This is a genomic window from Streptomyces caniscabiei (assembly GCF_014930365.1).
GTDB classification, from domain to species: Bacteria; Actinomycetota; Actinomycetes; order Streptomycetales; family Streptomycetaceae; genus Streptomyces; species Streptomyces caniscabiei.
Map to the genome: position 1 here is coordinate 1 of NZ_JABXWI010000004.1, position 777,355 is coordinate 777,355.

650 protein-coding genes and 27 pseudogenes are annotated in these 777,355 nt (G+C 71.9%); 316 read left to right on the top strand and 361 right to left on the bottom strand.

The window, feature by feature from the left end; translation table 11 throughout:
* Positions 1-1,093: helix-turn-helix domain-containing protein (locus HW837_RS11700; protein ID WP_193383456.1), on the top strand; the 1,093-nt coding region annotated here is incomplete at its 5' end.
* A 70-nt stretch (positions 1,094-1,163) separates the two neighbouring features.
* Here the strand turns inward: HW837_RS11700 and HW837_RS11705 are convergent.
* The 3 genes and pseudogenes from HW837_RS11705 to HW837_RS49985 form a co-directional block, all read right to left on the bottom strand.
* Positions 1,164-1,319: a hypothetical protein gene (locus tag HW837_RS11705; RefSeq protein WP_159041021.1), complete on the bottom strand. Its 156-nt coding sequence runs from the start codon at positions 1,317-1,319 to the stop codon at positions 1,164-1,166.
* A gap of 332 nt (positions 1,320-1,651) precedes the next feature.
* Positions 1,652-2,083 carry a YybH family protein gene (locus HW837_RS11710; protein ID WP_045563553.1) on the bottom strand — a complete coding sequence of 144 codons (432 nt, stop codon included), beginning with the start codon at positions 2,081-2,083 and terminating at the stop codon, positions 1,652-1,654.
* Between the two features lie 75 nt (positions 2,084-2,158).
* Positions 2,159-2,760, bottom strand: a pseudogene (locus HW837_RS49985) (zinc-binding dehydrogenase); the annotation flags it as partial.
* A gap of 178 nt (positions 2,761-2,938) precedes the next feature.
* Here HW837_RS49985 and HW837_RS11720 point away from each other — a divergent pair.
* On the top strand, positions 2,939-3,679 hold the full coding sequence (locus HW837_RS11720) for a dienelactone hydrolase family protein (protein WP_045563552.1): 741 nt from the start codon (positions 2,939-2,941) through the stop codon (positions 3,677-3,679).
* A 653-nt stretch (positions 3,680-4,332) separates the two neighbouring features.
* On the opposite strand, the gene HW837_RS11725 is transcribed toward HW837_RS11720, so the two are convergent.
* The 3 genes from HW837_RS11725 to HW837_RS11735 all read right to left on the bottom strand — a co-directional run bounded on the left by HW837_RS11725 (position 4,333) and on the right by HW837_RS11735 (position 7,472).
* Positions 4,333-5,244, bottom strand: coding sequence for a ParA family protein (locus HW837_RS11725; RefSeq protein ID WP_045563550.1), 912 nt, complete (start codon positions 5,242-5,244; stop codon positions 4,333-4,335).
* The gene (locus HW837_RS11730) at positions 5,241-5,798 is read right to left on the bottom strand and encodes a hypothetical protein (RefSeq protein ID WP_159041020.1); all 558 of its coding nucleotides are present in this window, start codon (positions 5,796-5,798) and stop codon (positions 5,241-5,243) included. Before HW837_RS11730 ends, HW837_RS11725 begins: the two co-directional genes overlap by 4 nt.
* 186 nt (positions 5,799-5,984) lie before the next feature.
* Positions 5,985-7,472, bottom strand: coding sequence for an FG-GAP and VCBS repeat-containing protein (locus HW837_RS11735; RefSeq protein WP_045563548.1), 1,488 nt, complete (start codon positions 7,470-7,472; stop codon positions 5,985-5,987).
* A gap of 237 nt (positions 7,473-7,709) precedes the next feature.
* Here HW837_RS11735 and HW837_RS11740 point away from each other — a divergent pair, with 237 nt between their 5' ends.
* Positions 7,710-7,982 carry a DUF6233 domain-containing protein gene (locus tag HW837_RS11740; RefSeq protein WP_045563547.1) on the top strand — a complete coding sequence of 91 codons (273 nt, stop codon included), beginning with the start codon at positions 7,710-7,712 and terminating at the stop codon, positions 7,980-7,982.
* A gap of 325 nt (positions 7,983-8,307) precedes the next feature.
* On the opposite strand, the gene HW837_RS49990 is transcribed toward HW837_RS11740, so the two are convergent.
* Positions 8,308-9,309: a HEAT repeat domain-containing protein gene (locus HW837_RS49990; RefSeq protein ID WP_313895475.1), complete on the bottom strand. Its 1,002-nt coding sequence runs from the start codon at positions 9,307-9,309 to the stop codon at positions 8,308-8,310.
* Positions 9,310-10,196: 887 nt separating this feature from the next.
* Between HW837_RS49990 and HW837_RS49995 the strand changes: the two genes are divergently transcribed.
* Positions 10,197-11,486, top strand: coding sequence for a vanadium-dependent haloperoxidase (locus tag HW837_RS49995; protein ID WP_196788846.1), 1,290 nt, complete (start codon positions 10,197-10,199; stop codon positions 11,484-11,486).
* 559 nt (positions 11,487-12,045) lie between these two features.
* Here the strand turns inward: HW837_RS49995 and HW837_RS11755 are convergent.
* The gene (locus HW837_RS11755; RefSeq protein WP_193379796.1) at positions 12,046-15,789 is read right to left on the bottom strand and encodes an nSTAND1 domain-containing NTPase; all 3,744 of its coding nucleotides are present in this window, start codon (positions 15,787-15,789) and stop codon (positions 12,046-12,048) included.
* Positions 15,790-15,966: 177 nt separating this feature from the next.
* Between HW837_RS11755 and HW837_RS11760 the strand changes: the two genes are divergently transcribed.
* Positions 15,967-16,470, top strand: a complete 504-nt coding sequence (locus HW837_RS11760) for a hypothetical protein (RefSeq protein ID WP_045563071.1) — start codon at positions 15,967-15,969, stop codon at positions 16,468-16,470.
* 189 nt (positions 16,471-16,659) lie between these two features.
* Here HW837_RS11760 and HW837_RS11765 read toward each other — a convergent pair whose 3' ends face one another.
* The 4 genes and pseudogenes from HW837_RS11765 to HW837_RS48555 form a co-directional block, all read right to left on the bottom strand.
* Complete coding sequence (locus tag HW837_RS11765) at positions 16,660-17,661, bottom strand: hypothetical protein (protein ID WP_193379795.1); 1,002 nt, start codon at positions 17,659-17,661, stop codon at positions 16,660-16,662.
* 255 nt (positions 17,662-17,916) lie between these two features.
* Positions 17,917-18,456: pseudogene (locus tag HW837_RS11770) on the bottom strand (hypothetical protein); the annotation flags it as partial.
* Between the two features lie 1,399 nt (positions 18,457-19,855).
* A complete protein-coding gene (locus tag HW837_RS11775; RefSeq protein ID WP_193379794.1) occupies positions 19,856-20,332 on the bottom strand; it encodes a nuclear transport factor 2 family protein in 477 nt (158 codons plus the stop codon).
* Between the two features lie 252 nt (positions 20,333-20,584).
* Positions 20,585-20,758: pseudogene (locus HW837_RS48555) on the bottom strand (IS5/IS1182 family transposase); the annotation flags it as partial.
* A 1-nt stretch (position 20,759) separates the two neighbouring features.
* Between HW837_RS48555 and HW837_RS11785 the strand changes: the two are divergent.
* Positions 20,760-20,942, top strand: a pseudogene (locus HW837_RS11785) (IS5/IS1182 family transposase); the annotation flags it as partial.
* A 752-nt stretch (positions 20,943-21,694) separates the two neighbouring features.
* A complete protein-coding gene (locus HW837_RS11790) occupies positions 21,695-22,831 on the top strand; it encodes an amidohydrolase family protein (protein WP_052683187.1) in 1,137 nt (378 codons plus the stop codon).
* Positions 22,832-22,956: 125 nt separating this feature from the next.
* On the opposite strand, the pseudogene HW837_RS11795 reads toward HW837_RS11790, so the two are convergent.
* Positions 22,957-23,416, bottom strand: a pseudogene (locus HW837_RS11795) (transposase); the annotation flags it as partial.
* An 8-nt stretch (positions 23,417-23,424) separates the two neighbouring features.
* Positions 23,425-24,519, bottom strand: a pseudogene (locus HW837_RS50325) (IS630 family transposase).
* 236 nt (positions 24,520-24,755) lie between these two features.
* Between HW837_RS50325 and HW837_RS11810 the strand changes: the two are divergent.
* Complete coding sequence (locus HW837_RS11810; protein WP_193379793.1) at positions 24,756-25,169, top strand: hypothetical protein; 414 nt, start codon at positions 24,756-24,758, stop codon at positions 25,167-25,169.
* Positions 25,170-25,190: 21 nt separating this feature from the next.
* On the opposite strand, the pseudogene HW837_RS50330 reads toward HW837_RS11810, so the two are convergent.
* Together HW837_RS50330 and HW837_RS11825 are read right to left on the bottom strand one after the other, a co-directional pair.
* A pseudogene (locus tag HW837_RS50330) lies at positions 25,191-25,833 on the bottom strand (winged helix-turn-helix domain-containing protein); the annotation flags it as partial.
* Positions 25,834-25,837: 4 nt separating this feature from the next.
* Positions 25,838-26,345 (bottom strand): annotated as a pseudogene (locus HW837_RS11825) (ISAzo13 family transposase); the annotation flags it as partial.
* Positions 26,346-26,575: 230 nt separating this feature from the next.
* Here HW837_RS11825 and HW837_RS11830 point away from each other — a divergent pair.
* Together HW837_RS11830 and HW837_RS11835 are read left to right on the top strand one after the other, a co-directional pair.
* Positions 26,576-27,268, top strand: coding sequence for a response regulator transcription factor (locus HW837_RS11830; RefSeq protein WP_193379828.1), 693 nt, complete (start codon positions 26,576-26,578; stop codon positions 27,266-27,268).
* Positions 27,265-28,713, top strand: a complete 1,449-nt coding sequence (locus HW837_RS11835; RefSeq protein ID WP_193379792.1) for a HAMP domain-containing sensor histidine kinase — start codon at positions 27,265-27,267, stop codon at positions 28,711-28,713. The genes HW837_RS11830 and HW837_RS11835 overlap by 4 nt, the downstream gene beginning before the upstream one ends.
* Positions 28,714-29,013: 300 nt before the next feature.
* Here the strand turns inward: HW837_RS11835 and HW837_RS11840 are convergent, their stop codons facing one another.
* The gene (locus tag HW837_RS11840; RefSeq protein WP_045563077.1) at positions 29,014-31,167 is read right to left on the bottom strand and encodes an MMPL family transporter; all 2,154 of its coding nucleotides are present in this window, start codon (positions 31,165-31,167) and stop codon (positions 29,014-29,016) included.
* A gap of 441 nt (positions 31,168-31,608) precedes the next feature.
* On the opposite strand from HW837_RS11840, the pseudogene HW837_RS11845 reads away from it, so the two are divergent.
* From HW837_RS11845 to HW837_RS11860, 3 genes and pseudogenes are all read left to right on the top strand, one after another.
* Positions 31,609-31,890 (top strand): annotated as a pseudogene (locus tag HW837_RS11845) (transposase family protein); the annotation flags it as partial.
* Positions 31,891-32,026: 136 nt separating this feature from the next.
* Entirely contained in the window at positions 32,027-32,485 is a 459-nt protein-coding gene (locus HW837_RS11850; protein WP_045563078.1) for a PPOX class F420-dependent oxidoreductase, read from the top strand.
* Between the two features lie 391 nt (positions 32,486-32,876).
* The gene (locus HW837_RS11860) at positions 32,877-33,362 is read left to right on the top strand and encodes an MOSC domain-containing protein (RefSeq protein ID WP_237270145.1); all 486 of its coding nucleotides are present in this window, start codon (positions 32,877-32,879) and stop codon (positions 33,360-33,362) included.
* A gap of 35 nt (positions 33,363-33,397) precedes the next feature.
* On the opposite strand, the pseudogene HW837_RS48560 reads toward HW837_RS11860, so the two are convergent.
* A pseudogene (locus tag HW837_RS48560) lies at positions 33,398-33,604 on the bottom strand (IS5/IS1182 family transposase); the annotation flags it as partial.
* On the opposite strand from HW837_RS48560, the gene HW837_RS11865 reads away from it, so the two are divergent.
* Complete coding sequence (locus HW837_RS11865; RefSeq protein WP_159041000.1) at positions 33,539-34,105, top strand: hypothetical protein; 567 nt, start codon at positions 33,539-33,541, stop codon at positions 34,103-34,105. The pseudogene HW837_RS48560 and the gene HW837_RS11865 sit on opposite strands and share 66 nt — an antisense overlap.
* A gap of 60 nt (positions 34,106-34,165) precedes the next feature.
* Here HW837_RS11865 and HW837_RS11870 read toward each other — a convergent pair whose 3' ends face one another.
* The 5 genes and pseudogenes from HW837_RS11870 to HW837_RS11890 form a co-directional block, all read right to left on the bottom strand.
* A complete protein-coding gene (locus HW837_RS11870; RefSeq protein ID WP_045563079.1) occupies positions 34,166-34,894 on the bottom strand; it encodes an SDR family oxidoreductase in 729 nt (242 codons plus the stop codon).
* 606 nt (positions 34,895-35,500) lie between these two features.
* Positions 35,501-36,625, bottom strand: coding sequence for a GNAT family N-acetyltransferase (locus tag HW837_RS11875; protein WP_237270146.1), 1,125 nt, complete (start codon positions 36,623-36,625; stop codon positions 35,501-35,503).
* Positions 36,626-36,857: 232 nt separating this feature from the next.
* Positions 36,858-37,175, bottom strand: a complete 318-nt coding sequence (locus HW837_RS11880) for a hypothetical protein (RefSeq protein ID WP_193379789.1) — start codon at positions 37,173-37,175, stop codon at positions 36,858-36,860.
* Positions 37,176-37,222: 47 nt separating this feature from the next.
* Positions 37,223-37,836 (bottom strand): annotated as a pseudogene (locus HW837_RS11885) (NF041680 family putative transposase); the annotation flags it as partial.
* Positions 37,837-38,431: 595 nt separating this feature from the next.
* Positions 38,432-41,044 (bottom strand): AMP-binding protein, encoded by a 2,613-nt coding sequence (locus HW837_RS11890; RefSeq protein WP_313895477.1) that lies wholly within the window; start codon positions 41,042-41,044, stop codon positions 38,432-38,434.
* Between the two features lie 178 nt (positions 41,045-41,222).
* Here HW837_RS11890 and HW837_RS11895 point away from each other — a divergent pair, with 178 nt between their 5' ends.
* The 3 genes from HW837_RS11895 to HW837_RS11905 are packed head-to-tail and all read left to right on the top strand — an operon-like array spanning position 41,223 to position 44,945.
* Positions 41,223-42,266, top strand: coding sequence for an iron ABC transporter substrate-binding protein (locus tag HW837_RS11895; RefSeq protein ID WP_045563082.1), 1,044 nt, complete (start codon positions 41,223-41,225; stop codon positions 42,264-42,266).
* Positions 42,267-42,300: 34 nt separating this feature from the next.
* The gene (locus HW837_RS11900) at positions 42,301-43,902 is read left to right on the top strand and encodes an ABC transporter permease (protein WP_193379788.1); all 1,602 of its coding nucleotides are present in this window, start codon (positions 42,301-42,303) and stop codon (positions 43,900-43,902) included.
* Complete coding sequence (locus tag HW837_RS11905; RefSeq protein ID WP_193379787.1) at positions 43,899-44,945, top strand: ABC transporter ATP-binding protein; 1,047 nt, start codon at positions 43,899-43,901, stop codon at positions 44,943-44,945. Before HW837_RS11900 ends, HW837_RS11905 begins: the two co-directional genes overlap by 4 nt.
* On the opposite strand, the gene HW837_RS48565 is transcribed toward HW837_RS11905, so the two are convergent.
* The 4 genes from HW837_RS48565 to HW837_RS11925 all read right to left on the bottom strand — a co-directional run bounded on the left by HW837_RS48565 (position 44,912) and on the right by HW837_RS11925 (position 48,069).
* Positions 44,912-45,172, bottom strand: coding sequence for an RraA family protein (locus tag HW837_RS48565; protein WP_313895491.1), 261 nt, complete (start codon positions 45,170-45,172; stop codon positions 44,912-44,914). The genes HW837_RS11905 and HW837_RS48565 overlap by 34 nt on opposite strands.
* A gap of 163 nt (positions 45,173-45,335) precedes the next feature.
* Positions 45,336-45,728, bottom strand: a complete 393-nt coding sequence (locus HW837_RS11915) for a hypothetical protein (protein ID WP_045563084.1) — start codon at positions 45,726-45,728, stop codon at positions 45,336-45,338.
* A 14-nt stretch (positions 45,729-45,742) separates the two neighbouring features.
* Positions 45,743-46,699, bottom strand: coding sequence for an FHA domain-containing protein (locus HW837_RS11920; protein WP_045563085.1), 957 nt, complete (start codon positions 46,697-46,699; stop codon positions 45,743-45,745).
* A gap of 152 nt (positions 46,700-46,851) precedes the next feature.
* Positions 46,852-48,069, bottom strand: a complete 1,218-nt coding sequence (locus HW837_RS11925; RefSeq protein WP_045563086.1) for an MFS transporter — start codon at positions 48,067-48,069, stop codon at positions 46,852-46,854.
* 54 nt (positions 48,070-48,123) lie between these two features.
* Here HW837_RS11925 and HW837_RS11930 point away from each other — a divergent pair, with 54 nt between their 5' ends.
* Positions 48,124-48,864 (top strand): AraC family transcriptional regulator, encoded by a 741-nt coding sequence (locus HW837_RS11930; protein ID WP_193379786.1) that lies wholly within the window; start codon positions 48,124-48,126, stop codon positions 48,862-48,864.
* Positions 48,865-48,917: 53 nt separating this feature from the next.
* Here the strand turns inward: HW837_RS11930 and HW837_RS11935 are convergent, their stop codons facing one another.
* The 5 genes from HW837_RS11935 to HW837_RS11955 form a co-directional block, all read right to left on the bottom strand.
* Entirely contained in the window at positions 48,918-49,610 is a 693-nt protein-coding gene (locus HW837_RS11935) for an HAD-IIA family hydrolase (RefSeq protein ID WP_196790545.1), read from the bottom strand.
* Between the two features lie 150 nt (positions 49,611-49,760).
* On the bottom strand, positions 49,761-51,236 hold the full coding sequence (locus HW837_RS11940; RefSeq protein ID WP_193379785.1) for a biotin carboxyl carrier protein: 1,476 nt from the start codon (positions 51,234-51,236) through the stop codon (positions 49,761-49,763).
* Positions 51,229-52,593: an acetyl-CoA carboxylase biotin carboxylase subunit gene (locus tag HW837_RS11945; protein WP_045563089.1), complete on the bottom strand. Its 1,365-nt coding sequence runs from the start codon at positions 52,591-52,593 to the stop codon at positions 51,229-51,231. The genes HW837_RS11940 and HW837_RS11945 overlap by 8 nt, the downstream gene beginning before the upstream one ends.
* Positions 52,590-53,084 carry an acetyl-CoA carboxylase biotin carboxyl carrier protein gene (locus HW837_RS11950; protein WP_045563090.1) on the bottom strand — a complete coding sequence of 165 codons (495 nt, stop codon included), beginning with the start codon at positions 53,082-53,084 and terminating at the stop codon, positions 52,590-52,592. The genes HW837_RS11945 and HW837_RS11950 overlap by 4 nt, the downstream gene beginning before the upstream one ends.
* On the bottom strand, positions 53,081-54,196 hold the full coding sequence (locus HW837_RS11955) for a PEP/pyruvate-binding domain-containing protein (protein ID WP_193379784.1): 1,116 nt from the start codon (positions 54,194-54,196) through the stop codon (positions 53,081-53,083). Before HW837_RS11955 ends, HW837_RS11950 begins: the two co-directional genes overlap by 4 nt.
* Positions 54,197-54,298: 102 nt before the next feature.
* Between HW837_RS11955 and HW837_RS50575 the strand changes: the two genes are divergently transcribed.
* Both HW837_RS50575 and HW837_RS11965 read left to right on the top strand, forming a co-directional pair.
* Positions 54,299-54,955: an IclR family transcriptional regulator C-terminal domain-containing protein gene (locus HW837_RS50575; RefSeq protein WP_196788851.1), complete on the top strand. Its 657-nt coding sequence runs from the start codon at positions 54,299-54,301 to the stop codon at positions 54,953-54,955.
* A gap of 13 nt (positions 54,956-54,968) precedes the next feature.
* A pseudogene (locus HW837_RS11965) lies at positions 54,969-55,678 on the top strand (IS5 family transposase).
* A 50-nt stretch (positions 55,679-55,728) separates the two neighbouring features.
* Here HW837_RS11965 and HW837_RS11970 read toward each other — a convergent pair.
* From HW837_RS11970 to HW837_RS11980, 3 genes are all read right to left on the bottom strand, one after another.
* A complete protein-coding gene (locus HW837_RS11970; protein ID WP_045563092.1) occupies positions 55,729-56,442 on the bottom strand; it encodes an alpha/beta fold hydrolase in 714 nt (237 codons plus the stop codon).
* A 58-nt stretch (positions 56,443-56,500) separates the two neighbouring features.
* A complete protein-coding gene (locus tag HW837_RS11975; protein WP_045563093.1) occupies positions 56,501-57,670 on the bottom strand; it encodes a hypothetical protein in 1,170 nt (389 codons plus the stop codon).
* Positions 57,671-57,819: 149 nt separating this feature from the next.
* Positions 57,820-58,734 (bottom strand): YncE family protein, encoded by a 915-nt coding sequence (locus tag HW837_RS11980; protein WP_045563094.1) that lies wholly within the window; start codon positions 58,732-58,734, stop codon positions 57,820-57,822.
* A 1,100-nt stretch (positions 58,735-59,834) separates the two neighbouring features.
* On the opposite strand from HW837_RS11980, the gene HW837_RS11985 reads away from it, so the two are divergent.
* From HW837_RS11985 to HW837_RS11995, 3 genes are all read left to right on the top strand, one after another.
* Positions 59,835-60,152 (top strand): peptidoglycan-binding domain-containing protein, encoded by a 318-nt coding sequence (locus HW837_RS11985; protein ID WP_159041001.1) that lies wholly within the window; start codon positions 59,835-59,837, stop codon positions 60,150-60,152.
* A gap of 98 nt (positions 60,153-60,250) precedes the next feature.
* A complete protein-coding gene (locus HW837_RS11990) occupies positions 60,251-60,625 on the top strand; it encodes a peptidoglycan-binding domain-containing protein (protein WP_193379783.1) in 375 nt (124 codons plus the stop codon).
* Positions 60,626-60,666: 41 nt separating this feature from the next.
* Positions 60,667-61,428, top strand: a complete 762-nt coding sequence (locus HW837_RS11995; RefSeq protein WP_045563096.1) for a peptidoglycan recognition protein family protein — start codon at positions 60,667-60,669, stop codon at positions 61,426-61,428.
* Between the two features lie 360 nt (positions 61,429-61,788).
* On the opposite strand, the gene HW837_RS12000 is transcribed toward HW837_RS11995, so the two are convergent.
* A complete protein-coding gene (locus HW837_RS12000; protein WP_045563110.1) occupies positions 61,789-61,980 on the bottom strand; it encodes a hypothetical protein in 192 nt (63 codons plus the stop codon).
* A gap of 235 nt (positions 61,981-62,215) precedes the next feature.
* Here HW837_RS12000 and HW837_RS12005 point away from each other — a divergent pair, with 235 nt between their 5' ends.
* Positions 62,216-62,386 carry a DUF5670 family protein gene (locus HW837_RS12005; RefSeq protein WP_045563097.1) on the top strand — a complete coding sequence of 57 codons (171 nt, stop codon included), beginning with the start codon at positions 62,216-62,218 and terminating at the stop codon, positions 62,384-62,386.
* Positions 62,387-62,513: 127 nt separating this feature from the next.
* Here HW837_RS12005 and HW837_RS49575 read toward each other — a convergent pair whose 3' ends face one another.
* The 7 genes and pseudogenes from HW837_RS49575 to HW837_RS12030 all read right to left on the bottom strand — a co-directional run bounded on the left by HW837_RS49575 (position 62,514) and on the right by HW837_RS12030 (position 68,007).
* Entirely contained in the window at positions 62,514-62,642 is a 129-nt protein-coding gene (locus tag HW837_RS49575) for a hypothetical protein (protein WP_269153542.1), read from the bottom strand.
* A 542-nt stretch (positions 62,643-63,184) separates the two neighbouring features.
* Positions 63,185-63,427 (bottom strand): hypothetical protein, encoded by a 243-nt coding sequence (locus HW837_RS48570; protein ID WP_237270148.1) that lies wholly within the window; start codon positions 63,425-63,427, stop codon positions 63,185-63,187.
* Between the two features lie 52 nt (positions 63,428-63,479).
* A pseudogene (locus tag HW837_RS50335) lies at positions 63,480-64,241 on the bottom strand (MsnO8 family LLM class oxidoreductase); the annotation flags it as partial.
* Between the two features lie 69 nt (positions 64,242-64,310).
* Positions 64,311-64,826 (bottom strand): flavin reductase family protein, encoded by a 516-nt coding sequence (locus tag HW837_RS12015; protein ID WP_193379782.1) that lies wholly within the window; start codon positions 64,824-64,826, stop codon positions 64,311-64,313.
* Positions 64,823-66,163 carry an NtaA/DmoA family FMN-dependent monooxygenase gene (locus HW837_RS12020; RefSeq protein ID WP_045563100.1) on the bottom strand — a complete coding sequence of 447 codons (1,341 nt, stop codon included), beginning with the start codon at positions 66,161-66,163 and terminating at the stop codon, positions 64,823-64,825. The genes HW837_RS12015 and HW837_RS12020 overlap by 4 nt, the downstream gene beginning before the upstream one ends.
* 208 nt (positions 66,164-66,371) lie before the next feature.
* Positions 66,372-67,109, bottom strand: a complete 738-nt coding sequence (locus tag HW837_RS12025) for an NADPH-dependent F420 reductase (RefSeq protein WP_045563101.1) — start codon at positions 67,107-67,109, stop codon at positions 66,372-66,374.
* A gap of 304 nt (positions 67,110-67,413) precedes the next feature.
* Positions 67,414-68,007 (bottom strand): TetR/AcrR family transcriptional regulator, encoded by a 594-nt coding sequence (locus HW837_RS12030; protein ID WP_045561985.1) that lies wholly within the window; start codon positions 68,005-68,007, stop codon positions 67,414-67,416.
* A gap of 671 nt (positions 68,008-68,678) precedes the next feature.
* Between HW837_RS12030 and HW837_RS12035 the strand changes: the two genes are divergently transcribed.
* Entirely contained in the window at positions 68,679-69,899 is a 1,221-nt protein-coding gene (locus HW837_RS12035; RefSeq protein WP_193379781.1) for a metallophosphoesterase, read from the top strand.
* A 172-nt stretch (positions 69,900-70,071) separates the two neighbouring features.
* On the opposite strand, the gene HW837_RS12040 is transcribed toward HW837_RS12035, so the two are convergent.
* Positions 70,072-71,286, bottom strand: a complete 1,215-nt coding sequence (locus HW837_RS12040; protein WP_045561982.1) for an acyl-CoA dehydrogenase family protein — start codon at positions 71,284-71,286, stop codon at positions 70,072-70,074.
* Between the two features lie 117 nt (positions 71,287-71,403).
* Here HW837_RS12040 and HW837_RS12045 point away from each other — a divergent pair, with 117 nt between their 5' ends.
* From HW837_RS12045 to HW837_RS12070, 6 genes are all read left to right on the top strand, one after another.
* Entirely contained in the window at positions 71,404-72,264 is an 861-nt protein-coding gene (locus HW837_RS12045; protein ID WP_045561981.1) for an enoyl-CoA hydratase/isomerase family protein, read from the top strand.
* A gap of 94 nt (positions 72,265-72,358) precedes the next feature.
* Complete coding sequence (locus tag HW837_RS12050; RefSeq protein WP_196788854.1) at positions 72,359-72,991, top strand: hypothetical protein; 633 nt, start codon at positions 72,359-72,361, stop codon at positions 72,989-72,991.
* On the top strand, positions 72,988-75,663 hold the full coding sequence (locus HW837_RS12055; protein ID WP_196788855.1) for a putative PEP-binding protein: 2,676 nt from the start codon (positions 72,988-72,990) through the stop codon (positions 75,661-75,663). The genes HW837_RS12050 and HW837_RS12055 overlap by 4 nt, the downstream gene beginning before the upstream one ends.
* Positions 75,660-76,778 (top strand): acyl-CoA dehydrogenase family protein, encoded by a 1,119-nt coding sequence (locus HW837_RS12060; RefSeq protein WP_045561979.1) that lies wholly within the window; start codon positions 75,660-75,662, stop codon positions 76,776-76,778. Before HW837_RS12055 ends, HW837_RS12060 begins: the two co-directional genes overlap by 4 nt.
* Positions 76,779-76,797: 19 nt before the next feature.
* Positions 76,798-77,262: a Zn-ribbon domain-containing OB-fold protein gene (locus tag HW837_RS12065; RefSeq protein ID WP_193382297.1), complete on the top strand. Its 465-nt coding sequence runs from the start codon at positions 76,798-76,800 to the stop codon at positions 77,260-77,262.
* Positions 77,259-78,413, top strand: a complete 1,155-nt coding sequence (locus HW837_RS12070) for a thiolase family protein (RefSeq protein WP_045561977.1) — start codon at positions 77,259-77,261, stop codon at positions 78,411-78,413. Before HW837_RS12065 ends, HW837_RS12070 begins: the two co-directional genes overlap by 4 nt.
* Positions 78,414-78,445: 32 nt before the next feature.
* Here the strand turns inward: HW837_RS12070 and HW837_RS12075 are convergent, their stop codons facing one another.
* Positions 78,446-79,123, bottom strand: coding sequence for a TetR/AcrR family transcriptional regulator (locus tag HW837_RS12075; protein WP_237270149.1), 678 nt, complete (start codon positions 79,121-79,123; stop codon positions 78,446-78,448).
* A gap of 145 nt (positions 79,124-79,268) precedes the next feature.
* On the opposite strand from HW837_RS12075, the gene HW837_RS12080 reads away from it, so the two are divergent.
* A complete protein-coding gene (locus tag HW837_RS12080; RefSeq protein ID WP_045561975.1) occupies positions 79,269-79,880 on the top strand; it encodes a TetR/AcrR family transcriptional regulator in 612 nt (203 codons plus the stop codon).
* Positions 79,881-79,915: 35 nt separating this feature from the next.
* Here the strand turns inward: HW837_RS12080 and HW837_RS12085 are convergent, their stop codons facing one another.
* The 4 genes from HW837_RS12085 to HW837_RS12100 all read right to left on the bottom strand — a co-directional run bounded on the left by HW837_RS12085 (position 79,916) and on the right by HW837_RS12100 (position 83,975).
* Positions 79,916-81,370, bottom strand: a complete 1,455-nt coding sequence (locus HW837_RS12085) for a 2-oxo acid dehydrogenase subunit E2 (RefSeq protein WP_193382298.1) — start codon at positions 81,368-81,370, stop codon at positions 79,916-79,918.
* 5 nt (positions 81,371-81,375) lie between these two features.
* On the bottom strand, positions 81,376-82,401 hold the full coding sequence (locus tag HW837_RS12090) for an alpha-ketoacid dehydrogenase subunit beta (protein ID WP_045562024.1): 1,026 nt from the start codon (positions 82,399-82,401) through the stop codon (positions 81,376-81,378).
* A 5-nt stretch (positions 82,402-82,406) separates the two neighbouring features.
* Positions 82,407-83,423 carry a thiamine pyrophosphate-dependent dehydrogenase E1 component subunit alpha gene (locus HW837_RS12095; RefSeq protein ID WP_045561974.1) on the bottom strand — a complete coding sequence of 339 codons (1,017 nt, stop codon included), beginning with the start codon at positions 83,421-83,423 and terminating at the stop codon, positions 82,407-82,409.
* Positions 83,424-83,519: 96 nt separating this feature from the next.
* Positions 83,520-83,975, bottom strand: a complete 456-nt coding sequence (locus HW837_RS12100) for a VOC family protein (RefSeq protein WP_196788892.1) — start codon at positions 83,973-83,975, stop codon at positions 83,520-83,522.
* A 156-nt stretch (positions 83,976-84,131) separates the two neighbouring features.
* On the opposite strand from HW837_RS12100, the gene HW837_RS12105 reads away from it, so the two are divergent.
* The 4 genes from HW837_RS12105 (at position 84,132) to HW837_RS12120 (ending at position 88,455) form a co-directional block, all read left to right on the top strand.
* Positions 84,132-85,433, top strand: coding sequence for an aromatic ring-hydroxylating oxygenase subunit alpha (locus tag HW837_RS12105; protein ID WP_045561973.1), 1,302 nt, complete (start codon positions 84,132-84,134; stop codon positions 85,431-85,433).
* Positions 85,430-86,254, top strand: coding sequence for an SDR family NAD(P)-dependent oxidoreductase (locus HW837_RS12110; protein WP_234442770.1), 825 nt, complete (start codon positions 85,430-85,432; stop codon positions 86,252-86,254). Before HW837_RS12105 ends, HW837_RS12110 begins: the two co-directional genes overlap by 4 nt.
* Before the next feature lie 32 nt (positions 86,255-86,286).
* Positions 86,287-88,068, top strand: a complete 1,782-nt coding sequence (locus HW837_RS12115; RefSeq protein WP_045561971.1) for a PEP-utilizing enzyme — start codon at positions 86,287-86,289, stop codon at positions 88,066-88,068.
* Positions 88,069-88,140: 72 nt separating this feature from the next.
* The gene (locus HW837_RS12120) at positions 88,141-88,455 is read left to right on the top strand and encodes a putative quinol monooxygenase (RefSeq protein ID WP_052683111.1); all 315 of its coding nucleotides are present in this window, start codon (positions 88,141-88,143) and stop codon (positions 88,453-88,455) included.
* A gap of 41 nt (positions 88,456-88,496) precedes the next feature.
* Here HW837_RS12120 and HW837_RS12125 read toward each other — a convergent pair whose 3' ends face one another.
* From HW837_RS12125 to HW837_RS12140, 4 genes are read right to left on the bottom strand one after another with little or no spacing between them, the layout of a single operon-like run.
* Positions 88,497-89,519, bottom strand: a complete 1,023-nt coding sequence (locus HW837_RS12125) for an NADP-dependent oxidoreductase (RefSeq protein WP_078853850.1) — start codon at positions 89,517-89,519, stop codon at positions 88,497-88,499.
* Positions 89,520-89,523: 4 nt separating this feature from the next.
* Positions 89,524-89,739, bottom strand: a complete 216-nt coding sequence (locus tag HW837_RS12130; protein ID WP_045561970.1) for a hypothetical protein — start codon at positions 89,737-89,739, stop codon at positions 89,524-89,526.
* Between the two features lie 6 nt (positions 89,740-89,745).
* Positions 89,746-90,060 carry a 2Fe-2S iron-sulfur cluster-binding protein gene (locus HW837_RS12135; protein ID WP_045561969.1) on the bottom strand — a complete coding sequence of 105 codons (315 nt, stop codon included), beginning with the start codon at positions 90,058-90,060 and terminating at the stop codon, positions 89,746-89,748.
* Positions 90,057-91,463 carry an aromatic ring-hydroxylating oxygenase subunit alpha gene (locus tag HW837_RS12140; RefSeq protein ID WP_234442769.1) on the bottom strand — a complete coding sequence of 469 codons (1,407 nt, stop codon included), beginning with the start codon at positions 91,461-91,463 and terminating at the stop codon, positions 90,057-90,059. The genes HW837_RS12135 and HW837_RS12140 overlap by 4 nt, the downstream gene beginning before the upstream one ends.
* A 439-nt stretch (positions 91,464-91,902) precedes the next feature.
* On the opposite strand from HW837_RS12140, the gene HW837_RS12145 reads away from it, so the two are divergent.
* Genes HW837_RS12145 through HW837_RS12160 form a run of 4 tightly spaced genes read left to right on the top strand, consistent with a single transcriptional unit; the run spans position 91,903 to position 96,785 of the window.
* Complete coding sequence (locus HW837_RS12145) at positions 91,903-93,045, top strand: substrate-binding domain-containing protein (protein ID WP_193379776.1); 1,143 nt, start codon at positions 91,903-91,905, stop codon at positions 93,043-93,045.
* 17 nt (positions 93,046-93,062) lie between these two features.
* A complete protein-coding gene (locus tag HW837_RS12150; protein ID WP_193379775.1) occupies positions 93,063-94,553 on the top strand; it encodes a sugar ABC transporter ATP-binding protein in 1,491 nt (496 codons plus the stop codon).
* Positions 94,554-94,605: 52 nt separating this feature from the next.
* Positions 94,606-95,742 carry an ABC transporter permease gene (locus HW837_RS12155; RefSeq protein ID WP_052683109.1) on the top strand — a complete coding sequence of 379 codons (1,137 nt, stop codon included), beginning with the start codon at positions 94,606-94,608 and terminating at the stop codon, positions 95,740-95,742.
* Complete coding sequence (locus HW837_RS12160) at positions 95,742-96,785, top strand: NAD(P)-dependent alcohol dehydrogenase (protein WP_193379821.1); 1,044 nt, start codon at positions 95,742-95,744, stop codon at positions 96,783-96,785. Before HW837_RS12155 ends, HW837_RS12160 begins: the two co-directional genes overlap by 1 nt.
* A gap of 132 nt (positions 96,786-96,917) precedes the next feature.
* Here the strand turns inward: HW837_RS12160 and HW837_RS12165 are convergent, their stop codons facing one another.
* The 4 genes from HW837_RS12165 to HW837_RS12180 all read right to left on the bottom strand — a co-directional run bounded on the left by HW837_RS12165 (position 96,918) and on the right by HW837_RS12180 (position 101,292).
* Positions 96,918-97,904, bottom strand: a complete 987-nt coding sequence (locus tag HW837_RS12165; RefSeq protein ID WP_234442768.1) for an SGNH/GDSL hydrolase family protein — start codon at positions 97,902-97,904, stop codon at positions 96,918-96,920.
* Between the two features lie 511 nt (positions 97,905-98,415).
* Positions 98,416-99,201, bottom strand: a complete 786-nt coding sequence (locus HW837_RS12170; protein ID WP_193379774.1) for a ThuA domain-containing protein — start codon at positions 99,199-99,201, stop codon at positions 98,416-98,418.
* Positions 99,202-99,204: 3 nt separating this feature from the next.
* On the bottom strand, positions 99,205-99,969 hold the full coding sequence (locus HW837_RS12175) for an SDR family NAD(P)-dependent oxidoreductase (protein ID WP_193379773.1): 765 nt from the start codon (positions 99,967-99,969) through the stop codon (positions 99,205-99,207).
* Between the two features lie 84 nt (positions 99,970-100,053).
* The gene (locus HW837_RS12180; RefSeq protein ID WP_193379772.1) at positions 100,054-101,292 is read right to left on the bottom strand and encodes an acyl-CoA dehydrogenase family protein; all 1,239 of its coding nucleotides are present in this window, start codon (positions 101,290-101,292) and stop codon (positions 100,054-100,056) included.
* Positions 101,293-101,489: 197 nt separating this feature from the next.
* On the opposite strand from HW837_RS12180, the gene HW837_RS12185 reads away from it, so the two are divergent.
* From HW837_RS12185 to HW837_RS12215, 7 genes are all read left to right on the top strand, one after another.
* Complete coding sequence (locus tag HW837_RS12185) at positions 101,490-103,028, top strand: AMP-binding protein (protein WP_045561961.1); 1,539 nt, start codon at positions 101,490-101,492, stop codon at positions 103,026-103,028.
* Between the two features lie 124 nt (positions 103,029-103,152).
* Complete coding sequence (locus HW837_RS12190) at positions 103,153-103,758, top strand: histidine phosphatase family protein (RefSeq protein WP_193379771.1); 606 nt, start codon at positions 103,153-103,155, stop codon at positions 103,756-103,758.
* Between the two features lie 56 nt (positions 103,759-103,814).
* A complete protein-coding gene (locus HW837_RS12195) occupies positions 103,815-105,005 on the top strand; it encodes an acetyl-CoA C-acyltransferase (protein WP_193379770.1) in 1,191 nt (396 codons plus the stop codon).
* A gap of 20 nt (positions 105,006-105,025) precedes the next feature.
* On the top strand, positions 105,026-105,994 hold the full coding sequence (locus tag HW837_RS12200) for a PDR/VanB family oxidoreductase (protein ID WP_193379769.1): 969 nt from the start codon (positions 105,026-105,028) through the stop codon (positions 105,992-105,994).
* A gap of 132 nt (positions 105,995-106,126) precedes the next feature.
* Positions 106,127-109,357 carry a fused isobutyryl-CoA mutase/GTPase IcmF gene (gene icmF, locus HW837_RS12205; protein ID WP_045561957.1) on the top strand — a complete coding sequence of 1,077 codons (3,231 nt, stop codon included), beginning with the start codon at positions 106,127-106,129 and terminating at the stop codon, positions 109,355-109,357.
* A 47-nt stretch (positions 109,358-109,404) separates the two neighbouring features.
* The gene (locus tag HW837_RS12210; protein ID WP_045561956.1) at positions 109,405-110,265 is read left to right on the top strand and encodes a 3-hydroxybutyryl-CoA dehydrogenase; all 861 of its coding nucleotides are present in this window, start codon (positions 109,405-109,407) and stop codon (positions 110,263-110,265) included.
* 157 nt (positions 110,266-110,422) lie between these two features.
* Positions 110,423-110,650 (top strand): hypothetical protein, encoded by a 228-nt coding sequence (locus HW837_RS12215; RefSeq protein ID WP_193379832.1) that lies wholly within the window; start codon positions 110,423-110,425, stop codon positions 110,648-110,650.
* Positions 110,651-110,723: 73 nt separating this feature from the next.
* Here the strand turns inward: HW837_RS12215 and HW837_RS12220 are convergent, their stop codons facing one another.
* Together HW837_RS12220 and HW837_RS12225 are read right to left on the bottom strand one after the other, a co-directional pair.
* Positions 110,724-111,203 carry a hypothetical protein gene (locus HW837_RS12220; RefSeq protein WP_193379768.1) on the bottom strand — a complete coding sequence of 160 codons (480 nt, stop codon included), beginning with the start codon at positions 111,201-111,203 and terminating at the stop codon, positions 110,724-110,726.
* Positions 111,204-111,401: 198 nt separating this feature from the next.
* On the bottom strand, positions 111,402-113,162 hold the full coding sequence (locus tag HW837_RS12225) for a S8 family peptidase (protein ID WP_045561953.1): 1,761 nt from the start codon (positions 113,160-113,162) through the stop codon (positions 111,402-111,404).
* Between the two features lie 378 nt (positions 113,163-113,540).
* On the opposite strand from HW837_RS12225, the gene HW837_RS12230 reads away from it, so the two are divergent.
* Positions 113,541-114,314: a maleylpyruvate isomerase family mycothiol-dependent enzyme gene (locus HW837_RS12230; protein WP_193379767.1), complete on the top strand. Its 774-nt coding sequence runs from the start codon at positions 113,541-113,543 to the stop codon at positions 114,312-114,314.
* Positions 114,315-114,364: 50 nt separating this feature from the next.
* On the opposite strand, the gene HW837_RS12235 is transcribed toward HW837_RS12230, so the two are convergent.
* The 3 genes from HW837_RS12235 to HW837_RS12245 are packed head-to-tail and all read right to left on the bottom strand — an operon-like array spanning position 114,365 to position 117,951.
* Complete coding sequence (locus tag HW837_RS12235) at positions 114,365-116,926, bottom strand: FtsX-like permease family protein (RefSeq protein WP_193379766.1); 2,562 nt, start codon at positions 116,924-116,926, stop codon at positions 114,365-114,367.
* 3 nt (positions 116,927-116,929) lie between these two features.
* Complete coding sequence (locus HW837_RS12240) at positions 116,930-117,685, bottom strand: ABC transporter ATP-binding protein (RefSeq protein ID WP_193379765.1); 756 nt, start codon at positions 117,683-117,685, stop codon at positions 116,930-116,932.
* Entirely contained in the window at positions 117,682-117,951 is a 270-nt protein-coding gene (locus HW837_RS12245; RefSeq protein WP_193379764.1) for a hypothetical protein, read from the bottom strand. Before HW837_RS12245 ends, HW837_RS12240 begins: the two co-directional genes overlap by 4 nt.
* Positions 117,952-118,141: 190 nt before the next feature.
* Between HW837_RS12245 and HW837_RS12250 the strand changes: the two genes are divergently transcribed.
* The 3 genes from HW837_RS12250 to HW837_RS12260 all read left to right on the top strand — a co-directional run bounded on the left by HW837_RS12250 (position 118,142) and on the right by HW837_RS12260 (position 121,121).
* Positions 118,142-119,476 carry a sensor histidine kinase gene (locus HW837_RS12250; protein ID WP_237270150.1) on the top strand — a complete coding sequence of 445 codons (1,335 nt, stop codon included), beginning with the start codon at positions 118,142-118,144 and terminating at the stop codon, positions 119,474-119,476.
* Positions 119,477-119,540: 64 nt separating this feature from the next.
* Positions 119,541-120,200, top strand: a complete 660-nt coding sequence (locus HW837_RS12255; RefSeq protein WP_045561948.1) for a response regulator transcription factor — start codon at positions 119,541-119,543, stop codon at positions 120,198-120,200.
* A gap of 102 nt (positions 120,201-120,302) precedes the next feature.
* A complete protein-coding gene (locus HW837_RS12260; protein WP_193379763.1) occupies positions 120,303-121,121 on the top strand; it encodes a CPBP family intramembrane glutamic endopeptidase in 819 nt (272 codons plus the stop codon).
* Between the two features lie 31 nt (positions 121,122-121,152).
* Here HW837_RS12260 and HW837_RS12265 read toward each other — a convergent pair whose 3' ends face one another.
* Positions 121,153-121,872, bottom strand: coding sequence for a hypothetical protein (locus HW837_RS12265; RefSeq protein WP_193379762.1), 720 nt, complete (start codon positions 121,870-121,872; stop codon positions 121,153-121,155).
* Between the two features lie 210 nt (positions 121,873-122,082).
* On the opposite strand from HW837_RS12265, the gene HW837_RS12270 reads away from it, so the two are divergent.
* The gene (locus tag HW837_RS12270) at positions 122,083-123,006 is read left to right on the top strand and encodes a hypothetical protein (RefSeq protein ID WP_045561945.1); all 924 of its coding nucleotides are present in this window, start codon (positions 122,083-122,085) and stop codon (positions 123,004-123,006) included.
* A 64-nt stretch (positions 123,007-123,070) separates the two neighbouring features.
* On the opposite strand, the gene HW837_RS12275 is transcribed toward HW837_RS12270, so the two are convergent.
* The 6 genes from HW837_RS12275 to HW837_RS12300 are packed head-to-tail and all read right to left on the bottom strand — an operon-like array spanning position 123,071 to position 128,304.
* Positions 123,071-123,952 (bottom strand): SMP-30/gluconolactonase/LRE family protein, encoded by an 882-nt coding sequence (locus HW837_RS12275; RefSeq protein WP_045561944.1) that lies wholly within the window; start codon positions 123,950-123,952, stop codon positions 123,071-123,073.
* Positions 123,953-123,969: 17 nt separating this feature from the next.
* On the bottom strand, positions 123,970-124,890 hold the full coding sequence (locus HW837_RS12280) for a sugar kinase (RefSeq protein ID WP_045562017.1): 921 nt from the start codon (positions 124,888-124,890) through the stop codon (positions 123,970-123,972).
* Positions 124,891-124,931: 41 nt separating this feature from the next.
* Positions 124,932-125,552 (bottom strand): bifunctional 4-hydroxy-2-oxoglutarate aldolase/2-dehydro-3-deoxy-phosphogluconate aldolase, encoded by a 621-nt coding sequence (locus HW837_RS12285; RefSeq protein WP_045561943.1) that lies wholly within the window; start codon positions 125,550-125,552, stop codon positions 124,932-124,934.
* 52 nt (positions 125,553-125,604) lie between these two features.
* Positions 125,605-126,750 carry a galactonate dehydratase gene (gene dgoD / locus HW837_RS12290; RefSeq protein ID WP_045561942.1) on the bottom strand — a complete coding sequence of 382 codons (1,146 nt, stop codon included), beginning with the start codon at positions 126,748-126,750 and terminating at the stop codon, positions 125,605-125,607.
* Positions 126,747-127,505, bottom strand: a complete 759-nt coding sequence (locus HW837_RS12295; protein ID WP_060886010.1) for a FadR/GntR family transcriptional regulator — start codon at positions 127,503-127,505, stop codon at positions 126,747-126,749. The genes dgoD and HW837_RS12295 overlap by 4 nt, the downstream gene beginning before the upstream one ends.
* A 55-nt stretch (positions 127,506-127,560) precedes the next feature.
* The gene (locus tag HW837_RS12300; RefSeq protein WP_237270151.1) at positions 127,561-128,304 is read right to left on the bottom strand and encodes an SDR family NAD(P)-dependent oxidoreductase; all 744 of its coding nucleotides are present in this window, start codon (positions 128,302-128,304) and stop codon (positions 127,561-127,563) included.
* Between the two features lie 168 nt (positions 128,305-128,472).
* Here HW837_RS12300 and HW837_RS12305 point away from each other — a divergent pair, with 168 nt between their 5' ends.
* The 3 genes from HW837_RS12305 to HW837_RS12315 all read left to right on the top strand — a co-directional run bounded on the left by HW837_RS12305 (position 128,473) and on the right by HW837_RS12315 (position 131,718).
* Positions 128,473-129,816, top strand: a complete 1,344-nt coding sequence (locus tag HW837_RS12305; RefSeq protein ID WP_045561939.1) for an ABC transporter substrate-binding protein — start codon at positions 128,473-128,475, stop codon at positions 129,814-129,816.
* Positions 129,817-129,880: 64 nt separating this feature from the next.
* Entirely contained in the window at positions 129,881-130,792 is a 912-nt protein-coding gene (locus tag HW837_RS12310) for a carbohydrate ABC transporter permease (protein WP_045561938.1), read from the top strand.
* On the top strand, positions 130,789-131,718 hold the full coding sequence (locus HW837_RS12315; protein WP_045561937.1) for a carbohydrate ABC transporter permease: 930 nt from the start codon (positions 130,789-130,791) through the stop codon (positions 131,716-131,718). The genes HW837_RS12310 and HW837_RS12315 overlap by 4 nt, the downstream gene beginning before the upstream one ends.
* 74 nt (positions 131,719-131,792) lie before the next feature.
* Here HW837_RS12315 and HW837_RS12320 read toward each other — a convergent pair whose 3' ends face one another.
* Positions 131,793-133,841 (bottom strand): glycoside hydrolase family 2 protein, encoded by a 2,049-nt coding sequence (locus HW837_RS12320; RefSeq protein ID WP_193379761.1) that lies wholly within the window; start codon positions 133,839-133,841, stop codon positions 131,793-131,795.
* Between the two features lie 76 nt (positions 133,842-133,917).
* Here HW837_RS12320 and HW837_RS12325 point away from each other — a divergent pair, with 76 nt between their 5' ends.
* The 4 genes from HW837_RS12325 to HW837_RS12340 all read left to right on the top strand — a co-directional run bounded on the left by HW837_RS12325 (position 133,918) and on the right by HW837_RS12340 (position 137,191).
* Positions 133,918-135,177 (top strand): cellulase-like family protein, encoded by a 1,260-nt coding sequence (locus tag HW837_RS12325; protein WP_086802079.1) that lies wholly within the window; start codon positions 133,918-133,920, stop codon positions 135,175-135,177.
* A 126-nt stretch (positions 135,178-135,303) separates the two neighbouring features.
* Entirely contained in the window at positions 135,304-135,489 is a 186-nt protein-coding gene (locus tag HW837_RS12330; RefSeq protein WP_267887704.1) for an MmyB family transcriptional regulator, read from the top strand.
* Positions 135,490-135,629: 140 nt separating this feature from the next.
* Positions 135,630-136,415 carry a sulfite exporter TauE/SafE family protein gene (locus HW837_RS12335; protein WP_045561934.1) on the top strand — a complete coding sequence of 262 codons (786 nt, stop codon included), beginning with the start codon at positions 135,630-135,632 and terminating at the stop codon, positions 136,413-136,415.
* Positions 136,416-136,831: 416 nt separating this feature from the next.
* Positions 136,832-137,191, top strand: a complete 360-nt coding sequence (locus tag HW837_RS12340; protein ID WP_045561933.1) for a cysteine hydrolase family protein — start codon at positions 136,832-136,834, stop codon at positions 137,189-137,191.
* Positions 137,192-137,229: 38 nt separating this feature from the next.
* Here the strand turns inward: HW837_RS12340 and HW837_RS12345 are convergent, their stop codons facing one another.
* The gene (locus tag HW837_RS12345) at positions 137,230-138,249 is read right to left on the bottom strand and encodes a winged helix-turn-helix domain-containing protein (RefSeq protein WP_313895479.1); all 1,020 of its coding nucleotides are present in this window, start codon (positions 138,247-138,249) and stop codon (positions 137,230-137,232) included.
* Positions 138,250-138,365: 116 nt separating this feature from the next.
* Between HW837_RS12345 and HW837_RS12350 the strand changes: the two genes are divergently transcribed.
* The 6 genes from HW837_RS12350 (at position 138,366) to HW837_RS12375 (ending at position 146,190) form a co-directional block, all read left to right on the top strand.
* On the top strand, positions 138,366-139,301 hold the full coding sequence (locus HW837_RS12350) for a LysR family transcriptional regulator (protein ID WP_193379760.1): 936 nt from the start codon (positions 138,366-138,368) through the stop codon (positions 139,299-139,301).
* 344 nt (positions 139,302-139,645) lie between these two features.
* Complete coding sequence (locus HW837_RS12355; RefSeq protein ID WP_179201587.1) at positions 139,646-139,801, top strand: hypothetical protein; 156 nt, start codon at positions 139,646-139,648, stop codon at positions 139,799-139,801.
* Positions 139,802-139,893: 92 nt separating this feature from the next.
* Positions 139,894-142,227 (top strand): DUF6624 domain-containing protein, encoded by a 2,334-nt coding sequence (locus HW837_RS12360; RefSeq protein WP_193379759.1) that lies wholly within the window; start codon positions 139,894-139,896, stop codon positions 142,225-142,227.
* Entirely contained in the window at positions 142,224-143,414 is a 1,191-nt protein-coding gene (locus tag HW837_RS12365; RefSeq protein WP_313895480.1) for a hypothetical protein, read from the top strand. Before HW837_RS12360 ends, HW837_RS12365 begins: the two co-directional genes overlap by 4 nt.
* Positions 143,411-144,694, top strand: a complete 1,284-nt coding sequence (locus HW837_RS12370) for a JmjC domain-containing protein (RefSeq protein WP_193382299.1) — start codon at positions 143,411-143,413, stop codon at positions 144,692-144,694. The genes HW837_RS12365 and HW837_RS12370 overlap by 4 nt, the downstream gene beginning before the upstream one ends.
* Positions 144,695-144,969: 275 nt before the next feature.
* A complete protein-coding gene (locus HW837_RS12375) occupies positions 144,970-146,190 on the top strand; it encodes an alpha/beta hydrolase family protein (RefSeq protein WP_193379757.1) in 1,221 nt (406 codons plus the stop codon).
* Positions 146,191-146,263: 73 nt separating this feature from the next.
* Here HW837_RS12375 and acnA read toward each other — a convergent pair whose 3' ends face one another.
* Positions 146,264-148,987, bottom strand: a complete 2,724-nt coding sequence (acnA, locus tag HW837_RS12380; RefSeq protein ID WP_390623514.1) for an aconitate hydratase AcnA — start codon at positions 148,985-148,987, stop codon at positions 146,264-146,266.
* Between the two features lie 356 nt (positions 148,988-149,343).
* On the opposite strand from acnA, the gene HW837_RS12385 reads away from it, so the two are divergent.
* Together HW837_RS12385 and HW837_RS12390 are read left to right on the top strand one after the other, a co-directional pair.
* A complete protein-coding gene (locus HW837_RS12385) occupies positions 149,344-150,030 on the top strand; it encodes a GntR family transcriptional regulator (RefSeq protein ID WP_193379755.1) in 687 nt (228 codons plus the stop codon).
* 62 nt (positions 150,031-150,092) lie between these two features.
* A complete protein-coding gene (locus tag HW837_RS12390; protein WP_313895481.1) occupies positions 150,093-150,623 on the top strand; it encodes an FAD-dependent monooxygenase in 531 nt (176 codons plus the stop codon).
* A gap of 74 nt (positions 150,624-150,697) precedes the next feature.
* On the opposite strand, the gene HW837_RS12395 is transcribed toward HW837_RS12390, so the two are convergent.
* The 11 genes from HW837_RS12395 to HW837_RS12445 all read right to left on the bottom strand — a co-directional run bounded on the left by HW837_RS12395 (position 150,698) and on the right by HW837_RS12445 (position 162,666).
* A complete protein-coding gene (locus HW837_RS12395; protein ID WP_045561927.1) occupies positions 150,698-150,883 on the bottom strand; it encodes a hypothetical protein in 186 nt (61 codons plus the stop codon).
* A gap of 161 nt (positions 150,884-151,044) precedes the next feature.
* Complete coding sequence (locus HW837_RS12400; RefSeq protein ID WP_045562012.1) at positions 151,045-153,471, bottom strand: SpoIIE family protein phosphatase; 2,427 nt, start codon at positions 153,469-153,471, stop codon at positions 151,045-151,047.
* A gap of 32 nt (positions 153,472-153,503) precedes the next feature.
* A complete protein-coding gene (locus HW837_RS12405) occupies positions 153,504-154,214 on the bottom strand; it encodes a hypothetical protein (protein WP_052683107.1) in 711 nt (236 codons plus the stop codon).
* Positions 154,215-154,241: 27 nt separating this feature from the next.
* The gene (locus HW837_RS12410; RefSeq protein WP_193379754.1) at positions 154,242-156,077 is read right to left on the bottom strand and encodes a PEP-utilizing enzyme; all 1,836 of its coding nucleotides are present in this window, start codon (positions 156,075-156,077) and stop codon (positions 154,242-154,244) included.
* 50 nt (positions 156,078-156,127) lie between these two features.
* Positions 156,128-157,210 (bottom strand): PEP/pyruvate-binding domain-containing protein, encoded by a 1,083-nt coding sequence (locus tag HW837_RS12415; RefSeq protein WP_052683106.1) that lies wholly within the window; start codon positions 157,208-157,210, stop codon positions 156,128-156,130.
* A gap of 147 nt (positions 157,211-157,357) precedes the next feature.
* Entirely contained in the window at positions 157,358-158,299 is a 942-nt protein-coding gene (locus HW837_RS12420; RefSeq protein WP_193379753.1) for a hypothetical protein, read from the bottom strand.
* Positions 158,296-158,652 carry a PadR family transcriptional regulator gene (locus HW837_RS12425; protein ID WP_045561924.1) on the bottom strand — a complete coding sequence of 119 codons (357 nt, stop codon included), beginning with the start codon at positions 158,650-158,652 and terminating at the stop codon, positions 158,296-158,298. Before HW837_RS12425 ends, HW837_RS12420 begins: the two co-directional genes overlap by 4 nt.
* Before the next feature lie 129 nt (positions 158,653-158,781).
* Positions 158,782-159,318, bottom strand: a complete 537-nt coding sequence (locus tag HW837_RS12430; protein ID WP_045561923.1) for a hypothetical protein — start codon at positions 159,316-159,318, stop codon at positions 158,782-158,784.
* Between the two features lie 109 nt (positions 159,319-159,427).
* Positions 159,428-159,898 (bottom strand): NADAR family protein, encoded by a 471-nt coding sequence (locus HW837_RS12435; RefSeq protein WP_045561922.1) that lies wholly within the window; start codon positions 159,896-159,898, stop codon positions 159,428-159,430.
* Between the two features lie 151 nt (positions 159,899-160,049).
* Positions 160,050-161,996, bottom strand: coding sequence for a S41 family peptidase (locus tag HW837_RS12440; protein WP_045561921.1), 1,947 nt, complete (start codon positions 161,994-161,996; stop codon positions 160,050-160,052).
* Between the two features lie 223 nt (positions 161,997-162,219).
* Positions 162,220-162,666: an Lrp/AsnC family transcriptional regulator gene (locus tag HW837_RS12445; protein ID WP_045561920.1), complete on the bottom strand. Its 447-nt coding sequence runs from the start codon at positions 162,664-162,666 to the stop codon at positions 162,220-162,222.
* A 93-nt stretch (positions 162,667-162,759) separates the two neighbouring features.
* Between HW837_RS12445 and HW837_RS12450 the strand changes: the two genes are divergently transcribed.
* Both HW837_RS12450 and HW837_RS12455 read left to right on the top strand, forming a co-directional pair.
* Positions 162,760-163,572, top strand: coding sequence for an LLM class flavin-dependent oxidoreductase (locus HW837_RS12450; protein WP_193379752.1), 813 nt, complete (start codon positions 162,760-162,762; stop codon positions 163,570-163,572).
* Positions 163,569-164,021 carry a nucleoside deaminase gene (locus HW837_RS12455; protein ID WP_193382300.1) on the top strand — a complete coding sequence of 151 codons (453 nt, stop codon included), beginning with the start codon at positions 163,569-163,571 and terminating at the stop codon, positions 164,019-164,021. Before HW837_RS12450 ends, HW837_RS12455 begins: the two co-directional genes overlap by 4 nt.
* 177 nt (positions 164,022-164,198) lie before the next feature.
* On the opposite strand, the gene HW837_RS12460 is transcribed toward HW837_RS12455, so the two are convergent.
* Entirely contained in the window at positions 164,199-164,585 is a 387-nt protein-coding gene (locus HW837_RS12460; protein ID WP_237270152.1) for a hypothetical protein, read from the bottom strand.
* A gap of 531 nt (positions 164,586-165,116) precedes the next feature.
* Here HW837_RS12460 and lpdA point away from each other — a divergent pair.
* Positions 165,117-166,529, top strand: a complete 1,413-nt coding sequence (gene lpdA / locus HW837_RS12465) for a dihydrolipoyl dehydrogenase (protein WP_045561918.1) — start codon at positions 165,117-165,119, stop codon at positions 166,527-166,529.
* Between the two features lie 118 nt (positions 166,530-166,647).
* Here the strand turns inward: lpdA and HW837_RS12470 are convergent, their stop codons facing one another.
* The 3 genes from HW837_RS12470 to HW837_RS12480 are packed head-to-tail and all read right to left on the bottom strand — an operon-like array spanning position 166,648 to position 168,659.
* Positions 166,648-166,980, bottom strand: coding sequence for a DUF3140 domain-containing protein (locus HW837_RS12470; RefSeq protein ID WP_193379750.1), 333 nt, complete (start codon positions 166,978-166,980; stop codon positions 166,648-166,650).
* Between the two features lie 6 nt (positions 166,981-166,986).
* Positions 166,987-167,265 carry a hypervirulence associated TUDOR domain-containing protein gene (locus HW837_RS12475; protein ID WP_045562007.1) on the bottom strand — a complete coding sequence of 93 codons (279 nt, stop codon included), beginning with the start codon at positions 167,263-167,265 and terminating at the stop codon, positions 166,987-166,989.
* Positions 167,266-167,294: 29 nt separating this feature from the next.
* Positions 167,295-168,659, bottom strand: a complete 1,365-nt coding sequence (locus HW837_RS12480; protein WP_193379749.1) for a pyridoxal phosphate-dependent decarboxylase family protein — start codon at positions 168,657-168,659, stop codon at positions 167,295-167,297.
* Positions 168,660-168,843: 184 nt separating this feature from the next.
* On the opposite strand from HW837_RS12480, the gene HW837_RS12485 reads away from it, so the two are divergent.
* Both HW837_RS12485 and HW837_RS12490 read left to right on the top strand, forming a co-directional pair.
* Positions 168,844-169,335, top strand: coding sequence for a MarR family winged helix-turn-helix transcriptional regulator (locus tag HW837_RS12485; RefSeq protein ID WP_052683104.1), 492 nt, complete (start codon positions 168,844-168,846; stop codon positions 169,333-169,335).
* Between the two features lie 275 nt (positions 169,336-169,610).
* Positions 169,611-171,044, top strand: a complete 1,434-nt coding sequence (locus HW837_RS12490) for an eCIS core domain-containing protein (RefSeq protein WP_193379748.1) — start codon at positions 169,611-169,613, stop codon at positions 171,042-171,044.
* A gap of 117 nt (positions 171,045-171,161) precedes the next feature.
* On the opposite strand, the gene HW837_RS12495 is transcribed toward HW837_RS12490, so the two are convergent.
* The gene (locus HW837_RS12495; RefSeq protein ID WP_045561914.1) at positions 171,162-171,701 is read right to left on the bottom strand and encodes a GNAT family N-acetyltransferase; all 540 of its coding nucleotides are present in this window, start codon (positions 171,699-171,701) and stop codon (positions 171,162-171,164) included.
* On the opposite strand from HW837_RS12495, the gene HW837_RS12500 reads away from it, so the two are divergent.
* Positions 171,700-172,488 carry a helix-turn-helix transcriptional regulator gene (locus HW837_RS12500; protein ID WP_237270153.1) on the top strand — a complete coding sequence of 263 codons (789 nt, stop codon included), beginning with the start codon at positions 171,700-171,702 and terminating at the stop codon, positions 172,486-172,488. The two genes, HW837_RS12495 and HW837_RS12500, sit on opposite strands and share 2 nt — an antisense overlap.
* 33 nt (positions 172,489-172,521) lie before the next feature.
* On the opposite strand, the gene HW837_RS12505 is transcribed toward HW837_RS12500, so the two are convergent.
* Positions 172,522-173,664 carry a substrate-binding domain-containing protein gene (locus HW837_RS12505; RefSeq protein ID WP_193379746.1) on the bottom strand — a complete coding sequence of 381 codons (1,143 nt, stop codon included), beginning with the start codon at positions 173,662-173,664 and terminating at the stop codon, positions 172,522-172,524.
* A gap of 436 nt (positions 173,665-174,100) precedes the next feature.
* Here HW837_RS12505 and HW837_RS12510 point away from each other — a divergent pair, with 436 nt between their 5' ends.
* From HW837_RS12510 to HW837_RS12525, 4 genes are read left to right on the top strand one after another with little or no spacing between them, the layout of a single operon-like run.
* Positions 174,101-176,563, top strand: a complete 2,463-nt coding sequence (locus HW837_RS12510) for a sensor histidine kinase (protein WP_193379745.1) — start codon at positions 174,101-174,103, stop codon at positions 176,561-176,563.
* Positions 176,544-177,020, top strand: a complete 477-nt coding sequence (locus HW837_RS12515) for a roadblock/LC7 domain-containing protein (protein WP_045561911.1) — start codon at positions 176,544-176,546, stop codon at positions 177,018-177,020. The genes HW837_RS12510 and HW837_RS12515 overlap by 20 nt, the downstream gene beginning before the upstream one ends.
* A 28-nt stretch (positions 177,021-177,048) precedes the next feature.
* Positions 177,049-177,495, top strand: coding sequence for a DUF742 domain-containing protein (locus HW837_RS12520; RefSeq protein ID WP_045561910.1), 447 nt, complete (start codon positions 177,049-177,051; stop codon positions 177,493-177,495).
* Complete coding sequence (locus HW837_RS12525) at positions 177,443-178,078, top strand: GTP-binding protein (protein ID WP_045561909.1); 636 nt, start codon at positions 177,443-177,445, stop codon at positions 178,076-178,078. Before HW837_RS12520 ends, HW837_RS12525 begins: the two co-directional genes overlap by 53 nt.
* Before the next feature lie 104 nt (positions 178,079-178,182).
* Here HW837_RS12525 and HW837_RS12530 read toward each other — a convergent pair whose 3' ends face one another.
* The 5 genes from HW837_RS12530 to HW837_RS12550 all read right to left on the bottom strand — a co-directional run bounded on the left by HW837_RS12530 (position 178,183) and on the right by HW837_RS12550 (position 183,861).
* The gene (locus HW837_RS12530; protein ID WP_193379744.1) at positions 178,183-179,277 is read right to left on the bottom strand and encodes a tartrate dehydrogenase; all 1,095 of its coding nucleotides are present in this window, start codon (positions 179,275-179,277) and stop codon (positions 178,183-178,185) included.
* 113 nt (positions 179,278-179,390) lie between these two features.
* Positions 179,391-180,290, bottom strand: coding sequence for a LysR family transcriptional regulator (locus HW837_RS12535; RefSeq protein WP_193379743.1), 900 nt, complete (start codon positions 180,288-180,290; stop codon positions 179,391-179,393).
* A gap of 42 nt (positions 180,291-180,332) precedes the next feature.
* The gene (locus tag HW837_RS12540; protein ID WP_052683103.1) at positions 180,333-181,484 is read right to left on the bottom strand and encodes a glycerate kinase; all 1,152 of its coding nucleotides are present in this window, start codon (positions 181,482-181,484) and stop codon (positions 180,333-180,335) included.
* On the bottom strand, positions 181,484-182,959 hold the full coding sequence (dctA, locus tag HW837_RS12545) for a C4-dicarboxylate transporter DctA (RefSeq protein WP_045561906.1): 1,476 nt from the start codon (positions 182,957-182,959) through the stop codon (positions 181,484-181,486). Before dctA ends, HW837_RS12540 begins: the two co-directional genes overlap by 1 nt.
* A gap of 155 nt (positions 182,960-183,114) precedes the next feature.
* Entirely contained in the window at positions 183,115-183,861 is a 747-nt protein-coding gene (locus HW837_RS12550; protein ID WP_045561905.1) for a TetR/AcrR family transcriptional regulator, read from the bottom strand.
* A gap of 163 nt (positions 183,862-184,024) precedes the next feature.
* Here HW837_RS12550 and HW837_RS50010 point away from each other — a divergent pair.
* From HW837_RS50010 to HW837_RS12560, 3 genes and pseudogenes are all read left to right on the top strand, one after another.
* Positions 184,025-184,384, top strand: a pseudogene (locus tag HW837_RS50010) (SDR family NAD(P)-dependent oxidoreductase); the annotation flags it as partial.
* Positions 184,385-184,517: 133 nt separating this feature from the next.
* Positions 184,518-184,700: a Rossmann-fold NAD(P)-binding domain-containing protein gene (locus HW837_RS50015; RefSeq protein ID WP_313895495.1), complete on the top strand. Its 183-nt coding sequence runs from the start codon at positions 184,518-184,520 to the stop codon at positions 184,698-184,700.
* A 167-nt stretch (positions 184,701-184,867) separates the two neighbouring features.
* Complete coding sequence (locus tag HW837_RS12560; RefSeq protein WP_052683102.1) at positions 184,868-185,245, top strand: DUF805 domain-containing protein; 378 nt, start codon at positions 184,868-184,870, stop codon at positions 185,243-185,245.
* A 25-nt stretch (positions 185,246-185,270) separates the two neighbouring features.
* Here HW837_RS12560 and HW837_RS12565 read toward each other — a convergent pair whose 3' ends face one another.
* Entirely contained in the window at positions 185,271-185,909 is a 639-nt protein-coding gene (locus HW837_RS12565; RefSeq protein ID WP_408994735.1) for a restriction endonuclease, read from the bottom strand.
* 107 nt (positions 185,910-186,016) lie between these two features.
* Complete coding sequence (locus tag HW837_RS12570; protein ID WP_052683101.1) at positions 186,017-186,424, bottom strand: hypothetical protein; 408 nt, start codon at positions 186,422-186,424, stop codon at positions 186,017-186,019.
* Positions 186,425-186,835: 411 nt separating this feature from the next.
* Between HW837_RS12570 and HW837_RS12575 the strand changes: the two genes are divergently transcribed.
* On the top strand, positions 186,836-188,272 hold the full coding sequence (locus HW837_RS12575; RefSeq protein WP_045561902.1) for an FG-GAP repeat protein: 1,437 nt from the start codon (positions 186,836-186,838) through the stop codon (positions 188,270-188,272).
* A gap of 1 nt (position 188,273) precedes the next feature.
* On the opposite strand, the pseudogene HW837_RS12580 reads toward HW837_RS12575, so the two are convergent.
* Together HW837_RS12580 and HW837_RS12585 are read right to left on the bottom strand one after the other, a co-directional pair.
* A pseudogene (locus HW837_RS12580) lies at positions 188,274-188,492 on the bottom strand (hypothetical protein); the annotation flags it as partial.
* A 15-nt stretch (positions 188,493-188,507) separates the two neighbouring features.
* Entirely contained in the window at positions 188,508-189,311 is an 804-nt protein-coding gene (locus HW837_RS12585; RefSeq protein WP_193379742.1) for an SDR family oxidoreductase, read from the bottom strand.
* Between the two features lie 81 nt (positions 189,312-189,392).
* Between HW837_RS12585 and HW837_RS12590 the strand changes: the two genes are divergently transcribed.
* Positions 189,393-189,980 carry a hypothetical protein gene (locus HW837_RS12590; RefSeq protein WP_193379741.1) on the top strand — a complete coding sequence of 196 codons (588 nt, stop codon included), beginning with the start codon at positions 189,393-189,395 and terminating at the stop codon, positions 189,978-189,980.
* A gap of 9 nt (positions 189,981-189,989) precedes the next feature.
* Here the strand turns inward: HW837_RS12590 and HW837_RS12595 are convergent, their stop codons facing one another.
* The 6 genes and pseudogenes from HW837_RS12595 to HW837_RS12620 form a co-directional block, all read right to left on the bottom strand.
* On the bottom strand, positions 189,990-191,039 hold the full coding sequence (locus tag HW837_RS12595) for a hypothetical protein (protein WP_193379740.1): 1,050 nt from the start codon (positions 191,037-191,039) through the stop codon (positions 189,990-189,992).
* Positions 191,040-191,068: 29 nt separating this feature from the next.
* The gene (locus tag HW837_RS12600; protein ID WP_159040955.1) at positions 191,069-191,614 is read right to left on the bottom strand and encodes an RNA polymerase sigma factor; all 546 of its coding nucleotides are present in this window, start codon (positions 191,612-191,614) and stop codon (positions 191,069-191,071) included.
* 142 nt (positions 191,615-191,756) lie between these two features.
* Positions 191,757-192,497 (bottom strand): class I SAM-dependent methyltransferase, encoded by a 741-nt coding sequence (locus HW837_RS12605; protein WP_045562001.1) that lies wholly within the window; start codon positions 192,495-192,497, stop codon positions 191,757-191,759.
* A gap of 265 nt (positions 192,498-192,762) precedes the next feature.
* A pseudogene (locus tag HW837_RS12610) lies at positions 192,763-193,458 on the bottom strand (SDR family NAD(P)-dependent oxidoreductase); the annotation flags it as partial.
* Positions 193,459-193,635: 177 nt separating this feature from the next.
* Positions 193,636-194,223 (bottom strand): SMI1/KNR4 family protein, encoded by a 588-nt coding sequence (locus tag HW837_RS12615; RefSeq protein ID WP_045561896.1) that lies wholly within the window; start codon positions 194,221-194,223, stop codon positions 193,636-193,638.
* Positions 194,224-194,332: 109 nt separating this feature from the next.
* The gene (locus tag HW837_RS12620; RefSeq protein ID WP_193379739.1) at positions 194,333-195,223 is read right to left on the bottom strand and encodes a LysR family transcriptional regulator; all 891 of its coding nucleotides are present in this window, start codon (positions 195,221-195,223) and stop codon (positions 194,333-194,335) included.
* A gap of 135 nt (positions 195,224-195,358) precedes the next feature.
* On the opposite strand from HW837_RS12620, the gene HW837_RS12625 reads away from it, so the two are divergent.
* The 4 genes from HW837_RS12625 (at position 195,359) to HW837_RS12640 (ending at position 200,441) form a co-directional block, all read left to right on the top strand.
* Positions 195,359-195,874 carry a nuclear transport factor 2 family protein gene (locus HW837_RS12625; protein ID WP_193379738.1) on the top strand — a complete coding sequence of 172 codons (516 nt, stop codon included), beginning with the start codon at positions 195,359-195,361 and terminating at the stop codon, positions 195,872-195,874.
* Positions 195,875-195,879: 5 nt separating this feature from the next.
* Positions 195,880-196,722 (top strand): NAD(P)H-binding protein, encoded by an 843-nt coding sequence (locus HW837_RS12630; protein ID WP_193379737.1) that lies wholly within the window; start codon positions 195,880-195,882, stop codon positions 196,720-196,722.
* 269 nt (positions 196,723-196,991) lie between these two features.
* Entirely contained in the window at positions 196,992-198,680 is a 1,689-nt protein-coding gene (locus HW837_RS12635) for an alpha/beta hydrolase (protein WP_234442763.1), read from the top strand.
* A gap of 12 nt (positions 198,681-198,692) precedes the next feature.
* On the top strand, positions 198,693-200,441 hold the full coding sequence (locus tag HW837_RS12640) for an alpha/beta fold hydrolase (RefSeq protein ID WP_193379736.1): 1,749 nt from the start codon (positions 198,693-198,695) through the stop codon (positions 200,439-200,441).
* A gap of 53 nt (positions 200,442-200,494) precedes the next feature.
* On the opposite strand, the gene HW837_RS12645 is transcribed toward HW837_RS12640, so the two are convergent.
* Positions 200,495-201,166, bottom strand: a complete 672-nt coding sequence (locus tag HW837_RS12645; RefSeq protein WP_045561997.1) for a hypothetical protein — start codon at positions 201,164-201,166, stop codon at positions 200,495-200,497.
* Positions 201,163-201,852 (bottom strand): hypothetical protein, encoded by a 690-nt coding sequence (locus tag HW837_RS12650; protein WP_313895493.1) that lies wholly within the window; start codon positions 201,850-201,852, stop codon positions 201,163-201,165. Before HW837_RS12650 ends, HW837_RS12645 begins: the two co-directional genes overlap by 4 nt.
* 141 nt (positions 201,853-201,993) lie before the next feature.
* Here HW837_RS12650 and HW837_RS12655 point away from each other — a divergent pair, with 141 nt between their 5' ends.
* Together HW837_RS12655 and HW837_RS12660 are read left to right on the top strand one after the other, a co-directional pair.
* Positions 201,994-202,674, top strand: coding sequence for a class I SAM-dependent methyltransferase (locus HW837_RS12655; RefSeq protein WP_193379735.1), 681 nt, complete (start codon positions 201,994-201,996; stop codon positions 202,672-202,674).
* A 339-nt stretch (positions 202,675-203,013) separates the two neighbouring features.
* Positions 203,014-203,541, top strand: coding sequence for a DinB family protein (locus HW837_RS12660; protein ID WP_107073820.1), 528 nt, complete (start codon positions 203,014-203,016; stop codon positions 203,539-203,541).
* Between the two features lie 10 nt (positions 203,542-203,551).
* Here the strand turns inward: HW837_RS12660 and HW837_RS12665 are convergent, their stop codons facing one another.
* Positions 203,552-204,547, bottom strand: coding sequence for a trypsin-like serine peptidase (locus tag HW837_RS12665; RefSeq protein WP_045561995.1), 996 nt, complete (start codon positions 204,545-204,547; stop codon positions 203,552-203,554).
* A gap of 286 nt (positions 204,548-204,833) precedes the next feature.
* Between HW837_RS12665 and HW837_RS12670 the strand changes: the two genes are divergently transcribed.
* Both HW837_RS12670 and HW837_RS12675 read left to right on the top strand, forming a co-directional pair.
* Positions 204,834-205,532, top strand: coding sequence for a DUF4142 domain-containing protein (locus tag HW837_RS12670; protein WP_107468919.1), 699 nt, complete (start codon positions 204,834-204,836; stop codon positions 205,530-205,532).
* A 438-nt stretch (positions 205,533-205,970) separates the two neighbouring features.
* Positions 205,971-206,792 carry a hypothetical protein gene (locus HW837_RS12675; RefSeq protein ID WP_107073819.1) on the top strand — a complete coding sequence of 274 codons (822 nt, stop codon included), beginning with the start codon at positions 205,971-205,973 and terminating at the stop codon, positions 206,790-206,792.
* A gap of 11 nt (positions 206,793-206,803) precedes the next feature.
* On the opposite strand, the pseudogene HW837_RS12680 reads toward HW837_RS12675, so the two are convergent.
* The 3 genes and pseudogenes from HW837_RS12680 to HW837_RS12690 all read right to left on the bottom strand — a co-directional run.
* Positions 206,804-207,230, bottom strand: a pseudogene (locus HW837_RS12680) (cytochrome c oxidase subunit II); the annotation flags it as partial.
* 203 nt (positions 207,231-207,433) lie between these two features.
* On the bottom strand, positions 207,434-207,865 hold the full coding sequence (locus tag HW837_RS12685) for a tetratricopeptide repeat protein (protein ID WP_045561890.1): 432 nt from the start codon (positions 207,863-207,865) through the stop codon (positions 207,434-207,436).
* 158 nt (positions 207,866-208,023) lie between these two features.
* Positions 208,024-209,031: a pirin family protein gene (locus HW837_RS12690; protein ID WP_390623508.1), complete on the bottom strand. Its 1,008-nt coding sequence runs from the start codon at positions 209,029-209,031 to the stop codon at positions 208,024-208,026.
* 116 nt (positions 209,032-209,147) lie between these two features.
* On the opposite strand from HW837_RS12690, the gene HW837_RS12695 reads away from it, so the two are divergent.
* Complete coding sequence (locus tag HW837_RS12695; protein ID WP_045561888.1) at positions 209,148-209,648, top strand: carboxymuconolactone decarboxylase family protein; 501 nt, start codon at positions 209,148-209,150, stop codon at positions 209,646-209,648.
* Between the two features lie 147 nt (positions 209,649-209,795).
* Here the strand turns inward: HW837_RS12695 and HW837_RS12700 are convergent, their stop codons facing one another.
* Both HW837_RS12700 and HW837_RS12705 read right to left on the bottom strand, forming a co-directional pair.
* Positions 209,796-210,263, bottom strand: coding sequence for a MarR family winged helix-turn-helix transcriptional regulator (locus HW837_RS12700; protein ID WP_078853840.1), 468 nt, complete (start codon positions 210,261-210,263; stop codon positions 209,796-209,798).
* Between the two features lie 152 nt (positions 210,264-210,415).
* Entirely contained in the window at positions 210,416-211,366 is a 951-nt protein-coding gene (locus tag HW837_RS12705; RefSeq protein ID WP_045561886.1) for an NmrA/HSCARG family protein, read from the bottom strand.
* A 170-nt stretch (positions 211,367-211,536) separates the two neighbouring features.
* Between HW837_RS12705 and HW837_RS12710 the strand changes: the two genes are divergently transcribed.
* Complete coding sequence (locus HW837_RS12710) at positions 211,537-212,754, top strand: NAD(P)-binding domain-containing protein (protein WP_193379731.1); 1,218 nt, start codon at positions 211,537-211,539, stop codon at positions 212,752-212,754.
* 82 nt (positions 212,755-212,836) lie between these two features.
* Here HW837_RS12710 and HW837_RS12715 read toward each other — a convergent pair whose 3' ends face one another.
* Positions 212,837-213,967, bottom strand: coding sequence for an FAD-dependent oxidoreductase (locus HW837_RS12715; RefSeq protein ID WP_193379730.1), 1,131 nt, complete (start codon positions 213,965-213,967; stop codon positions 212,837-212,839).
* A gap of 53 nt (positions 213,968-214,020) precedes the next feature.
* Between HW837_RS12715 and HW837_RS12720 the strand changes: the two genes are divergently transcribed.
* Complete coding sequence (locus tag HW837_RS12720) at positions 214,021-214,713, top strand: TetR/AcrR family transcriptional regulator (RefSeq protein ID WP_193379729.1); 693 nt, start codon at positions 214,021-214,023, stop codon at positions 214,711-214,713.
* A gap of 25 nt (positions 214,714-214,738) precedes the next feature.
* Here HW837_RS12720 and HW837_RS12725 read toward each other — a convergent pair whose 3' ends face one another.
* The 6 genes from HW837_RS12725 to HW837_RS12750 all read right to left on the bottom strand — a co-directional run bounded on the left by HW837_RS12725 (position 214,739) and on the right by HW837_RS12750 (position 222,117).
* Positions 214,739-215,830 (bottom strand): MBL fold metallo-hydrolase, encoded by a 1,092-nt coding sequence (locus tag HW837_RS12725; protein WP_193379728.1) that lies wholly within the window; start codon positions 215,828-215,830, stop codon positions 214,739-214,741.
* A gap of 88 nt (positions 215,831-215,918) precedes the next feature.
* Positions 215,919-217,253 (bottom strand): MFS transporter, encoded by a 1,335-nt coding sequence (locus HW837_RS12730; protein ID WP_193379727.1) that lies wholly within the window; start codon positions 217,251-217,253, stop codon positions 215,919-215,921.
* 115 nt (positions 217,254-217,368) lie between these two features.
* A complete protein-coding gene (locus HW837_RS12735) occupies positions 217,369-218,148 on the bottom strand; it encodes a class II aldolase/adducin family protein (RefSeq protein ID WP_199819127.1) in 780 nt (259 codons plus the stop codon).
* 139 nt (positions 218,149-218,287) lie between these two features.
* Positions 218,288-219,853, bottom strand: a complete 1,566-nt coding sequence (locus tag HW837_RS12740) for a PucR family transcriptional regulator (protein ID WP_196788919.1) — start codon at positions 219,851-219,853, stop codon at positions 218,288-218,290.
* A gap of 209 nt (positions 219,854-220,062) precedes the next feature.
* Positions 220,063-221,268, bottom strand: a complete 1,206-nt coding sequence (hppD, locus tag HW837_RS12745; RefSeq protein ID WP_045561882.1) for a 4-hydroxyphenylpyruvate dioxygenase — start codon at positions 221,266-221,268, stop codon at positions 220,063-220,065.
* A gap of 177 nt (positions 221,269-221,445) precedes the next feature.
* A complete protein-coding gene (locus HW837_RS12750; RefSeq protein ID WP_045561881.1) occupies positions 221,446-222,117 on the bottom strand; it encodes an IclR family transcriptional regulator in 672 nt (223 codons plus the stop codon).
* 229 nt (positions 222,118-222,346) lie between these two features.
* Between HW837_RS12750 and HW837_RS12755 the strand changes: the two genes are divergently transcribed.
* The 6 genes from HW837_RS12755 (at position 222,347) to katG (ending at position 229,361) form a co-directional block, all read left to right on the top strand.
* The gene (locus tag HW837_RS12755; protein WP_193379724.1) at positions 222,347-223,528 is read left to right on the top strand and encodes a homogentisate 1,2-dioxygenase; all 1,182 of its coding nucleotides are present in this window, start codon (positions 222,347-222,349) and stop codon (positions 223,526-223,528) included.
* Positions 223,525-224,400: a hypothetical protein gene (locus HW837_RS12760; RefSeq protein ID WP_193379723.1), complete on the top strand. Its 876-nt coding sequence runs from the start codon at positions 223,525-223,527 to the stop codon at positions 224,398-224,400. Before HW837_RS12755 ends, HW837_RS12760 begins: the two co-directional genes overlap by 4 nt.
* Entirely contained in the window at positions 224,397-225,593 is a 1,197-nt protein-coding gene (gene fahA, locus HW837_RS12765; RefSeq protein WP_045561878.1) for a fumarylacetoacetase, read from the top strand. Before HW837_RS12760 ends, fahA begins: the two co-directional genes overlap by 4 nt.
* Entirely contained in the window at positions 225,590-226,345 is a 756-nt protein-coding gene (locus tag HW837_RS12770) for a CoA transferase subunit A (RefSeq protein ID WP_045561877.1), read from the top strand. The genes fahA and HW837_RS12770 overlap by 4 nt, the downstream gene beginning before the upstream one ends.
* Positions 226,342-226,986: a CoA transferase subunit B gene (locus tag HW837_RS12775; RefSeq protein ID WP_193379722.1), complete on the top strand. Its 645-nt coding sequence runs from the start codon at positions 226,342-226,344 to the stop codon at positions 226,984-226,986. The genes HW837_RS12770 and HW837_RS12775 overlap by 4 nt, the downstream gene beginning before the upstream one ends.
* Before the next feature lie 185 nt (positions 226,987-227,171).
* Positions 227,172-229,361, top strand: a complete 2,190-nt coding sequence (gene katG, locus HW837_RS12780) for a catalase/peroxidase HPI (protein WP_193379721.1) — start codon at positions 227,172-227,174, stop codon at positions 229,359-229,361.
* Between the two features lie 72 nt (positions 229,362-229,433).
* Here the strand turns inward: katG and HW837_RS12785 are convergent, their stop codons facing one another.
* From HW837_RS12785 to HW837_RS12800, 3 genes are all read right to left on the bottom strand, one after another.
* Complete coding sequence (locus HW837_RS12785; RefSeq protein WP_045561874.1) at positions 229,434-229,826, bottom strand: VOC family protein; 393 nt, start codon at positions 229,824-229,826, stop codon at positions 229,434-229,436.
* A gap of 998 nt (positions 229,827-230,824) precedes the next feature.
* Positions 230,825-232,414: a Re/Si-specific NAD(P)(+) transhydrogenase subunit beta gene (gene pntB / locus HW837_RS12795; protein ID WP_237270154.1), complete on the bottom strand. Its 1,590-nt coding sequence runs from the start codon at positions 232,412-232,414 to the stop codon at positions 230,825-230,827.
* A gap of 6 nt (positions 232,415-232,420) precedes the next feature.
* Entirely contained in the window at positions 232,421-233,977 is a 1,557-nt protein-coding gene (locus tag HW837_RS12800; RefSeq protein WP_193379720.1) for a Re/Si-specific NAD(P)(+) transhydrogenase subunit alpha, read from the bottom strand.
* A gap of 330 nt (positions 233,978-234,307) precedes the next feature.
* On the opposite strand from HW837_RS12800, the gene HW837_RS12805 reads away from it, so the two are divergent.
* The 4 genes and pseudogenes from HW837_RS12805 to HW837_RS12820 all read left to right on the top strand — a co-directional run bounded on the left by HW837_RS12805 (position 234,308) and on the right by HW837_RS12820 (position 238,684).
* The gene (locus HW837_RS12805) at positions 234,308-236,074 is read left to right on the top strand and encodes a SulP family inorganic anion transporter (RefSeq protein ID WP_193379719.1); all 1,767 of its coding nucleotides are present in this window, start codon (positions 234,308-234,310) and stop codon (positions 236,072-236,074) included.
* Positions 236,071-236,476 (top strand): annotated as a pseudogene (locus tag HW837_RS12810) (pyridoxamine 5'-phosphate oxidase family protein). Before HW837_RS12805 ends, HW837_RS12810 begins: the two are co-directional and overlap by 4 nt.
* Positions 236,477-236,897: 421 nt before the next feature.
* Complete coding sequence (locus HW837_RS12815) at positions 236,898-237,248, top strand: ArsR/SmtB family transcription factor (protein ID WP_045561988.1); 351 nt, start codon at positions 236,898-236,900, stop codon at positions 237,246-237,248.
* Positions 237,249-237,658: 410 nt separating this feature from the next.
* The gene (locus tag HW837_RS12820; protein ID WP_045561869.1) at positions 237,659-238,684 is read left to right on the top strand and encodes a 6-phosphofructokinase; all 1,026 of its coding nucleotides are present in this window, start codon (positions 237,659-237,661) and stop codon (positions 238,682-238,684) included.
* Between the two features lie 60 nt (positions 238,685-238,744).
* Here HW837_RS12820 and HW837_RS12825 read toward each other — a convergent pair whose 3' ends face one another.
* The 3 genes from HW837_RS12825 to HW837_RS12835 form a co-directional block, all read right to left on the bottom strand.
* Complete coding sequence (locus HW837_RS12825; RefSeq protein WP_193379718.1) at positions 238,745-239,632, bottom strand: universal stress protein; 888 nt, start codon at positions 239,630-239,632, stop codon at positions 238,745-238,747.
* A 710-nt stretch (positions 239,633-240,342) separates the two neighbouring features.
* A complete protein-coding gene (locus HW837_RS12830; RefSeq protein ID WP_196788860.1) occupies positions 240,343-241,869 on the bottom strand; it encodes a bifunctional aminoglycoside phosphotransferase/ATP-binding protein in 1,527 nt (508 codons plus the stop codon).
* Positions 241,862-242,731, bottom strand: coding sequence for a universal stress protein (locus HW837_RS12835; RefSeq protein ID WP_193379717.1), 870 nt, complete (start codon positions 242,729-242,731; stop codon positions 241,862-241,864). The genes HW837_RS12830 and HW837_RS12835 overlap by 8 nt, the downstream gene beginning before the upstream one ends.
* A gap of 346 nt (positions 242,732-243,077) precedes the next feature.
* Here HW837_RS12835 and HW837_RS12840 point away from each other — a divergent pair, with 346 nt between their 5' ends.
* The 4 genes from HW837_RS12840 (at position 243,078) to HW837_RS12855 (ending at position 246,496) form a co-directional block, all read left to right on the top strand.
* A complete protein-coding gene (locus HW837_RS12840; protein ID WP_045561865.1) occupies positions 243,078-243,683 on the top strand; it encodes an Rv1733c family protein in 606 nt (201 codons plus the stop codon).
* Positions 243,684-243,731: 48 nt separating this feature from the next.
* Entirely contained in the window at positions 243,732-245,087 is a 1,356-nt protein-coding gene (locus HW837_RS12845) for a nicotinate phosphoribosyltransferase (protein ID WP_193379716.1), read from the top strand.
* An 11-nt stretch (positions 245,088-245,098) separates the two neighbouring features.
* Positions 245,099-245,386 (top strand): DUF1876 domain-containing protein, encoded by a 288-nt coding sequence (locus HW837_RS12850; RefSeq protein ID WP_045561863.1) that lies wholly within the window; start codon positions 245,099-245,101, stop codon positions 245,384-245,386.
* Between the two features lie 201 nt (positions 245,387-245,587).
* Positions 245,588-246,496, top strand: a complete 909-nt coding sequence (locus HW837_RS12855; RefSeq protein ID WP_193379715.1) for a DUF1918 domain-containing protein — start codon at positions 245,588-245,590, stop codon at positions 246,494-246,496.
* A 27-nt stretch (positions 246,497-246,523) separates the two neighbouring features.
* On the opposite strand, the pseudogene HW837_RS12860 reads toward HW837_RS12855, so the two are convergent.
* Positions 246,524-246,892 (bottom strand): annotated as a pseudogene (locus HW837_RS12860) (BON domain-containing protein); the annotation flags it as partial.
* Between the two features lie 213 nt (positions 246,893-247,105).
* Positions 247,106-247,552: a universal stress protein gene (locus HW837_RS48575; protein WP_237270155.1), complete on the bottom strand. Its 447-nt coding sequence runs from the start codon at positions 247,550-247,552 to the stop codon at positions 247,106-247,108.
* A 413-nt stretch (positions 247,553-247,965) separates the two neighbouring features.
* Between HW837_RS48575 and HW837_RS12870 the strand changes: the two genes are divergently transcribed.
* The 5 genes and pseudogenes from HW837_RS12870 to HW837_RS50340 form a co-directional block, all read left to right on the top strand.
* Positions 247,966-248,103, top strand: a complete 138-nt coding sequence (locus HW837_RS12870; RefSeq protein ID WP_193379714.1) for a hypothetical protein — start codon at positions 247,966-247,968, stop codon at positions 248,101-248,103.
* A gap of 50 nt (positions 248,104-248,153) precedes the next feature.
* Positions 248,154-248,822, top strand: coding sequence for a DUF4389 domain-containing protein (locus HW837_RS12875; protein WP_045561860.1), 669 nt, complete (start codon positions 248,154-248,156; stop codon positions 248,820-248,822).
* A gap of 133 nt (positions 248,823-248,955) precedes the next feature.
* Positions 248,956-249,234, top strand: coding sequence for a hypothetical protein (locus tag HW837_RS12880; RefSeq protein ID WP_390623509.1), 279 nt, complete (start codon positions 248,956-248,958; stop codon positions 249,232-249,234).
* Positions 249,235-249,355: 121 nt separating this feature from the next.
* Positions 249,356-249,616, top strand: a complete 261-nt coding sequence (locus tag HW837_RS50020) for a hypothetical protein (RefSeq protein ID WP_390623515.1) — start codon at positions 249,356-249,358, stop codon at positions 249,614-249,616.
* Positions 249,579-249,890 (top strand): annotated as a pseudogene (locus tag HW837_RS50340) (hemerythrin domain-containing protein); the annotation flags it as partial. The gene HW837_RS50020 and the pseudogene HW837_RS50340, both read left to right, overlap by 38 nt.
* A gap of 120 nt (positions 249,891-250,010) precedes the next feature.
* Here HW837_RS50340 and HW837_RS12895 read toward each other — a convergent pair.
* The 5 genes from HW837_RS12895 to gap all read right to left on the bottom strand — a co-directional run bounded on the left by HW837_RS12895 (position 250,011) and on the right by gap (position 257,742).
* A complete protein-coding gene (locus tag HW837_RS12895) occupies positions 250,011-250,529 on the bottom strand; it encodes a flavodoxin domain-containing protein (RefSeq protein ID WP_045561857.1) in 519 nt (172 codons plus the stop codon).
* A gap of 104 nt (positions 250,530-250,633) precedes the next feature.
* Positions 250,634-251,365 (bottom strand): CBS domain-containing protein, encoded by a 732-nt coding sequence (locus HW837_RS12900; protein ID WP_045561856.1) that lies wholly within the window; start codon positions 251,363-251,365, stop codon positions 250,634-250,636.
* 13 nt (positions 251,366-251,378) lie between these two features.
* Positions 251,379-254,072, bottom strand: a complete 2,694-nt coding sequence (locus HW837_RS12905; RefSeq protein ID WP_045561855.1) for a bifunctional acetate--CoA ligase family protein/GNAT family N-acetyltransferase — start codon at positions 254,070-254,072, stop codon at positions 251,379-251,381.
* A gap of 125 nt (positions 254,073-254,197) precedes the next feature.
* A complete protein-coding gene (locus HW837_RS12910) occupies positions 254,198-256,573 on the bottom strand; it encodes a glycoside hydrolase family 65 protein (RefSeq protein WP_193382302.1) in 2,376 nt (791 codons plus the stop codon).
* A 155-nt stretch (positions 256,574-256,728) separates the two neighbouring features.
* Complete coding sequence (gene gap / locus HW837_RS12915) at positions 256,729-257,742, bottom strand: type I glyceraldehyde-3-phosphate dehydrogenase (RefSeq protein ID WP_045561186.1); 1,014 nt, start codon at positions 257,740-257,742, stop codon at positions 256,729-256,731.
* A gap of 272 nt (positions 257,743-258,014) precedes the next feature.
* Here gap and HW837_RS12920 point away from each other — a divergent pair, with 272 nt between their 5' ends.
* Positions 258,015-258,722, top strand: a complete 708-nt coding sequence (locus HW837_RS12920) for a CBS domain-containing protein (protein ID WP_193382303.1) — start codon at positions 258,015-258,017, stop codon at positions 258,720-258,722.
* Between the two features lie 154 nt (positions 258,723-258,876).
* Positions 258,877-259,332: a pyridoxamine 5'-phosphate oxidase family protein gene (locus HW837_RS12925; protein WP_045561188.1), complete on the top strand. Its 456-nt coding sequence runs from the start codon at positions 258,877-258,879 to the stop codon at positions 259,330-259,332.
* Positions 259,333-259,405: 73 nt separating this feature from the next.
* Here HW837_RS12925 and HW837_RS50025 read toward each other — a convergent pair whose 3' ends face one another.
* The 3 genes and pseudogenes from HW837_RS50025 to HW837_RS12935 form a co-directional block, all read right to left on the bottom strand.
* Positions 259,406-259,951, bottom strand: a complete 546-nt coding sequence (locus HW837_RS50025; RefSeq protein WP_313895482.1) for a universal stress protein — start codon at positions 259,949-259,951, stop codon at positions 259,406-259,408.
* A 70-nt stretch (positions 259,952-260,021) separates the two neighbouring features.
* Positions 260,022-260,477 (bottom strand): annotated as a pseudogene (locus HW837_RS50030) (hypothetical protein); the annotation flags it as partial.
* Positions 260,478-260,616: 139 nt separating this feature from the next.
* Positions 260,617-261,627, bottom strand: a complete 1,011-nt coding sequence (locus HW837_RS12935) for an Acg family FMN-binding oxidoreductase (RefSeq protein ID WP_193379713.1) — start codon at positions 261,625-261,627, stop codon at positions 260,617-260,619.
* A gap of 251 nt (positions 261,628-261,878) precedes the next feature.
* Between HW837_RS12935 and HW837_RS12940 the strand changes: the two genes are divergently transcribed.
* Together HW837_RS12940 and HW837_RS12945 are read left to right on the top strand one after the other, a co-directional pair.
* Positions 261,879-263,330, top strand: coding sequence for a phosphoribosyltransferase (locus HW837_RS12940; RefSeq protein ID WP_193379712.1), 1,452 nt, complete (start codon positions 261,879-261,881; stop codon positions 263,328-263,330).
* Positions 263,331-264,009: 679 nt separating this feature from the next.
* Positions 264,010-265,968: a PAS domain S-box protein gene (locus tag HW837_RS12945; protein ID WP_193379711.1), complete on the top strand. Its 1,959-nt coding sequence runs from the start codon at positions 264,010-264,012 to the stop codon at positions 265,966-265,968.
* Between the two features lie 33 nt (positions 265,969-266,001).
* On the opposite strand, the gene HW837_RS12950 is transcribed toward HW837_RS12945, so the two are convergent.
* Both HW837_RS12950 and HW837_RS12955 read right to left on the bottom strand, forming a co-directional pair.
* On the bottom strand, positions 266,002-266,304 hold the full coding sequence (locus HW837_RS12950) for a putative quinol monooxygenase (RefSeq protein ID WP_193379710.1): 303 nt from the start codon (positions 266,302-266,304) through the stop codon (positions 266,002-266,004).
* A gap of 121 nt (positions 266,305-266,425) precedes the next feature.
* Positions 266,426-267,388 carry a carbohydrate kinase family protein gene (locus tag HW837_RS12955; protein WP_193379709.1) on the bottom strand — a complete coding sequence of 321 codons (963 nt, stop codon included), beginning with the start codon at positions 267,386-267,388 and terminating at the stop codon, positions 266,426-266,428.
* A 250-nt stretch (positions 267,389-267,638) separates the two neighbouring features.
* Between HW837_RS12955 and HW837_RS12960 the strand changes: the two genes are divergently transcribed.
* From HW837_RS12960 to HW837_RS12975, 4 genes are all read left to right on the top strand, one after another.
* Positions 267,639-268,673 (top strand): sugar ABC transporter substrate-binding protein, encoded by a 1,035-nt coding sequence (locus tag HW837_RS12960; protein ID WP_045561195.1) that lies wholly within the window; start codon positions 267,639-267,641, stop codon positions 268,671-268,673.
* Positions 268,674-268,802: 129 nt separating this feature from the next.
* The gene (locus HW837_RS12965; RefSeq protein ID WP_045561196.1) at positions 268,803-269,816 is read left to right on the top strand and encodes an ABC transporter permease; all 1,014 of its coding nucleotides are present in this window, start codon (positions 268,803-268,805) and stop codon (positions 269,814-269,816) included.
* Positions 269,813-270,643: an ATP-binding cassette domain-containing protein gene (locus HW837_RS12970; RefSeq protein WP_045561197.1), complete on the top strand. Its 831-nt coding sequence runs from the start codon at positions 269,813-269,815 to the stop codon at positions 270,641-270,643. The genes HW837_RS12965 and HW837_RS12970 overlap by 4 nt, the downstream gene beginning before the upstream one ends.
* A gap of 76 nt (positions 270,644-270,719) precedes the next feature.
* The gene (locus HW837_RS12975; protein ID WP_193379708.1) at positions 270,720-271,742 is read left to right on the top strand and encodes a LacI family DNA-binding transcriptional regulator; all 1,023 of its coding nucleotides are present in this window, start codon (positions 270,720-270,722) and stop codon (positions 271,740-271,742) included.
* 24 nt (positions 271,743-271,766) lie between these two features.
* On the opposite strand, the gene HW837_RS12980 is transcribed toward HW837_RS12975, so the two are convergent.
* The 4 genes from HW837_RS12980 to HW837_RS12995 all read right to left on the bottom strand — a co-directional run bounded on the left by HW837_RS12980 (position 271,767) and on the right by HW837_RS12995 (position 276,426).
* The gene (locus HW837_RS12980; protein ID WP_193379707.1) at positions 271,767-273,503 is read right to left on the bottom strand and encodes a sensor histidine kinase; all 1,737 of its coding nucleotides are present in this window, start codon (positions 273,501-273,503) and stop codon (positions 271,767-271,769) included.
* Between the two features lie 200 nt (positions 273,504-273,703).
* Positions 273,704-274,396 (bottom strand): response regulator, encoded by a 693-nt coding sequence (locus HW837_RS12985; protein WP_045563613.1) that lies wholly within the window; start codon positions 274,394-274,396, stop codon positions 273,704-273,706.
* A gap of 321 nt (positions 274,397-274,717) precedes the next feature.
* Positions 274,718-275,182, bottom strand: coding sequence for a pyridoxamine 5'-phosphate oxidase family protein (locus HW837_RS12990; RefSeq protein ID WP_045563614.1), 465 nt, complete (start codon positions 275,180-275,182; stop codon positions 274,718-274,720).
* A 176-nt stretch (positions 275,183-275,358) separates the two neighbouring features.
* Entirely contained in the window at positions 275,359-276,426 is a 1,068-nt protein-coding gene (locus HW837_RS12995) for a zinc-dependent alcohol dehydrogenase family protein (protein WP_193379706.1), read from the bottom strand.
* Between the two features lie 308 nt (positions 276,427-276,734).
* Here HW837_RS12995 and HW837_RS13000 point away from each other — a divergent pair, with 308 nt between their 5' ends.
* Positions 276,735-277,325: an Rv1733c family protein gene (locus tag HW837_RS13000; protein WP_045563616.1), complete on the top strand. Its 591-nt coding sequence runs from the start codon at positions 276,735-276,737 to the stop codon at positions 277,323-277,325.
* Between the two features lie 126 nt (positions 277,326-277,451).
* Here the strand turns inward: HW837_RS13000 and HW837_RS13005 are convergent, their stop codons facing one another.
* Positions 277,452-279,170 (bottom strand): sensor histidine kinase, encoded by a 1,719-nt coding sequence (locus HW837_RS13005; RefSeq protein ID WP_193379705.1) that lies wholly within the window; start codon positions 279,168-279,170, stop codon positions 277,452-277,454.
* A 204-nt stretch (positions 279,171-279,374) separates the two neighbouring features.
* Between HW837_RS13005 and ppdK the strand changes: the two genes are divergently transcribed.
* Complete coding sequence (gene ppdK / locus HW837_RS13010; protein ID WP_193379704.1) at positions 279,375-282,062, top strand: pyruvate, phosphate dikinase; 2,688 nt, start codon at positions 279,375-279,377, stop codon at positions 282,060-282,062.
* Positions 282,063-282,249: 187 nt separating this feature from the next.
* Here ppdK and HW837_RS13015 read toward each other — a convergent pair whose 3' ends face one another.
* Together HW837_RS13015 and HW837_RS13020 are read right to left on the bottom strand one after the other, a co-directional pair.
* Positions 282,250-283,146: a universal stress protein gene (locus HW837_RS13015; RefSeq protein ID WP_193379703.1), complete on the bottom strand. Its 897-nt coding sequence runs from the start codon at positions 283,144-283,146 to the stop codon at positions 282,250-282,252.
* 25 nt (positions 283,147-283,171) lie between these two features.
* Complete coding sequence (locus HW837_RS13020) at positions 283,172-284,002, bottom strand: universal stress protein (protein WP_045561202.1); 831 nt, start codon at positions 284,000-284,002, stop codon at positions 283,172-283,174.
* A gap of 269 nt (positions 284,003-284,271) precedes the next feature.
* Here HW837_RS13020 and HW837_RS13025 point away from each other — a divergent pair, with 269 nt between their 5' ends.
* Entirely contained in the window at positions 284,272-284,664 is a 393-nt protein-coding gene (locus HW837_RS13025; protein WP_193379702.1) for an STAS domain-containing protein, read from the top strand.
* Positions 284,665-284,682: 18 nt separating this feature from the next.
* On the opposite strand, the gene HW837_RS13030 is transcribed toward HW837_RS13025, so the two are convergent.
* Positions 284,683-287,061, bottom strand: a complete 2,379-nt coding sequence (locus HW837_RS13030) for a phosphoketolase family protein (protein ID WP_193382304.1) — start codon at positions 287,059-287,061, stop codon at positions 284,683-284,685.
* Between the two features lie 48 nt (positions 287,062-287,109).
* Between HW837_RS13030 and ppk2 the strand changes: the two genes are divergently transcribed.
* The gene (gene ppk2, locus HW837_RS13035) at positions 287,110-287,913 is read left to right on the top strand and encodes a polyphosphate kinase 2 (protein ID WP_045561340.1); all 804 of its coding nucleotides are present in this window, start codon (positions 287,110-287,112) and stop codon (positions 287,911-287,913) included.
* A gap of 22 nt (positions 287,914-287,935) precedes the next feature.
* Here the strand turns inward: ppk2 and HW837_RS13040 are convergent, their stop codons facing one another.
* The 8 genes and pseudogenes from HW837_RS13040 to HW837_RS48580 all read right to left on the bottom strand — a co-directional run bounded on the left by HW837_RS13040 (position 287,936) and on the right by HW837_RS48580 (position 296,299).
* Positions 287,936-288,814 (bottom strand): universal stress protein, encoded by an 879-nt coding sequence (locus tag HW837_RS13040; RefSeq protein ID WP_193382305.1) that lies wholly within the window; start codon positions 288,812-288,814, stop codon positions 287,936-287,938.
* A 5-nt stretch (positions 288,815-288,819) separates the two neighbouring features.
* Positions 288,820-289,842, bottom strand: coding sequence for an alcohol dehydrogenase AdhP (gene adhP / locus HW837_RS13045; RefSeq protein WP_045561205.1), 1,023 nt, complete (start codon positions 289,840-289,842; stop codon positions 288,820-288,822).
* 25 nt (positions 289,843-289,867) lie between these two features.
* The gene (locus tag HW837_RS13050; protein ID WP_045561206.1) at positions 289,868-290,773 is read right to left on the bottom strand and encodes a universal stress protein; all 906 of its coding nucleotides are present in this window, start codon (positions 290,771-290,773) and stop codon (positions 289,868-289,870) included.
* A 190-nt stretch (positions 290,774-290,963) separates the two neighbouring features.
* Entirely contained in the window at positions 290,964-291,593 is a 630-nt protein-coding gene (locus HW837_RS13055; RefSeq protein ID WP_045561207.1) for a DoxX family membrane protein, read from the bottom strand.
* 152 nt (positions 291,594-291,745) lie between these two features.
* Positions 291,746-292,480, bottom strand: coding sequence for a pyruvate formate-lyase-activating protein (gene pflA / locus HW837_RS13060; RefSeq protein WP_193382306.1), 735 nt, complete (start codon positions 292,478-292,480; stop codon positions 291,746-291,748).
* A gap of 5 nt (positions 292,481-292,485) precedes the next feature.
* Positions 292,486-294,744 (bottom strand): annotated as a pseudogene (pflB, locus tag HW837_RS13065) (formate C-acetyltransferase).
* 155 nt (positions 294,745-294,899) lie between these two features.
* Positions 294,900-295,823 carry a carbamate kinase gene (locus tag HW837_RS13070; protein ID WP_045561210.1) on the bottom strand — a complete coding sequence of 308 codons (924 nt, stop codon included), beginning with the start codon at positions 295,821-295,823 and terminating at the stop codon, positions 294,900-294,902.
* 185 nt (positions 295,824-296,008) lie between these two features.
* Complete coding sequence (locus HW837_RS48580) at positions 296,009-296,299, bottom strand: hypothetical protein (protein ID WP_193382334.1); 291 nt, start codon at positions 296,297-296,299, stop codon at positions 296,009-296,011.
* Between the two features lie 196 nt (positions 296,300-296,495).
* On the opposite strand from HW837_RS48580, the gene HW837_RS13080 reads away from it, so the two are divergent.
* The 3 genes and pseudogenes from HW837_RS13080 to HW837_RS13090 all read left to right on the top strand — a co-directional run bounded on the left by HW837_RS13080 (position 296,496) and on the right by HW837_RS13090 (position 298,085).
* Entirely contained in the window at positions 296,496-296,960 is a 465-nt protein-coding gene (locus tag HW837_RS13080) for a cyclic nucleotide-binding domain-containing protein (RefSeq protein ID WP_193382308.1), read from the top strand.
* 46 nt (positions 296,961-297,006) lie between these two features.
* Positions 297,007-297,689: pseudogene (locus HW837_RS13085) on the top strand (CBS domain-containing protein).
* A gap of 69 nt (positions 297,690-297,758) precedes the next feature.
* Positions 297,759-298,085 carry a hypothetical protein gene (locus HW837_RS13090; RefSeq protein WP_045561214.1) on the top strand — a complete coding sequence of 109 codons (327 nt, stop codon included), beginning with the start codon at positions 297,759-297,761 and terminating at the stop codon, positions 298,083-298,085.
* Positions 298,086-298,189: 104 nt separating this feature from the next.
* On the opposite strand, the gene HW837_RS13095 is transcribed toward HW837_RS13090, so the two are convergent.
* Positions 298,190-299,437, bottom strand: coding sequence for an MFS transporter (locus tag HW837_RS13095; RefSeq protein ID WP_045561215.1), 1,248 nt, complete (start codon positions 299,435-299,437; stop codon positions 298,190-298,192).
* Positions 299,438-299,792: 355 nt separating this feature from the next.
* On the opposite strand from HW837_RS13095, the gene HW837_RS13100 reads away from it, so the two are divergent.
* Genes HW837_RS13100 through HW837_RS13120 form a run of 5 tightly spaced genes read left to right on the top strand, consistent with a single transcriptional unit; the run spans position 299,793 to position 308,433 of the window.
* Positions 299,793-303,503, top strand: coding sequence for a nitrate reductase subunit alpha (locus HW837_RS13100; RefSeq protein WP_045561216.1), 3,711 nt, complete (start codon positions 299,793-299,795; stop codon positions 303,501-303,503).
* A 1-nt stretch (position 303,504) separates the two neighbouring features.
* Positions 303,505-305,034 carry a nitrate reductase subunit beta gene (gene narH, locus HW837_RS13105; RefSeq protein ID WP_045561217.1) on the top strand — a complete coding sequence of 510 codons (1,530 nt, stop codon included), beginning with the start codon at positions 303,505-303,507 and terminating at the stop codon, positions 305,032-305,034.
* Complete coding sequence (gene narJ, locus HW837_RS13110; RefSeq protein WP_045561218.1) at positions 305,031-305,816, top strand: nitrate reductase molybdenum cofactor assembly chaperone; 786 nt, start codon at positions 305,031-305,033, stop codon at positions 305,814-305,816. Before narH ends, narJ begins: the two co-directional genes overlap by 4 nt.
* Positions 305,813-306,559: a respiratory nitrate reductase subunit gamma gene (gene narI / locus HW837_RS13115; protein WP_045561219.1), complete on the top strand. Its 747-nt coding sequence runs from the start codon at positions 305,813-305,815 to the stop codon at positions 306,557-306,559. The genes narJ and narI overlap by 4 nt, the downstream gene beginning before the upstream one ends.
* A gap of 47 nt (positions 306,560-306,606) precedes the next feature.
* Positions 306,607-308,433, top strand: coding sequence for a serine/threonine-protein kinase (locus tag HW837_RS13120; protein ID WP_193379697.1), 1,827 nt, complete (start codon positions 306,607-306,609; stop codon positions 308,431-308,433).
* Positions 308,434-308,498: 65 nt separating this feature from the next.
* Here HW837_RS13120 and pgm read toward each other — a convergent pair whose 3' ends face one another.
* Positions 308,499-310,139: a phosphoglucomutase (alpha-D-glucose-1,6-bisphosphate-dependent) gene (pgm, locus tag HW837_RS13125; protein WP_193379696.1), complete on the bottom strand. Its 1,641-nt coding sequence runs from the start codon at positions 310,137-310,139 to the stop codon at positions 308,499-308,501.
* Positions 310,140-310,297: 158 nt separating this feature from the next.
* Here pgm and HW837_RS13130 point away from each other — a divergent pair, with 158 nt between their 5' ends.
* Entirely contained in the window at positions 310,298-310,945 is a 648-nt protein-coding gene (locus tag HW837_RS13130; RefSeq protein ID WP_193379695.1) for a class I SAM-dependent methyltransferase, read from the top strand.
* Positions 310,946-311,040: 95 nt separating this feature from the next.
* On the opposite strand, the gene HW837_RS13135 is transcribed toward HW837_RS13130, so the two are convergent.
* The 5 genes from HW837_RS13135 to HW837_RS13155 all read right to left on the bottom strand — a co-directional run bounded on the left by HW837_RS13135 (position 311,041) and on the right by HW837_RS13155 (position 317,343).
* On the bottom strand, positions 311,041-312,222 hold the full coding sequence (locus tag HW837_RS13135) for a MerR family transcriptional regulator (RefSeq protein WP_045561223.1): 1,182 nt from the start codon (positions 312,220-312,222) through the stop codon (positions 311,041-311,043).
* A gap of 168 nt (positions 312,223-312,390) precedes the next feature.
* Positions 312,391-313,395, bottom strand: coding sequence for a Rieske (2Fe-2S) protein (locus HW837_RS13140; protein ID WP_045561224.1), 1,005 nt, complete (start codon positions 313,393-313,395; stop codon positions 312,391-312,393).
* Positions 313,392-314,540: a phytoene/squalene synthase family protein gene (locus HW837_RS13145; protein ID WP_237270156.1), complete on the bottom strand. Its 1,149-nt coding sequence runs from the start codon at positions 314,538-314,540 to the stop codon at positions 313,392-313,394. The genes HW837_RS13140 and HW837_RS13145 overlap by 4 nt, the downstream gene beginning before the upstream one ends.
* Positions 314,537-316,081, bottom strand: coding sequence for a phytoene desaturase family protein (crtI, locus tag HW837_RS13150; RefSeq protein WP_193379694.1), 1,545 nt, complete (start codon positions 316,079-316,081; stop codon positions 314,537-314,539). Before crtI ends, HW837_RS13145 begins: the two co-directional genes overlap by 4 nt.
* Positions 316,078-317,343 (bottom strand): polyprenyl synthetase family protein, encoded by a 1,266-nt coding sequence (locus HW837_RS13155; RefSeq protein WP_193379693.1) that lies wholly within the window; start codon positions 317,341-317,343, stop codon positions 316,078-316,080. The genes crtI and HW837_RS13155 overlap by 4 nt, the downstream gene beginning before the upstream one ends.
* Positions 317,344-317,662: 319 nt before the next feature.
* On the opposite strand from HW837_RS13155, the gene HW837_RS13160 reads away from it, so the two are divergent.
* The 4 genes from HW837_RS13160 (at position 317,663) to HW837_RS13175 (ending at position 322,093) form a co-directional block, all read left to right on the top strand.
* Complete coding sequence (locus HW837_RS13160; protein WP_045561227.1) at positions 317,663-318,289, top strand: RNA polymerase sigma factor; 627 nt, start codon at positions 317,663-317,665, stop codon at positions 318,287-318,289.
* A 188-nt stretch (positions 318,290-318,477) separates the two neighbouring features.
* A complete protein-coding gene (locus HW837_RS13165; protein WP_193379692.1) occupies positions 318,478-319,740 on the top strand; it encodes a lycopene cyclase family protein in 1,263 nt (420 codons plus the stop codon).
* A gap of 41 nt (positions 319,741-319,781) precedes the next feature.
* Complete coding sequence (locus HW837_RS13170) at positions 319,782-320,510, top strand: class I SAM-dependent methyltransferase (protein WP_193379691.1); 729 nt, start codon at positions 319,782-319,784, stop codon at positions 320,508-320,510.
* Positions 320,507-322,093 carry an FAD-dependent oxidoreductase gene (locus tag HW837_RS13175; protein ID WP_193379690.1) on the top strand — a complete coding sequence of 529 codons (1,587 nt, stop codon included), beginning with the start codon at positions 320,507-320,509 and terminating at the stop codon, positions 322,091-322,093. Before HW837_RS13170 ends, HW837_RS13175 begins: the two co-directional genes overlap by 4 nt.
* Positions 322,094-322,108: 15 nt before the next feature.
* Here the strand turns inward: HW837_RS13175 and HW837_RS13180 are convergent, their stop codons facing one another.
* The 13 genes from HW837_RS13180 to HW837_RS13240 form a co-directional block, all read right to left on the bottom strand.
* Positions 322,109-322,438: a hypothetical protein gene (locus HW837_RS13180; RefSeq protein WP_237270157.1), complete on the bottom strand. Its 330-nt coding sequence runs from the start codon at positions 322,436-322,438 to the stop codon at positions 322,109-322,111.
* Positions 322,439-322,565: 127 nt separating this feature from the next.
* The gene (locus tag HW837_RS13185; protein ID WP_193379689.1) at positions 322,566-323,609 is read right to left on the bottom strand and encodes a polyprenyl synthetase family protein; all 1,044 of its coding nucleotides are present in this window, start codon (positions 323,607-323,609) and stop codon (positions 322,566-322,568) included.
* Entirely contained in the window at positions 323,606-324,781 is a 1,176-nt protein-coding gene (locus tag HW837_RS13190; protein ID WP_193379812.1) for a tetratricopeptide repeat protein, read from the bottom strand. Before HW837_RS13190 ends, HW837_RS13185 begins: the two co-directional genes overlap by 4 nt.
* Positions 324,782-324,998: 217 nt before the next feature.
* On the bottom strand, positions 324,999-326,189 hold the full coding sequence (locus HW837_RS13195; protein ID WP_193379688.1) for an alginate lyase family protein: 1,191 nt from the start codon (positions 326,187-326,189) through the stop codon (positions 324,999-325,001).
* Positions 326,190-326,314: 125 nt separating this feature from the next.
* A complete protein-coding gene (locus HW837_RS13200) occupies positions 326,315-327,166 on the bottom strand; it encodes an ABC transporter permease (protein ID WP_045561232.1) in 852 nt (283 codons plus the stop codon).
* An 11-nt stretch (positions 327,167-327,177) separates the two neighbouring features.
* Entirely contained in the window at positions 327,178-328,086 is a 909-nt protein-coding gene (locus tag HW837_RS13205; protein ID WP_193379687.1) for an ABC transporter ATP-binding protein, read from the bottom strand.
* Complete coding sequence (locus HW837_RS13210; RefSeq protein WP_193379686.1) at positions 328,083-328,454, bottom strand: transcriptional regulator; 372 nt, start codon at positions 328,452-328,454, stop codon at positions 328,083-328,085. The genes HW837_RS13205 and HW837_RS13210 overlap by 4 nt, the downstream gene beginning before the upstream one ends.
* On the bottom strand, positions 328,451-328,951 hold the full coding sequence (locus HW837_RS13215; RefSeq protein WP_193379685.1) for a hypothetical protein: 501 nt from the start codon (positions 328,949-328,951) through the stop codon (positions 328,451-328,453). Before HW837_RS13215 ends, HW837_RS13210 begins: the two co-directional genes overlap by 4 nt.
* Before the next feature lie 115 nt (positions 328,952-329,066).
* Entirely contained in the window at positions 329,067-329,912 is an 846-nt protein-coding gene (locus tag HW837_RS13220; RefSeq protein WP_193379684.1) for a carbohydrate ABC transporter permease, read from the bottom strand.
* Positions 329,909-331,264 carry an ABC transporter permease gene (locus HW837_RS13225; RefSeq protein WP_193379683.1) on the bottom strand — a complete coding sequence of 452 codons (1,356 nt, stop codon included), beginning with the start codon at positions 331,262-331,264 and terminating at the stop codon, positions 329,909-329,911. Before HW837_RS13225 ends, HW837_RS13220 begins: the two co-directional genes overlap by 4 nt.
* Before the next feature lie 5 nt (positions 331,265-331,269).
* A complete protein-coding gene (locus tag HW837_RS13230) occupies positions 331,270-332,604 on the bottom strand; it encodes an ABC transporter substrate-binding protein (protein WP_193379682.1) in 1,335 nt (444 codons plus the stop codon).
* Between the two features lie 100 nt (positions 332,605-332,704).
* Complete coding sequence (locus HW837_RS13235; RefSeq protein ID WP_234442722.1) at positions 332,705-334,351, bottom strand: glycoside hydrolase family 13 protein; 1,647 nt, start codon at positions 334,349-334,351, stop codon at positions 332,705-332,707.
* Between the two features lie 197 nt (positions 334,352-334,548).
* A complete protein-coding gene (locus HW837_RS13240) occupies positions 334,549-335,814 on the bottom strand; it encodes an ABC transporter substrate-binding protein (RefSeq protein WP_045561238.1) in 1,266 nt (421 codons plus the stop codon).
* A gap of 124 nt (positions 335,815-335,938) precedes the next feature.
* Between HW837_RS13240 and HW837_RS13245 the strand changes: the two genes are divergently transcribed.
* Genes HW837_RS13245 through HW837_RS13255 form a run of 3 tightly spaced genes read left to right on the top strand, consistent with a single transcriptional unit; the run spans position 335,939 to position 339,510 of the window.
* Positions 335,939-336,457 (top strand): PadR family transcriptional regulator, encoded by a 519-nt coding sequence (locus HW837_RS13245; protein ID WP_045561239.1) that lies wholly within the window; start codon positions 335,939-335,941, stop codon positions 336,455-336,457.
* Positions 336,454-337,203: an ABC transporter ATP-binding protein gene (locus tag HW837_RS13250; protein WP_045561240.1), complete on the top strand. Its 750-nt coding sequence runs from the start codon at positions 336,454-336,456 to the stop codon at positions 337,201-337,203. Before HW837_RS13245 ends, HW837_RS13250 begins: the two co-directional genes overlap by 4 nt.
* Before the next feature lie 3 nt (positions 337,204-337,206).
* Positions 337,207-339,510: an ABC transporter permease gene (locus tag HW837_RS13255; protein WP_193379681.1), complete on the top strand. Its 2,304-nt coding sequence runs from the start codon at positions 337,207-337,209 to the stop codon at positions 339,508-339,510.
* 23 nt (positions 339,511-339,533) lie between these two features.
* Here the strand turns inward: HW837_RS13255 and HW837_RS13260 are convergent, their stop codons facing one another.
* Together HW837_RS13260 and HW837_RS13265 are read right to left on the bottom strand one after the other, a co-directional pair.
* Positions 339,534-340,709, bottom strand: a complete 1,176-nt coding sequence (locus tag HW837_RS13260) for a phospholipase D-like domain-containing protein (protein WP_237270158.1) — start codon at positions 340,707-340,709, stop codon at positions 339,534-339,536.
* Between the two features lie 47 nt (positions 340,710-340,756).
* Entirely contained in the window at positions 340,757-341,917 is a 1,161-nt protein-coding gene (locus tag HW837_RS13265; RefSeq protein WP_045561243.1) for a PP2C family protein-serine/threonine phosphatase, read from the bottom strand.
* A gap of 290 nt (positions 341,918-342,207) precedes the next feature.
* Here HW837_RS13265 and HW837_RS13270 point away from each other — a divergent pair, with 290 nt between their 5' ends.
* Both HW837_RS13270 and HW837_RS13275 read left to right on the top strand, forming a co-directional pair.
* Complete coding sequence (locus HW837_RS13270) at positions 342,208-343,503, top strand: ferredoxin reductase family protein (protein ID WP_179201597.1); 1,296 nt, start codon at positions 342,208-342,210, stop codon at positions 343,501-343,503.
* Between the two features lie 240 nt (positions 343,504-343,743).
* Positions 343,744-344,880 (top strand): glycoside hydrolase family 12 protein, encoded by a 1,137-nt coding sequence (locus HW837_RS13275; RefSeq protein ID WP_060886044.1) that lies wholly within the window; start codon positions 343,744-343,746, stop codon positions 344,878-344,880.
* 207 nt (positions 344,881-345,087) lie between these two features.
* Here the strand turns inward: HW837_RS13275 and HW837_RS13280 are convergent.
* A pseudogene (locus tag HW837_RS13280) lies at positions 345,088-345,954 on the bottom strand (CE1 family esterase); the annotation flags it as partial.
* Between the two features lie 550 nt (positions 345,955-346,504).
* Here HW837_RS13280 and HW837_RS13285 point away from each other — a divergent pair.
* A complete protein-coding gene (locus HW837_RS13285) occupies positions 346,505-348,523 on the top strand; it encodes a glycoside hydrolase (protein WP_193379679.1) in 2,019 nt (672 codons plus the stop codon).
* A 59-nt stretch (positions 348,524-348,582) separates the two neighbouring features.
* On the opposite strand, the gene HW837_RS13290 is transcribed toward HW837_RS13285, so the two are convergent.
* The 4 genes from HW837_RS13290 to HW837_RS13305 all read right to left on the bottom strand — a co-directional run bounded on the left by HW837_RS13290 (position 348,583) and on the right by HW837_RS13305 (position 350,188).
* Positions 348,583-348,966, bottom strand: a complete 384-nt coding sequence (locus HW837_RS13290) for a hypothetical protein (protein ID WP_045561246.1) — start codon at positions 348,964-348,966, stop codon at positions 348,583-348,585.
* The gene (locus HW837_RS13295; RefSeq protein ID WP_045561349.1) at positions 348,966-349,205 is read right to left on the bottom strand and encodes a hypothetical protein; all 240 of its coding nucleotides are present in this window, start codon (positions 349,203-349,205) and stop codon (positions 348,966-348,968) included. Before HW837_RS13295 ends, HW837_RS13290 begins: the two co-directional genes overlap by 1 nt.
* A 14-nt stretch (positions 349,206-349,219) precedes the next feature.
* Positions 349,220-349,618, bottom strand: coding sequence for an ArsR/SmtB family transcription factor (locus tag HW837_RS13300; protein WP_045561247.1), 399 nt, complete (start codon positions 349,616-349,618; stop codon positions 349,220-349,222).
* Between the two features lie 195 nt (positions 349,619-349,813).
* Complete coding sequence (locus HW837_RS13305; RefSeq protein ID WP_045561248.1) at positions 349,814-350,188, bottom strand: roadblock/LC7 domain-containing protein; 375 nt, start codon at positions 350,186-350,188, stop codon at positions 349,814-349,816.
* A gap of 256 nt (positions 350,189-350,444) precedes the next feature.
* On the opposite strand from HW837_RS13305, the gene HW837_RS13310 reads away from it, so the two are divergent.
* Together HW837_RS13310 and HW837_RS13315 are read left to right on the top strand one after the other, a co-directional pair.
* Positions 350,445-351,119 (top strand): cysteine hydrolase family protein, encoded by a 675-nt coding sequence (locus HW837_RS13310; protein ID WP_078853787.1) that lies wholly within the window; start codon positions 350,445-350,447, stop codon positions 351,117-351,119.
* 10 nt (positions 351,120-351,129) lie between these two features.
* Positions 351,130-352,038, top strand: a complete 909-nt coding sequence (locus HW837_RS13315; RefSeq protein WP_193379678.1) for a GlxA family transcriptional regulator — start codon at positions 351,130-351,132, stop codon at positions 352,036-352,038.
* 48 nt (positions 352,039-352,086) lie between these two features.
* Here HW837_RS13315 and HW837_RS13320 read toward each other — a convergent pair whose 3' ends face one another.
* Positions 352,087-352,923 (bottom strand): endonuclease/exonuclease/phosphatase family protein, encoded by an 837-nt coding sequence (locus HW837_RS13320; RefSeq protein WP_045561250.1) that lies wholly within the window; start codon positions 352,921-352,923, stop codon positions 352,087-352,089.
* Positions 352,924-353,037: 114 nt separating this feature from the next.
* On the opposite strand from HW837_RS13320, the gene HW837_RS13325 reads away from it, so the two are divergent.
* Positions 353,038-353,472 (top strand): VOC family protein, encoded by a 435-nt coding sequence (locus tag HW837_RS13325; RefSeq protein ID WP_045561251.1) that lies wholly within the window; start codon positions 353,038-353,040, stop codon positions 353,470-353,472.
* Positions 353,473-353,586: 114 nt separating this feature from the next.
* On the opposite strand, the gene sigJ is transcribed toward HW837_RS13325, so the two are convergent.
* Positions 353,587-354,549: an RNA polymerase sigma factor SigJ gene (sigJ, locus tag HW837_RS13330; protein ID WP_193379677.1), complete on the bottom strand. Its 963-nt coding sequence runs from the start codon at positions 354,547-354,549 to the stop codon at positions 353,587-353,589.
* A 103-nt stretch (positions 354,550-354,652) separates the two neighbouring features.
* Here sigJ and HW837_RS13335 point away from each other — a divergent pair, with 103 nt between their 5' ends.
* Positions 354,653-355,027: a hypothetical protein gene (locus HW837_RS13335; RefSeq protein ID WP_193379676.1), complete on the top strand. Its 375-nt coding sequence runs from the start codon at positions 354,653-354,655 to the stop codon at positions 355,025-355,027.
* A gap of 87 nt (positions 355,028-355,114) precedes the next feature.
* Complete coding sequence (locus tag HW837_RS13340) at positions 355,115-356,287, top strand: hypothetical protein (protein WP_193379675.1); 1,173 nt, start codon at positions 355,115-355,117, stop codon at positions 356,285-356,287.
* A gap of 31 nt (positions 356,288-356,318) precedes the next feature.
* Here the strand turns inward: HW837_RS13340 and HW837_RS13345 are convergent, their stop codons facing one another.
* The gene (locus tag HW837_RS13345; protein WP_193379674.1) at positions 356,319-357,290 is read right to left on the bottom strand and encodes an LLM class F420-dependent oxidoreductase; all 972 of its coding nucleotides are present in this window, start codon (positions 357,288-357,290) and stop codon (positions 356,319-356,321) included.
* Between the two features lie 92 nt (positions 357,291-357,382).
* Positions 357,383-358,264, bottom strand: a complete 882-nt coding sequence (locus tag HW837_RS13350; RefSeq protein WP_193382309.1) for an LLM class flavin-dependent oxidoreductase — start codon at positions 358,262-358,264, stop codon at positions 357,383-357,385.
* Positions 358,265-358,429: 165 nt separating this feature from the next.
* Here HW837_RS13350 and HW837_RS13355 point away from each other — a divergent pair, with 165 nt between their 5' ends.
* A complete protein-coding gene (locus HW837_RS13355; RefSeq protein WP_045561257.1) occupies positions 358,430-359,224 on the top strand; it encodes a methyltransferase domain-containing protein in 795 nt (264 codons plus the stop codon).
* A 6-nt stretch (positions 359,225-359,230) separates the two neighbouring features.
* Here the strand turns inward: HW837_RS13355 and HW837_RS13360 are convergent, their stop codons facing one another.
* Both HW837_RS13360 and HW837_RS13365 read right to left on the bottom strand, forming a co-directional pair.
* Positions 359,231-359,665 carry a cupin domain-containing protein gene (locus HW837_RS13360; RefSeq protein ID WP_045561258.1) on the bottom strand — a complete coding sequence of 145 codons (435 nt, stop codon included), beginning with the start codon at positions 359,663-359,665 and terminating at the stop codon, positions 359,231-359,233.
* A 229-nt stretch (positions 359,666-359,894) separates the two neighbouring features.
* Positions 359,895-360,464 (bottom strand): snapalysin family zinc-dependent metalloprotease, encoded by a 570-nt coding sequence (locus HW837_RS13365; RefSeq protein WP_045561259.1) that lies wholly within the window; start codon positions 360,462-360,464, stop codon positions 359,895-359,897.
* Positions 360,465-360,728: 264 nt separating this feature from the next.
* Here HW837_RS13365 and HW837_RS13370 point away from each other — a divergent pair, with 264 nt between their 5' ends.
* Positions 360,729-361,373 carry a hypothetical protein gene (locus tag HW837_RS13370; RefSeq protein WP_045561260.1) on the top strand — a complete coding sequence of 215 codons (645 nt, stop codon included), beginning with the start codon at positions 360,729-360,731 and terminating at the stop codon, positions 361,371-361,373.
* A gap of 3 nt (positions 361,374-361,376) precedes the next feature.
* Positions 361,377-362,471, top strand: a complete 1,095-nt coding sequence (locus tag HW837_RS13375; RefSeq protein ID WP_045561261.1) for a protein kinase family protein — start codon at positions 361,377-361,379, stop codon at positions 362,469-362,471.
* Here HW837_RS13375 and HW837_RS13380 read toward each other — a convergent pair.
* The 3 genes from HW837_RS13380 to HW837_RS13390 all read right to left on the bottom strand — a co-directional run bounded on the left by HW837_RS13380 (position 362,458) and on the right by HW837_RS13390 (position 366,247).
* Positions 362,458-364,494: a DUF11 domain-containing protein gene (locus HW837_RS13380; RefSeq protein WP_193379672.1), complete on the bottom strand. Its 2,037-nt coding sequence runs from the start codon at positions 364,492-364,494 to the stop codon at positions 362,458-362,460. The genes HW837_RS13375 and HW837_RS13380 overlap by 14 nt on opposite strands.
* Positions 364,451-365,011 (bottom strand): GtrA family protein, encoded by a 561-nt coding sequence (locus tag HW837_RS13385; protein WP_234442723.1) that lies wholly within the window; start codon positions 365,009-365,011, stop codon positions 364,451-364,453. The genes HW837_RS13380 and HW837_RS13385 overlap by 44 nt, the downstream gene beginning before the upstream one ends.
* A gap of 222 nt (positions 365,012-365,233) precedes the next feature.
* Positions 365,234-366,247: an NADP-dependent oxidoreductase gene (locus HW837_RS13390; RefSeq protein WP_193379671.1), complete on the bottom strand. Its 1,014-nt coding sequence runs from the start codon at positions 366,245-366,247 to the stop codon at positions 365,234-365,236.
* 159 nt (positions 366,248-366,406) lie between these two features.
* On the opposite strand from HW837_RS13390, the gene HW837_RS13395 reads away from it, so the two are divergent.
* From HW837_RS13395 to HW837_RS13405, 4 genes are all read left to right on the top strand, one after another.
* Positions 366,407-366,916, top strand: coding sequence for a winged helix-turn-helix transcriptional regulator (locus HW837_RS13395; RefSeq protein ID WP_045561264.1), 510 nt, complete (start codon positions 366,407-366,409; stop codon positions 366,914-366,916).
* A 230-nt stretch (positions 366,917-367,146) separates the two neighbouring features.
* A complete protein-coding gene (locus HW837_RS50035) occupies positions 367,147-368,034 on the top strand; it encodes a class I adenylate-forming enzyme family protein (RefSeq protein ID WP_336512501.1) in 888 nt (295 codons plus the stop codon).
* On the top strand, positions 367,973-368,290 hold the full coding sequence (locus HW837_RS48590; RefSeq protein WP_237270190.1) for an AMP-binding enzyme: 318 nt from the start codon (positions 367,973-367,975) through the stop codon (positions 368,288-368,290). The genes HW837_RS50035 and HW837_RS48590 overlap by 62 nt, the downstream gene beginning before the upstream one ends.
* A 168-nt stretch (positions 368,291-368,458) precedes the next feature.
* A complete protein-coding gene (locus HW837_RS13405) occupies positions 368,459-368,749 on the top strand; it encodes a hypothetical protein (RefSeq protein ID WP_086784195.1) in 291 nt (96 codons plus the stop codon).
* Between the two features lie 12 nt (positions 368,750-368,761).
* Here HW837_RS13405 and HW837_RS13410 read toward each other — a convergent pair whose 3' ends face one another.
* Positions 368,762-371,980, bottom strand: coding sequence for a glycosyl hydrolase family 95 catalytic domain-containing protein (locus HW837_RS13410; RefSeq protein WP_193382310.1), 3,219 nt, complete (start codon positions 371,978-371,980; stop codon positions 368,762-368,764).
* Positions 371,981-372,203: 223 nt separating this feature from the next.
* Here HW837_RS13410 and HW837_RS13415 point away from each other — a divergent pair, with 223 nt between their 5' ends.
* The gene (locus HW837_RS13415; protein WP_193382311.1) at positions 372,204-373,019 is read left to right on the top strand and encodes an SAM-dependent methyltransferase; all 816 of its coding nucleotides are present in this window, start codon (positions 372,204-372,206) and stop codon (positions 373,017-373,019) included.
* On the opposite strand, the gene HW837_RS13420 is transcribed toward HW837_RS13415, so the two are convergent.
* The 10 genes from HW837_RS13420 to HW837_RS13465 all read right to left on the bottom strand — a co-directional run bounded on the left by HW837_RS13420 (position 372,937) and on the right by HW837_RS13465 (position 385,791).
* A complete protein-coding gene (locus HW837_RS13420; protein ID WP_193382312.1) occupies positions 372,937-374,790 on the bottom strand; it encodes an ABC transporter permease subunit in 1,854 nt (617 codons plus the stop codon). The two genes, HW837_RS13415 and HW837_RS13420, sit on opposite strands and share 83 nt — an antisense overlap.
* Positions 374,791-374,797: 7 nt before the next feature.
* On the bottom strand, positions 374,798-376,321 hold the full coding sequence (locus HW837_RS13425) for an ABC transporter substrate-binding protein (RefSeq protein WP_045561268.1): 1,524 nt from the start codon (positions 376,319-376,321) through the stop codon (positions 374,798-374,800).
* Positions 376,322-376,500: 179 nt separating this feature from the next.
* Positions 376,501-377,832: a D-inositol-3-phosphate glycosyltransferase gene (gene mshA / locus HW837_RS13430; protein ID WP_193379667.1), complete on the bottom strand. Its 1,332-nt coding sequence runs from the start codon at positions 377,830-377,832 to the stop codon at positions 376,501-376,503.
* A complete protein-coding gene (gene fdhD / locus HW837_RS13435) occupies positions 377,829-378,764 on the bottom strand; it encodes a formate dehydrogenase accessory sulfurtransferase FdhD (RefSeq protein WP_193382313.1) in 936 nt (311 codons plus the stop codon). Before fdhD ends, mshA begins: the two co-directional genes overlap by 4 nt.
* A 51-nt stretch (positions 378,765-378,815) precedes the next feature.
* Complete coding sequence (locus HW837_RS13440; protein ID WP_193379666.1) at positions 378,816-380,198, bottom strand: L-serine ammonia-lyase; 1,383 nt, start codon at positions 380,196-380,198, stop codon at positions 378,816-378,818.
* 67 nt (positions 380,199-380,265) lie between these two features.
* Positions 380,266-381,525: a serine hydroxymethyltransferase gene (glyA, locus tag HW837_RS13445; protein WP_193379665.1), complete on the bottom strand. Its 1,260-nt coding sequence runs from the start codon at positions 381,523-381,525 to the stop codon at positions 380,266-380,268.
* A 90-nt stretch (positions 381,526-381,615) separates the two neighbouring features.
* Positions 381,616-382,797 (bottom strand): NAD(P)/FAD-dependent oxidoreductase, encoded by a 1,182-nt coding sequence (locus HW837_RS13450; protein ID WP_193379664.1) that lies wholly within the window; start codon positions 382,795-382,797, stop codon positions 381,616-381,618.
* A 104-nt stretch (positions 382,798-382,901) separates the two neighbouring features.
* Positions 382,902-384,035: an aromatic ring-hydroxylating oxygenase subunit alpha gene (locus HW837_RS13455; RefSeq protein WP_193379663.1), complete on the bottom strand. Its 1,134-nt coding sequence runs from the start codon at positions 384,033-384,035 to the stop codon at positions 382,902-382,904.
* Positions 384,036-384,076: 41 nt separating this feature from the next.
* Entirely contained in the window at positions 384,077-384,709 is a 633-nt protein-coding gene (locus tag HW837_RS13460) for an MBL fold metallo-hydrolase (protein WP_093792909.1), read from the bottom strand.
* A complete protein-coding gene (locus HW837_RS13465; protein ID WP_045561275.1) occupies positions 384,706-385,791 on the bottom strand; it encodes an S-(hydroxymethyl)mycothiol dehydrogenase in 1,086 nt (361 codons plus the stop codon). Before HW837_RS13465 ends, HW837_RS13460 begins: the two co-directional genes overlap by 4 nt.
* 271 nt (positions 385,792-386,062) lie before the next feature.
* Between HW837_RS13465 and HW837_RS13470 the strand changes: the two genes are divergently transcribed.
* The gene (locus HW837_RS13470; protein ID WP_045561276.1) at positions 386,063-386,860 is read left to right on the top strand and encodes an IclR family transcriptional regulator; all 798 of its coding nucleotides are present in this window, start codon (positions 386,063-386,065) and stop codon (positions 386,858-386,860) included.
* A 15-nt stretch (positions 386,861-386,875) separates the two neighbouring features.
* On the opposite strand, the gene folP is transcribed toward HW837_RS13470, so the two are convergent.
* From folP to HW837_RS13520, 10 genes are all read right to left on the bottom strand, one after another.
* Complete coding sequence (gene folP, locus HW837_RS13475) at positions 386,876-387,799, bottom strand: dihydropteroate synthase (RefSeq protein ID WP_443033200.1); 924 nt, start codon at positions 387,797-387,799, stop codon at positions 386,876-386,878.
* Positions 387,800-387,858: 59 nt separating this feature from the next.
* A complete protein-coding gene (locus tag HW837_RS13480) occupies positions 387,859-388,461 on the bottom strand; it encodes a sarcosine oxidase subunit gamma (RefSeq protein ID WP_093792915.1) in 603 nt (200 codons plus the stop codon).
* Positions 388,454-391,690, bottom strand: a complete 3,237-nt coding sequence (locus tag HW837_RS13485) for a sarcosine oxidase subunit alpha family protein (RefSeq protein ID WP_045561278.1) — start codon at positions 391,688-391,690, stop codon at positions 388,454-388,456. The genes HW837_RS13480 and HW837_RS13485 overlap by 8 nt, the downstream gene beginning before the upstream one ends.
* 12 nt (positions 391,691-391,702) lie before the next feature.
* Positions 391,703-392,935, bottom strand: coding sequence for a sarcosine oxidase subunit beta family protein (locus HW837_RS13490; RefSeq protein ID WP_045561279.1), 1,233 nt, complete (start codon positions 392,933-392,935; stop codon positions 391,703-391,705).
* Between the two features lie 58 nt (positions 392,936-392,993).
* Positions 392,994-393,854 (bottom strand): bifunctional methylenetetrahydrofolate dehydrogenase/methenyltetrahydrofolate cyclohydrolase, encoded by an 861-nt coding sequence (locus HW837_RS13495; RefSeq protein WP_045561280.1) that lies wholly within the window; start codon positions 393,852-393,854, stop codon positions 392,994-392,996.
* 36 nt (positions 393,855-393,890) lie between these two features.
* Positions 393,891-396,329, bottom strand: a complete 2,439-nt coding sequence (locus HW837_RS13500) for a GcvT family protein (RefSeq protein WP_193379662.1) — start codon at positions 396,327-396,329, stop codon at positions 393,891-393,893.
* A gap of 237 nt (positions 396,330-396,566) precedes the next feature.
* Complete coding sequence (locus HW837_RS13505) at positions 396,567-397,544, bottom strand: ABC transporter substrate-binding protein (protein ID WP_045561282.1); 978 nt, start codon at positions 397,542-397,544, stop codon at positions 396,567-396,569.
* A 12-nt stretch (positions 397,545-397,556) separates the two neighbouring features.
* On the bottom strand, positions 397,557-399,575 hold the full coding sequence (locus HW837_RS13510; RefSeq protein WP_045561283.1) for an ABC transporter permease: 2,019 nt from the start codon (positions 399,573-399,575) through the stop codon (positions 397,557-397,559).
* Positions 399,572-400,660, bottom strand: coding sequence for a quaternary amine ABC transporter ATP-binding protein (locus tag HW837_RS13515; RefSeq protein WP_060882361.1), 1,089 nt, complete (start codon positions 400,658-400,660; stop codon positions 399,572-399,574). Before HW837_RS13515 ends, HW837_RS13510 begins: the two co-directional genes overlap by 4 nt.
* Before the next feature lie 20 nt (positions 400,661-400,680).
* Positions 400,681-402,150, bottom strand: a complete 1,470-nt coding sequence (locus HW837_RS13520; protein WP_193379661.1) for an aldehyde dehydrogenase family protein — start codon at positions 402,148-402,150, stop codon at positions 400,681-400,683.
* Between the two features lie 223 nt (positions 402,151-402,373).
* Here HW837_RS13520 and purU point away from each other — a divergent pair, with 223 nt between their 5' ends.
* Positions 402,374-403,249 (top strand): formyltetrahydrofolate deformylase, encoded by an 876-nt coding sequence (gene purU / locus HW837_RS13525; protein WP_045561356.1) that lies wholly within the window; start codon positions 402,374-402,376, stop codon positions 403,247-403,249.
* 109 nt (positions 403,250-403,358) lie between these two features.
* Here purU and HW837_RS13530 read toward each other — a convergent pair whose 3' ends face one another.
* Together HW837_RS13530 and betA are read right to left on the bottom strand one after the other, a co-directional pair.
* Complete coding sequence (locus HW837_RS13530; RefSeq protein WP_193379660.1) at positions 403,359-404,195, bottom strand: methylenetetrahydrofolate reductase; 837 nt, start codon at positions 404,193-404,195, stop codon at positions 403,359-403,361.
* A gap of 3 nt (positions 404,196-404,198) precedes the next feature.
* Positions 404,199-405,869, bottom strand: coding sequence for a choline dehydrogenase (gene betA / locus HW837_RS13535; RefSeq protein WP_045561287.1), 1,671 nt, complete (start codon positions 405,867-405,869; stop codon positions 404,199-404,201).
* A 206-nt stretch (positions 405,870-406,075) separates the two neighbouring features.
* Between betA and HW837_RS13540 the strand changes: the two genes are divergently transcribed.
* A complete protein-coding gene (locus tag HW837_RS13540; protein ID WP_045561288.1) occupies positions 406,076-406,822 on the top strand; it encodes an IclR family transcriptional regulator in 747 nt (248 codons plus the stop codon).
* 356 nt (positions 406,823-407,178) lie between these two features.
* Here the strand turns inward: HW837_RS13540 and HW837_RS13545 are convergent, their stop codons facing one another.
* The 7 genes from HW837_RS13545 to HW837_RS13575 form a co-directional block, all read right to left on the bottom strand.
* On the bottom strand, positions 407,179-408,348 hold the full coding sequence (locus HW837_RS13545) for an aromatic ring-hydroxylating oxygenase subunit alpha (RefSeq protein WP_193379659.1): 1,170 nt from the start codon (positions 408,346-408,348) through the stop codon (positions 407,179-407,181).
* A 130-nt stretch (positions 408,349-408,478) separates the two neighbouring features.
* Complete coding sequence (locus HW837_RS13550; protein ID WP_193379658.1) at positions 408,479-409,642, bottom strand: NAD(P)/FAD-dependent oxidoreductase; 1,164 nt, start codon at positions 409,640-409,642, stop codon at positions 408,479-408,481.
* Positions 409,639-410,001 (bottom strand): bifunctional 3-phenylpropionate/cinnamic acid dioxygenase ferredoxin subunit, encoded by a 363-nt coding sequence (locus tag HW837_RS13555; protein WP_045561291.1) that lies wholly within the window; start codon positions 409,999-410,001, stop codon positions 409,639-409,641. Before HW837_RS13555 ends, HW837_RS13550 begins: the two co-directional genes overlap by 4 nt.
* A gap of 218 nt (positions 410,002-410,219) precedes the next feature.
* Positions 410,220-411,977, bottom strand: a complete 1,758-nt coding sequence (locus HW837_RS13560; protein ID WP_045561292.1) for a BCCT family transporter — start codon at positions 411,975-411,977, stop codon at positions 410,220-410,222.
* 172 nt (positions 411,978-412,149) lie between these two features.
* Positions 412,150-414,471 carry an FdhF/YdeP family oxidoreductase gene (locus HW837_RS13565; RefSeq protein WP_045561293.1) on the bottom strand — a complete coding sequence of 774 codons (2,322 nt, stop codon included), beginning with the start codon at positions 414,469-414,471 and terminating at the stop codon, positions 412,150-412,152.
* Between the two features lie 298 nt (positions 414,472-414,769).
* Positions 414,770-415,855, bottom strand: a complete 1,086-nt coding sequence (locus tag HW837_RS13570) for an S-(hydroxymethyl)mycothiol dehydrogenase (RefSeq protein ID WP_193382314.1) — start codon at positions 415,853-415,855, stop codon at positions 414,770-414,772.
* Positions 415,856-416,004: 149 nt separating this feature from the next.
* On the bottom strand, positions 416,005-418,395 hold the full coding sequence (locus tag HW837_RS13575; RefSeq protein ID WP_193379657.1) for a SpoIIE family protein phosphatase: 2,391 nt from the start codon (positions 418,393-418,395) through the stop codon (positions 416,005-416,007).
* A 465-nt stretch (positions 418,396-418,860) separates the two neighbouring features.
* Here HW837_RS13575 and HW837_RS13580 point away from each other — a divergent pair, with 465 nt between their 5' ends.
* Positions 418,861-422,739, top strand: a complete 3,879-nt coding sequence (locus tag HW837_RS13580) for an nSTAND1 domain-containing NTPase (RefSeq protein WP_313895483.1) — start codon at positions 418,861-418,863, stop codon at positions 422,737-422,739.
* A gap of 155 nt (positions 422,740-422,894) precedes the next feature.
* On the top strand, positions 422,895-423,839 hold the full coding sequence (locus HW837_RS13585; protein WP_196788942.1) for a PfkB family carbohydrate kinase: 945 nt from the start codon (positions 422,895-422,897) through the stop codon (positions 423,837-423,839).
* Between the two features lie 195 nt (positions 423,840-424,034).
* Here HW837_RS13585 and HW837_RS13590 read toward each other — a convergent pair whose 3' ends face one another.
* Positions 424,035-425,987, bottom strand: coding sequence for an RICIN domain-containing protein (locus tag HW837_RS13590; RefSeq protein ID WP_078853790.1), 1,953 nt, complete (start codon positions 425,985-425,987; stop codon positions 424,035-424,037).
* Positions 425,988-426,307: 320 nt separating this feature from the next.
* Here HW837_RS13590 and HW837_RS13595 point away from each other — a divergent pair.
* A pseudogene (locus HW837_RS13595) lies at positions 426,308-426,454 on the top strand (GNAT family N-acetyltransferase); the annotation flags it as partial.
* A 116-nt stretch (positions 426,455-426,570) separates the two neighbouring features.
* Here the strand turns inward: HW837_RS13595 and HW837_RS48595 are convergent.
* From HW837_RS48595 to HW837_RS13610, 3 genes are all read right to left on the bottom strand, one after another.
* Positions 426,571-427,701 carry an alpha/beta hydrolase gene (locus HW837_RS48595; protein ID WP_237270159.1) on the bottom strand — a complete coding sequence of 377 codons (1,131 nt, stop codon included), beginning with the start codon at positions 427,699-427,701 and terminating at the stop codon, positions 426,571-426,573.
* A 230-nt stretch (positions 427,702-427,931) separates the two neighbouring features.
* Complete coding sequence (locus HW837_RS13605) at positions 427,932-428,540, bottom strand: dihydrofolate reductase family protein (RefSeq protein WP_193379654.1); 609 nt, start codon at positions 428,538-428,540, stop codon at positions 427,932-427,934.
* 45 nt (positions 428,541-428,585) lie between these two features.
* Complete coding sequence (locus tag HW837_RS13610) at positions 428,586-428,975, bottom strand: VOC family protein (RefSeq protein ID WP_045561299.1); 390 nt, start codon at positions 428,973-428,975, stop codon at positions 428,586-428,588.
* Positions 428,976-429,109: 134 nt separating this feature from the next.
* On the opposite strand from HW837_RS13610, the gene HW837_RS13615 reads away from it, so the two are divergent.
* Positions 429,110-429,754: a TetR/AcrR family transcriptional regulator gene (locus HW837_RS13615; protein ID WP_193379653.1), complete on the top strand. Its 645-nt coding sequence runs from the start codon at positions 429,110-429,112 to the stop codon at positions 429,752-429,754.
* Here the strand turns inward: HW837_RS13615 and HW837_RS13620 are convergent.
* The 6 genes from HW837_RS13620 to HW837_RS13645 all read right to left on the bottom strand — a co-directional run bounded on the left by HW837_RS13620 (position 429,739) and on the right by HW837_RS13645 (position 437,873).
* Positions 429,739-430,506: an ABC transporter gene (locus tag HW837_RS13620; RefSeq protein ID WP_177262186.1), complete on the bottom strand. Its 768-nt coding sequence runs from the start codon at positions 430,504-430,506 to the stop codon at positions 429,739-429,741. The genes HW837_RS13615 and HW837_RS13620 overlap by 16 nt on opposite strands.
* On the bottom strand, positions 430,503-432,053 hold the full coding sequence (locus HW837_RS13625; RefSeq protein WP_143110824.1) for an ABC transporter permease: 1,551 nt from the start codon (positions 432,051-432,053) through the stop codon (positions 430,503-430,505). Before HW837_RS13625 ends, HW837_RS13620 begins: the two co-directional genes overlap by 4 nt.
* A complete protein-coding gene (locus HW837_RS13630) occupies positions 432,050-432,916 on the bottom strand; it encodes an ABC transporter ATP-binding protein (RefSeq protein WP_045561303.1) in 867 nt (288 codons plus the stop codon). Before HW837_RS13630 ends, HW837_RS13625 begins: the two co-directional genes overlap by 4 nt.
* 18 nt (positions 432,917-432,934) lie before the next feature.
* The gene (locus tag HW837_RS13635) at positions 432,935-433,783 is read right to left on the bottom strand and encodes a cupin domain-containing protein (protein ID WP_193382315.1); all 849 of its coding nucleotides are present in this window, start codon (positions 433,781-433,783) and stop codon (positions 432,935-432,937) included.
* Positions 433,780-434,322, bottom strand: a complete 543-nt coding sequence (locus HW837_RS13640; RefSeq protein WP_086784284.1) for an RNA polymerase sigma factor — start codon at positions 434,320-434,322, stop codon at positions 433,780-433,782. The genes HW837_RS13635 and HW837_RS13640 overlap by 4 nt, the downstream gene beginning before the upstream one ends.
* 188 nt (positions 434,323-434,510) lie before the next feature.
* Complete coding sequence (locus tag HW837_RS13645; protein ID WP_193379652.1) at positions 434,511-437,873, bottom strand: alpha-L-rhamnosidase-related protein; 3,363 nt, start codon at positions 437,871-437,873, stop codon at positions 434,511-434,513.
* Between the two features lie 238 nt (positions 437,874-438,111).
* Here HW837_RS13645 and HW837_RS13650 point away from each other — a divergent pair, with 238 nt between their 5' ends.
* Both HW837_RS13650 and HW837_RS13655 read left to right on the top strand, forming a co-directional pair.
* Positions 438,112-439,209 carry a LacI family DNA-binding transcriptional regulator gene (locus HW837_RS13650; RefSeq protein ID WP_045561307.1) on the top strand — a complete coding sequence of 366 codons (1,098 nt, stop codon included), beginning with the start codon at positions 438,112-438,114 and terminating at the stop codon, positions 439,207-439,209.
* A 189-nt stretch (positions 439,210-439,398) separates the two neighbouring features.
* On the top strand, positions 439,399-440,373 hold the full coding sequence (locus tag HW837_RS13655; protein WP_045561308.1) for a GNAT family N-acetyltransferase: 975 nt from the start codon (positions 439,399-439,401) through the stop codon (positions 440,371-440,373).
* A 99-nt stretch (positions 440,374-440,472) separates the two neighbouring features.
* Here the strand turns inward: HW837_RS13655 and HW837_RS13660 are convergent, their stop codons facing one another.
* The 5 genes from HW837_RS13660 to hisD all read right to left on the bottom strand — a co-directional run bounded on the left by HW837_RS13660 (position 440,473) and on the right by hisD (position 446,663).
* The gene (locus HW837_RS13660; RefSeq protein ID WP_193379651.1) at positions 440,473-440,877 is read right to left on the bottom strand and encodes a DUF5958 family protein; all 405 of its coding nucleotides are present in this window, start codon (positions 440,875-440,877) and stop codon (positions 440,473-440,475) included.
* A 254-nt stretch (positions 440,878-441,131) separates the two neighbouring features.
* Complete coding sequence (locus HW837_RS13665) at positions 441,132-442,919, bottom strand: thiamine pyrophosphate-binding protein (protein ID WP_045561310.1); 1,788 nt, start codon at positions 442,917-442,919, stop codon at positions 441,132-441,134.
* A 51-nt stretch (positions 442,920-442,970) separates the two neighbouring features.
* Positions 442,971-443,639, bottom strand: coding sequence for a ThuA domain-containing protein (locus tag HW837_RS13670; protein ID WP_193379650.1), 669 nt, complete (start codon positions 443,637-443,639; stop codon positions 442,971-442,973).
* The gene (locus HW837_RS13675; protein ID WP_078853792.1) at positions 443,636-445,246 is read right to left on the bottom strand and encodes an APC family permease; all 1,611 of its coding nucleotides are present in this window, start codon (positions 445,244-445,246) and stop codon (positions 443,636-443,638) included. Before HW837_RS13675 ends, HW837_RS13670 begins: the two co-directional genes overlap by 4 nt.
* Positions 445,247-445,337: 91 nt before the next feature.
* Entirely contained in the window at positions 445,338-446,663 is a 1,326-nt protein-coding gene (gene hisD, locus HW837_RS13680) for a histidinol dehydrogenase (RefSeq protein ID WP_045561312.1), read from the bottom strand.
* Between the two features lie 126 nt (positions 446,664-446,789).
* On the opposite strand from hisD, the gene HW837_RS13685 reads away from it, so the two are divergent.
* A complete protein-coding gene (locus HW837_RS13685; protein WP_193379649.1) occupies positions 446,790-448,397 on the top strand; it encodes a PucR family transcriptional regulator in 1,608 nt (535 codons plus the stop codon).
* 20 nt (positions 448,398-448,417) lie between these two features.
* Here HW837_RS13685 and HW837_RS13690 read toward each other — a convergent pair whose 3' ends face one another.
* Complete coding sequence (locus HW837_RS13690; RefSeq protein ID WP_193379648.1) at positions 448,418-450,001, bottom strand: GMC oxidoreductase; 1,584 nt, start codon at positions 449,999-450,001, stop codon at positions 448,418-448,420.
* Between the two features lie 231 nt (positions 450,002-450,232).
* Between HW837_RS13690 and HW837_RS13695 the strand changes: the two genes are divergently transcribed.
* Positions 450,233-451,813 (top strand): GMC family oxidoreductase, encoded by a 1,581-nt coding sequence (locus HW837_RS13695; protein ID WP_045561315.1) that lies wholly within the window; start codon positions 450,233-450,235, stop codon positions 451,811-451,813.
* Between the two features lie 17 nt (positions 451,814-451,830).
* Here the strand turns inward: HW837_RS13695 and HW837_RS13700 are convergent, their stop codons facing one another.
* Positions 451,831-452,592 carry a DeoR/GlpR family DNA-binding transcription regulator gene (locus HW837_RS13700; protein ID WP_193379647.1) on the bottom strand — a complete coding sequence of 254 codons (762 nt, stop codon included), beginning with the start codon at positions 452,590-452,592 and terminating at the stop codon, positions 451,831-451,833.
* A gap of 91 nt (positions 452,593-452,683) precedes the next feature.
* Here HW837_RS13700 and HW837_RS13705 point away from each other — a divergent pair, with 91 nt between their 5' ends.
* The 3 genes from HW837_RS13705 (at position 452,684) to HW837_RS13715 (ending at position 455,705) form a co-directional block, all read left to right on the top strand.
* Entirely contained in the window at positions 452,684-453,955 is a 1,272-nt protein-coding gene (locus tag HW837_RS13705; protein ID WP_237270161.1) for an MFS transporter, read from the top strand.
* Positions 453,956-454,062: 107 nt separating this feature from the next.
* Entirely contained in the window at positions 454,063-455,049 is a 987-nt protein-coding gene (locus tag HW837_RS13710) for an LLM class flavin-dependent oxidoreductase (protein WP_045561318.1), read from the top strand.
* A gap of 35 nt (positions 455,050-455,084) precedes the next feature.
* Entirely contained in the window at positions 455,085-455,705 is a 621-nt protein-coding gene (locus HW837_RS13715) for an HAD family hydrolase (RefSeq protein ID WP_093793032.1), read from the top strand.
* Between the two features lie 83 nt (positions 455,706-455,788).
* Here HW837_RS13715 and HW837_RS13720 read toward each other — a convergent pair whose 3' ends face one another.
* The 3 genes from HW837_RS13720 to HW837_RS13730 all read right to left on the bottom strand — a co-directional run bounded on the left by HW837_RS13720 (position 455,789) and on the right by HW837_RS13730 (position 458,613).
* Entirely contained in the window at positions 455,789-457,048 is a 1,260-nt protein-coding gene (locus tag HW837_RS13720; RefSeq protein WP_193379809.1) for an MFS transporter, read from the bottom strand.
* A gap of 80 nt (positions 457,049-457,128) precedes the next feature.
* A complete protein-coding gene (locus HW837_RS13725) occupies positions 457,129-457,764 on the bottom strand; it encodes an ArsR/SmtB family transcription factor (protein ID WP_193379808.1) in 636 nt (211 codons plus the stop codon).
* A gap of 156 nt (positions 457,765-457,920) precedes the next feature.
* The gene (locus tag HW837_RS13730) at positions 457,921-458,613 is read right to left on the bottom strand and encodes a TetR/AcrR family transcriptional regulator (RefSeq protein WP_193379645.1); all 693 of its coding nucleotides are present in this window, start codon (positions 458,611-458,613) and stop codon (positions 457,921-457,923) included.
* Between the two features lie 147 nt (positions 458,614-458,760).
* On the opposite strand from HW837_RS13730, the gene HW837_RS13735 reads away from it, so the two are divergent.
* From HW837_RS13735 to HW837_RS13770, 8 genes are all read left to right on the top strand, one after another.
* Positions 458,761-460,239 carry an APC family permease gene (locus tag HW837_RS13735; protein ID WP_045561323.1) on the top strand — a complete coding sequence of 493 codons (1,479 nt, stop codon included), beginning with the start codon at positions 458,761-458,763 and terminating at the stop codon, positions 460,237-460,239.
* Positions 460,240-460,474: 235 nt separating this feature from the next.
* On the top strand, positions 460,475-462,148 hold the full coding sequence (locus tag HW837_RS13740) for an amidohydrolase (RefSeq protein ID WP_045561324.1): 1,674 nt from the start codon (positions 460,475-460,477) through the stop codon (positions 462,146-462,148).
* A 215-nt stretch (positions 462,149-462,363) separates the two neighbouring features.
* Positions 462,364-463,503 carry a LacI family DNA-binding transcriptional regulator gene (locus tag HW837_RS13745; RefSeq protein ID WP_045561325.1) on the top strand — a complete coding sequence of 380 codons (1,140 nt, stop codon included), beginning with the start codon at positions 462,364-462,366 and terminating at the stop codon, positions 463,501-463,503.
* A gap of 298 nt (positions 463,504-463,801) precedes the next feature.
* Positions 463,802-465,196 carry an ABC transporter substrate-binding protein gene (locus HW837_RS13750; protein WP_045561326.1) on the top strand — a complete coding sequence of 465 codons (1,395 nt, stop codon included), beginning with the start codon at positions 463,802-463,804 and terminating at the stop codon, positions 465,194-465,196.
* A 1-nt stretch (position 465,197) separates the two neighbouring features.
* Positions 465,198-466,118, top strand: a complete 921-nt coding sequence (locus tag HW837_RS13755; RefSeq protein ID WP_045561327.1) for a carbohydrate ABC transporter permease — start codon at positions 465,198-465,200, stop codon at positions 466,116-466,118.
* The gene (locus HW837_RS13760) at positions 466,115-467,044 is read left to right on the top strand and encodes a carbohydrate ABC transporter permease (protein WP_045561328.1); all 930 of its coding nucleotides are present in this window, start codon (positions 466,115-466,117) and stop codon (positions 467,042-467,044) included. Before HW837_RS13755 ends, HW837_RS13760 begins: the two co-directional genes overlap by 4 nt.
* Positions 467,045-467,098: 54 nt before the next feature.
* A complete protein-coding gene (locus HW837_RS13765) occupies positions 467,099-469,237 on the top strand; it encodes a beta-galactosidase (protein ID WP_193379644.1) in 2,139 nt (712 codons plus the stop codon).
* An 8-nt stretch (positions 469,238-469,245) separates the two neighbouring features.
* Positions 469,246-471,051: an RICIN domain-containing protein gene (locus HW837_RS13770; RefSeq protein ID WP_045561330.1), complete on the top strand. Its 1,806-nt coding sequence runs from the start codon at positions 469,246-469,248 to the stop codon at positions 471,049-471,051.
* A gap of 207 nt (positions 471,052-471,258) precedes the next feature.
* Here HW837_RS13770 and HW837_RS13775 read toward each other — a convergent pair whose 3' ends face one another.
* From HW837_RS13775 to tap, 5 genes are all read right to left on the bottom strand, one after another.
* A complete protein-coding gene (locus HW837_RS13775; RefSeq protein WP_093790899.1) occupies positions 471,259-471,762 on the bottom strand; it encodes an HAD domain-containing protein in 504 nt (167 codons plus the stop codon).
* The gene (locus HW837_RS13780; RefSeq protein WP_060887565.1) at positions 471,759-472,007 is read right to left on the bottom strand and encodes a helix-turn-helix domain-containing protein; all 249 of its coding nucleotides are present in this window, start codon (positions 472,005-472,007) and stop codon (positions 471,759-471,761) included. The genes HW837_RS13775 and HW837_RS13780 overlap by 4 nt, the downstream gene beginning before the upstream one ends.
* On the bottom strand, positions 472,007-472,504 hold the full coding sequence (locus tag HW837_RS13785; RefSeq protein ID WP_045561333.1) for a DUF2975 domain-containing protein: 498 nt from the start codon (positions 472,502-472,504) through the stop codon (positions 472,007-472,009). The genes HW837_RS13780 and HW837_RS13785 overlap by 1 nt, the downstream gene beginning before the upstream one ends.
* 76 nt (positions 472,505-472,580) lie before the next feature.
* The gene (gene tpg, locus HW837_RS13790) at positions 472,581-473,135 is read right to left on the bottom strand and encodes a telomere-protecting terminal protein Tpg (protein ID WP_045561334.1); all 555 of its coding nucleotides are present in this window, start codon (positions 473,133-473,135) and stop codon (positions 472,581-472,583) included.
* 3 nt (positions 473,136-473,138) lie between these two features.
* On the bottom strand, positions 473,139-475,424 hold the full coding sequence (gene tap / locus HW837_RS13795; protein WP_313895484.1) for a telomere-associated protein Tap: 2,286 nt from the start codon (positions 475,422-475,424) through the stop codon (positions 473,139-473,141).
* A gap of 352 nt (positions 475,425-475,776) precedes the next feature.
* On the opposite strand from tap, the gene HW837_RS13800 reads away from it, so the two are divergent.
* The gene (locus HW837_RS13800; protein WP_193379643.1) at positions 475,777-476,940 is read left to right on the top strand and encodes an ATP-binding protein; all 1,164 of its coding nucleotides are present in this window, start codon (positions 475,777-475,779) and stop codon (positions 476,938-476,940) included.
* 136 nt (positions 476,941-477,076) lie between these two features.
* Here the strand turns inward: HW837_RS13800 and HW837_RS13805 are convergent, their stop codons facing one another.
* From HW837_RS13805 to HW837_RS13835, 7 genes are all read right to left on the bottom strand, one after another.
* Positions 477,077-477,976: a GNAT family N-acetyltransferase gene (locus HW837_RS13805; protein ID WP_193379642.1), complete on the bottom strand. Its 900-nt coding sequence runs from the start codon at positions 477,974-477,976 to the stop codon at positions 477,077-477,079.
* Between the two features lie 220 nt (positions 477,977-478,196).
* Positions 478,197-478,763, bottom strand: coding sequence for a hypothetical protein (locus HW837_RS13810; RefSeq protein WP_093790903.1), 567 nt, complete (start codon positions 478,761-478,763; stop codon positions 478,197-478,199).
* A 94-nt stretch (positions 478,764-478,857) separates the two neighbouring features.
* A complete protein-coding gene (locus HW837_RS13815) occupies positions 478,858-479,667 on the bottom strand; it encodes an alpha/beta fold hydrolase (RefSeq protein ID WP_193379641.1) in 810 nt (269 codons plus the stop codon).
* A 299-nt stretch (positions 479,668-479,966) separates the two neighbouring features.
* Positions 479,967-483,401: a Tat pathway signal sequence domain protein gene (locus HW837_RS13820; RefSeq protein WP_193379640.1), complete on the bottom strand. Its 3,435-nt coding sequence runs from the start codon at positions 483,399-483,401 to the stop codon at positions 479,967-479,969.
* A gap of 14 nt (positions 483,402-483,415) precedes the next feature.
* Complete coding sequence (locus HW837_RS13825; RefSeq protein WP_093790905.1) at positions 483,416-484,282, bottom strand: carbohydrate ABC transporter permease; 867 nt, start codon at positions 484,280-484,282, stop codon at positions 483,416-483,418.
* Complete coding sequence (locus tag HW837_RS13830; protein ID WP_193379639.1) at positions 484,279-485,232, bottom strand: carbohydrate ABC transporter permease; 954 nt, start codon at positions 485,230-485,232, stop codon at positions 484,279-484,281. The genes HW837_RS13825 and HW837_RS13830 overlap by 4 nt, the downstream gene beginning before the upstream one ends.
* Positions 485,233-485,297: 65 nt before the next feature.
* Positions 485,298-486,626: an ABC transporter substrate-binding protein gene (locus tag HW837_RS13835; protein WP_093790906.1), complete on the bottom strand. Its 1,329-nt coding sequence runs from the start codon at positions 486,624-486,626 to the stop codon at positions 485,298-485,300.
* Between the two features lie 396 nt (positions 486,627-487,022).
* On the opposite strand from HW837_RS13835, the gene HW837_RS13840 reads away from it, so the two are divergent.
* The 4 genes from HW837_RS13840 (at position 487,023) to HW837_RS13855 (ending at position 491,742) form a co-directional block, all read left to right on the top strand.
* Positions 487,023-487,865: a methyltransferase domain-containing protein gene (locus HW837_RS13840; protein WP_045560229.1), complete on the top strand. Its 843-nt coding sequence runs from the start codon at positions 487,023-487,025 to the stop codon at positions 487,863-487,865.
* Between the two features lie 110 nt (positions 487,866-487,975).
* Positions 487,976-488,638 carry a lysophospholipid acyltransferase family protein gene (locus HW837_RS13845; RefSeq protein WP_193379807.1) on the top strand — a complete coding sequence of 221 codons (663 nt, stop codon included), beginning with the start codon at positions 487,976-487,978 and terminating at the stop codon, positions 488,636-488,638.
* Between the two features lie 240 nt (positions 488,639-488,878).
* Positions 488,879-489,787: a LysR substrate-binding domain-containing protein gene (locus HW837_RS13850; RefSeq protein ID WP_045560228.1), complete on the top strand. Its 909-nt coding sequence runs from the start codon at positions 488,879-488,881 to the stop codon at positions 489,785-489,787.
* A gap of 296 nt (positions 489,788-490,083) precedes the next feature.
* The gene (locus tag HW837_RS13855) at positions 490,084-491,742 is read left to right on the top strand and encodes an ABC-F family ATP-binding cassette domain-containing protein (RefSeq protein WP_313895485.1); all 1,659 of its coding nucleotides are present in this window, start codon (positions 490,084-490,086) and stop codon (positions 491,740-491,742) included.
* A gap of 36 nt (positions 491,743-491,778) precedes the next feature.
* Here the strand turns inward: HW837_RS13855 and HW837_RS13860 are convergent, their stop codons facing one another.
* Both HW837_RS13860 and HW837_RS13865 read right to left on the bottom strand, forming a co-directional pair.
* Positions 491,779-492,543, bottom strand: coding sequence for a carbonic anhydrase family protein (locus tag HW837_RS13860; RefSeq protein WP_093790907.1), 765 nt, complete (start codon positions 492,541-492,543; stop codon positions 491,779-491,781).
* A gap of 184 nt (positions 492,544-492,727) precedes the next feature.
* On the bottom strand, positions 492,728-493,447 hold the full coding sequence (locus tag HW837_RS13865; protein ID WP_193379637.1) for a 2-phosphosulfolactate phosphatase: 720 nt from the start codon (positions 493,445-493,447) through the stop codon (positions 492,728-492,730).
* A gap of 308 nt (positions 493,448-493,755) precedes the next feature.
* Between HW837_RS13865 and HW837_RS13870 the strand changes: the two genes are divergently transcribed.
* Both HW837_RS13870 and HW837_RS13875 read left to right on the top strand, forming a co-directional pair.
* Positions 493,756-494,964, top strand: coding sequence for an RNA ligase (locus HW837_RS13870; RefSeq protein WP_093790908.1), 1,209 nt, complete (start codon positions 493,756-493,758; stop codon positions 494,962-494,964).
* Between the two features lie 2 nt (positions 494,965-494,966).
* Entirely contained in the window at positions 494,967-495,887 is a 921-nt protein-coding gene (locus tag HW837_RS13875) for a phosphatase domain-containing protein (protein WP_234442677.1), read from the top strand.
* A gap of 17 nt (positions 495,888-495,904) precedes the next feature.
* Here HW837_RS13875 and HW837_RS13880 read toward each other — a convergent pair whose 3' ends face one another.
* The 7 genes from HW837_RS13880 to HW837_RS13910 are packed head-to-tail and all read right to left on the bottom strand — an operon-like array spanning position 495,905 to position 504,764.
* A complete protein-coding gene (locus tag HW837_RS13880) occupies positions 495,905-496,633 on the bottom strand; it encodes an alpha/beta fold hydrolase (protein ID WP_045560225.1) in 729 nt (242 codons plus the stop codon).
* A 23-nt stretch (positions 496,634-496,656) separates the two neighbouring features.
* A complete protein-coding gene (locus HW837_RS13885; RefSeq protein ID WP_045560224.1) occupies positions 496,657-497,355 on the bottom strand; it encodes a maleylpyruvate isomerase family mycothiol-dependent enzyme in 699 nt (232 codons plus the stop codon).
* On the bottom strand, positions 497,352-498,185 hold the full coding sequence (locus tag HW837_RS13890; RefSeq protein ID WP_045560223.1) for a fumarylacetoacetate hydrolase family protein: 834 nt from the start codon (positions 498,183-498,185) through the stop codon (positions 497,352-497,354). The genes HW837_RS13885 and HW837_RS13890 overlap by 4 nt, the downstream gene beginning before the upstream one ends.
* Positions 498,182-499,303: a cupin domain-containing protein gene (locus tag HW837_RS13895; protein ID WP_045560222.1), complete on the bottom strand. Its 1,122-nt coding sequence runs from the start codon at positions 499,301-499,303 to the stop codon at positions 498,182-498,184. Before HW837_RS13895 ends, HW837_RS13890 begins: the two co-directional genes overlap by 4 nt.
* Positions 499,293-500,966 carry a (2,3-dihydroxybenzoyl)adenylate synthase gene (locus HW837_RS13900; protein ID WP_193379636.1) on the bottom strand — a complete coding sequence of 558 codons (1,674 nt, stop codon included), beginning with the start codon at positions 500,964-500,966 and terminating at the stop codon, positions 499,293-499,295. The genes HW837_RS13895 and HW837_RS13900 overlap by 11 nt, the downstream gene beginning before the upstream one ends.
* A complete protein-coding gene (locus HW837_RS48090; protein WP_196788870.1) occupies positions 500,953-503,229 on the bottom strand; it encodes an acetate--CoA ligase family protein in 2,277 nt (758 codons plus the stop codon). The genes HW837_RS13900 and HW837_RS48090 overlap by 14 nt, the downstream gene beginning before the upstream one ends.
* Positions 503,226-504,764, bottom strand: coding sequence for an FAD-dependent monooxygenase (locus HW837_RS13910; RefSeq protein ID WP_045560286.1), 1,539 nt, complete (start codon positions 504,762-504,764; stop codon positions 503,226-503,228). The genes HW837_RS48090 and HW837_RS13910 overlap by 4 nt, the downstream gene beginning before the upstream one ends.
* A 162-nt stretch (positions 504,765-504,926) precedes the next feature.
* Here HW837_RS13910 and HW837_RS13915 point away from each other — a divergent pair, with 162 nt between their 5' ends.
* Positions 504,927-505,730: a PaaX family transcriptional regulator gene (locus tag HW837_RS13915; RefSeq protein ID WP_045560219.1), complete on the top strand. Its 804-nt coding sequence runs from the start codon at positions 504,927-504,929 to the stop codon at positions 505,728-505,730.
* Between the two features lie 39 nt (positions 505,731-505,769).
* On the opposite strand, the gene HW837_RS13920 is transcribed toward HW837_RS13915, so the two are convergent.
* Positions 505,770-506,609 carry an IclR family transcriptional regulator gene (locus HW837_RS13920; protein ID WP_064744283.1) on the bottom strand — a complete coding sequence of 280 codons (840 nt, stop codon included), beginning with the start codon at positions 506,607-506,609 and terminating at the stop codon, positions 505,770-505,772.
* A gap of 348 nt (positions 506,610-506,957) precedes the next feature.
* Here HW837_RS13920 and HW837_RS13925 point away from each other — a divergent pair, with 348 nt between their 5' ends.
* From HW837_RS13925 to HW837_RS13965, 9 genes are all read left to right on the top strand, one after another.
* A complete protein-coding gene (locus HW837_RS13925; RefSeq protein ID WP_045560218.1) occupies positions 506,958-507,950 on the top strand; it encodes an amidohydrolase family protein in 993 nt (330 codons plus the stop codon).
* Positions 507,951-507,966: 16 nt separating this feature from the next.
* Positions 507,967-509,523 carry a bifunctional 3-(3-hydroxy-phenyl)propionate/3-hydroxycinnamic acid hydroxylase gene (locus HW837_RS13930; RefSeq protein ID WP_193379635.1) on the top strand — a complete coding sequence of 519 codons (1,557 nt, stop codon included), beginning with the start codon at positions 507,967-507,969 and terminating at the stop codon, positions 509,521-509,523.
* Positions 509,520-510,812 (top strand): MFS transporter, encoded by a 1,293-nt coding sequence (locus HW837_RS13935; protein ID WP_093790914.1) that lies wholly within the window; start codon positions 509,520-509,522, stop codon positions 510,810-510,812. Before HW837_RS13930 ends, HW837_RS13935 begins: the two co-directional genes overlap by 4 nt.
* Entirely contained in the window at positions 510,809-511,909 is a 1,101-nt protein-coding gene (locus HW837_RS13940; RefSeq protein WP_093790915.1) for a maleylacetate reductase, read from the top strand. The genes HW837_RS13935 and HW837_RS13940 overlap by 4 nt, the downstream gene beginning before the upstream one ends.
* Positions 511,906-512,763 carry a dioxygenase family protein gene (locus tag HW837_RS13945; RefSeq protein WP_045560214.1) on the top strand — a complete coding sequence of 286 codons (858 nt, stop codon included), beginning with the start codon at positions 511,906-511,908 and terminating at the stop codon, positions 512,761-512,763. The genes HW837_RS13940 and HW837_RS13945 overlap by 4 nt, the downstream gene beginning before the upstream one ends.
* Positions 512,764-513,012: 249 nt before the next feature.
* Positions 513,013-514,338: a DEAD/DEAH box helicase gene (locus tag HW837_RS13950; RefSeq protein WP_313895494.1), complete on the top strand. Its 1,326-nt coding sequence runs from the start codon at positions 513,013-513,015 to the stop codon at positions 514,336-514,338.
* Between the two features lie 653 nt (positions 514,339-514,991).
* A complete protein-coding gene (locus HW837_RS13955; protein ID WP_193379634.1) occupies positions 514,992-516,101 on the top strand; it encodes a sensor histidine kinase in 1,110 nt (369 codons plus the stop codon).
* On the top strand, positions 516,094-517,191 hold the full coding sequence (locus HW837_RS13960) for a hypothetical protein (protein WP_052682997.1): 1,098 nt from the start codon (positions 516,094-516,096) through the stop codon (positions 517,189-517,191). Before HW837_RS13955 ends, HW837_RS13960 begins: the two co-directional genes overlap by 8 nt.
* Entirely contained in the window at positions 517,176-517,844 is a 669-nt protein-coding gene (locus HW837_RS13965; protein WP_045560212.1) for a response regulator, read from the top strand. The genes HW837_RS13960 and HW837_RS13965 overlap by 16 nt, the downstream gene beginning before the upstream one ends.
* A 388-nt stretch (positions 517,845-518,232) precedes the next feature.
* Here HW837_RS13965 and HW837_RS13970 read toward each other — a convergent pair whose 3' ends face one another.
* Both HW837_RS13970 and HW837_RS13975 read right to left on the bottom strand, forming a co-directional pair.
* Positions 518,233-519,462, bottom strand: a complete 1,230-nt coding sequence (locus HW837_RS13970; RefSeq protein WP_143110750.1) for a hypothetical protein — start codon at positions 519,460-519,462, stop codon at positions 518,233-518,235.
* A gap of 71 nt (positions 519,463-519,533) precedes the next feature.
* The gene (locus HW837_RS13975; RefSeq protein WP_078853694.1) at positions 519,534-520,139 is read right to left on the bottom strand and encodes a YiiX/YebB-like N1pC/P60 family cysteine hydrolase; all 606 of its coding nucleotides are present in this window, start codon (positions 520,137-520,139) and stop codon (positions 519,534-519,536) included.
* 252 nt (positions 520,140-520,391) lie between these two features.
* Here HW837_RS13975 and HW837_RS48095 point away from each other — a divergent pair, with 252 nt between their 5' ends.
* The gene (locus HW837_RS48095; RefSeq protein ID WP_052682995.1) at positions 520,392-520,811 is read left to right on the top strand and encodes an ATP-binding protein; all 420 of its coding nucleotides are present in this window, start codon (positions 520,392-520,394) and stop codon (positions 520,809-520,811) included.
* 67 nt (positions 520,812-520,878) lie between these two features.
* Here HW837_RS48095 and HW837_RS48600 read toward each other — a convergent pair whose 3' ends face one another.
* Complete coding sequence (locus tag HW837_RS48600) at positions 520,879-521,409, bottom strand: hypothetical protein (protein WP_064744281.1); 531 nt, start codon at positions 521,407-521,409, stop codon at positions 520,879-520,881.
* A gap of 1,221 nt (positions 521,410-522,630) precedes the next feature.
* Positions 522,631-525,978 (bottom strand): LuxR C-terminal-related transcriptional regulator, encoded by a 3,348-nt coding sequence (locus tag HW837_RS48610; protein WP_313895486.1) that lies wholly within the window; start codon positions 525,976-525,978, stop codon positions 522,631-522,633.
* A gap of 215 nt (positions 525,979-526,193) precedes the next feature.
* On the opposite strand from HW837_RS48610, the gene HW837_RS14000 reads away from it, so the two are divergent.
* The 4 genes from HW837_RS14000 (at position 526,194) to HW837_RS14015 (ending at position 529,895) form a co-directional block, all read left to right on the top strand.
* A complete protein-coding gene (locus tag HW837_RS14000) occupies positions 526,194-526,715 on the top strand; it encodes a pyridoxamine 5'-phosphate oxidase family protein (RefSeq protein WP_237270162.1) in 522 nt (173 codons plus the stop codon).
* Positions 526,716-526,767: 52 nt separating this feature from the next.
* Positions 526,768-527,205 carry an iron chaperone gene (locus HW837_RS14005; RefSeq protein ID WP_045560208.1) on the top strand — a complete coding sequence of 146 codons (438 nt, stop codon included), beginning with the start codon at positions 526,768-526,770 and terminating at the stop codon, positions 527,203-527,205.
* A gap of 189 nt (positions 527,206-527,394) precedes the next feature.
* Positions 527,395-529,419 (top strand): SGNH/GDSL hydrolase family protein, encoded by a 2,025-nt coding sequence (locus HW837_RS14010; RefSeq protein ID WP_045560207.1) that lies wholly within the window; start codon positions 527,395-527,397, stop codon positions 529,417-529,419.
* A 119-nt stretch (positions 529,420-529,538) separates the two neighbouring features.
* Positions 529,539-529,895, top strand: a complete 357-nt coding sequence (locus tag HW837_RS14015; RefSeq protein ID WP_045560206.1) for a VOC family protein — start codon at positions 529,539-529,541, stop codon at positions 529,893-529,895.
* A gap of 4 nt (positions 529,896-529,899) precedes the next feature.
* Here the strand turns inward: HW837_RS14015 and HW837_RS14020 are convergent, their stop codons facing one another.
* Entirely contained in the window at positions 529,900-531,387 is a 1,488-nt protein-coding gene (locus HW837_RS14020; RefSeq protein WP_193379633.1) for a long-chain-fatty-acid--CoA ligase, read from the bottom strand.
* Positions 531,388-531,538: 151 nt separating this feature from the next.
* Between HW837_RS14020 and HW837_RS14025 the strand changes: the two genes are divergently transcribed.
* The 3 genes from HW837_RS14025 to HW837_RS14035 all read left to right on the top strand — a co-directional run bounded on the left by HW837_RS14025 (position 531,539) and on the right by HW837_RS14035 (position 536,520).
* On the top strand, positions 531,539-532,738 hold the full coding sequence (locus tag HW837_RS14025) for a PucR family transcriptional regulator (protein ID WP_196788872.1): 1,200 nt from the start codon (positions 531,539-531,541) through the stop codon (positions 532,736-532,738).
* A gap of 99 nt (positions 532,739-532,837) precedes the next feature.
* Entirely contained in the window at positions 532,838-535,054 is a 2,217-nt protein-coding gene (locus HW837_RS14030) for a SpoIIE family protein phosphatase (protein ID WP_193379632.1), read from the top strand.
* Between the two features lie 107 nt (positions 535,055-535,161).
* Entirely contained in the window at positions 535,162-536,520 is a 1,359-nt protein-coding gene (locus HW837_RS14035; protein ID WP_193379631.1) for an MFS transporter, read from the top strand.
* A 107-nt stretch (positions 536,521-536,627) separates the two neighbouring features.
* On the opposite strand, the gene HW837_RS14040 is transcribed toward HW837_RS14035, so the two are convergent.
* The 3 genes from HW837_RS14040 to HW837_RS14050 are packed head-to-tail and all read right to left on the bottom strand — an operon-like array spanning position 536,628 to position 539,552.
* Complete coding sequence (locus tag HW837_RS14040) at positions 536,628-537,251, bottom strand: TetR/AcrR family transcriptional regulator (protein WP_193379630.1); 624 nt, start codon at positions 537,249-537,251, stop codon at positions 536,628-536,630.
* Positions 537,244-538,077 (bottom strand): fatty acid desaturase family protein, encoded by an 834-nt coding sequence (locus HW837_RS14045; protein WP_193379629.1) that lies wholly within the window; start codon positions 538,075-538,077, stop codon positions 537,244-537,246. The genes HW837_RS14040 and HW837_RS14045 overlap by 8 nt, the downstream gene beginning before the upstream one ends.
* Positions 538,074-539,552 carry a phytoene desaturase family protein gene (locus HW837_RS14050; protein ID WP_196788873.1) on the bottom strand — a complete coding sequence of 493 codons (1,479 nt, stop codon included), beginning with the start codon at positions 539,550-539,552 and terminating at the stop codon, positions 538,074-538,076. Before HW837_RS14050 ends, HW837_RS14045 begins: the two co-directional genes overlap by 4 nt.
* Positions 539,553-539,761: 209 nt before the next feature.
* On the opposite strand from HW837_RS14050, the gene HW837_RS14055 reads away from it, so the two are divergent.
* From HW837_RS14055 to hemC, 4 genes are all read left to right on the top strand, one after another.
* Positions 539,762-540,619, top strand: coding sequence for a hypothetical protein (locus HW837_RS14055; protein ID WP_237270163.1), 858 nt, complete (start codon positions 539,762-539,764; stop codon positions 540,617-540,619).
* Positions 540,619-543,135, top strand: coding sequence for a bifunctional serine/threonine-protein kinase/ABC transporter substrate-binding protein (locus tag HW837_RS14060; RefSeq protein ID WP_237270164.1), 2,517 nt, complete (start codon positions 540,619-540,621; stop codon positions 543,133-543,135). Before HW837_RS14055 ends, HW837_RS14060 begins: the two co-directional genes overlap by 1 nt.
* Positions 543,135-545,399 (top strand): bifunctional serine/threonine-protein kinase/ABC transporter substrate-binding protein, encoded by a 2,265-nt coding sequence (locus HW837_RS14065; protein ID WP_193379628.1) that lies wholly within the window; start codon positions 543,135-543,137, stop codon positions 545,397-545,399. Before HW837_RS14060 ends, HW837_RS14065 begins: the two co-directional genes overlap by 1 nt.
* A gap of 73 nt (positions 545,400-545,472) precedes the next feature.
* The gene (gene hemC / locus HW837_RS14070; RefSeq protein WP_045560199.1) at positions 545,473-546,405 is read left to right on the top strand and encodes a hydroxymethylbilane synthase; all 933 of its coding nucleotides are present in this window, start codon (positions 545,473-545,475) and stop codon (positions 546,403-546,405) included.
* A 45-nt stretch (positions 546,406-546,450) separates the two neighbouring features.
* On the opposite strand, the gene HW837_RS14075 is transcribed toward hemC, so the two are convergent.
* The 5 genes from HW837_RS14075 to HW837_RS14095 all read right to left on the bottom strand — a co-directional run bounded on the left by HW837_RS14075 (position 546,451) and on the right by HW837_RS14095 (position 549,834).
* A complete protein-coding gene (locus HW837_RS14075) occupies positions 546,451-546,912 on the bottom strand; it encodes a GNAT family N-acetyltransferase (protein WP_078853698.1) in 462 nt (153 codons plus the stop codon).
* A gap of 92 nt (positions 546,913-547,004) precedes the next feature.
* Positions 547,005-548,090, bottom strand: coding sequence for an enoyl-CoA hydratase/isomerase family protein (locus HW837_RS14080; protein WP_193379627.1), 1,086 nt, complete (start codon positions 548,088-548,090; stop codon positions 547,005-547,007).
* A gap of 244 nt (positions 548,091-548,334) precedes the next feature.
* Positions 548,335-548,547 carry a hypothetical protein gene (locus tag HW837_RS14085; protein WP_045560196.1) on the bottom strand — a complete coding sequence of 71 codons (213 nt, stop codon included), beginning with the start codon at positions 548,545-548,547 and terminating at the stop codon, positions 548,335-548,337.
* Between the two features lie 46 nt (positions 548,548-548,593).
* A complete protein-coding gene (locus HW837_RS14090) occupies positions 548,594-549,448 on the bottom strand; it encodes a class I SAM-dependent methyltransferase (RefSeq protein ID WP_045560195.1) in 855 nt (284 codons plus the stop codon).
* A gap of 167 nt (positions 549,449-549,615) precedes the next feature.
* Entirely contained in the window at positions 549,616-549,834 is a 219-nt protein-coding gene (locus tag HW837_RS14095; protein WP_045560194.1) for a hypothetical protein, read from the bottom strand.
* 217 nt (positions 549,835-550,051) lie between these two features.
* On the opposite strand from HW837_RS14095, the gene HW837_RS14100 reads away from it, so the two are divergent.
* Complete coding sequence (locus HW837_RS14100; protein WP_045560193.1) at positions 550,052-550,867, top strand: SAM-dependent methyltransferase; 816 nt, start codon at positions 550,052-550,054, stop codon at positions 550,865-550,867.
* Positions 550,868-551,183: 316 nt separating this feature from the next.
* Here HW837_RS14100 and HW837_RS14105 read toward each other — a convergent pair whose 3' ends face one another.
* The gene (locus HW837_RS14105) at positions 551,184-552,005 is read right to left on the bottom strand and encodes an SDR family NAD(P)-dependent oxidoreductase (protein WP_045560192.1); all 822 of its coding nucleotides are present in this window, start codon (positions 552,003-552,005) and stop codon (positions 551,184-551,186) included.
* A gap of 116 nt (positions 552,006-552,121) precedes the next feature.
* On the opposite strand from HW837_RS14105, the gene HW837_RS14110 reads away from it, so the two are divergent.
* The gene (locus HW837_RS14110) at positions 552,122-552,721 is read left to right on the top strand and encodes a TetR/AcrR family transcriptional regulator (protein ID WP_193379626.1); all 600 of its coding nucleotides are present in this window, start codon (positions 552,122-552,124) and stop codon (positions 552,719-552,721) included.
* 439 nt (positions 552,722-553,160) lie between these two features.
* A complete protein-coding gene (locus HW837_RS14115) occupies positions 553,161-555,440 on the top strand; it encodes a M4 family metallopeptidase (protein ID WP_193379625.1) in 2,280 nt (759 codons plus the stop codon).
* A gap of 32 nt (positions 555,441-555,472) precedes the next feature.
* On the opposite strand, the gene HW837_RS14120 is transcribed toward HW837_RS14115, so the two are convergent.
* Positions 555,473-557,767, bottom strand: coding sequence for an MMPL family transporter (locus HW837_RS14120; RefSeq protein WP_193379624.1), 2,295 nt, complete (start codon positions 557,765-557,767; stop codon positions 555,473-555,475).
* A gap of 147 nt (positions 557,768-557,914) precedes the next feature.
* On the opposite strand from HW837_RS14120, the gene HW837_RS14125 reads away from it, so the two are divergent.
* The gene (locus HW837_RS14125) at positions 557,915-558,280 is read left to right on the top strand and encodes a cupin domain-containing protein (RefSeq protein ID WP_045560188.1); all 366 of its coding nucleotides are present in this window, start codon (positions 557,915-557,917) and stop codon (positions 558,278-558,280) included.
* A gap of 140 nt (positions 558,281-558,420) precedes the next feature.
* On the opposite strand, the gene HW837_RS14130 is transcribed toward HW837_RS14125, so the two are convergent.
* Positions 558,421-559,413: a hypothetical protein gene (locus HW837_RS14130; protein WP_193379623.1), complete on the bottom strand. Its 993-nt coding sequence runs from the start codon at positions 559,411-559,413 to the stop codon at positions 558,421-558,423.
* 309 nt (positions 559,414-559,722) lie between these two features.
* Between HW837_RS14130 and HW837_RS14135 the strand changes: the two genes are divergently transcribed.
* Positions 559,723-560,187, top strand: coding sequence for an SRPBCC family protein (locus HW837_RS14135; protein WP_193379622.1), 465 nt, complete (start codon positions 559,723-559,725; stop codon positions 560,185-560,187).
* A gap of 46 nt (positions 560,188-560,233) precedes the next feature.
* Here HW837_RS14135 and HW837_RS14140 read toward each other — a convergent pair whose 3' ends face one another.
* The 5 genes from HW837_RS14140 to HW837_RS14160 all read right to left on the bottom strand — a co-directional run bounded on the left by HW837_RS14140 (position 560,234) and on the right by HW837_RS14160 (position 567,266).
* Positions 560,234-561,814, bottom strand: a complete 1,581-nt coding sequence (locus HW837_RS14140) for a TgpA N-terminal domain-containing protein (RefSeq protein WP_193379621.1) — start codon at positions 561,812-561,814, stop codon at positions 560,234-560,236.
* Between the two features lie 207 nt (positions 561,815-562,021).
* Entirely contained in the window at positions 562,022-562,984 is a 963-nt protein-coding gene (locus HW837_RS48615) for a hypothetical protein (protein WP_234442675.1), read from the bottom strand.
* Between the two features lie 115 nt (positions 562,985-563,099).
* Positions 563,100-563,906, bottom strand: coding sequence for a response regulator (locus HW837_RS14150; protein WP_078853688.1), 807 nt, complete (start codon positions 563,904-563,906; stop codon positions 563,100-563,102).
* Positions 563,903-565,099, bottom strand: coding sequence for a sensor histidine kinase (locus tag HW837_RS48620; protein ID WP_193379620.1), 1,197 nt, complete (start codon positions 565,097-565,099; stop codon positions 563,903-563,905). Before HW837_RS48620 ends, HW837_RS14150 begins: the two co-directional genes overlap by 4 nt.
* Positions 565,100-565,193: 94 nt before the next feature.
* Positions 565,194-567,266 (bottom strand): DUF1996 domain-containing protein, encoded by a 2,073-nt coding sequence (locus HW837_RS14160; RefSeq protein ID WP_313895487.1) that lies wholly within the window; start codon positions 567,264-567,266, stop codon positions 565,194-565,196.
* 329 nt (positions 567,267-567,595) lie between these two features.
* Here HW837_RS14160 and HW837_RS14165 point away from each other — a divergent pair, with 329 nt between their 5' ends.
* The 3 genes from HW837_RS14165 (at position 567,596) to HW837_RS14175 (ending at position 572,245) form a co-directional block, all read left to right on the top strand.
* Positions 567,596-570,373: a SpoIIE family protein phosphatase gene (locus HW837_RS14165; RefSeq protein WP_237270165.1), complete on the top strand. Its 2,778-nt coding sequence runs from the start codon at positions 567,596-567,598 to the stop codon at positions 570,371-570,373.
* An 83-nt stretch (positions 570,374-570,456) separates the two neighbouring features.
* On the top strand, positions 570,457-571,344 hold the full coding sequence (locus HW837_RS14170) for a Gfo/Idh/MocA family protein (RefSeq protein WP_045560184.1): 888 nt from the start codon (positions 570,457-570,459) through the stop codon (positions 571,342-571,344).
* A gap of 106 nt (positions 571,345-571,450) precedes the next feature.
* Positions 571,451-572,245, top strand: a complete 795-nt coding sequence (locus HW837_RS14175) for a hypothetical protein (protein WP_052682990.1) — start codon at positions 571,451-571,453, stop codon at positions 572,243-572,245.
* Here HW837_RS14175 and HW837_RS14180 read toward each other — a convergent pair.
* Positions 572,226-573,008 carry an alpha/beta fold hydrolase gene (locus HW837_RS14180; protein WP_045560183.1) on the bottom strand — a complete coding sequence of 261 codons (783 nt, stop codon included), beginning with the start codon at positions 573,006-573,008 and terminating at the stop codon, positions 572,226-572,228. The two genes, HW837_RS14175 and HW837_RS14180, sit on opposite strands and share 20 nt — an antisense overlap.
* Before the next feature lie 120 nt (positions 573,009-573,128).
* On the opposite strand from HW837_RS14180, the gene HW837_RS14185 reads away from it, so the two are divergent.
* Both HW837_RS14185 and HW837_RS14190 read left to right on the top strand, forming a co-directional pair.
* Positions 573,129-574,094 carry a DUF1152 domain-containing protein gene (locus HW837_RS14185; protein WP_045560182.1) on the top strand — a complete coding sequence of 322 codons (966 nt, stop codon included), beginning with the start codon at positions 573,129-573,131 and terminating at the stop codon, positions 574,092-574,094.
* A gap of 29 nt (positions 574,095-574,123) precedes the next feature.
* Positions 574,124-575,107: an aldo/keto reductase gene (locus HW837_RS14190; protein ID WP_045560181.1), complete on the top strand. Its 984-nt coding sequence runs from the start codon at positions 574,124-574,126 to the stop codon at positions 575,105-575,107.
* 65 nt (positions 575,108-575,172) lie between these two features.
* On the opposite strand, the gene HW837_RS14195 is transcribed toward HW837_RS14190, so the two are convergent.
* Positions 575,173-575,658 carry a hypothetical protein gene (locus HW837_RS14195; RefSeq protein WP_045560180.1) on the bottom strand — a complete coding sequence of 162 codons (486 nt, stop codon included), beginning with the start codon at positions 575,656-575,658 and terminating at the stop codon, positions 575,173-575,175.
* Between the two features lie 225 nt (positions 575,659-575,883).
* Here HW837_RS14195 and HW837_RS14200 point away from each other — a divergent pair, with 225 nt between their 5' ends.
* Complete coding sequence (locus HW837_RS14200) at positions 575,884-577,248, top strand: FAD-dependent oxidoreductase (RefSeq protein ID WP_045560179.1); 1,365 nt, start codon at positions 575,884-575,886, stop codon at positions 577,246-577,248.
* 143 nt (positions 577,249-577,391) lie between these two features.
* Entirely contained in the window at positions 577,392-578,012 is a 621-nt protein-coding gene (locus HW837_RS14205) for an L-threonylcarbamoyladenylate synthase (protein WP_045560178.1), read from the top strand.
* Positions 578,013-578,031: 19 nt separating this feature from the next.
* Here the strand turns inward: HW837_RS14205 and HW837_RS14210 are convergent, their stop codons facing one another.
* Together HW837_RS14210 and HW837_RS14215 are read right to left on the bottom strand one after the other, a co-directional pair.
* A complete protein-coding gene (locus HW837_RS14210; protein ID WP_093790936.1) occupies positions 578,032-579,057 on the bottom strand; it encodes a DUF6745 domain-containing protein in 1,026 nt (341 codons plus the stop codon).
* Between the two features lie 78 nt (positions 579,058-579,135).
* Positions 579,136-579,462, bottom strand: coding sequence for a hypothetical protein (locus HW837_RS14215; protein ID WP_093790937.1), 327 nt, complete (start codon positions 579,460-579,462; stop codon positions 579,136-579,138).
* A 257-nt stretch (positions 579,463-579,719) separates the two neighbouring features.
* On the opposite strand from HW837_RS14215, the gene HW837_RS14220 reads away from it, so the two are divergent.
* The 6 genes from HW837_RS14220 to HW837_RS14245 are packed head-to-tail and all read left to right on the top strand — an operon-like array spanning position 579,720 to position 585,261.
* Entirely contained in the window at positions 579,720-580,688 is a 969-nt protein-coding gene (locus tag HW837_RS14220) for an STM4015 family protein (protein WP_045560175.1), read from the top strand.
* Between the two features lie 43 nt (positions 580,689-580,731).
* Positions 580,732-581,907 (top strand): STM4014 family protein, encoded by a 1,176-nt coding sequence (locus HW837_RS14225; protein WP_093790939.1) that lies wholly within the window; start codon positions 580,732-580,734, stop codon positions 581,905-581,907.
* A gap of 49 nt (positions 581,908-581,956) precedes the next feature.
* Positions 581,957-582,763 carry an STM4013/SEN3800 family hydrolase gene (locus HW837_RS14230; RefSeq protein WP_045560267.1) on the top strand — a complete coding sequence of 269 codons (807 nt, stop codon included), beginning with the start codon at positions 581,957-581,959 and terminating at the stop codon, positions 582,761-582,763.
* Positions 582,760-584,100, top strand: a complete 1,341-nt coding sequence (locus HW837_RS14235; RefSeq protein ID WP_045560173.1) for an STM4012 family radical SAM protein — start codon at positions 582,760-582,762, stop codon at positions 584,098-584,100. The genes HW837_RS14230 and HW837_RS14235 overlap by 4 nt, the downstream gene beginning before the upstream one ends.
* Positions 584,101-584,107: 7 nt before the next feature.
* Entirely contained in the window at positions 584,108-584,986 is an 879-nt protein-coding gene (locus HW837_RS14240; RefSeq protein WP_193379618.1) for an STM4011 family radical SAM protein, read from the top strand.
* Positions 584,983-585,261 (top strand): thioesterase II family protein, encoded by a 279-nt coding sequence (locus HW837_RS14245; protein ID WP_093790942.1) that lies wholly within the window; start codon positions 584,983-584,985, stop codon positions 585,259-585,261. Before HW837_RS14240 ends, HW837_RS14245 begins: the two co-directional genes overlap by 4 nt.
* Before the next feature lie 196 nt (positions 585,262-585,457).
* Here HW837_RS14245 and HW837_RS14250 read toward each other — a convergent pair whose 3' ends face one another.
* The gene (locus HW837_RS14250; protein WP_045560171.1) at positions 585,458-586,201 is read right to left on the bottom strand and encodes a response regulator; all 744 of its coding nucleotides are present in this window, start codon (positions 586,199-586,201) and stop codon (positions 585,458-585,460) included.
* Positions 586,198-587,841, bottom strand: coding sequence for a sensor histidine kinase (locus HW837_RS14255; protein WP_193379617.1), 1,644 nt, complete (start codon positions 587,839-587,841; stop codon positions 586,198-586,200). Before HW837_RS14255 ends, HW837_RS14250 begins: the two co-directional genes overlap by 4 nt.
* A 334-nt stretch (positions 587,842-588,175) precedes the next feature.
* On the opposite strand from HW837_RS14255, the gene HW837_RS14260 reads away from it, so the two are divergent.
* Genes HW837_RS14260 through HW837_RS14270 form a run of 3 tightly spaced genes read left to right on the top strand, consistent with a single transcriptional unit; the run spans position 588,176 to position 591,202 of the window.
* A complete protein-coding gene (locus HW837_RS14260) occupies positions 588,176-589,159 on the top strand; it encodes a Bug family tripartite tricarboxylate transporter substrate binding protein (RefSeq protein WP_045560170.1) in 984 nt (327 codons plus the stop codon).
* The gene (locus HW837_RS14265) at positions 589,156-589,701 is read left to right on the top strand and encodes a tripartite tricarboxylate transporter TctB family protein (protein ID WP_045560169.1); all 546 of its coding nucleotides are present in this window, start codon (positions 589,156-589,158) and stop codon (positions 589,699-589,701) included. The genes HW837_RS14260 and HW837_RS14265 overlap by 4 nt, the downstream gene beginning before the upstream one ends.
* Position 589,702: 1 nt before the next feature.
* Positions 589,703-591,202, top strand: coding sequence for a tripartite tricarboxylate transporter permease (locus tag HW837_RS14270; RefSeq protein WP_045560168.1), 1,500 nt, complete (start codon positions 589,703-589,705; stop codon positions 591,200-591,202).
* 15 nt (positions 591,203-591,217) lie between these two features.
* On the opposite strand, the gene HW837_RS14275 is transcribed toward HW837_RS14270, so the two are convergent.
* Positions 591,218-591,742: a hypothetical protein gene (locus HW837_RS14275; RefSeq protein ID WP_045560167.1), complete on the bottom strand. Its 525-nt coding sequence runs from the start codon at positions 591,740-591,742 to the stop codon at positions 591,218-591,220.
* Positions 591,743-592,055: 313 nt separating this feature from the next.
* On the opposite strand from HW837_RS14275, the gene HW837_RS14280 reads away from it, so the two are divergent.
* Both HW837_RS14280 and HW837_RS14285 read left to right on the top strand, forming a co-directional pair.
* Positions 592,056-593,978, top strand: a complete 1,923-nt coding sequence (locus HW837_RS14280; protein WP_093790945.1) for an AMP-dependent synthetase/ligase — start codon at positions 592,056-592,058, stop codon at positions 593,976-593,978.
* Positions 593,979-594,151: 173 nt separating this feature from the next.
* Positions 594,152-595,399 (top strand): DUF4032 domain-containing protein, encoded by a 1,248-nt coding sequence (locus HW837_RS14285; protein ID WP_045560165.1) that lies wholly within the window; start codon positions 594,152-594,154, stop codon positions 595,397-595,399.
* Between the two features lie 7 nt (positions 595,400-595,406).
* Here the strand turns inward: HW837_RS14285 and HW837_RS14290 are convergent, their stop codons facing one another.
* Positions 595,407-596,279, bottom strand: a complete 873-nt coding sequence (locus tag HW837_RS14290) for a universal stress protein (protein ID WP_093790946.1) — start codon at positions 596,277-596,279, stop codon at positions 595,407-595,409.
* A 57-nt stretch (positions 596,280-596,336) separates the two neighbouring features.
* On the opposite strand from HW837_RS14290, the gene HW837_RS14295 reads away from it, so the two are divergent.
* The 6 genes from HW837_RS14295 to HW837_RS14320 all read left to right on the top strand — a co-directional run bounded on the left by HW837_RS14295 (position 596,337) and on the right by HW837_RS14320 (position 602,914).
* Complete coding sequence (locus HW837_RS14295) at positions 596,337-596,693, top strand: VOC family protein (RefSeq protein ID WP_193379616.1); 357 nt, start codon at positions 596,337-596,339, stop codon at positions 596,691-596,693.
* A 97-nt stretch (positions 596,694-596,790) separates the two neighbouring features.
* Positions 596,791-598,467 (top strand): NAD(P)/FAD-dependent oxidoreductase, encoded by a 1,677-nt coding sequence (locus tag HW837_RS14300; RefSeq protein WP_193379615.1) that lies wholly within the window; start codon positions 596,791-596,793, stop codon positions 598,465-598,467.
* A gap of 28 nt (positions 598,468-598,495) precedes the next feature.
* The gene (locus HW837_RS14305) at positions 598,496-600,010 is read left to right on the top strand and encodes an ATP-binding protein (protein ID WP_045560161.1); all 1,515 of its coding nucleotides are present in this window, start codon (positions 598,496-598,498) and stop codon (positions 600,008-600,010) included.
* Positions 600,007-600,357 carry a UBP-type zinc finger domain-containing protein gene (locus tag HW837_RS14310; RefSeq protein ID WP_045560160.1) on the top strand — a complete coding sequence of 117 codons (351 nt, stop codon included), beginning with the start codon at positions 600,007-600,009 and terminating at the stop codon, positions 600,355-600,357. The genes HW837_RS14305 and HW837_RS14310 overlap by 4 nt, the downstream gene beginning before the upstream one ends.
* Positions 600,358-600,616: 259 nt before the next feature.
* On the top strand, positions 600,617-601,612 hold the full coding sequence (locus HW837_RS14315; RefSeq protein WP_045560264.1) for a pyridoxal-phosphate dependent enzyme: 996 nt from the start codon (positions 600,617-600,619) through the stop codon (positions 601,610-601,612).
* Positions 601,613-601,690: 78 nt separating this feature from the next.
* Positions 601,691-602,914 (top strand): 4-hydroxybenzoate 3-monooxygenase, encoded by a 1,224-nt coding sequence (locus tag HW837_RS14320; protein ID WP_313895488.1) that lies wholly within the window; start codon positions 601,691-601,693, stop codon positions 602,912-602,914.
* A 38-nt stretch (positions 602,915-602,952) separates the two neighbouring features.
* Here HW837_RS14320 and HW837_RS14325 read toward each other — a convergent pair whose 3' ends face one another.
* Positions 602,953-606,174 carry an amidohydrolase family protein gene (locus tag HW837_RS14325; protein WP_193379614.1) on the bottom strand — a complete coding sequence of 1,074 codons (3,222 nt, stop codon included), beginning with the start codon at positions 606,172-606,174 and terminating at the stop codon, positions 602,953-602,955.
* Between the two features lie 122 nt (positions 606,175-606,296).
* Complete coding sequence (locus tag HW837_RS14330; protein ID WP_045560158.1) at positions 606,297-606,818, bottom strand: DUF6328 family protein; 522 nt, start codon at positions 606,816-606,818, stop codon at positions 606,297-606,299.
* Positions 606,819-607,371: 553 nt separating this feature from the next.
* Here HW837_RS14330 and HW837_RS14335 point away from each other — a divergent pair.
* Positions 607,372-609,084, top strand: coding sequence for a cholesterol oxidase substrate-binding domain-containing protein (locus tag HW837_RS14335; RefSeq protein ID WP_045560262.1), 1,713 nt, complete (start codon positions 607,372-607,374; stop codon positions 609,082-609,084).
* 67 nt (positions 609,085-609,151) lie between these two features.
* Here the strand turns inward: HW837_RS14335 and HW837_RS14340 are convergent, their stop codons facing one another.
* Both HW837_RS14340 and HW837_RS14345 read right to left on the bottom strand, forming a co-directional pair.
* A complete protein-coding gene (locus HW837_RS14340; RefSeq protein ID WP_193379613.1) occupies positions 609,152-609,973 on the bottom strand; it encodes a DUF1206 domain-containing protein in 822 nt (273 codons plus the stop codon).
* A complete protein-coding gene (locus HW837_RS14345; RefSeq protein WP_045560156.1) occupies positions 609,973-610,359 on the bottom strand; it encodes a hypothetical protein in 387 nt (128 codons plus the stop codon). Before HW837_RS14345 ends, HW837_RS14340 begins: the two co-directional genes overlap by 1 nt.
* Positions 610,360-610,514: 155 nt before the next feature.
* Here HW837_RS14345 and HW837_RS14350 point away from each other — a divergent pair, with 155 nt between their 5' ends.
* From HW837_RS14350 to HW837_RS14370, 5 genes are all read left to right on the top strand, one after another.
* Positions 610,515-611,438: a MurR/RpiR family transcriptional regulator gene (locus HW837_RS14350; protein WP_093790950.1), complete on the top strand. Its 924-nt coding sequence runs from the start codon at positions 610,515-610,517 to the stop codon at positions 611,436-611,438.
* A gap of 278 nt (positions 611,439-611,716) precedes the next feature.
* Complete coding sequence (locus tag HW837_RS14355; RefSeq protein ID WP_045560154.1) at positions 611,717-612,100, top strand: hypothetical protein; 384 nt, start codon at positions 611,717-611,719, stop codon at positions 612,098-612,100.
* Positions 612,101-612,204: 104 nt separating this feature from the next.
* A complete protein-coding gene (locus HW837_RS14360) occupies positions 612,205-612,522 on the top strand; it encodes a YkvA family protein (RefSeq protein WP_045560153.1) in 318 nt (105 codons plus the stop codon).
* A 40-nt stretch (positions 612,523-612,562) separates the two neighbouring features.
* On the top strand, positions 612,563-613,891 hold the full coding sequence (locus tag HW837_RS14365; protein WP_045560152.1) for a CAP domain-containing protein: 1,329 nt from the start codon (positions 612,563-612,565) through the stop codon (positions 613,889-613,891).
* 167 nt (positions 613,892-614,058) lie between these two features.
* Complete coding sequence (locus HW837_RS14370; RefSeq protein WP_093790951.1) at positions 614,059-615,162, top strand: serine hydrolase domain-containing protein; 1,104 nt, start codon at positions 614,059-614,061, stop codon at positions 615,160-615,162.
* Between the two features lie 36 nt (positions 615,163-615,198).
* Here HW837_RS14370 and HW837_RS14375 read toward each other — a convergent pair whose 3' ends face one another.
* The 3 genes from HW837_RS14375 to HW837_RS14385 are packed head-to-tail and all read right to left on the bottom strand — an operon-like array spanning position 615,199 to position 619,249.
* Entirely contained in the window at positions 615,199-617,559 is a 2,361-nt protein-coding gene (locus tag HW837_RS14375; protein WP_193379612.1) for a glycoside hydrolase family 65 protein, read from the bottom strand.
* Positions 617,556-618,314: an HAD family hydrolase gene (locus HW837_RS14380; protein ID WP_045560151.1), complete on the bottom strand. Its 759-nt coding sequence runs from the start codon at positions 618,312-618,314 to the stop codon at positions 617,556-617,558. The genes HW837_RS14375 and HW837_RS14380 overlap by 4 nt, the downstream gene beginning before the upstream one ends.
* Positions 618,315-618,370: 56 nt before the next feature.
* Positions 618,371-619,249, bottom strand: a complete 879-nt coding sequence (locus HW837_RS14385; RefSeq protein WP_052682988.1) for an ANTAR domain-containing protein — start codon at positions 619,247-619,249, stop codon at positions 618,371-618,373.
* A 93-nt stretch (positions 619,250-619,342) separates the two neighbouring features.
* On the opposite strand from HW837_RS14385, the gene HW837_RS14390 reads away from it, so the two are divergent.
* Entirely contained in the window at positions 619,343-620,002 is a 660-nt protein-coding gene (locus tag HW837_RS14390) for a nucleoside/nucleotide kinase family protein (protein ID WP_193379611.1), read from the top strand.
* Between the two features lie 85 nt (positions 620,003-620,087).
* Here HW837_RS14390 and HW837_RS14395 read toward each other — a convergent pair whose 3' ends face one another.
* The 6 genes from HW837_RS14395 to HW837_RS14420 form a co-directional block, all read right to left on the bottom strand.
* The gene (locus HW837_RS14395; protein WP_045560149.1) at positions 620,088-621,920 is read right to left on the bottom strand and encodes a hypothetical protein; all 1,833 of its coding nucleotides are present in this window, start codon (positions 621,918-621,920) and stop codon (positions 620,088-620,090) included.
* A gap of 70 nt (positions 621,921-621,990) precedes the next feature.
* Positions 621,991-623,709 (bottom strand): hypothetical protein, encoded by a 1,719-nt coding sequence (locus HW837_RS14400; protein ID WP_193379610.1) that lies wholly within the window; start codon positions 623,707-623,709, stop codon positions 621,991-621,993.
* Between the two features lie 2 nt (positions 623,710-623,711).
* The gene (locus tag HW837_RS14405) at positions 623,712-624,614 is read right to left on the bottom strand and encodes a carbohydrate ABC transporter permease (protein ID WP_045560147.1); all 903 of its coding nucleotides are present in this window, start codon (positions 624,612-624,614) and stop codon (positions 623,712-623,714) included.
* On the bottom strand, positions 624,611-625,531 hold the full coding sequence (locus HW837_RS14410; protein WP_045560146.1) for a carbohydrate ABC transporter permease: 921 nt from the start codon (positions 625,529-625,531) through the stop codon (positions 624,611-624,613). Before HW837_RS14410 ends, HW837_RS14405 begins: the two co-directional genes overlap by 4 nt.
* A 129-nt stretch (positions 625,532-625,660) precedes the next feature.
* On the bottom strand, positions 625,661-626,986 hold the full coding sequence (locus HW837_RS14415) for an ABC transporter substrate-binding protein (protein WP_045560145.1): 1,326 nt from the start codon (positions 626,984-626,986) through the stop codon (positions 625,661-625,663).
* 275 nt (positions 626,987-627,261) lie between these two features.
* Entirely contained in the window at positions 627,262-628,383 is a 1,122-nt protein-coding gene (locus tag HW837_RS14420; protein ID WP_045560144.1) for an ROK family protein, read from the bottom strand.
* Positions 628,384-628,627: 244 nt separating this feature from the next.
* Between HW837_RS14420 and HW837_RS14425 the strand changes: the two genes are divergently transcribed.
* Positions 628,628-629,542, top strand: coding sequence for a BadF/BadG/BcrA/BcrD ATPase family protein (locus tag HW837_RS14425; protein WP_045560143.1), 915 nt, complete (start codon positions 628,628-628,630; stop codon positions 629,540-629,542).
* 94 nt (positions 629,543-629,636) lie between these two features.
* The gene (locus tag HW837_RS14430) at positions 629,637-631,541 is read left to right on the top strand and encodes a phosphatase PAP2 family protein (protein WP_193379609.1); all 1,905 of its coding nucleotides are present in this window, start codon (positions 629,637-629,639) and stop codon (positions 631,539-631,541) included.
* 53 nt (positions 631,542-631,594) lie between these two features.
* Here the strand turns inward: HW837_RS14430 and HW837_RS14435 are convergent, their stop codons facing one another.
* The 3 genes from HW837_RS14435 to HW837_RS14445 form a co-directional block, all read right to left on the bottom strand.
* Positions 631,595-633,985 carry a SpoIIE family protein phosphatase gene (locus HW837_RS14435; RefSeq protein WP_045560141.1) on the bottom strand — a complete coding sequence of 797 codons (2,391 nt, stop codon included), beginning with the start codon at positions 633,983-633,985 and terminating at the stop codon, positions 631,595-631,597.
* A gap of 80 nt (positions 633,986-634,065) precedes the next feature.
* A complete protein-coding gene (locus tag HW837_RS14440) occupies positions 634,066-634,893 on the bottom strand; it encodes a peptidoglycan-binding domain-containing protein (protein WP_193379608.1) in 828 nt (275 codons plus the stop codon).
* Between the two features lie 71 nt (positions 634,894-634,964).
* The gene (locus HW837_RS14445) at positions 634,965-636,260 is read right to left on the bottom strand and encodes a sensor histidine kinase (protein ID WP_045560258.1); all 1,296 of its coding nucleotides are present in this window, start codon (positions 636,258-636,260) and stop codon (positions 634,965-634,967) included.
* A gap of 165 nt (positions 636,261-636,425) precedes the next feature.
* Here HW837_RS14445 and HW837_RS14450 point away from each other — a divergent pair, with 165 nt between their 5' ends.
* The 4 genes from HW837_RS14450 to HW837_RS14465 all read left to right on the top strand — a co-directional run bounded on the left by HW837_RS14450 (position 636,426) and on the right by HW837_RS14465 (position 640,596).
* A complete protein-coding gene (locus HW837_RS14450; protein WP_045560139.1) occupies positions 636,426-636,794 on the top strand; it encodes a hypothetical protein in 369 nt (122 codons plus the stop codon).
* Positions 636,795-636,824: 30 nt separating this feature from the next.
* A complete protein-coding gene (locus tag HW837_RS14455) occupies positions 636,825-637,508 on the top strand; it encodes an ABC transporter ATP-binding protein (protein ID WP_045560138.1) in 684 nt (227 codons plus the stop codon).
* 272 nt (positions 637,509-637,780) lie between these two features.
* Positions 637,781-639,781 (top strand): FtsX-like permease family protein, encoded by a 2,001-nt coding sequence (locus HW837_RS14460; RefSeq protein ID WP_193379607.1) that lies wholly within the window; start codon positions 637,781-637,783, stop codon positions 639,779-639,781.
* 128 nt (positions 639,782-639,909) lie between these two features.
* Entirely contained in the window at positions 639,910-640,596 is a 687-nt protein-coding gene (locus tag HW837_RS14465; protein ID WP_045560136.1) for a response regulator, read from the top strand.
* A gap of 1 nt (position 640,597) precedes the next feature.
* Here HW837_RS14465 and HW837_RS14470 read toward each other — a convergent pair whose 3' ends face one another.
* Positions 640,598-640,990 carry a PPOX class F420-dependent oxidoreductase gene (locus HW837_RS14470; RefSeq protein ID WP_045560135.1) on the bottom strand — a complete coding sequence of 131 codons (393 nt, stop codon included), beginning with the start codon at positions 640,988-640,990 and terminating at the stop codon, positions 640,598-640,600.
* Between the two features lie 74 nt (positions 640,991-641,064).
* Positions 641,065-641,694: an HAD family acid phosphatase gene (locus HW837_RS14475; protein WP_045560134.1), complete on the bottom strand. Its 630-nt coding sequence runs from the start codon at positions 641,692-641,694 to the stop codon at positions 641,065-641,067.
* A gap of 289 nt (positions 641,695-641,983) precedes the next feature.
* Here HW837_RS14475 and HW837_RS14480 point away from each other — a divergent pair, with 289 nt between their 5' ends.
* The 3 genes from HW837_RS14480 to HW837_RS14490 all read left to right on the top strand — a co-directional run bounded on the left by HW837_RS14480 (position 641,984) and on the right by HW837_RS14490 (position 644,813).
* Positions 641,984-642,817: an SAM-dependent methyltransferase gene (locus HW837_RS14480; protein ID WP_045560133.1), complete on the top strand. Its 834-nt coding sequence runs from the start codon at positions 641,984-641,986 to the stop codon at positions 642,815-642,817.
* Positions 642,817-643,338, top strand: a complete 522-nt coding sequence (locus HW837_RS14485) for a GNAT family N-acetyltransferase (RefSeq protein ID WP_177261965.1) — start codon at positions 642,817-642,819, stop codon at positions 643,336-643,338. Before HW837_RS14480 ends, HW837_RS14485 begins: the two co-directional genes overlap by 1 nt.
* A gap of 98 nt (positions 643,339-643,436) precedes the next feature.
* Complete coding sequence (locus tag HW837_RS14490; RefSeq protein ID WP_045560132.1) at positions 643,437-644,813, top strand: S1 family peptidase; 1,377 nt, start codon at positions 643,437-643,439, stop codon at positions 644,811-644,813.
* A 134-nt stretch (positions 644,814-644,947) separates the two neighbouring features.
* Here HW837_RS14490 and HW837_RS14495 read toward each other — a convergent pair whose 3' ends face one another.
* On the bottom strand, positions 644,948-645,136 hold the full coding sequence (locus HW837_RS14495; protein ID WP_045560131.1) for a hypothetical protein: 189 nt from the start codon (positions 645,134-645,136) through the stop codon (positions 644,948-644,950).
* 78 nt (positions 645,137-645,214) lie between these two features.
* Positions 645,215-646,375 (bottom strand): ROK family transcriptional regulator, encoded by a 1,161-nt coding sequence (locus HW837_RS14500; RefSeq protein ID WP_193379606.1) that lies wholly within the window; start codon positions 646,373-646,375, stop codon positions 645,215-645,217.
* A gap of 171 nt (positions 646,376-646,546) precedes the next feature.
* On the opposite strand from HW837_RS14500, the gene HW837_RS14505 reads away from it, so the two are divergent.
* The 4 genes from HW837_RS14505 to HW837_RS14520 are packed head-to-tail and all read left to right on the top strand — an operon-like array spanning position 646,547 to position 650,995.
* Positions 646,547-647,446, top strand: coding sequence for a carbohydrate ABC transporter permease (locus tag HW837_RS14505; RefSeq protein WP_093790556.1), 900 nt, complete (start codon positions 646,547-646,549; stop codon positions 647,444-647,446).
* A gap of 18 nt (positions 647,447-647,464) precedes the next feature.
* On the top strand, positions 647,465-648,412 hold the full coding sequence (locus tag HW837_RS14510; protein WP_045560128.1) for a carbohydrate ABC transporter permease: 948 nt from the start codon (positions 647,465-647,467) through the stop codon (positions 648,410-648,412).
* 10 nt (positions 648,413-648,422) lie between these two features.
* On the top strand, positions 648,423-649,766 hold the full coding sequence (locus HW837_RS14515) for an ABC transporter substrate-binding protein (RefSeq protein WP_193379605.1): 1,344 nt from the start codon (positions 648,423-648,425) through the stop codon (positions 649,764-649,766).
* A gap of 26 nt (positions 649,767-649,792) precedes the next feature.
* The gene (locus HW837_RS14520) at positions 649,793-650,995 is read left to right on the top strand and encodes a Gfo/Idh/MocA family protein (protein WP_045560126.1); all 1,203 of its coding nucleotides are present in this window, start codon (positions 649,793-649,795) and stop codon (positions 650,993-650,995) included.
* 40 nt (positions 650,996-651,035) lie between these two features.
* Here the strand turns inward: HW837_RS14520 and HW837_RS14525 are convergent, their stop codons facing one another.
* Positions 651,036-651,731, bottom strand: a complete 696-nt coding sequence (locus HW837_RS14525; RefSeq protein ID WP_045560125.1) for a L,D-transpeptidase family protein — start codon at positions 651,729-651,731, stop codon at positions 651,036-651,038.
* Between the two features lie 134 nt (positions 651,732-651,865).
* Here HW837_RS14525 and HW837_RS14530 point away from each other — a divergent pair, with 134 nt between their 5' ends.
* Positions 651,866-652,351: a carboxymuconolactone decarboxylase family protein gene (locus HW837_RS14530; RefSeq protein WP_045560124.1), complete on the top strand. Its 486-nt coding sequence runs from the start codon at positions 651,866-651,868 to the stop codon at positions 652,349-652,351.
* A 122-nt stretch (positions 652,352-652,473) separates the two neighbouring features.
* Here the strand turns inward: HW837_RS14530 and HW837_RS14535 are convergent, their stop codons facing one another.
* From HW837_RS14535 to HW837_RS14560, 6 genes are all read right to left on the bottom strand, one after another.
* Positions 652,474-653,268, bottom strand: coding sequence for an aminotransferase class IV (locus tag HW837_RS14535; RefSeq protein WP_093790555.1), 795 nt, complete (start codon positions 653,266-653,268; stop codon positions 652,474-652,476).
* 68 nt (positions 653,269-653,336) lie between these two features.
* Positions 653,337-654,539 carry an FAD-dependent monooxygenase gene (locus HW837_RS14540; protein WP_045560122.1) on the bottom strand — a complete coding sequence of 401 codons (1,203 nt, stop codon included), beginning with the start codon at positions 654,537-654,539 and terminating at the stop codon, positions 653,337-653,339.
* Positions 654,536-656,158, bottom strand: coding sequence for a class I adenylate-forming enzyme family protein (locus tag HW837_RS14545; RefSeq protein WP_093790554.1), 1,623 nt, complete (start codon positions 656,156-656,158; stop codon positions 654,536-654,538). The genes HW837_RS14540 and HW837_RS14545 overlap by 4 nt, the downstream gene beginning before the upstream one ends.
* Positions 656,159-656,161: 3 nt before the next feature.
* A complete protein-coding gene (locus tag HW837_RS14550; protein WP_193379604.1) occupies positions 656,162-657,814 on the bottom strand; it encodes a benzoate-CoA ligase family protein in 1,653 nt (550 codons plus the stop codon).
* Positions 657,811-659,964 (bottom strand): aminodeoxychorismate synthase component I, encoded by a 2,154-nt coding sequence (pabB, locus tag HW837_RS14555; protein WP_045560120.1) that lies wholly within the window; start codon positions 659,962-659,964, stop codon positions 657,811-657,813. The genes HW837_RS14550 and pabB overlap by 4 nt, the downstream gene beginning before the upstream one ends.
* 28 nt (positions 659,965-659,992) lie before the next feature.
* A complete protein-coding gene (locus tag HW837_RS14560) occupies positions 659,993-660,619 on the bottom strand; it encodes an antibiotic biosynthesis monooxygenase (RefSeq protein ID WP_196788878.1) in 627 nt (208 codons plus the stop codon).
* Positions 660,620-660,913: 294 nt separating this feature from the next.
* Here HW837_RS14560 and HW837_RS14565 point away from each other — a divergent pair, with 294 nt between their 5' ends.
* On the top strand, positions 660,914-662,323 hold the full coding sequence (locus HW837_RS14565; RefSeq protein WP_093790552.1) for a pyridoxal phosphate-dependent decarboxylase family protein: 1,410 nt from the start codon (positions 660,914-660,916) through the stop codon (positions 662,321-662,323).
* A 125-nt stretch (positions 662,324-662,448) separates the two neighbouring features.
* Here HW837_RS14565 and HW837_RS14570 read toward each other — a convergent pair whose 3' ends face one another.
* The gene (locus HW837_RS14570; protein ID WP_045560117.1) at positions 662,449-662,826 is read right to left on the bottom strand and encodes a MerR family transcriptional regulator; all 378 of its coding nucleotides are present in this window, start codon (positions 662,824-662,826) and stop codon (positions 662,449-662,451) included.
* Between the two features lie 75 nt (positions 662,827-662,901).
* Between HW837_RS14570 and HW837_RS14575 the strand changes: the two genes are divergently transcribed.
* On the top strand, positions 662,902-663,630 hold the full coding sequence (locus tag HW837_RS14575; RefSeq protein ID WP_045560116.1) for an SDR family oxidoreductase: 729 nt from the start codon (positions 662,902-662,904) through the stop codon (positions 663,628-663,630).
* Positions 663,631-663,757: 127 nt separating this feature from the next.
* On the opposite strand, the gene HW837_RS14580 is transcribed toward HW837_RS14575, so the two are convergent.
* Positions 663,758-664,576: an SDR family NAD(P)-dependent oxidoreductase gene (locus HW837_RS14580; RefSeq protein WP_045560115.1), complete on the bottom strand. Its 819-nt coding sequence runs from the start codon at positions 664,574-664,576 to the stop codon at positions 663,758-663,760.
* A gap of 75 nt (positions 664,577-664,651) precedes the next feature.
* Here HW837_RS14580 and HW837_RS14585 point away from each other — a divergent pair, with 75 nt between their 5' ends.
* Entirely contained in the window at positions 664,652-665,233 is a 582-nt protein-coding gene (locus HW837_RS14585; protein WP_193379603.1) for a hypothetical protein, read from the top strand.
* Here HW837_RS14585 and HW837_RS14590 read toward each other — a convergent pair.
* The 3 genes from HW837_RS14590 to HW837_RS14600 form a co-directional block, all read right to left on the bottom strand.
* Positions 665,224-666,138: an SDR family oxidoreductase gene (locus HW837_RS14590; RefSeq protein WP_193379602.1), complete on the bottom strand. Its 915-nt coding sequence runs from the start codon at positions 666,136-666,138 to the stop codon at positions 665,224-665,226. The two genes, HW837_RS14585 and HW837_RS14590, sit on opposite strands and share 10 nt — an antisense overlap.
* 178 nt (positions 666,139-666,316) lie before the next feature.
* Positions 666,317-666,946: an MBL fold metallo-hydrolase gene (locus HW837_RS14595; RefSeq protein WP_045560112.1), complete on the bottom strand. Its 630-nt coding sequence runs from the start codon at positions 666,944-666,946 to the stop codon at positions 666,317-666,319.
* A complete protein-coding gene (locus HW837_RS14600; protein ID WP_033528607.1) occupies positions 666,946-668,034 on the bottom strand; it encodes an S-(hydroxymethyl)mycothiol dehydrogenase in 1,089 nt (362 codons plus the stop codon). The genes HW837_RS14595 and HW837_RS14600 overlap by 1 nt, the downstream gene beginning before the upstream one ends.
* 253 nt (positions 668,035-668,287) lie before the next feature.
* On the opposite strand from HW837_RS14600, the pseudogene HW837_RS14605 reads away from it, so the two are divergent.
* Together HW837_RS14605 and HW837_RS14610 are read left to right on the top strand one after the other, a co-directional pair.
* Positions 668,288-669,649: pseudogene (locus HW837_RS14605) on the top strand (rhodanese-like domain-containing protein); the annotation flags it as partial.
* 470 nt (positions 669,650-670,119) lie between these two features.
* On the top strand, positions 670,120-670,875 hold the full coding sequence (locus HW837_RS14610) for a sulfite exporter TauE/SafE family protein (protein WP_045560111.1): 756 nt from the start codon (positions 670,120-670,122) through the stop codon (positions 670,873-670,875).
* A 59-nt stretch (positions 670,876-670,934) separates the two neighbouring features.
* Here the strand turns inward: HW837_RS14610 and HW837_RS14615 are convergent, their stop codons facing one another.
* Positions 670,935-671,222, bottom strand: a complete 288-nt coding sequence (locus tag HW837_RS14615; RefSeq protein ID WP_045560110.1) for a metal-sensitive transcriptional regulator — start codon at positions 671,220-671,222, stop codon at positions 670,935-670,937.
* 69 nt (positions 671,223-671,291) lie between these two features.
* On the opposite strand from HW837_RS14615, the gene HW837_RS14620 reads away from it, so the two are divergent.
* Complete coding sequence (locus HW837_RS14620; protein ID WP_193379601.1) at positions 671,292-671,891, top strand: rhodanese-like domain-containing protein; 600 nt, start codon at positions 671,292-671,294, stop codon at positions 671,889-671,891.
* A 2-nt stretch (positions 671,892-671,893) separates the two neighbouring features.
* On the opposite strand, the gene HW837_RS14625 is transcribed toward HW837_RS14620, so the two are convergent.
* Positions 671,894-672,472 (bottom strand): transketolase, encoded by a 579-nt coding sequence (locus HW837_RS14625; RefSeq protein WP_093790549.1) that lies wholly within the window; start codon positions 672,470-672,472, stop codon positions 671,894-671,896.
* 288 nt (positions 672,473-672,760) lie between these two features.
* On the opposite strand from HW837_RS14625, the gene HW837_RS14630 reads away from it, so the two are divergent.
* From HW837_RS14630 to HW837_RS14645, 4 genes are all read left to right on the top strand, one after another.
* A complete protein-coding gene (locus HW837_RS14630) occupies positions 672,761-673,531 on the top strand; it encodes an isopentenyl transferase family protein (protein WP_193379600.1) in 771 nt (256 codons plus the stop codon).
* Positions 673,528-674,868 (top strand): FAD-binding protein, encoded by a 1,341-nt coding sequence (locus tag HW837_RS14635; RefSeq protein WP_045560106.1) that lies wholly within the window; start codon positions 673,528-673,530, stop codon positions 674,866-674,868. The genes HW837_RS14630 and HW837_RS14635 overlap by 4 nt, the downstream gene beginning before the upstream one ends.
* Complete coding sequence (locus tag HW837_RS14640) at positions 674,859-676,367, top strand: TIGR00730 family Rossman fold protein (protein ID WP_045560105.1); 1,509 nt, start codon at positions 674,859-674,861, stop codon at positions 676,365-676,367. The genes HW837_RS14635 and HW837_RS14640 overlap by 10 nt, the downstream gene beginning before the upstream one ends.
* A gap of 88 nt (positions 676,368-676,455) precedes the next feature.
* On the top strand, positions 676,456-678,216 hold the full coding sequence (locus HW837_RS14645; RefSeq protein WP_093790547.1) for an ABC transporter ATP-binding protein: 1,761 nt from the start codon (positions 676,456-676,458) through the stop codon (positions 678,214-678,216).
* A 27-nt stretch (positions 678,217-678,243) separates the two neighbouring features.
* On the opposite strand, the gene HW837_RS14650 is transcribed toward HW837_RS14645, so the two are convergent.
* Positions 678,244-679,704 (bottom strand): aldehyde dehydrogenase family protein, encoded by a 1,461-nt coding sequence (locus HW837_RS14650; protein WP_045560103.1) that lies wholly within the window; start codon positions 679,702-679,704, stop codon positions 678,244-678,246.
* Between the two features lie 184 nt (positions 679,705-679,888).
* A complete protein-coding gene (locus HW837_RS14655; protein WP_045560102.1) occupies positions 679,889-680,185 on the bottom strand; it encodes a hypothetical protein in 297 nt (98 codons plus the stop codon).
* A 205-nt stretch (positions 680,186-680,390) separates the two neighbouring features.
* On the opposite strand from HW837_RS14655, the gene HW837_RS14660 reads away from it, so the two are divergent.
* Both HW837_RS14660 and HW837_RS14665 read left to right on the top strand, forming a co-directional pair.
* Positions 680,391-680,756, top strand: coding sequence for a nuclear transport factor 2 family protein (locus HW837_RS14660; protein ID WP_045560101.1), 366 nt, complete (start codon positions 680,391-680,393; stop codon positions 680,754-680,756).
* A gap of 154 nt (positions 680,757-680,910) precedes the next feature.
* Positions 680,911-682,140 (top strand): glycosyltransferase, encoded by a 1,230-nt coding sequence (locus HW837_RS14665; protein WP_193379800.1) that lies wholly within the window; start codon positions 680,911-680,913, stop codon positions 682,138-682,140.
* A 101-nt stretch (positions 682,141-682,241) separates the two neighbouring features.
* Here HW837_RS14665 and HW837_RS14670 read toward each other — a convergent pair whose 3' ends face one another.
* Entirely contained in the window at positions 682,242-682,919 is a 678-nt protein-coding gene (locus HW837_RS14670; protein WP_193379599.1) for a TetR/AcrR family transcriptional regulator, read from the bottom strand.
* A gap of 163 nt (positions 682,920-683,082) precedes the next feature.
* Between HW837_RS14670 and HW837_RS14675 the strand changes: the two genes are divergently transcribed.
* On the top strand, positions 683,083-684,348 hold the full coding sequence (locus HW837_RS14675) for a YncE family protein (protein WP_045560098.1): 1,266 nt from the start codon (positions 683,083-683,085) through the stop codon (positions 684,346-684,348).
* Here HW837_RS14675 and HW837_RS14680 read toward each other — a convergent pair.
* Positions 684,341-686,224 carry a glycoside hydrolase family 5 protein gene (locus HW837_RS14680; RefSeq protein ID WP_093790545.1) on the bottom strand — a complete coding sequence of 628 codons (1,884 nt, stop codon included), beginning with the start codon at positions 686,222-686,224 and terminating at the stop codon, positions 684,341-684,343. The two genes, HW837_RS14675 and HW837_RS14680, sit on opposite strands and share 8 nt — an antisense overlap.
* 340 nt (positions 686,225-686,564) lie before the next feature.
* On the opposite strand from HW837_RS14680, the gene HW837_RS14685 reads away from it, so the two are divergent.
* Positions 686,565-686,804, top strand: a complete 240-nt coding sequence (locus HW837_RS14685; protein ID WP_045560096.1) for a hypothetical protein — start codon at positions 686,565-686,567, stop codon at positions 686,802-686,804.
* A 74-nt stretch (positions 686,805-686,878) separates the two neighbouring features.
* Entirely contained in the window at positions 686,879-687,442 is a 564-nt protein-coding gene (locus HW837_RS14690) for a hypothetical protein (RefSeq protein ID WP_045560095.1), read from the top strand.
* A 68-nt stretch (positions 687,443-687,510) separates the two neighbouring features.
* Here the strand turns inward: HW837_RS14690 and HW837_RS14695 are convergent, their stop codons facing one another.
* The gene (locus HW837_RS14695; RefSeq protein ID WP_193379598.1) at positions 687,511-688,014 is read right to left on the bottom strand and encodes a hypothetical protein; all 504 of its coding nucleotides are present in this window, start codon (positions 688,012-688,014) and stop codon (positions 687,511-687,513) included.
* Between the two features lie 72 nt (positions 688,015-688,086).
* Positions 688,087-688,560 (bottom strand): hypothetical protein, encoded by a 474-nt coding sequence (locus HW837_RS14700; RefSeq protein WP_143110733.1) that lies wholly within the window; start codon positions 688,558-688,560, stop codon positions 688,087-688,089.
* A gap of 261 nt (positions 688,561-688,821) precedes the next feature.
* On the opposite strand from HW837_RS14700, the gene HW837_RS14705 reads away from it, so the two are divergent.
* Positions 688,822-689,931 (top strand): XdhC family protein, encoded by a 1,110-nt coding sequence (locus HW837_RS14705; RefSeq protein ID WP_193379597.1) that lies wholly within the window; start codon positions 688,822-688,824, stop codon positions 689,929-689,931.
* Between the two features lie 45 nt (positions 689,932-689,976).
* On the opposite strand, the gene HW837_RS14710 is transcribed toward HW837_RS14705, so the two are convergent.
* Positions 689,977-690,480 carry a metallophosphoesterase family protein gene (locus HW837_RS14710; RefSeq protein WP_045560091.1) on the bottom strand — a complete coding sequence of 168 codons (504 nt, stop codon included), beginning with the start codon at positions 690,478-690,480 and terminating at the stop codon, positions 689,977-689,979.
* Between the two features lie 12 nt (positions 690,481-690,492).
* On the bottom strand, positions 690,493-692,985 hold the full coding sequence (locus HW837_RS14715; RefSeq protein WP_193379596.1) for a SpoIIE family protein phosphatase: 2,493 nt from the start codon (positions 692,983-692,985) through the stop codon (positions 690,493-690,495).
* A gap of 263 nt (positions 692,986-693,248) precedes the next feature.
* Here HW837_RS14715 and lanKC point away from each other — a divergent pair, with 263 nt between their 5' ends.
* The 4 genes from lanKC to HW837_RS50040 all read left to right on the top strand — a co-directional run bounded on the left by lanKC (position 693,249) and on the right by HW837_RS50040 (position 700,191).
* Positions 693,249-696,062, top strand: a complete 2,814-nt coding sequence (gene lanKC / locus HW837_RS14720; protein ID WP_193379595.1) for a class III lanthionine synthetase LanKC — start codon at positions 693,249-693,251, stop codon at positions 696,060-696,062.
* Positions 696,063-696,149: 87 nt separating this feature from the next.
* A complete protein-coding gene (locus HW837_RS14725; RefSeq protein WP_005483995.1) occupies positions 696,150-696,266 on the top strand; it encodes a SapB/AmfS family lanthipeptide in 117 nt (38 codons plus the stop codon).
* 212 nt (positions 696,267-696,478) lie between these two features.
* Positions 696,479-698,314 carry an ABC transporter ATP-binding protein gene (locus tag HW837_RS14730; protein ID WP_193379594.1) on the top strand — a complete coding sequence of 612 codons (1,836 nt, stop codon included), beginning with the start codon at positions 696,479-696,481 and terminating at the stop codon, positions 698,312-698,314.
* A 107-nt stretch (positions 698,315-698,421) separates the two neighbouring features.
* Positions 698,422-700,191, top strand: coding sequence for an ABC transporter ATP-binding protein (locus tag HW837_RS50040; protein WP_336512502.1), 1,770 nt, complete (start codon positions 698,422-698,424; stop codon positions 700,189-700,191).
* Here HW837_RS50040 and HW837_RS14740 read toward each other — a convergent pair.
* Positions 700,114-700,632: pseudogene (locus HW837_RS14740) on the bottom strand (LuxR C-terminal-related transcriptional regulator); the annotation flags it as partial. The gene HW837_RS50040 and the pseudogene HW837_RS14740 overlap by 78 nt on opposite strands.
* A gap of 282 nt (positions 700,633-700,914) precedes the next feature.
* Here HW837_RS14740 and HW837_RS14745 point away from each other — a divergent pair.
* A complete protein-coding gene (locus HW837_RS14745; protein ID WP_093790541.1) occupies positions 700,915-703,059 on the top strand; it encodes a SpoIIE family protein phosphatase in 2,145 nt (714 codons plus the stop codon).
* Between the two features lie 168 nt (positions 703,060-703,227).
* Here the strand turns inward: HW837_RS14745 and HW837_RS14750 are convergent, their stop codons facing one another.
* Complete coding sequence (locus HW837_RS14750) at positions 703,228-704,682, bottom strand: S1 family peptidase (RefSeq protein ID WP_196788879.1); 1,455 nt, start codon at positions 704,680-704,682, stop codon at positions 703,228-703,230.
* A 719-nt stretch (positions 704,683-705,401) separates the two neighbouring features.
* On the opposite strand from HW837_RS14750, the gene HW837_RS14755 reads away from it, so the two are divergent.
* From HW837_RS14755 to HW837_RS14770, 4 genes are all read left to right on the top strand, one after another.
* Entirely contained in the window at positions 705,402-705,617 is a 216-nt protein-coding gene (locus tag HW837_RS14755) for a hypothetical protein (protein WP_033528587.1), read from the top strand.
* Positions 705,618-705,736: 119 nt separating this feature from the next.
* Positions 705,737-706,543, top strand: coding sequence for an HlyD family efflux transporter periplasmic adaptor subunit (locus HW837_RS14760; RefSeq protein WP_045560087.1), 807 nt, complete (start codon positions 705,737-705,739; stop codon positions 706,541-706,543).
* 68 nt (positions 706,544-706,611) lie between these two features.
* The gene (locus tag HW837_RS14765) at positions 706,612-708,777 is read left to right on the top strand and encodes an NHLP family bacteriocin export ABC transporter peptidase/permease/ATPase subunit (RefSeq protein WP_371271456.1); all 2,166 of its coding nucleotides are present in this window, start codon (positions 706,612-706,614) and stop codon (positions 708,775-708,777) included.
* A 1-nt stretch (position 708,778) separates the two neighbouring features.
* Positions 708,779-711,625 (top strand): NHLP bacteriocin export ABC transporter permease/ATPase subunit, encoded by a 2,847-nt coding sequence (locus HW837_RS14770; RefSeq protein ID WP_093790540.1) that lies wholly within the window; start codon positions 708,779-708,781, stop codon positions 711,623-711,625.
* A gap of 33 nt (positions 711,626-711,658) precedes the next feature.
* Here the strand turns inward: HW837_RS14770 and HW837_RS14775 are convergent, their stop codons facing one another.
* The 5 genes from HW837_RS14775 to HW837_RS14795 form a co-directional block, all read right to left on the bottom strand.
* Positions 711,659-712,153, bottom strand: a complete 495-nt coding sequence (locus HW837_RS14775; protein WP_045560084.1) for a GNAT family N-acetyltransferase — start codon at positions 712,151-712,153, stop codon at positions 711,659-711,661.
* Between the two features lie 9 nt (positions 712,154-712,162).
* On the bottom strand, positions 712,163-713,500 hold the full coding sequence (locus HW837_RS14780) for an MDR family MFS transporter (RefSeq protein WP_093790539.1): 1,338 nt from the start codon (positions 713,498-713,500) through the stop codon (positions 712,163-712,165).
* Positions 713,497-714,975, bottom strand: coding sequence for an ABC transporter permease subunit (locus tag HW837_RS14785; protein ID WP_237270213.1), 1,479 nt, complete (start codon positions 714,973-714,975; stop codon positions 713,497-713,499). The genes HW837_RS14780 and HW837_RS14785 overlap by 4 nt, the downstream gene beginning before the upstream one ends.
* Positions 714,976-715,274: 299 nt before the next feature.
* Positions 715,275-716,768, bottom strand: a complete 1,494-nt coding sequence (locus HW837_RS14790) for an ABC transporter substrate-binding protein (RefSeq protein WP_193379593.1) — start codon at positions 716,766-716,768, stop codon at positions 715,275-715,277.
* 102 nt (positions 716,769-716,870) lie between these two features.
* A complete protein-coding gene (locus tag HW837_RS14795) occupies positions 716,871-717,425 on the bottom strand; it encodes a GNAT family N-acetyltransferase (RefSeq protein WP_193382317.1) in 555 nt (184 codons plus the stop codon).
* A 196-nt stretch (positions 717,426-717,621) separates the two neighbouring features.
* Here HW837_RS14795 and HW837_RS14800 point away from each other — a divergent pair, with 196 nt between their 5' ends.
* From HW837_RS14800 to HW837_RS14815, 4 genes are all read left to right on the top strand, one after another.
* Positions 717,622-718,644, top strand: a complete 1,023-nt coding sequence (locus HW837_RS14800) for a Ppx/GppA family phosphatase (protein ID WP_045560080.1) — start codon at positions 717,622-717,624, stop codon at positions 718,642-718,644.
* 43 nt (positions 718,645-718,687) lie between these two features.
* Complete coding sequence (locus HW837_RS14805) at positions 718,688-718,918, top strand: hypothetical protein (protein ID WP_193379591.1); 231 nt, start codon at positions 718,688-718,690, stop codon at positions 718,916-718,918.
* A 187-nt stretch (positions 718,919-719,105) separates the two neighbouring features.
* The gene (locus tag HW837_RS14810; RefSeq protein ID WP_093790535.1) at positions 719,106-719,621 is read left to right on the top strand and encodes an STAS domain-containing protein; all 516 of its coding nucleotides are present in this window, start codon (positions 719,106-719,108) and stop codon (positions 719,619-719,621) included.
* 98 nt (positions 719,622-719,719) lie between these two features.
* Positions 719,720-719,911, top strand: coding sequence for a hypothetical protein (locus HW837_RS14815; protein ID WP_045560250.1), 192 nt, complete (start codon positions 719,720-719,722; stop codon positions 719,909-719,911).
* Between the two features lie 193 nt (positions 719,912-720,104).
* Here HW837_RS14815 and HW837_RS14820 read toward each other — a convergent pair whose 3' ends face one another.
* Complete coding sequence (locus tag HW837_RS14820; RefSeq protein WP_063819812.1) at positions 720,105-720,554, bottom strand: protease inhibitor; 450 nt, start codon at positions 720,552-720,554, stop codon at positions 720,105-720,107.
* Between the two features lie 529 nt (positions 720,555-721,083).
* Between HW837_RS14820 and HW837_RS14825 the strand changes: the two genes are divergently transcribed.
* Both HW837_RS14825 and HW837_RS14830 read left to right on the top strand, forming a co-directional pair.
* Entirely contained in the window at positions 721,084-721,854 is a 771-nt protein-coding gene (locus HW837_RS14825) for a carbonic anhydrase (RefSeq protein ID WP_093790534.1), read from the top strand.
* Between the two features lie 150 nt (positions 721,855-722,004).
* Positions 722,005-723,174 (top strand): lactate 2-monooxygenase, encoded by a 1,170-nt coding sequence (locus tag HW837_RS14830; RefSeq protein WP_193379590.1) that lies wholly within the window; start codon positions 722,005-722,007, stop codon positions 723,172-723,174.
* Between the two features lie 237 nt (positions 723,175-723,411).
* Here HW837_RS14830 and HW837_RS14835 read toward each other — a convergent pair whose 3' ends face one another.
* From HW837_RS14835 to HW837_RS14855, 5 genes are all read right to left on the bottom strand, one after another.
* A complete protein-coding gene (locus HW837_RS14835; protein WP_193379589.1) occupies positions 723,412-725,250 on the bottom strand; it encodes an RICIN domain-containing protein in 1,839 nt (612 codons plus the stop codon).
* 550 nt (positions 725,251-725,800) lie between these two features.
* Positions 725,801-726,178: a toxin Doc gene (locus HW837_RS14840; RefSeq protein WP_033528576.1), complete on the bottom strand. Its 378-nt coding sequence runs from the start codon at positions 726,176-726,178 to the stop codon at positions 725,801-725,803.
* 3 nt (positions 726,179-726,181) lie between these two features.
* Entirely contained in the window at positions 726,182-726,427 is a 246-nt protein-coding gene (locus HW837_RS14845) for a hypothetical protein (protein ID WP_045560074.1), read from the bottom strand.
* A gap of 127 nt (positions 726,428-726,554) precedes the next feature.
* Entirely contained in the window at positions 726,555-728,798 is a 2,244-nt protein-coding gene (locus HW837_RS14850) for a glycoside hydrolase family 9 protein (protein WP_193379588.1), read from the bottom strand.
* Between the two features lie 198 nt (positions 728,799-728,996).
* Positions 728,997-732,086, bottom strand: coding sequence for a glycoside hydrolase family 2 TIM barrel-domain containing protein (locus tag HW837_RS14855; RefSeq protein WP_193379587.1), 3,090 nt, complete (start codon positions 732,084-732,086; stop codon positions 728,997-728,999).
* Positions 732,087-732,348: 262 nt separating this feature from the next.
* Here HW837_RS14855 and HW837_RS14860 point away from each other — a divergent pair, with 262 nt between their 5' ends.
* On the top strand, positions 732,349-734,763 hold the full coding sequence (locus tag HW837_RS14860) for a SpoIIE family protein phosphatase (protein WP_278003233.1): 2,415 nt from the start codon (positions 732,349-732,351) through the stop codon (positions 734,761-734,763).
* Positions 734,764-734,911: 148 nt separating this feature from the next.
* Positions 734,912-736,171 carry an SLC13 family permease gene (locus HW837_RS14865; RefSeq protein ID WP_045560071.1) on the top strand — a complete coding sequence of 420 codons (1,260 nt, stop codon included), beginning with the start codon at positions 734,912-734,914 and terminating at the stop codon, positions 736,169-736,171.
* A 16-nt stretch (positions 736,172-736,187) separates the two neighbouring features.
* On the opposite strand, the gene HW837_RS14870 is transcribed toward HW837_RS14865, so the two are convergent.
* Positions 736,188-737,099, bottom strand: coding sequence for a helix-turn-helix domain-containing protein (locus tag HW837_RS14870; protein WP_078853679.1), 912 nt, complete (start codon positions 737,097-737,099; stop codon positions 736,188-736,190).
* A 64-nt stretch (positions 737,100-737,163) separates the two neighbouring features.
* On the opposite strand from HW837_RS14870, the gene HW837_RS14875 reads away from it, so the two are divergent.
* A complete protein-coding gene (locus HW837_RS14875; RefSeq protein WP_193379586.1) occupies positions 737,164-737,958 on the top strand; it encodes a phytanoyl-CoA dioxygenase family protein in 795 nt (264 codons plus the stop codon).
* A 16-nt stretch (positions 737,959-737,974) separates the two neighbouring features.
* On the opposite strand, the gene HW837_RS14880 is transcribed toward HW837_RS14875, so the two are convergent.
* From HW837_RS14880 to HW837_RS14890, 3 genes are all read right to left on the bottom strand, one after another.
* Positions 737,975-738,640 (bottom strand): response regulator, encoded by a 666-nt coding sequence (locus HW837_RS14880; RefSeq protein WP_045560068.1) that lies wholly within the window; start codon positions 738,638-738,640, stop codon positions 737,975-737,977.
* Positions 738,637-739,842, bottom strand: a complete 1,206-nt coding sequence (locus HW837_RS14885) for a sensor histidine kinase (RefSeq protein ID WP_045560067.1) — start codon at positions 739,840-739,842, stop codon at positions 738,637-738,639. Before HW837_RS14885 ends, HW837_RS14880 begins: the two co-directional genes overlap by 4 nt.
* 126 nt (positions 739,843-739,968) lie before the next feature.
* The gene (locus HW837_RS14890) at positions 739,969-741,111 is read right to left on the bottom strand and encodes an ABC transporter substrate-binding protein (protein ID WP_045560066.1); all 1,143 of its coding nucleotides are present in this window, start codon (positions 741,109-741,111) and stop codon (positions 739,969-739,971) included.
* Positions 741,112-741,389: 278 nt separating this feature from the next.
* Between HW837_RS14890 and HW837_RS49590 the strand changes: the two genes are divergently transcribed.
* The 4 genes from HW837_RS49590 to HW837_RS14910 all read left to right on the top strand — a co-directional run bounded on the left by HW837_RS49590 (position 741,390) and on the right by HW837_RS14910 (position 746,862).
* Positions 741,390-744,137, top strand: coding sequence for a helix-turn-helix transcriptional regulator (locus HW837_RS49590; RefSeq protein WP_093790530.1), 2,748 nt, complete (start codon positions 741,390-741,392; stop codon positions 744,135-744,137).
* Between the two features lie 194 nt (positions 744,138-744,331).
* The gene (locus HW837_RS14900; RefSeq protein ID WP_193379585.1) at positions 744,332-745,156 is read left to right on the top strand and encodes an alpha/beta fold hydrolase; all 825 of its coding nucleotides are present in this window, start codon (positions 744,332-744,334) and stop codon (positions 745,154-745,156) included.
* A 40-nt stretch (positions 745,157-745,196) separates the two neighbouring features.
* Positions 745,197-745,994, top strand: a complete 798-nt coding sequence (locus HW837_RS14905) for an alpha/beta hydrolase (protein ID WP_045560247.1) — start codon at positions 745,197-745,199, stop codon at positions 745,992-745,994.
* A gap of 76 nt (positions 745,995-746,070) precedes the next feature.
* The gene (locus HW837_RS14910; protein ID WP_045560063.1) at positions 746,071-746,862 is read left to right on the top strand and encodes an MBL fold metallo-hydrolase; all 792 of its coding nucleotides are present in this window, start codon (positions 746,071-746,073) and stop codon (positions 746,860-746,862) included.
* Here HW837_RS14910 and HW837_RS14915 read toward each other — a convergent pair.
* Together HW837_RS14915 and HW837_RS14920 are read right to left on the bottom strand one after the other, a co-directional pair.
* On the bottom strand, positions 746,852-747,484 hold the full coding sequence (locus tag HW837_RS14915; RefSeq protein WP_371271454.1) for a flavoprotein: 633 nt from the start codon (positions 747,482-747,484) through the stop codon (positions 746,852-746,854). The genes HW837_RS14910 and HW837_RS14915 overlap by 11 nt on opposite strands.
* 23 nt (positions 747,485-747,507) lie before the next feature.
* Complete coding sequence (locus tag HW837_RS14920; RefSeq protein WP_045560062.1) at positions 747,508-748,536, bottom strand: helix-turn-helix transcriptional regulator; 1,029 nt, start codon at positions 748,534-748,536, stop codon at positions 747,508-747,510.
* 277 nt (positions 748,537-748,813) lie between these two features.
* Here HW837_RS14920 and HW837_RS14925 point away from each other — a divergent pair, with 277 nt between their 5' ends.
* From HW837_RS14925 to HW837_RS14940, 4 genes are all read left to right on the top strand, one after another.
* Positions 748,814-749,851, top strand: coding sequence for a sugar ABC transporter substrate-binding protein (locus tag HW837_RS14925; protein WP_045560245.1), 1,038 nt, complete (start codon positions 748,814-748,816; stop codon positions 749,849-749,851).
* 9 nt (positions 749,852-749,860) lie between these two features.
* The gene (locus HW837_RS14930) at positions 749,861-751,594 is read left to right on the top strand and encodes a sugar ABC transporter ATP-binding protein (protein WP_193379584.1); all 1,734 of its coding nucleotides are present in this window, start codon (positions 749,861-749,863) and stop codon (positions 751,592-751,594) included.
* Complete coding sequence (locus tag HW837_RS14935) at positions 751,591-752,583, top strand: ABC transporter permease (protein ID WP_045560060.1); 993 nt, start codon at positions 751,591-751,593, stop codon at positions 752,581-752,583. The genes HW837_RS14930 and HW837_RS14935 overlap by 4 nt, the downstream gene beginning before the upstream one ends.
* Positions 752,584-752,650: 67 nt before the next feature.
* Positions 752,651-754,348, top strand: coding sequence for an amidohydrolase (locus HW837_RS14940; RefSeq protein WP_045560059.1), 1,698 nt, complete (start codon positions 752,651-752,653; stop codon positions 754,346-754,348).
* Positions 754,349-754,448: 100 nt separating this feature from the next.
* Here HW837_RS14940 and HW837_RS14945 read toward each other — a convergent pair whose 3' ends face one another.
* The gene (locus HW837_RS14945; protein WP_193379583.1) at positions 754,449-755,390 is read right to left on the bottom strand and encodes an LLM class flavin-dependent oxidoreductase; all 942 of its coding nucleotides are present in this window, start codon (positions 755,388-755,390) and stop codon (positions 754,449-754,451) included.
* 165 nt (positions 755,391-755,555) lie between these two features.
* On the opposite strand from HW837_RS14945, the gene HW837_RS14950 reads away from it, so the two are divergent.
* From HW837_RS14950 to HW837_RS14960, 3 genes are all read left to right on the top strand, one after another.
* Entirely contained in the window at positions 755,556-756,128 is a 573-nt protein-coding gene (locus tag HW837_RS14950; protein ID WP_045560057.1) for a MarR family winged helix-turn-helix transcriptional regulator, read from the top strand.
* Positions 756,129-756,462: 334 nt separating this feature from the next.
* The gene (locus HW837_RS14955; RefSeq protein WP_177261967.1) at positions 756,463-757,083 is read left to right on the top strand and encodes a LysE family transporter; all 621 of its coding nucleotides are present in this window, start codon (positions 756,463-756,465) and stop codon (positions 757,081-757,083) included.
* Between the two features lie 107 nt (positions 757,084-757,190).
* Positions 757,191-757,637, top strand: a complete 447-nt coding sequence (locus tag HW837_RS14960) for a nitroreductase family deazaflavin-dependent oxidoreductase (RefSeq protein WP_060882489.1) — start codon at positions 757,191-757,193, stop codon at positions 757,635-757,637.
* 239 nt (positions 757,638-757,876) lie between these two features.
* On the opposite strand, the gene HW837_RS14965 is transcribed toward HW837_RS14960, so the two are convergent.
* A complete protein-coding gene (locus HW837_RS14965) occupies positions 757,877-758,953 on the bottom strand; it encodes a cation diffusion facilitator family transporter (protein WP_064744269.1) in 1,077 nt (358 codons plus the stop codon).
* Between the two features lie 110 nt (positions 758,954-759,063).
* On the opposite strand from HW837_RS14965, the gene HW837_RS14970 reads away from it, so the two are divergent.
* Positions 759,064-760,080, top strand: coding sequence for a glutathione S-transferase family protein (locus HW837_RS14970; RefSeq protein ID WP_045560054.1), 1,017 nt, complete (start codon positions 759,064-759,066; stop codon positions 760,078-760,080).
* Between the two features lie 35 nt (positions 760,081-760,115).
* Positions 760,116-760,412: a DUF4235 domain-containing protein gene (locus HW837_RS14975; RefSeq protein WP_045560053.1), complete on the top strand. Its 297-nt coding sequence runs from the start codon at positions 760,116-760,118 to the stop codon at positions 760,410-760,412.
* 77 nt (positions 760,413-760,489) lie between these two features.
* Here the strand turns inward: HW837_RS14975 and HW837_RS14980 are convergent, their stop codons facing one another.
* Both HW837_RS14980 and HW837_RS14985 read right to left on the bottom strand, forming a co-directional pair.
* Entirely contained in the window at positions 760,490-760,882 is a 393-nt protein-coding gene (locus HW837_RS14980) for a VOC family protein (RefSeq protein WP_045560052.1), read from the bottom strand.
* A 73-nt stretch (positions 760,883-760,955) separates the two neighbouring features.
* On the bottom strand, positions 760,956-761,432 hold the full coding sequence (locus HW837_RS14985) for a GNAT family N-acetyltransferase (RefSeq protein WP_045560051.1): 477 nt from the start codon (positions 761,430-761,432) through the stop codon (positions 760,956-760,958).
* 160 nt (positions 761,433-761,592) lie between these two features.
* On the opposite strand from HW837_RS14985, the gene HW837_RS14990 reads away from it, so the two are divergent.
* Together HW837_RS14990 and HW837_RS14995 are read left to right on the top strand one after the other, a co-directional pair.
* A complete protein-coding gene (locus tag HW837_RS14990) occupies positions 761,593-761,955 on the top strand; it encodes a DUF1304 domain-containing protein (RefSeq protein ID WP_045560050.1) in 363 nt (120 codons plus the stop codon).
* Complete coding sequence (locus HW837_RS14995; RefSeq protein ID WP_193379582.1) at positions 761,952-762,542, top strand: TetR/AcrR family transcriptional regulator; 591 nt, start codon at positions 761,952-761,954, stop codon at positions 762,540-762,542. Before HW837_RS14990 ends, HW837_RS14995 begins: the two co-directional genes overlap by 4 nt.
* 163 nt (positions 762,543-762,705) lie before the next feature.
* Here the strand turns inward: HW837_RS14995 and HW837_RS15000 are convergent, their stop codons facing one another.
* Both HW837_RS15000 and HW837_RS15005 read right to left on the bottom strand, forming a co-directional pair.
* Positions 762,706-763,815 (bottom strand): NAD(P)-dependent alcohol dehydrogenase, encoded by a 1,110-nt coding sequence (locus HW837_RS15000; RefSeq protein ID WP_045560243.1) that lies wholly within the window; start codon positions 763,813-763,815, stop codon positions 762,706-762,708.
* Positions 763,816-763,891: 76 nt separating this feature from the next.
* Positions 763,892-765,349, bottom strand: a complete 1,458-nt coding sequence (locus tag HW837_RS15005) for an aldehyde dehydrogenase family protein (RefSeq protein ID WP_045560048.1) — start codon at positions 765,347-765,349, stop codon at positions 763,892-763,894.
* A gap of 116 nt (positions 765,350-765,465) precedes the next feature.
* Here HW837_RS15005 and HW837_RS15010 point away from each other — a divergent pair, with 116 nt between their 5' ends.
* Both HW837_RS15010 and HW837_RS15015 read left to right on the top strand, forming a co-directional pair.
* Positions 765,466-765,894, top strand: a complete 429-nt coding sequence (locus HW837_RS15010; RefSeq protein ID WP_045560047.1) for a MarR family winged helix-turn-helix transcriptional regulator — start codon at positions 765,466-765,468, stop codon at positions 765,892-765,894.
* A gap of 156 nt (positions 765,895-766,050) precedes the next feature.
* Positions 766,051-766,434: an anti-sigma factor antagonist gene (locus tag HW837_RS15015; RefSeq protein WP_045560046.1), complete on the top strand. Its 384-nt coding sequence runs from the start codon at positions 766,051-766,053 to the stop codon at positions 766,432-766,434.
* A 14-nt stretch (positions 766,435-766,448) separates the two neighbouring features.
* On the opposite strand, the gene HW837_RS15020 is transcribed toward HW837_RS15015, so the two are convergent.
* Positions 766,449-767,417: a ribose-phosphate diphosphokinase gene (locus HW837_RS15020; protein ID WP_045560045.1), complete on the bottom strand. Its 969-nt coding sequence runs from the start codon at positions 767,415-767,417 to the stop codon at positions 766,449-766,451.
* 127 nt (positions 767,418-767,544) lie between these two features.
* Here HW837_RS15020 and HW837_RS15025 point away from each other — a divergent pair, with 127 nt between their 5' ends.
* Entirely contained in the window at positions 767,545-768,201 is a 657-nt protein-coding gene (locus tag HW837_RS15025; RefSeq protein ID WP_045560044.1) for a DUF4230 domain-containing protein, read from the top strand.
* Between the two features lie 296 nt (positions 768,202-768,497).
* A complete protein-coding gene (locus tag HW837_RS15030; protein ID WP_193379581.1) occupies positions 768,498-769,271 on the top strand; it encodes a VanZ family protein in 774 nt (257 codons plus the stop codon).
* Here the strand turns inward: HW837_RS15030 and HW837_RS15035 are convergent.
* Positions 769,252-769,488: a hypothetical protein gene (locus HW837_RS15035; protein ID WP_045560042.1), complete on the bottom strand. Its 237-nt coding sequence runs from the start codon at positions 769,486-769,488 to the stop codon at positions 769,252-769,254. The genes HW837_RS15030 and HW837_RS15035 overlap by 20 nt on opposite strands.
* A gap of 146 nt (positions 769,489-769,634) precedes the next feature.
* Between HW837_RS15035 and HW837_RS15040 the strand changes: the two genes are divergently transcribed.
* The 3 genes from HW837_RS15040 (at position 769,635) to HW837_RS15050 (ending at position 772,874) form a co-directional block, all read left to right on the top strand.
* Positions 769,635-770,678 (top strand): PHP domain-containing protein, encoded by a 1,044-nt coding sequence (locus HW837_RS15040; protein WP_193379580.1) that lies wholly within the window; start codon positions 769,635-769,637, stop codon positions 770,676-770,678.
* A 114-nt stretch (positions 770,679-770,792) separates the two neighbouring features.
* Positions 770,793-771,458: an HAD family hydrolase gene (locus HW837_RS15045; protein ID WP_193379579.1), complete on the top strand. Its 666-nt coding sequence runs from the start codon at positions 770,793-770,795 to the stop codon at positions 771,456-771,458.
* 387 nt (positions 771,459-771,845) lie between these two features.
* A complete protein-coding gene (locus HW837_RS15050; RefSeq protein ID WP_045560039.1) occupies positions 771,846-772,874 on the top strand; it encodes an SDR family oxidoreductase in 1,029 nt (342 codons plus the stop codon).
* Between the two features lie 164 nt (positions 772,875-773,038).
* On the opposite strand, the gene HW837_RS15055 is transcribed toward HW837_RS15050, so the two are convergent.
* The gene (locus HW837_RS15055) at positions 773,039-773,290 is read right to left on the bottom strand and encodes a hypothetical protein (RefSeq protein WP_045560242.1); all 252 of its coding nucleotides are present in this window, start codon (positions 773,288-773,290) and stop codon (positions 773,039-773,041) included.
* 55 nt (positions 773,291-773,345) lie between these two features.
* Positions 773,346-774,356 carry a phosphotransferase family protein gene (locus HW837_RS15060; protein WP_078853697.1) on the bottom strand — a complete coding sequence of 337 codons (1,011 nt, stop codon included), beginning with the start codon at positions 774,354-774,356 and terminating at the stop codon, positions 773,346-773,348.
* A 195-nt stretch (positions 774,357-774,551) separates the two neighbouring features.
* Between HW837_RS15060 and HW837_RS15065 the strand changes: the two genes are divergently transcribed.
* From HW837_RS15065 to HW837_RS50345, 3 genes are all read left to right on the top strand, one after another.
* Positions 774,552-775,046: an FBP domain-containing protein gene (locus tag HW837_RS15065; RefSeq protein ID WP_193379578.1), complete on the top strand. Its 495-nt coding sequence runs from the start codon at positions 774,552-774,554 to the stop codon at positions 775,044-775,046.
* A 104-nt stretch (positions 775,047-775,150) separates the two neighbouring features.
* The gene (locus HW837_RS15070) at positions 775,151-776,407 is read left to right on the top strand and encodes an aromatic acid exporter family protein (protein WP_045560036.1); all 1,257 of its coding nucleotides are present in this window, start codon (positions 775,151-775,153) and stop codon (positions 776,405-776,407) included.
* A 79-nt stretch (positions 776,408-776,486) separates the two neighbouring features.
* The coding region (locus tag HW837_RS50345) for a hypothetical protein (RefSeq protein ID WP_419585462.1) at positions 776,487-777,355 on the top strand (869 nt) is incomplete at its 3' end.

Below are 777,355 nucleotides of genomic sequence, written 5' to 3' on the forward strand. Positions count from 1 at the left end.
GGTCACCGAGGAGGTCACCGGCATCGACCTGGTCCGCGAGATGTTCCGCATCGCCGACGGCGAACACCTCGGCTACGACGACCCGCCACTGCGCGGGCACTCCTTCGAGTTCCGCATCAACGGCGAGGACCCCGGCCGCGGCTTCCTCCCCGCCCCCGGCACCGTCACCACCTTCACCGCACCCACCGGCCCCGGCGTCCGCCTCGACGCCGGCGTGGAATCCGGCAGCGTGATCGGCCCCGCCTGGGACTCCCTGCTGGCCAAGCTGGTCATCACCGGCGCCACCCGCCAGCAGGCCCTGCAGCGGGCCGCCCGCGCGCTTGCGGAGTTCACCGTCGAGGGCATGGCCACCGCCATCCCCTTCCACCGCGTGGTGGTCACCGACCCTGCGTTCGCCCCCGAACTGACCGGCTCCAGCGACCCGTTCACGGTCCACACCCGCTGGATCGAGACCGAGTTCACCAACGACATCAAGCCCTTCGCGGCCCCCGCCGACACCGACACCGACGACGACGGCGACCGCGAGACGATCGTGGTCGAGGTCGGCGGCAAGCGCCTGGAGGTCTCCCTGCCCGCCGCCCTGGGCATGACCCTGGCCCGCACCGGCCTGGCCGCCGGCGCCAAGCCCAAACGCCGCGCGGCCAAGAAGTCCGGCCCCGCCGCCTCCGGCGACACCCTCGCCTCCCCCATGCAGGGCACCATCGTCAAGGTCGCCGTCGAGGAGGGCCAGGAGGTCAAGGAAGGCGACCTCGTCGTCGTCCTGGAAGCCATGAAGATGGAACAGCCCCTCAACGCCCACCGCTCCGGCACCATCAAGGGCCGGGCCGCGGACTATGCCGGGCTGCTCGGCTGTTCGGTCCGCACTCTCAGCCGCGCGGCCCGGGACGCCACCGGCAAAGGGGTGCGTGAGGTCATCGACGAGCGGCGGCTGCTCGAAGCCCGGCGCCTGCTGGGAGGCGCCGGGTGGGACGCCCGGGCTGTGGCCGTCCATCTCGGCTTCACCGATCCAGCGAACTTCGGCCGCTTCTTCCGTAACCACACCGGTCTCACCCCGACCGACTTCACGGCCCGCGAAGCCGACACCGACATGTGAGGCGTGGGCAGCACGAGCCACAAACCCACATGGCCGCGGCCGCCACGGCCCTTCGGGCCGCAGCGGGCCTTCATGGCCGGCCAGAGGGGGCGAGCACCTCGCGCAGGTAGTGGCCGGTGAAGCTGTCGGGGCTTTCGGTGATCTGGCCGGGGGTGGCGGTGACGCGTCCGCCTGCCTCGCCGCCGCCGGGGCCGAGGTCGATCACGAAGTCGGCGTTGGCGGTCATGTCGCAGCACGCGAAGAGGACGCGGACGTCTGAGCGGTGCAGGCCTGAGCTGGGTTCATCCAGGATGATGAGGTAGCCCAGGCCCAGGTCGACGAGAGTCCGCAGGCGGGAGCGGACCTTGTTCAGGTCGCCCGTGTGCTCGATGGCCTGGGTGACAGTGCGGGCTTTCGTCGGCCGCGAAGAGACCCTGCTCCTTGAGATTGTGCACGCGGGCCGCGTGCACGGTGATCGCGTCCGGCGCGGCGGCCGCCGCGGAGTCTTTCGTCCCCTGTTTCGCAGGGCTTGCCCTCTGGCTGGTCCAGATGAGGGGGTGTTGCTTCGGGACCTTCCGGTCAGGAAGCGATCTTCTCCGTCACGGTCTGGGAGAACGCCCAGTTGGAGTGCACGATCCGCCACTGGCCGTCGATGAGCTTGTAGCCGTGGGAGGCGTTCCAGGAGCGCAGCTGCTTCTCCTCGCCGTTCTCGTCAAGAACGAAGGTGTTCAGGTTGTAGCCCAGGACGGCGAGGTCGCCGTCGTCGCTGACGTGGACCTGCGGGTTGAGGTATTCGTTGCGGACGATGTTCGGGTTGGAGTAGATGGAGTCGATCCATGCGATGACCTTGTCCCGGCCGACCAGGATGTTCTCGAGGATCGGGTCGAAATAGCTGACCTCATCGGCGAACGCGTCGAGGTAGCCACGGTTGTCGCCGACGCTCCACCGCTCGTTGAACGACTTCTCCAGCTCGAGGATGGTCGTGCTGATTTCTTCCTTGTTGACGCCCATGGCGCTTCCTTTCATGCATGCCGCGGCGGGCCGGCTCTGACCTGACCGGCGCGGAATGGTGTGTTTCTGTGCTTCTCAGTCGTCGAGCAGCACCACGTGCTTGCCCGGCGTCGTGCCGGCCTCGACGTCGGCCTGGGCATCGCGCACCTGTTCCAGGCCGTGGTGGACCTTCGCGACCGGCACCTTGAGCCGTCCGTCCGCGATGGCCTGCAGCTGCTGCTGGAACACCTCGGCGGGCAGGTCGGTGGCCTCGCCCGCGTAGGCGGTCAGCCGCACCCCCCCCCAGGGATCATGAACGGGGTGAAGTCGGGGATCGTCCACTGGCCCGCCAGGGCTCCGGTGAAGCAGACGGTGCCGTGGCGGCGGACGGTGCGGAAGGTGTCGGCGAGGACCGAGCAGCCAACAAGTTCCAGTACGGCGTCGACTCCGTCCGGCATCAGCTCGCGCACCTGGCCGGCGATGGTGCCGTTGTCGACGAGTGGATGGTCGACGCCCACGGCCCGCAGTTCGCCCGCCCTCTCCGGGCTGCGGGTGGTGGACAGGACGGTGGCTCCGAGGCCCTTCGCGATCGTGGCCGCGCTCAGCCCGACCGTGGAGGTGCCGCCGCGGATCAGCAGCGTCTGCCCCGCCCGCAGACCGAGGCCCGTGGCGAGAGAGCCGTAGGCGGTCTGGAACACCACGAGCGAAAAGCTTCCCGGGCAGCTCGGACCGAGGCGGGAGGGAGTTCACGACGCCGTTGCCCGTCCGACTGACCGTGATGTCAGGCCACCCCCTGGATGCCGTCCGAGGAATCGGGGCCTCGCCGTCCGCGCACATGCCCTCCCTCTGCCCGACCTCCCTCACCTGGAGAACTCGATGCCCACTCCCACCCGGGTCGACCTCGTACATCTCAGTGCCTCCCTCGGCGGTTCCCGTCGGCTGTCCGGTCATCTCGCCCGCCCCGGGGGCACCGGCCCGTGGCCCGGCGTCATCGTCGTACACGAGGCACTGGGGGTGGACGAGGTCATGCTGCGGCAGACCGAACGGCTCGCCCGGGCCGGCTACCTGACGCTCATGCCGGATCTCTTCTCCGACGGGGGCGTCCGCCGCTGCCTGGTGCCGACGATGCGCGCCGCGACATCGGGCCGCGGTCGCGCCTGGGCCGATCTGGAAGCCGCACGCCAGTCGTTGGCCGCTCACCCCGACTGCACTGAACGCATCGGCATCATCGGCTTCTGCATGGGCGGCAGCTTCGCCCTGCTCGCCGCAGGGCGGGGCGGCTTCGACGCGGCCTCCGTGAACTATGGTCAGCTCCCCGAGGACAGCGAGCGCGCCCTCGCGAAGTCCTGCCCCGTAGTGGCCAGTTACGGCGGCCGTGACCGGATGCTCAAGGGAGCCGCGGCCAGGCTGGAAGCCGCCCTGACCCAGGTCGGCGCACCACACGACGTGAAGGAATACCCCGCCGCCGGACACTCCTTCCTCAACGACGCCGAGAACGCCCCGCGCTGGCTGCGCCCGCTCACCCGGATCTCCGGGATCGGGCCCGAACCGGAGTCCGCCGCCGACGCCTGGCACCGGATCGAGGAATTCTTCGCCGAGCACCTGGCCGACGCGTAACGCGGCAGGGCCCCGCCTCGGCGTACACCTGTTCAGGAAAGAAGGCGACGGGGCAGGCAGCGAGCCGTCGGCTGATCTGCTCGGCAGTACTACGCCGGCTTCCGCCCCCGTACCCACCGCCCGCGTGACCCTTGATCGCTCCAGGAAGGCGCGCCTGCTCGTGACATCCTGAGCGAGGGCGAAGCTCAGGGCGAAGACCTTCTGGCGTTCAAGCCCGTAGGAGATCATGCGGTTGTTCCACAAGCTCTGGTCGCATTTGAGTCTGCGGCCGGTAGTGGGGTCCGTGCTGCTGCGGTCATCAGGTGTCGTCGTGATCCCGACCTGAACCCGGTACGGGTGGGCGCCGTGGCGGCAGGGGATGAGGAGCAGGTGGTACCAGCGTGACTTCGCACGGCCCTGCCGGTGTTCGAGGCGGCTTACGGGTACCGGGAGCAAGGTGCTCGTTCCGTCGTCAAGGAGGACGCGTTCGGCGATGCGGCCCCGGTCGCACCACAGGTCATGGCGGCAGCGCCCGAAGCGCAGGAGGTCGTAGGCGCGGGGTTTGACCGAGCCGTGCTGCTTGTTGATGACCAGCAGCCCGAGGTGGACGAGGACGTCGCAGTGGACGCGGCGGAAGGCACCGTCGAGATGTCGCCCGTGCAAACCGGGAACGCTCAGGCCATCAGGTCGACGAAGCCGAGGTGCGTCATCACCTTCCGGTAGTCCACGGACGGCACCGAGTTGGGCAGGAGGATCGGCAGGGGAACCTCGTCCTCGTAGAGCTTCTCGGCGTCTGCCGAGTAGCGGATGTAGGGCAGCAGCACGGAGCTGTACATCGCCTCCGCTGCGGCTGTGGCGCGGCGGGCTGCCGCCGCCTCGTTCCAGGTCAGCGTCGGCGTTCCGGTGAGGATCAGGTGGTTGAGCGTCGGCCGACCCGGGACGGACCGGCGGCCGCGGTTCTTGTCGCGGACTCGCTCCAGCTCGTCCGTGAGCCGCTTGACCAGCTTGACGGCCTGGGGGTCGGCCTTGATCGACGGAATGACGGAGTCGTCTTCGTCCAGCATGCGCGGCACGGAATAGGGCATCTTGCCGTAGCTCGCCGGGAAGTCCAGGTAGAAGACCGTGTCGTCACCCTCGTAGGAGCGCAGGATCTCGGCGAACCAGTCGTTGCGGTCCGCGTCCTCTGCGATGGCCAGGTCCGCGCCGGCCATGGCTGGGCTGCTGGGCACGACGCGCAGGTTCGGGATGGGCGCGAAGTCCCCTTCGGGCTCGTCGCCGTCGCCGATGCGGTAGCGGGCGGGCAGCGCGACCTCGTCCAGGGTGGCCTTGCCGTAGAGCAGGTCGATCGCGGTCTTCTTGCCCTTGAGGGCGGTCTCGTCGTAGCCGAGGACGATGGTCGACGACATGTTGCCGTCGAGGTCGAAGACGACGCCGGGGTAGCCGCGCAGCGCGGCGATGACGGCCGTGGACGTGGCGCTGGTGGACTTGGTGGACCCGCCGCCTTCGATGATGTAAGCCCAGATGAGGGGCCAGTTCCGGCGCTTGGGGCGGAAGTGGGGGTCGACGGTGACGTAGGTGGTATTCATCGGGGTCCTCCTGCGGCGACCAGTTCGAGTTGTACGGCGACACCGCTCAACGCCTCGCTCATGTCGACGAACTGGACAAGCCGCTGGTGGGCCGCGAGTTCCCCGGCACGCACCGGAATGGACACGACGGTGTCCTCGGAGAGCACGGCATCGACGGCCAGGCGCTCGGCAGCAGCGTTCCGCGCGTGGTGGAAGCGGTCCCTGAAGGGTCCCTTCCTGTCGAAGGGCGCGAGGCGTTCGGCCAGGCCGGCGAGGAAGAAGCCCGCCACCCTCTCGGGGGCGGGAGTGAGACCGGCTCCCATCGAGCGGGTGACGTCCTTGACCTTGGCGATTTCAGTGACGAGGGCACAGCCGCTGCTGGTGTTCCATTCGAAGTACAGCTCCATGGCGTCCTGGCGCGCCCCATTCACGCTCGATCCCTGTCCCTGCCGTCCCGGCGGCTCCAGACGGATCCGCGACGCCAGCCCCCGCAGCAACTCCACCACTCGCAACGCGGTCCACCAGTCCGCGTACCGGTTACCCGCCTTGTCCGCAGCCCCACCCGCCAGCCCCACCCAGCCTCACTCCCCCAAGCCGCCGCCAGGGCCCTCTCCTGCGATCAGCAGCCCACACACAACTCCCCCACCACCCCTAGGTCCGACGCTTCGGGGATGGGATCGGGTCGTGTCGCCGGCCGGCCGGACATGACGGTGGGGCGGCACAGGCCGCCCCACCGAACCCCCGTTGCCCGATCGGCTCGCTCAGCGCAGGAGCGCGCCGAAGCGGGCGCCCGTGGCGGGCGCCGAGAGGTCGCCAGCGCCGAACGCGAGGGACGACGTGGCCGTGAGACCGGTCGCCGTGCCGCGCAGCACCCAGACCGCGCCGTTCCAGCTGTTCTCGGCCAGGGAACCGGCCGCGAGGTCGGCGTGGCCGTCACCGTCGACGTCCAACAGCGCGCTGCTCGCGCCGAACTGGTCGTCGTTCTCGGCGACTCCGGGTACCCCGGCGGTGTCCTGGTGGAAGGTCTGCGCACCGGCGCCCGTGACACCGGAGGCGCTGCCGGGGACCAGGGCGACGGACCCGGCGTCGGTGATGTCGCCGATGTCCTCGCCCGGGATGCCGAGCGCGATGTCGCCGAAGCCGTCGCCGTTGACGTCCGCCACCGAGACCGTGGAGCCGATCCCGTCGCCCTCCTCCTCCACGCCGGGGAAGCCGGGCAGGTCCTGATCGAAGGTCTGTACGCGCTCCCCGGACAGGCCGGAGGCCGACCCGAACGCGATCTGGACCTTGCCGCCGTTCCAGTAGTTGCCCACCACGACGTCGTCGAACCCGTCGTTGTTCACGTCCCCGATGCCGGTGCCCGTACCGGTCGCCGTGCCGTCCGCGGGGACCCAGCCGCTGGTGAAGCCCGTGCTGCCGCCGCCGAGGAACAGACGGTTGCCCCACTGGCCGTCGCCCGCGTACTTCCAGGCGACGATGTCGTCCTTGCCGTCGCCGTTGACGTCGCCGGTCCGGGTGGAGCGGATGGGCCCGCTGATCGAGTCGCCGTCCTCCTGGCAGCCGCCGTTGGTGGCGCAGGACGCGTCGCCCGCGTCGTAGCCCCACCAGTCGGCCTTGTCCAGCAGCGGCAGGGTGGCGGTGGGCTGTCCGGCGCGGGTGACCGGGCCCTTCCACACGGTGGCGTCGCCGCTCGCCGGGTCGTCGCCCGCGCCGGACAGGTAGGAGAACAGGGCGAGGTCCGTCTTGCCGTCGCCGTCGAAGTCGCCGGTCGTGGGGGACTGCCCGTACCCGGGTACGGCCGTGCCGCCGGTGAGTCCGGAGGCGGAGCCCCAGAGGATGACGGAGCCGGGACTGCCGCCCGAGATCACCAGGTCGCTGAAGCCGTCGCCGTCCAGGTCGCCCTTGGTGAAGTTGGTCCCGAAGCCCTGGTTCGCGGTGGCGGAGCCGGGAACGCCGCTGGTGGAGCGGCTGATGAGCTTCTTGTTCGCGGCGGAGACCCCATGGGCGGAGCCGTACATGACGGCCACGTAGCCCGCCTTGGCCTTGCCGGAGATCGTGGCGTCCGGAGCCGACACGACCAGGTCGGCGTATCCGTCGCCGTTGAAGTCGTCCTGCGTGTCCACGGACCCGGTGGCCGCCAGCGCCGGGCCCCCGGTGAGAGCCATGGCGCCGAACCCTGCGGCGAGCAGGACCGCGGCTGCCAGGGGTGCGGTGAGCGCGGTACGGGTTCGGCGGTGTGCTCGGGACATACGTGAGCCTTTCGAGTCGGTCGGTTCTGTACGCGGAAGGCCGCGTTCAGTGGGTACGACTCGAGCCGGGCGATCCCAGTTGTACGTCCCAATGTCATGGATCCGTAACCGTGGAGACAGGTGTGGCGCTGAACTCCCTTGTTGTCACGGGGAGTTCGGCGCACGTGTCACCGTCGGCCCACAAGATCGCCTCGACCCACTCGGGGTGGTCGACGAACGGGTTCTGAGAGGGCGTTTATGCAGGCCGGTCACTGGATCGCCGACGAGGGACGGCGCCAGGCCGAGCGGCGCCTGAGCGAGCAGGCGCGGCCGGCACCGCCCGACTGGCTTGTCCAGTACGGGCTCAACCGCACCGACGTGGACGCCATGCATACCGGCGACTGCTGGGCAGCGGCCAAGAGCGGCCGGTGCCACCCGGCCACCCGCCAGCAGGCCATCGACGGCCCTGCGCCGCAGGTGCCGCCCTGCATCCGCTGCCGCCCGGACACCGCGCACGGCATCCTCGACTAGCCGCGGCACCGCACCTCGGCCTGTCTGCTGAGTGACCGCGTGCCCGTCGGCCACGCAGCGTGGAATGCATCCGGGCATGACGTGGTCCCTGCCCGAGCGATGCTCACCGTGGCCGTTACCAGCCCCGCCCTGCTCGCCGGGTTCGCCGCGGAGCCGAAGTGGGATGGGTTCCTTCACTGCACTTCTCAAGTGGCCCGCCTCGGTGTCGAGGGCCTGGCATCAGCACGACGTGCCGTGACTGGGTCGACGGACGGTGATGCCGAGTCGCCGGGCGTGGGCGGAGGCGTTGCTGCTTTCCAGTCTTGCGAATCATGACTTGGTTCTGTCAGGACCACGGGTCGTTCCGTCGGTCTTCAGCGTCAGGAGTGTCGGGATGCAGCATGGTCCGCAGGCAGCGTTGCAGGCCATCGCCGGCGGCGTGCTCGGCCGCACGCAGCCACGGGAGCGGTGCCACGAGCTGGGCTGTCTCGGGGGTGGCGAGGTGGTCCAGTAAGGCGGCCAGTTCGTCGGGGACCGGCAGGTCGGTGAGACACATCCAGCCCAGTGCGGCGCTCACGCGCACCTCGGGCGGCTGTGCATGATTGGACCAGCAGGCCTGCATCCAGACCACTGTGTCGGGGTCCTGGTGTGCTCGGGCCAGTTGTGCAATTGCCAGGACCAGTCCCGCTCGTACGGCCGGGTCGTGTTCGCAGAGCAGGCGGGTCTGAAAGGCGGACATGATGGTCTGCGCGCGGGCGGAGGCGGCCGCCAGCGCGTAGGCGGCGGCGATGCGCACCGTAGGGTCAGGGTCGTCGACCAGGGGCATGAGGAGGTCGGTGTCCGCGGCGATTGCGTCGCGGGCGGCTTGCACCGACCAGTTCTGCAGGTAGCCCGTGACTTCGAAGAACCATTCGTCTTCACCACGGAACCGCAGCATGTCGGCACGGGTGCACACGCCGTGGTGCTGCATACGCGCCGCTTCTGCTGTCACTGCCAGGGCTTGGGCTCGCCGGCCCGCTTCCGGGTCCGTACCGACCCGAATCAAGAAGGGCACCGCCAGTGCCACTGCGGCCCTCATGTCATTCGCGCACAGGCCGATGAGTACGCTCAGGCCACCACGGACAGTATCGCCTGAACGCAAACTCTCCATCTCCTGCCGCACGCCGGCACCCTCCGGGAATCGTTCCCATGGCACCTCCTCAAGCTGAAACCCGTCCTTGGCCTGAGTGCTGATGCCCGCTACCACAGCTCGGACGTCAAGCGGCCCATCCACGCAATCGAGATGATCGCCGTCCACGAAGGCCTGTACCACCGCCTGGTATGTCCGATCGCTGTCCCATGAATCCACCGGCCACCCCCATACCCACGGACTCCCCATGGCCAGGCGCAGTGACGCTGGAGAAGTCTCGAACCTGCGCTGATCATGCCAGCCGGCACAGACAGCGCACTGGGACCGGACGGCACGGGCAGGTGTCGGTGAATCGTCGTCCGAGGCGGGCAGGGCAATCAGTCGGTCGAGGTTCGAGTGGTTGCGGCGCGGCCAAGGAGCTCAACGTGATCAGCTCGCAGGTGCCCGGCCTCCTCCCTTCGCCGGCGTAGATGCTGGAGGCTCTCCTCGAGGGCGGCGACCAGCCGGCCGAGTTGGGCTGGGTCGACGCGTAAGAAGCGGCATCGGACGCAGGCGTGCTCGTGCACGCACGGCGCCCGAACGCGCGGTGGCAGTCCCCGAGCGCGACGCGACGGAGCAGGAAGTGTTCTTCGAACTTCGTCCACTCCTCGGTGCCCCGGCCGCTGCCGTACGCGATCGCATGATCCCCCGCTCACCCTTGCCATGATCCGGTCAACACCGACCCTCACAACGCGCCTCGGGCGCTCCGGCCCCATGGGGCTCTTGATCAGGCCAGCTTCTGTGGACACTGGCCGAATCGACCACCTGTGCCTCTCAGAGAACCCCAACGAAGGGTGCCCAGCAGCCGTCCGTAGCTCCTCACTGAGCATGTAGGGGAGTTCTGCTAGCAACGGTTGTCGTTCAGCGCGGACGACACCGGGAGTTCACGGAGAACGGTGTCGATGAGTTCCAGCAACGCCCGGGGGTTTGCGGTGGGAGCCCGCGCGTTCGTCGCCGAGGTGACGGACATCCGGGTGTGAATCCCGTCGGATTGTCGATGTGACGACAAAAATGACCCCCGCCGATAGGCTCGGACAATCTGTCACCGACAAGCCCCTGGGGGTCTCGTGACACAACGTCCGCTCACCGGAACATTCAGAGGGTTACGCCGTATCGCGGTCCTCACCGTACTCGTCCTGACCGTCCCGCTGACGGCCACCACCGCCGAGGCGCACGGCGGCGTGGAGGCTGCCTCGGGCAATCCCGTCATCGCCTGGAACATCCACGCTCAGAGCGCCATCCACGACACCGCCAAGCAGTCGCCCACCACCAGCACCCGCAGCTTCGCCATCGTGCAGGGCGCCGTGTACGACGCGGTCAACGCCGTCGCCGGCCGTCCGTACGAGCCCCTGGTCAGCGCGCCCCGCAGCCGCCCCGGGAACTCCACCGCCGCGGCGGTCGCCGCGGCCGCCCACGACACGTTGCTGTGGCTCTTCCCCGCGCAGGCCGAGTCGCTGAACGCCCGGTACGACGAGGCGCTGGCCGCGATCCCCGACGGCCGCGCCGAGGACGGCGGGGTGGCCGTCGGCAGGGCCGCCGCCGCGGCGATGACCGAGAACCGCCGTGACGACGGCTTCGACCCCGCCGCGCCGTGGACCGTCGGCACCGAGCCGGGCCAATACCGGCTCACCCCGCCCGGCTACGTCAACGTCGGCGCCTGGGTGCCGAACCTGAAGCCGTTCGTCGTCCCCGACGCCGGCGCCTACCGGGTCAAGCCCCCGCCGGCCCTGACCGGCACCGCCTGGGCCCGCGACCTGAACGAGGTCAAGAGCCTCGGCGCGGCCACCAGCACCGTCCGCACCGAGGACCAGACCGAGGCGGCGATCTGGTGGGACGACCCCCGGATGGTCGAATGGTCGATCACCCGGCAACTCGCCCGCGCGCACCACCTCAACAGCCTCCAGACGGCGCGGCTGCTCGCCATGGTGTACGTGGCCTCCGCCGACACCCTGATCGCCTGCTACAAGGCCAAGGCGCACTGGAACTTCTGGCGCCCGGTGACGGCCATTCCGCTCGCCGGCACCGACGGCAACCCGGCCACCGATCCCGACCCGGACTGGACGCCGCTGCGGGTCACCGCCCCGTCGCCGGAGTACCCGTCGGGCCACGCCTGCTTCACCACGGCGGTCATGACGGCCCTGGGGTCGTTCTTCGGCCGTGACGACCTCACGTTCGCCGCGTACAGCCCCGCCTCCGGCACGACCCGCCACTACGACAGCCTTCAGGCGGCGACAGCCGAACTCATGGAGGCGCGAATCTGGGCCGGCGTGCACTACCGCTTCGCCTCCGAGCACGGGCACCGGCTCGGGCTGGCGGTCACCCTCGACGTCCTGAGCCGCGCCTTCCAGCGGCGCTGACGCGGCCGTCCCTCCCACCACGACCGGGAGGACAGCTCGGGACAGCACCAACACCGGGACGGCGACCGAAGCGCAGCTCAGCGGGGTCGGGACGCGGAGAGGACGACTGGTCTCCGGCCAGGAAAGGGTGGTTGTCGCGGGCAGGGCGCAACACTGAGCACCCAACGGAGTTCCTCGTGCAACAGAAGGATCTTGGTCGATCTGCTGCCCATGAGGAACTCCGTTGCCGCTCGGACAGCCCACCTTCCTGGAGGCTACGGCGGTCGGTGTCCCGGGGCCGGTGAGGCCGGCGGCGGTAAGGAGCTGGTCGGCGGCCTCGATCAGACCCGCCGCCCGCAGTTCACGGGCGCGGCGGACCCAGCTGTCGTGGGACGGCTCGTAGATCTTGAGGCATCGGGTGTACGGCAGGCTCGTCACGGCCTGGATCCGGCGGGCGAGCTGCGCGGTGCGGGGCTGCTTCTTCGGCATCGTCTGCCGTGCGGCCGGCCGTCATTTGCGGTGACGGACAAGCGATCCGGCGAGAGACGCAGGAGACACACAGGGATCCCTCGGGCGCCGGTCATGTGCAGGGCGGAACGTGTCCGAAGTCCGGCAACAGGGTGTGCCACTGGCGCTCGGTCAGCGGCGCACCAGTCGTGGCGCAGATCCGGGACGCCGCGTGCTGAGCGTCGGTGGTCCAGTGGCGTGCGGTGCGGCCCCCGGCGGTCCACACCTGGGTTCCGTCAGCGCTGAGCGCGGCGTTGGAGAACGCCTCGCCGGGGCTGCGGAGGGAGGCTCGTAGGAGTGGCCGGTCCGAGCGGGTGAGGTTCCAGAGCGCGGCCGTGCCGTCCTCCCCCGCGCTGAGCAGGGTGCGGCCCCCGGCGGCGAGGTGGAGAGCGACGAGGTGTCCGCTGTGGCCGCGCAGCGGGCGCGGGAGGAGGGTGGGGCGACTGTGCGGATGGGCGGGGTGGAGGCGCCACAGCCGTACGGTGTCGTCCTGGCCGCCGGAGGCCAGGAGCGTGCCCTCGGCGGCGACCGCGTTCACGCTCGCGGTGTGGCCGGTGAGTTCATGGACGGGGCTGCTGACGGTTCCGCGGGAGCGGGTGTCCCAGAGGCGGACGGTGCGGTCGCTCTCGGCCGTGGCCAGCAGTCTGCCGTCCAGCGCGAAGGTGACGCCGTTGACTCCGTTGGAGGAGGGCGCGGCGAACAGGGCCTGCGGGGACAGGCGTTGAGCGGCGGCCGGCAGTCGCCACAGGGCGGAGCGGTTGTCGACGGAGCCGGCCGCGAGACGGCTGCCGTCGGGAGCGAAGGCCAGGGAGGTGACGGGTTCGCCGAAGCGCTCATCGGTGTCGAGGCGGCGGGGCCTGTCGGTGATGTCCCACAGGTGGACGGTGCCGTCGGCCGTGCCTGCGGCGAGCCGGGTGCCGCTGGGGTGGAGGGCGACTGTGGTCACGGCAGCGGGGTGAGGAAGGAGACTGAGGAGGGCGGGGTGGTAAGGGTCGCGGATCGACCACAGACGGACCGAGCTGTCGTGAGCGGAGCTCGCGGCAACGGAGCGTCGGTCGTCGACCGCGATGTCGCTGATCGTGTCGGTGTGGCCGAGCAGTATGGGCAGGGGCAGGGGCCACCGGTAGGCGGTGCCACCGTCGGTGGAGCCGGTGTACAAGGTGGGCCGATCCGGGGCCCAGGTCAGGGACTGCAGAGGCCGTGGGTTGGGGAGGGACAACAAGACGTCTCCGGTGCCCGGGTCGCGCAGCCGCAACGGGCCGCGGCTGTCGGCCTCCGCCAGGTAGGCGCCGTCCGCGCTGTAACCCAGCCCGGCCGCGAAACCGCCCACGTGATCGGCCGCTTGCCAGCGGGTGCACAGGCCGCGTTGATCCAGCCCGCACAGCCGCATCGCCCCGGTGCTCAGACCGACCGCGATCCGCCTGCCGTCCGGGGCGAGCGCCGTTTCGCTGACCGGCGCCGGGAAACGCTCGGTGTCGGTTCGGCGGTAGCTGCCGTCGGAGCGACGGGTCCAGATGACGGCGGCGCGTTCGGAACTGCCGGCGGCGATGCGGGAGCCGTCCTTGCCGACAGAGACCGAGACGAGTTTCCGGTGCCCGGCGCGGAGTTCGCGGACGGCGCCGGGGTGTTGCGGGTCGGTGAGATCCCACAGTCGTACGACGCCGTCCTCGCAGGCCGCGGCGAGAGTGCGGCCGTCCTGGGTGATACGGGCGTCGCGGGCATCACCCGAGGCATGCAGCCGAGGGCCGGGGGTGGGGCGCCGGGTGCCGTGCAGCCGCCAGATCCTGATCTCCGTACTGTCCGCGACGACCAGGCCCTCGCCGCCGCGGGTGAAGGCCAGTCCGTACACCACGCGCTCACCGGGCAGGAGCAGCCGGGCCAGTGGGGACGGCCGGGCCTCGGCAGGCGGGCCGTTCGGTTCGGGCAGACGCCAGAGCCGTACCACTCCCTCCCGTGACCCGGTGGCCAGCAGACCTGCGCGGGCTGCCAGGGCCTGCACCGCTTGGCCCGTGGGCCCGAACAGGACCGGATGCGGCAGGCCGGAGCTGCTGATCGCCGCTTGGCGGGCTTGTACCTCGCCCGGGTCCGTGCGATACGCGCCCAGGGCGAGGGCCGCGGCCGCGGCCGGATCGGTGGAGCGCAGGGTCATGGAGTGCCCGGCCATCGCCCGGGCCATGGCCCGCCGGTTCTGCCCGTCCGCCTGGTCTTGCAGTACGACGATCGTTACGGCTGCGATCAGGACCAGCACCATCAGGCCGACGATGGCTGCGAACGCACGGCGCAGCCTGCGCAGCCCGCGCCGTGCCTCATGCGTGCCGGCGGTGAGGAACTCCGATTCGACGGCCCGTGCCTGCCCGGGGTGATCCGCCTCCCATTGCGCGGCGACGGCCAGCGTGGCGCCCTGGAACAGCAGGTCGGGCCGGCGTCCGGACTCCGCCCAGGCCCGCGCCGCCTCGGCGATCCGCTGGTGGGTGCGGATGCCCTCACGGTCGGATTCGATCCAGCCGGCGAGCCGGGGCCAGGCCCGCAGAAGCGCCTCGTGGGTGATCTCCACCGATGCGCTGCCCAGGGTGAGCAGCCGGGCCCGGGCGAACGCTTCCAGCGCGGGTCCGGTGTCGGCGTCGAGGTGTGCGCGTGACACGCGCCGCCGTGTGTCGGTGCCCTCCTCGCCGACCTGGACGAGTTGGAGCATCAGCCGGCGTGCTGCGGCCCGGTCTCCACTCGGCAGGTCGAGGTAGGTGCGCTCGGCGGTCTCGGCGACGGCGCCCCGGATGCCGCCGGTGCGTCGGTAGCCGGCAATTGTCAGGCGCCTGCCGGTGCGTTGCTGCCAGGTGGCCAGCAGGGCATGGGACAGCAAGGGCAGCGAACCGGGATCGCAGCCGTGACCGCCGGGGTCGAGATCGTGGAGGAGGGCGTCCACCAGGCCCGGTTCCAGGTCGAGCCCGGCCAGCGCGGCCGGCTCCTCGACGGTTTCGGTGAGCTCGCTGCGGTTCATCGCCCCCAGAGCGACCGTCCGCTGCTCGATCGCGGAGACCAGGCCGGGGTGGGTCAGACAGCGGTCCACGAAATCGGCGCGCACCGCGAGCACGGCGAGCGGGAGCGCGCACAGCGCGTCGAGACAGGCGGTGCGCTCGGCTTCGTCCTCGCAGAGGGTGAAGACCTCTTCCAGTTGGTCGACGACGAGGAGCAGCCGGTCATCGACGGGCGGGAGATCGCCGCCGCGGATGCGGGCAGCGAGGTCCTGCACGGGCAGTCCCAGCGGGTCGGCGAGCACCTGGGCCAGCGCGTCCACCGGGCGGCCCCCGGGGGTGACCACCACGGTGTGCCAGGGCCCGCGTTCCAGCGCGCCCCCGGCCACCGCCCGCAGCAGGCCCGCCCTCAGCAGGGATGACTTGCCGGCCCCGGACGCCCCGACCAGCAGCACAGGGCCGCCCTCCCGCACGGCCTGTACGACGCGCGCCACGAGAGTGCCCGTCGCGGTCCGCCGCCCGAAGAACCAGCGCGCGTCCCGCTCACCGAAAGCGGCCAGCCCTCGGTAGGGGCAGGGCACCGCCCGCTGTCCCGGCTGTGCCACCGGATCGACACGGAGCCCAGACAGCTCACCACCCGCGCGGAGCGCGGCGTCCACAGACTCGGCCAGCTCCCGGTTCGGCCGCTTCCGGCCGTTCTCGATGTTGGACAGATGGCTCTTGCTGTAGTTCGTCGCCTCCGCCAACCCCGACAGGGACACTCCGCGTTCGCCTCGCAGGCGACGCATGACCGCCCCGAAGTCCGGCGGAACCGGCTCCGAGGTCTTCGGGACCGTTTCCTCCTCCATGCTGTTCCCCCAGCTCACAAGGCGTATTCCGCTATCGCTCCGGACGGGATACTCGGCGCTCCTAGCGTGCCGGGTGCCGGGCGGGCACTTTGGTCTCGCCGGGTCGACGCCACCACAACGAGTGACGGCAGTCATCTCCCGGAACCTCAACCCACCCACCGGAAACGGAGCTTCACCATGCCCGGAAAGATCAAGTCCGCCTGCGTCGGGGCGTTGACAGCAGCGACACTCGCGTCGACTGTGCTGGCCACGGCCGCCCCTGCCCATGCGGACGCGACCAAGTGCGCCGCGTTCAAGGGGCGAGGCAAGGCGTCAGCCGCCGCCTGCATCAACACTGAGCTGCAAAATGCCGGGCACCCGGCGCTGTGGCGCGTGATCGCCAGGGCGTACGTGAAGCTCGACAGCAGCGCGAGTAACGCCCGCTCGTTCCACTACCAGGTTCAGTACCACCGCAAGCCCATGGGGGAAGGCTGGCAGCCTTGGAAGACGGTGGCCGACGGCAGGACGACGGTGCCGGCCGGGCGGACCGTGGGCCCCATCCACGTACACACGGACTCGGCGCCTGCGCTCGGCTGCCGAGACACCGGCCAGTTCTGGGCGGTTCAGGCGCGGGTGTCCTACGGCGGGTCGGGTGGATGGAGCGACTGGTCACACATCTACACCGGTGACTGCGACACCTGACCGTTGGATGGGGACGCCGCCCGGCTGACCCTGTTCGGATGACTTGAGCCGGCAAGGTCGCGCACGCGGTCGACGTCCCCGCGGGCCGCCGCCCTCCGTACTCCGTGAGGGCGACGGCCGGACGTCTACATGCGTGCTTTCCCGTGCCCGGCGGCGGCCGGTCAGCAAGCTGCCGGGCTCCGACTCTGTTCACGCTCGTTCGATCAGCCGCAGTACCCCCAGCATGTGCTGCGGTCGGGCCGCGGCCTCCGAGTCATAGGGATAGAACGACACCTCCACCCCCACCCAGCCCCGGAACTCCCCGTCGTCGTCCAGGATCTGCAGGAGCGGCTTCACATGGGAGTTGCCGCCGTGGCACAGGGCCCCGTGCGCCGACGCGAGACAGGTGCACCAGTGCCACCAGGTGTCGCGCCGGTCGTGGGCGGAGACGCGTGCGAGGTAGTACTGGATCGAGGTCTCCCGGCAGCCGCACGCCGTGGAGCTGGGCTGGTACCTCGTCATGCACCACGAGGGGTTCCGGCAGGCCCGGTAGCCGGACTGGCCGAAATTGCCCTTCTTCATGCGCGTGACGTCCCCGCCGGCCCAGGACCAGCCGTCGAGCGGCAGGTCCTGCGGGTACGCATGCACGCTGGACATGGCACGCCGCGTGCTCAGTTCCGCGTTGCTGCCGTACGCGTACCCGTGCGTGGCGGCGCCGGAGTTGCGGAACGTCAGGCTTGCCAGGCCGCGCCGGGGCTCGACGGACCACTCCTCCTTCCACCGAGATGTCCACGCGATGTGCACGATGGAGCCGGCGCCGGCCCGCAGTTCGAAGGTGCCCCTGCGCACCTCGGGAGCCGCGCCGGTGAACCCGGCCGCCGTCATGACCGAGCAGGGGCGCGAACCGGGCTTGTCCCGGGTGCCGGGCGCGCAGCGCGTATCGGGAGTTGCTCCGACGGGCACCCGCGCGGGCTTCGGACGGCGCGTCTGCTCCCAGCGGTACATCTGTGCCGTGACGGTCCCGCTCGGGTCGAAGTGGTACGTGCCCAGGCGCGTCCAGTTGCCGGTGCCGGGCGCGAGACGGCCCATCGCGACCACGAAGTCGTCTCTGCCACCGGGCAGTTGTACGGAGGGCGCGGCACCCTGGCCCGGCGTGAGGGTTGCCGCCGTCACGACCAGCGTGAACAGCAGCGCGTACAGAGTTCGGATCATGCAGCCGAGTCGACCGCATGACGAACCCTGGAGACTGCTCGCCACGACGATGATCACCCGGCTTCAGGAAGTGCGCGGCGGCTCACTTCCCCACATCCGCGCTACTTCGCCACCGACTTACGCCCTGCCCGACGACGCCCGATCGGGGTTATCGGGCAGGCTGATTCTGAGGCGGTCCGGTAACGCAGGGGTCCGGTCGGGCAACGGGTGGCGCAGCCCGACCGGAGCTCGGAGTGGTGTGTCAGAGGCTGTGGGGAGTTTGGTGAGGAAGTCGGCGTTGACGTCCGTGTCGTGGCCGAGGACGACATGGTGGTGCGGGAGCGTGGCGAGGTGGCCGGCGACGTCTGCGCGGGCCGGGTCGCTGCCGCCGCCGTCGATGCCGTGGGCGAGGCCGAAGTGGTCGGGGTAGCGGTCCTCGTGTCGGCGCCGCTCATGAAGTCGGCCTCATGGAGGGTTCGTTCGCCGTCGACCAGCACCGGGGTAGCGATGGGGTCGATGCGGGGGAACAGCAGCGCGGCGGCGCGGCCGTTGGTGGCCAGCGTCATGCCGAACCAGTTGGTGAACTGGTCGGGGAAGACCTGGGCCTTGCGTTCCCGCTTGCTGCCGGGCTCCCACAGCGGTTCGCGGTTTCCCGCGAGGAAGGCGTCGGTGACGTCCTGGTGCTGGGTGAGGTGGAGGTGTTCTCCGGCCTGGAGTCGGTCGCGGACCACGTCGTACAGGCCGAGGGCATCCAGCAGACCGAAGCCGATGGCCGCCGCCGAGGGGCCGGGGCAGCACGCGCAGTTCGGCGCCGATGCGCCAGTCGGCGGCTTCGGCGTCGGTCAGGAACAGCGCTCGCAGTACGGGCGATGTGCCGCAGGGTGTCGTCGGCCCGGTCGAAGACGACCATCAGGCGCGGCACACCGTCGAGGTCGGTGCGGCGCTTCAGCTCGGTGGCGGACTCCCGACTGGACACGGCACTGTCCGCGGTCACACAAGCCATCAAGCAGTCCCCCGCTAACGAGGTCTGCTACGTGGCACCAGCCGAGGACCTGCCCTCCGGCCAGACGCCCACCGCGAAGACCAGCTCATCGCCATCACCGGACCCTGCGACACGGACGAGCCCGTACTGACGCTGATGCTCTCCTACGAGATGTGAGTCAGGGAAGACAGTTGCGACTGAGTACTTCAGTTGGCCACGGTCCGAGGTCTGCCGGACGTCTTTGGTCTCCGCTCCACGTGTCATCACCCAGACAACGGATATGAATCCGGCGGCAGTTCGTTCCATCCGCCAAGGGAGAGAAGAGATGAGCCTTGCCGATCAGGCGCTGCCGCTCGTTGGGGTCGCCATCGGCGCGGCGGTGTCTCTCGTTGTCTCTGCCTTGAACGAGCGCACACGGTGGCGGCGTCAGCAATCTGTCTCTGAACCACGCGCTCTGGCACCTTCAATGGCTGGCCCGCGGTATACCAACCACCGGCGTTGCCACATGGCCTGAGGCTTACCTGGAGTTCCGGAAGGCGCGCGAGAACTTCCTGCTGGCCGCACGACGCGACCTCGGAGTCCAAGGAACACGGATCACCCACGACACCCCCTGGCCCCCAGCATGGCGCCCCCCAAACCAACCAGGTGCAGGCGGGACCTGAAAGAGGCGGTCGCACCAGACAGGTGGCATCCAGGCTGGTGGCGCGAGACTCCAGCGATGCGAAGCTCGGGCGAGGCCTGACAACTCCGGGTGGCGTACTGGCAAGAAGCGGCCGGGCAGCTCTCGAGACCCGCCGGGCGTCATGCAGGCACGCGAGCAGATCCTCGACGGTCTCCTGGCCCGACTCGACGAACAGGCCGGGTGACGGCATCATCCAGTGGCGGGACGCCAGAACCCCGTGTCCCGATATCGCCACCAGTACGGGACAGTGCGATCGTCGGGGCACGCGGCCAGTGGAAATGCCTTGGGCTCGAAGTGGTCACGCTCGGGATCGACAGGGCGCCAGCTTGAGTCCATCAGCTCGTCGTCCTCGTGCGGGCGGACGTGCTCCACAGACCGTTCCTCGCAAGCTCCGAAAGCCTGGCAGTCCATCCACGGCTCTGCGCGGCCATCGTCGACCGCCTCACCTTCGGCGGGAACACCATCGAGGGCGGCACCGAGTCCCACCGGCTCGGCGGCACCAGGGCGGCCCGAACACAGGAAACCTCCACAGGCTGAGGTCTGCATATCGATCAGGACTGGCTGGGGCTGTCCAGGCGTTCCGTCGGCCCGCCGAAAGGCAGGACGAGGTTCCGTGTCGCCAAGAGCCAAGAGCCGTCGATCTTGCGGAAAGTGTCCTGGTAATGGCCGATGTTCGCCGGCAACCGGGGCGCCACCATTGCGCCCTCGGTATAACCGTCGACTCGGTAGGTCGCGAAGTAAGTAGTCGCTGCGGCAGTGTCCGACGAGTCGACGGTGACCAGGATGTTCGTACACATGCGCCGGGACAACCGGTCCACCGGTCGAGAGCCGAAGTACTCGCGCAGAGCCTCCCGGCCTTCGATCCGCCGCTGGTCATACGGCCATTCCCATACTCCGTCAGGAGTGAAGAGGTCGGAAACCGTGCTCGGCTCACCGAGGTCGAGCCGACGGACGAGTTCCAAGATCAAACGTTCACAGGCGCGTTCCGCGAGGAGACGCTCCATCGGATCGAGATCACTGGTAGTCATCTCCACTTCCTACCAGCCCTACCTGCGCGTCCACGACTCCATTACCTGGCCCCTCTCCGATAGATGCCGCGTTCACCGGCCGCAGGACCACGTCAAGGTGGAGCGCCCGCAGGCACAACCGAGGACGAACGACCTTTTACGCGGTCCGAAGAAACCGGCCACCATCACGGCATCGGAGGGCGACCCCCGGCCCTTCCACCGTCGTCATTTCTCATCCACATTTTCGAGCTATTTGATCATTAAGAGGATGTCTCACGTGGCGAGTTTCGCGAGCCTCTTGTAGCAGGTGATGGCGGCTGCGAGGCCGAGGAAGTCGAAGCAGTGAGATCCCTTTCGCTCGTACCGGACGGTGAGCCGGCGGAAGCCGAACAGCCAGGCGATCGACCGCTCGATCTCCCAGCGGTGCCGGCCGAGCCGCTCGCTCGATATATCGAAGTCGACCGCGCACCGCCGGTTCCTGATCTGGTCGCGGGCCGGGGTGTGGTGCCGGCCGCCCGAGGCGGTGCTGCACCGACTCGATGACCCCGGCCTCATCGATGTCTCGCGCGTGGTCCTCGACTCCGCTCACGTGGGGCTAGAAATGGGGGCGAACTCAAGGTCCGGGACCCCCTTTTCGTGTCGATGTGGCTGCCGTCGATCACCGCCCGGGACCAGTCGACCTCGTTTGCCGCGTTCAGCTGGGCAAGCAGGATTTGACGCAGATCGTCGAACACCCCGGCGTTGATCCACCGCTTGATCCGCTGCTTGATCCGCCGCCAGCACGTCATGCCTGACCTGAAGCCGAGTTCCTGCGGAAGGTCTTCCCAGCCGCTCCCGGTATGCAGCACTTACAAGGTGCCCTGCAGGCACTGCCGATCCGGCACCGGCCGCGGGCCGGGCGTCTTCATCGGGCCACGGCGGAAGCAACGGCTCGAGAAGCTCCCACGACTGATCATTTAGCAGAGCGCGTGAGCAGCTCTTTAACGTTCGTCTCAGGTTCGCTCAGTAGGAAGTAGGCATGCGGATAAGCGATGCAATCCGCATGCAGGAGGCTAGTGATGGCAGTCGACGCAGCACCATCCGGGGAAGGCGCAGCCCGGCCGGTTGCGGTTCGAGGCGGCCACCAGGGCGCTGGCGACGGCGCTCCCTGTCGCCGCATGCGGGGTCACACGCCGACAACAGTGCGGGGCCGACGCGGTCGGCCCGCACAGCGCGCACGCGGGCGGTCGTCAGCTCCACCACAGCCGCTGCGCACCGGCGAGCGGTTCCTCGCCCTGAGCGCTGCCGTGGTGCGCGAGCAGGACGCGAAGACCCCTGAAGCATCTCGCAGACGGATGCCGTACGGATACCTCACCACACAAACGCCTGAAGAGAGGGACTGACATGAAACCCATGGGACGCCGCGGATTTCTCACCGCCAGCGCGGCACTTGGAATTGGTGCCGGCTTGTCCACGCACGCCATTGTCTCGGAAGTGAGCGAGAGCGAGACTTCGGACAAGACTTCGGACATTTCACGGCGGGACCAGGACCTGCCCTTCATCGGCACGGAGGAGACCTTTTCGACTCCCACGTTGTTGAAGCTGAACTCCATCAATCAGGATCACATAGCGTTCCTTGAGGAAATTGGTCTTTCGGATCTAGGCCGACGCCGCATCGGCGATATGAATGCGGGGGGACTCAACGTTCAAATCCTCTCTGCTCATACACCCTCCGTACAAAATGTCCCCGGGCAAAGGGGAATCGACCTTGCCCACCGTCTTAACCGGCAACTTGTGGACGGGCCGATCGCCAAATATCCGGGCCGCTTCAAGGCTTTCGCCACCTTGCCCTTGCAGAGCCCGGAGGCGGCGGCGGACGAACTGGAACGCTCGGTTCGGGAAGATGGCTTCCTGGGTGCACTGACCAACGGACACATCGCGAAGAAGTATCTCGATCATCCCGATTTCGAGCCTGTGCTGGCACGCGCCGTTGCTCTCGATGTGCCGATCTACCTACATCCCGGCTATCCAGCTGACGAGGTCTTCAAGATCTACTACAGCACCACACGGTCTAAATACACGGAAGAGTACCAAGACTACATTTTCAGTGGGTCTGGATATGGCTGGCACCAGGAGGTGCTGACCCAATGCATTCGGATGATCACGTACGGGGTTTTCGACAGATTCCCCAAACTGAAAATCATCATCGGCCACATGGGCGAAGGTCTTCCCTTCTACTACGAGCGGATCGTCAATGACATGGGCGAGCCGACCAAAGACTCGCTCGAGAAGCCCATCGGGCAATACTTCCAGGACAACTTCTGGGTCACAACCAGCGCATTCCCCCAGACCGAACTACTCGATCTCCTGCTGAAGTACATAAGCGTGGATCGAGTAATGTTCGCAACCGACTACCCGTTCGCGGACATAAAGGAGCAGACCGACTGGTTCCGCGGAGTCGATTTGCCACGCGAAGACAAGGAAAAGATTGCGTTCCGCAATGCGGAGAAACTTTTCAGAATGAAAGTGTCCGTGAAGTGATACACCAGCGGCGGCCGGAGTGAAAGAATGCACTGTAAGGCGAGAGTACGGCCGAAGTACGAGATGCGCGACTGCCCCATAACGCGGTCTCGTACAGGCTCTTCTGAAACGGCTAACAACGGCTAACACAATGAGCCGAGTTGTCGGTGGGTGATGAGGCAGCAGGCGAGTTTGAGGAACGCTGCGTGCATGTCGGCTCGTCGTTCCCAGCGGATCCGCAGCCGTCGGAAGCCGTGCAGCCAGGCAAAGCTGCGCTCGATCACCCAGCGATAGGCGCCCAGTCCGGTGCCGTGTCGTGTGCCGCGGCGGGCCATGGCGGGCACGATGCCTCGGTCGCGGACCTGGTCGCGGTAGATGTCGTGGTCGTAGCCGGGTCGGCGAACAGTGAGTCGGGCTTGCGGCGGGGACGGCCCACCCGGCCGCGGATCGGCGGGATCGCATCGAGCGGGGGCAGCAGCTGGGTGACATCGTTGCGGTTTCCGCCGGTCAGCAGGACCGCGAGAGGGTGCCGTGCCCGTCGGTGATCAAGTGGTGCTTGGAGCCGGCCCGCCCCCGGTCGACCGGCGAAGGGCCTGTGTGCTGCCCCCCCTTTTTTAGGTGCTACTGACCTTGAACACGTGGTGTCGCCATGGTGGTTGGCGTCGGAGGCCGGTGCCGGTGAGGCAGCCGTCGAGGACGTCGGGGCGGTACTGGAGCTGGCGCAGGCCCCGTCGGACGGCCGTGATCAGGTCTTCGGGGTCGGCGAAGGCGCGGTTGGCCACGGTGGTGCGTCGTAGGACGGACCAGATGCCTTCGACGGGGTTGAGGTCGGGTGCGTAGGGCGGCAGTTGGAAGACGGTGAGCCAGTCGCGGTCGGCGCTGTAGCGGCGCATGCCGGCGGTGAGGTGGGTGTTGAGGTTGTCCCAGACCAGCACGATCGTGCCGCCGAGTTGCTGGTGGGCGGTCTGGATCAGGTCGCTGTAGTCCTTCCAGGAGAAGCTTTTGCGCCCGTCGGACCGGGCGTCGGGGCAGGTCCGTCAGATCAGGTTTGAGGATTCGCCGTCCTTGTGGCAGGCCAGGGCGGCCACCGATAAGCGACGGCGTGAGCGGCCCCGCACGCGGACCACAGGGGTGTGGCCGCGGCGGGACCAGGTGCGGGTGTCGGCGGCGTCATCGAGAATCCGGCTTCGTCCTCGAAGACGAGCCAGGCGTCGAGCGCCGCCACGGTCCTTCCACCTGGGGCCGGCTCTCCTTCATCCAGCCGCCACCGCCGCCTCGTCTCGCTCGATGGCACGGCGGGCGGGAACCTGGCAGGTACAGCCATGCCGTCTGAGCAGCGCGGCGACGCCCTGGACGGTGTAGCTCTTGTGGAACCGGCGCCCGACCAGGGGCTTGATCCGCGACAGCGTCCAGGTCTGGTCCGGCCAGCCATGCGCGACCGGTCCCTTGCACAGCTCCCGCTCGAGTACGGCGAGGAGTTCGTCGCTGAGAGCGGCAGCGACGTCGGCCCCTTCGAGGCCAGGGCTACCGGCCCGTCCGCTGACCAGGCCCCTTGCGCCAACGCTGTACTGACCGGACGCTGACTCGCAGGTCGTGCGCAATGTCCGCGTCTCGTCTCCCCGCTGGAAGCGCTCGGCCGCCTCCAACCGCAGCTTCTCGCGGAAGGCCCGCCGTTCGTGGGTCAGACCACCACCTTGCGCATACCTCACGCACTCGGCATACCGCAGGGATCATGGACCGTCAGCCCTACCGACAACACGCTTTGAAGGTCAGTAGGTGATGTCGGGTAGCGTGGGCCCGGTCACCTGCGCCGACGGCCGCCGACCCATATGAGCCGGCCCTCGGTGTGCATGCTGTGATGGGCAGAGAGGCTGTCGTCCGACTGAACGGCGATGGGCGGGGCCGATGGGCCACGGGCCGGGCCGGGCGATCAAGGAGACCAGCGATGGATGTCAAGGAATGCTTGCGCCGCTACGGGCTTCGCCCCGTCGGCGCGGATCTCGACGAGGTCCGCGCACTCCTCAGAGAGCACACGGCGCGTGAGCAACGCACCCAGGGCGAGGGCGACACCGAGCTGATGAGGCTCTGCTGCTTCCAGCTGTTCAACAGCGGCGACGTCGACGACGTGCTCCTGGTCTGGAGTGCGAAGCAAGCCAGCTTCGACGCAGCGTGCTCGATCGACATCGAATTCCTGCTTGGGCACGGGCTCGACGAGACGAAGGCCCACCTCTCGGCCAACCGTGCACCTGCTGCGGCGGCAGCCCTGAATCGACTGCGCGAGCTCGAGGTGGACGGTGAATTCGAGAGCTTTTCAGTGGAGGAGCACTCCGCCTCCTACGCCCGGTACTACGGCGACTGACGATCTGCAGCGCAGCGCCGCTCAGTCGTCCGTGATGAGGCCGGTGCCCGCAAGGCAGCTGTCGACGAAGTCCGGGCGGTATTGGATCTGCTTGAGCCTGCCCTTCGCGGCCCTGGTGATCTGGCCCAGGTCGGCTGCGGCAAGGTTGCCGATTCGCGCTTGACCAGCGACCAGATGCCGTCCTGCGGGTTCAGGTCCGGCGCGTAGGTGGGCAGCTGGAACACGGTGAGCCACACGGCACCCGCGGCGATGAACTCCCGCACCCCAGCGGTCAGGTGGAGCGCCGGGCCTGCAGCAGGTCATGCCTGCCATCGATACCCGGCCCGAGCCCCTGCCGCGCACGCGGACCACGGGGTGCAGCCCCGACGGCCCCAGGACCTGGCTCACGGCGGCGTCAGCGACTGACCGGCCTCGTCCTCGAAAACGATCCACCCGTCGCGAGCCGCCGCGATGCTCTTACCCGCGGCCAGACCTCCTTGTCCACAGGTCCACCGCATCGTCGTCACGCTCGATCGTGCGGCGGGCCGGTTGCTGCCACGACCAGCCGTGCCGCTTCAGCAGCCGCCACGTCCCCTCGACCGTGTAGCACGTGGAACAGTCGGCCGATCAGCGTCTTCACCCGGGCCAGGGTCCACCGCTGATCAACTCATCCGTGAACCAGGGGGGTCTCCGTGGAAGCGGTGGTGTGTGATCGGCAAGGCAGCGATGGCCTCGTCGCTGAAGCGGATGCCGGTGGGGTACTCACCGCTGTCGAGTTCGGCGTGCACCGTCAGGCCGGTGCGGCGGTCGTCGCGGCGATGGCCTGGAGCATGACTTCATGGCTGGTCAGGGGCCTGCCATGCCAGTTCATGGTGATGTGGGAGAACAGCCGGCGCTCGATCTTGTTCCACTTCGAGGTGTCGGGCGGCAGGTGACACACGGTGATCTCCAGGCCGGTCTCGGCGGCGAGGTCGGTCAGGTGGGTCTTCCAACCGCGGGTGCGGTAGCCGTTGAAACCCCCGCCGTGGGCGGTCATCAGCAGCTGGCTGGGGTGCCAACGGCCTGCCACCAGCGGTGGATCGAGGCAACGGCGAACGCCGCGGTGTCGTGACCGGTACCGATGGGGACCCAACTGGTGTCCGCCGCCATGTCGTAGATCCCGTACGGAATCGCCTTCTCGGCCCTGCCCGGGAGATCCTCTACCTGCGGAAACACTCGCTTCAGGAGCTTCTCGGCCAGCTGTTCAACACCACTGCCATGACCATCGACCGTTCGGTGAAAGAGGTCCGCCCGCTCCTCGAAGCCAACCGTGTACTGATTCCCGACAAGCCCATAAGAGGTCCGTCCCCAGCGACGCTCTAATCCTGGCTTCAGGTTGATCGGGGACAATGAGCGGAAAAAGCATCGACTGGAAGGGGGCGGCCGGCGTGCGGATCATGATCGCGGATGATGAAGCGGCCATCCGTGAGTCGCTGGAGCGGGTGCTCCAGGTCGAGGGTTACGACACCAGCACCGTCGCCAACGGTCTCGCCGTGCTCGACGGGGTCGGTGGGACCGACGGGGGCACGCTGGATCTGCTGATCCTCGACGTGATGATGCCCCGCCTCGGCGGGTTGGAGACCTGCCGGCGGTTGCGGGCCGCGGGTCGGGATCTGCCGGTGCTGATGCTGACCGCCCGTGACCAGGTCTCCGACCGGGTCACGGGGCTGGACGCGGGCGCCGACGACTACCTGCCCAAGCCGTTCGCCACCGAGGAGTTACTGGCCCGGGTGCGGGCCCTGCTACGCCGGCGCACGCCGACCGACGAGGGGTCGCAGATCCTGTCGTTCGCCGATGTCCGGCTCGATCCCGACAGGTTCGAGGCGTGGCGGGGCGGGCGGCCGCTGCGCCTGACCCGGACCGAGTTCTCCCTCCTGCAGGTCCTCATGCGCAACGCGACCCGGGTCTTGACCCGCGACGCGCTGTTCGAGGCGATCTGGGGCTTCGACATGAGCGCCACCGCCAACAACCTCCAGGTATACGTGAGTTACCTGCGCCGCAAGATGGAGGCCGAGGGTGAGCCGCGATTGATCTACACGCTGCGCGGCCTGGGATACACATTGCGGGAGACTCCTCCGTGAGCGGGCCCGCCGGCCGGGGACCACGCCGGCTGACCCGTTGGTGGCACCGGCGGTCCCTGCGGGCCAGGCTGACGGTGATCGCGGCGACGGCCATCGCGGTCAGCGTGTTCGTGGCCTTCCAGGTGGCCAGCGAGCTAATGGACTGGGAGCTGCGGGACACCGCAGAGAGTCAGCTGCGCGCCGACTCCCGCGTCCTGGCGACGGACGCGCAGCGCGCCGGTCTGGCGCAGGTCCAGCTACCGCCGTATCCCGGATCCGGTCGGCTGGTTCGGGTCATCCTGCCCGACGGCTCGACCCGTACGCCAGCCGGCCAACCCGCGCTGCCCTCCGTAAGCGAGCACGCCGAGCGCGTGGCGCAGGGCGCGACGGCCGACCTGATGGAGTCGAACGACAGCGAGGAGGGTTACCTCATCTACACGCTGCGGGCGGGCGACGGCGCGGTTCAGGTGGCCCGCCTCGCCGACGACAGCCCGATCAACCAGTTCGGGTTCGGCATGCTGCTGATCGGGCTCTTCTGCATGGCCGGCGGCGCCCTTGTCGGGCGGACCGTGGCGCGGACCGGGCTGGCACCGATCGACCGGCTGACCGCCGCCGCGGTACGTGTCGCGCACACCCGGGATCTCGACGCCGACATCCCGGACGAGGGCGGTGGGGAGATCCGGCGGCTGATCCGGTCGATCAACGACATGCTCGCCGCGCTCCGGGACTCCCGGCGGGCCCAGCGGCTGCTCGCCGAGGACGCCGCCCACGAGCTCAAGACCCCGCTCACCAGCCTGCGCCTCAACGTCGAGCTGCTGATCCGGCTCGACCGGCGCGGCACCCTGGACAGCGCACTGCCGGCGGAGAGCCGGACCCGGCTGCTCAACGATCTCGGCGCCCAGGTGGCCGAGTTGAGCACCCTTGCCGCCGAGCTGACCGACCTGGCGCGCGGTGACGTCAGCGACGAGAACACCGAGCTGCTCGACCTCGCCGACGTGGTGGGGGCCGCCGCGACCCGGGCGCGTTCCCGCGTGCCCGACATCGAGGTCGTGCTCGACGTGACCTCCGTGTGGGTGAGCGGGCGTCCCGCCGCGCTCCAGCGGGCGGTGCTCAACCTCATCGACAACGCCGGCAAGTGGTCCCCCGCGGACCAGCCGGTGCAGGTCCGGCTCCGTGCCGAGGGCGCCTCGGCGGTGCTCGATGTCGACGACGCCGGGCCGGGCATCGACGCCGCCGACGTACCGCGGGTGTTCGACCGGTTCTACCGTGCCGACAGCGCCCGGGCGTTGCCGGGATCCGGTCTGGGGCTGTCGATCGTGCAGCGGGTCGTCGACGCCCACGGCGGCCGGGCCACCGTCGCCCGCTCCGCACGCGGTGGCGCGCTGCTTCGGGTCGACCTTCCGGCCGCGGCCGCGCCCGCTCCGATCGCGCGGCTCACCGCCGGGGAGGACACCGACGTGCGCTGACCCGCCCCGGCAGCGCGGCGCAGCTTAAGGAACGGCGGCCCTCGGGCATGGCCCCGCGCGGCTCACCGCCGGGGAGGACACCGACGTGCGCTGACCCGCCCCGGGCGGCGCGGCGCAGGGCAAGGGACGGCGGTCCTCGGGCATGGCCCCGCGCGGCTTGCCGTCGGGGCAGGACACCGCGATGCGCCGGGCCCGGCCCCGGCGCGTGGCGTAGGACCAAGGGGCGGTGACCGTCGGGCCCAAGACGAGATCCGGGACGGGCCTGGATGCCCGTCCCGGATCCCGTCCGTGCCGCCCCGCTCACCGTTGCAGCGCGGGCTCCTCCTCCTCGTCGGCGAGCGGCTGTTGCCAGTCCGGCAGCTCCGCCGCCGGCCGGGACAGCCGGCTCGGCCACCAGATCCGCCGGCCGAGCAGCAGGGTGAGGGCGGGCACCAGGACCGACCGCACCAGCAGGGCGTCGAGCAGCACGCCGAAGGCGACCAGGAACCCGACCTCGATCAGCATCACCAGCGGAAGTGTGGCGAGGACCGCGAACGTCGCCGCCAGGACCAGGCCTGCCGAGGTGATGACGCCACCGGTGGCGGAGAGAGCTTTGAGCATGCCCCCTCTGGTGCCGAGGCGCACGGTCTCTTCCCGGGCACGGCTGGCCAGGAAGATGTTGTAGTCGACGCCGAGCGCCACCAGGAACAGGAATGCCAGCAACGGCACCGAATAGTCGATGCCCTTGAACCCGAGGATCGTGTCGAAGACGAACACGCTGCCGCCGAAGGCCGCGGCGAATGAGACGATCACAGTGGCCATCAGGACCAGCGGGGCCAGGATCGCGCGCAGCAGCAGCCCGAGGACGATCAGGACGACGGCGAGCACCAGCGGGATCACCAGCTTCTCGTCGCGCTTGGTGGTCACTTCGGTGTCGAGGTTCTCCGCACTCGGCCCGCCGACTATCGCCTCCGCCCCGCTCACCGCGTGCACGGCGGTGCGCACCCGCTTGATCGTGTCGTACTCAGCGACGGTGTCCGGCGCGTCCTTCGGGAACACGGAGATGTTGGCCCAGCCACCGCTGGTCTGCTCCGGGACGGCCAGGGCCACACCGCGAGTGTCCTTGACGATGTCGAGCACCCGCTCCTGGTGCGCCGGCCGCGTGAAGATCGTCATCGGCTGGCCGCCGAGTTCCGGGAAGTGCTGGCGGAGAACGGTGAAGCCGGTGACCGACTCCGGCGCCGACACGAACTGGTCCTGCTCCCGCAGGGCGCCGGTGTTGCCCGCCAGCCCGAGGGCGAGCACGCCGAGCACTCCGAGCGAGCCGAGCGTCGCCACCCACCGGCGGCGGCTGATGGCGGCGCCAAGCCGTCCCCACAGCCCCGGCTTCTCCTCCACGGCCGTGCTGAACCGCGGGATGGCCGGCCAGAAGATCCGCCTGCCGAGCACCACGAGCACCGCCGGGAACAGCGTCAGCATGGCCACCAGCGCGCACAGGATGCCGGCCGCACCGATCGGGCCCAACCCGCTGGTGCTGTTCAAGTCGGCGACGAGCAGGCAGAGCAGGCCGGCGACCACGGTGGCCGCGGACGCGACGATGGCCGGCGCCGCGCCGCGCAGCGCGTGAACCATCGCGACCCGGACGTTCTCATGGTGGTGCAGTGCCTCCCGATATCGAGCGATGAGCAACAGCGCGTAGTCCGTGCCGACGCCGAACACCAGGATCGTCAGCAGCGCCGAGTTCTGGTCGTTGACCACGATGCCGAAGCCCTTGACGAGCAGGTAGACGGTCCCCATCGAGGTCAGTGCGGCCGCGCCGACGGCCACCAGCGGGATGATCCACAACACCGGGCTGCGGTAGGTGAGGATGAGCAGGAGCGTGACGACGACGATGGTGGTGAGGAGGACCTGCACGTCGATGCCGTCGAAGACGGCATCCATGTCGCCGTCGATCGCGCCCGGGCCGGTCACATCGAGTTCCAGGCCGGCGGGGCGGTCCTTCGCGGCGTCACGCAACGGGCCGACGATGTCCTCCGGTGCGCCGTAGGTCGTGCTCACCTCAAGGGTGAACATCATCGCCTTGCGGTCGGTCGAGGGGCTCGTCGGTGAGCCCTCGTCGTCCTCGCCGGCCGCCGCCGTCGCCATCGGCGGGTACCGCTTGGCAAGGGTGTCGTAGTGGCGCTCGACCGTCGCGCGGTCGGCGTCGGTCATGCCGTCGGCGCGGTGGTACACGAAGACGAACGTGTTGTCGTCACCGCCGGGGAGACTGTCCTCCAGCACCGCCACCTTGGTGGACTCGGCGCTGGCCGGCAGGGTGTCTACGGCGCTGTCGGTGGTGACCGAACTCAACTTTCCGCTCAGTGGCACCATGCCCGCTGCCAGCACCAGCCATAGGCCGATCACCAACCACGGCACCCACCGGCCTGCCAACCGACCGGCCGGCGCTTCCCCGGACGGCGCTGCCTTGACTGCCATCAATAGCCTCCTACATATGGGTTACATCGCTTGTCCGATGGCCTACTTCCTAACGAGCGAAGCTGAGACGACCGTTAGAGCCTTGAGGTCACCGGCGTCCGTAGTAGAAGTAGAAGGTGATGTTGATCATCGATGTCCTGTGGGTGGGTGGGTGCGTCGCGGTGAATCGTCCGCGCCGCTATCCGTCGGACACCTCGGATACCGAGTGGGGGATCACCACGCCGTACGTCCCGGTCAGAGGCACTCGGGCAGGTGCCAACGGGCGCCCGGTCGTGTATCCACGGCGTGGCCTCGTGGCTGGACTACGACGGTGATCTGCCGGTGTTGGAAGGCACTTGATTCGTCTCGTCGGTAACGGAGTCCTACTAAAGCGTGTTGCAGAAGGCTGCGGTCAGGTCTTTTCCCCTGCATGCGTGGGGCGTTGTGGGCTGATTTGTTGGGTCTGGTCTGCCGGACCAGTGCCAGGGCATCACCGTGCTCGGCGACGGCGCCTACATCAGCACCGGCCTGGTCGTCCCGCACCGCAAACGACCCGGCCGGGCCCTGCTGGCCGGTGAGGAGGCCGACGGCGCGGAACATCGGCGGGACCGTGCGCGGGTCGAGCATGCGATCGGCCGGCTGAAGAACTAAAAGATCCTTCGAGACTGCCGACAACCCGGCGACGGCCTCCACCAAGCGGTCCAGGCCGTCGCTCGGATGCACAATCTCGCCCTCGCCACGTGATCAGAACAGCCACGGCCTGGCTTTGAACTGCAAAATCACGGCCTGCTGCAACACGCTTCAGGGCAGGTTGCGAAAGTGAGTGGTAGGGCGCAAGAGGGCGTGGAATGCCGGGGAGGTTACGGCAGTTGATCACAGCATGACTCAAGGACCAGCTCCTCGTTCCCTGTCCGAGGAAGCCCTCTCCGACCTACTGGCCAGGCAACAGTTCGGGACCCTCGCCACGGTCAAGCAGAGTGGCCATCCGCATCTGACCACCATGCTCTACAGCTGGGACCCCGAGGCCCGCACCGTGCGGCTGTCCACCACGGCCGACCGCATCAAGGTCAAGCACCTGCAGCGCAACCCGCGCGCGGCGCTGCATGTGCAGGGTGGTGACGTGTGGTCGTTCGCCGTGGCCGAGGGTGCGGCGGAGGCTTCCGAGATCACGACGGTTCCCGGCGACGCGGTCGGGCGGGAACTGCTCGCGATGATCCCGGCGGCCGCGAAACCGGAGGACGAAGACGCATTCCTCCAGCAACTGGTCGCCGAGCGCAGGGTCGTCATTCGGTTGAGGGTGGAGCGGCTGTACGGGACGGCCTTGGATATCAACGGCTAGGTGCGACCGTGCTGGTCATCGCCACTCGTTGATGGCTGCGACCAGCACGGTCGCGTGGTAGCGGACGGCGAGTTTGTCGTAAACCTCGCCGCAGCCGCGCGGTGGCGCTTCAGCCGGTTGATCCCACACCCGACCGCGTGCCGCTCCCTGTAGTCGTCCTTCTCGAACTCCGGCGGGCGACCACCGCGGGAACCGAGCTTCTTGGGATCGCGTACCTGGTCAGTCTTCTCCGGGATCGTGCAGCGGATGTCGCGTCGGCGCAGGCAGGCGCGGTTCGCGCGGGAGTCGTACGCCCTGCCGCGCGGACCCTATCGGGCGGCGTTCGTGGTCGGCCGGCGCCGGTTCGAGGCACCCGGATGCTGTCCAGGACAGGCTGGAACCGGGGACTGTCATGGCGCTGGCCAGCGGTGACGAGCAGGGACAGCGGTCTCTGTCCCTGCTCGACCGCCGGGTGCAGTTTGGTGGTCAGCCCACCGCGCGAGCGCCCGGCACCATGGTCGGCGGGCTCAACGTCGCCCCCCGGGACGCTCCTTCTGACGAACTCGAGCTCGAGGGCTTCAAGGTCTCTGCGGGCCAGCTCGGCGAGAACATCACCACGCGCGGGGTTGACCTGTTGGGCCTGCCCACCGGCACTCTGCTCCATCTCGGGGAGCAGGCGGTGCTCGAGGTGACAGGACTGCGCAACCCGTGCTCGAAGATCAACGACTTCCGCAAGGGGCTGCTCGGTGAGGTCTTCACCATGGACCCCTTGTCCGGCGAGTGCACCTTCAAGTGTGGCGTCATGGCTGTGGTCCGCCGTGGAGGGACCGTCCGGCCTGACGATTCCGTCCGGGTCGAGACCCCGCCCCTTCCCCACCGCCCGCTGGAACGGGTCTGAGTTCTTGTTCCGTGGTCATCGGCGTGCCCAGAAGAGGCGGCGAGGTGGAGTGCGGCCTGGTACGCGATCGTTAGCATGTCCGTTCGCGTGGCCAGGCCCCGCCGCCACTGCTTGAGGCGGTCGATTTACCGTTCGACGGTTCTGCGCTGTTTGTAAGCCTGGGCGTCGAAGGCGGGTTGGCGGCCTCCTCGGCGGCCCCGCAGGCGGCGGCCGATCTGGTCACTGAACCTCCGGATCGTGGCGAGCAAGGAAGCGCACCCCGGCCGAGCGCCGTCGTCCAGGGCATCCTCCAGCTGAGTGAGGTCGGTGGAGAGGGCTTCATGGTTGGCGGGCGTGAGGGCGGTGTTGCGGCAGGCCAGGGGCTGGCAGTGGGCAAGGACCGGTTGGACGCAGGCTTCGGCGGGCGCGCGGCACAGGGCGCGGTCGGGATTGTGGACGCAGGTGACGAAGGTCCCTGGGTACACGTGCGGGTCGTGGCGGGGCGCGATGCGGCGCGGGCGGGCTTCGTCGTTGACGACCTGGCCGTCGAAGACCGTGTGGCGGGCGAACTCGGCGAGTCGGCCTCGGCTTCCGCGTCGGCCGGTCCGGCCAGTGCCGGACGGTCACTGTCGGCGCCCATCTCGGCGAGGAACTGGCCGCGGGGCAAGGGCTTCCTCGGCTTCGACCTCGTCGCGGAACCCGGAGTCGCTGGTGCCCAATGGTGGAGTCGAGTATCGGAACTGCCTCAATGCCTGCGGTCCTGAGCAGCGGTGGCTTGCCGGACCTGGCATCAGCTGTCGTGCGTCGACGTGCGAGGGCATTGGTCAGACCTGTTCGAAGTGGAACGCTTTGATGAAGCAGTCGCGGGGCTGGGCGACGGCGAAGAGGATGCACTCCACGAGCGAGTGCGCGGTGAGGGCGTCCTTGGCCTCGCGCGGGGTGGTCTTCCACTCCTCGGAGAGCGGGTCGGCGTTGTCGAAGTCCGGCGGGTAGAGCGAGATCACCCGGACCCCTTGAGGACGCAGGCGCTTGGAGAGGATCTCGGCGAACCCTGCCTGGGCGCTCTTGGCCGCGTAGAAGGCGTCGTGCGCGTCCGACCGGTGGTGGCCCGGTGTTCCGCAGGCGGAGACCATCATCACAACATCCGGTGTCTTCGAGTTGAGCAGGAGAGGGAGGAAGCTCTTCGTGGTCAGGACCGTGCCGGTGGCACCAGAGGCGATGGTGTCGACAACGTCGGCGTCGGTTGCGGACAGCAGGTCCGGCCCTGCGAGGTAGCGAGAGCCGTTGTTGATGAGTACGTCGATGCGGTCCGTGTTGTCCGCGACGTTGGAGGCGAAGTCGCGGATCGAGGCGGGGTTCGTCAGGTTGCAGGCGAAGGCGTGCACCCGCTGATGGCCGCGGCTGCGAATCTCGTCGCGGACTCGTTGAGCGGCGGTGAGTTCGCGTGCCGAGAGGAAGACCTCGGCACCGAGTTCTGCGAGGCGGATGGCCAAGGTTCGCCCGAAGTCGCGGCCGGCGGCCGTGATGACGACGCGGTGGTTGTCCCAGCTCATGGTGTCGCTCCTGGTTCGTGGATCGGTTGGTGCGGTGCATTGCGGCGGCTGACGTCGACGGCGTAGGCGGGCCAGTCGCCGGCCGATGCTTTCTGCCACTGGACGGCGACCTTGATGTGGATGCCGAGTATCCAGGCGAGGATCGCGGCGGGAAGCTCGGTCCCGAGGGTGAACAGCGCAGCGGACCGATCTTCTCGTGACGGCGGTTGAGTTCGCCGAAAATCGCCCCGCCGGGATGAGGGAGGGCCTGCAAGAACGGTGTTACCAGCCGCAAACGACGGCACTCCCTACGACGCGTCAAGCCGTACGCCTAGTTGCAATGGGGGTGTCGACACCAGTCTCCTGTACCAGCTGGGCACCAACCCGGTGGTGCCCAACCTGCTGTGGCCGAACGGCCTAGATCCAGGAGGTACTCCGTGGTCGGCGGTCGGCGAGCCGCGGCTTCCGCGGCCGCCCGGCCCCCGGCCTCCGCCCGGACACCGGGCGCCCCGCTATGACTTGGGCAGAACCCTCCCACGTGAGAGGACCCTCATCGCCCTTCGGCGGTTGGAAGATCAAAGAACCACCTGAGGCCGACGGTCTCCCCCGCTGTCACGCACCGTCTTGTCAGAAGCCGAACGAGTTGTGCGGTTCAGGGTCGGTCCAGAACATTCGGGCAAGCTGTCCGATCGCGCCGCCGGTGTGCGGGGTGATGTGGCCGGCGTACGCCAGGTGGTGCGCCGACATGCCACCGAAGTAGAGCGAGCTGAGCGCTGCGAGCCTGATCGTCAGGTCCGCCGTCTCGTCGGTCGGAACACACGTCACCACGGGGCCGTCTGCTCTGAGCTGCCATGTCCTGTTGTTCGCCCGGCACATCTGGTCGTCGTCGATGGTGAACGTCAGCTCTCCGGGCGTGAGGTACGAGCGTTGCGTCAGGGCTCGGGGGACGTCGAGAAGGCGCGCCCAGAGGTTGTCCGTCTGGCGGGTGATGCGCATCGCCCGCGGGTTGGTGAGCATCCACCGCAGGGGTTCGTCGCGTGGTCGCCCCGGTGCCACGACGGTCTTGGTGAGGTCGAAGTCGATCAGCAGTCCCCACAACGCGCGGTAGGCCGCAGGGTTCGTCGCCTCCAGGGCTTCCACCACGAGTGTTCCCGCACGGTCCGCGGTCGGAGACCACGGCAGTCGGAAGTTGGCGATGCCGTCCAGGTCGCCGTGCTGGTTACGGTGGGCGAGAAAGCGCAGCGGTCCGTTTGTGCCGTCTGCTTCGTCGGACAGCCCGTCCCAGCGGCCGGGGAGAGGGCTGAGCTCCCCGACGCGGTGTGCCCGCACATCCGCATGCAACCGGGGCCAGGCCTTCGTCGCCTGCGCGGCGTCGACCAGCTCCAGCGACCCGGGATCCGGCTCCGCCGGAAGGAGGGCCGCTTCGTGACGGGCCAGCTCCCACCGGGTGCGATAGGTGGCGGGCGAGAATCCGAAGCGTCCGTAGATGCTGCCCTCGCTCGCGCTGAGCATCGCCAACGGCTCGCCTCGCTCCAGGGCCTCCTCGAACATGGCCTGCATCATCTGCCGCAGGTAACCGCGCCGGCGATGAGTCGCGATCACCCCGGTCGCAGTGACGCCGGCCATCCTCACCGTTCCCCCGCCGGGGACCGTCACCTCGAAGGAGATGGTCGCGGACGCGCCGACACACCTGCCGTCGACGAACGTCGCGATCGGGTGGAAGGACTCGTCGTTGATGTCGGCTGCCGCCAACTTGTCGAGCTGCTCCGCGCTCGCAGGCGTGCGCTGTGGAGGCCACGGCTCGGGACCACCGTGCCACGCGGCGTCCGCAGGCTCCCAGCTCGGTAACCCGTTCGCGAACGGCAATGCCCGGTAGTACCCAGCCATCTCATCCCGCCGCGGCGGACGGACCTCAGTCACCATGCCGGACATTGCATCCACCGCCCTCACAGGCGAGCAACCGAATATCTGCTGAGCTTGCCGTTCAACCAGAGGCGTCCGGCGGGGACGCGGCAACGGTGACTTGGGCGGTCCAGGACCCGAGCTCCTGGGGCGGATCCCAGGTCACGTTGACGCGTACTTCGTGGAAGTCGTGTGCGAGTCCCACCACCATGGCCGCTGCGGCGGCCCGTGCCTCGGCCGGGTCGGCGTTCACCGGAACGTCGGTGAGGGGCCCGCAGTGCATCCCGCCGTCCCCAGTGAAAACACTGTGGCGCCGGCCTTCCGGCGTCGCGAGCAGGACGATGCCCTTCGGCATGCCGAAGGGGGGTCGCCTCTTCTTCTCCCGCTTTCGTCTCACCATGGAGGCATCCAACCTCGTCGGCTCCTGACGTTCAGGCGGGCGGAGCTTCAGGTGCCGCAGCGGGGCTTGGTGCCGACTTCGTGGTGGGCGGGACGGCTGAACGCCTCGCCGGTGGCGAGGACCCGCCCGACGTCGTGACGGGTGGCCGGTCGCTGGTTCTTCGAACCCGGCGGCCTGCCTGGGCCGGGGTGGGATGGTTTCGGTGCACCAGCCGGCGAGCCGGTCTTCGCGTGCAGGTTCCTGAACACTCTGCGGACGCGGGCGGGCGTGAGCTTGTTCGGCTCGGTCGGCTTCTCCCAGGGCCTGCGGAGGTCGGTGGCCGGCGGTCGGGCGAGCCGGAGCTGGGCAAAGGCAGCGATCACGAGCCAGGTCCACCGGTCGGCCGCTTCCGAGCTGTGGAGTCGGGGCTTGGTCCAGCAGAGGGTCTGCTTGAACAGGCGGAATGTGTGCTCGATATCGAAGCGGCGAAGGAAGGACTGCCAGCAGCGGTCGACGTCCACTGTGGTGGGGCCGGTGCCCGACCACCACAGCCGGACCGGCTTGTTGACCCGCCGCTGGGCAGCCTCAGAACGACCAGACGAATGACGGCCCCCTCGATGAGCGGCAACGGTCCGTCGTGGTCGAGCCATGCGGCCCGGCGGGTCAGCCGCGGGTGCAACCGACACGAGTTCCACCTGGTGCCGCCCGGCGAGCGTGTCGGCGAGTGTCATGGTCGTTCTTACGGTGCCGCCCATCGCGTAGGCGCTGTGCAGCAGAAAGGCGATGCGCACGTGCGGCGTCCCCCGGTTTCCCTGTGATCGGCTGGTCGGTGACGCTGTGCTCACCGTCGGCGAGGCGACCGCACCCGTGCTCTCGGGTGAGTTCCTGGCCACACCCGCCCGCCCACACCCTTGCCGTCGGGGTTCTTGCCGGTGCGGTGTCGCGGCGTCGACGCCGACTGATGGGGCGCTTCCGATCCGAGGATCTTCATCGCTTCACGGAGGACATGCGCTTTCCCTGGAGTGGCTCCGTGTGCCGGGATCCGGCATCGCTGCACCGACACAACCAACCGGAGAGTTGTTTGGCACCTCCCTTCTGCCAGGTCGGACAATCCAGTGGCCGATGTACGGCTCTCGGCGCTGGACCTCGCCCTGGGTGGTGCTCACCCGGAGTGTCCCTTCGGATCACCCGCAACGCGTGCGCCGCGTGCCGGCGGGCCGCTCACGGCGCCAGGGTCGTACCGCCAAGTGGTGCGGTCACGTGCAAGGGCGTGCCTGTCACAGAAGGCTGCGTGTCAGGCGGGTCGCCACTGCCCCGTACGCCACGCCGAGCACCAGCGAGAGCGCCAGGACCAGGACCGGCGGGTGGTCCGTCAGGTACGGATAGACCTGGAAGTGTGTCAGGTAGATGTAGAGCGAGCTTCCCGCCAGGACGGCCGCCAGCCGGTTGAGCGGGTCGAGGCTGGGCACGGTCGGGATCCACAGCAGCAGGGTCAGGCCGCCCATGACGATGACGGTCCGCAGGGTCTGTCCGTCGGGGAACAGCCCCTGCACGGCGATCAGCGCGAGGGCGGTCAGCAGCAGCCGTTGCGCCGTCGTACGGGCCCGGGCCGCCGCCCAGCCCAGTGCGAACAGGAAGAAGACCACCGTGGGGCTCAGGTGGTAGCGAACATGTGCCAGGCCCCAGGGGTCGTACCGCAGGACGAGGCCCAGGCCCACCAGTGCCAGGGCGAAGCCGAACGGGCTGCGCCGTTCCACGCGGTCGAGCCAGGGGATCGCCAGCAGCGCCGCCGTCCCGACCAGGAAGTAGACCAACGCCTCGACGAACCAGTAGCGCCACTCCGGATCGGAGTTGTCCTGGGCGAAGAGGCTGTTGGCCAGCACGATGTTGGCCAGGTCGTATTCGCGGGTCAGCAGCAGCGCGAAGGTGATCCACGCGACGCTCGGTACGGCGATGCGCAGGATGCTGCGCCACAGTTTCCGCAGGCGTTCCTGTCGCTCGTGCGCGGTGAGATGGAAGCGGGCGAAGTTGAACCCGGCGACGGCGAGCAGGACATGGGCGCCGCCCTGGACGGTGAACACGGGGATGTGCGAGCCCACGATCACGACGATGCCGACGGCGCGCAGGGCGATGCCGGTGTCCAGGGTGCGTCGCGGCCCGCGTCCGCTCGGGCGCGTACCCACGGCCGTGCGCCGCGCGGTGCCGAGGTCGCTCAGCTCCCGGATCGGTGTGGTGTGCCAGTCGGCGGGCAGCGTGCCCAGTGTCTGTTCCAGGCGCAGGGACATCTCGACATAGGAGAGCGAGTCGCCGCCCAGGCTCACGAAGCTGCTGTGCTCGGTGACGTCGGTGCGGTCCAGGATCTCGGCGTAGAGCGCACACAGGTCGTCGGCGTCGAAGCCGCGCGGGGGCGTCGGTGCCTCCGGCTCACGGGCCAACCGTCGCACGGCTTCGTAGTCGGGCTTGCCCGAGGCCAGCCGCGGGAGTTCGGTGACCATCCGCGCGTGGACGGCGCGGGGCGGCAGGCCGCAGGTGTCCGCCACCAGGCGTCTCACATGTGCCGCGTCGACACCCCGGGCGGGGGCCGCGACCAGGGCCAGCGCGTCGGCGTCCGCCGCCCCCGCGCAGAAGGCGCGTATGCCGTGCTCCTCCAGGATGGCCTCGACGCGCTGCGCGTCTATGCGCAGCCCCAGGATCTTGGCGAACCGGCTGCGGCGGCCCACGATCTCGTACAGCCCGTCGGGGGCGCGCCGGGCGATGTCTCCGGTGGGCAGTTCCTCGACGGTCCGGCCCAGGGCGAGGTCGTCCGGGTCGGTGGCGTAGCCGAGCATGACGTTGGGGCCCGAGTACATCAGCTCGCCGGTGTCCGGTTCGTCGATGCCCTCCACCGGTCGGAGCCGGAAGGAGCCGCCGGGGACGGGGACTCCGACGGCCTGCGGGCGCTCGGCGGCGAGGTCCGGGGGCAGGTAGGCCATGCGTGCCGTCGCCTCCGTCTGCCCGTACATCACGAACAGATCCCAGCCCGCGCGGCGGCCCGACTCGGCGTAGTGGGCGACCCGTTCGGGTGCCAGTCGCCCGCCGGCCTGGGTGATGTACCGCAGGTGGGGCAGTCGCATCCGCTCGAAGCCGATCCGGTCGAGCAGGTCGAAGGTGTACGGCACTCCGGCGAGCGAGGTGCCGCGGGCGGCGCGGAACTCCTCCCAGAAGTCGGCGTCGGACACGGACCGTTCGGTGAGGAGCACGCCGGCGCCCCGCAGCAGGTGGCTGTGGATGACGGACAGGCCGTAGCAGTAGTGCATGGGCAGGGTCGTGGCCGCGCGGTCGGTGTCGCGGATGTCCAGGTACGTGGCGATGGACTCGGCGTTGGCCTGGAGGTTCTCGGCGGAGAGCCGGACCAGCTTGGGTGAGCCGGTCGATCCGGAGGTGCTGAGCAGCAGCGCCAGATCCGGGTGGAGGGTGTGGGCGCTCCCGGGCCGCCGTTCGTCCAGCGCCCAGCCGCCCCGGCCGTCGGGCCGCGCGACCACGTCCGGGTCGTACGCGGCGGTCAGGGAGTTGATGGTTCCGGTGCTGTCGCCGGGCACGAGCAGGACGGGGTGGCCGGCGGAGAGTGCGGCGAGGTGGACGACCAGGGCTTCGGCGCGGTTCGCCCCGGCCAGCAGGACCAGGCGGCGTGCGGGGCCGAGGCGTTGGGCGGTGGCCGCGACGCGTTCGGCGAGCGCCCGATAGCTGACCGCGCCGGATGGCGTGATCAGTGCGGTCCGGTCACCGTGGGCGGCGAGTTCCCGGGCGAACGGCACGCCGCGCCGCTGCGCGGGCGGGCGCGCGAGGGGGGCCGAAGTGGTGCGCGGCGGGAGGGTGAACGGGGTCGAGAGGGGCCCGAAAGGGTCTATCACGGGCGCGTGACCTTTCTGCGGCAGCGTCCGCGATGAGCACAGATCCCTTGACGGTTAGGCAAGCTTTACCTTATTCATAGCATGTTCACAGTTGGCTTGAAAGCTTCGCTCAGCACGCTCGCTGACCGACCCCGCGACGAGCGGCGGACCGGCGGGCCACGCAGGAAGGCACACCCACATGCGACGCCCCTCGGCCGGCCGGATCACCGCGCTCCTCGCGGCCGGTCTGCTTCTCCCCGCCCTCGCCGCATGCGGCTCCGACGACAAGGGCGGGTCCGCGACGGGTTCCGACTCCGCCCTCGTCATCTACTCCGGGCGCAACGAGAAGCTGGTCGAGCCGCTCCTGGACAAGCTGGAGAAGGCCGTCGGCAGCGAGGTGGAGGTGCGCTACGGCGACAGCGCCGAACTGGCCGCGCAGATCCTGGAGGAAGGCGACCGCACCAAGGCCGGGCTGTTCTTCTCGCAGGACGCGGGCGCCCTCGGCGCCCTGTCCAGGGAGGGCATGCTGGCGAAGCTGCCGCAGTCCAGCCTCGACGAGGTGGACGCGTCCTACCGCGGCGGCGCCGGCGACTGGGTGGGCCTGTCGGGGCGCGTGCGCGTCATCGCGTACAACCCGGACGAGATCGCCGAGGAGAAGGTCCCCGACAGCGTCCACGACGTGGTGAAGCCGGAGTGGAAGGGCAAGGTCGGTTTCGCCCCCACCAACGCCTCCTTCCAGGCGTTCGTCACCGGCATGCGGGTCCTGGAGGGCGACGACGCCACCCGCGAGTGGCTCAAGGGCCTCAAGGCCAACGGCAAGACCTACGCCCACAACCTCGCCACCCTCGACGGCATCGAGGCCGGCGAGGTCGAGATCGGCCTGGTCAACCACTACTACTGGTACGAGCGGGTCGCCGAGAAGGGCGAGGACAACGTCGACGCCAAGCTGCACTTCCTGCCCGGCAACGACCCCGGTGCTCTGATCAACGTCGCCGGCGTCGGCATCCTGAAGGACAGCGGCCAGACCGAGACCGCCCAGAAGGCCGTCGACTACCTGCTGTCCAAGGAGGCGCAGACCTACTTCGCCGACACGACGAAGGAGTACCCGCTGGCCGCGGGTGTCACCAGCACGGTCGAGGACCTGCCGCCGTTCGACTCCCTCGAATCCCCCGAGATCGACCTGGGCAAGCTGGAGTCGCTCCAGGAGACGCTGGCCATGCTCCAGGACGTGGGGCTGGTCTGAGGACTGTGAGCCGGACGGAATCCGTGAGCGTGACGTGACCACAGTCCAGTCCGCGGCACGCCCGGGCGGAGCACCCGCTCCGTCCGGGCGCCGTCGTGTCCGTCTCATCAGCCGGGCCGGCGCCGGTCCGGGGCGCAGGCTCCCGCTGGTCCTGCTCGTCCCGGCCTGCGTCGCCGCCCTGTTCGCCCTGCTGCCGCTCGGCTACCTCGCCGTCCGCGCCCTCGAACGCGGGCCGGGCTACGCGTGGGACGTCGTCGCCGACGAACGCACCCTTCAACTCCTGGGCCGCAGCCTCGGTCTGGCGGCGGTCGTCGTAGCGGCCTGCCTGGTCCTGGGCGTCTCCCTGGCCTGGCTGACCGCGCGCACCACCCTTCCGGGGGCCCGTGTCTGGTCGGTGCTGGCGACCCTGCCCCTCGCCGTGCCCAGCTATGTCGCCGCCTTCGCCTGGCTGGCCGCCGTGCCCGAAACCTCGGGGTTCACCGGAGCCGCGCTCGCGCTGACCCTGGTGAGCTTTCCGTACGTCCACCTGCCCGTCGCCGCGGCGCTGCGCGGCATCGACCCGGCACAGGAGGAGGCCGCCCGCTCCCTCGGCCACGGGCCCCTGCGCACCTTCCTGCGGGTCACCCTCCCCCAACTCCGCCCGGCCGCCGCGGGCGGAGCGCTGCTCGTCGCGCTGTATGTGCTCTCCGACTTCGGCGCCGTGTCGCTCATGCGGTACGACACCTTCACCCGGGCCATCCACACCTCCTACCGCGCCTCCTTCGACCGCACCCCGGCCGCCGCGCTCAGCGTCGTGCTCGTGCTGATGACGGTCGCGCTGGTCGCCGCCGAGGCCCGTACCCGTGGCCGCGCCGGACACGCCCGCACGGGAGGCGGCACCGCACGGCCGGCCGGCCCGGTGCCGCTGCGACGCTGGCGGATCCCCGCCCTCGTCTGGTGCGCGGCCGTGGCGGCCGCCGCCGTCGCCTTCCCGCTCGCCACCCTCGGCTACTGGCTGGCCGTCGGCACCTCCGCGACCTGGGACCTCGACGCCCTCGCCCGGGCCGCGTCGGCCACCCTCGGCGTCGCCGCCGCCGGAGCCGCCCTCACCACGTTGCTCGCCCTGCCCGTCGGAGTGATCGCCGCACGACATCGCGGCCGCGGCGCCCGGCTGTTGGAGCAGGCGGCGTACGCGGGGCACGCGCTGCCCGGCATCACGGTCGCGCTCTCCCTGGTCTTCTTCGCCGTCCGCTACGCCTACCCGCTCTACCAGCAACTCCCGCTGCTGGTCTGCGCGTACGCCGTCCTGTTCCTGCCCGTCGCGGTGGCCGCCACCCGCGCCGCCGTCCTCCAGGCGCCACCCGTGCTGGAGGATGTGGCCCGCTCCCTCGGCCGATCGCCCCTGCGGGTCCTGCGCGAAGTGACCCTGCCGTTGGCCGCCCCCGGAGTGGCGGCCGGCGCCGCGCTCACCTTCGTGGTCTGCATGAAGGAACTGCCCGCCACCCTCCTGCTGCGCCCCACCGGCATGGACACCCTCGCCACCCGGCTGTGGACCGAGACCGGAGCCGGTTCCTTCGCGGCCGCCGCGCCCTACGCCGCCGCCCTCATCCTGCTCGCCGCCGTCCCCTCCTACCTCCTGGGCAGGCACCGCACATGAACGACCTCCACATCGCACAGCTCACCAAGTCCTACGGTCCCCAGGCACCCGTCCTCCAGGGGCTGGACCTCTCGGTGCCGGGCGGCTCGCTGGCCGCCGTGCTCGGACCGTCCGGCTGTGGCAAGACCACCCTGCTGCGCATCGTCGCGGGGTTCCTGCACGCCCACGCGGGCACGGTCACCGTGGGCGGGCGCACCCTGACCGGTCGCGGCGTCCACTTGCCACCGGAGCGGCGCCGCGTCGGCATCGTGCCGCAGGAGGGCGCGCTCTTCCCCCACTTGAGTGTGGCCCGCAACGTGGCCTTCGGCCTGACCGGACTCGACCGCGCCGAGCGGCGCCGTCGTACGGAGGAGATGCTCGACCTGGTCGGGCTCGCCGGGTACGGCGACCGGATGCCGCACGAGCTGTCAGGGGGACAGCAGCAGCGCATCGCCCTGGCCAGGGCGCTCGCTCCCCGCCCCGCCCTCGTCCTGCTCGACGAACCGTTCAACGCCCTCGACAGCGCGCTGCGCACCGGGGTCCGGGCCGACGTACGGGAGGCCCTGCGGGCGACCGGGGCCACGGCACTGCTGGTCACCCACGACCAGCAGGAGGCCCTGTCCACCGCCGACCTCGTCGCCGTCGTACGGCAGGGCCGCATCGCCCAGTGCGACACCCCGCAGAACCTCTACCGGAACCCCGCGGACGCATGGGTCGCCGGTTTCGTGGGCGACGCCGTACTCCTCCACGCGACCGTCGGCGATGGCGGCGCCACGGCCACCACACCCCTGGGCACCGTGCCGCTGGCCGCACCGCCGAACGGACAGCACGCCGGCACGGTCGTACTGCGCCCCGAACAACTGCGACTGACAGACCCGGGCGCCGCGGGGACCGTGCGGGGCACCGTGACCGACGTGTGCTTCTACGGCCACGACACCAAAGTGACCGTCGCCGTCCAGGGCCTCGACGGCACTGTGGACGTCCGCGTCGCAGGACCACTGGAGGTCGGCCCCGGTCAGGAGACCGGCATTCACGTGACCGGCGAGGCCACACTCCACACATAGGCCGTATCGGCCCCGGACACGCTCCGGGCTGAGTCTGCGCCACGTGGCGATGACAACCGCTCTGCCTCACCGTGCGTGCGGTCCTTGGAGCTCTTGCGCGGGATGGCGCCCAACGCCTTGATCCAGAGCCGGAGTCCGGCCAGCGCGGCGCTGTCGCGGACGGCGCCGTGCAGGATCAGGCCGGCCCAGCCGTTGTCCTGGGCGGAGGCGACGATGAGGGCAGGGATCCGCCGCCGTCGACGACGAGGACATGGCCGTCGCCGGGGGCGCGAGTAGGGCGGCCTGGTCGGGGGTGAGGGGACTGGTGGGCTGCCCCCTCAGGAGGAGGTGGAGTTCGGCGGTCGCCTCCAACTCCTCCTGAGGGAAGGCCCTCTGCGTCGGCCTCCCCCATCAGCCTGCGATCGCCCGCAAGATCGGCTCGCCTAGTGTGCCGAGCCAGCCCGCGAGCGCTCCGAGCGGCCCGATCAGTCCGGTGCCGGCCGTGACCAGCGCACCCGCCGAGGACAGCAGTTGGGTGATCCGGCCGAGCCGGCTCGCCACTGCCTCCCGGTCCGGCTCCGGCCGGGCGACCTCCTCGTCCAGCGAGTCCAGCTCGGCCCGCACCTCGGGCTCGATCGTCGGAGGCAACGACGTCCGCTCGATCGACGCCCTCAAGTCCCGGACCAGGCCGCGTACCTCCTGTCCGCCCGCCGTGAAGACGGCCGACTGGCCGTCGTGAACGGTCTGGTTCCCGGCGACGTTGTTGACCACGCCGCCCTGCTGGTTGCCGATGTTGAAGGCCATGGCTCCCCATCTCCTCAGCGCTGCCGCCGGAACGCCTGCCGCTCGGCATCCTCGAAGCGGCGGCGTCGGGACGTCGCCACGACGTGCAGAACGATCCCGATGACCATCAGGACCGTCCCGACAGCCGCCATCGCGAACCCGACCGCCCCTACCGGCACCCCGGCCACCTTCGGTCCGAGCAGCTCCGGGGATGAGTCGAAGTTCGAACTCCCCGACGAAAAATCGTCGTCGGCGCCGGAAATGAATCGAATGACCACCCAGCCGTAGATCCCGCCCCCGGCCAAAAACAGCAGGAAGCCGAACAGGATCAGGTGTCGCGCCCTGGTACGGGTCGCGGCGATCTCCTTGAAAAAGCTCTCGCGCTGCGCCTGCTGCACGTAGTTGTACTGGTCCCCGGCGATGTTGCTCAGCCGGTCGGCCTGCTGTCCTCCGATGTCGAACCGCCGCTCGCCGCCGGGCGGCGGCGTACGGCCGGCCTCGGGCGGTGCCTGACCGCCGGGCGGGCCGGCGGGTGGCGGCCCCGCGCCGGGAGCGCCGTGAGGCGTGGGCCCGGGCGCATGGGCGGGGCCCCAGCCCGGCATGGTGTCCGCGGTACCGCCCGGGGTGCCGTCGGCTCCGGGCTTCGGGGTCTGGACGGTCCGGTCGGCGGAGCGCCGCTCTTCGTAATGCACCTCCAGTGGCCCGAAATCCAGCACGTCGCCCGAGTGCAGCACCTGCTGCCCGAGCACCGGGTGACCGTTCAGCATGGTGCCGTTGGTGGAGGCGAGATCCTCGACGGTGGTCCGGCCCGAGGCCCGCCACACCACCGCGTGCCGTCGGCTGACACCCGGATCGCCCACCTGGATCCGGCAGTCGGAGTCCCGCCCGACCAGCATCGGCTGGTCGTCGAGGACGAAGACCCGGCCGCGCAGCCGGTCCGGGCGGTCGATCACGAGGTGCGGTAGGTCACGCTCTCGCAGAGGCGGGTCCATGGCACGACCTCCTGCCTTGGCGAAGCATCCGGCGTCGGGCGAAACGACTCGCTCGCCTATTCCGGTGATCCTCACCTTCCAGTAAAAGCCGATCGGCCCCGTCCTGCCACAGCGGACGGCCGGAACTCGGCAGTGCGTGGCCGCCGCCTCGGTCAGCCCTCCGATCCGACAGGCTGGTCTCCGCGACTCCGGGCATCGGTGTCTTCTCCCTGCGATGCGCTGGTGGTGGACAGGGACGGGAGGCGGGGCTCGGGCAGGGTTCGGAACAGCAGCCAGGCCAGTACGGGCATCAGGATGAGCGGGGTCAGGGCCGTCTGGAGTGACGTCCGGTCGGCCAACGTGCCGATGAGCGGGCTGATCAGGCCGCCGATGCTCACGGTGAGGCCGAGCGTGATGCCGCCGGCGGTGCCGACCCGCGAGGGCAGGTAGTCCTGGCCGAGGGTGACCTGGAGCGAGAAGGGGACGTACAAGCCGGCCGATGTCAGGGCGACGAACAGGTAGAGGGCCGGGCCCGGGACGAAGAGCAGTCCGGCGATCGACCCGGCTGTCAGCAGGTACGACCAGCGCGAAACCCGGACCCGGTCCCAGCGGTTGGCCAGCGCACCGCCGAGAACACTGCCCACCGCACCGCCCAGATACAGCAGGAGCAGTGCGGCCGTACCCGCGGCCCTGCTGCCGTCCATCCGCTCCGTGGCGTACAGCGAGATGAACGTGCCCAGGCCGATGAACGCGATGGAGCGGCACACCACGGCCAGGGAGAGCCGGACGAACGACGCGGTGTCGTCCCGGCCCGTCACCGGGGACCTGGCCGTGTCGGACAGCCGGGTCTCCAGTACCCGCAGCACGGGCAGACACAGCGCGGCACCGACCACTGCCGGCAGCAGGAGCAACGGTGTCAGCCGCAGCCCGCCGAAAGCGACGACAGCGGCGACCATGAGCGGGGCCAGCGCGAAGCCGAGGTTGCCGCCGAGCGAGAACCAGCCCATCGCGCTGTGGCTGCCGGCGCCGGCGACCCTGGCCACCCGCGCGGACTCCGGGTGGTACGCCGCCACTCCGATCCCGGAGACCGCCACCACCGCGAGCGTGACGGCGTAGGAGTCGCTCACCCCGCTCAGTGCGATGCCCAGGCCCGCGAGCAGGGTGCTGACCGGGAGCAGCCAGGACACGGTCCGGCGGTCGGTGAGTACGCCGAAGACCGGCTGTGCCACCGAGGACAGTACCGAGGCCGCGAGCACGATGCCCGAGGCGGCCGCGTAGCTGTACGCGCGCTCGGCGACGAAGTAGGGCACGAGGGCGGCGACGGCCCCCTGATAGACGTCGACACAGCCGTGCCCGACGGAGAGCAGAGTGATCGAGAGGTTTCTTCTCACCTCGTCATCCTGCGCGGCGCTCGACGCGTCGCGCTTCCGATAAACTGCCAGACAATGTCGGAAGTCCGCCATACACCCGTGGCCCCCACCCGCACGCAGCGACTGGCCTCCGGTGGGGAGGTCGAAGCGCACCGGCACGACGATCATCAGATCGTCTACGCGGGCCGTGGAGTACTGACGGTCACCACCGGCGCCGGTTCCTGGGTCGCCCCGGCGAATCGCGCCATCTGGGTCCCGGCCGGCACCGTTCACGCCCATCAGGCGCACGGTGAACTCGAATTGCACCTGGTGGGACTCCCCCCGCCGGAGGACCCGCTGCACCTGGACACGCCGACCGTGCTCGGGGTGAGCCCGCTGTTGCGCGAGCTGATCATCACCTATACCGCCACCGAGGACGACAACAGCCCGCAACGGACGCGGCTGCGCGCGGTGCTTCTCGACCAGCTGCGGATCTCGGTGCAGCAGCCCCTGCACCTGCCCACCCCGAGCGGTCCGCTCCTGCGAACGGTCTGTGACCTCCTTCGGACCGACCCCTCGGACAACCGCACGCTCGCCGCCCTCGGCCGGGAGGTCGGAGCCAGCGACCGGACCCTCTCACGCCTGTTCAGCAAGGATCTGGGGATGACCTTCCCCCAGTGGCGCACCCAGCTGCGCTTGCATCGCGCCCTGATCCTGCTGGCCGAACAGACCCCGGTGACCGAGGTCGCGCACCAGTGCGGATGGTCGTCCCCCAGCGCCTTCATCGACGTTTTCCGCCGCGCGTTCGGTCACACACCGGGCACGCATTCACGGTGACCAGGTGCTTGGCCGGCCTCCCCCGACGCGCTCTGCCGACGATGCTGGTGTGGTCAAGCGGTCGCAGGCAGCAGGTCGAGGAGTTCGCCGACGCCGGCAAGGGTGAGATGCGGTCTCTGCTCGGTCGGCAGGGTGGTGTAGCGGTCTGCTGGGTGAATGCCGGTGGTCACCGCGATGGCGACCGCGTCGGCGCGGCGGGCCATCGCCATCTCCAGTTCCGGGTCGTCCCCGACGACGGCGAGGTCCCGCGGGGCGGTGTTCAGCCGGCGCGCGGCGCAGTGCAGGCCGGTGAGCGAGGGCTTGCCGACGATCTGTTCGGTGACGCCCGTGACACTGGTGATCATGGCGCAGACGGCCCGGGAGGTCCCCAGCGCCCGGCCGTCGGAGCTGGCGAAGAACACCGACTGTGAGCTGCTGTACAGGGTGGCGCCGCCGAAGACCGCGTGGCAGGCGGCTTCCAGGTCGTCCATGGTGAACTCGCGGTACCAGCCGACCAGTACGGCGTCGGCCTCCGGCTTGCCCCTGGGTTCGACGACCGTGATGCCGGCCTGGCGCAGGGGCGCCTTGAGACCGTCGCCGCCGAGCACCAGCACGCGGCGGTGCCCCATGGCCACGAAGTGGTCGACGGCGCTGGTCGTGGGAGTGAGCATGGCGTCGTCGGACAGATCGAAGCCGATACGACGCAGCGCCTCGGCGTAGTCCTCGGGCGTGCGGGTGGTGCCGTTGGTGAGGACGACCCAGGGCAGGCCTCGGGCCGTGAGGGCGGCGTGAGTCCCAGGGCTCCGGGGAGGGGGGTGAGCCCGTGGTTGCGCCGGTCGCCCAGGACGAGAGTGCCGTCCATGTCGAAGACGACGCCCCGGACGGCCCCCAGACGGTCGGTCAGGTCGGCGGTCACGTCAGCCGTTTCGGCGGTCACGGTGCAGCTCCAGTCGGAAGTCGGGCCGGTCAAGGATCAGTTCGGGTGTCGCCGTTCGGGTACGCAGGCCGTCGAGCAGATCGAGCACCGGTTTGACATCGGGGTTGTCGTGCCGCCGGGCCGGGCCGGCCGCCGCCATGGCGTCCACCTGCTCGGCGGGCATGGTGGCCCGCAGGAGCAGTTCCTCGTCGCTGATGCCGCGCGGGAACCGCCGCCGCAGTTCGGCGACGGTGGGCGGGGGCGGTTCCTCGGCCAGTTCCCTGGCCCTCGGCCGGCCGAGGATACGGTCGGCGACATCCGGGTCCACGGGGGCGGTGGGTCTGCCGAAGCTGCCCAGCACGTACCGGATCACCTGGTCGGACACGTTCTCGTAGCGTTCGGTGCCGATGACGTTGTACAGGGCCTGGGTGCACACCATCTGAGGGAAGGGGGTCACCATGATGGGGTGGCCGAGTTCGGCGCGTACCCGGGTCACCTCCTCGATGACCGCGTCGAAGCGGTCGCCGAACCCCAGTTCGTCGAGCTGTCGGTGCAGGGTGGTCACGACGCCGCCGGCCACCTGGTGGCGCATGAACGCCGCGTCGTAGTCCCGGGGACCGCCGAGGGGCAGCCCCTCGGCCGCCGCCATGCGGTGGAAGTAGCCCGCGACCACGCCCAGCAGCCTGTCGTCGATGTCCACGGTGTGCCCGAGCTCGCGCAGATTGGCCACCACCTGCTGGGCGTCGGGCAGGGACGTGCCGCCCGCGAGGGCCCCGCAGGCGACCTGGAGGGCCTGCACACCCAGGTCGGCGGCCTTGAGATAGGTCAGGCCCGGCAGGCCGATCGTGCAGTGGGAATGCAGCTCCAGCGGTGTGTCCGCGAGGTTGCTCAGGACGGCCGGGACCAGTGTGGCGGCGCGTTCCGCGGTCAGCAGTCCGCCGGGGTCCTTGATGTAGACACGGTCGATGTCCGGGCAGGCGGCCATCTGCGTGGCGAGGGAGCCGTAGTGGGCGTCGTCGTGCACGTCGCTGACGGTGTAGGTCAGTGCCCCGACGATCTCGGTGGCGCCGGCCGCCCGGATCATCCGCGCGGACGCGCGTACGGCGTCCATGTCGTGCATGGGGTCCAGGACGACGTACCGGGTGACGCCGTTGTCCACCAGCCGGTCGTAGGCCAGTTGCATGAAGTCGGGGTGCGCGACCTCCCACGAGATGAAGCGCAGTCCCGTGCCGATGAACTGCAGGGGCGTGTTGGGCATGGCGCGGTGCGTCAGGCGTATCCGCTCCCACGGGTCCTCGCGGTGGGTGCGCACCGCCATGCCCATGTGCGTGCTGGAGGTGTAGTCGAGGGCGCGGAAGCCGACCCGGTCCAGCACCGGCGCGATCTGGAGGATCTTGCCGGTGTCAAGGCCGGTGGCGCTCCACATGCTCTGGTTGCCGTCGCGCAGCGACACGTCGACGAGTTGGATGTCAGCCACGGTCGCTCCCCACGGGATGGTCCCGCAGGAAGCGGGTGAACCAGGCGGTGTCCACGCCGCCTTCGGCGAAGTCGGCCTCCGCCAGCACCTCTTGGTGCAGAGGGACATTGGTGCTGACCCCGTCGACCGTGCACCGGGCGAGGGCGCCCCGCAGCCGCACCAGCGCGTCGGCGCGGTCCCGGCCGTGGACGATCAGTTTCGCGAGGAGGGAGTCGTAGTACGGCGGCACACTCGCGCCCGCCTGGAGGTGTGTGTCGACGCGTATGCCGTCACCGAGCGGCCAGACCGCCTCGGTCACGGTGCCCGGGCTCGGTCGGAAGCCGTGGGCCCAGTCCTCGGCGTTGATCCGGCACTCGATGGCGTGACCGGTGAAGGACACGTCGGCCTGGCCGAAGTCGAGCGGTCGCCCTTCGGCGACGGCGAGTTGATCGGCGACGAGGTCCCGTCCGGTGATGGCCTCGGTTACCGGGTGCTCGACCTGGATGCGCGCGTTCATCTCCAGGAAGTAGAACGTGCCCCGGTCGACGTCGACGAGGAACTCGACCGTGCCGAGCCCCCGGTACTCCAGGTGCTTGCCGAGGGCCACGGCGGCGCGGTGCATCTCCTCGCGCAGGACCGGATCGAGGGCGGGCGTGGGCGCCTCCTCGATCAGCTTCTGGTAGCGGCGCTGCACGGAGCAGTCCCGGGTGCCGAGATGGACGACGTTCTCGCCGTCGGCGATGAGCTGCACCTCCACATGGCGCCCGGTGGAGACGAACCGTTCGAGGTAGACGCGGGGATCGCCGAAGGCGGCGCCCGCCTCCGCCACGGCCAGGTCGACGGTGGCGGCCAGGTCCGCCGGATCGTGCACCTGCTTCATGCCCCGGCCGCCGCCCCCGCCGACCGCCTTGATCAGCAGCGGGAAGCCGATCTCGGCCGCCAGCCGGGGCGCGTCGGACGTGTCCTCCAGCGGCCCGCCGGGCACCACGGGCAGCCCGGCCGCGACGGCATGTCGACGGGCCTCCAACTTGTCTCCCACGGCGGCCAGTTGTTCCACGGTGGGGCCGATGAACACGATGCCCGCGTCGGCGCAGGCCCGGGCCAGGCGCTGGTTCTCGGAGAGGAAGCCGTAGCCGGGATGGACGGCGTCGGCACCGGCGGTTCTCGCCGCCGCGAGTACGGCGTCCACGTCCAGGTAGCCGGCCGAGGGCGGGGCGGGGCCGAGGCGCACCACCCGGTCCGCCAGCCGGGCCGGTACGGAGTCGAGATCGGCGTCCGAGGCCGCAAGCACCGCCTCGATGCCGAGTCTCTGGCAGGTGCGCAGGATGCGCAGGGCGATCTCGCCCCGGTTGGCGATCAGGACACGTCGCAGGATCACGGTGCCGCTCCTGTCGCCTGCGGGTCGATGTACATGAGCACAGCGCCCTGTTCGGCGAACTCGCCGTCGCCCACGGGGATCTCAGTCACGATGCCGGACGCTCCCGCGTACACGGAGTTCATCAGTTTCATCGTCTCCACGATCGCGACGACCGTGGTCTCGGTGACCTCGTCCCCGATCTCGACGAAGGGGGCCGCCCCGGGTTTCGGCGACCGGTAGAAGGCGCCGGGCAGAGGTGTTCGCACCTCGGTCAGGCCCGCGCGGGCGGCTTCCGCCTGCTTCTTCGGAGCAGCCGTGTCGTGGGCGGCGGCAACCGCGCGGCCGTCGACCAGCACCGGCTCGGCCGTCGTCCGCGTGGACTGCGTCCACTCGCCGTCGTCGTCGCGGCGCAGCGACAGCTCGAACCTGCCGGTGCGCAGATGGAGGCGGTCGACGTCCATTCCGTCGATGATCCGCAGGATGTCCTGGACGTCCTCGCCGGTCAGGTTCACTTCGTGCCCCCACCGACACCGGAGCCACCGACGCCCGAGCCGGCGCCGCCGAGCAGCGACAGCACATGGTCGAACGCCCTGGCCTTCGGTACGGCCGCCGGAGCCTTCTCCCGGCTCGCCCAGACGGTTTCGGGACGGCTCCGGAGCAGGAAGATGTGGTGGCCTGGGACGAGGTTGCGGGAGATCGCCCACTCGATGTCCTGCGGGGTGCCGTAGTGGGCTTCGACCTGCCGGCCGAGCCGTACGAGTTCGTGGATCTCCTCGTCGGACAGACAGGGCTCGTCGCGAAGGTATTCCGGCACGTCCTCCTCCAGCACCCCCGACCCGCCGGGGTCCATCCGGTGCTGTCGCAGCTTCGCGGAGACGGTGCGGGAGCAGATGTCGCCGGTGACCTTGCCGATGACGTACTTGTCGGGTGTCACGTCACCGCTGACGAGAGCCGATCCCAGGCCCCAGGAGCCTTCCAGGGCGACGACCGAGCGGTCGCCGGTGAGTGGGCTGCGGGTGAACATGACGCCGGCGCAGCGCGGGTCGATCATGCGCTGGACGACGACGGCCATGGCGAGGTCGTGCTCCGGCAGGCCGAGGCGGCGTCGATAGCTGACCGACTCCACGCTGTAGAGGCTGGCCCAGCAGCGGCGGACGTGTTCGACGAGGGAGGCCTCCCCGCGCACCCACAGATAGGTGTCCTGCAGTCCGGCGAAGCTGGCGTCCTCGGCGTCCTCGCTGGTGGCGCTGGACCGTACGGCGACGGGGGCGGGCTCGCCGGGGGTGTCGGATTCGCTGTCCAGCTCCCGGTAGGGCGCGCGGATCGCCGCGGCCACGTCCTGGGGCAGGTCGGCCGACTCGATGCGTTCCCTGATCGGCGCGACCGCGCGGGTGATCGCCTCGGTGTCCTGCGCGTCCAGCGCCTCGACGGCGGTGCGGATCTCACCGCCCGGATCGAGAGCGGTGAGGAAGGCCTCGAAGGCAGCGGTGGTCACGACATAGCCGGGCGGCACGGGGGCGCCGGCGAAGGTGAGTTCGCCGAGGCCGGCGCCCTTGCCGCCGACCGTGGGCCGGTCCGTCAGCCGGAGTTCCGCGAACGGGCGGGCGAAGGGTGTCGTACTCATGGTGTGGTGTCTCCCGCGCTCAGTCGAGGTTGGTGAACCAACAGCCCCAAGGCGTACTTCGACGAGGTCGTCCCCGTCGCGCCCATCGGCTTCCGTTCCCACATGCTGCTCGGCGCCTCGGGCCGGGCCTACATCTCCTTCTGCACCGAGCGGGAGCGCGAGACGGTCCTGCGCCGCCTTCGCGAACACGACGCTCCCGGCAACGCGTACGCCCACGACCCGGGCTGGCTGCGGCGCCTGCTGGCGACCACCCGGTCCCGCGGCTACAGCGCACGCGCACCGGAGTACGACTTCGACGGCCGCAACTCGATCGCCGTGCCGATCCGCCTCCACGGGCAGGTTCCTGGGATGCGTCAACGTCACCTGGCGCAAGACGGTCATGTCGGCGCAGGAAGTGGCACGGCGCCACCTGGACGACCTTCAGACCGCGGTGCGTCGGATCGAAGGGCGGGCTTCGGCGGCCGCCGCCCCCTCACGACACGGTGCCGTCGGCGACGAGAGCTGAGGAGGCCGCCCGCCCGACCGTCCTCCGCCCACGCATCACCGCAGGGTCTGTGCGGCAGGCCGGCCCCTGGCAGCACGGGTGTACTTGTGCACGGTGCGCCGGTTCCGGCCGAGTGCACGGACGATCGCGCTGACACGGCGGCCCGTGCGGGCGTGTTCGCAGTCCCGCCAGGCGATCGTGGCAGTGACCGGCCATGCCCCGCCCGCGGCCCAGCGGAGCTAGGCCGTGTATCGAAAGTAGATCTTGAGCTGTGAATGATCATGGTTCATGGCGCGGGGGGATCTCACGGACGAGCAGTGGGCAGTGCTGGCGCCGTTGTTGCCGAAGGGGAGGAAGCAGGGGCGGCCGCCCGTCTGGTCCCGGCGGCAGTTGATCGACGGCATACGGTTCAGAGTCCGGACTGGAGTTCCGTGGCGGGACGTCCCCGTCGAGTACGGGCCGTGGGGCCGGGTCTACGACCTGTTCCGCCGGTGGCAGCGGAACGGCGCTTGGCACCGGATCCTCACCCGCCTCCAGTCCCTGGCCGACGCGAAGGGCGCGATCGTGTGGGACCTGAGCGTCGACTCCACGGTGTGCCGCGCCCATCAGCACGCGGCCGAGGCCCGCAAGCGGGGCGACCTGCAGAAGGAATCGCCGGGCGGCATCTTCAACGAGCCCCATGATCACGGGCTGGGAAGATCACGCGGCGGCTTCACCACCAAGCTGCACCTGGCCGTCGAACAGAGTCAGAAACCCATGTCGATCGTGCTCACGGCAGGACAGCGCGGGGACTCGCCGCAGTTCGAACCCGTGCTGAAGCTCGGATCCCGCGGCGGCCGGCCCCCGCACTTCGACCCGGCCGACTACCGCGAGCGCCACGCGGTCGAGTGCGGATCAACCGTCTCAAGAGGAACCGTGCTGTCGCCACCCGATACGACAAGCTGGCGGTCCGCTACGAGGCGACCGTCCTCATAGCGGCCATCGGCGAATGGCTATAACCAGCGCACATCAAGCGCGTCCAAACCAGCCCGCAGGCATAAAGGTGCTCTCACTCCACAGCAGCATTGAGGAGGATCTGCGCCAGCTCGCGCGGCTGGGAGAACATCGGCCAATGGCCGGTGTCCATCTTGGCCAGCCGCCAGTGCTTGCTGGTCAGCAGCTCGGCCACATCTTCGTCGGGCTCGGCGTCGTCGGGCTCGGCCCCCGGCATCACGCACAGGATGTACGTCGCCGGAAGTTCACCGAGCGGCCCCGCCAGCACAGCGGGCTCGGTCAGCGTGGCACCTGGGTGAGGCGTCGCGCCACGCACGAGGCGTGCGATCTGCTCATCGGTGAGACCTTCGCCGTCGTAGTGAGCAGCTGGCGCGGGCGGCCAGAACCCCCCGTTCTCGGCGATCGATGCTTTCACTGCCGCCCCGCCGTCCGGCCAGGCGGAGACAAACGACCTGCCGTCAGTGGGAACACTTGAGTCGACGAACACCACGCGGGTCAGTCGGTCACCGATCCGCTCCGCGGCCTGACCGACCGGGATGCCCGAGTAACTGTGACCCACAAGAACCACGTCACGCAGACCCTGGCGTTCCACCTCGGCAACGATGTCCTGGACGTGAGTCGCTTGCCCTGCCGGTACACCCCGCTTGTCAGCGAGACCGGACAGCGTCAACGGATAGACGCCGTGGCCAGCCGCACGCAGATACGGCACCACCTCGCCCCACGCCCACGCCCCGAGCCGTGCACCGGCAACCAGCACGAAATTCACCATGCCCGCACCGTAGCCGGGCAGCTTGACGATCTTCTAGGAAATACTTTCGATACAGGCCCTAGGAGACTCCGCCGGGGTCGGCGGTGAGGACGCGGCCCCGGATCGTGGTGTCGCCGCCGGCCGCCATGTCCGCCCACGACAGGAACACGGTGTCGGGCGAGCCGTTGCCGAACAAGGCAGCGGCACTGAGGTGGAAGCGGTTGCCGTCGGTACCGGAGCTGACCGTGGCCTTCGGTCCGATCTCCAGCTGGGTGTCCGAGCAGAGCTGGGCCATCACGGTGGGAACGGTCACGACGGTGTCCGCGCTCTTCTCCACCCAGGCCAGCACGAACCTCCCGCCCGGAAGGGCCGTCAGCGCCGGAGAGGTGCGGTTGAAGTGCTTCGGTGAGCCCGCTGAAGCGCTGATGACGACGCCCTCCGCCGCCGGGTCGATGACAGCGGCCGAGACCGTGCTCTGGAGGACTCCGAGGTCGCTGTTGACCGTCGGTCTGATGTGCGCGGCGACAAAGCGCCTGTTGTCGAGGCCGGTCAGCGCGCCGCGCCCCGTGAAGCCCGCGATGTTGGGGTGCTTCTCGCCGGTCCGGGGGGTTCCGTCGAATCCGAAGACTCGGTAGATGAGTCCGCCGCCGCCCACAGGTCGGCCGTCCGTCCAGGCCACGACGTAGTCCCCGTCGCTCAGGAGCGTCACGGACGCATCGGTGTGGAAGGCCGCAGTGGTGTTCACGGCGATCTCCGGGCCCGCCTTCTGTCCTTCGGGGGTGAAGCGCTGCGCGCGTACGCGCTGCTCCATCGAGGCGCCCGTCCAGGTGACCAGGCAGCCGCCGTCGATCATCCGCGTGACCGTGGGCGGGAACCGTGGGTCGATGTCGGCGGTGCTGACCTGGACGGGCGGCCCGGCGGGCTGCCCTCCGGCGAACCGGCGCAGCACCACCGCGGGCATCGGCGGGGGCAGGTTGAAGGGTTGCTCGATCCATGCCGCGAAGGTGGCGCTCCCCACGGAGTCCACGAAGGGCCACCGGCGGTTCGTGTTACCGCCGGGCGGGCTCGCCACGCTGGCGAGGAACTCCGTACCGACCTTCGTGCCGGCGAAGTCGAGCCGCTGTCCCTTGATGTCCGCGGCGGCGTCGTCCGCCCAGAGCGCGGTGAACTGGCCACTGGTGTTCAGCGCGTCGGCGCACGGTTGCGACTGGCCTCCTACGAGAGACGTGTTCACGACGAAGTCACCCATGATCGTCCTCCGGTTCCTGAGGGGGCATGGTGGGGCTGATGTGTGTGGTCGGGCTGATGTGTGTGGCCGGGCTGATCTGTGTGGTGTGGCTTACGCGCTTGGTGGGCCTGAGGCAGGACCCTCCGGCGGGGCGGGGCCGGCGCCGTCCGTCAACCATCTGCGGGGGCGAGGACCGAGACGGTACCGTCGGCCTCGTTGGCCACATACACATGCATGCTGTGCGGCTCGTAGGCCACGCCCGCCGCAGCGGACCCGGCGTGGACGGTGGCGGCGACGCTGTGGGATGCGGCATCGATGATCGTCAGCGTGCCGTCCGTATGGCTGACGTGGACATCGCCCCGAGGGTTCAGCGCCACGTCGATCGGGGGTGCGACGACATCGACGTCGTGGACGCCGCCGGTGGTCGTATCGATCACGGACACCGTGTGGGAGCCGGAGTTCGCGACGTACACGCGGTCCCGCTCGATGTCGATGGCGATGCCGGTGGGGCGCTGCCCCACGGGGATGGTCACGGGGAACTCGCCGGCCTCGGGGGTGAGCATGGAGACGGTGTCGAAGTCGGGTCGGGTGACGTACAAGTGGTGGTGGAAGGGATGGAGGGCGACCCCGAGGGCACCGGGTACGTCGATGAAACCGCCCAGCTGGGGCGGGGTGCTGCTGGTGTGGATCACCGCGATACGGCCGACGGCGCGGAAGGTGGCGTAGGCGCGGCTCGCGAAGTGGTCGACAACCACCCTCGTCGTGTCGGGTGCTGAAGCGGGCGGCACGCCTGTGGCGATCGTGTTGGTGGCGGTGTTCAACCTGTCGATGACCGAGACGGCGCCGCCGCCGTTGGCGACGTAGGTGCCGAACTGCGGGTCGATCGCCACACTTTGCGGGGCGATTCCGACCTGGATGGTCTTCTTGACGGTGTCGGTCGAGGAATTGATCACCGACACGGTGTTGTCACCGCTGTTGGTGACGAATACCTGGTTGTTGCCGTCGGCGGCGAGCCCGACGGGCTTCGCCCCCACCGGGATGATGCCGACGACGTGCAGGGCCTGGGCGTTGGATGTGTCACTCATCGCACGACTCACGTCCGTTGTGGTGGTCTGGACGATTCAGCTGTGCCGACGGCGCGCGTACACGAAGGTCCCCGGCACCGAATTCCCTGGAGCCCGCACCACGAGTCAATCCCAGTATCCCAACGGTCGTCGAGCACGGCATCCCGGGGATGACGACGCCTCTCCGACAACACCGGGTGATCAGCCGGGGGTCGGACGAGCCTGGCGCCCGCAGCTCGTCGTCCTGTCGGAGGGCGACGAGCTGACGGCCTCGGACGTCGAGGCGGAGTGGAGTACGCGCCTGCGACGCACTCTGCTGGGCGATCCGGCCACCGCCTCCCAACTCCAGCCGGTGCTGGACGAATTGATGCTGGTCGGGTCGGCCGGCAGATCGCGACTGTCCACACCACGATCACCTTCGGCACGTCTCCTCAACCCGGTGGGTCAAGTAGGTCGGTGGTTCGGCGTGCTCTATTGGATCTGTTGGTGCCGCGGACGATGGGCGCGCTGGAGCAATGGCTCCGGCCGCACACCAACGGGAGAGACATGAATCCGCTGAGGAGCCGTCGGGTACGAGCGTGGGGCCGCGTCCCCGCAGATGCAGTTCGCGGTCCTCGCTGTAGTCGACCTCCAGCACGGGACACCGCCAGCGCATGCACGGCCCCAGCCCGGCCGGGAGACCATCGGTGCCGCCGTCGAGCAGGGCGCGGACGGATCGGTCGGCGTCGACGTGTCCCGTATGTGATCGCTGTGCGGAAGGATCGCGACGTCGCAGTAGGTCCGGACCGTCCGGACGATGGATACGGAGCATGCAACTCTCCTCGCTGAGCTGGGTATTTGCGCTCGGACGCAAAGGCATGTCGACGCCGCACAGGACATGACAAGGTTCTCCTCGGCAACTTCGACAGGGGAGGAACCAGTGAACGGTTTATCCGTGTTCGGTACGTGGGCATGACGGGGCGCGGTCACCGCCGCGGCGGTCATGCCGACGGGAGTGGGGCTGGCGCCGTCGGCGCGGGCGAGGGTGTCCCGGGGCGGCATATACGGCTCCGGAGTGGTGACGGACGACTGGGGGACGCTGGGGCCGCCTCTCCACCACGAGCAACTCGCACAACGTCGTGGTGGGCCTCTGGCAGTCCATCCTGATAGCCGACGATTACCTGCCGGGAGGCAGTGCCGACTGCTATTCCGGGCCCAACACCAAAGCGGCGACGATCAGATGGCGGGACGACCGCAACCTCGGTGCTGACGGGATCGTCGGCCCGCTGACGTTCGGCAGGGCGGACAACAACCTCAACTGGGTCGGGTCCGAAATCCGGTACGCCGGAAGCGATCTGAACCTCTACAACATGCACCGGACGACTTCCGGCCGGTGGTACGCCGACGGTGGCGGCAGCACGGTCTGCTTCAGCTGCACCAGCACCAACGGTTGCCCCTGACCTCCGACCGACGGGCCCCGCCCGCCACCGGATCGTGGCCGCCCGGACCTGTCGCCCTGCCCGGCACCATGGCCGCCACTCACCTTGGAGAAGACATCGTGCGCACCCGCACCCACCGCTTGGCCCTCGCCTTCGGCACCGTCGTACTGGCCGCCGGGGGGCTGCTGACCGGCGCCCCCACGGCGAGTGCCGCGGCGGCCGAGACCTACTGCGACCACATCGACGATTCCGCTCGCCCCACGGTCCGCCCCGGGGACACGGGGGACGCTGTCCGCCAGGTGCAGTGCCTCATCAACTTCTACAGCAAATACTCCAACTGGCTTGAGGAAGACGGAGGTTACGGCCCGAAGACACTGGAGGGCGTGCACTGGGTGCAGACCTGCAACGCCACCACCGGCGGTGCGGACGGCGTCGTCGGCCCCAGCACGTGGTCCGCCCTCTACACCCCCAAGCCCGCCTGCGCCCTCTCGTGACAGCCGCATCCCGCGGATCCACCCGACAGGAAGACCACACCATGACTACCTCGGACTTCCACGGCTCCCGAAACACGGTACGGACGGCCCCACCCGTCTCCCGACGTGTGTTCCTCGGCGCCCTCGGAACCGCCGCCGCGCTCAGCGCCGTGCCGCGTCCGCCCGCCGCGGCGGCTGCCACGTCCGCTGCCTACCCGTTGCTGACCCGTGCGCAGTGGGGCGCGGACGAGAGACTGCGTTTCGCCGCCGACGGCACCGAGATCTGGCCGCCGCAGTACTACCCCGTCCAGACGATCAGTGTTCACCACACCGGCGACAACATCTACAACCCGGATCCGGCCGCCTGGATCCGCTCGCTCTACCGCACCGATGTGCAGGTCGACGGCTACGGCGACATCGGCTACAACTACCTGATCGACGAGAACGGCCGGGTGTACGAGGGGCGTTGGTCCGGAACCGACGGTACGGTCGCGCATGATGCCGCGGGACGGCTCGTCACCGGGGCGCACATCCGGGAGTACAACACCGGAAACATCGGCATCGTGCTGCTGGGCACACTGATCGACACGCCCGCGTCGCCCGCCGCGCGCAACGCGCTGGTCCAGCTCCTGGCCGACCTCGCCGCGCGGCACTCGATCGCCCCCTTGGGCAAGGTGGTCTACCGCAATCCCGTCAGCGGGGTCAGCCGGCCCGCGCCGGCCATCGGCGGGCACCGCCACTGGGCGGACACCACCTGCCCGGGCACGCTGTTCACCGCCATGCCGGGCATCCGTGAGGAAGTCGCCGCCTTGATCGCCGGTTGACGCGTCGTCGTCGAGCCACTGCCTCAACTCAGCTGGATTGCCGGTCGAGTCGAGGCGACCGTGTTCGTCAGCCCGCGCGACGTCTGCCCGGACGCCATCGGCTTCGCCCGGCTCTCGTACGATCAGGCCCGGACTCTGCTGGATGAGCACGCGGCCGTACGCGGGCCAGGCAGGCCGGGAGCTGGAAGGAGCTCCGGCCGAGCCTGCTGACGTGGCGTGGCGGACGAACGGCGAGAGGCGGGCGACAGCCCTGTCACGGATGCTTCGAACGTCGTGGGGCGCGTATCGCAGCTGCTCGGCCGGGCCCGGTCAGCCCACCCGCGGCGAGGGCGTCGTTGATGCAGGTGTGGATGGCGAGGCTCACCCGTCGCCCGACTTGATCCATGGCCATTGGACGATGCAGACCACGACGGGTGCGACGAACATGGCCAGCAGCCACAAGCCCACGCTCGCCGGCGAGTAGATGTAGTACCGCCAATGCTCCGGCAGGGGCGACGGCGCGAGCAGGAGCGCGATCAGCGCGGCCCATGTGACCAGCACTGCTACTGCCATGCGTGCTGCGGCCATCGCCACGCCCCCTCAACGGTTCTCGTCTCTTCGAATCGGATCATAGGGCGGCTGAGATGATCTCGATGCGGCTGGTGTGATCACGGCGTCCGACCCGGTGGCGAGGTGGACGCGGTGGAGGAACTGGGTTGAGTGCCCGTAAGAGCAGTGAAGAAACCAAGGAAATCGACCGTGTGTTCTCGCATTTGCCGGGCACGAGGAGCGACGGAGGTTGATAACTATGGTTCCCCTGCTTCTCGTTCTTCTGCTGGCTCTGATCCTCTTCGGCGCGGGCTTCGCGCTGAAGGCACTGTGGTGGATCGCCGTCATCGTGCTGGTCGTCTGGCTGCTCGGCTTCGTCATGCGCTCCGCGGACACAGGCGGCCGTAGGGGACGTTGGTATCGCTGGTAGGCGAAGCAGCAGCATGCTTGTGGGCTCCGGATCCACCCGGAGCCCACAAGCACGTCCTGGATCAGGAGAGATCAGGAGAGATCAGGAGATTCTGGCAGGCGGGTCCCCTCGGGGCCCTGTGCGGTGGTCACCGGCCCGGGTGGCGCCAACGACGGTTGTGCCCGGCGCGGTGGAAGTCGATGACCGCGCTGAGCGCGGCGCAGATCAATGGCACGGTGACGAACGCGGCCAACAGCACGCCGCCGGTGTCGGCCACGTCGAGGGCGCGGCCGAGTACGAGGCGGAGAAGGCACCCACGGTTCCGGTCAGCAGGAAACCGGCGGCGCCGCCGGCGAGGAGGCCGACCAGGACGGCTGGAACCCTGGCGGGTGGCGGGTGGCGGGTGGCGGGGAGCGTGTACTCATGTCCCGCAGCGTCGGGCCGCGGCGTACGACGGCGCATCCCCCTGCGGCGGACACCTGCTCTGCTCCCCCGGTTGCGCGCCCCGGGGCCGGGTTACACCGCTGGTGGGTTGCCGGCAGCGCTGCCATCACGGTGGTGGCTCACCGTTCAGCCAGCCCGGGCGGCCCCCGAGTTCGCCACGGCCGCGGCCTCCGAACCGGCCCGCAAGGTCCTCACAGCCGTAGTCGAGGCACTGGCCGGCACGGCCTTGGACGTCCTGCGAGATGCGGATCTGCGGGCCCGCGCCTGGGACCGGCACGCCGCCCGCAGCGAAACTTGCCTGGGCAGTGGTGACGCCCCACAGTTGCACGCCCGCCGTGGGCCCGGCCCACATCCCATGACGCTGGGACGGGGCTGTCAGCAAGCGGCGACGTCGAGGGCTTGGGCCAGCAGGGCACGGGAGTGCGCTCGGGCCGCGGGGGCTGCGATGATGTCCTGGACCATGACTTCGTCGACGCCGGTGGCCTTGGTCATCTGCTCCAGCTGATCCCGTACGGTCTGCGGGCTGCCGGCGAGTTGGCGGGGCCAGCGGCCGTCGGTGATGACGGTGGGGATGTCCTTCTGGTCCTGGCTGAGTTCCCGCTCGGCTTCCTCGACCATGGGAACCCGGGCCGCGGTCCCTTCTCGGGGCCAGGCGTGCCATCAGGGCGGTCCTGGACCAGTTCAGCCGCCTTGCCTCGGCGTCGGTGTCCGCGACCACCGCGCTGACGGAGAGGATGCCGCGGCCTCCGGCCGGCCTGTCGGCCGCGGAGAACGCGCCGTGGCGGAGCAGAGCGCGAGGGACGCCGTCGGGGTTGATGAAGCCCGCGAAGGCGTAGCCGAGGCCGAGTTCGCCGGCCATCCGGGCGCTGGTGCCCGAGGAGCCGAGAATCCACACGTCGGGTCGTGATGCGACACCTGCGGCGGGGTTCAGCCGTGCGAAGGGGTGGTTCACGGGGAAGTGGCCGTTGAAGTGGGCGAGTACTTCCTGGACCTGCTCGGCGAAATCGTCGGCGGGCGGTACGTCACGGTCGCGGCGCAGGGCGAGGTCCACCACGGGGCCCGCGGTGGCGCGGCCGAGGCCGAGGTCGATGCGGCCCGGTGCGAGGGCTTCGAGCTGGAGGAAGGTCTCGGCGACCTTGTAGGGGCTGTAGTGGTTGAGCAGTACCGCGCCGGAGCCGACCCGGATACGAGTGGTGGCGCTCGCGGCCAGGGCGATGAGGATCTCGGGTGCCGAGGAGGCGGTGCTGGCGGCGTCGTGGTGCTCGGCGTACCAGATGCGGTGGTAGCCGAGGTCCTCCGCCTGCCTGGCGGCGTCGACCGAGTCCTTGAGGGCTTGGGATCTGTCACCGCCGGGGGCGACGGTCACGGTGTTTCTGTCCTTGCTGGCAGTCAAGTTGGGGGCGCCGGGAAGGGAAAGGGAGTTCTCCTGCACGCACGGCGTATGAGGGGATACCCGGCAGTCGCGGCGAGGGCTGTGGGGAAGACCGCGCCGCTCAGGTGGTCAGCGGTGCGTGGTCAGCGGCGTGTGCGTACCGAAGGAACGCTGGTGGTAGGTGAGGGGCTCGGGGCCTTCCGTGCCGGGTTCCGCGGCGTGGACGTGGGCGAGCAGGACGGTGTGGTCGCCGGCGGTGACGTATTCGTCGACCTCGGCGGTGATCCACGCCGCCGAGCCGGGCAGGCGGGGCAGGTCCGCGCTGGGCGACCAGATGACGTCGTAGAACTTGTCCCCACCCGGCCGGGTGAAGGCGGCGGCGAGTGCTGCCTGGTGGGTACCGAGGATGTTGAGGCCGAAGCGTCCGGTGCGGCGGACGATCGCGAGGAGTCGGGAGCGGTTGTCCAGGGACACCAGGACCATGGGCGGGGTCAGGGACAGGGAGGCGAAGGCGCTGACCGTGGTGCCGTGCGGGCGGTGGCCGTCCATCGCCGTGACCACGGCGACTGGGGAGGCGACGGCCGCCATGGCGTCACGGAACCGGCGCGCGGACGCGGCGGTGGAGGGCTGGGATGGGCAGGTCATGACCGGGCCGGTTCCGTGACGCGCGGGTCCAGCCCGTACTGCTCGCGGGCGCCCATGTGGTCGCGCAGGGTGGGGCCTTCGTAGTCGAGGTGGAACAGTCCGCGCGCCTGGAGGAGGGGGACGACCTGGTCGACGAAGGCGTCGACGCCGTCGTGGTACCCGTCGATCGCGAGGGAGAAGCCGTCGCAGGCTCCGGCCTCGAACCACCTCTGCATGTGGTCGGCGATGTCGGCGGCGGGGCCGCCCACGACCGGGTGGTAGTCGATGACGCCGTGGGCGAGGACGTCGCGCAGGCTCCAGCCCTCGCGGGCCACTTCCAGGGCGCGGAAGGAGCGCCGGTCGTGCGGGCTGGGCTCGGCGTCGGCCAGCTGGCGTGCGGTCAGCGGCTCGTCGATCTGGTCGTGGGAGAGCGGCAGCCCGATCATCGCGCCGAGGTACTGCACGCGCTGGCGCAGGTCGACGGACTCGTCCAGGAAGCGCCTGCGCTCCAGGGCGGCCTCGCGGGAGGCGGCGACGGCCGGCATGAAACCGGCGAACATCTTCACCTCGTCCGGGTCGCGTCCGGCCCGCTTGGCGGCGTCCCGCAGGGCGCCCCGCTGGGCGATGGCGTCGTCGAGCGTCATCGGGTTGGCGTAGACGCCGTCGGCGAAGCGGCCCGCGAGTTCCAGGCCGTAACCGCCGCCGCCCGCCTGGAAGATGACCGGCTGGCCCTGCTCGGACGGCGGGATGGGCAGCGGGCCACGGGCGGCGACATGGCGGCCCTGGACGTTGACCGGCTGGATCTTGCTCATGTCGGCGAACCGCTTCGCCTCGACGTCGCGGACCCAGGCGTCCTTCTCCCAGCTGCCCCACAGCGCCTGCACGACCTGGACGGTCTCGTGCGCGCGCTCGTACTTCTCCGCGCGGGGCGGGATGCGGCGGCCGAAGTTCGCCGCGGCTGCCGGGTGGGAGGTGGTGACCGCGTTCCAGCCGGCCCGGCCGTGGCTGATCACGTCCAGGGCCTTGAACTGGCGGGCGATGGTGTAGGGCTCGTTGAAGGTGGTGGAGGCGGTGGCGACCAGGCCGATCCGCTCGGTCTCGCGGGCTATCACGGTGAGGACGAGGAGCGGGTCGATGGGGGTGTGCGGGTGCTGGGACTCCAGGTCCACGTCCAGGACCGGGGTGTCCGCGATGAACAGCAGCTGGATCTTGCCGCGCTCGGCGGCCTGTGCGTAGCGCACGAACTGATCCATGTCCGTGTAACTGGACAGGTTCGCCCCGGGCAGCCGCCACGCCCCGGGCTCGGATCCGTAGCCACTGGTGAACTGCATGGCCAGGAGCATCTGCGGGCTTGTCATGGGACGCCTCCGAACGGACGGAAGAAAAAGCGGAGGGCACCTCCGATTACCTTCCCGATAATACGGAGGCAGCCTCCGTATCGCAAAGAGGGCCGCTCGGCGGCAGGGAGGGCCAGGTGTGGCCGATACGTCCGGGCCTCCGCGACTGCGTGTCCGGCGGGCCGCCGCGCGGCGTAACCGCGCGGGGCCGCTCGCCGGGGGCCGGGCGTCAGCGGTGCGCGGCGCGGTTCATCTCGACGACGTCGTCCAGGGTGGGGTTGTCGGGGAGGGCGGCGATCCGCTCGAGCATGCTGTCGCGGACGGCGGCGTCCTTCACGCGGTCGGCCGCGGCCAGGGCGGCGGGGAGTTCATCGAGGGTCAGCTCGGTGCAGTAGGCGGGACCCATCGGCTGCTGGCGCCACGAGTCGACCAGAGCGCCGGCGTCGTAGGGGTCGAAGCCCGTGTCGTCGACCAGGCTCATGGCCACCTTCTTCGCCTCCGCGGAGTCGCCGGCGACCGGGATGGCGATTCGGCCCGGAGTGCCCGCCGGAAGACCTCGGGTGCGCTGGGTCTCGGCCAGGGCGGCGTTCCATGCCTTGACCACGGGCCGGCCGAGGAGCTCGGATGCGTACACGCTCTCCACCTGGCCGCCGTCCTCCACCGCCTCGATCCGCCCGTTGAGGTGCGGGTAGTAGTTCGAAGTGTCGATCACCACGGTCTCGGCGGGGGCCATGGCGATCAGCTCCGCCAGCTTCTCCTGCACCCCGAACGGGATCGCCAGGATGATCGCGTCCCGACCCTGGACCGACGCGTCCAGGGCCACCGCGCGGGCGCCCGCCTCCAGCACCTCGGCCGCGACGGCCTCGGGCCCCCGGGCGTCCGCGACCTGGATGTCGTGACCGGCCAGGCTCAGCTTGCGGGCAAGGTTTCCACCGATCGCCCCAGCGCCTATGACAGTTATTTTCATGGCTTGTCCCTTCGAAGGTTGTGCCGCCCCTGCGGGCGGCCTGATGTGATGACGGCGTGGCCGGACCGCCGGGCCATCGCCCGGTCCTGTCGGGCGCCCGGGTATACCCGCGATCCGGCCCTGAGCTAGTGCCGCGTCAGGCAACGTTTGCCCGTCAAGGAGCGGCGTCCGGTGCGTGCTCTCGGTGTGCCGGCCGAAAGCCCTCGTACTGGATGTACTTGGGTTTTCGGCCGGTGCGGCGAGAGGGCGTGCCGGGCGTCGCGACGGGGCGAACGTTGCCTGACGCGGCACTAGGTGCCGACCGCTAGGCGCGGTCGTCCGGCTCGCGGTATCCGTGGGCGACGAGCGCCCGTAGCCGGTCGACCGACTCCCCCGTGGCGCCGGTGCCCTTGATCCAGGCGACCGAGCAGGCCGCGAGGAACAGGTCGTGGCCCGTCACCGACGGGCGTACGTACCCGGTGCGCTGCGCGGCTCGCACATATGCGTCGGTCGTGGCGATGAGGTCGTCGCAGGGGACGGTGAGCGGATTGCCCGGGTCCTGCGCCCGGGTCGCCGCCATGAGGGGCTCCGGCAGTCCGCTGTAGGCGCTGAGGTAGTCCTCCATCGCCAGCAGCCACTGCGTCAGCGCCGCACCGGCGTCGTCGATGCCGGCGATGTCCTCGCGGCGGGCCACCAGTTCCTGGGTGCGGGCGTGGAGTACGGCCGCCAGCAGGGCCTCACGGGTGGGGAAATGCCGGTACAGCGTTCCGGGCCCGACGCCCGCCTCCTTGGCGACCGCTTCCAGCGACGTACCGACCCCGTCCCGCAGGAAATGGCGCTGGGCGGCCTCCAGAAGGGCCGCGCGATTGCGCTGCACGTCGGCGCGGGGCTTGCGCCCCCGTTGCTCCGCGGCGTCCATGCGCCCTCCTGGACTCTCGGTACGGTGACCCAATCAAAGCGGAGGCTATCTCCGCATTACGTCTACAGTAAAACGGAGGCGCCCTCCGGTCAATTTGGACGTGGCTGCCCGCCCCCATCTGCTGGGGTTCGAGGTGATCGAGTCGGCGTACGCGGGGGACCCGGTGGGTCAAGACAGTGAGGAGCCGCCATGACCAGCCCGCAGAACACCGCGGGTGGGCCTGGGGAAGGTTCATCATGACCATCTCGATCAGCGAGCAGGATGCTGCCCGGCTCGGAGGAGAGGACAGCATCCTGGTGGTCACCAGACGATCCCCGCCGCTCCGAATGGATACGCCGAGCGTTCGCCTTGATCTCCCAGTACATCCGTGACGAGGAGGACGAGCTGCTGCCCCGTATGCGTGACGCGCTCGGCGACCGTCGACTGCGGCACATCGGAGCCGCCTGGGAGGCGGTGCGCGCCGGCGCACCCACTCATCCCCACCCCGCGATCCCGCGGCGCCCGCCCGGCAACGCGCTGAGCGGCCCACCGCTCAGTGTCTTCGACCGGCTACGACAACCCCAGAGAACCCTTCGTCAGTTCAGGGGCCGCTCCTGTGAACGCGGGTCGGTCGGCCCGAGGGCCACCGGATACAGTGCGCCCCAGACGCAGCCTGGTTGAAGAGGGAAAGCGTGACTGACACCAACGACACCCGACCCGTCAGCAGCGAAGCGCGAGCCGCGCGGCAGAGCCGACTGCACCGCCTGATGCGCTACCTCCCCCTGATCGCACCCGTCCTGCTGTGGGCCGTGCCCTGCTGGGTGCTTCTGCACAGCGGCCAGCACTGGCCGCTGCCCGTCACGCTCGGCGGCACCGCTCTGTTCGCCCTCGGCCTCGTCGGCATGCCGTTCGCGATGGCACGCGGCCACGGCCGACGACAGCAGGACGGGGCGGCCATCGTCGGTGACACCCTGCTGGGGAGCAGTTGGGTGCTGTTCACCTGGTCCGTTCTGCTCGGCGTCGCCCTGCGGCTCGTCCTGACCGTGGCCGGCGTCGGTGAGGGTCAGGACCGGGCTCGCATCGTCACGTTCGCCGTCCTCGGCCTGACCGCCGTACTACTCACCTGGGGGTACGTCGAAGCCCGCCGCGTGCCACGCGTACGCCGACTCGACGTGCAACTCCCCCGGCTGGGCGCCGGTTTGGACGGCCTCCGCGTCGTTCTCATCACCGACACCCACTACGGTCCCCTCGATCGCAGTCGCTGGTCGGCACAGGTGTGCGAGACGGTGAACACGCTGGAAGCCGATCTGGTCTGCCACACCGGCGACATCGCGGACGGCACGGCCGAACGCCGCCGTGCCCAGGCCGCCCCACTCGCGACCGTGCGGGCCTCGCGGGCCCGTGTCTATGTCACCGGCAACCACGAGTACTACAGCGAGGCCCAGGGCTGGGTCGATCTGATGGACGAGCTGGGCTGGGAGCCGCTGCGCAACCGCCATGTGCTGCTCGAACGCGGAGGTGACACGCTCGTGGTCGCCGGCGTGGACGACGTCACCGCCGAGTCCTCCGGCCTGGCAGGCCACCGCGCCCATCTCGCCGGCGCCCTCAAGGGCGCCGACCCCGACCTGCCCGTTCTGCTCCTGGCCCACCAGCCGAAGTTCATCGATCGGGCCGCGGCCGCCGGCATCGACCTGCAGCTCTCCGGCCATACCCACGGCGGGCAGATCTGGCCCTTCCACCACCTGGTCCGCATCGACCAGCCGGCCCTCGCCGGCCTCACCCACCACGGCGCCCGCACCCTCCTCTACACCAGCCGCGGCACCGGCTTCTGGGGCCCGCCGTTCCGCGTCTTCGCCCCCAGCGAGATCACCCTCCTCGTGCTCCGATCCCCGAACCTGCCCAGCCAGACGTAGGTCTCGACGGGCCGACACATCGAGCCGGGAGACCTGGCCGGTAGACCCGGCCGGCAGGACTGGCGGGCGGGCGGCGTGCTGCCGCGGTCCGCCGTGGCCCTGCGCAGGTGCCGTGGTGGTCGAGCTCGGCGGCCGTCATCGGGTCCTTCCTGCTCACGGGCCGTCGGCGCCGTCAGTCGGTGGGCTCCGTGGTCGGTCGGCGGTACGGGCGCACGGCACGGCGTGCGATGGCGAAGCGGTGTGTCTCCGACGGGCCGTCGTAGATCCGGAACGGCCGTACCTCTCTGAGCAGGCGGGCCAGTGGGGCGTCGGCGGCCGAGATGCCGAGGGCGCCGCAGATCTGCACCGCGCGGTCGACCACCCGGTTCACGGCCTCCGCCACGAACGTCTTGGACACCGAAGTGAGCTGCGCCGCGGCGGCGGACCCGGTGTCCAGCTCCCACGCGGTGCGCAGGATCAGCGCGCGGCTCGCCTCGATGTCGATCTCGGAGTCGGCCAGCATCTGCTGCACCATGCCGAGGTCCCCGAGGACGGAGCCGAACGCCATGCGGCTGCCCGCCCGTTCCAGTGCGACGTCCTGGGCGCGCCGGGCGGCGCCCAGCCAGCGCATGCAGTGGGTCATACGGGCGGGGCCAAGCCTCACCTGGGCGCCCGCGAAGCCGTGGCCGACCTCGCCGAGCACCTGGTCGTCCCCCACCACACACGCGTCGAAGACGATCTCGCTGTGGCCGGCGAAGAGCGCCTCGTCGAGGGTCTCGATGTCGCGGACGATGCTCATGCCGGGCGTACCGGCGTCGACCAGGAACATGGTGGCGCCGCCCGGGTCGCCCGGCTCGCCGGAGGTGCGGGCCATCACGATGGCGAAGCCGGCGCCGTTGGCCCCGCTGATGAACCACTTGCGTCCGTCGATGCGCCAGCCGCCGGGCACTCGGGTCGCGGTGGTCCGCAGGGCGCGGGGATCGGCGCCGGCTCCCGGTGCCGGCTCGGTCATGGCGAAGCAGGACCGTACATCGCCGGCGGCGAGCGGACGCAGATAGCGCTCCTGCTGCTCCTCGGTGGCCACCTTCTCCAGGAGGTGCATGTTTCCCTCGTCGGGGGCGGCGCAGTTCAGCGCGAGCGGCCCGAGCAGGGAGTAGCCCGCGGCTTCGAACACCATCGCCTGGCCGCGCAGGTCGAGGCCGTGTCCGCCCCACCGGGTGGGCACGTGCGGAGCGAACACGCCCGCCTCTCGGGCGCCTTTCTGCAGGGTCTGCCGTACGTCCTCGGGGGCGTCGTGGACCGACCCGCCGCAGGCGCGCTCGGCCGGTATCACCACCTCGCGCACGAACGCGGAGGTGGCCGCGGCAAGTTGGGCGGTCGTCGGATCGACGTCGAACTGGATGGGCACGGGACCTCCCGCCGAAGGGCGTACGGGCACCGGGTCCCGTCGCGTCTAGAAACTGTATAGCGTCTTCAGTATCTTGCCGAGAGACCCGGCGACGGGAAGACGACAGGAGACACCTCCATGAGCACCTCCCTGAGCAACTCCGCGACCAACTCCGTGAGCCCCGGGCCGGTCCGAGTGGTCCGTCACGCCGACGGCGTCGTCGAGGTGCTGCTGGATGATCCGGGGCGGGGCAACGCCCTGGACCTGGAGACGGCCGAGGCACTGCGGGACGCGACCGCCGAGGTGGCCGCGGACCCGGGCGGCACGGTCCTGCTGCGGTCGGCGGGCGGCACCTTCTGCGTGGGCGGTGACCTGCGCGCCTTCGCCGGCCTCGGCGAGGGGACGGGTGCCTACGTGCATGCCGTGGCGACCGCCGCGCACGCCGCGATACTGACGCTGCACGAACTGCCGGTACCGGTGGTGACCGCCGTGCGCGGCGCCGCCGCGGGCGGCGGTGTCGGCCTCGCCCTGGTGGGCGACATCGTCCTGGCGGCGCGGTCGGCGCGGTTCCGGCTGGCGTACACGGACGTCGGGCTCACCCCGGACTGCGGGGCCTCCTGGTTCCTGCCCCGCCTGGCCGGCCCCCGGCTCGCGGCGGACCTGATCCTGACCAACCGGGTCCTGACCGGCGACGATGCCGAACAGCGCGGTCTGGTCTCCCGTTCCGTGGAGGACGGGGAGTTGGACGCGGCGGCGCACCGCACGGCCGCCGGGCTGGCCGCCGGGGCGGGTGGGGCACTGCGCGCGGCGAAGGGGCTGCTGCGCGGCCGCGACGGGACCGCTCTGGCCTCCCACCTGGCCGAGGAGGCGCGTCAGATCGCGGCCCTGGCGGGCCGGCCGGAGGCGCAGGAGCGCATGGCGTCGTTCCTCGCGGCGCGGGGCCGCGCCCGGGCCGTGGAAGACCGGGACCGGCCCAGGGAGCCGGAAAGTGTTTCTTGATTCCCTCTTCACTAACGGGCCCGTCGGAGCGTAACCTCCGGGCAACACAGGACCGAGGAACCGGTTGCCACAGAACCGGGGAAAAGGTGTGGCGATGCAATCTGCTGCCGTGGACCTTCCGGACGCCTTCGACGAGACGCTGACCGAAGCCGTCGTCGATCTCGTTCTGCGTGGCATGTGGCGCGGCAGGCCCGAGGCCGAGCACCGCCCGTTGGTGGACGCGGGGCTGGCGATGGTGAAGGGTCCGATGGTGCTGCCGACCGAGCGTGCCAAGGCCGTCGCCGCGCGGATCCTGCGGATCTCGCCCGGGTCGGCGCAGGAGGAGCGCATCATCGCGGCGTACGAGGCCTTCCTGCCGGTCAACAGGAAGATCCGCGAGGTGTGCACGGCATGGCAGTGCCGCCCCGACGGCAGCCCCAACGACCACTCCGACAGCGTCTACGACGCCGGGGTGCGCGAGTCTCTGGAGGACGTGCACGAGGCCATCCAGCCCGTGCTGCGCAGACTGGAGCCGGTACTCGAGGGCAGCGGACAGTACGTCACCGCGCTGGAGGAGGCCCTCGACCGCTTCGACGACGGCGAGCCGCAGTGGCTGGCCTCGCCGCTGTGCGACTCGTACCACACCGTGTGGATGCGGCTGCACCAGGAGTTGCTGCTCGTTCTGGGGATCTCCCGGGCCGACGACGAGGCCCGGGAAGAGGAACTGGTCACGAGGAGCCGGGGTTGAGCGTCACCGACCGCGAGCCGGGCCCCGTGGCACGGCCGGAGCCCCCGCTCGCACGGCCGGAGGCTCCGCGCGCACAGCCCGACGCGCCGCTCGCGCAACCCGACGCCCCGCCCGCCACCTCCGAGGCCCCCGGCCGGGTCCTGGTGCCCTACGGGCAGGGTCGGATCAGAGGTCTCGACGCCGTCGAACTGGGCGTGCACGGCGCGGCCATGGACGGGTTGGTGGCCCTCGGGCTGCCGGTCGTCCCGGGGCTCACCGTCCCGGCCGGTGCCTCCACGTCCCTCTGCGAACCCGGCACCGCCCGGGCCGCCGTCGACCTCATCGAACAGCTCTCCGGCCGGCGGATCGGCGACGCGGGCCGCCCCTTGCTGCTGCGTCTGTCGGCGAGCGCGCCGACCGAGATCGCCGGACTGCCGCCCGACCTCGCCTGTCTCGGCGTCACGCCCTCGGCCGCCGACGACCTGTGCGCCGTCATCGGGCGCGCGGACGCCTTGCACGAGGTGTGGGCCGCCGGCGTGCGGATGATCGCCGAGTACGCCCTCGACGTACCCGGCGCGACGCTCGACGACCTGCTCCTCGACACGCCCGAGCCGCGAGCCCGGGTCGAGGCCCTGCTGTCCCTGGTCGCGCGGCACGGCTCCCGGCCCTTCCCCGACGACCCGGCCCAGCAGCTCGCGCTGGCCGCCCGCGCCCTCCTCGCGCGGTGGGACTCACCGCGCGCGCGGAGGTCCCGCAAGGCGCAGCGGCTGCCCGCCGATCTCGGTATCGCCCTGCACGTCCAGGCGCTGCGCATCGGCCCGGCGGACCACTCGGGCTACGGCACGGCGGTCAGCCGCCACCCCGAGACCGGCCGGCTCTCCCCGCAGGGCTCGTTCTTCCGGGGCGTGCGCCGCAGCGCACCCCCACCGCACACCAGTGAGCCGCTGGACCGGCTCGCGGGCGGAACGGCTCTGCTGGAGCACTCCCTGCTCACCCTCGAACGTCATCTGCGCGCGCCCGTCTCCGTCGACTTCGAGGTGCGCGACGACGAGATCTCCCTGCTCGCCGCCTCCGCGCAGCAACGGCCGCCGCTACGGGCCTCGGTGTGCCTGGCCGCCGACCTGGCACGGGACGGCGCGCTCACCCCCGAGGAGGCCGTGCTCCGGATCAGTCCCCCGCAGGTGCAGGAGCTGCTGCACCCCCAACTCCGGCTGACCGGGGGCGAGGAGCTGCTGGTGAAGGGGCTGCCCGCTTCCCCGGGCGCGGCGACCGGTGTGATCGTGCTGTCCAGTGAACGTGCTCTCGAACTGAGCGCGGACGGCGCCCATGTCGTGCTCGTCTGCCATGAGACGACCCCGGCGGACGTCCCGGGCATGCTGGCCTCCGTCGCCGTCCTCACCGGCAGCGGCGGTATCGCCTCGCATGCCGCCGTGGTGGCGCGGGGCGCGGGCACGCCCGCGGTGTGCGGCGCCGAGGGGCTGCGCGTGGACCGGGACGCGGAGACGGTGCGGATCGGGGAGCGGCTGCTGCACGAGGGCGACCCCGTCTCGCTGGACGGCCGTACCGGCGCCGTCTACGCGGGGACGCTCAGCGTCAGTGTCGCCGGACCGCCGCCCGAGCTGTCCACCCTGCTCGACCGCGCGGACGGCATGCGCCGGCTGGGTGTGCGGGTCAACGCCGACACCGCCGCCGAGGTCGACACCGCCGTCACGCTCGGCGCGGAGGGGGTCGGGCTGTGCCGTACGGAGCACCAGTTCCTCGGGGAGCGGCTGCCGCTGGTCCGCCGGGTGATCCTGGCGGCCGACCCGGCCGCCCGCGACGAGGCGCTGGTGGCGCTGGGACAGGCTCAGCACGAGGACTTCAGGGCTCTGCTGGCCGCGGTCGGCGACCGTCCGGTGACCGTGCGCCTGCTGGACGCCCCGCTGCACGAGTTCCTGCCCTCTCCCGGCCAGGCCCTGGACGCGGACGAGGAGCAGCGGGCCGCCGCGCTGCGGGAGGCGAACCCGATGCTCGGGCTGCGGGGCGTAAGGCTGGCACTGCTGCACGAGCGGCTCTACCCCACGCAGGCCGAGGCGCTCTTCGCCGCCTGGGCGGACGTCGCCGCCACCGGGGTCCGGCCCGCGCTGGAGGTGATGATCCCGCTCGTCAGCCTGCCGGAGGAACTGGCCGTCGCCGCCGCGTACGTACGCGGGGCCGCCGAGGCGGTCGCCGCCCGTACCGGGGTGGAGGTTCCCTACCGGTTGGGCACGATGATCGAGACCCCGCGGGCCGCGCTGCTGGCCGGGGAACTCGCCGCACACGCCGAGTTCTTCTCCTTCGGCACCAACGACCTCACCCAGCTGACCTACGGGTTCTCCCGGGACGACGTCGAGCGCCAGGTGCTCGCCACCTACCAGGAGCGCGGCCTGCTGACGGCCAGCCCCTTCGCGCGGCTCGACCCGCACGGTGTGGGCGCCCTGATCGCTCTGGCGGTCGAGCGGGCCCGGAGCGTGCGGCCCGAGATCAAGCTGGGTGTGTGCGGGGAGCACGGCGGCGATCCGGAGTCGATCGCGTTCTGCGACGGCCTCGGCCTCGACTACGTGTCCTGTTCCGCGCATCGCGTGCCGGTGGCCCGGATGGCGGCCGCGCACAGTGCCCTGCGCGCGCGGCGTGACGAGGACGAGAGCGGGAACAGAAGCGGGAGCACACGATGACGAGCGCCCTGACGGACGGCCCGGCCGTGTCGGATGCCGAACTGGACGACCTGCGCGAGACCGTACGGTCGGTGTGCGCGGACGCCGGAGGCACCGCGGCGGTCCGCAGGCAGCCCGAGCACTCCCCCGGCATCGACGCCGAGCTGTGGGACACCCTCGGCCGGCAGGTCGGCCTCGCGGCCCTCGGGCTGCCCGAGCCGGCCGGAGGCATCGGCGGTCTCGCCGAGATCGCCGTGGTCTGCGAGGAGTTGGGCAGGACGCTGGCACCGGTACCGCTGCTGTCGTCCACCGTGCTGGCCGGGCAGGTGCTGGCCGGTTGCGGTACGGCCGACAAGGCGCTCGCCGAACTGGCCGGGGGCACGGTGCACGCCCTGGCGGTCGTCGCGGCGGACGGCACATGGCGGCCCGGCTCGGTGCCGGTGGCCGTCTCCTGGCAGGGCGGCGTCCCGATCCTCGACGGCACGGCTCCGTTCGTCCTGGACGGCGCCGACGCCCGGGCCCTCGTGGTGGCCGCCACGGGAACCGACGGGGTCGACCTCTTCCTTCTCGACCCGGGCGGGCCGGGGGTCACGGTTCGCCGGGTGCCCACCCTGGACCTCAGCCGGGGCCAGGCTGTGGTCACCTTCTCCGGTGCCCGGGCCCGGCCCCTGACCGCCGGAGGCGAGGGGGCGGAGGTCGTCTCCCGCGCCCTGGACGTGGCCCTGGTCGCCCTGGCCGCCGAGCAACTCGGCGGCGCGCAGGCCGCGTTGGACATGACGGTGGCCCATGTGCGGGACCGTACCCAGTTCGGCAGGGCGATCGGCGGCTTCCAGGCGGTCAAGCACACCTGCGCCGACATGCTGCTCCAGGTCGAGGGCGCGCGGTCGGCGGTGGTGCGCGCCGTCCGGGCTGCCGACTCGCGCGAAGCGCTGGCGGAGGCGGCGGCGGTCGCACAGGCCTGGGCCTGCGAGGCCTTCGTGTCCGTCACCGCCGAGTGCGTGCAGTTGCACGGCGGCATGGGCTTCACCTGGGAACACGACGCACATCTGTACTTCCGGCGCGCCCAGTCCGACGCCGTCCTGCTGGGCGGCGCCGCACATCACCGGGAACGGCTGGCCGGGCTGCTGGGCTGGTGACGTGGAAGGCGGAACCGCTATGACCACCCGACTCATCGACGACTCGCTGTTCGACGACGGGGCCGACAGGGCCGACGGGGCCGAGGGGGCAGAGGGGGCAGAGGGGGCGCCACCGCGACTCGTGGGCGCCCGCTGCTCCGCGTGCGGCACCGTCGTCTTCCCCCGGCAGGACTCCTGCCCCAGGTGCTCGGACGGGCACATGGCCGGCCATGTGCTGCCGGTGAACGGGCGGGTGTGGTCGTGGACGCTCCAGGCGTTCCGGCCCAAACCGCCGTACCGGCCGCCGGCCGGCGGTCACCGGCCCTACCACGTCGGCTATGTGGACCTCGGTGAGGTGCTGGTCGAGGCGCGGCTCGCGGTTCCCCGCGCGCAGATACGGATCGGGCTGCCGGTGCGGCTCACCACGGTGCCCGCGTACCACGACGAGGACGGGACCGAGGTCCTGACCTTCGCGTTCCGCCCGGATCCCGAAGGGGAGCGATGAGCCGCAGCGAGGACGTCTACGTGGTCGGATGCGGGATGCATCCCTTCGGCCGCGACGAGGATGTCACCGGCATGGACATGGCCGAGCGTGCGGTACGCGAGGCGCTGGCCGACGCCGGGGTCTCCTGGGCGGACATCGACTACGCGGTCGGCGGCTCCGACGTCTCCGGCAAGCCCGACACGCTGGTGGGCCGACTGGGACTGACCGGGGTGCCGTTCGTCAATGTGCAGAACGGCTGCGCCACCGGTGCCTCCACCGTCCTCACCGTGGCCAACGCCCTCCGCGCGGGCGAGGCGTCCCTGGGGCTGGCGGTGGGCTTCGACAAGCACGAACGGGGCGCCTTCCACGTCTCCGCGGCCCGCTACGGCCTGGGCGACTGGTACGCCGAGACCGGCATGATGCTGACCACCCAGTTCTTCGCCCTGAAGACCCAGCGGTATCTGCACGAGCACGGGATCTCGGAGCGGGCGCTGGCGGCGGTCGCCGCGCGCGCCTTCCGCAACGGCTCCCGACACCCCCTGGCGTGGCGGCGCAAGCCGCTGACGGAGCGGGAGATCCTGGACTCCGCCGAGGTCAGTCCCCCGCTCACCCAGTACATGTTCTGCTCACCGGGCCAGGGCGCGGCGGCGCTGGTCCTGGCGCGCGGCGACCGCGCCTTCGACCTGTGCGAGCGCCCGGTGCGGCTGGCGTCGTTGGCCTTCCGTACCCGGCGGTTCGGCTCGTTCGAGGTGTTCTCGCCCTGGCTGCCGCCGGGTCCGCACCGCAGCCCCAGCGTCGACGCCGCCGAGGCGGCCTTCCACACGGCCGGCGTACGGCCCGAAGACGTACGGGTCGCGCAGTTGCAGGACACCGACAGCGGCTCGGAGCTGATCCACCTGGCGGAGACCGGCCTGTGTGGGCACGGCGAACAGGAAGAGCTGCTGGCCCGCGGGGACACCGATCCCACGGGGCGTATCCCGGTCAACACCGACGGCGGCTGCCTGGCCGGCGGTGAGCCCGTCGGTGCCTCGGGGCTGCGCCAGTTCCACGAGGTCGTACGGCAGTTGCAGGGCCGGGCGCCGGGCGCGCAGGTGCCGGGCGCTCCCCGGGTGGGCTTCACCCATGTGTACGGGGCTCCCGGGATCAGCGCCTGCTCGGTCCTCACGGTGTGAGAGGCGGCGGCGCGTGAAGGGCCAGGACCGTCTCAGGCCCGTGCCGTGGACTTGGAGGGGGACGAGGCCGGGGCCGGTTCCTGCTCGGTGGCGACGATGCGCAGGGCGAGTTCCCTGACCGCCTCCAGCACGGACCGGGACGGCATCCGGGACAGCGGCCCGCCTTCCGCCCGCAGTGCCGTGACGAGCATGGTCGTACTGATCAGCGTGCGGACGGCGAGCGCCTGCGCCGCGTGCCGGGCCTTGGCCGCCCGGGGGCTGCGGGTGGTGCCCTCGGGCAGGTAGTCGTACCCGCGCTGGATGTGCCGCTGTTCGAACTCGTCGCGGAGCGCCTTGACATTGCCGCTGGCGGAGGCCGTCTGCACCTGGTAGAGGCGGGCCTCGTCCGGGTTCTGCTCCACCCAGTCCCACACGGCGTCGATGACGCGCAGCAGCCCCTCCGCGTCACCCGGCTCGGACTCCGGCCGGGCGGCCTCCACGACCGCGTTCAGCTGGTCGAAGACCCGCCGCATGGCGAGTTCGAGCAGTTCCTCCTTGCCGTCGAAGTGGTAGTAGACGGCCGTCGGCACCACCTGGGCCTCGGCCGCGATGTCCTGGATGCTGGTCTCCGCGAAGCCGTTGCGGCCGAAGACCCGGACGGCGGCGGTGATGATGTGCTGCCGTCGCGAGGGGCGGTGGGCGGGCTGCTTGCCGTTCTTCGTGGTGGCCATCATGCTCCCCTGGCGACTGCCGCGGACCCGCGTCCGCGAGCCCCTGTGTACTGACCATGCTATCCAGTAACTCCGACCGGCCGACGGCGTCATTCCTGCTACGCCAGTGCAGCCAGGGCACGGATGTCCCGGCATACTTGACATCATGACGACATCCAAGGCCCGCGCCGCTCACCGTCCGTCGCGCAAGCAGTGGGTGATCGAGGCCGCCACGGAGCTGTTCGCCACGCAGCCGCCGGACGAGGTGACGGTGGCCGACATCGCCGCCCGCGCGGAGATGACCTCGGCGGCGGTGTACTACCACTTCTCCTCCAAGGACCAGGTCCTGGCGGAGGGCATGCGGGTGTTCGCCGACGCGCTGCGCGAGCAGTTGCGGACGCTCGCCGACGCGCACGAGCCCGGCTCCGACATCGGGCCGGCGGTCACCACACTGCTGGCCTGGCTGGGCGAGCACCGGTCCGCCGCCACCGTGTTCTTCGTGTCGTCGGCCGGCATGAGCCAGGAGGCGGAGGCGCTCCGCCTGGAAAGCCGTACGAACCTGTTGGCCGAACTGGTGCGGCTGATCCACAAGGCCCGCGAGTCGGTCACCGAGGCGGAGGCGGCCGTGATCGGCCTGGGCCTGCTGGCGCTGCTGGAGACCGCTGCCATCTCCCAGGTCCGGGGCGACGACGTGTACCGGTCGCTCGGGCACCGCTCGTTCGTCCGCGAGGTCGACCGGCTCGCGGAGCGGATCGCCGACGCGGCGGTGGCCGGATAGTCCGGCGGTGGCCGGGCAGCAACCCGGCCACCGGGTCACACCAGCAGACGCAGGGGCTTGCTCAGCAGCTCCGCGACCGTACGCAGGTACTCGGCAGCGGGTGCCCCGTCGACGGCGCGGTGGTCGAACGTGAGGCTCAGGGTGAGCACCCGTGTCCGCAGCGGCCGGTCGTCGCTCCACTCGACGCCGTCCCTGAGTCTGCCCACCCCGAGGATCGCCACGTTGCCCGGGTTGATCACCGGCGTGAAGAAGTCGACGCCGTAGCCGCCCAGCGACGTGACGGTGAAGGTGGCGCCCTCCAACTGGGCCGGGGAGATCCGCCCCTCGCGCGCCGCCTCGGCCAGGGCCCTCGACCGGCGGGCGATCTCGGGCAGCGGCAGCGCCCCCGCGTCCTCGATGACCGGGACCATCAGGCCGCCCGGAACGGCCACGGCGAACCCCAGGTGGATGTCGTCGAGCAGATGGACGCCGTCCTCGCGCACCGTCGCGTTGAGCAGCGGGTGCTCGCGCAGGGCCAGGGCGGCGGCCTTCAGCAGGAAGTCGTTGAGGCCGGGCACGGGCAGGCCGCTGTCGGCCCACTCCTCCTTGAGGCGGTCCCGCAGGGTCACCACGGCGTCCATCCGCACCTCGTACCCGTGCGTCAGTTGCGCCATCTCCTGGAGGCTGGCGTGCATCCGGCGGGCAATGGTGCCGCGCATCCCGGTCAGCGGGAGGACGTCTCCGGGGCGGGGGGCGGTGTGCCGGGGTGCGACGCTCCGGCGGGCGGGTGCCGGTTCGAGCGCCGGGCCGAGCACATCGAGGTCGGACCTGCGGATCCGGCCGCCGGGCCCGGTGCCGTTCACCTCCGACAGCTCGATCCCCCGCTCCTTCGCCAGCCGGCGGACCAGCGGCGAGACGGGAAGGACAGAGGGAAGGAAGGGGTCGGCGGACAGGACCGCGGGCGACTTCTGGGCCACCGCCGGGGCGGGGGCAGCGGCAGCGGCGAGGAACTCCTCCACGTCCTCGGAGACGATCCGGCCGCCGGGTCCGGTGCCGCGTACGGCGGTGAGGTCGACGCCGGCCCCGGACGCCACCCGTCGGGCGTTCGGTGAGGCCAGGAGCCGGTCTCCGGGCCCGAGGGTGGCCGGCTGCCCGTTGCGGGAGGGTGCGGCCGTACCGCTGCTCCCGGACACGGCAGCCGCCGTCGCCTCAGCCGTGTCACCGGCCCCGGCCCCGCCCGGCATCGGCGTACCGCCCGGGTCCGGCGGCTGCTCGCCCTCGGCCAGCAGCCAGCCGATGAGGGCCCCGGCGGGGACGGTGGACCCGGCCGGGACCACCGGGTGGAACAGTCCCCCGGCCTCCGCCTCCACATCCACGTCGACCTTGTCGGTGGCCAGTCGCAGCAGCGCGTCGCCCTCGGCGACGGCGGTGCCGGTGGGCACGAGCCATTCGTCGATCGTGCCTTCCTGCATGGTCAGGCCGATCTTCGGCAGCAGAACCTCGACCGCCACGTCGGTCACGACCTTTCGAGGAGGCGCCGGCAGCCCTGGGCGATCCGGTCGCGATCGGGAACGTAGGCCTTCTCCAGGACCGGGGAGAAGGGCACCGGAGAGAAGGGGGCGCCGATGCGCAGGACGGGGGCGTCGAGGTGGTCGAAGGCGGCGTCCTGGATCTGTGCGGCGATCTCCGCTCCGAGTCCGCCGAAGGTGACGGCCTCGTGCACCACGAGCACGCGGTTGGTGCGGCGGACGGAGGCGAACATGGTCTCGGTGTCCAGGGGCTGCACGGTGCGAGGGTCGATCACCTCGATCTCCACGCCCTCGGCGGCGAGTTCGTCGGCCGCCGCGAGGGCCTCCCCCACCATCCGGCCCAGGGCGATCACGGTGACGTCGGAGCCGTGCCGGGCGGTGTGCGCCTGGCCGAGCGGGATGCCGTAGATCTCCTCGGGCACCTCGCAGGCGCTGCCGAGGAGGACCTTGTTGAGCATGACGACGACCGGGTTGTCGTCCCGGATGGCCGAGACGGTCAGGCCCTTGGCGGTGTACGCGTCGCTCGGCATCACCACCTTCAGGCCGGGCACATGGGCGAGCCAGGCCTCCAGGCTCTGGCTGTGCTGGGCGGCGGCGCCCAGGCCCGCCCCGGAGGCGGTGGTGATGGTGAGCGGCACGGAGACGGAGCCGCCGAACATGTACTTCATCTTGGCGGCCTGGTTGACGATCTGGTCGAGGCAGACGCCGATGAAGTCCATGAACATCAGGTCGACGACGGGACGCAGTCCGCGAGCGGCGGCCCCTACCCCGAGGCCGACGAGGGCGGCCTCGGAGATGGGGGTGTCGATCATGCGGCGGGGGCCGAACTCGTCGAGCAGGTTGTCGAACATACGGAAGACGCCGCCGTATCCGGCCACGTCCTCGCCGGCGACGAAGACGTTCTCGTCCTCGCGCATGGCCTGGGCGAGTCCTTCGTTGAAGGCCTTGACGTAGGACAGTTTGCGGGCCGTGCTGTTCGGGGCGACGGCCTGTGCTTCGGTGCGGGTGGTCATGGCGGTCATCCCGAGTAGACGTTGAGCAGCAGGTCGGCGGTGTCGGGCAGCGGGCTCGCCTCGGCGTACGCGATGGCCTCGGCGATCTCGTCGCGGGTGCGCTGCCAGGTGTCGTCCAGCTCCGCGCGGGTGGCGGTGCCGTCGGCGACGGCCCGGGTCTCGATCAGGTCGATGGGGTCGCGGGCCTTCCACTCGGCGACCTCGTCGTCCGAGCGGTAGGGGTGGCGCAGTCCCTTGACGCCCTGATGGTCGAAGAAGCGGTAGGTCTTGGCCTCGATCATCATCGGGCCCCCGCCGGACCGGGCCCGTTCGACGGCTTCGACGGCGGCGCGGTGGACGGCGACCGCGTCCATGCCGTCGACGATCACGCTGGGCATGCCGTAGGCGGCGGCCCGGTCGGCCACGTCGGTGAGGAGCATGTGCTTGGACTGTGGCGTGAATTCGGCGTAGCCGTTGTTCTCGCAGACGAAGACGACGGGCAGGTCGAGGATGGCGGCCATGTTGGCGCCCTCGTGGAAGGCGCCGATGTTGGTGGCGCCGTCGCCGAAGAAGGTGACGGCCACGCTGTCCTCGCCCTTGTACCGGGCGGCGAAGGCGGCGCCCACCGCGATCGGGACGCCCGCTCCGACGATGCCGTTGGCGCCGAGCATGCCTCGGGTGAGGTCGTTGATGTGCATGCTTCCGCCGCGGCCGAGACAGGCGCCGGTGACGCGGCCGTACAGCTCGGCGTACATCTCCCGCAGGCCGACGCCCTTGGCCACGGCGTGCCCGTGGCCGCGGTGGGTGGAGGTGATCTGGTCGTCGTCGCGCAGGGCGGCCATCACGCCGGCGGCCACGGCTTCCTGGCCGACGTAGAGATGCAGGAAGCCGGGGAGTTTGCCCGCCTCCATGAGTTTGCCCGCCTCGGTCTCGAACAGCCGGATGCGCACCATGCGCTCATGCAGATCCTTGATGACCTGTGCGGACAGAACCTTGCTGACCTGCGCGGATTCTTCTGACGCCGTCGACGCTCGTTGAGCCATCGTCCGCCCCTTCGCCCGAGGGAGGTTGCCAAGCAATCGGACTTACTTGTGTCGGTCTACAGTAACCAACACGGGGCACCTTACTGAACAGCGTCTCTAATTACTACGCCCCGCACCGGGGTCTTGCGGGCGGGCGTCCACGAGCTCGACGACGTTGCCCTCCGGATCCGACCAGAAGCTGACGCGCCGCCCCCGCGCCTGGACTACGGCCGGGTCCGACAGCGGCCGGGCGCCCACGGCCGTCAGCGCCGTCACCACGGGGTCCATGTCGTCGAAGTGGAAGGTCAGATACGACAGCCCCATGCGCCCGGCCGGCCCGAGCACCTCGTACGCCGGCGCCACGGGCGACGAGGGAAGAAGCAACTTGACACACCCTCCGCAGGGCGCCTGGAGCCAGACCACGACCAGCTCGCCACCCAGCCCGGCCGGACCACCGACGGACTCCGGCACGCGCGTGCGGCGTACCGCGCGACAACCGAGCACGTCACCGTAGAAACGCTCCATCACCACCAAGTCCCGTACCACCACGCCCACCTCGAACGGCCGCGTCATCACCACCACACGCACCCCCACGGGACACCGAGCCTCGACTTCTCCACTTTCTATTGACAGACCACACTAAGTCCTGTTGTCGTTTCGGACACAACCCAGCTGTCGCATTCCGAAGCCGGTCACCGGCTCGCGGCTGGGAGGGATTGTGAGGACATCGTGGTCCAGACCAGTTCACCGGAGCTTCGGGAGACGGACGCCGGGAGCGAGCCGCCCTCGGCCCCCTCCACCCCCGAGTACTCCTCGTGGATCAGCCGGGACCGGTCCACCGACGCCGCGTCCGTGACGATGCGGCGGGAGGCCGCCGAACTCGTCGAACGTGTGCTGACGCACTACCGCGACAGCACGACGCACGAGGCGGACGGCCAGTGGACGGAGCCGGTCGCCCACTACCTCGACGCCGACCGCTGGCGACGGGAGACGGACGCCGTCCACCGGAGCGTCCCGCTGCCGCTCGCGATGTCCTGCGAGCTTCCCGGGCCGAACACCTACAAGGCGATCGACGTGCTCGGCCTCCCGGTGCTGATCACCCGTGACCGGCAGGGCGCCGTGCACGCGATGATCAACGCCTGCCGGCACCGGGGGGCCAAGCTCGTGGAACCCGGCTGCGGGGTGTCGAGGCGGCTCACCTGCCCCTACCACTCCTGGTCCTACGACCTGGCCGGTGAGCTGCGGGGCGTGTACGCCGAGAAGACCTTCGGCGAGGTTCCGCGCGAGGGCCGCGGCCTGATCAGGCTGCCGGCCGGGGAACGGGCGGGGATCGTCTTCGTCTCGCTGGACCCCGCCGCCGAACCCGACCTGGACGACTGGCTGGGCGATCTGCTGCCCCTGCTGGAGGGGCTGCGACTGGCGGAGTGCCACCACTACTCCACCGGCGAACTGAGCAGCCCCAACTGGAAGGTCACCCTCGACGGGTACCTGGAGACGTACCACTTCGCCTCGCTGCACCCCAAGACGGTGTTCGAGACGAACCTCTCCAACATGATGGCCCACGACACCTGGGGCCCCCACCAGCGCATCGCCCCGGCCCTGCGCCCCATCGCGCAGGCGGTCGAACTGCCCCCGGACCGGCGCGACCCGGGGGAATGCGTCGGCCCCATCTACTGGCTCTTCCCCGGCCTGGCGATCGCCGGCGGCTGGCGGCAGAAGATCGCCGTCTCCCTGGTGCTCCCCCGGACGGCCATCGAATCGGTGACCCAGCAGATCATCCTGCTGCGGGAACCGGCGGTCACCGAGGAGGAGCGCGAGGCCGCCGACCGGTTCGGCGCATGGTTCCACGAGGTGGTCCGCGACGAGGACTACGCGACCACCTACGGAGTCCAGCAGGGCCTGGCCGCCCTCGACGGGACCGACTTCGTCTTCGGACGCAACGAGCCCGGACTCCAGCACTTCCACCGCACCATCCACCAGCACCTGGACAGACAAGCCGAAGGCACGCAAGCCGACAGAGCCACCAGGTGACGAACCAACAACACTCGCGGGAGAACACCATGGTGGCTTCGGGCAGCCTCGACGGACGTGTCGCGGTGATCACGGGCAGCACGCGCAGCATCGGCCGCGCCATCGCCGAACGGTTCCTGGCCGACGGCGCCACGGTCGTCATCAGCGGCCGCAGCGAACTCAAGGGCAAGCAGGCCCTGGAGGAGATCGGCGCCGGCGACCGGGCCGTCTTCCACCCCTGTGACGCCAACAGCCAGGAGGACATCGAGAACCTCGCCGACTTCGCCGCCGAGCGCTTCGGCCGGCTCGACGTCTGGGTCAACAACGCCGGCGGCACCTCCGGCTTCGCCCCGGTCCACCAGCTCAGCGACGAGGCCTGGCACGACGCCCTCAAGCTGAACCTCAACGCCTACTTCTACGGCACCCGGCGCGCGCTGCCGAAGATGCTGGCGGGCGGCTGGGGACGGATCATCAACATCTCCTCCGTCGAGGGCAAGCAGGCCAACAAGCCCGCGATCAGCCACTACATCACCAACAAGCACGCGATCCACGGACTGACCAAGGCGACCGCCTTCGAGTACGGCACCCAGGGCATCACCTGCAACGCCATCTGCCCCGGCGCCGTCGACACCGACCTGATGCGGGCCGCCGGACCGGCCGCGGCCGAGGCCGAGGGCATCTCCTACGAGGAGTGGCTGGGCCGGTTCGCCGAGCACGCCGCCACCAAGGAGATCACCACCGTGGAACAGATCGCCGCGGTCGCCTCGCTGCTCGCCAGCGACGCGGGCGCCGGTATCACGGGCACGCTGATCAGCGTCGACGGCGGTACGGCGCAGTGGTAGGGACGGGGACGGACGGCGGGAGACCCTCGGTCATGAAGAGCTGGATCACGGACTGGCAGCGCAGTGAGCGGCTGCCGCACTACACCCGGGCCAACGCGGGCGAGACCCTCCCCGAGCCGGCCAGCCCGCTGGGCTGGACCCTGGTCTGGGGGCGGGGCCTGCACGGCTGGCGCAAGGGCTTCGTCGGCTTCGGCATCTACCGCGAGGAGGAGGTGGCCGGCCCCCGACCGCCGTTCGTCGGGATGTTCGGCGGCTACTTCTACCTCAACCTGTCCCACATGCGGCTGTTCGGCATCCGTATGGGGCAGACGGCGGACCAGATCGACGCCGCGTTCGTCGGCCAGCGCTCCGACACCCCGGTGTACGTGGCGCACCCCGACGACCAGGACGGAGAGCTGACCGCCAAGGCCGGCGGCACGCTCCAGCGGATGCTGGGGCAGTCCGGCTTCCCGGAAGCCGACGCCGACCGGGAGCGACTGCGCCGCCTGCGCCGCGACCGGCCGGACCTGACCCGCTTGTCGGACGCCGAACTGGTGGCGCACGCACGCTCGCTGCTGGACGACGTGGAGACGACGTTCCAGCGGCACGTCGAGTCGTCGCTGCCCGCGTCCGTGGGACCCGCGATCCTCGGACCGCTGTGCGCGAGCGTGGACCGCTCCGACGCGATGCTGGACCTCATCGGCGGTCTCGGCGACGTCGACTCGGCCTCCCCCTCGGACGGGCTGTGGACCCTGTCCCGCCAGGTGGCGACCTCGGTGGAGCTGACCGCGCTGTTCGACGAGGGTCCGGCCGCCGTGGAACGGGCGCTCGACGGGGCGATCGGGGACGTGAAGGCGTTCCGTGACGCCTTCGAGGAGTTCCTGGCCACGTCCGGCGACCGCGGCCCCAACGAGTGGGACATCCACGCGCTGTCGTGGGAGGCGGCGCCGGTCCAGGCACTGGCGCTGGTCGACCGGATCCGGCACAGCTCCGCCGACGACTCGCCGGCCGCCCGGCGGGTTCGGCTGACCGAGCGGCGCGAGCGGACCGCGGCGGAGATCCGGGCCGCGCTGCCCGAGGACGCGCAGCCGATGTTCGACGCCGGCATGCACGCCTCCCAGGTATGGATCCCGGCCCGCGAGCGCACCAAGGCGAACTGTGTGACCGTCGTCAACGAGATCCGTATGGCGGTGCGCGAGCTCGGCCGCCGGGGCGTCGAGGCGGGGCGCTTCGCCGAGCCGGGGGACGTGATGATGCTGCTGGACACCGAGCTCGACGACTACGTCGCCGACCCGGAGCCGTTCGGCCCGGTCATCGCGCGGCGGTTGGAGGAGTACGCCGGGCTGCACGAGCTGGAGCCGCCGTTCTTCATCGCCGACGACTCCCGGACCGAGATCGACAGCTGGCCGCGGCGCGCCGAGGAGCGTACCGAGGCCGCGGTCGAGGGTGACGTGCTCAGCGGTGTGGGCGGCAGCCACGGCACGTACACCGGCAGGGTGCGGGTGGTCACCGACCCGGCCTCGTGCGAGGCGCTGGAGCCGGGAGAGGTGCTGGTCGCGCCGATCACGGACGCGGCCTGGACCCCGCTGTTCCTGGTCGCCGGGGCGGCCGTGGTGGACGTGGGCGCGCTCAACAGCCACGCCGTCGTGGTCTGCCGCGAACTGGGCATCCCGGCCGTCATCTCCGTCGAAGGCGGGACGAGGCGGCTGCGGGACGGGATGCTGATCACGGTCGACGGCCACCGGGGCACGGTCACGGTGGACTCCGTGGATTCCGTGGACTCCGTGGACGACGTGAACTCCGTGGATGACGTCCCGGCGCCGCTCGGCGCGTGAGCACACACCGAGGGCCCGCCGCTCCCCTGCCCGGGGCGGCGGGCCCGACGACTTGACCGCGAAAGGAGCCCCGTGGCCGAGGAGATCATCGTCGCCGGCTGGATGGACTACGCACCCGGTGACCGCGACACCATGCTGGCGGCCCTCGTCGAGCTGGGCCGGCACACCCGCGAGCGGGAACCGGGCTGTCTGGACTACGCCATGACCGCCGACCCCACCGACGCGCGGCGCATCCGGGTGTATGAGCACTGGACCTCGCAGCGCGCCCTCGACGAGCACTTCTCCACCGCGCACATCAAGGACTTCCGGGCGGCCGTGGCGGGGCTGACCCGCGTGGGGGTCTCCCTGACGGCGCACACCGTCGCCGCCTCCCACCCCATGCGCTGAGAACGGCGCCCCCGTCGGGGGCGCCGTTCGGTTCACCGGGGTCAGCCCAGCCGTACCAGCATCTTGCCGACGTTGGCGCCGTCCAGCAGGGACAGCAGCGCGCCGGCGGCGCTCTCCAGGCCGTCCACGACCGTCTCGCGCGCCGTGATGCGGCCGTCGGCCAGCCAGTGCGCGACCCGCTGCTCGAACTCCGGCCGCAGGTCGTCGTGGTCACGGACGATGAACCCGCGCAGCGTCAGCCTCTTGAGGACGGCCTGGATCAACTGGTTGATGTCCACCGGCCGTCGCTCGCCGCCGAACTGCGACATCATGCCGCACAGGGCGACGCGCCCACCGGTGCGCAGCGCGTGCAGGGCGGCGGCGAGCTGCTCGCCGCCGACGTTGTCGAAGTAGACGTCGAGACCGTCGGGTGCCAGCCGGGCCAGCGCCTCGCGCACCGGCTCGGTCCGGTAGTCCGCGGCGGCGTCGTAGCCGAACTCCTTCACCAGCAGGGCGCACTTGTCGGGCCCACCGGCCGTCCCGACGACCCGGCCCGCGCCCAGCAGGCGCGCGAACTGGCCGGCGGCGGTGCCCACGGCCCCGGCAGCCGCGGACACGAAGACGGTGTCGCCTGGGCGGAGTTCCGCGATCCGGGTCAGGCCGACGTACGCGGTGAATCCGGTCTGGCCGAGCAGCCCGAGCCAGGTCGGCAGCGGGGCGAGGCGCGGGTCGATGCGATCCGCGCCGTCGGTGTCCCCGGCGTCCAGCACGGCCCGCTCCCGCCAGCCCAGTTGGTGCCGGACGAAGGCGCCCGCCGGTACCGACGGGCAGCGGCTCTCCTCGACGACCCCGAGAGCCCGGCCGTCTAGCGGCGAGCCGGGGGTGAAGTTGTGCGTGTAGTGCTTCTCGGTGCTCTCCAGCCGCCCACGCATGGACGGGTCGACGCTCATGTAGAGGTTGCGGACGAGCAGTTGGCCCGCGCCGAGGGGCGGCAGCGGGCGTTTCTCGACGGCGAAGTCACCGGGCACCGGCTCCCCATCGGGCCGGCGCACCAGGCAGACCACCCGGGTGGTGCGGGGTGTCACCGGGTCACTCACCCGGCTGCGCGGCACCGCGACGCCGGGCGAGCCGGCCCACCCAGCCGGCCATCTGCAGGTCGGCGTGGCGCAGTTCGCCCGACTGCCAACGGGCCTGGAAGTCGAAGACGCCCCGCGCGCCGGTCTTCGGGTCGGTCACCTCGACCAGACCGTCCTCGGTGAGCCGGTACACATGCCCGGTCAGTGGGTGGATCACTTGCTTGGACATGGGGCCTCACTCCTGCACTCGGCGGCGTACGCCGCGCTTGGTCACGGTCACCGGGCCCTCGACCCGGAGCCGGCAGGCGAGCCGGGTCAGGCCGTCCACCGGCTTGCGCAGGGCCTCGATGCCCTCGCGCTCCAGCGGGTCCACGGGGGAACAGTTCTCGGCGCCCTCCTCGATCCGGACGAAGCAGGTGCGGCAGGTGCCCTTGCCGCCGCAGAGGGTCGGCCATCGGTAGCCGAGCCGCCCGGCGGCGGTGAACAGGTCCTCGCCGTCGAGGAGTTCGAGTTCCTCTCCGGAGGGCCGGACCGCGACGCGGTGGGTCACTTGTCCATCCAGTGGTCGAGCGTCCGGTTGAAGTGGCGGATTCGGCTCTCCTGGTAGTTGGCGAGAGTGATGCCCGGCTTGCGCATCGCCTTCAGGCCCTGCTGCACGTACGGCAGGTTCTCGCAGTCCTGGTCGAAGACGGGCCCGAGCACGCCGAGTTCGGGGATGTCCGCGAAGAGCATGTCCTCCGGCACCCAGCGGATCTCCGCCGGAGGCGGCGTCTCGCCGGGCTCCTTCGGGGCCGACATGAAGATGATCTCGGCGGTGCAGGAGTCCGGATCGAGGCCGTGGGGCCGGAACCGGTAGATGATGTTGGACTTGGCGCCGCCCCACGGGTTGAAGTTGGGGAACAGCAGGTAGTTGATGGCGTCCAGCAGTTCGGTGTCGGGGGTCTGGGAGAAGTCCTGGCTGGAGGTGGTCTCCAGTTGCGCGCGCATCCGCTGAGCGAGGACCTGGCGGGCGGTGCCGCCGGGCGGGATCGCGGGCAGTTCGTCGCCCTCCCCCCGTACCAGGTCGCGGCCCTGGGCCGCCGAGTAGAACGCGCGCGAGTCGTAGAAGGTCTCCAGCACGTCCTCCTCCGTGACGGAGTCGGCCACGTGCGGGCTGGGCGCGCCCTGGATGTTGATCATCCGGTTCCAGTTCGGCTGGTCCGCCATCACGTCGTACTGGGAGTTGGCGTCGGCGAGCCACGGCAGCATCTGCGGGTGGGTCGCGATCACATGGAAGGACTCGATGAACGCGTCCTGCGCGATCTTCCAGTTGCAGGGCAGCACCTTGGCGATGTGCAGGGACTTGTAGCGGTTCTCCAGCGGCCAGATGTAGTAGTCGTCGAAGGTGCCGCGGTAGCTGTCGAAGGACTCCGCGCAGGGGTCCATGTTGATGAAGACGAAGCCGCGCCAGGTGGCCACGCGGGCCTCGGGGAGCGCGAACTTCTCCGGGTCGACATGCGGGAAGTCCCAGGCGCACGGCGGGCTCTGCATGGTGCCGTCGAGGTTCCAGGCGAAGCCGTGGAAGGGGCAGCGGAGCTCGCCGACGTTGCCGCCGGCGGTACGCAGTTTGCGGCCGCGGTGCAGGCACACGTTGACGAAGGCGCGGATCTCGCCTGGGGCGGTGCGCACGACGATCAGCGAGTCGTCGCCGATCTCGTAGATCTCGTGGTCGCCGACCTCGGGGATCTCGCTCTCCAGGCAGGCGAACTGCCAGACGCGCCGCCACACCTGTCGCATCTCGCGTTCGGCCCACTCACGGGAGGTGAAGCGGGTGGTGTCGATGTCCTCGCTGCCGAGGTGATCGTTCCGCTCGAATCTCAGGGCGGCGGGAACAGGCCGGCTGTCCTGGTCGAGGTAGTCCTGGACGCTGGGCCCTGGGCACCGTGCGGTACCCGACTCCGACGTTTCGTCCATCATCTCTCCTCCGGCAGAAACTTTAGAGTGAGTGTAGTTAGCTGCCCTGGCCGGGAGCAACAGTCGTGACGATGGACCGGGGCGCATACAGCGAGGTCACCGCAGAAACCGCCGCCGGGCCTGGAATTTCTTACGGCGACCCCCTCCCCAATCCAGTCGGGGCATGTCACACTCCGACGCACTTGAGGCTGTAGTGCCTCATAAGTTTCTCGTCCGGGTCGGCTCTGGCTCGTCCCGGACACAGTGCCGCGGGACCATCCTGACGGCCCGCGCCGTGCCCCACGCCGGCTACCGACGCAGCCCGCTTCCCCTCAAGCCCCCATACGCGCCGTCCCGTCCCGGGCGGCACAGGGATCCGCCTGGCCGAAGCCGACTGCCGCGTTCGCGGAGCGACGCGGACCGCGGCAGCGCAGGCGCCACACCACGGGAGTACTCGACGATGAGTTCCACACCCGGTCGCGCGGTCCGCCGCGCCGTCACCGCGCTCGTGTCCGTCACCGCCCTGCTGGGCCTTGCGGCCTGCGGTGACGACTCCACTCCGGCCGCCGGCAGCTCACAGGCGGCGGCACCCGACTCGCCCGGCCTGACGGCGGCCCGCGCGGCGCTGAAGAAGTTCTCCGAGCGCCCGGCCACGATCCCCGTCACCGAGCCCGTCGGCAAGAAGATCCCCAAGGGCAAGGAGATCGACTTCATCCTGTGCGGCGTCCAGTCCTGCAAGGACCTCGCGGACTTCTTCACCGAGGCCGCCGAGGAGCTGGGCTGGAAGGTGAAGCAGATCGCCACCCAGGGCACGCCGGAGTCCGTCCAGGCCGCCTACGAGCAGGCCCTGCGCGACAAGCCGGACGCCGTCGTCGCCTCCGGTTTCCCGCGCGCCGTCTACGCCAAGCAGCTGGCCCAACTGAAGGCCGCCGAGATCCCCGTCCTGCAGTCGAACGCCGACGACCTGCTCGGCGACGGCATCTCCCTGCTCAGCAACGGGCCGGACGACGTCGCCGTGCAGGGCGACATGCTCGCCTCGTGGGTGGTGTCGGACAGCGGCGCCAATGCGAACACCGTCTACTTCGATCTCCCGGCCTACACGATCCTCAAGCCCGTGAAGGACTCCTTCGCCACCAAGTACGAGAAGTGGTGCGCCGGTTGTCCTCTGGACCAGGTCGACGTGCCGATCACCGCGGTGGGCAAGGACATGCCGGACCGCGTGGTGTCCTACCTCCGGTCGCACCCGAAGGTGACCCACGTCGTCTTCTCCCTCGGCCTGCTCAACGTGGGCGTTCCGGCCGCGCTGAAGACCGCCGGCCTCACCGGCAAGCACATCGTCGTCAACGTCGGTGACGCGCAGAACTACCAGTACATCCAGAGCGGTCTCACCGACGGCGCGATGGCATTGAACTCCCACGAGACGGCATGGCTCCAGGCCGACGCGCTGGCCCGGCACTTCACCGGCCAGCCCATGGACGTGGACCAGCACGCGAAGCTGCCCAACATGCTCGTCACCAAGGACAACCTGCCCTCCGCCGACGGCGACTTCCCGATCGTCGAGGACTACCAGGCGCAGTTCAAGGCGCTGTGGGGCCTGAGTTGACCGGGCCGGTGCTCCGGGTGTCCGCCCTGTCGAAGAGATTCGGCGGCACCCAGGCCCTCAAGGACGTCGATCTGGAGGTCGCGCAGGGCGAGATCCACGCCCTGATCGGCCCCAACGGCTCCGGCAAGTCCACCCTCATCAAGATTCTCGCCGGATACCACCACGCGGAGCCGGGAGCGGTCGCCGAACTCGACGGCGAACCGTTCGACCTCGGGCAGGTCACCGCCTCCCGGCACGACCGGCTCCGCTTCGTCCACCAAGAACTGGGGCTGGTGGGCGAGTTGAGCGCCATCGACAACCTCGCGCTCAGCCGTGGCTTCGCCCGTACGGCCCTCGGCAACATCCGCTGGCCGGAGATGGAGCGGCGCACGACCGCGCTGGTCGAACGGTTCGGCCTCGGCATCGACGTCCGCCGGCCCCTGACGACGGCCACCCCCGTCCAGCGCGCGGTGGTGGCCATCGCCGCCGCGCTCCAGGGCTGGGAGGGCCGCCGCGGTGTCCTGGTGCTCGACGAACCCACCGCCGTACTGCCGCCCGGTGAGGTGGCCCGCCTGTTCGACATCGTGCGGGAGGTCCGTGACGCCGGCGCCGGCGTGCTGTACGTCTCGCACCGGATGGACGAGATCTTCGCGCTCGCCGACCGGGTCACCGTGATCCGCGGCGGGCGCCGGATCGCCACGCGCCGGGTCGACGAACTCACCCCGCGCTCACTGGCGGAGCTGATGGCGGGCGAGGGGTCGGAGACCGACCACCGCCCGGCTCCCCGGCCCGGCACCGACGCGGCCGTGCTGGAGGTCCGCGACCTGTGGGCCGGCCCCCTGCGCGGCATCGGCTTCGACCTCGCCGGTGGCGAACGCCTGGGCATCACGGGGCTGGTCGGCTCCGGCCACGAGATCGTGCCGTACGCGGTGTGCGGGGCCCATGCCGGGCGGGTGAGCGGCAGGCTGCGGCTGCCGGAGCGCTCCGAACGCTGGACCGACGCGCGCCGCGCCGGTGGGCTGGGCCTGCCCCTGGTCCCCGCCGACCGGACGGCCGAGGGGGTGATCGGCGACTTCTCGGTCGGCGAGAACCTCACGCTCCCCCTCCTACGGCGGCTCCGTGCCCGGGGCGGGCGGCTGCACCGGCGCCGCGAGTCGGTCCTCGCCGAGGAGTGGATCGAGCGGGTCGGGGTGCGCACGGCGGGCCGCGGGGCCCGCATCACCACGCTGAGCGGCGGCAACCAGCAGAAGGTCGTCATGGCCCGCTGCCTCGCCCAGCGCCCGCCGGTGCTGGCGCTGTGCGAACCCACGGCGGGCGTCGACATCGCCACCCGTCTGCAGCTGTACGACCTGATAGAGCGTCAGGCGGGCGAGGGCATGGGCGTCATCGTCTCCTCCTCCGACACCCAGGACCTGCTCGCGCTGTGCACCCGAGTCCTGGTGGTGCGGGAGGGCCGGATCGTACGGGAGCTCAGCGGCCCCGACATCACCGAGCCCGCGCTGGTGCACGCCATGGAAGGGACCGAGTGACATGACCCTCGGAAGGAACCGATGACATGAGTCCTGGAAGGAACCGAGTGACATGACATCCACCCCGACCCGGCCGGCGGCGCTCAGGCCGCCCGCGCCGCACCGGCACCCGGGGCTCGTCCCGGCCGCACCGGTCCGGCGGGCGGTGGCCGCCCTGTCGTTCCGGAACATCGGCGCCGTGTACGTGTGGCTGGTCATCGCCGTGCTCTTCTCCGTCTGGGCACCGGAGACGTTCCCGACCGTCACCACGGTCAAGCAGGTACTCAACGGCAACGCCGTGGCGGGGCTGGTGGCCCTCAGCGTCGTTCCGCCGCTGGCCGCCCGGGTCTTCGACCTCTCGGTCGCCTACACCATGTCGCTCACCAGCGTGCTGACCGCCTACTTCCTGGTCACCGCCGGACTCGGCCCCTCCGCCGCGATCGCCCTGGCGATGACCGCCGCGCTGCTGATCGGGGTCGTCAACGGCGTCGTGGTCGTGGTGCTGCGCGTCGACTCGTTCATCGCCACCCTGGCGACCGGCGCGCTGATCCAGTCGCTGATCACCATGGTCACCAACGACAGCTCCATCACCGGCGTACAACTGCTGGCCGAGCCGTTCGCGAGCATCGCCCAGCTGGACGCGGGCGGCATCACGCTGCCGGTGCTGTACCTGCTGCTCGCCGCCGTGGCCATCTGGTTCCTGCTGGAACACACCGCCACCGGGCGACGGTTGTACGCGACCGGCTTCAACGCCGACGCGGCACGGCTGCAGGGGGTGCGCACCGACCGGCTGCGGTTCCTGACCCTGGTGACCTCCGCACTGCTCTCCGGCGCTGCCGGGGTCGTCTTCGCGTCGGCGGTCGGATCGGGATCGCCGACCGCGGGCACCCCGTATCTGCTGTCGGCCTACGCGGCGGCCTTCGTCGGGGCGACGCAGCTGCGCGCCGGACGCTTCAACGCCTGGGGCACGGTGCTCGCCGTCCTGTTGCTCGGCACCGGCGTCACCGGACTCGGACTCGCCACCAGCGCCCCGTGGGCCGCGAGCCTGTTCACCGGCTCGGTCCTCATCGTCGCGCTGGTCCTGACGGGTGGCCGGATCACCCTGCCGGCCGTCCTGCGGCGCCGAACGGGAAACCCCTCGGGTGTCACCCCTGCCCCTCCCACGGAGGGCGCCGCCGCGCCTGCCCCCAGCAAGGAGATCGAGGAATGATGAAGGCTGTGCAGTACCGGAAGGTAGGACAGGCGCCCGAGGTCGTCGAGGTCCCCGTGCCCGAACCCGGTCCCGGTCAGGTGCTGTTGAAGGTGGCGGCGGCGGGGCTGTGCCACTCCGACCTCGCGGTCATGGGCTGGCCCGAGAAGCAGTTCCCGTACGCGCTGCCGATGACGCTCGGCCACGAGGGGGCCGGCACCGTCGCGGCGCTGGGCAGCGGGGTCGAGGGGCTGACGGAGGGTGACCCGGTGGCGGTGTACGGGCCGTGGGGCTGCGGTCGCTGCCGCAAGTGCGGGCAGGGCAAGGAGAACTGCTGTCCGCACGCCGCCGGACTCGGCATCATGCCGCCCGGGCTCGGCCGGCCCGGCGCCCTGGCCGAGTACATGCTCGTTGACTCGCCCCGCCATCTGGTGCCGCTGAACGGGCTCGACCCGGTGCAGGCGGCACCGCTCACCGACGCCGGGCTGACGCCGTATCACGCGATCGCAAGGTCGCTGCCCAAGCTGGTACCGGGCAGTACGTCGGTCGTGATCGGCGTCGGTGGGCTCGGCCATCTGGCCGTGCAGCTGCTGCGCGCGCTGACGCCCGCCAGGGTGGTCGCCCTCGACGTGAGCAAGGAGAAGCTGGAACTGGCCACGACCGTCGGCGCGCACGAGGCGCTGCTCTCCGACGACGCGGCGGCCGGCCGGATCCGGGAGCTCACCGGCGGGGTGGGAGCGGAGGTGGTGCTGGACTTCGTGGGAGCGGAAGCCACGCTGGCCGTCGCCGCCGCGTCGGTGGCGGTGGAGGGCGATGTGACCACCGTCGGCCTCGGCGGGGGCACGCTGGCGGTCGGCTTCGGCGGAGGTCTGCCGTTCGAGGTGTCCGCGACGTTCCCCTACTGGGGCAGCCTCGTGGAGCTGATGGAGGTCGTCGAGCTGGCACGGCAGGGGCTCGTCTCCTCCCACGTGGAGACCTTCTCCCTGGAGGAGACACCGGTGGCGTACGAGCGCCTGCACGCGGGCGAGATCAACGGCCGCGCGGTGGTACTGCCGCACGGCTGAGCGGGGGTGGCCCGGTCCTGGGGCAAGCAGCCGGCAGGTGCCGACCGCCGCGGGGCGCGGCGGTCGGCCGGATGTCCGGGGACGCGTTTTCGTGCGGATGCCGTGGCTCTGGCGTCGGGTTCGGCCTGCTGGTCAGCGTTCGAGGAGGGCGATTCGGACGGCTCGTTCGACGTGGGCGGCGGTGTTGGCGTGGCCTTCGGCGTTGGGGTGGACCAAGGTGACGCGCTTGTGGATGAGGCCGCAGTTCAGCAGGGTGCCGGGAAGCTTGGCGGGCCAGTAGTCCTCGGCGTCGCCGCAGATTCCCTCGACCCACTTGGTGCCGGCGGGCTCACAGGCGTCGTGGCCCACGCTGGAGGAGTAGACGTCGACGTAGCGGTCGCCGAAGAATGACGTGACCCGCTGGATCGTGCTGTTCAGCGGCTTGAGGACGTCGTCACGGAGCCAGTCGATGTCGGCGTGCTTGATCGAGCCCAGTTCGGTGAGGGCGAGGCGGTTGCAGGCCGTGCCCTCCTCGGGCAGGACGGCCGGATAGCCGACGGTGATCACCTTGGCGTTGGGTGCGGCCTCGTGCACCTTGGCCAGCATTTCGATGTACTCGTCCTGGACCCTGGCGAGCTTGTCCTTGATGCTCTCCTCTCCCTCGGGAGGACTGGCGTAGTACTCGCGACAGGACTCGCCGGGCGTCGCGCCCAGTTCGAGGCACTTGAGGAGCATGCCGCCGAAGGGCAGGCTGTTGCCGCCGACGCCGATGGTGACGACGTCGGTCGAGTCGTTGAGCTTCGCTCGCTGGATCTGCGGGTCCACTGCGGGCCATCCTCCGGCGGGGGGCTGGACCGGGCTGATCGGCGTCTGCTTGGTGTTGGCGATGTCGGCGATGGTGGCGTTGCCGCAGCTGACGTCGGTCAGGTGGACGTACTTGCCTGGCGGGAACTCGTCGAGCTCCCGCTCGACGACGCCGGGGTAGGCGTCGGCGGTGCGGTCACAGCCGTCCCGCGACGCATCGCCGAGCGGGGGCTGCGGGGCTCCGACGAACCCGCCGGCGGTGTACGAGTCACCCATCGCGGCCCACTGGTACTGATCAGCCGCACCGGCGGAGCCCGAGGGCACAAGCGCGGACACCGCCAGCGTGAACCCCAAGGCCAGTGCTCTCGTTCGCAGGCGGGAGGCAGGGGGCCGCGTGGCACCCCCGGCACGGGCAGGCCGCATCGCTGAGGCGAGGCCCGCCCATCGGCCCACAGGCGTCGAACGCATCCACAGTCTCCATTCACTCAACGTAGTCACGTGACTACGGAGCGAAGATATGCGAGAGCACGTGCACGCCGGACGGGTGCGCCGGGTAAACCACCCGAGCGTATTGTGCTGAGGTTCTGGGGCCACGGTGAGTGCGCCGGGTGGCCGCCCCTCGGCAGCCAAGACCCGCGCCACAAGACAGCCATGGGTGCCGCGCCCGGTCTGCGGGGCCGGTGGCCGACGTCCTGGCAGGTGCGCGCTTCGTTGACGCTTCGCGTGCCCCCCCCGGCGGCCCGGGTCGCCCCCAGCGACGGCCCAGGCGCCCGCGGCGGGCTGGGGACTGTCGTGCCGGTCGGGGGACGGGGCGTCTCCCCCGACTGCTCCCTCGTCGTCGCGCCGCTCAGCCGCCCACGGGGCCTTCCTCCCCCACCACCCGCTCCACGCAGCGCCGCAGCACGGTCACGAACTCCGCGGTCTCCCACGGCCCCCGGTCCACCCGCCCGGTGTCCGCCACGCCGAGGTCCTGCATGTCGTGGCGGCCCCGGCAGTGGCCGAGGGTGAAGTAGCAGACCTCGCCGAGACCGTGCCGCTTGAGATACAGCACCGGGCGAGGCGCGTCGTCCTGGGCCGCCGTGTCGCCCTCGGCGAAACCCCGGCACGGCCCCGTGAACTCGGCGTGCAGCAGCACCTCCAGCTCCCCGTGCAGCTCGCACACGTACAACTCGTCGCTGACCGTGAACGGTTCGATGCCGGCGACCAGCGGATGGCCGGACCGTGTCACCCGCACCTCGTAGGGCTCGATCGGCGGATGGGCGAGGAACTGGCTGCCGAGCACGGCCGCCAGGGCGCCGAGGAGCCGGGGGGTGGTGAAGACCCGGGGGCCGCCGGGAGCGGGCGGGTCGATCACCGCGTTGGTGCCGTGCAGGGCGAGCCAGCGCCCGCCCCGTTCGACGAACCGCCCCAGCGCCTCCCGCTCGGCCGGGCGGGGCCGGACGTCACAGGTGTAGGTCACCAGCAGATCGGCCGCCTCCAACGCGGCGGCACAGTCGTAGTCCTGGAAGACCGTCGTACGGACCCGCGGATGCTCACCGAGCAGTTCCAGCAGCCGCAGCCGCGCGTAGTCGACGTCGTGCCATCTCCCGCCGCACACCAGTACGGCGTCCAGCCGGCCGGCCGGGCCCGCCACGGCTCAGTACTGGACGCGGGTCAGCAACCCGCCGTCCACCACGAGGTTGACGCCGACGCAGAAGGAGCCGGTCCGCCCGAGCAGGAACGCCACGGCCGCGGCCACGTCCTCCGCCGTGCCGTAGCGGCCGATGGGCAGCTTGGCGAGGACCTCCTCGTACACCTCCGGCCGGCTGGTGCGGATGGTCTCCCAGGCGCCGCCGGGGAAGTCGATCGGGCCGGGTGAGACGGTGTTGACGCGGATGCCCTTCGGCGCGAGGGCGTGCGCGAGGGCCGAGGCGTGCTGGACGACGGCGGCCTTCAGCGCGGAGTAGGAGTTGGCGCCGGCGGGCCGGGCGGTGTCGGAGGCGTTGGTGGTGCCGATGACGACCACCGCGGCCCGCTCCGAGGCCTCCAGGTGGGGCAGGGCCGCCTCGACCAGCCCCGCGAACGGGATCAGGTCACCGCGCAGGCTCGCCTCCCACGAGTCGGGGCCCTTGACGTTGCCCGCCGACACGTTGGACACCAACAGGTCCAGGCCGCCGAGTTCACCGGCCGCCCGCTCGACGAAGCCCGCGAGCGCGGTCGGGTCGGTGACGTCGACCGGCTCGGCGAACACCGTCGCTCCCTCGCCGCGCAGTTCGGCCGCGGCCTTGGCGAGCGCTTCCTCGCCCCGGGCGCACAGCGCCAGCGCGCAGCCCTCGGCCGCCAGGGTGCCGGCGATCGCCCGGCCGATGCCCCGGCTCGCGCCGGTCACCAGCGCCTTCGCGCCTGTCAGTCCCAGATCCATCGATGTCACTCCTTTGTGCTTGCCGAACGTGTGCTTGCCGGACGGGCCGAATGCTTGCCGGACGGGCCGAAGGCCCAAGGGGGCTCAGCTGCCGGGGAGTTGCGAGAACGGCACCCGGTCCACGCGTGGTTCCGGCGGAAGCCTCAGTACGCGTTCGCCGATGAGGTTGCGCTGGATCTGGTCGGTGCCTCCGGCGAGCCGGTAGCCCGGGGCGCCGAGCAGGTGCTCGGTCCAGGCGAACGTGCCCGGCTCCTCGGTGTCGGCGCTGATCCGGGCGCCCATCAGTTCCGCGGCGACCTGCCCGGTGCGGGTGAGCAGGTCGGAGGCCATCAGCTTGGTCAGCGACGCCTCGGGGCCGGGCCGGCCGCCGGAGGCGCTCGCGCGGGCGACACGGTCCACCGTGGCGGCGCGCAGTTCGGTACGGACGTACAGGTCGGCGAGGTGCTGACGGACCAGCGGGTCGTCGGTGCGGCCGAGCGAGCGGGCGAGGGCGAGAACGTCGGTGAAGGTGCCGCCCTTGCGCCGGTTGCCGCTGCCGGAGGCGGTCCGTTCGAAGCCGAGGGTGGCGGTGGCGACCTCCCAGCCCTGGCCCGGGCGCCCGATGCGGAGCCGGTCGGGGACGCGGACCCCGCTGAGGAAGACCTCGTTGAAGGAGGCGCCGCCGCTCATCTGCCGGATGGGGCGCACCTCCACGCCGGGGGCGTCCATCGGGACCAGGAAGGCGGTGATGCCCGCCTGTTTGACGACCTCGGGATCGGTGCGGGCGAGGAGCAGACCGTACTCGGCGAACTGCGCTCCCGAGGTCCACACCTTCTGTCCGTCGATCACCCACTCCTCGCCTTCCCGCCGGGCCCGGGTGCGCAGCCCGGCCAGGTCGGAGCCGGCGCCGGGCTCGCTGAAGAGCTGGCAGGCGAGCAGGTCCGTACGCAGGAACGCGCGTGCGTGCTCCTGGCGTTGCTCGGGTGTGCCGAACAGGGACACCGCCATCGCGACCAGGCGCACCGTGACGCTGATCAGTTCGGTGGACGGCGGGACGTCGAAGGCCGACTCCTCCTCGGCGAAAGCCGCCGCGTGGGCGGCGGTCAGGCCGGCGCCGCCCCTGTCACGGGGAAGGGTCAGGGCCTGGTACCCGGAGTCGAAGCGGGCGCGCTGGTAGGCGCGGCAACGCTCCAGCAGCAGGCGCTCCTCGTCCTCGGGAAGGTTGTGGAACACCGCGAGGCCGGCGGCCTCGCCGGTGGTCCGAGTCGGTCGCGCCGGTTCGAGGATGGTGGTCAGCCACTGTCGGACCGCGGTGCGCCATGTGTCCGGATCGGGCTGGGACATGGCTCCTCCTTGAGACGGCACTTACCAGACGGAAGTTGCAGTAATGGTGATCGGAAGAAATCCGAACCATCTGCTTGAGCATGTATGAACGCGTCGGCTTGCATCAGAGTGTTCCGCACTTTCTTGATAAACGCTACAGTCTCGACATCGCCTCTCCCCTGAACGTGGGAGAGGACCGAGGAGTCGCCGGAGGAGCCATGTCGCTGCTGCCATTCGACCGTCGCGCCCGGGAGACACCGGACGAACCCGCCTTGGTGGACGACTGGGAAGTGCTGTCCTGGTCCGGTCTCGCCGACCAGGTGGAGCGGGCCGCGGCGCGGCTGCTGGAGATCGCCCCCGGCCCTCATGACCGGGTCGTCGTCCTGGGCGACAACGCCGTCCCGACGGTCGTGGCCCATCTCGCAGGACTGCGCGCCGGGGTGGGGACCGTGGCCACGTCCCGGCAACTGACGCCGGGTGAGCTGGTGGACCAGATCATCGACGCGGGGGCGACCGGCATCATCGCCGGCCCCGCCGGGGCGGGTGCCGCCCTGGACGCGGCGAGGGAGCTGGGCCTGCCTCTGGTGCTGCACGGAACCACGGCGATCGGGCACGCCTTCGACTGGGACCTGTGGCTGGCGGCCACGCCCGCCGGACGGGCCCTTCCGAAGGGCCGGCCCGCCCGACCGCCCCTCGTCTACACCTCGGGCACCACCGGCCGGGCGCGCGGCACCGAGGTGCGCTGGGTGAGCGGCCCCATCTCCGACAGCGCCGCGTATCTGGCCGCGATCGCCGTCCGGCCCGGATTCCCGCCCGGGCCGCACCTGGTGTGCGGCCCGCTCCAGCACAACGCGGCGCTGACGTCGCTGCGGCACCTCGCGGCCGGCGGGCAGGTGGTCGTCCTCGGCAGATACGACCCGGCGATCTTCCTGAGCCGTGTCGCGAAGTGGCGGGTCACCTCCACCGTCATGGTTCCCACCCACTTCCAACGGCTGCTCGCCCTGCCGGACGAGGTACGCGCCCGGTACGACGTCTCCAGCCTCACGCAGGTCTCCCACACCGGCTCCGCGTGTCCGCCGGACGTCAAGCGGGCCATGATCGAGTGGTTCGGGCCGGTGCTGACGGAGTCGTACGGCGCCAGCGAGGCTGGCACCGTGGCCCGCATCAGCAGCACCGAGTGGCTGGAGCACCCCGGTTCGGTGGGGCGCGCACAGCCCCCGTTCGAGGTGCTGGTCACCGGTGACGACGGCCGGCCGCTGCCACCCGGCGAGCGTGGGCTCCTCGCGTTCCGCGCACCCGAGGACCGGGGCGTGCGCTACCACGCGGACCCGGAGAAGACGAAGTCCGCCTACCTCTCCCCCGGCGTCTTCACCCTCGGCGACATCGGCTACGTCGACACGAACGGCTACATCTTCATCACCGACCGGGCCGCCGACGTCGTGGTCTCCGGCGGCGTCAACCTGTACCCGGCGGAGAGCGAGGAGGTGCTGCGGCAGCACCCGGCGGTCGCCGAGGTGGCGGTCATCGGGGTGCCCGACCCGGACTTCGGAGAGTCGTTGCGGGCGCTGGTCGTGGCGGGCGCCGACGAGCCGCCGGCCGAGGACCTGGACCGGTTCTGCCGCGCACGACTGGCCGCCTACAAGTGCCCGAAAGCGTACGAGTTCGTTCCGGAGCTGCCGCGCAACGCGATGGGCAAGCTCGACAAGCGGGCGATGCGCCGCCCCTATTGGCACTCCGAGCGGACCATCGCGGGCTGAGCGGGGGGCCCGACGACGACCGTTCGACCGTCACGATCTCCGTCCCGCCGATCCGTCCCATGCCTCCGTCCCACCGCCCCACCGTCCCACCGCCCCCGCCGACCTGTCACCCGAAGGACCATCCATGACCGAACTTCTCCTCATCCGGCACGGCCTCCCCCTGGCGGGCGTGTACGACCCGGGGCTGTCGCCGGAGGGCATCGCGCAGGCGGAGCGCCTCGCCGCCTGGCTCAGGGCCGAGGACATCGACGGCTTGTACACCAGCCCGTTCCGGCGCGCCCGCGAGACGGTGGCGCCCCTGGAGCGGCTCACCGGTATGACCGCGACCGTGCTGGACGACCTGCGCGAGTGGGACACGGACGTCTCACACCCCTACACCCCGCCGGAGCAGATCGGCGCGGACGACCCCCGGGCGGCGGCCCTCGCCGAGGGACGGTACGAGGACTTCGTACCGGAGCTGGACTGGGACGCCTTCCGCGCGCGTGCCGCACGGGCCATGGACACCATCCTCGACGCCCATCCCGGCGGGCGGGTCGCGGCCGTGTGCCACGGCGGCATCACCAACACCTATCTGGCGACACTGCTCGGCCTGCCCAGGATGTTCTGGTTCCACCCCGGCTACACGTCGATCTGCCGGGTGCGGCGGCTGCCGGGCGGCCGGATCGTCCCGCACTCGGTGAACGAGACGGCCCACATGATCGCCGACCGCGCCGTCGACGCGGTCGCCTGACCCGCCCGCCCGCGTTCCCCAGGCCCGACCGCCCCACTCTTCCAGGAGGCCCCGGCATGCCCGGATCCGTCATCGTCTCCGGCGCCAGAACACCCATCGGCCGACTGATGGGTGCCCTGAGCACCGTGTCCGCCGTCGACCTCGGCGCCCACGCCATCAGCGCGGCACTGGCCGCCGCGCGTCTGGACCCGGCCGCGGTGGAAGCCGTCGTCCTCGGCCATGTCGTCCAGGCCGGGGCCGGCCCCAATCCGGCACGACAGGCCGCGATCCGCGCCGGGGTCCCGTTCTCCGTGCCCGCGAGCACCGTCAACAAGCTCTGTCTGTCGGGTCTGCACGCCATCGCCCTGGCCGACCTCATGATCGCCTCCGGCCGTCACGAGGTGGTCGTCGCGGGCGGCATGGAGTCCATGTCGGGCGCCCCGCACCTGCTGCGCGGAGCACGTACCGGCTGGAAGTACGGCGCGACCGCCGTCGAGGACGCCCTCGACCGAGACGCCCTCGTCTGCGCCTTCGACGGTGTCTCCATGGGCGCGGCGACCGAGCGGTACCAGCAGCCGTACGCCCTGACCCGCGCGGAGCAGGACGAGTACAGCGCGCTCTCCCACCAACGGGCCGCCCGCGCACGGGAGTCCGGCGCGCTGAGCGAGGAGATCGCCCCGTTCACGGTGACGGAACGGCGTGGCGAGACGGTGGTGGACACCGACGAGGGCGTACGGCCGGACAGCACGGCCGGGAGCCTCGGCCGTCTGAAGCCGGCGTTCTCCGGCGGGGGCACCATCACCGCGGGGAACTCCTCCCAGCTCTCCGACGGCGCCGCGGCGGTCGTCGTGATGAGCGCGGAACGCGCCCGGCGGGAGGGCCTGACTCCGCTCGCCGAGATCGGCGCCTACGGCACGGTCGCCGGTCCCGACCCCTCCCTGCTGGTCCAGCCGGCCGGCGCGGTCCTCGACGCGCTGTCCCGGGACGGACGGCTCAAGACCGCAGACCTGGATCTGTTCGAGATCAACGAAGCGTTCGCCGGAGTGGCCCTCGCCTCCGTCCGAGAGCTGGAGATCCCTTCGGAGAAGGTGAACGTCAACGGCGGTGCCATCGCGCTCGGCCACCCGGTCGGCATGACGGGCGCCCGACTGGTGCTGACCCTCGCGGCGGAGCTGCGGCGACGCGGCGGCGGCACCGGGGCGGCGGCCCTGTGCGGGGGCGGCGGCCAGGGCGACGCGCTGCTGCTGCACGTGCCGGCACAGGCCTGAACCCCGAAAGCGGACGCACCATGAACGACCAACCACCGCCGACCGAGACGGTCCTCACCGTGGCGAGCCGTACCCCCGCCGCCGACGGCGTCGTCTCCCTCACTCTGCGCCGCCCCGACGGCGGGACACTTCCGTCCTGGGCGCCGGGCGCTCACATCGACGTGCTCCTGGACGGTGCCGACGGCGACCTGATCCGTCAGTACTCCCTGTGCGGGCGCCCGGAGGAACGCGAGGTGTGGCAGATCGCCGTGCTGCGCGAGCCGCGCAGCCGTGGCGGCTCCGCCCATGTCCACGACCATCTGCGCGAAGGCTCCACCGTCCGCGTGCGTGGCCCCCGGAACAACTTCCCGCTGCGGCCCGCCGCACGTCAGCTGTTCGTCGCCGGCGGTGTCGGCATCACGCCCGTCCTCTCCATGGTCGAGACCGCCGACGCCGCGGGAGCCGACTGGCGACTGCTGTACGGCGGCCGCACCCGCACCTCCATGGCGTTCCTGGACCGTCTCGCCCCGTACGGGAAGCGTGTTCTGATCCGTCCCCAGGACGAGTACGGCCTGCTGGACCTCGCCGCCTTCCTCGGCCCGCCCGAGCCCGACACCCTGGTGCACGCCTGCGGTCCCGAACCCCTGCTGCGGGCCCTGCGGGAGCAGTGCGAGGGCTGGCCCCCTGGCACGCTGGGCGTCGAGCGGTTCGCCCCGGTCGAGACGGCGGGGGCCGGCCCCGCCGAGGCCTTCGAGGTGGAGCTCGCCCGCTCCGGGCTCACCCTCACCGTGCCGCCGGACCGCTCGGTGCTCGAAGCGGTGGAGAAGGCGGGCGTCGAGGTGGCCTCCTCCTGCCGGGAGGGCACCTGCGGCACCTGTGAGACCGATGTCCTCGACGGCGATCCCGACCACCGCGACTCGCTGCTCACCGAGGACGAGCGGGCCGCCGGCGACACCATGCTCATCTGCGTCTCGCGCTCGTGCGGGCCGCGCCTCGTCCTGGACCTGTGAGCGGGCGGGGGCAGTTGACCGCGCACACCGCCCCTGTGCCGCTGCTCACGTCATCCCCCCTTCCGGCAATTTACTAGGACGTCCTAGTATCTCTCTCGCCAGCGTTCCTCCATCCCGTCCGGGAAGGCCCTCATGAGCGACCTGCACCGACCCGTGCACCCCGTCCGCCTGGTCACCGCTTCGGCCCTGTTCGACGGACACGACGCGTCGATCAACATCATGCGGCGCATCCTCCAGTCCCAGGGCGCGGAAGTGATCCACCTCGGACACAACCGGTCGGTGCGGGAGGTCGTGGACGCGGCACTGGAGGAGGACGCGCACGGTGTGGCGGTCTCGTCCTACCAGGGCGGGCACGTGGAGTACTTCGAGTACCTGGTCGAGTCGCTGCGCCGGCACGGAGCGGAGCATGTGCGGGTGGTGGGCGGCGGGGGCGGGGTGATCGTGCCCGAGGAGATCGCCCGGCTGCGCGACAGCGGGGTCACCATCTTCTCCCCCGAGGACGGCCAGCGCATGGGCCTGGCCGGGATGGTCAACTCGGTGATCAGGGACTGCGACTTCGACCTCTGGGACAGCGGGGCGGCCGACGCGGCCGACGTCCTCGCGGGCGACCGGTTCGCGATCGCCCGCGCCCTCACCGGCGCCGAACTCGGCAAGCTGCCCCCGGATCTCATGGGGCAGCTGCGCGATGCCGCGGCGGCACGCACCGTGCCGGTGCTCGGCATCACCGGTACCGGTGGTTCGGGGAAGTCCTCGCTCACCGACGAACTGGTGCGCCGCTTCCGCCTCGACCAGCAGGACAAGCTGCGCATCGCCGTGATCGCGGTCGACCCGACCCGCCGTCGGGGCGGCGGCGCCCTGCTCGGTGACCGGATCCGCATGAACTCCCTGGACGGCAACCGGGTCTTCTTCCGGAGTCTGGCCACCCGCGGCAGCCGTGAGCTGCCCGAGCACCTCACCGACGTGATCGACGTGGTCAAGGCTGCCGGGTTCGACCTGGTGATCGTGGAGACCCCGGGCATCGGACAGGGCGACGCGGCGATCGTCCCGTTCGTCGACACCTCCCTGTATGTGATGACACCGGAGTTCGGCGCGGCATCGCAACTGGAGAAGATCGACATGCTCGACTTCGCCGACGTCGTCGCGATCAACAAGTTCGAACGGCGCGGCGCCAAGGACGCGCTGCGTGACGTGGGCCGTCAACTGGTCCGCAACCGCGAGGCGTTCGGCATGCGACCCGAGGACATGCCGGTGTACGGCACCTCCGCGGCCACCTTCAACGACGACGGTGTCACCGCGCTCCACCAGCATCTGAAGGCCGCGCTGACCGAAAAGGGGCTGCCGCTGTCCGAGGGCGCGACGGCGCCGGTCGACGTACGCCACTCCTCCGGCATCCGCCAGGTGGTCCCCGCCGGCCGGGTGCGCTACCTCGCCGAGGTCACGGACACGGTCCGCGCTTACCACGCCGAGACCGAGCGGCTCGCCGAGGCGGCCCGGCGGGCACAGCGCCTGGACCTGGTCGGCGCCGAACTGGTCGAGGCGGGCTCCGACGCCGGGAACGTACGGTCACTGCTCGACGACGCCCGCAGGCAGCTCCCGCACGAGGTCGTGGAGCGGATCACGAACTGGCCCGCCGTCGTGGCCTCGTACTCCGGTGACGAACAGGTCGTGAAGGTCCGGGACAAGGAGATCCGTACCCGGCTGACCCGCGAGTCCCTGTCGGGGAACAAGGTCCGGCGCGTCGCGCTGCCCCGGTTCACCGACCACGGGGAGCTGGTGAACTTCTGGCGCCGCGAGAACCTGCCCGGCCACTTCCCCTTCACCGCCGGGGTGTTCCCCTTCAAACGCGACGGCGAGGACCCGGCCCGGATGTTCGCCGGCGAGGGCGATCCGTTCCGCACCAACCGTCGCTTCAAGCTGCTCTCCGAAGGCCAGCCGGCCACCCGCCTGTCCACCGCGTTCGACTCGGTGACTCTCTACGGCCGCGACCCGGACGAACGCCCCGACGTCTACGGCAAGGTCGGCACCTCCGGTGTCTCCGTGGCCACGCTGGAGGACATGAAGGCGCTCTACGACGGCTTCGACCTGGTCGCGCCGACCACCTCGGTCTCCATGACGATCAACGGACCCGCGCCGACCGTCCTGGCGTTCTTCCTCAACACCGTCGTCGACCAGCGGATCGACCGCTTCCGTGCCGCCGAGGGCCGCGACCCCTCGCCCGAGGAGACGGCCGAGCTTCGTGCGCACGCGCTGGCGAACGTACGGGGCACGGTGCAGGCCGACATCCTGAAGGAGGACCAGGGCCAGAACACCTGCCTGTTCTCCACCGAGTTCTCCCTGCGGATGATGGCCGACATCCAGGAGTGGTTCATCGAGCAGAAGGTCCGCAACTTCTACTCGGTGTCCATCTCCGGCTACCACATCGCCGAAGCCGGCGCGAACCCCGTCAGCCAGCTGGCCTTCACCCTGGCCAACGGCTTCACCTACGTCGAGGCGTATCTGGCTCGGGGCATGCACATCGACGACTTCGCCCCGAACCTGTCGTTCTTCTTCTCCAACGGCATGGATCCGGAGTACACGGTGCTGGGCCGGGTGGCCCGCCGTATCTGGGCGGTGGCGATGAAGGAGAAGTACGGCGCGAACGAGCGCAGCCAGAAGCTGAAGTACCACGTCCAGACCTCGGGCCGCTCCCTGCACGCCCAGGAGATGGACTTCAACGACATCCGCACCACCTTGCAGGCGCTCATCGCCATCTACGACAACTGCAACAGCCTGCACACCAACGCCTACGACGAGGCGGTCACCACCCCCACCGAGGAATCCGTGCGCCGGGCCCTGGCCATCCAGCTGATCATCAACCGGGAGTGGGGCCTGGCCATGAACGAGAACCCCCTCCAGGGCTCGTTCGTCATCGACGAACTCACCGACCTGGTCGAGGAGGCCGTGCTCCAGGAGTTCGAGCGGATCAGCGAGCGCGGCGGTGTCCTCGGCGCCATGGAGACCGGCTACCAGCGCGGCCGCATCCAGGACGAGTCGATGCTCTACGAGCAGCGCAAGCACGACGGCACCCTGCCCCTCATCGGCGTCAACACCTTCCGCAACCCCCACGCCGACACCACCGAGCCCGGCACCATCGAACTGGCCCGCGCCACCGAGCAGGAGAAGCAGTCCCAGCTGGCCCGTGTCAGGGACCACCAGGCCCGCCACCGCGACCAGGCCCACGCGGCCCTGACCGCCCTGAAGGACGCGGCGGTCAGCGGCCGCAACGTCTTCGCGGTCCTCATGGACGCCGCCCGGGTCTGCTCCCTCCAGCAGATCACCGAGGCCTTCTTCGAGGTCGGCGGCCAGTACCGCCGCAACGTCTGAACCCGCCCCGCGAGCCCCGTGCAGTCACTCCACGAAGAGGACCTCGAATGGATCCCGTCACCCGTCTCGGCGTCGTCGGCTGCGGCCTCATGGGCTCCGGCATCGCCGAAGTCGCCGCCCGCAACGGCATCGACGTCCGTGTGGCCGAAGCCGGCCACGACGCGGTCGAGGCCGGCCGCCGCCGTATCACCGCCTCCCTCGACCGGGGCGTACGGCGCGGCAAGCTCACCGAGCAGCAACGGGACGAGGCCCTCGCCCGTCTGTCGTACACCCACGACCTCGGCGACCTGGCCGACCGTCAGTTCGTCATCGAGGCCGTCGCCGAGAGCCGCGCCGTCAAGACCGACGTCCTGCGGACCCTGGACAAGGCGCTCGAAGACCCCGCCGCGATCCTGGCCACCAACACCTCCTCGATCCCCGTCGTCGATCTGGCGGTCGCCACCGAGCGGCCCGCGCAGGTCATCGGCATGCACTTCTTCAACCCCGTGCCGGTCCAGCGCCTGGTCGAGCTGATCCCGGCGCTGACCACCGACCAGGAGACGGTGCGCCGCACCCTCGGCCTCGCCCGGCAACTGGGCAGACAGCCCATCCAGGCACCCGACCGCTCCGGGTTCGTCGTCAACGCCCTGCTCGTGCCGTATCTGCTCAGCGCGGTACGGATGGTGGAGTCGGGGGCCGCGCGCCCGGACGACATCGACCAGGGCATGGAACTCGGCTGCGCCCACCCCATGGGCCCGCTGCGCCTGCTCGACCTCATCGGCCTCGACACCGTGCAGGCGGTGGCCGAGTCGATGTACGAGGAGTTCAAGGAACCGCTGTACGCACCGCCCGCCCTGCTGCGCCGCATGGTCGCCGCGGGCCACCTCGGCCGCAAGAGCGGCCGCGGCTTCCACACGTACGACGCCTGAACCCGATCCGGCGGCACCACCTGTACGGCGCCACCGCGACGGCCATCGACGACGGCCCCGGCCACGGCTCAGCCGAGCCGTTACCCGCGGCCTCGGCGTCGGCGTACAGGTGGTGCCGCCGTTTCCGATCGAGGCCCGTCACACCGTCCCGGCCGGCATGCGCGGCAGGGCCTTGGTCGCGGCCGGCGTGTCCCACGCCGCGTCCATCGGCGTCAGCCGGGAGCCGGCACCGCCCAGGACATCGGGGTCGGCCTGCTGCGGCCTCGACGACACCAAGGGCGGTTTCCGCGTCCCCCTCGTCGGCCACTGGCTCGTCGGCCTCCCCGCCGCCGCCCTCCTCGGCCTCACCACCGGGCTCGACTGGGCGAGGGGCAGGCGGAGGTGAGCACCGCCTGCACGTCAGGCCCTTTGCTGCGGGGCCCGGCAGAGACCGAGGTGCGCAGGCCGCGACGACTGCCCTACGCACCGCCTCTCAGCTCCGGAACCGCGTCGATCACGCGGTCCACCACCTCGGGCAGCGGCTTGGACGCGTCGATGATCGTCGCGCCACGGCTTTCGTGGATCGCTCGCATCCGAGGATTCCACTTCAGGGCCGCCGCGAGCTCTTCGGGATGCTGACCGAACGGGTTCGTCGTGCGGGTCGCGAGCCGGTGGCGGAGGGTGTCCTCGTTGATCACCAGGCCCACGACGACGTCGAAGAGATCCAGGAGGTCGTCCTCGTTCTCGGCCGACCCGCACAGGAACGCGACACCGGAACGAGACTCCTCGACGAGGGCCTCGACGCGCTCGCGGACGATCACCCACCCGTATCGATCGAGCCAGCCCTCGGGAACCGGATACGGAGGCTCCCTCACGATCTCGCCCTTGACTCGGTCGATCCAGCGGCTGAAGCCGTCCTCGTCGGCGTCGAGCGCGACGTAGCCACGCTCTCGCAACACCCCGCAGACCGTGGACTTACCAGTCCCTGAATTGCCCGTCACCCAGACCACCGTCACCCCGCCAGCGTAGGGATGACCACTCCGGCCGGCGACACGATCGCCGCGATCAGGCGGTGCCGGCTTCTGATGTGGGCCCCGACCGCGGCGTACACCGTCGTCGGGGCCCATGTGCTTACGCGGGCGTTGCCGGATCCTGCGCTAGAACGTCAGGTTCCAGGCGTCGATCTTGCCCGTGTCGGAGGCGGCGTTGTCGTTGACGCGCAGCTTCCAGGTGCCGTTCGCGACCTCCGAGGAGGCGTTCACGGTGTAGGTCTGGGCGACGTTGTCGGCGCTGCCGCCGGTGCGGTTGTGCAGCGTGTAGACGGTGCCGTCCGGCGCCACCAGGTCGACCTTCAGGTCACCGATGTAGGTGTGCTTGATGTCCACACCCACCTTGAGGGTGGCCGGGGCGTTGCCCGTCACGCCGGTGACGGCGATCGGGCTCTCCACGGTCGCGTTGTCGGCGATGGTGAAGTCCGCGAGGTTCTCGAAGTACTTGCCGGGCGGCGGGGTGGCCCCGACGGCCTTGAGGGCGTCGACCTGCCCCTCGCCGAAGAACGCGTTGTTGGCCGTCGTGCCCGTGCAGCGGCTGTCCGACGGGCAGGCGATGTCATTGGCCTGGGTGGCCAGCTTGGCACGGATCTGCGCCGGGGTGATGCCCGGGTCGGCGCTGGCGATGAGCGCCGCCACGCCGGCCACGTGCGGGGAGGCCATCGAGGTGCCGCTCTTGCTGCCGTAGCCGCCGCCGGGGACGGTGGAGTACACGTTGCTGCCCGGTGCCGCGACGTCGATGACGCCCTGCCCGTAGTTGGAGAACGAGGCCTTGGTGACGCCGGTGCCGTTGGCCGCGACCGTGACCACGCCCGGCAGCTCGGTCGGGATGTCGAGGCAGGCGTTGGTGATGGTGCGGGTGACCGGCGTCGAGTCGTTCGGGCTCGCGGAGTCGGTCGTCTTGTGGGCGAGGTCGTAGTTCTCGTTGCCCGCGGCGGCGACCTGGAGGGAGCCCTTGCTCTCGGCGTACTCCTGGGCGCGCTCGACGCCCTCGATGATGGCGGCCTGGTCGATGTTGTCGGGGCAGTTGAACTGCCACGGGTCCGTGTAATAGCTGTTGTTGGTGACCTTGAAGCCGTGGTCACCGGCCCAGACGAAGCCGCAGATGGTGTTCTCGGCGAAGAAGAAGGCGTTGCCCGGCTCGGCGACCCGGACCGCGGAGATCGTCACCCCGGGGGCCACACCGACGACGCCCTTGCCGTTCTTGGCCGCGGCGACGGTGCCCGCCACGTGGGTGCCGTGCGTGTCCACGTCCCGCCAGGCACCGGCCCGGGTGTCGGGCTTGCCGTAGGCGCAGGAGACCGAGTCGGCCGCGTTGAAGTTGGGCGCCAGGTCCTGGTGCTGGTCGTCCACACCGGTGTCCAGGATGCCGACCTTGACCGAGGCGGAGCCCGGGTTCACGGCCCAGGCCTGGTCGGCCTTGATCTGGCTCATGTCGGCCCGGACCGGCTCTCCGGCCGGGGTCGAGGCCTGGGACGGACTGGGCGGGAGCGCCGGGTTGTACGCGTCGGCCGGGACGTCCGAGGTGCGCGTGGCACCGACCTGCTGCACTCCGGAGACGCCACGCATGGTGGCGGCGAATCCGCTGGACGCCGAGTGGGCGACGATCACGCCGATGGCGTCGAAGTTCGAGAAGACGGTGCCGCCGTTGGCCTCGATCGCGGAGCGGACCGCCGCGTTGTCACCGGGGGCGGTGATCACGAGGTAGGCACGCGTGCCGGCCACCCAGTCCGCACTCTGGGAAGCGGTCACCGTGGCCGACGCGTGGGCCTTGGCGGCCGGCGCGGTCGAGGGGGCGACGGGGAGCGTGCCCGCGAGTGCGCCCGGCGCGCCGAACACGAGGGCGGCGCCGAGCGTGGTCGCCAGCACCAGCGTGCGTCTGGAGCGGCTGGATATGTGGGGTATCAATGCGTCCTCCGGAGACGGCCCGGCCGAGCTGAGGGCACCGGCCGGGCCGTACGAAACGAATGGTGGATGCAAGATGTCAGGTGCATGCTCCTGCACGGAAGTACCTTTCCGTGCAGGGACGTCATGAATGCATGGCTGAAAACAGACCCTCTCCCCCTCCCGCCACGAGTCCCGGCGGAGCAGCGGGAACAGCTCATCCCCGGCAGGAACAGCTCATCCCCACCGGCGGGGCCGACTGCCTGGGCTCAGCGCGCGCAGGACAGTGCGACGTACAGGCGGGGAGCCGGACCGGCGCGGCACTACTGGACAGTAGCCCGAACGTCAGAAACGATCGTGCCCATGACACCCGAGGATGCCATCGTCGCCACTGCCGACCGGATCGCGGTGCTGCTGCAGGCGGGGGCCGATCCACGGACCCCGCTGCCCGGCGCGGAGTGGACCGTGGGGGAGGCGGCGGCCCACCTCGCGCTGGCGGGGAGGCTGATGGCGGACGTCGGGGCGGGCGAGGACCGTCCCTACGGCGACGGGACGCCGGGCGGTCTCGCGGCGGCCAACCGCGCGGCTCTGGCCGTCTTCCCGCAGCGGGATCCGGCGGTCCTCGGCGCGGAGATCGCGGACGGGGCCCGGGCCTTCGTCGCGGTCGCGGCCCGCTGCGGTCCGCGGGAGGCGGTGCTGACACCGATGGGACCGATGGACATCGCCACCCTGGGCTCCTACCTGCTCACGCACCTGCTCGGGCACGGATACGACATCGCGGTCGCCCTGCGCGGGCCGCACATGGTCGACCGGGAAGTGGTCACGTTCACGCTGCCCTTCATGCGACTGGCCATGCCGCGTGTGGTGAACGCCGGCGCGGCCGGCCATGATGCGTGCTATCTGATGCGGATCGGCCGCGACCGCTTCGCCGTCACCTTCGTCGACGGCGTGCCCACGGTCACCGACACACCACCCCGGCGCCCCGACTGCACGATAGCCATCGACCCCGTCGCCTTCCTCCTCCTCGCCCTGGGCCGTTGGACCACCCCCACCGCCATGGCCCGCGCCAAGGTCGTCGTCTGGGGCCGCAAACCGTGGCTGGGCCTGCGCTTCCCGATGCTCTTCACGGCGCCGTAGACGCCGGAGATGTCCGCCGCATGGGTCGGCCGGGCGGTGCCGGGGGGTGCTCACGTCGCTCTGATCGCGTCCGCCGGGGCCGTGCGCAGGGCCTGGCGGGTGGGGACTTCGATCGTGAGGAAGGCCGTCGTCACGATCGTCGCCGCGACGGCGGGGAGCAGCCAGGCCGGGCCCGTCGGCCAGGGGCGGTCGAGGAAGCCCTGGCCGAGGAGGGCGAGGGGGAGGGCGGAGAGGAGCAGGCCGCTGGCGAGCGCCGCCGCCGCGATCACGGCCGCCTCGCGGCGCATCATCGACCGGATCTGCCGCGGCGTCGTGCCGACCAGGCGCAGCGCGGCGATCTCCGTACGGCGCTGGGCCGTGGCCGCGACCAGCTTGTTGGCGATGCTGAGGAGGAGGTAGCCGAGGAGGACGACGATCGTCGCGAGGTTGATCCACACCTCGGGTGGGGTGGTGTCCCGCTTGCCGCCGGAGGCCGTTCCGGACGTGTTCTCCAGGGTCAGGCCCGGGCGTGACGCCGTCAGTTCGGCCAGTGCGCGTGCCGCCGTCGCCGTGCCGTCCGTGCGGACGAGGAGGCTCTGGGTGAGGCCGGAGGTGGTGTGGCCGGCCATGAGGTCCCCGGAGACGATCAGTGAGCCGAAGCCTAGGCCCCGGTCGTACACGGCCGCCACCCGCGCCCGGGTCCGCGTGCCGTCGCCGAGGACCAGGTGGATCCGCTCGCCGAGTCCGGCGTCCCGCGCACCGGCGACCTCGCGGCTCACGGCGACCGTGGCGCCGGTCAGGCCGGACAGAGCGCCCTCCCGCACCCCGGGGTCGAGGACACCGGCCGCGTCCGGCGTGGCGATCAGCGCCGGTACCGACTCCACATCGGGTTCACCGAACATCTCGTACGGCCAGACGACGGTCGTCGAGCCGACGGGTGCGGCGGACCGCACTCCGGGCAACTTCCGTACGGCGTCCCGCGTACCGGCCGGCAGGCCGCCGAGGGACGGTGCGCTGAGCCGGTACTGGGCGAGCGTGCCGGCGCGGGTGTCCTGCGCGGTCGCCGCGAGGACGGTGGTCTGCGCGAGGGTGTAGGTCAGGACGAACACGACCGCCATCGCCAGCGGGCTGACCACCGCGGCGACCCGCAGCGCGTACGCCCGTACGTTGGCGAGGGCGAGCCAGGTCGGCGCGGATGCCGTGGGCCGCAGCCGGCGTGCGGCAACCGTCCCGGCCGTGCGGACCAGGGCCGGACCGCACAGGGCCAGACCGATCGCGGCGACGATCCCGGCGATGGAGGTGGCCGACGCGCCGATCACCGTGCGGGTCAGCAGCGGTGTGACGGACAGCGCGCACGCGGCGACGATCAGCAGAACCCCGGTGAGGGTACGGCCCTTCGAGGACTTGCGCGGCTCACTGCGGGACTCGGCGACGGCCTCCGTCGCGGGCATCCGGGAGGTGCGCCAGGCCGCGCCCCGGGCGGCGATCTGCACGGTCGGTGCGAGCAGGACCAGCGCGGCGAGGGCGGGCAACGGGCTCACCGTCAGCGGGAGTTCGGGGGGCAGGACGCCTCGGTCGGCGAGCATGTCGTGGAAGCGGCCCGCGAGGAGGTAGCCGAGGGCCACTCCGGGGGCCAGGGCCACGGCGGCCACCGCGGAGGACTGCGCGGCGGCCAGCCGGCGGATCTGCCGCGGGGTCGCCCCGACCGCCCGCATCAGCGCCAGCTCGCGGCGCTGCCCGGCGATCGACACACCCAGCGCGCCGGCCGTGACGAACCCGGTGATCAGCATCACGATCCCGCCGAGCGAACCGGCGAGCAGAATCAGCAGCGAGCGGGCCGTGCCGACGCCCGGCGCGACGGTCTCGCCGATGTCCGCGCCGGTGCGGACGGTCAGCCCGGTACCGGCCACCCGGTCGCGCACGGCGTCGGCGACCCGCTCGCCGGCGCCGGGAGCGGTGCGCAGGCCGATCAGGTCGTAGCGGTGCGCGCCGTCGCGGCCCGCGAGGCGTACGGCGGTGGCGTCGGCGAAGTACACGCCCGCGCCCGGTGCGTCGACCAGCGCGGCTACGCGACAGCGCACGGCGGGGCGGCCGCCCGCCACGACCTGGACCCGGTCACCGGTGCGCAGACCGATCGCGGCGGGGACGGCGATCTCGTCCGCCCCGGCCGGGGCGCGGCCGGTGACGCGCGGACGGGCGAGCAGTCGCGTGGAGGACCAGCCGTGTCCGGCCGCCGCGGGGTCGTCGGCGGTCGGTACGACCCCTCCCCGGGCGTCGACCAGCGCGGCCGGGAAGCCGAGGTCGCCGACCACTGCCGTCACTCCGGGCAGGTCCGAGAGCCGGCCGGTCAGCGACGAGGGGACCCGGGCGCGCTCCGGGAGGGCGAGCGGCAGGTCGCCGTCCGGGTGGTACTCCTGGTCGGCCGCGACGACGATGTCCGCGCCGCCGAGCCGGCCCGGTGGCAGCTGTGAGCGCAGACCGGACTCGGCCAGCACACCGGTGCCGGTGATCAGGGCGGCCCCGCCGAGTACCGCGCACACCACGGCGAGCAGCGCGGTGATCCGGTGCGCGGCCATACGCAGGGCGATCGGGAGGAGGGGGAGGTGGGAAGGGGTGCGGAAGTGCTCGGACATGGATCAGCGGTCTCCCAACGCGACGAGCTGCTTGGCCAGTTGGGGCGCGGTGGGGTGGTCGAGGGCCTCGACGACCCGGCCGTCGGCCATCACCAGCGCCTTGTGGGCGCGGGCGGCGGCGGCCGGGTCGTGGGTCACCATCACCACCGTCTGGCCCAGTTCGTCGACCAGGGCGCGCAGCAGCTCCAGCACCTCGTGCGCGCTGCGCAGATCCAGCGCTCCGGTCGGCTCGTCGGCGAACACGACGGCCGGGCGGGCCGCCAACGCCCGTACGACAGCGGCGCGTTGCTGCTGTCCGCCGGAGAGTTCGGCGGGGCGCCGGCCGAGCCGGCCGGCCAGGCCGACGCGCTCCACCAGCGCCGCGATCCACTCTCGGTCCGGGGCCCGGCCGGCGAGCCGCAGCGGCAGCGTGATGTTGTCCTCGACGGTGAGGGACGGGATCAGGTTGTAGGCCTGGAACACGAACCCGACGCGCTCGCGCCGCAGTTCGGTACGGCGGGTCTCGTTCAGGCCGGCGATCTCGTGGCCGTCGATGCGGACGCTGCCCGAGGTCGGCGAGTCCAGCCCGGCCGCGCAGTGCATCAGGGTGCTCTTGCCGGAGCCCGAGGGGCCCATCACGGCGAGGAAGGTGCCGGGCAGGACCGTCAGTGACACCTCGTTGAGGGCCTTCACGTCGCCCGGATAGGTCTTGGTGAGGCGCTCCAGGGCGATGGCGGGGGCGGGCCCGGCGGCCCGTACGGCGGTCGTCGCGTGGTTCACCGGCGGCCGGCCTTCAGACGGCGTACGACGAGGGCGGTGGCCGCGAGTCCGGTGACCGCGCCGCAGGCGAGGTTCACGGCGACACCGACGGCGGCGTAGGAGACGACCATGTTGGCGACCGCGCTGATCACCAGGATCAGCCAGAGCAGGATGCGGGTGACCTCTGCGCGGGGCACGGCCGGGGCGGGGTCTTCGTGGTGGGCATCGCGGTGCGCGACGTGGTGGGCGTCGTGGACGCTCAGTCGGTAGGGGTCGGTGGTCGCCATCGCGGGCTCCTTCGGCGGGGACTCGGCTGATGTCTCGGCCGGCGTCCCGGCTGATGTCCGCGACGCTACGGACGGCGACCCCGCTCGGCCGATCCCACCTACCGCCGGATCGGCGGTACAGCCTGCTGTACTACAAGGCGAAGTGGGCCTGCCCGTAGGGTCGTTGGCGCGCATCAGGAGTGGAGCGAACATGACGACGACCGACCCCACCGGCACCGCGGCCCCGGCGGCCCCCACGGGCACCGCTGACGCCGACCCCACCGGCATCGCTGACGCCGGCCCCACCGCCGAGCGTCCGCGGGAGGTCGTCGTCCAGGTTCTGCGGGCCTCCGGTGCCGCGCTCGGGCAGCTCGTCGGCGGGCTGGGGACGGCGGCGATGGCGCTGGGCGTGCTGGTGCTGGCGGCCGTCGCCACGGTGACCGCGCCGGCCGGGGTGGGCCTGCTGCTGGTGCCGGCCGTCGTCCGGGCCCTGCACGCGCTGGCCGACCGGGAACGGGAGCGGCTGGCCCGCTGGGGACCCGGGATCGTCGCCCCGGACCCGCCGCCGACCGCGCCGCGGGCCGCCCTCGCCGACCCCACCACCCGGCGCGAGCTGCGCTGGGCGCTGCGCCACGGCAGCCTCGGATTCCTGCTGGGGCTGCTCGGGGTGTGGCTGCCGTCGGCCGCGTTCCGGGACACGCTCTATCCGCTGGTGTGGCCGTTCATGCCGCCGGACACCAGCAGCACGTCCTTCGGCATCGGCGTGGCGCACACCTGGACGGAGGCGCTGGCGGTGAGCCTGGTCGGCGTCGGCTGGATCGCCGTCATCCTGGGTCTGACACCTGGTATGGCCCGTCTCCAGGCCCGCCCCGGACGGACGCTGCTGAGGGCCGGCCCGGACACCGACCTTTCCCTGCGGGTGGCCGAGCTGACCGCGACCCGGGCCGCCGCGCTCGATGCCCACGCGACCGAACTGCGGCGCATCGAGAGGTCGTTGCACGACGGGACGCAGAACCGGATCGTCACGGCGACCGTCCTGCTCGGCGCCGCCCGGCGGATGGTCGCCCGGGATCCGGAACGCGCCGACGAACTCCTCGAACGGGCCCAGAGCGCGGCCGAGCAGGCGCTGGCCGAACTGCGCGCGGTGTCCCGCTCGATCCTCCCGCCGGTGCTGTCCGACCGGGGGCTGGCGGGGGCACTGTCGGGCCTCGCGGCCGAGTGCGCGGTGCCGTGCCGGACGGATGTGGAGGCGCCGGAACGGTGTGCGGCGTCCGTGGAGGCCACGGCGTACTTCGTGGTCGCGGAGGCGCTGACGAACGTCGCCAAGCACAGCGGGGCGAGCGCGGCGGCGGTCACCGTGCGGGCGCGGGGCGGACGGCTGCGTCTGCGGATCGAGGACGACGGGCGGGGCGGGGCCGACGAGGCGGGCGGCTCCGGGCTGACCGGCATCCGCCGCAGGGTGGCGGCCCATGACGGTACGCTCCGCGTGACCAGCCCGGCGGGCGGGCCGACGGTGCTCGACGTGGACCTGCCCTGCGGCACATGACGTTCCGGAAGCCGCGGGCCGGTCCACCGAACTGCCCTGTACGACAGATGAGTTGGTTGCCGACATGCGCATAGTGATGGCCGAGGACGACCCCCTGCTGCGTGAGGGGCTCGCCCTGCTGCTGGGTGCCGAGGGTCTCGACGTGGTGGCGAAGTCCGGGACGGCCGAGGAGGCGCTGGACGCCATCGAGGAGCACAAGCCCGACGTCGCGATCCTCGACGTACGGATGCCGCCCACGCACACCGACGAGGGCATCCGCGCGGCGGTGGAGGCCCGGCGCCGCCGCCCCGACCTCGCCGTGCTCGTCCTCTCCGCCTACGTCGAGCAGAGCTTCGCCACCGAACTGCTCACCGGCGGGGTGGCCGGACTCGGCTATCTGCTCAAGGAACGGGTCGGCCGGGTCGAGGAGTTCCTCGACGCGCTGCACCGGGTGGCGTCCGGCGGCACCGCCATCGACCCCGAGGTCGTCGCCCAACTGTTCACCCGCTCCCGCCAGGACAGCCGGCTGGAACGGCTCAGCCCACGCGAACGGGACGTCCTCGCCCTGATGGCCGAGGGCCTCGGCAACAGCGCGATCGCCGAGCGCCTCGTGGTCACGGACGGCGCGGTCCACAAGCACATCCGCAGCATCTTCGCCAAGCTCGACCTGTCCCCCGCCGACCAGGTGGACCGCCGGGTGGCGGCGGTCCTGCACTACCTGGAGGACGCGAGGCGACGGGGGTAGTACGGGGGACGGGGGCGGCACGGGGTGGGTACAGCCTGCTGTACCCGGGGTCGGGGTGTGCGCGGCAGTGATCGGGCAGCTCGGCGCTGGTGTGCTTGGGGCATGGCAAGGGCGGCGTCCGGGAACGGTGTCGGCCTGTGGCACTGGACCTTCCCGGGCGGCGCGCTCGGCAGTCAGCTGCTCGGCGTACTGCCCGGTGCCTACCTCGGCCCGATCGGTTCGGCGCTGCTGGTCACCGCCGTCACGGAGGGCCGCGCGGGACTGCGGGCGTGGCGGGGCCGGATGACGAAGCCGAGGGTGAGGTGGGGCTGGTTCCTGGTCGTGGCGCTCTCGGTGCCGGCCGCGCTGACGATCACCAGCGCCGCGCTGACCGGCCAGAACCCGGTGCTGCCGTCGGCCGCCGCGCTCGCCGCGTACGTCCCCGGCCTGATCCTGCAGATGGTCACCACGGGTCTGGCCGAGGAGCCGGGGTGGCGCGAGTTCGCGATGCCGCACATGCAGCGCCGCTTCGGTCCGCTGGTCGCCACCCTGGTCGTGGGTGTGTTGTGGGGCTCCTGGCACCTGCCGCTGTTCCTCACGGAGTGGGGCGGCGGCCCGGACGTCGGTCCCTCCCGCCTGCTCGCCTTCCTGGGTACGACGCTCGCGTTCAGCTTCGTGATGACCTGGGTGTTCAACCGCTCCCGCGAGAGCATGCCGCTGGTCATGCTGCTGCACACCAGCGTGAACAACTTCTTCTCCGTCGCGTGGTCGGACATGTTCCCGTCGGCGGAGATCGAGACCACGACCTACGCGTTCCTGATCGCGTCGACGCTGGCGGCGGCGGTGATCCTGCCGACGACCCGGGGACGGCTGGGGCTGACCGTCTCGAAGGCCGATGCGGTCGTCGAGGCGTCCGCTGTCGCTCCGCCCCCGTACCGGTGAGCAGGCAGACCGCCTCGACGGGTGTCGCCGGTTACGGGGTGTACGGGGCGTCGCTGTGGTGCAGTTCCACCATGGTGGGTTCGCTGACCTGGTACACGGCGGTGCGGGTGAGGGTGACGACGGCCGCCGGATCGTCATCGCCGCGGGTCCGGTAGACGACGGTCACCTGTCGTGGTGTCCCGCCGGACGGGAAGTCGATGGAGACCACAGGCGTACGGTCGCCGAGTTCGGCGGCGGCCGCGGGGACGGGGGTGCCGCCGTCGTTGCGCCAGGTCACCAGGGTGTAGAACTTTCCGGTCCCGCCGGTCGAGATCTTGAGGGCTCCCACGGCGTCGGGCGCGCTGTCCCCGGTGATGTCACCGATCGCGCACTGCGGTTGCAGCTCGATCACGACACCGTCCGCGCCTTCCCAGCGTCCTGCGCTGAGGGCGGCTCCCGAGATGCCGTACCCCTCCAGCCCTCCGCCGTCCAGAGACACGTTCCGCAGTTGTTCGCAGGTCAGGGCCTTGGCGCCGCCGGCTGCCGTACCGCTCGGCTTCGGGGACGGGGGCGTGGTGGGGCTGCCGGGTGTCTTCGCGGGACTGCCGGGTGTCTTCGCCGGGCTGTCGGGTGTCTTGGCCGGTGTGGCGGTCGCCGGCTTCGACGTCTTGTCCGGCTTCCCGCTCACGGCCGCTTCCCCCGCGGCCGAGTCCTTCGGCCCGCAGGCCACGACCAGCCCCGCGACCAGCCCCGCGGCGGCCGTCTGGGACACCCGTCTCGCCCATCCTCTGGATCGGTTCACTCGTCACTCTCCGTCGCACCATGGCCCGGCATTCCCGCTGGGCAGGAGCGGAGACGCGGACCGGTGGGGCACGGTTGCACCGAGTTGTCCCTGTTCCGTAACTCCCGAACGACGTGGGAACGGGCTGCACTGAGTAGGAGTACTCATGTCCGTCGGCGATCGGGCTGACAGCCTTTCGACATGACGAGTGGCAGAGGCGCGCTGACGACACTTCATCTCCTTCTGGTCTGGGCGACGATGGCGGCGGCGATGCCGGTACTGGGATTCGGGCTGGTGATGGCGGGCTGGGGCGGCGGTGCGGGGGCGGCCGTGTCGACCTTCGCCCTGGGTGTGCCGCTGACGGTGATCCTGCTGGCCACGGCGGGCCTGCCCGCGCGCACGGTCGTGCCGCTGTGCGATTCCACGCCGCGTCGATTCGGCTGGGCGGTCCTGGTGTTCGTCCTCGGCACGCTCGGCGTCCTGGCCGGCCTGGCCGCCTACGGCGGGGAGGTCGATCTGGGGAGCGCCGGCATGCGGATCGCGCTGACCGGGCTGCCGTACGCGGTCGCCGCGGCGTTCTTCGTGCCGAGCCGGTGGGTGCGGCTGGGGGCGGTCGCCGTGCTGGCGGCAGGTGCGGTCTACGGGGGCCTCGTCGGTCCGCAGCAGGCGGAGCAGCGTCGGCACGCCGCCGAGGTCGCGCGGTACCGGGAGCGTCCGGAGCTGCTGTACGTGGGGGACGCCCCGCCGGGGATGCGGGTCTCCCGTGCCGTGGTGGGGGGCGGCCAGTTCAGCGTCGACTACCTCCCGGTCGAGCCGGGCCGGAGCGGATACGTGAACCTGACGGTTCGTTCGCCGCACACGCCGAAGGCGACATGCGATCTGCTGGCGCAGAAGGACGTGACCTGCACCGTGGACGAACGCGGCGAGATCCGGGTGGCCAGTGCTCTCCCCGGCGACGGCCACCACATCAGACTGATCCGTGTGCACCGCGGCGCGGAGGTCGAGGTCTCCAGCCAGTCCCTCGACGAACCCGGACTGCGCCACCTGCTGAACACACTGCACCCGCTGTCCGACGAGGAACTGGAGACCATGATGCGAGAAAAGACGATCACCCAGGGTTACTGAGCACGCGGCCCGCCGAGGGCGGACGGGCTCGGGCTTCCCGCCCGGGTCGGATCATGGGTCGTCGTCAGCGGCTGCCCCGCCAGGAACAAGCGTCTGCTCCCCTGACCGGCACGGAGATGCTGAGCACCGCACCGGAGGCCGCGGTCGGATTCTTGACGCCGTGCCGGGCCGTGGTGACCAGGAGGCGGTCGCCCCCGGGCGGCAGGCACACCGACGTGGGGTGCGGGGCGGGCACGGTGACGGTGCGGAGCAGACGGCCGTCGGGGTGGTACCGGCGGATCGCGCCGGCGCCCCACATCGCGACCCACAAACAGTCCTCCTCGTCGACGCTCATGCCGTCGGGGCTGCCTTCTCCGTCGCGCAGCCGGGCGAAGGTCCCCGGGGCGGACAGCGCGCCCGAGACGGGGTCGACGCGGCAGCGGAGGATGGTGCCGGCGGCCGAGTCGGCCAGGTACATGGTGGTGCCGTCGGCGGTGAACGCCGGGCCGTTGGGGATGGTCAGGCCGTCGAGGGCGCGTACGACCGTGCCGTCGGCGTCCGTGCGGTAGAGCGAGCCCGCGCCGGGGGCGGCGTCGTAGGCCATGCTCCCGGCCCAGAAGCGGCCGGCGGGGTCGGCGACACCGTCGTTCATCCTGCTGTGGACGGGCGTCCGGTCCTCGGGCCGGTCCAGCCATTCCAGTGCGCCGTCGGCGGTGAGCAGGGCGATGCCCGTGCCCACGGCGGCGATCCACGTCCGCGGCCTGTCGTGCACCGGCGCGACGGCACCCAACGGCACGTCGAGTGCGGCCAGTCGGCGAGGGGCCGGCTCCGCGTCGTCGCGCAGTTCGAAGAGCCGGCCGCTGAGGATGTCGACGTACACGTACCGGCCGTCGACCCAGCGCCCGCCCTCGGCGAGTTCGTACCCTCCGTCCACGACGACCGTGACGGGCGCTGTCGGAGATCCCATGAGTCACCTCGTGTCGGTCAGCGGACGGTCGTGCCGTCGGGTTCGTCGAACAGGCCCAGTTCGTCGCGGGTGGGGAGCCCTTCCCAGTCGCCCCGGGTGGCGACCGCGAAGGCGGCGGTGGTGACGGCCCGGTGCAGGCGATCCTCGACGTTCGCGCCGTCGAGGAGTCCGGACAGGTATCCGGCCACGAAGGCGTCGCCGGCGCCGACCAGGTCGACGGCGTCGACCTGCCGTGCGGCGCGGTCGACGGTTCCCTCGGCGGAGACGACCGTCGCACCGTGTGCGCCGCGTTTGACGATCACCTCTTGGACGCCCGCGTCCAGCAGGCTCTTCACGGCCTCCGACTCATCCACCGCGGGGTCTTGCAGCACCAGCGGCAACTCGTCCTCGGAGGCGACGAGCAGGTCGGTGTGGGCCAGCAGCGGCCTGAGGGTGGCGCGGGCGCGGTCGGCTGTCCACAACCTGGAGCGGTAGTTGACGTCGAGGCACACGGTGATGCCCGCGTCGCGGGCGGCGGTGGCGGCGGCCGCGACGGTCTCGGCAGCCGAGGGACCGAGCGCCGGGGTGATGCCGGTCAGGTGCAGGACGCGGGTTCCGGAGGCCAGCGCGGGCAGTACGCCGGCCGGTGTGACGGCCGAACCCGCCGAACCGGTGCGGTAGTAGCTGACGCGGGTCAGCGTGCCCAGGCGGGGTTCCGTCAGCAGTACCCCGGTGGGCCGTCCGGTGTCGTCGGTGGCCGCGTGGCTGAGGTCGATCCCTTCGGCGCGCAGGGTGCGCAGGACCAGGGCGCCGAGTTCGTCCGCGCCGACCCGGCCCGCCCAGCGCACCCGGTGCCCGAGCCGGGCGAGGCCGATGGCGACGTTGGACTCGGCTCCGGCCACGGAGAGGCCGAGGCTGCCGCCCATCCGCAGGGCGCCGTGGGCGCGCAGCGCGGCCATGGTCTCGCCGAAGGTCACCACTTCGGGTGGGGCCACTGTCGTCACGGCATCTCCCCTGCGGCCACGCTGCGGAACTCGGCGGCCCGGGCCCGGAGTCGGTCCAGGTCGCCGCCGTCGGCCGCGTCGCCGACGAGCGGTGAGCCGACTCCGACGGCGAGGGCGCCCCGGGCCAGGTAGTCACGGGCGGCCTGTGCGTCCACTCCCCCGACGGGCACGAAGGGCACCTCGGGGAACGGGTCGCGCAGGGCCCGCAGATAGCCGGGGCCGCCGAGCGAGCCGGGGAAGAGCTTGATCGCGTCGGCGCCGCGTGCGAGGGCGGCTTCGATCTCGCTCGGTGTCAGGGCGCCCATCAGCACGGGCACGCCGTACGGCGCCAGCCCGTCGACCAGTGCCGGGGTGACGAGGTACGACGCTCCGGCGTCGACCGCGAGGGCGGCGTCCGCCGCGGAGCGCACCGTGCCGGCGCCGAGGAGGGCGTCGGGGCCGAGCTCGGCCCGGGCCTGCCCGATCACGGCGAGGGCGTCCGCGGTGGTCAGCGATATCTCGACGGCCGTGATGCCCTCTTCCACCAGGGCGTGCACGGTGCGCAGCGCGGCGACGGGGTCCTTGCCCCGTACGATCGCCAACAGCCGTTGGCGTCGGAGGGATTCCACCAGGTGCATGAAAGCGGGCTCTCCTTGCGGGTTCGGTTCGAGAGGGACGGCCGCGCCGCGCTCACCATTCGGTGAACGCGCCGTCGGTGCCGCGCCACACGGGGTTGCGCCAGCGGTGTCCGGTCTCGGCGGCCCTGCGCACGGCCTTCTCGTCGATGTCGACGCCGAGTCCGGGGCGGGTGCTCGCGACGGCGTGCCCGTCCTGGAAGCGGAAGGGTTCGGGGTCCATCACGTACTCCAGCAGGTCGCACTGCTGGTTGTAGTGGATGCCCATGCTCTGTTCCTGGATGAGGAAGTTCGGCACGGAGAAGGCGATCTGGAGGCTCGCGGCCAGGGCGATCGGGCCGAGGGGGCAGTGCGGGGCCAGGGTGACGTCGTACGTCTCGGCCATGGCGGCGATCCGGCGGACCTCGGAGATGCCGCCGGCGTGCGAGAGGTCGGGCTGGGCGACGGCGATGCCGCCGGCCATGACCTCGCGGAAGTCCCAGCGTGAGTAGAGGCGTTCGCCGGTGGCGAGCGGAATGCTCGTGGACTGCGCCAGGCTCCGCAGCTGGTCGGAGTGCTCCGGCCGGACGGGTTCCTCGACGAACAGCGGGTGCAGCGGCTCCAGTTGGGGCAGCAGTCGGCGTGCCATGGCGGTGGAGGCCCGGCCGTGGAAGTCGACGGCGATGTCCCGCTCGTCGCCGAGCACGTCGCGGACGGCCGCGACGCGGGCGACGACCTCGGCGGTGCGGGCGGGGGTGTCGATCGGGGCGAGTTCGGCCGAACCGTTCATCTTCACGGCGGTGAAGCCCGCCTTCATCTGTTCCTCGGCCAGCTCCGCGACCTCGCCGGGACGGTCGCCGCCGATCCAGGCGTACATCCGGACGCGGTCGCGGACGGGGCCGCCGAGGAGGCGGTGCACGGGGACGCCGTAGGTCTTGCCGGCGATGTCCCACAGGGCCTGGTCGATGCCGGCGACGGCGCTGGAGAGGATGGGGCCGCCCCGGTAGAAGCCGCCCTTGGTGAGCACCTGCCAGTGGTCCTCGATGCGCAACGGGTCGCGGCCGACGAGGTAGTCGGCCAGTTCGTGCACCGCGGCGCGTACGGTCTCGGCGCGGCCCTCGATCACGGGCTCGCCCCATCCGGTGACACCCTCGTCGGTGGCGATGCGCAGGAACAGCCAGCGCGGAGCCACCAGGAACGTCTCAAGTCCGGTTATCTTCAAGGAGTTTCCTCGCGGAGCGGGTCGGTCGCGGGGTCGGTCGGGGTGTCGTCGTGGTCTTCCCGGGCCTGTACGGCGGCCAGGTCGTGGGACGCCTGGGCGAGCAGGGACTCGACGGCCTTCACCGCGGCCTCCGGGTCGCCCGCCTCGACCGCGTCGAGCAGGTCCTGGTGCACGGGGAGGGAGTCGGAGAAGTGCCGGGCGCCGTGCACGATGCGGTCGCGCACGCGCAGACCGGCCTCGATGACGACCTCCATCCGGCTGAGCAGTTCGTTGTGCGCGGCGTCCAGCAGGGCGCGGTGGAAGGCCAGGTCGGCCTCGACCATCGCCTCCGCGTCCGTTCCGGCGGCCGCCATCGCGTCGAGTGCCTGCCGCAGGGCGTCCAGGTCGGCGGGGGTGCGGCGGGCCGCGGCGAGCCTGGCTCCGGCGGGTTCGACGATCGCGCGGACCTCGGCGAGGTCGTCCAGGAACCCGTCGGTGGGCGCGCTGCTGCCCTGCCAGCGCAACAGGTCGCTGTCGAGCAGGTTCCAGTCGGCGCGGGGCCGGATGGTCGTACCGCGTTTCTGCTTCGACTCCAGCAGGCCCTTGGCCGCAAGGACGCGCAGCGCCTCGCGCACGACGGTCTTGCTGACGCCGAGTTCGGTCTCGAACTTGACCGGGTCGACGACGGAGCCCGGGGGGTAGTCGCCCCGGATGATGCGCCGGCCCAGTTCCTCCACCGCCTGCGCGTGCAGCCCCTTGGGGGGATGGGTCACCACGTTCTCCGTTTCCGTATCGGTCCTTGCGCCCGGCCCACCGCACGGTGCGCGACGCTCACGAGGACTCCTTCATGACGCTCCATCCTCCATCGACCAGCAGGCTCGCGCCGGTCACATAGGAGGCGTCCGACGATGCCAGGAAGGCGACGGCCGCTGCCACCTCCTCCGGCTGCCCGAACCGCCCGGCCGCCGTGGCCGCGACGCTGCGCGCCCGGTCGGGCTCCGGGATCCCGTCCCAGGCGGCGGTCAGGATGGGACCGGGCAGCACGGTGTTGACCCGGATGGCGGGTCCGTACTCGACGGCCAACTGCCGCCCCAGCGAGCACAGCGCGCCCTTCGCGGCGGCGTAGGCGGCATGGTTCGGCAGGCCGATGACCGCGTGCACCGAGGAGGTCAGGACGACGGAGCCCTTCGCCTCGCGCAGCATGGCCGCGAACGTCTTCATCGCGCGCCAGGCGGGTTTGAGCAGCACCGCCATCTGACCGTCCCACTCGGCCTCGGTCAGTTCGTGGGCGGGCTTGTTGAGCTGGGCGAAGGCGTTGCTGTGCAGCACGTCCAGCCGGCCGTGGTGCTCGTCGACGTGGCGGGCCAGGTGCTCCCAGTCGGCGGCCGAGGTCACGTCGCAGCGCACGAACTCCGCGCGTCCGCCGCTGTCCGCGATGTCCGCGGCGACGGCCTTGCCGGCCGCGTCGTCCACGTCAGTGACCACGACCACCGCTCCTTCGGCCGCGAGCCGGCGGGCCGTGGCCGCGCCGATGCCGTGCGCCGCCCCGGTGATCACCGCCACGCGCCCCGTCATCCTGCGGCATTCCGTCATCACGTGCGTCTCCCCTCGCTCCTGCCTGTGCGCCCACCATAGCTGTTTCAATTAATTATGAATATATCTTGACGGCGTGGCGATGCCACTCCGAGACTGACCGGCACGCAACAGGCACCTTCGGGACGAAGCCAGGAAGGACCTCCTCCCATGAGCCGCACCACACCCCGCCGCAGAAGCCGGGGCGCTCTCGCCACGACCCTTGTGGCCCTCTCCCTGCTCATCTCCGCCTGCAGTGGTTCGAGTGACACGCAGGACAAGGCGCAGGCCCCCGCCAAGCCCGGCGAGAAGGTCGACCTGCGCTTCTGGTCGTGGGTACCCGGCGTCGACAAGGCCGTCGACAAGTGGAACGCCACCCATCCGGACATCCACGTCAAACTGGAGAAGATCCCGTCGGGCAGCAGCGGCGGCTACGCGAAGATGCGCGCCGCCCTCAAGAGCGGCAACGCGCCCGACCTGGCCCAGGTGGAGTACCAGGAGATCCCCTCGTTCCTGCTGGAGAACGGCCTGGTGAACCTGTCCGAGTACGGCGCGGACAAGGACAAGTCGAAGTTCGTGGACTGGCAGTGGCAGCAGGGGGTCTTCGGCTCGGCCGTCTACGCGATCCCCCAGGCGTCCGGTCCGATGGGCCTGTTCTACCGCTCCGACCTGTTCAAGAAGTGGGGCATCGCTCCACCCAAGACGTGGGACGAGTACGCCCAGGCCGCGGAGAAGATCCGCAAGTCCGACCCGAAGGCCTACATCGGCACCTTCCCGCCCGGCAACTCGGCCTGGTTCACCGCACTCGCCTGGCAGGCCGGCGCCCAGTGGTTCGGCGTCGACGGCGACACCTGGTCGGTGAACATCGCCTCCCCGGAGACCCTCAAGGTCGCCGCCTACTGGGACGAACTGCGCACCAAGAAACTGATCAAGACCGAGCCCGACTTCGCCAACGGCTGGTACAAGGACCTCCAGTCCGGCGCCATCACCTCATGGGTCAGCGCCCAGTGGGGCGACGCCATCATCAGCGGAAACGCCCCCAAGACCAGCGGCAAATGGGCCGTGGCGCCCATGCCTCAGTGGACCGAGGGCGCGAACGTGTCCGCGAACTGGGGCGGTTCCTCCACGGCTGTCCTCAAGGGCGCCAAGCACATCCCCGAGGCCCTGAAGTTCGCCGAATGGCTCAACACCGACCCCGAGAGCGTCGACCTGCTGCTGCAGGGCGGATACGGCTGGCCCGCGGGGGCCGACGCGTACAAGGGCTCCTCGCTGGACAAGCCGTCGGAGTTTTTCGGAGGCCAGAAGTACAACGAGGTCTTCGCTGAGGCGGACAAGAACATCGACACCTCGTGGAAGTGGATACCGACGATCGACGCCACCTACCAGCACCTCAACGACGGCTTCCAGGCCGCCGTGGCGGGCAAGGGCTCGTTCGTCTCCGCGGTCCGGCAGGCCCAGAAGCAGACCGTCGAGGACCTGAAGAGGAAGGGTCTGAAGGTTTCCACCGGCCAGTGACCGTCTCCGGAGGGTGCGACACGGCCGCCGCCGATCTCCCCTCCGGACTCCAGAAAGCACCCTGATGCCCACGCGCACCCGAGCACCCCGCCGCCGCAGAAATCTGGCGCCCGTCGCCTTCGTCGCGCCCTTCCTCCTGCTGTTCCTGCTGACCTTCGCCGCCCCCATCGGCTACGCCGTCTTCCAGAGCGTCATGGATGTCGAACGCACCGGGCCGCTGGGGCTCGGCGTCAGCCGTACCGTCTTCGTCGGGCTGAGCAACTACTCCGACGCGTTGTCCGACGACGCCTTCGTGCGCAGCATCGGTCGCGTCCTGCTGTTCGCCGTCGTCCAGGTGCCGGTGATGGTCGTACTGGCCGCCGGACTCGCGCTGTTGCTGGACACCGCCTCGGCCAGAGGCGTGCGGTTCTTCCGCGCCGCCTACTTCCTGCCCTACGGCGTTCCGGGGGTCATCGCGTCCATCCTGTGGGGCTTCCTGTACGTCCCGGGAGTCAGCCCTCTCGTGGACGGCATGCGCCACCTGGGAATATCGGTGGACCTGCTGGGCGGAGACACGGTCCTGTGGTCCATCGCGAACATCGTCACCTGGGAGTTCGCCGGCTACAACGTCCTGGTTCTCGTCGCCCAGTTGCGCACCATTCCCACGGAGTTGTACGAGGCCGCCCGCATCGACGGCGCCAGTGCGTGGATGACGGTCCGGCACGTCAAGCTGCCGCTGCTGCGCCCGGCGCTGATTCTCACCACGGTCTTCACCATCATCGGCACGCTGCAACTGTTCGCGGAGCCACTGGTGCTCAAGCCCGTCTCGTCGAGCATCGACAGCGCCTACACCCCGAACCTCAGCGCCTACAACGAGGCGTTCACCAACGACAACTACCACCTCGCCGCCGCCGAGGCGGTCCTGCTCGCCCTCGCAGCGTTCTTGCTCTCCTTCGGGTTCCTGCGGCTGGTCAACAAGAAGGGTGGGGACGCGTGAGTCTCCAGACAGCGGCCCGCACCGTCCCGCCGAGCGGTGAGAAGCCGGCCTCCGACGACGGCACGACACCGCGCGGCGACATCACCGGGGTCACCACGCGCAGTCGTATCCTCGTCACCGGTCTGCTCGTGGCAGCCGCCGGGTACTTCCTGCTCCCGGTGTACTGGCTGGTCGTGGCGTCCACCAAGTCCACCGGCGATCTGTTCGGCACCTTCGGGCTGTGGTTCTCCCAACCGCAGTTCCTGAGCAACCTGCATCAGGTGCTCACCTACGACGACGCGATCTACCTGCGCTGGGCCGCCAACAGCCTGCTGTACGCGGGGATCGGCGCGGGTGTGGCGACGCTGCTGGCCGCGATGTCCGGCTACGCGCTGGCGAAGTTCTCCTTCGCCGGCCGCGACACGCTCTTCAACATCGTGCTGGGCGGCGTCCTGATCCCCGCCACGGCGCTGGCGCTGCCCATGTACCTGCTGTTCAGCGAGGCCGGCCTCGCCAACACCTACTGGGCCGTCCTGCTGCCGAGCTTCGTCAGTCCCTTCGGCGTGTACCTGTGCCGGATCTACGCGGCGGCATCCATACCGGACGAGCTGTTGGAGGCGGCCCGCATCGACGGCGCGGGAGAGTTCCGCATCTTCACGGTCGTCGCCCTGCGCATCATGACCCCCGCCCTGGTGACGATCTTCCTCTTCCAGTTCGTGGGCATCTGGAACAACTACTTCCTGCCGCTGGTCATGCTGTCCGACTCCAAGCTCTACCCCATCACCCTCGGTCTGACGTCATGGCAGTCCTTCGCCGACCGCCAGCCGCAGCTCTACCAGTTGACCGTGGGAGGCGCCTTCGTCTCCGTCGTACCGCTGATGATCGCCATGGTCGCCCTCCAGCGCTTCTGGCGCAGCGGTCTGACCGAGGGCAGCGTCAAGGCCTGACCGGCCGTCAGGACACCGAAAGGCCCCGGCCGGAAGGGTTACTCCCACCTTCCGGCCGGGGCACCGATGGTTCTTCACCTGCCTCGCGGATTCACCGCCTCGCGGAACACGTCGTAGACGAGCTTGGGCCGTTCCTCGTCGAAGGTGACCAGACCCATCACGGAGATGCCGTTGTAGTCCTGGTTGTATCCGGCCCGCTGCTTGTAGTCCTTGAGCACCCAGTAGGTGAAGCCGGCGACGAAGTCGCTGCGCGCCGTCACCTGCTCCCAGTGCGCGGTGAAGCTCGCCGCCTGCCACTCCTCCGTGCCCTGCGTGGTCGCGGGGCCGTGGGTGCCGGCCACGGACCAGGTGCCGTTCTCGGTGATCAGGATGGGCTTGCCGGGATACTTCGCGTGCACCGCGTCCAGCGTGGGCCCGAGGTCGGCGTCCTTGCCGTAGAAGTAGCCGAAGTACTCGTTGAAACCGATCACGTCGGCGAGGTCGAACGCGGGGTCGTTGCTGGTGTTGGAGGCCCAGGTCACCGGGCGGGCGGTGAGGTCGACCGACTTCACGGCCGCCTTCAGGTCGGCGAGCCAGGCCCGGTAGACGGGAGCGCCGCCTCCGTCGATCTCCGACTCGTTCTGCAGGCACCAGAGGATCACCGAAGGGTGGTTGTGCTGGTTCCAGGCCATGGTCAGGGCCAGGGCGCGGGCGAGGCCGTAGCGCTCGGTCTGGAGCTTCTCCTGGGGGGTGTTGAGCCACATGGTGTCGATGTCGTCCATCACCAGGACGCCGTGCTCGTCAGCCCAGTCGTAGACGTAGGGGTGGCGGTTGTAGACGCAGTTGCGGATGAAGTTGGCGCCCACCGCCGTGATGTGGCCCAGTTCCCGGTCGTACTCGGCGGGCGTCATCGCCCTGCCGTGGGCGGCCGTCTCCTCGTGCCAGTTGAGGCCCTTGAGGAACAGCGGCTCACCGTTCAGGCGCAACTGGGCGTCCGCGGTGCCCAGTTCGCGTACGCCGTACACGGTGGAGAGGGTGTCCACGCGTGGCCCCGAGGCCCTGCCGGTGTGCAGGGTGGCGCGGGCGGTGAGCGTGTGCGGCGCGGCCGGGCTCCAGCGCGGTGCGTGGGGTATCGGGACCGACACGCGCACGACGCCGGCCGACCGGGCCGCGATCCGGGCCGCGACCACGACGGGGCGGCCACCGCTCCCCCGGCCGGGGTCCAGGGTGAGCCGGCCGACGAAACCGGTGGTGCCGTGGTTCTCGACGACCGCGTGTGCCTCCAGGCGCCCGCGCGCGGTGGACACGAGCAGTTTGGCGATGGTGACCTTCGGGACCGCCTCGATCCAGACGGACCGGGTCAGTCCCGCGTAGGGCCAGTAGTCGACGGGCTTGTACGGCAGCTCGTGGTCGTCGGTGACCGGCTGGGGCGGCGTGGCCGTGTAGTCGGTGTAGCTGGCGCGGCGGAAGACCCGCACGGCGATCGTCTGCCGGGTGCCCGGCCGAAGCGCCCCGGCGACCGGAAGCGCGAAGGGCGAGTTGGCGCCTTCGTGCTTGCCCAGGTGCTTGCCGTCGAGCCAGACCTCGGCGCTGTATCCGGCGGCCAGGAAGGCGATACGTACGTGCCGGGCACGCCAGGACGCGGGCACGTCGATGGTGGTGCGGTACCAGGCGTAGCCGTCGGCGAACGCCGTGCCCTTGCCGAAGGGAGCGGTCTGCGAGCCGAATCCGGGGGTGTCCAGCAGATCCCAGGCCGCGGGGACGCCGATGCGGCCCCAGGCCCGGTCGTCGTGACGTGGGGAGTGCCAGCCTTCGTCGAGTCCCTGGCCGGTGGGGTCGAACCGGAAACGCCAGCGCCGGTCCAGGGACAGGTAGTCGCGCGTGGGTTCGTGGGTGCGCCAGCCGTCGAAGGCCGGGAGCACCGTGCCGTACTGGAAGACGACGCCGGTGCCGCCGACCTCGCGCACATGGGTGCCGGAGGGCTCGGTGGCCGGGTGGGTGTCGAGGACGGGGCCGCCGGCGGCTTCCGCGGCCGTGCCGTCTGCCGCTCGTGCCGTCTCCGGCCAGGCCGGCAGGGCGACGACGGCGGCCGCGCCGAGTGCCGTGACGACGGTGCGCCGGGACGGGTGGATGGGTTCGGTCATGGCACATGAGCCTGGGCAGTCCCCGCACCCCTGTCAAGCATTATTCATAATTAATGAATTGAGCTACCGTGCCCTCATGACGACACAGCGAGCAATGGCCATCACCCTGTGGGACTTCAGCTGGTACACACAGGCAGGCCCCGGCGAGCCGTTCGCCGACCTCGACCGCGCCTTCGCCGAGGCGGTGGACCGGGGCTTCAACACCGTGCGCGTCTGCGCGATGCCCTTCCTGCTGTTCTCCGGACGCGTCCCCGATCCGGACTCGATCGAGGTCCGCGGCCTCGGCGAGGAGTTCGGACAGCGCACCCGCTGGTACGACGTGCGCGGCGGCTATCCGCTGGACGGCCGCCGCCGGCTCGTCGAGCTGTTCGAGGCGGCCGCCCGCCACGACTGCCAGGTGATCGTGTCCTCCTGGGAGTACCAGCAGTCCCCCAGCTTCGCCGACACCGACGCCTGGCACCGCGCCCTGGCCGAGGTCCCCGGCCCGGACCGCGCCGAGGCCGTGGCCGAAGCGCTCGCCGGACTCCTCGACTTCCTCACCGAGCGCGGACTGGCCGGCCAGGTCGCCTACGTCGAGGTGCACAACGAGGTCGACAACTGCTCCCTCGTACCGCGCGACGGCGTCACCCACTACGCCTACCTGCGCGACCCGCTCGACCGTGCCGTGAAGCTGCTGCGGGCCCGGCACCCCGCCATCCCCGTCACCTACTCACTGGGCGAGCCCTGGCCGAGCGAGATCGACGACCTGCCGGAAGGGGCGCAGATCGCTCACTTCCACTTCTACGTCTACGGCGTGCTCGGCGCGCTGTACGAGGCGGTCGGACTCGGGCACGGCACCGAGGCGGCACCCGAGACGGCGGCCTGGCCCACCCCCGAACTGGCCGCCATGCTGCGCCCGGACGCGCCCGCCTTCGCCGACTACCAGCCGGACGAGCCCTGGCGACTGGCCGCCACCGGCATCCCGCGCGAACTGTTCTACGCGCACGACTGGGTCGACCCCGACCGCTGGGACCTGTGGCTGTACGAGAACTATCCGGCGCACCGGCAGGCCATGCGGGACACGCTGGCCGGGTGGGTCGACTCCGTCGCCGAGTTCGCCCGCCTGCGCGGCATCCCCGCCGTGCTGGGCGAAGGTGTCGTGGGCTACACACCTCTCCTCACCCGCTTCGAGGAGGACGCCGTCGGCAAGGACATCGCGGAGTTCGTCGTCGACCGCTGCCTCGCCGCGGGCTTCCGGGGCGTCGTCCTGACGTCGAACGCGGCCCCGCACCACCCCATGTGGCACACCGACCGCGACTGGATGCGCCGGGTCAACGCACGCGTCACAGCGGCCTGACCCTGCCGCCACAGCGGCCCGCCACGCAGCGGACGAGCGGGCGGGGGCCTGCCGGCGGAGCAGGGCGCGGGTACGCACGGTGCCACGCTTCGCCGTCCACGACGACGCACCGGGCAGGCTGGTGACCTGCCCGGTGCGTGGCGGTGGTGTCAACACCTCCACCACCCGATCGTGGGCGACCTGACGCTCGACTACCTGGTCCCGGCCGTCGAAGACGACCCCGAACAGACCCTCACCGTCTACACCACCGAACCCGCCACGCGAGCGCGCCGCCGACGGCGGTGTGCCCGGGCAGGAGGTCAGCGACGGTGATCTGGTGGCGCAGCGGCTGACGCCGTGATCGCGCGCGAGGGCAGCGATCGAACGGCCCTCAGGTAGGAGGTACACACAGCGTCGGTCTACGCTGCGGCGACGTGGGGTCGAGGCGGACCTGGGGTGACGCGGGGGGCGTTGTGGTGTGGGAGCAGGGGGCGGCCGGTCTGGCGACGGGGCTGCTGATCGCCCTGGTCACCGCGCCGGTGGGTGTGTCCGGTGCCGTGTTCCTGCTGCCGGTGCAGCTGAGCGTCTTCGCCGTACCGAGTCCGGCGGTCACCCCGACGAACCTGCTCTACAACGTCGTGGCCGGCCCCGGCGCCCTGCTGCGTTACCGACGTGACGGTGCCTTGAGGGGCCCGCTCGTACGCGGACTCGTGCTCGGTACGCTGCCCGGCGTCGTCGTGGGTGCCGTCATCCGCGTCTTCCTGCTCCCCGGCCCGGCCGTCTTCCGCCTCCTGGTAGCGGCGCTGCTGCTGCCGCTCGGCACCTGGCTGATCGTCCGGACCCTTCGACCCGGCCGCTCGGAAAACCCACGCCCCGAGCCGTCGCCCCGAGCGGTGACCGGCCTCGCGTTCACCGTCGGGATCGTGGGCGGCATCTACGGCATCGGCGGCGGCTCGATCCTCGGCCCCGTCCTCGTCGGTCGCGGCATGCCGGTGACCGAGGTCGCTCCGGCCGCCCTGGCCTCCACCTTCGCCACATCCGTCGTCGGAGCTGCCACGTATGCCCTGCTCGCGCTGGCGCACAGCGGCGACATCGCCCCCGACTGGTTTCTCGGGCTCAGCTGCGGTGCGGGCGGTCTCATCGGCGGCTACCTCGGCGCGCGCCTCCAGCCCCGCCTGCCCGAGACGCTTCTTCGCCTCCTCCTCGGCTCCCTCGCTGCCGCCCTCGGTGCCCTCTACGCGATCACCGCCCTGCGCTGACCCACTCCGAGTGCGCCGGCCGACGCGGGACACCCGCACACGTGCCGCCCTGACGGCACCAGTGAAAGGGGAATGTCTTGCAGGCCGAGAACCGAGAGACCGCAGCACACGTCGTCCCCGAGCCCGCGCCGCCGTACGACTCCGACAAAACCTCGAGGATCCGGGGCGTTCTGCCGCGAGGCCGTCGAGCGGACCGTGGCCGAACTGGGCGGGCTGAACGTCCTGGTGAGCAATGCCGTGTACCTCCAACAGCAAGCTGGAGCCGGAGCAGCTGACCTCCGACGACTTCGACCGGACCTTCAAGACCGATCTCGCGAGTGCCCGATCCACACGCGGAACACCCGCCTCCCGCTGTTACACCCCCGGACCCGCCGGGTACTCGCCGACGCGTTCCACTCGACTCCGATCATCCGCTCATGTCCTCGGTGCGGCCCATGGTGCCCGTCGTCGCTGAACTGCTCGGCCGGGCCCGCGCGGCGGAGGTGCCGGTGATCTACGCGAACGACAACTTCGGATCCTGGCGCTCCCACCACGGGGAACTGCCGGACATCGCGCTGGCCCGCCCGTACGCCCCCGGCCTGATCGAACCGATCAGGCCGGACGAGGAGTCGTTGTTCGTGGTGAAGGCCCGCCACTCCGTCTTCTGCGAGACGCCGCTCGCCTATCTCCTGTCACGGCTGGGCGTCGGCGCACTGGAAATGATGGAGCGCAACATGGGCGCCCGGGTCGTCATGGCGAAGGAGATCGACCTCGGTCCGGCGCACACCGGCCGGTGACGTCGGCCGGCTCTCATGGCGTTCGCCGAGACGGACGCCTACCCGGAGCGGAAGATCGGTTCCCTCGGCAGGGGCGCCCCGCTGCCGGACAGCAGTCCATGGGCCAGCGGTGTCGCCGAGTGCTCGACCCGTTTGCCGGCACGGCGGCTGACGATCAGTCCCGCCCCGCGCAGGACCCCGATCTGATAGCTCGCACTGGCCGGTGCCAGGCGCAGGGCCTGGGCCACCTCGGTCGTCGTGCGCGTGCGGTGACCGGCCACCTCGACGAGGACCGCGCTTCTCGTCCGGCCCAGCAGCCGTTCCAGCCCGTCCTCGCCGGTGAGCGCGTTGTCGAACGGCTGCTTCGCGACCGGGTAGACGAGGACCGGATCGAGGCCGGGGTCGGCGAGCGCCGTGGGTCTGCGCCAGCAGAAGTACGACGGCACGAGCGTCAGTCCGCGTCCTTCCAGGCGCAGTTCCCGCTCGACGGGATAGTCGACGTCCAGATACGGCGGGTTCCAACGGGCGAACGGGTGCAGCCCCGCGAGGAGAGCCCCCGTGCCTCCACCGAGCGCGGCCCGTGCGCGGACGGCGACGTCGTCGCCCACCGCCGAGCGCATCTGCCGCCAGTACGGTTCCAGCAGCACCCGGAAGGAGTCCCGCAGGGCGTCCGCGATCAGCAGCAGTGTGGCGGTGGGCCGTTCGTGCGGGCCCCGAACCCATCCCGGCAGCGGCCGCGACGTGGCGAGCAGGGTGAGTTCCGCCACCAGCCGTTCCCGGGGTGTGGTGCGGACCCTTTCGAGCGCCGCGTCCAGGTGGTCACCCGTGACCGGAGGCGTCAGGAAGTCGGGGATGTACCCGGTGGCCGGGATGAAGGTGCGCAGTGTGCGCAGGGCGGCGTCGGCGCGGCTGTCCCGTGACAGGAGGTGGGTGGACCGCCGGCGCCAGTGACCGAACTCCAACGGCCCCTGATCCGTCTGTAACCGACAGACGGCACACATCAACTCCCAGAGGGGGTCAGGCTGTTGAGCCAGGCGTACGTTCTCCAGGTCGCGCCAGCCGAAGTGGATGCGAAGCACGTAACTCCTCGCCGCTCATGTCCCGGTTACAACTCCTTTGATCGTGACGCAGATGATCGGTACGGAGAAGTCGAGATCGAGAAGAGGATCGGATTCGTGTCGATAGCCTTTTCTCCATGAGCCCTGGTCGCGGCACTGGTGGAGTGCGTGAGCCGAGCCTGCACCAGCTCCGGCTCTTCCTCGTTCTCGCCGAGGAACTCCACTTCGGACGGGCCGCAGCACGCGTCTACGTCACCCAGCCCTCGTTCAGCCAGCAGATCAGGTCGCTGGAACAGCGGCTCGGGGTCACGCTCGTCTCGCGCGGCGGGCGTGGAACGCGGCTCACCCCGGCCGGCCAAGCCCTCGCCGAGGAGGCGAGAGCGGTGGTCGACGCCATGTCCCGATTACGGCAGACCGCCGACCGCCACGCCGGAACCGCGCGGGGGCGGCTGCTGATCGGCAGCCTCGGCGCCGAAGCGGCCATGCCCCACGCCCATGCCGTCCTCGCCCACCTCCGCGAGCTCCACCCCGACCTGGAGATCGAGGTCCGCAACCTGACCTTCGTCGACATGTTCGGCGCCCTGCTCGCCGGGGAGGTCGACGCCGCGTTCCTGCGCGGCCCGCTGCCCGGCGGGATCCAGTCCCTGCGTCTGGCCAGCGAGACCCGGGTGGTCTGCCTGCCCGCCGACGACCCTCTCGCAGGCCGGGAGACCGTCACCCTGGCCGACCTCGCCGACCGCGCGGTGGTCGACATGCCCCCGGAAGTGCCTCGCGCGTGGTGGGACCACCTCACCGTCAACCCGCGCCCCGACGGCACGCCAGTGCGCTACGGCCCCGTCATCAGGGACACCGAGGCCATGGTCTTCGCCGTCACCCAGAAACAGGCGATCGCCTTCCTGCCCTCCGCGGCCCGCCACCTCTACCCGCGAACCGGAGTCACCTACGTCCACTGCCCCGAGCTGGGCGTGTCGACGGCCGAACTCGCCTGGCTCCCCGACCATCGCGACGGACCGACCGTGACCGCCCTGCGCGAGGCGGCCCACCACATCCTTGGACAGGCGCACCCCGCCTAAATCCGACCTGGGGCCCGTCCCCGCGGCTACCCGGCCACTTGGCCGGAAGGAAACCCATGTTTTCGACGAGCATCGAAAACATGGCGGTGAAGATGGCTCCCCCCGCACGATGTGCTGAAGCAGCGGCTCGACCGGCCGCTGCGGCGTTCGGAGGGGGAACCGGCTGTCATGGCCGGGCAACCGGACGATACGGGGCGATCATCGCCGTCGCGACGGGGCTTCTCCCTCACTTTGTGTGAAGGGCGCCATGGCCTGGCGACGCCGGCGTCGGCCCTGCCGGCCCGAGCCCGGCCGTGGCGCTCCACCCTCTTCCGATCACCACCTGTCGACCCAGGAGGATCACCATGACCCACATCTCGACCGCCGACACCCAGACCGGCATCAAGGCCGGGGCGTCCGCCGAGGAGGAGCTCGACCTCGTGATCGGCGAACTGGAGCAGGACATCCCCCAGCGCACGAACGCGGCCGCCAGCACCTGTGTCCGCTGGTACTGCATCTGAGGGAAGCCTCGGTCCGACCGCATCACCGGACATCGCGCAGGTGCCGCTCGGCGACGAGCGGGGCGGCACCGTTCAGGGGGAGGCACAACACCGTGATCGACGTGCTGTGGGACGCGGTACCGGCCGCCGGTTCGCGGCCCGCGGGTCCGCACGGCTCGGCCGCCGCCCGGAAGGTGGTGAAGGCGGTACGGGTGGGCACGGCGGGCCGGCTGTTCCCGCCGGTGCTGCGGGTCGCCGACGACGGTCTGCTCGTACACGACCGCTTCCTGGCCGGCGACAGCGACGCGGACGTCCTGGCTGCGGCCCTCGACTCCCCCCGATTCGCCCCCGTCGTCGCAGTGTTGGACGCCCTGGACACCTGGTGCCGGCACGCCGCTTCCCGGTACGGCACCCTGCTCGCCCCCGGTCTGCTCGACGTGACCGACGGCGCCCTCTTCGGACCGCTCGTGGCCGAGGCGTTCACCGCCTGTGCCGCCGGCGTCCCCTACGCGGCCGACGAGCAGCACAGCCTGTGGACGACGTTCCTGGACCGGTTCCTGGAGCGGGTGAGCCGCGACGTCGCCGGGCCCTGGTTCGACCGGCCCGCGCTGCGTCCGCCCCTGACGGGCATCGAGGCCCAGGGCGGAGAGACGCACAACGGCCGCGGCAGGATCCTGCGCGTGAGCCTGAGCGGCGGTGGCGTCGTCGCCTACAAGCCCCGCCCGGCCGACGGCGAACTGCTCTTCCTCGCCCCCGAGGACTCCGTGTTCGCCCTCCTCAACTCCCTGCCTCCCGTGACGGGACCGGTCGTTCTGCCCGTCCTGCGCTGTACGGCGGGCACCGGCCCCGACCGACGGGACTACACCTGGCAGGAGTGGATCGAGCCGCCCTCGCAGTGGGGCCCGATCCGCTCGGCACCCGGAAGACGGCTCGACGGCACCCGACTCGGCCGACGCCGGGCGGAACACCTGTGGCACCGGGCGGGATCCCTCGCCGCCGCGGCGTTCCGCTTCGGCATCGCCGACCTGGGCGAGGGCAACATCCTCTGCGGAACGCGTGCCGACCAGCCTGAACCCCTCCTCTACCCGGTCGACATGGAGATCTTCCTCGCGCCGCTGCCACGCCTGTACGACACCGGACTCGTCGCCGACACCGAAGCCGGGGACCACCATCACCCGGGGCTGGAGGGCCGGCCGCGGTGGTGCACCCTGGACGGACCGGTCGCCCACTTCACCGAACACCCGGACGGCGGCCTGCGGTTGACGCGCAGAAGCCGGCCCTGCGCGCGCAGCCGGACCCGCACCGTCGTCGCGGACACCCTGGGGCGTACCGGATACGGCCCCTACCTTCCGGCCTTCCTGCGCGGGATGTTCGACGCCTGGACCCTGATGTGCCGTCACCACGACGTCATCCGGTCCTTCCTGATCCGCGCCGGACGGGAGCGGCACGTCCGTGTCCTGCTCAAGCCGACGGCCGCCTACACCGAGGTGCTCGCCGACCGCCTCACCTCGACGGCACCGGGAACCACCGACGCGGGCTTCGGCCCGGAGGAGGCGGCTCAGCTCGACGTGCTGGACGCCCCCTACTTCTTCCGCTCCGCGGAGGGCGGGCCGCTGCTGCGCGCCGGACCGCCCCCCACTCCCCTGCCGGGGCCCCCGCACCCGGACTGGCCGCCGTCGGCCACCGTCCGCGACGAACGCGGCCGCGACCTGGCCGGTCTCGGCGTGGCCCTGCGGGACGCGGTGGAGTACGTGTACGACACCGTCGGGCCCGGTGATCTCCACGGGGACGGCGTCCACGTCCGGCTCACCGACCGGAACACCGGGGAGGTCGCCTTCGACTGGCCGACGGCGGGTCGCCGGATCGTCCACACCTGGGATCGCGACACGTCGAGGATCCGCACGGAAACGCCGGCGCGGCCCGCCCTCGCACGCGATGTGCGGCGGCGCCTGCTGGCGATCGACCGGGTGGACGCGGCTCTGCGTGCCCGCTGGAGCGAGTCCCGCTTCGGCGACCAGGAGACCGAGGAGAGACTGCGCGCCCTGACCGACGCGGCCGTCCGCTGGCTGGAGGACGTCGTGCGCCGGCACGGCTGGCCGGGCCGAGCCCTGGTCGGCCCGGCCGCGGCGGCCGCGGCCTGCCGGCTCCTCCAGCACGCGGAGGGGCCGGCGGACTTTCAGCACGAGTGCCTCCGACTCATCGAGCGGGCCGCCCGCGACGGGGATCTGCCCTGGCGTCAGGTGGCCTACGTGACCGACGCGCTGCGTGTCCGGGAAGGCCGGCCGCAGCTGTACGGGACCAAGTTCCGCATGCGGGAAGGGAAGCTGGAGCCGTGCCCCATCGAACAGCCCGAGCAGGTGGACGAACGTCGGCGCCGTCTGAGGATGGAGCCGCTCGCCCGGTACGCCGGCCGGCTGCACCGCCGGTACCAGCCGCAGACGGGGTGAGCGGGACCGCGTGGGACCTCTTCGCCGCCCGCCACTGGCAGCGGACACCCGTCGTGGTGCCCGCGCCGGGCGGCCCGCGCACCGTCGACGCCGACCGCGCCTACACGACGATGGTCGAGGCCGCGCGACCGTTCCGCGCCGGCACCCGTTTCCAGGCCCTGCCCGATGTCCGCTTCCACGTCGCGGACGGCCGGATCCGGGCACCGGGTGACCTGCTGCCCGGGCCGCGGGACACGACCGCCGAGCGGTACGCCGAGCGCCTCGACCAACGCCTGGCGGGACGAGGCCGGCTGTTCGTGGTGGAGCAGGGACTCATGCTCGACCCGCCGCTGTGGGCGCGGGTGCGCTCCCTGGTCACGCCCTTGTGGGAGCGGGTCGGCTGTCCCGTCCTGCCCGTCGTCGCCGAACTCGTCCTCGGCGAGGGCATCGCGGAGCGCGACGGCTCCCCGCACTCCCCCCTGATCTGGGTGCTGCGCGGCAGCCTGACAGCCACGCCCCGGGGCTCCGGGCCCGCCCTCGACGCCGGAGCGGGGGACCTGCTCCACTGGCCGGCCGACCGGCCGCACACCCTGGCCTTCGGTCCCCGCACCATGGCCCTGCGGCTCCTGGTGCCCCGCGACCCCCGACTGGCGACCGCGGCGGTCACGGCTGTCGTGGCCGGCCTGGTGCACGCGCGGCGCGACCAGGACCGTGTCCCCTACCTGCCGTACCCGCCCGTCGGCCCGCACGCGCCCGACGAGCCCTACATGCCCGACGTGCCCGACGTGCCCGAACTGGCGAGTACGGCGGAGCTGGTGCGCGAGGTGACGGCGGCGCCACGGCTCGGCCGGCTGCTGAGTGCCCTGTGGGCGCGCAGGGTCAGCGCCGCCGGTCTCGAACCCGCCCCGGACGCGCGGCCACCCGTACGCCTCTCCCCCGACGACCGCCTGCGGCCGGCGTCGGCTGTCGTCCGGATGCCCCTCGGCGACGGGCAGACATGGCTCTGGGCGGTCGACGGCCACGCCTTCTCGCTCCGCGGCACCCTCGGCGAACGCGTCCTGGGCCGCCTGCGGCAGGGCGAGACCCCCACGGTCCGCGATCTGTGCGCCGTGGCGGGCCCCGGTCACGACGAGGCCGTCGTGGCCCTGCTGGAGAAGCTGTACACGCTGCGGGGCGTGGACGTGGACGGACGGGAGAGCGACGCGTGAGCACCTCGGTGGCGGTGGAGACGGAGTTCGACTGGGCCACCTTCGCGGAGCGGTACTGGGACCGGTCGCCCGTGCTGTTCCGTGCCCTGTCGCCCGCGCCCTTCGAGGTGTCGGAGGTGTTTCGGGCGGCTGTGCACGGCAGCCCGTGCGCAGGGCCGGAGGAACGGATGCCGCCGCACGCGCAGTTGACCGTCGAGCGCGTCCAGCGCCACACCGCCGACGGCCTGCTGCCGACCGCCGAGGACGGCGGCTTCGACGGATACGACACCCGGCTGGCCACCCGTCTCGGCGGCCTGCGCTATGCCCTTGTCGTCAACGACTTCCACGCGTTCGACGCCGCCCTGTGGTCGCGTGAGCGCGCCTTCTACGCCGGCCTGTGGGAAGCGGTCGGCCTGCCCCTGACCGGCGCCATCACGACCCTGTTCCACGGCACCTACGAGCACAGCCCCGTCGGCGTCCACAAGGACCGCTTCGCCACCTTCATGTTCGGGCTCCGCGGCCGCAAGCGCATGCGGTTCTGGCCGCGCAGGCCGTGGGACGAGGCCGTCTCCACCAAGGTCGACTACACCGGCCACCTGCCCGAGTCCTTCTCCGTCGACGTGGGGCCGGGCGAGCTGCTGTACTGGCCCGCCGACTACTACCACGTCGGTGAGAGCGCCACGCCGTCCCCCGCGACCAGCGTCAACGTCGGTGTGCCCAGGGACGAGCACCACGCCGGTTACGAGGTGGAGGCCCTGATCGCCGACCTCGACCCGACCCGGCTCACCGGCCGCGGCAGCCTGGACACCCTGCTCCACGTCCCCGAGGCCGAGGTCAGCGCACCGGGCCCCGGCCCGGACGGCCTGCTGTCCCCCGTACTCCCCGAGGCGTTCGGCGGTGCGGTGCGGGCGCTCGCCGACTTCGCCCGGCCCGAGCGGACAGGCCCCCGCGTCACCACCGTCTCCCTGCGCCACCGGACGGCCGGGGGCTTCGCGCCGGCTCCGGCGGCCGCCGCGTCGCGGGCCCTCGCCGACGCCGACCGAGTGCGGACCGTGCCCGACGTGCGCGTCCTGTGGGCACCGGACGGTGACGGCGGGACGCTCTGCGCGGCGAACGGCCACCACATCCGCACCTCCCTCGGGCCCGGCGCCATGACGGCGGTGACCCAGGCGCTGACCGGACCGGGCCCGCTGCGGGTGGCCGACGTCCTGTCCCTCGTACCGTCCGGCACTCCACGCGAAGAGGCCCGCGCCCTGCTGGAGCGCCTGGAGAGCTTCCGAGTACTCCGCCGGGAGCCCTGAGCCGGACGGGACGCGTACCGGCGGTATGTGGCCAGGCTGCACGATCCGCTGCCTCTGCGGGCGGGACGACGCTCGTCGTTGCTTGGGCTCGGGCTTGGGTCGAAGGCACCCGGAGGACACCGTGGCCCGCATCGGCCCACGGGTGTAAACCCTGGGGACCCCATGTGTACATCCGTGGGCCGATGCTGCGCGGGAGGAGCCCGTGACAGCGTTCTGCTGTGCCCACGGACCCCCCATCGGGGCACGGTCGCCGATCCATCACCACGGGAGAGCCCATGACCACCACACCGTTCATCAGCCGGAACGGCATCGAGCGCCGCCGCTTACTGAGAACCGCGCTGGCTGCCGGGGCCGCCGTGCCGCTCACCGCCGTCGCCGGCCCGGCGTGGGGCCACCCAGCCGCGGCCGGTCCCGCCGCAACGCGGCTCATGCTGCCCGAGCCGACCGGGCCGTACCCGGTGGGCAGGGTCTCCCTGCACCTCGTCGACCGGTCACGCCCGGACGACATCGCGGGCCCGGGGCACTTCCGCGAGCTGATGGCCACCGTCTGGTACCCCGCCCGCAACGTCGAGCACTACCCGGTGGCCCCCTGGATGCCGGTCGGCGCCCTTCAGCCGTTCCTCGCCGACGCCGGGTTCAGCGACCTGGTCCCCGTCGCGCCGCTCACCGTCGGCCACGTGGGCGCGCCGGTGCGGCGGTCGGGCCGGCGGCTGCCTGTGGTCGTGTTCTCGCACGGCGCCCGCAGCCATCAGGGCGACCACACCGTCGTGGTCCAGGAGCTCGCCAGCCACGGGTACGCGGTGGTGACGGTGGCTCACCAGTACGACACCTACACCGAGTCCCCCGACGGCCGGGTCGCCGTCCCGCTCCGCGACCCGAAAGCACCGACGCTGCCCGGGGACTTCGCCGCCGACCTGCGCTTCGTCCTCGACTGCGTCGAGCAGCTCGCCGCCGGGCGCAATCCGGACGCCGACAGGCGGGAGCTGCCGGCCGGGCTCCTCGGCTCCCTCGACCCACGGCACATGGGCGCGTTCGGCTGGTCGAAGGGCGGCACAGCCACCGCCTGCGCCACGCTCGCGGACGACCGCATCCGCGCCGGGCTGAGCCTCGACGCCCCGATGCAGATGAACCCGCCGCTCGCCGGTGACCTGGACCGACCGTTCATGATGATGTCCGCCGAGTTCGCCCGGGCCACCCATCCCGAGGCCGCCGCGTTCTGGTCGCATCTGCGGGGCCGGCGGCTGGACATCCAGGCCCAGGGCGCCGCCCACATCTCGTACGGCGACAACGAGGCACTGTTCCCCCAGGTGGCGAAGCTGTCCGGCTGGAGCGACCAGCAGCTCCAGGACGTGATCGGCACCCTCGACCCCGACCAGGCGGTGAGGATCCAGCAGGCGTACCCGCTCGCGTTCTTCGACGAACACCTGCGCCACCGCCGGCAACACCTGCTCGACGGACCGTCCCCGGCCTTCCCGGCCGTGACGTTCCTCCCCTGAGCGTCCGTACGGTAGCGGCGAGCGCCCGCAGCACGGTCCTGCGGGCGGGCGGCAGGGGGTTCGTCGGCACCCCTCACTGGTCGGTTTCGGCTGTGTCGGCGAGCAGGCCGCGAAGGACGTAGGGCATGACTCCTCCGTGGCGGAAGTAGTCGGCCTCTCGGGGGGTGTCGAGGCGGACCCGGGCGGTGAACGCCCGGTCGTCGGAGAGGACGTGGACGGTGGACGGGATCTGGCCGGCGTCGAGGGGCTCCAGCCCGTGGACGGTGATCGTCTCGGCGCCGGTGGGAGCCAGGTCCTGAGGCCCGCCGTCGAGGAGTTCGAGCGGCAGGACGCCCATGGCGATGAGGTTCGACCGGTGGATGCGTTCGAAGGACTGCGCGATCACCGCCCGGACCCCCAGCAGCGCGGGCCCCTTGGCAGCCCAGTCACGCGAGGACCCGCCACCGTAGTCCCGGCCCGCCACGACGACCATGGGGACGCCGGCCTCACGGTAGGCGGCCGCCGTGTCGTGGATCGTGCTCTCGCGGCCGCCCTGGAGGAAGTTGAGGGTCCGGCCGCCACGGGTGCCGGGAGCGACCTGGTTGCGGAGCCGGACGTTGGCGAACGCGCCCCGCATCATCACCTGGTGGTTGCCGCGCCTGGAGGCGTAGGTGTTCAAGTCCCCTCCGGATACGCCGAGTCCGGCGAGATGGCGGGCCGCCGCGCTGGAAGCGGTGATGGCGCCGGCCGGGGAGATGTGGTCGGTGGTGACCTGGTCGCCGAGTTTGACCAGCACCCGCGCCCCGGTGATGTCCTTGACGGCCTCCGGCTCTCTGGTCATACCGTCGAGGTAGGGCGGGCGGCGGATGTACGTGGAGTCCTCGTCCCAGGCGAAGCGGTCGGTCGCGGGCACGCTGATGTCCTGCCAACGCCGGTCACCGTCGAAGACGTGTCCGTAGGCGTCGGTGAACATCGCCGCGTCGATGCTCCCGGCCATCACGGCCTCGATCTCGGCGGGGTCGGGCCGGATGTCGTGCAGGAAGACTGGATCGCCCTGCGCGTCGTGGCCGAGGGGTTCGGTCGCGAGGTCGATGTCCATGGTGCCGGTGAGGGCGTAGGCGATGACCAGGGGCGGGGACGCCAGGTAGTTCATGGCCACCTCCGGCTGGATGCGCCCCTCGAAGTTGCGGTTGCCGGAGAGCACGGACACCACCGTCAGCCCGGTGTCGGCTATCGCCTCGGACACCGGGGAGATGAGCGGGCCGGAGGCACCGATGCAGGTCATACAGCCGAACCCGGCCAGGTGGAAGCCGAGGGCCTCCAGGGCGGGGAGGAGACCGGCCCGCCGGTAGTAGTCCATGACGACCCGTGAGCCGGGGCTGAGGGTGGTCTTGACCCAGGGCCTGCTGCGCAGTCCCGCCCGGACGGCGTTGCGGGCCAGCAGCCCGGCGCCCACCATGACCGCCGGATTGGAGGTGTTGGTGCAGGAGGTGATGGCGGCGATCGCCACCGCTCCGTCGCGCAGCTCGTGCGCGGTGCCGTCGATGACGACGGTGGCCGTGGTGGCCGTGGTGGCGGGCCTGGCGGTGGCAGCCGTCGTGGCGATCGGGGCGGTGGTGGCCGTATCGCCGTCGGTGTTCTGCTTCCGCAGGGACGCGACGGCCCTGCGGAAGCGGGACTTGGCCTGGTCCAGCGGGACGCGGTCCTCTGGGCGGGAGGGCCCGGCGAGCGAGGGAACGATCGTGGACAGATCAAGGTCGACCGTGTCGGTGAACCGGGGCGGGCTGCCGGGTCGGTGCCACAGACCCTGCTCCTTGGCGTACGCCTCGACCAGCGCGACCTGGGCCTCGGATCGCCCGGTGAACCGCAGATAGCGCAGGGTCTCGTCGTCGACGGGGAACAGCGCACAGGTCGAGCCGAACTCGGGGCTCATGTTGGCGACGGTGACGCGGTCGGCGACCGGCAGCGTGGTGACGCCTGTGCCGTGGAACTCGACGAACTTCCCGATGACTCCGTGCGCGCGCAGCAGTTCGGTGAGGGTGAGCACCAGGTCGGTGGCCGTGGTCCCGGCGGGCAGTTCCCCGGTCAGGCGTACGCCGACGACGTCCGGGACGAGAGCGGACATGGACTGACCGAGCATCGCGGCCTCGGCCTCGATACCGCCGATGCCCCAGCCGAGTACGCCGAGTCCGTTGACCATGGTGGTGTGCGAGTCCGTGCCGAGGCACACGTCCGGGAACGCGAGGCCGTCCTCGACCATCACCACCCGGGCGAGGTGCTCCACATTCACCTGGTGCATGATCCCCGTGCCCGGGGGGACGACCGCGAACTTCTTCAGCGACGACTGTCCCCATCTGAGGAAGCGGTACCGCTCGCCGTTACGGGCGTACTCCAGCTCCACGTTGCGGGCCAGCGCGTCGGAGCGGCCGAAGACGTCGGCGATGACCGAGTGGTCGACGACGAGTTCGGACGCGATGACGGGATCGACCAGGGAGGGATCGCCGCCGAGGGCGGTCATGGCGTCGCGCATGGCGGCGAGGTCGACGACCGTGGGTACCCCGTTGGTGTCGTGCAGGAAGACACGCGAGGCGTACAGGTCGACCGGTGTCCGCGAGGCCCCGCGCGCCAGGATCGCCCGCGCCTGGTCGTCGCCCCGGCTCGTGCCGTCGTGGAAGCGCGCCACGTTCTCCAGCAGGATCCGCAGACTGACGGGAAGGTCGGCGGGGGCCAGCCCGGCTATGCGGTGGTACGAGAGCGACTGGCCGGCGACGTCGAGGCGCGCCCGGGTGCCCAGCGCGTCGAGCCCGGATCCCGCCAGGTGGTTACGGCCCATCAGATTGCCTCCGCGCGGCGGACGAGTCGGGGAGGTCCCCGAGGAAGAAAGGGACGAACGCCGCGTGGCCGGCGCCGACGACACGTTCGGTCCACGGACGGCCGGGCCGCGGGTCTCCCTGCGGAGCGCCGGCCCCTGCCGTGAAAACACTGACGGTTATAACCTATGACGTCAACCCTGGTGTGCAGCATCGCACTCCGCAGACCGGGACTGATTCCCGCAAGCGGCGCCTTCGGAGCGCCCGAGAGGGCATTCGACCAGACCCCGCGACGTAGAATGCTCACTGGCATCCCCAGCATCGACTCTGTAGGTTATAACCATCGACTTCCAGAGGGGACCGTATGTCGCAGCCGGTTGAGGCTTTCGAGACGAAGAGCGACTTCGCCTACCGTCAGGTCCGCGACCGGATCCTCTCCGGGGAGCTGGAGCCCGGCTCGGTGATCCAGCAACGGGAACTCGCGAGCTTCATCGGCATCAGCACCACGCCGCTGCGCGAGGCACTGCGCCGCCTCAAGAGCGAGGGGCTGGTCGAGCTGGACGCCCACCGGGACGCCCGCGTCTCACCGTTGCGGGCCGAGGAGGCGCGCGATCTGCTGGAGCTCCGGCGGTCCCTCGACCCCTTGGCCGCCTCGCTGGCCGCCGAACGGCGCACCAACGCCGACATCCGGGCCATCCGCGCGGCGGCGGAAGGCCTGGCCCCGCTGCATCCGCAGCCGAGCGTCGCGCAACTGGTGGCACACCGCCGCTTCCACGCCGCCGTCTACACGGCCTCCCACAACGACCTGCTGATCGCGGCACTGGAGGGACTGTGGGACAAGTCCGACCGCTATCGCCTCCTGGCGCTCCGTACGGACCCGGGGCAGGACGCCCGGGACCAGAAGGCCAAGGAGCATGAGGCACTCGTCGAATGCGTCGCGCTGGGAGACGGCACCGGGGCGGCGGAGATCATGCGCAAGCACATCGACACCAGCCTCGGAGCGACAGCGGTGTGGCGGCTCGGCCACCGCGAATCGGCCGACGGGACCTGATCGCCGCAGTCGACGGCCGGGGTGATCGACCGCGTGGATCCGGCCCCGATGGGCTGACTCCCGTGTCTACGCGCCCGCTTGCCGGCCTTCGCAACACCGAACTCAGGATCGCCTTCGGCTTCGAGTCCGCCCCCCTCGCACACGACCTCCGCGCACACGACCTCCGCGCACACGACCTCCGCGACGGCGGCGGCCTTCGGCAGCTCGTCGTGGACAAACTCGCGTCGCTACGGTGGGAAGGGGCCCGCCTGGCCGAGGCCGCCCGGAAGGCGCCCGACTTCTACTGCGACGCCATGGCCCAGATCCGCATGACCGCGTGGTCGCGGGGCCGGGTGACCCTGCTCGGAGACGCCGGCTACTGCCCCTCCCCCCTCTCGGGGCAGGGCACCAGCCTGGCCCTCGTGGGCGCCCACGTGCTGGCCGACTGCCTTGCCCAGGCCGACGGCGACCATCGCATCGCCTATGCCCGCTACGAGCGGCGCATGCGCCCCTTCGTCACCCTCAACCAGGACCTGGCCACCGAGAATCCCGGCGGTCCCGCCTCGGAGGAATCCGTCGCACACGCCAAGAACGCGCTCTCACTGGACAGTTGACACCGCGTCCGCGCGGACATCGCGGGTCGTCGATACTCCTCCCTCCCTGACTCGGGGGTTTCGACCGAGGGTTCTCACAGACCGGAGGAAGGAGCCTTCGGACCGGGGAGGTCCAGCGGTGCGCTCGGGTAGAACCCGGTCGACCTGCGCATCACCTGGTCCAGGTCACGGCGTATGCGTTCGGCCTCGCCCCGTACCTGGGCGGGGATGTCACCGCGCTCGTCGACAAGGCGGCTGAAAATGGGGGTCTCCTGGAACACGGCGGAATCTGCTCTCTGTCTGGCTTGCCGGGCGGCGGTACGGAGCCCGTGCGGTGGTTGCAACTTCGTCGAGGCCGATAGCAGGCCACGCACGACACCCTACGGCGAGGCACTGACAGCGCGTGCGGCCGGACATCCCCTGAGCCGCGGCAAGGGGTCGGTCACAGCCCGGGGGATGTCAGTTCGACCGGTTCCGGGCCGGCCGAATCCACCTCGGTCGGCAGAGCCTGCTCGCACCAGATCGTCTTGCCCGTCGAGGTCTGCCGTGTCCCCCACCGCTGCGTCAACTGGGCCACGAGCAGCAGACCCCGGCCTCCCTCGTCGAACACCCGCGCCCGCCGCATATGCGGCGCCGTGCTGTTCGCGTCCGAGACCTCGCAGGTCAGCACGTGGTCATGGATCAGTCGCAACTGGATCGGGGGGACGCCGTACCGGATGGCGTTGGTGACCAGCTCGCTGACCACCAGTTCGGTCACGAACGCGGCCTCCTGCAGACCCCAGGACACGATCCTGTTCACGCTCTCCGAACGCACCCGTGACACGGACGCCGCGTCCGCCGACACGTCCCACGCCGCGACCCGCCGCCCGTCCAGCGCCTGTGTCCGCACCAGCAACAGCGCCGCGTCGTCCGCGGGTCCGTCCGGCAGTGCCGTCCTCACCACGTGTTCGCACAGGTCCTCCAGCGAGTCGACGGGCGCGGTCAGCGCCGTGCGCAGCACCGTCAGCCCCGCTTCCACGTCGTGCTGCCGGGACTCGATCAGGCCGTCGGTGTACAGCGCCAGCAGACTCCCCGGCGAGAGCGTCACCTCCACCGACTCGAACGGCACGCCTCCCAGGCCGAGCGGGGGTCCGGCCGGGAGCTCCAGGAAGTCGGCCGTCCCGCCGGGTGCCACGAGGACAGGTGTCGGATGACCGGCCCGGGCGAGCGAACACCGCCCTGACACCGGGTCGTAGACCGCGTACAGACATGTGGCGCCGGTGTCCGCGGCCGGATCGTCCTCCCGGCCGCTCCCCGACTCCGCGGACAACTGGATCACCAGGTCGTCCAGACGGGTCAGCAACTCGTCCGGGGTCGGATCGACATCCGCGAGCGTACGCACGGCCGTCCTGAGCCGGCCCATCGCCGCGGCCGCGTGGATTCCGTGCCCGACGACGTCCCCGACGACCAGCGCCACCCGCTCGCCCGAGAGACGGATCACGTCGTACCAGTCGCCCCCGACGCCGATGCTCGGTGACGCGGGCAGATAGCGCGAGGCGACCTGCACCGCCGACTGGTACGGCAGCCGCTGCGGAAGCAGGCTCCGCTGAAGCGCGAGTGCCGCCGCCCGCTCACGGGTGAACCGCCGCGCGTTGTCCAGGCACACCGCCGCCCGGGCCACCAGGTCCTCGGCCAGGGAGAGGTCGTCGGGCTCGAAGGGCTCGGGGCTCTCACGGGTTCGGGTGAGCATGACCACGCCGAGCGTCGTTCCCCGGGCCCTGACCGGCACCAGCATCCAGGAGTGCGTTCCGAACCGGGCGATCTTCGCCTGCCGGGCCGGGCTCAGGGCCGCCCAGGCGCGGATCACCGGGTCCTCGGTGCGGTACATCATCGAGCGCCCGCTGGCCAGGCACAGCGCCGCGGGTGAGTTGGCGAGATAGACGTCGGAGTCGCCGGCGGTGGTCTGTGCCTCCAGAACGCCCTCGAACAGGTTCAGCTCCGCGATCCGGCGCAGCCGGACGGCCCCGGCGATCGGCCCGGGAGCGGGCTCGTCTCCCCTCAGGAGGGCCTCCAGCAGGTCCACGCGGGCGAAGTCGGCGAACCGGGGCACCACCACCTCGGTCAGCTCCCGGCCGGTCCGGGTCACGTCCAGGGTGCTGCCGATGCGGACGCTCGCGTCGTTCAGCAGGGCCAGGCGCTCCCGGTCGCGACTGGCGCGGGTGACGTCCGTGACGGTGGTGCAGACGCCGAGCGTCTGTCCTCGGTCGTCGCGCAGCGGGGTCGCGGAGACGCCGAAGACCCGGGAGGGGGCGGCCTCGGGGACGATGCTGCCCTTGATCTCGTCGGCCTGTTCCTCGCCCGTCAGCAGGACCCGCCGTACCCGCTCCTCCCACGCCGCCACGTCCGGGCCGGCCAGGATGTCGGTGAGACGGCGCCCGCGTCGTTCCTCGTCGGAGAGTCCGGTCAGGCGGCGCATCCGCTCGCTCTGCCACACACAGCGCAGGTCGGTGTCGTAGACCGTGAGCGCCATCGGCGAGGCCTCGAGGGTCCATGTGGACAGCGCCTCGCGCTCCCGTAGCCCGAGCCCGGTCGGTGGCGGGCCGACCACCAGGATCGAAGCGGGCCCCGACGCGCGCCCGGCCGCGTCGGCGGCCAGTGGGTAGCTGGAGACCGGCAGCGTCAGCAGGCTGCCGTCCCTGTGCCGCACCGGGAGTACCAGGTGGCGTTCCTCGGCGCCCTCGGCGTCCTTCAGCCCCAGCAGCTCCGCGACCGGCTGCCCCACGGCCTCCGCGGCCGTGTGGCCCAGCAGGCGTTCCGCCCCGGGGCTCCACCCGGCGATCAGCCCGCGTCGGTCGGTCGCGACCAGTCCGGGGACGCGCAACGTGCCCATAGCGTCCAGCGTGGTGCCCGAGATGCCCATTATCAACCCGTACGGTCACCGCCCTCCGACGGGGCTCGGTCCGTGAGCGCCGAGCGCCGCGGGCCGTGGTCGAGCCCGGCGCAGGTGGCGAGCGCCCGGCCGATCGCGCGGCCCGTTCCGGTGAGCAGCCGGTCGTAGGTGACGGACAGGACCAGTCGGAGCGTCCGCTCGGTGTCGAGGCAGAACCAGGAGCCGACGGTCCGCAGTCCGTGCGGGGTGAGCCGCCACAGCTTGTCGGCGTCCTTGACGACCGCGTCGTCGGCGTCGAGGGCGTACCGCCGGGTGTCGTGGCCGTCGACGATCTCCATGATCCGCGCGGTGACGTCCTGCGGGTACCCGACGTCGGTGAGGATGCGGTGGGCGATGGCGGCGCCCTCGGTCTCGTGTCTGCGGACCGTCTCGGGGTCGTGGGAGCCGGGGGCGATCGCGGGCAGGATGCGCGCCGGGTCGACGGTCTTCCAGCCGGTGTCGTGCAGCAGGATCGCGGGGAGCACCACGTCGGCGCGGGCCTGCGGCTCCGCGGTCAGCAGCGCGCCCGCGAGGCCGTAGGAGTGGAGCGAGTGCACGTCGTTGTCCCGTACGTCGAGATACGGCAGGGCTCGGTGCCAGATCTCCTGGTCGACCCCGGTCAGGCGGGGCAGTGCGGGCACCTCGTCCGCCGGCGGGATCAGCGACGGGGTGAGCGGGAGGACGGGAAGCGGTGTGGGGGGCATTCCGGTCTCCTTTCGGTGCGGGCGCGCTCAGTCGAGGAGGGTGACGGTGCCGGCCGTGCCGTCGACCCGGATCCGCTGCCCCGCCCTGATACGGGTGGACGCCGATCCGGTGCCCGTCACGGCGGGCAGGGAGTACTCACGGCAGACGATGGCGGCGTGCGACATCACCCCGCCGATGTCGGTCACCGTGGCCCGTATCCGGCCGAACACCGGGGCCCAGCTGGGCGCGGTGACCGGCGCGACGAGGATCTCCCCGTCCCGTACGAGGTCCAGCTCGGCGGGGCTGTGGACGATCCGGGCCGGGCCCTCCGCGTGTCCGGGAGAGGCGGCCAGGCCGATGAGGTCGCCGGTGGTGTCGAGGTCGGCCAGCCAGGACCGGACGCGTTCGCTGGTGATGCCCCACAGCATGATGCTGAACGGTTCCGTGACGGCGGCGGGCGGCCGGTTCAGCGCCGGTTCCGGGCGCCGGGACGCGAGGGCCCGCACGATCCGCCGCCGTCGTTCCACCTCGGGCGGCCAGTGGTCGGGGCCGATGGGCGCGCTGCCCCGCGCCCAGGCGGACGCGAAGTCGAACAGCGCGCCGCGGGCCTCGTCACGCGTGAGGTACAGCATGTCGTTCTCGTGCGGCCAGAAGCCCGCCCGGTGCAGGAGTGCGGACAGTTCGCGGGTCTTGCGCCAGAAGACCCCCATGGACCAGTGCTCTATGTAGAAGTTGTGGTTCTCGACGTACGGGTAGACCTGCCGGGCGAGCCGCAGTTTGGCCTCGAAGTCCGCGCGCTGTGCGGGGTCGAGCAGGGCGGCGTACTCGCCGCTGATCCGGTCTCGTTCGGCGACGAGTTCGCGCACCCGCCGGTCGATGTGCTCGCCCCGGCGCAGCCGCAGGACGTAGTCGCGGATGTAGCCCAGGGGCAGCGCGGGTTCGTCCCGCCAGTACCGGTCGTCGGCGTAGAAGCCGTTGCCGGAGGTGAAGTTGAACCAGGGGTCGCGTGCTGTCTCCCAGGCGTCCAGCCAGTCCCGGCCCCTCGGCGCCGACGCGACGGTGTCGAGGGTTTCCCGTCCGGGGCCGGGAACGGTCAGCAGGTGGTCCAGGTCCAGCTCGACGGCGAGCTTCGCCAGTCGCTTCAACTCGTCGTCGGGGCGGAACAGTTCCATGTCCACGCCCTGGACCATGGTCGCGACAGCCTGGTCGGGGATACCGGGAAACCACTGTCTGCATGCCTGGAAGAGGTCCAGGTAGGCCGCGTAGCCGAGGTTCAGGAACTCGAAGTGGTGCTGCCAGGCCCGGTGGCACAACGCCAGGAGACGGTCGTACCCGCCGAGCAGGGTGTCGGCCGCGTCCAGCCCGGTGCCGCGCTCGATCTCCTCGTACGGCTGGGCGTCGGGCAGTTCGGTGAACCGGAGCGTCTCCAGCTCCCGGATCGTGGCGAGGACCTTGCCCTTCCAGTTCTCCAGCAGCGCGTCCCAGTGCTCGAAGTAGTAGCCGGCGCGCCGGAGGAACTCCGGCACCCTCGTCGCCGCCTCGTCCTGCTCCACCGTGACCGGGTTGTGGTAGACGTACCCCTGGTGGATGCGGCACTCCAGGCCGTTGGCGGGCGGCACGAGGAAGTACCGGGTGTTGAACTGGCCCAGGCACTTGGTGGACAGCTCGGGACCGATCGTCTCGAACGGTTTGAGCACCGTGGGCCAGTGCTGGCTGTCGCAGAACCAGAACTTCGCCTCCTCCAGGGCCCGCCGCTCGGGCTGGAAGAGCACGTTGTACGGGTACAGACCGCGCCAGTCCTCGGCCCCTTCGGGTGCCGGCTGTTCGTAGGGACTGGGGAAACTCGCGCGCTGCCGGGACGACGTGCGCTGCTGGGTCGCCATGCGAGGTCCCTTCGTCGGGCCCGTGGTGTCCGGACCTGGGGTCGGGTCGCTCAGGTCGGGAGACTCCCGAGTCCGAGCATGGTGTCGGCGATGCTGGAGACGCCCGCCCCGGGCACCACCTCGGCTCTCGCGCGTGGTCGGCGACTCCAGAACGTCTCGGGCCGCGTCTGGAGCAGCAGCACGGGAGGGCCGCCGCCCGGGAGCGGGGCCGCGTCTCGGGGTATGGCCCACTCGATGTCCTGCGGGCGGCCGCAGTGGCGCTCGACGGTCTTGGCCAGCTCGGCGACCGCGGCGACCTCTGCGGGCCCGAGGCAGGCCCTGCTGCGGCGGGCGTCCTCGACCGCACGCCGCAGGAGACCGCGGCCGTCCGGAGCGAGGACCACCTCGTGGTGCTGCGGCGACAGGGCCGTCCGCACGGGGACGAGCAGCACCTTGTCCACGACGTAGTCGTCCGGGGTCATCTCGCCGGACATCACCGGTTCGCCGAGTCCCCAGGCGGCGTCGATGACGATCTTCGACGGGTCGCCGTCGGCCGGGTTCACGGTCAGGGCCACGCCGGCCGTGCGTGCGTCGACCATCGCCTGCACACCCACCGCCATCCGCAGCCCCCGCTCGGCCGTCCCGCCGGCGGCGCGGTAGGTGATCGCCCGAGCCGTCCACAGACTCGCCCAGCAGCGGCGTACGGCGTCGACGACGGCGTCGGCCCCGCGGACCCCCAGATATGTGTCGTACTGCCCGGCGAAGCTGACGGTCGGCAGGTCCTCCGACTCGGCGCTCGACCGTACGGCCACCGAGAGGTCCCCGGCCGGCCCGAGGACCCGGTAGGCCTCCGTGACGGCCGCCGCGACCATGGGCGGCACGGGCCGGTCGGTGATCAGCCGCCGTACGTCGGCGGCACGCCGCTCGGTGTCGGCCGTGTCGGTGGGATCGAGCCCGGCGAGGACGGAACCGATGTCCGCGCGCAGGCCGCCGCCGTCGAGCCCGGCGTCGAAGGCAGCAGTGGTCACCGCGAACCCGGGCGGCGTCGGCACCCCGAGGCCGGTCATCGTCATCAGGCCGGCGCATTTGCCCCCGACCCCGGCGCGGGACGGATCGGCACCGGAATCGAATGCGACGGTGTACTGGTCGCTCATGAAGGGCTCTCCGCACTGGCGCGGCTGCATGGCCTCCCTTGTCGAGCTTACGGCGCCTCGCGCGGCGGCGCGGGTGTGGCCGGCGGCGAAACCCCCGCTGTGCGCGGGCCGGGCCGAGACCCGGCGCCGCGCGGGGCCCGGAGCCGGCTACACCGCGCTCGACGGGGCTGACGAGTGACGCCGGCGCGCGAGGAGGAAGGGCACCGTGCTGCTGAGCAGGACCAGGAGCAGGACGACCACGCCCGCGGGGGTGAGCTGGACCGTCACCTGCAGCATGGTGGGCAGCACGGCCACCGCCACGCCCGCGACGGTCAACCGGTCACGCGCACCGAAGAGCAGGGCGATCGCGAGGACCCCGGCCCACAGGACCCCGGCCCCCAGCGGGCCGATGACGCTGAGAACGCCCAGCGTATAGGGGGAGTACATCTCGACGAGCTGCACGCCCGACATCAGGACGGCCGCCAGGACGGCGGTTCCCATGATCGTGCGGCGCTGTGGCAGGGAGGGGCCGAGCAGATCCCTGGGTGCGGCGAGCACGACGGCGCCGGTGAGCAGCGCCACGGCCAGTCGGATCACAGCGATCGAGGGGGTGCCGTAGAAGCCGGAGGAGGCGAACGCGGCCGCCAGGACGTCGGCCAGGCACAGCACCATCGCGGCCACGACCAGTGCACGGGCCGCAGTCCAGCGCCCGGTCCAGACGGCCGCGAGCGCCACCAGCCAGAGCAGCGGCGTGAGGCCCGTGTTGGCGAGGCTCAGCACATTCGGGAGCGAGGACGTCGGCACGGTCCGGGCCCCGGGGGCCAAGAGCCACAACAGGCCCGCCACGAAGCTGCCCGTCGCCACGGCGACAGCCGGCGGGGCCGCCTGGGCCAGGACCTGACCCGCCATCCGGTCGGAGCCCAGGCCGGCACGCCGCCGCAGGCCATGGCCGGCGACATCGAGCGCCTCGCGCAGCCGGCCGAGCGGGCCGGCATGCTGCGTCGCCTCGGCATAGATCGCGGTCAACTCGGCTCCGTGCTCAGCGCGGTAGGCGGCCGGATGAAGGCGCAGCGCCCAGCGGAACGCGAGTGAACTGTGCTGCTGTGTCATGCCAGGGCCCCCTTCGGGCGGATGGCGAGTGCCCGAGGCGCGGCCAGTCGACGCTCCGCCTCGGCGACGACAGCACGCAGCCGCTCCGTCTCGGCGGCCAGCACGTCGCGGCCGGCCTCGGCGAGGGCGTAGACCTTGCGCGCCCGGCCGTCCACGACCTCCTCGCGCTCGACCCGGATCAGGCCCTGTTGGACCAGCCGGTCCAGCGCGCCGTAGAGAGTGCCGGTGCGCATCCGCACACGGCCCTGGGAGATCGCGTCGATCTCCTGAATCAGTCCATAGCCGTGCCTGGGCTCGTCGGCCAAGGCAGTGAGCAGGAGCAGCGTCGGCTCCTGAAGCGGTCGCTCATTCATGTCACCTATATATATCAGCGACCGACATATGTTGTCGATCGATTCATCGCTCCACGGCATACGGCGGCACTCCGTCAGGGAGCGCGACCGCGCGTGCCGGAGCGCCGACGTGGGGCACCCCCCCGGGAGCTAGTGGATCAAGGTATTCAGCATGATGATCACCAGGCCGATCAGCATGTCGAGGCCCCCTGCCCGGCACGAGGACGGCCAACCCTGCCCAGCTCTGCGGGCGGCCCAGGCGCCCAGGCCGAACAGGGCGACGGTGTTGAACAGCAGGGCCGCGTCCACCGCGGTGGCCTCCGCCCACCACCCGGCCGACGCGGCGAGCAGCACCGCCACCGTCGGCAGCACGGTGGCGACCAAGGGCCACTCCGCGAGCACCGACCGCAGTCTGCTGGTGGTGGCCGCCCCGTGGACGGACGCGCGCTGGGCGATGACGTGCGCGTACCCATGGGCGGCACCGGACGCCAGCGCGGTGATCAGTACCCACAGCGCGTCCGCACCGGGGTCGGCCTCCTCCCCCGCCGCGTCCAGCGCGGCCGCCATGGCACTGGCCAGCACCAGTCCGTAGATGCCGCTGAACAGCCACTGCTCCGACGGCTGTCGCCGCAGGATCCCGCCGGCTGCGACACCCTCGGGGCTGCCATGGTCGGCGCGGTCGGACATCGCATCGCCTCGTTGCGGGAGGAGGGCTGGTTCCGCACATGCTCACGTGTATGACGTCAGGGAACACGCCACCACGCGAGCGGGCCTGGCTGTTGCGCCCGAAGAGAGGTCACCCGACCTCGAAGTCAGTGGCCATGGCCGGCTCGGCGCGCAACTGGTTACGGGTGCGCACCAGAATCCGCCCGAGCATGTTCTTGCCGTTCCCGGTCCTGCCCCGACCCCAGTAGTGATCGGTGGTGGTGTCCTCGACGATCTCTTCGTCACCGGTGGACAGCAGGACGCCACGGATATCGGCACGCGCGCGGAACTTCGCCGCCACCGCACGGCGCATCACGTCGTCCTTGACGCGCTCCCAGTCCCTCCGCAGAGGTCTGGACGATTCACGGCCCAGCTCCGCTGCGCGCAGCGGCGTGCGCGCCCGCCGGACGAGATCCGCGTGGCGGGTGCCCTTGAACTTCTGTGCCTGGAAGTAGTGCTCCGAGGTCGGCCACCAGAGACCGTCGAGGTCGAAGCCGTGAGCGGAGAAGTTCGAGAAGCACCCGTAGGGGACGTCGTCCGCGCCATAGAAGTAGATCGTCACACGAACCTCACGGGTGGTACGGAAACCCGCACCGTGGCAGGCGTGCGCAGACCCCCGCAACCCGTTTCCTCGACTGGCAGGCGCAACCGACGTACCAGGGGAGCCCCGGCACTCATCGAGTGCGAGGGCTCCCCCGGTCAACCGTGGGTGGCTAGTTGAGATGCGCCGTCTTGCTGGCGACGAGGTGGCCGGCCTCGAAGCCGTCGATGCGGGCAGAGTGCGCGACTGTCGCGACGGGCACCGTCACGTCGGCCTGCCCATCGGTGAGGTCCACTGATGCGCGCGGTCGCTGGTCGACGTAGACGTCCACGCGATCGACGTTCGTCGCCTTCACCTTGAGCTTCAAGGAGCCGTTGACGGACACGGCGTCCGTGATGGACACGGCGTGCGGCTCCCGGTCCTTCAGGAGCATGCCCGCCCGCTCGAAGAGATCGACGTTGTCCTCCAGGAGGTCCCGACGGGTCATCCGGTGCTGGTGGTCGGGGACGACGCCCAGGTCCTCCACCGGGGTGCCGGACAGCTTGCCGACCCGGAGGGTGCGGCGGATGGACACGCGCATACCGCTTCCCTTCGGCAGCGGCACGTACGGGCTGTCCGGGTCGTCCTGGAGGAGGTCGGAGAGCAACTGGTGGGTCCAGACGTTGGCTCCGCCGGCGCCGGTGTTGTCGTCGGTGCCGAGCACAGGGCCGATGCCGTGGTCCTGGAAACCGGCGGCGAAGATGTCGGTGGCGGAGTAGCAGCGGGCGTTGGTGATGAGAACCACCGGCCCGAAGTACTGCTGCCCGATGGCGTTGGCGCCGTCCTCGGGGGTGAGGGGGAAGGCGCTGGAGAAGGTGGCGCCGATCTCGAGGGCCTGATCCATGGAGGGGACCCAGGCACCCAGGTCGATGCCCGAGGAGCCGTCCTGGTGCTTGCGGCAGATACGCAGGTTGAGCGGGGTGTTGATGAACTGCACCGGTTCGGGGGCGATCCGGCGGGGCGTGAGGACCTGGAGGGCGAACTCGGAAGCGTGGATGTGGCCGCCGCCGTTGTCGCGGACATCCACGATGAGGCCGTTCTGCGGCAGTTCCCCGATGAGGCGGACGAACTCCCGGACGAAGGCCATCGGGTCGTTCACGCTGAACGTGAAGATCCGGATGTGGCCGAACGTCCCGGACGACGTCTCCACACGCTGGGCCTTGAACACCTTGGGCATCGTCGTGGCGACCTCGCCCTGGCGCAGTTCGGGCGCGGCCTCGTCGGCCCGGACGGCCTGCTCCTGAGCGACGACCCGGGGGGCGAACAACAACACCTTGGCCCGGCCTGCCTCGTCCGCGTCCAGGTCCAGGCCCTGGGCCAGGGCGGTGGCGCTGATCACGTCCGCGTTCACCATGGGCGGAAGATTTTCCACGATCCGCCAGTTCTCGCGCAGCTCACGGGGTGTGCCGCTGTCGTCGATGTAGCTGACGGTCACCCATTCCTCGAACGGCGGCAGGTGGATCTTCAACGGCCGCACGGTCAGCGACTGAACGCCTCGGCTGCGCCGAGCAGGAGCGTTGCTGCCGGCGAACCGGGCGGCGTTCAGGTCGACGGCGGACGAGATGGGGATGCCGCTCCAGTGGGTGATCTCGGCGCCGGGCTCGAAGCCGGGTGCGGAGAAGCCCTCGGCCACGTGAGTGACCATGAAGTGGGTGCCCTGTTCGTCCGTGTACTGCTCGACGAGGAACGGCAGGAAGGCGATCCGGCCCGAGAAAGGGTCGGGAAGCAGGTAGTTCGTGTGCAGGTCTCTGACGGAGTGGAAGATCTCCGACACCTCGGCGTGGAAGAGCCACTCCCGAGTCATGGTCTGCTGTGTCTGCCGCTCCAGACGCCGCCGTAGCACCCGCAGGCGCTGTACCGGGTTCACGGCGTGCATCGCGGCTTTGAGCGGCAGGTGGACGTAGTTCTGCTCCAGCAGGACGAGCGCCTGATCGACGATGCGGCGACGCTCCTCCAACGTGAGCGTGCCGGCACCTTCGAGGAAGCTGCTCAGGGGGGTGGAGGTGGCCAGGTGGGCGCGGACCGGTTCAGCGGCCCGCTGAATGAAGGTGGCTGTTCTGTCGTCAGATGAATCCGCCATGGTGTCCCTCAAATGTGGAGGTCAGGGGTTTCTCACCGTCGGGCTCGGCGGAGTGCCGCAGGGGGAGATACACGGCATCTGCACCTGATCGGACAGGAAAGTGCCTCCAACGGCCGACAGGGGCGGGCGGACCTCGCCGGTGCGGGGGCCCGTGGGATGCCGGCGGTGCGGCGTGCCGTCCCGATGGCCGATCAGCGGTCATGTGGCGGCGGTCGGCTGTCGGTCAGGGCCGCTTGGGTCCGCGAAGGGGCAGTGTCCGGCTGTAGACGACGCTGGTGGTCGTGGTGCCGAAGCCGGCCAGTTCGTCCATGAGCGTCTCCAGGTGTTCCATGGAGGTCGCGGCCACCTTCAGGGTGTAGCAGTCGTCGCCGGTGGTCCGCAGGCACTCCAGGATCTCTCGGCGTTCGGCGAGCAGGCGGTGCAGTGGCTGATGGCGGTTGCCGGGGTACTTCAGGCGGACGACGGCGAGCACCGGGTAGCCGACCTTGGCCAGGTCCACGGTGGCGTGGTAGCCGGTGATGACGCCCAGCGACTCCAGATTCCGTACCCGCTCGGTGGTGGCCGACGGGCTGAGGCTGACGCGGCGCCCCAGCTCGCTGAGGGAGAGGCGGGCGTCCTGCTGCAACTGCTCGATGATCGCCCAGTCGATGTCGTCGAGATTCACGGCCATGGCGCGATATTACCGGGAGATTCACTGCGGGAAGCGGGAACTACGGGGAAGGTTCGGTTCCCCGCAGCGTGATCACCGCAATAACCTCGAGGCATGCAACTTGGTGTCAACGTACCGAACTTCGGGCCCGGGACCGACCCGGGCGTGCTGCGTGAGTGGGCGCGGGTCGTGGCGGGGAGCGGGTTCGATCTGCTGATGGTGTCGGACCACGTGGCCGTCACCCCGGATGTGGCGGAGCGGTATCCGGAGCCGTTCTACGACCCGTTCACCACGCTGTCCTGGCTGGCCGGTATCAGCGGCGGCGAGCTGTCGCTGGGCACGACCGTGTTGGTGCTGCCGTACCGTCATCCGCTGCTGGCGGCACGGATGGCGAGCAGTCTGCAACGGCTCAGCGGTGGGCGGTTCGTGCTCGGAGTGGGGGTCGGATGGGCGCGGCAGGAGTTCGACGCGCTCGGGGTACCGTTCGGCGCGCGGGGCCGGCTGACCGACGAGTACCTGGGGGTGATGCGGCAGGTGTGGGAGGCGGAGGGCCAAGTCGCGCCCGCGGTGTGGGTCGGCGGGCACAGTGCGGCGGCGATCCGGCGGGCAATCAGGTTCGGCGATGCCTGGCATCCGCTGAGGCTTCCGCTGACGCGGATGCGGTCGGTTCTCGCGGACAACGCGTTGCCGGGGTTCGCGCCGCGGATCGCGCTGCGTCTGACCGACGCTCCGGTCGACGACGCCGAGCGGCCGGCCGGCGTCGGCGACATGCAGCAGATCGTGAGTGATCTGGCGGAGCTTCGCGGGCTCGGTGCCCAGACGGTGGTGCTCGACCCCTACCACGGGGACCCGGCTCAGACCCGTCGGCCCGAGGCTGCGTGGCGCGCGCTCACCGCGGTCGCCGAGCGGTGGAGGACGGCGTCGTGATCACCCCTGCTGACGAGGTGCTGCTGCGGCGAGCCATCGGTATCGCGGCGCGCGCGGTGGAACTGGGCGACGCGCCGTACGGCTCGCTGCTGGCGGGGCCGGATGGGGCGATCCTCGCCGAGGCGCACAACACGGTCCGGCGGGACGACGACATCACGGCCCATCCGGAGTTGAAGCTCGCCCGGTGGGCGGCGCGTGAGCTGGATACGGACACGGCCGCCCGCACCACCATGTACACGAGCTGCCAGCCGTGCGGCATGTGCGGCGGCGGCATCGTTCGCTCCGGCATCGGCCGGGTCGTGTTCGCGCTCTCCACCGAGCAACTCGTCGAACTCAACCCGGAGTCGGGCCTCTGGCCGTCAGTGACGCAGGACGGTCCGGCCCTGTTCGACGAGGCGCGCGCACCCATCAACTCCTATTACGGGCCAGGCCCATCGGCCGGTACTTGACCCGAGGCTCCTCATGCCGCCCTAGGCATCGCGAGCGTGGGTGGGGTTCCTGGGCCCAGCAGGAACCCCACGTCGCGAGCTGTACATCTGGGGTGTCAGGCGCCGCTCTGTTCGGACAGCGGGATCGGCCCCTTCACTTCCTCACCGTTCAGAAGTCGGCACCCGTTACCCGCAGGGTCACGCGCGTTCTCGCGGCTCTTCCTGAAAGGCCGTCCGCTGCTCCCGCCCTTCGGACACGAGCGGCTCCGGCGGACGGCCCTTCAGTTCCCGCTCCCTGGCGGCCAGGGCCCTCCCCAGCATCTTCGCCCGGTAGGGGTTGGACGTATCGAGGGCCTTCGCCACCTCCACGGCTTCGTCCAGCAGGGCCAACCGTCGTTCGGGCAACTCCCGCACCAGGGGTGACGCGCTTGCCTCTATCAGGACGTACGCCAGCTTCGACCCGTACGCCTCCGGCTCGACCTGTGTCAGAAGCCGGTAGATCCACAGCCCTTCCACACCGCGCACCACCCGCCGGTTGGCGCTCAGCAGCCTGACCCTCGCCAGCACGACCATGTCCTGATCCATCGATCCCCTTCGTCAGCCCCCGGACCGTGCACGTCATGCGGTGAGACAGCACGGCGACCGCGCCGACAGCCGCGAGCGGTTGCCGACACGTAGGCCGGGGGTTTGGATGACGACGAGTCTGACGCGCGGCACCGACGGCCACAAGAAGAAACAGGGGTGCGCTGCGTCCTACCGAAAACCGCCTCCGAGCAGGCATGATGGACCTGACACTCGCTCGAGGCCCGTCTGTCGACGCGCGGCCGATCGCGAGCACTCGTTCATCGTCCGCCGCATCCAGGCGCCGGAGTACACGAAGTCGACGGGACGCGGGCCCACCGACGATGATGACCAACGGGCATAGATCACCGCTCCGCGGCGCTGAAGCTGACGTCCGGGAAGCCGGCGAGAGGGTGGACCGCACGGTCGCCTCCGCTGGTTCCCCGCGGCGGGCAGTGGTGGATGCCATAGCCGGTGGGTTGATGAACAGAGTCGTTCGATCGGGAGTGGGTCCGTCCCTCGCGGGGGCCCGCCCCAGCGGAAAGGGAGCCGTCCATGGACGAGCAGGGTGAGCGCTTCGACGTCGTCGTACTCGGCGCGGGCCCCGGCGGATATGTCGCCGCCATCAGGGCCGCCCAGCTGGGCAAGCGTGTCGCGGTCGTCGAGGAGAAGTACTGGGGTGGGGTCTGCCTGAACGTGGGCTGTATCCCCACCAAGGCGCTGCTGCGCAACGCCGAGCTCGCGCACATCTTCACGCGCGAGGCGAAGACCTTCGGGATCAAGGCCGAGGGTGAGGTCTCCTTCGACTACGGGGAGGCCTTCCGCCGCAGCCGGAAGGTCGCGGACGGGCGGGTCAAGGGCGTCCACTACCTGATGAAGAAGAACAAGATCACGGAGATCAGCGGTCGCGGCACCTTCCTCGACCCGCACACGCTCCAGGTGGCCGACTACGACGGCAACACCCGCGCCATCGGCTTCGAGCACTGCATCATCGCCGCCGGGGCGACCCCCAGGCTGCTGCCCGGCACCCGCCGTACCTCGCGCGTGGTGACGTACGAGGAGCAGATCCTCGCCGAGGACCTGCCGCAGTCGATCGTCATCGCCGGTGCCGGGGCCATCGGCGTCGAGTTCGCCTACATCCTGCACAACTACGGCGTGAAGGTCACCGTCGTGGAGTTCCTGGACCGGATCGCCCCACTGGAGGACGTCGAGGTCTCCGCCGAACTCGCCAAGCAGTACCGGAAGTTGGGCATCGACGTCCTCACCTCGACCCGCGTCGAGTCCATCGACGAGTCCGGTCCGCAGGTCCGGGTCACGGTCACCGGCAAGGACGGCGCCCAGCAGGTCCTGGAGGCCGACAAGGTCCTGCAGGCGATCGGCTTCGCGCCGAACGTCACCGGCTACGGCCTGGAGAACACCGGCGTGCGGGTCACCGAGCGCGGCGCGATCGACGTCGACGGCCGCTGCCGCACCTCCGTCCCGCACATCTTCGCCATCGGCGACGTCACCGCGAAGCTGATGCTCGCGCACGCCGCCGAGGCGATGGGCATGGTCGCCGCCGAGACGATCGCGGACGCGGAGACCATGGAACTGGACTACGTGATGATCCCGCGGTCCACCTTCTGCCAGCCGCAGATCGCCAGCTTCGGCTACACCGAGGCGCAGGCGCGGGAGAAGGGGTTCGACGTCCAGGTCGTCAAGTTCCCCTTCACCGCGAACGCCAAGGCGCACGGCCTGGGCGACGCGAGCGGCTTCGTGAAGCTGATCAGCGACGCCAAGTACGGCGAGCTCCTCGGCGGGCATCTCATCGGCCCGGACGTCACCGAACTCCTTCCCGAGCTGACCCTGGCCCAGCAGTGGGACCTCACGGTCCATGAGGTCGCCCGCAACGTCCACGCCCACCCGACCCTCGGCGAAGCGGTCAAGGAGGCCGTCCACGGTCTCGCCGGCCACATGATCAACATGTAGTGCGGTCCCGGTCCCGACCCCCGGACGGCCGGGGTGTCGCCGTCCTCGGCACGCGCTGCTGCCGGTGCTCGCGCCGAGGGCGCCGGGCCGGTCGCGCCATGGGTGTGGCGGTGGTCCGTCAGGCCGACGGGTCGTGGCCCCAGTTCATGAGGGAGTACCTCCACCGGGTGTCCCGTACGTCGCCCGTGGGCCGTTGCGCGAGGTGGCGCCGGATGTAGCCGATGACCTTCCGCATGTGCTGGTAGTCGTCGTCCGTGAGGTCGCCCTTCCGGGCGTGCAGGATGCCGACGATCCGGCGGCCGGAGGCGTGGCCCGTGGACTCACCGCCGTCCTCGCGCTGCCCGGCGCTCTGCGACTCCTCCGAATCCAGCCACTTCTCCAGGTCGCCGGGCTTCATGTTCACCAGCTCGCGGAACTCGTCCCACGTCTCTTTGTGCTCGTCGCCCGCCACGCGGCATCACTTCTTCTTCAGCGCGGACGGCTTGTGCACCGCGGACCTGCCGGATTTCTCGCTGCGGACCTGGTACTGCGGCTCCTCGGGCGAGGCGTCCACCGTTCGTCCCGCGGCCTTCTTCCGCTCCGTGATCCTCTCCTCCACCTCACCCTCGGCCTGACTGCCGTGACTGCTCCAGGCGACCTTGTCGCCCTTCTTCAGCTTCTTGCCCTTGCTCGGCTGTTTGGCCACGCCGTTCTCCTTCCCGCGCGCTGCGCGCAACTCGCCCCTCGGCTCTTCCAGGGTGCGGGCTCGCCGCTCGCGTCGCAGCTTCATCGGAGCTGGGTAAGTTGTTCGACCCGGGTGTGCAGGTACTCGATGTGGTGCTCGGACTCCGGCTTCATGAGGACGCTGCGCAGGACACGGGCGCCGTCGGCGTCCGCGGCGATGTCGGGGTGGCGGGCGGCGAAGGCGTCACGGCTCGCCTTGAGCGTGCTCAGGAACACCGGGTCGCTCCCGTTCATGCCATCGGCGAGGATGCGGGCGGAGGCCGCGTCGATGCCGGTGAGGGTGGCCGGCTCGACGACGGGGAAGTAGCTGACGATGTCCAGCTCCGGCGGCTGGTAGAGCTCCAGGAGGCCTGAGGAGGTGATCAGGTCCGCCCACGTCAACGCCGCCCGTCGGCCGGCCGCGAGCACCTGGCCGAGGCCGTCGGGCGTGGGCGGCAGGAGCTGGAAGGTGAGCCACAGCGCGGCGGCGGAGGCGCCGGCCCGTGAGCACTCCAGGCTGATCTCGCCGAGGTGGAGTTCGGCGGACGTGAAGTACGTGTAGGGCGAGTCGTGGAGGTAGAAGCGGCCCACTTCGGGGTCGCGGAAGAGGACAGCTCCGCAGCCGTAGGGCTGGAGACCGTGCTTGTGCGGGTCGACCACGATCGAGTCGCACCGCGAGATCGCCCGCCAGGGCTCCGGCGGGAGGCCTTCGAGGCCGTCGGCGCCCGCGAGAAGGGTGAAGAACCCTCCGTACGCCGCGTCGACGTGGACGCGCGCGCCGTGGCGCCGGGCGAGGGGAAGAACCTCGTGGACGGCGTCGACCGCGCCCAGCCCGGTGGTGCCGGTGGTGACCACGACGGTGCCCACCTCCCCGGCGGTCAGGACGTCCTCCAGCGCGTCGAGGTCCATGCGGCCCCGGCCGTCGGTGCGGACGGGGCGTCCCTTCATACCGAGGACGTGGCACATGCGGCCGTGGGTGTAGTGGGCGTCCGCGCTGTAGGCGACACCCCGGTCGGGGTGGAGTTCGCGGGCGACGAAGAGGGCTTCGAGATTGGCGATCGTGCCGCTGGTCGTCAGATGGCCGAGGTGGGTGTCGTAGCCGAACATCGCGGCGAGCCGCGCGACGGCCTCGCGTTCCATCGCGGCGGTCGCGGGGCCGCCGTCCAGGGCGTGGTTGTTCGGGTTGATCAGCATCGCGGTGAGGTAGCCGATCACGGCGGCGGGGTGCGGGGGCTTGAGCATCTGGCCCGCGTAGTGCGGGTGGAAGAACGGATAGTTGTCCTTCAGCCTCCCGGTGAAGTCCTGGAAGGCCGCGGCGAAGCGGTCCTCGTCGATCAGGACGGACGGATGGGGCTGGTAGGGGCCGAACGTGTCGCCCCACTCCTGTATCGCGTGAGCGGCTCGACCGAGCCAGCGCTGAAGGTGCACGGGACTCTCCTCTTCCTCCGGTGCTCTGCGGGGATCGCCCACTATAGGATTTAGTTGAGCAGTCAGCAATTGATTGCTCAGAAATTGATTGATCAGTAATTGATGCAGCAGTAGGTGACCGGGCAGTAAACTTCTTCGGAGGCCGACCCGAACCGGGTCGGCGAGGAACGGAGGGCTCAGGCAGGTGAATGACACGACCCGGCAGGACGACGAAGCCGCCGCTCATGCCGCAGGCAGTCAGCTCGTGCGTGATTTCGGACTGCTGATCAAGGCCGCGACCCGCCTGGAACAGCTGATCGACACCGCTGTGCGGCGGGAGTGCGGAATCAGCCACACGATGCTGGAAGTGCTGCTACGGCTCTGCCGTCGACCCGGCGAAGAGGTCTCCCAACGCCAACTGGCCGAGGACCTCACCCTCACCAGCAGCGGCACGACCCGCTTGATCGACCGGATGGAGGAAGCCGGTCTGGTCCGTCGTCTGCCGTCCCCCGGAGACCGCAGGAGCGTTCTGGTCGAGCCGACCGAGCAGGGGCGTGCGGTCTTCCTCCGGGCCGCCGAGGTGCACGCGCGCGTGGTCCAGCGGTACTTCGTCGACCCGTTGGACGCCGAGCACTACGCACGGCTGACCCATGCTCTGGGCGAGATCAACAGCGTGCTGCGCGAGGACACCGGATGAAGCGCGTCGACGCCGGGGGCTCGCCGGAAGGCGTCACCTCGGCCCACCGCGTCGTGCGGAACTCCAGAAAGAGCCTGACCCGCGGGGCGTAGCAGCGTCCTGACGTCGGGCCCTCCTGTCCGGCCCCGCGCCCGGGCGGCCGCCGCCGATACCCGACAGGGCGGCCGCGCTGCCCATTGGGGCACCGCATCGTGCCCGTGCGCTCCTCACCCGCATCCGCCGCACCGGGTAGGCAGGAAAGCACAGTCCCACTGCCAGCCTACGAGCGGAAGTCCATGCACGCGCGAGAGCCGATGAAGAACGACAAGCAGCCGCAGCGCCCTGCGAAGAGCGCGGCCGCGCGGCCGGGAGGGCGGGTGCCCGACGCGCTTCTCGACCTGCAGCGCACCGCAGGCAACGCCGCCGTCGCCCGTATGCTCCAGCAGGGTCGGCACCAGCACAGCGCGGACTGCGGCCACCGGCAGCCCACGGCGGAGCCGGTGCAGCGCTCCGCCGTGCACGACGTGTTGCGGACGCCGGGCGCTCCGCTGGACGAACCGCTGCGCCAGGAGATGGAATCCCGCCTGGACGCCGACTTCTCCGACGTCCGCCTGCACACCGGCTCCGCGGCCCGCGCCTCCGCGGCCGAGGTGGGTGCCCGCGCCTACACCTCCGGCAGCCATGTCGTCATCGGCGACGGCGGTGGCGACAAGCACACCCTCGCCCATGAGCTGACGCACGTCATCCAACAGCGCCAGGGTCCGGTGGCCGGTACGGACAACGGGGCGGGGCTGAGTGTCTCCGACCCCGGCGACCGGTTCGAGCGCGAGGCCGAGGCCAACGCGGTCCGGGTGATGAGGCGAACGCCTGAGCAGAGCAACCAGGGTTCGGACGGTGCCCCCGTACAGCGGGCTGCCGACGCGGCGGTCCGGGGCGCGGCGCACGGTACCGGCGCGACGGCCGTTCAGCGCTACTCCGAGGTCACGACCCCGGAGCTGGGGCCGGCCCGGGTCTCGCAGAACGGCCTGTACATCATGGACGTCACTCCGGGGGCCGACACCACCGTCTTCTGGGTCGCGGAAGGTGCCCCGACGCCCCAGTACTGCAAGCCGACCGGGGCGAGAGGGGAGATCGGCGGGCGCACGTACACGCAGTACGAACCGGAGACGACCTTCCTCGCGGACTGCGCCCACACGGCCGAGGAGATCATGCACCAGCAGCGGCTGGCCCTGGGACAGGACGCCAGCGAATTCGCCCTGGGCGGCAACCAGTTCGGCCTGGGCGACAGGGAGAACGCGGAGGGCGCGGTGGCCTACGCGCACAACAGGCCCGGTGGCCCCCACGCGAACGGCGAGGAACGGCCGGACGCCGGCCAGGCGTTCGCCATCGTGGAGACCGCGTGGCAGGGGGACTACGAGAGGCCCGCCAACACCAGCGGATGGCCGTACCACGTGGCGGCCGTGGTCGCCGTGGACGGCGACGACCGCATCACCGTGGAGCAGGCCGCGGACGGCAACGACGCGAAGGCCCGCCAGGGGTACGAGGGCATCGTCGACATGTATACGTCGGGCACGGATCCGACCAACGGGCAGGCGCTGCCGCACAGTTTCCACGGGCGCAACACCGGCGGTCCGGTGCAGCACTTCACGGTGGGCGCGATCACCGTGATCCTCCAGCCGATCAACGTGGGCAGCCTCAAGAAGGAGAGGGGCAACCGGAAGCTCATGTGACCCGGCCCACCCCGTGACGCCCGCCCGGGACCGGACACCCAGGCGGGACCGGACACCCGGGCGGGGTGGGTCAGGGTTCGCGGTTCGCCCGGCTCCGGCTCCGGCTCCGGCTCCGGCTCAGGCGGACGGCGTCACCGGGGACCGCCGGCCGAGCCACTGCTCGGCATCCCAGGCCCGGAACCGCTCCACCTCGGTGAACCCCAGCTTGGCCGCCAGACGCATCGAACCGACGTTGGCGCTCTGGGTGGTGAGCATGACCGGCTCGCCGGGAAGGACGCCGTCCAGCCAGTCGAGCGCCGCCGCGCACGCCTCGGCGGCGTACCCGAAGCCCCACGCTCGTGGCAGGAACAGATAGCCGAGATCGACCTTCCCCGCGGCAACCGGGCGATGATCCTCGGGTGTTCGCCTCAGCAGGATGTGGCCGATCATGGCCCGGTCGAGTTCGACGACGAAGCTCCCCGGCCACCGCTCGGGCACCGCGGGCAACTCGCGCTCGAGCTCGTCACGCGGGCGGGGGCCACCGAGGTAGGTGTGCACCTCCGGTGACGCCAGCACCTCGATGAACACCGTACGGTCCCGGGCCTCGGACGCACGGAGCACGAGCCGTTCGGTCTCGATCGGGGCGGGCGGCCAACTGACGGACCCGAGTTCCTTCATGGCGGGCAACCTATCGCGGGTCGCCACGCTGGCCGACATCAGCGTCGACTACTACGGCAAGCTGGAGCGCGGCAACCTCGCCGGCGCCTCCCCCGCCGTGCTGGAGGCGGTCGCCCGCGCGCTGCGGCTGAGCGACGTCGAGCGGGCGCATCTGCTGCATCTGGCCCAGGCGCAGGAGGGCTCCGACACGCTCGCCCGCCCCAGGTCCGGCCGGCGGCGCGCGCTCCCGAAGAACCTGCAGTGGACCCTGGACGCCGTCACGGCCGGGCCCGCGTTCGTCACCGACGGCCGTCTGGACCTGGTCGCCGGCAACTCGCTCGCCCGCGCCTTCTTCACCGACCTGTATGCCGGTGACACGGAGACGCCGAACATGGCCCGCTTCCAGTTCCTCGACCCCGTGGCCCGCCGCTTCTACCCGGACTGGGACCTCATCGCCGACATGACCGTCGACGTCCTGCGCACCGCGGCCGGCCGCGACCCCCACGACAAGGACCTCCACGACCTGGTGGGCGAACTGTCCACGCGCTGCGACGCGTTCCGCGTCCGCTGGGGCTCGCACAACGTCCGCCGCCACGGCACCGGTTCCAAGCGCTTCCACCACCCGCTCGTCGGCGATCTCACCCTCTCCTGGCACGGCTCGGCCATGGACGCCGAACCGGGCCTCACCCTGCTCATCTACACCGCCGAACCGGGCTCACCCTCCGAGGAGGCACTCCGCCTCCTCGCCTCCTGGACCGCCTCCCCGGACGGCTCCGCCGCCGACGGCCGCCTCCGGACGGACGGTTGACCGCAGACGTGGCGCGCGGCCGGCCGCCCGTACCTACTTGCCCCAGATCTTGCGGTACGCCTGTCGGTAGCCCTCCGAGTCCCAGGAGAGCGCGCCGCCGCTGTTGTCGGCGGTGGTGATGTGGACGGGGGCGACGTAGTCGCTGGCGGGCTCGCCCGTGAAGGCGCGGTTGAACTCGTCGATGATCTGCCATCCCTGTTCGGACAGGGGCTCGGGCACCGTGGCGGACTGGTACCGCTTGCCGTTGATGCGCTCGAAGGCCGACGGATCTCCGTCGCCGGCGCCGATGTTGTACGGGGCGCCGTCGCCCTGGTGTCCGGCTGCGCGCAGCGCGGGTGCCGCGTGGTCGAAGTAGAGGTCGTTGATGGCGGCGGAGTAGGTCCATCTGTCGCCGAACCGGGACTGGAGGGAGGCGACCTTGTCGAGGGTTCTGCTGCCGGCCTCCGGGATGGGGATGTCCTCATAGCTGAGCAGGTCGACATCGGGGCAGGTGGCGAGGTGTTTCCTGATCAGGTCGGACTTCCGTGCGGCGAAGGGGATGGAGGCGTCGGTGAAGAGCACCACTCCGGCGCGGCCGCCCGAACGGGCGATGATCCAGTCGGCGCTGATCCTCGCGACGTCCTCGACCCTGGTGGTGACGTTGCTGAAGAGCTTCGGACGCGCGCTGGGTCCCGGGGTGGCCGTGGCGTGCCAGCCGATCAGCGGTATGCCGGCGGCGTCGGCCTGTTCGACCTGCTTGGTCACGGACTTGGGGTCGAAGCCGCCGATGACGATGCCGGAGGGCTTGAGGGCGAGGGCTTCGGCGAAGGCCTCCCGGATTCCGGCGGGAGTGCCCTGTCCGTCGATGGTGCGGACGTCCCAGCCGATGACCTTGGCCGCTTCCTGGACACCCCGGGCGACCCCGGAGACACCCGGGTTGGTCATGGTCTGGGCGATGTAGGCGATGGTCCTGCCAGGGACGGCCTTCGGTCCGGTGGTGGGGCCGCCCCAGGGGGCGTTGACGTCCTCGGCCTCCTTGACCGCCTGTTTCGCCTCGGCGAGGACGGCGGGACAACCCGGCTTCCGTGCACCGACGGTGGACGCGTCGGCGGTCGAACCGCTGTCACAGCCGGCCACGGTGGTGGCCGCGACCAGGAACGCGACGGCTGCCGCGGTCGCTCTGCGGGTGGAGTGCACGGGGTCTCCTCAACTGGGCACGAGGGGGTACGGATTGCGTGGGGGGAGGAGAGAACAGGCCGGCAGACAGCCGGAATCGCAACGGCGGCAGCACCTCGGGCCGCTGCCCGGCGGGTTGTCGCGGTGGGAATGTAGCAGGGCCCCGACCGGTCCCTCCACGGGAGGCGCTACCGCTCAGTAGGCGCGCGTGAACAATTCGTAATCAATTCTTGATTACGCACAGGCTCACAACGATCACACAGACGATAGTCTCCGACCGACCCGATCCGGACACATGACGTGATCCCGTCGTTCGAACGACGTGTCCGATCGCTCGAACCCGGCGAACCCGCCGAACCCGTACGAGCGTCCGGCCCATCCCGGCCACCAGGTCGTCGACGGTCCCGCCGCGACGACACCGCGGTCACCACCCACCCGAACAGCCAAGGAGGTCAGCGTGCCCACGCACACAGTGGAGCCGCCGCCCGGCCGCACGGACCGGACTCCTGTGTTCCGCCGCAGGGCGGTCTCCGTTCTCGCCCGGTGGCCGTTCCGGCGCAAACTCAACGTCCTCGTCGTCGCGCCCGTGGCGGTCGTCGGCGCGCTCCTCGGCGTCGGCGTCACCGGCCAGATCGAGCAGGTCCGCGACGCCGACCGGGTCGCCGAACTGGTCCGTGACAGTGAGCAGGTCGCGGCGCTCGCCAACGACATCCAGGCCGAACACCGGCTGGCACTCCTGCTGTCCGTGCAGTACGACGCGGCCCGGCCGGGGGCCGCCCAGCCGTCGACGACGGCGTACCGCGAGGCGCAGCGGGCCACCGACGAACGCGTGGCGGCCGTGCGGTCCGCGTTCGGGTCGAGTCTGCCGGCCGAGGAGAAGCAGGCCCTCGAGTACATCGCCGGCCTCGACTCCCTGCGCGACAAGCTCGGCCGGGACTACGTGCCGGCCGCCAACATCGACCCCGCCTACGCCGCCGCCGTCGGCTATCTCATCGACGGCATCGGTCTCGACCGCTTCGCCGCGACCTCGCAGTCCTCGGTCACCAACCTGCTGGACGCCGTACTGCGGGCGGACGCGGCCCACGCCGCCTTCGAGAGCGCCGTGTTCTCCGCCCAGACCCGGGACGCGAACGCGCTCACCGAGTACACCCGCGCGGTCGGTGCCCACGAACTCTTCACCCACCAGTCCGAGCGCTTCGGCCGTATCGCCAGACCGGACCAGGTACTGCGCATGGGCGGGATCGAGCGCGCGGCCGAACAGAACGCCATCACCTCGCAGTTCGCGGAGCTGCAGGTCGATCCGGGGTCCCTGCAGTCGCAGACCCCACGCGAACTGCGCGAGAGGATCGCCGCCGGAGAGCGGCAGGCCGACACCCGCCTCGGCATCACCAGGACCCTCATCCGGCAGACCGCCGCCCAGGCCGACGCCCTGTCCGCGAACGCCCTCTACAAGGCATGGCTGATGCTCGGTCTGGCGCTGCTCGGCTTCGCCGCCTGGCTGGCGTTCTGCGTGCTGGTCCGCCGCTCGGTCGTCCGCCCCCTGACCGCACTGACCCGCTCCGCCCAGCGGGTGGTCGCGGCCGCGGGCGAGGAACTCGCCCGTGTCGCCGACGACGAGTCCACCGACACCGCCCCGTTCCGGCCCCAGGCCATCCCGGTCCCGGTCCGCGACGACATCGGCGAGCTGGCCGAGGCGTTCAACCATGTGCAGGTCACCGCCGCCGCGCTGCTGGAGCGGCAGATGCTGAGCCGACGCAACGTCGCCGAGATGTTCGGCAACGTGGGCCGCAGGGTCAGCAATCTGACTACACGTCAGCTGTCGCTGATCGACGCGGTGGAACGCGAGGAGACCGACCCCGACCTGCTCGACCAGCTCTACCGCATCGACCACATCGCCGTACGGCTCCAGCGCAACGCCGACAGCCTGATGCTGCTCGCCGGAATCCGGGAGACGGACGTCGAGGCCCGGCCCACCACGCTGGCCGACGTCATACGCTCCGGCCTCGGCCGCATCGAGGGGTACCAGCGGGTGTCCCTGCGCTCCGAGACGGACATCACCGTCGGCCCCGACATCATCGGCGACCTGACCCTGCTGCTCGCCGAACTGCTGGAGAACGCCGTCTCCTTCTCGCCTTCCCACACCCCGGTCGAAGTGGTCGTGCGGCCCGGCACCGATGTCACCAAGGACGGCGGCGCCCTGATCGAGGTGATCGACCACGGCCTCGGGATGAGCGCGGAACGCCTCGCCGAGGAGAACGTGCGGCTCGTCCGCCGGGAACGGCTCGACCTGGTGCCGACCAAGGTGCTCGGCCTCTTCGTCGTCGGCAGCCTCGCCCGCCACCTCGGACTGCGCGTGGCCCTGAGCCGTACACCGGGCGGTGGTGTCACGGGCACCGTATGGATCCCCGCGTCGCTCCTGCTGACGATGAGTCCGGTGGACGACACACCTGCCGGGACCACGGCGGCACCCACGCCGAGGCCGGAGAGGACGGCCGCCGCACCGGTACCCGCCGCCACCGCGACCCTTCCCGAACGACGGCCGACGATCGTGTCACCCCACAGCGACCTGCCCCGGCGCGTCCCGTCCCGCCCCGGCCCCGGCGACGCCGCCACCTCCGAGGGCACCGCGCCCGCGGCCACCCGCCCCCTGCGGCGACGGGTCCGCGGCGCGACGCTCACCGTGACCACCCCGGCGGCCGACCGCAACGGCTCGGCGCCGCGACAGCCGCTGGACGCCGACGCCGTGCGTTCGGAACTCGACGAGTTCGAGGCCGCAGTCCGCAGGGCGGAACAGGACGCGGCCGCGACTGAGACCGAGACCACGACCACGACCACGACCGCCGACGAGACCGGCACCACCGCAGGACCGGAAACCCCAGAAGGCCAGAAGGAGACGGGCAGTGACGACGTCGACAGGTGACAGCACCTCCGAACAGGCGAACCCCGCCGATCTGCGAACCGCGGCGGCCGACTTCACCTGGCTGCTCGACCGGTTCGCCACCGACACCGCCGGTGTCGTGGACGCCATCGCGGTGTCGTCCGACGGACTGCTGATCGCCGTCTCCCAACTCCGCGACAGGGCCGACTCCGAGCGGCTCGCCGCGATCGTGTCCGGCGTCACCAGCCTCGCCGCGGGCGTCTCCGGCAACTACGGTCTGGGCGGCCTCAACAAGGTCATCATCGACCTGGAGGGAGGCCATGTACTGGTCTCGGCCATCGGCAACGGCGCCGTCCTCGGCGTGGTCGCCTCCAAGGAGGCGAAGCTGGGCAACATCGCCTACGAGATGACCCTCTTCGCCAACCGCGCCGGGGCCGCGCTCACCCCCCAACTGGTGATCGAACTCAAGAACAGCGTCGGCTCCACACCGGCCGGCTGACCCGTCCCCCGCGAGGCAGGAGGGCGTCATGGCCGACGCCGGACGAGAACCACTGGAAACACCACGAGACAGCGGCGGCGGCTCACCGGACCCGGTCGGACGCGCCCCCGCCGTCCGCCCGTTCCTGCTGACCGCCGGACGGGTGTCGGGGGCGGGCAGGGCGGCACCGATCCCGATCGAGACGCAGATCGTGGCGACCGCCGCCGGGCTCGCCGCCCTCGGCACGCTCGCCTTCGAACACCACGACATCGTGGCCGCCTGCCGGCAGCCGCAGTCCGTGGCGGAACTGGCCGCCCGTCTGCGACTGCACCTCAACGTCGTCCGGGTGCTCACCGAGGACCTGTGTACCGCCGGGCACCTGGCCGTCCACGTGCCGGACACCCGGACCGCACAGGACATCACCGTACTGCGAAGGGTCATCCATGGTCTCCGTGCCGTCCCCGACTCACGGGACACGCTCCGTGACAGCGGCTGAGCGGCCGCCGCTGCCGGTCAAGCTGGTCATCGCCGGCGGCTTCGGGGTCGGCAAGACCACCACCGTGGGCTCCATCTCCGAGATACGGCCCCTGACCACGGAGGCCGCCATCACCGAGGTCGCGGCGGGCGTCGACGACCTCACCCACACCCCCGACAAGACGACCACCACCGTCGCCATGGACTTCGGCTGCATCACGCTCGACCCGACGCTGAAGCTGTACCTGTTCGGGACACCGGGCCAGGACCGGTTCGGCTTCATGTGGGACGACGTGGTCGAAGGGGCCCTCGGGGCCCTGGTCATCGTGGACACCCGCCGCCTGGACGACTGCTACGCCGCCGTCGACTACTTCGAGCACAAGCACATCCCCTTCGCCGTCGCCGTCAACGCCTTCGACGGGGCGGTCGAACACGACCTGGACGAGGTGCGGTGGGCCCTGGACATCGCCGGACACGTCCCGCTCGTCGTCTTCGACGCGCGCCGCACGGGCTCGGTCCGCGACGCGCTCCTGGTCGTCCTCGACGTCGCCCTCTCCCGCGCCGAGGCGGCCACGACGAGCGCGTCGCCGCAAGCCCGGGAGTAGGCGAGTGGAGTAGGCAGGCCGGCCCCGGCACCACGCATCGCGGTGCGGCTCCCGCCAGGGCGCGCGACCGGGGGGGCCGACCGCCCGGTCGCGGTCGAGGGCCGTCAGACGTCGAGGGCGTCGATCAGGGCCTTGGTGACGTCCTCCGTCGTGGCCGTGCCGCCGACGTCGCGGGTGAGGACGCCCGCAGCGGTCGTCGTCTCGATCGCCTTCTGAAGACGGGCCGCCTGCTCCGGCAGGCCGAAGTGCTCCAGCATCAGCGCGGCGCTGCCGACCGCGCCGATGGGATTGGCCAGACCCTGCCCCGCGATGTCCGGGGCGGAGCCGTGGACCGGCTCGAACATGCTGGGGAAACGGCGCTCGGGGTTGAGGTTGGCGCTCGCCGCCAGACCGAGGCTGCCCGCCAGCGCGCTGCCGAGGTCGGAGAGGATGTCCGCGTTCAGGTTGGAGGCGACGACGACCGACAGGTCCTCGGGCCGCAGGACGAACTTCGCCGACATCGCGTCCACCAGGACGCTCTCCGTCTCCACGTCCGGGTAGTCGAGCGAGACCCGCTTGAAGACGTCGTCCCAGAGGACCATGCCGTACTGCTGGGCGTTGCTCTTGGTCACCGAGGAGACCTTGCGGCGGCTGCGCGTACGGGCCAGGTCGAAGGCGAAGCGCATGATGCGCTCACAGCCCACCTCGGTGAACAGGGCGGACTGGACGGCCACTTCGCCCCCGGGCCCGCGTCCGCCCAGGTTGCGCCCGCCGAGGCCCGCGTACTCGCCCTCGCTGTTCTCGCGGACGACGACCCAGTCGAGGTCCGTGTCGTCGGCCTTGCGCAGCGGGCTCTGCACTCCCGGCAGGAAGTGCACGGGGCGGACGTTGGCCCACTGGTCGAAGTTCTGGCAGATCTTCAGGCGCAGGCCCCACAGGCTGATGTGGTCGGGGACGGTGGGCCAGCCGACGGCGCCGAAGTAGATGGCGTCGAAGTCCTTCAGCCGCTCCAGACCGTCGTCGTCGATCATCTTGCCGGTGCGCTCGTAGAACTCGCAGCCCCAGGGGAACTCCTCCCAGACGAAGGCGAAGGGGGCGGCCGAGGTCCGGGAGCTGTCGGCCAGCGCGTCGAGGACGGCCCGCCCGGCGGCGACGACTTCCTTGCCCACTCCGTCGGCGGGGATGGCGGCGATGCGGAACGTGCGGGGTGCGGCTGTCATGGGTGCCTCCGGCTCGCTGTCGTGCGGTCTGTCTCGAGTCAACACAGCGGCACGGTGGTGCGTCCAAGACCTGCTTTCGATGGCACGTATAGGCGGAGCCGATCGGTTCCGCGTCAGGCCGCGGGGGTGCGCCGGACGGCCAACGACCTGGTGAGGGCGAGGAACGCCCGCGCGGCCGGTGTGAGGTGCGCCGGCAGGCTGACCATGGCCACATGGAGGTGGGCGGTCGGCGCCAGAGGTGCCACCACCGCGCCGCAGCGGCGGGCCAGCCGGGTCCAGGACGACGGAAGCACCGCGATCCCGACGCCGGTCAGGACCAGCGGCAGGATCGATGTGCGGTGGTCGACGACCGTCACGATCTCCGTGCCGGTGCCGCCCGCGGTGATGTCGTCGACGATGTGGCGCATCAGGCTGCCGGTGCGCGAGGCGATGAGTTTCTGTCCGGCCAGGTCCTGGGGACGAAGGGTGACGTCGTCCTCGATCACCCCGCCGGGCGCGGCGACGACCACGAACGGCTGGTCCTCGACGTGCAGCACGTCCAGGCCGGTCGGGTGCACCGGGGTCGCGCTGCCGAGCAGCCCCAGCTCGCAGGCGCCGCCGCGGACCAGCGCGACCACCTCGTCGGGGGTGAAGGCGGCGTGCGTGCTCACGGTCACCGCCGGGTGCAGGTCGGCGAAGCGGTGGATGAGCGTGGTGAGCGGTTCGATGCCGGGCGAGGGCATGGTGGCGACTTCGACCGTGCCGCCGTGCAGACCGGCGAGTGCGGTGGCGGTGTCGCGTACGGCGGCCAGGTCGCGCAGCACGCGCCGGCTCGGCTCCAGCAGTTCCCGGCCTGCCTCGCTCAGGACGACGCCCCGGCCGACCCGGTGGAAGAGGGCGACCCCGAGATCGGCCTCCAGGTTCGCCATCGCCTGGGACAGCGACGGCTGGGCGACATGGAGGGCGGCGGCGGCCTTGCTGAAGCCGCCGTGCTCGACGATGGCCAGGAAGTACTCCAGTTGCCGGGCGTCCACGGCACCTCTCCGCTCTGTGCTGGTACGAAAGGCGGAGCGAGCCTACCCGTCGGCTTCCGTCTCTCCGCGTCCGATCCAGCGGTCGGCGAGGCCGCGCCCGCATCGGGCGAGCAGACGCGCGGACAGTTCGCTGTCCCGCGCGCAGTCCTGATCGGTCAGGTCCGTCAGGGCCTGCACGGAACGGAAGTGGGCGGCGGTCCGGTCCTCGGGCAGGGTGCAGCGGCCGGCCACCGCGTGCACCGCGACCCCGAGCCGACGGGCCCGCCGGGCGAGCGCGACCGGCAGTTTGCCCGACAGGGACTGCTCGTCGAGGCTGCCCTCGCCGGTCACGACGAAGTCGCTCGCGGCCAGCAGGTCGTCGGCGCCGAGAAGGGTGAGGAAGTAGTCGGCGCCCGAGCACGTCCGCCCTCCGAGCAGCATCCCGGCGTACCCCAGTCCGCCGGCCGCGCCGGCTCCCGGGGCATCGGCGTGTCGTGCCGCGTCCGCGACTCCGCCCGCTTCCAGTCGCCGTACGAAGCCGGTGAGCGCGTCGTCCAGTTCCCGCACCTGGGCGGCGGTCGCCCCTTTCTGAGGGCCGTACACGGCGGCCGTGCCCGTCGTCCCGAGCAGCGGATTGTCCACATCGGTGGCGAGGACGAGGTCGGCTCCCGCCAGGGCCGCGCGGGCCTCGGTGATGTCGGCCGTGCGGAGGTCGGCGAGTCCAGCGCCGCCCGGACCGATCGGCGTGCCGTCCTCCCGTGCCAGTCTCGCGCCGAGGGATTGCAGGAGGCCCGCGCCGCCGTCGGTGGTGGCGACCCCGCCGAGCGCGAGGACGATCGTGTCCGCGCCGCCGGCCAGTGCGTGCTGGACGGCCTGGCCGACGCCCCAACTGGTCGCCGTGAGCGGCGCCTTGTGGCCGTCCGGCAGCACGCCGAGTCCGCAGACGGCCGCCGCCTCGATGAGGACGGTACGGCCGTGCACGGCGAGTTCGGCCGTGACGGGTCGGCCGGTCGGCCCGGTCACCGTGACCTTCTCCGGGCTGAACCGGCCCGCGCAGGCGGCGGCCACGCTTCCCTCCCCGCCGTCCGCCAGCGGGAGGCGGGTGACCCGGGCCCGGGGGGCGCCTTCCAGCAGCCCGCGCTCCAGGGCGCGGGCCACCTCGTCTGCGCTGAGGGAGCCCTTGAACTTGTCCGGGGCGACCAGCACGGACACCATCAGGGCGTCACCTGGGCGGTCTTGGAAGCAGAGGACGCGGCGACCGGTCGTACGTCCTCGCCCTGAGCCTCGGCTCCGGCTCCGGTGCCGACGTCTTCGGCCTTGCTGCCGGCGTCTTCGGTCTTGCTGTCGGCGTCTTCGGCCTCGGTGGTCAGGGGCGGCTCGCCCGCCTTGCCGGCGAGGACCAGCCGGGCTCGCTCCAGGTCCAGGCCGTTCTCCCATCTGGCGATGAACAGGGTGGCCACGGCATTGCCGAAGAAGTTCACCAGCGCCCGGCACTCCGACATGAACTTGTCGATGCCGAAGATGAGCATGATGCCCGCGGCGGGGACGGTGCCGACCGTGGACAACGTCGCGGTGAGCGCGATGAAACCACCGCCCGCGACGCCTGCCGCACCCTTGGAGGTCAGCAACATGACGGCCAGGAGCCCGAGTTGCTGGCCGATGGACAGGGAGGTGTCGGTGGCCTGGGCGATGTAGAGGGTGGCCAGCGACAGGTAGATCGCCGCGCCGTCGAGGTTGAAGCTGTAGCCGGTCGGCACCACCAGTCCGACCGTCGACCGCTCCGCCCCCATGAACTGCATCTTGCGCATCAGCCCGGGCAGCGCGGGCTCGGCGGTCGAGGTGCCGAGGATCAGCCAGAACTCCTCCTTGAAGTAGCGGAAGAGCTGGAAGATGTTCAGCCGCACGTACAGGGCGAGCACACCGCCGAGCACCACCACGACGAACAGCGCCGAGGTGACGTAGAAGAGGAGGATCAGCGAGCCGAGGCTGGTCAGCGTGGACAGGCCGAACTTCCCGATGGCGTACGACATCGCGCCGAAGGCACCCAGCGGCGCCGCCTTCATGACGAAGGACAGGACCTTGAAGACGACCTCGGTCAGTCGCCCCACGGCCGCGATGATCGGTTCGCCCGTCCTCCCGACGAGTTTGATGGCGATGCCGAAGACGACGGCCAGGAAGATGACCTGGAGGATCTTCCCCTCGACGAACGGGCCGAAGAAGCTGTCCGGCACGATGTTGGTGAGGAACTCCCACCAGTGCTGGTGTTCACCCTGCTCGACGTACTGGCTCGCGTCGCCCGAGGTCTGGAGCGTCGACGGGTCGGCGTGCACGCCGTCGCCGAGCCGGAAGAGGTTGATCGCCACGAGACCGGTGAGCAGGGCGACGATGGTGCCGACCTGGAAGTACGTCAGCGCCTTGATGCCTGTGCGTCCGACCTTCTTCAGGTCCGCGACGCCGGCGATGCCGCCGATGATCGTCAGGAAGACGATCGGTCCGATGAGCATTTTCATCGCGGTGATGAACGTGGTGCCGATGGGCTCCATGTCGGTGGCCAGATCCGGCCACCGCCAGCCCAGCACGATGCCGATCACGATCGCCACCAGCACCTGTACGTACAACTGCCGGTACCACGGCTTCGCCGCGATACGTACGGCCTGTTCGGCTCGTCCGTTGCCCGGGGTATGCGTCATTGCAGCCTCCCTGATCGCGCGACACCGAGCCCGATCGGCGCGCGCCAGCTTGCGCCACAGTGAACCGGGCGGCCGGGCAGGGGGTCCACGACCAAAAATCGATGCCCCGTATAGGCCGGGCCTATCGATGGGGGCGCAGGGCGGCGACGTCCGCGTCACTCGGGTGCGGGGCCACCCGGAGCGTCCGTGTCGGTCCGCCGGGGGGCGGGCGACGTACCTGACGCGGGCGCGGTCGCACCCGTGGAAGCGGGACGCAGCATGGCCCGGTAGAGGGCCTCGTGGTCGGGCGAGGGGGGCAGCGTGCCGCGGGCGGGGGCCTCGAAGGACTGGATCAGCAGGGCCACGACGCGCCGCCAGGCGTCGGGGGCGGCGTCGCCGGTGGCGTTGACGACGCCGGCGTTTGCCATGTGGAGCAGCACCAGGTCCGAGGGGTCGAAGTCGTCACGGAGGCGGCCGGTGGCCTTGGCGCGGCCGATGAGCTCGACCATGCCCTCGTACGCCTCGTTCCGGCGGCGTTCCAGGGCCTTGGCGGAAGGAAACGTCGTGGTCAGCACGTCGGCGAAGCCGTAGTCGGCGGCCTGCATCGCGCAGACGCTCTCGATGTAGCCGACGAAGCCGTGCCAGGGGTCGGGGTCCGCCAGGGCGGTGGTGACCGCGTCGGCGTAGGCGCCCATGCGGTCGATGAAGACCTCATCGACCAGTTCCGCCTTCGTCGGGAAGCGCCGGAACATGGTGGCGATCCCCACCCCCGCCTCGCGCGCCACCGACGCCATGGACGCGTTCAGGCCGTCCCGCGCGAAGACCGTGCGCGCGGCGGCGATGATCCGCTCCCTGTTGCGCTCGGCGTCACTGCGCAGGGAGTGCCCGGCAGGAGTGCCGGAGTGCTGGTCACCAGGGGTCATACACGGAAGTCTAGCAACCGGATTGCCCTATCCACTTTCGGTGGTACGGTGGCCCGACTAACCGGAAAGCCCTATCCGGTCTCGCTCCGGCGAAACGGATAGGGCTTCCCGGATAGCGATATCTTCCCCCGTGCTCTTCGTTCACCCTCCCGAAAGGATCCCCATGACCAGCATCGCCATCGTCGGGGCCGGCCCTCAGCTCGGCCTGGCCGTAGCCCGCGTCTTCGGCGCTCAGGGCTTCGATGTCGCCCTGATCTCCCGCAGCCGCGAGAACCTCGACACTCTCGTGGGCAAGCTCACCGCGGAGGGCGTCACCGCCGCCGCGTTCCCCGCGGACGTACTGGACCGCGACGCCCTCACCCGGGCCCTCGACGACGCCGTCACGCGGTTCGGTGGCATCGACGTCCTGGAGTACTCCCCGGTCGCGGCCCTGACCACGACGCTGGTCACCCCCACCGAGGCCGAACCGGCCCACGTGCAGCACGAGATCGAGTTCCAGCTCTACGGGGCGATCGCCGCCACCAAGGCGGTGCTGCCGGCGATGCGCGAGGCCGGCCGCGGCACCCTGCTCTACACCACCGGCGCCGGCTCCATCGACCCCCGTCCCGCAGGTCGGCAACGTCAACGCCGCCGCCGCGGCGCTGCGCAACTGGGTCATGAACCTGCACAAGGAACTCGACGGCACCGGCGTCCAGGCCGCCCACGTCGGCATCGACGTCTCGATCGGCACCCCGGCCGTCCCCGGATTCCCGACGGCCCAGCCCGAGGAGATCGCTCCCGTCTACTGGGACCTGCACACCACCAGGCGCGACCAGGCCGAACTCGTCTTCAGCCGCTGAGCGCCCACCCTCCCCCGCGTCACCCCCGCCCGCCTCGTCGAAGCCGGTTCGCGCCGCCGTGGCCAGCCACCGCGGCGGCGCGATCTCTCAGGCGAGACCGGCCTCCGACCTCTGAGGCCCGACCGGCTGACCAGTTTCCGCACGATGCCTCTGCGAAAAGAGTCGCCATGACCAGCATGTCGTTCACCGACGCGGCCCGCGTCTGTCTGACCACCAAGTACGCCACGTTCTCCGGTCGCGCCCGGCGCGCGGAGTACTGGTGGTTCTCACTGCTCTATGTGATCGCCACCGGCGCGGTCGCCGGAGCCGCCTTCGGGACCGAGACCCCGCTCCTGGGTGTCCTTCTCCTGCCCTTCATGGTGCCCATGCTGAGTGTCTCCGTCCGCCGGTTGCACGACACAGGGAAGCCGGGCTGGAGGATGCTCGTCGCCCTCATCCCCGTGGCCGGCCCGGTCATCTACCTGGCGACCATGGCCGTGGACAGCGACCCCGCGGCCAACCGGTACGGCCCCTCCCCCAAGGCCGTCGCCGACCTCGTCGGCTGAGCCCGGCAGGACACCGACACCACCCCTATCGGCCAGGGAGTTCCCCGTACGAGGCGGACGGCCGCCGGGGCGGAGGGAGCGCGGACAGCAGGTCCCACAGGGGCCGCGAACCCGCAGCCCAGGAACTGAGCAACTGGCGGTCGACGAGGTGGAGCCGTTGCTGACGAGCGAACGTACGGCCGGGCTGGGTGATCCTGCCGTTGGTCACCATCACCACGACGTCCGCCTTGTGGACCGGGCGCCCCGTTCCGTTGAGAGTCTGTAGTTCCGGGGTACCCACGGCGGCGCCCCGCTCTCCATGACGGCGGTGCTTGCACTGGATCACCCAACGCCGCCCCGAGGGGTCGGTCGCCTTCACGTCCGCCCCCAGATCGCCCTGACCGCCGACCTGAACGGCGTCGGCGCAGCCGTCCCGGCGCATCAGGTCCCGGACGGCGAACTCGAACTGCCGGGGGGACAGGCCGTCCAGCTGGGCCGGCCCGTAACGCAGAGCGCGCGCCTGAGCCTGCCGCCACTGCTCACGCTGCGCCCGCTGCTGCCACCGGGCGAAGCCGCCCAGGGCAGCGACGACGGCCACGACCAGCAGCACCCACCAGTGCGCGAGCAGCCAGTTGACCACCGTCACCACCAGCCCGACCGCCGCCGCCACGGCCACGCACAGCACGACGAACCGCGCCTCCTGCTCCTGCCCACGCCGACGGCTGGTCCGCCGCGCACGCCGCCGAACGGGCCGGCGCCGGGTCGAGGGACGCCGGGCCGACGGGCGCCGGGTCACCGCTCACCGGCCAGGGCGGCGAGGTCGATCGGGTACGACACGCTCGGCGTCGGAGCCGACCGCCGCAGCGCGGGGATGTCCAACTTGACCGGGTACGACACCGTCGGGCGCGGCGCTGCCGTCCTCGGGGCGCTGCTGGTGGAGTGCTCGAAGCGGATCGGATAAGTCACCGACGAATCGGGCGACTTGCCGTCCGATTCGGTTGCCGTGGAGGCGTTTCCGATGACGAGGACAGCAAGGCCGAAGGCGGCGAAGAGGGTCACCTCCCGGCGCGCGCCCGGCGCCCATCGGGAGTGTCCGCGAACCGGCGTTCCGTCGGAGCGCACGTACGGGCGGACAAAGGGCATGTGGTCCTCCAACTCATCCGGGAATTTCCCTGTCGCCGTCATGTTGGCGCCCAGCACTGACAGCCGATTCCTCGGGACGGCCCAACACCCCATTTTTCAGGGCTAGTTCAGGACATGCTCGCGGCCCTCCCCCACCCGTTCGGGGTCCCTCGTGTACGCGCCGGGGCGGGCTACGACGCGAGACGATGTGGCACCCCCGGATCGCTTCGAGCAGCGACTCACCAGGGGGATTCGGTCGGCGGCGGCTCGACGGCTGCCGCCGGAGCGGCGGTCGGCTGAACCCTTCGGCCGTGCGGGCAGAGGTGGCGGAATCAGTCATTTCCGAGATTGCCGCTCGAAGGCGCCGAAGCAGGCGCGAAAGGCCGTGTCGACCGGGCGGCCACCGTCACGCAACCCTTCGTCCACCTCATCAGTCACACCCCCGTACGCCTTGGCCCTCATTTCCTCCTTCGACTAAGGGAGTTCACCGTGCGCGCACGCACCCTGGCCGCCACCGCCGTCGTTGCGGCACTCACCGCAGCCGGCCTGACCCTGCCGCTCGCCGGAAACGCCGCGGCCGCGTCGACCGCACGCTTCGACTTCAACGGCGACGGATACACGGACATCGCGGTCGGCATGCCCGACGCCACGGTCAACGGCAAGGCGAAGGCCGGCTACGTCAGCGTGATCTACGGCGGTTCGGAGAGCCCGTACCAGTCCAGCGGCGTCATCAGCCAGGCGGAGGCCGGCATACCCGGCACACCCGAGGCGGGCGACCGCTTCGGTTCCTCCGTGTCCCCCGTCGACGTGAACGGCGACGGCGTCTTCGAGCTGCTCGTCGGCGCGAGCGGCGAGTCGCTCACCTCCGACCAGTTCAAGGACGAGGGCACCATCACCGTCCTCGACGGCTCGGCGTGGAACATCAAGGGCACCACCGTGGCCAGGGGCACGTCCGAGTACAGCAGCATCGGTCGCACCGTCACCACCGGTGACTACGACGGCGACGGCGACATCGACCTCGTGTACGGCGAGAACGGCGAGGAGCACGGCTCGGTCCGGTTCCGCCCGGGCCCGCTCACCGCCGACCCGGTGACGACCACGCGGGTGAGCAGGTACAGCATGGGCGGCAGCACCCGCGACCTGGCCACCGGCGACTTCGACGGCGACGGCCGGGACGACCTCGCCACCACCTGGAGGGGCCTGGAGGACTCCGGCACCTTCATCACGCGCTGGGACGACCAGGACAAGCCCGTCCAGTGGTGGTTCGACGCCGACTACGGCAGCGCGCTCGCCGCCGCCGACGTCGACCGGGACGGCACCGACGACCTCGCGGTCGGCCTCGTACAGCCCAATCCCGAGTTGGAGACGACGCATTGCCAGGAGCGGCTCGGCGGTGCGGTGCTGCTGCTCAAGGGTTCCAAGACCGCGCAGTTCGGCTCCGAGAGCGAGTGCGTCACCCAGTCGAGCCCGGAGGTCGGCGGTACGGCGGAGGACGGCGACGGCTTCGGCGCGGCGCTGGCCGCCGGCGATCTGAACGGCGACGGCCGTCCGGAACTGGTGGTCGGCGTGCCCGGGGAGGACGTGGGCACGGTCGCGGACGCGGGCGGATACGTCGTCCTGAACGGCACGGACCAGGGCCTCCGCGGAGGGCTGGCCCGCAGCCAGAGCACCCCGAACATGCCCGGCGCGGCCGAGGCGGGCGACCGCTTCGGCGCCCAGGTGGCCGTCGGCGACTACAACCGCGACGGCCTGCGGGACACGGCCGTGAGCGCGCCCGGGGAGAACGCGGGTGAGCCCCGGTCGGGCGGCGTCTGGTTCGTGCCGACCAGCACCGAGGAGACGTATCCGCAGGGCAAGTCACTGACCCCGTTCGGTTTCGCGCTGCCCAACGGGGCCGTCAAGTACGGCGAGGTCCTGGGCCGCTAGGTCATCGTTCGGGGCGGGGCGGGTGCACGGTGATATGGGCACCGGGGCTGAACTCGGCGAGCAGCTGGGCGAGTTCGGTCGCGGCCGCCTCGACGCCGGCGACGGTCAGGAAGTCCTCGTCGCCGGTGGCACGGACCAGGCGCATGCCGCCCTGGACGTGGTCGATGTCCTCACCGCCGACGGGGATGAGGTGGGCGACGCTGATGGCGTTGTCCAGGTCGTTCCTCATCTCCGCCTACGCGAGGCCACCGTTGCTCATGAGCAGCTGACCGTTGATCCATCCGCCCTCCCGGGAGCACAGGAAGTCCACGAGGTGCGCGGTGTCCTGTGGAGTGCCCAGCCGGCCGAGTGGGGTGCTGCGGCGGCAGTGTTCCCGGACCTCCTCGCTCATCCAGCCGGTGTCCACCGGGCCCGGATTGATCACGTTGGCGGTGACACCGAGGTGGGCGAGTTCGTGGGCGGCGGCCAGGGTGATGCGGTCCATGGCTCCCTTGCTGGCGCCGTAGGGCAGGTTGCCGACGGTGTGGTCACTGGTGAGGCCGACGATCCGGCCGGTCCCCCGCTCCGCGGCGAAGCGGCGTCCGAACTCGCGTATGAGCAGCCAGGTGGCACGTGCGTTGACGGCGAAGTGCCGGTCGAAACTCTCGACCGTGGTGTCCAGCAGACCCGAGTCGACAGACTCGCAGTGACTCATGATCAGCGCGGTTACCTTGCCCCTCTGCTGTTCGACGCTGTCGAAGACGCGTGCCGGGGTGTCCGGGTCCGCGAGATCCGCCTCGATCGCCGTGGTCGACGCGCCGTGTTCGGCGAGGGTCCGGCTGATCACTTCGCTCGCGTCGGGCTCGCTGCCCCAGCTCATACGGTCGTCGTAGGCGGTCCAGTAGGTGAAGGCGATGTCCCACCCCGACGTGGCCAGCCGGCGCGCGATGCCCGCGCCGATGCCGACGGTGCGCCCCACCCCGGTGATCAGGGCCAGGGGTCGATAGGCCGCTGCCCCTGCGCCGTGTGCGGACTGGTCATGATCGGTGTTCGTCGTCACGGGCCGGAATGGTTCACGAACGACAGCGCGGCGTCAATCGGGCGTTTCCGTGCGCCGCCGGGCGGCGGATAGCGTACGGGCATGGTGACGACGGGGAAGCGGCGGGTCCTGTACCGGCAGGGCAGCGGATTCTGGCGGATGACGTCGAAGTGGGTTCTGGTCTTCGGGGCCCTGTGTCTGCTGGACGGAGGGCTGTTCCGGTCGTGGGGCGATGCTCTGGTCTGGCCGGTGATCGGGATCCTGCTGTGGGTGCCGTTCGGGATCGGCCTCGTCTGGTACCCGAGGAAGGACCAACGCGTCGCGCTGACGACCCGTGAACTGCGGGTACGGCGCAAGCGGCTGCCGTTGGAGAACGTGAACCTGCTGCACGTGGCGCGCCTGTGGCTGGAGGGGCGGTCGACCGCGGACGACCAACCGGTGCTGGAATGGCCACGGTTCGACCGGGTGGTGTGGGTGCCGCTGCGGGACGGTCGAGCGTTCGGCGTGGAGTTCCGCGACGCCGCCGCCTTCGCCAAGGTGTTCGGCGCCTTCGCGGTCGAGGCGTGCGGCGGGCCCGACATCGTCCGCGCGAGGGCCGCGACGGAGACGTACCCGGATCCGGTCCCAGTACGGCCCCGCCCAGCCGACGACTCAGGCTCCTGGCCGGACCTCCTGGACGTCTTCAGCTGACAGCACACGTCACCCCCCGCGTCTGCTGTCCCTCACCGTGCCACGCGAAAGGATCTCCTGCACCGACAGGGTGCCCGGGACCGCGATATCGAGTTTCAGTGGATCTCCGAGCATTGCTTCCTCGCCGCCCAGCGGATAGCCCGTCGCCGGGTCGAGGAGCAGGGAGTCCCGGAATGTCGCTGCCTTGTACCTGCCTTCCTGCGTGACGGCGAGAACCTCCCGACCGTGCCAGGTGGTTGTCGTCGCGACCGTCACGTCGGACCGGTTCGCGAGGACGCGCAGCGCGGCCGCGCGCAGCAGCGGTTCGACGGTGCCGCCCGAGGCTCGTTGTGCAGCGTCGAGCATGGCGGAGACGCCCCAGATCAACCGCCCGCCTTCCCAGTTGACCTCCTTCATCTGCGCGAACAGCCGATCCGGGTCGGTCGAGAAGGGCAGGAGCTTCGCCCACGCGGAGTCCTGCGCGAAGTGACCCGGGCGATACGTCGTGTCCTTGAGGCCCTTCCCCTCGATCAGCCCCGCCTCCCTGGCATCCCGTTCCTGGTCCGGGTTGGGGAAGTACGGCTTGCCGTACTCACGGCGTTCGCGGCCCGCCCCGTCGGAGGTGTTGATCCATTGCTCCGTGACCGTCGGGACCGCTGCGTTGGCGACGCCGCCCGGGACGTCGCCGGCCGAGTTCAGCACCCAGCCCCAGCTCTTGATGTACAGATACGGGCCGTGCACCGTGTCCGGCGCGAGCCCGCCGACCTTCCGGGCCAGTCGGCTCAGCACGTCGCGCGGCGACCTTCCGGCAATCCTGCGCAGGACGAGAACCGGCGGTGTCGTCATCGCTCGCGCCGACGGCCCCTCCGCACCCGTCAGTCGGCCCAGTTCACCCGACGCGGCCACGGCGGTGCCCGTTGCCACCACCCCGCCTGCGAGCAGGACCCGTCGGCGGGACGGACCCGTTCGCGGGCGCGGAGCGGTGGGTTCCGCGGCGGCCAGCAACACAGCCAGTTCCCGCTCGGCGCGGTCCGGCAGCACGCCGTCCCGGCCGAACCGGGCCTGAGGATCGGGGGGCACCAAGTCCCGCACCTTCCTGAGATCGCCCTTCACCGTGTCCTCCCGTCCACCGGCAGCCGTGTCCCGGGCACTTGGGCTTCGTCCGCCGCCACCGCCGCCTCCAGCAATCGACGAGCGCGGTGCATACGGACTCTGAACGCCCCCGAGCTACAGCCCATCACTCTGGCCGCGTCCCGCACGGACAACCCGTCCCAGGCCACCAACAACAGCACCTCCTGTTCGTGCTCCGGAAGTCGGCCCAAGGCGCCTCGTGCCCCCAGCATGTCCAGGACCGCTTCCTCAGCCGCGGGTTCGAACCCATCGTCGTGATGGGCGCGTATACGGTCGTCCAGACGATCGGCGCGGCCTCGCGCCCGCACGGTGTTGGCCGCGACCCGACGAGCGATGCCGTACAGCCATGGCAGTTCGTTGCCGCGCAGCTCGTGTCGGTTCCGCCAAGCCGCCAAGAACACTTCTGCCGCCGCGTCTTCAGCCGTGTTCGCCGGCAGACGTCTGCGCAGGAACCGCAGCACGGGCAGATAGGTGCGCCGGTAGACCTCCTCGAACCCCTGCGGGTCGTCCATCGGTCTGCTCACGCGCACCCTCCCCACACCATGGCTTCACCATGTCTGTGTCCGGCACCACGCGAAAGTTACGCGCCTGCGCGAGCAGACTTCCCCCGTCCGCACCGGCCTACGGCCTGTCCGGCGAGGGCTTCATGTCCCGGCGCGGCGGAACTCACGGTTTGTGGGTGACCCAGAGCAGTTCCGCCGGCCAGCGGTGTGCCCAGTCGGGTGGGTCGGTCTCGTTGTAGCCGTTGGGTGTGCCGGGTTCGGGTCGCGGCTCGATGAGGTCGTCGATGACGAGACCAGCGCCCCGCAGGACCCTGACCCAGTCTCCGTAGGTGAGCTGGTAGCTGGTCGCGCCGTCGCCTTCGGCGATGGTGTCCAGCCCGAAGTAGTCCTGCCGCAGCGTCGTGGTCACGCGGCTGGCGGCTTCGTCGTAGCAGGCTTCGAACCATGGGCTGGCGACGTTGAACACCAGGCGCCCGCCTCCGCGCAGGACGCGTGCGGCCTGCGGGACGGCCAGGTGCGGGGGTGCCCAGCTGAGCCCACCGAAGTCGCAGAACACCAGGTCGAAACTGTCGGCGGCGAAAGGGAGTTGTTCGGCGGCACCCTGCACCAGCGGGTAGGGGGACGCTCCCATCTCGCGTGCCGCTGAGGCGAGTTGGGCCTCGGACAGGTCGATCCCGACCACGGTGGCGCCCTCTGCGGCGAGCGCCCTGGACCACTGGCCGGCGCCGCAGCCGAGTTCGAGGACGCGCTTGCCGGTGACGTCGCCCAGGGCGCGCAGGCGCGCGTCGGGGATGGAGTACATGCCCCACAGCCGGGGTGCGGAGCCGATGCGCGGATCATGCTCGCGCTGGTAGGCGCTGCTGATCTTGTTCCAGAGCCGCCGGTTGGCGGGGATGCTGTCCACGTGCCGACTCCAGCACTGCCTGTTGGGGATGGTCAACACGATATGAGCCCTGGCCGGCCCTCGCGCCGGTCTGGCCCTGGCCTCGGGTCCGGCCCTGGCTCGGCCCGTAATTCGCCGGTTGAGCCCGGAAGTTCACACGGTTCGCGTCATCACCGACTCTACGTCCGCGCCTCCCGGTCTTCGGCCCCTCGGTCTTCGGCCCCTCGGTCTTCGGCCTCCCGGCCCCTGGAAGCCGAGATGCGGATCCGTGCCGGTCAGCTCGCTGCTGCCCTCCCTCCACCTCCGCGTCGAGGACGGCTCGTACGACCGGCCATGCCCCGGCGTCCTTGCCCTGCACCAGGAGCCCGGCGGGCAGAGCGCGCAGCCGCCGGCCGGGGGGGTGTCACGTGTATCGGCGGGCGGGGCGGGGTGAGGGCGTCCAGCGCGCCTCCGGGGTGGGCCACCACGCTGAGCACCGTGCTGCCGAGGGCGCACAGGCGGTGATCGAGTGCGAAGCCGAAGCACATCTGCGCCGGCTTCGATCGGCGGTAGGCGCGCTTGGGCCGGTAGTCCCGGGTCGACTGCGGGTCGTCGAGGTCCAGTCGCTCGGATCGTGCCGCGAAGCTTCCCACCGTCACGATGCGGGCCGACGGCGCGGCGGGGACAGGAGGGGGGCCAGCCACCGGGTGAGCGCGAAGTGGCCGAGGTGGTTGGTGCCGAACATCAACTCATGGCCGTCCGCGGTCTCCTGGCGCGGCGGGTCGTCGAGTGCGACCCCTGCGTTGTGGACCACCGCGTCGAGATGATCGAGGTCCAGCCCGCCCACGGAGGCGTTCAGGGACGACAGGTCGGCGAGGTCCAGGCGCACGTGCCGCACGTGTGCGCCGGAGACGCGCGACCGGATCGATGCCATGGCCGCGCGGGCCTTCGTGGTGTCGCGGCTGCCCAGGATCACCACGGCGCCGGTGGCTGCGAGTTGCTCCGGTGCGGAAGACACGATGACTGGCTCCTTGCGCTCAGCGGCGACGTGCTCATGGGGAGCACCGACCCGCCCCAAGATCGCGACCTCCGCCGACATGGCGCTGACAGATCACGGCGACCGCCGACAGACTCCCGACGCCCCTCCGCAGAACGCCCCCGCCGCAGCCGTGGTGAGGAGTCAGAGGACCCGAGCCATGCGAAAGCGGTTCGGGTGGGCCCGAAGCCGCGGCGAGGTGAGTTCCAGGGCACGGTTGTCGCGTCCGGCAGTCATGTGGTCGAGCCAGCGCTCGTACCAGTCGAGGAAGTCGGTGGCGGAGGAGACGTTGGGCCCCCAGTACCCGTCACTGTTCCCCGTGAGGACCCGGCCGGTGAGGGGGCCGGTCAGCGCGATGAGGCATACGTCCGTGCAGCCCATCTCGATGATGTGGAGGAAGAGGTCGCGGTCGTGTGCCCCGGGCTCCGCGGCGGCGAAGCCGCGGGGCGCCCGCGGTTCTCCGCGCGGATTCATGACCAGCGGGGAGCATCGCTCCAGTGGCATGAGGCCGTAGAACGGCGCCGCGCCTGAGCCGCCGATGTGCGTGAGGAAGTACCGAAAGGCGTCGGGCAGGACGATGTCGTGCTCCAGCTCGAACGCGGCGACGCGTGCTTCCGCGGCCCTCGGGCCGAGGCGGAACGCGTGTCGCTCTTCTCCGAAGGAGTGGCTGCGCAGCGGTTGGAACGGGAGCGCGGCCAGCTTGCGCCGCAGGCGCGGTACGCGGGGGTCCATGGGACATCTTTTCTCGTCCTCGTCACCCTAAGGGCGGCCGTGGCGAACAGGCCAGACCAGAGAAGGCCTCGATGTAGGTGGAGCGACGCGTCGGGCGATCGTGTCGCCGTCACATCGCGAGGGGTCCGAGGTCGGCCGCGGTCCGGGCCAGTGCGCGGATGGTGGGGCTGTCGGCGGAGGTGCGCCAGGTGAGTGCCCATTCGAGGGTGGGGGCGTCGTGGAGGGGCAGGAAGACGATGCCGGGGGGCTTGTTGTAGCGGGCGGCGATGTCGCCGAGCGGGTGGACGCAGCGTCCGGCGGCGACCAGGGAGAGGATCTCGTGGAACGTCCGCGCGGCGGGCCCGCGGGGGATGCGGCGGCCGAGCGGGGTACGGGTGGGGACCATGGAGGCGACCCAGTACTCGGGGGCTTCGGGACCGAGGTCGACGACGTGGTTGTCGGCGAGGTCCTCCAGGTACGCGCTGCCGCGTTCGACGAGCGGATGGTCGGCGGCCACGGCCAGGACGCGGCCTCCGGTGAGTACGGTGGGCCCGACGGTGAGGTCGGGTTCGGCGACGGGCAGCCACAGCACGTGCGCGTCGTGCTCTCCGCTGCGCAGCGCGGTGAAGGCGTCGGAGCCGTTGATCTCGCCGAACTGTATGTCGCAGCCGGGGTGACGAGCGCGGAACTCGTCGACGAGGGGCCGTAGTTCATGTCCGGCGTGGCCGAAGACGCCCAACCGCAGGCTACGGCCCGCGCCTTGGCCGGCCTCCTGGGCGCGGGCGAGTCCTGCGTGGAGGAGGTCGAGGGCCTGCTGGAGATCCTCGCGGAGACGCCGGCCGACAGGAGTCAGGGCCACACGACGGCTGGTGCGGTCGAACAGCCTGACGCCGAGGCGGCGTTCCTGGCTGCCGATGGACTGGCTGACGCGGGCCTGGGACACATGGAGCCGCTCGGCGGTGCGGCCGAAGTGCAGTTCCTCGGCCAGCGTCAGGAAGATCTCTATGTCGCGCAGCTCCATACATAACTCCCGCGTTATGGATAGCCCAACGGACTCTACATTGTTCCGCCGCTGACCTGCGCCGATGCTGGACACATCACCCAGCGGGCAGGCAGCGGACGCCTGACCGACACATCGATGAGGCAGGGACGTGCGATGAGCGATATACGGGCCGTCGTCGATCGTTTCGAGATCGGACAGCTGTGCGCCGAGGTCACCGACGCCGTGATGATGCGCGACTTCGACCGCGTGGCCTCGCTGTTCACGCCCGATGGTGTCATGCGATGGCCGCACATCGACAGGGAGTTCGTCGGCCGCGAGGCGATCCGCGCGGGGATCGAATGGGGGCAGGGGCTGTGGGAGTTCTTCGTACAGAACGTCCACCCCGGCGTCGTCCGGCTCGACGGCGACCTCGCGACCGGACGGGTCCACGTCCAGGAGTTCGGCCGGCTGCGCAACGGCAGCTCGCACCTGAACTACGCGCTGTATCACGACAGTTACGAGCGAACCGCCGACGGCTGGAGGTTCAGCGAACGCGTCTACGAGGTCAGGTACGCCGACTCCGCCCCGCTCACCGGCTCACCGGCTCACCGCCCTCGCCACGTGCCTGCGCCCGCGCCGCGTGCCTCCGCCCTCCAGATCGACCCGACCCAGCATCAAGCGAAGGAGTAAGTGTCATGTTCATGATTACTGGAGCCAATGGTGTCGTAGGGCGCGCGGTGATGAAGCAGTTGCTGCGGGAGAGCGCGCCCGTCACCGGGGTCACGCGCGGCTCCGGATCTGCCGCGATGCCGGAAGGCGTACGGGCCGTCAGGGGCGACCTGTTCCACCCGCAGTGGATCGAGGCGGCGCTGGAGGGAGTGGAGGCTCTGCAGATCAGCCCGCGCGCCACCGGCCCGGGACTCGGCGAACTCCTGCGACTCGCCGCCGGGCAAGGCGTACGGCGTGTCGTGCTGCTGTCGGCCACGACCGTGGAACACCCGGCGGGGGAAGCCCGGTTCGCCGCGCAGTTCCAGCACGCCGAGGACCTCGTCCGCGGCTCCGGCCTGGACTGGACGGTCCTGCGCCTGGCCGACTTCGCGGCCAACGCGCTGGCCTGGGCGCCGCAGATCAGGTCCGGTGGCGTGGTGCGCGGCGCCTACGGCCGAGCCACCACCTCCCCCATCCACGAAGCCGACATCGCGGCGGTCGCCGCACGCGCCCTCCGCGGCAGCCTTCCCCCGGGGTCGACCCACACGCTGACCGGCCCGCAGCCACTGGACCAGGTGGCGAAGGTGCGCCTCATCGGCGCCGCCCTCGGCAGGACGCTGACCTTCCAGGAGCTACCGCCGGAGCACGTCCGCAAGGGCATGCTCGCGCAGGGGCTGCCTGAGGAGGTGCCCGACCGCCTGCTCGGCTCACTGGCCGACTACGCCCACCGTCCGGGGCCCACCACGAGCACCGTGGCAGACCTGCTGGGCCGCCCCGCCCGCACCTTCGCCGACTGGGCCCACGACAACGCCACCGCGTTCGACGGCTGACCACGGCCGCCGTTCTCCACGGCCGGAGCGAAGGGGCGACCGCGCCCCGGTCGGCCCGGTGAGTAGACCAGGTGAGCAGACCCGGTGAGCGGGGACGACCCCCGGTCGCCGGGTCCGAGGTGGAGCTACTCCAAGTGGCGGCGGCAAGTGGTGGGCGCTCCTGCCCAAAAGCAGGCTGGCGTACGCGCCTGCCCGGCCGTGTGGTGGGGCGCAGCCACGCCCACCGTCCCCCGCCCGAAGGGCCAGGGATGCCAGAGAGACGAGATCACATGGCCGAACAGGACATCGGTCCCGAGCCCCTGCCCTCCCAGCACGGACCCGGAGTCAAGACCGCAGCCGCAGCTGCAGCCAAGACGCTCACACGGGGCCGGGCTCGCCACCTCCACCCACCTCATCCACGCGATGCACGCCGCCCCCGCCCCAGCAGGACGGCGCGTACGAAGGCGGCGCTTCTCGCCGCCTGTCTGGGTGTCCTCGGCGCGATCGGGGCCGTACCGAGCAGCGCCCAGTCGCAGCCCGCCGACGGAACGCCGCCGAGGCATCCGGCGCGGTTCGTGCCGGGCCCCTGCCCCACGACGCCCGATCCGGTACCCGGCCGCTGCGGCTTGCTTGAGGTCCCCGAGAACCGTGAGCACCCCACGGGACGGACCATCCGACTGGCCGTCGCCATCATCCCGGCGGCGACGCGGACGAGGGCCGCGGACCCCGTGGTGTTCATGGAGGGCGGCCCCGGCGGAGACGCGTTCGGAGCGATCCCCTTCCTGATCGCCTCCGAGGTGAACCGCGACCGCGATCTCATCGTCATGGCCCAGCGCGGCGCCCTCCACTCCCAGCCGAACCTCGCCTGCCCGGAGATGGACCGGTTCAACGCGACCGCCGTCGGCCTGCCCTACGACGCGCCGTCCACCGGACGAGGCCTGGTCCGCGCGGCGAAACAGTGCCGGGACCGCCTGACGGCCGAGGGGAACGACCTCTCGGCGTACAACACCACGGAGAACGCCGCCGACTTCGCCGCGCTCCGCCAGGCGCTCGGCATCAGGAAGTGGAACGTCTACGGCTACTCGTACGGCACCGACCTGGGCCTCACCTATCTGCGCCGGCACCCCCAGGGCATCCGCTCGCTGGCGATCGACTCGGTCGTGCCGCCACAGATCGTGAGCCTGCCGTGGGCCTGGGACAGCGCCCAGGAGGGGATCGACGCGATCTTCGCCGCGTGCGAGGCGCAGCCCGCCTGCAAGTCCCGCTACCCGGACCTCTCCCGCACGCTCACGGAGCAGGTGCGGCGGCTGGAGGCGAACCCCCTGAGGCTGACCGTGCCGCCGCCCGGTGGCGGAACCCCGGTACGGGTCGTCCTCGACGGGGGCACGCTGGTGAACCTGCTGGTCGCCAACGGCCAGCTGGTGCCGTCCGTCGACGTCCCGGCGGCGCTCTACGAACTCGCAGCCGGCGATCCGGAGCGCCTCGCCCGGGCCCAGGCCGCAGGCGCGACGCCCGCCGTCGGGGAGTTCGCCCACGGGCTGACGCACTCCGTGGCCTGCGCCGAGTGGGTCCCGGGCTTCTCCGAGCGCGACGTGCTGGCAGCCGGACGCCGGGCCTTCCCCGGGTGGCCGGACTCGGTGCTGGCCCACGCCCCGCAGCTTCCCTTCGAGCACGACCTGTGCCGCGTCTGGAACGTCCCGGACCGCACCGCGGTCCAGCGCGTGGCCACCCACAGCAAGGTGCCCGCACTCATCATCACCGGCACCTTCGACGCGAAGACCGGGGCGAGTTGGGGGCCGTACGCCGGCCGTACGCTGCCGCGCTCGACCGCCGTCGTGATCCCCGGAATCACCCACTGGGTGGTGCCGCAGAACCCCTGCGCCGCGTCGGTCCTGCTCTCGTTCCTCGCCCGGCCGACCGCGCCCGACACCGGATGTGTGCCGGGGGTCGAACCCAAGCCGTTCACCATCATCCCCTGACCGGAGTACGCAATGTCCCCTGGTACGACCCGTGGTACGACCCCCGGCCGACGCCCCGCGCGACGGCTCCCGGCAACGCTGGCCGCAGCCACGGCCGGCACCCTCCTCGTCGGCCTCGCCGCGCTGCCCGTACACGCCGAGCCCGCCCCCGCCGAGTCCGGCACCGACCGCCCGATCGGCACGGTCGCCCGTACGGTGGGCGACGCCCGCTTCGAACCGGGCCCCTGCCCGAGGACGGCGGACCCGATCCCCGATCTCGCGCGCGCTCGCTGCGGCACCCTCACCGTGCCCGAGAAGCGCCCGGCGGCCGAGAACCCCGAACAGCCCAAGGGGCCAGACGATGTGAAGGGGCCGAAGGGGCCCAGGGAGCCCAAACGGCCGGACGAGCCCCAGCGGCCCATGGGGCCCAGGGGCCATGACGAACTCACGCGCATGCGCACACGTACGCGCACGATCACCCTCGCTGTCGCGATCATGCCCGCGCGGAGCAGCCGCCCCGCGCCCGACCCCATCGTGTGGCTCGCCGGCGGCCCCGGCGACGACGCGGTCTCCGAGATCCCGATGGCGCTCGCCGGCAACCTGAACCGCGACCGCGACGTGATCTTCATGTCCCAGCGCGGCACGTACTCGGCCGACCCGGAACTCACCTGCCCGAACATCGACCGGTTCAACGCACGCGCCCTCGGCCTGGTCTCCAACGCGCCGTCCACCGGACGCCTGCACGTCGAGGCGACCCGCGCCTGCCGCGACAGCGTGGACGCCGAGGGCGCCGACCGCAGCGCCTACAACGACATCGAGAGCGCGGCCGACTACGACGCCCTGCGCAGGACGCTGGGCGTCAGGAAGTGGAACGTCTTCGGGATCTCCTACGGCACCCACCTGGCGCTCAACTACATGCGCCTGCACCCGAAGGGCATCCGCTCGGTCGGCATCGACGGCATCCTCCCGCCGTCCATCGCCGGCGGCGCGGTCACCTGGAAGGCCGCTCGGGAAGGTTTCGACGGCCTGTTCGAGGCCTGCGAGGAGCAGCCCGACTGCGCCACCCGCTACCCGGACCTGAAGGCCACGTTCCTCCGCCTCGTCAGTGAGCTGGAGGCGGACCCGATCACCACCACGGTCACGGTCCCGGTCCACCCGGAGCCGGTGAAGGTCGTGCTGGACGGCGCCAACCTGGTCACCTGGCTGACCTCGGCCACCCATGTGGCGGCCGGGGTGCCACGATCCGTCGACGAGCTGGCCCACGGCAACCCGCAGCGGATCGCCGAGCAGCTCGCGGGCGGCAAGTACAGCCCGCAGGCCATCGGACGGATCGCCCACGGACTGGTCTACGGCATCTTCTGCAGCCAGTGGACGCCGTACGAGAGCCGGGCCGACATCATCCGGGGCGGGCGCCGCGCGTTCCCGTCGTTCCCCCGGTCGATGCTGGCCAACGCGCCGCAACTCGCCTGGCTCCACGACGACTGCCGTGCCTGGGACGTGCCGCCCGCGCCCTCGTCGGTCCGGGACGTGACCCGCAGCGACATCCCCACCCTCGCCCTGTCCGGCGGGTTCGACGCCCAGACGGCGCCGAGCAACGGGGCGTACGTCGCCCGTACGCTGAGCCGCTCCACCGTCGTCACGGTCCCCTACGTCGCCCACGTCGTCTTCGCCGACTCGGCCTGCGCGCAGACGATCACGACGTCGTTCTTCGCCCGCCCGACCGCGCCGGACACCGGTTGCCTGGCAGGACTCCAGCCGCCGCGGTTCGAGATCGCACCCTAGGAAGTGGGACCGCTCGCCGTGGCCGACGTGCTCCGGCTCGCCGAGCGTTCGCCCTACGGCCTGCTTCCGGTCGGTCCGCCAGGCCAGTACGGGTTCGGCATGCCGTCGTCGTTCATGTGTGCCCGCCGCCAGATCTCCTTCCAGCTGTACGGGGTGTCGGGCACGAGCCGGTGCGGCTGTCCGCACGGACACGGCGCCGGAGCCCACGCGCACCGGCCGCACAGCTCGACCCACCCGTGCCCCGTCGAGTGCGGCTCCGGCGGTCCCTCGTCACCGCACGCCGGACAGCCGGGCAACTCGACGCCGTCCAGCAGCGCGTTCTGCCGCCGGACGTACTCGGGCAGTCGCAGCGACGGGTGGCGGAAGGGGGCGTCGTACCAGGCACGCTCCGACCCGTCCCACCAGCTCCGCAGCCACCACGGGCGCGGGTCCGGCACGGCCCGCCGCCCGCCCCGCTTCTCCGCCCGGCGGCGCGCCGCGTAACGCTCCGCCCGCGCGAGCCACAGCACCCGCGCCTCGTGCAGCTCCTCCACCGCCCGCACCAGCGCCTCCGGATCGGCCTCCAGCCGCCGGGGAACAGCGGCGCTGAGCGTGAGGTGGTGGTACGTCGCCCGCAGACCGTAGGGCGCGAAGACGGTGAGGCAGGTACGCAGCGCGCTGTGCCGCCGCTGGAGCGGGAGCCGCCCGTCATGCACCCGCGCCCGCTGCGTCAGAAAGCTGGTCACGCTCCGCACCCCAGATCCAGGTCGATGTCCAGGTCGAGGTCCGAGTGCGGGCCCGAGTCCAGGTCCGCGTGCAGGCCCAAGGACCGGGCCAGGGCCGCGGTGACGGCGGCGGCGTGGGCCGGCAGGTGTTCCTCGGCCCAGTCTCCGGCGAGGCCGAGAAAGTCCCGCAGGTCCTGCTGAGCACCTGTGACGAGCGCGCGGACGTCGTCCACCGGCAGTTCGATCACCGGACTGCCGTCCTTCGCATCGGCGTCGAAAGTCAACCGGACGGTGTCTCCGACTCGTTCGGCCGCCGAGGACGGATCGTGGCCGAAGCCGGAGAACCCGCTGCCGTCGAGCACCTCCAGCCAGTCCCGCCAGGTCTCCAGGCCGCTGCAGCAGCCCGGCTCGACGTGGACGGTGCCGGTGGCCCGGTCGGTGACCCGGAAGCCGCCTGCCGCGTGAAGGTCGGGCATGGTCAACAGGCCGTGCAGGAAAGCGCCGAGCGGGTCGGTGGGGCACGGGCCGTGCTCCTCCTCCGGCTCGAAGTCGTTGCAGTCCGCGATCCGCATCACCGCCGTGCCGACCTGCGCCGGAGTCAGCCTCCCGTCCAGTACGAGGTGGTCGTAGGACTCGTGCTCGCTCACCGGCCAGAGCGCGAAGTCGTCGTCGCGGGCGACGATCTCCAGAACGGGCTGCATCACCATCACACGGGGATGATGCCGGACCCGTCGCCGCACCACCACGGACTTTCCCTGCGGGCTCCGCCCGTGCCCCCGGCGAATCTCGATTTGCCGGACCGGCAACAACAGTGGCCGTTGCGGGAGGCAGTGGGTGACCGTGGGGTCATGACCGACGACACCGCAGGAGGACCCACCGTGTTCGACTTCCCCTCGCCTGCCGGCGCGTACGCCGGCGACCCCGCGGTGCGGGCGGAGTGGGACGGCCGTTACGCCGACCGGCAGCAGCTCTGGAGCGGCCTCCCCAACGGCGCACTCGTGGCCGAGACCGCCTCGCTCACCCCCGGACGCGTCCTCGACGTGGGCTGCGGCGAGGGCGCGGACGCGCTCTGGCTCGCACGCCGCGGCTGGGACGTCACCGCGCTCGAGGTCTCGGGCGTGGCCCTGCGACGCGCGGCCGGACACGCGCACGACGCCGGCCTCACCGTCCACTGGGTGCACGCCGAACTCACCCGGGCCTCGCTCCCGCCGGCCTCCTTCGACCTGGTCTCCGCGCAGTACCCGGCCCTGCTGCGCACCCCCGACGCCGCCGCCGAACGCGCCCTGCTCGCCGCCGTCGCGCCCGGCGGCGTGCTGCTGCTCGTCCACCACGCCGGCATGCAGGACCAGCAGGCGAACGAGAGCGGCTTCGACCCGGCCGACTACGTCTGGCCCTCGATGGTCACCGAACTCCTCGACGACGACTGGGAGGTGGAGGTCGACGAGCAGCGGCCCCGCGTGGCACCGGAGGGCGGCGCCGGCGCGCACCACACCGACGACCTCGTGCTCCGCGTACGCCGCCTCCGCTGAGCCGGGCGTACGACGCACCGCACGCCGACGCCCATGCATGGGGCTCACTCTGGGTCCACTTCACATGCCGACGCGGTGAACTCCAGCCATGGGTGTAGTGGTTGTCGTCGTGTCCGGCGATGATTTCCTGCACGGCGGCGAGTTGGGCCTCGTCGCACTCCAGCCACCCTCTGACCGACACGTAGATGCCCATGGGCCCGCCCCGTCTCTCTCGTCCACGGCTCTGATGTGCCCGGAGTGCCCTCGCCGGATTCGGCCCGGCGTTCCGTGCGGGTCCGGGTGCGGCGCCTGTGGCGAATGCGGTCGTCATGGCGCCGCGGTCCTGCGAAGGTTGGGGCCATGACGACGACTGCTGATGGACGCCCTGTTCCGCCCGCGCATGCCGATGAGCGCGTCATGCTGGAATCCTGGCTGGACTTCCACCGTGAGACCCTCGCCCTGAAGTGCTCGGGCCTGACGGACGATCAGTTACGGCTGACCGCGGCCGCGCCGTCGTCGATGACGCTGCTGGGGCTCGTGCAGCACCTCGCCGAGGTGGAGCGCAACTGGTTCCGGCGCATCTTCGCGGGGCAGGAGCTGCCGCCGGTCTTCGGGCCCGGCAAAGGTGACGGCTTCGCCCTCCGTCCGGAGCGGACAGGGGACGAGGTGGTCGCCGTCTGGCGTGCGGAGATCGCCCGGGGCCGTGAGCTGATCGCCGACGCGTCGCTGGACGACTCCGGACGTCTGTCCGAGGAGGAAGCGGGTCACGTCGGCGACCAGGGTGTCTCGTTGCGCTGGATCATGGTGCACATGATCGAGGAGTACGCGCGCCACAACGGTCACGCCGATCTGCTCCGCGAGCGCATCGACGGCGTGACCGGCGCGTGAGAGGGGACGGTCAGGAGGACTGCGCGGTCTGGTAGAGGTTCTGCGCGTCGGCGCCGAAGTACGGCCCGTACATCCGGTTGGGCAGGAAGTTGTACTTGAAGCTGTTCACCGACGACAGCAGGCCGGTGCCCGTGGACTCGTTGAACTGGGTGAACCAGGGGCCTCCGCTGGAGCCGCCGGTCATGTCGCAGTTCATGCCGTGGTCGTTGGAGAGCAGGAAGTCACGGTTGGTGGTGCCGCTGCAGTAGATGAACTTCTCCCCGTCGTACGGGGCGGCGGCGGGGAAGCCGAAGGCGTACATGGCCTTGTTGTAGCCGGTGTTGAAGGCCAGGCCCTGCCCGCCGACGACGTCCGTCAGCAACTTCCCGTCCAGCGGGGCGACGACGGCCGCGCCGATGTCGTAGTTGATGTCCTCGCTCGCGGTCCACTGCGGAGTGGAGAGGGTCTTCGTGGCACTCCACCTGCCGTACGGGGCCTGCCCGTCGTGGTATCCGGGCACGAAGACCCAGTTGGTGTGCCAGGCGCCCTCCAGCTTCACGCAGTGCCCGGCGGTGATGACGGTGCTCTTGTTGGCGCTGGTGACGGCGTTGCCGGAGCACGAGGCCGTACGCCCCTGGTAGGTGAAGAACACCCGTCCGGCCGTGGAGAGCACGGCTCCGCCGCCGGTCCAGGCTCCGCCGCCGTTGGGGAAGGCCAGCACCCCGACGTCCTTCGGCGCGCCCGGCAGGGTCGGGGCGACGGTCTTCTCCTTGCCCTTGGCGAGGGCGGGGGCCTTCACCTGGGTCCGGTCCACGGTCGGCAGGTCCAGCGGGGTGGCCCCACGCATCCGTTCGGCGGTCCAGAACGCGGCGGGGTCGGCCGTGGCCGGGGCCGCCCCGGCGGGCGAGGCGAACACACCGGTGCCGAGCAACGCGGCGGCGCCGAGCAGGGCGGCGAGTACGGGGCGGGACCTGCGCGGGGAGCGGGACGTACGGGACGAGCCGGACGGGCGGAACGAGCGGCGTATGTCTCTCACACGTACTCCTTGTGCGGTGGGGGACGAGGACGGACTCGCGCAACGCAGAGTGCCACCCCACCCGCAACTTGGACAGGTGCACGACAGACGCGCGACAGGTACACGCCACGATGGGCGCAAAATCAACCCCGGAACGGCCCGGACCACGGTTCGTTGACCGTCCCTTGAACATCTCCGGGTTCCCCCGCGTACCTCTCGCTGCGTGCCGTGCCAGCCGCAACAGGTGTCCACTCCTACCGACCTGGAGGATCCACTCTCTACCCGACCGGGAGAACACATGCATGCGAACCGACACGCGGTACCCACGCGGACGTCGCGGCGGACCGTCACGATCATCGCCGCCGTCTGCGCCGTGATAGCCGCGGCCGTCATCGCGATCAGGGCGGGCAGCGAGGAAGCCTCGGCCAACCCCACGACGGCGGGCCAGATCGAGCACACCGGCGGCCATGTCGCCGGCGGCGGCGCCGGACAGACGGCGACGGGCCAGAACGCCAACCTCACCGTGACCGACGTGGACCGCGAGTTCCTCGCGAAGGTACGTCAGGCCGGCCTCTGGGAGATCCCGGCCGGCCGGCTCGCCCAGACCCACGCCTCCAACGAGGCCGTCAAGCGGGCCGGGGACCATCTGATCGACGGACACAGCAAGCTGGACCAACTCGTGCGCGAGGACGCCGAGATCCTCGGTGTGGAGATCCCCGACGAGGCCACCGAGGAACAGCAGCAGTGGGTCCGGAATCTGGAGAACGCGCAGGGCGAGGAGTTCGACAAGCTCTTCGCCAACGTGCTCCGCGCCTCGCACGGCAAGATCTTCGCCACCATCGGTGAGGTCCGGGCAGCCACCCAGAACGACCTCATCCGCCGCCACGCCCGCCAGGCCAACCAGACCGTCCTGGACCACATGGAGGTCCTGGAGGACACGGGTCTCGTCGACGCCTCCACCTTCCAGGAGGTCGAGGAGGACGTGGCCCCCAAGTAGGGGACGCCACGGCCGACCGTACGGGTGCCAGGGCAGCCGCCCCACCCGGTTCAGCCCCACTCGCCTCAGCACCCGGCTCAGCCCCGCCGACGCGCGCCGCGCCCACCGCACCGCCTCCTCGCCGTCCCCGATGGGGCCCCTCCCCCAACGAGGCACCCGGAAAAGGCGGTTCGGACGGGCCCGGCGACTGGCGACCATCTTTGCACTGTGCAATGATCGAGGTGGGGGAGCCGAGCCGACGGTCGGCCGCTACCTGGCGCCCAGGAGTGACACCGGCACGGTTACGCGGCGGCAGCACGCCGACCGTCGGCAGGGCCCTCCCCCGGCGGCGCCGAAGGGCTGTCCGGGCCACCGACCTATATTGGCCCGGGGAACGTCGGCACGCGCAGGGGGGATCAAGGGCTGTTGCGACGATCAGGTGGAACATGTCGAGCGGCCGTGGCCGCCCTGCTCTGTGCCGTCACCGTGCTGTTCGTCGGCGGGTGCGGAACTCTGGTGGCCGGTCAGGGAGGCGGGAGTTCACCGTCGTCGGCCGCCGAGCCGATCCCGTGGACCACCATGCAGCCTTCCGCGGTCACCGGCGTGCGTATCAGCGCGGACGGCCGCACGCTGTCCCTCGCCGCGCAGGTGCCCAGCGGGCCCGACGCGTGTGTGCGCAAGCTCAAGGCGGTGCTCACCGACCCGATGACGGATTTGGCGCGGATACAGGTCACGTTCACCTCGCCGTCCGGGGACAGGGCTTCCGGGTGCACCGAGGAGAAGACATCCACGGCGACGGTGAAGCTGCCCGAGCCACTGGGCGACCGGGACGTGATCGTCGACAACTACACGCGCTTCACCGCCGACGGCGCCGAGCCGCCCGCGCTGCGGCTGTGCGGGAAGCTGGGCTGCACACCACCGGCCACGGGTTGCACGGTCGCCTCCTACGAGCAGGCGTTGATGGCGGTCAACGCGCCCGCGCACACGTTCCGGGACACGGAGAAGTGCGACGGCGAGTGGCTGGTCCTGGACATCTCCTGGCGCACGGGACCGGTGTGCGGCGACGACACGAAGGACGCCGCCTGCTCGGCCCGGCTGGGCGACCGCTGGTTCTTCCGGGCGCGGAAAACGGGCTGGGAGCCGATCAGCAGGACGTCGGCGGGAGGCTGCCGGGACGTGCAGCGCGAGGAGCCCGACTTCCCGTCCTCGCTGTGCGTGTCACTGGAACCGCTGGCGTCGTCCCTGCACCCCCGCCATACCGCCTGGCCGCCGGGGAACTGAGCACAGCCCACACGCGAGGAGAGCACGAAGCGGACCTTCTCGCCCTTCGGCAGCCACAGGGTGGGCCCCGGGGTCGCCGGTCTGCGGGTTGCGCGTGCCGGGAACACCGACGTCGAAGACGCCCTCGGCGCCCGAGGGGAAGGCATCTCGGTATCTGTTGGGGACGATGCCCATGTCCGGGTCGGCCTTCGCGTCGCCCGTTCCGGTGTCGCCGTCGACGTCCTCGACGTGGTTGAAGCGCCAGTTCCACTGGAAGCCGACCACCCCCACGGTGTGCGCGAACTTGTCGAAGAGCACCGAGACGATGATCAGCGGCACGACGGTGTACCGCACCTCGATGGGCATGTCGTACCGGGACTGTGGGGGGACCTCGGCATCGGTCCTGCTGCGCCGGTGGAAGATCGCCGCCCAGAGGATCAGCCCCCACCCCACCGCGCCGCCGAGAACGGGCCTTCCGCGTCCGGCTCGGGCGTACGACGTCCCCGGAGGCCTTGCGTCACGGCGGCCGTTTTCCCCGCGGAAGGAAAGAGGGGGAAGGACCGCTTCGACCTCCCCAGGTGTGGCGGCCCTTCCCCAGCGGTCACCCGCCTACCCGGAGTCTCACCCTTCATGCCCGGCCTGCCTGCACAGGTGTGAGGCGCTCACTCGGTGTCGGGGAACTCCCCCGCGAACGCGCCGGCCATCCGCAGCCAGGGCTCCGCCTCGTCCCGGCGGCCCTGGCGCTGCAGGGTGCGTCCGAGCATCAGATGGGCGTAGTGCTCGACCGGGTCGCGCTCGACGATCAACCGCAACTGCTCTTCCGCGCGCCGAAGTTGCGCGGAGTGGTAGTAGGCGCGGGCCAGCAGCAGCCGGGGGCCGGTCTGCTCCGGGGCCTCCTCGACGACGTCGACGAGCAGCTTCGCGGCACCGATGTAGTCCCGCGCGCCGAACAGCAGTTGGGCGCGCTCCCAGCGCTCGGCGGTGGTCTCCTCGTGCGGCACTCCGGCGCCGTTGTCGAACAGGTGCAGCGCGCTGGCCCAACGGTCGGGCGCCACCCCGTCGGTGGCCGGGTACAGCTGGAAGTCCTCGGTCATGGTTCCCTTCCTCCTTCTCCCGGACCCGTCTCCCGAGGTCCCGGAACGCGACGCGGTGATGCTCGAACGGCGCGACGGACGCCGCGTGTTCACCGGCGAGAGCGCCGGGAGCTCCCGTGCAGCACGCTCCCGCCCCTGGTTATTCCGCTCCGACCAGCTCACCGCCCAGGCCCCGGCCGGTGGCCGCGCGGGGGATTGCCGCGCGGCGCGATGACGGCGTTCGGCAGGGCGGGGGCCGGAAGACGGTGTCCGGCATGCCCCTCGACCTCGCCGAAGCGGTCGGAGCCCGCCTGCCACTCCTCCCGGGCCCGGACGATGTCCTCGTGGCTGCGGCCGATGAAGTTCCACCACATGACGATCTCCTCCTCGAAGGGAGGGCCGCCGAGCAGGATCGTGCGCGCGGGGGCGTCCGACTCGTTCACCACGGTCAGGGTGTCCACGCCGCAGGGGACGTAACCGAGTTCCGCAGGTCGCAGGACGGTCTCGATCAGCCGCACGTCGCCGCTGTCCACAAGGAGCCCGTGCTCGAAGGCGGGGTCCACCACGAGGGCGACCGTCGCGTGCGGTTCGAGGATGATCTCGGCGCCGAGCAGCGGCGTGAAGGTCCGCACCGGCGATGTGTGACCGGCGAGCGAGCCGAGGAAGACCTTGACCTCGGCCCCGTCGACCCGCACGGGGGCGGGCACGTGGTGCTGGAAGTCGCGAGCGGCGTTCCGGTGCTCCTCGGGCAACGCCACCCACAGCTGGACGCCGTGGATGACCGTGGTGTCCGGGGTGGAGACCTCCGAGTGAGCGATGCCGTGTCCGCCGGTCATGAGGTTCAGCTCGCCGGGCCGGACCAGGGCGTGCGTCCCGAGGGTGTCGCGGTGTTCGATCTCTCCGCTGAACAGCCAGCTCACCGTCTGCAGCCCGGTGTGCGGATGCGGGGGTACGTCCATGCCCGTCACGCCGGCGTCGACGGGACCGTAGTGATCGGCGAAGCACCAGGCTCCGATCAGGGTGCGGGCGCGCTGCGGCAGGGTTCGGCGCACGCGCAGGGCGCGGGGCCCGCCCAGGGGCACGTCTCGCGCCGACAGCACCTCGACCCGGGGCTCACCTGTCGAGCGGTCCTCGTCGACGGCCGCCCCGCATGCCACTGCCGCGGGTGCCGCTTCCACGTTGCTCACCGGGGACCCCTCTCCCATGTTGTAGTTGTTACATCAACTATCATGCCACGAGAGCGGTCCGGTGACCACCGCGCGCAGACGGCGCGCGGCCCCGGTCCACCCAGGGGAGGCACGCAGTGAGTGAGCACATCGATGGATCCGCACCGCGCAGGATCTTCGTCGACAAGCAGAGCCCCCAGGCCTACCGGGCCATGGTGAAGGCCGCGGAGGCGGTGAGCGCAACGGCCACGGAGGCGGGGCTCGACCGCGCGACCGTGGAGCTGATCAACCTCCGTGTGTCGCAGCTGAACGGCTGCGCCTACTGCCTCGACCTGCACACCCGAAGGGCGCTGCGCGCGGGCGAGTCGGCACAGCGGCTGGGGGTTCTGCCGGCCTGGCGGGAGACAGCCCTGTTCACGCCCGAGGAGCGCGCGGCGCTGGCCCTGGCGGAGGCGACCACCGATCCGACCGCCTCCGCCGCCCAGGACGCGGCGTACGAAGCCGCCCGCCGCGTTCTCACCGAGGACCAGATCTCGGCGGTGATCTGGGTGGCGATCACCATCGGCGCGTTCAATCGCGTCTCCGTCATGAGCAGGCACCCCGTCGAGGCGCCGCGGCGAACCTCAGCGGAGATCTGATCGACGAGTCATCCGGACGCTCCTCAGGCCGCCGAGGCCCTCCCGGGTCCGGCCGCCGGGGCGGCGAGCAGGAAGACGAAGGGGCTCAGGGCGTCGTCGCGGGTGGCGGGGTCGGCGTAGTCGCCGGCCTCGGCGTGGGGCCCCGGTTCAGGTCGGGTCTTCGTCCAGCTTGCCGATCACGCGCTCGGAGATCTCCGCCAGGACCCGCAGCTCGGCCGGCGTGACATGGTCCATGAACAGCTCTCGCACCGCCTCGACATGACGCGGGGCGGCCGCCTCGATGGCCGCCCGCCCGACGTCCGTGATCACCACATACGCCCCGCGCCCGTCCTCGGCGCATTCCTCGCGCACCACCATGCCCCGGCCGGCCATCCGGGCGATGTGGTGGGACATCCGGCTCTTCTCCCACTCCAGCGCCCGCGCCAGGTCCTGATACCGCTGCCGCCCCTCCGGCGAGTCCGTCAGGTGGACGAGCACCGCGAAGTCGGCGGCCGACACGTTGGACTCCGACTGGAGCCTGCGCCCCAGGCGCCCGCCGAGCCGCTCGTGCAACCGCACGAAACCGCGCCACGCGCGCTGCTCCTCAGGCGTCAGCCATCGCACTGTCTCTCCCATGAAGAAAGTGTAGACGTAGTTGACAGTTCACCGAATACCTGGACGCCCGCGCCTGCTCGCAGCGCCGAAACGCCGTCACCCCGGCGGCCGGGCGGCCTACCGGGACGACGGGTGGGGCGAGTGGAGCCATCGGGCGGACGAGGGGCGCCCGGTCAGCTCAGCGGGATGTCGGCGGCGTTCCCGGCCAGCCAGTCGTCGAAGCTCTTCAGGCCGGGGTGGATCTCCCGGATCCCGTCCAGGTCACGGGCGCCGGTGAACTCCTGGTCGAAATCGCCGTAGTACTGGAACATGTTGCCGATCTCGTCACCCCCCGGAACACCGAGGGAGCGGAAGACGTCGTAGGGCACGGCCTGGAAGCGCACCGGCTCACCGATCGCGGCGCCGATCTTCTCCGCGTACTGGGCGCCGGTCAGGTGGTCGCCCGCCAGCCCGACGGTGTGCCCGACGAAACGCTCGCCGCCTTTGAAGAGGCCGAGCGCGGTGTGGCCGATGTCGTTCACGTCGAGGCCGGCCAGCAGCTTGCCGTCCTCGAAGGGCAGGGTCAGCGTCAGCACGCCGTCCTCGTCCCGCTTGGGGCCCAGCATCGACAGGAAGCCCTGGAAGAAGAACGTGGTGTTCAGGAACGTGGTCGGCACCCCGGCCCGGCGGAAGAGCTCGTTGGCCTCGCCCTTGGCGTCGAAGTGCGGCACGTTGTACTTCTCCTGGAGAACGGGCATCCGCTCGTCCTCCAGCGGCAGCAGCTCGCGGGTGTCCTCCAGTGTCGACCACACCACGTGCCGCAGCCCCGCGGCCTTGGCCGCCCGGACCAGCACCTCGACCTCCTCGGTCTCCTTGGCGGCCGAGCCGTGGGCCCAGAAGTTGGTGACCAGGAAGGCGCCGTACGCACCTTCGAACGCCTGATGCACGGACGGCTCGTCGTAGAAGTCCGCCCGTACGACCTCCGCGCCGAGTTCGACCAGCTCCTTGGCGGCGGGCGAGTCCGGGTTCCGGGTCAGCGCGCGCACGGTGAAGCCAGAGTCGGGATCGGCCAGGATCGCGCGTGCGACACCGCCGCCCTGCGCTCCCGTGGCTCCGGCGACCGCGATGACCTTCTTGTCACTCATACCAGCTACCCCTGTCAAGGAGAGATTAGGTTGACGCATCAACCACATCAGAGTTCGGTTGATGCGTCAACCACATGGCGAGGAATGGCCGGGAGTCGTCCCCTCGGGAATAGATGACGTATCATCCTGTTCCCCCTGGTGTGCAGTCCTGTCGACCCGAGGAGCTCGCGATGCAGTTCGGCGGTTTCAGCGTCGGTGACCGGGTGGTGAGCCGGCCTGCAGACACTGACGACGGGCGGGTGACGAGCCGGCCGACGCCCGCTGCCGGTGGGCGGGCGACGGTCGTGGTCATCGGTGGGGGGCAGTCCGGTCTCTCGGCCGGCTACCACCTCGAGCGGCGCGGCTTCACCAGCGCCCTGACCGACCCTGACGGCGCCCGGACCTTCGTGGTGCTCGACGCCGAACCGGCGGCCGGCGGGGCGTGGCGGCACCGCTGGGAGTCGCTGCGGATGAACACCGTCAACGGCATCTTCGACCTGCCCGACTTCCCGCAGCCGCCGGTGGACCCCGAAGAACCCAGCCGTACGGCCGTGCCCCGCTACTTCGCCGCCTTCGAGCAGGCGATCGACCTGCCGATCCTGCGGCCGGTGACCGTCGCGGCCGTACGGCCGCTGGACGACCGCCCCGACGGCGACCTGGCCGTGGAATCGAGCGCGGGGACCTGGATCACGCGGGCGGTCATCAACGCCACCGGCACATGGACCAACCCCGTCCGCCCCCGCTATCCGGGGCAGGAGACCTTCGCCGGACTCCAGCTCCACACCCACGACTACGTGTCGGCCGACCGGTTCGCCGGACGCAGGGTCGCCGTCGTCGGCGGGGGCATCTCGGCGCTGCAACAGTTGGAGGAGATCTCCCGCGTGGCCACCGCCTACTGGTACACGCGGCGCGAACCCGTCTTCCTGGAGGGCGGGTTCCATCCCGAGGTCGAGGGCCGCAGGATCATCGCCAGGGTCGCGGACGACGTGGCGGCGGGCAGGCCCACCGGAAGCGTCGTCTCGTACACCGGCCTGGGCTGGACCCCGTACGCGGTGGCGGCGAAGGAGCGCGGGGTCCTGGTGCGTCGTCCCATGTTCACCTCCGTCGAACCGGGCGGTGTGCGCGAGGCGGACGGCTCCTTCACGACCGTCGACGTGATCCTTTGGGCGACGGGCTTCAAGGCCGCGCTGGCGCACCTGGACCCGCTGCGGCTGCGCAACGCACTCGGCGGGATCACCATGCGGGGCACCCAGGTGGCCGGCGAACCGCGGGTGCATCTGGTCGGCTTCGGTCCGTCCCAGTCCACCGTGGGCTCCAACCGCGCGGGGCGTCAGGCCGTCAACAGCCTGCTCCGGCAGTGGGAGGGCCCGCGCGAAGGGCCGGACCGGCTCGTGTCGGTGGCGGACTGAGGGGTGTGAGCGGCGCGGCTCCGGTGGGCGCGCGTCCGGTGCGCCTCCGGTGGGACGGCGGTTCCGCCGTCGCGCCCCGCGGTCAGGACGACTGGACCTCGTCGAAGAGGGCCAGGGCCTGGGCGGGGTCCGGGCTCACGAGACGCTCCAGGCCCGCTGTCGTGATCTTCGCCCATGTCTCGGCCCGGGTCCACATCCGTTCCTCGAAGGCGCGGACGGCCTGGTCCAGCTCTCCGGGACCGGAAGCGGCGGCGACGGTCTCGGCGAGTTCGGCGCCTTCCAGCATCGCGAGGTTCGCGCCCGCCCCCAGTGGAGGCATCAGATGGGCGGCGTCACCCAGGAGGGTCACCCCGGGGACATGGGTCCAGGTGTGGGCGACGGGCAGGGCGTGGAGGGGGCGGCGGACGAAAGCGGTGCCGTGGCGCAGGAGGTCGCGGACAGGAGCGGCCCAGCCGTCGAACAGAGCGAGCAGGCTCGCTCGTACGGCGTCGGCGTCGGCGTCGGCCGGATCCGGGTCCGTGTGCCGGTCCAGCGGTGCGCGGAACTGGGCGTACACCTTGACGTGGCCGCCGCTGTTGCGCTGGGCGACGAGGGCCCGGTTCACGCCGTAGACGCCCACGGAACCGTCGCCGATCAGCCGGGCGAGGTCGGGGTGGCGGGTGTCGACGTCGTCCAGGGAGGTCTCCACCGAGGTGACGCCGGTGTAGTGCGGCACCACCGACGACACTGCGGGGCGGACCCGGGACCAGGCGCCGTCCGCGCCGACCACCAGATCGAACGTCTCCTGGCGCCCGTCCTCGAAGTGGACCACCGCGCCGGTCCCGGCCCCCGGCACCACCCGTGTCACGGCTCGTCCCCACCGGACTTCGAGCGGGCCGAGCAGCAGGTCCCGGAGTTGCCCGCGGTCGATCTCGGGGTTGGCGCGGTCGTCGGCGCGGGGTCGCCAGTCGCGCAGCACGTTCCCGGCCGGGTCCAGGATGCGCAGGGCCTGCCCCTCGGGACGGGCCAGTGCCTGGAAGTCCGGCAGCAACCCGGCCTTGTCCAGGGCGAGTTGGCCCAGGCCTTCGTGCAGGTCCAGGGTGCCGCCCGGCGGGCGGGCGTCGGGGGTGGGGTCCCGTTCGAAGAGGGCGACGGAGTGGTGGTGGCGGTGCAGGACGCGGGCGAAGGTCAGTCCGGCCGGGCCGCTTCCGATGACGGCGATGCGATGCCTCATGTCGATACACTGTATTTTCTCGATACGGTGCATGGCAACAGTACGATGTGGCCATGACTGTGTGGGACCGACCGGAGCCGCCGACCCGCCCCGTGCCGCTCGACCGGGAGCGGATCGTCGCCGCCGCCGTGGCGCTGGCCGACGAGGGCGGGCTGGAGGCGGTGTCGTTGCGCAAGGTCGCCGCCCGGCTGAGCGCCGGTCCGATGCGGCTGTACGGATACATCTCCACCAAGGAGGAGCTGTTCGACCTCATGGTGGACGAGGTCCACTCCGAGATCCTCCCCGAGGAGCGACCCGGTGACTGGCGGGAGGCGCTGAGCGTCCTCGCCCACCGCACCAGGGGCACCGCTCTTCGTCACGAGTGGCTGGCCGACCTGCTCGGCGGCCGCCCGATCCTGGGGCCGAACGCCCTCGCCGTCACCGAGGCCACGCTGGCCCCCCTGGTCCGTCTCGCCGACATCGACACCGTCATGCGGGCGGTGGAGACGGTCAGCTCCTACGTCACCGGCGCCGTCAGGCGCGAGATCGCGCATCTGCGGGCCGAGCGCGCCACGGGCCTGTCCGAGCACGAGTGGCAGCGCGCCTCAGGCCCGCATGTGACGAGCATGCTGGCCACGGGCCGCTTCCCGGCGCTGGCCAAGGCCGTTCACGACGGCACGGACGTGGACGCCGAGACGTCGTTCACGACCGGCCTGGGCTGGGTCCTCGACGCCGTGTCCGCCCACCTCACCCGCCCTTCGGGGTGACGCCCGACGCGCGTGTCCGCCGTCGTCAGCAGCCGCAGGCCGCCGTGTGCGGGGCCGCGGCGGCCGTCGCCGCCGAGGTGGTGGCGGTGCCGGTGGACTCCTGGTCCTGGAGGATGCGGCCCTTCAGCATGTCCTTGATGACCTGCATGAACAGCTGTGTGCCGGAGGTGCCCACGACGAACGGGTTCTCGGCGCTGTCCGGCGCGCCGCGCACCTCCTCCATGCGCTCCAGGCCGTGGTCGCAGAACCCGTGGTTGCTCAGTTCGACGTCCACCGCGGCCCGCTTCATCCGGGAGCCGAAGGTCCGGGCGGAGTCGAGGTAGGTCCGCTTGTCCGCGGTGGCGGTGGGCGGGTTGGTGCCGCCCCAGAGCATCGCGGTGTGCGCGCCGCCCCGCCAGTGGACCGGGAAGATCGGTGAGACGCTGCCGGGCGTGTGGCCCGGTGTGTGATGGAGCGTCACGGTGGTGCCGCCCAGGGTCAGTTTCTGGCCGTCGGTGATGTCGAGGTCACGGGTGGGCGCGTCGGCCGGCTTGCTCGCGGCGAGGGTGTCCCAGTCGGCGGGGGCCATCATGACCCGGGTGCCATAGGTGTCGGCCAGGTACCGGGCGCCGCCGAAGTGGTCACCGTGGCCGTGGGTGACGACGACGTACTTGATCGTCGACGGATCGGCGCCCAGCGCGCGCAGGCCGGGGACGAGGGTCTGCTCGGCGTCGGTGGGTGATGTCAGGGCGTCGATCAGGATGATCCCGTCAGAGGTGAGGATCGCCGTGGCGGACACCCAGCCGATGCTCACCACCGCGACGTCGTCGAAGATCTTCTGCGGGGCGGGCGGGGTGGGGCGCGGAACGCTGAAGCCGGAGGTGAGCGCTGCGACCAGATCCGTGAGGATCGGGTTGTCACCAGCCCGTTCGGCAGCCCGGTCGAAGTAGTCCTGCGCGGTCGGGGCGGTCGCGGCACCGGCGAACTGCCCCCGCGTCAGCGACGCCGCGCCGACCGTGACCGCCGCCGCGGTGCCGGCCTGCCAGAAGCGTCGGCGGGTGAGTGACCTGTGGCGGGGACCCCCGGTGGGTGCCGGGCGGGTCGAGTCGGTCGTCAGGTCGGTCGTCGGGTCGGTCATGGGGGGTGACTCCTCGCGAGATCGGGGACTGGGCCGGGGATGGCTGCTGTCGTGGGCCCCCGGCCGGCCAGGGCATGCTCGGGCGTGCTCAGGCGCTGACGGTGGCCTGTACGTCGTGCTGGTCGGGCTCGGTGTCGCCCAGGGGGACGTCCTTGCGCTCCTTGACGAAGAAGGTGACGACGAGGCCGACGACGGTGACCCCGGTGAGGTACACACCCACGGAGTACACGGTGCCGGTGCCGGTCTGGAGGGCCTCGGCGATCATCGGGGCGAAGGCGCCCCCGAGGACGGCCCCGATGGCGTACGACAGGGCGGCGCCGCTGTAGCGGACGGCGGTGGGGTACATCTCCGAGAACAGGGCGGCCTGCGGGCCGTAGGTCAGTCCCAGGCCGATGCTGTAGACGATCAGGCCGAGGACGACGAGGCCGGCATCGGCCGTGTTCAGCAGAGCGAAGAAGGGGAACATCCAGGCGAGTTGGACGGCGAAGCCGATCTGGTAGACACGGATCCGGCCGATCCTGTCGGACAGGATGCCGCCGGCCATGGTGCTGCTCAGCCAGGTGACGGCTGCGATCATGACGCAGATCAGGATGGTCGTCGGGTCGATCTCCAGATGGTTGACGGAGTACGCCTGCACATAGCCGCCGGTGGTCATGTAGCCGACGGCGTTGTTGGCGGCGAAGAGCAGGGCACCGCCGATGACGAGCGGCCAGTGGTGCCTGAAGAGGGCGGCGAGCGGGGTGCGGGAGTGGTTGCCGGACTCCTTCAACTCCCGGTAGACGGGGCTCTCGTCGACCTTGCGGCGGATGATGAAGCCGGCGGCGACGAGGCCGCCGCTGAGCAGGAAGGGGATGCGCCAGCCCCAGGCCAGGAGCTGCTCGTCCGTGGTCAGGGCGGTGATCAGGGCGAGCATGCCGTTGGCCAGCAACAAGCCCAGTGGGGCGCCGAGTTGGGGGAAGGCGCCGAACCGTCCGCGTTTCCCGGTGGGGGCGTGCTCCACCGCGATCAGGGCGGCGCCACCCCACTCACCGCCGGCCGACAGGCCCTGGAGGATGCGCAGGAACACCAGGATGACCGGGGCGGCCAGGCCGATGGAGTCCCGGGTGGGCACCAGGCCGATGAGGGTGGTGGCGGCGCCCATCAGTACCAGGGTGGCGATCAGCATGGCCCGGCGGCCGAGCCGGTCGCCGAGGTGACCGGCGAGGGCCGCGCCGACCGGCCGGAAGAAGAAGCTGATGCCGATGGTGGCGAAGGAGATGATCAGGGAGTCCTCGCCGAACCCCTGGAAGAAGAGCTGGTTGAAGACCAGACCGGTGCACAGGGCGTAGATGAAGAAGTCGTACCACTCGATGGTGGTGCCCGCCATGGCGGCGAGCGCCACCGTGCGGTGCTGGGGGCCGGGTGCCGTCGAGGGTTGGGACATGGCTGGTCCGATTCGTCGTCGGGTCGTCGTCGGCCCGGAGCGGAAGGGTGAGCGGAGGGGGTGGCGATCGGGGTGGGGGTGGCCGTACGGGCGCCCGGGGTGCGGCGCCGTGGGGTCAGACGGCGTAGTCGGGGGCGATGCGGTCGATACGGCGGCGCAGCGCGGTGAACAGGGTGCGGCCCGCCTGTGTGCGGTCGCCCAGCTGGAAGGACTCCCTGGTCGAGCGCATGGCCGCCTCCCGTGTCACCGGCATCAGCGGCTGGCCGGACGACTGGGCGGCGAGCTGGATCTCGCAGGCCCGTTGCAGGGTCCACAGGGCGGAGAAGGCGGCGGGCAGCGTGGGGCCGAGCGCCAGCAGGCCGTGGTTGCGCAGGATCATCAGGTCGCGCTCACCGAGGTCGGCCACGAGGCGTGGCTTCTCCTCCGGGTCGACGGTGACGCCCTCGAAGTCGTGGTACGTGACCAGGTCGTGCAGTTGGGCGGCGTAGAAGTTGTCCGGGTCCAGGCCGCCGCGCAGACAGGCGACGCCGGTGCCGGCGGTGGTGTGGGTGTGCATGATGGCGTGCGCGTCGGGCCGATGGGCGTGGATCACCGAGTGGATCAGCAGACCCGCCTCGTTGATGGGCCAGTCCGAGTCGGACAGGATGTTCCCGTCGAGGTCGATCTTCACCAGGTTCGAGGCCGTGATCTCGTCGTACAACAGGCCGAACGGGTTGATCAGCAGGTGTCCGTCCTCGCCGGGCACCCGCACGGTGATGTGGTTGAAGACCATCTCGACCCAGCCCAGGTGGTCGAAGATCCGGTAGCACGCGGCCAGTTCGAGCCGTGCCTGCCACTCCGCGTCACTCATGCCCACGGGCTTCGTCGTACGCGTCCGGGTGTCGAGAACGGTCACTGCTGTGCTCCCTGCCTGCTTCACGGGCCTCGCCGCTGTGGGGCGCGTGCCTCGGTGTCCAGGAGCATGGGGGTGCGGGCACCCGGCAGCCAATGTCGGGGCCGCCATGGATGACGGTGGCGCACTGTGGGATCCGACATCACGGCTGGGTCAGCGCGGCCAGTTCCAGCGTCAGGAGCAGGCGTCGCGTCGGGTCGGCCAGCGATACGCCGAAGAGCTGTTCGGCCCGGCGCAGCCGCAGCCGCAGCGTGTTCTGGTGGATGTGCAGCTCGCCGCTGGCCGCGACGACGTCGCCGAAGTGGCGCAGGTAGGCGAGCAGGGTGGCCGCGTACGCGGTGGCGTGTTCGGCGTCGTGCGCCCGCAGGCGTTCCACGATGCCGGTGCGCAGGTCGGCGTCGGCGCGGACGGCGCCCACGAGCCGCCGCAGCACCAGCTCCGGCCGGAGGTCCTCGGTGCGGTACACGCCCGGGTCCGCCCGTCGTTCGCGCAGGTGGTCCAGCGCCGAGTCGATGTCGCGGCGGGCTCTGAGCAGGGGCGACAGGGCGCCCACGGCCGGTGAGCCGACCGCGACGAAGGAGCGGTGGAGGCTGTGCCGGGCCCGGTCGAGCAGGTGCTCCAGGAGGACACCGGTGGACACGGGTCCGGAACCGGCGGTGGGCAGCAGGAGGTAGACGCGGTCGCCGAGCAGGGCGGCCGCCGGTTCGTAGCCGAGGGAGCGGCCGTCGAGGACGGCGAGGTCGACCAGACGCAGCAGGGCCGCACGTCGCCGGGCCGCGGCCCCGGCGTCGGAGGACTCCTCGCCTCCCTGCGTGGCCTCGCTCATCCCGACCAGCACGCCGGGCAGGCGGGCGCCGTCGGCCAGGTCGTGCTGTCCGGCGCGGCCCTCCAGCGCGGAGCGCAGGGCGCGGTCCCGGCTCTCCTGCTCGGCGTCGACCTGGCGGCGCAGTGCCAGCATGTGCAGGGCCGCGACCCGGGCCGCCTCCTGGAGGGTGGGCCCGCAGTCGGGGACCGGGGCGTCGTCGGGGAAGGCCACCCACAGGGAGCCGAGGACGTCCTCGCCGGCGCGGACGACCACGGCCAGGCGCGGCAGGTTCCCTGGGCGCTGGTGGCGGGCGACCGTGTCGCTGGTCCACACCTTGCGGTCCAGATGGTCGGCCATCGCGTCCTCGGGCACCCGCCTGCCGAGGATCCCGCGCCGCCGGGTCTCGTCGATGGGCTGGTCGGGCAGGCTGGAGTAGGCGACGACGACCTGCTGCGTGTCCATGATCGCGACGGCGTTGGCCAGGGAGAACAGATCGCCTCCCGTCGGCGAGCCGCTGCCGGGGTCGGAGTCCGCGGCGCGTGCGGCAAGGACGGTGGTGACCAGGCGCTGGACACGCGTCCACGGCATCCGCGGGTTGACGGCCAGCACCGGGACCCCGCTGGGGCGGATCCGGGCCGGCAGTTCCTCGTCCACGGGGTCGGCGCACTTGACGGCGAGCGCGCACGACGTGTCCGCCGCCGTCCGCAGGGCGACGGCCAGGGCGTCGGGGTCCGTGACGTCCACCCCGACACCGAGCAGGAGATGCCCGGAGGCCGTCGCCCGGACGACGTCGTGCGAGTCGAGCAACTCGACCCCGGCGATCCGTGGTTCGGTCTCGGCCCCCTGCGACAGCACGCTGACGACGTCGTCCTGCAGAGCCTCGACGAGCTGTCCGAGGAGCATGGCGGTCACGCGGTTTCCTTCCGTCCGGGACGTGGTCACGGACGTCGGAAGCTACATGAGCGGGTGCCGGCGAGTGTAGGTGCGGACATCGCCGTGCTCCGGGCGGCGGCGCATGCTCCCTGCCACGGGGTTGTGCACCGGCCATGACGCGTCGCGGACCACCGCCGGGTTCGGCGGTGGTCCGCGACGCGTCGAAGGGGCCTGGGCCGCTAGAAGTTGCCGCGCTTCTCCTGCTCGCGCTCGATCGCCTCGAAGAGGGCCTGGAAGTTGCCCTTCCCGAAGCCGAGGGAGCCGTGGCGTTCGATGAACTCGAAGAAGACGGTGGGCCGGTCGCCGATCGGCTTGGTGAAGATCTGCAGCAGGTAGCCGTCCTCGTCGCGGTCGACGAGGATGCCGCGCTTGGCCAGTTCCTCGATGGGCACACGGACGTGGCCGATGCGGGCGCGCAGTGCCGGGTCGGTGTAGTAGCTCTCCGGCGTGGCGAGGAACTCGACGCCCTTGGCCCGCAGCACGTCGACGGTCCTGATGATGTCGTTGGTGGCGAGGGCGAGGTGCTGGGCGCCGGGGCCGCGGTAGAAGTCGAGGTACTCGTCGATCTGGGAGCGCTTCTTGGCGATCGCCGGCTCGTTGAGGGGGAACTTCACCCGGTGGTTGCCGCTGGCGACGACCTTGCTCATGAGCGCCGAGTACTCGGTGGCGATGTCGTCGCCGATGAACTCGGCCATGTTGGTGAAGCCCATGACGCGGTTGTAGAAGTCGACCCACTCGTCCATGTGGCCGAGTTCGACGTTGCCCACGACGTGGTCGAGTGCCTGGAAGATGCGCTTGGGCTCGTTGTCGGGCTTCACGTAGCCCGAGGTGCGGGCCACGTATCCGGGCAGGTAGGGGCCGGTGTAGCGGGAGCGGTCCACCAGGGTGTGGCGGGTCTCGCCGTACGTGGCGATGGCCGCCGTACGGACGGTGCCGTGCTCGTCGGTGCTGTCGTGCGGCTCCTCCAGCACGGTCGCGCCCTGCGCGCGGGCGTGCTCGACGCACCTGTCGACGTCGGGCACCTCCAGGGCGATGTCGATCACGCCGTCACCGTGGCGGCGGTGGTGGTCCAGCAGGGGGCTGTCCGGGTCGACGCCGCCCTTGAGCACGAAGCGGATGGCGCCGGAGCGGAGCACGTAGGCGTGGTGGTCGCGGTTGCCGGTCTCCGGACCGGAGTAGGCGACCAGCTCCATCCCGAAGACCACCTGGAAGAACGACGAGGCCTGCGTCGCGTTGCCCACCGACCAGACCACGGCGTCCCACCCGGTCACCGGGAAGGGGTCGCCCTGAGCGTCGTACTCCACGAGGCCGACCAGCTGCCTGAGCTGCTGCAGGTCGAGCTCCGCCAGACGTTCCTGGCTCGTGAGGGTCTCTTCCACACTCATGCGTCGTCCCTTTCGGCGTGCCTGTCTCCAACGTGTGGCGGTCAGGAGACACCGGGCGCCCGCACCTGCACAAGAGTTGTCTTCCGGGCTGTTCAAGCTGCTCAGTTTGCACTCCTGTTCCAGGCTTCACCTATACAAACTGCCCAGCCGAGAACGGGTTCTCGCCACCGGGTGCGGTCAGGCCCTGCCGAGGGACGCCAGTCGCGCGGCCGCGTCCCGCACCCGGGCGGCGACCGCGTCGATGTCGAAGTCGTGCATGGCCACGACGCCGACCGAGGCGCCCACCGCGCCGGGCACCTCGAAGCCCACCGCGATCCCGGTGGCGCCCTGTTGCAGCTGCCCCGAGGTGATGCTGTAACCCGCCTCCCTGGCGCGCACGACCTCCTCGGGCTCGTCCGGCCAGGACGGCTGCAACGCGAGGATGGCGATGCCGTTCGCCCCGCGCTCCAGCGGATGCCGGACGCCGATGCGGTAGCCCACCTGTACGGGGCCGTGCTGGACGGTCGGCTGGGCGCCGGCCACGGGGACGCACTCCCGTGCGCCGTGCGCCACCGTCAGGAAGGCGGAGGTGCCGGTGCCGTCGGCGAGTTCCTGCAGTACGGGCTGGGCAGCCAGGACCAGCTGGTGCCGGAACCGCCCCGCCAGCGTGGCGGCCCCGGCTCCGAGCAGCACCCGCTTGCCCTGCCGGGAGACCAGCGCGTGCTCCTCCAGCGTGCGCACGATCCGGTACGCGATGGCCCGGTCGATCTCCAGCCGCGCCGCCAGGTCCGCCACCGTCAGACCGTCGGCCGTCAGCGAGATCAGGTCCAGCGCCCGGAGCCCACGGTCCAGGCCTTGCAGGGTGGCCATCGACGCCTCCTGATCCCGCGGCCGCACCCGGCCCGCACGGAAACCGACAGATCTTGTTGCGGCGCCACGTTAGGGCACGTCACACCGACGAGTGGCGTCGGCCGTCCTTGACTGAGCTGTCACCGGGGACCTAACTTCGCCCTTGTTGCCACTATCGCACAAAAGTGTGCGCTGAGCGCACACTCAATTCGCGCACGGCACCACGCCTCCGAGTCATGAGGAGAGAGACTTGCCGTACTACCACCGGGCGGGCGAGGTTCCGCCGAAACGTCACACCCAGCACCGGGACCCGGACGGCAACCTCTACTACGAGGAGCTGATGGGCGAGGAGGGCTTCTCCTCGGACTCCTCGCTGCTCTACCACCGGCACATCCCGTCGGCGGTGCGGGAGTTCCGGGTGTGGGACCTCGGCGACCAGTCCCTGGCCCCCAATCACCCCTTGGTGCCTCGCCACCTCTCCACGCACAAGCTCTTCCCGGACGGCGGGTCCGGCGTCGACGCGGTGACCGGCCGCAGGCTGCTGCTGGGCAACGAGGACGTACGGCTGGCGTACGTCGTGGCGGACACGGCCAGTCCCTACTACCGCAACGCCATCGGCGACGAGTGCCTCTACGTCGAGGACGGCCGGGCCCGGGTGGAGACGGTCTTCGGAGACCTGGAAGCCGGCGACGGGGACTATGTGATCGTCCCGCGGGCGACCACGTACCGGATCGTCCCGGACGGCGCCGTACGGATCTACGCGATCGAGGCCAACTCGCACCTGGGGCCGCCGCGGCGCTATCTGTCCCGGCACGGCCAGCTGTTGGAGCACGCGCCCTACTGCGAGCGCGACCTCCGCCTCCCGGACGGGCCGAAGCTCGTCGAGGGCGAGGACGTCGAGGTGTTCATCAAGCACCGGGGGTCGGGCGGTGTCGTGGGGACCGTCCACACACTGCCGAACCACCCCTTCGACGTCGTCGGCTGGGACGGCTGTCTCTACCCGTACGTCCTCAACATCCGGGACTTCGAGCCCCTCACCGGCCGGGTCCACCAGCCGCCGCCGGTCCACCAGGTCTTCGAGGGCCACAACTTCGTGGTCTGCAACTTCGTGCCGCGCAAGGTGGACTACCACCCGCTGTCGGTCCCGGTGCCGTACTACCACTCCAACGTCGACTCCGACGAGGTGATGTTCTACTGCGGCGGCAACTACGAGGCCCGCAAGGGCTCCGGCATCGGGCAGGGCTCGATCTCCCTGCACCCCGGCGGCCACCCCCACGGCCCCCAGCCGGGCGCCATGGAGCGGTCGATCGGGGCCGAGTTCTTCGACGAACTCGCTGTCATGGTCGACACCTTCCGCCCGCTGCAACTCGGCGAGGCCGCCCGCGCGACGGACGACGGGACGTACGTCTACTCCTGGGAGCAGAACCGATGAGCGGCCGCCCACCGGAGATCCCCCCGGTGCTCGTCGGCCTGTTCGACGACGCGGCGGTCTTCCCGCCCGGCAGCCTGCCCGTCGAGGAGGCCGTCCCGGCCCATGTGGCGCACACCCGTGGCGCCCATGCCGCGCTGGTCGGGGCCTTCGTCCTCGCCGCCCAGGACCTCGACCGGCTCGCCGACGCGACCGCGGACCTCGCCGAAGGGTCCTTCGACCTCTCGGTGACCGTGCCGCTGCCGGGTGCCCGGGAGGCTCTCGCCGCCGCACGCCGGATCCCGGCCGTGCGGCCGACCGGGCTGGAGGTCTCCGTGCCCGACACGGTCGCCGCGGACGCGGTCGTACCCGCCCTGGACGCCGCGGTCGACGACCCGACCGCCCTCACCGTCTATGTCGAAGTGCCGCGCGACGCCCGGCGCGAGACGCTGCTCGCCGCCCTCGCCGGGACCCCCTACCTGGCCAAGTTCCGCACCGGAGGCGTACGCGCCGACCTCTACCCCGACGAGCGTGAACTCGCGGCGGCCGTGCTGACCGCGGCACGGTCCGGGGTGGCGTTCAAGGCGACCGCGGGCCTGCACCACGCGCTCCGCAACACCGATCCGGAGACCGGATTCGAACAGCACGGGTTCCTCAACCTGCTCGTGGCCACCGACGCCGCCCTCCGGGGCGCCGATGAGGCGACGGTGGCCGAGGCGCTGGCCGGCCGCGACGGTGACCGGATCGCCGAGCGGGTACGCGCCCTCTCGCCCCGGGTCCGTGAGCTGTTCCGCTCCTTCGGCACCTGCTCCGTCGCCGAACCCGTACGCGAAGCGGCCGGGTGGGGACTGCTGCCCGCCGCGACGACCACCGACCTGACCGAGGTGTCCCCATGACCCGCACCATCCGGCCGGCCGTCCCGGCCGAGTCCCTGTTCGGCCTGACCAATCTGCCCTACGGCGTCTACTCGGTGCCCGGCCGTGAGCCACGCGTGGCGACCCGCTACGGGGACCACGTCGTCGACCTGGCCGTGCTGCTGGACGACGACGTCTTCGCCCGGCCGAGCCTGAACGCCTTCATGGCACAGGGCCGTACCCGCTGGGTCGAGGTCCGGGCCGGGATCACCGAGCGTCTACGGGGCGAGGTGCCCGCCGAGGCCGTCCACGACCTGGGCGCGGTCACCCTGCACCTGCCGTTCGAGGTCGCCGACTACGTCGACTTCTACGCCTCCGAGCACCACGCCTCCAACCTGGGCCGGCTCTTCCGGCCCGACAACCCCGACCCGCTGATGCCCAACTGGAAGCATCTGCCGGTCGGTTACCACGGGCGGGCGGCCTCCGTCGTCGTCTCGGGCACCGACATCGTCAGGCCCTCCGGACAGCGCAAGGGCCCCCAGGACCCCGTACCGGTCTTCGGGCCCTCGACCCGCCTCGACATCGAGGCCGAACTCGGCTTCGTCGTCGGCACCGGCAACGCCATGGGCGACTCCATCGGCGCCGAGGACGCGGAGCGGCACATCTTCGGGGTGGTGCTCTTCAACGACTGGTCCGCGCGCGACATCCAGGCCTGGGAGTACGTCCCGCTCGGCCCCAACCTGGGCAAGTCCTTCGCCTCGACGATCTCGCCGTGGGTGGTGCCGCTGCTCGCCCTGGACGCCGCCCGGGTCCCGGTCCCGCCGCAGGAGCCGGCCGTGCTGCCGTATCTGCGGATGGCACGGCCGTGGGGGCTCGACATCGACCTCACGGTCGCCTGGAACGGGCAGGTGGTCTCCCGGCCGCCGTACTCCGCGATGTACTGGTCCCCCGCCCAGATGCTGGCGCACCAGACCGTCAACGGCGCCCCCTCGCGCACCGGTGACCTGTTCGCGTCCGGCACCGTCTCCGGTCCGGAGAAGGAGCAGCGGGGTGCCTTCATCGAACTGACCTGGGGCGGCAAGGAGCCCGTCATGGTCGACGGCCGGCCCCGCACGTTCCTGGAGGACGGGGACGAGGTCGTCCTCACCGCCACGGCCCCGGGCGCCGACGGGACCCGGATCGGTTTCGGCGAGGCCCGCGGCCGGATCACCGGCGGCAAGCGGGAGGCGCGATGAGCAAGGCAGTGGCCTCGGTCGCCGAGGCGGTCGCCGACATCACCGCGGGCAGTTCGCTCGCCGTCGGCGGGTTCGGGCTCTCCGGGATCCCGGACCGCCTGATCACGGCGCTGGCCGAGCAGGGGGCCGACGGCCTGGAGGTCTTCTCCAACAACTGCGGTGTGGACGGCATCGGCCTCGGTCTCCTCCTCGGACTCGGGCGGATCCGCCGGGTCACGGCGTCCTACGTCGGGGAGAACAAGGAGTTCGCCCGCCAGTACCTCTCCGGTGAACTGGAGGTGGAACTCACCCCGCAGGGCACCCTGGCCGAGCGGCTGCGCGCGGGCGGCTCCGGCATCCCCGCGTTCTACACCCCCGCGGGCGTGGGCACCCCGGTCGCGCACGGCGGACTGCCCTGGAGGTACGGCCGGAGCGGGGAGGTCCTGGTCGCCTCCCCTCCCAAGGAGGTCCGCGAGTTCCGCGGCCGCCGGTACGTGCTGGAGGAGGGCATCGTCGCCGACTTCGCGCTCGTCCACGCCCGGCTCGGCGACACCGACGGGAACCTCGTCTTCAACAAGGCGGCGATGAACTTCAACCCGCTCGCCGCGATGGCGGGGCGGATCTGCGTCGCCCAGGTCGAGGAACTGGTGGAACCCGGGGAGATCGACCCCGCCGAGGTGCACCTGCCCGGCGTCTTCGTCCAGCGGATCGTCCACACCGGCCCGCAGACCAAGCACATCGAGAAGCGCACGGTTCGGGAGGACGCGGCATGAGCGAGCGGCGGACCGGCTGGTCCCGGTCACAGATGGCGGCCCGGGCCGCGCGGGAACTGCGTGACGGCGAGTACGTCAACCTCGGCATCGGCCTGCCGACGCTCATCCCGAACTTCCTCCCGGACGGCGTCCGGGTCACGCTGCACAGCGAGAACGGCATCCTCGGGACGGGCCCCTACCCGGTCGACGCCGAGGTCGACGCCAACCTGATCAACGCCGGCAAGGAGACCGTCACCGTCGGCCCCGGGGCGTCGTTCTTCGACTCCGCCCGCAGCTTCGGCATGATCCGCGGCGGCCACATCGACACCGCCGTGCTCGGGGGCATGCAGGTCTCCGCCGCGGGCGACCTGGCCAACTGGATGGTGCCCGGGAAGACGGTCAAGGGGATGGGCGGCGCGATGGACCTGGTCCACGGTGCCAAGCGGGTGATCGTCCTCATGGAGCACGTCGCCAAGGACGGCTCCCACAAGATCGTCGAGAAGTGCACCCTGCCGCTCACCGGGCAGGGCGTGGTCCAGCGGATCATCACCGACCTCGCGGTGCTGGACCTCACCGACGAGGGGTGCCGACTCGTGGAACCGGCGCCCGGTGTCACCCTCGACGAGGTACGCGGGAAGACGGGTGCTCCCGTACAAGGCTGACCCGGATCACGGCGGAACCGCCCGCGACCGCGAGGGGAAAGGAGGAATTTCCTCGCACGTTTGTCATGCGGGAATGCCCTGCGTGTTTCGTGGCGGTGCCGTCTGCGGTGCGCGACCATACGGACGCCGAGTTCACCTTCATCGGCATGGTGCGCGGAAAACACCGAGACAGAAAGTAGGACGACGTGTCCGGCAGCGAAAGCGAAAACCCGGCAATCGCCTCCCCCACCCCCACGCCGACCCGGCCCAGGACGAACCGGGACTGGTGGCCGAATCAGCTGGACCTTCAAATTCTCCACCAGCACTCGTCCCGCTCGAATCCCATGGACGAGGACTTCGACTACGCGCGCGAGTTCGCGACCCTCGACGTGGACGCGCTGAAGCAGGACGTCTTCGAGGTGATGACGGCCTCGCAGGAGTGGTGGCCCGCCGACTACGGCCACTACGGGCCCCTGTTCATCCGGATGAGCTGGCACGCGGCGGGCACGTACCGGATCGCCGACGGCCGGGGCGGGGGCGGCAGCGGCGCGCAGCGTTTCGCCCCTCTCAACAGCTGGCCGGACAACGCGAGCCTCGACAAGGCGCGCCGTCTGTTGTGGCCGGTGAAGCAGAAGTACGGGCAGAAGATCTCCTGGGCCGATCTTCTGGTTTTCGCCGGTAACTGTGCCATGGAGTCCATGGGATTCAAGACGTTCGGATTCGGATTCGGGCGCGAGGACATCTGGGAACCCGAGGAAATCATCTGGGGGCCCGAGGACATCTGGCTCGGGGACGAGCGTTACAGCGGCGACAGGGAACTCTCCGCTCCTTTCGGTGCCGTGCAGATGGGACTGATCTACGTCAACCCGGAGGGCCCGAACGGCAATCCGGATCCGCTGGCCGCCGCGCGGGACATTCGCGAGACGTTCGGGCGCATGGCGATGAACGACGAGGAGACCGTCGCGCTCATCGTCGGCGGCCACACGTTCGGCAAGTGCCACGGCGCCGTCGACCCCGAGCACATCGGCCCCGAACCCGAGGCGGCGCCCGTCGAGCAGCAAGGTCTCGGCTGGCGGAACCGCTACGGCAGCGGCAAGGGCTCCGACACGCTCACCAGTGGGCTCGAGGGCGCCTGGACGTCCGCGCCGACCCGGTGGGACAACGGCTACCTGGACAACCTGTTCGGCTACGAATGGGAGCTGACGACGAGCCCCGCCGGTGCCAAGCAGTGGACCCCCACGGATCCCTCGGCCAGGGACACGGTGCCCGACGCCCACGATCCGTCGAGGAGCCACGCTCCCATGATGCTGACGACGGACCTCGCGCTGAAGGTGGATCCGGTCTACGGCCCGATCTCGAAGAGCTTCCACGAGAACCCGGACAGGCTCGCGGACGCCTTCGCCAGGGCCTGGTACAAGCTGTTGCACCGTGACATGGGGCCCGTCGCCCGCTACCTCGGCCCGTGGGTCCCCGAGCCGCAGCTGTGGCAGGACCCCGTCCCCCAGGTCGACCACCGGCTCGTCGGGGACGCGGACGTCGCCGCGCTGAAGCGCACGATCCTGGACTCGGGGCTGTCGGTCTCCCAGCTGGTCACCACCGCCTGGGCGGCCGCGGCGAGCTTCCGCGGCACCGACAAGCGGGGCGGGGCCAACGGCGCCCGGATCCGGCTCGCGCCGCAGCGGGACTGGGAGGTCAACCAACTGCCCGAGGTGGCGGAGGTGTTGCGGGGCCTGGAACGGATCCGGGACGACTTCGCCCGCTCTCGGGCCGACGGCACCCGGATCTCGCTGGCCGACCTGATCGTCCTCGGCGGGTGCGCGGCCGTCGAGCAGGCCGCGCGGAACGCCGGTCACGACATCACCGTCCCGTTCGCACCCGGACGCACGGACGCCACGCAGGAACAGACCGACGTGGAGTCGTTCGCCGTGCTGGAGCCCAGGGCCGACGGGTTCCGGAACTACCTCCGGGCGGGCGAGAAGCTGTCGCCGGAGACCCTGCTGCTGGACCGCGCCAACCTGCTGACGCTGACGGCTCCCGAGATGACGGTGCTGGTCGGTGGCATGCGCGCGCTGAACACGGGCTTCGGGCGCTCCCCGCACGGCGTCCTCACCCACCGGCCGGAGACGCTGACCACCGACTTCTTCGTCAACCTGCTGGACATGGGCACGGAGTGGAAGGCGTCCACGTCCGACGAGAACGTGTTCGAGGGCCGGGACAGCGCCACCGGCGAACCCAGGTGGACCGCCACCGCGGTCGACCTGGTCTTCGGCTCGCACTCCCAGCTCCGAGCGCTGTCGGAGGTCTACGCGGCGAAGGACGCGGGTCCCAAGTTCGTGCGTGACTTCGTGGCCGCGTGGGACAAGGTGATGAACCTCGACCGGTTCGACCTGGCCTGAGCCGGCGGCACCGGGACCGGGGGGCGGCGGGGCCGGACCAGCGCGGCGCCCCCACCCCCACGGTCCCGTCGGTCAGTTCTCCTGGAGCACGGAGAGGACGTTCCCGGCGGGGTCGGTGAACCACGCGATCGCCGCGGGGCCGCCCTCACCGACCCGCACGACGCCCTTCTCGTCGTGCTCGAACTCGGGGTAGCGCTCCAGCTCCACGCCGCGTCGGCGCAGTTCGTCGACGGCGGACCCGATGTCGTCGACGGGGAAGTTGAGCAGCGTGAACGTCGCGGGGGTGTGCGTCTCCTTCGGGTAGACGAAGACACGCGCGCCGCTGCCGAGCGTGAGGATCAGCATCCGCATGTCGCCCTGCCCCGACTCCTCCACCCGCAGCCCCAGGGTCTCGCCGTAGAACCGGCGGGCCTCGCCGAGGTCGTCGACCGCGAAACCACTGAACGCCTGTGTCTCTCCGAACATGCCGGATGTCTCCTTCACGCGTGTGCCGTCCCGAGAACGTCAGGGCACACCACGCCCGCCACGGCCGACGGCGCGCCACGCGGTCGACGTCCGGATGGTCGCGCGCCCTTCACCCGCACGACGCGACGGCGACCGGGTCCCCCGCGAACCGGCGCGCGCAAGGCCACCGGTCCCTCCTTACGCAACACGAGTGAATCAGCCGACTTCACCACTCGGTGCCGTGGTGAGTTTCGTACGGTCTGTGTCGGGATCCGGCCGGCCGTGGGGAGGGTGGATGATCGTGTCCCTCGGACCGTCCGTCGGCTGCTTGGTGCTGACCGTCTCCCTGCTGCTCCGTGCCCGGGGCACCCGCGGGCGTGTGCGGACCCGTCTGCTCCTGGTGGCGGGTTCCGCGGGCGCCGGAGGCGTCTACCGGGCCTCCCTCGTCGCCCTGTCGGGCCGGCCGCAACCGGCGGCGGATCCACCGGGGTGGGCGGGGTTGACGGGATGGGCGGTGGTCGCCGGGGTGACGATCACGGTCGGGCTGGGGCTGGCCGGTCTGGTCGTCGCGGCCGATGCCGGTACGGGATGGCAGGCGTGGCTGCGGCGCGTACTCGACGGGGCCGTCATGGCCGGCGCCGTGTTCATGGCGGGCTGGGTGCTGCTGGGCAGGTCCGGTGACGGCTGGCGGCCGGAGACGGGCATGCTCGGCGTCCTGTGGACCTCGGAGGTCGTGTTCCTCGGTTTCCTGCTCGCCCTGCGACGTCTCGTACGGGGCGACCAGCAGGCCACCCTGTGGGCCTCGATCGTCGGGGTGTTCCTGATGTTGATCGGCGACACCCTGCGCCTGCTGCGGGTCGGACCACCGGGCGGAGAGGCGATGTCCTTCCAGGTGTCCGACCTCTGCGGCACCGCCGGACTGCTGATCGTCGCCGTCGGTCCCTGGGTGCCCGGCGGGGCCAGTGTGCTGGGCGCCGGCCGACCGATCCTGCGCTCGGGGATGGAGGGCGCCGCGGCGTTCATCCCCCTGACCGTGTGCACCGTGTCGGCGCTGGGGTACGCGCTGGCGCCGCTGGCCGACGACCCGGTACCGCTGCTGGTCGGCGGCCTCGCACTGCTCGGCCTGTGGGCCCGGCAGATCTGCCTGCCCAGCAGAACCACGGGCGGGGACGACTGAGCGGTGCGACGGTGCCGGCCATCTCCGGGACCGGTGTGTCGAGGGCGTCGAGGCCGCGCAGGATGTCCTCCACCCGCTGCTTGGCGTCGCCGAAGAGCATCTGGGTGTTCTCGCGGAAGAACAGCGGGTTCTGCACGCCCGCGTAGCCGACGGCCATGGACCGCTTGAAGACCACCACATGGGCGGCCTCCCACACGTGCAGCACGGGCATGCCGGCGATGGGGCTGGTGGGGTTGTCGATGGCGGCCGGGTTGACGGTGTCGTTGGCGCCGATGACGAGGACGACCGAGGTGGCGGGGAAGTCGTCGTTGATCTCGTCCATCTCCAGCACGATGTCGTACGGCACATTGGCCTCGGCGAGCAGTACGTTCATGTGCCCGGGCAGTCGGCCGGCCACGGGGTGGATGCCGAAGCGCACCTCGACGCCCCGCTCGCGCAGTTCGCGGGCCAACTCGGCCACCGGGTACTGGGCCTGGGCGACCGCCATGCCGTAGCCCGGCGCGATGATCACCGAGGAGGCGTCGCGCAGCAGTTCCGCGGTCTCCTCGGCGTTGATCTCCCGGTGCTCGCCCTGCTCACCGTCGTCGGCCGCCGCCGGAGTGCCGAAGCCGCCGGCGATCACCGAGAGGAAGGAGCGGTTCATGGCCTTGCACATGATGTACGAGAGGTAGGCACCGGAGGAGCCGACGAGCGCGCCGGTGACGATGAGCAGGTTGTTGGCGAGGAGGAAACCGGAGGCCGCCGCGGCCCAGCCGGAGTAGCTGTTGAGCATGGAGACCACGACGGGCATGTCACCGCCGCCGATGGAGGCGACCAGGTGCGCGCCCAGAGCCAGCGCGATCACGGTGACCGCGATGAGCAGGCCCATGCCGGGGCGGGCCACGAAGGCGACGGTGAGCACGACGAAGGCGACCAGCGCGCTCACGTTGAGGACGTGCTTGCCGGGCAGGGTGAGGGGGCGGGAGTCGATGCGGGCCGAGAGCTTCATATACGCGACGACGGAGCCGGTGAAGGTGACGCCGCCGATGAACACGCCGATGAACACCTCGGCGTGGTGGATGCCGAGCAGGGAACCGGTGAGTTCGGCGTCGACGTCGAGGTAGCCGTTCCAGCCGACGAACGCGGCGGCGAGGCCGACGAGGCTGTGCATGATGGCGATCAGCTCGGGCATCCCGGTCATCTCGACGACCCGGGCGCGCCACAGTCCGATGCCCCCGCCGACGGCCATGGCGACGGCGATCAGCACGAGACCGGAGGCGGTGATGGTGCGGGAGGCGAGTCCGACGGTGGCGGCCAGGGCGATGACCATGCCCGTGATGCCCCAGACGACCCCGGAACGGGACGTCCGGTGCCGGGAGAGTCCCGCGAGGCTGAGGATGAACAGCAGCGCGGCGACGACGTAGGCGGCTTCTGCGGCCGTGACGGTGGTCATCCCTGATCAGCCCTTCGAGAACATGCCGAGCATGCGGCGGGTGACGGCGAATCCGCCGAAGATGTTGATGCCGGCCAGCAGGATCGCGGCGAACGACAGCACGGTGACGGCTGTGTTCCCCTGCCCGATCTGCAGCAGCGCGCCGACGACCACGATCCCGGAGATGGCGTTGGTGACCGACATCAACGGGGTGTGCAGCGCGTGGTGCACCTGGCCGATGACGTAGAAGCCGATGACGATGGCGAGCACGAACACCGTGAAGTGGCCGATGAGTTCGCTGGGTGAGAAGGCGGTCACCAGGAACAGGGCGAGCGCTCCGGCGCCGACGAGGGCGTACGCCGACCAGGCGGGGCGTGCGGGCTTCGCCGGTGTCTCCGACAGCACGGCCACGGGTTCCGGGGCCCCTGCCGGGGCGGTCGCGGCGGACACCTGGACCGGTGGCGGGGGCCAGGTCCTCTCGCCCTCGCGGACCACGGTCATCGCGCGCTGCACCACGTCGTCGAGGTCCAGGACGAGACGGCCGTCCTTGCCGGGGGTGAGCAGCTTCATCAGGTTGACGAGGTTGGTGCCGTAGAGCTGTGAGGCCTGGGCGGGGAGCCGGCCGGGCAGGTCGGTGTAGCCGATGATCGTGACGTCGTTGTCGGTGACGACGGCCTTGCCGGCGACCGTGCCCTCGACGTTGCCGCCCTGCGCGGCCGCCATGTCGACGATGACGCTGCCGGGCTTCATGCGCGCGACGTCGGCGGCGGTGATGAGCCTCGGTGCCGGCCTGCCCGGGACGAGCGCGGTGGTGATGATGATGTCGACGTCGGCCGCCTGCTCGGCGTACAGCCGCTCGGCGAGCCGGTTGTAGTCGTCCGAGGTGGCCTTGGCGTAGCCGTCGGTGCCGACCTCCTGCGTGGCGGAGACGGTGAGGAACTCGCCGCCCAGGGAGCGGACCTGTTCGGCGACCTCGGGCCGGGGGTCGGTGGCGCGGACCACGGCGCCGAGGCTGCGGGCCGCGCCGATCGCCGCGAGTCCGGCGACGCCGGCGCCGGCCACCAGGACCTTGGCGGGCGGCACCTTGCCGGCGGCGGTCACCTGGCCGGTGAAGAAGCGTCCGAAGGCGTGCGCGGCCTCGACGACGGCCCGGTATCCGGCGATGTTCGCCATCGAGCTGAGGACGTCCAGCGACTGGGCCCGGGAGATGCGCGGCACGGCGTCCATGGCGAGCACGGTGATGGGCCGCCGGGCCAGTTCCTCGACCAGTTCGGGGTGGAGAGCCGGGCCGATCAGCGCGATCAGCGTCGCTCCGTCGCGCAGCCTGCCGATCTCCTCGCCGGAGGGGCCGTTCACCTTGAGTACGATCTCCGCCGCCCATGGGTCGCCGAGCCGGGCGCCCGCCTCCTCGTAGGCCGCGTCGGAGAACCGGGACGACGCGCCCGCTCCCGGTTCGACCACCACGTCGTACCCGAGCGCGACGAGTCTGCCCACGGTGGCCGGCGTCGCCGCCACCCTGGTCTCGCCCGGGGTGGACTCGGCCGGGACGCCGATGCTCTGGGGTTCGGGTTCCGCTTGGACCATCCTCTGTCTCTCTTCCCGTGGACGTCGTGGTGCCGGGTCTCACTGACCCACTTGTTGACCCATGCCCCGTGGGTGCGGGGTGGATACGGGGCCACGCGTCCAATCGTCGCCCGGACGGCAGCGGCGGCGGCCTGGAACCCGAGCCGCCGAGGGCGGCCTTCGCCGGCACCGCCCGCGGGCCCCAGGCGGACCAGGACCTTTGAAGAGTGGTCATGACCTTATCAATTGCCAAATTTAGCAATTGATAAGGTCTACCGACCGTGTCCGCAGAAGAGATGAGGGCCTAGCAGTGTCCGTTCCGCTGTACCAGAGGGCCGGGGGCGGCACGTCGTGAGGAAGTCGCTCGGGCGGGTCGTGGCCCGATGTGCCGCGCTGTTGCCCCGCCGCGGAGATCTGGCGGAGATACGCCGGAATCCGCGAAGGGATCTGCTGGCCGGACTCACGGTGGCGGTCGTGGCGCTGCCGCTCGCTCTCGGATTCGGCGTCTCCTCCGGGCTCGGTGCCGCGGCGGGGTTGGCGACCGCGGTGGTGGCAGGGGCGCTCGCCGCGATCTTCGGCGGCTCGAACCTGCAGGTGTCCGGGCCGACCGGCGCGATGACCGTGGTGCTGGTGCCGATCGTCGCGGAGCATGGGCCCTCCGGGGTGCTCACGGTCGGTCTGATGGCGGGCGTGCTGCTCGTCGGCCTCGCGCTGCTCAGGACCGGCAAGTACATGCAGTACGTACCCGCGCCCGTGGTGGAGGGCTTCACTCTCGGCATCGCCGCCGTGATCGGACTGCAGCAGGTCCCCGGTGCGCTCGGAGTGCCCAAGCCCGAGGGCGACCGCGTCCTGCTGGTGACCTGGCGCGCTCTGGAGGAGTTCGCCAGGACCCCGAACTGGACCGCCGTCGCGTTCGCCCTGTCGGTCGCCGCCCTGGTGCTGGTCGGCGCACGGCTACGGCCCACCGTCCCTTTCCCCATCCTCGCGGTGATCGCGGCCACCGTCGTCGCGCAGGCGGCCGGTCTGGACTCGGCGAAGCCGATCGGCGATCTGCCGGCCGGGCTGCCCGCCCCCTCACTGACCTTCCTCGACCTGGGCTCGCTGACCTCGCTGTTCGCGCCGGCGGTGGCGGTGGCGGCGCTGGCGGCGCTGGAGTCCCTGTTGTCGGCGTCGGTCGCCGACGGCATGACGGTGGGCCAGAAGCACGATCCGGACCGCGAACTCTTCGGCCAGGGCGTGGCGAACATCGCCGTCCCCCTCTTCGGGGGTGTGCCCGCGACCGGCGCGATCGCGAGGACCGCGGTCAACGTACGGACCGGCGCGAGTTCCCGGCTCGCCTCCCTGGTCCACGCCGCCGTCCTGGCCGCCATCGTCTTCGCGGCCGCGCCCCTGGTCTCGAAGATCCCGCTCGCCGCCCTCGCCGGCGTGCTGCTGGCCACCGCGGTCCGCATGGTCGAGGTCGGCTCGCTGCGGGCGATGGCCAGGGCCACCCGCTCCGACGCCCTGATCCTCGTCCTGACCGCCGTCGCGACCCTCGCACTCGACCTCGTCCAGGCCGTCATCATCGGCCTGCTCGTCGCCGGCGCACTGGCCCTGCGTGCGGTGGCACGCCAGGCTCGCCTGGCCCAGGTCCCGCTCGACCGCGGAGACCACAGCGCCCAGGAGCACGCCCTCCTGGCCGAGCACATCGTGGCCTACCGCATCGACGGACCTCTGTTCTTCGCGGCAGCGCACCGCTTCCTCCTCGAACTGGCCGAGGTGGCCGACGTGCGCGTGGTCATCCTGCGCATGTCCCGCGTGACGACCGTCGACGCCACCGGCGCCCTCGTCCTCAAGGACGTGGTGGAAAGGCTCAATCGCCGGGGCATCGTGGTCATGGCCTCCGGGATCCGCTCCGGTCAGCGGCAGGTCCTGGATTCCGTCGGCGCGTTGGAACTGCTGTGCCGACAGGGTGGCGAGTACGTCACCACACCCGAGGCGATCCACGGCGCCCGAGCCCACCTGGAACACGCGGGTGTGATGCCGCCACGTGGGGCCCGGGGGGCCTCAGGTGCGCTGCCGCATGGCACCCGGGCCGCCCGGCCCCTCGCCGAGGAGACGGGGGAAACCGTCGTATGAGCAATCCCCCTGCGGCTCCGCGCATGGTCGAGGTGTCCGGCGCCGAGGCCCTGTGGCTGCTCGAGGGCAGCTCCCTGGGACGCCTCGTGTACCCACATCGGGACCGGCTCGTCGTCCGGCCCGCTCGGCACACCTGGGAGCACGGTCGGCTGGTGGTGCGCACACCCGCGCCGGCCGCCGATGTCACGGCGACCTACCACGTGGACGAGATCCGTGCCGTGGGGGGGCACCGGCTGGCTGGTCACCGTCGCCGGCCCGGTCGAGGTGATCACAGACCCCGACGAGGCCGCCCATCATCGGCGCACGCTCTCCGGCTGGGCCCACGGCCCGCACGACACCCTGTTGCGCCTGCTCCCCAGGACGGTGACCGGCTTCCGTCTGATCCGCACGGAGGTGCGATGAGTCCCCGGCCCGGCCTGGCGCCCCATCGGCGTGCGGAGACGCTGCCTGCGTCGCGGGTCACCCACGGCATCCGGCACGCCGCGCGGTGTCCCGGCTCGGCTTCCGGTCGCCGACCCGCCCGGGGGAGAGCCGCGTCGGCCTGCCCCTCTCCGACCGATGAGGCCCGGGCGTGCGCACGGTCGAGGACGATGACGATCGCGTGGCCCACCACTGTCGAGCAGGACCTCGGCGCCCCGTCCGCCGGACGACACCCGCGCGTGCCGGCTGTGCGATCGCCGGAGGTTCCCTTCCCCTGCGCGGATTCGGTGTCGGCGCCCTCACAGGCGAGGATGGATCACATGTGTGTGACGAGTGGGTGGAAGCGCAACGCCACGGAGCGGCCGATACGGTCGTACCGCGCTCCCGGGGAGGGGACGGCACCGTGACGACCCCGCTGTACCAGCTGAAAGCCGAGTTCTTCAAGACCCTCGGCCACCCGGCGCGCATCCGGGTACTGGAGCTGCTGAGCGAGCGCGAGCACGCCGTGGCGGAGATGCTGCCCGAGGTGGGTATCGAGCCGGCGCACCTGTCGCAGCAACTCGCCGTGCTGCGTCGAGCGAACCTGGTGGTGACACGCAAGGAGGGCTCGACCGTGTACTACTCGCTGACCAGCCCACACATCGCCGAGCTGCTCCGGGTCGCCCGCACCATCCTGTCCGGCGTACTGGCCGGACAGGCCGAACTGCTCGCCGATCTGCGGGCCGCCTCGCCGCACACGGAGGCACCGTCGTGAGGCGTCGGCCCCGACACGGACCTGTGCGACTTCCGTGGGCCGGTACGGGCCCGGACACGGCACACGATCCGGCGTAGCTGTCCGACCGAGCCCCGGCTCTCCCGGCCTGTCGGTGGAGGACCCGGCGGGAGCCGCCGGAGGCCGAACGTCCCCGGCGAGGCCCCTGGGCAGGTCGCCGACGTGGCGGTCGTCACCCATGCTGGAAGAGAGTCACACGACTGCCGAAGGTCGCGTCCGCGGAAGTGGGCAGCACTCCTCGGCGCCGAGCCGGGGAGGCAGAGGGGGCACACCCTGCTCGCGACGGCATCCACATCGGCACCGTGCCCGAGTCGGGTACGGCCGGGCCGCATCCAGGGCCGGCAGCCGTCCGGCGGACGGCGTCGGCGCGTGCGAGAAGTAGGGAGGACGCCATGAAGGTCGGAGTGCTGACCGGTGGCGGCGACTGTCCCGGCCTCAACGCCGTGATCCGCAGCGTCGTGCGCAAAGGTGTCCAGGAGTACTCCTTCGACTTCGTCGGCCTGCGGGACGGCTGGCGCGGCGCCCTCCAGGGCGACGTCGTACCACTGGAGGTCTCCGACGTGCGGGGGATCCTCCCCCGCGGGGGCACCATCCTGGGTTCGTCCCGCACCAACCCCTTCAAGCACGAGGACGGGGCCCAGCGCATCCAGGACACCCTCGTGGAGCACCGGATCGACGCGCTCGTCGTCATCGGCGGCGAGGACACCCTCGGCGCGGCCACGGAGCTGAGCCGTCACGGCGTCCGTCTCGTCGGTGTGCCGAAGACCATCGACAACGACGTGTCCGGCACCGACTACACCTTCGGGTTCGACACGGCGGTCGGCATCGCCACGGAGGCCATCGACCGGCTGCACACCACCGCCGAATCGCACATGCGCACGCTGGTGGTGGAGGTGATGGGGAGGCATTCCGGCTGGATCGCCCTGCACGCCGGAGTGGCGGGCGGCGCCAACGCGATCCTCGTGCCGGAGCGGCCGTTCGACATCGACCAGGTGTGCGAGTGGGTGAAGAACCGCTTCAAGATCAACTACGCGCCGATCGTCGTCGCCGCCGAAGGAGCCATGCCCAAGGAAGGACAGATGGTCCTCAAGGACCGTTCACTGGACGAGTACGGTCATGTACGGCTGTCCGGCATCGGCGAGTGGCTCGCCCAGGAGATCGAGGCACGCACGGCGACCGAGGCGCGTACCACCGTCCTCGGCCACGTCCAGCGCGGAGGCACCCCGAGCGCCTTCGACCGCTGGCTCGCCACGCGTTTCGGGCTGCACGCCGTCGACGCGGTCAAGGACGGCGACTTCGGCACGATGACGGCCCTGCGCGGCACGGAGATCGTGCGCGTCCGCCTCGACGACACCAGGAAGGGGACGAAGCAGGTCGATCCCTCGTTGTACGACGAGTTCGAGGTGTTCTTCGGGTGATCGGGCGCCCCGCCACCGGCAGGTGCTCCACCGGCCGCCCGCGCCCGATCCGCTCCGCCGTCACCCCGCGTGCGGTACGACCACGACCGGGCAGCGGGTGTGGTGCAGTACCGCGTGGGTCACCGGCCCCAGCCGACCCTCGACCGCCCCCGGATCGGTACGGCGCCCCACGACCAGCAGGTCCGACCGGCGGCAGGCGTTCAGCAACGCCTGCGCCGGATGGAGCAGGACGACATCGGTGCGGACGGTCACGCCCGGGTACTTGTCCCGCCACGGCCGCAGGCCGTCGGCTGCCCGAAAGACCTCCTGGTCCTCCCAGGTGGCACGGTCCTCCTCGGTCACGAACAGCCTCTGCGGAGAGACGGCCTCGGCCGGGAGAGCCCACGCCTTCACCACGTGCAGCGCAGCCTCCCGGCCCTCGGCGGACGTGAACGCGAAGTCCGCCAGCTCGCCGACCGGACGATGGGAGTCGAAACCCACCACGACCTCGGCGGCGCTCCTCGCGCCCTCCCCGGCCTCGAAGCCCCCGACCGGTCGGGAAGGCACCAGCACGACGGGACAGACGGCCGCCGCCGCCGCGCGAAGCGCCACCGATCCCACCGCGAGACCGTCGAAGCCGCCCGCCCCCCTCGTTCCGACCACGAGGAGCGCGGCGTCTCGCGCCGCCGCGAGAAGCGCCGCGGCCGGTGCCTCGGCGGTCTGCTCAGCCCGCACCTGGAGGTCCGGACAGCGGGCACCGAGGTCGGCGACCGCCCGCTGGAGCACCCGTTCACCCACACGGTGCAGCATCTCCGCGGCCGCGTCCGGGACGACCTCGTCCGGAAGCGACGGAGACGCCTGGACGAGACGGAGGGGCAGGCCCCGCAGGACGGCTTCGGCCGCGGCCCAGTCGACCGCGGCCATACCGCGCTCGGATCCATCGACACCCGCCAGGACAGGGCGACTCATCGCTTCCTCCTTCCCGCGCGGCGGCGGCGCGCGGGTCCGTCCCGCACCGTGTCCGCCGCTCTTCCACTGTTCCAGACAAGCACCTGCGGGTCCTGGTGGGCGACAAGGAGTCCGCCGGTCCGGCGAGTTCCGCGGCAGGGCCGTTCGGCCTCCGGCGAGGGACCTGTGGGGCCGTGCCGGACGGCACGACGTTGTGAAGAGGAGGTGAACACGCGCTCGCCGTGCCCGACGCCGAGGGAGCGCGGGACGCCTGCGAAGCGGGCCGTACGGCGGGCCGGCTGCCGGTAGGTGACGGTGGAGACGGAACCGTCCCAGGGGCCGAGCACCGCAATGCCTCGTCCGCGCGGTCCGAGGCCGCGTGCCGGTCCACGGCCTCGTGGGCGATGTTCGGACCGCCACCAGGGAGGCGCCTGTGGCCGGGTGAAGGCGGAGCGGGCGGGCCCGGTCTCGGCCGGACACGGGCGTGGCGGGAGCCGGGGGCCGCCCACTTCTCGCGGGCCGAATCGCACGGTGCGCGGCTCCTGCTCCGCTTCCCCGTGTCCCGTCGTGGCCCTCGGCTCACATCCATTGCACCGCCGCGCCCACCGGGGTCGAAGGGCCGGAAGGCCCTCCACGCCGAGGCCGACCGGCCTGCGGTCGACGTGCCGTTCGGGTCCGGCCCGCGCAGCGTGGAGCCGGGCGGACCAGCGGGGGCCGCCCACCCGGACACGTCAGTCCTGGTCCGGCTCCCCGTAGGCACGGCGGAAGACCGGGGCCTGGTCCGCCCCCCAGGGGCGTACGGCGGCGAGCGCATGGGAGACGGCGGATTCCAGCGGGCCGCTGGTGTCGACCGTGACGGCGTCCGGCCAGGGTGGTTCCCGGGCCGCGAGCGCCGTTGCGACGCCGAGGTCGGCGTCGGACGGTCCGGGGGAACGCGTGTTCAGGCGAGCCGCGGAGACCTCGCCCGGTACCTGACAGTGCAGGGCCACGAGGTCGGCGCGGGTGCCCTCGGCCACCCGCCGCGCCCGCGCGCGCAGCTCCCTGGTGGACCAGGTCGCGTCCAGGACGACGGGTTCACCGCGCGACAACAGGGCCGCGGCGCGGTCGAGGAGGGCCGCGTAGGTCCTGGTCGTCCACTCCGGGGTGTACAGCCCTTCCCCGTACGCGGCCGGCGCGGGCGTGTCCGGGGAGATGCCCGCCAGCTCCTTGCGGAGGCGGTCGCTGCTGAGCAGGGTGACGCCCAGCCGGTCGGCCAGCGCGCCGGAGAGGGTGGACTTCCCGCTGCCCGGCAGCCCTCCGACGAGGGTCAGGCCGACAGCGGAGGTACGCAGGTGACGCAGTGTGGCCGAGAGCAGTCGTCGTGACGCCGACCGGGCCCCCGGGGCTCCCTGGGCCGCCTGGATGAGGGACACCTTGGCCCTGACGAACGCGCGATAGGCGACGTAGTGGTGCCGCAGGGACGGCGGCGCGGGGTCACCGGAGTACTCGCTGTACCGTGCGAGAAAGCGGGCCGCCGCCTCCGGCGCGCCGAGCTGTTCCAGGTCCATGGCGAGGAAGGCGGCGTCGTCGAGCCCGTCGACGTAGCGCAGGTGGTCGTCGAACTCCAGGCAGTCCAGGACCCGGGGGCCGTCGTCGAGGCAGAAGATGTCCTCGGCCAGCAGATCGCCGTGACCGTCCACGACCCGCCGCTGCTCGATCCGGGAGTCGAACAGCGGCCGGCGGCCGGCGAGATAGCGGCGCACCAGCCGTTCGGCCTCGTGCAGTCCTTCGAGGTCGGCTCCGTCCTCGGTCGTCGCGCGGACCTGCTCGAAGCTCGCCTCCCAGCGTGACGCCAGCGCGTCCCTGGTGCCCTGCTCGTCCACGTCGCGGCCGTGGGGCGCCGCCGCGTGCCAGGCGGACAGGCGCCGGGCGACGGCACGCAGGACCTCGTCGACGTCCGCACCGGCTCGCACGAGTGCGGACAGACGGCGGTCCGCCGGCATACGGCGCATCACCACGAGGGGTTCGGACGCCTCGGCGCCGGGGCTGACGACTTCGCCGACGCCCAGGTAGACATCCGGCGCGAAGCGGCGGTTGAGCACTGTTTCGCGTGTGCAGGCCGTCCTACGGGCGGACTGTTCCGTGTAGTCGAGAAATCCCAGATCGACCGCCTTCTTGACCTTGTACGCGCGATCACCGGCGAAGAACACGATCGCGGTGTGGGTCTCGGCCACCTCCGCGCGGGGCGGGCGCTCCCCCGGGGTGCCGGTTTCATTCATGGGGGACGACGGCGACGGGGCAGCGTGCGTGATGGATGGCCGCGTGAGCCACGTGATCCAGATGGTGCGTGGCACCGTGGTGGTGCACACGCCGTCCGACGACCAGCAGCGCGGCGCCCTCCGCGGCGTGCACGACGGCCTTGGCGGGGCTCGTGAGACGGATGGTGTCCTCCACGTCCACCTGCGGGTACTTCTCGCGCCAGGGCCGGAGAGCCTTGCTCAGCTCCTCCTGTGCCTCCCGCGTCAGCTCCTCGCTGACGCCGTGGTCCACTCCCCAGGGCATCCGCGCGTGGAACGGCACGCTGCGCCCGCGGACGGCGAGCAGGGGAATGTCCCGGGCCGCCGCGCTGTGGAACGCGAAGTCGAGCAGTTCGTCGCAGGGTCCGTGGCGTTCCATCGCCACGACGACCTTGTCGGCCGAGGTGGGGCGTGGCCGCTGCTCGGTCGGCTCCGCGCGGACCAGGACCACGGGCCGCGCCGCCCGCGCCACGACCGGCATGCTGACATCGCCCATGAAGTAGCTCTCGGCGGACGCCAGTCCCCGTGACCCCAGCACCAGCATCTCGGACTCCGCGGCGGCCCGGATCAGAGCCTCCTGGGCGTCGTCGGCGACCAGACTGCCGACGACGGACAGACCCGGACGGCGTCCGCTCAGCTCCGCCTGCGCGGTGTGGACCAGGCGCTTCGCCCAGTAGTTCTGGTCGACCTCGGACGGGATGTGGGTCGGTTCCGGTGCCAGCAACGGCCACGCGTGCAGCAGCCTCAGGGTGAGCCTGCGTTTCTCGGCCTCGTCGGCGGCCCAACGGGCGGCGGCCAGGCTCGCGGGCGAACCGTCCAGGCCCACGGTGACGACTGGTTCCATGGCGGCGGCCTCCGTCTCTTGCGAAGCTGGATACGTCGGCGGCCGTCGGCGAAGGAGTCCGCCGGCGAAGGAGTCGGCCGGCTCCTTCGGCCCGGACCGCGTCGGCCGGCCGGGGGTGCTGCGTTTCCCTCCTTCGAGAATCACCCCGATCCCCCGGCCTCGCATGTGGACCGAGGCCGCGGGTGGGCAAGGTTCGGATCCCTCTCGGGGGGCCGCACTGTCGGGCTCCTCAGGGCCCACATGCTCGACGTCAGGGACATTCGGCCCTATGGCCGGAGTCCGCCGGCGTCCGAAGGTGGGACCAGCACCGGGGGGAGCGAACCAGCGAGCCGCTGGAGGCCGACCCATGAGCGCACCAGGAACGCCGTACACGCCGGACCCGTCCTCCCCGCGCGGTGAGCACAGGTCCGGGGGCGCGAACCCGCTGAGGCGTCCGTCCGACCGGTTCGAGTCCTGGCTCCGGCGCCTTCTGCTGGTCGTACTCCTCGTCGGGCTGCCGCTGGCCGCCTACGGCGCGGGGACGGCGGTGTACGAGTCGTCCATGGAGACCGTCCGGGCCCAGACCGCGGAACGGCACGAGATCACCGCGCGGCTGACGGAGGATCTGGACGGTGCCAACGACGCGTCGAAGCAACTGGCGCGGGTCCGCTGGACCGACGAGGACGGCGACGTACGGACCGGGAACGCCCTGGTGAAGGCGGGGACCGACAAGGGCGCGTCCGTGCGCGTGTGGCTGGACCGCGACGGGAACCTCACCTCGCCGCCCATGAACACGCTCAACGCGAAGAGCTCCGGCTGGCTGGCCGGCGGCATGGCGGCGTTCGCAGTGGCGTTCGGCTGCTACGCGGTCCGGTCGGGGACGCGGCTGCTGCTGGACCGCGCGAGGTACGCGCGGTGGGCCGCCGACTGGGACCGGGTGGAGCCGCTGTGGTCGGCCCGCTTCCGCGGATGACGCACTCGGATCGGACACGGGCCGCGCGAGCGGGAGGAGGCAGCCGGAATGTCGGACGCGACGACCACCGACCTGTACGAAGTGACGATGGCCATGTCCTACCTGCGGGAGGGGATGACCGCCCCGGCGACGTTCAGTCTCTTCGTCCGTGACCTGCCCCCGGAACGCGGCTTCCTGGTCACGGCCGGCCTGGGATCGGCGCTGGACCACCTGAGCGGGTTCCACGTCGGCCCCGAGGACGTCGACGCCTTCGCGGCCGCGCTGCGCCGGCCACGCCGGGATCTGGAACCCCTGCTCGGCCTCGAGTTCACCGGCCGGGTACGGGCGGTGCCGGAGGGGCGGGTCGTGCTCGCCGGTGAGCCCCTGCTGGAGGTGACGGCTCCCCTGCCCGAGGCACAGCTGGTGGAGACGTACCTGCTGAACCAGCTCACCCATCAGACGGCCGTCGCCTCGAAGGCCGCACGGTGCGCGCTCGCGGCGGCCGGCCGGCCGCTGGTGGACTTCTCCCTGCGCCGCACGCACGGCCCTCAGGCGGGGTTCCAGGCCGCCCGGCTCGGAGCGCTGGCGGGATTCGCCGGGACCAGCAACGTCGCGGCGGCCACGGCGCTCGGCATCCCCGCGGTCGGGACGATGGCCCACTCCTACGTGGAGGCGTTCGCCTCGGAGGAGGACGCGTTCCGCGCGTTCGCCCGCGCCCACCCGGGGCCGGTGACCCTGCTGGTGGACACCTACGACACCGAGGAGGGCGTCCGAGCGGCGGCGCGCGTCCTGCGCGACCTGGACCTCGCTGCCCGCGGACGCGGCTCCGCCGTACGGCTGGACAGCGGCGACCTCGGGGACCTCGCGGTGCGGGCCCGGTCCGTCCTCGACCACGCGGGCCTGCCGGGAGTGCGGATCGTCGTCAGTGGCGGTCTCGACGAGTACGCCGTCGACGACCTGGTGCGCTCCGGGGCACCGATCGACACCTACGCCGTCGGCACCCGCGTGGGGGTGGCGGCGGACGCGCCGTATCTGGACTCGGCGTACAAGATGGTGGAGTACGACGGCCGTCCGGTGATGAAGCTGTCGTCGGCCAAGGAGACGGCCCCGGGGGCCAAACAGGTGTTCCGCCGCCGCGGTTGCGCCGATGTGATCGGCCTCGCCGACGAGGAGCCACCGGACGACGCCGTGGCGCTGCTGGAGGCGGTGATGCACGAGGGACGGCGCACGGGACGCCCGCCCACGCTCGACGAGTGCCGGGCGAGATGCGCGGCCGACGTGGCGGAGCTGCCGTCGTCGGCCCGCCGGATCAGCGCACCGGTGGCGCCCCGTGCCGCTCCCTCGGAGCGGCTGACCGCACTCACCGCACAGGTCCGGCACCGCGTCGAGAATCTGGTCGCGGCTCGTCGGACCGCGCCGGGATGAGGAGGAAGGCCATGGCACACACATCGGAATGGAAGGTTCGCCTCCATCTCTTCGAGGACGACGACGGAACCACCAAGGCCCGTCTGGTGCTGGACACCGGTGCCACGCAGATCGTCGGCAGCGGCTCGGCGCACCGGCATCCCGCGGACGCCGATGTGCCGGAGATCGGTGACGAACTGGCGGCGGGCCGCGCGATGAACAACCTCGCCCGGCAGCTGATCAGGGCAGCCGAGCGTGACATCGAGGGCGTGGGAGCCGCACGGCCGAGCAGCGCGCAGGCCACCGGGTGGTCCCTGTGAAGACCGGATCGGTCCCTGTGATGCCACGACGGGGCACGAAGCCCGGACGAGCGAGGAAACCGAGGAGGCCGCTCTGCGCGAGTCGGACGACCTGCGGCGCGGGGGGACCAGTTGATGCACGCCGCCTTCGTCGGCCCGGCCTCGCCGTCACTGGCCCCGGTTCGTGGCACGACACAGGACGACTCTGAGAGGTGGGGCGACATGCAAGCTCATCTCGGCGACCAGCTCGTCATCGAAAGCACGACGTCCGGCGCCACCCGGCGGGACGGGGAGATCGTCGGGCTGCACCACGAGGACGGCACACCGCCCTACGACGTGCGCTGGTCGGACACGAACGAGGTGACGCTCGTGTTCCCCGGCCCCGACGCCCACGTCAACCATCTCGAGTCCGCGTCGCCCGCGACGGCTTCCCGCGCGCCGCACGATGCACCCGCCGCCGATCGAGCAGCTGCGTCGGACGCCGTCGGTCCCGGTGACATCGGCCGACGCGTGCTCGCGGAACGACAGCGGCGGGGACTCAGCCGCGAGGAGACCGCCCGACGCGCCCGGATGTCACCCGGCTACCTGGCTTATCTGGAGGAGTATCCCGCCGACCCGACCAAGGCGGCCCTCATCAACCTGGCCGACGCGCTGGGCACCACCGCCATCGCTCTGCGCGGAGGGGGCGTCGATCTGCCGCCCGGCCAGGGGCAGGCACTGCCGCACCCGCGGCTGAGGGACCTGGACGTGGACGAATGCCGCGGGCTGCTGTCCACGCACGGCGTGGGACGCGTCGCGGTGACGGCCCCCGACGGCCGCCCGGCGGTCGTCCCGGTCAACTACGAGGTCGTCGGCGACACCATCGCCTTCCGGACCGCCCCCGAGTCGCTGCTCGCGGCAGCCGTCGGCACGGAGGTCGCCTTCGAGGTCGATCACGTGGATGAGCCGTTGAGCCAGGGCTGGAGCGTGCTCGCCGTCGGCCCCGCGAGCGTCGTCACGGAAGCCGGCGCCGTACGCCGCCTCACCGAGCGGGCGCACACGACGCCCTGGCCGGGCGGGCCGCGCGACATGTGGGTTTCCGTCCGGGCCGAGAGCCTGACCGGTCGGCGGATCGCGCCGGCGGAGGAGTGAGGCGGCGCCCCGGCCTGTGGGCGCCGGTCAGCCGTCGTCGGTCGGGCCGGGGGCGGCGTCCGCCTCGCCGAGCCGGGAGTGCACGTCCACCACGCCCTCCACGGCGCGGACCAGCCGCTCGGCGACCCAGCCCAGCGCGGGATCCCGGACCCTGCCGCTGAGGGTGACGACCCCGTCGTGCACGGACACATGGATCGTGTGGCTGAGTGCGGGGAAGAGGTAGGCCACCACCGTGCGGCGCACTTCCTCCTCGATGTCCTCGTCCGACCGCAGGAAGACCTTCAACAGGTCACCACGGCTGACGACGCCGAGCAGCCGTCCCTCGTCGTCGATCACCGGCAGACGCACCACTGCGCGTGTCCGGTCGCCGTGGTCCCGCAGCAGGTCTGAGGGGCGCCGGGGCGGGTTCCGGGGGCCGTGAGCCGGCACCGGGGCACGGCCACCGCCGACCACGTCCGGGACGGCGCGGGTCCCGGGCGGGTGTCGGGGGCGGTCCGGTGCGGCCGACGACGTGTGCCGCGGGCGCCACGGATGTCCGTCCACGAAGGTCCGCGTGCGCGGAAGCACCTCGTCCACCAGGCAGTCGAGCCGCCTCGAACGCGAACTCGATCACCTCGTCGCACGGATCGTCGGGGTCGAGACCCCGCACCACGTCCCGGTGGCCGGTGAGGGCCGAACGAGCCGCCGTCCGCCCCCCGGCGCGGATGCTCGTACGGGGCCTGTTCCCCGGCCCCGTACGAGGACGAAGGGGGCGGGTGGCCCTCGCGACCACGCCCAGGGCGACGGACCCGACCAGAAACCCCGTGAAACCGGGGTGGCCGGGCCCTCGGCCTGCTCGCAGGTCAGTCGCACCGTGGGGTACCCGGCACGGATCCGATCCTCCGCCTGGCGCAGGACCCGTCGGCACGGGTACCGCTGAACGGCGTGCTCGCCCTCGCCCTCCGAGGAGCGGGGTTGCCGGTTCCAGGCGTGTACTGGATGAAGGGCGCGCTCCCGGAGGGCGGCCTCACGGGCAGCCCACTCCGCGGCGGCCAGGCTCTGCGCCGATCCGTCCATACCGGCGAACACAGGCGGAAGCAGATGTGTCCCTCCCCTTTTCGATCCACTCGTCCCGGTCGGCACGCGGTCGACTCGTCGCCCTCAGCGTCGGGTTTCGCGGGCATGGGCCCGCGGGTCCGCCTACGGGGCCGGCCGGCCCGAGCGCGCCGGCTCCCGGGCAGGGCTGTACACCGGGCCCGCCGTCGGCGTCTCCGACCGATCCCCGACGACAGTCGGCCGAGCGCCGGTGTCGAGGGACGAGCTGCCCCGCCCGGGTACCCGTTCAGCCCCTGGGAAAGGGGGCCCGACCGCCCGAGGCTGGAAGCGAGGAGCCGACCCGGGACGGGCCGCCGGACGACCGCGGGGCCCGTCCGCCCCAGGGTTCCTCTCTGCCCCGGGGACGGCCCGGGTCGGAAGCAGGAGGAGACCTGATGGCGTTCGGCTTCCTCGGGCTCATCGCCTTCCTGGGCACACCCGGTGTGGTCCGGTGGCCAGGCGAACGCGAGGTCGTCCTGGAGGAGCGCCACTACATCGGCGAACACGACGGCCATCGCCACTACCGGCAGTGATCAGCGCAGTGCCGGGGGGACCGTGAACAGCTGGGAAAGGACCGAGAACCATGGCATCGGAAAAAGTCCCGCCGAGTGTGCCTCCCCTCCAGCCGGTCCGGCTGACCGCGACCTGTGATCCACAGCTGTCCCGCTGGCTGTGGCTCGTGAAGTGGCTGCTCGCGCTGCCCCACTACGTCGTCCTGGCCTTCCTGTGGGTGGCGTTCGTCGTGGTGGGCATCGTGGCGTTCTTCGCGATCCTCTTCACCGGCCGCTATCCGCGCCCCCTGTTCGACTTCAGCACCGGAGTGCTGCGCTGGAGCTGGCGGGTGGCCTTCTACACGTACGGCGCCCTCGGCACCGACCGCTATCCGCCCTTCACGCTCGCCGAGGTGCCGGACTACCCGGCACACCTGGACGTGGCGTATCCCGAGCAGTTGTCCCGCGGGCTGGTGCTGGTGAAGTGGTGGCTCCTGGCCATCCCCCACTACCTGGTGCTGGGCATCATCGGGGGCGGCATCCACGTCACCTGGACCTCGGGAGGACTCATCGCGCTCCTGACGTTCTTCGCCGGGGTCGCCCTGCTGTTCACCGGTGTCTATCCGCGCGGCATCTTCGATCTGGTGATCGGCCTGGACCGGTGGGTGCTGCGGGTCGCCGCCTACACGTCGCTGCTCACGGACGTCTACCCGCCGTTCCGTCTCGACCAGGGCGGCAGTGAGCCGGGGACGCGCCCATGACGACCGGGCAGGTCCGTCGTCCCGGCCGTCATGGGCGCGTCGGTCCGGGGGGCCGGGACGAGGAGGACCGGCCCAGGGTGACGGGCGGCTCGGCCCCTGCCGAGCATCAGCGTCCCGACAGACGGTGAGGACCATGACTCGGGGCAGTCGGATCGCCGTCACGCGCATCCGGGGAGTCCCGGGCGCGTCCACCGCCTGGAACTCGACGGCGAGCGCCTGGCACGGTCCACAGCGACCAGTTCGCACGGACTGGGCCTCGGTGAGGCCGTCGAACTGGCCCGCGCCCTGGGGCGACTGTTCCCTCGCCACCGGCCTCTCCCCCGCCGTCACGGCCGCGGTGGCTCCCCTCGTCGACACGGTCCGGGACGAGATCGCGCGGTTTCACGCCGCGCCGGTGGGGAGGCTGCCATGACCCTAGGAGGACGGGATCGTCCAGGGAGTCGGCTTCCGGCCCTTCGTGTACCGCACCGCCTCGACGCTCGGGCTGAGCGGCTGGGTGGCTGAGCGGCTGGGTGGCCAATGTCGACGGGCGCGTGGAGGGCGAGGTCGCCGGAGAGCGCGGCGCCGTCGACGAGTTCGCGGCGCGGCTGCGGATCGACACGCCGACACTCGCCCGGGTGCGTCACGTCCGGCTGACGCCCGGCGCGCCCGACACCGGCATCTGCGACGCCTGCCTGCGTGAGCTGCGTGACCCCGCCACCGCTGCCCGTTCACGGACGGTGAGGTTCTCGTCGCCGACCGACGCGGCACCGTCGCGCGGGCAGGTTCGCGACCGCGCCACTGCCGAGCTGTGACGCGGTCGTGCTGCTGACCGAGCGGCTGCTGCCGCACGAGCACGCCGAGGAGCGCCGGCTCCACCCCGCGCTCGTCGACTCGCCGGGAGGCCCGGAGACGACGGCCACGATGAGCAGGGCCCACGCCGAGATCGACCGTCTCGCCGACCGCATCGCCACGCACCTCACCCTCACCGACGCCGACGGCGACGGCGACGGCGACGGCGACGGCGACGGCGACGGCGACGGCGGGCTCCGCCCGGAGAACCTCGACTACTCCTCGCCGGCGCCGTGAGGGACCTGGCCGTGGCGGAGCGGTCGTGGGGGACCTGCCCGGAGCGGCCGCGGCAGAGGCGCAACACACGGTACGGCGGGCGACCCGCCGCCCGCCGTACCGCCCGCCGCCCCTTCCGGGTCAGCGCCGCTGCTCCCCCTGGTCCGCCCCCAGCAGGTCCTTCGCGATCCGGCCCGCCCACGCCTCGATCGCGGGAAAGTCCCGGAAGTCGCCGCCCTTGCCGGACTCCACGATCCGGTGGGCGATGAAGCCCTTCGCGCCCTTCTCCAGGCAGCCGCCGAAGGTGATGTGCTCCCTGGCGTCGAACCGGATCACGGCCCTGCGGACGCCGGGCACGGGCGGGATGTCCCGCTCGGAGGCGGAGGCGTCGAGGGGCCCGCTGCTGAACAGCCACAGCGGGCGTGCGGGCAGTTCGCGGCGGTGCCGGCGCAGGAAGCGGCGGGCGTTCTTCTGCCAGCGGCCGGCGTAGACCCCGCCGCCGACCACGACGGCGTCGTACGGCAGCAGGGTGACGACGGATTCGGCGGGCCTGGCCTCGGCCGTCACCCCCTCCTTGTTCAGGGTCTCGGCGATGGTCTCGGCGATCCGGGCGGTGGATCCGTTGGTCGTCCCGTAGGCGACCAGGACTTTGGCGTTCATGACGTTGAGCCTCCTTCTCGCGGCCCTGCTTCTCGCGGCCCTGCTTCTCGCGGCCCTGCGCGACCGGCCCGCGCTCTCGCGGGTCGCGCGTCACGGCCCGCGGTTCACAGCCTGCGCAGCCAGTGGTCCGTGACGCCGTGCAGTGCCTGTTCGGCGGGTTCGATGTGGGCGTCGTCCAGCCGCCAGGTGAGTTTGTCGACGACGCCGACCACCCCGTCGACCTGGCGGGTCATCGAGACGGCGATCTCCGTCTCGCTCTTGCGTTCCAACTGGCCGGAGAGGGTGACGACGCCCTGGTCCACGGTCACGTCGACGCTGTGCGGGGCCAGCCACAGGGTGCGCACCACCACCTCGCGGGTCACGGTGGAGCGGATCTCCTCGTCGGGCCGCAGGAAGACCTGGAGCAGGTCGCGCCGGGTGACGATGCCGACGAGGCGTTCCTCCTCGTCCACGACGGGCAGCCGCTCCACGCGGTGCTGGGCCATGGTCCGGGCCGCCTCGACGACGGTGTCGTCCGCGTGCACGGTGATCGGAGGCTCGGTCATCAGCCGGCCCGCGCTGCGGGCCTCGGCCTTGGCGGCCTGCCGTCGCGCCCCGCGGGTCAGCGCGCCGAAGAGGTGGCGCCCGCGCGACTCGTAGGGGTCGGGAGCCTCGGCCTGCCTGGCCATCAGATCGGTGTCGGAGACGACCCCGATGACCTTCTCGTCGTCGTCGATCACCGGAAGTCCGCTGATCCCGTGGTCGGCGAGCAGGCGGGCGACCTCCTTGAACGGGGTGTCGTACTCGGCACGGACGACGTCGGTCGTCATCACGGAGCCGACCTTGTCGTGCTTCATGGCTCTTCCCTCCTCAGCGAAGGCGCCGCAGATAGGGGTCCTGGGGCCTGCGGGGCAGCAGACGCACGCGCGCGTCGAGCACGGAGACTCCGGCCGATGTCGCGAGAACGGGGTTGAAGTCGGCCTCGGCGAGCTGCGGCAGGTCGGCCGCCATCCGGGACAGCCCCAGCAGCAGCCGCTCCAGGCGTTCGAGGTCGACCGGTCCGCTGCCGCGCGCGCCGAACAGCAGCGGGGCGCAGCGCGGTGCGGTGATCAGGTCGTGGACGTCGTGGTCGGTGAGCGGGGCGAGCCGGGCGGCGTGGTCGCCGAGCACCTCGGTGGCGGTACCGCCGAGTCCGAACAGCACGAGCGGGCCGAAGACCTCGTCCTGGACGACGCCCGCGAAGAGTTCGGTGCCGCGCGGGGCGAGCGGTTGGACGATCACACCGGCCAGCAGGTCCCCGAAGCGGGTCTCGAAGTCGCGGAAGGCGGCGCGGACCTGGGAGTCCCCCTGGAGGTCGAGGTGGACCGCGCGCTGTTCGCTCTTGTGCACGAGACCCGGCCAGTGTGCCTTCATGACCACGCGGCCGTCGGGACCGCGCAGTCGGTCGGCGGCGAGGACGGCGGCGTCCTCGGTCTCGGCCCAGGCCCAGGGGATCTGCGGGATGCCGTAGCAGGACAGCAGGTCGGCGCAGGCCCGCGGGTCGAGCCAGCCGCCGTCCGGGTGGACGGACAGGAACGTGTCGACGAGGTCGTGGGCGCGGCCCGGGTCGATGCCGTCCAGGTGCGGCACGGTTCCGGCGGGGCGGGCCAGCCAGGCGGCGCGGCGGGCGGCGTGGGTCAGGGCCCGTGCCGCGGCCTGGGGTTCGGCGTAGGACGGGACGGTGCCGCCGCCGGTGGCGGGCAGCAGCCTGACCGGCAGGTCCTGTTCGAGTCGTACCGCGACGACCGGTTTCGGCCTGGGGCCCGGGGCGTCGGTGAGGGCCCTGATGAGGTCGTCGCCGGTCGCCGTGGCGACGGCCGTGGGGACGAGGGCCAGCAGCACGGCGTCGATCCCGCCGTGCCGCAGCACCCGTTCCACGGCGTCCTTGAGCCGTTCCTCGGTGACGGCGGCCGTGGCGTCCACGGGGTTGCCGACGGAGGCGCCGCCGGGCAGCACGGCGAGCAGGTCCCCGGCGAGTTCGGGGGTGAACGCCGGGAGGAGCAGTCCGGCCTCCACACAGGCGTCGGCGGCCAGGACGCCCGCGCCTCCCGCGTTGGTGAGGACGGCGACGCGGAATCCCTTCGGCAGGGGCTGGGAGTGCAGGAGCGCGGCGGTCTCGAGGAGTTCGCCGACCGAGCCGGTGGCGGTGACACCTGCCTGGGTGAACAGGGCCCGGCGGGTCATGGTCGGGGTGGCGGCGGCGGCCGTGTGCGAGGCGGCGGCCCGACGCCCGGCCTCGGTGCGGCCCGCGTCGACGGTGAGCACCGGCATACGGCGGGTCACCCGGCGCGCGGTGCGCGAGAACGCCCTGGGGTTGCCGAAGGACTCCAGGTGGAGCAGGGCGAGGTCGGTGCGGCCGTCGCTCTCCCACCACTGGAGCATGTCGTTGCCGCTGACGTCGTACTTGTCGCCGAGCGAGGCGAAGGACGACACTCCGATGCCGAGCCGGGAGAGCCCGTCGAGCAGGGCGATGCCCACCCCGCCGGACTGCACGGCGACACCGGCGGTGCCGGGGCTCGGATGGCCGGCGGCGAAGGTCGCGTCGAGGCGGACGGCCGGGTCGGTGTGGGAGATGCCCAGGCAGTTGGGGCCGACGAGGCGCATACCGTGTGTGCGGCAGGCATCCCGCAGAGCGCGCGCCTGGTCACGGTCCAGCCCCGCCGTGACCACCAGCAGGGCCCGTACGCCGGCCTTGCCGCATTCCTCGGCCGTGGCGGGGACCGCGGCGGCGGGTACGGCGACGACCGCGAGGTCGGGGGTCCGGGGCAGTGCGGCGACGGACGGGTGGCAGGGCACGCCGAGGAGGGACGCGGCGGCGGGGTTCACCGCGAACAGCCGTCCGGTGAATCCGCCGGTGCGCAGATGGTGCAGCACGGCGCGCCCGACGGATCCCGGCTTGCGGCCCGCGCCGATCACGGCGACGGCGCGGGGTCGCAGCAGCGGTTCCAGGCTGGCGACGTCGGCGGCCCGGCCGCGGGCCTCGACGGCCGTGAGGTAAATGTCGTCCTCGGTCAGGGTGATGGCGCAGCGCACCTCGGGGCCGTCGTAACTGCGGGACATGCTCAGTCCGAGGTCGGAGAAGAGCCGGAGCACCTCGCTGTTCTCGCTGAGCGCGTCGGCGGTGAAGGTGGTGATCCCCTCCGCGCGGGCGGCCGAGACGAGGTGTTCGATCAGCAGGGTGCCGACGCCCCGGTGGTGCAGTCCGTCGGCCACCGCGATGGAGATCTCGGCCGTGCCGGCGTCCTCGCCGGTCTCGTACTCGGCGAGGCCGATCACCTGGCCGGCGCGCTCCGCCAGGAGCGCCCGGTATCCCTGACGCGGCGGAGCACAGGCCCGGTCCGCCGCCTGCTCGGCCGATCGCCGGCTCGCCGCGAAGAACCGCAGCCGCAGATTCTCCGACGACATCTCCTCGTAGAGTCCTTGGAGCTGATCGTGATCGCCTCGCTCCACGGCCCGGATGCGAACGGTCGTTCCATCCGCGAGCAGGGCGTGGACAGGGGGGCGGCTGAGCACGTCGTCCGTCATGGCGGGTCTCCTCCGGGCCGGTGACACTTCGAGCATCCAGCGGATCGGAAGGTGATCCCATGGGCTGTCCGGGGGCGGGCAGGGGGGCCGGTCGGCCCTCGGTGGGAGGGCCCGGCAGCCCTCCGTCAGTCCGGCAGGGCGAGCGTGCGGGACTCCCCCGGCGCGACCGAGACGGTGCGGTCGCCGAGGGCCACGTCGATGGGGTCGCGGTCGGAGTCGGGCACGGTGATGTGCAGCTGTCCGGACCGCAGCCGCAGGTGCACACCCCAGTGGCCCCGGTAGCGGATGGAGAACCCGTACTCGGACAGCTCCGGGATCGGCACGGGGGCGAGCCTCAGCATGTCGCCGCGCGTCTCCAGTCCGGTCAGACCGCGCTGCACGAGGTCGAGGGTGCCGGCCATGGCGCCGAGATGGATGCCCTCGCCGGTGGTGCCGCCCTGCAGGTCGGCAATGTCGCCGGCAAGGGCTTCCTGGACGAAGGTCCAGGCCTCCGAGCGGCGGGCCCTGGCGAGTACCCAGCCGTGCACGAGCGCGCTGAGCGTGGAGCCGTGGGACGTACGGGCCAGGTAGTAGTCCACCGTGCGCCGCCAGGTCTCGTCGTCCAGCCGGTACCCGAGCCGGTCGAAGAGTGCGCGCAGTTCGGCGGGTGAGAAGAGGTGGCCGAGCATCAGCGCGTCGGCCTGCTTGGACGCCTTGTACCGGTTGACGGTGTCGCCCTCGGCCTCCAGGATCCGGTCCAGCCGGCGGATGTCGCCGTACTTCGCCGTGTACGCCGCCCAGTCGAGTTCGGCCAGCTCGCCGTACCCCGCGAACTGGCTGATCACACCGGCGTGGAACGGTACGTGGAGGGAACGGGAGACGTCCTCCCACAGTTCGAGTTCGCCGCCGTCGAAGCCGGTCCGGTCGGCGAGTTCGCGACGGCGCGGCCGCGGGAGCGTCTCCAGCAGCTCGCAGGCGCGGGCGAGGACCCAGGCGGCGGTGACATTGGTGTACGTGTTGTCGTCGAGTCCCGGCCGGTCGGCCCCGGGGTAGGCCTCGTGGTACTCGTCGGGCCCGACGACCCCGCGGACGCGGTAGCGGCCGAGGCCCTCGTCCCAGGTGGCCGCGTTCGCCCAGAAGCGGGCGATCTGGAGCAGCATCTCGGCGCCCTTGGTGTGCAGGAACTCGGTGTCGCCGCTGGCTTCGCAGTACCGCCACACGTTGTAGGCGATGGCCGATCCCACATGGTGCTGGAGGTGTGAGTGGTCGGGCAGCCAGCGCCCCGAACGCGGGTTGAGGTGAAGGCGCTGGGTCTCCTCACGGCCGTCGCTCGCGCTCTGCCAGGGGTACATGGCCCCGGTCCGCCCGATGTCCCCGGCCTCGGTCAGGGCCCGTGCCAGGCGGCGGTGACGGTAGGTCAGCAGTGCCCGGGAGACCTCGGGGAAGTGCAGGTTCAGATAGGGCAGGACGAACAGTTCGTCCCAGAAGACGTGTCCGCGGTAGGCCTCGCCGTGCAGTCCTCGCGCGGGGACGCCGACGTCGAGGTCGGCGGTGTGCGGGGAGAGCGTCTGCAGGACGTGGAACAGATGCAGCCGGAGGATGCGGCCCGCCTTCCCGGGCACCTCCAGATCGGCACGCCGCCACAGCAGGTCCCACGCGGTGAGGTGGGACTCCCGCAGTTCGTCGAAGCCGGGGGCGTGGCCGACCCGGTCGACGGCCGCCTGGAGCGGGTCGTCGATCGCCGGGTCGCGGGAGGTGAACAGGGAGACGGTCTTGTCGACGGTGACGGTGCGGCCGGGCGCCAGTGCGAGGCGGAACCGCTGGACGGCCCGCCGCCCCGCGTGCCGGGCCTCGGACGGCTCCCCGCTCGCGCTGACGGTCCGTGCCGCCATGCCGATACGGATGCCGGAGGCGCTGGTGCGGCAGCGCAGCCACACCGTGTCGGCGTCCGCCGAGTCGGAGTGGACGTGCACGAGGTGCCTGGTCTCCAGGTCCCGGTAGCGCGCCACTCCGGCGTTGCGCACCCGGCCGTCCAGGGCGGCCTCCACCTCCAGTTCCCCCGAGAAGTCCTCGGCCGTGAACTCCGTGCGCAGCGCGGCGAGATGGGGGTCCCCCATGTGCACCAGCCGCAGCTGGCGTACCCGTAGCCGACGGCCGGCGCGGTCCTCGTACGTGGAGCGGCGCTCCAGGAGGCCGGTGCCGGGGTCCAGGCCCAGGCTGTGGTCGAGCAGCCGGTGGCGGTCCGGGGTCAGCCAGTCCTCGCCGGTGAGGCGGAAGCGCAGTGGCAGCCAGTTGGGCAGGTTGACCATGTCCTCGTTCTCGACGTGGTGACCCGCCACCTCGGAGGTCAGCCGGTCGTAGCAGCCGGCCGCGTAGGTGCCCGGGTAGTGCACGGCGTCGGCGCCGCACTCGGGCAGTGCGCCGCGGGTGGCGAAGTAGCCGTTGCCGAGGGTGCACAGCGCCTCGCGCAGGCCCTCCTGCCCCGGGTCGTAGCCCTGGTACTCCCAGATCCAGTCGCGCATCCGGTCCTCCGGCACGTCGGGGGCCGCGCGGAGCCCGTGGGCGTCCCATCGTCGTGTCAGCCTAGGCCGCCGGCCCCGGTCCGACGCGGGTACGGCGGCAGACGGGCGATCGTGCCTGCTCGTGCCTGCTCGTGCTTCCCGTGTGTCCTCGGTCGTCAGTCGTCGGCGACCAGGGCGGTCAGGTCGAGGAGGCGGTTGGTGTAGCCCCACTCGTTGTCGTACCAGCCGAAGACCTTGGCGAGGGTGCCGTTGACCTGGGTGAGAGCCGGGTCGAAGACGCAGGACGACGGGTCCCCGATCACGTCGCGCGACACGATGGGGGCCTTCGACACGCGCAGGACGCCGTGGAGCGGCCCGTCGGCGGCCGTCGCGAACGCGGCGTTGACCTCCTCGGCCGTGGCCTCGCGCTCCAGCACGACGGCCAGGTCGGTCAGGGAGCCGTCCTCCACGGGCACGCGGACCGCGATCCCGTCCAGGGCGCCGACCAGCTCCGGTACCACCAGTCCGACGGCGCGGGCGGCGCCCGTGCTGGTCGGGATGATGCTCAGTGCCGCCGAGCGGGCGCGGCGCAGGTCCTTGTGCGGGCCGTCCAGGAGGGCCTGGTCGTTGGTGTAGCCGTGGATGGTGGTCATGACACCGCGTTCGATGCCGAAGGCGTCGTCGAGGACCTTCACCATCGGGGCCACGCAGTTGGTCGTGCAGGAGGCGGCCGAGACGATCCGGTCGCGGTGGCGGTCGTAGGTGCCGTCGTTGACGCCCATGACGATGGTGGCGTCCACGCCCTTGCCGGGAGCGGACAGCAGCACGGTGTGGGCGCCCGCCTTCAGATGCAGGGCGGCGGACTCACGGTCGCGGAAGCGGCCGGTGGACTCCACGACGATGTCGGCGCCGTGGTCGGCCCAGCGCAGGGCGGCCGGGTCGCGTTCGGCGGTGACCGTGATGCGCCGGCCGTCGACGGTGATCGAGCTGTCGTCGTGGCTCACCTCGCGTCCGATGCGTCCGAACGTCGAGTCGTACTCCAGCAGGTGCGCGAGCGTGGCCGGCGAGGTGATGTCGTTGATCGCGACCACCTCGACGTCCTGGGTGCCGGCCTCGGCGCGGGCGAGGGCGGCGCGCAGGTAGGTGCGACCGATACGGCCGAAGCCGTTGATACCGACGCGAACGGTCATGGCGGTGTGCTCCTCACGGGGTCGGGAACCGCGGGCGGAACGGCCGAGGACGGGCGAGGGCGACGATCTCCCCGGCCTCCTCGCCGGGGAGACCCTCTCCCCCGCCTCGTGGCCGGACTCCCCGATGGCAGCGTCGTGGTGACGGGTCCCGGGGAGCAGGGGCCGCAGGTCCCCCGCCGGGGCCGTCCGGCCCATGGAGCACCGCCCGGCACAGGCGGAGAGTGGGTGGGAGGCAGCTGGAGAGACACGAGTGTTTTCAGGAGGCGAGGGCCATGCGGCACCGGTTGGTGAGCGACCTCATGACCACGTCGGTCGTCCGGGTGCACCCCGACACCGGATTCAAGGAGATCGCCAAACTGCTCGCCGAGTACGACATCACGGCCGTACCGGTGGTGGACGACGACGACCGTCCCGTGGGCGTCGTCTCCGAGGCGGACCTGTTGCGCAAGGAGGCCGCACAACTGGATCCGGCAGGTCTGCTGCCGGTGCTGCATCCGAAGCCCGCGGCCCGCGCGAAGGCGGAGGCGGCGACGGCCGCGGGGCTGATGAGCACTCCGGCCGTGACCGCCCGACCGCAGTGGACGGTGGTGGAGGCCGCCCAGGTCATGGAGCGGCACCGGGTCAAGCGGCTGCCGGTCGTCGACGAGACCGGTCGGCTGGTCGGGATGATCAGCAGGGCCGATCTGCTCCGCGTGTTCCTGCGGGGCGACCGCGCCATCCGAGAGGAGATCAACGGAGACGTCCTCCTGCGCACCCTGGGGATCTCGCCCGACGCGATCCTCGTACGGGTGGTCGACGGACGGGTCACGCTCCGCGGCACCGTCGAGCGCAGCTCCCTCGTCCCGGTCGTGGTGCGGCTGTGCGACGGCGTGGACGGAGTGGTCGACGTCTCCGCCGAGCTGGAGCATCGCGTCGACGACTCGGACACGTCGGCGGGCTCGGACCCGGGCACGTCGCGCCGGTCCCAGCTGGCGAGCTGAGCGATCCCGTCGGCGTCCTCGCCGGAGTCCGGGGCCGGTTCGCCCGGGGGCCGGGGCCGAACGGCCCTACCGCGGCACGGACGGTCACCGTTCCATGGAGGCCGCCCGTGCCGAAAGCCGTCAGCACGCACACCCACCCGCGCGGAAGACCACTATGCCGATCAGCGAACCCATCGGAGCCGCCAGGCCCAGGCGGTCAATCGACCTCGACAGCGACGAGGCACTGCGGCTGCTCGGCAGTGTGTCCTTCGGACGGATCGTCTTCACCCGGCACGCGCTGCCGACCGTCCGTCCCGTCAACCATGTGCTGGACGACGGCGACATCGTCATCCGCACCCACGAGGGCACGGCACTGACCGCGCGGGCCCAGGAGGCGGACGACCTGGGCGTCGTGGTGGCGTACGAGGCCGACGCCATCGATCCGGAGACGCACCTCGGCTGGAGCGTGGTCGTCACCGGCTACGCGCGCCCGGTCACCGATCCCGAGGAGCTGGCCCGTTATCAGGCGATGCTGCGGCCCTGGGTGAGCGGAACCATGGACCACGCGGTCCGTATCCGCCCGGATCTGGTCACCGGCATCCGTCTCACGGCCGTCGAGGCGGACGCCTGAGGCCGACCGGGAAACCGGTTGGAACCGGGACACGGTCGGCCTCAGGTGTCAGGTCGGCTCAAGTCGAATCGGCTCAGGGATGCGGGACGACGGCGACGGGGCAGCGGGCGTGGTGGAGCACCGCGTGGGTGACCGACCCGATGCGCGGACCGACGTGCGGACCGACGTGCGGACCTACACCGGGACGGGTGTCCCGGATCCGGCGTCCCACGACGACCAGACCGGCCCCGCTCGCGGCCTGCACGAGCGCGGTGGCAGCCCGTTCCCGTACGACGCTCTCCACGACGGGAACCCCGGGGAACTTGTCGCACCAGGGGCGCAGCGTCGCCACGACGGCACGCTCCCGCGCCGCGAGCAGCTCGCGTGCCGGTGTCGGTACGGAGGTGTCGTCCACCGTGTGAGTCGCGGGGACCCGGTACGCGTGGAGCACGCGGAGCCGGGCGTCACGCCGCGCGGCGGCGGCGAAGGCGAACTCGACGAGTTCGTCGCAGGGACGCGAGGTGTCCAGCCCGAGGACCACGTCCCGGTAGGGGGTCTCCGGTATCTCCTCGGGAGAGATGCCGTCCGGGGCCGGGAGGTGTTCGTCGGCGAGGGTCTGCCGGGCCCGGACGAGCACCACGGGACGAGGCGGACCTGGCGACCAGACGCTGCGCGACCGAGCCGACGAAGAACCCCGTGACCGCGCCCGGTCCACGGGAGCCGAGCACCAGCAGTTCCGCCTTGTCGGCCTCCTCCAGCAACGCGTCCACCGGGGAGTCCGCGACGAGCCGGTCGACGAGCCGCAGTCCGGGGTGCGCGGACCGCACGCTGACGACCGCCCGGTCCAGCGTCAGTTCGGCCCAGCGGCGCTCACCGATGTCGGCCGGTACGGAGGCGGGCGGACGCGGGTGCCACGCCCGGCTTCCCTGGCCGCCCAGTGGGCCGCGGCGAGGCTCTCGGTCGATTCGTCGACTCCGACGGTCACGTGTCGCTGCATGGTGCGCGCCTCCTGCGCTCGGGCCTGGCTGCTCCTGTGCGAAGACTCGGGGAGGACCACCGCGCGCGCAGGGGGCCGCACAGTCCTTTCGCCGGGCCCTTCGGCCCCAACCGCCGTGTGGACGCTGCGGACCCGGGCCGACCGGCGTGGTGGCCGCGTCGAAGGGCACGTCGGCGACGCGCGGCCGGTCGCGATGTTCCTGGTCGGCCTGGACACCGGCCCTGGCCGCGAGCCCGACCGGCGCGGCCTCCGTCGGGTCGCCGCGAAAGCCCTCCCCGGTCGGGCGAGGGAGGGAGGGGGCGGCACCGTCAGGTGATGTCGAGGACGTCCCGGACAGGGCGGCGGGGGGTGTCCGGGCCGTGCGGACCGTAGCCGAGACGCAGCACCATCTGGACGTACCCCCGCCCGGAGACGGGGTCGCGGGTGAGGGTGCGCAGGTCGTCGCTCTCCAGCGGGTGGGAGGTCGGCGCGCCGGCCAGTCCGGCTGTCGTGGCCTCCAGCAGGACGTGTTCCAGTGCCTGCCCGGCACGCAGCCAGTCGAGGAGCGCGTCACCTCGGGTGTACAGCAGGGCCAGGTGGGGGCTGGACTCGAAGGCGGTGGTGCCACGGTCGGCCACCGGCCGTCGCCCGGCGAAGTCCCGCTGCGGTGCCCGGCCGTCCCGACGGCGCGGGCCGAACGCGTACTCGGGTACGCCGTCGGTGGCGATGTCGGCCTCCGGGCCGAGCCGGGTCCAGCGCTCCAGGTCCTCGCGGCCTCCGGGATCCAGGATGTCGCGGCTCTCGGCGTCGCGGACCAGCTCCAGGACGGTGTCGAGGTGCCAGGCACCGGGGAACGTGAGCTCGGCGTCCTCCCGGGCGGCGGCCACCCGCAGTCGCGACCGCACGTCCTCGGGGACGTCCCGGTCGTCGAAGGGGTAACGGCTGGTGTGCCGTCGGTGGATGGCGGGGTACAGCCGGGCCAGATCCTGCTCGTCCGCTGTCGGCCCCCTGTGGTCCGCCGGGTGCGCGGCGGCCAGCTGGACGGCGGCCAGCAGGCGCGGGTCGCCCGGGTCGGGCAGCAGCCGGACCAGCGGGGACAGGCCCGCGTGCGCCGCGGCGACGCGGAGGTTGAACAGCGCCGCCCCGCAGCCGATGTGCAGCGCCCGGTGGGTGGGGTCGGTGCGGCGCATGGCCCGGCCGAGGTCGGCGCGCAGCAGCAGGACACGCTCGTCGGTCAGGAACCGGAAGCGCCAGGGCTGCGCGTTGTGCATGGACGGGGCCGCCGTGGCGTCGGCCACGAGATCGGTCACCGTCTTCGTGTCCAGCTCTCGCGTGGTCATCGCAACCTCCCGGCGAGGCATCCGGTATCCGCTCCATGAGAAGTCCGCGGCCCCTCGAAAATCCGCGGCCCATGAAAAGTCTGCGGCGGTGCCGCCGATAGCGCGAGGGACCGTCCGGCCCTCACCTGGGCCGAAGGCCCCTCGCGCGCTCGCACCACGACGCGGTGCAATGGAGGGAACGGCAGGAGGCGCCTTTTCTTCCGACACCGACTCCCCCGCTTCGTCGCGGTGGGCGCACGAGGAGGTGGCGTATGCCCTTCGACGACCGTACGGACGCCGGACGCCGGCTGGCCCGGCGTCTCGGGCACCTGCGCGGCGAGGATGTCGTGGTCCTGGGACTGCCTCGGGGCGGCGTGCCGGTCGCGTACGAGGTGGCCGCAGCACTGGAGGCACCGCTGGACGTGCTGGTGGTGCGCAAGCTGGGGGTGCCGTGGCAGCCGGAGCTGGCCTTCGGCGCCATCGGCGAGCACGGTGTCCGTGTCCTCAACCAGGACGTGATCGACAGCGGCGGGCTGCGGGACGAGGAGCTGGCCGACGTCGAGCGCGCCGAGCGGGCGGAGCTGGAGCGGCGTGTCGCCCGTTACCGCGCCGGGCGTACCCGTGTGTCCCTCGCGGGTTGCACCGCGCTGGTCGTGGACGACGGGCTGGCCACCGGTGCCACGGCCGAGACGGCCTGCCGGGTGGTGCGGGGTCAGGGCGCGGCGAGGGTCGTCCTCGCCGTGCCGGTGGGATCGGTGGAGGCCGTCACCCGGCTGCGCGCGGTGGCCGATGACGTCGTCTGCCTGGAGACGCGGGAAGACCTGGGCTCGGTCGGCGCGTGGTATCGCGATTTCGCGCAGACGCGCGACTCCGAGGTGATCGGTCTCCTCACCCGTGCCGCCCCGGCCCAGTCGCAGCCGCCCGCCCCCACCGCCGTCCCGCTCGAGCCGCCTCTCCTGGGCCGACGGGTGGATGTCCCGGCGGGCCGGGCCGGGGAGAGATCCACGGACCGGGCCCGGCGCACCTCCCCGGCCCGGAGCGCGTCCTCTGCCCGGCTCGCGGAAGGGACCGTGAGCCGCGAGGTGCGGGTGCCCGCCGGACCCGTACGGCTGCCCGCGCGGCTGGTGCTGCCCGACGCGGCTCCGGTGACGGTCGTCTTCGCGCACGGCAGTGGCAGCGGACGGCACAGTCCGCGCAACCGGTACGTCGCCGACGTCCTCGACCGGGCGGGCCTGGGCACTTTGCTGCTCGACCTGCTCACGGCGGAGGAGGAGGGCGACCGCCGCAATGTCTTCGACGTCGCGCTGCTGGCCGGCCGGCTGCACTCCGCCGCCACCTGGCTGCGTGAGAGTACCGGGCTGCCGGTGGCCTGTTTCGGTGCCAGCACCGGAGCCGCGGCCGCCCTGGAAGCCGCGGCCGCGCCCGGGGCGGACATCCGCGCGATCGTCTCCCGGGGTGGGCGCCCCGACCTGGCGACTCCGGCGGCGCTGGGCCGGGTGCGGGCACCGACCCTCTTCGTCGTGGGGAGTCTGGACACCGGGGTGCTCAGCCTCAACCGTCTCGCCGCCGACCGGCTCCGCTGTGAACACCGGCTCGCTGTCGTGCCCGGCGCCACGCATCTCTTCGAGGAGCCGGGGACCCTGGCCATGGCTGCCGAACTGGCCCGCGACTGGTTCACCACCCACGTCGCCAGGCCGGACACCGGACACCGCCGCCCGGCCTGAGCACGGCTGGACGCGCCGGCCGCCGAGCCGACCGGCGCCGACCGGCGGGGAGGGACGACGCCGGCCGCCGCCTGACGGGGAGAGTGTCACCGGCCGGCCTGCTGAAGCCCTGGGGCGCGGCGACCACCACGAGCACGGGCACACCGCTGTCGGCACGGTGGCCGTCCCCGAAGGGCACGCGTCACCGCCGGACTCCTCCGGCACGCCGCCCTTCGCCGGATGTGGGGGCGCGCCGAACCGTGGAGGGCGTCGGGCCGCGGAAGGCAGGGGAGGCGGCGACCGGGCGGCCCCTTCCCTGCTGAGCCCGGTCGGCCCGCGCGAGCGCGGACATGGGCCCGGCCGAAGGTGCCCGGTCGGCTGCGCCCATGGTGTGGTCCGGGGCCGCCCCGGTCAGGCAGCCCGCACCGGGATCGTCCGGGTCGCCGTCTCCGGCACCGGGACCGCGACGGTCAGGACACCGTCCTTGTACTCGAGCCGATCGGGCCCGAAGGGTGCCTGTCGGTCCTGGATTTCCGACGTGTCCTGGCTCTCTCGGGCACCGGACGTGACGGGACGGGCATTTGAGGCGCGAATCATGCAAATCCATTCGATAGAAGCACAGTTGATGACAAACAGTGGTCCGACCGGCATCGATGCAGTGGGATGACCCGATCGTCAGGGAAGGCGGGGTGGGACGGGCATGGACAACTTCGTCCCGGTGGCGCGGGCACGGCATGCCGAGGCCATCGATCGGGAGTGCTGCCGATGCGGTGCGCGACGGGAGGCCGACGGCGGACCGAGCGTCGTCGAGGAGCGGTTCCGAGGGCTGCTGGAGGCCGCCCCGGACGCCATGGTCATCGTCGACGACACCGGAACCATCCGGCTGGTCAACGCCCAGACGGAGGCCCTCTTCGGCTACCGGCGCGAGGAACTGCTCGGCCACCCGGTCGAGTTGCTCATCCCGCACCGCTTCCGTGACCACCACACCCGGCACCGGGGCGGCTACGCCGCCAACCGGCAGGTGCGTCCGATGGGCGCCGGCCTGGAGCTGCACGGCCTGCGCCGGGACGGCACCGAGTTCCCGGTCGAGATCAGCCTCAGTCCCCTGGAGACCGCGGACGGACTGCTGGTGTCCGCCGCCGTACGGGACGTCAGCGACCGCAAGGCCGCCGAGCGGCGCATCAACGAACTGGCCGCGCTCGTCGAGTCGTCCCAGGACGCGATCCTCGCCAAGACCCTCGACGGCCACATCACCTACTGGAACGCCGCCGCCCAACGGCTGTACGGCTACACCGCCGAGCAGGCCATCGGACGCCACATGTCCTTCCTCGCCCCGATGGACCGCAGGCACGAGATCAGCGCGCTCATGGAACGGCTGCGGCGAGGCGAGAAGGTGGAGCACTTCGAGACGTTGCGGCTCACCAGGACAGGGGCCCTGCTGGACGTCGACGTCACGCTGTGGCCGACCAGGGACACCGACGGCACGGTCGTCGGGGCCTGCGCCATCGTCCGGGACATCAGCGACCGCAAACGCGCGGAGGCCGAGCTCACCGCCCTGTACGAGCAGCAGCGGCACATCGCGCTCACCCTCCAGCGCAGCCTCATGGGCACCCCGCCCGCGATCGCCGGGCTGGCCACCGCGAGCCGCTACCGTCCCGCCACCCAGGGCGCGGGCGTGGGCGGCGACTGGTTCGACCTGGTCCCGCTGGGGGCCGGCCGGGTCGGTGTGCTGATCGGTGACGTCATGGGGCGCGGTCTGGAGGCCGCCGCCGTGATGGGCCAGTTGCGGTCCGCCGCGCACGCGCTCGCCAAGACCGGGATGCAGCCACGTCAGCTGATGCAGGCCCTCGACACCTGCGTCGCCGACCTCGACGTCCCCGACCAGCTCGTCACCTGCTGCTATCTGGTCATCGCCCCCGACACGGGCACCGTGACCGTCTGTTCGGCCGGTCATCTGCCGACGCTCATCGCCTCCCCCGGCGATCGCGTCCGCCGGCTCACCACACCGGTCAACGCGCCCCTCGGTGTCGGCGGCATCCTCTACCAGCAGTCCTGCGAGCAGATCCCGCCGGGCGCCACACTCGTCCTCTACACCGACGGCCTGGTCGAGACACCGGGCAGCGACATCGACGACCACATCGGCGAACTCGTCTCCTCCCTCGACGGGTTCTTCGTCCACGACTCGTGCCTGGAGGCCGCCGCCGACCATGTGCTCGCCCGGCTGCTGCCCGACGCCGAGAGCCACAACGACGACGTCACGCTGCTCCTCGCGCAGCTGCCGGCCGCCCCGCTCGCGTCCGTCACCACCGAGCTGCCCGCCGTACCCTCGTCGGTGCCCGAGGGCCGCGAGTTCCTCACCAAGGCCCTCGCCTCCTGGGGCTGCGCCGGATCGGCGGACCACGCGCTGCTGCTGCTCTCCGAGACGCTGACGAACGCCGTGCAGCACGCGGAGGGCCCCATCGGTCTCCAGGTCTGCCGGACCGACACGGACCTGACGGTCGAGGTCAGCGACAGCAGTCCCCAACTGCCCCAGCCGCGCCTGGCGGCCGAGGACGAGGAGTCGGGGCGCGGTCTGCACCTGGTCCGCGCGCTCTCCGACAGCTGGGGAGTGCGCCCCACGGACGACGGCAAGACCACCTGGTTCACGCTCAAGCTGTGACGCCGGGCCGTGCCGCCCCGTCGGGCGGGCGGGTCACGGGTGGGTGGTCAGCGGATCGAGGAACGTCAGTACGGAGGCGTCCTCCTCGATCAGCGGGGTGAGGGCGGCGTTGAAGGGGGCGCCGTAGGGGGCCTTCAGGTGGGCCTGGAAGGCGTTCTCGTCCCGGTAGACCTCGAAGATCCAGTAGGCGCGCGGGGCGGCCGCCTTGGTGTAGACGTCGAAGGTGAGGTTGCCTTCTTCGGCGCGCACCTTCAGGGCGTAGTCCTGGATCAGGCGGGCGACCTCGTCCTCCGTGCCCTCTCGGGCGGTGAACTCGGCGAGCAGGGTCTTCGTCATGGTTTGCGTGTCCTTGTCCGTGGTGGGGCCGGGGTGGCCGTACGGGCCGCCGGGTTCGGGAGCGGGCCGCCGGGTCGGGGGCGGGGGTGGGCGGGGCGCGGAAGCCGGGGGCGTACTGCCGTCAGGCGTCGGCGGTGGTCGCGTGCGCCGCCAGCTGCTCCTGCCAGGGCGGGTTGGGGCCGGCGACCGAGCAGGTCAGGGCGGCGACCCGGGCGGCGAAGCGGCAGGCCTCGGCCACGTCGTCGAGGGCGAGACCGTCCAGCCGGCCGCCGAGGAGGTCACGTTCGGCGAGGTGGTGCAGCAGTCCGGCGGTGAAGGAGTCGCCGGCGCCCACCGTGTCGACCACCTGGGTCGGCACGCCGGGCACCCGCACCCGTTCGCCGTCGAGGGAGGCGAGGGCGCCGTCGGCACCGAGCGTGATCACGACCAGCCGTACCCCCGCGGCGTGCCAGCGGTCGCACGCCTGCTCCGGCGTGGTGCCCGGCAGCAGCAGTTCCAGGTCGTCCTCGCTCAGCCGCAGGATGTCGGCGAGACGGCACCAGCGGGCGAGCCGTTCCCGGTAGACGTCGGGGTGGACCAGCAGCGGCCGGACGTTGGGGTCGATGCTGACGGTGGCCCGGGGCGAGGCCCGGGCCAGGAAGTCCTCCACCGCGGTGGCGCCCGGTGCGCGGACCAGTGCCAGTGAGCCGGTGTGCACACAGGCCGCCTCCGCCAGGTCCACCCGCCCCAGTTCCTCGGGGGTCCACTGCCAGTCGGCCGTGTTCTGGGCGTGGAAGGAGAACGCGGCCTGCCCCCGTGCGTCCAGCTCCGCCACGGCCAGCGTGCTGGGTTCGGCGGCGGCGACGGCGTACGACAGGTCCACGCCGGACGCCTCCAGATGAGCGCGGAAAAGACGTCCGAACAGGTCGCCGGAGAGGCGGGCGAGGAAGCGGGCCGGGGTGCCGAGGCGGGCCAGCGCCACCGCGGTGTTCGCCGGGCCGCCACCTGGCAGGACGCGCAGCGCGAGCTCGTTCGCGGCGGCCGGGGGTTCGGCGAACGCGTCCGCTACGCACTCTCCGAGGACGGTGATCTGGCGCGGGCTCATGGGCTGCTCTTCTCTCCGGCGCGGACCGGGACAGCGGGCGCTTCGTGACACGGCCACCGGCCGGGCGGCGGGGCGGCGATCGTGGACGTTGCCGATTTGTGACGGGTGCAAGGCATTGACGTTGCGGCGAGAGGGAGTCCATCATCCTCGCCATGCAGTGTCAACGATGACATAAGTCAGCGATGACACATCGGGGCGGCATGCTCCGAACTCCCGGCCCCGTGCCGCTCGTCTTCCCACAGGAGTGTTCATGTCTCGCACCACTCGCCTGTCCTCCGCAGTCCTCAGAGCGGCCGCCGCGACCGGCGTCGCCGCCCTCGCCCTCACGGCCTGCGGTCCCGGTTCCGGCGCCGACTCGGGCTCCGGTTCGGGTTCGTCCAGCGCCGGTTCGGGCGACGTCAAGGTCGGTCTGATCACCAAGACCGACACCAACCCGTTCTTCGTGAAGATGAAGGAGGGCGCGGAGAAGTCCGCGAAGGCCGAGGGCGTCGAGCTGATGACCGCGGCCGGCAAGTTCGACGGGGACAACGCCGGTCAGGTCACCGCCATCGAGAACATGGTGGCCGCCGGGGTGAAGGGCATCCTGATCACCCCCAGCGACTCCAAGGCGATCGTGCCGGCGATCGAGAAGGCGAAGGCCAAGGGGGTCCTGGTCATCGCCCTGGACACCCCGACCGAGCCGGAGAGCGCCGTCGACGCCCTCTTCGCCACGGACAACGTCAAGGCCGGCGAGCTGATCGGCGAGTACGCCAAGGCCGCGATGAAGGGCAAGGAGGCGAAGATAGCCGCCCTCGACCTCGCGCCCGGTGTCTCCGTCGGCGTGCAGCGGCACGAGGGCTTCCTGAAGGGCTTCGGCGCCACCGAGAAGGACGTCGCGTGCGCCCAGGACACCGGCGGCGACCAGGCCAAGGGGCAGACGGCGATGGAGAACTGCCTCCAGAAGGAGCCGGACATCAACGTCGTCTACACCATCAACGAGCCGGCCGCCCTCGGCGCGTACACCGCGCTGAAGGCCAAGGGCCGGGAGAAGGACGTCCTGATCGTCTCCGTCGACGGCGGCTGCACCGGCACCCAGGCCGTCAAGGACGGAAAGATCGCGGCGACCTCGCAGCAGTACCCGCTGAAGATGGCCGCCGAGGGCGTCAAGGCCGTGGTGACCTACGCCAAGGACGGCAAGAAGGCGTCCGGTTACACCGACACCGGGGTCACGCTGATCTCCGACAAGGCTCAGGACGGCGTCGCGTCGAAGGACACCGCCTACGGCCTGGAGAACTGCTGGGGCTGAGCCGCGCCGAGGACCTAACGAGACTGCCACCTCCCTGAGCGGGGCGGTCGGCCCGTCCCCCGACCGGCGGGAGCGGCCGCCCCCCTTGTCCTGGCGACAAGGAACTCTGTCTTCCGACAAGGACTTCGCATGACAGCCACGTCCACGCCCCCGAGCACATCCTCGCCGTACGCGGAGCTGAAAGCGCCGACGACGGCCCGCAGGCTGCTCACGGCGCCGACCACCGGCCCGCTGGCCGCGCTCCTCCTGGCCTGCGCCTTCTTCTCCCTCTCGACCGACCAGTTCCTCACCGGCGGCAACTTCTCCCTGATCATCCAGCAGGTCATGGTCGTCGGCACGCTCGCCATCGGGCAGACCCTGATCATCCTCACGGCCGGCATCGACCTGTCGTGCGGTGCCGTGATGGCGTTCGGCAGCATCGTGATCGCCCGGATGGCGGCCGAGGGCAGCCTGCCGCCGCTGGCCGCCATCGCCCTGGGCCTGGTCGTCTGCGGCGGATTCGGCCTGCTCAACGGGGTGTTGGTGCAGAAGATCCCGCTGCCGCCGTTCATCGTCACCCTCGGCATGCTGAACGTGGCGTTCGCGCTGACCCACATCTACTCCGAGGAGCAGACGGTCACCAACCTGCCGGGCCCGCTGACGGCGCTCGGCGAGACCTTCCCCCTCGGGTACACCGACGTGACCTACGGCTCGCTCGTCACGATCGCCCTGTTCCTCCTCCTCGCCTACGCGCTGAGCAGCACCGGCTGGGGCCGGCACGTCTACGCGCTCGGCAACAGCCCGGAGGCGGCCCGGCTGAACGGTATCCGTACCTCCCGGCTGACCATCGGCGTCTACACCGTGGCGGGGCTGCTGTACGGCATCGCCGCCCTGCTGCTCATCTCCCGTACCGGTGTGGGCGATCCGCAGGCCGGACAGACCGACAACCTCGACAGCATCACCGCCGTGGTCCTCGGCGGCACCAGCCTCTTCGGCGGACGCGGTTCGGTCCTGGGCACCTTCATCGGTGTCCTGATCGTCGGTGTCTTCCGCAACGGCCTGCAGCTGATGGGTGTCGCCTCGATCTACCAGACCCTGATCACCGGTGTACTGGTGATCCTCGCGGTGACCGTCGACCAGATCTCCCGGAAGAAGGCCCGATGACCGCCACGTCGACCCCCGTTCTGCAGGCCCGCGGTCTGGTCAAGCGGTACGGCCATGTCACCGCCATCGACGGCGCCGACTTCGACCTCATGCCGGGCGAGGTGCTGGCCGTCATCGGTGACAACGGCGCCGGCAAGACCAGCCTGATCAAGGCCCTCACCGGCGCGGTGACCCCGGACGCGGGCGAGATCCGGCTGAACGGCGAGCCCATCGTCTTCTCCGGCCCGCAGAGCGCCCGCGCCCACGGCATCGAGACGGTGTACCAGGACCTCGCCGTGGCCGCGTCCATGGACATCGCCTCGAACATGTTCCTCGGCCGCGAGCTGCGCCGGCCCGGTGTGCTGGGCAGTGCCTTCCGCATGCTGGACAAGAAGCGCATGCGTCAGGAGGCCGCCGAGCACATGGCCGACCTGAAGATCGGTCTGCGCTCGCTCACCCAGTCCGTCGAGACCCTCTCCGGCGGCCAGCGGCAGGCCGTCGCGGTGGCCCGTGCCGTCGCGTGGGCGCGCAGTGTCGTCGTGATGGACGAACCGACCGCCGCCCTCGGCGTCAAGGAGTCCGGTCAGGTCCTCGACCTCATCCGCAGGGTCCGCGACAAGGGCATGCCGGTCGTCCTGATCAGCCACAACATGCCCCATGTCTTCGAGATCGCCGACCGGATCCACGTCCACCGCCTCGGGCGGCGCGCAGCGGTGATCAAGCCGTCCGACTACTCGATGGCGGAGGTCGTCGCCATCATGACCGGCGCGCTCACCGTGGACGCGGCCGGCGCTACTGTCGTAGCGGATTCGGAGGCCGCGAAGGCCGCCGGAGTACAGGCCACCTGACAGTACGACACCGCTCTCGCAGTTCCGGCCGAAGGCCGCGGCCGGGACCGAGAGCCCACAGGAGACGGTTTCCTCCATGGCAGCGAACCGCCGCCCCACCCTGGCCGACGTCGCCCGAGAAGTCGGCGTCAGCGCCAAGACGGTCTCCCGCGTCCTCAACGAGGACGGACCCGTCTCGGCGCAGACCAGGGAACAAGTCCTCGCCGCGGTGGCCCAGTTGGGCTTCCAGCCGAACCTCATGGCACGCAACATGCGCGTCGGCGGCCCGGACACCACCGTCGGGCTGGTCGTCCCCGACCTCGGCAACCCGTTCTTCGGAGCGGTCGCCCGGGGCATCGAGGACAGCGTCCGCGAACGCGGGCTGACGCTGCTCATGGGGTCGTCCGCGGACGACCCCGACCGTGAACGCGCCCTGACGGCCAAGTTCCTGGCCCGGCGCGTCAGCATCCTGATCGTCGTGCCGTCGGTCGGCGCCGACCACTCCCACCTGCGGGCGCAGCGGACGGCGGGGCTGCCCGTGGTCTTCCTCGACCGCCCGGGAGTCGGCCTCACCACGGACAGCATCGTCAGCTCCAACCGGGCGGGGGCCCAGGACGGCGTGGCCCACCTGCTCTCCCACGGGCATCGACGCGTCGGGTTCGTCGGCGACCTGCCCGCCAGGCTGTACACCCGCCGCGAGCGACTCGCCGGCTACCGCGCGGCCCTGGGGGAAGCAGGCATCCCCCACGACCCCGCGCTGGTCGCCGACGCGCACGACCAGCGGGGTGCCGAGGCCGCGACCGCGCAGCTCCTCGCACTGCCCGACCCGCCGACCGCCCTGTTCGCCGGGAACAACATCATGGCGCTCGGCATAGTGGCCGAACTCGCCCGCGGCAAGCGCAAGGAGGTGGCGGTCGTCGCCTTCGACGACGTGTCGCTCGCCGAGGCGCTGGAACCCGCCCTGACCGTCGTCGCGCAGAACCCGGAGGAGATCGGCCGGACCGCCGCGACCACCGCCCTGGCGCGGCTCGACGGCGACCGCTCCCGCGCGCGCACGCTCACCGTCCCCACCCGGCTGATCGTCCGGGGTTCGGGGGAGCAGCCGGCGCCCACCTCTTAGGGCTCGTCCCCGAGGGTTCGTCCGCTACCGGCCGGGCGTCGACGGCACCCGCCACACGAGGGTCGTACCGCCGCCGGGCGGGCTGGTGGTCTCCAGCTCGCCGCCCGACTGCCGGGCGCGTTCGGCCATGTTGCGCAGTCCGCTGCGGCGGCCCTCGGCGGGAATGCCCACCCCGTCGTCGGAGACCGTGAGCCGCACCTCCCGCGCGGCGGCCTCCACCACCACGTCGGCCCGGGACGCGCGGGCGTGCCGGGCGACGTTCGTCAGGGCCTCGGAGAGCACGGCCACCACATGATCGGCGACCTCCTTGGGCACGTCGGTGTCGAGCAGTCCCTCCAGCCGCAGGCTGGGGGCGAAGCCCAGGACGGGTGCCGCCTCGCCGACCACCCGCACCACGCGGGCCCGCAGGCCGACACCGGTGGCACTCTCGCGCGACCGGAGGCCGAAGATGGTCGACCTGATGATCTTGATGGTCTCGTCGAGGTCGTCGACGGCCCGCAGCACCCGCTCGGAGGCCTCCGCGTGCTCGATGAAGCGGCCCGCGCTCTGCAGGGTCATCCCGGTGGCGAACAGCCGCTGGATGGCGAGGTCGTGCAGATCCCGGGCGATGCGGTCGCGGTCCTCCAGCACCGCGATCTGTTCGGCGTCCCGCCGGCGTTCGGACAGCTCCATGGCGACCGCGGCCTGCCCGGCGAAGCCCTGGAGGCGTTCGATCTCCGGCTCGGTGAACACCGTCCGGCCGCCCGCGCGCGCCAGCAGCAGGATGCCGCGCGTTCCCTCCCCCGAGCCGATGGGAACGGCCACGGCCGGGCCGAGACCGGTGAGGCTCGGCACGCCCGTCACGCCCGTCACGCCGGATTCGTCGCGGGAGACGTCCACGCTGGTGACGGGGGCGGCGTCGGAGAAGGCCCGGCCGATCAGATTGCCCTCCAGGGGCAGTACCAGCCCGCGGTGGGCCGCCGCCTCCTCGCCGATGGCGAGGTCGACCGTGAGGGACTCGGTGCCCTCCATCGGCACCGCGACGACCGCGAGGGCCGCGGCCATGATCTCCCGGGCGCGTTCGGCGATCACCCGGAGGACCTCGCCGGGCTCGCCGCCGGACATCAGGCTGTGGGTGATCTCGGCGTTGGCGCGCAGCCAGCGCTCCCGCAACCGGGACTCCTCGTACAACCGCGCGTTGTCGATCGCCACACCCGCCGCCACCGCCAACGTCGACAGCACCGACTCGTCCTCCTCGTCGAACTGCGCCCCACCCCGCTTCTCCGTCAGATACAGATTCCCGAACACCTGCTCACGCACCCGGATCGGCACACCGAGGAAGGTGTGCATCGGCGGATGGTTGGGCGGAAAGCCGTACGACGAAGGGTGCTCGGAGAGTTTCACCAGGCGCAGCGGCTCCGGGTGGCTGATCAGCTCCCCCAGGATTCCGTGGCCCTCCGGGAAGGGACCGATCCCGGCGATCTGCTCCTCGCTCACCCCGACCGTGTGGAACGCCGACAGCCGCTTGCCGTCCGGGCCGATCACCCCGAGGGCCGCGTACTCGGCATCCACCAGCACCGCCGCCGCCTCCACGATGCCCCGCAACGCCTGCTCCAACTCCAGCTCACGCCCGACCGACAGCACCGCCTCCAACAGACTGTGCACCCGATCCCGCGTCCCCCGCGCCGCGTCCAGACGCGCCTGCAACTCCTCCAGCAGCTCATCCAGCCTCAGCTGCGGCAGCAATACACGAGCCTCCCCGGCCCTCTCCACGCCTGCCACCGGTGCTCCTCCACATTCCCCGCAGCCTGCCGGCAGCCGCCCGCTCCGCCGCTGTCGTGGGCCACGGTAACGGCCCGTCAGAGGGGACGGTAGCGGATCCGGTCGCGCACGGGTTCGGCATGGAGGCGGTCCACCCGCTCCTGGCCCGACCGGGCGGTCGTACGGCGTCCGGCCTGCGGCTTCACCCAGGCGTCCGCGGTCTACTGCCCTTCCTGCCGCAGCCGGTCCTGGGCCTGGGTGGCGATGACGGCGGCCTGCACGCGCCGCTCCACACCGAGCTTGGCGAGCAGACGGGAGATGTGGTTCTTCACCGTCTTCTCGGCGAGGAAGAGCCGTTGACCGATCTGACGGTTCGTCAGCCCTTCGCCGATCAGGGCCAGGATCTCCCGCTCCCGCTCGGTCAGACCGGGCAGGGCCTCGGGCTCCTGCTCCTCCTTCGGGCCCTGGCGCAGGCGCGCCATCAGCCGCGCGGTGGCACTGGGGTCGAGAAGGGACTGGCCCGCGGCCACCGTACGCACCGCCGCCACCAGGTCCGAGCCCCGGATCTGCTTCAGGACGTAGCCGGAGGCGCCCGCCATGATCGAGTCGAGGAGGGCCTCCTCGTCGTCGAAGGAGGTCAGCATCAGACAGACCAGTTCCGGCATGCGGGACCGCAGCTCCCGGCACACGGTGATCCCGTCGCCGTCGGGCAGGCGGACGTCGAGCACCGCCACCTGCGGTCGCAGGGCGGGGACGCGCACCAGGGCCTGCTCCACGGTTCCGGCCTCGCCGATCACCGAGATGTCCGGCTCGTCGTTCAGCATGTCGCGCACTCCCCGGCGTACGACCTCGTGGTCGTCCAGCAGGAAGACCCGGATCGGGCTCTCCGAACCCGGCTGCTCGCTGACCGACATCGCTTCACTCCCCGGTTCCGCACTCACGCCGCCCTGTCCGCCACGAACAGTATGGGCCTCGACCCGATGATCCTCGTCGTGTCGGGGCCGGACGGCCAGGGCCTGTCGGCCCTGTTTCGGGAGCGGATCACCGGATGGCCGGAGCCGGTCGGGCCGTTCAGTCCCGACGGGGGACCATCGGCACCTCCGGGATCTCGGTCGCACCCACTGCGAGGACGACATGCGGGGCCGACAACGAGGAGGACGTCGCGATCCCGCCTCCTCCGGTCGCCCTGAGAACGCCCCGCACCGCCCACCGGGTCTCCGCAGGCGGCACGCGACTCAGCGTCGGCGCGGGGCTGGGGGTCGGTCCGTCAGATCCACCCCGTACATCGTCCGGCCGCCGACGAGTTCGCGGCCGGTGACCAGTTCCGCCTGGATGCGGACGAGGACGTCCCGCGGCGCGGCGACCCATGAGCGCGGTCCGGTGTGGGCCAGTCTCGCGCGCTCGGCCGGATCGGTCACGATCGATGCCCTCCCGGTGACGACGACGCTCCAGCCCGAGTGGGCGGCCGTGTCGACCTCGTCGGCCTCGAAGGCGACGACGACTCCGTCCACGGCGCGGGCGAGTTCCGACGCGGCCGACGTACGCAACAGCACCGAACCCTCCCCGTCCAGACAGAAGTTGACCGGCAGCACGGCCGGCAGCGCCTGGCGGGTGTGGACGATACGGCCGAGGGGCGCCTGCGCCAGCAACCGCAGGCACTCCTGCCTGTCGAGTTCGCGGAATCCGTCGTTGGCGTACATCGGCCCATCCGTCTCCTGCTTCGCGCCCCACCCACCCGGACATCGGGTGTGCACTCCATCGTCCGTTCGGAGCGTGCCCGGGACGAGGGCCCATCGGTCCCTGCCGGGCCGGAGAGCGGCCCCCTTCCGCGGAGGTCCACCCGGCCCGGTCGCGCGGGACACGTTCCGAAGGCCGATCAGGCCGGAACCGCGACGACGTCGTGCCGGGGCCCGCCGAGCACGACCTTGAGCGCCCCGGTGTCGGCCGCGCGGGAGAAGACGTCGTACGCCTCCTCCATGCCGTCCAGCGGGAAGGTGTGCGTGACCAGGGACGAGGTGGGCAGCCGGCCGGCGGCGGCCATCCGCAGCAGGGTGGGCGTGGAGTGGGTGTCCACCAGGCCCGTGGTGATCGTCACGTTCTTGATCCACAGGTCTTCGAGGTGCAGCGTGGCCGGCTTGCCGTGCACGCCGACGTTGGCCACGTGCCCGCCGGGACGCACCATACGGGTGCAGAGCTCGAAGCTCTCCGGTACCCCGACGGCCTCGATCACGACGTCCGCGCCGAGCCCGTCGGTGAGGTCGGCGACCAGTTGGTCCGGAGCCTCCCCGGGGTCGGCCACGGCGTCCGCCCCGAGCCGCCTCGCGGCCTCCAGGCGCGCGGGCGCCAGGTCCACGGCGACGATCCGCTCGGGCGAGAACAGGCGCGCGGTGGCGACCGCCGCGAGACCGATGGGCCCGGCGCCGACGACGGCGACGGTGTCGCCGGGGCGGACGCGCCCGTTGACCACTCCCACCTCGTAGGAGGTGGGGAAGATGTCCGCCAGCAGCACGGCGTCCTCGGCGGCCAGGGTGCTGGGCAGCGCGTGGACGGACAGGTCGGCGTACGGGACGCGGACGTACTCGGCCTGGGTTCCGTCGACCAGGTGGCCGAGGATCCAGCCTCCCCCGCCCAGGCACTGGCCGTACGCTCCCTCCCGGCAGTAGCGGCACCGGCCGCAGGCGGTGATGCAGGAGACGAGCACCCGGTCGCCGGGCCGCACGGTCCGTACGTCGCTGCCGACCTCGACGATCTCCCCGACGGCCTCGTGCCCCAGGACCGTGCCGGGTCGCACCTCGGGCACGTCGCCCTTGAGGATGTGCAGGTCCGTCCCGCAGATCGTGACGGTGTCGATCCGGACGATCGCGTCGGTGGGGTCCTTGATCCCCGGGTCGGGCACCTCCTGCCACGACGACTGTCCGGGGCCGTGGAAGACCAAGCCCTTCATGACGATCCCTGCCTCTCTCTGTCTCCCCCGGGTCCGCGGACCGGGCGTTCACCCCTGGACCGCTACGCCCGGACACAGGTGCGGTGCCGGGATTGCCCCGCAGATCCAGCTTGACCCTCCCGGCCGGACCTCGCATGGGCCGGTCGGCCCTCCCGGCGGCCGGGCCCCGACCGGGCCAGGGCTGAAGGTCCCTCCCCGGCAACGGACTTGGCCCCGGTCGGCCCGGGGTCGGCGCCTGCTCGGCCCATGTGACGACCGTTCCCCGGCTGTCACCTTCCTGAAGAGACGGCGACGAGGAGGCTGGGCCGATGAACGGCGGCAGGCACCCGAGGAGGACGAGCAGGGCACTGTGGCGGTGGCGGCGGAACCCGCTGCGCCGACGCGACGACGCGACGGAGGCGTGGATCGTGCTGGCCGTGTGGATCGCCGTCGTGGTCGGCGGCACGATCACCGGAGTCATGACGGTCCGCGCCGCCGAGGGGGTCTTCGCCGAACAGCGTGCCGACCGTCGTCCCGTTTCGGCCGTGCTCGTCTCCGACGTCCCGCGGACGGCCTCGGGTGTGGGCGGCGCGTACGACAGGACCTCGGCGAAGGTGCGCTGGACCACCCCCGAGGGCCTCATCCGTACGGGTTCGACCTCGGTGGAGACCGGACAGCGGGCCGGGACCGGGGTGGAGGTCTGGACGGACGGCCGGGGCGCACTGAGCACGGAGCCGCCCACGCCGACCGAGGCGGCCGTGGAGGCGGGCGTCCTGGGCGTCGCCGCCGGGCTCGCCCTGAGTGGTCTGGTGTTCGGTGTCGGCGGCGCCGCACGCTGGTGGCTCGACCGGCGGCGGGTCGCGCTGTGGGGGACGGAGTGGGCCCGGATCGGCCCGCTGTGGAGCCAGAAGACGGGCTGACCGGCCGCTCCTCACCGCTGACGTCCGCCGTCCGGGAGTTCACCGAGGTCGCCGACGACGAGGTCGGAGACTCCGGGCCTGTCCGGGCACGGGGCCGAGCGGCTCCTCCGCCGCGCCGGACGTCCCCTACGGCCGCGCCACCGGCACTCGCCACACCAGCGTGGTGCCGCCGTCCTCGGGGCAGCTCCACTCCATCCGGCCGCCGAGCTGCCCGGCCCGTTCGGCCATGTTGCGCAGACCGCCGCGGCGGCCGGCCGGCGGTATGCCGACCCCGTCGTCCCGGACCGTCAGCACCAGCTCCCGCCCGTCGGTCGTCACCACGATCTCGGCGCGGTCGGCGTGGGCGTGCCGGGCGATGTTGGTCAGCGCCTCGGACAGCACGGCGACCAGATGGTCGGCGGTCTCCTTCGGTACGTCGGTGTCGATGAGGCCCTCCATCCGGATGCTCGGGGCGAATCCCAGGATCGGCGCCGACTCCGCGGCGATGCGCACCACACGGGTCCGCAGGCCGGCGTCGGCCGCGCCGTCCCGCGTGCGCAGCCCGAAGATGGTCGACCTGATGATCTTGATGGTCTCGTCGAGGTCGTCGACGGCCCGCAGCACCCGCTCGGAGGCCTCCGGGTGCTCGATGAGGCGGCCCGCGCTCTGCAGGGTCATGCCGGTGGCGAAGAGACGCTGGATGGCGAGGTCGTGCAGGTCCCGGGCGATCCGGTCGCGGTCCTTGAGGACCGCGACCTCCTCGGCGTCCCGTCGGCGTTCGGCCAGTTCCATGGCGATGGCCGCCTGGGCGGCGAAGACGCGCAGCGGCTCGGTCTCCTTCCTGGTGAAGGGCGACTGTCCCGCCTCCCGGACCAGGAGGACGACGCCACGGATGCCTTCGTCACGGGTGCCGACGGGGACGGCCACGGCAGGGCCGAGACCCTCGAAGCGCGGCGGTCCGGCCCACACCCGCTCGTCGTGCGTGACGTCCTCGCTGGTGACCACGGTCGCGCCGGCGAACGCCTCGCCGATCAGAGTGCCCTCGACGGGCAGGACCAGCCCGCTCAGCGTCTGCGCCACTTCTCCGATGGCCAGATCCACCGTGAGCGAGTCGGTGCCCTCCATCGGCACCGCGACGACCGCGAGGGCCGCGCCGGTGATGTCCCGGGCGCGTTCGGCGATCAGCCTGAGCACCAGGGCCTGCTCCGCGCCCGACATCAGATCCTGGGTGATCTCGGCGTTGGCGCGCAGCCACCGCTCCCGCAACCGGGACTCCTCGTACAACCGCGCGTTGTCGATCGCCACACCCGCCGCCACCGCCAACGTCGACAGCACCGACTCGTCCTCCTCGTCGAACTGCGCCCCACCCCGCTTCTCCGTCAGATACAGATTCCCGAACACCTGCTCACGCACCCGGATCGGCACACCCAGAAACGTGTGCATCGGCGGATGGTTCGGCGGAAAACCGTACGACGAAGGATGCTCCGACAGCTTCACCAGGCGCAACGGCTCCGGATGACTGATCAACTCCCCCAGGATGCCGTGACCCTCCGGGAAGGGACCGATCCCGGCGATCTGCTCCTCGCTCACCCCGACCGTGTGGAACGCCGACAGCCGCTTGCCGTCCGGGCCGATCACCCCGAGGGCCGCGTACTCGGCATCCACCAGCACCGCCGCCGCCTCCACGATCCCCCGCAACGCCTGCTCCAACTCCAGCTCACGCCCGACCGACAGCACCGCCTCCAACAGACTGTGCACCCGATCCCGCGTCCCCCGCGCCGCGTCCAGACGCGCCTGCAACTCCTCCAACAGCTCATCCAGCCTCAGCTGCGGCAGCAATACACGGGCTTCGTCGGAGCGTGCCACTGCGCTCCTCCGTCCTCGGTCCCAGCAAGGGGGCACCGACCGATCCGGTCATGAGCCACGGTAATCCGCGTGGCCGCGGACCGACAGCGGACCTGGGCCCATCGGCCCGCCACCGGGGACGGACAGCACCTGCCGAACGAAGCCCCGCCCGTTCGACGCTGGAGCCGAAGCGAGTGGGCAGGCCGACCGGAGGAGACCGGCGTCATGGTGCGTTACGTGTACGACTTCACGGAGGGCGGCCGGGACATGGCCGACCTGCTCGGCGGCAAGGGAGCGAACCTGGCCGAGATGACCCGGCTGGGCCTTCCGGTCCCGCCCGGTTTCATCGTCACCACCGAGGCCTGTCGGGCCTTCCTGGCCACCGGTGACGAACCGGAGGGGATGACGGAGGAGATCTCCCGGCACCTGACGGCCGTGGAGCGGGCGGCCGGACGGTCCCTGGGGCAGCGGGACGACCCGTTGCTGCTGTCGGTCCGTTCGGGGGCGCGGTTCTCCATGCCCGGCATGATGGAGACGGTCCTGGACATCGGTCTGAACGACGAATCCGTCCAGGGACTCGCCAAGACGTCGGGGAACGAGCGGTTCGCCTGGGACTCCTACCGTCGGCTCGTCCAGATGTTCGGCAGCACGGTGATGGGGGTCGACTCCGCCCTCTTCGAAGGCGCCATCACCCTGCTCAAGGAGGCCCGGGAGGTCCGGGACGACGTGCGGCTCGACGCGGGCGACCTCGCCTGGCTCGTGGAGACCTACAAGTCCCTGATCCGCGACGAGACCGGGGAGGACTTCCCCCAGTCCCCGGCGGAGCAGCTGCGTCTCGCCGTCCTCGCGGTATTCCGCTCCTGGAACGGCGAGCGCGCCCGCCTGTACCGCCGACGCGAGCACATCCCCGAGGACCTGGGCACCGCGGTCACCGTGCAGCGCATGGTCTTCGGCAACCTCGGCACCGATTCCGGCAGCGGTGTGGCCTTCACCCGGGACCCGGCCACCGGGCGCCCCGGGCTCTACGGGGACTACCTGTCCAACGCCCAGGGCGAGGACGTCGTCGCCGGTATCCGCAACACCGTCCCGCTGACGGAGCTGGAACGGCTGGACCCGGACGCGTACCGGCGGCTGCGCGACCACATGGGCACCCTGGAGCGGCACTACCGCGACCTGTGCGACATCGAGTTCACCATCGAGCGCGGTCGGCTGTGGATGCTCCAGACCCGGGTCGGCAAACGCACCGCCGAGGCCGCGTTCGCCATCGCCGCCGAACTGGTCGAGGAGGGGCTCATCACGCCGGACGAGGCGCTCGCCCGGGTGAGCGGGGACGGGCTGGCGCGGCTGATGTTCCCGCGCTTCGACACCGCCGCGACCGGTGAGGCCCTCGCCCAGGGGCTGCCCGCCTCGCCGGGTGCCGCGGTCGGCGCGGCGGTCTTCGACTCGGCCGAGGCCGTACGCCGGGCCGCCGCCGGCGAGAAGGTCGTCCTCGTGCGCCAGGAGACCACCCCCGACGACCTGCCCGGCATGCTGGCCGCCGAGGCCGTGCTGACCAGCCGCGGCGGCAGGACCAGCCATGCCGCCGTCGTGGCCCGCGGCATGGGCAAGGTCTGTGTGTGCGGCGCCGAGGACCTCACGGTGAACAGCGGCGCCCGGCGCTTCACCACGTCCGACGGCACGGTCGTCGAGGAGGGCACGGTCGTCTCGGTGGACGGCTCGACCGGTGCCGTGTACCTGGGTGGCGTTCCGTTGGTGGCCTCGGCGTTCATGCGCCACCTGGAGACCGGTGAGCAGGCGGACGCGATCGTCGCGGCCGGCGCCCGGGCACTGCGGCACGCCGACTCCGTGCGACGGCTGGAGGTGCGGGCCAACGCCGACACGCCCGAGGACGCGGCCCGCGCCAGGCGGTTCGGCGCGCGGGGCATCGGGTTGTGCCGCACCGAGCACATGTTCCTCGGCGAGCGGCGCACCCTGGTCGAGGCGATGATCCTGGCCCGCTCCGACGCCGAGCGCACACGGGCGCTCGGGGCGCTGCTGCCCCTGCAACGACGGGACTTCGTCGGCATCCTGGCGGCGATGGACGGCCTGCCGGTCACCATCCGTCTGCTGGACCCGCCCCTGCACGAGTTCCTGCCGGACCGCACCGAGCTCGCCGTCCGTGTCGCCGCCGCCGAGGCCCGTGGTGAGCTGCCCGCCGCGCACGACACCGAGCTGCTGGAGGCGGTGAACCGTATGCACGAGGAGAACCCGATGCTCGGGCTGCGGGGCGTGCGCCTCGGGCTGGTGGTGCCCGGTCTGGTCGCCATGCAGGTCCGGGCGATCGCCGAGGCAGTCGTGGAACGCGTCCGGGCCGGCGGCGCGCCGCACGCGGAGATCATGGTCCCGCTGGTCGGCGCGGTGGAGGAGCTCCGGCTCGCCCGCGAGGAGGTGGAGCGGGTGCTGGCCGAGGTCGAGGAGGAGACCGGTGTGGTCGTGCGCTGCCCCGTCGGCACGATGATCGAACTGCCCAGGGCCGCGCTCACCGCGGGCCGGATCGCCGAGGAGGCGGAGTTCTTCTCCTTCGGCACCAACGACCTGACCCAGACCGCGTGGGGCTTCTCCCGCGACGACGTCGAGGCGGCCTTCTTCTCCGCCTACCTCGACAAGGGCGTCTTCACGGCCTCGCCGTTCGAGACGATCGACCGTGACGGTGTGGGCCGCCTGGTGCGGATCGCGGTCGACGAGGGCCGCGCGGCCCGTCCCGACCTGACGATCGGGGTGTGCGGCGAGCACGGCGGGGACCCGGAGTCCGTGCACTTCTTCCACGCGGCGGGGCTCGACTACGTCTCCTGCTCCCCGTTCCGCGTCCCCGTGGCCCGCCTGGAGGCCGGCCGGGCCGCCCTGTCCGGGACGGATGCCGGCGACAGCCGCTGACATCCGTCCCCCGACCCGGGACCAACGGCACATGTGCGGCAGCACGGTCCGCGGGACAGTGAAAGACAGGAGCGGCACCGATCCCCCGCGGTGTCGCTCCGCCCCGTACCCGTGAAGACGTCCGCACCCGCGAAAGCGCCGCCCTGCCCCTCCTGTCCGGGGGCGGGGCGGTCGGGCGGGCGCCGCGTCAGAAGTGCGGGACGACTGCCACCGGGGCCCTGGAGCGCCGTACGACCGCGTAGGTCACGGGACCGATGTGCGGGGCCAACGGGGTGCGGCGGATGCGGCGGCCCACGACCACCAGGCAGGCGTCGGCGGAGGCGTCCACCAGATGTGCGCCGGCCCGGCCGACCACGGCCTCCTCGGTCACCCGCACGCCCGGGAACTTCTCCCGCCAGGGAACGAGTACGGCCGACGGCCCCTGCTCGGCCTCGGCCTTGGACGGCCCCTGCTCGTCCCCTGCCGTCCCGCTGTCGCCGTACGGCGGCGTGCCGTGTCCGTGGACGACGCGCAGGCCCGTCGCACGCCGTGCCGCCGCTTCGAAGGCGAACGCGAGGACCGTGTCGTCGGGATCGTCGAGGTCCAGCCCCAGCACGACGTCCCGGTAGGCGGTCGGCCCGATACCGGGGGCGTCGGGCCGGTACTCACCCACTGCCTCGGCGCGGACGAGGACGACCGGTCGTCCGGCCCGCGCCACCACGGCCGCCGCGACCGACCCGAGGAGGAACCCGGCGGCCCTGCCCAGCCCCCGTGACCCGAGCACCAGCACCTCGCTGTCCCCGGCCACCGCGACCAGGGCCGACGCGGGGTGCCCGGGGAGCCGGTCGGCCTCGACCGGCAGGCCGGGGTGGCGGTGGGCCAGTCGGGTGACCGACTCGCGCAGCAGTGCGGCGGCGCGGTCGGCGCCGGGCGGCGCGACGCGTTCGCCGGCGAAGGGCACGTAACTGTGCGGGGGAAGGTCGTCGGCGTGCACGACCCGCAGGGGCAGGGAGTACATCAGGGCCTCACGTGCGCCCCAGTCGGCGGCCGCACGGCTCTCCGACGATCCGTCCAGTCCGACGGCGACGAAACGGGACGGTGACATGGGCCGGCCTCCTGGTGCTCCACGGTCATGCGGCGGGTACGACGACCACCGGGCAGTGCGCGTGGCGCAGCAGGACGGGGGCGACGTGCGTGTGGGGCGGGGCGACGGCGGAGGTCCGGTGGTGCGAGCCGACGACCACCAGGCCGGCCTCGCGGGTCGACGCCAGCAACGCCTCCGGCGCACTCGTCCGCACCGTCATGGCTTCCACCGCGACATCGGCGTACCGCTCCCGCAGCGCGGCCAGGGCGAAGCGCGGGACCGCTTCCTGCACTCGCTCGTGCGAGGTGGCCGGGTCCCGTCGCGGGCCCTGTGTGCCCACGAGCGGTGGCAGTGCGGGCGTGACCTGGTGGTGGGGCCAGGAGTGCAGGACACGCAGCCGGGCGCCGCGTCGCCGGGCCTCCTCGAAGGCGTAGACGGCGGCTCGTTCGTCCCTGTCGTCCTCCAGGCCGAGGACCACCACGCGCCCGCTGTCGCACGGGTGGTCCCCGCGCACGACGAGCAGGGGACCGCGCGCACGGCGGGCCAGCCGCAGGCCGACCGACCCGAGGAGCAGGCCGGCGACGCGCCCCATGCCCCGGGATCCCACGACGGTGAGCGCCGCGTCGGCACCCTCCCGTGCCAGCGCCCGTACGGCGCCGCCCTCGGCCGCGACGGTCCGCACCGGGAGGCCGGGGTGCCGCGCGCGGACGCGTGAGACGGCGGCGGCCAGGATCGGCACCGTCTCGGCGCGGTCCGCGGCGGCGCACACCGGCCGCAGCTCGGCGTCACGGCGGATCGCCTCCCCGGCCGCCCAGTCCAGGGCCCTGGTGGAGGACAGGGTGCCGTCCACTCCGACGACGACATGGTGGTGGGTCATGGCTCGGCTTCTCTCTCGACAGGCTGTGACCGGGGAGCACCGGACGGTGGCCCTCACCCACGATGTTCGCCGTGGGCCGCCTGCGGGGGCAGGAGCCGGGAGAACCCGGCGGCGTGCCGAACGGCCCCTGCCCGCAGGGACGTTCGGGCCGTGGCGCGGGAGCCGTGACGTGTGGGGTGGCGCGATGCGGGCCGACCGGGCCATGAGGGATCGGCGGTAGGGACCGAACGGCCCTACCGCCGATCGCACGGGTTGGTTTGTCTTTCTCCATGGACGGCAACCACACGAGGTCCTCCCCGTACCGCACGACGCGGGCGGCCGACGGCAGCACGGTCGTGACGCTGCACGGCGAACTCGACCTGCCGGCGGTACCGGCCCTCTCGGCGGCCCTGGACGACCTGACAGCCGTGCCCCGCCCCGACCTGGTGCTGGACTTGCGTTCCGTGACCTTCGTCGACTGCTCCGGTCTCGGCGTCCTGTGCCGGGCGAAGAGCCGGATCCGGGGCCGGCACGGCCGGCTGCGGCTGGTCACGCGCGCGAGCGCCTTCCGGCGGCTGCTGCGGTGCACGGGGCTGAGCGACGCCTTCGAGGTGCGCCCGGACCTGCCCGAGGCGCTCGCCGACGGGGTACCGACGGAACGGGCCACGGCCGCACGCGGGTGAGACCGTGGCCCGGCGGCGTCAGTCCCAGTGCCAGTCGACGATCTCCGGCAGATCGGTCCCGTGCTCGCGGATCCAGGCGTGGTGACGGGTCCGCGCGTCCGCCATCTGCCGGCGTACGGCGGCGGCGCGGACGGCGAGCCCGGGAACGCGGTCGATGACGTCCATGACGAGGCGGTAGCGGTCCAGGTCGTTGCGGACGACCATGTCGAACGGAGTGGTCGTCGTCCCGGACTCCTTGTAGCCGCGGACGTGCGTGTTGCCGTGGCCCGCGCGGCGGTAGGCGAGGCGGTGGATGAGCCACGGGTAGCCGTGGTAGGCGAAGATCACCGGCTTGTCCGTGGTGAACAGGCCGTCGTACTCGAAGTCGGTCATGCCGTGCGGGTGCTCCTCGCGGGGCAGCAGCCGGGTCATGTCCACGACGTTGACCACCCGTACGGCGAGCTGGGGCAGATGGCGGCGCAGCAGCTGCGCGGCGGCCAGCACCTCCTGGGTGGGCACGTCTCCGGCGCAGGCGAGCACCACGTCCGGTTCGCCGCCGTTCTCGCTGCCCGCCCAGTCCCAGATGCCGGCGCCGCGCGCGCAGTGGGTGCGGGCCTCGTCCATCGACAGCCAGTCGAAGCAGGGCTGTTTGCCGGCCACGATCACGTTGACGTAGTCGCGGCTGCGCAGGGCGTGGTCCGCGACCGACAGCAGCGTGTTGGCGTCCGGCGGCAGATAGACGCGGACGACCTCGGGGCTCTTGTTGAGGACGTGGTCGACGAAGCCGGGGTCCTGGTGGGAGAAGCCGTTGTGGTCCTGGCGCCAGACGTGCGAGGTGAGCAGGTAGTTGAGGGAGGCGATGGGGGCGCGCCAGGGCAACTCGCGTGATGTCCTGAGCCACTTGATGTGCTGGTTGACCATGGAGTCGACGATGTGCACGAACGCCTCGTAGCAGGAGAACAGTCCGTGCCGGCCGGTGAGAAGGTAGCCCTCCAGCCAGCCCTGGCAGAGGTGTTCGGAGAGGATCTCCAGGACCCGGCCGTGCCGGTCGAGGTGTTCGTCGACCGGCAGGTGCTCGGCCTGCCAGGCCTTGCCGCTGGCGTCGAAGACCGCCTGCAGGCGGTTGGAGGCGGTCTCGTCCGGTCCGACGAGCCGGAAGTCCCGGCGGAGCCGGGTGTCCTTCATGACCTGTGCCAGGAGGTCGCCGAGGACCCGGGTGGGCTCGTGGAGCGTCGTGCCCGGCTTCTCGACCGGGACGGCGAAGTCGTCGAGGGAACGGATGGGCAGGTCGCGGACGAGGAGTCCGCCGTTGGCGTGCGGGGTGGCGCCCAGGCGCCTGGTGCCGGAGGGGACGCAGGCGAGGACGTCGGCGACGGGACGTCCGTCCGGGCCGAACAGCTCCTGCGGCCGGTACGAGCGCAGCCAGGCCTCCAGTTGACGCAGGTGCTCGTGGTTCTCCCGTACGCCGGCGAGCGGCACCTGGTGGGCACGCCAGGTGCCCTCGACGGGGTGTCCGTCGACCTCGGCGGGGCCGGTCCAGCCCTTGGGGGTGCGCAGCACGATCATCGGCCAGCGCACGCGTTCGGCGACGCCGTCCTCGCGTGCCGTGCGCTGCATCAGGGCGATGCTGTCCAGCGCCTCGTCGAAGGCGTGCGCCAGGGCGCGGTGGACGGTGGCCGGGTCGTCCCCGGTGACGTGCAAAGGGGCGTGGCCGTAGCCGCGCAGGAGGGCGTCGAGTTCGGCCTGCGGGAGGCGGGAGAGCACCGTCGGGTTGGCGATCTTGTAGCCGTTGAGGTGGAGGATCGGCAGGACGGCGCCGTCGTGGACCGGGTCGAGGAACTTGTTGGAGTGCCAGGAGGCGGCCAGCGGCCCGGTCTCCGCCTCGCCGTCGCCGATGACACAGGCCACCAGCAGGTCGGGATTGTCGAAGGCGGCGCCGTAGGCGTGGGCGAGGGAGTAGCCGAGTTCACCGCCCTCGTGGATCGAGCCCGGGACCTCGGGCGCGACATGGCTCGGCACCCCGCCCGGGAAGGAGAACTGCCGGAAGAGCCGTTCCATGCCGGGCGCGTCGCGGGTGACGTCCGGGTAGGTCTCGCTGTAGCTGCCGTCCAGCCAGGAGCCGGCCAGTACGGACGGCCCGCCGTGCCCGGGTCCCCAGACGCACAGGGCGTCCAGGTCGCGGGCTTTGATCACCCGGTTGAGGTGGGTGTAGACGAGGTTCAGGCCCGGCGAGGTGCCCCAGTGCCCGAGCAGCCGCGGCTTGATGTGCTCCGGGAGCAGCGGTTCGGTCAGCAGGGGGTTGGCCATCAGGTAGATCTGTCCGGCCGCGAGGTAGTTGGCGGCCCGCCAGTGGGCGTCCAGGGTGCGCAGCTCGTCGTCGGAAAGTACGGTGACGTTCTGGTGTTCGACCTGGGTCATGGGTGACTCCGGAACTCATCGACGGGTCGTCGGGCGGTGGAGGACGGCATGGCCGGCAAGAAGGCGACGAAGGTGTCGCGTGCGGCGTACGAGCAGGAACTGCTGCGTCTGCAGACGGAGTTGGTGAAACTCCAGGAGTGGGTGCGGGCCGAGGGCGCCCGGCTGGTCGTGGTCTTCGAGGGGCGGGACGCGGCGGGCAAGGGCGGCACGATCAAGCGGGTCGCCGAGCACCTCAACCCCCGTGTCGCCCGGATCGCCGCGCTCCCCAAGCCGACGGAACGCGAGCGCACGCAGTGGTACTTCCAGCGGTACGTCGAGCAGTTGCCGGCCGCCGGGGAGATCGTGCTGTTCGACCGGTCCTGGTACAACCGGGCCGGTGTGGAGCACGTCATGGGCTTCTGCACACAGGAGGAGTATCAGCTTTTTCTCCGCCAATGCCCCATTTTCGAGCGCATGTTGATCGAGGACGGGGTCCTGCTGCGCAAATACTGGTTCTCGGTGAGCGACACCGAGCAGCAGGAGCGCTTCCGGCGCCGGCTGGAGGACCCGCTGCGGCGCTGGAAGCTGTCGCCGATGGACCTGGAGTCGCTCACCCGCTGGGAGGCGTACTCGCGCGCCAAGGACGAGATGATGGTGCACACCGACATCACCGAGGCGCCGTGGTACGTCGTGGAGAGCGACGACAAGCGCCGGGCCCGGCTGAACATGATCGCCCATCTGCTGGCGTCCGTGCCGTACCACGAGGTGCTGCCCCCGGTGCTCGAACTGCCGGCGCGCCCGCCGTCGACCGGCTACGAGCGCTCGCCGCGCGATCTGCGGACCTACGTCCCCGATCACGCGGCGGATCTCTGAGCGACGGCCGGTCACCGGGCGCTCACTCCGGCTCGGGCACGATCACGACCGGGCAGGCGGAGTGGTGCAGCACGCCGTGCGTCACCCGGCCCAGCTGGAGCCCGAAGTGCCGCTGCCGGCGCCTGGACCCGATGACGAGCAGGTCGGCGTCGCGGGAGGCGTCCGACAGCACGGTCCGGGCATGGCCCTCGGCGGTACGGCGGCGCAGCCGGACATCCTCGGGGGCCTTCTCGAGGGCGGCCTCCAGCCCCTCCACGGCCCGCTCCTCGTGCAGCCGCGCCGGCTCCCCCGTGAGCAGCGGGTGGTCGGTGCTCTCGTGGGCGGGGCACCGCCAGGCCCGTACGGCCTCGACCTCGGCGCCGCGCCGCCGGGCCTCCTCGAAGGCGAACCGGACCGCCGCCGAGGACGTCGGCCGCTCTCCGACGCCGACGACGATCCGGCCGTACGTTGCGGGCAGGGCCCGGTTGTCGTGGCTGCCGCGTACGACGACCATCGGGCAGTGCGCGTGCGCGGCCACCGTGAGGCTCACCGAGCCCAGGAGCGCCTCGGTGAGGCTGCTGCGGCCGCGCGTGCCCGTCACCAGCAGGGACGCGGTGCGGCTCTCCCGCAGGAGCGTGTACTCGGGCTCCTCGGGCAGCACCTCGGTGGTGATCTTCACCTCCGGGTGACGGAGGCCGGCCCGCTGGGCGGCGCTCTCCACGATCACCTCGGCCCGCACCCCCTCGAGCGGCTCGCCCACGTCCTCGGCGACATGAGCGCCCTCGTAGCGCTCCCACAGCGAGGCGTACACCAGCCGCAGCGGCGCCCCGCGCAGCGCGGCCTCGTCGGCCGCCCAGTCCACGGCCCTGAGGCTCGGCTCGGAGCCGTCCACGCCGACGACGACCGGCAGGTCCCTCGACATCGCGCTCACCGTCCCGTACCCATGTCGAACACGATCCGGGCCTTGACCTGGCCGCGCAGCACCTCGTCGATGGAGTCGTTGACGGAGGCCAGCGGGCGGGTCTCGCAGATGACCCGGGTGCGGCCGGCCGCGTGCAGCTGGAAGACCTCGGCGAGGTCCTGCCGGGTGCCCACGATCGAGCCGATCACACTCGTGCCGTTCAGGACGGTGTCGAAGATCGGGACCTGGACGGTGCCGTGGGCGGGCAGGGCGACCATGACGAGCTTGCCGCCGCGCCTGAGGCCCGTGTTGACGGCCGCGAAGGCCGCGTCGTTCACGGCGAGGGCGATGGCCGCGTGGGCGCCGCCGTGCCGCTTGAGCACCTCGCCGACGTCCTCCTTGCGGGCGTCGACGACGAGGTCGGCACCGAGCTCGGTGGCCAGTTCGAGCTTCTCGTCGGTGACATCGATCGCCGCGACGGTCGCTCCGGCGATCCTGGCGTACTGCACGGCGAGGTGGCCGAGCCCGCCGATCCCGGAGATCGCGACCAGTTGCGAGGGCCGCACGTCGGCGACCTTGAGCGCCTTGTACGTGGTCACCCCGGCGCAGGTGAGCGGTGCCGCGTCGACGGCGGTGACACCGTCCGGTACCGGCTGGGCGAAGTCGGCCCAGGCCAGCATCTTCTCGGCGTACCCCCCGTCGCAGCCGTAGCCGGTGTTGATCTGCTGCTCGCACAGCGTCTCCCAGCCGGACAGGCAGTGTTCGCACCGCCCGCAGGCCCTGCCCAGCCAGGGCACGGCGACACGCTGGCCGAGGCGGAGGTGGGTGACGCCGTCACCGAGCTTCTCGACCAGGCCGACGCCCTCGTGACCGGGGACGAACGGCGGGTTCGGCTTGACGGGCCAGTCGCCGCGGGCGGCGTGGATGTCGGTGTGGCACAGTCCGGAGGCCTCGACACGGATGCGGACCTGACCGGGGCCGGGCTCGGGGTCGGGGCGGTCCTCGATGACCAGGGGCTCGCCGAAGGCTCGGACGACCGCTGCCTTCATGGGTTCAACTCCTCGGGTGGTGGCGTCAGTTGTGCGGGACGACGGCGACGGGGGCGGTGCTGTGGTGCAGGACCGCGTGGGTGACGGGGCCGATGTGGGCGCCGAAGGGGTTGCGGCGGATCCGGCGGCCCACGACGACCAGGGAGGCTTCGCGGGACGCGTCGACGAGGTGGTGACCGGGGGTGCCGTAGTGCGACTCCTCGGTGACCTCGACGTTCGGGTGCTTCTCGCGCCACGGGCGCAGGGCCTCGGTCAGGGCGGTGCTCTCGCTGCGGGCGAGGGCCCCGTGCAGTTCGAGGTCGACGGAGAGGCCGTAGGCGTAGTAGGGGGGCGGGTTCCAGCCGTGCACGACGCGCAGGGAGGTGTCCCTGCGGGCGGCCGCCGCGAACGCGAACTCGATCAGTTCCTCGTCGGGGCTCTCGATGTCGAGGCCGAGGACGACGGGCCGGAACGGTGTCGCCGCGGACGGGATGCCGGCCGGGTCCATCTCGTGCTCGTCGGAGGCCAGTTCGGCGGCACGGACCAGGACGGTCGGCCGTTCGGCGTGCGCCACGACTCCCAGCCCGACCGAGCCGACCATGAAGCCGCCGACGCCGCTCAGTCCGCGGGAGCCCAGGACCAGCAGTTCGGCGTCCTTCGCCTCGTCGACCAGCACCTCGGCGGGACGACCGGAGGCGTGCTCGGTGACGACCTCCAGCCCGGGGTGACGCAGGCGGATGCCCTCGGCCGCCTCGCGAGGGACGCGCTCGGTCCAGTGCTGCTGGGTCTCCGTGCCGAGCAGCGGTGCCTGCGCCATGGGGGCCGGGACGGGCTCCCAGACGTGGACCAGCTTCAGCGGGACGCCGAGCAGAAGGGCCTCACGGGCCGCCCACTCGGCCGCCGAGCGGCTCTCACGGGAGCCGTCGAGGCCGACGGTGACGGTGCGGTTCATGATCTCCACCTTTTGGGGTCGGGGTTCTGATCGGAGGGTTCGCGCGAGGGCTTCGGGCTCCCGATTCGAGCTTCGTCCGCCGGAGCGCTTCCCGGCAGGGGCCGCAGGTCCCTCGGGAGGGCCGACCGGCCCTGCCCGGGGCCGTGGTGGAGCTGCGGGCCCACCGTCGGGCCCGCGGCCCCTCCCGCGGTCAACGCAGCCAGGGGCTGCGGCGCACCGGCGGGAGACCGGCCCAGAACCTGCCCAGGCCCAGCGTGTTGCCGGCGGCCGTGGCGGCGAGCACCACCATGACGACGGCGTAGACGAGGTGGTACTCCGCGAAGGGGTTCGTCGACATGCTCGGCGAACCGTCCGACAGGTGCTGCGCGGGCGGCCATTCGGCGATCCACATCAGCGCCATCATCACCGTGCCGGCGGCGGCCGTGAGCCGCAGCGCCACACCGGCGGTGAGGGCGAGGCCGATGCCGAGCAGACCGAGCATGAACAGCCAGTCGGCCCACGGGTCCCCCGCCCAGGAGTGGAAGGTGGACTCCATCGGGCCGACGGCCACGGAGCCGAGGAAGCCCTTGGTCGGCGAGCCGCCGTCGATCCAGCCCTTGCCGGACTGGGTGGCGTAGCCGAGGCCGAAGGTCTTGTCGAGGAACGCCCACAGGAAGACGAATCCGGTGAGCAGGCGCAGGGAGGCGAGGGCGTAGGCCGCCACCGTGTGCGTGCCGGTCGCCACCGCGAGGGCGGGCTCGGTCTCAGAGGCGGTCCGGGTCGCGCGGAAGGACGGCAGACGCAGTCCCGGCCTCCGGTGAGGGTGCTCGTGCACGGCCATGATGGGCTTCCCTTCGGGAACGGGTGGGACGTGGTGTGATGCCTTCACTCTCGTCGCGTCCGGCGGGCCGCGCCGGATGCCGAAGGTCTGCGGCAGGTGGGCTGAACGTCCCTGCACGCAAGGCCTGTTGGGCGCCGGGACCGCGGCCGGGCTCAGTAGGCGCGCACGCCGTGCGTCCTGAACCGTTCGCGGACCTGTTCGGTCAGGTCGGCGTCCGGGCAGGGGGTGTCGCGGAGCGGGAACGGCAGCCCGAGAGCCTCGTACTTGGCGGCGCCGAGCCTGTGGAAGGGCAGGACGTCCACGCGGTCGACCGCGCCGAGGCCGGCCACGAAGCGGGCGAGGCCCTCGACGGACTCCGGTTCGTCCGTCCAGCCGGGCACCAGGACGTATCTGATCCACATCGGGACGCCGAGCCGGTCGAGGCGGGTGGCGAAGTTCAGGGTGGGGCCCAGTTCACCGCCCGTGAGCCGCCGGTAGGTGGTGACGTCGAAGGACTTGATGTCCAGCAGGACCAGGTCCGTGACGGACAGGAGTTCGTCGGTGGCGCGGGCGCCGAGGAGACCCGAGGTGTCGAGGGCGGTGTGGAGCCCCAGCTCCTTGCAGCGACGCAGCACCTCCCCGGTGAAACCCGGTTGGAGGAGCGGTTCGCCGCCCGTGAGGGTGACTCCGCCGCCGGCCGTGGTGAGGAACGCGTGGTACTTCTCGATCTCCTCCATCACCTCGTCGACCGTCGTCTCCTTCCCGTCGCGCATGTGCCAGGTGTCGGGGTTGGCGCAGTACAGACAGCGCAGCGGACAGCCGGCGACGAAGAGGACGAAGCGGGTCCCGGGACCGTCCACGCCGGTGGACAGGTCCCAGGAGTGGATCCGACCCCTGGGCGAGGGCATCCGGCTCACATCGACCCGTGGAAGGTACGGCTGATCACGTCGAGCTGCTGCTCGCGGGTGAGCCGGACGAAGTTGACGGCGTATCCGGAGACGCGGACGGTCAGGTCGGGGTACTTCTCCGGGTGCTCCATCGCGTCCTGGAGCGTGGCGCGGTCCAGGACGTTGACGTTCATGTGGAAGCCGCCCGCCGCCGTGTAGGCGTCGAGGATGCCGACGAGATGGCCCGCGCGTTCGTCGGGACGGTGGCCGAGTCCCTCCGGAGTGACGGTCGTCGTCAGCGAGATGCCGTCGCAGGCCTGCTCGTACGGCAGTTTGGCCACCGACAGGGCAGAGGCGGCGACCCCGTGCCGGTCGCGGCCGTTCATGGGGTTGGCGCCGGGCGCGAAGGGCTGTCCGGCGCGGCGGCCGTCGGGGGTGTTGCCGGTGTGCTTGCCGTAGACCACGTTGGAGGTGATGGTGAGGACCGACTGGGTGTGTTCGGCGTCCCGGTAGGTGGGGTGTGCGCGCACCTTCGCCATGAACGACTCGACCAGGTGGACGGCGATGTCGTCGGCGCGGTCGTCGTTGTTGCCGAAGGTCGGGAAGTCCCCCTCGGTGCGGAAGTCGACGGCGAGGCCGGTGGCGTCCCGGAACACCTTCACCCGTGCGTACCTGACGGCCGACAGGCTGTCCACGGCGACCGACAGTCCCGCGATGCCGCAGGCCATGAAGCGGTGCACCGGGTGGTCGTGCAGCGCCATCTCGATGCTTTCGTAGGCGTACTTGTCGTGCATGTAGTGGATGACGTTGAGCGCGTCGACGTACGTCGCGGCCAGCCAGTCCAGGACGCGGTCGTACGCCGCGGAGAGCTCCTCGTGGTCCAGGTACTCCCCGGTGAGTGGGGGCGCGGCCGGAGCGACCTGCTCGGAGGTCATCTCGTCCCGGCCGCCGTTGACCGCGTACAGCAGTGCCTTGGCGAGGTTCACCCGTGCCCCGAAGAACTGCATCTGACGGCCCACGGCCATGGCGGAGACACAGCAGGCGATCGCCGTGTCGTCGCCGGTGCGCGGGCGCGTCAGCTCGTCGGACTCGTACTGGACGGCGCTGGTGTCGATGGAGACCTGGGCGCAGAACCGCTTGAAGCCCTCGGGCAGCCGCGGCGACCACAGCACCGTGAGGTTCGGCTCGGGGGCGGGGCCCAGGTTGTACAGCGTCTACAGGAAACGGAAGGAGGTGCGGGTGACCAGCGGGCGTCCGTCGGCGCCGATGCCGCCGATGGACTCCGTCACCCACGTGGGGTCGCCGGAGAAGAGGGCGTCGTACTCGGGCGTGCGCAGGAACCGTACGATCCGCAGCTTGATGACGAAGTCGTCGATCAGCTCCTGGGCGCGGGTCTCGTCGAGCACTCCGTCCGTCAGGTCCCGCTGGAGGTAGACGTCGAGGAAGGTCGAGGTGCGGCCCAGCGACATGGCGGCGCCGTTCTGTTCCTTCACGGCGGCGAGGTAGCCGAGGTAGAGCCACTGCACGGCCTCGTGGGCGGTGGCCGCGGGGCGGGAGACGTCGCAGCCGTAGCCGGCGGCCATCCGCGCCAGGGCGCCCAACGCCCTGATCTGTTCGGCGAGTTCCTCCCGGTCCCGGATGACGTCGGCGGTGGAGGGCCGGGCGTCCAGCAGGGCCCGCTCGGCCTTCTTGGCCTCGGTCAGCCGGTCCGTGCCGTAGAGCGCCACGCGACGGTAGTCGCCGATGATCCGGCCCCGTCCGTAGGAGTCCGGGAGCCCGGTGATGATGCCCGCTCTGCGGGCGGCCCGCATCTCGGGGGTGTAGGCGTCGAAGACGCCGTCGTTGTGGGTCTTGCGGTACGTGCCGAAGACCCGGGTGACGAACGGGTCGGGCTCGTAGCCGTAGGCGCGCAGGCCGTTCTCCACCATCCGCAGCCCGCCGTTCGGCATGATGGCGCGCTTGAGCGGCGCGTCCGTCTGCAGGCCGACGATCAGTTCGCGGTCGCGGTCGATGTACCCGGGCGCGTGCGAGGTGATCGTCGAGGGGGTCGCGGTGTCGACGTCGAGGACGCCCCGGCTCCGCTCCTCGGGGAAGAGCGCGACGATCTTCTCCCAGACGGCGCGAGTACGGTCCGTCGGGCCGGTCAGGAAGCCGGCGTCGCCCTCGTACGGTGTGTAGTTGGCCTGGATGAAGTCACGTACGTCGACCTGTTCGCGCCAGTGCGTCCCGGCGAAGTCCCGCCAGGCGTCGCTCGTTCGGCTGCCCACGGTCGTGGTCGCGGTCATCGCCGGTCCTCTCCTCGGTCGGTCGCACCTGTCTGTCCCTCGGATGCTGGTCGCTCGACGCCGGGCGCGGGGAGTGCCGAGGGGCGCACGTGACCGGGCCGTCCGGCCCTTTCTCCGGTGCCGGGCGGCCCGGGCCCCGGCGGCCTGTCGTGCGCTCACTCCGTGGGCAGCCCGGGGCGGATGAGTGTGCCCGAGAGTCCGTGGACGATCTCGTAGGCCGCGTCCAGGGCGCCGATGGCGGCCAGACCTCCGGTGCGGCTGACGAACCGGGCGGCGGCCTCGGCCTTCGGGCCCATGGAGCCGCCGGGGAAGCGGCGCCCACGCAGCTGGTCGGGGGTGGCGTCGAGGAGGGGGCGCTGCTCCGGTGTGCCGTAGCCGTCGTACACGTAGGGCACGTCCGTGAGGATCAGCAGGAAGTCGGCCTTCAGTTCCTCGGCGAGCAGGGCGGCGGTGAGGTCCTTGTCCACGACCGCCTCGACGCCGGTGAGCGCACCGGTGACCCGGTCGGCGGTGACCGGTACGCCACCCCCGCCTCCGCAGATGACCAGCGTGCCGGTGGCGAGGAGTTCACGCACCGTCTCGGTCTCCAGGACACGTTCGGGGCTCGGGGAGGGCACGACGCGCCGTCGGCCCTCGCCGGCCGGCGCCATGTGCCAGCCGTGCTCGTGGGCGAGGCGGCGGGCGACGTCCCGCGGATACACCTGGCCCACCGGCTTGGCGGGCCGGTCGAAGGCCGGGTCGTCACGCCGGACGAGGGTGTGGGTCACCAGGGTGGCGATCCGGTGGCGCGGCAGGGCGTTGTGCAGGGCGCGGGCCAGCAGGGAGCCGATCATGCCCTGTGTCTGGGCCCCGAGGAGGTGCATCGGGTAGGGCGCGCTCAGCGCGGCGTCGGACTCGCTCTCCCCCGCGAGCAGCCCGATCTGGGGGCCGTTGCCGTGGGTGACCACGATGTCGTGTTCGCGGGCCAGAGCGGCGAGGGCGGTGGCGACCCGGTCCACGTTCGCCTGCTGGACGGCCGCGTCGGGGCGATCGCCCCGGTGCAACAGGGCATTGCCGCCGAGGGCGACGACCATACGCATGACTCGGTCCTCCAAAGGGCGACGAGTACGGTCCTGACGGTGTGCGGCCGGTTCTCGGGCACGGCGCCTGCCCGGGTGCCGCAGCGCGACGGCCCGGAGGGGGGTCCTCCGGGCCGCCCGGAGCCGCCTGAGCCGCCCACGGTCGCCGCCCGGTCGGCGTGTCCCCGGACGGCGGGGCTCGCCTCTCAGTGGTGCGCCGGCGTCCGCCGGGACGGGGGCGGGGTTCGGTCCGCCGGGGTCACGGGCGGGTGATCGGGGGTGGGGTGCGCGGGGGCCGCGGGCGGGCGGGCCGGGGTTCGGGACGGCCCGTCGGGGGGCCCGTCCGTCCGGGCGGTGGGCTGCCGGTCCCGCCGGCGCCGCAGCCGCCGTGCGTACAGGGCGTCGAGCACGGCGCTCACCACGAACGTGAGCGTCGCGGACACGGCCAGGAGGACGGCGAACAGCCTCCAGAAGTCGGGAGTCAGTGAGGTACCCACGGTTCTCGTCCCCCTCGCTCGGACAGGTCTTCCCATGTCTCCATGGAACAGCGGGGCCCGGGGCGCCACAGGGTGCCGGAAGGCTCGTCCGCCGTGCCGACCGGCCCGGGTGGAGGACCGGACGGCCCATGGCGGGCGGGGACGGCGCGGCACAGGCTGGGCATGGCAGTTCCGGTAGACCGCCTGGAGGCACGCCATGATCACCACACCCACGCCCAGCATGCTGCGGGCGCTGCCCGCCGAGCATCGGCAGCGGCTGATGCGCGTCGCCCGGGAGGTGGCGTTCCCCCAGGGGACACGGCTGTTCGAGGAGGGGAGCCGTGCCGACCGGTTCTGGATCATCCGCACGGGCAGCGTGGAACTCGACATGCGGGTGCCGGGCCGCCGGCCGGCCGTCATCGAGTCGCTGCGGCACAACGAACTCGTCGGCTGGTCCTGGCTGTTCCCCCCGCACGTCTGGCACCTGGGCGCCGAGGCGACGACACCGGTGCGGGCGTACGAGTTCGACGCCACGGCCGTGCGTCTCATGTGCCAGGAGGACCCGGCCATGGGCCGGGCCGTCGGCCTGTGGGTCGGAGAGGTGCTCGCCCACCGGCTGCAGGCGGCACGGAGCCGGCTGCTGGACCTGTACGCCCCCTACGGCGCCGGCCACGTCGGCTGAGGCCACCCGCCGCCTCCTCCCCCGCACGGACCTCGAAGGAGAGATCATGCACGGCACACCGCACGTCGTCGGCGACGTCATGACCCGCACGGTCGTGACCGTCGGTCGTGGGACGGTCTTCAAGGAGATCGTCCGGCTGATGCGGGACAGGCGGATCAGTGCCGTGCCCGTGGTCGAGACAGGGGCCGGGTGGTCGGTGTCGTCTCCGAGGCGGACCTGTTGCCCAAGGAGGAGTTCCGCGACAGCGACCCCGACCGGTACACCCAGCTGCGGCGCCTGGCGGATCTCGCGAAGGCCGGTGCGGTGACCGCCGAGGAGCTGATGACCACCCCCGCCCTCACGGTCGGGTCGGGGGAGACGCTCGCCCAGGCGGCCCGCACGATGGCCCGGGCCAGGGTCAAGCGGCTTCCGGTGGTCGACGCGGGCGGAGTGCTGGTCGGCGTCGTCAGCCGCGCGGATCTGCTGAAGGTGTTCCTCCGCACCGACGAGGAGATCGCCGAGGAGGTCCGCCGTGAGGTCGTCGCCTACCTCTTCCCCTCCCCGGCCTCCGCGGTCCGGCTGGACGTGCGGGACGGTGTCGTACGACTGGGCGGCCGGGTCCGGGACACCTCGCTGGTACCGGTGGCGGCCCGGCTGGTGCGTGCCGTGGAGGGTGTGGTGTCCGTCGATTTCGACCTGACGCCTCCCGGGACGTCGGCGCGGCCGCAGGAGGCGTCCGCGACCCGATGAGTTCGCCGAAGGGCGCCGGCGGGCCGACGACGAGTGGCGTCGGCCCGCCCTGCTGCGTCCGGCGAGCACATGGCGATCGTCGAGGCGGCCCACCACGAGGTGATCCATCTCGCCCGTCGCACGCCGCTGCTCGGCCGACGCCCGTACGGTTCCGGACGGCGGACACGGGCAGCCGGCGTCACCGGGCGGCGCCCCAACACGCCGTCGCCGTCGGCCACATGGTCACGCATCTTCGCAGCCGCCGGCACCGACGACACCGTCGCCGCCAGCCGCGCGCCCTCGCCCTGCGCCAGGCGAGGGGCGCCGTGGCCGAGCCGCGAGTACGAGCGAGACCGTGTCCCGGCGCTGCGCTCGCCTCTCACCTGGACCCTGTGCCGTTCCAGCGGACACCGGTGACCACTGCGTGGAGCATGAGGCGGGAGGAGTGTCGCCCGGACGTGACGCGGAGCCGCACCCTCGCCCCCTGTCCTGGTGGCGAGCGTGCGGACGCCTGCCGGCGGTCAACGAGAGCGGGCCGGGGCCGTGCGGTGGGTCAGGGCCGTCCTGACGCCCGTCTCGGTGAAGGTCAGGGCCACCGCCGCGACGAGGCCCAGCAGGACGAGTCCGAGGGCGTACGACCCGTAGGCGCCGTACAGCGAGCCCATCACCAGTGGGGGTACGAAGCCGCCGAGCCCACCGGCCGCTCCGACGACCCCGGTGACCGAGCCGACCTTGTTCGCGGGAGCCAGCAGCGCCACCAGGGCGAACACCGCTCCGCTGCCCGCGCCCAGCGCGGCCGCCATCGTCAGGAAGGCGATCGTGCCGACGGGTGCCAGGGCCGGGGTGAGTGCCTGGACGCTGGCGCCCGCCAGTACCGCGCCGAGGGCGACGGCCAGGACCCGGACCGGTCCGAGGCGGTCCGACAGCCAACCGCCGATCGGCCGCATCGCCACCGCCAGGAGCACGAAACCGGCCATTCGGTTCGCCGCGTCGGCCTGGGCGAGGCCGTAGCCGGTCCTGAGGTAGGTGGGCAGGTAGACGGAGAAGGCGACGTACCCGCCGAAGGCGACGGCGTACAGGGCGGAGGCCTGCCAGGTGACGCCGAGACGCAGGGTGTCGGCCAGCCGTCGCGAGAGCGGCTCGGTGGGCACGGCGCGGCCGGGCGCGTCCCGCAGCAGCAGCGCGGCGGCGACGGCGTACGCCACCAGCACGGCCGCGGTGAGCAGGAAGGGGTTCGCCATGCCGTGGGCGTCGACCAGCTTCACCGTGGTGAGGGCGCTGATCGCCGTGCCGCCCATGCCCATGCCGAAGACACCGATGGCGAGTCCCCGCCGCTCGGGCGGGAACCAGGCTCCGACGAAGGGCACCCCCACGGCGAACGCGGTGCCGCCGACGCCGAGGAAGAACCCGCCGACCAGAAGCGCCGCGAGCGAGGAGTGACCGGCCAGGCCCAGGTAGAGCACGGGCAGGACGGTGACCGCCGAGACGAGGGGGAACATCACGCGTCCGCCGAGCCGGTCCGTCAGCGCGCCGACGGGGACCCGCCCGAGGGAGCCGACCACGACGGGGACCGCCACCAGCAGCGACTGCTGGAAGGAGGTGAGATCCAGACTGTCCTTGAAGCGGGGGCCGAGAGGGCTCAGCAGGGCCCAGGCCCAGAAGTTCACGGCGAAGCCGACGGTGGCCAGGGCCAGCATCAGCCAGGCCCGGCCGGGCACGGCACCACCCGCCGCCACTCCGGCGTCCTCCGTTGTCGACGACTGCTCCATGGTGTCCGTCCCTTCCCTGTCCCCTGTGTGCGGATGGCGGGCTCGCGCTCCGGCCGAGGGCACGGACGTCATGCGACTTCACCGTGCGCGGACCTGGTGCCCGGGCTCCGTGGCCGGGCCGCGGTCCGGCTTCGTCCGGCTCCCTGGCCGGTCGGCGAGAACCCGCGTCAACTGTCGGCAGCGGCCGATCCGTTGGGCATGGGCCATCAGTCCCTCCCGGCGGCCGGACGGCCCCGAAGCCGGGGACAGGGCCGTTCGGCCCTGATCGGGGCGGTCCCGATGGGGCCGGTCGGGCATCCCGTAGGGACCGCCGACCCCGGGTGCGCCGGGGGCAGCCCCGCCTAGCGTCCTGGCCATGGACGACGAGCAGAACGCAGGGCGACGCCGGGAGACGCGCGGCGGCGAGGGATGGCCGCTCGCGGCACGGAGGTTGCTCACCCGCCGCGAGGTGTCGGCCGACGGCCGTGCCGTGTTCGGCGAGGCCGACCCCCGCTGGGAGAGCTTCTACCGGGACCGCTGGGCCCACGACAAGGTCGTGCGCTCGACGCACGGGGTGAACTGCACCGGCTCCTGCTCGTGGATGGTGTACGTCAAGGACGGCATCATCACCTGGGAGCACCAGGCGACCGACTACCCGTCGATCGGCGCGGACTGCCCCGAGTACGAGCCCCGCGGCTGCCCCCGGGGCGCCTCGTTCTCCTGGTACACGTACTCGCCCAGCCGGGTCCGGTACCCCTACGTACGAGGGGAGTTGCTGAAGCTGTGGCGCGAGTCCCGGCGGCGGCTCGGCGACCCGGTCGCGGCCTGGGCCGAGATCACCGGCGACCCCGCCAAGGCCCGCGCGTACAAGCGGGCGCGCGGCAAGGGCGGCCTGGTGCGCGCCGACTGGGACGAGGTGAGCGAACTGGTCGCCGCCGCCCACGTCCACACCGTCAGGACGTACGGGCCCGACCGGGTCGCCGGCTTCTCCCCCATCCCCGCGATGTCCATGGCGTCCTTCGCCGCCGGCGCCCGTTTCATGTCGCTCATCGGCGGCACGCTGCTGTCCTTCTACGACTGGTACGCGGACCTGCCGATCGCCTCCCCGCAGGTCTTCGGCGACCAGACCGACGTGCCTGAGGCGGCCGACTGGTGGAACGCGGGCTATCTGATCATGTGGGGCTCGAACATCCCCGTCACCCGCACCCCCGACGCTCACTTCCTCACCGAGACCCGCTACAACGGCACCAAGGTCGTGGCGGTCAGCCCGGACTACGCCGACAACGTCAAGCACGCCGACGAGTGGCTGGCCCCGCACCCGGGCACGGACGGCGCGCTGGCGATGGCCATGGGGCACGTGATCCTGCGCGAGTTCCTGGTGGACCGCGAAGTGCCCTACTTCCGGGACTACTTGAGGACGTACACGGACGCCCCGTTCCTGGTGACCTTGCGCGAGCACGACCGGCACGGTCTGGTCCCGGACGGGTTCCTGACCGCCGCCGACCTCGGCCACGACGAGGAGACCGAGGAGAACGCGGAGTTCAAGACCGTCCTCCTGGACCGGGCCACCGGCGAACCGGTGGTCCCCGGCGGCTCGCTCGGCTTCCGGTGGGGGGAGGCCGGGCGAGGCCGCTGGAACCTCGACCTGGGCGAGGTGGTTCCCGAGCTGAGCCTGCTCGAACGGGCCGAGGAAACGGCCGAGATCACCCTGCCGCGCTTCGACGAGGGCCCGACGGAGGGCGGCTCGACGATGGTGCGCGGGGTCCCGGTGCGCCGGATCGGCGGGCGCCTGGTGACCACGGTCTTCGACCTGATGCTGGCGCAGTACGGGGTGGAGCGGCCGGGGCTGCCGGGCAGCTGGCCGGCGTCGTACGAGGACGCCTCACAGCCGTACACCCCCGCGTGGCAGGAGACCATCACCTCCGTGCCGGCCGGGCAGGCCGCCCGGATCGCCCGGGAGTTCGCCCGCAACGCGGAGCGGACCGAGGGCCGTTCGATGATCGCCCTCGGCGCCGGCACCAACCACTGGTTCCACTCCGACACCATCTACCGGGCCTTCCTCGCCCTGGTCACGATGACCGGCTGCCAGGGCGTCAACGGCGGCGGCTGGGCGCACTACGTGGGCCAGGAGAAGATCCGCCCGATCACCGGCCTTCAGCATCTGGCCTTCGCGTTCGACTGGCAGCGGCCCACCCGGCACATGGCCGGCACTTCGTACTGGTACCTCAACACCGACCAGTGGCGCTACGAGGCCTTCGGGCCGGACGAGTTGGCGTCCCCGCTGGGCGAGGGCCGCTTCACCGGCCGGGCGACCGCCGACTGTCTGGCCCAGGCGATCAGGATGGGGTGGACGCCGGGCCACCCGGGGTTCGGCCGCAATCCGCTCGACCTCGCCGACGAGGCCGCCGCCGCGGGCCGCCCGGTCGCCGAGCACATCGTGGACGAGCTGAGGTCCGGGCGGCTGCGGTTCGCCGCCGAGGACCCGGACGACCCGGCGAACTTCCCGCGCGTGCTGACGGTGTGGCGGGCCAACCTGCTCGGTTCCTCCGGGAAGGGCAACGAGTACTTCCTGCGCCACCTCCTGGGCACGGACGCTGCGGTCCGCTCCGAGGAGACCCCGCCCGAGGGGCGCCCGAAGGACGTGGTGTGGCGGGAGGAGGCCCCCGAGGGCAAGCTCGACCTGCTGGTGACGATGGACTTCCGGATGACCTCCACCGGGCTGCTCGCCGACGTGGTCCTGCCGGCGGCCACCTGGTACGAGAAGGACGACCTGTCCAGCACGGACATGCACCCCTTCGTGCACGCCTTCACCCCTGCCATCGCACCGCCCTGGCAGGCCCGCACCGACTACGACGCCTTCCTGACGATCGCCGACCGCTTCAGCGAGCTGGCCGCCGAGCACCTCGGCACCCGCACCGACGTCCTCGCCGTCCCACTGCTGCACGACACCCCCGACGAACTCGCCCAGCCCGGCGGGGTGGTCCGGGACTGGAAGGCGGGTGAGTGCGAGCCGGTCCCGGGGCGGACCATGCCGAAGCTGGTCACGATCGAGCGGGACTACACCGCCGTGGCGCAGAAGATGCGTGCCGTCGGCCCGCTCCTCGACACACTGGGCACCACGACGAAGGGCGTCACCGTCCACCCGGGCCGGGAGGTGGCCGAGCTGGGACGCCTCAACGGCACCGTGGCGGACGGGGTGGGCGCCGGACGGCCCTCGCTGGCCACCGCCACCCACATGTGCGACGCGATCCTCGCCCTGTCCGGCACCACCAACGGCCGTCTGGCCACCGAGGGCTTCCGGCAGCTGAGGGACCGTACCGGCAGCGACGGCCTGGTGGAGCTGTCCGCCGAACGCGAGGCCGAGCGCGTCACCTTCGCCGACACCCGCACCCAGCCCCGCGCGGTGCTGACGTCGTACGAGTGGTCGGGCAGCGAGACGGGCGGGCGCCGCTACTCCCCGTTCGTCATCAACGTCGAGCACAAGAAGCCCTGGCACACCCTCACCGGCCGTCAGCACTTCTTCGTCCAGCACGACTGGATCGCCGAGATGGGCGAGCAACTGCCCGTCTACCGGCCACCGTTGAACACCAGCCGACACTACGGCAACGAAGAACTGGGCGGCGACCGGGCCGAGGTGACGGTCCGTTACCTCACGCCGCACTCCAAGTGGTCCATCCACTCGGAGTACCAGGACAACGCGTACATGCTCGCCCTGTCCCGGGGCGGGCCGGTGATCTGGATGTCCACCGCCGACGCCGAGAAGATCGGCGTGAGGGACAACGAGTGGATCGAGGCGTACAACCGCAACGGCGTCGTCGCCGCGCGGGCCGTGGTCACCCACCGCATGCCCGAGGGCACGGTGTACATGTACCACGCCAAGGACCGCACGGTGAACGTCCCGAAGACCGAGGTCAGCGGCCGCCGCGGCGGCATCCACAACTCCCTGACCCGGCTCCTGGTCAAGCCCACCCATCTCGCGGGCGGCTACGCCCAGTTCACCTACGCCTTCAACTACTACGGCCCCACCGGCAACCAGCGCGACGAGGTCACGGTCATCCGCCGCCGCTCGCAGGACGTGGAGTACTGACATGAGGGTCATGGCACAGGTGGCGATGGTGATGAACCTCGACAAGTGCATCGGCTGCCACACCTGCTCGGTCACCTGCAAGCAGACCTGGAGCAACCGCACCGGGGTCGAGTACGCCTGGTTCAACAACGTCGAGACCAAACCCGGCGTCGGCTACCCGCGCCGCTACGAGGACCAGGAGCAGTGGAAGGGCGGCTGGATGCTCGACCGCCGCGGACGGCTCGTCCTGCGCTCCGGCGGACGCGTGAAGCGGCTGCTGTCCCTGTTCTCCAACCCCGATCTGCCCTCCATCGAGGACTACTACGAGCCCGTCACCTACGACTACGACAACCTGGTCGGCGCCCCCGCCGGCCCGGACCTGCCGGTGGCCCGCCCCCGCTCGGTGCTCACCGGCAAGCCGACCGCCGTCACCTGGGGCGCGAACTGGGAGGACGGCCTCGGTGGCGCTCCCGAGCACGCGGGCGGCGACCCGAACCTGACCGGCGCGTGGGCCGAGAAGGTGCGGTTCGAGTTCGAGCAGACCTTCCTCTTCCACCTGCCCCGGCTGTGCGAGCACTGCCTCAACCCGGCCTGTGTGTCGGCCTGTCCGTCCGGCGCCCTGTACAAGCGGGTCGAGGACGGCATCGTCCTCGTCGACCAGGACCGCTGCCGGGGCTGGCGGATGTGCGTGACGGCGTGCCCGTACAAGAAGGTGTACGTCAACCACGCCACCGGCAAGGCCGAGAAGTGCACCTTCTGCTTCCCGCGCGTCGAGGCCGGGCAGCCCACCGTCTGCTCCGAGACCTGCGTCGGCCGCCTGCGCTACCTCGGCCTGCTCCTCTACGACGCCGACCGGGTCGGCGAGGCCGCCGCCACCCCGGACGAGCGGGACCTCCTGGACGCGCAGCGGGGTGTGTTCCTCGACCCGCGGGACCCCGAGGTCGTCACCGCCGCAAGGGAGTCGGGCATCCCCGAGGACTGGCTGGAGGCCGCGCGCCGCTCCCCCGTCTACGAGTTGGTGGCGCGCCACAGGGTGGCCCTGCCGCTGCACCCGGAGTACCGCACCCTGCCGATGGTCTGGTACGTCCCCCCGCTCTCCCCGGTCCTCGACGCGGTCGACGCGGCCGGCGGCGACCAGGACGACCCCGACCATGTCTTCGCCGCCGTCACCCGGTTGCGCATCCCGCTGGAGTACCTGGCGGAGCTGTTCACCGCCGGGGACACCGACGCCGTCGCCGGGGTGCTGATGAAACTCACCGCGCTGCGCTCGTACATGCGTGCACGCACCCTGGGCGAGGAGGGCGACCGGGCCGTGCTCGACGCCGTCGGCATGACCGGGCGTGACGCCGAGGACCTGCACCGGCTCCTCGCGGTCGCGAAGTACGCCGACCGGTACGTCGTCCCCGCCGCCCACAAGGAGGACGGTGCCGCGCTGAGCGCGGTGGAGAACCGCTGTCCCGTCGAGGCCCCCGGCGACCAGCGGTCCGGCCGCCGCGTGCTGCTCGGCCTGCCCACCCTGCGCCGCGACACCACCACCGGAGGCCACTCGTGAGCCCACTGCCGGCGACGATCCCCGCCCTCGTCCGCACTCGCGTCCGGGCCGCCGTGCGCCGCCCGTCCCGCGCCACCCGCGAGGAGGCCGAGGCCCTCCCGCTGCTGCTGCGGCTGTGCTCCCTGCTGCTCCAGTACCCGGACCGCGAACTCACGGAAGCCGGGCCCGAGTTGGCTGCGACGGTCGCGGCGTTGCCGCCCTCCCCCGCCGCGACGCGCCTGGCCGCGTTCACGACCTGGTTCGCCGCCCAGGGACCGGACGGGCCGCAGCGCCACTACGTGGAGATGTTCGACCTGCGCCGTAGGAGCAGCCTGTACCTGACCTACTACCTGCACGGCGACACCCGCCGACGGGGCATGGCCCTGCTCACGCTGCACCAGCGGTACCGGGCGGCGGGCTGGGACGCCGACACCGGCGAACTCCCCGACCACCTCCCCGTGGTGCTGGAGTTCGCCGCCCTCGCCGGGCCCCGGACGGGACAGGCGCCGCTACGTCAGCACCGGCGGGGCCTGGAACTCATCCACCACGCCCTGACCGACGCCGACTCGCCGTACCGGCACGTCCTCGCCGCCCTGCTCACCCTCCTGCCGCCGCCCACCGAGGCCGATCTGAAGGCGGTCGCCGAGCTGGCCGCGCAGGGGCCGCCCGAGGAGGACGTCGGCCTCGACCCCTACGGGACGTACGGCGCGGGCGAGTTCGCGCCGCCGGCCGCCTTCGTACCGCCCGAGCAGGCACCACCCACCCGTATGCCGCCCCTCTCGTCCCCGGAAGGCCCCCGATGAACGCCCCGGACACCACCCTGGCCGCGACGAGCGGCGCCGATCTGCTGCTGTGGGTGGCCTTCCCGTACGTCTGTCTCGCCGTGTTCACCGTCGGCCATGTGTGGCGCTACCGCCACGACCAGTTCGGCTGGACCACCCACACCAGTCAGCTCCTCGAACACCGCTGGCTGCGCTGGGGCAGCCCGCTGTTCCACCTGGGGACCTTCATGGTCGTCGCGGGCCACGTGGTGGGCCTCGCGGTGCCCGCGTCCTGGACGGAGGGGGCCGGGATCTCCGAGCACGCCTATCACACGACCGCCGTCTGGGCGGGGTCGGTGGCGGGCGCGGCGATGGTCGTCGGGCTCGGCATGCTGTGCGCCCGGCGTCTGCTGACCCGCAGGATCCGCCTCACCACCGACCGCGGCGACAAGCTGCTGTTCCCGCTGCTGTCCGCCACCGTCCTGCTCGGCATCACCGCCACCACCGCCCACAACGTGTTCGGCGGCGGCTACGACTACCGCTCCACCGTCTCCGTGTGGTTCCGGGGCCTGTTCACCCTCCAGCCCCAGCCGGAGGCGATCGCCGGGGCACCGCCGCTGTTCCAACTGCACGCCCTCAGCGCCTGCCTCCTCTTCGCCGCCTGGCCGTTCACCCGGCTCGTGCACGTGTGGAGCGCACCGGTCGGCTACCTCGTCCGCCCCTACCTGGTCTACCGCGGACGCGGCACCTCCGCGTCCCCGTCGACCCGGCCGGCGGGCGGCTGACCACCTGGCGGCGAATGCTGTCGGTTGCTGCCACTATGCTCCCGCCCATGAACGAGGACGACAGAGGCCCCGGAAGACGAGTCGTCGACGGGCGCTTCGAGTTGGAGACCCGTCTCGGCGGGGGTGGGATGGGGACCGTCTGGCGGGCCAGGGACCTGGTGCTGCACAGGCTCGTGGCCGTCAAGGAGGTCCGCCCGCCCGACCGGGACCTCGCCGAGTACGACCCCGAGGGCGCGCGGACCCTGCGGGAGCGGGTGCTGCGCGAGGCCAGGGCGCTGGCCCGCATCGACCATCCGAACGTCGTCACCATCCACCACATCGTCGACGGCGGTGAGGGCACCTACCCGTGGATCGTGATGGAACTGGTCAGCGGCGGCTCGCTGGCCGACCGGCTGGCCGAGGGCCCGATGCCGCCGGCCGAGGCCGCACGGCTCGGCCGGCAGGTGCTGGGCGCGCTGACCGCCGCGCACGACGCCGGCATCCAGCACCGGGACGTCAAGCCGGCCAACGTCCTGCTGCGTCCCGACGGACGTCCCGTCCTCACCGACTTCGGTATCGCGGCGATCCGCGAGACGAGCGGCCTCACCGCCACCGGCTCCGTCATCGGAACGCCGGACTTCATGGCACCGGAACGCATATCGGGGCAGGAGGGCGGGTCCGCCTCCGACCTGTGGTCGCTGGCGATGATGCTGTACGCCGCCGTGGAGGGCCACCACCCGCTGCGCCGGGGCTCCACCCTGGCCACGCTCGCCGCGGTCCTCAACGACGACGTGGCGCCTCCCCGGCACGCCGGTGCCCTGGGCGACGTCCTGATGAGCGTGCTCGTGCGGGACCCGGCGGCACGGCCGTCGGCGGCCGAACTGGACCGGCGACTCGCCGAGGTCGAGTCGGGGCCGGCGGGTCCGACGGGACCGGCCGTGTGGGACGAGCCCACGTCGTACCCGCTGACCCCGCCGACCCCCGCCACCGGGGTCGGGACGGGCGCCCCGGGTACGACGCATGTCACCGCGGCGGGCTTCGGTCCGCCGCCGGCGCTGACACCCTCGGTCCACCCGCCGTTCGACCGGACCCCACCCATGCACACACCGCCGGGTCAGCCGCCGCTGGTCCAGTCGCTGCCGGGGAAGGTGTCGTACCAGCCGGTGACCGCGCCCGTGAACGGGGCACAGCGGCGCGGGCCGCGTCTCGGCGCCCTGCTGAGCATCTCGGGCGTGTCGCTGGCCGGTGTCCTGGTCCTGCTGTGGTGGCTGCTGCCCCTCGACGACACCGGTGACGCGAACGCCACCGTCCAGCCGACCAGGTCGACCTCGACGTCGCAGTCCCAGTCGCAGTCGCAGTCGCAGGCCGCCGCCACGCCGACCGACGACGCCTCACCGACCGAGGCCCCGGAGACGGAGCAGCCGGACGACGTCGTGACCGGCGGCATGCTGACCCCGGACGGCATCCGCACGGCGATCAAGGCGTTCGAGAAGGAGACCGGCCGCGACCGGTACGGGGACTTCTCGGTCTACCCGGACTATGTGTCGGCCCAGCTCATGGTCGACGGCAGTGACACCAAGTACGACACCTACACCTACCGCCCGGGGCGGGGCGTGGAGAAGGGCATCATCAAGGGCACCCTCGCCGGCGGCGAACAGCCCGTCAGCCTCGACGACTTCGACTGGGACAAGGTCCCCGCACTCCTGAAGCAGGCGGAGAAGAAGCTCAACGTCCCCGATCCGGTGAACCGTTACCTGCTGGTGCGACAGCCCAACGACATCTTCGACACTCCGGCCGGGATGGCCGTCTACCTGAGCGACGAGTACAACCAGTCCGGATATCTGGAGGCCGACCCGAACGGCAAGGTGACCCGCGTGTACCCCGCGGCGGGCTGACCCGGCACCCGGGGGTGCCGGGGGCGGCGTTCCACCCCGCCCGCACGCCCCCGGGTGCCCGCGCGTCAGCCGCCCAGGGCCGTGAGCACCACCGACCTGGCCTCGTCCTGGACGCGGCGCAGGTGGTCCGGGCCGAGGAAGGACTCGCCGTAGATCTTGTAGACGTCCTCCGTGCCCGAAGGACGGGCGGCGAACCAGGCGTTGGCCGTGGCGACCTTGATGCCGCCGAGGGCGGCGCCGTTGCCGGGGGCTTCGGTGAGGACCGAGGTCACCGGCTCACCGGCGAGGGTGTCGGCGGTGACCTGGCTCGGGGACAACTTGGCGAGCAGCGCCTTCTCCTCGCGGGACGCCGGGGCGTCGACGCGCGCGTAGGCGGGGGCGCCGAACCGTTCGGTGAGCTCGGCGTAGTGCTGCGAGGGGGTCTTGCCGGTGACGGCCGTGATCTCCGAGGCGAGCAGCGCCAGGATGACGCCGTCCTTGTCGGTGGTCCACACCGACCCGTCGCGGCGCAGGAAGGACGCGCCGGCCGACTCCTCGCCGCCGAAGCCGAGGCTGCCGTCGGACAGGCCGTCCACGAACCACTTGAAGCCGACCGGGACTTCGACCAGCTCGCGGCCGACGTCCGCGGCGACCCGGTCGATCATGCTGGACGACACCAGGGTCTTGCCGATCCCGGCGCCCGCCGGCCACTGCTCGCGGTGCGAGAAGAGGTACGAGATCGCCACGGCCAGATAGTGGTTGGGGTTCATCAGGCCCCCGTCCGGCGTGACGATCCCGTGCCGGTCGGCGTCGGCGTCGTTGCCGGTCGCGATGTCGAACCGGTCGCGCCGCTCGATGAGGGAGGCCATGGCGTACGGGGAGGAGCAGTCCATGCGGATCTTGCCGTCCCAGTCCAGCGTCATGAAGCGCCAGGTGGGGTCGGTGAGCGGGTTCACCACCGTGAGGTCGAGCCGGTGCTGATCGGCGATGCGGCCCCAGTAGGCGACCGAGGCGCCGCCGAGCGGGTCGGCGCCGATGCGTACGCCGGCGGCACGGATCGCGTCCAGGTCCAGGACGCTCGGCAGGTCCGCCACGTAGGCCCCGAGGAAGTCGTGGCGGCCGGTGCCGGGGGCGGCCAGGGCACGGGCGTACGGGATGCGCCGTACGTCCTTCAGGCCGCCCGCGATGATGTCGTTGGCCCGGTCCTGGATCCAGGAGGTCGCGTCGGAACCGGCCGGTCCGCCGCTCGGCGGGTTGTACTTGAAACCGCCGTCGGCGGGCGGGTTGTGCGACGGGGTGACCACCACGCCGTCCGCGAGGCCGGACGTACGGCCGCGGTTGTGGGTGAGGATGGCGAGCGAGACCGCCGGAGTGGGTGTGTAGCCGTCGGCCTGGTCGATGAGGACGGTCACGTCGTTGGCGGCGAAGACCTCCAGTGCCGTGATCCGCGCGGGCTCGGAGAGGGCGTGGGTGTCGGCGCCGAGGAAGAGGGGGCCGTCGGTGCCCTGGGCGGCGCGGTATTCACAGATGGCCTGGCTGGTGGCGGCGATGTGGTCCTCGTTGAACGCCGCCGCGAGGGAGGAGCCGCGGTGTCCCGAGGTGCCGAACGCCACCCGCTGCCCGGGATCGGCCGGGTCGGGATGGAGCGCGTAGTACGCCGTGACCAGACGGGCCACGTCGATGAGGTCCTCGGGCCCGGCGACCTGTCCCGCTCGCGCGTTCTGCATTTCCCCGCTCCTCCGCAAAGGTCGACCGTTGAGTACGGAGCTCATTCTCCCCTGCCGGGCCCGTCGGGACGCACGCGCACCGGGCGCCCGTTGTGACCGTGCGCGGCGGGTGCGACGATACGGGTCGGTGAGCGACGGGACAGCGAAGGGACGTCGACGTGAGGCACGAGGACCAACGGCCGCCCGCCGCCGTGCTGTTCGACGCGCTGGGACCCGCCTACGAGAAGGCGTTCGCCCATGCTCCCGCCCATCTGTCCGCCCTCCGGTGGCTGATCGAGCGACTGCCGCCGGCCGCGCGGACGCTGGACGTGGGCAGCGGCACCGGGCGGCCGACGGCGGCCTCGCTGGTCGAGGCGGGCCACTCCGTGGTGGGCGTGGACGTCTCGCCCGTCATGGTCGACATCGCCGCCCGGCAGGTTCCCGGGGCCGAGTTCCGCCGCGGCGACATCCGCGATCTGCCCCTGGACGCCGACGTGTTCGACGGCGTGTGCGTGTTCTTCTCGCTGCTGCAGATGACCCGTGCCGAGCAGTCGGCGCTGACGCGGCGCCTCGCCCGCGCCCTCCGGCCGGGTGGGCATCTGGTGCTGGCCACCGTGCCCGCGGACGTGGAGGGCGTCGAGGTGGTCTTCATGGGCCGGCCGGTCCGCGCGACCAGCTTCGCCGCGGAGGGCGTCGTCGCCATGGTGGAGGCGGCGGGGCTGACGGTCCTGTCCCGCCACGACGCCGTCTTCACCCCGGACCATCCGGACGCCGGTCCCGAACCCCATCTCTTCCTGTACTGCCGACGCGACGGGACCGGCGACTGAGGACCGGCGGCGACTGAGGCGCGGACCCACCGCGCAAACTCCCACCTCCGTGTCGACGCTCACAGTCGCGCCGACTCGCACCGCCGCGCCGACGCTCACGGTCGCGTCGTCGCGGAGAGCGGGACGAGCGTGGTCACCGCGTCGTGCAGTCCGGACGGCCGCAGCAGTTCCTCCGGGGTACGGCGCCCCCACCCCGGGCCGCACAGCAGGACGGGACTGTGTCTGCGCGCTCCCCTGATCCCCCAGCGGGTCGCCGCGACGCGCTGGGCCAGCGACAGGGCGGCGGTGGGCCGCGACTGCGCCCACAGCGCGACCGCGGCCGGGGCGACCCGTCGTACGGCTCCCTCCAGTGCCTCGGCCGGGACCGCCCCACCGAGCATCAGCACCGGGACGTGCCGCTCCGCCAGCGCGGCGGCGAGCGCCTCCAGCGGCAGCGTGTGGTGTTCGTCGGGCAGGCAGGCCAGCAGGACGGGCGCGGCCTGCCCGGGCGGCGGCGCCGAGAGGTACACGTGCCGCAGCGTGGTGGAGATGTGCCAGGACAACAGGTGCTCGACCTCCACGTACCGGTCGCCGGAGGACTCCCACTTGCGGCCGACCGCGCGCAGGGTGGGCGCCATCACCTCCTCCCACGCGACGACGAGCCCGTGGGCGCGCACCACGGCCCGGAGTTGTTCCTGCACGGCCGCCGCGTCCAGCCGGACGGCGGCACGGGCCAGACCGCGGCACTCCTGGCGCACGTCGCCCAGGGGCAGGGCGGAGGCCGGGGAACGACCGCGCCGCGCCCACACACTCGGGGCGGCGCGTTCGGGTGGCGCGTCGGGTACGGGCGGCGCGTCGGGTACGGGCGAGCCGGCCGGTTCGGGCGGCGGGACGAGGGCCGGGGGCCCGGCCGGTTCGGCATGGTCGACGTCGCCTGCGCGCGCGGCCGGTGGGACGACGGTCATCTCGGCGGCGGCTCGCCCCCGGGCCCGCTCGATGGCGGCGCGGGCAGCCTCCGCCGGGGGCACTCCCGCTGCCGTCAGCCGGCACATCTCCTGCAGCATCGCCACGTCGTCGGGCGACCAGCGACGCTGGCGGCCCTCGGCCCGTACGGCGGGCCCCAGGCCGTAGCGGCGGTCCCAGGAGCGCAGCGTCGTCGGTGACACGCCCAGCCTGCGCGCGAGGAAGCCCGTCGTCACCCCGTGCCGGGGCGGTTCCGCGTCCGGTTCCGGCGCGAGCGCGGCGTTCGGGCGGCTCGGGACGGGCGCCACCGGACCGGGCGTCAGCCGCTCCGACATGTTCCCGCCTCCTTCCGCCCCCTGGGTGGGCCAGCGGGCCGGGTGAAGTCGGCGAGCCGGGGACGCCCACCCGGCTTGTCTTCCGGCGGACACGGCCGAACGGATGCGCGTACGGAGGTTTCCGCGCCGCAGGCGGCCGTTCGGCCCGTTCGACCTCGTTCGGCCGGTTCAGCCGGGGAAGCGCCCAGTGGAGCGCAGGTGCCGGCGCCGCTCCGCGTAGGCGAGGTCGTCGCGCCACAGGCGGCCCGCAGCGGCCCGTACGAGGGGCCGCAGCAGCGGTGCCGCCTTGCGGGCCAGGGCGAACCCGGGCCGGTCCGAGGCGGCCACGACGGCCTCCACCACGGCCGTCCGGGGCCTGCCCCGGTCGTCGGGGGCGAGCGGTGTCGCATGGGTCTCCACCACCGAGCCCACACCCTCGCCCTCGGTGATGCGCATGACGACCGTGCGCGGCTCGGGCGCGGTGAACACCGCCCGCACCGGCACGACGAGTCGCCCGCCGAGCTTGAAGGACACGTCGACCGTGAACCCGTCCTCCTCCCCGGCGGGCGCGTCGACGACCGTCAGATCGACGAAGGAGTACGGGTGGAACCAGGCGCCGTGCCACGGGTCGAGCCGGTTGGCGACCACGTCCTCTGGCTCGCAGACGCCGACCCCGACGTAGACCGCCGTCAGCGAGGCCGCACGGGCCGGCCGCGTCGGCACCACCGGCGCTTCGAGCGGTGGCTCGCCGCCCACGTCGTCCAGTCGCACCCACACCAGCACGCCGTCGTCGTGGGCGGGCAGCGGCTCCCAGCCGGCGAACGGGCCGCCGTCCAGGGCGAGTCCGTGCCAGTGGCACAGCAGGGTGCCGCAGCGCACCGGGCTGTCCTTCAGGGGCGCGCCCAGATGGGGGCAGCTGCCGGGCCCGGCGACAAGGCGGCCGTCCGCGGCCCGCCATACGACGACCTCGTGGCCGGCGATCGTCCGGGCCAGCGGGCGGTCGTCCCGGATGTCGCGGGTCGCGCCGACGACGTACCAGTTGCCCGAGGGGCGGGCCTGCGCGCGCTTGAGGGCTTCGGCGATCACGGCCGGGCGGGCCTCGCGCCAGGTGGGCCGCTGCCGTTCCCAGGGCACCGGGTCGCGGCGCAGGGACAGGGGATACCGTCGGCGGCGGTCGGGACGTCGGGGGCTCACGCGACCTCCTCGTGGAGCGGTTCCGGCGAGACGGTGACGGCGGTCGGCTCGTGCCCGGCGGCCGTCGGCTCGTCTCCGGCGGCCGTCGGCTGGTGCCCGGCGGCGGGCGTCACGTCCGGCGCCGGCTGTTCCGTCCGCCATGCGCCGGCGCGCGCCGGCGTCCGCCGTGTCCCGGCGTGCGCCGCCGCACGGGCGGCCGCCCGTGCCGCCGCCAGACGTACGAGCCCGTCGACGGCCACCGCGGCGCGGCGGCGGCGGGGGACCACGGACCGGCGGTGCAGCACGGCGTACCCGTCGCGGGCGACGGCGTCCAGGATGCCGCCGTACAGCACGAACGCGGTGCGGATGCAGGGGCGGGAGACGGGGTCGAGCAGGGCGAGGCCGGGGGCGGCCTCGCGGTAGACGCCCCGGGTGAGGTCCTCGAAGGCCCGTAGCGCCTCGGTGATCCGCGGGTCGCGCCGGCCGGTGCTGCGGCTCCACGACAGCAGCTCCCGGTCCACTCCGTGCGCGCCGAGCAGATCGGCGGGCAGGTAGAGGCGGCCCCGGTCGAGGTCCTCGCCGACGTCGCGCAGGAAGTTGGTCAGCTGGAAGGCCACGCCGAGGGCGGCTGCGTGCGGGGCGGCCTCCTCGCGCGGGGCGACCGTCCCGAGGATCGGCAGCATCTGGAGCCCGATCACGGCGGCGGAGCCGTGCATGTAGGCGCGCAGGTCGGCGTAGGTCGGGTAGTCGGTGACCTCCAGGTCGCTGCGCATGGAGGCCATGAAGTCGCCGAAGTGCCGGTGGTCGATGGCGTAGCGCCGGGCCGTGTCGGCGAGCGCGAGGACGACCGGCTCGACGGAGTCACCCCCGTCTCCGCTTCGGGGGTCGCCGTCGCGCAGGCCGCGCTCCAGGCGTTCGTGGAGGAGTGCGAGGTCCGCCGCGCGGCGGTGCGGCGGCGCGGCGGTGTCCAGGGAGTCGACGATGTCGTCGGCCCAGCGGGCGAACCCGTAGAGCGCGTGCACGGCGGGGCGGCGTTCCACGGGCAGCAGCCGGGTGGCGAGGAAGTAGGTCCTGCCGTGCCGGGCGTTGAGGCGGCGGCAGCGCGCGTAGGCGTCGCGCAGCACCGGCTCGGTGATGCCCGCCGCGTCGAGTTCGCGGGCGGTCATGAGGGGGTTCCTTCCGGTGCGGCCGACGCGGTGCGTCGGCGCCTGGGGGCGGGGGCCGTGTGCCGGCCGGTGATCCGGGCGGCGGCGAGCTTGCCGGACAGCAGGACGGTCGGCACGCCGACGCCGGGGGTGGTGCCGCAGCCGGCGAGTACGGCGTTGGCGGTGCCGCGTACGAGGTTGCGCGGCCGGAACGGGCCGGTCTGCGCGAAGGTGTGGGCGGCGGAGAAGGGGGTGCCCGCGGCGTGCCCCTGGGCGTGCCAGTCGGCCGGGGTGACGAGGGCCTGTTCCTGGACGGCGTCGGCGAGGCCGTCGAAGCCTCGTCGTTCCAGCTCCCGCAGGACGCTGTCGCGGTAGCGGGGAGCGAGGTCGCCCCACGCGGCGGCGTCGGGGCCGATGTCGGTGTTGGGGCAGGGCGCGAGGATGTAGTGCAGGTGGTGGCCCGGCGGGGCGAGCGTCGGGTCGGTGGCGGTGGGGCGGGTGATCAGCAGCGACGGGTCGCTCATCAGCTCGCCGGTGCGGGTGAGTTCGTCGAAGGTGCGGCGCCACTCGGTGCCGAAGGACAGGGTGTGGTGGGCGAGTTGGGGCCAGGTCCGGTCGGTGCCGGCGTGCAGCACGACGGCCGACGGCGCGTGTCTGATCCGCAGCGGACGGCGGGGCGGCCGGCCGAGGAGGGCGTAGGCGACGGGCAGGTCGGGCGTGAGGACGACGGCGTCGCAGGCGATGCGCTCGTGCGCGGTGACCACGGCGGTGACGCGGTCGCCGGAGCGTTCCAGCCGGACGACGTCCTGCCCGAACCGCAGGTCGGCGCCTGCCTCGGCGGCGGCGTCGGCCATCGCCCGCGGCAGGGCGTGCATCCCGCCGCGGGGGAAGTACACGCCGGCCACGGTGTCCATGTAGGCGATCACGGCGTACGCGGCGAGTGCCCGTGCCGGCGGGACGCCCGCGTACAGCGCCTGGAAGGAGAAGACCCTGCGCAGGCGTTCGTCGCGCAGGTGGCGGCCGATCCGCGCGTCCAGCCGTCCGAAGCCGCCGAGCGCGGCGAGCCGCGCGAGGTCAGGGGTGAGCAGTTGGAGGGGGGAGTCGAAGTTGGTGTCGATGAAGCGCCTCATCTGCGCCCGGTACAGCCGCTCCAGCCAGCCGCGCAGCCGCCGGTAGCCCGCGGCCTCCCCGGCGCCCGCGAAGCGTTCGACCTCGGCCTCCATGGCGTCGGGGTCGGTGTGGACGTCGATGCCGCTGCCGTCGGCGAACAGGGCCCGGTAGGCGGGGTGCAGGGGGATGAGGTCGACCCGTTCGCGCAGGGTCGTGCCCACGGCGGCGAAGGCCTCGTCGGCGAGGTCGGGCATGGTCAGCACGGTGGGGCCGGTGTCGATGCGGTAGCCGCCGCGCTCCAGGCGTCCGGCGCGCCCGCCGGGCAGCGTGTCGCGCTCGACGAGGGTGACCCGGCGGCCGGCGCCGAGGAGGTGCAGGGTGGCCGCCAGGCCGGAGAGTCCGGCGCCGACGACCACGACGTGGTCGGTGCGCCCGGGAACGGTCCTGGTCACCGGGCGGCTCCCTCGGCGGCGCCCAGCAGCAGCGAGACCGGCACGCCGTCCGGGGGTCCGTGCGGGGCGGAGGACGGGGACGGTGGTGGCGGGTCGCCGGCCGTGGTGTGCAGCAGTTCCCGCAGCCGCAGCCGGCCCTCCGCCTCCAGCGGGGCGGACTCCAGATGCCGCAGGCCCTGGGCGACCAGACGTTCGATCTTCGCCTCGACGATGTCACGGGCGCCGGTGCGGACCAGGACGTCGCGGACCTCGGCGAGACGGGGCTCGGACAGATCGGCTCGGCCGAGCGACCGGCGCAGCAGCGCGAGGGCGCGCCGGTCGTCGGTCGCCTCGGCCCGCGCCTGTGCCACGGCGACGAGGTAGGTGGGCTTGCCGGCCCGGATGTCGCCGCCGGTGGGTTTGCCCGCGTGCCGGGGGCCGCCGAAGACGTCGCCGAGGTCGTCCCGGAGCTGGAAGGCGATGCCGACGCACCGGCCGGCCGAGCACAGGGCCCGGGTGCGTGCGGCGTCCGCGCCGGCCAGCGCGGCGCCGAGGGCCAGGGGGCGCTCCACCGAGTACAGGGCGCTCTTCAGGCAGGCGGCGCGGATCGCGCGGGCCAGGGACCTGGAGGAGGTGGCCTGGCCCTGGATGTCCAGGTACTGCCCGGCCACCATCTCGGTGCGCATGGTGCTCCACAGCTCGCGGACGGTGCGCTCCGCGGCCGGTGCCGCCCTGGTGTCGGCCACGATGTCGTCGGCCCAGGCGAGGGCCAGGTCTCCGGCGAGGATCGCCGCGGCCTCGCCGAACCGCGCTCCGTGGGCCGGCTCCGTGACGTCGGCGTACTGCGCGGCGACGTCGGCGTGCAGGGCGAGCCGTCCGCGGCGCAGCCGGGAGCCGTCCATGACGTCGTCGTGGACGAGCGCGCAGGTCTGGATCAGTTCGAGGGCGGCGCCGACGCGCAGGGCGGCCTCCGTCTCGGCGGCCCCTCCCCCGCAGGCGCGCAGGGCCCACCAGACGAAGCGCGGGCGCATGAGCTTGCCTCCGTCCAGGGCGAAGCGTGCGACGCGCTCGGCCAGGTCCGCCGCGAAGACCGGGTCGAGCGCGGCGGCCCGTTCGGTGCGCTCCGCGAGCAGGCCCGCCAGCACGCGTCGCACGGCGCCGGGCACGTCGCGGTCGACGGCGTGCGGCTCGCACGCGTCCGCCGGTACCTGTGACGGGACCTCCTCAGAGGCCCCGGGCGGTGGCGCTGCCGCGGGGTGGTCCTTCGCGTCGCTGGGGCCCATCGGGGTTCCTTCCGTCGCCGGCAACAGCGGTGTCTGCTTCAACGCCTTCCGTGGCGGAGGCGCGCACGGATGCGCCGAAGGGGTGAAAACGTGCGGCCGGTTCGCGCTCCGAGCGCCGTGCGTACGACGGGCGCGCGGCGGTCCGACGCAAAGCGCTGCACAGGCGATGCAAGTTGTCTCCCTCGGTTCGGCCCTCGCAGGGTGGAGGAGTTGCAGCAGCCGGCGACCGGAGCCCGGCTCGGACGGAACGGGTGCCCCGGCAAGCACGCCCGTCACCCCCTGGGGGCGACGGACCCAGCCCGCACAAGGAGCAGACGCCATGACTGCACAGCAGGCCACCAGGCCCACCCACGACGGCGTGCCGACCGGCGCCCCGGCGGACGACTCCGCCGCGTGCGAGGACCTGGCGGCCGGTTTCGTGGCCGGGGACGAGGGCAGCCTGACCGCCGTCTACCACCGGTGGGGCCCCCTGGTGTTCACCCTGGCCAGGCGCTCCCTCGGCGACGCCCGGGAGGCGGAGGACGTCAGGCAGTCCGTCTTCCTCGCCGCGTGGCGCGGTCGCGCCGGGTACGCCCCGGAGCGCGGCCCGCTGGGTGCCTGGCTGGTCGGCATCACCCGCCGCAAGATCGCCGACGCGCTGGCGGCGCGGACGCGGCGGGCCGAGCTCGTGGCGGCGGCCGGGGCGCGCATGGCGGAGGCGCCCGCACGGGCGGACACGTTGCCCGACGCGGTGCTCGACCGGGTTCTGATCGGCCGCGAGTTCACCAGGATCCCGGCCCCGCAGCGCCTGGTGCTGACCCTGGCCTTCTACGACGACCTGACGCAGACCCAGATCGCCGAGGTCACCGGCTGGCCGCTGGGCACCGTCAAGAGCCACGCGCGGCGCGGACTGCGGAGCCTGGGCCACCGGCTCCGGGAGGAAGGGGTCCTGGACCGTTCGGCCTGACCGGCGAATCGATGCGTGATCGATGCGTGATCAGCGCACCGGCTGGAACCGGAGCGCCGTGCGAGGTCCGCGCCCGGCGGGGAACCCGCTCCCCGTCGGTCGTGCCTGCCACCGGGGCCGCTCCCGAGACGGAAAGCTTGCGCGGGGCCGACCGCGCGCGGCAGGGAACGACGAGGAGGGGGCCGCAGGTGCTGGAAGCTGACGTGGCCATCGTGGGCGCCGGCGCGGCCGGCCTGTCCCTGGCCCACCGGCTGTGCCGGCGCGCCCCCGGTGCCCGGCGCCTGTCGGTGATCCTGCTGGACGCGCCCCCCGGCCCGCTGCGTCCCCCGAGCCGCACCTGGTGCTTCTGGGAGAAGGGACCCGGCCCCTACGACGACGCCCTCAGCGCCGTCTGGCGGCGGCTGCGGATGCGTACCCCCGAGGGCCGGATCCTCCAGGAGGACATCGCGCCCCTGACCTACAAGATGCTCCGCTCCGACGACTTCGAGGATCTCGTCACGCGCCACCTGTCCCGCGCCGAGGAAGTGCGCCGTCTGGAGGCGGCCGTGGAGACGGTGGACGGCGTCGCCGGAGGGGCCGAGATCCGCGCCCGGTCCGGCGAGGGCTCCCCCGTGACCGTCCGCGCCCGCTGGGTCTTCGACTCCCGGCCCCTCGGGAGCCTGCCCGCCGCCCGCACCACCCTGTTGCAGCACTTCCACGGCTGGTTCGTCCGCACCGGCCGCCCCGTCTTCGACAGCGGCACGGTGGAGTTCATGGACTTCCGGGTGCCGCAGCCGCCCGGCGGACTCGCCTTCGGCTATGTCCTGCCCACCGGCCCCGACCGGGCACTGGTGGAGTACACCGAGTTCTCCGGTGCCGTCCTGCCCCGCGACTCCTACGACACCGCGCTGCGCCGCTACGGCGAAGAGGTGCTCGGCCTCGGCGACTTCGACGTCGTCGCGACGGAGAGCGGGGTGATCCCCATGACCGACGCCCGCTTCGAGCGCCGGTCGGGGCCCTCGGTGTTCCGTATCGGCACGGCCGGAGGCGCCACGCGGCCGTCCACCGGCTACACGTTCTCCGCGATCCAGCGGCAGAGCCGGGCGATCGCCGCGGCGCTGCGCGCGGGCCGGAACCCCTCGCCTCCCCCCGCCCACTCGGCCCGCTCGCGCGCGATGGACGCGGTGCTGCTGAGGGCCCTGGACAGCGGCCGGGTCGACGGCGCCGCCTTCTTCACCCGGCTGTTCTCACGGGTGCCGGCGGAACGGCTGCTGCGGTTCCTGGACGGGAGCACCCGCCTGCACGAGGACCTCGCCCTCGGCCTGCGCACGCCCGTGCTGCCGATGCTCCGCTCCGCGGTGGAACTGTCCTGGCTGCCCCGCGGATCCGCCGAACAGCCCTTCCCCAGCGGACCGTTCCCGAACCGCGGCCCCGCCCGACCGTTCCCGGACCACGGCCCCGCCCGCCCATGACCGGCACGGCGACCTTCCGTGCACCCGACCGAGGAGATCCCATGACGCTGCTCCGCGACGAGGACCTGGCCGCCGCCTTCGACCACGCCTCGCGCAGCTACGACACGCTGGTGTCCGCCAACCCCGGCTATCACAGCCAGTTGCGCCGCTCGGCGCGCCGCCTCGGGCTGCCCCGGCGGGGGGCCGGTCTGCGTGTCCTCGACCTCGGCTGCGGGACCGGTGCGTCGACCGCCGCGCTCGCCGCCGTTCTCCCCGAGGCCGAGATCACCGCGGTGGACGCCTCGGCGGGCATGTTGGAGCGCGCGGCCCGCAAACCCTGGCACGAGGGGGTGAACTTCGTGTGCGCGCCCGCCGAGCGACTGGCCGAGGCGGGTGTGGAAGGCCCGTTCGACGCCGTGTTCGCCGCCTATCTCTTCCGTAACGTCACCGATCCCGACGGCGTCCTGTCGACCGTGCGGGACGTCCTGGCCCCCCGAGGTCGGCTGGCGGTGCACGAGTACACCCTCAGCGGCCGGCCCCTCGACCGGGCCATGTGGACCGGGGTGTGCCGTGGCCTGGTCCTGCCCGTCGCCACCGCCCTCGGCGACGGCGACCTCTACCGCCATCTGTGGCGCAGCGTGGTGGAGTTCGACACCGCCGGCGACTTCGCCGCACGGGTCCACTCCCATGGCTTCGAAGCGGTACGGGTCCTGCCCCTGCCCGGATGGCAGACCGGCATCACGCACACGATCGTCGCCCGCCGGCCGGCCACCGCCGAGGACGGCCGATGAAGGCCCGCCGGGGCGGCGACCCGCTGCGGCCGGGCAGGGACCGGCGGGTCCGCAGGGTGAACGCGGTACCGGGCGCCCCGCGCTTCATGGGCGACCGGCCGCCGACGACCGCTGTGGTCGGCGGCGGTATCGCCGGGCTGGCCGCCGCGACCGCCCTCGCGGAGCGCGGGGTGCGGGTCACCCTCCACGAACGGGAGCAGACCCTCGGCGGACGACTGGCGGGCCGGCCGACCGTGCTGTCCGACGGGACCACCGTCACCATGAGCCGCGGCTTCCACGCGTTCTTCCGCCAGTACTACAACCTGCGCGGACTGCTGCGGCGGACCGACCCCGGCCTGACCCGCCTGCGCGCGCTGCCCGACTACCCCCTGCGACACGCCGACGGTCTCCACGACAGCTTCCGGCACATCCCGCGCACCCCGCCGTGGAGCGCGCTGGGCTTCGTCGCCCTGAGCCCCTCCTTCGGGCTCCGGGACCTGATCCGGATGAACCCGGTCGCCGCGCTGCCGCTGCTGGACGTGCGGGTCCCCGACGTCCACACCCGCCTCGACCACGTCAGCGCCCGCGACTTCCTCGACGCGATCCGGTTCCCCGAGGCCGCGCAGCACCTCGCGTTCGAGGTGTTCTCCCGCAGCTTCTTCGCCGATCCGCGCGAACTGTCCGCGGCCGAGATGGTCCTCATGTTCCACATCTACTTCCTCGGCTCGGCGGAAGGACTCCTGTTCGACGTCCCCGACGAGCCCTTCCCGACCGCCCTGTGGGACCCCCTCGCCGCCTATCTCCGCGGCCACGGGGCCGACCTGCGCACCGGGACCCCGGTCGAGACGGTCGAGCCCACGCCCGACGGCGGCTTCCTCGTCGCCGCGGGTGAGGAGGAGCGACGGTACGACGCGGTCGTCCTGGCCCTGGACACGGGCGGCCTGCGTTCCCTCGTCGGAGACTCCCCGCGCCTGGCGGACGCCGCGTGGCGCGAGCGGGTGGCGGCCCTGCGCTGCGCGCCGCCGTTCCTGGTCTCCCGTCTGTGGCTGGACCGCCCTGTCGCCGCCCGCCGTCCCGGCTTCCTGGGCACCGCCGGGTACGGCACGCTCGACAACGTCAGCGTGCTCGACCGCTGGGAGGGCGAGGCCGCGCGCTGGGCCGCCCGCACCGGCGGATCCGTCGTGGAACTGCACGCCTACGCCCTGTCCGACGGCTCGCCCCGAGACGTCGAACAGAAGCGTCTGCTGGAGCAGTTGCACCGGGTGTACCCCGAGACGCGGGCGGCGCGGGTGCTGGACGAACGGCACGAGTGGCGGGCCGACTGCCCGCTGTTCCCGGTCGGCGGGTACGACGACCGGCCCACGGTCCGCACCAGCGACCCCGCCCTGGTGGTGGCCGGGGATCTGGTCCGCACCGGCCTCCCGGTCGCCCTCATGGAGCGGGCTGCCACCAGCGGATTCCTCGCCGCCAACGCGCTGCTGGAGCGGTGGGGGGTCAGGGGCCAGACGCTGTGGACCGTCCCCGACGGCGGCCGGGGCCCCCTGCTGCGCCGGCTCGCCCGGAGGGCGGAACCGGCGCAGGAGCGGGGGTCGGTTCGGCCGTGACGACGGGTGCGATCGTCACCGTTCCGCCGCGGGCCCCGCACCCATGGTCCTGAGCTGCCGGACGAGGCGGGCCTGCGGCGGCACGCGTGTCGCCGCGCCGGGTGTCCGGGCGCCCGCTTCAGCCGTCCGATGGCGCCGTAACCACAGGGATGTCATGGACAACAGCCCGGTGAAGACCACCAGAAGCACCACGGACACCCACATGGGCCGACTTCCGGGACGCGTCCACCCTTCCTCGGCCGCCGACGCCGCCCACAGGACGGCGGCGGTCGCGTAGAAGGCTCGGATGCGTCGCAGTTGCCGCACGACGGGCGGCGGCATCGGATGGTCTTTCCTCGGCGTCATGGCGCCCCGTGTACCCGCATCCGTCCCCGGTTCACCGGTCACTTGGGGAGAACGCGCCGTTGGCACGCGCCGCCGGAGACGGAGGCCCGCTCAGAGGTGCCACGCGCCGCCGAAGGCGGAGGCCCGCTCAGAGGTCGCGCAGCACCAGGTACCGCGACAGCGCCCGCAACTCGTCCCCGGCTCCGCCCTCCGGCAGGACGTCGGCCAGCTCGGCGTCCGCGGCGGCGATGTGCGCCCGTGCCTCGTCCAGAGCCGCCGCCCTGCCGCCGGCCGCCTCGACGAGGCCGGCCGCCTCCTCGGGGTCCGCCCCCGACTCCAGGAGGACGGCCAGACGCCGCGCCTCGGTGGTCGGGCAGTCGAGCGCGGCCAGGACGGGGAAGGTCTTCTTGCGCTCCCGGAGATCGCCGTGCACGGGTTTGCCGGTGACCTCGGGGTCGCCCCAGATGCCCAGCACATCGTCGACGATCTGGAACGCCAGGCCGAGACGGCGGCCGGCGCGGTCGAGCGCCGAGACCACGTGCGGCGGACCGCCGCCCAGCAGCGCGCCGAGTGCGGCCGAGCTGCCGAGCAGGGCCCCGGTCTTGCCCTCGGCCATCGCCCGGTACTCCGCGGGCCGCACCCGCTCGGGCCCCGTCCAGGGGCGCGTGGTGAACAGCAGGTCCTCGGCCTGACCGTGCACCAGGTCGCCCAGCGCCGCCGACAGCACACGCAGCGCGGTGGGACCCGCCCCGGTGGCCGCGAGCGTCTCGACGGCCAGCGCGAACAGGGCGTCGCCCGCGAGGACCGCGGGTCCCGTGCCGTATGCCGCCCAGACGGCGGGGCGACGGCGGCGGGCCGTGTCACCGTCCATGATGTCGTCGTGCAGCAGCGAGAAGGTGTGCACCAGCTCCACCGCGACCGCCGCGGGCACCCCGGTGCGCCCGGCGGCGCCCACCGCCTCGGCGCCGAGCACGGCCAGTGCCTGTCGCACGCCCTTGCCCCCGGACGCGGCGGCGGGGGCCGGGGCGCCACTCACCTCGCACCAGCCGAAGGAGTACGCGGCCATCTCGCCCACCCAGGGGTGCATCCGCCCGACCGCGTCCCGCAGGGCAGGCCGCACCAGCTCGCGGCAGCGCGCCAGTACGAGGGGGACGTCGGCCGGTACCCGCAAGGCGGAGGAGAGCGGGGTCACCGTACGGCCTCCGCCCGGACACCGCGCCCGGCGGTCCGCGCGTCGCGGTGCGCCTGGTCGTCAGGGCCCGCCTGGTCGTGTGCGGGGAGTTCGCCCCGGTCCCGAAGGACGCGCTCGTCCTGGTCCCGCGGAGCATGTTCGTCCTCGTCGCGCAGGCCGAGCTCGTCCCGTGCCCGCTCCACCATCTGCCGTGCGTGCCGGAGTCCGATCCGCTCCAACTCCCGTGCCAGACCGTCCAGTTCCGACGCGGTCTCGGTACGGTCCCGGCCCAGTCGGGCGCGGGACTTGACCAGCCCCAGCCTGGACAGCGCCTCCCCTCGTGGCTCGCTCATCCCACGGAACTCCGCGAGGGCCCCTTCGTAGGTGTCCCGTGCCTCGACATGACGCCCCGCCCGGTAGAGGACGTTGCCGCGCATCTTGTGGTTGTAGGCCAGCGCGCTGGACAGCCGCATCTCCCGGCACATCACCTCGGCCTCCGACAGCAGCACGAGCGCCCGCTCGACGTCCCCGTCCCGCGCCGAGACGATGTCGGCGAGCCCGCGCAGTGCCCAGGCGTGGCCGCGCCGGTCGTCGGCGCCCGCGGCTATCAGGGCCGCCTCCTCGAACATCGCGTAGGCGCTGTCGAACGAGCCCCGTTGGCGGTGGATCTGCGCGATGCCCTCCAGCGCCCACACCGTGTGGCGCGCCTCCCCGCGTCGCCGGGCCTCGGCCAGCAGCTGTTCGTGCAGCTGGGCGACGGCCTCGTAGTCGCCCTGGATCCGGCCCGTCTCGGCCAGTCCCGCGAGGGAGTAGCCGCGCACGACGATGTCGCCGCCCCGTTCGCCCAGCTCGGCCGCCAGCCCGAGGAGCCGCCGGGCCAGGGTGAACGAGCCTCGTTGCCGGGCCAGCGTGCCACCGCTCCACAGGGCCCAGGCCATCGCTCCCGTGTCCCCCGCCGCTCTGGCCGCGCGATAACTCGCCTTCCACGCCCGGTCCGCCTCACCGATCTGCCCCAGCCGGCGGTGCGCCTCGGCCACGGCGAGCCCGGAGCGTGCCGCCTCGCCGTGCTCCCCGGCGCGCTCGGCCTCTCTCAACTGCCGTGTGCCGGCCGCCAGTACCTCGGTCAGGGAGGAATTCACGGACAGGGTGGTCAGAGCGCCTTGGTATTCGGGCGCGAACGCCTTGCCGTACATGGAACCCTTTCGGTGGATGCGCCCTACACGCGCCATGTATACACGCTGTGTATACATGATGTGTATAGAGAGCGAAAATCAACGCCGCCCCAGGAGCCGGGGCGGCGTCCGTTACCGATCAAGATGCCGTGCGCGCCGTGCGGGTTGCTCGTGAGGCGCAGATCACCTCACCGGGCGGCACGGCTCCGGCCGGCCGCCAACCATCGCTGGGCGGCGCTCAGTTGGGGTTCTCCGCGTGCGTGAGCGTCGTCCAGGCGTTGAAGTAGTTGTCCGTGCCCGAGGGCCGGCGGGCCTCGGTGTACTTCTGGGTGTTGGTCATCGCGATGCCGAGGCGGTGGTGGAGGGCGTTGAAGCCGACCTCGGTGACCCGGCCGAGTCCCTTGGCGACCGAGCCGCCGCACAGCCAGGAGGGCACGGCGGTGCCGTTCTCGTAGGACGTGTGGAAGCCCAGCGCGTGGCGCAGCCGGTCCTGGATCCTGGGGTAGAGGTCCTGGCCCTGGATCCGGCTGGTCTCCGCGATGTTGGCGAGGGAGGCGATGCCCCAGCCGGTGTGCCCGAAGTCGCGGCAGGTCTCCTGGGCGAGGCCGTCGGTGAAGGTGTCCTGTCCCTGCCAGTACTTGATGATCTCGGCACGGGTGTCGATGCTGCTGCCGGCGGGCGGTTCGGGCAGGTCGCCGTCGCCGTTCAGGTAGACGTACGCCGGGACGCGGGCGAGGTAGGTGGCGACGGCCTTGTCGTAGGCGGCGCGGTCCTCGATGAAGACGGCGATGCCGAGCGCCGCCTCGGTCATGACCAGTTCCCAGTTGCCGTTCTTGGTCGGGGCGCCGTTGATGACCTCGGGGAGGTACACGTCGCGCAGCATGGTCGCGAAGCGGACCGCGCCAGGCCAGCCGCCGTCGTAGGTGTACTTGATGATCTCGGCGGCGCGCGGCCAGGTGGAACCGGCCCAGCCGGTCTGCAGCGGGGCGTTGCTGTTGGTGTGGTCGGTGATGGTCGCGGACCAGGCGTCCATGATCTCGATCGACTTTTTGGCGTACCGGCTGTCGCGGGTGAAGTACCAGGCGAGCGCCTGCGTGTAGGCGGCGACGGCGTCCTGGCGCTCGTCGGTGCAGCCGTTGTTGGGGTTGGACGAGGAGCCGCACTCGACGACGGGCCGCGGTTTGGCGGGACGCGACAGGGAGGCGTAGGAGCTGGCCATCATGGCGTCGTAGGCGGCCTTCCACGGCTGCCGGCCGGCCCGCACGTTCGACCGGGCGTGGTCGAGCTGCCCCCGACTCACCAGCACACCGGGGTGGGTGAAGGCGGCCGGGGCGGCCTCCGCGCGTGGGGCCGGGCCGGTGAACTGGACGCTCAACAGCCCGGCCAGCAGGGCGAGTACACCGAGCAGGGCGGTTCTGGTGCGGGACATCCGATGACCTCTTCCGTTCAGGAAAATTCGTTCAGGAATGAGAACGCCGTTCCGAATACAGAAGCTTGGTCCGGACCATAGAAATCAACCGTGCACATGTCAACAGGCGGGACGCGCCCACCGGGCTAGTCGGACGGCGCGCCGCTCCGTTCCGCACGGCGGTGGCGCGCGGCCAGACGGGAGCCGGACTCGCGGCGGGCCGCGCGGCGCAGCAGGGGGACCGCGAGGAGGAAGCCCAGCACCGCCCAGGCGGTCAGCACCAGGGCGACCAGGGGCAGTTCCCAGGAGCCGGCCATCTCGGCGGCCCGTGCCGAGTCCGGGAGCAGCGCCGAACGCAGGCCCTGCGCCATCCACTTGAGCGGGAAGACCGCGGCCACCTGCTGGACCGGCACGGGCAGCACGGTGATGGGGAAGACCACCCCCGAGGTGAGCAGCAGCCCCATCGTCGGCAGCATGATCAACGCCAGCGCCTCACGGGGGTTGGGCAGTACGGCGCCTATGGCCGCGCCGAGCGGTACGACGGCGAGCAGCCCGAGCGTGGTGACCCACAGCAGCGTCAGCCAGCCGCCCGGCCCCCGGGGCAGGGGCCCGTCCACCAGCAGCGCCGCGGCCCCGAGGAGGAGCGCCAGCGTGCCCACCGACACCACGACCACCAGCACGGACTTGGCGACGAGATAGGCCGGTATCCCGCCGGGCGTGGCACGCAGCCGCAGCAGGGCGCCCTCCTCCCTCTCGGTCACGAGTATCTGCGGGAGGTTGATCAGCCCGATCTGGAACAGCAGGTAGGCGGCGAAGCCCGCCAGCACCAGATGGGACATGGGGGTCCGGGTGCCGGGCACGTCGTCACCGATCCAGGCGGCGACGAGCAGCGCCACGACCACGTTGGTCAGATGGCTGGACATCTCCTTGCCGCTGCGCACGAAGTGCCGCAGCTCGATGCCGCCGCGCTGGAGCCCGGCACGCCATGTGTTCGTCATGGGTGACCCTTTCACGCGACCCCCGCCTCCTCGTCCACGGCGCCGTCCGCGCCGTCGGCCTCCCGGTGCACCATGTGCAGATAGGTGTCCTCCAGCGTCGGGCGGCGGACCTCCAGGTCGGCGATCGGGCCGTCCGCGTGCCGGTGGAGCTCCCAGACCAGCCGGGAGGGGTCCTCGGTGCGTTCGCGGCGGGACGTACCGTCGTCGGCCGTCCAGCGGACCTCGGCCCGGGCGGCGGCGCGGCGGGCCAGTTCCGCGGGGGTTCCGCAGGCCCGGATCCGGCCGCCGACCAGCATGGCGATCCGGTCCGCGAGCCGCTCGGCCTCCGCCAGGTCGTGGGTGGTGAGCAGGACGGTGACGCCCTCGTCGCGGGCCAGCCGTTCCACCAGGCCGTGGAACTCGTGCCGCGCCTCCGGGTCGAAGCCGGCGGTCGGCTCGTCCAGGAAGAGGAGTTCGGGGCGGCCGACTATGCCGAGCGCGACGTCCAGCCGGCGGCGCTGGCCGCCGGACAGCCGGCCCACCTGCCGGCCGGCCTGCTCGGTGAGGCCGACCAGGTCGAGGAGTTCGGCCGGGTCGCGCGGGGCGGGGTAGTACGTCGCGAAGTGTGTCAGCAGTTCGGCGACCCGCCAGCCGCGGTGGTCGCGCCAGGACTGCAGGACCAGTCCGATCCGGGCCCGCCACGCGTCGTCGCCCCGCTCGGGGTCCGTCCCGAGGACGCTCGCCTCACCGCCCGAACGCCGTCGGAAGCCCTCCAGGATCTCGACGGTGGTGGTCTTCCCGGCCCCGTTGGGGCCGAGCAGCGCGAAGACCTCGCCGCGACGGATGTCCAGGTCGACACCACGCAGGACGTCGAGGGCGCCGTACGACATCGTCACATCGCGCGCGTGGACGACGGCCGGTGCGTCGGTGTGCCCCGTCATCGTCCGGCCTCCGCGTGCCGTTCCCGTGCTGCCGAAGCGCCGGGCGCGGCCGGGGAGCCTGTCGCGGCCGGGGGGCCGGCGCCGTCGACGATCGCCCGGAGCGCCGCGACGTGCCCCTCGAAGGCGGCGCGGCCGCGGTCCGTCAGCCGTACCCGGGTGCGCCGCCTGCGGCCGCCGCCCTCCTTGCGGAGCTCCAGGTATCCGGCCTCCTCCAGGGTGTGCAGTTGCTTGGAGAGGGCGGAGTCGCTGAGCGAGAGGCTGTCGCGGACGAACGGGAAGTCCGCCCATTCGGTGGCGGCGAGCAGCGCGACCACCGAGAGCCGGGTGGCGGGGTGAATCAGCTCGTCGAAGCCGCTGGGGGTGCTCATCGACTTGCCTCCTCGTCCGCCGCCGGTTCGCCGCCGCGCCGAACCGAGTCGGCCGCCCAGCGGTTGGCGGGACCGAGGGAGAGCAGGTACACGGCCACCGCGGCCGTGGCCTGGACGGGGGCGGCGTAGATCGGCGCCAGTGACTCGGTCAGGTGGTCCGACAGCACGATCGTCCCGCCGACCAGCACCGCCGCCGCTCCGAACGCGGCCCACATACGCCCGGGGCAGCGCGTGTGGTGCAGCCGCATCCGGCTCCTGCGGCCGCTCATCGCGACCAGCAGGCCCAACAGCCCGACGTAGGTGGCCACGAACAGTCCGACGCCCCACTGGGGCAGGTCCATGCCCACGCCGGCCAGGAACACCCACATGAGCGCGGCCGTGCCGTAGGTGGTGCCGCGCCCGCCGGACACGGTGTGCTCGAACTCGTCGTACACCCGCTCCTGCGGCACCCGGATGCGTTGCAGATCCCTCCACGCCTGTTCGGCGTCCACCGGCATGCCCACGTCCCTCGCCCTCCCGCGCCAACTCGACTTTCCCGGAAGGAAAGTTAGCTCCCGACTTTCCCGATGGGCAAGTCGGGAACGCGTCACGTACGGCGGCGTGTCACCGGGGCTACTTCACGGAACCCGCCATCACCCCCTGGACGAAGTGCCGCTGGAAGGCGAAGAACACGGCGACCGGCACGATCAGGGAGAGGAAGGCGCCCGGGGCCAGGACGTCGATGTTGCTGCCGAACTGCCTGATCTGTGACTGGAGTTCCACGGTCAGCGGCTGTGCCGAGCTGTCGGCGAACAGGAGCGCCACCAGCATGTCGTTCCACACCCACAGGAACTGGAAGATGGCGAGGCTGGCGATGGCCGGCCGTCCCACGGGCAGGACGAGACGGGTGAAGATGCGCCACTCGCCGCCCCCGTCCATCCGGGCCGCCTCCAGCATCTCCTTCGGCATCTCGGCGAAGTAGTTCCGCAGCAGGAAGATCGCGAACGGCAGCCCGTAGGAGACATGGAAGAGGACGACCCCCGGGATGGTGCCGAACAGCCCCAGCTGGCCGAAGAGTTTGGCCACCGGCAGCAGGCCGATCTGGACCGGCACCACCAACAGGGCGACCACCAGCAGGAACAGCGGGTCACGGCCGGGGAAGTCCAGCCAGGCGAAGGCGTATCCGGCGAGGGCCGCGATGACGACGACGAGGACGGTCGTGGGCACCGAGATCAGGACCGTGTTCCAGAACGCCCGCGTGATACCGGAGTTGCCCAGCAGCGTGGAGTAGTTGTCGAACGACAGCTGGCCGGGACTGGTGAGCGCCGTCCACCAGCCGCCCCGGGCCGTGTCCTCGGTGGAACGCAGGGACGACAGGAGCAGTCCGGCGAGCGGAGTGAGCCAGATCAGGCCGACGACCACGAGGAAGGCCTGGACGAGGCTGTTGCCGAGCGCCCGCCTGAGCGCGGTGACGTTCATCGCTGACTCCCTTTGAAACGGCGGACGTTGAAGACCATCGCGGGGACCACCAGCAGCAGGAGCAGGACGCCGAGCGCGCTGCCGAGCCCCTGGTCGTTGCCGCCGCCGAAGGAGACCAGCCACATCTGGGTGGCGAGCACGGTGGCGTCCTCCTGCACCGGTCCGGGCGCGATGATGTAGACGAGGTCGAAGACCTTCATCACGTTGATGACGAGGGTCACGAAGACCACGGTCAGGACGGGGGCCAGCAGCGGCACGGTGATCCGGCGGAACACCTGCCACTCGTTGGCGCCGTCCATCCGCGCCGCCTCCAGCGTGTCCCGTGGCAGCGTCGACAGCCCGGCGCCGATGAGCACCATCGCGAAGCCGGTCCAGATCCACAGGTAGGCGCCGATGACGGCGGGGGTCACGAGCGTCGGACCGAGCCAGGAGATGCCCTCGTAGGGCGGGGCGAAGTTCGAGCCGGGGAGCGTGACCGTGTACGAGCCCGCCTCCAGGTCCGGGAAGCGGAAGGAGCCGTCGGCCGCCGTCGTCGTGCTCGCGACCGTGCTCCCGTCCCGCACCGCCTCGACCTTCATCGCCGGCAGTCCGCTCTCGCGGCGGTCCACCTCGCCCTGCTTCCCTCCCCCGCCGGGGGTGAAGTCCAGGTAGACGACGCCGCGCAGCTCGTCGGTGCCCGCGGCCCGGGACGCCGCCGCGCGGGCGGGTTCCGCGCCGTCGAGGTCCTTCGGCGCGACGCCGACCAGGCCGAGGGCGACGGTCTCACCGGGCGACACGGTCGCGGTCGTACGGTACGAGCCGTCGCCGCCGGCGGTGAGGCCCTCGTCCTCGCGGGCGCGGGCCGTGGGGTAGGAGGAGGTGCCCCGGAAGGCGTCGTGGATGCCGACCACCGCCGCGTTGAGGACGCCCTTGTCGGGGTCCTCGTCGTAGGCGAGCCGGAAGATGATGCCGGCGGCGAGGAAGGAGACGGCCATCGGCATGAACAGCAGCAGCTTGAACGCCGTCGCCCAGCGGATCTTCTCGACCAGGACGGCGAGGATCAGTCCCAGCCCGGTGAGCAGGGCGGGCGCCACCACGACCCAGACGGTGGTGTTGCGCACGGCCTTGAGGGTGGCCGGGTCGCGGAACATCTCGGTGTAGTTGTCGCCGCCCACGAACCGGGTGCCGGAGGCGTCGAAGAAGCTGCGGCCGACCGAGAACAGCACCGGGTAGAGGACGAGTGCGCCGAGCAGGAGCAGCGCGGGGAGGACGAAGAGGAGGGCGACGATCCGGCCCCGCCGCCGGGAGCGCCGCTCGGGGGCGGCGCTTCCGGCGGCGGGCGGACCGGCCACCTTCGTGAGTGTGGCGGTCATCGCGGTCAGTCCTTGTAGGCCTTGGCCGCGGCGGTCTCCAGCCGCTTCGCGGTCGCCTCCGGATCGGAGGGGTCACGCAGGAAGTCCTGGAGTATCTTCCACTCCCCCGCGCCCTTGGTCCCGCCGAACGCGGCCGGTGCCTGGTCGGACATGTCGAAGCGGACCGTGTCCCCGGCCGCGATCAGGGACTTGGCGGTCGTGCGGGTGACGTCGTCGCCGTAGGCGGAGAGGTCGAGGCCCTTGTTCGGGGACAGGAAGCCGCCCGCCTCCGCCCACACGGCAGCGGCCTCGGGGGTCGCCAGATACTCCAGGAGGGCCATGCCGGCCTCGGTGTTCTTGCCGTCCTTCAGCACGACGGCCGCGTCACCGCCGCTGACCACGGGCGCCTTCCCGCCGCCGACCTGCGGGAAGGGGAAGAAGTCCGCGTCCTCGCCGATCGTCCGGCCGAACTGGTCCTTGGCGACACCGGCGACGAAGTCGCCCTCGTAGACCAGGCCGGCCTCGGGCTCGGGCCCGAAGACCTTCTCGACGGAGCCGGGGAAGTCGGTGTTCAGGGCGCCCTTCTGTCCGCCGGCCAGGAGCTGCTTGTCCTCGAAGAGGTCGCCGAGGGTGGTGAGGGCGTCGACCACGCTCCGGTCGGTCCACTTCAACTCGTGGGTGGCGAGGGCGTCGTACTTCTCGGGCCCGGCCTGGGAGAGGTAGACGTTCTCGAACCAGTCGGTGAGCGTCCAGCCGTCCTGTCCGGCGACGGAGAACGCGGCGAGGCCCGAGTCGGAGACGGTCCGCCCGGCCTTCAGCATCTCCTCGTACGTCTTCGGCGGCTGGACGCCGGCCTGGTCGAGGGCGTCGGGGCTGTACCAGACGGTCGACTTGTGGGCCGCCTTGAAGTACAGGCCGTAGAGGGTGTCGTCGACGCTGCCGTAGTCCTTCCAGACGTCGGCGTAGTGGGCGTCGACGGACTTGGTGGCGGCTGCGGACAGCGGCTTGAGCCAGCCCGCCTCGGCGAACTGCTGGAGCACGCCGACCTGCGGGACCATCACCACGTCGGGGGCGTTGCCGCCCTCGATCTTGCTGCCGACGACGGTGGAGACGTTGTCGCCGGTGGAGACGAACTGGGTCCTGGCGCCGGTCTTCTCGGTGAAGGCGTCCAGGACCTTCTGGAAGTTCTTCTGCTCGGTGCCGGACCAGACGCCGGCGACGGAGACGGTCTGGCCGTCGAGCGTCCTGTCGCCGCCGCCCGCGGCGACGGGCTCCCCTCCCCCGCACGCGGTCGCACCGAGCGCCAGCGTGAGGACGAGGGCGGTACAGCTCGCGGGCAGGGTGGTACGTGGTCGCATCATCGTCGATGTCCCTTCGGAAAGTGTCGCAAGGTGATGGAGCGGAACGGCCGGGACGGATCACGGCCGGTGCGGAGGGTGCTGGGGGGCGGGGGTGTGGGGCTCAGGAAGCGGTGTCGTCACCGATCCACCAGGCGGCCGTGGCGCCGGGGAGGACCCCGGACGGGCAGGGGCCGCTGGACAGCAGAGGGGTGCCGGGGACGGGCGCCGGCGCGGGTGCCGTACCGAAGTTGACCGCGCAGACGAGGCCGTCGCCGCGGACGAAGCCGAGGACGTCGGGCTGGGTGTCCAGCCAGCGCAGCGTGCCCTCGCCCAACTGGGGCAGAGCCGCGCGCAGTTGGAGCCCGTCGCGGTACAGGTGCCAGAAGGAGCGGGTGTCGGCGAGGGCGCGGTCGGTGGCGTACTCGGCGAAGTAGTCGGGCTGCGGCAGCCAGGGCTTGGCGCCCTCGACTCCGGAGGTGAAGCCGAAGGGTGAGGCCTGTCCGGACCACGGCAGCGGGACCCGGCAGCCGTCGCGGATGCGGGCGCGGCTTCCGGTGCGGCGGAAGATGGGGTCGGTGAGCACGTCGTCGGGCAGGTCGACCACCTCGGGCAGACCCAGCTCCTCGCCCTGGTAGATGTACGCCGCGCCGGGCAGCGCCAGCATCAGCAGGGCGGCGGCGCGGGCGCGGGCGGCGCCGAGGCCGCTGCCCTCGGTGGCCGGTTCGCCGTAGCGGGTGACGGTGCGGACCTGGTCGTGGTTGTTCAGGACCCAGGTGACGGTCGACCCGGTGCCGGCGATGTCCTGCATGGCCTCGGTGATGACCTTGCGGAAGGCGTCGGCGTCCCAGGAGGCGCTCAGCAGGTCGAAGAAGAAGGCCTGGTGCAGTTCGTCGGGGCGGACGTACCGGGCGTGTTCGCGGGCCGTCGGGACGGAGACCTCGCCGACCAGGAGCCGCTCGCGGCCGTCGCGCGCTGTGTACTCCTCGCACACCGCGCGCCAGTGCCGCCACACGTCGTGGACCTCGGGCTGGTTCCAGGCGAGCGGGTTGACCGAGTCGCGGGTGCGGGCGTCGGCCCCGGGGTCCGGTGAGTCGGGCAGTTCGGGGTGTTTGAAGAGCCCGGCGGCGACGTCGATGCGGAAGCCGTCGACGCCCCGGTCGAGCCAGAAGCGCAGGACGCCGTCGAAGTACGCGCCGACCTCGGCGTCGCGCCAGTTCCAGTCGGGCTGCTCGGGCGTGAACATGTGCAGGTACCACTGGCCGGGGCGGCCGTCGGCCTCGGTGACACGGGACCAGGCGGGGCCGCCGAACATGGCATGCCAGTTGTTGGGCGGTTCGGCGCCGTCCGGTCCCCGGCCGTCGGCGAAGTGGAAGCGGGAGCGGGCCGCGCCGCCGGGCGGTGCGGCGAGCGCCTCGCGGAACCAGGGGTGCTCGCTGGAGCAGTGGTTGGGGACGATGTCGAGCAGGACCTTGATGCCCAGCCGCCGGGCGTCAGCCACGAGCAGGTCGAACTCGGCGAGGTCGCCGAAGAGCGGGTCGACGTCGCGGTAGTCGGCGACGTCGTAGCCGTGGTCGTGCTGCGGCGAGGGGTAGAAGGGGCTCAGCCAGATCCCGTCGACGCCCAGTTTCCTCAGGTACGGCAGTCCGGCCCTGACCCCGGCGAGATCGCCGACGCCGTCGCCCGTGCTGTCCAGGAAGCTGCGGACGTACACCTGGTAGATCACTGCGTCGCGCCACCAGCGACGTGTGTCGATGTGCTTGGAGCTCACCCGTTGACCTGTCTGTGCGTGTTTCCCGGCCTAGCGGTTATGCATGCATGTTAGGTAGGCGAGTCACGGGGGTGTCAACGAGTCGACGGAAGCTACCGACAAGTTGGGGAGACAAATAGGTATTTATCAGGTTGGAACGGCGTCATGTGAGACGTGCGCGTTACCTAACATGTAACTAGGGAGGGGTGAAGCAGAACCTAGCCGCGGGAGATCGCCGCGAGTTCGCGGGTCAGTCGGCGCACGGACTCCTCGGGGGTCCGGTGTCCGGCCATCGCGTCGCGCACGACCGCCTGCACGACCATGCTGACCTGGTCGTAGCGCGGGCTCTTCGGCCGGGGCGCCGCCGCGAGGACGCTCGCGCGCAGTGTCGGCAGGTACGGGAACGCGCGCACCAGCTCCGGGTCCTCGTACAGCTCCGCGCGTACGGGAGGCAGCGCGCCCCGGGTGAGGACCTGTCGCTGGACGCGCTCGCCGGTGAGGTAGGCGATCAGGCGCGCGGCGGTGTCGGGGTGCTCGGCGTGGGTGCTGACGGCCAGGTTGGAGCCGCCGAGCACGCTGGTGCCGGGGCCGTTCGGGCCGGGCAGCGGCACGGCGCCGATCTTGCCGGCGACCGCGGAGCCCTCGGCGGAGGCGCTGACGTAGGCGTAGGGCCAGTTGCGCAGGAAGAGCAGCCGGCCGTCCTGGAACGCCTGCTTGGACTCCTCCTCCTTGTACTCCAGCGCCTCCCGGGGGATCCAGCCCTCGCGCACACCACGGGCGAGGAAGCCGATCCCCTCGCGTGCCGCCGAGCCGACGGTGACGCGTTCGCCCTCGTCGCCGAGGATGGTGCCGCCCGCCGAGTACACGGCCTCGGCCGCGTTGACGGTGAGGCCCTCGTAGGGCAGGAACTGGCCCGCGTAACCGCCGAGTCCGTGCCGGGGCGCGATGGTCTTCGCCGAGCGTTCCAGTTCGGCCCAGGTGCGGGGCGGCGGGACGCCCTCCGCCGCGAGGACGTCCGAGCGGTAGAGGAGGAGGCCGGCGTTGGTGACGTACGGGACGGCGTAGAGCTGTCCGTCGTAGGTCGCCGTGTCCACGACCGGCGGGAGGAAGCTGCCGAGCGGGAAGCGGTTCCTCGGCAGCGGGCGGATCCAGTCGGCGGCGGCGAACTCCGAGGTCCAGGTGACGTCGATGTTGAGCACGTCGAACCGGCCGCCCGCGCCGGCGCGCAGATCGGTGATCATCTGGGCGCGGGTCTCGTCGGCGGAGTCCGGCAGTTCGACGAGGGTGACCTTCTCCCCGGGGTGGGCACGGTTCCAGCCCGCGAGGAGCGGGCCGAGATAGCCGGTGAGATCGCCCGCGGTGGCGAGGGTCAGCGGACCCCGGCCCCTGAGTCCGCCGTCGGCCTGCGCGCCGGAGGCACCGTAACCGGCCAGAACGACCGCGAGGACGAGAAGGCCCCTACCGGCGGCGCGTATCCACCGCATAGGTTCCTCCCAGTACACCGGCGCCGGGCACCGTCGCCCGGAGTCAGAGGCCATGTATACCTGTTAGGTATGGGCGATACTAGGGCCTGGAACACAATACGAGGCTGCGAGGAGGACAGCTCGAGTGCGCCTGCCCCTCCTGGCCCTGCTGGCGCGCGGCCCGGCCCATGGCTACGAGCTCAAGCAGGACCTTGAGCAACTGCTGGGCGCCGCGTACCCTCAGCCGAACGTCGGCCAGATCTATGTGACCCTCGGCCGCCTCGAGAAGTCGGGCCTGATCGAGGGCGAGGAGGTCGAGCAGTCGAGCCGACCCAACAAGAAGATCTACCACCTCACCGACGCCGGGCGGGAGGCGCTGCGCGCCTGGTACGAGGAGACGGGGGACGAGCCGCGGGTCAGGGACGAGTTCTTCATGAAGCTCGCGCTCGCCCCGCAGACCGGTCTCGCCGACCAGATCGCCCTGATCAACAGACAACGGCGCCACTACCTGAACACCATGCGCAATCTGTCGAAGCTCTCCACAGCCGAGAACGGCCGGGACAACCGTGTCTCCCGGCTGCTGATCGAGGGCGCCATGCTGCACCTCCAGGCCGACCTCGACTGGCTGGAGCGCTGCCAGGAGGAACTGGAGGAGCCTCGGTGAGCGACGCCCCCATCCCTGTGCTGCGGGCCGAGGGCCTCGTCAAGACCCATCACGGGCAGGGCGCGCCCGCCCATGCCGTGCGCGGCGTGGACCTGTGCGTACGGGAGGGCGAGTTCGTGGCCGTCACCGGTCCGTCCGGGGCGGGCAAGTCGACGTTGCTGCATCTGCTGGGCGGGCTCCAGCGGCCGGACAGCGGCAGCGTCTGGCTGGGCGGCGAGCGCACCGACGACTACAGCGAGGCGCGCTGGGCCGTGGAGCGCCGACGCCGTATCGGCATCGTGTTCCAGTTCTTCAACCTGGTCTCGGACCTGTCCGTCGCGGACAACGTGGAACTGCCGGCGCTGCTGGCCGGGGTCTCCGCCAGGCGGGCGCGCGCCGAGCGCGAGGAGCTGCTGGCCGAGCTGGGGCTCACCGGCAAGGAGCGCAGCATGCCGGGCGAGCTGTCCGGCGGCGAGCAGCAGCGGGTCGCGCTCGCCCGCGCCCTGGTGAACCGTCCGCCGCTGCTGCTGGCGGACGAGCCGGCGGGCAGTCTGGACAGCAAGGGCACCCGCGAGGTGACGCGGGTGCTGTCCCGTTTCCACCGGCGGGGGCAGACGATCCTCCTGGTCACGCACGACGCACGACTGGCGAGCGCGGCGGACCGGGTCATCAGCTTCTTCGACGGCCGCATAGCCGACGACGTCGAACTGGACGGCACGCCGACGCCCGGCGCGGGTGTCCCCGCCGTGCTGGAGCTGAAGGACTGACCCATGCGAGCCATGTTGCGCTGGGCGCACTCGGACCTGCGGACCCATCGTGGCGAGGCGCTGTTCCTGGTCCTCGCCACCGTCGGCATCGTCGCCTCCCTGCTGCTGGCGGCGGCGCTCTTCGGCTACGCGACGAACCCCTGGCAGCGGGTGTTCACCCAGTCCCGGGGCGCCCATGTGTGGATCCACACCGCCGCCTCCGCCGACGCCGCCGACCTCGGCGCGCTGGACGGCCTGGACGGGGTCGAGGAGGTGGCGGGCCCCTACCCCACCAGCGCCACGACGGTCGCCTCCCGGGGCACGCGTGCCTCGGTCGAGCTGCGCGGCACCGGCGAGCGGCCCGACACCGGCCGCCCGCTGCTCACCTCCGGCCGCTGGCTGGATCCCGGCAGGCCCGACGGGGTGGTGCTGGAGAGCGGCCTCGCCCAGGCGCTGCTGGCCGGTCCCGGGGACGTCCTGACCCTGCCGGGCGACCCCAGGACCCTGACCGTCCTCGGCGTCGCCGACAGCGCCGAGCCCGGCTACCGCAAGGGCGAGCGGCCCGGCCTGGTCTGGGCGCCGCCGGCCGCCCTGCCCCGTACCGGCTCCGCGGGCGGCCAGGTGATCGGGCTGCGGCTGACCGACCCCGACGCCACCGACTACGCCGTCCAGCGTGCCGTCACCCTGCTCGGCGCCGACGCCGTCAGCGAGGTCTCCTCCTGGCAGCAGGCACGGTCCGAGGCCCAGGGCGACGACCGGCTGCTCGGCCAGGTGCTGGGGCTGTTCGGACTGGGCGCTCTGGTCGCCGCGGGACTCGCCGTGCACGGCGCGATCGGCACCCGGGTCCGGGGGCATCTGCGGGACATCTCGATCCTGAAGGCGATCGGTTTCACCCCCGGCCAGCTGGTGCGTGTCTTCCTGCTCCAGCACCTGGCCTACGCCCTGCTGGGCGCCGTGGCCGCGGCCGCGCTCACCGAGGCGCTGGGGCCCCGGATGCCGGGGCGGCTCGGGGACGCGGTCGGCGTGTGGCAGGGATTGCCGGGACACACGGCGGCGCTCGTCGCGGTGCCGGTGGCGGTGGTGCTGTTCATCGGCGCGACCACCGGCCTCGCGGCCTGGCGGGCGGGGCGGGTTCCGCCGGTGCCGGTGCCCCGGGCCGCCGCCCCGGCCGGCGGCCGCCTGTCGGCGACGGCGCGCCGGGCGCTGGCCCTGGGGCTGCCGCCCGCGCTGGTCCTCGGCTGGCACAAGGCGTTCACCCGCCGGCCGCGCACCCTGGCCACGATCGCCCGGCTCGCGCTGCCGTTGACGCTGATCGTGGTGGCGATGAGCGCGTGGACGACCATCGACCGCTTCCACACCCGTCCCGAGCAGCTGGGTCTGCCCGCCGCGCTGACCGTGCACGCCGACGACCGTACGGACGCGCCGGCGACGCGGGCGCTGTTGTCCCGCCATCCCGAGGTGACCGCCGCCCATCCCGGTGTGGAGGTGGCCGCGCTGGTGCCGGGTCAGACGGCCACGATCGCGCTGCGCGGTCTCGGCACGGACGCGGACCCCTACCCCTTCGCGCTCGCCGAGGGCCGTACCGCGCGGGGGCCCGACGAGGCCGTGGCCGGGCAGGGGCTGCTGGATCTGCTGGACGTACGCGTCGGCGACTGGGTGCGCATGACGGTGGGCGGCCGTCCGCAGGTCCTGCACATCGTGGGCCGCAGCATCGAACCGGACAACGCGGGCCGCGTCATCTCCACCTCCCTCGACACCCTCCGGGAGAACGACCCCGAACTGCGCCCCACGCTCTACCAGTTGCGGCTGCGTCCCGGCGCCGATCCGCACGCGGTCGCCGCCGAGCTGACCGGCGCGGCGGGCCGGGGGCAGCTGGACGTGCACGCGGTGACGAACCCCGCGGACGGACTCTCGCCGCTGCGAGGTGTCGTCGTCGGGCTGCTGGGCGTACTCGCGCTCATCGGGCTCGTCGAACTGCTGACCGTCATCGGTGGCACCGTGCGCGAGGGCGAACGGGACCTGCTGGCGCTGAAGGCGGCGGGGCTGTCACCGCGGCAGATCACCGCGATCACGGTGACCGCCACGGGCTGCACGGCCCTGGCCGCGGTCGCGGTCGCCCTGGCGCTGGGGCTCCCCCTCGCACGCTGGCTGATCGACGCCCAGGGCCGGTCGAGCGGCATCGGGGCCGGTATCGCGCAGGGCCCCTCCCTCGTGGCGCTGTCCGCCTTCGGCGCGGCGGCGCTCCTGGGGGCGCTGGCTCTCGCCGCCGTTCCCGCGGCCCGCGCCTCCCGTCGGCGCCTCGCGGACACGCTGAGCGCGGTGGCGTAGCGACGGCCGGCCCCAGCCGCCGGTCACAGGAAGCGGCGGATGGGCTGTACGGCGGCTTCCTGCGCTCTCTGCAGCAGGGAGCGCCGCTTCCAGCGGCCCGGCCGGATCGGATCGCTCGACGCGAGGTCCGCCTCGAAGTGCGCGTCGAGGGTGCGGGTGAACTCCTCGTCGAGCACGGCCAGCATGATCTCCTCGTCGTGGTCGAGGGAGCGCCGGTTGAAGTTGGTCGAACCGATCAGCGCGGCGACCCCGTCGACGGTGACCACCTTGGCGTGCATCATCGTCGGCCGGTACTGGTGGATCTTCACCCCGCAGGCGGTCAGCTCGTCGTAGTGGTGCTGGCCGGCCAGCCGGCAGACGCGCTTGTCGGTGTGGGTGCCGGGGAGGAGGATCTCGACCCGCACCCCGCGCCGGGCGGTGGCGCACAGCAGGTCGACGAAGTACACGTCCGGCGAGAAGTAGGCGGTGGCCAGGCGGAAGCGTTCCTCGGCGGACTCCATCATGACGCGCATCAGCGTCTGCATGTCCTGCCAGCCGAGGCTGGCCGAGCCGCGCACCACCTGGACGACGGCCCCGCCCTGCGGGCGGTGCTCGATGAACCGGTCCCGTGCGTCGAAGAGTTCGTCGTGGCACTCGGCCCAGTTCTGCGCGAACGCCGCGGCCATGCCGTCCACCGCGGGCCCGCGGACCTCGACGTGCGTGTCGCGCCACTCGGTCTCGTCGCGCGCGTCGCCGCACCATTCCTGGGCGATGCCCACCCCGCCGGTGAACGCGGTCTCCTCGTCGACGACGAGCACCTTGCGGTGGCAGCGGTGGTTCTGTTTGAGCGGGGAGAGGTACAGCGGTTTGCGGAACCAGGCCACCTGCACGCCGGCCCGCTCCATCGTCTCCAGCTGCTCGGTCTCGATCAGCCGGCTGCCGAAGCCGTCCAGCAGCAGTCGTACCCGTACCCCGGCGCGGGCCCGCTCGGCGAGGGCGTGGGCGAACTCGCGGGCGATGTCCCCCCTCCAGTAGACGAACGTCATCATGTCCACGGTGTGCCGGGCACGGTGGATCGCGCCCAGCATCGCGGGGAAGATCTCGTCTCCGTTGCGGAGCACGGTGAGCGCGTTGCCCTCGGTCGCCGCGACTCCTATCAGGCGTTCCAGCCGTCGGCGCAGGCGCAGGAGACGGTCGTCCACGGGGTGCGTGATGGTCATGGCGGTCGGCTTCTTCCTCGTGTCGCCCCGCGGGGCGTCGGCGGCTCTCATTCGGGGTTGCCGTGCCAGTCCAGCACCAGGACCGTGGCGTCGTCCCTGAGGTGGCCGTGGCAGGCGTCGAGCACCGCGGCGGTCAGGCTGCGGACGACCTCTCTCGGGTGCAGCGCGCGGGTCTCCAGCAGGACCGCCTCCAGATCGGCGGCCGCCGCCCCGCGGTCCTGCATCCCGTCGGTGAGCAGGATCAGGCGGTCGCCGGGTCGCAGGCACAGTTCCTGCACGCGGTAGGGGATGGGCGCCGACACTCCGAAGGGCAGGTTGACGGCGAGTTCGACCTCTTCGACGGTGCCGTCGCGCAGCCGCAGGGGCCAGGGGTGCCCGGCGTTGACCAGTTCGCACCGGCCGGTCGCGAGGTCGACGCACAGCAACTGCCCGGTGGCCAGGCCCCGGCTGTGACGCAGCAGGGCCTGATGGGCGTGGCCGGCCTGGCTGAGGGCGTCGCAGCCGCCGCGGCGCGCCTGTCGCAGCGCGCCCACCAACAACGTGGCGAGCAGGGCGGATTGGGTGTCGTGGCCCATGGCGTCGGTGATGGACAGGTGCAGGGTGTCACGGTCGAGCGTGTAGTCGTAGGTGTCGCCCCCGATGTCGTCGGCAGGGACGAGCCCGGCGGCGAGGGTGAACTGGGCCGCCTCGCAACAGGGGGACGAGGGAAGCAACTGGTGCTGGATCTCCGCGGCCAGACTGGTGCGGGTCGTGCGTCTGCCGAGGTGGTAGAGATCGGTGAAGCGGCGGTCGGTGACGATGATGTAGGCCAGCGCGTGTGCCGCGTCGCGGACCTGCCGGAGCACGGCGTCCACGACGTGCGGCAGGGTCACCTCCAGGAGGCCGATGCAGTCACCGCGGTTGGTGACCGGCGTGACGACCCGCTGTCCGCCCTGTCCGTCGGGTTCCACGTGCTGGCGCTGGCCGCGCAGCACGTCGTCGTAGACGCTGCCGTGCAGATCGATCGGCCCGGCCTCGTCCACGACGTCGCCGCCGGCCGCGACGAGCCGGATCAGCCGTTGCCCCATGAGGTCGACGAACAGGAACGACACCCGCTGCGCGCCCAGCCTCTTCTGCAGATCGAGCGCCACCACTTCGACGGAATCACCGGGCGGGGCCGCCTCCGCGGCGGCCAGCAATGCGCCCAGTTCCAGGTCTGCACCTTCCACGACAACCTCCGATCGGTTGCCGCACCTTCTTCCCCGACTTCTCGTGACATCACCCGGCGCGCCCGCGGAGCGACTCTCGCCACACCGTCAGGAACCGGTCGAGCCCCAGCGGGGTCTACTTCTTGCCACGTTCCATATTCTTGCCCCGCCCAGGGGCCGGATCGGATCGGGACGCCCGGTCCTCCCGACCTCTTCGGGAGCGGGCGGCAGTGGATCACAGGAAACCGGAGGGGGCAGCGGTGGAGGAGACGAGTACACGGGTGCGGCACGGGACCATACCTCCCGTGACCATGGCGCGGTGGGCGCTGTGGACGTTCGTCATCGTCAATCTGGCGATCGTCGAGATCTTGTTCCTCACCTCGGGCACGGGCAAGAACGGGGTGCTCACCGTCGCCAAGTTCTTCGGTCTGCACGCCGCCGTGCTGATGCTGTTCCAGCTGCTGCTGGTGGCCCGGCTGCCGTGGCTGGACCGCCGTATCGGCATGGACCGGCTGACGGTGTGGCACCGGTGGGTCGGCTTCACCCTGCTGTGGACGCTGCTCACCCATGCCGTGCTGGTGGTGCTGGGTTACACGAGGCTCGACGACGGATCGATGACGAAGACCTTCTTCGCGCTGGCCGGGGTGCCGGCCTCGCTGCTCGGGATGCTGGCCGCGGCGGTCGTGGTGGTGGTCGCGGCGGTCTCCGTCCGCGCGGTGCGCCGACGGCTGCGCTACGAGACGTGGCACGGGCTGCATCTGCTGCTGTACCTGGCGCTGGGGCTGGCGTTCGTGCACCAGCTGCTGGAGACCACGACGTTCAGCTCCTCCGCGTTCGCGTGGACGTACTGGTGGGCGCTGTGGCTGTTCGCGTTCGGTGCCCTGGTCGTGGGCCGGATCGTGCTGCCGGTGTGGCGCAACGCCCGTCACCGGTTCCGGGTCGCGGCGGTCGTGCGGGAGTCGGACGACGTGGTGTCGGTGCACGTCACGGGCCGGCACCTCGACCGGCTGCCGGCCCGGGCCGGGCAGTTCTGCGTCTGGCGGTTCCCCGGGCACAACCACTGGTGGCTCGCCAACCCGTTCTCGCTGTCGGCGGCGCCCGACGGCCGGACGCTGCGGCTGACCGCCAAGGCCGTGGGCAGCACCAGCGCCGGACTGCGCGATCTTCCCGTCGGCAGCCGCGCGTTCGTCGAGGGACCGTACGGGGCGTTCACCTCGTTGCACCGGACGCGCCCGGGCGCCCTGCTGATCGCGGGCGGGGTGGGGATCACGCCGGTCCGGTCCCTGCTGGAGGAGCAGCCGACGGGCGACGTGGTCGTGCTCTACCGGGTGCGCGGCGAGAGCGACGCCGTGCTGCTGGACGAGGTGCGTGCCCTGGTCGGGGCCCGGGGCGGGCGACTGCACCTGCTCACCGGTCGCACGGGGGAGGGAACACCGCCGTTCGAGCCGTTCGAGCCGAACGGTCTGCGGGCCCTGGTCCCCGACATCGCCGAACGCGACGTGTATGTCTGCGGGCCGCCCGCGATGACCTCGGCCGTGCTCGGCGCGATGCGTGAACTGGCGGTCCCCCGGCGGCAGGTGCACGCCGAACGGTTCGGCCTGGCCTGACCTCGCGGCGGTCGCTCCGCCGCGCCGTGCGTCCCGGTGCCGACAGTGTCCCTGTCGGCACCGAGGGACCGCGCAGGCGACGTCCGCTCGTACGGCGAGTCGCCGCAACAGGGTTGTCAGGAGCATGGCCGCACTCCTACAGTCCGTGACAGAACGGAATGGGAGCGCTCCCATACGGGGGAACCGGGGAGCGCCCGTGCCACCCCCACGTCCCGGCCGTACCTCCGAAAGAGGTCCCCCATGCGACCGTCACCCCCTCTCCCGCGCACCGCGCGCGGCGCGTTGGCCGCACTGCTCACCGCGCTCGCGACCCTCGCGGCACTCTTCACCGCCACACCGCCGGCCCAGGCCGACACGACCGTCTGCGAGCAGTACGGATCGAGCGTGATCCAGGGGCGCTACGTCGTCCAGAACAACCGCTGGGGAACCAGCCAGCCCCAGTGCGTCACCACCACCGACACCGGCTTCCGGGTCACCAGGGCCGACGGCTCGGTGCCCACCGACGGCGCCCCGAAGTCCTACCCCTCCGTCTTCAACGGCTGCCACTACACCAACTGCTCGCCGGGGACCGGCCTGCCCGCCCAGCTCTCCGGCATCTCCAGTGCCCCCAGCAGCATCTCGTACGGCTACGTCGGCGACGCCGTCTACAACGCCTCGTACGACATCTGGCTGGACCCGACGCCCCGCACCGACGGTGTGAACCGGACCGAGATCATGATCTGGTTCAACAAGGTGGGCCCGGTCCAGCCCATCGGCTCCCCGGTGGGCACGGCCACCGTCGGCGGGCGGTCCTGGCAGGTCTGGTCGGGCAACAACGGCACCAACGACGTGCTGTCGTTCGTCGCCCCGTCGGCGATCGCGAGCTGGAGCTTCGACGTGATGGACTTCGTCCGGCAGGCCGTCTCCCGGGGACTGGCGCAGAACAACTGGTACCTGACCAGCGTCCAGGCCGGCTTCGAGCCCTGGCAGAACGGCACCGGCCTGACCGTGAACTCCTTCTCGTCGACCGTGGAGACCGGCGGGAGCGGACCCGGCGGCCCCGGCACCCCGGGCGGCGGCGCGGCCTGCACGGTGTCGTACGCCACCACCGTGTGGCAGGGCGGCTTCACCGCGAACGTCACCGTCGGCAACACCGGTTCGGCGCCCGTCGACACCTGGCGGCTGGCCTTCACGCTGCCCTCCGGGCAGAGCGTCACCGGCGCCTGGAACGCCTCCCTCTCCGCGTCCTCGGGCGCGATCACGGCGAGTGCGCTGACGCACAACGCGAGCATCTCCCCCGGCGGCAGCCAGAGCTTCGGCTTCCAGGGCACCTATGGCGGCACTTTCGCCGCACCGGGCGGCTTCAGCCTGAACGGGACCGCCTGCACCCGGACCTGACCCGACCGGCGCCGGACGCCGCGCGGGCGTCCGGCGCCGGTCCCGCGGCCGAGCGGGTTCGGGGCCGTATGGGTTCGGGGCCGTGTGGGTTCGGGGCGGTGTGGGTTCGGGGCGGTGTGGGTTCGGGGCGGTGGCTGACGCGCCCGGTGGCTGCCCCGCTCACTTCGTCGAGGCCGAAGTCCCCTGCGCCGAAGGGGAGTTCTAGGACTGTGTGAAGAACTTCCACACCTCGCCGGGCAGCCAGGTCCGGGAGCCGCTGTCACCGGTGGCGCCGTCCTGCGGGGCGGCGATGTGTCCCTCGTCGAACGCGGCCCAGGCGACCGGGCGTCCGGCGGCGCACCCCGAGTACGTGGTGACCCGGTGCGTCAGGCTGCCACGGGCGGGCTCGGGCGGATTCTGGGCGGTGCAGCCGTTGTTCCTGACGAACCTGTCGCGCATCGTCCGTCCGCCGGAGATGCCGAGGACGGTGTCCCTGATGCCGTGCACCCCGAGGTAGGCGACGGGCTGGGTGCCGCCGGCGCAACCGCTGAGCTGACCACCGTTCTGGACGGCGACCGCGCGGAAGACGGTGGCCCGGGAACACGCGAGCGCGTAGGTCATGGCGGCGCCGTAGCTGAATCCCAGGGCGAAGCGCTGTGCGGTGTCGACGCAGAGATCGGCCTCGATACGCCGGATCATGTCGTCGACGAAGGTGACGTCCTCGCCTCCGTTGTTGGCCCAGCCGTTGTTGAGCCCCTGGGGCGCGACGAAGACGGCGCTGTTGTTCGCCAGTCGCTGGAGCCCGTAGTAGGACCAGGTGCCGGTCTCCACGGTCCGGCCCGTGGAGACGTCGGTGGCGGTGCCGCCGAGCCAGTGGAAGCCGAGGACCAGGCGGTAGGGGCGGTTGCGGTCGTACCCGTCGGGGATCCGCAGGATGAAGCTCCTGTTCCTGCCGCCGCTCTGGATCGTGTGCGTACCACTGGTGAGGGTGGGCGCCTTGCCGCAGCCAGGGGTCGCGGCGGCGGTGCGCGCGGGAGCGGCGGTCGCACCGGAGGCCGTGGACGGCACGGCTCCGAGGGTCAGGACGAGCAGCACCGCGAGCGCGGCGGGCCGTAAGAGGGATTTCGTCGCAGTGATCACGCGATTCTCCTTCAATTGTCACGCACCTGACAAACCAGCGCGGACGAGGGGACGCAAGATTCGCTCGGCTTCGCGATCGAAGCCGTTCGGACGCCGAGTAGTCCGGGACTATAGAGAGGCGGGAGCACATGTCAACACCTGACGCCCGGCCGACCGCGCGATCGAGACACCGGCGGCCACTCGTGCCAGGAACAGGCAGAATCGTCCGCACACCTGCCCGGCGCGAGCCTCCCCCGCCCCCATGGACCACCGAAAGCTTTCGCTGCCAGAAGCGAATTTTGCGAGAGGCATTGGCGCGGTTCACCGGCCTCCTATCATCCGAAGTGCTCGATGAGCCGATCGATGTCCGGCATCACGAACCGGCCGGGCGGACGGAGGCGGACGGCATGGGCGCTCCATGCCTCTGGTCATGTCATGCCCTCGTCATCCTCCGCTGTTGTCCGCCCCCGAGGCTTCCGCACCCGCAGCAGCACCCTCACTGGCACCCGACCGTACGAGGAGAACGATGAACCCGTTGAAACGGATCGGCCGACGCCGGGCCTCGGTGGTGGGCCTGGCAGCTCTCCTGGCCCTGGTGACGCCCGGCGCCGCGTCCGGTGCGCCGGACGAGGTCAAGGCGTCCACCCTGGGCGCGCAGGCGGCGCAGTCCGGGCGGTATTTCGGAGCCGCCGTGGCCGCCGGCAGGCTTGGTGACGGCACGTACACCGGCATCCTGGACCGCGAGTTCAACTCGGTCACCCCCGAGAACGAGATGAAGTGGGACGCGACCGAGCGGTCGCGCGGACAGTTCACCTTCGGTCCCGCCGACCAGATCGTGAACCGCGCGACGGCCCGGGGCCAGCGCCTGCGCGGCCACACACTCGTCTGGCACTCCCAACTGCCCGGCTGGGTCAGCTCCATCACGGACGCCAACACCCTGCGCGGGGTGATGAACAACCACATCACGACCGTCATGAACCGCTACAAGGGCCGGATCCACTCCTGGGACGTGGTCAACGAGGCCTTCGCCGACGGTGGCAGCGGCCAGCACCGCCCCTCTGTGTTCCAGAACCTGCTGGGCAACGGCTTCATCGAGCAGGCGTTCCGTACGGCCCGCACCGCCGATCCGGCGGCGAAGCTCTGCTACAACGACTACAACATCGAGGACTGGAACGCCGCCAAGACCCAGGGCGTCTACCGCATGGTCCGCGACTTCAAGGCGCGCGGGGTGCCCATCGACTGCGTGGGCCTCCAGGCCCACTTCGGCGCCGGCGGTCCCCCCGCGAGCTTCCAGACCACCCTGTCGAGCTTCGCCGCGCTCGGCGTGGACGTGCAGATCACGGAGCTGGACATCGCACAGGCCCCGACGACCGCGTACGCCAACACGGTCAGGGCCTGTCTGAACGTGGCGCGCTGTACCGGCATCACCGTCTGGGGCATCCGCGACAGCGACTCCTGGCGCGCCGGGGAGAACCCGCTGCTGTTCGACCGCAACGGCAACAAGAAACCGGCGTACGCGTCGACGCTCACGGCCATGGGCGGCACGCCCACGACCGCCCGGGCCGACACCCCCTCGCCCCGGTCCGCCGCCGCGCTGCCCTCCCGCTTCTCCTGGAGTTCCAGCGGGACGCTGATCTCACCGAAGTCGGACGCCACCCACAACATCGCCGGGATCAAGGATCCGACGGTCGTGCAGTACAACGGCAAGTACCACGTGTTCGCCAGCGTCGCGAGCTCCTCCGGGTACAACCTGGTCTACCTGAACTTCAGCGACTGGTCGCAGGCCGGCTCCGCCACGCACCACTACCTGGACCGCAGCGCCATCGGAGCCGGCTACCGGGCCGCCCCGCAGGTCTTCTACTACGCCCCGCAGCGCCTGTGGTATCTCGTCTACCAGACCGGCAACGCCTCCTACTCCACCAACCCCGACATCAGCAATCCGAACGGGTGGAGCGCACCGCGCAACTTCTACGCGTCGATGCCGGAGATCATCCGGCAGAACATCGGCAACGGCTACTGGGTCGACATGTGGGTGATCTGCGACAGCGCCAACTGCTATCTGTTCTCCTCCGACGACAACGGGCACCTCTACCGGTCCCGGACCGGCGTCGGTCAGTTCCCGAACGGTTTCACCGACACCGTCATCGCGGCGCAGGACTCCAAGTACGCCCTGTTCGAAGCGAGCAACGTGTACAAGGTGCAGGGCTCCGATCAGTATCTGCTCCTGGTGGAGGCGATCGGTTCGGACGGCCGGCGCTACTTCCGCTCCTGGACCGCCGGCAGCCTCGCCGGTTCCTGGACCCAGCTGGCCGCGTCCGAGAGCAACCCGTTCGCCCGGGCCAACAACGTCGCCTTCCCCTCGGGCGCGTGGACCAGGGACGTCAGCCACGGCGAGATGATCCGGGCCGGGTACGACCAGACACTGACCATCCCCGCCTGCCGGCTGCAGTACCTCTACCAGGGCCTGAACCCCGGCGCGAGCGGTGACTACAACCTGCTGCCGTGGCGGCTCGGCCTCCTCACCCAGACCAACTCGACCTGCTGATACGCCCTTGAGTCACCGCAGGCCCCCGGCGCGCACGGCGCACGGGGGCCTGTCGCACGTCAGATCCGCCAGGAACGCAGGGTGTCGGCAACCTCGTAGATGGTCAGCCTGCTCTCCCGGACCTTCCTGATCAGGTCCGACAGGGCGCCATAGGGCGGATCGATGCCCTGCGCCGACTGGTCCATGTACTGGGCGGCGACGAACGCGGCGACGAGGCTGTTGCGGTGCGGCAACGGCTCCAGGCGCGCGATGGTGTGCAGGAGCGCGGCCGCGCGCCAGGCCGCGTCGGGGTTCGACGTCTCCAGGGTCGGCATCCGGGTCCTGTGCCGGGCGACGGCCGCCACCAGGGCGGAGTAGTCCGTGACGGACACGTCCTCGGTGCCGAGAGCGGCTTCCTGGACGTCCAGCAGCCAGGAGACGTCGACGTACAGCGCTTCGCTCATCAGGCGGCGGTGACTCCCTGATCACGCTGGGACGGGGGCACCTCGTCGGGGAAGGCCTCGTCGAACTCGCCCCGCAGCCGGTCCGCCCACGCGGTGGCGCCGGCGACGAACCGCTTGCGGTGCATCTCGCGGACCCCGAGGTCGTGCATGTACTGCTTCAGGCTCTTGCCCTCGGCCGCCGCGGCCGCCCGCACACCTTCCATTTCCTCGTCCGTGAAGGACACGTTCAGTGATGGCATGCCCGGCATGGTACCTACTTGGCACCTGCCTGCGCCACCGTCCGGGGAGCGGGCCCGTCCCCACGCTCGGGGACGGGCCCGCCCAGGTCCGCCTGCTGGAGCTCGGCGAGCAGCACGCTCTGGCCGGCGAGCAGCTCGGTCAGGATCCGGCGGGCCGCGCGGAGCAGTTCGGCCACGTCGCCGCCGGCGAGGGCGTAGCTGACGGTGGAGCCCTCCCGGATGGAGACGACGATGCCGGAGCGGCGCAGGACGCCGAGCTGCTGGCTGAGACTGGACGGTTCGATCTCGATCTCGCTCAGCAGGTCGCGCACGGGCCGCGGGCCGCCCTGGAGCAGCTCCAGGACCCGGATGCGCACCGGGTGCCCGAGCATCCGGAAGAACTCGGCCTTCGCCTGGTAGAGGGGCACCTGCATGAGAATCGCTCGCTCCCTGCCGCGTTCGACGGGCTCTCTGGGCACGGCGGCCTGTGTCTGCCACCGCAGGCGGACTTGCGTCCCCATCCTCGTGGATCCGGCCCCGCACACCCAGGGGATTGGCCCGATCTGGATATGTCCACTTGAAGAAATCTTCAACTCATGGGCGTGCGAGGCCATGGAGAACGCGGTTCGCTACACGTCGAGTTCGGCCCCGATACGCCTGAGCTGGTGGCGGGCCATGGCCAGGTTCGATTTCGTCCGGTCGAGCACGAGGTAGAGGAACAGCCCGTTGCCGCTGCGGCCCTTGAGCGGCTGGATGATGTGGTACTGACTGCCCAAGGTGATGAGCATGTCCTCGATCTCCCCCGTCAGACCGAGGTGTTCCATGGTGCGGGTCTTGGCGCGGATCACGTCCGTGTTGCCGGCCGCCGCGATCGTCAGGTCCAGGTCCTTTCCGCCGCCCAGGGTGCCCAGCGCCATTCCGCTGGTGTAGTCGACGAGCGCGGTCCCCAGGGAACCCTCGATCGAGGTCATGATCTCCTTCAGGGAAATCTCCACATTGGCCATATCGGCATCTCCTGTCGGTCGCTGCGCGGCTCGGGCATCGCCCTGTCCGCCGGTGCGAGGACCGTACGAGGCGTCCGTCCGCGACATCCCTGTTGTTCCGCTACTGACCGAGGGAGTCGCGCATTACCGCGTTCATGGATCACTTGCGATCGCCCGTGCTCGGCCGGTGACCGAACGGAGTCGATGACCGGATCGGTCCGCTCGGGGACCCGATGCGGCCTGTCGCGGCGGAGGCCGTACGGCCGAGGCTTGGGGCATGACCCGAGCACTGATCGTCATCGATGTCCAGGAGTCCTTCCGCGCCGATCCGCTGTGGGCGGCGATCTCCGACCCGGAGATCGCCGACAAGGCGGACCGGCTGGTCCGGCTGGCCCGCCGGGCCGGCGACCTGGTGGTGTGGGTGCTCCACGCGGAGCCCGGCAGCGGCGACGTCTTCGATCCGGCCCTCGGCCACGTCCGGCTCCAGGCGGGGCTGGAGCGCCGGGAGGACGAGGAGCCGTTGCTCCACAAGACCTCGCACAACGCGTTCACCACCACCAACCTCCAGCAGATCCTCACCGAGCGCGGCGTGCGGGAGGTCGCCGTCTGCGGCATCCGCACCGAGCAGTGCGTGGAGACCACCGCCCGCGTCGCGAGCGACCTCGGCTACCAGGTCACGTTCGTCGTCGACGCGACCGCCACCCAGCCGATCCCGCACCGCGACGCCCCCGCCGGACAGACCGTCGCCGAGCTGCTCGCCGACCCCCGGACCCTGCCCGCCGACGAGGTCGTCCGCCGTACCGAGTACGCCCTCGCCGGCCGCTTCGCCACCATCGCGACGGTCGCCGAGCTGGAGGCGGCGGCGGTCGATGAACCGGAGGTCACGGCGGCCGACGGGCTGGGGGTCACGGTGGTCGACGAGCTGGCGGCCTCGGCGGACCTTCGGGCATGATGACCGGATCGTGAGCCGGATCGTCTTCTTCCTGGTGCCCGGGGTCCACCTGCTGGACCTGGCCGGTCCCGCGCAGGTCTTCTCCACCGCGGCCGACTTCGGGCACCCCTACACCCTGACCTACGTCGCCGAACGGCCGGAGGTCCCCTCGGCGCAGGGTCTGCCGCTGCTGGCCCGGACCGACTGGCCCGAACTCCGGCCCGAGGACCTGGTCGTGGTGCCCGGCTGGCGGACCGTCACCCTGGCCGACTCGCCCGCCGTCGCCGACGCCTCCCTGAAGGCGCTGAGCGACCACCACGCCCGGGGCGGGACGGTGGCGAGCGTCTGCGCCGGCGCGGAGGCGCTCGGACGGGCCGGTCTGCTCAGGGGCCGCCGCTGCACCACCCACCACGACGTGCAGGACGAGCTGGCACTGCGCCACCCCGGGGCGGTCGTGGTCCGGGACGTCCTGTTCACCGCCGACGACCGGGTGATCACCTCGGCGGGCATCGCCAGCGGCATCGACCTGGCCCTGCACCTCGTCGCGGGCCGGCACGGGCCCGCCGTCGCCGCGCAGGTCGCCCGGGACATGGTCGTCTACGCCCGCCGCAACGGCCACGAGCCGCAGTCCAGCGCGATGTTCCGGCACCGCTCGCATCTCGACGACACCGTGCACCGCGTCCAGGACCTCATCGACACCCGCTTCGACCAGCCGCTTCCGCTGACCTCCCTGGCCACGGCCGTCGGCGTCAGCGAACGCACCCTCACCCGGCTCTTCGGCCGCGCCACCGGGCTCACGCCGCTGCGCTACCAGCAGACCCTCCGTCTGGAGCGCGCCGAGCACCTCATCAGCCACGGCGCCACGGTCGACGCCGCCGCCCGGTCGGTCGGCTTCGAGGACGCGCGCATGCTGCGCCGCCTGCGCGCCCGCACGACCTGACGCCGGCGGTACCGACGGCGCACGAGCGCGCGGGAGCCGGCGGGCTCGTCAGCCGAGGTCGAGGTCGGTGTGCAGGAGGTTGTGGTCCGAGACCTCCGTGAGCCGCACCTCGTGCCTGAGCGCGGTGATGCCCCGCAGGAAGACGTAGTCGAACTTGCTCTGCCAGTCGGTGGTCACCTCGCAGTCGCCGGCGAGGGCGGGACGGCACTCGGGGTCGGCGTCCGTGGCCAGCTTCCACAGCGGGGCGAGTTCGGGAGCGTCCGGCACCGCGTTGAAGTCGCCGACGAGGACGGCACGGTCGTACCGGGCCACGACCGGGGCGAGCACGCGGATCTGCTCCGCCCGGACCTCCGCCTGCTGCCGCTGGGCGAGATGCGTGTTGAAGACCCGGACGGATTCGCCGCCCACCGTCGTGGTGACCGCCAGGTACCCGCGGTCCTCGGATCCGCCGTCGGGGTACTCCACGTTGACGCGGTCCTTCATCGGTGCCGCCGAGAGGATGGCCTGGCCGTAGCCTCCCGGGCTCCACGGCACTCCCCCGCAGCGGTTCCAGTTCCGCAGCACGGTCCCGTACTCGACGTGGTAGACCAGCCCGTGCAGGCTCTCCAGGTACTCCCGGATCCGCTCCACGTCACGCGCGCACGCCTCCTGCAAGCCGATGACCTGCGGCGCGTACGCGGCGATCTCCGCCGCCCGCTCGACGTTGCTCTCCTTGCAGGGATTGCACATGTTCCAGGTCATCACCCGGTTGGGCACGATGTCCTTGACGGCGTCGACGGGCTGCGCCCCGCCGAAGAGGCCGTCGGGCGCGCTGGGCCCGAGCATCACCACACAGGCCACGGTGACGGCGCCCGCGAGCAACCGCGTTCCCTTTCCGAACACCATCGCCTCCTGCGTGGTTCCACCCGTCGTCCTACGTCTCCCGTACGAGGTTATGGGAAGAGCCTGTGAGCGACGCGAGCGCCGCCGCCGGTTCAACGCCCTTGCTATGGTGCGCCGATGTCATCGATCAAGAAGTTCCAGGTCACCTTCGACTGCGCGGATCCCGAGCGCGTCGCCCGCTTCTGGTGCGAGGTGCTGGGGTATGTCGTACCGCCGCCGCCGGAGGGGTTCGCGTCCTGGGACGACCACCACCGTTCGCTGCCGCCCGAGCGTCAGGGCGCGGGGTTCGTGTGTATGGATCCCACCGGGGTCGGACCCCGGATGTACTTCCAGCGCGTTCCCGAGGGCAAGGTCGTCAAGAACCGGGTGCATCTCGATGTGCGGGTGGGCACCGGGCTCGTGGGCGACGAGCGGGTCGCCGCGCTCGAGGCCGAGTGCGCACGACTCGTCGCGCTCGGCGCGGAGCGTGTACAGCTGCTGCTCGCCGACGAGTACGACGAGTCGTGCCTGGTCATGCAGGACGTCGAGGGCAACGAGTTCTGCCTCGACTGAGACCGGGACAAAGCTGAACCGGGCCGGGCCGGGCTCGGCTCGGCTGGGCTCGGCTGGGCTGGGCTCGGCTGGGCTCGGCTGGGCTGGGCTGGGCTCGGCAGAGTTCCAGGCCTTCTAGTCCTCCCCCGCCCAGGGCCGCAGTTTCTCCGGGTTGCGGACGGCCCAGATCCGGGTGACGCGTCCGTCGGCGACGTCGAACGCGGCCACGGTCAGGACGACGCCGTCGCGCCGGGCGACCAGGCCCGGCACGCCGTTGACCGACCGCTCCAGGAGTTCGAGCCCCGGCGCCTTGTCGGCGATCGCGACCATGTACCGGGCGATGGGCGCACCGCCCTCGACCGGGCGCAGCACGGCGCCGGCCATGCCGCCACCGTCGGCGGTCATCACGGCGCCGGGGTCGAGCAGACCGACGAGGGCGGCGATGTCCTTCTTCTCCCACGCCCGTTTCACGTGCCTGACGACCTCCGCACGGTCCGCCGCGGCCACCGGCTCGGGCGCGCCGCCCACCCGTCGCCGGGCGGAGGCGGCCAGTTGCTTGCAGGCTCCGGGACTCCGGCCGAGCACGTCGGCGATCTGGGCGAACGGATACCGGAAGACGTCGTGCAGCACGAACGCCACCCGCTCCGCCGGTGTCATCGACTCCAGGACGACCAGGAAGGCCATGGCCACCGACTCGTCCAGCACGATCTGGTCGGCCGGATCGGTGGGACGCGCGGGGCCGACCGAGCCGACCGAGCCGGCAGGGTCCATGGAGCCGGTCGGCAGGACGCCCTGTCCCCCGTGGTCCCACTCGGTGCGGTCGGGCAGCGGCTCGGGCAGCCACACACCGACGTAGCGCTCACGGCGCGCCCGCGCCGAGCCGAGCAGATCCAGACAGATTCGGCCGGTCACGGTCGTCAGCCAGGCGCCGGGAGACTCGATCTCCTCCCGCCGGCCGCTCGGCAGCCCGTACCAGCGCGCGTACGCATCCTGTACGGCGTCCTCGGCCTCCGTCGCCGAACCGAGCAACCGGTAGGCGACATTGACCAGTCGACGCCGCTCGCCGTCCACCGCGACCGCCCACGTCGTCCCGTCCACCGCCGCCCCCTCGCCCCACTCGCCTTACCTTTCACCGGCCCACGTCGTCGGACTGGTGAGACCTTATCGATCCACTGCCCGAGGGCATGAAGGAGACCGCGACATGGCCACCCAGGTGACGACGACGGCGAACACGCGACGCACCTTCTCGTTCCTGAGAATCACGATCGCCCTGCAGACCCTGACGATCTTCCTCCAGGCGATCTCCGCCGGACTGCTGCTGACCTCGTCGTACGGGGAGACACTGCACGGTGTCGGTGCGCGGGTGATGTACGGGGCGACGATGCTCTACGTGCTCGCGGCGGTGCTGGCGTGGAAGCCGGGCGGCGGCTCACCCCGTCCCGTCCTGCACGCCACGGGCTTCCTCGCCCTCGCCTCGGCCCAGGTCGTGCTCGGCATCGCACACGTCCCGGCGGTCCATCTGCCCCTGGGCGTCCTGATGTTCGGCCTGAGCGTGCTGGCCCTGGCCCGGCGCTGAGCCGGGCCGAGAGGACCCCGCTTGATCCGGGGAGGGGGGCGGCGGGGATACTGGTGGTCGCACGTGCCCCTGCTTCCCGATGGACTCATGCCGACTTCCCCCACAGCTCGTCCCACGACTCCCCCGACGGTGTGGCCGGCTCGCGGCCGCCACATCGGACCCGACGCGGAGGACGTACTCCGTCGCACTCTGCGGCAGCTCAAGGACAGTCAGGTCATCGACGACTTCCTCGAAGTGCCCGACTCCGGGGGCGAGTCCCCGGAGCGGGTCTTCGAGGCCCGTTGGCGGGTCGCCGACGAGGTGACCGTCCGCGCCCGGCTCGCCCTCGCGCCCGACCTGGGCGGTGGGCGGGAGTGGACCCTGATCGCGGAGGCCGAGCAGCCGTGGGACCCGGCGTGGCCGTCCCCCGTCACCCGGTTCTGGCCGGAGTACGGCGACTGGGACCACGACCCCGCCACGGGCCTGTCGCTGAGCAGGATCAACGCCCTCCCCGAGGACGACAAGGACGTACGCCGCGTGCTCCGGGACGCCGGGCGCGGGGGATGGTGCGTCCACGTCGTCGTGCACGAGGCGATGACCACCGACGAGCGCGGACAGCTGCCTCTCTCGCGGTGGCTGTCGCCGGGTCTGCGCCACCGTGTGGTCGAGCACCGCGCCGCCCCGCACCAGGTGCGGGTCATGAACTGGGCCCTGCGTGAGTTCGACGCGGAGGTCCCGCGCGGCGGTGCCGTCGTGCTGCCCGGCTCCCCGGCCCCGTCCGGCTACGACGCCGACGACTTCACCGTACGCACGGTGTTCCTGGACGGTTCCGAGCCGGTCGACCTCGTCGCGGCCGTGACGCGGTTCGCCGCGCTGTCGCGTCCGCTGCCGGACGGGGCCGACGAGGCCCTCACCGCGCTCCGGGACGACTGGCACCTGCTCACCCTGGAGGAGGAACTCGTCCGGGAGCGGCAGCGGGTCGCCAGGTACCGCGAGGCACTGGAGGCCATGACCGCGTCCCGGGACCTGTACCGGGAGGCGACCGAGCGCGCCCATGAGGCGCTCGCCGCCTACCGTGAGTCCGCCGGGGCCCCCGCCACCGCGCAGCAGCCGTCGGGGAAGCCGACAACCTCCCCGTTCCAGCAGCTGGCGCGCACCCTGGAGCGCTTCAAGGCCGGCGGCAAGGCCGCCCCGCGTCCCGCCGGCACCGACCAGGGGGGCGAGGAGCCCTTGGGCGGCGACCGGTCGGGCGGCTCGGAAGGCCGTGGCGACGGGGCGTAGGCCGACGAGGCGGTGGTGTCGGGCGGTGGTGTCAGGCGAAGGCCTCGCGCAGGGCGGGCAGCAGGGTCTTCTCCGACCAGTCGAGATACGCGGGCTGGGACTCTCCACCGATCTGGACCAGGGCGATCTCGGTGAACCCGGCCTCGGCGTACGGGCGTACGGCCTCGACGAACGCCTCGGGGTCGTCGCCGCACGGGATGGACGCGGCGACGTCGTCGGGTGTGACGTACCGCGTGGCCGCCGCGAAGGAATCCGGGTGCGGCAGTTCCGCGTTGACCTTCCAGCCGCCGCCGAACCAGCGGAACTGGTCGTGCGCGCGCCGGACGGCCGTGTCGCGGTCCGGGTCGTGACAGACCGGTAGCTGGCCGACGCGCGGCTTGCCCGTGCCGCCGTGCCGGTCGAAGGCCTGGAGCAGTTCGGCCTCGGGCTCCGTGGCGATGACCAGGTCGCCCAGCCTGCCCGCGAGGGCGCAGGACTGCTCGCCGGAGACGGCGACGCCGAGCGGCGGCGGATCGTCCGGCAGGTCCCACAGTCGGGCGGACTCCACGTCGTAGTGCGTGCCGTGGTGGTTGACATGGCCGCCGTCGAAGAGCGCGCGGATGATCTCCACCGCCTCTTCGAGCATCTCGTGCCGTACGTCCACGGACGGCCAACCGCCGCCCACCACGTGTTCGTTGAGGTTCTCCCCGGAGCCGAGCCCCAGCCGGAACCGCCCCTCGGACAACAGCTGCATCGTCGCGGCCTTCTGTGCCACCACCGCCGGGTGGTAGCGGAACGACGGGCAGGTCACGTACGTCATCAGCGGAATGTGCGAGGTCGCCTGGGCGGCCGCGCCCAGCACACTCCACGCGTACGGTGAGTGACCCTGCGAGCGCAGCCACGGGAAGTAGTGGTCGGAGGTCACCGAGAAGTCGAACCCCGCGCCCTCCGCCCGCACCACATGGTCGACGAGGTCACGGGGGCCGGCCTGCTCGGTCATCATCGTGTATCCGATGTGCACCATGAGGGGCGGGTCCCCGGCTCGGCGGATCGGAAACAGCCGACGGGGACCCTGTCGCGGAGGGGACGCACGGAGGCGGCTCGGGGAGCGGGGTGTCAGGCCCCGGGCGCTCGCCAGGCGCCGAGTACGGCCTCCAGCTGCCGCAGCGGGTCCTCGCCCACGAAGCGCAGGACGACCGTCCCGGCGCCGGCCGCCGCGAGTGCGCGGACGGCGTCCGCGGCGCCGCCCGCGTCTCCGGAGACGGTGAAGACCTCCTCCTGGGGCCGGCCCAGCCAGTCGCCGTGGCCCTCGGTGTGGGGGTGGAGGGTGCGGGCGACCTCGGCCGGGTCGTCGCCGACGCACGCGAAGGCGAAGACGGTGAGGGTGTGGTCGGCGCTCGCCCCGCCCTTGGCGGTCAGCTCGCGGATCTGTTCCAGGTCGCGCGGCCCGTGGCCCTCGGCGATCAGTGTGCCGTCGGCGACCCGGCCGGACAGTTCGAGGGAGCGTGGGCGGACCACGCCCGCGACGACCGGCGGGACCTCGGTCGGCGCGTGCACCAACCGGACTCCGTCCAACCGCACTTCACGCCCGGCCAGTTCGACGCGCTCGCCGCGCAGCAGCGCGCGGACGGAGGTGATCGTCTCCTCCAGCAGCGCCAGCGGGGAGCGCGGCGCCACACCGACCTGGACCATCCACTCCCGTACGCCGTGCCCGATGCCGGCCACCAGTCGGCCGGGGAACACCCGGGCCAGCGTGGCCAGTTCCATCGCCAGCAGTGCGGGGCTGCGCAGCGGGGCCGGAGTGATGCCGATACCCACCCGCAGGCGGTCCGTGGCGCCCAGGGCGGCGGCCGCCGCCGAGACGCCGCCGTTCCAGCCGAGGTCCTCCACCACCCACAGGTCGTCCACCCCGAGCGCCTCGGCCCGCCGGGCGAACTCGGGCAGCCCTTCCGGCGCCCAGTCGCGGTCGTACATCACACCGATCCGTGCGTTCGTCATATGGGCGAACCTACGGGGCGGACGACCAGTGATCAACGGTGTGTCCGGCCTCGGCGAACGGCCCGACGGACCGGGTGGGGCGAAACGCCGTGTGCGTCCTTCGTGGACCGCGGGGGTGCCCCGACGCGCACAATGAGCCACCGACGAACCAGGGAGGAAACCGCCGTGGCCGACTACTCACTGACCCTCGACGACTCGGAGATCGAGCGCTACCGGTTGATGGCCGACCTCGCCGAGCGGCGTGAACGCGCGTTGTGGGAGGCGGCCGGGGTGGCGCCCGGGGCGCGGATCGCGGACGTGGGATGCGGGCCGGGCGCGCTGTCCGTGCGGCTGGCGGACCTCGTCGGGCCCGGCGGTGAGGTGTGGGCGGTGGACCGCGACGCCGACGCGCTGGCCGTCGCCTCCGCGCTCGCCGAGCGCTCGGGCGTCCCCGTGCGCACCGGCACCGGATCCGCCGACGCCACCGGGCTGGCCGAGGGCACCTTCGACGTGGTGATGCTCCGTCATGTGCTGGCCCACAACGGCGGACGGGAGCAGGCGATCGTCGACCATCTCGCCGCGCTGGCCCGGCCCGGCGGTGGTGCGGTGTACCTGGTCGACGTCGACGCGACCGGTTTCCGGCTGCGCGGCGCGCCCGCCGCGTACGAGGAGATGGACGAGCGCTACCGCGAGCTGCACCGCCGCCGGGGCAACGACCTCGCCGTCGGGACCCGGCTCGACGAACTCCTCGCCTCGGCCGGGCTCGACGTCATCGCCTACGAGGGCCACATCAACGTGATGACACCCCCGCCCGGGATGCGGGGTCCCGCCTGGGCGTCCAGGGACGCCCTGCTCGCCGAGGGTCTCGTCACGGCGGACGACATCGCCCGCTGGGACGACGCGTTCACGGACGTCGGACAGGACCTGACGGGCCTGCGGTTCTTCGGCAACACCTATGTCGCCGTCGGCCGCCGCGCCTGACGGGGGTCACTGGAAGGAGCAGCCCGGGTTCGGGGCGTCCTCGGAGAACGGGGAGCCGTGGGGCAGGACGTACAGGACGACCAGCACGAGCGGTGTGTCGCCCAGGTTGCGGCCGATGTGGACGTAGTCGGAGCCGGCCGGTTCCTGGATGCGGTCGCCGGTGCGGTAGACGCCGTCGGTCTCGCAGGTGGAGTCGTAGTGGCTGAGGGTGCCCTGCTTGACGAAGCCGTACAGCGGTCCGTCGTGGTAGTGCCAGCCGGTGGCCTGGCCGGGCGGGACGGTGACCTCACGCAGGATGTAGTCGGTGCCGTCGGCGGTGGTCCGGCTGAGCACGCGGCCGGTGACCCCGGGTCCGGCCGGCGTGGCGTGCGCGGTGCCGCCCAGGACGAGGGCGGCGGCCGTCACCGCCCCGGCGACTGCGGTACGGAACGTGCGGCGCATGGCGGCCTCCTGCAAGGCGGGGGGTGGAGACGTGCTCGTCGCCGTGAACTTAGGCCTTGGCAGGGGCTGTTGAGCCGGCTTCCGCGAGATCCGCACACGTCCGGGTCGAAAGTCGACGCGATCTCGCCGACGGCCGGATCACATGGGGCCCGCCGTACGGGAACGGCCGTACCGGAGCGACCTCGCCGCCCGGCCGCGCGGAGTCGGCCGGGCGGCGTTCGCGCGGGGGTCAGTCCACGATCAGGTCGGGGAGCGCCGCGGGGGTCCGCCCGGCGAGCAGGCCGCCGAAGTTGCCCTCGACCTCGGCCTTCTCCGCCGCGTTCGGGTACGGGTTCGTGCACGCGGTGCCGGCGGTGGAGCCGGACATCAGGCTGGAGCACGGTCCGGGCTTGCGGTCGGGCAGGCCCAGGATGTGACCGAGTTCGTGGGCGGAGATCCTGATCGTGTTGTAGCCCTGGTCGACGGCCTGGCGCCCGATGTAGACGGTGCCGTTGCCGAGGGTGGTGGTCTGGGCGCGCGGCCAGCCGTTGTCCGCGAGGACCCGGATGTTCGCGCGTTGGCCCGCCGCCGCCGGCCGCAGTTCGACGGCGTCGACGCTCTCGTTCCAGATCGCCGCGCCCCGGTCGACGGCGCTCCTGAACTCCGCGGACCCGCCCGCGTCGTAGGTGAGGACACGGGCGGCCAGGGGTGCGGCGGCCGCGTCGGGAGCGGCGGCCGCGGCCTGGCCGCCGGTGAAGGACAGGGACAGGGTCACCGTCAGGGCCGCTGCCATGCCGCCGGTCAGCGTACGGATGCGCATGATCGACCTCCTTGTGGGGGGAGAAGGTTAGTCGTGCTCATGACACTAGCGGTTGGCTGCCCGGCCGGGATGGAGACGAATCCGTCAATCTGCCGGCCCGTGCGGGGAGTTGCCGGGCTGCTCGCGTCCGGCGGGCCGGCGGGCGGTGCACCGAGATCGCTGGGCCCGTGAGAGCCTTGCTCCGATCATGGAACGGTCCATGGGCGTCATGGATGTCATGAGCGTCATGGATGTCATGGGTGTGTCGAGGCCGGAGGACAGGACATGGACATCAACCGGCCCGGGCTGGGCGGGGATCTGCCGGCGCCGGAAGTGCTGTGGGCGCGGTGGGCCTTGATCGCCGTGCTGGAGGCGACCACCGCGGACGAGGAGGAGCGTCACCACCGCGTGGGGACCTGGGTGGACGACGAGGGACTCCATCTGGACGACTGCGGCTGCACCTGGTGGACCTTCGCGCCGCGTGGTGCGGGGCGGTACGTGCTCTTCGGCGAGGACGAGTCGAGCGGGGTCAAGTGGCACGAGCCGCCGATCGACATGTTCGCCGGCGCTCCTGACTGGCTCCCCCACGAGGAGCTCCGGGATCTGCTGTCGGGTAATCAACTGGGCTGTGTCTACTGGTTCGAGAACGGCGCCTGGACGCGCGCTCCCTACCCGGAGACCCTCCACGACGACGGACTCGACTGCGGTATGAGCCGCTTCGTCGACCGGAAGGACGTGCTCAGGACGATCGCCGACGAGGACCACGGGGCCATGCCCACCCAGGACGCCGAGACCCTGCTGGCACACGCCGAGGCCTACCGGCTGACGCCGGACCTGCTGATGTCGCTCGTCGACGAACCCGACTGGCGCGAGCTGGACCGGCCCGCCATGACCAGAGCACTGCGCCTCGCCGGCCTGGACCGGACCTAGGGCATGGCCCGCGACACCCGCCTCACCGCGCACCGCGCCGCGTCCGCGGCACTGGCACGGTTGGGTGAGGGCGAACTGCGGGAGCTGGTCGACGCCGCCACCCCGCTCGGCTCCGGCATCGGTGGAACGTCGGTACTGCTCGACGTCGACGGCACACCGGTCTTCGTCAAGCAGGTGCGGCTGACCGATCTGGAGCGACGGCCGGAGCACGCCCGTTCCACGGCGAATCTGTTCGGGCTGCCGGTCCACTGCCAGTACGGGATCGGCAGCGTCGGCGGACCGGGGTTCGGGGCCTGGCGGGAGCTGGCCGTGCACACCATGACGACCGACTGGGTGCTCGCGGGAGACCACGAGGGCTTCCCCCTGCTGCACCACTGGCGCGTCCTCCCCGACGCCGGCCGGCCCCTCCCCGAGGAACTGGCCGACGTGGAACGAGTCGTGGCCTACTGGGGAGGCGGGCCGGGGATACGCCGCCGGATCGAGGAGCTGCGGCAATCCTCGGCGAGTCTCACCCTGTTCCTGGAGTACATCCCGCAGAACCTCCACGACTGGCTGGGTGGCCGGATCGAGGCCGGCGGCGAGGCGGCCGAGCGGGCCTGCGCCATGGTGGAGGAGGAGTTGGCAGCCGGCGTGTCCTTCATGAACGACCGCGGGCTGCTGCACTTCGACGCGCACTTCCAGAACATCCTGACCGACGGCCGGCGGCTCTACTTCACCGACTACGGCCTGTCGCTCGCGTCCAGCTTCGAACTGGCCTCGGACGAGACGGACTTCTACGACGAGCACCGCACCTACGACCGGCACTACACCGTCACCCACCTGGTGAACTGGCTGGCCGTCGCCCTGTACGGGCACGCCCCGGAGGAACGGCGGGAGTTCGTGCGCGCCTGCGCCCGGGGCGCGCTCCCGGCGGACCTGCCCGGGACGATCGCGGCGCTCCTCGCCCGGCACGCGCCGGTCGCCGCGGTGATGGGGGACTTCTACGACCGTTTCCGCCACGAGAGCCGGGCGACCCCGTATCCGCTGGAAGCACTGGGCCGGGCCCCGCACGGCGACGCGCGGGGCCCGGCGTCCGAGGGTCGGGTCAGGGGCAGCTGACGCGGATGTCGCCCGCGTCCGTGGTGCAGGTGTCGGTGTTGGGCCCGCCGTTGGCGGTGTCGTTGCCGGAGACGTTGTCGACCGTGTTGAGGTTGTCGGTGCCGAAGTTGCCGATCAGGTTGTCGGTACCGGGCCCCGCGACGAGGGTGTCGTTGCCGTTGCCGCCGTCGACACGGTCGTTGCCGTGACCGCCGTGGACGGTGTCGTTGCCGGAGCCCGCGTTGACGGTGTCGTCGCCGCCGAGGGCGCAGATCACGTCGTTGCCGAAGGTGCCGGTGATGCTGTCGTTGCCGCTGGTGCCGATGCGGGTGCAGCCCCGGGAGTTGTTGACCGTGGTGGTCGCCGTGGCGGTGTTGTCGCCGGTGTTCGGGTCGGTCTGCGTGGCGCCGACCGTGGCCCGGTCGGTGAGGGTGCCGGTGGCCCGGGGCTCGGCGGCGACCGTGACCGTGGCGGCGGCTCCGGGGGCGAGGGTGCCCAGGGAGCAGTTCGCGCCGGTCGCGGTCGTGGTGCAGGTGCCCGAGGTGGTGGTCGCCGAGACGACCGAGGCGGCGACCCCGCTGAACGTGTCGGACAGGGTGACACCGGTGGCGGAGGTCGTGGTGCTGTTGTTGGTCACCCGCACGGTGTAGGTGGGACGGTCACCGATGGCGGCCGTGGCGGGACCGGACTTCGTCACCGCCAGGTCGACGCCGGTCGGTGGCGGCGGGACGGTGCCGCCGCCCTCGAAGCGGGCCAGGGCGAAGTCGGCGCCCGGTCCGCCCCCGCCCGCGGCGACGATCGCGCCGCCGGACTGGAGGGCCAGGGCGCGGGCTGTGTCGCTGCCGCCGAAGTCGGCGGTCGCGACGCCCCCGGTGCCGAACCCGCTGTCCCGGCTGCCGTCGGGGTTGTGGCGCAGCACCGCGAAGTCGCCGTTGGTGCCACCGGCGGTGACGATCCGTCCGTCCGGCTGGAGCGCCATGTCGTAGGCGAACGCGCCGGGTGTGAGGACCCGGCCGTCCCCGTCGAAGCTCGGGTCCAGCGTGCCGTTGGTGGTGTAGCGGGCCAGGGCGACCCGGTCGTCGCTGGAGCCGCCGGCGACGATCCTGCCGTCGGTCTGGATCGCCAGTGACCGCACGCCGTCGTAGGCGCCGAAGTCGGTGCGGACGATGCCTGCGGTGCCGAAGCCGTTGTCCACGGTGCCGTCGGCGTCGAGGCGCATCAGCAGGAAGTCGAAGCTGGTCGATCCCACCTCACCGCCGACGACGATCTTCCCGTCGGGTTGCAGCGCCAGGCTGCGGGCGTCGCCGCCCGCCTCCTGGGTGTTCGGTGTCGGGTCGACGGTCACCACACCGTCGCCGCCGAACGAGGCGTCGGGGGTGCCCTGGGCGTCGAAGCGGGCCACTGCGACGAATCCCCCGCTGTAGCCGGCCGCCACGATCCTGCCGTTGGCGTCGATCGCCACGTCGAGGGCCTCGGTGGGGCCTCCGATGTCGGCGAAGACCCTGCCGTCGCCGCTGAAGGTGTCGTCCAGGGTGCCGTCGACGTTGTAGCGGGCCACCACGAACCAGCAGCAGTTCTCGTACTCCCGCCAGCTCATGCCCACCACGACGATCTTGCCGTCGGGCTGCAGCGTCACGGCGTTGGCCTCGCTCCACTGGAGGCCCGGGCCCATGTTGTTGATCGGGGTCGTGACCCTGCCGTCGCCGTCGAACCCGGCGTCGGGGGTGCCGTCGGGGTTGTGCCGGGTCAGGGCGAAGTGGCTCTCCAGCACGGAGTAGTCGGCGGAGGCACCGACCGACACGATCTTCCCGTCGGGCTGTACGGCCACGTCGCCTGCGTGATCGTCGTCGGCGAAGCCGGTGAGCACCCTGCCGTCGCCGCTGAAGGTGGGATCGAGGTCGCCCGGGGCCGCGGCGGCGGTGCCGGGGAAGGACAGCAGGAGTGCCAGGACGGCGGCGGCGACGGTGCCGGCCCGGACCGGGAAGGGCCGGCGGGGGCGTTCACCACGTCGCCGCCAGGCCGGTCGCACATGAGGTGTGAGCATGTGCGACAGCCTTCCGCCCTTCGCACACGCGGACGGACGGCCGCTGCGGCATTGCACCCGCCCGGCTGTGTCGATTCCATCCGGCCGGGTGAGCGCGGGCGAAGACGACCAGGCGCAGCACCGCGAACCGGGCGACGCCGGTGAGGGCGGAGGCGGACAGGTAGACGGCCTGTTCGAGCACCGCTCCGGGTGCCGCCACCAGCTGATGCAGGACGAACATCGCCCCGCCGGTCACCGCGTACGCGACCGCTGCGGAGCCTGCCGACTGCGTGTGCTGACGCCAGGTGGCGGGCCCGCCCGCACCGAAGGTGAAGCGGGCGTGCAGTTCGGTGGCGAGCAGGGTGGAGGCGGCCGTGATCAGGGCGTTGGCCAGGACCCAGGGGATCCAGGAGGCGAGGGCCACCACGGCGAAGCTGGAGGCGAGCCCCACTCCCCCGCCGCAGAGCACGAAGCGGGCGAAGGCGGCGCCGGAACCGGGACCGGGTGCCGCCTGCCGTCGACTGTGCGCTGTTCCCATGACCCGCCCCCGCGATCGCCATCGTATTTCCTGATGCGGAAACGCTACGTTGCATTCACGGTATTGACAACAGATTTATTGCATGGAAAGGCTATTATCGCCGCTCAAGTGAGTGAATTCGTTGCAACGTTCCCAGAATCAACGCAACGACCGGAGGGCAAATCGTTGCAACTGGCGAAGGTGAACGCTACGCGCCGGTGAAGCGGGCCGGCCGGCCCGGCCTCAGCCGGTGTCGGGCGCCATCGAGACCACGACCTTGCCGGCCTTGGTGCGGCCCTGCTCGACGTACGCCATCGCCTCCAGCGTCCGGTCGAAGGGGAAGACACTGTCGATGACCGGGCGGAGTTTCCCGCTGTCGTAGAGGGCGCCGAGTTCGCGCAGCTGGGAGCCGTTGGCCCGCATGAAGAGGAACTCGTAGCGCACGCCCAGCGCCTTGGCCCGCTTGCGGATCTTGCGGCTGAGCGTGTTCATGATCAGGTTCAGGACGGAGGGGGCGCCGAGCTGCTTGGCGAACCCGACGTCGGGCGGGCCGACGACACTGACGGCCAGGCCGCCGGGCTTCAGTACGGTCAGTGACTTCTCGAGGTTCGCTCCGCCCAGGGAGTCCAGCACCAGGTCGTAGTCCGAGAGCACCTTGGAGAAGTCTTCCTTGGTGTAGTCGACGACGATGTCGGCGCCAAGGCTCCTGACCAACTCCTCGGACCTGGTGTTCGCGGTTGTCGCCACCGTGGCGCCGAGGTGCTTGGCGAGCTGGATGACCGTCGACCCGAGGCCACCGGCTCCGGCGTGGACGAGCACTTTCTGCCCCGGCTTCACGTGCGCGCGCTCGACAAGGATCTGCCAGGCGGTCAGGGCCACCAGCGGCACCGCGGCTGCCTCTTGGAGGGTGAGGGAGGCGGGCTTGGGGGCGACATCGTCCACGTCGATCGCGATGAACTCCGCGAAGCCCCCTACCCGCAGGTCGCGCGGGCGGGCGTAGACCTCGTCGCCGACCTCGAAGCCGTGTACGGCGGAGCCGACCCGCGTCACGACGCCGGCCACGTCATGGCCGAGCACGAACGGGCGCTTGTACTTCAGGAGCTGCTTGAACTCCCCGTTACGGACCATCTTGTCCAGCGGATTGACACTGGCGGCGCCCACTCTGACCAGGACGTCACGCTCCCCGACGGTGGGCTCCGGTACCTCTGCGGCGCGGACGCCGTCCTTGCCGTACTTCTCGACGACGAATGCCTTCATGCCGGCCGCTTTCTGCGTGGGTGTCTCGGTGGTCGATGCGGTTCTTCGGCGGGGCCCCCTACACGCCCGTCTCGCGCGTGCGGCCGGGTTGATGCGCCGACCATGACGCTACCGGCTGAGTATAGAAAAGTAAACTCAGGTGAGGTTAGAATCGCCCCCATGGATGCGAGGACCGAAGATCTGCGGGACGCCGGCGCGGACCCCCGACTCGACCGGGACACGTCGAACTGCTCGATCGCCCGGACCCTTGAGGTCGTGGGCGAGAAGTGGACGATCCTGATCCTGCGCGAGGTCTGGTACGGCTCGTCCCGTTTCAGCGAGTTCGAACGCGTCCTCGGCTGTCCTCGCAACCTCCTCTCCGCGCGACTTCGGATGCTCGTGGAGGAGGGGATCCTGGCCACCGAGACCTACAAGGAGCCGGGCTCGCGGAGCCGGCCGAAGTACGTGATCACGCCCAAGGGAATGGATCTGGTCCCGGCCGTGATGGGGCTCCTGCAGTGGGGCGACCGCTATCGCGCCGACCCGGAGGGCCCGGCCATGCTGTCCCGGCACCGTGGGTGCGGCGCGCACGTCGACGCCCGGATCCGCTGCGACCGGGGCCACGCCGTACAGCCGGAGGACATCGAGAGCATCCCCGGCCCCGCGTTTCGCCTGAGGCCCGTCGAGTGAACGGTGCGATCCAGGACCCGAAGTCGCGCACCCTTGTGCACCCGCGCCACGGGTCGGATCGCCCCTGCGCGAGCGGGACGAGGCCCGCCCACGCCTCGAAACCGAGCGGGATCAGGCCGGATCGACGAATATGTCGAGCGCGAGATCGCCCTCGAAGCCGGCGGGGCCGTAGGCGGCCAGGTCGGTGATGCCTTCGTCGGACAGTACCTCGTCGTCGATGAACAGCTGCGGTGGACGGGACCGCTGTCCTCGCCGTCGGCGAACTGCATGACGACGCGTCGGCGGAAACGGATGAGGCACCCCTTCCGGACCCGTCCGCGCTGGCCCTGCTCATCTACACCAGCGGCACGACCGGGGTGCCCAAAGGGGTGATGCTCGACCACGCCAACATCGACGCCATGGCGGACATGGGGCGTCGGGCGCTGGAGGTCGGGCCGGCCGACCGGTGCCTGCTGATCCTGCCGCTCTTCCACGTCAACGGCATCGTGGTCAGCACGCTCGTACCGTTGCTTGCGGGCGCGAGCATCACCATCGCCGACCGCTTCCGTCCCGAGACCTTCTTCGACGTCGTCGAACGCGAGCGCCCCACCTTCTTCAGCGCCGTGCCGACGATCTACAGCATGCTCGCGGCGCTGCCGGACCAGGTCCGCCCCGACACCTCGTCCCTGCGTTTCGGAGTCTGCGGCGCGGCACCCGCCTCCGCCGAGCTGCTGGCCCGCTTCGAGGCCCGTTACGGGTTTCCGCTCGTCGAGGGGTACGGGCTGTCCGAGGGGACCTGCGGCTCCACCATCAATCCTGTCGCGGGCCCTCGGCGCGCCGGAACCGTGGGGTTGCCCTTCCCCGGCCAGGAGATCCGGATCGTCGACGCCGCCGGCAGCGAGGTGCCGACGGGTGCGGACGGAGAGGTCGTTCGTGCGGGGGCCCAACGTCATGCGGGGCTATCTCGGCCGCCCGGAGGAGACAGCCCAAGTCCTCGTCGACGGCTGGCTGCACACCGGCGACGTGGGCAGGCTCGACGCCGACGGCTACCTGACCCTGGTCGGGCGTGCGAAGGACATGATCATCCGGGGTGGGGAGAACATCTACCCCAAGGAGATCGAGGACGTCCTCGTGGGTGACCCGGCGGTGCTCGAGGCCGCCGTGATCGGCGTACCCGACGAGACATGGGGAGAAGTGGTCGTCGCCTACGTCCAGCCCCGACCGGGCCGGACCGTCGATCCGACGGCACTGCGGGAGCTCTGCGCGCACAGCCTCACCGGCTTCAAGCGTCCGACCGCGTTCTTCGTGGTGGAAGCCCTCGCGAAGAACGCGGTCGGCAAGATCGACAAGGTCTCGCTGCGCGCTGCCCACGCCGAGCTCTCCGCGCGGTCCTGACCTCCATGGATGGCGCTGGGGGCCGTCTCTCCGGCGGCGGCCCTCAGCTCCGCGTCAGGGGCCGAGTGGAGGTCGGCGGGCTCCCCGGAACGCCCGGCTCGAACACCACTGCGAGCGGCGTGAGTTGGCCGTCCACGAGGGGGTGCGCGGGCCCTTATGATCTTGGGCATGACTGTGCAGAACGTTGACAGAACCCTCTCCCGTAAACAGCGGCTCCAGGAGAAGCAGCGCCGGCAGCTGTCGGTCGTGGACACCGTCGACAAGGCGGAGGGCAAGGTCCGCAAGGCGGAGGCCGAACTCGCCGTGGCCGTCACCGAGGCCGTGCAGGTGTTCGGGGACGAGCAGTCCGCGTCCGACGCGCTCGACATGTCCGTCGAGGCGATCCGGCGTTTCCTGCACATGGCACGGAGCGAGGCGGCGGCCCCCGACGCTCCCGCCGAGGCCGCCGCCAAGTCATGAGCCGCGTGGCCGTCAGGGCCTGCGCGGTCGCACCCTGACGTCGGTGCCGTTCACCCGGACGGTGACCTTGCCCCGGTCGCGCGCCCGGTCGGCCACGATCTCGTACGACGTGACCTTTCCGTCGCGCCATGCGCAGGTGACCTCGTAGCCGCCGCGGGCGCGCAGGCCCGTGAAGGAGCCCTTGGCCTTCCAGGCGTCCGGCAGGGCGGGCAGCAGGTGGATGTTTCCGTCGTGGCTCTGCAGGAGCATCTCCGCGACGGCCCCCGAGATACCGAAGTTGCCGTCCATCTGGAAGGGCGGATGGTTGCAGAACAGGTTGGGGAGCGTGTTGTAGGTCAGCAGGCCGCGCAGCATGATCCGGGCGCGGTGCCCGTCGCCGAGGCGGGCGAAGAGGGCGGCGCGCCACGGCCAGGTCCAGGAGCGGCGGCTGTCGCCCGACACCGTCGCCGCCGTGAACGGGACCCCTTCCTTCTCGCCGCAGCGTGCCTTGAGCGAGACGAGGGCGGCTGCCGCGAAGTCGGGTGTCCGCGGGGTGATCTGGCGGCCCGGGTAGACCGCGAAGAGGTGTGAGGTGTGGCGGTGGATGTCGGTGGGGCTGTCGATGTCCTCCTGCCACTCCTGCAACTGCCCCCACTTGCCGATCTTGTTCGGCGCCAGCCGGGCCTGCATGTCCGCGATCTTGGCCCGGTGGTCGGGGTCCGTGTCGAGGACCGCCTCGCAGTCGAGGTAGTTCTGGAACAGGTCCCAGATGATCTGCTGGTCGTACATGACGCCGTCCTCGCGGGGCCCGTGCTCCGGGGACCAGCCGTTCGGCGCGACGAGGAGTCCGTCCGCGCGTTCCTTGAGGTGGTCCTCCCAGAACTGGCAGATCTCCTTGATCATCGGGTGGGCGATGTCGCGCAGATAGGTCAGGTCCTGGGTGAACGCCCAGTGTTCGTAGAGGTGTTGGGCGTACCAGGCGCTGGCGACCGTGTTCCACTCCCAGGCGTTGCCTCCGAAGATGCTCTGGCTGGTGCGGGCGGTCCAGCCGCGGGTGTCCGCGCCGAAGGCGTTGCGGGTGGCGACCCGGCTGGGCACCGCGACCTGCTCGATGAAGCCGACGAGTGCCTCGTGGCACTCGGGCAGGTTCGTCGTCTCCGCTCCCCAGTAGTTCATCTGGATGTTGATGTTGGTGTGGTAGTCGGCGGCCCACGCCGGCTGGTTGCTGTCGTTCCACAGGCCCTGGAGGTTGGCGGGCAGGCCCTTGGGGCGGGAGGAGCTGATCAGCAGATAGCGGCCGTAGTCGAACATCGTCTGTTCGAGTGTGGGGTCCTCCCCGCCCGCCGCGTAGCGGGCCAGCCGGGCGTCGGTCGGGAGGGCGACGACGGCGTCCGGGGAGGTGCCCCAGTCGACCGAGACGCGGTTCATGAGGGTGCGCGTGTCGGTGGTGTGCCGTTTGCGCAGTGCGGTGTAGGAGCGGGCGGCGGCCTTGTCGAGCGCGCGGTCGATCGCCGCCCGCGGGGCGGCTCCGCGCCACCCGGCGGCGGCGTCGAGCCGGTAGTCGGTGCGTGCGTCCAGGAGCAGGGTCAGCGTGGTGCATCCGCTGAACCGGAGCACCGGACCGTCGGCGCTGAAGTCTCCGTCGGTGTGCACGGCCCGGACGGTGCACGCGTGCTTGAGGCCGTTGCCCATGACCCCGCTGAAGCCGATCTCGCGGGCATCGGCGTCCACGGTCGTCGGGGCCTGCTCCTGGCCGGAGGTCAGCGAGATCGCCCCGGAGAGTCCCTCGGCCGCCTCCGTCGTGTACCGGAGGACCATGACGTCGGCGGCGCGGCCGGCGAAGGCCTCCCGGACGACGCGCCGGCCCGGGGAGCCGAAACGGGTGACGTGGACGCCGTCGACGAAGTCGAGGCTGCGCCGGTAGTCGACGACCGTGCGCCGGGTGCGGGTGTCGAAGTCCTCGCCCGCCAGGGCGACTTCGGCGATCCGGCAGCCGCCGGCGGAGGCGTCGGGGGTCAGGGTGAGCCGGTAGACGCGGTAGGCGGTGGTGTTGGTGAACCGGAAGGTGCGGGTCTCGCCCCGCTCGGCGAACGGTGTGCCGTACCGCCGCGTGTCGAGGGTCACCCAGGTGCTCCCGTCCTTGGACGCCTCCAGCGTCCACTGCCTGGGGTCCTCCCGAGGACGGTCCGGGGCCGCGGTCAGGGTGTACGAGGTGATGGCGACCGCGCGAGGCAGGTCCGCCTGCCAGACCAGTGCGGGCGAGGTGCCGGCGACCCGCCACACCGTGGCCGGGTCGCGGTCCACGGACCGTGAGATGTCCGTGGCCCGGCCGGCGGAGTCGGTGCCGGTCGCGTGGGAGGCCTCGTCGGGGTGCCCGCTCGGCGACGACAGGTACACGGCCTCGGACGCGCCTAGGTCGACGCCGGTCAGGCCGATCTCGGCGACCTGGAAGTGGCTGACGCCGGCCTTGGGGACGAAGTCGAAGCGGTAGAAGCGGTGGGCGGCCGGGGCCGCGCAGTCGAACCGCTTGGTCTGGAAGCGGCTCTCGAAGGGCGCCGCGAGGGTGCGGCTGTCCAGCACGGTCCAGGTCTCGCCGTCGGCGGAACCGGAGAGCGTCCACTCCTGCGGGTCGCGCTGCGGCACGTCGTCGGCGCTCGTGAGCCGGTACGAGGCGACCTCCACGGGCGCGGGGAGCTCGACCTGCCAGCGCACCCTCGTGCCGGGCCCGTCGATGCACCACTTGGTGCCCGTCTCGCCGTCGTGGGACTTGTCGACTCCCTCCGACGGGGAGCTGTCGTACGGTCCGCCCGGCGCCGTGACCTTGGCCCGGGGCGCGGCGGCGAAGGTGACCACTAGGTCACCGAAGTCCCGGTACGAGCCGAAGCCGTTCATACCGGTGTCGAAGTCGCTGTCCGGCTTGCCGGCGAGGGCGTTGTCGTAGTCGTTCACCCCTCCCCACAGGCTCTGTTCGTTGAACTGGACGCGCTCCTCGTGGGGGTCGGCGAAGAGCATGGCGCCGAGTCGGCCGTTGCCGATCGGCAGGGCCTGTGCCTCCCAGTTCATGGCGGGGACGGTGTAGTGCAGGGCGTGGCGCGACAGGGTCGGACGGCGGAAGGCCTCCGGGGCACCGGTCCCGGCGGCGGGCCGCGCCGAGGCGGGGGTGCCCGTCAGCCCGGCGGCCAGAGGCGCGAAGGCGAGGGCTCCGCCGAACTTGAGGAGGCTTCGTCTCTGCGGTGGGGATGCGTCGAGCACTGTGAGATCTCCCGGCCCATTCATCGGCTCTTTCACGGCAATTGCGGGGGCAACCTCGACCTCGGTCGGGGGCCCGATCATCGTTGCCGGAAAATACATCGGATGTCTAGGGGTGTGCGCGAACACCGGGGGAAGATCGGCGGCACAATGACGCCATGTCACGCCACACGGGCCCCAACTGCCCACCGACATCGCATCCTTGGGCGTGCCAGGAGAGGACCATGTGAGCGAGAACGAGGCCGCCGGCCCCGCATCCGGAATCCCCGACACCACCACGGCGCACAACGCCCGCGTCTGGAACCACTGGCAGGGCGGCACGGACAACTACGAGGTCGACCGTCAGGTCGGGGATCACGTCGCCGGTCTGATCCCCGTCATCCGGGACATCGCCTCCGCCGACCGGCGGTTCCTCGTCCGCGCGGTGCGCCATCTGGCCGAGGAGCGGGGGATGCGCCAGTTCCTCGACATCGGCACCGGGCTGCCCGCGCTGGAGAACACCCACGAGATCGCCCAGCGCGTCGCGCCCTCGTCGAGGATCGTGTACGTCGACAACGACCCGGTCGTGCTCTCGTACGCCCGCACCCGGCTGACCAGCACCGACGAGGGCGTCGCGGCCTACATCGACGCCGACGCCCATGACCCGGACACGATCCTGCGCAGCGCCCGAGAGACCCTCGACCTCGGCGAGCCCGTCGCGCTGATGCTGCTCGGCATCCTCAACTTCGTCCTCGACGACAGCGAGGCCCGCGCCATCGCCAGACGGCTCCTCGAACCGCTCGCCCCCGGCAGCTTCCTCGTGCTGACGCACCCCACCACCGAGCCCGCACTCGGCGGCGAACTCCAGCTGGAGGCGATGGAGTTCTGGAACACGCACGCCGAGCCGCCGGTCACCGCGCGCGGCGCCGCGGAGATCGCCCGCTACTTCGACGGGCTCACCCTCCTGGACCCGGGCCTCGTCAGCTGTTCGCTGTGGCGTCCCGACCCCGGTGACGAGCCCACCGCCGTACCGCAGTTGGGGGCGGTGGCGCGGAAGCCGTGACCCCGGCCGCGCCCCGGGGCCTGCCGCGGCTCCAGGTCGTGGTGGAGATGGCGAGGACCGAGAGGAGGACGAGGGCGGCGGACGGGCCCAGGACGGTCCAGGGGGCCAGTTCCGCGTAGGGCTGGTTCTCCGAGAGGAGGCGGCCCCACTCGGGCGTGGGCGGCTGTTCGCCCAGACCGAGGAAGCCGAGGGAGGCGAGGACGAGGACCGTGGTGGGCAGGCGGAGCAGGGCGTTGCGCACCAGGGCGGGCACGACCGCGGGCAGCAGGTGGTGACGGAGCAGGTAGGAGGGACCCGCGCCGAAGGAGATCGACGCGAGGAGGTGGCCGCTGGCCCGTTCCTGTTCCAGCAGGGCGGCGGTCTGGGCGGCGTACGGCGTCCAGGCCACCACGCACACCGCGCACGCGGCGCCCAGGACCGACGGGCCGGTCACGGCGGTGGTGAGCAGTCCGGCGAGGACGGCCGGCATCGTCGAGACCACTTCGGTCAGGCCCGCCCCCAGTTGGGCGGTCGAGCCGATCACCAGTCCGACGACGGCGCTGACCACCGTGACCGCGAGCGCCACACCGACCGTACGCAGGGCTCCGTGACCGAGCCGGGCCAGCAGGTCGCGGCCGAGCGAGTCGGTGCCGAGAGGGTGCGCGAGGGACGGGGGCAGCAGCCTCGCCGTCGTCTCGACGTGCGACGGGTCCCGCAGGAGGCCGGCCACGACCACGGCGAGGAGGGTCGTGGCACAGAGTCCGACGACCCAGGGCAGCGATCGTGATCGGGGGAGCCGGGGCGGGTGCAGGGCGGGCAGGGCACCGTCCCGCAGGGCGGGACCGAGCAGGGCGTGCCGCAGGACCTGGATCAGGAGGCCGGCGCAGACGCCGAGCAGCACCAGGGTCAGGGTCGCCGTCTGGAGCGGCGGCATGTCCTGGGCCGTGGCCGCGTCCAGTGAGAGACGGCCGAGCCCGGGGATGTTGAAGATCTTCTCGACCGCGACCGCGCCGCCGACCAGGGCGACGACGGTCGGCAGGAGTTGCGGGAGGACCCCGGCGAGGGCGCTGCGCAGTGCCGTGCGCGCGATGCGGCCGTTCGCGAGGCCGTGGGCGCGCCAGGTGCGTGCCCAGGGTTCGTTGAAGGCGGCGGGCAGGGCCTGGTCGAGCAGCCCTCCGATCATGGCGCCGGAGGGGATGCCGAGGGCGAGAGCGGGCAGCACCATCGACCGCGGCCCCTCCCAGCCCTGGGAGGGGAACCAGCCGAGCCACACCCCGAAGACCGTCGCGAGCAGCGAGGCCAGCAGGAACTTGGGCAGTGCGGCCGGCACGGCGGCCGCGGTGCCCGCCGGCTTCTGTCGCAGCCTTCGACGGGATCCGAGGTAGAGGGTGCGGGCGCAGACCGTCGCGGCCACCGCGATCGTGACCGCCAGCGCGCCGAGCATGAGCGTGACGGAGACCGCGAGGGCCGTCGTCACCTGGGGCAGTACCGGTTCGCCCGACACCCAGGAGGTGCCCGCGTCGCCGTGCGCCAGTCCGTTCAGCCAGTGCCCGAGATGGGCCGACGGCCCCTCGTCCAGACCCAGTCGCTCGCGTACGGCGGACAGCTGGGACGGGGTCGGGTCCTGGTCGGCGGCGCGGGCGCGCAGCACGGTCAGGGCGGGGTCGACGCCGGACAGCCACGGCAGGAAGGCCACGGCCGTCAGGAGGGCCGTTCCGGCGGCGAGGCGGCCGGCGCCCGCCCGCCATCGGGTGGGCGGGCCGTGGGCGCCGGCCGTCGACGTGCTGCTCATCGGCGGCTTACTTCAGCCGGGTGTCGACGTCGACCAGCGAGCGCTCGCGGGGGTCGAGGAGGACGCCCTCGACGTCGTCGGAGATGCCCTGGACGACCTTCTCGTGGACCAGGGGCACGACGGCGTCGGTGCGCAGGATCTCCGCCTCGGCCCGCATGACCTTCTTCTGCCGCTCGGCCGTGTCGCCCTCCCCGGCGGCGGACTCGACGGCCCGGTCGACCGCGGCGTCCTTCAGGCCGGCGATGTTGTAGACGCCGGAACCGGTGTAGTCGCTGGCGAGGTAGGCGACCGCGTCGCCGGTGTCGAGGAGCGTGACCCGGGAGAAGACGAGGGCGTCGTACTCGCCCGCGAGGAGGTCTGCCTCCATCTGGGTGTACTCGCGCACGTCCTGCTTCACCGTGAACCCGGCCTTCTCCAGCTGCTGTTGGAGGACGGTGGCGGCCTCGGGGAGTTCGGCGCGGTTGGTGTACGTGGCCAGGCGCAGGGTCCTGCCCTTCGTCTCGGCCTTCACCTGTGCGGTGGTCGCGGCCTTCGCCCGGCCGGTCACCTCGACCCGCCGGTCGGCGGCCCAGGGGACGGCCGGTCCGAACAGGCCCTGCGCGGGGTCGGCGTAGCCGCCGAAGACGGAGTCGACGAGGACTTGGCCGTCCACCGCCTCACGGGCGGCGGCGCGCAGGCCGGCGTCGGTGAAGAGGCCGCTGCCGGTGTTGAGGACGAGGCTGTCGGTGCGCACGGAGGGCACTTCGTGACGGGTGCTCTCGTCGAGGAGCTTGGCCTGGGCGGTGGGGATCCACTCGGCTATGTCGACGTCGCCGCCGCGCAGGGCGTTGGCGCGGGCGGTGCCGTCGGCGATCCAGGTGACATCGATGCCGGACGCCTTGGCCTTGCCGCCCCAGTACCCGTCGTAGCGGCTGAGCGCGGCCTTCGTCTTTCCGGTGAGCCGGGTGATCTCGAAGGGGCCGGTGCCGGTGCCCACGGGGCTGACGGTGCCGTCGTCGGCGTACGCCTTCTCGGCGAGGATGCCGAGGGCGGGGCTGGCGAGCCGCAGCGGGAGGACGGGGTCGGCGGACTTGGTGGTGACGGTGACGGTGTCGGCGTCGTCGGCCTCGGCGGTGAGCGACATGTCGCTCAGTACGCGCGGCTTGGTCTCGGCCCCGTTCGCGTGGTCGAGGGCGTTCACCACCGACTCGGCGGTGACGTCGGTGCCGTCCTGGAACGTGGCCTCGCGCAGCTCGAAGACCCAGGTCGTGGCGTTCTTCCGGGTCCAGGACTTCGCCAGGGCGGGTGCTGCGGCGCCGTCCTCGTCCAGGGCGGTGAGACCTTCGGCGACGGAGAGCTTGCTGAGCACGGTGGCGTCGTTGCTGTACGGCGACAGGGCCTGGACCGGCGGCACGGCGAGGGCCACCCGCAGACGGCCCGCGCCTCCGGGCCCGTCGCTCGCGCCGGCCCCCTCCTCGCCTGCGGCGAAGCAACCGGCCAGCAGCGGGGTGAGGGTGAGGGCTGCCAGGAGGCGGCGGGGGGTGGTGCGCATGGTGGTCCTGTCTTGCGGAGGGCGGAACGATCACAATATAAGGCAAGCCTTACCAACCCATGGCTGCGGGGTGGGTGAACGTCGGCGGGTAGCTTCCGGCGCACGCCGAGGTGCCGGTGAGTGTGCCGCCCCGATGCCTCTTCCGAGCCCTGTGCCGAGCGGGTGCTCTCGGGTCCCCGTCAGCGGCCGGGACGTGCCGCGGTGGCCCGGGCGTGGTGGTGAGCCGCGGGGCGTGTGCCACGGCGTTCGCGGAGGGCGGAGGTGTACACCTCGGCCGTCGCCGCGGCGGACGAGGCCCAGCCGAAGGAGCGGGCGTGGCGGACGGCCGCCTCGTTCATGCGGGCCGCGCGGGCGGGGTCGTCGGCGAAGCCGGAGAGCGCCCGCGCGTAGTCGGCGGGGTCGTGACCGGGTACGAGCACTCCGCTCGCCCCGTCGCGTACGGCCACCGGCAGGCCGCCGACCCGGGCGGCGATCACCGGGGTGCCGCAGGCCTGGGCCTCGACGGCCACCAGGCCGAAGGACTCGCTGTGGGAGGGCATGACGAGGACGGACGCGGCCCGGTACCAGTCGGCGAGCCGGTCCTGGTCGACCGGCGGCCGGAACAGCACCACGTCCGCGATCCCGAGCCGGGCCGCGAGCTTCTGCAGCGCTTCCGGTTCGGTCAGTCCGCTGCCGCTCGGCCCGCCCACCACGGGCACCACCAACCGCTCGCGCAGCCGGGGCCGTTGCGTCAGCAGCCGGGCCACCGCCCGCAGCAGGACGTCGGGCGCCTTCAGTGGCTGGATGCGGCCCACGAACAGCGGGATCAGCGCGTGTTCGGGCAGCCCGAGACGGGCGCGGGCCGCCCCGCGCCCGGCCGCGATGCCACGGGCGTCGGGCCGGAAGCGGTCCAGGTCGACCCCGGGATGGACGACGGCCACCCGGCCGCTGTCGGCGTCGTAGTGGCGCAGCAGTTCGTCGGCCTCCTCGCGGGTGTTGGCCACCAGCCGGTCGGCGGCCCGTACGATCTCGGTCTCGCCCAGCACCCGGGCGGCGGGTTCGGGGGTGTCGCCCTCGGCGAGGGAGGCGTTCTTGACCCGGGCCATGGTGTGCATGGTGTGGACGAGGGGGACGCCCCACGCTTCGGCGGCGAGCCGACCCACGTGGCCGGAGAGCCAGTAGTGGGAGTGCACCAGGTCGTAGTGGCCGGCGGGATGTCCGGCCCAGGCGCGTGTGAGGCCGTGCGCGAAGGCACACAGGTGGGCGGGCAGGTTCTCCTTGGCCAGTCCCTCGTAGGGGCCGGCGGTCACGTGCCGGACCAGGACGCCGGGGGCGAGTGCGACGGCGGGCGGGAGCGCGGCGGAGGTGGCCCGGGTGAAGATCTCCACCTCGATGCCGAGGGCGGCGAGGCGTCTGGCGAGCTCGACGACGTAGACGTTCATCCCGCCCGCGTCGCCGGTGCCCGGCTGGTGCAGCGGTGATGTGTGGACGCTGACCATGGCGATGCGGCGCGGCCCGTCGCGCCCGGTCATGCGTCGGCTCCGGCCGCGACCCGCGCACCGGCTTCGCCCCCGGCGCCCGCCTCGGCCTCGGCACCGGCCCCCACTTCTGCCCCGGACCCGGTGTCGCCGCCGGCCCCCAGGTCGAGGCGGTGTTCGCCCGCGTACACGTTCATGGAGCCGCCGCGCAGGAAGCCGACGAGGGTGAGTCCGGTCTCCGTGGCCAGGTCCACCGCGAGGGAGGACGGCGCGGAGACGGACGCCAGTACGGGGATGCCCGCCATGACGGCCTTCTGCGCGAGTTCGAAGGACGCGCGTCCGGAGACCAGCAGGACGGTCCGGGACAGCGGCAGCCCGCCGGACCGGAGGGCGCGGCCGACGAGTTTGTCGACGGCGTTGTGCCGGCCGACGTCCTCCCGCAGGTCCAGCAGTTCACCCTCGGGCGAGAACAGCCCGGCGGCGTGCAGTCCGCCGGTCCGGTCGAACACCCGTTGCGCGGCCCGCAGCCGGTCGGGCAGGAGGGCCAGCAGGCCGGGGGTGAGCCGGACCGGGGGCGTGTCGGCGATCGGCCAGGCCGCGGTGGTCCGTACGGCGTCGAGGCTGGCCTTCCCGCACAGGCCGCAGGACGACGTCGTGTAGACGTTGCGCTCCAGCGTGATGTCGGGCAGCGGCACGCCGGGGGCGAGTCGGACGTCGACGACGTTGTAGGTGTTGCGGCCGTCCTGGGTGGCGCCCGCGCAGTACACGATGTTCGCCACGTCCGAGGCCCGGCTGACGACGCCCTCGCTCACCAGGAACCCCGCGGCGAGGGCGAAGTCGTCACCGGGCGTGCGCATGGTGACGGCGAGAGGTCTGCCGCCCAGGCGGATCTCCATCGGCTCCTCCGCCACCAGCGTGTCGGGGCGGGTGCTCGCCTCCCCGTCGCGGATCCGCAGCACGCGCCGTCGTTCGGTGACCCGTCCCATGGCCTCACTCCCAGTTCTGCCGTCGAGGCCGCAGCCGGTGCCCTACGGGGCTCAGCACTCGATGACGTTGACGGCGAGGCCGCCGCGGGCGGTCTCCTTGTACTTGACCTTCATGTCGGCGCCCGTCTCCTTCATGGTCTTGATGACCTTGTCGAGGGAGACGTGGTGCCGGCCGTCGCCGCGCAGCGCCATGCGGGCGGCGGTGACCGCCTTCACCGCGGCCATGCCGTTGCGTTCGATGCAGGGGATCTGGACGAGGCCGCCGACGGGGTCGCAGGTGAGGCCGAGGTTGTGTTCCATGCCGATCTCGGCGGCGTTCTCGACCTGTTCGGGGCTGCCGCCGAGGACTTCGGCGAGTCCGCCGGCGGCCATGGAGCAGGCGGAGCCGACCTCGCCCTGGCAGCCGACCTCGGCGCCGGAGATGGAGGCGTTCTCCTTGAAGAGCAGTCCGATCGCGCCGGCCGCGAGCAGGAAGCGCACGATGCCGTCGTCGTCGGCGCCCGGCACGAACTCCAGGAAGTAGTGGAGGACGGCGGGGATGATGCCGGCCGCGCCGTTGGTCGGCGCGGTGACGACGCGGCCCCCGGCGGCGTTCTCCTCGTTCACGGCCATCGCGTAGAGCGTGATCCACTCCATGGCACGGGCCAGCGGGTCGCCCTCGCTGCGCAGGGCGCGCGCGGCCGCGGCTGCCCGGCGACGGACCTTCAGGCCGCCGGGGAGGATGCCCTCACGGCCGAGGCCGCGGGCGATACAGGCCTCCATGACGTGCCAGATCTCCAGCAGGCCCGTGCGTATCTCCTCCTCGGTGCGCCAGGCCTTCTCGTTCTCCAGCATCAGCGCGGAGATCGACAGGCCGGTCTCCCGGGTGAGCCGCAGCAGTTCGTCGCCGGTGCTGAACGGGTGGGGCAGCACGGTGTCGTCGAGCTTGATCCGGTCCGCGCCGGCGGCTTCCTCGTCGACCACGAAACCGCCGCCGACGGAGTAGTACGTCTTCTGCAGCAGCGGTGCCCCGTCGGCGTCGTGGGCGGAGAGGATCATGCCGTTGGCGTGGTACGGCAGTGAGCGCCTGCGGTGCAGGACCAGGTCGTTCGCGGTGTCGAAACCGATCTCGTGGGCGGGGCCGATCTCGGCGCCGAGGAGGTGGATGCGTCCGGTGGCGCGGATCCGCTCGACGTCCAGGTCGGCCCGGGCGACGTCGACGGTGTGCGGCTCGTTGCCCTCCAGGCCGAGCAGGACCGCCTTGGGGGTGCCATGGCCGTGGCCGGTGGCACCGAGGGAACCGAACAACTCCGCCCGCACGGTTGCGGTCTGGGCCAGCGCTCCGTCCTGCTTCAGCCGCCTGACGAACATCCCGGCGGCGCGCATCGGGCCCACGGTGTGCGAACTGGACGGGCCGATGCCGATGGAGAACAGGTCGAAGACGCTGATTGCCACGCCACGCTCCGTGGGTCTGGAGAGGGCGTGCCGCCGGTGACGGCACGCCCGCTAGGGAGGTTGTCGGTTACAGGCCGGGGTACAGGGGGTGTTTGTCGGCGAGGACCTTGACCCGGGCCTTGAGCGCCTCCGCGTCGTAGGACGGCTTGAGGGTCTCGGCGATGACGTCGGCGACCTCGGTGAAGTCCTCGGCGGTGAAGCCGCGGGTGGCCAGGGCGGGGGTGCCGATGCGCAGGCCTGAGGTGACCATCGGCGGGCGCGGGTCGTTGGGGACGGCGTTGCGGTTGACGGTGATGCCGACCTCGTGGAGGCGGTCCTCGGCCTGCTGTCCGTCCAGTTCGGAGTGGCGCAGGTCGACGAGGATGAGGTGGACGTCGGTGCCGCCGGAGAGCACGTCGACGCCGGCCTCGCGGGCGTCCGGGGCCGTCAGCCGCTCGGCGAGGATCTTCGCGCCCTCGACGGTGCGCCGCTGACGCTCCTTGAACTCCTCCGACGCCGCGATCTTGAAGGACACCGCCTTGGCCGCGATGACGTGCTCCAGCGGACCGCCCTGGAAGCCCGGGAAGACGGACGAGTTCAGCTTCTTGGCGAACTCCTTCTTCGCCAGGATGATGCCGCCGCGCGGTCCGCCGAGGGTCTTGTGGGTGGTGGAGGTGACCACGTCGGCGTAGGGCACCGGGTTGGGGTGCAGCCCGGCCGCGACCAGACCGGCGAAGTGCGCCATGTCCACCCACAGATGGGCGCCGACCTCGTCGGCGATCCGGCGGAACTCCGCGAAGTCCAGCTGCCGCGGGTACGCCGACCAGCCCGCGATGATCACCTTCGGGCTGTGCTCCTTGGCGAGGCGCTCCAGCTCCGCCATGTCGACCAGACCGGTCGCGGTGTCCACGTGGTAGGCGACGACCTCGAACTGCTTGCCCGAGAAGTTCAGCCGCATCCCGTGGGTGAGGTGGCCGCCGTGCGCCAGGTCCAGACCCAGGATCGTGTCGCCGGGCTGGGCCAGCGCGAACAGCGCGGCCTGGTTGGCGGAAGCCCCGGAGTGCGGCTGGACATTGGCGTACTCGGCGCCGAAGAGGTCCTTCACCCGGTCGATGGCCACCTGTTCGGCGACGTCGACGTGCTCGCAGCCGCCGTAGTAGCGGCGGCCCGGGTAGCCCTCGGCGTACTTGTTGGTGAGGACCGAGCCCTGCGCCTCCAGGACCGCGACGGGAGCGAAGTTCTCCGAGGCGATCATCTCCAGGGTGGACTGCTGGCGGTTCAGTTCGGCGTCGACGGCGGCGGCGACCTCGGGGTCGAGATCGTGCAGGGACTGGTTGAACAGGGTCATCAGCGGTCTCCTGTGCGGGTTCCGGAGGAAGGAGCGGGGACGGGACGCTCACGAGACGGTGCCCCGGGACGACGCCCGCGAGCGGGGCGCTCAGGACAGGGCGACCGCGGCGACGGGGACGAGTGTGCGGCGGAGCCGGTTGAAGAACTTCGGCTGGTTGAGGGAGAGCACGGCCACGGCGTCGCCCCCGTATCGGTAGACGGCCGTGAAGGTACGGCTGTCGATGTCGCCCTCGACGACCTCGGGCACGGCGCCCGGGGCGACGTACCCGGCGAGCTGGATGCGGGTGCGGTACTGGTCGGACCAGAAGTACGGGGCGGTGAGCGGGGCGGGCGCGGGCACGCCGGTCAGCAGGGTGCGGGCGGCGGTCTTCGCCTGCTCGGTGGCGTTGCTCCAGTGTTCGACGCGCGCGTGCCGTCCGGTGAACGGGTGGGGGCAGCGGGCCACGTCGCCGACGGCGACGACGTCGGGGACGGTGGTCGCGCATCCCGGGTCGCACACCACGCCGTCGTCCACCAGCACTCCGGAGCCGGCGAGCCAGTCGGTGTTGGGCCGGACGCCCACGCCGACCACGACGACGTCGGCGGGCAGCACCCGGCCGTCCGCCAGCCGTACCCCGGTGACGCGGTCCTCGCCGAGGAGTTCGGCGACGCCGGTGCCGCACAGCAGGTCGACGCCGTGATCGGTGTGCAGGGAGGAGCAGACCAGGCCCATCTCGCGGCCGAGTTGGCGCTCCAGCGGCACCTCGGCCGCCTCGACGACGGTGACGTGCAGCCCGAGCCGATGGGCCGTGGAGGCCACCTCGGCGCCGATGAAGCCGGCGCCGATGACGACGAGCCTGGGCAGGCCGGTCAGCAGCTCGGACCGCAGGGCGAGGGCGTCGTCGAGGGTGCGCAGGGTGTGGACGCCGGCCAGCCCGTCGGAGCCGGGGAGGCTGCGCGGGCTCGCTCCGGTGGCCACGACCACGCCGTGGGTGCGCACCTGCCGGCCCCCGGTCAGGGTGATGGTCCGGGCGGCGGGGTCGAGACGCACCGCCCGTTCGCCGAGCAGCCAGTGGACGTCCAGGGCGTCGTACTCGTCGGGGTCGCCGAGGGCGAGCGCGTCGGCGTCGACCTCGCCCTTGAGGAAGTCCTTGGACAGCGGCGGACGGTCGTAGGGAGCGTGCCGTTCCTCCCCCACGACGACGATCTCGCCGTCGTACCCCTCTGCGCGCAGCGCGCGGACCGTGCTCAGGCCGGCCAGCGACGCTCCGACGACGGTGATGCTCCTCATGCGGGCTCCAGACGAGAGGATGTCTCACATGGCACAACGACAGGCGTTATGCGCAACATGGTTTCGGTGGAATTCGGGGGTGTCAAGGGGGTGGGGACGGTGGGTCAGTGCGCGGGTCCGACGTCGAGCTTGTTCTGGAGCCAGGTGTGGAACTCGCCGATGTGGTGCTCGCTGGGCACCAGCACACCGCCCTTGGCGTACGCCTTCGAGCTCATCGCCGGCTGGGTGCGCTCGCAGGCGTCGAAGTCCTGCTGGTTGACCCGGTGGAAGAGCTCCACCGAACGCTCCACGTCCTTGCCGCTCTCGACGACGTGCGGCAGATACAGCCAGTCGCACTCCACGATCGTGCGGTCGGCCGCCATCGGGTACATGCGGTGGAAGATCACATGGTCGGGGACGAGGTTGATGAACACCTGGGGCCGGACGGTGATCGCGTAGTAGCGACGGTCCTGGTCCTCGGCGACGCCGGGGATACGGTCCAGCCCCTCGGAACCGTCGACGGTGAAGCCCTGCACCTCATCGCCGAACTCCGCGCCATGGCCCACGTAGTACTGGGCGGCGTACCCGTCCGCGAACTCCGGCAGCACCTCGGTCAGTTCGGGATGGATCGTGGCACAGTGGTAGCACTCCATGAAGTTCTCGATGATGAGCTTCCAGTTCGCCTTCACGTCGTACGTGATCCGGCGGCCCACGGAGAGGTTGTCGATGTCGTACCGCTCGATCGACTCCAGGTCGCCCAGCCGCTCGACCACCGCGCCCAGCACGTCGGCCTCGAAGGACGGCGGCTCGTCGGCCAGGCACACCCACACATAGCCGAGCCACTGCCGCACATGGACGTTGACCAGGCCGTACTCGGTCCGGTCGATGTCCGGCATCGAGGTCAGGTTCGGCGCGGCGATCAGCTTGCCGTCCAGGCCGTACGTCCAGGCGTGGTACGGACACTGGAAGGCCCGCTTGACCTCGCCCGACTCCTCCAGGCAGAGCTTGGCCCCGCGGTGCCGGCAGATGTTGAGGAAGGCCTTGACCGAGCCGTCCCGGGCGCGGGAGACGAGGACGCTCTCGCGGCCGACCTGGTAGGTGCGGAAGGCGCCGGGCTTGGCCAGTTCGGAGGCGCGGGCCACACAGAACCACATGGCCTCGAAGACCCGCTCCTGCTCCTGGGCGAAGACTCCGGGGTCCGTGTAGTACTCGCCGGACAGCGTGGGGATCAGGCTGGGCGGCAGATTCGTGAGGGTCATCGAGTCACCTTCGGAAGAATCGGGAAGCGGTGGCGGGCGGTTCAGTGGCCGCGGGTGATCCAGTCGTCGAGGTGGGGCGCCTCGGCCCCGATCGTGGTGGTGTCGCCGTGCCCGGTGTGGACGGTGGTGTCGGCGGGCAGCGTCAGCAGCCGGTCCCGGATGGAGGCGACGATGGTGCCGAAGTCCGAGAAGGAGCGGCCCGTGGCCCCGGGGCCGCCCTGGAAGAGGGTGTCGCCGGAGAAGAGGGCGTTCAGCGCGGGGGCGTGGAGGCAGACCGCGCCGGGCGAGTGGCCGGGGGTGTGCAGCACCGTCAGCTCCACGCCGGCGACGTGCAGGGTCTCGCCCGCGGACAGTTCACGGAAGTCGGGCGCCTCCTCGCCGTGCGCCATCTTCCACAGGACGGTGTCGGCGGGGTGGAGCAGGATGGGCGCGCCGTGGCGGGCGGCCAGGGCCGGGGCGGCGTTGACGTGGTCGTTGTGGGCGTGGGTGCACACGATGGCCACCAGGCGGCGGTCGCCGACGGCGGCCGAGATGACGTCCGCGTCATGGGCGGCGTCGACGACGAGGACCTCCTCGTCGTCGCCGATCAGCCAGACGTTGTTGTCGACGTCCCAGGTGCCGCCGTCCAGGGCGAAGGTGCCGGAGGTGACGAGGCGCTCGACGCGGGCGGTCACAGGACCACCACCGAACGCAGGACGTCGCCGTGGTGCATCTTGGCGAACGCGGCCTCGACGTCGTCCAGGCCGATGGTCTCGGTGACGAACTCGCCCAGGTCGAACCGGCCCTGGAGGTAGAGGTCGATCAGGGCGGGGAAGTCGCGGGAGGGCAGGCAGTCGCCGTACCAGGAGGACTTCAGGGCGCCGCCGCGGCCGAAGACGTCGAGGAGGGGCAGTTCGAGCTTCAGCTCGGGCGTGGGGACGCCCACCAGGACGGCGGTGCCGGCCAGGTCGCGGGCGTAGAAGGCCTGCTTGAAGGTCTCCGGGCGGCCGACGGCGTCCACGACTACGTCGGCTCCGAAGCCGCCGGTGAGTTCGCGGATCGCCTCGACGGCGTCGGTCCTCGATGAGTCGACGGTGTCGGTGGCACCGAACCGCTCGGCCCACTTCAGCTTCCGCTCGTCGACGTCGACGGCGATGATGCGGCCCGCGCCGGCGACCTTGGCGCCCGCGATCGCGGCCATGCCCACGCCGCCGCAGCCGATCACCGCGATGGAGTCACCGCGTCCCACGCCCCCGGTGTTGACCGCGGCGCCGAACCCGGCCATCACACCGCAGCCGAGGAGCCCGGCGGCGGCCGGCGAGGCCAGGGAGTCCACCTTGGTGCACTGTCCGGCGGCGACCAGGGTCTTCTCGGCGAAGGCGCCGATGCCGAGGGCCGGGGAGAGCGGGGTGCCGTCGGCCAGGGTCATGGGCTGGACGGCGTTGTGCGTGGCGAAGCAGTACCAGGGCCTGCCTCTGCGACAGGCACGGCAGGTGCCGCAGACGGCGCGCCAGTTGAGGATGACGAAGTCGCCGGGGGCGACGTCGGTGACGCCCTCGCCGACCGACTCCACCACGCCCGCCGCCTCGTGGCCGAGCAGGAAGGGGAACTCGTCGTTGATCCCGCCCTCCCGGTAGTGCAGGTCGGTGTGGCAGACACCGCAGGCCTGCACCCGCACCAGCGCCTCACCGGGGCCGGGGTCCGGCACCAGGACGGTCTCCACCGAGACCGGGGCGCCCTTCTTGCGGGCGACGACGGCGCGTACCTCGTGTGTCACGGTCGATCTCCTCGTCGAGGAAGGAAGGGGAGGGGAGAGGAAGGAGGGGGGACTTCACCGGGCCCGGACGGAGACCGTGGCCGAGCCGCCGGTCGTTGCGTTCCATATAGCGCAACCATCTTCGCTATGAGCAACGACGACCAAACTGTCTCCTCGCGGACACCCACTGTCAAGAGGTTGGCCGCGCCGACTTGTCCGCACCGTCCGGCGCCCCTCTTCCCCGGACGGAAGGGCCCGTGCGAACATGGGGACGACTGCTTATAGTTCCGCCATGAGCAACTACGCGGCAGAGGGCGCAACAGCAGGTCCCGCGGTGAACGGAGTGCAGTCCGTCGACCGTGCCGTCAGCGTGCTGGAGATCCTCGCCCGGCGCGGCGAGGCCGGTGTCAGCGAGGTCGCCGCCGAGATCGACGTCCACAAGTCGACCGCCTTCCGGCTCCTCGGGGCGCTGGAGGCACGCGGACTGGTCGAGCAGACGGCCGAGCGCGGCAAGTACCGGCTCGGCTTCGGCATCGTGCGGCTCGCAGGCGCCGTCACCGGCCGGCTCGACATCACGCAGCAGGGCCGGCAGGTCTGCGAGCGGCTCAGCGAGGAGATCGGCGAGACCGTCAACATCGCCGTGCTCCAGGAGCACTACGCGGTCAACCTCCACCAGGTGCGCGGCCCGGGCGCGGTCGGCACCCACAACTGGGTCGGCCAGCTCACCCCCGTGCACGCCACGTCCAGCGGCAAGATCCTGCTGGCCCACCTCCCGGAGCGGGAGCGGGACGAGGTGCTGGAGGCGTCCGGGCTGCGCAGGCTGACGCCGCACACGCTGACGGCCAGGACGAAGCTGGAGAAGGCCCTCACCGAGGCGCGCGAACTCGGCTACGCGGTCACGCTGGAGGAGCTGGAGATCGGACTGCACGCCATGGCGGCCCCGATCCGCTCCCGCGAGGGCGAGGTCATCGCCGCGCTCAGCGCCTCCGGCCCGGCCTACCGCTTCACGGAGGAACGCATCCGTGAGCTCGTGCCCGTACTGACGCGCGGCGCCGAGGAGATCAGCCGCAGGATGGGCCATCCGGGCTGACCGCCCGCGCGGCGCTCACCCCAGCGGCGACCGCACCGCCACCGCCGTCTCGGCGCCCCAACGGGCCGTCACCCGTACCGCGTCCAGCGTCGAGGCGACATCGTGCACCCGCAGGCACCAGGCGCCCTGCGCGGCGGCGAGCACGGACACGGCGGCGGTCGCGGCGTCGCGCTCCCGCGCCGGGCGTGGCTGCCCCGTCGTCGGGTCGGCCAGCAGCCGCCCCAGGAACGCCTTGCGGGACGCGCCCACCAGGACGGGACGGCCCAGCGCGCGGACCTCCCCGAGCCGGCCCAGCAACTCCCAGTTGTGTTCGGCCTCCTTGGCGAAGCCCAGGCCGGGGTCGACGATCAGCGCACCCGGCGGGACACCCGCCTCCAGGGCCGCGTCGATCCTCAGCCGCAGCTCGTGGAGCACCTCGCCGACGACATCGCCGTAGACGGCGTTCGCCTGCATGCCGGCCGAGTGCCCCCGCCAGTGCATCAGCACGTACGGCACCCCCGCCCGGGCCATCAGGGGCAGCATCGCGGGGTCGGCGAGGCCCCCCGACACGTCGTTGACCAGCCGTGCGCCCGCGTCCAGCGCACGGGCGGCGACCTCGGCCCGCATGGTGTCGACGCTCACGACGGCGCCCGCCGCCGTGAGGTCACGGACGACGGGCAGCACCCGCCGCAGTTCCTCCTCGACGGGTGGACGCGGCGCGCCGGGGCGGGTCGACTCGCCGCCGACGTCCACGATGTCCGCGCCCTGCTCCAGCAGGGCGCGGCCATGTGCCACGGCCGCGTCGGCGGCGAACGACAGCCCGCCGTCGGAGAACGAGTCCGGCGTGACGTTCACGACGCCCATCACCAGCGTGCGTCCGGGCCTCGGCAGTCCGGGCGGGTGCACGTCCGGCGTGCCCGGGTGCGACGAGGTGATGGGGGCGTGGGCCGTGAGGGTCACCGGTGTCCGACTTTCGACGCGCTGACAGGGACTGGCATGTCTCGGACGTACTCCGTCTCTCAGACGTACTCCGTCGCCGCGTCGAGCAGCCAGTCGGCCAGATAGCCGGCGAACGACGAACGGACCAGGACCCAGAAGCCGGCGCTGGGCTCCTCGCGCGCGACCAGGACGACCTGGGCGCGGGCCAGGGTGGTCTGGGCGCAGCGCCCGGGACCGAAGGCCCTCGGGTGCAGGTCCAGCGCGCAGCCGTGGGCCAGCAGATCGCGGGCGGCGGCGCCCGCGACGAGGACCGTGGTGCGCTGCGCGGAGACGTCGGTGACGGAGATGTGCTCCTCTCCGGCGGCCTCCCGGATCCGGCTCTCCAGCTCGCGCTCGCCGCCCGGCGGCCCCACGAGCAGCCACTCGTCGGGCCCGAGCCACAGCGCGGTCAACTCCCCCGCGCGGGCGACGGTGTCGGCCTCCAACGGCAGTTGGAGGCCGAGGGCGAGGCCGACGGCGTCGGCCGCCGCGCCCTTGGCGTCGAGGCGTACGTCGAGCTGGGTGAGGAAGGGCAGTTCGGCCAGCCGGAGCGCGCCGCCGGAGGCACGGGTGGCGGCGGCCAGCCGGTCGGCGGCCCCGGCGAGCGGGCTGCGGGGCCGGGAGGTCAGGGCGGTGTCAGCCATCGCGGCGGGCTCCCTCGGGGTCGTAGAGGACGGGGCTCGCGACGGTCACGGGGACCAGCCGGTCTCCCACGGGGGCGTACAGCCGCTCGCCGATGCGGTCCCGGCCGCCCTTGACCAGGGCGAGCGCGAAGGTCCGGCCGAGGGCGGCACTGCGGTAGCTGGAGGTGACGTGACCGAGCATCGGGACGGGCGGGGCCGGCAGCACGCTGTCGGCGACCAGGTGGGTGCCCTCGGGGAGGAAGTCGCCCGGGTCCTCGGGCAGCAGGCCCACCAGGTGCTTGCGGTCGGGCCGGACGGTGTCGGGGCGGGTGTAGGACCGCTTGCCGACGAAGTCCGACTTCTTCTTGGAGACCACCCAGCTCATCCCGAGGTCCTGCGGGGTGACGGTGCCGTCGGTGTCCTGCCCGATGATCGGGTAGCCCTTCTCGGCGCGCAGGACGTGCATGGTCTCCGTGCCGTACGGGGTGATGCCGTACGGGGCGCCGGCCTCGTACAGGGCCTCCCAGAGGGTCAGGGCCTCCCACGGCGAGACGTTGATCTCGTAGGCGAGTTCACCGGAGAAGCTGATCCGGCAGACCCGGGCCTCGATGCCCGCGACGGTGGTCTCGCGCCAGGCCATGAACGGGAAGTCCTCGTTGGCGACGGCGAGCCCGGGGGCGAGGGAGCCGATGACCTCACGGGACTTCGGGCCGACGAGCGCGACCGTGGCCCACTGTTCGGTCACGGAGGTGCAGTGGACCTTCAGCTCGGGCCACTCCGTCTGGAGCCACTCCTCCATCCAGTCGAGCACGGTGGCGGCGTTGCCGGTCGTCGTCGTGACCAGGAAGCGGTCGCGGTCGACCCGGATGACCGTGCCGTCGTCGAAGACCATGCCGTCCGGGCGACACATGACGCCGTAGCGGATCATGCCGACCTTCAGGGTGCTCATCATGTTGGTGTAGAGCAGGTCGAGGAAGACACCGGCGTCCGGGCCCTGGACGTCGATCTTGCCGAGGGTGGAGGCGTCCATGAAGCCCACGCCCTCACGGGTGGCGGCGCACTCGCGCAGCACGGCGGCCTCCATGTCCTCGCCGTCCTGGGGGTAGTACCAGGGGCGCTTCCACTGGCCGACGTTCTCGAACAGCGCGCCGTGCCCGACGTGCCACTCGTGCAGGGCGGTCGTTCGCACCGGGTCGCTGAGCACGCCCCGGTCGCGGCCCGCGAGGGCGGCGAAGGAGACCGGGGTGTACGGCGGGCGGAAGGTGGTCGTACCGAGGGAGGAGACGTCCACGCCGAGGAGTTCGGCGACGACACCGCTGGCCAGCACCCCGGAGGTCTTGCCCTGGTCGTTGGCGGTGCCCGCGGTGGTGTACCGCTTGGTGTGCTCCACGGAGCGCATCCCGGCGCCGGTCGCGCGGGCCAGGTCGGCCACCGTGACGTCGCGCTGGAGGTCGACGAACCGGGGGGCGTCCGAGTCGCCCGGGACGACGTACACGTGCATCGGCGGTGTACCGGCAGGCTGTGGGGCGACGGCGGGGAGGCGGGGCGCCTCGGCCGAGTACCCCTCGGCCTCGATCGCGCGGGCACCGGCGGCGGCACCCTGGGCGAGGGAGCCCGCGGTGTCGAAGAGGCCGCTCGCGGCGCCCACGACCTCGACCGCCTGACGGCAGGTGTCGGGCACGAAGGAGCCCAGCGCCTCGTCGTGGCGGAGCCTGCCGCCGGCCTGGCTGAACAGGTGTGCCACCGGGTTCCAGCCGCCGGAGACCAGCAGCAGGTCGGCGGCGAACTCCCGCCGCCCGGCGGACTCGCCGTACGGGGCGACGCTGACGGCCGTGAGGCGGGGCTCGCCCTCGGTGCCGGTGACGGCGTGCCCGGCCAGGACCTCGATGCCGGCGGCCGTGGCGCGCTCGGCCCACTGCCCCGGTTCGGGGCGGGTGTCGACGATCGCCGCGATGTCCACGCCCGCCGAGGCGAGGTCCAGGGCCGCCGCGTAGGCGCTGTCGTTGGTGGTGAGGACGACCGCGCGGCGGCCGGGCAGGGCGCCGTGGCGGTTGACGTGGGTGCGGGCCGAGGAGGCCAGCATCACGCCGGGGCGGTCGTTGTCCGCGAATGCCAGGGAGCGTTCGTGGGCGCCGGTCGCGAGGACGACGCGGCGGGCGCGGATGCGCCAGACGCGTTCCCGGGAGACGTCGTCCGGGGCCGCGCCGCCGAGGTGGTTGGTGCGGCGCTCGACGGCGAGGAGGTGGTTGTCGTCGTAGTAGCCGAAGACGGTGGTGCGGCGCAGGACCCGGACCTCGGGGGCGGCGTCGAGCAGGCCGGCGGTCTCCCCCACCCAGTCGAGGTGTTCGGCGGTGCCGAGGAGGCTGCCGCCGGGTTCCGGCTGGTCGTCGGCGAGGATGACCCGGGCGCCGCTGTTCGCCGCCGCGGCCGCCGCCGCGAGACCGGCCGGGCCCGCGCCCACGACCAGCAGGTCGCAGTGGGCGTGCACGGCGTCGTAACGGGCGGGGTCGGGCTCCGTGGCGAGGCGGCCCTGGCCGGGGAGGCTGGTCGCGACCAGGCCGTCGTACAGCTCGACGGTCGTCGCGGGGAGCATCGGCTCGGGGAAGGGTTCCTCGATCTGGATGATCGCGTTGGGCTCTTCGACGCCGGCGGAGAAGATGCCCCGGGGGCGGCCGAGCTTGATGCTGGTGCCGGCCTCGACGACGCCGTTGGCGAGGAGGGCGGAGGCGAGGGTGTCGCCTCGGTGGCCCTGGTACTCGACGCCGTCGAAGGTGAACGTGAGGGTCGTGTCCCGGTCGACGCGGCCCCGGGTGGGGTGGCGGAAGGGCTGGGTCGTCTCGCCCCCGCCGCCCCTTCCCGTCCCGTCCCTGGGGGCTGCGCCCCCAGACCCCCCTTCGGCCTGAACGGCCTCGTCCTCAAACGCCGGACGGGCTGGTGGTGCCGGACGTGGCTGGGACGTGACCGGCATCGGCTCCGGCGTCGCCGGGCGTTCCTCGCCCGAGCGGTACACGGACAGGATCTCGTTCGTGGAGGTGTCGCGGACCGCGTTGAACCAGCGGCGGCAGCCCGCCGCGTGGCTCCAGCGTTCGGCGAAGGGGCCCTTGGTGTTGTCGCGGAAGAAGAGGTAGCGGGCCCACTCCTCGTCCGACAGGGCGGAAGGGGTCTCGGGGTAGGCCACGTGGGCCTGGCCGCCGTAGTGGAACTCGGCCTCGTCGCGGGGCCCGCACCACGGGCAGGTGATGAGCAGCATGTGTGGGGCTCCCTAGTGGGCCACCGCGGCCGCGCCGTGCTCGTCGACGAGCGCGCCGGTGGTGAAACGGTCGAGCGAGAAGGGGGCGTTGAGGGCGTGCGGGGTGTCGTGGGCGATGGTGTGGGCGTAGACCCAGCCGACGCCCGGGGTGGCCTTGAAGCCGCCCGTCCCCCAGCCGCAGTTGAGATAGAGGTTGTCGACGGGACTGAGCCCGACGATCGGCGAGGCGTCGGGACTGACGTCGACGATGCCGCCCCAGGTGCGCAGGACGTGCGCGCGGGCGAAGACCGGGAAGAGCTCCAGGGCCGCGGCCATCTGCTCCTCGATGATGTGGAAGGCGCCGCGCTGGGTGTACGAGTTGTACGCGTCGATGCCCGCGCCCATCACCAGCTCGCCCTTGTGCGCCTGGCTGACGTACACATGGACGGCGTTGGACATCACGACCGTGGGGTGCACCGGCTCCAGCAGTTCGGAGACCAGGGCCTGCAACGGGTGGCTCTGGACCGGGAGTTGGATGCCCGCCATCGCGGCGAGGACCGAGGTGTGGCCCGCCGAGCAGAGCGCGACCTTGCCGGCCGCGATGCGGCCCCGTGTCGTACGGACGCCGACGACCCGGTTGTCGATCACGTCGAGGCCGGTGACCTCGCAGTTCTGGATGATGTCGATGCCGGCGGCGTCGGCGGAGCGGGCCAGGCCCCAGGCCACGTGGTCGTGCTTGGCGATGCCCGCGCGCGGCTGGTAGGTCGCGCCGAGCACCGGGTAGCGCACGTCCGGCGAGATGTTGACGATCGGACAGACGTCCTTGACGCCGTCGGCGTCGAGCCACTCCGCGTCCACGCCGTTGAGACGGTTGGCCTCCACGCGGCGCACGCTGTCGCGGACGTCCTGGAGGCTGTGCGCGAGGTTCAGCACACCGCGCTGGGAGAAGAGGATCGGGTAGTCGAGCTCCTCCTCCAGGCCCTCCCAGAGCTTGAGGGCGTGCTCGTAGATGCCGGCGCTCTCGTCCCACAGGTAGTTCGAGCGGATGATCGTGGTGTTGCGGGCCATGTTGCCGCCGCCGAGCCAGCCCTTCTCCAGCACGGCGACATTGGTGATGCCGTGGTTCCTGGCCAGGTAGTGGGCGGTGGCCAGGCCGTGTCCGCCGCCGCCGACGATCACCACGTCGTACGACTTCTTCGGCTCGGGGTCGCGCCACAGCCAGTCGGGGTGCTCGGGGAGGTCGGCGCCGGGGGTGCGGGGGCTCATCGGACGTCTCCGTCTTCTGAAAGGTGCGGATGCTGCGGGTACGGGGGGACGTGCGCGTTCATACGGCGGTGGCGTTCCTCTCGGCGGCCTCGACGACGTTGGCCAGCAACATCGCGCGGGTCATGGGGCCCACCCCGCCGGGCATCGGCGCGATCCAGCCGGCGACCTGGGCGGCGTCCGGGTGGATGTCGCCGACCAGGCCCTGGTCGGTGCGGGTGATGCCGACGTCCAGGACGGCCGCGCCGGAGCGCAGCATGTCCTTGGTGATCAGCCCGGGTGAGCCGGCCGCCGCGATGACGATGTCCGCCTCGCGGGTGTGCCAGGCCAGGCCCTTGGTGCCGGTGTGGCACAGGGTGACGGTGGCGTTCTCGGAGCGGCGGGTGAGCAGCAGGCCGATGGGCCGGCCGACGGTGATGCCCCGGCCGACCACGCAGACCCGGGCGCCGGCGAGCGGTACGTCGTGGCGGCGCAGGAGTTCGACGATGCCGCGCGGGGTGCACGGCAGCGGGGCGTCGACGCCGAGGGTGAGCCGGCCGAGGTTGACGGGGTGCAGTCCGTCGGCGTCCTTGGCCGGGTCCATGCGTTCCAGTACGGCGTTGGCGTCGAGGTGGCGCGGCAGCGGGAGCTGGACGATGTAGCCGGTGCAGGCGGGGTCGGCGTTCAGTTCGTCGATGACGTCCTCGACCTGCTGCTGGGTGGCGTCGGCGGGCAGGTCTCGGCGGATGGAGGCGATGCCGACCTGGGCGCAGTCGCGGTGCTTGCCGGCGACGTAGGCGTGGCTGCCGGGGTCCTCGCCGACGAGGACGGTGCCGAGGCCGGGCGGGCGGCCGCCGGTGGCGGTCAACTTGGCCACGCGCTCCGTGAGTTCGCGGCGGATGTCGGCGGCGGCCGCCTTGCCGTCGAGCAACTGTGCGTTCACCGGCGGTGTTCCTTCCCTCGGATGTGTGGCTGGGGGTCAGCCACGGAGGCGGGACATGGTGGGGTCGAACAGGGGCTCCTCGGTGACGACCGCCGGTACGCGCTCGTCGAAGTAGCCGATGTGCAGCGCGGTCCCGGGTTCCGTGAGTTCCGTCGGGAGCCAGGCGTAGGCGATGCCCTTGCCGATGGTGTAGCCGTAGGCGGCGCTGGTGACGTAGCCGACGGGGCGGTCGCCGTCGAGGACCGGTTCCTTGCCCATGACGACCGAGCGGGGGTCGTCGACGACGAGGCAGGTCAGCTTGCGCCGGACGTTCTCCTTGCGGCGCAGCAGCGCGTCCTTGCCGATGAAGTCGTCCTTGTCGAGCTTGACGGCGAAGCCGACGCCGGCCTCGTAGGGGTCGTGCTCGTAGGTCATGTCGGTGCCGAAGGAGCGGTAGCCCTTCTCCAGGCGGAGGCTGTTGAAGGCGCCGCGGCCGGCGATGACGCCGCCGAGGGGCCTGGCCGCCTCCCAGAGGGTGTCCCAGAGCTTCTGGCCCTGGTCGGCGGTGGTGTAGAGCTCCCAGCCGAGTTCGCCGACGTAGCTCAGGCGCATGGCGGTGACGGGCACCGAGCCGATGTAGGCCTGCTTGGCGCGGAAGTACTTCAGGCCGTCGCCGGAGAAGTCGGCGTCGGTGAGGGGCTGGAGGACCTTGCGGGCCAGGGGGCCCCACAGGCCGATGCAGCAGGTGCCGGGGGTGATGTCGCGGACCTGGACCGTGCCGTCCGCGGGGAGGTGGCGGGTGATCCAGTCCAGGTCGAGGTTGCCGTTGGCGCCGATCTGGAAGGTGTCGCGGGCGAGGCGGGCGACGGTGACGTCGCTGCGGATGCCGCCGTCGTGGTCGAGGAAGAGGGTGTAGGTGACCGAGCCGACGGACTTGGCGACCTTGCCGGTGCACAGGCGCTCCAGGAGGTCGGCGGCGCCGGGGCCGCTCACCTCCAGGCGCTTGAGGGCCGTCATGTCGTACATCGCGACGGTCTCGCGGGTGGCCTGGGCCTCGGCTCCGACGATCGGCGACCAGAACTGCGCGGCCCAGTCGCCCGGGGTGGGGATGGAGCGGCCCTCGACGAGGCCGGCGTTGGCCTCGTACCACTGGGGGCGCTCCCAGCCGTTCGCCTCCAGGAAGAAGGCGCCGTGCTCCTTCTGGCGGGCGTGGAAGGGGCTGGTGCGGATCGGGCGCGGGTCCCCGGAGGGCTGGAGGGGGTGGAGGATGTCGTAGACCTCGACGAAGTTCTGGCAGTCGCGGGCCAGGACGTACTCCGGGGCGAGCTGGTGCGGCTCGAAGCGGTTGACGTCGCACTCGTGGAGGTCGAAGGAGGAGCAGTGGCCGTCGACCAGCCATTCGGCCATGGCGCGGCCGACTCCGGCGGAGTGGGTGACCCAGACGGCCTCGGCGACCCAGAAGCCCTTGACGTCCGGGGACTCGCCGAGCAGCGGGAAGTTGTCGGTGGTGAAGGAGAACAGGCCGTTGATGCCCTCCTCGATGTCCGCCTCCTTGGTGGAGGGGAGCAGCGACTGGGTCTCGGTCCAGGCGTCGGCGAAGTCGTCCTCGGTGAACTTCATGACCGACGGCATGTCGTTCGCCTCGTCCACGGAGAGGATCTCGTCGGCGGTGATGGGCATCGGGCGGTGGCCGTAGTAGCCGATGCCGATGCCGTCGAAGCGGTCGCGGTAGTAGAGGTCGGCGTCCTGGTGGCGCAGGATCGGCCGGATCGCCTCCTCGGTCTGACCGGCGAGGGCCGGGATGGGGCCGGTCCAGGCGAGCTGGTGGGCGAGCGGGGTCAGCGGGAGGTTCATGCCGGCCATGCGGGCGATCTTCGGGCCCCAGATGCCGGCGCAGCACACGACGATGTCGGCCGGGATCTCGCCCTGGTCGGTGAGGACGCCGGTGACCTCGCCGTCGGCCTTCAGGACGTCGAGGACCTCGTGGCGGGCCAGGAACGTCACGCCTCGCTCGGTGGCCCGGCGGATCTGCGCCTCGACGGCGAGGACGGCCTTGGCGAGGCCGTCGGTGGGGACCAGGAGGCCGCCGAGGACCTTGTCGCGGTCGACGAGCGGGTGCCGCTCGACGCACTCGTCGGCGTCGAGGAGGCGGGACTCGATGCCCCAGGCGGTGATCCAGCCGTGCCTGCGGCGCAGTTCGGTCAGGCGCTCGGGGGTGGTGGCGATCTCGAGGCCGCCGACCTGGAGGAAGCAGGGCTTGCCGTCCACGTCGAGGGAACAGAACTTCTCGACGGTGTACCGGGCCAGCTCGGTCATCGTCTTGGACGAGTTCGTCTGGAAGACCAGGCCCGGGGCGTGTGAGGTGGAGCCCCCGGTGGCGGGCAGCGGGCCCTGGTCGACCACGGTCACCTCGGTCCAGCCTCGCGCGGAGATCTCGTCCGCGAGAGCCGCTCCCACGACTCCCGCTCCGATGATGACCACTCGGGGTCCCGCCATCGCCGCACCTCCGCCTTGTTGACCGGTCGAGCCGATCGAGTTGCTGTTTACGCAACGCGATTCAGGTTGCGCAACTCAATGTGCCTTCCGCACAGGTGGGTGTCAAGGGTCCCGGGACCTCGGAAAACAGGCCGGTGAACGGGCCTGGACACGGAGATGCCCGGTGGGCGGCGCGCAACCCTCGCGCACCGCCCACCGGGCATGTTCCGACCGGATTCCCGCGTCCGGTCGCCGGCCCTACTTCAGCCAGGCGTCCACCTTGAGACGGTTGGCCTCGACCCACTTCTTCGCCGCGGCCTCGGGGGTCATCTTGTCGACGGCGATGTACTTCGCCACGATGTTCTGGTCGTCGTTGGTCCAGCTGAAGTTCTTCACCAGGTCGTAGGCCGGGCTGCCCGAGTCGGCGAACTTCTTGCTGACGATCTTGTCCAGCGTGTAGACGGGGTAGTCGCAGGCGACCTTCTCGGCGTCGGCGTCACAACCCGCCTTGTAGTCGGGCAGCTTCACCTTGACCAGCGGCACCTCGGACATGAACCACTGGGGCTCGTAGAAGTAGCCGATCACCCATTCCTTGTTCTTCTCCGCCTTGCGGAAGGTCTGGATGAGCGCGGTCTCGCTGCCCGCGTACACGACCTTGTAGTCCAGGTCCAGGTTCTTGACGAGGGCCTCGTCGTTGGTGACGAACGACGGGTCGCCGTCGAGGAGCTGGCCCTTGCCGCCGGACTCGGAGGTCTTGAACTTCGCCGCGTACTTGTTCAGGTTCTTCCAGTCGGTGATGTCCGGGTGCGCCTTGGCGAGCCACGGCGGCACGTACCAGCCGATCAGGCCTTCGTTGCCGGTGGCGCCGGCGTCCACGGCGGTCTTCTGGTCGGTGATGTACTTCTTCTTCAGGTCGTCGTGGCCCCAGTTCTCGACGACCGCGTCCACCTCACCGGTCCCGAAGCCCTGCCAGGCGATCTCCTCCTTCAGGTCCTTCTTGGTGACCTTGCAACCGAGGTCGGTCTCCGCCACGTAGGCGATGACCGCCGCGTTGGCCTCGTAGCCGACCCACGGGTTGACCGCGAGGTTGAAGGTGCCGCACTTGGCGGAGCTGCCCGAGCCGCCCGCGTCCGAGGAGTCCTCACCGACCTTCGCACCGCCGCACGCGGTGAGGGTGAGACCGAGGACCGCGATACCGGCCGCGCCGGCTCTCCATCGTCTTGCTTGCCTTGCCATGGTCAGTGCTCCTTATGCGCTGGTTCGCCGCGCCGCGGCCTGAGTGATGCGGTCGAACATGACTCCGAGAAGGACGATGGCGAGCCCTGCGGCGAGCCCCTTCCCGAACAGTTGGCCCTGCGAGAAACCGGCCACGACGTCGTAGCCGAGGGCGCCGGCACCTACCAGGCCGCCCACCACAACCATCGACAGCACGTAGATCAGGCCCTGGTTCGTCGCGAGAGTCAGGGCGCCGCGTGCCATCGGCAGCTGGACCTTGGTGATGATCTGCCAGGTGTTGCACCCGGCGGAGGTGGCCGCCTCCACGGTCGCCGCCGGCACGTTCCGCACCCCGTCCGCGATGATCTTCATCGCGACGGGCGCCGCGTAGACGATCGCGGCGACGATCGCCGTGAAACGGGTCGCGCCGAAGAGCGCGAGGAACGGCACCAGATAGACGAACGGCGGCATGACCTGCGCCGCGTCCAGGCTCGGCCGCAGCATGCGGTCCACCAGCCGGCTGCGGCCCATCCACACGCCGAAGCCGATGCCGAGCAGCATCACCAGGACGGTGGCGACCACGGTCGACGCCAGCGTCGTCATGCTGTCGGACCACACGCCGGTGGCGACCAGCAGCCCCACGCACACCGCCGTGGTGAGACCGGCCCGCCGGCCGCCGAGGACGACACCGAGTGCGATCAGCACGCCGCCGACGAGCCACCACGGGGAGTCGGTGAGCAGCGACTGGAACGGGTTGAGCAGGCCGTTGGTGATGAGGTCGCGGACGGTGTTGGTGACGCCCGAGAGGTTGTCCTGCACCCAGGTCGTCACGGTGTCGGCCACACGCGCGATGGAGCTGCCGACACCACCCTCGCCGGGGAACTCCGCCGCCCACACGTAGGTGTGCGACATGAAGACCAGGACGGCCGTGACCACCGCGCCCGCGCCGAGCAGCGGCCGCCGCCAGGCGAGGAACCGGTTCTTCGAGCGCCGGGCCTCCTCCTCACGGGTGCTGGCCGCGGTCGTGACCCGGTCGAGGACGATCGCCAGGACGACGATGGACAGGCCCGCGTTGAAGGCCGTGCCCACGTCGAGCGACGTGAGCGCCTGGACGACGGTCTTGCCGAGGCCGGGAGCGTCGATCAGGGCCGCGATGGTCACCATGGCCAGGGCGGCCATGATGGTCTGGTTGACGCCCATCACCACCGTCCGCTTGGACATCGGCAGCAGGACCTTCAGCAGGGACTGCCGCCGCGTCGCCCCGAGCGAGTCGGCCGCCTCCACCGTCGTCTCCGGCACGGTCCGGATGGCGTGCGCGGTGATGCGGATCGCCGGGGGCGCCGCGTAGATCACGGTGGCGATGGTGGCGGAGGCTCCGCCGATGAGGAAGAACAGCGTCAGCGGGGCCAGGTAGACGAAGGTCGGCATCGTCTGCATGAAGTCCAGCAGGGGCGTGATGATCCGGTTGACCCGGTCGGAGAGCCCCGCCCACACGCCCAGCGGGATCGCGAACAGCAGCGCCACGAACACCGAGGAGAGGGTGAGCGCCAGGGTGTCCATGCTCTCCTGCCACAGGCCCTGGAGGCCGAGGAAGGTGAAGCCGGCCACCGCCAGCAGCGCGACCCGCCAGTTGCCGACGGCCCACGAGACATAGCCCGCGATGCCGACGACGCCGAGCCAGCCGATCTGCGGCAGGGGGCGGTCTGCGGAGGGCTGGGAGATCAGCTCCTGCACGAAGGTCACCAGGGTGTCGATGACCAGGCGGATCTCGTTGAAGAAGTACAGGAAGAGGGGGTTGGAGTTGCGGTTCGCGCCGATCGAGTCGTTGACGTCGTTGAACCACCGGTGCAGGTCGGTCAGGTCCGCCGCCCCGAGGGCGAGGGTCTGCCTGCCGCGCAGGACGGCGAAGAGCACCAGCCAGACGAGCAGGATCGCGCCGATCACCAGGGACCGGCTGACGCGGCGGGGCTCCGGGGCCGGGGCCGGCTCCTCGACGGGGCGGGTCTTCTCCGGTCTGCCGGGCGGTTCGGTCTTCTCCACGACGACGGTCATCGCGCGTCGCCTTCCTGTCCGGCGACCACGGCGAGGATCTCCTCGTCGCCGACGATGCCGAGCAGCTTGCCGTTCTCGACGACCTTGACGGGCTTGTCGGCGGCGAGGACGGCGCGGGTGGCCTCCTTGACCACGACGTCCGGGCCCAGTTCGGGGCCGTCCAGGGCGTCGCCGTCCTCCAGGGGGCGCATGATCCACCGCAGCGTGAGCACATCGCCGCGGGGGACGTCCTTGACGAACTCGCGCACGTAGTCGTCGGCCGGGGCGCCGACCAGTTCGTCGCCGGTGCCGCACTGGACCATCTTGCCGTCGCGCATGATCAGGATGCGGTCGCCGAGCTTGAGGGCCTCGGAGAGGTCGTGGGTGATGAAGACCATCGTCTTGCCGACCTCGTGGTGCAGCCGGATGACCTCGTTCTGCATGTCGCGGCGGATCAGCGGGTCGAGCGCGGAGAACGGCTCGTCGAAGAAGAGCACGTCCGGATCGCCGGCCAGCGCGCGGGCCAGCCCGACCCGCTGCTGCATACCGCCGGAGAGCTGGTCGGGGTAGGACTTCTCGTAGCCGGCGAGGCCGACCAGCTCGACGACCTCCTGGGCCCGCCTGACACGCTCGGCCCGGCCCATGCCGCGGATCTCCAGCCCGAAGGCCACGTTGTCGACGACCCGGCGGTGGGGCAGCAGCCCGAAGTGCTGGAAGACCATGGAGAACTTGCGGCGGCGCAGCTCGCGCAGGCGTCTGTCGTCGGCCTGGCGGATGTCCTCGCCCTCGAAGACGACCTCGCCCGCGGTGGGCTCGATCAGCCGGGTCAGACATCGCACCAGGGTGGACTTGCCGGAGCCCGACAGGCCCATGACGACGAAGACCTCACCGGGCGACACGTCGAAGTTCACGTCGCGCACGGCCGCGGTGCAGCCGGTGCGGTCCATCAGTTCACGACGGGTGAGCCCGCACAGCTCCTCGGACTCCGGCACCCGGTCGGCCTTCGGCCCGAACACCTTCCACAGCCTGCGCACGGAGATGACCGGGGTGGGGCCCGAGTCCTGGGGCGTGCCGCGCCGCTGCGGCACCTCGGTCTGGGTGGTCATGTTCGACCTTCTTTCGGCGTTCAGCCGCTGAACCAGCGCTGCGGCCGGGGTTGGATGTTCTGCCAGATGTGTTTGGGCTCTCGGTACTCGTTCAGGCCGGTCGGTCCCAGCTCCCGGCCCACACCCGAATGCCCGAAACCGCCCCATTCCGCTTGCGGCACATAGGGGTGGTAGTCGTTGATCCACACGGTGCCGTGGCGCAGTCGCCGGGCGACGCGCTGGGCCTTGCCCGCGTCCTCGGTCCACACGGCACCGGCCAACCCGTACTCGGTGTCGTTGGCGATACGTACGGCGTCGTCCTCGTCGGTGAAGCGCTCCACGGTGAGGACGGGCCCGAAGGACTCCTCGTGCACCACCCGCATGTCCTGCCGGCACTCGTCGAGGACGGTGGGCAGGTAGTAGTGGCCGTCGGCCAGCGCGGGGTCGTCGGGGCGGGCGCCGCCGCAGCGCAGGACGGCGCCCTCGGCGAGGCCCGAGGCGACGTACGCCTCGACCTTCTCGCGGTGCTGCGCGGAGATCAGCGCGCCGGTCTCGGCCTCGGCGTCGTAGGGGCCGCCGAGCCGGATGAGCCGGGCGCGGCGGACGACCTCGTCGACGAAGCGGTCGTGCAGGGAGTCCTCGACGATCAGCCGGGCGCCGGCCGAGCACACCTGCCCCGAGTGCAGGAAGACGGCCGTGAGAGCGAAGTCCACGGCCGTCTCGAAGTCGGCGTCGGCGAAGACGACGTTGGGGTTCTTGCCGCCCAGTTCCAGCGCGACCTTCTTCACGGTCGCGGCGGCGGTGGCCATGATCCGTCTGCCGGTGTCCAGGCCGCCGGTGAAGGAGACCAGGTCCACCCGGGGGTCCTCGGAGAGCGGGGCGCCCACCTCGGGTCCGGCGCCCAGCACGAGGTTGGCGGCGCCGGCCGGGAGCCCGGCCTCCTCCAGCGCCCTCATCAGCAGGACGGAGGTGGAGGGGGTCAGCTCGCTGGGCTTGAGGATGATCGTGTTGCCGGCCAGCAGCGCCGGGGCGACCTTCCAACTGGCCTGCAGGAGAGGGTAGTTCCAGGGGGTGATCAGTGCGCACACCCCGACCGGCTCGTAGACGACCCGGCTGACGGCGCCGTCGCGGCCGGTGTCGATCACCCGTCCGGCGTCGGTGCCCGCGAGACCGCCGTAGTAGCGGAAGCAGGAGACGACGTCGGCGATGTCGTACTCGCTCTCCACCACCCGCTTGCCGGTGTCGAGGGACTCGGCGCGGGCGAAGCTCTTGGTGTCGCGCTCGATGATGTCGGCGGCGCGCAGCAGCAGGGCGCCGCGCTCCCGCTCGGGGGTGTTCGGCCACGGGCCGGTGTCGAAGGCCTCCCGGGCCGCGGCGATCGCGGCCTCGGTGTCGGGGCGCGTTCCTTCCGAGACGGTCGCCGTGAGCGTGCCGTCAGCGGGACATCGGATCTCCCGGTGACCGCCGGCCACCGGGGTCCGCCATTCGCCATTCACATACAGGTCTGCCACGCGCCGAGCCTTCCGACTGTTTTTCGTTGCGCATCGTGCACCCGATTGCTTGTGATGGAACACCCTGTCGGCTGGTCAGACGGACGTCAAGATGTTGGCGGATGACGATTTGACCATGTGATCACTTACCCGCTCACCCTTGACCGCAGGCGACGCCGACCCGACCATGTTGCGTATCGCTCACCTTGTTGTGCAATACGCACCGACGGAGGCCGCCGTGTCCATGAGGTTCCCCCGACCGCAACCTGGCCGTGAGTTCGTTCTGACCCTTTCCTGCCCCGACAGCGCGGGGCTGGTCCACGCCGTGAGCGGCTATCTCGTCAGGAACTCCGGAAACATCCTGGAAAGCCAGCAGTTCGACGACCGACTTCAGGGCCGCTTCTTCATGCGGGTCCACTTCGACGTCTCCGACCCGAACGTCGACCTGGAGGGCCTGCGGTACCGCTTCGGCCCCGTCGCCCAGGCCTACGGCATCTCGTGGTCCCTCAGCGACGCCGCCACGCCGACCCGGACCCTGATCATGGTGTCCAAGTTCGGGCACTGCCTGAACGACCTGCTCTTCCGCCAGCGGGCGGGCGCGCTCAACATCGAGATCCCCGCGATCGTCTCCAACCACCGGGAGTTCGAGAAGCTCGCGGAGACGTACGACATCCCCTTCCACCACGTGCCGGTCACCCGGGACACCAAGCCCGAGGCCGAGGCACGGCTGCTCGAACTCGTCCGTGAGCTGGACGTCGACCTGGTCGTACTGGCCCGCTACATGCAGATCCTCTCCGACGACCTGTGCAAGCAGCTGGAGGGTCGCGCCATCAACATCCACCACTCCTTCCTCCCCAGCTTCAAGGGCGCGCGCCCCTACGACCAGGCCTACGACCGCGGGGTGAAGCTCGTCGGCGCGACGGCGCACTATGTGACGTCGGACCTGGACGAGGGCCAGATCATCGAGCAGGACGTGGTCCGGGTGGACCACTCGCTGGACCCCGGCGCGCTGGTCACGGTCGGCCGGGACGTGGAGGCCCAGGTGCTCGCGCACGCCGTGAAGTGGCACAGCGAGAGCCGGGTGATGGTCGAGGGCAACCGCACGGTCGTCTTCCGCTGAGCGGGACGGCCTCCGTATACGAACGCCGGGTACGACACGGCACGACACGAACGCCGGACGGGCTGGGAGCCCGTCCGGCGTTCGGCGTTCGGCGTGAGGGAGCGGGCGCTCAGCCCTCCAGCCGGTCGAGCAGGGCCCGCCGCCAGCTCTCCGTCTCGGCGATCTGGTTGAAGGTGAACAGGTGCAGGCCCGCCACCCCGGACGCGGGGTCGGTGAGGGCGTCCCCCGTGCGTGTGAGCAGCTTCTCGGGCGAGTAGCCGCCGGGCGCGGCGAAGCGCACGAACCACGAGGCGTGCTTGGTCAGGAAGCGGGTCGACTCCCCCACCCCGATCTTCGTCGCCATCGCCAGCAGCTTCGCCCGCTGCACGGGCCCCGCGACGCCCACATGGACCGGCAGGGTCACCTCCCGCCGCCGTACCCGGGCGAGCCAGTCCCCGAGCACCCGCGGGTCGAAGCAGAGGTTGCTCACGATGTACGTGGCGTGCTCGCGCTTGTCCCACATCGCCTGGACGGTGACGTCGTCGTGGATGAGCGGATGGCTCTCGGGATAGCCGGTGACGCCGACCCGGGCGAAGGGCCGGCCCAGCTCGCTCAGCCGCCGGAGCACGGGCAGCGCCCCGTCGTAGGACCCGGCCGGCGGGTCGGCGTCCCCCGCGGGTACGAACACGTCGTCCACGCCCGCCTCGCGCAGCCGGTCCACGACCTCCTTGAGGTGCAGGTCGTCCCGCAGGAGCCGGGCGGGGACGTGCGGGACGACACGGTAGCCGTGCGCGGAGAGCCGTCCGGCGAGGTCGAGGGTCGGTTCCAGGCCCTTGACCGGCGACGCCGTCACGGTGACGACGATGTCGCGCGGGACATGGGTGAGGACCTTCTCCTCGGTGGTCTTCGCCGGCAGCACCTCGTAGCGGACGGATCTCAGCAGTGTGTGCAGCCCCCCGGTGCCCATGGTCTAGTCCGCCTGCTTCTGGACGTCACGGTGGCGGTAGTACGCGGCCTTCGACGCCGCCAGCGGCTCCTTGCCGAGGATGAGGTCGGCGGCCTTCTCGGCGATCATCATCACCGGCGCATAGATGTTGCCGTTGGTCACGTAGGGCATGACGGAGGCGTCCACCACCCGCAGGCCGTCCACGCCGTGCACGCGCATGCTGGTGGGGTCGACGACGGACATCTCGTCGGTGCCCATCTTGCAGGTGCAGGACGGGTGCAGGGCGGTCTCGCCGTCCTTGGCGACCCAGGCGAGGATCTCCTCGTCCGACTCGACGGACGGGCCGGGCGAGACCTCCCCGTCGTTGTAGGGGGCGAGCGCCGGCTGGTTGAGGAGCTTGCGGGCGACCCGGATCGCCTCGACCCACTCGCGGCGGTCCTGCTCGGTGGAGAGGTAGTTGAAGCGCAGGGCGGGGTGCTGGCGCGGGTCCTTGCTCTTGATCTTCACCGAGCCGATGGCGTCGGAGTACATGGGCCCGACGTGCACCTGGTAGCCGTGGCCGCCGGCCGGCACGGAGCCGTCGTAACGGACCGCGATCGGCAGGAAGTGGAACATCAGGTTGGGGTAGTCGACGTCGTCGTTGCTGCGGGCGAACCCGCCGGCCTCGAAGTGGTTGGTGGCGGCCGGGCCCTTGCGGAAGAGCCACTGGAGCCCGATGAAGGGCGCACGCCACTTCGCCAGGTACGGCTGCATGGAGACGGGCTGCTTGCAGGCGTACTGGATGTAGACCTCCAGGTGGTCCTGCATGTTCTCGCCGACGCCCGGGAGATCGTGGACGACGTCGATGCCCAGGGCCCGGAGTTCGGCGGCGTTGCCCACGCCGGAGAGCTGGAGCAGCTGCGGGGAGTTGATCGCGCCGCCGCAGAGGATGACCTCCTTGGCGCGGACCTGCCGCGGGGCGCCCTTGCCGCGCTGGTACTCGACGCCGACGGCCTTCTTGCCCTCGAACAGGACACGGGTGACGAGGGCGCGGGTGGTGACGGTGAGGTTGGGGCGTCTGCGGACGGGCTTCAGATACGCCTTCGAGGCCGAGAGGCGACGACCGCGGTGGACATTCCGGTCGAACTTGGCGAAACCTTCCTGTCTGTAGCCGTTGACGTCGTCGGTGGGGGCGTAGCCCGCCTCCTCGGTGGCCTTGAGGAAGGCGCCGAAGAGCGGGTTCGACGCCGGGCCGCGCTCCAGGACGAGGGGGCCGTCGTGGCCACGGAACTCGTCGTCCGGGTCGGCCGCGAGACAGTTCTCCATCCGGCGGAAGTACGGCAGACAGTGCGCGTAGTCCCAGGTCTCCATGCCCGGGTCGGCCGCCCAGCGCTCGTAGTCCATGGGGTTGCCGCGCTGGAAGATCATGCCGTTGATGCTGCTGGAGCCGCCCAGCACCTTGCCGCGCGCGTGGTAGACGCGGCGGCCGCCCATGTGGGGCTCGGGCTCGGACTCGTACTTCCAGTCGTAGAAGCGGCTGCCGATCGGGTAGGTCAACGCCGCGGGCATGTGGATGAAGACGTCCCACGGGAAGTCCGTCCGGCCCGCTTCCAGGACCAGGACTCGGTTCGCCGGGTCGGCGGACAGCCTGTTTGCCAGTGCACTGCCCGCGGAACCACCACCGACGATGACGAAGTCGTACTGCACAGGAGCCATGGTGCCTCGTCTCGCTCGCGCCGTAGATATGCGAGGCATGCTAGACCGGTAGCGCTATACGCACCAGGTTGCGAACAACGCAACTTCGGGAACTTGGTTTCGGGGCGGTTACTTGCAGGTGTGTTGTTTACTGCGCGTATAGTTTCACTGTGAGCAACTTCAGCCTTGAGACAGAAACGTCGAATTCACACGCGGGCGCGGGCGGTGTGCAGTCGGTCGACCGCGCCATCAGCGTCCTGGAGATCCTCGCGCAGCGCGGCGAAGCCGGCGTCAGCGAGGTGGCGGCGGAGATCGAGGTGCACAAGTCCACGGCCTTCCGTCTCCTCGGCGCACTGGAGGCGCGCGGTCTGGTGGAGCAGGCCGGCGAGCGCGGCAAGTACCGGCTCGGCTTCGGCATCGTGCGCCTGGCCGGCGCGGTCACCGGGCGTATCGACATCACCCAGCAGGGCCGTCCCGTCTGCGAGCGGCTGGCCGAGGAGATCGGTGAGACCGTCAACATCGCCGTGATGCAGGAGCATTACGCGATCAACCTGTACCAGGTGCGCGGGCCCGGGGCCATCACCGCGCACAACTGGGTGGGCCAACTGACCCCCCTGCACGCCACGTCGAGCGGCAAGATCCTGCTGGCCCACCTGCCGGCGAAGGAGCGTGCCGCGCTGCTCGCCGACGCGGGTCTGAAGAAGGTCACCCCGCACACCATCACCGCGAAGACGAAGCTGGAGAAGAACCTCCTCGCCGCACAGGAGCGGGGCTACGCCTTCACGCTGGAGGAGTTGGAGATCGGCCTGCACGCCATGGCCGCGCCCGTTCGCAACCGGGACGGCGAGGTCATCGCCGCCCTCAGCGCATCCGGCCCCTCCTACCGCTTCACCGAGGAGCGCCTGCACGAACTGTCCCCGGTACTGGTCAAGGGCGCCGCCGAGATCAGCCACCGGATGGGCTACCTGGGCTGATTCACCGTTCCTGAGGACTGGGCAGGAGTGAGCCTGACTCAGTCGCACGCCCCGAACGGTCTTGAGCGCTCCCCCACTGCCTTAAGGGCGTGGGAGGTACCCCCAGATCCCCCGCGTACTCAACCCCGAGGCAGCGACACGCATCCTGTGCGTGGTCCGATCCCGGGAGGCCGGTTCCCTGTGCGACTTGGCCATATGGGTACGGCCAGAGGCGACGGAGAGGCCCCGAACCATCCTTCTGGTGGAGCGGGGGCCCCGCAGGCTGGCGCCATATCCGGCGTCCAGATCGCAAGCCCACCGTAGCCCGAACGGCCCAGGACGCCGCAAGCCAGGAAGCCGACCATCACACGATCGAGTTAAAGCGACCTTGTACGCCCTCCTAGGCGAGCAGTTGCCGACCCCTGCGCGATACCGAGGCGCTCGTTCACCCAGTCGTGGAACGCGCCGATGTGGTGCTCGCTGGGCACCAGCACACCGCCCTTGGCGTACAGCCGGGAGCTCATGCCGGGCTGGGTCCGCTCGCAGGCCTCGAAGTCCTGGAGGTTGACCCGGTCGAAGAGTTCCACGGACCGGCTGACGTCCTTGCCGCTCTCGACGACGTGCGGCAGATACAGCCAGTCGCACTCGACGATCGTGCGGTCCGCGGACACCGGGTACATGCGGTGGAAGATCACATGGTCGGGGACGAGGTTGATGAACACCTGCGGCTTGACGGTGATCGCGTAGTAGCGACGGTCCTGGTCCTCGGCGACGCCGGGGATACGGTCCAGCCCCTCGGAACCGTCGACGGTGAAGCCCTGCACCTCATCGCCGAACTCCGCGCCATGGCCCACGTAGTACTGGGCGGCGTACCCGTCCGCGAACTCCGGCAGCACCTCGGTCAGTTCGGGATGGATCGTGGCACAGTGGTAGCACTCCATGAAGTTCTCGATGATGAGCTTCCAGTTCGCCTTCACGTCGTACGTGATCCGGCGGCCCACGGAGAGGTTGTCGATGTCGTACCGCTCGATCGACTCGACGTCGCCGAGGCGGGCGACGACCTCACCGATGACGTCCTCCTCGAAGGAGGGCGGGTTCTCCGCGAGACAGACCCAGACATAACCGAGCCATTCCCGTACGGCGACGCTCACCAGGCCGTACTCGGTACGGCCGATGTCGGGCATCTTGGTGAGGTTGGGCGCCGCGACGAGCTTGCCGTCCAGGCCGTACGTCCAGGCGTGGTAGGGGCACTGGAAGGCCCGCTTGACCTCGCCGGTCTCCTCGGTGCAGAGCTTGGCCCCGCGGTGCCGGCAGACGTTGAAGTACGCGCGGATCGAGTTGTCCCGGGCGCGGGTGACGAGGATGCTCTCGCGGCCCACGTCGACGGTGCGGAAGGCACCGGGCTTGGCCAGCTCGGAGGCGCGGGCGACGCAGAACCACATGGTCTCGAATATGTGCTCCTGCTCCTGGGCGAAGACCGCCGGATCGGTGTAGGCGGAGCCGGGAAGAGTGGCGATCAGGCTGTCGGGCAGGCTGGTCGAGGTCACGGGGCACTCCTCGGGGAACGTCGCGGAGGGGTCTTGCGGACGCCGGGAGGAACGGCTCCGGTCGGCGTTGTGCATGGAGCAACGCTGCGCGCTGTGGGCAACCGCAGCATGAGGTGACGCCGGGGCGGTGTCAAGACGTGGCGGCGGCCAGTTCCTTGCGTACCCGCATGAACAGCCTCGGCTGGTTCATGCCGAGCACGGCGACGGGCCGGCCGGCGCGCCGGTAGACGGCGAGGACGTCGCGGTCGTCGGCCGCGCCCGCCTCGACGGTGACGCTGTCGGCCTCGGCCGCGTGGCCGGCGAACTGGATACGGACGCCGTACTGGTCGGACCAGAAGTACGGCGGCCTGGGCACGCCCGGCTCGACCGCGCCCCCCGCCAGCAGGGTGGCGACGGCGGCCTCCGGGCGCTCGCGCGCGCCGGTCCAGTGCTCCACGCGGCGATGGTGGCCCGCGCGGGGGTCGTACCAGTTGGCGCAGTCGCCGACGGCGACCACGGAGGCGAGGCTGGTACGCCCGTCGGCGCCGCACTTCACGCCGTTGTCCAGCGCGATGCCGGAATCCGCGAGCCACTCGACGCACGGGCGGGCCCCCACGCCGACGACGACGATGTCGGCGGGGACGCTGCGGCCGTCCTCCAGCAGGACGGCGTCGACGCGGTGCTCACCGCTCAGTCCCTTGACACCGACGCCGCACAACAGCCGTACGCCGTGGTCGGCGTGGAGGCCGGAGACGACGGCGCCCATGGTGTCGCCGAGCGGTCCGGCGAGCGGGGTCGGCGCCGCCTCCACGACGGTGACCTCGAGCCCGAGGGCGCGGGCGGTGGAGGCGACCTCGGCGCCGATGAAGCCGCCGCCGATCACCACCAGGCGTCCGCCGCGGGCCAGTTCGTCCCGCAGGGCGCGGGCGTCGTCCAGGGTGCGCAGGGTGTGCACTCCGGCGAGGCCCTCGGAGCCCGGCAGGGCGCGCGCCACGGCGCCGGTGGCGATGACGAAGCCGTCGGCCCGCACCTCGTGTCCGTCGGCGAGGCGGACGGTGCGCGCGGCGTGGTCGAGCGCGGTGGCGCGGGTGCCGAGCAGCCAGTCGGCCGCCAGGTCCTCGCCGTCGGCCTCCAGGGCGAGTTCGGCCTCGCCGAGGGTGCCGGCCAGGAACTCCTTGGAGAGCGGGGGCCGGTCGTAGGGGCGGTGCAGCTCGTCGCCGATGACGACCAGGCGCCCGTCGAAGCCCTGCTTGCGCAGGGAGCGGGCCGCCGAGAGGCCGGCGAGGGAGGCGCCGACCACGGCGACGGTCCTCACGCGGGACCTCCGGCGAGCCGGGCGGAGATGCAGGGCGGCAGGTTCGGGGCCTCCGTGGAGAGCCGGACGTGGATCATGCCGTCCTCGACGACGACCTCGTGCGTCCGGACCGGCAGCTTGGCCGGCGGCGAGTCGACCGCGCCGGTGCGCAGGTCGAACTTGGAGGCGTGCAGCGGGCATTCCACCTCACAGCCCTCCAGCCAGCCGTCGGCGAGCGAGGCGTCCTGGTGGGTGCAGGTGTCGTCGATGGCGAAGACCTCGCCGTCGTCGGTGTGGAACACCGACACCGGCGGGTCGATGTCGAGCCGGAGGGCCTCACCTCGCGGAAGATCCGCGAGACGGCACGCGGGAATCATCATGACACCTCGGGTGCGTATAACGAAACGGTTTGCGGTAAGCGCAACATCAGTCTGGAGTCGCCCAGAACCCTTGTCAAGGCATCCAGAAGCCCCTCTGGGTCACTTCACTGCGTTGCGGTATCCAAAACTCACCTCACATAGAACAACAGAAGCCCGGCGGGGGCATGGACCGCGCAGGGCGGTGCCACGACCCCGCCGGGCGGGCGGGTGCGCCGGTCTCAGACGGCGGAGGCGGTGGAGGGCGCGGACTCCTCGGTCCGCTCGGGCGGCGCGGTCTCCGTACCGTCCGTGGACGTGGCGGGGCCGATACGGAGTTCGAAGTCCCCGTCGTACTTCTCGTGGCCGGCGATGACGGCCGTCTCGATGGCCTCCTTGCCCATGCGGCCGCGGATGATGAGCGGATCGTGGCGCAGATCCCGGTTGAGCGCGACGCACAGCCCGATCATCACCAGGGTGAAGGGGGCCGCCGCGAGAATGGTCAGGTTCTGCAGCCCGGTGAGCGCGTCACCCTTGCCGCCGCCGATGAGCAGCATGACGGCGGCGACCGCTCCGGTCAGCACACCCCAGAACACCACGACGCCCCGGGAGGGTTCGAGGGAGCCCCGCTGCGAGAGCGTCCCCATCACGATGGAGGCGGCGTCGGCGCCGGAGACGAAGAAGATGCCGACGAGGATCATCACGACGATGCTCGTCACCGTGGCGATCGGGTACTGCTGGAGCACGTCGAAGAGTTGCCCCTGGGCGGTCGAGGCGTCGCTCAGCCGGCCGGCCTCCTGGAGGTGCATCGCCGAACCGCCGAAGACGGCGAACCAGAGCAGGCTGACACTGCTGGGGACCAGGATGACGCCGCCGACGAACTGACGGATGGTGCGGCCGCGGCTGATGCGGGCGATGAACATGCCGACGAAGGGCGTCCAGGAGATCCACCACGCCCAGTAGAAGACCGTCCAGCCGGCCAGCCAGTCGGCGACACCCTTGCCGCTGGACGCCTCGGTACGGCCCGCCATCTGGGCCAGGTCGCCGAAGAAGGCGCCGACGGAGGTGGGCAGCAGGTCGAGGATGAAGATGGTCGGGCCGACCAGGAAGACGAAGAGGGCGAGGCCCACCGCCAGCACCATGTTGGTGTTGGACAGCCACTGGATGCCCTTCTCGATCCCGGAGACCGCCGAGGCGACGAACGCCACGGTCAGCACCACGATCACGACGACCAGCAGTCCGGTGCCGACCGACCCCAGCCAGCCCAGCCCCGTGAAGCCGCTGCCGATCTGGAGGGCGCCGAGACCGAGGGAGGCCGCCGAGCCGAAGAGGGTGGCGAAGATGGCGAGGATGTCGATGGCCCGGCCGGGCCAGCCGTTCACCCTCTTCTCACCGAGCAACGGCGTGAACACCGCGCTGATCAGCTGACGGCGGCCGCGCCGGAAGGTGCTGTAAGCGATGGCGAGACCCACGACCGCGTACATCGCCCACGGGTGGAGCGTCCAGTGGAAGAGGGTGGTGGCCATGGCGGTCTCCATGGCCTGGTTGGCGTCGGCCGGGTCGGTGCCCGGCGGTGGCGTGACGAAGTGGGAGAGCGGCTCGCTCACTCCGTAGAACATCAGGCCGATGCCCATGCCCGCGCTGAACATCATGGCGATCCACGACACCGTGCGGAACTCGGGCTCCTCCCCCTCCTTTCCGAGGGTGATCCGCCCGTAGCGGCTCATCGCCAGCCAGAGGGCGAAGACCACGAAGCCCGAGGCGGCGAGGACGAAGGCCCAGCCGCCGTTGCGGATCGTCCCGTCCAGCAGCTTCCCGGACACGCTCTCCAGCGTGTCGGTCGCCGTGGCTCCCCACACGACGAAGGCCAGGGTGAGCGCGGCGGCGACACCGAAGACGACGAGGTCGGTCCGGGGCTGGGCGGTGGCCGCACCGCCTCCCGGCGGATCCTCCCCGACGGGGCGGCCCGGGCTCCCGTTCCGTTCGCGGGTTCTGCTCATCGGCTCGTCCTTTCCACAGACGGCAGGGGACGCGCCGTCGTGGACGACGGTGGCGCGACCAAGCAAGAAGGGAAATGTGGGGGCGAAGGGGGTGACCGCCACGCGCATGCCGTTGCGGATTATGCACCCGGATTCACTATGGGCAACACACTCGGCTGCCTCGGACGGACTGTCAAGAGTCGCGTCGAAGAACGCCCTGCACGGAGACCGGTTCCAGGCGGACCACGATCGACTTCGACGTGGGGGTGTTGCTGATCGCCGCCGTGGAATCCAGGGGGACCAGGACGTTGGTCTCGGGGAAGTAGGCGGCGCAGCAGTCGCGCGGGGTCGGGTAGGGCACCACGCGGAAGGCCGGTGCCCTGCGCTCCACGCCGTCCTCGTACTCGCTGACGATGTCGACGAGGTCCCCGTCGCCTAGGCCCCGGTCGGCGAGGTCGTCGGGGTTCACGAAGAGGACCCGGCGGCCCTGGTGGATGCCGCGGTAGCGGTCGTCCAGGCCGTAGACGGTGGTGTTGTACTGGTCGTGGGAGCGCAGTGTCTGGAGCAGCAGCCGGCCCGGTGGCACATGGGGCCGCTCCAGCGGGTTGGCGGTGAAGTTGGCCAGCCCCGTGGCGGTGGTGAACCGGCGTTCGTCACGCGGCGGGTGGGGCAGCGCGAAGCCGCCCGGCCGGCGCACCCGGTGGTTGAAGTCCTGGAAGCCGGGGATCACGCGGGCGATGCGGTCGCGAACGGTGTCGTAGTCCTTCTCGAACTCCTCCCAGGGCACATGGGAGCCCGCTTCCCCGAGCGCCGCCCGTGCCATCCGGCAGATGATCGCGACCTCGCTGAGCAGGTGCTCGGAGGCGGGGGCGAGGCGCCCCCGGGAGAGGTGCACCATGCCCATGGAGTCCTCGACCGTGACCTGCTGGGGCCCGCCGGGCCGCAGGTCGGCCTCGGTCCGGCCGAGGCACGGGAGAATGAGTGCCTGCTGCCCGGCGACGACGTGCGAGCGGTTGAGCTTGGTGGAGATCTGCACGGTGAGGCGGCAGGTGCGCAGGGCCCGCTCGGTCAGGTCGGTGTCGGGGGCGGCGGCGACGAAGTTGCCGCCGAGTGCGACGAAGACGCGTACGTCGCCGTCGCGCATGGCGCGGATGCTCTCGACGGCGTCGTGGCCGTGGTGCCTCGGGGGCGTGAACGCGAACTCGGCGCCGAGCGCGTCCAGGAACGCGTCGTCCGGTTTCTCGTAGATGCCCATGGTGCGGTCGCCCTGCACGTTGGAGTGGCCGCGCACGGGGCAGAGGCCGGCGCCCGGGCGGCCGATGTTGCCGCGCAGCAGGAGGAAGTTGACGACGTCCCGGATGGTGGGGACGGAGTGCTTGTGCTGGGTGAGGCCCATCGCCCAGCAGACGACGATCTTCTCGGCGGCCAGCACGTCGCCGAACGCGGCCCGGATCTCCTCCTCGGGCAGGCCGGTCGCCGTCAGGATCTCGTCCCAGGAGACCTTGCGGGCGTGCTCGGCGAACTCCTGGAAGCCATGGGTGTGCCGCTCGATGAAGGAGGTGTCCAGCGTGGTGCCGGGGGCCTCGTCCTCGGCCTCCAGCAGCATGCGGTTGAAGGCCTGGAACAGCGCCTGGTCCCCACCCAGTCTGATCTGGAGGAACCGGTCGGCCAGGCGGGTGCCGCCGCCGAGGACACCGGACGGCCGCTGGGGGTTCTTGAACCGCAGCAGCCCCGCCTCGGGGAGCGGGTTGACCGCGATGATCCGGGCGCCCCGGCGCTTGGCGGTCTCCAGCGAGGAGAGCATGCGGGGGTGGTTGGTGCCGGGGTTCTGGCCGACCACCAGGATGAGGTCGGCGTCGTGGAGGTCCTCCAGGGTGACGCTGCCCTTGCCGATGCCGATGGTCTCCGTGAGCGCCGAACCACTCGACTCGTGGCACATGTTGGAGCAGTCCGGCAGGTTGTTGGTGCCGAGCATCCGGACGAAGAGCTGGTAGAGGAACGCGGCCTCGTTGCTCGCCCGGCCGGAGGTGTAGAACGCGGCCTGGTCGGGCCGGTCGAGCGCGGCGAGTTCACGGGCGATCACGGCGAACGCGTCGTCCCAGGAGATCGGCCGGTAGCGGTCGTCGCCGGCCGCGCGGTACATGGGGTGGGTGAGGCGGCCCTGCTGGCCGAGCCAGTAGTCGCTGCCGGGGAGCAGGTCCTCCAGGGTGTGCTCGGCGAAGAAGTCCGGGGTGACCCGGCGGACGGTGGCCTCCTCGGCCACGGCCTTGGCCCCGTTCTCGCAGAACTCGGCCCGGTGGCGGTGCTCCGGCTCGGGCCAGGCGCAGCCGGGACAGTCGAAGCCCTCCTTCTGGTTGACCCGCAGCAGGGTGAGCAGGCCCCGGCGGGCGCCCATCTGCTCGCCGGCGTGGCGGAGGGAGGAGGTGACCGCGGGAAGGCCGGCGGCGTACTCCTTCGGGGGGCCGACCCGCAGGTGGGCGTCGCCGGGGTCCTCGACAGGTGCGTTGCGAGTCATCTGAGGCGCCACTCCGGGATGTAGGGGAATCAGAGCCGTTCCGTGTCGCCGGACCTCGCGGTCGGGCGGCGGACCGCCACCGGACGTCGGAGGTTGCGAACTGCACAACAGTGCCGCGATACGCAACGAGAACAAGAAAGCGTGACCTGTGATCCCCTGTCAAGACCGGCGCACCACCCGATCGGCCCGGGGCGCACGGTCCCGGGACACGACGACGAGCCGTGGCCGGGGATGCCCCGGCCACGGCTCGTCCGTGCCCACCGCGGCTACGCCGACACGGCCGCGGTCCGCCCGGTCGTCAGAGGACCACCACCGAGCGCAGGACGTCGCCGCCGTGCATCCGCTCGAAGGCCTTCTCGACCTCGTCGAGCGCGATGGTCTCCGTGACGAAGGTGTCCAGGTCCAGACGCTTCTGCAGATAGAGGTCGATGAGCAGGGGGAAGTCGCGGTCGGGCAGGCAGTCGCCGTACCAGGAGGACTTCAGGGCGCCGCCGCGGCCGAAGACGTCCAGGAGGGGCAGTTCGAGCTTCATCTCCGGGGTGGGGACGCCGACGAGGACGACCGTGCCGGCCAGGTCGCGGGCGTAGAAGGCCTGCTTGTACGTCTCGGGCCGGCCGACCGCCTCGATCACGACGTCCGCGCCGAAACCGCCGGTCAGCTCACGGATCGCCTCGATGGCGTCGGTCTCGCGGGAGTTCACGGTGTGGGTCGCGCCCAGCTTCCTGGCGGTCTCCAGCTTGTGGTCGTCGATGTCGACAGCGATGATCTTCGCGGCGCCCGCCAGCTCGGACCCGACGACCGCGGCCGCCCCGACGCCGCCGCAGCCGATGACGGCGACCGTGTCGCCCCGGCCGACGTTCCCGGTGTTGATCGCGGCGCCGATGCCCGCCATCACCCCGCAGCCCAGCAGTCCGGCCACGGCGGGCGACGCGGCCCGGTCGACCTTGGTGCACTGACCGGCGGCGACGAGGGTCTTCTCCGCGAAGGCGCCGATGCCCAGCGCCGGGGACAGCTCGGTGCCGTCGAGGAGCGTCATCTTCTGCGTGGCGTTGTGGGTGGCGAAGCAGTACCAGGGGCGGCCCCGCCGACAGGCCCGGCAACTGCCGCACACGGCACGCCAGTTGAGGATGACGAAGTCGCCGGGGGCGACATCCGTGACGCCCTCCCCCACCGCCTCGACCACGCCCGCCGCCTCATGGCCGAGCAGGAAGGGGAAGTCGTCGTTGATCCCGCCCTCCCGGTAGTGCAGATCGGTGTGGCAGACCCCGCAGGCCTCGACCTTCACCAGCGCCTCACCCGGTCCGGGGTCCGGCACGACGATCGTTTCCAGGCTGACGGGGGCACCCTTGCCCCGCGCGACGACGGCACGGACCTGGTGAGCCATGGCCACTCCTCGGCTGGTACGAGACCTGAGTCTGACGACCCGAGTCTGACGTTTCTCATCGCGGCACACATAGCGCGTACCGCAACACAGCATCGTGGAGTGCCGACCGGGGGTCAAGGAGTCCCACAGCCGCCGGCGCCGCGGCGGCGCTACGCCGGCCGGTCCTCGGCGGGCAGGGTCTGTTCGGCCCAGATCGTCTTGCCCGTACGGGTGTGCCGGCTGCCCCAGCGCTGGGTGAGCTGTGCGACGAGCAGGAGGCCCCGGCCGCCCTCGTCGAAGGCTCGGGCCCGGCGCATGTGCGGGGCGGTGGCGCTGGAGTCGGAGACCTCGCAGATGAGGGTGGCCTCACGGATCAGCCGCAGCTGGATCGGGGACCCGCCGTAACGGATGGCGTTGGTGACCAGCTCGCTGACGACGAGTTCGGTGACGAAGGTGAGCTCCTCCAGCTGCCAGGCGGCGAGCTGGTCGCAGGCCAGTTTGCGGGCCTGCCCCACGAACGCGGGGTCGGCGGGCACGTCCCAGACGGCGACCCGGTCGGTGTCCAGGGCCCGGGTCCGGGCCAGCAGCAGGGCCACGTCGTCGACGGGGCGGTCCGTCAGCAGGCTCCCCAGGACCCCGTCGCAGGTCTCCTCCAGCGCACGGTCCGTGCCGCACAGCGCCTGACGCAGCCGGTCCAGACCGTCGTCCAGGTCGCGTCCGGCCGCCTGCACGAGACCGTCGGTGTAGAGGGCGAACACGCTGCCCTCGGGGACGTCGAACTCCGCCGTCTCGAACGGCAGACCGCCCACGCCCAGCGGGGGCCCGATCGGCAGGTCGAGGAAGGCCGCCTCGCCGTCCGGGCCGACCAGGGCCGGTGGCGGATGGCCGGCCCGGGCCATGGAGCAGCGGCGCGCGACCGGGTCGTACACGGCGTACAGACAGGTGGCTCCGATCTCGCCCGGACTCTCCGCGTCCTCGGCCTCGTCCGCCGTCCGCTCGGAGTCCAGACGCAGCACGATGTCGTCGAGCTGGGTCAGCAGCTCGTCCGGGGCCAGGTCGACGTCGGCCAGGGTGCGTACGGCCGTCCGCAGCCGGCCCATGGTGGCGGACGCCTGGACGCCGTGGCCGACGACATCGCCCACGACCAGCCCCACCCGGGCTCCGGACAGCGGGATGACGTCGAACCAGTCGCCCCCGATGCCGGCGCGGGTGCTGGCCGGCTGGTAGCGGGAGGCGACCTCGACGGCGGCCTGCCGGGGTGCGCGGTGGGGCAGCAGGCTGCGTTGCAGTTCGAGGGCGATGGCGCGTTCGCGGGTGTAGCGGCGGGCGTTGTCGACGCAGACGGCGGCCCGGGCGGCGAGCTCCTCGGCCAGCAGCAGGTCGTCCTCGCCGAAGGGTTCGGCCGTGCGGTGGCGGGCGAGGACCGACAGCCCGAGGGTGAGGCCGCGGGCGCGCAGGGGCACCGCCATGATCGAGTGGATGCCGTGGACCTCGATGCTGCGGGCCCGCTCGGGTGAGCCCCCCGACCACCGCAGCCCGGTGACGTCGTCGACCTCGTACAGCAGGGCGCGGCCGGTGGCCAGCGCGCGGCCCGACGGCGACCCCTCGTCGTAGGTGTGTCTGGTGCCGACCGGGACGACGGCCTCGGGGCAGCCCTCCAGCACGGACCGGTGGGCGGCGCGGCGGAAGACCAGGGCGTCGGCGTCGGGCGAGGGGGCGGCCTCCTCGCCGGCGAGCACCGAGTCCAGCAGGTCCACGATGACGAAGTCGGCCAGATGGTCCGTGCACACCTCGGCGAGTTCCTCGGCGGTACGGGTCACGTCGAGGGTGGAGCCGATCCGGTTGCCGGACTCGTTGAGCATGCTCAGGCGGCGGCGGGCCAGGAACTGCTCCGTGCTGTCGATCGCCGCCAGGCACATGCCCCGTACGTCGCCGGAGGCGTCCTTCAGCGGGCTGAGGGAGACCAGCCACGCGTGTTCGTGCGCCTCGCCCGGCGCGCGCAGCCACGCCTCGAACGGCATCGGCTCACCCGTGCTCAGCACCCGCCGCACCGCGTCGTCGAGCCCCTCGAACCCCGGCAGCCTGCGCTGTCCGTCGACGGACACGCCCACCCGGCGGCCGAGGAGCTCCTGCTGCGAGCGGCCCATCACCGCCTCCATGGCGGAGTTCGCGGACACCGCGAGCCCGTCCTGGTCGAAGAGGGCGATCGGGACGGGGAGCTGGTCCAGGGCCCATCGGCGCAGCCGGGCGGCGGGCTCCGGCACGGTCGCCGTCAGGAACCACTGCGTCGAGCCCGTGGCGTCCAGCAGGGGGTGCGCCTGAAGCTCCAGCTCCACGTCGTGACCGTCCCGGTGCCGTGCGTGCACGGGGCCGCGCCAGTCGGCCGGCTCGGTGAGGCGGTCGCGCGCCGAGGCGGGCAGGGAGCGGGCCAGCAGGTCGGCCGCGCGGCGGCCGAGCACCTCGCCGTGCTCGTAGCCGAGCACCCGTCGCGCGTCGGCACTCCACGCGATCACCAGTCCCCTGGCGTCGACCGCGGCCGTGGCGACACCGTGCTCGCCCATCGTTCCTTCTCTCCGTACGATCGAAAGCCGTGGTCCATGGGCTCACAGATCGACTGCGGGGCACTGCTTCCAAGCTTCATTGTGCGCCGGGCACGCCAGGCACGGCGCGTGACCACCCGGAGCACCCGAGCCCCTACCCTGCCACGTCACAGGCCTCGCGGGCGCCCGCTTTCGCACGTCGTCCGAACACCGCGTCGGCCGTGCCCGCGCGCACACCCACCCCCGGCGGGCGGTCGAGCCGGGCGCTCCCGATGGAGCGGCTCCGCGCTTGTTCGTGTTCGGTCACTGGTGCGGAACGGGCGACTGCTGAAAAATGCGGAGCGGCAGTGCGACCTGGGCACGGGGGAACGGGGAGCCACGGGGAGCCGCCGGGACCATCGGGGAGGTGCGGCGATGCCGCGCAGGGAGCGACCGCTGGACGGCGGGGACGGTCCGTTAGTCGAATTCGCCGCAGGATTACGGCAGTTGAGACGCAAGGCGGGAAACCCGCCGTATCGGGAGCTGGCGGACCAGGCGCACTACTCGATCTCGACCCTCTCCTCCGCCGCGTCCGGACAGCGGCTGCCCACGCTGGCGGTGACCCTGGCCTATGTACGCGCCTGCGCCGGCGACACCGAGGAGTGGCGGGAGCGCTGGCGGGAGGCCGCCGAGCTGCTGGGCGAGGGGGAACCGGGACCCGGGGCCGAGGCCGGCCCGGCTCCCCCGTACGCGGGGCTGCGGTCGTTCCGGGAGCGGGACTCCGCGTGGTTCTTCGGGCGGGAGCGGCTGCTGGAGGAGCTGGCCGGACGGCTGGAGCGGCAGCGGTTCGTGGTGGTGATCGGGGCGTCGGGTTCGGGCAAGTCCTCGCTCCTGCGGGCCGGGCTGGTGCCACGGCTGCGGGAGACCGCGGGTACGACGGTGGTCGTACTGACGCCGGGGGCACGGCCGTTGGAGGAGTGCGCGATACGGCTGGGGGCGCTGGCGGGTCTGCCGCCCGGTGCCCTGTACGGGGAGCTGCGACAGGATCCGGCGAACCTGGGTCGCGTGGTACGGCAGATCACCAGCCGGCCCACCCCCGGCGGAGACGGCTGGGACGGCCGGGACGGCCAAGGCGGCAGGGCCTACGGCGACGGAGGCGACGGAGGTCGCCGCGAACTGGTGCTGGTCGTCGACCAGTTCGAGGAGTCGTTCACGCTCTGCCAGGACACCGCCGAGCGGAGCCGCTTCGTCGAGGCCCTGGTGTCCGCCGCCTCCGACAGCGGCGGCCGATGTCGTGTCGCCCTGGGCACCCGCGCCGACTTCTACGCGCACTGCACCCACCACGCGCCCCTGGTGGAGGCGATGCGCGACGCGCAGGTGCCGGTCGGGCCGATGAGTCTGGACGAGCTGCGCCGCGCGGTGCTGCGGCCCGCCCGGCGGGCCGGGCTGTCGGTCGAGGGCGCGCTGCTGGCGACACTCGTCGCCCAGGCGCACGGCCAGGCGGGTGTGCTGCCGCTGCTGTCGCACGCCCTGCTGCAGACCTGGCGACGCCGGCGGGGCAACGCCCTGACGCTGGAGGCGTTCGAGACGGCGGGCGGTCTGGAGGGGGCGCTCGCGCGCACGGCCGAGGAGTTCTACCAGGAGCTGGACCCCGGGCGGCGACGGCTGGCCCGGCAGGTGTTCGTCCGGCTGACCGCTCTCGGGGACGGCACGGAGGACACCCGACGCCCCGCCCGCCTCCAGGAGTTGCAGGGACTGGCCGCGCCGAGCGGGGAAGGGGGCGGGGAGGAGCCCGACGACAGCCCCGGCCCCGCTCCCGGCCATGACGAGATCCGTGCCGTGCTGGACCTCGCGGCGGGCGCGCGGCTGCTGACGCTGGACCGCGACCGGGTGGAGCTGGCCCATGAGGCGCTCATCCGCTGCTGGCCGAGGCTGCACGGCTGGCTCACCGAGGACCGTGAGGCCACCCGGGGCGCGCGCCGGCTCACGGAGGCGGCCCAGACCTGGGAGGCGCTCGGGCGGGAGCCGGGCGCGTTGTACCGCGGCACCCGTCTCGCCCTGGCCGCCGGGCTGGACCGTACGGCGATGTCCGCCTCGGAGCGGGCGTTCCTCGACGCCGGTCTGGCCGCACAGGCGGCGGAGCGGGCGGCCGAGCGGCGCAGGACCCGGTTGCGGCGCCTGGGCGTGGGGGTGCTCGGTGTGCTGCTCGTGCTGACCACCACGACCGCCGCCCTCGCCGTACGGGCGCAGCGGACGGCCGACGAGCAGCGCGACGTCGTCGGATCGCAACGGGCCGCCGACCGGGCCGCCGCGCTCCGTACGGTCGACCCCGCCCTGGCCGCCCAGCTCAGCCTGGCGGCGTACCGGCTGGCGCCCACCCCCGAGGCGCGCGGCGGCGTGCTCAGCACCTTCGCCACGCCGTACGCCACTCGGCTGACCGGCCCGCCGGGCGCGGTCACGGCGGTGGCGTTCAGCGCCGACGGGCGGGTCCTGGTCACCGGCGACAGCGAACGGACCGTGCGACTGCGCCGGGTGCCGGACGCCCACCACCCGGGCGCGCCGGTGACCCTGGGCCGGCTCGGCGGACCGGTGCGCACGCTCGCCGTGCGGTCCGACGGGCGGCTGCTGGCGGCCGGAGGCGAGGACGGGACGGTGGCGCTGTGGAACATCGGTGACCCGCGGCGGCCCCGGCTCACCGCACGGCTGCGGGCCGGTGCCGGGCCGGTGGTCGGGGTGGCCTTCGGCCCCGACGGACACACCCTCGTGACCGCCGCGCGTGACGGGATGCGGGTGTGGCGCCTGTCGGACGGCCGCCGGCCGCACGGGCTCGCCCCGCTGAAGACAGGCTCCGACGTCACGGCGGTGGCCTTCCACCGCGACGGACGGACGGTCGCCACGGGGCAGGGGGACGGGACGGTGCGGCTGTGGGAGCTGGCCGGGTCGGGCGAGCGGCTGCGGCGGCTGTCGGCGGCGACCGGCCGGGACGGACACAGCGGGCAGGTGAACACGGTGGCGTTCAGCCCCGACGGACGCCGACTGGCCACCGGCGGAGCCGACTTCACCGTACGGCTGTGGGACATGAGCCGGTCGCACCGGCTCGGCGGGCCCCGGCGGCTCACCGCGCACACCGACGCGGTCGACGTCGTCGCGTTCAGCCCCGACGGCCGCCGGCTGGTCAGCGGTGGGACCGACGGCACCGTACGCCGCTGGGAGCTGACGGGTTCCGGGGCGCCGAGCGAGGCGGAGGTGCTCACCGGGCACACCGGTGGCGTCCGGTCGCTGGCCTTCCGCCCCGACGGCCGCACCCTGGCCAGCGGCAGCGAGGACCAGAGCACCCGGCTCTGGGACCTGCCCGGACCCGCACTGACCGGCCACACCAGCTCGCTCTACTCCGTCGCATTCAGCCCCGACGGACGGCTGCTCGCCACCGGGAGCTACGACCGGACCGTGCGCCTGTGGAACCTCGCGGACCGGCGCCGCCCGCACGAGCTGCCCCCGCTCACCGGACACACCGGGCCCGTCAACACGGTCGCGTTCAGCCCCGACGGCAGCACCCTGGCCAGCGGCAGCGCCGACGGGACGCTGCGGCTGTGGGCCCTCGGCCCGGCACAGCGCCCCCGCGCGGCGCGCACGGTTCCCGGCCGGATCGGGCACGTCAACACGCTGGCGTTCAGCCCGGACGGCCGCACCCTGGCCACCGGCGGCGAGCAGGGCACCGTACGCCTGTGGAACACGGCGGACGTCAGCCGCCCCCGCCCGCTGGCCGCACTCCCCGCCGGTGGCGCCGTGGACTCGGTGGCCTTCGCCCCCGACGGCCGCACGCTCGCCGTGGCCGACCGGAACAGGGAGGCCGTCCTCTGGGACGTCACCCGTCCCCTCGGGCCGGCCCGGCTGTCGGCCCTCACCGGGCACACCGGCGCGGTGAAGTCGGTGGCCTTCGCCCCCGACGGCCGGACCCTGGCCACGGGCAGCGAGGACCGCACCGTGCGCCTCTGGGACCTGGCCGACCCGCGCTCCCCGGTCGCCCGTGACCGTCTCACCGGGTACACCGACGGCGTCATGTCGGTCGCGTTCGCGCCCGACGGGCGGACACTGGCCGCCGCGAGCGCCGACAAGAAGGTGCGGCTGTACGGTCTGTCGGCCGGCGGCGACGTCCGCGAACCGGTGCTGCTGAGCGCCCACGCCAAACCCGTCGACACCCTCGCGTTCAGCCCCGACGGCCGCACGCTGGCCACCGGCAGCGAGGACTGGACCGCCCTCCTGTGGGACCCCGACGTCGAACACGTCGCCGCCCGCATCTGCGACACGGCCTTCCCGGCCGTCACCCGGGCCGAATGGCGGCAGTACTTTCCCCATTGGGCGTACCGTCCGCCCTGCGGGGGGTGAGGCCGGGCCGGTTGCCTGGTCGGTGCGGTTGGTTGGTGCGGTTGGTTGGTGCGGTTGGTTGGTGCGGTTGGTCGGTGCGGTTGGTTGGTGCGGTTGGTTACTGCGGCTGGTCGGTGCGTCCGGTCGGTGCGGCCTGTCGGTTGAGAGGGTGACGCCTGGTGGAGTCGGGAGGCGGGGCGGCCGGTGCGCGGCGGCGGGGGCTGTTCGTCGGGTTGTGCACCTTGGACGTCGTACAGCTCGTCGACCGGGTGCCGGGGCCGAACGAGAAGCTGACGGCTCGCGAGCAGCTCGTGGCCGCGGGCGGCCCGGCGGCGAACGCGGCGGTGACGTTCGCCCATCTGGGCGGTACGGCCACCCTGCTCACCGCGATCGGCCGTCATCCGCTGGGGGCCGCCGTCAGGGCGGATCTGGACCGGCTGGGCGTGACGGTGGTGGACCTGGCGGCCGACTCGGTCGAACCGCCGGCCGTGTCGTCCGTGCTGGTGACCGCGTCGAACGGGGACCGGGCCGTCGCCTCGACCAACGCGGCGGGACACCGGCTCGACCCGCCCGACGATCTCGACGCGCTGGTGGCGGCCTCGGACGTCGTGGAGTTCGACGGCCACCACATGGAGCTGGCCGTGGCCGCCGCCCGGGTGGCACGGGCCGCCGGTCGCCGGACCGTGCTCGACGGCGGCAGCTGGAAGGCCGGTACGGAGCGGCTGTTGCCGTCGATCGACGTGGCCGTCTGCTCGGAGGACTTCCGGCCGCCCGGGACGGACACACCGGGGAGCGGGCCGGCCGACACCCTGCGGTTCCTGCGGGAGCACAGGGTCGTCCGGTCTGCGGTCAGCCGGGGCGGGCGGCCCCTGGTGTGGGCGGGCCCGGACGGCCGGGGCACGGTGACCGTTCCCGCCGTACGCGTCGCGGACACGCTGGGTGCCGGGGACGTCCTGCACGGAGCGCTGGCCCATGGCCTCGCCGGGCGGGACACCCTGACGTCGCACGACTTCGTCGAGGCCCTGCGGGCGGCCGCGGTGGTGGCCTCGCGGGCGTGCGCGTCGTTCGGGACACGGGCCTGGCTGCGGGAGGGGCGGGCCGGGCACGGCGGCGCGTCGTGAAGGTGGCGCCGACGGGAGGGAGAGGGGAGTCTGCTCGTCGGCGGCGGCTGGCGGAGGGCGCACGCACCTGGCCGGAGCACGACCGGGATCCCGCACGGTGCAGCGGGGAGCGAGACGGGCGACCGCGGCGGCGGACGACGGGCGTGGTGGACCGTGTCGCCCGTCCGCGGACCGCGTCGCCCGTCGTCGTGATCGTCAGACGGCGATGATCCGCCATTGCTGGCGCGTCAGTGCCGCGTACGGCTGCTGTTCGACGCCGGCTCCGTCAGCCGTGCTGCCCTCGTCGACGGCGAGGCAGAGCCCGCTGTAGCGGTTGACGAGAAAGTAGTGGCCGTCACCGGTGGGCGTGACGGCCCACTGCTGCTGGGGAGCTGTGGCGTCCGACCAGATGCCGACGTGGCCGCCGTCGTCGCGGGAGAGACCCGCGACCTCCATGAGCTTGCCGCTGCCCACGCCCTCGATCTTGTAGTAGCCGTCGCCGGTGTGGGTGAAGGTCCACTTCTGGTTCGCCGCGCCGAGCCATGGCCACTGTAGAACCCTGGTGTCGTTCGCGGTGCCCCCGCCCTCCACGTCGGCGACCTTGCCGCTGTGCCGGGCGACCAGCCGGTAGACGGTGGCGTTGCCGGGCAGTGTGGTGGACACCAGGGCGGGCTCGGCCGTTCGGCCGCCGATGTGGACACCGCCGATGTTGGCGTACCCGCCGGTGGCCGCGTCGGCCCGGAGCCGTACGAAGCCCACGTTGCGGGCCGGCCATTCGGCCACCTTGGTGGCGCGGCCGGCGGCCCAGGTACCGGTGGCGACCTGCGTGAAGTTCGTGCCGTCGGTGCTGGTGGAGATGGTGTACGAGGTGATGTCGCCGTCGGTGGAGTTGTTGCGGTTCCACTGCTTGGGCAGGTACTCCAGGGTGGAGACGTCGCTCCACACGCCGCCCAGATCGATCGTGATCGAGTGCGGCAGGGCCGAGGCCAGTCCCCACGTCGACCAGCAGGTCTCGTAGCCGCTGTCGCTCAGCCCGTCGATGGCGTTGAGCGGTCCCTCGCCGGTGCGGAATCCGGTCGCGTAGGCGCTGACGGGGGTCACGGGATGCTCGGCGCGGAGCATCTGGGGCGGCAGGGGCGGCCTGGAGGTGTCGGGGCTCCACGCGGCCCCGACTTCGGCGAGTCGGTTGACGATGTTGGTGTCCAGTCTGCCGTCGCGGTTGGGCGGGCAGTTGAGGATGAACGAGGTGTACTTCGGTTCCAGGTCCGCCAGGTGGGAGAGGATCGCGTCCTTGCTCATCAGACTCTCGGTCGGTGTGGACGGATGCCAGAACCACCCGTTGCTGATCGTCTGTCCCTGCGTGGCCGCGTAGGTGTTGCCGGCCGGGGCGGTGATGCCCAGCGGTTCCTCGAAGTAGATCGCGTCACCGAGGAACGGGACCGACAGTCCACCGTGGTCGATCATGACGATGTCCGGCTGGAGCGACTTCACGTGCTCCCGGATGCGCTGGTAGGAGAGGGCCTGCTGCCCCATCTGCCACGCGTAGCCGTCGGTGACGAACAGGTCGATGGTGCCGTATTGGGTGAGCAGTTCGGTTATCTGACCGAGTATGAAGGTCATGGCGCTGGGCTGGATGGCGTCGGTGATCTCGAGGCCGGACACCTTGTGACGGCTCTCCCATGCCTCGACGCCGAAGGTGCGGTCCCAGATCGAGTAGTAGAGCCCGATCCTCAGCCCCTTCGCCCGGAAGGCGTCGCAGTAGGCCTTCACCACATCCCGCTTGTAGGGGCTGTTCGCGACGTTCTGGGTGCCGTAGGCGCTCGGCCACAGTGCGAAGCCGTCATGGTGCTTGGTCGTCAGGAGGCCGTAACTCATGTTCGCCGCCGCGGCGGCGGCGGCCCACTGGGCACAGTCCACGGCTGTGGGCGCGAACAGAGCGGGGCTCTGATTCGGGGCGGCCCACTCCTCGTTGGTGAACGTGCCCAGGTTGAAGTGGTTGAACATACCGAACCGCATGTCCACCAAGTTGCTGAGATTGGTCTGCGCGTTCGCGGCGGCCGCCTGCGGCAGCAGGGGCGACAACGCGGGGACCACGGGCAGCGCGGTCGTGGCCGCGGCGGCCCCCGCGGCACCCAGCAGCGCACGACGGGACAGTCCTACTGACGACATGGGTGTACTCCCGCTTCGGGTGACTACGGTCCACAGGCCTCCGGACGCGAACTCCCCCTGGGCGTCGAGGCGTTGGATGTTACGCATGAAGTTCAGTGATGTGACCACCGAATGTCAATGAGTAAGGGGATGAAAGAGCGTCGAACATAGGCGATGTGCATGTTTTTTGCGCGGATACTTCCGTTTAATTCCGTTATAAACATGCAATGTTTGGGGGTAGGTGAGCGAGAGGGTCGACGACTGCCTCGACCTTCCACCGTTCCTTCGCTGCTCCGCGCTCCGCGCCGAATTCGCGCGACACGCCGCGAACGCTCTGGAATGCCTCAGCCCAGGGCACGGGCGTGAACACCGAGGCCAAGTGCCTGATGTTCCGGCACGCGTTCGAGAGCTGGAACGTGGCACACGTCGACCTGGAGACGGACGCGCGCAACGGCCGGTCGAGGGCCGCGATCGAAGGGGTGGGCGCCGCGCGCGTCCTGGCGCGCACGCGATGACAGGCAGCGGGGCGGGCGGGGCGCCGAAGACGGCGGCGGTGGCGCGGCGGAGGTGAAGTCCCGCCCGCACATGGGGGGTTCGGAGCCGGTCAGGAGGCCACGGTGGACGGCAGGGGGCCGGCGGCGCCTGGGGTGGGGGTCGTCTCCCGGGCGGCCAGGCAGTCTTCGAGGAACGCGAGCGCGCGCAAGTGGTAGGCCCGGGCGGCTCGTCCGAGGCTGATGTTGTGTCCGGCCCCTGGTTGACGCTCGACGCTCACCTGCGGCGCGGCCGTGAAGTGCGCGGCCAGATCGACCAGGGCCTCGTCGTCATGGCGCCACCAGGCCTCGTGCTCGGCGAAGGTCAGCCGTACCGGGACGCGGACACGGGGCGCGGTGGAGCGGAAGAGCAGCGGCCAGCGGGCCAGTTCGGCCCGTTCCAGTGCGGGCACGGGCTCGACGATCGAGCCGCTCTCCCGGAAGGTGCCCGAGGGATAGAGGCGCAGCGGACCCCAACTCCGGCGCAGTCGGACGCCGTCGTTGTCGGCGATGGGCAGTTCGTGCGGCTCGACGGCGTACAGATGGCCACAGCCCGAGATGTCGATCCCGAGCAGGTGCGACGGGCCGGGTTCGGCGGACGGGGGCAGGCCGATGCCTTGGGGCAGCCCGCCGGACGGGGCTTGGGGCAGGCCGACCGCTTGCAGTGCGTCGGCGGCATGCGGCGGCTCGGAGGCTTGCAGTGCGTCGGCGGCATGCGATCGGTCGACGGCATGCGGCAGCTCGGCGGCATGCAACGGACCGGCGGCACACGGCGGCCCCGCGGCTGACGGCAGTTCGGCCGCCGCAGTCAGGGCCACCTTGCCGCCGTAGGAGTGGGCGAGCAGGAACAGGCCCGCACCCGTGTCGTGGCGGGAGGTGAAGTCGCGCAGCGCCGCACGCAGCGACACGGCCTGTTCCGCCAGCCCCTGGCCCTCGGGCAGCCGGGCGGCGGAGTGTCCGTAGCCCGGCCGGTCCACGGCCAGGACGGTGTGGCCGAGGCGCGCGCCCAGCGTCAGCAGCGACTGCTGGGGGTGGGCCCGGCAGTCGAAGTAGCCCGCGTTCATGCCGCCGCCGTGCACCGCGACCACGACGGCGCGCGGGGCGCCGCCGGGCGGCTCACTGAGCAGCGCGCTGAGCGGCAGCCCCGCCGCGTCCAGGGTGATCCGGCGTACCCCGTGCGGGGACTCGTGGGCCGGTCCGGTCATCGTCGCTCTCCTCCGGGGCCTCGGCGTCGGCGGGCAGGTACGGCGGGCCGTCGGCCGAGGCCAGGGTCTCCCGTCCCGCCGCTGTCCGCACCCGCGCTGCCGCGGGCGGGTGAAGGTCCGGGCCCGCCGGGATCCGGCCGCGCGCGAACGGCCGGTCCGGCGGTTCGGGGCCGCTGCCGCAAGAAGGTCGCCCCCGTCCCGGTGGGGCGTCCCCACCGACGGCCGTGCCGTCAGCCCCGCACCTCGGAGGCGGGCGCGCGGCGGTAGGTGAGGAACAGGACGCCGCTCTCCAGCGCGGTGTGGTCGGTGAGGTGCCAGAGGTGGGGATCGAAGGCCGCGCCGTCGAACAAGGGGATGCCGTCGCCGACGGTGAGGGGGCTGAGCTTGACGATCAGCCGGTCGATCTCCGGGTAGAGGGCGCCCGCCAGTGCCGCCCCGCCGACCAGCCAGATGTCCTTGCCGTCCTCGTTCTTGAGTTCACGGACCTTCGCCACGGGGTCGTCGGCGACCAGTTCCACGGCCGGGGCGGGCGTCTCGGTGAGCGTCCGCGAGAAGACGAGGTGACGCAGGTGCGGATAGGCGTCCGGGACACCGGCCGCCAGCCCGATCTCGTAGCTCTTGCGGCCTTCGAGGACGGTGTCGAAGTGGGTGCCCTCGGCCGTGACGCCCAGTGCCTCGCGGGCCCCGTCCGGCAGTGTCTCGGGGTAGGCGGTGGCCAGGTGCCGGACGTAGTCCGGCGCGACCGGCCAGAAGCCGTCGGGGCCGGTGGGGTCCGCGCCGTCCGGCCCGGCGATGCGGCCGTCGAGGCTGGAGGCGATGAAGTACACGAGCTCGCGCATGAATGCCTTTCGTGGAGTGGTCGTCCTGCCGCGATTCGCCGCGGGTCATGTCGCGGGAGCGGCCCACTCCACGAACTGGACGACCACGCCGTTGGGGTCGGTGATCTGGAAGAGACGTTCACCCCACGGCTCTTCACGCAGCGGCATGGTGATGTCGACGCCCGCGGCGCGGAGCCTGTCCTCTTCGTCGGCGATGCCCGAGTCGACGGTGAACGCGAGGATGAGCCCGCCGGCGCGCTGATCGCGCTGGTCGGCCGGCAGGATCTCCGTGCCGCGGCGCAGCAGGACTATGTCCGCCGCGGCGTCGGGACGGCTCAGCGAGGAGAAGCCGTCCGCCGCCATGCGCTCGTCGTATCCGAGGTGGGTGGTGAAGAAGGAGCGGGACGCGGCCACGTCGTCGACGGTGAGCGAGACGGTGGAAGCGGTGATCTGCACGCGGGACCCTTCGGTGGTGGACGGAGCAGGAGTAGGGAGCGGAGAGCGGAGAGAAAAACTTACCCTCGACGTAAAATTACATCGGTGCACTCAGTGCGGTCAACGCATTTTTACTACGAGGGTAAGATTCCTCCATGAGCAGCGAGAGCAGCGAGCGCACAGGACTGCGCGAGTCCAAGAAGCGCGAGACCCGGCAGTCGATCTCCGACCACGCCACTCGGCTCTTCATGGCGCAGGGCTTCGAGGCGACGACCATCGCGGAGATCGCCACCGCCGCCCGCGTCGCCAAGAAGACCGTGACCAACTACTTCCCGCGCAAGGAGGACATGGCCCTGGACCATCAGGACGCCTTCGTGGCGGGCCTGGCCGAGGCCGTGGCGGATCGTCCCGCCGGGGAGTCCGCCCTCGCGGCGCTCCGCCGTGCCTTCGAGGCCGGTGTCGCCGCCCAGGACCCGGTCATCGGCTTCGCCGGCCCGGACTTCTCCCGGATGATCCATGAGAGCCCGACCCTCTCGGTCTGCCTGCGCACCCTGCACGACCGGCGTGAGGAGGCGCTCGCCGCCGCCCTCGCCGAGGCCACCGGTGCCGCCCCCGACGACATCACCGCGCACACCGCCGCGGCCCTGCTCGCAGCGGTGCACCGGGTCCTGTTCCGCCGTATCCAGGAGCTGACCCTCGCCGGCCGCGCGAGCGACGAGATCGCCGCGGTCGTCGCGCGCGAGGCCGCCGACGCCTTCGACCTGCTGGAACCGGCCCTCGGGCACTACGCCGTGGCCTGATCGACGCCTCCCGGGCCGAGGCGTCGCCGACGTGGACCGCGGCGTCGGCGGCGTGGCTCCGGGGCGCACAACAGCCAGGCGGCGAGGGCCGCGCCGAGCACGGCGGCCCACAGCACATGGGCGTCGTCCCAGCGTGGGTCGGCCGGGGAGACGAAGAGGGTGTAGCGGGGCGGAAGGAGCACGCCGGCCGTGATCGGCAGCGCCAGTACGGCGCCGGCCACGGCGGGGCCCGGCACCCGTACCTGGCTGAACCGCACCGCCGCGGCGGCCAGCGCGAGCGCCGGCGCGCACAGGGCGGCGGCCTCTACGCTCACCGCACCCACCGGCAGCGCGGCCCACCGCGCGGGGTCGGCACCGGCCCGTACGACGGCCAGCACGGCCACCCACCACACCACGACCGCGGGCGCCACGACGGCCGCGCGCAGTGCCTGGCGCAGCGGACGCGGCACGGGAGGGACGCCGGTGGTGAGCCGGGCCGGGTCGTCCAGGACGAAGGCCGTGCCCACCGCCCCGCACAGGGCCGCCGCCCGCACCACGGTGACCAGCACCTCCGCCGGGAGGTCCATGGCGAACAGCGCCGGTACGGCGGCGACGGCCAGCCCGAGGGCCCAGCCGGCGGCCATCGTCGTCCACGGCAGCGACCGCGCCGTGGGCCGTACCAGCGCCACGACCACCGCGGCCCTCGCGCTCACCGGGAGCCGTCGGCCCCCGCGCACCGGCGGTCGAGCCGAGCCCATGGGCACATCCGTCACGCGCACTGGTACTCCCGGTCGTCGGCGGTCTCGGCCGGAGCGGTGACACCCAGCAGCGCCGCCGCGCGGTCGGTGGTCGTACCGGAGGCGGACAGCTCCGCCCAGGACGCCTTCACCTTGCGCTCCACCTCTCCCCCGGGCTGGTCGAACAGCGCCCGGACCACGGCGAGTTCGCGGCCCCGCAGGGCGACGGCGGTCGCCGGGGCCTGGATCACGCCGGGACTGTTGTAGTTGTCGCCGGTCGACTCGAACATGGCCTCGCCGTCCCGGGTGGCGCTGACCGCCAGCCACACCATCAGCACACCGCGCGCGTCGCAGTACGCCCCGTCGTAGCGCTCGTGCCCCACGACGAGGCCCCGGGCGACACTCGCCGCGAACTCCAGTTCCCGTTCACCGCCCCACGCCGTGGTCGCCGTCAGCTCACCGGGCGCGGCGGGCGGGGTCTCCCTGGTGCCCGACGGTCCGTCGAGGGCCGCGACCCTCTGCCGTACGGTCAGCGCCCGGGACGCGTCCGGTTCGCCGGCCAGCGCCCGCACCCGGTCCGTGACCCGGGCCCACTCGCCGGTCCAGGGGGTGAACTCGGGGAAGGCGCAGTAGGTCGTGGCCCCCCGCCGCTCGCAGTCCTGCAGCTTCGCCGGGTCACGGGTCGCCACCACCCGGGCCTCGCGCACCGCGTCCGAGGGCGCCGTGCCCTGGAGGACGACGGCCGTCACGACGACACCGAGGGCGCCCAGGGCGGTGGCCCGTACCGCGCGCGTCCGGCCGCCGCTCAGCAGCACCGCCCCGGCCGCCACCAGCACCGCGAGTGCCAGCAGGTACAGCGCGTGCGCCGCCGCGGGCCTTCCCAGCAGGTCGGACGGCAGTGGCCTGGAGCCCTCGTCGAACAGCACGGGGGCCATGCCCCGCAGCCAGGCCGGGCTGCGCGAGTCGGCGACGAAGACCATGGAGAACGCCAGGAAGGCGACCACGGCCAGCGGGGCCGCGAACGCCGACCGGGCGACCCGGCCGAGCAGGACCCCGACGGTCGCGGGCAGGAGGATCAGCAGCGGACCGGTCAGCAGCTCGGACACCGAACCGTGGCCGACCGCCCCGGGCTTCAGCGCGGCCGCCGTGAACGGTCCGGCCACGATCAGGGCCCCCACCAGGACCGTCGGCAGCGCGGACAGCACATGCGCGACCGTGCGCCGCCACGGCGGCAGGACCAGCGCGGTGAAGGTCGCGTCCGTGCCCCGCCGATGGGAGCGGAGCACCGCCATATTCACGGCGACCATCACCGCCAGCCCCAGCGTCAGCTGTCCCAGCTGGGTCTCGCGATCGATGTCCTGGAGGACCGGATAGGCGTCCTCCGGCTCACCGCCGGGCCACAGCACGAGCGTCAGGTACACCGCCAGCGCGATCAGCACGAGAGGGTTGAGCAGCAGCCGCCGCGCCTCCACCCGGGCGAGCGCGAGCATGGCCCGCCGCCCGCTCCGGACCCGTACCGGGCACGGCTCAGGTCGCGGCTTCGGCTGCGACTCGGCCGTACGGCTCCCGGTCGCGGCCGTCATGCCGTCACCTCCGCCACCGCGTCGCCGCCGAGGGTCAGCAGATAGCCGTCCTCCAGCGTCGGTTCGACCAGCCGGGCACCCGCGGGCGGGTCGCCGACGTTGCGGAACTCGCCCGTCCCGGTGCGCCAGCCGGCTCGCGCGCCCGGCTGCCGTTCCCCGCTGCGCCACACCCGGCCGTCCGCCACCGCCGTCAGCTCGGCGGCCGTGCCGTCGAACCGGACGCCGCCCTTGTCCATCACCACCACCCGGTGGCACAGCATCGCCACGTCCTCGGTCTGGTGCGTGGACAGCAGCACCGTGCGGCCCTCACCGGCCTCGGCGATCAACTCCCGGAACCGCATGCGCTGTTCGGGGTCCAGCCCGACCGTGGGCTCGTCCAGGACGAGGAATCCGGGGTCGCCGACCAGGGCCGCCGCGAGGGCGACGCGCTGGCGCATACCGCCGGAGAGCCGCCGTATCCGCTTGCCGCGCTCGCCGGCGAGACCGACCGCGTCGAGGACCCGGCGGGCCTCGGCGTGCCGGGCGCTCCGGTCGGTCAGTTCCTTGAGGATCGCCACGTAGTCGATGAACTCGAAGGCGGTGAAGTCCGGGTGGAATCCGGGGTTCTGCGGCAGATAGCCGAGGTTCCTGCGCGCGTCCTGCCGTCCGTGGACCGTGCTCGGGTCGTGCCCGAGGACGGTGAAAGCGCCGTGGTCGGGGGGCGTCGCCGTCGCCAGGATCCGCAGCAGTGTCGTCTTGCCCGCGCCGTTCGGCCCGAGCAGCCCCGTCACCCCCTCGGTGAGCCGCAGCGTGACGTCGTCCACCGCTCTCGTACCGCGATAACTCAGGGTCAGCCCGGCGGCCGAGACCGTGGGTGGTGTCATGACAGCCTCCCGGCTGGATCAGAGGGATCGAGGACGTCGAGGAGAGCGGGGGGAAGGGCCGAGGGCGCGGCCGCTGTCGAAGCGGTCCCTTGCCGCCACCAGCAGTGCCGACGCCAGCACGGCGACTCCGGCCGCCGCGCCCTGGCCCTGCGCGGTGAAGGGCAGCGGTGTGCCGGACGCCAGCAGTCGGCTCAGTACCACCAGGGCGGTCCAGCCGGTGCCGACGAGCACCGGCGCGAGGACGGGGCCCAGACGGGCCGTCAGCGCGACGCCCGTCGAGGTCAGCGCGAGCGCAGGCAGCAGCCAGCCGAGCGCCGCCAGGCCGAACGACGGCAGGGCCAGACTCGCCAGCGCGCTCAGTGCCGTCGTCGTCGCCAGCACCGCGACCGTCCGCACCATCAGCAGCCGGAAGGTGTGCATCGGCGCGACCACGGCCGTCTCGTACGTCGGGTCGAGGGCCGGCCCGAAGGAGACCGCCACCCCCGCCAGCGGCAGCAGCGGCGCCGTGGCCAGGAGCAGCAGCGGGGACGCGGCCACTCCCACGCCGACCGCGAGCAGCAGTGTGAGCACCACGGCGCCGAGCCAGGAGCCGCGCAGCACCGGGGTCGCGGCGAGCAGCCGCGCGGTGTGGTCGGCCACCCCCAGCCGGACCAGGAGCGACTCGACGGGTCCGGGCCTCGGCGCGTCCAGCGCGGCGTCCAGCCGGGCCCAGCCCGCGCTGATCTCGGCGGGCGGGACATGGGCCGAGAGCGCGGCGCGGCAGTCGGCGCAGGCGGCGAGGTGGGTCTCGACGGACCACAGCCGGGGGGCCGCCAGCGTCCCGTGGGCGTACTCCCGCAGGTCCCCGTCGTCGGCGTGCCAGCTCATGTCAGGCCCTCCCGCAGTTGCTTCCGGGCGCGCATGGCCCGGGTCTTGACGGTGCCCGGGGGAATGCCGAGCAGGACCGCCGCCTCGCGTGTCGTCAGGCCGTCGATCACCGTGGCCTGGAGGACCGCCCGCAGTTCCGGCGAGAGCCCGGCCAGCGAGCCGGCCAGGTCGCCGTGCTGCACGCGGGACAGCACCTGTTCCTCGGCCGACGCCTCGTCGCGCTGCCGCAGCCGGGCGAGCGCCTGGCGCAGTCGGCCGCGGGCCCCGTCGCCCCGCAGCGCGTCCACCAGGCGCCGTGATCCGATGCGCCACAGCCAGCCGGCCACGTCGCCTTCCCGGTGGTAGCGGGCGGCTCCCCGCCACACGTCGAGGAACGTCTCCTGCACGACGTCGTCGACCAGCACCGGATCGGCGCACCGCCCGCGCAGCCGCAGCACGAGCCAGGGCGCGTACCGGCGGTACAGCTCTTCGAAGGCGCGGCGGTCCCCGTCCGCGACCGCCCGCATCAGCTCGGCGTCGCCCGGACTCCCCCGTTTCATTTCGCTCACACCCCCTCATCGGACGGGACACCCCGAGCGGTTCACACCGCGGCGGACGAATTTCTCCGGACCGGGAGTCGCCCATGACGAAGGCTCCCGCACGAGACGTACGTGACGTACGAGCTGTACGAGCTGTACGTGACGTCCTCGTCGGGAGCCCTCGGCGCTCGGGGGCGGGGCGGGGTGGGTCAGCCGATGCGGATCTCGGCGAGTTGCAGGCGGTACTTGGCGGACTCGTCCGTGGCGGGCCTGCCGAGTCTGGTGACCCTCAGCCGCAGGTGACGGCCGGTGACGGAGGAGAGGGTGTAGGACTGGGCGGCTCCCCCGGGGTTGGGTTCGCCGGTGACGGTGCGGGCGGTGGTGTAGGTGGTGGCGCCGTCGAGGCGGGTCTGGATGGTGAAGTCGACCGGGAAGCCCGCGGTGCCGCCGCCCGCGCCGCTGGTGTCGGTGCGCGGGTGGAGGGTGACGGTGCCGACGGCCCGGTCGGAGCCGAGGTCGATCTCGATCCACACGGGGGTGTCGCCGACGTCGGCGGAGGGGAAGTCGATGCTGGTGAAGCCCTTGGCGCCGGCCCCGCTGGTGAGGATGCCGTCCAGGATCCGGGTCTTGCCCCAGTCGCCGTTCTCCAGCGTGCAGTTGCTCGTGACCGTGGTCGCGGCGGTGGGGACGGTGAGTTCGGCGAGCTGGAGGCGGTACTTGGCGGACTCGTCCGTGGCGGGGGCGCCGAGCCGCGTGGCCTGGAGCCGCACGTACCGGGCGGTCGTGGTCCTGAAGCCGTACGTCTGGACGCGGCCGTCGGGGTTGGCCTGCCCGGTGACGGTGCGGACGGTGTTGTAGCCGGTGGCCCCGTCCGCGCGGGTCTGGATCGTGAAGTCGACCGGGAAGCCCGCTGTGCCGCCCCCGGCGGCCGGGGTGTCGGTGCGGGGGAAGAGGCGTACGGCGTCGAGGTCGGTGTCGGCCCCGAGGTCGACCTCCACCCAGACGGGGCTGCCGCTGACGTCGGCGGAGGAGAAGTCGTTGCTGGTGTAGCCCCGGGCGCCGCCGACGCTGGTGAGCTTGCCGTCGGTGAGCCGGCTGCGGCCCCATTCGGCGTTCTCCAGGCTGTTGTTGCTGGTGACGGGGCGGGCGAGCGCGAGGTCGTCGAGCCGGCCCGCTCCGGTGACCGTGAACGTCCACGCGCCCGGCTGGAGCAGGAAATAGACGTACGAGGCGTCCTTGCCGTCGTAGGTGAGGCCGCTGACGCTCCCGGTGGAGGAGCCACCGGTGAACACGGTGGTGCCGTTCGCGGCGACGACCGGCGACGAGCCCCCGTACGTGGGGACACCCACGCGGGCGGTGGTCCCGCCCGGGGAGGTGAGGGTGAGCGTCACCTTGGTGCCGTCGCGGGTGATCCCGAAGCGGATGTCGCCCTCGACGGTGGGCACCACACTGTTGATCTTCGTCAGGGTGCCGGTCTGCGGGATCACCTCGTACCTGGTCCAGCCGGGCTCGGTGGGGCGGACGCCCGCGGCGTACGCGGAGAGCGTGTACAACGGGCCACCGTTCCAGGCGTGGTTGTCGGTGCCCTGCGACTTGACCCACACCTCCCACAGCGTGTGGCAGGCGGGGTCGGTGACCTGGGCGGCGAAGCGGTTGCGTATCCGCTCCTCGGCGACCGTGGCCGCGCCCATGAGGTAGAGCGCTTCGAGGACGTAGAACTCCATGTAGGGGCTGGCGTTGAGGTGGGTGCGCAGAACCTCGGTGATGGCCTTGTACCGCGAGGCGGGTGCCAGCCCCGCGACGACGGCGAGGCCGTTGGCGCGGTCGTCGGTGTCACGGGTGTAGCCGGGTGATCGGTATTCGTTCCTCGACGCGTTCCACAGGACGCGGTCGAAGTTGGCCTTGATGCTGTCGCGCCGGGACTTCCACCCGGCCACGTCGCCGCTGTTGCCGCTGAGGTCGGCGAGCTTGGCGGCGGTGTCCAGGGCCAGGTAGTACCAGCAGTTGTCCAGGACGCGGGCGTCGATGTCGGAGCCCCAGTCCTCCCAGTCCCAGTCCCCCGCCCGGTGGTTGACCAGGCCGTCGCCGTCCAGGGTCCACAGGTCGAGGTACTTCTTCACCGCCGGGTAGGCGACGGTGACCGCGCTCGCGTTGCCGGTGTAGAGGTAGTACGTCCAGAAGGACCACACCGAGGCGAGCATCTGGACGGGCAGTTCGGCGGTCCAGATCGTCGAGGGGACCGGGGAGTAGAGCTGGCCGCCGGACTTCTGCCAGGTGGCGAGCTGGGCGATGGCCTTCTCGCCGAGGGCGTGGGACCTGGTGTCGAAGGTGTAGAAGCCCTCCTTGAGCTGGTTGACCACGTCACCCCACCACTGGGCGCGCTCACGCGTGGGACAGTCCATGTAGTTGTCGCGCATGTTGACGTACATGGTGCGCGCGGCCTTGGTCCACAAGGTGTCCAGGAAGGCGTCGCTGCTGCTGAACGACCCCGCGAAGTCGGTGTCGTAGCCCGACTCCCGGTACTTCAGCTCCAGGATCGTCACGTCGGCGGGGATCGTGTACCGCACCGCCGTGCCGCTCATCCACGCCAGCGACTCGAACTCCTGCACACCGCCGGCGCAGATGTAGGTGGCGCGCATGTTGTACTGCGTGCCGGGCTCGATGCCCACCAGTCCCGCGCCGTCGTCGTAGTGGTCGGTCTGGATGCGGATCACGGCACCGGCCGGTGCGTCCACCTTCAGGAACGGGGTCACCTGGATGTTCGACGGCAGCGTGGCCGAGATCGCGGTGGACCCGCGGCCCGTGGCCGGCAGCGACGAGGCGTTGGCGTACGTCTTCAGTCCGGAGTAGCGGAACTGCGGGATAGGTCGCTCGACGAGACCGTTCCAGGGCGCGGTGCCCACGGCACCGAAGTCGGTCGGCGCGGTCCAGGCGCTGTCGTCGAAGCCGGGCGAGCGCCAGCCGGACATGACGGCGGCGGCACGGGCGTCGTAGTGGACGTTCGACTCGGGCAACCGGAAGTTGACCTGCGTACCGCTGGTGTTGTTCGAGTAGCCGGGGTGGACTCGGTGCTTCCAGCCGGTGTCGCTGACCAGGCGGGTGGTGTTCGCGCCGGCCTCGATGTCCGACTGGAACAGCAGACCGCCCTTGCCGCTGCTGTTGTGCGAGAAGCCCTGCTTGCCGAAGTACCACACCAGCAGCGCCACCGTGTTGCTGCCGCTGGTCAGGTACGGAGCGAGGTCGATCTCGTCGTAGTAGGTGTCCGTGCGGTTGGGGCCCCGCTTGAGCCCGCCCTCGAAGACCACCAGGGTGCCGTTGACCCACAGCCAGTACTTCGAGTCCGCCGCGATCCGCGTGAGCGCCTTCGAGGGCGCCGCGGCGAGGGTGAACGATCTGCGGAAGGCCACCCACTGGTTGGTGGAACTGGTCGGGGCCCAGATCCACTTCGCGCTCCAGGAGACGGCGGCGGACGCCGAGGCCGCGAGCCCCGGCAGTGCGAGGGAGCCCAGGGTGGGGGCGAGGGCCACGGCTATGGCCGAACACAGGGTGGACCGGCGGGTGAGGTCGGGCATGGCGGCTCTCCTACGACGATGACTGAGGGGCGGACCGGGAAGTGGAGTGAGAGGTGGACCGAGCGGTGGATTGAATCGATTCAATTGGAGGTCGCATGCGGCTCATTCGTAAAACGTGCCACACGGGGAACGCCCAAAGATTGAGGCGAGGGGGGCCGGATCGTCAAGGACTCTGCGAGTAACGTTCCAAAACGCCGCCGAGGCGGAGCGGTGCGTGACGACGGAGGTGGGAACCCCAGTGCAATCAACCGGCGGCTCGAAGCGGGCCACGATCGCCGATGTCGCCCACACCGCCGGGGTGTCCACCTCGGCGGTGTCGAAGGTGCTCAACAACAGCTACGGGGTGAGCCCCGCGATGCGTGAGCGGGTGCGGGCGGCGATGGCCGAGCTGGGTTACCGCCCGCACGCCGCCGCGCGGGCGATGCGAGGGCGCACGTACACACTCGGCGTGCTCCTCGCGAGCATCCGCAACGCCTTCTACTCCGATCTCCTGGACGGCGTGAACGCGGTCCTGCGGGACACCGAGTACGCGCTGTTCCTCGGCTCCAGCGGCTCGTCCGAGAAGTCCGAGAAGGAGGAGCAGACCCGGCTGATCCACGCGATGGTGGACCGGCGCATGGACGGCCTGATCCTGATCGCGCCCGCCGTCCGGCGCTCGGAGGTGGTGCGCCTCGCGGCCGAGGTGCCGACGGTGGTGATCGGCCACCACGACCCGTCACCGGCCTACGACTGTGTGGTCAACCAGGACGGCACGGGCGTCGACCTGGTGATCGACCACCTCGTCGGCCTCGGGCACCGGGACATCGCCCACCTGTCGCATCCGACGGTGCGCGGCACCCAGTGGGAGCAGCGACCCGAGCACCACGTCCGGGCCGCCTACCGCGCGGCGATGGCCCGGCACGGGCTGGCGGACCTGGCCCGGATCGTGCACTCCGGCTACTCGGACGAGGGCGGCCACCGGGGCGCGCGGGAACTGCTCACCTCCGAGCGCCCGCCCACGGCGATCTTCGCCGGCGCGGACGTCGCCGCGACCGGTGTCTTCCGGGCCGCGGCGGAGCTGGGCCTGCGCATCCCCGAGGACCTGTCGCTCGCCGGCTACAACAACACGTCGGTCGCCGCGCTGGCGCCGGTGAGCCTCACCAGTGTCGACCAGGCGGGCGCGCTGATGGGCGAGACGGCGGCCCGGCTGCTGCTGGAACGCGTCGAGGGCCGCCGCGACCGCGCGGTCGTGACGGCGTCGACCCCGCACCTGGTGACGCGGGGCAGCACGGGGGTGCCTCGGAATGGGGCGCCGGGGCTGCCGGTGCCGCTACCGCAGCCACGGCCCATCCGCTGAGGCATGGTGGAACGTGGACCGTTCCACGGCGAGAGTTGGGCGTGCCCGAAGTGACCGAGCTCGAAGCGGACGGCCACTCCCACGGCCTCGGCGGCTGACGGCTGCGGCCATCCCTCGCCCGAGGCATGCGTCCGTGGTGCGATGGGAGGGTGCGTGGTGCGATGGAAGGGGGCGGAGAGGAGGGCGATCATGCCCGCGACGAAGCGAACGAATGTCGCGGCCTCGGTGTCGGTCCGCCCGCTGGCCGAGCAGGACCTGGACCGGGCCGACGAGATCTTCAGGGTGGCCTTCGGGACCTTCCTCGGGAGCCCTGAGCCGGAGACGTTCTTCGGGAGCGCCGACTACGTCCGCACCCGCTGGGCGGCGGATCCGCACGCGGCCTTCGCGGCGACCGTCGAGGGCGAGGTCGTCGGCTCGAACTTCGCCGCCGACTGGGGCAGTGTCGGGTTCTTCGGCCCGTTGACCGTACGCCCGGACCTGTGGGACCAGGGCGTCGGCAGGCGCCTCATGGAACCGGTCATGGCCTGCTTCGACAGCTGGGAGAACCGCCATCTGGGCCTGTTCACCTTCTCGCACAGTCCCAAGCACCTGGAGCTCTACCGCCGGTACGGCTTCTGGCCCCGGTTCCTCACGGCCATCATGAAGAAACAGGTCGCCGTGAGTGCGGCGGTCCCCGGCCGTGTGCTGTACGGCGAGCTGACCGCGGCCGAGCGGCCCGACGCGCTGGGCCTCGGTCGCGCACTGACCGAAGCCGTGTACGAGGGCCTGAACATGGAGCGCGAGATCACGGCCGCACAGGAGCAGCGGCTCGGTGACACCGTCCTCCTCGACGGCGCCGACTCCGGTCTCGACGGTCTGGCCGTCTGCCACTGCGGAGCGGGGTCGGAGGCGGGTGAGGACGTGTGCTTCGTCAAGTTCGGCGCCGTACGGCCCGGCCCGGGCGCGGCGGAACGGTTCGAACGGCTGCTGGACGCGTGCGAGCAGTTGGCCGCCGAGAAGGGCCTGGGACAACTGGACGCCGGAATGAACCTGGCCCGCGAGGACGCCTACCGATCCATGGTCGACCGCGGCTTCCGTACCTGGCTCCAGGGCGTGACGATGCACAGGCCCAACGAGCCCGGCTACAGCCACCCGGCCGCGTACGTGATCGACGACTGGCGCTGACCTGCCCGCCGAGACCATCGAGGCCACCGCGCCTGCACCGCCAGCATGGCAATGCCATGTGGTTGAGCGCGGTGATCGGCGCGGCGGCGTAAGAACGCGTCATTCCCCCGTGGCGACGGGCAGGTTGTGCCACCAGTGACCGCATCCGCCGGAGCAGAAGCGGTCGCGGCGCCGTTCGTCCGCGACCGCGAGTACCGCGACCAGCAGCCGGAACGCCTTGCGACGTTCATCGACAGGAGTGAGACCGGCGATCCTGCCCAGTTGCTGGTCGATGGGGCCCCGGGTGATCAGAACCGCAGGTGTGTGCGTCGGGCGCAGCCCGGCACGCCGGATGCTCTCTGGTCCGTCCTCGGTGACGGCGCGGGCCTGCACGCAGTGATGGCGCAGGAACATGAGCACCTCGGCCTGCTCCTCCGGGCCGCAGGTGTCGAACCACTCGATGCCCTGTGCCAACGGGCGCAGACCTTGGGCGAGTTCGTTGAGGATGACGTCCCGCTCGGTCATGATCACTTCCCCTGGTCCAGCGAGGCGAATGCCTCAGCGGTGTCGTCGACGAAACCACAGAGTTGCCGCACGGCGTATCGGCGGTACTGCCGGGCGAGGGCCACCACGGCCACGACGTGGCGGCCGCCCTCGGCGAGCTGAGAACGAACTGGGAGCGGTGAGACCTTCGCCGTACGCCCCACGTGTGCGGACGCCGAACCGCCCGCGCTGCCGGGTCTCGGCGGCGCGGGCGGCGGTGGCAGGCTCGGGGCGGGTCAGAGGTGTTGCTCCGTGGCCCGGGTGCGGTGGTACTCGTCCTGGCGTTCGTCGTCGATGTACGCCGGGATCGGGAAGTCCCACCAGCCGGGGACCCAGGGGCCTGCGGCGTCGCGGTCCGTGGGCACCTCGATCACGGCGGGAGCCCCGGACTGGACCGCCTTGCGCAGGGTCGGCTCCAGGGACGCGGCGTCGTTGACCTTCCACGACTCGATCCCGAAGGCCCGGCCCATGGCCGCGAAGTCGGGGCTGTAGGGCGAACCGTCGGGGTGGGAGAACTCGGTGCCGATGTGGCGCGAGGTCTGCTTGCGCTGGCCGCCGCGGATGGACATGTAGCCCGCGTTGTTCTGGACGACGAAGATGACCGGTGCGCCGGCGGTGACGCTCAGGGCGATTTCCTGGGAGGTCATGAGGAAGTCGCCGTCGCCGAGGACGCACACGACCGGGCTGTCCGGTCGGGCGAGCTTGGCGCCGACGGCCGCCGGGATGGCCCAGCCCATGGAGGAGAAGCCACCGGAGGTGAGGTGGGTGCGCGGGGAGTAGACGGGGAAGGTCTGCTTGACCGCCCCCTGGGTGTTGCCCGACCCGGCGACGATGATCGCGTCGCGCGGGAGGACGGAGCGCAGGGCGCCGAGCGGGCGCTGCGAGGTGAACGGGAAGCGGTCGCTGTCGCGGCGGCCGGCGAGCCTCTCCTCCCAGTCCTGCTTGAGCCGGGCGAGTTCGGCGAGGTACTCGGAGCGGTCGACGCCCTTGGAAGGGAGGGAGTCGACGATGGCGGCCACGGCGCGCTGCGCGTCGGCGACGATGCCCACTTCGGCGGGGTAGTTCTTGCCGATCTCGTGGGGGTCGATGTCGATGTGGATGAGCTTGGCGGGCGGGATGGAGAAGCTGATGCCCTTGGCGTAGCTGGAGGCGGACCAGTCGGTGAAGCGGCAGCCGACCGAGATCACGACGTCTGCGGAGCTGGCGATGGCGTTGCCGGTCATCGTGCCGGTCTGGCCGACGCTGCCGGCGAACAGTTCATGGTCCTCGGGGAAGGCGCTCTTGCCGTTCCAGGTGGTGACGACCGGGATCTGCCACCGCTCGGCGAGCGCGAGGACCTGGTCGGACGCCTCGGAGGTGATCGCACCGCCGCCGACCACGATGACCGGCCGGGTGGCCGCGCGCAGCACGTCGACCGCACGCTCCACGGCTTCCGGGTCGGGGTGCTGGCGGCCGACCGGGATGCGCCGCTCCAGGTCGTGGAGCTGCACGTCCGCGGCTTCGGCCTGGACGTCCATGGGGATTTCGAGGTGCACCGGGCCGGGGCGGCCGGTCAGCATGGAGTTGAAACAGCGGTGCAGGACGAAGGGGAGTTCCTCGACCCGGGTGACGACCCAGTGCCGTTTGCTGACGGCCTCGGCCACCTTGGGGAAGTCGTTGGCCGTGTAGCGGTCGAGTTCCTGGAGGAGTCCGTGGCCGCGCATGTGGGTCGGCGGGCCGCCCGTGACGACGAGGACACTCGTGGAGTCCGTGAACGCGGTGCCCATGCCGATGACGGTGTTGCTCGCGCCTGCGCCGATGGAGGTCACCGCGGCCTGCGGGCGGCCGGTGACGCGGTAGTAGCCGTCGGCGAGGTGGACGGCGCTCTGCTCGTGGAAGGTCTGGATGAAGGGGATCCTGGACTCGTCGTCGAGGAAGGCGTCGGTCAGTGACCAGATGCCGTGGCCGGGGATGCCGGCGACGACGTCGACCCCGTAGTTGCGCAGGGTCCGCGCGACGATCTGGCCTCCGGTGAGGACGGGCATGGTGGGTTTCCGATCAGCTCGGGTCGGACGGTGGGATCAAGGACCGTGGGATCAGGCGTTCTGACGGGCGGCCCAGGCGAAGCCCTGGGTGCACAGGCGGGTGACGTCCGGGTTCTGGAGGTCGTCGAGGTCGTGTCCGACCGCGCTGTAGAAGACGCGGCCCTGCCCCCACGTGCGGGTCCAGGCCTGGGGGATCGTTTTTCCCTCCAGCCACGGCAGGTGTTCACCGGTGAAGGCGGTCTCGGCCAGGACATGGTTGTTGGGGTCGACGGACATGTAGTACTGCTCCGAGGCGACCCGGAAGTCCTTCACCCCGGCGGTGATCGGGTGGTCGGCGTCCGTGACGGTGACCTCGTAGGGATACTTCACGCCCTCGCCGGCGGGGTGTTCGAGGAAGCTGCCGCCGAGCAGCCAGTGGTACTTGAGGCTGGTACGGAACGCGGCGGCCGCGCCGTGCCAGGCGGCGATCCCGGTGCCGCTCTCCACCGCGCCCAGCAGGTTCGACTCCTGCGCGGCGGTCAGCCCCTCCGACAGCAGGGCGTTGTTCCAGTTGAGCGCGATCAGGTCGTAGCCGGTGAGGTCGGCGTCGAGGCAGAAGATGTCGTTGGTCTCGTCGACCTCGTAGCCGAGGTTCTTGAAGATCGGGAGGGCCCATTCCTCGGCCACCTGGTAGGGCTTGTGCCCCGGCCAGCCTCCGTACAGATACAGGACTCGTGTCATGCGGGGTTCCCTCCGGTCGTGCTCTCCAGGGCCGCGGCACGGCTGCGCAGGCGCTCGGCCACCTCCATGGCGTCGCCTTCCGGCGCGGTGGACTTGCGCTCAGGCTTCGCGGTCAACAGGTAGACCAGCCCCACGGCGGAGACGACGAGGAAGCCGATGAGCGCGATCCACCGGTCCATGAACGGGGTTGCGGAGTCGCCGGTGGGCCAGGCGAGCAGAACCATCCCGAGCAGGCCGTAGGCCAGGGCCGCCACGTTCACCACGAGACCCCAGCGGCCCAGCGTCCAGGCCCCGGCGGGACGCCAGCCCTTCAGACGCATCCGCAGCGCGGCCAGTACGACCATCATGAACGCGGCGTATCCGGCCAGCATCTGGAACGCCACTATCTTGGTGAGGGAGTCGGGCGTGAAGTACACGAACACGAAGATCACCAGCGGCAGGACGTTCACGGCCAGCAGCGCGTTCATGGGGACGCGGTGCTTGCGGGTGATCTGCGAGAAGACGCGGGACCCCGGGAACATGTCGTCGCGGGCGAAGGAGAAGACGATCCGGCTCGCGGCGGCCTGCTGGCTCATCACGCCTGCGATGAAGGACGTGATGATGACCGCGAGGACCATCTTCGTGCCCACGATGCCGAGTGAGCTCTGCAGGATCGAGGGGATCGGGTTGGTGTCCTCGCCCGAGAGGATCGAGCCGAGGTCGGGAGCGGCGAGGGCGTACCCGACGAACGCGAGGAGAGCGGCCACTCCGCCGACGGCCACGGTCAGCTGCATGGCCCGCGGGATGCTGCGGGAGGGGTTGGGGACCTCCTCCGCGATCTCGCCGCACGCCTCGAAGCCGTAGAAGAGGAAGAGGCCGACGAGAGAGGCGGCGATGAAGGCCATGAAGTAGCTGTCGTGGGTGGAGCTGCTGGTCTGGAAGAAGATCGAGACGGAGTTGTGCCGCTCGAAGATCAACAGGTAGAAGCCCACGAGAACGATGCCGATCAGCTCGGCCGCGAGTCCGATCTTCGAGATCAGCGCCAGTGTCCGGGTGCCGAAGCAGTTGCAGATCAGGCAGAGGACGGTCACGGCGATCGCGATCCACAGGCGCTGGGTGGGGGTGGAGCTGATGCCGGGCTCGTCGGCCGTTCCGGCGAAGAGGCTGGCCACGAAGTCCGAGCTGAACAGGGCGGTGCTGGTGATGCCGATGGTGATGCAGCAGATGTACGTCCAGGCGTTGAACCAGGCGTAGCGCCCGTTCCACAGCCGTCTGACCCACTGGTAGAGCCCACCCGCGAGCGGGAACTGCGAGACGACCTCCCCGAAGACCAGCGCGACCAGGAACTGTCCGCCCCCGACGATGCCGATCCAGAAGACGGACGGCCCGCCGCCGGTCGCCAGTCCGACCGCGAAGAGGGCCACGACGCCCACGAGGGGCGAGAGGTAGACGAAGCCCAGGGCGAAGTTCGCCCACAGGCTGACCTTTCTGTCGAACTTCTGCTCATAGCCGAGTACGGCGAGCATTTCCGCGTCCGCGGCCGAGGAGGCGGGGCTCCCGCCCCCGTCCGCTGGGCCTACGGGGGTGGATCTGGGCGCCGTGTGCGCCTCGTTGTCGGTGGCTGACATGACCATCTCCATGGGTCGAAGGGGAGGTACTCCTTGTCGAACTGCCGCGCCGCTTCAGCGGTCCGGCGTAAGTCGCGATCCATCACGCGGATCAGCACTGCTCGAAGGTGTGGTCGGCCCAGTCCAGCGGTGCCGTTCCGTAGCGCGCGGCGCGGACGTCCCCCGAGCGCGCGTGTCCCTCGAAGTTCTCGATGCGTGAGGCCCTGCCGCAGATCTCGCCGAGCCGGGCGCTGGAGGCGGCGTCCCTGACCTCCTGGTAGGTCACGGTCTTGAGGTACTTGCCGACCCAGAGGCCGCCGGTGTAGCGGGCCGCGCCCAGGGTGGGGAGCACGTGGTTGGTGCCGATGACCTTGTCGCCGTACGCGACGCAGGTCTTGTCCCCGAGGAACAGGGCGCCGTAGTTGCGCATCCGGTGCAGTGCCTCGCGGGGCTCGGCGGTGAGGATCTGGACGTGCTCGCTGGCGTACTCGTCGGCGAGTGCGTAGGCGGCGTCCAGGCTGGGGACCACGATCACCTCGCCGTGGTCGCGCCAGGCCCGGCCGGCGACCTCTCCGGTGGACAGGTCGGGCAGCAGCCTGTCCACCCAGGCGATGGTCCGCGTGCCCACCTCCTCTGACGTCGTGATGAGGACCGTCGGGGAGTCGGGCCCGTGTTCGGCCTGGGACAGCAGGTCCGTCGCCACGACGAACGGGTCCGCGGTCTCGTCCGCGACGATCAGCACCTCCGTCGGCCCGGCGAAGAGGTCGATGCCGACCTCGCCGAACAGCTGGCGCTTGGCCTCCGCCACGTAGGCGTTGCCGGGGCCGGCGAGCATGTCGACGGCGTCGATCGTCTCGGTGCCCAGTGCCAGGGCGGCCACGGCCTGGACGCCGCCCATGACGTGGATCTCGTCGGCACCGGCCAGGTGCATCGCGGCGATGCTGACGGGTGGCGGCGCGCCGCGGTCGGGCGGGGTCGTCGCGGCGACCCGTTCGACACCGGCGACCTTGGCGGTCAGGACGGTCATGTGGGCCGACGCGGTGAGGGGGTAGCGGCCGCCGGGCACGTAGGCGCCGGCGGCGCCGATGGGGATGTTGCGCTGCCCCAGGAACACTCCGGGCAGTGTCTCCACCTCGAAGGCGGTGAGGGAGTCGCGCTGGGCCTGGGCGAAGCCCCGGACCTGCTTCTGGACGAACCGCAGGTCGTCGAGGACCGTCTCGGGGACGGAGGAGACGACGGAGGCGATCTGGTCGGGACCGAGCCGGTAGGACTCGGGGCTCCAGTCGTCGAACTTCTGCGACCAGCGGCGTACGGCGGCGTCGCCGTTGGCCCGTACGTCGGCGATCACGTCTGCGACGGTCTCGACGATTTCCGGACGGCTGGTCCGTGCCGTCTTCACGGCGACCGGAGCCTTGATGATCTTGTGTTGGGCTGACACTCCGCACTCCTTGTAGGGGTCGTGTCTGCGGGCTTGACCTGAAGTCTGGGGAACCAAGGAGAGGGAAGACAGGCACAGTGTGTGCAATATTGGCTGTGCAACGTGCACATATCGAGGTAGTGGTTCATGGCTGAGATCCTGACGGTTCGCGCCGCACTGGAGTTGGAGGTGTTCACGCGCACCACCGTGCGTGTGTACGCCGGGGAGAGGAATCTCGACCGTCCCGTGCGCTGGGTGCACACCGGCGAGATCCCGGACATCCATCGCTTCCTCACAGGTCAGGAGATGCTGCTGACCGCCGGCCTCGGCATGGGCGCGACGGCGCTGGAGCAGCGGGCTTTCATCCGACGGCTGGCGGACGCCCACGCGGCCGTCCTCGTCGTCGAACTGGCCGGGCGCATGTTCGACTCGATGCCGGAGGCCGTGATCGAGGAGGCGGAGGCGGTCAGCCTGCCCCTGGTGGGACTCGCCGACGAGATCCCGTTCGTCGAGACCTCGGCCCAGGTCCACGAGGTCCTGGTCGGGATGCGCGTCAAACAGCTGATCGCGGAGGAGGCCACCAGCCAGGCGTTCATGGACCTGCTGCTGGCGGACGAGGACTACGTCGGCGTGGTCAGGGAACTGGCCCGCCGCACCGGGCACCCCGTGGTGCTGGAGGACGTCGCCCACCAGATGCTGGCGTACGGGGGCGCGACGCCGGAGGCCGACCAGGTCGTGGACGAGTGGAGCGCGCACTCCCGGGCGATCCACGAACGCCACCCCTCGCTCCCGGCGCAAGGACCCGGGGTCCCCACCGCCGCGGCGGCCTCGTTCCGCGAGGTCGCGCCGTGCGCCCGCCAGCCCGTGGTGCTCCGCGGCGAGTCATGGGGCTGGCTGCACCTTCTGCACGGCGGACAGCGCCCGAGCCCGCCCGAACTGCGCACCCTGGAGCGGGCAGCCGCGGCCGTGGCGATCTCGCTGCTGAGCGAGCGGGAGAGCGGCGCCCGCGCCTCCCAGCGCCAGACGGCACTGCTCAACCGGCTCCTGCTCGGCGACATCAGCGGAGAGCGGTTCGTGACTCTCGGCCTGGCGCTCGGCCAGGATCTGCGCGGACGGGATCTGATCGTCGTCACGGCCTGGGCGGGGGACGAGGAGCCGACGAAGGACCACCTCCTCGCCCGTCTGCTGCAGGAGGCCGGCTGGCCCGCCGTCGTGGGCGACACAGGCGACTTCGACGTGGCGGTGGTGGGCCTGCCCGCCCGCGCCGACGCCACGCGCGTGCGGACCCTGCTGGCCGATCACGGGACACGGGCCGGCATCAGCCGGATCGTGGAGCCGGCGGTTCTTCCGCTGGCGCTGCGCCAGAGCCGCAGCGCGGCGTCCGTCGCGGCCGCGGCCTCGACCGCGGAGGTGCGTCATTTCGACGATCTGGGCGCGTTGCGCCTCCTCGTCGCGCTCTCCGAGGGGCCCGAGCTCAGACGGTACGTCGAGGACGAACTCGGGCCGCTCCTCGAGCACGACGCCCTGGTGAGGAACCCCCTCCTGCCCACCCTGCGCGCCTTCCTCGACTGCGGTGGCAACAAGGCCCGGGCGGCGGAGGGTCTCTTCATCCAGCGCCGCACGCTCTACCACCGCCTCGACAGGCTCTCCGAGATCCTCGGCCTCGACCTCACGCAGGTCAGCAACCAGCAGCGGCTGCAACTGGCCGTACGCGGACACGATCTGCTGCGCAAGCCGACGCTGCGGCGGACCTGACCGTCCTCGCCGCCACGACGTCAGCCCTTCGTCGCCCTGGCGAGGGACGGGGCGATGCGCAGGGCGTTCGCGCCGATCGTCAGAGCCGGGTTGAGCGCCGCGGAGGACGGGAAGAACGACGAGTCGGCCACCCAGAGGTTGTCGACGTCATGGCTGCGGCAGAGGGGATCGAGCACGCTCTGGGCCGGGTCGTGACCCGCCACGGCCGTGCCACACATGTGGGAGTTGGTCTCGATCCCCATGCGCTGGGTGAAGATCAGCGGATAGCCGGCCTTGCGGACCGCCCGGGTCACCCGGCGCACGAGTTCGTGGTGGGGGGCGAGGTTGGTCGGCGTCCAGTCGATGAGGATGCGGTCGCCGTCCACGCGCACCCGGTTGTCCCGGGACGGGAGGTCCTCGGTGGTCAGGTAGATGTCGAGACTTCTGGCCGCCATGAGCTTCAGGGCCCAGTTCGGCGCCCACGGGCGCGCGGGCTTGAGCATGGGGGCCTGCAACTTGCCCAGCATCTGGAGGTTCCCGAGCGGGAAGCGCGTCCCCGGCCCGGCTTCGTAGAAGTCGTTCAGGCCGAGCGTCTTCTGCCACTGCGTGGGGTTGGTCCGCAGCGGGTCGACCCCGACGAAGAACGTGCTGTTGTGGACCATGTAGTTGCGGCCCAGCAGTCCGGAGGAGTTGGCGAGTCCCCGGGGGTGCGCGTTGTCGGCCGAACGCAGCAGCAGCGCGGCCGAGTTGACGGCACCTCCGGCGAGGGCGAAGGTCTTGGCGTTGACACGGATGATCCGGCCCTCGTGCCGTGCCTCGGCGGCGACGACCTTTCGGCCGTCGGGCGAAGTGATCAGGCGGATGATCTCCGCGCCCGTGAGGATCCTGACGCCGTCGCTCAAGGCGGGGAGCAGAAGCCGGTTCTCGGCGTCGGACTTCATGCCCGTCCCGTCCGGGCAGCCGTCGGCGGTCGTCACGGCGGCGCGGTCGGCCTGCGTGCTGATGTTCAGGGCGTTCGGTGTGTGGAACGGGTGCAGGCCCTGCCGGCGCAGCGACCGGGAGAACCGCTCGATCTCCGGTTCGTGCTGGAGTGCCGGATACGGGTAGGGCTTGGAGCGGGGCGGCTCGGTCGGGTCCTCACCGGTCTGACCGTGAACCTGGAGCAACTCCTCCATGGCGGTGTAGAAGGGCTCCAGGTCCTCGTAGGCGAAGGGCCAGGCACGCGAGACACCTTCGTGATGTTGCACCTCGGTGAAGTCGCTGCGCCGGAAACGAGGCAGCATCGCGCCGTAGAAACGGGTGTTTCCGCCCACCCAGTAATAGACACCCGGCGCGAACGGCTCGCCGGTGCTGCCGTCGTACCAATAGCCGGCGTTCTTGTACCGGCGCTTGATGTACATCTCGGCCGGCTGCGAGTTCTCGGGTTCGCGCGGAAGGAAACGTCCGCGTTCCGCGACGAGCACGTCGAGACCGGAGTCCTTCAGCGCCCAGGCCAGCGAGGACCCGCCCATGCCGGAGCCGATGATCAGGACATCCGTGCTGATCTCCTCGGCGGTACCTGGGGAAACGAAGGCCTCGGGCCGCAGCTCCGGGGGTGTGTAATCCTGACGGACCGGATGGGACATGTGTGGGAATCCCTTGGGCGCTCGGGTACGGGAGGCGAGAAGTGATGCTCCTTGCCGCGATGGTTCCAGGAGAGCCTAAGCAGCGGCATGGACCCAACACATGCACGGAATGCGTAATGACTGCCGCCTGAGTTACTCACCTCGTGCATGTACCCGGCATGCCCGGCCTCTCTAGCCTCTCCGAGAACCATCAGGCGCCGATCAGGGCGACCAGAGTTCCACGGAGGCGAAATGGACAGGGAATCGTACGACTACGTGGTCGTCGGGGCCGGATCGGCCGGTTGTGCGGTGGCGGCCCGGCTGTCCGAGGATCCGGCTGTCACGGTCGCGCTGATCGAGGCGGGGCCGCCGGCCCGGGGCCGCCTCTTCGAGATCCCCGCGCTGTTCTCGCAGCAGCTCAAGACAGCGTTCGACTGGGACTTCGAGACGGAACCCGAGCCGCAGCTCGCGGGGCGCCGCGCCTACCTGCCCCGTGGCCGCGTGATCGGCGGCACCAGCTCGATGAACACCATGCTGTACGTGCGCGGGCACCGCTACGACTACGACACATGGGAGCGGCTCGGCAACCCGGGCTGGGGGTACGACGACGTCCTGCCGTTCTTCAAGAAGTCCGAGGACAACGAGCGCGGAGCCGACGGCTTCCACGGCGTCGGCGGCCCTCTCACCGTCAGTGACCCCCGCTCCGTCCACCCGCTGCTGACGGCATGGGTCGAGGCCGCTCAGGACGCGGGGTACAAGCACAACCCGGACTTCAACGGAGCCGAGCAGGAGGGCGTGGGCTACCACCAGGTCACGCAGCGAGGCGGCCTGCGGTGCAGCAGCGCGATCGCCTTCCTGGAACCGGCCGCCGGTCGTGCGAACCTCACCGTGCTTCCCTCGACGACCGCCCTGCGCCTGAGCTTCGACGGTTCGCGGGCCACCGGCCTGGAGGTCGACCACCTCGGAACCGTCCGGACCATCCATGTCGACCGTGAGATCGTGCTGTCCCTCGGGGCCTACAACTCTCCCCACCTGCTCCTGCAGTCCGGTGTCGGACCGGCCGACGAACTGACCGCGGGCGGGATCACCCCGCTGCACGACCTGCCGGACGTCGGCAGGAACATGCAGGACCACACCGGGTGCTTCATCAGCTTCTTCAGCGACACCGAGCCGCTCCTGGGACCGGACACCTCCGCGGAGGAGCAGCAGCTGCGCCGCCAGGGCACCGGCCCGCTGGCCTGGAACGAGACCGGCGGCTTCTTCAGCTCCAGCGACGACCTCCCCGCCCCGGACATCCAGGTCCACGCCGCGCTGGGGATCGTCCGCGACGAGGGTCTCGCCGCGCCGCTGGAGCCCGGAATGTCGTTCGGGCCCTACGTGGCGCGGCCCGCGAGCCGAGGCTCGGTGCGGCTGCGGCACTCCCACCCGTACGCCAAGCCGCGCATCTTCCACAACTACCTCGACGACCCCGACGACCGCCGACGCCTGCGCGAGGGTGTGCGCCTGTGCATGCGCATCGCCCGCGAACAGCGGCTGACGTCCCTGCTGCGGTCGGACCTGCGCGGTGCCGCCGACGCCGGACTCGCCCCGCTGTCGGACAGCGACCAGGACATCGACGACTTCATCCGCACCCAGTCGTTCTCCTTCTACCACCCGTCGGGCACTTGCATGATGGGCAAGGTCGTCGACCACGAACTCCGGGTGCGCGGGCTGGAGAACGTCCGCGTGGCGGACACGTCGATCATGCCGACCCTCGTCACCGGGAACACCAACGCCCCCGCCATCATGATCGGCGAGAGGGCGGCCTCGTTCGTCCGTGCGTCGGCCGGCTGACGTACGGACGAACGAGGTCAGACGGTCCGGACGACGGTTCCCCCGGCTTCGAGCGCGGTGACCTCGTCGGCGACCGCGGAGGCGTCGGTGACCAGGGTGTGCACGAGGGTGGCCGGGCCGACGTGGGCGTAGGCGGTGTGGCCGAGCTTGCTGCCGTCGGCTGCGGCGATGACGCGGCGGGAGGAGGCGACGGCCGCCTTCTTCACCGCGGCGTCGTCGAGGTCGTAGGCGGTCACACCGTCGGCCGCGGTCAGTCCGCAGCAGCCGATGACGGCGGTGTCGAAGCGCAGGGCTGCCAGGGAGGCGAGGGTGAGGGGGCCGGTGAGGGCCCCCTCGGCGGCGCGGGGCTGGCCGCCGGGCACGACCAGAGTGGCCGGGCCGGGTGCCGCGCCGAGCAGGTGGATTGCCTGGAGGGACAGGGGCATCACGGTGACGGGCCGTTCGCGCAGGAGGCGGGCGACCTCCAGACAGGTGGTGCCGCTGTCCAGCAGGACGCTCTCACCGTCGGCGATGAGAGCGGAGATCTCCGCGGCGATCCGGCGTTTGGCGTCGACCGCCTCGTGGGCGCGCAGCGCGAAGGGGGGCTCCTCGCCCCGGAGCAGCAGGGTGCGCGCCCCGCCGCGGACGCGTTCGAGGACTCCCTGGGCGGCGAGGACGTCGAGGTCGCGGCGGATGGTCATCTCCGAGGCGCCGGTCAGCTCCGCCAGTTCCTGGACCGTGACACCTCCGGAGTCCCTGACGGCCTTCGCGATCAGCCCGTGGCGGTCTGCGTTGCTCATGCCGCGATTGAACACCACCTGTGAAATGAACAACAAGACTGTTGGATTAGGCTTGTTTCAAACATCCATCCTGTTCGTTATGGTGGTCGGCATGGAACGTTCCCTGCGAGCCGCCCGCGTGGCGACCTATGTCTACTTCGTCCTGTACGGCACCTTGCTGGGCACCTGGGTGGTGCACATTCCCGCGATCGAGGAACGCGTGGGCATCAGCCACGCCGCGCTCGGCGGCCTGCTGGTGGTGCTCGGGCTCGGGGCCTTCGCAGGCATGCAGGTGGCCGGACCGCTGACCGACCGCCTCGGCACCCGTGTCGTGGTGCCCGCCGGCGGCGTCCTGTGCGGCACGACCCTGTTCCTGCCCGGTCTCGCCCACGATCCGTGGACGCTGGCCGCCGCGCTGCTGGTCTTCGGGCTGTGCAACGGCTGCCTGGACGTGAGCATGAACGCCCACGCCGTGCATGTGGAGAAGGCGTACGGCCGCCCCGTCATGTCCGGCTTCCATGCCACGTTCTCCGTCGGCGGTGTCCTCGCCGCCCTCGCCGGAGCGGGCACCGCCGGCGCCGGCTTGAACCCGGCCGCGGCCATGGCCGTCATGGGAGTCCTGGGGGTCGGCGTCGCCCTGGCCGCGGCACGCGCCCTGCTGCCTGCCGCACCCGGCCCTGAGGCCCGCGCCTCCACACCCGAGAACGGGACGTCACCGGCCGCCGAGGGCGGCGACACCAGGGGCCGGGTCCGGCTGCTGGCCGTCCTGGCGCTGATGGTCATGCTGTGCGAGGGCGCCGCCAATGACTGGAGCGCCCTGCGCCTGAAGGACGTCATGGGTGCGTCCGCCGGCACGGCGGCCTTCGCGTACGGCACCTTCGCCGCGGCCATGACCGTCGGCCGACTGCTCGCCGACCCCTTCGCCGCCCGGTTCGGTTCCCCGGCGATCCTGCGCAACGGCGCGGCCATGGCCGCCGCCGGCATCACCCTCGTGGTCCTCGGCCCGGGAATGTGGGCCGTGTTCACCGGCTGGGCGCTGTTCGGCCTGGGCCTGTCCGGCTGTGTCCCGCAGCTCTTCAGCGCGGCCGGGCACGCCGACCCCGCCGCAGCGGGGGCCAACGTCTCCCGCGTCGCCGGACTCGGCTACGTCGGCATGCTCGCCGGCCCCGCCGTGATCGGCTGGCTGACCCACCTCGTCGCCCTCGACCACGCCTTCGTCCTGTTGATCCTGCTGTGCGTGACCACCGCCGTAGGTGCCCGCGTGCTGCGCACCGGCCCCGACCTCATCCGCCAGGCGGAGACGGAGACGGCCGACCAGCCCCGCCAGGCCGAGACAACCGCCGCTCGCACGCGCCGGTGCGAGATGGCGGCCGGCCACCACTGACCGCTTGTGCGGCACGGTCCTCCCTGACACGCCCGTGCCGCACGAGCTCCCCTCTCCCGGTCACCAGGGCCGGGCACGAAGCCCTCAGCCGACCGAAGGAGCCCCCGATGTCCGAGTCCCCCGCACACCCCGCCCGCGGCCGTGTCGGTGTCATGCTGCCGCTCGATCTTCCCGTCGGTCAGGTGCTGCCCTACGTCCGGCGGGCCGAGGAATTGGGGTTCGACCAGGTCTGGGTGGTGGAGGACCTCGGCTGGCGCGGCGGCGTCGCCCAGGCGGCCACGGTCCTGGCCTCCACCACGAACCTCACCGTCGGGATCGGGATCATGCCCGCCGGCGCCCGCAACGTGTGTTTCGCCGCGATGGAACTGGCCACCCTCGCCCAGCTCCATCCCGGCCGGCTCATCGCGGGCATCGGACACGGCATGCCCGGCTGGATGCGCCAGGTCGGGTCCTGGCCCGCCAGCCCCCTGACACTGATCAAGGAGTACGCGCGAGCGCTCCGCCTGCTCGTCGCCGGTGAGCCCGGTCCCGAGAACGGCCGATACGTACGCTGCGAGGGCGTGGTCCTCACCGAGATCCCGGACACCGTGCCCCCGGTGATCCTGGGCGTCCGCGGTCCCAAGTCGCAGGCCGTCGCGGGCGAGGTCGCCGACGGACTCCTCCTGGCCGAGCCCGCCGCACCCGCCTACATCACCGCCTCCCTGCGCAACCTGGGCCCCTTCGCGAACCCCCGGGAGATCGTCGTCTACGACGCCGCGGCCGTGGACGACGACGAGGAAGCCGCCCTCGACCGCGTCCGCACCACCCTTGAGTCGGTCGGCGAGCCGCAGTGGGCCGCGCACATCGACCCCCTGCCCTTCGCCGAGGAACTGCGCGCACACCGCTCCGCCGGCCCCGACGGGCGGCACTTCGCCCGGACGATGCCCGCGGACTGGGTCCGCGCGCTGACCGTCGCCGGCACCCCCGACCAGGCCCGCGCGGCGATCGAGGCGCGCCACGCCGCCGGCGCGACCGGCGTCGTCCTCGCCCCAGCGGGCCCCGACCGCCTGGGCGCGCTGGACTCGCTCGCCCGCGCCCTGCCCCACCGCCACTGACCCGAACGCCCCGAGACCGCGAGGGAACCGACCTCATGACCACCGACCGCCGCCGTATCGTGCTCTTCGACCTCTTCGGGGTCATCGCCCGCCACCAGCGCCCGGGCGCCCTGGAGAGGATGGCCGCTCGCTGCCAGGCACCCGCCGACGCCTTCACCACGGCCTACTGGACCCACCGCCCGCCCTACGACGCCGGTCGGCAGACCGCTTCCACGTACTGGACCGACGTCCTCCACGCACTGTCCCGCCCCGCCGACGCCGACACGATCGAAGAGCTGCGGCTCACCGACATCGACAGCTGGTCCCGCGTCGACGACTCCATGGTCACCTACGCTCGGAGCCTGCGGGACCGCGCCCGGGTCGCACTCCTGTCCAACATTCCCGCGGACCACGCGGACGCCTTCCTGGCTGCCCAGCCCTGGCTGCGCGACCTCGACCACCTCGCCTTCTCCGGAAGGATCGGTGCCGCCAAGCCCGACCCGGCCGCCTTCCAGTACTGCGTCGTCGCCCTGCAGTCCGTTCCCGCCGACTTCCTGTTCGTCGACGACCGTGAGGAGAACGTCCGCGCGGCCCGGGCGGTCGGCCTGAACGGGCACGTCTTCCAGAGCCGGGAAGAACTCACGACAGTCGTCGACGCGTGGCTGCCGGTTCGTTGAACACCGTTGCGCGGGGACGCCGGACGGCGCCGCCGCAGTCCGACGTACCGGTGTCCGGGGTCATCCGTGCAGCCGTCCGAACGTCAGCTCGTCGCTTCCTGGTTGGGGTGGGGAGCGGTTTTCTCGGGGTGCCACCGCGCGACGTTCTTGCCGGTCCGGCGGTCCATCTCGCGCCACTCCGGCCGCAGTCCCGCGAGGCTCGTGATGAGGAAGTACACGGCTCCGCAGACGAGCAGTACGGGCACGAGGCCGGTCGAGGACACCACCGCCCCGGCGATCAGCCCGCCGAGCGGGGTGCCCGCCCACGCCAGCGAGTCGCCCAGCGCGTTGACCCGGCCCAGCAACCGGCGTGGGACCCGCTCGATGAGGACGGCCCCGATCACCGGGTTGAGGAAGCCCGCGCCGAATCCACTGACCGCGAAGACGGCCAGCACCACTCCCGGCGGAGCGTCGACGGTGAGGATCAGGAATCTCGGAGCACCGGCCAGCAGGAACCCGCCGAGGAACACGAGCCTCCGGCGCAGCCGGTGTGCGGCCAGGGCCGCTATCAGACTTCCCGCGACCGCCGCGGCTCCCATCGCGCTGCCGGTGAGACCGATCGCCGACGGCCCGTTGCCGGACTCCTTGGCCCAGACGGGCATGAGCACCGTCATGAACGCGGCGTCGAGCAGGTTGGTGATCCCCACCATGACGATCACGGTGAGCAGCAACGGCTCGGTCCGCAGAAAGGCGAAGCCCTCGCCGAAGCGTTTCCAGTAGCCCGCCCCCGTCTCCCCGGCCGGCGACGAGGCGCCCTCGGCGTGCTCCCCCACCCGGCGAGGCAGCGCCAACGCGGTGATCACCGACCCGAGAGCGAAGCATCCCGCGTTGAGGACCAGCACGGGCAACGGGCCCAGCAGCGCCACCAGCGAGCCACCGGCGGCCGGGCCGACGGTGGACGCGAGCCGCTCCGTCGCGCCGGACAGGCCGGTCGCCCGCTCCAGCCGCACCCCACCGCGCTCCGCCGCTTCCGGGACCATGACCTCCTTGGCCAGGTCCCCGGGTCCCCGGGCGGCGCCGATCACCGCGACCAGGACCAGCAGCAGCGGGAACGACAGCAGGTGCAGGGCGTGGCACAGCGGGACGGCGGCGACAGCGGTCGCGCTGGCGAGGTCCGTGGTCCAGGAGACGGTTCGGGGGCCGACCCGGTCCACCAGCGGCCCGGTGAGCGCCTTGACCACCACGTACGGAGCCGTCTCGGCGAAGGCGACCAGTCCGGTCAGTGTGGCGCTGCCGGTCGTGACCAGGACGAACCAGGGCAGTGCGACCGCCGACACCCGCGTACCGGTCAGCGACACCGCCATGGCCGCCAGCACCCCGCCCAGCGGCCGTAAGGACGACCGTCCTCCGGGCGGCGCGCCGTCGGTGCCTAAGGCGTCCCCCGTCACGACGTCTCCTCCCCCGCCTCGGTCTCCGACGCGGCGGGCGCGTCCAGTTCCGGCAGGATGTGGGCGACGACGCCGATCCGCCGGGCTCCCTCCGGGGCGCTCGCCGCCTCCTCGGGCGTGTCCTTCCGGTACCGGGCGATGACGTCCCGCAGCTCCTGCCGCAGGGCGACGGCCTCCTCGGGCGTGAGCCGCAACGCCCAGTCGCTCATGTCGAAGGTGTCCCGCCACGCGCCGGGCATCGTCTGCAGCTCGTTCAGCGTCTGCTGAGTGCGCAGGGTGTACGTGGTGGCGACGGACTGGAGGAACGCCATGGTGGCCTCGGGCTCCCGTTCGACCAGTTCGCGGTCGCTGAGCTCGGTCGTCTGATGCACCGAACGCCACCAGCGCTCGCGCGCGTTGCCACGTCCCGTGTCCTCCTCGACGAATCCGGCCGCCCCGAGCTGGCGCAGGTGGTAGCTGGCCGTCCCGGAGTTCACGCCCAGCCGCTCGGCGAGCCGGGTCGCCGTCGACGGGCCGTACTTCCGCAGCAGCCCGATCAGCTGCACCCGCACCGGGTGCGCCATGGCACGCAGCCCCTTGGCATCCAGAACGACGGAGGTCTCCTCGACACTCACGCCCTCGGGCCTCTTCATCGCATCGGTCACCCCACGAGGCTAGACCACAAAGGGTTCTTCGCAAAGGCTTCTTTGCGAATATCTCTTTGCGAATATCTCTTTGCGAATATCTCTTTGCGAATATCTCTTTGCGAAGAGATCTTTGCGGATAGGTCTTTGCGGAGGGGCCCCGGTTCAGCCCCTCGGCGCGCGGGCCGCCAGCGCCTCCAGCAGCAGGTCGACCGCGCCCTCGAAGGAGCTCCCGCCCATCGCCCGCAGATCCTGGCGCACGGCCGTCAGGGCGGGGTACACCGCCGGGTCCAGCCCTTGGTAGACCTCGCTCCACGCCCGATCGTCGGCCTCCCGCTGCCCGCGCGGGAGCGCCTGGAACGCCGCCTCCATCGCCGCGTGGCTGAGCACGGTGTCGATGAACGTCAGATACAGGCGACTCGCGTCGGCCGGCCCGAAGCCCGCCGCGAGCAGCAGCCCGATGCCGGTGTCGACGGCACGGATCTCGTTCGGACGCCGGGTCACCCGGTACGAGGCGAAGGCGGCCGCCCTGGGGTGGGCGAGGTAGCCGTCGCGGACCCGCAGCGCCATCTCGCGCAGGGCGGCCACCCAGTCGTCGCCGGGGACGAAGCCCGCCATCGCGTCGCCGATGATGCGGTCGGCGATGGCGAGCACCAGGTCGTCGGTGCCGTGGAAGTAGCGGTAGAGGGCGCTGGGGTCGCAGCCCAGGGCGGTGCCGAGCCGGCGCACGCTGAGCGCCTCCGGGCCGTGCTCGCCGATCAGCCGCAGCGCGGTCTCCACGATCAGCTCCTCGGAGAGGATCACGCCCGAGCGGGTGGGGCGGCGGCGGCTGCGTTCCTGCGGGACACGGCTGGGCATCGAGGGCTCCTGTCGGTCGGGGCGCGTACCGGCAGTGAAGGGGCAGTGGGCCCTTATGTCAACAGCATTGACGCAAGACGAACGCCGGGTGTTCCATCACAGTCCCGCGCGGCTCTACCCTCGTCACTCTCCCCACGAGGAGCCTTCATGTCATCCACTCCACTGCGCCGCTCCCTCGGTGTGGTCGACGGCGTCGCCATCGCCGCCTCCAGCACGGCCGCCACCACCAGCATCGCCATCGGCATGGGCACGATCGCGACCATCGTGGGACTCCAGGGCCCGGCCCTCCTGCTCCTCGCCTTCCTGCCCGTGCTCGGCATCGCCACCGCCTACGCCCGGCTCAACCGCTCGGAGCCGAACTGCGGCAACGGCTACACCTGGGTCGGCCGGACCCTGGGCCCCTGGCCCGGCTTCCTCACCGGCTGGGTCACCCTCGTCGGCTCGGTCATCTTCTGCGCGTACACCAGCGCCGTCATGGGCTCGGTCGTCCTGGCCTTCGCCAACAAGGCCGGGCTGCACAGCCTGGCCGGCGTCGCCCTCGATCCGACGTCCACCGGCGTCAGCACGGCCGTCGGGCTGGTGCTCCTGCTGGGTCTCACCGCCCTCGCCGTCACCGGCACCCGGGCCACCACCCGCTTCCAGTTCGCGCTGCTGGTCTTCGAGTACGCCGTGCTCATCGGGTTCTGCGGCTGGGCCCTCGTCACCGGCGAGCAGTCGTTCTCGCTGTCGTGGTTCAACCCCTTCGAGATCGGCGACGGCACCACGTTCGCCCAGGGCATGGTCCTCGCGGTGTTCTTCTTCTGGGGCTGGGACGCGGCCTTCAGTGTCACGGAGGAGACCAGGAAGCCGGACGACGCGGCCAGGGGCGGCCTGATCGCGCTGTTCGCGATGCTGGGCCTGTTCCTCTTCGCCTCGGTGGCCTTCCAGCGGGAGATGAGCCTCGCCGAGCTGATCGAGAACGGTCCGCAGGCGCTGCCGTACCTCGGGCAGAAGCTGGCCGCCGAGCCCTGGGCCACCCTGCCCCTGGTCGCCCTGATGTTCTCCGCCGCGGCCTCCGTGCAGTCCACGCTGATCCCGACGGCCCGCGGCCTGCTCGCGATGGGCCGGGACCGCACGATGGGCCCGCTGTGGACCCGGGTCCACCCGCGCTACGGGACCCCGGCCGCCGGTACGGTCGTCGTGCTCGCCGTCGCGTCCTCGATCGCGCTGCTGGCCGTCGCCCTGCCCAGGCTGAGCGACATGCTGCTGGCCGCCGTCAACGCCATCGGCCTCCTCGTCGCCCTCTACTACGGCCTCACCGCCCTCGCCTGCGCCGTCCGCTTCCGGTCCGCGCGGCACGAGGGGCTGCGCACGGCGGTGCTCGCCGTGGGGGTGCCCGGGGTGTCCGGGCTGATCCTGCTCGGCCTCGGCGGCTACCTCGGCTACTCGTACCTGACGATGAGCGACCACTTCGAACTGAGCCCCGACAACGGGTGGTTCATGTTCTCCCTGCCGGCCGTCATCGTCCTGGCGGGTCTCGGGATGGCCGCGGTCGCCAAGTACGTCCGCCGGTCGCCGTACTTCGCCACGGGGCGCGGCACGGACGCCGAGGCCCTCACCCTGCCCATGGACCGCACGCCGGCCTGACCCACAGGCCGGAGCGGCCCGCACGCCGGCCTGGCCCGCAAGCCCGAGCGGCCCGCACGCCGGCCCGCACGCCGGCCTGCCCCGCAGCCCCGAGCGGCCCGCACGCCCGCCGGCCCCGCGGACCCGTCCGGCCCCATGCCCGTCCGCCCTGTCCGCGCCCCCGCCCCGTCCGCCCTCTCCTCCCCATCCGCCCTCTCCGCCCCCACATCCGCGTCCGCCCAGGGAGTTCCCCCGCATGCCCCAGCCCCAGCCCCAGGCCACGGCCCCCGCCGACCTCGTCCTCACCGGCGGGCCCGTCCACACCGTCGACCCCGCGCGCAGCCGGGCCACCGCCGTGGCCGTGCGCGGTGGACGGATCACGGCCGTCGGCCACGACGAGGTGCACGCCCTCGTCGGGCCCGGCACCGAGGTCGTCGACCTCGCCGGGAAGCTGCTGCTGCCCGGCTTCCAGGACGCCCACGTCCATCCGCAGGGCGCCGGCCTGGAACTGGGCCTGTGCCACCTCGCCGACACGGTCGTCCCCGCCGAGTACCTGCGGCGGATCCGGGCCTACGCCGACGCCCGCCCGGACGCCGAGTGGATCACCGGCGGCGGCTGGTCCCTGGAAGCCTTCCCCGGCGGCGCCCCCACCGCCGCCGCGCTCGACGCGGTCGTCCCCGACCGGCCCGTCTTCCTGCCCAACCGCGACCACCACGGCGCCTGGGTCAACTCCCGGGCCCTGGAGCTGGCCGGGATCGACGCCCGCACCCCCGACCCCGCCGACGGCCGTATCGAACGCGACGCCGAGGGCCGGCCGACCGGCATGCTCCAGGAGGGCGCCGTCCACCTCGTCGGCCGGCTGGTGCCCGACCCCACCCCCGAGGAACAGCTCGCCGCCCTGCTGCGCGCCCAGGCGGTGCTGCACTCCCACGGGGTCACCGCCTGGCAGGACGCCATCGTCGGCGCGTACGCCAACATGACCGACCCGGCGCCCTCGTACCGCGCGGCCCTGGACCGGGGGCTGCTCACCGCCCGCGTCGTCGGCGCCCTGTGGTGGGACCGGGAGCGCGGCGCCGACCAGATCCCCGAACTCCTCGCGCGCCGCGAGGAGTTGAGCGGGGGCAGGTTCCGGGCCGGCACGGTGAAGATCATGCAGGACGGCATCGCCGAGAACCACACGGCCGCGATGCTCGACCCCTATCTCACCGGCTGCGGATGCGCCTCGGACGGCAGCGGCATCAGTTTCGTCGAACCGGGCGAGCTGAAGAAGTACGTCACCGAACTCGACGCGCACGGCTTCCAGGTGCACTTCCACGCCCTCGGCGACCGCGCGGTGCGCGAGGCGCTCGACGCCGTGGAGGCCGCCCGCACCGCCAACGGGCACCGCGACACCCGCCACCACCTGGCGCACCTCCAGGTGGTGCACCCCGACGACGTACGACGGTTCCGGGCGCTCGGCGCCACCGCCAACCTCCAGATGCTGTGGGCCGCCCACGAGCCCCAGATGGACGAGCTCACCCTGCCGTTCCTCGGCCCGGAACGCGGCGCCCGGCAGTACCCGTTCGGTGATCTACTGCGCGCCGGGGCCACGCTCGCGGCGGGCAGCGACTGGCCCGTCAGCAGCCCCGACCCGCTCCAGGCCGTGCACGTCGCCGTCAACCGTGTCTCCCCGGACGCCCCGGAGGGCACCCCGGAGTTCCTGCCCGCCCAGCGCCTCGACCTCGGCACCGCCCTCGCGGCGTACACGGCGGGCAGCGCCTACGCCAACCACCTCGACGCCCTCACCGGCAGCATCACCGTCGGCAAGGCGGCCGACCTGGTCGTCCTCGACCGGGACCCGTTCGCGCGCCCGGCCGACGAGATCGCGGCCACCCGGGTCCTGCAGACCTTCGTGGACGGGGTACGCGTCCACGCGGCACCCGACGCCTGACGTCCCCGGCACACGGCACCCGACGCAACATCTCCGTACGGCCGGACCCGCGCCGCACGAGCCGTGGGGCGCGGGTCCGGCCGTACGGAGATGTGTCCGACCCCTTGACGCCGGTCGTGTGACTGCGTAGACATGACTACGCAGACATGACAGCGCAGTCAGAAAGGCGATGTCTGACATCATTGGGTCGGTTCGTGCGGTCACCGGGAGGCATCATGACGCGAGGTACAGGGCGGGGCGGGGGCCCCGCGGCGCCGAGCAGCACGGATGTGGCACGGCTGGCCGGGGTCTCGCAGAAGACCGTGTCGAGGGTCTTCAACGACGAACCGTACGTCTCCGCCGACGTGCGCAGACGGGTCACGGAAGCCGCGGAGCAGCTCGGTTACCGGCGCAACAACGCCGCCCGGGCGCTGGCCTCCGGGCGGACCCGCTCCATCGGGGTGGTGACGCTGGGAACGGCCCTGTACGGCCCGGCCTCGCTGCTCATGGGGGTCGAACGGGTCGTCCGGGACACGGGTTACGCGCTCCGCGTGGTCAACACCGTGGAGGGCGACCCGGCCGGGATCGCCGGCGCGGTGGACTCGCTGCTCGACCAGGGCGTGGACGGCGTCGTCATCTCCGAGCCGATCGACGAGGCGGGCGAGAACGGCGACACCCCCCGCCTCTCCGTGCCCGTGCTGGTCATCGGCGCCCCGCCGTTCGTCACCGCGCCCGCGGTGCTGAACGCGGGGGACGGGGCCGACCTGATGGCGCGGACCGCCACCGAGCACCTGCTGGCGCTGGGCCACACGACGGTCCATCACCTCGCGGGTCCGCAGCGGTGGTACGCGGCCCGGGACCGGCTGGAGGGCTGGCGGGCGACTCTGACGGCACACGGGAAGGACGTGCCCGAGGTCGTCACCGGCGACTGGTCGGCCGCGTCCGGCTACACGGCCGGACGCGCGCTGGCCGAGAACCGGGACGTCACCGCCGTCTTCTGCGCCAACGACGACATGGCGATCGGTCTGATCCGCGCGCTGGCCGAGGCCGGCCGCCGGGTGCCGGAGGACGTCAGCGTCGTCGGCTTCGACGACATCCCGGTCGCCGCCTATGTGACTCCTCCCCTGACCACGGTGCGCCAGCCGTTCGACGCCGTGGCCCAGGAAGGGCTCAAGCGGCTCGTGCACGCCATCGAGAACCCCGACGCGGACCCGCTGCCGCCGAGCGATCCACCCATCGACCTCGTCGTCCGCGCCTCGACCGCGCCGCCACCGAGCCGGACGACCCCGGCCCGCGGCCGGCGCACCGCGCCCCGCCGCCGGGCGGCCACCCCCGCCCCGGTGCCCGCGGACGGAGGTGGCCCGGCACAGCGCTGAACCCCGTCCACCCACCCTTCCCCACGGCCGTCGCGGCCGACGCGTGACCCCGAGAACGAGCCGCAGCACCCGTCACGCCCCGCCGCCCCCGCGCGCCCCACACCGAGTCGACGCCGGGCCGCCCCCGTACCCCGCCGTGCGTCCCGAGCCGGGTCCCCACACCTGCCTCGGTCGTCCACGCCCCCTTCGCCCGACCTGACGGCGTCGACGCCGGGTCGGCGCGTCCCCCCGCATCCCGCACACCTCCGCACGCCTGTGTCCGGCGTGCCACCACCCTCGCCACCAGCCGGAGTTCACCATGCCCAGAAACCCCTTCGCAGCCGCCTCCTCCTCTCCCATGAGCCGTCGGCTGTTCCTCACCACCACGGGTGCCCTGTCGCTCGGGGCCGCCCTGACCGCCTGCGGCAGCGGTGACTCCTCCGGCTCCTCCGGCTCGGCCGAGCCCGTCAGCCAGGCCGACATCGACAAGGCGATGAAGACGCCGACCGAGCTGACGTTCTGGACCTGGGTCCCGAACATCGCCAAGGAGATCGCGCTCTTCGAGAAGAAGTACCCGGCCGTCAAGATCAAGGTCGTCAACGCCGGTCAGGGCACCCCGCAATACACCAAGCTGCGCACGGCCCTGAAGGCCGGCAGCGGCGCCCCGGACATGGTGCAGATCGAGTACCAGGCCATCCCGACGTTCACCATCACCGACAGCCTGCTGGACCTGCGCCCGTACGGCGCCGCCGAGCTCAAGGACCGGTTCGTCGACTGGACCTGGGGCCAGGTCAGCGGAGCCAAGGGCGAGGTGTGGGCGATCCCGCAGGACACGGGCCCGATGGGTCTGCTGTACCGCAAGGACATCTTCGACAAGCACGGCATCGACGTGCCGTCCACCTGGGACGAGTTCGCCGAGGCGGCCCGCAAGCTCCACAAGGCCGACCCGGACGTCTACCTCACCAACCTCGCGGCCAGCCAGCCCGCCGCCTGGCACGGGCTGCTGTGGCAGGCCGGCGCCAAGCCGTACGCGACCTCCGGCAAGGGCGACATCACCATCAGCGTCGACGACGCGGTCTCCAAGAAGCTCGGCGCGTTCTGGGGCGGGCTGGCGAAGGAAGGCGTGATCAGCACCGACCCGGATTTCACCGACGGCTGGTACGCCGGGCTCAACAAGGGCAAGTACGCCACCTGGATCACCGCCGCCTGGGGCCCGGCCTTCCTGTCCGGCTCGGCCAAGGCCACCGCCGGCAAGTGGCGCGCGGCCCCGCTCCCCCAGTGGGACGCGGCCAAGCCCAGCGCGGGCAACTGGGGCGGCTCGACCACCGCCGTCATCCGCTCCACCAAGAATCCCGTCGCCGCGGCCGTGTTCGCGCAGTTCCTCAACAGCGACCCCACCACCGCCAAGATGTTCGCCACCGAGCAGTTCTTCTTCCCGGCGACCAAGGCCCTGCTCACGGACCAGGAGTTCGTGTCGGACGCGCCGGCCTTCTACGGCGGCCAGAAGGTCAACCAGGTCTTCGCCGACGTCAGCGCCACCGTCGACCCCTCCTTCCAGTGGCCGCCGTTCCTCGACCAGGCGGCGACCGACTGGACCGAGACCGTCGGCAAGTCCCTCGCCGACAAGAAGGACACGGTCGCCGCCCTCGGCCAGTGGCAGTCGCGCCTGACCACGTACGCCAAGGGCCAGGGCTTCACCGTCAAGGGGTCCTGAGATGGCCACCACCACCCCTGCCACCGCCCCGGGCCGTTCGCGGCCCGGGGGCACCCGGCGCCGCCGCTCGGCCGGTCCCCTCTTCGTCGCGCCGTTCCTGGTGCTGTTCCTGCTGCTCTTCCTCGCGCCGCTCGTGTACGCCGCCTACCTCAGCCTCTTCCAGACCCGGCTGATCGGCGGGACGGTCTTCGTCGGCCTCGACAACTACGCCCAGGCCTTCGGCGACTCCCAGTTCCTGCACGGAGTCGGCCGTGTCGCGCTGTTCTTCGTGGTCCAGGTCCCCGTGATGCTGCTGCTGGCCCTGCTGTTCGCGCTCGCGCTCGACAGCGGCCTGCTGCGCCTGTCCCGGGTGATCCGGCTGGGCATCTTCGTCCCGTACGCCGTACCCAGCGTGGTCGCCGCGCTGATGTGGGGCTATCTGTACGGCCCGGACTTCGGACCGTTCGCCCAGCTGGGCCGGAACCTGGACCTGCCGGTGCCGAACTTCCTCGGCGAGAGCTGGATGCTCGGCAGCCTCGCGAACATCGTGACCTGGGAGTTCGTCGGCTACAACATGATCATCCTGTACGCCGCCCTGCGGACGGTCCCGTCCGAGCTGTACGAGGCGGCCGCGATGGACGGCGCCGGGGCCTGGCGCATCGCCTGGTCGATCAAACTCCCGGCGCTCCGCCCGGCGTTGCTGCTCACCCTGCTGTTCTCCGTGATCGGCAGCTTCCAGCTGTTCAACGAGCCGAAACTGCTCAAGGACCTCGCCCCGGACGTGATCAGCAGCTCCTACACCGCCAACCTCTACGCCTACACGCTCGCCTTCACCGGCCAGCAGGTCAACTACGCGGCCACGGTGTCCTTCCTCCTCGGTCTCGTCATCGTGATCGCCTCCTACGGCGTCCTGCTCACCGCCAACCGCAGGAGGACCCCGTGACGACGACCACCCCCGCGCCCACGGTCGCCCCGGCGGCGAGCAAGCCGGCGCGCGCCGCCTACCGCAAGAGCCGCCCGGACCGGCGCAGCACCCCGCTGACGATCGCCATGCTGGCCGCGCTGGCGTACTTCCTGCTGCCCCTGTTCTGGTTGCTGATCGCCTCGACCAAGAGCACGCAGGACCTGTTCAACAGTTTCGGCCTGTGGTTCTCCGACGCCCCGCAGCTGCTGACGAACATCAAGGAGACCTTCACCCAGAGCGACGGCGTCTTCGTGCGCTGGCTGCTGAACACGGTGCTGTACGCCGGGGTCAGCGCGGTCGGGGCCGCGCTGCTGGCGGCCGCCGCCGGCTACGGCTTCGCCAAGTACCGCTTCCGCGGCGACCGTCTGGCCTTCAACCTGGTCCTCGGCGCGGTCATGGTGCCCACGACCGCGCTGGCCATCCCGACCTATCTGCTGTTCGCGCAGGCGGGCCTGGCCAACACCCCCTGGGCGATCATCCTGCCCTCGCTCGTCAACCCGTTCGGCCTGTATCTGATGCGCGTCTACGCGGCGGACTCCGTCCCCGACAGCATCCTGGAGGCCGCTCGGATCGACGGCGCCGGCGAGGCCCGGATCTTCTTCGGGATCGCCCTGCGGCTGATGGCCCCGGGCGTGGTGACGGTCCTGCTGTTCACGCTGGTGGCGACCTGGAACAACTACTTCCTGCCGCTGATCATGCTCAACGACCCCGATCTGTACCCGATCACGGTCGGCCTGGCCTCCTGGGCCGCGCAGGCGCAGAACGGCGGGGCCGGCGCCAGCAGCGACATGCTCGCGCTCGTCGTGACCGGCTCCCTGATCTCGATCGTCCCGCTGGTCGTGGCCTTCCTCATGCTCCAGCGGTACTGGCAGAGCGGTCTGGCCGCCGGCGGCGTCAAGCAGTAGGGCCCACCGCCCTCGTACCACTCCCCCCACTCTTTCTCTCGGAGGTTCTTCTTCATGGCGGCTCTGCCTGACCGCGTCCTGTTCGGTGCCGCGTACTACCACGAGTACCAGCCGTACGAACGGCCCGCCGAACGCCTCAAGACCGACCTGGACCTGATGGCCGACGCGCATGTCTCCGTCATCCGGGTCGGCGAGTCGGTGTGGTCCACCTGGGAGCCGGAGAACGGCACGTTCGACCTCGACTGGCTCCAGCCCGTCCTGGACGGCGCCCACGAGCGCGGCATCTCCGTGGTGCTCGGCACCCCGACCTACGCGGCCCCGCCGTGGCTGGCCCGGCAGTACCCGGAGATCACGGCCGAGCGGCGCACCGGTGAGCGCATGGGCTGGGGCGCCCGCCAGGAGATCGACTTCACCCACCCGGCCTTCCGCTTCCACGCCGAGCGGGTCATCCGCAAGATCGTCGCCCGGTACGCCGACCACCCCGCCGTCATCGGCTTCCAGGTCGACAACGAGCCCGGTCTGCACCTCTTCCACAACCACGGTGTCTTCCAGCGCTTCGTGGACCACCTGCGCGCGAAGTACGGCGACGTGGAGACCCTCAACCGGGAGTGGGGGCTGGTCTACTGGTCGCACCGGCTGTCGACGTGGGCCGACCTGTGGACCCCGGACGGCAACGAACAGCCCCAGTACGACGTCGCCTGGCGGGAGTTCCAGGCCCGCCAGGTCACCGAGTTCATCGGATGGCAGGCCGACCTCGTCCGCGAATACGCCTCGCCCGAGCAGTTCGTCACCACCTGCATCTCCTACACCCGCCAGGGCGTGGAGGACGACGAACTGTCCGCCCGCCTCGACATCGCCTCCGGCAACCCGTACTACGACATGCAGGACGGTCTGCTGCTCCCCGATCCCACCCCCGACGGCCACGAGCAGAAGTGGAAGACGACCGGGGTGTGGGCGCTGTACCAGACCGCCGACTGGATGTTCTCCTCCCGCCAGGAGCCGTTCCTCGTCACCGAGACCAACGCCGGCTCGATCGGCATGGCCTGGGACAACCGCCCCGGCTACGACGGCCAGTGGCGCCAGGCGGCGTGGGCGCTCGTCTCGCGCGGCGCCCGGATGATCGAGTACTGGCACTGGCACACCCTGCACTTCGGCGCCGAGACCTACTGGGGCGGCATCCTCCCCCACACCGGGCAGCCCGGCCGTACGTACGCCGAACTCGCCCGGCTCGGCGCGGAGTTCGAGACGGCCGGTCCGCTCGTCGCCGGACTGGAACCGGACGCCGACATCACCCTGGTGTACTCGACGCCCAGCAAGTGGCTGATGCAGAAGTACCCGCCGCTCGCCACGCCGGACGGCGAGCCTGACCCCGCCGCCTACCACCGGATCTTCGACCCGTTCTACCGGGGCGCGTTCGAGGCGGGCCGTCAGGTCCGGATCGTCCACGCACGTCAGCTGCACGACCCGAGCGGGGAGCGCGCGGGCCTCACGCCCGAGGACGCCGTCCGCCGTCATCCGGTGCTGGTCGTCCCGGCGCTGTACCTCGCCGCCGACACCACCCTCGACTGGTTCGCCGCGTACGCGGAGGCCGGCGGCCATCTGGTCCTCAGCCCGCGCACCGGGTACGCCGACCACGAGGCCCGGGCCCGCACCGAACCGGCCCCCGGACGGCTGGCGGAGCCGGCCGGCGTGCACTACGACGAGTTCAGCAACCTGACACACGAGATCCCGGTGCGCCCGGCACCGGGCAGCCCGCTCCGGCTTCCGGACGGCGCGGCCGCGACCCACTGGGCGGACGGGCTCACCGTCGACGACGCCGAGGTGCTGGCCGCGTACGACCATCCGCACTTCGGGCGCTGGCCCGCGCTCACCACGCGCCGGCACGGGGCGGGGCGGATCACGTACGTCGGTACGGTGCCCGACCGGCGCCTCGGGCGCGCGCTGGCCGAGTGGCTGGCGCCGACCGCGCGTCACGGCTGGGCGGACCTGCCGGAGTCGGTCACCGCGACCACCGGCACGGCGGCGGACGGGCGGCGCGTCCACATCGTCCACAACTGGAGCTGGGAGCCCGCGAGCGTCCCGGCCCCGACCGACCTCACCGACGCGCTCGACGACACGTCCGTCGCGGCGGGCACCGCAGTGGAACTCGGCCCGTGGGACGTACGGGTCCTCGTCGCCACCGACCTCGACTAGGAGAGACCATGCACAGAAGACGAGCCGCGAGAGCTCTGGGGACCTTCACGGCGGCGTCCGCGCTGCTGGTGCTGCCCATGGCCAGTGCGGGGGCGTACAGCCCGACCGGTGGGGTCATGTACCAGCTCGGCGGCGAGGCCTGTCTGAAGGGGCGGGGCAACTGCGCGGTCTACCCCAAGTCGGCACAGCTGCCGACCGGTCGGCTGGTCGCGTCGTTCGAGAAGTCCACCGTCGTGAAGTCGACGGGCAGCGCCGACCGGCAGACCCTGCCGGTGTACAAGAGCGACGACGACGGCACGACCTGGCAGCCGCTGTCCGAGGTGAAGGCACCGGCGTATCTCTCGAAGGACCCGCGCCACGCGAAGTACACGAGCAACTGGACCAACCCGTTCCTGTACGTACTCCCGCAGCGGGTCGGGAAGTTGGCGGCCGGCACGCTGCTGCTGGCGAGTGTCGTGTCGGGCGACGACGCGTACTACGAGGAGCACAAGGCGGCCGACCCGGACTGGACGCCGTCCAACGACGGCGATCGCGCCGACATGGCCATCGCGCTGTACTCCAGCACCGACGACGGCAGGACCTGGAAGGTGGTCAACGTCGTCGCGACCGGCGGCTGGCAGGGCGGCAGCGCGGGCGCGGTCGGGCAGAACGTCGCGAACGCCAACACGCACCGGCAGGTGGATCCCCTCTGGGAGCCGTACCTGATGGTCCACAAGGGCAAGCTGGTCTGCTACTACTCCGACGAGAACGACTACCTCGGCTTCGACCCGGTCACCGGCGTCCCGAAGCTCGACCCGGCGAACGACACCGCCGAGGACTCGCACGGGCAGATCCTGGTCCACAAGACCTGGGACGGCCGCAGCGCGAAGTGGAGCTCCCCCGTCGTCGACATCGCCGGGTCGACCCAGGACATGGGCGGCGGGAAGTCGGAGATCGGCGGTGGCCGGCCCGGCATGACGAACCTCGTCCCGACGGCGGACGGCAAGTGGCTGCTCACGTACGAGTACTGGGGCGGCGGGGCCAACACCCGCTACCGCGTGGCGTCCGACCCGCTGACGTTCTTCCGGGGCTCCCCCACCGGCATGGGTGTCGACGCGCTGCCGGTGGTGGCCGGCTCCCGCCCGCTCGCACAGGGCGGCAGCCCGGTGCTCATCCGCCTGCCCGACGGGCGCCTGGTCTACAACGCCGCCGGCAGCGGCGACGTCTGGGTCAACGACAGCGGGCGCGCCGACGGCGTGTGGACGCAGTACCAGACGACGTCGCGTGCGGGCTACAGCCGCAACCTCCAGTACGTGAAGGACACCGGCCGGGTCGTGATCCTCAACAACCAGGGCACCTCGACGATCGCGTTCGCCGAGGTCGACCTCGGTGGATCCGCCGGCGCCTACCGGAAGCTGGTGAACCGGAGGACCGGGCAGGTCATCGGTACCGGGAACAACCCCACCGACGCGAACATCGGCAACGGGGACGTGCCCGACGTCGTCCTGGAGGACGCCGGGGCGGCGGCGGACCCGGACACCCAGTACTGGCACGTCGTCACCAAGTCCGACGGCGGTGTGACGCTGCTCAACAAGGCGGGCGGCCGGTCGGCGTCCGTCTGGACCGGCAACGCGACGGCGGGGCAGCGGATCGGCCAGTGGGTCGACGACAGCGCCACGGGCACCTGGGACGTCGTCAGGACCGGGGACGGTCACATCAGGCTGCGGTCGACGAAGAACAAGGACCTCTACCTGACCGGCGTCTCCGCCGACGCCCCGCTGACCCTGCGGACCGCGTCCACGGACGGCTCCCAGGACTGGAAGCTGGTCCGGTAGCCGGCGCGGCGACCGGCTCAGCGGATGCTGCTCCTCCTTCGACCCCGGCATCCCCGCCTACGACGACGGGGTCGATCCGCCGGCAAGGGGCTGGCCGGGTCGCCGCCGGGCCCATGACCTCGGCGCAGGTCAGGGAGTGGTTGGAGCACCGCTTCGGGCTGTGGCTGCCGCAGGCCTCCGAGCACCGGCGGCCGGCGGCGGTCTTCGTCACTCGCCGCCGAGCCAGCCCCGGAGCACGGTGAAGTCCGCCTCGGTCACGCCCACTTCGGGCTCGACACGGTGCAGGAGGGCCCGTCCGGGGTGATGCCGTGCCACCCAGGCGCGGTCGAGGCCGGTGATCTCGTCGTCGAGCCAGATGAACGGGCGCCCGGCGGCGGTGCGGACGAGGGCCCGGGTCTTCCAGTGCAGCAGATCCGCCCGGTCCTCCTCCGGTGCCTCCGGCAGATCCACGACCGGCCACCGCGGCAGGCCGAGCAGCGGGGCGATCACCTCGTTGGCGTCGTCCATCCACGCGGTGGCCCACATCGGTTCGCAGGTCAGCCGCAGCAGGCGCAGGCCGTGCGCGCGGTCGATCTTCGCCAGCTGAGGGTTCGACGTGTGCTGCCAGCCGGCCCACTCCTCGGCGGACGAGGGGAGCCGCCCGCCGCCGTACGGCAGGAGGGTGCCGTCGACGTCCAGGAAGAGCAGCGGGCGTGGCGTGTGCGCGTTCATGGTCGCGCTCCGGCCGTGGCGTCGTCGGGGGCCACGGTGTGGTCGGTCTCCCAGCGGAGCAGGTCACCGGGCTGGCATTCGAGTACCTCGCAGAGCGCGGCGAGGGTGGTGAAACGGACGGCCTTGGCGCGGCCGTTCTTGAGCACCGCGAGGTTGGCGGGGGTGATGCCGACGCGTTCCGCGAGTTCACCCACGGACATCTTCCGCCTGGCCAGCATCACGTCGATGTCGACGGCGATCGGCATCAGATCACCTCGGCCAGCTCGGCCCGCATCCGCGTCGCCTCGATGTCACGGTCGACGGCCTTCGCGAGCAGCATCCGCAGCACGAGGACGATGAGCGCCATCCCCAGCACCGCCAGACCGACGCCGCCGAGCAGCAGCACGATCCCGGGGGCCACCGCCTCGCCCGGGGCCAGGACCACACCGAGCGCGAACACCAGGGCCGCCGCCGCCACCATCGCGCCGATCACCCCGTGCACGTACCGGAAGGCCTCGTGGGAGAAGACCGTGTCCCGCCGGACCATCGTCACCAGCCGCCACACACAGACGAAGACGACCTGGACGGTGACCACGCCGAGGACCACGATCACGAGCGTCGGCGTCCGGACATGCGCCACATCGGCGTCGAGCCCGTCCAGATCCGCGGCCAGCAGTGGCACCATCACCGCCTGCACGAACACCGAACCGGCGAACAACCCCACGATCACGGCCCGTAGCGCCAGCACCGTCAGCTTCCCCATGACACCCTCCTGCACCCCTCACTCGACCAGCGATAGAAATCTATCGAGATTCGATAGAGCGGGCAAGGCATGGCCGTCAGAACGACACGTCGAAGTAGTCGATGTCCTGGAGGGCGACCTCCAGGCCGGCGGCGCGGCGGCCGCCGTCCTTGAAGTACACCTCCTGCAGTCCTTCCGCCACGATGTCGCGCAGGCGCTGGTCACTCGCCCCCTGGGCCTGCGCGTCGAACAGACGGCGCGCGTACTCCGGGGGAAGGTGCACGGTCAGGCGCCGGAAGCGGGCGTCGTCGGTCGTGCCGATCGGTGCCGTGTAGCCGAACTGGGCGCGCGTCTCCACGGTGATCCCGCCCGTGGTGGCGGCCTGCCGCTGCCGGCGGAGGCGTACCACGGGCTGCCAGCGGGAGCGGACGGCCGCGTCGATCCGCTCCTGGATGTGCCGGGGCGGATGTCTGCGGGCGCCGCGCCGGTAGCGGTTGACGGAGTCGGCGGTGATGCCGAGCTCGGCCGCGACGGCCTTGGCCGACTTCAACTGCCTGATCAGATAGCCGATCTGACCCTTGAGGGTCTTGGGCGGCGCCTTGGTGAACGCCTCCTGGTCGGCGCGCTCCAGGGCGTCGTCGATGTGGCCCACTGTCTACTCCCCTTCGTCGAACCGGGCGTCGTGACCGTCGCCCTTGATGTGGCGGGCGGGGTTGTGCCCCTGCTCCATCAGATCGACCGCCCAGGCCGTCTCCTGCACACCTTCCAGCTTGCAGAAGCCGGGATTCGCGCCGATCCGGAAGGTGCCGTAGACGGGGGTGCCGTCGCCGTTGGAGGGCAGGAAGTGCAGGGGTGAGGGGCCTCGGGAGGCGTAGACGACACAGTCGGAGAGGACCGCCAGCGGATGGAGGCCGGTCAGTGCGGCGAGCCGGGCGGCCTTGCGGTGCAGGTTCACCCGCGCCTTGGCGATGACGGCCGCGCGGATGTACGGGTTCCAGGTGGGGCGTTCCAGGGCGGGCCAGCGCTCTCCGTCCCTGTAGTGGCGGCCCTGGGGGCGTTCGCGGAGCTTGCCGATGCCGCCCTTGACCGTCGATTTGATCGCCGCCAGCACCATCGCGCCCTGCCGGTGCCGACGGACCAGGGTCGACAGTTCCCCGTCGCTCACGTCGGCCGGTGCGCCGGGCAGTTCGGCGAGCGCGGCACGCAGCGCGTCGAGCCGGGTCTCGTCGGCGGCCGCGTACGTCCGGTGCAGGGCCATGGCGTCCAGGTACGCCGCCGGGTCGGCGTCCTTGTGGACGGGGATGCCCATGTCCGCGCTGGTGGTGAGGTAGGCGTCCTTGAGCCGGTCGTGCCACGGGTCCAGGTACGCGCCCGTCTCGCGCCGCAGATACGCCTCGACCGGGCGGATCTCGTGGCCGAGCTCCTCGGCGTAGGCCAGGGTCGGCGTGCTGTACCAGCCGGGGCCCTCCGGGCGCAGGCCGGTGGAGGTGAAGGGGTTGGGCAGGCGGGGGTCCAGCTCGATGGCGGAGAGATCGACGAGCCAGGTGCCCGGGGCCTTCTTGTCGAACGCGGGCGCGGTGTGGTGCTCCGGCTCCGACAGGCCGACGGTGAGACGGGAGGCGGCGGCGAGGAAGGCGGTGTTGACGTCGATGCCCACGGCCCAGGGCCGCAGGCACTCCTCGTCCGACAGCAGCGCCGGATCGCGCACCCACTGGTGGGCCTCCTCGTCGAGGAAGCCACGGTCCCAGCCCTGCGCCACCGGGTGTTCGAGCGGCGCCTCCGGCGGTGCCGGGTCCGCCGGCCGGGTCAGCGCGCCGGGGTTCGGGCCGGAGACCCATGCGCCGGTCGCCTCGTCCTTGACGGGGCGGGTGGGCGGCCGTGTCGCGGTCATCAGCTCCAGGCCCGTCACCGCCGTCGAGCCGCGGGGCGTGAGCACCCGGGTCGCGAACACGCCGAGGACGCGGGCCAGATCGGCCGGGTGCAGCCGGGCGGCGTCGCCCCAGGCCCGGTTGTCCAGGGCGTCCCATGGCAGGATCGCCAACTGCACGCACTGCCGCAGGCCGCCCTGAGCGGGCCGGTAGATCCGCGGCCACGGACCGAAGCCGCGCTGGGTCAGCTTCCACTTGGCCCCGGTGATCTGCCGGACGACCGGGTGGTCGTCCGGCAGCCGCAGGCCCCGGCGGTCCTCCAGTCGCTGCGGCAGGCCGAACCGCTCCGCCGCCGAGGCGGTCAGCGCGATCAGCGGATCGGCGTCCTTGCCGTGCCGGTGCAGCCGGGCCGCACCGATCCCGGACTCCCGCAGCACCCACTCCGCCAGCCCCGGGATCGTGTCGGCCGTGCACTCCAGCAGCACTCCGCCGAGGCAGAAAACGGTGCCGTCACCGTCCAGCACGCCGAGGGGGCCGTGCGGGAAGGGAGCGTCGGCGGCGGGCGCGGGCGCCCGCGTCCGCGAGGGCCGCCGCGCCGCCGGCGCGGGCTGCCGCACCGGCTGGGACTCCCGCACGGGCTCGAACGACAGGGCCTGCCTCACCGGCTCGGCGGACGGGGCTTGCACGATCGGCTCGATGGAGGGGGCTTGCACGATCGGCTCGGCGGTGGGGGCTTGCGCGATCGGCTCGGGGGGCGGGGCCTGCCCCACCGGCTGAGAGGGCAGGCGCTGCTGCTCCGGCTCGGTCGCCGACTCGGCCGGGTACTTCGCCGCCCAGCCCTCCAGGAGCCGCAGATACGCCTGGCGTTGGGGCGGGCGTGGCTCGGATCGCCCGCTCTCCCAGTTCTTCACGGTCTGTTTCGTGGTCCGCAGCACCTGTGCCAGCCGGGCCTGACTGACGCCGGCCGCCTCCCGCAGCCGCCCCCGTTCGTCGGGCGCGGGCAACTCGGGCTCGCCCGCGAGCAGTTCGTCCACCGCGGCGAACAACTCTTCCTGACTCGGCTTCTGCTGCACACGCCACCTCCTACGCCCCCGCCACACTAGCAGTAATTAACCTCGAATTAGCTCTCTTCCTTATCCCTGAAACAGGATTCTCCCGCATTTCACGACCATGGACGCAGAACGAACGGGCACATGGCTCGGAAGGCCAAAAACAAGCGCCGAACGCGCCCGGGAAATACCCCCGCACGCCCCTCGAAGGGACCGCTGCCGCCTTCCGGAGGAGGCCGCCGGGCGTACGGCCACCCGACCCCGCGCCGCCGCTCACGGGCCCGCCCAGCCATTCACCGAACCGTCTCTGACCTGGTGCTTTACCGGAAATCGCCTAGGCTGAAGTCCTCTGCCCGACTCCCTCGGAGGGGACTTCGTGAGTGAGGAAGCCGTGGTGTACGACGCCACCCGTATCGAGGTGCCGGAGTGGCCGGAAGCCGTGCGGAAGCGGCCCGGTATGTATGTCGGATCGACCGGTGAACGCGGGGTGCACCAGTTGGTGTTCGAGATCGCCGAGCGGTCGGTGCGCGACGTCGTGGCCGGCCGTGCCCGGTCCGTCGGGATCACCCTCATGGCCGACGGCGGTGTACGGGTCACGGACGACGGCCCGGGGGTGCCCGTCGAGGCGGCCGGTCACACGGACGGCCCCGGTCTCGAAACGCTGCTGACCGGTTCGACCGGAAGGACCGGACCTGTCGACCGTCATGCCCCCTGCCTGGGCCCCTTCGGCGTCGGTCCCAGCGTCACCAACGCCCTCTCCAGCCGGCTGACCGCCGAGGTGCGGCGCGACGGGATCCGCTGGGTCCAGGAGTACGCCCGCGGCCGTGCGATCACCGAGCCCACGGCCGCCGGTACGGCGACCGGCAGCGGGACGACCGTCACCTTCTGGCCCGACGCCGACATCTTCCCGGCGGCGCGGTGCTCGTCCGCCGTCCTGACCGAGCGCTTCAGGGAACTGGCCTTCCTGAACCGACGCCTGGACCTGCGCCTGACCGACGAACAGTCACCGGGCGGGTCCCGCTCGGAGCGGTTCCGATTCCCGGGCGGGGCCCTGGACCTCGTCGCGTTCCTCGACGAGGCGTGCGAGGGGATTCCCCTCCACCCGGACGTCATCGGTGTCGAGCGGGAGGACGCGCGCATGGCGGGGACCGTGGAAGTGGCCTTGCGGTGGTGCGAGGGTCACGGGGAGGAGATCCGCGGCTTCGCCAACAGCCGGCCCACTTCCGAAGGCGGCACCCACCTGACGGGCTTCCGCGACGGGCTGACGGCCGCGATCGACGCCTACGCACGCGGGCGGCGGTTGCTCACCGCGTCGGACCCCGGTCTCGGCGCCGACCGGATCACCGAGGGCCTGACGGCGGTCGTGTCGGTGAAGCTGGACCGGCCCGAGTACCTCGGCGCCACCCGCGGACGGCTCGGCGGCGCGGACGTGCGGGCCGGCGTCGCGGAGGTGGTCCGTGAAAGCCTGGGGACCTGGCTGGAGGCCCATCCGGAACAGGCCCGAGCCGTCGTCGGCCGCCTTCTGCGGCGGGGCCGGTAAGGGGTGATGGCGCAGCATCTCCCCGGAGTACGCCATCGCGCGGTCTGACGTCCCTCTTGTCGTCAGGGCCGCCAGGCACCGGTGAGTGGTCCGGGCCTGCCCTCGGACCGGATCACTCACCGCGTGCTGCTCCTCGCTAGGCCGCTCGGCCCGCCGGGTGGAAGTTGATGCGTTCGCTGATGACGGGGAAGCCGGCCTTGGTGAAGTTCGCGGCCATGGGGAAGTTGTCGCGGTCCGTGGCTGCGCTGACGGACTCCGCGCCCTGCTCGACGAGGAAGTGGGTGCACTCCGCGAGGAGGTCGTAGGCATAGCCGCGGCCGCGCTGTTCCGGTACGACTCCGATGAAGCCGATGGTCGGGCCGGACGGGTTGTGGGCCGGGATGTGGATGCCTGCCAGGTCGCCCTCCGGGGTGTGCGCGACCTGCCACCACTCCCGCGGGGAGGGACACCAGTGGAAGAAGTCGAGTTCCTCCTGGGCGGCCCGGTCGAGGCCACCCTCCTCCGTGGCCCTGAGCGCGTGGGCGTCCAGGGTGACGGAGTGGATGCGGCGCAACGCGTCGAAGAACACGGCGTCGTCGGGTTCGGCGCTGAAGCGCAGCCGTCCGGGCCGCTCGGGCAGGCCCTGCTCCGGGATCCAGCGGTAGAGGAAGCGTTCCACCAGGAGTTCGTACCCCGCGGCGCGTGCGGCGCCGAAGCGCGTCTCGGCGGTGGCGCGCAGGTCGTTCCTCTCCCGCCAGCCGCCGGGCAGGTTGATCTCGAGTTCGACCTGCCAGGGAGCGGTGCGCAGGAGTTCGGCTCCGGCCTCCTCCTCGCCCTCGGCCACGTCGAACCAGTTGATGTTGACGGGCTCCGAGTCGCCGGGGCCGCCCCACCATGCGCCGCGTGCGACGACCTCGCCGTCGCGCAGGGCGACGCGCTTCCAGTCGGGGCGGAACCGGGTACGCCGGTGGGCTTCACGGGCGCCCAGGGGGTCGGGGAGTGCGTCGAAGAGATGAGCATCGCTCGCGGAGAGCGTGCGGATGACCAGATCGGTCATGGATTCCTCCGGGATACAGGCTGTTTGGAGCGCTCCCGGTCAGAACTGGCGAACCACGCCGGGACAGCGGAAAAGGGAGCGCTGGAAAGTCATGAACTGCACGGCACTCGCCTCCTTCCGTCCGTTTCAGGGCGTGAAGCCACACCGTACGTGATCTTCCGCGGGTCCGTCCACGGATTCCGCTAGCCGCACGGGAACAGGGGCTCCCCTGATGTCCGGGTCAGGACATCAGGGCGAGGAGTCCGATCTCCGGGGCCAGGGCTCCGGGCTGGGCAAGGGCGCGGAAGTCGTCCTCGACCGAGGCCAGGTCGAGGACGCCGGCGCGCACGGCGCCGTAGCGGACCAGCGACCACAGGAAGACGTCGAGGTTGTCGTACTGGGTGTCGGCCTCGATGACCTGCTCCTCGTGGAACCACACCGCGACGCGGCCGTCGGTGAGGACGACGTAGTAGTTGCCTCCGCCGTCGCAGCCGACGGACCACACGTCGTCGTCGGAGAGCTCCGTCTCGTAGTCGGAGTCGAGGATCACCGCGTCGTTCTCGGCGAACTCGAAGGCGTACGACCAGTCGTAGAGGTCGAGGAACCGCGGCATGGCTCCCGAGCGGACCCTGCGGTCGAACGCGGCCAGTGCGGTCGCGGCGGCGGGCGGGAGCCGGGTGAGGAACGGGGCGACCGGGCGGGTCGACGCGGGCAGGTCGACGCGCTCCTCGTCGGGGAACCAGCGCGCCAGATCCGCGTCCAGCCCGCGCTCCACATATCCGGTCAGCTGATCGACGGTGAGAGGCATGCCGCGAGGCTAGCCGAGGGAGATGAAGCGGAGAGTGCCTGTTCAGTGGGTTACGTAGGCCCGTACGTACTTCCACCGACCTGCGGCCCGCGTGTCAGTCGGCCGGTCCCCCGGCCGCCCAGTCGCGGATGAGCCGGATCGTGCGGTCGGTCCGCTCCTCGTGCACATAGTGGCCGGTGTGGGGCCAGTGCTCGACGCGCGAGCCGGGCACCCGCAGGGTGCCGCGCTCCCACTCGGCGTACTCCTCGAACGACCACACCGTGAGCGCCGGTTGGGTCCGGCGGCGCAGATACGTCTCGCTGTGCGGGCGGACCCCCACCGCTCCGGGATCGGTGTACATACCGGCGTACGCCTGGGCGATGACGTGGTCCGGTGTGCCGAGCACGGTGCGGATGTGTGCGGTACGGAGTCCGGGCGGGGCCTGCGGGGAGAAGGCGCCGGCCACGAGGTCGGCGGCGGCCAGGGCGCCGTGCTCCCGGTACGCGGCGAGGCGGGCGGGGATCCCGGCGGCCTCGGCCGCGTCGGCGCCGTGCGCGGGGTCGAGGGCGATGACCGAGCGCACAGCCCCCGGGTGGCGGACGGCGAGCAGGTTGACGACCTGGACGCCCATGGAGTGGCCGACGGCGACGACCGGACCGACGTCCAGGGAGTCGATCAGCGCGGCCAGGTCCTCGGCCATCTCCGCCGGGGTGTTGCCCTCGTCCGGGACCTCGGAGCGGCCGTGGCCGCGCAGGTCGGGGACGAGGACGCGGAACCGGTCGGCGAGCGCCTCGGCGTGCGGCGACCATTCCCGGCCGTCGCCGCCCCAGCCGTGCACGAGCAGCAGCGCGGCGGCGCCCTCGTCGGCCCGAGGGCCGAGGGAGGTGCAGAAGAGGCGGATGCGGCCGAGGTCCAGCAGGGTCATGAGGGGTCGTCCGAGGTGGTGCGGTGGGTGGCGTGCGCGCATCCGCGCGGGACGGGAGCATGGGTCACGGGGCACTCCGCCGGGTCGGTGATTCAGAGCGTGGACAGCAGTGTGCCCAACCCAGCGGTGTCGCACCGGTTCGGCGCGCCCTCCGCCCGGAGCCGGACCACCGCCCGGGGAGCTGCCGGGGGGACGGACCGGCTGGTGCCATCGGGACGGACCGGCCGGTGCCCGAGGGACGGACCGGTGGAGCGGGGCGCCGGCGCGGTCCCCCGTACCGCGCCGGCGCCCCTGGTCGGTCAGCGGCCCCGGTGGAGGACCAGCGTGCTGAGGGGGCCGAGCCCGGGCCGTTCCCCGGCGCCGATCGTCCTGCCGGTGGCCAGGTCGCGGGCCGGGCCGAACCCGCGGCGGGCGGGCAGGGTGAAGGTCCGGTCGGTGGTGGTGTTCATGGCGATCAGATAGTCGCCGTACTCGCAGAGGTAGAACGGCGCGCGGCCGACGAGCATGGTCTCCACGCCGTCGAAGTGGACGCCGAGGGTGGGGTCAGGGATGTCGTCCGGGATCGGCGCGAGGTGGTAGACGTCGCCCTCCTGGGACTGGTGGAGGGTGTCGCCCGGCGGTGGGAAGCCGCCCGGCGGGAGGTGGCCGGCGCCGGGGTCGTTGATGGCGTAGTCCCAGAGGATCCAGTCCCGTGCCGTGAACGTCTCGTCGGTGGTGCCGGCGCTGCGCTGGCGGACGGTGGCCGAGCGCTGGTCTACGGGGGTGAGGTGGTGGACGCGGGCGTAGTCGTTGACGCCCTGGCGGGACCTCCAGTAGAGGGACGCGAACAGCAGTTCCTCGCCGTTCTTGACGGCCAGGCAGCCGTTCTCCTCGTCGGTGAAGACGAAGTCGGGCTCGTTCCAGGCGGTGGGGACGCGGGCGGGCCGGGCGGCGAGGGCCTGGAAGGTGTCCCAGTCGCGGGAGACCAGGCGCAGCGCGGCGAGGCCGACGCGGGTCCAGGAGTGGTGGACCAGCAGGTCGAGCTGTCGGTGGAACTGGCCGTCGGCCACCATCTCCTGGGTCCAGCCGACGATGTCGGGGTCCTTGAAGACGGCCGCGGACATCACGGGGTGGGAGTCCCAGGCGGTGCGGGAGGCGTAGGCGATCTCGCCGGGGTAGACCTCGTTGCGCCAGCCGATGACGGTCTCGATGCGGGAGACGCGGGCGCCCGTCTCGTCGATGTCGACGACCCGGAACCGGCCGCGCGCCTTGATGATCTTGATCATCTGTTCGCGCAGTTCGGGGGCCTCCCGCGCGTCGTGGCCGCGGGTGACCGACTCGTACATCATGACGAGCCAGTCGACGACCTCGCCGTAGCTGCCCACGTAGCCCAGTTCGCGGGTCAGGCCCGCCCGGGTGACCTGGTGGTAGGTCTCGCCGAGCGGCTTGGTCGGGTTGCCGTCCTTGTCCTCCCGGCCGAGGTAGGGCTTCATGCCGAGCGACTGGTACAGGTAGTCGCGGGCCTTGTCCTCCGGCAGCGCGAGGTCGGGGTCGAGCAGGCGCAGGCCCCGGTTGGCCTGGTAGAGGCCGATGGCGCAGATCTGGGACTGGTTGGTGTAGTGCGGGAAGTGCTGCCGCCAGTAGTCCCTGCTGGTCTTGAGCATGTCGATGTAGGCGACGCGGCGCACGGGCTGTTCGACGGTACCGGCGCCCTCCGGCGCGGTGACGGTCAGGTCGTCGAACCAGGCGGTGCCGGGGCCGGACAGCCGCAGATGGAACTCGACCTGGGTGGCCCCGGCCGGGGTCTCCAGGTCGATCGAGACCTGCTCCCAGTCGTGCGTGCCGGTGGCGGCGAACTTCCGGTGGTCGCCGCCGACCAGCTTGCCGCTCGCGTCGAAGAAGAGCGGGTCGATGTGCGCGCCCGTCCCGGTGACGCCGTCGGTCCTGATCCACGCGCTGTAGGTGTACGTGCCCTCGCCGACCTGGACCCTCGCCGTGTTGTGGGCGGTGACGAAGCCGTTCGAGGCGGTGGCGGCGACCTTCAGCGAGGCGGAGCCGCTGCGGTGGACATCGGTGACCCGGGACCAGGAGGCGTCGGCCGTCCTGCCCCAGCTGGGCACGGTCCAGCCCAGGGGCACGGTGGCGATGCCCTGTTCGAAGCCGGGGTTGCGCAGCTCGCTCGGCTCGATCAGTTCGACCGAGTCGAACCAGGCGGTGCCCGGGCCGGACAGCCGCAGATGCATCTCCATCTGGGTGGCGCCGGCCGGGGTCTCCAGGTCGAGGGAGACGTACTCCCAGTCGTGGGTGCCGGTGGTCGCGAACTTCTTGTGGTCGCTGCCGACCAGTTTGCCGCTCGCGTCGAAGAACAGTGGGTCGATGTGTGCGCCGGCGCCGGTGACACCGTCGGTCCTGATCCAGGCCGCGTAGGTGTAAGTCCCCTTGCCTATACGGGTCTTGGGGCTGGAGTAGGTGTACATGTTGCCGCCGGCGGCGGGCACCTGGAGCTTCAGCGAGGCGGAGCCGGTACGGCGGACGGTGGTGTCCCGGGACCAGGTGGCGCCGACGGTCTGGCCCCAGCTCGGCGCGAGCCAGCCCATGGGGGTCTCGTCGCCCTCCTCGAAGTCCGCGCCCGGCAGCTCGTACGGGGAGCCGGTGACCTTCTGGTCCAGACGGTCGCCGAGGTGTTCCCAGAGCAGGGCGAGGACGAGACCGACCCGGCCGAAGCCCTGCCACTGCTGGTCTGAGCCGGTGAGCACCGAGGCGTCGGACTTCCAGGCCGTGTAACGGCCGTCGATGGCCCGCAGCACCCGGTCCAGGGCGGCGGGCTTGCGGTACGCGGGGCTGCCGGACCACAGGTAGCCCTCGGCGAGCGACTGGAAGGCCCAGGCGTCCATACCGGCCGGGTTGGCGGTGGTGAGGTAGTTCTTCTGGTCCTTCGCCACGCGCTGCCGTACGGCCTCCAGCACCTCGGTGCCTTCGACCTCGCGGGGCTCGAACTCCGGTGCGGGGCCCTGGGGTTCGCCCTTCGGCGGGATGAAGTACGGCTCGGTGTGGGTGTAGATCCGGTAGATGCCGCGCGAGGGCGTCGTCATCGTCCGGTACAGCTGCTCGGGGTTCTGGCCGTAGGACCAGATGCGTCCCATGGCGCGGATCTCCAGCGTCACCTTCTCCTTGCCGGCCGTCATTCTCTCCGGCAGCGGCAGGGTGTGGAAGAAGAAGCGGCCCGGGGCACGCGGCGCCGTGTCGAGGATGTCGAGGCTGTCGACGGCTCCCTCGTCCTGGTAACCGACCTGGAGGCCGTCGACGAAGAGCTGGAGCCGCCACATGTTCGTGCCGGAGCCGGCCTGGTCGGAGGTGTCGTCGTGGTCGTCGCCCCACAGGCGGACCGTGACGTAGGTGGTGTCGGTCGGGCTGACGGCGACGTCGAACGTCAGCGTGCCGCCCCAGTAGCTCGCCGGTTCGGTCGGGTTGAGGACCCGGGCGCTCAGGCCGAGGCCGCCGGTGACGGTGTCGGAGAGGGTGGCGGTCAGGTCGTGCGCGGCCTCGGACACGGCGTCGCCGAGGACGACGACGTCGAGCGGCTCGCAGACGGCCTTCTTGAACGCGGCGGAGGTGTCGGAGGCATCGGAGGCGGCGGACTCGCCGGCCGGTGACGCGGCGGCGGGCCGGGACGTCAGCAGGCCGAGACCGGCGGCGGCGACGCCGGTCGTCCCGGCGTACTTGAGCACTTCACGTCTTCTGGGGGCGTGGGACACGGCGCTGTTCCTTCTTACTTGAGGCTGCCCATGAGAATTCCGCTGCGCCAGTACTTCTGGAGCGTGAACATGAAGATCGCGAGCGGGACGATCGACAGCAGGGACCCGGTGAGGACGAGGGTGTTCATGTCGCGTGCGGTCTGCGCCTGTTGGAGCCAGGAGTAGAGGCCCAGGGTCACGGGGAAGGTGCGCTCGCCGTTGAGCATGAACAGGGGAAGGAAGAAGTTGTTCCAGATGTTGATGAACTCGAGCATGAAGATGGTGATGCCGCCGGTGCGCATCAGCGGCAGCGCGATCGAGACGAAGACCCGCAGATCGCTCGCGCCGTCGATACGGGCCGCCTCCATCAGTTCGGTGGGCACCGAGCTGTCGGCGTACACCTTGCCGAGGTAGACCCCGAAGGGGTTGATGAAGTACGGGATGAGCACCGACCAGATGGTGTTGGTGAGCCCGATCTCGGAGAACACCAGGTACAGCGGGAAGGCCAGCAGGGTGCTCGGCAGCAGTGAGGCGCCGACGATGACGGCGAAGAGGGCGCCTCGGCCGGGGAACTCGAACTTCGACAGTCCGTACCCGGCGGCGAGCGAGACGAGGGTGGAGCCGGCCGCGCCGAGGGTGGAGTAGAGGACGGAGTTGCCCAGCCAGCGCAGGAACACACCGTCGTGGTAGGTCGCGATGTCGTGCAGGTTGTCGCCCAGGTGGTTGCCCGAGAACCACAGGCCGAAGGTGGAGTAGAGGTCGGTCTGGTCCTTGGTCGCGGAGACGATCAGGAACCAGGTCGGGGCGAGCGAGTAGAGCACGAAGACCACCAGCAGGCCGGTGGTGAGCACCACCGCGCGGCGGGAGGGGCGTACGCCGCCCCCGGAGGCGACAGCGCTCATGACATCTTCCTGTTCGTGGCGCGGTAGAAGACGAAGGCGAGGATGCCGGTGACGACGGCCAGGACCAGGGACTCGGCCGCGGCGTACTGGTAGTCGCCGACCTTGAAGGCCTGGTCGTAGATCTCCATCATCGGCGTGAAGTCGGTGTTGATGGACTCCGGGGCGATCTGCCGCATGATCAGCGGCTCGCCGAACAGCTGGAGTCGGCTGATCAGGGAGAACATGCCGGTCAGCACCAGAATCCCGGTGATGTTCGGGATCTTCACGGACCAGGCGACGCGCCACTCCCGGGCCCCGTCGAGCCGGGCCGCCTCGTACAGTTCGCGGGGCAGGGCCTGGAGCGAGGCGGAGATCAGGATCATGTTGAAGCCGATCCCCTGCCAGGTGAGCAGATTGCCCAGCGAGAGGTAGGTGTTGAGGCCGCCGAAGAAGGAGATCTCGGTGCCGGCCCGCTCGGCGATGTCGAGCAGCGGGCTGCCCGTGGGGCTGTAGAGGAACAGCCACATCAGGGTGGAGACCACGGCCGGGACGACGTAAGGGATGAGCAGGGCGGCACGGAAGAAGCGCACCGCGCGGGCGGCCACGCCGTCCAGCAGGAGCGCCAGCAGCAGCGCGATGCCGAGCATCACCGTGATCTGTACGGCGCCGAACAGCAGGGTGCGGCCCATGCTCGCCCAGAACGCGCTGTCCCCCAGGACGGAGGCGAAGTTGGCGAAGCCGGTGAAGACGACCCGGGTCGGGCCGAAGCCGAGGCCGCTGCTCTTCTTCTCGTGCAGGCTCTGGCTGAAGGCGTAGCCGATCGGCACGACGTAGGTGGCGAGGAAGCCCAGCAGGAAGGGGAGCAGGAACAGCAGCCCCTTGTAGGCTCCCCGTCTCCCGGCCCGGCGGGGGGAGGGCCGCCGGACCGGGGAGTCGGTCGCGACCTTCGCCGGTCGCGTCAGGGTGGACACGGGTGACTCCAATGTCTCCGGATGGGGGTGGGGGCGACGGATGAACGGGGGCGAAGGACGAGGGCTCAGCCGCCGGCGACGGCCTTGATGCCCTTGCCGTTGAGGTCGTCCACGGTCCACTTCTCGATGCCGGTGAGCATCTCCTCGACCGTGAGCTCCTTCTTCATGACCTTGCCCCACTGCTTCTGCATCTCGGAGTACATGGCCGCGTAGTTCGGGCCGTACTGCCACTGGTCGCCGACCCGGGCGGCCGCGTCGGTGATCACCTTCGCGCTGTCGGACTTCCCGTTGAACATCTCGGTGGGGATGATCTTGTCGACGTACGGGGAGACGTCCGGGACCGCCGGGAAGAGGCCGGACTTGGAGGCGGGGTCGGTGAGCGTGGTCAGCGACTCCTTGCTGCTGGACAGCCAGGCGGCGAACTCGGCGGCGCGGTCGGGGTACTTGCAGCCCTTGAGCACGGCCAGTGCGTCGAAGTTGCTGGAGGTCCGCGGCTTCGCGGTGTCGAAGACGGGGGCGTCGGCCAGCTGCCAATCGCCACGCGACTTGGGGAAGTTGGTGCTGTAGATCGGCAGCTGCCAGGTCGAGGTCGTCATCGCGATCGTGGTGCCGAGGTCCCAGGTCTTGAAGACCCCGGGGTCGGCGTAGGAGGCGCCCGAGGCGAGGTTCTTGTCGACCAGGCGCTGGACGACGTCACCGGCCTTCAGCGCCTCCGGGGAGGTGAAGTCGACTGCCCAGTGGTCTCCCTCGACCTTGTACCACTGGGCGCCCGCCTGCCAGGACAGGTCGACGAGGGTGCTCGGGTCCTCCCCCGCCATGTTGAAGATCTTGACCTTCCTGTTCTCCTTCTGCGCCTTCTCACCGGCCGCGATCAGGTCGTCCCAGGTCCTGGGCGCCTCGATGCCGTACTTCGCGAACAGGTCCGCGCGGTAGGCCGTGAACAGCGGCGAGGACCCCACGGGGATGCCGAAGGTGGTGCCGCCGGGGCTGACCGCGTTCCACGCGGCCGGCGTGTACTTGTCCTTGTACGGCTCGGCGACCTCGGTGATGTCGGTGAGCAGACCGTCGGCGGCGAAGGTCGCCAGGTTCATCCCGTCCATCTTCGACAGACACGGCGCGGTGCCGGCGTTCACCGCCGCGCGCAGCTTCTGGTACGCCGTCTCGCCCGCCGGGTTGACGAACGTGATCCGGGTGTCGGGGTGGTCCTTGTTCCACGCCTTGGTCTGGGCCTCGATGCCGTCGGTCCAGCTCCACAACTCCAGCGTGACCTTGCCCTTGGTGGCCTTCGCGGTGGAGTCGGAGCCGGCGTCGCCGCCCCCGCAGGCGGCCAGCAGGAGGGACAGGGACGCCGCGGCGGCCGCCGCGGCGAGGGCTCTGGCACGGAACTGGGACATCGGTCCTCCACGGACGGAACAGGACGGCGCTTGGGGTGGGGGAACCGGCGCGGTCAGCGATCAGGCAGGGAGGGGCGACGGACGGTGTCGCACTCCCTGAGTAGTAACCGGTTGTTGTGGACCGTAGGACGTGAGTGGCCCACACCACAAGGGGGAGGGTCGCTTTGTTTCGTCAAACATTCAATGGCGTTACCGTGGATCGCACGCCCACCTGCATATTCGTGCGGAGCATCACTTGGCGTGACCGGCTGTTCCGCTGAAGGTGACGACCCAGCGAACGCTTTCCTAGCCACTAGCGACCCTCCGGAGTGGAAACCGTTTACTCCGCCGAACACCGCCGGACCGCCGCCGCACCGCCGCCGCACCGCCCCCGCAGCCCCGGCGATGATGGGGGGCATGACACGGGACCCCGAAACCCGCTATCTCCTCGACAACCAGCGGTCCGAGGCCGGCGAGCGGTTCGTCGCCCTCTCCAGGCTCTTCGACGCCTCCACCTTCCGCCATGTCGACGACCTCGGCATCGCGGCGGGCCGGCGCTGCTGGGAGGTGGGGGCCGGGGGCTCGTCGGTGGTCCGGGGGCTGGCCGAGCGGGTGGGGCCCGCGGGGCACGTCCTCGCGACGGACATCGACACGTCGTGGATGGCCGACGCGGCGGCGCCCCAGATCGAGACGCGGCGCCATGACGTCGCCGCCGACGACCCCCCGCCCGGCCCCTTCGACCTGGTCCACGCCCGGCTGGTGCTCGTCCACGTCGCCGACCGCGAACGGGCCCTGCGGGCGATGGTGGACTCGTTGCGCCCCGGCGGGTGGCTCCTGCTGGAGGACGCCGACCCGGCGTTGCAACCCCTGATCTGCCCCGACGAGTCCGGCCCCCGGCAGCGTCTGGCGAACAAGCTCCGCCACGGCTTCCGCGCCCTCCTCGCCGAGCGCGGCGCGGACCTCTCGTACGGCCGCCGCCTGCCTCGGCTGCTGCGCGAGGCCGGGCTCGTCGACGTCCGGGCGGACGCGTACTTCCCCGTCACCGGCCCGGCCTGTGCCGCGTTGGAGGCGGCCACCGTCCGCCAGGTCCGCGACCAACTGGTCGCCAGGGGCCTCGCGACACCGGAGGAGATCGACTCCCATCTCGCCGCCGTCGCGTCGGGAGACCTGGACCTGGCGACCTCCCCGATGATCTCGGCATGGGGACGCCGACCCGAGCGCCGGGACGACCGGGAGGCGGGCCGGGAAGCGTCGGCGTAGCGCGGTCTCTGGGTACCGGCACCCGCGAAGTTGAGTACGCGCACTCAAGATCCGGCGCCGTGACCGCCCCGACGATGAGGGTCTTCCTCGTCGAGATCGGGAGAGACCTCATGTTCAGCCGCCTCGCCGACGTCCTGGTGCCCGCCGTCGGACGTCTCACGGTGACCGCCGATGCCGGATCCGTCTGGACGCCGGGCAGCATCGTCGTCGCGAACCACACCTCACTCGCCGACCCCGCGATCGTGCTCGCCGCGCTGCGCCGCCTCGGCGTCGAGCCCGTCGCGATGGGCGCCGCCGGGCTGTGGCGGATCCCCCTGCTGGGCCGCGCGCTCACCCGCGAGGGGTACATCCCGGTGTACCGGAGGGACCCGCGCGCCGCCGACGCGCTGGATCTCGCCGCCGACGCGCTGGAGCGGGGCCGGACGGTCCTCATCTACGCCGAGGGCGGCATCCCGGTCCGCAAGGACGCCGCCGAAGCGGCGCCCGGGGAGTTCCGCAGCGGCCTGACCCGCCTCGCGGCACGCACCGGAGCGCCCGTCGTCCCGGTCGGCCAGGCCGGGGCCCGCCGGGTCACCTCCGGCAGCACGGTCAAGCAGGTGGCGGGGCTCATCACCGCGCCGCTGCGCCGCCCCGCACTCCATGTCCACGTCGGCGCGCCGCTCTCCCTCACCGCCGATCACACGTCGAACACCCGGCAGGCGCACGCGGCGGTGACCGCCGCCTGGCGCACGGCCGCCGCCCGCCTCGGCGAACCGGCCGCGCTCGCCGCGTGAGGGACGAGCGGCCGCCTCGGAGCAGCCGTGACGCGAGCAGCCGTGACGCGAGCGGCCGCCACGGAGAGCGGCCGTGACGCGAGGGCCCGCGCCGAGAGGGCCGTCGGGGGGCCACCACACTCCGGCCCTTCCCTTCGATGCTATCGTTAGCATTGACGTGATGTGCGGCGCCGGTTGTCGCGAGGCGGGGTCGAGGACGATGATCGCGGCACGGGATTCCGCGGACACGAGGAGCCGACGGTGGAACTGCGCTGGCTGACATCGTTCGTGGCGGTCGCCGAGGACCTGCACTTCGGGCATGCCGCCGACCGGCTCTATCTGGCACCGTCGGCGCTGAGCGCCCAGATCAAGGCGCTGGAGACGGAGCTGGGCGTGCGCCTCGTCGACCGTGGCCGCCGCTCCCGGATCCAGCTCACCGGCGCGGGCGAGCTGTTCCTGACCGAGGCCCGGCTGACCCTGGCCCAGGTCGCGAAGGCCGAGGCCGTGGGCCGCAGGGCCGGCCGGGGCGAGCTGGGCGAGGCCGAGATCGCGTACGTCGCCTCGGCCGCGTTCTCCGGTGTGCTCACCCGGGTGCTGGCCGACTGCGCGCGACACGAGCGGGACGTGACCGTACGGGTGCGGGAGATGGAGACCCCGGCGCAGCTGGAGGCGCTCGGCTCGGGCCGCATCGACGTGGGCTTCCTGCGGTGGCGACCGGAGTACCCGCCGGATCTGACGGCTGTCTGTCTGCTGACGGAGAGGATGGTGCTCGCCCTCCCCGAGGAGCACCGGCTGAGCACCCTGGAGGCCGTGCCCGCCGCCGAGCTGACCGGGGAACGGTTCGTGGTGCCCCACTTCGACGAGGAGCATGGTTTCCGCGACCAGATCAACGAGGTGGGGGACGCCGGCGGCTTCCAGGCCCGGCTGGCGCCGCCCGTCAAGGATTTCGTCGCCGCGCTGACCCTCGTCGGCGGCGGCCTCGGTGTGGCGCTCGTACCGGACTCGGTGCGGTGCGTGGGGATGCCCGGCGTGGTGCATCGCCCGCTCGCCGACGTCACGCTCACCACCCGCCTCGTCGGAGTGCATCGCCGGGACGAGACGTCCCCCGCCGTCCGCCGGGTCGTCCGCCGCCTGCGCGCGGCAGCCGAGGGAGCCGAGGGAGCCGACTGACGAACGCCCGCTCCGGCGAGGCCCGTTATTCGATGGCCCTTCGGTTCCGCGCGTGGTTACGCTCGTCGTATGCCTTACGTCCTCTACCTCTGACCGGACCCCGGGCTCCGCTCCTCACCTGTGTGACGAGTCGGGAGCCACACGTCCGCCCGCGACCGCCCGCTCCGAGTCGGGCCGGTCGTTCGTCAGAGTCGGTGCGCTCCCCCTGCGGTCCGAGCGGTCCGCGTGATCCAAGTGGTCCAAGTGGTCCCTCCCGTCCCAGGGGTGACGTGTGCCTCCTTCCGGAGGAAGAGAACGTGACTGTCCTTACCCTGCCTGCTCGCGATCGGGCCCAGTTGACCTGTACCGGTGTCCGCGTCGACCGTGGCGGGCGGCCCGTGCTGCACGACGTCGAGATGAAGGTGTCCCCGGGGACCCGCTGGGGTGTGGTCGGCGAGAACGGGCGCGGCAAGTCGACCCTGTTGCATGTCCTGGCCGGTGCCCTGGTCCCCGACGAGGGGGAGGTCCACCGGGTCGGCACCCTCGCGCTGGCCGAGCAGGAGATGCCGGCCGCGGACGGGCGTACGGTCGGCGATGTCGTCGACGAGCACCTCGCGGACGCCCGTGCCGCGCTCGCGCGACTGGACGCGACCACGGCCGCGCTGGCCGAGGGGCGGCCCGGTGCCGAGGACGCGTACGCCGACGCGCTGGAGGCTGCGCAGGCACTGGACGCCTGGGACGCCGACCGCCGCGTCGACGTGGCCCTCGCCGGGCTCGGCGCGGTCGGCGACCGGACCCGCACGCTCGCCACGCTCTCCGTAGGCCAGCGCCATCGGATCCGGCTGGCGTGTCTGCTGGGGGCCGAGTACGACTTCCTGTTGCTGGACGAGCCGACCAACCACCTCGATCTGGCGGGGCTGGAGTACCTGACCGCCAGGCTGCGCGCCCACGCCGGTGGTGTGGTCGTGGTCAGCCACGACCGGGCGCTGCTGTCGGACGTGGCCACCACGATCCTCGACCTCGACCCCTCACGGGACGGCCGGCCGCGGGTCCACGGCGGCGGGTACGCCGGCTATCGCGAGGGCCGGGAGGCCGAACTGGCGTGCTGGGAAACGGAGTACGAGCAGCAGCAGACCGAACGGACGCGGCTCAGGCAGGCGTTGTCGGAGGCGCAGAACCGACTGGTCACGGGCTGGCGCCCGGACAAGGGCACCGGCAAGCACCAACGCGCCACCCGGGCCGGCGCGCTGGCCCGGTCCGTGCACCGCCGCCAGGACGACCTGGAACGCCACCAGGTCACCGCGCCCGTACCGCCCCGGCGTTTCCACATGCCCGAACTCCCCGCCCGTACCGGCGTCCTGCTGCTGCGTGCCCACGAGGTGGGCGTCCGGGGCAGGCTGCGGCGGTCCACGCTGGCGGTGTCGTCCGGCGACCGGCTGGCCGTCACCGGGGCGAACGGGGCGGGCAAGTCGACGCTCCTGGCGGTCCTGGCCGGGCTGGTCGCCCCCAGCACGGGCCGGGTGCACCGGGCGCGGACCGTACGGCTGCACCTCCTGGGGCAGGAGTCGCCGCCTGCGTCCCGGCGACCGGCCCGTGACCTGTACGAGGCGTACACCGCGCGGCTGGTGAGCACCGGGGTCCTCGCGGAGGGCGAGGTCGTGGGGCTCGGGACGCTGGGTCTGCTCACCTCCCGTGATGCCGAGAAGCCGGTGGCCGAACTGTCGACGGGGCAGCAGCGGCGTCTCGACCTCGCCCTGGCGCTGGCCACCCGGCCGCACGTCCTGCTGCTGGACGAGCCGACCAACCACCTGTCCATCGCCCTCGTCGACGAACTCACCGAGGCCCTGCGCACCACGGACGCGGCCGTCGTCGTCGCCACGCACGACCGGCAGTTGCGGCGCGACGTCGAGGGCTGGCCCCGTCTGGCGCTGTCCGCGTCCGAGGGGGCCGGCGTCGTGGGCCGCGTCCCCGCCTGACCACGGCCGGCGCGGCGGGTACGGCCTGCCGCGCCGTCACCACCACCGGTGGCGGTCGCCGGCGACGCGCCGGTCACCGAGCGGCTGTACGGCGCGGGCGTTGCCCTGGGGGAAGACCGTCCGGTAGTGGGCCAGCGCGGTGGCCGAGGCCTGGACGGGGTGGGTGAGCAGGATCCAGCGCACTCCGGGGGTGTAGGGGCAGACGGTGGTGGAGCCGAGGTAGCGATATGACTCGGTGCAGGACGGCAGCAGGGCGTCCAGCTCGACGCCGGGGACCTCCCAGGGTTCCGCTGAGCGGCGGGCCGAGGTGAGCAGGCGGTCGAGGGAGCCGTTGGCCCGGCCCGGGTGCACGAAGACGCCGACGACCGCGAACCCGCTGTCCTCCCCCGCTCCGGACGCGTCCACGTCCTCGGTCACCCGCCGGTACTTCATGTGCTGTTCCATCGGGAACGCCACGCCCGAGACGGTGTGTTCGGACGGCGTGTGCCAGTGCACGTCGACCAGTTCGTAGCGGTCGGCGCCCACCCGTGCCAGACACTCCTCGCCGGGTGGCGGAGTGGCCTTCACGGTGCCCTCGTCGTCTCGCACACAGTGGGGACGGCCGCCGAGGGCGGGGCCGGGTTCGGGTCGCCGATGGTTCCCGGGGTCGTCGAAGTGCAGTTCCAGGTCGATCGCGGTCGGGTGGGTGAACCGCAGGGGCGGCAGCTCGGAGGGGTGGACGTCGTGCGGTCGGATGTCGACAGGGCTCTGCTTCCCGTGCGAACGGCCGACGGTGGCCGTCGCGGGCGCGGTCAGGGACATGGGCGAACACCTTCGGCTGGGGCGGGGGTCGGGGTCGGACGCACCGCATCCCTCCCCCTGCCACCGCGCCGAAACGCACGGGCTCGCCCGGACTGATGAACGGGCGGCACGGCCTTGACGCCCCCACGCGTCCACGCCCACGCCCAAGTCCACGTCCGCAACCGCGGGCGCGTCCGTCTCCGCGTCAGACGAGGGTGTCCTCGGTCGACGCGGGCACGGCGCACGGGCGCAGGACCATGAGCGGGCCTTCCCGCGTCGCGACCATGGCGAAGGGGAACCGGTCGAGTTCCAGACAGAGCGCCACGTCGTCGGGGTGGACTCCCTGACGCACACCCTGCGTCAGTTCGGCCGCGGCTCGCGACCCGGCGGCACGGCGGAGGTACTCGGCGGCGCCCGTAGCGGAGCCGGACCCGGCCTCGGCTTCGGCGGCTCTCCGGGCGATGTACTGGGCGCAGGCGAGATCCTCGTCGGCCCGCCCGTCCTCGCCGGTGACCACGAACGTCACGCTGTCGCTCCCGCGCGTCCGCAGAACCGACGCCGTGGCCTCCGCCACCACGAAGGCTGCGCACAGCACCAGTGAAGCGTCCTTCACCGCGAGCGCGCCGACCGTCCCCGCCGTGGTCTTCTGGACGACGGTCCGTCCGCCGAGATCCATGGACCGCAACAGCCCCGGGGAGTTGACGGCGTCGAATCCGGGCGCGGGCGGACCGTCCTTGAGCGCCACCCAGTCCGGGTGAGCGGTCTTGAGCGCCAGGGCGTCGTCCAGCGACTCGGCGAGGACGATCTTCTCCGCGCCCTGGGCGAAGGCCCAGGCGGCCACGGTGTAGGCACGCATGACGTCGATGACGACGGCGACGGACGGGGTTTCGCGCAACTCGGGGATGCCGACAAGACGAGAGTTCATCCGCATCATGATCACGTACTCGGACCACGAGACGCCTGGGGAGTGACACACGCCACAGCGGGGTTGGGACCGGAAACGCGGACGGGAACGGGGCCGGGCGCGCGGTGGCCGGGGTGGACGACATCGCGTCGTATCTCGCGGCCCAGGTGGCGGACGCGCCTCACGCTGGGGCGCGGAGGTCCAGACTCTGCCGGCGCGGGTGTCGCGGGCGGTGACGCCCGGCGGTTGAGCTGCGGCTCTGCTCTTAAATCGGTGGGCTCGGGGCCTCTCCTCACGTGACAATCAGGGGCCATCCAGGGGAGGAACACATGAGCCAGGCACACCTGACTCTTCATGAGCTGCTGCCGTCCGAGGAGCTCGCGGCGGCGCTCGAAGCGGGGCACGTCACGCGCAAGTCGCACCCGGAACTGCCGCTGTCCATCTACACGTACACGAGGACGTGTCAGTACGAGCGGGTGTGGAACCGTGTGACGACGCGCTGTCGAGGCCTGGTGGCAGACGACGCCACCGGGGAGATCGTCGCGCTGCCGCTGCCGAAGTTCTTCAACGTCGGTGAGCACGAGTCCGGTCAGCCCTACGCCCCGCGTCTCCCGGACGAGCCGTTCGAGGTGTACGACAAGGTCGACGGCAGTCTGGCGGTGGTGTTCCACTACGCGGGCCGGTGGCGGGTCGCGTCCAAGGGGTCGTTCGTGAGCGTCCAGGCCACCTGGGCGCAGCGGCTGCTCGACGCGAAGGACACGTCCGGTCTCGTGCCCGGGGTGACCTACCTGGCCGAGATCCTGTACCCGGAGAACCGGATCGTCGTCGACTACGGCGACCGCCGGGACGTGGTGCTGCTGGCCGCGTTCGCCAAGGACGGCACGGAGGTCGCCCTGGCGGAGGCAGCCGCGGGGTGGCGGGGCATCGGCTCGGTCGTCACCGTCCGGCCCGCCGTGCCGCTCGCCGAGCTGCTGGCGATGACGGAGGGCAACCGGCTGCCCGGCGGCCTGCCGGCCACGGGCACCGACGCGGAGGGCTTCGTGCTGCGCTTCGCCTCGGGGGTACGGGCCAAGGCCAAGTTCGCCGAGTACGTCCGGCTGCACAAGGTGCTGACCGGTGTGACCGAGCGGGACATCTGGCGCGGTCATGGCATCCAGCGGTTCGCGGGGCTGCCCGCCAAGCAGGTGGCGCAGGCGCTGAACTGCTCGGCCGAGGACGTCGTCGCGTCCGGCGGCCGGCCCCTGGACGCGCTGCTGGAGCAGGTGCCCGACGAGTTCGACGCCTGGGTGCGCGGGGTCGTCGCGGGCATCGACAAACAGGTCGAGGACCGGGAGCGGGCGATCGACGAGGCGTTCCGCTCGCTCGCCCATCTCGCGGACGACCGGGGCGCGTTCGCCCGCGCGGTGCGCGAACTGCCCGACGCGGCCGTGCGCCCCGCCATGTTCCAGCGCCTGGACGGGCGTTCGACCGTGCTCGTCACGTACCGTTCCACCCGGCCGGAGGCGTCCGACCCCTTCAAGAACGACGAGGAGAACTGACCGTGCCCGTGGTACACGTCATGACGGGGCTGCCCGCCTCGGGGAAGACGACGGCCGCGCGCCGGCTCCAGGCGGAGTCCGGGGGCCGGATGCGCCGCGTCAACCTCGACGATCTGCGGCAGATGCTCGACATCCCCCTGCCCGAGGGTGCCGAGCGCCGGTCGTACGCGCACGAGCAGACCGTGCTGGCGATCCAGGACGCGGCGGTACGGGCGGCCGTCGACGGCGGGTTCGACGTCGTCGTGGACAACACGCACATGACCCCGCACATCCCGAAGCGGCTGAAGGCGGCCGTGGCGGGGCTGGCCACGTTCGTCGTGCACGACTTCACCGACGTGCCGGTGGAGGAGTGCCTGCGGCGCGACGCGACGCGGGAGCGGCCGGTCGGCGAGGAGATCATCCGGATCCTCGCGGACAAGCACGAGAAGTCCCGCAGGGGTGGCTGGCGGCTCACGGCGGAGTGGCTGAACGACGAGCCCGCCGTCGAGCCGTACACCGCCGACCCGGCGCTTCCCTCGGCGGTCATGTGCGACATCGACGGCACGCTCGCCCTACGCGGCGACCGGGGCGCGTACGACTTCACGCGCTGCGAGGAGGATCTGCTCAACGTGTCGGTGCGAGGTGCGCTGCACTCCTTCCGCAGCGCCGACGGCGATGTCGTCGTGCTGCTCTCCGGGCGCGGTGAGGAGCACCGCGGCCAGACGGAGGCGTGGCTGCGCGCGCACGAGGTGCCGTACGACGAGCTGTGGATGCGGGCGGCCGGCGACCACCGTCGCGACGACGTGGTGAAGGCGGAGCTGTTCGACCGGCATGTGCGGCACCGCTTCGCCGTACGGGTCTCCCTCGACGACCGGGACCGGGTCGTCGCCGTGTGGCGCCGGATGGGGCTGCCGACCTGGCAGGTCAACTACGGCAACTTCTAGCCGCCGGGGCAGAACACCTAGATCGCGCAGGCCCGGACGAACGCGTCGGCCAGTTCGGCGGGGCGGGTGAAGAGGGCCTCGTGGCTGCCGGGGGTCTCGATCATCAGGGGGTTCTTCAGTCGCTGGGGGAAGCGCTCGGCCCAGTGCCACTCGCCGGGGAGGGAGAGGTCCTCGGCGGACAGGACGTAGGCGGTGGGTATGTCGAGGGCCTGGAAGGCGCTGGTGTCGGGCTTCTCCGTGAACGTGCCGAGCGGCTGCGGCACGAGCAGGGAGTGGACGATCCGCTGGGTCTCGTCGTCGGCGTCCTGCATGAACGCCTGCTGGAACACCTCGAACGGGAACGTCACCCCGTTGTTGCCGGAGGCGGCGGCCACGGCGCGGAACATCTCGCCGTAGTGCGGCGGGCACGCGTCGATCAGCGACTCGCCGTCGTTCGGTACGAACGCGCTCCAGAAAACCAGCCTCCGCAGACGGGAGGCGAGTCGGGGCGCCGCGCCCACCAGCACGAACCCGCCCCAGCTGTGGCCGACCAGCGTGACATCCTCCAGACCGGCCTGCTCGACGTACTCCACGAGGCTGTTCACGCAGTCGGTCAGCGTCACATCGGTCGGGTCGTCGTTCTCCCCCAGTCCGGCCAGGGTGGGGGTGTGCACCTGGTGCCCGGCGGCCCGCAGTTCGTTCGCGACGGGGCGCCAGGCCCAGCCACCGTGGCAGGCGCCGGTCACCAGGACGAAGGTCTCGCTCATATCGATCTCCCTTGATCGAGTGGTTACAACCAGTTGGGTAGGTGGGGGAGTTCGCCGGTGACCCGCAGGTCCGCGGCAGTGCCCCGGCCGGTGAGCCAGGCGGCCAGGGCGTGTGGGGGTCCGGCGACCGTGGCACCGACAGGGCCGGCGCCCAGCGCGACGGTGCCGTGTCCGTCCGCGTTCAACTCGACGCCGGTGCCGGGCTGGAGGCGTTCCGTCATCCACCCGGCCACATCACCCACGAGAGCCCAGGCGAAATCGGGCGGCAGTACGTCCATGCCGACGCCGACCCGCAGATCGACCAGGTGGATCCAGACCTCGCGGGCCCGCAGCCACGGCACCTCGGACGCCGGGATCTGTCGGCCCGTCCCGCTGGTGACGGTGGCCGACCAGTCGTCGTCCGACATCGCCCCGGCGGCTTGCCGGAAGCGCTCGGCGGATTCCCGTACATCCGCCCGCTGTTCGGTGAGCGAGCGAGCGGCGCCGGCCTGGATGTCCGTGGCGCGCTGGTCCGGCGAGGCGTACATGGGGGTGGGGATTCCCGTACGGGCCCAGGTCAGCAGGTTGACCAGGGCGTCGGCGTTGCGGGCGAGGTGGGTGAGGAGGTGGCCGCGGGTCCAGCCGGGGAGAGCGGACGGTTCGGTGACGGCGTGCGGCGGAAGTGCGTCGACCGCCCGCTGGAGCCGGACCTGACCGTCCGCGACCCATGCGAGGACCTTCACGCCTTGTCCTCGACGACCGTGTTCACGCACTCCCCGATGCCCTCGACGACCGTACGTACGACCTGGCCCGGCTTCAGGAACACCTTCGGATCGCGGGCCGCACCCACGCCACCCGGCGTGCCGGTGAGGATGAGGTCACCCGGCTCCAGGGTCGTGAACGTGCTGATGTACGCGGCGATGTCCGCCGGGGTGAAGAGCAGGTCGGAGGTGCGTGAGCGCTGCATGACCTCGCCGTCGACCTCCAGCCGGATCTCCAGGTCGGCCGCGTCGTCGATCTCGTCGCCGGTGACCAGCAGCGGCCCGGCCGGGGTGCTGGCCTCCCACGCCTTGCCCTGGAGCCACTGCGGGGTGCGCCACTGCCAGTCCCGCATGGAGATGTCGTTGACGACGGTGTAGCCGGCGATCGCGGCGGCCGCCTCCTCCTTGGTGGCCCGGCGGGGCAGCCGGGAGCCGATGACGAAGCCGAGTTCGGCCTCCCAGTCCAGTTCCTCGGTCTCGCCCGGGTGGACGATGTCGTCGCGGGCGCCGAGGAGGCAGTTGGCGAACTTGGCGAAGAGGGCGGGGTGCGAGGGCATCTCGCGGCCCATCTCCGCTATGTGGGTACGGTAGTTGTGGCCCACGCAGAAGATCTTCGCGGAGGTCGTGACGACCGGGGCGAGGTCGAGGGCGGCCACGTCGTGCGTGGGGCCGTCGGCGGCTGCCGCGTCCGTACGCCAGTCGGGGCGGCGCAGCAGGCCGGCGACGTCGGGGACGCCGACCTCCACTGCCCGGTCGCCGTCGAGGCGGACGGCCGCCGTGCCGTCGACGGTGCGGATGGTGGCGAGCTTCATGAGGTCGTGCTCCCGGTCGTTTCGGTGCGGGCGGTCGTTTCCGTGCGGGCGAGGTTCAGCGCCTCGTAGAGGGGCGCGTCGTTGAAGGTGAACAGATCGAGCCGGGTGTCCGCCGCGATGGTCAGGGCGCACCAGGAGGGGACGGCGATCAGGTCGCCGGCGGCCACCTCGATCACGCGGTCGTCGAGGGTGACCGTGCCGCTGCCGCGGAAGACCTGCCAGACCGAGGAGCCGACGGTGCGGCGGGTGGCGGTGGTGGTGCCGGGCCGCAGCCGGTGCATCTCGGTGCGCAGGCTGGCGAGGGCGTCGCGGCCGGTGGCGGGGTTGGTGAAGCGGATGCCCGCGTGGCCGGGCTCGATGACACCGGGGTGTCCTTCGTCCTCCAGCTCCAGCTGGGCGGTGAGGGCGTCGTCGGTGTCGGCCCAACGGTAGGCCATCAGTGGGGAGTTGGCGGTTTCGGGGGCGGCTATCGGACGCAGTCCGGGGTGGCCCCAGAGCCGTTCGTTGCGCGAGCGGGAGGGGGTGGACCGGTCGGACACGCCGTCCTCGCCGAACTCGAAGAACCCGGCGTCGAGTCGGTGGACGAGCGGGATGTCGAGGCCGTCGAGCCAGACCATGGGCTCGTCGCCGACGTGGTGGTGGCCGTGCCAGTGCATGGACGGGGTGAGGAGGAGGTCGCCCGGGCGCATCTCGACCGCGTCGCCGTTGACGACCGTCCACACGCCCTGGCCCTCCAGGATGAACCGGAAGGCGCCCTGCGAGTGCCGGTGTGCGGGGGCGACCTCCCGCGGGCCCAGGTACTGGATCGCCGCCCAGAGGTTGGGCGTCGCGTACGGCCGTCCGGGCAGGCCCGGGTTGGCGAGGGCGATCGCCCGGCGCTCACCGCCACGCCCGACGGGCACCAGGTCGCCGGACCGGCGGGCGAGCGGCAGGAGGGTGTCCCATTGCCAGACGTGCGGTACGGCCTCGGGCTGCGGGGTCAGCGGCATCAGGTTGCCGATCTCCGTCCACAGCGGGATGAGCCCGGCGGCCGCGAAGCCGTCGTACAGCTTCCGCAGGTCGGGGTCCGTCTCGTCCGGGGCGATGACGGAGACGCTGGTCACCGGGTCAGTGGTCATCGGGGGTTCCTTCGGCGTCGAGGCGGCGCGCGATGTCGGCGCGCAGGGCCTTCTTGTCGATCTTTCCGACCTTGGTGGCGATGAGTTCGGGGACGGTCACCAGCCGGTCCGGGAACTTGAAGCGGGCGGTGCCCGCGCGCTCCATGACGTGGTGGACGTCGTCGAGGGTGACGGTGTGCCCGGCTTCCGGGACGACGTAGAGGCAGACCCGCTCGCCGAGCCGGTCGTCGGGCATGGCCACGGCGGCGGCGCGGGTGACGCCCGGGGTCTGGTACGCGAAGTTCTCGATCTCCTCGGCGGAGATGTTCTCCCCACCCCGGATGATCATGTCCTTGTCTCGTCCCTCGACGACGAGGTTGCCGTCGGGGAGCAGCCGCACGATGTCGCCGGTGCGGTACCAGCCGTCCTCGGTGAACGCGCGGGCGTTCTGCTCCTCGGCCCGGTAGTAGCCGCGTGGGGTGTACGGCCCCCGGGTGAGCAGCACACCGGGGCTCCCCTCCGGGACCGGGTCGCCCAGCTCGTCCACGACGAGAAGCTCGTCGTCGTCGCACATGGGGCGGCCCTGCGTCGTACAGATGACGTCCTCGGAGTCGTCGAGGCGCGTGTAGTTGAGGAGGCCCTCGGCCATCCCGAACACCTGCTGGAGCGTGCAGCCCAGTTCGGGGCGGACGCGGCGGGCGACGTGGTCGGCGAGGCGGGAGCCGCCGACCTGGAGGAGGCGCAGCGAACTCAGGTCGTGCGCCGGGTGTTCCCGGCGGTGGTCCAGCCAGCGCTGGGCGATGGCCGGCACCAGGGCGCTCACGGTGACACCCTCGCGCTCGACGATCGGGAACGCCTTGTCCGGGTTGGGCGAACCGAGGACGACCCGCCCGCCGTGCAGCAACGTGCCGAGCAGACCCGGGCAGGCGAGGGGGAAGTTGTGCCCGAGGGGCAGGGCGGCGAAGTAGACCGTGTCGGGGCCGAGTTCGCAGACCTCGGCGCTGCGGCGGGCGTTGTAGAGGTAGTCGTCGTGGGTGCGGGCGATGAGCTTGGGCAGTCCGGTGGTGCCGCCGGAGAGCAGGAACACGGCGATGGAGCGGCTGTCGGGCCGGTATGCGTCGACCGCCTGCCGGGCACCTGGTGCGGCGGGCTCGGCGCACAACCCCCGCAGATCCACGGCACTGTCGCCGACCTTGTCGCCGAGGACCAGGACATGAGCGAGAGTTGCCGAGGAGCCGGCGATCTCGAACGCCATCGACTGATGGTCATGGTCCTTGAGGACGTCCGGAACCGCGATGCCCACGGCCTCGCTGTGCTCGACGAGATGGCCGATCTCGTGTCTGCGGTGGCCGGGCAGCGCCATGACGGGGATGACGCCGAGACGCAGGCAGGCGTACGTGAGGATCGCGAACTCGACCGTGTTGGGCAGCTGCACCACGATCCGGTCGTCCGGGCGGAGGCCCAGCGCGGCCAGGCGCAGCGCCGCGGCGTCCGCCCGCTCGGCGAGTTGCCGGTACGTCAGCCTGCGGTCGCCGTCGACGACGGCGATCGCGTCGGGGGTCGCGTCGGCGGAGGCGTGCAGCCGGTCGCCGAGGGCGATGCCCTCCCAGTAGCCCTTCGCGGTGTAGCGCTCGGCGTACTCCGTCGGCCAGGGCACAGCTCCGTCGCTGCTAGGCCTGGGCATGGTCACTCTCCTCAGTGGGCACGATCACGGCGTCCAGGGCGATCAGCCCGTCGGCGGTGAGCCGCAGCGGGTTGATCTCGATCTCGGCGGTCTCCGAGCTCGCGGCCAGGGCGGCGGCGAGCGCGGCGACGACCCGTCCGAACTCGGCGCGGTCCAGCACCGGCCCGCCCCGCCAGCCGTCGAGCAGGACGCGGGCGGCCAGTTCGTCGGGCATCGTGGCGGCCTCGGTCACGGACAGCGGGGCGAGCCGGATCGCCACGTCGGCGAGCGCCTCGGCGGCCGTGCCGCCCAGCCCCGCCAACACGACCGGCCCGAACACCGGGTCCCGCCGCACGCCGAGCACGAGGTCGACACCGGCCGGGGCCATCGCCTCGACCAGGTAGCGGCGGTCGGGGCCGATGGCGTCCAGCGCCGCGTCGAGTTCCTCGGCGGTACGTACGCCCAGGTGGACCCCGCCGATCTCCGTCTTGTGCAGGATCGCGGCGTCGAGCACCTTGACGGCGACGGGGCCGCCGAGCCGGCGCAGGGCCTGATGGGCCTCGGCGCGGTTGTCGCAGGCGACGCGGTCGGGGGTGCGGATGCCGAGCCCGGCGAGGAAGGTCTTGGCGGCGTCCTCGTCGAGGGGGCCGAGGGGTACGACGGCGATCGCCTCCGAGCGCGGTCTCTCCGCGTCCGACGACGCCCGCTGCCGCGCGTCGGCCGACGGGGCCGGTCCGGCGTCGGTGGAGGCGAGCGCCGACGCGGACGAGAACGCGACGGCATCGCCTTCCTGCCCCCGCTCTCGCGCGAGCGCCACCGGGCTGGGTGCGGTGGCGGCGGACGTCGTGGCCGTGTCCGCGGCACCGAAAGCCGGTGCCGGTGCCGGTGCCGGTGAAACCCTGTCCGCCTCGACGCGCAGAGACCGCTGCCGCGCATCCGTCACCAGTGCCCGTACCGCGTTGGCGGCTGAGGCCGGTCCGGTGAGAGCCGGGACTCCCGCCTTGTGCAGGCGGGTCCGTTGTTCGGCCGCGTCCTCGGGGAGGCCGCCGACGACCACCACGGCCGGGGAGTCGGCCCCGAGGCCGGCGGCCTGGGCGGCGGAGGCGAGGTCGACGCTGTCGGGCTCGGTCAGGGCGTAGACGGCGAGGAGGTCCACCGCCGGGTCGGCGGCCGTGGTGTCGAGGACTCGGGCGAACGTCTCGGCGGGGCGGCCGGTGTCGACCGGGTTGCGCTGGTAGGTGAGCGGGGGCAGCAGTTCGCTCAACGTGTGCCGTGTGGTCGTGGTCAACTCCGGTACGCGGATGCCGTCGGTGCCCGCCCGGTCAGCCAGGAGCAGCCCCGGGCCGGCCTGAGCGGTCACGATGCCGAGCCCCGGGTCCGACAGCGGGCGCAGCCGGATGCGGGACAGCGCGGTGAGCGCGTCCACCAGTTCCCGCTCGTCGTCCACGACCACCGCCCCGGCCTGCCGCAACGCGGCACGTGTCGTACGCCAGGACGTGGCGAGCGCGCCGGTGTGCGACCGGGCGAAGTCACCGATGTCACTGCGGCCGACGACCAGCGCCACGACCGGCTTCACGACAGCCAGCCCGCGCACGGCCGCCACCAGACGTGGTCCGTCCGGAACCGTCTCCAGATGCAGAGCCACAGCCGTCGTACGGTCGTCCCGCACGAGGTGGTCCAGGACATCCGCGGCGGTGACATCGAGGCCCGCCCCGATGCCGACGCCGAGGCTGATGCCGTTCCCGGCGGTGACCAGGTCGAAGGCGAGCGCGTGGTTGACGCCGCCGCTGGCCGCGACGACGGCGATGTCCCCGGCCGGAAGCTGTCCGGCGGCCGGTACGAAGCTGGCGGTGAGGCCGAGGTGGGGCGCGAAGAAGCCGGAGGTGTTGGGGCCGAGCAGCCGTACCCCGGTCTCCCGGGCCACCCGGCGCAGTTCGTCCGCGTACTCCTCGCCCTCCGGGCCCGCCTCGCCGAAGCCGCCGGCGCAGACCAGCGCGGCACGGCAGCCGGCGGCTGCCGCCTCGGCCAGGGCTTGCGCGCAGCCGGACGCGGGCACGCACAGGACGGCGAGGTCGAGCCGTCCGTCGGTGTGCGCGGCGGCCTCGGCGACGGAGGCGTACACGCCTTCGGCGGGGTCGGGGCGGCGGGCGTTGACCAGGGCGCGGGCGCCGGGGAAGCAGGCGAGGGAGCGGGCCATGGCGGCGCCGAGCTTCCCGGCCTGCCGCGAGGCGCCGATCACGACGACGCCCTCGGGCGCCAGGAGCGGAGTCAGGTCCGTGGTCATGCCTCGCCCCGCCCTTCCGAAGCGGCGGCGACCAGATCGGCCCGCCCCGACAGCAGCAGCGTCTCCGCCCGGTCGTCGTCCATCGCGTCCTCCACGATCAGCGCGGGCACGCCGTACACCAGCCGGGCCTGCTCGGCGAGCAGGGAACGGGTGAGCGGGGTGCCGTCCTGGACGGCCACCAGGTCGGGGGGTACGTCATCGCTCAACGCGGCGGCCAACCGCTCGTACAGAGAAGGGAGTTCGGCCTCTACGTCGGGCGCGGTGAGCCACAGGCAGCGGGAGCCCTCGGCGCGCAGTTCCGTGAGCTGGGCCGGGGTCGGTCGTCGGCCGTCGAAGTCCATGAACGGGGTGTCGAGAGGAGCGGAACCTTCGTGAGTGACGCGCCAGTCCCGTACGACCGTGTCGACGAACTCGGCGTCGCGGCGGGCGATCCGCTCCTTGCCGATGCTTCGTGAGATGAAGTGGAAGGCGAACTGGGTGGGCCGGAACGCGTCGTGGTAGCGCCCGAAGTTCTCCCACCAGGACAGGCTGGGCCGGGCGGCGCCCTGGATCTTCTCGACCGAGGGGCGGCGGGCGGCCTCGTACGCCTCCAGGGCGGCCGGCAGGTCGTCGCGGTGGGCGAGGAGGGTGTCGGCGAGGGCGACGGCGTCCTCCATGGCCATCTTGGTGCCGGATCCGACGGAGAAGTGCGCGGTGTGGGCGGCGTCGCCGAGGAGGACGACGTTGCCGCTGTGCCAGCGGTGGGTGCGGCGGGTGCGGAAGTTGCCCCAGCGTGAGTTGTTGACCAGCAGCTGGTGGCCGTCGATCTGCTCGGCGAAGAGCTTCTCCAGGTAGTGCCGGGTCTTCTCGTCGCTCGGGCCCGGCGGCTGCGCGGTGTCGAACTCGTCGAGGCCCGCGCGCCGCCAGGACTCCTCGTCGGTCTCCACGATGAACGTGCTGACCTCGTCGCTGATCGGGTAGCCGTGCACGGCGAACGTGCCGTGCGGGCCGTGCTCGTGAACGAAGGTGAGACCGTCGAAGAGGTAGTCCGTGCCGAACCAGATGAACTTGGCCGTCGCGACCTCCACCTCGGGGACGAGCACGTCGGCGAGGCGGTCGCGGAAGCGGGAGTTGGCGCCGTCGGCGGCCACGACCAGGTCGTAGTCGGCCAGCCACTCCGCATCGGTGGGCACCTCCTCGCTGAACCGGAGGTCGACGCCGACCTCCTCGGCCCGGCGGTGCAGGAGCTGGAGCAGGGTCTTGCGGGTGATGGCGGCCATGCCGTTGCCGCCGCACCGGACGCGCTGTCCCTTGAGCCGCACCTCGATGTCGTCCCAGTGCCGGCCGTGGTCCGCGAGCGCGGTGCGCAGCACGGGGTCGGCCTCGTGGATGGCGGCCAGGGTCGCGTCGGAGAACACCACGCCGAAGCCGAAGGTGTCCTCCGGACGGTTCCGCTCGAAGACCGTCACCTCGACCGACGGATCGGCCTGCTTGATGAGCGCCGCGAAGAACAGCCCACCGGGGCCGCCTCCCACGCAAGCGATCCGAGAAACCATGGCCTCCGCCTTCACGTTCGAGTACAGGCCCAGACTCAGGCCCGCAGGCATCTTGTGTCAATGGATACACGGGCGTCAATAATTTGTTGCGCAATCATGGCAAGTGATTCCAGGGGAATGACTCACTCAGGCAACGGCCGTCCGTGTGACATAGTCGTTTCCGTGAAGCCTCGATCGATTGTCTTCGACCTGTTCGGCGACTACGTCCGCTACCGCGGCGGTGCCGCCCGGATGCGCACTCTGAGCACGCTGATGGGCTGCTTCGGCGTCGGTGAGAGCACCGTGCGCGTGGTGCTCGCCAGGCTGCGCAAGGAGGGCTGGTTCGATGTCCGACGCGAGGGCCGGGAGACCGTCTACGCCCTGAACAAGCGCAGTCTGCAGCTTCTCGACGAGGGCCGCACCCGCATCTTCGACCGGGCGCCCGCCGGCTGGGACCGGCACTGGTACATGGTCATCTACTCGGTCCCGGAGACCGAGCGCGGTGTCCGGGACCGCATCCGCAAGGAACTGGCCTGGCTGGGGTTCGGCCCGCTGGCACCGTCCACGTACGTCTCCCCGCACGACCGGCTCCAGCAGGTCCGGGAGAAGTTCGCGGACGAGCCCGCCGTACGGCTGGACACGCTGCGCTGCCAATCCGGCGGGCTGCCCGTCGACCGGGAGATGGCGGCGCGGGGCTGGGACCTCGACGGGCTCAACGAGGACTACCGGGATCTGCTGCGCACGTACCGGGGGCGGATGGCCTCGTACCGGGCCGGGCATCTCAGTCCCGAGGAGGCCCTGGTCGAGCGGATGCGGCTGACGTACGACTACCGCCAGTTTCCGTTCCGCGATCCCGACCTGCCGACCGAGCTGTTGCCGGCGGGGTGGGTGGGGCGGGAGGCGTACGAGATGTTCATGGAGGCCCATGATGTGCTGGGGCCGGCCGCCGAGTCCTACTACGACGAGGTGGTCGGCAGTCGCCAATAGCTCCGCCAGGAACCGGGGGGCGCCTTCGGATGCGCCTCGCTATGCCGTCGGGCGACTGCTGGTGCGTCGTGGCTGGTCGCGCAGTTCCCCGCGCCCCTTTGGGGCGCGGCCCAGCTCTCGGGATGCCTCCGTCACCGTCGTCTGCAGTTCTCGGGTCACCTCGGCCACGTGGTCCGGCGTGCCCAGGCTTTCCGGGAGGACGACCGAGATGGCCAGGGGCAGCGGGTCGCCGGCGGCGAAGACGGGGGCCGCGATCGAGATGATGCCCGGGATGACGCTGCCTCGGGTTTCGGCATAGCCGTTTTCGCGGACCTGTTCGCGGGTGGCCGCCAGGCGCTCGGTGGGCCAGTCGGTCTCCTTGCCGCGGAGTTCGTCGCGGAGCACCTCGTCGGTGAGGCTCTCGGGGAGATGGGCGAGGAAGACGCGGCCGACCGATGAGGTGACCAGGGGAAGGGTCGCGCCGACGCGCACCGTCAGGGGCAGGGGGCGGGTGCCGTACGCCCAGCTGACGACGATCGGGCCGCGGTCGCCCCACACCGCGAGGTTCACGGAGTGGCCGGTGCGGTCACGGAGCCGCATGGCGTGGCCGCCGGCGACCGCGACCTCGTTCGTGCGGCGCAGCGCCTCCGCACCCATGCGGCGCATCGTGGCCCCGAAGTCGTAGAGGCCGGACGCGGCGTCCTGCGAGGTCAGGCCGATGCGGCCGAGGCTGACGAGATAGCGGTGCACCTTGCTGGGCTGCATGCCGCTGGCCTGCGCGATCGCCGACAGGCTCAGCGCCCCGCCCCCGCTCTCCAGGGCCAGCAGGACCCTCATCGCGGTCTCGACGGACTGGATGCCCTGCCGATCGCCGTTCTCCTTGGGCTCAGTACTGGTCACGGCACAGCCCTCTCCCTGCCTGCGGTCGAACGCGATCAGCGTATCGGCGCGACAGGCCGACCAGCGTCTTCCAACCGATCTTACATTCACTATTGCGGAACGCGTTACGTTCTGGTGAACTGCGAACCGATGGCGCTCAGCGCCGCACCGGCTGCTCCCCGTCGCACCGACGGCTCGCTCGCAGCCACCGTCGAGCCGCTTCTGTCAGCGCACACGCCGGCGCTCCCCCGTGCCCGGTCACTCACACCCGGCCCGCACCGCACCTCCCTCACCCCCGCTCCCGCCTCCACCTCGCTCCACCCGCACCTCCCCTCGCCGCACCGGCGATCCCCCGAGGAGAACTCCGCAATGAAGCTGATCGGCCTCGAAGAGCACTTCGTGACCCCCGACCTGGTGGGCCACGGCGCGTCCACCGCCTCCATCGCCCAGCCCCATGCGTGGGCCGAGGCCTCCCGCCGGCTCCTCGACCTCACCGAGGAACGCCTCGACGGCATGGACGCGGCAGGCCTGGACATGCAGGTGCTGTCCCTCAACTCCCCCGGCCTCCAGGCGGAGCAGGACCCGGCCGCCGCCGTACGCCAGGCGATCGCGGTCAACGACTTCCTGACCGGTGTCATCGCCGAGCACCCCGACCGCTTCTCCGGCTTCGCCGCCCTGCCGCTCCAGGACCCGAGGGCCGCGGCCGACGAACTGGAGCGGGCGGTCACCCAGCTCGGGCTGCGCGGCGCCCTCGTCAACGCGCACACCCATGGCAGGTACCTCGACGACCCCGCCCTGCGCGTCGTCTGGGAGCGCGCCGAGCACCTCGACGTACCGCTCTATCTGCACCCGGCGAACGGCGTCGACACCGCGCATGTGCTGTCCGGCCACCCCGAACTCGTCGGGCCGATGTGGAGCTGGGGCATCGACACCGCCACCCACGCCCTGCGCCTGATCTTCGGCGGTGTCTTCGACGACTTCCCGAAGGCCAAGCTCCTGCTCGGCCACATGGGAGAGGGCCTGCCGTTCGTGATGTGGCGCATGGACTCCCGCTGGGACTTCCACGCCCACCACGGCATCGAGCTCAAGCGGGGCCGCCCCTCGGAGTACCTCCGCGAGAACCTCTACATCACCACCAGCGGCGTCTGTTCCTCCGCCCCGCTGCTCACCGCGCTGCTGTCGATGGGCGCCGACCACATCCTCTTCGGCACCGACTACCCGTTCGAGGACATGGAGACGGCCACGACGTTCCTCCGGAACGCGCCGATCAGCGACGCCGACCGGCAGAAGATCGGCCACCTCAACGCCGAGAAGCTGCTCGGCCTCGCCCCGACCCCGGCACCCGCGTACGCCGGTGTCTGAGCACAAGGGGACCCCCATGTACGACGTCGCCGTCATCGGGTACGGACCCGTGGGCATGGTCACGGCGGCACTGCTCGGTCAGGCAGGCCACGACGTGATCGTGCTGGAGCGCTACCCCACCCTCTACAACCTGCCGCGCGCCGCCATCTTCGACGACGAGACGATGCGGACGTTCGACCGGCTCGGCCTCTCCGAGGCACTGCTGCCCACGCTGCACGTCCAGCGGAACTACGAGTGGCGCAGCGGGGCGGGCGAGTTGCTCATCGAGCACGACTTCGCCGCCGTCGGCGGCCAGGGCTGGGCCGAGTGGTACATGATGTACCAGCCCTATCTGGAGGACGCCCTCGACGGCCTGGTCCGTGGTCTGGAGAACGTCCGGATCCGGATGGACTCCCGGGTCACGGGACTCCACCACACCGATCAGGGCGTGGACATCCAGGTCGAGGGGGCCGACGACGCCGTCTCCGCCCGGTACGTCGTGGCCTGCGACGGCGGCAACAGCTTCACCCGCACCTGGCTGGGCATCGGCCAGGAGGACCACGGCTTCTCCGAGCCGTGGATGGTCTGCGACTTCCGGCTGACCGAGGGCGGCGGCGCGGACATCCCCAAGGCCCGCCAGGTCTGCGACCCGAAGCAGCCGATCTCGATCATCTCGCTGGGCCCGGAGCACCACCGGTTCAGCTTCATGCTCGACTCCGAGGACTCCTTCTCCGTCGAGCGGGAGCCCGACCGGGTGTGGGCACGGGTCGCCGCCTACGTCGACCGCTCGCAGGCCGAGCTGATCCGCGTCGCCACGTACACGTTCCGCTCGCTGGTCGCGGAGCGGTGGCGCAGTGGCCGGATCCTGCTGGCCGGGGACGCGGCGCACCAGATGCCGCCGTTCCTCGGGCAGGGCATGTGCTCGGGCATCCGGGACGCGCAGAACTTCGCGTTCAAGCTGGACGCGGTGCTGCATGGGGCCGACGACGCGCTGCTCGACACGTACCAGAGCGAGCGTGAGCCGCACGTCCGGGCCATCATCGCCAAGGGCATCGAGCTGGGCCGGGTGCAGACGGTGCGTGACCTGGTGGCCGCCGCAGAGCGCGACGCCCGCCTGATCGCCCAGCGCGGGGCGAACGGGCGCCCGGAGAAGATGCGGTTCCCCGGTCTCGGCCCGGGGCTGCACGACGCGTCCCCGCAGGCAGGACACCTGATGCCGCACGGCCGCGTCGAGCACGACGGCACCGAGGGGCTCTTCGACGCCGTGCTCGGCCGGGGCTTCGTCCTCCTCGTCGACGGCCGCGACGGCACCTCGCTCGACGCCTCGGCCACAGCGGAAGCCGCCCGGCTCGGCGTCTCCGTCCACCACCTCACCGACCGCCGCCTCACCACCGAGGGGTTCACCGATGTCGGCGGCGTCTACGGGCGCTGGTTCGACGAGACCGGCCGTGCCGCCGTTGTGTGGCGGCCCGACTTCTACATCCTCGGCACCGCGGACACCCTCTCCGGCGTCCCGGCGCTCCTGAAGACCCTTGCCAACGCAGTAGAGCCCGTGCAGGCTCCTGCCACCGTCGGAGAAAGGATCCGGCCATGACCGCTCCCACTGTCATGCGTACGCGAGTCAGCAGAGTGCCCGCGAACACCTTCATCCTGGTCGCCGCCTGGATCGTCTCCTCCCTGGAGGGCTACGACCTCGCCGTGTACGGCGTCACCGTCCCCTCCATCCTGGGCGACCCCTCGCTCGGCATCGACAAGGCCGAGGCGGGCACGATCGGCTCGCTCGTCGGCATCGGGATGCTGATCGGCGCGGCCTTCGCCGGAGCCCTCGTCCACCGCACCGGCCCGCGCCGGCTGCTGCTCGCCGGCACCGGCCTGTTCACGCTCGGCATGGCGATCTGCACGGTCGCGGGCGGTGTCCCGTCCTTCGGCACCGGACGCCTGATCGTCGGGCTCGGCCTGGGTGTCGTCCTGCCGACGATCAACGCGTACGTGGCCGACCTCAGCGACCCGGGCCGCCGCAGCCGCAACGTCGCCCTGATCATGAGCGGTTACGCGGCCGGCGCCCTGCTCTCCCCGCTGCTCGGCACGGCCCTGCTCCCGGACGTCTCGTACCGGTGGCTGTACGTGATCGGTGTGCTCCCGGTGTTCCTGGCCATCCCGCTCGTGCTCCGGCTGCCGGAGAGCCCGTTCCACCTGCGCCGTACCGGCCGCGCCGACGAGGCGCGCGCGGTGGAGGAGCGACTCGGGCTGACGCCCGCCGAGGACGCGCCGACGGCGGACCCGGGCCGCTGGCTCGGCCTCGGCTCGCTGCTGACCGGTGGCCTCGCCGTCTCGACCGTCCTGTTCTGGGCCATGTCCTTCTGCGGACTCCTGCTGGTCTTCGGCATCAGCACCTGGCTGCCCAGCATCATGCAGGCCGCCGGCTTCTCCCTCGGCTCGGCGCTGCTGCAGACGGCGGCCATGTGGCTGGGTGTGGGCGTCGGGGCGATCGTCGGCGGCCGGATCGCGGACGCGCTGGGCGCCAAGCGGGTCGTGGTCGTCGCCTTCCTGGTCGGCACGCTCAGCCTGATCGCGATGAGCACGCGTCCGCCGACGGCCGTGATGTTCGTGCTCATGTTCATCAGCGGCTTCGGCTTCATCGGTTCGCAGATCCTCGGCAACGCGTTCATCGTGACCCGCTACCCGGACGCCGTGCGCGGCAACGGTCTCGCCTGGGCCCTGTCCATCGGCCGGTTCGGCGCGATCGTCGGCCCGTCCCTGGGCGCGTACGTCCTGAGCTCGGGCGCCGACATCGAGTGGGCGTTCTACGCCTTCGCCGTTCCCGCGCTCCTCGGGGCGTTCGCAGCGGGTGCCGTGCCCCGGGCCCGGAGGGTGGCCGCGTGACCACTTCCGTGGTCTACGAGTCCTGGGGCCAGCGGGTCGTCTTCGGCTCCGGCACCGCACGGGACGACGTGGCGGCCGCGATCACCGGGCTCGGCGCGAGCCGGGTCCTGGTGATCGCGGCCGACGGGGAGCGGGTCCTCGCCGAGGACATCTGCGAGGACCTGCCCGTCGTGGCGGTCTTCGGCGAGGTCCGCCCCCACGTCCCGGTCGAGGTCGCCGAGGCCGTACGCGCCGCCGCCCACGAGCACGAGGCCGACCTGCTGCTGAGCGTCGGCGGCGGCTCGACCACCGGCACCGCGAAGGCGGCCGCGCTCACCACCGGACTCCCGATCCTCGCCGTCCCGACGACGTACGCCGGCTCCGAGGCGACCCCCGTGTGGGGCCTCACCGAGGACGGCCACAAGCGCACCGGCGTCGACCCGAAGGTGCTCCCGCGGGTCGTCGTCTACGACGCCACGCTGATGATGTCGCTGCCGACGCGGCTGTCGGTGACGTCGGGACTCAACGCCCTCGCCCACTGCGTCGACGCGTGGTGGGCGCCCCGGCACAACCCGATCAGCTCCGCCCTGGCCGCCGAGGGCGTCCGGTCGCTGGCGTCCTCGCTGCCGCGCATCGTCGCGGACGGCCAGGACGTCGCGGCCCGGCGCGACATCCTCTTCGGCACCTATCTCGGGGCGGTCGCCTTCGCCGGGGCCGGTTCGGGGCTGCACCACAAGGTGTGCCACGTCCTCGGCGGCGCGTACGACCTCGAACACGCTGCCCTGCACTCAGTGGTCCTGCCGCATGTGGTCGGCCTCAACCTGCCGGCGGCGCCGGAGGCGGAGCAGTGGCTGGGAACGGCGCTCGACGCGTCCGCCGATCCTTTCGGGGCGCTCCTCGATCTCTATACGAGTCTCCAACCCCCGCGTTCCCTAGGCGAGTTGGGCCTCCCTGAGGAGGAACTCGACCGGGCAACCGACCTGGTCATGGCACAGGTGCCGGACTCCAACCCGCGCCGCGTGACCCACGACGAGATGCGCGCACTGCTGGGGCGGGCGTGGCGCGGGGACGTCCCGGTGCAGGTCCCTCTCCTCCCCGAGACGGAGATTCACCGATGAATGAGCAACGCCTGACCGACCAGGTCGTCGCGAGTTTCGACTCCGCGAAGGACGACCGTTTCCGTGAGCTGATGCAGGCCCTCGTACGCCACGCGCACGCGTTCGTACGCGAGACGCGGCTCACCGAGGACGAGTGGAACGCGACGATCGGGTTTCTGACGGCGGCCGGTCACATCACGACCGACACCCGCCAGGAGTTCGTCCTCCTCTCCGACGTCCTCGGCATCTCGATGCTGACCGTCGCGGTGAACGAACCGGGCGACGGCGAAGCCACGGAGTCCACGGTCCTCGGCCCGTTCTTCGTCCAGGACTCGCCCGGGATCGAGCCCGGCGGGGACATCGCGGGCGGTGCGAGCGGCGAACCGTCCTGGGTCGGCGGCCGGGTCACCGGCCCCGACGGCACCCCCGTCGCCGGAGCGCGCGTCGAGGTGTGGGAGGCCGACGACGACGGGATGTACGACGTCCAGTACGACGACGGCGCCGGCGAACTCGCCGGGCGCGCACACCTGTTCACGGACGCCGAGGGCGGCTACCGGTTCTGGGGGCTCACACCCACGCCGTACCCGATCCCGGACGACGGCCCGGTCGGCCGGCTGCTGGACCACGCCGGGCGTTCCCCGATGCGGGCGCCGCATCTGCACTTCAAGGTGACGGCGCCGGGTTTTCACCCGCTCATCACGCACATCTTCGTCGCGGGCGACTCCTGGCTGGAGCGGGACTCGGTGTTCGGGGTCAAGGAGTCGCTCATCCACACGTTCGAGCGCCACGAGGCCGGAACCCCGACGCCGGACGGGCGGCGGATCGACGGCACCTGGACCTCGGCGACCTTCGACATCGTGCTGAGGAAGGAGTAGCCGTTGTGCCGACGTCGAGCAGCTCATCGAGGAAGCCGGCTACCGAATGGTCGCCCCCAGGGTGAGCGGGCCGGTCGGCCCGCTGGGGGGCGCTGGTAAAATGGGGGCACGCTTCGACACCGCCGGGGCCCGTACCGAGGGGTACGGGCCCCGGCGCGTTCCGGGCGCCACACCAGGAAAGGTTCCCCCTTGCACGCGAAGCCGTCGTCCACCCCTGAGCCCCAGAGCGAGTCCCCGGCGTTCGAGGCTGTGCCCCGGGAGCTGCCGCCCGCGGAGTCCTTCGACGCGCTCGGGCTGCCGCCGGAGCTGCTGCGGACCATGACCGAGCTGGGGGTGCGGGAGCCCTTCCCGATCCAGGCGGCGACCCTGCCGAACGCGCTCGCCGGACGGGACGTCCTCGGCCGGGCGCGGACCGGCTCGGGCAAGACGCTGGCGTTCGGGCTCGCGCTCCTGGTCCGGACGGCCGGGCAGCGGGCGGAGTCGAAGCGGCCCCTGGCCCTGGTCCTGGTGCCGACCCGGGAGCTCGCACAGCAGGTGGACGACGCGCTCACGCCGTACGCGCGGACCCTGGGCGTACGGCTGACGACCGTGGTCGGCGGGCTGTCGATCAACAAGCAGCAGGCGGCGCTGCGGGCCGGCGCCGAGGTGGTCGTCGCGACTCCCGGGCGGCTGGCCGACCTGGTGTCGCGCCGGGACTGCCACCTGGACCGGGTACGGATCACGGTGCTGGACGAGGCGGACCAGATGTGCGACCTGGGGTTCCTGCCGCAGGTCTCGGAGATCCTGGACCAGGTCCGCCCCGACGGGCAGCGGCTGCTGTTCTCCGCCACCCTCGACCGCGATGTCGACCAGCTGGTGCGCGGCCACCTGAACGACCCGGTGCTCGCCTCCGTCGACCGGGCCGCGGGCTCGGTCACCACGATGGAGCACCATGTGCTGAACATCCACCCCGCCGACAAGTACGCGACCGCGACCGAGATCGCCGCGCGGGACGGCCGGGTGCTGATGTTCCTCGACACCAAGGCGGGGGTGGACCAGTTCACCCGCCATCTGCGGGCCAGCGGCGTACGGGCCGCCGCCCTGCACAGCGGCAAGTCGCAGCCCCAACGCACGCATACGCTCGGGCAGTTCAAGGACGGCGCGGTCACCGTGCTGGTCGCCACCAACGTCGCGGCCCGGGGCATCCACATCGACGCGCTCGACCTCGTCGTCAACGTCGACCCGCCCGCCGACGCCAAGGACTATCTGCACCGCGGCGGGCGCACGGCCCGGGCCGGGGAGTCCGGGAAGGTCGTCACCCTGGTCACGCCCAACCAGCGGCGCGACGTCAACCGGATGATGTCCGAGGCCAAGATCCGGCCGACGGTCACCCAAGTACGGTCCGGCGAGGCGCAGTTGACCGCCATCACCGGGGCGAAGCGGCCTCCGGCCGACACGAGATCCAGCGGGGGCAACGCGCCCTTCCGGGGCCTCGGCACCCGGCCCGGCCGCCCCGCGAAGGAGTCCCGCAAGACCGCCGAGGCCCGGAAGACGGCGGAGGCCCGCGCGGCCGCCCGGGTACGCAAGGGCCGCTGACGCCTGCGCGCGGGCGGGGGGCGGAGGCGGCTCCTTCCGGGCGCGGCCGCCGCTCAGGCACCGTTTCACACGTCCTTCCGCAGGCCAAGCAAGGGAAGGCTGTCGCCTTTCCACGACCGGTCTACTCGTCACCCCGGTATATCGGGAGATCACTGAACGCCAGCAACGCCTGAACCGGCCCGACCACCTGTCTCCGCTCATCACTGAGCTGATCCACAATGACGCTGCTGCCGGCCCAACTGCTTCCGCACTCCGCGACCATGTCCCTGACTGCGGCTGCCTGATTTCCGGTCTCGATCCAGTCGCCGGGGCCCAGAGCAGACCGCTGAAGCCGAAGGCGGTGTCGTTGATTCCGATAATCCGGCCCTGCCCGAGCCCCACCTTCTCGCCGGGCAACAACCCGTACCCCTTACGAACCGGAACGAAGCCGACCCCCAGCTCCACCGCGGCGGCGGAACCGAGGAGGAACCCCCGTGCCTGGAGGCCATAGACCGCGCGGCCTTGGTCAAGGACCGGACTCTGTTGCTGAGTTCGTCAGCCGACGAGTCGGTGGCTGAGGCGCTCGAGTCGGCTGGTGGGGGGCTTGCGTAGGTCGGTGGGGTCTGTACGCTCACCTCACCGGTGTAATTGATGTTGAGATCGGTGGGGGACGGGTGGCTGGCGAAGCCGTGCGGTTGCTGGACAGGTTCGGCCGCCGTTACGCCGTCGCCGTACGCGTCGCGACCCTGCCGCCCATCGGGGCGGTCGCCCTGCTGAAGGCCTCGGCCGGCGAGTTCGCGGCCACAGCGCTGACGGTTGCCGTCGCCGTGGCCTGGACGTGCGCGCAGGGATGGCTGCAGCGGACGGCCACCGTGCCGGTCGCCCTGGATGTGGCCGTGTTGCTGGGTTTGTGCCTGAGCGTCTTCTGGAACGGCGCGGTGGAGGACAGCAACACCGCGTGGCTTCGGCTGCTGGTCACGTTCGCGTGCGTGACGTGGCAGTGGTACACCACGCCGCTGGCCGGCATCGTCGCGGCACTGGTGACCTGCGGCTCGATGCTCGTCGTCTTCGCCGTGGCCGGGCAGAACCCGACCTCGTCGCTGATGTGGGTGCTGGTGATGGCCGGCATGTCCAGGGCTGCCTGGACAGTCGTCGTTCGCGCGGCCCAACGAGCCGACCGCATGGCCACCGAGGCCGAACGGGCACGTCGCGAGGCCGCGGTGGTGGCGGCCGTACGTGCCGAGGAGCGTGAGCTCGCGAACTCCCTGCACGACACGGCGGCCACCACGTTGCTGATGGTCGGCACCGGGCAGGTGCCGGCGGGGGCGAGTTGGCTGGCACCGCAGGCCCGCCGTGATCTGGCGCGGTTGCGTTCCTCTGCCGGTGGGCGCAGACCGGAACAGGCCGACCTCGTCGACCTGCTGCGGGCCGGTCTCGACGCCGGCCACCTGACCGTCGAGCTCGACGCACCGCCTGCGTTGCCGTTGCCGTTCGACGTGGCCGGCGCGATCAAGGGTGCGGTCGGAGAGGCCCTCAACAACGTGCGCCGTCACGCCGGGACGGACCGGGCGCTGGTTCGGCTGCACGGCGGTCCGAGCGCACTGCGGGTCGAGATCTCCGACGAGGGCAAGGGATTCGCTGTCACCAAGGGTGCTTCGACCACCCGACGTGGGCTTCGTGAGTCCGTGCACGGACGGATGGAACGGGTTGGGGGCACGGCCACGGTCATCTCGGCCGAGGGGGCGGGCACGATGGTGCGGCTGGAGTGGCGGTCCGATGAGTGACGACGAAACGAGAGCGCAGCTGCAGCGTGGTCTGCGGATCGCCACGCTGATCCTCGCCGTGCTGACGGTGGACGTGCTCGGCCTGATCCACCTGTTGCAGGGCCTGGAGTCCCACGACTTGCCGGCGGCACAGTTCGCTGCCTTCGCCGCGCTGACCGCGGTGCTGGCCACCGAGGCTGTCCTGGTTGTGCGGCGGCGGTCTTGGCGCACCGGGCGCCGGATCGTCATCGCCGTCGTACTCGCCGCGTCCGCATTGTCTTACCTGACCTTGCCGGACGGCATGACGTCGACCACTGTGGACTGGTTGTTCGGAGCGGCGAACTGGGCTGGCGCCGTGGTCCTGCTCGATCGTCCTTTCAGGATTTTCCTGGGGTTCCTGGTGACGCACGAACTACTCGCGCTGGCAAACCTGCTGGTGTTCCACGAGGTGAACCGGGCGGCGCTGGTGCGGTTCACCACGGGCTCGGTGACGGTGTTCGGGTTGCCGCTGCTCATGGCCGTGGTGGCGGCGGTGCTGGGCGGGATCGCCACCGAGGCCGCCAGGTCCGCTCGCGAGCTCGAACTGGCGCGGACCGCGGATGCTGCCGCGTCAGCCGCGCATCGACGCCGCACCCAGCGGTTCGCCGAGTTGAGCGGCACGACCGTGCCGCTGTTGACCGGCCTCGCCGACGGGTCGCTCGAGCCGTCGGATCCGGCGGTGCAACGCAGTTGCGCTATCGAGGCGTCCCGGATGCGCCGGCTGTTCGCCGAGACGGATACGGTCGACAACCCGCTGCTGCACGAGCTGCGCCACTGCGCGGAGATCGCGGACCGTAAGGGGGTCGAGGTCGAGCTGGACGCGCGTGGCCAGTGGCCGACGCCACCGGTGGCCGTCCGGCGGGACCTGACCGACGCCGCGCTCACCGCACTCGCGACGGCGGGCTCCTGGGCGCGGGTCACCGTGGTCGGCAGCGCTGATGCGGTGTCGGTCAGCGTAGTCGCGGACTGCGCCGAACACACGGTGCCGTCGCCGGCCACGCCGGACGTGCGGATTGAGATCTTCGGCAGCGGCGGAACAATGTGGATGGAGGCCCAGTGGCAGCCGAGTTGATCACGGCCGTGATCGTGGACGACCACGCGGCGATCGCGGCGGGGGTGCGGTACTGGTGCGAGCAGGCAGATCCGCCGATCGGTCTGCTCGACGCGGGCGACCGCCTCGCCGGCGTGTGGACCGGCGAGGGCGCCGACGCCGACGTGGTGATCTTCGACCTGGAACTGGTGCCCGGCAGACCAGACTTCGGCGAGCTCCGCCGGCTCGTCGACAGCGGTCGGCGGGTGGTCGTGTACTCACAGCACGCCGACAACGCCACGGCGATCAAATGCATCGACCTCGGCGCGTTGGCTTATCTGACCAAACGCGAAGGCCCAGAGCACCTCGTCCCCGCCGTCAGGGCCGCCGCCGAGGGCCGGTCCTACACCGCGCCGTCGCTGTCCGGCGCGCTCGCCGCGGACGACACCCCCGACCGGCCGCGCCTGTCGCCGCGCGAGGCCGAGGTGCTGCGGGCATGGTTCGCCTCCTCCTCCAAGGAACTCGTCGCCACGAAGCTTCACATCACCGCGAAGACCGTCGACACCTACATCGCCAGGGTCCGGGTGAAGTACGCGAACGTCGGACGGGCCGCGCGCACCAAGAGCGAACTCATCACCCGAGCACTCGACGACGGCGTCATCACGCTGGCCGAGCTGAACGAGACCACGCCGTGAGGCGTTACCCAGCACGTCCGAGGACAACGCTCGGCGCCTGTTTGGGAAAGGTGCCGGCGAGAACACGGCGGTGCAGCTCACGCAGCAGCGGGGCTTCCGCGGGATGCGCCAGGTCTTGAGCTGGGCGTTGGCGCGTTCGCCGGGTCCCGCGCACGGGCGTGGCCGTACCATGCCGGTGATCATCAACCTGTGGTCGGCAAGAAGCGTTGCCTGCCAACGCATCCAGCCCAGGATGAAAGAGCTCAGTCAGGCGAGAACGGTCAGTCCGGCCTTGTGCAACGGGTTGAGCGCGTCCGCCATGGCGTTGTCGTAGTCGTCGTCTGTGGACCCACCGAGGCGTCGGCCTCGGCGAGGCGCTGGGTGTAGCGCACCGCCCGGTGCTGCCGGGTCAGGCGGTGGGCGGAACGGCCGTGCCCCGCAAGTTGAACTCGATGCCGAGCTGTTCCGCCAGCCCGGGCACGGCGATCTCGGTGACCAGGTTTCCGGTGGCGCGGTCGAACTGCTTGATCTTGATGGGTGTCTCGCCGTCGAACGTCTCCTGGATCAGGTGTATCGACCGGTCCGTGAAGATCGCCTGGCTGGACGAATTGTTGCCCGAGGTGAACCTTGTGTCGAACCGCGGCTCGGTGACCCCGGAGGCGATTCCGGTACTCATGATCCGGCCATCGGCGGCGAGCCATTCGAGGTGACCACCGCGGACCGCCCGTGCGTCGTAGGACTTCTGGGAGAACGTCTCGGGGTCGACCAGTTTCTCGGCGATGGGGCGTCCCTGGACGTCGACGAGGGGCTGTTCGGTGTACTCACCGTTGCTGGTGTCCCACGAAACGATGGTCATGTGGGGCTTGCCGTCGGCGTCGGCGTAGTCGGAAAGGAACGTGATGACACCGTCGTGACACGGCACGTGACGGTTGTGGTCTCCCGCGTCGAAGGCTCCTCGCCAGGCGAGGGCCTTTTCCTGTCCTTCGGTTGCCGGATACAGCCGGGAAAGCAGCTCCGGATGCGCACTGGGATCGACCTTCGAGCGCATGCCAGGAATCTTGGACGAATCCGCGAAATGAGCTCCCCCGTCGGTGGCGATTCCATTGAGGACACCGCCGCACAGCGCGTTCATGAAGTAGTTTCCTTCGACCTGGTAGAGCTGGGAACCGGTCGAAGTGGTGACGGCTACCTGGTTGGCGTAGCCGGATTCGGAGAATCCTTCGTTGTAGACCGAGACGAAACCCTTGTTGTCCGGCAGCGCGAAGGCCGACTGCTGATGCCCTGCCTTCTTGTTCTCGAAACTGACCAGACCGTCCTTGCCGAGGATGTAGTCGCGTGTGTCGTCGCTGAAGAACAGCCCGGTCTCCGACCACACGATATGCGGCTCGGTCATGCCGTTGGTCTCGATCAGCCGTTTGCTGCCGTCCGCCTGCACCAGGACCAGATAGGCCGGCTGCTCCTTCTTCGAGCTCTTCTCGACGGAGGTGTCCGGGCTGAGGTAGAACGCGACGACGGTTTCGCCGAGCTTCACCACATCGGGATCGGCGATGTTCACCGCTGCTCCGCCGTCAGGCGACGTGCAGGCCGTCACGGCCAGAATCGCACCGGCAGCAAGCGCGATGGGTCGGGGAATCCGCACCGGATCGAATCCTCTCAGACGGTGGGCGGTGCGACCTGCACCCGGCAGGCCGCACCGCGCATCGAACTTCGTTACTTGATGGTCTGGTACACCACGGTGCTGCCGTCATCCCTGATGTTGTCGGGGTAGACGCCCAGCCCGCCGTTCTTGTCCAAGTCGATGTTGACGGAATCCTTGTAGGCCTTCCACACCAGCTCGGAGCAGTTCAGCTTCCCGTTGTTGTTGTACTTGTTGTTCGCGAAGTTCTTGTCGTACGGCATGTTGCGGAACTTCTTGTAGGCGTGGTCGGCTGCCTTGTTGCGGCTGGACTGCTTTGCCTTGACGTACATCTTGTAGATGGGGCCACACTTTTTCAGCGAGGACGCCGTGACGGACCTGCTTTTGCTGTCCTTGCCGGGCGCCTCCACGATCGTCTTCGTCGTGTAGTAGATGCCGACATGGTTGTGCTTGAACACCTTGGTCTTGGCGTAGGAGTGGAAGACATCTCCCTTGTTCCGCGCGTTTCCGACCGTCTTCTTCGTCTTGCAGGCGCCGTCGTCAGAGGAAGCGATGCCGACCGGGCTCGACGCAGCCGTCTCCGCGGCCTGGGCGGGCGCGACGAGCAGGCCGGCCGTTGCCGTTCCTGCCACGACGGTGGCCGCCATGGACGAGGCGAGAATTCGCCTGATTTTGGACATGTGTAATCCCCCTCTGTAACCGGTGGACAGTGGTCCCAAGGAAAAGGCGCGTAGCGCGCACAAACCCTCCGATGTGACCACATGGATGGTCACGATCAGACCTCTCTATTCCTGGAACCTCCAGTCCGTTTACGAAGATGACATTAAGCCGCCCGGGCACTCTCGTCTGTCGGGTGTTCACCTGACACGAAACGTCACGAGCCAGCTCGGCACACCCGACTTCGGCATCGGCGCCGAGGACAGCTCGCCGTTGTGGCTCATCTCCACCCCGGTCGCCCCACCCACTCCCTTGGGGCCACGCTCCCGGGTCCCTGGACGCTCAACGACTTCGACTTCGCCGCCCAGCCCGGCGTCGATGAGAAACCCATTCGCGGCCTCGCGACGCGGCGCTTTCTCGACGACGCCTCCAACGCGTTGTTCGTCGGGCCGCCTGGGGTCGGCAAGACCATGGTCGCCACGGCACTCGCTCGCGGCGCGGCCGAGGCCGGCAACCGGGTCTATTTCACCACCGCCGCCGACCTCGCCGCCCGCGACTCTGTTGCATCGGGAGCGCCGCCCTCAGTGGTCTGGCAGGGTGGCACGACGACGACACTGTCGAGCGCGTCCACGACGCCCCTGCGCAGCGAGGCGTGTGAGGCCGACGACCGCAACACCGCGCCGAGCGCGGGCTGATCGCCTCCCGGTCCATCCGCACCGCCGACACCGACACTCTTGGCCGTCCACGTGGTTGCGCGAACATTCAGGACCGCGATGGTGCGAAACGGCCGTTGCCGTGGACCCGGCTCGACCATCCGAGGGGCCGGAAGACCTGGTCAGGGTCCGCTTCCCTTGACTCGGATCTCCGCCTGACGTGCTCAGTCACGTTGTCCGTCTCAGCCGACTCGGCCCCGATGAGCGTGGTCAGCATCGCGTCCGAGTCGCTGTCGCTGAGCCCTGGGACGGTCCAGTGATTGCTCTGTGCGTGTTGGATGAACACCCGGTCGAGCGCCACGTGATAGCGCTCAACGTAGTGGGAAAGGTCGGAGAACCACAGCCACTTGCCGTCAGTGAGCAGGTGCAGTCCTCGGATGACGGCGCCCCTGGGACTGAGCACGTCACGGACGGCGCTGGGCGTGGCGATCAAGAGCGAGCCGCTACGGAGATAGCGGATCAGGTCGCGGCCGTGCTTCGACTCCGTGGCTCGCACAGCGCCCCGGAGCGACGGGCTGTCCGGCCGACCGTACTCCAGCTCCCTGAAGTCACCGAGGAAAGGGAACTTGTCGAGGTTCACCTCGCCGAGCCTGGAGCACGCTCCGGAAGGTCCCGGTCGAGATCACAAACACGCTCTCGTCCTGTTCTTTATCTTCTGTCCGTGTCGTAGGGCGGGGACGGAAAATCCCAGACGGCGTCTGACCGGCTGACGATCTTTCGAAGTTCGCGAGCGCTTCGTGGCGACAAGGCCTGCATCACGGTGTCGAGAAGGGCTCGGGCTTCGAGAGGGTTGCCGCAGCAGTACCAGTGCACGTTGTCCCACTCGTAGTCGTGCCACAGAGCACGCTCGGGCTGGTGGACGTAGTCCTTCCACAGGCCCACAGCCGTGCTGACGTCGCCTGGTTGCAGATAGTTGCGGGTGCGCTCGAGACGGATGATCTCGGACAGCGCACACGAAGACAGGCCATCGATGACCGGCCTTGCACTCGTTGTCCGGTGGCTGCCGGGAACGCCAGCACGGATCTGTCCTGGCCGTCTACGCGGCATGGACCTTTCGGTTCGTCGTCATGCGGTACATGGTGCCACGGTCTCGAACGTTTGCTGCCGAGTGCTCTCCGGAGGGAAGCGTTCGCGGAAGCGTCAAGCTTCCGGGGCGAGTCCTACGAGTGTCTGACCGCTCGGCGCGACGAGTCCTTCGAGTTGGTGGACGCGCTGCTGTGTGCGGACGGTGCGGTGAAGTCCGTGTTCGATCTGGCGCTGTTGCCCGAGCACTGTCGTGGGCACGGAGCGATGTACGGCGGCGAGCACCGCCGCCCAGCTACGGGCTGTCGTCGAGCGACTCATTACCGCGGGCCAGTGGCAGTCCGGGGGCCCCGCCATCGCGATCGTCAGCGACGCCGACTACGACGTCACACGCCTGGTCTGGTCCTGCGCGACCTGCCGGTCGAACTGGTCGGCCGCGTTCGCTCCGACCGCGTCATGCGCCTGCCGAAGCCACCGCGTGCACGGCGTCACCGGCCGGCCGCCCAAGCGCGGTCCGGAGTTCCGTTTCACCAAGCTCCGTAATCCCGAGGCCGCGGTGTCCACCGAGGGTTCGGGAACGTCCGCGCTCACCTCGCCCGCCCGACCCGTGTTCCCAAAGCCCGAGGCGCCGGCCCCGGTCGGCCACCCGGCACCAAGAACAAACACCGGGCACCCGGCTACGACGTCGGCAAGACCGTCAAACGCCCCGAGCCCCTCAAGGCCATCGGTAGACCCCGGGTAGATCCTGGTAGATCAGACCAAGCTCAGACACAGCTCCTCAGGCGCCCGGGGTGAGGCCGAGGGCGGTGAGGGCGGCCATGCCGGTGACGGTGTGGTCGCCTCCGGCGAGGAGGAGGGTGCGGGCCGACTGGTAGGGGCAGCCGGCGGCGTCGAATGCCGTGGCGGCCGCGAGCAGGCCGGGCGGGTCGCCGTCCAGGAGCGCCTGCGCGCGGTCCAGTTGGGCGGTGGCCACCGGGTTGCCGGCGACGAGGTGCCGGGCGGTGGCGACGCGCGCCCGGGCCTGGGGGTGACCGGCGAGGACGGAGGCCTCGGCGCGCAGGCCGACGTACCAGTGGTGCCAGATCCAGGAGACCCACTTCCACACCTCGTCCGGCTCCGGTGCGACCCGGGCCAGGGCCGCGTCCGGGTCACCGTGCTGGAGGAGCACCATGGCGTCGAAGACCGCGCCGTAGCCGTGGTGGTGCTCCGCAGCGGTACCGGCCTCCGTGACGACCGCCAGCCAGTTCTCCCGCGCCGCGTGGTCGCCGCGCAGACCGTGGATCATCGCGACGCCCGCGGCGGCGGGGCCGAGGGAGTACGACCGCTGCCGGCCGCTCCGGCGCCATGCGTCGAGGAAGCCCTCACTGCCGGCGAGTACGTCCTTGCCGTTGCCCGCGAACGCGTCCGCGACCATGAGCCAGGACGTGGCGTGGTGTTCCACCTCGGCGAACAAGGGGTGGTCGGCGAGCTGCCTGCCCCACCGGCGGGCCTGCGCCAGCTCGCCCACACCGAGGGCGGTGCCGGCCGCCATGGCGAGGGCGTCCATCAACTCCTGCGTGGCGGCGGGGGTGGGCGGCAGCGGGGTCAGGATCTCGATCCGTCGCCGGGCGGCTGCCGCCGCGCCGAACGAGTCACCGGCCCAGGTCCGGGCGCCGGACAGCGCGTCCAGAGCGGCGGACTCGGCCACCGGATCCCCCGCCGCCCGAGCCAGCCGGACGGCCCGCTCGGCACAACCGACCGTCTCCCGCGCACTGTTGTCGACGTCCCCCTGCACGGCCCCGAAGGCATCCATCACCACGGCGGCTTCGGCGAGCGCGAGAGCGGCGACGACGGAGACGTCCACGGCGATTGCCGACTCGGGCGCGGGGGTGGGGGATGGGGTGACCGGCGGGTGGGGGGCTGGGCCAGTGGCTGCGGGCGACAGGCCGGGGGTGGAGGGGGTCAGGCCGACGCCGGGCAGCGGGCTGCCGGCACCGGGCGGCGGCTCCATGACGGCGGACGGCAACTCCACGCCACTGGACGGCCGGTCGGCAGCAGCGGGCGGCAGACCCGCGGCGCCGGAGGGCGACTCCGCAGCGGCAGGCGGCAACGGCACGCCACCCGAGAGCAGGCCGGTGGCACCCGGCGGCGGACCCGTGGCACCGGACAGTCGGTGGGCCGTCGTCAGGAGCGCGGTGGCCTCCGCCGGAGTGGGGAGATGGGCGAACTCGCTGGAGAAGCGGTACGCGACGGTGGCGGCGGCCGCCAGGTCGCGGGCCGCGCCGATGTGGTCGCCGGCGCGCAAGGCGGCCTCGGCGGCCGCGCGGTGCAGACGGTACATGTCATCGCCGAGCCGCCGGCAACCAGCCACCCCGGCGGCCTCCCGCAGAACCTCGGCAACGACGGCGGCACCGTCCACACCACGCCCCTTCCGCACCACGTCCACACCAGCCGCGCGCCCCGTCGCACCGGCCACATCCGCAAACGCGCGGTCCCTGCCGTCGCCAACCTCGCCGGCGACGCCCGCGGCCCCGGCGATCTCTGCGGCGCCGAGCGCACGCGCGGCTTGACCGGCGCCGTGTGCCGACCCGGTAGCGGCAGCCGTGCCGGCCAGAGTCCCGGTTTCAGCCTCAACCCCGAACCCAGCCCTCACGTCTGTCCCCCCGGCCATGTCATCGGCGAGCGCCGCCGCCTGCTCGTAGCGTTGTTGGCTCTCGCCGAGCAGATTGCGGGTGAAGGTCAGGCCCGCCAGGGCGACGGCGAGGCGGTGGGCGGTCATGCGGTGGGGCGGGTGGGTGGCGGCCCAGGACAGGGCCGCTCGGAGGTCGTCGGCGACGGCGTCGAAGCGGGCGCGGAAATCCGGACCCTCGGCTCCGGCGAGAGCGGCCGCACCGGCCAGGCACCAGGCGGCGTGGCGCGACCGCACAGCCGTCAGCTCGTCGGCGTCGGCGAGCCGCTCCGCCCCATACTGGCGGATGGTCTCCAGCGCCTGGTAACGCGTGCCGTTCGCGGTCGGTGTCGCGGCGAGCAGGCTCTGCTCGGCGAGCCGTCCGAGCCCGTCGGCGACCGCTGCCGGCTGGAGCGGCGCGAACCCGGCGACGGCTCCGGCCGCCTCCGCGGTGAACGGCGTCACGAACACCGAGATCCGCCGCAACAGCGCCCGGTCCGCCGGCTCCAGCAGATCATGGCTCCAGTCGAGCGCGGCCCGCACCGACCGGTGCCGGTCGTCCGCACGCGGCCCGCCCGCGAGGATCCGCAGCTGGTCGGAGAGGCCCGCCGTGAGCCCGTCCAGTCCGAGCGTGGGCCAGCGCGCCGCCGCCAGTTCGATCGCGAGGGCCATGCCGTCGAGGCGTGCGCAGATGTCCGCGATCCGGTCGCGCAGGGCCGGTTCCGGTGGCCGGCCGACCGCCGCCGCCCGTTCCAGGAAGAGCGTCACGGCCTCCGAGTCGCCGCCGCCGTCCGAGGACAGCGGGGGCACCGGGAAGACCCATTCGAACGGCACCATCATCCGGGCCCGGCTCGTCGCGAGCACCCGTAGCCCGGGGCAGGCGATCAGCAGTCGTTCCAGGAAGGGCACGACGCCGTCGCGTATCTGCTCGCAGTTGTCCAGGACCAGCAGCGCGTCGCGGTCCGCCAGTGCGGCCGGCACCGACTCCTCGACGTCGCGCCCGGGCTGTTCGCCCACTCCGACGGCCTCCGCGACCGCCGCGCCCACCCGCGCCGGGTCGGTGACCGGTGCCAGGTCGACGAACCACACCCCGTCGGCGAAGTCACCGGCCGCGTCCGCCGCCACCGCCAGCGCGAGCCGGGTCTTGCCCACCCCGCCCGGGCCGACCGCCGTCACCTGCCGACGGGTCTTCACCGCCTCGGCCAGTTCGGCGCGTTCACGCACCCGGCCGACGAACGCGGTCAGCGGTGCGGGGAGGGCCGGTGCAGGGCGGCGCCGGTCGGCGCGGGCGAGGTCGGCCGCGCGCCGGGAGAGCGCCCGCCGGTCCGGTTCGTCGAGCTTGCGCAGCAGGGCGGAGACATGGGACTCGACCGTGCGCACGGAGATGAACAGGCGCGCGGAGATCTCCGCGTTGCTGAGGTGCTCCCCGAGCAGCGCGAGCACTTCGGCTTCCCGAGCCGAGACCACTGGACTGGACACCGGGTCATTATCCGCTGCTGCGTGGTCTCTCCGTGGCTTCTCGGTGGTGGATTCCGTGCTCACCACGGAGGCGGGCCGTGGCCCCGTCGGGGGAGGCTGTGACCACGGCGAACGCACCCGGCGGACACACCACCGGACGGGGCACGACCCCGGCCCCGCCCACCCGACGACCATGCGCCCCAGCAACCCAGCGACCCAGCAACCCAGGAGTGACCATGACCGGCTCGTCCACCGCCCAGCCCACTGCCGAGACAGCCGTCCACTCCGCTGCCGAGGCCGCCACCGAGGCCCCGGGTCCCCGTCCCCGCGCGGTGCGTCTCCGCGACACGCAGCACCGGCTCGCCCATGACGCCGACGTCTGGGTGGCCAGCGCCTCGGTGGACGGTGCGGCATATCTCGTTCCGCTGTCCTTCGAGTGGGACGGCGAGACGTTGTTGCTGGCGACGCCGGGCGACAGCCCGACGGGCAGGAACCTGGCCGCGACGCGGGCCACCCGGCTCGGACTGGGCCCCACCCGCGACGTGTCCATGATCGAGGGCGACGTGGAGGTGCTCCCGGTCGACGCGTTGCCGGCGGAGCGGGCGGACCGTTTCGCCGCGCGGACCGGCTTCGACCCCCGGGTCTCGGCGACGTACTACCACTGGTTCCTGGTCACCCCGACCCGGGTGCAGGCCTGGCGTGAGGCGAACGAGCTGACGGGACGTGAGCTGATGCGCGCGGGCCGCTGGCTCGCCTGACCCGCGTCGACCGGATCGACCCATCATCACTGTGCGAGGAAGGACAACTGCCATGACGAACACGTTCGAGGGATTCACGGCCGAGGAGCGCGAGGCCATGAAGGAGCACGCGCGGGATCTGAAGACGTCCGCCCGTCGCGGGGCGCGTGCCACCGAGGCGGACGCGGAGAGCGATGTGCTCGCGAAGATCGCCGCGATGGAGGACGCGGACCGCGTGATCGCCGAGCGGCTGCACCGGATCGTCGCCGAGGCCGCGCCCGGCCTGTCGCCGAAGCTCTGGTACGGCATGCCCGCGTACGCCAGGAACGGCAAGGTCGTCTGCTTCTTCCAGAGCGCGCAGAAGTTCCGGACCAGGTACGCCACCCTCGGCTTCAGCGACCAGGCGCACCTCGACGAAGGCACCCTGTGGCCGACCACGTACGCCCTGACGGAGCTGACGGCCGAGACGGAGGCGCGGATCGGCGAACTCGTCCGGAGGGCGGCGGGCTGAGATGACGGCGGGCTGAAAGGGTGGCGGCCGGGGAGGCGGCGGCTGAGAGGTGCCGGGCCTCCCCCCTGCCCCTCACACACAAAGAGGCCAACTTCCTTCACAGCAAGGCACCTTGACCCCGGTCCCGCTCACTGGTTCCGTGGGAAGGCTGCTCATGGGAGCGCTCCCAACCGGTGAGAAAGGATCCCCATGCTGACCTTCCCCCACAGGTCCGGCAGAGGCGGCGTGGCCGCCGTCCTCACAGCGGTACTCCTCGCCTGTCTGCTGTCGCTGGTCGGCGCCACCCGGGCGCAGGCCGCGCCGGGTGACGGCTCGGTCTCCGACCCGAACATCGTGTACGTCGGCCGCTGGGACACCGGTTCCGGTACGACGGCCGTCGCGAACTGGACCGGCGCGTACGTGCGGACGTCCTTCACCGGCACCACGGTGAAGGTGCGCGCCAGGGACGCGGTCAACTTCTACGTCAGCGTCGACGGCGGCCCCGACGTCTTCCACGCCGGCGTGCGCGGCACGGTGAACCTCACGCCGCGCCCCCTGGCGCCCGGCACGCACTCCCTGCGGATCGCCTACCGGTCCGGCGACACGGTCTTCCAGGGCCTGGTCCTGGACCCCGGCGCCCGTACGGTCGCGCCGGGCGCGTCACCGGGGCTGATCGAGTTCGTCGGGGACTCCATCACCGCCGGGGCGCTCACCGACCGGCTGGCGCTGGACTCGTACGCGTGGAAGACGGGCGAGCGGCTGGGCATGCGGCACACACGGATCGCGCGTGCCGGGTACTGCCTCGTCGCCCGGTCCGGCTGCACGGGTCTGAGCGGGCAGTTCTTCAAGGTCGGCAGTACGGGTGGCGCGGACTGGGACTTCTCCCGCTACCGGGCGAACGCGGTCGTCATCAACCTGGGCACCAACGACATCGGGCACGGGGTGACCGGCGCCGAGTTCCAGGCGGCGTACACCGCCCTGCTGCGCGATGTCCGGGCCAAGTACCCGGACGCGTTCCTGTTCGCCGTGCAGACCCTGAAGAAGCGGTACGTCACCGAGACCAGGGCGGCCGTCGCCGCGCGCGGCGACGCCGGGGACGGCAGGGTGCGCTACGTCGACACGACGGGCTGGCTCACCGACGGCGCCGACTACGAGGACGGCAACGGCCATCCCAACGAGGCGGGGCACACCAAGTTCGCGGACCGGCTGGCGCCGATCGTCGGCGGCGCGCTGAACGGCACGACGACCGCGACCGCCACCACCCGGACCGCCGCGTCCGCCACCGCCCGGGCCGCCGCGCCCGGCCAGCCCGGCGACCCGAACATCAAGTTCGTCGGACGCTGGGACACCACGAGTTCGGCCACCGCGTACACGCCCTACTGGGCGGGTGCCTACTACCGCGTCGGCTTCACCGGGCGGACCGTCCAGCTCAAGCAGCGGGGCACGATCGACTTCTGGGCGCGGATCGACGACGGGCCCGTGAAGTTCTACGACGACGTGAAGGGGACGGTGAACCTGACACCGGCCGCGCTGTCGGCCAGCCGCCACACCCTCCAGGTCAACTACCAGGTGGTGGCGGGCTCCTACCGCGGTGACGCCGTCTTCCAGGGGCTCGTCCTGGACAGCGGCGCGACGACCTTCGCCCCGGCGGCGCCGGCCCGGACGGTCGAGTTCGTCGGCGACTCGATCACCGTGGGCACGACGACGTCGCAGAACGCCCGTACCGCGTACGGCTGGCTGATCGGGGAGCGGCTGGGCACCGAGCACACCCAGATCGCCCAGGGCGGTGCCTGTCTGGTGGCCGCGGCGGACGGGTGCGTGGGGCTGGAGCGGCAGTACGGCAAGCTCAACCCCAACGCGGCGACGCCCGACTGGGACTTCGGGCGCTACCGGGCGGACGCCGTCGTCATCAACCTGGGCACCAACGACGTGGGCCACGGCGTGAGTTCGGCGCAGTTCCAGACCGCCTACGCCAGTCTGCTGCGCAAGGTCCGCGCCGCGCACCCCGGGGCCTGGATCTTCGCGTTGGAGACCTTCCGGGGACGGTTCGTCCCGCAGACCGAGGCGGCCGTGCAGGGGGCGATCGCGGGCGGGGACTCCCGGGTGTCGTTCGTCGACACCACGGGCTGGCTGGGCTCCGGCGACCTCACGGACTCCGTCCACCCCAACGACCGGGGGCACCGCGCCGTCGCCGACCGCCTCGCCCCGGTCATCGCCGCCCGGATCGGAGGCTGACGCACATCCTGTGAGGGTACGGGAGCCGCTCGGTGCGCCGCCGTCCGGGCCACCGGGCGGCGGGCCCGCGACATGATCGCATCCGCCCCGGGGCAGCCGGTGGCCCCTACGATGGCAGCATGGCCGTCGTCCTCTTCGCAGGTATCCCGGTGAACGACTACACAGCGGCGCTCTCCTGGTACGAGCGCCTGCTGGGCTCCCCGCCGACGTTCTTCCCGAACGACACGGAGGCCGTGTGGGAGCTGGCGGAGCACCGCTATGTCTATATCGAGCACCGGCCCGGACGGGCCGGCCACGCGCTGCACACCGTCTTCGTCGACGACCTCGACGCCCGGATCGCCGGGATCACCAACCGGGGTCTGGAGCCCAGCAGCCGCGAGACCTACGCCAACGGCGTACGCAAGGTCACGTACCACGACCCGGACGGCAACGAGATCGGGCTCGGCGGCGGCCCGCTCGGCGGCGGACCGCTCTGAGCCGTCATCCCGCCGGGGCGGTGATCTCCCGCTTGAGGATCTTGCCGCTGGGGCCCGTCGGCAGGCTGTCCATGAGCCACACCTCGCGCGGGTACTTGTACGCGGCGACCCGGTCCTTGACGAACTCCCGCAGCTCGTCGGGGGTGGCGTGGGCGCCGGGCCGCAGGACGACCGCCGCCGCGATCTCCTCGCCCAGGCGGGCGTGCGGCACCCCGACCACGGCGGCCAGGGCGACGGCGGGGTGCTCGTGCAGGGCCTCCTCGATCTCGCGCGGGTAGACGTTGTAGCCGCCGCGGATGATCATGTCCTTCTTGCGGTCGACGATGTAGAGGTAGCCGTCCTCGTCCTGGCGCGCGAGGTCGCCGCTGCGCAGCCAGCCGTCCGGGATCGCGGCCGCCGTCTCCTCGGGCCGGTTCCAGTACCCCTTCATCACGTTCGGCCCCCGCACCGCGAGTTCGCCGACCTCGCCGGGCGCGACGTCCTGGCCCTTGTCGTCGAGCAGACGCACCTCCACGTCCTGGATCGGGGTGCCGATGGAGCCCGCCTTGCGGGGGCGGTCGGGGTGGTTGAACGTGACCACCGGGCTGGTCTCGGACATGCCGAAGCCCTCCAGCACCGCGCAGCCGAAGCGCCGTTCGAAGCCGTGCAGGACCTCCACCGGCAGCGAGGCCCCGCCGGACACGCACATCCGCAGCGTCGACACGTCCGCCCCCGCCGGATGCTGGAGCAGCGCCGCGTACATCGTCGGAACGCCCTCGAAGACCGTGGCCCCGTCGCGGGCGATGGCGTCCAGCACGGCCTGCGGCTCGAAGCGGGGGATCAGGGTGAGCGAGGCACCGGCGCGCACGGCCACGCTCATGGTGCAGATCTGGCCGAAGATGTGGAACAGCGGCAGACAGCCGACCACCACGTCCTCGGGTGTCATCCGCTGGACGTGGACCGTGTTGACCTCGGTGTTGTGCCGCAGTCCGCCGTGGGTGAGCGTGGCGCCCTTGGGGCGGCCGGTGGTGCCGGAGGTGTAGAGCAGCACGGCCACGTCGTCGTCCGCCGTCTCCGCCACGCCGGGCAGCGGCTCGTGTCCGGCCAGCGCCTCCGCGAAGGCCGCGGGCTCGACGGCCTTGTGCCGCACACCGGCTGCGGCCGCGCCCTGCGCGCCCTCGCCGGGTGCCTGGTGCCATTCGAACAGCAGCACCGCCCCGGAGTCGGCCAGGTGGTACTCGGTCTCCCGGGTCTTCAGCAGCGGGTTCATGGGGACGACGACGCCTCCGGCACGCAGCACGCCGTAGTACAGGACGACGAACTCGGGCACGTTCGGCAGCATCAGGGCGACCCGGTCCCCCGGCCGTACGCCCTCGGCCCTCAGCAGCGCGGCGGCGCGGGCGCTGCGCTCGTCCAGCTCCGCGTAGCCGGTCACCCGGTCCCCCAGCCGCAGCGCGGGACGCCCCGGCTGTCGCTGTGCCGTCTCCACCAGGTACTCCGCCAGATTGGCCATGACCCGTCCTCCACGAAAGTCGCCGTCGAAATCCGCTGTTCACCTGCACGACATCGTGCTGCCGCACATGGCGGCGGCCTATGGGCGGTACGACAGCGCACGCCCGACACGGTTGTCCTGATGCACAAAACAGGGGCGTTAAGCTGCGGTGATGGACATCTCGGACGTGGCCGCGGCGCTGCATTCCAGGCTGCCGGAACTGGGCGAGCGGATCGCGGGGCGCATCCGGTCGGACGTCGACGCCTACGACGACGAGTCGCTGATCCCCTTCGACTCGCTGCGCCGTTCGTGCACGGCCAACGCGGACCTGATCCTCAACCATCTGCGCGCGGGTGCCACCGCGGACCCGAGCCCGGCCCGGGAGACGGGGCGCGTCCGCGCCGAGCAGGGCGTGCCGCTGGCGGACACGCTGCACGCGTACCGGGTCGGCTTCGAGCTGCTGTGGACGGAGATCGTGGCGGAGGCGCGTACGCATCCGGAGGTGCCCGACGACCAGTTGGTGGCGAAGTCCGCGGAGATCTGGGCGCTGTTCGGCCTGTACGCGGAGGCGGTCGCGGCGGCGTACCGGGAGACGGCGGCCGAGTTGACCTCGCGGGGGCAGGCCCGGCGGTCGGCGCTGGTGGAGGCACTGTTCACGGGTGTGATCGCCGACCGGACGACGCTGTGGGAGGCCGCCCGTGAGCTGGGGCTGCCCGAGCGGGGGCCGTACGCGGTCGCCGCGGCGGCGGCCGGGGCTCCCGGGGAGGAGCCGCTGGCGGGGGTGGAGACCGGGCTGCGTCAGGCACAACTCCCTTCTGCGTGGCGGTTGTTGCCCGACCAGCAGATCGGGCTGATCGCCCTGCCGACGACCGCGGCCGAGGACGCCTGCCTCGGTGTCCTGCGGCGGACCCGGGCACGCGTGGGGATCAGCCCGAGCTTCGACTCGCTGCGCGACACGCCGCAGGCGCTGCGGTTCGCCCGGCTGGCGCTGGCCGGGCTGCGGGGCGACGGCCCAGGCGTGGCGCGCTTCGACGACGACCCGCTGGCCATGGTGGTCGCCGCCGCGCCGGCCGAGGCGGCGCATCTGGTGGGGGTGGTCCTGCGGCCCGTGCTCGACCTTCCGGTCGTGGAGCGTGCGCGTCTGCTGCGGACCCTGGAGCACTGGTTCGCCGCGGCGGGCTCGGCCACCGCCGCGGCCCGGAGCCTGTTCGTCCACCCCAACACCGTCCGCTACCGGCTGCGCCGCATCGAGGAGCTCACGGCCCGCTCCCTCTCCGACCCCCGAGCGGTGGCCCACATCGGCACGGCCCTCCTGGCCGCCCGCACTCCCGGCACCGCCCACACGCAGCACCCAACGACCGAGGAGAGCTGAACGCGGGGCGGGACGGCGCGGTGGGGGGTGACACGGATGTCGCGCGGTACCCCGCCCGCTGGTCGCCCCATCCGTATGCCGCCTCCGCACCGTGGGCGTATGGTCCGCATATGGGTGGCGTTCGGCGGATGTCCGCTCGCCCCGTCGTCGTGGTCCGGGGCGGGTGAGGACGTGTCTGGTGGCGGCTCCGTCGGGCCCGAGCTGCTGGCGTCCGCACTGACCGAGGTCGCCAGGGAGAGCGGTACCTCGGTGACGGCGGCGTATCTGCTGCTGCCGGACGAGCCCGTCCTTCAGTTGGCCGTGCTGGGCGGGGTCCCCTGGGAGATCTCCATGCCCTGGGCGCGGGTGGCGCTGAAGGCCCCCTCCCCGGTGTCCGAGGCCGTACGGGAGCGGCGGCTGGTGTGGGTGAGCGGCCAGGAGGAGATGGCGCGCCACTACCCACGGATGGCGCTGATCGTGCCGTACCGCTTCACCCTCGCCGCCGCCCCCATCACCACGGGCACGGACGTCTGGGGCGGTCTGGTGCTGCTATGGCCGGCCTCGCACCCGCCCCGGCCGAGCCCCCGGGAGCGGGAGGACATCACCGGCGCCTGTCATCGGCTGGGCCTGCTCCTGCGGAAGGCGGCGGACAGCGGCCACCCGGTCAGGCCCGCCGCCGAGCCGTTGATGCTGCCCCCGCTGCGGCGCAGGCTCGCGGGACCGGCCGAGGCGCAGGCCGCGGTCGACTTCGCCGAGCGCCTCCCCGGCGGCTCCTGCTCGCTGGACGTGGACGGGCGGATCACCTTCCTCAGCACCGAGGCCGCCGAGCTGCTCGGCGCCGACATCCCCGAGCTGCTCGGCGCCAAGCCGTGGGAGGCGCTGCGCTGGCTGGCCGACCCGACCGCCGAGGACAGCTACCGGGCGGCCATGCTCAGCCGCGAGACGGTGTCGTTCATCGCCCTGCGCCCGCCGGACCGGTGGCTCTCCTTCCACCTGGTCCCGGACGCCTCCGGCATCAGCGTGCGCATCGCGCCCACCCACTCGGCACACACGCATGCCGCCGTCTCCTCCCCCGCAGGGCCGGGTCCGCCCGAGCCGCCCGCCACGGGACGGGCCACGAACCTGTACCACCTGATGCACCTGGCCGCGACGCTCACCGAGGCCGTGGGCGTGCGCGACGTGGTCGAACAGGTCGCCGACCAGGTCCTGCCGGCGTCCGGCGCGGCCGCCCTGGCCCTGATGACGGCGGAGGACGGCCGACTGCGGATCACCGGCTACCGCGGCTACACCGCCGAGCTGATGGAACGCTTCGACGTCGTCCCGCTCACCTCGGACACCCCCGCCGTGCACACCCTCACCACGGGCGTCCCCGCCTTCTTCGCCACGTTCGAGGAGCTGAAGCGGGCCCATCCGCCGGCCGTCCTCCAGGACGCGATGGGCGCCTGGGCCTTCCTGCCGCTGATCACTTCGGGGCGCCCGGTCGGCTCCCTCGTGCTGGCCTACGAACAGCCCCATCCGTTCCCGCCGGAGGAGCGCGCCGTCCTCACCTCCACCGCCGGGCTGATCGCCCAGGCCCTGGACCGGGCGCGGCTGTACGACACCAAGCACCAGCTCGCCCACAACCTCCAGGCCGGGCTGCTGCCGCACACCCTGCCCCGGGTCGCCGGGCTGGACGTGGCCGCGCGCTATCTGCCGGCCACCCGCGGCATGGACGTCGGGGGCGACTTCTACGACCTCATCCAGCTGGGGCCCACCACGGCCGCCGCGGCCATCGGGGACGTGCAGGGGCACAACGTCAACGCCGCCGCCCTGATGGGGCAGGTCCGCACCGCCGTCCACGCGACCGCCGGCGCGGCCCCCGACGAGGTGCTCACCCGGACCAACCGGCTCCTGACCGACCTCGACCCCGACCTGTTCACCAGCTGCCTCTACGTCCATCTCGACCTGGCGGCGCACACCGCCTGCCTGGCCGTGGCCGGCCACCCGCCCCCGCTGCTGCGCCACCCGGGCGGCCGCACCGAACCCCTTCTCCTGCCCCCGGGCCTCCTCCTCGGCATCGACTCCGAAGCCGACTACGCGTCCACGGAGATCCCGCTGCCGCCCGGTTCCGTCCTGGCCCTCTACACGGACGGGCTCGTCGAGGCCCCCGGCATCGACATCGAGGACGCGGTCGACGATCTGGCCCGCGCCCTCGCGCGCTCCGATCCGTCCGGCCCGCACGCCATGGACGCCGTGGCCGACTCCCTGGTCCAGCACTCCCGTCGCTCCGCGCCGCGCAGCGACGACATGGCGTTGCTCCTCATCCACCCCACCCCATCACCCAGTTCACATACGTGATCGACGGATCAACCCATTGACCCGGAGGCGTGCCCTCCGTAAGGTTCCGGCCATTCCTACGTACGTGACGGCGGTTCAGATACATGAACAGCCGGAGGGAGACAACGATGTCAGACGTCCTCATACCCGATGCCGAACGGCGTGCGGTCGGTAAATTCCTGCGCCGCATGCTGCCGATCCTCGTCCTCATGCTGCTGATCAACCAGATGGACCGGACCAACGTCGGCTTCGTCCAGGACGAGTTGCGTGCCGACGTCGGGGTGAGCGCCACCGCGTACGGGCTCGGCGCGGGGCTGTTCTTCATCGGGTACGCCCTCTTCGAGGTGCCGAGCAACATGCTCCTGGAGCGGTTCGGCGCCCGGGTCTGGCTGACCCGCATCATGATCACCTGGGGTCTGGTGATCGTGGCGATGTGCTTCATCCACAACGTATGGATGTTCTACGGGCTGCGCTTCCTGCTCGGTGTCGCGGAGGCGGGGTTCTTCCCCGGTGTACTGCTCTACTTCACCCAGTGGCTGCCGGACTCCAGCCGCGGCCGGGCGAGCGCGATCTTCCTGGGCGGATCGGCCACCGCGTACATCGTGACCGGGCCGATCACGGGCGCGCTGCTGGAACTGCACGGGGTCGGCGGATTCGCCGGCTGGCGCTGGATGTTCGCGCTCGAAGGACTGCTGTCGATCGTCGTCGGCTTCGTCGCCGGTTACTTCCTCGTCTCCCGCATCCAGGACGCCCCGTGGCTGACGGCGGAGGAGAAGGACGCGCTGAGCTCCGCCGTGGCGCGGGACGAGGAGGCGCGCAGCCGGGCTCCGAGGGTGTCGCGGCTCAAGCTGCTGATCCACCCTCAGGTGGCGCTGCTGACCTCGGTGTTCTTCGCGATGGCCCTCACCGGGTACGCGATCACCTTCTGGCTGCCGAGTCTGGTCGAGGAGATCGGCGGGCTGTCGCCGTTCCAGGTCGGTCTGCTGTCGGCGATCCCCTGGATCTGCGCGGTGATCGCCATGTACTCGATGAGCCGGTTCACCGACCGTGCCCCCGACCGCCGGCCCTTCCTCGCCGTCGCCCTGACCCTGTCCGCGACCGGGACCTTCCTGGCCACGCTGGGCTCGCCCTGGTTCGGCCTTGCGGCCATCACGCTCGCCGCGGTGGGCGGCAAGTGCGCGGCCACCCTGTTCTGGCCGATGGCGCAGTCGGGACTCGACCTGAAGATCGCGGCACCGGGGCTCGCGGTCGTCAACTCCATAGGAAACCTGGGCGGTTTCGTCTCGCCCACGCTCTTCGGCTACCTCAAGGACACCACCGGCACGACGAACGGGGGCCTGTACACACTGTCGGCGGCCTCGCTCCTCGCGGTGCTCGGGGTGGCGCTGATCCGCAGGAACGGCGGGAGCGCGGGCTCGGGGTCGGGGTCGGACGCCGGTGAATCCGCCCTGGCGAAGGGGCGGTTGGCGACGGGCGAGGCCCGGTAGGGATCCGGACGGCGCACCGGCAGCGCACCCGGCTGCCCCCTGGTCGGTCGCGCGAGTCCCCCGCGCCCTCCCCCGACCGGTGACACGATTCAGGGGGCCCTCTTCGCTCATCTCACCCTGCGGACCTGTCGCTTCACACGGGGCACCCGGTCGAAGATCGCGGCGAGGCGGGCCCCCTGGGCGAACAGGGTCTCCGGCCGGGAGCGGTCGCCGTCGAGGTGGGTGAGGGTCTCCATGCCGAGGTAGAAGGCCACCGCCGCCCCGGCCAGGACCCGCACCCGGACCACGGACGCCAGGGGTTTGCCGCGCAGGAGGACCGTGAGCTGTTCCTCGGCCAGGTCCTCCCATTTCGTTGTCTCCAGGGCCAGTTGGGCGGCCAGCCGCGTTCCCGGCCGTGCCCCGGCGTACAGCTCCTGGACGGCGGCGATGTGCCCGGTGCGGCTGTCCTCGTCGTACAGCTCGCGCAGCCGCGCGATCATGGGCACGGCCCGGTCGAGGCCGGACAGTTCGGCGCGGTAGCGGTCGATTCGGGCTCCGCTGGTCCGTTCCAGCGCCGCCACCAACAGGTCGTCCAGATCGGCGAAGTGGTAGTAGATGACACCGGGCGCGAAGCCGCCGACCTGGGCGATGGCCCGTGCGGTGGTCCCGCCGTAGCCGTTGCCGACGAGGCACGCCAGGGCGGCTTCCAGGACACGGTCACGGGTCGAGCGAGCGTCCCGGTGCTCAGACAACGCGCACCGGCCGTACCCCGTGCGCGGCGAAGTGGCCTTCGAGTCTGCGGGCCAGCTCCGGCAGCCGGTGGCTGGGCACCCCCGGGTACAGGTGGTGCTCCAAGTGGTACGTCAGTTCCAGGAAGACGGCGGGGATGATCCTCCCGCGCAGGGTGCGGGTCTGCGTCAACGGGGTGTCTCCGTAGTCGTGGTGCGGCAGATACACCGTCAGGAGCGGGTACACCCAGCTGCCGACGATCGCCATCACCGTATAGACCAGCAGTCCCGGCGTGTACGGCAGGAGCAGCACGCCCCCGGTGAGCGCGGCGAACGGGGCCACCGCCTCCACAAGCAGCCAGCGCCGGTCGCGGCCCCGCCGGTAGGACCAGAGCCAGAGCCGTACGAGGAAGACGGGGCCGTAGCAGACCGCGCCGAGGAGGGACAGTTCGGCGGGGTGGCCCTCCGGGTCGTCGGGGTGCGGGAAGAGACGGTGGTGCTGGGTGTGCGTGGCCCGGTAGGCGTGCCCGCTCTCCAGCAGGGCCAGCCCCATCGCGAACAGCGCCCAGTCGGTGGCTCGCGGGGACAGCCCGATCGTGCGGTGCACCACGTCATGGGTGACGGTCACGACGGCGACGAAGATCCCGAACACGATCAGCGGTGTCAGCCACCACCAGCCGAGCCACACCGCGCCCGTGAACAGCAGCACCCCGACGCCCGGACGGACCAGCGCGACGATCCGCTGGCGACGGGTGGTGACGAGCAGATCGTCGCCGAGCTCGGCGAGGGTGGGCAGGCCCGGGACCGGGCCGTGCGAACCGGTCGTGCCGGGGTCGTCCGATGCGTTCATCCGGTGCGTCTCCTCTCCCTCAGCAGTCCTTCGGCGACGATGCGGCTGCCCAGTACACAGGCGACCGTGCCGAGGCCCGGCCATGTCGTGTCGCCGGCCAGCCACAGGCCGGGGCCGCCGAGGTCGTGCGGTACGGCGTGCTGGTTGGTGTTGGCGAGGCGCTGGCGCACACCGCCGACGGCTCCCTCCGGGCGGAAGCCGAACCGTTCGTAGCTGCGGGGCGTTCCCGTCTCGGCGAACACGGCCCGCTCCCCGAGCCGCGGGTACGCCCGCCGGGCGAGGGCGAGGAGTCGTTCCCCGGCCTCCTTCTTGCGTTGCCCGTACTCCGCCGCGTCGAGGCCGCGCCAGTCGGCGAGGTCGGTGTGGGTCGAGAGCATCACGGCCCGATGGCCGGACGGCGCGCTGAGGGTGTCGCCGGGCGCGGAGACGGAGACGAACATGTTGTTGCCGTCGCCCAGGGGACGGTCGTAGGAGTGCAACAGTTGATGATGCGTCAACTCCTGTTCCACGACCTCCGATTCGGGGACGCCGAGAAAGGCGACGACCGCGCCGCCGACGGCGTCCGCGTCGCGCTCCAGATAGGCGCGCAGCCTGCGGGCCACGGGCAGTCCCGCGCAGATGGTCGCGGTGGTGGCCACCGGGACCGCGCACACGATCCGCCGGGCGCGGAACGCTCCTTGACGGGCCGTCACCTCGTATGCGCCGGGCGTGCCCCGGACCCGGGAGACGCGGCAGGCGGTGCGGAGCGTGCCGCCCAGTTCTCGGTACCGGGCGACCAGCACACGCCAGAAGCCGTGCATGCCGCCGTGGTGTCTGCTGAGGCCCGCGCCCCGGATGGTCACCCCGAGCGCCGCGTTGATGAGGGGCGCGTCGTCGACCCCCGTGTGGACGGTGTCCTCGACCAGCATGGCGAGCAGTCCGACCAGCGCGGGGTCCCCGCGCAGACCGTGGTCGCGCAGCGCGTCACCCAGGGTCCGGTTCAGATGGCGGGCGTACGGAAGCCCCGACCGGCCCACCGCCCGTAGGTCGTGGAGGGCGTCGGCGGGACCACGGATCGGCAGCCGTACGCCTGCCCGGCTGGCCCGCCAGAAGGTGTCGGCGAGCCGGTCGAGCAGCTCCCAGAACGCGCGGTGCCGATCGCTGTCACCGAGTCGGCGCAGCCGTTCGGCGTGCCAGGCGGCCCGGTCGCGATGGAGCACGACCTGACGGTCCGGCAGATGAGCACGGTAGCCCGGGAGTTCCTCGGCGAGCAGCGGTGGAATTCCGACCGTGGTGAGGAGTTCGCCGCCGACACCTCCGGGACCGAAGTCGACGAGCGTGGTCGCGCCGACGTCGAAGGAGAATCCGCGTTTGCGGTAGTAGCCGGCGCAGCCGCCCGCGTGACCGTGCGCCTCCAGCACGATCGTGGAGAGGCCCGCCCGTTGCAGGCGCAGCGCGGTGGCCATGCCGGCCATACCGCCGCCGATCACCACCACCTCAGTGCACCCGTCGCCCCAACCGGGCTTCGCCCGGGACCCGTTCTGAACAATCGTTCTGAACATCCGTTCAGAGTGGGACAGTTCATGCTCCGCGTCAATGGTTCGGGCATGTGCGAAGAGACTCGTGGGAACCGCTCACGCCGGGATTGCGTACCTCTGTACGATCACCGGTCACACACGGGGTACCGCGGTGGAGGGGGCGGGTGTTGGACGACAGAGCAGCTGGACGAAGAGGTCGTTGGCGGCTGAGGGCCGCCGCGTCGGGGGCCGCCGCCGCGGTGTTCCTCGGCGGTTGCAGCGCGGACGCGGCGGAGCGGTCGGGCGAGCCCGGGACCAAGGCGTCCGGGTCGGCGGCACCTTCCGCTTCCGCGTCCGGGCAGTCGGCGGGCGAGGACGCGGAGCCGACGGCGACACCGTCCACCGCACCGTTCACGGCGGCCCCGGACCGCGTACCGCGTGGGCGGAAGGACGGTGCCGCGTTGGCGGAGGCGGTCGCGATGCGGCCGCAGGACTGGGGTTCCGGTTTCGAGGCCCGGCCGCTCGCCCGCAGTGCCGAGGGAACCATCGCCGTGCTCGACGACGAGTGCCGCTGGCAGCGCCGCCCGCTCCCCGGCGACGTACTGGCGTCCCTGTCGCTCTACAGCCAACTGCCCGGCACCGGAAAGCGCGGCACGGTCAGGGTGACCGCGACGGTGACGGTGCACACGGGGGTGCCCGACGCCGACGACCATGTGTCGGCGACGTTGGAGGAGGCGCTGCGCTGCCCCGAGCAGCAGGTCCGCGCCGACGAACGGATCGCCGGACTGATGTCCGTGGGCACCCCGCGAGGCATGCGCGGCAACAACTACGCCGACGACTCGGTCCTGGAGACCGGCGTCTATCTCATCGGCACCGGCAAGGCGGACTACCGCTGGATGGTCACCCGGCTCGGCCAGGTCACCATGACCGTGTCGATCAAGGGCGCGGAGGGCTACACCGTCGACGAACTGGAGCAGTTCATGACGCGCGGTACCACCACCATGCTCCAACGGGTGGCGGACGAGCTGGGCGGGGGCGAGGGCTGATGGAGCGGCTGCGTTCGTCCGACCCGGCGCGGATCGCCGACCACCGGCTGCTCGGCCGGCTCGGCGCCGGCGGCATGGGCGTGGTGTACCTCGCCCGTACGCCGGCCGGTTCGCTGGTGGCGCTGAAGGTCCTGGCGGCGGAGTACGCCGAGGACGCGGGGTTCCGGGAGCGGTTCCGGCGCGAGGTGGAGGTGGCCCGGCGGGTCGACAGCCCCTGGGCGGTGCCGCTGATCGCCGCCGACGCCGACGCGGAGGCGCCGTGGCTGGCGACGGCGTACGTGCCCGGGCCCTCCCTGGCCGAGGCCGTCGCCGTGCACGGGCCGCTCGGCGAGCACGGGCTGCGGGTCCTCGGTGGCCGGCTGGCGCTGGCGCTCGCCGAGGTCCACCGGACCGGGCTGGTCCACCGGGACCTCAAGCCCGGCAACGTCCTGCTGGCGGCGGACGGGCCCCGCCTCATCGACTTCGGCATCGCCCGGGCGCCCGAGGACAGCGGACTCACGGCGACGGGGCTCGTCGTCGGCACGCCCGGCTATCTCTCCCCGGAGCAGGCCGAAGGGCGTGGCGGCCGGACCATCGGCCCGCCCAGCGACGTGTTCTCCCTCGGCTGTGTGCTGGCGTTCGCGGCGACGGGCCGGCCGCCGTTCGGCACGGGGGCGCTCGACGCCCTCCTCTACCGGGCCGTGCACGACCCGGCCGACCTCGACGGCGTACCGGCACCGCTCGGCGCACTGCTGTCGCGCTGCCTGGAGAAGGACCCGGCCGCCCGGCCCGAGGTGGCGGAGCTGATACGGGAGTTGCTCCCCGCGGAGGCGGAGGCGGAGACGGAGGCGGAGGCGGACACGGCCGCCGCCGGCGCGTCCCCGGCAGGTGCCACCGACGGCGCCGCCGACGAAGACTCGGCGGACGAAGGCCTGGCCGGCGAGGCCGCTGCCGGAACCGCCGAAGGCTCCGCCGACGCGCCCTCGACCACCGAAGCCCTGACCGCCGAAGCCTCGACCACCGAGACCTCGGCCGAGACCGCGGCCCAGCCCTCCGACGCTCCCGCCGACAGGCCCGGCGGTGCCTCCGAGTCCTGGCTGCCCGACGAGGTGGTCCGGCTGATCGCCCGGCGCTCCGCCGAGGCGCTCGCCCTGCCGGACATCGACCGCACCGAGATCTCCGCGAGCGCCTCGGCCGCGGGCACCGCCTCGGAAACCGCACCCGTCTCCGCCTCGACGACCACACCGGACGTCGGCCTCCCCGGCACCCCCGCCCCAAGGACCAGCGGCCCCGACGACACCGTGCCCGTCGCCGCGTCCGGCGCCCCTGCCGCCCCCGCGAGGCGGCGCGTCCTCCTCGCCGGCGCCGGTGCGCTGCTCGCCGCAGGGGGCGGCGCGACCTGGTGGGCCGTGGGCCGGGACGGTGGCGGTTCGGGGGACGGGAAGGCGACCGCCTCCTCGCGGCGGGCCGCCCACATCGTCGCGCTGCACGGCGACCTCAGCGGCGACCAGCGGGACACCGGCCGGGCCCAGGAGAACGGACTGCGCCTGGCCGTCGCCGAGTTCAACGCCCGACGCGACGCGCCGTTCCAGGTGGAGGTGCGGGCCGAGGACGACGGCGGCGACCCGGCCGAGTCCGCCCGGGTGGCGAAGCGGCTCGCCGACGACCCCGACGTGGTCGCCGTGGTCGGACCGACCACGGACGCGACCGCCCAGTCGGCGCTGGCGGCCTACGACGCCGCCCTGCTGCCCGTGGTCGCCGTGTCCCCCGGCGCCATCGCCCTGTCCGTACAGGGCTTCCGTCCGTTCCTGCACGCCCGCCTGCCCGACTCCCTGCTGCCGTTCTACATGGACGCGTTCCTGCGGAGCACCCGGCCCCGCCGGGTCGGTGTGGTCGTCGACCGGGCCGCCGACAACTACGGCTGGGAGGTCAGCGCCAATCTGAGCAAGCAACTGCGGGCGGCCGGGCAGCCGTACGTGCCCCGTGTGGTCAGCACCATGCGGACCGGCTTCGGGGACACCGTGGACGACCTGCTGGCCGCCGACATCGACTCGTTCGCCTTCGCCGGACTGTCCGACCGGGGCGCGTCGTTCGCCCGGACCCTGCGCGAGCGCGGCTTCACCGGTGCCCGCGCCGGCGGACCGGCCCTGCTCGACGCCCGTTTCCTCACGGCGGCGAAGGAGGCCGCCGACGGCTGGACGATCGTCGCACCGGTCGTCGAACCGGCGGACGTCCCCGAGGCGAAGGCCTTCGTCGACGCCTACCGGAAGCGGTGGAAGAAGGCTCCGCCCCGGTACGCGGCGGAGGCCTACGACGTGACGTCGATGGTGCTCACCTCGCTCGCGGATCTCCCCTCCCGGAGCCGTACCCGCGAGGACCTGCTCGCCGCGCTGCGGGCCGTCAAGTACCAGGGCGTCACCCGGACGTACGCGTTCCAGAAGAACGGTCTGCCGGTCATCGACGGCACCGGCGGCTACCTCTGGCGCGTCGAGAACGGAGCGTTCGTGTACGGCGGCCCGGCGCCGCTGACCGCCTGATGGAGCCACTGCGCACCGCCGATCCGTCACGGCTGGGCGACTACCGCCTGCTGCGGCGGCTCGGCGCCGGCGGCATGGGCGTCGTGTTCCTGGCCCGCGCGCCCGGCGGCGCCTACGCCGCGGTCAAGGTCGTCCGGTCGTCCCACGCCGACGACGCCGGATTCCGGGCCCGGTTCCGCCGCGAGATCGAGGTGGCCCGGCAGGTGGACAGCCCCTGGGTGGTCCCCCTGCTGGACGCGGACGCCGACGCGGAGGATCCGTGGCTGGCGACCCCGTTCGTACCGGGCCCCTCGCTCTCGGAGGCGCTGGAGGGCCACGGCCCGTGGTCCCCCGCGTCCGTGGCCGTGCTGGGGCTGCGGCTCGCCGAGGCGCTCGACTCGGTCCACCGGGCGGGCCTGGTGCACCGCGACGTGAAACCGGGGAACGTGCTGCTGGCCCCGGACGGTCCGCGCCTGATCGACTTCGGTATCGCGCGCTCGCCGGACGGGGCGGCGCTCACCTCCACCGGGGTCATCGTGGGCTCGCCCGGCTTCCTGTCGCCCGAACAGGCACGGGCGCGCGGCGCGGGGATCGGCCCGCCCAGCGATGTCTTCTCGCTGGGCTGCGTCCTGGCCTTCGCCGCGACCGGGGTCCGCCCGTTCGGCACCGGCGCGGCCGCCGGGGTGCTGCTGCGCACGGTCTACGACGAGCCCGAGCTGCCCGGTGTCCCGGAAGAGCTGGAGCCGGTCGTACGGGCGTGTCTGGACAAGGATCCGGCGCGCCGGCCCACCGCCGTCGAGGTCGGTGCGGCGCTGGACGCGGCGGTGACGGCCGATCGGGAGCGGTGGCTGCCGGAGCCGGTGACCCGGCTGATCGTGGAGCGGTCGGCGGCGGTGCTCGCGATGGGGGCGATCGAGCCGACCCGGGTGAGCGCACCGGCGTCGTCCGCGTCGGCACCGGCCCCGGCATCGGCGGCGGTCCCGGGTTCCGCGCCGGACGTGGTGACGGTGACGTCGCTCGGCGAGCCGGGGCGCGAGGCCCGGACACAGGACCGGGCTCGGGCCACGAGTCGCCGCGGTTTCCTGGCACTCGGCTCCACGGGGGCGGCCGGACTGCTGGCGGCCGGCGGCGGCGCCTGGTGGTGGCGGAACCGGGGCGAGCGGAAGCCCGGTGCGGGAGGCCCGCCGACGTCCGGCACGCGCGCCGACCTCGTCGTGGCCTTCCAGGGCGACCTCTCGGGCGCGACCGGCGAGATCGGGCGGGCCCAGCTCGACGGCGCCCGGCTGGCCGCCGAGCGTGTGAACGCCGACGACGACCGACCGCTGCGGCTGACGCTGCGCGCGTACGACGACAAGGGCGAGCCCGACCGGACCCTGGACCGGGCGACGCGGCTGGCGAAGGACGACCAGGTCCTCGCGGTGCTGGGACCGACCACGAACGCCTGTTTCCTCGCCACGGAGGCCACGTACACCAAGGCCGTACTCCCCGTGGTCTCCGTGTCGGTGGGCGTGTCGTCGCAGGTCAGGAACGCCGACGCGTCGACGTTCCGTTCGCACGCACAGCTCTCGCCGGAGGAGGAGCTGCTCGCCGCCCCGTGCAACGTCTATCTGACCGGCGGGGCCGACGCGCGCAAGGTGTTCCTGGTCGAGGACCGGGCCGAGGGCGACTTCGCCTGGTCCTTCTGCAACTACATCCAGCGGGCGCTCGGCCGCGACGGCAGGGACACGAGCCTCACGAGTGTCACCGCCGGAACGTTCGACCACACCGCGCTCGCCGCGCGGGTCGTCGCGTCCGGGTCGGACGCGGTCGTCTTCAGCGGCGGGCAGGAACGAGCGGGCGCCTTCGCCGCCGCGCTGCGCGAGGCGGGGTTCTCGGGAGCCCGGGTCGCCACCCAACGGGCGTTCGGTCCACGGTTCTTGAAGCGCGCGGGCCGGGCGGCCGACGGCTGGGTCCTCGCCACCACCTTCATCGATCCGACGGCGACCCCGGCGGCCCGCTCGTTCACCGAGAAGTACGAGGCCCGGTACGGGGAGCGGCCCGGCCGGTACGCGGCGGAGGCGTACGACGCGGTGCTGTTCCTGGCCGAGGCGTGCACCGACGGGAAGGCGGCCCTGCGGGAGCGCGGCGCGATCGTACGCCGTATGCGGGAGGTCTCCTACGCCGGCATCAGCCGGACCGTCGCGTACACCCCGGACGCCGGATACAACCACGACGCGTTGTTCCTGTACCGCGTAGCCGAAGGGGAGTTCGACTTCCTGGGGCAGTACCAGCGGGCGAAGGTGTGACGGCGGCGGTCGGACCGGGGGCCAGGGTCGAGAGTGGTCATCGGGCCCGGTCCCGAGGGGCTATCGTGCCTTCATGTCGCAGGATTTGATTCGTATCGTCTCCCGAGACTCGCCCATGGCTCTGGCGCAGGTGGAGCGCGTACGCGCCGAACTCGCCGTGCTCCACCCGGCGCTGCGCACCGAGGTGGTCCCCGTGAAGACGACCGGGGACAAGTGGATGGGCGATCTCTCCCAGGTCGAGGGCAAGGGGGCCTTCACCAAGGAGGTCGACGCCGCGCTCGTCGCGGGCGAGGCCGATCTCGCGGTGCACTGCGTGAAGGACATCCCGGCCGACCGGCCCCTCCCGGCCGGCACGATGTTCGCGGCGTTCCTGAAGCGGGACGACATCCGGGACGCGCTCGTGGACCCCGCCGGGCGCACCCTGGACGAGCTGCCCGCCGGAACCCGTATCGGCACCTCCTCCGTACGGCGTACCGCGCAACTGGCCGCCTCCCACCCGCACTTGGACTGTGTGCCGTTCCGCGGCAACGCCAACCGCAGGCTGGAGAAGCTGGCCGCGGGCGAGGCGGACGCGCTGCTGCTGGCCGTCTCCGGGCTGGAGCGGATCGGCCGTGCGGACGTGATCAGCGAGATCCTGTCCGTCGAGACGATGATGCCCCCCATCGGCGCGGGCGTGCTGGCCCTCCAGTGCCGGGAGGGCGACACCGACACCATCGACACGGTCAGTGGGCTCGGTGATCCCGACACCCACCGCGAGACCCTCGCCGAGCGGATGTTCCTGCATGTGCTGCAGGGCCACTGCAACAGCCCCATCGCCGGGTTCGCCCGCACCGACCGCGGCGGCGAACTCTCCCTGCGGGCCTCGGTGTTCACCCCCGACGGCAAGACCGTCCTCAACGCCCACGAGTGGGCGGGCCGCCTCGACCCCGCGACCCTGGGCACCTCCGTCGCGGTGGCCCTCCTCCGTCAGGGCGCCCGCGACCTCATCGACGGCATCGCGCACTGATCCGCGACGACCGCGCCGACTCCTCTCCGACGCCTGGCCGGGCGGTCAGTCGAGTCGGCGGGCCAGTACCTGGCCCGGCCAGGTGCCGGAGAGGAAGGGCGTGGTCCGGGTGAAGCCGTTGCGTTCGTAGAACGCGACGAGGCGACCGCCGTCGCCCGCCCAGCAGTCGACGCGGAGGAGTTCCACGCCGGCGCGACGGGTTTCGTCGACGGCGTGGGAGAGCAGGGCCGCGCCGATGCCGTGACCGGCGTGCCGGCGGTCGGAGACGAGGAGGCGGACGTAGCGCTCGGGTTCGTCGGCCGGGGGGATCGGCATCTGCGGGCTGGGGCCGGAGTCCAGGACGAGGGCCCCGACGGGTGTGCCGTCCCACTCCGCGATGTACGGGGCGTTCTCGGTCGTGTAGCGATCGATCCGTGACGGTCCGTCGGGTCGCGCCGAGTACGGGATGGTGCCCCATTGTTCGGTGTTGCCGCGCGCGTTCATCCAGGCCACCGCCGCGTCGAGCATACGGAGGATGGCGGGCGCGTCGGCCGGGCCGCCGGGCCTGATCCGCAGGGATCCGGGGGCTTCGGGGGTGGGGGGAGTGTGAGGGGTGTGGGTCACGTCGGCAGCCTAGGTGTTGTCGTGTTCGGTGCGACCGGGCCGAGGCCGAGTTCGCGGTCGCCGAGCGGGGCGAAGAAGCGGTTCACGTCGGCGTCGGTGACGTCGGAGAGCGTGGCCGGGGTCCAGCGGGGGCGGCGGTCCTTGTCGATGACCTGGGCCCGGATGCCCTCGACGAGGTCGGCGGTGGCCAGCGCGGCGCAGGAGACGCGGTACTCCTGGTCCAGCGCCTCTTCCAGGGAGCCGAGGACCCGGGCCCGCCGCACGGCGGTGAGGGTGACCTTGACCGCGGTGGGGGACTTGACCAGCAGGGTCTCGGCGGTCTCCTTCGCCGCCGGATCGCCGTGGGCGAGCAGTCGGCGGACGATCTCCTCGGCCGTGTGTGCGGCGAAACAGGCGTCGATCCAGTCCCGCCGCTCAGCCAACTCACCCGGCGGCGCCTGCCGTACGTGCCGTGCGACGGCTTCCCGGACGGGCAGGGCGGCGAGGTCGTCCAGGAGCGCGCCGAGCGACGCGGACGGTACGTAGTGGTCGGCGAGACCGCACAGCAGGGCGTCGCCGGCGCCGACGGCCGCGCCCGTGAGGGCGAGGAGGGTGCCGAGTTCGCCCGGCGCGAGGGCCAGCAGACGGGTGCCGCCGACGTCCGGGACGAAGCCGATGCCGGTCTCGGGCATGGCGATCCGCGACCGTTCGGTGACGATCCGGACCCTGCCGTGCGCGGAGATCCCGACGCCGCCGCCCATCACGATGCCGTCCATGACGGCGACATAGGGCTTGGGGTAGTGGGCGATACGGGCGTTGAGGTGGTACTCGTCGCGCCAGAACGCGGCCGAGGCGGTGCCGTCCCCGTCGCGGGCGTCGTCGTGCACGACCCGGATGTCGCCGCCCGCGCACAGTCCGCGCTCCCCCGCGCCGGTGACGACGACGGTCTCCACGGCCGGGTCGTCCTCCCAGGCGGTGAGCGCCTCGTCGATGCGCCGCACCATGGTGTGGTCGAGGGCGTTGAGGGCCCTCGGGCGGTTGAGGACGATGTGGGCGGCCCGGCCGTTGGTGTGCAGGAGGACGGGCTCCTCGGCGCCGCTCACCTGTCCCCTCCCGCCCGACGTCGGGTCACGTTCCCTTGGACACGCATGATCTGGTCGTTCCTTCCGGCTCCGAACCGGCGACCGCCCGTCATGAGACGGACCCCGCTCCCCGCTGGAGCCGGGCGGGCACGGTCACCGGCGACGCCCTGAGCTTGCCGCTACCCGGGCCCGTCGAGCCTACTCGCACATGATCACCGGCCGACCGCGAGCTCCCGGGCCCGCGAGGGGAGGCGCGGTCGGCGGGTCAGCCCGTGCCGACCGCCCCACGGGCGTCCACCTCCGCCGACAGCGCGTGCGCGGCCCCGTCGACCGCCTCCACCGCGCCCTGCCGGTCGAGGCGGAACAGCAGGGTGCCACTGGCCTGGGTCCAGGTGCGGGCCTGCGGGGTGTGGCCCACGGAGGAGAAGAAGACGCCGGTCCTCTTCTCCCGGGCGGCGACGCCGTGCAGTTGCTGCACGGTGGGACGACCGGTGGGCTTGCCCTTCAGGCAGTTCCCGCTTTCGTCACCGCTTCCGTTTCCGCCAGATCCTGATCTCGGTCGCCGGAAGGCGCTCCGCGAAACGGCCGTCGGGGGCCGTGGACGCCAGCAACGTCCGCAGGTCCCGCTCGAAGTCCGGCAGTCCGTCGCCGAACAGGTGGGGCGCGGAATCGGATCGGGAGAACGCCCACGCGACGATGTCGTCCCGGGAACGGGTGACGATCTGCCCCGCCGGCACGACCAGGCGCGTGAGGTCCTCGAAGCCGGCACGCTCGATGATCGCCGCCTCTCCCCCGGGCGTGCCGTCGACCAGGACGCCCTGCCCCGCGCGCCGCACCGGGCCCAGACAGCGGCGTACCAGCTCCCGGATCCGGTCGTACGGTGGCGCGGGCGCCGACAGCGGCGGCAGGGGTGCGGGGACCGGCTCGGGGTGCGGCCCGTGCAGGTCGCTGACGTGGACGAGCGCGCCGTCCGGCTCCAGCATCCGCAGCACGGTGGCCGCGACCCGGTCCCGGTCCGTCCAGTGGAAGGACTGTGCGAAGACCACGGCCCGGAAGGTCCCGAGCCCCGCCGGCAGGTCCTCGGCGCGGGCGGCCACCCAGCGCGCGTTGGTCACTCCCAGGCGTCGGGCGCGGCGCTCGGCCTCGGCCAGCATGTCCTCGTCGGGATCGACGCCGACGGCCTCCGTGACGTATCGCGCCATCGGCAGCAGCACGGTCCCGGGTCCGCAGCCGACGTCGAGGAGCCGGCCGCGACCGTCCAGTCCGAGGGCTCCGGCGAGGACGTCCGCGAAACCGGGGGCGTACGGAAGCCGCCCCCGCTCGTAGTACGCCGCGCTCCCCCGGAAGAGCGTGGGGTCCCACTCCCATCCGTCCGGCACGCCGCCTCCCTTACCTCTCCGCTCACCGCCTCCCGGTGCCGGAGCGGGCTGCTCCCATAGGTTCCGTCGAACTCCGCCAGGTTCCGTCGAACTCCTCACCGTACGGGCCGTGCCCGACACCGTACGGCCGTGGCCCGCCACGGACTCGGCCGTAGCCCGATGTGGTGTCAGGCGCCGAAGCCGAGCAGGGCGACCTCCAACGGGAGTGCGGGGCGCTCGGGGAGGGCCGGAGGCGCTTCTCCACGGCTGGTGTGGGTGGGCGGGACGGCACGGAGTGCCTTTATCCCGTCGGCGGCCCATCCCGCGTCCGTCGGAGGCAGCGACAGGGTCATGCGCCGGCCGTCGGCCAGCGTGGTCTCGATCGTGCCCGGGTCGTTCGTCGTCATGGCAACCCACCTCCGTCGCAGGCCGGATGCGTCCGGCCTCACCCGATGGACGCGCGGCGCCGCCCGAGAAGTTCCCGGGGTGCCCCACCGGACGCGGCCGCGCCGGGAAACGCCTGCTCGGACGTCCCAGAAGTGTGAACTGGCGTACGAGACAAGGGTGTCGGGACGTAGGTTGTGTCCGGAACTCCTCGCTTCGGCTGAAAGACGGACGGTAGACATGACCGACCACGCGACCACGCCCGGTCCGGCTGCGCATCAGAAGATCGACACCTCGGTGCCCCACTCGGCCCGTATCTGGAACTACTGGCTGGGCGGGAAGGACAACTACCCCGTCGACGAGCAGGCCGGTGACGCCTACACCGCCGTGTTCCCCGGCATCGTGACCATCGCCCGCGGCAGCCGTGCCTTCCTGCGCCGCACCATCACCCACCTGGTCACCGAGGCGGGCATACGGCAGTTCCTGGACGTCGGCACCGGCCTGCCGACCGCCGAGAACACCCACGAGGTGGCCCAGCGGATCGCCCCGGAGTCGCGGATCGTCTACGTCGACAACGACCCCCTGGTCCTGGCCCACGCCCGCGCCCTGCTCTACTCCACCCCGGAGGGCGCGACCGCCTACGTGGACGCCGACGTGCTCGACCCCGACCGCATCCTCGCGGCCGCCGCCGACACCCTGGACCTCAAGCGGCCCACCGCGCTGATCCTCAGCAACATCCTGGGCCATGTGGCCGACCACGACCAGGCGCGGTCCGTCGTCGACAGCCTGATGGGGGCGCTCCCGGCCGGCAGCTACCTCGCCGTCAACGACGGTTCCCGGGGCATCGACCCGGTCTTCGAGCGGGCCCAGGACAGCTACAACGAGAGCGGCGCCGTACCGTACAACCTGCGTACCGTCGACGAGATCACGTCCTTCTTCGACGGCCTGGAACTCCTCGACCCCGGTGTGGTGTCGGTCCCCCTGTGGCGCCCGGACACCACCGACCCCGCCCCCGAGGTCGTCGCCGAACACGGCGGCCTCGCCCGCAAGCGGTGAGGAGCGCCCCGCAGACGGTGAGGGGCCGCTGAAAATCGGCTGACGCAGGTAGGCCGGGCGCCTCCGGCAGGCTTCCCGGCGATGACCGATGACCCGCAAGCGGACAGGAGTACACCTCTGCGGGCACGCCGCACCGGGCCGGGGCGGTCCTTGCGCTCGGTGACGTCCCGTCGGCGGGCGTGGACCGGGCGGCGAGGCCGCCCGGTCCACGGGCGACTCCGGCGGATCTCGCCGGTACGGCGCGCTTCTCCGCGCACGCCCGACCCCGCGACTGAGCGGCGGGACGGGGACGGGAATGTCGTGGCGCGGGACAGGGTCAGCCCGGGGCGATACGGCTGAGGTGCTCCCAGGACCGGTACAGATCCGCTTGGGCCTGGTCCATCTCCAGGACGTGATCGAAGGACTGGCTGCCGACGATCAGCCGTCGGGGCGGGTCCGGCAGTGCGGCCAGCTCCATGATGACCGGAGCAGCCGTGCCGGGCTCCGGGGGGACGGCGTCGCCCCACATCGCCTCCATCTCGGTGCGCAGGGACTGATACCGCGCCAGGGGTTCGGTGGTCGTGGTGCCGGTGGTGAACAGGCCGGTGTCATAGCCGCCCATCTGCACGATGGTGACCTTGATGCCGAACCCCTCGACCTCCATCGCCAGTGCCTCGCTGACCGAGTCCAGCGCGGCCTTGCCTGCGCCGTAGAAGCCGACGGTGGCCATGCCACCGCCGCTGCCCATCGAGGTGACCTGGAGGAGCCGTCCCCCGCCTTGGGCGCGTAAGTGGGGAAGGGCCGCCTGAGCCACCCACACAGCGCCGAAGAAGTTCACATCCATATGTGCCCGGATCTGCTCCTCCGTGGCCTCCTCCACCATCCCGTAGAGCATTCCGCCGGCGTTGTTGACGACGACGTCCAGCCTGCCGAACGCAGCTGCCGCCCGCTCCACCCCGTCGAACACGGCCCGGCGGTCGGTGACATCCAATGCGAGCGGGACCAGGCAGTCGGGGTACTTCTCGGTCAGTTCCTCCAGAGGCTCGACGTTGCGGGCGGCAGCCACTACGCGGTCGCCGCCCGCCAAGGCGGCCTCGGCGAAAGCCCTGCCCAGGCCCCGGGATGCGCCGGTGATGAGCCAGACTCTTGCGTTCGCCACGGTTCCTCACTCTCAGTAAACGAAACGGTTCGTTTCGATTCCTTTCCAGCCTAGGGCATGCTCCGGTTCCTTTCAACACGGAGCGTCTCGTTTCGTTTAGGGGTTAGGCTGGCCGCATGTCCAACGAGAAGGGGCCGGACCACTCCCGGCGCAAGGAACGGTCCCGGCAGGCAATCCTCGCGGCCACCCGCGCCCTGGTCGCGGAGGAGGCGTACGAGAAGGTCACGGTCGAAGCCATCGCCGCCCGCGCCGGCGTCGGCAAGCAGACGATCTATCGGCGGTGGCCGTCGAAGAGCGCGGTCGTCTTCGCCGCCCTTCTGGCTCTGAGTGAGGATGCGGACGGACAGTCGGTCACGCTGCCGGACACGGGCGACCTCGAGGCCGACCTCAAGCTCGTCATGCGTGCCACGGCGGAGGAGTTCGCCGACCCGTCCTTCGACAGGCTGATCCGGGCCCTCAATACCGAGATCGCCAACGATGCCGCGCTGGCGGCCGAGTACCGGGAGAAGCTGGCCCAGCCGCTGGAAGAGGCGAAGAAGGCGCGCTTGCGCAGCGCCCAGAAGGCCGGCCAGCTCGACGCGGACGCCGACCTCGACCTGGCCCTGGAAGTGCTCTACGCCCCCCTCTTCCAGCGGTGGTTGCACCGCAGCGGTCCGCTGACCGCCGCATACGCCGACTCACTTGTCCACGCGACTCTCAGAGCTTTCGGCCCCTGAACAGGAGCGCATCCACAACCGCAAAGCCAGGCCCGGTCGGCGCCTCCTGCCCGCCTTGCGGAGGCGAACGGCGAACTGCCCCTGCCGTGGCTCGTGTCGGCGGTCCTGCGGCTCGGCCCGCTCGCCGCGCCGGCTGTGACCGCGCACTCCGCACGCCGCGCTCCTACGAACGACCCTCCCTCCTCAGGGCGTTGGCGGCCGTCGCGCCGCCGGGCGAGCGGCTGGTCACCCGCGCTCGTTGATCGATCACTTTCCGGCCAAACACTTGTTGTGCTCCTGACACAGGAGCTCCACATCTGTCACTCTGTGCACACCCCGTCTCACGACGGCGCACGCGCACCCGCATCGCAGCACTCCCTGCACCACCCGGTGCCTCGACCCGTGCACCGGGGCCTTCGTACGGCCGCGCGTCCGACGCGGCCGCAGCTAAGGAGTTCGCGTGAGATCCACCCCCCACAGACGCACCACGGCCACGGCCGCCCTCGTGGTCGCGGCGGCGGTACTCGCCGTCGCCGTCCCGGGCGCCCCCGCGATCGCACGTGGTGACGGCGGCGAAGGCACCGTCCGTCCCGCGGCGGCCCGGGCGGACCGCGGGGCACTTCCCGCCCAGCTCACCCCCGCCCAGCGGGCGACCCTCGTCCGGCAGGCCGAGAAGGCCACGGACCGGACCGAGGACCGCCTGGACCTCGGCAGCCAGGAGGAGTTGCGGGTCCGCGACGTCGTCAAGGACGCCGACGGCACCGTGCACACCCGCTACGAGCGCACCTTCGCCGGTCTGCCCGTGCTCGGCGGCGACCTGGTCGTGCACACCGCCAGGTCCGGCGCGGTCGAGAGCGTCACCCGGGCCTACAAGCCCGAGTTGAAGGTGTCGGACCTCAGCCCCGAGGTCAGCCGGGCCACCGCCGAGAAGCAGGCGCTCAAGGCGGCGAAGGAGGAGGGGTCCACCAAGACCGCTCCGGACAGCAGCCGCAAGGTCGTCTGGGCCGCCAAGGGCACGCCGACCCTCGCCTACGAGACCGTCGTCAGCGGCTTCCAGCACGACGACACGCCCAGTGAGCTGCACGTCGTCACCGACGCGCAGACCGGGAAGAAGCTGTACGAGTACGAGGCCGTGCACACCGGCACGGGCAACACCCGCTACAGCGGCACGGTCACCCTCGGCACCAGCCAGTCCGGCTCGTCGTACACGCTGACCGACGCGGAGCGGGGCAACCACCGCACGTACAACCTGAACCGGGGCTCCTCCGGCACCGGCACGCTGTTCAGCGGCGCCGACGACGTCTGGGGCGACGGCACCACCGCCAACCTGGAGACGGCGGGCGCCGACGCCCACTACGGCGCCGCGCTGACCTGGGACTACTACAAGAACGTGCACGGCCGCAACGGGCTGCGCAACGACGGCGTCGCGCCGTACAGCCGGGTGCACTACGGCAACAACTACGTCAACGCGTTCTGGCAGGACTCCTGCTTCTGCATGACGTACGGCGACGGATCGGGCAACGCCAACCCGCTCACCTCGATCGACGTGGCCGCGCACGAGATGACCCACGGTCTGACCTCGGTCACCGCGGGCCTCAACTACAGCGGCGAGTCGGGCGGGTTGAACGAGGCGACCTCCGACATCTTCGCCGCCGCCGTGGAGTTCGCCGCCGGCAACAGCGAGGACGTCGGGGACTACCTGGTCGGCGAGAAGATCGACATCAACGGCGACGGCACACCGCTGCGGTACATGGACAAGCCCAGCAAGGACGGCTCCTCGCGCGACTACTGGTCCTCCACGCTCGGCAACGTCGACGTCCACTACTCCTCGGGCCCGGCCAACCACTGGTACTACCTGGCCTCCGAGGGCAGCGGCGCCAAGGTCGTCAACGGTGTCTCCTACGACTCGCCGACGTTCGACGGGCTGCCGGTGACCCCGATAGGCCGGGACGCCGCCGAGAAGATCTGGTTCCGGGCGCTCACCACGTACATGACGTCCACGACCAACTACGCGGGCGCCCGCACCGCCACCCTCCAGGCCGCCGCCGACCTGTACGGGCTCGGCACGGTGACCTACAACAACACCGCCAACGCCTGGGCCGCGATCAACGTCGGCTCGCGGATCCTCGACGGCGTGACGGTCGTCCCGCCGGCCGCCCAGTACTCCCTGGTCGGCCAGTCGGTCACGCTGGACGTCCAGGCGTCCTCCACCAACCCCGGCGCCCTGTCGTACGCGGCCACCGGGCTGCCTGCCGGGCTGTCCCTCGACGCCGCCACGGGCCGGATCTCCGGCACCCCGACCGCAGCCGGCAACTCGACGGTCACGGTCACCGTGACGGACGCGGCCGGCGAGACCGGCACGGCGAGCTTCGCCTGGCGCGTGGACGAGGAGGGGAACCAGTCGGTGTTCGAGAACACCGCCGACTACCAGATCCCCGACAACTCCACCGTGGAGTCCCCGATCAACGTCAACCGGGCCGGAACGGCGCCCAGCACGCTCTCCGTGGACGTGAACATCGTCCACACCTGGCGCGGTGACCTGGTCGTGGACCTCGTGGCCCCGGACGGCACGGCGTACCGGCTGAAGAACTCCTCGTCCTCCGACTCGGCGGACAACGTGATCGCGACGTACACGGTGGACGCCTCCTCGGAGACGGCCGCCGGCACCTGGAAGCTGCGGGTGCAGGACGTCGCCAGCCTCGACACCGGCTACATCAACAGCTGGAAGCTGACGTTCTGACGAACCGTCGACTCCCGTCCCGCTGAAGCGGGTCAGCTGTCGAGCGGCCGGTCCCGCCCCGTCGGGACCGGCCGCTTCGCCGTGTCCCCCTCCGCGTCGATGTGCGGCATCACCTTGTCCAGCCAGTGCGGGGTCCACCAGGCGTGGCGGCCCAGCAGGGTCATCACCGCGGGCACCATGAGCAGGCGGACGACCGTGGCGTCGATGAGGACGCTGACGGCGAGCCCCAGCCCCAGCATCTTGACCACGATGTTGTCGCTGACGATGAACGCGGCGAAGACACTGACCATGATCAGGGCGGCGCAGGTGATGACCCGGGCGGTGATCTCCAGCGCGTGGGCCACGGAGGCGCGGGCGTCGCCGGTGCGTGTCCAGGCCTCGTGGACACGGGAGAGCAGGAAGATCTCGTAGTCCATGCTGAGGCCGAAGATGATGGCGAACATCATCATCGGGACGTAGCTCTCGATGGGCACCTTTCCGTTGACGCCCAGGGCGGGCCCGCCCCAGCCCCACTGGAAGACGGCGACGACGACGCCGTACGAGGCCGCGATGGAGAGCACGTTGAGGACCGCGGCCTTCACCGCGACCAGGAGACCGCGGAAGACGGCGAGGATGATCAGGAAGGCGAGGGCGACCACCACGGCGATGATGATCGGCAGCCGGCTCGCCACGATGTCACGGAAGTCGACCTGGGAGGCGGTGGTCCCGGTGACATAACCGTGCGCCTTCGTGCCGGAGACCGAGGCGGGGAGGGTGTCGTCGACGAGCCGGTTGGTCAGGTCCGTGGTGTCGGCGTTCTGCGGGGACTCCTCGGAGTAGACCGTGCCGACCAGGACGTCCCCGTCCTGGGTGGGGGTCAGCGGGGTGACCGCGTAGGCCCCCTCCACCGCGTCCAGGTTCTTCTGGGCGGTGCTCTGCAGGCTCTGACGGTCCGAGGACGGCACCGAGGTCTGGTCGATGACGACCGTGAGCGGGCCGTTGGAGCCCGGCCCGAAGGCGTCCGTCATCAGGTCGTAGGCGCGGCGGTCGGTGAAGGAGGTGGGGTCGGCGCCGTCACCGATGTGGCCGAGCTGGATGGAGAAAAGGGGGATGGCGAGGATCGCGACGGTCGTGACACCGGCCGCCAGGAACCGCCACGGATGGTGCTCCACGCGTTGGGCGTAGCGGTGCCAGGTGCCGGTGATCTCCTCACCCGCCTCCGCGCCGGTCTCGGCGACGGGCTTGCGGAGGTGGTAGCGGTCGATGCGCCGGCCGATGAGACCGAGCAGGGCCGGGACCAGCGTGAGCGCGCCGATGATCGCGGAGACGACGGTCACGGCGGCGGCGAGCCCGAGTTTGCCGATGAAGCTCACCCCGGACGCGTACAGCCCGGCGAGGGCGACGATCACCGTGCAGCCGGAGACGAGGACGGCGTGGCCGCTGGTCGAGGCGGCGCGGCCGGCCGCCCGGACCGGGTCGTCGCCGTCCATGAGGTTCTGCCGGTGACGGGTGATCAGGAACAGGGCGTAGTCGATGCCGACGCCGAGCCCGATCATCGTCGCCAGGGTCGGTGAGACGGTCGCGAAGGTGAACGCGGCGGCCAGCAGACCGAGACAGGCGAGTCCGCCGACGACGCTCAGCAGCGCGGTCACCAGGGGCAGTCCGGCGGCGATGACGCTGCCGAAGCCGATCAGCAGGACGATGATCGCGACCGCGAAGCCGATCAGCTCGCTCACCCGGTCGTCGGCGGCGGGACGGGCCAGTTCGCCGAGCGGTCCGCCGTACTCGACCTCGGCGCCCGCGGAGCGCACCGGCTGGACCGAGTCGTCCACGCCGTCGAGATAGCCGTCCCCGAGGGTCGAGGGCTGCACGTCGAAGCGGATCGTGATGTACGCCGTCTTCTGGTCGGAGGACAGAGGGCCGACGTTCGGCTGCTGCGACTGCCCCGACGACTGCGACGACTGGCCGGAGGGCGCCGTCAGCGGGTTCTGGACCGACAGCACGTGCGGCAGTTTCTGCAGGTCGTCGACCGTCTGGGACATCTGGGAGCCGAGCGAGGTGAGCGCCTTGTCCTCGTCGTGCAGGACGATCTGGCTGCCGTAGCCGCCGGCCGCCGGGTCGTGCTCCTTCAGTACGTCCAGGCCCTTCTGGGACTGCACGCCGGGGAGGGAGAAGTTGTCGGAGTAGTCGCCGCCGTAGGACCGGTTCAGTACCTGCACGGCCGCGAGGGCGACCAGCCAGGCCACGATCACGATCACGAAGTGCCGGGCGCACCATTCCCCGAGTCGTCGCAGCACGCCCCCGGCGTCCTCGGCCTCGCCCTTCCCAGCGGTACGGCGTGAGCGCATCGTCTCTCCCACGGAAGCGATCTCCGGCCCTCATTACACGACGCTCCCGGGGGCCCGGCACCTCAGGAGAGAGACGCTCCCCCGGTTGGCGGCCCCGGCTTGACAGGCGGACGATGAGGGGGGTGGGACGGAACGGAAGGAGCCGTCATGCTGGAGATCAAGTCGGTCGAGAAACCGGACGAGCGGCGCGACTTCCCTCGGGGCCACCTCGAGGCCGTGCACCTCACCGGGCTCGACTTCGCCGTGGCCGTCTTCGAGCCGGGCTGGCGCTGGTCGGAGTCCGTCGGCCCCATCGCGGGCACGGAGAGCTGCCAGGTCCACCACAACGGGTATGTGGTCCAGGGCCGTATGCAGATCCGGATGGACGACGGCGGTGAGGGCGAGGTCGGACCGGGCGACACCTTCGTGTGTCCGCCGGGGCACGACGCGTGGGTCGTGGGCGACGAGCAGTGCGTGCTGTACGACTTCGCCGGCCAGATGGCCAAGGACTACGCGAAGGCGAAGGGCGACTGAGCCGATCCCGGGTGCGAGAGGGAGCGGAGGCGGGGCGTGCCCCGCCTCCGTCCACGCCCGCCGCATCCGCCACGGCCGCCGCGCGGGCTCACCCGCGCAGCCGCGCACCCCCGCACCCGTCGGAGCGCGTCTCGCCCGCCCTAGATACCGTCGGACTCCCGCAGGTTGTCGAGGGTCGCGTTCGTGTCGTTCTTGAGCCAGTCCACGACGTCGTCCACGTCCGGCATGGTCACGCTGTCGTAGCTGGAGCCGTAGGCGCTCCACCGCATCTCGTACGTCATCCAGCCGTCGCGCACCGCGAGGGTGGCCGACCGGCTGCCGCTGGTGTCGTCGCCCGAGGTGGTGTCCTCGGTGATGAGGTACGCCTCGTCCCCGAAGCCGTCGAGCTTCTCGACCTCGTAGTCGTCGTAGCGCTGGTCGTACTCGGACCACAGGGCGGTGAACTCGGGGCCGGGATCGGTCTTCTTGTGCAGGTCCATCTGGACCGAGAAGTACGCGTCGGACAGGGTGGAGGACGAGGATTCCTTGAGGGAGATGCTGCAGTAGCTCTGGTCGAGAGCCGCGTGCTTCAGGGAGTTGTTGACGGGGGCGTCGTCCTCCTCCGGGTACTCGGTCTTGAAGGACGAGTAGTCCACCGACGGGCAGATGTCCGACTTGGCCCGGTAGCCGCGCAGGTCGGCCTCGGCATCGCCCTTGCCGAGCAGGAACACCCCGCCCGCCCAGGCGGCCGAGGCCACCGCCGCGCCGACCAGCGCCCACAGCACGGCGCGCCCGCCGGCGCCCTTGGCGGGCGGTGCCCCGAGCGGCGGATAGCCGCCCGGCGGGTAGCCACCGGGCGGATAGCCACCCGGCGGCTGACCGTAGGGGTTGGCCTGGGTGGTCACGGCGGCGGCCGGAGGGCCGTAGCCGACCGGGGGCTGGGGGTGCGGGGCAGGGGACTGCGGGTACGGGTAGGCGCTCGGCACGGCCGCCTGCGTGGGGGCGTGCGCCTGGGCCTGGGCCGGCTGGGCGGGTATCTCGGCCTGGGTGGGTGTCTGTGGCGGGGCCTGCCCGGGCGGGGGCACCGACGGGGACGCGGACGGCTGGTCCTGCGGCTGCGGCTGGGCCGGCGCACCCTCGGGGCGTTCGGTCATCGGGGTCTCCTCGGTCGTGGTGGACGGGGTGCGGCGGCGGAGCCGGATCGCCCCGCGGGGTCGCGGGGCGGGGTGGCGCGACGGCGTGGTGGAACGCGTGGAGGAGGGATGCCCACGGCCGGATCCCCTCCATGCGGCCCCACCGGTCGCGGCCGCAGCTGAAGATCCGAGCCTCGCAGAACCCCTCCGGCGCGGTCGTCCGTAGAACTACGCACCCTGGTTACGGAACCTGGCGCACCGGCCGGAGCGGGCCCCGGCACGGCGGTCGTCCTGGGGCGGGCGCCCGCGCCCGGTGCTTTCATGGGAGGCATGACCAGCAGAAGTGTCGTCGTCGAGCGACGGGTGGCCGCTTCCCAGGGCCGGGTGTGGGAGGCCCTGACGGACCTCGGCGGTATGGATCGGATGCTCAGCGGTGTCACGAGGGTCGAGGTCCTCACGGACGGGGGATTCGGGGTGGGCACGCGGTGGCGGGAGACCCGTCGGATGTTCGGCAAGGACGCCACCGAGGAGATGTGGGTGACCGTCAGCGAGCCGCCCGAGCGCTATGTGGTGGAGGCCGAGTCGCACGGCTCCCGCTATGTCTCGGAGTGGCGGCTGCGGGCCGACGGGCCGGGGTCGACGACGATCCTGATGACGTTCTCCGCCCGGCCGACCGGCTCCGTCGCGGGTCTGCTCGCCCGGGTCATGGGCCCCGTGGGTGCCCGAGCCGTGCTCAAGGCCATCACGAAGGACCTGGACGAGGTCGCCGGGTGGGTGGAGGGCCGCAGGGGCTGAGCCCCCGCGGCCCTCCGGCCCTCCGGTCATCGTGGCCGGGCTCCCGTCAGGAGTTCAGTCCGTAGCCCGAGGTCACATAGGCGCACTCCGTGTAGATGTAGCCGGGCTCCAGCTTGGCCGTGTCGGAGGCGGCGCTGGAGGCGTTGTCGCCCTTCGGCTTGTGCAGGAAGTACGTGGTGCCGACCGGCAGGCTGATCGTGCGCTGCGGGTACTTGTCGTTGCCGCTGCACGGCTTGAAGCTGGAGACGAGGGTGCTGCTCCAGTCGTAGCTGGTGCAGGTGCCGCATCCCTTGAGGGTGAAGGTGCCGGTCACCGGGCCGGTGTACATGACCTGGATCTCGTCGGGGCTGTCGTTCTTGACCGTGACGGAGATGCTGCCGCCGGTCCGGGTGGTGGGCAGCTTCTTGCCCGCGGCGGGGACCTCCTGCGCGATCTCGGCGGCGATCGCTATCTTCTTGGCGCGCGGCGCGTTCTTGTGCTTCTTGTTGGCGTCGACGAAGTCGTTCATCGACGTCACCGCCTCGGCGAACTCGCCGTCCTTGTACTGGTCCACACCGCAGGTGTAGACCCCGGCGGAGGCGGAGTCCTCGGCCTTCTTGGAGGCGGCGGCGAGGGCGTCGGCCACTCCGGCCTCGTCCCCCGGCAACGCCTTGACCTGGGAGCCGAGCGTCTCCAGCCGGTCCACGGCGGTGCACGGGTCGTCGCCGCCGACGGCCTTGACCGCCTTGTCGACGGCCGCCTCGACGTCGGGTTCGACCTTCGCCGCCTGATCGGAGTCGGGGAACGTGGTGAGGAGGTCGCTGAACTGGTCCTGCCAGCCCTCGGTGTCGGCCGCCAGGCTCTCCGAGGCGCACTCGTACAGCGAGGTGGCGAGACGGCCGTCCGGCCAGGCCGCCAGCGAGCCGAGGTCCTGCTTGCTCACGTTCTTCGGAACCGTCCGCAGGTATTCGAGGGGAGCGACCGCGTCGCAGTACCGCTGCTCCTCGTAGGGGGCTCCGACCGTCGTGTAGAAGGTCTTCAGCCGGTCCGGGACCTTCTCGGCGGCCCGGGAGTCGGGGTGGTCGGTGCTGAGGTCGTCGTAGGCGGAGAGCGCCCTGCGGTACTCGGACTGGGTCGTCGAGAAGGACTCCCCCGAGGCCTTGTCCACGAGTGCGTCGGCCTTCTCCAGCCGGTCCAGGAGCATCTCCTCGACGGCTTCCTTCCGCGCGGTCTCGTACAGCAGACCGCCCGCGACCGGTACGGCCAGGAGGAGGACGCCGAGCGCGATGGCGAGCGGGGACTTCGCGGGCCACACCAGGCGGTTGCGCAGGCCGAGGAAGGCGCCGTGGGCCGCGGTGAGGAGGAGGAAGAGGACGTAGACGGTGAGGGTGGCGCCCGAGACGCCGTCAGGGTCGGCCGGCAGGACCGAGAAGAGCAGCAGGCCGGTGGCGGCCCAGCACAGCAGCGTCAGGAGCGGGCGGCGCATCAGCGCGTAGCCGAGCCCCAGTCCGCTGAGGTTCAGCAGGCCCACCCCGACGGCCCGCCAGCCGTCCGCGGGCCCGGGGGGCGGTGCCGACGGCATCGGCGGCACGACGTAGCTGTGACTCCACCCGTCCTGGTCTCTTACCCCGTACTGATCCCCGGACATCTCGGATCCCCCCGTCAACTCCACCCGCATGCTTACGAATTGTCAGTGTACGGCCGAAACTCGATGCCGCGACAGATGATTCTCGGGCGCGGGAAGAGATCGATTTCACTTCGTGACCACCGCCCGAGAGGTGGCGCGAAAGCATCGGTCGCACCGCTGGTCGGTGCGTGCAACGTACAGGCCCCACAGCTGGTTGACGCACCCGGGTCAGCTTCCGGTTCGCCCGGCGGGCGACGGATTCCCCGCCGCCGGTTCGGGATCGGCGGCGCTGCGGGCGGAGGACGCCCGGGCGAGGATCACGGCAGCCGCCGTACCGGTCGTGAGGACACCGGCCAGCAGCAGGACGCCGTAGGGGAGGGTCGGATCGTACGGGGCGCGGCCGGCGTAGGCGGTCGCGGTGACGGCTCCGAGGACGGCCGCGTAGCCGAGCGCGGCCACGGCCAGGACGGACGCCGCCCGGCGGGGCCGCGGTCGGCCCGACTCGCTCAGGATCGCGAGGACGGCGAGGAGTTGGACGCCGTGCAGTCCGGTGGCGTGGGCCAGTTTGGCACTGCCCGCCGCCCCGAACAGGATCTCCCGGGGTACGTGTCCGGTCTCGTCGAAGGCTGCCTCCCCGATGGCGGCCATGTCGCCGCCGATGTACCCGGCGACCAGGACGGCCGCGAGTCCCGCGAGGACGGCGACGCGGGAGGCCCCACTGCCGTCGAACCGGATCAGCGCGACGACGAACAGCCAGGCCAGGCCGAGGATCAGCGGCAGGATCAGGGTGCCGATCATGGACCAGATCGCGGCGTCGGTGTCGGTCGCCTGGTTGAAGTGGGAGGCGACCCCGCGCCACCGCTGGGCGGTGATGAGCCCGACCTCGCAGACGCCGACGGCGACGATCAGGCCCGCCGGCACGCGCACCCACCAGCGCGCGGGCAACTGGCGCATGATCCAGACCACCGACCACACCAGCAGTCCGAACGACACCCCGAACGCGACCGGCTTGCGCCAGGACACCGGCCCCCACCAGGGCGCGCCGTCCACCACCGCCACCAGCCCGTGCACCGCCCCGGAGAGCAGCAGCGCGGTCCCGCACCACCACAGCAGCCGCTGGTAGCGGCCCCGCGGCCGGACGGCACGCCACACGTCCGACGCCAGAACCGTCCCCACGTCCCTCGCGTTCATCCCAGCTCCCCCTCCCGGCGACTGGCCTGACCGTAGGGCGACGGAGGGGGCCGGACGTCCCCCCGAGGGGGTGCGGGGACGTACCCCCTCAGGGGTACGGGGACGTCACGGCCGGTCAGCCGGAGCCGGGGTGGGCGGGCGGCGTTCCGAAGGGGTCCGCGGGCGACCGGAGCGGGTCCGTGGGCGCGCGGAGGGGTTCCGGGGGCGCGCCGCGTGACTCCATGAGGCCGGAGCGGTGGGCCAGGACCACGGCCTGGGCCCGGTCGCGGGCGCCGATCTTGTGCAGGATGCGTTTGACGTGGGTCTTCGCGGTGGACTCGGCGATACCGAGCACCGTGGCGAGTTCCGCGTTGGACAGGCCCTCGGCGATCAGCCGCAGCACCTGGGCCTCGCGGGCGGTGAGCGCGCGCAGCCGGGCGCGCTCCGCCGCGTCCGGCTCGGCGCGGGCACCCCGGCCGTCGAGGACGAAGCGCTCGACGAGGGCGCCGGTGACGGACGGATCGAGCAGCGTGTCCCCGGCGTGGACCGTGCGGACGGCGTCGATGAGCCGCTCGGGGGCGGCGCGCTTGAGCAGGAAGCCGCTGGCCCCGGCCCGCAACGCCCGCCATACATAGGCGTCGTCGGGGAACGTCGTCAGGACGAGCACCCGCGCGGCCAGGCCCGCCGCGACGATCCGGCCGGTGGCCTCGATGCCGTCGATGCCCGGCATCCGTACGTCCATCAGGACGACGTCCGGGGTCAGCGCGTGGCACAGTTCCACGGCCCGTATCCCGTCGGCGGCCTCCCCGACGACGTCGATGTCCGGCGCGGTGCCGAGGGTCACGGCGACACCGGTCCGCAGCAGGGCGTCGTCGTCCGCGAGAAGCACACGGACGGCGCCAGGCGCTCCGGGAGTGGTCGTGGCGGCTCCAGGCGCGGTCATGGCAGCGGCAGTTCGACGGTGAGGGCGAAGCCGGTGCCGTCGTCGGCCGGACCGTGCGCCACCGATCCGCCGAGCGCGGCGGCCCGTTCGCCGATGCCGCGCAGTCCTCGCCCCGGCCGGTACTCCGGCGGCGGCCCGGCGCCGCCGTCCACGACCGTCACGAGCACCGCGTTCCCCCAGCGTTGTCGGCGGACCGTCACCTCGGCGGACCGGGCGTGCCCGTGGCGCAGGGCGTTGGTCAGCGCCTCCTGGACGATCCGGTGGACGGACAGCCGCAACGCGCGCGGCAGGGTGAGCGTCTCCGGCTCGACGCACACCCGTACGTCCATGCCCGCGTCCACCATGGGGCGCACCAGTTGACCGAGGTAGGCCGGGTCCAGGTCGGTGTCGTCCGGGGTGGTGCGGTCCGGGGCGGGACCGCCGGTGGCGCCCGCGACGGTGGTGGCGCCCATGACGGTGGTGTCCCCGGTGGCGTCCGTGGCGTCGTCGTCGGCGCGCAGGACGCCGAGGAGGCGGTCGAGTTCGGCGAGGGCGTCACGGCCGGTGCGTTCGACGCTCATCAGCAGTTCCCGGGTGCGCTCGGGGTCGGTGTCGAGCACCATGCGTCCGGCGCCGGCCTGGACCAGCATGGCGTTCACCGAGTGTCCGACGACGTCATGCAACTCCCGGGCGATGCGCACCCGTTCGGCGACGACCGTCTCGCGGCGCAGCAACCGCCGCAGTTCCTCCGTCTCCCTGCGGCGGCGGGCCGTGGCGCAGCCCGCCGACCACACCAGCAGCCAGACGAGGACGACGGCGACCTCGGTCACCCACGGGTCGTCCTTCGACGCGAAGTGGGCCAGCACCCCGGGCGGCACGAGGAGCGCCCCGAGCACGGCCCTGCGCGGAGTCGCGTACAGGCCCAGCGAGTGGACGCCGATGAGGTTCGCGACCGGCGTCAACTGGCCGGGGCCCACCCACAGGGCCTCGACGACGAGCCCCGCCGTGCCCACCACGTACCCGGCGAGCGGGGCGCGCCGCCTCACCGCCAGGCCTGCGGCGATCACCGCGCCGAGGGCCAGGACGGCGGGTGGTGGGGCGTCGGCGCCGTCTCCCGCGCCGAGCCGGACGGCGGTCATCGCCACGAGCAGCACGGCGGCCGCCGCCACGTCACCCGGTGGCAACCGCAGCCGCCGGAACCGGTCCTCCGCCATGCTCCGCCCGCCCCGTCAGCTGATGCAGGATCAAGTCCCGTTCAAACTAACAAGGTTGGCTGAGCATGGACATCGCATCCGGTCGGCGTACGGGTCAGTAGGTCCCTCGCCTGACCCGGCGCAGCAGTACGACACCGGCGAGCACGGCCACGCCGCCGATCATCGCGGGCCACAGCTGCGAACCGGTCTCGGCGAGACTGCCGCTCGCCGACCCGGACCCCTGTGCGCCGGGCTGCCCGGCGGCCGACGGCACGTTCGCCGCGGGTGGCTCCCCGGGGGCCGCGTTCGCGTCACCGCCGGTGCCGGTGCCGTTCCCGCCCTTGTCCCCGTCGGCGGCGGAGTCGGAGTCTGCGGGGTTGCCGCGCTGGGTCGCCTTCACCGAGCCCAGAACCTGGGGCTCCTTGTCGCCGCCCTTGCCCGTTTCATCAGCCTGGTCGCCCTTGCCCGTTTCGTCGGCCTGGTCGCCCTGGTCGTCGCTGCCGGGCGCCTGGGCGGTCTCGGTGGGCTCGGCCGCGTTCTCGTCCTGACCCTGGTCGCCCTGCCCCTGGTCATCGCCATCGCCATCGCCCTGACCGTTGCCCGACTGTTCCTGGTCCTGGTCCTGGTCCTGGCCCTGCTCATGGTCCTGGCCCTGATCCTGACCGTCGTCCTGCCCCTGACCGTCGCCCTGGCCGGCGTCGCCGCCCTGGTCGCCGCCGTCGCCCTGGCCGGCGTCCCCGTCGCCCTGGTCGCCGCCGAGGTCCGCCGCGTCGCACTCGCGCCCGTCGTTGACGCAGTCCACCATCGCCCGCATCAGGTCCTCGTCGAAGACGTTGATGAAGTCGCCGTGGTCGGTGCCGGGCTTGTGGAGCTGCTCGGGGAAGGAGTCCACGGCGAACAGCGGGGTCGTACGGCCGCCGTCCTGGAGGCTCGGGGCGTCGACGTCGTAGACGATGCGCTGGACCAGCTGCGGGATGGCCTTGAACCCGGCCGCGCAGCTGCCGTCCGCCGCGGCGAAGGCCACGTGGGTGCGGTGGTTGGCGCTGTCGATGTTGCGGCCGTCCCAGCAGCTCTGGAACTCGAACGTGCGGACGACGTCGCTGCCGGAGGGGCACAGCGGGTACTTGTCCTTCAGCTGCCGGTCCTCGAAGCCGGTGCAGCTCCAGGACGCGTTGGCGTTGGCCGGGCCGTTGATGAAGGCCTTGGCGTCACCGGTGATGATGCGCAGCAGCCGCGGCATCTCCACGACCTCGCCCCGCGGGCTGCCGACGAAGGTCATCGTGACGTCCTTGGGCGTCACGATCTCGCCGGCGTTGCCCTCGATGCCGCCGCCGGGCGCGTTGGCGTCCTGCTCGGCGGTGCCGTTCTGCAGCCGGATCACGGGCCAGAAGTACGAGGACCTGTCGCCCTGGTTCTCACAGCTGGTGTCGGCGGCGGCGAGGTCCTCGTCGCCGGCGAACGCGCTGTTGCCCTGGTTGCCGACGTAGTCGTGGAAGTGGTGGGCGCCATTGGAGACACCAGGGGCGACGATGACGTTGTCGGAGTTGAACAGGCCGTTGGCGTTCACCCCGCAGTCGGTGCTGAAGGAGCCGGTGGAGCCGTTCCCCCCGCCCCGGTTCCCGGTGTTCGGCTGGACGGACCTGATGTCGGCGTAGTCCGCGGCCACCGGCCCGTTGCCGGCCTGCCCGCCGTTGCCCTGCTGCCCCTGACCGCCCTGGTCTCCCCGGTTCTGGTCGCCGTCGCCGTTCTGGCCGCCGCCGTTCTGCTCTCCGCCGTTCTGCTCTCCGCCGTTCTGACCGGCGTTCTGGTTCTCGGCGGGACGCAGTTCGCAGGCGGCGAGGGAGTCGAGTCCCTCGGGGCGGTCGCCGACGCGGTCGATGGCGATCGCGATCCGCTCGATCGTGGCCGCCCGCTTCTCCTTGAGCGGGTTCATGATCGCGTCGTCGGCGAAGCCGCCGTCCTGCTGCTGGGCCCGGAGGGAGTTCTGCAGCCGCTGGTAGGCCTCGGCTATCTGCTGGTCCAGGGCGGCGAGTTCCTTGTCGACGCCCTCCCGTGCCCCCTCGGGCACCTCCGTGAGCCCGCTGCCGACGTCCGGGCAGTCGATCGTGCCGGCTGCGGAGCCGACCTGCTCGACCCAGTCGTCGGGGGCGCCGTCCTCGGTGGCCGAAGCGTAGACATTGACGGCCACGAGACCGCCTCCGCCCAAGATCAGCGCGATCGCGGCGGAAGTCGCGCGCCGTGCTCCGGATGGGCGTCTGCGCCTGGTGGTGCGTCCCACGGATAGCTCCTACAACGTCGTGGCCGGGTCCGGGCATGAAAAACCCCAGCCCTATACGGATCCGGACCCCGATGTGTTCAAACGCCTCGCAGATTCACAGGAATCCGACAGGTAGCAGGGCATCACACATGGTCAAAGCGGTAGCAAGCGCTCTCGCCACCGAGCCGCCGACGGCCTCGGCCCAGGCAGCGCACGACCCCCTCTCGCCTCCGGGCGCGGGGCAGTGTAGACATGGGCACATGGTCCGTCTCCTGGGTCGATCTCGCTCTCAGTCGACCCGCCGTCCCCAGAGCCGGCCTGCGCGGGGCCGGGACGACCGCGCCCGGCGGGTGCCGCACGGATCGGACGGCGGCGCAAGTGGGGAGCCGGGACACGGCTGGGGCCCGCTCTCGGGGCTGCGCGCGGCGCTGAGCGGGCGCAGTGTCGCCGGCCAGGTGTTCCTGCTGCAGGTCGTGATCGTGCTGGTACTGGTCGTGTCGGCCGTGGTGGCGCTGGTCCTCCAGGTGCGGCACGACAGCTCCAAGGAGGCGCACAACCGTTCGCTCGCCGTGGCGGAGACGTTCGCCAACGCGCCGGGGACCCGGGAGGCGCTGAGCGCCCCCGATCCGACGGAGGTGCTCCAGCCGCGGGCCGAGGCCGCCCGGGTGCAGTCCAAGGTGGACTTCATCGTCGTGATGAGCACCGAGGGGATCCGCTACACCCATCCGAAGCCGGACCGCATCGGCAAGCAGTTCGTCGGCACCATCGAGCCCGCGCTGAAGGGCGAGTCCTTCACCGAGGAGGTGAACGGCACCCTCGGCCCGCTGGTCCAGGCCGTGGTGCCGGTCAAGGATCCCGACGGCAAGGTGGTGGGCCTGGTGTCGGCCGGGATCACCACCGAGAACGTGGGCGGGGTCGCCGAGCAGCAGTTGCCCCTCGTGCTGGCCGCCGCCGCGGCGGCCCTCGCGCTGGCCCTGGCGGGCACGGCGCTCGTCAGCAAACGGCTGCTGCGGCAGACCCACGGGCTCGGGCCGTCCGAGATGACGCGCATGTACGAGCACCACGACGCCGTGCTGCACGCCGTGCGGGAGGGCGTGATCATCGTCGGCGGCGGGGGCCGGCTGCTGCTCGCCAACGACGAGGCGCACCGGCTGCTGGACCTGCCCGCGGACGCCGAGGGGCGGGACGTCCACTCCCTGGGCCTCGAAGCGCCCATGGCGGACCTGCTGGCGTCGGGCCGGGTCGCCAACGACGAGGTGCACCTGGTGGGCGACCGGCTGCTGGCGGTCAACCAGCGGCCCACCGATCTCCAGGGCGCGCCCTCCGGCAGTGTCGCCACGCTCCGCGACTCCACCGAGCTGCGCGCCCTGTCGGGCCGCGCGGAGGCCGCCCGGGAGCGGCTGAGGCTGCTCTACGACGCCGGGGTGGGCGTCGGCACCGGCCTGGACGTGACCCGTACCGCCGAGGAACTGGCGGAGGTGGCGGTCCCCCGGCTCGCGGACTTCGTCACCGTGGACCTGGCCCCGGCCGCGCTCAGCGGCGACGAGCCCAAGACGGCCACCACACTGCGCCGTACGGCGTGCAGCGGGATCCGCGACGACGCGCCGCTGTACAAGGTGGGCGAGCGGATCGACCTGGTCCCCTCCTCGCCGCAGGCGCGCAGCATCGACAGCGGCAGCTCGACCCTCGTGGCCGACCTCAGCCGGGCGCGCGGCTGGCAGGCCCAGGACCTCGAACGGTCCGCCCAGGTCGTCGAGTACGGCATCCACTCGCTGATCACCGTGCCGCTGCGGGTGGGCCAGCTGGTGATGGGGGTCGCCAACTTCTGGCGTTCGGAGAAGCCCGAGCCGTTCGACCAGGAGGAGCTGGCGCTCGCCGAGGAGCTGGTGGCCCGCGCGGCGGTCTCCATCGACAACGCGCGCCGGTACACCCGCGAGCACACGATGGCCGAGACGCTGCAACGCAGCCTGCTGCCACGCCACCTGCCCGAGCAGAGCGCCCTGGACGTCGCCTACCGCTATCTCCCCGCGCAGGCCGGGGTGGGCGGCGACTGGTTCGACGTCCTGCCCCTGTCCGGCACCCGGGTCGCCGTCGTCGTGGGCGACGTGGTCGGTCACGGTCTGCACGCGGCGGCCACGATGGGCCGGCTGCGCACGGCGGTCCACAACTTCACCGCGCTGGACCTGCCGCCGGACGAGATCCTGGGGCTGCTGGACGAGATGGTCAGCCGGATCGACCAGGACGAGGCGGTCCTCGACGGCAACGCCCCCATCACCGGGGCGACATGCCTGTACGCGATCTACGACCCGGTCTCGCGGCGTTGCACCGTCGCCCGCGCCGGCCATCCGCCGCTCGCGGTGGCCCGGCCCGACGGCACGGTCGACTTCCCCGAGGTGCCGGCCGGTCCGCCGCTCGGTCTCGGCGGACTGCCCTTCGAGACGGCCGAGCTGGACCTCGCCGAGGGCAGCCGCATCGTGCTGTACACCGACGGTCTCGTCGAGGACCGGGAGCGGGACATCGACGACGGGCTCGAACTGCTGCGCACCGCGCTGACGGGCGCCGACACCTCGCCGCAGGGCACCTGCGAGGCCGTCCTCGACGCGCTGCCGCCGAGCCGGGCGAGCGACGACATCGCGCTGATCGTCGCCCGCACCCGGGCGCTGGACACGGGCCGGGTCGTCGAGTGGGAGGTGCCCGGCGACCCGGCCGCGGTCCGCCGGGCGCGCTCCGACGCCACCCGGCAGCTGGCCGCGTGGGGGCTGGAGGAGCTGGAGTTCACCACCGAGCTGATCCTCAGCGAGCTGGTCACCAACGCCATCCGGTACGGCGGCGGCCCCATCCGGGTCCGCCTGATCCACGACCGGCAGCTGATCTGCGAGGTCACCGACAGCAGTCACACCTCGCCCCATCTGCGGTACGCCGCCACGACCGACGAGGGCGGCCGGGGCCTGTACCTCATCGCCCAGCTCACCCAGCGCTGGGGGACCCGCTACTCCCCCGGCGGCAAGACCATCTGGACCGAACAGGCGCTGCCCTGACGGCCGTCGGACAGATCCGTCCCCGAGGACCCCGTGGGGCTTGCGCGGGACACGGCACCCAACGCACAAGGAGAGACCCAGGCATGCGTATCGGACTGCTCGGAACCGGGCCGTGGGCCGAGATGACCTACGCCCCCGCGCTGAGCGCGCACCAGGAGCTGGACTTCGCCGGGGTGTGGGGCAGGCGCCCCGAGGCGGCCGAGGAACTGGCCGGCCGGCACGGCGGCCTGCCCGTGTACAAGGACGTCGACGCCCTGTTCGCGGACGTGGACGCGGTCGCCGTGGCGCTGCCGCCGTCCGTCCAGGCGCCGCTCGCGGTGCGCGCGGCCCGGGCGGGCTGTCATCTGCTGCTCGACAAGCCGCTGTCGACCGACGTCGAGCAGGGGCGGGCCGTCGTCCGGGCGGTCGAGGAGAGCGGGGTCGCCTCGGTCGTCTTCTTCACCGCCCGGTTCCAGACCGCGATCGACGCGTGGATCACCGAACAGGCCGCCCGTGACGGCTGGTTCACCGGCCGCGCGGAGTGGTTCGGGTCGCTGTTCGACGACGAGAGCGACAGTCCCTTCGCGGACTCGCCGTGGCGGCGGGAGAAGGGCGGTCTGTGGGACGTGGGCCCGCACGCCCTGTCCGTGCTGCTGCCGGTCCTCGGGGACGTGGAGAAGGTGGCCGCCGCCGTGCGCGGGCCGAGGGACACGGTGCATCTGGTGCTCCTGCACACCGGCGGGGCGTCCAGCACGCTCACCCTCAGCCTCACCGCCCCGCCTGCGGCGTCCGGCGCCACGGTCGAGTTGCGCGGCCGGGCCGGGACGACCGTACTGCCCACGACCGACGAGGGGGCCGTACCGGCTCTCGTACGGGCGGGGGACGCGCTGTCGGCGGCGGCGCGTAGTGGTCGTCCGCATCCGTGCGACGCCGCGTTCGCGTTGCGGGTGACGGAGCTGCTGGCCACCGCGGAAGGGCAGTTGACCTGCTGACCCGCCCGGCTCGCGGACCCACGTTCGAGTTTGCGTGCGACCACTGCCGGACATCGTCCGGTGGCGGGCACGGCTTCGCCTCGCGTGTTCAGGTGAGGAGGTGCCCGTGAGCGCGACGGACGCGGATGCCGCCGAGCCCCCGCGGCGCGGGGCGGCGGCCCGGACGAAGGACCAGGACGCGCGGACGGTCATGCGGCTGCGCCTGGGGGTCGGGGTCATCGGTGTCCTGCTCCCCCTCGCGCTGCCGGCCGGCAACTGGATCGCGGCGCGGCTCGACGGCCGGTCCGGTGCGGACGCCTGGCCCGGGTCCATGAGCGGCGCCTACCACACGAGCACCCGGGACGTCTTCGTCGGCGCGTTGTGCGCGCTCGGGATCTTCCTGATCGTCTACCGCTTCGACAGGTCCAACGACATCCTGGGCACCGTCGCCGGCACCTGTGCCCTCGGCGTCGCCCTCTTCCCCACCGCGCCGGGGTCCGGGGGCGACGCGGGACAGCAGACGGTCTCCGTGTTCCACCAGGTCTTCGCCGTCGCCCTGTTGACGGCCATGGCGGCCTTCTGCCTCTCCATGTACCGGGCGCCCGGCATCGCGGACCGGCCGTACGCGCGGCGCCCCTATCTCGTGGCCGGGGTGCTGATCCTCGCGTTCATGGCGCTCGCCGCCGTGGCGGCGGTCACCGAGGTGGGCGCCGAATGGCCGGTCACACCTCTCTACCTGTGCGAGTGGCTGTCCGTGTGGTCCTTCGGCTTCGCGTGGACGGGCGCGGCCCTGGCCCTCGCCGCGGACATCGACCGGCTGCCCCGGACCCGCGCCTTCGTCGGCGCGGTCCTCGGGCGGCTGCGCCTCCTCGGTGGTCCCGGCGCGTGGACCGGCGGCGGGCTCAGACCCGGGAGCCGGTGAGGAAGCGGTCCAGGGTGGCGGTCAGCTCCGCGGGCTTCTCCACGGGGAGTTCGTGCCCGGCGTCCAGGATCCGCACCTCGGCGTCCTGGTAGGCCTTGGCCATGCGGAGCATCTGGCCGACGGGCAGTTGGATGTCGTGGTAGCCGTGGACGAGCAGGGTGGGGGTGCTGACCTCGCCGAGGCGGTCGAGGACGTCGAAGGCGCGCATGGCGCCGTACAGGGTCCTCACCACCTCGCGCGGGGTGGCCGTGGAGGCGCGGATGTACGAGCGGATCTCCTCGCGCGGGTAGCCGGGCGCGAAGGCGCGCTGGATGTTGGCGGCGACGAACAGCTTGAAGGGGACCCGGGTGGAGACGGCCATCAGCAGGCCGCGGCCCCGGCTGTAGGTCATGCGGCCGATGGAGTTGACCAGCACCAGGCGTTCCACCCGCTCGGGGTGGGCGAGGGTGATGGTCTGGGAGATCATGCCGCCCATGGAGTGGCCGACCAGGACGAACCGCTCGATCTCCAGATGATCGAGGAGGGCGAGCACGTCCGCGGCCAGTTCCTCGATCGTGCGCACCCCGGCGCCCCCGCTCTCGCCGTGCCCGCGCAGGTCGAGGCGGATCACGCGCCGCTTCTCGGCGAAGTGCACGACCTGGTGGTCCCAGCGGTGCCGGTTCGCGGTCCAGCCGTGGACGAACACCAGGGGGACTCCGTCGCCCTCGCGGGGGCCCTCGTCGTCGTACGTCAGCGTGGCGCCGTCGACTTCGAGCTGCGGCATGAGGGCCTCCTGCGGTCCGGTCCGGCCCGGTGCGGTCCGGTTACTGACCGGTACGGTAGCCGGTGGCCCGGCCCGCGTAAATCGTGAGCGCCCCCTGCGCCACCCTGCTAATTTCCCCCGGTGTTCTCCCTCCAGCAACCCCCGTTCTTCACACGGCTGCGCGACGCGCGGCGTGTGCTCATAGCCGGTGCCGGCGGCGGCTTCGACGTCTACGCCGGGCTGCCGCTGGCCCTCGCCCTGCGCTCGGCGGGCAAGGAGGTCCATCTCGCCAACCTCTCCTTCGCCGATCTGTACGGCCTGAGCCTCGACGTGTGGCTGGAGCAGGACGTCGCGGCGGTCGGCCCCGACACCGCCTTCCGGGGCGACTACTTCCCCGAGCGCGCCCTCGCGGAATGGCTGGACCTGCACGGCATGCCGAGCACCGTGTACGCGCTGTCCCGTACGGGTGTGGCACCCCTGCGGGCCGCCTATCGCGCGCTGATCGGCCATCTGGGCGGGGTGGACGCCGTCGTGCTGGTGGACGGCGGCACCGACATCCTGATGCGCGGCGACGAGCACGGCCTCGGGACGCCGGAGGAGGACATGGCGAGCCTGGGCGCCGTCGCCGGTCTCGACGAGGTGCCGGAGCGGCTGGTGGCCTGCCTGGGCTTCGGCGTGGACGCCTACCACGGGGTCAACCACGCGCTGGTCCTGGAGAACCTGGCCGCCCTCGACCGCGACGGCGACTATCTGGGGGCCTTCTCACTGCCCCGCGACAGCCGCGAGGGCACCCTCTACCTGGACGCGGTGGCGCACGCCCAGCGGGCCACGCCGACCCATCCGAGCATCGTCAACGGCTCGGTCGCGGCGGCCGTACGCGGTGAGTTCGGCGACGTCCGGTTCACCGAGCGGACCCGGAACAGCGAACTGTTCGTCAATCCGCTGATGGCGCTGTACTTCTGCGTGGACGCGATGGGCCTGGCCCGGCGCAACCTGTATCTCGACCGGCTGGAGAAGACCGAACTCACCCGGCAGATCAGCTCGGTCGTCGCGGAGTTCCGGGACGAGCTGCCCCGGCAGCGTCCGCCGCGCGCCTACCCGCACTGACCACGGGGAACAGGTGACAGACTGACGCCATGGAAGAACGCGCATTCGGTAGGTCGGGTCAGCACGCGTCCGTGGTCGGTCTCGGCACATGGCAGCTGGGCGCCGACTGGGGAGACGTCGACGACAGGGAAGCCCTCGCGGTGCTGGAGGCCGCGGCCGAGTCGGGGGTGACCTTCTTCGACACGGCCGACGTCTACGGCGACGGGCGCAGCGAGCAGACCATCGCCACGTTCCTGCGGAGCAGGCCCGATCTGCATGTCCTCGTCGCGACGAAGATGGGCCGTCGCGTGGAGCAGATCCCGGAGAACTACGTCCTCGACAACTTCCGGGCCTGGAACGACCGCTCCCGCCGCAATCTCGGCGTGGACCGCCTCGACCTGGTCCAGCTGCACTGCCCGCCCACGCCGGTCTACTCCTCGAACGAGGTGTTCGACGCGCTCGACACCCTGGTCGAGGAGGAGCGGATCGCCGCGTACGGCGTCAGCGTGGAGACCTGCGCCGAGGCGTTGACGGCGATCGCCCGGCCGAACGTGGCGAGCGTGCAGATCATCCTCAACCCGTTCCGGATGAAGCCGCTCCTCGACGTCCTCCCGGCGGCGGAGAAGGCGGGCGTCGCGATCATCGCGCGCGTTCCGCTGGCCTCGGGTCTGCTGTCCGGCAAGTACACCAAGGACACGGTCTTCGCGGAGAACGACCACCGCACCTACAACCGGCACGGCGAGTCCTTCGACCAGGGCGAGACCTTCTCCGGTGTCGACTACGGCACGGGGGTGGAGGCCGCCGTCGAGTTCGCCGCGCTCGCCCCCGAGGGCTACACCCCGGCTCAGCTGGCGCTGCGCTGGATCATCCAGCTGCCGGGCGTCACGACGGTCATCCCGGGCGCCCGCACGCCCGAGCAGGCCCGCGCCAACGCGTCGGCCGCCGCGCTGCCGGAGCTGTCCGGCGAGACGCTCGCCGCGATCCGGGAGCTGTACGACCGCCGGATCAAGGAGCAGGTGGAAGGCCGCTGGTAGGACGGCGTGCGGGGGGGCGTCCGGCGTTCCGCGCCGGACGCCCCCCGCAGGCAGGTCGAGGCAGGTCAGATACGCCCGCCGGTGAGCCGGGTGATCGGGCCCTGGACCTGGCGGCCCGAACGGCGGCCGACCGCGTAGGAGGCGGCCGTCAGGGCGGTCAGGCCCGCGCCCACACCGGCGGCGACGAGCTTGCGGTGGGCGATGACGGTCATGGCCGTCTTCGCGGTGGCGGCCACCTGGCCGGAGGCCTGCACCACCGCCTGGCGGCCCGCCTCGACACCCTTCACGGCGCTGTGCACCGCACTGTTCGTGCTGTCGGCGGCGCGCTTGGCCGCGTCGGCCGCGTGTCCGGCCCCGGCCTTGGCGGACGACGTCGCGTCGTCCATCTTGACCGCGGCCGTCTTCGCGGACGCGGTGGCCGGTGCCGTCGCCTTGCCGGCGGTCCGGCGGGCCTTGGCAGCGGTCGTCTCGGCGGACGCGGAGTTCTGGTTCGGGTCCTTGTTCGGCTGAGTCATGGAAACCGCGTTGCCGTTCACCGCCGAGGCAAACACATCAGGTCGACAGAGGGGGCCGCAGACAGGCCGCAGACAGGCCGCAGACAGGCCGCAGAGGTCTCCACCGGCCGTTTCCCGGGCCTCCCCGCCGTCCGCCCATTCCCCCGCAGGGCATAAGATCGCCTTATGAGGTCATAGACCCGACCCGCGTACCTGGTAAGGGTTGCCTTAGTTTAGGGTTGCCGACGAGAAGCGTTTCTTCCGCTCGAAGGGAACCTGAACATGCCCCGCCCTCTGCGGGTAGCCATTGTCGGAGCCGGACCCGCCGGGATCTACGCCGCCGACGCGCTGCTGAAGTCCGACGTCGCCACCGAGCCCGGTGTGTCCATCGACCTCTACGAGCGGATGCCCGCCCCGTTCGGACTGATCCGTTACGGCGTGGCCCCCGACCACCCCCGCATCAAGGGCATCATCACCGCCCTGCACCAGGTGCTCGACAAGCCGCAGATCCGTCTCTTCGGCAACGTCGACTACCCGACGGACATCAACCTGGACGATCTGCGCGCGTTCTACGACGCCGTGATCTTCTCCACCGGCGCGACGGCCGACCGCGCGCTCGACATCCCCGGCATCGACCTCGACGGCTCCTACGGCGCGGCCGACTTCGTCTCCTGGTACGACGGCCACCCGGACGTCCCGCGCACCTGGCCCCTGGAGGCCGAGAAGGTCGCCGTCCTCGGTGTCGGCAACGTGGCGCTCGACGTCGCCCGGGTCCTCGCCAAGACCGCCGACGAGCTGCTTCCCACCGAGATCCCGGCCAACGTCCACGAGGGCCTGAAGGCCAACAAGGCGCTGGAGATCCACGTCTTCGGCCGCCGGGGCCCGGCGCAGGCGAAGTTCTCGCCCATGGAGCTGCGGGAGCTGGACCACTCCCCCAACATCGAGGTCATCGTCGACCCCGAGGACATCGACTACGACGAGGGCTCCATCGCGACGCGGCGCGGCAACAAGCAGGCCGACATGGTCGCCAAGACCCTGGAGAACTGGGCGATCCGCGACGTCGGCGACCGCCCGCACAAGCTGTTCCTGCACTTCTTCGAGTCGCCCACCGAGATCCTCGGCGAGGACGGCAAGGTCGTCGGCCTGCGCACCGAGCGCACCGCCCTGGACGGCACCGGGAACGTCAAGGGCACCGGCGAGTTCAAGGACTGGGACGTCACCGGCGTCTACCGCGCGGTCGGCTACCTCTCGGACAAGCTGCCCAAGCTGCCCTGGGACGTCGACTCGGGCACCGTCCCCGACGCGGGCGGCCGGGTCATCGAGGAGACCGGCGCGCACCTGCAGTCGACCTACGTCACCGGCTGGATCCGGCGCGGTCCGGTGGGCCTCATCGGGCACACCAAGGGCGACGCCAACGAGACCGTCTCCAACCTCCTGGACGACTTCGCGAACGGCCGGCTGCACGAGCCGTCCGCGCCCGCGCCGGAGGCCGTCGACGCGTTCCTGGCGGAGCGGAACGTGCGCTTCACGACGTGGGAGGGCTGGTACCGGCTCGACGCCGCGGAGAAGGCGCTCGGTGAGCCGCAGGGCCGTGAGCGCGTGAAGATCGTCGAGCGCGAGGACATGCTGCGCGCCAGCGGCGCGTAGCGCTCCGCGAGGGGCAGGGGAACTGCGGGCCGTGGTCGAGCTGCGGGTGGTTCGTGGCTGGTCGCACAGTTCCCCGCGCCCCTCGACAGGGGCCTGCGGCCCCATCGACGGCCGTGCGCGGCTCGTGGGCATAAGCTCGGTCAATGGCCAAGTACTACGACGTGCACCCCGACAACCCCCAGCCGCGTGCCATCTCTCAGGTCGCCGACAGCATTCGTCAGGGTGGGCTGATCGCCTATCCGACGGACTCCTGCTTCGCGCTGGGGTGCCAGCTGGGCAGTCGTGACGGCATCGAGCGGATCCGTACGATCCGCCAGCTCGACGACCGGCACCACTTCACCCTGGTGTGCGAGAACTTCGCGCAGCTGGGTCAGTTCGTCCACGTCGACAACGACGTGTTCCGCGCCGTGAAGGCGTCGACGCCCGGCAGTTACACCTTCATCCTCCCCGCGACGCGGGAGGTGCCCCGCAAGCTCCTCCACCCCAAGAAGAAGACCGTCGGGGTGCGCATCCCCGACCACCGCGTGGTCCAGGCCCTGCTCGCCGAGCTGGGCGAGCCGCTCGTCTCCAGCACCCTGCTGCTGCCCGACGAGGAGGAGCCGCTGACGCAGGGCTGGGAGATCAAGGAGCGCCTGGACTACCTCGTCGACGCGGTGGTGGACTCGGGCGACTGCGGCACGGAGCCGACGACCGTCATCGACTTCTCCAGCGGCGAGGCGGAGATCATCCGCAAGGGCGCGGGCGACACGGCACGGTTCGAGTGAGGGCCGGGGCCGTACGGCCTCAGGTCTGCCGCAGCGGCTCGTACACCTCGGGTCGCAGGCCGAACGTCCAGGCGACGCCCTCCCGGGCCGTGGTGGTGGCGGGCGGCACCCGCAGCCAGTAGGTGCGGCTCGTCCCGTCCGGCTCCGGCGTGGAGTTGACGACCTCCACCATCACCACGTCCTCGTCACCGGGCAGGGCTATGCGCCACAGCACACCCGTCTCGTCGCGGTGCACCGGCTCCGCCCCGGACTCCTCCAGATAACGGTCGTAGCCGTAGAACTCGAGCATCACACGGCGCAGTTCGGCGTTCTCCTCGGCTCGGATCAGCTGCGGGGTCAGGGTGCCGAGCCGGTCGAGGAACGCACCGGGGACGGGCAGTCCGCGCCAGGCGTGCAGGGCGAAGCCGTCGGAGAAGGCGAGCGCGGGACCGTCGCCGCGGTCCAGCCGGCCCGCCTCGTCGCGGTGCAGTTCCACCGGGCGTTCGGCGACGACCGCGACGCTCGCGTACGGCCACCACCAGCCGGCCGTGCGGGCCACTTCCGCGAGTCCGTCCAGCTCGGGAGCCGTGTCGAGGGCGGAGATCCAGGCCGCGTCGTGCTGGCCGAGGACCGCGTCCAGGAGCAGCAGCCGGACGCCGGTCTCCGCCTTGCGGTCGGCGGGGGCCAGCGCCTCGACGACACCGGCGCGGACACGGTCGACCAGGGGCCGGGTGGTCTCCCAGAGGTCGGCGCCGGTCGCCCTCCAGTGGTCGCTCCAGCCGGTGGGGCCCAGCCGTGTGTGCAGCCGGGCGCGGGCGGCGGCGACCTGTCTGTCGCGGACGGCGCCGCGGACACTCGCCCCGGTCGCGGGGAGCGCCTCGCCGTCCTCCGCGGCCCCTCCCGAGAGCAGGCGCACCGCCGCCAGGGGCGAGGGCGCCCAGACGATCCGCTCGGGCTCCGCGAGCCCCGCCCGCCGGTACGCGAGGCGCACGCCCGCCTCGGTCCGCGCCCGGTCTCCCGCTCCCGTGGCCGCCGCCACCGCCCGCCAACTCGCCTGTTCCGTCACGCCGTTCCTCCTGAAGATCCTGGTCCCTGTCCCTGCGGCCGCCGTACGTCACGGCCGCCCTGTCCCGCCCCCACGGGTTCAGTCGGCGACGATCCGCACCGAACCCGGCACGTACTCGCGCTGGCGTATGACGCGGTACCAGCCCTTGGGCAGGGAGATCGCCGCGTGCTCCTCGTGGACGACGCGGGCGCCCTCCGGCACGTGCAGCAGCACGGGACCGAACACGCTCGCCTCGCGGATCAGGCGGCCGGGGCCGACCACGGCGTGCGCGTGACCGGTGACCTCGCCGAGGGCGAGGACGAGCCGACCACGCCCGTCACGCGGCTCCGAGGCGGCGTCGACCGCGCCTCGCGGCACCGCGCTCTCCGCCAACGGCGCGATGAGGACGTCTCCTTGCCGGTACATGGGTCTCCCTCCCGTCGGGCACTCCCCGTGCCACGAGACGACCGTAGGGGCAGCCACTGACAATCGCCCCGCACGGCGGTTCGCCGGGGCGGGGGCGGGTGTTCGTCCACAGGACAGGGGTCCGCCGCACACGATGTCAGTGCGGCTTGGTAGAACTCCTCTACCCGGCGGCGCTGTGCGCTCCGGGTGCGCAACGGGCGGACCGGGCAGGGACTCGGCCACCGTCCACGGACATGGAACGAAGGGGCGGGGCGCACATGACCATCGGGAGCCATCTGGAGGATTTCCACGGCCTGCCGGTCCACCGCTTCCCCACGTCGGTGAAGGACCCGCAGGGCGCCGCCTCTCTGCCCGCGCCCGAGTCGGTGGCCTGGGCCGTCGCCGTGGACTCCTACGACAGCGAGGAGGCCTGGGAGGCGGCGTTCGCCCGGTTCCTCGCCTCGGTCGACACCGAGAAGGTGCGGGCGCTGGTGGTGGGCGCGTGGAGCGACGCCTACGACAACGGCCCCGAGGAGATCATCGAGGCCCTGGTGGCGGCGAAGGACCGGCTGCCGTCGCTGCGCGCGCTGTTCCTCGGCGACATCGTGGGGGAGGAGTGCGAGATCTCCTGGATCAACCAGGGGGACGTGAGCCCGCTGCTGATCGCCTTCCCGGAGCTGGAGGAGTTCGGGGTGCGCGGCGGTCAGGGGCTCGTCTTCCCGGCGGTGCGGCACGAGCGGCTGCGGTCGCTGACGGTGGAGACCGGCGGAATGCCCGTCGAGGCGGTCCGGGGTGTCGCGGGCAGCGACCTGCCGGCCCTCGTCGAGCTGGACCTGTGGCTCGGCACGTCCGAGTACGGCGGTGACTCCGAGGTGGCCGACCTGGCCCCGATCCTCGCGGGCACCCGGCTCCCGGCCCTCAAGCAGCTGGGGCTGCGCAACAGCGAGATGCAGGACGACATCTGCGCGGCCCTGGCCGCCGCCCCCGTGGTGGCCCGCCTCGACGTGCTGGACGTGTCGATGGGCGTCCTCACGGACGACGGCGCGACCGCGCTCCTCACCGGTCAGCCGCTCACCCATCTCACCACCCTGGACCTGCACCACAACTACCTCAGCCCGGCGATACGCGACCGCCTCCGGGACTCCCTGGAGGCCGCGGGCGTCCAGGTCGACGTCGACGCCGACGACGCCGAGTCGGACGAGGAGGAGGACGGCACGGTGTGGCGGTTCGTCGCGGTGGGCGAGTGAACACGTAGGAGTGCGGGGGTTCTTGGACGAGGGGGGAGGCGGTGTGGCCGGCTGGACCGGTGCGACGGGAGCGGGGCCGGGCCCGTACAGGTGGGTGGTCGTCGGGAACGGCGAGAACCGCCGGGTCGGGCTGTTCGTGACGGCGGCCGAGGCGGCCGGGGCGGGGACGCCGCGTGTCGTCGAGTGGCGGGACGTGCTGCGCGACGGCGGCCACGTGTTCGCCGACGACGAGATCGTGCGGCTGGACTCGCCGGGTGAGAACGCCGAGGTGGACCGGCTGCTGCGGGACGTCGACGACCCGACGCGGGTGGAGGGCTCGGCCACCTGGTACGCCCGGTTCCTGGCCGCCGTGGGCTCGCTGCGGGGCGGGGTCCGGCTGGACGGTCCCGCGGACCTGGCGGTCCTGTTCGACAAGCGGCTGTGCCACGCCCGGCTCGACGCTGCGGGGGTGCCGGTGCCGCCGTCGCCCACCTCGGGCGACACGCTCGTGGTGCGCGGCTGGGACGACGTACGGGCGGTGATGCGGGAGCACGGCATGCCGCGGGTCTTCGTGAAACCGGCCCACGGCTCCTCGGCGTCCGGTGTGCTGGCCGTGGAGTCGTCGGCGGGCGGACGGCTCCGGGCCACCACCTCGGTGGAGGTCGCGGCCACCGACGGGCCGCACGCAGCGCCCCGGCTGCACAACTCCCTGCGGGTGCGGCGCTACTCGGACGAGCGGGAGATCGCCGGCATCGTCGACGCCCTCGCCCCCGACGGCCTGCACATCGAGCGCTGGCTGCCGAAGGCGTCCGCGCAGGGCCGGTCCGCCGACCTACGGGTGCTGGTCGTGGCGGGCCGGGCCACACACGCCGTCGTCCGCACCAGCCGCTTCCCGATGACGAACCTCCACCTCGGCGGGGCACGGGGCGATCTGACCTCGGTCGTGGACGCGGCGGGCGACCGCTGGCGGCAGGCGCTGGACATCTGCGAGCGCGCCGCGGCCTGCTTCCCGGAGACGTTGTGCGTCGGCGTGGACCTGCTCCCGGCGATCGGCTGGCGCCGGTTCACGGTGGGCGAGGTCAACGCCTTCGGCGACCTGCTGCCCCGGCTGACCGGACTGCCGGGCGGCCCGGCCGAAGGCCTCGACACCTACACGGCACAACTCGCGGCGGTGCGGAGCGCGATGTTCACGCCGTTCCCGCACCACCCCCAGGCAAGGAAAGACCATGCACCCTCCTGACCGGACCGACACGGCCCCGGGGCCCTCGGAAAGCGTCCGGCCGCCCGACATGAACGAGGTGGTGGGCCGCGACGACCTGCTGCTGCTCACCCTCGACACCCTGCGGTACGACGTGGCGCAGCGGCTCGTACGGGAGGGCCGGCTGCCGAACCTGGCCGCCCGGCTGCCGGGCGGCACCTGGGAGAAGCGGCACGCGCCCGGCAGTTTCACCTACGCCTCGCACCAGGCGATGTTCGCGGGGTTCCTGCCCACCCCGGCGGCGCCCGGGCCGCATCCCCGGCTCTTCGCGGGCCGGTTCGCCGGCAGCGAGACCACCGAGGGGCGCACCTTCGTCTTCGACAGTCCCGACCTGGTCTCGGGGCTCGCCGCGCACGGCTACCGCACGGTGTGCGTCGGCGGTGTCGGGTTCTTCAACAAGCAGGGCGCGCTCGGCAGTGTCCTGCCGGACCTGTTCCAGGAGAGCCACTGGGAGCCGGAGTTCTCCGTCGCGTCACCGATGTCGTTCGAGTCCCAGGTGGCCCGCGCCGAGCGGGTCGTGGCCGAACTGCCCGCCGACCGGCGGCTGTTCCTCTTCCTCAACGTCTCGGCGCTGCACCAGCCCAACTGGTTCCATCTGCCGGGCGCCACCCGCGAGGCGGGCGACAGCCTGGCCACGCACGCGGCGGCCCTGGAGTACGTGGACCGGCACATCGGCCGGCTCTTCGCCGCGATGAGTTCACGGCGCCGCTGCTTCGCGGTCGTCTGTTCCGACCACGGGACCACCTACGGCGAGGACGGCTACACCGGGCACCGCCTCGGCCACGAGGCCGTGTGGACCGTCCCCTACAGCCACTTCTTCCTGGAGCCCTCCGCATGACCGTCACCGGGGCGGCGGTCCGCCCCTACCAGCACTATGTGTACGCCTACCCGCACAAGACGGCGTACCGGAGGCTGCCCGGCGAACCCCGGCTCGCCGACCTGTGGGCCGGGGAGTCACGGCAGGCCCTGTCGCTGTACGCGCACATACCGTTCTGCGAGGTGCGCTGCGGCTTCTGCAACCTCTTCACCCGGATCGGCGCGCCCGACGGGCTGACCGGCCGCTATCTCGACGCCCTCGAACGGCAGGCGATCGCGGTGCGGGAGGCGCTCGGGGACGCGGAGCCGGCGCGGTTCGCGAACGCAGCGTTCGGCGGTGGCACCCCGACCTATCTGGAGGCCGCGGAGCTGGAGCGGCTGTGCGACATCGCCGAGCGGCACCTGGGCGCGGACCTGCGGGCGATCCCGCTGTCGGTCGAGGCCTCCCCGGCCACGGCGACGGCCGACCGGCTGTCCGTACTGGCCGAGCGGGGCGCAACGCGGCTGAGCCTCGGCGTGCAGAGCTTCGTGCCGGAGGAGGCGCGTGCGGCCGTACGACCGCAGCGGCGGTCCGATGTGGAGGCGGCGCTGTCCCGGATCCGGGACGCCGCCGTCCCCGTCCTGAACATCGACCTGATCTACGGCATCGACGGGCAGACGGCGGCGAGTTGGCGGCTGTCGCTGGACGCGGCCCTCGCCTGGCGGCCGGAGGAGATCTACCTCTATCCGCTGTACGTCCGGCCGCTCACGGGCCTCGGCCGGAACGCGGATCCGGCGCTCGCGGACCGCGACTGGGACGAGGAGCGGCTGCGGCGCTACCGCGAGGGCCGCGACCACCTCCTCGCGCACGGCTACGAGCAGGTCTCCATGCGGATGTTCCGCCGCGCGGACGCTCCGCCGCAGGGCCCGGACGACTACGCCTGCCAGACCGACGGGATGATCGGCCTGGGCTGCGGAGCCCGCTCGTACACGTCGACGGTGCACTACTCCTTCGACTACGCGGTGGACATGGGCCAGATCCGCACGATCATCGACGACTACACCACCACACGGGACTTCGGCCGGGCTGTGCACGGCCGGGTGGTCGACGAGGACGAGGCCCGGCGTCGCCATCTGCTGCAGTCGCTGCTCCAGGCACGGGGGCTGCCGGTGGCGGAGTACCGTCGCCGGTTCGGGTCAGACCCGTACACGGACTTCGCCCCGGAGCTGGACCTGCTGGCCGCGCGCGGCTGGCTGGCGGACACGGGCTCCGGCCTGCTGCGACTGTCCGCCGAGGGGCTGGCGCACTCGGACGCCATCGGCCCCGGGTTCTTCTCCCCGGCCGTCCGAGCGGCGATGGCCGCCTACGAGCCGAAGTGACGCGCCCGTGGACCTGACGATCCTCTACCGGGGCCCGCTCGCCTCCTGCGACTACGACTGCCCCTACTGCCCGTTCGCCAAGCGTCGCGACTCGACTGAGCGGCTGCGGGCCGACCGCGCGGCCCTGGAGCGTTTCACCGCCTGGGCCCGGGAACAGACAGGCGACCGACTGTCGGTGCTGTTCACGCCGTGGGGCGAGGGGCTGGTGCGCTCCTGGTACCGCAAGGCACTGGTCGAGCTCTCCCACCAGCCGCACATCGACCGGGTGGCGATCCAGACGAACCTGAGCTGCCGCACGGAATGGCTGTCGGAGGCGGACCCGGACACGGTGGCCCTGTGGTGCACCTATCACCCCGGGCAGACCCCGTACGAGCGGTTCCTCGGCAAGGCGCTGCGACTCGTCGCGAACGGGATCCGCTTCAGCGTGGGGATCGTCGGCCTGCCCGAGCACCTGGAGCACGCCCGACGGCTGCGCCGGGAGCTGCCGGAGCAGGTGTACCTCTGGGTGAACGCAGCCGAGGGACACACCTACACCGACGAGGAGGCCGCGCTCTGGACCGAGTTGGACCCCCTCTTCCCCTTCAGCCGCCACCCCCACCGCTCGGCGGGCCGCGCCTGCCGCACGGGCTCCACGGTGGTGTCGGTGGACGGGGACGGCACGGTGCGGCGCTGCCACTTCGTCAGGACCGAACTGGGCAACCTCTACGACGGATCCTTCCGTACGGCACTCGCGCCCCGCCCCTGCCCGTTGTCCGTGTGCGACTGCCACATCGGCTACGTCCACCTCGAAACGCTGCCCCTGTACGACGTCTTCGCGGGTGGCGTCCTGGAACGCGTGCCGACGCCGGCGGCGCGAGAAGGAACCGGAAGGCGAGTGAGTCCATGACCTCAGCGGTCGACAGCGGTCCGTGGCTGCGGAACTACCGACCCGCGCCGGATGCTCCGGTGCGGCTGCTGTGTCTGCCGCACGCGGGCGGTTCGGCGAGCGCCTACCACCCCATGACGCCGGCGCTCGCCCCGGCGGCCGATGTGCTGGCCGCGCAGTACCCGGGGCGCCAGGACCGTTACGCCGAGCCGCCGTCGTCGAGCGTCCGGGAGCTGGCCGAGCGGATCGCCGAGGCCGTCTCCGGCGACGACGCCCGGCCGCTAGGGCCCTTCTGATGGATCTCCGTGGGAGAAGGAGCGGCGTTCGGTGCGTGCGCTCGGCGTGCGGCGTGGAGGGTCTACCTCAACGAGCGGCCGGAGGAGGTCGTCGACGTCGTACGGCGGCACCTGGGGCTGTAGCCGGGCGAGGCCTGTGGGAAGGGCGGACCCGAAGCCGGGGGACACGTGGCCCCGAACCCGGGGACCCGGGGCCTCACACCCGCCAGCTGTAGCGCCGCTCCGGGCGCCCGGCCACGCCGTAGCGCAGGGAGACGTCCGCGCTGCCGGTGCCGTGGAAGTACTCCAGGTAGCGGCGGGCGCTGACCCGGGAGATGCCCGTGAGGGTGGCGCACTCGGTGGCGGAGAGGGTGCCGTCGGCGGCGCGCAGGGTGGCCTCGATCAGCTCGGCGGTCTCCACGCTCATGCCCTTGGGCAGGGCGCCGGCCGTCGACGCCGGCGCGGTGGCTCCGGCGAGGACCCGGTCGACGTCGGCCTGGCCGCGGACGACGGTGGTGAGCAGTCGGCCCCGCTGGGCGGCGTACCGCTGGAGCCGGGAGCGCAGCTCCTCGAACTCGAAGGGCTTGAGGAGGTAGTCGACGACGCCGTGGCGGACCGCGCCGCGCACGCTGTCGGCCTCCCGGGCGGCGCTGATGACCATGACGTCGCAGTCGTGTCCGGCAGTGCGCAGCCGGGGTATGACGTCGAGGCCGAAGCCGTCGGGGAGATAGAGGTCGAGGAGGACGAGGTCGGGGCGGAGCTCGTCGACGGCGGCGACGGCCTGCTCACCGGTGCTGGCGACGCCGACGACGTGGAACGGCTCGACGCGCTCGACGAAGGTGCGGTGGACCCGGGCCACCATGAAGTCGTCGTCGACCACGAGCACGTCGATGGTGCCGGGCGTCCCGCTCTGGGCGGACGGCCCGCTGCTCGTGCCGGGCGGGCTGCTCGTGCCGGTCATGGTGTCGCTCCTTCCGCCACCGCGTCGGCGAGGTGGCTGACGGTCATGCGGGCGGTGAACATGGCCCCGTCGGGGGTGTTGGTCACCGAGATCTCCCCGCCGTGGCGTTCGCACACCAGGCGGGTGAGGGCCAGGCCGATGCCGCGTTCGCCTTCCCGGGCGGCCTTGGTGGTGAATCCGTGGGAGAAGACCTCGCGGGCGAGTTCGGGGGCCACGCCGGGGCCCGAGTCGCGGACGACGATCTCCACGCTGGAGGCGTCCTGGCGCAGCTCCACCTCGACCCAGGCCTCACGGGCGCCGGTGCCGGTCCAGCGGTCGGGGTCGTCGGGTGCTGTCGTGGTGGCGGCCGCGTCCATGGCGTTGTCGACGAGGTTGCCGACGACGGTCGCCACGTCGGCGGCGTCCTCGGGGGCGAGCCGGTCGAGGTTGGTGGCGTCGGAGATCCGCAGGGTGACCCGGCGTTCGGCGGCCAGCGAGGTCTTCGCCGTGAGCAGGGCGGCGACGGCGGTGTCGCGGACGCGGCGGCTGAGGGTGACGTCGAGGGAGTGGCGGTGCCGGCTCAGCGCCCGGATGTAGTGGACGACCTCGTCCTGCTCGCCGATCTGGATGAGCCCGGAGATGGTGTGGAGCTGGTTGGCGAACTCGTGGGCCTGGGCGCGCAGCAGCTCGGAGGAGCTGCGGAAGGAGCCGATCTCGCGTTCGAGGCGGGCCAGTTCGGTGCGGTCCCGGAGCGTGGTGACGGAGCCGAGGTGGCGGCCGTCCTTGGTGACGGTCATCCGGTTCATCACCAGGACCCGGCCCCGGCGGATCACGACCTCGTCGCGCTGGTGGGGCGCCTCCTCCTGGGCCCCCGCGAGGACGTCCCGCAGCCGTCCCTCGACGCCGAGGTCGGTGAGGCTCTTGCCGACGCAGTCCTCGGGCAGGTCCAGCAGGCGCCGGCCCATCTCGTTGACGAGGGTGAGCCGGTGGTGGGGGTCGAGGGCGATCACGCCCTCGGCGATGCCGTACAGCATGGCCTCGCGGTGTTCGGCGAGGCCGGCGATCTCCTGGGGCTCCAGGCCGAGGGTCTGCCGTTTGACGCGGCGGGCGAGCAGCCAGGAGCCGACGAGGCCGAGGCCGCTGGCGATGCCGAGGTAGGCGAGCAGGTAGGAGGAGGCGCCGCTGAGGCGCTGCCACACGGTGGGGGACGCCTCACCGATCATGACGGTGCCCAGCAGCATGCCGAGGTTGTCGTCGGTCGTCGCGCCGAGCACGGGAACCTGGGCCACCAGCTCGCGGCTGCCGTCCAGGGTCAGTGAGCCGGACCAGCCCCGGCCCGCGACGGCGCCCTCGCCCACCGGCATCGGGTCGCCGATCGCCGTGGGGTCGGTGGAGCTGACGATCCGGCCGTCGGCGTCGGCGACGGTGACCGAGGTGACCCCGGACTGGGTCTGGGTGGAGTTGACCAGGGGGGCCAGCGCCTCGTGCGCGACGGGCCGCGCGAGGCGGTCCCGGACCAAGGGGTTGGCGGCGAGCTGCTCGGCGAGCGCGGTGACCCGGCGGCCCTCGACCCGGTTGAAGGTGGCCGCCGACTGTGTGAGCGAGACCGCCGCGACCGCCAGCAGCACCACCACGACGATGGCGAGCTGGAGGACCAGCATCTCGCCTGCGAGGGTATGGCGACGGAACACCACGACGGACTCTTCTCTCGTGCCGACGCCGCCCGGGGCGTCCCGATCTTCTCTCGTGCCGACGCCGCCCGGGGCGTCTCGCGGCCGGGGTGCGGCCTTGTGCGGTGGGTCGCACAATCATGGCGCCCGCGTGCGATCCGGGAAAGGGAGGTGTGGGGGACGTGCCCATAAGGTGACAGGGGCCGTGACCACTACGACCACAACCTCCGTTGCTTCCGCAAGGGCGTCAGGACCGTCTCGCGCGGGCACGATGTGGCCCAGGTCACCCTTCCCCCCTCGACCCGACCGACAGGTGGTGGCATTCGTGCAGCTGCGCACCCCGTTCGCCCTGCTCGGGGCGGCCGTGCTCGTGCTCGTGGGACCGCCCCTGCTGACCACCGGCGGCGGCGGAGAGTCCGGCACCCAGATACCCGGTCTGCGTTTCATGGTGCCGAACACCCCGGGCGGCGGCTACGACATCACGGCGCGGACGGCCGCGAAGAACGCCGAGGACGCCGGGCTCACCCACAACATCGAGGTGTTCAACCTGCCCGGTGCCGGGGGCACGGTCGGTCTGAGCCGGCTGGTGAGCGAGCACGGCAACGGCAGGCTCGCGATGTCGATGGGGCTCGGTGTCGTCGGCGCCGTCCGCTCCAACGACGCGCCGAAGACCCTCGCCGACACCACCCCGATCGCCCGCCTCACCGAGGAACAGGACGTCGTGGTGGTCGCCAAGGACTCCCCGTACAAGACGATCGACGAACTCGTCGGGGCCTGGAAGGACGACCCGGGGAAGCTGCCGGTGGGCGGGGGTTCGGCGCCGGGCGGGCCCGACCATCTGGCGCCGATGCTGATGGCGCAGGCCGCCGGGATCGCGCCGAAGGACGTCAACTACATCCCGTTCGACGGCGGCGGTGAGCTGCTTGCCTCGATCCTGGGCGACAAGGTCGCCTTCGGGGTGTCCGGGGTCGGCGAGTACCTGGACCAGATCAAGGCGGGCGAGCTGCGGCTGCTCGCGGTGACCGGCCCGAAGCGGGTGGCCGGGCTGGACGCGCCGACCCTCCAGGAGGCGGGCTACGACGTGAACTTCACCAACTGGCGCGGCATCGTCGCCCCGCCCGGCCTCACCGAGGCCGAGCGCGACAAGCTCACCCGGCTGATCGAGGAGCTGCACGACTCGCCGGAGTGGCGGCAGTCGCTGAAGCGACACGGCTGGGACGACGCGTTCCTCACCGGCGAGAAGTTCGGCGACTTCCTCGACGCCCAGGACAGGCGCGTGGTGTCGGTGCTGAAGGAGCTCGGGCTGTGACGACGGAGACGGACACCACCGGCACTCCCCCGGCGCCCGGGCCCGAACGGCGTTCCTGGCTGCGCGACCACTCCGAGCTCGGCGTCTGCGTCCTGCTGCTGGCGCTCGGCGTCCTGGTCCTGACGGACGCGCTCACCATGGACGTCGACATCGCGCAGCGCGGTCCGGTCGGCCCGAGGACCGTGCCGATCGTGGTCGGCGGCGGTCTGCTGCTGATCGCCGCGCTGCTCGCGGTGGACGTGCTGCGCGGCGGCCGGGGTGAGGCGGAGAGCGGCGAGGACATCGATCTGTCCGAGCCCGCCGACTGGCGCACGGTCCTGCTGCTGGCCGGGGTGTTCCTCGGCGCGGCCGTCCTGATCGAACCGCTCGGCTTCCCCATATCCGGCGCCCTGCTGTTCTGGGGCGCGGCCTACGCCCTCGGCAGCCGGCACCTCGACCGTGATCCGCTGATCGCGGCCGTCATCTCCCTGGTCACCTACGCGGTGTTCAACAACCTGCTCGGGGTGCCGCTGCCCGGCGGTCCGCTGATGGGAGTGCTCTGACATGGACGCCTTCAGCTCCCTCATGGACGGTTTCGGTACGGCCCTGACCCCGATCAACATCCTGTGGGCCGCGATCGGTGTCCTGCTGGGCACGGCGATCGGGGTGCTGCCCGGGATCGGGCCCGCCATGGCGGTGGCACTGCTGCTGCCGGTGACGTACGGGCTGAACCCGGTCGGCGCGTTCATCATGTTCGCGGGCATCTACTACGGGGCGATGTTCGGCGGCTCGACGACCTCGATCCTCCTCAACACCCCCGGGGAGAGCGCGGCCGTGGTCGCGGCCATGGAGGGCAACCCCATGGCCAAGTCCGGGCGGGGCGCGCAGGCGCTGGCGGCGGCCGCCATCGGGCACTTCGCGGGCGGCATGATCGGCACGGTCCTGCTGGTGGCGCTGGCGCCGAAGGTCGCCGAGCTGGCCGTGGACATCGGAGCCCCGGACTACTTCGCGATCATGGTGCTGGCGTTCATCGCCGTGACGTCCGTCCTCGGCTCGTCCCGCATCCGGGGCCTGGCCTCCCTCCTGATCGGCCTGACGATCGGGCTGGTGGGCCTGGACCAGATGACCGGCCAGCAGCGGCTGACCTTCGGCTCCCTCCAGCTCGCCGACGGGGTGGACGTGGTGATCGTCGCGGTGGGTCTCTTCGCCATCGGCGAGGCGCTGTGGGTCGCCGCCCACCTGCGGCGCAGCCCGCCCGAACCGATCCCGGTGGGCCTGCCGTGGCTGGGCCGCTCCGATGTGAAACGGAGCTGGAAGTCCTGGGCACGCGGCCCGTTCATCGGCTTCCCGTTCGGCGCGATCCCGGCGGGCGGCGCCGAGATCCCCACGTTCCTGTCGTACGTAACCGAGAAGCGGCTCTCCCGGCACAAGGACGAGTGGGGCAAGGGCGCCATCGAGGGCGTCGCGGGCCCGGAGTCGGCGGCGTCGGCCTCGGCGGCGGGCACCCTCGTCTCCATGCTGACCTTGGGCCTGCCGACCACGGCGGTCGCGGCGGTGATGCTGGCCGCGTTCCAGCAGTACGGCATCCAGCCCGGCCCGCTGCTCTTCGAACGCGAGCCGGACCTGGTGTGGGGCCTGATCGCCTCCCTCTTCGTCGGCATGGTCCTCCTGCTCGCCCTCAACCTGCCGCTGGCCCCGCTGTGGGCGAAGCTGCTGCGCATCCCGCGGCCGTACCTCTACGCGGGGATCCTGTTCTTCGCGGCGGTCGGCGCGTACGCGGTCGGCGGCGAGGTGATCGACCTGGTGATCCTGCTGGTCATCGGCCTGATCGGGTTCGGCATGCGCCGCTACGGCCTGCCGGTGCTGCCCGCCGTGATCGGCGTGATCCTCGGCCCCAACGCCGAGCAGCAGCTGCGCCGGGCCCTCCAGATCAGCGACGGCAGCGTCACCGGCCTGGTGAACACACCGTTCTCGGTGACGGTGTACGTGATCATCGCCTTGCTGCTGGCGTGGCCGCTGCTGAGGCGACTCGTCACCCGCGGGCGCGGGACCGAGGCGGGGTGAGCGGCGGCCGTGCGCTCAGCTCGCGCCCCGCTCCGCCTCCTCGTGCAGGAACGCGGTGATCTGCCCGGCGATGTCCGCGCGGCCCGGGGCGCCCGCCGGGTCGAGGAGGTCCTCGTCCACGCCGATGCCGCCGGACCACAGGTACCGCTCGGTCCACTCCTCGTCGGCACGCAGCTGGACCTGGATGTCGAACTGGGTGAGGTGGGCCTCCGGGGCGGCCGCGTACAGGACGGAGGTGGCGCGGCGCAGCGGGTAGAGGTCGAAGCCCTCGATGAACTTGGAGTTGCGCCAGTCGAGGAAGGCGCTCTCGCCGTCGGGGCCGGTGCGGATGTCGAGCTGGCCGTCCTCCAGGTGGAGGCCGACGTGGTCGCCGCCCCGGTTCTCCACGGTGACCCGGAACCGGAAGTACGTCAGGCCCTCGGCGGCGTCGTCACGGCCCCGTGGCGGCTCGGCGCACTCCACTCCGTGGACGCGCACACGCAGGCCGGCCAGATCGCCGTCGTACTCCTGCCAGTCCCCGATCACGTTGGGCTCGCGCACCGTCCACCTCTCCACATCGGCGGGACACCTCCCGCGTCGCGCGCACCACAGTGCCACACCCGTCGGAGGTCCGGATCCGGGGCATCACCGCCGGTCAGAGGTGATCAAGCCGTGGGCAGCGACGATTCCCGGGAGGGTCCCACGAAGGAGGTCGCCCACGTGCCGCACATCACGTTCACGGCCCACAGTGCGGATGCGGGGAGGCCGACTTGCCGATTCCGCGGGCGGGCTTCGGCGCCGTACGCTACGTTCGATCACCGCCGGTTGGCGCACCGTCGGCGAGGTCGCGTGCAGGGAAGGTTCTGAGCGTCGCATGGGCAACTTCGGCATCGCTCCACCGACGGGACCGGTCATGGCCGGAGGGCTGGCCGATCCGCTGTTCGACACGGCGATCCGTGATCCCGCGCTGCCGCAGCTCGCCCGCCGCGACGGCACCTCCCCCGACACCTGGACGCCGGTCAGCGCGGCCGAGGCCCGGGACGAAGTGGCCGATCTGGCCAAGGGGTTGATCGCGTCCGGGATCCGGCCGGGCAACCGGGTGGCCGTGATGGCGCGGACCCGGTACGAGTGGACGGTGTTCGCCGTCGCGCTGTGGGCCGTCGGCGCCGAGATCGTGCCGGTCTGTCCGACGTCGTCGCGCGACCAGATCGAGTGGATCCTGCGGGACGCGGCCTGTGTGGGCGTGGTCGTCGAGGACGAGTTGGGCGTGATGACCGTCGGCTCGGTGTGCGCCAAGCTGCCGCTGCTGCGGTACGTGTGGCAGCTGGACGCCGAGTCACTGCCGCAGCTGGTCGAGGTGGGCCGGGACGTACCGGACGCGACCGTGGACTCGCTGCGCCGTATCGTCATGCCGGACTCCACCGCCGTGATCGCGTACACCTCGGGCACCACCGGCCGGCCCCGGGGCTGCGCGCTCTCCCACCGCAGCCTCGCCAGCCCCTGCGACGCACTGCTCGCCGGCTGGCGGCAGACGGCGGCGGCGCCCGGTGAGCAGCCGGCGATCCTGGCCTTCCTGCCGTTCTCGCACGTCTACGGCCTGATGATCCAGGGGATGTGTCTGCGCGGCGGGCTGCTGCTCGCGCACGAGCCGGAGTTCAGCGAGGAGGCGCTGTCGGCAGCGCTGCGCTCGTTCCGGCCGACGTTCCTCTTCGGTGTCCCGTACCTCTTCGAGAGGATCCACAAGAACTTCCTGCGCAAGGCCCAACAGGCCGGCCGGGGGCCGTTGTTCGAACGGGCCGTGCGCACCGCCCAGGACCACGCCCTCGCGGTCGAGCGGCAGCGGCTGGGCACGGGTCCCGGGCCGGCGATGGATCTGAAGCTGCAACACGCCTTCTTCGAGAAGACGGTGTACCGCAAACTGCGCGCGACGCTGGGCGGCCGGGTGCGCGGCGGCACGTCGGGCGGCTCCCCCCTCAACCGCGATCTGGCGCTGTTCTACGCGGGCATCGGCATCCTCGTCCACGACGGGTACGGGCTGACCGAGACCGCCGGGGGCATCACCGCCCAGCCGGTGGGCCGGGAGAAGTTCGGCACCGTGGGCCGGCCGCTGCCGGGCACGGAGATCCGGGTGGCGCGGGACGGGGAGATCCTGGTCAACGGGCCCTCGGTGTTCCAGGGGTACGTCAACGACGAGGCGGGCACCCGGGCCGCGCTCCAGGACGGCTGGCTGGCGACGGGGGACATCGGGCGGCTGGACGCCGAGGGCTATCTGTCGATCACCGGCCGCAAGAAGGAGATCATCATCACCAGCGGCGGCAAGGGAGTCGCCCCCGCGCCGCTGGAGGAGCAGCTGCGGACGCATCCACTGATCCACCAGGCGGTGGTCGTGGGTGACAACCGGCCCTGTGTGGGTGCGCTGCTCACGCTGGACCCGGAGTTCCTCGCGCACTGGCGGATGTCGTTGTCCGCGCCGGGCGAGCTGCTGGGGCGGGAGGCACGGGAGGAGAACGCGCTGCGGCAGGAGGTGCTGCGGGCGATCGCCGCGGCCAACAGCACGGTGTCGCGTGCGGAGTCGATCCGCGTCTACCGCATCCTGCCCGAGCCGTTCGACCTCGCCAACGGGATGCTGACGCCGTCGATGAAGCTGCGCCGGGACACCATCGTGCAGCGGTACGAGGCCGAGATCGAGGCGATGTACGCGACCTCGGCACGCACCGCCCGCCGCACCCTCTCGGAGGAGATCGCGGGCTGGGACGACTCGGACTCCGACGACGTGTTCCGACGCGCCCGGCACTGACCGCGCGAGCGACGGCCGACGGCTGTCGGTCCCCGTCCGACCACGGGTCGGGCCGTTGTTGACGAATCGGTCCTTCAGATGCGGAGATGCTCCAGGCACCAGCGGGGAGACCGCTTGCCCGAGAGCACTCCGCACCACCGTGAGACGCACCGTGAGACGAAGGACGAGGACCCATGGCACTGCAGATCAGCGCCACCAACCCGGAACACCCCGCGCTGCTGCTCGAACTGCCGTGGCACCTGCCGCTGGAGGAGTGGCCCGAGCACCACCTCGTGCCGCTCCCCCGGGGCATCTCCCGCCACGTCGTGCGCTACGCCCGCGCCGGCGACGAGGTCGTCGCCGTCAAGGAGCTCGCCGAACGGCCCGCCCTGCGCGAGTACGAGCTGCTGCGCGACCTCGACCGGATCGGCATCCCCGCCGTGGACGCGCTCGGCGTCGTCACCGGCCGTCTCGACGAGGCGGGCGACCCGCTGGAGTCGGTGCTGATCACCCGCCACCTCGGCGGTTCGATGCCGTACCGCTCGATGTTCGAGACGACCATGCGCCCGGCCACCATGCACCGGCTGATGGACGCCCTCGCCGTCCTGCTGGTGCGGCTGCACCTGGCCGGATTCGCCTGGGGCGACTGCTCGTTGTCGAACACGCTGTTCCGGCGGGACGCGGGCGCGTACGCGGCGTACCTGGTGGACGCCGAGACGGGCGACCTGCACGCGCGGCTGAGCTCCGGGCAGCGGGAGTACGACCTAGATCTGGCCCGGGTGAACATCAGCGGCGAGTTGCTGGACCTGGAGGCGTCGGGGGCGCTGCACCCGTCGGTGGACCCGATCGACTTCGGCAACGAGATCTGCTCCCGCTACCACCGGCTGTGGGAGGAGCTGACCCGCAGGTCGGTGTACCCGGCCGGGAAGTACCACTACATCGAGCGCCGGATCCGCCGTCTCAACGACCTCGGTTTCGACGTCGCCGAGATGCAGATCGAGCACGCCGACAACGGCGACACCGTCACCTTCGTGCCGAAGGTCGTCGACGCGGGCCACCACCAGCGGCAGTTGCTGCGGCTGACCGGGCTGGACACCGAGGAGAACCAGGCCCGGCGGCTGCTGAACGACCTGGAGAGCTGGATGGCCACCCAGGACGACTACGCCCCGGGCGACCCCCTCGGCGCCCGCCCCGAGGTGCTGGCGCACCGCTGGGTGCGGGAGGTGTTCCGCCCGACCGTGCGGGCCGTCCCGCTCGAACTGCGCGGCACGGTGGACCCGGCGGAGATCTACCACCAGCTCCTCGAACACCGCTGGTACCTGTCCGAGCGGGCCCAGCACGACATCGGCCTGGACATGGCGGTGAAGGACTACATCGACAACGTCCTGCCGAAGACGCTCGCGCCGCTGCCGCCGAAGGTGGACGACGTCACCGCCGGGTGAGCCCGCGTCACTTGTGGGGAACCACCGCGACCGGGCAGTGCGCGTGGTGCAGGACGCCGTGGGCGACCGAGCCGATGCGGGCGCCGACGGCCGTACGGCGGGCCCGGCGTCCGACGACGACCAGCTGCGCCCGCTGGGTCACCGACAGCAGCACCTGCCCGGCGCTGCCCATCTCGACGTGCTGGGTGACCCGCACCTCGGGGAACCGTTCCCGCCACGGCTCCAGCGCGGCGGCCAGCGCCTTCTTCTCGTACGGCTCCAGCCCGCCGGCCTCGTCGAGGAGCTTCAGCGAGCCGGGGCTGTACGCGTACAGCGGGGGAAGCGTCCACGCCCGCACCGCGCGCAGGGACGCCCCCCGGGCGGCCGCCGTCTCGAACGCGTACCGCAGCACGTCGGCGCTGTCCTCCGGCCTGCCCTGCTGGCCGACGACGACCTCGCGTCCGGCGGCCTCGGCGCTCGGGGTGTCCTCGGCGCGCACGAGCACGACCGGGCGCGGTGACCCGACGATCACCTGCTGGCCCACGGAGCCCAGCAGGAAGCCGACCACCGCGCCGTGTCCGCGTGAGCCCAGCACCACGGTCTCGGCGTCCTCGGCGGCGCCGACCAGCGTGTCGGCCGGCGGGCCCTCCACCAGGTCCGTCGTCACCTCCAGCTCCGGGTGGCGCCCGGTCACGCCCCGCGCGGCCTCGGCGAGGGCCTCCCCGGCCCACCGCTCCTGTCCGTCCCGGTCCACGGTGATCGCCTCGTGCGGCTCCCACCGCCACGCGTGCACCACCCGCAGCGCCAGGCCCCGGCGTACGGCCTCCCGGCCGGCCCACGCCAGCGCGGCGAGGCTCTCGGGGGTACCGTCCACTGCGGCGGTGATCGGGCGCGTCGTCATCGGCCACCTCTCGGTCGTCACATGGCTGACGGGTCCAGTCTTCACTACGCTCGCCGTATGACCTTGGTGTGGGAGCAGGTGCTGGTGGACGCGGCCGATCCGGCGGCGCTGGGGCGCTGGTGGGCCGAGGCGCTCGGCTGGGTGGTGGTCGACGAGTCGCCCGAGGAGTACGAGATCCGCCCGGCGAAGGACCGCCTCCCCGGCCTGCTGTTCGGGCGCAGCCCGGACGCCAAGGACGGCAAGAACCGCCTGCACCTCGACTTCCGCCCCGCCGACCAGGAGGCGGAGGTCACCCGCCTGCTCGGCCTCGGGGCCCGGCACGCGGACGTCGGGCAGACCGGGGACGAGCCCTGGATCGTGCTCCAGGACCCGGAGGGCAACGAGTTCTGCGTGCTCGCCCCGCGCCGGAACTGACACGGCCGTCGGCGTACCGGCCCGTGGCGCCGGGGAAACCGCGCACATCGGCGCGGTCGAACATACGATGGGCCCATTGGTCTCGGGGCGGAGGAGTATGACGCAGGCGGTCGGTCCGGCGCGGAACGTGATCCTCACGGTGGATGACGATCCCGGAGTGTCCCGCGCGGTGGCGCGGGATCTGCGCCGCAGGTACGGCGAGACGTACCGGATCGTGCGGGCGGAGTCCGGACAGACGGCGCTGGAGGCCCTGCGGGAGCTGAAGCTGCGCGGCGACCAGGTGGCGGTGATCCTGGCCGACTACCGGATGCCGGAGATGAACGGCATCGAGTTCCTGGAACAGGCGCTGGACGTCTATCCGGGCGCCCGGCGCGTCCTGCTCACCGCGTACGCCGACACCGGCGCGGCGATCGACGCGATCAACGTCATCGACCTCGACCACTATCTGCTGAAGCCGTGGGACCCGCCGGAGGAGAAGCTCTATCCGGTCCTGGACGACCTGCTCCAGGCCTGGCGGGCCGCCGACCGCTCCTGTGCGGGCACGACGAAGGTGGTCGGACACCGGTGGTCGGCACGGTCCTCGGGCGTACGGGAGTTCCTGGCCCGCAACCAGGTGCCGTACCGCTGGTTCTCCTCGGACGAGCCGGAGGGGCGACGGCTGCTCGCGGCGGCCGGCACGGACGGCGAACGGCTGCCGCTGGTCGTCACCCCGGACGGTACGCCGCTGGTGGCGCCGGACGACGCGGAGCTGGCGGAGAAGGTGGGGCTGGCGACCACACCGGCCCAGGAGTTCTACGACCTGGTCGTCATCGGCGGCGGACCGGCCGGGCTCGGGGCCGCCGTGTACGGGGCCTCGGAGGGGTTGCGGACGCTCCTCGTCGAGCGGTCGGCCACGGGCGGGCAGGCGGGGCAGAGTTCACGGATCGAGAACTACCTCGGGTTCCCCGACGGGGTGTCCGGCGGCCAGCTCACCGACCGGGCCCGCCGTCAGGCCACCAAGTTCGGCGCGGAGATCCTCTCGGCCCGCGAGGTGAGCGGGCTGGAGGTGAACGGGGCGGCGCGGACCGTCCGGTTCTCCGACGGTTCGGCGGTCGCCGCGCACAGCGTGATCCTGGCGACCGGCGTGTCGTACCGGCAGCTCGCCGCACCGGGCTGCGCGGACCTCACCGGCTGCGGCGTGTTCTACGGTTCCGCGCTGACCGAGGCGGCCGGTTGCCAGGGGCACGACGTGTACATCGTGGGCGGCGCCAACTCGGCCGGGCAGGCGGCGATGTACCTGGCCCGGGGTGCCAAGTCGGTCACCCTGCTCGTCCGCGGCGAGTCGCTCACCGCCTCCATGTCGCACTATCTGATCCAGCAGCTCGCGGAGGCCCCCAACATCTTCGTGCGCCCCGGCACGGTCGTGGAGGCCGCGCACGGCACGAACCAGCTGGAGCAGCTGACGCTGAAGGACGTGGCGAGCGGGCAGGAGGAACTCGTCGACGCGCAGTGGCTGTTCGTGTTCATCGGCGCCGAGCCGCGCACCGACTGGCTGGAGGGGACCGTGCTCCGCGACGAGCGCGGGTTCATCGTGGCCGGACCCGACATGACCGTGGACGGGAGCCCTCCGGCGGGCTGGGAGCTGGACCGGCCGCCGTACCACCTGGAGACCAATGTGCCGGGTGTGTTCGTCGCCGGGGACGCGCGGTCGGAGTCCGCGAAGCGGGTCGCGTCCGCCGTGGGAGAGGGAGCGATGGCCGTGATGCTGGTGCACAGGTATCTGGAGCAGTCATGACCGGCGCGGAGGCCTCGGGGGCCGCGTCATGAGCGGGCGGCCGTCGCCGTGCGACCGGGCCGAGCTGGGCCGGCTGTTCCTGTTCGAGAAGCTGGACGACGAGCAGTTGGACCGGCTGTGCCGTGAGGGCCGCGTGGAGCGGTTCGATCCGGGTCACGTCTACCGCGAGGGCGAGCCGGCCACCTGCTTCTTCGTGCTCCTGGAGGGCACGGTGGTGCTGTCGCGACAGGTCGGCGACGACGACGTGGAGGTCAGCCGCAGCTCCCAGGTCGGGGTGTACGCGGGCGCCTTCCAGGCGTATCTCGGCGACCAGGCGGACCAGGCCCGCTACAAGGGCTCCATGCGGGTCACCGTGCCCTCCCGCTTCTACGTCCTCCCGGCGGCCGCCTTCGCCCGGATCATGCGCGACTGGTTCCCCATGGCCGTCCATCTGCTGGAGGGCCTGTTCTTCGGGAACCAGAACACCCAGCGGACCATCAACCAGCGGGAACGGCTGCTGGCGCTGGGCTCGTTGTCGGCCGGTCTGACGCACGAGCTGAACAACCCGGCCGCGGCCGCGGTCCGGGCGACCTCGGCGCTGCGGGAGCGGGTGGCCGGGATGCGGCACAAGCTCGGGGCGATCGCCGCCGGGCCGTACAAGCGGGCCATGCTGGAGTCACTGGTCGATCTGCAGGAACGGACGGCCGAGCAGGTCGCCAAGGCCACCCCGCTCAGTCCGCTGGAGGCCTCCGACCGGGAGGACGAGCTGACGGACTGGCTCGACGACCACGGCATCGCGGGCGGCTGGCAGCTCGCGCCGAACTTCGTGCAGGCCGGACTCGACACCGCCTGGCTGGACCAGGTCGCTCAGGCCGTGGACGAGCACACCCTCGAAGGGGCGGTGCGCTGGCTCAACTACACCGTCGAGACCGAGCTGTTGATGAACGAGATCGAGGACTCCACGACCCGCGTCAGCAGCCTCGTCGACGCGGCGAAGCAGTACTCGCAGCTCGACCGCGCGCCCTACCAGAACGCCGACGTCCACGAACTCCTCGACAGCACCCTGCTGATGCTCTCCGGGAAGCTGGGCGACATCGAGGTGGTCAAGGAGTACGACCGTACGCTGCCGCGCATCCCCGCCTATCCGGGTGAGCTGAACCAGGTGTGGACGAACCTGATCGACAACGCGGTGTCGGCGATCAACGACACCGGGGGCGCGGGCAGGTTGACGGTACGGACGGCGCTGGACCACCGGGACCAGGTGCTGGTCGAGTTCCGTGACACCGGTCCCGGCATCCCGCCGGAGATCAAGGGCCGTATCTTCGACCCGTTCTTCACCACCAAGCCGGTCGGGCAGGGCACCGGGCTCGGCCTCGACATCTCCTGGCGCATCGTCGTCAACAAGCACCATGGGCACATCGAGGTCGACTCCCGGCCGGGCGAGACCCGCTTCCAGGTCTTCCTGCCACTGACGGCGCCGGCCGCCGACCTGGACCTCAGGCTCGCCGACGATCCCGAGGACGGCTCGGCCCCCGACCCCCGCACGACCGAGGAGACGACATGACCCTGCCCGCCGGAATCGACCCCGCCGTCCCGCCGAGCGGCGACGGGTGCGTGGAGTGCGACGCGGCCGGCGGCTGGTGGTTCCACCTGCGGCGCTGCGCCCAGTGCGGTCACGTCGGCTGCTGCGACTCCTCCCCCTCCCAGCACGCGACGGCCCACGCGGGCGCCACGGGGCACCCCTTCGTGCAGAGCTACGAGCCCGGTGAGTCGTGGTACTGGAACTACGAGACGGACGAGATGTACGAGTCGGGTCCCGACCTCGCGCCGCCGCTCAGCCACCCGGAGGACCAGCCGGCGCCGGGCCCTCCGGGCAGGGTGCCGCCAAATTGGACCGAGGCACTGCGCTGACGCGAGCCGCGTTGTCGGGCGCGGGCCCGGTGGGGGGCTGGTCACGCAGTTCCCCGCGCCCCTGAAAAGCAGGGGCTGCGCCCCGTGCTTTTCACCCCGCAGCCCCGTCGCTTTCCAGGCCCGCGGGCCGTGGTATCTCAGGCCTGCGGGGCCTGGTCTTTCAGGGGCGCGGGGAACTGCGCGACCAGCCCCCACCCACCCGCACCTGACAACGCCCCCCACCACCAAAACCGGCCCCACCGAACGGAGTGACATCGTGTTGATCGGGATCGGCGAGATCCAGGACGCCGCCCAGCGGATCGCCGGCCATGTCGTGCGGACCCCCACCGTGGCGAGCCCGGGGCTGTCCGCGCTCCTCGGTGCCCCGGTGACCACGAAGCTGGAACTGCTCCAGCGCACCGGCTCGTTCAAGGCGCGCGGCGCGACGGCGAAGCTGCTGACGTTGACGGACGCGGAGCGGGCGGCCGGGGTCGTCGCGGTCAGCGGCGGCAACCACGGCATCGCGCTGGCGCACATGGCCGCCGCGCTGCACATCAAGGCGACCGTGGTGATGTCCCGGTCCGCGCCCCGGCGGGCGGCCGACCTCGTCGAGGCCGCCGGTGCCTCGCTGCGGCTCACCGAGGGGATGGCGGAGGCGTTCGCGCTCACCGAGCGGCTCCGGTCGGAGGGGCTCACCCTCGTCCACCCGTTCGACGACCCCTTGGTGATCGCCGGGCAGGGCACCGTGGGCCTGGAGTTCGCCGAGGACCTGGAGACATCCGGGTCGACCGGGTCGACGTCGGACACCGGCGCGCTCACGGACGTGCTCGTCAGCATCGGTGGCGGCGGCCTCGCGGCAGGCGTGGCAGCCGCCTCCAAGGCCCTGCTGCCCGGCGTCCGTGTCTGGGGCGTGGAGACCGTCGGTGCCACGGCGATGAGCGAGGCCCTCGCGGCGGGCGGCCCCGTGACGGTCCCGCTCTCCTCCGTCGTCACCACCCTCAGCGCGCCCTCCGTGTCCCGGCTCACCTACGACCATGTGGCCGCCCTCGTCGAGGACGTCCTCGTGGTGCCCGACGCCGAGGCGGTGCAGGGGGTTCTCGACTTCGCCGAGCACGGCAAGGTGTGGACGGAACCGGCCGCCGGCTGTCTGCTGCCCGCCGCCCGGCAGGTCCTGGCACGCGTCGGCGACGGCGCCCGGCTGGGCCTCGTGGTCTGCGGCGGCAACGCGACGACGGCCGACATCGCGGAGTGGGCGCACCGGTTCGAGCTGCGGTGACACGGCAGCCGGGTCCTCAACGCCCTTGCTCAGCACGGCACTTGAGGCCGCTCACCGGTCACCCGGCATAATGCTCGGGTGACCACCCCCGCTCCCCTGCCGGGCCCGACTCCGCCCGAGCGCACCCCCGTCGTCATCGTCGGCGCCGGACCGGCCGGGCTCACCGTCGGCAACCTGCTGCGCGCCGCCTCCGTCGACTGTGTGGTGCTGGAGACCGAGAGCCGCGCGTTCATCGAGCGGCGCCCGAGGGCCGGGTTCCTGGAGGAGTGGGCGGTGCGTGCGCTCCAGGGGCGCGGCCTGGCCGACCGGCTCGTGGAACGGGCCCCGGTGCACACGGAGTTCGAGTTCCGTTTCGCCGGTGAGCGGCGGCGTTTCCCGTACACGGAGATCACCGGTCACCACCACTACGTCTACCCGCAGCCCCTGCTGGTGACGGACCTGGTCCGGGAGTACGCCGACGTCCGGGGCGGCGACATCCGCTTCGGCGTGCGCGACGTCGAGCTGCACGACATCGACGGTGAGCAGCCGTCGGTGTCGTACGTGGATCCGGCGACCGGCGAACGGCGCGTCCTGCTCTGCGAGTTCGTGGCGGGCTGTGACGGGGCCCGCGGTGTCACCCGGACCGCGCTGCCGGCCGGGCACGTCACGGTCGCCCGGCACGACCACGGCGTCGGCTGGCTGGCACTGCTCGCGGAGGCGCCTCCGTCGTCCGACTGCGTCGTCCTCGGGGTGCATCCCCGGGGCTTCGCCGGGCACATGGCGCGCAGCCCCGAGATCACCCGCTACTACCTGGAGGTCCCGGTCGGCGACGACCCGGCGAACTGGCCTGACGACCGGGTCTGGTCGGAGCTGCACACCCGCCTCACGGCATCCGGCGCCCGGCCGCTCACCGAGGGCCCGCTGGTCGAGAAGCGGGTGCTCGACATGCACAACTACGTCACCGCACCGATGGCGTACGGCCGGCTGTACCTCACCGGTGACGCCGCGCACCTCGTCGCGCCCATCGCCGCGAAGGGCATGAACCTGGCCCTGCACGACGCCCTGCTCCTGGCGGACGCCCTGGTCGCCCGCCTCGGCACGGGCGACGACAGCGGGCTGCGCGGCTACTCGGACGCCTGTCTGCGCCGGGTCTGGCACTACCAGGAGTTCTCGCAGTGGCTGGCGGAGCTGCTGCACGGGCCGTCCTCCGGCGACCCGTTCCGGGCCGGCGCCGCCACCGCGAGGCTCCGCCGTGTGCTCGGCTCGCCCGCCGCCGCGTCGACCTTCGCGGAGCTGTTCATCGGCAAGGGCACCGATCACTGACGTCGGCCGGTCCTCGGGGCGGCACCGTCGTCGAGACGTCAGTGGCCGTCGTGGCAGCAGCCGTCGCGGCGCATCGTCCGGCCGACCTCCAGCCAGTCCTCCTCCGTCCCGGCGGCCTTGGCGCGCTGGGCCGCGGGCCGGTACGCGGCCACCAACTCCTCGGTGGTGTACGGGGTTCCGCCCCGGAGGACGGACACCGTGCGGACGAGGTCGGCGAAGTCGGTGAAGGGGTCGCCGTCGACGATCGTCAGGTCGGCGAGCTTGCCCGTCTCGACGGTGCCGAGGTCGCCGTCGAGGCCGAAGAGGCGGGCCGGGAGGACGGTCGCGGTGCGCAGGGTCTCGGCGGGGCCGAGTCCGCCGGCGTGCAGGGCGCGCAGGGCGAGGTGGAGGAAGAGGCCGACGGGTCCGAGCGGCTGGTCGGTGCCGACGGCGACGAGGCCGCCGTCGGCGAGGATCCGCCGGTAGATGTCGGTCTCGGTGCGCAGCGCGGCGAGTTGGGCGGGGGTCGGCGGGATTCCCGCGCCCTGCCGGACGACGGCGGTGTCCCACGGCGGCATGACGACCGTGACCCGGGGGTCGTCGGCGAGGGCGGGGTCGGCGCCCATGAGGGGTGCGGCGGTGAAGGGGGTCGCGATCAGGGAGAAGTCGACGCCCTGCCTGGTGTAGATCTCCACGACGTCCTGGTGGGCCCGGCCGCTCGCGGTGATGGCGTGGCCGAACTCCGCGCGTTGGGTGGCCTGGAGATGGGTCGTCAGGTCCTGGCCGAGCTGGACTCCCGGGGAGAGCAGATGTCCGCCGGTGCGGACGCCGAGGCGTTCGTGGGCGAAGCGCGCGGCCTCGCTCATGACCCAACCGGGCGCCCGTACATAGGTCTTGACGAAGTCCCAGTCGAGCGCCTCGGCCCGTTCGAGCGAGCGGCGCAGTCCGGCCCTGGTGCGGTGGGCGCGTCCCATGCTGTACGCGACCCGGGCGCCGTCGAGGAGTTCGCCGGTGGTCAGCAGCCGGGGCCCGGCGAGCCGGCCGGCGTTCACCTCCTCGCGGATGCGGGCCTGTTCGTGGGCGAAGCCGCCGAGGGAGACGGCGGTGGTGACGCCGTAGGTGAGCTGTGCGGTGGCCTGGCGGCTGCCGTAGGTGCTCTGCCAGGGGTGGGTGTGGCTGTCCCAGAGGCCGGGGATCACGGTGTGCGCGGAGGCGTCGATCCGGCGGAGCGCGGCGCGGCGGTTGCCGCGGTGCGGTTCGACGGCGGTGACACGGCCGCCGCGTACGACGATGTCGACGTCGTCGCGAACCGTCTCGCCGGTGCCGTCCCACAGCTGCCCGGCGTGGACGACGGTGTCCGCGGGCGTGGGCCGGGTGCGGTCGAGCGGCACCCGGACGGTGCGGGCGTGGGAGCCGGAGACGTCGATCAGGCGGAGCCGGGTGCCGGACTGGTGGAGCAGGGTCCTGGAGTCGCCGGACCAGGTGGGGTGGTCGGCGGGTTCGGTGGTGAGGGTGCGGAGTCCGCCGCGCGGGGTGCCGTCGGGGTCGACGGGCAGCAGGCACAGCGCGGATTCGACGATCACGGCCATCCAGCGTCCGTCGGGTGACCAGACGGGCCCGGAGTCGTAGCGGTCGGCGATGGAGGTGTGGGGCGCGACCGCGTGCAGCCGGTCGGCGCCGGTCGTCGTGTCGACGATCCGGATCAGGTTGTAGCCCTCCCGGAAACGGGCGCCCAGACGGTTGCGATCGCACAGCGCGAGGTACCGGCCGTCGGGCGACCAGCTCGGCCTGCCGGGGATGCCGCCCCCGCCGAGCGGTGCCGCGAGGACGCGCTCCGCTCCGCTCGCCAGGTCCCGTACGACGAGCCGGCCGGCCATGTCGAGGCAGGCGAGCCGCTCGCCGTCGGGCGAGAGCGCGGGCATGACCCGGCCGCCGGTCGCGAGGGCGGTCTCCTCGCCGGTGGCCGGATCGTGTCGGTACACGCCGAGCAGGCCGTCGCGGTCGTCGGCGTAGACGAGGGAGCGTCCGTCGGGTGCCCAGGAGGGTGCGAGCAGGGTGCGGGTGGGTGGCGACCGGCGCAGCCGCTTCGGCCGGCGGCCGCCCGACGTGTCCGCCAGCCAGAGCGAGTTGAGGGCGGCGAAGGCGACGCTGCGGCCGTCCGGCGACAGGGCGGGCAGGTGGATGCCCCGGACGGGGCGCACGCGCTCCTCCCCGAGGTCGTACTTCTTGACCCGGTAGCGCGGCCGGTCCACCGGGAGCACGCCCTCGAAGGGGATCTCCTCCGGCTGCGCGGGTTCGTCGGGGCGTACGAGGCTGAAGCCGCCGTCCAGGGTGAGGAGCAGGCGGCCGTCGGCCGTCCAGCGGGGCGGCACGGGCGCGAGGTCGCCGTCGACCTCGACGGGCCGCCCGTCGACGACGAGGGTGCAGGAGCCGTTGGGGGTGGCCGTGGTGCGCAGGTGGGCGAGGCGGCCGTCTGCGGCGACGGCCGGGGTCATGACCTGGGCGGCGGCGGTCTCGGTGTGCTCGACGGTCACCGCGCCGCTGCCGTCGGCGGCCACGGCGGCGATCGTGCGGGACTCGACGGACGGGGTGGTGCCGGTGGTGACGACCTTGCCGCGCACGAACAGCAGCCGGGTGCCGTCCGGTGACCAGGTGGGGTCGAAGTCCTCCCACGGGCCGTCCTGGAGGGGGCCGTTCTGGTCGGGCAGGCCCGTGACGGGGGTGATGTCGCCGGTGGCGAGGTGCAGGACGTGGATGCGGTAGGGGCTGCCGCCCGAGGGGGCGTCGGGGTCGCCGCCGCGTTCGGAGCCGAAGGCGAGCCGGGTGCCGTCGGGCGACCAGGCCGGTGCCCGGTCGTCCCAGGGGCCGTCGGTGCGCTGTCGCAGGTCGGAGCCGTCGGGACGCATGGTCCACAGGTGGAAGCCGCCGCCCTGGTAGGCGCAGAAGGCGACGAGTGCGCCGTCCGGGGAGTGCGTGGGCCGGTTGGGTTCGAGGCCGGCGGGGGTGAGGGGGACCGCCCTGCCGCCGTCGCGCGGGAGCGACCACAGGCCGCTCTGGATCTCGGCGACGAGGGTGTCGCCGGCGGGCGCGAGGGTCGCCGAGCCGTTGGTGGCGCGGCTGAAGGTGAGGGAGAGGCCGGTGCCCGCGGTACGAGGCCGGGCGGCGGCGGGTGCGGCCGGGCCGGCGGTGCCGAGGACCGCGGCGGCCCCCGTGGCACCGGTGGCGGCGAGGAGTCGACGGCGGGTCAGGGGTGGGGTGGGGCGACTCTGGTCACGGTCCATGACACGCCACGCTCGCGCACCACCCGGCCCACGGGCAACACCGCCATTCACGCCATCGGGGGACGTCACCCACGGGTGTGACGGCGCCCGGCTTCACCCCGTCGGCGTGCCGGCGCGCGGTGTCACCGGTCGACGGGCCGGCGCGCCGGGGGTTCGTCGCCGGAGTGGCGGCGGCGGATCCAGGCCGGGAGGGCGATCCAGCACAGCAGGTACCAGAGGACCACGCAGCCGACGAGCCACGGCACGTACTCGTCGTGGGTGGCCACGCGCAGGATCAGCAGCAGGGCCGCCGTCATCGTGGCGAGGAGGAGGACGAGACCGACGACGGTCAGTCTGCTCGCCCACTGCACGGCGGCCGGTTTGATGCGGCGTCCGGCGACGATCCGGTGGAAGGAGACGGGACCGATCAGGGCGCCGGTGGCGGCGGCGCCCAGGACGACGGTGACGATGTAGATGGTCTTCTCGGTCTGCGGGAGCTCGTCGTAGCGCGGGGTGAAGACGACGGTGAGGAGGAAGCCGAAGAGGATCTGCACGCCGGTCTGGGCGACCCGCACCTCCTGGATGAGTTCGCTCCAGCGGCGGTCGGCCCGTTCGTCCTCGGTCTCGTCGCGGCCTCGGCCCTGGTTGCCGTGCGCCTCGGTCACAGGTCCTCCCGGTCGGTCGATGTCCCCTTCCCTGGATGGTGCCGTGACTCCGCGGCACAAGCACACCGTTCCTGTGGACTGAGCAGGAGTGAGCCCACTCAGCCGCACGCCCCGAACGGTCTTGGGCGCTCCCCCACTGCCTTAAGGGCGTGGGAGGTGCCCCCAGGTCCCCGGCGTACTCAACCCCGGGGCAGCGACACGCATCCTGTACGTGGTCCGATCCCGGGAGGCCAGTTCCCTCGACCTGGCCATATGGGTGCAGCCAGAGGCGACGGGGAGGCCTGAACCATCACTCCGGTGGAGCAGGGGCCCCGCACGCTGACACCACACCCGGCGTCCCAGATCGCATGACCACCGTAGCCCGAAAAGCCGAGGCCGCCGCAAGCCTGCAAGCCTGCAAGCCTGCAAGCCGACCATCACACGATCGAGCTAAAGCGCCCTCGCGCACGCTCCAAGGCGAGCAGTTGGCAACCCCTGCGCACCTTCACTCTCACGAGTGAATCCAGTTGGCGGATCGGTCACATGTGTCATTTTCCGGCCTAGCGTGATCGTCGTGACCGACTCCTCAGCACCGTCCCGCCGGGGTTTCCTCCTCGGCACCGCCGCGCTCGCCCTCACCCCGCAGTTCGTCCGCCAGGACCCGGCCGCCGCCGCGGCCGAACTGCCCGGCTTCCCCCCGGACGTCGAGCTGTACAGGTCGGTGTACCGCAACTGGGACGGGGAGATCACCGCGCCCGCCCTGTGGGCGTCCGCGCCGGCCGACGCGGAGGAGGTGGTGGCGGTCGTCAACTGGGCGCGTGGGCAGGGCTGGACGGTCCGCGCGCGGGGCCTCTCCCACGGCTGGTCTCCCCTGACGATCACCCCCGGCACCGACTCCGACGCCCCCGTGCTGCTCGTCGACACCACCACGCACCTCACCGGCATGACCCTGGAGTCCACCGACCCGGCCGCCGTCCGGGTGGGCTCCGGCGCCTCGCTGGAAGGGCTGCTCACCTTCCTGGAGGGCCACGGCCTCGGCGTGACCGCCTGCCCGGCGCCCGGTGACCTCTCGATCGGCGGCGCCCTCGCCGTCGACGCGCACGGCACGGCCGTACCGGCGCGCGGGGAGACCCGGCCGCCCGGTCACACCTACGGTTCGCTCAGCAACCTCGTCCTGTCGCTGACGGCCGTGGTGTGGGACGCCGACAGCGACGCGTACGTGCTGCGGACGTTCCGGCGGGACGACGCGGACGGGGCCGCGCTGCTCACCCATGTCGGCCGGGCGCTGGTCACCGAGGTCGTGCTGCGGGTCGGGGAGAACACCAATCTGCGGTGCCTGAGCCGCACCGACATCCCCGCCGGGGAGCTGTTCGCCGCTCCAGGCAGCGGCGGGCGCACCTTCGCGAGCTTCCTCGACGAGGCGGGGCGCCTGGAGGCGATCTGGTTCGCGTTCACCGAGTTCCCCTGGTTCAAGGTGTGGAGCGTCGAGCCGACCCGCCCGCTCACCTCCCGGCGCGTGACCTCGCCGTACAACTACCCCTTCTCGGACAACGTGCCGACCGTCGTCGCCGACCTCGTCGGCCGGATGGTGTCCGACGCCGCCTGGTACCTCGCGCCGGTGCTGGGCAACACCCAGCTGACCACGGCCTCGCTGGGGCTGACGACCACGCTCTCGGCGGACATCTGGGGGCCGTCGAAGAACACGCTCCTGTATCTGAAGCCGACGACGCTGCGGGTGACGGCCAACGGGTACGCGGTGCTCACCTCGCGGGACCAGGTGCAGCGGGTGGTCTCCGAGTTCGCGGCGTTCTACCGGGAGCGGCTCGCCGCGTACGCGGCCCGGGGGCGGTATCCCGTCAACGGGTCGGTGGAGATCCGGGTGACCGGCCTCGACGACCCGGCGGACGTCGGGGTGACCGGCGCCCGCGCCCCCCTGCTCTCGGCGCTGCGACCGCGCGCCGACCGGCCCGAGTGGGACACCGCCGTGTGGCTGGACGTGCTGACGCTGCCGGGGACGCCGGACGCCGAGGCGTTCTTCCGGGAGCTGGAGCGGTTCCTGCTCGCCACGTACGACGGCGGCCACGCCCTCACCCGGGTCGAGTGGTCCAAGGGCTGGGCCTACACGGACGAGGCCGCCTGGAGCGACGAGGAGGTGCTCGGCACCGTCGTACCGGAGTCCTTCGACGACGGCGCGGGGCCGGGCTGGGCCGGCGCCCGGGAGATCCTGGACCGGCTCGACCCGCACCGGGTGTACGGGAACGCCTTCCTCGACCGACTGTTCCCGTGAGCGAATCCGGCACCCGGCCGGAGGCGAGGCGTCCCGCGCTCCGGCCGGATCGTCCTCCCGGCGTCCCTCACACCTTGCGCCAGCGCGCCATGGCGAACGAGAACAGCCCGAACAGGACCAGCCCGGCCGCGACGCAGGCCAGAAGCGCCGGGCCCGCGGGGGAATCGGCGAAGGAGCGGAGGGTGTCGTCGAGGCCCTTGGCCTCGTCCGGCTCGTACTGGATCGCGGCGCGGACGGCGAAGACACCGGCCGTGGCGAACACCAGGCCACGGGCGACCCCACCGGCCACACCCGTGACGTCGACGAGTCGGCGCGTGCGCCGTGACATCTCGCCGAGCCTGAGGTGCTTGTGGTACGAGCGCATCGCGGCCCGTACGCCGATCCACCCGCCCGCGGCGATCACACCCACGCCCGCCGCGCCCACGAGCCACTGGCCGCCGGGGAGTTCGAGCGCGCGTGCCGTGACGTCCCGGGACTGCTCGTCGCTGGAACCGCCGCCTCCCCCGCCGCCGCCCGCCGCGAAGGTCAGCACCGAGTACGCGACGAAGGCGTAGAAGACGAAGCGCGCGGCCGACGCGAGCCGCTTGGTCCACTTTTGGCCGTCGGGGCCCGCCGCCCCGAACACGGCCTCCGACAGCCGCCACAGCGCCATGCCCACCAGGCCGATGCCCAGGGCCCACAGCATCACCGAGCCCAGCGGCTTCTCGGCGATCTCCTCCAGGGCACCCTGCCGGTCCGCCTGCTCCGAACTCCCGCCGAAGGCGATCTGCAGGGCCAGCGCCCCGACCAGCAGATAGATGACGCCGCGCGCGGTCAGTCCGGCGCGGGCCGCGCCCTCGGTCACCGAACTCCGGGCCGCTCGCCCGGTACCCACCCCCAGAGTCGTCATCAGCCCCGCCCCTCCCGCCCCTCGACCCGCAGCTGGAGCTGGACCTCCTGGTCACCGGCGTCCACGCCGACCTGACGCACGGCGTACTCCTCCTCCAGGGCGGACCGCAGCAGCCGTACGGCGGGCGGGCTGCCCTGGACCTCGACGGTGACGGGCGCGGACGGCGACTCGGGCCGGCGGCCGGCGCCGGTGGAGACGGCGGCGGTGTCGTACATGCCGGTCCACATCGTGGGCCGGTCCGTGCCGGTCTCGTGCGGCGGGTCGTCCGGGCTCCGGTCCGACTCGAAGTGGGCGCGCAGACACGCGAAGACGCGTTCGGCGTCCTGGGCGGAGCAGTCGCAGAGCACGACCTCCACCTGGGACACGGGCAGACTGGGCAGGGTCACGAGCCTTCTCCCTCGGGTGAGCGACAGGGTGCGGGTACCCCGAGTACCCCCATGGTGTGCCCGAAACGGGGTTCTCGCAGGTCGCGGGATCCGCCCGGCCCGGCACGGGCCGTGGGCTATGTTGAGTGCTCGTGGGAGACGAAGGAAGCGCGCGCGTGCCATCGCCGCAGCAGGCACGTGCGCAGGCATCAGCGATCACGTCGGGGCGGACCGCCCCGGACACCGAGCAGTCGCCCACGTCCCGGCTCAGGGAGCTGTTCGACGGCCCCCGGCTCTCCCCGGGGCAGCGGCGGATCGCCCAGTACCTGATCGAGCACATCACCGAGGCCGCGTTCCTGTCGATCACCGACCTCGCGGAACGGGTCGGCGTGAGCCAGCCCTCGGTGACCCGGTTCGCGGCGGCCGTCGGATTCAGCGGCTACCCCGCGCTCCGTGAGCGGCTCCAGGGCATCGCGCTGGCCACCCTCGCCAGCGCCCCGGGGGTCACGGCGGCGGACCGCAGCAACGAACTGCAGGCCGCCGTGGACGCGGAGATCGAGAACCTGGAGAACCTGCGGCGCGACTTCGCCGACCCGGACCAGGTGATCGAGATCGGCCGCGCCCTGTCCCGCTCGGCCCCGCTGACCGTCCTCGGCCTCAGGATCTCCGGCGCGCTCGCCGAGTACTTCGCGTACGCCGCGCGCCGTATCCACCCCGACGTGCGGCTGGTGACGAAGGGCGGCACGGTCGCCTACGACACGCTGCTGCAGTCCCGTGAGGCGGGCGGTACGTGGGTCCTGGCGTTCTCCATGCCCCGGCACGCGCAGGAGACGCTGACCGCGCTGCGGGTCGCCCACGGTGCCGGGCTCAAGGTGGCCCTGGTGACCGATCTGGCGCTCGGGCCGCTCGCGGACGAGGCGGACGCCGTCTTCGCCACCGGCACCGGCTCCCGCCTGGTCTTCGACTCCTACGCGGCCCCCGTGATGATGTCCTCCGCCCTGCTGCAGGCCATGACCGACGCCGACCCCGAGCGCACCCAGGCCCGGCTGGAGGCGTACGAGCAGGTGTCGGAGCAGCACCAGTTCTTCCTCAGGGACTGATCGCGCTCCACCCCCATGCCAGGACAGCGGGGGATTCTTCCTGTCTTTCCCGGCATGAATTTTTCCATGCCCTTGCATACTCAGGGGTATATATAAATACTGCTCGCGGATCGTGACCCGGTGGAACGCCGGGTCACGTCGTCCACCCGGGACCGTCCGCTCCTACCCGCCACGGCGCCCCGGGAGGCGGCCCCGGCCATCCCCTATGCCGGGGCCGCCCGGACTCCCCCCACCGCTGCTGCACCCATGGCGTCGATGCAAGACCGGAGTGTTGAAACATGGCCCTGACCACCTCGCCCCTCCGCACGGACTGGCCGTGTCAGGTCAAGACACCCGGCAGTTACGACTGGGAGCGGTCCGCGGCCAAGTGGCTGCGCGAGCTGGTGCCGGCCCGTTACGGCACCTATCCGGCGATGATGCGCCACCCCGTGCTGCTCGCACGCCACGCGCAGATCCAGGTCCAGCACGAGATCCGGGTCGCCCGCACCGCCCTGCAGACCGCCCGCTCCGAGCTGCCCAGCCTCGGCATGTCCGAGTCGGTCATCGAGCACACCATCAAGATGTACGCCGCCGAGGTCATGCAGCTGAACCACATGGCCCGCTCCATCCGGGCCGTCAGCCAGGCCCTCGTCGACCACAACCTGGCCCGCGCCGCGCACTGACCCGCTCTCCGCCCCCGCGCGCCTCGGTACACGGCGCCGCCGGGGGTAGACGATGGACAGCACCGGCCGGGCGCCCCGCCCGGCCCGACGGAGGGGCGGGAGAGATGGATTCCTGGACGTGGGTGATCGTCGCGGTCGCGGTGGTCGCGGCCGCGCTGCTCGGAGCCGCGGTCTGGCTGCTCCTGCGGCTCGTCCGCACCCGACGCGAACTGCGCCGGGCCGGACTTCCCACCGGCCCCAAGTGGGTCTTCTGGGGTGCCGTCCTCTATCTCGTCCTGCCGACCGACCTGGTGCCCGACCCGGTCTACCTGGACGACATCGGGGTCCTCCTGCTGGCGATCAGGTCCATGCGCTCCGGCCGCCAGGACGCCCTGGCGGCGATGGAGCAGCAGGAGGGCACGGGAACCGCCGTACGGGGATGAGGCGTTGTCGGGCTGACGGTCACTGCGACGGACGGCACCGATGAACGAGCTGGTACCTGGGGGCAACATCCTCCTGCCGAGCGGCACCCTGACGATCAGGGTGCCGGGCCCCTTCGACGTCTCCGCCCTCGTCACCGACGACACCGGAAGAGTCCGCGGCGACGCGGACTTCGTCTTCTACAACCAGCCGACGGCCCCGGGGGCCCGGCTGGCGGGTGACACCATGACGGTGACCCCGACCGCCCTCCGCCCGGGCGCCACCCGCCTCACCCTCGCGATCAGTCCGGCCGCCCCCGACACACCGTTGGGCCACCTGCCCGCCCCGACCCTGCTCGTCACGACCCCCGACGGCCGCACGATCGCCCGCTTCACCCCACCGCGCCCGGCCCGCGAGACCGTACTGCTCTTGGCGGAGCTGTACCGCAAGGGACAGGGCTGGAAGCTACGGGCGCTGGGCCAGGGGTACGCGGACGGACTGTCGGGCGTGGCGAGGGACTTCGGCGTGGAGGTACTGGAGGACGCGCCCCGTCAGGGGCGCGGGGAACTGCGCGACCAGCCCCCACCGGACCGCACCGTGAACACGAACCCGCCGACCACCGCCCACGATTTCCTCCGCTTGGTCAACTCCACGCGCGCCACCGCGGGTTCCCCTCCCCTGACCCTGAGCCCCCGGCTCATCACCGCCGCCCAGGCCCACGCCACCGCGATGGCCGCCCAGCGCCGGCTCGGCTCGGAGAGCGACGGCCTCTCCGTCCACCAACGCGTCACCGCCACCGGCTACGCCTACCTCACCATCGGCGAACACCTGGTTTCCGGCCCTCGCGACCCCGCCGAGTTCGTCGACTACTGCCTCTCCGAACGACAGGCCCGACAGACCCTCCACGACCCCGCCTGCGCCGAGACCGGTCTCGGCCAGGCCACCGACCCCCGCTCGGGAACCGTCTACTGGACGGCCCTCTGGGCGCAGCCCTTCTCCCCCACCGGCCTCCACCGGACCGCCACCGAGGTCATCACCCTCACCAACACCGAACGGGCCAGGGCCGGTCTCCCCCCGCTCTCTCCCGACCCCCGTCTCACCGACGCCGCCCAGGCGCACAGCGCCGACATGGTGGCCCGCGCCTTCTACGCGCACACCTCCCCCGACGGCGGCGAACCCTGGCACCGCGCGGCGGCGGCCGGCTCCACCCTGCGCTCCATCGGGGAGAACATCGCGTGCGGCCAGCGGTCCGCCGCCGAGGTGGTGCTCGGCTGGATGAACAGCCCCGGGCACCGGGCGAACATCCTCAAACCCGGCTTCACCCGTATAGGTATCGGATTCGTCGGCGGCGGCGCGGCCGGCACGTACTGGACCCAGCTCTTCGGCGGCTGAAACCGATCCACCCGACTGTCCCTCTTTCGAGTCGGGCAACTCGCCCTCAGACCTGGCTACTTGACTCTCCGTGATCACTCGACTCCAATGCACGTGTCGATGACGGCGGGCAACAGGAGACGAATCGGATGGTTCAGATGGTTTCGGGAACGCTGGTTTCGAGAACGGTGGGCACGGGTGTGGCGACGCTGGGCGCGGTCGTCCTGTCCTCCCTCCTGACGGTCCCCGCCCACGCGGCCCCCGCGGCGGGGCCCGACACGACCGAGCTGCGAAAAACGCTGCGCACGGCGCTGTCGCAAGGGGCGCCGGGCGCGTTCGCGAGGATCGACGACAACGGCAAGGTGCATCATCTGGCGGAGGGCGTCGCGGACCGGTCCACCAAGCGGGCCCTCGGCACCGGGGACCGCATCCGCGTCGGCAGCGTCACCAAGACGTTCACGGCGGTGGTCCTGCTGCAACTGGTCGACGAGGGCAAGATCAAGCTCGACACCTCCGTCAACACCTACCTGCCGGGCCTGCTGCCCGACAAGAAGATCACCGTGCGCCATGTGCTCAGCCACCGCAGCGGCCTGTACGACTACGCCAACACCCTCTTCTCCCCCAGCGTGGCGGGGTTCGAGAAGGTGCGGAACAAGGTGTTCACCTACCGTCAGCTGATGGACCTGTCGCTCGCCGAGCCGCTGACCAACAAGCCGGGCGCGTCCTACGCGTACTCCAACGCCAACTTCGTCGTCGCGGGCATGCTCATCGAGAAGATCACCAAGAAGCCGGTGGCGACCGCGTACCAGGACCGGATCATCAAGCCGTTGAAGCTGGCGGACACGTTCTACGTCCACCCGAAGAACACGATCCCCGGCAAGCACGCGCGCGGTTACATGACCGCCGACTCCTCCGGCAAGAAGATCGACTCGACGCAGCAGACGACGTCGTGGGCACAGAGCGCGGGCGGTCTGGTGTCCGGGGCCAAGGACCTGAACACGTTCATGTCCGCGCTGGTGCAGGGCAAGCTCACCTCGGCGGCCCGGCTGAAGGAGATGCTGAAGTGGACGCCGGTGAACAGCACCCAGGCGTACGGGCTGGGGCTGCGCCGGCGCGACCTGTCGTGCGGCGTCTCGGTGTACGGGCACACGGGGACGGTGCAGGGCTACTACACGTGGGCGTTCACCTCGAAGAACGGCAAGCGCAGTGTGACCTCGTTCGCCAACACCTCCAACAACGGCACGGTGTACGCGACGGTCAACCGCACACTGGAGTCCGCCTTCTGCGGCTGACGGCCGCGCGGAGCACGTCCCCGGCCGCCCGGCGTCTCAGCCCGCCCTCCCCCGGCGGCGTCCCGGGCGGCGGTGCGGCGGCTGGTCCGGCGCCGGGCCGGGTGATGTCGGCGCCGGGATGTCCAGGCGCCGGGGTTTGTCCCCGTCGAGGGTGACCGGCTCACCGTGGTGACGGACGGTCAGCGTGTCGCCGGACAGCAGGGTGTAGGTGGCGTGGCGGGGTTTGATCTCCACGCGCAGACAGGTGTCGAGCAGCCCGACGTTGAAGGCGAGCCTGCTCAGGCGCTCGGGGAGGCGGGGTGCGAAGCCGACGGTCGTGCCGTGCTGGCGCATCCCGCCGAAGCCCGCGACCAGCGCCGTCCAGGTGCCGGCGAGGGCGGCGATGTGCAGGCCGTCGCGGGTGTTGTGCTCCAGGTCCGCCAGATCCATCAGCGCCGACTCGGCCAGATAGTCGTAGGCGAGACCGAGGTGACCGACCTGGGCCGCGATGACGGCCTGGCAGCAGGCGGACAGGGAGGAGTCGCGGACGGTGAGCGGCTCGTAGTAGGCGAAGTCGCGGGCCATCTGGTCGTCGTCGAAGCGGTCGCCGCACTTGTACATCGCGAGGACCAGGTCGGCCTGCTTGACGACCTGTTTGCGGTAGAGGTCGAAGTAGGGGAAGTGCAGCATCAGCGGGTACTGGTCGGGCCCGGTGTTCTCGAAGTCCCAGCGCTGGTGGCGGGTGAACCCGGCGTGCTGCTCGTGGACGCCCAGTTCGTCGTCGTAGGGGACGTACATGGCCTGGGCGGCGTCGCGCCAGGCGGCGCTCTCCTCCTCGTCGACGCCGAGCTGCCGGGCACGGTCGGGATGGCGTTCGACGGCGTCGACGGCTGCCAGCAGGTTCCGGCGGGCCATGAGGTTGGTGTACGTGTTGTCGTCGACGACGGCGCTGTACTCGTCCGGGCCGGTCACGCCGTCGATGTGGAAGGCGCCGTGGTGGTCGTGGTGGCCGAGGGAGCGCCAGAGCCGGGCGGTCTCGACGAGGAGTTCGACGCCGGTGTCGCGTTCGAAGGCCGTGTCGCCGGTGACGGCGGTGTGGCGGACCACGGCGTCGGCGATGGCGGCATTGACGTGGAAGGCGGCCGTGCCGGCGGGCCAGTACGCGGAGCGCTCCGAGCCGTCGATGGTCCGCCAGGGGAACGCGGCGCCCTTCAGGCCGAGTTGGGCCGCGCGGTCGCGGGCGGCGGGCAGGGTGTTCTGCCGCCAGCGCAGGGCCTCGGTGACCGCGCCGGGGGCGGTGTGGGTGAGCAGCGGCAGGACGAAGGTCTCGGTGTCCCAGAAGGCGTGGCCGTCGTAGCCGGAACCGGTGAGGCCCTTGGCGGGGATGGCGCGCTGTTCGGCGCGGGCGCCCGCCTGGAGGACGTGGAACAGGGCGAAGCGTACGGCCTGCTGGATCTCCTCGTCGCCGTCGACCTCGACGTCGGCGCGGGCCCAGAAGTCGTCGAGGTAGGACCGCTGTTCGTCGACGAGGCCCTGCCAGCCGCCGTACGCGGCGGCGGAGAGAGCGGCGTCGACCTGGTCGCCGACCGCGGGCAGCGAACGGGTGCTCGACCAGCCGTGGGCGACCGTCTTCTCCACCCGCAGCCGCTCGCCGGGCGCCAGGACGGTGGTGGCGGTGAGCCGGGCGACATCGTCCCGGCTCTCGGCGCCGGTGGTGATCTGGCCGGGCGCGGTGACGACGTGGTCGGCGGCGGCCGCGACACGCAGACCGCTGCGCCGGGTGCGGTGGACCAGCCGGAGCCGCGTCCCGTCGGCGAAGTGCTCCTCCGCCTCCAGCGGGGCCTCCAGGGCGACGGCGGCCCGGGGATCGCCCTCGTGCCGGGGCAGTTGCTCGTTGGCGACCAGCTCCGACTGGACGACGACGCGTGCCTCGCCGTCGACGGCCTCGACCTCGTAGGCCACGGCGGCGATCGCGCGCTGGGTGAAGGACACCAGGCGGGTGGAGCGCACCCGGACGGTCGTGCCGGCCGGGGAGGTCCACTCGCAGCTGCGGCGCAGCACGCCCGCGCGGAGGTCGAGGACGCGTTCGTGGGAGCGCAGTCGGCCGTAGCGCAGGTCGAAGGGTTCGTCGTCGACGAGCAGACGGAGGAGCTTGCCGTTGGTGACGTCGATGACCGTCTGCCCGGACTCGGGATAGCCGTAGCCGGCCTCCGCGTAGGGCAGCGGGTGCAGTTCGTGGACGCCGTTGAGATAGGTGCCGGGCAGCCCGTGCGGTTCGCCCTCGTCGAGGTTGCCGCGCCAGCCGACGTGGCCGTTGGCGAGGGCGAACACGGATTCGCTCTGTGGCAGGACGTCGAGGTGGAGGCCCTGTTCGCTCAGCGCCCACGGTTCGACGCCGTACGACCTGTGTGTGATCACGCCCACTCCCCCAGGTCCGTGAGGTCCGCCACGACGGTGTCGGCGCCGTGGGCGCGCAGCGCGTCGGCCTGGCCGACGCGGTCGAGGCCGACGACGTGTCCGAAGCGGCCCGCGCGTCCGGCGTCCATGCCGGCGAGGGCGTCCTCGAAGACGGCGGCGTCGGCGGGTTCGACGCCGAGGTCGTGGGCGGCGGCGAGGAAGGTGTCGGGGCGCGGTTTGCCCGGCAGGCCGCGTTCGGCGGCGACCACGCCGTCGATCCGTACGTCGAAGAGGTCCTCGGCGTCGATGGAGCGCAGGACGTCCCGGCAGTTGGCGCTGGAGGAGACGATCGCGGTGCGCAGGCCGTGGGCGCGGACGCGTTCGAGGTAGCGCAGGGTGCCGTCGTAGGCCTCGACGCCGTCGGTGCGGATGAGGTCCAGCAGGATGTCGTTCTTGCGGTTGCCGAGGCCGTGCACGGTGGGGGCGTCGGGCGGGTCGTCGGGGGTGCCGTCGGGGAGGTGGATGTCCCGGGAGGCCAGGAAGGTGCGGACGCCGTCGGCGCGGGGCAGGCCGTCGACGTACTGGTCGTAGTCGGCGGCGGGGTCGAAGGGCCGGAAGTCGTCGCCGTCGCGTCGGTGCAGGAACTCGTCGAAGGCCTTCTGCCATGCGGCGGCGTGCACGACGGCCGTCCTGGTGACGACCCCGTCGAGGTCGAAGAGGCAGGCGCGGATCCGCCGGGGCAGGCCCAGTTCGGTGAGTTCGCTCGGTGCGGTCATGGAGGTGGGGTTCCCCGTCGTACGGAAGTCAGTGTGCCGGGCGGGTGAGAAGCAGGTCATCGGCGGCTGATGCTGCCGCCGCCGTGGGCGCGGCCGAGGGCGTGCAGATGTTCGAGGGCGTCCAGCACGACGGTCCGGTCGTACCAGGCCAGCCACTCGCCCGTCTCCGCGGCGGCGACGGCCAGCGCCTTGAGCTGAGCACGTGTCAGCCCCTTCAGCGGTCGTTCGAAATGGGCGGAGACCATGCCCACGCACAGTCCGGAGGTGCTGGTGAGCGGCACGCTGTGGCAGGCGCGGCTGCCCGCGTGGAGGATCGCGGAGCGGGCGTCGTCGGTGAACACCGGGTCGGTCGCCACGTCCTGGACGGTCACCTGGGCGACCTCCCGCGCGGCCTTGGCGCAGGAGGTTCCCTCCTCACCGACGTGGGCGAAGAAGTCGACGAAGTCCGCCGGGTGTCCCCTGTGCCGTTCGAGGCGCAGCCCGCCCTCGACGCGGTCGGCGATCTGGACGTTGCCCATGTCGGTGCCGACGACGGCGAGGGCCTGGCTGAGGACGGCCGTCAGGACCTCGCTCCGGTTGCCGCGTCCGACGCGGCGGTCGCGTGCCTCCTCGAAGCTGAGGGTCGGCTCCGCGTGCCGGGCCCGGCCGGGGAACCACAGCGCGCCACGGGCATCCGGGCGCGGCGCGCCGACCGCGGCCTCGGCGAGGGTGCGCAGCTTGACGTTGTACTGCTGCGAGGCCCGCTGGAGCAGCGCGAACGCGGTCTCGGCGTCCGGCAGGGCGTAGCGCTCCCGCAGCATGCCCTGTGCCTGGGCGACCGACGCCCGGCTCTCCGTCCGGGTGCGCAGCTGTCGTACCTCGGCGCGCAGTCGCGCCAGTTCCTCCCGCACCGCCTCGTCGTCGCCGTCCGGCTCCGACCAGGGTCCTGCACGCATGGGCACCTTCCGATTTTTCTCGCCTCGGTCGACAGCAGGGGTCGTCTGCCCGGTCCGGGCGCGAGTACGCCGGTGGGGTCTACCGTCTTCCTCATGTCTGTGACCTTCGACGGCCTGCTGAACCGGGCCGCCGCCCTGGCCCGCCCCGACCGCCGCGTCCTCCTCGGTGTCACGGGCGGCCCCGGTGCGGGCAAGACCACCCTGGCCGAGCGGCTGACCCGGGAGCTCAACGGCGGTGGCGAGCCCTGGGTCGCCCATGTCCCGATGGACGGTTTCCATCTGGCCGACGTGGAGCTGGACCGGCTGGGCCGCCGGGACCGCAAGGGCGCGCCGGACACGTTCGACGCGGCGGGGTACGCGGCACTGTTGGAGCGGTTGCGGGGCGACGAGGACGACGTCGTGTACGCGCCGGGATTCGAGCGGACCCTGGAGCAGGCGATCGCGGGGGCGATCCCGGTCCCGCGGTCCGCGCGGCTGGTGGTGACGGAGGGGAACTATCTGCTGGTGCCCGGCGAACCCTGGTCGCGTGTCCGTTCCCACCTGGACGAGGTGTGGTTCTGCGAGCTGGACGAGGCCGAGCGTGTCCGTCGTCTGGTCGCCCGCCACGAGGAGTTCGGCAAGGGACATGACGAGGCGGTCGCCTGGGTCCTCCGCACGGACGAGCGCAACGCGGAGCTGGTGGCGACGACCAGGCCGTACGCGGACCTGGTGGTGCCGGCGTCGGCGATGCCCGTGGTGGAGGCCGGAGCGTAGGAACGGGCCGGGGGAATGAGGCAGCCCGACGTCGTCAGGAACGTCGGGCTGCCGGTCTGTGCGGCCTGTGGCCGGGCGCGGGGGGTCAGGGGCGCAGCGTCAGGGTCGGTTCGCCCCGGTCGTCGCCCGCCGGGTCACCGATCACGGCCGTGAACGCCTCCGTGCGGACCCTCAGCCCGTCCGCGACGCGGTCGAACGTGGGGTCGAAGACCGCGCCGGACCCGCCGTAGCGGACGGCGAAGACGCTGAGGTCGTCCGGCGCATCCGGTGCGGGGGTGGCCTCGACGGCCGTGGAGGCCACCAGGTGGGACCAGCCCTCGTCGGGGTTGCCGTAGCCGCGCGGGTCGGCGGCGAGGGCGAAGGCGGCGCGCTCCTGGGTGGTGTCGGCGCGGGCGTCGAAGAACTCCGGGCCCTCGGCGGCCGGGTGGGTCAGCCACAGGTCGCCGGCCGAGGTCACGTCGGCGTCCGCGATCCGGCGCAGGCCCTGCGCGTCGTCCGCCACGTACGGCAGTCCGGCGAGGAGGTACGGCGAGCCGGGCAGGCGTTCGACGGCGACGGTGGTCCACAGTCGGGTGCCGTCGGTGACGTACAGGGACTGGACGTGCCGCAGGACGTGGTCGCGGGTGACGACGGGCTTGGTGACGAGCTTGGCCGCGAGGCCGTCGGCCCGGACGTCCCGGACCCGGGTCTCGCCCATGGGCCGGCAGAGCAGGAACCCGTCGACGACCGGGCCGAAGCCGTGCTGGCGGTCGACGGCTGCGGGGAGGAGATAGGTCCCGTCGGCCTCGATCAGGGCGGGCGTCATCCTGGAGTCGAAGGCGACGGAGACCCGGCCCGCCCGCAGCTGGTGCCGGACCGGCCGGGTGGACGGGGTGCGGTGCCAGGGTGTGGTGTCCTGGATCTGCCAGACCAGCATCCACGCGAAGTGGCCGTCGACGCCGCCGTCCGGCTTGACCGCGTGCCGGCCCCATCGGGTGTCGCCCCGGTAGCGGCCCAGGTCGGCACCGACGCGGTGGCCGAAGTAGCGCAGGCCGAGCACGGACTCGAAGCCGGAGTGCTGTTCGCTGTAGCGGGGGCCGCCGTTGTCGAAGCCGCCGACGGTGAGGCGTGCGTCGATGTAGCGGGCGACCGCCTCCCCGTCCTCGGCGAAGATCTCCTCGCCGCTCACCCGGTGGGCCTGGGCGAGGAACGACAGGGAGATGGGGCCGTAGTTGTTGTCGTAGGCGCCGCCGTGCTCGGGTGGGAGGAGGGCGCCCCGGTCGCGTACCCGGTGGGCGCGGATCTCGTCGGCGTACAGGGTGAGCGCCTGTGCGCGGATCCGTTCGCCGTCCTCGGGCGGAAGGTGGCGGGCGAGCATCAGGCCGCCGACGACGCAGCCGATGGCCTGGTTGCCGGCCTCCTGCGGGTTGAAGAAGGTCGCCTCGGTGAGCCAGCGCCAGTAGCCGCGGCTCATCTCCCGCAGTGCGCCGGTCTGTTCGTCGGTGAGGAGGCCCTCGGCGAGGTCGAGCAGGTTGACCGCCTGGAGCAGCGCCCATACCGTGCTCGGCCAGTCGCCGATCGGGTGGGCGCCGGGCGCCAGGGTGTAACGGGCGTACGGGAAGCCGGAGTCGCGCACCCTGAGGTTCGGGTAGCCGGGGTTGTCGTCGGTGAAGACGCGCTCCCGGAGGTGGAAGTCGGTGCTGCGGCCGACCGCCTCCGGCAGGCGCGGGTCCTTGGTGCGCTGCCAGGCGAGGGCGAGCAGGGAGGTGATGCCGAGGGAGGTGTCGCCGATGTCGTCGACGCAGTCGGGGTGTTCGAGGTTGCCCTCGGGCGTGATGCGCGCGAGGGCCTGTTCGACGACGCCGGTGAGGACCTCGTCGTACGCCTCGGGGCTGTCCGGCAGGTCGTGCAACGGGTCGAGCTGGCGCGGGAGATGCACGGGAGGGGGCGTGGGGCGCACGGGGATCAGTCCTTCATGCCTGGGGTGGCCATGGAGTGGTTCGTCGGGGTCACACGGCGGGTGCGGGCCGGCGGGCACGCAGTGCGACGGTCAGTGTCTGTGGGCCGATCCCACCTAGGTAGACGCGGTTCCCGGTCGTCGCGTCGGTGCCGCCCACCACGGTGTGGTCCTGGCCCGGGTCGTACCGAAGTATGTCGCTCCGGTCCGGCCCGGCGAGCGGTTCTCCTGCCTCGACATCGGCCTCGACCCGGATCTCGTCGTCGCCGACGCGGTAGGTCAACGGCTCGGTCGTCAGGCACCAGCTTCCGTCGCCGAGCGGTACGGCGCCCTGCGGCTCGCCGCCCGGGCGGAAGGTCAGTTCGAGGGCCCAGGGCACCGATGGACCGCTGATGTCGATCCGCAGGTCAGCCCCGTCCTCCCGCAGGGCGACCTCGACTCGGGTCGTGTGGGAGACCTCGTCCTGGGGGCGGTCGGGGAAGGCCATCGCCGCAGAGAAGCGGCCCTCGTCCACCAGGCGGTAGGCGCCGTCGTCGCGCCTCCGGTCCTTCGGGAGCGGCTGGTAGTAGGCGGTTGTGAGGGTTTGGGTGAGCCGGTACCGGTTGTCGGCGAGCTGTTCCATGTCGGCGGCACGGAACGGGCCCAGGTCGAAGAACACCCGTGAGAGGCGGACCGCGTCGAGGACGGCGGCACCGGCGAACAGGCGCAGGAAGGTGGGGTTGCAGGCGAGGCCCGAGCGGATGCGCCGGTGCTCGGGCACGTCGGAGCCGCCGTACACCACGGTGTGCGCGGTGGCCGAGACATGTGCGGCGAGGCGTGCGGTGCGGAGGTACCGGTCGCGCGGGAGCTTCTCCGCGTCCGGGGCCGGCAGGGCGCGGCACAGATCCGGGGTGAGGAGGGTCTGGGCGAGCAGGTCGGGGTCCTTGATGCCGTCGGCGGCCGCCAGGCGGGCCGCGCGGGCGAAGTCGCCCCGGCCGGTACGGATCGCGAGCAGCCGGTAGTGCGGCAGGTAGGGCCACAGCGCGAACGAAAGCTTCTGGTCCTGGCGGCGCGAGTGGACGGTCTCCACCATGCCGTCCGGCCTGATCAGGTCCAGGGTCGTGGCGAGGTTGCGTTCGACGGCGTCCAGCAGGTCGGTACGCCCGAGCACCTCGGCCAGCAACAGCAGCGCCGGGTTGGTGACGATCGAGGCGTAGACGGCGCTGCGTTCCGAGTACAGGCCGTCCGCGTCGATGTCGACGCCCTCGGCGAGCCACTGCTCGACCCGGTCGAGCAGCCGGTCGTCGGGGAACGACCGGTGCAGCCGGGCCAGCGCCGCGCTCAGCTCCCAGCGGTGGTTCGGGGTGTGCACTCCGCCGGTCAGGAGGCTGCCGGAGGCGGCGCCCGCGATGTCGGCGAGCACGGCCGTGACCTCACGCAGTTCCCGTCCCCCGCCGGCGGCGAGGACGTGCGCGTCGCACACGTCGTTGACGGTGAAGGCGGAGTCCGGCGGCGACTGCACGTTGTCGCTGCCGGCGAAGAGGCCGGAGGCCGTCTGCACGGCCCGCAGGGCACGCAGGTGAGTCAGCGCGGCGGCGACGGCCCGCTCGCTGCCGTGCAGGGCCGAGGCCGGGGAACGGTAGGCCGCGACCAGTGTCTTCACCCGCCGCGCCAGACCACGGTGCGGCACACCGGCGGGTTCACCGTCGGGGTCGGCGGCGAGCGGGCCGGCCGTCCGGTCGGCGGCGCGGGCCGCCGACCGGACGAACTCGTGGTCGAGCGGGGAAGGCAAGGTCAGTCCTTCAGTCCGGCGTTGATGTCGGCGTTCATGACGTACTTCTGGAAGACCAGGAAGACGACGATCAGCGGAACCATGGAGATGACCGAACCGCCGAGCAGCACCGACCAGTTGATGTTCTGCGCGCCGACGAGGCTCTGGATGCCGATCTGCACGGTGAACTTCTCGGGGTCGTTCAGCATCAGCAGCGGCCAGATGTAGTCGTTCCACCGCCACTGGAACGACAGGATGGCGAGCGTCAGCATGATGGGCCGGGAGAGCGGCACCATGATCCGCAGGAAGATCGACAGCTCTTTCGCGCCGTCGATGCGGGCGGCCTCGATGAGTTCGTCGGGGACCGTCAGGAAGAACTGGCGGAACATGAAGCAGCCGGTCGCGGTGAGCAGGGCCGGGAGGATGATGCCGGAGAGCGAGTTGTAGAAGCCGAGGTCGCGGACGACCAGGAACAGCGGGGCGAGCATGACCTCGGCCGGCAGCATCGTGGTGGCCAGGATGCAGAGGAAGAACGCCTTGAGCCACTTGTTGTCGTACTTGGCCAGCGCGTACCCGGTGCAGCAGCTGACTCCCACCGTGAGGATCGTCGCGATCACACACACGATGGTCGTGTTGATGAAGTACTCGGAGAAGTTGGCGCTCGCCCACGCCTCCTTGTAGCCCGACACGGTCGGGTTGTCGGGGAACACCGTCAGGGGGAGGGAGAACAGGTCTCCCGCCGGTTTGAAGGAGCTGAGGACGAACCACAGCACCGGCACCCCGTAGAGGGCCGCGAGGATCCACAGCAGTGTCGTCGGGGCGATCGCGCGCCGAAGCCCACCGGTGGCCGAGCCGCGGGACCGCTTCATTCGGACGGGTCGTCCGGGCCCGGCGTCGACCTTGCGTGGCATGTCTGTGGTTGTCATCGGTTCTCCACCCGCCGGTTGACCATCATCTGGATGAGCGCGACGGCCATCAGGATGAGCATGAGCACGAACGACGCGGCGCTCGCGTAGCCGATCTGGCCTGACTTGAAGCCCGTCTGGTAGATGTACTGGACCAGCAGGTTGTTCGACGTTCCGGGGCCACCGTTGTTGAGGGAGGCGAACACCGCGTATTCCTTCATCGCGTGGATCGTGTTGAGCAGGATGACGATGAAGGACGTGGGGGCGATGCTCGGCAGGGTGATGCTGAAGAACTGGCGCCATGGGCCGGCGCCGTCGAGCGCGGCCGCCTCGTAGTACGACGTCGGGACGTTCTTGATCGCCGCGATGAACAGCAGCATGGAGAAGCCCGTCCAGGCCCAGGCCGCCGCGACCACGACCACGAGCAGTGACAGGTCCGCGTTCGACTGCCAGGGGACGGCGCTTCCGCCGACCTTCTCGATGAAGTAGTTGACCAGTCCGAAGTTCTCACCGAACAGCCAGCGCCACAGGACACCCACGATGATGGGCGACAGCAGCCACGGGATGAAGAAGAAGATGCGGGCGACCGACGCGCCCTTGGCGTGCTTGCTCACCAGCACGTTGGCGATGAGCAGCGAGAGCACGAAGTTCAGCGGGACGAAGAGCACCGTGTACAGCAGCGTGCGGGTCGTCGCGGCGTAGAAGGTCGAATCCCCGAGCAGCTTCTGGTAGTTGTCCAGTCCGACGAACTGGAACGCCCCCACGCCCGTGTAGTTCGTGAAGGAGTAGACGAGCCCGATCACCGCCGGCCAGACGAAGAACAGCGCGAAGAGCACGACGTTGCCGGAGATGAGGACGAGCGGTGCGAGGGTGTACTTGCTTCGTCTCCTGGGCGGGCTCACGGACACGTCCGAAGCGTCCGGGGCGCGTTTGGTCATCTTGCTGACTCCGTGCTGGTGGAATGGGTTCCTGGAGGCTCAGGCCATGGGCCCGGCATCACATGGGTGGGATCCGCGGGCCCGGGCGGCGGGGTCGGGACTCCGCCGCCCGGGACTGCCAATCCGTGATCAGCCGCCGACCTGCTGGTTGTAGCCGTCGACGATGTTCTGCAGGGCCTTGTCGGACGACTGCTCGCCGTTGATCGCCTTGCCGAGCTCCGCCTTGGTCGGGTCGTCGGCGAGGCTCTTGCCCTTCAGCACCCAGTTCGTCTGCGCGCTGTTGAAGTAGCCGGAGATGGGGTCGTACAGCGGGATGGACTCGTTGTAGAGCTTGAACGCCGCCTGCGCCGCCTCGGACTTGAAGGGGTACTTCGGGTTCAGACCGCTCTCGACCGGCAGGAAGCCCGACGTCTCGCACAGGGTCTTGTAGTGGTCGGGCTCGTACAGCCAGGACAGGAACTTCTTCGCGGCGGCGGCCGCGTCGGCGTTGTTGTTGAAGCCGACCGTCATGCCGCCGCTGTTGACGTCACTGGCCTGCACCGGCTGGGCGGGGGTCGGGACGCTCGCCCACTCGAACTTGGTGATGCTCTCCGAGTAGGCGGCGACCTGCCACACACCGGACCAGTAGGCGACGACGTCACCGCTCTGGAACATGGCCGACGGGTCGGCGCCGCTGGTCCACACCGACTTCGGCATGGTCTTGTCGTCGTTCCAGCCGACGAAGGTCTTCACGGCCTTCTTGGTCGCCGCGTCCACCGAGAACTTGCCGGCGTCGTCGGCGTGGACGTACTTGCCGCCCATCTCGTAGACCATGGCGCGCAGCCGGGACGGCGACTGGTCGAAGGTCAGGGAGTACTTGGCCTTGGTCTTCTCCCGGACCTCGTTCGCCGCCTTGATGAACTCGTCCCAGGACCAGGTCTTGTCGGGCGAGGTCGGGTAGTCGACGCCGGCCTTCTCGAACAGCGACTTGTTGATGAACATGCCGGACGCGGTGACGTCCGAGGGGATGGACAGCACCTTCCCGGAGGAGTCCTTGGCGACGAAGTTGGCGTTGATCTTGTTCGTCTTGTTGTTGGCGATGTCGCTGAGGTCGATCAGCTTGTTCGACCAGATCGGGTCGAGCGCCGGCACGGCCGCCACGTCGGGCAGCGAGTTCGCCTGCGCGGAGTTGCGCAGCTTCGTCGCGTAGCCGTCGTAGGGGATGTTGACGAGCTTGACCTTGACGCCCGTCTCCTTCTCGTACTGCGCCACCATCTTCTTCCAGCCCGCGTCCTGCCCCGGAACCGTGGAGATCCAGAACGTCAGCGACTTGGAGGTACCGCCCGAGTCGGAATCCCCTCCTCCGCAGGCGGAGAGCAGCAGGGCGGCCGCCGAGACACCGGCAGCGAGGGGAACCAGGCGGCGCACACCGCCGCGGCCGAGTCGGCGGGAGCGCCGCACACCCACAGTGGTCATCTTCGATCCCTTTTTTTCGGTAGGGGACGGAGCACGGCGCCGACCGAGGCGGCACGGGTGCATTTTGCAGGAAGGCTGCTTTCCGGGGGGCGCGGCCTCGCCCGGCCGCGTCGTCCACGCGGGGCGGTATCCCCGGCCGTTCAGGCCGTCACCGCACGGGCACGCCCTCGTGCGGTTGCCGTACTTCAGTACAGGCGGGACGCTCGCCCCAAGCCGGCGTCCCGGCCGACTTAGAAAGCGCTTGTCCGGACATTGGCAGATGCCGGTGGAGTCCGTCAATGCTTCACCCCCGCGCCTCCGGTCACGGTTTGGATTCCCCGGGCCACGGCCAGCCGACTGGCCCCCACGACGGTGCCGCTGTCGCCGAGCGCGCTGCTCACGACCTCGGTGGGCCAGCTCAGCCGGGCCAGTTCGGCCCGTACGCCGGGCAGCAGCCGGGGCTTGGAGCCCACGGCACCGCCCAGCACGATCAGGCCGGGGTCCAGGACGGCGGTGGCCGCCGCGGCGAGTCTGCCCACGTCGGCGGCGTGCCGGCCGACGACGGCGCACGCCGTGGCGTGCCCCTCCTCGGCCAGTGCGAACAGCCCGTCGACGGTGTCGGGGCAGGCGCCGTCCGCGCCCTGCCAGGCGTCCGCCGCCCGGCGCAGCAGGGAACCCGCTCCTATGTGGGCCTCCAGGCCCTCGTGGCGGGGTTCGCGGTCGGCGTCCCACGGGTAGGGCAGCCGGGCCACCTCACCGGCGGCGCCGTTCGCGCCGCGCAGCACCTGGCCGCCGATGACGACACCGAGACCGATGCCGACACCGATGCGCAGATAGCCGAAGGTGTCCCGGCCCCGGGCCGCGCCTTCGTGCAGCTCGGCGAGGGCGGCGCAGTTCACGTTGTTCTCGACGTGCACGGGGACGCCGGGCGGGAGGGTCACGGTCAGGGCGTCGAAGATGGGCCCCGCCTTGGCGGTGGCGGGGCGGACGGCCGTGCCCTCCCGGCTCTGGACGGTGACATCGCCCACGGCGACGACGATGGCGCGCAGCGGCGCCCCGGGCGACAGCCCGGAGAGCGCGTCGGCGACCACGTCGACGGTCTCCGCGCGCAGCCCGGTGCCCTCGGCCAGCAGGGTGCCGTCCAGGGCGCAGACCCGGACCCGGGTGACGCTCGGGCCGAGGTCGACGGCGAGGACCGCGCCGGCGGCGGGACCCAGGTCGTATACGGCCGCCGACCTGCCGGTTCCGCCGTTGAGGGTGCCCGAGCGGGCGGCCAGACCGGCCGCCTCCAGCTCGGCCACGGCGGTGGAGACGGTCGGCTTGGAAAGGCGGGCCCCGGTGGCCAGTTGCGGGCGGGTGGCGGTGCTCGACGCGGCCAGTACGGCGAAGACAGCGCGGGCGCTCTCGCTCAGTTGCATGCTCTCCCCAGTCGTACCGCGATCATGCGGCCGCACGGTCGTGCGGTGTCCGGCGTCGTAACCCTTGACGCACTCTTATTCGTTAGTTAATTTCCTAACGAAGTCAAGCGGTACTCGCCTACCGCATCGCCAGAGGCCCGTCCCGGGGCTTCACGAGCACCCCCCACAGACCCTGTGTGTCCATGCACGGTTTCGCCCGGCCGTCGCTGCGCCCAACGCAACGCAACGACGAAAGAGGCGTCACGTGCCGGACTCGAGGCCCGTCGCGGTCGGTATCGACGTGGGCGGCACCAAGACCCATCTCCGTGCTGTCACGGGGACGGAGCCGGTGGCCGACCACATCCGCACCAGCCGTGGCTGGCGGCCGCACGACCCGGCGGCCGCGACCGCATGGCTGGCCACGCTGGTCGAGGAGGTGCTGCCCGCGCACACCCCTGCCTCCGCCGTGGCCGTCGGCGCCCATGCCTGTGAGACGCCCCGGCAGTGCGAGGGGATACGTCTCGCCCTCCAGGAACGGCTTCAGGTGCCGTGCCTGGTGGTGGGCGACGCCGAACTGCTGGCCCCCGCCGCCGGTTTCGACCGGGGGGTGGGGCTGGTCGCGGGCACCGGTTCGGTGGCCGTCGGCCGGTCCGCCGACGGTACGTCCGTGCAGGTCGGCGGCTGGGGCGCGGTTCTCGGCGACGAGGGCGGCGCCGCCGGTCTGGTCCGGGAGGCGTGCCGCGCCGTCTGGGCCGCGCACGACCGGGGCGAGGCACCCGACGCGCTCGCCGGCCGGCTCGTCGCCTCCTTCGGGGTGAGCGAGGTGCCGGCTCTCGGCGGGGCGCTGGAGGCCGCCACCTCCATGTCCGCCGACTGGGGCCGGCACGCCCCCGAGGTGTTCGACGCCGCCGAGGAGGGCTCCCTCCTCGCCCGCCGGGTGATCGACGAAGGGGGCCGCGCCCTCGCCTCGCTCGTGGCACGGCTCGCCGCCCGTCAGGTCCCCGTCGACGACGTGGTGGTGGCCGGCGGGACGATCGTCTCCCGGCCCGCCCTGTACTCCGCATTCGCCGAAGCGCTCCTCGACGCTGTACCGTCCGCGCGACCGCATGTGCTCCAAGTGCCGCCGGTCGAAGGGGCGTTGGCACTCTCACGTACTCTCCTCCGACCGGTCACCCGCTGATCACCGTCCGGTCGCCGACCGGACAACGACCGGTCATGCGTCAACCCCACGCTCAGCCCGCACGACCATCCCACCGCGAAAGGAGCGGCGCTCCATGCCGTCATCTGCCGGGCACCACACGCTCAACCGCCGCGTCTTCCTCAGGAACTCCCTCGGCGTGTCGGCCGGCCTGATCGCCGCTCCGACCCTCGCGAACCTCTGGCAGGCCCCCGAGGCCAAGGCCGCCACCGCGTTCGCCGCGTTCGTCGACGACTACACCACCAACATCACGGCGAACCGGACCCCCGAGACCAACGCCGTGGTCCGGGCGCTCGGCGGCTTCGCCGAGATCTGGAAGACCGGCGACGCCTGGAACACCGGCACCCCGCTGCTGCCGGAGATCCTGCGCGCCAACATGCGCTACTGCGCGCGCCTGACCAACCGCCGCACCGAGGCCCAGGCCCGCGAGGCCTTCGTCTACGACCGGCAGCACCAGAGCTACGCGATGATCGGCGCGCTCGGCCCGCTGGCGGAGCTGTACCGCTCGGGCGCCAAGGCGGTCACCTCGATCACCGCCGCCCCGGACGGCATACCGGCGACGAAGATCAACGACGCCGTGCCCGCCGACGCGCCCGCCGGCTCCGCGCTGGGCGCCGGCTCGTACGACTCCGACCTCGGCCAGGTCGCCAAGCTGGTCGACACCGTCCGCGGCCCGTTCGCCTCCGGCAACCCCGCCAAGTTCACGTTCCAGTACCCGCGCCCGTGGCGGATGAACGAGGACAGCGAGGTCGTCGACACCGGTGAGAAGGACGAGCTCGGGTTCCCGGTCTACGACTCCGACGTCGTCGTCGTGCGGCAGCTGCTGCGCCAGCGCGGCGAGATCGCGGCCGAGGACGGCGGTTTCCCGAGCGGCCACACCAACGCCTTCCACCTGGCGGCGCTGGCGTTCGCGTACGCGGTGCCGGAGCGGTTCCAGGAGATCGTGACCCGTGCCTTCGAGCTGAGCCACACCCGGATCATGTCGGGCATGCACTCCACCGTCGACGTCCTCGGCGGCCGGGTCATGGCCACCGCGCTGGCCGCCGCCGCGCTCGCCGACCCGAAGAACGCGGCGCTCAAGGCCGCCGCGCGCAAGCAGGCCGCCGAGTACTTCCAGGCGAAGACGGGCACGACGGCCGACACGCTGTTCACGTACGCGCACTCCGACGCCGACGACGCGTACGCCGACCGCGCCGCCAACGCGCGGCTGGTGGAGCCGAAGCTGACGTACGTGCTGACCCGGCGCGGGCGTTCCGAGGACCTGACCGTGCCCAAGGGCGCCGAGGTCCTGCTGGAGACGCGGCTGCCGTACCTCGACGCGGCGCAGCGGCGCGAGGTGCTGCGCACGACCGCGCTGCCGTCGGGCTATGTGCTGCTGGACGGCTGGGAGCAGTGGGGCCGGCTCAACCTGTTCGCGGCGGCGGACGGTTACGGCTCCTTCGACGCGGACGTCACCGTCACGCTGGACGCCGCGCTCGGCGGTCTCGCCGCGGCCGACACCTGGCGCAACGACATCGACGGCTGCGGCGGGCTCGTCAAGAAGGGCAGCGGCACGCTCACGCTGGCCGGCGCCAACCGGTACACCGGCGGCACCGTCGTGGAGGCCGGTGTCCTCGCGGCCGGCTCGAAGGAGGCGTTCGGCCGCGGTGACGTCCGGGTGAAGGGCGGCACCCTGGCCACCGGCGACCACACCGTCCGGGTGCGCGGCGGCTACGCGCAGGCCGGTGTCCTCGACGTGACGCTGGACCGGGGCACCGACGCCGCCCTCGTGGTGGACGGGCGGGCGGTCCTGGAGCGGGGCAGCAAGCTGGTCGTCCGCTTCGACGCCGAGCAGGCGCCGCGTTCCGGCAGCACGGTCGCGGTCGTCGCGGCCCGGTCCCTGCAGGGCCGGTTCGCGGAGGTCTCCGTGGCCGTCGAGGGCTGGACGGCGGAGCAGGTCTTCACCGCGCACGGGGTGTCGGTGCGCCTGCGGAAGAAGTAACCGCCCGTCGGGAGCGGCTGTCGGGGGTGGCGTGCGCCGCCCCCGACAGCCGTTCACAGGACCGGAGGCAGGGCCTGCTCGGCCCAGATGGTCTTGCCCGCGCCGCTCGGCCGGCTGCCCCAGCGGTCGGTGAGCTGGGCGACCAGGAGCAGCCCGCGGCCCCCCTCGTCGAACTGGCGGGCCCGGCGCAGATGGGGTGAGGTGCTGCTGGCGTCGGAGACCTCGCAGATGAGGGTGCGGTCACGGATCAGGCGCAGCTGGATGGGGGCGCCGCCGTAGCGGATGGCGTTGGTGACGAGTTCGCTGACCACGAGTTCGGTGACGAAGGCGGCCTCCTCCAGGCCCCAGCGGGTGAGCTGGTCGGTGGCGAGCTTGCGCGCGTTGGCGACCAGCGCCGGATCGTCGGTGAGGTTCCAGACGGCGACCTGTTCCGCGTCGAGGGCGCGGGTGCGGGCGAGCAGCAGGGCCACGTCGTCGGCCGGGGTCTCGGGCAGCAGTGCCTTCAGCACGCTGTCGCAGGCGCGCTCCAGACTGTCCACCGGCCCTTCCAGCGCGGCGCACAGGGCGGCCGTACCGGTGTCGACGTCACGGTCCCGGGCCTCGACCAGGCCGTCGGTGTACAGGGCGAGGACCGAGCCCTCGGGCAGCTCCAGCTCCCTGGCCTCGAACGGCAGGCCCCCGACGCCGAGCATCGGCCCGGCCGCCACCTCGACGACCTGGACGCTGCCGTCGGGCCGCACCACGACGGGCGGCACGTGCCCGGCGGAGGCGATCATGCAGCTGCGGTCCACCGGGTCGTAGACCGCGTACAGACAGGTCGCGCCGATCTCCCCGTCCCCCGTGCCGTCGCCGGCCGCGAGGTGCTCCACCAGGTCGTCCAGGTGGGTGAGGAGTTCGTCGGGCGGCAGGTCGACGTCGGCGAGCGCCCAGACGGCCGTGCGCAGCCGGCCCATGGTGACGGAGGCGTGGATGCCGTGGCCCACGACGTCGCCGACGACGAGTGCCACCCGGGTCCCGGACAGCGGGATCACGTCGAACCAGTCGCCGCCCACCCCGGCCTGCGACAGCGCCGGCAGATAACGGGAGGCGAACTCGACGGCCGCCTGTCCGGCGACCGTCTTCGGCAGCAGGCTGCGCTGCAACGCCAGCGCGGTCGTGCGTTCCCTGGTGTAGCGGCGGGCGTTGTCGACGCAGACGGCCGCCCGGCTGGAGAGCTCCTCGGCGAGCGACATGTCGTCCTGGTCGAAGGCGTCGGGGTGCTCGGGCGTCAGGATCCGGACGAGGACGGCGACCCCGAGGGTCGTGCCGCGCGCGACCAGCGGTACGGCCATCAGGGACAGGTCGTGGTCCGCGGCCTCCTGGAGTTTGGCGGAGCGGGCGCCGTGCCGGGCGAACCAGGAGTCGAGGGAGTCGTCGCCGGTGCGGGTGAGCACGGGCTCGCCGGTGAGCAGGGCCCGGGCGGGTGGTGAGGAGGGCGGGTAGACGTCGGCGGCGCCCAGGGCGATGGCCGCCTCCGGTACACCGGGCGTGGCGGAGTGGTGGGCCGTCCGGTGCAGCCGCACCCCGCCGGCCACGGGGCCCATCTCGGGTTCCTCGCCCTGGAGGACGGACTCCAGGAGGTCGACGCTGGCGAAGTCGGCGAGCCGGGGGACGACGAGTTCGGCGAGTTCCCGGGCGGTCTGCACGACGTCAAGCCTGGTGCCGATGGACCCGGCGGCCTCGTTCAGCAGGGCGAGGCGCTGGCGGGCGGCGAACTGCTCGCTGCTGTCGAACGCGGCGAGCGCGGTGCCGATCAGCGCTCCCGAGGGGTCCCGCAGCGGCCACATCTCGGAGGTCCAGGCGTGCATGCGGCGACCGGAGGGCGAACGGGTCCAGCTCTCGTAACGGACCGGTCGTCCGGTCTCCACCACGATCTCCAGATGGCGCAGGAAGCCCCGGCTGTGCTCGGCGTCCTCCACGGTGTCGGGGAAGTACTGGTGCCGGAACTCCTCCTCGGGCTGCCCCATGACCTGGCACGCCCAGTCGTTCATCCGCAGATAGCGCTGCCCGGTGTCGAAGACCGACATGGACATCGACGCCTGGTTGAAAGCCAGCTCGCCGAGGCCCCGCTCGGTCCGGTCGGGTGTCGCCTGGACGACGAACCGCCGCCGCTCGCCGTCCCCGCCCCGCACCGGGCAGATCCGCATCGCGACCCTCTGCCGTCGCCCGTCCCGGTAGCGCAGGTCCACCACCGCGTCGCCGTACGTCAGCAGCGTGCGCCAGACCGCCGCCGGCTCCCCGTCGACCAGGTCGGCCGCGGGCCTCCCGGTCACCTCCTCGGAGGTGTACCCGGTGAGGCGCCGGGCGCCCTCGCTCCACCCGGCGACGAGGCCGCACGCGTCGACCACCGCCATCGCCTCACCGGCCGTGGCAGCCCGCGACGCGCCGGACGCCTTCGTCACCATAGGGACAGGATGGTCCGTTCAGGGCGGGGCAACAACCCGGCTGTTCCCGTGACACACCGGGTCCGTGGCCCGTCGTGCGCCTAGAGAGTGGTGCGGGATTCGAGGTCCTTGCGGGTGTCGTTGCCGTAGACACCCGTCTCGTCGCCCCGGATGCCGTACCAGAGCTGGAAGCGCGCCACCGCGTCCCGCAGCACGAGGTCGTACTCGCCCGAGGTGGAGCCGTTGTCGTACACGTTCGGGATACGGAGCAGCCGTTGCTGGAGTTCGGAGACCTCGGGGCCGCGGTCGCCCTCGCGGAGGGTGCCGGGGCCGTCCGGGTCGGCGCCGTCGTCCGGGGCGGGCGCCGAGGACGCGGGGGCGGACGGGGTCGCGGTCGGGGTGACGGCGCGCGCCTCCTTCTCCGCGTCGCCGCCGGGCAGCAGCAGGGCGGCACCGAAGCCCAGCAGGGCCGCCGCACCGATACCGACGATCACAGCGGCGCGCTTGAGGCCGGCTCCGTCGCCGGGGGCCGGCCGGCGGCGCTGCCGGCGGCGGTGTCCGGGTTCGTCGCGCGGGACCGTGTCGGAGCCGAAGTCCTCGCCGACCATGACCGGGGGGAGTTCCTCGGTCTCGTACTCCGTCCGGGGCAGGATCCGCTCGGGGGCGGGCCCCGGTTCCGGTGCGGGCGCGGCCGGCGGGGGCGGTGCCGACGGCGGGGGCGGCGGTGTCGGGACCGATGCCGCAGCGGGGGGTACGGCGACGGTCTCGTACTCGTCCTCGGGGGCGTCCGGCTCTGAACCCGCGCCCTTGTACTGCTCGAACTCACGCAGCAGCTCGGCCAGGGCCTCGGTCCTGCGCCGGCGCATGACGTAGGTCGGCTCGATCGTGGGACGCTTCGCCGTCCGGCCCGGTTCGGGCGGTTTCGACACGCTGTTCTCCTTCCGTGCACGCGGTCTCCCGCCATCCCCGAGAGGAGATACGGGCAGCCGGGCCGGGAGGTTCAGCTCAGGGGGCGGCTCCGGGGGGCGGTCGGGAGCACGGCGCGGACCTCCCAGCCGGGGCCGTCCTCGCGGGGCCGGGCCCGGACACTGCCGCCGAGCGCGGTGACCCGTTCCGTGAGGCCGACCAGCCCGAAGCCGCCGCCCCGGGCCGCCTCCGGCAGCCGGGCGCCGCCGCGCCCGTCGTCGCGGACCAGGACCTCCAGTCCTGCGCGCCCGTGGAGGAGGTCGACGGTGACCTCGGTGGCGTCGGCGGCGTGCCGGCGGACGTTCGTCAGGGCCTCCTGCACCACGCGGAAGGCGGCGGCCTGCACCTCGTGCGGCAGGTCGGCGGGGACGGAGGGGTCGTGGCGCAGCACGGCGGAGCGTCCGTCGACACCGCCGACGCCGTCGAAGCCTCTGACCAGTTCGTCGACGCCCGCCAGATCGCCGACCGGCCGCCGGTCGCCGGTCCCGGGCCCCTCCTCGTGGTCCCGCAGCACGCCGACCGTGCGGCGCATCGAGGCCAGCGCCTCGGTCGCGGCGCGCTCGATGCCCGCGAGGACGGGGTCGAGCCTCCCCCGGACGTCGTCCGGGGGGACCCCCGTCTCGCCTCGCCCCGGTTCGGTGGCGGCCATCATCCGGGCGACCTGGGTCTGCACCAGGATCCCGGTGACGTGGTGGGCGACGAAGTCGTGCAGGTCGGCGGCCATCGCGAGGCGTTCGGCCCGGCGGGTCTCGGTGACGATCTGGTTGCGCCGGTTGTCCAGGGTGCGCAGATAGGCGGCGACGCCGGCCGCGACCCCGCCGAGGAGCATCAGGACCATGACGGCGCCGATGCTGCCGCCGTCGTCCGGATCGAGGGCGAGGTAGGGCAGCGGAAGCAGGACCAGTGCGAGACCGTCGAGGAGCCCGCAGGCCAGCGCCCAGCCGGGCGAGCAGGCGCGGACGGCGACGACCAGCAGACACAGCAGCAGGGCCGCCTGCCCCAGGCCGAAACCACCCATTTCCCGGACCAGGACGAGGATCACCACGTTCGCCAGGGCGGCGAGAGCCGGTACACCGGCGCGGACCTGCGGGGTCAGCCAGTCCGGCCGGCGGTGTACGGGCCACAGCAGGGCCGCGAGGCCCACGGCCAGGGAGAGCAGGTGCAGCCACAGATAGGTGACGCCGTTCGCTGCCAGGAGGGGGAAGTCGGACGCGCAGGCCAGGCACAGGGCCACGATGCCGCCCACGCGTACACAGCCGGCTCTGGCGGGGCGCGTCGGCCGGCCGGGGGCGCCGGCCGGGGGTTCCTTGGTGTCGAGCACGAGGTTCACGCGGATCACAGTAGGCAGCGGCGGGCTTCGCCGTATCAGCCGTACGGCCGAGGAGGCGTGTCCGGTGGGAGGGGAAGCCTGGCCGTTCGGCCGAGGCGGGTGCCCCCGTCGCCGGGAGAGGTTGGGTGTCGCCACCTCACCCCTTCTCTCCACCGGGAGCACCTCATGGAACGCAAACCTCTCCTCGTCGCCGGAGCCGCCGTGGCGGCCGTGGCCGTCGGCGGCGGCGCCCTCACCTACGCGTTCAGCGGTACGGAGTCCACGACGGGCCTCGACAGGTTCAACACCGTGACCGTGGACGGGCAGAAGGCGCTCAGCGGGAACATCGTCGCCGGCCGCACCGAGTCGAAGTACAGCCCGCTGCCCTGGATCGGCGGCGAGACCTCCGGTCTGACGTGCCCGGACCTGAAGGCCGTGGCCGGCACCGAGGTGACCTGCACGGGGCGGGACGGCGACGGCAAGGACATCTCCGTCCCCGTCACCGTCGTCAAGGCCGACGCGTCCAGCGTCACCTGGAAGTTCGAGCGCGTCTAGCTGGTCCGGCCGAAAGGAACCGTCACCGTCATGAGCACCGTCCTGGCCGGCAACGGCCTCGTCAAGAAGTACGGCCCCACCACCGCCCTGGCCGGCGTGGACGTGGCGGTCGCCGAGCGGGAGTCCCTCGCCATCATGGGCCCGTCCGGCTCCGGCAAGTCGACCCTCCTGCACACCCTGGCCGGCATCATCCGCCCCGACGACGGGCAGGTGCTGCTGCGCGGCGAACGCATCGACCACTGGGGCGAGAACAAGCTGAGCGCACTGCGCCGCAAGCGGTTCGGGTTCGTCTTCCAGTTCGGCCAGCTGCTGCCCGAGCTGCCGGCCGAGGAGAACGTCGCGCTCCCGCTGATGCTGGAAGGCGTGCCTCGGCGCAAGGCCGTCAAGCAGGCCCGCCGCTGGTTCGCCCCGCTCGGCCTCGCGGGCCTGGAACACCGCCGCCCCGGCCAGCTCTCCGGCGGCCAGGCCCAGCGCGTCGCCATCGCCCGCGCGCTCGCCGTGGAGCCCGACGTCGTCTTCGCCGACGAACCCACGGGCGCCCTCGACCAGGCCACCGGCGAGGAGGTCGTCCGCCTGCTCACCTCGGTCACCCGCGACCAGGGGGCGGCCCTCGTCATGGTCACCCACGACGCCGAGGTGGCCGCCCACTGCGACCGCGTGGTGCAGGTGAGGGACGGCCGGATCGCCGGCCACAGCCAGTACACGGTCGTGTAGGCCGCCGCGGGGTGGGCGCGTGAGCGCCCTGAAGGGGCGCGGGGCTGTGCCGATCTGCGGCTCCGCCGCGTGGGCGCGACAAGCCACGAACAACCCGCACTCGCCCTCGAACCGCTCCGACCGAGCTCTCCGGCGACCCGAACCCTCGCCCCGTCCCCCCTGAATCCCCCGGCCCCACGCCTCCAGGCCCCCAGGCCCCTCGGCCCCTCGGCCCCCGCCCCCCGCCCCCCGAAGCCTCGCCCCCTCGCACCCCGAGCCCCCGGAGACGAAGAATGCGCTCCCCCGTCCTGCCCCTGACCTGGCACCTGGCCCGTTCCTCCGGGAGGCGCGGCCTGCAGAGCCACCTCCTGTCCGCCGCCGCGGCGGCCGCCGGCGCCCTCGTGCTGCTGACCCTCCTCGCCGCCTACCTGGGCTCCGGCGTCCGGTCCGACCGCACGGCCTGGCGTACGCCCGACGCGGTGCCGGCGAAGCGGGCGACCGCCGTGCAGACGCTGGGGACGACGTACGTCGACCACCGGCCGGTCACCGTCGTCTCCCTGGCCCAGCTGCCGAACCGGGCCGCGACCCCTGCCCCGCCCGGCCTGGACCGCTTCCCCGCACCGGGGCGCACCTATCTGTCCCCGGCCCTGGCGGAGCTGATGCGCGAGCTGCCGCCGACGCGTCTCGCCGACCGCTTCCCGACCGAGTCCGGCTACGGCACGATCGGCGACGCCGGCCTCGCCTCCCCCGAGGAACTCGTGGCCGTCGTCGGCCACACGCCCACCGACCCCGCGATCACCCGGGCCGCCGAGGGCAGCGGCCTGGACCTCCTCACCGCCCGCGCCCGCGTGGACGGCTTCGGCGGTACCAGGCCCAGCCTGTTCACCGCCTTCGACCAGCAGGCCGCGGTGCTCGGCGGCGCCCTCCTCGTCGTCCCGGTGATCGTGCTGGCCTCGGCCGCCGGACGCCTCGGTGCCGCCCGGCGCGAACAGCGGCTCGCCGCCCTACGGCTGGCCGGCGCGACGCCCCGGCAGATCCTGACGATGACGGGTGTGGAGTCGGCGGCGGTGGGCCTGGCCGGCGGTTCCCTCGGCGCGGTCGGGTACACCCTGCTGGTGCCGGTCCTCGCGCGAGTGCCGTACGGCATCGGGACCTGGTACGCCGGTCAGTTGTGGGTCGGTGTGTCCTGGCTCCTGGCGGTGGTGGCGCTCGTGGCCGTACTCACCTCGGTCAGCGCGATGACGACGCTGCGCGGGGTGGCGCGTTCCCCGCTGGGGGTGGCCCAGCAGGCCGATCCGCGCCGGACGAGGCTGATCCGGCTGGTGCTGTTCGTCGCCGTCGGGATGTACGTGGTGGGCACCGCGGACAGCGGGATGAGCACGAGCCAGACGATCGCGCTGATCGTCCTGGTGTACGGGGCGTTCTGGACCCTCGGCCCCTGGGTCGTCGACATGCTGGGCAGGCTGCTGAGCCGCGTCGCGCGCCGTCCCGCGACGCTGCTGGCCGCGCGCCGGCTCAGCGACGATCCGCGCGGCGCCTGGCGCACGGTCAGCGGTCTGGTCCTCGCGGGTCTGGTCGCCGGGTTCTTCACCGTCGGACAGATCGGCCTCGTGGGCTACGACCACCGGGGGCAGGTCGCCGTACGCGCGGAGCACGGAGAGGCGGACCAACTGGCCGTACAAGCGGGGGAGTTGCTCACCGAAGCGGGTGTGAAGGCGCGGGTGGAGACGGTCCGCGCCGACACCTACGACGGGATCCTGATCGGCGAGGAGGGCGTCGTGGCCCGGGTGCGCGGCGGTCAGGAGCAGCTGGACACCGCGTCGACCGCGCTGTCCTCCCTCTCCCCCGGGAACCTGCCGGTGACCCAGGACCATGTCAACGCCGAGGGTGACACGACGACCCGGCTCATCGGCGAGATGGGGCTCGCGGTCCTGGCCCTGGGCTTCCTGGTCGCCGCCGCCTCCGCCGGACTCACCGCGGCGGCCACGGTCCTGGACCGGCGCCGGGTGTACGCGCTGCTGCGGCTGGCCGGTACGCCGCTGAAGGTCCTGGACCGGGCGCGGATCCGGGAGACCGCGCTGCCTCTGGTCGTGCTCGCCGGTGGGACGACGGCGACCGGGATCTACGCCGGAATCAAGGTGAACGAGGCGTTCCATCTACAGCCGGACTCATCCGGGGCCGTGCGGCTCGCCCTCTGCGTGGCCCTCGGGACGGCCACCATGTTCGCGGCGCTCGCCGGGAGCCGGCCGCTGCTGCGGAAGGTGACGGCGGAGCGGGCCCAGGAAGCCGACTGACGCCCCGTCGGCCGCCCGCCTCCCTCCGCCCCCGCCGCTGCCGTCTCCCTCTCGCCGCCTCCCTCTCCGTCTCCGTCCCCGTCCCCGTCCCCGTCCCCGTCCCCGTCCCCGTCAGGCATGATGCGCTCATGAACGACCGCAGCCCGATCCGGGTCCTGATCGCCGACGACCAGGACATGGTCCGCACCGGCTTCCGCTTCTTCCTCGACGCGCAGCCCGACATCACCGTGGTGGCGGAGGCCTCCGACGGCGAGACGGCGGTGCGGCTGGCCCGTGAGGTGCGGCCCGACGTGTGTCTGCTGGACATCCGGATGCCGAAGCTGGACGGGCTGGAGGCCACCCGGCTGCTGGCGGGTCCGGGTGTGGCCGATCCGCTGCGGGTGGTCGTGGTGACCACGTTCGACCTCGACGAGTACGTCTACGGGGCGCTGCGCGGCGGAGCCTGCGGCTTCCTGCTGAAGGACTCGGGGCCGACCCTGCTGGCCGAGGCCGTACGGGCGGCGGCGGTGGGCGACTCGCTGGTGTCTCCGTCGGTGACGGTCCGGCTCCTCAAGCACGTGACGGCGGAACGGGACGCCCCCGCGCCCGCCCCCGAAGTCCCGCGCCCCCAGGAGGCGTTGACCGACCGGGAGCTCGACGTCGTACGGCTGGTCGCGCTGGGGCACACCAACGCGGAGATCGCCGCCTCGATGTTCGTGTCCCTCTCCACGGTCAAGACCCACCTCGGCAGCATCCAGCTCAAGCTCGCCGCCCGGAACCGGGTGGAGATCGCGGCGTGGGCGTGGCGCACCGGGCACGCGGGCGACGGGGCGTGAGTCAGTTCTGCGTGAGGGTGATGCGGATGCCGATCGTGCCGTCGGCGCCCCGGCGCAGTCGGCTGCCGAGGAGGGTGAGGCGGCCGAGGACGCCGTACTTGCGGGCGATCAGCCGACGGTAGGCGGCGGATCCGGCCGCGTCGAGGATCTCCGCGCGGGCGGGGACGGAGTCGCCGGTGGGGTTGCCGCGCACGTCGCAGGGGCCGACGAGGACGTCGGCGCGGTTCCGGATGCGCTTGACCTTCCAGGAGTCGGCGACGGTCCAGATGCCGAGCGCGTCCCCGTCCCGCACCACCCACACCGGGGTCGGCACGGTGGTGCCGTTCTTGCGATAGGTGGTCACCAGCAGGTACTTGCCCGCGCCGAGGGCGTCGAGCGTGGTTTCGTCGGCCATGCCCGGAGTCTAGGCGCACGGCCGCCCGCGGAACGCGTGGCGGCCGTGCGCCAGGAACGAACGGTGGAGCGGCGTCAGTCCAGCAGGCCGTCGTAGTCGGGCAGCTTGTAGGTGCGCTCGGCGTGGCCGCCGACGAGGTCGGTGGTGTTGTTGCCGACGTTGGCGATGATCGTGTAGCCGTCGGACTCGATGTCGGCGCGCGAGGCGGTCTTGTAGGCGGCGACCTCGGCGAACAGGTCGGGCAGGTCGCGCACGTAGAGGCCGTCGACGGGGTAGCCGACGTTCTCGAGGTTCCACTCGGTGAGGGACTCGATGATGCCGGGGCGGGCGGTGACGAAGAAGACGGCGACCCCACGGGACTTGGCGTACTTGGCCAGCGCCAGGGAGGGCTTCAGGGCCGGCGTCGGCAGCTGGTACCAGGGCGTGTAGTGCGTCTCCAGTGTCGTGTTGTCGATGTCGAAGACGATGGCGAGCTTCTGCCCCGAGGAGTTGGCGGTGCGCTGCTGAATGTAGGGCGTGGCCGTGTCGACGACGGCCTTCACGTCCTTCTGCCAGGTCGCGTAGTCCACCTCCGCGGCCGCGGCGGTCACGGCCGCGCTCGGGGCGGCGGCGGCCGGAACGGCCGCGGTCATCGAAGCACCCAGACCCAGTACGGCCACCGCGGCGACCGTGGTGACGCGGCGTCCCACACCGCTTGCTGTCATGTTCGTTCCCTTCCCTCGCAGGCCTTCGCCTGTCTGCGCATGTCAAAGCGGCGAGGTCACGGGAACCTCCGCCGCGTTCGTCATGGTCATGTCCATCAGTGGCGGGGAGACTACCGAAGAGTTACTGATTAGTAGAGAGGTCTCGACGAACGTTGTTCGGCGAGGTGCCGCACGGGAGCCCGCCCGCGGGCGCTGTGAAGATCGCCGAACTGTCGGCAAACACCAACCCGCGGGTCTACATTGCCCGTTGGATGCAAGCACCTTCGCCGTAGATCCAGGAGTTGATGCCGTGACGGACAACCCGGCAGCCTCGGACTTCCCCTCCTCGTCGCTGAACCGTCGCATCGTCACCACGCGGCCGAGCGCGGCACGGATCTGGAACTACTGGCTCGGCGGCAGGGACTACTACGAGGTCGACCGCAGGGCCGGGGACGAGATCCGCCGTCTGCACCCGAGCATCCACGACTACGCCCGCGCGGACCGGCAGTTCCTGCGCCGGGCGGTGCGCCATCTGGCCGCCGAGGTGGGGATCCGCCAGTTCCTGGACATCGGCGCCGGACTGCCGACGGCGGAGAACACCCACGAGGTCGCCCAGCGCATCCTCCCGGACGCGCGGATCGTCTACGTCGACAACGACCCGCTGGTCCTGGTGCACGCGCGGGCCCTGCTGACGAGCGCGCCCGAGGGCCGTACGGACCATGTCGACGAGGACGTGCGCAATGTCGACTCGATCCTCGAACACGCCGCGCGGACCCTGGACCTGACCCGGCCGGTCGCGCTGATGCTGCTCGACGTGCTGGCCTTCGTCACCGACGACGAGGACCCGCGCGGCATCGTGCGCCGCCTGATGGCCGCCCTGCCCGCCGGCAGCCATCTGATGCTGTCGCACACCGTCACCAGCCCGCAGTGGCCCGACGTGGACATCGCGGCGGCCTGGTGGAACGAGCACGGCACCCCGCGCCTGCACCAGCGCACCCCCGAGACGGTGGCCCGCTTCTTCGACGGACTGGACCTCCTCGAACCGGGCGTCGTCTCGTGCACGCGCTGGCGCCCGGACCCGACCGACGACGGCGGCGAGCCGGCGGAAGTGGCCATGTTCTGCGGAGTGGGAGGCAAGCGCTGATGACGACCGGCCCGGTCCGGCTCCAACTGGACGTCACCCACTTCGACCTGGCACGTTTCCAGCCGTATGTCGACAAGTGCCGGACCTCCGGCATCCGGCTGACCACGCTCTCCGAACTCGGCGACACCCCGGAGCACCGCCGGGCGTTGTACGACCTCAACAAGGAGTGCTCGGCCGACATCCCCGAGCGCGGCGCCTTCTTCCCGTACGACGAGTACCACCGGCTCCGCTTCGAGGTGCCCTCCTACGATCCGCGTGGTGTCGTGCTGGCTCTGGACGGCGACCGGTGGATCGGTATGGCGGCCACCTCGGACCGGCGTGGTTCCGGATTCGTGTTCAACGAGATGACCGGGGTGCGGGCCGGCCACCGGGGAAGGGGCATCTCGGTGGCCATGAAGACCTTCGGCATCGGGTTCGCCGGGATCTGCGGGGTGAGCCTCGTGCGTACGGTCCACCATCCGGCCAACAGCCGCGCGATCGCCATGAACCGGACGTTGGGATACGTCGACGCGGACTGGTGAACATGTGCCGACCGCCGCACGTATGAAAGGAGGGCGCTCAAGGACCGGACGCCCTGGCGGTGTTGACACCGTGTCGGACGGGGTTCGGGAGCCAGGCAATGAGGCACGCACGACGACGAGTCGTGAAGCGGGTGGCGCGGCTGACGGCCGCCGGCGGAGTGATCTGCGGGGCCTTGATGGTCACGCAGGCGGCGATGGCGACCGAACCCGCCGTCACCCCGCCCGCGACCCCGAGCGCGGTGCTCGCCGCGTCCGGCACCGGGAACGGTCTGCTGACCGAACTCGGCCCGGAGCGGACGGCGGGCACCTGGATCGCCGAGGACGGCAGTCCGGTCGTCGCCGTCACCGACGAGAAGGCCGCCGACGAGGTCGAGCGGGCGGGCGCCCGCCCCAAGATGGTCGAGTACAGCGGCGACGACCTGAAGTCCGCCACGAAGGCGCTGCGTTCGGCCCCCCGGGTGCCGGGCACCTCCTGGGCGATCGACCCCGCCTCCAACGAGGTGGTGGTGCGCGCCGACAGCACGGTCTCCAAGAAGGACTGGGCGGGCCTGACCGACCTCGCCGAGGAGATCGGCGGTTCCGTGCGGATGGAGCGCACCGAGGGCGCGTACACGATGCGCCTCAACGGCGCGCAGCCGATCTTCGGTACCGGCGGGCGCTGCTCCATCGGCTTCAACGTGACCGACGGCGAGAACGACTTCATGCTGACCGCCGGGCACTGCGGGCCCGAGGGTTCCGTGTGGTTCTCGGACGACCAGGGCCGGCAGGAGATCGGCCGGACGACCGAGACCAACTTCCCCGGCGCCGACTACTCGCTCGTCCAGTACCTCCAGGACGCGCCGAGCAACAAGACCAACGTCGTCTCCGTCGGCGACGGCCGCGGGGTGCGCATCACCTCCGTCGGTGACGCGGCGGTCGGCCAGCGGGTCTTCCGCAGCGGCAGCACCAGCGGCTTCCGCAACGGCGAGGTGACCGGCCTCGACGCCACGGTCAACTACCCCGAGGGCACGGTCTCCGGTCTCATCGAGACCACGGTCTGCGCCGAGCCGGGCGACAGTGGGGGCCCGCTGTTCTCGGAGGGGGTCGCGCTCGGCGTGACCTCGGGCGGCAACGGCGACTGCCAGGAGGGCGGTACGACGTTCTTCCAGCCGCTGTCCGACGCCCTCGACGAACTCGGCGTCCAGCTGACCGGTCTGCCGCAGTCCGCCGCCCGGCCGACCGCCTCGGCCGACGGTTCCGACGACGACGCCCAGGGTGCCGCCGCCCCGGGCTCCGCCGAGCCGGGTGCCGTGGAATCCGTCGAGGGCATCGAGGCCGCCTCCGACCTGCTGGACCGCCTCGCCGATCCCCGCAACGTCGGCCCCGGTCTGCTGGTGATCGCCGGCAGCATGGTCGCGCTCGCAGCCACCCGCTTCATCCGCACCGAACAGGACCGCCAGGCGTACCGCCGCCAGTACTCACAGAGCTGGAGCTAGGGCTAGATCCGGACCGGGTCTCAGGGCGCGCCGCTTCGGGCGCGCCCGAAGGGGTGCGGCGAACTGCGCGACCAGCCACGTCGGGCCCGCGGTCGGCCGCCCACCGGACCCGGCGGCCGAGATGCCGCGCCGGCTCACTCAGCGGAGCGCGCCGCCCACTCCAGGACAAGACGCTCGTACTCGCTCCGCTGCTCCCTGTTCAACGTGCCGCCGCTCCGGAACCAGAGCGCCCGGATCTCCTCGTTGACCTCGGCTGCCGTTCGCGCCGGTCCTTCCGCTCTTTCCAGGACGACATCAGGGGTAGTGGACATGGTGTAAACCATATGTCCTCGAACGTGAAGCCGACGTGAGTAAAGGTCCCACTTCCGACATTACGGACCGTGAAGCTGATCACTCTGCGTTTACGGCTCGATCGTTCCGAGCACGAGGACCTGAATGGCCAGCACGGCCGCCCCCCGCGCCCAGTCGTGGAAGTCGGACACCTTCGTCTCCAGCGGCACGGGCCCGGCCAGCGGATGCCGGTGGGCGCGGGCCGTCTCACGCACGGTCTCCCCCGCCACCGCCATCAGCCCGACCCCCTCCCCCGCGAGCAGGATCTTCTGCGGCATCACGAAGTTCGCGATCTGCGCCACCAGGATCCCCAGCGCCCGCCCGGCCTCGCCGACGACCCGCGCGCACATCGGCTGCCCCTCGGCCGCACCGGCCAGGATCTCCTCGTAGGTCACCTCACGCCCGGTCGCGGCCCGCACCTGGTACCGGATGCTGGGGATGCTCAGCAGCGAGACGGCGCTGCCGCGCTCGCCGTCGGGGGTGAGCGGCCCGGCGGGGTCGATGATCCAGTGGCGGCCGAACCCCCGGTCCTCCTCCGCGTGGGGCACGCGCCTGCCGCCCAGGACCAGCCCGTAGCCGACGCCCGCCCCGATGGTGAGGACGACGAACCGGTCGAGGCCGCGGCCCGCGCCGAACCAGGTCTCGGCCTCGACGAGCGCGGCGACGTCGTTCTCGACGACCACGGGCAGCCCGGTGCGCTCCTCGACGAGTTCGGCCAACGGGACGTCGCGCCAGGACAGGAAGGGCGACTCCCCGACCACCGCGCGACGCCGGACGAGTCCGCCGACCCCGATGCCGATGCCGGCCAATGACGGGTGCGTGCCGGCGAGTTCGGCGGTCATCTCGGCGAGCAGGTCGGCGACCCGTTCCGGCTCGTGCGTGGACAGCGGGCGGTCGTGACGGGTGACGATCTCGCTCCGGAGCGTGGTGACCACGGCGTAGACCATGTCGTCGGTGATCTTGAAGCCGACGAAGGTACGGGACTCGGCGACGATGTCCAGCGGCTGCGAGGGGCGCCCCTGCCGGACCTCGGGGAGCGCGGTCCCCTCGGCGGTCTCGACCAGCAGCCCCGACTCGATCAGCGGTTTGGTCAGCCGGGTGAGGCTCCCGGCGGACAGGCCGAGGCGCCGGGCGAGCTCCGTGCGCGAGAGCGGGCCGTGCACGAGCACCTCGATCGCCACCGCGCGTTCTCCGGGACTGAGCGGCAGCCAACTGGCAGCGAGTGCGGTCATGAGGGTCAGACTCCCACACCTTGTTTCTTTCGTCACGGAAACAACAAACCCGCCCCGAGCCCTCCAACCCCCACTTCAAAAGATTCCCCCTCACCCCTTGACGCGCTAATTCTTCCGCAACGAAAGTAAGTGGCCTGAGTCAGAGGCAACGCCGCCGATGAGGGAGCACCGATGACCATCGCCTCCAGCAGTCCACCGATCCGCAGGCGGGGCGACGGTCTCCTGGCCGCCGTCTTCATCGCCCCGGCGATGCTCGGCTTCCTGGTCTTCCTGCTCTGGCCGACCCTGCGCGGCATCTACCTGAGCTTCACCCGCTTCAACCTGCTCACCCCCGCGGAGTGGGTGGGCCTGGACAACTACGTCCGGATGGTCAACGACCCGATCTTCTGGGACTCGCTGGCCGTCACGGTCGAGTACGTGATCCTCAACATCGGCGTGCAGACGGTCGCCGCGCTCGCCATCGCCGTACTGCTCCAGCGGCTGACCCAGTCGGCGCTGCTGCGCGGCATCGTGCTCACGCCGTATCTGATGTCGAACGTGGTGGCGGGCCTGGTCTGGCTGTGGATCCTCGACACCCAGCTGGGCATCGGCAACGAGATCATCGGCGCGCTCGGCGCGGACCGCATTCCCTTCCTCGCCGACGAGACCTGGGCGATCCCCACCATCGCCCTGATCAACGTGTGGCGGCACGTCGGCTACACCGCGCTGCTGCTGTTCGCCGGGCTCCAGGCGATCCCGAACGACGTGTACGAGGCGGCCCGCGTGGACGGCGCGAGCGAGTGGCGGATGTTCTGGCGGGTCACCATGCCGCTGCTGCGGCCGGTGCTGGCGGTGGTGCTGATCATGACCGTGATCGGCTCGTTCCAGGTGTTCGACACCGTGGCGGTGACCACGGCGGGCGGCCCCGCGAACGCCACGAACGTCCTGCAGTACTACATCTACGGCTCCGCCTTCGGCCGCTTCCAGTTCGGCTACGCCTCGGCGATGTCCGTCGCCCTGCTGGTGGTGCTCAGCGCCATCACCGTCCTGCAGTACCGGCTCACCCGGGCCGGACAGAGCGACCTCGGCTGACGGAAGGGAGACACCCGCATGGCCACCATGACCCCACCGGCGACACCCGCCGCGCCCCCGGCGACACGGCCGGACGTACGTCCGACGAAGCGCCGGCCCTCCGTCGGACGGGCCGCCGCCTGGACCGTGATGGGCCTGATCGTGCTCATCACCCTGCTGCCCTTCTACTGGATCCTGCGCACGGCGCTCTCCACCAACGCCGGGCTGAACGCGGACCCCGCGAACCCGTTTCCCGTCGATCTCACCACCAGCGGCTTCGAGCGGGCCCTCGGCCTCCAGTCCGCCGAGGAGGCGATCGCCCAGGGCGGAGCGGGCGGCGGACTCGACTTCTGGCGGTACCTGCTCAACTCGGTGATCGTGTCGACGCTGATCACCGGCTGTCAGATCCTCTTCTCCGCCATGGCCGCCTACGCCTTCGCACGGCTGCGCTGGCGGGGCCGTGACCAGGTGTTCGGGCTGTTCCTGGCCGGGCTGATGGTGCCGACCATCTTCACGCTGCTGCCGAACTTCGTGCTCATCAAGCAACTCCACCTGGTGGACAGCCTGTGGGGCATCGCGCTGCCCAGCCTGTTCATGACCCCGTTCGCGGTCTTCTTCCTGCGGCAGTTCTTCCTCAACATCCCCCACGAGGTCGAGGAGGCGGCGCTGCTCGACGGGGCCGGGAAGGTCAGGATCTTCTTCCGGGTGATCCTGCCGATGGCGTCCACCCCGATCCTCACCCTGGCCGTGCTGACCTACATCACCTCCTGGAACGACTACTTCTGGCCGCTGATGGTCAGTTACAGCGACGGCTCGCGGGTGCTGACGGTGGCGCTGGCGATCTTCCGGGCGCAGACCCCGGCGACCGGCGTGGACTGGTCGGGGCTCACGGCGGCGACGCTGATCGCCGCACTGCCGATGCTGGTGCTCTTCGCCGCCTCCGCCCGCCGCATCGTCAGCTCCATCGGCTTCACCGGGATCAAGTGAGGGAACGACGATGCGACTTCGTACGCTGACCGCATGGGCCGGGGCGCTGACGCTGTCCCTGGTGACCGGCTGCGCCCAGGGCGACGGCACCGGGGCGTCCTCGAACACGGTGACGTACTGGCTGTGGGACGCCAACCAGCTGCCCGCCTACCAGGCCTGCGCCGAGGGGTTCGAGAAGGAGAACCCCGGACTGAAGGTGAGGATCAGCCAGTTGGGGTGGAGCGACTACTGGACCAAGCTCACCGCCGGGTTCATCGCGGGCACCCAGCCGGACGTGTTCACCGACCACATCCAGAAGTTCGGCCAGTTCGCCGACCTGGAGGTGCTGGAGCCGCTCGACGACCTGGGCATCGAGGACTCCGACTACCAGCCGGGCCTGGCCGCCAACTGGATCGGCCAGGACGGCCACCGCTACGGCTCCCCGAAGGACTGGGACACCGTCGCGCTCTTCTACAACAAGAAGCTGGCGAAGGACGCGGGCCTCACCGCCGACGAGCTGAACGGCCTGTCCTGGAACCCCGAGGACGGCGGCACCTTCGAGAAGGCCGTCGCCCACCTCACCGTCGACGGCAAGGGCAGGCGGGGCGACGAACCCGGCTTCGACAGGAACGACGTCAAGGTCTACGGCCTGGCGAGCAACGGCGGCGGCTACGCCGACGGACAGACCCAGTGGAGCCCCTTCACCGGGTCGGCCGGGTGGAGTTACACGGACAAGGCGCGCTGGGGCACGAAGTACCGGTACGACAGCGCGGACTTCCAGTCCGTGATCAAGTGGTACTTCGGCCTGGCGGAGAAGGGCTACATGGTGCCCTTCTCCGACTACAACGTCCAGTCCAACCAGGCCAACACCCAGGTGGCGGCGGGCAAGGCGGCGGTCACCTTCGACGGCGCCTGGATGATCTCCACCTATGCCGGCTTCAAGGGCGTGGACATCGGCACGGCCCTCACCCCGGCCGGCCCCACCGGCAAGCGCGCCACCATGATGAACGGCCTCGCCGACTCCATCACCAAGGCCTCCAGGAACAAGGCGGGAGCCCGGAAATGGGTGGCCTATCTGGCCTCCGACGCCTGCCAGAGCGTGGTCGGCCGGTACGGGGTCGTCTTCCCCGCCACCCCGGCGGGCACCGAGGCCGCCGTCGCCGCGTACGAGAAGAAGGGCCTCGACGTGTCGGCCTTCACCGAACCCGTGGCGGACAAGAAGAACTTCCGGACCTTCTCCTACCCGATCACCAACTACGCGGCCGACGTCACCGCGCTCATGCAGCCCGCGATGGAGGACATCTACGGCAACGGGGCGCCGGTGAGCGGCCTCGACGAGACCAACGACCAGATCAACCTGATTCTCGACCAATGACTCGACCAGTGAAGGACTTTCCACACATGACGTTCTCCCTCGGCATCGTGGGCGCCGGCCAGTTCTCCGGCCAGTTCGCCACGCTGTTCCAGGCGCACCCCGGCGTCGGCGACGTCTACGTCACCGATCTGCTGCCCGAGCGGGCCGAAGCCCTCGTGTCCGCCCAGGGGCTGGCCGGCACCTTCCCGTCGTACGAGGCGATGCTGGAGTCGAAGGCGGTCGACGCCGTCGCGATCTTCACCCAGCGCTGGACGCACGGGCCGCTGGTCCTCCAGGGCCTGAACGCCGGGAAGCACGTCTACTCCGCGGTCCCCATGGCGATCACCGCCGACGAGATCGCGGCCATCATCGACGCGGTCCGGGCGACCGGGCTGACGTACATGATGGGTGAGACGAGCCAGTACAACCCGGCGACCGTGCACGCCCGCAACCAGATCGCGGAGGGCGCCTTCGGGCGGCTCTTCTACGCCGAGGGCGACTACGTCCACGACATGGATCTGGGGTTCTACGAGGCCTACCAGTACAGCGGCGGCGAGGACTGGAAGCGCACCGCCAGCTATCCCCCGCTGCTGTACCCGACGCACTCGGTGGGCGGGGTGCTGGGCGCCTGGCAGACGCACGCGGTCAGCGTCTCCGCGATCGGCGTCGTCGACGGGCGCGGTGACGGCGTGTTCGACAAGGAGGTCAGCCAGTTCGGCAACGACTTCTCCAACGCGACCGCGCTGTTCGAGGTGGCGGGCGGGGGTTCGTTCCGTACGAACGAGTTCCGGCGGGTCGGCTACCCCTCGCAGATACGGGAGTCGCGCTTCCGGTTCTTCGGCACGGACGCCAGCATGGAGCAGCTGGCGACGGTGGCGTTCTGGCAGGACAAGAAGGGCGTCGAGGACATCAGTGAACTCCTGGAGCCCAAGCCCACCCTGTCCCCGGACGATCCCTCGCTCCAGCACATCGCGCCGGATCTGCGGGCCGCCTTCACCTCGGGGTCGGCGCCGGTGCACGACCGGTCGCGGCTGCCGCGGGAGTTCGACCATCTGCACAACGGGCACGAGGGCAGCCACCACTTCCTGGTGGACGACTTCGTGACCGCCGTCAACACCCGGACGCTGCCGTCGGTGAACGCCTGGGTGGCGGCCCGCTACACCCTGCCGGGGATCGTCGCGCACGAGTCCGCGCGGCAGGGTGGGGTACGGCTGGAGATCCCGGACTTCGGGGACGCCCCCGAGGCGTGACGTTCCGCCTCCGTCGCCCGGCCGGGCTCCTGGCTGCCTGTCAGGTGCCCGGCTTGCGTCCGTACACGAAGACGTCGTCGCCCTTCTTCAGCAGCGACCAGTACTTCTTGGCGTCGGTCTTGGTCATGTTGGTGCAGCCGTGGGAGCCCGGCGGGTTCCACATGCTGACGCCGACCGAGTGGAAGGCCTGGCCGCCGTCGAAGAACTGGGCGTAGGGCATGGGCACGTGGTAGATCGACGACACGTGGTCGATGTTGCGCCAGTAGATCTTCTTCAGGCCGGTGCGGGTCTCGTAGCCGTCGCGGCCGGTGCGGACCGGGACGGGGCCGTAGACGAGCTTCGCGCCGTCCTGGATCCAGCTCAGCTGGAGCGTGAGGTTCACGCAGGCGATGCGGCCCTTGTTCGTCGGGCACTTGCCGGCCTTGTTGGGGTTCTTGCCCACGGCCTTCTGCTTGTTCATGAGGTCCATCACGCCCCAGGTGACGGAACCCGCGTAGCCGGCGTTCGGGGTGATGCCGTGCTTGGTCTGGAAGGCCTTGATCGCCTTGCAGTCGCCGGCGGACTGCTTGCCGTCGACCGTCCGGCCGAGGAACTTCTCGACCTGCTTCTGGTACGGGCCCGTCGACGTCGTACAACTCGCCGCCTGCGCGGGCCCGGTGCCGAGCGCGAGCGTGAGCGGTGTCAGCAGTGCGGTGATCGTGAGCGCGACGGCGCCTCTTCTGCCTATGTCCCCCATGACGGGCCTTTCCCTTTCGAGTGTTTTGTAGGTCCTGCCTGCCTAGACAGGCGACCGGCGGCGACGGTTGTGGGAGAGCCCACGTCGAGACGAAACGGTTACACAGCCGGGAATTCGCAGATACAGTTACCCCCATGAGCAACAGCGAATCCATAACTCGCGTGGCGTTGAAGAAAATTACCCCCGAAGTCTCCGGGGCGATGGGCTCCCTGCACGGCGCCGCCGTTACCGCGGCCCGGGACGCGAAGGTCGAGCCCGAAATACTCGAACTGATCAGAATTCGCGCCTCGCAGATCAACGGCTGCGCCTTCTGCCTGGACATGCACACCAAGGACGCCCGCGCACAGGGCGAGACCGAGCAGCGGATCTACGCGCTCAGCGCCTGGCGCGAGACCCCGTTCTTCACCGACCGCGAGCGCGCCGCCCTGGCGTTGACCGAGGCCGTGACGCTGGTCCACGATGGCCAGGTGCCGGACGACGTGTACGCCGAGGCGGCCGAGGTCTTCGACGAGCAGCAGGTCGCGGCCCTGATCTGGGCGGCGACCGTGATCAACGCGTACAACCGGATCGCCATCGCCACGCGGATGGTGCCGGGGGCGTACCAGCCCGCCCCGAAGTAGCCGCCAAATCCCCGGGAAATGATTCCCGGGGATTCTTCGCGACCATTCGGCGAACGACTTCAAGCGCCGGGCCGAATTCCTTTCGGCCCGGCGCTTCTCCGCGCCCGTATGTCGCTGTGAATTCAGTGGTCCGGCAACGGCCGCATGAGACCCTCAAGCCACCGTCGCCATTCCGGTGCGTGGACGGCCGGGCCGGGGGTCATCGGCCGGCCGGTCCAGGCGGCGACCGGGCGGATGCCGTGCAGGGCGTTGACGAGCCACACCTCGCGGCCGTCCAGCTCGGCCAGGGAGCGTTCGCGGTGGGCGACCCGGACCCCGGTGCGGGCGGCGTGCTCCAGGACGAGGGCGACGGTCACGCCGGGGAGGAGGGGCAGGCGGGGCGGCGGCAGGCAGAGGGTGTCGTCCTCCCACCAGAGCAGGCTGTTGCTCGCGCCCTCCAGCACCAGGCCGGACGGCGCGATGAGGACGGCCTCGTCGGCGTCCACCCCGGCCGCCCGTCTGCGCACCCGGGTCAGGGCGTCCAGGTCCGGCCCCTTGCGGCGGGGCACGGTGCGCGGGTCGGGCTGTCCCGCCGCCCACACCCGGATCTCGGCCATGAGCGGCGGCGCGTGCCGCAGCAGCAGCCGCAGCTCCATGGATCCGGAGACGAGTTCCACACGCGGGAACCACTCCCCCGTGCGCGGCAGGGCACCGGTCATGTCCTGCCAGAAATCGACGACCCGCGCCAGGGGCGGCGCGCCGCACTCGCCGCAGGACCGTACGAACCGTTCGCGGTGCCGGTCGAAGCCGCGCACCCGTCCGTCGCGCAGCAGCCACGAGTCCGCTACGAGGAGGCGTCCGCCCTCGGTCTGGCCGGGGACGAGGCCGTGTTCGGGTGACCAGGTCAACAGACCTTCCGCGACGGCGGGTTGTGTCACTCGGTGCTCCTGTCGGTCTTTCGGTTCCATGTTCCGTGTTCCGGGTCGCGGCGGGCTTCCGCCGCGGTTCAGTACTTGCGGCCCGCGACGGCGGGGGCGCCGTGCCGGGGGCCGTAGGGGGCGTGCTCCAGCCAGGCGCCGCAGCGGGGCACCATCGGGGCGAGGGCGGCCGCCGCCCGCTGCTTGACCCGGACGATACGCCGCCGGGGCCGCAGATGGTCCAGGGCGGTGCCGGCGGCGGCGCTGTTGAACAGGCCGGCCGCGCGCCGGACCGCGGCGAAGGAGTCCACCGCGCCGGGGGTGCCGTCCGCGATCGCGCGGGCCGCGGCGACCGCGTCCGCGATGCCGCTGTTCATGCCGCGGGCCCCGAACGGCGGGAAGAGGTGCGCGGCCTCGCCGGCCAGCAGCACCCTGCGGTGCGGGTCGGTGAAGTCGGCGGCGACCTTGCGCAGGAAGCGGTAGGTGGAGACCCACAGGATCCGCTCGTCGTAGCCGTCGCCGACGACCTCGGGCAGCCAGCGGCGTACGGCCTCCCGGGTGCCGAACTCCTCCGTCGCGTCGTCGTCGCGGCACTGGAGGTCCAGCTGGAAGCCGCCGGTGAACGGCACCCGCATCACGCTGCGGCCGCCGAGCGCCGGGTGTTCGTAGTGGAAGACCCGTTCCAGGGGCAGTTCGGCGCCGGGGATGTCGGCGACGTCCGCGACGACGTGGAAGCCCTCGCCGTGGGTGCCCTCCAGCGGGATGCCCAGCGCGCGGCGAACCGCCGAGCGGGCGCCGTCGGCGGCGATCGCGTGCGGGCCCGTCCAGGTCCGGCCGTCCTCGCCGGTGAGCGTCACCCCGTCCGGCTCGGTCCGTACGGCGGTGATCCGGGCGTCCCACACGAACTCCACCCCGGCGTCCCGGCAGGCCGCGAGCAGGAAGCGCTCGGTGTCGACCTGGCGGAGGCTGGTGAAGGGCGGGGTTCCGGTGGGCGGCGGGAAGGTTCGGGCGTAGACCTCGCGGCCCCGGTAGAGGGTGCGCCTGGTGTGCCAGGTCCGCCCGTACGCGGCGATCTCGGCCGCGAGCCCGGGGCGGATCTCCTCCAGCAGCTGCAAGGTCTCGCGGTGCACGAACAGGGCGCGGCTGCCGGGGCGTTCACGGCCCTCGGGGTCGGCTTCGAGGAGGGTGACGGGGAGGTCGTGGGCGCGCAGGGCGAGGGCGGCGGAGAGGCCCACGGGCCCCGCGCCCACGACGAGGACGGGAGCGGGGGCGGCGGGGACGGGGGGCGTCATGCGCGGATGCTCTCGGCGAGCATGCGGGTGACCTCGACGCGCTTGACCTTCCAGGTGGAGGTCATCGGCAGTTCGTCGAACCGCCACTGCCTGGGCTCCGCCATGGTGGGCAGATCGGCCGTGGCCTCGTGCCAGCGCCGCAGGTCCAGGGGGCGTTCGCCGCGTACGCAGACCACGGGGACGGGTTCGCGGTCGGCGCCGGGGACGATGACGACCTCGCGCAGTTCCTCCAGGCGGGACATCAGGGTGTCCTCGACCTCCAGGTTGCTGTGCACGGAGTCGATCTGGTCGATCTCGCGGTCGATGAGGTAGAGGGCGCCCCAGCGGCTCTGGTAGCCCATGTCGCCCATCTGCCACCAGCCGCCGTCGAGTTGGCGCAGATAGCGCTCGCGGGCGCCGAGGTAGGTGAGGATGCGCCCGCGGGTGCGGGCCTCGATCCGGCCGGCGGTACCGGGGGCGACCCGTCGTCCGGCGTCGTCGGCGACGCGGACGCGGGTGAAGCCGGGGATGCCGATGCCGACCCTGCGGCCGTCGGCGCGGGCGGCGCTCCTGCGGGTGAACCACTGGAAGGCGACCGGGCCCGTCTCGCTCTGCCCGTACAGCTGGACGAGCCAGGGCGAGCGCCGCCGCGAGGCGCCGAGGAGCCGCTGCACGGTGCGGGGGTGGATGGCGTCGAAGGTGGAGCCGTAGGAGCGGACGCGGGACAGCGGCGCGCCGGGCGCGTCGGCCAGCTCCTCCCACAGGACGAAGGTGTTGGGGTGGGTCTCGACGATGCCGGGGCGGTGGCGGGCCAGCAGCGGGCCGACGTTCGACGGTTCCGGGTCGACGATCAGGACCAGCGGGCTGCCGAAGTGCAGCAGGACACCCAGCAGATGGTAGAAGCGCGAGTGCACGAACGACATGTGCAGGGCGGCGGTCTCGCCCCGGGTGGGCCAGCCCATGGCCTTCTGCGGGACGAGCCGGTTCCACATGGTGTTCGGGCAGTGCACGGCCAGCTTGGGCAGGCCGGTGGTGCCCGAGCTGTGGGTGATCAGGGAGGCGTCGCGGGGGTGCAGGCGGACCGCTGCCGGGGTCGGGGCGCCGGCGTACTTCTGGAGCGGTTCGGCGCCCGGGGCGTCGTCGACGGCGAGGGTGCGCCGGACGAGGCCGGTGAGGTCGACGTCCTTCAGCGGGCCTTCGAGCTTGGCCCGGTCGGTGATCAGCCAGGGCGTGTGCAGGCGTTCGAGGAGCTGTCCGACCACCGGGCCGGCGAGGCCGGGCGAGAGCAGGACGGGGACGGCGCCGATCCGGGAGACCGCGCAGGTCAGCAGCACGATGTCGACGTTGTCGGTCTTGTGGACGACCACCTCCTCGGAGGGGCGCACGCCCGCCTCCCACAGCCGCCCGGAGAGTTCGTCGACGAGGTCGGCGAGGGCGGTGTAGGTGAGGTCGGTCCCGATGTCGGGGTTGACGTCGAGGGGCCGGTCGAGGGTGACGAAGACGGGGCCGTGGCGTTCGGCGGCCTCCCTGAACATCGAGCCCAGGTAGAAGCCGCGGCCGGCGAGGGCGGGTTGCCGGTCGGTGGGGAGCCGGTCTCGCATGGCGGCGGACCTTTCTGCGGGGATGAGAGTGTCGGCCATGGCTCACCACGCTCCTTGGCGGACCAGGTGGCGGCGGAGCTTTCCGGTCGCGGTGCGGGGCAGCGTGGGCACGAAGCTGACGCTGCGGGGGACCTTGAAGGCGGCGAGCCGGTCGCGGGCCATGCAGATCAGTTCGGCCTCCAGTCCCACCGCGATGGGCGGGACGGGGATGACGAAGGCCCGGAGCCTGCTGGCGCCGCGTTCGTCGGTGACGGCGGCGACGGCGACGTCCCGGACGCCGGGGTGGGTGCGCAGCAGCGCCTCCACCTCCAGCGGGGAGACGGTGATGCCGCCGACCATCTCCATGTCGTCGGCGCGGCCGAGGTGGCGGTAGGTGCCGTCGGGTTCACGGACGGCCCGGTCCCGTGTGCGGAGCCAGCCGCCGACGAGGGTGCGTGTCGTCTCCTCGGGCCGGTTGAGGTAGCCGGGCGTCACCGTCGGTCCGCGCACCCAGAGTTCGCCCGCCTCGCCCTCCGGCACCGGTTTGCCGGCGCGGTCGCGGAGCTCCACCTCGAAGCCGGGGACGGGGCGGCCGACCGTACCGGGGTGGTTGTGGTCGAAGCTGTTGGCGCAGAAGGCGTGTCCGGCCTCGGTGGAGCCGATCTGTTCGAGGACGGGGGCGCCGAGCAGTGCGGTGACCTGCTTGCCGAGTCCGGCGGGCATGCCCTCGCCGGCCGACACCGCCGCGCGCACCGAGGCGAAGCAGTCGCGGTGGCCGTCGGCCCGGTCGGTGACGAGGGCGGCGTACGCGGAGGGCACCGAGTACAGGAGGGTCACGCGGTGCCGGGCGACGAGTTCGTCGACCGCCGTGGGGGTGGGACGGCGGTCGGCGAGGACTGCGGAGGAGCCGGAGAAGAGCGGGAAGACCAGGGCGTTGCCGAAGCCGTAGGCGAAGTACAGCCGGGAGACGGACAGGGTGACGTCGTCGGGGGTGATGCGCAGCAGTCGGCGGCCGATGAGGTCGTGGTACGTCTTGGGGTCGCCGTGGACGTGGACGACTCCCTTGGGGTGGCCGGTGGTTCCGGAGGTGTACTGGATGTAGAGGGGGGTGTGGGCGTCGACCGGGTGGGCGTGGGTGGTGGGGGCGGCTGTCGCACTCAGGGCGGTCAGCTGGTCGGAGCCCAGGCGCGGCGCTTGCTTGGCCGTCTTCACCGTGCGGCTCGCCCGTGGCTGGTCGCGCCCGTGCGGCGGAGCCGCGGAGGTCACAGGCCCGCGCGCCTTACGGGGCGCGGGTATGCCGGCCGGGAGGAACGTGTCCAGCCCCGGTCCCGTCACCCACAGCACCGCCTCGGTGTCCTCCGCCATGAACTGCAGCTCCGGCGGGGTGAGTTCGGGGTTGACCAGGACCGCGACCGCGCCCAGGCGGGCCAGGGCGAGGAACGTGGTGACCCAGGTGACGGAGTCCGGGAGGGCGAGCAGGACGCGGTCGCCGGGGCGGACGCCGTGGTCGGTGAGGACGGTGGCGGTGCGGGCCGCGAGGTCGTGGATCTCGCCGTGGGAGTAGGCCCGGTGGCCCTGGTGGAAGGCCGGGCGGTGGGTCCAGCCGCGTCGCTCGGCGAGGGCGGCGAGATGGGCCGCCAGGTTGCCGGGGGCGTCCGCGTCGGCGGGCGGCCGGGCGGGCCGGGCCGTCGTGGTGAAGGTCGTCGTGATCGTCATCGCGTCGGCTCCTCGGTGACGGCGGGGGCGGAGGCGTGGTCCCGGTGGGCCCGCATCAGTGCGGCCGTCTTCAGCAGCATCTCGTCGTACTCGGCGGCGGGATCGGAGTCGAGCACGATCGCGCCGCCCGCGCCCAGATGCATACGGCCGCCCTGGAACACGGCGGTACGGATGACGATGTTGAGGTCGGCGCCGCCGCTGCACCCGAGGTAGCCGAGGGCGCCCGAGTACACGCCCCGCGCCTCGGTCTCCAGCGCGTCGATGATCTCAAGGGTGCGCAGCTTGGGCGCCCCGGTCATCGAGCCGCCGGGGAAGCAGGCCCGGACGCAGTCGACGGCGTCGGTGCCCTCGCGCAGCCTGCCCTCGACCGTGGAGACGAGCTGGTGCACGGTGGCGTACGTCTCGGTGGCCATCAGACGGGTGACCTTCACGGAGCCGGTGCGGGAGACGCGGCCGAGGTCGTTGCGGAGCAGGTCGACGATCATCAGGTTCTCGGCGCGGGTCTTGGCGTCGGCGGCCAGTTCCTCGCGGAGCCGGGCGTCCTCCTCCGGGCTGTCGCCCCGGGGCGCGGTGCCCTTGATGGGCTTGGCCTCGGCGATGCCGTCGCGGGTGATCCGCAGGAACCGCTCGGGGGACGAGCCGGCGATGTCGAGGTCGCCGAACCTGAGGTAGGAGGCGTACGGGGCGGGGTTGATCCGGCGCAGCACCCGGTAGAAGTCGTACGGGTCGTACGGCGCGGGTAAACGGGCCGCGTTGGTCAGACAGACCTCGTAGCTGGTGCCCGCGTTCAGTTCCGCCTTGCAGGCCTCGATGTCGGCGAGGTAGGTGGCGCGGTCGCGGACCAGCCAGGGTTCGGCGGCGCGCGGGTAGGGCGCGGGGGCGGCCTTCAGCGGGACCGTGGCGTCCGAGCCGACGAAGGTGAGCTGGGCCAGCGCGGTGTCGAGCCAGTCGCCGGCCTCGCGGGAGGCCGCCGGGGTGTCCTCGGAGAGGCAGACCGCGTAGGTGTGGCCCTCCTGGTGGTCCACGGCGATCAGCCGGTCGGCGAACAGCCAGGCCGCGTCCGGGGTCTCGGCGCTGTGCCGGTTCTCGGAGCCGGTGTCGGCCTTGAGTTCGTAGCCGAAGTAGCCGACGTAGCCGCCGGTGAAGTCGAAGGGCAGACCGGTCGCGTCGACCTTGCGGCCGGCCAGCTGCCGCTTGAGGTAGTCGAAGACGCTCGCCTGGACCTTGCGGGTGGGCCGGCCCTGCCGTTCGATCGCACAGGTGCCGCTGTCGACGTCGTAGCGGACGACCTCGGCGAGGGGGCCGCTGCCGTCACCGAAGAACGAGAAGCGCGACAGGCCCGGCTCGACGCGGGAGCTGTCCAGCCAGAAGGCGTGCGGCGCGTCGGCGTACATCCGGGTGAAGGCGGCCTCGGCGTCGACGGCGCCGGCGATACGGCGGGTGTGCAGCCGGTACCCGGCGCCGGGGGCGCGCCGGGGGCGCGGGATCGTGCCGGTGAGAGCGGTGGCCGCCGGATGGTGCGTGCCGGGGACGGGTGCCACCGCGGTGTTCTTGCTGCGCGTTCTGCCGGTGCGCTCCGCCGTGAGGTTGCGGAAGTTCACCAGCAGCCGGTGGCCGTGGTCGGTGAGGATCGACTCGGGGTGGAACTGGACGCCCCACAGCGGCCGTTCGCGGTGCCGGAGGCCCATGAGGACGCCGTCCTCGGACCAGGCGGTCGCCTCCAGGGTCGGCGGCAGCGGCTCGCGCACGGACAGCGAGTGGTAGCGGACGACGGTGAAGTTCTGTGGGAGGCCCCGGAACAGGTCGCGGCCGTCGTGCCGGACCGTGGACAGGTGTCCGTGGCGGGGCCACGGGGCCGGCTCGACATCGGCGCGTTCCCCGGCGGCGATGCCCTGGTGGCCCAGGCAGACGCCCAGGACGGGAATCTCGGCCTCGGAAATCACCCGGGCCGCGATACCGAAGTCACGCGCTCGTGCGGGGTGACCGGGTCCCGGCGACACCACCACATTGTCGAATTCCCCCAACTTCGGGATGTCGTCGGCCGAGGCGTCGTTGAGCACGACCACCGGCTCCTCGCCGTTGACCTCGGCGATCAGCTGGAACAGGTTGTACGTGTACGAGTCGTAATTGTCGATGAGCAGGGTCTTCACCCGCCCACCCCCCTCTTCGTTCTCGGACCTAGGCGGTCCGTCGTTTGTGCCGGCCGCGCAACGCCTGCAACGGCGGGTACAGCCATTTCTTCAAGAATCTCTGGAGTCTCGGCATGAGAATCCAGGTGACGATGGCTGCCACGGTCAGACACAGCAGAAGTGTACGGAAAAGCGGATTCAGGTCGTTGAGATAAGGAAGTATCGCCTGGTTGAACAAGAACACGGGCGGAAAGACCGCACCGGAATTCACCAACCAGAGTTTCCATTTCGGGGGTGGCCCCGGAGGTCCGGCCGGTGTCGGGGCCCGGGCGCTCTGGGAGTCGAACCAGGCCTTGGAGCCCACGATGCTCCGCCGGCCGGTCTCCTGCGCCAGTCCGTCGGCGCGGGCCGACCACTGTGCCCAGACCACGGAATTCTCCCAGGTCCGGGCTGATTCCTCGTTGTCGAAGCGGTAGACCACATGCCACTCACCCTCTCCGTCGACGAGTACGCCACCCCCCAGAAAACCCGGCTGCTGCGCACTGGTACGCAGCGCGGCCCACCCCCAGGAGTGGAAGTCGGCCTCGCGCCCCGGCACCACCTGGTACGCGACGGTGACGGTAACGGGATTCCTGCTCACGGTGTCGAATACGTGAAGACCATCGGCGCCGTTCAAGCCTCAACGAAGTTTTTCGACGGTGTCCGGATAGCGCCCATATGATGGTCTTTCAGATACCTTGGCGGCTTCCGTCACGCGGGTACGGCGGGGTAACTTCCGGTAATTCCTGGAAGCGCTTGCCCACCCGGCCGAAATAGGCGCATCATTCGCCTCCGAACTCCGGTGAATTACCTGAATACGAAGGAGGACCGCGCGGTCCGCGTGGCCGGTCGCGCGTCGGCGCGCCGAGAGGGCCACTTCCCCGCAGGTGGACCGGGACCGCGGTCCGCTCCCCGTCCTACGCTGCCGATCATGGACCCCGTACTCGCCGACGACCTCTCCCGGCTCCCCGAACTGCTGCAGGCCGCCCGTGACTTCGCCGCCGAGGAGGTGGCGGGGCTCGCGGACCGGCCCGTCGCCCGGCCGGACGGACGGCCCGGGACCGTGCCGCTCCCCCTCGAAGGCGTCGGCGCGGCGGGGGCCCTGGCGGAGTTCGCCGAGCGCTGGGCCGGCGGCTTCTCCGGATCGGCCGGCCCCCGCTACCTCGGTTTCGTCACCGGCGGGGCCACCCCGGCGGCCGTCGCCGGGGACTGGCTCACCAGTGCGTACGACCAGAACGTCTCCGGCGGCCAGGACTCCTCCGCGAGCGCCCTGGAACGGCAGACCCTCCAGTGGCTGCGGGAGTTGTTCGGGCTGGGCCCGGAGTACGGCGGTGCCTTCGTGACCGGGGCGACCGTCTCCAACACCGTGGGGCTCGCCGTGGCCCGCGAGTGGCTCGGCGAACGGCTGGGCGTGGACGTGTCCCGGGAGGGCGTCGCCGCCCTCGGCCCCGTCGACGTGCTGTCCGGCAGCCCGCACTCCAGCATCACCAAGGCGCTCTCCGTGCTCGGCGTCGGCCGCGACCGGCTGCGGACCGTCCCTCTGCTGCCCGGAAACCGGGAGGCGGTGGACGTGACGGCCCTCGACGCCGCCCTGGAGGCGCTGGACGGGCGGCCGGCGATCGTGGTGGCCAACGCCGGAACCGTCAACTCGGTCGACTTCGACGACCTCCGCGCCATCGCCACGCTCAAGGAGCGTCACGGCTTCTGGCTCCACGTGGACGCCGCGTTCGGCGGTTTCGCCGCGCTGTCGCCGTCGTACGCGCATCTCGTCGACGGTCTCGACGCCGCCGACTCGATCTGCGTGGACCTCCACAAGTGGCTGAACGTGCCCTACGACGCGGCCGTGCAGTTCACCCGTCGCCGGGACCTCCAGGTACGAGTCTTCCGCAACGACTCCCCCTACCTCGGCATCCCCACCGGCGAGCCGGACTTCCTGCACCTCACCCCGGAGAACTCCCGCCGGCTGCGCGCCCTCCCGGCCTGGTTCTCCCTCATGGCGTACGGCCGGGCCGGGCACCGCGAGATCGTCGAGCGCAACGTCACGCAGGCCCGCACCCTCGGTGAACGCCTCGCGCAGGCACCGGGGTTGACGCTCGTCGCACCGGTCCGACTGAACGTCGTCTGCTTCACCCTCGCCGAACGGCCCACCCGGGAACGGGTCCAGGCCCTGGCCGGGGCGATCGCCGCCTCCGGCGAGACCTTCGTGACCCCGACGGTCCTCCACGGGACCCACGCACTGCGCGCCGCGTTCAGCAACTGGCGCACGACACCGGCGGACACCGAACGGGTGCTCGACGCGGTGGTCGCGGCGACGAGGACGGTGACCGGCGCAGAGTCATGACCACCGCGGTCGCCGTAACCGCCGCCCGGACCACAGGACGGCGTCGCGGAGAGGCGGAAGCAATTCACGGGACAACCCTTGGACGGCGAGGTCAGATCGCTGATGGGACGTCCGGACGACCGCGTCTACGGGTGCGTGTCCGTGATCGCGATGACCTTGTCGAGGTGGTCCAGGGCGGCCTGTAGGTCGTCGATCTTGGCCTGGATGCGCTCGCGCTCGGTTCGCAGCATGGCTCGTTGCTCGGCGTCGGTGTGCCCCGAGTCCCAGCACGGCAGGAGTTCGGTGATCCTTCGGCTGGTGAGACCGGCGGCGAACATCTGCTGGAAGAAGCGGACCAAGGGGACGGCGTTCTGCCGGTACAGACGCTGGCCGGACGGGCTGCGCTCCGCGACGAGCAGCCCTTGCTGCTCGTAGTAGCGCACGGCGCGCACCGAGACGCCGGCGCCTCGGGCCACCTCGCCGATGCGGATCAACCGCTCGCCCGCGGCCACTGTGACAGTCATGGTGACTCCTCTCACCCCGGCCCTGACGACCAGCGCTTGCCTCTGACGTTAGCGTCAGGTTTTAGCGTAACGGCCATGGACATCAACAACTCCGTCGCCCTTGTCACCGGAGCCAACCGCGGCCTGGGCCGCGCCTTCGCCCAGCGCCTGCTCGAACGGGGCGCCCGCAAGGTCTACGCGACGGCCCGCCGACCCGAGACCGTGGACCTGCCCGGGGTCGAGGTGCTGTCTCTCGACATCACCGATCCCGCATCCGTGAAAGCCGCCGCGGCGGCTGCCCCGGACGTCTCGCTCCTCGTCAACAACGCGGGAATCAGCACGGGCACCGACCTGGTGACCGGTTCGCTGGACGCGGTGCGGCACGAACTGGAGACCAACATGTTCGGCCACCTGGGAATGATCCGGGAGTTCGCGCCGACGCTCGCCGGGAGTGGCGGGGGCGCGATCGTCAACGTCCTCTCCGCCATGTCGTGGTTCGGGGGCAAGGGCGCCAATGCCTACCACCTGACCAAGGCCGCCGCCTGGGCCATGACCAACGGCGTCCGCCTGGAACTCGCCGAGCAGGGCACGCTCGTCACAGCGGTACACCTCGGCCTGGCCGACACCGACATGGCGGCGGGCTGGCCCGTGGCCAAGCTCGCTCCGTCGGACCTGGCCGACGCGGCGCTCGACGGTGTCGAGGCGGGCGCCACCGAGATCCTCGCCGACCAGTGGAGCCGGGACGTCAAGTCCCGCCTGCCGCTGGCACCGGAAGAGTTCAACGCCGCGATGGGCCGCGCCCTGGCGGCGTTGATGGCTTCCTGATGCTGTGGTCGAGCAATCCGGCCTGCCGTTCGGTGGTCGGCCCGCCCCCGTGTGGATACCGCGTGCCTCCGGTGACATCGCGGTCGACGGCCGGCCGCCCACCCCCTACGACGCCACGAGTTCGACCTCAGTGGCCGCTCGAAGCCCCCTCCTCGTCCCGCCACGCGCGTGCCGCCCGGGCGAAGGCGGTGTTCACGGCCAGCAGGCCGCCGTCCACACGCAGGGTGGTGCCGGTGATCCACGCCGCGTCGCGGGAGGCGAGGAAGGCGACCGCCGCCGCGACGTCGGCCGGCTCGCCGACGCGGCCCAGGGGGTAGATCTCGGCGAGGTCGTGCAGGTGGGCCTCGCGACCCGCCCAGCCGGGGGTGCGGACCGTGCCGGGGGCCACCAGGTTGACGCGGACACCACGCGGCGCGGCGTCGCCGGCGAGGGTACGGGTGAGCGAGCCGAGGCCGGCCTTCGCGGCGCTGTAGGCGTGGTTGCCGAAGTCCTGGAGGCCGTTGACGGAGCCGATGTTGACGATGGCGCCGCGCCCCGAAGCCACCAGGTGCGGCAGGGCGGCGCGGGAGCACCGGAACGCACCGGTCAGGGTGAGGTCCAGGTCGCGGGCCCAGGTCTCGTCCGGGGTGTCCTCGAAGAGCGGCACGTCCGGGGTGCAGCCGAAGGCGTTGTTGACCAGGACGTCGAGCGAACCGAGGGCCGTCACCGCGTGCGCGACGGCCGCCTCGACGGAATTCCGGTCCCCGACGTCGCAGCGGTACGCCTCCGCGGCCAGCCCGCTCTCCCGCAACTGAGCCACCGTCCGCTCGGCCGACTCCTCGTCCACATCGGTGACGAGGACCCGCGCCCCTTCCTCGGCCAGCCGCCGGGCCGTCGCCGCGCCGATCCCGCGCGCCGCGCCCGTGATGAGAACCCCGTACCCCTCGAAGCGTCCCGTCGCATGCATACGGCAGAACGTACTCCGCGCCTCCCGTCGCCGGGACCGATGCGACGCGATCTTCGTCCCGGTTACGGTCTGATCATGTCAACTTTCATCCAGCAACTCCCGGCCCTGCTGGGCGTGGTGATCGGCGCGCTCGGCTCGTACCTGGTGGTGATGCGGGGCGAACAGATGCGATTCCGGCGCGAGCGGGAGACCCGCTGGGAGGAGCGACGGCTCTCGGTGTACGCCGACTGGGCGCGGGCCCTGAAGCAGTCCATCACGCTGACCTACCGGGTCGCCTCCCATCTCGGCAACGACCCGCATCCCCACCCGCTCTCGCCGGAGGAGGCCTCGCCCCTCATGGCGGAGGCGACGGTCGCCCGGGACCCCTCCGGCGAGGCGCTGCTGCTCCTCGGCAGCCCCGAGGTGGTGGAGAAGGCCCGTGCCTGGGTCGTCACGGTGATGCGGATGGAGGAGTTCCTGCGCGCCGGGACCCGCGATCCGCAGGCGTGGCAGGAGCTGCTGGAGCGGCAGCGCGCCGGGCGGGAGGCGTATTACGTCGCTGTACGGAAGGATCTGGCGCTCCCGGCCGGCCACGCCGCACGCTGGCAACTCCCGATGGCACCGGCCCACCTCGGTGACGGCCGCCCGCCGAACCCCGGTGACGGCGGTCAGCGGTAGCCGCTTGTGTCTGCCGGCTTGCCCGCGTCCTGTACCTCGACGATGTAGCGCCAGGCGTCCGGTCGGCTGCCGTCGAGGTCGGTGAAGCCGTAGGTCCGGGCGAGTGAACCGCTGGAGTGGGACTGCCCGTTGAAGCGGGCGACCTCCGGGTCGGCGGCGAGTGCGGCGACGGCCCGGCCGACGAAGCGGGGGGTCTCGGAGATGGCGAAGTGGGGGACGCGTTCGAGTGCGTCCCGCCAGTTCTCCTCGGTGACCCCGAAGTGGTCGAGCATCATCTCCGAGCGGAGCCAGCCGGGGGTGAGGGCCACGGCGGTGGCGCCGCGCGGGCCCAGTTCGTGGCCGAGGGCGAACGCCATGCGCAGGACGGAGGACTTGGCGAGGTCGTAGAAGAAGGTGGCACGGTAGTGGGCGCCGTTGTACTCGGCCGTGCCGTCGGTCATCTCCACGACCAGGCCGCCGGGGTTGCGCAGCAGCAGCGGCAGGGCGAAGTGGTTGGTGATGGCGTGGGTCTCGACGGCGAGGCGCAGCAGCCGCAGGCCGTTGTCGAGATCGTGCTCCCAGACCGGGCTCTCCCATTCGAAGAGCTTCTCGCCGCCCCAGACGTCGTTGACGAGGACGTCCAGTCGGCCCTGCTCCACGGTGATCCGGTCGACGAGGGTCCGGACCTGTGCCTGTTCGAGATGGTCGGTGGGTACGGCGATGCCGTGGCCGCCCGCCTCCGTGACCAGGTCGGCGGTGTCCTCCAGGGTCTCCGGCCGGTCGTACTCGGAGCGCCGCTCCCGCGTGGAGCGCCCTGTCACATAGACCGTCGCCCCGGCCGCCCCCAGTTCGACGGCGATCCCCCGGCCCGCTCCGCGCGTGGCTCCCGCGACCAGTGCGATCTTGCCGTCCAGCGGCTTCGACATGTCCGACCTCCATTGCGTACGAGTGCCACCTTGGCCGACGCCGGGGGTGTTCCGGCGTCCTCGACACGAGGGTGTCGTGGAAGCCGGACATCCTCTGTCGGGTTTTCCGTGGCCTTCAGGGCGCGCATGGCGGAGCCCGGCTGCCACGCCTTCTCGGCAGCCGGGCCCCTGGCGGTCGTCAGTGACCGCGCGCGATCCACTCCTGGAGGTGCGGGGCCTCCGCGCCGATCGTCGTCGGGTCGCCGTGGCCGGTGCGGACGACCGTCTCCGGCGGCAGCGCGAGCAGCCGGTCGCGGATGGAGTCGATGATCGTCGGGAAGTGGGAGTAGGAACGACCGGTGGCGCCGGGGCCGCCGGAGAAGAGGGTGTCGCCGGTGAAGACCGTGCCGAGGCCCGGGTCGTACAGGCAGACGGCGCCCGGCGCGTGGCCGGGGGTGTGCAGGACGGTCAGGTCGACGCCCGCCGCCTCGATCACCTGTCCGTCCGCCAGCCAGTGGTCGGGCAGCCGGTCGGGGTGGGTCTGCTTCCACAGCGGCAGGTCGTCCGGGTGGAGCCAGATCGGCGCGCCGGTGCGCTCGGCGAGGGCGGGGGCCGCGTCGATGTGGTCGTTGTGGGCGTGCGTGCAGATGATTGCCACGAGCCTGCGGTCCCCCACCGCCTCGGCGATGGCGTCCGCGTCGTGGGCGGCGTCGATGACGACGACCTCGTGGTCGTCGCCGACGAGCCAGACGTTGTTGTCGACGTCCCAGGTGCCGCCGTCGAGGCTGAACTGGCCCGAGGTGACGAGGTGTTCGATGCGGGCGGCCATCAGAGGGTCACCACCGATCGCAGGACGTCGCCGCCGTGCATCCGCTCGAAGGCCTTCTCCACGTCGTCGAGCCCGATGGTCTCCGTGACGAACGCCTCCAGGTCCAGGCGCCCCTGGAGGTAGAGGTTGATCAGCATGGGGAAGTCGCGGTCGGGCAGGCAGTCGCCGTACCAGGAGGACTTCAGGGCGCCGCCCCGGCCGAAGACGTCCAGGAGGGGCAGTTCGAGCTTCATCTCCGGGGTGGGGACCCCGACGAGGACGACCGTGCCGGCCAGGTCGCGGGCGTAGAAGGCCTGCTTGTACGTCTCCGGGCGGCCGACCGCCTCGATGACGACATCGGCGCCGAAACCGCCGGTCAGCTCACGGATCGCCTCGACGGGGTCGGTGTCCTTGGAGTTGACCGTGTGGGTGGCGCCGATGCTCTTGGCGGTGGTCAGCTTCCGGTCGTCGATGTCGACGGCGATGATCTTCTCGGCGCCGGCGAGCCGGGAACCGGCGATGGCCGCGTCCCCGACGCCGCCGCAGCCGATGACGGCGACGCTGTCCCCGCGCCCCACGTTCCCGGTGTTGATCGCGGCGCCGATGCCTGCCATCACCCCGCAGCCCAGCAGTCCGGCGACCGCCGGGGCGGCGGCCGGGTCGACCTTGGTGCACTGGCCGGCGGCGACGAGGGTCTTCTCCGCGAAGGCGCCGATGCCGAGGGCGGGCGACAGCTCCTGACCGGTCGAGGCGAGCGTCATCTTCTGCGTGGCGTTGTGGGTGGCGAAGCAGTACCAGGGGCGGCCCCGCCGACAGGCCCGGCAACTGCCGCACACGGCACGCCAGTTGAGGATGACGAAATCACCGGGGGCGACGTCCGTGACGCCCGCGCCGACGGACTCCACCACACCGGCGGCCTCGTGACCGAGCAGGAAGGGGAAGTCGTCGTTGATCCCGCCCTGCTTGTAGTGCAGATCGGTGTGACAGACCCCGCACGCCTGCACCTTCACCACGGCCTCCCCCGGTCCCGGGTCGGGCACCACGATCGTCTCGATCCGCACCGGCTCGTTCTTGCCCGGTGCGATCACGCCGCGTACTTCCTGCGCCATGGTGAACCTTTCCGTCGATCCATGAGAGAGCGGTCGCCCGCCCATGGTCACCCTACGGACTGACCAGCGAGTAGGGCCTCCCGAGCGGGCGAGGCCCTGGCCGAAAAGGTTGCCGGCGACACCGGTGTGCGCGCCGCCCCACGCGTCGACCGGAGCGCCAGGATACCCCCCTGGGTATTTCTGCTACGGTGGGCCATATACCCCCGGGGGTAAATCTCGGGCGTTCGGCGTGAACGAGGAGAGGAGCGCTGCCGTGTACTTCGTCGACACCATCGAGGTGCCGGGGCTGGGCAACCGGAGCTATCTGGCGGGCGGCCCGCGCGGTGCCGTGGCGGTCGATCCGCCGCGCGACATCGACCGGATGATCGGGGCCGCGGCCCGGCGGGGCGTGCGGATCGCGTACGTCGTCGAGACGCACGTCCACAACGACTACGTCACCGGCGGACTGCAACTCGCCCGGCTGACCGGTGCCGCCTATCTGGTGCCCGCCGGGGCGCGGGTCGCCTACGACCGGGTGCCGGTGCACGACGGCGACGCGGTGGAGATCGATGAGGGTCTGACCCTGCGGGCGGTCGCCACGCCGGGGCACACCCCGCACCACACCGCGTACGCGCTGGAGGAGGGCGGCACGGCGGTCGCCGCGTTCACCGGCGGGTCCCTGCTCATCGGCACGGTCGGACGGCCGGATCTCGTCGAGCCCCGGCTCACGGACGAGCTGGCCCGCACCCAGCACGCCTCGGCGCACCGGCTGGCCGAGGAGCTGCCGGACGATACGGCCGTCCTGCCCACGCACGGCTTCGGGAGTTTCTGCTCCGCCGGAGGGTCGCAAGGCGGAGCCACGACCATCGGGCGGGAGCGGGTCGCCAACGACGCACTGGTCAAGGACGCGGACACGTTCGTCGCGGAGCTGCTGGCGACGCTCGACGACGTTCCGGCGTACTACGCGCACATGGGGCCCGTCAACGCGCGGGGGCCGGCCCCGGTGGATCTGACGCCGCCCGCCCCGGCCGGGGCCGAGGAGATCGCCGCGCGGCTGGCGGCGGGCGAATGGGTGGTGGATCTGCGCCACCGGGTCGCGTTCGCCGAGGGACATGTGGCGGGGGCCGTGAACTTCGAGGCGGACGGGCAGCTCGCCACGTATCTCGCCTGGCTGCTGCCCTGGGGGAAGCCGGTGACGTTGCTGGCCGAGTCGCCGGAGCGACTCGCCGAGGCGCAGCGGGAGTTGGTGCGCGTCGGTATCGACCGGCCGGCCGCGGCGGCCACCGGGTCCCCCGCCGACTGGCTGCCCGAGGGCGACCGGCCGCGCTCGTTCCCGCGCGGCACCTTCGCCGGCCTGGCCGGGGCCCTCGACCGGGGTGGGGCGGTGGTCGTCGACGTCCGGCGCGCCGCCGAGCGCGCCGCAACCGGCCATGTCGCCGGCTCGGTGCACATACCGGTGCACCGGCTGCGCGACCGGCTGGCCGACATCCCCGAGGGCACGGTCTGGGTGCACTGCGCCGGAGGCATGCGCGCCGCCATCGCCGCGTCCCTGCTGGACGCGGTGGGCCGTGACGTCGTGGCCGTCGACGACAGCTTCACCGGGGCGGAGGCCGCCGGCCTGCCGGTGACGAGCCCGACACCGGAGCCGGCCCACCCGACCCGGGCCCTCGCCGCTCGGGCCGTCCAGGGCGCCGGACAGCCCGCGTCGCACGGCACCCCTGGCACCAGGTCGCCCGTGGCACGCGATGCCTCGGCCGTCGAGACGCCCGGACCGCCCGGGACGCCCGGGACGCGGGAGACCCCAGCAGCCGAGACCACCGGGACATGCGACCTCCCGGCACCCGGAACCACCAGGGCAGCCGGCCTGCCGACGACCGGAGCCACCGGAGCCGCCGGAGCACTCCACCTCCCGGCGCCCGAGACACGCGACGTTCGGGCGGACGAGAGGCCCGAGACACACCGCGCACCGGCGACCGGGACCGACAGCACCCCGGCAACCAGGACGCCCGCGACGCATACCACCCCCGCCGCGTCACCCGGCGGAGGCGTCCGACCGGGGCGGGGCGCACACCTCGACAGGGTCGGGTCGAGTCGCGTTTCCCCGGTATGACCGCGCTCGTGCTGGCGCTGGTCGCCGGGGCGGTGGTCGGGCTCTCACTCGGGGCGCTGGGCGGGGGTGGCAGTGTGCTCGCCGTGCCCGCGCTGGTCTATCTGCTCGGGTTCGCCCCGGCCGCGGCGGCCACCGCGAGCCTGGTGATCGTGACGGTCACCTCGGCGACGGCGCTGGCCGCGCACCTCCGGGCCGACACGGTCCGCCTGCGCGCCGGCCTGCTCTTCGCGGCGGCGGGCCTGCTGCCCGCGGCACTCGGCGGGGCGCTCTCGGCCGGACTGCCGTCCCCCCTGCTGACCGCGGCCTTCGCACTGACGGCCGGACTGGCCGCCTACCGCATGCTGCGCCCGTCGGGCACGCGACGGGAGGCGTCGACGGTACGACCGAGCCGGGTCGCCCTGTCCGGCGCGGGGCTCGGCGGCGTCACCGGCGTCCTGGGGGTGGGCGGCGGATTCCTCGCCGTACCGGCCCTGATGAACGTCGTGGGCCTGCGGATGCGCGACGCGGTCGGCACCGGTCTGCTCGTCATCACCGTGAACTCGTTCGCCGCTCTCGCGGGCCGGGCGGGGACCGCCGAGACCCTCGACTGGGCGGTCGTCGCCCCCTTCGTCGCGGCAGCCGTGCTCGGCGCCTGGGACGGCCGGCGGCTGGCCGCCAAGGTCTCCGGGGACACCCTCCGGCGGATCTTCGCCTGGCTGCTGCTGGCCGTGGCCACGGCCATGCTGATCGACGCGATCGCATCGACCGGCTGAGCCCGGCCACGGCGCGGGCCGCCCCGCATGGCGTCAGGCGGTTGACTGGACGCGCCCGTTCACGCCAGCGACAGGAACAACTTCTCCAGTCGCGCCCGCATCTGTTCGTTCGTCTCGCCGTTCCGCTCGTTCTTCTCGGCATCGGTGAGGCACTGCTGCAGCCCCGTGGCGATGATCGCGAAGCCCGCTCGGTCCAGGGCACGGGAGGCCGCGGCCAGCTGAGTGACGACGTCCTCGCAGTCGCGCCCCTCCTCGATCATCCTGATCACCCCGGAGATCTGCCCCTGGGCCCTCCGCAGCCGGTTCAGCACCGACTTGAGCTCATCACCCTCGAACTGCAGCTCCACGACCACCCACTCCTCTACATACCCTTGGGGGTATTTTACCGCCCCCCGCAGGAAAGGATCGCAGGCACCATGACAACCCCTCGCACTTCCCGCACCCCCGGCACCGATCGGCTCGGCGTCGGCGAGGCCCGGCGGCGGCTGCCGGAGCTGACCGTCATCGATGTCCGCACCCCCGGCGAGTACGCCTCCGGGCATGTCCCCGGCGCCCTGAACGTCCCGCTCGACCGCTTGGAGTCGGCCCTGCCCGCCCTCCGGAAGGCCGAGGCCGAGCTGCTGATCGTCTGCCGGTCGGGCGCCCGGTCGGAGGAGGCCCGCACACTGCTCACCCGGCACGGCGTCCCGGCTGCCGATCTGACCGGAGGCACCAACGCCTGGGCGGCCGAGGGGCACGAGCTGCACCGTCCGTCCGGTGGCGCGCGGGCCACGTGGGCGATGGAACGCCAGGTCCGTCTCACCGCCGGCGCGCTCGTCCTCGTCGGGCTGGGCCTCGGGCTCCTGCACCCGGCATGGCTGTCGCTGTCGGCCGCGATCGCCGGCGGCCTCGTCCTCTCGGCGGTCACCGACACCTGCGGCATGGCGGCGGTCCTCAGCAGACTGCCGCACAACCGCCCGCGGCCCGCGGATCTCGACACCACGCTCGCCGCCCTCGCCGCGCGCGGCGCTCGATAACGTCAGCGCATGAAGCCCCGCACGGCCCGGGCGATCTCGTTCTCGTCGAGGCCGTCCGCGTCGCCGAGAGCCAGGAGTCGGTGCGGTACGTGGACGAGGGTCTCGGCGACCTGGCTCGCCGAGGTGCCGGGCCGGCACGGCTCGACGAGGACGACGTCCGCGTGGTCGGCGGCGAGGACGGCCGTGCGCAGGCCGATCTCGTCGAAGGGGCGGATGGTGGCGGCGTAGAGGACGGCGAGGTCCATTCCGGCGGTGGCGCGCAGCACGGGGTCGAGCGCGGCGCCCACGGCGAGCACGACGCCGTCGAGTCCCGGCCGCACGAGACGGAAGCCGCCGGTGGCCTCGTACGGGGAGGCGTTGGAGCGCGCGGAGACGTGGACGTACGCGCGCTCCCCGTGGGCGAGGGCGGTGGTGACCGTGTGCCGCACCTCGTCCGGGTGGCCGGGGATGTACACGGTCCAACCGGGGGTGGCGGCGTACCGGTTCAGTTCGTCGACGGCTCCGTAGCCGACGAGCACGGCACCCCTGTCGCGCGGCGCGGGGACGGTCCCGGTGAGCGCGTGCAGCATGTCGGTCCGCATGGGAGGGCCCTTTCTGTTAACGGATTGTTTCGTCGGGACAGAAACATGAGAAACAAGTGAGACAGCGCGGTCGATAAACGCTTCCGCAGGTCTCTCATATCTCGCCCGGCAGCTCGGAATCCAACCTTCCGCCCCCTGCAATTCAACCTTTAACCAAGCGAGAGGAAAGTAGCCATCTCTTTGCCTTGAGAAGGCGTACTTCTGGTGTTTGCACGGACCCGTACCTGCGTAACTTGATGTTGATCAACTCACTCGTGCAAGCTCCGGAACCAGGAGGCGGCGCCAGCCATGGCCGACAGCGGAACACCTTCCGAGGCACCACCCTTCGTCCACCTCGTCGCCGGGCCGACCGGCGTCGGGAAGAGCGCGGCGGCCACGGATCTGGCCCGGGTGACCGGCGCCCCCGTCGTCGTCGCGGACCGGTTGCAGTGCTTCACGGACCTGGCCACCACGAGCGCCCGAGCGGGCGCGGCGGTGCCGGGGGTCCAGCGGTACTGGCTGGGCGACCGCACGGTGGCCGACGGCGACCTGTGTGCGGCACAGGCGACGGACGCGCTGGTCACGCTGGTGGAGAAGCTGGGTGCCCGGCACCGCTTCGTGATCGTCGAGGGCGGCTCGATCTCCCTGCTGCGCGAGCTGTCCGCCCGCCGTGCCGACCTCGGCTGGCGGCTGACCGTACGGCTGCTGCGGGCCCCCGGGCGCGCCGAGTACGTCGCTGCCCTCACCCGTCGGGCCCGGGTGATGCTGGCGCCGCCGGCCCCCGAGCGGGGTCTGCTCGACGAGCTGGCCACCCTCTGGCAAGATCCGCGGCACCGGTGGTTCGCCGCTTCCGTCAACGGTTTCGAGGCCGTCCTGGAATGCTGCGCGAAATATTCACTGGATGTGGAGAACCTGCACAGACGGGATCTGCCCGAGCACATCCTGACGCGCATGGCGGGTTTGATTGCCGAGCGGCACGCCGAGCACGGTTTTCTGCAGCAGCAGGTGTTCTCCGAAATTTTCGAGACCCGGATTTCCGGGGACGGATTCGACCTCGGAAAACTGGAGCGTGCGGCATGACCGCGGTGTCCGAATTCACCCCGCCGCCGGACACCGCCGCGCGGCTCGCACGGGCCGCCGACGATTTCGGTCATATCGTCACCTCGCGCCCGCTGAGCGTGTGCACGCCCACGTCGGTCGCCGAGATCCAGGACGTCCTCGCCCACGCCGGCCCGCGCCGACTGCCCGTCGCGGCGCGCGGCGGCGGCTACGCGCTGTACGGGCAGGGGCAGGTCGACGGCGGCTGCGTCGTCGACATGGGCGGGCTGGACGAGGTGCGCTGTCTGCCGGAGGAGCGGGTGCTGGTCGCGGGCGCCGGCGCGCTCTGGAGCGATGTCGTACGCGCCGCCCTTTCCGAGGGGCTGACCCCTGCGGTCCTCCCCGACCACCTCGGCGGCAGTGTCGGCGGCGTGCTCACCACCGGCGGCTTCGGCGGCTCCAGCCACCGGTACGGGCTGGTCGCCGACCAGGTGCGGGAGCTGGACGTCGTCACGGGCGCCGGTGAGGCGGTCACCTGCTCCCGCGACCGGAACCGGGACCTGTTCCACGCCGTCCTCGCCGGTCTCGGCCAGTGCGCGCTGACCGTCCGGGCCACCCTCCCGCTGCTGCCCGCGCCCGCGCTCGTGCGCCGCTACCGTCTCTGTCACCAGGACCCGGCCACGTACTTCGCCGATCAGCGGCGGCTCGCCCGCGACGACCGCTTCAGCCATGTGTGCGGGCAGGTGCGACCGGCCCTCGGCGGCAGCTGGGACTACGTGGTCGAGGCGGTCGCCCCGCACACGGACCGACTGCCGGACGACGCCGCGCTGATCGGCGACCTGGCCCACGACCACGACCTGGAGGAGATCGAGGACCTCGCGTACGAGGAGTATCTGCGGCGCCTGGACCGCGACGAGCGCATCCTGCGGGTGACGGGCGAGTGGGGCCGTCCGCATCCGTGGCTGACCCTGCTGCTGCCGGAGGAGGCGGCCCCCGCCTTCGTGGCGGAGGTGCTCGCCGACGCGGCCCAGCACGGGCTGCGCACCTGCGGGACGGTCCAGCTGCGTCCCCTCGACGGCACCGCCCTGCGCGCCCCGCTGCTGCGCAGGCCGCCGGGCGAACGGCTCTGTCTGCTCTCGCTGATGCGCACGGCCCCGCCCCAGGACCCGGACCGCGTCCGGCGGCTGGTGGCGGCCAACCGGGCGGTGTACGAGCGGGCGCGGCGGCTCGGCGGTGTGCTGTACCCGGCCAGCGCGGTGCCGATGACGCCGGAGGACTGGCGGGCGCACTTCGGTCGCGCCTACGACGGGCTGGACCGGGCCAAGGGGCACTACGACCCGTATCGCGTCCTCACCCGGGGGTACGGGCTGTGGCGGTGAAGGGGGTGACGGTGTTCTGCGGCGCCTCGCCAGGACACCGCCCGGAGCATCTGCGCTCCGCCGCCGAACTGGGCGCCGCGCTCGCCGGCGCCGGGCTGCGGCTGGTCTACGGCGGCACCCGCACCGGGCTGATGGGGGCGCTCGCGGACGCGGCCCTGGCCGGCGGGGGCGCGGTGACCGGTGTGGTCCCGCGCCGGATGCTGCCGTACGAGATCGCGCACACCGGGCTCGACGAGCTCGTGGTGGTGGACGGCATCCATGAACGCAAGGCTCGGATGGCCGAGGGGGGCGACGCGTTCGTGGCGCTGCCCGGGGGTCTGGGGACGCTGGAGGAGTTGTCCGAGGTGCTGGCGTGGGCGCAGCTGCGCATCCACCGCAAGCCGTGCCTGCTCCTCGATCCGACCGGCTTCTACCGGCCGCTGCTCGACTTCCTGCGGCACGTCGGGGACGAGGGCTTCCTGCACCCCGGCGATCTGGAGCGGCTCGTGGTGTGCGGGTCGGCGCGCGAGGTCGTCGATCGGCTGACGGCCGGGTCGGCGCGGGTCCCGGCCGGCTCCGCCCCGCCCGGGCTGGGCCGGACCGCGTTCCTGTTCTCGGGCGGGGGTTCGCAGCAGCCGGGCATGGGGCGCGAACTGTATGACTCCCGGCCGGTGTTCACGACGGCCCTCGACGAGGTCTGCGCGGCCCTGGACCCGTACCTCGACGTACCGCTGCGGGACGTGATGTTCGCCGAGCCCGGGACGCGCACGGCCGCGCTGCTCGACCGGATCGCGTTCGCCAACCCCGCGATCTTCGCTCTCCAGGTGGCCCAGTACCGCCTCCTGGAGAGCGTGGGCCTCACACCGCAGGTGCTGTTCGGGTACTCGGCGGGCCGGATGGCCGCCGCCCATGCCGCCGGGGTCTTCTCGCTGTCCGACGCGTGCCGGGCCGTGGGCACGCTGTCCCGGCTCATGGGCGCGATCGCGACGCCGGGGGCCATGGCGGCGCTGGAGGTGACCCCCCAGGAGCTGGAGCGGGAGCCGGGAGTGGTGGTCGCGGCGGTCAACGGACCCCGGGCCCTGGTCGTCTCGGGCGACCGGGACGCGGTGACGGCGGTGCACGACGGCTGGGCGGACCGGGGCCGCCGCACCCGGCTGCTGCGGGTGGGCCTGGCCGCGCACTCGCACCACCTGGATCCCGTCCTGGACTCCTACCGCGCCACCTTGGCGACCATGGACCTGCGGGCCCCGCGCGTCCCGCTGATCTCGGACGTCACCGCGCGCCCGGTCGGCGCCGAGGCCACCGAACCGGAGTTCTGGGTACGGGAGTTGCGTGACCCCGTGCGCTTCTCGTCCGCGCTCGACCTGATGCGCCGGGACGGTGTGCAGGCCTTCCTCGAACTGGGTCCCGGCGAGGTCCTGGCGCGCATGATCGACGAGTACCCGCCGGACGACGGAGCCGACGGGGGACCGGCCGTGCTCACCGTCGCCCGGGACTGGAGGACGCTGCTGGGCGGTTGACAGCCGTTCCCGGTGCTCCTCACCCCCGACGTAGGCTGAAGCTCCGCGCCCCGGTCCCCACTCCCCGACCGACCTGCCGAGGAGCCCTGTGAGCACCCCTGAGACCACCGCCGAGCGGCAGCCACCCACCTGGCGGCTGCTGCTCGGCTATGTACGGCCCCATCGTGGGGCACTGCTGCTGGGCGCGCTGCTGTCCCTGGTCACCGGGGCGACCGGCCTGGCCCTGCCGTTGGTGGCCCGGGAGCTGATCGACGACCTCTCGCACGACCGGACGATCACCTGGGCGCTGGCCCTGATGTCCGCGCTGGTCGTCACCAACGCGGCGTTGGGCGCCGTGGGTTCGTACGTGCTGCGGCGCACCGCCGAGTCGGTGGTGCTCGGCGCGCGGCGCGCCCTGTCGTCGTATCTGCTGCGGCTGCGGATCACGGCGGTGGACCGCAGCGAGCCGGGCGACCTGATGGCGCGGATCACCTCCGACACCACGCTGCTGCGCGAGGTGACCACCGACACCCTGGTGGGCCTCGGCACCGGCGGACTGACCCTGGTGGCGACGGTGGTGCTGATGGGTCTGGTGGACCCGGTGCTGCTGGCCGTGACCCTGGGCGTGATCGTGGGCGCGGGCGTGGTGTTCGGGGTGATCGTGCCGCGTATCAACCGGGCGAGCAAGGCCGCGCAGGACGCGGTCGGCGCGATGGGCGCCTCGCTGGAGCGGATCCTCGGCGCGCTGCGGACGGTGAAGGCGTCCGGCGCCGAGCACCGTGAGGAGGAGACGATCCACGCGGCGGCCGAGGAGTCGTGGCGGCAGAGCGTGCGGGCCGCCAAGTGGTCGGCCGCCGCCGGGAACACGGCCGGGCTCGCCATGCAGATCGCGTTCATCACGGTGCTGGCGGTGGGCGGCGCGCGGGTCGCGACCGGCGCGATCGACGTGGGCACACTGGTGGCGTTCCTGCTGTACGTCTTCTATCTGATGTCGCCGATCCAGCAGGTCGTGGGCGCGATCACCCAGTACCAGACGGGTGCCGCGGCGCTCGCCCGTATCCAGGAGGCGCTGCGGCTGCCCGCCGAGCCGGCCTCCGTACCGGCTCCGCTGCCGTCGCCGGACGCGGAGCCCGCCGCCCTCGCCTTCGACGAGGTCCGTTTCCGGTACGCCGACGACCTGCCGTACGTCCACCACGGGGTGACCTTCGAGGTCCCGGCGCGGGGCATGACGGCGTTCGTGGGCCCGTCGGGCGCCGGCAAGACCACGGTCTTCTCGCTCATCGAACGGTTCTACGACCCCGAGGCGGGTCTCATCACGGTCGACGGCCGCGATGTCGCCGAGTGGGAGCTGTCCCGGCTGCGGTCCGCGATCGGGTACGTCGAACAGGACGCGCCCGTGCTGTCCGGGACGCTGCGGGACAACCTGCTCCTGGGCAACCCGCGCGCCGACGAGGGCGACCTGACACGGGTGCTGAAGACGACCCGGTTGGACGGTCTGGTCGCCAAGCTCCCACAGGGGTTGGAGACCCTGGTCGGACACCGGGGCACCAAGCTCTCCGGCGGAGAGCGGCAGCGGGTCGCCATCGCGCGGGCCCTGCTGCGCCGCCCCCGGCTGCTGCTGCTCGACGAGGCGACGAGCCAGCTGGACGCGGTGAACGAGGCGGCGCTGCGCGACACGGTCGCCGACGTGGCCCGTACGACGACGGTGCTGGTCGTGGCCCACCGGCTGTCCACGGTGACGATGGCCGACCGCATCGTGGTCATGGACGCCGGCCGGGTCCGCGCGGTCGGCACACATCGCGAACTGGTGGCCGCCGACCCGCTGTACGCGGAGCTGGCGGCCACGCAGTTCCTCGCGACGGCCGGATAGCCGGAGCCCCCGGAGGGGCCCCGGGGGTCAGAACGGGAAGTGCGACTGCTGGCCGGCGATGGTCACCCAGCGGGTGTTGGAGAACGCCTCGATGCCCCAGCGTCCGCCGAAGCGGCCGTAGCCGGAGGCCTTGACACCGCCGAAGGGGGCCATCGGCTCGTCGGCCACGGACTGGTCGTTGACGTGCACGATGCCGGTACGGATCCGGCGCGCGACGGCCAGTCCGTGGGTGGCGTTCTCGGTGATGATGCCGCAGCTCAGGCCGTTGTCGGTGTCGTTGGCGACGGCCACGGCTGTGGCGTCGTCGGCGAACGACTGCAGGACGCAGAGCGGGCCGAAGGACTCCTGGTAGTACAGGTCGGCGTCCTGGGGGACGTCGGTGAGCACGGTCGCCGGGTGCACCGAGCCCTCGGGCTGCCCGCCGCCGGTGAGCACGGTGGCGCCCTTGGCGACGGCGTCCTTGACCAGGGCGGCGATCCGCTGGGCGGCGTCGGCGCTCACCAGGGGGCCGACCACCGTGTGCGGGTGGTTCGGGTCGCCGGCCTGGAGCGTGGCGACCTTGGCGGTGAACTTCTGCGCGAACTCCTCGGCGAGCGACTCGTGGACGAGGATGCGGTCGCCGGACATGCAGATCTGTCCGGCGTTCATGAAGACGCTGAAGGTGACGGCGTCGACGGCGTAGTCCACATCGGCGTCGGCGAGGACGATCACGGAGTTCTTGCCGCCCAACTCCAGGACGGCGGGCTTGAGATGACGGGCCGCGTGCTCGCCGATGATCCGGCCGACACCGGTGGAGCCGGTGAAGTTCACCGCGCGCACCCGCTCGTCGGAGATCAGCGCCTCGGCGATCCGAGCCGCGTCCTCGGGGGCGTTGGTGACGACGTTGAGCACCCCGTCGGGCAGCCCCGCCTCCCGGAACACGTCCGCCACGAGCAGCCCGCAGGCGATCGGGGCGTCCTCGCTGGGCTTGACGACGACGGTGTTGCCCGCGGCCAGCGGCGCCGCCACGGCCCGGACACCGAGGATGACCGGCGCGTTCCACGGGGCGAACGCGGCGACCACGCCCAGGGGTTCGCGTACCGCGAGGCCGAGCGCGCCCTCCTTCTGGCTGCTGAGGACCTCGCCGCGCGGCGCGGTGATCGCGGCCGCGGCCTCGCGCAGGATGTTCGCCGCCAGCGCCACGTTGAAGTACGCCCACGGCCGTGTGCCGCCCGCCTCACGGGCCATGATCTCGGCGACCTGGTCGCCCCGGCCCTCCAGCAGGTCGGCCGCCTTGAAGAAGATCGCCCGCCGGGCGAACGGCGCGAGCGCGGCCCACTCCTCGAAGGCGGCGTCGGCGGCGTCCACGGCTCGCCGGACGTCCTCCGGCCCGGCCGCCGCGACCGTCGCGTACACCTCCCCCGTGTACGGGTCGAGGTCCTCGGCGGTGCGGCCGGACGTGGCGGGCACGTCCTTGCCGCCGATCAGAAGGTCACGGGTGATGGCCATGATGCGGCTTCCTCGGGGTACGTATCGACGACGGTACGTGATCGAGCATGATCGCTCGTGAACGTTCGTAGTGCGAAATTCAATTACGTTACTGTTCCGTGATGCTCTGCCCGGCCCCCGGGCATGTCAAGAGCCCCACCGCGACGAACGCGGCGGGGCTCCGGAACGGACGCGGCCGGCTTCGCTACTCGATGGCGCCCAGCAGGCCGAGGGCGGGGGCGGCCATGTCGGTGACCTGGTGCAATTCGTTGAGCCGGTTCAGTTCGTGCACCTGGTTGAGACTCTTGAGCTGCTGCGAGGGGCGCGGCAGGGCCGCCCGCTGCTCCTCGGGAAGATCGCTGACGGCGAGCGAGTCCAGCGTGGTCATCGGGTTGAGCCGCGTCGCTTCCGCGACGGCGTCCGCGTTCGCCATCGGTGCGGCCAGGCCCGTGACACCGACGGCGAGACCCACGGCGGCGACGATACGTCGAGTTGAGATCATGCCCTCAGCAACGCTCGCCGGGCCCCTGCGGTCACGGCCGCTCACCCGTGAGGCGCAGGGGCGGACGGGAGAGGAGCACGACGCTGTTCGACGCGTGCCCGCGCCTGCGCTTGCCGAGTCCCGCCGGACGGGGGAGCCTCGAAGGAGAGGCCGTTCGCGGCCCGTTCACCCATGCCGGGCCACGGCCTTTCGAAGGAGGTCACTCATGGGCACCTCGACCAGCCCCGCCTTCGACGTCGAAGCGCTGCGCAGGGGCACGGAGGAAGCGAACGCGGCGACGCTGACGTCGCTCTACGCGGACGACGCCGAACTGCGCGTCGTGGACCGCAACACCCAGCCCAGCCACCCCAAGGTCCTGCACGGCCGGTCCGAGATCGGCGCGATGTTCGACGACGTCTGCAGCCGGGAGATGACCCACAAGGTCGAGCAGTGCCTGGTCCAGGGCGACCAGGTCGCGTTCACCGAGTCCTGCGAATACCCCGACGGGGTGCGGGTCCTGGCGAGTTCCATGATCTCCCTCAAGGACGGGAAGATCGTCGACCACACGATGGTCCAGGCCTGGGACGAGTGACCGCCCGGGGCGCCGCGTCGCCCCGGACCGCTCACGGCGGATCCCCGGCGGCGCGGTGCGCTTTCGGACAGGGGCTCTTTCGGGTCATCGCGGTGCCGTCCCCCTGACGGGCCGCGGTCGCGCGGCCATACTGACGGGCGTGCGTGTAGCGATCATGACGGCGGGTTCCCGGGGTGACGTGGCGCCGTACACCGGACTCGGACACGGGCTGGTGCGGGCGGGGCACGAGGTCACCCTGGTGACGCACGCCCGTTTCGAACCCCTGGTGGCGGGTTCGGGGGTCGCCTTCCACTCCCTGCCCGTGGATCCCCGGGCGGAGCTGGAGTCGGAACGCGGGCGGGGGCTGCACCGGAGCGCCACCGGCGCCGGGAAGCTGTACCGGGCGGCGGAGATGGCCAGGAGCCTGGTGGGACGGATGGCCGGCGACCTGGTGGCCGCCGCCCGCGCCAGTGACGCCCTGCTGCTGGCGGGCACCCTCGCGCCCCTCGGCCACACCATCGGCCAGGGCCTGTCGATCCCGACGCTCGGTGTGAACCTCCAACCCCTCGCGCCCACAAGGGAGTTCGCGCCCCCGATGACCGGCGTGCGCTCCTGGGGCCCGGTCGGCAACCGGGCGGCCGGGCACGCGGTGAACACGGCCGTCGAATGGATCTTCGCGGAGGAGGTACGCAGGCTGCGCGCCGAGTACGGGCTTCCGCGCACCGGCCGGACGGCCGCACGGCGGGCCCGTGAGCGGCTGGGCCGGCCGGTGTTCCACGGCTTCAGCCCCCGGGTGGTGCCACGGCCCGGGGACTGGCGGGCCGGGCTGGACGTCACCGGTTACTGGTGGCCGTACGACAGCGAGGACCGGCTGCCGGCCCCGCTGCTGGACTTCCTCGACGCCGGTCCGCCGCCGGTCTTCGTGGGCCTGGGCAGCGCCACCGTGCCCGATCCCGAGCGGATGAGCGAGGCGGTCGTACGGGCCCTGCGGGCGGCCGGGCTGCGCGGGGTGATCCAGCGCGGCTGGGGCGAACTGCGGGGCGAGGGCGACGACATGTTCACCGTGGGCGAGGTCCCGCACTCCCTGCTCTTCCCGAGGACGGCGGCCGTCGTCCACCACGCGGGCGCGGGCACGACGGGCGCCGGCCTGCGCGCCGGGGTCCCGGCGGTGCCGGTGCCCGTCCAGTTCGACGAGGGTTTCTGGGCGGCCCGCCTGGTCGCCCTCGGGGTGTCCCCGGGCGCCGTACCGCTGCGCGGCTTCACCCCCGCCGCCCTGACGGCCACCCTGCGACGGGCGACCACCGACCCGTCCTACGGCCGTCGCGCCCGCGCCCTGGCCGACGAGTTGCGCAGGGAGGACGGAGTGGCCCCGGTCCTGACGGCGGTGAACCGACTGGCGGGCTGAGGGCGTGAAAAGCAGGGGCGCAGCCCCTGCTTTTCAGGGGCGCGGGGAACTGCGCGAGAAGCCCCACCGGACCCGCATCCGAAGAACCACCCGGCCGTCCCCTACCGTTCCACCTCTTCACCCTCCCCCGGTCTCCATCCCACCGGTCGCAGTATCCCCAGCAGCAGCCGGACCAGTTCGTCGACCACCTCGTCCAGCGGGGCATCGACCCAGCCGGCCTGCCAGTCGTGGAGGAGGCCGTTGACGCTGCCGATGAAGGCGGTCGCGGCGATGCGGTAGTCGCGGTGGACGGCCTCACCGCGCTCCGCCGCCGCGGTGGCCTCGGCGCAGATGAAGTCGACCCAGCGGGCGCGGCGTTCGAGGCGCTGGCGCTCCATGCGGGGGCTGACGCCGACGATCTCGGTGAAGGTGATGCGCAGCCGGCGCGGGTCTCCGGTGACATTGGCGGCGTACGCGAGGAACGCCGCGGAGACCCGCTCGGCGATCGGCCGCCCCTCCGCCGTGGCGAGTCCGGCGAGCGCGGCCTCCTCCGCCCAGTCGTTGACCCGTAGGTGGAGGGCGGCCAGCACGTCCTCCAGGGAGTGGAACTCCTCGTAGAACTGGCGGGTCGACAGTCCGGCGGCCTCGCTCAGGGCCGCGATGGTCGTCGCCCGGAAGCCGGGAGTGTCGCCGAAGAGTTGTAACCCCGCGTCGAGGAAGCGGTCCCGGCGCTCGGCCCGGCGCTCCGCCGCGGATCTGCCCCCGTAACGGCCGGTGGGCTGTTTGAGCCTGCCCGACACGTTTCTCCTCCCGACGGAACCTCACCGTGCACGGCCGATGCGGCCGTCGCTCGATTTTGTCGTGTCCCTGGTCTTGTGGTGAAGCGGGACCGTTCCTTACTTTCCAGTAAGTCTGCTCTGAACACAGGTGTGTTCAGACTCCGCCCGCGCAGGAGGATCCGACATGCCCCTCTCCCCCACCCCCCGTAGTCGCAGGAACCGGCACCTCGGTGCCGTCGCCGTCGCGCTCGCGCTGACCACGTCCGCCGCGGCGACCGCGACCCCGGCGAGCGCCGCCGCCGACCTGCGGGAGGTGATGTTCGTGGGCAACAACTGGGAGGGCACCGCGGACGTCATCAAGGCCTCCGGCGACTTCGCCAAGATCGGCCGGATCAACGTCATCCCCGACAAGGACGCCCGGATGGCGGAGATCAACGCCGATCCGATCCGGTGGATCGCCTACATGACGATCCGCAACAGCGTGGGCGAGGGCCACGACCAGTACGTGGACGACATGTACTCCACGCCGGACGGCTCGTCGATGGTCGTCTCCCGCCCGAGCTTCGCCGACGTGGTCTCCATCGACGTCAGGACCGGCGCCATCAACTGGCGCTTCCCCGTGTCGGGTTACCGCTCCGACCACATGGCGGTCTCCCCCGACGGCAAGCGCGTCGCGGTGTCGGCGTCGACCGGCAACACCGTGCACGTCCTGGACATCGTCACCGGCAAGCAGGTCGGTTCGTTCAAGACCGGCGACAAGCCGCACGAGAACATCTTCACCAAGGACGGCAAGTACATCTGGAACATGGCGATCGGTGACGTCAACACCCAGACCGACGCGCCCTGGCTGGACTGGACGAAGGGCGACCGCAAGATCACGGTCGCCGACGCCACCACCTTCCAGCAGGTCAAGGTGATCGACATGCGGGAGCGGCTCAACGCCATCGGGCTGAGCGACTACTCGGACGCGGTCCGCCCCGCCGCCTTCTCGCCGGACGAGACGAAGCTGTACTTCCAGGTGTCGTTCTTCAACGGCTTCTTCGAGTACGACATCGCCACCGACAAGATCACCCGTACCAAGACCCTGCCGAAGTCCCCGGGCGTCAGCGACGACCGCACCACCTTCGTCAACGACTCCCGCCACCACGGCCTCACCATGAAGCCGGACGGCACGAAGCTGTGCATCGCGGGCACGATGGACGACTACGCGACCGTCGTGGACCGCGCGACCCTCCAGGAGGGCCCGCTGGTCCCCGTCTCCAAGCCGTACTGGTCGACCGTCAGCGGTGACGGCAAGTCCTGTGTGGTCTCCGAGAGCGGCGCCGACCAGGTCACCGCGATCGACTTCGCCACCGGGAAGAAGACCGTGTCCGTCGCAGTCGGCGACCACCCCCAGCGGGTGCGTGTGGCACAGGTGCCCGCCGACTGGACCGGACCCTCGGCTAACTGAACCTGGTGGTCAGCCAGTTGGACAGCTCCGTCCGCGCCGCGCTCAGCTGCGTCGCGGTCGGGGCTGTCGCGCCGTTGGTGACCAGGGCGTAGTGCAGCTTGCCCGAGTCGGCGGCGGTGAGGAGCAGACGGCGGCTGCCGGTACCGCCCGGTTCCTTGGCGGCGGCGATCGGAGTCGACGTGGTGTACGCCGGCGGCGAGGCCGTCACCCCGAGGTCGGACACCACCGTGGTGGACGCGGTGGGGAAGGACGCCGGGAGGTGCAGCTCGGTCGGCTCCGTGCTGCCGTCCGAGCGCCAGACCAGCAGGGAGTACTGGCCGGAGCCGACGAGCGAGGAGACGGTCGGCAGCGAGCTGGGCACCGGGTTCCACGTCAGGGTCGTGGAGCCGTCGCGCGAGCGGTCCTCGTAGGTGAAGGCGACCGTGCGGCCCGCTGTGGCGCTCGGGTAGACGCGGTCCAGCATCCGGGCGTCCTGCCGGAGCACGGCCGTGCCCGAGTCGTCGAGGCGTACGGCGGAGAGGTCCTCTCCGTTCCAGCCGTCGGCCTCGGTCTGCACCTTGTCGGGGTTGTCGTTCATCAGCTCGTGGTGGCGGCCCCAGTAGATGTCCCACTGCCACTGGGAGCCGGAGAGGACCGGGCCGGAGGCGGTCGGGTTCGACCACCAGTCGACGCCCTTCACCCGGGAGTCCAGCGCCTGGTACATGGCCTTGTAGACCGTGGGCGCCTTGTCGGAGACCGAGCCGCTGAGCGGGTGTCCGAACTCGCTGACGATGGCCGTCGTGCCCCCGGCGGTGGCCCGGTCACGGACGGTCCCGAAGTCGTTCACGTACTGGCCGTTCTCCGCCTTGCCCCACATGAAGACGCCGGAGATCGCCTTCTGGTCGTAGAAGTGGGTGTTGAAGACGTAGCGCGGTCCGATGGTGCCCGCGTCGAGGAGTCCGCCCTCCTGCTTCTGGAAGTCGATGTTGGCGTTCCAGAACAGGTTCGGCTCGACGAAGGCCGGTTTGGTCTGCCAGCCCGCCGCGTCCATCCGGGCGCGGAACTTGACGTAGAACGGCCACAGGACGTTCTTCTCCCACGTCCTGCTGGTCTGCCCGGAGTCGAGGGTCCCGGGGTGCGGCTCGTTCCACGGGTCGAAGCCGACGAGGCCCTGGAACTGCGCGGTCGTGAGGTTCGCCTTCACATACGTCATCGTCTTCTGGGCGGTGTCCAGGAAGGAGTCCTGGACACCGTAGGTGTTGTGCCAGAAGTCGTACGTCGACTTCGTCACGGCCGCGTTGGAGGTGATGTTCTGGCCCCAGAACGGGCAGACCCCGCAGTACTCGTCGGGGTAGTCGCCGAGGTCGACGGCCCACTTGGGGGCACCGTCGCCGGTGTACCAGCTGTCGGAGTCGAACAGCCAGCGGGAGTAGAGGTCCTGGTGGAAGTCGGGATAGACCTTGATCCCGGCGTCCAGGAACGCGCCCATCTGCGCGGTGGCCGCCGCCAGGTAGGAGGTGCTCACCTGCCCGCGCACCGGTTCCGCGTAGGCCCAGGAGAGCAGGAAGCGGACGGAGTTGCCGCCGCCGAGGGCCCTGAGCGCGGTCGCCGACTTCTTCGCGTCGGCGACCGAGGCGAAGGGCAGACCGTTGTTCTCCTTGAGTTTCGTCTCACCCGAGACGTTGTAGCCGCGCAGGACGACCTCGCGGCCGAGTCCGTCCTTGAAAGTGCCGCCGTCGACCGTGAGGGTGGCCGCGGCCTGTGCGTCGAACCAGAGTTCGTCGCTGAGAGCGGAGGCGGGCTGGGTGGGGCCCGCCGTGGTCAGGAAGCCGGTGACGAGTACCAGGACACCGAGCAGACTCATGCGCAATCTTGACATGTCCGCCACATTCGACATGTGCACTACCGTCCCAATGGGCAGGCGAGTCGTCAATAGCAACTGACGCACGAGTAAGTACCCGTTTTCGCAAGACAGTTCACCTGTCACGACCGATTCTTTGACCTCGCGCGACCGCGCGGGGCCGGCGCGGCCGGCCGAAGGGTCCCCCTGAGCCGCGCGGGAGACACCCCCGACGCACGCCCGGCGCACGCCCGGTGCCCGCCTCCCGGAGTTCAGGCGATGTTCACCCGAACGTCACCAGGGAGGGCCCTGTCGCCGGGAGCGGCCTATGGTTGATCACAGTTTGAGCCTGTTTCTCCCGTACTCCGTCCGGTGTACACGAAAGGTGGTATGTGCGGTGGACAGCTCTTTTCGCGGGCTCCGCGAACACAAGCCAGGCACGCGTGACTTCGACCCGAGGAGTGCCCTGCCCCGACTCGACCGCCTCGGGCCACCGGAGGGGGAGAAGCGCTCGGGCGCACGGAACGAGCGCTGCGCGTCGCTGTACGACGCGATACGGGACATGGGCCGGTACGAGGCGGCGGTGGAGGCGGAGAGCCGCAAGGCGGGCGGTGACGGCCTCCTGCCCGGCCCGTGACGAAATGACGCGACCAGGACCGAGCCACGTGTGAGGGGGCTCGGCGCGACCGACCACCATCGGGCTGGGCTTTCATGGGCACAGAACCGCGGACCGACATCGGCTCCTCCCCCGAGGAGCCCCCGGGACGCACCACGGGCAACAAGTACTTCAAGGAGTACATGCGGCTCGTGCACGTGAGCCTGCGGAGCTGGTGGTGGGGGGAACCGGTGGCGGCGACGCTCGGCGGTCTCGGGGGCGCCTGGATCGGGCACGACGACGACCTGCCGATGGACGAGGTGCTGGGCGTCGCCGTCTCCATGGTGGGCGTCATCATCGGATCCGTGTTCGCCGTCCTGGCGATGATCACCCGGGCCTGCGACAACACCTTTCTGCGCAAGGCGAGAAAGGCCCGGCTGCTGCCCGTCGTCAACTATCTGTGGCCGTTCTTCACCATCATCGGCATGGGGATCCTGTCCATCGTGTTCCTGCTGCTGATGGCCGGGATCTCCGAGGACGCGCCCACGCTGCTGCTCATGACGGTCAGCGCGTCGGCGGGGTTCTGCGTCCTGTGGACCCTGGCCGGTCTGCTGCCCGCGCTGGGTGCGCTCATCGTGTTCACCCGCCTCATCGAGAAGACCTCGGGCGTGAACGACTGAGGACGGCCCGGACGCACCCGGTGCGGGGACGCGCAGCACGTCTCCCGCACCGGTCGGTCAGCCGCGCGTCACTCGTCGACGTTGAGCACGATGTGGGTCCGGTGGCCGTCCAGGGTGAGGTAGCCGTCTCCGTAGGCGGAGCGGTAGTGGCCCGTGCCGCCGACGATGGCCGTCTTGGCCGTGACCGGCTGGAGCGGCCGGTAGTCGACCATGTCGCTGAGGGTCAGCGTGCCCTTCTTCAGGCGCAGCACGCGGGTGCACTGCGCGGTGACCGCCCGGGCCTCGCTGCGCACCACGTCGCACTCCGACTCGCCGTCGCCGGCGTACCGCAGTTCCGTCTTCCCCGACTTCTTGGCCTTGTGCGGGGTGTACAGGTCCAGCGGGGTGGTCCAGGTGCCGCCGACCACGCCGTCCAGGGACGGCCAGGTGGCGACCCGGTTGACGCCGACGAGCTCGACCTTCTCGATGTCGTTGTCCTGGTCCTTCTGCTCGGCCTGCGCCGTCGTCGGGAGCAGGGCGAGCGTGGTGGTGAGGGCGGTGACGAGCACCCCGCGGACAGCCGATGTGATCACTGAACCTCCAGGTCGGACAAGGTGCACTCGGACGGCGGAACGGCCGACGGCCCGTCGGCGCGGGGGTGCCGGTCAGTCATCGACGTAGAGGTCGAAGACGAAGCGGCCGGGCTCCACGGTGATGTAGCCCTCGCCCTCGGCGTCGTTGTAGATGCCCGTGCCGCCCGCGATGGAGGTCTTGGCGGTGACGCGCTCGTCCCCCTTGCGGCTGATCATGTCGTGGAGGGTGATCTCCCCGCCCTTGAGGCGCAGCACGCGGGTGCACTGGGCCGTGGACCGCTGACGGTTCGCCTCGACGAGGGTGCAGCGCGAGCCGCCGTCGCCGACGTACTTGCCCTTGGGGTCGTGCAGGTGCAGATAGGTGGTCCAGCTGTCGCCGGGCTCGGTCTGCGCGGCGGCGGTGTCGTGCGCGGCCTGGCCGACGAGCTTGACTCGTACGACGTCCTCGTCCCCGACGTCCGCGGCGGCCGGCGCGGAGAGCGACGTGGCGAGAGCTGCGGCCAGGGCGCCGAGGGTCACGGCGCCGCGGGCAGTGGCAGAAGGCATGCATCCTCCCAGGTGAAAGTGGTCGTGGGTGCTCGGACTCAGGAGCATGGCCATTCCATGTACCGGGGCCCCGCATGGCAACGCGCCGGGCGCGGCGGACGGCGCAGGCCACCCGAACAGGGGCGCGGTCCCTCATCCCCCTGGGCGTCCGCGCGCCCGGTCGGCCCCCTCGCACGGACGCACGCCGGCGAGGGGCGGCCCGTCGGTGTGCCGTACCCCCGCCCACGTACTTGGATGGAGGGGAGGCGAGAGGAGCGGGCGATGCGTGAGATCCTCCCGGCGCTCGGCGCGTGGTACGCGGCGGGCTCCCCCTTCGGACTCGCCACCGTCGTCGCGGTCAGCCGGAGCGCGCCGCGCGGGCCGGGGGCCGCCATGGCGGTCGGGCCCGGTGACGAGGTCGTGGGCAGCGTCTCCGGCGGCTGTGTGGAGGGCGCGGTGTTCGAGCTGGCCCAGGAGGTGCTGGCGTCCGGCGAGCCGCGGTCGGCGACCTTCGGGTACAGCGACGACGACGCGTTCGCGGTGGGGCTGAGCTGCGGCGGGGAGATCACGGTCCTGGTGCGCCGGGTGACGGCGGCCGAGGACCCGTCGTTCGGGCCGGTGGCCGAGACGGTGGGCGCGGGGCGTCCGGTGACGGTGGCGACCGTGACCGGCGGCCCCGGACGGCTCGGCGCCACGCTGGCGGTGTGGCCGGAGCGGACCCTCGGCAGCCTCGGCACGGCGGGCCTGGACGCCGCGATCGCCGCCGACGCGCGCGGGGAGCTGGCCCAGGGTGTCACCGGGCCGCGGCACTACGGCCAGCGCGGCGAGCGGCGCGAGGACACGGTCACCGTCTTCCTGCACTCCTTCGCGCCGCCGCCGCGCATGCTGGTCTTCGGCGCGATCGACTACGCGGCGGCGGTGGCCCGGATCGGCGACTTCCTCGGGTACCGGGTGACCGTGTGTGACGCCCGCCCGGTCTTCGCCACGCCGAAGCGCTTTCCGCCGTCCGTGGAGGTGGTCGTCGACTGGCCGCACCGCTATCTGCGCGGCACCGCCACCGACGACCGTACGGTCGTCTGCGTGCTCACCCACGACCCCAAGTTCGACGTACCGCTCCTTGAGGAGGCGCTGCGCCGGCCGGCCGCGTACGTCGGGGCGATGGGGAGCCGGCGGACGCACGAGGACCGCACCCGGCGGCTGCGGGAGGCCGGGCTGGACGCGGCCGAACTGTCGCGGCTGCGCTCCCCCGTCGGCCTGGACCTCGGTGCCCGTACGCCGGAGGAGGTGGCGGTGTCCGTCGCGGCGGAGATCGTCGCGCTGCGGTGGGGCGGCAGCGGGGTGCCGCTGACGGAGACGACCGGGGTGATCCATCCGCCGGCGCCGTCCCGGTGAGGGCGACGACGTGGGCCCGGTGAAGGGCGACGGTGCCGCCCCTGCTCAGGTCCTGGGCGGCAGTCGGTGCAGGTTGACCTCCGTCAGGGCGCCGTCCGTGACCGTCGCCGTCATGTAGGTGCAGTGGGGCTGCCGGCGGCGGTCGGTCGGGGAACCGGGATTGAGCAGGCGCAGGCCGGTGGACGTCGTCGTGTCCCAGGGGATGTGGCTGTGGCCGAAGACCAGGACGTCGGTGTCGGGGAAGCGGGCGGCGCAGCGGGGTTCGCGGCCCTGCGCGGGGCCGGTCTCGTGGACGACGGCGAGGCGCAGCCCGGCGAGGTCGGCACGGGCGATCTCGGGGAGGCGGGCGCGCAGGCCGGGGCCGTCGTTGTTGCCGTACACGGCGATCAGCCGCCGTGAGCGGGCCTGGAGCAGGTCGAGGGTGTCCTCGTCGACCCAGTCGCCGGCGTGCACGACGACGTCGGCGCGCGGCAGTTCCGCGAGGAGGGGGCCGGGCAGCGCCTTGGCGCGCTTGGGCAGATGGGTGTCGGAGAGGAGCAGCAGACGCACCCTGCCAGGGTGTCACTCGATGGGGATCTCCGCCCACACCTGCTTGCCGCCGCTGACCGGGACGGAGCCCCACGCGGTGGACATGGCCTCGACGAGCAGGATGCCGCGGCCGCCGGTGGCCTCCCAGCCGATGACGGTGGGTTTCATCGGGGTGCGCGGGGAGGAGTCGGCGACGGAGACGCGCAGGCGGTCGGCGAGCAGGGTGAGGTCGAGGCGGACCCGGCCGTCGGTGTGCACGAGGGCGTTGGTGACCAGCTCCGAGACCACGAGGAGCACGCTGTCGGCCATGGATTCGACGCCCCAGCGGCGCAGCACGCGCCGGGTGTACCGGCGGGCCTGCCCGACCGCCTGGGGGACGCGCCACACGCTCCAGTTCTCGCGCTGGGGGCGCAGCGCCATGCCGTCGTAGCGCACCAGCAGGAGGGCCACGTCGTCGTCGCGGTTGGCGCCGCCGAGGAGGGTGTCGGCGACCACGCCGAGGTGCGCGGGGTCGGCGGCGGACAGTTCGGCGGCGAGATGGTCGAGCCCGTCCTCCACGTCGACGTCGGCGGATTCCACGAGGCCGTCGGTGGTGAGGGCCAGCAGGGTGCCGGGGGTCAGCCGCAGCGGGCTCATCGGGAAGTCGGCCTGCATGACGACGCCGAGCGGTGGGCCGCCCTCGGCCTCGCTGATCTCGGTGCTGCCGCTCGGGTGCCGCAGCACCGGCGGGATGTGGCCGGCCCGGACGTACCAGGCGGAGCCCTCCTCCATGTCGATGTCGACGTAGCAGCAGGTCGCGAAGAGGTCGGTCTCCATGTCCATGAGGAGCCGGTTGGCGTGCGAGACGACGACGTCCGGGGGGTGCCCCTCGACGGCGTACGCGCGCAGCGCGGTGCGCATCTGGCCCATCAGGGTGGCGGCGCCCGCGTTGTGGCCCTGGACGTCGCCGATGACGAGGGCCACGTGGTTGTCGGGCAGCGGGATCACGTCGTACCAGTCGCCGCCGACCTCCAGTCCGGCCGTGGTGGGCAGATAGCGGGCGACGGCGACCGCGCCGGGCAGCTGGGGCAGCCGGCGCGGCAGCAGGGTGCGCTGGAGCATGCCGACGAGTTCGTGCTCGGCGTCGAAGGCGTGCGCCCGCATCAGGGCCTGCCCGGCCAGGCCCGAGGCGGCGGTGAGCAGGGCGCGTTCCTCGGGGCCGAAGTCGTGGGGGTTGTCCCAGCCGATCAGGCACGCCCCCGCCATGCGGCCGCCGGCGGGCAGCGGGAGCACGGCGAGGCCGCCGGGGCCGACGTCGGCGAGGGCCGGTTCCAGATCGGCTCCGGCGGGCCAGATCCCGGCGCGTCCCTCGCGCAGGGCGGTGGCGAGGGTCGGCATGGTGCGCACGGGCGCGTCCGGCCACTCGGAGCGCCATTCGGAGCGCCACACCTCGGGCCAGACCTCCGGCTGCGGCGGATCGAGGACGGTGACGACCAGACGGTCGCCCTCCAGCTCGGCGAGGGCGATCCGGTCGGCCTGCAGCGGCTTGCGCAGGGCGGTGACCACGGCCTGGCTGACGTCCCGGACGGTGCCTGCGGTGGCCAGGGCGGCGGCGAGGCGCTGGATGCGGGCCACGTCGCCGCGTCCGGTGCGCAGGGTGGAGGCGTCGGCGACGGTGCCGACGAGACGGGCGGGCCGCAGCTCGCCGCCGGGCAGGATCCGGCCGCGCAGCCGGAGCCACTTCTGCTCGCCGGACGGCTGGAGGATGCGGAACTCCAGCTCCCGGTCACCGATGGACATGTGGTCCGCCTCCACGACGGACATCAGCGCCGGCAGGTCCTCGGGCACGGTCAGCGCGATCAGGGTCTCGACGCGGCCGTCGAAGTCGTCCGGGCCCATGCCGAACAGCTCCAGCAGCCCGTCGTCGACCTCGACCCGCCCGGTGTCCATGGCGAGGTCGAACGAGGCTCCGGACGCGGCGGACCGGGCGGGGGTGGCATCGGCGGCCGCCTCGGCGAGCACGCCGAGACAGCGCCGGTCCTCGGCGTCGAAGGCGTCCGTGCCGTCGCCGACGGCCACGAGACAGCCGCGTTCGCGCAGCGGCAGCAGGCCGAGCGAGAAGCCCTCGGGCAGGGCACGGCGGACGTCGGCGTCCTGGGAGGTTTCGGCGCCCTGAGGGGTATCGGCGTCTTGGCGCGGGTCGGTGCCCTGGTGCGGGTCGGCGTCCCGGGACAGGTCGGTGGAGGCGAGCCAGCGCGGGCGGCCCGAGCGGCAGGTCTCGGCGACCGGGGCGGTGCCCGACGCCGGATAGCTGTCGGAGAGCCCGTAGAGGTTCCTGGGCACGCCGGCGGAGGCGGTGAGGGACAGGGCCTCGCCCTCACCGTCCGGGAGGTACACGGCGGCGACGGTCGCACTGGTGAAAACGAGCACCTGTTCGAGGATGGCGTGCAGCCGCTCGTGCGGATCGAGATCGCCGCCGAGCGTGCTGAGCGCGAGTTCGGCACGCAGCGCCCTCGTTCCGTGTTCCGCAGCGCCCTCACTGACCACGTCCGCAATTACAGCGCTTCCGGCCCGCTCGCGCAGCCCCTGGGAGCGTTCGGCGAGGCCGGGGACCTGCCCACGGGGGCCGTCCGGGATCGAAAGAACCCGAACAGATCTTTACTCGTGCGTTCCGCACACCGACCGCGTGACAGGCGTGACGGGTCACTGGTGACAGCCGTGACTGTCGGGTCCCAGGACGGGCTGGAAGGCTCGTCCTCACCCGGCCCAGGGGGCGACGGCACTGACGGCACACGACTCGGGGGACGCGCATGGACAAGCGGTACGAGGCGTACGCGCTCGCCGACCGGCACTTCTACGAGACGCCGGACCGGCTGTCGGCCGGTGACCGCGCCGGCACGGCGGCGCCGGGCTACGAGACGGCGGGGCGCGCGGTCCCCGAGGGCTGGCGGGCCGCCCGGATCGGGGACTGGCTGACGCTGACCCCGGTCGACGACGGCGGGCGGCCCCGTCCCGGGCCCACCCAGGGATGGAAGGTGCACGCCTCCGCCACCCGGGCGAACGCGGACCGTGTCGCGGCGATCGTGTGGGACTACTGCGTGCCCCGGCGGATCCCGTTCAAGTTCGTGCCGGGCCCGCATCTGCTGCACCTGCGCAACGCGAAGTACGCGGCCCGCGACACCAGCGGCAAGTTCGTGACGGTCTACCCGGCCGACGAGGAGCAGCTGCACCTCGTCCTGCGCGAGCTCGGGGCGCTCCTGGAGGGCTTCGAGGGGCCGTACATCCTCACCGACCTGCGCTGGAACGAGGGCCCGCTGTACGTCCGCTACGGCGCCTTCGCCCGCTCCTTCGTCGTCGACGAGCGCGGCACGCTCGTCCCGGCGGTGCGGGACGGCGCGGGCACCCTGGTCCCGGACCAGCGCAAGCCGACCTTCCATGTGCCCGACTGGGTGACCCTGCCCGCATTCCTGGAGCCGCAGCTCGCGGCGCGCAACGCGACCACGGTCGGCGACCTGCCGTACCGCATCGAGAAGGCGCTGCACTTCTCCAACGGCGGCGGGGTGTACGTCGGCACCGACACCCGGGACGGCCGCCGGGTGGTCCTCAAGGAGGGGCGCCCGCACGCGGGGCTGGCCGCCGACGGGGCCGACGCGGTGACCCGGCTGGAGCGGGAGAGGGCCGCGCTGGAGCGGCTGGCCGGGCTGGGGGTGGTGCCCGAGGTGCGCGACTGGTTCACGCTCGGCGACCACCGCTTCCTGGTCATGGACTTCGTCGAGGGCCGCCCGCTCAACTCGTACGTCGCCGAACGGCACCCCCTGCTGGCCGCGGATCCCGAGCCGGGCGCGGTCGCCGCGTACACGGCCTGGGCGTTACACGTCCACCGGGCCGTCGAGGAGGCGGTCGAGGCGGTGCACGCACGCGGGATCGTCTTCAACGACCTGCACGTCTTCAACATCATGGTCGCGCCCGACGAGCACTCGGTGTCGCTGCTGGACTTCGAGGCCGCGGCACCCGCCGAGGAGAACGGCCGCCAGGTCGTCGCCCACCCCGGCTTCCTCGCGCCCCCGGACCGCACCGGCCCCGACGTCGACCGCTACGCCCTCGCGTGTCTGCGCCTCGCGCTGTTCCTGCCGGTCACCTCGCTGCTGGTGGTGGAGCGGGCGAAGGCCGCGCATCTGGCGGCGGTGATCGCGGAGCAGTTCCCGCAGGTGCCGCGCGCGTTCCTGGACGAGGCGGTGGCGGAGATCTCCCGTGACATCGGGGCGAAGGGGTCGGCACCGGCGCCGATATCGACACCGACACCGGCACCCTTGGCGCGCACCCGGGCACCCGAGGCCGGGGCGGGCGGCGTGGCGGCCGGGGCTGGCGGCGTGGTCTCCGGGGCGGGCGGCTGGTCGCCGGCCGAGCCCGGCGACTGGCCCTACAGCCGGGACTCCATGGTCAAGGCGATCCTGGCCTCCGCGACACCGGAGCGCGACGACCGGCTCTTCCCCGGCGACGTCGCCCAGTTCTCCGACGGCGGCGGCCTCGGGCTCGCGCACGGCGCGGCCGGGGTCCTGTACGCCCTCGCGGAGGTCGGCGCCGAACGCTACGAGGAGGGCGAGCGCTGGCTGCTCGACCACACCGACCCGGTGCCGATCGGCACCCCGCTCGGCCTGTACGACGGTCTCGCGGGCGTCGCCCACACCCTGGAGCGGCTGGGGCACCGGCAGCGGGCCCTGGACCTCGTCGAGCAGATCCTCGGCGAGAAGTGGCACAAGCTGTCGTCCGACCTGCGCGGGGGGCTCGCCGGGCTCGGACTGGTGCTCGACGAGCTGGCGCGGACCACCGGTGAGGCCGCGCTGCGCGACCACGCGGCGCGGGCGGCCGACCTGCTGGTCCGGCGTCTCGCCGAGCCCCGCCCGGCACCGCCCCGCCGACGGGCCGGCCTGCTGCGCGGCGCGAGCGGACCCGCGCTGTTCCTGCTGCGCCGGTACGAGACCACGGGCGAGCGCGCGTTGCTCGACGCGGCGGGCGAGGCACTGCGACAGGACCTGGAGTGTCTCGTCGAGCAGAAGAACGGCGGGCTGGCCGTCGACGAGGGTTGGCGGACGATGCCGTACCTCGGCGACGGGAGCGTGGGCGTCGGGATGGTGCTCGACGACTACGCGGCGGCGACCGACGCCGTCGATGCCGGTGGCGGTAACGGTGCCCGTGACGGCGCCGGTGGCGGTGCGGCTGCCGCTGCCGCTGGCAGTACCCGTGCCGATGACGGTGACGGTCGACTCGCCCGCCCGGCGGACGAGTTCGCCCGGGTCCGCGCGGGCGTCCTGGCCGCCGCGTCCTATCGCTTCTACGCGCAGCCGGGGCTGTTCGAGGGCCGCGCCGGGATGATCCTGCACCTCGCCCGGACGGGTGCCCCGCGCGAGCGGCTGACGGAGCAGATCGCCGCCCTCGGCTGGCACTCGATGCCCTACCAGGGCCAACTGGCCTTCCCCGGCAATCACTTGATGCGGCTCTCCATGGACCTCGGTACCGGAACGGCGGGGTGCCTGCTGGCCCTCGGCGCGGCCCACGCCGCCGCCGACAGCGACGCCACGGCGCACCTTCCGTTCCTGCCGCCGCTCCGACGGCGGCCCCACTGACGCGGTTCCGCCACCCGGCGGAGTCGTGACGCACCAATCCCGTCCCCACAAGGGCCCCGAGCGGGCCACCGATCGAAAGGAATCGACATGGCACTTCTCGACCTGCAGACGATGGAAGCCGACGAGACGACCGGCACCGGCGGCCCCAGCTCCCTGAGCGTGCTGTCCTGTGTGAGCGCGGCCAGCATCACGCTCTGCCTCTGATCATCTGCCTCTGATCGTCCGAGCGGGGCGTCCGGGTCACCCGGGCAGCCGCCCGTCGGACCGGCACGGCGGCTGAGTCGCGCCGACGGCTCCGGACGGTTCCTCTCCCCTGTCCGGGGAGGGGCCGTCCGGGGCCCATCCGTCATTCTGACGATTCCCTCATCGGGCCATCACCCCGGCCGTTCATCCGGTCGTCCCACGTCAGGACAGGTATGACGACCCTCACCGAAGGCGGTGCCCACGGCCCGGCGGCCGTGTCCGTCCCCCTGCTGCGCTCGATCGTCCGCCGCTCCGGCCCCCGTTGCACGACCCTGGCACTCGTGTCCATGGCCTCGACGGGGGCGAACCTGTTGCTGCCCGTCGCGCTGGGCCGGGCCCTCGACCTGCTGCTCGCCGGCGATCCGGACGGCTCGCGCCAAGTGCTGTGGTGCGCCGTGCTGGTCCTCGTGGCGGCCGTCCTCGACGCGGTCGAGACCGTGCTCGGCGGTACCACGAACGCCCGGGCCACCGCATGGCTGCGCCACGGTCTGGTCCGGCACGTCCTGGCCGTCGGACCCCGGGCCGTCGCCCGGTTCGGCCCGGGGGACATGGTGGCGCGGCTCGTGGGGAACGCGGCCCAGGCGGGATCGGCCCCCGCGACCGCCGCCGCGCTCCTCGCCGCGCTCGCCGGGCCCCTGGGCGCGGTGGTGGCCCTCACGGTGATCGACCCGCGGCTCGGGGCGGCCTTCCTGATCGGCGCACCGCTGCTCGTGCTGCTGCTGCGCGCTCTCGCGCGGGACTCCTCCGACTGTGTGACGCGCTACCAGCGGGCCCAGGGCCGTATCGCGGGCGGCCTGGCGGAGGCCGTCGCCGGACACCGCACGATCGCGGCCGCCGGAACGGCCGAGCGCACCGTCGCGCGTGTCCTGCGCCCCCTGCCCGAACTCTCCCGCGAGGGTCACCGCATGTGGCTCGTCCAGGGCCGCGCCGCCGCCCGGGCGGCCACCGTGGCCCCGCTCCTGCAGCTCGCGATCGTCGCCACCGCCGGGGTCCTGCTCACCCGACAGCAGCTGTCCGTGGGCGAGTTGCTGGCCGCGTCCCGCTACGCCGTCCTCGCCGCGGGCGTCGGCGTCCTGGTCGGGCAGCTCACGGGCCTGGTCCGCGCGCGGACGGCGGCCGAGCGGCTGGACGAGCTGGCGGGCGAACCCCCGACTTCGTACGGGGAACGCGCGCTGCCGCCTTCCGGGACGGGGCGGCTGGAGCTGCGCTCCGTGACCGTCCGCCGGGGTGGGCGCGCCGTGTTGGATGGCGTCGATCTGGTGGTCCCGGCCGGCGCCACGGTCGCCGTGGTGGGCCGGTCGGGCGCGGGCAAGTCGCTGCTCGCCGCGGTGGCCGGGCGGCTGGTGGATCCGGACGAGGGGGAGGTCCGGCTCGACGGGGTGCCCCTGCCCGAGCTGGAACGCCGCGAGCTGCGGCGGGCGATCGTCCACGCCTTCGAACGCCCGGCCCTGCTGGGTGAGTCGGTGGAGGACACCATCGCCTTCGGCGTGGTCCGCCCCTCCCCCGCCCGGGTGCGGGAGGCGGCCCGCGCCGCGCACGCCGACGGTTTCGTCCGACGCCTCCCCGAGGGTTACGCCACTCGGTGCGCCGAAGCGCCCCTGTCCGGTGGTGAGGCCCAACGCCTGGGCCTTGCACGCGCGTTCGCCCGCGACAGTCGTCTGCTGGTGCTCGACGACGCCCTCTCCAGCCTCGACACCCTGACCGAACACGACATCACCGACGCCCTCCTGCGTCCCACCGCGGGCGGCAGCCGTCTGCTGGTCGCGCACCGTGTCACCACGGCCGCCCGCGCGGACACGGTGGTGTGGCTGGAGAAAGGGAGGGTGCGCGCGGTGGGGCCGCATGCGGAGTTGTGGCGGACGCCGGAGTACCGGGAACTGTTCGGGACGCGGGCGCCGAACGACACGGACCGGACGGACCCCACTGACCGGACGGACCGAACTGACCGGACGGACGCCGTCCGCGAGGGCAGCGCGTCCCGGGCCGCGCCCGGCGGAGGGGTCCGGTGAAGGGCGACGGCCTCTTCCGTCGGGGCCTGCGCTATCTCCGGGGGCGGGCACGGGTCGTCGTGCGGCTGGCCCTGTGGTCCGTGGCGGAGACGGGGCAGACCTTCCTCATGGGGTACGCCCTCGCGCGGGCCCTCGACGACGGGTTCCTGGCGGGGCGGGCCGGGGTCGGGCTGGGGTGGCTCGGAGCCGCCGCGGCGGCGGTGCTGCTGGGGGCGCTGGGCACATGGCGGGTGTACGGGTGCGTGGCGGGGCTCGTGGAACCGTTGCGGGACCGGCTGGTGCGCGGGGTCGTCGGACGGGGGGTCCGGGAGGCGGACGGCGGGGCCCTGTCCGGGCTGACGCAGCAGGTGGAGATCGCCCGGGACACCTTCGCCGGACTCGTCATGGTGTCCCGCTCGTTCCTGTTCACCTCCGCCGGCGCGCTCGTCGGGCTCTTCTCGCTCGCCCCGCCGCTGCTGCTGGTCGTCGGCCCCCCTCTGGTCGTCGGTGTCGCCCTGTTCCTGGTCACGCTCCGGCCCCTGGCCCGCCGCCAGGAGACCTTCCTCGTCGCCGACGAGGCGCTCGCCGACCGGCTCGGTGCCGTCTGCCCGGGGTTGCGGGACATCACGGCCGGCGGCGCGGAGGACTCCGTCGCCGCCGACGCCGGCCGGCGCGTGGACGCCGAGCTGCGTGCCGCGAACTCCCTGGCACGCTGGGGTGTGGCACGGGTCGCCGCGCTCACCGTCGGTGGCCATCTGCCCGTCGTCCTGCTGCTGGTCACCGCCCCCTGGCTGCTGGACCGCGGAGTCACGCCGGGCGCCCTGATCGGCGCTCTCGCCTACGTCACCCAGTCCCTCCTCCCCGCCCTGCAGAACCTGGTGCACGGCCTGGGCACCAGCGGCTCCCGACTCGCCGTGGTGCTCCGCAGACTGGCCCCGGCGCCCTCCCCACCGCCGACGCGCATCCCGTCGCCGACGCCCGCCCCGTCACCGGGGGACTCCCGCGACGCCCTCGTCCTCTCCTCCGTCACCTTCGCCTACGGCGCCTCCGCCGCTCCTGTCCTGGACGGACTCGACCTCCGCGTCCCCCACGGCACGCATCTCGCCGTCGTCGGTCCCAGCGGCGTCGGCAAGTCCACGCTCACCGGGATCGTCGCGGGTCTCCTGCGCCCCCGGCACGGCACCGTCCACTTGTGTGGGCAGCCGGTACCCTGCGCCACATCCCGCGCACACCGGGTGCTCATCCCGCAGGAGGCGTACGTCTTCGGGGGATCCCTCGAAGAAAACCTCGGCGAGCTGCGGCCGAAACCCGTGCCCGAGGACGAGTTGTGGGCCGCCGCGGAGGCCGTGGGACTCACCGAGGTGATGATCCGGCTGGGCGGTCCGGCCGCCGAGGTCGACCCAGGCGCGCTGTCCGCCGGGGAGCGGCAGCTCGTCGCGCTGGCGCGGGCGTACCTGTCGCATGCGTCGGTCGTGATCCTCGACGAGGCGACCTGCCATCTGGACGCGGAGTCCGAGGAACGCGCGGAGCGGGCCTTCGCCCGGCGGCCGGACACGACCCTCGTGGTCGTCGCGCACCGCGTCAGCTCGGCCCGCCGCGCCGACCGGGTGCTGGTCATGGACGGCCGGTCCGTGGCGTACGGGGACCACGACGGCCTCCTGGCCCGCTCACCGCTCTACCGGGACCTGGTCGGCGCGTGGTCCCCGGCCCCTGTGCCGGTCCGCTCGCGCGAGGCCTCAGAGCCAGCCCTCCCCCTGCGAGATCCTGATCGCGTCGATCCTGTTGCGCGCCCCCGTCTTGCGGGTGATCGCGGCCATGTAGTTGCGCACGGTCCCGTGCGAGAGGTGCAGGCTGCCGGCGATCTCCGCGACGGAGGCTCCCTCGGCAGCCAGGGATAACACGCTCAACTCCCGCCGGGTCAGCGGCATCTCGGCGGCCTTGAGGAAGCCGAAGCCGAGGGAGTCGTCGATGAAACGTCTCCCTCGCGCGACCTCACGGATCGCGGACACCAGGCGCTGTGGGGAGCCCTCCTTGTCCACGTAGCCGAGGGCGCCCGCCTCGGCCGCGCGCTTGAGGAGGCCGGGTCTCCCGGCGTTGGCGAGGACCACCAGGCCGGGGTGCGGGCCGCCCGTGCCGCGCAGATCGGCGAGCGGCGGGATGCCGACCGCGTCGGCGCAGTCCAGGTCCGCCGCGCAGACCTCGGGGCGCAGGGACCGCACCCGCCCCGGCGCGGCGCGCCAGGACGCGTCGAACACGGCCAGATCGGGTTCGCGGCGGAGCCACTCCGCCAGCACCGATCTGACCAGACACTCGTCGTGCACGAGAAGTACCCGGATCACGTTCGCCCCTCCGCCTGCCGGCCACCGATGTCCCTCCGCTCAGCGCGTGCCCATTGTTGGCGCCCCCCACCACGCCCGGGCGCGAAGAACCAGCCATCGGGGTGCGTGGGGGCGCACTCACGGCGCCCGTGCGCGATGCCGCGCATCAGTGCGGGGGCATGGCGTGGGCGAGAGGGGGTACGGCGGCGTCTCCGCGGGACGGCGTTCGCCGTGCGCGGGCGGGCCCCAGGGGGGAGCCTTGACCCTGGGGCTGTCGCACGGTCGTGCGAGGAGGTGGTCGGCATGTCCGACGTCCACGCGTCCGGAGCGCGGACGACCGTCGAGACGGCCCGCGCCGGCCATCCGCTGCTGTCGCTGGCGCTGGCCGCGATGATGGACGACGTCCAGGCCCACTCCGGCGCGGTGTACCTGCTGACGCCCGACGAGCCGGTGCTGGAGATGGCGGTCATGGCGGGGCTGCCGAGATCGTTCGCCGCGCCCTGGGAACGGGTCGGGCTGAACTCGCCGATCCCGGTCTCCGAGGCCGTGCGGGGGCGGCGGCTGGTGTGGGTCAACGGCGAGGAGCAGATGGCCCGCCGCTATCCCCGGATCGCCGTGGTCCTGCCCTACCCGTTCGCCCTGGCCGCGCTGCCGGTGGCGACCCGCGACACCGTCTACGGCGCGGTCTTCCTGACCTGGCCCGGCTCCCACCCGCCGGAGCTCAGCGAGCGCGAGCGGGACCAGCTGACCTCGGCCTGCGACCGGCTCGCGATGCGGCTCAGGCGCGCCGAGGAGGAGGGCCGGCCGGTGGTTCCGGAGCCGGACCTGTCGTCGCCGTCGACGACGGTCGCGGGGACGCTCGGCACGGTGGAGGCGGCGCGGATGGTGGCGCGGCTGCCGTACGGGATGTGCGCGCTCGATCTGCACGGGCGGATCTCCTTCGCCAACGCGGCCACGGCCGAACTGCTCGGCATCCCCGTGAGCGGCCTGCTGGGCACCCAGCTGTGGGTGTCCGTGCCGTGGCTCAACGATCCGGCGTACGAGGACCGCTACCGGGCGGCGCTGATGAGCCAGCAGGTGACCTCGTTCGTGGCGCTGAGACCGCCGAGCGACTGGCTGTCCTTCCGGCTTTACCCGGGGAGCAACGGGCTGAGTGTCCGGATCTCCCGGGCCCGCGCGGTCGCCGAGGCCGAGCACGCGGCGCGGGAGGAGGACGAGAAGCCTGGCCGTCTGGTGACCATCCACCATGTGCTGGCGCTGGCGAGCGCGCTCACCGAGGCGGTCGGGGTGCAGGACGTGGTGGAACTGGTCGCCGACGAGATCGCTCCGGCCATCGGCAGCCAGGCCCTGGTGATGCTCGGCTCACGCGCGGGGCGCCTGCATGTGCTCGGGCACCGCGGCTACCCCGACCCGCACGTCGTGGAACGCTTCGACGGGATGCCGCTGACCGCGGCGATGCCCGGGGCGCACGCCCTGGCCACCGGGGTGCCCGCGTTCTTCGAGTCCCGCCAGCAACTGGAGCACCTCTACCCGCTGCGGCAGGACACCCCGGACGGGCTGGGCGCCTGGGCGTACATCCCGCTGATCGCCTCGGGGCGGCCGGTGGGCACCTGGGTGCTCGGGTACGCGGAACCGCATGCGTTCCCGGCCGACGAGCGCGCGGTGCTGACCAGCCTGAGCGGCCTCATCGCGCAGGCGCTGGAGCGGGCGCTGCTGTACGACGCCAAGCACCAGGTGGCGCACGGGCTGCAGAAGGCGCTGCTGCCGCACTCGCTGCCCTCGATCCCCGGCATCGAGTCCGCCTCGCGCTATCTGCCCGCCACCCGCGGCATGGACATCGGCGGCGACTTCTTCGACCTGGTCCTCTCGCACGGGAGGGCCTCGGCCGTCATCGGCGACGTGCAGGGGCACAACGTGACGGCGGCGGGGCTGATGGGGCAGATCCGTACGGCCGTACGCGCGTACACGACCGTCGGGCAGACGCCGGGGGAGGTGATGAGCAGCACCAACCGGCTGCTGATCGACCTGGGTTCGGAGCTGTTCGCCAGCTGTCTGTATCTGCGGCTGGACCCGGAGCACGGGACGGCCGTCATGGCGCGGGCCGGGCATCCGCCGCCGTTGCTGCGCCGGCCGGACGGGCATGTGCGGGTGCTGGACCTCGCGGGCGGCCCGCTGCTGGGCATCGACCCGGCGGCGACGTATCCGACGACGGAGGTGGCGCTGACGGAGGGGTCGGTGCTCGCCCTGTACACGGACGGGCTGATCGAGTCGCCGGGCGTGGACATCGAGGACGCGCTGGCGGATCTAGGGGAGCGGTTGTCTTCGGCCGGGGAGCGGCCGCTGGACGCGCTGGCCGACAGCCTGGTGAGGGAGACCGAGACGGCGGAGGAGCGGGCGGACGACGTGGCACTGCTGCTGCTCCGGGCCACGGGGCGCTCCGCGGGGTGACGCCGCGCCCGACGCGAAGCGGTCCGGCCCTCCCGCCGGAGGGCCGGACCGTTCCACCTGTCGGCCGGAACCGCTGTGGTGGGGCCGACAAGTGGGCCGTGGGACGACGGCCGGGGGCCAGTGGCCGCTGATCCCCGGGCCGTCGTCCACGTTCTCGATGGCGTTCGTCTACTGGTGGACGCCCTGCTCGTCGACACCCTGGTCGCCGACGCCCTGCTCCTGCTCCTGGCCCGCGTCACCCGCACCGGCCACAGCGCCCGCGTCACCCGCGTCGCCTTCCTCACCGGCTCCGGCGGCCGCGGCGCCCTCTTCCTCGCCCGCACCGGCCGCCGCGGCGCCCTCTTCCTCACCGGCGCCCGCGGCTGCGGCGCCCTCTTCACCGGCACCGGCCACGGCACCGCCGTCGGCCTCCTCGCCGGCTCCGGCGGCGGCGCCACCGTCGGCCTCTTCACCCGCACCGCCGGCGGCTTCCTCACCGGCGCCGGCGCCGGCGTCGCCGAGGGTGGCACCCGTGGCCGCGAGGGCCGTGGTGACCGGCTGGAAGAAGGTCTCGCCGCCCACGGTGCAGTCGCCGCTGCCGCCGGAGGTCAGGCCGATGGCCTGGCCGTCCTCGGTGAAGAGCGAGCCGCCGCTGTCGCCGGGCTCGGCGCAGACGTCGGTCTGGATGAGACCGGTGACCGTGCCCTCGGGGTAGTTCACCGTGGCTTCGAGGCCGGTGACCTGGCCGTCGGCGAGCCCGGTGGTGCTGCCCATGCGGAAGACCTGGAGACCGACCGCCGCCTCGCCGGCCGCGTTGATGTCGACCGTCTGGCCGTTGCCGAGGTCGACCGTGCTGGCCGCCTGGGTCGCCGGGTCGTTGTAGTCGACCAGGGCGAAGTCGCCGGCGCCCGGGAACGTGGCGGTCGCCGCGTCGACGGTGGCGATCGGCGCGCCGCCCTCCTCCTCGGACCACTCGGCCTCGGCGACACCGCAGTGACCGGCGGTCAGGAAGGCCGGGGCGCCCTCGGCGTTGACGACGTTGAAGCCGGCCGAACAGCGCGCGCCGCCGCCGAAGATGGCGTCGCCGCCCTCCAGGAAGGTCTTGAACGTGCCGGCGGACTTCTTGATGGTCGCCATGTCCGAGCCGAGCGACTTCACGGCCGACTCGATGGTGTCCCAGTTCTCGCCCGAGACCGTGGAGTCGGCGGTGACCTGGAGCTTGTTGGTGCGGGGGTCGATCGCCCAGGCGGTGCCCGGGACGGTGGCCTGCTCCTTCAGCGTGGCCGCGCCCTTCTGCAGCTCGGACCAGCTGTTCTCGACCTCACGGACCTCCGCGCCGGCCTCCTGGGCCTGGATGATCACGTTGTTGTCGTCGCCCTCGATCTGAAGGCCGTCGATGACGTTGATGATGAGGCGCTGCTCGCCCTTGTCGTAGTACGCGCCTGCGAACGCGTCACCGAGCAGGTCCTGCAGCTGGGAGGCGAGATCCGAGGCGTCACTCGCGGCGAGCGTCTTCGGGGCGGCGCCCTTCGCGTCCGTCTGGGACGCCATCGCGTTCGGCAGGATGAGGGCTGCCGCGCCGAGCGCCGCCACGCCGCCTGCGGCTATGAACGCCTTGCGCTTGGTGGCTCGTTTGTGACTCAACTCTTGACCTCCTGGGGACGGGGTCCGTACCGCCGTCCGGCGGGTGAACTGGGGGCGCCTGGTTGCCAGTTGGTACGGATGGTTCCGATGGGGTGTTCAACGCACCGCAAAAAGATTCCGATCTTCCATTTCGCAAAGTGCGCTACGCCCGTCGTTGGCCTGGCATTTCACGACTTCCCGACCGCGCGCCCCCGCGGGGTCCTGGGGGACCGGCCACCCGCGCCCTCGTCGGCACCCTCTTCGACACCCTCGGCTACCGCCCGGTAGCGGTCCGTCGACGCCGGTGATCGGGAAACCGGCTTCAGGGAATCTCCACACCGAATGCCCAGCGGGGTCACGGTCGGTGGGAGTTCTGCACAGGCCTCACGGAGGTGCCGCGTCTTTGCGGCGGGACTGTCCCATTCGTTTTCCGGGACGCAATCAAGCGCGTATGACGATGCCGCGATCCGTGTGAAGAGGTTGCCCCCAAGCCGTGCGCAAGCCTGCACCAATGAACCGTCATGGTCACCAAGTTCGCTGGTGAGAGGCCCTGTTGATTGGATGTGCGCGACGGCGATCTGCTTATATCCATCGCACCGCGGGGGCCGCCGAGCTCTCGGAGAGGGGAGCAGCCAGCTCTCCGGATCGAGAAGTGGGCACCCACGTGCGCGGCCGTCGTTCTGTCCCCAGAAGGGGGCCGCTCCCCCCTTGTGAAGCGCTATATGAAGGGAAGTTCCATCATGAACTCCACCCCCCAGGTTGAGACCGCCGAGATCTCGGACGCCGCCCTCGACGCCGTCTCCGGTGGCCTCTCGGTCAACGCCGTCGGCACCGTCACCGGCCTGGTGGACGGCATCGCCCCGGTCTCCGGCCTGGTCAACACGGCCGTCGGCACCGTCGAGGGTGTGACCGGCCTGAACACCGCCCCGGTCACGAGCCTGGTCGCCGGTCTCTGATCGAGTCATCACGCCGCTGAGTCCCGGAACCACCTGACAGGTTCCGGGACTCTCGGGGTGCCTGGGTCAAGTCCTCCCGTTCTTCTGTCGTCTCCTGTCACGCAGGTGAGGGAAGTCCCGTGCAGTTCCGCCAACAGGCCCTCGCCAAGCTCCAGTCACCGGAGGAACTCGACCTCCCGGTGCGCTTCGCCCGCCCCCAGGGCTGGCTGGTGCTGTCCGTGACGGTGATCGCGATGGCCGCCGCCTCCGTGTGGGCCGTCACGGGTTCCGTCGCCTCCACGGTCGGCGCGCCCGCCGTCCTCACCCACGGGCAGGGCAGTTACGTGCTCCAGAGCCCGGTCGCCGGCCAGGTCACCGCCGTCCTCGCGAAACAGGGCGAGCGGCTGCCCGCCAGGGCCCCCGTCCTCAAGGTCGCCACCGCCGACGGCGAGCAGGTCGTACGCTCCGTCGCGGCCGGCCGGGTCTCCGCGCTCGCCGCCACCATCGGCCAGATCATCCAGACCGGTGCGAACGTCGCGGCCGTCGAGAAGGTCGCCGACGCCGACGACCCGCTCTACGCGACGGTGTACGTCCCCGCCGAGAACGCGGCCTCGGTCCCGAAGGACGCCGAGGTGGACCTGACCGTGCAGTCGGCGCCCACCCAGCGGTACGGCGTGCTGCGCGGCCATGTGAAGAAGGTGGACCGCACCGCGCAGACCCCGCAGTCCATCGGCGCGTTCCTCGGTGACACCCAGCTGGGCGAGCAGTTCACCAAGAAGGGCCGGCCGGTGGCCGTCACCGTACGGCTGGACCGCGAGGCGTCGACCGAGTCGGGCTACCGGTGGTCCTCGCAGGACGGGCCGCCGTTCGAGCTGACCTCCATGACCATGGCCACGGCGTCGATCCGGCTGGCCGACGAGCGCCCGATCGATTGGCTCCTTCCGTGACCGCCTCCGAGGACACCGCCCGGCCGCCCGCGCGCGGCAGACGCAAGGCGGCCCCGCCGAAGCGCCCGGTGCCCAAGGGCAGGCAGCGGACGGTCCGCACACCGACCGTCCTCCAGATGGAGGCCGTGGAGTGCGGCGCCGCGTCCCTCGCCATGGTCCTCGGCCACTACGGGCGGCACGTCCCGCTGGAGGAACTCCGTATCGCCTGCGGTGTCTCCCGGGACGGCTCGCGCGCCAGCAACCTGCTGAAGGCGGCCCGCGGTTACGGCCTGACCGCCAAGGGCATGCAGATGGACGTGGCCGCCCTCGCCGAGGTGAAGGCACCGGCCGTCCTGTTCTGGGAGTTCAACCACTACGTCGTCTACGACGGCATGGGCCGCCGCCTCGGCCGGCGCGGCGTCCATATCAACGACCCGGGCAAGGGCCGCCGGTTCGTGCCCATGGAGGACTTCGACGCAAGCTTCACCGGTGTCGTCCTCGTCATGGAACCGGGCGACGACTTCGAGAGGGGTGGACGCAGGCCCGGTGTGCTCGGCGCCATGCCCGCCCGGATGCGCGGCACCTCCGGCACCCTGCCCGCCGCCGTCCTCGCCAGCCTCCTCCTGGTGGCGGTCGGCGCGGCCGTCCCCGCGCTGAGCCGCACCTATATCGACATGTTCCTGATCGGCGGCCAGACCTCCCTGCTGGGTGTGCTGTTCGCGTCGATGGGCGCGTGCGTGCTGCTGACGGTCCTGCTGACCTGGCTGCAACAGGCCAACCTGCTGCGGGGCCGGCTGATCTCCTCCACTCTCTCCAGCGCCCGCTTCCTGCGGCACCTCCTGCGCCTGCCCGTCACCTTCTTCTCCCAGCGCAGCCCCGCCGACCTCGTCCAGCGGCTCCAGTCCAACGACGCGGTCGCCGAGACCCTGGCCCGGGATCTCGCGGCGGCCGGTGTGGACGCGGTCGTGGTCGTCCTCTACGCCGTGCTCCTCTACACGTACGACCCGCAGCTGACCTTCGTCGGCGTCGCGGTGGCGCTGCTGAACGTGGTGGCGATGCGGGTGGTGATCCGGCTGCGTGCGACCCGTACGGCGAAGCTGCGCGCGGACAACGCGCGGCTCACCAACACGGCGTACACCGGGCTCCAGCTGATCGAGACGATGAAGGCGACCGGCGGCGAGGAAGGCTACTTCCGCAAGTGGGCCGGGCAGCACGCCACCACGCTGGAGGAGCAGCAGCGGCTCGGGGTGCCCAGCGCCTGGCTCGGGGTCGTCGCCCCGACCCTGGCCACGCTCAACAGCGCGCTCATCCTGTGGATCGGCGGCATGCGGGCGGTCGAGGGTCATATATCCGTGGGTCTGCTGGTCGCGTTCCAGGCGCTGGTCACCCGGTTCACGGCGCCCCTCACCCGCCTGAACGGGGTGGCGGGCCGGATCCAGGACTTCGCCGCCGACGTGGCCCGGCTGAAGGACGTGGAGAACTTCCAGGCCGACCCGTTGTACGCCCGTCCGGACGCGGCCGAGTCCACCCGCCGGCTGAACGGCCACGTCGAGCTGGAGAACATCACCTTCGGCTACAGCCCCCTCGACAAGCCCCTGCTCACCGGCTTCGACCTCACCGTGGGCCCCGGCCGGCAGGTGGCGCTGGTCGGCGGCTCCGGCAGCGGCAAATCGACGGTGTCCAGGCTGATCTCGGGCCTGTACACCCCGTGGGAGGGCGTGATCCGCATCGACGGCCGGCGCCTGGAGGACATCCCCCGGGGGGCTCTGGCCGCCTCCGTCTCCTTCGTCGACCAGGAGGTGTTCCTCTTCGAGGGCACCGTCCGCGACAACGTGGCCCTGTGGGACCCCTCGATCCCGGACGAGGCCGTGGTCGAGGCGCTGCGGGACGCGGCCCTGTACGACGTGGTGACGCGGCGCCCGGGCGGCATCCACAGCAGGGTCGAGCAGGACGGCCGCAACTTCTCCGGCGGGCAGCGCCAACGTCTGGAGATCGCACGGGCGTTGGTGCGCAGGCCCAGCGTCCTCGTCCTCGACGAGGTGACCAGCGCGCTCGACGCGGAGACCGAGCTGACCGTCATGGACAACCTGCGCAAGCGCGGCTGCGCCTGTGTGGTGATCGCCCACCGGCTCTCCACGGTCCGCGACAGCGACGAGATCGTCGTCCTGCACCACGGCACGATCGTGGAGCGTGGCCGGCACGAGGAACTGGTGGCACACGGCGGCGCGTACGCCCAGCTGGTCAGGGAGCGATGAGATGACTGGCGTGCACGAGGAGCAGAGCGGTCAGGGCGGCTACGAGGGCGACCTCGTCCTCGGTGCGCTCGCCGCGATGGGCACCCCCCTCGACTGCTCCGGCCACACCCGGCTGGACCTCGAAGGCCCGCAGACGCTGTGGCTGGTGGCCTCCGGCGCCCTGGACCTGTTCGCGGTCGACGCCGTCCAGCAGGGCCACTGGCACCATCTGGGCCGCCTCGAAGCGGGTGCGCTGCTGCTCGGCCCGGTCGCCGGACCGCAGCACACGCTGGTGGCCCGCCCGCTGCGCGACTGCGTGGTCCGGCGCATCGGGCTGCGGGAGCTGTACCAGCAGGGGGGCACCGAGACCTGGTCGTACGACGAGTGGGGCAACCCGCAGCTCGTGCCCCCGCAGACGAGCCCCCTCGAATACGCCCTCGCCCTGGGCGTCGGCCGGGGCCTGTCCATCCTCTTCCAGGCGCCGATGGCCACCGAGCAGGCCGCCGCGCCCACCGACGACGACGTGTTCTGGATGCGGGTGCCGCCCGGCAGCGTCCAGTACGGCTCGCTGTACGGCGCCCAGGCGGCGGCCGATCTGCTGATGGACCCGGGGGTCTGGCAGAGCATGGTCGACCAGCAGTACCGGCTGCTGGCCACGCTGGACCGCTGGATCGAACAGCTGGAGCGCACCCACGAGGACCGGACGGCCGCCGGGATCAAGGCCGGTGAGGCGGTGCGCGCCCAGGCCGACCGCACCCTGCTCGCCTCCATCGGCAAGTCGTCCGCGAACCGGCGTACGACGGCGGCAGACGCGGACGCCACGTACGCGGCCTGTGGGCTCGTCGCCCGGGCCGCGGGGATCTCGCTCTCCGAGCCGGCGCAGAGCGGAACCGAGAGCGACCGGCTCGACCCGGTGGAGCGCATCGCGCTCGCCTCCCGGGTCCGCGTCCGCGCCGTACGCCTCACCGGGAGCTGGTGGCGGGAGAACGTCGGCCCGCTGGTCGGGCACCGGGCGCTGTCGGGTGCGCCGGTGGCGCTGCTGTGGCGGCGCGGCGGCTATGTGGCCGTCCAGCCGTCGTCCGGCCGGGAGACCCCGATCGAGAAGGCGAACGCGGCCGAGTTCGAGCCGCGTGCCGTGATGTTCTACCGCCCGCTGCCCGAACGGGTGCCGAGCCCGCTGCGCCTGATGCGGTTCAGTCTCCACGGGACGAGCGGTGACATGACGGGCCTGCTGCTCAGCGGGCTGGTGACCGTCGTGCTGGGCTCGCTCGTGCCCATCGCGACGGGCAGGATCCTCGGCGAGTACGTGCCGAAGGCCCAGGAGGACCTGATCGTGCAGGTCTGTCTGGCGATCATGCTGGCGAGCGTGGTGTCGGCGGCGTTCCTGTTGCTGCAGAACATGACGATCCTCCGGCTGGAGGGCCGTATCGAGGCCACGCTGCAACCGGCGGTCTGGGACCGGCTGCTGCGGCTCCCGACGAAGTTCTTCACCTCGCGGTCCACGGGTGAACTGGCCAGTGCCGCCATGGGCATCAGCGCGATCCGCCGCACGCTGGCGGGCGTAGGCCCGGTGGTCGCCCAGTCGGTGACCGTCGGCGCGGTGAACCTCGCCCTGCTGCTCTGGTACAGCGTCCCGATGGCCCTGGCGGCGATCGCCATGCTGGTGGTCGTGGCGGCGGTGTTCCTGGGCCTCGGTCTGTGGCAGGTCCGCTGGCAGCGCCGGCTGGTGGTGCTGGGCAACAAGCTGAACAACCAGGCCTTCCAGACCCTGCGGGGGCTGCCGAAGCTCCGGGTCGCGGCCGCCGAGAACTACGCCTACGCGGCCTGGGCGGGCGAGTTCGCGCGCAGCCGGGAGCTCCAGCAGAAGGTCGGGGGCATCAAGAACCTCAACACGGTGCTGGGCGCGGTGTACCTCCCGCTGTGCACCCTGCTGATGTTCATGCTGCTGGCGGGCCCGGCCCGCGGTTCGATGTCGGCGGCCGAGTTCCTGACCTTCAACACCTCGGTGACGATGCTGCTGACGTCGGTCACCCAGCTGACGGGGGCGTTCGTGTCGGCGGTGGCCGTGCTGCCGCTGTTCGAGGAGATCAAGCCGGTGCTGGAGGCGACGCCGGAGGTCCGCACGGCGAGCACCCGGCCGGGCGTGCTGTCCGGCGCGCTGGAGGCCCGCCGTCTCTCCTTCCGCTACGCCGACGACGGTCCGCTGGTGCTGGACGACGTGTCCTTCGCCGTCGCGCCCGGGGAGTTCGTGGCGATCGTCGGCCCCAGCGGGTGCGGGAAGTCGACGCTGCTGCGCCTGCTCATCGGTTTCGACAAGCCGGTCTCCGGGAGCGTCCTGTACGACGGTCAGGACCTCGGCGCGCTGGACCAGGCCGCCGTACGCCGTCAGTGCGGGGTCGTGCTCCAGCACGCCCAGCCGTTCACCGGCTCGATCCTGGACGTCATCTGCGGCACCGAGCCGTTCACGCCGGAGGAGGCGATGGCGGCGGCCGCGATGGCGGGGCTGGCGGAGGACATCCAGCGCATGCCGATGGGTCTGCACACCATCGTCCAGGGCAACGGCGCGATCTCCGGCGGGCAGCGGCAACGCCTGATGATCGCGCAGGCGTTGATCCGCCGGCCCCGGATCCTCTTCTTCGACGAGGCGACGAGCGCCCTGGACAACGAGACCCAGCGCACGGTCATCGAGAGCACGCGGGCCCTGAACGCCACGCGGATCGTGATCGCCCACCGGCTGTCCACGGTGATGGACGCGGACCGGGTCGTGGTGATGGAGGACGGCAAGGTGGCGGAGGTCGGAGCGCCGGGCGAGCTGCTGGCGAACCCCATCGGGCGCCTGCATGAGCTGGTCCGCCGTCAGATGGCCTAGCCGGTCGCGCTCCCCCGCCGGTCTCGCGGCCGGTCAGAACGACAGGTCGCGCTCGTACCAGGTGCCCGTCTCACCGCTGAGGTGTTCCGGGCCGGCCGGACCGACGGGGACGAACCCGGCGTTGATCAGCACCTTCCGGGAGGCGGCGTTGTGGTGGGCCACGGCCGCCCGCAGGGTGCGCAGGCCGTACCGGGCCGCCGCCGACCGGCACAGTTCCCGCACGGCCGCGGTCGCCACGCCGTGACCGGCGACGTGCTGGGCCACTCGATAGCCGAGGTGCGCGCAGTGGTCCTCGATGTCGACCAGGTTGAACCTGCCGAGCACCGAGCCGTCCTCGGCGAGAAGCACGTGGAAGGCGCAGACACCGCTGTCCTGCTCGGCCAGCAGGGCGTCGTACCGGTCGGGGAACTCGTCGAAGAACGCGTCGCCGCGGTCGGGGATCGAGGCGGCGAACCAGGCACGGTTCGCCAGTTCGAAGTCCAGGACCGCCGGGGCGTGTTCGGCACGCAGTCGTCGCAACTCGGGCATCGGGCGACCCTAGTCGGAGGCTGCGCCGAGGGCACCTGATTTCTTCCGTACGGCAGGCACCGGCCCCGGGACGAGGAGGAGCGAGGCGACCGGCACGGCGGCGAGGGCCAGCCAGGGCACGGCGGCCGGCAGATCCGCGTCCATCAGGGCGCCCGCCGCCGCGCTGCCGACCAGCACGATCAGGCCGGACACGGACGACATCGCCCCGGTGTAGAGCCCGAGGCGCCCCTCGACGGCGAGATCGGGCACCCAGGCCCGGGCCGCGGGGGCCACCAGCATCTGGCCCAGGGTCAGGAGGACCACGAACCCGGCGGCGGGCAGCAGCCCCGCCGTGCCCGTCCACTCCGCGGGCCGCGCCAGGCCGACCACGCCGAATCCCGCGGCGATGAGAAGCAGTCCACCGGCCATGGACCGCCGCAGGTCGAGCCGTCCGGCCGCCCATCGCGTCACCGGCAGCTGCGCCGCCACGACCAGCAGCGAGGACAGCCCGAACAGCCAGGCCAGCGCCGCCTGCGACCCCGTGGCGCGCTCCACCTCGTCGGGCAGGAGCAGGTAGAGCTGGTTGTAGGCCAGCAGGTACGCGCCGTACGCGCAGGCCAGGGCCAGGAACCGCCGGTTGCGCAGCAGCCCGCCGAGGCCGCCGCGCACCGCGACCCGCTCACGCCCCGGTATGTGCTGCGGCAGCAGCCGGACGTGCCCGGCGAGGACGAGGACGAAGACCCCGGCGCCCGCGAGGCAGACCACCCGGTAGTCGACGGCCAGCAACAACGCGCCGATCAGCGGCCCGACGAACGCCCCTGCCTGCCCCGCCACCGTGAACAGCGCGAGCACGCTCGTCCGGGGACCGCCGCCGGACTCCTCCCACACCACCGCCTGCCGGGCCACCTCGGACTCGACGGCCGGGGAGAACAGCGCGGCGGCGAAACCGATCAGCAGGACGGAGGCGATGACCGACCAGTCCTCGTCCGCGTACCCGAGCCACGCGAACCCGGCGATCCGCAGCACGCACCCGGCCAGCACCACCGGCCGTACGCCGTACCGGTCGGCCAGTGCGCCGCCGACCACGAACAGCCCCTGCTGGCTGAAGGTGCGCAGTCCGAGCACGAAGCCGACCATCCAGCCGGCCATGCCGATCGCCGTCCCGAGGTGCTCGGCGAGGAACGGCAGTACCGCGAAGAAGCCGACGTTGAAGGCGAGTTGGGTGAGGATGAGCAACCGCAGAAGGGGGTTGAGCCTCGCCCACGTCCCACGCCGCGACACCTTGCCGGCCACGGCCGGCCTCCCGGTCCGCTCCTTCGTCGTCCGCCCCGTGGGGGGCGCGGTCCGGGGCTGTTCGGGCTCGGTCATCCGGTCTCTCCGGCGGTGGGGGCGGCGGCGGGCTTCGGTCGGTGTGGGGGCCCGGCGAGCGGGCGGTGCCACAGGCGCGGCACGCGTACTCCGCCCGCCGCCGTGACCGCGAGCGCGCCGAGGAGGGCGAGTGCGCCGGCGGGGGCGAGGACGGCCCAGGGGGCGCGTTCGGCGTAGGGCTGGTTCTCGGCGAGGAGGAGGCCCCACTCCGGGTCCGGGGGCTGCGCGCCGAGGCCGAGGAAGCCCAGGGAGGTCAGGGCGAGGGCCACCCCGGGCAGCCGCAGCAGGGCGTGCCGGGCGACGGGCGGCAGCACGGCGGGGAGCAGTTCACGGCGGAGCAGGTACGCGTCGCCGGCGCCCAGCCCCTTGGTGGCCGTGATGTGGGTCGTGGCCCGTTCCTGTGCGAGCAGGGCCGTGGTGTGCGCGGCCAGTGGCACCCAGGCGACGGCGGCCACGGCCAGCGCGGGGGTCGCCGCTCCGCCGCCGGCCACTCCGGCGACGAGGAGACCCGCGAGGACCGCGGGCACGGCGTTGACGGTGTCGACGAGGGGCCCGGAGAAGCGGGGCAGCAGCCCCAGCAGGACGCCCGTCAGCAGCGCGGCGGCGCTGATCGCGACGGCCAGGGCGAGGGTGGTGAAGGCGCCGTGCCCGATGCGGGCGAGGAGGTCGCGCCCGAGCGCGTCGGTGCCCAACGGGTGTGCCCAGGAAGGGGGTTGGAGCCGGGCTCCGGTGTCGAGGGCGAGCGGGTCGCGCATCAGGCCGAGCGCGACGACCGCCAGCAGGAGGCCGCCGTGCAGCAGGGGGGCGCGGCTGGGGGCCGGTGGCGTGGGCCGGTGCAGGGAGTGGAGCGCGCCGTCGCGCAGGGCGGGGCCGATGAGGCGGTGGGCGGCGAGGCGGGCGAGGGCGCCGGCGACGGCGGCCAGCAGGACGAGGGCGAGGGTGCCGGCCTGGAGGACGGGGAGGTCCTGGGCGACGGCGGCCTGGAGGGTGGTGCGGCCGAGGCCGGGTATGTCGAAGACCTGCTCGACGGTGACGGCGCCGCCGGTGAGGCCGACCACGAACAGGCCGAGGTTGGGCAGCAGTCCGGGTACGCAGCGGCGTACGGCGTGGCGGGCGGTGGCCCGCCCGGGTATGCCGCGTGCTGCGGTGGCCAGGGCCCACGGCTCGGCGAAGGCGCCGGGCAGCAGGTCGGCCAGCATCCGGCCGAGCAGCGCACCGGCGGGCAGACCGAGGGCGAGGGCGGGCAGCACCGTCCACCGCGGCCCGTACCAGCCGAGCGCGGGCAGCCAGCCGAGGTGGACCCCGACGACGACGGCGAGCACGGAGGCGGTGAGGAACTCGGGCAGCGCGGCGAGCATCGCGGCGGCGCTGCCGCCGCCCCGGTGGTCGTCGAGGCGGCGGTGCGCGCCGAGCCACAGGGTGCGGGCGCAGACCGCCGCGGCCGTGGCCGCCGCGACGAGAAGCGCGGCGGCCATCAGCAGCAGGGAGACGCCGAGGGCCTGGACGACGGACGGGGTGACCTCGGCGCCGGAGATCCACGACCGGCCCGCGTCACCGCGCGCGAGCCCGCCGAACCACTCCCCCAGGAGCCTCAAGGGGCCGGCGTCCAGGCCGAGTTCGTCGCGTACGGCCGCCAGGACCTCCGGCGTCGGGTCGCGTTCGGCGGAGCGTGCCTTGAGGACGGTGAGCGCGGGGTCGGTGCGCGACAGCCACGGCAGCAGGCCGATCCCGCACAGCAGAACGGCGGCGAGCAGGGCCCGCCAGAGTGCCCGTATCAGCGTCGGGTCCCCGTTCCGACCAGGGTGCGCTCGTACGGGTCGAGGATCACGCCCCGCACGGAGGTGCTGACGCCGGTGATGATCCGCTGGTGGACGAGCGGGACGGTGGCGTCGGTGCCGAGGATCGCAGCCTCGGCGTTCATGGCCGCCTGCTGCCGCTTGGCGGTGTCGGACTCCTTCTCGGCGGCGGCGACGGCCCGGTCGACCTTCTTGTCGCAGAGCAGAGCGAGGTTGTAGCTGCCGTCGCAGGTGAAGTCACTGGCCAGGATGGTGACGGGGTCGCCGGTGTCGAGCAGGGAGTTGCGGGCGCCGACGAACGCGTCGAACTTGCCGGCGAGGGCGTCGCTCTCCAGCCGCGAGTACTCGCGGACCTCCAGCTTCACCTCGAACCCGGCCTCCCTGAGCTGCTGTTGCAGCACCTGGGCGACCTCGGGCAGCTCGGGCCGGTTGTCGTAGGTGGCGATGGTCACGGAGGTGCCGTCGGGGTCGGCGGCCTTCGCGCGGCCGGCCGGTGCGACGCGCTTGTCGGCGGCCCAGGTCACGGCGGGGCCGAAGATGCCGACTCCGGCGTCCGCGTGGCCCTCGTACACGTCCTTGGCGAGGACGGAGCCGTCGACGGCCTCGCGGGCGGCGGCCCGCAGCTTCGGGTCCTTGAAGGCGCCGGTCTTCGTGTTGAGCAGGAGGCTGGTGGTGCGGGTGGTGGCCGTCTCGCGGCGGGTGGCCTTGTCGAGGGTGGAGGCCTGCGACACGGGGACGGCCTCGGCGATGTCGACCTGGTCGGTGCGCAGGGCGTTGGTGCGCGCGGAGCCGTCGGCTATGAACTTGGCGTCGATGCCGCTCGCCTGGGCGCGCCCGCCCCAGTACTCCTCGAAGCGGTTCAGGGTGGCCGCGGTGGTGCCGGTGACCTCGGTGAGCTCGAACGGGCCGGTGGCCGTGCCGACCGGGTTCACGCGCTCGGCGCCGTAGGCCTTGGCGGACAGGATCGCGAGGCCGGGGCTGGTGAGCCTGAGCGGCAGGGCGGGGTCCGGGTCCTCGGTGGTGACGCGTACCCGGCGGTCGCCCTCGGCCTTCGCTGTGAGGCTGATGCCGGAGAGCGCGGCGGTGACCGGTTCGGCCTCGGTGGCGCGGGTGAGGGCGGCGGCGACGGTGGCCGGGGTGACCTCGGTGCCGTCCTGGAAGGTGGCCTCGCGCAGGGAGAAGAGCCAGTTCCGGTCGTTCTCGCGGGTCCAGGACTCGGCGAGCGCGGGGGCCGGGACGCCGTTGGCGTCCAGCTTGGTGAGGCCTTCGGTGACGCCGAGCCGGCTGAGGAGAGTGGCGTCGGCGCCGTACGGCGAGAAGTTCTCGGCGGGCGGGAAGGCGAGGGCCACGCGCAGTCGGGAGCCGTCGCCGGAGCCGTCGTCGGTGGTCCCTCCGTCCGAGGCGAAGCAGCCGGTCAGCAGGGGGGCGAGGAGCAGGCCGGCGGCGGCGCGACGGCGGCGGGAGGTGCGCATGGTCCTTGGTTCTCTGTGGGGGACGGGGCGGCGGGGGGGGCGGAGCGGCCGGGGGGCGGAGCGAGGGGGTGGGTCGCGACGCAGCCTACATGAGAATGATTTTCATCTAATCGGCGAGGAGATCACGGCCGCGGGCACCGGAACCTCGAAGTGCACCACCCGTTCCCCGGTCGTCTCGCGCTCGTCGCACACGGCCACGCCCTGCGACCGCCAGAAGCCCTCGGCGCCGGGCACCCCGGGATCGGTGTGCAGGTACACGGAGCGGTAACCGCCGTCGGCCGCCGCGATGTCCAGCAGCGCGGCGACCAGCCGCCGGGCCAGCCCGCGCCGCCGGTGCTCGGCACGGACGTACACACGCCGCAGCTGGGCGGTCTCCCCGGACGGGTAACGCTCGGCCAGCCAGCGGGGGTTGGGCGGATGGGCGGGCCCCCGGGAGTCCAGCGCGCCGGTCGCGACGACCGCGCCGTCCCGCTCGTCGACCGCCACCAGGAGCACATGACGGTCCGGCGTGACGTACGCGCCCCGCAGATCGATGATGTCGCCGTGCCAGCGCGGCACGTACCCCGTGCCGAAGTCCCGGTAGACGGTGTCGAGCATCACCGTCCGCGCTCCGTCGAGGTCTTCGGGGCCTGCCACCCTGATGTCGTAGTGCTGCACCTGCACATCATATGCAATAAGTCTGATCATTCCGATCAGGGGTTCGGACAGTCGCTCCGCACCGCGGCGATGCCTTCGGACACCCCTGCGACGGGGTGGTGCCCCACGGCGCGCGAGCGGCCGGGATGCGACGGCGTGCCTCCGGCCGCCGTACGGGACACGCGTGTTGAGGCGGCTACCGGGTACTCCGGAGGTCATGCGGATGAGCGTGGTGGATGTGGGATCGAACACCGTACGGCTCGTGGTGGCGGACGCCGAGGGGGGTGTACCGCTGCCGGTGCACACCGCGAAGTGGCGCCTGCGGCTGTCCGAGCAGGTGCCGCCCGGCGGTGATGTGCCCGACGAGGCCGTACAGCGGTTGTGTCAGGCGGTCACGGCGGCGGCGCGCACGGCGGAGAGATGGGGGGCGTCGACACCACTGGCGTTCGCGACCGCCGTGGTGCGGTCCGCGCCCAACTGCCGTGAGGTGCTGCGCACGGTGCGCGCGGAGACCGGTGTGCCGATCTGCACCCTGCCCGGCGAGGTGGAGGCCGAACTCACCTTCCTCGGCGCGCGCCGGTGGATGGGCTGGCGGTCGGGGCCGCTGGCCCTGCTGGACATCGGGGGCGGCTCGCTGGAGGTGGCCTTCGGGCGGGGACGGCTGCCGGACTTCGTGGCCTCGCTGCCGCTGGGCGCCAACCGCCTGACGCACGAGTTCTTCCACGGGCAGGACCCGCCGTCGACGGAGAGCATCAAGGCGCTGCGCCGCAAGGTCCGTCATCAGCTCCGGGACGTCTCGGCCCGCATCCGCTGGGAGGGACCGCGCACGGCCGTGGCCACCTCGCGCACCTTCCAGCAGCTCTCCCGGCTGTGCGGATCCGCGCCGGGCCGTCATGGGCCGTTCGTGGAACGGGAGTTGCGGTGCGCGGACCTCGGCGAGGCCATCGCCCGGCTCGCCGCCCTGCCCGCCGCCCAGCGGTCCGCCCTGCCGGGCATCTCCGCGCCCCGGGCGACGCAGAGTCTCGCCGGGGCGCTGGTCGGGCACACCACGATGAAGCTCGCCGGTCTGAAGAGCGTGACGATCTGCCCCTGGGCGATCCGCGAGGGCGTCCTGCTGCGGCACATCGAGGACGGCCCGGCGTGGTGGTCGGAGGTGACGCGGGACGTCGAAGCCACGGGGTCGGCGGGTTCGGGCACGCCGGGCGCGGTACCCCTACGGATCGCGGCCCCGGCCCGCTGACCCCGCCCGACCTCACCTGCCCCCTACGGAAAGGAGCACCCCCATGACGCACCACGACAAGCGGAGCCCCGACACCGAGCACGGCCGGCACGGCGACCGTGGGAAGGACAAGCCCGACACCGCCCTCGACGAGGTCCTGCGCGAGGTGGAACGGGCCGAGACCGACGTCACCGACTCCGACGGGCGCCGCCGTCACCACGGCGAGGCGGGCGACGCGATCACCCCCGACGAGCGGGCCCAGGAGGAGTCCCACGAGGAGTCCCACCACGACTAGGACACCCGGAGGCCGGATGGAGGCGGGCCGGATGCCCGACTCCTTCCGGGAAAGTCAATACGCAGGGCGGCAATTCACCTTTTCGAGTGTTGTAGATCTTGCGCCGGGCGCGAAAGGGATGGCCTGCTCCGCGCCGGGGTAGCTAACCGGATCCAATGCGCCCTACCCCTGACAAGGTGGAGCCGCCATGAGTCCGGATGCCCACGACCGCGCCGCCCCTCGACCCGAGGACACGGCCCCCGAATCCGGATCCGGGCCCGTGTCCGGGTCGGTGGCGGCCGACGAGTACGCCCGCACCCGCCGGGTCGGCCCCTTCGTCGTCGTCGAGGCCTCGGGCGAGATCGACATGGCGTCGGCCGGATCCCTCGCCGCGCATCTGACGGCCGCCGTGACCGGGGCATCCCCGCCGGACGTGCTCGTCGACCTGCGCCGCGTCGCCTTCTTCGACTGCTCGGGGCTGCGCGTGCTGTGCAGAGCGGAGGCCACCGCCCGGTCGCTCGGCGGGCGGCTCCGCCTCGTCTCCGACCAGCCCCGGATGCACCGGCTGCTGCGCGCCGCCGGCCTGTTGGGCCGTTTCCCGCCGTTACCGGACTTCCCGCCCGCGCCCCCACCACCGTCACCACCATCGCCTCCGTCACCACCGCCGCCCGCGTCTCCCCCGCCGCCCTCGCCTCCGCCTCCGCGACGGCCAAGTCTCAAGTAGCAGTTCAATGAAACGATCGAAGGACCTGCGGCAGGCACAGACCGCTCCGGCGGACACCGGCGCGGAATCCGAGCGACACAGAAGTGGAGACGCGCGAAGTGAAGTTCCTTCTCGAAGTCGACCTGGACAGCACGGGCTGGGACGAGGGCACCGCCGTCCAGGAGCTGGAGCGCATACTGCGCTACTGGGGCGGCAATCTCCGGCACTGCGAGATCGGCCCCGGGGACGGACAGCCCCTGTACGACTCCGGCCACCAGGAGGTCGGCCGCTGGACCGTCACCTCCGAGTGACCCACCGGGCCCCGGCATGATGCCGGGGGCCGGCCCGCGGCCCCACTCCGCTTCGGCCGGCCCCCGGACGGGATCGCGTGACGCACCGCGACAGGGCTCGCGCTCCCCAGCCACGGGCCCTCGCTCATCACTCACGGGGTCACGCAACCCCGGTCTACCGGCCGCCGTCGGGCGGCCGTGTCGTGCGGGTGGTTCAGAAGGAGTACAGAACGCTCGCGGCGGAGTCCTTCAGGCACTCGTTGGCGAACGTCCGCTCGTACGCGACGCGCTTGCCCTGCCAGACACCGTGGACGGTGACGACGACCGGGTCGTACTGCTTGGTGCACATCGCTCCGGCGCTGCCGCTCAGGACCTCGAAGTCGCCGCCGCTGTAGCGGAGTTCGGCGCAGGCGTCGGCGGGCGCCGGGTGGGTGCCGCCGGGCTTCGGCGCGCAGCTCAGGGTGACGGCGCGCTCGGGGGTGACGGTCGCCGAGTTCTCGCCGTGACCCACGGTCAGCACCAGGGCCGACGGGGCGTAGAGCCCCTGTACGGCGGGCTGGGGGGCCGTGGGTTCGGGCGCCGCGAGCGCGGGCCCCGCGAGGGGACCGCAGACGGCGGCGGCCGTCAGGGTGAGAGTCGCTGCCAGGCGCGCGGTCTTCGGCATGGTGTGCATCCTTCCGCTCTGCAGGAGTGCCCGGACGGCCCCGCCACATCGGTCGCGTGGACGAAGCCGGCCCGGACGGTGCCGGTTCGGCGTGCGCGAGTCTGCCGGGTCCCCGGCCGGAACACACATCCAACCCACAGGTTTCGGTAACTTTGAGTATTGAATCAGTGGCTCGAAGTCACGGAATTCGAACAGGCAAACCCCGATTCTGAGCGGTTCCCGATCGCCTCATGATCACGAATGGCCGGATCTCCATGGCTCGGCAATCGGCCTGAAACATTCCGCTTCGGCCCGGACACCCGTGCCATGACGGTGCGGAACCCCGAGCGGGACCGCCCCGCTACACCGCGTGTTTTGGACGGGCGCTTCCTCGGCACTGCATGAATGCTGGCCGGGTCCTAACCGGCCCCCCGCGAGTGTGGGATCACCAACTCCACCTGGGAGAACGGGAGCAGCGAGCCGGTGACGGCGGACCCACGCCTCCCGCGTTCCCGGGCGGATCACGCTCAGGAACGTTAGGGGCAGACTCATGGGTAACGCTGTGCGGCCACAGCGCAGGGCCATTCTCACGGGAGGACTCGCGGCGGCCTCCGCGGCCGTGCTCACCGCCTGTTCGTCCAAGACCGGTGACGCCGGCACGGCGAAGGCGGCGAACGTCGGGGCGGCGTCGTCCTCCCCGAAGGCCGCGCCCCGGCCCGACTCCGCGCGGACGGCGTACGCCAGGCTGCTGGAGGGCAACAAGCGCTGGGTGAGCGGCACGTTGCAGCACCCCGACCAGGACCCCGCCCGGCGCGCCGCCGTCGCGCCCGAGCAGAAGCCCTACGGCGTGATCGTCTCCTGCATCGACTCCCGTGTGCCGCCGGAGCTCGTCTTCGACACCGGCATAGGCGACCTGTTCGTGATACGCACCGGTGGTCAGGTCGTGCAGCCGGTGGTCGTCGGCTCCGTCGAGTACGGGCCCCTCACCGCCGGGTCCCCGCTCGTCGTCGTGCTGGGACATCAGAACTGCGGGGCCATCAAGGCGGCGTACAAGGCGATCAAGGACGACGAGGACCTGCCGGGCAACCTGCAGTCGATCGTCGAGGCCCTGCGCCCCGCCTACCAGGACATCGCCAAGACCAAGCACGCCGACCCCGTCGACGCGATGATCCGCGCCCACGCCAACCGGACCGCCGCCGATCTGCGGACCAACGCCTCCCTCGCCCCCCTGGTGAAGAAGGGCGACCTGAGCGTGGTCAGCGCCTACTACTCGCTCGACACGGGCCGCGTGGAGACCCTCACGGGCGCCCCCTCCGCCTGACACCGCAGCCGCGTCGCCACGTGGCCCAGGACGCTCGTGCCGTCCTGGGCCACGGCGAGGGTCCGCCCGTGCGGTGGACGGCGGGCGCACGGGTCGTCAGGATCGTCGGCGACGCGGGGCGTTCTCGACGGTGAGGGGCAGGACCGACGGATGACGAAGCACTGGGCGGACTTCCAGTACGAGATCTACCTGGGCGGGATGGGCGGGGCCGTGCCCCGGCTGCCCACCGACCTGACCCGGCTGGAGGAGCTGGCCGAGCACCGGCTCGGCGCCGGTCCGGTCGGCTATGTGGCGGGCAGCGCGGGGAACGGCAGTACGGCCCGCGCCAACCGGGAGGCGCTGGACCGGCACCGGATCGTGCCCCGGATGCTGCGGGACGTGAGCGAACGCGACCTGTCCGTCGAGGTGTTGGGCCGGTCGCTGGCGGCGCCGGTGGCGCTCGCCCCGGTGGGCGTGCTGTCGATCGTGCACCCGGAGGCGGAGCCGGCGGCTGCCCGCGCCGCCGCCGCGCAGGGCGTGCCGTACATCCTGTCCTCGGCGTCCAGCACGCCCATGGAGCAGGTCGCGGAAGCCATGGGGGACGCGGAGCGCTGGTTCCAGTTGTACTGGGCGAAGGACCGCGACGTCACCCGCAGCTTCCTGGAACGCGCGAGGGCCGCCGGGTACTCGGTGCTCGTCGTCACCCTCGACACGCCGTTGCTCGGTTGGCGGCCCCGTGATCTGGAGCGGGCGTACCTGCCGTTCCTGCACGGTGTCGGCACCGCCAACTACTTCTCCGACCCGGCGTTCCGGGCGGGGCTCGCGCGGCCGGTCCACGAGGACCCGAACGCGGCCGTGCTGCACTTCGCGGGGATGTTCGGCGACCCCGGGAAGACCTGGCCCGACCTGGCGTTCCTGCGTGAACACTGGGACGGGCCGATCGTGTTGAAGGGTGTGCTGCACCCGGACGACGCGCGGCTCGCAGCGGACGCGGGGATGGACGGGGTGGTCGTGTCCAACCACGGCGGGCGGCAGGTGGCGGGGGGCGTCGGTGCGGCGGACGCGCTGCCGGGGGTGGTGCGGGCGGTGGGTGAGCGGCTGACCGTGCTGTTCGACAGCGGGGTGCGGACGGGTGACGACGTCTTCAAGGCGTTGGCGCTCGGGGCGGATGCCGTGCTGCTGGGGCGGCCGTACGTGTACGGGTTGGCGCTGGACGGGCAGGCGGGGGTGGAGCATGTCATCCGCTGTCTGCTCGCCGAGTTGGACCTCACGCTGGCGTTGGCCGGGCATCGGGGGGCGGGGTCGGTGGAGGGCGGCAGTCTGGTCGGTGGGGGTTCCTGACGGGGGTCGCGCCCCCGCCGCCCCTACCCGTCCCATCCTCGGCAAGGGGCTGCGCCCCTTCGACCCCCAGCGTCCGTCCGGTGGGGGCTGGTCGCGCAGTTCCCCGCGCCCCTGAAAAAGCAGGGGCTGCGCCCCGTGCTTTTTCGGCCCGAAAGGCCGGAGGCCTTTCAGGGGCGCGGGGAACTGCGCGAGAAGCCCCCACCCACCCGCACACGAACAACCGGCCTCCCCTGACTCCTACAACCCGAGCCCCGTCAACAGCGTCGGCACGTCGACCGACGTCAGCGGGGTCAGGGGACTCTCCCGCTCCGTACCACCCTCCGCGGCGCCCTCGTCGTGGACGGCCAGCACGGACCCACCCCGCTCGGCCTCCGCCTCCGGCGTCGCGTTCGGCGTGGGCGTGTCGGGCTTCTCCGGTCCCGGCGCCGGGGAACCCTCGCCGGCGTCCGGTTTCTCGGAGACCGGCTCGGTCTCGGGCGTGGGCGCCTCGGAGCCGGAGACGGAGAGGGACTCGGGGCTCGCGGTCACCCCGTCGGTGAGCCAGCGCTGCTTGGTGGAGTTGTCCCGCACCTTGACCACGACGTCGGACTTGGGCTCCGAGTCGATGGGGGCCATGGCGAGCCCTTCGCCCCACCGGGGCAGCAACTCGCCCTGGACGGTGAAGTCGTAGCGGACGTCGTCGCCCCGCTTCGCGTGTTCGCCCGCGCAGCTGCCGAGGACGACGACACCGGCGTCCACCTGGGAGTCCAGGCACAGTTCGGGGTTGGCGACACTGCGCAGCAGCCCGTCCTCCTCGTAGGACCACTTCTGGGTCCAGCCGGAGTCGCACACCGCGAGTTCGGTCGAGGCGCCCTTCACGGCCTTGCCGCCCGCGATGTCGAGGCAGAGATCGGCGGCCTGGTTGCGCAGGCGGGTCTGCTGGGGTGCCGTGGGCCGTCCGGCCGAGGCCGGCGGGGTCGGTGAAGCGCTGCCGCGGGTGGCCTCGTTGCCGGTGTCCGGCGCCGTCGCGACGCCCCCGGTGGCGCTGGTGGAGGCGGTGGGGTCGGCGCCGCTGCCGTCGTCCGAGAGGAACGCGGCGCCCAGGATGGCCGCGAGCAGCGCGCCCGAGGAGACGCCGACGGTGAGCAGGGCGCGGGGGTTGCGAGCTCCGGAGGTGATCCGGCGGCGCTGTGCGGGGATCTGGGAGAGCAGTCGGTGGCGGCCGCCGCTCCCCGGCCGTCTCGACGTGCCCTTCTGCGGCATCCGGCCGGGCCGGGAGTCGAGGTAGCGCCGGGCACCCCAGCCGAGTACGGCTTCGGCGATGACGCCGCCGAGTCCGCCCTCGAAATGGCTGAGTTGCTCGGCGGCGTAACGGCAGTAGCGGCACTCCAGCAGATGCTGCTGGACGTCCGGCAGCAGAGCGCCGCCGCGGCGAATGGGCACATCCAGCAGGCGGTTGTAGAAGCGGCAATCCTTGGACGGCGCGAGTTCCCGGTGGGCGCGCACGCAGCCCTCCCGGAATTTGTCGCGTGCCTGCTCCAGGGTGGCGACGGCGCTGTCGGCGTCCAGCCCCAGCAGACCAGTGGGTATGGTTATCGTTTCGGCTTCTACTTCGGTGTGCCACAGCAGGCACTGGGCGACCGCGGGGAGGGCCTGGAAAGAACGCTCGACGAGCTTGCGGTTTTCCGGCGTCATGGACTTCGCCGCGCGCATGCCCCGCCCTCCGGCGGGCTTGCGCAAGTCCGGCAGCACACCGGAGACGCCCCCTTCCGCGGACCACTCCTTGACGGTGTCGCGCGCGGCCACCAGCAGCCGGGGCCGCAGGGCGACACCCGACTCGCCCCGCATCAGCCCGTCGAGCACCCGGTGGAAGGCGGTCGCGGTGACCATCGAGGCGACCTGGGACTGGGTGGCGAGACAGACGGCCGCGTAGTCATAGGTCGACTGCCAGTGCCGTGCCATCAACAGGGCGACCGGGTCGCCGGTGCCGCCCTCCGGCCATCCCCTCAGCCGGGCCGCGAGAGTCTCGTCGGACTCTCCGGGCACCGGGCCGGGCGCGGGCGGGAAAGTGGGGCGGGGAGGGTGGGGGGTGTGCACAGAGCGGGTTCCTTCCAAGGCACAAGATGGCACACGGAGTTGTGGCCGCCGAAAAGGGCCCTGGACTGGTGCGTACCTTTTTGGCGGGCGCCGGGAAAGCGGCCGGGGACCGGGCCGCACGATGACCGTCTCCCTTGAGCCTTTTGGGCCCTTCGGCGACCGGGAAAGCCAAATGGCCTTTCCGGCCGGGCCATTGCCCCTGCGCAGGAAGTTCACCCTTGCACAAGTTACTCATGGCTAACAAGGCACTTGTGCAACATCCGTATCACTAAAAGCAGGTCAGATGACCGGTACGAATGATTCCGCTTCGCAGAGCGAACGCTTCCGCTTCCCAAATGTTCAAGCCTTCAAGCACCCCGTGTGAACCGTACGCACACCCCGGTGGTCCGCGCACGCTCCCGGCGCGCGGACGGTTCGTTGTTGACTGAAGCCGGCCACCTCGGAAGGCCCCGCGCGGAACGGCGGCTCTCCCGCGCGAAACGGGCCGCCGACCTTGATCCTCCCGCCCTCGGTCGGCGGCCCCGAGGTGGGACCGCTCGCTCCGGCTCGCTCAGATCTGCCAGGAGCGCAGCCGGTCCGCCGCCCCGTAGACGTCGGTCTTGCCGGAGATCAGGTCCCGCGCGAGATCCACGAGGGCCCCGTACGGCGGGTCGATGCCGACGCCGCTGACGAACATGTAGGCCACGGCGGTCGCGCAGGCGAAACGGGCGTTGGCGGCCGGCAGGGGCTTGAGCAGGGCGAGGGTGTGCAGCAGCGCGGCCGCCCGCCAGGCCGGGTCGGAGTCCACGCCGAGGCGCGGCGGGTCGACGCGGTGCCGGGCGACGGCGGCGACGAGCGCCGAGAAGTCGTTGACGGTGGGCTGCTCGGGCATGACCTCTTCGTGTCGCTGGAGCAGCCAGGGCACGTCGATGTGGATGACGGGAGCCATCGGTCAGACGGCCCGTCCCCCCGCCTTGGCGGCGGGTTCGTCGTCCGGGAAGGCGGCGGCGAACTCGTCGGCGTGCGCGGTGAAGAACTCCCGGAACGCCTCCGCGCCCTCCTTCAGCGCCCGGTGCCGCACGATGTCGGCAGCGGCGGCCTCGCGCACGAGCGCCTTCATCGACGTCCCGCGCTCCTTGGCCATCTGCCGCAGGTCCTCTAGCTCGCGGTCGCTGAACTCCACATTCAGAGCTGGCATGCGCCCACGGTACCGCGAGGGTACTTACCCGTAAATAATCGCAGGTCAAGGCTATGTGCGGGCGGTACCGAATCAAGGCGGCCGACGTCCCGGAGGACGTCGGCCGCGCGCGTTCGGAGGTGAGGTGTCAGCTCTGGTCGGCGACGAACGACGCCATACGGGCCAGCGCCGCGTTCCAGTTGATCGTGTGTTCGTTGGTCGACCAGGACTGGATGTCGTCGATGTAGCAGAACTGGCCGACGCAGCCCTGGAGTTTGCTCTGCGCGTAGGGGTCCTGGATGGAGGAGTTGGGGCCGCCCGCGAGGGTGCCGGCCGGCGGGTTGGGCTGGTCCGGGTCGAGCTGGTGGGCGTACCACCGGGCGTGCTGGTTGCGGGCGTCGACCTCGCCGTACCCGGTGACGTAGGAGATGTTGAGGGCGTTGCGGCCGAAGAGGTAGTCCATGCTCTGGAGCGCGCCCTCCCGGTACTTGGACGCCCCGCTGATGTCGTAGGCCGTGGCGACGACGACCGCGTTGTTGAGGATCTGGTGGTTGGAGCCCCAGTCGTAGAGGTTGTTCTCGGGCGCGTACGGCATGCCGTACGGGTGGTCCTTCAGCGTGGCCAGGTAGCGGTCGGCGGCCTTGGTCACGGACTGGCGGACCTTGTCGCGGCCGGGCAGCTTGTTCGGCACGGTCGCGAGGTCGAGGCGGCCCGCGGCGGCCGTGCGGGCCCAGTCGAAGCCGATGGGTCCGAAGATGTCGGCGGTGTGCACGGGTGAGGCGAGGACGTGGTCCTGGAAGGCCTTCTCGCCGGTGGTCAGGTACAGCTGGGCGGCCGCCCAGTAGAACTCGTCGGTGACGTTGTTGTCGGCGTAGGTGCCCCCGCCGACGCCGTCGCTCTCGGAGGCGTACACGGCCGGGTGCTCCAGGGCCGCCGCCCAGGCCGTGCGGGCCGCGGTGAGGGCCTTCGCGGCGAAGGCGCGGTCGTAGGGGCGGTAGAGGCGGGCCGCCTGGGCGGCCGTGGCCGCCAGGTTGAGGGTCGCCGCCGTGGTCGGCGGGTGCAGCTCACGCTTCTGCGGGTCGTCGGCGGGCATCAGCGGCAGGCCGGTCCACTGCTCGTCGTGGATCTTGTGGTGGGCCATGCCCGCGAGCGGCTCACCCTGCGGCACCTGCATCCTCAGCAGGAAGTCCAGCTCCCGGCGGACCTCGTCCAGCAGGTCGGGCACCTTGTTGCCGCTCTCGGGGATGTCCAGCGAGCCGTCGCCGAGTTTGCCGGCCTTGCCGGTACGGGCGTGCAGCGCGCGTTCGTAGGTGCTCAGCACCTCCCAGGTGGAGATACCGCCGTTGACGACATACTTGCCGTGGTCACCGGCGTCGTACCAGCCGCCGGTGACGTCGAGCCGGTAGTCGCAGACGCCGGGCTGGCAGGGCACGTTCCCGTCGCCCTGGTTGGGCGCCACGTCGACATGGCCGGCGGCGCGGCCGTAGCCGGGTCGCAGGTCGTCGCTGATCGGGGTGCCGCTGCGCTGGGTGTAGTAGTACTTCAGCGAGTCCAGGCGCAGGCGCTCGTAGGCGGCCGGGTCGATGTCGAACGGGCGGCTGGTCTCGCCGTCGGCGACCAGGGTGAAGCCGGTGCCGCGTTTACGGTAGGCGCCGAAGTCGATCGAGTGGACGTGCTGCCCGGAGGAGGCGTCGAGACCGCGCGGGGTGCTCCACCCGTGGGCGACGACGGCACCCGAGGCGTTCTTCAACTGCCAGGGCAGCCGCTCCGTCGCGTCGGTCACCAGGGTGGCGTTCTTGGGCCCGGCGGGCAGATAGGCGACCTGGTTGACCCGTACCCGGGGCCCGGTGTCGGGTTCGTACACCTCCGGCGGCACCCCGCCGAGCAGCGAGATGTCGTCCATGCAGAAGGTGAACGGGTTCGCGTTGCCGCCGACTTGGAAGCCGACCTGGGCCTGGCTGGTGTCGACGGGCGAGGTGAAGGTGTAGGTGTAGGAGTCGCCCGAGACGTTCAGCTGCGGGCTGACCTCGAAGTAGGTGTCGTACGGGGCCACCGACAGGCCGACGATGGCCCGCAGGACGTTGCCCTGGGGTGTGCCGGAGGCGGAGAAGCTGAAGCGGTACGACTCGCCCTTGACCAGGGTGATGTCGTTCTGGCCGACGGCGGCGTCCCAGCGGTTGGTGGTGCCGCCGGGGATCTCGGCGCAGAGCCGGCCGTCGGTGAGGCCGGCGGTGACGTTGCCGGTCGTCCACCAGGGGGCGGTGGTGGTGTCGAAGGCGCCGTTCTTGACCTGTTCGACCTCCTCGGCCTGGGCCGGGCCGGTGGGCAGCGCGGTGAGCGCGGCCGCGAGGAGGGTCGTCAGGGCGAGCAGGGCGGTTCTGCGTCGTTTCACGTCTGGGCTCCTCGGAGGAGGTGGGGGCGCAGTCGGTGACGGGTGGTGCCGGGGGCGCGGGTGCGGACAGAGTCATGGGAGCGCTCCCAGATGCGGACTTGGCCATGCTGTTAGAGACATGACAGCCCGTCAACGGTCCGGACGGGACTGGTTTGTCGTCCGGACCGGAGCGGCGGCTCGTCGACGAGGCCCGGGGCGTCAGACCGCGAGGACGTCCAGCCTGCTGATGCGGACCGCGCCGCGTGTCTCGCCCGGGTGGCGGCTCGTCAGGGTGAGGCGGACGCGGGAGCCGCGCAGCGGGGTGAACGTGATCGCCGTGGGGGCGTCGGAGGCGGTGGCCCAGTCGATCGTCGCGCCCTCCACGGGGACGTACCGCCGGCCGTCCCACACCTCGACCTCGACGGCCTCGGGCAGGGTGTGCCCCGCGTCGACGGTGAAGGAGACCTCGACCCGGTCGACCCTCCCGGGCCGCCCCCAGTCGACCGTGACCCAGTCCTCGGGCCGTGCGCCGCTGAACGCGGGCAGCAGGGCGGTGGCCGCCTTGAGGAAGGCGTTGGACCAGCCGGTGGCGGGGTCGCCGTCGAGCATGGCGGCGGGCAGGGTGTCGGGGCGACCGGAGTGACTCGCGTCGGCGCGGGGATAGGTGACGGGAGCCGGGTGGTCGGGCCCGAAGGAGGCGGCCGGGGTCGTCGACCTGTCGCGCGCCGGCGTGGCGCGCACGCTCACCCTTCCGGTGCGCAGCCCCGCCACCCGTGCCGTCACCCGTACCGAGCCCGCCTCGACGCCCGACCGTACGATCGCGAGCGCCTTGCCGCCGAAGGCGGTGCGGGTGGATGCCTGGTAGCGCTCGGCGCTCTCCTCGCGGCCGTTGTCGAGTCCCGCGAGGGAGCCTCCCCGGACGTCGAAGGTGATGAGGTGCTCGGCGTCGGGGACCACCACGCCCCGGGCGTCGACGATCTCGGCGGTGACGAAGGCCAGCGAACGCCCGTCCGCCGCCAGGGATTTCCGGTCGGCGGTGAGCCGTACGGCGTGCGGCTCACCGGCCGTGCGCAGGACGTCGGTGGCGACGACCCTGCCGTCGCGCCGTGCCACCGCCTTCAGTTCACCGGGGACGTACGGCACCTTCCAGGTGAGGTGGAGTTTGCCCGCGCTGCCGCCCGGGCTGGTGTAGCTGCCCGGGTACGGGCCGTCGGTGAAGGTCTTGTCGTCGCCGGTGGGTTCGGTGGTCTCCAGGTAGGACCGCCCGTCGGGGGTCTTCTTCTCGTCGAACCTCCGCGTCCCGAGGGACTTCCCGTTGAGGAACAGCTCGACGGTGGCGACGTTGGAGTAGGCCCACACCTCGATCATGTCGCCCTTGTCGTGGTTCCAGGTCATCGGCAGCAGATGGACCATGGGCTCGCCGGTCCACTGGCTCCGGAAGAGGTGGTACATGTCCTTGGGGAAGCCGGCCGTGTCGACCGCGCCGAAGAAGGAGGCCTTCACCGGGAAGACGTCGTACGGCGTGGGCTCGCCGAGGTAGTCGATACCCGACCAGAGGAACTGCCCGGCGAACCACTTCCGGTCGCGGTCCTTCTTGTGGCCGTACTCCCCGCTCATGGTCCAGGAGGCGAGGTTGTTGTCGTAGGAGGAGACGCCCCGTCGGCCCGGCGTGTGGTTCTCGCCGGTGTTGAGGCGCTCGGGCTCCTGGTAGACGCCTCGCGTGGAGGTCTCCGAGGACGACTCCGACTCGAAGAGGAACAGGTGCGGGTAGCGGGCGTGCAGGGCGTCCACCGACTTGGCGGTGTTGTAGTTGAGGCCGAGGCCGTCGAGCTTGGCGAGGATCAGGTCGCCGGGGGTGCCGGGGGCGGGGACGCTGCGGTGGCGGTGGGAGCCGATGACGACGGGGCGGGTGTCGTCGGAGGCCTTGAGGGCGGCGATCAGGCGGTCCGCCATGACGAGGCCGGATGCGGAGGTGAACTCGGAGACCTCGTTGCCGAGGGACCACATCAGGACGGCGGGCGAGTTGCGGGCCGCGAGCACCATCTCGGTGATGTCGCGGTCGGCCCACTCGTCGAAGAAACGGCCGTAGTCGTAGCGGGTCTTGGGGCTGCGCCAGCAGTCGAAGGCCTCCACCGTCATCACGATGCCGAGGTCCTCGCAGACCTCGATCATCTCGGGCGAGGGCGGGTTGTGGGAGGTGCGCAGGGCGTTGACGCCCATCGACTTCATGATCGTCATCTGGCGGCGGATCGCGTCGGCGTGGACGGCGGCGCCGAGCGCGCCGAGGTCGTGGTGGAGGTCGACCCCCTTGATCTTGTGCGGGGTGCCGTTGAGGTGGAAGCCCTCGTCGGGGTCGAAGCGGAAGGTGCGGATGCCGAAGGGGGTGCGGTGGGTGTCGGTGGTGCGGCCGCCGACGCGCAGTTCGGTGGTGAGGGTGTAGCGGTGCGGGTCCGCGAAGTCCCATCGCCTCGGCTCGCGCACGGTCAGTTCATGGGTCTCGGTCGCGGTGTCGGTGACGGCGACCGTGGAGGACGTACGGGCGACCGTCCGGCCGCGGGCGTCGACGACGCGGGAGACGACCTCGACGTCCGCCGCGCCGCCGGAGGCGTTCACGACGGTGGTGCGGCCGCGGACGAGGGCGCGCTCGTCGGTGACGTCCGGGGTGGTGACGTACGTGCCCCAGCGCGCCACGTGCACGGGGTCGGTGACGACCAGTCGGGCCTCGCGGTAGATGCCGCTGCCGGAGTACCAGCGGCTGCTGGGCAGGCGGTTCTGGACCTTGACCGCGATGACGTTCTCGGTGGCGTCGTCGGTGTGCAGCAGGTCGGTGAGGTCGAAGGCGAAGCCGGTGTAGCCGTAGGGGTGGCGGCCGACCTCGGTGCCGTTGCAGTGGACGTACGAGTCCATGTAGACGCCGTCGAACTCGACCGAGATCCGCTTGCCCGCGAGGGAGCGCGGCAGGGTGAAGGCGGTGCGGTACCAGCCGAGGCCGCCGGGGAAGAAGCCGGTGCCGCTGGTGGTGCCGTGCTCGGTGGTGGGGGCGAGTTCGATGGACCAGTCGTGCGGGACGGCCACCTGCCGCCAGGCGGAGTCGTCGAACCCGGGGCGCGCGGCGTCGGCGTACTCGCCGGTGGGATCGGTGATGCCGCCGGGGTTGACGAGGGCGAAGCGCCAGCCGTCGCGGAGCGGGACGGTCCGGCGGGTGGCGGTGGGTCCCGACCGGGGGGCGGCGGTCGCGGTGCCCGTCAGCGCTCCCACCAGCGGGGCGGAGGTGCCCGCGACGAGCAGTGATCTGCGGGTGACGGTCATGGTGTTCCCTTCGTCGAACGTGCGGGTGGACGTTCCGGGGAGCCGTGGAGCACAAGACCCCACAAGCCATCACATGCGATCGTGACCGAACAGAATCTGACGACTCGTCCCAGCGGTCGTCAAGGGCCTCTCAGGCCACTCGGCGAACACCGGTTCAGGAAATCGCGCGGAGGTACGGTTTCCCGTCCGCTTTTCCGGCGGAGCGCATAGGCTGGAATTCGCCCGTAAGCCCGTTCGGTCCGGCGGAATGGAACTCGCGACGATGAGGAGCCGCAAGGTTACGCACGGCGACACCCCTGCGTACGCCCTGGACGGTGCCGCCACCGCGCGGGCGGCCATGGACGGCGACGGCACGATCGTCGAGTGGAGCGAGGGCGCCCGACGGCTGCTGGGCTGGCACGCGACGGAGGTCGTGGGCCGCCCCGCCGAGGAGCTGCTGGCCCCGGGGGGCTCCTTCCTGCCGCCCCCGCCGGGCAGCCGCAGCTGGAACGGGACGCTCGCGCTGCGTCACCGCGACGGCCGGACGGTGACCGCGTGGCTGCTCGCCCACCACCGGGGCCTGAAGAACGCCGACGGCGACGGCAGCTGGCTGGTTCTCTGCCCGCTGGACGATCCCGGCCCCCTGGGGCGGGACGATCCGCTCGCGGCGGCCGTCATGGTCCAGTCGCCGTGCGCCATGGCCGTCTTCGACGACCACCTCCGGCTGCGCGGTATCAACGACGTGATGGCGGACGCCGTGGGGATGCCGGAGGAGAACCTCCGGGGCCTGCACATGTCCGAGATCATCGGCGGCCGCCAGGGCGAGAAGCTGGAGCAGCAGCTGCGCGAGGTGCTGGCCCTCGGCCGTCGCAAGGACGTGCAGACCTTCCTGCGGGCCGCCGACGAGAACCGCGCCCACGCCTGGTCGGCGGCGATCGCCCCGCTCACGGACGAGTCCGGGGTGCCGATCGGGGTCTGTGTCACCGGGCACGACATCACCGAGCAGTACCTGGCGCGGCAGCGCCTGCAGCTGGTGAACGAGGCGAGCATCCGCATCGGCACCACCCTCGACGTACGGCGCACCGCGCAGGAGCTGGCGGACGTGTGCGTGCCGGTCCTCGCCGACTTCGTCAGCGTCGACCTCATGCAGTCCCTCGACCACGGCGACGAGCCGCACGAGGGCCCGCTCTCCGCGCCCTTCACCCTGCGCCGCGCCGCCCACCAGTCGGTGACCCCCGGCTGCCCCGAGGCGGTGGTCGAGGTGGGCCGGACCGACGTCTACCCGGCGACCTCCCCGCAGGCCGCGTCCCTGACGGTCGGCCACACCGTCGTGGCGACGGACCCGGCGAACACCCTCGTGGACTGGCTCGCCTGGGACCCGATACGCGGCCGGCGGGTCAAGGAGCTGGGTGTCCACACCACCATGTCGGTACCGATCCGGGCCCGGGGCACCACCCTCGGCGTGGCCGTCCTGACCCGGTTCAAACGGCTCGACCCCTACACCGCCGACGACGAGCTGCTGGCCGAGGAGGTCACGGCCCGCGCCGCCGTCTGCATCGACAACGCCCGCCGGTACTCCCGCGAGCGCGAGACCGCCCTCGCCCTCCAGCGCAGCCTGCTCCCCCAGACCCTGCCCCGCATGCCCGCCCTGGAGGCCGCCTCCCGCTACCTCCCGGCGGCCCAGGCCGGGGTCGGCGGCGACTGGTTCGACGTCATCCCGCTGTCCGGGATGCGGGTCGCCATGGTCGTCGGCGACGTCGTCGGACACGGCGTGCAGGCCTCCGCCACCATGGGCCGGCTGCGGACCGCCGTGCGCACCCTCGCCGACGTCGACCTCGCCCCCGACGAACTCCTCACCCACCTCGACGACCTCGTCGTACGCCTGTCCGCCGAGGCCGGCAGCGAGGGGGTGACCGGCGAGGTGGGCGCCACCTGCCTGTACGCCGTCTACGACCCGGTGACCCGGCGCTGCACCTTCGCCCGTGCCGGACATCCGCCGCCGGTGGTCCTGGACCCCGACGGACGGCCCATGGAGGTCGAAGTGCCGTCGGGACAGCCCCTGGGCCTCGGCGGACTTCCCTTCGAGTCCGCCGAACTCGAACTGCCCGAGGGCACGGTCATCGCCCTCTACACCGACGGCCTGATCGAGACCCGGGACCGGGACATCGACACCGGCCAGGAGCTGCTGGCGGAGGCACTGTCCGGCCGCAAGGGGTCGCTGGACGACATCTGCCAGGACGTCGTGCAGTCCCTGCTCCCGGCGAACGGCGCCCCCGACGACGTGGCGCTGCTGCTGGCCCGCACCCGCGGGCTGCGGGCGGAGCGGGTGGCGACCTGGTCGATCCCCGCCGACCCCGCGTTCGTCGCCCGGACCCGCCAGTACGTGCTGACGCAGATGGCGCTGTGGGGCATCAGCGAGTCGGCGTTCACGGCGGAGCTGGTGGTGAGCGAACTGGTCACCAACGCCATCCGGCACGGCGCCCCGCCCATCCAGCTGCGCCTGATCCACGACGACACCACCCTGATCTGCGAGGTGTCGGACGGCAGCGGCACGGCCCCGCATCTGCGCCGGGCCAAGACCTTCGACGAGGGCGGGCGCGGTCTGCTGCTCGTGGCCCAGCTGACCCAGCGGTGGGGCAGCCGGCACACCGAGGACGGCAAGACGATCTGGGCGGATCTGACGCTGTCGGAGGAGTGAGCACGACGGCGCCGCGGTGAGCCCGGTCTCACTCCCGGGCCGCACGCGTGTTCGCCGGACGTCGGCGGGCAGTTGTAGGGTGCCCCAGTCTCCGCGCCGTCGAGCGCCCTGACGTCCCCCCGATGAAGCACACCCCGAAAGCCCTGCCGTGAACACCGCCCTCGCCGAGGTCCTGTCCGTCGTCCTGCTCGTCGTCGTCCTCGGCTGCGCGGTCGCCCGCCCCTTCGGGCTGCCGGAGGCGGTGGTCGCCGTACCGGCCGCCGGGATCGCCGTCGCCGCCGGTGCCGTCTCCCTGGAGCACGCCCGGGCGGAGGCCGAGCTGCTGGGCCCGGTCCTCGGGTTCCTCGCCGCCGTGCTCGTGCTGGCCAAGCTCTGCGACGACGAGGGGCTCTTCCAGGCGTGCGGGGCGTGGATGGCGCGCGCGTCGGCGGGGCGGCCCCGGCGGCTGCTGGGGTCGACGTTCGCGCTGGCCTCCGGCATCACGGCGGTGCTCAGCCTGGACGCGACGGTCGTCCTGCTCACTCCGGTGGTGTTCGCGACGGTGGCCCGGCTGGGCGCCCGCCCCAAGCCGCATCTCTACGCCACCGCGCATCTGTCGAACACGGCCTCGCTGCTGCTGCCCGTGTCCAACCTCACCAACCTGCTGGCGTTCACGGCCAGCGGGCTGACCTTCACCCGGTTCGCGCTGCTGATGGCGGCGCCGTGGGCGGTCGCCGTGGCCGCCGAGTACCTGGTGTTCCGGCGGTTCTTCGCGGCCGATCTGGACGCCGGGGCGCCCGCGCCCGAGGAGGCCGTCGAGGCGCCGGAGCTGCCGATGTTCGCGCTGGTCACGGTCGTGTGCACGCTCGCCGGATTCGTACTGACGTCCGTGCTCGGCATCGAGCCGGTGTGGGCGGCGCTGGCCGGGGCCCTGGTGCTCTCGGTCCGCGCGCTGGTCCGCCGGACCACGAGCCCGCGCGCGCTCTTCCACTCCCTCTCCCTGCCCTTCCTCGCGTTCGTGCTGGCGCTGGGCGTGGTGGTGCGCGCGGTCGTCGACAACGGGCTCGCCGACGCGCTGGGCCGGGTGATGCCGTCCGGCACCGGGCTGCTCGCCCTCCTCGGTGTCGCCGCCCTCGCGGCCGTGCTGTCCAACGTCATCAACAACCTGCCCGCGGTCCTGGTGCTGGTCCCGCTGGCCGCGCCGCTCGGCACGGGCGCCGTGCTCGCCGTGCTCCTCGGCGTCAACATCGGCCCGAACCTGACGTACGCCGGTTCCCTGGCCACCCTGCTGTGGCGGCGCATCGTCCACCAGCACGATCACGGTGTGGACCTGGGAGAGTTCACCCGCCTCGGCCTCCTCACCGTCCCGGCGGCCCTGGTGTCGTCGGTGGTGGCGCTGTGGCTGTCGCTGCTGGCCTTCGGCGGCTGACCGGCGAGGATTCCCCTCAGCCGCCGTCCCGCAGCAGCTGTCTGTACTCCCCCGGCGGCACCCCGTAGCGCTGCCGGAACACCCTGCTGAAGTGGAACGGGCTGGCGAACCCGGAGGCGGCGGCCACGCGCTCCACCGGGAGTCCGGTGGCCTCCAGGAGCCGGGCGGCGTGCAGCAGCCGGGCCTGGCTCAGGGCCCGCATCGGGGAGTGGCCGAGCTGCTCGGTGAAGAGGTGCGCGAAGCGGGACGGGGAGAGGGAGACCCCCTCGGCGAGGGAGCGGACGGTGTGCGGGGCGGCGGGGTCGGCGGCGATCAGGTCCTCGGCCCGGCGGATCCTCGGGTCGGCCCCCGACCGGCGGGGCTCCGCCCGGGCGGCGGTCAGCAGCACCACCTCCTCCAGTGAGCACAGGGCGAGTTCACGGGCGGCGGTGCCGTGCGCGACGGCGACCTCCTCACCGGACGGGTCGGCGCCCGGGCCCGGCGGTGCGCCCTCGCCGGTCCAGCGGGCGTCGGCGAGCATGCGGCGGAAGGCCGCGTCGACCCGGTCACGGATGCCGGCCGGGGCCGCGGGGAGGGCGTGGACACGGTCGGCGGTCTCGTGGGGGCGCAGCCAGGCGGTCCAGGACGGGCGTGCCTGGCAGTGCACCCACCAGAACGCCCAGTGCCGGGCGCCGGGCCGGACCGTGTAGTGCTGCGGCACCCCCGGGCCGAGGACCACCAGGTCGCCCGGGCCCGCCGGGATCCGTGTCCCGCCCTGCCGCAGCAGTCCCGCGCCGCCCGTGGTCCAGACGAACAGCCAGCTGTCCGCGCCGCGCGGCCGGTGCACGGCGTAGGAGGGCCGCTGGTCGAAGCGCCCGATGATCACCTGGCCCGGCGACGGATTGACGGGCGCAGCAGTCCTGGGCAGGTCGTCAGCACGCACAGGCATCCTCCCGAAAGGTACGCGGACCTAGCTTGGAGCACAGGGACGACGCCGAGAAGGGATGCCGCGTATGACAGTCACGGACAACACGGAGTTCGAGGAGAACGGGTATGTGGTGGTGCGGGGACTGTTCACGCCCACCGAGATCGAGCAGTTGTGCGACCGGTTCGCGGCGCTCCCGGCCGGCGGACCGATCCCGGGGCACTTCCAGCCCCGCCCGGTCCCGGCCGACGGTCCGGCGGACCCGTTGCATGTCTACCCCCGCGTGATGCATCCGCACCGCATCGACGACCTCTCGCTGCGGGTCCTCCTCGACACCCGGCTGCGGGAGATCCTCGAAGGGCTGCTCGGGGAGGAGGTCCTCGCCGCGCAGAGCATGTTCTACTTCAAGCCGCCGGGGGCCCGGGGGCAGGCGCTGCACCAGGACAACTTCTATCTGCGGGTCGAGCCGGGGACGTGTGTGGCCGCGTGGATCGCCTGCGACGTGATCGACCGGGACAACGGCGGTCTGGAGGTCGTGCCGGGGACGCACCGGATGGATCTGTTCTGCCCGGAGGTGGCCGACTCGGAGGTGTCGTTCGCCCGCGAGTACGTCGCTCCGCCGCCCGGTCTGTCCCCCGTGCCCGTCGACATGGCGCCGGGTGACGTCCTCTTCTTCAACGGCAGCCTGGTCCACGGCTCCCAGCCCAACGGGACCACCGACCGCTTCCGCCGTTCCTTCATCGGCCACTACGTGGGCCGCTCCGCCGAACGCATCGGCCGCTACTACGAGACGCTGACCATGAGCGGCGCCCCCGTGGCCCTCCCGGAGAGCGAGGGAGCGGGCCCGTGCGGCACGGAGTTCGAGCCGGTGGGCGCCCACTGAGCGGGCCCGCGCCGCCTCAGCCCAGTTCGAGGAGCCCCAGCCGGACCGCCTCGGACACCGTGCTCGCCCGGTTCTCGGTGCCGAGCTTGCGGTAGACGCGGACCAGGTGGGTCTTGACCGTGGCCTCGGTGAGATGGAGGGCGGCGGCGATGGCCCGGTTGCTGCGGCCCAGCGCCAGCAGCCGTACGACCTCGATCTCCCGGTCGCTCAGGGCGGTCCCCGGATCGGCCAGGTGACCGGCGAGGTGTCCGGCGGCCTCGGGGGCGAGCCCCATGCCGCCGGCCGCCGCGGCGCGCACGGCCCGGAACAGTTCCTCGGGCGGGCCGGCCTTGAGGACGTAACCCCGGGCGCCGGCCTCCATGGCCCGGACGACGTCGCCCTGGGTGGCGGAGCCGGTGAGGACGACGACCCGGCTGCGGGGGGACCCGGCCGTGATGCGCCGGGTCGCGTCCAGGCCGTTGACCGGGCGGTCGGGGGCCGTGTCGCCGGTGAGGCGGAGGTCCATCAGCACCACGTCGGGGCCGAGCCGCGCGGCGAGCCGTACGGCCTCCTCGCCGTCGCCGGTCTCGCCGACCACGTCGAAGCCGGGCTCCCCGGTGAGGAGGGCGCGCAGGCCGGCCCGCACGACCATGTGATCGTCCACGATCAGGACGCGCAGCGGGGTGTCGGTCGCGGCGGTCACCGGTCGCCCGCCGGGCCCGCCAGGGCGAGGGCGCCCACGGGGAGGCTGGCGCGGGCCAGGGTGCCCCGGCCGGGAGCGCTGCGGACGGTGAGCGATCCGCCGAGGGCGTCCAGACGCTCGCGGCCGGCGGGCAGGCCGAGGCCCCGGTCTCCCGGTCCCGCGGGGGTCGCCCCCGGGTCGAAGCCCACACCGTCGTCCCGCACCTCGACGGTGACGGCCGTGTCGTCGCGATGGTCGAGGGTGACCCAGACGTGCCGGGCGCGGGCGTGCTCGCAGGCGTTGGCCACCAGTCCCTGCGCGACGCGCAGCAGGGCGGCGGCCCGGTCGCGCGGCAGGCCGCCCGGCTCGCCCTCGGTACGGAACACCACCCGCGAGGGAGTGGTCGTGGTGCGGGCGCAGAAGCTGTGCAACGCGGTGGCGAGGTCGGCGTGTTCCAGGGCGGGCGGGGTGAGGTCGCTGATGACGGTGCGGGTCTCGGCGAGCTGGGTGCCCAGCGCGTCGACGACCGTGCGGAGCCGGGTCCTGGCGAGGTCGGGGCGGCGGTCCCAGTCACGGTCGGCCGCCTGGAGGAGCATCCGGCTGCCGGCGAGTTCCTGGGCGAGGGTGTCGTGCAGGTCGCGGGCGATCCGGGCGCGCTCGGCGAGCCGGCCGGCCTCGCGCTGGTTCCGTGCCAACTCGGCGCGGGTGCGCCGCAGTTCGCCGAGGAGGCGCTGCTGGGCGTGGTAGAGGGCGACCGTGGCCCACAGTGCGGCGACCGGGGGGAGGAGCTGTTCGGGATGGACGGTTCCGGAGGCCCGGGCGATCAGCAGGACGAGCGGGCCGGTGATCACGCCGACGACGGCGACCGCCGTACGGCCCGTGAACATGCGCAGGGCGAGGATCGCGAGCGGGAGCACCAGCCAGGTGTAGGCGGTGGCGGCCGGAGCCGGCATCTCCCAGGAGACCCGGCACCACAGCGCCAGCAGCGCGCCGAGCCACAGCGGGCGGCCCCATCGGCCCAGCCGGTCCCAGAGGGCGAGGCCGGCCACGTACCCGACCGCCAACAGGGCGACGAGCGGGACCAGTTGCCAGCACAGCGCGCGGTTCAGGTCGGCGAGGCGGACGGCTCCGCCGACGACGACGGTCAGGAACAGCAGGTCCGGCAGCCGCCGAAGCGGCGGTAAACCTCGGCGCGGGACGGCGGGGGCGGCGATGGCGGGCACGGCGGCGGCGATTCCCTCTGCGACGGTCCGGACGGGCACGGGGCTGGCGGGGCCAGCCGAGTGTAGGCCGTGACACGTGTGACCGGGGTAAAGGAGTGCGCCGTATCCGCCGCGCCCGGCGGGTGGTTACCGCCCGGGGTGCAGGCCCAGGAAGCCCGGCGTCGGGTCGCCCTTGACCTCGCCGAAGTAGAGGGCGAAGGTCTGCTTCCACCGCTCGACCTGGGCGCGGTCCTCCATGAAGCGGGGGAAGCCGTCGAGGTGCGCGTTCGGGTAGGTCCAGATGGGCTTCAGTCCGCCGGTGGGGGTGATGTCGGTGCGGACGGACCAGGAGGAGCCCTGCTGGCGTTCGTCGGACAGGGCCCAGTTGAGGTACAGCTTGGCGGCGGTGGGGTGGGCGGCCTTCTTGAGGATCGCGGCGCGCTGGCCCCAGGCCATGAAGGGGTGGCCGTCGGCGACCGCGAAGCGGGTCGGGGCCGTGGCGGGCGCGGTCAGCGAGCCGGACCCGCCGACGCCGATGGCCTTCTGCTTGGCGTTGACCGCGACACCCGGGCTGTGCGAACCGCGGTTGAACTGCGGCTGCTGGGCGGCGAACTTCGCGATCCAGTCCCAGCCGTAGGCCTCCTGGTAGAGGGAGAAGAGGTAGAGCACCGCGTCGTCGTCGTGCGGGTAGGAGGAGGCGATGGCGCCCTTCCAGCGCGGGTCGACCAGCTCCTGCGGCGACTTGGGCGCGTTCCCGGCGACGGCTTCGACGCCGTACATGTAGCTGAAAGCGGTGACCCGGATGGCCGTCCAGGCGCCCTGCGGGTCGCGGAAGTCCTTGTACAACCGGGAGAAGCCGGCGGGCTTGTAGGGCAACAGCTTGCCCTGGCGCTTCCAGCGGGTGAAGTCCTGGAGCGTCTGGAGCTGGACGACGTCGGGGACCAGGGTGTCGGTCGCGAGCTGGTTGTCGACGCGGACGTCGTGGTACTTGCTGTAGTCCACGACCATCGTCAGGTCGATGTCGGGGAAGCGGGTGCGGAACGCCTGGGCCGTGGCGTCCTGCTGGGTGGCGGTGTCGCCGCCCGCGTAGATGACGAGCCTGCCGCCCTCGGCGACCGCGTCGCGGTACAGCTCGTCGAGGGAGCGGGTCTCCTCGGCGCCCGGCGAGGCCGTACGGGCGCCGGCTGCCGACGCGGTGGCGGCCTGGGCGGCGCCGGTCGCGGCGAGGCCGCCGAGCGCGACGCCCGCTCCGGTGGTGAGGATGCGTCGCCTGCTGAAGCTGCTTGCCATGTGGGGGAAGGTCCTTTCCGAGCTGATCCGTCGGGCGTGCCGCCGCCGCGACAACGCAAGTCTGTGATCGGCGGGGGCCGCCGCGCGTCGCCCGTAAGCCGCCGATCCGTTCAACCGTTCGGTTGAACGCACGGCCTCATCCGTCACGGTGCGCCCCCTGCGCACCGCTCTCGCCCGATGACCATGTACGCCCGGCCGCACGCTGATTGAATGGGGCGGCTTCACCAAAACCTCATACGGCCTGCACAAGAGGCCCCTGTTCGAAGGGCGTCGTCGTCGTGGTTCTCAAGGGGCGGGGCAGGGAACGTGAGCGGCTCGGACAGCTGGTGGCGGCGGTGCGGCGGGGGCTGAGCGGGGTCCTGCTGCTACGGGGCGACGCCGGGATCGGCAAGACGGTCCTCCTCGAACACGCGGGCCGGGAGGCAGCCGATCTGCGGGTGTTGGGTGTGGCGGGCGTGGAGTCCGAGGCCGGGTTCCCCTTCGCCGCGTTGCAGCGGCTCCTCCTGCCGTTCCTGGACGATCTGAAGGAGCCCGGTGGGCTGCCGCCGTCGCAGCGGGAGGCGCTCAGGGTGGCGTGCGGGCTGGCCGACGGTCCGCCCGCAGACCGGTTCCTGGTGGGGCTCGCCACACTGACGCTCCTCGCGGAGGCCGCGAAGCGACGGCCGGTGCTGGCGTGTGTGGACGACGCGCAGTGGCTCGACGAGGAGTCGCTCGGCGTCCTCGCCTTCGTGGGACGCAGGGTGCACGCCGAGGGCGTGGGACTGCTGTTCGCGGCCCGGACCGGGTTCGAGGTCCCGGCGGGGCTGCCGGTCGCCGAGGTCGGCGGCCTGGAGGAGCCGTTCGCCCTGGAGCTGCTGCGGGAGGCCGTCACCGGGCCGCTGGACGCCCGGGTGGGTGCGCGGATCGTGGCCGCGACCGCCGGGAACCCGCTCGCGCTGGCCGACCTGGGGCAGGAGCTGACCGCCGACCAGCTCTCCGGCTCGTCGGCGCTGCCCGAACCGCTGCCCGTGGGCGGCCGCCTGGAGGCGCACTATCTGCGGCGGGTGCGCGAACTGCCGCCGGCGACGCGGACCTGGCTGCTGTTGGCCGCGACCGCGCCGGGCGGCGACCTCTGCTATGTCACGAGCGCGGCGCGCCGCCTCGGGATCGGCCCCGAGGACTCGGGTCCGGCCGAGGCCGCGGGGCTGGTGACGCTGCGCACGGCCGCCGAGTTCCGGCATCCGCTGGTGCGGTCGGCGGTGTACGGCGGCGCCACCAGCGTGGAGCGGGGACGGGCCCACCGGGCGCTGGCCGAGGTGACGGACCGGCCCGCCGACACCGACCGACGAGCCTGGCATCTGGCGGCGGCGGCCTTCGGTCCGGACGAGGAGGTGGCCGCCGAGGTGGAGCGTTCGGCCGACCGGGCGGGCGCGCGCGGCGGTCACGCGGCCCGCGCCACCTTCCTCACCAGGGCCGCCGAACTGACCCCGGGTGAAGCCGCCCGGGCCGCACGGCTGCTGGCCGCGGCGGAGGCCGCGCTGTCGGCGGGGGCGCCGCTCCAGGCGGAGTCGCTGCTGGACGCGATCGACGTGACCCTGCTCGGCGCCGTCGACCGGGGCCGGGCCCTGCTGGTGCGCGCGCAGGCGGTGATGTTCCTCGGCGACATGGGCGGGTTCGCGGCGGCGCCCGCGCTGTGTCTGCGTGCCGCGCGGTCCCTCGCCATCGGGGCCCCGCAGACGGCCCGCGAGGCGTTGCTGCGGGCGGTGCGGAGCGCGATCACCGCCGAGCACCTCGTCCGGGACACCACATGGGCCGACATCGCGCGGACCGTGGACGACCTGCTGCCCCGAACGGCGCCCGCCACCGGTGTCGACCTGGTGCTGCGCGCCTTCGCCGTCCTCGTCACCGACGGCTACGAGCAGGCCGTACCCCATATGCGGCGGGCCCACGAGATGGTGCTGGACCCCGGCACCTCGGACCACGACGTGCTCCGCGCCTATCTGCCCACCGTCACCCTGACGATGATGCTCTGGGACGAGGAGACCCAGCGCGCGGTGACGCGCCGGGCCGCCGACATCGCCCGGGACAGCGGCTCCCTGCTGGAGCTGGACAGCGCCCTGTACTGCTCGGTGATGCACGAGACCAACCTCGGTGAGCTGGCCCTCGCGGACGATCTGCACGCCCAGGGCTCGCAGATCCGCGCGGCGATCGGCGCCACCGACGGCATGTGGGCGCTCTACCGGCACCCCGAACTGCTCGCCTGGCACGCGGACAGCGAGGGGCTGGAAGCGGTGCTGCGCGGCTCCATGGAGGCCGGCACCTGGCTGGGCAGCGGCGCGGTGGAGTCCATCGCACGTATCGGCATGGCGATCCTCGCCCTGGGCTCCGGCGACTACGCGCGGGCCCGCACCCTCACCCAGGAGCTGGTCGGCCAGGACCCGATCGGATGCCACGCCCGGATCCTGCCCCACCTGGTCGAGGCGGCCGTCCGCTGCGGCGACCGGGTCCTCGCCACGACGGCCCTGCGGACCCTGGAGTCCCGGGCGACGGTGACGGGCACCCCGTGGGCCCTCGGCCTGCTGGCCCGCTGCCGGGCCCTGCTCGCGCCCGCGAACGACGCCGATCCGCTCTACCGCGAGGCGATCTCGCTGCTCTCCGGCGGCGCCACCCGGGCCGATCTAGCCGTCGCGCACCTCCTCTACGGCGAGTGGCTGCGCCGCCGCAAGCGCCGCAAGGCCGCCCGCGAGGAGCTGCGCACGGCGCTGGCGATGTTCGCCGCCATGCGGGCCCGGGGCTACGAGACGCGCGCCGCGCGGGAGCTGGCGGCGACCGGGGAGCATCCGCGGCGCGGCGCGGCGGGGGTGGACGGGACGCTCACCCCGCAGGAGCTGACCATCGCCCGGCTCGCCAGGGGCGGCTCCACCAATGCCGAGATAGCCGCCCGGCTGTTCATCAGCGCGAGCACGGTCGACTACCACCTGCGGAAGATCTTCCGGAAACTCGACGTCACCTCGCGGCGGCAGCTGGCGCGGATCCCGGAGCTGTGAGACGGCGGACGGCACGGGTGACTCGGCTCGGGGCGGCAGCTGTGGCGGGGTGGGTGGCCTCGGCATACCGTCGGTCACGGGCGGTGGACCGCGTGTCCCGCCCGGTCATGACTACGCGTCGCACAGGATTCGGCGCCGCGCCGGCCCGTCGGAGGATGCACGGGCCGGACACGCCCGCAGACGGGAGCACCCCCATGCCGTACGTCACCGCAGCCGACGGGGCTCAGATCTTCTACAAGGACTGGGGCCAGGGCCGCCCGGTCGTGCTCAGCCACGGCTGGCCCCTGAACTCCGACAGCTGGGAGGCGCAGCAGCTGTTCCTGGCCCGGCACGGATTCCGTGTGGTCGCGCACGACCGGCGCGGGCACGGCCGCTCCACCCAGACCTGGCACGGCAACGAGATGAACACCTACGCCGACGACCTCGCCACCCTGATCGACACCCTCGATCTGCGGGACGTCACGCTCGTGGGGTTCTCCACCGGCGGCGGCGAGGTGGCCCGCTATGTGGGGCGGCACGGCACGGGGCGGGTGGCGCAGCTGGTGCTGGTCTCCGCCGTACCGCCGTTCATGCTCAGGACCGAAGACAATCCCGACGGCCTGCCCGTCGAGGTGTTCGACGCGATCCGCGCGGGGTCGCTCGCCGACCGCTCGCAGCTGTACCGGGACCTGGCCGACGGCCCGTTCTTCGGGAACAACCGGCCCGGGGCCGAGGTGTCCCAGGGTGTACGGGACGCGTTCTGGCTCCAGGGCCTGCAGTCCGGACACCGCAACGCCTACGAATGCGTCGCGGCCTTCTCCGCCACCGACTTCCGCGCCGATCTCGACGCCGTCGACGTTCCCGCCCTGGTCATCCACGGCGACGACGACCAGGTGGTGCCGTTCGAGGTGGGCGGCAGGGCGTCGGCGGCCCGGATCAAGAACGCGACGCTGAAGGTCTATCCCGGGGCCCCGCACGGCATCACGGACACGCACAAGGACCAACTCGGCGCGGATCTGCTGGAGTTCCTCAACTCCTGAGCGCCCTGACCATGTCGTCGGAGTCCCTGGAAGGGAAATGATGAGCAGCCCCGACACGATCGTCCTGATCCACGGCTTCTGGGTGACGCCCCGGAGCTGGGAGCACTGGATCGCCCACTACGAGAAGCGTGGCTTCCGGGTCCTCGCGCCGGCCTACCCGGGCTTCGAGGTGGAGGTCGAGTCGCTGAACGCCGACACCGCCCCGATCGAGAAGGTGACGGTCCCCCAGATCGTCGACAGCCTGGCCGCCCTGATCCAGGGGCTAGGCGAACCGCCGATCCTCATCGGCCACTCCGCCGGCGGTGTCTTCGTCCAACTGCTCCTCGACCGGGGCCTCGGCGCGGCCGGTGTGGCGATCAACTCGGCGCCCACCGAGGGTGTGGCCGTGCTGCCGCTGACCCAGATCAAGTCGGCGTTCCCGGTGCTGAAGAACCCCGCCAACCGGCACCGCGCGGTCGGTCTCACCTTCGAGCAGTGGCACTACGCCTTCACCAACACCTTCCCCGAGGAGGAGTCGAGGGCGCTCTACGAGCGGTACGCCGTCCCCGCGTCCGGCAGCATCTTCTGGGACAGCGCCCTGGCCACCCTGCGCCCCGGCCACCAGAGCACCTATGTGAACTACCACAACGAGGACCGGCCGCCGCTGCTGTTCGTCTCGGGCGAGAAGGACCATCTGATGCCGCCCAAGGTGCAGCAGTCCAACGCCAGGCACTACAAGGCGCAGACGGTCACCGAAGTCAAGGAGTACCCCGGGATGCCGCATCTGCTGCCCGCCGCGCCCGGCTGGGAGGCGGTCGCGGACCACGCCGTGGACTGGGCGGTCGCGCACGCGCGGTAGCCAGGCCCTGTTCGAGTGCGTCCGGGGCGGCCGTCGCAGGACCGCCCCGGTTCTCTCCCCGGAAGGGATCTCGCGTATGACCGGCGTCCGCGTCACGCACATCGGCGGTCCGACCGCGCTGATCGAGATCGGTGGCCTGCGGCTGCTGACCGATCCGACGTTCGACCCGCCGGGCCGCCGCTACGCGTTCGGCTGGGGCACGTCGTCCCGCAAGACCGCCGGGCCCGCGCTGTCGGTCGCCGAACTGCCGCCGGTGGACGCGGTGTTGCTGACCCACGACCACCACGGCGACAACCTCGACCACGCGGGCCGCGCGTTCCTCCCGGGCGTCGGGGTCGTGCTCACCACGCCGTCCGGGGCGCGACGGCTCGGCGGCAACGCGCGGGGGCTCGCGCCCTGGGACACCTGGCCGCTGTCGTCCCCCGACGGCACGACCGTCGAGGTGACCGCCACCCCCGCCCGGCACGGCCCGCCGCTGTCCCGTCCGGTCGTCGGCGAGGTGACGGGCTTCGCCCTCGCCTGGCCCGGCCAGCGGCACGGGGTGCTGTGGATCTCCGGCGACTCGGTCGTCTTCGCGGGCCTGCGGGAGGTGGGCCGCCGGCTGACCGTGGGCACCGCCCTGCTCCACCTCGGCGGCGTCGGCTTCCCGGTCACCGGCCGGCTGCGCTACACGATGACCGCCGCCGGGGCCGTGGACGTCTGCCGGCACCTGCGTCCCCGTACGGTCGTGCCGGTGCACTACGAGGGGTGGAGTCACTTCCGTGAGGCCCGTGCGGCGGCCGAGCGGACCCTGGCCGGGGCCCCGGCCGAGGTACGGGACGCGTTCCGCTGGCTGCCGATGGGGACGGCGACGGAACTCAGCGTGTGAGGGGCGCTCCCGCCTCGCCCGTCTCCAGCAGGTCCAGCGCTCGTTCCCAGTGGAACTCCGCGCGCTCGCCGCCCTCCTCGGGGCCGCCGGCGTACGGGTCGCCGAACCTGACGCCCATGCCGCGCAGCCGCGCAAGGCTCGCGCGGTAGGCCGGGTGGGCGGCGAGGGCGTCGGCGACACAGGGCAGCACGGCGATCGGGACGCCCAGGCCGCATGCCTCGCACAGGGTGCCGACCGCGAGGGTGTCGGCCATTCCGGCGGCCCATTTGTTGACGGTGTTGAAGGTGGCGGGGGCGACCACCACGGCGTCCGGCGGCGGGAAGGGGCGGGCGTCGCCCGGTCGGCGCCAGGCGGAACGGATCGGGCGGCCGGTCAGCGCCTCGACCGCGGCCGTGTCGAAGAAGCCGCCCATGGCGACGGGGGTCGCGATGACCCCGACCTCCCAGTCGCGCTCCTGGGCGGCGGTGATCAGCTTGCTGACCTCGGCGGCGATACCGGCCGCGCAGACGACGACGTAGAGGAAGGATCGCCCACCCGGTCCGGAACCGCCTCGTCCCGGCCCGCCCCGCCCGGAACCGCCTCGTCCCGGCAGGTCGTCTCCCGTGTTCGCAGTCGCAGTCACCCTGCGACCCTACTGAACCCGGCTCACCCTCCGGGCGATCTCTCGACGAAGCGTTCGACGTCCTCGGCGGTCGGGCGGAGCAGCCCGTCCCGTACGGCGAGGGCGGTGGCCTCGGCACGGGAGGCGGCGCCGGTCTTGCGCAGCAGGTGCTCGACATGGGTGTGCACGGTGCGCGGGGACAGGAACAGCGCCTGGGCGATGGCCTGGTTGGTGCTGCCGGTGGCCGCCCGGGTGAGCACCTCCAGTTCCCGCGGACTGAGCCCGTACGGCAGCGGTGCGGGCGTCTCGTGGACGAGGACCGCGCGGCGGACGACGGCCGTGCCGAGGGTGTGGCGGCGCACGGTGACCCGGTACCAGTCGGGCCCCACGGGCCACAGCAGGCGCAGCCGGGTGCCGTGCGTGTCGGCGAAAGCGGTCAGCAGGCGGCGGAACTCGGGGTCCCCGAGGACCACGGCCGGGTGGCGGCCGGGGAGTTCGAGGGTGTCGTCGGCGACGACGATGCTCGCCCCGCCGTCCGCCGGGAGGTCGGCGAGGTCGCCCGCGTGCGCGGTGGGGTCGGCGAGGACGCCCAGGGCGGGCAGCAGGGACGCCAGCAGGTGGCGGGTCGCGGTGTCGTAGGCATCGGGGGTCGCCGTGGAGAGGGTGATCAGGCCGACGAGCCGCCCGTGGTGGCGAAGCGCGCCGGTGACGGCGTCGCGGACGCCCGCCGGGCGCATCCGCTCGGCGTAGAACCAGCCGTCGCGGTAGCGCTCGCCCGGGTCCTCGACGTCCTCGCAGATGGAGGGTGGGATCGCGCTGCGCAGGACGTTGGCGTACCAGGGGGTCGAGACGAACTCGGCGGCCAGCGTGGCGGAGACGTCGGCGTCGTAGCCGACGCCGGCGACCTGGACGTGGGCGCCGGTGATCGGGTCGATCTCCAGGAGGGTGGCGGCGTCGAGGGGCAGCGCGCGGCCGAGTTCGCTCAGGGCCTCGGCGCAGGCGGCGGCGGTGTCGCGTTCTCGGGTGAGCATGCCGATGCGGGCGGCGGCCGCGAGCTGGTGATGGGTGAGCATGCGAGCCTCCCGGGGCCGCCCCGAGACCGGTGCAGGTCTTTTGGGCCCTAACGATAGGCCCAGCGGGCCACCCGAACAAGAAGTTCACCGATCCGTGACAGCCACACCGGCCGACCGACACCCGGCCGCCGACCTCCCCGACCGGCACACGCGGTCCCCGTCGACGCCCGGACTCGGTATTTGTACGGATGGTGGGGCGGGGCGGTGGGGTCTTTCCTGTTCGGCACAGCAGGACGCCCGCCGCTGACGGGCCCCGTCCCCCTTGGAGATCCCCGCCATGACCAGACGCCCCCTTTCCGTCACCCCGGCCTCGCGCAGGCAGTTCCTCGCGTGGTCGGCCGGCGCGCTCACCGCGACCGGACTGGCCGCCACGGGCTGCAGCGCCCCGGAGAGCAGCTCCGGTGCGGCGAAGGCGGCGGACGCGTCCCCCTCCGCACGCAAGCTCACGCAGATCGGCCTCGACTACCCCTTCACCCAGATCCCGCTCTACAGCACCCTGGTGAAGCTCTCCACGGCCGCGGCGAAGAAGCACGACGTCAAGCTGCTGACGACGAGCGACGCGAGCAACCCCGACACCCAGGCCAGCAACCTCAACGCCTGGGTGACGCAGAAGATGCCCGCGATCGTGTCGTTCCCGATGGTCTTCGAGGCCACCGAGTCGATCGCCAAGGCGGCGCTCGACGCGGGCCTGATCTGGGTGACGTACGGCGGGACGCTGGAGAACCAGAGCGCCGACATCCAGTTCAGCTTCCGCGAGAGCGGCACACTGCTCGGCGAGGCGGCCGCGAAGTGGGCCGAAGAGGAGCTGAACGGCAAGGGGAAGATCGCGTTCCTGGTCGACAACACGATCGAGCTGGGCCGGGAGCGCACCAAGGGCATGATCGACGCCTTCACCAAGCTCGCGCCCGGCGTCGACGTGGTCGCGCAGGAGCAGGCCATCGACCCGGACACGGGGCTGTCGAAGTCCAACGCGCTCCTCGCCAAGCACCCCGACCTGAACATCATCCTGGGCATCACGGACGCCGCGGCGTACGGCGGATTCAAGGCGTTGCAGCAGAGCGGGCGGAAGAACGGCGACAAGAAGACGTTCGTCGGCGGCCAGGACGGCTCGGCCCCCTCCTTGCTCGCCATCAAGCAGGGCACCTTCTACCGGGCTTCGTCCGCCCTCGCCCCGCAGGACATCTCCGACGCCATCGTCGACGTTCCGCTCGCGGTGGCCGCGGGGAAGGCGAACCCGAGCGTCGAGGTGCCGGTCAAGCTGGTCCAGCGCGGGGACACGGCGGAGATCGACGCGCTGCTCGCCCAGAACGGCTAGGGCGGCGCGATGGCCGACACGAGCGACACGACGGGGGCGGCGGCCCTGCCGCCGAACCTGCGGATCACGTCCCTCAGCAAGTCCTTCGGCGGGGTGCGGGCGCTGGACGGGGTGGACCTCACCGTGCCCGCCGGCCAGGTGCACGCCCTGCTCGGGCACAACGGCGCCGGCAAGTCCACGCTGATCAAGTGTCTGGGCGGGGCGTTCCCGCCCGACGCCGGGACGATCGAGGTGGGCGGGGTCCCGTACGCCCGGCTCAGTCCGCGCGAGTCGATCGCGGCCGGGGTGGCGATCATCTTCCAGACGCTCAGCGTCGTGGACTCGCTGACCGTGGCCGAGAACATCTTCCTCGGGCAGGAGTGGACCAGGTACGGGCGGGTCGACCGCCGGGCCCAGGAGAAGGTGGCCGCCGAACTCCTCGACCGTGTCGCCGCGAGCTGCTCCCCGCGCGACCGGGTGGGTGAACTGCCCATGGGGCAGAAGCAGTTGGTCGAGATCGCCAAGGCGCTCAGCCGCAGCGCCTCGGTGCTGGTCCTCGACGAGCCCACGGCCGCGCTCTCCGGCGCCGAGAGCGACGCCCTCGCCACCCGGGTGGAGGACCTGCGCGCCCAGGGCCTCGCCATCGTCTACGTCACGCACCTCCTGGCCGAGGTCGAACGCCTCGCCGACGCGGTGACGGTCCTCCGCGACGGCCGAGTCACCCACACGGCGACCGGCGTCCACCACCGCCAGGACCTGGTACGGGCGATCACGGGGGCGGACGGCCCGCCGAAGCCCCACCGCGACATGGCGGCGCCGGCGCCGGGGGGCGCGGCGACCACCGCCCCGAGCCGCGCCGAACCCCACGCCGGCGGCCCGGCGCCGGGCGAGAACGGGCCTACGATGCGCAGCGGTCCCACACCCGGTGCCGCTTCGGCCCCATCCTCCCCCTCCCCCGCCCGGCTCTCCCTGCGCGGGCTGCGCGGTCCAGGCTTCGGGCCGGTCGATCTCACCGTCGGTGAGGGCGAGATCGTGGGGCTGTACGGGCTGATCGGGTCCGGGCGCACCCGGGTGCTGGAGACGTTGTTCGGCAGGCGGCGGGCCGACGGCGGCAGCGTCCGCGTCGGCGAGCGTGCCGTCTCCCCCGCCCGCCCCGCCGACGCCCTCGCCGCCGGGATCGCGCTGGTGCCGGCGGACCGGCGGACGCAGGGCCTGTTCGCGGGGCTGAGCGCGCAGGACAACGTAGTGCTGCCGAGCGTGCGGGCCCTCGCCCGGCGCGGGGTGCGAGCCCTCGGCGCGGAGCGGCGGGTGTTCGGCTCGCTCGCCGAGGCGGTGGGGCTGCGGCCCGCGCGGCCGGGGCTGTCGGCCTCCGCGTTCTCCGGCGGCAACCAGCAGAAACTGCTGCTCGGCCGCTGGATCAACGAGGCCAGGACCGTCGACGTCCTGCTGCTCGACGAGCCGACCCAGGGCGTCGACGTCGGCGCCCGCCAGGAGATCTACGACGTCGTGTCCACGCTCGCCGCCGAGCGCGGCACGGCCGTGCTGTTCGCCTCCAGCGACCCGGAGGAGGCGGCCGGCCTCGCCCACCGCTGTCTGGTCGTCGACCGGGGCCGGATCGTCGCCGAACTCGCCGGCCCGGACCTCACCGAGGCGTCCCTCCTCGCGGCGGTCCACGACGCGGGGCCCACATCTCCGCAGCCACACCACCCCCCGGACGGCGCCCCCATCGCGCCGCCCGCCCTCTCCCACGAAGGAACGCCATGACCGCCGTGACCGCCGCCGAGCGCGTCGTCCCCGGCCCGCGCGCCCTGGCCGCGCACGGGCTCTCGACGGTGCGACGTCATCCTCTGATCGTCGTCCTCACCCTGCTGGTGCTGGTGTTCCAGCTGTCCACGGGCAGCTTCCTCGACCCCGGGAACCTGCGGGGGATCGCCACCGACGCGGCGGCCCTCGCGATCGTCGCCGTGCCCCTGGCCCTGCTGGTCATCAGCGGCTATCTGGATCTGTCGGTGGGCTCGACGCTGGCGCTGGGCGCCCTGACGGCGGGCTGGCTCGCGGGGGAGCAGGCCCAGTCCCCCGTGGTCGCCGTCCTCGGCGCGCTGGCCGTCGGCGCGGCGGTCGGTGCCGTGAACGGGGTGCTCTGCTGCTATCTGGGGCTGTCGCCGTTCATCGTGACGCTGGGCATGCTGGCGGCCGTGCGCGGCCTGGCGCAGCAGCTCTTCCCGCTGCCGCTGAGCGGTTTCGGCGACGGTTTCGCGTGGCTGGGCGGCGCCCGGATCGCCGGGATCGCGGCCCCCGTGGTCATCGCCGCCGCCGTACTGGTCGCCGGGGCGCTGTTCCTGGCGTACACCCCCACGGGGCGCCATGTGTTCGCGATCGGCGTCAACCGGGAGGCCGCCTACCTGTCCGGCATCGACGTCCGCCGTACGCCGTTCGCGCTGTTCGTGGTGACCGGTACGGCCGCCGCGCTGGCCGGGGCGATCAAGGCGTCCGTGCTGGACAGCGTGGTCGCGGGCACCTCGGGCACGGGCTTCGAGCTGACCGTGCTGACGGCGGTGCTGCTGGGCGGGGTCGCCCTGAGCGGCGGCTCCGGTTCGGTTCTCGGGGTGCTGCTCGGCGTGCTGTTCCTGGGTTGCCTGCAGAACGGGCTGACACTGCTGAGCGTGCCGACGTTCTGGCAGCAGATGGCGCAGGGCGTGGCCCTGGTGGCGGGCGCGGCGCTCGCGTACTTCGGCCCACGCGCCACCCGGTGACCGGCGCCCGGGGCCCCTCCCCCTCCCCAGCCCCTCCCCCGCACCCAGACACCCCAGAGAGGTCCTCGTGAGCGACACTTCCCCCAGCCTGGTCCTGACCGGCGGTCAGGTCATCACCGTCGACGCCGGTTTCTCGGTCGCCGAGGGCGTGGCCGTGCGCGGCCGGGAGATCGTGGCGGTCGGCACGGACACCGAGATGCGCGCCCTGGCCGGGCCGGCGACACGGATCGTCGAGCTGGCCGGGCGCACCGTGCTGCCGGGCATCAACGACTCGCATCTGCACGGCGCCGCCTACGGGCTGTCCAGGCCCCCGTTCGCCCTGGACGTCGGCCACCCGGCGGTGGGATCGATCGCCGACATCGCGGGGGTGGTGGGCGCGGCGGCGCGGGCCGCCGCGCCCGGTGAGTGGATCGTCGGCCTGGGCTGGGACCCCGGCTATCTCGCCGAGTGCCTCGCCGAGCCGGGCCGGCTGCCGCACCGCGCCGACCTGGACGCGGTGGCGCCCGGTCACCCGGTCTGTCTGACCGACTTCTCGCAGCACATGGTGTGGGCGAACAGCGAGGCACTGCGCCGCTGCGGGATCGACGCGGACACCGTGGCACCGGACGGCGGCGTCGTCGACCGCGACCCCGACGGCCGGCCCACCGGCATCCTGCGCGAGGCGGCCGGTGTCCTGCTCCAGGCCGCCCTGCCCTCCCCCACGGTGGCCCAGCGCCGCCAGGCCATCCGTAACGTCGTCGCCGAACTCCACTCGCGCGGCATCACCAGCTACACCGAGCCGGGTCTCGGCCCCGGCGGCGCCGAGACCCTGTTCGGGGGGCTGAGCACCGACAACTGGACGGCGTACGCGGACCTGGCGGCGACCGGCTCGCTGCACGCCCGGGTCAGCGTCCTGCTGCTGCCCGCGCCGATCGGCGGCTCCGCCGAGGACGTCCGCAAGGGTCTCGCCGAGTTGCACCGCCCGGAGTCGGCGGACCCCCGGCTGCTGAACGCCATCGGCGTGAAGATCTTCGCCGACGGGGTGCCGCCGAACCGTACGGCCTGGATGAACGAGCCCTACGTGGGCGGCGGCCACGGCTCCCTCTGTGTGCACGGGCGCACGCCCGACCTCCAGGTCGACGAGCTGTTCGACATGATCCGGATCGCGCACGAGGCGGGTTACCAGCTGGGCGTCCACGTCACCGGCGACCGGGCCATCGACCTCGTGGTGGACGCGTTCACCGCGGCGCAGCGGGCCGTGCCGCGCGCCGACGCCCGGCACTACGTCATCCACGGCGACTTCATCGGCGCGGACAGTCTCGCCCGGCTGGCCGCGCACGGCTACGGCGTCAACATGAACCCCGCCATCAAGTGGACGATCTCCGATCTGATGGCGGAGGTGGTGGGCACCGAGCGGTCGGCGTACCAGTGGCCCGCGCGGTCGGCCTTCGACGCGGGCGTGGCGGTGTGCGCCAGTTCGGACGCGCCGATCACGGAGCCCGACTGGCGGCAGGGCGTCGCCGGGATGCTGCTGCGCGAGTCGAAGGCCAGCGGCCGGGTCAGCGGTCCCGAGCAGCGCGTGGAACTGGCCGAGGCGCTGCGGGCGTACACGATCAACCCCGCGCGGCAGGACTTCGCCGAGGAGTGGAAGGGGTCCGTGGAGGTGGGCAAGGTGGCCGACCTGTGCGTCCTGGACCGGCCGCTGCTCGGCCTCGACCCGCACGAGATCACCGGGGTCGAGGTCGACATGACGGTGTTCGACGGCGGGGTCGTCTTCGAGCGCTGAGCCGAGGGGCCCGCGAGGCGAAGGCCGGTGCCGCTGCCGCGGCGCCGGCCTCGTCGTGTCCGCTGTCCGCTGTCCGGAGGGCGACCTGTCGGCTCGGCCGTCAGCTCGTCAGTGCCTCGACCCTGCGCATGACCTCCGCGCAGAAGGCGCCCACCCCGTCGGGGTCGTCGATGAACTGGTTGGGCTTGACGCAGAAGGTCGTGAAACCCTGCTCCAGCTGCTCGGGGACGGAGGCGAGGGCAGCCCCGAGGTCCGCCGGGGAGTGGTCGTCGGGGAAGACCGCCTGGGTGCCGCCGATCATCTCCAGTTCGGACACGTCCCGTCCGGCGGCGGTCATGGCCTCGTCGAGCGCCTTGAGGTCGTCCGGGGTCGGGCGCCCGAGGGGGTGGAAGCCGTGGCCGTACCGCACCAGTCGGCGCAGGACGGGGCCGTGCAGACGCTGCCCGCCGAACCACAGCCTCGGCCCCTGGGGACGGTACGCCTTGGGCTCGAAGTAGACGTCCCGGAACGGGTAGTGCTCGCTGTCGTGGGAGATCGGGGACGGCCCCCAGGCCTTGGCCCACACCTCCAGGTGCTCGTCGAGCAGTCGGCCCCGCCGGCCGAAGGGCACGCCGAGCGCGTCGTACTCGTCCCTGCTCCAGCTGACCGTGGGCTGCACCAGCAGCCGTCCGTCGCTGAGCAGGTCGAGGGTGCCCAGCTCCCTGGCCATCAGCAGGGGGTGGCGCAGCGGGGCGAGGACGGCCGCGGCGGCCAGGCGCAGGCGTTCGGTGACGGAGGCGATGGAGGCGAGCAGGAGCAGGGAGTTGGGCCAGGGGGTGTACGGGTCCTGATTGCCGGGGAGGGCGTAGTCGCGAGGATTGCCCATGACGCCGTCGGCGGCGGCGTCGGGGCCGAGCACGATGTGTTCGCTGACCATGACGGAGTCGAACCCGGCGTCCTCGGCCTCGCGTGCCCACCGTACGGCGGTGGGCAGGTCGGCCCGGCCGCCGGTGAGCGTCCAGTTCTCGCTGAGGACCAGCAGCATGCGGGGGGTGGTGCTCATGGTGGATTCCCTCTCCTCCGTACAATTTGATCCCGAATGACCGAACGACCGAACAACTGAACGACCGAACGACCGAACTACCGAATGTCCGCACGAACGACGGACCCGGACCGGGGGTGGCCGAGTGGGCCCTCCGCGTCCGGCCGTGCGACCGAAGGAGCATGTGTGCCCGGCCAGCGATCCATCACCGAAGCCGAGAAGCTCGCCGCGGCGAAGCTCGGGGACTTCCCGATCCGCCGGGACCAGATGGCGGCGGTGGCGAACATCTACCGGGCCGCGGCGGCGGTGCGGCAGCACCTGGAGAACTCCGTGCTGCGCGGTTCCGACCTGACGTGGACGGCCTTCGTGGTGCTGTGGGTCGTGTGGGTGTGGGGTGAGACCGAGACCCGGCACGTGGCCGAGGAGGCGGGTATCTCCAAGGGCACGCTCACGGGTGTGGCCCGGACGCTGGAGTCGCGCGGGCTGCTGCGGCGCGCGGACCACCCGACGGACGGCCGGCTGGTCCTGCTGGCCCTCACCGAGGAGGGCGAGGAGCTGATGCGGCGGGTGTTCCCGCGCTTCAACGAGGAGGAGGCCTTCGTCACCGGGCAGCTCAGCGACGCGGAGTGCCGGAGCCTCGCGGAGGGGCTGCGCAGTGTCGTGCTCCAGGTCGAGGAGCACGGCGAGGAGCGCCGCCGCACCCTGCTGAACGGAGCCGAGCCCGCGCCCCGGCGCAGCGGTCGCCGCCCGAAGGCGTGACGGCCCCGCACCCGACGCACCCGCCCGTCCACCTCCACTCCCTTCGCATCGTTTGGGTTCAAACAAGGTAGGCGGACGCCGGATCCCCGGTCAAGACCCACCGGACGACCGGGCCACGCACGCCCCGGCCACGCCCCCGACGGCTACGACGGCCACGACGGCCACGACGGCTGGGACGGCTGCGGCAAATCCGCTTGCGGGGGCGGAGCGCCGGGCCGCAGGATCTGCCCATGTTCATCCATCACGCCTCCCCGACGCCGTCCCTCGCCACCGCCTCGCCGGTGCGGGGGCAGCAGCAGTCGGGCCGACCGTGGGGGCCGACACCGCCCCGGTCGTGACGGCCGCGCTCGTCGCGGGGCTCCTCGCCGGCTATGGCATCGCCATCCCCGTCGGAGCCGTCGCGACCTACCTCGTCTCCCTCACGGCCCGTACGTCCCTGCGAACCGGAGCGTGCGCCGCGCTCGGCGTCGCGACGGCCGACGGACTGTACGCCCTGCTCGCCGCCCTCGGCGGTACGGCCCTCGCGAACGCCCTGCAACCGCTGCTGACGCCGCTGCGCTGGGCCTCCGCCCTGGTGCTCCTCGTCCTGGCGGCACGCGGCGCGGTCGGCGCCGTGCGCCAGTACCGCGCCCGGCGTCTGCCCACCCGCGCGCAGCGGGACCCGGTCGGCCCGGCACGCGCCTACGTCGCCCTCCTGGGGATCACCCTGCTGAACCCCACCACGGTGGTGTACTTCGCCGCGCTCGTGCTCGGCAGCCGCGCCACCGAGGCCGTCAGTCCCCTGGAGCAGGCGGTGTTCGTCCTCGCCGCCTTCCTGGCCTCGGCGAGCTGGCAACTGCTGCTCGCCGGCGGCGGCGCCCTCCTCGGCCGCGCGCTGACCGGGCACCGTGGACGCCTGGTCACCGGTCTCGTGTCGAGCGCCGTGATCGCGGGACTGGCGGTGCTGATGCTCTAGGGAATGCGACAAGTGCCGTACGGGGGTGGCCCGGTGAGGATGATTTCGCGAGGGGCCGGTGTTGAGGGCGGGGAAGAGTCGGTACGCGAGAGCAAGGGACGGTTGCCATGCCTCTTGAGGGCGAGTACGTACCCAGCCCCACCCAGTGGGTGCGTGAGCAGGTCGAGTTGTACGAGAGCTCGGGCGGCACCGAGGGGACGACGCTGCTGGACACCGGTCTGCCGGTCATCGTGCTCACGACGCGCGGCGCGAAGAGCGGGAAGATCCGCAAGACTCCGCTGATGCGGGTGGAGCACGACGGCCGGTACGCGGTCGTGGCCTCGCAGGGCGGCGCGCCCAAGCACCCGGTCTGGTACCACAACATCAAGTCCGACCCGCTGGTGGAGCTGCAGGACGGGCCCGTCCGGCAGGACCTGACCGCGCGTGAGGTCACCGGGGACGAGAAGGCCGAGTGGTGGGACCGGGCCGTCGCCGCGTATCCGCCGTACGAGGACTACCAGAAGAAGACGGACCGGGACATCCCCGTCTTCGTGCTGGAGCCGGTGGAGGGGTGACCAAGGGGCGCGTCGTCGGGCGCGGGTCCGGTGGGGGCTGATCGCGCGGTTCCCCGTGCTTTTCGATGAAGGGCCGAAGGCCCCTTCAGGGGCGCGGGGAACTGCGCGAGAAGCCCCACCAGCCCGCACCCGACGACGCGCCGCCGGCACCCGGCACCCGGCACCCGGCACCCGGCACCCGGCAAGAAAAAAACTTCGCCGCGTCGCGCATGTTCCCCGAAGGGCCGGGCACGCGAGTCTCAGGCCCCGCCGCGTTCCCCCGTCGCGGCGGGGCTTTCCGCTGCCCGCTCCCCCGGCCCCGTCTTCTCCGTCACGTCGAGGAAGATCTGGTCGGCCTCGGGGACGAGGCGGGCGATGGAGCGCTTGATGCGGACGGCGACCAGCTCGACCTCCTCGCTGTCGAGGCCGGGCACCAGGTCCACCCGGGCGGCCACCAGGATCGAGTCCAGGCCGAGTTGCATGGTGAGCAGGGCCTCGACGGTGTCGATCTCGGGCTGCGCCTCCAGCAGGGACCGGATCTTCCGGCTCGGTTCGGCGTCGGCGGCCACGCCGATGAGCTGTTCGCGGGCGTCCCGGCCCAGCCAGTAGGCGACGTACACCAGCAGGGCCCCGATCGCGAAGGAGGCGGACGCCTCCCAGATCACCTGGCCGGTCACCATGTGCAGGGCCATCCCGGCGATCGCGAGGGTCACCCCGAGGACCGCCGTGCCGTCCTCCGCGACGACCGTGCGCAGCGCCGGGTCCCGCAGTCCGCCGACGCCGCCCTGCCGCCGCACCTGGTGCAGGGCGCGCAGCAGTGAGGCCCCCTCGGAGAGGAGTGCCACACCGAGGACGGCGATACCGGCGACATAGCCGCCGTATGACTCCGCGCTCCCGGCGGTCAGGGCGTGGAAGGCCTGGTAGAAGGAGAAGCAGCCGCCCATCACGAAGATGCCGACGGCGGCCAGCAGGGACCAGAAGAAGCGCTCCTTGCCGTAGCCGAAGGGGTGCCGGGCGTCGGCGGGGCGGCGGCTGCGGCGCAGCGCGGCGAGGAGGAAGACCTCGTTCAGGCTGTCGGCGACCGAGTGGGCGGCCTCCGAGAGGAGGGCGGGCGAGCCGGCGAGGAGCCCGCCGACGGTCTTGGCGACGGCGATCAGGAGGTTGGCGCCGAGGGCGACGAGGACCGTGATCCTGGTCCTGCGGTCGGCCTGTGCCCCGCCCTGTTCCGCGCTCCCGCCTCGTTCCCCGCTCCCGCCTTGTTCCCGGGTTCCCGGTCCTTCGAGGACCGCCCCGCCCCGCTCGTCCGCCGTCTCGGTGTCTGGTGATGTCCGGGTCACGTTCGCCGCTTGCCCCGACCGTTCGCGCTCACACCGTGGGGGTCGCGGAAATCGGGGAACCCTCCTCAGGGCAGGGCAGACGTAACCGGACCGGCCGGGAGGACGGACGCATGAGTGTCGGTGAGGGCAACGAGGCCTACGGGCGGAAGGCGTTCAAACGGTCCAGGAGCCACTTCACGGACCGGATCACCGCCGACGGCCGCGACGGCTGGCCGGTGGAGGCGGGCCGCTACCGGCTGGTGGTCAGCCGGGCCTGCCCCTGGGCGAGCCGGGCGGTGATCTCGCGCCGGCTGCTGGGTCTGGAGGACGCTCTGTCGATGGCGATCGCCGACCCGATCCAGGACGACCGGAGCTGGCGGTTCACGCTCGACCCGGACGGCCGCGACCCGGTGCTCGGCATCCGCTTCCTGAAGGAGGCGTACGACGCGCGGGAGAGCGACTACCCGGGCGGCGTCAGCGTCCCGGCGATCGTGGACGTGCCGAGCGGTGAGCTGGTCACCAACGACTACCAGCGGCTCACCCTCGATCTCGCCACCGAGTGGAGCGGCCTGTACCGCGAGGGCGCACCCGATCTGTATCCGCAGGGCCTGCGCGACGAGATCGACACGGTGATGGCCGAGGTCTACGAGGACGTCAACAACGGCGTGTACCGGGCGGGCTTCGCCACCGGGCAGGAGGAGTACGAGAAGGCGTGCGCCGGGGTGTTCCGGCGGCTGGAGGCGCTGTCGGAGCGGCTGGCGCGGCGGCGCTACCTCGTCGGAGAGACGATCACGGAGGCGGACATCCGGCTCTTCACCACACTGGTGCGTTTCGACGCCGTCTACCACGGTCACTTCAAGTGCAACCGCTGGAAGCTGGCGGAGGACCCGGTGCTGTGGGCGTACGCCCGTGATCTCTTCCAGACCCCCGGATTCGGCGACACCGTCGACTTCGACCACATCAAGCGGCACTACTACCAGGTGCACACGGGCATCAACCCGACCGCCGTGGTGCCGCTCGGGCCCGATCTGGCGGGCTGGCTCGCCCCGCACGGGCGGGCGGATCTGGGCGGCCGTCCGTTCGGGGACGGTACGCCGCCGGGGCCGGTGCCGGCCGCCGAGGTCGTGGCCCCGCAGGGCCGTCCGTGACCGGACGGCCGACGCAAGCGAAGGAGGAGGACGAGATGTCCAAGAAGAAGAAGCTGCCCGTCGCCTACAAGCCGGTCGGCTTCGCGCTGGGCTGGGTGAGCGGCGCGGTGGCCTCGGCCGCGTTCCGCAAGACCTGGAAGCTGATCCGGCACGAGGACGACGCGCCCGACGCGCTGGACCGGGACCGCGGCTGGGGCGAGATCCTGCTGGCGGCGGCCGTGCAGGGCGCGATCTTCGCGGTCGTGCGCAGCGCGGTGGACCGCACGGGCGCCAAGGCCATCGAGCGGTCCACCGGGGTGTGGCCGGCCCCCGAAAAGGGAGGCCGGGACTGACGAGCGGGGCCGGGTCGGACGCCCACCCGGCGCCGACCCGGCCCCAGGCCTCCTCTGGGTGCAGTCAGCCCTGCTTGTCAGCCCTGCTTGGGTGCCGTCGGGGTTTCGCGGCGCAGGGTGAAGGAGTGGCCCGCCGGGTCGGAATAGCCGCGCTCCTCGAAGGGGCCACTGGCCTCCTTGGTGTCGACGGGCCGTCCGCCCAGGGAGACGATCAGCCGCTCGGCCTCGTCGAGGTCCTCGACGTAGAAGTCCAGATGGGCCTGGAGGGAGTTCTCGGGACGGGGCCAGCTGGGCGGGACGGCGTTGACGTCCCGGCGGAACGCCATCCGGGCACCGCAGGCGCCCTCGATCTCGACGCGGTTGGCGGTCGCGTCCGTCTCCTCCGCGTCGAGCAGCTCCTTGTAGAACACCGCGAGCTTCTCCGGCTCGGCGCAGTCCAGCACCACGAGGCCCGCCTGTACCAGTGCCATGTCTCCTCCGTACGGGATCCCGGGCGCGGGGGACGGTCCGCCGCCGCCCATACGCTCCCCGGGTACCCGCGGACTACAGGTTCAGCCGCAGCGTGAGCGCCTGGGCACGGAACGCCTCCCGCTCGTAGAACCGGATCCCGTCCGCGTTGCCCGCCGAGGCGGTCACCTCCGCGTGCGCCGCGCCCCGCTCCCGGGCCCACGCCAGGAAGGTGTCGACCAGCCGGGCCCCGACCCGGGCCCGCCGGTGTTCGGGCCGTACGTACAGCGCCATGAGGGTCGCCGAGCCGACGGGCCGCATGGACGTGGGGCCGGCCATCGAGGCCGACAGATGGCCCACCACCTCGCCGTCGTGCACCGCGGCCAGCAGCAGCCTGCCGGGGTCCCGGAGGGCGGCGGCGAAGGCCTCGGCGCCGTGCAGGCGCGGCCAGTCCACGTTCAGGCTGGGGTCCCGCTCCCCGCCGTCCTCGGCGAACAGCAGGGAGCTGGAGACGACGATCCCCGGTACGTCCTCGGCGCGGGCGCGCCGCACGATCACCTCTTGCTCACTCATGGACCGGAACCTAGCGGTCGGCTCTGACATCCCGTCGGCTCAGACAACCCGTCCCCGCCGGACCAGCGGTCCCGGACTGGACTTCCTGGACAGACGTCCAGCTATAGTGGACACCTGTCCAAGAAGTTGAGCATCGAGTGAACGACGGAGTCTGTTGACCATGGAGATCCTGGCGAACGTGCTGGTCGCGCTGGTGGCCCTGCTGCACGCGTACATCCTGGTGATGGAGATGTTCCTGTGGCAGAAGAAGCCGGGGATGTCCTTCCACGGCCTGGACGCCGAGATGGCGCGGCGGACGGCCTCGCTCGCCGCCAACCAGGGCCTCTACAACGGCTTCCTCGCCGCCGGCCTGGTCTGGGGCCTGATCGCCGACGACCCGACCGGCTACCGCGCGCAGATCTTCTTCCTGTCCTGTGTGATCGTCGCGGGCGTGTACGGCGCCGCCACCGCCAACCGCCGCATCCTGGTCGCCCAGGCCCTGCCCGGCGCGCTCGCCCTGGCCGCCGTCCTCGTCGCCGGATGACCCCCGGGGAGCCCCGGCCCGCACCGGAACCCCGGGCCGCGGAGGACCCCCGGGCCTCCCGCACCCGGGCCAGGCTGCGGGAGGCCCTCCTCGACGAGTGCGCCCGGCACCCCCTGCACGAGGTCAGCGTGGCCGCGCTGGTCCGCCGGGCGGGGGTCGGCCGGGCCACGTTCTACGTGCACTACCCGGATCTGGAGGCGCTGGCCGTCGACGCCTGCGCCGATGTCGTACGGGAGGCCGTGGAGGCGCTGCACGCCTGGCGGGGGCGCCCCGACCCGGTGCGGGCACCGGCCGCCCTGCCGGAGTTCTTCGCCGGTCTCGCGCCGCACGCCGCCCTGTACCGCGCGCTGCTGACACCCGGTGGCGGCGGGCCGCTCGGCCGGGTCCTGCACCGGGACCTGCGCGCCTACAGCCTGCGCGAACGCGAGCTCGCTGGGGCCGCGGACGCCCCGCTGGTGGCCTCCGCCGTGGCGGCCACCTTCGCGGGCGTCCTCGCCGACTGGCTGCACGGCCTCCTGGACGGCACCCCGCGGGAGATCGCCGACCAGGCGTGGCAGCTGCTGGTCGCCCTGCACCGCAGCCGCTGAACAGCCCTGTGGGTGACCTGGTGCACAGGTCACCCACAGGGCCGGGGACACGTGGGGAGTGACGTGCCCCGGCGGGAGATGGCTCTTTCGGGTGCCGGGAGCGGCCGGACGGCTGCCGGGAGCGGTTCGGACGGCTCCCGGGCGTCGGGGTGGCCGGCCGGACTCAGAAGGTGAGCACCGGCTTGATGCTCCTGCCGTCGCTCATGTCCGCGACCGCCTGGCCGATGTCCTCGAACTTGTAACGGCTGATCAGCCGGTCGAGCGGGAGCTTGCCGTCCTTGACCAGCTGGACGAGGACCGGGATGGCGGTCTGGATCTCGTTGTCGCCGAGGGTGAGGCCGACGACGCGCTTGCCGCCGAGCATGCCGTTGACGTCGAGGGAGACCTCCGTGCCGAACGGCGGGGCGCCGACGATGACGAGGGTGCCGCGCAGGGCGAGGGCGTCGACGCCCTTGCGGAGCACGACGACGCTGCCGGTGGTCTCGACGACGCCGTCGGCACCCCGGCCGCCGGTGATCTCCATGATCGCCTCGGCGATGTCGGCGACCTCGCCCGCGTTCACCGTGTGGGTGGCGCCCAGTTCCTTGGCCAGCTCCAGGCGCTCGCCGATCTTGTCCACCGCGACGACCGTGGTCGCCGGGGTCAGGTTGGCCGCCATCACGGCGGACAGGCCCACCGCTCCGGCGCCGAGGACGACGACGGTACTGCCCGCGCGGGGCTCCAGCACGTTCCAGACGGCGCCGACGCCGGTCTGGACGCCGCAGCCGAGCGGGGCGATGGAGTCCAGCGGTACGCCCGGGTCGACCTTGACGAGGCCGCGCTCGTCGACCAGGGCGCGCTCGGCGAAGGAGGACTGGCCGAAGAAGTGTCCGCCCAGCTCCTGGCCGTCGCGGCTGATGGTGCTGGTGCCGTCGGCGCGCCGGCCGGCGAGCAGGTTCAGCGGCAGCCAGGTGGCGCAGTACGCCGGGTGGCCGTCACGGCAGTTCTGGCAGCCGCCGCAGGAGGTGAAGGACAGCACGACGTGGTCGCCCGGCGCGACGGTGGTGACGCCGGGGCCCACGGCCTCGACGACACCGGCGCCCTCGTGGCCCAGTACGCCGGGCAGGGGGAACGGCAGCCCGCCGCTCGCGACCCCGAGATCGGTGTGGCACAGCCCGGCGGCGACCATCCGGACCAGGACCTCGCCCTGCGCCGGCTGGTCGAGGACGACCTCGGAGAGGGTGAAGGGCGCGCCCCCGGACTCGACCACGGCGGCACGTGTGGTGGTGGACATGCTCATGAACTCCTTGTTCTGGCGGTGAGCCGCCGGACCGGTTCCGTGGCTCACCGGGTGTTCCCGGGGAAGGTGCTCAGTCGAGCGAGACGACGACGGACTTGACCTTGGTGTAGGACTCCAGGGCCTCGGGGCCGTACTCGCGGCCGAAGCCGGAGGCCTTCACGCCGCCGAAGGGCACGGCGGGGTCGAGCATCGGCCAGTCGTTGACCCAGACGATGCCGGCCTGGAGGCGGTCGGCGACACGGTGGGCGCGGGTGAGGTTGGTGGTCTGGATGCCGGAGGCCAGGCCGTAGGGCGTGGAGTTGGCCAGCTCGACGGCCTCGTCCTCGGAGTCGAAGGGCTGCACGGTCAGGACCGGCCCGAAGACCTCCTCCTGGACGACCCGGGAGTCGTTCGCCAGGCCGGCGATGACGGTGGGCTTGTAGTAGTAGCCGCCGTTCAGGTCGAGGCGCTCGCCGCCGCAGACGATGCGGCCGCCCTCCTTGCGGGCCAGCTCGACGTACTCCTCGACCTTCTTCAGGTGCCGCTCGCCGGCCATCGGGCCGATGACGGTCTCCGGCTGTCGGGGGTCGCCGATCGGTACGCCGGGCACGGCCTCGGCGAGGATGCCGAGCACGGTGTCGTGGACCGAACGGGCGACGAGGAGGCGGGGGCCGCCCATGCAGAACTGGCCGGTGTTGTAGACGAAGGCCCCGATGATGGCGCCGACGGCCTTCTCGATGACGGCGTCCTCGAAGACGATGTGCGCCGCGTTGCCGCCCAGCTCCATGGTGACCTGCTTCAGGCCCTCGCCTGCGACGCTCGCGGCATGCCGGCCGGTTGCGGTGGAGCCGGTGAAGGCGATCTTGTCGACGCCGGGGTTGCGCAGCAGCGCCTCGCCGGCGACCGGGCCCGTCCCCGTGACGACGTTGTAGACGCCGTCCGGGACACCGGCCTCCTTGAGGAGGCCCGCCATGTAGAGGGCGCTGAGCGGGGTCTCCTCGGCGGGCTTGTGCACGACGGTGTTGCCGGCCGCGAGGGCGGGGGCGATCTTGGAGCCGGCCAGGATCAGCGGGAAGTTGAACGGGGTGATCGCGCCGACCACACCGATCGGGCCACGCCTGGTGTAGGCGAGGCGGTTGTTCGGGACGTCGCGGGCGGAGCCGTCGAGGGTCCAGGCGAGGGAGGCGTAGTACTCGTAGTCGTTCGCGGCGTTGGTCACGTCGACGGCGTGGGCGAGGGTGATGGGCTTGCCGACGTCACGGCTCTCCAGGGCCGCGATCTCGTCGGCGTTCTCCCGGATGAGCTGAGCGACACGGTTCAGGATCCGGCCGCGTTCCCGGCCGCTCAGCCCGGACCAGGTGCCGCTGTCGAAGGCCTCGCGCGCGGCGCGCACGGCGGCGTCGACGTCGGCGGCGCCCGCCTCCGCGACCGTCGTGACCACCTGGCCCGTGGACGGGTCGATCACGTCGGCGCGTGCTCCGTCGCTCGCCTCACGCCACTGTCCACCGATGAACAGCCGCCCGGGCTCGTTCTCGAAGGTGGTCGTCATTGTCCACTCCCCAGCTTTGATCAAGCGATGATCGCCAAGTTTTCAACCAACAGGAATCCTGTTGGTTCGCAGTTTCATTACACACAGGTTTCCTGTCAATGCCTTACGCTGACCCCATGGTCGGCACCAAAGCACCTCCCTCCCTGCTCTATATGGTCAAGCAGGTCGAGCTCGTTGTCCGCTCGCACCTGGACGACCTGGTGCGACCGGCCGGGATCACCGCCCTCCAGTACACGTCCCTCACCGTCCTGGAGCGACACGACGGGCTCTCGGCCGCCCAGCTCGCCCGCGACTCGTTCGTCACGGCCCAGTCCATCGCGGATGTCGTCCGCAGCCTGGAGAACCGGGGGCTCGTACGCCGGGAGCGCAATCCGCGCAACCGGCGCGAGCTGCTGATCCTGCTGACCGACGAGGGGCGCGAGGTGCTCGCCCGCTACGCCGAGCCCGTGCGCGACCTGGAGGAACGCATGATCAGCGACCTCACCGCGCACCAGGCCGACCAGTTCCGGCAGGCGCTGTCCAAGGCGTGGCACGCGCTGTCGTAGGGGGTCCCGCGTAAAACTCCGGACAGCTTGCCGGAGAAATCGAAGACATATGTCAATCGAACATGCTGAAATTCACTCTGACGAGGGTAACTTGCAGGGCGGGGAAGGGTTTTGGCCCTCACACCCTCACAGAGGCCGGTAGGAGGCGATGCCGTCGTGTCGAGCGACCCCACACCGCCCGCGACCGGGTACCTGCGCGTCCGCACGGACCGCGGCCACTCCGTGCTCGAACTGCACGGAGAGATCGACATCGCGGCGGCCGTGGAGATCATCCCGCACCTCGACGCGGAGACCGGCCGCCCCGGCGCCCGGATCGTGATCGACCTCCGGCACGTCGAGTTCTTCGACTGCTCCGGACTGCGGCTGCTCTACCGGGCCCGCCAGCGGGTGCTCGACCGCGACGGCGAACTGCGCCTGGTCTGCACCCACCCGCTCACCCTGCGCGTCCTCAAGGTCACCGGCCTCGCCAGGCTGCTGCCGCCCGCCCCGTCCCTGGACGCGGCCCTGGAACAACCCGAGGCCGCGTCCGGCACGTTATGACCCCGCCCCGGCCGTCAGCCGTCCTCCCCGCCGTGGCCCGCCGGGGCGTCGAACAGGGCGCTGACGGACTCGCCGTTGTGGATACGGCGTACGGCCTCCGCGAGGGCGGGGGCGATGGAGAGCACCTTCAGCTTGTCGGTGCGCTCCTCCACGGGGACCGGCACGGTGTTGGTGCAGACGATCTCCAGGACGTCGGGCTGCTCGCTCAGCCGCTTCAGGGCGCCCGCCGCGAACAACCCGTGGGTGCATGCCACCCGGATCGAGCGCGGCCCCAACTCCCGCAGCCGCTCAAGGAGTTCCAGGACCGTGCTGCCCTTGGCGATCTCGTCGTCCAGAACGATCACATCCCGCCCCGCGACCTCGCCGATCACCGAGCTGATGCTCACCCGGTCGTCGGCGAACCGCTGTTTGGCACCCGCCGCGACCTGCGCGCCGATCATCCGCGCGAACGCCGCCGCCTCCTTGGCGTTTCCCAGGTCCGGTGAGACCACCGTCGTACGCGTGAGGTCGTAGCGCCGGAAGTGCGCGGCCAGTTCGCGCAGCGCGTGCAGATGATCGACCGGGACCGAGAAGAACCCGTGCACCTGCGGGGAGTGCAGCGTCATGGCGAGCACCCGGCCGGCGCCCGCCGACACCATGAGATCGGCGACCAGCCGGCCGCCGATGGAGATCCGCGGCGCGTCCTTCTTGTCCGAGCGGGCGTACGCGTAGTGCGGCATGACCACCGTGATCCGGCCGGCCGAGGCCCCGCGTGCCGCGTCGCACATCAGCAGCAGTTCGACGAGATGCTCCTGCACCGGCGTGACCAGCGGCTGGACCAGGAAGACGTCCTTCTCCCGGCAGTTGGCCTGGAGCTGCACCTCCAGACAGTCGTTGGCGAAACGGCTCACCCGGGACGGACTGAGCGGCACCCCGAGGTGCGCACAGACCTCCTCCGCGAGTTCGGGGTGGGCGCTGCCGGTGAAGACGGCGATGTCACGCACGGTCGGCTCCTCGCATGAACATGATCATTACGGGTTGCGCGGCTCATGCTAGGCGAACAATCACCAACTGAGCGTTCCCGCAGGGTCTTTGAGGGCATTCGTTGAAAGAGGAAGGAGGACCGTCGACATGACGACGCCCATCAAGCGCACGCGTCTGCCCGGCTGGGTCAAGCTGCTCACCGCCGTGGTCATCCTCATCGTGGTGCTGCTGGCCGCGCTGCGGATGCTGGTCTTCGGAGGGCTGGACGACGTGTTCGGCACCGAGGAGCACGACCGCTCGGGGCCGACGCTTCTGAAGTCCATCCAGGACATGAGCCGTTACGACGCCGCCTCCGGCAACTTCCAGGTCGTCGTGGATCTGGAGAAGGACGCCAAGTATCTGCCGGACGCGATCCGCGGCACCCGCACGCTGTACGTGGGCGCGGGCACCGTGGACGCCTATGTCGACCTCGGCAAGGTCGGCGAGAACGACGTGAAGATGAACGAGGACCGCACGTCGGCCACCATCGACCTCCCGCACGCCCAGCTCGGCAAGCCGGCCCTCGACACCGAGCACTCCTACGCCGTCTCCAAGGAGCGCGGCCTGCTCGACCGGCTCGGCGACCTGTTCTCGGACAACCCCAACGGCGAACAGGCGGTGCAGCGCCTGGCCGTCAAGCACATCGGGGACGCGGCGAAGGAGAGCAAGCTCACCGACCGCGCCGAGGCCAACACCACCGACATGCTCGAAGGGCTGCTGAAGTCGCTCGGCTTCGAGGAGGTGAAGGTGACGTACGGGTCCTGACCGGACACCGGCGCCCTCCCCGGGCTGCGGGGAGGGCGCGCCGTACGCCGGCCCGTCCGTGGCCCGCGTACCTCCGCGCCCTCCCACGCCCCAACCGCTCCCGGGCGCCCGACAGGCGCCCCTCGAACGGGAGCGGGTCCCTGCCACTCGCGAACCGGGTGCCCCTCTGAGGGCGGGCCCAAACCCGCCCGGCACCCGGCGGGCGACTTCTCGCGCGAGGCGCGCGGGCGGGCATCGCGGGCCGCTTCGGGGGTAACAGCCTTGGTACACAGGGAAGTTGAAATCGGGAGGGTCGCATGGCCGGCACCACGTCACGTTCCCGTTCCACCACCTCCGGCGGCCGTTCCCCGGCGGCCGCGCCCGGCCGACGGCCACTTCCGCTGCCCCTGCGGCTGCTGGTGATGGCCCTGGCGTTCCTGGCGATGGTGGCGTTCGGCGTCGTGCTGGCCGGGCTCACGCTCCAGCCGTCCCCGGCGTCGGAGGCGCTCACTCACAGCAACCTCCAGCCCGGCGCGTCCCTGGAGCTCTACTGGCACCACCCCGACCCGCGCGACGCGCTCAAGCAGGTCGGCGGGAACGTCCTGCTGGGCCTGCCGTTCGGGATCCTGTTGCCGGTGCTGGCGCCCGGCGCGCGCGGTCTGCTGCGGGTGCCCGCGCTGACCGCGCTGATGATGCTGCTGGTCGAGTTGGTGCAGGGCGCGCTGGTCACCGGACGGGCGTTCGACATCGACGACGTCATCCTCAACACGGCGGGCGCGCTGCTGGGCTATCTGCTGCTGGGCCGGCGCCTCGGCCGGGCCGTCCACGCCCGCGCGCCGCGGGACCCGAAGCCCGCACCGGCCGGGGGCAAGGCACCGGCCCGGGGGAAAGCACCGGCCCGGGGGAAGGCACCGGCCCGGGGCGGCGTACTGACGCGAGGGAAGACGCCCGCTCGGGGAAAGACACCGGCCAAGGGGAAGACACCCGCTCAGCGGAGGACACCGCGCGGCGCCTGGGTGCGGCGTCTGCGGGTGGGCCGGCGCAAGGAGGCCGGCGGGGCGTCCAAGGGGGCTAGCGCAGCGTCCAGGTGAGTTTGTCGCCGCCCACCCAGCGGACCTGGTCGGGATCGTCGAGATCGTGCACGACGACCCCGTACGCGGCGGCCGCCTGGAGGACGTCCGTCAGCCGCTTCGCCTCGCCGACCACCTGACCGTCGATCTCCACGATCCGGAACGGCGGCGTACCGGGCTGCACCCCGAGCACCAGGACCCGGGGATGGGAAATGTAGGGGCTCGCGCTTTCGGTCATGGTTCGAGGGTAGAGCGGTCCGGCGGTCGGTGGCCGGGTGAAGCCCGGGAGGCGCCGGCGGGTCGGTCCGGCGCGCCCGTGATCGTACGGCCGCCGTGCGGGTACCCGGGGGCTGGGTGACGCTGGAAGCGGAGGCAGGAGGTGGCATGGATCCCGTCGAGGCCCTGGACCGGATCGCTTTCCTGCTGGAGCGGGACCGGGCCCCCACCTACCGGGTACGGGCGTTCCGTACGGCCGCCGCCGTCCTCGGCGCGCTGCCGGCCGACGAGGTGGCTGAGCGGGCGGCCGCGGGCTCGCTGGAGACGCTGAAGGGGGTCGGGCCGAAGACCGCGCAGGTGGCGCGTGAGGCGCTGGCCGGGGAGATGCCGGGCTATCTGCGGAAACTGGAGCAGGAGGCGGAGGCTCCGCTCACGGAGGGTGACGCGGGCGCGGAGCTGCGGGCGCTGATCAGGGGCGACTGCCATGTGCACTCGGACTGGTCGGACGGCGGCAGCCCGATCGAGGAGATGGGCCGGACCGCCGCGCGCCTCGGCCACGAGTGGACGGTGCTCACCGACCACTCCCCTCGGCTAACCGTCGCCCGCGGTCTGTCGCCGGAGCGGTTGCGGGAGCAGCTCGACGTGGTGGCCGCGCTGAACGAGACCTGGGCGCCGTTCCGGCTGCTCACCGGCATCGAGTGCGACATCCTCGACGACGGTTCGCTGGACCAGGAGCCGGAGCTGCTGGACCGGCTGGACGTGGTGGTGGTGTCCGTGCACTCCAAGCTGCGGATGGACGCGCGGTCGATGACCCGGCGGATGGTCGCCGCGGTGCGTGATCCGCACTCCGATGTGCTCGGGCACTGCACGGGGCGGCTGGTCACCGGGCGGGGACGGCCGGAGTCGCAGTTCGACGCGGACGCGGTGTTCACGGCGTGCGCGGAGACGGGGACGGCCGTGGAGATCAACTCCCGGCCGGAGCGGCTGGATCCGCCCCGGCGGCTGGTGCGGCGGGCCGTGGAGGCGGGGGTGCTGTTCTCGATCGACACGGACGCGCACGCGCCGGGGCAGTTGACCTGGCAGGCGCACGGGTGCGCCCGGGCGGAGGAGTGCGGGGTCCCGGCCGAGCGGGTGGTGACGACGTGGGGGGTGGACGAGGTGTTGGGATGGGCACGTGATCGGAAAGTGCCGGAGGGGGTGTCGCGCGCCTGAGGGCTCGGGGGGGGTTCGGTGACGCGGCGGGTGCGGGTCGTCTTGTGGCTGGTCGCGCAGTTCCCCGCGCCCCTCTCGGGGCGCGGTTGTGATCGTCTCGCAGGAAGGTGAGCCATGAAGAAGGCTGCTGTGTTCGATGTCGACGGGACGCTCGTCGACACCAACCATCTGCACGTGGTCGCTTGGTGGGAGGCGTTCCGGCAGGGCGGCCATCGGGTGGCCATGCATGACGTGCACCGGGCGGTCGGCCTGCCGTCGGCCGATCTGATCACGCATCTGCTGGGCGAGGAACTCGATCCCACGGAGAAGGACGCGCTGAGCGCGGCGCACAAGGCGTTGTACGGGACGTACTTCGAGCGGCTGCCCGCGCTGCCGGACGCCGGGCGGCTGTTGCGGCGGCTCGACGAGCAGGGCTGGAGCGTGGTGCTGGCGACCTCGGCGGGCGGGACCGAGCTGACCGCGTTGCGGCGGGCGATCGGGGCCGACGACGCGATCATGGCGACGGCGAGCGCCGACGACGTGGACCGGGGCAAGCCGGCGCCGGATCCGGTCGAGCAGGCGCTGGAGCTGGCGGGGGCGGAGGCCGAGCGGTCGGTGTTCGTCGGGGACACCGTCTGGGACATGCGGGCGGGCGCCCGGGCCGGGGTGCACTGCGTGGCGGTGCTCTGCGGCGGAATCCCGCGGCCCGAACTGGAGGCGGCCGGCGCGGAGGCGGTGTTCCGGAATCCGGCCCATCTGCTGGCCGCCCTGGAGGAGAGTCCGCTGGGCCAGGAGGAATGACCTGGTGACGGCCGCTCTGGGCGGCCGCGTGCGACGTGACACAGATCACCGGCATTGTCCGGATACGGAAGGAACACCCCCTGGTACTTTCCCGTTGAACCAACCGTGGGTGTGGATGGGACAGTGTCCCCGGGCCTCACCTTTTGCCCACAGGGACGATCGTTCGGCTGAAGCCCTGTGGAGCGTTTCGCCGAGAGGCGACCGCCATCCGCACCCACACACAGACCGCCCCGACCGCGATTCCCCCGTCCCGGTCGGGGCTTCTTCTTGTCCGCGTCCGCCCTGGCCGGGATGGCCGGGATGGCCGGTAGTGACCGCGTGCATCCCCCGGGGCCGGGTACCCGTGGGCGGCTCCGGAGGAATGGACGTGCGCGAGAGGAGTCTGCGGTGAACGGAGAATCCGGCGGCAGGATCGTGGTCACCGGCGCCACGGGCAATGTGGGGACGAGTCTGGTGCGGCTGCTCGCGGAGGACGAGCGGGTCGACCGGGTGCGAGGGCTGGCCCGGCGGGTCCCTGACTGGGCCCCGGCGAAGACGGACTGGTCGGCGGTGGACGTGGGGTCCGAGCAGGCCGATCTGGTCGAGGAGTTCGAGGGGGCGGACGCGGTCGTCCATCTGGCCTGGGCGTTCCAGCCGACCCATGATCCGGCGACGACCTGGCGGACCAATGTGCTGGGCAGCATCCGGGTCTTCGAGGCGGTGGCGGCGGCCAAGGTCCCGACGCTGGTGCACGCCTCGTCGGTCGGCGCCTACTCCCCTGGACCGAAGGGCCGGGCCGTCGACGAGTCGTGGCCGACGCACGGCTGGCCGGACGCCGCGTACTGCCGGGAGAAGGCGTATCTGGAGCGTGCTCTGGACTCCTTCGAGCACGAGCACCCCGGGGTGCGGGTGGTGCGGATGCGGCCCGCGTTCCTGTTCAAGCGGGAGTCGGCGAGCGAGCAGCGCCGTATCTTCGGCGGGCGTTTCCTGCCGGGACCGCTGGCCCGGCCCGAGCTGCTGCCGTTTTTGCCCGACATCCCCGGTCTGAAGGTGCAGGCCCTGCACACCGACGACGCCGCACGGGCGTACCGGCTGGCCCTGCACTCCGAGGCCCGCGGCGCCTTCAACCTCGCGGCGGAGTCCCCCGTGGACGCCGAGCTGCTCAGCGAGGTGCTGGGATCCCGTCCGGTGCGGCTGCCCCGGGTCGCGGCCCGCTCGGCGATCGCCGCCGCGTGGAACCTGCGGCTGCTGCCCGCCTCGCCGCATCTCTTCGACGCCGTACTGCGGCTGCCGCTGATGGACTGCTCCAAGGCCCGCGACGAGCTGCACTGGCGGCCCGAGCGCACCTCGGTGGAGGTGCTGGAGGAGTTCCTGGAGGGGCTGCGGCAGGGGGCCGGGGCCGACACGGAGCCGCTGCGGGGACGGAAGGTCGGTTGAGGACGCCGGGCGCCCCGGCGACGGCGTCCCGCACATGACGGCGCCTCCCCGGGTCCCACCGGGGAGGCGCCGAGTCTCTGTGGCCGAGTCTCTGTGGCCGCGTCGCTGTGGCCGCCGAGTCGCCGCGAGCCCGGGAGCGAAGGTCCGGGGCCGGCGGGTGCGGGTCAGCCGGAGGGTTCGTCGGGTACGGGCTGCTCGGGGTTGGCGGAGCCCGACCGCGGGGCGCCCTGCCGACCGGTACCGGCCTCGTCCGTGTCGGGCACGTCGGTGGCATCCTCGTCCCGCTCGCCCTCGTCGGCGGCACGCGTCGGTGCCGCCTCCCAGGGGTCCTCGCCCTCGGTCGCCTGCTGGTCGGGCAGGTCCCTCGGTACGGGGTCCGGGTGCTCGCCGGGACCCTCCAGGCGGTGTTCGTCCACGGCGTGCTCCTTCCTGCTGTCGTGCACCGGGCGCGGGTACCTCGATCCGCTCAGCTCAAACCGGGTGTTCCGCGCGCCGGACGCGCGCCCGTCGGGCGAGGTCGTCCAGCTCGTCCAGGGCCGCCGTCAGCTGAGGAGCCACCGCCTCCCGCCGCCACGCGATCTGCTCGTCGTCCATCGCCCGGGGCACCACCTCGATCAGCATGATCAGGTAGAGATAGCTGCGGTAGAGGGCGTAGCGGCGGCACATGGCAGGGGTGAAGTCGGCCTCCCCTCCCGCCTCTTGATAACCCGTCAAGAAATCGGCGTCCGTGCGGATGTCGTCCAGCAGCGCCAGGGAGACGAAGTCCGCGACCGGGTCGCCCCAGAACATGCGCTCGCCGTCGATCAGACCACCGACCCGGGGTGTCCGACCTCGCTCGACGAGGATGTTGCCCGGCCACAGGTCGAAGTGGACGGGGCGCGGCACGGTCACCTCGTCGAGGGCGTCGTGGGCGGCCTTCGCCGTACGGGCCACCTCGTCCACGGGGCGGGGCAGCCAGGCCCCGTAGCGGCGGGCGTCGGCGAGCAGTCCGTCGAACATGGCGGTGAAGGAGGTGCGCCAGTCGGCGGTGAGGGGGCCGAACGTGCCGGACGGATAGCCGAAGCCGGGGCCGGTCACCCGGTGGAGCCGGGCCAGCAGACCGCCCAGCTCCCGTCGCAGCGCGGCCTCCTGTTTGGGGGCGAGCCCCTCCCATCCGCCGCCCGGGCAGTGGGTGAGCAGGATGTGCCGGCCGGCCGGCGCCGACTCGTCGAGGGCGACTCCTGCCACTCGTGGCGCCGGAACGTCGGCGGTCTCGGCGACCCGGCAGAACTCCGCCTCGGCGGCGAGGAGTTCGCTCTCGTAGGCCAGGGCCGGGGTGGACGACGGCGGCGGGACCTTCAGGACGAGCCGGGTGCCGTCGGTGAGACGGAGTTCCTCGACGGTGTTGTACGTGCCGCCGCCCAGCGGCAGCCGCTCGGCGAGGCTTTCCGGCGGAACGCCCGCCGCCGCGAGCGCGAGCCGCGCCCGTTCCCTGTCGTCCATGCGCATCCCCCTGGTCCCGGACAGCGGTCCGGACCCACTCTGCCAGCCGGGCCCGCACCGCTGAAGACCGACTCGATCATCGGACGGCACGATAACCATTGGACCCTTCCCGAAACTCCACGTACCTTAGGTGAAAACCTAGTGGTCCTAGGTTCGGAATCCGATCGTCACCCCTCACCGGAGAACAGACCCGCCATGAAGACACTCACCGAGCAGGACATCCGCACCTCCTTCGTCAACTGCTCGAAGGGGGAGGCGAAGAGGATCTTCGTGCCCCACGATCTGGAGCAGCGGCCGTGGGCGGACCTGGACTTCCTCGGGTGGCGGGATCCGGGCGCACCGGACCGGAGCTATCTGGTCGCCGAGCACGCGGACGGAGTCGTCGGCGTCACCTTGCGGCTCCCGTCCGCGCGACGCGGGTTCCTGCACCGCAGCATGTGCTCGGTGTGCCTCACGACGCATCCGGGCGGCGGGGTCTCCCTGATGACGGCGCGCAAGGCGGGCGCGGCCGGGCGCGAGGGGAACTCGGTCGGCGTGTACCTCTGCGCCGACCTCGCGTGTTCCCTCTATGTACGCGGCAAGAAGGCCCTCGACGCCGGAAGCCGGTTCGAGGAGAGCCTCACCGTGGAGGAGCAGATCGCCCGGACGGTGGGCAACCTCTCCGCGTTCCTGGAGAAGCTCCATAACTGAACCCGCCCGGCCTCGTCGTCTCCCCGCATGCCGCGCGATCACCCAGGTGACTACTGTCCTCGGTCAGGAGTTCGGTGCGACGGTGGAACGGGAACAGCGCAAGGATGCGAGACGTACGTGAGGTGTGGGGCCTGATCGGCACCCGGGTGGCCGGGTGGCGGCAGGACCCGGTGATCGTCCAGTCGGTACGGTCGGCGGCGGCCGCCACGGTGGCCTATGTGGTGGCGCTGCAACTGAGCACGGAGGCGGCGCCCCTGACGGCTCCGCTGACCGCGCTCCTGGTCGTGCAGGTGACCCTGTACTCCACACTCACCACCGGTATCCGCCGGGTGAACTCGGTGGTCGCCGGCGTCGTCATCGCGATCGGCTTCAGCGTCCTGGTGGGCCTCACCTGGTGGAGCCTCGCCCTGATCATCCTGGCCTCGCTCGCGGTGGGGCATCTGGTGCGGGTGAGCGAGTTCGTGCCCGAGGTGGCGATCAGCGCCATGCTGGTGCTCGGGGTCACCAGGGTCGGCGACACGGCCTGGGCGCGGGTCCTGGAGACCCTGATCGGCGCGGTCGTCGGACTCGCCTTCAACCTGCTGCTCGCTCCCCCCGTCTGGGTGGAGGCGGCCGGCGAGTCCATCGAGGATCTCGCCCGCCGGATGCGGCGGCTGATGATACGGGTCGGCGAGGAGGCCGCGGGCCGCACCCCGGCGGAGGCCGCGGCGGCACGGCTCCACGAGGCCCGGGAGCTCGACTTCGACATCGTCGAGGTGGACGCGGCCCTCAAGCAGGCGGAGGACAGCCTGAAGCTCAATCCGCGCGTACGGGAGGGGCTGCTGCACCGGGTGGTGCTGCGTACCGGCCTGGACACGCTGGAGATCTGCACGGTGGTCCTGCGGGTGCTGGCCCGCACCCTCACCGACCTGGCCAAGGAGCGGGAGCCGAGTCCGCTGTTCTCCGCGCAGGCGGGGGCCGCCGTCGAGCGGCTGCTCGCCGAGATCGGCGACGCCGTCGTCAGCTTCGCCGTGCTGGTCACCACCGACGTCAGCCGCAGCGCCGAGTCCGCGGAGGACCGGCTCGCCGCCGAGCTGTCGACGGCCGTCGCGACCCGCGACAAGCTCGCCCAGCTGCTCCTGGAGGACGTCCAGCGCGACCCGAGCCACTGGCAGTTGCACGGCGCCGTACTGACGGAGGTCAACCGCATGCTGGACGAGCTGGACACCGAGCACCGCTCCCAGCGGCTGCTGGAGGAGCTCGACCGCTGCACCCGTGAGCAGCGCGAGCGCTCCCCCCGGCTCACGCGGCTGCGCGACCGCGTACGCATCGTGAGTCCCCGACGGCGGAACCGGTCCGGCCTCGCCGGACGTACTAAGTGACGCCGGACCGCAGGACGTCGTAACCGCGTCGTCCTGCCGAGGGACCAGGCACGACGCGACGACGAGGGGAGCGTACGGAATGGCCGAAGGCACCGTGCGGATCGACGGGACCACACTCCATCTGCCGGGCGGGGTACGGGTGCGCTTCATCCGCACCCTGCGCCTGCCGGAACAGGGCACGCACCAGCTCCCGCCCGGTCTGGGCGACTTCCCGATCCGCCGGGTCGAGGACTATCCGCACACCACCTCCGCGGAGATGCGGGCACGCGGCGGGGTGATGCTTCCCGTGTATCTGCGCGAGGCGATGTGGCTGCACTTCGGCGGTTCCACGGAACCGGCCGCGCTCCAGGTCGGCGTCGGCAAGGTGTGCGCGGTGTCGGGCAAGCCGTGGACCGGCGCCCTCGCCCGTGAGCCGCAGAACTACGTCGTCCTGCCGCGTCAGCCGTGGCTGGACGGCATCAACTCCGGCAAGGGCACGGTCCGGCAGTTCGTGGCCGTCCCCCTGGGCCTCGGCGCCACGGTCGAGGGCCAGGTCACCGGCGAGGAGGTGTTCGGCGGGGTGCAGCTGCAGTCGTTCCCGCTGAACGAGAAGCAGTTGGCCGTGTGGCGGGAGGAGGAACGGCTGCGCGCGGAGGCGGAGCGGGGACTCGGCGGACTCGCCACCACCACGCTCTACGGCGGCGGCACGGGCCCGGTCCCGATGCCGCCGCCGGGCGCCCCGCCGATGCCGCCCCCGTCGACCGGCGCGCCGCTGCCCCCCGCGCCCGCGGACCCCCCGACCACGCACCCCCCGCCCCCCTCCACCGCGGCACGGCCCCCCCCCCCCCGCCCCCCCCGCCCCCCCCCCCCCCCCCCCCCCCGCCCGCCCCCCCCCCCCCCCCCCCCCCCCCGCCCCCCCCCCCCCCCCCCCCCCCCCCCCCCCCCCCCCCCCCCCCCCCCCCCCCGCCC

What these genes read in the sequence shown, in the direction of transcription:
- HW837_RS12300 (WP_237270151.1), bottom strand. Translation starts at nt 128,304, where the DNA reads ATGACGGGGCGCGTGGCGGTGATCACCGGGGCGGCGCACGGCATCGGC.
- HW837_RS12925 (WP_045561188.1), top strand. Translation starts at nt 258,877, where the DNA reads ATGCCGATCAGCGAACCCATCGGAGCCGCCAGGCCCAGGCGGTCAATC.
- HW837_RS13635 (WP_193382315.1), bottom strand. Translation starts at nt 433,783, where the DNA reads ATGAGCTGGCACGCCGACGACGGGGACCTGCGGGAGTACGCCCACGGG.
- HW837_RS11765 (WP_193379795.1), bottom strand. Translation starts at nt 17,661, where the DNA reads ATGATCCGAACTCTGTACGCGCTGCTGTTCACGCTGGTCGTGACGGCG.
- HW837_RS11840 (WP_045563077.1), bottom strand. Translation starts at nt 31,167, where the DNA reads ATGGCAGTCAAGGCAGCGCCGTCCGGGGAAGCGCCGGCCGGTCGGTTG.
- HW837_RS14380 (WP_045560151.1), bottom strand. Translation starts at nt 618,314, where the DNA reads ATGACCGCACCGAGCGAACTCACCGAACTGGGCCTGCCCCGGCGGATC.
- HW837_RS13325 (WP_045561251.1), top strand. Translation starts at nt 353,038, where the DNA reads ATGTCATCGATCAAGAAGTTCCAGGTCACCTTCGACTGCGCGGATCCC.
- HW837_RS12995 (WP_193379706.1), bottom strand. Translation starts at nt 276,426, where the DNA reads ATGAAGGGCTTGGTCTTCCACGGCCCCGGACAGTCGTCGTGGCAGGAG.
- HW837_RS12540 (WP_052683103.1), bottom strand. Translation starts at nt 181,484, where the DNA reads ATGGTGTCCGTGCTGGTCGCCCCGGACAAGTTCAAGGGCTCCCTCAGC.
- HW837_RS14935 (WP_045560060.1), top strand. Translation starts at nt 751,591, where the DNA reads ATGACCGCCGTGACCGCCGCCGAGCGCGTCGTCCCCGGCCCGCGCGCC.
- HW837_RS14635 (WP_045560106.1), top strand. Translation starts at nt 673,528, where the DNA reads ATGACCGCGGTGTCCGAATTCACCCCGCCGCCGGACACCGCCGCGCGG.
- HW837_RS12045 (WP_045561981.1), top strand. Translation starts at nt 71,404, where the DNA reads ATGAGCACCTCCCTGAGCAACTCCGCGACCAACTCCGTGAGCCCCGGG.
- HW837_RS12030 (WP_045561985.1), bottom strand. Translation starts at nt 68,007, where the DNA reads ATGGACGCCGCGGAGCAACGGGGGCGCAAGCCCCGCGCCGACGTGCAG.
- HW837_RS12000 (WP_045563110.1), bottom strand. Translation starts at nt 61,980, where the DNA reads ATGGCAGTAGCAGTGCTGGTCACATGGGCCGCGCTGATCGCGCTCCTG.
- HW837_RS14035 (WP_193379631.1), top strand. Translation starts at nt 535,162, where the DNA reads ATGTCAGACGTCCTCATACCCGATGCCGAACGGCGTGCGGTCGGTAAA.
- HW837_RS12495 (WP_045561914.1), bottom strand. Translation starts at nt 171,701, where the DNA reads ATGAAGGAACTCGGGTCCGTCAGTTGGCCGCCCGCCCCGATCGAGACC.
- HW837_RS11920 (WP_045563085.1), bottom strand. Translation starts at nt 46,699, where the DNA reads ATGGACCCGCCTCTGCGAGAGCGTGACCTACCGCACCTCGTGATCGAC.
- HW837_RS13360 (WP_045561258.1), bottom strand. Translation starts at nt 359,665, where the DNA reads ATGCGCCGCACGTTCCGTACCGCAGTCGCCGGGGCGGTGACGGCCGCC.
- HW837_RS14995 (WP_193379582.1), top strand. Translation starts at nt 761,952, where the DNA reads ATGACCCCCGGGGAGCCCCGGCCCGCACCGGAACCCCGGGCCGCGGAG.
- HW837_RS14060 (WP_237270164.1), top strand. Translation starts at nt 540,619, where the DNA reads ATGGAGCGGCTGCGTTCGTCCGACCCGGCGCGGATCGCCGACCACCGG.
- HW837_RS15070 (WP_045560036.1), top strand. Translation starts at nt 775,151, where the DNA reads ATGCGAGACGTACGTGAGGTGTGGGGCCTGATCGGCACCCGGGTGGCC.
- HW837_RS50575 (WP_196788851.1), top strand. Translation starts at nt 54,299, where the DNA reads ATGCTGCTCGGCGCCTCGGGCCGGGCCTACATCTCCTTCTGCACCGAG.
- HW837_RS15035 (WP_045560042.1), bottom strand. Translation starts at nt 769,488, where the DNA reads ATGACCGAAAGCGCGAGCCCCTACATTTCCCATCCCCGGGTCCTGGTG.
- HW837_RS14100 (WP_045560193.1), top strand. Translation starts at nt 550,052, where the DNA reads ATGACCGACCACGCGACCACGCCCGGTCCGGCTGCGCATCAGAAGATC.
- icmF (WP_045561957.1), top strand. Translation starts at nt 106,127, where the DNA reads ATGAGCGACCTGCACCGACCCGTGCACCCCGTCCGCCTGGTCACCGCT.
- HW837_RS12975 (WP_193379708.1), top strand. Translation starts at nt 270,720, where the DNA reads ATGGCAGCGAACCGCCGCCCCACCCTGGCCGACGTCGCCCGAGAAGTC.
- HW837_RS13755 (WP_045561327.1), top strand. Translation starts at nt 465,198, where the DNA reads ATGGCCACCACCACCCCTGCCACCGCCCCGGGCCGTTCGCGGCCCGGG.
- HW837_RS50040 (WP_336512502.1), top strand. Translation starts at nt 698,422, where the DNA reads ATGGGGTACGCCCTCGCGCGGGCCCTCGACGACGGGTTCCTGGCGGGG.
- HW837_RS12620 (WP_193379739.1), bottom strand. Translation starts at nt 195,223, where the DNA reads ATGGAGCTGCGCGACATAGAGATCTTCCTGACGCTGGCCGAGGAACTG.
- HW837_RS13705 (WP_237270161.1), top strand. Translation starts at nt 452,684, where the DNA reads ATGGAACGTTCCCTGCGAGCCGCCCGCGTGGCGACCTATGTCTACTTC.
- HW837_RS48615 (WP_234442675.1), bottom strand. Translation starts at nt 562,984, where the DNA reads ATGAACGCGAGGGACGTGGGGACGGTTCTGGCGTCGGACGTGTGGCGT.
- HW837_RS12550 (WP_045561905.1), bottom strand. Translation starts at nt 183,861, where the DNA reads ATGACCCCTGGTGACCAGCACTCCGGCACTCCTGCCGGGCACTCCCTG.
- HW837_RS13390 (WP_193379671.1), bottom strand. Translation starts at nt 366,247, where the DNA reads ATGAAGGCATTCGTCGTCGAGAAGTACGGCAAGGACGGCGTCCGCGCC.
- HW837_RS13900 (WP_193379636.1), bottom strand. Translation starts at nt 500,966, where the DNA reads ATGCCCAGGCCTAGCAGCGACGGAGCTGTGCCCTGGCCGACGGAGTAC.
- HW837_RS14520 (WP_045560126.1), top strand. Translation starts at nt 649,793, where the DNA reads ATGACGTTCTCCCTCGGCATCGTGGGCGCCGGCCAGTTCTCCGGCCAG.
- HW837_RS13015 (WP_193379703.1), bottom strand. Translation starts at nt 283,146, where the DNA reads ATGTCACCGTCCCGTTTCGTCGCCGTCGGACTGGACGGATCGTCGGAG.
- mshA (WP_193379667.1), bottom strand. Translation starts at nt 377,832, where the DNA reads ATGACCGGGCGCGACGGGCCGCGCCGCATCGCCATGGTCAGCGTCCAC.
- HW837_RS12590 (WP_193379741.1), top strand. Translation starts at nt 189,393, where the DNA reads ATGGTGACGACGGGGAAGCGGCGGGTCCTGTACCGGCAGGGCAGCGGA.
- HW837_RS11955 (WP_193379784.1), bottom strand. Translation starts at nt 54,196, where the DNA reads ATGAGTACGACACCCTTCGCCCGCCCGTTCGCGGAACTCCGGCTGACG.
- HW837_RS13285 (WP_193379679.1), top strand. Translation starts at nt 346,505, where the DNA reads ATGAACCCGTTGAAACGGATCGGCCGACGCCGGGCCTCGGTGGTGGGC.
- HW837_RS12410 (WP_193379754.1), bottom strand. Translation starts at nt 156,077, where the DNA reads ATGGCGACCCAGCAGCGCACGTCGTCCCGGCAGCGCGCGAGTTTCCCC.
- HW837_RS14550 (WP_193379604.1), bottom strand. Translation starts at nt 657,814, where the DNA reads ATGACGATCACGACGACCTTCACCACGACGGCCCGGCCCGCCCGGCCG.
- HW837_RS11995 (WP_045563096.1), top strand. Translation starts at nt 60,667, where the DNA reads ATGACTACCTCGGACTTCCACGGCTCCCGAAACACGGTACGGACGGCC.
- HW837_RS12730 (WP_193379727.1), bottom strand. Translation starts at nt 217,253, where the DNA reads ATGTCCCAACCCTCGACGGCACCCGGCCCCCAGCACCGCACGGTGGCG.
- HW837_RS14525 (WP_045560125.1), bottom strand. Translation starts at nt 651,731, where the DNA reads ATGGGGGACATAGGCAGAAGAGGCGCCGTCGCGCTCACGATCACCGCA.
- HW837_RS13510 (WP_045561283.1), bottom strand. Translation starts at nt 399,575, where the DNA reads ATGACCGTCGTCGTGGAGAAGACCGAACCGCCCGGCAGACCGGAGAAG.
- HW837_RS13225 (WP_193379683.1), bottom strand. Translation starts at nt 331,264, where the DNA reads ATGACCGCCACACTCACGAAGGTGGCCGGTCCGCCCGCCGCCGGAAGC.
- HW837_RS13020 (WP_045561202.1), bottom strand. Translation starts at nt 284,002, where the DNA reads ATGACCCACCACCATGTCGTCGTCGGAGTGGACGGCACCCTGTCCTCC.
- HW837_RS14005 (WP_045560208.1), top strand. Translation starts at nt 526,768, where the DNA reads ATGACGAACACGTTCGAGGGATTCACGGCCGAGGAGCGCGAGGCCATG.
- HW837_RS13690 (WP_193379648.1), bottom strand. Translation starts at nt 450,001, where the DNA reads ATGTCCCATCCGGTCCGTCAGGATTACACACCCCCGGAGCTGCGGCCC.
- HW837_RS13960 (WP_052682997.1), top strand. Translation starts at nt 516,094, where the DNA reads ATGAGTGACGACGAAACGAGAGCGCAGCTGCAGCGTGGTCTGCGGATC.
- HW837_RS13685 (WP_193379649.1), top strand. Translation starts at nt 446,790, where the DNA reads ATGGCTGAGATCCTGACGGTTCGCGCCGCACTGGAGTTGGAGGTGTTC.
- HW837_RS12015 (WP_193379782.1), bottom strand. Translation starts at nt 64,826, where the DNA reads ATGACCTGCCCATCCCAGCCCTCCACCGCCGCGTCCGCGCGCCGGTTC.
- HW837_RS13310 (WP_078853787.1), top strand. Translation starts at nt 350,445, where the DNA reads ATGACCCGAGCACTGATCGTCATCGATGTCCAGGAGTCCTTCCGCGCC.
- HW837_RS14905 (WP_045560247.1), top strand. Translation starts at nt 745,197, where the DNA reads ATGAGCAGCCCCGACACGATCGTCCTGATCCACGGCTTCTGGGTGACG.
- HW837_RS11755 (WP_193379796.1), bottom strand. Translation starts at nt 15,789, where the DNA reads ATGGAGGAGGAAACGGTCCCGAAGACCTCGGAGCCGGTTCCGCCGGAC.
- HW837_RS12800 (WP_193379720.1), bottom strand. Translation starts at nt 233,977, where the DNA reads ATGGTCCAAGCGGAACCCGAACCCCAGAGCATCGGCGTCCCGGCCGAG.
- HW837_RS12655 (WP_193379735.1), top strand. Translation starts at nt 201,994, where the DNA reads ATGACCGACGACACCGCAGGAGGACCCACCGTGTTCGACTTCCCCTCG.
- HW837_RS12870 (WP_193379714.1), top strand. Translation starts at nt 247,966, where the DNA reads ATGGCGTTCGGCTTCCTCGGGCTCATCGCCTTCCTGGGCACACCCGGT.
- HW837_RS11735 (WP_045563548.1), bottom strand. Translation starts at nt 7,472, where the DNA reads ATGTCCCGAGCACACCGCCGAACCCGTACCGCGCTCACCGCACCCCTG.
- HW837_RS13645 (WP_193379652.1), bottom strand. Translation starts at nt 437,873, where the DNA reads ATGCCCGACCTCACCCGCCGGTCCACCCTGTGTTCGGCCATAGCCGTG.
- HW837_RS14505 (WP_093790556.1), top strand. Translation starts at nt 646,547, where the DNA reads ATGACCATCGCCTCCAGCAGTCCACCGATCCGCAGGCGGGGCGACGGT.
- HW837_RS12025 (WP_045563101.1), bottom strand. Translation starts at nt 67,109, where the DNA reads ATGAAAATAACTGTCATAGGCGCTGGGGCGATCGGTGGAAACCTTGCC.
- HW837_RS48590 (WP_237270190.1), top strand. Translation starts at nt 367,973, where the DNA reads ATGATCATCCGGGGTGGGGAGAACATCTACCCCAAGGAGATCGAGGAC.
- HW837_RS12320 (WP_193379761.1), bottom strand. Translation starts at nt 133,841, where the DNA reads ATGACCGAACCCATCCACCCGTCCCGGCGCACCGTCGTCACGGCACTC.
- HW837_RS13695 (WP_045561315.1), top strand. Translation starts at nt 450,233, where the DNA reads ATGGACAGGGAATCGTACGACTACGTGGTCGTCGGGGCCGGATCGGCC.
- HW837_RS12945 (WP_193379711.1), top strand. Translation starts at nt 264,010, where the DNA reads ATGGACAACTTCGTCCCGGTGGCGCGGGCACGGCATGCCGAGGCCATC.
- HW837_RS14910 (WP_045560063.1), top strand. Translation starts at nt 746,071, where the DNA reads ATGACCGGCGTCCGCGTCACGCACATCGGCGGTCCGACCGCGCTGATC.
- HW837_RS14310 (WP_045560160.1), top strand. Translation starts at nt 600,007, where the DNA reads ATGACCCTGCCCGCCGGAATCGACCCCGCCGTCCCGCCGAGCGGCGAC.
- HW837_RS12850 (WP_045561863.1), top strand. Translation starts at nt 245,099, where the DNA reads ATGGCACACACATCGGAATGGAAGGTTCGCCTCCATCTCTTCGAGGAC.
- HW837_RS14800 (WP_045560080.1), top strand. Translation starts at nt 717,622, where the DNA reads ATGCGGATGAGCGTGGTGGATGTGGGATCGAACACCGTACGGCTCGTG.
- HW837_RS12880 (WP_390623509.1), top strand. Translation starts at nt 248,956, where the DNA reads ATGACTCGGGGCAGTCGGATCGCCGTCACGCGCATCCGGGGAGTCCCG.
- HW837_RS12500 (WP_237270153.1), top strand. Translation starts at nt 171,700, where the DNA reads ATGGCGGGCAACCTATCGCGGGTCGCCACGCTGGCCGACATCAGCGTC.
- HW837_RS14705 (WP_193379597.1), top strand. Translation starts at nt 688,822, where the DNA reads ATGCGTGAGATCCTCCCGGCGCTCGGCGCGTGGTACGCGGCGGGCTCC.
- HW837_RS11860 (WP_237270145.1), top strand. Translation starts at nt 32,877, where the DNA reads ATGGCGCTGGCCAGCGGTGACGAGCAGGGACAGCGGTCTCTGTCCCTG.
- HW837_RS14830 (WP_193379590.1), top strand. Translation starts at nt 722,005, where the DNA reads ATGACGAAGCACTGGGCGGACTTCCAGTACGAGATCTACCTGGGCGGG.
- HW837_RS14925 (WP_045560245.1), top strand. Translation starts at nt 748,814, where the DNA reads ATGACCAGACGCCCCCTTTCCGTCACCCCGGCCTCGCGCAGGCAGTTC.
- HW837_RS14220 (WP_045560175.1), top strand. Translation starts at nt 579,720, where the DNA reads ATGACCATCGGGAGCCATCTGGAGGATTTCCACGGCCTGCCGGTCCAC.
- HW837_RS13700 (WP_193379647.1), bottom strand. Translation starts at nt 452,592, where the DNA reads ATGAGCAACGCAGACCGCCACGGGCTGATCGCGAAGGCCGTCAGGGAC.
- HW837_RS13095 (WP_045561215.1), bottom strand. Translation starts at nt 299,437, where the DNA reads ATGGAGCAGTCGTCGACAACGGAGGACGCCGGAGTGGCGGCGGGTGGT.
- HW837_RS14565 (WP_093790552.1), top strand. Translation starts at nt 660,914, where the DNA reads ATGGACCCCGTACTCGCCGACGACCTCTCCCGGCTCCCCGAACTGCTG.
- HW837_RS12985 (WP_045563613.1), bottom strand. Translation starts at nt 274,396, where the DNA reads ATGTCGGTCAGCGAGCAGCCGGGTTCGGAGAGCCCGATCCGGGTCTTC.
- HW837_RS13720 (WP_193379809.1), bottom strand. Translation starts at nt 457,048, where the DNA reads ATGGCGGTGTCGCTGACCGGTACGCGGGTGTCGGCGGTCGCACTGCCC.
- HW837_RS13050 (WP_045561206.1), bottom strand. Translation starts at nt 290,773, where the DNA reads ATGAACCGCACCGTCACCGTCGGCCTCGACGGCTCCCGTGAGAGCCGC.
- HW837_RS14095 (WP_045560194.1), bottom strand. Translation starts at nt 549,834, where the DNA reads ATGACGACGAACGACCCGGGCACGATCGAGACCACGCTGGCCGACGGC.
- HW837_RS11725 (WP_045563550.1), bottom strand. Translation starts at nt 5,244, where the DNA reads ATGAATACCACCTACGTCACCGTCGACCCCCACTTCCGCCCCAAGCGC.
- HW837_RS14150 (WP_078853688.1), bottom strand. Translation starts at nt 563,906, where the DNA reads ATGACCGCGCCTGGAGCCGCCACGACCACTCCCGGAGCGCCTGGCGCC.
- HW837_RS13080 (WP_193382308.1), top strand. Translation starts at nt 296,496, where the DNA reads ATGATCACCACACCCACGCCCAGCATGCTGCGGGCGCTGCCCGCCGAG.
- fahA (WP_045561878.1), top strand. Translation starts at nt 224,397, where the DNA reads ATGACCCGCACCATCCGGCCGGCCGTCCCGGCCGAGTCCCTGTTCGGC.
- HW837_RS14410 (WP_045560146.1), bottom strand. Translation starts at nt 625,531, where the DNA reads ATGACCAAACGCGCCCCGGACGCTTCGGACGTGTCCGTGAGCCCGCCC.
- HW837_RS14545 (WP_093790554.1), bottom strand. Translation starts at nt 656,158, where the DNA reads ATGGCCGACACTCTCATCCCCGCAGAAAGGTCCGCCGCCATGCGAGAC.
- HW837_RS14405 (WP_045560147.1), bottom strand. Translation starts at nt 624,614, where the DNA reads ATGACAACCACAGACATGCCACGCAAGGTCGACGCCGGGCCCGGACGA.
- HW837_RS13530 (WP_193379660.1), bottom strand. Translation starts at nt 404,195, where the DNA reads ATGGGCACCGGGGGGCTGCACACACTGCTGAGATCCGTCCGCTACGAG.
- HW837_RS11850 (WP_045563078.1), top strand. Translation starts at nt 32,027, where the DNA reads ATGACTCAAGGACCAGCTCCTCGTTCCCTGTCCGAGGAAGCCCTCTCC.
- HW837_RS15010 (WP_045560047.1), top strand. Translation starts at nt 765,466, where the DNA reads ATGGTCGGCACCAAAGCACCTCCCTCCCTGCTCTATATGGTCAAGCAG.
- HW837_RS14790 (WP_193379593.1), bottom strand. Translation starts at nt 716,768, where the DNA reads ATGCGCACCTCCCGCCGCCGTCGCGCCGCCGCCGGCCTGCTCCTCGCC.
- HW837_RS12405 (WP_052683107.1), bottom strand. Translation starts at nt 154,214, where the DNA reads ATGCCCCCCACACCGCTTCCCGTCCTCCCGCTCACCCCGTCGCTGATC.
- HW837_RS12075 (WP_237270149.1), bottom strand. Translation starts at nt 79,123, where the DNA reads ATGGCCACCACGAAGAACGGCAAGCAGCCCGCCCACCGCCCCTCGCGA.
- HW837_RS12215 (WP_193379832.1), top strand. Translation starts at nt 110,423, where the DNA reads ATGCGCGGCAGGGCCTTGGTCGCGGCCGGCGTGTCCCACGCCGCGTCC.
- HW837_RS12740 (WP_196788919.1), bottom strand. Translation starts at nt 219,853, where the DNA reads ATGCTCCTCGGACAGCTCGTCGAGGCTCTGCAGGACGACGTCGTCAGC.
- HW837_RS14280 (WP_093790945.1), top strand. Translation starts at nt 592,056, where the DNA reads ATGGGCAACTTCGGCATCGCTCCACCGACGGGACCGGTCATGGCCGGA.
- purU (WP_045561356.1), top strand. Translation starts at nt 402,374, where the DNA reads ATGAGGTTCCCCCGACCGCAACCTGGCCGTGAGTTCGTTCTGACCCTT.
- HW837_RS13825 (WP_093790905.1), bottom strand. Translation starts at nt 484,282, where the DNA reads ATGAGCGCTGTCGCCTCCGGGGGCGGCGTACGCCCCTCCCGCCGCGCG.
- HW837_RS14590 (WP_193379602.1), bottom strand. Translation starts at nt 666,138, where the DNA reads ATGTCGAAGCCGCTGGACGGCAAGATCGCACTGGTCGCGGGAGCCACG.
- HW837_RS14825 (WP_093790534.1), top strand. Translation starts at nt 721,084, where the DNA reads ATGGGTAACGCTGTGCGGCCACAGCGCAGGGCCATTCTCACGGGAGGA.
- HW837_RS12175 (WP_193379773.1), bottom strand. Translation starts at nt 99,969, where the DNA reads ATGGATCTGGGACTGACAGGCGCGAAGGCGCTGGTGACCGGCGCGAGC.
- HW837_RS13640 (WP_086784284.1), bottom strand. Translation starts at nt 434,322, where the DNA reads ATGAAACGGGGGAGTCCGGGCGACGCCGAGCTGATGCGGGCGGTCGCG.
- HW837_RS13770 (WP_045561330.1), top strand. Translation starts at nt 469,246, where the DNA reads ATGCACAGAAGACGAGCCGCGAGAGCTCTGGGGACCTTCACGGCGGCG.
- HW837_RS12710 (WP_193379731.1), top strand. Translation starts at nt 211,537, where the DNA reads ATGCAGTTCGGCGGTTTCAGCGTCGGTGACCGGGTGGTGAGCCGGCCT.
- dctA (WP_045561906.1), bottom strand. Translation starts at nt 182,959, where the DNA reads ATGACGCATACCCCGGGCAACGGACGAGCCGAACAGGCCGTACGTATC.
- HW837_RS14290 (WP_093790946.1), bottom strand. Translation starts at nt 596,279, where the DNA reads ATGACGACGCGCCCGATCACCGCCGCAGTGGACGGTACCCCCGAGAGC.
- HW837_RS13845 (WP_193379807.1), top strand. Translation starts at nt 487,976, where the DNA reads ATGTTCAGCCGCCTCGCCGACGTCCTGGTGCCCGCCGTCGGACGTCTC.
- HW837_RS12230 (WP_193379767.1), top strand. Translation starts at nt 113,541, where the DNA reads ATGACACCCGAGGATGCCATCGTCGCCACTGCCGACCGGATCGCGGTG.
- HW837_RS13450 (WP_193379664.1), bottom strand. Translation starts at nt 382,797, where the DNA reads ATGAGGAGCATCACCGTCGTCGGAGCGTCGCTGGCCGGCCTGAGCACG.
- HW837_RS12385 (WP_193379755.1), top strand. Translation starts at nt 149,344, where the DNA reads ATGTCGCAGCCGGTTGAGGCTTTCGAGACGAAGAGCGACTTCGCCTAC.
- HW837_RS11740 (WP_045563547.1), top strand. Translation starts at nt 7,710, where the DNA reads ATGCAGGCCGGTCACTGGATCGCCGACGAGGGACGGCGCCAGGCCGAG.
- HW837_RS12420 (WP_193379753.1), bottom strand. Translation starts at nt 158,299, where the DNA reads ATGACACAGCAGCACAGTTCACTCGCGTTCCGCTGGGCGCTGCGCCTT.
- HW837_RS13505 (WP_045561282.1), bottom strand. Translation starts at nt 397,544, where the DNA reads ATGGCAAGGCAAGCAAGACGATGGAGAGCCGGCGCGGCCGGTATCGCG.
- HW837_RS12255 (WP_045561948.1), top strand. Translation starts at nt 119,541, where the DNA reads ATGCGCATAGTGATGGCCGAGGACGACCCCCTGCTGCGTGAGGGGCTC.
- HW837_RS13745 (WP_045561325.1), top strand. Translation starts at nt 462,364, where the DNA reads ATGACGCGAGGTACAGGGCGGGGCGGGGGCCCCGCGGCGCCGAGCAGC.
- HW837_RS12965 (WP_045561196.1), top strand. Translation starts at nt 268,803, where the DNA reads ATGACAGCCACGTCCACGCCCCCGAGCACATCCTCGCCGTACGCGGAG.
- HW837_RS12050 (WP_196788854.1), top strand. Translation starts at nt 72,359, where the DNA reads ATGCAATCTGCTGCCGTGGACCTTCCGGACGCCTTCGACGAGACGCTG.
- HW837_RS12065 (WP_193382297.1), top strand. Translation starts at nt 76,798, where the DNA reads ATGACCACCCGACTCATCGACGACTCGCTGTTCGACGACGGGGCCGAC.
- HW837_RS13395 (WP_045561264.1), top strand. Translation starts at nt 366,407, where the DNA reads ATGGATGCGAGGACCGAAGATCTGCGGGACGCCGGCGCGGACCCCCGA.
- HW837_RS12905 (WP_045561855.1), bottom strand. Translation starts at nt 254,072, where the DNA reads ATGACGGACGACGTGCTCAGCCGCCCCCCTGTCCACGCCCTGCTCGCG.
- HW837_RS14630 (WP_193379600.1), top strand. Translation starts at nt 672,761, where the DNA reads ATGGCCGACAGCGGAACACCTTCCGAGGCACCACCCTTCGTCCACCTC.
- HW837_RS14200 (WP_045560179.1), top strand. Translation starts at nt 575,884, where the DNA reads ATGCCCCGCCCTCTGCGGGTAGCCATTGTCGGAGCCGGACCCGCCGGG.
- HW837_RS13370 (WP_045561260.1), top strand. Translation starts at nt 360,729, where the DNA reads ATGGACATCAACCGGCCCGGGCTGGGCGGGGATCTGCCGGCGCCGGAA.
- HW837_RS13345 (WP_193379674.1), bottom strand. Translation starts at nt 357,290, where the DNA reads ATGGTGCACATCGGATACACGATGATGACCGAGCAGGCCGGCCCCCGT.
- narI (WP_045561219.1), top strand. Translation starts at nt 305,813, where the DNA reads ATGAACGCCCCGGACACCACCCTGGCCGCGACGAGCGGCGCCGATCTG.
- HW837_RS13815 (WP_193379641.1), bottom strand. Translation starts at nt 479,667, where the DNA reads ATGACCCTGCTGGACCTCGGCCGCATCCGCCTCTTCTGCACCTCCCTC.
- HW837_RS13255 (WP_193379681.1), top strand. Translation starts at nt 337,207, where the DNA reads ATGCGAGCCATGTTGCGCTGGGCGCACTCGGACCTGCGGACCCATCGT.
- HW837_RS12115 (WP_045561971.1), top strand. Translation starts at nt 86,287, where the DNA reads ATGAAGAGCTGGATCACGGACTGGCAGCGCAGTGAGCGGCTGCCGCAC.
- HW837_RS14020 (WP_193379633.1), bottom strand. Translation starts at nt 531,387, where the DNA reads ATGGCCAATCTGGCGGAGTACCTGGTGGAGACGGCACAGCGACAGCCG.
- HW837_RS13170 (WP_193379691.1), top strand. Translation starts at nt 319,782, where the DNA reads ATGACGCTGCTCCGCGACGAGGACCTGGCCGCCGCCTTCGACCACGCC.
- HW837_RS14450 (WP_045560139.1), top strand. Translation starts at nt 636,426, where the DNA reads ATGGAACGCAAACCTCTCCTCGTCGCCGGAGCCGCCGTGGCGGCCGTG.
- HW837_RS15045 (WP_193379579.1), top strand. Translation starts at nt 770,793, where the DNA reads ATGAAGAAGGCTGCTGTGTTCGATGTCGACGGGACGCTCGTCGACACC.
- HW837_RS14000 (WP_237270162.1), top strand. Translation starts at nt 526,194, where the DNA reads ATGACCGGCTCGTCCACCGCCCAGCCCACTGCCGAGACAGCCGTCCAC.
- HW837_RS12285 (WP_045561943.1), bottom strand. Translation starts at nt 125,552, where the DNA reads ATGCACCTGGTGGAATCCCTCCGACGCCAACGGCTGTTGGCGATCGTA.
- HW837_RS14840 (WP_033528576.1), bottom strand. Translation starts at nt 726,178, where the DNA reads ATGGCTCCCGTCATCCACATCGACGTGCCCTGGCTGCTCCAGCGACAC.
- HW837_RS13175 (WP_193379690.1), top strand. Translation starts at nt 320,507, where the DNA reads ATGAAGGCCCGCCGGGGCGGCGACCCGCTGCGGCCGGGCAGGGACCGG.
- HW837_RS15005 (WP_045560048.1), bottom strand. Translation starts at nt 765,349, where the DNA reads ATGACGACCACCTTCGAGAACGAGCCCGGGCGGCTGTTCATCGGTGGA.
- HW837_RS14015 (WP_045560206.1), top strand. Translation starts at nt 529,539, where the DNA reads ATGGCCGTCGTCCTCTTCGCAGGTATCCCGGTGAACGACTACACAGCG.
- HW837_RS11915 (WP_045563084.1), bottom strand. Translation starts at nt 45,728, where the DNA reads ATGGCCTTCAACATCGGCAACCAGCAGGGCGGCGTGGTCAACAACGTC.
- HW837_RS12835 (WP_193379717.1), bottom strand. Translation starts at nt 242,731, where the DNA reads ATGGAACCAGTCGTCACCGTGGGCCTGGACGGTTCGCCCGCGAGCCTG.
- HW837_RS12875 (WP_045561860.1), top strand. Translation starts at nt 248,154, where the DNA reads ATGGCATCGGAAAAAGTCCCGCCGAGTGTGCCTCCCCTCCAGCCGGTC.
- HW837_RS12250 (WP_237270150.1), top strand. Translation starts at nt 118,142, where the DNA reads ATGACGACGACCGACCCCACCGGCACCGCGGCCCCGGCGGCCCCCACG.
- pntB (WP_237270154.1), bottom strand. Translation starts at nt 232,414, where the DNA reads ATGACCACCGTCACGGCCGCAGAAGCCGCCTACGTCGTCGCCGCGCTG.
- HW837_RS13925 (WP_045560218.1), top strand. Translation starts at nt 506,958, where the DNA reads ATGAAGCTGATCGGCCTCGAAGAGCACTTCGTGACCCCCGACCTGGTG.
- HW837_RS12770 (WP_045561877.1), top strand. Translation starts at nt 225,590, where the DNA reads ATGAGCAAGGCAGTGGCCTCGGTCGCCGAGGCGGTCGCCGACATCACC.
- HW837_RS13775 (WP_093790899.1), bottom strand. Translation starts at nt 471,762, where the DNA reads ATGAACGCGCACACGCCACGCCCGCTGCTCTTCCTGGACGTCGACGGC.
- HW837_RS13215 (WP_193379685.1), bottom strand. Translation starts at nt 328,951, where the DNA reads ATGCCGGTGGACGCCGAACAGGCGTGGAGGGATCTGCAACGCATCCGG.
- HW837_RS48090 (WP_196788870.1), bottom strand. Translation starts at nt 503,229, where the DNA reads ATGACCACGGACCTGACTCCGCTCCTGGCGCCCGAGGGCGTCGTCGTG.
- HW837_RS12525 (WP_045561909.1), top strand. Translation starts at nt 177,443, where the DNA reads ATGGTCTCCGTGCCGTCCCCGACTCACGGGACACGCTCCGTGACAGCG.
- HW837_RS13295 (WP_045561349.1), bottom strand. Translation starts at nt 349,205, where the DNA reads ATGCCATCACTGAACGTGTCCTTCACGGACGAGGAAATGGAAGGTGTG.
- HW837_RS11980 (WP_045563094.1), bottom strand. Translation starts at nt 58,734, where the DNA reads ATGAGTGACACATCCAACGCCCAGGCCCTGCACGTCGTCGGCATCATC.
- HW837_RS14745 (WP_093790541.1), top strand. Translation starts at nt 700,915, where the DNA reads ATGTCCGACGTCCACGCGTCCGGAGCGCGGACGACCGTCGAGACGGCC.
- HW837_RS14860 (WP_278003233.1), top strand. Translation starts at nt 732,349, where the DNA reads ATGAGGAGCCGCAAGGTTACGCACGGCGACACCCCTGCGTACGCCCTG.
- HW837_RS12350 (WP_193379760.1), top strand. Translation starts at nt 138,366, where the DNA reads ATGAGCCCTGGTCGCGGCACTGGTGGAGTGCGTGAGCCGAGCCTGCAC.
- HW837_RS15000 (WP_045560243.1), bottom strand. Translation starts at nt 763,815, where the DNA reads ATGTCCACCACCACACGTGCCGCCGTGGTCGAGTCCGGGGGCGCGCCC.
- HW837_RS14775 (WP_045560084.1), bottom strand. Translation starts at nt 712,153, where the DNA reads ATGCCCGAGTTGCGACGACTGCGTGCCGAACACGCCCCGGCGGTCCTG.
- HW837_RS14170 (WP_045560184.1), top strand. Translation starts at nt 570,457, where the DNA reads ATGCGTATCGGACTGCTCGGAACCGGGCCGTGGGCCGAGATGACCTAC.
- HW837_RS13725 (WP_193379808.1), bottom strand. Translation starts at nt 457,764, where the DNA reads ATGAAGAGGCCCGAGGGCGTGAGTGTCGAGGAGACCTCCGTCGTTCTG.
- HW837_RS14540 (WP_045560122.1), bottom strand. Translation starts at nt 654,539, where the DNA reads ATGACGCCCCCCGTCCCCGCCGCCCCCGCTCCCGTCCTCGTCGTGGGC.
- HW837_RS14570 (WP_045560117.1), bottom strand. Translation starts at nt 662,826, where the DNA reads ATGACTGTCACAGTGGCCGCGGGCGAGCGGTTGATCCGCATCGGCGAG.
- HW837_RS48620 (WP_193379620.1), bottom strand. Translation starts at nt 565,099, where the DNA reads ATGGCGGAGGACCGGTTCCGGCGGCTGCGGTTGCCACCGGGTGACGTG.
- HW837_RS13025 (WP_193379702.1), top strand. Translation starts at nt 284,272, where the DNA reads ATGGACGGCAACCACACGAGGTCCTCCCCGTACCGCACGACGCGGGCG.
- HW837_RS12895 (WP_045561857.1), bottom strand. Translation starts at nt 250,529, where the DNA reads ATGAACGCCAAAGTCCTGGTCGCCTACGGGACGACCAACGGATCCACC.
- HW837_RS13810 (WP_093790903.1), bottom strand. Translation starts at nt 478,763, where the DNA reads ATGCCTCTCACCGTCGATCAGCTGACCGGATATGTGGAGCGCGGGCTG.
- HW837_RS12155 (WP_052683109.1), top strand. Translation starts at nt 94,606, where the DNA reads ATGACATCCACCCCGACCCGGCCGGCGGCGCTCAGGCCGCCCGCGCCG.
- HW837_RS12440 (WP_045561921.1), bottom strand. Translation starts at nt 161,996, where the DNA reads ATGGCGGATTCATCTGACGACAGAACAGCCACCTTCATTCAGCGGGCC.
- HW837_RS13615 (WP_193379653.1), top strand. Translation starts at nt 429,110, where the DNA reads ATGAGCAGCGAGAGCAGCGAGCGCACAGGACTGCGCGAGTCCAAGAAG.
- HW837_RS15060 (WP_078853697.1), bottom strand. Translation starts at nt 774,356, where the DNA reads ATGGACGACAGGGAACGGGCGCGGCTCGCGCTCGCGGCGGCGGGCGTT.
- HW837_RS12725 (WP_193379728.1), bottom strand. Translation starts at nt 215,830, where the DNA reads ATGACCGACCCGACGACCGACCTGACGACCGACTCGACCCGCCCGGCA.
- HW837_RS11880 (WP_193379789.1), bottom strand. Translation starts at nt 37,175, where the DNA reads ATGGTGAGACGAAAGCGGGAGAAGAAGAGGCGACCCCCCTTCGGCATG.
- HW837_RS12280 (WP_045562017.1), bottom strand. Translation starts at nt 124,890, where the DNA reads ATGGCCGCGCTGCGCGCCCACGGCGCCCTGCGGATGGGCGGCAGCCTC.
- HW837_RS13120 (WP_193379697.1), top strand. Translation starts at nt 306,607, where the DNA reads ATGAACGAGGACGACAGAGGCCCCGGAAGACGAGTCGTCGACGGGCGC.
- HW837_RS14180 (WP_045560183.1), bottom strand. Translation starts at nt 573,008, where the DNA reads ATGCCGCAGCTCGAAGTCGACGGCGCCACGCTGACGTACGACGACGAG.
- HW837_RS14455 (WP_045560138.1), top strand. Translation starts at nt 636,825, where the DNA reads ATGAGCACCGTCCTGGCCGGCAACGGCCTCGTCAAGAAGTACGGCCCC.
- HW837_RS12140 (WP_234442769.1), bottom strand. Translation starts at nt 91,463, where the DNA reads ATGGACGAAACGTCGGAGTCGGGTACCGCACGGTGCCCAGGGCCCAGC.
- hppD (WP_045561882.1), bottom strand. Translation starts at nt 221,268, where the DNA reads ATGAGTGTGGAAGAGACCCTCACGAGCCAGGAACGTCTGGCGGAGCTC.
- HW837_RS12750 (WP_045561881.1), bottom strand. Translation starts at nt 222,117, where the DNA reads ATGGCCACCCTGCAAGGCCTGGACCGTGGGCTCCGGGCGCTGGACCTG.
- HW837_RS14285 (WP_045560165.1), top strand. Translation starts at nt 594,152, where the DNA reads ATGGCACTGCAGATCAGCGCCACCAACCCGGAACACCCCGCGCTGCTG.
- fdhD (WP_193382313.1), bottom strand. Translation starts at nt 378,764, where the DNA reads ATGGGACGGGTCACCGAACGACGGCGCGTGCTGCGGATCCGCGACGGG.
- HW837_RS14660 (WP_045560101.1), top strand. Translation starts at nt 680,391, where the DNA reads ATGGGCACCTCGACCAGCCCCGCCTTCGACGTCGAAGCGCTGCGCAGG.
- HW837_RS13860 (WP_093790907.1), bottom strand. Translation starts at nt 492,543, where the DNA reads ATGTCCCTGACCGCGCCCGCGACGGCCACCGTCGGCCGTTCGCACGGG.
- HW837_RS13290 (WP_045561246.1), bottom strand. Translation starts at nt 348,966, where the DNA reads ATGAGCGAAGCGCTGTACGTCGACGTCTCCTGGCTGCTGGACGTCCAG.
- HW837_RS12425 (WP_045561924.1), bottom strand. Translation starts at nt 158,652, where the DNA reads ATGAATGAGCGACCGCTTCAGGAGCCGACGCTGCTCCTGCTCACTGCC.
- HW837_RS13765 (WP_193379644.1), top strand. Translation starts at nt 467,099, where the DNA reads ATGGCGGCTCTGCCTGACCGCGTCCTGTTCGGTGCCGCGTACTACCAC.
- HW837_RS12820 (WP_045561869.1), top strand. Translation starts at nt 237,659, where the DNA reads ATGAAGGTCGGAGTGCTGACCGGTGGCGGCGACTGTCCCGGCCTCAAC.
- HW837_RS12100 (WP_196788892.1), bottom strand. Translation starts at nt 83,975, where the DNA reads ATGACGCGGCCGTTCGAGGTGGGCGTGGTGGTACGGGACTTGGTGGTG.
- HW837_RS14360 (WP_045560153.1), top strand. Translation starts at nt 612,205, where the DNA reads ATGGATTCCTGGACGTGGGTGATCGTCGCGGTCGCGGTGGTCGCGGCC.
- HW837_RS12775 (WP_193379722.1), top strand. Translation starts at nt 226,342, where the DNA reads ATGAGCGAGCGGCGGACCGGCTGGTCCCGGTCACAGATGGCGGCCCGG.
- HW837_RS12900 (WP_045561856.1), bottom strand. Translation starts at nt 251,365, where the DNA reads ATGAAGCACGACAAGGTCGGCTCCGTGATGACGACCGACGTCGTCCGT.
- HW837_RS14340 (WP_193379613.1), bottom strand. Translation starts at nt 609,973, where the DNA reads ATGACGACTCTGGGGGTGGGTACCGGGCGAGCGGCCCGGAGTTCGGTG.
- HW837_RS11775 (WP_193379794.1), bottom strand. Translation starts at nt 20,332, where the DNA reads ATGACTACCAGTGATCTCGATCCGATGGAGCGTCTCCTCGCGGAACGC.
- HW837_RS13300 (WP_045561247.1), bottom strand. Translation starts at nt 349,618, where the DNA reads ATGCAGGTGCCCCTCTACCAGGCGAAGGCCGAGTTCTTCCGGATGCTC.
- hemC (WP_045560199.1), top strand. Translation starts at nt 545,473, where the DNA reads ATGTCGCAGGATTTGATTCGTATCGTCTCCCGAGACTCGCCCATGGCT.
- HW837_RS14430 (WP_193379609.1), top strand. Translation starts at nt 629,637, where the DNA reads ATGCCGTCATCTGCCGGGCACCACACGCTCAACCGCCGCGTCTTCCTC.
- HW837_RS12275 (WP_045561944.1), bottom strand. Translation starts at nt 123,952, where the DNA reads ATGGGATCTCCGACAGCGCCCGTCACGGTCGTCGTGGACGGAGGGTAC.
- HW837_RS13730 (WP_193379645.1), bottom strand. Translation starts at nt 458,613, where the DNA reads ATGCCCAGCCGTGTCCCGCAGGAACGCAGCCGCCGCCGCCCCACCCGC.
- HW837_RS14690 (WP_045560095.1), top strand. Translation starts at nt 686,879, where the DNA reads ATGGGCACAGAACCGCGGACCGACATCGGCTCCTCCCCCGAGGAGCCC.
- HW837_RS14650 (WP_045560103.1), bottom strand. Translation starts at nt 679,704, where the DNA reads ATGGCCATCACCCGTGACCTTCTGATCGGCGGCAAGGACGTGCCCGCC.
- HW837_RS13100 (WP_045561216.1), top strand. Translation starts at nt 299,793, where the DNA reads ATGGACGACGAGCAGAACGCAGGGCGACGCCGGGAGACGCGCGGCGGC.
- HW837_RS13490 (WP_045561279.1), bottom strand. Translation starts at nt 392,935, where the DNA reads ATGAGCCCCCGCACCCCCGGCGCCGACCTCCCCGAGCACCCCGACTGG.
- HW837_RS12660 (WP_107073820.1), top strand. Translation starts at nt 203,014, where the DNA reads ATGACGACGACTGCTGATGGACGCCCTGTTCCGCCCGCGCATGCCGAT.
- HW837_RS14990 (WP_045560050.1), top strand. Translation starts at nt 761,593, where the DNA reads ATGGAGATCCTGGCGAACGTGCTGGTCGCGCTGGTGGCCCTGCTGCAC.
- HW837_RS13785 (WP_045561333.1), bottom strand. Translation starts at nt 472,504, where the DNA reads ATGGGGAAGCTGACGGTGCTGGCGCTACGGGCCGTGATCGTGGGGTTG.
- HW837_RS11870 (WP_045563079.1), bottom strand. Translation starts at nt 34,894, where the DNA reads ATGAGCTGGGACAACCACCGCGTCGTCATCACGGCCGCCGGCCGCGAC.
- HW837_RS14600 (WP_033528607.1), bottom strand. Translation starts at nt 668,034, where the DNA reads ATGGCGCAGGAAGTACGCGGCGTGATCGCACCGGGCAAGAACGAGCCG.
- HW837_RS11930 (WP_193379786.1), top strand. Translation starts at nt 48,124, where the DNA reads ATGTCGGAAGTCCGCCATACACCCGTGGCCCCCACCCGCACGCAGCGA.
- HW837_RS12560 (WP_052683102.1), top strand. Translation starts at nt 184,868, where the DNA reads ATGACCAGCATGTCGTTCACCGACGCGGCCCGCGTCTGTCTGACCACC.
- ppk2 (WP_045561340.1), top strand. Translation starts at nt 287,110, where the DNA reads ATGGCCGGCAAGAAGGCGACGAAGGTGTCGCGTGCGGCGTACGAGCAG.
- HW837_RS14295 (WP_193379616.1), top strand. Translation starts at nt 596,337, where the DNA reads ATGACCTTGGTGTGGGAGCAGGTGCTGGTGGACGCGGCCGATCCGGCG.
- HW837_RS13570 (WP_193382314.1), bottom strand. Translation starts at nt 415,855, where the DNA reads ATGGCTCACCAGGTCCGTGCCGTCGTCGCGCGGGGCAAGGGTGCCCCC.
- HW837_RS13740 (WP_045561324.1), top strand. Translation starts at nt 460,475, where the DNA reads ATGCCCCAGCCCCAGCCCCAGGCCACGGCCCCCGCCGACCTCGTCCTC.
- HW837_RS14205 (WP_045560178.1), top strand. Translation starts at nt 577,392, where the DNA reads ATGGCCAAGTACTACGACGTGCACCCCGACAACCCCCAGCCGCGTGCC.
- HW837_RS48575 (WP_237270155.1), bottom strand. Translation starts at nt 247,552, where the DNA reads ATGGACGGATCGGCGCAGAGCCTGGCCGCCGCGGAGTGGGCTGCCCGT.
- HW837_RS12095 (WP_045561974.1), bottom strand. Translation starts at nt 83,423, where the DNA reads ATGGCTCAACGAGCGTCGACGGCGTCAGAAGAATCCGCGCAGGTCAGC.
- HW837_RS13240 (WP_045561238.1), bottom strand. Translation starts at nt 335,814, where the DNA reads ATGCGGTGGATACGCGCCGCCGGTAGGGGCCTTCTCGTCCTCGCGGTC.
- HW837_RS14300 (WP_193379615.1), top strand. Translation starts at nt 596,791, where the DNA reads ATGACGCAGGCGGTCGGTCCGGCGCGGAACGTGATCCTCACGGTGGAT.
- HW837_RS14355 (WP_045560154.1), top strand. Translation starts at nt 611,717, where the DNA reads ATGGCCCTGACCACCTCGCCCCTCCGCACGGACTGGCCGTGTCAGGTC.
- HW837_RS13870 (WP_093790908.1), top strand. Translation starts at nt 493,756, where the DNA reads ATGAGCCAGGCACACCTGACTCTTCATGAGCTGCTGCCGTCCGAGGAG.
- HW837_RS14110 (WP_193379626.1), top strand. Translation starts at nt 552,122, where the DNA reads ATGTCCAACGAGAAGGGGCCGGACCACTCCCGGCGCAAGGAACGGTCC.
- HW837_RS12855 (WP_193379715.1), top strand. Translation starts at nt 245,588, where the DNA reads ATGCAAGCTCATCTCGGCGACCAGCTCGTCATCGAAAGCACGACGTCC.
- HW837_RS13230 (WP_193379682.1), bottom strand. Translation starts at nt 332,604, where the DNA reads ATGATGCGACCACGTACCACCCTGCCCGCGAGCTGTACCGCCCTCGTC.
- HW837_RS14870 (WP_078853679.1), bottom strand. Translation starts at nt 737,099, where the DNA reads ATGCCTGTGCGTGCTGACGACCTGCCCAGGACTGCTGCGCCCGTCAAT.
- HW837_RS14385 (WP_052682988.1), bottom strand. Translation starts at nt 619,249, where the DNA reads ATGCGTGCAGGACCCTGGTCGGAGCCGGACGGCGACGACGAGGCGGTG.
- HW837_RS12185 (WP_045561961.1), top strand. Translation starts at nt 101,490, where the DNA reads ATGTCGCTGCTGCCATTCGACCGTCGCGCCCGGGAGACACCGGACGAA.
- HW837_RS14700 (WP_143110733.1), bottom strand. Translation starts at nt 688,560, where the DNA reads ATGCCTTCTGCCACTGCCCGCGGCGCCGTGACCCTCGGCGCCCTGGCC.
- HW837_RS13485 (WP_045561278.1), bottom strand. Translation starts at nt 391,690, where the DNA reads ATGCTGCTCATCACCTGCCCGTGGTGCGGGCCCCGCGACGAGGCCGAG.
- HW837_RS15030 (WP_193379581.1), top strand. Translation starts at nt 768,498, where the DNA reads ATGGCCGGCACCACGTCACGTTCCCGTTCCACCACCTCCGGCGGCCGT.
- HW837_RS14510 (WP_045560128.1), top strand. Translation starts at nt 647,465, where the DNA reads ATGGCCACCATGACCCCACCGGCGACACCCGCCGCGCCCCCGGCGACA.
- HW837_RS13670 (WP_193379650.1), bottom strand. Translation starts at nt 443,639, where the DNA reads ATGACACGAGTCCTGTATCTGTACGGAGGCTGGCCGGGGCACAAGCCC.
- HW837_RS12180 (WP_193379772.1), bottom strand. Translation starts at nt 101,292, where the DNA reads ATGTCCCAGCCCGATCCGGACACATGGCGCACCGCGGTCCGACAGTGG.
- HW837_RS50015 (WP_313895495.1), top strand. Translation starts at nt 184,518, where the DNA reads ATGAACCTGCACAAGGAACTCGACGGCACCGGCGTCCAGGCCGCCCAC.
- HW837_RS14190 (WP_045560181.1), top strand. Translation starts at nt 574,124, where the DNA reads ATGGAAGAACGCGCATTCGGTAGGTCGGGTCAGCACGCGTCCGTGGTC.
- HW837_RS12450 (WP_193379752.1), top strand. Translation starts at nt 162,760, where the DNA reads ATGCAACTTGGTGTCAACGTACCGAACTTCGGGCCCGGGACCGACCCG.
- HW837_RS14125 (WP_045560188.1), top strand. Translation starts at nt 557,915, where the DNA reads ATGCTGGAGATCAAGTCGGTCGAGAAACCGGACGAGCGGCGCGACTTC.
- HW837_RS14610 (WP_045560111.1), top strand. Translation starts at nt 670,120, where the DNA reads ATGACCGCGCTCGTGCTGGCGCTGGTCGCCGGGGCGGTGGTCGGGCTC.
- HW837_RS12090 (WP_045562024.1), bottom strand. Translation starts at nt 82,401, where the DNA reads ATGACCACCCGCACCGAAGCACAGGCCGTCGCCCCGAACAGCACGGCC.
- HW837_RS14130 (WP_193379623.1), bottom strand. Translation starts at nt 559,413, where the DNA reads ATGACCGAACGCCCCGAGGGTGCGCCGGCCCAGCCGCAGCCGCAGGAC.
- HW837_RS13270 (WP_179201597.1), top strand. Translation starts at nt 342,208, where the DNA reads ATGGCGCGGTGGGCGCTGTGGACGTTCGTCATCGTCAATCTGGCGATC.
- HW837_RS13935 (WP_093790914.1), top strand. Translation starts at nt 509,520, where the DNA reads ATGACCGCTCCCACTGTCATGCGTACGCGAGTCAGCAGAGTGCCCGCG.
- HW837_RS14875 (WP_193379586.1), top strand. Translation starts at nt 737,164, where the DNA reads ATGACAGTCACGGACAACACGGAGTTCGAGGAGAACGGGTATGTGGTG.
- HW837_RS12160 (WP_193379821.1), top strand. Translation starts at nt 95,742, where the DNA reads ATGAAGGCTGTGCAGTACCGGAAGGTAGGACAGGCGCCCGAGGTCGTC.
- HW837_RS13805 (WP_193379642.1), bottom strand. Translation starts at nt 477,976, where the DNA reads ATGACCGATCTGGTCATCCGCACGCTCTCCGCGAGCGATGCTCATCTC.
- HW837_RS13555 (WP_045561291.1), bottom strand. Translation starts at nt 410,001, where the DNA reads ATGATGATTCCCGCGTGCCGTCTCGCGGATCTTCCGCGAGGTGAGGCC.
- HW837_RS13385 (WP_234442723.1), bottom strand. Translation starts at nt 365,011, where the DNA reads ATGGGAACAGCGCACAGTCGACGGCAGGCGGCACCCGGTCCCGGTTCC.
- HW837_RS14730 (WP_193379594.1), top strand. Translation starts at nt 696,479, where the DNA reads ATGACGACCCTCACCGAAGGCGGTGCCCACGGCCCGGCGGCCGTGTCC.
- HW837_RS11810 (WP_193379793.1), top strand. Translation starts at nt 24,756, where the DNA reads ATGGATGTCAAGGAATGCTTGCGCCGCTACGGGCTTCGCCCCGTCGGC.
- HW837_RS12490 (WP_193379748.1), top strand. Translation starts at nt 169,611, where the DNA reads ATGCACGCGCGAGAGCCGATGAAGAACGACAAGCAGCCGCAGCGCCCT.
- HW837_RS13350 (WP_193382309.1), bottom strand. Translation starts at nt 358,264, where the DNA reads ATGACGAACGCACGGATCGGTGTGATGTACGACCGCGACTGGGCGCCG.
- HW837_RS12460 (WP_237270152.1), bottom strand. Translation starts at nt 164,585, where the DNA reads ATGGATCAGGACATGGTCGTGCTGGCGAGGGTCAGGCTGCTGAGCGCC.
- HW837_RS11970 (WP_045563092.1), bottom strand. Translation starts at nt 56,442, where the DNA reads ATGGTGAATTTCGTGCTGGTTGCCGGTGCACGGCTCGGGGCGTGGGCG.
- HW837_RS12840 (WP_045561865.1), top strand. Translation starts at nt 243,078, where the DNA reads ATGAGCGCACCAGGAACGCCGTACACGCCGGACCCGTCCTCCCCGCGC.
- HW837_RS14420 (WP_045560144.1), bottom strand. Translation starts at nt 628,383, where the DNA reads ATGCAACTGAGCGAGAGCGCCCGCGCTGTCTTCGCCGTACTGGCCGCG.
- HW837_RS14930 (WP_193379584.1), top strand. Translation starts at nt 749,861, where the DNA reads ATGGCCGACACGAGCGACACGACGGGGGCGGCGGCCCTGCCGCCGAAC.
- HW837_RS12650 (WP_313895493.1), bottom strand. Translation starts at nt 201,852, where the DNA reads ATGGTGATGCAGCCCGTTCTGGAGATCGTCGCCCGCGACGACGACTTC.
- HW837_RS13865 (WP_193379637.1), bottom strand. Translation starts at nt 493,447, where the DNA reads ATGAACTCTCGTCTTGTCGGCATCCCCGAGTTGCGCGAAACCCCGTCC.
- HW837_RS14625 (WP_093790549.1), bottom strand. Translation starts at nt 672,472, where the DNA reads ATGCGGACCGACATGCTGCACGCGCTCACCGGGACCGTCCCCGCGCCG.
- HW837_RS13155 (WP_193379693.1), bottom strand. Translation starts at nt 317,343, where the DNA reads ATGGGCCCCAGCGACGCGAAGGACCACCCCGCGGCAGCGCCACCGCCC.
- HW837_RS12625 (WP_193379738.1), top strand. Translation starts at nt 195,359, where the DNA reads ATGAGCGATATACGGGCCGTCGTCGATCGTTTCGAGATCGGACAGCTG.
- HW837_RS15025 (WP_045560044.1), top strand. Translation starts at nt 767,545, where the DNA reads ATGACGACGCCCATCAAGCGCACGCGTCTGCCCGGCTGGGTCAAGCTG.
- HW837_RS12060 (WP_045561979.1), top strand. Translation starts at nt 75,660, where the DNA reads ATGACGAGCGCCCTGACGGACGGCCCGGCCGTGTCGGATGCCGAACTG.
- HW837_RS13000 (WP_045563616.1), top strand. Translation starts at nt 276,735, where the DNA reads ATGAACGGCGGCAGGCACCCGAGGAGGACGAGCAGGGCACTGTGGCGG.
- lanKC (WP_193379595.1), top strand. Translation starts at nt 693,249, where the DNA reads ATGGACAAGCGGTACGAGGCGTACGCGCTCGCCGACCGGCACTTCTAC.
- HW837_RS12375 (WP_193379757.1), top strand. Translation starts at nt 144,970, where the DNA reads ATGACCACCACACCGTTCATCAGCCGGAACGGCATCGAGCGCCGCCGC.
- HW837_RS13895 (WP_045560222.1), bottom strand. Translation starts at nt 499,303, where the DNA reads ATGACCACTGACCCGGTGACCAGCGTCTCCGTCATCGCCCCGGACGAG.
- HW837_RS14415 (WP_045560145.1), bottom strand. Translation starts at nt 626,986, where the DNA reads ATGACCACTGTGGGTGTGCGGCGCTCCCGCCGACTCGGCCGCGGCGGT.
- HW837_RS11975 (WP_045563093.1), bottom strand. Translation starts at nt 57,670, where the DNA reads ATGGGTGACTTCGTCGTGAACACGTCTCTCGTAGGAGGCCAGTCGCAA.
- HW837_RS48595 (WP_237270159.1), bottom strand. Translation starts at nt 427,701, where the DNA reads ATGACCGGACCGGCCCACGAGTCCCCGCACGGGGTACGCCGGATCACC.
- HW837_RS13590 (WP_078853790.1), bottom strand. Translation starts at nt 425,987, where the DNA reads ATGTCGTCAGTAGGACTGTCCCGTCGTGCGCTGCTGGGTGCCGCGGGG.
- HW837_RS12760 (WP_193379723.1), top strand. Translation starts at nt 223,525, where the DNA reads ATGAGCGGCCGCCCACCGGAGATCCCCCCGGTGCTCGTCGGCCTGTTC.
- HW837_RS12990 (WP_045563614.1), bottom strand. Translation starts at nt 275,182, where the DNA reads ATGTACGCCAACGACGGATTCCGCGAACTCGACAGGCAGGAGTGCCTG.
- HW837_RS13030 (WP_193382304.1), bottom strand. Translation starts at nt 287,061, where the DNA reads ATGACCCAGGTCGAACACCAGAACGTCACCGTACTTTCCGACGACGAG.
- HW837_RS13275 (WP_060886044.1), top strand. Translation starts at nt 343,744, where the DNA reads ATGCGACCGTCACCCCCTCTCCCGCGCACCGCGCGCGGCGCGTTGGCC.
- HW837_RS14980 (WP_045560052.1), bottom strand. Translation starts at nt 760,882, where the DNA reads ATGGCACTGGTACAGGCGGGCCTCGTGGTGCTGGACTGCGCCGAGCCG.
- HW837_RS14575 (WP_045560116.1), top strand. Translation starts at nt 662,902, where the DNA reads ATGGACATCAACAACTCCGTCGCCCTTGTCACCGGAGCCAACCGCGGC.
- HW837_RS12020 (WP_045563100.1), bottom strand. Translation starts at nt 66,163, where the DNA reads ATGACAAGCCCGCAGATGCTCCTGGCCATGCAGTTCACCAGTGGCTAC.
- HW837_RS13910 (WP_045560286.1), bottom strand. Translation starts at nt 504,764, where the DNA reads ATGGTTTCTCGGATCGCTTGCGTGGGAGGCGGCCCCGGTGGGCTGTTC.
- HW837_RS11760 (WP_045563071.1), top strand. Translation starts at nt 15,967, where the DNA reads ATGCCCGGAAAGATCAAGTCCGCCTGCGTCGGGGCGTTGACAGCAGCG.
- HW837_RS12355 (WP_179201587.1), top strand. Translation starts at nt 139,646, where the DNA reads ATGACCCACATCTCGACCGCCGACACCCAGACCGGCATCAAGGCCGGG.
- HW837_RS13565 (WP_045561293.1), bottom strand. Translation starts at nt 414,471, where the DNA reads ATGACTCGCAACGCACCTGTCGAGGACCCCGGCGACGCCCACCTGCGG.
- HW837_RS13405 (WP_086784195.1), top strand. Translation starts at nt 368,459, where the DNA reads ATGACTGTGCAGAACGTTGACAGAACCCTCTCCCGTAAACAGCGGCTC.
- HW837_RS14530 (WP_045560124.1), top strand. Translation starts at nt 651,866, where the DNA reads ATGAGCAACAGCGAATCCATAACTCGCGTGGCGTTGAAGAAAATTACC.
- HW837_RS14500 (WP_193379606.1), bottom strand. Translation starts at nt 646,375, where the DNA reads ATGACCGCACTCGCTGCCAGTTGGCTGCCGCTCAGTCCCGGAGAACGC.
- HW837_RS14460 (WP_193379607.1), top strand. Translation starts at nt 637,781, where the DNA reads ATGCGCTCCCCCGTCCTGCCCCTGACCTGGCACCTGGCCCGTTCCTCC.
- HW837_RS14975 (WP_045560053.1), top strand. Translation starts at nt 760,116, where the DNA reads ATGTCCAAGAAGAAGAAGCTGCCCGTCGCCTACAAGCCGGTCGGCTTC.
- HW837_RS12210 (WP_045561956.1), top strand. Translation starts at nt 109,405, where the DNA reads ATGGATCCCGTCACCCGTCTCGGCGTCGTCGGCTGCGGCCTCATGGGC.
- HW837_RS12145 (WP_193379776.1), top strand. Translation starts at nt 91,903, where the DNA reads ATGAGTTCCACACCCGGTCGCGCGGTCCGCCGCGCCGTCACCGCGCTC.
- HW837_RS12310 (WP_045561938.1), top strand. Translation starts at nt 129,881, where the DNA reads ATGCCCACGCGCACCCGAGCACCCCGCCGCCGCAGAAATCTGGCGCCC.
- HW837_RS13710 (WP_045561318.1), top strand. Translation starts at nt 454,063, where the DNA reads ATGTCCGAGTCCCCCGCACACCCCGCCCGCGGCCGTGTCGGTGTCATG.
- HW837_RS14390 (WP_193379611.1), top strand. Translation starts at nt 619,343, where the DNA reads ATGTCTGTGACCTTCGACGGCCTGCTGAACCGGGCCGCCGCCCTGGCC.
- HW837_RS14780 (WP_093790539.1), bottom strand. Translation starts at nt 713,500, where the DNA reads ATGACCGAGCCCGAACAGCCCCGGACCGCGCCCCCCACGGGGCGGACG.
- HW837_RS13320 (WP_045561250.1), bottom strand. Translation starts at nt 352,923, where the DNA reads ATGGTGTTCGGAAAGGGAACGCGGTTGCTCGCGGGCGCCGTCACCGTG.
- HW837_RS14820 (WP_063819812.1), bottom strand. Translation starts at nt 720,554, where the DNA reads ATGCCGAAGACCGCGCGCCTGGCAGCGACTCTCACCCTGACGGCCGCC.
- HW837_RS13055 (WP_045561207.1), bottom strand. Translation starts at nt 291,593, where the DNA reads ATGGCCGTGCACGAGCACCCTCACCGGAGGCCGGGACTGCGTCTGCCG.
- HW837_RS14135 (WP_193379622.1), top strand. Translation starts at nt 559,723, where the DNA reads ATGACCAGCAGAAGTGTCGTCGTCGAGCGACGGGTGGCCGCTTCCCAG.
- HW837_RS13135 (WP_045561223.1), bottom strand. Translation starts at nt 312,222, where the DNA reads ATGTCGGAGCGGCTGACGCCCGGTCCGGTGGCGCCCGTCCCGAGCCGC.
- HW837_RS12245 (WP_193379764.1), bottom strand. Translation starts at nt 117,951, where the DNA reads ATGGCGACCACCGACCCCTACCGACTGAGCGTCCACGACGCCCACCAC.
- HW837_RS13070 (WP_045561210.1), bottom strand. Translation starts at nt 295,823, where the DNA reads ATGCGTATGGTCGTCGCCCTCGGCGGCAATGCCCTGTTGCACCGGGGC.
- HW837_RS13605 (WP_193379654.1), bottom strand. Translation starts at nt 428,540, where the DNA reads ATGCGCGAGCTCGTGTACTTCATCGCCTCCAGCCTCGACGGCCGCATC.
- HW837_RS13420 (WP_193382312.1), bottom strand. Translation starts at nt 374,790, where the DNA reads ATGAGCAGCACGTCGACGGCCGGCGCCCACGGCCCGCCCACCCGATGG.
- HW837_RS13575 (WP_193379657.1), bottom strand. Translation starts at nt 418,395, where the DNA reads ATGGGCGAGCACGGTGTCGCCACGGCCGCGGTCGACGCCAGGGGACTG.
- HW837_RS13180 (WP_237270157.1), bottom strand. Translation starts at nt 322,438, where the DNA reads ATGACGCCGAGGAAAGACCATCCGATGCCGCCGCCCGTCGTGCGGCAA.
- HW837_RS13890 (WP_045560223.1), bottom strand. Translation starts at nt 498,185, where the DNA reads ATGAAGCTCGCCACCATCCGCACCGTCGACGGCACGGCGGCCGTCCGC.
- HW837_RS12520 (WP_045561910.1), top strand. Translation starts at nt 177,049, where the DNA reads ATGGCCGACGCCGGACGAGAACCACTGGAAACACCACGAGACAGCGGC.
- HW837_RS14065 (WP_193379628.1), top strand. Translation starts at nt 543,135, where the DNA reads ATGGAGCCACTGCGCACCGCCGATCCGTCACGGCTGGGCGACTACCGC.
- HW837_RS11895 (WP_045563082.1), top strand. Translation starts at nt 41,223, where the DNA reads ATGCGACGCCCCTCGGCCGGCCGGATCACCGCGCTCCTCGCGGCCGGT.
- HW837_RS12415 (WP_052683106.1), bottom strand. Translation starts at nt 157,210, where the DNA reads ATGAGCGACCAGTACACCGTCGCATTCGATTCCGGTGCCGATCCGTCC.
- HW837_RS12130 (WP_045561970.1), bottom strand. Translation starts at nt 89,739, where the DNA reads ATGTCCAAGCAAGTGATCCACCCACTGACCGGGCATGTGTACCGGCTC.
- HW837_RS14770 (WP_093790540.1), top strand. Translation starts at nt 708,779, where the DNA reads ATGACTGGCGTGCACGAGGAGCAGAGCGGTCAGGGCGGCTACGAGGGC.
- HW837_RS14030 (WP_193379632.1), top strand. Translation starts at nt 532,838, where the DNA reads ATGGTCCGCATATGGGTGGCGTTCGGCGGATGTCCGCTCGCCCCGTCG.
- HW837_RS14805 (WP_193379591.1), top strand. Translation starts at nt 718,688, where the DNA reads ATGACGCACCACGACAAGCGGAGCCCCGACACCGAGCACGGCCGGCAC.
- HW837_RS13305 (WP_045561248.1), bottom strand. Translation starts at nt 350,188, where the DNA reads ATGGCCAATGTGGAGATTTCCCTGAAGGAGATCATGACCTCGATCGAG.
- HW837_RS13945 (WP_045560214.1), top strand. Translation starts at nt 511,906, where the DNA reads ATGAATGAGCAACGCCTGACCGACCAGGTCGTCGCGAGTTTCGACTCC.
- HW837_RS13160 (WP_045561227.1), top strand. Translation starts at nt 317,663, where the DNA reads ATGACTGCACAGCAGGCCACCAGGCCCACCCACGACGGCGTGCCGACC.
- HW837_RS13675 (WP_078853792.1), bottom strand. Translation starts at nt 445,246, where the DNA reads ATGTCAGCCACCGACAACGAGGCGCACACGGCGCCCAGATCCACCCCC.
- HW837_RS14485 (WP_177261965.1), top strand. Translation starts at nt 642,817, where the DNA reads ATGACGACCGGCCCGGTCCGGCTCCAACTGGACGTCACCCACTTCGAC.
- HW837_RS14845 (WP_045560074.1), bottom strand. Translation starts at nt 726,427, where the DNA reads ATGCCAGCTCTGAATGTGGAGTTCAGCGACCGCGAGCTAGAGGACCTG.
- HW837_RS12305 (WP_045561939.1), top strand. Translation starts at nt 128,473, where the DNA reads ATGAGCCGCACCACACCCCGCCGCAGAAGCCGGGGCGCTCTCGCCACG.
- HW837_RS12340 (WP_045561933.1), top strand. Translation starts at nt 136,832, where the DNA reads ATGTCCTCGGTGCGGCCCATGGTGCCCGTCGTCGCTGAACTGCTCGGC.
- HW837_RS13750 (WP_045561326.1), top strand. Translation starts at nt 463,802, where the DNA reads ATGCCCAGAAACCCCTTCGCAGCCGCCTCCTCCTCTCCCATGAGCCGT.
- HW837_RS13515 (WP_060882361.1), bottom strand. Translation starts at nt 400,660, where the DNA reads ATGACCACCCAGACCGAGGTGCCGCAGCGGCGCGGCACGCCCCAGGAC.
- HW837_RS12935 (WP_193379713.1), bottom strand. Translation starts at nt 261,627, where the DNA reads ATGACCACGCGAGAGCTGGACACGAAGACGGTGACCGATCTCGTGGCC.
- HW837_RS12970 (WP_045561197.1), top strand. Translation starts at nt 269,813, where the DNA reads ATGACCGCCACGTCGACCCCCGTTCTGCAGGCCCGCGGTCTGGTCAAG.
- HW837_RS12920 (WP_193382303.1), top strand. Translation starts at nt 258,015, where the DNA reads ATGCGGCACCGGTTGGTGAGCGACCTCATGACCACGTCGGTCGTCCGG.
- HW837_RS14855 (WP_193379587.1), bottom strand. Translation starts at nt 732,086, where the DNA reads ATGACCGTCACCCGCAGATCACTGCTCGTCGCGGGCACCTCCGCCCCG.
- HW837_RS12260 (WP_193379763.1), top strand. Translation starts at nt 120,303, where the DNA reads ATGGCAAGGGCGGCGTCCGGGAACGGTGTCGGCCTGTGGCACTGGACC.
- HW837_RS12960 (WP_045561195.1), top strand. Translation starts at nt 267,639, where the DNA reads ATGTCTCGCACCACTCGCCTGTCCTCCGCAGTCCTCAGAGCGGCCGCC.
- narH (WP_045561217.1), top strand. Translation starts at nt 303,505, where the DNA reads ATGAGGGTCATGGCACAGGTGGCGATGGTGATGAACCTCGACAAGTGC.
- HW837_RS13365 (WP_045561259.1), bottom strand. Translation starts at nt 360,464, where the DNA reads ATGCGCATCCGTACGCTGACCGGCGGCATGGCAGCGGCCCTGACGGTG.
- HW837_RS14675 (WP_045560098.1), top strand. Translation starts at nt 683,083, where the DNA reads ATGCCCCTCTCCCCCACCCCCCGTAGTCGCAGGAACCGGCACCTCGGT.
- HW837_RS14245 (WP_093790942.1), top strand. Translation starts at nt 584,983, where the DNA reads ATGACCTCAGCGGTCGACAGCGGTCCGTGGCTGCGGAACTACCGACCC.
- HW837_RS14515 (WP_193379605.1), top strand. Translation starts at nt 648,423, where the DNA reads ATGCGACTTCGTACGCTGACCGCATGGGCCGGGGCGCTGACGCTGTCC.
- HW837_RS13220 (WP_193379684.1), bottom strand. Translation starts at nt 329,912, where the DNA reads ATGAACGTCACCGCGCTCAGGCGGGCGCTCGGCAACAGCCTCGTCCAG.
- HW837_RS13880 (WP_045560225.1), bottom strand. Translation starts at nt 496,633, where the DNA reads ATGAGCGAGACCTTCGTCCTGGTGACCGGCGCCTGCCACGGTGGCTGG.
- HW837_RS13480 (WP_093792915.1), bottom strand. Translation starts at nt 388,461, where the DNA reads ATGGCTGACACCGCCCTGACCTCCCGGCCCCGCAGCCCGCTCGCCGGG.
- HW837_RS12845 (WP_193379716.1), top strand. Translation starts at nt 243,732, where the DNA reads ATGTCGGACGCGACGACCACCGACCTGTACGAAGTGACGATGGCCATG.
- HW837_RS15065 (WP_193379578.1), top strand. Translation starts at nt 774,552, where the DNA reads ATGAAGACACTCACCGAGCAGGACATCCGCACCTCCTTCGTCAACTGC.
- lpdA (WP_045561918.1), top strand. Translation starts at nt 165,117, where the DNA reads ATGGACGAGCAGGGTGAGCGCTTCGACGTCGTCGTACTCGGCGCGGGC.
- HW837_RS13380 (WP_193379672.1), bottom strand. Translation starts at nt 364,494, where the DNA reads ATGCTCACACCTCATGTGCGACCGGCCTGGCGGCGACGTGGTGAACGC.
- HW837_RS13840 (WP_045560229.1), top strand. Translation starts at nt 487,023, where the DNA reads ATGACACGGGACCCCGAAACCCGCTATCTCCTCGACAACCAGCGGTCC.
- HW837_RS11905 (WP_193379787.1), top strand. Translation starts at nt 43,899, where the DNA reads ATGAACGACCTCCACATCGCACAGCTCACCAAGTCCTACGGTCCCCAG.
- HW837_RS13205 (WP_193379687.1), bottom strand. Translation starts at nt 328,086, where the DNA reads ATGACGGGGCACACCGACGCACCGGCCGTCGTCCACGCGCGCGATGTG.
- HW837_RS12715 (WP_193379730.1), bottom strand. Translation starts at nt 213,967, where the DNA reads ATGAGGCATCGCATCGCCGTCATCGGAAGCGGCCCGGCCGGACTGACC.
- HW837_RS12940 (WP_193379712.1), top strand. Translation starts at nt 261,879, where the DNA reads ATGCCCTTCGACGACCGTACGGACGCCGGACGCCGGCTGGCCCGGCGT.
- HW837_RS13715 (WP_093793032.1), top strand. Translation starts at nt 455,085, where the DNA reads ATGACCACCGACCGCCGCCGTATCGTGCTCTTCGACCTCTTCGGGGTC.
- HW837_RS12430 (WP_045561923.1), bottom strand. Translation starts at nt 159,318, where the DNA reads ATGTCCGACCGCGCCGACCATGGCAGCCCCGAGGGTGTCGCAGCCGGC.
- HW837_RS14970 (WP_045560054.1), top strand. Translation starts at nt 759,064, where the DNA reads ATGAGTGTCGGTGAGGGCAACGAGGCCTACGGGCGGAAGGCGTTCAAA.
- HW837_RS14960 (WP_060882489.1), top strand. Translation starts at nt 757,191, where the DNA reads ATGCCTCTTGAGGGCGAGTACGTACCCAGCCCCACCCAGTGGGTGCGT.
- HW837_RS13090 (WP_045561214.1), top strand. Translation starts at nt 297,759, where the DNA reads ATGGCGATCGTCGAGGCGGCCCACCACGAGGTGATCCATCTCGCCCGT.
- HW837_RS13625 (WP_143110824.1), bottom strand. Translation starts at nt 432,053, where the DNA reads ATGACGGCCGCGACCGGGAGCCGTACGGCCGAGTCGCAGCCGAAGCCG.
- HW837_RS14465 (WP_045560136.1), top strand. Translation starts at nt 639,910, where the DNA reads ATGAACGACCGCAGCCCGATCCGGGTCCTGATCGCCGACGACCAGGAC.
- HW837_RS13040 (WP_193382305.1), bottom strand. Translation starts at nt 288,814, where the DNA reads ATGTCGAGGGACCTGCCGGTCGTCGTCGGCGTGGACGGCTCCGAGCCG.
- HW837_RS13655 (WP_045561308.1), top strand. Translation starts at nt 439,399, where the DNA reads ATGCCCGCGACGAAGCGAACGAATGTCGCGGCCTCGGTGTCGGTCCGC.
- HW837_RS13470 (WP_045561276.1), top strand. Translation starts at nt 386,063, where the DNA reads ATGAGCAACTACGCGGCAGAGGGCGCAACAGCAGGTCCCGCGGTGAAC.
- HW837_RS14025 (WP_196788872.1), top strand. Translation starts at nt 531,539, where the DNA reads ATGGACATCTCGGACGTGGCCGCGGCGCTGCATTCCAGGCTGCCGGAA.
- HW837_RS12670 (WP_107468919.1), top strand. Translation starts at nt 204,834, where the DNA reads ATGCATGCGAACCGACACGCGGTACCCACGCGGACGTCGCGGCGGACC.
- HW837_RS14045 (WP_193379629.1), bottom strand. Translation starts at nt 538,077, where the DNA reads ATGAACGCATCGGACGACCCCGGCACGACCGGTTCGCACGGCCCGGTC.
- HW837_RS13195 (WP_193379688.1), bottom strand. Translation starts at nt 326,189, where the DNA reads ATGTCCCGCACCAGAACCGCCCTGCTCGGTGTACTCGCCCTGCTGGCC.
- HW837_RS14470 (WP_045560135.1), bottom strand. Translation starts at nt 640,990, where the DNA reads ATGGCCGACGAAACCACGCTCGACGCCCTCGGCGCGGGCAAGTACCTG.
- HW837_RS12235 (WP_193379766.1), bottom strand. Translation starts at nt 116,926, where the DNA reads ATGTCCGAGCACTTCCGCACCCCTTCCCACCTCCCCCTCCTCCCGATC.
- HW837_RS12070 (WP_045561977.1), top strand. Translation starts at nt 77,259, where the DNA reads ATGAGCCGCAGCGAGGACGTCTACGTGGTCGGATGCGGGATGCATCCC.
- HW837_RS12705 (WP_045561886.1), bottom strand. Translation starts at nt 211,366, where the DNA reads ATGAGTGACAAGAAGGTCATCGCGGTCGCCGGAGCCACGGGAGCGCAG.
- pgm (WP_193379696.1), bottom strand. Translation starts at nt 310,139, where the DNA reads ATGCAGAACGCGCGAGCGGGACAGGTCGCCGGGCCCGAGGACCTCATC.
- HW837_RS12445 (WP_045561920.1), bottom strand. Translation starts at nt 162,666, where the DNA reads ATGGCCGTGAATCTCGACGACATCGACTGGGCGATCATCGAGCAGTTG.
- HW837_RS13560 (WP_045561292.1), bottom strand. Translation starts at nt 411,977, where the DNA reads ATGAGCAGAACCCGCGAACGGAACGGGAGCCCGGGCCGCCCCGTCGGG.
- HW837_RS12910 (WP_193382302.1), bottom strand. Translation starts at nt 256,573, where the DNA reads ATGCGCGACTGGATCTGGGAGTACCAGGGCTACGACCCGGGGCAGGAG.
- ppdK (WP_193379704.1), top strand. Translation starts at nt 279,375, where the DNA reads ATGGTGCGTTACGTGTACGACTTCACGGAGGGCGGCCGGGACATGGCC.
- HW837_RS14580 (WP_045560115.1), bottom strand. Translation starts at nt 664,576, where the DNA reads ATGCATGCGACGGGACGCTTCGAGGGGTACGGGGTTCTCATCACGGGC.
- HW837_RS14725 (WP_005483995.1), top strand. Translation starts at nt 696,150, where the DNA reads ATGGCACTTCTCGACCTGCAGACGATGGAAGCCGACGAGACGACCGGC.
- HW837_RS14165 (WP_237270165.1), top strand. Translation starts at nt 567,596, where the DNA reads ATGGTCCGTCTCCTGGGTCGATCTCGCTCTCAGTCGACCCGCCGTCCC.
- HW837_RS14585 (WP_193379603.1), top strand. Translation starts at nt 664,652, where the DNA reads ATGTCAACTTTCATCCAGCAACTCCCGGCCCTGCTGGGCGTGGTGATC.
- HW837_RS14270 (WP_045560168.1), top strand. Translation starts at nt 589,703, where the DNA reads ATGGACGCCTTCAGCTCCCTCATGGACGGTTTCGGTACGGCCCTGACC.
- HW837_RS12530 (WP_193379744.1), bottom strand. Translation starts at nt 179,277, where the DNA reads ATGACAGCCGCACCCCGCACGTTCCGCATCGCCGCCATCCCCGCCGAC.
- HW837_RS14075 (WP_078853698.1), bottom strand. Translation starts at nt 546,912, where the DNA reads ATGCTCGACGCGGCGGTGGCCTGGATGAACGCGCGCGGCAACACCGAA.
- HW837_RS13835 (WP_093790906.1), bottom strand. Translation starts at nt 486,626, where the DNA reads ATGTCCCAGTTCCGTGCCAGAGCCCTCGCCGCGGCGGCCGCCGCGGCG.
- HW837_RS14305 (WP_045560161.1), top strand. Translation starts at nt 598,496, where the DNA reads ATGAGCGGGCGGCCGTCGCCGTGCGACCGGGCCGAGCTGGGCCGGCTG.
- HW837_RS13780 (WP_060887565.1), bottom strand. Translation starts at nt 472,007, where the DNA reads ATGCCGATCGCCGTCGACATCGACGTGATGCTGGCCAGGCGGAAGATG.
- HW837_RS13425 (WP_045561268.1), bottom strand. Translation starts at nt 376,321, where the DNA reads ATGCGCACCACCCCCCGCCGCCTCCTGGCAGCCCTCACCCTCACCCCG.
- HW837_RS12005 (WP_045563097.1), top strand. Translation starts at nt 62,216, where the DNA reads ATGGTTCCCCTGCTTCTCGTTCTTCTGCTGGCTCTGATCCTCTTCGGC.
- HW837_RS14595 (WP_045560112.1), bottom strand. Translation starts at nt 666,946, where the DNA reads ATGGCCGCCCGCATCGAACACCTCGTCACCTCGGGCCAGTTCAGCCTC.
- HW837_RS11710 (WP_045563553.1), bottom strand. Translation starts at nt 2,083, where the DNA reads ATGGGCGTCAACAAGGAAGAAATCAGCACGACCATCCTCGAGCTGGAG.
- HW837_RS14495 (WP_045560131.1), bottom strand. Translation starts at nt 645,136, where the DNA reads ATGGTTTACACCATGTCCACTACCCCTGATGTCGTCCTGGAAAGAGCG.
- HW837_RS11705 (WP_159041021.1), bottom strand. Translation starts at nt 1,319, where the DNA reads ATGACCGCCAACGCCGACTTCGTGATCGACCTCGGCCCCGGCGGCGGC.
- HW837_RS14235 (WP_045560173.1), top strand. Translation starts at nt 582,760, where the DNA reads ATGACCGTCACCGGGGCGGCGGTCCGCCCCTACCAGCACTATGTGTAC.
- pflA (WP_193382306.1), bottom strand. Translation starts at nt 292,480, where the DNA reads ATGCCCTCGCCCAGGGGTCGGATCCACTCCTGGGACCTGTCCACCGGC.
- HW837_RS12700 (WP_078853840.1), bottom strand. Translation starts at nt 210,263, where the DNA reads ATGGGAGAGACAGTGCGATGGCTGACGCCTGAGGAGCAGCGCGCGTGG.
- glyA (WP_193379665.1), bottom strand. Translation starts at nt 381,525, where the DNA reads ATGACCCTGTTCAACCAGTCCCTGCACGATCTCGACCCCGAGGTCGCC.
- HW837_RS12685 (WP_045561890.1), bottom strand. Translation starts at nt 207,865, where the DNA reads ATGACCGAGGACTTCCAGCTGTACCCGGCCACCGACGGGGTGGCGCCC.
- HW837_RS14365 (WP_045560152.1), top strand. Translation starts at nt 612,563, where the DNA reads ATGAACGAGCTGGTACCTGGGGGCAACATCCTCCTGCCGAGCGGCACC.
- HW837_RS14490 (WP_045560132.1), top strand. Translation starts at nt 643,437, where the DNA reads ATGAGGCACGCACGACGACGAGTCGTGAAGCGGGTGGCGCGGCTGACG.
- HW837_RS14890 (WP_045560066.1), bottom strand. Translation starts at nt 741,111, where the DNA reads ATGGCAAGCAGCTTCAGCAGGCGACGCATCCTCACCACCGGAGCGGGC.
- HW837_RS13630 (WP_045561303.1), bottom strand. Translation starts at nt 432,916, where the DNA reads ATGACACCACCCACGGTCTCGGCCGCCGGGCTGACCCTGAGTTATCGC.
- HW837_RS13975 (WP_078853694.1), bottom strand. Translation starts at nt 520,139, where the DNA reads ATGTCCAAAATCAGGCGAATTCTCGCCTCGTCCATGGCGGCCACCGTC.
- HW837_RS14665 (WP_193379800.1), top strand. Translation starts at nt 680,911, where the DNA reads ATGACGGCGGGTTCCCGGGGTGACGTGGCGCCGTACACCGGACTCGGA.
- HW837_RS12190 (WP_193379771.1), top strand. Translation starts at nt 103,153, where the DNA reads ATGACCGAACTTCTCCTCATCCGGCACGGCCTCCCCCTGGCGGGCGTG.
- HW837_RS14010 (WP_045560207.1), top strand. Translation starts at nt 527,395, where the DNA reads ATGCTGACCTTCCCCCACAGGTCCGGCAGAGGCGGCGTGGCCGCCGTC.
- HW837_RS13930 (WP_193379635.1), top strand. Translation starts at nt 507,967, where the DNA reads ATGTACGACGTCGCCGTCATCGGGTACGGACCCGTGGGCATGGTCACG.
- HW837_RS14325 (WP_193379614.1), bottom strand. Translation starts at nt 606,174, where the DNA reads ATGGACCGTGACCAGAGTCGCCCCACCCCACCCCTGACCCGCCGTCGA.
- HW837_RS14255 (WP_193379617.1), bottom strand. Translation starts at nt 587,841, where the DNA reads ATGCTGGTCCTCCAGCTCGCCATCGTCGTGGTGGTGCTGCTGGCGGTC.
- HW837_RS14920 (WP_045560062.1), bottom strand. Translation starts at nt 748,536, where the DNA reads ATGCTCACCCATCACCAGCTCGCGGCCGCCGCCCGCATCGGCATGCTC.
- HW837_RS14680 (WP_093790545.1), bottom strand. Translation starts at nt 686,224, where the DNA reads ATGTCGAATGTGGCGGACATGTCAAGATTGCGCATGAGTCTGCTCGGT.
- HW837_RS11790 (WP_052683187.1), top strand. Translation starts at nt 21,695, where the DNA reads ATGAAACCCATGGGACGCCGCGGATTTCTCACCGCCAGCGCGGCACTT.
- HW837_RS14985 (WP_045560051.1), bottom strand. Translation starts at nt 761,432, where the DNA reads ATGAGTGAGCAAGAGGTGATCGTGCGGCGCGCCCGCGCCGAGGACGTA.
- HW837_RS13500 (WP_193379662.1), bottom strand. Translation starts at nt 396,329, where the DNA reads ATGGCGGGACCCCGAGTGGTCATCATCGGAGCGGGAGTCGTGGGAGCG.
- HW837_RS12950 (WP_193379710.1), bottom strand. Translation starts at nt 266,304, where the DNA reads ATGACGAAGACCCTGCTCGCCGAGTTCACCGCCCGAGAGGGCACGGAG.
- HW837_RS13665 (WP_045561310.1), bottom strand. Translation starts at nt 442,919, where the DNA reads ATGCCCGTCCTCACCGGAGGCCAGATCGTCGCGCGGACCCTGCGCAAC.
- HW837_RS12955 (WP_193379709.1), bottom strand. Translation starts at nt 267,388, where the DNA reads ATGAGCCCGCGCCAGATCACCGTCCTCGGAGAGTGCGTAGCGGACGCG.
- HW837_RS11720 (WP_045563552.1), top strand. Translation starts at nt 2,939, where the DNA reads ATGCCCACTCCCACCCGGGTCGACCTCGTACATCTCAGTGCCTCCCTC.
- HW837_RS48570 (WP_237270148.1), bottom strand. Translation starts at nt 63,427, where the DNA reads ATGGTCGAGGAAGCCGAGCGGGAACTCAGCCAGGACCAGAAGGACATC.
- HW837_RS12825 (WP_193379718.1), bottom strand. Translation starts at nt 239,632, where the DNA reads ATGAGTCGCCCTGTCCTGGCGGGTGTCGATGGATCCGAGCGCGGTATG.
- HW837_RS13260 (WP_237270158.1), bottom strand. Translation starts at nt 340,709, where the DNA reads ATGACCATCACGCACCCCGTGGACGACCGTCTCCTGCGCCTGCGCCGA.
- HW837_RS13735 (WP_045561323.1), top strand. Translation starts at nt 458,761, where the DNA reads ATGTCATCCACTCCACTGCGCCGCTCCCTCGGTGTGGTCGACGGCGTC.
- HW837_RS12080 (WP_045561975.1), top strand. Translation starts at nt 79,269, where the DNA reads ATGACGACATCCAAGGCCCGCGCCGCTCACCGTCCGTCGCGCAAGCAG.
- HW837_RS14755 (WP_033528587.1), top strand. Translation starts at nt 705,402, where the DNA reads ATGAACTCCACCCCCCAGGTTGAGACCGCCGAGATCTCGGACGCCGCC.
- HW837_RS13340 (WP_193379675.1), top strand. Translation starts at nt 355,115, where the DNA reads ATGCCGACTTCCCCCACAGCTCGTCCCACGACTCCCCCGACGGTGTGG.
- HW837_RS14250 (WP_045560171.1), bottom strand. Translation starts at nt 586,201, where the DNA reads ATGACCGGCACGAGCAGCCCGCCCGGCACGAGCAGCGGGCCGTCCGCC.
- HW837_RS13375 (WP_045561261.1), top strand. Translation starts at nt 361,377, where the DNA reads ATGGCCCGCGACACCCGCCTCACCGCGCACCGCGCCGCGTCCGCGGCA.
- HW837_RS15040 (WP_193379580.1), top strand. Translation starts at nt 769,635, where the DNA reads ATGGATCCCGTCGAGGCCCTGGACCGGATCGCTTTCCTGCTGGAGCGG.
- HW837_RS12615 (WP_045561896.1), bottom strand. Translation starts at nt 194,223, where the DNA reads ATGGACCCCCGCGTACCGCGCCTGCGGCGCAAGCTGGCCGCGCTCCCG.
- HW837_RS12635 (WP_234442763.1), top strand. Translation starts at nt 196,992, where the DNA reads ATGGCCGAACAGGACATCGGTCCCGAGCCCCTGCCCTCCCAGCACGGA.
- HW837_RS14900 (WP_193379585.1), top strand. Translation starts at nt 744,332, where the DNA reads ATGCCGTACGTCACCGCAGCCGACGGGGCTCAGATCTTCTACAAGGAC.
- HW837_RS14785 (WP_237270213.1), bottom strand. Translation starts at nt 714,975, where the DNA reads ATGGCCGCCGCGCTTCTCGTCGCGGCGGCCACGGCCGCGGCGGTCTGC.
- HW837_RS12785 (WP_045561874.1), bottom strand. Translation starts at nt 229,826, where the DNA reads ATGTTCGGAGAGACACAGGCGTTCAGTGGTTTCGCGGTCGACGACCTC.
- HW837_RS13335 (WP_193379676.1), top strand. Translation starts at nt 354,653, where the DNA reads ATGGCCACCCAGGTGACGACGACGGCGAACACGCGACGCACCTTCTCG.
- HW837_RS12400 (WP_045562012.1), bottom strand. Translation starts at nt 153,471, where the DNA reads ATGGGCACGTTGCGCGTCCCCGGACTGGTCGCGACCGACCGACGCGGG.
- HW837_RS14655 (WP_045560102.1), bottom strand. Translation starts at nt 680,185, where the DNA reads ATGATCTCAACTCGACGTATCGTCGCCGCCGTGGGTCTCGCCGTCGGT.
- HW837_RS12720 (WP_193379729.1), top strand. Translation starts at nt 214,021, where the DNA reads ATGACTGTGTGGGACCGACCGGAGCCGCCGACCCGCCCCGTGCCGCTC.
- HW837_RS14620 (WP_193379601.1), top strand. Translation starts at nt 671,292, where the DNA reads ATGACAACCCCTCGCACTTCCCGCACCCCCGGCACCGATCGGCTCGGC.
- HW837_RS14945 (WP_193379583.1), bottom strand. Translation starts at nt 755,390, where the DNA reads ATGAGCACCACCCCCCGCATGCTGCTGGTCCTCAGCGAGAACTGGACG.
- HW837_RS14810 (WP_093790535.1), top strand. Translation starts at nt 719,106, where the DNA reads ATGAGTCCGGATGCCCACGACCGCGCCGCCCCTCGACCCGAGGACACG.
- HW837_RS13145 (WP_237270156.1), bottom strand. Translation starts at nt 314,540, where the DNA reads ATGACCGCCCGCGAACTCGACGCGGCGGGCATCACCGAGCCGGTGCTG.
- HW837_RS12270 (WP_045561945.1), top strand. Translation starts at nt 122,083, where the DNA reads ATGACGAGTGGCAGAGGCGCGCTGACGACACTTCATCTCCTTCTGGTC.
- HW837_RS14140 (WP_193379621.1), bottom strand. Translation starts at nt 561,814, where the DNA reads ATGTCCGGGGATCAGTACGGGGTAAGAGACCAGGACGGGTGGAGTCAC.
- HW837_RS12640 (WP_193379736.1), top strand. Translation starts at nt 198,693, where the DNA reads ATGTCCCCTGGTACGACCCGTGGTACGACCCCCGGCCGACGCCCCGCG.
- HW837_RS14435 (WP_045560141.1), bottom strand. Translation starts at nt 633,985, where the DNA reads ATGGTGACGAAGGCGTCCGGCGCGTCGCGGGCTGCCACGGCCGGTGAG.
- HW837_RS12200 (WP_193379769.1), top strand. Translation starts at nt 105,026, where the DNA reads ATGAACGACCAACCACCGCCGACCGAGACGGTCCTCACCGTGGCGAGC.
- HW837_RS13660 (WP_193379651.1), bottom strand. Translation starts at nt 440,877, where the DNA reads ATGACCGAGCGGGACGTCATCCTCAACGAACTCGCCCAAGGTCTGCGC.
- adhP (WP_045561205.1), bottom strand. Translation starts at nt 289,842, where the DNA reads ATGAAGGCAGCGGTCGTCCGAGCCTTCGGCGAGCCCCTGGTCATCGAG.
- HW837_RS13200 (WP_045561232.1), bottom strand. Translation starts at nt 327,166, where the DNA reads ATGACGAACACATGGCGTGCCGGGCTCCAGCGCGGCGGCATCGAGCTG.
- HW837_RS12325 (WP_086802079.1), top strand. Translation starts at nt 133,918, where the DNA reads ATGACGACACAGCGAGCAATGGCCATCACCCTGTGGGACTTCAGCTGG.
- HW837_RS14475 (WP_045560134.1), bottom strand. Translation starts at nt 641,694, where the DNA reads ATGACAGCAAGCGGTGTGGGACGCCGCGTCACCACGGTCGCCGCGGTG.
- HW837_RS14215 (WP_093790937.1), bottom strand. Translation starts at nt 579,462, where the DNA reads ATGTACCGGCAAGGAGACGTCCTCATCGCGCCGTTGGCGGAGAGCGCG.
- HW837_RS13210 (WP_193379686.1), bottom strand. Translation starts at nt 328,454, where the DNA reads ATGAGCACCCCCAGCGGCTTCGACGAGCTGATTCACCCCGCCACCCGG.
- HW837_RS12630 (WP_193379737.1), top strand. Translation starts at nt 195,880, where the DNA reads ATGTTCATGATTACTGGAGCCAATGGTGTCGTAGGGCGCGCGGTGATG.
- HW837_RS14120 (WP_193379624.1), bottom strand. Translation starts at nt 557,767, where the DNA reads ATGCGCTCACGCCGTACCGCTGGGAAGGGCGAGGCCGAGGACGCCGGG.
- HW837_RS12830 (WP_196788860.1), bottom strand. Translation starts at nt 241,869, where the DNA reads ATGAATGAAACCGGCACCCCGGGGGAGCGCCCGCCCCGCGCGGAGGTG.
- HW837_RS13190 (WP_193379812.1), bottom strand. Translation starts at nt 324,781, where the DNA reads ATGTACGGCAAGGCGTTCGCGCCCGAATACCAAGGCGCTCTGACCACC.
- HW837_RS13455 (WP_193379663.1), bottom strand. Translation starts at nt 384,035, where the DNA reads ATGACCCTCACGAATCTGCCGCCCAGCCTGATCCCCACGCTGTCCGGC.
- betA (WP_045561287.1), bottom strand. Translation starts at nt 405,869, where the DNA reads ATGGCTCCTGTGCAGTACGACTTCGTCATCGTCGGTGGTGGTTCCGCG.
- HW837_RS12195 (WP_193379770.1), top strand. Translation starts at nt 103,815, where the DNA reads ATGCCCGGATCCGTCATCGTCTCCGGCGCCAGAACACCCATCGGCCGA.
- gap (WP_045561186.1), bottom strand. Translation starts at nt 257,742, where the DNA reads ATGACCGTTCGCGTCGGTATCAACGGCTTCGGCCGTATCGGTCGCACC.
- HW837_RS14230 (WP_045560267.1), top strand. Translation starts at nt 581,957, where the DNA reads ATGAACGAGGTGGTGGGCCGCGACGACCTGCTGCTGCTCACCCTCGAC.